This is a genomic window from Neisseria meningitidis (genome assembly GCF_022869645.1).
In the GTDB taxonomy this organism is placed as follows: Bacteria; Pseudomonadota; Gammaproteobacteria; order Burkholderiales; family Neisseriaceae; genus Neisseria; species Neisseria meningitidis.
Genome location: NZ_CP064367.1, coordinates 394,187 through 1,316,932 on the forward strand (window position 1 = coordinate 394,187; position 922,746 = coordinate 1,316,932).

Consider the following 922,746-nt stretch of genomic DNA (forward strand, 5'->3'; position numbering starts at 1 on the left):
GATGGCGTAAGTCAGCTCGCTGCGGTTGAGCGTGTAGAAGTGGAAATCTTTCACGCCTTCGCGGGATAGGACTTTGACCATATCGATGGCGATACTGGCGGCGACGAGGTTGCGCGTGCCTTGGTCGTCGTCCAAACCTTCATACATTTGCGACAGCCAGCTTGGGATTTTGACGTTGGTAACCTGCGCCATTTTGCCGAGCTGCTTGAAGTTGGTAACGGGCAGGATGCCGGGGACGATTTCCACATCGATGCCCAACATCACGCAGCGGTCGCGGAAGCGCAGGTAGCGTTCCACATCGAAGAAGAATTGGGTGATGACGTGGTTCGCGCCCGCATCGATTTTGCGTTTCAAATTAATCAGGTCGGCTTGTGCGGATTTCGCTTCGGGATGCACTTCGGGATATGCTGCTACAGAGATGTCGAAGTCGGCGACGGAGCGTAATAGCTTAACCAAGTCTTCGGCGTAAAACGGTTTTTTCTCGTAACCGGGCGGCTCGTCGCCGCGCAGGGCGACAATGCGGCGGATGCCGCTGTCCCAATAATCTTTGGCAATTTGGCGCAATTCGTCGGGAGAAGCGTCGATACCGGTCAGGTGAGGCGCGGCTTCCAAGCCGGTTTCCTGTTTGATGCGTTTGACGATGCCGTGCGTGCGGTCGCGTTCGCCGGAATTTGCGCCGTAAGTTACGGATACGAACTTGGGATGCAGGGTTTGCAGACGGTGGATGGAGTCCCACAGCATCGTTTCCATTTGTTCGTTTTTCGGCGGGAAAAATTCAAACGAAACGTTAATGTCGCCTTTCAAATCAGAAAGACTGTTATTTAACGCATTGATTTCTTTTGCGTAATTCATGGCTGCGTACCTTTTATTATCTTTTATATGATGTTTCAGGCAACATAATAAAGTTGCGCCAAACATGAGTCAATTTCAAAATTTTCAGATTTATCATGAAAATTTCTAATATATTACAAAAATAGTTAAATTTCCTTGTACAAGCCTTCTAATTTATGATAAAGTTTGTTATGTTATAACAATTCAACTAAGGCGATATATGAAACCGAATATTCATCCTGACAATTATCGAACCGTCCTTTTTTTCGACAGCAGCGCCAATGAAGGCTGGTTAATCCGCTCCTGTGCCGAAACACACGGAAAAACGATGGTTTGGACAGACGGCAAAGAATATCCGCTGTTTTCGCTGGATACTTCTTCCGCATCCCATCCCGTCTATACTGGCAAACAGCGCAACGTCAACACCGAAGGCCGTGCCAGCAAATTCAACCAACGTTTCCAATCCGTCATGTCATCGTTTAGAAAGGACAAATAATGCAGGTTCTGTCTTCACTCAAAACCGCCAAACAACGCCACCGCGACTGCCAAATCGTCAGGCGCAGGGGCAAAGTTTACGTCATCTGCAAAAGCAATCCGCGTTTTAAAGCGCGCCAACGCTGACCCCCTACCCTTCCTGCTTCGGTTGTATAGTGGATTAACAAAAATCAGGACAAGGCGACGAAGCCGCAGACAGTACAAATAGTACGGAACCGATTCACTTGGTGCTTCAGCACCTTAGAGAATCGTTCTCTTTGAGCTAAGGCGAGGCAACGCCGTACTGGTTTAAATTTAATCCACTATAAAGCACCTCCTACCGCAAGCCCTTTTCATCAAATATGCCGTCTGAAACAGAAAAATGCGTTTCAGGCGGCATTTTTTCCGTCAATACGAATCTGGAATGTGTTTGAAATACAGCATGACCAAATACCAAAACAGCGTCGCGGCGGCTGCACCGAGCAGCACCCACGCGCTGATTTTGGCGACATCGCGCAGGGCGCGTTTCTGCCTGCGGCTGAAGAGGCGGTTGATAATCAGCGCGGCAAGTGCGAAAAAGAAAAAAATACGGAAAAGTCTGCCTATCATATCGGGAAGCGGGGTTAGGGCTGTCTGAAAAAGTATGGATCGGTTGCGGCGGCATAGGGACGGATGTTTCATCGCATCGGGCTGCTTGTCCGACCGTGTCAAAAAGTCATGCCGTTTGCTATATAATAACGCTTTTCGCCGCATTTGTTGGAACAGGATATGAGTCAAAATGCCTCGGTGGGCATTGTAACGCCCCAAAAAATTCCGTTTGAAATGCCGCTGGTTTTGGAAAACGGTAAAACTTTGCCGCGTTTCGATCTGATGATTGAAACCTACGGCGAGCTGAATGCCGAAAAAAATAATGCGGTTTTAATCTGTCATGCGCTGTCAGGCAACCATCATGTTGCGGGCAGGCATTCGGCGGAGGATAAATATACGGGCTGGTGGGACAATATGGTAGGACCCGGCAAACCGATTGATACAGAACGTTTTTTCGTGGTCGGTTTGAACAATCTGGGCGGCTGCGACGGCAGCAGCGGACCTTTGTCGATCAATCCTGAAACGGGCAGGGAATACGGCGCGGATTTTCCGGTGGTTACGGTGAAGGACTGGGTAAAATCCCAAGCCGCGCTTACCGATTATCTCGGCATCGGGCAATGGGCGGCGGTTGTCGGCGGCAGCTTGGGCGGTATGCAGGCTTTGCAGTGGACGATTTCCTATCCCGAGCGCGTGCGCCATGCCTTAGTGATTGCGTCCGCGCCGAAACTGTCCACGCAAAATATCGCGTTTAATGATGTAGCACGTCAGGCGATTTTGACCGATCCCGATTTCAACGAAGGACATTACCGCAGCCGCAACACCGTTCCCGCTCGGGGCTTGCGGATTGCCCGCATGATGGGGCACATCACCTATCTTGCCGAAGACGGTTTGGGCAAAAAATTCGGACGCGATTTGCGTTCCAACGGCTATCAATACGGCTATGGCGTTGAATTTGAAGTAGAATCCTATCTGCGCTATCAAGGCGATAAATTCGTCGGGCGGTTTGATGCCAACACCTATTTGCTGATGACCAAGGCTTTGGACTATTTCGATCCGGCGGCGGATTTCGGCAACAGCCTGACCCGCGCCGTGCAGGATGTTCAGGCAAAATTCTTTGTCGCCAGCTTCAGCACCGATTGGCGTTTCGCGCCCGAACGTTCGCACGAACTGGTCAAGGCCCTGATTGCCGCCCAAAAATCCGTGCAGTATATCGAAGTCAAATCCGCACACGGGCACGATGCCTTTTTAATGGAAGACGAAGCCTATATGCGTGCGGTCGCCGCCTATATGAACAACGTTTATAAGGAATGTCAGCAATGAACCTGCGCGATGATTTGCAACTGATTTACGACCGGATACCCGAAGGCAGCCGCGTCTTGGACTTGGGCTGCGGCGACGGCGAACTGCTTGCCGCCTTGGTCGAACACAAAAAATGCAGCGGCTACGGCATCGAAATCGACACCGACAGCGTGATTGCCGCGATGTCGCGCGGCGTGAATGTTATCCAAGCCGATTTGGAAGAAGGTTTAACCGCATTCAACGATCAAAGTTTTGATGTGATTGTGTTGAGCCAGACCATCCAAGCGATGCAGAATACCGAAAAAATCCTGCGCTGCCTGATGCGCGTGGCAAAACAGGCAATCGTCAGCTTCCCGAATTTCGGCTACTGGCGCAACCGCGTCCAAATCGCACTCGGCGGACATATGCCGGTTTCCGAACGTATGCCCTACCATTGGTACGACACGCCCAATATCCATTGGTGCACGCTCAAAGACTTTGATTTGTTGTGCGCCAAAAACAACATCCGCGTGCTTGAGCGCGCCGTGATGACGGGCAACAGACAGGTCAAACATTTCCCCAACCTTTTGGGCAGCCTTGCATTTTACCGCGTCGGGTAAGACAGATTGAGAACCTTGTCGGCATTAACAGGTTCTTCGGTTCTATTAACAACAGGCCGTCTGAAAAATGAAACGGTAGGTTTTCAGACGGCCTCTTTAATACTGGAAACAATAGAATGAAAAACAAAACCTCATCACTTCTCTTATGGCTTGCCGCAATGATGCTGACCGCGTGTTCCCCGAGCAAAGAAGATAAAACGAAAGAAAACGGCGCATCCGCCGCCTCGTCCACGGCATCCGCCGCTTCGTCTTCCGCGCCCCAAACCGATTTGCAACCGGCCGCATCCGCCCCTGATAACGTCAAGCAGGCAGAAAGCGTGCCGCCGTCAAATTGCACCGACCTGCACCCCGCCACCGGCATTGACGATCTCATGCAGCAAATCGCCGAACACATTGACTCGGACTGTCTGTTTGCCCTTTCCCATCACGAACTGGAAACCCGTTTCGGCTTACCCGGCGGCGGCTATGACAACATACAGCGGCTGCTGTTTCCCGACATCCGCCCTGAAGATCCCGACTACCATCAGAAAATCATACTGGCAATTGAAGACTTGCGTTACGGAAAGCGCACGATCAGCCGGCAGGCACAAGATGCCTTGATGGAACAGGAACGCCGCCTCCGAGAAGCGACGCTGTTGCTGATACAGGGCAGTCAAGAAACCCGCGGACAAGGCGAGGAGCCGAAACGCACGCGTTATTTTGAAGTTTCGGCAACCCCTGCCTATTCGAGCCGGCACAACAACGGACTTGGCGGCAATTTCCAATACATCGGCCAATTGCCCGGCTATCTGAAAATACACGGAGAAATGCTTGAAAACCAATCACTCTTCCGGCTGTCCAACCGTGAACGCAATCCCGACAAACCGTTTTTAGACATCCATTTTGACGAAAATGGCAAAATCACGCGTATTGTCGTTTACGAAAAAAACATCTACTTCAATCCAAACTTGGGGCGAAGATAAAAAAATGCCGTCTGAAACGTTTTCAGACGGCATTTTTCAATGCAACAAATCAAGCGCGTTTGCGGAATTCGCCAGTGCGGGTGTCGATTTCGATTTTGTCGCCGTTTTCGATGTAAGACATCACTTGGATTTCGGTGCCCCCGACCAGGCGCGCGGTTTTCATCACTTTGCCTGAAGTATCGCCTTTGACGGCAGGCTCGGTATACTCGACTTCGCGTACGATGATGGTGGGCAGTTCTACGGAGATGGGGTTGCCTTCGTAGAAGGTAACTTCGCATTGGTCTTCCATACCGTCAACGATGAATTTCAACGCGTCGCCGATGTTGTCGGCTTCGATTTCGTATTGGTTGAATTCTTCGTCCATAAAGACGTACATCGGATCGGCAAAGTAGCTGTACGTACAGTTTTTGCGGGACAGGATGACCACGTCGAATTTGTCGTCGGCTTTGTAAATGGTTTCGGAAGCCGCGCCGGTCAGCAGGTTTTTCAGTTTCATGCTGACTTTGGCGGAAGAGCGGCCGCCTTTGATGTATTCGGTTTTTTGAACGACCATAGGATCGTTGCCGACCATAAATACATTGCCGGCGCGCAGTTCTTGTGCTGTTTTCATTGTGATTTTCCAATCAAATCGGTTGTCGTAAAACGCACTATTCTAGCGTATTTTTTGATGCTTTGAAACAAAGGCGGCGAGTTTTTCGGATGCGGAAGGCTGCCCAAAAAGATAACGGCTCCAATCCTCCGCGCCTTGCCGCCAGCCGTTTTGATGTTGTTGCAGGATTTGCCAACATTCGAGGCGTTGTGTTGCGGATAAAGCCTCTCCGCCGTTGAGGTCGTCTGAAAGGCGGCGGTGTGCCGATGCGGTTTCGGGCGTGTAGAAACCGTGTGCCTTATCCCAAAAGGCGTGGAGTTTGTCGAGATGGACATTCTCATCTTGCGGGTAGATGTGCCAAAAGAAGGGTTTGCCCGCAAGCTGGGCGCGCACGAAACTGTCTTCGCCGCGGATGACGGCGCAGTCGGCAAGGTGCAGCAGTTTGTCGAAGTCCTGTTGCGGCACGAAAGGGATTTTGACGAGGCGGACGGATGCCGTCTGAAAAACATCGCCGTCGTTTTGCAGGGCATCTTGCGGAATAACGCCGTTTTGTTTGAGGCTGTCGATAATTTGCGCCCCCGCCAGCAAAAGTGTCAACGGACTGCCTGCCTGTCGCCACATTTCCAGCCACTTTGCCCAAACATCGCTCCGATAGCCGAAAAGCAGCCATTCGGGGGCGTTTTTTTCGGGAAGCATCAGCCTCTTGCGCAAGGCTCCGCTATCGAAACGGACGGCTTCGCAGTAATCGCGTTCGCGTATCAGTCCGCCGCTTTTTTCGCTGAAACCCATAAACCAAAAATATTTTTGAACACTCTCCTGCGGCGAAGGCATCAGGTGCAGCCTTTCATTGCTTTCCTCCGCGCTCAAATATTCCCAATTCAGCCAAAGCGGCTTGTGTCGGCGGATGATGTGCAGCACATTTTCGGGCAGGTCGCAGGCAAAAGTTTCGATGACGACATCGGGAACAGGCGCGGTATCAATATCTGCCGCATCGGAATGCCAAGTGCGGACATGAATATCCTGATGAACGCAGGGAACATCGGGCAAATCAGGGCAAAGCGCACGCAAGGCGGACACATCGTCCGTCCACAAATGCACCTGCCAACCGAGTTCGCGGTGCAAAACACGGGCAAGCCGCCACGAAACGCCGATGTCGCCGAAATTGTCGATGACCTTGCAAAAAATCCAGCAGACAAAAGGAGGAGTATTCATAGAAATAACGGAAACGGGCTAAAACGCGCCAAAATAGTGGAACAAATACACAATCAGCAAAATAATCGGAATAAACAGCAACATAGTTTGACGTTTCAAATCAAACTCTTGTTTCAAATGATGCTTGATGGTGTCGAAAAGGACGAATTTGAACAAAAACGTCGCTTCGCAGGCAAGGATGATGCCGTTAATCAGATGCTGGGGTTTGTCTTCGGGCGGATTGGCGGCGAAAACGGCAAGCGTCGCCAAGGGTATCAGGCAGACGACAAGCCAGCGGACAAGCAGGTTTCGGGACATTGCAAGGCTTTCAAAAAAGCAAAACGCCATTATCGCCCCAAGCGCACGCCTTGTCTAACGGACGCACCGGAGATGCCGTCTGAAGCCTTGCCGCAGGAAAACACCGCACCGCCGAACCTTTAAATACGCCCGAGACGGGCGTTCCCCGAAAAATCGGACGCTGCCGCCGATGCCTGAGGACAAGGCGGCAGCAGGCACGGGCATATTGAAAACCCGGCGCGTCGGTTTGAAATTTTATAGTGGATTAACAAAAATCAGGACAAGGCGACGAAGCCGCAGACAGTACAGATAGTACGGAACCGATTCACTTGGTGCTTCAGCACCTTAGAGAATCATTCTCTTTGAGCTAAGGCGAGGCAACACCGTACTGGTTTTTGTTAATCCACTATATAAAGGCATACGGTAAACACGCCCCCTTGCCGTCGGCGTGCTTCCGCAAACCAAAATATAACGTCGGCACGCTTTCCGCTATAATCCGTATTTTTCCAAACCTGAAACGTTATGCCGACCCCGAAAGCCTTTGCCCTGCTCGGGCCGACCGCCGGAGGCAAAACCGCGCTCGCCCTCAAAATTGCCGAAACCCTGCCTGTCGAAATCATCAGCCTCGATTCCGCGCTGGTTTACCGCGATATGGACATCGGCACGGCGAAACCGTCCGCCTCCGAACGCGCCTTTGTCCCGCACCACCTTATCGACATCATTACGCCTGTTCAGACATACAGTGCCGCCCGTTTTGTCGAAGACTGCACGCGTCTGATTGGCGAAATCACGGCGCGTGGGAAATATCCGCTGATTGTCGGCGGCACGATGATGTATTTCCGCGCCCTGACCCAAGGTTTGAACGATTTGCCCGAAGCCGATGCCTGCCTGCGTGCCGACTTGGACGAACAAAAACAAATGTACGGCTTGGATTTCCTCTACCGCACCCTGCAACAGGTCGATCCCGAAACAGCATGCCGTCTGAAACCGAACGACAGCCAGCGTATCGGACGCGCTTTGGAAGTTTATTATCTGACCGGCAAACCGATGAGCGAACACCTCGGCAGACAAAGCCCCCATACGCTCCCCTTCGATTTGCATACCGCCGCCCTGATTCCCGAAAACCGCGCCCGCCTGCATGAAAACATCGCCCTGCGTTTCCACCTGATGCTTGAACAGGGCTTTATCGGCGAAGTGGAAAACCTGCGCCGCCGCTATCCCAGCCTGACCGCCGACTCCCCCGCCATCCGCTGTGTCGGCTACCGTCAGGCGTGGGAATACCTCGACGGCGCAACCGACAGACAAACCTTCATCGAAAAAGGCATTGCCGCCACGCGCCAACTTGCCAAACGCCAACTGACTTGGTTGCGCAAAACACCTTTAGACTGCGTTGCCGACCCGTTTTCAGACGGCACTTCATGCACACGCCTGATTGAGGCGGCAAAACGGTTTTTCGGTGTATAAACTATGCTGACCACGCCGCCGCTCGCCCCCAAAACCGTCGCCGCCCTGCACAGGCTCGGTATCCGTACGCTCGAAGAACTGCGGCAAAACGGTTCGGTCAAAGCCTTTCTGCTGCTCAAAGAATCGGGCTTGACCCTCACGAAAAGCACGCTGTGGCAACTCGAGTCGCTGCTGGACGGCACGCCGCCGCAAGAAATGTCCCAAGCGCATAAAGCCCGCCTGCTTGCCGAATTGAAAAACCATCCGCCCGTCGCCGCCTTTCCGCCGCAGGAAGAAATGGAACACTTCATGTGCGAAGCACTGCGCCAAGCAGAACAATCCTCCGCCGACGGCGAAATACCCGTCGGGGCAGTCATCGTTTCAGACGGCAAAATCATCGCATCGGCACACAACACCTGCATTGCCGACTGCAATGTCAGCCGACACGCCGAAATCAACGCCTTGGCACAGGCAGGCAGAGAAATGCAAAACTACCGCCTTGACGGATGCGACATCTACATCACCCTCGAACCCTGCGCCATGTGCGCGTCCGCACTGATACAGGCACGAATCAGGCGCGTGATCTACGGTGCGGCAGAACCCAAAACCGGCGCGGCAGGCAGCATTGTCAACCTGTTTGCCGACAAACGCCTCAATACGCACACCGCCATACGGGGCGGAATCCTGCAAGAAGAATGCCGCGCCGTATTAAGCCATTTTTTTCAGAACAAAAGAAAAGGTTGAACCTATGATCGTACTGACCGTCATCCTCGCCCTCGCCCTGATAGCCGTCGGTACGGCGGGCATCGTTTACCCCGCCCTGCCCGGATTGGCATTGATGTTTGCCGGAACATGGCTGCTCGCCTACTCCGGCGGCTACCAAATCTACGGCGCAGGTGTTTTGTGGACGGTCGGACTCATCAGCCTTGCCGGCATACTGGCGGACTATGTGGCAGGCATATGGGGGACAAAATATACCGGAGCGGGCAGGCTCGCCGTTCGCGGTGCTTTTATCGGCAGCATCATCGGCATATTTTTCTCCCTTCCCGGACTAATACTCGGCCCCTTTATCGGCGCGGCGGCAGGCGAACTCATCGACAGACGCAATATGCTTCAGGCAGGGAAAGCGGGCTTGGGTACACTGTTGGGACTTGTCATCGGCACGGCATTCAAAATCGGCTGCGCCGTATCCATCTTGTTTATCCTGTTGGTGAAATACATCGCCTACCTGTTTTAACCCCTTCAGACGGCATACCGGCAAATTGCTATAATGCCGTCTGAACCCTTTTCACAAAGCACCATTATGGCAAACCAAAGACCCATCTACGGCTTTCACGCCGTCAACGCCCGATTGTGGCAAAACCCTAAATCCATCGTCGAACTCTACATCCAAGAAGGCAAATCAGACGCACGCACGCGCGAAGTGTTGGAAAAGGCGGCAAACGAAAACATCCGCGTATATTTTGCCGATGCCGACCGCCTCAACGCCATCAGCAAAGGCGCGCGCCATCAGGGCGTGGTCGGATTTATCGATGCCTCCAAAAACCACGTCCACCTCGAAGACGTATTGGAAAACCTCAGCGAACCGCCGCTGTTGCTGATACTCGACGGCATCACCGATCCGCACAACCTCGGCGCGTGCCTGCGTACCGCCGACGCAATGGGCGTACACGCCGTCATCGCACCGAAAGACAAAAGCGCGGGGCTGAACGCCACCGTCAGCAAAGTCGCCAGCGGCGCGGCGGAAACCGTCCCCTACATCACCGTAACCAACCTCGCCCGCACCCTGCGCGAGCTGAAAGAATACGGCATTTGGATTATCGGCACCGATATGGGCGGCAACGCCGACCTTTACCATTGCGATCTGCCCGACAGCGCGGCATGGGTGATGGGCAACGAAGGCGACGGTATGCGCCGCCTGACACGCGAACATTGCGACATGCTGGTGTCCATACCCATGTTCGGCACGGTCGAAAGCATGAACGTCTCCGTGTCCGCAGGAATGGTATTAAGTGAAACCCGCCGGCAGCGCGTATTAAAAAACGAAAAAGCGTAAGTCTCAAAAACAATGCCGTCTGAAACAGGGATTCTGTTTCAGACGGCATTCGTTTTCAAAATCAGTGTTCCAAGTGGTCGGTATCAAACTTGACCGCCGCCTCGGTTTTATCTTCGGGCAAGACCAAATTCAGCAAGACTGCCGTAATGCCGCCGGCGGAAATAGAGTTTTGGAACAAGACGGGCAGGTTTTTAAACACTTCCGGCTCAAACGCCACGCCCAAGCCCAAGCCGACCGAAGTCGCCGCAATCACCGCCTCGCGCCTGCGGATGCCGTGGCTGACCAAAATCCGCACACCCGCAATCGCAATCAAGCCGAACATCAAAACCATCGCGCCGCCTAAAACCGGACTCGGAATCGTCGTAAACGCGCGTCCGACAACGGGGAACAGACCCAACAGCACCAAAATCACGGCAATATATTTGCCCACATGGCGCGAAGCCACGCCGGTCATCTGAATCACGCCGTTGTTTTGCGCAAACGTTGTCAGCGGCAGCGAACCCAAAGCCGTCGCAATCACCGACACCAAGCCGTCTGCCAACACGCCGCCGCGCAGGCGTTTGGTGTATTCCTCGCCTTCAATCGGCTGATCGGACACCATTGCCGTTGCGGTCAAATCGCCGACCGCCTCAAACACGCTCAACAGGAAAATCGCACCCGCCACAATAAATGCGTGCCAGTCAAAAGCAAAACCATATTTAAACGGTACGGGCAGCGTAACCAGCGGCAGGTTTTGCAGCGCGGAAAAATCCACCTTGCCCAAAAACAGCGCGACAATGTAACCGGCAATCAGACCGACCGCGATGCCGCTCATCCGCAACAGCGGGTTTTTCATGCAGTTGAATATCAACACAATCAGCAACACCAGCGAAGCCAGCCCCAGGTTTTCCATCGAGCCGAACGTGCCGTCCGCCTTCGCGCCGAAGCCGCCGCCGAAATCGGTAATACCGACGTGTACCAAACTCAAGCCAATCAGCATCACGACCACGCCACTGACCGTCGGCGTAATCACTTTTTTCAAATACGGCAGCAGCCACGCCGAGAAACACACCAAAAACGCGCCGACAAACGATACACCCAAGAGCGTCGAAATCATCGCATCCTTAGTCAAACCGCCCTCTTTCATCCCCGCGCCGAGCGCAATCATGACGGTAACGAACGAGAAATTCACCGACTGGATGGACAGCATCCCCGAACCGACCGGCCCGAAGCGGTTGACCTGCAAATAAGTGCCGACACCCGACGCAACCATCGCCATCGACACGAGATACGCCGTCATTTCCACCGGCAGTTCCAGCGCGCCGCCCACAATCAGCGCGGGCGTAATCATCGGCACAAAAATCGCCAAAAGATGGGTAACGGCACTCAAGAGCGCATTACCGAACGGCGGCCTGTCTTCCAAACCGTACACCAAATCAGGCGAATCCGCCCCTTTGCCCAACTGACCGCTCATTGTATTTCCTTATTTTAAAGGTTGAAAAATCCAAGCGCGGATTGTAGCGAATCTGCCGCACGGCTTCAATTTACATTTCAGACGGCATCCGTCTGCCCCACACGTTTACCACATTTTATAGTGGATTAACAAAAATCAGGACAAGGCGACGAAGCCGCAGACAGTACAAATAGTACGGAACCGATTCACTTGGTGCTTCAGCACCTTAGAGAATCGTTCTCTTTGAGCTAAGGCGAGGCAACACCGTACTGGTTTTTGTTAATCCACTATAAATCCGACGGCACCGGCATAAACCGGCGAATATAATAAAATGATTTCAAACAGGAAAAATCAATTTCCACCATACCTTTCGGCGCAAACGCCCCACATCTGCAACCCGCCGGATTTCACACCTGCGGTAAAGTAGGCTACAATCAGAAGCATTACCGCCCCCTACACCACAACTGATAAAAGGTTCTGTATGTTACAAGGTAGCCTGGTTGCCCTGATTACCCCGATGAATCAAGACGGCAGCATCCATTACGAACAACTCCGCGATTTGATCGACTGGCACATTGAAAACGGCACGGACGGCATCGTTGCCGTCGGCACGACAGGCGAATCCGCCACCCTCTCCGTCGAAGAACACACCGCCGTCATCGAAGCCGTCGTCAAACACGTTGCCAAACGCGTCCCCGTCATCGCCGGCACAGGGGCAAACAACACCGTCGAAGCCATCGCCCTTTCCCAAGCCGCCGAAAAAGCCGGGGCGGACTACACCCTCTCCGTCGTCCCCTATTACAACAAACCTTCGCAAGAAGGCATGTACCGCCATTTCAAAGCCGTTGCCGAAACCGCCGCGATTCCGATGATACTCTACAACGTTCCCGGCAGAACCGTCGTCAGCATGAACAACGAAACCATCCTGCGCCTTGCCGAAATCCCCAACATCGTCGGCGTGAAAGAAGCCAGCGGCAACATCGGCAGCAACATCGAACTCATCAACCGCGCGCCCGAAGGCTTCGCCGTCCTTTCCGGCGACGACCATACCGCCCTGCCGTTCATGCTGTGCGGCGGACACGGCGTGATTACCGTAGCCGCCAACGCCGCACCCAAGCTCTTTGCCGATATGTGCCGCGCCGCGCTTCAAGGCGATATCGCCCTCGCACGCGAGCTCAACAACCGGCTGATTCCGATTTACGACACCATGTTCTGCGAACCCAGCCCCGCCGCACCGAAATGGGCGGTATCCGCCTTGGGCAGATGCGAACCGCACGTCCGCCTGCCGCTCGTTCCGCTGACGGAAGGCGGACAGGCAAAAGTCCGCGCCGCCCTGAAAGCCTCAGGACAACTTTAAATATAGCCATGCCGTCTGAAGCGTTCAGACGGCATAACGCAACAAACACTTTAATATCCATCACACAGGATGACACGATGACCCATATCAAACCCGTCATTGCCGCGCTCGCACTCATCGGGCTTGCCGCCTGCTCCGGCAGCAAAACCGAACAGCCCAAGCTCGACTACCAAAGCCGGTCGCACCGCCTGATCAAACTCGAAGTCCCACCTGATTTGAACAACCCCGACCAAGGCAACCTCTACCGCCTGCCTGCCGGTTCGGGCGCCGTCCGCGCCAGCGATTTGGAAAAACGCCGCACACCCGCCGTCCAACAGCCTGCCGATGCCGAAGTATTGAAAAGCGTCAAAGGTGTCCGCCTCGAGCGCGACGGCAGCCAACGCTGGCTCGTTGTCGACGGCAAGTCTCATGCCGAAATCTGGCCGCTCCTGAAAGCCTTTTGGCAGGAAAACGGCTTCGACATCAAATCCGAAGAACCCGCCATCGGACAAATGGAAACCGAGTGGGCGGAAAACCGTGCCAAAATCCCCCAAGACAGCTTGCGCCGCCTATTCGACACAGTCGGTTTGGGCGGCATCTACTCCACCGGCGAGCGCGACAAATTCATCGTCCGTATCGAACAGGGCAAAAACGGCGTTTCCGACATCTTCTTCGCCCACAAAGCCATGAAAGAAGTGTACGGCGGCAAAGACAAAGACACGACCGTATGGCAGCCCTCCCCGTCCGATCCCAACCTCGAAGCCGCTTTCCTGACGCGCTTTATGCAATATTTGGGCGTTGACGGACAGCAGGCGGAAAACGCATCGGCAAAAAAACCTACCCTTCCCGCCGCCAACGAAATGGCGCGTATCGAAGGCAAAAGCCTGATTGTCTTAGGCGACTACGGCAGAAACTGGCGGCGCACCGTGCTCGCCCTCGACCGCATCGGGCTGACCGTCGTCGGTCAAAACACCGAACGCCACGCTTTCCTGGTTCAAAAAGCCCCGAACGAAAGCAATGCAGTTACCGAACAAAAACCCGGCCTGTTCAAACGCCTGCTGGGCAAAGGCAAAGCGGAGAAACCTGCCGAACAGCCGGAACTGATTGTCTATGCCGAGCCTGTCGCCAACGGCTCGCGCATCGTCCTGCTCAACAAAGACGGCAGCGCATATGCCGGCAAAGACGCATCCGCATTATTGGGCAAACTCCATTCCGAACTGCGTTAAACCATTCAAAACAAAAGCAGCTTCCAAACAGAAGCTGCTTTTTTATGCGGAACTTTTTACAACAAATGGGGCAAAATATCCTCAACTGCCTGAACCAACGCATCCACCAAAGGCGGATCGAACGCACGATGCCCTGCCTGAACCACCCTCAATTCCGCTTCGGGAAAGGCTTTCGACAGCGCCCACGCACTCTGCATCGGCGTACACAAATCATACCGCCCCTGCACGATAATGGTCGGGATATGCCGTATTTTGCCGATATTGTTCAAAATCGCCCTATCGCCCTGCAACCAGCCGCCGTTGACAAAATAATGGTTTTCCAAACGCGCGATTGCCAGTGAGGCATAAGCATCTTCATCCACTTCCTCCGGCTCGAAACGGATCAGATAGCTTTCCCAATCCGCCCAAGCCTTTGCGGCAGACAGGCACACTTCTTCATCTTGATGAAACAGCAATCCGTGATACGCCTCAATCAGCCGGTTCCGCCGATTTTCAGCAATCGGCGCGACAAATTTTTGCCATTGTTCCGGATAAATCCGGCTCACACCGCCCGCCTCGTTCAGCCACGCCGTTTCAGACGGCCTGCACAAAAATATCCCGCGCAATACCAATCCCTTTACCCGTTCAGGATGGGTTTGGGCATAAGCCAGCGACAAAGTGCTGCCCCACGAACAGCCGAACACCAGCCATTTCCTGATACCCAGCATTTCACGGACTTTTTCAATATCCGCCACCAAATCCCAAGTCGTATTGTCTTCCGCACAAGCATACGGGCGCGAACGTCCGCAACCGCGCTGGTCGATGATGACGATGCGGAACACATCGGGATTGAAAAAACCCCGACATTCAGGCGAAGCCCCCGCGCCCGGCCCGCCATGTAAAAAAATGACCGGCACACCGTCGGGATTGCCCGACTCTTCCCAATAAATTTGATGAATTTCAGACACCTGCAAGTATCCGCTATGAAAAGGCTGTTTTATCTCATACATCATCTTCTCCCATATTGCTTCTGACAATCCGAACATTCCCACACGCAACATCACGCACGAGACACAAGCCGCCCCGAAAGGCAAATGCCGAAAAATCGCGATATAGTGAATTAACAAAAATCAGGACAAGGCGACGAAGCCTCAGACAGTACAGATAGTACGGAACCGATTCACTTGGTGCTTCAGCACCTTAGAGAATCGTTCTCTTTGAGCTAAAGCGAGGCAACGCCGTACTGGTTTTTGTTCATCCACTATAACAGCAACCTTGTCGCCGTCATTCCCGCAAAAGCGGGAATCTAGAAATGAAAAGCAACAGGCATTTATCGGAAATAACTGAAACCGAACAGACTAGATTCCCGCCTGCGCGGGAATGACGATTCATAAGTTTCCCGAAATTCCAACATAACCGAAACCTGACAATAACCGTAGCAACTGAACCGTCATTCCCACCACTTTTCGTCATTCCCGCGAAAGCGGGAATCTAGAATCTCAGACTTTCAGATAATCTTTGAATATTGCTGTTGTTCTAAGGTCTAGATTCCCGCCTGCGCGGGAATGACGAATCCATCCGCACGGAAACCTGCACCACGTCATTCCTACGAACCTACATCCCGTCATTCCCACAAGGACAGAAAACCAAAATCAGAAACCTAAAATCCCGTCATTCCCGCGCAGGCGGGAATCTAGGTCTGTCAGTGCAGGAACTTATCGGATAAAACGGTTTCTTGAGATTTTACATCCTGGATTCCCACTTTCGTGGGAATCTAGAATCTCGGACTTTCAGATAATCTTTGAATATTGCTGTTGTTCTAAGGTCTGGATTCCCGCCTGCGCGGGAATGACGATTCATAAGTTTCCCGAAATTCCAACATAACCGAAACCTGACAGTAACCGTAGCAACTGAACCGTCATTCCCACGAAAGTGGGAATCTAGAAATGAAAAGCAACAGGCATTTATCGGAAATAACTGAAACCGAACAGACTAGATTCCCGCCTGCGCGGGAATGACGGCTGCAGATGCCCGACGGTCTTTATAGCGGATTAACAAAAATCAGGACAAGGCGACGAAGCCGCAGACAGTACAAATAGTACGGAACCGATTCACTCGGTGCTTCAGCACCTTAGAGAATCGTTCTCTTTTTTGTTCATCCGCTACATTGTGTTGAAACATCGCCCCAAACCCGATATAATCCGCCCTTGAACCATCAGTGAAAATCGTTCTTTTTAATCAGTTAAACCGAATACGGAGTCGAAAATGAATCCAGCCCCCAAAAAACCTTCTCTTCTCTTCTCTTCTCTTCTCTTCTCTTCTCTTCCGCAGCGCAGGCGGCAAGTGAAGACGGCAGCCGCAGCCCGTATTATGTGCAGGCGGATTTAGCCTACGCCGCCGAACGCATTACCCACGATTATCCGCAAGCAACCGGTGCAAACAACACAAGCACAGTAAGCGATTATTTCAGAAACATCCGTACGCATTCCATCCACCCTCGGGTGTCGGTCGGCTACGATTTCGGCGACTGGAGGATAGCGGCAGATTATGCCAGTTACAGAAAATGGAACGACAATAAATATTCCGTCAACACAAAAAATGTGCAGGTGAATAAAAGCAATGGCAACAGGCAAGACCTGAAGACGGAAAATCAGGAAAACGGTACATTCCACGCCGTCTCCTCGCTCGGCTTGTCCGCCGTTTACGATTTCAATACCGGTTCCCGCTTCAAACCCTATGCAGGCGTGCGCGTCGCCTACGGACATGTTAGACACAGCATCGATTCGACCAAAAAAACAACAAATGTTCTTACCGTCCCCACCAATATTCCTGGCGGAACACCTACGATTTATAATCAGGGAAGTACGCAAGACGCCTATCACGAAAGCCACAGCATCCGCCGCTTGGGTCTTGGTGTCGTCGCCGGTGTCGGTTTCGACATCACGCCCAAGCTGACTTTAGACACCGGATACCGCTACCACAACTGGGGACGCTTGGAAAACACCCGCTTCAAAACCCACGAAGTCTCATTGGGCGTGCGCTACCGCTTCTGATTCCCCGACACCGATGCCGTCTGAACCTTCAGACGGCATTTTTGATTCACCTGCCGTTTACAGACGCGGGGCGGGCGTGGAAATACCCGAACCGTCATTCCCGACAACACCGTAATCTTGAAACCCGTCATTCCCGCACAGGCGGGAATCCAGACCCCTGACGCGGCGGGAATCTATCGGAAATGACTGAAACCCCGAGATTCTAGATTCCCACTTCCGTGGGAATGACGATTCAGTTTCGTTCCGACAACACCGTAATCTTGAAACCCGTCATTTCCGACAACGCCGCAATCTTGAAATTCGTCATTCCCGCACAGGCGGGAATCCAGACCTGTCCGCACAGAAACTTATCGGATAAAAACAGTTGCCCAAACCCCGCGTTCTAGATTCCCACTTTCGTGGGAATGACGGGATGCAGGTTTCCGTATGGATGGATCCGTCATTCCCGACAACACCGCAATCTCGAAATTCGTCATTCCCGCGCAGGCGGGAATCCAGACCTCCGACGCGGCGGGAATCTATCGGAAATGACTGAAACCCCGCGTTCTAGATTCCCACTTCCGTGGGAATGACGGTTCAGTTGCGTTCCGACAACACCGCAATCTTGAAATTCGTCATTCCCGACAATACCGCAATCTCGAAATTCGTCATTCCCGCGCAGGCGGGAAGCCAGACCTGTCCGCACAGAAACTTATCGGATAAAAACAGTTGCCCAAACCCCGCGTTCTAGATTCCCACTTTCGTGGGAATGACGTGGTGCAGGTTCCGTATGGATGGATTCGTCATTCCCGCGCAGGCGGGAATCCAAACCCCCGACGCGGCGGGAATCTATCGGAAATGACTGAAACCCCGAGATTCTAGATTCCCACTTTCGTGGGAATGACGGTTCAGTTGCGTTCCGACAACACCGTAATCTTGAAATCCGTCCGACAACACCGTAATCTTAAAACCCGTCATTCCCGCGCAGGCGGGAATCCAGACCTCCGACGCGGCGGGAATCTATCGGAAATGACTGAACCCCCCGAGATTCTAGATTCCCACTTCCGTGGGAATGACGTGGTGCAGGTTTCCGTATGGATGGATTCGTCATTCCCGCGCAGGCGGGAATCTAGACCTGTCCGCACAGAAACTTATCGGATAAAAACAGTTGCCCAAACCCCGCGTTCTAGATTCCCACTTTCGTGGGAATGGCGGTTCAGTTGCTACGGCCCCGCCCTACAATACGCCTTGCGAATCTGTCCCACGCCCGCCCTTGTATGCCTCAAATGGGTTAAACTACGCACTTCCCGACTTCCCGTTTCGGGCAGGGGTACAGGTCCGATTTATAGTGGATTAACAAAAATCAGGACAAGGCGACGAAGCCGCAGACAGTACAGATAGTACGGAACCGATTCACTCGGTGCTTCAGCACCTTAGAGAATCGTTCTCTTTGAGCTAAGGCGAGGTAACGCCGTACTGGTTTAAATTTAATCCACTATATATTTCAATAAAACAAGGAAACATTATGCAGCACGAAGAAGGCAACCGCCAACGCCCTCAAGGCGAACTGCTCCTGCGTACCGTCGCTATGCCGCGCGATACCAATCCCAACCAAGACATTTTCGGCGGCTGGATTATGTCGCAGATGGATTTGGGCGGCGGCATATTGGCGGCGGAAATCGCGCGGGGACGCATCGTTACCGTCGCCGTTCAGGAAATGAACTTCATCCGCCCGGTCAAGGTCGGCAACGTCGTCTGCTGCTACGGGCATTGCGTCCGCGTGGGCAATACTTCCCTCCAGCTTAAAGTCGAAGTCTGGGTGAAAACTTTGATGAACGATTGCGTTACCGAAGACCGCCACCTCGTAACCGAAGCCGTGTTCACTTATGTCGCCATCGATGCGGAAGGCAATCCGCGCCCGATTCCGAAAGAAGGCAACCCCATATTGGCGGGCTTATTGCCTACTCCGTAAAAATACCCGTAAAAATGCCGTCTGAAACTGTCTTCAGACGGCATTCCGCATCATTTGAACCAAGATCTGATGCGGGAAAACAGCGACATACTCTGTTTTTCAAAGTCTTCCCGCACTTCCGGCACGGCTTTTTTTATCACCTTCATTCCTGCAAAAGTCTGCGCCACGGGCATAATTTCAATCGTGTTCACATTCATATGCGCCGGCCGGCGGTACAGCCACAATGCGGTTTCCGCAATATCTTCGGGGCGGATAAATTCCACACCCTCATACACGCCTGCTGCCTTCTCGTCATCGCCTTTGAAGCGCACGTTGGAAAACTCCGTATTGCCGCACAAACCCGGCTCGATATTGGTAACGCGGATGTTCTTATCCGCCAACTCCGCGCGCAAATTCAGGCTGAACTGGCGCACAAACGCCTTGGTTGCCCCGTAAACGTTGCTGCCGGCATAAGCATAATTACCCGCAATCGAACCCAAATTCATCACATAGCCGCCGCCGCGTTCCACCATTTGCGGCAAAATCTTGCGCGTCAGAAACGTCAAACCCAAAACATTGGTTTGAATCATTGTTTCCCAATCTCCAAAATCCGCCTTGTCCGCCGTGTCCAAACCCAAAGCCAGCCCGGCATTGTTGATGAGGCAGTCGATGTCGGAAAATTCATCGGGGATGCCGTTTAAGGCATTTTCCACCGATTCGCGGCGCGACACGTCCATTTCCAAAGGGTAAAACAAAGCACCCAATTCATCCGCCAAGGCCTGAAGCCTGTCCGCACGGCGCGCCGCACCGATAACGCAGTATCCCGCCCCGACAAACGCGCGGCACATCGCTTCGCCGAATCCTGCCGAAGCACCGGTAATTAAAACAGCCATTGTTTTTCCTTTCTTTCTCGTTTCCCAAACCTGTTTCAGGTATCATAACACCCTTCAGACGGCATCGCGCCGGCTGAAAATGACAACAACCATACCACCACGACAGGACACATTCAATATGAAAACCCAAATCAGCCTTGCTGCTGCCGCCATCACACTGCTCCTTTCCGCCTGCGGAGGCAGCGGAATACCTTCCCAACCCAAAGGCGAAATTTCCGAAAACCGCACCGCCGCGTTCAAATCCATGATGCCCGAATTCACACGTATGGGCAAAATGGTCAAAGGCGAAGAACCTTACGATGTCGAAAAATTCAAACAGGCGGCAGCGTCGTTTGCCGAAAGCAGCAAGAAACCGTTCACACTTTTTGAGTCCGATCCGCAAGGCAACGGGCGCGCACTGCCAGCCGTTTGGTCGGATGGTGCAAAATTTGAAGCCGAAAAAACAAAATTCGCCGCCGCCGTCGAAAAACTCAACGCCGCCGCCCAAACCGGCAAACTGGATGAAATCAAAGCCGCCTACGGCGAAACCGGCGCAAGCTGCAAATCCTGCCACGACAGTTTCCGCGCGCCGGAATAACATCCGAAACAGAACGATGCCGTCTGAAGCCTTCAGACGGCATTTTCTTTGTCATTTCAGCACACGCAAAGCAATCAGAAATTATCTTCAATTCAAAAAATACGCCATATCCTGATTTTTGCCTTACTTACTCCGCCATTTTCTATTTTGATTTGCTATGCGATTAATCTTTATCGTCAAATGTCAAAATCGGGATGCCGGATTGGGTAAACAGGGCATACACCGGCTTGAGCCAATAATCTTCCGGAAGGGAAGCCGGTTTCAATGCGTAAACGTGCACATTGGGAAAATCCTTCATCGTCAACGCCGCGCCGCTGAAAAAGGTATAAATTTCATACCTCGTATGCGGGTTTTTCTTAATCTCGCGCAAAATATAGTCTTCGATGACATAGGGCGAATTTAATGTGGTTACGCCGGAAAGCCCGTAGGTTTGGCGGGGGTGCGGTGCGACATATTGTATGTTGAAGTTTTTTGCCGCCTTTTCCGAAATTTCCTTCATCTCCTTGTCGGGCGAACCCAAAAGTATCCGCACCGTGCCGCCCGTTTCGTCCCCCGCCTTCAGTTCGGACGCATCGAACAGCGGCAGGTAAGTCATCTTGCGGCGGCCGTCGTCCATAATGTTTTTCAAACCCTTGAATATCGTGTAATGCTCGTCGGAAGCATTACGGGTTTTGGCGATGCTCCAATCTCCGATCATCATCCGGGCAAAATTCCGCTTGATCGTCCCGTTTACAGAAAACTCATCGCCCAAATAGCTGCTGCTTTGAATTAAATTGCCTGTCCCGTCGTCAAAGGTTTTGATTTCCGCATCCGGGTAAGTGCTCAAAAAGGCGGCAATGCTGACTTTTTCCAAACTTGCCAAATAAATCCGTTTGACCTTCGGCAGCAGCATCGACTTTACCTTCAGCTCCGCCATCGTCGGAATGAAATTAAACGATTTGTTCAAACCGTAGGGCAGGTGGAAAAAGTACGCCCGCTCCGCTTTATCCTTTATCTGCTTGAAATAATAATCGTATTTTTCATTCCTGTTTTCAGACATCAGCACCACATAAAACCGCTCCCCCGGATGCTGCGCCATAATCCTTTCCGCCACCTTCATCTGCAATATGGTATAGCAGAAAATCAGATTGACCGGTTCCCCCTCTTCATTGAAGAGTTTGTCCTTCAGCAGGGAAACCGCATTCCTTTCCCCATGATTTACCCGGTCAAATGTATAAAATATCCCGAAACAAAAAACAATCAAACACAACACGGTCAAACAAGCCTTTTTCAAGCCCATATCCCTAAAACTCCATTCCGACAAATTGAACATACGCCCCGAGTGTCCCGGGACGGAAAAATGCGGAATTTTAGCAGATATTCCGACAGTTACCGAATATTATAGTGATTTAAATTTAAATCAGGACAAGGCGACGAAGCCGCAGACAGTACAAGCAGTACGACAAGGCGAGGCAACGCTGTACTGGTTTAAATTTAAACCACTATAAAATCAATTTCACCGAAAATATGCCGCCGCACATCAGGCACAGCACCTCCGACCGCCGCCAAACGCGGGAAAACCATTTCCCCCTTCCTTTCATGCAGCCGCGTTCAAACACGCCAAGATCGAACAAAGCGCGAACAAAGCCGCCAAAATATGCCATAATAGCCGCGCACATTCCCCGCGCAATGTGTTCCAAAAGAAAAAACCAACCTACAAGAGAATAATCCTATGACTCAAAAATCCACCATTGTTTATACCCATACCGACGAAGCCCCCGCGCTGGCGACCCAATCGCTGCTGCCGATTGTGCAGGCGTTTGCCCGCCACGCCGATATTGATGTCAAAACTGCCGACATTTCCCTGTCCGGCCGTATTTTGGCGGCATTCCCCGAATATCTGACCGAGGCGCAGCGCGTACCCGACGCGCTTGCCGAATTGGGCGAACTGGTGAAACAACCCGATGCAAACGTAATCAAACTGCCGAACATCAGCGCGTCCGTACCGCAACTGACTGCTGCGATTAAAGAATTGCAGTCTAAAGGCTTTGCCGTTCCCGACTATCCCGCCGACCCGCAAACCGACGAAGAAAAAGCCGTACGCGAACGCTACGACCGCATCAAAGGCAGCGCGGTCAATCCCGTTTTGCGCGAAGGCAACTCCGACCGCCGCGCCCCTAAGGCAGTGAAAAACTTTGCCAAAAAAAATCCGCACAGTATGGGCGCGTGGGCGAAAGATTCCAAAACCCACGTTGCCACCATGCAAAGCGGCGACTTTTTCCATAACGAACAATCCGTTACCGTACCCGATGCGACTTCCGTGTCCATCGTGTTCACCGACAAACAAGGCAACAAAAAAGAGCTGCGCGATCCTGTTGCCCTGAAAGCCGGCGAAATCATCGACGCGACCGTAATGAGCAAAAAAGCCCTGCTCGCCTTCCTTGCCGAACAAGTGAAAGACGCGAAAGCAAAAGGCGTATTGTTCTCGCTGCACATGAAAGCCACGATGATGAAAGTGTCCGACCCGATTATCTTCGGACACGCCGTCAAAGTGTTCTTCGCGCCTGTTTTTGAAAAATTCGGCGACAAATTGGCTGCCGCAGGCGTCAACGTCAACAACGGCTTCGGCAACCTGCTTGCCAATCTGGACAAGCTGGATGCGGACACCCGCGCCGCCGTTGAAGCTGAAATCGCTGCCGTTTACGCCGCCAACCCTGATTTGGCAATGGTCGATTCCGATAAAGGCATTACCAACCTGCACGTTCCTAGCGATGTCATCGTCGATGCTTCTATGCCTGCGATGATCCGCAATTCCGGCCGTATGTGGGACAAAAACGGCAAAGCGCAAGACACCAAAGCCGTGATTCCCGACAGCAGCTACGCTGGTGTTTACCAAGCAACCATCGATTTCTGCCGCGAACACGGCGCATTCGATCCGACAACAATGGGTACTGTGCCCAACGTCGGACTGATGGCGCAAGCGGCGGAAGAATACGGTTCACACAACAAAACCTTCGAAATCGAAGCCGACGGTCAGGTTCAAGTGGTTGATGCAGCAGGAAAAGTCCTGATGCAACACGACGTTGAAGCAGGCGACATCTGGCGTATGTGCCAAACCAAAGACGATCCGGTTAAAGACTGGGTACAACTTGCCGTCAACCGCGCCCGTCTGAGCAACACGCCTGCCGTGTTCTGGCTCGACGAAAACCGTCCGCACGACAAGAGCCTGCTCGCCAAGGTTAAAGCCTACCTTGCCGAACTGGATACCAATGGCCTCGACATCCGCGTCCTCGCTCCTGAAGAAGCCGCCAAGTTCAGCTTGGGTCGTCTGAAAAACGGCGAAGACACCATCTCCGTAACCGGTAATGTCTTGCGCGACTACCTGACCGACTTGTTCCCAATTTTGGAACTCGGCACAAGCGCGAAAATGCTGTCTATCGTTCCATTGATGAACGGCGGCGGTATGTTTGAAACCGGCGCGGGCGGTTCTGCACCGAAACATGTTCAACAATTCCTCGAAGAAAACCATTTGCGCTGGGACTCGCTGGGCGAATTCCTCGCACTCGCCGTATCGTTTGAACATTTGGCGCAAAAAACCGGCAATGCCAAAGCCCAAGTCCTCGCCGACACTTTGGATGCAGCCACCGAAAAACTGCTGTTGAACGACAAATCGCCTAAACGTAAAGCCGGCGAACTCGACAACCGCGGCAGCCATTTCTACCTCACCCTCTACTGGGCGCAAGAATTGGCGGCGCAAGACAAAGATGCCGAACTGAAAGCCGCATTTACGCCATTGGCAGCCGCTTTGACCGCCGACGAAGCGAAAATCGTTGCCGAGCTTTCCGCCGTACAAGGCAAAGCGGCCGACATCGGCGGCTACTACGCCGCCAATCCTGAAAAAGCCGCACAAGTGATGCGTCCGAGCGTAACCTTTAATCAGGCACTAAACGCCTTATAAGCACAAAGGTAAAAATGCCGTCTGAACATTCGTCGTTCAGACGGCATTAGTTATCCCTATCTGCCTGATTATGATTAAACGCCGCACCCATTGGATATAAAAAACCAGTACGGCGTTGCCTCGCCTTAGCTCAAAGAGAACGATTCTCTAAGGTGCTGAAGCACCAAGTGAATCGGTTCCGTACTATCTGTACTGTCTGCGGCTTCGTCGTCTTGTCCTGATTTTTGTTAATTCACTATATCGACATCGCCAAACGAAACTTCGTCATCGCCGTTTCGTCTTTGTCTAAAACCAAAACCGAAACCAACAACCCCAAAGGTATCGCCCATACTATCGAATACCTTAAAAAACACAAGGTCGAGACCTTTGCAAAATTCCCCAAAATCCCCCAATTCCCACCAAGACATTTAGGGGATTTCTCATGAGCACCTTCTTCCGGCAAACCGCACAAGCCATGATTGCCAAACACATCGACCGCTTCCCACTATTGAAGTTGGACCAGGTGATTGATTGGCAACCAATCGAACAATACCTGAACCGTCAAAGAACCCGTTACCTTCGAGACCACCGCGGCCGTCCCGCCTACCCGCTGCTGTCCATGTTCAAAGCCGTCCTGCTCGGACAATGGCACAGCCTCTCCGATCCCGAACTCGAACACAGCCTCATCACCCGCATCGACTTCAACCTGTTTTGCCGTTTTGACGAACTGAGCATCCCCGATTACAGCACCTTATGCCGCTACCGCAACTGGCTGGCGCAAGACGACACCCTGTCCGAATTACTCAAACTGATTAACTGCCAACTGACCGAAAAAGGCCTAAAAATAGAGAAAGCATCCGCCGCCGTCGTTGATGCCACCATTATCCAGACCGCCGGCAGCAAACAGCGTCAGGCCATAGAAGTTGACGAAGAAGGACAAATCAGCGGTCAAACCACACCGAGTAAGGACAGCGATGCCCGTTGGATAAAGAAAAACGGCCTCTACAAACTCGGTTACAAACAACATACCCGTACCGATGCGGAAGGCTATATCGAGAAACTGTACATCACTCCCACCAATGCCCATGAGTGCACACACCTGTCGCCGTTGTTGGAAGGACTGCCCAAAGGTACGACCGTCTATGCCGACAAAGGCTATGACAGTGCGGAAAACCGGCAACATCTGGAAGAACATCAGTTGCAGGACGGCATTATGCGCAAAGCCTGCCGCAACCGCCCGCTGTCGGAAGTGCAAACCAAACGCAACCGATATTTGTCGAAGACCCGTTATGTGGTTGAACAGAGCTTCGGTACGCTGCACCGTAAATTCCGCTACGCTCGGGCAGCCTATTTCGGACTGATTAAAGTGAGTGCGCAAAGCCACCTGAAAGCGATGTGTTTGAACCTGTTGAAAGCGGCCAACAGGTTAAGTGCGCCCGCTGCCGCCTAAAAAGCAGCCCGGATGCCTGATTATCGGGTATCCGGGCAGGATTAAGGGGGTGTTTGGGTAAAATTAGGCGGTATTTGGGGCGAAAACAGCCGAAAACCTGTGTTTGGGTTTCGGCTGTCGGGAGGGAAAGGAATTTTGCAAAGGTCTCAACTTGAACAAAAAAGAACCGCCCCGAATCAGGGCGGTTTTGTTTTGTGGCGGAAACGGTGGGATTCGAACCCACGGAGGATTTGCACCCTCAGCGGATTTCGAGTCCGCTGCATTCAGCCTCTCTGCCACGTTTCCGAAAGATGTTTCAACACACAGGACGACACATAAAGCACCGCCCTATGTGTTACCCTGATTCAGAAAGGGTTACACCCCTCCCAAATAAAGTCTGATTCTACCGCCCTAAAGGGTGGGGTTCAACCGAAAAGGAAACACGATGAAGTAAAACCAAATAAAAATGCCGATGCTTTATGCTACTTCATTTTTATTTGGTTTTTGACCTCAAGGATTGGCGGAAGCGGTGAGATTCGAACTCACGGAGGGCTATCAACCCTCGACGGTTTTCAAGACCGTTGCATTAAACCGCTCTGCCACGCTTCCGTCTTCTTGAAGAGTAGGAATAATAATGAAGTTTATACATTTTGCCAAGCACTTTTTTTGGGAAATACTTAATTTATTGTTTTCACTTTATTTGTTCCGAACGCATAAACACCCATTCGCTTTCATTTGAAGCCGCGTCATTAAATGCGTAGCCTTCGTAATTAAAATTTTTCAGCATTTCAGGATCGGTAATATTGTGTTCTGCCGCATAGCGCACCATTAATCCTCGCGCGCGCTTGGCATAGAAACTGATGATTTTATATTTGCCGTTTTTTTCGTCTTTAAATATCGGGGTAATCAGCCGCGCCCGAAGTTTTTTCGTGTTGACGGACTTGAAATATTCCTGTGAGGCAAGGTTGACAAGCGTATTGCTGCCTGCTTGGGCAAGCGTGTCATTTAAAAGGTTGGTAATGATGTCTCCCCAAAACTCATACAAATTCTTCCCGCGCAAATTGGCAAATGCCGTCCCCATTTCCAAACGGTAAGGCTGTATCAGGTCCAGTGGACGCAGAAGGCCGTACAGGCCGGACAGCAGGCGTACGCGCCCTTGCAGATATTGTATTTGATCGGTATTCAATGTGTTTGCATCCATACCTTCGTAAACATCGCCGTTGAACATAAAGACCGCCTGTTTGGCGTTTTCCGGCGTAAACGGCGTGTTCCATTCTGCATTGCGCTGCGCGTTTAAGAGGGCAATTTTGTCGGAAACGTGCATCAGTTCGGCAATCTGTTGCGGCGCAAGCTCGCGCAACTGCTGCATTAGAATGTCGGACTCTGCCAGCAGGTCGGGTTGGGTAAACTCGCTGACAGGGGCAGGGTCTTTTTCATTAAGGTTCTTCGCAGGGGAAAGGACAAAAAACATAATCTGCTCGGTATTGTGTCAAACACGGGGATTTTAAGTTTAAACGTGTTTGCGGGCAAGCCGATTAAAAGTGAAGTATAGTGGATTAAATTTAAACCAGTACAGCGTTGCCTCGCCTTGCCGTACTATCTGTACTGTCTTCGGCTTCGTCGCCTTGTCCTGATTTTTGTTAATCCACTATAAATACCGTTACAGCAAATTCAACCGTAGAATATTGAAAAATGCCGTCTGAACAAAAGTTCAGACGGCATTTCCGATTCCTTACCGATACAGTGAAACTATGTCTTCCGCAGCTTTGACACAAGTTGCGACATCGGCAACCAAAGCGATACGGACATAACCTTCCCCGGGATTGCCCTGTTCGGTATCCCGTGCCAAAAAGCGTCCGGGCAATACTTGGATAGCGGCTTTTTGCCATAAATTGCGTGCAAATGCCAAATCGTCGCCATCGGGGACTTTCAACCAGATGTAAAACGAGGCATCCGGTAATTTAACGTCAAATACCTGTTGCAAAATGGGAATAACGCGCTCAAATTTTTCCTGATACAGGCGGCGGTTGTCGATAACGTGCTGTTCGTCATCCCAAGCGGCAATGCTTGCGCGCTGCACGGGAATGCTCATTGCGCTGCCGTGATAGGTTCTGTAAAGCAGAAAATTTTTAAGCAGTTCGGCATCGCCGGCGACAAAACCGGAACGCAGGCCTGGAACATTGGACCGCTTGGACAAACTGGTGAACATAAGCAGTTTTTGCCTGCTTCGCCCCAACTGTGCAGCGGCCTGCAGGCAGCCCAAAGGCTTGTTGCCGTCGAAATAGATTTCGGAATAGCATTCGTCCGAGGCAATAATGAAACCATATTTGTCCTGCAAATCAAAAACTTCTTTCCATCCGTCCAAATCCAGCACGCTGCCGCTGGGGTTGTTGGGCGAGCAGACGAACACCAGTTTGGTGCGTTTCCAAACCTCTTCGGAAATACTACGCCAATCGGGGTTGAAAGACGGCGCGGGGCAATTGGCAAAATGGATTTCACCGCCGCCCAAAAGTGTCGCACCTTCGTAAATCTGATAAAAGGGATTCGGGCTGACAATTGCGGGTTTGATGCCGTCTGAAACAGGGTTCAACACGGTTTGAACAAAAGAAAACAACGCCTCCCTACTGCCTAAAACCGGCAGAATTTCATTATCCGCATCCACTGTCAAGCCATCGTAACGGCGTTTTAACCAGTTTGCACACGCCTGACGCAGTTCAGGCAGACCCGCAGTCAGCGGATATTTTTCCAACTCGTGCAATGAGGCGGTCAGCGCATCCGTAATGACTTTCGGTGTCGGATGTTTCGGTTCGCCGATGTGCAGGGGGACGGCTTCCATGCCTTCAGGCGCGGAAATGCCCTGCATCGCCTCGTGCAGTCGGGCAAAGGGATAGGGTTTGAGCTGCTTGAGTAAGGTATTCATGATTTTCTCCGGTTATCGGTATATCGGAAGATATGCCGTCTGAACCTGACGTGCCCTTCAGACGGCATTTTATATTCAATGCAAACCCGTACTGCCGAAACCGCCTTCTCCACGGCTGCTTCCGACAAATTCCTCGACACGTTTGAAACGCGCCTGCACGATTGGCACGATAACCATCTGCGCGATACGCTCAAACGGTTTGACAGTAAACGGCTCGCTGCTTCTGTTCCATAACGAAACCTTCAATTCCCCTTGATAATCGGAGTCAATCAAGCCGACCAAATTGCCCAAAACAATGCCGTGTTTATGCCCCAATCCGGAACGGGGCAGCAAAACGGCGGCATATGAAGGATCAGCCAAATAAATTGCCAAACCTGTCGGCACAAGAAACGTTTCACCCGGCTGCAAAACGACTTCCTCATCCAAACAGGCGCGCAAATCTAAACCTGCAGAACCCTTCGTTGCATAGACAGGGACAACATCCGCCATCCGTTCGTCCAATACTTTCATTTCTACTTCAATATTCATCGTCTTGCTCCTGCATACGGCCGGTTTCAAAGATGGGAGATTATACACAAGCCGTGTTTACGCTGAAACACAGCAAATAGGTTTTGTTTTGAAATACTCCGTCTGTGTATAATGCCCGACCTTCTTACATATCAATATTAATATGACACACATAAGCTCGCCCCGTAACGAATTTATACGCGGCATCAAAGAAAGTTCGCCCATGCTGATCGGGCTTTTGCCTTGGGCATTAATACTCGGTATGCAGGGTGGACAAAAAGGCATGAGCTGGCTGGAAATGTTGTTGATGACCGGTATGAACTTCGCCGGCGGCTCCGAGTTTGCCACGGTCAACCTGTGGGCGGAACCTCTGCCGATACTGCTTATCGCCACCGTAACCTTTATGATTAATTCTCGGCATATCCTGATGGGGGCGGCACTTGCCCCGCACCTGAAAGAAATACCGCTGAAAAAAGCCGTGCCCGCACTGTTTTTTATGTGTGATGAAAGCTGGGCGATGGCATTCTCCGAAATCCAAAAACGGAAAGCAGCCGGTTTGCCCGCATTCAATATGCCTTTTTATAGTGGATTAACAAAAACCAGTACAGCGTTGCCTCGCCTTAGCTCAAAGAGAACGATTCTCTAAGGTGCTGAAGCACCAAGTGAATCGGTTCCGTACTATCTGTACTGTCTGCAGCTTCGCCGCCTTGTCCTGATTTTTGTTAATCCACTATATGAATCGTCATTCCCGCGCAGGCGGGAATCTAGACATTCAATGCTAAGGCAATTTATTGAAAATGACTGAAACTCAAAAAACTAGATTCCCACTTTCGTGGGAATGACGGGATGTAGGTTTCCGTATGGATGGATTCGTCATTCCCGCGCAGGCGGGAATCTAGACATTCAATGCTAAGGCAATTTATCGGGAATGACTGAAACTCAAAAAACTGGATTCCCACTTTCGTGGGAATGACGGGATGCAGGTTCGTGGGAATGACGTGGTGCAGGTTTCCGTACGGATGGATGCGTCATTCCCGCGCAGGCGGGAATCTAGACCTGTCGGTGCGGAAACTTATCGGATAACACGGTTTCCCCAACCCTGCATCCTGGATTCCCACTTTCGTGGGAATGACGGCGGAGCGGTTTCTGCTTTTTCCAATAAATGACCCCAACCTAAAATCCGTCATTCCCGCGCAGGCGGGAATCTAGACATTCAATACTAAGGCAATTTATCGGAAATGACTGAAACTCAAAAAACTGGATTCCCACTTTCGTGGGAATGACGGGATGCAGGTTCGTGGGAATGACGTGGTGCAGGTTTCCGTACGGATGGATTCGTCATTCCCGCGCAGGCGGGAATCTAGACATTCAATACTAAGGCAATTTATCGGGAATGACTGAAACTCAAAAAACTGGATTCCCACTTTCGTGGGAATGACGGAATGTAGGTTCGTGGGAATGACGGGATGCAGGTTTCCGTATGGATGGATTCGTCATTCCCGCGCAGGCGGGAATCTAGTCCGTTCGGTTTCGGTTTTTTTGGCTAGTGCCGCAACATTAAATTTCTAGATTCCCACTTTCGTGGGAATGACGGGATGTATAGTGGATTAACAAAAACCAGTACGGCGTTGCCTCGCCTTAGCTCAAAGAGAACGATTCTCTAAGGTGCTCAAGCACCAAGTGAATCGGTTCCGTACTATCTGTACTGTCTGCGGCTTCGTCGCCTTGTCCTGATTTTTGTTAATCCACTATACCCATAAAAATGCCGTCTGAACATTGATTTTCAGACGGCATCGGCAAAACAACCTTATTTTTTACGATTAGAGAAGGCTTCACAGCCGGCATCTGCGGACAAGGTCTCCAAATGGGCTCGGGCAGAAGCGGCATCACGGCATTTGTATCCGTCGCCCACGCTGTTCATCCATACCGACAAAGTATAACCCGTCCCCGTCTTTGGAACACCGACCAAGCTGTATGCCCTTGGTTTTTCCGTATTGGCAAATGCCACCGAAACACTATATTTTTTGGCAATTTTCGGATTCATCTTATAGCCTGAGGCAAGCGCTTCCAGTCGTATCTTGAGGGTATCATTATCGTCCTGGGGATTTTTCAAAATAATCTGTTTGAGAACATTGTTGATACCGACCATCTCCGTATAAAGCTGGGACTGATAGCCTCTTTCAATATAACTCTGATAAGAAGGTATGGCAATGACGCTGATGATGCCGAGTATCGCGACGACTATCATCATCTCAATCAATGTAAACCCTTTTTGTTCCATTTTATTACTCATCATTATTGCTTACATAAGATTGAAGGACGACCACGGTATTGGCATTCTTACCCCAAGCCTTGGCAGTAACCCGATAAACATTTTCTCCGTTCTTCACGCCCAAATATTCGATAATATAGCGCGGTGGTTTGCTGACACTTTGCGTGCCTTTCTTATATTCCATCCCTTTATTGTCAATGCACAGGTCGGTAGAATTTGCAGGGCAAGAACGCTTCACCGCCTCAACGGTGGGATTGCCTTGCACCACGATATTGTCAAAAGCCTCTTCATTACCATGATTTGTATTTGTCCGCACATTCACTGCGGTACACAGACCTTTTTCACAGTTTTCGCTAAATGTAACCTTACTGTCCGTATCATATTCCAAATCCAAAACCTGAAATTCGCCTTCCCGCAAAGCCGCCTCGGCCAAAGACAAAGCCAATTTCCTGTCTGATTCGTTGGCACTGATCCGCTGCTCGGTATTGTAAGACTGCGCGGCAGTTACAACCAAAAAAGCCACGACGATCATTACCATCAGCACGATAAACAGTGCGAACCCCCTCTGTCCGTCAGAAGTCGGGATTCCCGTCAAAGTGTTCTGTTTGCGCATACATTTCCCCCCCGTATTGTCGCATTGATACGGTAAGCATAAATACTATTGTCTGAAGAAGCGGCAATCTTGGCATCAAGGCCGCTATCCAATAAAACCTCCACCCCGGCAGGCGTAACAGCATTTTTGGATTTGTCGAATTCATTCGTATATTTGAATTGCTCCTCTTTGCCGGCATCTTCATCTTCAGGACAACCGGAAACATAAATATACCGCACATTCATACGTTTAACCTTTTTCACGAGCAACTGAGGATTACCCCACTTGCCCTTATCATCCAATTGGAAGCGGAACAAACCTTCCTCATCGGCAATCCTGCCGACCGCATAGGCATTGACCACATGCCTTTGACGGGTGATATTTCCATTTTGTTTATCATCATTAGTAATCTGTAATGCACTCTTTGCTTCTTGCAAGGTAGATATTTTCTTACCCGGTTTTGCTATTTTGGAACAGCTGCTGACTACAACAGTCTCAGCACTCGCATCAAGATCATCGATACCGTATTGGAAAACCAATGCGTTAAGGCGCTGGGTAAAACCCGAATATTTAATATCTGCGGATTCAGTAACGGGAATCAGTTGTTCCATGTCGCTCCTTTTTAAGGAAAAAAGGGGATTTTCTTGTTTGACACCGGGTTTTGCAGAGGCAGGTTGAGTTTGATTACTTGAATCAACAATATCGTCTTTAGTATGCTCGGACATATTGAAACAACCGAAGCTCCCCGCCATTCTTGCATCGCGGACAATCAATGTTGCCGCATTCCGCAAATCCTGTTGCTCGGCAAGACGCTCGTTTGCCGCATCATTTAATTTCCGGGATGTGAAGTAACTCGATCCGACCGCTATCAGGACAATCATACTGAGCAGGCCCGCAACCAAAAATTCAATAATGGTAAAACCTTTCATACCATCATAACTGCCTTTTGGTACGTTTAGCATTTTACGTCTCATTCCCGACCTCCGACCCTTGCCTGATAGGTATATACGATATTGTCGCCGTTCGTCTCAAGATTCGTACGGGTGATATCCGAATCCCCTGCCGAATCATTTACCCACAATACTTTAATTAAAGTATCTCCGTTTTCCTTATTATCGCAATTTGGAGAAAAAGTACCGCCGGACAATGTCGGCGCTTTACCCGACGAATCCTTGCAGACAGCGTAATGAATAGCTACCGCATCCGGCAAGGCATTTTTCAATTCATAACCGAACCTGTCCAACTGGGCCTTTGCCAAATCCTTCTTGCTTTTCAAATTATCAAGCTTGAAATCGCCGTCAGAGGAAGTGGGGGTGTACGACCCAGTGTAAAGATTATAGTTTTTCTTGTTGCTGTCCGAATCAATGGTCGGATTCATCAACATTCCTTCCATCAGGTTTTGCGTGATTTGGCTGACGATGGTTTGCGTCTCCGCCTCCCTGACGGAAGCGACTGTCCGCAACTGTACGGACAATAGTGCCAAAATACCGATGGTCAGAACGAGCATAGCAACCAAGACTTCTATCAGCGCCATACCGGACTGGGGATTTTTCAGGCGCAAGCAATCATTATTCTTCATTTTTTATTTCCCAAACCGACTAAAACAATCATTAATGTCGGCATACGGCGCGCGTATCGTTTTTAGGACAAACTTCAACCCTGCCGCTGCTGTTAATCAAAACCACCGCCGAACGGAATTTCTTTTCATCGGCAGAAACCGCCTTCGCATCTGTCAACACGATTTGGATATAACCGTCAGAATAAACAAATTTGGAATTATTCTTGAGATTCTGATCGGACGAATAGCCGAATGTCCCGTTTTGATTGAATGTCCAAACTACACGGTCGGTGGCCGGCTGAGTCTGACCAAAAGCGATATGGTTGAAGGCATAATTAATCCGCTTATTATTGATATCATCATTCAATACCACACTGCGGAGAAGAACATCCGTCACATCGCCGTCATATATCTTATTGCCGTTTTTGTCGCCGAAAGCCAACATCCCCTGTTCCTTCTTACTGAAGTCGCATTTATTGTTGGGCGCACCGCCTTTTTTAACTTGAACAGGACAGATATAGACAGGAAGATTGAGCCGGACGGCTTCGCCCCTGGAGAAACGCAAAAGGTTGGCAATCCGCTCCGCATGACTGGCAATGCGGCGGGATGCAATCCATTGGCTCATATTGGGGAGGGCTATCATCGCCATAATGGCTGCAATGACCATCACGATGAGCAGCTCTGTTAGCGTGAAACCTTGTTGTTTTCGTGTACACATAGGACGTTAACTGGTAATGTATCGTGGATTAAATTCAAACCAGTACGGCGTTGCCTCGCCTTAGCTCAAAGAGAACGATTCTCTAAGGTGCTCAAGCACCAAGTGAATCGGTTCCGTACTATTTGTACTGTCTGCGGCTTCGTTGCCTTGTCCTGATTTTTGTTAATCCACTATATTTTCAATTATATGCGGGCTGAATGCAAAAATGCCTCAAGACCGCGTTTTATTTTTTAGGGCAATCTCTCAGCATGATTTTAAACGATTTTGCCTGATTTCGCCTAATAAATTTTTATACAGCCATTTAATCCTCTATCTTTGCCTCCTCGGGAATATAGGCAGCATTGTCGAATTTGGTGAATTGTCCCGTCCATGTGAGGAAGATTTTACCGACGGGACCGTTGCGGTGTTTGCCGATGATACATTCGGCAAGGCCTTTCATGGGTGAGTCCTGGTTGTAGTATTCGTCGCGGTACATGAACATAATCAGGTCGGCATCTTGCTCGATAGCACCGGATTCGCGGAGGTCGGACATCATCGGGCGTTTGTCGGTACGCGATTCGACGGTACGGCTCAATTGCGACAGGGCGATGATGGGGACTTGCAATTCTTTCGCCAACGCTTTGAGCGAACGTGAAATTTCGCCCAGCTCTGAAGCTCGGTTGTCGGAACGGCCGGATCCCGCCATCAGTTGCAGGTAGTCGATGACGATTAATCCAAGCTTATTGTTAAATTGACGGGCGAGACGACGGGCGCGGGCGCGCAGTTCGAGCGCAGTCAAACCCGGGGTCTCGTCGATGTACACGGGCGCGTCGGAGAGTTTGACGACTGCTTCGTTCAGACGACCCCAGTGTTCGTCTTCGAGCCTGCCGGTTTTCAGGACGCTTTGATCCAAGCGTCCGACCGAGCCGAGCATACGCATGACCAGTTGCGCACCGCCCATCTCCATTGAGAAGACGGCAACCGGCAGCTTGCCTTCTACGGCAACGTGTTCGGCGATATTGATAGAAAAGGCGGTCTTACCCATAGACGGACGACCGGCAACGATAATCAGGTCGCCGGGTTGCAGACCCGAGGTTTTTTTGTCGAGGTCGATGAACCCTGTCGGCACGCCGGTAACTTCATCGGGATTGTCGCGCGAGTAGAGCATATCGATGCGCTGTACGACTTCTTTCAGCAAATCGGGCATCTCCAAAAAGCCCTGCTTGGATTTGGCGGTGCTTTCGGCGATTTGGAATACTTTGTTTTCCGCCTCGTCCAAAAGCTGACCCGCGTCCCTGCCTTGCGGATTGTATGCGCTGCGGGCGATTTCCGTCCCCACTTCGGCGAGTTGGCGCATAATGGAACGCTCGCGCACGATTTCGGCGTAGCGGCGGATGTTGGCGGCAGACGGGGTGTTTTGCGCCAGCGTAATCAGATATTCAAATCCGCCTGCCGCTTCCAATTCTTCGTTCCGCTGCAAATCTTCCTGAACCGTAATCACATCGGCGGGACGGCTCTCATTGATTAATTTGGCAATGGATCGGAAAATCAGGCGGTGTTCGTGGCGGTAGAAATCCTCTCCCGAAACCACATCGGCAATCCTGTCCCAAGCCGGATTTTCCAGCATCAAACCGCCCAAAACGGATTGTTCCGCCTCCATCGAATGTGGAGGCAGCGACAATGCGCCGACCTCACGGTCTTCAGACGGCATAGCTGTGTAATCGTTCATGGTACATCCTATCTGTCGTGCCGAAATTGCAATCTTCTATTATAGCGTAAAGCAGGTTTAATTGGTTTCCATCCCTCAAAACAGGTAAAATATGTGCGCTGCCGAGCTATTTGCAGCAACACTGCCAAAATACAACATTTAAAACAATATTAGGAGCACAAAATGGAACATAAGCTGCCGCAACTGCCTTATGAACTGGACGCATTGTCCCCGCATCTGAGCAAAGAGACTTTGGAATTCCACTACGGCAAACACCATCAAACCTACATCACCAACCTGAACAATCAAATCAAAGGCACCGAATTTGAAAACCTGCCTTTGGAAGAGATTGTGAAAAAATCTTCGGGCGGCGTGTTCAACAACGCGGCGCAAACTTGGAACCACACCTTCTACTGGCTGGGTTTCACGTCCAAAGGTCAAGGCAAACCTGCCGGCGAACTGGCCGCCGCCATCGACGCGAAATGGGGCAGCTTCGAGAAATTCCAAGAAGCGTTCAATGCCTGCGCGGCCGGTACTTTCGGCTCCGGTTGGGCGTGGCTGGTAAAAACCCCTGCCGGCGGATTGGATTTGGTTTCTACTTCCAACGCCGCTACGCCGCTGACCACTGAAAACACGCCGCTGCTGACCTGCGACGTGTGGGAACACGCCTATTACATCGACTACCGCAACAGCCGTCCCAACTACCTGAAAGGTTTTTGGGAAATCGTCAACTGGGACGAAGTCGCCAAACGCTTCGCCGCCTTGTCCTGATTTTTGTTAATCCGCTATAAAGACCGTCGGGCATCTGCAGCCGTCATTCCCGCGCAGGCGGGAATCTAGGTCTGTTCGGTTTCAGTTATTTCCGATAAATGCCTGTTGCTTTTCATTTCTAGATTCCCACTTTCGTGGGAATGACGGTTCAGTTGCTACGGTTACTGTCAGGTTTCGGTTATGTTGGAATTTCGGGAAACTTATGAATCGTCATTCCCGCGCAGGCGGGAATCTAGACCTTAGAACAACAGCAATATTCAAAGATTATCTGAAAGTCCGAGATTCTAGATTCCCGCTTTCGCGGGAATGACGGAAAGTGGCGGGAATGACGGGATGTAGGTTTTCTTAACCCTGCGTCCTAGATTCCCGCTTTCGCGGGAATGACGGAAAGTGGCGGGAATGACGGTTCGGGCATTCCTTAAATCACCCGAGACCTTTGCAATAACATAGGTTACTAAAATTTTATGCTCAATCTCATTTTCAAAATGCAAAACTTTTCTGATTTTTCCTACTTTTTGCTCAATATTAGGAAGGTTTTAGGCAATTGAAAATTTTTTGGCGCATTTTTATGCGTCAAATTTCGTTAACAGACTATTTTTGCAAAGGTCTCCACCCGTGTATTGCTGTAAATCTTAGAGATGGCGGAATATAGCGGATTAACAAAAACCAGTACGGCGTTGTCTCGCCTTAGCTCAAAGAGAACGATTCTCTAAGGTGCTGAAGCACCAGTGAATCGGTTTCGTACTATCTGTGCTGTCTGCGGCTTCGTCGCCTTGTCCTGATTTTTGTTAATCCACTATATCATTTCGGGTAGATTTTTGCGGTATTGAATTTCAGTTATTTCCGATAAATGCCTGTTGCTTTTTATTTCTAGATTCCCACTTTCGTGGGAATGACGGTTCAGTTGCTACGGTTACTGTCAGGTTTCGGTTATGTTGGAATTTCGGGAAACTTATGATTCGTCATTCCCGCACAGGCGGGAATCTAGACCTTAGAACAACAGCAATATTCAAAGATTATCTGAAAGTCCGAGATTCTAGATTCCCGCTTTCGCGGGAATGACGGAAAGTGGCGGGAATGACGGGATGTAGGTTTTCTTAACCCTGCGTCCTAGATTCCCGCTTTCGCGGGAATGACGAAAAGTGGCGGGAATGACGGTTCGGGCATTCCTTAAATCACCCGTGTATCGCTGTAAATCTTAGAGATGGCGGAATATAGCGGATTAACAAAAACCAGTACGGCAAGGCGAGGCAACGCCGTACTGGTTTTTGTTAATCCGCTATAATTGATGAAACGGGTTAAAAAAGTGTTGCCATCGCCTGTTCTTCTTGTCGGATACGCTTAAATAAGACCAGCAAATAAATCGGCAGACCAATCAATAAAACATACCACGCTTGACATAATAAGGCGATGCCAATCAGTTCGGGTATGATGTTTAAAAAATAATTGGGGTGGCGGAATGTTTTAAACAACCACGAACGATTAATTTGATGATTTGGTAAAATATAGATTTTAACCGTCCAAATCTCCCCCAACTGCTTAATAATCAATGACAATATCACAAACGAAGCCATCACCGTCAGCGTACCAATCAAGGATATGCCATTAAAAGCAGTGTCAGAAAGCCATACCCAAACAAAACACGCCAAATAATAAAGCGTATGAACTGCCGCAAGCAGCGTGGAATTGGTTTTTCCGTATTGTTTCGCCCCTTTGGCAATCAAGGCTTTTTCATGTTTAATAGAGACGGCTAAAAATAACAGTCTGATGATAAAAAACAGGCTTAAAATGCTTAAAATCATTGTCATTGATGTTTTTCCATTGAAATTGAAATAAATATAAATCGGATTAATGGTATTTTTAATTAATGATGTTTCAGACCATCATGCTCTATAAACAATTCCCATTAAGTCCGCGCCGCAACCTGCTATAATAAGTCTGCAATCGGCGCAAATCAATGCTTTGCGTTTATTGTCATCCCAAAATAATTGATGCTGCCTTAATTATAATACCAAGATAAGTTTTTTTATTCAATAAAATACAAAGGGAAGCGTTCAGCCCATTGCAAACAGATGCAATCCACCGATTATTTAAAAAACGGCAAAGCCTTGCCCCCCCTTGCGGCAAGCCTGCAATGCCTTTAATGTCCGCAGGCGCAAGCGTCGCCGTGGTGCCCGCAACCCTGTGCCGTTTCGAGCCATTCGTCGTCATCGCCGTCAAACTCTTCCACTTCGTCAAACTCGCCGCGTTCCACCATGACGCACAACTCTTCAAGGCTTTCCGCGCCTTCCACCCAAAAACAGGGAATGCCCGGCGGCGTATCGGGCGCAAGCAGTGCCGCTACGCCTTCATGCCACGCAATCCAATAGCCGTTGTCCGTACGGACGAATTGTGCGTTTTCGTTGACCGACTCGCCTTCCGTACCTTCCAGCATACGTTCCGCAATGTCCGGCTGAAAAGATAAAATCTGCATAAGTGTTCCTTTATATGATGGTTTTCCGTCAAAACAAGGCGTTATAGTGGATTAAATTTAAACCAGTACGGCGTTGCCTCGCCTTGCCGTACTATTTGTACTGTCTGCGGCTTCGTCGCCTTATCCTGATTTAAATTTAATCCACTATATTTTAAAACATCGCGCCCGCTTGAGAAACTGCCAACCGCTTTATAACAAATTCGTCTTTGCACCAAACTTTCCATTCTTTCCGTTTTTCGGACGGCATCGTTAAAGTAGTCCTTCCTTTTCCTTATTTTCAGCATTGTTTTATGTTAGCGCTCAAAACGCCCGGCGTACTGCCCGGCTTCAAACTCAGCCTTGGTCTGACCGTATTGTGCCTGTCGCTGCTTGTGGTCTTGCCGTTTGCGATGATGGCGGCGAAGGCGGCGGAAATCGGCTGGAGCGGATTTTGGAACACGATTACCGAACCCAATGTCTTGGCGGCCGTCTGGCTGAGTTTGCGGATGTCGTTTTATGCGATGCTGACCAATGTCGTGTTCGGCACGCTGGTGGCGTGGGTATTGGTGCGTTATGAATTCCCGGGCAAGGGTCTGGCGAACGCGCTGGTCGATTTGCCGTTTGCGCTGCCGACGGCGGTTACGGGTATCGCGTTGGCGACCCTGTATGCGCCCAACGGTTGGATAGGCCGTTTTTTCGAGCCTTTGGGCATCAAAATCGCGTTTACACCCGTCGGCATTTGGATTGCGCTGGTCGTCGTCAGCCTGCCCTTTATCGTCCGCGCCGTGCAGCCGGTATTGGAAGAATTGTCGGGCGAATATGAGGAAGCGGCGGCAACTTTGGGCGCAAGCCGTTGGACTACGTTTCGCCGTGTCCTCTTGCCTGAAATCACACCGGCACTCTTGACCGGCGCGGGAATGATGTTTGCGCGGGCAACGGGGGAATACGGCTCGGTGATTTTTATCGCGGGCAATATTCCGATGGTTTCTGAAATCCTGCCGCTGATTATTACGGGCAAGCTGGAACAGTTCGACGTACAGGGCGCGTCGGCGGTGGCGTTGTTTATGCTGCTGGTTTCGTTTGTGATTCTGTTTGCGCTGAACGTGATGCAGTGGGCGTTGGGCAGGCGTTCGGGCGCGAAGGGTTGAGGCGGCGTCTGAAATACCTGTTACCGTCATTCCCACGCAGGCGGGAATCCATTGGTGAATTTCAGCTGCCTTATTTATTTTCTGTTTTCCTGTTGCCCTGTGGTGGATTCCCGCCTGCGCGGGAATGACGGCAGCTAGACTTTTTTATTTCTCTTTTAGCATAAAAGATAAAAGGTCGTCTGAAAACGAATCCGCTCCCCAAAACACAGAATTCGTAGGTCGGATACTTGTATCCGACAAACATTTGCGATTCAGCAACCTTGTCGGATACAAGTATCCGACCTACTACTTAATGAACAAAAAGGTCGTCTGAAACCCCTCAATCCCTTTTCAGACGACCTCCAAACATTTTAAACCAACCAGAGAACACCACCGCCATGAAACCCTATTCCGCCAATCCCAACCTGACCGAACCGCGCCGGCTGCGCGTGTTGCTGATTGCCGCCGCGCTGGGCTTTCTGCTGCTGATGCTGGTCGTGCCGCTCGTCGCCGTGTTTTACGAAGCCTTAAAAGGCGGTTGGGATTTGTACCTAAAATCCTTAAACGATCCCGAAGCGTGGTCTGCCATCAAATTGACGCTGATTACCGCGCTGATTGTCGTTCCCGTCAATGCTGTATTGGGTGTGGCGATGGCGTGGCTGCTGACCCGTTTTGACTTCCGAGGCAAGCAGTTGCTGACTACCCTGCTCGATTTGCCGTTTTCCGTATCGCCCGTGGTGGCCGGTTTAATGTTCGTCTTATTGTTCGGCGCGCACACGGCATTGGGTGGCTGGCTCGAAGCGCAAGGCATACAGATTATCTTCGCCATCCCCGGCATTATTCTGGCGACGCTGTTCGTTACCTTCCCCTTTGTCGCGCGCGAAATCATCCCGCTGATGCAGGCTCAGGGCGACAGCGAAGAACAGGCGGCATTGATACTCGGCGCAAGCGGCTGGCAGATGTTTTGGCGCGTTACCCTGCCCAACATCAAATGGGCGTTACTCTACGGCATCATCCTCACCAACGCCCGCGCGATGGGCGAGTTCGGCGCGGTCAGCGTGGTATCGGGACACATACGCGGCGAAACCAACACCGTCCCGCTTTTGGTCGAAATCTTCTACAACGAATACAACTTCACCGGCGCATTCGCCCTCTCCGGCGTATTGGCACTTTTGGCACTGGCGACGCTGGCGGTGCAGAACATCATCACCAAATTACAAGACAAAAAACTCGCCGCCGCCGAAAGGAACGCAGTATGAGTATCACCATCCAAAACTTAAACAAACACTTCGGCAATTTTCACGCGCTGAAAAACATCAACCTCAACGTCCCCACCGGCAAACTCGTTTCCCTGCTCGGCCCGTCCGGCTGCGGCAAAACCACGCTTTTACGCATTATCGCCGGACTGGAAAACGCCGACGGCGGCAAGATTCTGTTTGATGGGCAAGACGTAACCGCCAAGCACGTGCGCGAGCGCAAAGTCGGCTTCGTGTTCCAACACTACGCCCTTTTCCGCCATATGAACGTGTTTGACAACGTTGCCTTCGGTTTGACCGTATTGCCCAAGTCCGAACGCCCGTCCAAAGGACAAATCCGCGCCAAAGTCGAAGAATTGCTCAAGCTCGTGCAGCTCTCGCATTTGGCAAAATCCTATCCGCACCAACTCTCCGGCGGGCAACGCCAGCGCATCGCCCTCGCCCGTGCGCTTGCGGTCGAACCGAAACTCCTGCTTTTGGACGAACCCTTCGGCGCGTTGGATGCCAAAGTACGCAAAGAATTACGCACCTGGCTGCGCGACATCCATCACAACCTGGGTGTAACCAGCATTCTGGTTACGCACGACCAAGAAGAAGCCCTCGAAGTTTCCGACGAAATCGTCGTGATGAACCACGGCAAAATCGAACAAACCGGCAGTGCCGAAGCCATTTACCGCAAACCCGAAAACGCCTTCGTTACCGAGTTCCTCGGCGAAACCGACGCTTTTGAAGGACGCATCGAAAAAGGCTTCTGGCATTATAACGGCTTCGCGTGGAAATTGGACGCACAATACAAATGGCAGGAACAAACCGCCACCGGCTATATCCGCCCGCACGAATGGCAGATCGCCGCCGAACACGAAACACCGATGATTTGTGCCGAAATCGAAAAAGTCCACGCCGTCGGCGCATTGACGCATATTTTGGTGAAACACGGCAAACAAGACGTGCATATCACGCTGGCTGGCAGCGATGCCGCGCGTTACCCAATCGCCGAAGGCAAAGAATTAAACTTAATTCCAAAACAGGTTTATGTCTTTTCTCAAAACGAGCTGATTGAATATTCGATTTAACCATGAAAGCGCAATGCCGTCTGAAAGGCTTTCAGACGGCATTGTGCTTTCAAGCGTCAGGCAAGAAACAGCTTGTACGCGGCATTTTGCGTTTCCTCGTGATAGCTGTATCCCAGACTTTCCAAGAAACCGTCAAATGCGGCGGCATCGTGAGGCGGCACATCGATACCGACCAAAATCCGCCCGTAATCCGCACCGTGGTTGCGGTAATGGAAGAGCGTAATGTTCCAACCGCCCTGCATATGGTTCAAAAAACGCGCCAACGCCCCCGGACGCTCCGGAAACTCAAAACTGACCAGACGCTCGTTTTCTACTTTGTCCGTCCGCCCTCCGACCATATAGCGGATATGGATTTTGGCAATCTCATCATCGGTCAGGTCGACATTGGGCAATCCCGCCTCATCCAACCGGCTGCCGATAACCGCCAAATCCTGCGGGCCTGCCGCTTGAAGTCCGACAAAGATATGCGCTTTTTCATCGTCCCCGTAGCGGTAGTTGAACTCGGTAATATTCCTATTTCCCAATATATTGACAAACTTAAGGAAGCTGCCGCGTTCTTCAGGGATGGTAACGGCAAAAATACCTTCGTTGCCCTCGCCCAATTCGCTCCGTTCCGAAACGTGGCGCAAACGGTGAAAATTCATATTCGCACCGCTGGTAACGGCAATCAGGGTTTGGTTTTCCGCGCCTTCTCGGGCGATATAGGCTTTCAGACCCGCCAACGCCAACGCGCCCGCCGGCTCGGTAATGCTGCGCGTGTCATCGAAAATATCCTTGACCGCGCCGCAAACCGCATCGGTATCGACTGTAATGATTTCATCCAAAAGTTCTTTGCAGAGACGGAAGGTTTCGTTTCCGACGACTTTGACCGCCGTGCCGTCTGAAAACAGCCCGACATCTTTCAAATGGACGATTTCACCCGCTTCGACCGACTGCTTCATACAGCAGGAATCGTTGGTCTGAACGCCGATAACTTTGATTTCGGGACGGACCTGCTTGATAAATGCCGCCACGCCCGCCGCCAAACCGCCACCGCCTATCGGTACGAATACGGCGCGGATTGGATCGGGATGCTGGCTGACAATTTCCATCCCTACCGTCCCTTGTCCTGCAATCACATCAGGATCGTCAAACGGTGCGATATAGGTCAGCCCTTCCTGTTCCGCCAGCTCCATCGCATAATCGTAAGCATCGTTGTATGAAACACCGCGCAAAACCACCTCGCCGCCACGGCTTTTGACCGCATCCACTTTGATTTTCGGCGTAGTCTCCGGCATGACGATAACGGCACGGCAACCCAAACGCTGTGCGGACAATGCCACGCCTTGTGCGTGATTGCCCGCGCTTGCCGCAATCACGCCGCAAGCGAGCGCATCTTTCGGCAACTTGGACATTTTGTTGTACGCGCCGCGTATTTTGAACGAAAAAACCGGCTGCAAATCTTCGCGTTTCAAAAGGATGTTGTTTTTCAAACGTACAGAAAGGCTGCGTGCCGGTTCCAAAGGCGTTTCGACCGCCACATCATAGACAGATGCCGTCAGGATGCGGATGAGGTAATTGGAATAAGGAAGGGGCGTGTTCATAATTCAATATGGGATAATCGGTTTATTAAAATCGCAAAACCCAAAACCATACGCCCAAGACGGCGCGAAAGCAAGAAAAATCCGCCCGATCAGACACCCTAAGCGTATAATCGGCAGACTGAAACACGCACACAATTAGAATATTTCATGACAGCACATAAAATCCTGCCCGTCCTGCTTTCCATCATCTTAGGCGTTTCTCACGCAACGGCTGCATCGCCCGCGCCCAACAGACCGACGGCACACGCCGCCCCCACGTTCCAAACACCCGAAACCCTCACAGCGGCACACATCGTTATCGACCTTCAAAGCAAACAGATTTTATCCGCCAAAAACATCAATACCCCTGTCGAACCGGCGGCACTAACCCAACTGATGACCGCATATCTGGTTTTCAAAAACATGAAATCGGGAAATATCCGATCTGAAGAAAACTTAAAAATACCCGAATCCGCATGGGCTTCAGAAGGAAGCAGAATGTTTGTACGTCCCGGCGATACGGTCAGCACCGACAAACTCTTAAAAGGCATGATTGCACTATCCGCAAACGATGCCGCCCTAACCCTTGCCGGCCGGCTGGGCAACGGCTCGATTGAAAATTTTGTGCAACAAATGAACAAAGAAGCCCGACGCTTGGGCATGAAGAACACTGTATTCAAAAATCCGACAGGCTTGAGTAGAGAAGGACAGGTTTCCACCGCCAAAGACCTCGCCCAGCTGTCTGAAGCATTGATGCGCGACTTTCCGGAATATTACCCGCTGTTTTCCATCAAATCTTTCAAATTCAAAAATATAGAGCAAAACAACCGCAATATCCTTTTATATAGGGACAACAATGTAAACGGTCTGAAAGCCGGACACACAGAAAGCGGCGGCTACAACCTTGCCGTGTCATACTCCGGCAACGGCAGGCACATCCTTGTCATCACATTGGGTTCGGAATCGGCGGAAACACGCGCATCAGACAACAGCAAGCTGCTGAACTGGGCATTGCAAGCCTTCGATACGCCCAAAATATATCCGAAAGGCAAAACCGTTGCCCAAATCCAAATTTCCGGAGGCAGCAAAAAAACCGTCCGCGCAGGCTTCCTCAAAGAAGCCTACATCACTCTGCCACATAAGGAAGCGAAAATGGCAGAACAAATTCTAGAAACCATACAGCCGATTCCCGCCCCAGTAAAAAAAGGGCAAATTTTAGGAAAAATCAAAATCAGACAAAACGGATACACCATTGCCGAAAAAGAAATCGTCGCACTGGAAAATGTAAAAAAAGAAGCCGGTGGCAAAGGCTTTGGGCGTGTCTGACAGGGCAGTAATCTGCCGTTTCAAATATCCCGTTTTTCCAACAAATAAAGAAATGCCGTCTGAAACACGGTTCAGACGGCATAAAACAACAGGGCGGTACGTATTGCATACGCACCGCCCTGCTGCTGAAATCAATTAGCGTTTCTTACCGGTAACGGTAGCAACAGCCAGATTTTCGTTACGTTTCAGGGAAACGCTTTCTACACCTTCAGGCAGTTTGATGTCTGACAAGTGCAGAATGTCGCCGGCAACCACTTCGGCACAATCCAAATCCAAGAAAGCAGGGATGTTGGCAGGCAAAGCAACTACTTCAACAGTCGTGTTCAACAGAGATACGCGGCCGCCTTGCAGTTTGACCGCTTGGGAATTTTCAGCGTTAACGATGTGCAGGGGAACGCGGATGCGTACGGGTTGGTCTGCTTTCACAGCTTGGAAGTCGATGTGTTGAACTTCGCGGCGGAACGGGTGCATTTGGAAATCGCGGACGATAACGTCTTTGGTTTCACCGTTCAGAGACAACTTAATCAACGCAGTATGGAAAGATTCTTTTTCCAATGCGTAGAATACGGTTTTGTGATCCACAGCGATTGCAACAGGCTCTTGACCTTCACCGTACAGAATGCCGGGGATTTGGCCTTCGCGACGCAGGCGGCGGCTCGCACCAGTGCCTTGTGCTTCACGAACAGAAGCTTGAATTTCATAAGTCATGTTAAATACTCCAAGTTAGGTAAAATCGCCGTCATCGGCCGCGACCAGCTTAAGACGGCTTCGGGCTTATGGCAGCAACATGCTGCCTGTCATCACTTCTTCATTGAAAAGATATGAGACGGATTCTTCATTGCTAATGCGGCGGACGGTTTCGGCCAACAGACCGGCAATCGTTACCTGACGGATACGGTCGCAGTTTTTAGCCGCTTCAGACAAAGGAATGGTATCGGTTACGACCACCTGGTCGATTTCGGATGAGGCGATACGGCTGACCGCCTCTCCGGAGAATACAGCGTGGCTGGCATAGGCTAGAACACGTTCCGCCCCCCGCTCTTTCAGGGCGACGGCGGCTTTGCACAGCGTATTTGCAGTGTCAATCATATCGTCCACAATCAGACAGGTTCTGCCTTGAATATCGCCGATGATGTTCATGACTTCTGCCACATTGGCTTTCGGGCGGCGTTTATCGATGATTGCCAAGTCGGCATTCAAGGATTTTGCCACGGCGCGGGCGCGGACGACACCGCCGATGTCCGGGCTGACGACGGTCAGATTTTCAATCCGCTGTTGTTTGATGTCGTTCAACAGAATCGGGGTGGCATAAATATTGTCCACCGGAATATCGAAGAAACCTTGAATCTGGTCGGCATGCAAATCGACAGTCAAAACACGGTCGATCCCTGCCGAATACAGCATATTTGCCACCAGTTTGGCAGAAATCGGAACGCGGACGGAACGCGGACGGCGGTCTTGGCGCGCATAGCCGAAATACGGAATGGCTGTGGTAATACGACCTGCCGAAGCACGCTTCAGTGCATCCGCCATCGTCAGGATTTCCATCAGGTTGTCATTGGTCGGCGCACAGGTCGGCTGAAGGATGAAAACATCGCGCCCGCGTACGTTTTCCAACAGTTCGACGGCAACTTCGCCGTCTGAAAACTTGGATACGGAAGCATTGCCCAAAGAAATGTCCAAATGCCTGACAACACGTTGTGCCAATTCGGGATTGGCATTGCCTGTAAATACCATCAAACTGTCGTACGCAGCCATATTCTCACCTGATTTTATGTTTAACTTCCGCTCAGAAAACACAATGCTTCCCTCTGCTTGTACCAAGCCCGACATTATACCTGCAACATCCGACACAAACAAAGGCATTTCAATATTTTTATTTCTATGAAATAAAAGCGTGTAAGCAGGCTTACACGCTTTTATTTGGCTGGGGAGGAAGGATTCGAACCTTCGCATGCTGGAATCAAAATCCAGTGTCTTAACCGCTTGACGACTCCCCAAAAAGGGCTGGCTGGGGAGGAAGGATTCGAACCTTCGCATGCTGGAATCAAAATCCAGTGTCTTAACCGCTTGACGACTCCCCAACTCGTTTGGCTTGGCTGGGGAGGAAGGATTCGAACCTTCGCATGCTGGAATCAAAATCCAGTGTCTTAACCGCTTGACGACTCCCCAACAATGTTTATACGGACAACAAAGGATGTTTTGAAAGACCCTCTGCCAAATATGCCTCGTACAAATCTGAAACTTGTCGGTATATATTGTATGCGCTATTCCTATCTTGACACGCCGTGAATACACACGCACCAGAACCTGTCATTAAGGCAAATCCATATCGGGACAACTCGGAATAGGCTTTCCAAACTTCAGGGTATTCTTTAAATACAACTGCCTGCATATCATTTCTAAACGGTTGCAGGTTTTGGAAAGTCGGCATTATGCTTGAGGCGGAATTTCGTGTCAAGCCTTCGTGTGTGAAAATTTTTGCGGTGGAAACGTGGACGGGCGGTTTGACGATGACATACCACTGTTTCGGAATATCCATTTCGTCCAGCCTGTCGCCTATACCCCGCGCAAACGCATTTTTGCCGAAAATAAAAAACGGTACGTCCGCCCCCAGAGCCGCGCCCGAATCAATGAGCTGCCGCTGCGTCAGACCGCACTGCCACCAACGGTTCAACACCAGCAAAACGGTTGCCGCATCCGAGCTTCCTCCGCCCAAACCGGCCCCGGTCGGAATTTTTTTGTCCAGCCATATCTCCACGCCGGTAGGGGTGCGTGCATATTTTTGCAGCAACGATGCGGCACGGTAGCTTAAATCCGCCTCCTGCGGCATTCCATCAACCGGATTGTGCAGGATGATTTTGCCGTCGTCCCTTGGTTTCAAATATACGGTATCCTGCAAATCTATCAGGCAGAATATGCTTTCGATATTGTGATAACCGTCTTCCCGCCTGCCGGTAATCCTCAAATCGAGATTCAGTTTTGCAGGTGCGGGAAACGCCTGCCGTCCGTCCGTAACACTCATATATCTACCTTACTGTATGCGTGCCGCGCATTGTTCTTGGGTTTCGGTTTCAGACGGCATACCAATCTCGGTGAAAACCAGCCTGATGTTCAAATTTCCGTTATTCAGTTGCAACGTTCGGACTTGCCCCCCACTGTCGGCGGTTCTGCCGACAGTCCAACCGTATTGTTCCAATATGCCGTCCGGCAGGATGCGGTAAGGCGCGCCCGCCACAGGCCTGCCATCTGCCCAGATATGCAGATATTGGATTGGCAGTTTGAAACCGACCAGCTGCCTGCTCAATTCTTCCGCACTTTCCGCCTGATAGACATTTCCTTTGCCGTCCACTGCCAATGCGCCGTCCCTGTCTTGACACAACTGCCCGAGCGTACTGCCCAAAGGGGTGTTGATATTGATGGTTTCCACGGGCGGTTGGTATGTCCAATCGAAATTTGCATACGAACCTTTCCCTTCCGCTTTCACTGCCAACCGCCCTTCCGCCGTGAAACTGCGGGTGTGTTCGGACGGCTGCCACAGGTTTTCGTTATTTTGAGGTAATTGCGCGCAAGCGGTCAAAAGCAGGATGACCGATGCGGATACAGTGTGTTTCATCAGAATTTCCTTAACGGATGCCATCCTGCCGGCCGATGGGTTCGGTGTGCCGTGCAAAACGCGTGCGAACTGCGTGCCGTTTGCCCGAATGCCCCGGCTTCCCGGCAAACCTTATGCCGTCTGAAAGGATGGACCTGCATTATTTCCGAGGTTTTCGGGAAGGTTGGGGCAATGCGATGCCGTGACGTTTGAGCGTTTCCCGCCATATTTTCTTGTCTCCCGTAAGGTGTGCCGCCTGCGTCCATACGTCAACCGCCTGATCGCGTTCGCCCAATGCCCACAACACTTCGCCCAAATGGGCGGCAACTTCGGGCTCGGGGTCGTTTTCAAACGAATACCGCAGATACGGCAGCGCGCTTTCCGCGTCGCCTTTCAGGTAATACGCCCAGCCTATGCTGTCGTTGACAGCGGTATCGTCCGGGTTGATTTGGTATGCCGTCTGAAGCAGGGCGAAGCCTTCGTCCAAACGTTTGGAATCGGAAAGCAGGCTGTAGCCCAGATTATTCATAATCTGAGCGTTATCGGGTGCAAGCCTGAACGCCCTTTCAAGATCTGAAATCATTTTTTTCCGCTTGCCAAGCCGATCGTAAACAACTGACCGCTGTACCAATGCCTCTGCCTGTAACTCTGTATTACTGCCGGCAGGCGGTTTTTCGATAATCTTGTCCAACCCCCTCAAAGCCTCCCGTTTATCGGGCAGCTTCGACAGGGCGAACATCTGTATTTTGGACAAATTGTCTGCCGTAAAATACCGCCCCTGCTGTTCGGGAAGTTTCCGCACCCTGCCGATCTGCCGCAAAGCCGCCCTGCCGCCGTCCAACTCGACAGCCGCCGCAGCCGCCAGCACACCTTTGTCGAACAGGTATTCCGGCGCGGACACTTTTTTCAGCCACTGCCTGACTTTGGTGTAATCCCTTCTGTCGGCATATATCATCGCCGCCGTCATTGCCGCCCTGCCCCGCTGTTCCCCCGTCCCCCTGCCGTATGCCTTTTCGGCGTAGCCGTCGATAACGGAAGCACCTTCTTTTCGGTTTGCCGCCAATATCGCTGCCTGAATATACAGGTCTGCATTCGGATTGCGTTCCAACAGCACGTTCAAACGCGCATAGGCATCATCCAACCTGTGCAGGGAAACCAGATTCATAATTTCCATTTCCTGCCAGACGGCCGAAAGGTTTTGGGTGTCTGTCTGCTCGAAAAAGCCGTCGAGTATTTCGGGATATTTGCGTGCAGTCAGACGCAACGTCATTAAAGTGGGGGGCAATATTTCCGTATCGAGCTTCGCCAAACGCTGCAAAGCTCCGATTGCCTTTTCCTTTTCGCGTCCCTGTACGCTGAACACCACATCGGCAACCGCCGCTTCGGGCAGATGTTCATATTTCAACGCCGCGCGGCGAACCGCTTTCGATGCTTTTTGCGCCAACCCGTCCTGTTGCACGGCGGCTTGTGCCAACAATAAAAACACCCTGCGGTTCTGTCCTTCGTCCGCCTGAGCCAGCACTTCTTCCAGTCCGTCCAGATGCTGATTTCCTCTTTCCCTCAGCACGTTCCGCAGCCACCCCGCCCGTTTTTGCGCCTCACCCGGTATAGGCTCAATCTGCCGCCATTTCTGATAAATCATTTCCGCCTGTTCAAACGCGTTCAGCGACACGGCCATTTCCAAGGCGCGTTCGGCGACTTCGGGGGATTTTGTGCGTTCCAACATCAGCATATAGGTTGCCAGAGCCGTTCCCGCCTGCCCCTTTTGCAAGGCGGTTTCCCCTCCCAGCAACGTAAATATCTGATTAACCCGCTCGCCCACTGCCGCAAGCCGTGCGCGTTCGTTTTTGATTTCTTCCTCGCTGTAACGCTGCTGCTTTCTGAAAACCTTTCCGACTTCCTTCGGCGGCTTCGCATCCGCCGCGCCGGCGGCATACGCCTGCCCGGCAAGCAGGGCTGCCGCGAGCACAGATAAAATGGTGAAACGGGCGGGTAACATAATCTTCCTTTATCCGACAGCCGTCCGAACTTTCAGACGGCATATAATCAGGCGTAACTTTATCACAAGCAGAATCGTTTGTAGATTTGCGAAACCCCGTTCAAAAAAATAAATGCCGTCTGAAACGCAAATCCGCTTCAGACGGCATTCCCGACGCTTGCGGTTTAAGGGAGTTTTATTTCCAAATTGTCAATCAGGCGCGTCGTCCCCAGACGGGCGGCGGCCAAGACCACCAGTTTCTTATCTCCCGCCCGCGCCACTTCGAGCGTATCGACGCGGCGGATTTCGACATAATCGACCACCCAGCCGTATTCTGTCAGGGATTGGACGGCACGTTTTTCCAAACCTGCATAATCCAAACTGCCCTGCGCCAAGGATTCGGCAACAGCCTTTAATTCGCGGTACAGGCGCGGTGCTTCGTCGCGTTCCGCCGCACTCAAATACTGGTTGCGGCTGGAGAGTGCCAAACCGTCTTCCGCGCGCCCCGTATCGACAGGCACTATTTCAACATCAAAATTCAAATCCTCGGTCAAACCTTTAATCACGGCAAGCTGCTGATAGTCTTTTTTGCCGAAACAGGCAACATCCGGCGCGACAATATTGAACAGCTTGGACACCACCGTCGCCACCCCGAGGAAATGTCCCGGACGAAACTTGCCGCACAACTCATTTTGCAGATTGGGCGGTTCGACGTTGTAACGCTGTTCCACGTTCGGATAGAGTTCTTTCTCATCGGGCGCGAAAACAACGGCAACACCCTCGGCTTCCAGCTTGTCCGCATCCTGTTGCAAAGTACGCGGATATTTGTCGAAATCCTCGCCCTGACCGAATTGCAGGCGGTTGACGAATATGCTGACAACAACGTTGTCGGCGCGTTTTTTGGCTTCGCGAACGAGGGCAAGATGCCCTTCATGCAGATTGCCCATGGTCGGCACAAATGCCACCTTTCCCGCATTTTTACGCCACGCGCGCAGTTCTCGAATGGTATGTATGATTTGCATAACGGTAATCCTTATCCTTCGGGCTTCCTGCCCGACAAAACGCGCCGATTATACGCGCCGCGCACGGCAAAACAAAATGCCGTCTGAAACGGCTTTCAGACGGCATTGGCAGCAAACCTTGTTCAGTCTGCAAAAATATGTTCCGCAGCAGGGAAGGTTTTGGCTTTGACTTCGGCAACATACGCCCGAACCGCCGCCTGAATGCTGCTTTGCCCGTGCATAAAGTTTTTGACGAATTTCGCCGTCTTGCCCGGAAAAATACCGAGCATATCGTGCATCACCAAAACCTGCCCGTCGCAATCGACCCCCGCGCCGATGCCGATGGTCGGACAGGCAACAGTTTCAGTTACCTTTTTTGCCAGTTCCGCAGGAACACACTCCATCAATACAACCGCCGCCCCCGCATCATCGTGCGCCTTGGCATCGTTAAGCAAAGCCTGCGCCTTGCCGCCGCGCCCCTGAACCTTATATCCGCCAAAGGCAAACACGGATTGCGGCGTCAGACCGATGTGCGCGCAAACCGGAATACCGCGCATTTGCAGAAATTCAGTCGTTTCCGCCATCCACACGCCGCCTTCGAGTTTGACCATATGCGCTCCTGCCGCCATCAGTTCGGCGGCGGCGGCAAACGCCTGCTCCTTACTCTGCTGATATGCACCAAACGGCAAATCGCTGACAATCATCGCATTTTTTGCACCGCGTGCTACACATTCGGTGTGATAGCACATATCGCGCAGGCTGACGGGCAGCGTCGATTTCCGCCCTTGAACCGCCATACCCAAAGAGTCGCCGACCAGCAGCATTTCCACGCCGGCATCGTCCATCAGTGCGGCAAAACTGGATTCGTAAGCGGTCAGCATAGCGATTTTTTCGCCCGCCGCCTTCATTTTTTGCAGTGTGTTCACAGTAATCATCAGATATTGTTACCCCGCCCTTTTCAGACGGCCTTTTCAGTTTGAAACGGGCTATTATAGTGAAATGCCCGCAGCCCTGCCACCGACCGTGCCGCAAATGCAAAACAGCCCGACTGTTTTACACAATCGGACTGTCAAATCTGGTGCCGGCACCAAGAGTCGAACTCGGGACCCCCTGATTACAAGTCAGGTGCTCTACCAACTGAGCTATACCGGCTTACTGAAATGTTTTGCAACACCATCAGCAGAAATGGTGCCGGCACCAAGAGTCGAACTCGGGACCCCCTGATTACAAGTCAGGTGCTCTACCAACTGAGCTATACCGGCAAAGAAAGCGAATTATGCAGGCAATGCCGCACCTTGGCAAGGAATTTATCCGAAAGCCCCGGCAAATCCGAATAAGTAATTTATTTGAAAAGAAATTAATTTGAAGCAGGACAACCATCGGCATTCTGATAAAATATCTGCCTTTCAAACCGACCGTTCACACCGATGGCAAGACATCCCTACCGCCGCCTGCGTCCTGCAAAATCCGGCTTTCCCGAAGTCGGCATTTCCGAAGAAGGCAATATCCGTTCGCTTCACTTGGGCAGCGACACCATCCAAAGCTCAATGAACCTCGACCACCCGTCCGAGCTGGTACTCTCTTACAGCCGTGCCATGATGGGCTGGCTGCTGTTTACCGACGCTCTTCCGCAGCATATCACCCAAATCGGCTTGGGCGGCGGTTCGTTTGCACGCTGGATAGATACCTACCTGCCCGATACACGTCAAACTGCTGTAGATATCAACCCGCAGGTTATCGCCATTGCCCGCAGCCTGTTCGAGTTGCCTTTCGAGGGCGAGAAATTTGAAATTATCGAAGCAGACGGTGCAGAATATATCAAAGTCTTCCGCCACAACACCGATGTGATTTTGGTGGACGGGTTCGACGGCGAACAAATCATCGATACGCTGGTTGAAGAACCGTTCTTCCGAGACTGCCGAAACGCACTCTCTTCAGACGGCATATTCGTTACCAACTGGTGGAGTGGCGACAAACGCTATCAACGCTTCATCGAACGGTTGTTGAGCGTTTTTGAAGGGCGCGTATTGGAACTTCCTGCCGAAAGCCACGGCAATGTCGCGGTAATGGCCTTCCAAAGCAGCCCCAAAGAGCAAAACATAGACAAACTCAAAAAACGTGCCGACAAACTGAGCAACGCATACGGATTGGACTTCCACCGTATGCTTGCCGGCCTGAAAGCGTCCAACCCCAACAACGGCAAGCATTTCCACCTTTAAGCAACTATCTTCACGGCTGCATTGGAACATGCGGAAAATCAAGAGGAAATCATTATGCTGAAACCCGAAACCATACACATATCCGGTCCTGCCGGCATTTTAGAAACCATCCATATCCCGTCCGAACAAGTACCGGCACGCGGTGTTGCCGTCATCAATCATCCCAACCCCCTCCAGGGCGGAACAAACACCAACAAAGTTATCCAAACTGCCGCCAAAGCCTTAAGCAAACTCGGCTTCCACTGCTACCTGCCCAACCTTCGCGGCGTAGGCGGCAGCGAAGGCACACACGATTACGGACGCGGCGAAACGCAAGACTGCCTCGCCGTCATCGACTATGCCCGTGCCCAACATCCCGAAGCCCCCGAATTTGCCTTATCCGGCTTCTCCTTCGGCGGTTATGTCGCCACATTTGCCGCACAAGCGCGCATACCCGATTTATTGCTGCTCATCGGCGCGGCAGTCTGCCACTATACCGGCCGCCCCGAGCCGTCCGCCGTTCCCAATGTTGCCAAAACGCTGATGATACACGGCGCGGAAGACGAAGTCGTCGAAATCGGGAAAGCACTGAAATGGGCGGAACCGCAAGATTTGCCCGTCATTACCATCGCCGGTTCCACGCATTTCTTTCACGGCAAACTCATCGTCCTGCGCGACACCATCCTCCGCTTCGCGCCCGTATGCCTGAACGGATAAAACCCCTTTCAGACGGCATCGATAATGTAAAACCCGTATCGGCGGCATCCGCCGATACGGGTTTGCGTTCCCTCTCATTATAGGCAAAATCCGCTGCAAAACACCCTTTCCCGACCCGACAAAGGATCTGCAAACGCAATCTTTTTTGCCAATAGCTTCAAAGGTTTCCGATAATCCTCGCTGCCCGCTTCAGACGGCACGGGATAGAGCGCGTCATTCAACAGCGGCATACCCAAACCCATCATATGCACGCGCAACTGGTGTTTCTTGCCCGTATGCGGCGTAAGGCGGTAAAGGCTGAATTCCCCCCTGTTTTCAATCAGTTCGACCGTCGTATGTGCGTTTGGTTCGCCTTCCGCCTCTTGCGTCGTAAAAAATTTCTCACCCCTCACCAAACGCGAAACCACATCGAGCGGATACGGCAAATCCGTCCTTGTCGGCGCAAGCGCCTCATACGTTTTCCATACCGTTTTGTTTTGAAACATCGTCTGATAGGCTCCGCGCGTGGCAGGATTATGCGACAGCAGCATCACGCCTGCCGTATCCTTGTCCAAGCGGTGCAGCGGCGTAATGTCCTCAACATTCAAATGCTGCAATTCAGGCCGCAAACGCAGGCGCGTGAGCAGGGTTTCCCGCAAAAACCTGCCGCTGGGGATGACGGGCAGAAAATGCGGTTTGTCCACCACAATCAAATGCTCATCAATATGCAAAATCTTTTCTTCAAACGGAATACGCGGCTCGCTCTCACGGCTGGTTTCACGGTAATAAAACATCACCTTACCCGGCTCGAACAAAGAATGTTCGTCCAACGCCGCACCATCCGAACCGACCACAAAACCGCTGTTCAACCGCCTGCGCCAATCGTCCGCGCCCACAAAAGGAAAGCGGATGCACAGAAAATGCAGCAGCGGCAGCCCGTAAAACTGCTTTTCATGCGGCAGCACCAAATAACTGGGTTTGACACCGTTCAACAGCGGAAGAGGATTATTGCGTTTTTTCATGCGGCGGATTGTAACCGTTTTTCACAAACTTTTCAGACGGCATATCGAAACATAATTGACAAAAACAAACATATTGTTTTTTATGATTTAAAAATTTATTTAGACAAGATTATCGGATATTCATTATTATCAGTAAATAAGAATTAATATCAATAGGAGAAATATGAAGCGCATCTTTTTGCCCGCCTTGCCCGCCATCCTGCCTTTATCCGCTTATGCCGACCTGCCCTTGACGATTGAAGACATAATGACCGACAAGGGCAAATGGAAACTGGAAACTTCCCTTACCTACCTGAACAGCGAAAACAACCGCGCCGAACTTGCCGCACCGGTTTACATCCAAACCGGCGCAACCTCGTTTATCCCCATTCCGACCGAAATCCAAGAAAACGGCAGCAATACCGATATGCTCGTTGGCACGCTCGGTTTGCGCTACGGACTGACCGGGAATACCGACATTTACGGCAGCGGCAGCTATCTGTGGCACGAAGAACGCAAACTCGACGGCAACGGCAAAACCCGAAACAAACGGATGTCCGACGTATCCCTCGGCATCAGCCACACCTTCCTTAAAGACGACAAAAACCCCGCCCTAATCAGCTTTCTTGAAAGCACGGTTTACGAAAAATCGCGCAACAAAGCCTCGTCGGGAAAATCCTGGCTCATCGGCGCCACCACCTACAAAGCCATCGACCCCGTCGTCCTCTCATTGACCGCTACCTACCGTATCAACGGCAGCAAAACCCTTTCAAGCAACACCAAATACAAAGCAGGCAATTACTGGATGCTGAATCCCAATATATCCTTCGCCGCCAACGACAGAATCAGCCTCACGGGCGGCATCCAATGGCTGGGCAAGCAGCCCGACCGTCTGGACGACAAAAAAGAATCCGCAAGAAACACATCCACCTATGCCCATTTCGGCGCAGGTTTCGGTTTCACCAAAACCACGGCTTTAAACGCATCCGCACGTTTCAACGTTTCAGGGCAAAGCAGTTCCGAACTGAAATTTGGCGTACAGCATACGTTTTAAGCAGGTTTTGATTTTCCAACCTTGTAATCCAAAGGAGTTATTATGAAAAAACAAATCACCTCAGCCGTAATGATGCTGTCTATGATTGCCCCCGCAATGGCAAACGGCTTGGACAATCAGACATTTGAAAACCAAGTGTTCCACACGCAGGCAGATGCGCCGATGCAGTTGGCGGAGCTTTCTCAAAAGGAGATGAAAGAAACTGAAGGGGCTGCGGCACCGTTGGTGGCAATAGGAATTTTGCATGCGGGCAGATTCCTTGCGCAGCGTTGGGTTACGCAGCGTGTTGCAGCACAAGCTTTATCAAGAGGAGCTAATGTCTATGCACGAACATCTCAACAAGCAAGAGCGGTAGCAAACCAAGCTTGGGGAAGACAAAATGTTATTAGACATGGACAGAAGGAAATCCATTCAAATTATTCTCATTTTCAGAACTCAAGTCAAAAAATTCGAGGGCATGCTTTTTATGGAAATAAGCATAGATAAGCATAATTTGTAAAAAAATAGTAAGGAATATGCATATATATATATTCCTTACTATTTATGAGTTTTAGGAGTAATGATGTTTTTTCAAATTGCTTGTAATTCTGGAAATTCTTATATTTCATTATTAAAGAGTATGAGATTTTATATTGATAACAAAGAGTGTGATTATATTTTTTTTCGGAAGGCTGTTAATATAAGTGATGACTTTATACAAAGTGGTTTTATTACTCCGGAAGGATTAATTACTAAAAATAGTAATCCAAAATTATTTAATCAATATTCAAAAATGGTATCTAAAAATAAATGTCAATATGAGATGGTTACATTTCTTTCGGATGAAATGAAAAATATTATTGAATTATTATCGAATGATGATGCATATATAGAGTTTGCCTATTCTGAGGATTTTTATGTACTCCCTGAGATTGAAATTGATAAGAGAACTTTAAAATCACTAAATTTCTATATTGACTTCGGGGTTAAATATATAATTAATAAAATATAGATAAATCAAGATTATTAGCCTACATGTCTTCTGCAATAATTATTAATTTTGATAAACCAATAGATACAAAGCTTCTAGGTTTTTCAAAATATAATGAAAGACCTTGTTTTATATTGGGTATAAGAATTTTTCTCTATATGAATGGATATATATAGTGGATTAGTACGGCGTTGCCTCGCCTTGCCGTACTATTTGTACTGTCTGCGGCTTCGTCGCCTTGTCCTGATTTAAATTTAATCCACTATAAATAATGGCAAAACAGGTAATGAATTAAAGACATTACCTGTTTTTACAGAAATTTTTAAAATGGATGATTTGATTGCAGCTTTTTTAGGCTGTTTATCAGGTAAATATAGCGAAGGGAAAATAAGCAGATTAGAAATATCTCTAACGGCAGGAAGCATTTTCTTTGCAGTATTCTTTATTCATGAACTGATAATTTTTATTGTTGATGGAAATAAGGAAAATCTTTGGAATTTTATTACTGGGATAATGAAAGATTTATTTTTATTTTCATGTTCTGTTTGTTTATTATTCTACTTCTTATTATTTATTGCGGAAACTATTAGGAAAACAATCAATAAAATTAAATAAGATATTTAAGCCGCTAAAAACCATTTAAGTATTTTATCTTTTCTATGCGGCATTTATCTTGGAATTGAAATACTGCAATCGGGAGGCTAAGGCTTCCGTTGTAACGTTTACCATATATTTCATTATTTTAATTTCATCAAAAAAAGAAATTCAAGATTATACATACTGCCAATAGTTTCTTGATTGTTTTGTATAGTGGAGTAAATTTAAATCAGGACAAGGCGACGAAGCCGCAGACAGTACAAATAGTACGGAACCGATTCACTCGGTGCTTCAGCACCTTAGAGAATCGTTCTCTTTGAGCTAAGGCAAGGCAACGCTGTACTGGTTTTTGTTAATCCACTATATATTTATCTGATATATCAACATCTCTCTATCTTATTCCGAATTTTATTGTTGAAACTTGCATGAAAAACCATACAAGATGATGAAAAACAAATATATTTTAACAAAAGCAGCAATCGGCATAACCGCCATATCTATATTTTATCTTCTAAATCAAGAAAGCAGCGGCAAAACTGAAGAACCATCATATTTCTTGATGTTTATGTTTCTCAACTTGCTTTGGTTTGAAGAAAATAAAACAGTTATGGCTGCCGTTACGGCAATAATTGCCGCCCACTTTATATTTGTCGCACTATCCGATTAATTAAGCAATCAAAAAGGCTGCTTGGAAATTTCAGGCAGCCTTTCAGGAGGATTTTGATGGAACATTATCTCCTCCCTAAAAATTTGTTATGAAAAAACAAATCACTGAAGCCACGATGATGCTGTCTATAATCGCCCCGCAATGGCAAACGGCTTGGACAATCAGGCATTTGAAGACCAAGTGTTCCACACGCGGGCAGATGCGCCGATGCAGTTGGCGGAGCTTTCTCAAAAGGAGATGAAGGAAACTGAGGGGGCTGCATTATGGTTTGCTCCCGTGTTGGCAGGTGGTGGCAGATTTGCACTGACAGGATTTACTCGGCATGGTTTAAATCAGGCTATTTCTCGTGGTGGTGTGGGAGTTTCAAATAAAGCGATTATGAACACTATGCGTAACCCTACAAAAATTACAAGCCAATCAGGAGGAAGAACCCGTTTTACAGGAGCTGATGGTGGTGTTGTTTTGAATAGTCAAGGTAAAGTAATTACTACATGGGGCAAACCTCGTTAATCAAAAAAAGGGGGCTTTGCCCCTTTTATAACTTAAGGGTAATTTATGAATATTAAAAATGAAATAGTTGCTTTAATTTCTAAAAAAATTGATGGGGGGCAATATAGTTCTTTAGAAAATTTTGCTTTATCCGTACTAAGGGAAAAAATTATAAAAAATACTGTTTCCAGTGATGAAAAATTATTGATTATTAATGATTTTTTATCAGGTTTTCTTGAGTTTGATCCTGAGACCGGGAAACCTGTCGGGGAGACGCTTAAAATTGAGCAAATGATTGATTTCTTTTTAGTCTAAATCATACATACCAGTGAACAAGCTAGGCGTATATCCGGCTTTTAAATACGATTGTCAGGTTTATACTTGGGATAAAATCAAAAATAAAGTTGTTTAAACTCTAGTAGATTAACAAAAATCAGGACAAGGCGACGAAGCCGCAGACAGTACAGATAGTACGGAACCGATTCACTCGGTGCTTCAGCACCTTAGAGAATCGTTCTCTTTGAGCTAAGGCGAAGCAACGCCGTACTGGTTTTTGTTAATTCACTATATTGCATGGTGCAGCATTAAATCAGTCTTCTAGCGCCGCAATGGGAAAACATAGAAGATAAACGAAATGGATGATCTAATACTATATTTTTTATCAGGTATATTCGGAAATCAAGTTGCTGAATATATTATAAAAAACAACCGTGAGATAAAAGTTCCCTTTATTGTGCTTTACGCAATATTTTTTACGTTGATTTATACTGTGGCTTTGTTGTTTCTCAGTCTGATCTATTGGGTCAATGGTGCGGAGATTGCATGGAAGGGGATAGGTATTTTCAGTATGTCGGTCAGTTTTTGTATAGTCTTCTGTCTTTATTTGATTGACAAGGCAGGAAGATGTAAGGATAAGAAACAATAGGGATCAGATGCGGCAGCAAACGTAGATTGGGTCTAGGCTCAACCTGCGTTTGCTGCATCTTTGGAAGAAATAGTGGATTCGAAAAAATAGGAAGAATTCTGATTAATGGTATGCGAGGTGTAGCAGTGGGGACTGTTGCTGGTGGCATAAATGGTTATGCAGGTTCTACGGGTAAGAACACTGACATTCGCCGTTAAATAATAAATAAACCAACTTCCAACCAAACCTGCTATCGGTTTGGTTGGAAGTGAGAGGAGGTAAGGTAGTGTTTGCTGTTATTTTCTTTTCGACATTGGGCTGTATTTTAGCATGGATAAGAGATATTCCTAAAATAAAATCAAAAAAAATTTTGGCAAGATCCTTATATATTATAGGAATAATAAATGTAATAATCAGCTATGTATTAATTAAAAATATATTGGTTTCTGTTTCGGATGGAGGTGGAATAAAATATGTTGCAATATATTTATCAAATCTTTTTTTTTGGACAGTATTGATGTATGTTCTTGTGAAAAGATTATCTAAAAAGCCAAGCTGAAACCCAGTACACAACTCATCAATAAAAATCCCTTTTGCACGGAACAATGACAATATTCAAATTGCTGGATTTGCAATCTGATTTACCTATTGAAATTGGGTGTGCAACATACGTTCTAAGCAGGGCTTTGATTTTCCAACCTTGTAATCCAAAGGAGTTATTATGAAAAAACAAATCACCGCAGCCGTAATGATGCTGTCTATGATTGCCCCCGCAATGGCAAACGGCTTGGACAATCAGGCATTTGAAGACCAAGTGTTCCACACGCGGGCAGATGCACCGATGCAGTTGGCGGAGCTTTCTCAAAAGGAGATGAAGGAGACAGAGGGGGCGTTTCTTCCATTGGCTATCTTGGGTGGTGCTGCCATTGGTATGTGGACACAGCATGGTTTTAGTTATGCAACGACAGGCAGACCAGCTTCTGTTAGAGATGTTGCTATTGCTGGCGGATTAGGCGCAATTCCTGGTGGTGTAGGCGCCGCAGGAAAGGTTGTTTCCTTTGCTAAATATGGACGTGAGATTAAAATCGGCAATAATATGCGGATAGCCCCTTTCGGTAATAGAACAGGTCATCCTATTGGAAAATTTCCCCATTATCATCGTCGAGTTACGGATAATACGGGCAAGACTTTGCCTGGACAGGGAATTGGTCGTCATCGCCCTTGGGAATCAAAATCTACGGACAGATCATGGAAAAACCGCTTCTAACTCCTCCTTTTTTTCTATTTGAAGATGTGTCTTTGGATATATTTCAAGGATTGTCGGAATTGGAAAAGAAAATAGAGCCGCAGGATTTGATGGATGATGTTTACCGTGCTTTTGATTCGGTTGGAAATATTCTGAATTTCCGTATAGTAGAAAAAGAGCAAAAAGGGTTTTGGGTAAGTACCAAAATCAAAACAGTTGTATTTGATTCGGCAGATATGTCTTCTGATGATCTTTTTCTGAAATGCTTACAGTCTTCATATAAGGCTTATTTTGAAACTGAACCTGCCGGTTTAGATAAACGGCAGCTGATGAAAACGTTAATTCAAAAATGCGGATTCAGTTGTTGACGAAAAAATGGATTCTGAACTAACAGAAACTGATTTCGACCATGTATGAGGTAAAAAATGTCTTTCGGCTATTTGATTGCAACATCGCAACCTTGCGAATTGTTGACAAAATCTCGAGGTGAAACTTTTTCTTTAATTATGGATAAGATGGATTTATGGATTTATTTCAGATTTTGTGAAGGAAATATTTATACAATAAGGAAGAATGAAACTGAATCTTGTCTTACAGAAAGAGGAGGCAAATGGTTGAAACATATTTATGAATTTAATCGGGGAAGTTTTATTTTTTCTTATGTGCTTCTAAAAAAGAGAGAAAGCGAAGAGAATTTTGCAGAAATTGTTTTAAAATCAATAAAAAATAATAAAATTTTGACAGTTAAGGTACGGTCAGGCTTGCATTTTGACTTAAGAAATATTTATCGTATTGAGATGTATAGCGGATTAAATTTAAACCAGTACGGCGTTGCCTCGCCTTAGCTCAAAGAGAACGATTCTCTAAGGTGCTGAAGCACCAAGTGAATCGGTTCCGTACTATTTGTACTGTCTGCGGCTTCGTTGCCTTGTCCTGATTTTTGTTAATCCACTATAATAATGCAATTGATATGTGCCGATTGGACAGGTATAGGAAGTTTTATGAAAACCTTCGAAAAAACATGGTCTGCACAATATCGGGATATGGAAATTTCAGTACGGAATTTTTGGAATTTGGAGCGGACAGGGGCGGAAGTCTATATCAACGGAAGGCGGGTTTATCATAACGAAGCCGAAATGGCGTCTGCTTCTTTGCGTTAGCTAATGGGGGAATACCTGGAATTTGAAGAAAGCGGTACGAAAATTACCGTTGAAATCGGCAGCGCGTGGCATTTTAATGAAACTATAAGAAATATTAATACACATTTAAGAGGTACGAAACTTCCAGGTTCTAACTGGAGAGTTCAAGATAAGGGGCATTTTCATCTTTGGAAAAGATAATAGATTCTAAGGTAAGGGAGACTAATTTTAATCAGGCATGGCGTGTTATACGCGCCATGCAAATAGATAATATATCCGATGAACAGGTTGTGATTGTCAGAATGTCTTGTTATCTTAAGAAAGATGAAATTTTTAAGAATATAGAAAGATATGGATATCAGTCATCAGATATTAAGAAAATTAGTCCTCCTTTTCCATTAAATATTTTACCTGTTCCCAAACCTTATTATTTTTATCTTTATGATACCCATTTGAATCAAATTTATGATTTGGCTTGGTCATGTAATGATTTTTTAATGTTTGAAATATTTATTTTGGATAGGGAAAGCATCAAATATATAGATCAAGATAAACTTTTTAAATCTAGAGAAACACTATATTCGAATTTTAAATCTATTAAAAATCAATGCAAAAATTATTTTTTTTGCGGTTTTGATTTTGATGCCCCTTACTTTAAAAGCGGTGTGAGTCAGGTGGCAGATTATAATTTTGTTCCTGATGCATTTTCTTTATTCTTTATTTAATCAAATTATTTGAATAAGCGTAGGGTGGGCACTTGCTGCCCACGCGTTCTGTTTCAAGTTTATTATTGGGTGAATATTTGGAATTTGAAGAAAACGGTACAAAGATTGCTGCGGAAATCGACAGTGCATGGCATTTTTTGGGCGCGGCTTGTCGGATTTCAATAAATGGAAAGTATTATGCGGGTAATCGGATTGTTTGGTTTGCCAAAAAAGCCGAAAGCTAGGAATAATTTGACAAGGGCAGCCTGAAAGATTTTCAGGCTGCCCTTTATGTGGACAATATGATGAAGTTCAAATATGTTTTTCTGTTGGCGTGTGTTGTCGTTTCTTTATCTTATCGTTTGAATGCTGCACCGATGTTTAACGATAATCCTGTTGTTTACGGAAAAATCAAAGTGCAGAGTTGGAAAGAAAGGCGGGATTTCAATATTGTAAAGCAGGATTTGGATTTTTCCTGCGGGGCGGCTTCGGTGGCGACGCTTTTGAACAATTTTTACGGGCAAACGCTGACGGAAGAAGAAGTGTTGAAAAAGCTGGATAAGGAGCAGATGCGCGCGTCGTTTGAGGATATGCGGCGCATTATGCCAGATTTGGGTTTTGAAGCGAAAGGCTATGCCCTGTCTTTCGAGCAGCTCGCACAGTTGAAAATCCCCGTCATCGTGTATCTGAAATACCGCAAGGATGATCATTTCTCGGTATTGCGCGGGATAGACGGCAATACGGTTTTGCTTGCCGACCCGTCGCTGGGTCATGTTTCAATGAGCAGGGCGCAGTTTTTGGATGCTTGGCAAACCCGTGAGGGAAATTTGGCAGGTAAGATTTTGGCGGTCGTGCCGAAAAAAGCCGAGACAATTTCAAATAAATTGTTTTTCACACATCATCCCAAGCGGCAGACGGAGTTTGCAGTCGGACAAATCAGGCAAGCACGTGCAGAGTAAGTCAAATGCCGTCCGCAAACCACCCCCAACCTCACAAACCCTTAAAAATCCGCTATAATCGCCCGCAATTTGATTTAAGCATTCTTACTTGAAATGGCACAAAAAATCCAATCCGTCAAAGGCATGAACGACCTTCTGCCTGTCGAGCAAAAAGATTTCAAACTGACGGCTGCGTTTTGGCAGGCGTTTGAAGATACGGTCGGCCGCTGGACACGCACTTACGGTTATCAGCAAATCCGTACGCCGATTGTCGAGCAAACCGGTTTGTTTGTCCGCTCCATCGGCGAGGAAACCGATGTGGTCGGCAAGGAAATGTACACCTTCTCCGATTCAAACGATTCTTTGAGTTTGAGCTTGCGTCCTGAAGGTACGGCTTCCTGCCTGCGTGCGGTGGTCGAACACAACTTTCTGTACAACAGCCCGCAAAAGCTGTGGTATATGGGGCCGATGTTCCGCCGCGAGCGTCCGCAAAAAGGCCGTTATCGTCAGTTCCATCAGGTCGGTATCGAGGCTTTGGGTTTTGAAGGGCCGGATATCGATGCGGAAATTATCGCGATGTCTGCCGACTTGTGGGAAAAATTGGGTATCCGCGAATACCTGACTTTGGAAATCAACAGCTTGGGCAACCGTGAGGAACGCGCGGCACACCGTGCGGCATTGGTTGAATATCTGACCCGTTATGAAGATAAATTGGATGAAGACAGCAAACGCCGTCTGAAAACCAATCCTTTGCGCGTTTTGGATACGAAAAACCCTGATTTGCAGGAAATCTGCAATGCGGCACCGCGTCTGGTGGATTATTTGGGCGAGGCTTCGCAAAACCACTATGCACGCTTCAAAGCGATGTTGGACGGTTTGGGTATCCAATATATTGAAAATCCGCGCTTGGTTCGCGGTTTGGATTATTACAATCAAACGGTTTTTGAGTGGACGACCGACAAACTCGGCGCGCAGGCAACTGTGTGCGGCGGCGGCCGTTACGACGGTTTGATTGAGGAACTTGGTGGTAAGCCTGCGCCGTCTATCGGCTTTGCAATGGGCATCGAGCGGCTGCTGCTTTTGGTGAGCGAATACGGCTCGCTGGAAGTAAACGCCGCGCCTGATGTCTATGCAATGCACCAAGGCGAAGGGGCGGACTTGCAGGTGATGAAATACGCACAAGCCTTGCGCGCGCAAGGTTTCAATGTGATGCAGCATTCCGGCTATCAGAGCCTGAAAGCGCAAATGAAAAAAGCCGACAACAGCGGCGCACGCTTTGCCCTGATTGTCGCGCAAGACGAACTGGCGAACGGTACGGTTACGCTCAAAGATATGAACGGCGCACACGGTCAGCAAACCGTCGCCGCCGCTGATTTGACAAACACTTTACAACAATGGAAGAACGCATAAATGGCAGCCCATTTGGAAGAACAACAAGAGTTGGACAACTTTAAATATTTTTGGAAAACCACGGGCAAATGGCTGTTTGCCGTGCTGATTTTGGCGGCACTCGGCTACTTGGGATACACGGTTTACCAAAACCGTGCGGCTTCCCAAAATCAGGAAGCGGCGGCGGTGCTGGCAAACATCGTGGAAAAGGCGCAAAACAAAGCCCCGCAAAGCGAAATCAATGCCGAATTGGCCAAGCTCCAACAAAGCTACCCCCATTCCATTTCCGCCGCCCAAGCCACGCTGATGGCGGCAGCAACCGAATTTGACGCGCAGCGTTACGATGTTGCCGAAGGCCATTTGAAATGGGTATTGTCCAACCAAAAAGACAGCCTGATCCAGGCGTTGGCGGCGCAGCGTCTGGGCGTTGTGTTGTTGCAACAAAAAAAATACGATGCCGCGCTTGCCGCACTCGACACGCCGGTTGAAGCGGACTTCGCCCCCCTGCTGATGGAAACCAAAGGCGATGTCTATGCCGCACAGGGAAAAAGCCAGGAAGCCTTAAAAAACTACGGACAGGCTTTAGAAAAAATGCCTCAAGATTCTGTCGGTCGCGAATTGGTTCAAATGAAACTTGATTCGCTGAAATAAATGCCGTCTGAAATGCCGTCCATTATTTATCAGACGGCATTTTACCCTCCCTCTTTATGGCCTCTTGCCGTGAAGAACCTATTTACCGTGTCCAACGGACACCTGCTCGTGTTCAGTTCTCCCGAACGGCACTTGACACAGAAAGACTCAATCATGAAACCAACCATCGCGCTTGTCGGCCGCCCCAACGTCGGCAAATCTACTTTATTCAACCGTTTGACGCGCACCAAAGACGCACTCGTACACGACCTGCCCGGCCTGACCCGCGACCGCCATTACGGACACGGCAAAGTCGGCAGCAAACCTTATTTGGTCATCGATACCGGCGGTTTCGAGCCGGTTGTGGACAGCGGCATTTTGCACGAAATGGCAAAACAAACCTTACAGGCTGTCGATGAAGCCGATGCGGTTGTGTTTTTGGTGGACGGCCGTACCGGTCTGACGCCGCAAGATAAAATCATTGCCGACCGTTTGCGCCAAAGCCCGCGCCCCGTTTATTTGGCCGTGAATAAAGGAGAAGGCGGCAACAGGGCCGTGCTTGCCGCCGAGTTCTACGAACTTGCTTTGGGCGACCCTTATGTTATTTCAGGTGCGCACGGTGACGGCGTGTATTATCTGATTGAAGATATTTTGGAAACCTTCCCTGAGCCTGAAAAAGAAGAGGAAGAGGCGAAACATCCTGTTTTTGCCGTTATCGGTCGTCCAAATGTCGGTAAATCAACCTTGGTAAACGCCATTCTCGGCGAAGAGCGCGTCATCGCCTTCGATATGGCAGGTACGACGCGCGACAGTATCCATATCGATTTCGAGCGCGAAGGCAAACCGTTTACCATCATCGATACCGCAGGTGTGCGCCGTCGCGGCAAAGTGGATGAAGCAGTGGAAAAATTCTCCGTTATCAAAGCGATGCAGGCGGTTGAAGCGGCAAACGTCGCTGTTTTGGTATTGGACGCGCAGCAGGACATCGCCGACCAAGATGCGACGATTGCAGGTTTCGCTTTGGAGGCAGGCCGTGCTTTGGTGGTGGCGGTCAATAAATGGGACGGCATCAGCGAAGAACGTCGCGAGCAAGTGAAACGCGATATCAACCGCAAACTGTATTTCCTCGATTTTGCCAAGTTCCACTTTATTTCCGCATTGAAAGAGCGCGGTATAGACGGTTTGTTTGACAGCATTCAGGCTGCCTACAACGCGGCGATGATTAAGATGCCGACGCCGAAAATCACGCGCGTCCTGCAAAGCGCAATCGAGCGTCAGCAACCGCCGCGTGCCGGCTTGGTGCGTCCGAAAATGCGTTATGCCCACCAAGGCGGCATGAACCCTCCCGTAATTGTGGTACACGGCAATTCGCTGCACGCGATTTCCGACAGCTATACGCGCTATCTGACCCAAACGTTCCGCAAAGCCTTCAACCTGCAAGGCACGCCGTTGCGGATTCAATACAATGTTTCGGAAAACCCGTATGAAAACGCCGACGACAAACCGAAGAAAAAACCGCTGCGCCGCGTCAGCCTGAGCAACCGTATTGAGAAACGCGAAGGCCGCAAAGAAGAGAAAAACCGCTTCAAGAAGAAAACCAAAGTCAGTGTGAAAAAACAATTCAGCAAATAATTCCCGACATTTCAAACAACAGGAAACATTATGTGGTTCAAGCAGATTAGTTTTTATCCGCTCAACAAAGAAAAGCTGCCTGAGGCGGACGTACTTGCCGACAAACTTGCTGAAGCTGAATTTACCCATTGCCAAGGCTTAGACTGGTTCAGCGAAGGCTTTACCGCACCGGTTTCATTCTCCCCGGAACTCGTTTTCCCTGCCGACTTTACCTTGCGCGTCGCCCTGAAAAAAGAGGAAAAAGTCCTGCCTGCCGGCGTCATCCGCGATATTTTGGAAGAGAAGGTAGCGGAAATCCAAAACAATGAAGCCCGCAATGTCGGTCGCAAAGAAAAACAAGAGCTTAAAGAGCAAATTACAGACGACCTGCTGCCCCGAGCGTTTACCCGCAGCAGCCGTACAGAAGCGGTGTTTAACACCCGCCACGGCTACCTGCTCGTCAATAACGCGGCTTCCGCCAAAGCGGAAAACATCCTGACCAAGCTGCGCGAAGCTTTGGGCGGTTTGGAAGCCTCGCTGCCGAATACCAAACAATCGCCCTCTTCCCTGATGACCGGCTGGCTGTTGCAAGGGCATTGCGAAGGCGGTTTTGAATTGGACAGCGATTGCGAACTCAAAGGCACGGGCGATATTGTTCCCGTCGTCAAAGTATCCAAACAAGATTTAACCGCCGACGAAGTGGTTCAACACGTCAAAAACGGTAAAACCGTTACCCAACTGGGCTTGGTGTGGCGCGAACAAATTGCCTTTATCCTCACGCAAGACTTCACACTCAAGCGCATCCAATACCTCGACGTATTGCAGGAAGAAGCCGAAAGCAACGGCGACGATGCCGCCGGTCTCGCCTTCGCCTCGCAAATCCTGATGGCGGAATCCGTCAGCATCATGTTGGAAGAGCTGGTTTCCTATTTGGGCGGCTGGCAAGATTGATTTTTCAGACGGCTTTTATACCGTCAGCCAAAATCCAATGGAATAACCCTTATGCTTAAACATCTCGCATTCCTACTGCCCGCCATGATGTTCGCCCTCCCCGCCGCGTCCGCCGTTCTGACTTCCTATCAAGAACCCGGCTGCACCTACGAAGGCGATGTCGGCAAAGACGGTAAACCCGCCGGCAAAGGCACATGGCGCTGCCAAGACGGGCGCAACTATACCGGTTCGTTTAAAAATGGCAAATTCGACGGACAAGGCGTTTATACCGTTGCCGCCAACCGCGAAATATTTATCGAACCGTTCAATTCCGACAGTACCAAATTCCGCAACATGGTACTCTCGGGCACATTCAAAAAAGGCTTGGCACACGGCAGATTTACCGTCTCGCAAAACGGCGAAACCCTCTTCATTATGAAATGCGAAAACGGCATGATTAAAGAAGTGAAGCTGCCCAAAAACAAATAAGCCCCGTTTTCAGACGGCATCCCCCAATGCTTTGTCCGAACACTGCAAGAAACAAGGAAAACATTATGAGCATCAAGTCCGACAAATGGATACGCCGAATGAGCGAAGAATTCGGCATGATCGACCCTTTCGAGCCGAACCAAATCAAAGAAGCCGACGGCAAACGCATCATCTCCTACGGTACGTCCAGCTACGGCTACGACATCCGCTGCGCAAACGAATTTAAAATCTTCACCAACATCAACAGCACCATCGTCGATCCCAAAAACTTCGACCCGAAAAACTTCGTTACCGTTGAAGACGACTGCTGCATCATCCCGCCCAATTCCTTCGCACTGGCGCGCACGGTCGAATATTTCCGCATCCCGCGCAACGTCCTGACCGTCTGCTTGGGCAAATCCACCTACGCCCGCTGCGGCATTATCGTCAACGTTACCCCGTTCGAACCGGAATGGGAAGGCTACGTTACCCTCGAATTTTCCAACACCACCCCCCTGCCCGCCAAAATCTACGCAGGCGAAGGCGTGGCGCAAGTCCTCTTCTTCGAGAGCGACGAAATCTGCGAAACCTCATACAAAGACCGCAACGGCAAATATATGGGGCAAACCGGCGTTACCCTGCCCAAAGCCTGAAATATAAATGCCGTCTGAACCCTTATCGTCGGGTTTCAGACGGCATTTGCCGTTCACCTCAAATCAGAACTGAACCGTCCCATTGACGCTGATGCTGATTTCCTCCACACCAGGCGCGGCGGAATCCGCACCCTCCATATTGACGCTTGCCGCCATCGGCATGGCACGAAGCATTTTTGCCTGAGCAGCTCCCCCTCCCGCGATATGGCTGCCGATGTGTCCCAAATTCAATTTGACGATTTTATAACCGGACGCACCCAAAACGCCCGCCAACTTTTCGGCACGCGCCTTGAAACGCAAAACGGCATCCTTGCTGACCTGATCGATGACCTCGTTGCGGCGTTCGCGCGACACATGGAAATCCGTATATTCCAACGCGGCATCTGCCTGAACATCGGCAATAAAACGGTTCAACGCATCAAAATCCCTACCCTCGACCTTAAATTCCGCACGCTCCTCCCAACCTGTTTGAATGCGTCTGCCGTTGGTATATTGATAGCGCGGCATCGCACTGCGCGATACCAATTCGGTTTTAAAGCTACCATTTTTTGATTTTCTGGTGAAATTGTTGAATTTTTTAACAAACTCGGCATTGACGGCATTTTTGTTCCGTCCTTCCGCCGTCACTTGGAAACGTGCGGACATTGTATCCTGAACCGCCTCGACACCCGCCGATTCAGAAAATTCGACAATATTGTAATTCAATGCTTCAGCCGCCGTCGGAAAAGATACCGCCAGCAGGGAAGCCGCCAAAATAGAACGCAACATATCCGTATCCTTACTTATAAAACCGCCAATCTAGCATATCGGCGCGCTAAATTGCATTAGCGTAAGGCAACAATTTAAATATTCGGTCTGCGTCTGTCTTATAATAACCGCCTTTCCGATACGGAATCCCACTATGCCCGAACCCTTGCACGTCCTCGTCATCCCCTCATGGTATCCGCAATCCGAACAGGATGTGGACGGGATTTTTTTCAAAATCAGGCACTGGCATTGCAGAGGAAAGGCATCAAAACCGCCGTGCTTGCACCGATGTTCCGCTACTTGCGGAAAGAAACAGCAAGCATCCTGACCGGCCTTACGGTTTTGCAAAATATCGGCAAAGCGGTTTGGACATCTATGCATGGCACGGCATATATTTCTTCCCCCGCTTTCCGTTCATCGACATCGACTGCATCCGCTGGGTGTGTGCGGGTTTGAAAGCTTTCAAACACTACATCCGCGAAAACGGGCTGCCCGACCTGATTCACGCCCACCGCATGAACTATGCCGGCATACTCGCCCAAAAAATTTCCCAAAAATACGGCATCCCCTATGTCGTCACGGAACACAGCAGCACCATCACGCGCGGTCTGATCCGTCCCCACCAATGGCAGCCGATGGAAAAAGCAGCGGCGCACGCCTCCGCACTGCTCGCTGTCAGCCGCCATTTCGCACACGTCCTGCAACACAAATACGGCTGCGAATGGCAGTACCTCCCCCAACATACTGGGCGGAATATTCAACCGACCGTTTGAACAAAGAGAAAAAAACAACAAACCGCATTTCGTGTTCTGCACCGTCTCGCACCTTCGCCGTCTCAAAGGACACGATGTCCTACTCACTGCCTTTGCCCGGGCGTTGGCACAATGCCCGCAACTGCGCCTGAACATCGGCGGCAGCGGACAGGAAGAACAGCGGCTGAAACAGCAGGCGGCAGACTTGGGCATTACCCATGCCGTTACATTTTTGGGCGCATTGCAGCCCGAAGCAGTCTTGGATTTGATGAGGAACAGCGACGCATTCGTCCTTGCCAGCCGCACCGAAACCTTCGGCGTGGTCTATATCGAAGCACTGTCCCAAGGATTGCCCGTCATTGCGACACGCTGCGGCGGTGCGGAATCTATTGTTTCAGACGGCAACGGATATTTGGTTCCTGTTGACGACGACGATGCCCTTGCCGACGCACTCATCAAAATGTATGAACACCACTCTGATTTTGAACCTGCCCGACTTAGGGAAAACTGTCTGAACGAATTTGGCGAAAATGCCGTTATAGGCAGGTTGATCGGCATTTTCCGACAGGCAATCGCAGAATACGGTAAGAAAATACCGGTGAAATATAGTGGATTAACAAAAATCAGGACAAGGCGACGAAGCCGCAGACAGTACAAATAGTACGGAACCGATTCACTTGGTGCTTCAGCACCTTAGAGAATCGTTCTCTTTGAGCTAAGGCGAGGCAACGCTGTACTGGTTTAAATCTAATCCACTATAGATTAAAATCACACAATATCCAACTATTCGGACCTTCATATGACACATACCGTCCACCTGCATTTAGAAGAAACCGACAACTTGGCGTTGCAGCGTCTGTGCGGTTCTTTTGACAACAACCTTGATTTACTTGCTAAAGCACTCGATATCCACATCAGCCGCCGTTTTGAACATTTCACTTTCAACGGCGCATTTGCACACGCCGGCAAACGCGCACTGCTCAAACTCTTGGAAACGGCACAGACGCGCGACCTAAACGACGGCGACATCAGGCTTGCCGCCGTCGAAGCCCAAACCGAAGATGCCGGTCATCAAGAAAAAAACCATGACCACGCCTATTATTTCCGCACCAAGCGCGGCAGCATCGGCGGCAGAACGCCACGGCAGAACGGCTATATCCGCGCCCTACTCAACCACGACATCGTATTCGGTCTCGGGCCGGCAGGTACGGGCAAAACCTATCTCGCCGTCGCCGCCGCCGTCGATGCGATGGAAAAACACCAAGTCGAACGCATCATTTTAGTGCGGCCTGCCGTCGAAGCCGGCGAGAAACTGGGTTTTCTGCCCGGTGACCTGACCCAGAAAGTCGATCCCTACCTTCGTCCGCTTTATGATGCCCTCTATGACCTGATGGGCTTCGACCGTGTCACCAAGCTGATTGAAAAAGGTCTGATTGAGATTGCCCCGCTCGCCTATATGCGCGGCAGGACGCTCAACGGCGCATACATCATCCTCGACGAAGCGCAAAACACCACGCCCGAACAAATGAAAATGTTCCTGACCCGCATCGGCTTCGGCGCGAAAGCCGTCATTACCGGCGACACCAGCCAAATCGACCTGCCCAAAAACATCAAATCGGGATTAAAAGATGCGCGTGAGAAACTGCACGGCGTGGAAGGGCTGTATTTCCACACCTTTACCGGCGAAGACGTTGTCCGGCATCCTTTGGTGCAAAAAATCGTCGAAGCCTACGAATCGGCAGAACACGACTGACATTCCAATGCCGTCTGAAACCCGATGCATGGAAAATCGGGCAGAGAAAAACAGATACGGAAGCCAAGCTCCGTATCCGTTTCTTTATCCGTCCAACCGATACATCAATCGAATTTTCTGCATCGGATTGCCTCATCTTCGCAAAACATTGCCGAAGTTTCGCGGTTGCACGCCTGACGCACTTTCTGCCGCGCCACGCCTTCATTCCGATCGCTTGCCTCAAACGTCTTCTGAAAAGGCGTAACGCTGCATACATACATGGTGGAATTTGAACCGAAAAGGTCGATTTTGACGGTATTGCTGCCGCTTTCCAATACGGCGACACGGTGTTCCAACTGCGCCAGACGTGCTTCCAAATCGCCGATTCTGTCGGCAAATGCAGGCATGGCGGCACACGCGGTCAAAATGCCCAAAATACATTTTTTCATCAATTTTTCCTTGTTTCTTGAACTCTGCCCACCCGGACATCCTTTTTCCGAGAGGCAGGGTTAGACTTTATTTACGGGGATGAATCCCCTTACAAATCAGGATAATACATAGAACGGCACTTTATGCTTCATCCCATGTGTTGAAACTTCATTGCTCCTTGTCTGTTGACCCTTATTCCCAATCCGTTCCCACAACCTTCGGCTTGGGTTTGCGCCTGCGACGGCGGCGTTTTTTCGCCTGTCCTTCGTTTTTTTCGTGTCGGGCGGCGGCTTCGTTTTTGGTCATCTCCGTCCGTTGTTCCTGCGATGCCGTCTGAAACGCCGTCCACCACTCGGCAAGGGCGCGGTCCGCATTGCCGGTTTCGGCGCGCAAGAGCAGGAAATCATAGGCGGCACGGAAACGCGCCTGTGCAAACAGTTTGTGCGGCCTTGCGCCTTTGCGGTTTTCAAACTGCGGCTGGAACATCCAAATTTCGCGCATCGTGGCGGAAAAGCGTTGCGGTACGCCCCAACCGCGTTCGACGGTTTCGCGCATCGTATTGATTGCATCGGACAGGGCGGGCACGGGTTTCAAACCCTGTTGCAGATTGCTTTTCCAATGGCGTTCCAACTCGGGCCACATCAGGGCCGCCAGTACGAAACCGACCGAAACCGATTTGTCGGCACGCAGCCGCTCATCGGTATTTTTCAGGGCAAGCACCGTCATTTTTCCGGCGATGCCGTCTGAAACGCGCAAGGCATTGAGCAGCGGATGGATGTCGTCCGGTATGTCAAATCCGTTCAAACGTTTTAGACACTCGCGCGCGTGCCCTGAAAACAGCAGTTTCATAATTTCGTCGAACAGCCTCGCTACCGGTTCGTGCTTCAGACGGCATATCGATTCGGCAATCGGTGCGGCGGTTTCTTCCGACAGCTCAAAGCCCAATTTGCCCGACAGGCGGATGGCGCGCAAAATCCTGACAGGGTCTTCCTGATAGCGTTCGGCGGCATCGCCAATCATAACCAGCCTGCGGGCGGCAACATCGGCAATCCCGTTGTGGAAATCCAAAATCTCTTCTTTTTCCGGATCGTAATACAAGGCATTGCAGGTAAAATCGCGCCGCATCGCATCTTCTTCGATGCTGCCGTAGGTGTTGTCCTTCATAATCCTGCCGTGCGCGTTCTGATGAACTTTCGCACCGCCGCGAAACGTCGTTACTTCGATAATCTCCGCACCGTTCATCACATGGACGATTTGAAAACGCCTGCCGACGATGCGGCTGCGGCGGAAGAGTTTGTGCACCTGTTCGGGCATGGCATCGGTTGCGACATCGAAATCCTTGGGTTCGATGCCGAGCAGCAGGTCCCTGATCGCGCCGCCGACCACATAAGCCTGAAACCCCGCCCCTTTCAGACGGCGTATGACGTTTTCGGCGGCAAAGCTCAACATTTCGGCACGGATGTTGTGTCTTTCGGCAGGAATGACCGTTTTACTTTCCGCTTTTTTACTGCTCCGACCGGAAGGCAGCATCTTATTCAACCATTTTTTCAGCATAAATATTCTAACCCGAAGAGCGGCATCTCCACGGGCAACCGTGTTCAGACGGCATCAGGCGGTACGATTCCGCAAGATGCCGTAACCATAAACAAAAGGCGTAGAAACTACGCCGTCCGAATCACGCCGTCCTCGCGGCGGCAACGCGTCATTATAACAGATTGCCCTCCAAAAAAATCAGACCCTGCTTTTGTGGCAGAGTCTGAAATTTGATGCGCCTTCTCCGATTGGGAACATTCCCGTCGTACAAACAGGCAAATGAAGGAACAGAAATCACATTCAAACAGTGTTCCGCCGCCTCTACGCGGCTTCCCAGTAATCGATATACAGCTGCAATTCGAGATTGTTGCGCCATTCGTTGGCAACGGGGCGGTAAACCGTGCGGATGTATTCGGGAATGTCTTCGCTGCAACGCCAAAACATCGCTTCAAATTCGCAGCCGTCTTTTTGCAGCCAGACTTTTTTGTGTTTGCCCTCCGCGCCCAAAGGTTGCTGGCGGACGACGTGGAACTCGTCGGTAAAGCTCGGCGGCGCGAAGCCCTGCCCCCAAACGTGACGGGCAAGGTTTTGCGCCTGTTCCAACGTGATGTCGCAGGCGGGCAGGCTGCCGTCGGTGATGAAGGTTTGCGACAAATCGTCTTCGCACACCATTTCGCGCACGGCTTCTTCAAAGGTCGTCTGAAACGCGGGAATGTTGTGTTCAAGTATGCTCAAACCCGCCGCCATCGCGTGTCCGCCGAATTTCAAAATCAAATCGGGATGGCGTTTGGACACCAAGTCCAAAGCATCGCGCAGGTGCAAATTGGGAATGGAACGTCCCGAACCGCGTACTTCGCCGTTGTCGGCAGGCGCAAACACGATGGTCGGACGATAAAAACGGTCTTTGAGGCGGCTGGCAACGATGCCGACCACGCCTTGATGGAAGTCGTCGCGATACGCCACCAAAGTCATCTGACCTGAAGGCAGGGTTTCAGGAAAAGCATTCAGCGCGTCTTGCAGCATAGACTGCTCGATTTCGCGACGCTCGATATTGAGGTTGTTTAACTGAGCCGCCAGTTCCTGAGCTTCGGAATCATCTCGCGCCAACAGGCAGGCGATGCCGACCGACATATCGTCCAGCCGTCCGGCGGCGTTGATGCGCGGGCCCAACGCAAAGCCCATATCAAACGGCTGGGCCTTGCGCCAATCGCGCCGCGCCACTTCAAACAAGGCGCGGATGCCGGGGCGCATTTTGCCCGAACGCATCCGTTTCAAACCTTGCGACACGAGGATACGGTTGTTGTGATCGAGGGAGACGACGTCGGCAACGGTACCGAGTGCGACCAAATCCAAAAGGTCGCCCAGATTCGGCTCTTTTAGGCCGTCTGAAAAATAATTGCGGCGGCGCAATTCGGCACGCAACGCCATCAATACATAAAAAATCACGCCCACGCCCGCCAAGCTTTTGCTTGGAAAACCGCAGCCTTTTTGGTTCGGATTGACGATGATGCAGTCGGGCACGGTCTCGGCCGGCAAGTGGTGGTCAGTAACGATGACATCCAAACCCAGAGCCTGCGCGCGCGCCACGCCTGCGATGCTGGCAATGCCGTTATCGACCGTAATCAGCAAATCCACGCCTTGCGCGGCGGCGATTTCGGCCAGCTCGGGCGTTAAACCGTAGCCGTGTTCAAAGCGGTTGGGCACGAGGAAATCTACTTTTGCCCCCATCGCCGCCAAACCGTCCAAACCGACGGCACACGCGGTCGCGCCGTCGGCATCGTAGTCGGCGACAATCAAGATTTTTTCCTGACGCTCAACCGCATCCGCCAAACGGCGGGCGGCGGCTTCGCAATTCGTCAGCGTTTGATAAGGCAGGAGGGAAGCGAGTTTGTCGTCCAATTCGGCAGGACTTTGCACACCGCGCGAGGCACAAAGCCGGGCGATTAAAGGATCGGCGCCGGCGGTGAGCAAATGATTGAAAACGTCGGTATTGACGGATCGGGTTTGGATTTTGACGGACATAGCGTGGAACTTTACAGTGCGGATGTGTTTGAAATGCCGTCTGAAGGCTTTTCAGACGGCATTGCCGTTCATTTGTCTGAGGAATTCGTGGCTGCAATCAACGCCGCGACAGGCAAGGCCAGCACCGCGCCCACCGCATCCAGTATCAACGTGGTGGGCGTATATGCAATATTTTCAAACAACTTGGATTTGTCGGTATGTTTTTTCGTAACCGTGTAATAAATATCGGCAGGCACACTTTGCTCAAAATGATAATCGGCGTTCAGTTTTTGCGGTGTGGCGTAGTATTTGCCTTTGGCGGAGACGCAGCGCGTGTAAATGGTCCGATTGTCGAGTTCGACCGCTTCAAACTCAAGCTGTTTCAGCTTGGCGATGTCGGCAGGTCTGTCGGTATCGTAGCGCAGGCAAAGGCCTTCGGTACTGAAATTCTGGCTGGCGGGCGATTCGAGTTTGACCGGCAGGGCTTGGTAGGCAAAGCGCGGGTTGGGCTCAACCATTTGAAACTGCTTGTCCAACCCGGCCTTCAAAATGCCCGTCAGCTTCGCCGAATCTTCAGGATTGACGACGAACCAGTATTTCCCGCCCATCATCACCAGGCTGCCCTTTTCCAATTGGGCATTGTCTTCGGCAACCACACCGAAGGCGCGGATTTGGTCCTTGTCAACGTGTTTGCGGGCGGTCGTTTCGCTGAACGGGCTGTTCATACCCCACATCATTACCGTACAGCCGTTCAACATCAAGGTTGCCGCCAAAACGGCGGCGGTCGTTTTACGGAACAACATTTTATCCTCCAATCTAAATAACGGCGGATGTCGTCTGAAAACATGCCTAGGCTTCCCCTGTTCCGCCTTGGCTTTCCATAACGGTTTTCAATTCTTGAAACAGGGCGCGGAAATTTTTCGGCGGTTTGTTTTGCTCCTGCTCTTTTTTGGTGTTGCGGATCAAGGTACGCAATTTACCGGCGTCCGCATGCGGAAAATCCGACATAAACTGCGTCAACGCGCCGTCGTCTGCCAACAGCCGTACGCGCGCCTGTTCCACGCGTTGCAAAAAGGCGTTGTGCGCCGCATCGTCGCCGCGCAGCTTGGCAAGAAACGCCTCGATGGGCGCGGGATCCGTGTCGCGCATCAGCCTGCCGATAAATTGCGCCTGCCGCTTGAGCGCGCCGTTGGACGTAATTTTTTTATAGGTAACGACGGCTTCGTACAAATCTTCGTCCAAGCCGATTTTTTTCAGCGTATCGTTTGAGAGCTTGGTCAGTTCCATACCCAAATCCTGCAAACCGTTCATCTGCTTTTTCATTTGGGTTTTACTGATCCACTCGTCTTCTTGTTCAAACATCTTGGTTCTCGAATTTTTTCCAATAGCGCATTTTAACAGAATGCCGCCGCGTTCAGACGGCATTTTGCACCGCACGCCCTGCAAGCGGCGCGCTTTTGCCCCTGCCGCCCGAAACGGTTAAAATGCCGCAAAGCATCATCAAGAAAGATTTCTATGCTGTTCAACCACACCGCTTCCGAACTCCTCGACCTCTGCCGCCGCACGCTCGACTTGGCAAAAGCGACGGGCGCAACCGCCGCCGAAGCCGATTTCAGCGAATCATTGGGACAAAGCGTCAGCGTGCGGCTGGGCGAAATCGAACAAATCGAGTTTCAGCAGGACAAGTCGCTGGACATTACCGTTTACGTCGGCAAACGCAAAGGCCGCGCCGGCACCGCCGATTTCTCCGAACAAGCCCTGCGCGACACCGTCCGCGCCGCCGCCGACATCGCCCGCCACACCGCCGAAGACGGTTGCGCCGGACTTGCCGACCCCGAGTTGATGGCGCAACACATCGGCGACCCCGACCTTTACCACGAATGGGATTTGGATACGGAAGCCGCCGTCGGCTTGGCAAAACAATGCGAACAAGCCGCCCTGAACGAGGATGAGCGCATCGAAAACTCCGAAGGCGCGGCGGTGCAAACCGGCCATTACCAATACGTTTACGGCAACACCTACGGTTTTGCCGCACACCGGCAAAGCACGCACCACAGCATTTCCTGCAGCGTCGTTGCCGCCGACGAAAACGGCATGCAGCGCGACTACTGGTACGATTCCGCCTGCCGCCATCCGGATATGGACAGCCCCGAAACCATCGGTCAAACCGCCGCCCGCCGCACTTTGCGCCGACTCGGCAGCCGCAGCATCCCGACAGGCAACTACCCCGTCCTCTTCGATACCACCGTTTCGGGCGGTCTTATCGGACACCTCGTCGGCGCACTCTCCGGCGGAGCGCTCTACCGCCAAAGCAGTTTCCTGATCGACAGCATCGGCAAAAAAGTCCTGCCCGATTTCCTCAACCTGCGCGAAGAACCGCACATCCCCCGCTCTTTCCGCAGCAGCTATTTTGATGCGGAAGGCGTTGCCACCGCACCGCGCTTCGTGATTCAAAACGGCATTGTCGAAGGCTATTTCCTCAGCAGTTACAGCGCGCGCAAACTCGGAATGCAGACCACGGGCAACGCCGGCGGCGCGCACAACCTTTATTTGAACCATACGCACGAAACGCAATCCGACCTGCTGAAAGAAATGGGGACGGGATTGTTGGTAACCGAACTGATGGGACAGGGCGCGAACACCATTACCGGTGACTACTCGCGCGGCGCGGCGGGTTTTTGGGTGGAAAACGGCGTGATTGCCTACCCCGTCCACGAGATTACCGTAGCCGGACGCTTGCAGGATATGTACCGCGACATTGTCGGCGTGGCGGATGACGCTTTGCGGCGTTCGTCCAACAAAATCGGCTCGATTCTGATTGCGGGGATGACGGTTGCCGGAAGCTGAACGCCCTGCCGATGCCGTCTGAAGACGAAGGCGGCACGTTTTGCCCCGTGCCTGCCCGTTTGCCGTTTTATGCCGCACCGCCTTTTGCCGACAACATTGCACATTTTTTCATCAGCACTGATTTTCCCTTATCCGTCAAAATACTAAGCCACTTGTCCACAACAGGGTACACACAAGTTCAGGATAAGGCGTGCGAGGATTGGGGGTTTTTCCGCCGCCGGCAAAACGGCAGACAAAAACGGCGGGACATTGCCTGTCCCGCCGTTTTCAAATATACATTTGACCGTACATCAGGAATTAAGCAGCCTGAATGTTGGCGGCCTGTTTGCCTTTAGGGCCGGTGGTTACGTCGAAAGAGACGCGTTGGCCTTCTTTCAGGGTTTTGAAACCTTCCATATTGATTACTGAGAAGTGAGCGAACAAATCTTCGCCGCCTTCATCAGGAGTGATGAAACCAAAACCTTTAGCGTCGTTAAACCATTTTACGATACCGGTTGCCATTAGAAACTTCCTATACTCAAAAATTAACAAAATCAGCAAAACAAGGCATACGGCAAACCGAGCCGTCTGGCGTTCCTTCCAGCTTGATATACTCGGCGGATGCCCAATCCTGCTTAACCGTCTTTTTACATTTGTTAAGACAAAACGTCAAGCTATGTTTTCAAAAAAGTGGGAAAATAGGCAAAAGTACCGAAAATACAACAAAAATGCCGTCTGAACGCGGCTTTCAAATGGGACACACTATGACCGCGCAACACCAATCCGACACGCTCTTGCACCGTCTGAACACCCTGCCGCCGAAACGTTACGGCGTTTTCCTATTGAACGACGATTACACCACGATGGAATTTGTCGTCGAAATCCTGACCGAAATCTTTATGCTCGGACAAGAACAGGCGGTAGCGGTGATGCTCTTGGTTCATCACGAAGGCAAAGGCCTGTGCGGCACTTACACGCGCGATATTGCCCAAACCAAACAACAACAAGTCATGCAGCGGGCAAAAGCCGAAGGGCATCCGCTGCAATGTATTGTCGAGGAGATTTAATATGCTTGCACCCGAATTGGAACAGATTTTGCAGCAGCTTTACCGCGAGGCGCGTAAGGCTCATTATGAATTTATCAGCCTCGAGCATCTGCTTTTGGTACTCATCGAAGAAGATGCCTCCGTGCCGAACGTCTTAAAACTATGCGGCGCGGATTTGAAAGTGGTGTCCGAACAGCTCGCCGCCAGCGTTGCCGAAAACACCCCCCTGATTCCCGAACACCTTTTAGACACGGTCGAAACCCGGCCCACGCTCGGCTTCCAACGCGTGATGCAACGGGCGATGGTGCATACCCAGTCTGCCGGAAAAGCCGCAGTCGAACCGTTGGACGTTTTGGTCGCGCTGATGAGCGAAACCGACAGCCACACCGTCTATTTCCTCAAGCTGCAATCGGTTACGCGTTTTGAAGTTTTGCGCTGTATTGCCCATGGCTCGCCCGATGACGAGGATGGCAATGATTCAGACGGCCTGGGACGCGAGGGCGAAGAAGCGGAACAAAAAACCGGCTCCCTTTCCGACTACACCGTCAACCTCAACACCGAAGTCAAAGCCGGCCGTATCGACCCTTTGATTGGTCGCAAACACGAAATGGAACGGCTGGTGCAAATCCTATGCCGCCGCCGCAAAAACAATCCGCTTTTGGTCGGCGAAGCAGGCGTGGGCAAAACCGCGCTGGCGGAAGGTTTGGCACATCAAATCGTCAACGGCGGCATTCCAGACGCGCTTAAAGATGCCGAAGTGTACGCGCTGGATATGGGCTCGCTGTTGGCGGGCACGAAATACCGTGGCGACTTTGAAGCGCGGGTCAAATCCGTCTTGAAACAGCTCGAAAAAATCCCGCACGCCATTTTGTTTATCGACGAAATCCACACCATCATCGGCGCAGGCAGCACCAGCGGCGGCACCATGGACGCGTCCAACCTGCTCAAACCCGCGCTGGCAAAAGGTTCGCTGCGCTGCATCGGCGCAACCACCTACGACGAATACCGCACCATTTTCGACAAAGACTATGCCTTAAGCCGCCGCTTCCAAAAAATCGACGTGGTCGAACCCACCGTTTCCGAAACCGTACAAATCCTGCGCGGCTTGAAGCCGATGTTTGAAGCCTTCCACCAAGTCCGCTATACGCAAGGCGCACTCGAAGCCGCCGCCGAACTCTCCGCACGCTACATCAACGAGCGTTTCCTGCCCGACAAAGCCATCGACGTGATGGACGAAGCAGGCGCGGCGCAACGGATTCTGCCCAAATCCAAACAGAAAAAAGTCATCGGCAAAGCGCAAATCGAAACCGTCATCGCCAAAGTCGCGCGGATTCCAGAAAAAACCGTGTCGCACGACGACAAACAGGTGCTGCAATTCCTCGGCCGCGATTTGAAAAACATGGTTTACGGTCAAGAAAACGCCATCGACGCGCTGGTTGCCGCCGTCAAAATGTCGCGTTCGGGCTTGGGACTGCCCGACAAACCGATAGGCAGCTTCCTCTTCTCCGGCCCGACCGGCGTGGGCAAAACCGAAGCCGCCAAACAGCTTGCCTACTCGATGGGCGTACCGCTGCAACGCTTTGATATGTCCGAATACATGGAACGCCATGCCGTATCGCGCCTCATCGGCGCGCCTCCGGGCTACGTCGGCTTCGAACAAGGCGGCCTTTTGACCGAAGCCGTCAACAAACAGCCGCATTGCGTGTTGCTCTTGGACGAAATCGAAAAAGCCCACCCCGACATTTTCAACGTCCTCCTGCAAGTCATGGACGCAGGCAAACTGACCGACAACAACGGCAAGAGTGCCGATTTCCGCAACGTCATCCTGATTATGACCACCAACGCGGGCGCGGAAAGCCTCAGCCGCCCCGGCCTCGGCTTTACCGCCAAGCGCGAACGCGGCGACGAAATGCAGGCCATCAACAAACTCTTCACGCCCGAGTTCCGCAACCGCTTGGACGCGATTATCCCGTTTGCACCCCTGTCCGAACCCATTATCGCCAAAGTCGTGGACAAATTCCTGCTCCGGCTCGAACACCGGCTCCTCGACAAGAAAGTCGAAGCCGAATTCACACCGGCATTGCGCAAATATCTGGCGAGAAAAGGTTTCGACCCGCAAATGGGCGCGCGCCCGATGCACCGCCTGATTCAGGAAAAAATCCGCAAACCGCTCGCCGACGAACTCCTGTTCGGCAAACTATCCAACGGCGGCTTCGTGCGGATAGACTGGGATGCGGCAAAAGAAGAAGCCGTGTTGAAATTTAAGAAAAGCAAGGTTAAACCTGAAACAGAAACTGTTTAACCGATTGAAAAATAAAATGCCGTCTGAAATTTCAGACGGCATTTTTTTAAATATCTGTCCCTATTCCGGCAAACTTTTCCACAAACGCCGCAATCTTTTGAAAAACACTTTGTTTCTTCGTCAGATATTGCGGGTTGAGCGGGCTCATTTTCGGCAGGGTTTCGGTCAGTTCCGTGCCGTTTTCGCTGGCATAGCCGCGTTTGAGCGAGCCGGTCAAATAACGTTTGGCGGCGGTTTCGTTCAGGTCTTCGGCGGCAATCAGCTCTGCTGCTTCGCGCCTCATCACCTCTTGAGCGTAGGTGTAAAAGGTTTCCAGTATGGCAGGAACGTCGGGGACTTTGTCCAAATCCGTATCGTTGATGAAATCCACAATCAGGCTCTCTTTGGCGCGGTGGCCGATGCTGGCGCGGATGATGCGGCGGATTTCTTCCACCAGCTCCGCTTTGCCTTTGATTTTTTTGTGGTGCTCGAAAACCAGTTGCAAGATGTAATCCAGATTGATTTCCTGCGATTTGAGCAAATCCACCTCAAAAACCACATCGTCCCAATCGATTTTTGATTGTTCTTTCTGTTCGCCTGCTTTTTGGCGGCGCAGCCAGTCGCGGATGTCGTTATAGGCAGAACGGTAGTCCTGCACTGCCCTTTCAGACGGCATCGGCACTTGCCGCATTTCCTGCACGTCTTCATCGCTCAGGTAGTATTTTTCTTGAAACGCCTTCATCGCATCTTCGTCCGCCGCGTCCACACTCTGCAACTCGCGCAGCGCGGCAAATTCATCGTAGTTCTGCAATACGTTTTCCGCCCGCAGGTATTCGCCGAAGAGTTTGGCAAAATCTTTTTTGTCTTTTTCCGTTTCGATTTTGTCGGGATCGGGGAAACGCTCGCGCAATTCTTTTGCCACATCCAAATAACCGCGCCGCACTTCGCCCGTCCGATCATCGATATAGCCGTTCATGTATTCTTCGTAGCTTTTTTCCAACACCACGTTTTTGGTGTTTTTATCGCCGAACAGGGTAATCGCATCAATGGTTGCCTGCTCCAAATCGCGGAAGCAGACAATATTGCCGAAGGTTTTGGTGGCATCGTAAATGCGGTTGGTGCGCGAAAACGCCTGCATCAGGCCGTGATAGCGCAGGTTTTTATCGACAAACAGCGTGTTCAGCGTCGGCGCGTCAAAACCCGTCAAAAACATACCGACCACAATCAGCAAATCCACTTCCTGGTTTTTCACCCGTTTTGCCAAATCGCGGTAGTAGTTCTGAAAGGCTTTGCTGTCCGTGCCGAAATTGGTTTTGAAACAGGCGTTGTAATCGTTGATGGCAGCCTGCAAAAATTCTTTCGCGCTGCTGTCCATCGCTTCCGGTTCAAAGGTCTCATCAACAATTTCACCGACGGCGTTCTGCTCTTCGTTGGCCGCAAAGGAAAAAATGGTGGCCACTTTCAGCGGGTGCAGGCTGCCTGCCTGTTGTGTTTTGAACGCTTCGTAATAGCACTTCGCCGCATCCACGCTGCTGACCGCAAACATGGCGTTGAAGCCTTTACCGCCCGCATTCAGGCGGTGCGTTTTCTGCCTGAACTGGTTCAGGATATATTGCGTGATTTCGCGGATGCGTTCGGGGTGCAGCAGGGCTTGGCGGTTTTCGGCAGCACTCAGTTTCTTCTCATCCTGTTCCGCTTCCACGGCTTTGAACTGCGGGCGCACATCGTTGTAATCCACTTTGAATTTCAATACTTTTTCATCGCGGATGGCATCGGTAATCACATAAGAATGCAACTCACGCCCGAACACGCCCGCCGTGGTTTCCGCGCCCAAAGCGTTTTCGGGAAAAATCGGCGTACCGGTAAAACCGAACTGGCAGAATTTCTTAAATTTCTTTTTCAGGTTTTTTGCGCTTCGCCGAATTGCGAGCGGTGGCATTCGTCGAAAATAAATACAACCTGCTGATGGTAAACCGGCAGATTATCTTCACTCTTCATCAGGTTGTTCAGCTTTTGGATGGTGGTAACGATGATTTTGTTGTCGTCTTTTTCCAAATTGCGTTTCAAGCCCGCCGTGCTTTCCGAACCATTCACGCTGTCGGGCGAAAAACGTTGGTATTCCTTCATCGTCTGATAGTCCAAATCCTTCCTGTCCACCACGAAGAAAACCTTGTCGATAAACGCCGATTCCGTCGCCAGACGCGCCGCCTTAAAGCTGGTCAGCGTTTTGCCGCTGCCCGTGGTATGCCAAACATAGCCGCCGCTTTCCGGTTTGCTCCAATTCTTTACCTACGCCGAGCTGTTGATTTTCCACAAAATGCGTTCGGCGGCGGCAATCTGATACGGCCGCATAATCAGCAGCGTATCATTCGCATCGAACACGCTGTAATGCAGCAATACGCCCAGCAATACGCTTTTCTGCAGGAACGTGGCGGTAAAGTCTTTCAAATCCTTAATCGGATGATTGTCCGACCGCGCCCAATTCATCGTGAAATCAAAGCTGTTTTTGTCGCGCTTGGTGGTGTTGGCGAAATAGCGCGTGTCCGTGCCGTTGGAAATCACGAAGATTTGCAGGAATTTGAACAGCGAATTTTCGCTGTTGAAGCTCTCTTTGCTGTAACGGTGCACCTGATTGAATGCTTCGCGCACCGCCACGCCGCGCTTTTTCAATTCAATCTGCACCAGCGGCAGGCCGTTTACCAGCACGGTAACGTCATAGCGGTTTGCATACGTGCCCGTCTGCTCAAACTGATTGATAATCTGCACATGGTTGCGGGCAAGGTTTTTCTTGTCCAGCAGATAAATGTTTTTCAGACGGCCGTCATCAAAAGCGAAATCATAAATATGGTCGTCATGGATTTTGCGGGTTTTATCGGTAATGTTTTCAGACGGCCTGTCCAGATATTCCGTCAAAAACCGCGCCCATTCGCCGTCTGAAAACGCCACATCGTTCAGCCGCTGCAACTGCGCGCGCAGGTTTTCCAGCAGCCTGCTTTGGCTGTTCAAATCCTTGCGGTATTCGTAACCCTGATTCTGCAAATCGGCGATTAACTCCGCTTCCAACTGGTTTTCCGATTGGTAGCTGCCCGACTGTTCGATTTTTTCATATTGGTCGAGCACGATGAAATTCGGCGTTTCGGCGATGGGTTTGGTTTCGAGGTTCATGGGTCGTCCTTTGCAGTATCGGGTTTTAAACGGTTTGATGTTCGGATTGGGCTGCCTGAAAATGTGCAGGCTGCTTTTTCAGGTAGCCTTAGGGAAGGCAAGCAGCTGTTCGCGGTAATATTCGTATTGTTTGCGGCGCAGGGCGATTTCGTGCGGCAGGCCTTCGCTGATAGAGTGGGTCAGGGTATCGAATTTGTCTAGGATGGCGGCAATTTTTTCCTGTTCGGGGAGTGGTGGGATGGGGATTTTTAATTTCTTTAATTCTTTCATGCTAATAATAGGTAAACTTGAAGTATTAATAAGTTTTTTGCTCTGCTCCGCAATAATGAAAAAATAATAGAAAGCGAAATTTATATCTAAAGCATCCTTAAATTCATCTTTAATTGTAAAATTGGTCAGTTGTTGGTTACTAATATAATTAACTTTTATTAACGCATGCTCTCCTATGGTTGCCGTTGTCGACATCATTATTGATTTAGCAGGAAACAGCTTGCCGCCCTTAACTGCGCTTTTTGATATATGCTTCAATGAATTATCTAAAATACGGCTATTTTCCCTAATATCTTCCATTCTAAACCAAGGGATTGAGCCATTTTCCCAATATTCTTTATTTGATTTGGAAGGGGTATAGCCATTCTTCAAGTCAAACACCTCCCCCAACGTCTTCCAAACCACATCTTTCAGACGGCCTTTATAGCCATCAGCTATCCCCCCCGATTTGATTGTCAAAATCTAAAAGAAAGTCGCGGTAATACCGGTATTGGCGTTTGCGCAGGGCTAATTCAGCTTCCAGCTCGGTGAATTTGTCAAGTATTTTTACAATTTTTTGTTGGGTTTCCAGGGGTGGGATAGGGATTAATAATTTTTTCAAGTTACTGGCATTTAGAGCAGGAATACCTGTAAATGTACATAAGGCATGAATCTCTTGTTCAAATTCAAGTAATATATGATAGAGAAAACGAACATCCAATTCTGTTCTATTCTTAATAGTAACTGCATAATTTAAGTTGCCACGAAAATATCTTCCTTCTTGCCACGTTATTGAGCCGACTCCCGCTCCTCTTGTTGTGATGCCGATAGGGTCATTTTCAGTGTTCCATTCATCAATATAGCCAAGCGGCTCTTTGCCACTGTTAATAACTGGATAACTACCAATATTATTTGAGATTTTCTGCTTACTTACAGCTTGTCCTGTTTTTATGATAGCTATCCCATTTTCTCCACCCAACGGCTTCCACTCCACCGGTGCCGTCTGAATCATCTCAATCAATTTTTTCGCTTTGCTTTGCATATCCATGGTTGTTTTCCGTTTCTTTCCCGCTGTGGCGGGATGTGGGGCGGTTGTGGGGTGCTTCGGCTCACTCTGTCCGTTTGCCGTTATTTCTGCGGGCTGAAGTCCGTCCTGCTTTCAGGCTGCCTGCAATGGTGTGCAGGCTGCTTTTTCAGGTAGCCTGAATGGTAGTTATTTTGTGCGGTCTTTTTTCTGTTTGATCTGTTGCACGGCTGTTTTTTCCAACGCTTTAACGCTTTCCAGATAGGCTTGCTCCACCGGCGACAGGATGCGCGCTTCATAGGCGCGGTATTCGCGTTCGGCTTTCTGCTCTGCCTGTTTGCGGCTGATGCTGCCTGCACCCTGTAATGTGCCTTGTCCGTACAGCCCGGAAAATTTGTCCAATTCGGCTATCCAGTCGCGCATATACATGGGGCTTTGCTCCTGCGCTTTGATTTCCGCCAGGTCGAAGAAGGCGGAAACCAGACGGTTCAGGCGGAACAGTTCGTCTTCGGTCAGATAGTTTTTGGCGATTTTGGCTTCATTCAGCGTGGGGATTGCGCCTTGAAAGGTGGTCAGCCCCATAAAGTCTTTGCTGCTGTCGGCACGGCTGTATATCAGCTCAGCTGCGGTTTGCCGGCTGGCGGCATAGTGCAGTTTGTTTTGAACGGCGGCAAAAAAGGTTTGGCTTTCGCTGCTTTTGGGGTTGTAGTCTTGGCTGGTGGCATATAAATCAAGCACTTGCCGGTATAGGGCTTTTTCGCTGCTGCGGATGTCGCGAATGCGGTTGAGCAGTTCTTTCCAATAGTCGCCGCCGCCTGTGCCTTTCAGGCGTTCGTCGTCTATGGCAAAGCCTTTGGTCAGATATTCGTCCAGCCGTTCGGTTGCCCATTGGCGGAATTGGATGCCCCGCGCGGAACGGACGCGGTAGCCGACGGCAATAATCATGGGCAGGGAATAATGGGCGATTTTGCGGTTTACCTTGCGCCCGTTTTCATTTTGAACTGTCAACTGGAAGTTGACAGTTGCCTTCTCTTCCAATTCTTGCTCTGCAAGAATGGTTTTAATGTGTTTGCTGATATTTTGTTTGGTGGTTTGGTACAGTTCTGCCATGTCCGCCTGCGTCAGCCAAAGCTGTCCGCCAAATTCCTGCAAGGCAAATTGGGCAGTGCCGTCGTTGGCGGTGTATAGGATGATGCTCATGCTTCAATCTCTGCAATCACTTCGTCAATTTCACGCCGCAGCCGTTCGATTTTGGCAACGGTTTCGCTGATTTCGGCGTTAAGCTGTTTGATGTCGATAATTTCGCGGGTGTCTTCGGGTTCAACATAGCTGCTGACGGCGAGGTTGTAGCCGTTGTCTTTGACGGTTTGCTGGGCGGCGTTTTGGGCGATATGCGGCACATCGGCTTTATCGGCGAAGAGTTTGACGATTTCGGCAATGTGTTCTTCGGTTAAGACGTTGTTGTTGGTTTCTTTTTTAAAGAAGCCGCCTGCGTCGATGAATTGGATGTCGGTATTGTCTTTGTGTTTGGACAAAACCAGTATATTGACGGCGATGCCGGTGCCGTAAAAGAGATTGGGCGCAAGGGCGATGACGGTTTCCACGTAGTTGCCCTCCACCAGATATTGGCGGATTTTCTGCTCTGCGCCGCCGCGATAGAAAATGCCGGGGAATGAGACGATGGCGGCGCGGCCTCTGCCGGAAAGGTAGTTCAGTGCGTGCAGAATGAAGGCAAAATCGGCTTTGGATTTCGGGGCGAGTACGCCTGCAGGGGCAAAGCGGTCGTCGTTGATTAAGGTGGGGTCGCCGCTGCCTATCCAGTTGATGGAATAGGGCGGATTGGAAACGACGGCATCAAAGGGTTTGCTGTCTTTGAGTTTGGGATTGGTCAGTGTGTCGCCCAATTCGATGTGGAATTTGTTGTAATTGACGTTGTGCAGAAACATATTCATGCGGGCGAGGTTGTAGGTGGTGTGGTTGATTTCCTGCCCGAAGAAGCCTTCTTCGATGATGTGCTCGTCAAACTGTTTTTTCGCCTGCAAGAGCAGGCTGCCCGAGCCGCAAGCTGGGTCGTAGATTTTGTTTACTTTCTCCTGCCCGTGCACCGCCAGCCGCGCAATCAGCTTGGATACGCTTTGCGGGGTGAAAAATTCGCCGCCGGATTTGCCTGCGTTGGCAGCGTAGTTGGAAATCAGGTATTCGTAGGCATCGCCGAAAAGGTCGATGTGGTGGTCTTCAAAACTGCCGAAATCGAGTTCCGCCACGCCTTTTAGGACGGCGGCAAGGCGTTTGTTCTTGTCGGCAACGGTGCTGCCGAGCCGGCTGCTGGTGGTGTCGAAGTCGTCAAACAGGCCTTTAATGTCTTGTTCGGACGGATAGCCGGAGGCGGAGCTTTCAATCGCGGTAAAAATTTCTTTCAGCTTGGTGTTGAGCTCTTCGTTTTGATGGGCTTCGGCGGCAATATTGCAAAAAAGCTGGCCGGGGTAGATGAAATAGCCTTTGACTTTGACGGCATCGTCTTTGATTTCGGGCGTGATGATGCTGTCCGGCATAGCGGCGTAATCAATACTGCTGTCGCCTGCCTGCATATAGTCGGTAAAGTTTTCGCTGATAAAGCGGTAGAAAAGTGTGCCGAGAACGTATTGTTTAAAGTCCCAGCCGTCCACCGCGCCGCGTACTTCGTCGGCAATTTTCCAAATTTGGCGGTGCAGTTGGGCGCGTTGTTGCATTTCGGTCATCATCGAAATCCATATAAAAGTTAAACAAATCGAAATCGCCTGATATTTTCAGACGATTTTTTACGGGCATTCAAATTAAGCCAAATTTTCCAGCATCCATTTGACGTAGCGCTCGACGCCTGCTTTGACATCGAAAAATTCTTCCGTATAACCTGCCTCGCGCAATTTGGTGATGTCGGCTTGGGTGAAGCTTTGGTATTTGCCTTTGAGCGCGTCGGGAAATGGGATGTAGCGGATAAATTCTTCTTCTACCAACTCTTTTAAACTCATTTCAGGTTTGCCTTCGGCGGCGCGGCAGGCGTTGACGGTGGCAGCGGCGAGTTCGTTAAACTGTTGGCTGCGACCTGTTCCTAGGTTGTAGATGCCGGAAAGTTCGGGATGGTCGAAGAAGTAGAGGTTGACTTTGGCGACGTCTTCGACGCTGACGAAGTCGCGGGTTTGTTCGCCGTTGCCGTAGCCATCGTTGCTGCCGAACAGGTTGACGTAACCGTGTTCGCGGTATTGGTGGAAATGGTGGAAGGCGACGGATGCCATGCGACCTTTGTGTTGTTCGTGTTGTCCGTAAACATTGAAGTAGCGGAAGCCGACGACTTGGGCGGTCAGCCTTTCTTTCATGCGGCGGCGCAATACTTGGTCAAACAGGAATTTGGAATAGCCGTACACATTAAGCGGTTTTTCCAGTTCGCGCTCTTCGCGGAAGATTTCGCCTTTGCCGTAAACCGCCGCACTGGAGGCATAAAGGAAGGGAATGCGTTCGTCCTGACACCAGTCCAACAAATCCAGCGTGTACTGGTAGTTGTTTTCCATCATATACAAACCGTCGTGATTCATGGTGTCGGAACACGCGCCTTGATGGAAAACGGCTTCGATGTTTTGATAAGGTAAAATGTGTTCCCTCACTTGGCGGATGAATTCATGTTTGTCGAGATAATGGGCGATTTCGCACTCGGCAAGGTTTTTGAATTTTTCGCCTTTGCTCAAATTATCGACGGCAACAATGTCAGTAATACCGCGTTGATTAAGTGCTTTGACGATGTTGCTGCCGATAAAGCCGGCCGCGCCTGTTACGATGATGGTCATATTCGGTTTCCTTTGTTTTGAGTAAAATTAATAAACTTAGTTACAAGAAATCATCGATATTGTCCTGAAACACAAATTTGCGATGATATTCCAAATATTTTTCTCTTCCTTCGGGATATATTCTCATCTTATTTTTTGCATTTGGATTGATATTAAGTTTTTCCCATGTGTAACGGCTTAGTCGAGTACCGCAAATCAAACGACCATCATCCAAGAAAGTAATATAACCTTGATCGAACAACCAATCATAAGTCGGCGTTAAAGCTAACCCATTTAAATAATCTAATGCCTCTTTCTCATTTTTCTCAGTAATACAAACCATATAAGGTTTAATATGACTAGCCCTTAACAAAATCTCATCTGTAATTAATGTAAATGGACATTGCGGCATATGATTTATAACATCCTTGCGATATTTCTGCTGCCCTTTTCTACTTTTCTGTTTAATGATTTCTTGCTCTACGAATTGATTAAATTCTGAAGCCGGTATTTCTAATTTTTCTCTTGATAAGAGTTGCGGGTGCACGATAGAGCGAAATTGATAATCCAAAAATATTCGGAAATAAAATAATGGTTCTGAATCTTCTATATCTTTGACAGGCAATAGTTTAAGAATTGATAAATAACTAATTTTGGGCAATACAATCTTACGCCAAATTGACCATATATCATCCTCCGAACGGATATAACCCCTACGGTAACCTTTAGAATTTTCCAAATGGTCTGATACATCATGGATTGAAAAGAAAATATTTTCTGTAGGCAGATTATTAATACTTAAAACGTAATCATCATAAAACCTTGAAATATCATGATGATATTTCTGTTCTTGTTTGTGATATTCAACTTTTGCATCAACCAAATAACGCTGTAAATTTTTCTTATTAAAAAAACAATTTTTCTGAATGAGAGGATATTCTACCCTCCTTCCATTTTTTGTCTCAGTAATCCCCCAATTTTCATACTCAAAAAATGTACTTAGTTTTCGACCACTATCATCAATATAACTACCTACATATTTGCGTGCTTCCCCATTACCACCAAAAACAGATAACTTGTTATTCCTGTGAATAAAACTATCTTCCGCACGTAAATTTTGAATACTATCGACAATAAAATACTCTATGTTTTCAATAGTAATTCTTTGAAAATCCGGCATTTTACTCTCCATAAAGCGTAATATCCATTTGTTTTAATATAGCGATTAATACATCAACAACAATACTGTTTCCCGCTTGGCGATACATTTGAGTATCACTAACTAAAATTTTAAAATCATCTCTAAAACCCATTAGCCGCAAACATTCCCTAGGTGTTAATTTACGAATACGTCCACGATTATGAGTAACATAATTATCAACCCCGGCACGATGCATTTTATGCATAGTTTGCAATAATGGGCGAGCTACAGGCAAATCAGTTTCCGTACTGGTTTTAAAATTTTTTGTTCCTCCTGCCAAAACATAATTTTTGATTTTTTCAGAAAGATAATATTTTTCCTCAACGTTATTTACATCAAAAATAAAGTCATCAAATTCAGATTCGCGGGCTGCCTGAAAAATAAAATCACCATGCCAATTAAATTGTTGATTTGCTTTTTGGCATAAGGCAATTTCTCCATTAATCTGTGTATAACGTTTTTGTCTATTTTTAGAACTGGTAACAAATTTCACACCCTTTTCACGTAAAAAATATTTGCTATCAGTATAGTCCTCCAAAAAATCTTGCATAGTATGTTCTAATTCAATCTTTTCAGGAAACTGAAAACCATTTATAGGAGGGGTATGAAAGCCAACAACAAAAATACGCTCACGATGTTGAGGAATCCCATAATCCTTACTATTCATTATTTGGAAATATAAGTCATAACCAAGTGAATAAAAAACACTTTTTACAACTTTCCAAGTTTTTCCATTATCATGATTGAGCAAGCCCTTTACATTTTCATAAATAAATATCTTTGGTTGGACTTCATCCACAACGCGAGCAAATTCATAGAATAATGTTCCTCGTGTATCTTCTAATCCTGCACGTTTGCCAACCATGGAAAATGCTTGGCAAGGACTGCCTCCAACTAAAATATCAACTTGATTTCTAAACTTTCTCGCATCAAATTGAGTAATGTCGTTATGCCAAAAATCTTCATTTAATTTATAGTTTCCAAGATAACTTTTTTTAACGTATGGATCAATATCTCCTGCAAAAACAATGGTATGGTTTAAATTTAATCGGTGGAATGCCTGTTCAACCGCACCAATCCCGCTGAATACGGTTGCTAATCTAATATGTGAATCAGGTTTAAGAAAAGTTTTAGATTTCCAACCTTGTTGACTGGGAAAGAGCAAAGTTTTTTGTAATCGAGTATCGTGTGTCTGTGCCATTGTCGAAATAGTCATACTTATATCGTTCTGTTTATCTTATCAATATGAAAACTACATTGTTGATTGCCCTGACAATGCCTTGATCAATTCGGCAAACGAGCAAACCGCCGTACCGAGTTTCGCCACGACAACCCCGGCCGCAGTATTGGCAAGGTACATGGCTTCGGGCATGGTGCAGCCTGCCGCCAAACCCAAGCCCATTCCGGCAATGACGGTGTCGCCCGCACCGGATACGTCGTAAACTTCTTGGGCGCGGGTGGGCTGGTAAATCGGTTCGCCTTCGCTGAACAAGGTCATGCCTTCTTCGCTTCGGGTCAGTAAAACGGCGGTCAGGTCGAGGTGGCGGCGCAGGTTTTGCGCTTTTTCGGTCAGCTCGCTTTCGTTTTTCCAACTGCCGACCACTTCTTTCAATTCGGCGCGGTTAGGCGTAATCAGAGTTGCACCGACATATTTTTCGTAATCGTCGCCTTTGGGGTCGATTAAGACGGTTTTGCCGGCGTGTTTCGCCCAATCGATCATATCGGAGATATGCGACAGGCCGCCTTTGCCGTAGTCTGAAAAAATGATTGCGTCGTATTCGGGCAAGATTTCGCGGTATTTCTGCTTGATTTGTTCCAACACTTCGCAGTTGGGATGTTCTTCAAAATCAAGACGGATAAGCTGCTGGTTGCGGGCGACGACGCGCAGTTTGACGGTGGTGGCGATTTGTTTGTCGCGCATCAGATAGGAGGCGACGCCGTCCTGCACCATCAGCGCATCGAGCGCGTCGGCGGCTTCGTCGTTGCCGGTTACGGACAACAGCCCTGCCCTGCCGCCCAACGAAGCGATGTTGCGCGCGACATTTGCCGCTCCGCCCGCGCGTTGGTCGATTCGTCCGATTTTCGCCACCGGCACGGGGGCTTCGGGCGAAATACGGGACACATCGCCGAACCAATAGCGGTCGAGCATCACGTCGCCGACAACCAGGACTTTGGCTTGCGCGAAACGGGATTTGAGGGTTTCTTGTTGGAACTTGGCGGACATATTGCCTCCGTTGTATTTTTTCAGACGGCCTCAGCCTGTAAGGCCGTCTGAAAATCAGTTTGCTTCAAGGTTTGCCACGCGGTTCACTTCGCGCAATACGGCTACCGGATCGGCAGCTTGGGTTACAGGACGACCCATTACCAAATAAGTCGAACCGGCAGCCAAGGCTTCGGCCGGTGTCATGATGCGGCGCTGGTCATCATTATTGCCGGCAACGTCCAAGCGGATGCCGGGCGTGACCAAGACAAAATCCTGTCCCAATTCGCGGCGCAGCGGCGCGGCTTCTTGGGCGGAACAGACCACGCCGTCCAAGCCCGAACTTTGCGCCAGTTTTGCCAAGCGGATGACTTGTTCTTCAGGGGCGGTGTTCAAACCGATTTCCGCCAAATCGCTTTGTTCCATGCTGGTCAACACGGTTACGCCGATTAAGAGCGGCTTCGTGCCGTATCCGGCAACGGCTTCTGCTGCGGCTTCCATCATACGGCGGCCGCCCGATGCGTGCATATCGACCATCCAAACGCCCATATCGGCAGCGACTTTGCAGGCTTGCGCGACGGTGTGGGGAATATCGTGGTATTTCAAATCGAGGAAAAGTTTGAAACCTTGATTGATTAAGCTTTCTGCCAAATTGCGTCCCGTCGCGGTAAACAGCTCTTTGCCGATTTTGATTTGACACAATGTCGGGTCAAGGTTGCGGACGAATCCGAGCGTGTCTTTTTCGTTGGAAAAATCAAGGGCGACGATAACGGGGGTGCGTTGTTGCGGAGTTTGGAAGTCGGAGATTAAAGGATTCATGGTGTTTTCGTTTCGGGTTTTCAGACGACCTTTATCGTCTTTTTCGCAGTATAGTGGATTAACTTTAAACCGGTACGGCGTTGTCTCGCCTTAGTTCAAAGAGAACGCTTCTCTAAGGTGCTGAAGCACAAAGTGAATCGGTTCCGTACTATCTGTACTGCCTGCGGCTTCGTCGCCTTGTCCTGATTTTTGTTAATCCACTATAACAACGTAAATTCAAACCGTAGGTCGGGCATTGATGTCCGACCTACGCGAACTCAAGCCTCCGACAAACTGTTTCGGATAAATTTGAACCGGTACATCAGCCGTCATTCCCGCGCAGGCGGGAATCCATTGATAAAACTCAGTTCATCAGATTTAAACAGCGATTGCCCAAATTCAGAAATGGATTCCCGCCTGCGCGGGAATGACGCCAAATGATTATTTTTCGGTTGCAACACGCTGTTTATCAAAAACAGGTCGTCTGAAAACCTGATTTTCTGTTTTCAGAGTGCGAAGCCTGCCCGTGGGTACGACCTTTTCGATTTATTTGCCCAATGCGCCCAATACTTCGGCTTTCACGGCTTCTACCGGCTGAGTGCCGTCAACTTTGATGTATTTAGGCGCGTGTTCGCCTTCCAGTTTGCTGTAAAAATCGACCAAAACTTCGGTTTGCTCGTGGTAAACGGCAAGGCGTTTTTTCACGGTTTCTTCTTTGTCGTCGTCGCGCTGAATCAAATCTTCGCCGGTTACGTCGTCTTTGCCTTCAACTTTGGGCGGGTTGTAGGTAACGTGGTAAGTACGGCCGGAAGCCAAATGCACGCGGCGGCCGCTCATACGGTCGACAATCACGCTGTCAGGCACGTCGATTTCAACGACTGCATCCAAATCCACGCCTGCTTCAACCATCGCTTCGGCTTGTGCCAATGTGCGCGGGAAACCGTCGAACAGGAAACCGTTTTTGCAGTCGTCTTGCGCGATGCGTTCTTTGACCATGCCGATAATGATGTCGTCGCGCACCAAGCCGCCTTCGTCAATGATTTTTTTCGCTTCCAAACCCAAGGGCGTGCCAGCCTTAATCGCGGCGCGGAGCATGTCGCCGGTAGAGATTTGCGGAATGCCGAACGCGGCGGTGATGAATTGCGCCTGAGTGCCTTTGCCCGCGCCCGGCGCGCCTAAAAGTAATGCTTTCATGAAGTGATCCTTTGAAATGTGTTTATTGGAATCAAACAGATGGTTTACGATTCTACACGGCTTGGCACAATAGTTCAAAAACCAACTGCACAAACTGCCATTTGCAAGCAAATGTTTTGCATACCTTTGCCGAGTCTGATATTCACAAGCCGGCAACTTTTTGGGACAATCCCCAAAATTTCAAAACATCACACCCTACCAAAAAGGAACATCCGTGAAACGAATTTTTCTGTTTTTGGCTACCAATATCGCTGTTTTGGTCGTAATCAACATTGTTTTGGCGGTTTTGGGCATTAACAGCCAGGGCGGCACGGGCAGCCTGTTGGCGTATTCCGCCGTCGTCGGCTTCACTGGTTCGATTATTTCGCTGCTGATGTCCAAATTCATCGCCAAACAATCGGTCGGCGCGGAAGTTATCGACACGCCGCGCACCGAAGAAGAAGCCTGGCTTTTGAACACTGTCGAAGCCCAAGCGCGGCAATGGAACCTGAAAACGCCCGAAGTCGCCATCTACCACTCCCCCGAACCCAATGCCTTTGCCACGGGCGCATCGAGAAACAGCTCCCTGATCGCCGTCAGCACCGGTTTGCTCGACCATATGACGCGTGACGAAGTGGAAGCCGTATTGGCGCACGAAATGGCACACGTCGGCAACGGCGATATGGTTACGCTGACGCTGATTCAAGGCGTGGTCAATACCTTTGTCGTGTTCCTGTCGCGCATTATTGCCAACCTGATTGCCCGAAACAACGACGGCAGCCAGTCCCAGGGAACTTATTTCCTGGTCAGCATGGTATTCCAAATCCTGTTCGGCTTCCTTGCCAGCTTAATTGTCATGTGGTTCAGCCGACAACGCGAATACCGCGCCGACGCGGGCGCGGCAAAACTGGTCGGCGCGCCGAAAATGATTTCCGCCCTGCAAAGGCTTAAAGGCAACCCGGTCGATTTGCCCGAAGAAATGAACGCAATGGGCATCGCCGGAGATACGCGCGACTCCCTGCTCAGCACCCACCCTTCGCTGGACAACCGAATCGCCCGCCTCAAATCGCTTTAAACCGATTTGAAACGGCAAAAACCGTACACGCAAGCAGTACGGTTTTTTGTATATGCTGTCTGAAAACATCAGGTTTCCATACCGACACCAACCGTATCCATTTCCGCACCGGATACGCCGCATTGATATACCCTGATAAACCGTATCCGGACAGAAAATATAGTGGATTAACAAAAACCAGTACGGCGTTGCCTCGCCTTAGCTCAAAGAAAACGATTCTCTAAGGTGCTGAAGCACCAAGTGAATCGGTTCCGTACTATTTATACTGTCTGCGGCTTCGTCGCCTTGTCCTGATTTTTGTTAATCCCCTATATCAGATAAAACAGCGGTAAAATTGCCGTCTGAAACCAACTCTGCGCCATACGGGACACGCTCTGCACGTCTATTTGCCTCCGATATATCCTCCCTACTGTAGGAACGTCTGCCGATTTGCACGAAATCGGCACCTCTAGCACCCTTCAGGATGGCGGACGTTATCCGTTCTTGGGATTCTGCAAGACGGTCGACGGCATTATACAGACGCTCGGTCTGATACCCTTCCGAAGCAACCTGCTTCAGGTATTCCAAATAACCGTAACCCAACGCCCCTCCGACAAGCAGGGTCGTCAACGCTACCAGCGTTGCCGAACGGATTTTAGGGGGCATATCTTGAAGCATATCTCTACCGAACCGAACCAAAGTCTCTTTAAAGTCGGACTCTACACGCGTAGAACCCTCGGAAATCTTGAAGTTCAACTCATACTGCTTCCGTTTGTCCGCTGTCAACCGCTTGAGGTTGTCATCCCCGTATTGGACGGTTGACACAACCCTGTACAGACTGTCCTGTATTTCGACCAGCGTCTGTGCAAAGTTGGCGGTCATAACTGGATTCCCAACCCTTGCCGCCGATTCTGATACTCAAAACGGTATCCAGGCGTTCCAGCAGGGCTTCGGGAGACAGCAGTGCGTATTCTTCAATATTTTCCATAGGTTGATTATAGCAGAACCTTATACCTGTTACAGACAAGGTTGTCGGGATTTGAACGTCCGTCGAGCTTGGTTCGTAGGATTTAGGGTGTTGTGAACCTTACCTATCGTACCCAAGCACTTTGTACCTGTTTGAAATAAGGTTGTCGGGCGACGTTCGACCCTTGAGCCTGTGATTGATTTGTTGGAAATGTACACCTAAAGCAGCACCTGCGGCAGTAACGCTTGGGAACGTGAGTGTTTCGTTGGTCGTTGTGTCGAGGATGAGGAGGGGCTTCCCTACATTTGGAGGTGTTTGGGTTTTTGACATCTTAGCACACTCAGGACACCCGTACTTTGACTTTATAAGGGCATTAAATGTCGAATAACGAACGTTCCCGTGCATAGGACAATTAACGGTTACTGGGTAATTCACACCGTCAAAGTCGGTTAGAGAGATATTAGGGAATATATCAGTAAGTTCAGAAGCTGCTTGGTTGAAAGATTTGGCCATTTGAGACTCCAAAATTGATTGTCAAATGGATTTAATAGCAAATTTATAAAAATGTCAAATTTTTCGAGAAGCACCTGATAGTGGCGAGGGGTATACACTGTTAAAAAGTGTATACGTCATTTAGTGCAGATGTGAACCTTATACCTCCCTGCAAGTAAAGTCTCTGTGTGAACCCGACCTTTTATACGGTCAGTGATAGCTGCTGGGTTTATACCCAATGACCTTGCAGCAGATGCTCTTGAGGGGAATGTAAGTGTTTCGCCAGTTACAGTATCCTCCAATACTGTATTTTTAGATAATTTATCTATTGTATCTTCTGGAATTTTGTGGGAATTGACACCATAAGATGCACATTTTGGACACCCACTTTTAGAGTCCAACATACTTTTGAATGTAGAGCAAGTAACCCTCCCGTGTATAGGACAGACGATTACCGTCGGGTAACGAACGCCATTGAACTCCACAAGATTCAAATGTGGAAATTTAGAGGTTAGCTTAGAAACTGCTTGAGTAAATGTAAGTGCCATAGTGGTTGTGAACTTACTTTACCAACCTATAACGATACCTAATCAATCGGTCAAACGGAGTGCGTCCGCTTAAACGTACAGCTAAAGTGCTGTTGGAGCAACCGATAAATTTACTGGCAGCCAGTGTACTTGCAAACTCGTAGATTTCCCCTGTCTCTGTGTCCTCCAACCTAATGGCAACGGCGTTTGGAGAGGGCTTTTCGGGATTTCGAGTACATTCAGGACATCCTGTTGAGGATTTCATGGCAGCTTGTAGATTCCCGTAAACAACCGACCCATGCAAAGGGCATTGGATTGTTACCGGTTCGTAGTTTTTAGTGAACTTCAAAACCGTCTTATCAGGAAATTTACTGGAAAACCTTAACTGAACATCTTGTAGCGAGAGTGATTTTGGCATTATAGACCTTTCTAAAATGAAAGCATTATACAACCAAAATATAGAAATTTTCAAATTTTCTCTGAACGCACTGGTATCCGATGGAGCTAAATGTAAAGAAAAATGGTATACGTCTTTACTAAATCTTTACACATTTTAACTGTATAGTGTTTGACAAACAACAGGCATAGGCGCATAATGCACCCGTAGTTAGATAGATAGTAAGGAGATAACCAATGACTTAGCACCTGCCCCCCTCTCTCTCGCGCACCCCGCCCCTCGCTTGCGGCTAATGGGCTTTGCGCGACATATACACTTTCATCTCCTGCATGGCTTAACTGCCTATGCAATAGTACACACATCAACAAATCAGGCTGGCACGTCTTGGCATTGGCTGACGTACCATTGTAGCCCGAAATGTTGATACCCTACTATTTATGACCAACGGCGGATTAGGGCTTCAGACGGCAATTTTACTGCAAAACCTTATGCGAACGGATGATGCAGCACAATCGTTTCTTCGCGGTCGGGGCCGGTGGAGACGATGGCGACCGGCGCACCGCAGACTTCTTCAATCCGTTTCAAATATGCTTTGGCATTGGCAGGTAATGCGTCGTAGCTTTTCACGCCGAAAGTGGATTCGCTCCAACCGGGCATGGTTTCGTAAATCGGCTTGCAGGCTTCTACCGCATCAGAGCCGCAAGGCAGGATGTCGGTTTTGCCGCCGTCGGGCAATTCGTAGCCGACGCAGATATTGATGGTTTCAACGCCGTCCATTACATCGAGTTTGGTAATACACATACCGGAAATGCCGTTGATTTGGATGGAGCGTTTCAGGGCGGCGGCATCAAACCAGCCGCAGCGGCGTGTGCGTCCGGTTACCGAACCGAATTCGTGTCCGCGTTCTGCCAAACCTGCGCCGACTTCGTCGAACAATTCGGTCGGGAACGGGCCCGAACCGACGCGCGTGGTATAGGCTTTGACGATGCCCAAAACATAATCCAGCATTTGAGGGCCTACGCCCGCGCCTGCCGAAGCCGCGCCGGCGAGGCAGTTGGACGAAGTAACGAAGGGGTAAGTGCCGTAGTCGATGTCCAACAACGCACCTTGCGCGCCTTCAAACAGCAGTTTTTCGCCGTTTTTGTTTTTTTCGTTCAACACGCGGGACACGTCGGTAATCATCGGCGTAATGCGCGGCGCGACTTTTTCGATAACCGCCATCACGTCTTCCGCTTTCACCGACTCGGCATTGTGCAGATGTTGCAGTTGGACGTTGTAATAAGCAAAGACGGCATCCAGTTTTTCACGCAGTTTTTCAGGATGCAGCAAATCGGCGGCGCGAATGGCGCGGCGTGCCACTTTGTCTTCGTAGGCAGGGCCGATGCCGCGGCCGGTCGTGCCGATTTTGCCTTTGCCGCGCGATGCTTCTCGGGCTTGGTCGAGCGCGATGTGATAAGGCAGGATCAGCGGGCAGGTCGGCGCGATTTTCAGACGGCCTTCGACGTTTTTCACGCCTGCCGCGTTCAACTCGTCGATTTCGCCCAACAGGGCTTCGGGGGAGACGACAACGCCCGAACCGATGAAGCAGTCCAGACTTTCATGCAGGATGCCGCTCGGAATCAGGCGCAAAATGGTTTTTTTGCCGCCGACAACCAAGGTATGACCCGCATTGTGGCCGCCTTGGAAGCGCACCACGCCTCCGGCTTCTTCCGCCAGCCAGTCAACGATTTTACCTTTACCCTCGTCGCCCCACTGTGCGCCGATTACTACAACATTTTTAGCCATAGCCATATAACCTTCGATATTAAAAATTATTGCGGAAATCCCCAAACCGGTGCGGCTTTGCGCCCCGCCACGATTTGCCTTTCATCCGCCATGAACGGGTATTTAGCGTTTCACGACCTGCCAAACGCCGTCCGTCTTTTTCAGACGGCCTGCAAGCTCTTCCGAAACATTGTGTCCGATACCGTAATCGATTACGACACACTGCCCTTGTTCACGCAAGGCTTCGACCGCTTCGTGCGCCGCTTCGGCATCTTCCGCATCGACCAACACGGCGGGCTGCCGTTCGATGGCGGGCAAACGCCCGATAAAGCTGCGCAAGTCGAAACTGAATCCCGTTGCCGGGCGCGCCCTGCCGAAATATCCGCCCAATCCGTCATAACGCCCGCCGCGCGCGACCGCGTCGTGGAAATCGGCGGCATAGGCGGCATACAGCAAGCCCGTGTGGTAATTGTCGACGCGCAGCTCGGACAAGTCGATATGGATTTCACAATCGGGGAATGCGTCGCACACCGCCTGCAATTCGCCCAACGCGCCGCCGACCGCCGACAAATCCGGCAACCGTCCGCGCGCGTCGGACAACACTTCACGCCCGCCGTACAGGCGCGGCAGCAGCGAGAATGCTTTTGCCCACATACCGTCCAGCTTCCAAGCCTTGACCTGCGCTTCGACCGTCTCGGTATCTTTATCCTGCATCAAGGCAAGCAGCGTTGCAGACTGCCCCGCATCCAAATGCGCCGCATCGGACAAGGCGCGAAATATGCCGATATGCCCCAGCGAAAGCAGCACTTTGCCCATATCGGCAATTTTCATGCTTTTCAGCATCAGGTCTATCAGCTCGATGTCGCCACGGATGTCGGCAAAACCGTACATTTCCGCCCCTGCCTGCAAGGGTTCGCGCATATTCAGCAGACCGTCGGACTGCGCGTGCAACACCGGACCGGCATAACACAACCGGTTAATCCCTTGGTTGGCGGATAAAAGATGGGCATCGATACGCGCCACCTGCGGCGTGATGTCGGCGCGTATGCCCAACTGCCTGCCGCTGAGCCTGTCCGTTACCAAAATGGTTTTCAGGGAAAGCCCCGCATCGATATGCGTCAGCAGGGAATGTGCGTACTCCATCAGCGGAGGCTGTACCAGTTCATAACCGTGTACGCGGAACAGTGCCAACAACTGCTCCCTCGCGCTTTCAAGCTGCCGCGCGTTCGTGGGCAGTACGTCGGCGATATGTTCCGGAAGCTGCCATGTCTGCATGAGAATCTGCCTTCTATTTTATCATGTCAATACAAAAGGCTGCCCGATCCGCAATCAGACGGCATCTTTGCCGCAACGCATCACGCCGCTGTCAAAACGGCGATGCTTCCTTCCGATTCAGAATCCGAACAGCCCCTGTCCGACGGCTCAATGCCGTCAAGTCGTTAAAACCAAACTTTACCATAAAATACACACAATCTGAATATACTTTTATACCCTGTATCCGCCGTCTGACGGCACGGCATTTTTTACTATATAATGTGCGCCATTATTTCTCATCACTTCCTGCTGCCGTTTTCTGCTTCAGACGGCATTTTTGTTGATTGAACACTTATGCTGCTCGACCTCAACCGCTTTTCCTTTTCCGTCTTCCTGAAAGAAGTCCGCCTGCTGACCGCTCTTGCCCTGCCCATGCTGTTGGCGCAGGTCGCGCAGGTGGGCATCGGTTTTGTCGATACCGTGATGGCGGGCGGTGCGGGCAAGGAAGACTTGGCGGCGGTGGCTTTGGGCAGCAGCGCGTTTGCCACGGTTTATATTACCTTTATGGGCATTATGGCGGCGCTGAACCCGATGATTGCCCAGCTTTACGGCGCGGGTAAAACCGACGAAGTGGGCGAAACGGGACGGCAGGGGATTTGGTTCGGGCTGTTTTTGGGCGTGTTCGGCATGGTCTTGATGTGGGCGGCGATTACGCCGTTCCGCAACTGGCTGACCTTGAGCGATTATGTGGAAGGCACAATGGCGCAGTATATGCTGTTCACCAGCTTGGCGATGCCGGCGGCAATGGTACACCGCGCACTGCACGCCTACGCCTCCAGCCTGAACCGCCCGCGCCTGATTATGTTGGTCAGCTTTGCGGCGTTTGTGTTGAACGTGCCGCTGAACTATATTTTCGTTTACGGCAAATTCGGTATGCCCGCTTTGGGCGGCGCAGGCTGCGGACTGGCGACGATGGCGGTGTTTTGGTTCAGCGCGCTGGCATTGTGGATTTATATCGCCAAGGAAAATTTCTTCCGCCCATTCGGACTGACGGCGAAATTCGGCAAACCGGATTGGGCGGTGTTCAAACAGATTTGGAAAATCGGCGCACCCATCGGGCTGTCTTATTTTTTGGAAGCCAGCGCGTTTTCGTTTATCGTGTTTTTGATTGCGCCTTTCGGCGAGGATTATGTGGCGGCGCAGCAGGTCGGCATCAGTTTGTCGGGGATTCTCTATATGATTCCGCAAAGCGTCGGCTCGGCGGGGACGGTGCGCATCGGCTTTTCGCTTGGGCGGCGCGAATTTTCGCGGGCGCGTTATATTTCGGGCGTGTCACTGGTGTCAGGATGGATGCTCGCCGTGATTACCGTGCTTTCCTTGGTATTATTCCGTTCGCCGCTGGTAAGTATGTACAACAATGATCCGGCGGTTTTAAGCATCGCCGCCACCGTCTTACTGTTCGCCGGCTTGTTCCAACCGGCAGACTTCACCCAATGTATCGCCTCCTACGCCTTGCGCGGCTACAAAGTTACAAAGGTGCCGATGTTCATCCACGCCGCCGCCTTTTGGGGCTGCGGTCTGCTGCCGGGCTACCTGCTCGCCTACCGTTTCGATATGGGCATTTACGGCTTCTGGACGGCATTGATTGCCTCGCTCACCATCGCCGCCATCGCCTTGGTGTGGTGCTTGGAATTGTGCAGTAGGGAGATGGTCAGATCGCATAAGGCTGTCTGAAAACTCCGCCGATTAAAAATATAGTGGATTAACAAAAACCAGTACGGCGTTACCTCGCCTTGCCGTACTATTTGTACTGTCTGCGGCTTCGTTGCCTTGTCCTGATTTTTGTTAATCCACTATAGAAACGATGGGCTGAAGCCCGCCACTGGCAATACTCATTTTAAAGTTCAAACCATGCAACCCATCCGATACCGAACCGACCTTACCCCCTACAACACTTTCGGCCTGCGCGCCCAAGCCCGAGCCTTTATTGCGCTTGAACACGCCGACGGGTTGCGCGACATCGTCCGGCTACCCGAGTTCAACCGAGATACTGTTTTATGGCTGGGCGGCGGCAGCAATATCCTTTTGATGGAGGACTACGCCGGTCTGGTCGTACATATGGAAAACAAAGGCATACGCGAAATTGCTCGTTCAGACGGCATGGTTCTGATTGAAGCGCAGGCGGGCGAAATCTGGCACGATTTTGTCCTGCACGCCGTCGCGCTGGGTTTGAACGGTTTGGAAAACCTGAGCCTGATTCCGGGTACGGTCGGCGCGTCGCCCGTGCAGAACATCGGCGCATACGGCGTAGAGGCGAAAGATGTGATTCACAGCGTGCGCTGCTTCGATTTGGATACGGAAACCTTTGTAACCCTTTCCAATGCCGACTGCCGCTTCGCCTACCGCGAAAGCCTGTTCAAGCAGGAAGGTAAAGGGCGTTATGTGATTGTTTCGGTCGTATTTGCATTAAAAACGCATTTTGTGCCGAACTTGGGTTACGGCGATTTGGCGGCCGCCGTTGCCGAACTGAGCGCGGGCAGGGTGCCGACGGCGAAAGATGTTTCCGATGCAGTGTGTGCAATCCGCAACAGTAAACTTCCTAATCCTAACGTGCTTGGCAATGTCGGCAGTTTCTTTAAAAACCCCGTCGTCAGCGCAGAAAAAGCCGCCACCTTGTTGCAGCGGCATCCTGATATGCCGCGCTATCCGCAGCCCGACGGTTCGGTCAAACTCGCCGCCGGCTGGCTGATCGACCAATGTCGTCTGAAAGGCTTTCAAATCGGCGGCGCGGCGGTACATGACAGGCAGGCTTTGGTCTTAGTGAACAAAAACAATGCCTCGGCAAACGATGTCCGGCAGTTGGCGCAACACATCAAATTTACAGTATTTGCTCGGTTTCAGGTAGAATTGCACGCCGAACCCAATTGGCTGCCTGCTTCGTTCAGCCTGTAAATCCAAGGAGTATGCCCGTGACCCGCCCCGCCAAAATCAATACTTACACACGCATCATCGACGCCAGCCTTGCGCTTTTCAACGAGGAAGGCGAGCGCAACATCAGCACCAACCATATTGCCGCCCACTTGGGCATCAGTCCGGGCAACCTCTATTACCACTTCCGCAACAAAGACGAAATCATCGTCCAACTGTTCAAACGTTACAGCGAAGCCCTGCTGGAATACCTCAACGAAGCCGTGTTGCCGTCTGATGTGGAAGACTCCATCAATTATATGGCGGGCATTTACGACGTGATGTGGGAATACCGCTTCCTATTCAGCGACGTGAACACCCTGCTTGCACGCAGTGCCGAACTATTGGGCGAACACAATACCTTCACCCAAGCCAAAGTCTCCCCGCTCTTGGTCAACCTGCTGACCCAGCTCAACGGTCTGAACATCATCCAAGCCGACCAAACCGCCATGAACGACCTCGCCGTCAATATGTGGATGATCACGAAATACTGGTTCGACTTCGACAGCTCCCTGCGCGGCCGCACCAAGCTGACCGAAGACTCCAAAGCACGCGGCATCCGCCGCACCTTAAGCCTCCTTCGTCCTTATCTTTTGCCCGAACACCGCGAGAAATACGACCGGAAAATCGGCAACGGCAACCCGTAAACCCACAGCGTCCGAATCAGCCTTCAGACGGCACTTACCCGACGGTATCAGCGAATGCGCGCAGTCCCCCCGCCCCATATCTCCATCACAGGCCTAGGTTACCTCGGCCTGCCGCTGGCACAAAAGTTTTACCAACACGGCAGCCGCGTCGCCGCCATAAAACGCAGCCTGACTTCGGACGACATCAACCTGCCCATACATCTCGACACCTTCGACCTCGGCAGCACCGATGCCTTTCAGACGGCATTGTGGCGGCACCACGCCGACAAACCCGTCTGGTTCTTCCTGCTACCGCCCTCCTCGCTGACGCATTACGCCGACACCGTCAAACAATGGGCAGAACTTGCCCGGGCGTGCAACGTGCAACACCTGATTTTCACAAGCAGCACCAGCGTTTACGGCGATACAGCGCGCGAATGCGACGAAACCGCCACACCCGATCCGCAAACCGAGTCCGCCCGCCAAATCCTCGCCGCCGAACAACACCTGCTCGACAGCGGCATCTCCAACATCGACATCCTGCGGCTGGGCGGGCTTTATTGCGCCGAACGCCATCCCGTCAGCCGCCTTGTTCAAAAGCAAAACATCCCGGGCGGCAACCGCCCCATCAACATCGTCCACCGTAATATCGCCGTCGAAAGCCTGTTTCAGACGGCATTTAACCCCGGCGGCAGGCGGCTGAAAAACATTATCGAACCGCGCCACCCGACACGACGCGAATTCTATACGGAAGAAGCCGCCAAACTCGGCTTGCCGGCTCCTGATTTCGCACCCGACGACAGCGTGGGCAAAATCATCCGTACCGTTTGCGATAACGGCTTAAGCCTGTAAAATAAGCGTCAACAGCAACAAACAGGCATTCTCCGCCCCGATCAGAAAATATGTCCGCCCTCCTCCCCATCATCAACCGCCTGATTCTGCAAAGCCCGGACAGCCGCTCGGAACTTGCCGCCTTCGCAGGCAAAACACTGACCCTGAACATTGCCGGGTTGAAACTGGCGGGACGCATCACGGAAGACGGTTTGCTCTCGGCGGGAAACGGCTTTGCAGACACCGAAATCACCTTCCGCAACAGCGCGGTACAGAAAATCCTCCAAGGCGGCGAACCCGGGGCGGGCGACATCGGGCTCGAAGGCGACCTCATCCTCGGCATCGCGGTACTGTCCCTGCTCGGCAGCCTGCGTTCCCGCGCATCGGACGAATTGGCACGGATTTTCGGCACGCAGGCAGACATCGGCAGCCGTGCCGCCGACATCGGACACGGCATCAAACAAATCGGCAGGAACATCGCCGAACAAATCGGCAGATTTTCCCGCGAACCCGAGTCCGCAAACATCGGCAACGAAGCCCTTGCCGACTGCCTCGACGAAATAAGCAGACTGCGCGACGGCGTGGAACGCCTCAACGAACGCCTCGACCGGCTCGAACGCGACATTTGGATAGACTAACCTTCAGACGGCATCCGACATGAACAGCCCTTTTCACAACATCGGCATCGTAACCCGCCCCAACACGCCCGACATCCAAGACACCGCACACACGCTGATTACCTTTTTGAAGCAGCACGGCTTTACCGTCTATCTCGACGAAGTCGGCATAAAGGAAGGCTGCATCTATACCCAAGACACCGTCGGCTGCCATATCGTCAACAAGACCGAACTGGGGCAATACTGCGACCTGGTCGCCGTTTTAGGCGGAGACGGCACCTTTCTCTCCGTCGCCCGCGAAATCGCCCTGCGCGCCGTTCCGATTATCGGCATCAACCAAGGGCATTTGGGCTTCCTGACCCAAATTCCCCGCGAATATATGACGGACAAGCTATTGCCCGTTTTAGAAGGGAAATACCTTGCCGAAGAGCGCATCCTGATTGAGGCCGCACTCATCCGCGAAGGCAAAACCGCCGAACGCGCCATCGCCCTCAACGATGCCGTCCTCTCCCGTGGCGGCGCCGGACAGATGATTGAGTTTGAAGTCTTCGTCAATCGGGAATTCGTCTATACCCAGCGTTCGGACGGGCTGATTGTCTCCACCCCCACCGGATCGACCGCCTATTCGCTTGCCGCCGGCGGCCCCATCATGCAGGCAGGATTGCACGCCTTCACGCTCGTCCCCATCTGCCCGCAATCCATGACCAACCGCCCCATCGCCATTCCAGACACGTCCGAAATCGAAATCCTCGTTACCCAAGGCGGCGACGCGCGCGTCCATTTCGACGGTCAAACCCATATCGACGTGCAAAACCTCGACCGCATCACCATCCGCCGCTACCGAAACCCCTTACGCATCCTACATCCGACCGACTACCAATATTTCAAAACCCTGCGCCAAAAACTGCACTGGGGCGAACAATTGGTCTGAACCGACCCTTACCGGAAAACACCTATGAATCCAAAAACTCCCCCCGACCATACAGAAGATGCCGTGCGCCTCTCCAAACGCATGGCGCAACTGGGGCTTTGTTCGCGCCGCGAAGCCGACGGCTACATCGAACAAGGCTGGGTAACGGTCAACGGCAAAACCGCCGTACTCGGTCAGAAAGTTTCACCGGCCGACCGTATCGAACTAAACAAGAAAGCCCACGAACAGCAGGCGGCACGCATTACCATCCTGCTGAACAAACCTGTCGGCTATGTCAGCGCACAAGCGGAAAAAGGCTATAAATCCGCCGCCGAACTGATTACCCCTGAAAACCGCTGGGAAGGCGACACCGGACGCATCCGTTTCGATCCGAAACACAAAATCGGCCTCGCCCCCGCCGGCAGGCTGGACATCGACTCGGTCGGATTGCTGGTATTGACGCAGGACGGCCGTATCGCCAAGCAGCTTATCGGCGAAAACAGCGGCAGTGAAAAAGAATATTTGGTGCGCGTGCGCGGCAAATTGGACGAAAAAGGACTTGCCTTACTGAATCACGGATTGAGTTTGGACGGCGAGAAACTGCGTCCCGCCCAAGTAGAATGGCAAAACGAAGACCAACTGCGCTTCGTGTTGAAACAGGGTAAAAAGCGGCAAATCCGCCGTATGTGCGAACTGGTCGGACTGCGCGTCGTCGGGCTGAAACGCATCCGCATGGGCAAGGTCAAACTCGGCAGGCTGCCGCCCGGCAAATGGCGTTATCTCGCCCCCGGTGAATCGTTTTAAATAAGCATTAAAAAATGCCGTCTGAAAATCCTTGCGTTTTCAGACGGCATTGCCTTATGCCCAAATAACGGTTTCTTCCAAGGGCCTGCGCGCCTTCGTGGCGATTTCCTGAACGCGGTAACCGAATGTCGCGGCGACGGACACGCCCCATTCTGCCGCATCGAACAAACCGAACTGCCCGGACAATACGCGTTCCATATCGGCATAGTTGAAACCTTCCACCGGGCAGGAATCGATACCTGCCATCGCCGCACCCGTCATCATGTTGCCCAACGCGATATAGGTCTGGCGGCAACACCAGTCAAACAAGGCGCGCGAATCGTCCAAAATCTTGATGTCGTCGGCTTGAAACGCCTGATACCTCGCCAAAGATTTTGCCATGGCATCCGGTTCGGTAACGCCGCGCCGTTTGAGGCTTTCCAACATAAACGGGCTGTCGAAGCGGGCATTTTTCTTTGCCAAAAACACCACCAAATGACTGGCGGTATCCAAAGCATCCGCCATACCCCAAGAAAACGGCTTGATTGCCTGTCGGATTTCGGGGTTTTGAACCACAACAAACTGCCAAGGCTCCGAACCGACCGAACTGGGCGACAAACGCCCGAGTTCTAAAATAAACTGAAAATCCTCGGCACTGATTTTACGTGCCGCATCGTAATGCCGGCATGATTTGCGGTTTTTAAATGCGGATAGAACCTGCTCTCTGTCTAATACCGTCATAGTGCATCCTTTCATTACTTGTATTGCAAATTGATTTCAAACCGATACGGCACTGCCGCACCATACAATCCGTCCTCGCCATCAAGCTTCATCCGGACTTTACCCATCTCTCTACGGCTGGGAAAACAAAGCGGCGGCAGACTCGGGAATAACGCCCCAATGCCTTTCAGACGGCATTTGGGCATCATTGCAAACGCGCCTACGGGTAGGCGATATAGGCATAAGCCGAATGGTTGTGGATAGACTCGAAATTCTCGCTCTCGACGACGAAACTCTTGATGCGTTTGTCGGCAATCAGCGAAGTAGCGACATCGCGCACCATATCTTCCACGAATTTCGGGTTTTCGTAGGCTTTTTCGGTAACGTATTTTTCATCGGGGCGTTTGAGCAGGCCGTAGAGTTGGCAGCTCGCCTGCGCCTCCACATAATCGATGACTTCCTCGATACCGACTTCGGCATCGGCAGTCAGGCTGACGGTAACGTGCGAACGCTGGTTGTGCGCGCCGTATTGGGAAATTTCTTTGGAACACGGGCAAAGCGAGGTTACGGGAATCATGACCTTCATACTGTGGCCGTATGCCCCGTCTTTGATTTCGCCCGTGAGACAGACATCATAATCCAGTAAGGACCGAATACCGGAAACCGGCGCGGTTTTCTTGCGGAAAAACGGAAAAGAAACGCTGATTTTGCCGGCGCGGGAATCTAAAAGCGCGACCATTTCGGTAGTCAGCTTGCGCAATTGTGCAAAATCCAAGGCTTCGGCATGTTGCTCCATCAATGCGACAAAACGCGACATATGCGTCCCCTTCTGCTCAGCAGGCAGGTAAACCGTCATGGTCAGACGGGCAATGGTGGACTGGATGCCTTCTGCAGTTTGCAGGGTAATCGGAAAGCGCAGGTCTTTGATACCGACCTGATTGATCGGCAGATTGCGCAAATCTCGGCTGGATTGCACGTCTGCAATAGTGTTCATGAGTTGTTTTTCCTTAATATTCATGTAATTGTTGAGATGTGTGCATGGTATGGCGTTTCCGCCGGGGAATATACCGTCAATCTGCAAATGCGAGATTATATCACTCGCTTTTAGCAGCTGCATTGATTGTTTCTATTTTTCAGATAGTGATAAAATCTTCGATTATTCACATCTACATAGGCAGAGACCAAATGAAATTCGCCACGAAAGCCATTCATTCCAGCTACGATTGCGACGAACACAACCGCGCGCTGATGCCGCCGATTTATCAAAACAGTATGTTTGCGTTGCACGAGATTGGCGAAAATGTGCCTTACCGTTATTCGCGCCTGAGCAACCCGACCCGTCAGATTTTAGAAGACACCGTTGCCGATTTGGAACACGGTGCGGCAGGTTTTGCGTTTTCCAGCGGTATGGCGGGAATTGATGCCGTATGGCGCACTTTCCTGCGCCCGGGCGATACCATTGTCGCCGTCGCCGATATTTACGGCGGCGCTTATGATTTATTGGTCGATGTTTATCAAAAATGGGGGGTGAACGTTGTTTTTGCCGATTTAGGCAATCCGGATAATTTGGACGAACTGCTTAAAGCGCACAAGGTCAAACTGGTTTGGCTGGAAACGCCGTCCAATCCACTTTTACGCTTGGTAGACATCAAAGTCCTTGCCGCAAAAGCCAAAGCAGCCGGTGCGCTGGTCGGTATCGACAACACTTTTGCCACGCCGTATCTGCAACAGCCGTTGGATATGGGTTGCGATTTTGTATTCCATTCCGCTACCAAATATTTGTGCGGCCATTCCGACGTGTTGATGGGCATCGTCGTTGCCAAAACCAAAGAACTGGCGCAGCCTTTGCACGATATGATGGTGCATACCGGCGCGGTTGCCGGCCCGCTGGACTGCTGGCTGGTGTTGCGCGGCATCAAAACACTGGCTCTGCGCATGAACGCCCATTGCCAAAACGCACTCGAAATCGCGCGCCGTTTGGAAGCCCATCCTGCCATTGAAAAAGTGTTCCATCCCGGCCTGCCGTCTCACGAACATTACGAACTGGCGAAAACACAAATGCCCAAAGGCATCGGCGGCGTGGTTACGGTTTATCTCAAAAACGACACGCGTGAAGCGGCAAACAGCGTGATTAAAAACATGAAACTGGTCAAAATGGCTTCCAGCCTCGGCGGTGTGGAAAGTTTGGTCAACCATTGCTATTCCCAGTCCCACAGCGGCGTACCGCATGATGTGAAAATGGAAATGGGCATCAAAGTCGGTCTGCTGCGTTTCTCCATCGGCATCGAAGACGCGGACGATATTTGGAACGATATTTCCGCCGCACTCGATACAACTTTGTAAACTGTAAAAATGCCGTCTGAAACCATGGTTTCAGACGGCATTTCAATTAACCCGGCCGAAAATCAACGCTTCAACATCTTTGCCGCCTCAATAGCGTAATAGGTCAAAATCCCGTCCGCACCCGCACGTTTGAATGCCAGCAGGCTTTCCAAAACCACTTTGCCGCCGTCCAGCCAGCCGTTGGCAATCGCTGCCTGCAACATCGCGTATTCTCCCGAAACCTGATAGGCATAAGTCGGCACACCGAACTCGTCCTTTACGCGGCGGACAACGTCCAAATACGGCAAACCGGGCTTGACCATTACCATATCCGCACCTTCCTGAATGTCCAACGCCACTTCGTGCAACGCCTCATCGGTATTTGCCGGATCCATCTGGTAGGTCTTTTTATCTGCCTTGCCCAAATTGCCCGAACTGCCTACCGCATCACGGAAAGGGCCGTAAAATGCAGAAGCATATTTGGCGGAATACGCCATAATCCGCGTATGGATATGCCCGGCATCCTCCAACGCCTCGCGAATCGCACCGATACGCCCGTCCATCATATCGGAAGGGGCAACCACCTGCGCGCCCGCTTCAGCGTGGCACAAAGCCTGCTTGACCAAAACCTCTACGGTTTCATCGTTCATCACATAACCGTTTTCGTCCGTCAGCCCGTCCTGACCGTGAACCGTATAAGGATCGAGCGCGACATCCGTCATAATGCCCAGTTCGGGAAACCTCTCGCGCAAGGCGCGGACAGTTGACGGCACGAGTCCTTCGGGATTGTACGCCTCCTGCGCACGCTCGGTTTTGTTTGCCGTAACCACGGGGAACAGTGCCAACATCGGAATACCGAGCTTTACCGCCTCTTCCGCCGTAAACAGCAGCCTGTCCAAACTTTGACGCTTCACACCCGGCATAGAAGGCACATCCTCCTCGCGCGCCGACCCCTCCAATACGAACACCGGATAAATCAAATCATCGGCGGTCAGCGTGTGTTCGCGCATCAGGCGGCGTGAAAAATCGTCCCTGCGCATACGGCGCATACGCGAAGCCGGAACATTGCGGTAAGGAAACTGCATAAGCCCTCCAATCATCCTGTCAACAATTCAAACCATACGGAAGCCGCCGCAACTTGCAGACAGCATCGGGCGGCAATCAAAATCCGTTTTCACCGGAAAGGGTTTCGGCCCGCCGAAATGCCGCGCCGAAGGACGGCGTCCCGCCCATTAAAGAACAATAGCAAAACAACAGCTTCAGGCTGTCAGCCTTCGATATTCTTACGCCACAATACCAAAAGTTTCCCGATATGCTGAACAGGTTGCGCGTCAACCGCCTCACATAAGGCAGTGCAGATTTCGATACGTTCGGCACGGTCGTCGCCGAATACGCGCACTTTAATCAGCTCATGCGCCGTCAATGCCGCATCGGTTTCCTTGATGACCGCGTCCGTCAGACCCTGCTGACCGACCATCACAACAGGATGGAGATGGTGCGCGCGCGCTTTCAGTTCCAAAATTTCTTTGGTGTTCAATTTGGTATCCGTCATTTTCCTACTGCTTGAATAAAAAGAATAATGCGGCATTGTACGCGATTTGGCACGACATCGGCAAAATTAACGTACAATACGCGGTTTCCATTCCGACCCGCGAACCACTATGGCTGTACGTTCCAAATCCTCAAAAGCGTGGCTGCACGAACACGTCAACGACCACTACGTCCATATGGCGCAAAAAGACGGCTACCGCGCCCGTGCCGCATACAAACTTTTGGAAATCAACGAAAAAGACAAATTAATCAAACCCGGCACGGTACTTGCCGACTTGGGCAGCGCACCGGGAAGCTGGTCGCAGGTTGCCGCCAAGCTGACGGGTACTTCCGGAGCAGTTTTCGCCTTGGACATCCTGCCTATGGAAGCCATAGGGGGCGTCTCCTTCATTCAGGGCGACTTCCGCGAGAACGACGTACTGGCACAATTCGAAACCTTGTTGGACAACCGCCCGCTCGACCTTGTAATTTGCGATATGGCGCCCAATATGTCGGGAAACGCCGTAAGCGATCAGGCACGCAGCTTTTATCTGTGCGAACTGGCTTTAGACTTCGCCTCGCAACACCTGAAAACCGGCGGCAGCTTTTTGGTCAAAGTCTTTCAGGGTGCAGGCTATCAGGAATACATGGCAGCCATGCGCGAAATTTTCGGCACGGTGCAGACGCGCAAACCCGAAGCCTCGCGCAATCGCTCCAGTGAGATTTATTTATTGGGCAAAAATAAACGCTGACAATACAGACGGCGTGCTTTACAATCATTTCCGTTTTACACCTCAATTATGGAGCCTTGCTAAGTGGGGAACACCTTTAAATCAATCCTTGTCTGGGTCGCCTTGGGTATCGGCCTGATGGCTGCGTTCAACGCTTTAGACGGTAAAAAAGAAGACAACGGGCAAATCGAATATTCTCAGTTCATCCAACAGGTCAACAACGGCGAAGTATCCGGCGTCAACATCGAAGGATCCGTCGTCAGCGGCTACCTGATTAAGGGCGAGCGCACCGACAAAAGCACCTTCTTCACCAACGCGCCTTTGGACGACAACCTGATTAAAACACTGCTCGACAAAAACGTCCGTGTAAAAGTAACGCCGGAAGAAAAACCGAGCGCGCTGGCTGCCCTGTTTTACAGCCTGCTGCCCGTCCTGCTGCTGATTGGCGCGTGGTTCTACTTTATGCGTATGCAGACGGGCGGCGGCGGAAAAGGCGGCGCATTCTCATTCGGCAAAAGCCGCGCCCGCCTACTGGACAAAGATGCCAACAAAGTTACCTTTGCCGATGTCGCCGGCTGCGACGAAGCCAAAGAAGAAGTGCAGGAAATCGTCGATTACCTCAAAGCGCCGAACCGCTATCAAAGCCTGGGCGGGCGCGTGCCGCGCGGCATCCTGCTGGCGGGCAGCCCGGGTACGGGTAAGACGCTTTTGGCGAAAGCGATTGCAGGCGAAGCCGGCGTGCCGTTCTTCAGCATTTCAGGTTCCGACTTTGTCGAAATGTTCGTCGGTGTCGGTGCAAGCCGCGTCCGCGATATGTTCGAGCAGGCGAAGAAAAACGCCCCCTGCATCATCTTTATCGACGAGATTGACGCAGTCGGCCGCCAACGCGGCGCAGGTTTGGGCGGCGGTAATGATGAGCGCGAGCAAACATTAAACCAATTGTTGGTTGAAATGGACGGTTTTGAGAGCAATCAGACTGTAATTGTGATTGCGGCAACCAACCGCCCCGACGTACTCGATCCTGCGCTGCAACGCCCCGGCCGTTTCGACCGCCAAGTGGTTGTCCCCCTGCCGGACATCCGGGGGCGCGAACAGATTTTGAACGTCCACTCTAAAAAAGTGCCTTTGGACAAATCTGTGGATTTATTGTCCCTCGCGCGCGGCACGCCGGGTTTTTCCGGCGCGGATTTGGCGAACTTGGTCAACGAAGCCGCCCTGTTTGCCGGCCGCCGCAATAAAGTCAAAGTCGATCAGAGCGATTTTGAAGACGCCAAAGACAAAATCTATATGGGTCCGGAACGCCGCAGTATGGTGATGCACGAAGACGAAAAACGTGCGACGGCGTATCACGAATCCGGACACGCGATTGTTGCCGAAAGCCTGCCCTTTACCGACCCCGTCCACAAAGTAACCATTATGCCGCGCGGACGTGCGCTGGGTCTGACTTGGCAGCTTCCGGAGCGCGACCGCATCAGTATGTATAAAGATCAGATGTTGAGCCAGCTCTCCATCCTGTTCGGCGGACGGATTGCCGAAGACATCTTCGTCGGACGCATCTCCACCGGCGCATCAAACGACTTTGAACGCGCAACCCAAATGGCGCGCGAAATGGTAACGCGCTACGGCATGAGCGACAAAATGGGCGTGATGGTTTATGCGGAAAACGAAGGCGAAGTCTTCTTGGGACGCAGCGTAACCCGTTCGCAAAACATTTCCGAGAAAACCCAGCAGGACATCGATGCGGAAATCCGCCGGATTTTGGACGAGCAGTATCAGGTTGCCTACAAAATCCTCGATGAAAACCGCGACAAGATGGAAACGATGTGCAAAGCCCTGATGGAATGGGAAACCATCGACCGCGATCAGGTACTGGAAATCATGGCGGGCAAACAACCCAGCCCGCCCAAAGATTACAGCCACAACCTGCGCGAGAATGCGGACGCGGCGGAAGATAACGCGCCGCACGCTCCGACTCGGGAAGAAACCGAAGCACCTGCCCCGGCAGACACCGCTTCGACAGAGTCCGAGCAGCAGCCTGAAAACAAGGCTTAACTTCCCGAACAAACGGCAGCCCGCAAGCTGCCGTTTTCCCATCCTGTTTTCAGACGGCATTTTCCGCTCAATGCCGTCTGAAACGCCAAAGCCGTATCGGTTTTTGCGAATCTGCGATATGGCGGTTTAAATTGAAATCAGAACGGGGCAAGGCTGTACCGGTTTAAAATTAAACCGCTATAATACCGCCCTTCGAATACACGCCCGCATTGGTGATGCCCGTGAAAAAAGTTGAAAAAAACATCTTGGTGCTGCACGGCGCGGACAAAATGTTCGAGCTGGTCGATAAGGTTGAGGATTACCCGAACTTTCTGCCGTGGTACAGCAAAACCGAGGTCATCGGACGCAACGGCAACGAACTGAAGGCGCGGCTGTTTATGGACTATATGCACGTTCGCCAATCATTCGCCACGCACAACCGCAACATTCCGGGCAGGGAAATCCGTATGGAACTGCTCGAAGGTCCGTTCAAAACCTTACGTGGAACGTGGAAATTTATCGATTTGGGCGACGATATGTGCAAAATCGAATTCAATTTGGAATACGATTTTTCCAATGCCGTTTTGTCCGCCTTAATTTCCCCCGTCTTCAACCACCTTTCCGCCACGCTGGTCGAAGCGTTCGTCAAAGAGGCAGACCGCCGTTATGCTTGAAATTGAGATTGTGTACGGGCTGCCCGACCGACAGGTTTTGAAAACCATGCAGCTTGCCGAGGGAACAACCGTCCGCGCCGCCGCACTGCAAAGCGGTTTGGACGGCATATTTGAAGATTTAAACCTGCATTCCGCGCCTTTGGGCATTTTCGGCAAAGCCGTCAAAGACGACACGCCGCTGCGCGACGGCGACCGCATCGAAGTGTACCGCCCGCTGTTGATCGACCCCAAAGAAGCGCGCCGCAAACGCGTTCAAAATCAAGAAGAATAACCATGCCGTCTGAAGCCTTCAGACGGCATTCGGCAGAAACACGGAAAATATCATGTCAAACACAATCAAAATGGTTGTCGGCTTGGGCAACCCGGGCAAAGAATACGAACAGACACGCCACAATGCGGGTTTTTGGTTCCTCGACGAACTGGCGTGGAAATGGAAGGCTTCATTTAAAGAAGAAAAAAAATTCTTCGGCGAAGTCGCCCGTGCTACCCTGCCCGACGGCGATGTCTGGCTGCTCAAGCCGACCACGTTCATGAACCGTTCCGGACAGGCAGTTGCCGCCCTTGCGCAGTTTTATAAAATCAAACCCGAAGAAATCCTCGTCGTCCACGACGAACTCGACATTCCCTGCGGACGGATCAAATTCAAACTCGGCGGCGGCAACGGTGGACACAACGGCTTGAAAGACATTCAGGCAAAACTCGGCACGGCAGACTATTACCGCCTGCGCCTCGGCATCGGCCACCCGGGCGACCGCAACCTCGTCGTCGGCTATGTCCTGAACAAACCCAGTACGGAACACCGCCGACAGATTGACGATGCCGTCGCCAAATCCCTGCAAGCCATACCCGACATCCTTGCCGGCAAATGTGAAGAGGCAACCCGCTTCCTGCACAGCAAATGACCCGATGCCGTCTGAAGCCCTTTCAGACGGCATGTTCCCGATTTCCATATCCGAACAGTCATGACCGAACTCAAGCAGCTTATCCAAACCGAATCCATCCCCGTCATCGAAGAAACCCTCGATTTCCTGCTGTACGAATGCAGCATCGACGACGCACCATCCGCCGAAGAAGTGGCACAATGGCGCGACATACTTGCCGCACGCGGCGGCAAATTCCTGCGCCTGTCCAAAATCTGCCAAACGTGGCTGGACGAGGAGGCGGCATGAAGCTGCCGCGCAACCGCTTCAGCCTGCTTTCCGCATTGTGGTTTGCCGGCGGCATCTATTCGCTGCTCTTCAAAGCTGCCGACACCGCGCCGCCGCCGTTTCCGCATTTCGACAAAGCAGCACACCTTGCCCTGTTTTTCGCACAAATCTGGCTTTTGACCAAAGCATTCAAAACCGGAAAACTTCCCATCCCCTACCGCAGCCTGATGGTCTTTGCCCTCTGTTTCGCCCTCTTCAGCGAATGCGCGCAGGCATGATTTACCGCAACGAGAACCGGCAGTTTGGGCGATGTTCTTGCCGATATGGCAGGTACGGTTCTCGCACTCTTTGCCGCCCGCGCCGCCGACCGCCCGGACTGAATCGGTTTATTTTCCCCAAACAGGATGCACCTCTTCCCGATATATCCTATTTTTCCCCTTACATATCAATCCCATCTCATAAACAAAACCGACAAATCGTTTACAATATATTTACACTACATCAGATTACAAATATACTCGAACCAGTTGCAGAATCGGCGGTTCCACAAACCGTTTCGGATTGCACGACACAAAAGAAAAACCGATTTTATTGCCTTAAAGGAGTATTCATGAACCTGCATGCAAAGGACAAAACCCAGCATCCTGAAAACGTCGAGCTTCTCAGTGCGCAGAAGCCGATTACCGACTTTAAAGGACTGCTGACCACCATTATTTCCGCCGTCGTCTGTTTCGGCATTTACCATATCCTGCCCTACGCCCCTGATGCCAACAAAGGTATCGCGCTGCTGATTTTCGTTGCCGCACTTTGGTTTACCGAAGCCGTCCACATTACCGTTACCGCGCTGATGATCCCTATCCTCGCCGTCGTACTCGGTTTCCCCGACATGGACATCAAAAAGGCGATGGCTGATTTTTCCAACCCGATTATCTACATTTTTTTCGGCGGTTTCGCACTCGCCACCGCCCTGCATATGCAGCGTCTCGACCGCAAAATCGCCGTCAGCCTGCTGCGGCTGTCGCGCGGCAGTATGAAGGCCGCCGTGCTGATGTTGTTCCTCGTTACCGCCTTTCTGTCCATGTGGATCAGCAACACCGCCACCGCCGCGATGATGCTGCCTCTGGCAATGGGTATGCTGAGCCACCTCGACCGGGAAAAAGAACGCAAAACCTACGTCTTCGTCCTGCTCGGCATCGCCTATTGCGCCAGCATCGGCGGCTTGGGCACGCTCGTCGGCTCGCCGCCCAACCTGATTGCCGCCAAAGCCCTAAACTTGGACTTCGTCGGCTGGATGAAGCTCGGCCTGCCGATGATGCTGTTGATTCTGCCCTTGATGCTGCTCTCCCTGTACGTCATCCTCAAACCTAATTTGAACGAACGTGTGGAAATCAAAGCCGAATCCATCCCTTGGACGCTGCACCGTGTCATCGCGCTGTTGATTTTCCTTGCCACAGCCGCCGCGTGGATATTCAGTTCCAAAATCAAAACCGCCTTCGGCATTTCCAATCCCGACACCGTTATCGCCCTGAGTGCCGCCGTCGCCGTCGTTGTATTTGGTGTGGCGCAATGGAAGGAAGTCGCCCGCAATACCGACTGGGGCGTGTTGATGCTCTTCGGCGGCGGCATCAGCCTGAGCACGCTGTTGAAAACATCCGGCGCGTCCGAAGCCTTGGGACAGCAGGTTGCCGCCACCTTTTCCGGCGCACCCGCATTTTTGGTAATACTCATCGTCGCCGCCTTCATTATTTTTCTGACCGAGTTCACCAGCAACACCGCCTCCGCCGCATTGCTTGTACCGATTTTCTCCGGCATCGCTATGCAGATGGGGCTGCCCGAACAAGTCTTGGTATTCGTCATCGGCATCGGCGCATCTTGTGCCTTCATGCTGCCGGTTGCCACACCGCCTAACGCGATTGTGTTCGGCACAGGCTTAATCAAGCAACGCGAAATGATGAATGTCGGCATACTGCTGAACATCCTCTGCGTAGTATTGGTTGCTCTGTGGGCTTATGCTGTACTGATGTAAACCATCGACCTAAACAACAAGACCGTCTGAAAGAATATTTTTCAGACGACCTTGAAGTTTGTCGTTCAGACACAATTTGTCGAATCATTCAAAACCGGATTCTAACGAAAGGAAACCCATGATTATCCTGCACACCAACAAAGGCGACATCAAAATCGAACTCGATTTCGACAAAGCCCCCGTTACCGCCAAAAACTTCGAGCAATACGTCAAAGACGGCTTCTACGACGGCGTAATCTTCCACCGCGTCATCAAAGGCTTCATGATTCAAGGCGGCGGCATGGATGAAAACATGAACGAAAAAGAAACCCGCGATCCGATTCAAAACGAAGCGTCCAACGGCCTGCCCAACGATAAATACACCATCGCCATGGCACGCACTTCCGACCCCCATTCCGCCAGCGCGCAATTCTTCATCAACACTGCCGACAACGCTTTCCTGAACTTCCGTTCTAAAGAGCTGTACGGCAAAACCGTCGTCCAAGACTGGGGCTATGCAGTATTCGGTAAAGTCGTTGACGGTTTTGACGTTGTCGATGCCATCGAAGGCGTATCCACCAAACGCCACGGCTACCATGACGACGTACCGAGCGAACCTGTCGTCATCATTAAAGCCGAAGCGGTATAAACCGGCAATCCGAAAGCAGCCTGCACAAAGGCTGCTTTTTTTGTTTCAGGCGGCATAAAATCCAAGCACATATGCCGTCTGAACACCTCCCGCAAGCCTTCGGACAATGTTGCAACGTGTTAAAATAGCCTCCTTTCCTGAAACCACAACAAGGAAACCATCATGGCAAATATTGCCCGCGACATCTTCAAAGCCTACGACATCCGAGGCATTGTCGGCAAAACCCTGACTGACGATGCCGCCTATCTCATCGGCAGGGCCATCGCCGCCAAAGCCGCCGAAAAAGGCATGACCCGCATCGCGCTCGGACGCGACGGACGCTTGAGCGGTCCCGAACTGATGGAGCACATCCAACGCGGCTTTACCGACAGCGGCATCGGCGTACTCAACGTCGGCATGGTCGCCACTCCTATGCTCTATTTTGCCGCCATCAACGAATGCGGCGGCAGCGGCGTGATGATTACCGGCAGCCACAATCCGCCTGATTACAACGGTTTCAAAATGATGCTCGGCGGCGACACGCTCGCAGGCGAAGCCATTCAAGAACTTTTAGCTATTGTTGAGAAAGATGGTTTTGTTGCCGCCGACAAACAAGGCAACGTAACCGAAAAAGACATCTCCGGCGAATACCACAACCACATCGTCGGCCACATCAAACTCAAACGCCCCATGAAAATTGCCATCGACGCGGGCAACGGCGTGGGCGGCGCGTTTGCCGGCAAACTCTATAAAGGCTTGGGCAACGAAGTAACCGAGCTTTTCTGCGACGTGGACGGCACTTTCCCCAACCACCATCCCGACCCATCCAAACCGAAAAACCTGCAAGATTTGATTGCCGCGCTGAAAAACGGTGATGCCGAAATCGGCCTGGCGTTTGACGGCGATGCCGACCGCTTGGGTGTGGTCACCAAAGACGGCAACATTATTTATCCCGACCGCCAACTGATGCTGTTCGCCCAAGACGTTTTGAACCGCAATCCCGGCGCGAAAGTCATTTTCGACGTGAAGTCCACCCGCCTGCTTGCGCCTTGGATTAAAGAACACGGCGGCGAAGCCATAATGGAAAAAACCGGCCACAGCTTTATCAAATCCGCCATGAAAAAAACCGGCGCGCTGGTTGCCGGCGAAATGAGCGGACACATCTTCTTCAAAGAACGCTGGTTCGGCTTCGACGACGGTCTGTACGCCGGCGCACGCCTCTTGGAAATCCTGTCTGCCTCCGATAATCCGTCCGAAGTGTTAAACAACCTGCCGCAAAGCATTTCCACGCCCGAACTCAACATCGCCCTGCCCGAAGGCAGCAACGGCCATCAGGTTATCGACGAACTCGCCGCCAAAGCCGAATTTGAAGGCGCAACCGAAATCATCACCATCGACGGTCTGCGCGTTGAATTTCCCGACGGCTTCGGTCTGATGCGTGCTTCCAATACCACGCCGATTCTGGTGTTGCGTTTTGAGGCGGATACGCAAGCAGCCATCGAGCGGATTCAAAACCAATTCAAAGCCGTCATCGAAAGCAATCCGAATCTAATCTGGCCTCTGTAAACACAGGAAAAATGCTTAATCAAATCTTGGTAGATTGGATTTGGCTTAAAAATCTCCGCGTCCGTTCGTGTTTGGGGTGGTCGAACAACTCTTTCGGGCTGCCCTGCTCTACGATAACGCCGCCGTCCATCACGACAACGGTCGTGGCAACTTCCAGCGCGAACTTGATTTCGTGGGTAACGACGACCATCGTCCAACCTTCCCGCGCCAATTCCTTCATGGCGTTCAACACGTCTTGCACCAACTCGGGGTCAAGCGCGGAAGTGGGTTCGTCAAACAACATCAGCTCGGGCTGAATCGCCAATGCTCGGGCAATGCCGACGCGCTGCTGCTGACCGCCGGAAAGCTGGTAGGGATACAAATCCACTTTGTCGCCCAAGCCGACTTTTTCCAGCAGTTTCAGAGCCTCTTCGCGCGCTTGGGCGGCAGGCTTGCCCTGTACGGCAACCGGTCCTTCCATCACGTTTTCCAAGGCGGTTTTGTGCGGAAAGAGGTTGTATTGTTGAAACACCATGCCTGATTTGCGGCGCAGTGCCAAAATATCGTGTTTGCTTGGTTTTTTAGAAAAATCGATTTTCAGCGGTCGCTCGTTGTCGAACTCGATTTGTCCGTCTTCGGGCATTTCCAACGCGTTTAGGCATCGCAGAAACGTCGTTTTGCCTGAGCCGGAAGGCCCGAGGATGACGACCACCTGCCCTTTGCACACATCCAAATTGATGCCGCGCAAAATGGTATTTTTGCCGAAGGTCTTATGGATATTGCGGATTTTAATCATGACAACTCCTTATTTGGCGACGTAGCGGTCGAAACGTTTTTCCAAACGCGCCTGAATCAGGAACAGCACTTTACAAAAACACCAGTAAACCAAAGCGGCTTCGATATAGACGGGCAAAAAGTCATAAGTGCGGTTTGCCGTTTCCTGCGCGACGCGGAATAATTCCGTTACCGTCACGACTGCCGCGAGCGAGGTGTTTTTAAACAAACCGATAAACTCGTTGCTCAAAGGCGGCACGGCAACGCGAAATGCCTGCGGCGCGACGATGCGGCGGAACGTCTGCATATAGGTCATGCCGATGGAGAAACCTGCTTCCCATTGGCCTTTCGGTACGGACAAAATTGCCGCGCGTATGGTTTCGGAAGCATATGCGCCGACATTGAGCGAAAAGCCGATGATGGCGGCAGGAATCGGGTCGATATAGATGCCGACGGAAGGCAGCCCGTAAAACACAATCACAAGCTGAACCAACAGCGGCGTACCGCGAATGACGGAAATATAAAATTCCACCAATTTCAGCAGGATTTTCCGCACGATGCCGCCGGCGGGCATAATCCGCACCAAAGCCACGGCTACCGCAATCATCATACCGATAACGAAAGAAGCTGCCGCCAAAGGCAGAGAGACCGCGAAGCCGGCTTTGACCATAGGCAAAAACGCGCTGACAATCATATCGGCGCGTGTTTCCGTCATAAACGGCAGCGAAGCAAGGAAATTATTGAACACTGATGTCTTTTCCGAAGAATTGTTCGCCCAGTTTTTTCAGCGTACCGTCGGCTTTCAGCTCGTTGATTGCCGTACTGAATTTCGCCACGGCTTCGTCATTGCCCTTGTTGACAATCAGGCCGGAACCGACTTTTTCATCGGCAGGTGCGGACCAAACGATTTTCACGCCCGCATTCGGGTTTTTCTTCAGATAGTCCAAAACCGCCAATTCGTCGTTCAGGGTTGCATCGGCACGTTTTTGTTCAATCAGGGTCAGCGATTGCGCCAAACCGTCCACTGCCACCAAATCTGCGCCTGCAGCTTTGGCTTTTTCGCCGTAGTTGCTGGTCAGGGATTGTGCGGTTTTCACGCCTTTGATGTCGTCGATAGATTTGATGTTGCTGTCGTTACGGGCAACCAATACGGCACCGCTCCAGCTGTAAGGATCGGATTTGTCGAATGTCGCTTGGCGTTCGGGGCTGGTCAGACCGACTTGGTTTGCCACCACGTCGAAACGCCCCGCCTTCAAACCCGCCATCATCGAATCCCATTGCGTTTCTTTAAACTCGACTTTCACGCCCAGTTTTTCCGCCACGGCGCGGGTTACTTCCACATCGTAACCGGTCAGTTTGCCGTCCTTGTCGTGGTAGGTAAACGGTGCGTAAGTGCCTTCCGTGCCGACGGTAACCGTGCCTTTATTGTTGATGCGCTCGATTAAAGAACCGGAAACTGCCGATTGTGCAGGCGCGGAAGATGCTCCGCTGCCGCTTTCCGAACCGCCGCAGGCCGCCAAAACCAATGCGGCAATGCCGCCGAGTACGAATTTTTTCAACATCATTCTCTCCTGTAAAAAGTGTGCAAGTGCGGCATTCTAAGTGAAATTGCGGCAAACACAAAGAATACTTTTTTTATATGGTTATTCCAAATCGGAATGGAAAAGATATGCCGAAGCCGCCGGAAGCGGAAATAAAGGGGGCGGGAAAGGCGGCGGGCGGCACGAAACCGAAAAGCGGCATCAGGTATGCAAACGGCGGATTCACGCACGCCGTTCCGGCAAAAATCCGCCTGCCGATTCGGTGCTATAATCCATCCGAAACAGATGACACCAAAAAGGAACATCTCATGAACACGCCCCAATCCGCCATCATTCCCGACCACGCCCAAGCCGGCATCTTTATCGAAGCCGACTTCGCCGCCAACCGCCTCAACGATATTAAAGCCGCCTGCCGCGCTTCGCTCGACGCGTTATCCGCCTTGAAAACCCGCTTTCCGGACGATATTTTGGGTCTGACCATCGCCTTCGGCAGCAAAGCCTGGGCAACATTCGGACATACGGACGAAGGCAGTGAAATCAAACCCTTCTCCGAAATGGGCAACGGGCTTGCGCCGTCCACGCAGCACGATATGTCCATCCACATCCAATCTTTCCGCCAAAACGCCGCCTACGCGCTTGCCCAATCCGTTTTGGGCGCGTTCGGCGACAGCATATGCGTCGCGTCCGAAGAACACGGTTTGCGCCTGTATCAGGATCGCGGGCTGGACGGTTTCGTCGACGGCACGGAAAACCCGCAGGGCGATGAAAATGTCCGCGAAGTCGCCATCATCCCCGAAGGAAAACCCGATGCGGGCGGCAGCTATGTCCTGCTGCAAAAATACCTGCACGATTTGAAAAAATGGGATGCCGTCCCCGTCGCCGAACAGGAGGCCTCGGTCGGACGCGGCAAGGAAACCGACGACGAATTCGGCCACGATGTCCGCCTGCCCGATTCGCACCTCGGCCGCGTCAACCTGAAAGAAAACGGAGTCGGCCTGAAAATCGTCCGCCGCAGCCTGCCCTTCGGCAAAATCAGCGGCGAACACGGTTTGATGTTTACCGCATACTGCCGCACGCTGCACAATATCGAAGCGCAATTATTGAGTATGTTCGGCGACACGGATGGCAAAACCGACCTGCTGCTCCGGCACCTCTCCGCCGCCGTTTCGGGCGGATACTACTACGCGCCGTCTGTCGAACGCCTGCAAAACCTCTAAGCCAGACGATGCCGTCTGAAACCATTTTTCAGACGGCATTTTCCCGTTTTATAGTGGATTAACAAAAACCAGTACGGCGTTGCCTCGCCTTAGCTCAAAGAGAACGATTCTCTAAGGTGCTGAAGCACCAAGTGAATCGGTTCCGTACTATTTGCACTGTCTGCGGCTTCGTCGCCTTGTCCTGATTTTTGTTAATCCACTATACCGTCCAACCGTTTTCCGAGCGCGCACTATGTCTGCAAGCATCCAAGCATTCGACCCGCTAACCGTCCCCATTTCCGGCACCAACCTGATTGAGGCCTCTGCCGGCACCGGCAAAACCTACGGCATTGCCGCCCTGTTTACACGCCTGATCGTATTAGAACAAAAAAACGTCGAACGCGTATTGGTCGTAACCTTCACCAAAGCCGCCACCGCCGAGCTGAAAACACGCCTGCGCGGGCGTTTGGACGATGTGTTACAAGTTTTAGAAAGCAAAGGAATTGCCAAACTTGGAGACGACACGCTTTCAGACGGCATTGCCGCCTACTGCGCCGAACACCACGAAGGCGACACCTTCCTGCCCGAACTCTTAAAACAGGCTTTGCAAAAAGAGGGCCGGACGCGTCTGATTGTCCGCCTCAAGGCCGCCATCGGGCAATTCGACAACGCCGCCATCTATACCATCCACGGCTTCTGCCAGCGCATCCTGCGCGACTACGCCTTCCTGTGCCAAGCACCGTTCGATGTCGAAATGACCGAAGAAGACGGCGACCGCCTGCTTATCCCGGCGCAAGATTTTTGGCGGGAACGCGTCAGCAATGATCCGGTGCTTGCCGCATTGGCGCTTAAACGCAAAGCTGTGCCGCAAACCGTCCTTGCCCAAATTTCGCGCTATCTTTCCCGCCCGTACCTGAATTTCCGCCGTCCGCAGGCGGATTTGAAACAGGCGCAGCGCAACGCCGAAACCTCATGGCAAACCATCTGCCGCCTGCTGCCAGAACTGGAAGCCGGCTTTTGGCGCATTCATCCCGACCTCAACGGCAACAGTTACCGCAAAAACAGCTTCGGCAACCTTTTTAAAGAACTGGCACAAAAATCCGCCGCCGGACAACTGCCCTTTCTGGACAAAGACACACACGACAGACTCTTGAAACTTGCATCCGACAAACTCGAAGCCGGACTGAAAAAAGGCAAAACGCCCGATGCGGCAGTATTTGCCGAATTGCAGAAACTGGCAGACTTCGGGCGCGATTTGAACGCACTCGAAGAAGCGGAAGAAGCAACAATGATCCGGCTGCAACTGGATTTAATCGAATACCTCAACCGCAGCCTTGCCGAGATGAAAAAATCGCGCCGCGAACGCGGTTTCGACGACCTGCTGCTCGATGTCCACACCGCGCTGACCGACAATCCGCACGCCGACACTCTCGCCCGCGCCGTTGCCGAAAACTGGGAAACCGCGCTGATCGACGAGTTCCAAGACACCGACCCGCTGCAATACGAAATCTTCCAAAAGATTTTCATCGCCCAAAACCGACCGCTGTTCCTCGTCGGCGATCCCAAACAGGCGATTTACAGCTTTCGCGGAGCGGACATTTACGCCTACCTTCAGGCGGCGGAAGACGCGCGGCACCGCTACACGCTCGCCACCAACTACCGCAGCCACGCCGCGCTTATCGGCAGCATAGGCGCGCTGTTCCGCCTCAAAGAACGCCCGTTCGTTTTGGAAAACATCGGCTATTCGGAAGTCGGTGCGGCGCGTGCCGAAAGCAGGCTGTCCCCCGAACGTCCTGCCGTACAGGTTCGTTGGCTGCACGAAAACGACAATGAAAAAGCCAACAAAGACGTTTTGCGCCGCCGTGCCGCCGACTATTGCGCCGACGAAATCGCCCACGCGCTCAACGAAGCCGCCAGAGGCCGTCTGAATTTCAAAGGCTGCCCGTTGCAGTCGGGCGATATTGCCGTGCTGGTACGCACGCACAACGAGGCGGTGATGGTTTCCGCCGCCCTGAAAAAACGGCAGGTGCAAAGCGTCCTGCTTTCGCGCGAATCCGTGTTCGCCTCGCCCGAAGCCGCCGCCCTGTCCGCACTCATCGGCTTCTGGCTCGAACCGCGCCGCGCCGGAACGCTGCGCTTTGTCCTGACAAGCAGCATATTCGGCTATAACGCGCAGCAATTGCACGACTTCAACCAAAACGAAAGCGAGATTTTGCATTGGGCGGAATCTGCCCGAACCGCGCTCGACAACTGGAATCAATACGGCATTTTCGCCGCCATGCAGCAATTTTCCCAAACACACGGCATCGAAACGCGCCTCTTAAGCCGGAACAACGGGCGCAGCCTGACCAACTATTTCCAACTGCTCGAACTGCTTGCCGCCGAAGACGCCCAAAACCGCAACCCCGCCGCGCTGCACAAATGGCTGCGCGACCAAATCAGCCTGGTCGGTAACAACGGCGGCGACAGCCGAGCCATCCGTCTGGAAAGCGACGAAGATTTGGTCAAAATCGTTACCATGCACGCCTCGAAAGGTTTGCAGTATCCGCTGGTGTACTGCCCGTTTGCGTGGGACGCGCAAGATACCGGACCGTCCGACTGGCAAATCCTCCACCAAGGCGCAAACCGAACCGAACTGTTGGCAAAGGCGCAACTGTCGGAAGACGAACAGAAACAATACGCCGATGAAGAAATGGCGGAACGCCTGCGCCTGCTTTATGTCGCGCTGACGCGTGCCGAGGAACAGCTCAACATCTACGCCGCGTACTCCACCAATACTGCCGACAACCCCCTCGCCTACCTGATTGAAGGCTCGCCCCAAGACAGCCGTGAAACCGTCCGCCGTGCCTATGCGTGTGAAAAAGACGGCATCGCGATGCTCAAACGCAACTGGCGGCGCGTGGCGGACAACGCCCCTTCCGGCACAAATTTCGCCTTCACCGAAAATGCGCCGCCCCCTGCCGCCTATCGCAGCAACGCCGGTCAAACCGCCGAATTTGCCGCAAACAGCATTCCCGAACGCGGATTCCGATTTGTCCGCCACACCAGCTTTACCGCCTTAAGCCGCCATACCCAAACGCCCGACGGCGGCGAAGAAGATGCCTGCCCGTCCTTGGATGCCGCCGAAACCTCGGTGCCGGCGATGCCGTCTGAAACGCCGACGGCTTCAGACGGCATATCGATACACGATTTTCCGAAAGGCACGCAGGCGGGGCTGTGCCTGCACGAAATTCTTGAAGATTTCAAATTCGGACAAGCAGCCGCCGGACAGGAAACCCTCATTGCCGACAAGCTGAAAAAATACGGTTTTGAAGAAATATGGCTGCCCGCCGTTGCCGAAATGGCGGAAGCCTGCCGCAAAACGCCGCTGACGGGGGCATACGACCTGTCCGACATCTCACCCGAGTGCCGCTGTCCCGAAATGGGCTTTACCCTCCACACCGAAGACTTCAGCCTCAAACGCCTGCGCGACTGGTTTGCCCGCGACGATGTCCGGCTGCCCGAAGTCTGCCGTGCCGCCGCCGAAACGCTAGACTTCCACACCGTCAACGGCTTTTTAAACGGCTTTATCGATATGGTCTGCCAAGACCCCGACGGCAATATCTGCGTCATCGACTACAAGTCGAACCACCTCGGCGCGGACGCATCCGCCTACACGCAACAGGCGATGGACGAAGCCGTCACGCACCACCACTATTACCTTCAGGCGCTGATTTACGCCGTTGCCGCCGCACGCTACTTCAAACTGCGCGGACAACCGCCCGCCGCCGTTTCCGTCCGCTACCTGTTTTTGCGCGGCACAGACGGCAAAGGCGGCGGCGTTTGGCGTTGGGACATAGATGCCGCCGCTTTGGAACAGATAAAATAACTTCCCGTCCTTTCGGACAACAACCGCAGGAAAACCCTATGAATATCAAACACCTGATTACCGCCGCACTCATTGCCTCAGCCGCCTTTGCCGCGCAGGCAGCCCCGCAAAAACCCGTATCCGCCGCCCAAACCGCGCAACATCCGGCCGTTTGGATCGATGTCCGTTCCGAACAGGAATTTAGCGAAGGGCATTTGCACAACGCGGTCAACATCCCCGTCGACCAAATCGTCCGCCGCATACACGAAGCCGCGCCCGACAAAGACACGCCGGTCAACCTCTACTGCCGCAGCGGACGGCGTGCCAAAGCCGCCCTTCAAGAACTGAAAAAAGCAGGCTATACGAATGTTGCCAATCACGGCGGTTATGAAGACCTGCTCAAAAAAGGGATGAAATGACGCAATGCCGTCTGAAAGGACAGGCTTTCAGACGGCATACGACACCCCGGCACGCGGCGCAACATCGGGCGCGGCGCGTGCCGCCCCGTCCGAAGCCTGATAAACAAACCGAAAAGGAAAAAGGAAATACGATGAAACACATACTCCCCCTGATTGCCGCATCCGCACTCTGCATTTCAACCGCTTCGGCACATCCTGCCAGCGAACCGCAAACCCAAAACGAAACCGCTATGACCACGCATACCCTCACCTCAAAATACAGTTTTGACGAAACCGTCAGCCGCCTTGAAACCGCCATAAAAAGCAAAGGGATGGACATTTTTGCCGTCATCGACCATCAGGAAGCCGCCCGCCGAAACGGCTTAACGATGCAGCCGGCAAAAGTCATCGTCTTCGGCACGCCCAAAGCCGGTACGCCGCTGATGGTCAAAGACCCCGCCTTCGCCCTGCAACTGCCCCTGCGCGTCCTCGTTACCGAAACGGACGGCAAAGTACGCGCCGCCTATACCGATACGCGCGCCCTCATCGCCGGCAGCCGCATCGGTTTCGACGAAGTGGCAAACACTTTGGCAAACGCCGAAAAACTGATACAAAAAACCATAGGCGAATAAGCCCGTTGCCGACATATGGCGGATGGAAATCAAACGCACACGCCCCTCATTCCCGCGAAGTCGGGAATCCAAGCGGTTGGATTGCCGTGATTTTCAATCATTGCCGAAACGGACGATTCCGGATTCCCGCCCTCGCGGGGATGACGGGCGTGTGTGTTTTTGCCACATCACAGGCAACTTTGCCACAAATCTTATCTGTCGCCGGTATGCCTTCTTGTTTCAATCCGCCACAAACCAAATGCCGTCTGAAACCCGATTTCAGACGGCATTTCCGTTTATTCCCTGCTGTCGCGGCAAATATCGATGGCTTCCTGCAAACTCGAAACGCCGTAGATTTTCAGGTTCGGAAACTCTTTGACGTTGCGCGGCATATTGGCTTTTGGGACGATGGCGCGTTTGAAGCCGAGTTTTTCCGCTTCTTTGAGCCGCTCTTGTCCGCGCGCGACGGGGCGGACTTCACCGCTCAAACCGATTTCTCCAAATGCAACCATTTTTTCGGGCAGCGGGCGGTTGCGGAAGCTGGAAAGCATCGCGAGGATGACTGCCAAATCCGCCGCCGGTTCGCCGATTTTCACGCCACCGACGGCGTTGAGGAACACATCCTGATCGAAACAGGCGATGCCGCCGTGTCGGTTTAACACGGCGAGCAGCATCGCGAGGCGGTTTTGTTCCAGTCCGACGGTAAGGCGTTTGGGGGTGAATCCGTGCGCGTCATCGACCAATGCCTGAATTTCAACCAAAAGCGGTCGGCTGCCTTCCTGCGTAACCAAAACGCACGAACCGGGCGTGTCGTCGCGGTAGCTGGCAAGGAAGATGGCGGACGGGTTGGACACACCTTTCAAACCGTTTTCCGTCATCGCGAACACGCCCAGTTCGTTTGCCGCGCCGAAGCGGTTTTTGATGGCGCGTATCATGCGGTAGTTGGAATGTTGGTCGCCCTCGAAATACAGCACGGTATCAACCATGTGTTCCAGCACGCGCGGGCCGGCAATCGCGCCGTCTTTGGTCACGTGTCCGACCAGTATCATGGCGATGCCCATCTGTTTCGCCATGCGCGTCAGTTGGGCTGCACACTCGCGCACCTGCGACACGGAGCCAGGGGCGGAAGTGATTTGGTCGGAATACATGGTTTGGATGGAATCGATAACCACGACTTCGGGCTGATGCTGTTTCAAGGCCGTCTGAATGGCTTCCATGCGGATTTCGGCAAGCAGGTTCACGCCTTCGGTGGGCAGTTCCAAACGCTGCGCGCGCAGGGCGACTTGTTGGGCGGATTCCTCGCCGGAAACGTACAGCACTTTGCGGCTTTGCGCCATTTTGGCGATGGTTTGCAACAACAGCGTGGATTTGCCGATGCCGGGATCGCCGCCGAGCAGGATGACCGCGCCATCGACCAAACCGCCGCCCAATACGCGGTCGAGTTCGCTCATGCCGGTCGGGTTGCGCGGCACTTCGGCAGCGGTAACGGCGGAGAGGGATTGGACGGTCGAGGTATCCGCCGCCCAAGATTGGAAGCGGGCGTTTTTCGGCTCGGGCGCGGCTAAGCTTTCTTGAAGCGTGTTCCACTCGCCGCAATGCGGGCATTTGCCTTGCCATTTCGGCGAAGTGCCGCCGCATTCGGTGCATTGGTAAAGGGTTTTAAGCGTTTTTGCCATCGGTTTTCCCTGCATCTGAAAACAAAAATGCCGTCTGAACATAGGGACGGTTGGGATTGCGCCAATACGACAACGCCGCCGTCATGTACTATCCGTACACGGCGGATATTGCCGCATTGCCTTATTTTTACCCTAACCGGCCATCTCTCGGCTTCAGACGGCATATCGGGCGGTTTCCTGCCGGCTTACCCGCCGTGATACTGCCGAGACAGCTCGTGTACGGTATCGACTAAGATTTTGGCGTGTTCGGGGTCGGCGTGTTGGTTGATGCCGTGTCCGAGGTTGAAGACATGGCCGCTGCCGTGTCCGTAGTCGGCTAGGATACGTGCGACCTCGGTGCGGATGGATTCCGGCGTACCGAAGAGGGCGAACGGGTCGAAGTTGCCTTGCAGGGCGACTTGCTTGCCGACGCGGCGGCGTGCTTCGCCGATGTTACACGTCCAGTCCAAGCCCAATGCGTCTGCGCCGATTTGGGCCATACTTTCCAGCCACAGCCCGCCGCCTTTGGCAAACACGATAACAGGCACGCGGCGGCCTTCGCTTTCGCGTTTGAGTCCGGCGACGATCTGGCGGATGTATTTGAGGCTGAATTCTTTAAACGCCGCATCGCTCAACACGCCGCCCCAAGTGTCGAAAATCTGCACCGCCTGCGCGCCCGCGTCGATTTGGGCGTTGAGGTAGGCGGTAACGGCTTGGGCGTTGGTATCGAGGATTTTGTGCAGCAAATCGGGGCGCGAGTACATCATGGTTTTGATGGTGCGGAATTCTTTGCTGCTGCCGCCTTCGACCATGTAACAGGCGAGCGTGAACGGACTGCCGGAGAAGCCGATAAGCGGTACGCGGCCGTCCAATGCTTTACGGATGGAAGTTACCGCGTCGAAAACGTATTGCAGTTTTTCCATATCGGGGACGTGCAATTTGGCAATGTCGTCCTCGTGTTGCAGGGCGCGTTTGAATTTCGGGCCTTCGCCTTCGGCAAAATACAGTCCCAAGCCCATTGCGTCGGGGACGGTCAGGATGTCGGAAAACAAAATCGCCGCGTCCAAATCGAAACGTTCCAAAGGTTGGATGGTAACTTCGGTCGCCAATTCGGTGTTTTTGCACAAATCGAGGAAGCTGCCCGCTTTCGCGCGTGTGGCTTTGTATTCGGGCAGATAACGCCCCGCCTGACGCATCATCCAAATCGGCGTGTATTCGACGGGCTGTTTAAGCAGGGCGCGGAGGAAGGTATCGTTTTTTAAAAGAGTCATACGGGTTTTCTGTCAGTCTGTTTGTCAAGTGAAATGGTTTTCAGACGGCATTTCAACGATGCCGTCTGAAGGTTTCAATGGGTTTCGGCGGAAGGTCGGTTTTCCTCGGCAACGCTTGCCAAAACCAAGTTGCGCTGCGCCTCCGCCTTCTGCGGTTCTCCGGTTTCGTCAAAAACCTTTGCCAGAACCAAACGCGCGGAAATACTCGGCTTTAATGCAATGCTCGCTTCAAGGTAGCCTTTTGCCTTGCCCCAAAGTTTGCGGCCGTAGGCGAGCCGACCGAGATACATCAGCAGAAGCGCATTATCGGGCTGTTCTTTCAGCCAAGCATCGGCAAAATCGATGGCTTTCTGCTGATCGCGTTCGCCCAAAAAGCGCACGCTTTCGACAAAGGCTTCCAAAAGTTCGGGTCGGCGGTTGTGCGGATAATGCTGTTTGACCCATTTGACCGCATCGGCATACAGTCCCAAACGTTCGTACTTTTCCGCAACCGATACGCTCAATTCCCCGTTTTTGAGGCTGTCGGGAATCCGCTTCAGGCAGGTTTTCAAAGCGGCGGCATCGGCAGCATCCGCCAGCTGGCGGCGGTATGCCCAATTTTGATACCGTTCCATTTCCGATTTGCCCAACGCGCCCGCCTTGGAAAGTTTTTCGGTTTTTGCCAGAACCTGCAACGCGTCGCCCCTGTCGAAAGCGTAACGAAGTTGCAGACGCACGAGGCGCGTAAGGTTGGCATTCATCTTCGCCGCCGCATGAAGATTGGCTTCCGCCGCTTCGTAATCGCGCCGGTTCAACGCCGATTCCGCCAACAAAAGATAACGGGAAAGCTGCTGCTTTTCCGGCAGTTTGGCGATTTCCGCAAGATAACGGTCGCGCAGCTCGATGTTTTCCATCTGCCCGGCGGCATGTGCGCCCAACATCAATGCCAAAGTCCGGTTATCCCCCGCCTCTTTGTTTCCCAATACGCGCGAGGCTTCAAGTTCCGCCTTTTCAAAACGCCCTTCAAAATACGCCAAACCCGCCTTGTTCAAAGCAAGCGCGGCCTTGCGGCCTTTACGCGCCGAACCGAAACGCTGCATCTTTTCGGGGATATTGAGTACGCCGATGATGAATTTGAACAGGAAATACCACACCACGACGGCAATCAGCGAACCTAACACAAAGGCGTGCAGGTTGATTCTGAGCATGGTCTGTCCGAGTACGATATACACGTCGCCGGTGTAAATGCCCGACGCCAATGCCAGCCCGACGGCGGCGGCAAACAGGACGACAATCCAGACTACCGTTTTCATGCGCGTTCTCCTTTAGCGGACGGCGAACGCCCTGCCTTTTCCGGTACGGGCTGTTTTTTTGCAGGCTGTTCCGGTTTGCGTTCCGAAGGCAGGGACGGTGCTTCTATGGTCTTCACATCCGATGCGGCAGCCGGTTCGGAAGCTGTGTTTTCGTTTGCCGGTTCGGAAGCCGCCTGTTCTGCTTCTTGATTTTCCGCCGCCGTCATGCGCGTACCGTCGCGATAGGCGCGGACGGCATTTAGGCTGTTTTTCAAACCGTCATCCGCCGTCATGCGCACATCCAACGCCTTCAATTCCGCCAGTTCTTTCAGCCACGACTGCGTGGCGGGAGACTTGGCATCGAAATACTGTCTGACGGCGGCTTCGGCATTGTTCAAATCGCCCTGATAGACTTCGCTGTTGCGCTGCATTAATGCAGTCCGCGCATCCAAAAGGCGGAGGCGCAGGTTTTCACGCACAAAATATGCCTGTTCGGGAGAAATCAGCATGGCATCGTTGTTTTCCAAACGGCGGATTTCGACCAGCCCCTTCAATGTGCCGAGGGATTTTTCCCATACGTTCTGCCACCATGAAGCAGAAGCGGCTTCGTTCTTCACCTGTACGCCCGGTTTCAATACGCCGTCGAGCATCAGCGGCAGTCCGGATACGGCGGTTTCCAGCCTGTCGAGGCGCAATGCCGTGCCGGAAATATCGACATAGGGACGGTTTTTCAGTTCCGCCAAGTCGCTGCTGACCGCCTGCTTGATCGGCAGAAGCTCTGCCTGATTGAAACGGGACAGGCGGCTGTCGATATGCTCCAATACGCCGACTGCCGTTTGGATATTGCCAGTCAACACCAGCTGTTGCGCCGCCAGATTGAGTATGGTCTCGGTTTCGTCCACCAGCCAATCGGCGCGTCCTTTGGTCAACTCGCGATAGGATTTTTGCATTTCCAAGATTTGTTCGCCGTTTGCTTTGACGTTTCCGTCCAAACGGTCGAGCTCTGATTGTATGGCGGCTTGCCGGTTGAGGTTGTCTTTCAACAGGGCGGCGTTTTCCGACTCGCCCAAGGCGGCTTTGTCGATTTTTTGGTTGAATGCCAGCTCTTGGTTTTTCAAGACATTCTGTCCTTGGACAAACAAAAAACCACTTGTACCCAAACCCAATGCCGCCAATACCAGGGCGCAGACTGCCAAAGCGTTGCTGCCGGACTGTTTGACGATAAAAGGAGCGGCAGGAATGTGTACTTCTGTTTCGTTTTCTTTGCGTGGGGAAGAGGTTTCAGACGGCATTTCTTTTGATGCCTGTATCTCGCGTACGGGTTCGGATGATTTGTTTTCAGGTTCGCCCACCGTTTTGCTCCTTATTAATTTGAGGTTCCGGGAAAGACCATGCCGTCTGAAACGGAAATGGAAGAATGGGAAAGCGCGGCTTCCAGCGTAGGGACGGTTTCGACCGAACACACGCCTTCGCGCTTCAATGCCTCCGCAATGCGCGGATGATGGGTAAAGTATAGCAAGGATTTGAAGAATCGGGAAAATTGCGGCGGAAGCTGTCCGAACAGCAAGCGCACGAGTTCTGTGGACGTAATATAGGCGGCGGCAATATTTTCGGTTTGGAAATTTTGAAAGTTCAAAGGTTTATGCCGTCTGAAATAGACTTCTGCCACCTCCGTCCGCAAACCTTTCTCCTGCAAGGCATTCATCAGAAAATCTCGCCCGCCGTGTCCGCGCACAAACAATACGCGTGCACCTTCGGGCAGACTGTTCCAAACCGGCAGGCGCAAAACCGCCTCGCTGTCGTTGCCGTCATCAGGCGCGATGACCGTTCTGCCCAAACAGCGTTCCAATGCGCGGCGGCTGCCCTGCCCTACGGCAATGTGCATCTTTATGCCGTCTGAAAGGTTAAGGTACGGGACGGCGGTTTCAACGGCGGTCGGACTGACCCAAAACACGGCATCCGCACGGGCATATTGTTCGGACAAAAGTTCCAGTCCGGCAGCATCTGCTTCGATTTCAATCGGGCTCAACACTTCCGCCTGCCATCCGGCACGACGGCAGGTTTCCACATCGTCCTTCGCCCTGCCCGACGGTCGGACAATCAGCATGATGGGTTTCACTGTTTCCATCGCCTTATCCGCCCCGATTACCGGGAAAAATCAGCATCGTTGAAATTCGCCTGCGCGGTTTTCGGCGTACAGCCGACCCATGCGACTTCCTTGCCCTTACGCTCCACAACGACACCGCTGCTTTCCGTATGAGTCACGGAATCGAAGCCTGTCCATACGGTGTACATAAATTCGCCGTTTTGGAATTTCATCGTTGCCCGGCGTCCGCTACCCATGCCTTGCCACCTGTCGGAACGCCCCAACAGGTCAGCTTTGCTGTTGCGTATGGCAATTTCTTTTTTTGCCGCACTGCCGAACGAATATTCGTAAAGATTGCGGTTGATTTTTTGAACTTCTATATATTTGTTGTTGTCCGTTTTACAGGAAAACACCGTATCCGCCCACACGGTTCGGGTCGCAGCCGACAGAAGCAATACAGCAGAAAGGAACATTTTTTTCATCGTATTTCCTTAATGGTTGAAACTCCGCCATTTGGACATCCGTCCTTCGTGGCAGCAGCATCAGATGTTATTTGAGAGGGGTGTAACCCCTTCCAAATTAGGGCAACACATAGGGCAACGCTTTATGTGTCGTCCTGTGTGTTGAAACATCATTGCCCGTATCCTGAAATAGAAAAGAAAATGCCCGTTTTACGGTCTTCTTTCCGACAAAATGCCGTCTGAAACGGATTTCAGACGGCATGGTCGAAAATTATTGCGCGGCAAGCGGCTTGAGCAGCAAGGTTTCGCCGCTTTGCACAACTTTTTCAAGCAGGTCGATATTGGGATGCTTGCCGGGATGGGCGCGCGCGTCGGCAACGTGTTCGGCAAACCATATCAAACCCTGTTCTGCCGCTTCTTTGTCCAATTTTCCGTCAAAACGTTCTGCCAAAGCGTTGTACAACTTGAGCGAACCGAGCTTACCCTGAACGGCAGGAATGTGGTGAACCGTTTTGCCATCTGCATCCTGAACGTCCAAACCGCCCAGATGGTCGATTGAAGGAAATGTGGCGAGATAGTCTTGAAAATTCATATCAACTCCGAAAATCAGTCAGTTAGCGCGTGCCGAAAATCTTGTCGCCCGCATCGCCCAAGCCGGGGATGATGTAGCCGTTCTCGTTCAAGTGGCTGTCGAGCGCGGCGGTGTAAATCGTAACGTCGGGATGCGCGTCGTTGACCGCCTTCACACCCTCGGGCGCGGCAACCAGCACCAGTGCCTTGATGTTTTTGCAGCCCTTGGCTTTCAAAAGGTCGATGGTGGCAACCATCGAACCGCCCGTCGCCAGCATCGGGTCGATAATCAGGGCAGGACGTTCGTCCATGCTGTCCACGAATTTCTCGAAGTAGGAAACGGGTTTCAGCGTTTCCTCGTCGCGCTGCAGTCCGACTACGCTGATTTTGGCAGTCGGAATCAGGTCGAGTACGCCGTCAAGCATACCCAAACCTGCACGCAGGATGGGAACGACGGTCAATGTTTTGCCCTTGATGCGGTCGCCTTCAATCTGACCGCACCATCCGTCGATAAGGTATTTTTCGATTTCAAAATCACGGCTTGCCTCGTATGCCATCAGGCGCGCCAGCTCGATGGCAAGCGTCCGGAATTTGTAGGTGCTGCAATCCGCCTCCCTCATCAGGGTTAATTTGTGGCGGACGAGCGGATGGTTGATAACATTAACGTTCATCGCGGTGTTCCAGTGTGATTTTGAGACGCGCCATTATACTTTTTTTTGATTTGCCGGAAAAGAAAATGCCGTCTGAAACACGTTCAGACGGCATTGCCGAATCCATCAGGCTTTCAGCAGCTCTTGCAGCTCGCCTGCCTCATACATTTCCATCAGGATGTCCGAACCGCCGACAAACTCGCCGTTCACATAAAGTTGGGGGATGGTCGGCCAGTCGCTGTATTCCTTAATGCCTTGGCGTACTTCGGGATTTTCCAATACGTTGACGGTAACGTAATCGGTGCAGCCCGCCGCGTTCAGGATTTGCACGGCGCGGGAAGAGAAACCGCATTGCGGAAACTGCTTCGTACCTTTCATAAACAATACGACGCGGTGTGTCGTTACTACTTCTTTAATTTGGTCGTGGATGGAAGCCATCGCTTATTCCTTTTGATAAAGTTGACAAAATTTGTCAGGTAGGGCGCATTATACGCAAAAGCGGAAACTTCCCACAATATTTGCTGTATATCGCGCAATATCAATGTTGTGAACGGAAATATTCCCACTCCTCGACAATCCTACTGTCCGGCAAATGGCACAGGGCATATCCGCCGCCGCTTTCGTCTTTTTTTACTTCCCGTCTGCCGCCTTTGGCAATGCAGAATTTGGAAGCGGAATTTGCCATGCCTGTCCGAAACGTGTTGGCAGGCAGCCGGCAGCAGCGCGGACATGCATACGGATGAATTGCCTTCATGGTTTTCCTTATCGTCGGCACAGGGTCAGACGACCCGCATATCGGGTACTTTTTGAAACAGCCGGTAAAAGTTTTCCGTCGTATATGCCGCAACCTGTTCCAATGTTTGGTTCCGCAATTTGGCGATATGTTCGGCGGTATGGCGCACAAAAGCCGGTTCGTTCTGCCTGCCGCGTTTGGGAACGGGGGCGAGGAACGGCGCATCGGTTTCCACCAAAATGCGGTCGTCCGGCACATATTTCGCCGCCTCCTGAACCAAGGGGGCGTTTTTAAAGGTAACGATTCCCGAGAAAGAAATGTAAAGCCCCAAATCCATTGCTGCACGGGCAAAACCGATGTCTTCGGAAAAACAGTGGATAACGCCCGAATTAACCCGGCATTCTTTCAGGATAGACAAGGTATCCGCCGCCGCATCACGCGTATGGACGATAACGGGCAGTCCGGTTTGATTGGCTGCTTCGATGTGGTCTGCAAAGCGTTTGTGCTGCCAGGACAAATCGCCTTTGCACCAGTAATAATCCAAACCCGTCTCGCCAATGCCGACCACTTTCGGCGAGGCGGCTGCGGCAACCATTTCCGCAATAGAAAATTCTTCGGCTTCCTTGCTGTCGGGATGTACGCCTATGGTGCAATAGATGTGTTCGTGCGCTTCGGCGATGGCAAAGACTTCGGAGAAGCTTTCCCTACTGACGCTGATGGCGAGCGCCTGCCCCACGCCGTTTGCTTCCATGTTGGACAAAACTTCGGGCAGGCGTTCTTTCAAACCTTCAAAATTGAGGTGGCAGTGCGAATCGATGATATGCATGGCGTTACATGGTAAACGTAGGTCTGCTGCCGCCGATTGTGTTGCCCAGTTCGACTTCGATCTGATCTTTGACTTTCAGGCAGTTTTCGTGTTTTGTGAATGCCAGCCCCACCCCTTTGGGTTTGGAGGAAGTACGCGCAGGATTGATCCAGGCGACTTTGGTCGGCAGGAACAGTTTGGGGAAGTTGAGGATTTCTACGGCAAGCAGAATATCGTCCCCGATGGAAAATACGTCGTCGGTCTGCACAAACAGACCGCCGTGTTCCAAAAACGGCATGTAGGAGCTGTACAGCAGATTCATGTCTTTCAGCTGCAACGACATCATTTTTGCCGGAATATTTTGTCCGTCTGACATAATTCACCCGTTCTCTTTCTTCAATTCCAAATAATTGATGAGCAGATGCTCGATCTGCATTTTGACATTTAAAGTATGAAACCCGTAGGGGGCAAGCTGTTTGAGCATATCCTCCGCCGCAAATACATTGCGCGGGCGGAAACCGGATGCCGTCTGAAGCAGCCTGTCTTCATAAGCGGGATAATAGACGGGTTTCATGTGTTGCAGGCACAATCCCAAATCGACCAGCCATTTCTGCATCCACCCGACAAATACGGCGAGCGGAAGTTTTTCCTTATCGAAAAGCGCGGCGTAATCCAAAATCTTCAACAACCTCGGTTCTGCCAAAATATCCAACAGTTTAATCCGCAACGCACGGACACCGTCCGCCTCATCAAACAGCGGCGCTCCGGAATGGAAAGCCAGACGTTCCTCAGGTTCCGCCACACCCCTTTCACGCAGATATGCCAATGCCTCTTCATGGGAAGGCGCGGGCAAAACCATCTTCCGGCAGCGGCTTTTAATGGTCGGTAAAACCTTGTCCGCCGCGTGGCTGACCAGCAAAAAGACCACTTGTGGCGGCGGCTCTTCCAACACTTTCAACAAACTGTTGGCGGCTTGGACATTCATACTTTCCGCAGGATGAATCAGAATCACGCGCAAACCGCCCCGTACCGAAGTCAGGTACACATTATCGATGATTTCCCTGACGGCATCGATTTTGATCTGCAACAGTTTGCGTCCGTTTTCGGGTTCGTCCGTCAGGGGCGTGATTTCGTAAAAATCGGGATGGCTTCCCTGTCCAAACAGATGGCAGGACATACATTCGCCACAGGGTTTGCAGCCCGGTGCAGGGGTTTCGCACAACAGTGCCTTCGCCGCAAAGCGGGCAAATGTAGTTTTCCCCGTATCTTTTTTGCCGGCAAACAGCCATGCATTGGGACGACGCTCCCAATGTTCCGCAATCTGCCGCCATTGCTCATTATGCCACGGATAAATCATTTCAAACCATCCGTCCGGAAATCCATACCGCCATCAGAGCAGTTCCAAATCGGGGCTGGAACTTTGCGCGCGGCGGCTGCGCAACTGTACCGCCAAACGCAAATCGTGTGCGGAATCGGCATTTTTCAATGCTTCTTGCAGGGAAATATCGCCTTTTTCATACAATTGGTAAAGGTGTTGATCGAAGGTCTGCATACCCAGGGTAGTGGATTTTTTCATCACTTCTTTGATTTCATGGATGTTGCCGTTGTGAATCAACTCCGAAATCAGGGGCGAATTGAGCAGCACCTCGACTGCCGCCACCCTGCCCTTGCCGCCGTCTCGCGGAACGAGGCGTTGCGAAATAAACGCCTGAAGGTTGAGCGACAAATCCGTCAGCAATTGTTCGCGCCGCTCCTCGGGGAAAAAGTTGATGATGCGGTCGAGTGCCTGATTGGTGCTGTTGGCGTGCAGCGTCGCCATACACAAATGCCCCGTTTCGGCAAAGGCAATGGCGTAGTCCATTGTTTCGCGGTCGCGGATTTCGCCGATAAGGATGACATCCGGCGCCTGACGCAGCGTGTTTTTCAACGCCGCCATCCAGTTTTCCGTATCCACGCCGACCTCGCGCTGGGTGATGATGCAGTTTTTGTGTTCGTGGACAAACTCGATCGGGTCTTCGATGGTGATGATGTGTCCGAACGAATTTTCATTGCGGTAGTCGATAAGCGAGGCAAGCGAAGTCGATTTGCCCGAGCCGGTGCCGCCGACAAAAATAACCAGCCCGCGTTTTTTCAGCGCGACATCCTTCAAGACCGGCGGCAGGTTCAGGCTTTCAAACTTGGGAATCTTGCTGGTAATCGCACGGAATACCAACGCCGTCGCACCGCGCTGTATCATCGCATTGACGCGGAAGCGGCTGGTGTCCGGCAGACTGATGGCGAAGTTGCACTCGTTGGTCGATGAAAATTCTTCCGCCTGCTTCGCACTCATAATCGAAAAGGCGATTTCCATACATTTTTCCGCCGTCAGCGGTTCGTCCGTGATGCGGGTGATTTTGCCGTCCAGCTTCATTGCGGGCGGGAAATGGGTCGTCACGAACAGGTCGGAACCTTTGTTTTTGTTCATATGGCGCAGCCATGCGAACAGTTCTTCCTTTGCGGTCATATTTTCATCGGTAAACATCCTCGTCCCCTAATCTTCAAACAATCTGTACCTTCCCATTCTACCAAAAACCCGCCGTGCCGTCTGAAACCGTTTCAGACGGCACGGACAAACCACCTCCACTCAATCCTGCCGTGTTAGCGTGTATAATCAGGCATTCTATCCGAAATTCACAACAGGTCAGCAATATGTCTTTGAAAACAGTAGCCGTTATCGGCGCAATGGAACAAGAAATCGAGCTTTTGCGCGAGATGATGGAAAATGTCAAAGCCGTCTCTTTCGGCAAGTTTGCCGCCTATGAAGGCGAATTAGCGGGAAAACGCATGGTGCTTGCATTGAGCGGCATCGGCAAGGTCAACGCGGCGGTTGCAACGGCTTGGATTATCCGTGAATTCGCACCGGACTGCGTTATCAACACCGGCAGCGCGGGCGGCTTGGGCAAGGGTTTGAAAGTCGGCGATGTCGTGGTCGGCACAGAAATCGCGCACCACGATGTCGATGTAACCGCATTCGGCTATGTTTGGGGACAAGTGCCGCAACTGCCCGCCGTATTTGTTTCAGACGGCCTCTTGGTCGGCAAAGCAAAACAGGCGGCGGAAGTGTTTGAAGGCGCGGCGGTAGAACAAGGCCTGATTGTCAGCGGCGACCGCTTCGTCCACAGCAGCGAAGGCGTGGCGGAAATCCGCAAGCACTTCCCCGAAGTTAAGGCGGTAGAAATGGAAGCGGCGGCAATCGCCCAAACCTGTCATCAGTTGGAAACGCCTTTCGTCATCATCCGCGCGGTTTCCGATTCGGCAGACGAAAAGGCAGACATCAGCTTTGACGAGTTCTTGAAAACGGCGGCGGCAAATTCCGCAAAAATGGTGGCAGAAATCGTCAAATCTTTATAAGACCTTTATCAAACTTATGCCAAAACAGCGGTTTTCCGCTAGAATGTCGGGCTGTTTATCCCGTTGCGCCCGACATTCGGACGCAGCGCCGTTTGTTCAGACGGCATTTCCAAAACCCACTGTCCGACATTCAAAATAACTCTAATGAAAAATATCCGAAATTTCTCCATCATTGCCCACATCGACCACGGCAAATCGACGCTTGCCGACCGTTTTATCCAATACTGCGGCGGCTTGGATTTGCGCGAAATGAGTACGCAGGTACTCGATTCTATGGACATCGAAAAAGAGCGCGGCATCACCATCAAAGCGCAAACCGCCGCGCTCAACTACAAAGCGCGCGACGGGCAGGTGTATCAGCTCAACCTGATTGACACGCCGGGACACGTCGACTTCTCTTACGAAGTTTCCCGTTCGCTGTCGGCCTGCGAAGGCGCGCTTTTGGTGGTTGACGCATCTCAAGGCGTGGAAGCGCAAACCGTGGCGAACTGCTACACCGCGATTGATTTGGGCGTTGAAGTCGTGCCCGTTTTGAACAAAATCGACCTGCCCGCCGCCGACCCCGAACGCGTGGAACAGGAAATCGAAGATATCATCGGCATCGATGCCGTCGGCGCGGTGCAATGTTCCGCCAAAAGCGGCATCGGCGTGGAAGACGTTTTGGAAGAAATCGTTGCCAAAATCCCCGCACCGGCCGGCGATGAAAATGCGCCGCTGCAAGCGGTGATTGTCGATTCGTGGTTTGACAACTATGTCGGCGTGGTTATGCTGATTCGTGTGAAAAACGGCACCATCAAGCTGAAAGACAAAGTGCGCTTTATGAGCACCAAGGCGGAAACGCAGGTTGAGCAGCTGGGCGTATTCACGCCGAAATCAGTTCAAAAACAAGAACTCAAAGCCGGCGAAGTGGGCTTTTTGATTACCGGCGTAAAAGAATTGGGACAGGCAAAAGTCGGCGATACAGTTACTTTGATTGCCAACCCCGCCTCCGAGCCGCTGCCCGGCTTCCAAGAAGTGCAAAGCCAGGTATTCGCCGGACTTTATCCGGTGGAAAGCCACGACTACGAAGCCTTGCGCGACGCTTTGGAAAAATTGCAGCTTAACGATGCTTCGTTGAAATTCGAGCCTGAAGTTTCCCAAGCATTGGGTTTCGGCTTCCGTTGCGGCTTCTTGGGCCTGTTGCATTTGGAAATCGTGCAGGAACGTTTGGAACGCGAGTTCGACATGGACTTGATTACCACCGCGCCGACGGTGGTTTATGAAGTCGTGTTGAAAAACGGCGAGAAAATCGAAGTCGAAAATCCGTCCAAACTGCCCGACATCGGCAGCATCGAAACCATTCTCGAGCCGATTATCACTGCAACCATCCTCGTGCCGCAGGAATATGTCGGCAACGTCATGACTTTGTGCAACCAAAAGCGCGGCGTGCAAGTCAATATGCAATATATGGGCCGCCAAGTGATGCTGACTTACGACTTGCCGATGAACGAAGTGGTGATGGACTTTTTCGACAAACTCAAATCTACTTCGCGCGGCTATGCTTCGTTGGACTACCATTTCAAAGAGTTCCAACCGTCTGATTTGATTAAGCTGGATATCATGGTCAACGGTGAAAAAGTCGATGCGCTGAGCCTGATTGTCCACCGTCAAAGCGCGGTTCACCGGGGCCGCGAACTGGCATCGAAAATGCGCGAGCTGATTCCGCGCCAAATGTTTGATATTGCCGTCCAAGCCGCCATCGGCAGTCAGATTATCGCCCGTGAGAACGTCAAAGCCCTGCGTAAAAACGTTTTGGCAAAATGTTACGGCGGCGATATTACGCGTAAGAAAAAACTGCTTGAAAAACAAAAAGCAGGCAAACGCCGTATGAAACAAGTGGGCAATGTGGAAATCCCGCAAAGCGCGTTCTTGGCAATTTTGCAGGTGAGCGACAAATAATATCCGGCACACGGGGCAGTGCATCATGCCCCTTAAACCGCCCTGATTGTAAGAGAGCACGTCCGCCAACAAACTTTGTGATTTACCGCCTCTTAAAAACGGTTGCACGGACGGGCGGGTTTTTAACCGTTAAGGAACAACAATGAACATTATGCTAATGTCGGGCGCGGCTGCCGCGCTGCTTGCCGGCATCATCCTTTATTTCAAAAGCGACAAAAAGCGGCAGGAAAACGGTGAATGGAGTTCCGGTCTGGAATACGCCTATATCCTGACGGCGGTCGGCGTGTTTGCCGCTTTGTCCCTGTTTATGAGCTTTACCGCCGTTTTCCTGATTTTCGTTGTATTGTGCGGTACGGCTTGGGGGGTATACAAATACCGCCTGAAGACTCATCCCGAAATCTCGGAAAGCAGCCACTTCGGCGATTATTTCGGCAGTTTCTTCCCTACCGTTTTGGTATTGTTCCTCATCCGGTCGTTTATTGCCGAACCGTTCCAAATCCCGTCCAGCTCGATGCGCCCGGGCCTGATTAAGGGCGATTTCATTTTGGTCGGCAAATTTTCCTACGGCCTGCGCGTACCCGTTTTAAACAATGTATTCATCCCCACGGGCAAAATCGAACGGGGCGATGTGGTCGTTTTTAATTATCCTTTGCAACCGGAGATGACCTACATCAAGCGTATTGTCGGCATTCCGGGCGATGTGGTCGAATATCGGAATAAAGTTTTGACGGTAAACGGAAAACCTGCTTCCGATATTCCTGACGGCACATACCGTTATCCCGACGACACCGACCCATCCGAAATCCACAATACGGATATGTTCCACAGCGGTTTGGACGGCAAATCCTTCAATATTCTGAAAAAAGAAGGACAGCCTGCCGTTTCCCTGCCCGTATTGGGCAAATATACCTCCGATATTATGTCTGAAAACGGATATTCCATAGAGCAAAGCGGTTTGGAACACTGCCAATATGCCGACGACGGCAGCGGTTTCGTGTGCAAAGTTCCCGAAGGACGCTATTTCGCTATGGGCGACAACCGCGACAACAGTGCCGATTCGCGCTACTGGGGATTTGTGGATGACAAGCTGGTTGTCGGCAAGGCAATGTTCATTTTGATGAACTTCGGCGATTTCGGCAGGGCCGGTACGGCAATCCGTTAGGCCAGGAAGCCAAGAATGCCGTCTGAAAATAGTTTCAGACGGCATTTGCTATTCCTCACTTTTGCAGGCGGATCTAACGTTGTCGGATTTTCCTACCTATAGTGAATTAAATTTAAATCAGGACAAGGCGGCGAGCCGCAGACAGTACAAATAGTACGGCAAGGCGAGCCAACGCTGTACCGGTTTAAATTTAATTCACTATATCAGTCCGGTAACGCAGGTTTTGCACGGAAAACTGCCAATACTGCCTTGATGGAATCAATATTAAGACTGCTGTTTCAGCGAACCGAGGTAAATTGCCGAAAGCGTCAGCGCCACCCCTGCCCACTGCACGCCTTCAATCGGTTTGCCCAACCCGAAATAATCGATGAACAGGGCGGCAACCGGTTCGGACAAAAGCAGCAGCCCCGTCAGCGACAGCGAAAGCAGCGGAATCGCATAGGCAACCATCGCCCACGCGAAGCACTGCATCACCACGCCGTACACAAGCACCAAACCCGCATCTTTCCAAGTCGTCGGATAAAGCACGCCGCCATCCATCAGCAATGCCGGAACAACCAGCGATACCGCGCCGCCCAAACTCAAAATCATCATTGAAGGGAAAAGCGCCACCGGCTCGATTTCATGGGTTTTGCGGACGAACACCATCGACAGGGCGAGCATCAGTCCCGATACCAAACCGCTGGCGAATCCCCAAACCGCATTACCGTTGTAGCCGAATTCCGCACCGGCAATCATCGCCACGCCGGCAACTGCCGATATTAAGCCTGCCTTTTTCAGCCCGCTCAAACGCTCGCCGAAAAAGAAAACACCGATTGCCGACAAGAAAAAGATTTGCAGGCTGTTGAGCAGGGTGGAAATACCCGGCCCGACCGCGTGTATGCTTTCGTGCCACAACGCCAAATCGAAAGCGAGAAACACGCCCGCCGTCAGGGCATATCGGACGGTTTTCCTGTTTTTTGGGAATTTTTGCCCGAAAAACCGTGCTAAAAACCAAAATACGAACACCGAAATCAGCAACCGCCAAAATGCGATTGCATACGAACCGACGGGGACGGATCTGACAATCAGACTGCCCAGACCGAACACCACGCAACCCAGCACCAGCAATGGTGCGGCATATTTTTTGCCGTTACCGACCACAATATCCCCTCCCTTCCCCATACGGCTGCCGCGCCGACGGCAAGAATGCCGCCATTCCGAAAATATGCCGTCTGAAGCCCAAAGCCCCGGCTGCACCCGGACAAACGGCTGATTTTACGGGCAGGCAGGCTATTTTCCGTTGGGGCAAAAAACCGTCCTGCCGGATAAAACCCGAATATAGTGGATTAACAAAAACCAGTACAGCGTTGCCTCGCCTTAGCTCAAAGAGAACGATTCTCTAAGGTGCTGAAGCACCAAGTGAATCGGTTCCGTACTATAGTGGATTAACAAAAACCAGTACAGCGTTGCCTCGCCTTGCCGTACTATCTGTACTGTCTGCGGCTTCATTGCCTTGTCCTGATTTTTGTTAATCCACTATATCTGTACTGTCTGCGGCTTCGTCGCCTTGTCCTGATTTTTGTTAATCCACTATAAAAAATATTTCCCTCAAGCGATGTGGCGGCACCAACACCTGATTAAAACACAACCGGCGTTTTCGGCATATACGCAAAAACGCATTTTCCGGCACGGCGTTACACCGATACCGAAAAATGCGTCTGAATGTTTCGACAATCCGATTAAAGCATTATGCCAAATCTGCAAAAAGTGGCGTAGAGAGATAGCGTTCGCCATAAGAAGGCAGCAGCACGACTATCAGCTTGCCTTCGTTTTCAGGCTGTTTGGCAAGCTGCAACGCACTCCAAACCGCCGCACCGGAAGAAATACCCACCAAAATGCCTTCTTTTTCCGCTATTGCGCGGGCGGTTTCAAAAGCCGCTTCGTTCGACACTTTGGTAATGCTGTCGTAAATTTTGGTATTCAAAACGGTCGGAATAAAGCCTGCGCCGATGCCTTGAATCGGGTGCGGGCCTTTTTCGCCGCCGCTCAATACGGGTGAAGCTTCAGGCTCGACGGCAACCACTTTAACTTCGGGTTTGTATTTTTTCAACACTTCGCCCACGCCGGTAATCGTACCGCCCGTGCCGACGCCGGCAACGAAGACATCGACTTTGCCGTCCGTATCCCGCCAAATTTCCTCGGCGGTTGTTTTGCGGTGGACTTCGGGGTTTGCCTCATTGTCGAACTGGCGCGGCATAAAATAAGTGTCGGGATGCGCGTCCACCAAGGATTTCGCTTTGGCAATCGCGCCCGCCATACCTTCGGCGGCAGGGGTCAGAATCAGCTCCGCACCAAACGCGCGCAACAGCATTTTGCGCTCCTTACTCATGCTTTCCGGCATGGTAATCGCCAGCTTGTAGCCGCGTGCGGCACATACCATTGCCAAACCGACACCCGTATTGCCGCTGGTTGCTTCGACAATGACGGTGTTTTTGTTGATTTTGCCCGCTTTTTCGGCACCCTCGATCATTGCTTCGGCAATGCGGTCTTTGACGCTGCTGCCTGGATTGAAAAATTCCAGTTTCACGGCAACCTCCGCCTTCAAACCTTCGGTCAGACGGTTCAGTTTGACCAAAGGCGTGTTGCCGATTAGTTCGGTGATGCTGTTTGCAATTTTCATCTTCTGCTCCTGAATAATAAGGTTTCGACAGTAAGGCGCAATCCCCATAGGCATCCTGTCCGATTGCAGGGGATTTGCGCCGAAACATAAACAAATTTCGGATATGGCTTTATCCTAAACCTATGCCGCCTAAAAAACCAATATCCAAAATTTCTTTCTTTATAACTTTTTGTTCCGATACGGCCGCACCGTATTATCTTCCAATTTCTGAAAGCAGCAGCACCAGTACCGAGACCTGCATCAACGCTGCCGTCAACCCGCCGAGTCGCAGCTGCGAGCCGCCGAACGTTGACGGCGGCTGCCGGTCTATACCGCAGCGGTGGACATAGGCAACCGCCATCAGCACAAACTGCAACACGAACCAATAAACCGGCTTCAGCGCATAAAGTTTGAGCAGTGCCGCAAACACAAACACTTGAACCGTTCCCGAAAAGCAATAATGCACCAACGCACATATTCCGACAAAAGCAAGCGTCATCGATACATTACTGACGGCAAACAGCCCGAGCAGAGGATGTTCGGGGTCTGCCTGCCATCCGTTTCCATCCGTTTTCCGGTTCCAATGCCCGATGAAAAAAAATATGCTGCCCAAAGTCAGGTAAAAATGGGGGATGAACAAGGGCGCGGCGCGGGTCATTCCCCATATGCCGGGCATCAGCTTTGCCCCCAAAACCGATATGCCCAGCCACAGCATAATACTCGCCCAAAACCATTGCAACATTCCTGCGCGGAATATCAGAAACAGAAAAACCGCCGCATACAGTAAGGCAGACAAAAAATCCAAATGCAGCAAAATCATGAATACGCCAACTCGCCTTCAAACACCGTTTCCGCAGGGCCGGTCATCATCACATCGCCGCCGCAGGCCCATTCGATATATAAAGTTCCGCCCGGCAAAATCACCTCTACCGTTTTCCCTTCATCCAACAACCCCAGACGGATACCCGCCACCACAGCCGCACACGCGCCCGTACCGCACGCTTGGGTTTCGCCCACGCCGCGCTCGAACACGCGCAAACGAATCGCGGTTCGGCTGACAATCTGCATAAAGCCGACGTTGACGCGTTCGGGAAACTGCCTGTGCGGTTCGATAAGCGAACCGGTTTCGCGCACCTGCGCGCATTCTACGTCATCGACCACAATCACCGCATGGGGGTTGCCCATATTGACGCAGCTGACAGGCTGAATGCCGGATTCGAGATGCACCCCGTAAATACAGGCATCATCCCCCTCGCCCGATTCGGGGACAAACGGTATTTCAGACGGCATAAACCTCGGTTTGCCCATATTGACCGTAACCATGCCGTTATCGGACAATTTCGGAAAAATAACGCCATTTGCCGTTTCAACACAAATTTCTTTCTTATCGGTCAAACCCTTGTCTGCAACAAAACGGGCAAAACAACGCGCCCCGTTGCCGCACTGCCCGACCTCGCTGCCGTCGGCATTGAAAATACGGTAACGGAAATCCACGCCTTCGGTTTCCGAACGCCCGACCACCAAAAGCTGGTCGAAGCCCACGCCCCGGAAACGGTCCGCCCATGCCGCAATCGGCGCGTCCTCGGGGGTAAAATCCTGACTGACCGCGTCAATCACCATAAAATCGTTGCCCAAACCGTGCATTTTGGTAAATTTCAAAGTGTTCATATTGTTCCGAAATCCCGTATCGTCTGTTGCTTCCGAATCCGAAATCCCCCGCACCGAAGGGAAATGCTTCCATCTCCCGCCGCCTGAGGATTAAAATCAGCCATTATACTGTTTGTTACCCCTTACAAGAAACACCATGTTCCGCATATTACTGTTGCTTTTCCCTTGTGCAATCCTTGCCGCCTGCACCCGAAACATACCGGCAAACCCGGCCGTTTCAAATTGCGCGCATCTTCAAAACCGCACCATCCTGTATTTTGACGCACACGGCAAACCCGCCGACGGCGCAGTAAAGGGCGGATTTTACAAAATTATCGAAATACAGGGTGCAAACCGCATCCTTATTCAAGACTTTAACAGCACGGGCAATGCCCTCGGCGGATTCTATGTGCCGGACTGCCGGAAATCATCCCTTTCACCGAAAAATATCTGACTTCAAACTGCCTATGAACCACGACATCACTTTCCTCACCCTGTTCCTACTCGGTTTCTTCGGCGGAACGCACTGCATCGGTATGTGCGGCGGATTAAGCAGCGCGTTTGCGCTCCAACTCCCCCCGCATATCAACCGCTTTTGGCTGATCCTGCTGCTTAACACAGGACGGGTAAGCAGCTATACGGCAATCGGCCTGATACTCGGATTAATCGGACAGGTCGGCGTTTCACTCGACCAAACCCGCGTCCTGCAGAATATTTTATACACGGCCGCCAACCTCCTGCTGCTCTTTTTAGGCTTATACTTGAGCGGTATTTCTTCCTTGGCGGCAAAAATCGAGAAAATCGGCAAACCGATATGGCGGAACCTGAACCCGATACTCAACCGGCTGTTACCCATAAAATCCATACCCGCCTGCCTTGCGGTCGGAATATTATGGGGCTGGCTGCCGTGCGGACTAGTTTACAGCGCGTCGCTTTACGCGCTGGGAAGCGGTAGTGCGGCAACGGGCGGGTTATATATGCTTGCCTTTGCACTGGGTACGCTGCCCAATCTTTTGGCAATCGGCATTTTTTCCCTGCAACTGAAAAAAATCATGCAAAACCGATATATCCGCCTGTGTACGGGATTATCCGTATCATTATGGGCATTATGGAAACTTGCCGTCCTGTGGCTGTAAGCCCCATTCATTCCCGATACCCGTAAAAAATACCGTCTGAAACCTGTTCAGACGGCACTTTCACCCTAAGCGTTACTCGGCGGCATTTTCCTCACGGGCAGGCGCGTCCAGCAGGGCTTTGATGGACAGACGGACACGGCCTCTGTCGTCCACTTCCAATGCTTTCACGTTCACCACCTGACCGACTTGCAGGTAGTCGCCGACATTGCGTACGCGCTCGTGGGCGATTTGGCTGATGTGTACCAAACCGTCTTTGCCCGGCATCACACTGACAATCGCGCCGACATTGTTGTCGAGGATTTTCACCACAGTGCCTTCGTACACTTTGCCCACTTCCACTTCGGCAGTAATCTGCTCGATGCGTTTTTTCGCCGCATCGCCGGCTTCTTGAGTGGTTGCGGCAATGGTAATCGTACCGTCTTCGGCAATATTGATTTCCGTACCGGTTTCAGCGGTAATCGCACGGATGGTTTCACCGCCCTTACCGATAACTTCGCGGATTTTGTCTTGGTTGATTTTCATCGTGAACAAGCGTGGCGCGTGTGCGGACAGCTCTTGCGGGCCCGCAACGGCGGCTTTCATCTGATCCAAGATGTGCAGACGCGCTTCTTTGGCCTGCGCCAAAGCGATTTGCATAATCTCTTTGGTAATGCCTTGGATTTTGATGTCCATTTGCAGCGCGGTAACGCCTTCGGTCGTACCAGCCACTTTAAAGTCCATATCGCCCAAGTGGTCTTCGTCGCCCAAAATGTCGGTCAGGACGGCAAACTTATTGCCTTCCAGAATCAGACCCATCGCGATACCGGCAACGTGTGCTTTCAAAGGCACGCCGGCGGACAGCAGGCTCAAGCAGCCGCCGCAGACGGAAGCCATAGAGGAAGAGCCGTTGGATTCGGTAATTTCGGAGACCACGCGCATGGTGTAGCTGAAATCTTCAGGTTTCGGCAATACGGCCAACAATGCACGTTTAGCCAAACGACCGTGACCGATTTCACGGCGTTTCGGCGCGCCCATGCGGCCCACTTCGCCGGTAGAGTACGGCGGAAAGTTGTAGTGCAGCATAAAGCGGTCGGTGTATTCGCCGGACAGCGCGTCGATGATTTGCTCGTCGCGCGAAGTACCCAAAGTCGCTACGGCAAGGGCTTGGGTTTCGCCACGGGTAAACAATGCGGAACCGTGCGTGCGCGGCAATACGCCGGTTTGGATGTTCAGCGGACGGACGGTGCGGGTGTCGCGGCCGTCGATGCGCGGTTGGCCGTCCAAAATTTGGCTGCGGACGACATCGGCTTCCAAGTGTTTGAAAATGCCTTTGATTTCGTTGGCTGCCAGCGTGTCGGTTTCTTCGGTAATCAAGGCTTCTTTTACCGCACTCCAAGCTTCGTCCAATTTGGCAGAACGCGCTTGTTTTTGACGGATTTTGAACGCTTCTTTAATGGTTTCGCCGGCAATCCCGCGGACTTTGGCAACCAGTTCCTCATTGGTTTCAGGTGCTTTCCAATCCCAAAGTTCCGGATTGACTTCGTCGGCAAATTCATTGATTGCATTGATGGCAACCTGCATTTGATCGTGGCCGTAAACCACCGCGCCCAGCATCACGTCTTCGGGCAGGATTTTGGCTTCGGATTCCACCATCAACACGGCTTTTGAAGTACCGGCGACCACCAAGTCCAATTGCGATTTCGCCAATTCGGCTTTAGTCGGGTTCAAAACGTACACGCCGTTTATATAACCCACGCGTGCCGCACCAATCGGACCGGCAAACGGTACGCCGCTCAACACCAGCGCGGCAGACGCGCCCAACATTGCAGGAATGTCGGAATCGATTTCGGGATCGACGGACACGACCATCGCTACGATTTGGATGTCGTGGTAGAAACCTTCGGGGAACAGCGGACGAATCGGGCGGTCGATCAGACGGCTGGTCAGGATTTCTTTTTCGCTTTGTTTGCCTTCGCGTTTGAAGAAACCGCCGGGGATTTTACCTGCGGCGTAAGTGCGTTCCAAATAATCGACGGTCAGGGGGAAGAAGTCTTGGCCTTCTTTCACTTCTTTGTTGGTGGTAACGGCAACCAAAACCACGGTGTCGCCCATAGAGACTTTAACGGCAGCGGCGGCTTGGCGGGCAATTTCGCCGGTTTCCAAAGTAACGGTCTGATTACCGTATTGGAAGGTCTTAACGTGTTTGTCGAACATCATTGTTCCTTTCAAAATACCGCACTGCTAAAACACTAATAATGCACACTAAAATCCGAATGTGCATAGTTAGGGTTTCAGACCGTGCGGCAGGTTGTAAACAAGCTTTCAGACGACATTTCGGACGCTGAAAGCAATTCCGGATTATAAAGGCAACCATCCTTAAAATCCAGTATTGATACAATAAAAAGGCCGTCTGAACCATATTTCTTTCAGACGGCCTTCAAACTTAAAAATCAATCCTGAGTCAGCAAAGTCAATGCTTCCCGATACTTCTCGACAGTTTTCTGAATCACATCGGCAGGCACTTTCGGCGCAGGGGCTTTTTTGTTCCAACCGCTTTGTTCCAGCCAGTCGCGGACGAATTGTTTGTCAAAAGACGGCGGATTGGTGCCGACTTCATATTGATCCGCCGGCCAGAAGCGGCTCGAATCGGGAGTTAATACCTCATCCATCAGCGTCAGCGTACCGTTTGTATCCAAACCGAATTCAAATTTGGTATCGCAAATAATAATACCGCGCGATTTGGCATATTCCGCCGCTTCGGTGTAAAGCCGAACCGCCTTGGCGCGCACTTCTTCCGCCAATTCTTTGCCGATAATGCGTCCGCATTCTTCAAAGCTGATGTTTTCATCGTGATCGCCGACTGCGGCTTTGGTCGATGGCGTAAAAATCACTTCAGGCAGTTGTTGCGCTTCCTGCATACCTTCGGGCAGCCGAATACCGCAAACCGAGCCGGTTTTTTGATAATCTTTCCAACCGCTGCCTGCCAGATAACCGCGCACAATCGCCTCTACTTTCACCGGAGTGAGCTTTTTAGCCACGACGGCGCGTTTTTCTAAAACTTTGGCTTCGTTTTCAGGCAAAACATCGTAAACCGTTTGACCGGTAAAGTGGTTGGGCATAATATGCGCCAGTTTTTTAAACCAAAAATTGGAAATCTGCGTCAGAATCTCCCCTTTGCTCGGAATCGGGTCGTCCAAAATCACATCAAACGCGGACAGGCGGTCGGAAGCGACCATCAGCATACGTTTATCGTCGATTTCATATAAATCGCGCACTTTTCCAGAATAGATCTTTACCAAACCAATCTCACTCATTTCGCCCCCCTGAAAATATCTTGAAAATACCGACCCGACACCCGACAGGTTTGAATCGCAAACCGATATTCTAGCCGAAGTCGGCGCAAAACAATACCCATGGCACAAAAAGCCAACCCGTCAACCGTCGGCAAAGTTTTGGCACTATAATACCGACAGCAAGTCCTACAATACACTTTTACCAAAGGAAATACCTCATGAGAATCCTATTGACAGGCTCGAAAAGCCAACTGGCACGCTGCCTGCGCGACCGTCTTCCGGAAGACTGGGAAACCATTGCGACGGATTCCGCATCCCTAGACATTACCGATGCCGATGCCGTCTGCAACATGGTCAAAAGTTTCCAACCCGACGCCATTGTCAACACGGCTGCCTATACTGCCGTCGACAAAGCGGAAGGCGATGCGGCAGCGGCATTTGCCGTCAATGCTTCCGCCGTTTACAACCTTGCCTTGGCAGCACATCGCGCCCATGCCCGATTCATCCACATCTCAACCGACTATATCTTTGACGGAAAAGGGAAAAGACCCTACCAGGAAAGCGACTTTACCAACCCTTCCAATGTATACGGACAATCCAAAACCGCCGGCGAACTGCTCGCACTGTCTGCCAATCCCGACAGCCTTATCCTGCGGACTTCTTGGCTGTTTAGCGAATACGGGGACAACTTTGTCCGCACCATGCTGAACCTTGCGCGGGAACGTTCCCCGCTGTCCGCCGTCCACAACCAAATCGGCTGCCCGACCTATGCCGGCGACTTGTCCGCCGCCATCATCCGCCTGTTGCAGCAGTCCAATCCCGTTCGCGGCATTTACCACTACGTCGGCGGCAAATCCGTATCCTGGTACGAATTTGCCCAACATATTTTCCAAGCGGCATCGCAACAGCAGACATCCTTCCCCGTTCCCGAATTGACTGCCGTTTCAGACAAGGAATATCCGACCGCCGCCCCCAGGCCCGCATACAGCATTTTGGACTGCCGCAAAATCGAAAACGACTTCAGCATCAAACCGTCAGACTGGCAAAAAGCCCTTGCACAGGTCGTTTCCAAGCTGCTCTGATGCCGCCCGCCTCTCCGTTTCCGCCGTCAAGCACCGCCTTGGCGGTTTTCTTATATAGTGGATTAACAAAAACCAGTACGGCGTTGCCTCGCCTTGCCGTACTATTTGTACTGTCTGCGGCTTCGTCGCCTTGTCCTGATTTTTGTTAATCCACTATAAAATCTACCGATTACACAAACACATATCATCTTTACACAATCATGCTTCCATCAACAGTAAAACATGATATGATTGCCAACAATAACATCTCACAATAAATTTTCTAATTTTTATTGAAAAAATCAATAAATAAGAATTCTCCCAACCGACAAATAAAATAAAGAAAGGGTTAATATGCAACATCGAAGAAGACTAGCAATTTACCAAGCATCCAAACGTGCTTCCTTTACCGGCAGGTCATCCGCCCCGCAAAAACGTAAAGAACGTTAATTTGAAAAAAATGCCGTCTGAAGTCCTGCTTCAGACGGCATTTTTTACCGTTCGAGAAACTGTTTCAACCTGTCCTCATCCAAAAACCAGTGGCAGATTTCCTCATCTCCCGCCAACAAAACGGGAACCAGCTCATTGTATTTTTCTTCCAAAACAGGATTTTCATCCACATCGACCACTTCCAGCCCGAACCCGTATTCATTTTGAAAAGGTTTGAGTGCATCGCGCATTTTGTGGCACAAGCTGCAATATTCACGAAACATCAAGGTCAATTTCATCCGCGTTTCCTTATCTGTCAATTTGCACACGCCAAAGCCTTAGACGCAGCAGAATCATGGTCTATTTGGGAAAAAACAATGTTTTCAAGGAAGATGATACTCAAGTTCTGCCAAAAACAGTAAAAATGCCGTCTGAACAGTTCAGACGGCATTTCGAAAACCGTTTTACGCTTGAACGTTGATACCCGCCGTAACCGTCGGTTGCGCATTGTGCGCCGTCAGAAACGAAGCGGCAAGCTCCCCGCAGCAGCCGCAGCAGCTCGCTACGCCCAATTGCGACTGCAAATCGCCCATTGTGGTCGCGCCGGCGGCGATTGTTTCCTTGATTTGATGGTCGGTAACGGCATTGCAGATGCAGACAAACATTTTGTGCTCCGTGTGTTCTCAAACTATCGTACCGATAGCGGCTTTTATTATCGTATGCAAATATAAATAAAAACGGTTCGCATTGCAAGGTCGGCATACACGGTTTGTCTTGGTAATTTTTTATCAAGTTTGCATTTTCGATTGATTTCTTATTAAACCGAAGCAGAAGCCTCAGTTTCGGGAATGGTGTTCCTTCACTACACCCTGCAACCATACATTGGCAACATGGGTATAAATCTGCGTCGTATTCAAATCGGCATGTCCCAACATATCCTGAACCACGCGCAAATCCAATCCGTGCTGCACCAAGTGCGTGGCGAAGGCATGGCGCAGGCTGTGCGGGCTGATGTGCCCGATGCCTGCCTGACTTGCATATTCTTTGACAATCATCCATGCCAACTGACGGGAAATACCTGTTTTTTTCTGACTGACAAACAAGGCATCGCAACTCCTGCCCTTCAACAAGGCCGGACGCGCCTCCGTGTAATAGCGTCCCACCCAATACGCCGATTCCTGCCCCATCGGGACCATCCTCTGCTTGTCGCCCTTGCCCAGCGCGGTAATACAGCCCCTGTCCAAATCCACATTGCCGAAGTTCAGCCCGACCGCCTCGCTGACGCGCAAGCCGGTCGCGTACATTAATTCAAGCAGGGCCTTGTCCCGCAAACCGTGCGGCGTGTCGGTATCCGGTGCGGCAAGCAGTCGGGAAATCTGCTGTTCTGTAATCAGGGTCGGAATATTCTTGTCGATTTTGGGCGGTTTCAGCAAACGGGTGGGATTGTCCGTCCTTATGCCTTCACGCTCCATCCATATATACAGGCGTTTGCATGCCGATAATGCGCGCGCCTGCGAACTCCGTTGCTCTCCGTCAACATAAACCGCCGCCGCCAAATCCGCTTCGTCCGCATCCTTCAGCATTCTGCCCGATTGGGACAGGCGGCGGGCGATTTTTTCCAAATCGCGCCGGTAACCGTTTAAAGTATTCTGATTGAGCCGCCTGTCCAACCACAGCGTTTCAAGCAGCCTGTCGATCAAACCTTCTTCCATACCGTTCCAAACAAATGCCGTCTGAATCTTCTTCAGACGGCATGGTTCACATTATCGGGAAAGCGTTTCCAATACTTCCTGCGCGTGACCCGCCACTTTGACTTTCCGCCATTCATGGGCGATTTCTCCATCCTTATTCAAGACGAACGTACTGCGCTCGATACCTAACGACTCTTTCCCGTACAGTTTCTTCAATTTGATGACATCAAACAGGCGGCACACTGTTTCATCCTTGTCGCTCAACAGCTCGAACCGGAAACCCTGCTTGGCGCAAAAATTCTGATGCGCCTTTACGCCGTCGCGGGAAATACCGACCACGGTATAACCCAATGCCTCAAACTGTTCCAAACGCGCATTGAAATCCAAGCCTTCCGTCGTACAGCCCGGCGTACTGTCTTTCGGATAAAAATACACGACCAAAGGCAGATGTTCTGCCGAATGAAAATCCGCACCGCTGCTCGAAGGCAGGGTAAATTCATATTTCACATCCATAGTCCTACTCCCGATATTCCCATTATTCAAAACGGCACGCAGACGCACCGCCGCAATTGCCAAACCAACCCCGATTCTACCGCCCCAAAGGACAAGGATTCAACTGCCGGAAACATCCAAACCGACACACGACGGCATGAAAAATATCCATGTCAAACCACAAAATATGTTCCGATTTAAAAACAGAATGTTATAAAACCCAATCCCCAAAACACAACAAGACCGCCCGCCTACGGGCAGTCTCCTGTCAGACGACATACTTTACAGATGGCTGTTTTTTCAACAAAATAACGCCAATACTCAAAAATATGGAATCAAAAATGTCCATCCATACTCTGAAACGCCTGCCCTCATCGCTGCTGCTCGGTCTCTGCCTTTCCCTGCCGTCAGCCCACCTTTTTGCCGACAACGACATTTTAGGGCAATTTTTAGAACAGAACATGCTTACCTCCTCCGATCCGATAGAAATATTCGCCGAAAGCACGATACACCCCACCAACACCCAAGCCATTACAGGCGGTCTGATTCTCTCCTCACAGTCTGCCCTGGTCGTCAACAACAAAACCGGACAGATACTGTATCAGAAAAACGCCGACAGGATTATGCCCATCGCCTCCATTTCCAAACTGATGAGCGCGATGGTCGTTTTGGATGCAAACTTGGACATGAACGAAACCGTTACCATTACGCCTGACGAAATCGACCGCATCAAAGGGACCGGCAGCCGTCTTGCCATAGGTACGGCACTTACACGCAAAGAACTGCTGCACCTGAGCCTGATGAGCAGCGAAAACCGCGCCACCCATGCATTGGGCAGAACCTACCCCGGCGGCATGGGCGCATTTGTCGCCGCCATGAACCGCAAAGCCCAAAGCCTCGGTATGTACGGCAGCCGCTTTTACGAACCGACCGGACTCAACTTCCAAAACGTTTCTACCGCCAAAGACCTGAGCCTTATGGTCAACGCCGCCGCCCAATATCCGCAAATCCGCACCAACTCGACTTCCAACTACGCCTCGGTACAGACCAAAAACGGGCAGCAGAACTACAAAAACTCCAATGCCCTGGTCAGAGAAGGCATGTGGAACATCGAATTGCAGAAAACCGGCTACATACGCGAAGCAGGCAGGTCTATGGTTGTCAAAGCCAACATTCAAAACCAACCCGTTACCATCGTATTGCTGAACTCGCCCACATCCGCCACACGCGTCAACGACGCCCGCAAAATCGAATCGTGGATGCTGCAGCAACGCTCCTGACATACAAATGCCCGGCGGAAAACCGCCCAAACACAAAAAAAATTGGTAATTTTTCCTATTCAAGGCTACAATTCGACACGCACAGGGCATCTGCCCGATTTCACAATCATAATAGCGGAGTTAAAAATATGACAGCTAAAGGACAAATGTTGCAAGATCCCTTCCTGAACGCCCTGCGTAAAGAGCATGTTCCGGTTTCGATTTACTTAGTTAACGGTATCAAATTGCAAGGTCAGGTTGAGTCTTTCGATCAATACGTTGTTCTCCTGAGAAACACTTCCGTCACCCAAATGGTTTACAAACACGCCATTTCCACCATCGTACCGGCACGCTCCGTCAACCTACAACATGAAAACAGACCCCAAGCCGCACCGACTTCGACCCTCGTCCAAGTGGAAACCGTCCAGCAGCCTGCCGAATAATCCGCACGAAGCATGACGTGTCATATCTTTCAATACCTTACCGGACAACGGTAAGGTATTTTTATTTTCAGACGGCATTTGAAAATGTTATTGAAAAACATCCTTCCATTCGCCCATTGCCTTTTGCGGCAGGCACTTCCCGAAGGCGGCAATGCGCTGGACGGCACCGCCGGCAACGGACACGACACCCTTTTCCTCGCACAAACCGCAGGCATCCGGGGGAAAGTGTGGGCATTCGACATCCAGCCGCAAGCCCTGAACAACACCCGATGCCGTCTGCAGGAAGTAGGTTACAGCAATGTACGGCTCATCTTGGACGGACATGAAAACCTGAAGCAATATATTCCAAAGCCGCTGGATGCAGCCATTTTCAATTTCGGCTGGCTGCCCGGCGGGGACAAAAGCCTTACCACCCGCACGGAAACCAGCATTGCCGCCCTTTCCGCCGCCCTATCCCTACTGAAAGAAAACGGTATGCTTATTGCCGTCCTCTACCCCGGGCACGAAAACGGCAAACAGGAGGCAGAAGCAATCGAACAATGGGCAAAAAACCTGCCTCAAGAACAGTTTGCCGTTCTGCGTTACAGCTTTACCAACCGGAAAAACAGCCCACCCTATCTTTTGGCATTTGAAAAACTGCCTCAAAAATAACTGTTTGCGGTAAAATAAGCCGATTCTAACCCTTATTTTGATACGAGCCGACCATGCAGTATCTGATTGTCAAATACAGCCATCAAATCTTCGTTACCATCACCATTTTGGTATTCAACATCCGTGTTTTCCTACTTTGGAAAAATCCAGAAAAGCCCTTGGCGGGCTTTTGGAAGGCACTGCCCCACCTTAACGACACCATGCTGCTGTTTACGGGATTGTGGCTGATGAAAATTACCCATTTCTCCCCGTTCAACGCGCCTTGGCTCGGTACAAAAATCCTGCTTCTGCTCGCCTATATCGCATTGGGTATGATGATGATGCGCGCCCGTCCGCGTTCGACCAAGTTCTACACCGTTTACCTGCTCGCCATGTGTTGCCTCGCCTGCATCGTTTACCTTGCCAAAACCAAAGTCCTGCCTTTCTGAAACACCGTTATGAACAACAGACATTTTGCCGTCATCGCCCTGGGCAGTAATCTTGAAAACCCTGCCCAACAGGTACGCGCCGCATTGGACACGCTGTCGTCCCATCCTGACATCCGTCTTAAACAGGCTTCCTCACTGTATATGACCGCGCCCGTCGGTTACGACAATCAGCCCGATTTCGTCAATGCCGTCTGCACCGTTTCCACCACCTTGGACGGCATTGCCCTGCTTGCCGAACTCAACCGTATCGAAGCCGATTTCGGACGCGAACGCAGCTTCCGCAACGCGCCGCGCACATTGGATTTGGACATTATCGACTTTGACGGCATCTCCAGCGACGACCCCCGACTCACCCTGCCGCATCCGCGCGCGCACGAACGCAGTTTCGTCATACGCCCTTTGGCAGAAATCCTCCCTGATTTTATTTTGGGAAAACACGGAAAGGTTGCCGAATTGTCAAAACGGCTGGGCAATCAAGGCATCCGTCTTTTACCGGATAAGTAATTCCGCACGCGGATGCCGTCTGAATGCCGGTTTCAGACGGCATTTTTCCTTTGCCGCCAACACGCGTGCAAAAAAATCGCCCCTTGGGAAAGGGGCGCAAAAGGAACACAAACCACTACCAAAACTTTAAATCTGCAACATTGCCTGCCGCATACTGTATCCGACAGGATATAAAGCCCTCACTAAATCGTTTCGAGAAATCCAAACTTCTTCATCGCCGACAGAAAATCTGCCTTTCTCCGGCACCAGCTCCAACAAAAACGGTTGAACCGCCGTATGCAGCCTGTCCTTACACCGCCCCAGCTTTCTGGACAAGGCGGACAGGGCGCGTTTGTAGGCACTATCCTTGCGGTCAAGCTCCCGCGCACTGCCGACCCAGCTCAAACGCAGGCTGCGGCTTTCATCCTCAATCAGCAAAATGCCTGTTTTGACTTCCCCCACCTCGGGCTCGCATGAAAGCGCAATATAATATTTGCCGTCGATGTTGACATACGCCGCTTCATGCACCTGACAGTTGCAGCCGGAAGTGGCAAGCAGCGAATAAACAGAGTCCCGATGCAGTTTCAAAATATCAAGGGAAATCTGTTTGAAAATACTTTCCGGCATTTTTCCCTCCTTTCGTCTGCTGCGTTGTTTACTGGATTGACTGCATTATACAGACATCTCCCAATCTTGCAAATGATAATTGTTCCTATTTTTTAAAAAATTTATAAATTATTGATGGATATGTGAATTAATTTTAAGATTTAAAATCTCTTTCTCAAAAAAACACAAAAATGCCGTCTGAAACGTGTTCAGACGGCATTGGCTGCACAGCCAGTCCGTTTAAAATTTCACGCCCTTATGCAGCGCGACGATGCCCGCACTCATATTGTGATAATCCACGCTGTCGAAGCCCGCATCCAGCATCATCTGTTTCAAAGTTTCCTGATCGGGGTGCATACGGATGGATTCGGCAAGATACTGGTAACTCTCCGCATCTTTCGCAATCAGCCTGCCCATCGCCGGCAGCAGCTTGAACGAATAGAAATCATACGCGCCTTCGAGTGGCTTGTAGATTTTGGAAAACTCCAATACCAGCAATGTCCCGCCGGGTTTCAAAACACGGTACATCTCTTTCAGCGCGGCATCTTTATGCGTCATATTCCGCAAGCCGAACGCCACGGAAACCAAGTTGAAATAATTGTCAGGGAAAGGCAGTTTTTCCGCATCGGCAAGCGACACGGGCAAAATCATGCCTTCGTTCAAAAGACGGTCGCGCCCGACGGTCAGCATAGAAGAATTAATATCGGTCAGCCAAACCTCGCCTTCCTTGCCGACGCGTTTCGCCCACCCTCGGGACAAATCGCCCGTACCGCCCGCAATGTCCAACACTTTATCGCCTTTTTTCAGGTGCGCCGTGTTGATGGTGAAATGCTTCCACACCCTGTGCAGCCCTGCCGACATCACATCGTTCATAATGTCGTAGTTTTTGGCGACGGAGTGGAACACTTCCGCCACTTTTCCGGCTTTCTCATCTTCGTTGACCGTGCTGAACCCGAAATGCGTTTTCTGTCCGCCCATATTCTAACCACCTCCCTGATGCCGCCCTACGGCATCCCAAACTTAACAATCTGATTGCTTTTCAAAACGGGAAGCACCCGCCGCCGCCAATTTGTCCAAATATTCCTGCCACATCGCATCGTATCCGTATGCCAGTCTGTGCAGATACGCCCAATCGTAAAGACCGCTGTCGTGCCCGTCCGAAAAACTGATTTTCAGCGCATACTGTCCGACAGGCTGCAAATCCGTGATTTGGACATCCGCCTTGCCGGTCTGCAAAACATCCTGTCCCACGCCGTGTCCGCGCACTTCCGCACTCGGCGAATAGACGCGTAAAAATTCGGCAGGCAGATTTTTAGGTTCGTCCCCATAAGTCAAAACCAACACGGTACGGTTTTTCAACAAACGGATTTCAACAGGAATATTATTCAAAAAACACCTCGGTTCGGCATACAATATCCGGCAGGCGCAGGCGTGCCTTCAAACGGCGCGTATTTTAACAGCTTTATCCCGATACCGATATTCAAACCCACATTTCAGACGGCATTGATATGGACAATCTCGCATGGAACGGCATTCCCGACATCCGCACACTCGACCAAACCATCCGCAAACACGCACACCCGCTCAACCTGATTGTCTGCCTCCCCGATAATCAGATTCCCAATTTTCAAACCGCACAAGATGCTTCGGACGCGGAATGCCGTCTGAAGCACCGTTTGGATCAGGCAACCCAGTGCCTCCAGTTCGACAGCATCAACCTGATTGAACACATCCTGCCCGATGTCCGCTTCTGGCTGGTTCCCCCTTCACGCACCCGCCGCCTGCACGAACACTTCCACCACATTTCCTGGCAGACCGAAGCCATCCCGCAAACCGAAAGTAAGCCCGACAAACCCTGGTTTGCACTTCCACAAACATCCGAACGGCAAAAACCGGAACACATCCTCGTTATCGGAGCGGGCATATCCGGCGCGGCAACCGCCCACGCCTTAGCATCATACGGCATTTCCGTTACCGTATTGGAAGCCCGAAAAGCCGCCCAAGCCGCCAGCGGCAACCGCCAAGGGCTGCTCTACGCCAAAATCTCGCCGCACGACACCGAACAAACCGAACTGCTGCTTGCCGGCTACGGCTACACCAAACGCCTGCTCGGACATATCCTGCCCGAATCCGAAACCTGGGGCGGCAACGGCATCATCCACCTCAATTACAGCCGCACCGAACAACAACGCAATCACGAATTGGGTTTGCAAAAACACCATAACCACCTCTACCGCAGCATCACGCAGGCAGAAGCCGAAAAAATCGCCGGCATCCCTCTGAACACGCCCTACGCCGAACCATTATGCGGACTGTTTTGGCAGTACGGCGTATGGCTCAATCCTCCCACATTCGTCCGCGCCCTCCTCAGCCATCCGCTCATTGGACTACACGAAGACACACCGTTAACCGACATTTCCCACGACGGGGAAAAGTGGATTGCAAGCACGCCAAACGGCACATTTACCGCCACACACATCATCTACTGCACCGGTGCGAACAGCCCCTACCTACCCGAAACCAACCTCGCCACCCTGCCCCTCAGGCAAATACGCGGACAAACCGGCCTCACACCGTCCACCCCGTTTTCCGAACAACTGCGTTGCGCCGTTTCAGGCGAAAGCTACATCAGCCCGTCGTGGCACGGACTGCACTGCTACGGCGCGAGTTTTATTCCCAACAGCAGCCATACCGGATGGAACGAAGCCGAAGAAGCCTCAAACCGCCAAGCATTGGCACACCTTAACCCCGCCCTTTCCGAATCATTGTTTGCCGCCAACCCAAACCCCCAAAAACACCAAGGGCACGCCGCCATACGCTGCGACAGCCCCGACCACCTTCCCCTAGTCGGCGCACTCGGCGACATTGCCGCTATGCAACAAACTTACGCCAAACTCGCGCTGGACAAAAACTATCGCATCGATGCCCCCTGCCCGTACCTGCCCAATGCCTACGCCAACACCGCCCACGGCACACGCGGGCTTGCCACCGCCCCCATCTGCGCCGCCGCCGTTGCAGCCGAAATCCTAGGCTTGCCCCATCCCCTCTCAAAACGCCTGCGCCACGCCCTACACCCCAACCGCGCCATCATCCGCGCCATCGTCAGAAGGAAGGATCTAACCCCTTAAGCCTTTGCCGCATGCCGTCCCGACCACAGAAAATCATATTCAAATAAACATACCAATCCTGACGGTAAAATATCGAAAACACCCATAACATTTTCTTCCCAAAATAAGGAGTAAGGAATGCCTAACAAATTGCCTTTGCTGTCCAAGATGAATGTTCCGTAACATTCGAAGACTTCCTTAACCCTGCCAGCCGTTTCGGTTTCTGTACCTCCTGTTAGATAAGGAAGGAATGAAAAAGCCCTGTTGATTGTATGAAGTAAAGGGCGTTAATTTTTGTTAATCTTCCCTTCTCAGGAACTCAATATATAAGGATGTTAATTTTTATTTCCCTTCTCGAGGACTCAATATAGTGGATTAACAAAAACCAGTACGGCGTTGCCTCGCCTTAGCTCAAAGAGAACGATTCTCTAAGGTGCTGAAGCACCAAGTGAATCGGTTCCGTACTATTTGTACTGTCTGCGGCTTCATCGCCTTGTCCTGATTTTTGTTAATCCACTATAGTATGAGACCTTTGCAAAAATAGTCTGTTAACGAAATTTGACGCATAAAAATGCGCCAAAAAATTTTCAATTGCCTAAAACCTTCCTAATATTGAGCAAAAAGTAGGAAAAATCAGAAAAGTTTTGCATTTTGAAAATGAGATTGAGCATAAAATTTTAGTAACCTATGTTATTGCAAAGGTCTCAGTATGAGAAATGAGAAATGAGAAATGAGAAATGAGAAATGAGAAATGAGAAATGAGAAATGAGAAATGAGAAATGAGAAATGCCTCCGATATAATCGGAGGCATTTTGAATTGGCACGCCCACGGGGAATCGAACCCCGGTTACCGCCGTGAAAGGGCGATGTCCTAACCGCTAGACGATGGGCGCATATTGTATTTTCTTACTGGCGCACCCGGAGCGATTCGAACGCCCGACCCTCTGGTTCGTAGCCAGATACTCTATCCAACTGAGCTACGGGTGCAGCACAATCACTTGTTCAAGTGATTAAGAAAGCGTGATAATACGGATTTATCTGAGTTCTGTCTATTGTTTTAGACTTTTATTTTTAGTTATTTTTTAACTGATTGATTTTAAAATAAACTATTTTTCGACGCAAGTTGCAGCAATTCTGCCGCATGTTGCCGCGTCGTATCGGTAATGACTTCTCCGCCCAACATACGGGCAACCTCTTCGATCCGTTGGATTTCATCCAATATACTGATTTCGCTGACGGTTTGCTCTCCCTCGCTGTGCTTGCGCACCCGCCAGTGGTTTTCGCCGCAGGATGCGACTTGCGGAAGATGGGTAACGGCAAGCACCTGATGTTTTCTGCCCAACGCACGTAATGCCTTGCCGACCATTTCAGCCACTCCCCCTCCAATACCGGTATCGACCTCATCAAAAATCAGGGTGGGAACTTGGGTATATTGGCTGGCAACAACCTGTAAGGCAAGGCTGATACGCGCCAATTCGCCGCCGGAGGCAACTTTATTCAGCGGACGGGGCGGATTGCCTTTGTTGGCGGCAACTTGAAATTGAACCTGCTCCAAACCGTGTGCCGTCGGCGACGAGGGCAACAGGACGATGTCGAAACGTGCACCTTTCATGGCAAGGTGTTGCATATGCTCGGTCGTTTCGCCGCTCAAACGCTCTGCCGCCTGATGGCGCATGGCAGAAAGGATGTGGGCAGCTTCCTGATATTCGGCAAAATTGTGGGCAACATTATGCTCGAGCGCGTCCAAATCGGCGGCAGCTTGCAGGCTTTGCAGGCGTTCTTCGATTTCTGCCAACTTGGCAGGCAACTCTTCAGGCTCGATCCGGTATTTCCGCGCCATCCCCATCAGTTCGCCCATACGCTGTTCCTGTGCCGCCAATTCATTGGGGTTGATGTCGCTGCGTCCTGCCACATCGCGCATATTGGCACTGATTTCGCCCAATTCGGCCTCGATGCTTGCCAACATATTCAGGCTCTCGGCAAAGCGCGGCTCGATGTTTTGCAGATTGGCCAATAGTTTTTGACATTGATAGATATGGCGTTGGATGCCGTTGTCGCCGTCAATCTTGCTTCCGACTTCTTCGGCAGCCTGCAACAGCTCGGCAGAATGGGCAAGGCTGTCGTGGCTTTGGCTGAGGGCTTCCCATTCGCCTTGTTTAATGTCCAACTGATTCAATTCGTTAAACTGCCATTCCAGACGCTCTTGTTCGAGTGCAATGTTTTCTGCCTGTTCCTGCGCTTCCTGCAATGCTTTTTTTGAGTTTGCCCAGTTTTGATAAAGCTGCCTGACGGTTTCCGCCTGCGCCCTGCTGCCCGCAAATGCGTCCAACAATTCGCGCTGGGCGGCTTCCTGATTAAGCGAATGATGGGCGTTTTGCCCGTGGATGTCGATAAGCTGGCTGCCGACGGCTTTGAGTTGCGCCAAGGTAGCGGCCTGATTGTTGATAAAGCTGCGGCTTTTGCCTTTGGCATCGATAATGCGGCGGATACTGAGTTCTTCTTCTCCGTCGTTTAAAAGCCCCTGTTCATACAATTCTGCTTTTAAAGTAGGCAAATGGGAAATATCGAACAATGCCGACAACTGCGCTTCTTTTGCGCCGCTGCGGACTTGGCTGTAATCGGCTTTATCGCCCAACAGCAGACCAATCGCATCCAAAGTAATGGACTTGCCCGCGCCAGTTTCTCCAGTCAATACGGTAAAGCCGCTTTGAAAATCCAGATTCAGATTTTCAACAATGACAAAATCACGCAAAGAAAGTGTTAGAAGCATCGTGAGGATTCCTTAGCAATTCTACCGACAAAAGCAATATCAACTTTAGATATACGAATTATAACTAAGATTTTTTAAATTAAAAATAAGTTTTTCCTTAATTTTTCTTAGTGCTTGTTTTTATCTGCTTATTTGTTGCAATGCCGTCTGAAGCAATGTGCGTTTCAGACGGCATTTGGAATTTCAGTTGGGCAGGGTATCGGATGGTACGGTTGTCGGCTCTTCTTCATCCGTAGGCGGCATTTCTATCAAATCGGGCAAAACCAGTTCGCCCAGTTCGGTCAGCGGAGGAAGTTCTTCCAGACCGTCCAAGCGCAAATCGCTGAGAAACGTTGCCGTTGTTGCCCACAATGCGGGTTTTCCCAATGTGTCCCGATGTCCGATGACTTCAATCCACCCCCGATCCTGCAAGGTCTGGATCACGTTCTGCGACACCGCCACACCGCGTATGCCTTCGATGTCGCCGCGCGTTACGGGCTGCTGGTAGGCGATAATCGCCAGTGTTTCCATCACGGCGCGGGAGTAGCGCGGCGCACGCTGTTCTTGCAGGCTGCCCAGCCGCTCGAATGCCGTCTGAACAATCTGAAAACGCCAGCCCTCTTGCGTATGCACCAGTTGCAACGCCCTATCCTGCCAACGCGTTTTCAACTGCGCCAACACATCAATCAGTTTGTCCTGCGACAGTGGCGGCACACACAATTCGCGCATAGATTTTTCGGTCAGCGGTTCGGTTTGGGTCAGCAGTGCGGCTTCAATTAGTGCGTCGGGAGAAATTTTGTCGGTCATACGGGTATCCGTGCTGAAACGGCATGGGTTTGGATATGCCGTCTGAAATCGGTTGGAGTAGAGAGAAGCTGCCTGAAAAATATTTTTCAGACGGCATTCTTTATGCTTCCGAAGGCTTCTGCCCTTTACGCTCTGCTTTTCTGGCTTCGCGTATGGCTTTGAGTTCGGCTTCTTTCTGACGGGCTTTTTTGAGCCAAGTTTCCCATTGGTTCGGCGTTTCGAGGGTGATTCTGCCGATTTTGCCTTCACGGAAGTCGGTAAGGATGTTTTCGGCGGCTTTTTGGTAGTTGATCCGTCCGCCGCTGAGGACTGCGCCGCGTTTTTTGGCTATCCATTCGAGCCAAACGTTTTCGTCCCAGTGGCTGCTGGGGTCTTTGTCGGCTTGGTAGCGTTCTTGCAACATAGGGAGGTAGTGGCGGCGGAGGTAGTCTAAAAGTTCGAGGGCGACTTCTTCTTCGTCCAATGCGTTGCGTCCGACTGAACCGCCGGCGGCGAGGTTGTAGCCGCTTTCTTCGACAATGATTTTCGGCCACAGCATTCCGGGGGTGTCGTACAGCCAGAAGTCGTCGGCAAGGAAAAGGCGTTGTTCGGCTTTGGTGATGCCGGGTTCGTTGCCGGTTTTGGCGGATTTTTTGCCTATCATGCCGTTGATGAGGGTGGATTTGCCGACGTTGGGAATGCCGCAAATCAAGACGCGCAAGGGTTTGTCTATGCCTTGCCGGTGGGGAATCATCGCGCGGCAGGCTTGGGTAATTTTGCCGTGTGCGCCTGTTTCGGAGGAATCGAGGGCGATGGCGCAGGTGTCGGGGCGGCTGTTATAGTGTTCGAGCCAGATTTTGGTGCGCTCGGGGTCGGCAAGATCTTGTTTGTTGAGGATTTTAAGTTTGGGTTTACCTTTGGAAAGCTGGGCAAGCAGGGGGTTTTCGCTGGAGGCGGGCATACGCGCGTCCAGCATTTCAATCACCATATCAACGCTTTTTGCACGCTCGGCGATGGCTTTTTTCGCCTTGTTCATATGGCCGGGAAACCATTGGATTGCCATGTCTGTTCTTTCTTTTCAATATTTGAAATGCCGTCTGAAACGGAGGACGGGGTTTCAGACGGCATAATGGTTTGACGGAATTAGCGGTCTGACAGGTTTTGCGCCTGTCTGTGCCGTATCAGCAATTCATAACGCCCTTTCAACCTTCGGGCGAGTTTTTCGACAATATAGACCGAACGATGCTGCCCTCCGGTACAGCCGATGGCGACGGTAACGTAGCTCCTGCTTTCATCCTCCAAACGCGGCAGCCAATGCGTCAGAAATTTTTCGATGTCGTCCGCCATTTCCTGCACAAGCGGCTGTCCGTCCAAATAATCCCAAACGGGCTTGTCCATACCGGTGTAAGGCCTCAACTCGGGATCGTAATACGGGTTGGGCAGGCTGCGCATATCGAACATAAAATCGGCGTTGTTCGGCACGCCGTATTTGAACCCGAAGGACTCCAAAATCACCAGCAGCCCGGTACGTTCGACCTTCAGCCACTGCCGGACTGCATGGCGGAGCTGTTGGGCATTCATCTTGGAAGTGTCGATACAATAGGCGATTTCTTTAAGCGGGAACAGCCATTCCTGTTCTTTCTTTAAGCTTTCCAACAAGGTCATATCCTGATTACTCAGAGGATGTCCTCGCCTGGTTTCGGAAAACCGGCGGACCAACACGCTTTCTTCCGCCTCGACAAACAAAACTTCAACCCTGTGCCCCAGTCCGCGCAGATAGGCAATCTGTTCCCGCGCCTGTCCGATGTCAATGCCGGAACGTACATCGACGCTGACCGCCAATTCGGTTTCGTCCGCACGCTCGATATGATACGACACCAGCGCGGGCAACATTTCCAAGGGCAGGTTGTCCACGCAGAAATAACCCGAATCTTCCATTTGGCGCAGTGCGACGGATTTGCCCGAACCGGACAACCCGCTAATCAGGACGATTTTCATGATTCTGTTCGTTTTCTTTAAGCTGCGTCTGATGGCGTTCCAAAAATTCGCGCGTACTATCCTTACCGCGCAACTGAAGAATATAATTGCGCACCGCCGCTTCAACCAATACGGCAAGGTTGCGTCCGACCGCGACAGGCAGCGTTACCGAACGGACGTTGACGTTGAGGATGGATTCGGTTTCGGTGCGGATACTCAACCGGTCGAGCTGCTTCATATACTCGTCGTCTGCCTCGACCAAATTGATAATGAGTTGCAGGATTTTTTTGGGGCGGATGGAAGTTTCGCCGAAAATATGGCGGATATTGAGTATCCCCAAGCCGCGCACTTCCAAAAAATCACGCAGCATAGGCGAACAACGCCCTTCCAATGTTTCCGGACCGATGCGGAACAGCTCGACCGCATCGTCGGCAATCAGGCTGTGGCCGCGCGAAATCAGTTCCAACGCCAATTCGCTCTTGCCCAAGCCAGAATGTCCGGTAATCAGCACGCCGATTTCAAACACATCGAGAAATACGCCGTGTTTGACGGACGATGCCGCCAGGGTGCGTTGCAGGTAAATCCGCAACACGTCCATCAGATAGGGGCTTTCGAGTTTGGAAGTCAGCAGTGGAATATCGTTTTTATGGCAATAGTCGCGCAGCCCCGGGGAAACCGGCAAGCCGTTTGCCACAATAACCAAAGACATGGAAATATCGAACAGGTCGCCGAACTGATAACCCGTTTCCCCCGATTCGAGACGGTTCAGATATTCCGATTCCGCCAAACCGACCACTTGGATTTGGTTGGGGTGGATGAAATTCAGGTGTCCGACCAAAGCGAGGACGGGCTTGTCCGCCTCTACGCCGATACGGTTGTCCGCACCCGAATTGCCGGCGGCCCAGGCAAGTTGTAACTTGTATTGGTTGTCGTCAAACAGTCGGCGGACGGAAATACTGGGCATATTATTCTTCAGTCAAAATGGCGCGGGCTTCTTCCGCAGAAGAAACCGTCATCAGCGATTCGCGGATGCTTTTTTGGGAAAACTTGCCGGCCAGTTTGGACAATACTTCCAAATGCTCGCCCGTCGCATTTTCCGGAACCAGCAAGATAAAAACCAGGGAAACCGGTTTGCCGTCCGGTGCGTCAAATCCGACGGGTTCGCGCGTGCGGATGAACGCGCCCGTCGCCTGCTTCACGCCGGCATGACGGCCGTGCGGGATGGCAACGCCCTGCCCCAAACCGGTCGAACCGAGTTTTTCACGGGCAAAAAGACATTCGAAAACATCAGCATGGGACAATGAGGATTCGCGTTCCAAAAGCAGGCCCGCTTCCTCAAACAGCCTTTTTTTACTGCCCACCTCCATATCCAAAACAATATGGGACAAAGGCAAAATTTCGCCGATAAGGCTCATAAGCTTCTCTTTTCAGACATCGCAAAACAGAAAGATTGTACCGACTGCCAGGGCAAATCTCAATCCCGCATACGGTACGGGCTGACATAACACAGCGTTTTAAAAACATATTTTAACGCTTTTCGGCACAGATAGAAATGCCGTCCAAAGCAGTTTGCGGCTCTTCAGACGGCATTGCCCTGCCTTATTTCGCAAAAAACGTATGGGCAAAAATGGCGGTAAACCACACCCAACCAATTCTGTTGTTTGCCAAAAACGTTTCAAAACAGATTTGCCGGACGCGGCTTTTGATGGCGGCATATTGGCGGTATTGCAGCAGCAGGACGATGGGGATTGCCGTCCAATATGCCCATGCCGCACCGATAACCGCCCCCAATACTGCCATCAGCAGGGTAAAGCCGCCATGACACAGCATAACGGCGGCGATGTCGTAACGCCCGAACGTGACGGCGGAGGTTTTGATGCCGATTTTCAAATCGTCTTCTTTGTCCGCCATGGCATAAACCGTGTCATACGCCAGAGTCCATAACACATTGGCGGTAAAAAGTATCCATGCTTCAACGGGGACGCTGTTGCCCACTGCGGCAAACGCCATCGGGATACCGAAGGAAAAGGCAAGCCCGAGATAGAGTTGGGGAATCGGAAAAAAGCGTTTGGTAAACGGGTAAGTCAGCGCAAGAAACAGCGCGGGCAGGCTCATCAGCCATGTCAGATGATTCAGCGGAATCAGGCACAATGCGGCAAGCAGGCACAAAAATGCCGTCAGCAGCAGCGCTTCTTTTTTCTTGACCCTGCCCTGTGCGAACGGACGGTTTTTAGTGCGCTCGACAGCCCCGTCAAAATCGCGGTCGGCAAAATCGTTGATGACGCAGCCGGCACTGCGCATTAAAAACGTGCCGATTGTAAACGCCGCCAATACCGCCAAATCGGGAATACCGTCTGAAGCCAGCCACAACGCCCAGTAGGTCGGCCACAGCAAAAGCAGCGTCCCAATGGGCTTGTCCGCCCGCATCAGTCTGATATAAACGTCCAAACGATCGGACAGGCGTAAAAATAAAGGGGATTTAGGATTCATATTGCCGCGCAGCTTGAAAAAACGGTATTTTATCCGATAAAGCGTTTCAGTTCGGGCAGAAAATACTCGGTCAGCAGCATTTCCTCGCCGTGATGGGAAAACCGCGAACGCCGAGCGGCAAAGTACCGTCCGCATCCTTCGCCGAAAACGGCAAACTCAAACGCCGAACGCGCCCCTTCCAAATCGGCTTGAAACAGACGTTCGCCCAAAGGACGCGTGCCGCAGTCCAAAATGTTTTGCCAAAACGCCGAACCGATACGGCATTCGCTCCTTGCCGCGACAACAGGGATACCGTCCAGCTTCAACAAAACTTCGCGCACCAGCCGCCCTCCGCATTCCGTTTCCAATTCGCCCAGTTTCAGCAGTTCTACCGAAAACAGATGCGGCAAGGCGCGCAATGCGGCAGTCAGCGACCGGGCTTTCAATAACCGGCTCATCGGCAGGCCGATGCCGTCTGAAACGTCGGCGGGCAGGTCGGGCAACCATTCCTCAAATAGGTGTTCCATATTTTTCCCAATCTTTATACCGCATCTGTTTTTGCCAACTCCAACCATTCCGCCTCGGGGAAACTGTCTTTCAGACGGCATTTCAGATAGTTCAAGCTGTCTTGAGCGACGTGTGCGTCGCGGCTGTCGTGGATGTGATTGAACACGAGACTGTGCAGGCGGATGCCATATTGTTTGAGCGCGGCGAAACTGAGCAGGGTGTGGTTGATGCTGCCGAGCCGTCCGCTCGTTATGAGGATGACGGGATAGCCTTGCTGACGGATATAATCAATGGTTAACAGGTTTTCCGTCAGCGGAACCATCAAACCGCCCGCGCCTTCGACCAAGACGATTTCGTATTGCGCCGCCAGTTGCTGCGTGGCGGTGCGGATTTTGTCCAAGTCCAAAGCCCTGCCGTCAAGACGGGCAGCGAGATGAGGCGAAGCTGGATAACTGAAGATTTCAGGCATGGTCAGCCCTTGTTTGTCCGCTTCCTGCATCGGGATGCCCATAATTTTGCGGTGAACGGCGATGTCGTCGGCGATGTTTTGGCAACCGGTTTGCACGGGCTTTTGCGTGATTACGCTTTTGCCTTGTTGCAACAATTGTTTTGCCAATACGCCGGTGGCGATGGTTTTGCCGATGTCCGTGTCTATGCCGCTGACGAAGTAAACGCCTTTCATTTGCTGTGTTCCTTCAAGATTTGTACGGTTTTGTCGGCAAGTTCGGTCAAGAGGCCGTCTGAAATGATGTAAGGCGGCATGAGGTACACCAGCCTGCCGAATGGGCGCACCCAAATGCCCTGCGCCACGCAGTCCGCTTGAAAACGCGCCATATCCACGCCTTTATCCAGCTCGATCACGCCGATTGCACCCAAAACGCGTACGTCTTTCACGCCGCGAATATCCCACGCGGCTTTCAGACGGCCTTTTAAGATGCTTTCAATGCGGCGGATATTTGCCTGCCAGTCTTGAGACAAAAGCAGTTTGACCGAAGCGCAGGCAACGGCACACGCCAGCGGGTTTGCCATAAACGTCGGGCCGTGCATAAACACGCCCGCTTCGCCGCGCGAAATCGTTTCGGTAACTTTTTGCGAAGTGATTGCTGCCGCCAGCGTCATATAGCCGCCGCTCAAGCCCTTGCCGATACACATAATATCCGGCACGACCTCCGCGTGTTCGCAGGCAAACATCTTGCCCGTGCGCCCGAATCCGGTAGCGATTTCGTCAAAAATCAACACGATATCAAATTCGTCGCACAAATCACGCAATCCGCGAAGATACTGCGGATGATAAAAATACATGCCGCCTGCGCCCTGCACGACCGGTTCCAAAATAAAGGCGGCAATATCCGCATGATGCGCTTCAAACAAGGCGCGGACAGGCTGCAAATCCGCCCCGTCCCATTCATCATCGAAACGGCTTTTCGGATTATCGACAAAATAACGCTGCGGCAGAGTGCTGCCGAAAATATGGTGCATCCCCGTTTCCGGATCGCAGACGGACATCGCGTTCCAAGTATCGCCGTGATACCCGCGCCGCACCGTCGCAATATTCTGCTTCGCCATCAGACCCCGCGCCTGCCGGTATTGCACCGCCATTTTCAACGCAACTTCCACCGAAACCGAACCCGAATCCGCATAAAAAATACGGTCCAGCCCCTGCGGCAGAATTCCGACCAACAACTTGCCCAGTTCCACCGCCGACTCGTGCGTCAAACCGCCGAACATCACGTGCGCCATTTGCTTAATCTGCGTCTCAACCACCTGATTCAAAACAGGATGATTGTAACCGTGTATCGCACACCACCAAGACGACATCCCGTCAATCAACCGCGTGCCGTCCGCCAATTCGATAAACACCCCTTCTGCACGTTTGACAGGATAAACGGGCAGCGGATCGGTCATGGAAGTATAGGGATGAAGCAGATGGGTACGGTCAAAATCGAGCAATGATGATATGTGTTGATGTTCAGACGGCATAAGTTTCTCTCTTTTCTTCTTACTGTATTCAAACGCAAAACGCGTATTCTACTCCGACAGACCGTTTCCCACACCTCTCCATCCGTTTCGGGCGCAAAACCGCGAAACAAATCGTCCGCAGTATAAGCGCACACCGTTTCGCATTCCTCAAGCCCGATTGGAATCAGACGGCCCAACGCCCAATACCGTTTCACACAGCCTCTGCCAACGCTTCAATCAGTCATAGACAAAACGGCAATCCATACGATACAGATCATAGCAACAGCCATCGCAACAGCGTTAGCAAAATCAGGGGACTCCGACATAGGCGCATAGCACCTACCGATGCACGGCTCCTCATTCGGCTCTATGAATACCATACCCATCACAAAATCCACCGCCAAAACCAGGCACGGCTTCTTATACTTATGATAGATTTCCACCATCCTGCTCCATATATCCCAAACATTCATACCGTATATCCCGCAGGCAACAAATTCCGATTGAAGGTTACAGCCCTATTTTATAGTGGATTAACAAAAATCAGGACAAGGCAACGAAGCCGCAGACAGTACAAATAGTACGGAACCGATTCACTTGGTGCTTCAGCACATTAGAGAATCGTTCTCTTTGAGCTAAGGCGAGGTAACGCCGTACTGGTTTTTGTTAATCCACTATATTTTCAAACCGGAAAAATGCCGTCTGAACCTTCAGACGGCATTCCATTCACATTTATTCGTCTTTTTTGTGTTCGATGGCGTTTCGGAAACGATTGCCGCCGTAAGGCTCTTCAACCGTATATTCCCCCTCGATAATATCGTCATCGCGGGAAAAGCCCTCTTTTCTGCCCGATTGGTTCATGTTGAAAAAATTTTCCGCACCTCCTGCCTGCAACACTGCACCTCCCTTAAACGGCAGCAGCAGCAATACCGCCAACACCGAGGATACGAATCCCGGACTCATCAGACACACCGCCGCCACCGTATAACGGATAGGCCACAACATCTGATAAACGGATACCCTCCCGCCGCTTCTCATTGCCGCGCCCGCCAATAAAAGACCGGACAGCCCCGTATGCCTGAGCATCAGCACGCCGGCGGCAAAGGTTGCCGCCATTAGAAACAGCGTCCAACCGCCGCCCAACCAATCGGCAACCCACACAATCGACATAATCTCCAAAAACAGCAGCACCAAAAAACCGATACCGAAAAATCTCATTGACCGTCATCCTTATATTTAAGTAAACAGCAAACCGCCCGAACAGGACTCCAAGCGAGCTGCCTGTAAATGATTACAAAACCATGTGCTTCAAGCCGAAACAATGTGAAATCACGCAATATAGTGGATTAACAAAAACCAGTACAGCGTTGCCTCGCCTTAGCTCAAAGAGAACGATTCTCTAAGGTGCTGAAGCACCAAGTGAATCGGTTCCGTACTATTTGTACTGTCTGCGGCTTCGTCGCCTTGTCCTGATTTTTGTTAATCCACTATAATTATTTTTTAGCGTGTAAAACAAAACCGGCTGCATACCTGCAACCGGCCTCAAATCAGCACAATTCCTTATCCAAATCCGCCAACAGGTCTTTCAGAGCGTCTCCGATTTCCTGAAGCGTAACCGGACGGTTGCCGTCCGAACCCGATTCCGCACCTTCTGCATACGGTGCAAACGTGCTCTGCAATTTCAACAGTTTCACCACATCCAAACGGGTGTAGCGTTCGCCGCCGTAACCGACAACCACACCGTGATTATGCTGCCATTGCGCAAAACCATAGGGGCTGATTTGCAACAGTCCGCACAACTCGTCCAGCGTGAAATAGCGTTTTGCGGGAACCTTCAAATCAACGTTGTTTGTCATAGTAGTGTTCCACCATGCTTTTGAGTTTCTGGCTGGCATGGAAAGTTACCACGCGGCGGGCGGTAATCGGCACTTCCTCGCCGGTTTTAGGATTACGACCCGGGCGTTGCGGCTTGTCGCGCAACTGGAAATTTCCGAAACCGGAAATTTTGATTTCTTCGCCGCTTGCCAAAGTGCTGCGGATTTCTTCAAAAAAGAGTTCGACGATTTCTTTGGCATCGTTTTTGGTGACGTTGCTGACTTTGTCTACCAAAATATCGGCCAGTTCTGCTTTAGTGAGAGTCATATGATTACCTTCTGTTGTAACAGTTGTGGATTATTACCAATTTTTATTTAAAATTCAAGCGAATATTTATTTTTTAACTGCGAAGCCGCGCCCCTGCCGCCGTTGCCGCGCCAATCAGTTTTCCGATAAGCGGCTCGACCGCCTCATCCGTCAGCGTGTTTTCCATATCCTGCAAAATCACTTTGACCGCCACGCTCTTCATCCCTTCGGGCAGTCCCATGCCGCGATACACGTCAAACACGCTGATTTCCTGTACCAACTTGTTTGCCGCGCCTTTCAAGACAAGCAGCAAATCATCATGGCTCATAGCTTCCGGCATCACAAACGCCAAATCGCGGCGCACCGGCTGGAATTTCGATACGGCCCGATAGCGCGTTTTCCCGCATTCCAACACGGCCGCCATATCGATTTCAAATACCAGCGGCGCTTGCGGCAGGTCGTATTTTTGCAGCCATTTCGGATGCAGTTCGCCGACAAAGCCGATGACTTTGCCGTCTGAAACGATATTGGCGGCGCGTCCGGGATGCAGGGCGGGATATCCGGTTTTAACGAACTCGACCGCTTTGTTTTTCAACAGATTTTCCACATCTGCCTTGATGTCGTAAAAATCCGCATTGCGCGTTTTCCCGCCCCATTGTTCGGGCATTGCCGCGCCGTACCACAAGCCGCCGATGCGTTCGTTTTGGACAAACCGGCCGTCTGAACCTTTGCCGAACACGCGGGCGATTTCAAACACGCGCACGCGGTTTTGTTTGCGGTTCAGGTTGTTTTGCAAAATTTCCACCAAGCCGCCGATGAGTGTGGAACGCATCACGGCATATTGCGCCGCCAGCGGGTTTTGCAGGCGGATGGGGTCGGCGTTGGCGGCAAAATCTTGTTCCCACTGCTCGTTAACAAAGGCATAGCTGACCACTTCGCGGTAGCCGCGCGCCGCCATTTCGTTGTAAACGGCAAAACGCGGGCGGCGTGTTTCGGGCAGTTCCAGCATTTTCAGACGGCCTGACGTGTAATCGTCGGGGATGTTTTCATAGCCGTAAACGCGTCCGATTTCTTCAATCAAATCGGCCTCAATTTCAATGTCGAAACGGAAGCTCGGCGCAGTAACGCGGAAGCCTTCCGCCGTTTTCTCGGGCTGCAAACCCAAATGTTGCAAAATGGTTTCCACCTGTTCGGAGGGAATGTCCACGCCCAACACGGTTTTCAGACGACCCAAACGCAATCCGACCTGCTTGACTTCAGGCAATTCGCCTTGCGCTTCCACCATTTCTCCTGCCGCACCGCCGCAAATCTGCAAAACCAATTCGGTGGCGCGTTCAATGGCATCCGCCTGCAAACGGTAATCCACGCCGCGCTCGAAGCGGAACGACGAATCCGAACCGAAACCGTATTGGCGCGATTTGCCGGCGATGATTTCGGGCGCAAACCAAGCCGCTTCCAGCACGATATTTTGCGTGCCGTCTGAAACCGCGCTCGCCGCGCCGCCCATTAAGCCCGCCAAACTCAACGCGCCTTTTTCGTCTGCCACGACCAGCGTATTTTCAGACAGGGAAACGGTTTTCTCGTTCAGGCATTCCAGCGTTTCCCCTTCGCGCGCGCGGCGGATGTGCAGGCTGCCGGAAAGTTTGTCGGCATCGAAAACGTGCATCGGCTGGCCGATTTCCAGCATCACATAATTGCCGATGTCCACCAGCACGGAAATACTGCGGATGCCGCTGCGCTCCAAACGTTGTTTCATCCAATCGGGAGTAGCCGCTTTCGCATTGACATTTTCAATAACGCGGCTGATAAAACGGCCGCAATCGGCAGGCGCGTCAATTTTCACAGCCCGGGTTTTACCGCCTTCAGACGGCATTTTCCGGATTTCGGGCTGCCTGAACGCGCACCCCGTCAATGCGGACACTTCGCGCGCAATGCCCTTAACACTCAAGCAATCAGCGCGGTTAGGCGTAATTTTCAACGTAAACAGCGTATCGTCCAAATCCAAGTATTCACGGATATTGGTACCGACGGGCGCGTCTTCAGGCAGAATGTGCAGGCCGTTCACACCGTCGTCGGGCAGACCGAGTTCGTCGGTGGAACACAACATCCCGTTCGACACCACACCGCGCATTTTAGTCGGCTTGATTTTGAAATTGCCCGGCAACACCGCACCCGGCAGCGAACACGGCACTTTGATGCCCGCTTTCACATTCGGCGCACCGCACACAATCTGCACCAACTCACCCGTGCCCACATCGACTCGGGTAACGTTCAAACGGTCGGCATCAGGATGTTTTTCAACGGATTTCACTTCGGCAATCACCACGCCCGCAAACGCAGGCGCGGCAGTTTCAGCCTCTTCCACTTCCAAGCCGGACATCGTTAACAGATGTTCCAGCTTATCGGAGGAAAGTTCGGTATCGGCTTGGGTTTTCAGCCATGAGTAGGAGAATTGCATGTTATGTTCTCAATTAACTAATTAACTTTAGATTTTCAAGAGCTAGCTAAACCTTTTTGAATGGCTAAGTCCCTATTAATTACTTCTACAGAAATGTTCCATAAAGAAATCAACCGCAAAGTATCTTTCTTATTAAATTCTTGCTTTATTAATTCATTCAATTGCCCAAGATAATTAAGCGGCACATCCGGGATAACCAGTAATAATTTGATTTCTATGCTACCCCATTGCAAATTTGAAAAAGCACTAGGCATAATTGTTTCTTTGATATCTTCTCTGCCTAATATTCCCAAAATTTCAACATTTAATGCATTACACCATTTTTGATAAATCTCTGAAATATATTCATCAAAACGCTCAGGAGATCTTTCTTGATTTGGAATACTTTGTTTTGCCTCAACAAATAACAAATTATCTTCTTGCAGATAGATAAACTCTACTGTCTTAATACCTTCTTGCCTTCTCTTCCGGATATATGGTTCTATATAAAACAGGTTATTTTTTACTAGATTAAAAGTTATACCTGATTCAGTGAGATTTATTATTTCACTCATAAAAACCTAACCAATCCATGCTGTTTCCGGAGATAAAACACCTATTTCTTCTCTGAACAATCGAATAGACTCACCAATAATTTCATTATCCGGCATGCTATTTTGTAAATTTTCCTGCACCCAAGTAGTCTGTTCCTTTTCTTTGCCAGGCATAAAAACAGGAATACTTTCACTATGCTTTCTAGCTAATAAACACAGCTTCTTGATAACAAAATATGAATGCGTACTCATAAAAATCTGTATTCCCAATTTGGATTTAGATAAGGAAAACAGAATTTCTAGAAATTGATTAATTGCTTTCGGATGTAGATTAGCTTCTGGCTCATCAATAAATAAGATTGATCCAGGACTCAAAAACCGATTTCCTAATAGAGTGTCTAATATCCCAATCTTTTTTACCCCCTCTGCTGTAGAATTGATAGAGAAAGTTTGTCTATCTTTTTCATATACCCATGCCTTCTTTTTATCATTGTAGCTAACATAACCGCCAAACAATGCTTCTAGATCCTTTCTAGCTTCCGCTGCCTCAGGGTAATTCCTCCCTTTTGTTGGTTTAATATCCAATGCTTTTACCAAATCAATGTAAGTAGCATCAAAACCAAATCTCTTTTCTTCCTCTGATTTTTTAATTACATCAAATAGTGATAGAACTTCTTTGGGTGGTAAAAAAATAGAGTTAGCGTTTATTCTGGGAGAAAGTTCGTATAGCTCCGGTTTAATTAGCTTTTTGGTAGTTCTACCAAAAGAAAACAAAACTGAAGAACTATCTTCTAAAGTCATACTTAACTTAAGAGGCCGTTCGTTTGGATTTTCTTTTCCTCTTGTAACTAAATCACCAATTTCCTCTACTTGGAACGTCCAATATAGCTTATCTCGCAATTCCTCAGAAAAATCACGAATATTCTTTCCTTTATGAGCTTCCTCATGACTTTTTAAAACACTATATAATGCCTTTAAAATAAAAGTTTTCCCTTTGCTATTTTCTGCAATAATTAAATTTATTTTCCCTAAATTATCAGCCTTCAATAAGCTAATCGGCCCGAAATTTTCAAGCCAAAATGATTTAATCATATAATCCCCCTAATATATATCAACAATATTTGTACAAGACACATTGTGAAAAGACAGCAACCACAGCACCATAGTAAACGCATAGCAGGCGGATAATGGAGCGACATAGCGTTTCATGATTTAGCTTTCTGAGGTAGGCACAGGCTGCTTTTTTCATTTTTAGGCAGCCTACACAATCATTTTACAAACTGCTTCAAAAAATTCAAATCGTTATCAAAAAACAAGCGCAAGTCGTTCACGTTGTAACGCAGCATAGCGAAGCGGTCGAGACCAATACCAAAGGCGAAACCGGTATATTTTTCAGGGTCGATATTGACGTTTTTCAACACGTTAGGATGTACCATACCGCAACCGCCGACTTCCAACCATTTGCCGTTTTCGCCCATGATGTCGATTTCGGCAGAAGGCTCGGTAAACGGGAAGAAAGACGGACGGAAACGCACTTGCAGGTCATCGCGTTCAAAGAAGCGACGGATAAAGTCAGTGAACACTGCTTTCAAATCGGCAAAAGTCACGCCCTCTTCCACCCACAAACCTTCCGCCTGATGGAACATAGGCGAGTGCGTGGCATCGCTGTCCACGCGGTAAACGCGGCCGGGGGCGATAATGCGGACGGGCGGCTCTTTTTTGTCGAGCATATAACGGATTTGAATCGGGGAAGTGTGCGTACGCAAAACATCACCGTTTTCAACGTAAAACGTATCCTGCATCGCACGGGCAGGATGGTTTGCAGGGATGTTCAGGGCTTGGAAATTGTGAAAATCGTCTTCGATTTCAGGCCCGTCCGCCACTTCGAAACCCATTCCGTGAAAGAGTTCGACCACACGTTGCAAGGTCAGGGTTACGGGATGCAGGCTGCCGCCTTCCTGAGCGCGTCCGGGCAGGGTAATGTCGAGGGCTTCGGCGGCAAGTCGGGCTTGCAGCTTGGCTTCGTTGAGGGCATCGCGTTTGGCATTAAAAGCCGTCTGAAACCGGTTTTTGCATTCATTGATATGCGCACCTATGGTTTTGCGCTCTTCAGGCGACATTTGCCCCAAAGTTTTCAGAAGTCCGGTCAACTCGCCGGTTTTGCCAAGATAACGGGCTTTGATTTGTTCTAGAGCGTTGAAGTCTTGCGCAGCTTCTACTGCGGCAATGCCTTCTGCAACGATGCGGTTTACATTTTCCATAATATCAAGTCTGTCAATTAATGATATGCCACCTGAAACAACGAGGCCGCCTGTATAGCCTGACATATCAGACTCTTCAGACGACCTTATTTTCTTCACGGTCAATCCATTGGATAAATTTTCTGTATAGTGGATTAAATTTAAACCAGTACGGCGTTGCCTCGCCTTGCCGTACTATCTGTACTGTCTGCGGCTTCGTCGCCTTGTCCTGATTTAAATTTAATCCACTATATTTTAACGCAAATTTATTTAAAAAAATAGACTTTAAAGAAAGAAAATCAATCACATAGAATTTCTGCAAACAAAGAAAAAAGGAAGCCGCAGCTTCCTTTTCAATTTTTTGGATTAAGCAGCCAAAGCAGCTTTGGCTTTTTCAACCAATTGTGCAAAAGCGGCTTTATCGAACACGGCCAAATCAGCCAATACTTTGCGGTCGATTTCGATAGAGGCGCGTTTCAGACCATTCATAAATTTGCTGTAAGACAACCCGTTTTCACGCGCACCTGCATTGATACGGACAATCCACAATTGACGGAATTGGCGTTTGCGTTGGCGGCGGTCGCGGTATGCGTATTGGCCGGCTTTCATTACCGCCTGCTTGGCAACGCGGTAAACGTTTTTACGACGGCCGCGGTAGCCTTTGGCTAACGCGAAGATTTTTTGGTGACGGGCACGGGCGGTAACACCGCGTTTTACGCGTGGCATATTCTAAACTCCTTAAGCGTAGGGTAACATTTTAGCAACAGAAGCCAAATCGCGATCGTTTACCATAGAGGTACCGCGCAATTGGCGTTTGTTTTTGGTGGTCTTTTTAGTCAAGATGTGGCGTTTGAACGCATGAGCGCGTTTCACACCGCCGTTACCCAGTACTTTAAAGCGTTTTTTCGCGCTAGACTTGGTTTTCATTTTAGGCATGGGAAAACTCCATTCGTTATCGGATAAGGCATTAGGGGGTTTTAAAACATCGGTTTCAAACACTTGAACCCACAATGCCACGGTTTTTTGCCGCAATTAAAAACTTACTCCGAAGCGGCAATCGGAGTAAGCGGAGAATTATAGCTTTATTTTTTCTTCGGCGCAATCATCATCACCATTTGGCGACCTTCCATTTTGGGAAAGGACTCGATTTGCGCCACTTCAGCCAAATCTTCTTTTACACGTTCCAAAAGTTGCGCGCCGAGTTGCTGGTGAGCCATTTCACGGCCGCGGAAACGCAATGTCACTTTGACTTTATCGCCGTCGGCAAGGAAGCGGTTAATGTTGCGCATCTTGATTTGATAATCGCCCTCATCCGTACCCGGACGGAATTTGATTTCCTTGATTTGCACCTGCTTTTGGTTTTTCTTGGCTTCGTCGCGTTTCTTGGCCTGCTGGTATTTGTATTTACCGTAATCCATCAGTTTGCACACAGGCGGTTTAGCAGTTGGGGAAATCTCTACCAAATCGACATCCTGCCCTTCGGCCATAGCCAAAGCTTCACGAACTGAAACGACACCAAGCTGTTCGCCTGACTCACTGATTAAACGCACTTCTTTGGCGGTAATTTCGCCGTTGATTCGTGCTTCGCGTTCTTGAGCGATGATGAATACTCCTATAAAAATTAATGATTGACGAGGGCATCAGTGATTTCTTGCTGCAATTGCGCAATGAAATCATCCAAATCCAAAGAACCCAAATCTTCTGCTTTGCGGCGTACCGCCACTTTGTTTTCCTGCTTCTCCTTATCGCCGACAACGATTTGATAAGGGAAACGGTATTGGCTGTTGTCGCGGATTTTGTAACCGATTTTTTCGTTACGCAAATCCAATTCGACACGGAATCCTGCCGCCTGCAATTTGGCAGCCACTTCCCGACAATAATCTGCCTGATTTTCGGTAATATTCATAATTACCAATTGAACCGGAGCCAGCCATAACGGGAAAGAGCCTGCATGGTTCTCAATCAAAATGCCGATAAATCGCTCCAAAGAACCTAAAATGGCGCGATGCAACATAACAGGTCGCGCACGGTCATTGTTTTCGGTTACATATTCTGCATCCAAGCGTTCCGGCAAGACGAAATCCAGTTGTAATGTACCGCATTGCCAAGAACGACCCAAGGCATCTCTGACATGATATTCGATTTTAGGCCCGTAAAACGCACCCTCGCCCGGCAATTCGCCCCATTCCACGCCGCAGGCAGTCAATGCCTCGCGCAAACCCTGCTCTGCCTTATCCCACACGTCATCTGAACCTGCACGTTGTTCAGGGCGAAGAGAAAGCTTGACGGATACATCATGGAAACCGAACTGTTTGTAGATGCGAACCAACAATTCATTGAACGCACGGGCCTCGCTGACGATTTGATCTTCGGTACAGAAGATATGCGCATCATCTTGCACAAAACCGCGAACACGCATCAGACCATGCAATGCACCGCTTGGTTCATTGCGGTGGCAAGAACCGAATTCCGCCAAACGCATCGGCAAATCGCGATATGAGCGCAAACCGTTATTAAAAATTTGCACATGACCCGGACAGTTCATCGGTTTAACCGCATATTCGCGTTTTTCCGAACTGGTTACGAACATATTGTCTTTATAGTTTTCCCAGTGGCCGGATTTTTCCCAGAAAGTTTTATCCATAATCTGAGGCGTTTTCACCTCTTTATAACCGGCAGCATTCAACTCTTTACGCATATGCTGTTCAATCACTTGCCACAAAGCCCAGCCTTTAGGATGCCAAAACACCATGCCCGGTGCTTCGTCTTGCAAATGGAACAGATCCAATTGCTTGCCAAGTTTGCGGTGGTCGCGCTTTTCGGCTTCTTCGATACGTTGAATATAGGCTTTCAACTCGTCTTTTGTCGCCCAAGCCGTACCGTAGATGCGTTGCAGCATTTCATTGTTGCTGTCGCCGCGCCAGTATGCGCCCGCCAGCTTGGTCAGTTTGAAGTTTTTCAGGAAACGAGTATTCGGAACGTGCGGTCCGCGGCACATATCGACATATTCCTGATGATGATACATCCCCATCGCTTCCACTTCAGGCATATCGTCAATCAGGCGCAGTTTGTATTCTTCGCCGCGCTCTTGAAAAATTTTAATCGCCTCCGCACGCGGAGTCATGATTTTGACCACATCATAGTCTTGGGCAATCAATTCTTTCATACGCGCTTCAATGGCGGCAACATCTTCCGGTGTAAACGGTTTTTCCGTGGCAATGTCGTAATAAAAGCCCTCTTCAATGACGGGGCCGATAACCATTTTTGCATTAGGATAGAGTTGCTTGACGGCATGCCCGACAAGATGGGCGCAGGAATGGCGGATGATTTCGATGCCTTCCTGATCTTTCGGAGTAATGATTTGAACAGCAGAATCTTCAACAATCGGGTCGCACGCATCGACCAATTTGCCGTTTACCCTGCCTGCCACCGCCGCCTTCGCCAAACCGGCACCGATAGACGCAGCAATTTGAGCCACGGTAACGGGGGATTCGTATTGGCGGACTGAGCCGTCCGGCAAGGTAATGTTCAACATCAAAAAGCTCCAAAACATTAAAAAATAACGGCATAAATGCCGTTATGGGAATTTGGTAGGCACGATTGGATTCGAACCAACGACCCCCACCATGTCAAGGTGGTGCTCTAACCAACTGAGCTACGTGCCTTCAAAGAATTTTTGCATTTTATCGGGTCGTTTTAATTTTTGCAAGAGGTATGTGCGTTTCTTTATGCAACATTGCGGCAAGATTTGGGGATGTCGTCTGAAAAACCGTGGGAAATCATTTATAATGCCGTCTTTTAAAACATATTTCGCCCCCTGTCGCCCAACTGACATTCAATCTTATGCTTAAATTTACCTTACACAAAAAAGACGGATACGCCCGACGCGGCACGCTGGAGTTGAACCACGGCAAAATCGAAACGCCGGTATTTATGCCTGTCGGTACTTACGGCTCGGTTAAGGCGATGAACCCGCAAAACCTGCACGACATCAAGGCGCAAATTATTTTGGGCAACACTTATCATTTGTGGCTGCGTCCGGGCTTGGAGGTCGTCGAACAGTTTGGAGGGCTTCACGGCTTTATCGGCTGGGACAAACCGATTTTGACCGACTCGGGCGGTTTTCAGGTTTTTTCTTTGTCGGATATGCGCAAGCTGACGGAAGAAGGCTGTACGTTTAAAAGCCCGATTAACGGCGACAAGCTGTTTTTATCGCCTGAAATTTCTATGAAAATCCAAACGGTTTTGAACTCGGACATCGCGATGCAGTTGGACGAATGCACGCCGGGCGAGGCGACGCGCGAACAGGCGCGAAAATCGTTGCAAATGAGCCTGCGCTGGGCGGAACGGAGCAAAAAAGCCTTTGAAGATTTGAAAAACCCGAACGCACTGTTCGGCATCGTGCAAGGCGCGATGTATGAAGATTTGCGCGAAGAGTCGCTGAAAGGCTTGGAAGAGCTCGATTTCCCCGGCTTGGCCATCGGCGGCTTGTCCGTTGGCGAACCTAAGCCCGAAATGTACCGCATGTTGCGCGCCGTCGGCCCTATCCTGCCGGAACACAAACCTCATTATTTAATGGGCGTCGGTACGCCTGAAGACTTAGTGTACGGCGTGGCACACGGCGTGGATATGTTCGACTGCGTCATGCCTACTCGCAATGCGCGTAACGGCTGGCTGTTTACCCGTTTTGGCGATTTGAAAATCAAAAACGCCAAACACAAGCTCGACAAGCGTCCGATAGACGAAAGCTGCACCTGCTACGCCTGCCAAAACTTCAGCCGCGCCTACCTGCACCATCTGCACCGCGCCGGCGAAATCTTGGGCGCACAGTTGAACACCATCCACAATCTGCATTTCTACCAAGTCATTATGGCGGAAATGCGCGAAGCCGTCGAACAAGGCAAATTTGCCGACTGGCAAGCACAATTCCACGAAAACCGCGCACGCGGCACAGACTGACTCCCTGCAATGCCGTCTGAAGCCGCTTCAGACGGCATTTTGCCGCGTTACCCTACCCGCACTATTTTTCAGAAACCGATCATGCTCCCATTCCTTCCAGAACCCTCCCTTTCCTATACGCAACAAAACCGTACCGCCGTTTTGCTGTTGAACCTCGGCACGCCCGACGCGCCGACCGCGCAGGCGGTACGACCTTATCTGAAGTCCTTTCTGACCGACCGGCGCGTCGTCGAACTGCCCAAATGGCTGTGGTATCCCATTCTGCATGGTCTGGTACTGACGCTCCGCCCCAAAAAAAGCGCGCACGCCTATGAAAAAATCTGGTTTAAGGAAGGTTCGCCCTTAGAAGTTTACACAGCACGCCAAGCTGCCGCGCTTGCCAAACGTATGCCCGACCTCATCGTCCGCCACGCCATGACCTACGGCAATCCTTCGGTGGCAGACGTATTGTCGGAACTGAAGGCGCAAGGCGCGGGCAGACTGCTGGTCATCCCGATGTACCCGCAATATGCCGCTTCCAGCAGCGGAGCGGCAGTAGATAAGGTGTGCGAACAATTACTGCTGCAACGGAACCAAATGAGCGTCCGCACCGTTTCGCGCTTTTATGACGATACCGGCTACATTGATGCGATGAAAAACCACATCCTCCGATATTGGGCGGAACACGGACGTGGGAAAAAACTGATGTTGAGTTTTCACGGCGTACCGCAGAAGCACTACGACCTCGGCGACCCCTATCCCGACGAGTGCCGCCACACCGCCAAACTGCTTGCCGAAGCACTGGAACTGACCGAAGACCAATATGTCGTATCGTTCCAAAGCCAATTCGGCAGGGCAAAATGGGTTACACCGAGCACGCAGGATTTGTTCGGCAAACTGCCCAAACAGGGGGTAACCGAGCTGGACGTATTCTGCCCGGGCTTTTTGGCAGACTGTTTGGAAACCATGGAAGAAATCGCCCTGATGGGGCGGGAACAGTTTTATGAAGCAGGCGGCAAAAGCTACCGCTACATCCCCTGCCTCAACGACAATCCCGACTGGATAGACGCACTCGTCGCACTTGCCGAAGAAAACCTTGGCGGCTGGCGTTGAAACTGTTTGACCCATGTCTAAAATGCCGTCTGAACGCCGTGTTCAGACGGCATTTTCCCGCTACTTTAGCGTATGATGGCATCTATGCTGGACAACACATCAAGTGCAACCTTACTACCGATTCGGCAAGAAAATCTTTCACCCGCTACGCAAAATCAACAACAAGGTTTCAAACATTAAGGAAACACCAATGAACACAACCCGACTGCCGACCGCCCTCGTCTTGGGCTGCCTCTGCGCCGCCGCTTCTGCCGCCGACAACAGCATCATGACAAAAGGGCAAAAAGTGTACGAATCCAACTGCGTCGCCTGCCACGGCAAAAAGGGCGAAGGCCGCGGAACCATGTTTCCGCCGCTCTACCGCTCCGACTTCATCATGAAAAAACCGCAGGTGCTGCTGCACAGCATGGTCAAAGGCATCAACGGTACAATCAAAGTCAACGGCAAAACCTACAACGGATTCATGCCCGCCACTGCCATCAGCGATGCGGACATTGCCGCCGTCGCCACTTATATCATGAACGCCTTTGACAACGGCGGCGGAAGCGTTACCGAAAAAGACGTAAAACAGGCAAAAAACAAAAAAAAAAACTAAACAGACAAAATGCCGTCTGAAACCGGCAATCCGGCTTCAGACGGCATTCAAATCAAACCTTTCTAACGCGGTACTTTCAGCCCCATAGACCCGATATTGCCGTCCCCGTCAACCTCCTTCGCGGTCAGCATAAAGCCGCCGATGTCAATACGGCCGCACTCGACCGGCTCCTGACTGTCGGAACGCTTATCGAAAAGCTCGGCAAGGCTCAAACCCTCTTCGCCCGCTTCCAGCCTCAAACCGTAAGCAAGTGCCAAATCGTCCGAACGTGCTGCCGGCGAAACGACAAACTCGCCGAAGAAATCAAAATGCTCACGGACACCGATATCCGTCTCGGTAACGTATTTCGACATTTTATAGTGAACTAAATTTAAACCAGTACGGCGTTGCCTCGCCTTAGCTCAAAGAGAACGATTCTCTAAGGTGCTGAAGCACCAAGTGAATCGGTTCCGTACTATTTGTACTGTCTGCGGCTCGCCGCCTTGTCCTGATTTAAATTTAATCCACTATATCGACCTTGCCGTCGGGCAGGATGTACCACGCCAAATCCCCGCCTGAAGCACGGTGTCGGACTGCATTTCTATTCGGATGCCGTTGCGTATCAATGCGAAACAGCGTGCGCCAAACGAATCGGAAATCGGTTCGACCGTATCGGGATGGTGTCCCTCCGCTTCAGATTCGGCAACCACTTTAAACGCCGACATTCTGACAATTTCCTTTTTCGCCAGCCAAATATCATGCGTATCTTTCGGTTCGGGCTTGTTGGGCATGGCAACCTTCAACAGCCGCGCCATCACAGGAATCGTCATTCCCCGAATCAGCAGCGACAGCACCACCACGGCAAACGCCACATCAAACAGCAGGTGCGAATTGGGAACGCCCGTTACCGGCGGCATCATCACCGGCGAAATCGGCACGGCTCCGCCAAACCCAACCAACTGATATACGCCTTTTCACGCAGGCTGTAATTGAATTTCCACAAACCGCCGAACACTGCCGGCGGACGCGCGACCAGCATCAGGAACGCCGCAATCGCCAAGGCTTCCGCCGCCCCGTCCAACACGTTGGCAGGAGAAACCAGCAGCAAAGGCATTCCCAAACGTGCGGACAAAGTGGTCGAAACCACGCTCAGAAACAACAGTGCGCCACCCGGCAGGAACAGACTGCCCATCCAATCCACGCTAACGATTCTCCCTTAAAATTCATTAAATTAAAATCGAAAGACTGTAACACGGCATTTTCTTTTCACGAAACTTTACTTCACGTCCGCCACAGCGTTCAGACGGCATTTTCCTGTTTCATGCCGCCTGAAACCGCCCAAATCCGCGTTCTCCTATATAATGTCGGACTTTGCGCCGCATTTCAGGATTCTTTAATGGCATTTGCCTCACTATTTACCCTGCCGGACGACATCACCGCCGTTTTGGACGATGTTGCCCTGATGACCAAAGCCGCCGCAAAGAAAACCGCCGGCATGGTCGGCGACGATTTGGCACCCGATGCCAACCGGGTTACGGGCGTATCGGCAGAACGCGAGTTGCCGATTGTTTGGTCGATGGCGAAAGGTTCTTTTTCCAACAAGCCGGTTTTGGTACCTGCGGCTCTGCTGCTTTCCACCTTCCTGCCGCAACTCATTACGCCGCTTTTGACGGCAGGCGGGATTTATCTGTGCTTTGAAGGCGTGGAAAAGCTGCTGCACAAGTTTCTGCACCGACATGACGCGCTCGCTCGTGATGGCGGCAATCGGCATCGGCATGACTGTTTTGGTGTACGGAATCGTCGCCGTCATCGTCAAACTCGACGACTTAGGCATGCTGCTGATGCGCCGCCCACAAACCTTTTCGCGCAGTTTGGGGCAAATGCTGACTGCCTTTATGCCTTGCTTTATGCGCGGTTTGAGCGTGGTCGGCACGCTTGCCATGTTTCTTATCGGCGGCGTACTGGTCGCCCACAACCTCGGCCTTCTGCACGATTTCCTGCACGCGCAACACTGGGACGCTGGCTGGGCGGAGTACTTCGCCAACCTCGTTGTCGGGCTGCTTTCCGGTTCGATTGCCTGCGCCCCCGCCTTGCCGCTGATGAATCGTTTCGGCAGGCATTGATTTCTTTTTCAAATACCGATGCCGTTTGAAAGATGTTCAGACGGTATCTTCCGAACAGACAGATGAATATGGTTTCCAAACTGGACAAATACTGGCAGCACCCCGCCCTCTACTGGCCTTTGCTCATCCTTTTTGCCGCCGCCACCCCCTTTACCTTCGCACCCTACTACCACTTTTGGCTGATGCCCTTGATTTTCGGTGCCTTCGTCCGCCTCATCGAACTGCGTCCGCGTTTTGCTGTCTCTTCCGCCTACCTGTTCGGCCTGACCGCATACACGACACAGTTCTACTGGATACACACCGCCCTGCACGACGTTTCCGGCCTGCCCGACCTCTATGCCGTACCGCTGACCTTCCTACTCCCCGCCTACCTTGCCCTTTATCCGGCACTGTGTTTCTGGCTGTGGAAAAAATTTACCCTGCCTCGGGGCATAAAAATCGGTTTGGTACTGCCCATCCTGTGGACACTGACCGAGTTTGCCCGCGAACGTTTCCTGACCGGATTCGGCTGGGGCGCAATCGGCTACTCCCAAATCACCCCGGACAGCCCGCTCGCCGGCTTTGCCCCATTTGGCGGCATCCACATGGTTACACTGGCAACCGCCTTTCTCGGTGTCTGGCTGGTTTTGGCGAGTGATAACACCGCACGTTCGGGCAAACGCCTGCTTCCAATTATCCTGATTGCCGCCCTGCTTGCCGCAGGCTACACCGCCCGACAAACCGACTTCACCCGCCCCGACGGCAGCCGCAGCACCGTCGCCCTGCTTCAAGGCAACATCGACCAAACCCTCAAATGGCGTGAAGACCAAGTCATCCCGACCATACAGAAATATTACGAACAGGTCGGCAAAACCACTGCCGACATCGTCATCCTGCCCGAAACCGCCATCCCCGTCATGCGCCAAAACCTGCCGGAAAACATACTGGCAAAATTTGCCGAACAGGCGCAAAACAACGGCAGCGCGCTCGCCGTCGGCATCAGCCAATACACTTCGGACGGCAACGGTTACGAAAACGCCGTCATCAACCTGACCGGTTATCAGGAAAACAATCAGGACGGCATCCCCTACTACGCCAAAAACCACCTCGTCCCCTTCGGCGAATACAAACCGCTGCCCTTCCTGACCACGCCGCTTTACAAAATGATGAATATGCCCCTTTCCGACTTCCGCAAAGGCGGCGGTAAGCAATCCGCCCTGCTGATGAAAAACCAAAAAATCGCCTTCAACATCTGTTACGAAGACGGATTCGGCGACGAACTGATTGCCGCCGCCAAAGATGCCACACTGCTTGCCAATGCCAGCAATATGGCGTGGTACGGAAAATCCAACGCCATGTACCAGCACCTCCAACAATCGCAGGCGCGGGCTATGGAACTCGGACGCTATATGGTCCGTGCCACCAACACCGGCGCAACCGCCATCATCTCCCCCAAAGGCAACATCATCGCCCAAGCCCAACCCGATACGGAAACCGTATTGGAAGGACACATCAAAGGCTATGTCGGCGAAACGCCCTATATGAAAACCGGCAGTTCATGGTGGTTGATGGGCATATTGACCCTAGCCGCACTGATTCTTTTCATCTTCCGAAACAAAGAACACTGATACCTGCACAGCCCGTCCAGACGGGCTGTCTTTTTTCAAACCGGCTGTTTACATACAACTACGTATGTAATATAATTCCGAAATCGGATTGAGCCATCAGGTTTACAAAATCAATCAAACCTGCCTTACAAAATTTTCCTGTCTTTCAAACCTTAGCGCATATCTCCTGCCAAACATACAAAATACAAGCCAAGCAGTGATATACTGCATCCCAACACAGCAAACCGCCGATACGCAGTTTCAGCCGAAAGGAAATGCCCCAAATGAATAACGCTTTCGCATTACCCGCCATCCAAAGCGGCAACGGCAGCCTCGAACAATACATCCACACCGTCAACAGCATCCCGATGCTGTCCCAGGAAGAAGAAACCCGCCTCGCCGAACGCCGGATAAAGGGCGACCTCAACGCCGCCAAACAACTCATCCTGTCCCACCTGCGCGTCGTCGTTTCCATCGCGCGCGGCTATGACGGCTACGGGCTGAATCAGGCAGACCTGATTCAGGAAGGCAATATCGGACTGATGAAGGCGGTCAAACGCTACGAGCCAGGTCGAGGCGCGCGTCTGTTTTCATTTGCCGTACACTGGATTAAAGCCGAAATCCACGAGTTTATTTTGAGAAACTGGCGTTTGGTTCGCGTTGCCACCACCAAACCGCAACGCAAGCTGTTTTTCAATTTACGCAGTATGCGTAAAAACCTCAACGCCCTGTCTCCCAAAGAGGCACAAGACATCGCCGACGATTTGGGTGTCAAACTTTCCGAAGTTCTGGAAATGGAACAGCGCATGACGGGACACGACATCGCCATCATGGCAGACAACAGCGACGACGAGGACAGTTTCGCCCCCATCGACTGGCTTGCCGACCACGATTCCGAACCGAGCCGACAACTATCGAAACAGGCGCATTACGCCCTGCAAACAGAAGGTTTACAAAACGCTTTGGCGCAACTGGATGACAGGAGCCGCCGTATTGTGGAAAGCCGCTGGCTTCAAGACGACGGCGGGCTGACGCTGCACCAGCTTGCTGCAGAATACGGCGTCTCTGCCGAGCGCATCCGCCAGATTGAAGCAAAAGCCATGCAGAAACTGCGTGGTTTCCTGACCGAAGAAGCCGAAGCGGTTTGAAATAGACATAATTAAACACCCGACAAGCCGGTTTGTCGGGTGTTTTTTTATAATAGAAACCCCAATGAGGCTTGTGTATCGTGCTGTACACGATTTTATCCGTCCACGCCGTTGCAATTGCCGAAATCAAAAAGCAGACATGCACCAGACACTGCCGCATCAGCTGCTTTTCCGACAGATTGGCGGAATTGATATAGTGGATTAACAAAAATCAGGACAAGGCGGCGAAGCCGCAGACAGTACAAATAGTACGGAACCGATTCACTTGGTGCTTCAGCACCTTAGAGAATCGTTCTCTTTGAGCTAAGGCGAGGCAACGCCGTACTGGTTTTGGTTAATCCACTATACATTTCCCTTCCTTGCAGCAACAAAAGAGCGTGATTCCAATCTGCCGCTGCAAAACCTTCAATTTTTCACACCCGAAAACGCTTGCCGCCATACAGATGTGATATATTGATTCCATTTTAACGGGCTTCGGAGAACGACATGAGCAGCGGAAATATCCACATCCACAGCATGACCGGCTTTGCCAACGCGGCGGCAGAGTGCGGCAGCAAACGCATCAACCTCGACATCCGCGCCGTCAACCACCGCTTTTTGGACATTCAAATCAGGATGCCGGATGATTTGCGCTATTTGGAAAGCGGTATCCGCGAGAAAATTTCATCCCATATCGCGCGCGGCAAAGTCGAATGCAAAATCCAAATTCAAGATACGGAAAACAGCAGACAGTCCTTGGAACTCAACTCGGATTTGGTGAACCAGCTTGCCGAAATCAACAAAAACCTCCGCAAGCATCACGATTTGGCAAAACTGGGCGTTGCCGACATCCTGCGTTTCCCCGGCGTATTGGCAAGCCAAAGGGAAAATACGGAGGAATTGGCAAAAAGCATTACCGAACTGACCGAAAAAGCGTTAAAAGACTTTACTGCCGCACGCCGGCGCGAAGGGAAAAAATTGGGCGAGCACCTGTTACAACGCCTCGAAAGCATGGAAGAAATCATAGATGCATTGAGCGAACTCTTTCCTACCCTGCTGGAAACACATAAAGAAAAAATCCGCGCCCGCCTCGTCGAAGCAGTCGGCGACATCAATAATGACAGGCTGCAACAGGAATTTGCCCTCTTTATTCAAAAATCCGACATCGACGAAGAATTCAGCCGCCTGCGCACGCATATCGACGAAGTACGCCGCATCGTTACCGAACACAAAGGCAGCAGCGGAAAACGCTTGGATTTCCTGATGCAGGAATTAAACCGCGAAGCCAACACTTTGGGCAGCAAATCCATTGCCGCCGAATGCACCCAAGCCTCGGTCGAACTGAAAGTCTTAATCGAGCAGATGCGGGAACAAGTGCAGAATATCGAATAATCGGTTTCCCCGATAACCAAATGCCGTCTGAAAGCCCTTTCAGACGGCATTTTTTCAGTTTGAAACCTTTGCGGTATAAAGGCTTAAGGCTTTCCTTTGACCGCCACCAATCTTGTTCCTGCAAGAAAATCATACAGAAACTGCCGATCGGGATTCAGCAGTGCGAACCCCCACGGTAAAATCAGCCAAATCAATGCCGCGCCGGCCGCGCCCTTGGGCGGAATGCCGAGGAAGTGGCGTAATCCGGCATAAGCAAGCATAGGAATGAAGACGATAAATATGCACGCCCAAATAAAGCGCAGGCGCAGCAGGTGCAAAGACGGCTGTATGCCGTTAAGGTCGCACAAGCCGATTTTCCATGTCCTCATCGCCAAGGTCTGCCCCTGACCGTGCCAGTTGGCGCGAAAATAAAGCCACCATGATCCCATTATCAGGATACTCGTTACCAATGCAGAAACCGCGATAGAAACGGGATTCAGAAAAATGGCGGCAATACCGGCAAACAATGCTGCCAAACAGGTTGCCGCACCGACCAGCAGCATTTCGTACAGCATGGCGGCAAAGCGGCGTTTGAGCGGGGCGGTTTTCAGTGTCATCATCTTTTCAATCAGAATATGCCGTCTGAAACGCCAACAGGCTTCAGACGGCATTCATACAGATATGCCTCGGACGGTTAACGGTGCGGACGTTTCTGACCGCGCGACTGTTTTGCCGCCATTTGATTGATTTCCTGACGTGTCGGGCGTTTTTTGAACATAGCGTGCGCCTCGTCCACCGAACATTTTTGCGACAGGCAGATCAGGGTAATCGCATCTTTTTGGTGTTGTCCGCCGCTGTGGTACATACGGCGCAGGTTTGCCTCGTTGATTCTGCCTTTTTCGGGATCGATGTCGAATTTTTTCAGACGTTCGATAAACTGGCGTTGCTGTCGGCGGGATGTCCAAACAAAGCCGCCCGCAGCGGCGGCGACGATGACGGCGGCAAGCAGGATGGCAAGCGGCCAGGAATCGACAATCAATACGATAATGAGGCTTAAAACGGCGGTGGTCAGTAAAATCAGGCCGCCCAAGCGCAGTTTGGTCTTATTGTCCATAGGGTTGATGTTCCTTTATTGAGGTGGTCGTGCCGTCTGAAATGTTTTCGGACGGATTGGTGAATACTTTTCAGGATTAACGGTATTTTACAGTATTTTCGGATTTTGGGGATTACCGCTTTATTCCGCCAGCGACACGACAAGCCGTTTGAATACCGTCCATGCGTCGCCCTCTTCCGCGCCTTTGATGATTCGGTCGATTTGGGCGCAGGTTTTGAGCGCGTCAAGCAGGCGGACGACGGAAATCCGCTTGACCGCAAGCGGTGCGAGCGTCTGCTTGTCGCCCCAAAGCCTGAGGCTGTTGCGGACGGATTGGATGCTCTGCCCCTGCTTCAGGGCGGCAGCAAGCCGGATCAGCGTCCGCACGTCTTCGGCAACCGCCCACAGCAACAGCACCGGTTCTTCGCCCTCTTCCCGCAATCCGTCCAAAAGCCTGCATACGCGCAGGACATCGCCCTTCATCCACGCGCCTGCCAGTTGGAACGCGTCGAAGCGGGCGACGTTGGCAACGGCGGTTTGCGCCTCATCGATATTGACGGTATGCCCTTTCGGATACAGCAGCCCGAGCTTGTCGATTTCCTGACGCGCCGCCAACAGATTGCCTTCCACGCGCTCAGCAAACAGTGCCAATGCGTCTGCCTCGATACCCAAACCGATTTTGTCCAGCCGTCCGCGTATCCATTGGGGCAAAGCCGCCGCGCCGACCGGTTTGGCTTCCCACACTTCCCCCTTTGCCGCCAATGCGGCAAACCATTTGGACTGGAGCTGGGTTTTCTCCAGTTTGGGCAGCAAAACCAGCGTTACCGTATCTTCCGGCAATCGGGCGGCAAAATCCTGCAACGCCTCGCCGCCGGTTTTGCCGGGTTTTCCGTTGGGGATATGCAGTTCCAACAGCTTCAAATCGGCAAACAGACCCGCACTGCCTGCGGTTTGCAACAGTTCGTTCCAATCGAAGGCATTGTCTGCCGTATAAACTTCCCGATTAAGGTAACCTTGTTTCTTCGCCGCCGCCCTCAATGCGTCCAATGCCTCGATACGCAACAGTTCTTCCTCGCCGTGGATGACGTACAGAGGTTTCAAAGGCGCGTCCGTATCAATGCGTCCGATATGTGCCGCCACGTCATTCCGCCTTCAGAAAGGTCAGGCGGCGGACAATCTGTTCGGCGGCATCCTGCCGCATTTCCGCCCACAATGCCGCTTCCTCTTCCTGTTTGCCCAAGATCTCGTTGTCGGCATAAGCAAGGACGCGGCGGACGGACACGGTCATCGGTTTGCCGACCGGCTCGCCGCGTTTCAATACCTGCGCTTCAACCGTCAATATCAAAAGATATTCGTTGATGACTGCCGCACGGGTAACGGTGTAGGTTTCCTTGTTTTGGGAAACGCTGTCTATACGCAGGGTCATCTGCGCGCCGGCAGCATCGTCCACCCTACCCGAAGCCTGATACAGCGCGGTTTCCAAAGGAAACTGCAATGCCTGTCCGCCTTCGATGTGCCAGCTCCGGTAGGTCAGCGGCGGAGAAATGCCGTCTGCACCTTTCAGGTGGAAACCGCACGCGCCCAGCATCAGCACTGCGGCAGTAAGAAACAGTTTGTTCATGGCTTGCCTTTCTCAAAAGCACAAAGTCGGTAGATTATATCAGCGGCGTGTTCAGACGGCATTGCCGTCCAGCCAAATCAAGCTCGCCATACGCCCTGTCGCTCCGTCGCGGCGGTAGGAAAAGAAAGTATCCCGTTCCAAAACCGTACAATGCGTGCCGCCATATACGCCGCCCACGCCTTCGCGCTTCAGAATCAGGCGGGCGAGCGCGTAAAGGTCGGCAAGGAATTTGCCGCTGCCTATGCCTTCAAATGCGGTGGCGGCTTCGGGCATGGGCGTGCAGAACGCATCAAACACATCCTGTCCGACTTCAAACGCATCCGCACTGATGGCGGGGCCGAGATACGCCATCATTTCGACGGGCGGAACCTTCATTGCGGCTATGGTGTTTTGCAGTACGCCGCCCGCCAAACCGCGCCAGCCCGCGTGTGCGGCGGCAACCGCCGTACCCGCCCTGTCGCAAAACAAAACAGGCAGACAGTCTGCGGTCATCACGGCACAGACGGCTTTACCCGTATCGTCCACGGAAGCGTCGGCATCGGGCGTGCCGTCCAATGCTTCGGCAGCATTGACGACGACGGTACTGTGGATTTGATTGAGGTAGGCAACGGGCAATCCGACCTGCTGTTGCACGATTTCGCGGTTGCGGCGCACGGCTTCGGGATTGTCGCCGACGTGCGTACCGAGGTTCAAACTCTGATACGCACCTTGGCTCACGCCGCCGTTGCGCGTGGTAATCAGGGTTTTCACATTGGCGGGCGCGGGCCAATCGGCGGTCAGGAAGTTTTTGCCTTTCGGGGCGAGATTTAGGGTTTCTGTGATGGTTTTCATTGGATATTGGAATAGGTGTGTGGCGGAAAGGGTTGATTAACTGCCTTCGGGGCAAATGAATGCTTGTTTTTTCGTCATTCCCACACAGGCGGGAATTCGGAGATTCGGGATTGTTTTCAAACGTTCGGGTTCGGATTCTTGCCGGTGCGGGAATGATGCCCTTATATATAGTGGATTAAATTTAAATCAGGACAAGGCGACGAAGCCGCAGACAGTACAAATAGTACGGCAAGGCGAGGCAACGCCGTACTGGTTTAAATTTAATCCACTATACTTTCTCCGAGCTTTATATGTTTCAACAGAGGACGGCACATCAAGCACCGCACTGCGTGTTGCCCGAACGAGACTGCCCTCCGATTAGATTCTATCGCTATAAACAGACGGGTTTCAACCGAAAAGGAATGGGAATGAAGTCCGTTTCCGACACCTCTCGGGCGATGCCGTCTGAAAACCAATCTCCACTTTCAGACGGCATTGTTTAGGCACGGTCATTTTGCAAATTAAGGTTAAGGCGTGTATGCTTGCCTTCCCTTAAAAACAAACACGCAACGCATTATTATGAATATCCTCAGTAAAATCAGCAGCTTTATCGGAAAAACATTTTCCCTCTGGGCCGCGCTCTTTGCCGCCGCCGCTTTTTTCGCGCCCGACACCTTCAAATGGGCGGGGCCTTATATTCCTTGGCTGTTGGGCATTATTATGTTCGGTATGGGTTTGACGCTCAAACCTTCCGACTTCGATATTTTGTTCAAACATCCCAAAGCCGTCATAATCGGCGTAATCGCACAATTCGCCATTATGCCGGCAACCGCCTGGCTGCTGTCCAAACTGTTGAACCTGCCTGCCGAAATCGCGGTCGGCGTGATTTTGGTCGGCTGCTGCCCGGGCGGTACGGCTTCCAATGTGATGACTTATCTGGCGCGTGGCAATGTGGCTTTGTCGGTTGCCGTTACGTCTGTTTCCACCCTGATTTCCCCATTGCTGACTCCCGCCATCTTCCTGATGCTTGCCGGCGAAATGCTGGAAATCCAAGCGGGCAGTATGTTGATGTCCATCGTCAAAATGGTTTTGCTCCCCATTGTTTTGGGTTTGATTGTCCATAAGGTTTTGGGCAGTAAAACCGAAAAGCTGACCGATGCGCTGCCGCTGGTTTCCGTTGCCGCCATCGTGCTGATTATCGGCGCGGTTGTTGGGGCAAGCAAAGGCAAGATTATGGAAAGCGGTCTGCTGATTTTTGCGGTTGTCGTACTCCACAACGGCATCGGCTACCTGCTCGGCTTCTTTGCCGCCAAATGGACCGGTCTGCCTTATGATGCACAAAAAACGCTGGCCATCGAAGTCGGTATGCAAAACTCGGGCCTGGCCGCCGCGCTTGCCGCCGCACACTTTGCCGTTGCGCCGGTCGTTGCCGTTCCGGGCGCATTGTTCAGCGTGTGGCACAATATCTCCGGCTCGCTGCTGGCAACTTATTGGGCGGCCAAAGCCGGTAAACATAAAAAACCCTAAACGCCTTTCATCATAATGCCGTCTGAACGGGGCAAACGAAACCGGCGGTTTCCGCCCGACCCCTTCAGACGGCCTTTGTTTGAAATCGGCGGGAACGATTGCCCGGCTGCTCCGGTTCGGCTGCCTGCGTTCGCCCCGCCTTTCAAGCCGCCTCACTCCCTTACATAAACCACTTCGACATCGTAGTCGTCTTCGTTCCAATCGTCATCGTCGTCCGCGCCGAATTTGTCCTGCCATTCCTCTTCATTGCTCAAAGACGAATCCAAACCGGCTTCAAGACGGAGGACAGACAATAAATGATATATGTCGTCCGGAATCGGTGCCTCAAACGAAACGGTTTCGCCGCTTTCCGGATGGGTAAAACTCAAGCGGTAGGCGTGCAACGCCTGACGCGCGCCCAGACTTTTAACGGCTTCTTTCACCGTGTCGCCGCACGGGTGGCGCGGGTTGCCGTAAACCGGGTCGCCGGCAAGCGGATGGTTGGCCTCACGCATATGGACGCGGATTTGGTGCGTCCTGCCTGTTTCGAGCGAGCATTCGATATAGCTGTGCGCCAGATAGCGTTCCAACACTTTGACGTGGGTAACGGCTGGTTTGCCGCCGAATTTGACGACTGCCATTTTCAGGCGGTTGTGCGGATCGCGTCCGATTTGGGTTTCGATTTTACCGTCAAAGGGAACGATGCCGTTGGCGACGGCGCGGTAAATGCGTTTGACCGTGCGTTCCTGAAGCTGCCGCACAAGGGAATTTTGCGCCGGCAGGGTTTTGGCAACCACCATCAGCCCGCTGGTTTCCTTGTCGAGGCGGTGGACGATGCCCGCGCGCGGAATTTGGGACAGCTCGGGGCAATGCGCCAACAGGCCGTTGAGCAGCGTCCCCGTCCAGTTGCCCGCCGCCGGATGCACCACCAGTCCGGCCGGTTTGTTGACGACGATGACGGTATCGTCTTCGTAAACAATATCCAAAGCCATAGGCTCTGGAACAAACGCCAGATTTTCCTCACTCGGACGGACGGTTACACGGATTTGCTCACCGCCTATCATTTTGTCTTTGGGTTGCGAAGGTTTATCGTTTACAATAACCGCGCCCTCTTTAATCCATAATGTCAGGCGGCTGCGCGAATAGTCGGGCAGAAGTTTCGCCAACACCGCATCCAACCGCCCGCCGGCAAGCTCGAGCGGAACGGTCAGACCGATACGGTTTTCAGTTTCGGAAGCTGACGCAAAGTCTGAATCGTCGCTATAATCGGATTCATTATCAAAGGAAGTATTCTGCATGAAAAAAATTCTTTTAACGGTTTCATTAGGTTTGGCACTGAGTGCCTGTGCCACTCAAGGTACGGTCGATAAAGATGCCCAGATTACCCAAGATTGGAGTGTGGAGAAGCTCTATGCCGAAGCCCAGGACGAGCTGAACAGCAGCAATTATACGCGGGCTGTCAAGTTATACGAAATCTTGGAATCGCGCTTCCCCACCAGCCGCCATGCCCGGCAGTCGCAACTGGATACCGCATACGCCTATTATAAAGACGATGAAAAAGACAAAGCTCTGGCGGCAATCGAACGCTTCCGCCGCCTTCACCCGCAACACCCGAATATGGATTACGCGCTGTATCTGCGCGGCTTGGTGCTGTTCAACGAAGACCAGTCCTTCCTGAACAAACTGGCCTCGCAAGACTGGTCCGACCGCGACCCGAAAGCCAACCGCGAAGCGTACCAGGCGTTTGCGGAACTCGTCCAACGCTTCCCCAACAGCAAATACGCCGCCGATGCGACCGCACGCATGGTCAAACTGGTCGATGCACTGGGCGGCAATGAAATGTCGGTGGCGCGCTACTACATGAAACGCGGCGCATATATCGCCGCCGCCAACCGCGCCCAAAAAATTATCGGCAGCTACCAAAATACACGCTATGTCGAAGAATCGCTCGCCATCTTGGAACTTGCCTACCAAAAACTCGGCAAACCACAGCTTGCCGCCGATACGCGCCGCGTGTTGGAAACCAACTTCCCGAAAAGCCCGTTTTTGACGCACGCTTGGCAGCCCGACGATATGCCTTGGTGGCGTTACTGGCATTAAGCCCATCCTCGAAATGCCGTCTGAAGCCCTTTCAGACGGCATTTTATGTTTCAAACCTCATTCAAACGGTTTTTTCTGCCAATAGAATTTATACCCTCTCAAACGTTGAGCCTTCACGCCGCCGCGCCCCAAGCCGAATTGCAGCGCGCCCGACAAATCGGTACGCAGCAGTTTGATGCCGTGTGCGCGGACACGGTTCTGCACCGCTTCGGTCGGATGTTTGTAGGCGTTGGCATAACCGCTTGACGCTACCGCATATTCCGGTGCGACCGTATGCAAAAACAACCCTGATGATGAAGTATTGCTGCCGTGATGCCCCAATACCAACACCTGGCTGTACAGGTTTGAGCCGTATTTTTTAACCAACTCCGCCTCGCCTTTCGTATCCAAATCGCCCGTTACCAGCAGTGCCGCACCACCAGCCACAACACGCAAAACACAACTTTTCCCATTATCATCGATGTTTTTGCGTTCAGACGGCATCAAAAACTCGAAATCCACGCCGTCCCATTGCCAACGCTGTTCCGCACAATGCCGCGCCCCCTCATAAAATTCCGGCTGCCCGGCATAAATCCCGCCGTTCGGTATCTTGCCGACTGCCTGAAAACCGCCGTCGTGGTCGCTGTCGTGATGCGACAGAACCAGCTTGTCCAAACGGCGGACACCCGCCGCATTCAAACTCGGCACAATCCCCATCTGCGCCGCCGCTGCCGTTCCGGTGTCAAACAAAAGATGATGATTTGCCGTCTGAACCGACACCGACAAACCCTGCCCCGCATCCCAAACCGTAACCGCAGCCTCATTTTCCGGCACGCTGGGCGGACGGTAAAACACAAACCCTGCCAACAGCAACACCGCCCACGGACGCAAACCCAAGCCGCGCGGCAGCAACAACAGCAAAGCGGCACACACCGCCAACACCAGCAGCGGCAAAGGTGCGGCGGCAACGGCAAACTCCGGCGACACACCGGCAAGCCATACCAAAAACCTCAAAGTATATTCTGCCAAGAATGCTGCCGCCTGCTGAAGCGGCGCAAACGGCACGACCGAACCCAGCAACGCCAGCGGCGTCAATACCCAAGAAAACCACGGAATCGCCACCGCATTGACCAAAGGGCTGATTAAAGGCAGCGAAGCAAACAGATAACCGAGCAAAACCAACGACAACACCGAAGCCGCCCACTGCCCGCGCAAAGCAGTTTGCCGTTTCCCCTCGTGCAAACGCCCCGAACACGCCCATATCAGGGCCGCCACCAAACCAAAAGACAGCCAAGTCCCCACACCCAAGACCGCCGACGGGTCGAACAGCAGCACCGCCGCCAACGCCTGCCACCACGTCGCCCACGCCGACAGTCTTCCCCTACGCCAAGCCCACGCAAACGCCGCCAACATCAAAACACTGCGCTGCGTCGGCACGGAAAAACCGGCAAGCAGCGCGTAAAACAGCGCGCCTGCACACCCCGCCGCCAAAACCCACACGCGCGGCCGGGCAGGAAGGCGCGGGGAACAGGCAAGCAGCCGCTTCGCCAGCCACGCAAACATCACCGCCACCATCGTAACGTGCAAACCCGAAATACTGACCAAATGCGTCAGCCCCAACGGCCGGAACGCCTGCCACAATTCGGGGCGCAATGCCGACTGTTCGCCCACGCTCAACGCGCGCATCAGCCCGATGCCGTCTGAAAGCCCGCCGTCCGCATCCGCCTGCTGCCAATTACGGCTGATGCGGCTGCGCCAAACCGCAATCCCCCAACCGCTTCCGTCATGCAGCAAAACCCTGTCCGCACCGACCGTCCCCGCGCCGCCTATCCCGTTGGATAATGCCCACGCCTCACGGTTCAAACCGCGCAGGTTCAACTCCCCGACGACGGGGTGCACACGTGCCGTTATCCGCCATCTGCTCCCGACCGCCCATTCGCGCCGTTTGTAGTCCGACAGCAGCAAATCAAACGTCCGACCACCGCTGTCCACAGCCTTTGCCGCAAACTGCACGCGCCGCCCGTCCGACCTCGGCATATCCGCCACTTCCACTGTCAAAGGCACGCCTGAAACCGCCTCCGCCCGCCATTGCGAAGACAATGCCGCCTCCGTCCTGAATACGCCGTAAGCCGCGCCCGCCAACACGCACAGCATCAGACCGGCAAACGCAAAACGCCTTGCAAACACAGCAAAAACCGCAAAAGCCGCCAGCCAAAACAGCCAATGCGGCACGACCGGCAGCGCAAACGAAGCCGCCGCGCCGACAACCCAACACGGCAAAAACCAACGACGGAACACGTCTCCCCACCCCAGATATTTCAAAAATAAACGGATAATAAAGCAAATCCGAAAAACCGTCATAACAAGATTTGAAAATGATATAGTGGTTTAAATTTAAATCAGGACAAGGCGACGAAGCCGCAGACAGTACAAGCAGTACGACAAGGCGAGGCAACGCTGTACTGGTTTTTGTTAAACCACTATAAGAATGCAAACGAAAAGCCTCAGTATTATCCGAGACAACGGCAAACTTTCCATCGTCATTCCCACGAACCCACATCCCGTTATTACCACGAAAGCGGGAATCTAGGACTCAGGGTTAAGAAAACCTACATCCCGTCATTCCCTCAAAAACAGAAAACCAAAATCAGAAACCTAAAATCCCGTCATTCCCTCAAAAACAGAAAACCAAAATCAGAAACCTAAAATCCCGTCATTCCCACGAAAGTGGGAATCTAGGTCTGTCGGTGCGGAAACTTATCGGGTAAAACGGTTTCTTTAGATTCCACGTTCTAGATTCCCGCCTGCGCGGGAATGACGATTCATAAGTTTCCCGAAATTCCAACATAACCGAAACCTGACAGTAACCGTAGCAACTGAACCGTCATTCCCACCACTTTTCGTCATTCCCACCACTTTTCGTCATTCCCACGAAAGTGGGAATCCAGAATCTCGGACTTTCAGATAATCTTTGAATATTGCTGTTGTTTTAAGGTCTAGATTCCCGCCTGCGCGGGAATGACGAATCCATCCGTACGGAAACCTGCACCGCGTCATTCCCACGAACCCACATCCCGTTATTACCACGAAAGCGGGAATCTAGGACGCAGGGTTAAGAAAACCTACATCCCGTCATTCCCTCAAAAACAGAAAACCAAAATCAGAAACCTAAAATCCCGTCATTCCCACGAAAGTGGGAATCTAGGTCTGTCGGTGCGGAAACTTATCGGGTAAAACGGTTTCTTTAGATTCCACGTTCTAGATTCCCGCCTGCGCGGGAATGACGATTCATAAGTTTCCCGAAATTCCAACATAACCGAAACCTGACAGTAACCGTAGCAACTGAACCGTCATTCCCACCACTTTTCGTCATTCCCGCGAACGCGGGAATCCAGAATCTCGGACTTTCAGATAATCTTTGAATATTGCCGCTGCCTTAAGGTCTGGATTCCCGCCTGCGCGGGAATGACGGCCGCAGATGCCCGACGGTCTTTATAGTGGATTAACAAAAATCAGGACAAGGCGGCGAAGCTGCAGACAATACAAACAGTACGGAACCGATTCACTTGGTGCTTCAGCACCTTAGAGAATCGTTCTCTTTAAGCTAAGTCGAGGCAACGCTGTACTGGTTTTTGTTAATCCGCTATATTCCGCCATCTCTAAGATTTACAGCGATACACGGGGGATTTAAGGAATGCCCGAACCATCATTCCCACCACTTTTCGTCATTCCCGCTACTTTTCGTCATTCCCGCCACTTTTCGTCATTCCCACGAAAGTGGGAATCCAGAATCTCGGACTTTCAGATAATCTTTGAATATTGCTGTTGTTCTAAGGTCTAGATTCCCGCCTGCGCGGGAATGACGAATCCATCCGTACGGAAACCTGCACCGCGTCATTCCCACGAACCCCCATCTCGTCATTACCACGAAAGCGGGAATCTAGGACGCAGGGTTAAGAAAACCTACATCCCGTCATTCCCGCACAAGCGGGAATCCAAAAACAAAAAGTCGCAGAAATTTAACGGAAGAACCGAACCCCGAAAATCGGCTTCCCGCCTTCGCTTGAATAACAGAACAAAGGAAGCGGAAATAAAAACATCGGGATTCTTTTTTTAAATTGACAATAAAACACCAAAATTAATGATTTACACAACAAAAAATAGTCAACACCGCCAAACCGGCGTAAAATACAAGACATTATCACCCTTAAAACGGTAAAACCTTATGAAAACCAAACGTTTTAAAATTAACGCCATATCCTTATCCATCTTTCTTGCCTATGCCCTTACGCCATACTCAGAAGCGGCATTGGTCAGAGACGATGTCGATTATCAAATATTCCGTGACTTTGCAGAAAACAAAGGCAAATTTTTTGTCGGCGCAACCGATTTATCAGTGAAAAACAAACAAGGTCAAAACATCGGCAACGCATTATCCAACGTACCGATGATTGATTTTAGCGTTGCAGATGTCAACAGACGTACATTAACCGTCATCGATCCCCAGTATGCCGTCAGCGTCAAACATGTAAAAGGAGACGAAATCTCTTATTACGGGCATCACAATGGGCACTTAGATGTTAGCAATGATGAAAACGAATATCGTTCAGTTGCACAAAATGACTACGAACCAAATAAAAATTGGCATCACGGTAATCAAGGTCGTCTTGAAGACTACAACATGGCACGCCTTAATAAATTCGTAACAGAAGTCGCACCTATTGCACCAACCAGTGCAGGCGGCGGCGTTGAAACCTATAAAGATAAAAACCGTTTTTCTGAGTTTGTGCGAGTTGGAGCAGGTACGCAATTTGAATATAACAGCCGCTACAATATGACAGAGCTTTCACGAGCTTATCGTTATGCCATTGCAGGTACGCCTTATCAAGACGTGAATGTCACATCGAATCTAAATCAAGAAGGCTTGATTGGCTTCGGTGATAATTCAAAACATCATTCCCCAGAAAAACTCAAAGAAGTTTTATCTCAAAACGCATTGACTAACTATGCTGTGTTAGGCGATAGCGGTTCACCATTATTTGCTTATGATAAACAAGAAAAACGCTGGGTCTTTTTAGGTGCTTACGATTATTGGGCAGGCTATCAAAAAAACTCTTGGCAAGAATGGAATATCTATAAAAAAGAATTTGCAGATGAAATCAAACAACGCGATAACGCCGGCACCATCAAAGGTTATGGCGAACATCATTGGAAAACCACGGGCACAAACAGCCATATCGGTTCGACAGCGGTAAGGCTTGCCGGCAATGAAAGGGGTGCAAACAACGGACAGAATGTTACCTTTGAAAACAACGGCACTTTGGTATTGGATCAAAACATCAACCAAGGCGCGGGCGGTCTGTTTTTCAAAGGCGATTACACAGTCAAAGGTGCAAATAATGGCATCACTTGGCTAGGTGCAGGGATTGATGTTGCCGACGGCAAAAAAGTCGTTTGGCAAGTCAAAAATCCGAATGGCGACAGATTGGCAAAAATCGGCAAAGGCACATTAGAAATAAACGGCACAGGCGTTAACCAAGGGCAATTAAAAGTCGGCGACGGTACGGTTATTCTGAATCAACAAGCCGATGCCGACAAAAAAGTCCAGGCTTTCTCCCAAGTCGGCATTGTGAGCGGGCGCGGTACATTGGTGCTGAACAGTCCGGACCAGATTAACCCGAATAATCTGTATTTCGGTTTCCGTGGCGGTCGTTTGGATGCCAATGGCAATGACTTGACTTTTGAACACATCCGCAACGTGGATGAAGGCGCGCGCATTGTCAACCACAACACAGACCGCGCCTCCACAATCACATTAACCGGCAAATCATTAATTACCGCTCCTCAAAATCTTTCTGTTTATGAAATCCGAAATGATTACGATGATGACGATTATTATGGCTATTACAGCTATAGAAAACCCATTCCGCAAGGCAAAGATCTTTATTACAAAAACTATCGTTATTACGCCCTAAAATCCGGCGGCAGCGTGAACGCACCGATGCCCGAAAACGGACAAACGGAAAATAACGACTGGATTTTAATGGGCAGCACACAAGAAGAAGCCAAGAAAAACGCGATGAACCACAAAAACAATCAGCGTATTAGCGGTTTTAGCGGTTTCTTTGGCGAAGAAAACGGAAAAGGACATAACGGCGCATTAAACCTTAATTTCAACGGCAAAAGCGCGCAAAACCGTTTCTTGTTAACAGGCGGCACGAATTTAAACGGAAAAATAAGCGTAACTCAAGGCAATGTCTTGTTATCAGGTCGTCCAACACCACACGCAAGAGATTTTGTGAACAAATCTTCAGCCCAAAAAGACGCACATTTCTCCAAAAACAATGAAGTCGTATTTGAAGACGACTGGATAAACCGCACATTCAAAGCCACAGAAATTACGGTTAATCAATCCGCATCATTCTCTTCCGGCAGAAATGTATCCAACATTACCGCCAACATCACCGCAACAGACAACGCCAAAGTAAATTTGGGTTACAAAAACGGCGATGAGGTTTGCGTGCGCTCGGACTATACCGGTTATGTTACCTGCAACACAGGCAACTTATCCGATAAGGCTTTAAACAGCTTTGGAGCGACACAGATTAACGGCAATGTGAATCTGAACCAGAATGCGGCATTGGTCTTGGGCAAGGCTGCATTATGGGGGCAAATTCAAGGGCAAGGAAACAGCCGTGTCAGCCTAAACCAACATAGCAAATGGCATTTGACTGGCGACAGCCAAGTACACAATCTGTCATTGGCGGATAGCCATATTCATTTGAACAATGCCTCCGATGCGCAAAGTGCAAATCAATACCACACGCTCAAAATCAATCATTTATCCGGTAACGGGCATTTTCATTATCTGACGCACTTGGCGGAAAATCTTGGGGATAAAGTGCTTGTGAAGGAATCCGCATCCGGTCATTATCAGCTCCATGTTCAAGATAAAACAGGCGAACCCAATCAGGAAGGGCTGAATCTCTTTGATGCATCATCCGTACGAGACCGTTCTCACCTTTCCGTTTCCTTGGCGAATCATCACGTCGATTTAGGCGCATTGCGTTATACAATCAAAACAGAAAACGGTATTACCCGATTGTACAATCCTTATGCCGAGAACCGCCGCCGAGTCAAACCGGCCCCGTCTCCTGCCACAAACACGGCTTCTCAAGCACAAACGGACAGTGCACAAATTGCCAAGCCTCAAAATATCGTCGTCGCACCGCCTAGCCCGCAGGCAAATCAAGCCGAAGAAGCAAAACGCCAACAAGCAAAAGCGGAGCAAGTGAAGCGTCAGCAAGCAGAAGCAGAGCGTAAATCGGCAGAGTTAGCAAAACAAAAAGCAGAAGCCGAACGCGAAGCAAGAGAGCTGGCGACCCGCCAAAAAGCAGAACAAGAACGCAGCAGCGCCGAACTTGCACGTCGACATGAAAAAGAACGCGAAGCGGCAGAGTTGTCGGCAAAACAAAAAGTCGAAGCCGAACGTGAGGCTCAAGCATTGGCGGTACGCCGAAAAGCAGAAGCCGAAGAGGCAAAACGCCAAGCTGCAGAGCTTGCACGCCGGCATGAAAAAGAACGCGAAGCGGCAGAGTTGTCGGCAAAACAAAGGGTCGGGGAAGAGGAACGCCGTCAAACAGCCCAATCCCAGCCGCAACGCCGCAAACGCCGTGCCGCACCGCAGGATTATATGGCAGCTTCCCAAGACCGTCCTAAACGCCGCGGACACCGTTCGGTACAGCAAAACAATGTGGAAATTGCCCAAGCCCAAGCAGAACTTGCGCGCCGACAGCAGGAAGAACGCAAAGCGGCAGAGTTGTTGGCAAAACAAAGGGCAGAAGCCGAACGTGAGGCTCAAGCATTGGCTGCGCGCCGAAAAGCAGAAGCCGAAGAGGCAAAACGCCAAGCTGCCGAACTTGCACATCGCCAGGAAGCAGAACGCAAAGCGGCAGAATTGTCGGCAAACCAAAAAGCCGCAGCTGAAGCCCAAGCATTGGCGGCACGCCAACAAAAAGCCCTTGCGCGTCAACAGGAAGAAGCACGAAAAGCTGCAGAGTTAGCCGTCAAACAAAAAGCGGAAACCGAACGCAAAACCGCCGAACTTGCCAAGCAAAGGGCAGCAGCCGAAGCAGCAAAACGCCAGCAAGAAGCTCGCCAGACCGCCGAACTTGCACGTCGTCAAGAAGCGGAACGCCAAGCAGCAGAGTTGTCGGCAAAACAAAAAGCCGAAACAGATCGAGAAGCGGCAGAATCGGCGAAACGAAAAGCTGAGGAAGAAGAGCACCGTCAAGCAGCCCAATCCCAGCCGCAACGCCGAAAACGCCGTGCCGCACCTCAGGATTATATGGCAGCTTCCCAAAATCGTCCGAAACGTCGCGGACGCAGATCTACTCTGCCGGCACCGCCCTCGCCATCATTTGATTCGTCAGCTTACGCAGCACCCAGGGCCTTGCATAATCCGGACTGGTATGAAAATGACTATGAAGAAATCCCCTTGGATGCGTTGGAAGATGAAAATGTATCTGAATCAGTTGACACATCAGACAAACAGCCTCAAGACAATACGGAACTTCATGAAAAATATGAAAATGATTATGAAGAAATCCCCTTGGATGCGTTGGAAGACGAAGATGTATCCGAATCGGTTGACACATCAGACAAACAGCCTCAAGACAATACGGAACTTCATGAAAAAGTTGAGACAGTGAGTTTGCAACCAAGAGCCGCGCAGCCGCGAGCCCAAGCCGCCACTCAGCCGCAAGCCCAAGCCGCCGCGCAAGCTGATGCAGTCAGCACCAATACCAACTCGGCTTTATCTGACGCAATGGCAAGCACGCAATCTATCTTGTTGGATACAGGTGCTTCATTAACACGGCACATTGCACAAAAATCACGCGCTGATGCCGAAAAAAACAGCGTTTGGATGTCGAACATCGGTTATGGCCGTGATTATGCTTCCGCACAATATCGCCGGTTTAGTTCGAAACGCACGCAAACACAAATCGGCATTGACCGCAGCTTGTCCGAAAATATGCAGATAGGCGGCGTATTGACTTACTCTGACAGTCAGCATACTTTTGATCAGGCGAGCGGCAAAAATACTTTTGTGCAAGCCAACCTTTATGGTAAGTATTATTTAAATGATGCTTGGTATATGGCCGGCGATATTGGTGCAGGCAGCTTGAGAAGCCGGTTACAAACGCAGCAAAAAGCAAACTTTAACCGAACAAGCATCCAAACCGGCCTTACTTTGGGCAATACACTGAAAATCAATCAATTCGAGATTGTCCCCAGTGCGGGGATCCGTTACAGCCGCCTGTCATCTGCAGATTACAAGTTGGGTAACGACAGTGTTAAAGTAAGTTCTATGTCAGTGAAAACACTGACGGCCGGACTGGATTTTGCTTATCGGTTTAAAGTCGGCAACCTTACCGTAAAACCCTTGTTATCTGCAGCTTACTTTGCCAATTATGGCAAAGGCGGCGTGAATGTGGGCGGTAATTCCTTCGTCTATAAAGCAGATAATCAACAGCAATATTCAGCAGGTGCCGCGTTACTGTACCGTAATGTTACATTAAACGTAAATGGCAGTATTACAAAAGGAAAACAATTGGAAAAACAAAAATCCGGACAAATTAAAATACAGATTCGTTTCTAAAATACTAAATTCATAGCAAAATAAAATGCCGTCTGAACTCAGGCTTCAGACGGCATTTTTATAGTGGATTAACAAAAATCAGGACAAGGCGACGAAGCCGCAGACAGTACAGATAGTACGGCAAGGCGAGGCAACGCCGTACTGGTTTTTGTTAATCCACTATATCAGACGGACGAGGTTACAGTTTAATCCCTTTGAGCTTCGCGACGGTATTGATGTCTTTGTCGCCACGACCGGATAGGTTGACCAGAATCACTTGGTCTTTGCCCATTTTCGGCGCGTTTTTCACCGCCCAAGCAACGGCGTGGCTGGATTCGAGCGCGGGGATGATGCCCTCGAAGCGGCAGAGCAAGTCAAAGGCTTCGAGTGCTTCGTCGTCTTTGGCAACAGTGTATTCGACGCGCTTGATGTCGTGCAGATGGCTGTGTTCCGGGCCGATGCCGGGGTAATCCAAGCCTGCGGAAACAGAGTGCGTACCCAAAACCTGACCGTTTTCGTCCTGCATCAGATAGCTGCGGAAACCGTGCAATACGCCAATCGGTGCGCCCGAAGTAATCGGCGCGGCGTGATCGGGGGTGTTCACGCCCAAACCGCCAGCCTCCACGCCGACGAGGCGCACGTTTTCTTCGCCGATATACGGGTGGAACAAACCGATGGCGTTCGATCCGCCGCCCACGCAGGCAACGGCAACGTCGGGCTGTCTGCCGATGGCTTCCTGCATCTGCGCTTTAGCTTCGTTGCCAATCACGCATTGGAAATCGCGCACCATTTCGGGATACGGCGCGGGGCCGGCGGCGGTACCGATGATGTAGAACGTGTCGTCCACGCGGGCGACCCATTCGCGCATGGCTTCGTTCATCGCGTCTTTCAGCGTGCGGCTGCCGCTTTCTACACCGACCACGTTCGCACCCAATAATTTCATACGGAACACGTTGGGCATTTGGCGTTGGATGTCGTCCGCGCCCATATACACGTCGCAAGTCATACCGAAGCGTGCGGCAACGGTGGCACTCGCCACGCCGTGCTGACCCGCGCCGGTTTCGGCGATGACGCGTTTTTTACCCATGCGTTTTGCCAACAGTGCCTGACCGATGGTGTTGTTGACTTTGTGCGCGCCGGTGTGGTTCAAGTCTTCGCGCTTCAACCAGATTTGCGCGCCGCCCAGATGTTCGGACAACCGCGCGGCGTGGTAAACGGGGCTGGGCCTGCCGACATAATGTTTCAAATCATGGCGGAACGCTTCCCAAAATTCAGGATCGTTTTTCGCTGCCTTATAGGCATCCGCCAGCTCTTGCAAGGCGGGAATCAGGGTTTCGGAGACATAAAGCCCGCCGTGTTCGCCGAAAAAGCCCTTCTCGTCGGGCGCGTGGTAGTTCTTCATCGGATTCTTCCTTGTGCTTCAAATTTTCAGACGGCATTTCCGTTTTTGCAAACATGCCGTCTGAACGGGAAATTGTCGGCAATTATAACTGTTTTTCACACAAGCCCGCCATTTCGAAAAACGCCCGATACGCCGCCGCTTTTTTCGCCAAACTCAAAGGATAGGCGCGCGAAGTCGAAGGCAGGCGCGTCAGCGTCAAATCCCGTCCGGCAAACGGAAACGGCACGGTTTCGCCCGTTTTCGGCATTTTGATACCGCCGCCCTGAATATCGAGCAGGATTTCCGTCGCCTTGCCGCCTGTCGTACAAATATGGCGGCACTCGGGTATTTTTGCCAACACCGCCGCCAAATCGACGGTTTCAACTACCTTTAAAAACTTGTCGGACGCATTGCCGTGTTCCCTTGCCGCCTTCAACACGGTCGGACAGGACGCAATCCCCCGTTCGTGCAAAAACGTTTTGATTTTCTCCGCGTCAAACGCTTTTTCAGACAACCTTTGGAAATGCGCCGCATCATTAAAAAACACCAGCCCGTAAACGCGCCACATATCGTTTTGGAAATTCGGATAATGAAACTGCATCGCGCGTTTGTCTTCCTTGGGCGGAAACGTCCCCATCATCATGACCGCAGCCTTCGGCGGCAACACGGAATCGAAGGGATGGGTTTCGATTTCAAGCAGATTTTCAGACACGTTCAATCCTCCAACAGGCAAAACGGCAGACAGCCGGTTTTTGCACCAAACCGCCAAACACGGCAAGCCTTCAAACAGCATTATCACGCCCTGCCGTTTTCGGTTACAATGCCGACATCAAACGGATACTGTAAACACATTTATGTTTCAACACACAGGACGACACATAAAGCACCGCCCTATGTGCCGTCCTGATTTGGAAGGAGTTACGCCCCTCCCAAATAGAGTCTGATTCTACCGCCCTAAAGGGCGGGGTTTCAACCGAAAAGGAAACACGATGAAAGAACACAAAGCCCGCAAGCGTTTCGGGCAGAATTTTTTGCAGGACACGCGGATTATCAGCGATATTGTCAACGCCGTGCGCCCGCAGGCGGATGATGTCGTGATTGAAATCGGTCCGGGTTTGGCGGCGATTACCGAACCTTTGGCGAAAAAGCTGAACCGCCTGCACGTTGTCGAAATCGACCGCGACATCGTATGCCGTCTGAAAACGCTGCCGTTTGCGGATAAACTGGTGATTCACGAAGGCGATGTATTGCAGTTTGATTTCAACGGCATCGCAGGCAAAAAGAAAATCGTCGGCAACCTGCCCTACAACATTTCCACGCCGCTTTTGTTCAAGCTGGCGGAGGTGGCGGACGATGTCGTCGATATGCACTTTATGCTGCAAAAAGAAGTGGTCGATCGTATGGTTGCCGCGCCGAAAAGCAACGACTACGGCCGCTTGGGCGTGATGCTGCAATATTTCTTCGATATGGAAATGCTGATTGACGTGCCGCCCGAATCGTTCGACCCCGCGCCGAAAGTGGATTCGGCCGTCGTCCGCATGATTCCGGTGAAACACCGTATCGGCAAGGCGGACGATTTCGAGCATTTCGCCAAACTCGTGAAACTCGCCTTCCACCAACGCCGCAAAACCATACGCAACAATCTGAAAGAGCTTGCAGGCGACGATGATTTGCAGGCAGTCGGCATCAATCCGCAAGACCGCGCCGAACATATCGCGCCGGAGAAATATGTGGCGTTGAGCAATTATCTGGCGGGCAAGGCCGTCTGAAAAGGGAGTAAGCCGATGACGAAATACCTGCTTTTACCCCTGATACTGCCGCTTGCAGCCTGCCTGACCAATCCGAACGACCGTTTTTTTGACGGCAGACGCTACACGCTTCATCATATGGAGCTCCCGTAACGACAACCTGCAACGGCAAATGCCGTCTGAAAGAAAAGACATGATCAAATTCAAAAACGTACACAAACATTTCAAAGACCTGCACGTCATCAACGGCGTAAACTTGGAAATCAAAAAAGGCGAAGTGGTCGTCGTCTGCGGGCCTTCGGGCAGCGGCAAATCCACACTCATCCGCACTGTCAACCAGCTTGAAAGCATCGAAAGCGGCGAGATTTGGGTGGACGGTGTCAACGTTGCCGACCCCAAAACCGATTTGAACAAAATCCGCGAAGAAGTCGGCTTCGTATTCCAAGGCTTCAACCTCTACCCGCACCTGACCGTATTGGAAAACATTACCCTCGCACCGATGAAGGTTAAGGGGCAAAATGCGGAACAGGCGGAGAAAAAGGCAATGGAGCTTTTGGAACGCGTCGGACTGGCACACAAAAAAGACGCCTTCCCTTCCCAACTTTCCGGCGGCCAGCAGCAACGCGTGGCGATTGCACGCGGTTTGGCGATGGAACCGCGCGTAATGTTGTTTGACGAACCGACCTCCGCACTCGACCCCGAAATGGTCGGCGAAGTGTTGAAAGTGATGAAAGACTTGGCAGAAAGCGGCATGACGATGATGTGCGTAACCCACGAAATGGGGTTTGCCCGCGAAGTTGCCGACCGCGTGATTTTCGTCGATAAAGGGCAAATCCTCGAAGACGAAACGCCGGAAGCGTTTTTTACCAACCCGAAACACGAACGCGCCAAGCAGTTCCTGCAACAGGTCATGACCCATTGATGCTATGCCGTCTGAAAACCGAACGTTCAGACAGCATATCCCGACACCGCAAGATGATTGAGAAAGAAAACCATGTATTTTGTTGACCGCACCGCCGTCGTCCTCAAGCCGACCGCGCGCTTTTTGGAATGGCTCAAAAGCACCGACGAAAATATGCCCGACCTGACCATAGAGCAGCTTCGTGCCAACTGTTCCGTCTTCCTCGTTCCGCAGTTCGACGAACCGGAAGCCGTCGTTTCCTACTTCGACGAACGCTACCGCCAGATTTTCGAGGCGGAGCTGGCAGGTTGGGACATCGATAAGGATAAATGGCCGCAAGATATGGGGCTGAAGGCGTTTTGGGAGTTTTTCGATACCGAAATCCACGATATGGTTTTAGACATGGAAGAAGCGGAATTGAACATTACCCCCGTGTTCGACAACATGATGTAAGGCTGTGCGCGCCTTTCAGACGGCATTGAGGCCGTCCCGCATTCTGAACATCCTGACCGTATCGCTCCACTCGGCTTCCCTTGCCGTCTGCCTGACCTGGTTTTACGGCCGGATGATGTGGTTCGGTTTGGCGGCTTTGGCGGCAAGTTACGCATACTCGCTCAGGATAACGAATCTGAAACACCGCCATGCCATAACCGCCATTACCATAGACCGCGACGGACAGGCGGAAATCGTATCCGGCAAAGAAAAAACGGCAAAGGCGGCGGCACTGTCGGGCAGCAGTATGGTTACGCCTTATGCCTTATTCTTACAATGGGACACCGGCGGCAAAACCGTCCGCCACTGCATCACCCCCGATATGGCGGACAAAGAATCCTACCGCAGGCTGAAAGTCTGGGTGCTTTGGCGGCAACCGAAAAAAACCGCCGAAACCGATACATCAGACTGATTTCAGACGGCATTTGAAAACGAAACACTCATGAAAACACTACAAGACTGGCTCTCGCATTTGGAAACCGCCCACAGCGGCGGTTTGATCGACATGGGTTTGGAGCGCACGAGCGAAGTGAAAAAACGCATGAAGCTCGAGCCGCAATGCCCCGTCGTCGTTGTCGCGGGAACCAACGGCAAAGGTTCGGTCTGTGCCTACCTGACACAGATTTACAAACAGGCGGGCTACAAAACCGGTACGCTGACCAGCCCGCATTTATTGCGTTACAACGAACGCATCGCCGTCAACGCCGAACCCGTTTCGGACGATACAATCACCGCTTCCTTCGAACGCATTGAAACCGCGCGCGGTGAAATATCACTGACTTATTTTGAATTCAATGCCTTGGCGGCCGTCGACATCTTCATGCGCGAACAGGTTGACGTGATGATATTGGAAGTCGGCTTGGGCGGACGCTTGGACGCGGTCAACGCATTTGACGGCGATTGCGCGGTGGTTACCAGCGTGGATTTGGACCATCAGGCGTTTTTGGGCGATACGGTCGAACAGGTCGGCTTTGAAAAGGCAGGCGTGTTCCGCAGCGGCAAACCTGCCATCTGCGGTCAAAACCCCGCGCCCGCATCATTGGTCGCACACGCCGAAGCCATAGGTGCAAAACTGCTGATGGTGCAGCGCGATTTCGAGTTTCACGCGATGGAAAACATCCAATGGAACTACCGCTTCCGGCCGCAACATTCAGACAACCCCGCGCGCAACCGCAATGCCCTGCCCTTCCCCGCATTGCGCGGCACATACCAACTTTCCAACGCCGCCTGCACGTTGACCGTATTGGAATGCTTGAACGACAAATTGCCTGTGGACATCGGTGCAATCAAACGCGGATTGCTGCTGGTTGAAAATCCCGGACGCTTCCAAGTCCTGCCCGGCCGTCCGCTGACCGTTTTGGATGTCGGACACAATCCCCACGCTGCCCGCGCCCTGCGCCGCAGCCTGATTAATTTGGCGTTTGCGCAAAAACGCACCGCCGTATTCAGTATGCTGTCCGACAAAGACATAGACGGCGTGTTGGAAATCGTTAAAGACCAGTTTGACGAGTGGTATATCGCACCGTTGGACGTACCGCGCGGCATGACGCTCGAGAGCCTGCAAAACAAACTGCACGAACACAGCATCGAAAACATACAGACATTCGCCGCCGTCCGCGAAGCTTACCGGGCGGCAGCCTCAAAAGCGGGCGAGAACGACAGAATCGTCGTTTTCGGCTCATTTCATACCGTTGCCGATGTCATGTCGGTACTTTAAAAGGAAACTTCTATGTCCGAAAACAAACAAAACGAAGTCCTGAGCGGTTACGAACAACTCAAACGGCGCAACCGCCGCCGCCTCGTAACGGCAAGTTGCCTGGTTGCCGCCTCCTGCATCCTGCTGGCAGCCGCCCTCAGTTCCGGCCCTGCCGAACAGACTGCCGGCGAAACAAGCGGCGTAGAAAACAAAGCGGCAGGTGCGGCACAAACCCCTGCCTTGAAATCCGCCGCCGACAAACCGCAGGACTTGGCAGGCGAAGACAAGCCTTCTGCCGCCGACAGCGAAATCAGCGAGCCTGAAAACGTAGGCGCGCCGCTGGTGCTGATTAACGACCGCCTCGAAGACAGCAACATCAAAGGTTTGGAAGCATCCGAGAAACTGCAACAGGCAGAAACCGCCAAAACCGCACCGAAGCAGGCAAAACAACGCGCTGCCGAAAAAGTGCCGGCAACTGCCGACAGTACGGATACGGTAGCGGTTGAAAAACCGAAACGCACTGCCGAAACAAAACCGCAAAAAGCGGAACGCACTGCCAAAGCCAAGCCCAAAGCCAAAGAAACCAAAACCGCCGAAAAAGTTGCCGACAAACCGAAAACTGCCGCCGAAAAAACCAAACCGGATACGGCAAAATCCGACAGCGCGGTAAAAGAAGCGAAAAAAGCCGACAAGGCTGAAAGCAAAAAAACAGCCGAAAAAGACCGTTCGGACGGCAAAAAACACGAAACGGCACAAAAAACCGACAAAGCGGACAAGACCAAAACCGCCGAGAAGGAAAAATCCGGTAAAAAAGCCGCCATTCAGGCAGGTTATGCCGAAAAAGAACGCGCCTTAAGCCTCCAGCGCAAAATGAAGGCGGCGGGTATCGATTCGACCATCACCGAAATTATGACCGACAACGGCAAAGTTTACCGCGTCAAATCAAGCAACTATAAAAACGCAAGGGATGCCGAACGCGATTTGAACAAATTGCGCGTACACGGTATCGCCGGTCAGGTAACGAATGAATAACCTCCCCGTTGCCGACCTCCTCGTCTCCGCCATCATCGCCGCCTGCATCGTGCTATCCGCGATGCGCGGCGTGATTGCGGAGGCTGGCTCAATGGCGGCATGGGTGGTTGCCTTTTTTTTCGCCAAACTCTTTGCCGCACCCTTCGCCGACATCGCCTTTGCATCGTTCCAACCCCGCCTGTTTGCATTGGCTCTGTCGTTCATTTCCCTATTCGTCATTGCCTGTCTGATCCAGAAAATACTCCGCTCGCTGCTGACCGGGGCAGTTTCGGCGGTCGGTTTGGGCTTTGCCAACCGCATTTTGGGCGGCGTATTCGGTGCATTGAAAGGCATTTTGATTATTACCCTGCTGGTCATGCTCGCTTCAAAAACCGACCTGCCCGATACCGAAGAATGGCGGCAATCTTACACACTGCCGTTTTTCGTATCGCTTTCCGAAGCCGTGTTGAACCATAGCGGCGGCACGGCGGAAACTCCGGAAGACGATTGATTGCCATACGGATATTTCAGACGGCATTCTCTTTTATGCCGTCTGAAATGTTTTTTTCCTTTCCTCAGCCATATCACAGATTAAATCTTATCCTCCATAAACCCACCTATCTGTCCTTCACTCAAATATTGTCAACAATTCAGGCAAAAAACCACCGTTTGCTTTATAATTCCGTTTTACCCTTAAACCTCGAATCGGAGAAGACGATATGTGCGGCGTATTAGGTTTGGTCAGTCATGAACCCGTGAACCAGCTTCTGTACGACGGTTTGCAGATGTTGCAGCACAGGGGGCAGGATGCGGCGGGCATTGCAACGGCGGAAGGCGGTACCTTCCATATGCACAAAGGCAAAGGCATGGTGCGCGAAGTGTTCCGCACACGCAATATGCGCGATTTGGTCGGCAACGCCGGCATCGCCCACGTCCGTTATCCTACTGCGGGCAACGCGGGCAGCAGCGCGGAGGCGCAGCCTTTCTACGTCAGCTCGCCGTTCGGCATCGTTTTGGCGCACAACGGCAACCTCACCAACACGGCCGAACTTTATGAAAACGTGTGCAACAAACACCTGCGCCACGTCAACACCAGCTCCGATTCCGAAGTCTTGCTCAACGTATTCGCGCACGAATTGCGCCGCGAAGTCTCTAAAAACGCCGACCCGCACCGGCTCAATGCCGACAATATTTTCAACGCCGTTGCCGAAGTCCACCGCCTGGTGCACGGCGCATACGGTGTGGTTGCCATGATTGCGGGCTACGGTATGCTTGCCTTCCGCGACCCTTACGGCATCCGCCCGCTGGTATTGGGTTCGCAAACCGACAGCGAAGGCAGGAAATCCTATGCCGTCGCCTCCGAATCCGTCGCCTTCAACGCGCTTGCCTACGATTTGGAACGCGATATCCGGCCGGGCGAAGCGGTATTTGTCGGCTTTGACGGCACAATCATCGCCCGACAATGCAGCGATAAGGCCAAACTCAGCCCCTGCCTTTTTGAATACGTCTATTTTGCCCGTCCCGACTCCGTGATTGACGGCGTGTCCGTTTACCAGTCGCGCTTGGATATGGGCGTGTCCTTGGCGGAAAAAATCAAACGCGAGCTGCCCGTGGACGGCATCGATGTCGTGATGCCCATCCCCGACACCAGCCGCCCCAGCGCGATGGAGCTTGCTGTCCACCTCAAAAAGCCTTACCGCGAAGGTTTGATTAAAAACCGCTATATCGGCCGCACCTTTATTATGCCCGGCCAGGCGACGCGCAAAAAATCCGTGCGCCAAAAACTCAGCCCGATGGAAACCGAATTTGCAGGCAAAAGCGTGTTGCTGGTGGACGACTCCATCGTGCGCGGTACGACCAGCCGTGAAATCGTCGAAATGGTACGCGCGGCTGGCGCGCGCAAAGTCTATATCGCCTCCGCCGCGCCCGAAGTGCGCTATCCCAACGTATACGGCATCGATATGCCCACGCGCGAAGAGTTGATTGCCAATGGGCGCAGCGCGGCGGAAATCGCCGCCGAAATCGGCGCGGACGGCATCGTGTTTCAAGACTTGGGCGATTTGGAAGCCGTCGTCAAAGCACTCAACCCGAAAATCGAATCCTTCGATTCGTCCTGTTTCAACGGCATTTATCAGACCGGCGACATCGATGATGCCTACCTCGACCGCCTGTCTGCCGAGAAATCCGGCTGCGGCGGTCTGAAAATCCACCCGAGCAGGATGGAACACAGCATCAGCATCAGCGATGCGGGCGACGAAGAATAAGGCTTCCCAAACCGCGATGCCGTCTGAAATCCGAACGCCGGGTTTTCAGACGGCATTTCCCATATCGGCATCACATTTCCCGTTTCATCCGCACACAATATGAGTACCGAAACCAAAAACTACATTACGCCCGCCGGATGGCAGGCATTGAAAGACGAGCTTTATCAACTGGTTAATAAAGAACGCCCCGAAATCGTCCAAATCGTCAACTGGGCGGCAGGCAACGGCGACCGCAGCGAAAACGGCGACTACCTTTACGGCAAACGCCGTATGCGCGAAATCGACCGCCGCATCCGTTTCCTGACCAAGCGTTTGGAAGCCGCCGTCGTCGTTGATCCCGAATTGCGCGAAGCGACCGACCAAGTGTTTTTCGGCGCGACCGTCGGTCTGTTGCGCGGCGACGGGCGCGAGCAAACCGTCAAAATCGTCGGCATCGATGAAATCGATACCGCGCAAAACAAAATTTCTTGGATTTCGCCGCTGGCTCGTTGTCTGATTAAAGCGCGTGAAGGCGACGAAGTGGTTTTAAACACGCCGGAAGGGCGTGAGGAAATTGAAATCCTTTCTGTCGAATACATCAAAATCGACTGATCGGGAATGCCGTCTGAAACGGCACAAACGCGCCGTTTCCCAAATAAAGGAATACCGAATGAGGAAAATCCGCACCAAAATCTGCGGCATCACCACACCGGAAGACGCACTGTATGCCGCCCACGCCGGCGCAGACGCATTGGGACTGGTTTTTTACCCCCAAAGCCCCCGCGCTGTCGACATCATTAAAGCACAAAAAATCACCGCCGCACTGCCGCCGTTTGTCAGCGTTGTCGCCCTTTTCGTCAACGAAAGCGCGCAAAACATCCGCCGCATCCTTGCCGAAGTACCGATACACATCATCCAATTCCACGGCGACGAAGACGACGCATTCTGCCGCCAGTTCCACCGCCCCTATATCAAGGCCATTCGTGTTCAGACGGCATCAGACATCCGAAACGCCGCCGACCGCTTCCCCGACGCTCAGGCACTGCTGTTCGATGCCTACCATCCTTCGGAATACGGCGGCACCGGACACCGCTTCGACTGGACGCTGTTGGCGGAATATTCGGGCAAACCGTGGGTGCTTGCCGGCGGGCTGACCCCTGAAAACGTCGACGAAGCCATCCGCATCACCGGAGCGGAAGCGGTCGATGTATCCGGCGGCGTGGAAGCGTCTAAAGGCAAAAAAGACCCAGCCAAAGTTGCCGCCTTTATCGCAACCGCCAACCGCCTATCCCGTTAAAGCAACAAAAATTGCCGCCGGAATGACTTATAGTGGATTAACAAAAACCAGTACGGCGTTGCCTCGCCTTAGCTCAAAGAGAACGATTCTCTAAGGTGCTGAAGCACCAAGTGAATCGGTTCCGTACTATTTGTACTGTCTGCGGCTTCGTCGCCTTGTCCTGATTTTTGTTAATCCACTATAATCTAAAAAATTTATGCTATTAAATCAGTAATTTCTGATGAATTTTGAAAACTTAATCCCGTCATTCCCGCTCAGGCGGGAATCCGGTTCATTGAGTTTCAGCTATTTAGAATAAATTTTGAAACTCTAATCGCGTCATTCCCACGAAAGTGGGAATCCAGGACGCAAAATCTCAAGAAACCGTTTTACCTGATAAGTTTCCGCACTGACAGACCTAGATTCCCGCCTGCGCGGGAATGACGAATCCATCCATACGGAAACCTGCATCCCGTCATTCCCACGAAAGTGGGAATCCAGTTTTTTGAGTTTCAGTCATTTCCGATAAATTGCCTTAGCATTGAATGTCTAGATTCACGCCTACGCGGGAATGACGGATTTTAGGTTGGGGGCATTTATTGGAAAAAGCAGAAACCTGAAATTCGTCATTCCCGCGCAGGCGGGAATCCAGTGCGTTGAGTTTCAGCTATTTAGAATAAATTTTGAAACTCTAATCGCGTCATTCCCACGAAAGTGGGAATCTAGCTTTTTGAGTTTCAGTCATTCCCGATAAATTGCCTTAGCATTGAATGTCTAGATTCCCGCCTGCGCGGGAATGACGGGATTTGAGGTTGCGGCATTTATCGGAAAAAACAGAAAACCAAAAACAGAAACCTAAAATTCGTCATTCCCGCGCAGGCGGGAATCCAATGCGTTGAGTTTCAGCTATTTAGAATAAATTTTGAAACTCTAATCGCGTCATTCCCACGAAAGTGGGAATCTAGAAATTTAATGTTGCGGCACTAGCCAAAAAAACCGAAACCGAACGGACTAGATTCCCGCCTGCGCGGGAATGACGGCTGCAGATGCCCGACGGTCTTTATAGTGGATTGAGACCTTTGCAATAACATAGGTTACTAAAATTTTATGCTCAATCTCATTTTCAAAATGCAAAACTTTTCTGATTTTTCCTACTTTTTGCTCAATATTAGGAAGGTTTTAGGCAATTGAAAATTTTTTGGCGCATTTTTATGCGTCAAATTTCGTTAACAGACTATTTTTGCAAAGGTCTCGGATTAACAAAAATCAGGACAAGGCGACGAAGCCGCAGACAGTACAAATAGTACGGAACCGATTCACTTGGTGCTTCAGCACCTTAGAGAATCGTTCTCTTTGAGCTAAGGCGAGGCAACGCCGTACTGGTTTTTGTTAATCCACTATAATATGCACAGATAATATCAACCCGTTTTTAACAAAGATATTCCCGATTGAAACAAAATGCCGTCTGAAACCTGTTCGGACGGCATTTGCGTAAAGTTCAGCAAGAAAAACTACAAACCCAGCTCGCGCAGGAAGCGGATGTCGTCCGCCCAACCGGATTTGACTTTGACCCAGACCTTCAAAAATACTTTGGTATCAAACAGTTTTTCCATATCCAACCGCGCTTCGGTGGAAATTTTCTTCAAACGCTCCCCGCCTTTGCCGATTAAAATCGCCTTTTGGCTTTCCTTATCGACCAAAACGGCGATATAGATGCGGTTCAAACCGTCTTCCTCTTCAAACTGCTCCACTTCGACGTTCATCGCATAAGGCAATTCCTCGCCCAAATAGCGGAACAATTTTTCACGCACGATTTCCATCGCTAAAAAACGCGCCGATTTGTCCGTAACCATATCTTCGGGATACATCGGCACGCTTTCGGGCAGATACGGCTTAATCAGCTCCAACAGGTTGGCAATCCGCAATCCGTGTTTCGCGCTGACCGCCTCCGCCGCCGCAAATTCAAATTCGGCGCGCACCTGGGCAACAAACGCCTCCAGCGCGTAACGGTCTTTCGCCTTGTCCTTATCGATTTTGTTGACCACTAAAATGACCGGCGTGTGCTTGGGCAGTTGTTTCAACACGACGCGGTCGGCATCGGTAAAACGCATCGCTTCCACGACGAAAACCACCACATCCACGCCGCCGAGTGCCTCGGTAACGTTTTGATTCAAACGGTCGTTGAGCGCGTTGCGGTGGTCGGTTTGAAAACCGGGCGTATCGACAAACACAAACTGCGCGGTATCGTCGGTATAAATCCCCGTTACGCGGTTGCGCGTCGTCTGCGCCTTTTTGCTGGTAATACTGATTTTCTGACCGATGAGATGATTCATCAGCGTTGATTTGCCCACGTTCGGACGGCCGACAATCGCTACGAAGCCGCAACGGTATCCGTCGGCGGCGCGTTCCCCTGCAAGGAAGGTTTCAATATCCATATTTGCTTTCGTATCCATATTTCAGACGGCATATTCACGCGCCGCCTCATTTCTTTTTCTTCTTCAGCGGCAGCTTCTCTTCCAGCCATTTCAAAGCCTCTTTCGCCGCTTCCTGCTCCGCCGCCTTGCGGCTCGTCCCTTTGGCACGGCACACGAAACCCAGTTCGCCCAAATCGCAGGAAATGACAAACATACTGTCGTTGGCATGGCCGATTTGCTCTTCGATACGGTATTTCGGCAAGGCGAAACGGCGCGCCTGCAACGCCTCCTGCAAAGCAGTTTTGCCGTCTTTTGCCTGATTTTGGAAATCGACTCGCCGGACGCGTTCTGCAAACAAATGGCGCACCACCTTTTCCGCCGTGTTGAAATCCGCATCGAAGCTGACCGCCGCAAACATCGCCTCCATCGCGTCCGCCAGTATCGAAGGCCGTCTGAAGCCGCCGCTCTTCAACTCGCCCGCCCCCAAGTACAGGCCGTCGCCGACATTCATTTCCGCCGCCATTTCCGCCAGCACGCCCTCATTGACCAGACTTGCCCGCAACCGCGACAACTCGCCCTCGGTCAACTTCGGAAACGCGTCAAACAGCATCCGCGCCACCGTATAATTCAAAATCGAATCGCCGACAAACTCGAACCGCTCGTTGTGCTTCGCATGATGGCTCCTGTGCGTCAAAGCCTGCCGCAAAAGCGAAATATCGCGGAACGCGTAGCCCAGTTTCTTCTGTATCGCCGCGTGTGCCTGCTGTTTCAAAACATCGTCTTTCATTACCGTCTTCCGCAAAAAACAGCCCGAATGCGTTTCCATACTCCAAAAATACAGAAACACCTTAAGGCTGCAAACGGCGCACATTGTACCACCAAACCGCCGCCGTCTGCCGACAACGCAAGAATCGTGGTAAAATCCGCAAGTTTTCCCCCAACGTATTCCCGCAATGAACGCATTTGCACAAGCACTTTCCTCGGCACTCGACCGCTGCATCGCCACCAACACCGTCGCCAAACAAAACCAGCCCGTCGGCTTCCTCTACCGCGAAGCCCCCGTTTTTGAAAACGACAGCGGCTGGCGTTTCTTCAGCGGCGACGAGACCGACGAATACACCGACGACCCGGACAACTTCAGCATCGTCAGCCTCGCCGATATCACCAAAACCAACCCTGAAACCGCCGCACTGCTCTCCCAACCTGAAGGCAGCGCGTGGGAATTGGCAGAAGACGGCACATTCCAAACCGTCGCCGACTGGCAACCTAAGGACTGACCCTTCAGACGGCATTCCGAAACCTCCGAATACCAAAGGACACTCAATGAACACCATCGCCCCCAACCTCGACGGCAAACACCTCCGCATCGGCATCGTACAGGCACGCTTCACCAACGAAATCGGCAGCGAAATGCTCAAAGTCTGCTGCCGCACCCTCCAAGAATTGGGCGTGGCAGACGAAAACATTACCGTCGCCACCGTACCCGGCGCGCTTGAAATCCCCATCGCGCTGATGAACTTTGCCTCTTCTGAAAAATTTGACGCACTGATTGCCATCGGCGTCGTTATCCGTGGCGAAACCTACCATTTCGAGCTGGTTTCCAACGAATCCGGAGCAGGGGTCAGCCGCGTCGCACTCGACTACAACATCCCGATTGCCAATGCCGTCCTGACCACGGAAAACGACGCACAGGCAATCGAACGGATTGAAGAAAAAGCCTCGGATGCCGCCAAAGTCGCCGTAGAATGCGCCAACCTCGTCAACCTCCTGCTCGAAGAACAGTTTGAAGACGAAGAATAACAAACAGGGCGTACACCGATACGCCCTTTCCGTTTCAGACGGCATACCGTGCCGCCCAACCGTTTCAAGGAAAAATCATGAAAACAGCCCGCCGCCGTTCCCGCGAGCTTGCCGTACAAGCCGTTTACCAATCCCTTATCAACCGCACCGCCGCGCCCGAGATTGCTAAAAACATCCGCGAAATGCCCGACTTTGCCAAGGCAGACGAAGAATTGTTCAACAAACTTTTCTTCGGCACGCAAACCAATGCGGCAGAGTACATCCGACAAATCCGCCCCCTGCTCGACCGCGACGAAAAAGACCTCAACCCCATCGAACGCGCCGTCCTGCTGACCGCCTGCCACGAGCTGTCCGCCATGCCCGAAACGCCCTACCCCGTCATCATCAACGAAGCCATCGAAGTAACCAAAACCTTCGGCGGCACGGACGGGCACAAATTCGTCAACGGCATCCTCGACAAACTCGCCGCCCAAATCCGTCCCGACGAGCCCAAACGCCGTTGATGCATCACAAATTTAAAGAAAGTTCTATGTCCTTATTTCTGCTTTCTTTGTTTCGTCATTCCCACGCAGGTGGGAATTTGGTTTTTTGAATTTTGGGTATTTCAAATAAATTCTGAAACTTCAATCTCGTCATTCCCGCGCAGGCGGGAATCCGGTTTTTTGAGTTGCTGCCGTTTTTGATAAACTCTGGTCGCATCGAATTTCCGGATTCCTGCCTTCGTGGGAATGGCGAAATTTGAAAATTGTGGGAATTTATCGGAAATAACCGAAACGTAACAAACTCAAACGCCGTTGACGTATCAATCAGTCAACAACACAAATGCCGTCTGAAAAACCTTTCAGACGGCATTTTGTTTCCAGCCCCATCAATACTGTACCGTCCAGCCGATTTCGCCGCCCGCGCGCATCGGGACAAGTTCGCCGTCGCCGTAGGGAATACTTGCGGGGACGGTTTGGCTTTGTTTGACGAGGGTGATCGTGTCGGTATTTTCAGGAATGCCGTAAAACCTTGCGCCGTTTTTCGAGGCGAAGGCTTCGAGTTTGTCCAACGCGCCTGCTTTTTCAAACACTTCGGCATAAAGCTCGATGGCGGTCATCGCGCTGAACATACCGGCGCAACCGCAGGCGTTTTCTTTGGCGGATTTGGCGTGCGGCGCGGAGTCGGTGCCGAGGAAGAATTTATGCGCCTTCTCGCCGGTAACGGCGGCAACCAATGCCTGACGGTGGGTTTCGCGTTTGAGTACGGGCAGGCAGAAATGATGGGGGCGCACGCCGCCGACCAAGAGGTCGTTGCGGTTGAGCAGGAGGTGTTGCGGGGTAACGGTGGCGGCTACGTTGTCGCCTGCTTCCAAAACCAGGCGGGCGGCTTCGGCGGTGGTGATGTGTTCGAACACGACTTTAAGATTCGGCACTTGCGCCAAAACGGGTTTCATCACGCGCCCGATAAAGGCGGCTTCGCGGTCGAAGATGTCGATTTCGGGGTCGGTTACTTCGCCGTGAACGAGGAACAAAATGCCCTGTTTCGCCATTTCTTCCAACACGGGGATGAGCTTGAACAGGTCGGTTACGCCGGAATCGGAATTGGTGGTCGCGCCGGCAGGGTAGAGTTTGAAGGCGACGATGCCGGCGGCTTTGGCTTCGCGCACAAGTGCAGGCGTGGCTTGGTCGGTCAGGTAAAGCGTCATCAACGGCTCAAACGCGCTGCCTTCGGGCAATGCCGCCATGATGCGCGCTTTGTAGGCAAGCGCGTCGGCAACGCTGACGACAGGCGGTTTGAGGTTGGGCATAATGACGGCACGCCCCATTTGGCGGGCGGTATAAGGAGCAACGGCTTTGAGCGCGTCGCCGTCGCGCAGGTGCAGGTGCATATCGTCGGGGCGGATAATGGTCAGGGTTTGCATGGTTTTCCTTTGTTTTATTTGAATGTTCAGACGGCATGCCGACTTTATGCCGTCTGAAGTTAGGGGAGAATTAGGGGTTTCCCGTTGTGGGAACGGTGCGTCAGGTTCAAAACTGCCTGTACGGGTAAATCCGGGGAATCGGCGGTTTGTGCGGTCAATACGGTTTCTTCGGAGCTGCCCGCTTCCCGCCAGGCATAGCTGACTTGGCGGATTTCAAATGATGCCTGCACCGACTGTTCCGCCCTCAATTCTATATTGGCATTTTTCGGCGGCTGTCGGACAAGTCCGTCAAAATGTTCCAACAGCGCGGCACTGTCTGCCCGCTCGGCTTTCACACTGCAACTGTCGCGCGTCAGGCTCAAATAATAAATGCCGCCATCGCGTTCAAGCGTCCACAACGCCTGTACATCGGGTTCTGCAACAGTGGGCGGCAGATGGGACAGGTCTTCCTTTCCGACAGGGACAAAATGTCCGACAGCGGCAAACTTGGAAACCGATTCAAAACTGCCTTGAGTCAGGACGCAGGCACTCCGAAACAAATCGACGGCTACACGCGCGAAATCCTGATGCCGTACACCGGATTGCCGGTTTTGGGCATTACACGCAGCAAGCACAAATGCCGACAGCAATAACATCAATCGGGACATCCGCATTTCAGACGGCATTTATTTGTGTTGGACGACCAGCGTGAACACGCCGTCCTGTTCGGAAGCATCCAACAGCACATGACCGGTTTGGCGGCAAAAAGCCTCAAAATCCCCCGGTGCGCCGCCGTCGGTTGCCAGAACGGTCAACACGTCGCCCTGCTGCATTTGCGCCAAAGCCTTTTTCGCCCGCAAAATCGGCAGGGGACATTTCAATCCGGTTACGTCTAAAGTTTCGCTGTTCATCGTTTGTACCGTTTAAAAAATGGGAATCGGGGGGAGATTATACCCCAGTTGCTTGCAGCCCCCTTTGCCAACCCATAAAATAACGCCGTTTTCAATTTGGAGAAACTTATGCGCCGCACCGCCCTCCTGCTGCTCGCACTCGCCGCCGGCACGTCCCTCGCTGCCGGCTTCAGCCAAAAAGACACGCCGATCAACACCCGCTACCGCGAAACGCCCGAAGAGGCCGCCGCCCGCGAATTTAAAGAACATACCGCCAAACTGCCGCCGCTGCCCGATACGCACTCGGACGGCTGGTTCGACATTTATGTGGATGAAAATTACGGCAAACAGCCGAAAATCCTGCTCGACAGCCTGCAAATTATGCCCGCGCCCGACGGCAGCATCCGCTACATTCTCAATATCCGCTCCGACAAAGGCTACGACAACCTGACTGCCGAAGGCATATTCTGCGCCCGCTTCTCCATCAGGTTCGGCAACGACAAACTTTCCTCCTACAAAGTGTTCGGCTACGGCGACACGGTCAACCGCCGCTGGATACAGCCCCGAAACGCCGAATGGAAACCGATAGGCGGTACATTAAGCCGCAACGACGCACTGCGCACCGTCCTGTATCAGGCATTCTGCGAGGGCGGTGTACCCGCCGACACGAAAGGTTTGGTACAACGCCTGAAAGAACGTGCCGGACGCTATGCCCCGTCGATAAAGCCGCACGACAAATAACCAGACACAAAAATACCGTCTGAAACATCGGTTTCAGACGGTATTCGATTCATCAGCCATCAGGCGGCAGAAACTTTGTCCTGACGGCACAACAGCGTAATCAAATCACTGATGCGCCGCTTCATATCGCGGCGGTCGACAATCTGGTCGATTGCGCCTTTTTCCAGCAGGAACTCGGCGCGTTGGAAGCCTTCCGGCAGCGTTTCGCGCACCGTCTGCTCAATCACGCGCGGACCGGCAAAACCGATCAGCGCGTTCGGTTCGGCAAGCACAACATCACCCAAAAATGCGAAGCTGGCGGATACGCCGCCCATAGTCGGATCGGTCAACACCGATATAAACGGCAGGCGTTTTTCCGTCAGCAAATGCAGCGCGGCACTGGTTTTCGTCATCTGCATCAATGAGTTCACACCCTCCTGCATACGCGCACCGCCGGAAGCCGCCACACAGACGAACGGACAATTGTCGGCAACCGCCCGGCGGACGCCCTGTACGAATCGTTCGCCCACAACCGAACCCATCGAACCGCCGATAAAGCGGAACTCAAACGCAGCAACCACAACGGGCAGACCGTTCATCTTGCCTTTCATTACCACCAAAGCATCATCTTCCCCGGTCAGCTTGCGTGCCGCACTCAAACGATCCGGATATTTTTTGCCGTCTTTAAACTTCAAAGGATCTGTCGGTTTGACATTTCCGGCAACCTCCTCTCTGCCATCCTCATCCAAAAGCAGATTCAGGCGTTGTCGTGCCGACAACGGATTGTGGTGGTTGCATTTCGGACAAACCTGATTGTTCTGCTGCAACTCGGTCGAATAAACGGTTGCCGAACAAGACGGACATTTGTGCCACAAACCCTCGGGAACATTGGAAGAACCGTCTTTGCTGCGGTTTTTGATTTTGGGTGGCAGGATTTTATCTAACCAGCTCATGGACAACTCCTAAAATATTTAGAATGCGTGACAGAATCAGCGCACGGCATCCTTCAACTCTTTGACCAAAGCACCGACGACCGCAGCCTCGTTGCCCGCATTGTTTTCAATCTCTTTCACAATCCGGCTGCCGACAATGACCGCTTCGGCAACCCGGCCGATTTTGCGCGCGCTTTCCGCATTGCTGATGCCGAAACCGACACCGATGGGAATATCGATATACTGATGCAAATACTCTATTTTACGCGAAACCTCATCCGTATCCAAACTTGCCGCGCCCGTTACGCCCTTGAGCGAAACATAATAGACAAATCCGCCTGCCAGCTCGGCAATGGTTTTAATACGGTCTTCCGTCGTCGTCGGCGCAATCAGGAAAATACAGTCGACCCCGTTATCCTTCAGCTCGCGATAGAGCGGATCGATGGTTTCGACAGGGGAATCCACCGTCAACACGCCGTCCACACCCGCCTTTGCGGCTTCCTGAGCAAACTCCCGATAACCCATCTTATGTACAGGGTTCAAATATCCCATCAAAACAACCGGCGTTTGCGTGTCGGTTTCACGGAATTTTCTGACGACATCCAAGACATCGCGCAGCGAAATCCCGTTTGCCAACGCCCGCTCCGCCGCACGCTGAATAACCGGCCCATCCGCCATCGGATCGGAAAACGGCACACCCAACTCCAAAATATCCGCACCGTTTGCAACCATGCCGTGCATCAATGCCAAAGTTGTCCGAATATCGGGGTCGCCCACCGTAATATAGGGAATCAATGCCTTTCCGCCATCCAAAGCGGCAAAAGCCTGCCGGATTCTGCTCATTTGTCTCTTCCATCCTATCGGCAAATATGCCGTAAAACACAATCAGTAAATTTTTCCCAGTATAACATTTGCGGTACGGATAGGCGAATACGGCAAACAGAAACCGCGCAAATCAGAGCCGCCGTTTGAACGAGGCGGAAATAAACGGCAAGCATCTCGGATTATAGTGGATTAACAAAAATCAGGACAAGGCGACGAAGCCGCAGACAGTACAAATAGTACGGAGCCGATTCACTTGGTGCTCCAGCACCTTAGAGAATCGTTCTCTTTGAGCTAAGGCGAGGCAACGCCGTACTGGTTTTTGTTAATCCACTATAACAAAATTCAGAATCAAGACACGGCAATACCATACTGGTTTTGCACCAACCCGCTATAAAATTGCATAAAAAATAGACGCTGTAAAACACAGCGTCTATTTTTTATCTGGCGGAGTAAGAGGGATTCGAACCCTCGATGCAGGTTGACCCCACATGCTTCCTTAGCAGGGAAGTGCCTTCAGCCTCTCAGCCATTACTCCTAAGGAAGCTGTAACTATAATCAACTTTTCCGATACCGTCAAGGAAAAACAGAAAGCAAATATTAATCTTTTGAAATAAAATAAGATTTACCCTGATTATACCCAATCAGGCACTTCTTTTCTTCCTGAATGGAAATATTCCTGACTGCCACATCCTCAAGCAAAATGCTTTTGTGCATCCTGTTTGATTTCCTGAAACCACGCGTCTTCAGGAAAACGTGCAAGCGCGACATCCAATGTTGACAGCAGGTTTTGCGACAGGGCTTTGGTCAGGTATTCCTCCTCGTTGGCTTCTGCCGCTTTGTCGGGCTGTTGTGCCAAACCGTCGGCACGGGCTTTGTGTCCGTGTGCCAAATATAGTGGATTAACAAAAATCAGGACAAGGCGACGAAGCCGCAGACAGTACAGATAGTACGACAAGGCGAGGCAACGCCGTACTGGTTTAAATTTAATCCACTATAATTGAGCGCGGTAATTTTTTGCGCCCAAAGCTGCGGTATGTCGGGATTGTCTTCAATCATGACGGAAAGGATGGATACGGCGGTCGCCAGCCTGCCGCCGTTCATTCTAAGGTCGAGGGAACGGTTGGGCGGCAGGGTGCTGAGTGTTTCTGCCATTCTGAACCAAAATTCGCCACTGGCTTCGTCGGGTGCGTTCAATTTGAGCATTTCATAGTGAACCTCCTGATCGTCGTTTTGCACGAGACCCCATACTTCAGCAAGGATTTTCTGTTCTTCACGGCTCAAGTGCTGCCACTTTTCAATATGTTGCTGCATATCTTTTCCCTTTGAACCTGTTTTATACGGTCTGAAATACGGCGCGGACCCTGTCCAAATCTTCCTGCGTATCCACACCGGCGGCGGGGGCTTCTTTGGCGGTTTCGACGGCAATGGGATAACCGTGCCACAGGACGCGCAGCTGTTCCAGCGATTCGATGGTTTCCAGCGGCGAAACGCTCATTTCGGCATAGCGTTGCAGGAAGCCGGCGCGGTAAGCGTAGATGCCGATATGGCGCAGGACGGCGGTTTCAGACGGCATTTCGCGTTTTCCGGCACGCATTGCATCGCGCGGATAGGGAATCGGGGCGCGGCTGAAGTAGATGGCGTTGCGGTTTTTGTCGAGGACGACTTTGACGGCATTGGGATTCATCAATTCGTCGAAATCGTGCAATTCGTGGGCGGCGGTCGCCATTTGGACGTTGTTTTCGACGAGTACTTCGGCGGTGCGGTCGATGAGTTCGGGGGCAATCAGCGGCTCGTCGCCCTGTACGTTGACAACCACCAGATGCGGCGGCAGCTTCAGCGCGGCGGCAGCTTCAGCAAGGCGCGTCGTGCCGCTTTCGTGCCGGTTTGAAGTCATAACCGCTTCGATGCCGTGCGCCTGACAGACCGTCTGAATATCGGGATGGTCGGTGGCGACGACGACGCGCGCGGCTTTACTTTTTGCCGCCTGTTCGGCAACGCGCACGACCATCGGTTTGCCGTGGATGTCCGCCAAGGCTTTTCCAGGCAGGCGCGACGAATCCAGCCGCGCCGGAATCAATACGACGAATTCGGTCATGCTTTGAGTTCCTCTTCGCTCAACGCTCGCGCTTCGTTTTCCAGCATATAGGGAATGCCGTCTTTAATCGGATAGGCAAGCTTCGCCTGACGGCTCCACAATTCCTGTTTGTCCTGATGATATTCCAGCCTGCCTTTGGTAACGGGGCAGACGAGGATGTCTAAGAATTTTTTTTCCATAGGGTTGCTTTCGGGTTTGATGGTTCAATCAATCGGATGCCCTCTTCAATATTTCAGACGGCTATCATTTATTTCTGATGCCTTTTCCCAACCTGTCCGGCTTGTTTACAGCCCGCATCGGGATTTTTACCGCCGCAGATGATGCGCCGCAACTCTTCCGTAAACTCGGGCAGATGATGTTGCGCGATTTTCCCTGACAATGCAGTCCAAGATACCGCTATTTCACTCATCGATTTCTTGATTAAGCGCGGATTTTTGGCAACGACGGACTGACCGACAGGCGAACCGTAAAAGGCAATCATGCCGTCAATTTCTTCTTGCGTGTATATCTCACGGGCATTCTTCAATAAAGTATTGCGGACAGCCTGTTTCACTTCGGGCGTAATCAAATCTTTCAAAACATTCTCACGATAACGGTTAAAGGCTTCTGCCGCCTGATCTTTTTTCGCTTCCGGCATTTCGGCAAGGGCTTTGTCCGCATACGGTTTAAATCCGGCATTAAAGCCCTCAATCATATTTTTTTCTATATCCCGGTCAAAATTCTGCGTATCCAGCCAACGCGCCAACGACGCGTCGCTGGGCGGGGCGGCAAAAGCATTGGTGCACAATGCCAGCGTGGCGAAGGGCAATAACAAGGTTTTCAGTTTAATATTCAATCCTTTAATGAATGATTAATGCAGATAAAAAATACGACCGGTTTTCTCATTCCTGTCCAAGTGGAAATCCGGAGATTTGGGATTTCTGGAGCCTCCTAGGCATTCCTGAAAATTCGAGACTTAGATTCCCGCCTGCGCGGGAATGACGGCGCGAGGCGTTCTTATTCAAATCCGTAATCACTCCGCCCAAACCGTGCTTTCAGACGGCCTTCGGTACATCTTCCAACCGCTCCAACACAAACGCCGCCAAATCAGGTTCGATTATCGCACAAACGGGCAACACCCAAACATTATCGGTGCAAATGCCGTCTGAAAATTTGACCGCATCTTTCTCCGTAATAATGACCGCGTCCGCATCGGGCAAATCTGCCGCCGAAATGTCGGCGTGGTCGGGCAGCGCGACGGTTCGCTTCACGGTAATGCCCATATTCCGCAACGAATCAAAAAACCGCGCCGGCTTGGCAATACCTGCCACGGCGACGACGGTTTGATTTTTCAGACGGCCTGTGTCCAGTATTTCGGACGGATTGTTCAAACGGTAAATCCGTCCCGCTTCGATACGGCTGTGAAACATATTTTCAGACGGCCTAAACAGCGCATCCGCCTTGCCGCCGCTGACGACGACCGCATCCACCGAATCCAGCCGCAACAAAGGTTCGCGCAAATTGCCGTTGGGCAGTAAATCCAAATCCGTGCGCCCCGTATCCGCCGCCGGAAACACCGCGATTTCCACATCCCGCCGCAGGGCGTAATGCTGCAAACCGTCGTCCGCCACAATCAGTCCGATGTCGGGATGCGCCGCCAGCAACGCCCTGCCTGCCTCTGCACGGCTGCTGCCCACCGCCGTCGGCGCACCGGTTTTGCGGAACAGCAGCAAAGGCTCATCGCCCGCATCTTCCGCTCGGCTCTCAGCATTCAATACATGAACCGCCTTGCTCTTGCGCCCGTAGCCCCGGCTGATGATGCCGACCTTGACGCCCTTTTCCTGCAAACCCGACACCAGCGCGGCAACAATCGGCGTTTTCCCCGTCCCACCCGCGTGAATATTGCCGACCACGACCACAGGCACGGGCAGCTTTTCGCTTTGCCGTTTTCCCGATAAAAAATCCGTCCGCCGTTTTGCCGCAATTTTGGCAAACAGCCCGGAGAGCGGCTTAAGCAGAAAAGACAAAACCGGATAAGGTTTTTGCCAATGCCGTTCGATAACGGTATGAAATTTGAAACAATTCGGCATATTCGATACAAATCCTCGAAGCAAAATCAGCCCGGGGCATTAATCATGCGTACCTGATACAGACCCACCTATAAACAACGCGAAGACCAAACCGATAAGCGAACCAATCAGGTAAATAAGCAACTGCGCTTTACAGAAATTGGCGCGGTTCGGGTTGCCTCTGCCGAACACCCAAACAAAAATTGACCAAAGGAATCATGAAAACAATCATCGTCAACACCCACTGCCCTGTCGTCATGACGGGAGGCGGTTTGTTTTGAAGTCTCGGGCATATCGCCAATATGATAACGGACAGGTTTCATCTCTTTCATTTTTCAGTATCTTTCATTTATAGTGGATTAACAAAAACCAGTACGGCGTTGCCTCGCCTTAGCTCAAAGAGAACGATTCTCTAAGGTGCTGAAACACCAAGTGAATCGGTTCCGTACTATTTGTACTGTCTGCGGCTTCGTCGCTTTGTCCTGATTTTTGTTAATCCACTATATCAATCTGACAGCAAAATGCCGCCTGAAAACAGTTCAGACGGCATTTTAAACCGCAAACGGCTTACAGCTTCCATTCGCTCAGCTTGGCAGCGTAAGCTTCCAAATCTGCAATCGGACGGGTTGCCACGCCGCTTTCCATCGCTGCTTTGGCGGCAGCCGTAGCAACGCGCGGCAGCAGGCGGGAATCGAACGGAGTCGGAATCAGGTATTCCGCGCCGAATTCAAATTTCTTACCGTAAGCGGCAACCACTTCTTCGGTTACCTCTTCCATCGCCAAATCCGCCAAAGCATACACGCAGGCGCGTTTCATTTCTTCGTTGATGGTCGTCGCGCCGACATCCAACGCACCGCGGAAGATGAACGGGAAGCACAATACATTGTTCACTTGGTTCGGGAAGTCGGAGCGGCCGGTACCGATAACCACGTCCGGACGGGTTTCTTTCGCCAGCGGCGGCAGGATTTCCGGATTCGGGTTGGCCATAGCGAACACGATGGGTTTTTCGTTCATGGTGTTCAGTATTTCAGGCGTCAGCAGGTTCGCGCCGGAGAGGCCCAAGAAGATGTCTTTGCCTTTGACGGCATCGGCAAGCACGCGCTGGCCGTTGTCTTCAATGGCGTAGAACTGTTTGGACTCGTCCATACGGTCTTTGTCTTCGCGGGTTTGGTAAATCACGCCTTTGGAGTCGCAAACGGTCACGTTTTCGCGTTTCAAGCCCAAATCCAGCAATTGGTTCAAGCAGGCAATCGCGGCCGCACCTGCGCCGGAACACACCAAAGTCGCTTCTTCGATTTTACGGCCGGTAAAACGCAGGGCGTTCAATACGGCAGCGGCGGTAATGATGGCCGTGCCGTGCTGGTCGTCGTGGAATACGGGGATTTTGCAGCGTTTGCGTAATTCGCGTTCGATGTAGAAACACTCGGGTGCTTTGATGTCTTCGAGGTTGATGCCGCCGAAGGTCGGCTCTAAAGCGGCGATGATGTCCACGAGTTTTTGCGGGTCTTTTTCATCGATTTCGATGTCGAACACGTCCACACCGGCGAATTTTTTGAACAATACGCCTTTGCCTTCCATCACGGGTTTGCCCGCCAGCGCGCCGATGTCGCCCAAGCCCAAAACGGCCGTACCGTTGGAAATGACAGCGACCAAGTTGCCTTTGGCGGTGTATTTGTAGGCATTTTGCGGATCGGCATGGATTTCCATACAAGGAGCGGCTACGCCCGGAGAGTACGCCAACGCCAAATCTTTGTCGGTCGCCAGAGATTTGGTCGGGGTAACGGAAATTTTGCCCGGAACGGGTAATTCGTGGAACTTGAGGGCGGCTTCTTTCAATGAGTTTTCCATGTGTCAATCCTGTTGCGAGAAAAAGATTTGAATCGGACTGTCCGAAACGCTTTCGGGTCATCATGTTACGGGCGGTTCGTTAATATTGCCGACGCATCCTGCCTTGTAACCGAGCGTAATTCTATCATGCCGAAAGTTTGGCGCATACCGCCATTTTCACCTGCGGCACTGCCGTTTGATTTTCGGCGCGGGCGGATGCGCTTGTTTCAATATTTGCCGCATCAACAGCCGAAATGTCTGTCCAACACTTTTTCTATGCTGTTTCTGACTTCATCCAAGCCGAGGTTACTGTCGATAACGGCGTAACGTTCCGGACAGGCGGCGGCACGGTTCAGATAAACGCTGCGCACACGCATGAAGAAATCTGCCTGTTCCTGCTCGAACCGGTCTTTCTCGCGCGTCTGCCCGATACGCGCCATCGACACTTCCAGCGGCACATCCAACAGCAGGGTCAAATCGGGGCGCAAACCGCCCTGCACCCAATGTTCCAAAATTTCAATGTCTTCAGACGGCATTCCCCGCCCGCCGCCCTGATAGGCGAAGGTCGCATCGGTAAAACGGTCGGACACGACATGGATGCCGTCTGAAAGTGCAGGCAATATCACGTCTTCAATATGCTGCATTCTGGCGGCGAACATCATCAGTGTTTCCGCACGCAAACCGGCTTTGGTTTCAGGGTTGAGCAGGATTTCGCGCAAGGCCTCACCGACCGGCGTTCCGCCCGGTTCGCGCGTGAACAGCACGGGCAGCCCCCTCCGTTCAAACCATGCCTTGATGACGGCAAGGTTGGTGGATTTGCCGGCACCGTCTATGCCGTCCAAAGTGATGAATTGCGGTTTCATGCTTGCAGTTCCGGTAAGGGTATGCCGTCCGAAAACACAAACTTTTCAGACGGCATGGTTTATTTTTTCAAAATATATTTGCGAACGGCGGCGTTGTGTTCGGTCAAATCATGGCTGAACTGGCTCAAGCCCGTACCGTCCATTTTGGACACGAAATACAGGTATTTTTCACCGGACGGATGGGCGGCGGCATCGAGTGCCGCCTTGCCGGGCAGCGCGATCGGGGTTGGCGGCAGACCGCCGCGCGTGTAGGTGTTGTACGGCGTGTCGCGGCGCAGGTCGGCTTTACGGATTTTGCCCTTGTATGCCGCACCCATGCCGTAAATCACGGACGGGTCGGTTTGCAGGCGCATACCGATTTTCAGGCGGTTGACGAAGACGGAAGCGACATGGTCGCGGTCGGCTTCATGCCCTGTTTCCTTTTCGATCAGGCTCGCCATAATCAGCATTTCATAAGGGTTTTTATAAGGCAGCCCGTCCTGCCTGCTTTCCCATGCCTCATTCAGTCGGCGTTGCATCGCCTTGTAGGCGATTTGGTAAATCCGTAAATCGCTGCCGCCCGCATCGATTTCGTAGCTGTCGGGGAAAAACTGCCCTTCAGGATTGCCGCTGAAGGCATCAGGGGCAACTTCCGCCATCAGTTTTTCATTGCTCCAGCCTTTGGTGTCGTGTTCGATGTCGGGCGTTGCGTCGATGACTTTCCTCATATGCGAAAAACGCGAACCTTCGATAATCTGCACGGTAACGGAATCCGGCCTGCCGCCGCGCATTTTCTGCAAGATATCCCAAGCAGACACTTCCGAAGGCAGTCTGTACGTCCCCGTATGCAGCCTGTTGTGCACACCCAAAACGTAGGCCGCCGCCGTCAAAACATGCCTGCTGAACACGATGCGGTCTTCGGCAAGTTTCCTGCCGACCGACGAAATACCCTGGTTTTTGGCAATTTTAATCCTGTATGCCCTGCCGTTGTCTTTAGGGACGAAAAGCAGCGCGGCGAAAACGGCTGCCGATACGGTCAAAAAAACGGCAGACCATTTCAACAATTTTCTCAACATGGTAGGATTCCCAGCATTCGGAATACGTCTTAAAATTCGGGCGACAGTATAACCCAAATTGCCCGCCGGACAGGAAGAACATCATGGACAATCACGCCGAAGCACACTGGCAAAACGGCTGGCTTCAAAGCATACGCCATACCCCGTCGCCCAATTTCAGCCCGAGGGAAACGGGGGAAACGGTTTCCCTGATCGTGTTGCACAACATTTCACTGCCGCCGTTCGAATACGGCACGGATGCTGTGGAAAAGCTGTTTGCCAACCGGCTCGACCCCAACGGACATCCGTTCTTCAGCCTGATACACACTTTGCGCGTATCCAGCCATTTCTTAATCAAACGCGACGGCAAAACGGTGCAGTTCGTATCATGCGGCGATATGGCGTACCACGCGGGCGTATCCTCGTTTCGCGGACGGGAAAAATGCAACGCATTTTCCATCGGCATCGAATTGGAAGGCTGCGATTTCGAACCCTTTACCGAAGCGCAATACCGTTCGCTCGAAACATTGTTGGAAGCACTCTGCCGCCGCTACCCCGTTACCGCAGTAACCGGACATCAGGACATCGCGCCCGGCCGCAAAACCGACCCCGGCCACTTTTTCGACTGGCGGCGGATACGGGAGAAAGGGTTTCCCGTAGACAGAAATGCCGTCTGAAAACCACAGATTTCAGACGGCATTTCGGAAAATTTCCGCTTATTTCGACACACTGCTGTCAGACCCTGCAATTTTCGTTATAATTCAAACGTTATAACCGGCCGTTCCATCAGACTGCCGGAAACGCAAGCCCGATTTAACCGCAGTACCCGCACTTTGCGCATCCTGCATCCCGAAATTTAAAGTGATTGCCATGATTTACATCGTACTGTTCCTCGCCGCCGTCCTCGCCGTTGTCGCCTACAATATGTATCAGGAAAACCAATACCGCAAAAAAGTGCGCGACCAGTTCGGGCACTCCGACAAAGATGCCCTGCTCAACAGCAAAACCAGCCATGTCCGCGACGGCAAACCGTCCGGCGGGCCAGTCATGATGCCGAAACCCCAACCGGCGGTCAAAAAAACGGCAAAATCCCAAGACCCCGCCATGCGCAACCTGCAAGAGCAGGATGCCGTCTACATCGCCAAGCAGAAACAGGCAAAAGCCTCCCCGTTCAAAACCGAAATCGAAACCGCCTTGGAAGAAAGCGGCATTATCGGCAACTCCGCCCACACCGTTCCCGAACCCCAAACCGGACATTCCGCACCAAAACCTGCCGACGCGCCGGCAAAACCTGTTCCCGTTCCGCAAACGCCGGCAAAACCGCTGATTACGCTCAAAGAGCTGTCGAAGGTCGAGCTGCCCTGGTTTGACGTGCGCTTCGACTTCATCTCTTATATCGCGCTGACCGAAGCCAAAGAACTGCACGCACTGCCGCGCCTTTCCAACCGCTGCCGCTACCAGATTGTCGGCTGCACCATGGACGACCATTTCCAGATTGCCGAACCCATCCCGGGCATCCGCTATCAGGCATTTATCGTGGGTATTCAGGCAGTCAGCCGCAACGGACTTGCCTCGCAGGAAGAACTCTCCGCATTCAACCGCCAGGTGGATGCATTCGCACACAGCATGGGCGGTCAGACGCTGCACACCGACCTTGCCGCCTTTATCGAAGTGGCTTCCGCACTGGACGCATTCTGCGCGCGCGTCGACCAGACTATCGCCATCCATTTGGTTTCCCCGACCAGCATCAGCGGCGTAGAACTGCGTTCCGCCGTAACGGGCGTGGGTTTCGTTTTGGAAGACGACGGCGCGTTCCACTATACCGACACGTCGGGCTCGACCATGTTCTCCATCTGCTCGCTCAACAACGAGCCGTTTACCAATGCCCTTTTGGACAACCAGTCCTATAAAGGCTTCAGTATGCTGCTCGACATCCCGCACTCTCCGGCAGGCGAAAAAACCTTCGACGATTTGTTTATGGATTTGGCGGTACGCCTGTCCGGCCAGTTGAACCTGAATCTGGTCAACGACAAAATGGAAGAAGTTTCGACCCAATGGCTCAAAGACGTGCGCACTTATGTATTGGCTCGTCAGTCCGAGATGCTCAAAGTCGGTATCGAACCGGGCGGCAAAACCGCATTGCGCCTGTTCTCCTAAAATCGAATGCAATCAAAGCGGATATGTCGTTACGGCATATCCGCTTTTTTTCGGGTAAAATTCAGCTGTTTTCAACCTATCATTTTTCAGACGACCTTTGCCCGTTTCATCCCGTATCAGACAAAGGTCGTCTGAAAACCTTCTCTCATGAATCCAAACTCAAAACATAACACTAACTTTACCAATCTTCTTAAACCGTCTGATAGTGATATAAAACAATTTGCCGCACAACACATCCGCCACCTCACCGACCTGCTCAACCGCTATGCCTACGAATACTACACCCTCGACGCGCCCAGCGTACCCGATGCCGAATACGACAAATTATTCCGCGAGCTCGAAGCGTTGGAACGAAACCATCCCGAGCTCAAACTGCCCGACAGCCCGACCCAGCGCGTCGGCGGCGAGCCTCTGGCGGGATTTGCCGAAGTACGCCACGAAGTGCCGATGCTGTCGCTGACCAACGCCTTTTCCCCGCAAGATGAAAACGGCGTGTTCGACCATGCAGAAATGTACGCTTTCGACCAACGCGTGCGCGACGGTTTGGACGGCGGCAAACCCGAATACGTTATCGAACCCAAATTCGACGGCCTCGCCATCAGCCTGCTCTACCGCGACGGCGTATTGGTACAGGCGGCAACGCGCGGCGACGGCACAACGGGCGAAGACGTTACCCAAAACGTCAAAACCGTCGCCAATATCCCCCTGCGGCTGCACGGCGAAAACACGCCCGAACTCATCGAAGTGCGCGGCGAAGTGCTGATGCTCAAAGCCGATTTTGCCGCCCTCAATAAAAGACAAGCCGAAAACGGGCAAAAACCCTTTGCCAATCCGCGCAACGCCGCCGCCGGCAGCCTACGCCAACTCGATTCGCGCATCACTGCGCAACGCAAATTGCACTTTTTCCCCTACTCCGTCGCCCGTCAGCAAGGCGGTTTCGTCGCGGAAGAACACATCCAAGAACTCGCCTATTTCCAAGCACTCGGCTTCAGTCTGCCCAACGGCAATTTCGGCTGTTTCAAAAATATCGACGAAGTATTGACGTTTTACGAACAAATGCAGCAAAAACGCCCCGAACTGCCCTACGAAATCGACGGCATGGTGGTCAAAGTCAACAGCTTGGCGCAACAGCGCGAACTCGGCTTCATCTCCCGCGCGCCGCGCTGGGCGGTTGCCCACAAATTCCCTGCCGAAGAAGCCCTGACCATTGTCGAAGCCATAGACGTACAAATCGGGCGCACCGGCGCGGTTACCCCCGTCGCCCGCCTGCAACCCGTATTCGTCGGCGGCGTAACCGTTACCAACGCCACCCTGCACAATCAGGACGAAGTATCGCGCAAAGACGTTCGCGTCGGCGATACCGTCGTCGTACGCCGTGCCGGAGACGTGATTCCCGAAGTTGTGCGCGTGATTTTTGAACGCCGCCCGATGCGGGAAACCGCCGTTGCTGTTTCAGACGGCATCGGGCATCGGCAGGACGATTTGTTTGCCGAAACACCGTCCGCCAATCAAACCCAATCCGTTCCGCTCCACAAGCCCTACCGCCTGCCGACCCACTGCCCCATCTGCCGCAGCGAAATCGAACGCGAAGAAGGCGAAGCCGTCGCCCGATGCAGCGGCGGTATGCTTTGTCAGGCACAACGCGCGCAAGGCTTAATCCACTTCGCCTCGCGCAAAGCCATGGACATCGACGGCTTGGGTGAAAAACAAATCGAACAGCTGGTCGCCCAAGACCTCGTCCTCCACTTCGCCGACCTCTACCGCCTCGATATTCCGACCCTGCAAAAAATGAAGGAAACGGCGGACAAAACCGTTGCCGAATCGGATCAAATGCCGTCTGAAGGCAGTTCGGTCGGCGCGTCGGGCAAACATAAAAAACAACCGGTCAAGTGGGCGGAAAACATCCTCGCAGGCATAGAATCCGGCAAAACGCCCGAACTCGCGCGCTTCCTGTTCGCGCTCGGCATCCGCCACGTCGGCGAACGCACCGCCAAAACGCTGGCACAGGCATTCGGCACATTGGAACGCGTCCGCCGCGCACCCGAACCCGTCCTCGCCTGCCTGCCCGACATCGGTACGGTAGTGGCGCGTTCCATTGCCCACTTCTTCGCCCAAGCCGAACAGCAGGCGATGATAGACGAACTGCTCGCCGCAGGCGTTGCCCCGCAAACCCAAGCCGTTACCATCCCGCCCGCCCGCCACGCCGAACCGCAACGCTGGATCGCCCGCCTGCCCGACTTCAAAATTAGCGAAAACAAAGCCCAAGCCTTATGGGAACTCGCTGGTAAAAACATAGAAGGTCTACAAAACGACAAAGCCCTCCCCGCCGACTGGCAAGCATGGCGCAGCGAACCACAAAACGCCGCCCTACTCGAAAACCTGAAAACCTTCTTCGCGCAAATGCCGTCTGAAGACGAGGCGGCGCAAGGTTCAGACGGCATCAATAAAGCCGTAGCGGGCAAAACCTTCGTGTTAACTGGCACACTGCCCACCCTCAAACGCGACCAAGCCCAATCCCTAATCGAAGCCGCAGGCGGCAAAGTTTCCGGCAGCGTTTCCAAAAAAACCGATTACGTCGTCGCTGGAGAAGCCGCGGGCAGCAAGCTGGAAAAAGCCAATGCCTTGGGTGTTTCCATCCTCAGCGAAGCCGAACTGCTTACCCTGCTCGGCTGAACCTGTGCCGTCTGAACCGCCTTCAGACGGCATTGTCCACTTTTCCGAACCACACCATGCACACCATTTCCTTTCCAAACCGCACCCGACTCACCGCCCTGCCGCCCCTGTCGCTTTACATCCACATCCCGTGGTGCATCAAAAAATGCCCGTATTGCGACTTCAATTCCCACAGCCTGAAAAACGGATTGCCCGAAGCCGCCTATATCGACGCGCTGCTGACCGACTTGCAGCTTGAATTGCCCAATATTTGGGGCAGACCGGTGGAAACGATCTTTTTCGGCGGCGGTACGCCCAGCCTGTTTCAGGCGGAATCGATTGACCGTTTGTTGAGCGGCGTGCGTTCGCTGTTGCGCTTGCAGCCGGAAGCGGAAATTACGTTGGAAGCCAATCCGGGGACGTTTGAAATCGAGAAGTTTCAAGGATTTAAAGACGCAGGCATCACGCGGCTTTCTATTGGCGTACAGAGTTTCAACGACGATATGCTCTCAAGGCTGGGGCGCGTCCACAACGGTAAGGAAGCCTTAACCGCTATCGATACCGCCTTGAAATTATTTGATAAAGTCAATATCGACTTGATGTATGCCCTGCCGAACCAAACCGTTCAGACGGCATTGGACGACGTACAAACCGCCATCGCTACGGGTGCGACCCACATCAGCGCGTATCATCTGACGATGGAACCGAACACGCCGTTCGGTCATACGCCGCCGAAAGGTTTGCCGCAAGACGAAGCCGCCCTCGACATCGAAGACGCGGTACACGGCGCGCTGGAAAGCGCGGGTTTTGTCCACTACGAAACATCGGCTTTTGCGAAACCAGCCATGCAGTGCCGCCACAATTTGAACTACTGGCAGTTCGGCGATTATTTAGGCATAGGCGCGGGCGCGCACGGCAAAATTTCCTATCCCGACCGCATCGAGCGCACCGTCCGCCGCCGCCACCCCAACGACTACCTCGCCTTAATGCAAAACCGACCGAGCGAAGCCGTCGAACGCAAAACCGTCGCCGCCGAAGATTTGCCGTTCGAATTCATGATGAACGCCCTGCGCCTGACCGACGGCGTACCCACCGCGATGTTGCAGGAGCGCACGGGCGTACCGAGTGCCAAAATCATGGCGCAAATCGAAACGGCAAGGCAAAAAGGCCTGCTGGAAACCGACCCCGCCGTATTCCGCCCGACCGAAAAAGGACGCTTGTTTTTAAACGATTTGCTGCAGTGTTTTTTATAGTGGATTAACAAAAACCAGTACGGCGTTGCCTCGCCTTAGCTCAAAGAGAACGATTCTCTAAGGTGCTGAAGCACCAAGTGAATCGGTTCCGTACTATCTGTACTGTCTGCGGCTTCGTCGCCTTGTCCTGATTTTTGTTAATCCACTATATAAGCGCAAACAAATCGGCGGCCGCCCGGGAAAACCCCCCCGAACGCGTCCGGAAAATATGCTTATCGATGGAAAACGCAGCCGCATCCCCCGCCGGGCGTTTCAGACGGCACAGCCGCCGCCGGAAATGTCCGACGCTTAAGGCACAGACGCACACAAAAAACCGTATGCCTGCACCTGCAACAATCCGACAGATACCGCTGTTTTTTCCAAACCGTTTGCAAGTTTCACCCATCCGCCGCGTGATGCCGCCACCACCATTTAAAGGCAACGCGCGGGTTAACGGCTTTGCCGTCGGCAAAGCAGCCGGATACCGCTACGTATCTTGAAGTATTAAAAATATTACGATGCAAAAAGAAAATTTAAGTATAATAAAGCAGAATTCTTTAACGGATTCTTAACAATTTTTCTAACTGACCATAAAGGAACCAAAATATGAAAAAAGCACTTGCCACACTGATTGCCCTCGCTCTCCCGGCCGCCGCACTGGCGGAAGGCGCATCCGGCTTTTACGTCCAAGCCGATGCCGCACACGCAAAAGCCTCAAGCTCTTTAGGTTCTGCCAAAGGCTTCAGCCCGCGCATCTCCGCAGGCTACCGCATCAACGACCTCCGCTTCGCCGTCGATTACACGCGCTACAAAAACTATAAAGCCCCATCCACCGATTTCAAACTTTACAGCATCGGCGCGTCCGCCATTTACGACTTCGACACCCAATCGCCCGTCAAACCGTATCTCGGCGCGCGCTTGAGCCTCAACCGCGCCTCCGTCGACTTGGGCGGCAGCGACAGCTTCAGCCAAACCTCCACCGGCCTCGGCGTATTGGCGGGCGTAAGCTATGCCGTTACCCCGAATGTCGATTTGGATGCCGGCTACCGCTACAACTACATCGGCAAAGTCAACACTGTCAAAAACGTCCGTTCCGGCGAACTGTCCGCCGGTGTGCGCGTCAAATTCTGATATGCGCCTTATTCTGCAAACCGCCGAGCCTTCGGCGGTTTTGTTTTCTGCCACCGCAACTACACAAGCCGGCGGTTTTGTACGATAATCCCGAATGCTGCGGCTTCTGCCGCCCTATTTTTTGAGGAATCCGAAATGTCCAAAACCATCATCCACACCGACAAAGCCCCTGCCGCCATCGGCGCATACAGCCAAGCCGTCCGAGCAGGCGACACCGTTTACATGAGCGGTCAAATCCCCCTCGATCCCGCCACGATGACCGTTGTCGGCAACGGCGATTTCCGCGCCGAAGCGCGCCAGGTCTTTAAAAACCTGCAGGCCGTCGCCGAAGCTGCAGGCGGCACGCTGGCCGACATCGTCAAGCTCAACGCCTACCTGACCGACCTTGCCAACTTCGCCGTCTTCAACGAAGTGATGGCGGAATTTATTGCCGAGCCCTTCCCCGCCCGCGCCGCCGTCGGCGTTGCCTCGCTGCCCAAAGGCGTGCAGGTCGAAGCCGAAGCCGTCCTCGTTTTGAACGCATAATTCCACGTTCAGACGGCATGATATTTCAAGACCGTGCCGTCCGAACCGCAACACTTTCCCACTTCACAACATCTGCAATGGCACATTACGCAATCGGCGACATCCAAGGCTGTTTCGACGAACTGACCGCGCTGCTCGGCAAAATCGGCTTCAACCACGGCACAGACACCCTCTGGCTGACGGGCGACATCGTCAACCGCGGCCCGAAATCCCTCGAAACGCTGCAATTCTGCATCCGGCACGAAAACAGCGTGCAAATCGTCCTCGGCAACCACGACCTGCACCTGCTTGCCGTCGGCTACGGCGAAGGCGCGCCCAAACGCAGCGACACAATCGAACCCATACTCAAACACCCCGACGGCAGAAAAATGCTCGACTGGCTGCGCGCGCAACCGCTGTTGATACGCGAGGGCAACCGCGTGATGGTACACGCCGGCATCCTGCCGCAATGGCGCATAACCAAAGCCGAATCGCTCGCCGGAGAAGCCGAAGCCGAACTGCGCGGCAAAAAATACGTCAAATTCTTCTCCAAAATGTACGGCAACAAACCGGCCGCATGGGACGAAGGTTTGGAAGGCTATGCCCGCCTGCGCTTCATCGTCAACGCCTTCACGCGGATGCGCGCCCTGACCTTTAAAAACGAACTGGATTTCGACTACAAATCCACAGTGAAAAAAATGCCGCTTTACCTGCGCCCGTGGTTCAAAGCCCCCGACCGGCAAAACCTCGACCACACCATCATCTTCGGACACTGGTCTTCCTTGGGCTACACGAATGCCGACAACGTCATCTCGCTGGACACCGGCGCACTGTGGGGCGGACAGCTGACCGCCGTCAATCTCGAAACGGAAGAAATTACCCAAGTCCAAGCCGCCGGCGGCATAGACTGGAAAAGCTTCACAAAATAACGGACCGCCCCACTATGCACAAAATCCTGCCCATCGCCCACGTCCTCTCCCGACTGGGTATGCTGTTTTCCTTTATCCTGCTGATACCCGCCGCCCTCTCCTACGCCTTTTCGGACGGCGCGTACACCGCCTTCGCCACCACCGCGACCGTTACCCTTTCCGGCTCGTACATCGTCCGGCTCGCCACCCTCCGGTTCAGGCGCGAACTGCGCCCGCGCGACGGCTTCACCCTCGTCCTGATGTTGTGGCTGGCGTTTGCCGCTATGGCGGCGATGCCGATGTACCTGTATTTCCCGAATATGGGCTTTACCGACGCATTTTTTGAATCGATGTCGGGACTGACCACCACCGGCGCGACCGTCATCCCCCACGTCGACGGGCTCGCCCCCTCCGTCAACTTTTGGCGGCATATGCTCAACTGGCTGGGTGGGATGGGCATCATCGTCCTTGCCGTCGCCATCCTGCCTATGCTCGGCGTAGGCGGCACGCAGTTATTCAAAGCCGAAATCCCCGGCATTGACAAAGAAAGCAAAATGTCGCCGCGCATTTCCCAAGTGGCGAAAAAACTCTGGTTCGGCTACACCCTGATCACCATCCTCGCGGCAGCCTGCCTGCATTTTGCCGGGATGAGCTGGTTCGATGCCGTCTGTCACGCAATGGCGACCCTCTCGCTGGGCGGATTTTCCACCCACGATGCCAGCATAGCTTATTACAACTCCCCCCTCATCGAGGCGGTCATCATCGTTTTCACCATTGTCGGCGGCATCAATTTTGCCAGCCATTTCGCCGCCCTCAACAGCCGCAGCCTCAAAACCTATTGGAAAGACGAAGAATGCCGGACGATGCTGCTGCTGCTCTCCGGCAGCATCCTTACCGCCGCCCTGTACCTGTGGCACACCGGCTATTACGCCGGTTTTACCGAATCCCTGCGCTACACCGCCTTCAACTTCGTCTCCATCGGACTGGCAAACGGGCTGGCCAACACCGACTTCGCACAATGGCCGCTCCTGATTTCCCTGTGGATGTTTTTCCTCGCCAACATCCTCGCCAACTCCGGCTCGACCGGCGGCGGCATCAAAACCATACGCGCCCTCGTCCTGTTCAAATTCAGCCTGCGCGAAATGATGGTGCTGCTGCACCCCAAAGCCGTCCGCACCGTCAAAATCAGCGGCAAGGCCATACCCGACCGCCTCGCGCTGACCGTTATGTCCTTCATCTTCATCTACTTTATGACCGTCGTCCTCTTCAGCTTCCTGCTGATGGCGAGCGGTATGGAATTTACCACCGCCTTCACCGCCGTCATCGCCTGCATCACCAACGCCGGCCCCGGCCTGGGCGAAGTCGGGCCCGCCGGCAATTACGCCGGTTTGGACGTGATGCAGAAATGGATCTGCGTTACCGCCATGCTCTTGGGCAGGCTGGAAATCTTCACCGTCTTCATCCTCTTCACCCCCGCCTACTGGAAGAAATAAAAAATGCCGTCTGAAAACTTTTCAGACGGCATCTTGTCCTTTAAAGAAGCGGAAGCTCTACAAAAGGAAAGAAATGCTGAAACCTCTGATAAATTTCAGGATGTTTCTCTAAGGCTTTTAATGCTTTTTCTTTTGAAATAGGCGGATCATAGACATCTATCCCCCTTAAGAAGGCAATGCCCGTTAATGCATTTTTTTGATCATTTGAAATGTAACCATAATTAACGACTCCAATTACATCATAAATTTCCCCTATACTCTTATCAAAATCAATCAAATCAAAAATATACAATGGAATTGTATCAATAGGAGTATCTCTGACAACTATATCCAACCATAATTTAAATTCAGAAAGATTAATAGCATCATAGAACATACAGACTATTGCAAATCCTAAATCTTCACAATTTTCTTTACTAATTTTCCACATAATTATTTACCTTTATCCATTGCTTCCCAACCGATACATCCGGTATTTTAGATTCTCCTTTGCCGTCAAACGCTCTTTTGGTTACCTGCTTTGTATCAAAAATGCCGTCTGAAAGCCGAATATTGTTTCAGACGGCATTTTGATTGTTTAAAGCGGGGGCAGTTCTACAAACGGAAAGAAATGCCGAAACTTCTGATAAATTTCAGGATGTTTCTCTAAGGCTTTTAATGCTTTTTCTTTTGAAACGGGAGGGTCATAGACATCTATCCCCCTTAAGAAGGCAATGCCTGTTAATGCATTATCCTGATTTTTTGATAAGTTATTTTCGGGAACAAATCCTATAATATCAATTAGATGGAATAGTGATTGAAGATCTGTTAGATCAAAAAAATAATTTGGAATTTCATCTAAGTCCATTTCCCTTATGATTTTTTCGACCCACATTTTAAATTCGGTAATATTGATTGCTTGGCAATATATACTACCTAGGGAAAAATTTAAGTCAGTGCTATTTTCTTTATAAATTTTCCACATAATTATCTTCTTTTGTTCATCGCTTTCCAACCAATACATCCTGTATCTTGATGATGATGCCAAGTGTAATCCGGTATTTCAGATGTTCCTTTGCTGTCAAACGCTCTTTTAGTTATCCGCTTTATATCAAAAATGCCGTCTGAAAGCCGAATATTGTTTCAGACGGCATTTTGACTGTTTAAAGCGGAGGCAGCTCTACAAACGGAAAGAAATGCTGAAATTTCTGATAAATTTCAGGATATTTCTCTAAGGCTTTTAATGCTTTTTCTTTTGAAACGGGAGGGTCATAGACATCTATCCCCCTTAAGAAGGCAATGCCGGTCAAGGCATTTTTTTTCGATTTCGGCAGGCTGGAACTCGGAGCAAAACCTACAATATTGCCAATATCGCCAATTCCTACATCGAAATCCGCCAAGTCAAAAATATAAAAAGGGATGTCCTCGATGGGCATATCGCGTATTACTTGTTCAATCCATAACTTGAATTCATTTAAATCAATAGATTGAGAGAATAAGCATTTAATTGCAAATCCTAAATCATCACTATCCTCTTTTATGATTTTCCACATAGTTACTTTCCTTTACTCATCGCTCTCCAACCGATATGGCCGGTATCATGATGCAAGTCTTCATTAATCAATTGCATCCTTCCAGTGTCTTGATGATGATGCCAAGTGTAATCCGGTATTTTAGATTCTCCTTTTTCGATTGCCTTTAGTTGCTTTGTTGTAAAAGCAGAACTACGTACTTCTCCTCGTTTAATGGCTTCCGCCAAATCCTTGGTTGCCAGCCTCATTTGCCCTGTAGAATCCTTCAATCTGAACTCCTTATGCTTACATAAACATAATTACCAGTTTCAGTATCTAAAAAACTTGCTTAAATTACTTAAATTAGCTAATAAAAATCATCGCGAGAGAATTTTTTTCCAGTCGGTATAATATATTTCTTATCTATATATATACAATATTTTATATCAAAAAGTAAAATAGTATAGCCATAGATTATACCATCTTCTTCGCTTATACCTAATACCACTCCTTTTTTTCCTTTAATAGTCTCACCATTTTCTAACAAATCATTAGGGCAAGAATCTTTTATAATAACTTCAGAGTAGAAATCTAATTTTAAATTAGTCATTTGTGTGTAATCTTTCCATCAATTGATATATTTAAATGCTTACCATCCCTACTAGCCCATCCAAGTTGCTCTCTTCCTGTTTTAGACAATTGAACATCCCATTCAAATTCTTGACCTTTAGTTCTTGATGGACCTTTAGTCCATTCATTACCAAATTTATCCAAATATCCATTATTAGGTCCTTTTGGTAGCGGTGCTGAAGGAGAGTAATTTTTAGGTGGGATATATCTGATTCTACCTTGCCTTGGTAATTTTGCGTATTGAATTCTGGCAGTTATAGACCAAGAATGAGCCGATCCGACAGAACCTTTAGGATTAAAGACGGGTTCATCTATAGGATTCACTTGTGGTACAGCGGTATTAATTCTCGTATCGTATTTTACGTCTTTTTCAAAATTCGGAAACCCTTTACCGTCAAACGGCACTTTGGTCTTCGGGTGGCGTTTGTTTGCCAGTTTCACATTCTTTCCGTTTGACGGCGGCACGGTTGAGGAGGTGATGTTTTCTTTGCCGTAACGCTGCTCCAAGTTTGAACGGATATTTCGGGAATGGTAAGGGGACGGGTATTTGGCGTATGCCGCATCGGCAAAATTGTCGCTGACGGCGGATTTCCCTTTCGGCAATGCGATCTCGCCCATCTGCGACCGCTTGACAGGATGTGCCGTGATGCCGCCCAAGCCGTATTTTCCCCGAACAGCTCCAATCCCTTTGACGGGGATGACTGCCGTAAAGATATTGCTGACGGCTTCTATGCCTTGTGCGGCATTGGGGTTTTGGACTGCCCAATCGCGGATGGCTGCTGCGGCATAGTCTTTGAGTTGCGCCATATCTGCCAAATCGTTGATGCGCGCCATCTTGTTTTCGGTGGAAAGCAGACCCAAGCCGTGCATAACAGCAATGTTTGAGCCTTCGCTTATACCCTGCACGGCATCGCCTGCGCCGACAATTTCTCCTGCCGCGCCGATGATGTTTTTGACGATATCTGCAGTGCCGTTGAAAGCTTCGGCGGCATTGCCCGATCTGTCCAGCTCGGGGCTGTATCGGGTGGCGCGTTTGAATCCGTCGCCTACTCCTTGCGTCAGCATACTACCGGTATTGTGGAAACGGTCGACAAGCCGTTGTCCGGTGCTGCGGTTGTCGGTCAGGTTGAGGCGGATATTTTGGGCAACGCCTTTTATGTCGTAGCTGTATATATCCCTCGCGCCTTTGGGAGCGGGATAGCCGCCGCCCTGTGGCCCGTCATAGCCGTCGGCGGGATGGTGTTCGTATCCGTCCCAATGGATGCGGTAAAGGCTGAATCCGTCAACGGGACTACCGGCTTCATCAGAATCGGAATGTGAGGCATGGTTGTCGAAGGGGGAATGGACTTCGTGCCCGTGATCGGAAAAGCGGACAATGTAGCCGATATTTCCTTTAATGGCCGCCTGCTGGATGAACAGGTTGCCCAACTGATGGCTTTGTATGTTTCCCAATCCGATATGACCGCTGCGCTCGGCAAGTTCCCCCCTGCTGCCGAATAGGTGGTATTTCCCGTCGGGTTCGAAATGCTGACGGTCGAGAACCTGCCGGATAAAAGAATCGTTTGCCAAATCTGAGGCGTGTGCATGCATCGGCAGGCACACTGCCAGTATGGACAGAATAAGGGATATTTTGCGGGAAATGCCCAATTTGATGTTCCTTAAGATGGTACGGAATGAAACTATAGTGGATTAAATTTAAACCAGTACGGCGTTGCCTCGCCTTAGCTCAAAGAGAACGATTCTCTAAGGTGCTGAAGCACCAAGTGAATCGGTTCCGTACTATTTGTACTGTCTGCGGCTTCGTCGCCTTGTCCTGATTTTTGTTAATCCACTATTAAGATAAAGAGATGCCATCTGAACGGTTTTCGGACGGTATTTGAATGTCTGTCGCCGCGTACTCTACATCATAATCATACGGACGGCAAAAAAGCCGCTTTTGAAAGCGGCTTTCGGAATTTTTGGTCGGAGTGAAAGGATTCGAACCTTCGACCCCTTGCACCCCATGCAAGTGCGCTACCAGACTGCGCCACACTCCGACTCGATAAGTTTCGGATTATAGTTTCCGCCCGACGCTTTGGCAAGCATTAAAATCACAACCGCCCTTATCTTTTTGACACAACGGAAAATTTACCGGCAAACACCGGCGCGTCCCATCCGTGCAGAAAAAAGGATACGGAAAAGGATAAACGCCATAACGTGCGCGTTTGCTATAATCCGCCCCTTCATTACCGCAGCCCGCCGAAAGATGCCGATGGCAAAACCGCTCAAATACCCCGTTTCCGCACTGGTCGTCCTTTATAGCGGGGACGGCGGCATCCTGCTCATCGAACGCACGCATCCGAAAGGATTTTGGCAGTCGGTAACCGGCAGCCTCGAACCGGGCGAAACCGTCGCCCAAACGGCAAGGCGCGAAGTTTGGGAAGAAACCGGCATCCTGCTGGCGGACGGGCAGCTTCAAGACTGGCACGACAGCACGGTTTACGAAATCTACCACCACTGGCGGCACCGCTATCCAAAAGGCGTGTTTGAAAACCGCGAACACCTCTTCTCTGCCGAAATCCCGCGTGATACGCCCATCACCCTGCAACCCGAAGAACACGTCTCCTACGGTTGGTTCGATATGGAAGAAGCGGCGGAAAAAGTGTTTTCCTCGTCCAACAGGTGCGCGATTCTGGAACTGGGCAGGTTTTTGGGCAAACGGTAACACGCGCCCGTACACCCTTTCAGACGGCATCGGGCGCATTTCCAGCCGGACGTTTGTGCTATACTTTCAAACTTCAAACTTTCCCAAATAAAGGAAACCAAATGGCAGACTTCAACCAAATCCTGACCACCGGCGACGTGGACGGCGGCATCATCAACGTCGTCAACGAAATCCCCGCCGGCAGCAACCACAAAATCGAGTGGAACCGCAAACTCGCCGCATTCCAACTCGACCGCGTCGAACCCGCCATCTTCGCCAAACCGACCAACTACGGCTTCATTCCCCAAACTTTGGACGAAGACGGCGACGAATTGGACGTGCTGCTCGTTACCGAACAACCTCTGGCAACCGGCGTATTCTTGGAAGCGCGCGTTATCGGCGTGATGAAATTCGTTGACGACGGCGAAGTAGACGACAAAATCGTCTGCGTTCCTGCCGACGACCGCAACAACGGCAACGCCTACAAAACTTTGTCCGATTTGCCGCAACAGCTCATCAAACAAATCGAGTTCCACTTCAACCATTACAAAGACCTGAAAAAAGCAGGTACGACCAAAGTCGAATCTTGGGGCGATGCGGAAGAAGCGAAAAAAGTCATCAAAGAATCCATCGAACGTTGGAACAAACAGGCATAACGCCCGCCATGCCGTCTGAACGCCCCTTCAGACGGCATTTTTCCAAGCTCTAGGGAATACCGTCCCAATCGGATATAATCCGAACATACCGTTTCCGACCGAACGCCATGAACCGCCGAAAAATCTATCTGTTGTCTGTTGCCCTCTTCACACTGGCATTTATGCTGCTCGTCCTCTTTGGTGCTTATCTGCTGACCGTCGGCAGCAAAGCCTTCGCCGTCGCCTCCTTCCTTTTTGCATTCGGCGCGCTGTTCGGGCAAATCGGCGCACTCGCCCTCTACCTGCGGCACAAATCCCTACGCGCCGCCCCATCTTCATCACAGGGAAACCGCTATGTCTGAAAAACCGGAAAAAATCGTTTTGGCAAGCGGTAATGTCGGCAAGCTCGAAGAGTTCGGCAACCTATTCAAACCTTACGGCATCACCGTATTGCCGCAATCCGAGTTCGGCATACCCGAATGTCCGGAACCCTATTCCACCTTTGTCGAAAACGCGCTGGCAAAAGCACGCCATGCTGCCGAATACAGCGGGCTGCCCGCACTCGCCGACGACAGCGGCATCTGTGCCGCCGCCCTAAACGGCGCACCGGGCATACATTCCGCACGTTACGCGGGCGACCATCCCAAATCCGATACCGCCAACAACCTGAAACTTGCCGCCGAACTTGTCGGCAAAGCCGACAAAAGCTGTTGCTACGTCTGCGTATTGGTTTTTGTCCGCCATAAAGACGACCCGCGTCCGATTATCGCCGAGGGCGTATGGCACGGACAATGGAACGGCGTTCCCGCCGGTGAAAACGGTTTCGGTTACGACCCGTATTTTTATCTGCCCGGACACGGCAAAACCGCCGCCGAATTGGATTCGGAGGTCAAAAACCGCGAAAGCCACCGCGCGCAGGCACTTGCCGAACTCTTACGCAAACTCGCCCTTTAAACATCAAAACAATACAAAGGAAAAAGAATGAAACCCATACGGAAAGCCGTCTTCCCCGTCGCAGGGATGGGAACACGCTTCCTGCCCGCCACCAAGGCCAGCCCGAAAGAAATGCTGCCCATCGTCGACAAGCCGCTGATCCAATACGCCGTAGAAGAAGCCGTGGAAGCCGGCTGCACGGAAATGGTGTTTGTTACCGGACGCAACAAACGCAGCATCGAAGACCATTTCGACAAGGCATACGAACTCGAAACCGAGTTGGAAATGCGTCATAAAGATAAACTTCTGGAACACGTCCGCAACATCCTGCCGCCTCATATTACCTGCCTCTACATCCGCCAAGCCGAAGCACTGGGGCTCGGACACGCCGTCTTGTGCGCCCGCGCCGCCATCGGCGATGAACCCTTCGCCGTGATTTTGGCTGACGACTTAATCGATGCCCAAAAAGGCGCGCTCAAACAAATGGTCGAAGTGTACGAACGCAGCGGCAACAGCATTTTGGGCGTAGAAACTGTCGAACCGTCGCAAACCGGCTCATACGGCATCGTCGAAACCGAACAGCTCAAACAGTTCCAACGCATTACCGGCATTGTCGAAAAACCCAAGCCCGAAGACGCGCCCTCCAACCTTGCCGTCGTCGGACGCTACATCCTTACCCCGCGCATTTTCGACTTACTGACCGGACTGCCGCGCGGCGCGGGCAACGAAATCCAGCTTACAGACGGCATCGCCAAGCTGCTCGATCACGAATTTGTCCTAGCGCACCCCTTTGAAGGCACGCGCTACGACTGCGGCAGCAAACTGGGCTATCTGGAAGCCACCGTCGCCTACGGCCTGAAACACCCCGAAACCGGCGAACCCTTCCGCCGCCTTTTGGAAAAATACCGTACCGAATAACCCCATCAAGGAATCCTTATGCACGACAAAACCTGGTCCGGACGTTTCAACGAACCCGTTTCCGAACTCGTCAAACAATACACCGCCTCCATCGGTTTCGACCGACGCCTTGCCGAATGGGACATCCAAGGCTCGCTTGCCCACGCGCAAATGCTGAAAGAAACCGGCGTGTTGGACGAAGGCGATTTGGCGGACATCCGTCGGGGCATGGCGGAAATCCTCGAAGAAATCCGCAGCGGCAAAATCGAATGGTCGTCCGATTTGGAAGATGTCCACATGAACATCGAACGCCGCCTGACCGACAAAATCGGCGATGCAGGCAAACGCCTGCACACCGGCCGCAGCCGCAACGACCAAGTCGCCACCGACATCCGCCTTTGGCTGCGCGACCAGATTACCGTTATCCAAAGCCTGATTCAAAGCCTTCAGACGGCATTGCTGGATTTGGCGGAACAAAACGCCGAAACCGTCATGCCCGGCTTTACCCACCTGCAAGTCGCCCAGCCCGTCAGCTTCGGACACCATATGCTCGCCTACGTCGAAATGCTCGGCCGCGATAACGAACGGATGGCGGACTGCCGCCGCCGCGTCAACCGTATGCCGCTCGGCGCAGCCGCCCTTGCCGGTACGACCTACCCGATTCGGCGCGAAATTACCGCCGAATTACTGGGTTTCGAGCAAATCTGCCAAAACTCGCTCGATGCCGTATCCGACCGCGATTTTGCCGTCGAGTTCACCGCCGCCGCCTCGCTGATTATGGTTCACCTGAGCCGCCTGTCCGAAGAATTGATTTTGTGGATGAGTCCGCGTTTCGGCTTTATCGACATCGCCGACCGTTTCTGCACAGGTTCGTCCATCATGCCGCAGAAGAAAAATCCCGACGTGCCCGAACTCGTGCGCGGCAAATCCGGCCGCGTCATCGGACACCTTATCGGTCTGATTACCCTGATGAAATCCCAACCCTTGGCGTACAACAAAGACAATCAGGAAGACAAAGAACCCTTGTTCGACACCGCCGACACGCTTATCGACACGTTGCGGATTTACGCCGATATGATGCGCGGCGTAACCGTCAAACCCGACAATATGCGCGCCGCCGTGATGCAGGGCTTCGCTACCGCCACCGATTTGGCAGATTACTTGGTAAAAAAAGGCATGCCTTTCCGCGATGCCCACGAAGTCGTCGCCCAAGCCGTGCGCCATGCTGATGAAGCCGGCGTCGATTTGAGCGAACTGCCGCTCGAAGTCTTACAAGGTTTCAGCGATTTGATTGCCGACGACGTTTACGGCGTGCTGACACCCGAAGGCAGCTTAAACGCGCGCAACCACTTGGGCGGTAGCGCGCCTGAACAAGTCCGTTTCCAAGTCAAACGCTGGCGGGAAATGTCAGCTTAACCCCCGATGCCGTCTGAAGAAATGTTCAGACGGCATTTTTAAAAGACAAGAACACCATGACCGATACGGATACCCAAGCCGACCGCTTCGAACAGATGATGTGGCAGGCGGTAGACAAACTTTTTGAACAGCATGACGGCAAACTCGAAAGCATGGACGGACGTGAACAGGAGCTGGTTTTGATTTGGCGGGCGGAAGCCGACATCGGCAACGGCGGCATACTGCAATTTGTCTGCAATTGGGGTTTTCCCGCCGCCGAAAAGACTTGTTCCGTTCTGAAAAAATCGGCGCGATACACAGCGCAATGCTGATCCATCGGGCGGCAGACGCATTGAGAAAAGAAATCCGCCACCTCCAATCGGAAGGTAAAAACCTGAAAGAAATGTGGGATATAACAAAACATCTCGACAACAAAACCGCCTCACTGCCGAACAGTCTGGATGAACAATATTGGCAAGACCCCGACAAACTGTATCTGCCGGGATGGCAATACTATTCCGGCAACCCTGTTCAGACGCTGTTTTAAAGAGAGGGGTTCTCAAGCATTCCGACAAATCAAAATGCCGCCTTTACCCACATTCCGCCACGCATTGCCCGCCGCTTCCGCCTTACGGGCGCGATGCACGGAAAAAATACAAGTCAGAACAAACAATAACCGGATCGGATAATAACAAATTTAAAAAATAATTATTTGCATTTATAAAGAAGAAGGAATACACTACACACCGTTATGTTTTAACAAGGTGTACACTCTCATTCATTAGGAGAAAATCGATATGAAAACATCTATCCGATACGCACTGCTTGCCGCAGCCCTGACCGCCGCAACCCCCGCGCTGGCAGACATTACCGTGTACAACGGCCAACACAAAGAAGCAGCACAAGCCGTTGCAGATGCCTTTACCCGGGCTACCGGCATCAAAGTCAAACTCAACAGCGCCAAAGGCGACCAGCTTGCCGGTCAAATCAAAGAAGAAGGCAGCCGAAGCCCCGCCGACGTATTCCATTCCGAACAAATCCCGGCACTCGCCACCCTTTCCGCCGCCAACCTCCTAGAGCCCCTGCCCGCCTCCACCATCAACGAAACACGCGGCAAGGGCGTGCCGGTTGCCGCCAAAAAAGACTGGGTGGCACTGAGCGGACGTTCGCGCGTCGTCGTTTACGACACCCGCAAACTGTCTGAAAAAGATTTGGAAAAATCCGTCCTGAATTACGCCACGCCGAAATGGAAAAACCGCATCGGTTACGCCCCCACTTCCGGCGCGTTCTTGGAACAGGTTGTCGCCATCGTCAAACTGAAAGGCGAAGCGGCCGCATTGAAATGGCTCAAAGGTCTGAAAGAATACGGCAAGCCTTACGCTAAAAACTCCGTCGCCCTTCAAGCGGTTGAAAACGGCGAAATCGATGCCGCCCTCATCAACAACTACTACTGGCACGCTTTTGCGCGTGAAAAAGGCGTACAAAATGTCCACACCCGCCTGAATTTCGTCCGCCACAGAGATCCCGGCGCACTCATTACCTATTCCGGCGCAGCCGTGTTAAAATCCTCCCAAAACAAGGATGAGGCGAAAAAATTCGTCGCCTTCCTCGCCAGCAAGGAAGGACAGCGCGCCCTGACCGCCGTCCGTGCCGAATATCCTTTGAATCCGCACGTGGTATCCACTTTCAATTTGGAACCCATCGCCAAGTTGGAAGCACCCCAAGTGTCCGCCACCACTGTTTCCGAAAAAGAACACGCCACCCGGCTGCTTGAGCAAGCCGGTATGAAATAAGCCGTTTTCGGATTGTCAAACGGGTGGACATTTATACTGTCCGCCCGTTTTGCCGATGAAAAACACTATGTCTCCTAAAAAAATACCCATTTGGCTTACCGGCCTCATCCTACTGATTGCCCTACCGCTTACCCTGCCTTTTTTATATGTCGCTATGCGTTCGTGGCAGGTCGGCATCAACCGCGCCGTCGAACTGTTGTTCCGCCCGCGTATGTGGGATTTGCTCTCCAACACCTTGACGATGATGGCGGGCGTTACCCTGATTTCCATTGTTTTGGGCATTGCCTGCGCCCTTTTGTTCCAACGTTACCGCTTCTTCGGCAAAACCTTTTTTCAGACGGCAATCACCCTGCCTTTGTGCATCCCCGCATTTGTCAGCTGTTTCACCTGGATCAGCCTGACCTTCCGTGTCGAAGGCTTTTGGGGGACAGTGATGATTATGAGCCTGTCCTCGTTCCCGCTCGCCTACCTGCCCGTCGAGGCGGCACTCAAACGCATCAGCCTGTCTTACGAAGAAGTCAGCCTGTCCTTGGGCAAAAGCCGCCTGCAAACCTTTTTTTCCGCCATCCTCCCCCAGCTCAAACCCGCCATCGGCAGCAGCGTGTTACTGATTGCCCTGCATATGTTGGTCGAATTTGGCGCGGTATCCATTTTGAACTACCCCACTTTTACCACCGCCATTTTCCAAGAATACGAAATGTCCTACAACAACAATACCGCCGCCCTGCTTTCCGCTGTTTTAATGGCGGTGTGCGGCATCGTCGTATTTGGAGAAAGCATATTTCGCGGCAAAGCCAAGATTTACCACAGCGGCAAAGGCGTTGCCCGTCCTTATCCCGTCAAAACCCTCAAACTGCCCGGTCAGATCGGCGCGATTGTTTTTTTAAGCAGCTTGTTGACTTTGGGCATTATTATCCCCTTTGGCGTATTGATACATTGGATGATGGTCGGCACTTCCGGCACATTCGCGCTCGTATCCGTATTTGATGCCTTTATCCGTTCCTTAAGCGTATCGGCTTTAGGTGCGATTTTGACTATATTATGTGCCTTGCCCCTTGTTTGGGCATCGGTTCGCTATCGCAATTTTTTAACCGTTTGGATAGACAGGCTGCCGTTTTTACTGCACGCCGTCCCCGGTTTGGTTATCGCCCTATCCTTGGTTTATTTCAGCATCAACTACACCCCTGCCGTTTACCAAACCTTTATCGTCGTCATCCTTGCCTATTTCATGCTTTACCTGCCGATGGCGCAAACCACCCTGAGGACTTCCTTGGAACAACTCCCAAAAGGGATGGAACAGGTCGGCGCAACATTGGGGCGCGGACACTTCTTTATTTTCAGGACGTTGGTACTGCCGTCCATCCTGCCCGGCATTACCGCCGCATTCGCACTCGTCTTCCTCAAACTGATGAAAGAGCTGACCGCCACCCTGCTGCTGACCACCGACGATGTCCACACACTCTCCACCGCCGTTTGGGAATACACATCGGACGCACAATACGCCGCCGCCACCCCTTACGCGCTGATGCTGGTATTATTTTCCGGCATCCCCGTATTCCTGCTGAAGAAATACGCCTTCAAATAACAGCTTGAGGAAGTACCGCCATGACCGCCGCCCTGCACATCGGACACCTGTCCAAAAGTTTTCAAAACACCCCGGTTTTAAACGACATTTCGCTCAGCCTCGACCCGGGCGAAATCCTCTTTATCGTCGGCGCGTCCGGCTGCGGCAAAACCACCCTTTTACGCTGCCTTGCCGGTTTTGAACAACCCGATTTTGGCGAAATTTCGCTTTCCGGCAGAACCATCTTCTCGAAAAATACCAACCTCCCCGTCCGCGAACGCCGTTTGGGTTATGTCGTACAGGAAGGTGTGCTGTTCCCCCACCTGACCGTTTACCGCAACACCGCCTACGGGCTGGGCAACGGCAAAGGCAAGACGGCGCAAGAGCGGCAGCGCATCGAAGCTATGTTGGAATTGACCGGCATTTCCGAACTTGCCGGACGCTATCCGCACGAACTTTCGGGCGGACAGCAACAGCGCGTCGCCCTCGCCCGCGCCCTCGCACCCGATCCCGAACTGATTTTGTTGGACGAACCCTTCAGCGCGCTGGACGAACAGTTGCGCCGCCAGATTCGCGAAGACATGATTGCCGCCCTGCGCGCCAACGGCAAATCTGCCGTTTTCGTCAGCCACGACCGCGAAGAAGCCCTGCAATACGCCGACCGGATTGCCGTGATGAAACAGGGGCGCATCCTCCAAACTGCAAGCCCTCACGAATTGTACCGACAACCTGCCGACCTTGATGCCGCCCTGTTTATCGGCGAAGGCATCGTGTTCCCCGCCGCGCTCAACGCCGACGGCACCGCCGATTGCGGATTGGGCCGCCTGCCCGTTCAAAGCGGCGCACCCGCAGGCACACGCGGCACACTGCTCATCCGTCCGGAACAGTTCAGCCTTCACCCCCATTCCGCACCCACCGCCTCCATTCACGCCGTGGTTCTCAAAACCACGCCCAAAGCGCGGCATACCGAAATCAGTCTCCGGGTCGGACAAACCGTCCTCACGCTCAACCTCCCTTCCGCCCCCACCCTGTCAGACGGCATTTCCGCCGTCCTCCATTTGGACGGTCCCGCCCTGTTCTTCCCCGGAAATACCCTCTGAAAGGCGGCAGCATCCACAAACCTGCGGATATTTATCTTGTTGGAAACAGAATTTGTTTGCTATATTCAACCTGCGCGCCTCAAGCCAAACACGGCACGCACGGCACGCAGGCAGCCGTTTCTGCCTATATGCCGCCCCTTCCAACCACATATGCCGCACACCGCAGCATACGAAAGGATATATCATGGCAAAAGTACTCATCGTACCCGTATCTGCCGGACTGGACGCCTCCGCCGTCGCACAAGCCTTTGCAAAAGCACTGGACGCACAAATTTTCCAAGCCGTTGACGCAACCGCCGAAACCCTGCTCGCGCAAGGCAAAAGCGACGACTGGTTCGACGCACTGGTCGGCAAAGTTGCCGCACTCGATGCCGCCAACCTCGTCATCGAAGGCATCGCGCCCGATGCCGACAAAATCTACCTCGCAGGCAAAAACGTCGAACTGGCATTGTCCCTTGACGCGGCAGCCGTCTTCGCCGTCCGTTCCGACAACGCCGATGCCGACGAACTGGCAAATCGGGTGAACCTTGCCAAACAGTTCTTCGCCGCCGCGCCGGGCGTATTGGAAGGTTTTGTCGTGGACGGCGCGGCAGCCTCCGTTGCCGAAGCGGCAGCCGAAAAAACCGGCCTGACCTTCTTCGGTTCGAGCGACGCGCTGAAAGACGTATCCGTATTGGCAGGCCGCGAAGCAAAACGCCTGTCGCCGGCGCAATTCCGCTACAACCTGATCGACTTCGCCCGCCAAGCCGACAAACGCATCGTCCTGCCTGAAGGCGCAGAACCCCGCACCGTCCAAGCCGCCGCCATCTGCCACGAAAAAGGCATTGCCCGCTGCGTCCTGCTTGCCAAACGCGAAGAAGTCGAAGCCGTTGCCAAAGAACGCGGTATCAGCCTGCCCGACTCTTTGGAAATCATCGATCCCGCCTCATTGGTCGAACAATACGTCGGACCGATGTGCGAACTGCGCAAATCCAAAGGCCTGACACCCGAAGACGCGCGCAAGCAACTGCAAGACACCGTGGTACTCGGTACGATGATGATGGCGCAAAATGATGTGGACGGTTTGGTATCCGGTGCGGTTCACACCACCGCCAACACCATCCGCCCCGCTTTGCAACTGATTAAAACCGCACCGGGCGCAAGCCTCGTGTCCAGCGTATTCTTTATGCTGCTGCCCAACCAAGTCCTCGTCTTCGGCGACTGCGCGGTTAATCCGAACCCGACCGCGCAACAGCTTGCCGACATCGCCATCCAGTCTGCCGATTCCGCAAAAGCCTTCGGCATCGACCCGAAAGTGGCGATGATTTCCTACTCCACCGTCAACTCCGGCAGCGGCCCCGATGTCGATACCGTCATCGAAGCAACCAAACTTGCCCGGGAAAAACGCCCCGACCTCGCCATCGACGGCCCGCTGCAATATGATGCGGCAACCGTGCCGGGCGTGGGCAAATCCAAAGCTCCGGGCAGCCCGGTGGCAGGACAGGCAACCGTTTTGGTCTTCCCCGACCTGAACACCGGCAACTGCACCTATAAAGCCGTCCAACGCAGTGCCAACGTCTTAAGCGTCGGCCCGCTGCTGCAAGGCCTGCGCAAACCGGTCAACGACCTGTCGCGCGGCGCGCTGGTGGAAGACATCGTGTTCACCATCGCCCTGACTGCCGTTCAGGCAAAACAAATGGAAGGCTGACAAACGGCTTTCCGGGTTTAAACCCTATGCCGTCTGAAGACAGACTCCCGTTTTCAGACGGCATTTTTATCAGCACGGCACATTTGTTTGTTAAAATCGCAGCCATATTGCAAAAAAAGAGGAGGAAGCCATGCAAATCGCCATTATCGATTACGGTATGGGCAACCTGCATTCCGTATTGAAATCCGTCCGGACGGCGGGGCAGCTTGCCGGAAAAAATACCGAAATCTTTTTAAGCGGCGACCCCGACCGCGTGTCCCGCGCCGACAAAGTCATTTTTCCCGGTCAGGGCGCGATGCCCGACTGTATGGCGGCATTAAAACGCGGCGGCCTGGACGAGGCAGTCAAAGATGCCTTAAAAAACAAACCCTTTTTCGGAATCTGCGTCGGCGCGCAACTTTTATTCGACCACAGTGAAGAAGGAAACACCGACGGCTTGGGCTGGTTCGGCGGCAAAGTCAGACGCTTTGAGCGCGACCTCCGCGACCCGCAGGGATGCCGTCTGAAAGTCCCGCATATGGGCTGGAACACCGTGCGCCAAACCCAAAACCACCCGCTGTTTAAAGATATTCCCCAAGACACGCGTTTTTACTTCGTCCACAGCTACTATTTCGCCCCCGAAAATCCCGAAACCATATTGGGCGAAAGCGACTACCCGTCCCCGTTTGCCTGCATCGTCGGCAAAGACAACGTATTCGCCACGCAATTTCACACCGAAAAAAGCCACGATGCCGGGCTGACGATGTTGAAAAACTTTTTAAACTGGTAAGCCGGACACGGCCCCGCACAAGGAGAAAAATTATGCTGCTGATACCCGCCATCGATTTGAAAGAAGGACGCTGCGTCCGCCTGAGACAAGGGCTGATGGAAGAGGCGACCGTCTTTTCCGATTCGCCCGCCGAAACCGCACTGCACTGGTTCAAACAAGGCGCGCGCCGCCTGCATCTGGTAGATTTGAACGGCGCGTTTGCCGGCGTTCCGCAAAACCTGCCCGCCATCAAAGACATCCTTGCCGCCGTCGCCAAAGACATCCCCGTACAGCTCGGCGGCGGCATACGCGATTTGAAAACCATCGGACAATATTTGGATTTGGGTCTGAACGACGTGATTATCGGCACGGCGGCGGTCAAAAACCCCGACTTCGTGCGCGAGGCGTGCAAAGCCTTCCCCGGCAGGATTATTGTCGGGCTGGATGCCAAAGACGGTATGGCCGCCATCGACGGCTGGGCAACCGTAACCGGGCATCATGTAATTGATTTGGCAAAACGCTTTGAAGACGACGGCGTCAACAGCATCATCTACACCGACATCGGGCGCGACGGTATGATGAGCGGCGTGAACATCGACGCGACGGTCAAACTCGCCCAAGCCGTCCGCATTCCCGTCATCGCCTCCGGCGGACTGACCGGCTTGGACGACATCCGCGCCCTGTGTGCCGCCGAAAAACATGGCGTAGCAGGCGCGATTACCGGCCGCGCGATTTACGAGGGCAGCATCGATTTTGCCCAAGCGCAGCAACTGGCAGATTCCCTCGACTAAAGGCATCCGATTATGGCACTGGCAAAACGCATCATCCCCTGTCTCGACGTAAAAGACGGGCGCGTCGTCAAAGGCGTGAACTTCATCGGTTTGCGCGACGCGGGCGACCCCGTCGAAGCCGCCAAACGCTACAACGGCGAAGGCGCGGACGAATTGACCTTCCTCGACATCACCGCCTCATCCGACAACCGCGACACCATCCTGCACATCATCGAAGAGGTTGCCGGACAAGTCTTCATCCCCCTGACCGTCGGCGGCGGCGTACGCACCGTTGCCGACATCCGCCGCCTGCTCAATGCCGGCGCGGACAAAGTCAGCATCAACACCGCCGCCGTTACCCGTCCCGACCTGATTGACGAAGCCGCCGGATTTTTCGGTTCGCAAGCCATCGTCGCCGCCGTCGATGCCAAAGCCGTCAACCCCGGAAACACACGCTGGGAAATCTTTACCCACGGCGGGCGCAATCCGACCGGTTTGGATGCGGTGGAATGGGCGATCGAAATGCAAAAACGCGGCGCGGGCGAAATCCTGCTTACCGGTATGGACAGGGACGGTACGAAACAGGGTTTCAACCTGCCGCTGACCCGCGCCGTTGCCGAAGCCGTCGACATCCCCGTCATCGCCTCCGGCGGGGTCGGCAATGTCCGGCACCTGATTGAAGGCATAACCGAAGGCAAAGCCGATGCCGTACTTGCCGCCGGCGTTTTCCATTTCGGGGAAATCGCCATCCGCGAAGCCAAACGCGCTATGCGCGAAGCCGGCATCGAAGTGCGCCTCTGACCGCCCCGACTATGCCGTCTGAAAGAAAATATGGATAAAAACCTGCTTGAAGCCGTCAAATTTGACGAAAAAGGTTTGGTTTGCGCCATCGCCCAAGATGCCGAAACCAAACGTGTTTTAATGGTGGCGTGGATGAACGCCGAAGCCCTGCAAAAAACCGTCGAAACCGGCTTTGCCCACTATTACAGCCGTTCGCGCCAAAAACAATGGATGAAGGGCGAAGAGTCGGGACACACGCAAAAAGTCCGCGAACTGCGCCTCGACTGCGACGGCGACGCCATTGTGATGCTCATCGCCCAAAACGGCGGCATCGCCTGCCACACCGGGCGAGAAAGCTGCTTTTACAAAGTCTGGCGCGGCGGCGCGTGGGAAACCGCCGATACCGTCCTGAAAGACGAAAAAGAGATTTACGGCAGCACGCACTGACCGCCTCCAACATTGAATTATCAGGCATTTTTTTGTACAATCTCGCCGTCTCAAACACTGTCCGGGCCGTCTGAAAAGCGGCCTGAACCTTTTTGCAAAGAAAACCATGTCCCAAGAAATCCTCGACCAAGTGCGCCGCCGCCGCACGTTTGCCATCATCTCCCACCCCGACGCGGGTAAAACCACGTTGACTGAAAAACTCTTGCTGTTTTCAGGTGCGATTCAAAGCGCGGGTACGGTAAAAGGCAAGAAAACCGGCAAATTCGCCACCTCCGACTGGATGGACATCGAGAAGCAGCGCGGCATTTCCGTGGCATCAAGCGTGATGCAGTTCGACTATAAAGACCACACCGTCAACCTTTTGGACACGCCGGGACACCAAGACTTCTCCGAAGACACCTACCGCGTTTTGACCGCCGTCGATAGTGCCTTGATGGTCATCGACGCGGCAAAAGGCGTGGAAGCGCAAACCATCAAACTCTTGAACGTCTGCCGCCTGCGCAATACGCCGATTGTTACGTTCATGAACAAATACGACCGCGAAGTGCGCGATTCCCTGGAATTGCTGGACGAAGTGGAAAACATCCTGCAAATCCGCTGCGCGCCCGTAACCTGGCCGATCGGCATGGGCAAAAACTTCAAAGGCGTGTACCACATCCTGAACGACGAAATCTATCTCTTTGAAGCGGGCGGCGAACGCTTGCCGCACGAGTTCGACATCATCAAAGGCATCGATAATCCCGAATTGGAACAACGCTTTCCGTTAGAAATACAGCAGTTGCGCGACGAAATCGAATTGGTGCAGGCGGCTTCCAACGAGTTCAATCTCGACGAATTCCTCGCCGGCGAACTCACGCCCGTATTCTTCGGCTCTGCGATTAACAACTTCGGTATTCAGGAAATCCTCAATTCATTGATTGAATGGGCGCCCGCGCCGAAACCACGCGATGCGACCGTGCGTATGGTCGAGCCGGACGAGCCGAAGTTTTCCGGATTTATCTTCAAAATCCAAGCCAATATGGACCCGAAACACCGCGACCGTATTGCCTTCTTGCGCGTCTGCTCCGGCAAATTCGAGCGCGGCATGAAAATGAAACACCTGCGTATCAACCGCGAAATCGCCGCCTCCAGCGTGGTAACCTTCATGTCCCACGACCGCGAGCTGGTTGAAGAAGCCTACGCCGGCGACATTATCGGTATCCCAAACCACGGCAACATCCAAATCGGCGACAGCTTCTCCGAAGGCGAACAACTGACGTTTACCGGCATCCCATTCTTCGCGCCCGAACTGTTCCGCAGCGTTCGCATCAAAAACCCGCTGAAAATCAAGCAACTGCAAAAAGGTTTGCAACAGCTTGGCGAAGAAGGTGCGGTGCAGGTGTTCAAACCAATGAGCGGCGCGGATTTGATTTTGGGCGCGGTCGGCGTGTTGCAGTTTGAAGTCGTTACCTCGCGCCTTGCCAACGAATACGGCGTGGAAGCCGTGTTCGACAACGCATCCATCTGGTCGGCGCGCTGGGTATCGTGCGACGACAAGAAAAAACTGGCGGAATTTGAAAAAGCCAACGCGGGCAACCTCGCCATCGACGCGGGCGGCAACCTCGCCTACCTCGCCCCTAACCGCGTGAATCTGGGACTCACGCAAGAACGCTGGCCGGACATCGTGTTCCACGAAACGCGCGAGCATTCGGTCAAACTTTAAAAAGCAATCGGCAATAAAATGCCGTCTAAACCCGAAAAAAGGGCTTCAGACGGCATTTTTGCCTGCAACTCAAACGCAGACGGTCAAAATCAAGGCGCATCGGATACCGTTATCGGGCATCCCGTCCTCATGAATTTAGGGCTGACGCAAGAACGTTGGCCGGACGTCGTGTTCCACGAAACGCGCGAACATTCGGTCAAACTCTAAAAAGCAATCGGCGATAAAATGCCGTCTAAACCCGAAAAAAGGGCTTCAGACGGCATTTTTGCCTGCAACTCAAACGCAGACGGTCAAAATCAAGGCGCATCGGATACCGTTATCGGATGCGTCCCGTCCGCGTGAATTTGGGGCTGACGTAGGAACGCCGATGTGATTTCACATCCCGTACTGTTTCGACAGCTTCACATAATGCGCGGCGGAATATTTCAAAAAGGCTTTTTCCTCATCGGTCAGCACGCGCACTTGTCTGACCGGCGAACCGACATAAAGGTAGCCGCCCGCCAAACGTTTGCGCGGCGGAACGAGGCTGCCCGCGCCGATCATCACTTCGTCCTCAATCACGGCATCGTCCAGAACCGTCGTCCCCATGCCGACCAGGACGCGGTTGCCGATACGGCAGCCGTGCAGCATCACTTTGTGCCCCACGGTAACGTCTTCGCCGATAACCAGCGGCGACCCTTCGGGTTTGGCGGCGGTTTTGTGGGAAACGTGCAGGACGCTGCCGTCCTGTATATTGCTGCGCGCGCCGACGGTGATGCTGTTCACATCGCCGCGCAACACGGCGCACGGCCACACAGAAACGTCTTCGGCAAGCGACACTTCGCCGATGACGACGCACGCTTCGTCTATCATACAGCTTTCGTGGATTTCGGGCGTGCGGTTTTGGAAAGTTCGGATTGCGTTCATTTTTCCTCCTTCGGTAAGATGTATAGTGTTAAAGGATTTATTAAATATTCCCCCTGATTGCTTTTAAAATCCTGCCTGTAATATCGACCCCGAATAATGTGATTATCGGGAATATCAGCTTATATATCAATTTATTGGACTTTAACAGCATAAACCTTAAATGATACGCCCTTCTTTTTATATCAGCATCACACGCTATATTTTTACTCGTCATGATAAAAAGCAAAACGAGATATTCGTAGGAAAGAAAAGAATAAAGATAACTTGATATATCCCTATTAAATTCCATTTCCGCATTTTTCTCCAAAATATATAATAATGACTTTATACTTTTTTCCGAAACAGTTCCTGTTTTAGAATCTTTTCTTCCCTGCCGATAATAGTAATAACAACCGTCCAAATAAGAAAAAGTTGTTGCCGCATTAAATAATCTCATTGACCATTCGATATCTTCGGCATAAACCTCTTTTTCAAAAAATAGTTTTTCTTTGATAATCAATTCCCTTTTTATAATCTTATTACACGCCGAACCCGGAAATTTTCTAAATCGGCATAATCCTTTCAAAACTTCGACTTTGGATTGATTGAGTATTTTTTCAGGCTGATAATCTTCGCCAAAATGTGAAACACTTCCCTTATCATATTTAACCGCATTTAAAAAAACCACATCCGGCATATCAATATCATCTTTACTAAGAAAATCCAGCAAGACCTGACAATTAATAAAATCATCCGAATCAATAAAGACTATATATTTTCCGTTTGAATTTTTTATTCCGGTATTCCTAGCTTCTGCCGTCCCTTGGTTATCCTGATAGATATATTTGATATTTGGTGTCCGGTGTTTGTTGTTTGTTGTTTGTTGTTTGTTGTTTTATCTATATATTTATAACATATATCTTCACTTCCGTCTTTTGACCCGTCATTCACAAGGATAAGTTCGACATTTTCATTACTTAATATAGGTTCTATGGAACTTAAACACGCTTCCAAATAACTTTCGACATTATAAATGGGAACTACGATACTTAAATCCATATCTTTCTCATTTTACTAAATCATTTTAATCTTAACCCAATCATAACCGGCAGGAGGGGAAACGCCCCCCTGTTTGATAACGGACGCGCCGTTTCCTGCCGCCCGAAAGGTTTCAGACGGCAGGGATTCCGGTTATTTGCCCGCTTTGAGCCCTTGCCACAGCTTCACGCCCAATTTGGCGGATTCTGCGGATTTGGGCGATACGATGAAACTTTTTTCCATCAGTTCTTTGTTCGGGAAAATCGATGCGTCGGAGGTGTATTTTTCATCCATCAGCTCGCGCGCGGGACGGCTGGCGGGCGCGTAGGTAACGAAGCTGCCGTTTTTCGCCGCCACCTCGGGCCGGAGCGTGTAGTCGATATAGCGGTGGGCGTTGGCGACGTTTTGCGCGTCGCGCGGAATCATAAAGGAATCCACCCACACGCCCACGCCGGTTTTCGGGGTCAATACTTTGATTTCCACGCCGTTTGCGGCTTCTTCGGCACGGGTTTTGGCAATGTTCAAATCGCCGCCGTAACCGATGGCGGCACACAGGTTGCCCGCCGCCATATCGTCGATATAGCCGGAAGAGCTGAAGCGTTTCACGTCGCCCCGGACGGCTTTCATCATATCGACGGCGGCTTTGATGTCTTCGGGATTTTCACTGTTGGGGTCTTTGCCCAAATAGTGCAACGCCAAAGGAATCTGTTCGATTGCGCTGTCGAAATAGCTGATGCCGCAGGATTTGAGTTTGGCGGTGTATTCAGGGTTGAACACCAAATCCCATTCGTTTTCGGGCAGCTTGTCCGTACCCAATGCCTTTTGCACCTGCCGCGTGTTGATTGCCAAGGTGTTGATGCCCCAGAAATAGGGGACGGCGTATTCGTTGCCCGGATCGACGGCTTCCATCATTTTCAGCAAATCTTTATCGATGTTGCCGTAATGGGGGATTTGCGCCTTGTCGATTTTCTGATACGCGCCCGCTTTGATTTGCCGGCCGACGTTGGCGATGGACGGCGCGGTCAGGTCGTAGCCGGATTTGCCGGTCAGGACTTTTGCCTCCAGTGTTTCGTTGCTGTCGTAATAATCGGAACGCGTCTTGATGCCGGTTTCTTTTTCAAAGGCGGCGACGGTTTCGGGATCGACATAATCCGACCAGTTGTAGATATTGAGTTTGCCCGATTGTTCGGCTTCGGGCTTGGCGGAGGGGGGGTGGGCGGCGGTATCGTTTCCGCCGCCGCACGCAGTCAAGGCGAGGCTCAGGATTGCCGCCGCCACCAGTGTTTTTTTCATGGTTTTCGACCTTTCGTTCAAAAATAAAAAACATTGCAGGGACGGCCTGGCCGCCTGCATCGGAAGCTGTGGGGGCGGCCGGTCGGCTTTCTTGGCCCTTGATGCAGCAAGGTTTGCATTAAACGGCAAAAACAACCGGGGCGCAACCGTTAATTTTCACGGGTTTGCCGTTCCGATGCCCGATCGGGCGGTAATGCGGGACATTGTTCCGCCTGCGTGAAAATGCCGTCTGAAGCCTCGGCGGCTTTCAGACGGCATCGGGGCGGACGGCATCAGTTGCTCAACACGTCCACGCCTTTGGGCGGGGTAAACTTGAACGCGCCGCGCGAGAGTTGGGGATTGGTATTCAAACCGCCGAAACTGATGGAGGTTTGATTGCCGAAGCTGTCTTTAAGCTGCATGGCGGCGAGGTTGCCGCCTTTGAAGCCGATGCGGATGTATTGGTAGCCGGCGTTGTTGCGTTTGGGCGTTGCCAGCACATAATCGATGCCGTTGGACGAACCGTCCTCTTTCAGCGTGTAGCTGCTTTCGAGGGCGGTTTTGTTCGACAGGATGGCGGCGGGGCTGCCGCCTATGGCCTGGTCTTGGGACGACTTGGTCACTTGTGCCAAATCGACATCGTAGAGCCAAACGGTTTGACCGTCGCCGACAATAGTCTGTTTGTAAGGCGAAGTGTATTCCCATTTAAAGAGGCCCGGGCGCAGGATTTTGAACGTGCCGTGCGCGGTTTGGGTTTTCTTTTTGCTTTGGACGGTTTGGGTGAAGCTGCCGCTGATACCGTCGGCATCGTTGTTGAATTGCTTGAGCGCGTCCACCGCGCCCGCCTGTGCGGAAGCGACGGAGACGGTCAGGGAGCAAACGGCGAGGAATTGGAACAGGTTGTGCGGTTTCATCATTATTTTTCCTTGTTGGAATGAGTGTGGCGTAAAGTATCGGCGCGGCAAAACAATCATACGGGCGGCGTTACGGGCAGTTTGTATTTTGCAAACCGCGTTTTCCGAGGGCTGATTTTTTTGACCGCTCGGAAAAGGCAGGCGCGCCACGCTGCCCTTTAATGTGTGCCGCGTTATAGTGGATTAACAAAAATCAGGACAAGGCGACGAAGCCGCAGACAGTACAAATAGTACGGAACCGATTCACTTGGTGCTTCAGTACCTTAGAGAATCGTTCTCTTTGAGCTAAGGCGAGGCAACGCCGTACTGGTTTTTGTTAATCCACTATATTTGACGGTTTGGGCGCGGAATGCCGAATCGCGGAGATTATATGCCTCATCTTGTTTTTTTTAAACGCTATAATATTTGTTTTCCGAACACGGCGGACTTGAGATGAAACCCGATATTTATGCTTTGCTGGAACGCGCCCTGCTTTCGGGCGACCCCGATGAAAAAGGACGGCTGACGGATGAGGCGTTTGCCGCCGTTCAGAACATGGACGGTGCTGAAACAAACACGCCGCCGCTGGATTTCCCCCGCGCAGGGCGGCCGGACAAGCCGGTTTTGGTCGCGCCGTCACAACTGACCCCGCGCAAAATGAACACGACCGAAGGCTATGCGGCGATGCTGCACGCGATTGCGCATATCGAGTTCAATGCCGTCAATCTGGCTTTGGACGCGGCATACCGTTTCCGCACGCTGCCGTTTCAGTTTGTCCGCGACTGGGTGAAAGTGGCGAAGGAAGAGGTGTACCACTTCCGCCTGATGCGCGAAAGGCTGCGCGCTTTCGGCTTCGATTACGGCGATTTCGAGGCGCACAATCATTTATGGGATATGGCATACAAAACCGCCTACGATCCTTTGTTGCGTATGGCTTTAGTGCCGCGCGTATTGGAAGCTCGTGGGCTAGACGTTACGCCGGGGATACGCGCGAAGGTGGCGCAGCGCGGCGATTCGGAAACCTGCGGCGTGTTGGACATTATTTACCGCGACGAAGTGGGCCATGTCGCCATCGGCAACCGGTGGTATCAACACCTCTGCCGCGAACGCGGTTTGGAACCGATTGCCCTGTTCCGCAGCCTGATTGCCCGTTACGATATGTTTATCTTCCGCGGCTATGTTAACATCGAAGCGCGCGAAAAAGCGGGCTTCAGCCGCTTCGAATTGGATATGCTGGAAGATTTCGAGCAGAGTTTGAAACAGAACAAAAATACCGTCTGAAAAGGAACATACATGATACACGCCGTACTCTTCGACCTCGACGGCACGCTTGCCGACACCGCCCTAGACCTCGGCGGCGCACTCAATACCCTGCTCGCCCGCCACGGACTGCCGCCCAAAAGCATGGACGAAATCCGCAACCAAGCCAGCCACGGCGCAGCAGGACTGCTCAAGCTCGGCACAGGCATCACCCCCGACCACCCCGACTATGCCCGATGGCGCACCGAATACCTTGACGAATACGACAGCCGCTACGCCCAAGACACCACCCTCTTCGGCGGCGTAAACGAACTCATCGCCGAACTCGACAGACGCGGCATCAAATGGGGCATCATCACCAACAAACCCATGCGCTTCACCGACAAACTCGCCCCCAAACTCGGCTTCATCATCCCACCCGCCGTCGTCGTCAGCGGCGACACCTGCGGCGAACCCAAGCCCAGCATCAAACCCATGCTGTATGCGTGCGGACAAATCCACGCCGACCCGCAACACACACTCTACGTCGGCGATGCCGAACGCGACATCCAAGCAGGCCGCAACGCCGGCATGAAAACCGTCCTCGCCGAATGGGGCTACATCGCTCCCGAAGACGATACCGGCTCATGGCAGGCGGATTTCCACATCCGCACGCCGCTCGATCTGCTCGAATGTCTGGACAAAATACAGCCCTGAAAAATATCCGCCCCACAAACATATAGTGGATTAAATCTAAACCAGTACGTCGTTGCCTCGCCTTAGCTCAAAGAGAACGATTCTCTAAGGTGCTGAAGCACCAAGTGAATCGGCTCCGTACTATTTGTACTGTCTGCGGCTTCGTCGCCTTGTCCTGATTTTTGTTAATCCACTATAAAACTGCCGTCTGAAACCTGATTTCAGACGGCAGTTCCACCTTCAAACCGAATCAAAACCCGTCAAAACCTGCGTTTGAGCTTGCACGCCTGAAGGATGTGTACGGCAAGCTCTTCCACTGATTTATCCGTCGTATTCGCAAACGGAATCCCATGCCGTCTGAACATACTCTGCGCGTCCGCCACCTCGCTGCGGCATGTATCGATTTTGGCATAAGTTGAATTCGGGCGGCGCTCTTGGCGGATGGCCTGCAAACGTTCCGGCTGGATGGTCAACCCGAACAGCTTATCCCTATAAGGCTTGACCATACGCGGCAGATCGGCCGATTCCAAATCGTCGGGAATCAGCGGATAGTTTGCCGCACGGATGCCGTATTGCAGGGCGAGGTAAAGGCAGGTCGGCGTTTTGCCCGAACGCGATACACCCATCAAGATTACATCCGCTTCCTGAAGGTTCTTATCGCTGACCCCGTCATCGTGGTTCAATGAGAAATTCACCGCCTCCATACGCGCATCGTAACGCTTCGTATTACCGATACTGTGATGCCCCTGCTCGGATGCCGTGGCTTCGGTATTGAGTTCTTTCTCCAACAGTCCCAAAAAAGTCTCAAAGAAATTAATCTGAAAAGCATCCGCCCCTTTGATAATCCGACGGATTTCGTCATCAACCACACTGACAAACGCAATCGGACGCTGACCGTTTTCCTGCCGGCTCCGATTGACCTTCTCCACCACCGCGCGCGCCTTTTCCGGCGTATCGACAAACGGATGCGTATGGCGTTTGAACGACAGATTGCCAAACTGGTTCAGCAAAGCCTCGCCGATATTCTCGGCAGTCAGACCGGTACGGTCGGAAATGTAAAACACATGGCGCGGACTGCTCATCTTCCATCCTTAAAACACAGGTTTAAAATCCCATCATAACAGCAGCGGCAGACACAAGGAAAGCACTCGCAGCACACCTACCTCGGATTACACCCAAACAGACACAATATAATTTTGAAATAAAATTATTTATATAAAGTATTTTTTGGCAGAAAATTTTAAAAAATAAACAAAAAAATCAAACAGAAAAAACATTAACCTATTCAAACCACCTGTTTTACAAAGAAAATACCCAAAAAAAGAAGTATACCGGCTGCAAGTTTCAAACCGCTACACACGCCGAAACCGCAATTTTTCAGACGGCATCATGATTTTAAAACGGATAAAACACATGACAGCAGAGGAACGAATCGCTTAAAATAAGCACGCGGATTTGTTTCTTTTTTAACATATTTTGGATTGGACACACAAATGGCCGACAACTACGTAATTTGGTTTGAAAACCTGCGTATGACAGATGTTGAACGCGTGGGCGGTAAAAACGCCTCGCTGGGCGAAATGATCAGTCAGCTGACCGAAAAAGGCGTTCGCGTCCCCGGCGGCTTTGCCACCACAGCCGATGCCTACCGCGCATTCCTCGCACACAACGGTCTGAGCGAACGCATTTCCGCCGCACTGGCAAAATTAGATGTCGAAGACGTTGCCGAACTGGCACGCGTCGGCAAAGAAATCCGCCAATGGATTTTGGACACGCCCTTCCCCGAACAGCTCGATGCCGAAATCGAAGCGGCATGGAACAAAATGGTTGCCGATGCCGGCGGCGCGGACATTTCCGTTGCCGTACGCTCTTCCGCAACCGCCGAAGACCTGCCCGACGCATCATTTGCCGGCCAACAGGAAACCTTCCTGAATATCAACGGCTTGGAAAACGTTAAAGAAGCGATGCGCCATGTATTCGCCTCCCTGTACAACGACCGCGCCATTTCTTACCGCGTCCACAAAGGCTTCGAACACGACATCGTCGCCCTTTCCGCCGGCGTGCAGCGTATGGTGCGTTCCGACAGCGGCGCGTCCGGCGTGATGTTCACCCTCGATACCGAATCCGGTTACGACCAAGTCGTCTTTGTCACTTCATCCTACGGTCTGGGCGAAAACGTCGTACAAGGCGCAGTCAATCCCGACGAATTCTATGTGTTCAAACCCACGCTGAAAGCAGGCAAACCTGCCATCCTGCGCAAAACCATGGGCTCAAAACACATCAAAATGATTTTTACCGACAAAGCAGAAGCCGGCAAATCGGTAACCAACGTCGATGTCCCCGAAGAAGACCGCAACCGCTTCTCCATTACCGACGAAGAAATCACCGAGTTGGCGCATTACGCACTGACCATCGAAAAACACTACGGCCGCCCGATGGACATCGAATGGGGACGCGACGGCTTGGACGGCAAACTCTACATCCTGCAAGCCCGTCCCGAAACCGTCAAATCCCAGGAAGAAGGCAGCCGCAACCTGCGCCGCTTTTCTATCAACGGCGAAAAAACCGTCTTGTGCGAAGGCCGCGCCATCGGTCAGAAAGTCGGTCAGGGCAAGGTACGCCTGATTAAAGATGCTTCCGAGATGGATTCCGTCGAAGCCGGCGACGTACTGGTTACCGACATGACCGACCCAGATTGGGAACCGGTGATGAAACGCGCTTCCGCCATCGTGACCAACAGGGGCGGACGTACCTGCCACGCCGCCATCATCGCGCGCGAACTGGGTATTCCTGCCGTTGTCGGCTGCGGCAATGCAACCGAATTGCTGAAAAACGGTCAAGAAGTTACCGTATCCTGTGCCGAAGGCGATACCGGCTTCATCTACTCCGGCCTGCTGGACGTACAAATTACCGATGTTGCTTTGGACAACATGCCTAAAGCACCTGTAAAAGTCATGATGAACGTCGGCAATCCCGAACTCGCATTCAGCTTCGCCAACCTGCCCAGCGAAGGCATCGGCTTGGCGCGTATGGAATTTATCATCAACCGCCAAATCGGTATCCACCCCAAAGCCTTGTTGGAATTTGACAAACAAGACGACGAATTAAAAGCGGAAATTACCCGCCGTATCGCCGGTTACGCGTCCCCTGTCGACTTCTACGTCGATAAAATCGCCGAAGGCGTGGCGACATTGGCCGCATCGGTTTATCCGCGTAAAACCATCGTCCGTATGTCCGACTTCAAATCCAACGAATACGCCAACCTGGTCGGCGGCAACGTATACGAACCGCATGAAGAAAACCCGATGTTGGGCTTCCGTGGTGCGGCGCGTTATGTCGCCGACAACTTCAAAGACTGTTTCGCCTTGGAATGCAAAGCCTTGAAACGCGTCCGCGATGAAATGGGGTTGACCAACGTTGAAATCATGATTCCGTTCGTCCGCACTTTGGGCGAAGCCGAAGCCGTTGTCAAAGCCCTGAAAGAAAACGGCTTGGAACGCGGCAAAAACGGCCTGCGCCTGATTATGATGTGCGAGCTGCCGAGCAACGCGGTATTGGCGGAACAATTCCTGCAATACTTCGACGGCTTCTCCATCGGCTCGAACGACATGACCCAACTGACCCTCGGTCTCGACCGCGACAGCGGCTTGGTATCCGAATCGTTTGACGAACGCAACCCTGCCGTCAAAGTGATGCTGCACCTTGCCATCTCCGCCTGCCGCAAGCAGAACAAATATGTCGGCATCTGCGGTCAAGGCCCGTCCGACCATCCGGACTTCGCCAAATGGCTGGTTGAGGAAGGCATTGAAAGCGTTTCCCTGAACCCGGATACCGTCATCGAAACTTGGCTATATTTGGCGAATGAATTGAACAAATAATCAATGCCCATACCCCCGAGCCTGAAAAGCGCGGGGGTATTTTTTTCCAAGCAGCTCCGCTCAGACGGCATTTCCTGCCGATGCCCCGTCCGCGATAATATTTGACACCCACGCGCCGACTGCCTACAATTCCCCCTTCCCCGAGCAACCGGCAACGGTCAGCTTCTTCTTTCAGACGGCATCTGCCTGTCTTTTTCCTCTTCAAAATACATCATTATTATGCACGTCTCCGAATTACAAACCCTGCACATTTCCAAACTCTTAGAATTGGCGGAAGAACACGGCATCGAAAACGCCAACCGATTCCGCAAACAAGATCTCGTATTTGCCATCGTCCGCCAGATGATGAAAAAAGGCGAGGGTTTCACCTGCTCCGGCACGCTTGAAATCCTGCCCGACGGCTTCGGCTTCCTCCGCAGCGCGGACACGTCCTATCTTGCCGGCCCCGACGACATCTATGTCTCGCCCACCCAAATCCGCCGCTTCAACCTGCATACGGGCGACACCATCGAAGGAAGCGTGCGCGTCCCAAAAGACAACGAACGCTATTTTGCCCTGGTCAGGCTTGATACCATCAACGGCGACCACCCGGAAGTATGCCGCCATAAAATCCTGTTTGAAAACCTGACCCCGCTGTTTCCGACCGAACAGTTGAAGCTGGAACGCGACTTAAAGTCCGAAGAAAACCTGACCGGACGTGCCATCGACCTGATTTCCCCTATCGGCAAAGGTCAGCGCGCCCTCTTGGTTGCCCCGCCCAAAAGCGGTAAAACCGTGATGCTGCAAAACATTGCCCACGCCGTTACCTCAAACTATCCCGAAGTCGAACTCATCGTCCTCTTGATTGACGAGCGTCCCGAAGAAGTAACCGAAATGAGCCGTTCCGTCCGCGGCGAAGTGGTTTCCTCCACCTTTGACGAACCGGCGCAACGCCACGTCCAAGTTGCCGAAATGGTGCTTGAAAAAGCCAAGCGTATGGTAGAACACAAAAAAGACGTGGTCATCCTGCTGGATTCGATTACCCGCCTTGCCCGCGCCTACAATACCGTCGTGCCTACCTCGGGCAAAATCCTAACCGGCGGTGTCGATGCCAACGCACTGCACCGCCCCAAACGTTTCTTCGGCGCGGCGCGCAACGTGGAAGAAGGCGGTTCGCTGACCATCATCGCCACCGCATTGGTTGAAACCGGCAGCCGTATGGACGATGTGATTTACGAAGAATTCAAAGGCACCGGCAATATGGAATTGCACCTTGACCGCCGTATGGCGGAAAAACGCCTCTTCCCCGCCATCAACATCAACAAATCCGGCACGCGCCGCGAAGAGCTGCTTGTGCCGAACGACCAGTTGCAACGTATGTGGCTCTTACGCAAGTTCCTGCACCCGATGGACGAAATCGAGGCAGCCGAATTTTTAATCGGGAAAATCAAAGCCTCTAAAAACAATGATGATTTCTTTGAACTGATGCGCGGCAAATAAACGCGCCACCCGCATTAATGCGAAATGCCGTCTGAAGCCTGAAAATCGGGTTTCAGACGGCACTTTCATTCACACGGCCGGCGCAGCTCCTCCCTCCCCCCGTTAACGGCGCAACCGCCGGCAGTGTCCGTGTCCGCTTGCCGAAAGCGCGGCCTTTGCAAAACCGGCTTGAACGCATCCGTACCGGCAATGAAAACCGATGCGGGAACTTGATTCAAGGTTGCGCCGAACCGCGCTCATTTTTGTATAAATTTGGGGCTGTCCTAGATAACTAGGGAAATTCAAATTAAGTTAGAGTTGCCTTTATGAGAAAAAGTCGTCTAAGCCGGTATAAACAAAATAAACTCATTGAGCTATTTGTCGCAGGTGTAACTGCAAGAACAGCAGCAGAGTTAGTAGGCGTTAATAAAAGTACCGCAGCCTATTATTTTCATCGTTTACGATTACTTATTTATCAAAACAGTCCACATTTGGAAATGTTTGATGGCGAAGTAGAAGCAGATGAAAGTTATTTTGCTGAACGACAAAACCATATTAATGGAATTGAGAACTTTTGGAACCGGGCAAAACGTCATTTACGCAAGTTTAACGGCATTCCCAAAGCGCATTTTGAGCTGTATTTAAAGGGGTACGAACGGCGTTTTAACAACAGTGAGATAAAAGTTCAAATTTCCATTTTAAAACAATTAGTAAAATCGAGTTTATCCTAGTTATCTAGGACAGCCCCATAAATTTTTATAGTGGATTAACAAAAACCAGTACAGCGTTGCCTCGCCTTAGCTCAAAGAGAACGATTCTCTAAGGTGCTGAAGCACCAAGTGAATCGGTTCCGTACTGTTTGTACTGTCTGCGGCTTCGTCGCCTTGTCCTGATTTTTGTTAATCCACTATACCTCCGCCAATGCCCATGAGTGCAAACACCTGTCGCCGTTGTTGGAAGGACTGCCCAAAGGTACGACCGTCTATGCCGACAAAGGCTATGACAGTGCGGAAAACCGGCAACATCTGGAAAAGCGTCAGTTGTTAGACGGCATTATGCGCAAAGCCTGCCGCAACCGTCCGCTGGCGGAAACGCAAACCAAACATAACCGGTATTTGTCGAAGACCCGTTATGTGGTCGAACAAAGCTTCGGTACGCTGCACCGTAAGTTCCGCTATGTTCGGGCAGCCTATTTCGGACTGATTAAAGTGAGTGCGCAAAGCCACCTGAAGGCGATGTGTTTGAACCTGTTGAAAGCCGCCAACAGGCTAAGTGCGCCTGCTGCCGCCTAAAAGGCGGCTCGGATGCCTGATTATCGGGTATCCGGGGAGGATTCAGGGGGTATTTGGGTAAAATTAGGCGGTATTTGGGGCGAAAACAGCCGAAAACCTGTGTTTGGGTTTCGGCTGTCGGGAGGGAAAGGAATTTTGCAAAGGTCTCTTTTCGTCATTCCCGCCACTTTTCGTCATTCCCGCGAAAGCGGGAATCTAGAATCTCGGACTTTCAGATAATCTTTGAATATTGCTGTTGTTCTAAGGTCTAGATTCCCGCGTTCGCGGGAATGACGGTTCAGTTGCTACGGTTATTGTCAGGTTTCGGTTATGTTGGAATTTCGGGAAACTTATGAATTGAGACCTTTGCAAAAATAGTCTGTTAACGAAATTTGACGCATAAAAATGCGCCAAAAAATTTTCAATTGCCTAAAACCTTCCTAATATTGAGCAAAAAGTAGGAAAAATCAGAAAAGTTTTGCATTTTGAAAATGAGATTGAGCATAAAATTTTAGTAACCTATGTTATTGCAAAGGTCTCGAATTGTCATTCCCACGCAGGTGGGAATCTAGTCTGTTCGGTTTCAGTTATTTCCGATAAATTCCTGCTGCTTTTTATTTCTAGATTCCCACTTTCGTGGGAATGACGAAAAGTTGCGGGAATGACGGTTCGGGCATTCCTTAAATTACCCGTGTATCGCTGTAAATCTTAGAGATGGCGGAATATAGCGGATTAACAAAAACCAGTACAGCGTTGTCTCGCCTTAGCTCAAAGAGAACGATTCTCTAAGGTGCTGAAGCACCAAGTGAATCGGTTCCGTACTATTTGTACTGTCTGCGGCTTCGTCGCCTTGTCCTGATTTTTGTTAATCCACTATATTTCCAATTAAAAATTTTTAATATATTAATCAATAAATTAATTTTATAAAATAAAAATATTGTCAACAATATTTTGCCTTATCGCCCAAACCTCTGTATATTTTCCTACAGTAAATTGTTGACAATCCATACGCCCACATATGCGCCGCCTAAGGATAAATCCTCCCGCCGGACAACGGGTGCAAGGGATTGGATGCGATATTTCCATATTCAAACAAGGGATTTGTTTCACGCACAGGGCGGCACATCGGCAAAATCCCCGCGCCGCCCCGGTCCGGCAGGGCTTGCGTCCCTCCCGGACAAGCCCCGACCCCGCCTTTCCGAAAGACGGGCTCAACCATTAAGGAAACTTTAATCAAAATGAAAAAACACATATGGGCGGCATCTTTGCTGCCGGCATCCCTATCGGCAGAACCTTTAAACTGGTGGAAGCCTTATTCCGCCGTCAATTCGGGCGATACCGCCTGGGTGATGACTGCGGCTGCCTTGGTACTGTTGATGACGCTTCCCGGGCTGGCTTTATTCTACGGCGGGATGGTGCGGAAAAAAAACCTGCTCTCGACGATGATGCACAGCTTTTCCATCGCGACATTGGTGGGCATCCTTTGGGTCGCCGTCGGCTATTCTTTAGCGTTCACGCCGGGAAATGCCTTTATCGGCGGTTTGGGGCGCGTATTTTTAAGCGGGATGCAGATAGACGCTGCCGCACAGATGCTGACCGTGTCGCCCAATGCGCCGACTGTTCCCGAACCGGTATTTATGTTTTTTCAGATGACGTTTGCCATTATTTCGACCGCCATTATTACCGGCGCGTTTGCCGAACGGATGAAATATTCGGCAATGATGCTGTTTTCGGGCATATGGTTTTTATTGGTTTATGTGCCGGGAGCGCATTGGGTGTGGGGCGGCGGCTTTATGAGCAAAGGCGGCGTATTGGATTATGCCGGCGGTACGGTGGTGCACATCAATGCCGGTATCGCGGGACTCGTCGCCGCCTTGGTTTTGGGCAGGCGCATAGGCTACGGGCGCGAGGCGATGCCTCCGCACAATATGGCGATGACACTGATCGGCGCGGCAATGTTGTGGTTCGGCTGGTTCGGCTTTAACGCCGGATCGGCGCTTGCGGCAGACGCGGCGGCGGGTATGGCGATGGCGGTAACGCAGGTGTCGGCCGTATTCGGCGCGGCAGGCTGGCTTGCCTGCGAAAAAATAGCGGGACACAAACCTTCCGCTTTGGGGCTGGCTTCCGGCGCGGTTTCCGGTCTGGTCGGCATCACCCCTGCCGCCGGCTTTACCGGCCCGTCGGGCGCGGCCGCCATCGGTATATTGACTGCCGCCGCGTGCTTTGTGTCCGTCACCGTCGTCAAACACAAATTGCGTTACGATGATTCTTTGGACGCTTTCGGCATACACGGATTCGGCGGGCTGGTGGGCGGAATATTGACCGGCATCTTTTTCGACAACCGCATTTTCGGCGGGGATGCGGCAGTTTGGCAGCAGTTGTGGATACAGGTAAAAGACGGGTTCGTTATGGCGGCATACAGCGGGCTGATGAGTTGGGCGATTTTGAAGGTCGTGGGGAAAATCTGCGGCGGCCTGCGCGTCGGCAAGGATGTCGAACGCGAAGGTTTGGATCTGAATATCCACGGCGAACGCGTGGAATAAGGGCGGTTATGCCGTCTGAAGCCTGAAAATCGGGTTTCAGACGGCATTTTTCACGTTTGCCGCCGATGGATAAACATATAGTGGATTAACAAAAATCAGGACAAGGCGACGAAGCCGCAGACAGTACAAATAGTACGGAACCGATTCACTTGGTGCTTCAGCACCTTAGAGAATCGTTTTCTTTGAGCTAAGGCGAGGCAACGCCGTACTGGTTTTTGTTAATCCACTATACTGCCTGCGACGCTTAACGGCTGTCTTTCCACTGATAATATTTCGAGCCGAGGAAAGAACCGAGTTTGCGCAAAAACGGTTGCAGGATAATATTCGGCTGGCGCAACCGCTCAAACGGCTTCAGACGGCATTCGTCCCCTAAAATTGCTTCGGCAACCGCCAGACCTGCAATGCCTGTTATCGCCATCCCGTGTCCGGAATAACCTTGCGTATAAAAAACATTCGGGGCTAAACGTCCGAAATGCGGGACAAGGTTGGCGGTAATGTCGCACTCCCCGCCCCACGAATATTCGATTTTGACATCGGCAAGCTGCGGAAAAACTTTAAGCATATCTTGGCGGACAAGCTCGGTCATACGCGCGGGATTGTCGATAAACTCGTTATCCTTACCGCCGAAAAGCAGTCTGCCGTCCGCGCTGAGGCGGTAATAATCCAAAATATGACGGTTGTCGCATACTGCCATATTGTTGCGGATAAGCCCTTTTGCACGCGCGCCCAAGGGTTCTGTGGCAATAATAAAGGTGCTGACAGCAATCGCCTTGCGCTCCAAAGGCTTGAATATCGGATTCAAACCGGCATAAGTATTGACGGCGTACACCAGATTTTTGCATTCGACGCTGCCTTCGGGGGTGTAAACCAGCCAACCGTTTTGATAAGGTTCAATGCGTATCATGGGAGAATGCTCAAAAATCTTCGTACCAGCTTCGGCAGCGGCGCGGGCGATGCCCAACGTGTAATTGAGCGGATGGAGATGCCCGGACAAGGGATCGAACTGTGCGCCTTGGTACATATCGCTGTCAAGCTGCTGCTTCAGTTCAGTGTTATCCCAGAGTTGATAATGAGTTGCACCGTAATATTTTTGGGCGTGCTCATGCCATTGTTGCAATTCTTCCCAATGCTGCGAACGGATGGCAACCGTGGCATAACCGCGCTGCCAATCGCAATCAATGGCATGTTTGCGGACGCGTTCGTCCACCAGTTCGACCGCCTGCAAAGACTGTTGCCAAAACCATTGCGCTTGCTCCAAACCGACCTGTTTTTCAATTTCCTCCATACCGCAGGCGTAATCGCTGATAACCTGCCCGCCACTCCGTCCCGACGCGCCGAAACCGATACGCGCGGCTTCCAACACAACCGTTTCATGTCCCTGCTCCGCCAAGGGCAATGCAGTGCACAAACCACTCAATCCGCCGCCGATGATACAGGTATCGGTTTTCAGACGGCATTGAAGTTTCGGATAAACAGTATGAGGATTAACCGAACTGAAATAATAAGAAGGCAGATATTCTTGAAAATCAGGGCGAATCATTGTGTTTGCTTTATCGGGTATATTTTCGGACGGAATGATACAGGCTGTCGAGCCATATCGTCCAAACAGAAAATCGGTTGAAGAAAACAGGCTGACCCAGTCATGCGGTCAGCCTGCCTTATTAATTAATTTGCTTTCTCGGCAGCCAATTTTTCTTGGCGGTAGGCTTCTGCCGCTTCTCGGTCACGCTTGGTTGCCTGCCTCATCATCCAATAATTGACGATGATGACCAATGTTCCGATGATGCCGATCAGGATGGTTGCCAAAACGTTCATCTGCGGATCAAGACCCAGCTTGATTTTGGAGAAAATCACCTGCGGCAATGTGGATGAACCGGGGCCGGAGAGGAATGAGGTAATCACCAAATCATCCAAAGACAGGGTAATGCCGAGCAGAAAGCCTGAAACGATGGCAGGGGCAATCAAAGGCAAAGTGATGACAAAAAAGATTTTCAGCGGACGCGCGCCCAAATCCATTGCGGCTTCTTCGAGCGATTGGTCAAGCTCAACTAGACGCGAACGGATAACAACGGTAATGTATGCCATGCACAGCGTCGTATGTCCTAAGAAAATAGTGAAAAAGCCACGATCGAAGTAGAGATGTTGTAACCATTCGCTGCCCTGCAAAAATATCTGTACCTGAATAATCAGCAGCAGCATAGACAGACCGGTAATCACGTCGGGCATCACCATAGGTGCGGAAATCATACCGGCGAACAAGGTACTGCCGCGAAAACGTTTAATCCGCGCCATCGCATAGCCTGCCAGCGTGCCCAAAACGACGGCAGCAAGCGAAGACACAACGGCAATCCGCAGCGACAGCCAAGCGGCTTCCAAGATGGTGTCGTTTTCCAGCAATGCGCCGTACCACTTGGTCGAAAAGCCGCCCCAAACGGTTACCAGCTTGGATTCGTTAAACGAATAGATGACCAAAACAACCAGCGGGATATACAGAAACGCCAGCGACAGTGCCAACATCAGTTTCAAGAACCAAGATAATTTGGATTTCTGCATTATTTGGCTCCTTCTTCCAATTCGCGGTTTTCATAATGCTGAAACAGGGCAATCGGCACGACCAGCAGCGCGACCATCACGACGGCGACGGCGGAAGCCAGCGGCCAGTTGTTTTGATCGAAGAACGCCTGCCACAAGACTTTACCAATCATCAGGTTTTCCGAACCGCCGACCAGCTCGGGAATGACGAACTCGCCGACAGCAGGGACGAAAACCAGCATGGAGCCTGCAATAATGCCGGTTTTCGACAAAGGCAGGGTAATCGTCAAGAACGATTTGACCGGCCCCGCGCCCAAATCGGAAGCCGCTTCAAGCAGGCGGTTGTCGAGTTTCACCAGTTGCGTGTATAGCGGCAGAATCATAAACGGCAGATAGGCGTAAACCATCACCAAATTGAGCGAAAAGGCATTGTAGAACAAATCCAAAGGCTCGCTGATAATACCCATTTTAATCAACAGGTTGTTTACAATACCGTTATGCCCGAGCAGACCCATCCACGCATAGACGCGCAACAGGAACGATGTCCAAAAGGGCAGCATAATGGCAAGCAGCAAACCATTGCGGACAGAAGGATTGGCACGAGAAATCGCATAGGCGGTCGGATAACCGACCAACAGGCAAATCACTGTCGTCATCAATGCGGTTTTGATTGAAGACCAGTAGGTCATCAGATAGATATTGCTGTTTTCACTGTCGCCGAACGGGTTAAGGGTATGCCAAAAATTTTGGAAAATATCGGCATAGTTTTGATAACTGATGGCGATATTCAGACGACCTAAATCTTCGTCGATGCTGGTCAGCGGCGTAAACGGCGGAATGGCGATTTCTTGTTCGGCAAAGCTGATTTTCAGCACGATGGCGAACGGAATCAGAAACAGCACCAAAAGCCAAATATACGGTACGGCAATCACCGCACGCTGCCCCGGACGGCGGAACAGTTTGTTTTTCAGTTTATTAAGGTTCATTGCATTCCCCTTAAATCAACGGAACAACGGAGTCGGTTGGTTTTCCGGCCAGCTGATATAGACGGTTTCGTCCCAAGTCGGCGGTGTAATGTTGCGCACATACCAGTAAGGGGCGGGGACTTGGCTTTTGACGACGCGCCCGTTGCCGAGCTTGATATGGTAAATGGCGAAGCTGCCCAAATAGGCGATTTCTTTTACCGTGCCTTTCGCCCAGTTGTAGTCGCCCAAATATTCGGGTTTTTCTTTATATAAATCAATATCCTCTGGTCGAATACTAACCCAAAGGTCCTGCTCGCTCGGACCACCCAAACCGTGATCGATGCGGACGTGGTTTTCCAAACCTTCGCATTCGATAACGGCATAGTCGGCATGATCTTCAATCACCACACCGTCAAAGATGTTGGTTTCGCCGATAAACTCGGCAGTGAAGCGGCTGTTGGGATAGTCGTACACGTCGCTGGGTGTGCCGACTTGCTGCAACTGACCGTCAGACATAATGGCGATGCGGGTCGCCATCGTCATCGCCTCTTCTTGGTCGTGCGTAACCATAATACAGGTTACGCCGACTTGTTCCAGCGTATTGACCAACTCAAGCTGGGTTTGTTGGCGCAGTTTTTTGTCCAATGCACCGAGGGGCTCATCCAGCAGTAGAATTTTCGGACGTTTTGCCAGACTGCGTGCCAAAGCAATGCGCTGCTGCTGACCGCCGGACAATTGGTGCGGTTTGCGTTTAGCAAATTTGGTCATCTGAACCAGGCGGAGCATTTCTTCGACGCGCGCGGCGATTTCGCCTTTAGGCATTTTGTCCTGTTTCAGACCGAAGGCAATGTTTTGTTCTACGGTCATATGCGGAAAAAGCGCGTAACTTTGGAACATCATATTGATGGGGCGATCATAGGGTGCAAGTTTGGTAATATCCTGACCATCAAGGATAATTTTTCCCTGATTGGGACTTTCCATACCCGCCAGCATACGCAGCAGTGTAGATTTTCCGCTGCCGGAACTGCCCAAAAGGGCGAAGATTTCGTGTTGATAAATGTCCAAGTCGATGTTATCGACAGCGTAATTGTCACCAAACTTTTTCACCAAACCTTGGATTTTGAGATAAGGTTTGGCTGAAGACGCAGTGGTTGCGGTCATAATGGCAATACTCCAATAAAAAGACGAGTACCGGCAAAACGGATGTTCGAATGGGTGATAAAAAGCTGTTTGATTGCTGGCGGGAGTTAAACGTTTGATGCCGTCTGAAACTCTTGTAAAGCGCACGGGCAGCATGAAATGGAACAAGATTCCAAAGAACTTTATATTATATTAGTTTATGCGGTTTTCGGGCAATATAGTGGATTAAATTTAAACCAGTACAGCGTTGCCTTGCCTTGCCGTACTATTTGTACTGTCTGCGGCTTCGTCGCCTTGTCCTGATTTAAATTTAATCCACTATAAATATGGATTTGAGCTTGTCGGAAAGCAACAGAAAAGAAAACACCGCCCATTTTTCTGGGCGGTGTCGGAAAGCGTAATTATTTACGCAGACCCAAGCGGGTAATCAACGCGCGATACGTATCGGGCTGGGTACGGCGCAAGTAGGCCAGCAGGCGGCGGCGTTGGCTGACCATTTTCAACAGGCCGCGACGGCTGTGGTGGTCTTTGGGGTTGGCTTTGAAGTGGGGGGTCAGGTCGTTGATGCGGAAAGTCAACAGAGCGACTTGTACTTCGGAAGAGCCGGTGTCGCCTTCTTTGCGTTGGAAATCTTTAACGATTTGTGCTTTTTGTTCTACGGTCAGTGCCATAATGAAAACTCCAAAAATATAAGAATCCCCATAGGGATTCAGACAAGTTTGCCAAGCCTGAAGACAACGGCAAACTCCCTATGCCCAAGATAGGACAACGTGGCATTATGACACAATTCCCGCATTTCTGCACAATATTTTAAGACCGTGGAAGTAACCGTTAAAAATGCCGTCTGAAGCATTGTCTGCTTGAGACGGCAATGTTCAGACGGCATATGCGCTTCAAACCACGATTTCTTCTTTCTTCTTCGGTTCTTTACCGATATTGTCGCGGCTCAAACCGAACATTAGCAGAAGCGGGCTGGCAACCAATACGGAAGAATAAATGCCGAACACGATGCCAATGGTCAACGCCATAGAAAAGCCGTGCAAGGCCGCACCGCCGAACACCAGCATGGATACGACCATCGCCTCGGTCGAACCGTGGGTAATGATGGTGCGGCTCATCGTTGCGGTAATCGCGTTGTCGATGACTTCCGGCACGGCATGTCCGCGCATCGCCGGCTTGCGGAAGTTTTCACGGATACGGTCGAAGACGACGACGGATTCGTTCACAGAATAGCCCAATACGGCAAGGATACCCGCCAAGACGGTCAGCGAAAATTCCCATTGGAAGAAGGCAAAGCAGCCGAGAATAATCACGATGTCGTGCATATTGGCGATAATGGCAGATACGGCAAAACGCCATTCAAAACGCATCGACAGGTAAATAATGATGCCGATAACGACAAAACCTAAAGCCATCAATCCATTACTTACCAATTCCTCACCGACTTGCGGGCCGATAAATTCGACTTGGCGCAAGGTAACGTCGGGACTGTCTTTTTTCAGCAAATCCATAACCTGATTGGACAACTGTGCGGAAGTAACACCTTCTTTGTTCGGCAGGCGGATCATGATGTGTTTGTTCGTACCCAATGCCTGAACCTGTACATCACCTATTTTCAGCGTATCGAGGCGTTCGCGCATCTTATTGACATCCGCACCCTGCTGATATTGGACTTCCATTACCGTACCGCCGGTAAATTCGACAGAGAAATTCAGACCTCTGGTAACCAAAAAGAATACGGCGGCAATAAAGGTAACCAACGAAATAAAGGTCGTCAGTTTGCCGTAGCTCATAAACGGAATATCGCGTTTGATTTTAAAGAGTTCCATAGCTTACTCCTTGCCTCCTGCCATTTCGGCTTTCGGCTTCCACACCGAACCAATGGAAATATTCTGCAATTTGCGTCTGCGTCCGTACCACAGATTGACCAACGCACGGAATACGACGACGGACGAATACATCGAAGTCAGAATACCCAAACAGTGTACGACCGCAAAACCGCGTACCGGGCCGGAACCGAATACCAAAAGCGCGATACCGGCAATCAGCGAAGTCAGGTTGGAATCGACAATGGTCGCCCATGCGTGTTGGAAACCGAGATTGATTGCCTGCTGCGGCGGCACGCCGGCACGCAATTCTTCGCGGATACGTTCGTTAATCAAGACGTTGGAGTCGATTGCCATACCCAAAGTCAACGCCAGCGCGGCCATACCCGGTAACGTCAACGTTGCCTGCATGGCAGACAAAATACCGATTAGGAACAGTATGTTGGCACTCAATGCAATGGTAGAAAAGAAACCCATCAGACGATAGTAAACCACCATGAATGCAGCAACGATGGCAAAACCCCATAAAGTCGAATGGAAGCCTTTTTCGATGTTCTCCTTACCCAAAGACGGACCGATGGTACGTTCTTCGACAATCTGCATCGGCGCGGCAAGAGAACCGGCACGCAACAGCAAAGACGTATCATTGGCTTCGGCTGTCGTCATGCTTCCGGAAATTTCCACGCGTCCGCCGGTAATGGCAGTACGGATAACCGGCGCGGTTACAACCTCGGATTTTCCTTGGTCGATCAAAACCATCGCCATGCGTTTGCCGACATTTGCGGCAGTCAGTTCGCCAAAAATGCTGCCACCCGCGCTGTCCAAGCTCAGACTGACGGCAGGTGCGCCCATTTGGTCGAAACTCGGTTGCGCATCGTTGATGTTGTCGCCCGTCAGCTCGACCTGTTTGCTGATTAGCAGAGTTTCGGGACGATCTCCGCCGCTTGAAAGCAGCTCATAACCGCTCGGCACGTTGCCTTCCAATGCCTCGCGCAACTTGGCAGGATCGTCCTCCACCATACGCAATTCCAAAGTCGCGGTACGGCCGATGATGTCTTTTGCCTTGGCAGTATCCTGAACGCCCGGAAGCTGCACGACGATACGGTCGGCACCGGACTGCTGGATGACGGGTTCGGCCACGCCCAACTCGTTCACACGGTTGTGCAGGGTAGTGATGTTCTGTTTGACCGCATCGGAACGCACTTTATTGACCGCCTCTTCCGAAAGCATCAAGACGATATTGCTGCCGTCTGAATTCAGCGTTGCTTCAGGAAACAGCTTGCGCAACTGCGGCAGAGCCTTTTGCACATCACCTGCATCCTGCAAAGGGACGGTCAGGCTGTTTCCAGCCTGACGCACCGTGCCGCTGCGGATTTTTTCGCGGCGCAGTTCGCGGCGGATGTCGCCCGAATAACGTTCAAACGTTTTCTGCATCGCCGCTTTCATATCGACCTGCATGGTGAAATGCACGCCGCCGCGCAAGTCCAAACCCAAAAACATCGGATTGGCTTTGATTTTCGCCATCCATTCGGGGCTGTCCGCCAACAGGTTGAGCGCGGTAATATACCCTTCGCCCAAAGTGTTTTCGATGACGTCGCGCGCTTTAAGCTGCGTTTCGGTGTCTTTGAAACGCACTTTCAGTGAATTGTCCACAACAAACATCCCGTCGGTCTGAATACCCGCGTTTTGCAGCGCGGCATCCACTTTGAATTGAGTCTGTTCGTTGATGATGATGGCTTGTCGGTTGGTCGATACCTGCACGGCGGGTGTTTCGCCGAATAGGTTGGGCAGCGAATACACTGCGGCAACCGCAATCGTGAACACAATCAGCAGATATTTCCATAAAGGATAACGGTTCATCATTGTTCCTTAATGGTTGGAACCCCACCCTTTCGGTGGTGTCGGAATCGGGCTATTTCAGAAGAGGCAAAAACCCTTCCCAGCCAGGCAAGACCGGAAGGCGGCATCTTGAATATGCCGCCCTGCGTGTCGGAACATGGTCAAGCCTTCGGTTGGAATTCAAAACAAAGTGCCGCATTCGGGCTTTTCCGATGCGGCTTGTCGGCACAAATCAATCGACTTTTGCAGAAATCGCATTGCGTTCCACTTCGACCTCGATTTTTGTACCCTGTCCGATATCCACGGTAAAAAACTGTTCGCCGACTCTGGTTACCTTACCCTTGAAACCTGCCGCCAAGACCACTTTGTCGCCGACTTTCAAGGCGGCAAGCATTGCCTGATGCGCTTTGAATTTCTTTTGCTGCGGACGCATGATCAGGAAGTAGAACACCACCATAATCAACACTAAAGGAGCAAATTGTGCAACAGCTTGATTCATAATTTATCCGTTCTTTCTAATATGGTTGAAAATCGAGAGGGGTATATAATAACATAAGACCGTAAACAATATATCGGGTTTGCCGTCCGTACCGACCGTATACCGCAGCCTGCCCGTCCACAAACCCATATCCTTGACCCGCCTAATCTTGAAATTCTATGCACTGTTGCGCCTTTTTTTGGGCAAAAACGCCCGCACCGCATGGATTTCGCATCCCGCCTGTGCCGGGCACGAACCCGGCGCAAACCATCCCGATTCGCCCGACCGCATCCTCTGCATCGAGCAGGCATTGCGCCGCGCCGGTATTTGGCAGCACCTCCAAACCATAGAGGCGGAAGAAATCAGCGATACGCGCCTCGCACTTGTCCACTCGAGCAAATATCTGAACCGTTTGGAATCTTGCCAGCCCCAAAAAGGCAAGATTTTCCGCCTGAATGACGACACTGCAATCAGCACAGGCTCGCTGTCTGCCGCACGCTTTGCCGCCGGTTCGGCAGTTCAGGCAGTCGACATGGTCATGAACCGCAAAGCATGGCATGCCTTTTGCGCCGCCCGCCCGCCCGGACACCATGCGGGCAGCGGCAAAGCCGGCGGATTCTGCCTGCTGAACAACGTTGCCGCCGGCGTCATGCATGCCATTGCCGAATACCGCCTGAAACGCATTGCCGTCATCGATTTCGATGTCCACTACGGCGACGGTACGGCAGAAATATTCAAAGACGATCCGCGCATCCTGTTTTTCAACCTGTTTGAAACCGACCTTTTCCCCTTCCCCGAAAACAACGATATGCCCGACGGCGGCAATATGGTGCACCTGCCCTTGCCGCCGGGAACGGGCAGCCGCACATTCCGCGAAGCCGTCCGCAGGCAGTGGCTGCCCCGACTTGCCGCATTCAAACCCGAACTGGTGCTGCTGTCGGCAGGATTCGACGCACACCGTCTAGACGAATCGGGCAGGCTCAACCTGCACGAGGCGGATTTTGCCTGGCTGACACACAAAATCATTCAGACGGCATCGGGCTGCCCCGGCAAAATCGTATCCGTACTCGAAGGCGGCTACACCCTTGAACCTCTGGCACAATCTGCTGCCGAGCATATCCGCGTGCTGGCAGGGCTGGGCAAATCCGATGCCGCAACCGCCTATCAGAAAACACTGGACCCAACAAAAAAACGGTTTGCCAAACCGAAAACCGGACAGGTGCGCCAACCTACCCAATCCGACCGTTACGACATATAGTGGATTAACAAAAATCAGGACAAGGCGACGAAGCCGCAGACAGTACAAATAGTACGGAACCGATTCACTTGGTGCTTCAGCACCTTAGAGAATCGTTCTCTTTGAGCTAAGGCGAGGCAACGCCGTACTGGTTTTTGTTAATCCACTATAAATGCCGTCTGAAGCCGATTCGGTTTTCAGACGACATCATTATTTGACCTGACGCAAACAGAAAGCCTTCCGCGTGCTTAAACACATCTCTTGTAGTAAAATATCTAAACAGATTCAACTGGAAACGGTCAGGCTTCTTCACGCCATTCCCATTTCAACCGCCGCCTGCCAGATTCAGACGGTATTCCTACTTGAAAACAAGGAGCGTTACAATGAAAGCAGCACGTTTTTACGATAAAGGCGACATCCGCATCGAAGACATCCCCGAACCGACCGTCGCCCCCGGCACTGTCGGCATCAATGTCGCCTGGTGCGGCATCTGCGGTACTGACCTGCACGAATTCATGGAAGGCCCGATTTTCATTCCGCCTTGCGGTCATCCGCACCCGATTTCCGGCGAGTCCGCACCCGTAACGATGGGACACGAGTTCTCCGGCGTGGTCTATGCCGTCGGCGAAGGCGTGGACGACATCAAAGTCGGCCAACACGTCGTGGTCGAACCCTACATCATCCACGATGACGTACCGACCGGAGAAGGCAGCAACTACCACCTCTCCAAAGATATGAACTTTATCGGCTTGGGCGGCTGCGGCGGCGGTCTGTCCGAAAAAATCGCCGTCAAACGTCGTTGGGTGCATCCGATTTCCGACAAAATCCCGTTGGATCAAGCCGCTTTGATCGAACCGCTGTCTGTCGGACACCACGCCTATGTACGCAGCGGCGCGAAAGCAGGCGACGTCGCATTGGTCGGCGGCGCAGGTCCGATCGGTTTGCTGTTGGCTGCCGTGTTGAAAGCCAAAGGCATCAAAGTCATCATCACCGAGTTGAGTAAAGCACGCAAAGACAAAGCGCGCGAATCCGGCGTTGCCGACTACATCCTCGACCCGTCCGAAGTCGATGTTGTCGAAGAGGTGAAAAAACTGACCAACGGCGAAGGCGTGGACGTGGCATTCGAATGTACCAGCGTGAACAAAGTGTTGGATACTTTGGTCGAAGCCTGCAAACCTGCCGCCAATTTGGTTATCGTATCCATCTGGAGCCACCCTGCAACCGTCAACGTCCACAGCGTCGTGATGAAAGAGCTGGATGTGCGCGGCACGATTGCCTACTGTAACGACCACGCCGAAACCATCAAACTGGTCGAAGAAGGCAAAATCAACCTCGAACCCTTCATCACCCAGCGCATCAAGCTGGACGAACTGGTTTCCGAAGGCTTCGAGCGTCTGATCCACAACAACGAATCCGCCGTTAAAATTATTGTGAGTCCAAACCTGTAAGCAAATTACATTTGCAACAGCACAAATGCCGTCTGAAACGCTCAGACGGCATTTTCCAACGAAGCGCAACAGGCGTATTGCCCGAGAGCAGCCGTTTAGCCTATCATTCCGAACAAACAGAAACAAACAGAAGGAAAATCATGGGAGATTCCGTACTATCCGCCATCCAACAAACCATCACCCAGCGAAAATCTGCCAATCCGTCCGAATCTTACGTCGCACAGCTCTTGCATAAGGGCGAAGACAAAATCCTAAAAAAAGTGATTGAAGAGGCGGGCGAAGTGTTGATGGCATCCAAAGACAAAAACCCGTCCCACCTGGTTTACGAAGTTGCCGACTTATGGTTTCACACCATGATTCTTCTGACACACCACGACCTGAAGGCGGAAGACGTATTGGACGAACTTGCGCGCCGCCAAGGTTTGTCGGGCTTGGCCGAAAAAGCCGCTCGCACAGAATCTTGAATTTATATTAAAATCCGCACTTTCCCACATTCAATCCGTCTGACCGCTGTTCAGACGGCATCGGAGCCGTTATGGACAACTGTATTTTCTGCAAAATCGCCGCCAAAGACATTCCGGCGCAAACCGTCTATGAAGACGGCGAAATGGTTTGTTTCAAAGACATCAACCCCGCTGCTCCGGTTCATCTGCTGCTGATTCCCAAAGTCCATTTCGATTCGTTGGCACACGCCGCGCCCGAACATCAGCCCCTTTTGGGAAAAATGATGCTGAAAGTTCCCGAAATCGCCAAAGCGGCAGGACTGGCAGACGGCTTCAAAACCCTGATCAACACCGGAAAAGGCGGCGGACAAGAGGTCTTCCACCTGCATATACACATCATGGGCACACCCGTATAAACCGTTATTTCACAATCAACCCCTAATACTTACTTAAGGATACATCATGGGCAGTTTTTCTCTGACGCACTGGATTATCGTACTGATTATCGTCGTTTTGATATTCGGCACCAAAAAACTGCGCAACGTCGGCAAAGACCTCGGCGGTGCGGTTCATGACTTCAAACAGGGGCTGAACGAAGGTACAGACGGCAAAGAAGCCCAAAAAGACGATGTAATCGAACACAAAAAAGACGAAGACAAAGCGTAATTTATGTTTGATTTCGGTTTGGGCGAGCTGGTTTTTGTCGGCATTATCGCCCTGATTGTCCTCGGCCCCGAACGCCTGCCCGAGGCCGCCCGCACCGCCGGACGGCTCATCGGCAGGCTGCAACGCTTTGTCGGCAGCGTCAAACAGGAATTTGACACGCAAATCGAACTGGAAGAACTAAGGAAGGCAAAGCAGGAATTTGAAGCTGCCGCTGCTCAGGTTCGAGACAGCCTCAAAGAAACCGGTACGGATATGGAGGGTAATCTGCACGACATTTCCGACGGTCTGAAGCCTTGGGAAAAACTGCCCGAACAGCGCACGCCTGCTGATTTCGGTGTCGATGAAAACGGCAATCCCTTTCCCGATGCGGCAAACACCCTATTAGACGGCATTTCCGACGTTATGCCGTCCGAACGTTCCTACGCTTCCGCCGAAACCCTTGGGGACAGCGGGCAAACCGGCAGTACAGCCGAACCCGCGGAAACCGACCAAGACCGTGCATGGCGGGAATACCTGACTGCTTCTGCCGCCGCACCCGTCGTACAGACCGTCGAAGTCAGCTATATCGATACCGCTGTTGAAACCCCTGTTCCGCATACCACTTCGCTGCGTAAACAGGCAATAAGCCGCAAACGCGATTTGCGTCCTAAATCCCGCGCCAAACCTAAATTGCGCGTCCGTAAATCATAAAGAGGGCAATCCGGTGTCCGAAACACAAAACGAACAACCCGTCCAACCGCTTGTCGAGCATCTCATCGAGCTGCGCCGCCGCCTGATGTGGACGGTTGTCGGTATCTTAGTCTGCTTTTTCGGCCTAATGCCGTTTGCCCAACAACTCTATACTTTTATCGCCGACCCGCTGATGGCAAACCTGCCCAAAGACACCAGCATGATTGCCACCGATGTCATCGCACCATTTTTCGTGCCGGTCAAAGTTACCCTGATGGCGGCATTTTTAATTTCGCTGCCGCATACGCTCTACCAAATCTGGGCATTCGTCGCCCCCGCACTCTACCAAAACGAAAAACGCCTGATTACGCCGCTCGTCCTCTCCAGCGTCAGCCTGTTTTTCATCGGCATGGCATTTGCCTACTTTTTGGTTTTCCCCGTCATTTTCAAATTCCTTGCCAGCGTTACCCCTGTCGGTGTCAATATGGCGACAGACATCGACAAATACCTCTCCTTCATCTTGGGGATGTTTGTCGCATTCGGTACAACGTTTGAAGTCCCCATTGTCGTTATCCTGTTAACCAAAATTGGTGTGGTAACAACCGAACAGCTCAAACGCGCCCGCCCCTATGTGATTGTCGGCGCGTTTGTCATTGCCGCCATCATCACGCCGCCCGATGTGATTTCACAAACCCTGCTTGCCATTCCGCTGATTCTCTTATACGAAGCAGGTATTTGGTTCGGACGCTTTTTCACGCCACGTTCAGAACAGGATGGCGACATACAGCCGCCTGCAACAACCTGACACTATGCCGTCCGAACCTCCGCCTCATACCGCCACAGATTAAGGAATACCTTTGAATACCCTCTATTTAGGTTCAAACAGCCCGCGCCGAATGGAAATCCTGACACAGTTGGGCTATCAGGTCGTCAAGCTGCCTGCCAACATCGACGAAACGGTCAGACAGAACGAAGACCCTGCCCGTTACGTTCAAAGGATGGCAGAAGAAAAAAACCGAACCGCCCTGACCCTCTTTTGCGAAACCAACGGCACAATGCCCGATTTCCCCCTGATTACCGCCGACACCTGCGTCGTTTCAGCCGGCATTATATTAGGCAAACCCCACTCCCAAGCCGAAGCAATCGAATTTTTAAACCGATTGTCCGGCAAACAACATACCGTCCTGACTGCCGTCTGCATTCATTATCGCGGCAATGCGGAAAACCGCGTCCAAACCAACCGCGTCGTTTTCAAGCCCCTGAGTTCGGAAGAAATTTCCGCCTATGTCCAAAGCGGCGAACCGATGGACAAAGCCGGTGCCTACGCCGTACAAGGCATAGGCAGCATCTTTATCCAATCTATCGAAGGCAGCTTCAGCGGCATTATGGGGCTGCCCGTTTATGAAACCGTTTCGATGTTGCAGGATTTGGGATACCGTACCCCACCCTTCATCCGAGCCTAACCCGTAAAGACCGCCGTGAACAAACAAACCGCTTACCTCCTTGCCTCTTTCAGCCTGATCGCACTGATAATCCTATCCCTTTCCTGGGAACTGTGGATTGCACCGTTGCGCCCGGGCGGCTCGTGGCTCGCGCTCAAAGCCCTCCCCCTCTGTCTGCCGCTTTCAGGCATCTTGAAAAAGAAAATCTATACCTACCAATACAGCTCCATGCTGGTTCTGATTTATTTTGCCGAAGCCGTTATGCGCCTGTTCGACGCTTATCCGGCAGAACAGATTTGCGCCGCGCTTTCCGCAGTATTCAGCATCATCTTCTTCATATCCTGCCTGTCGTTCGTCAAACAATACAAGGAAACAAACAATGCCCGCTGAAACGACCGTATCCGGCGCGCACCCCGCCGCCAAACTGCCGATTTACATCCTGCCCTGCTTCCTTTGGATAGGCATCGTCCCCTTTACCTTTGCGCTCAGGCTGCAACCGTCGCCCGACTTTTACCACGATGCCGCCGCCGCAGCCGGCCTGATTGTCCTGTTGTTCCTCACGGCAGGAAAAAAGCTGTTTGATGTCAAAATCCCACCTATCAGCTTCCTTCTGTTTGCAATGGCGGCGTTTTGGTATCTTCAGGCACGCCTGATGAACCTGATTTACCCCGGTATGAACGACATCGTCTCTTGGATTTTCATCTTACTCGCCGTCAGCGCGTGGGCCTGCCGGAGCTTGGTCGCACACTACGGACAAGAACGCATCGTTACCCTGTTTGCCTGGTCGCTGCTTATCGGCTCCCTGCTTCAATCCTGCATCGTCGTCATCCAGTTTGCCGGCTGGGAAGACACCCCTCTGTTTCAAAACATCATTGTTTACAGCGGGCAAGGCGTAATCGGACACATCGGACAGCGCAACAACCTCGGACACTACCTCATGTGGGGCATACTCGCCGCCGCCTACCTCAACGGACAACGAAAAATCCCGCCCGCCTTGGGTGCAATCTGCCTGATTATGCAGACCGCCGTTTTAGGTTTGGTCAATTCGCGCACCATCTTGACCTACATAGCCGCCATCGCCCTCATCCTTCCCTTCTGGTATTTCCGTTCGGACAAATCCAACAGGCGGACGATACTCGGCATAGCCGCAGCCGTATTCCTTACCGCGCTGTTCCAATTTTCCATGAACACCATTCTGGAAACCTTTACCGGCATCCGCTACGAAACCGCCGTCGAACGCGTCGCCAACGGCGGTTTCACAGACCTGCCGCGCCAAATCGAATGGCGCAAAGCCCTCGCCGCCTTCCAGTCCGCCCCGATATTCGGGCACGGCTGGAACAGTTTTGCCCAACAAACCTTCCTCATCAATGCCGAACAGCACAACATACACGACAACCTCCTCAGCAACTTGTTCACCCATTCCCACAACATCGTTCTCCAACTCCTTGCAGAGATGGGGATCAGCGGCACGCTTCTGGTTGCCGCAACCCTGCTGACGGGCATTGCCGGGCTGCTGAAACGCCCCCTGACCCCCGCATCGCTTTTCCTGATCTGCACACTTGCCGTCAGTATGTGCCACAGTATGCTCGAATATCCTTTGTGGTATGTCTATTTCCTCATCCCCTTCGGACTGATGCTCTTTCTGTCCCCCGCAGAGGCTTCAGACGGCATCGCCTTCAAAAAAGCCGCCAATCTCGGCATACTAACCGCCTCCGCCGCCATATTCGCAGGATTGCTGCACTTGGACTGGACATACACCCGGATGGTTAACGCCTTTTCCCCCGCCACTGACGACAGTGCCAAAACCCTCAACCGGAAAATCAACGAGTTGCGCTATATTTCCGCAAACAGTCCGATGCTGTCCTTTTATGCCGACTTCTCCCTCGTAAACTTCGCCCTGCCGGAATACCCCGAAACCCAGACTTGGGCGGAAGAAGCAACCCTCAAATCACTAAAATACCACCCCCACTCCGCCACCTACCGCATCGCCCTCTACCTGATGCGGCAAGGCAAAGTTGCAGAAGCAAAACAATGGATGCGGGCGACACAGTCCTATTACCCCTACCTGATGCCCCGATACGCCGACGAAATCCGCAAACTGCCCGTATGGGCGCCGCTGCTACCCGAACTGCTCAAAGACTGCAAAGCCTTCGCCGCCGCGCCCGGTCATCCGGAAGCAAAACCCTGCAAATGACCCGCGCCGGCGGATGCGGATACCGCCCGAAATGTAAAGCTCCATGCAAGACATTGCAAAAAACAGCAAACCGGTAGGGAAATACGCTATCAAAAAACATTGCAGCCGTGTTAAGATAAACCGTCAAACAATCTTTTCACGCCCCGCCCGAAACAGGGTCGGGGCATACCCTTACGAAAAGGAAACACCATGAGCCGCGTATTACTCGTAGATGACGATGCCCTGCTAACCGAACTGCTGACCGAATACCTGAGCGCCGAAGGTCTGAACGTCCGCAGCGTTCCCGACGGGGAAGCAGGCGTACAGGAAATCCTGAGCGGGCAGTACGATGTAGTCGTATTGGATTCCATGATGCCCAAAATGAACGGCTTGGATGTCTTGAAAAACGTACGCGCCCGAAGCACCGTCCCCATCATCATGCTGACCGCCAAAGGCGACGACATCGACCGAATCATCGGCTTGGAAATGGGCGCGGACGACTATGTCCCCAAACCCTGCACACCACGCGAACTCTTGGCACGCATCAATGCCATCCTGCGCCGCGCACAACACAGCGGCGAACAGAACAACGCACCCAACAGCATCTCCGTCAGCGATGTCGTCCTGTACCCCGCCAAACGCCAGGCATCCGTCAAAGACATGCCGCTCGAACTGACCAGCACCGAATTCAACCTGCTCGAAGTCCTGATGCGCCATGCCGGACAGGTAGTCAGCAAAGAAACCCTGTCCGTCGAAGCACTCGACCGCAAGCTGGCAAAATTCGACCGCAGTATCGACGTACACATCTCCAGCATCCGCCACAAGTTGGGCGATGCCTCTCTGATTCAAACCGTACGCGGCTTGGGCTACCTGTTTGTCAAAAACTGAAATAAACAGATAAATGAAACTGTTCCAACGCATCTTCGCCACATTTTGCGCGGTTATCGTCTGTGCAATCTTTGTGGCGAGTTTTTCTTTCTGGCTGGTGCAGAACACCCTTGCCGAAAACCAGTTCAACCAACGCCGCACCATCGAAACCACTTTGATGGGCAGCATCATTTCCGCATTCCGGGCACGCGGGGACGCGGGTGCGCGCGAAATCCTGACGGAATGGAAAGACAGCCCCGTCTCATCGGGCGTGTACGTTATACAGGGCGACGAGAAAAAAGATATCCTGAACCGGTATATCGACAGCTACACCATCGAACGCGCCCGGCTTTTCGCCGCCGGACACCCGCATTCCAACCTCGTCCATATCGAATACGACCGCTTCGGCGAAGAATACCTGTTCTTCACCAAAGACTGGGACAAACTCCAAGCCCGCCGCCTGCCCAGCCCCCTGTTGATCCCCGGCCTGCCGCTCGCCCCGATTTGGCACGAACTCATCATATTGTCCTTCATCATCATCGTCGGACTGCTGATGGCGTACATCCTCGCCGGCAACATTGCCAAACCCATCAGAATCTTAGGCAACGGCATGGACAGGGTGGCAAACGGAGAACTTGAAACCCGTATCTCCCAACAGGTCGACGACCGCGACGACGAATTGTCCCATCTTGCCATCCAATTCGACAAAATGGTGGAAAAACTCGAAAAACTCGTTGCCAAAGAACGCCACCTGCTCCATCACGTCTCCCATGAAATGCGTTCTCCCCTTGCGCGCATGCAGGCAATTGTCGGACTGATTCAGGCGCAGCCCCAAAAACAGGAGCAATATCTCAAACGGCTGGAAGGCGAACTGACCCGCATGGATACGCTGGCCGGGGAACTGTTAACCCTGTCCCGTCTCGAAACTTCCAATATGGCTTTGGAAAAAGAAAGCCTGAAACTCCTGCCCTTCCTGGGCAACCTGGTAGAAGACAATCAAAGCATTGCCCAGAAAAACGGACAAACGGTTACCCTGTCTGCCGACGGAAAAATCCCCGAAAACACAACCATCCTTGCCAACGAAAGCTACCTGTACCGCGCCTTCGACAACGTCATCCGCAACGCCGTCAACTACAGTCCCGAAGGCAGCACCATCCTGATCAACATCGGACAAGACCACAAACACTGGATAATCGACGTTACCGACAACGGCCCCGGCGTGGACGAAATGCAGCTCCCGCACATCTTCACCGCTTTCTACCGTGCAGACTCCAGTGCCAACAAACCCGGAACAGGACTGGGGCTTGCATTGACCCAACATATTATTGAACAGCACTGCGGCAAAATCATCGCCGAAAACATCAAACCGAACGGTCTGCGGATGCGCTTTATCCTGCCCAAGAAAAAAACCGGTTCCAAAACAGAAAAAAGTGCGAACTGACCATAATACCGTCTGAACCGGCTTCAGACGGCATTGCACAAACAGTTACCCCAAAACAAACACACAGCGGGTGCATCTCCAAAAATCACGCACATACCGTCCGCAAAGGAATATATCATGTCGGCACAAACCGATCCGGGCTACTTTTTCATGCCCAACCACATTATTCTGATAGGCGCGAGCGAACGTCCGTACAGCCTGGGCGAACGCGTACTCAGCAACCTGCTGAGTACGCCCTTTCAAGGAAAAATCACCCCCGTAAACCCGCGCCACCACACCATAGCTGGGCTTCCCGCCTACACCAGCCTCAACAAAATCCCCGGCAATGCAGACCTGATTATTGCCGTTACCCTACCCGACAGTTACGACACCCTCTTCAAAACCTGCCGCAAAAAGCAGCTCCGACACATCATCCTCATACAGGACTGGGACAGCCTGCCTGCCGCAGAACTGCACACCGCCGAAACTGCCATCCGCAAACACCACGGCAACGGACTCAACATCACCGCCTGCACCACCGCAGGCATCCAACTGCCCTCACTCGGACTTAACATCAGTACCCAAGACGGATACGCCGCAGGCCATACCGCCATACTGACCGGCAATGCCGCCGTCAGCCGCCAAATCGACAACATCCTGAACAAACTCCGTCAAGGCACATCCCGCCACATCAGCCTGCATCCCGGCATCAGCCCCATCACATCCGCCGATTGGCTCAACCGCTTCGGACACAGCCTGCACACCAAAACCGCCGTCCTACACCACAACCCTGAAGAGGATCAGCGCAAACTGTTCAGCGCAATCCGCCAATTTACCCGCCATACGCCGCTGATTCTCCACATCACCTGCCGCACGACAGAAACCGACCGTGCCGTACTGCACTGCCTCGCCCGACACTGCAACTTCCTCATCAGTTTCAACGCCGACGACCTCGAAGCCGCACTGCGCGCCCAACTGTCCGACCTTCCACCCCTGTCCCGACTCGACATCCTGTCCGACACGCCTGCCGAATGGCTGAACGCGCACGCGCCAAAAACCCTCGCCCTCCACTTTCCCAACCTTCCCCACCACATCCGCAACGGACACCTGACCGGCACACCCACACCCTCAATCTGCCACGACATCGCCTCACGTCAGCTTGCCCGCCCCGACACCCAAGCCGTCCTGACCATCCTCAGCCCCTCCGGACACGAGGATTACAAAAAAACAGCACGCGCCCTTATCCGCCTGTCCGAACAGACCGCCAAACCCCTGCTCGTCAGCAGCCCCTTTTCAGACGGCATAACACATTTCGACACCCCCACTCAGGCAATCCGCACCCTTTCCTACCGCAACACCGCCGCCGCCCTGAAACAGGCACAGCTCGACATTGCACCGCCGCAACCGTGCCGTCTGAAAACACCGCAACCCCAAAACATCAAAAAAGCCCTCGAAGCCGCCGACCCCGCCCTAATCGCCGAAGCCCTGCACCTCCCCCCCTACCGGCACACTACCCATAACGCCGTCCAATTCCAATTCGGCAGCCACCCCCTCTATGGCGACATCCTGACCGCATGCTGCAACGGACAAACCACTGCCGTACTCCCGCCGTTTACCACGCTCGACAGCCGCCACCTTGCCCGCTTTGCCGAACTCGACGGCACACAAACCCTCGACCAGTTCCTGCACACACTGACCGTCATTCCCGAATACCGCCAACACATTCTCGGCATCACCCTCAACCTCAACGGCGGACAATACAGCAGCGATTTCATCTTAAAGACACCCGAAACACACGACACGCCCAAACGCAAGAACACAGGCAAAGCCGCCCAAACCCTCGAACATGCCGCCGCAAAAATGCAGAGTGCCGCCGCATACCTGAAACACAAAAACCCGACAGCCGCCGAATTTCTCCGCCACACAAGCGAAGCCGCCGCAGAACTGCTCGGCAGCAAAACCGAAACCGGAGCAGCCGTACCCAACGTACTTGCCCCCTATCCCGCAGCACACCTCAAAACACTGTCCCTAAAAAACAACACGACCGTTACCATTACCCCCCTTTTGCCCGAAGACGCAGAAGCCAAACAGCAGTTCGTCCGCAGCCTCAGCCCCGAAGCACGGTACACACGCTTCATGACCCACACCAACGAACTGCCCGCAGCCACGTTGGCACGCCTGTGCAACCCCGACTACCACTGTGAAGCCGCATGGACGGCAAGGGATGCCGACAGCAACATCGTCGCCGTCGTCCGCCACAGCCGCCTGAACCGCAACGAATGCGAATTCGGCATCACACTGGCGGAACATATGCGCGGCAGCGGACTGGCACAGAAAATGATGGAACTCATCATCCAAACCGCCGCACAGCAAGGCTACCGGACTATGAGTGCCGACATTCTCAAAACCAATACTCCCATGATCAAACTTGCTGAAAAATCAGGATTTACCCTCAAGGAATCGGACACCGAAAAAAACCTGTACCGCGCATATCTGAACCTTGCGGCAGACAAAACAACAGAAAAAACAAATAAAAACTTGCGCACCGACCACAAAATAACCTAAAATCGGCAGTTTCCATATATCCGATTTTCTCAAAAGGACTCAAAATGGTAGTTATCCGTTTGGCACGCGGCGGCTCGAAACACCGCCCTTTCTACAACGTCATCGTTACTGACTCACGCAGCCGCCGCGACGGCCGCTTCATCGAACGCGTAGGCTTCTACAACCCCGTAGCCAACGAAAAACAAGAGCGCGTCCGCCTCAACGCAGACCGCCTGAACCACTGGATTGCACAAGGCGCGCAAGTCAGCGACTCCGTTGCAAAACTGATTAAAGAACAAAAAGCCGCCTAATCCACATTTGCCGCCATGACAGACACTCAAAACCGGGTAGCCATGGGCTACATCAAAGGCGTATTCGGCATAAAAGGCTGGTTGAAAATTGCCGCCAACACCGAATATTCCGACAGCCTTTTGGACTACCCCGAGTGGCATTTGGTCAAGGACGGCAAAACCATCAGCGTTACCCTTGAAGCCGGAAAAGTCGTCAACAGCGAACTCCAAGTCAAATTCGAAGGCATAAACGACCGCGACTTGGCATTCTCATTGCACGGTTACACCATCGAAATACCCCGTGAAGCATTCGCCCCGACAGAAGAAGACGAATACTACTGGACAGACTTGGTCGGCATGACCGTCGTCAACAAAGACCATACCGTTTTAGGCAAGGTAAGCAACCTGATGGAAACCGGCGCAAACGACGTATTGATGATTGACGGAGAACACGGGCAGATTCTGATTCCGTTCGTTTCCCAATATATCGAAACCGTCGATACCGGCAGCAAGATTATTACTGCCGACTGGGGTTTGGACTACTGATGCTTATCCAGGCAGTTACCATTTTCCCCGAAATGTTCGACAGCATTACCCGCTACGGCGTAACGGGACGCGCGAACAGACAGGGAATCTGGCAGTTTGAAGCAGTCAATCCCCGAAAGTTTGCCGACAACAGATTGGGCTACATCGACGACCGCCCGTTCGGCGGCGGCCCGGGAATGATTATGATGGCTCCGCCGCTTCATGCAGCAATAGAACACGCCAAAGCACAATCTTCCCAAGCTGCAAAAGTCATTTACCTCAGCCCCCAAGGAAAACCGCTGACACACCCAAAAGCGGCAGAACTGGCAGAACTTCCGCATCTGATTCTGCTGTGCGGACGCTATGAGGGAATAGACGAAAGACTGCTGCAAACCAGCGTCGATGAAGAAATCAGCATCGGAGACTTCGTTGTTTCCGGCGGAGAGCTTCCCGCCATGATGCTGATGGATGCGGTATTGAGGCTCGTACCCGGCGTATTGGGCGATATGCAGTCTGCCGAACAAGATTCGTTCTCAAGCGGCATTTTGGACTGCCCCCACTACACCAAACCCTTAGAATTTCAAGGCATGGCTGTTCCGGAAGTATTACGTTCCGGCAATCATGGCTTGATAGCGGAATGGCGGTTGGAACAATCGCTGCGCCGCACCTTGGAGCGCAGACCCGATCTTTTGGAAAAGCGCGTTTTAATCCCAAAGGAATCCCGCCTCTTAGAAACCATCCGGCAAGAGCAACGGGAAATCCAATCATAATTTAGGAAAAAAACAATGAACCTGATTCAACAGCTCGAGCAAGAAGAAATTGCCCGTCTGAACAAAGACATCCCCGAATTCGCACCGGGCGACACCGTAGTCGTATCCGTACGCGTCGTAGAGGGTACCCGTAGCCGTCTGCAAGCCTACGAAGGCGTTGTCATTGCACGCCGCAACCGTGGTCTGAACAGCAACTTCATCGTCCGTAAAATTTCCAGCGGCGAAGGTGTGGAACGTACTTTCCAACTGTACTCCCCTACCGTTGAGAAAATCGAAGTCAAACGCCGTGGCGATGTCCGCCGTGCCAAACTTTACTATCTGCGCGGTCTGACCGGCAAAGCTGCACGCATTAAAGAAAAATTGCCTGCACGCAAAGGTTAATAAGCGATTTCCCCCAATGCCGTCTGAACTTTCAGACGGCATTTCTTATTGCTGCGATGCCGGCAAGTCAACGATATGCCTGCCCCTCATCCACCTTGATTAACAATCACTCCCGCCTATTCAAGCATAATTTACAGACCAAACGTTATACAGTATCATATCAGCCATATAACGATAAACGCTTTACCGCCTTCCCTTTCAAAACCGCAAATCATCATGACACCTTCCCTTTTACTATCAGGATTGACTTTCCGCCTCATCCTTGCCCTGATTGCCGTATCCCTTTTATGGGGCGTTTACTTTTGGGCAGTATCCGCATGAGCATCATTGTCGAAAACCTGACCGTCAGCTACCGCCGCCGACCTGCCGTGCACCATGTGGACATTACTTTTGAAGAACATAGTATGTGGGCGGTTTTCGGTCCCAACGGCGCAGGGAAATCCACCTTTCTCAAATCCTTAATGGGATTGCAGCCTATCGATACGGGCAGCATCCGGCTGGACGGATTGACCCGTCAGAACATTGCCTACCTTCCCCAGCAGTCCGACATCGACCGCTCGCAGCCTATGACCGTTTTCGACTTGGCGGCAATGGGGCTATGGTATGAAATCGGTTTTTTCAGAGGAATAAATGCCGTTCAAAAACAACGCGTTCACGAATCTTTGGAACGCGTCGGGATGCGGCAGTTTGCCGGCCGCCAAATCGCCCACCTCTCAAACGGACAATTCCAGCGTGTCCTTTTTGCCCGAATGCTGGTTCAAAACGCCAAATTCCTACTTCTAGACGAACCTTTCAACGCTGTTGATGCACGGACGACCTACGAACTTCTCGACGTATTGCAGAAATGCCATTGCGGCGGACACGCCATCATCGCCGTACTGCACGATTACGAACAAGTCCGTGCCTACTTTCCCAATACCCTGCTGCTCGCCCGCGAAAAAATTGCGGCAGGCGCAACCGAGACCATTCTGACAGAACCCTACCTCGCCCAAGCCAACGCCAAAATGCAGCAACAGGAAAGCCCCGAGTGGTGCGCCTCATAAATGCCGTCTGAAACCATGTCCCCGTACCAAACACTATGAACCCCTACGACCTGCTTATCACACCCTTTGCAGAATTCGACTTTATGCGCTACGCCCTCGCATCCGTCTTCTGCCTGTCCCTCAGTGCCGCACCCGTCGGCGTATTCCTCGTCATGCGCCGTATGAGCCTGATAGGCGACGCATTGAGCCACGCCGTCCTGCCCGGTGCCGCCGTCGGCTACATGTTTGCCGGCTTAAGCCTGCCCGCCATGGGTTTGGGCGGCGTAGCCGCAGGTATGCTGATGGCACTGCTTGCCGGACTCGTCAGCCGCTTCACCACCCTGAAAGAAGATGCCAACTTTGCCGCCTTTTATCTCAGCAGCCTCGCCATCGGTGTAGTCCTCGTCAGCAAAAACGGCAGCAGCGTCGATTTGCTCCACCTCCTTTTCGGCTCCGTACTTGCCGTCGATATTCCTGCCCTGCAACTCATCGCCGCCGTATCCACCCTCACACTGCTTACCCTTGCCGTCATCTACCGCCCGCTCGTACTCGAAAGCATCGACCCCCTGTTTCTCAAATCTGTCGGCGGCAAAGGCGGGCTTTGGCACGTCCTCTTTCTCGTCCTGGTCGTCATGAACCTCGTATCCGGCTTTCAAGCCCTCGGCACACTCATGTCCGTCGGACTTATGATGCTGCCAGCCATTACCGCCCGCCTATGGGCGAAGCACATGGGCGCACTCATCCTCCTATCCGTTCTGACAGCCCTGCTGTGCGGCTTGAGCGGACTGCTCATTTCCTACCACATCGAAATTCCTTCCGGTCCCGCCATCATCCTCTGTTGCAGCGTCCTTTATCTCTTTTCCGTCATACTCGGCAAAGAAGGCGGCATTCTGACCAAATGGCTCAAAAACCACCGCCACCACACCACCTGACCCCGCAAGCCGCTTGAACAAACAGGCGGCTTGTTTTACCATAACAGATGTTACGTTATATCACAGGAGAACAATTATGAAACACCCCAAACTCACCCTTATCGCCGCATTGCTGACCACTGCCGCAACTGCCGCCCCCCTGCCGGTTGTAACCAGCTTCAGCATTTTAGGCGACGTAGCCAAACAAATCGGCGGAGAGCGCGTATCCATACAAAGTTTGGTCGGAGCCAACCAAGATACGCACGCCTATCATATGACCAGCGGCGACATTAAAAAAATCCGCAGTGCAAAACTCGTCCTGATTAACGGCTTAGGACTTGAAGCTGCCGACATCCAACGTGCCGTCAAACAGAGCAAAGTATCCTATGCCGAAGCGACCAAAGGCATCCAACCCCTCAAAGCCGAAGAAGAAGGCGGACACCATCACGACCACGATCATGACCACGACCATGACCACGAAGGACACCACCACGACCACGGCGAATATGACCCCCACGTCTGGAACGACCCCGTCCTTATGTCCGCCTATGCCCAAAACGTCGCCGAAGCCCTGATAAAGGCCGACCCCGAAGGCAAAGTTTATTATCAACAACGCTTGGGCAACTACCAAATGCAGCTCAAAAAACTGCACAGTGACGCACAAGCCGCATTTAATGCCGTCCCTGCCGCCAAACGCAAAGTCCTGACCGGGCACGATGCCTTTTCCTATATGGGCAAACGTTACCATATCGAATTCATCGCCCCACAAGGTGTGAGCAGCGAAGCCGAGCCTTCAGCCAAACAAGTCGCCGCCATCATCCGACAAATCAAACGCGAAGGCATCAAAGCCGTATTTACCGAAAATATCAAAGACACCCGCATGGTTGACCGCATCGCCAAAGAAACCGGTGTCAACGTCAGCGGCAAACTGTATTCCGACGCACTCGGCAACGCACCCGCAGACACCTACATCGGCATGTACCGCCACAACATCAAAGCCTTAACCAACGCGATGAAGCAATAAAACCGTTTGATTGGTTTGAATTTGAAAAGGCAAAAGGCCGTCTGAAAATTATAGTGGATTAACAAAAATCAGGACAAGGCGACGAAGCCGCAGACAGTACAGATAGTACGGTAAGGCGAGGCAACGCTGTACTGGTTTTTGTTAATCCACTATATTGCTAGAAGTGCACCGATTAAGGTTAATTAAAATACGACCCTTATCCCAATATTAAGAAAAACAGCAATCAAAATAAACTTGATTGCTGTTTTTCAGTTTAAGCCATGAATGTAATTAGGCTCCTTATGCAGATGGCGTTACCAATAACGGCTGCTGTACGGATTGTGTATTGGCATCCACATTTCCTCCTGTCGCAGCAGTATTAGAACCGAACACAGACATAGACTGTACCAAATTATTGCCAGCATTAATATACTTGGCAAAATCTGGATTACTGATAGCTGCATCATCAAAGACAAATGTATCTACACGATGGTTTTCACCATAGAAAAATCCGGAAATACGTACGTTGTCTTGTTCAGAAGCGCTAAGCACCAAATCACTTCCGGAACGGATAAAATGAACATCTGCTGCTTTAAATCCTTTAAAGTGCATAGTGTCAGAGTTTTTATCCACATGGTAATTATAGACCGTATCCTGACCGAAGCCTTTGCCGAAGACATAAGTATCCGAACCGCTGCCGCCCTCCAAGTAATCATTACCGGCACCGCCGATCAGAGTGTCGTTACCGTCTTCGCCGTTCAAATGATCATTGCCTTCGCCACCATTCAGTACATCGTTACCATTATAGCCGTACAGGGCGTCGTTGCCTTCTCCTCCATCGAGCGTATCATTGCCATTGCCACTGTAGATACTGTCGTTGCCTGCATCACCATTCAGCAGGTCATCCCCGTCGGCACCGTACAGATAGTCATCGCCCAATCCGCCGTTTAAGGTACTTCCGGATTGGTAGGCATACAATCTGTCCGAACCGTCGGTGGATTGCTGTACCAGTTCTTTGACAGTGGCAACATCCAGTACTTTGCCGTTATCGAAATGAATCTCATCGATACGGTAAGCACCTGAGCCATCGTTCTGGAAATAGGACTGAACAGTCACTTGTCCACTGCCGTCTTTTGCCTTGATAAGAAGATGGTTGCCCTCTCGGGTAAAAGTCAGCATATCGGCTGTAATACCGTCGGTAAAGCGGATGATGTCTTTGCGTCCGGTAGCGTAGTCGTAATTATAGACCGTATCCTGACCGAAGCCTTTGCCGAAGACATAAGTATCCGAACCGCTGCCGCCCTCCAAGTAATCATTACCGACGCCGCCGATTAGAGTGTCGTTGCCGTCATTACCATATAAAGAAACATTTTTATTATGACCAAAGCCTACATTTTGCAGGATATCATCTGCTTGCGTACCCGATGTTTTAGCTAATAATGCAACGGTCTCCTGACCCAACACTTTCTGGTAATCTTCAAATTTACCTGCTTTTTTTGCCTCCTCCACATAATCGGCCATTAGTCTTCGACCTTCATACCAAGAACGAAGTTCGCCATATGCAAGCATCTCGGCCAAATCCACAAAAGCTTTTTGCGGATTAGTTTCTTTGACATGGTTAAATGCTTGAACAAGACCACTAAAATCCAAAGTGAACGTATCATTTTCCATTTTGAAACTGATTTGATTCAAATATGGCTGCAAACGGGTTTGGAACAACAGGTTTTGGTAGATGTTTTTGGCGAGATGGTCGTATGTATCGTTGGTTACTTTGACGATATTAAGCGCGTCTTCTTCGCTCATGTAATAAAGCGTGCTGGAATCCTGCCCCGTGTAGGCATCAAGCACGGCAATGCGGTCGCGGGCGGCGTCAATAGCTGCTTTAGCTTTATCAGAAAGGGAAACTAAAGCGTTCTTTTTTAGTTGTGCTACTTGGGATGGTGTCAGTGCAATACCTTCATTAGCCGTTTGCGTCCAATCGGTTGAAAGTCGCATTGGCGATTTTTTGCCCCAGTTCGAATCGGTTTCCGCCCATTTGTGAATCAAATTATCTAACAATGCCAACTGTGCTTCTTTAGTTTCGGCGGCAGAATAAGCTTTCAGCATATTGGCCAAATCACCGGACAATGCGGCAGCTTCGCGCAAATCGCGCAGACGACCAATGCCCGCAAGATTGGCGGCTTTTGCCTGTTCGGCAGTGAGTTCCACTTTGTCTTTGAAGCGGCTGTGCAGATTGTCGGCTGCTAAAAGTAAATCCCCCATTTTTGCGGTTGTACCGTTTGTTTTGGTATAGCTGCCTTGCTGAGCCAAAGTGTTACCGTTACCGAGATTTTTATTTACATCTTTATAGGTGAGATCCAAAGATTGGATACCCAATTCTTCAAGGGTACGCAATTCATTAGCTTGGGAAATGCCGTCCTGGTTGAGATCCTGCCATACACGCAGGGTTTAGAATGCGGCGTCTGCCGCGTTGATGATGTTGTCGCCGTTTGAATCCAATTCGGCCAAAGCCGCGTAGCCGTGTTTGGCAAAAGAACCGTCTGCCAGTTTGGTGTTGTCGCCGAAGAGTTCCGCACCGTTGTCGATGATGCCGTTGCCGTTCAAATCGCGGACGAGTAAACCGTCATCGGCAGAAACCCAACCGGTGGCGGTGCGGATGCCTTGGTTGCGGTGGTCGAACAATGCACCTGAAAAGCCTTTGGTGGCAACGGTTTCTATACCGTCACCGTCCAAATCCAGGGCAAGGGGGTCGTAAACGTGGTATTTGTCGCTGCGGTTAAGATTTAAGAAATCCTCAAACCATCTCCAAGCTTTTTCAGCTCCTAATGATCCCCACCAAGCTCCTGCGCCACCTCCAAGTATAGCTCCAACTACTAGCCAACCTGCGCCACCAGTAAGTAAACCAAAAGCCCCAACACCCAAAGCCGCACCCCATTGGACGCCCATTAGCCCACCCAAAAAAGAAGCTGATGAGAGACCAACATCACTCCAATTTCCTTCTCCATCCAAGGCTTTCCACCAAGCACTTCCCATACTCAAAGTTCCCATGGCAACAGTTGCCCCATAAGTAAACTTACCCAAATTCGCTGCCATAACTTTTGATTTTGAAGCATTCTCTAACGCTGTTGCCGCACGTCTTGCATATTGCTGCTTGTTATAGTTGCTAGCATTCAATGCTTTTTGCAAATCACTTTGTACTTTTCTTGCAACAAATGCCTCCTTTGAATTACCACGAAATTTACTAGCAGCTCTTCCAATTCCTTCTTTTAAGCTTTTTTGTGCCTCTTCTGCTGTGCGTTGGAATTCTCTTGCCTTAGCAGACAGACGCTCACCCTCCCTTAAAAATTCTTTTTGATCTATCTTGTGCGAACGGGTCAAATATTCTTCGTACATTGAGTTAATCGTACCAATCGCCCTAACCACATTTTCATCAGAAAATATGGAAATAATAGCATCCCTATACGCACCTAGTGTAATATTGTTTCTATTATTAGTTATAGCATTATTCGAATACATAATAGCACCTCCAAATTTAGAACTGAATACGTTTATATTCTCTGTGTAATAATATCAAATAATTAATTAATGGATAAGTAAGTCCGAAAAAATAACAACTAAAATAAGCAATATACTGATTCTCTCCTTTATTAATTAGATATATTGAAAAACAAATAAAAAATAAACAGAAAACATTCATGTGAAAAAGCCACCTCATATTCTTATTTATAAGTTTAAAATAACTAGGCATTGTATATTTAAAAATCGGCACATCCAACGGAAACAAACCACATAAAAATTTTTCTTTATTCTTTATTAAAGACATAGTTTTATTTTTTAAAATTAGTCCAAATAATATACTAACAATTACTATTAAAACAATAAGCACAGCGTAATTTTTTATAAAATTCATTAAAATAATAACGAAAATACTAAATAGATTACATACTATAAATTGAAATATAAAATATTCAGTATTTAATCCATTTTCAACCGCGAGTTTTTTAAAATATCCTTGCTCGAAAAAATTAAAAAAATCCATTAATACTTTCCTCTCAAGAAAACTAATTTTAGTTTAGTTAAGATAAAATGCAATATTACCTTTATTTTCTGCTTTTGAAGCATTTTCCAAAGCTGTGACTGCTTGTCTTGCATATTGTTGCTTGTTATAGTTACTAGCATTTAACTTCTTTTGCAAATCACTTTGCATTTTTCTTGCAACAAATGCCTCCTTCGAATTGGCATGAAATTTACTAGCAGCCCTTCCAATCCCTTCTTTTAAAGCCCTTTGAGTTTTTTCTGCTGAGTGCTGAAAATCTTTCGCTTTACTAGACAACCGCTCACCATCACTCAAAAATTTTTGTTGATCTATTTTATGCGAACGAGTTAAATACTCCCCATGCATTGTGTTAATTGTACCGATTGCCCTAACCACATTTTCATCAGAGAAAATAGTTACAATGGCATTATTGAATTCATTTAGTGTAATCTTATTTTTTTCATCATTCTTAGAACCGGGTTGCATGACAACACCTTCCATCAACTAAAATATTATATTATTAAGAGACTACAACTTAGATACGTTTATAATCTCTGGATAAAAAAACGTAATAAGTGTTTGCTGGATAAAAAAGTCCAAACCAATAGCAGATAAAATAAGGCATCCACCCCCTTTCTTCATTAAGGATAAGAGATATCGAGAAACAAATCATAACTAAACAGAAAAAATTTTGGAGATAAAGCCATTTCATTCCCCTATTCAAGAATCTGGCCAAGATAGGTATTTTGTATACTCTAGAAAAGAAAGGCATTTCCAAGGGAAACATATCAGATAAAAACTTTTGTTTATTTTTTACTATAGATAGAACCCTATTTCTCAAGATAAATCCAAATGCAATGCCAATTATCATTATTAATAAACAAAGGATAGTATAACTATGGATAACCTTCATTAAACAAAAAGAAGAAATGGCAGATAAATTACATACGATATAGTGGAATATAAAATATTTACGGTCTAAACCTTGTTCAGTTGCAATTTTTTTATACTTACCTTGCGCAAAAAAATCAAAGAAATCCATTAAACTATCTTTCACATTAGAAATTTAAAAGCTAAATAATACGACAAACAATGTGAAGTACTATTCATGGTTTATTTAAAAAATAATACTATTCTGAACATTATTTAGATACAGAAATTAACAAATTGGAACTAAACAAGCTTTTAAATACTTTAATTTTATTGGAAAGCTATAAAAGGAACTATAGTTTCACACACTAATTACTTCCTAATCACTTCTTATATATTGCACCCCATCAAGGGGCGCAAGTCTTTACAAACATCAAGCCCCTTTAACTCTAGCCAGTGAAGGGGCTTTCTTATGTGCATCGCTTTTTATACCGTTAATCCCGATCAATACGAATACGAAAAATCACGCGCCTACATTGTGCGCATTTTCGTAAATGACGAAATTGTCGAGACAACAGTATTTCCTATTACAAACCCGCAAAACACATATAAAACAAGGCAAGAAGCTGAAGAATACGGCCGTCTGACTGTCAAGGCTCTTATGGATAAGCAGGAGAAAACCGCATGAGAGCCGAAGACAGAGCAGAAACGGCGGGGGCGTGTGTGGGCGCGCCTTGCGCGCCGCAAACGGCCACGCCGTTGAATGCCCCCCCTAGGCTAATAGGGGGGGAGCAAAAAAACCCTAATCTGCAGGGTGGGGAACAGCCCATAGAAATTCTTGAATCGCATCAAGTCGAATTTGAATATTTTTCTCAATACGTAACCGACGGTAAAGGCCGTCTGATAGAAATTCCGCTAAGACGCGGCAGGGAAGACGGTGCATTCATCGACCAGATCACATTTACGATACATGAGGAATCCATACCCAAAGTAACCCAAAAAGCCTATGTAACAGATGCCGAGTACCTCGCAAAGTACAGCGAATTGCTGCAGGAAATTCTAGGTTTTGGCATCAGTGCCAAACTACCATACAAAGGCAAATTTTTCTATCAGTCCTGCTATCAGCTAGGCCCTACAAATGTCGAGTACGGCAAAGTCCACTACGGCGGCCAAAGAGAAACCATACTCGTAGAGCTGAACGGCACCGGCTGCACAGCAGCAAAACCCGGTTGGGAAAACAGGCTTTATGAATTTCTGCAAAAGTGTGTCCGGCCAAAAATAACAAGGGTTGACGTAGCACATGATTTTTTCAATGGAGAGTACACGCCCCAACACGCTTTAACCGACCACGATAACGGCTTTTTTGACTGCCATAACGTCCGCCCGAAAAGCGAATGCAAAGGAGTTGCTTGGAGACACGAAGACGGAAGCGGCAAAAGCTTCTATATCGGCAAACGCGGCAACGCCAAATACACCCGGATTTACGAAAAAGGCAAGCAGTTAGGCGATAAATCAAGCCCGTGGGTTCGATTTGAAACAGAGTTCAGAAACGGAGATATAGAAGTCCCCATAGACATATTGATTCATGCCGGTTCGTATATTGGCGGAGCGTATCCCGTCTGTGAACAGATATTCAAATGCGAAGCCAAGCGCATGGATTCAACAGTTAAAGAGGTCAATCTCACGTTTGAACACAAACAATTCTACGCAAGGCAACAAGTCGGCAAATGGGTCAATTTTTTAAAAGACATCGGTTGGACGGCCGAAGATATCGTCAAAGACCTAACCAAAGGCGTTGAAGGCTATCCCAAAGGTCTTCAGCCCGAAGAGTACGACAGTAGCAACGCCTGTGCTTTCTATATTCATGAAGAGCAAAAAGCCATAAACGCCCTGAATATCGAAGTCTTAGAGCTTGAATTAAATCAGGAAAAGCAATACGAGTATCCGCAAGATAGGCAGAAACAGCATGAGCGCGATTACGACAAAGAGCAGTATCAAATATCAGACCAGTTAGAAGACTGGAAATATCTATAAATCAAAGAAAGGAAATACCCATGTTTGATCAATTACAAGTAACCACCTATCCCGCCACGCTCCTGGGCGCAAAACAGTTCAAAGGTGAGATTGACGGCAACAAAATCGATACCTGTACCGTACTGGTAGCCAGCCCCATGCCCGCCAACGGCAACAGCGTAGGTTTTACTGCTGCCAGCATGAAATTTGGAGAAAGCCACAATTTCGATCGGCTGAAAAACCTCAAATTCCCCTGCTCCGTAAATGTAACCGTCGCAATGGAATCTACCGGCAAAGGCTTAGTACCCAAGCTGCTTGATTTTGAAGTGAAAGGCGCGTCGACCAAAGCCTAAGGCAGAAAGTCCAGAATATGAGCAGGTATCAGCAAAAATTTATCGTTCAGGAACTGGAAAACTATGAATTCATCTTCCCCGATCAGTTCGGCGATATTGGATTTACCCAAAATCTGAAAGAAGCCGGACAGTATGAAAATTATGAAGACGCATTCAATGCCGGATTAGAAGAGATTGGCGGACATTTTCAGATTTTCAGCTTCTACATCAGAGAAGAATAAAAGTTAACAGGCTCGGCGGGCGGTCTGTAAAACCTTCACAAAGCCCGCGAAACCATTTTTTTAACCAACTAAGGAAAACATCATGAAAATCATGAATAACCTGAAAAAATACGGCGCGAAAATCGCCGTTTTCGCAGCTGCTCCGTTAGCACTGGCAGCCAATACCTATGCAGCATTGCCCGAAACTGCAAAACAAGCATTAGAAGGCGCAAAAGCTGACGGTCTAGAAGCCGGTTGGATCGTTATCGGCGTATTCGCGGCACTGTTTGTGATCGCGATTGTGAAACGTGTAATGCGATAAGGTCGGCAAAATGTACTACCAAGTTGGAAATCAGTGTTTAGAGCAGAATCAGGCCGAAAACGTCTATTTCAGCTTGGTAGTACCTAAAATAACTGAAGACGGGAAAATCATAAAACCCGAATACAACGGCAAAGATTGGAAAATAGACGGCCAAATCATCAAGGCCGATTTACCTAAATGCGACCCGTCCGAAAACCTGAAAGACGGCATGTATATAGGCTGGCTGATTTTCGGAATCGTGGCGTCCGTCTATTTCGTAACCGTGATTAAAAGGCTCTTGAGATGATGGATTTCTATTTCTATGTCGGTCTTTCCGTTCCGATCATCATTGCCGCCATCCTGTTCAAGGATTGATATTCAAAACGGTTAGGCAGATAATCCGACTTCCGAACAACAAAAAAGGAAGTTGGAATCATGTTTATCACTGAAGCCCAGTTGGCACTTTATAAATACCAGCCGTCCAGCAAGTATTTTGGCAAAACAATGTCATCTACTTTCGCTAGTGAGCTTTTAGAATATTCAAAAGTAAATAAATTTATAATTCATGAAGCAATCCAATGGTTTTTAAATATAAGGATTTCTAATAATATTTGGAAAATTTATTTTTCTGATGAGTCTGTTGCGTATATAAAAATTTTAGAATTACAGGATGATTCTAGTCGTGGAATTGAAATTAAAACGTTTGATTTTAATATTAATGCTGGGGATGTTTTCGGTTAATTCTTATGCCGAACGTTTTAAATATCCCATTGGAAATTCAGATGTTAGATTGGATATTGATCATACAAAATCTGTAGTAACAGATTTTCGTGTTGATGGTCAGCGTTTTTCAGGTCGAATTATCGAACCTTCAATAATAGAACACGTGCCAACAGGTGCACGCTCTCTTGAAAAAATTCCTGTCAAAGTAACTGCATCAGTATCCCGCGCCGGAGTCTTGGCAGGCGTTGGCGCATTAGTCCGTCAAGGCGCAAAACTGGGTAAAAGGGCGGTTCCATATGTCGGAACCGCGCTCTTGGCCTATGACATCTACGAAACATTTAAAGACGAAATTAAAGAACAAGGCTATCAATACGATCCCGAAACCGATAAATTTGTAAAAGGCTACGAATACAGTAATTGCATTTGGGAACACGCCGAAAACGGTATTAAAACCTATGGCTGTTACGGCGTTGATAGTTCAATTATGCGTCTTATGTCAGATTACAGCAGATTTCCGGAAGTAAAAGAACTGATGGAGCATCAAATGGAAATTGTCGGGCGCAATTATTGGGAAATGGTACGCAAGAATAGGAATGATTCTTTTAGGAACTACAATTTTAGTCGTTGTTATTTCAACTGGAACGGCGGTAATTGCAATATCGGTGAAGATATAAATGACGCAAGATCTTTCATCAATTTTTCCCTTATACGCAATCCGAAATACAAAGAAGAAATGGATGCCAAAAAGCTGGAAGAGATTTTAGCCTTAAAAGTCGATGCCAATCCCGACAAATACATACAGGCAACCGGTTATCCCGGTTATTCCGAAAAAGTAGAAGTCGCACCCGGAACAAAAGTGAATATGGGGCCCGTCACGGACAGGAACGGGAATCCCGTTCAGGTTGTCGCAACATTCGGCAGGGATTCGCAAGGCAACACCACAGTGGATGTTCAAGTAATCCCGCGTCCCGACCTCACACCCGGAAGCGCAGAAGCACCTGAAACCAAGCCAAAGCCAGCGCCTACGCCCGAAACCAATCCAAAGGAAAAAGAAAACCCGCGCGAAGAAGATCAAGACAATCCCAAACCCACGCCCACACCGGGCGAAACACCAAGCCCGAACGAAAGCCCAAAAGATCGGCGAGAAGAAAAGAAACCAGACGGAAACGGCGGATTGCTCTGTGATCTCTTTCCTAAAATCCTAGCCTGTGCCGAAATGGGCGAACCTTCAGAAAACGATTTTGAAGGCATAGCCATACCCAAAGCCGTAAATGAAGAAACGTGGTCGCCCGATAACATGTTTCCGTCAAGCGGAGTTTGTCCGAAAGACAAAACATTCCACGTTTTCGGAAAAGCATTTAGCGTAAGTTATCAGCCATTATGCACATTAATGGAAAACGTAAGATTCGCCGTAATTATCGGCTTTATCATCATGTCCGCATTTATCACATTCGGATCATTGAGAAAGGAATAAAATGCCGGCTGCTCTAATTCCATTAATTGCATTTCTGCTAAGAATGCTGATCGTTCGGATCATTATTGCAACAGGTCTGACATTTGTATCGTTTGCGGGGTATTTGGTTGCGTTAAATAAATTCAAAGAATACTTTTTAAATGCGGCAAACTCCATGCCTGGAGACATTTATAACCTTCTACTGATAGGCGGATTCGGAACAGGTTTTAACTATCTTTTCGGCGCGTTCTCTTTTTGGGTAAGCATGAAAGCATTGAACAAACTGACAACGGTATTACCGAGGGGATAAAAATGATTTATCTGATTACCGGCAACATGGGAACCGGAAAAACATCAAAAGCAGTTTCAATGATTTTAAACAACGAAGACGGATTGTTTAAAATGCAACTCGAAGACGGAACAGAAGTAGATCGGCCCTTATATTTTTGCCATATCGACGGACTAGACGCAAAAAAGTTCAACGCACACGAACTAACGGAAGAACAAATCATGTCCGCGCCGCTAAGAGACATCATCCCTGATGGCGCGGTTCTGATAGTAGACGAAGCACACTATACCTATCCGGTAAGATCATCAGGCCGAGCCGTACCACCTTATATTCAAGAATTAACAGAATTAAGACATCACGGCCATACGGTTATAATGATGACACAACACCCGCAGCAGCTTGATATCTTCGTTAGAAACCTGATATCCAAGCACATCCATTTAGAAAGAAAAGCATTAGGAACAAAACAATATTCGTGGTACAAATGCGTAACCAGCTTAGAAAATCCCGCAGCCGTTTCAAATACAGAATCGAAGAACTTCACACCGCCCAAAGAAGCATTTAAATACTACAAATCATCAAGCCAGCACATCAAATTTAAGAAAAAAGTACCGTTGGCCGTTTGGGCTTTAATTCTGATAATCGGATTTATCGGCTGGAAAATCTATACAGTTTATGGAATATCACAAAAAGCCATAAATCCAGAACAGTTTGAAACAACATCACAAGTTTCAGCAGCATCAGAGACGATAAATCAAGAAGCAGATTTAAATACAGCAGCACAATCACAAAAAATCAATCAGGATTTGAAAGCAGACGATTTTATCCCGACGTTGGCCGAAAAACCCGAATCCAAACCGATTTACAACAACGTCCGCCAAGTCAAAACCTTTGAGCGCATAGCGGCCTGTATCGAAGGCGGAAAAACCGGCTGCACCTGCTACAGCGATCAAGCCACACCGCTGGAAGAAGTAACAAAAGAAATGTGCAAACAGTACGCAAGAAACGGCCTACCCTTTAATCCATACAAAGAACAGGACAACAGCGCAAACAACGCGCAAAAAGCCCCTACAACGTCCTAAGCGGGCGCGAAGTTCGAGCCGCAAAGCGGCGCGGTTGTCGGCGCAGCGAATTAAGAAAGGCCGCTGCATGGCGGCCTTCTAATCGTGGGTTATTGACTAAACAGCATGAACACGGCTAGAATAAACCGCGTATCTACCGATACAGTCAAATGCAGTTTTCCGAGGCTAACGGTAATTCGCATTTTAAAATTTCCTGTAAAGTTTAAAACTTGGCAGGAATGCAAAAATCCCCTAGTTCGCGCTCGGGGATTTTGCTTATCCCCACCGCTCTACAAATTGTCATATCATCAAATCTAAGTCATATCAATCTACCTTTCCGCGCTTGCCGCGCCTGTTTGAGTTTCAGAAACCTTTCCCAGCCCTTCAGGACGGAGGAGCTAGGGCGGGGGAAAATATCTAGCGGAATTGTTTTTTTTTACTGCTTTCAGTCCGGTTTTCGCTGAGGTATGGGGGTGCGTTTGACAGAGAACGGCCGATAAAAAGGTGCAAGGGGGAAGTTTTGTAAAGATTTGGAGTGTTTTTTTCCAAATCTTTATGAATACCCCCTTGCACCTTTTTATCGGTTGTTCTCCAATCGCACACAAACCCCATACCGGCGAAAACCGGACTGAAAGCAGTAAAAAAACACAATGCAGCGGGTCGCAACAGAAATTTTTAAATAAACCAGCAAATACAAAAAATTAATTCATACGATTCTGATATACTTCAAACGTCTCGGAATAGCTAACCGACGACAAAGCCGCCGAACCTGATTACTTCCTAATCGCAAGATTGAAAGAAAGATAAGGACGGCGGTTTTCTTATGTTTGAAATTGAGAAACATCAAAGGCATTAAAGCCTGAATCGTAAGGAAAATTAACATGAGAAACGCAGTAGGATTAGACATATCCGCAAAAACATTTGATGTCGTTACCATAATCAACGGCGAAACCGATTACAGAAAATTCAGCAACGATGAACAAGGCTGCAAAAACCTGAAAGAATGGATATCGGCAAAAAGAGAAAAAGACATATACGTATGCATGGAAGCAACAGGAAACTACTACGAACAGGCCGCAGACTGCTTGGCCGAAGAATACCACGTATCAGTAATAAACCCGCTAAAAATCAAAGCCTATGCACAAAAGCGATTCAGCAGAGTCAAAAACGACAAACAAGACGCAAAATTAATCGCAGAGTTTTGCCAAACAGCATTAATAGAAGAGCTGCCAAAGAGAGAAAAACCGACTGAACAGCAATACAGCTTGAAAAGACTGCTATCACTTCAAAGCCAACTTTTAGAACAACAGACATCGCAAAAAAATAGAATCAAAGCAGCAAAAGATTCATTTGTACAGAAAATACATGAAAAACAGCTAAAAGAACTTGAAAACCATCTAAATGCAGTAAAAAAGAAAATCGACCAAACAATCAAATCAGACAAAAAAATGAAAGAGCTGACAAAACGGTTAGAGACAATACCGTCAGTAGGCAAAACAACAGCCATATCGCTAATGAGCTACCTTATTAACAGCACATTCGAAAACGCAAAGCAGTTTACAGCCTATGCCGGATTAAATCCGCATCAAAACATATCAGGGACAAGCGTCAACAAAAAAAGCAAAATGACCAAATACGGAAACCGAAGAATACGCGGATCCCTGTTCATGGCCGCATTAGTCGCATTCAAAAACAACTACTTTCCAGCATTCACAAACAGGCTGAAAAAAGCCAAAAAGCCCAAAATGCTGATCATCGGCGCATTGATGAGAAAAATTTTAGTCGTTGCATTTAATCTTTATAAAACAGAAACCGACTTCGATAAAACACGTTATCAGACGGCTTAGCTAACCGAACTGATAAAAATAGCAAAAGCGGATTGTAAAAAATCCGCTTGGATTTTTGTATTCCGAAAAAATGCAAAACTAAATAACCAATGAAAACAACAAGATAATAAATTTACAATTTATTTTGTTTGAATAATCAAGAAACATCTTTATTAAGAGGCACAAGGGATTGGGAAGGCTGTCTTGGAGATAAGCACTGATGTTCTAGGCAAACCCCTCCATCTTAAAGTTAAAACAACCACAGGCAGCCTGGAAATGATCTATGATCTATGCCCATACAAGGACATTCTAGATAGTTTTCCTTGTTGCTTCGTGTATCACACAAGATAGAATTGGCACTCTACTCTTTCCTTAAAAAACCGTCAAGAATGGTTATCAATTTTTTTAAACTTATTCAAAACAATATTCTTATATACATCTCAAACCCGCTGAAATAAAGCAAAGTGGTGGTTCATAGATGGCAATACCGATTTCAAAGCAGCCTGCACTTTGACAACACACGAGAAATACGGGAAGGACAGGGCATCAGCATATATTTCAGCCCGAAGCCGTTTCATTCGTTTAAAAAACTGCTTTTTTCACAATTTACCTTTACAAAGCCTATACGTATCCTTACAATTTGTTTTGCTGTTTTTGGTATATTTTTGGGGCTGTACTAGATTAGCAGATATGTTACCCTCGAAATATGAAGATAACGCACTGCAAATTAAAGAAAAAAGTACAAAAAGAACTGCTCCGTTTTTTTGTACTCGAAGTTACCGCCCGTTCCGCTGCCGATATTTTGGGTATCCATCCCAATTCGGCAGTACTGTTCTACCGTAAAATCCGCACGGTTATCAACCATCATTTAGCCTTGGCTGCCGATGAGGTTTTTGAGGGCTCTGTCGAGTTGGACGAAAGCTATTTCGGCGGACGGCGTAAAGGCAGACGCGGTCGCGGTGCGGCAGGAAAAGTGGTTGTCTTCGGCATTCTGAAACGCAACGGACGGGTCTATACCGTTGTGGTGGATAATGCCAAGTCTGAAACGTTACTCCCTGTCATCAAAAAGAAAATCATGCCGGACAGCATTGTTTATACCAATAGTCTGAGCAGCTGCGACAAGTTGGACGTGAGCGGTTTTATCCATTACCGCATCAACCATTCCAAGGAGTTTGCAGACCGTCAAAACCACATTAACGGCATTGAGAATTTTTGGAATCAGGCAAAACGTGTCTTGCGAAAATACAATGGAATCGATCGTAAATCTTTCCCGCTGTTCTTGAAAGAATGCGAATTTCGATTTAACTTCGGCACACCGTCTCAACAGCTTAAAATCCTGTGGGATTTAGGGCTAATCTAGTACAGCCCCTTAGATTTAATTCACTATACCTGCGTAATGGTATCGGGTACTCATCATCAACCTGCCTTGCATTCGGTTGTGTTGTCCGGCAACTGTCCGGTTGTGTCGATGGGTTGCCCTGCCGCTCCCTGTGCTGCGCAACGGTTGTGTGCCTTGGGTGGGCGCGGGTGGCGGCCGGGCGGTTTGTTGCTATGATACGGGAGTTCCGATATACAAGGGTGGGCTTCAGCCCACCAATCAACGACCGAAAAAGAAAAAACGTTGGGCTGAAGCCCACTCTACGCAATTACGCAACTGTTATCGTGGGGATGACGGGATTTTAGGTTTTTGTTTTTCTGTTTTTGCGGGAAGGATGGGTTTTAGGTTGCGGTCATTTATCGGAAAAGCAGAAATCGCTCCGCCGTCATTCCCGCGAAAGCGGGAATCTGAACACGTCCGTAGGGAAACCTATATCCCGTCATTCCCACGAAAGTGGGAATCTAGAACCTCTGAATTTTCAGACAACCTTGGATTCGGATTTCAAGTGCAACACTAGTGTATTAGTGGTTGGAACAGATTCAAGAATAAAACACTTGGCGTTTCGTAGCCAAATGTTTTTCTTGGTCGGTGGTTCAACTCATCTTGAACCCTGCGTATCTCCCGATCACTGATGTTACGGAAATCGGTTTGTTTGGGGAAGTATTGCCGGATGAGTCCGTTGGTGTTCTCATTCAGCCCTTTCTCCCAAGAATGGTAAGGGCGACAAAAATAAGTCTCCGCTTTCAATGCTTTGGTTATTTTGGTGTGTTGGTAGAACTCTTTGCCGTTATCCATGGTAATGGTGTGCACCCTGTCTTTATGTGCCTTTAATGCCCTAACAGCTGCCCGGGCAGTGTCTTCGGCTTTGAGGCTATCCAATTTGCAGATGATGGTGTAGCGGGTAACGCGTTCGACCAAGGTCAATAATGCGCTTTTCTGTCCTTTGCCGACAATGGTGTCGGCTTCCCAATCGCCGATACGGGATTTCTGGTCGACGATAGCGGGTCGGTTTTCTATGCCGACACGGTTGGGTACTTTGCCTCTGGTCCATGTGCTGCCGTAGCGTTTGCGGTAGGGTTTGCTGCATATTCTGAGATGTTGCCACAACGTGCTGCCGTTGCTTTTGTCTTGGCGAAGGTAGCGGTAAATGGTGCTGTGGTGGAGCGTGATCTGGTGGTGTTTGCACAGGTAGGCGCATACTTGTTCGGGACTGAGTTTGCGGCGGATAAGGGTGTCGATGTGCTGAATCAGCTGCGAATCGAGCTTATAGGGTTGTCGCTTACGCTGTTTGATAGTCCGGCTTTGCCGCTGGGCTTTTTCGGCGCTGTATTGCTGCCCTTGGGTGCGGTGCCGTCTGATTTCGCGGCTGATGGTGCTTTTGTGGCGGTTCAGCTGTTTGGCGATTTCGGTGACGGTGCAGTGGCGAAACAGGTATTGGATGTGGTATCGTTCGCCTTGGGTCAGTTGCGTGTAGCTCATGGCAATCTTTCTTGCAGGAAAGGTCGTATGCTACCGCATACTGGCCTTTTTCTGTTAGGGAAAGTTGCACTTCAAATGCGAATCCGCCAACCTTTGAATATTGCCGCCGTCCCGCGTTCTAGATTCCCGCCTGCGCGGGAATGACGATTCATCAGTTTCCCGAAACGCCCGAAAAACCGAAACCGAGCAAACCGGATTCCCGCCTGCGCGGGAATGACGATTTATAAGTTTCCCGAAACGCCCAAAAAAACCGAAATCCGACAGGCGGGATTTTTGCTTTCGTGGGGATGACGGGATTTTAAGTTACGGTCATTTATCGGAAAAGTAGAAATCGCTCCGCCGTCATTCCCGCGAAAGCGGGAATCTGAACACGTCCGTAGGGAAACCTATATCCCGTCATTCCCACGAAAGTGGGAATCTAGAACCTCTGAATTTTCAGACAACCTTTGAATATTGCCGCCGTCCCGCGTTCTAGATTCCCGCCTGCGCGGGAATGACGATTCATCAGTTTCCCGAAACGCCCGAAAAACCGAAACCGAGCAAACCGGATTCCCGCCTGCGCGGGAATGACGATTTATAAGTTTCCCGAAACGCCCAAAAAAACCGAAATCCGACAGGCGGGATTTTTGCTTTCATGGGGATGACGGGATTTTAAGTTACGGTCATTTATCGGAAAAGTAGAAATCGCTCCGCCGTCATTCCAGCGAAGGCGGGAATCTGAACACGTCCGCACGGAAACCTATAGTGGATTAACAAAAATCAGGACAAGGCGACGAAACCGCAGACAGTACAGATAGTACGGCAAGGCGAGGCAACGCCGTACTGGTTTAAATTTAATCCACTATAATCCTGTTGCTTATGGAAAAATCAAAGTGCAGAGTTGGAAAGAAAGGCGCGATTTCAATATTGTAAAGCAGGATTTGGATTTTTCCTGCGGGGCGGCTTCGGTGGCGACGGCTTTTGAACAATTTTCACGGGCAAAAGCTGACGGAAGAGGACGTGTTGAAAAAGCTGGATAAGGAGCAGATGCGCGCGTCGTTTGAGGATATGCGGCGCATCATGCCTGATTTGGGTTTTGAGGCGAAAGGCTATGCCCTGTCTTTCGAGCAGCTTGCACAGTTGCAAATCCCCGTCATCGTGTATCTGAAATACCGCAAGGATGATCATTTCTCGGTATTGCGCGGTATAGACGGCAATACGGTTTTGCTTGCCGACCCGTCGCTGGGTCATGTTTCGATGAGCAGGGCGCAGTTTTTGGATGCTTGGCAAACCCGTGAGGGAAATTTGGCAGGTAAGATTTTGGCGGTTGTGCCGAAAGGGAGGGATGCCGGCGGGGATAAGGCGTTTTTCACACGCAGTCCGAAACGTCAGACGGAGTTTGCGGTCGGACAGGTAAAATGGTGGCGTGCTTATTGAAATTTCGACAAAGGTCGTCTGAAAACCGAAAATATGGTTTTCAGACGACCTTTGTTGTATTTGGTAACTATATGTTCCCGTTGTATAATTACGGATTTGCAATTCAATAATAAATACACAGGAACCGCCATGACAGAATCCATCACCCGCGACAGTATGCAATACGATGTCGTGATTGTCGGCGCAGGCCCGTCGGGTTTGTCCGCCGCCATCAAACTCAAGCAGCTTGCCGAAAAAAACGGGCGCGAAATCAGCGTTTGCGTGGTGGAGAAAGGTTCGGAGGCGGGCGCGCATTCGCTGGCGGGCGCGGTCATTGACCCGATTGCGCTGAATGAGTTGATTCCCGACTGGAAAGAAAAAGGCGCGCCGCTGACGCGCACGGTAACGCAGGACAAGGTGTTGTTCCTGACGGAGAAAAAAGCGTTCAATCTGCCCATTACCCCCAATTTCGACAATCACGGCAACTACATCGTCAGCTTGGGCGAAATCGTGCGCTGGTTGGCGGAGCAGGCGGAAAATATGGGCGTGGAAATCTATCCTGGCTTTGCCGCTGCCGAAGTGCTGTATCACGAAGACGGTTCGGTCAAAGGCATTGCGACCGGCAATATGGGCGTGGGCAAAAACGGCGAGCCGACCGATTCATTCCAGCCCGGCATGGAGCTTTGGGCACAGCAAACCCTGTTTGCCGAAGGTTGCCGAGGTTCGCTTTCCAAGCAAATCATCGAACGCTTCAAACTCGACCAAAACAGCCAGCCGCAAACTTACGGCTTGGGCATTAAAGAAGTTTGGGAAGTGCCGTCCGAACAGCATCAGCCCGGTTTGGTGATGCACAGCGCAGGCTGGCCGCTGGACAGCAAAACCTACGGCGGCGCGTTTGTTTACCATTTCGACGACAACAAAGTCGCCGTCGGCTTCGTGGTCGGTTTGGACTATCAAAATCCTTATCTGTCGCCGTTTGAAGAGTTCCAACGTTTCAAAACCCATCCCGAAATCCGCAAAACCTTTGAAGGCGGCCGCCGCATCGCTTACGGCGCGCGTTCGCTGATTGAAGGCGGTTTGCAAAGTTTGCCGAAGCTCTCGTTCAAAGGCGGCGTTTTGGTCGGCGATGCGGCGGGTTTCCTCAATATGCCGCGCATCAAAGGCATTCATACCGCGATGAAATCCGCCATGCTCGCCGCCGAAGCCGTGTTCCCCTTGTTGGAAAACCTTGAAGAAGTGGAAAACTTCGACAGCGGCAAAGAGGCGGCGGATTATCAGCAACGTTTTGAACAAAGCTGGCTGTATCAAGAGCTTTACGCCGCGCGCAATGTCCGTCCGTCATTCAAATGGGGCGTTTACCTCGGCTCGCTTTATACCGGTATCGACCAGATGATTTTCAGAGGCAAAGCCCCGTGGACCTTGAAACATCACGGTAAAGACAACGAGCAGCTCAAAAAAGCTGCCGCGTGCACACCGATTGATTATCCGAAACCCGACGGCGTGTTGACCTTCGACCGCTTGAGCAGCGTCTTCCTTGCCAATCTTGCGCACGAAGAAAACCAGCCCGACCATTTGGTGCTGAACAATCCGCAAACGATGATAGACGTGAACTACAAAGAATACGCCTCGCCCGAAACGCGCTATTGTCCGGCGGGTGTGTATGAAATCGTCGAAGAAAACGGCAGCCCGCGCCTGCAAATCAACGCGGCAAACTGCGTGCACTGCAAAACCTGCGACATCAAAGACCCGACGCAAAACATCACTTGGATTTGTCCCGAAGGCGCGAGCGGGCCGAATTACGGCGGGATGTGAAGGTTCTTTCCTGCCGACACTATACCGAACAAGAAAAGAAAAACCGACCGAAACTCGTTTTTAAAGTTTCGGCCGGTTTTTTCAATATTATTTGAAAATATAGGTATCAGGCATATCGTCGAAACCGACAACCTTACCGCCTTTATCCTTTGCAAATTTCTCAGCCTGCTCTTTGTTGCCGAACGGCAGCGCGTCTTCCGCACCCATACCGCCGATAAAGCCGCTGTCGATGACGTAAAAGGCTTTTTTCGCATCCATCCACTCCGTGTCGGCATTGGGATTCGTCCAATCGGTAACATTGCCCATATCGGTAACGTAAATCACGCGGATGCCTTTAGGCTCTTCGGGCAGCTTGGTATAGCCGAACATCTGCTTGATGGTGGAGAACCAAACGGGCTGATCGGGTTTGCCGTTCAAGAAAATCTGGGCTTTGGGGCCGTTGTGTTCGGTCAGGTTCATACTGCAATAGTGTCCGACCGAACGGTCGCTAATCTGCCGGGGTAAAGGCGGCGGTCCCTCTTCCGCCTGCCGGCAGGCACTTAAGGCGGAAACGGCAACAATTGCCAACAGGGTTTTTTTCATATTTGTCGCTTTCTAAAAATTCCGGCTGCCAAAACAAGCGGAATGATAACCCATAAAACCTGAGCGGTCAGCAAAACGGGGACGGTCAGGCTGATTTGTCCGCTCAAACCCGCCATACCCGCATATAGTGGATTAAATTTAAATCAGGACAAGGCAACGAAGCCGCAGACAGTACAAATAGTACGGCAAGGCGAGGTAACGCCGTACTGGTTTAAATTTAATCCACGATAATGCGGTCGGCGTGTCCGTCCAACTCGGCAAGGGCGTGGGTGCTGAGCAATACGGTCGCGCCGCGCCCGTTGAGTTCGCGCACGACTTCGTAAAACATTTGCCTTGATGCAGGGTCGAGGCCGGTTGTCGGTTCGTCAAACAGCAGGACTTTGGGCTCGCCCAGCAGGGCTTGTGCCAAGGCAAGGCGTTGGCGCATCCCTTTCGAGTAGGTGCCGACGCGGCGGTGTGCCGCCTGTGAAATGCCGACGCGCTCGAGCAGCCCCCTGTTCTGGGTGAGCGGCTGTTTTTTAAGTTTGGCGTAAAAGTCCAGCGTTTCGATGCCGGTCAGCGAAGGGTGCAACGCAACGGTTTCGGGCAGGTAGCCGATTTGGCTGCGAAGCCGCGCCCCCGCTTTGCTGCCGGTACGTTCGCCCAAAAGCATCACTTCGCCTTCGGTCGGGGTAATCAGACCGAGTATCAGCTTCATAATGGTGGACTTGCCCGCACCGTTGTGTCCGGCAAGTCCGACGCTTTCTCCGGCCTTCAAAACCAAATCGACTTGGTTGACGGCTTTTTGCGCGCCGAAGCGTTTGGTTACCTTCCTCAATTCGACATGATGTGTGGTCATGGTTGTTCCTTTTGTGTTTTCAGACGGCATTTGAATCCGGATGCCGTCTGAAGCAGACTAGTTCAAAGAACCGTTTTCCGCCCTGCCCCATTCCAACTGCCGCGTTTCGACTTCTTTGAGCAGCCCGTCCTTCATCGCCTGATAACGGGTTTGAATTTTGGGGGCATAAGGCTTCATCAGCGGTTTGCTGTCCACCACGCCGCCAGGCAAAACGGCGGGAAATTGCGCCTGCGCCCATTTGACGATGCTGATTGCGGGACTGTTCATCAAGAGGCGCGATACGGGTGCGCGCCAGATGATTTGGTCGATGATGCCGTTGGGACGGTACGCGCTGTCTCCGAAGCCGTCGCCGTTCAAATCGAACGCGCTGTTGTCGCTCCAATAGTTGCCGTGTCCGCCCTCGCTCCAGTCGAGAAAGCGCGTGCTGACGTATTTGACCTGGCTTTCGTTGTTGATAAAGGAATTGTCGTGCAGGGACGTGCCTTCGATGGCGGCGGTAAAGTGTATGCCGATTTGGCAGTTTTCAAAATGATTGGCGGACAGTTTATCGTAGTTGGCATTGTAGGCAAAAACGCACTTGCCCGCTTTGTTGATAATGTTGTCGTGAATATCGGAATAGTTGACATAGTTGAGCATGATGCCTTGGTCGCGGCTGCCGACGGCGATATTGTCAAACACTTTGAGCCGCTCGGAAAACATCAGCACATAGCCCATATTGTTGCCCACGGAAATATTGCCGCTGATTTCGCTGTCGTTGGTGTACATATAGTGGACGGCGAAACGCAAATCGCTGAAGCGGTTGTTTTTATAGGTGTTGTGCGTGCTGGTATTGGAAAAAATGCCGTCCCGCCCTTTGGAAATATCGTTGCCGACGACCTGCGCGCCGGGCGCGTTCCAAACGGTAACGCCATTGCCGCGCTCGTTCACGCGCAAAGTCGCGTCGCCGACGATTTTATTCTCCCGCACCATCGCATCGGCAGAACCATGCAGATAGACGCCGACCGAATTATCCAAAATATTATTGTGTTCAATCAGGGCGCGCGGGGCAGTTTCTTCGAGATAAATACCGGCATCCATTGCGGGCAGGCTCATACCGGAACGGGTAACGGTCAGGTTGCGGAGCGTTACGTCCGGCGCGTGTACGGCTATGGTACGCCCGCTCCTGTCTCCTTCGATGGTTGCAGAACGGTCGGCAGGCCCTTCAATCGTAATCGGTTTGTCGATGTGAAGTTTGGTTTGATATACGCCGGAAGCCAGTTTGAGCGTATCGCCCGCCCGGGCGCGGGCAAATGCGGGATACCGATCAGCATAATCGACTCATGGTGATCAACCAATTTCGCTCCGGCTATCGTACCGTCTTTAGCCAACGCCATCAGCGTATCAATCGGTTTGCTCGAATAACCGCGCGTATTGACCGCATCGGTCGTGATATAGACCAAGCCCAACTGCTCATCGCCTTTGTAAACGCGGGCAACCATAGGCTTACCTTCCGGCTTGCTGTAACGGTCCGCACCCGGAACAATTTCCGAAGGCTGTATTTTCGCCAGAAAATCAGGCAGACGCTCCGCATAAGCGGGCAGTGCCGCCGTCAAAAAGACAAAGGCGGCAAAAAACGCCGTTATCCGCGCCCGAAACGCGGACATACGTTTGATTGAAAAACAGGACATGACTATCCCCGATATACCGATACTCTTTAATATTGATATTATATGAATCATCTATCGGCGATTTTTTGATGCAAATCAAATTTACAAATCTTAAAACCAATCCGCATACGGGATAATATAGTGGATTAAATTTAAACCAGTACAGCGTTGCCTCGCCTTGCCGTACTATCTGTACTGTCTGCGGCTTTGTCGCCTTGTCCTGATTTTTGTTAATCCACTATACTTTGTGATTACATCGATATAATGTGGGATTTCACGATGTTGCCGGCCTGCACAAAAAATGCCGTCTGAAACCCCTTCAGACGGCATCCTTTTCCGGCGCACCGTTATTTGTCCAAATGATAAATCTGCGCGACGGCGTGAACCAAATCTTTATCTTCTTCCCCCGCCTTATTCAAGGTTTGGGTCGGCGAATGCAGCAGCTTGTTGGTCAGTTGGATCGACAGCCTTTCCAAAACCTCTTCTGCCGTTGCGCCTTTGGCAAGCTGTTTCATCGCATTTTCCAAGACCTGTTTGCGCGCTTTCTCTCCCTCATCCCTCAATGCCCTGATTAACGGGACACTCTGCCTGCCCTGCTGCTGCCTGACAAATTCGGCAACCTTCTCGGACACCAGCGTTTCGGCGGCGGCGGCGGCCTTCTGCCTTGCCTCCTTGCCGCTTTGGACGATATTGACCATATCGTCCACCGTATAAAGATAGGCATCGTTCAAATCTCCGACTTCCGCCTCAATGTCTCGCGGCACGGCCAAGTCAAGCATAAACAACGGCATACTCTGCCTTTGTTTCAATGCGCGCTCCACCATACCTTTGCCGACAATGGGCAACTGGCTTGCCGTTGAAGAAACCACCACGTCGTACTCATGCAAAATGGCAGGCAGATCGGACAGCAGGCACGGTTCGGCGTTGACACCGAGCTTGTCGCACAACTCCTGTGCACGCGCCAGCGTCCGGTTGGCAACCGTCATCAGCCGGGGACTTTTGGCGGCAAAATAAGTGGCAACCAGCTCAATCATCTCACCCGCACCGATAAACAAGACATTCAAATCGCCGATGTCGGGGAAAATCTGCTCTGCCAACTTGACGGAAGCGGAAGCCATGGAAACCGAGTTTTCGCCGACGGCAGTATCGGTACGGACCTCTTTAGCAACAGAAAAGGTTTTTTGGAACAGGGCATTGAGTTTCTTACCCATACTTTCCTGCTCTTGAGCAACCCTGACCGCATCCTTAATCTGTCCTAAAATCTGCGGCTCGCCCAACACCATCGAATCCAAGCCGCAGGCGACGCGGAAAGCATGGCGCACAGTCTCCTGCATCCCCAAAGTATAAAGGTAGGGGCTGATTTCTTCTATGGGAAGGCTGTGATAGTCTGCGAGCCAACGGATGATTTCTTCCGAATCACCTACACAGTAAAGCTCGGTACGGTTGCAGGTAGAAAGGATTACCGCCTCCGTTGCCGCATTGCTTCGGGCAAGATTGCGGACGGCTTCGGGCAGGCAGGCCGCGGCAAACGCCAGCTTTTCCCGTATGCTTAAAGGTGCGGTTTGATGATTGAGTCCGACAGCGGTAAGTTGCATGAAAAAATCGGTAAAGATGAATATAGACCGTTATTATAGCCTAACTGCTTCCTTAAAACACGGACAAAAAACTGCACCTCCGACCGCAAAAATGCCGTCTGAAGGTGCAGTTTCCGTTTGTCCGGCGGTTGCCATCGGGCAGCCGGGCGGTTTAATCCACTTCGCCCGCGTATTGTTCGGCAGTCAGCAGAACGTCGTAATCGGCAACGTTTGCCGGTTTGAGTTTGAAGAACCAGCCTGCACCGTAAGGATCGCTGTTGGCAGTTTCCGGAGCGCTTGGCAAATCTTCGTTGACGGCAACGACTTCACCTGCAATCGGTGCGTACACGTCGGACGCGGCTTTTACAGACTCAACCACACCGGCTTGTTCTTCGGCGGCAAGGTTTGCGCCGACTTCAGGCAGCTCGACAAACACGATGTCGCCCAACAGCTCTTGCGCGTGGTGGGTAATACCGACGGTGATGATACCGTCTTCTTCAAGGCGCAGCCATTCGTGGCTGGCAACGTATTTCAGTTCTGCCGGGATGTTGCTGCTCATGGTTTGATACTCCATTGATAGGGGGTTATTTTCAGACGGCATCTGCATGAATCAATATCCACAGATGCCTTGTTCAATGCTTTCTACAAACGTCCGTATCGGACGACAATTAAAACCTGCTTTCAGACGGCATATGAAATGAAAATGCCGTCTGAACCGATATTAATCAAACTGTTTTTGACCGTTGCGGACGAACGGCAGCTTCAGTACGCGCACGTCCGCTTCCTTGCCGCGAATCAGCACTTTGGCGGTATCGCCGTCAAAATCTTTCGGTACGCGGGCGATGGCGATGGATTGTTTCAGACTTGGAGAGAATACGCCGCTGGTGGTTTCGCCTTTGCCTTTGTCGGTCAACACTTCCATATGCGCGCGCAGGATGCCGCCTTTGCCGAGCAGCAAACCGACCTGTTTGACGGCAACGCCTTTTTCTTTCAATGCCAACAAGGCAGCTTTGCCGACAAAATCGCGGCTTTCGTCTTTCAAATCAACGGTCCAACCCATGCCTGCTTCGAGCGGGCTGGTATCGTCGTCCATATCGTTGCCGTAGAGGTTCATGCCGGCTTCCATGCGCAGGGTGTCGCGCGCGCCGAGACCGCAAGGTTGTACGCCTGCTGCTTGCAGGGCTTTGAAGAATGCGACGGCTTCGGTGCCGGGCAGGATGACTTCGACGCCGTCTTCGCCGGTGTAGCCGGTGCGGGCGACAAACCAGTCGTTGCCCAAATCCGCGCCTTGGAACGGTTTGAGGTTATGGACGACATCTGCCCATTCGGGTTTGACGGTCAGGAGTTTTTCAATGGCTTTAGGGCCTTGTACGGCGAGCATGCCGAGGTCGTAGCGCGGATTGAAGGAAACACCGAACTCTTGTCCGACTTTGTGGAATTGTGCCGTATCTTTTTCGCGAGTCGCGCCGTTGGACACGATGCGGTATTGGGTTTCGGCTTCATTGGTGCGGTAAACGATCAAGTCGTCAATCACGCCGCCGTTGTCGTTGAGCAAAGCGGAATAAAGGGCTTTGCCGACAAAAGCGAGCTTGGCGACATCGTTGGCAATCAATTTGCGGAAAAAGGCTTTGGCATTTGCGCCTGCTACGTCGGTAACAAGCATATGGGATACGTCAAACATACCTGCGTCGGTGCGCACGGCTTCGTGTTCGGCGATTTGCGAACCATAATGGATGGGCAGCTCCCAGCCGGCAAAATCTACCAGCTTCGCGCCTGCATCTTGATGGGCTTGATGAAATGGGGTGGTTTTCAGAGTAATCATTCTCAAGTTTCTCCGGATTTTTTGTTCAGATGCCACCCGCGCACCTGTGCGCGGATGACCCTATCTGTCCTTGAACCTGAGATTTTCGGCCGTATCCGCATGATGGCAAACCAGTCTGCTCACTGCTTTGCGCGGTTGTCTGAATGGTGGTTCAGACGGCCTTCTCCCCTTCGGTGGACGTTATTCCAACGCCGCTCTCCAGATTGTTTGTTTCAATGTGCAGTCCCTGATACCTGAGCGATTTAAGGGTGTCTGCGCCTTCGGTGGTTACATTGTAGTTGGGTGTAACACTCTCCTGCACATTTCCCGATTATGTCTTGAATCGGCGGTTTGGGCAAGCCGTCTTAAAAGAGATGCAAACCGACCGCCTCTGTTTTCACATGATTTTCCGAAAACAAAATTTGTCCCGGATGACGGTATAACTTTTTATATGTTAATATGGTCTCCATCTGTGCGGATTGCCGCAAACATACGGACAGACAATCCGAATTCCTTAAAACGGAACGCAAATATGCCCCAACTCACTTTAGACAAAACCGATATTAAAATCTTACAGGTTCTCCAGGAAAACGGCAGGCTGACCAATGTCGAACTGTCCGAACGTGTCGCACTTTCGCCTTCTCCGTGCCTGCGCCGTCTAAAGCAGTTGGAAGATGCCGGCATCGTCCGCCAATATGCCGCGCTGCTGTCTCCGGAATCCGTCAACCTGGGGCTTCAGGCATTTATCCGCGTTTCCATCCGCAAAGCAAAAGACGCGCGGGAAGACTTTGCCGCATCGGTCCGAAAATGGCCGGAAGTCTTGAGCTGCTTCGCCCTGACAGGGGAAACCGACTACCTGCTTCAGGCGTTTTTTACCGATATGAACGCGTTTTCCCATTTTGTTTTGGATACGCTCCTGTCCCACCACGGCGTACAAGATGCACAATCGAGCTTTGTTTTAAAAGAAATCAAACAAACCACCTCCCTGCCGCTCAACCACCTGCTGAAGGAATAGTGCCCTTCCCGATTTTCCCGCACGTGCAATCTGCAAACACATTTACATGACAATAATGAATATCAATACTTCCGAAAATAAAGATGCTGTTGCCGAACACACCGGACAATGGTTGGAAAAAGCCGTCATCGGTCTGAACCTGTGTCCCTTTGCCAAAGCCCCCCACGTTAAAAACCTTGTCCGCATCGCAATCAGCGAAGCCAAACACCTTGACAGTTTTTTGGAAGACTTGGACGAAGAACTGCAGCGACTGGGCAATACACCCGCCACCGAACTGGAAACTACCCTGCTGGTTCACCCGACCCTATTCCCCGATTTCGACGTATTCAACGATATGCTCGACATTGCCGATGCCGCCGTTGTCGAAAACGGCTTGGAAGGCATCATCCAAATCGCCCCGTTTCATCCCGATTTCCAATTTGAAGGCACGGATTCAGACGACATCGGCAACTACACCAACCGTTCTCCCTATCCGACGCTGCACCTCATCCGCGAAGACAGCATTGCCAAAGCCGCACAAGCCTTTCCCGACGCTTCGGCAATATTCGAACGCAATATCGCCCTGCTGGAAAAAATGGGACATGAGGGCTGGGCAAAACTCGGTATCACATCCTGCCCTTATCCGCACAATAAGAAAAATATTTCAAAATGATACGTTATCTTTTAATTGCCTGCGGCTGCATTTCCCTGCTGTTGGGTATCATCGGCATTTTTTTGCCGCTGTTGCCGACCACGCCGTTCGTACTGCTCTCCGCCGCCTGCTGGGCAAAGGCATCCCCGCGCTTTCACCGCTGGCTGCACCGGCACCGCTATTTCGGTCCGATGGTTCATAACTGGGAACAAAACGGCGCAGTGCCGCGCAAAGCCAAAATATTCGCCATCAGTATGATGACCGCATCCTGCCTGATAATGTTTTGGCAGTTTCCCCAACGCTGGTGGGTCGGGGCGGTTTCATCGGTTTTTTGTTCCCTTGTCGCCATATGGATGTGGCGCAGGCCCGAATCTTGAATGCCGTACTGAAAGGGATAAGGGCAAACAAACGGGGGGCAAACCTGTTTCATTGCAAATATATGTTAAAATAAATTCATTTTTCGTTTTCGATAGATTATTTATTAAAGACATATATTTATTTGTTTTAAATAAAATTATTTATCAAAAAGAACATATATTCCCAAGCACAGCAATCCGCCTTCCCGCCGCCTTCCGGTTTGGGAAACTGGTTTATCCTGATTATTTACTTTACAATCAATCGGAAAACTTTTTTCAAAAACAAACAGGCAGCACAGTCCGCCTATGTCCGGGCGGCACGGTGCCTGTATCACTCCCACGCGCCGCGCAAGGCAGTGCTTGAATCGAGGAAACACGATGCGCCACCTACCCCTGTTTTCACTAATGCTTTTCCCCGCATCGGTTTACGCCGCAGATTTGGACGGCGCAAACCTAAACCTGCTGTGGAGCCTGCCCTTTGCCCTGATTTTGCTGTCTATCGCATTGGGTCCCTTGTTTTTTTCGCATACCTGGCATCACCATTACGGCAAAATTACCGCCTTTTGGACATTGCTCTTCCTCATTCCGTTCAGTTTGGTTTTTGGCGCGTCCGCCGGTATCCATACCGTCGCACACGCACTCGTTGAAGAATACATCCCTTTCATCCTGCTGCTGCTTGCCCTGTACACCATTTCAGGCGGCATTTTGGTTTGGGGCGACTTGAACGGCACACCCAAGCTCAACACCGCCCTGCTTGCCGTCGGTACGGCACTTGCCTCTATCATGGGAACGACCGGCGCAGCAATGCTGATGATTCGTCCGCTGCTGAAAGCCAACCAAAACCGTACCCGCCGCGTGCACATCGTCATCTTCTTCATTTTCCTGGTTGCAAACATCGGCGGCGGTCTGACCCCTTTGGGCGACCCCCCACTCTTCCTCGGCTTCCTCAAAGGCGTAGATTTCATGTGGACGGTCAAACATATGTTCGCCCCCGTCCTGATCAGCACCGCTGTCCTGTTGACCGCCTTCTATTTCATCGACAACCGTTTCTTCAAACAGGAAAGCATTGCACAAGATACGCCGGCACAACAGGAAAAACCCGAAAAAATCGCCATCTTCGGCAAATGGAACTTCCTCCTGCTTTCGGGCGTGGTCGGCGCGGTTCTAATGTCCGGCCTTTGGAAACCCGAACACCCGGGATTTGAAATCCTCGGCAGCCGTTACGCCCTGCAAAACCTCGTCCGCGATGTCATCCTGATTGCATTGACCGCCGTATCTATGGCAATCACGCCCAAACAAGTCCGCGCAGGCAACGAATTCAACTTTGAACCCATCGCCGAAGTGGGCAAACTCTTCCTCGGCATCTTCATCACCATCTTTCCCGTCCTGAGCATTCTGAAAGCAGGCGAGGCAGGCGCGCTGGGCGGGGTGGTATCGCTGGTTCACGATACGGCAGGTCATCCGATTAATGTGATGTATTTTTGGATGAGCGGCATATTGTCGGCATTCTTGGATAACGCGCCCACTTATCTCGTTTTTTTCAATATGGCGGGCGGCGATGCCCAAGCCTTGATGACGGGTTCCCTGTTTCATTCGCTGCTGGCGGTTTCTATGGGTTCGGTATTCATGGGCGCACTGACCTACATCGGCAACGCACCGAACTTCATGGTCAAGGCCATTGCCGAACAGCGCGGCGTACCGATGCCGACTTTCTTCGGCTATATGATGTGGTCGGTCGCCTTCCTGACACCCGTCTTCATCGTACATACCCTTATCTTTTTCGTTTTCAAACTGCTGTAAACGCTATGCCGTCTGAACATTCAGACGGCATTTTAAATTCCGGCATAATCAAATCAATATCCCCCCTTCCGACAATTATAGTGGATTAACAAAAATCAGGACAAGGCGACGAAGCCGCAGACAGTACAAATAGTACGGCAAGGCGAGGCAACGCCGTACTGGTTTAAATTTAATCCACTATAAAAACAGCTTCCGCAAGGAAAAAAGCAGCAAATCTGACAAACAGGTACAATTCCTGATAGAATCTAACACTTTGCTACATTAATTTATTCAATGCTTTTGATGCCACGCGACACGGTATCAAAACACGCCGTTTTTACCTTAACCATCACAAGTAATGCAAATATATGATTAAAATCAAAAAAGGTCTAAACCTGCCCATCGCGGGCAGACCGGAGCAAGTCATTTATGACGGGCCCGTCATTACCGAAGTCGCGTTGCTTGGCGAAGAATATGCCGGTATGCGCCCCTCGATGAAAGTCAAGGAAGGCGATGCCGTCAAAAAAGGCCAAGTGCTGTTTGAAGACAAAAAGAATCCGGGCGTGGTGTTTACCGCGCCGGTTTCAGGCAAAATCGCCGCCATCCATCGCGGCGAAAAGCGCGTACTTCAGTCGGTCGTGATTGCCGTTGAAGGCAACGACGAAATCGAGTTCGAACGCTACGCGCCCGAAGCGTTGGCAAACTTAAGCGGCGAAGAAGTGCGCCGCAATCTGATCCAATCCGGTTTGTGGACTGCGCTGCGTACCCGTCCGTTCAGCAAAATCCCTGCCGTCGATGCCGAGCCGTTCGCCATCTTCGTCAATGCGATGGACACCAATCCGCTGGCGGCAGACCCTGTGGTTGTGATCAAAGAAGCCGCCGAGGATTTCAGACGAGGTTTGCTGGTATTGAGCCGTTTGACCGAGCGTAAAATCCATGTGTGTAAGGCAGCTGGCGCAGACGTGCCGTCTGAAAATGCTGCCAACATCGAAACACATGAATTCGGCGGCCCGCATCCGGCCGGTTTGAGTGGCACGCACATTCATTTCATTGAGCCGGTCGGTGCAAACAAAACCGTTTGGACCATCAATTATCAAGATGTAATTGCCATCGGACGTTTGTTTGCAACAGGCCGTCTGAACACCGAGCGCGTGATTGCTTTGGGTGGTTCTCAAGTCAACAAACCACGCCTCTTGCGTACCGTTTTGGGTGCGAAAGTATCGCAAATTACTGCGGGCGAATTGGTTGACGCAGACAACCGCGTGATTTCCGGTTCGGTATTGAACGGCGCGATTACACAAGGCGCGCACGATTATTTGGGACGCTACCACAATCAGATTTCCGTTATCGAAGAAGGCCGCAGCAAAGAGCTGTTCGGCTGGGTTGCGCCGCAGCCGGACAAATACTCCATCACGCGTACGACCCTCGGCCATTTCCTGAAAAACAAACTCTTCAAGTTCACGACAGCCGTCAACGGTGGCGACCGCGCCATGGTGCCGATTGGTACTTACGAGCGCGTAATGCCGCTAGACATCCTGCCTACCCTGCTTTTGCGCGATTTAATCGTCGGCGATACCGACAGCGCGCAAGCATTGGGTTGCTTGGAATTGGACGAAGAAGACCTCGCTTTGTGCAGCTTCGTCTGCCCGGGCAAATACGAATACGGCCCGCTGTTGCGTAAGGTGCTGGAAACCATTGAGAAGGAAGGCTGATTATGGGCTTGAAACATTTTCTGGAAAAAATCGAACCGCACTTCCTGCCGGGCGGCAAACATGAAAAATGGTATGCCCTCTACGAAGCTGCGGCGACGATTTTCTATACATCCGGTGCGGTAACGCGCAAAGCGGCACACGTCCGCGATGCGCTCGACTCCAAACGCATGATGATTTTGGTGTGGCTGGCTTTGTTCCCTGCCATGTTCTACGGTATGTACAACGTCGGCGCACAGGCATTCGGTGCGTTAACGCCCGATTTGCTGCAACAAAGCATCGCCAACGACTGGCATTACGCCCTTGCCAACGCTTTGGGCATCAATATGTCGTCTGAAGCGGGCGTGTTGGGCAAAATGCTGTTCGGCGCGATTTACTTCCTGCCGATTTACGCGACCGTATTTATTGTCGGCGGTTTCTGGGAAGTTTTGTTCGCCACCGTGCGCAAACATGAAATCAACGAAGGTTTCTTTGTTACCTCGATTCTGTTTGCCTTAATCGTTCCGCCCACGCTGCCGCTGTGGCAGGCAGCTTTGGGTATTTCTTTCGGCGTTGTGGTTGCGAAAGAAGTATTCGGCGGTACAGGTAAAAACTTCATGAACCCTGCGCTGGCAGGCCGTGCCTTCCTGTTCTTCGCCTACCCTGCCAACTTGAGCGGCGATGCGGTTTGGACGGCGGTTGACGGCTATTCCGGCGCAACCGCGCTGGCGCAATGGGCGGCACACGGTGCAGACGGCCTGAAAAACGCCATAACCGGTCAAACCATCACTTGGATGGATGCGTTTATCGGCAAACTGCCCGGCTCCATCGGCGAAGTCTCCACTTTGGCACTCTTAATCGGCGGCGCGTTTATCGTGTTTGCCCGCATCGCTTCTTGGCGCATTATTGCCGGCGTGATGATCGGTATGATTGCCATGTCTTCGCTGTTCAACTTCATCGGTTCGGACACCAACGCTATGTTTGCTATGCCTTGGTACTGGCATTTGGTCGTCGGCGGCTTCGCCATCGGTATGCTGTTTATGGCGACCGACCCCGTTTCCGCTTCCTTTACCAATGTCGGCAAATGGTGGTACGGCGCACTGATCGGTGTGATGTGCGTATTAATCCGCGTGGTCAATCCGGCTTACCCCGAAGGCATGATGTTGGCGATTCTGTTTGCCAACCTGTTTGCCCCGATTTTCGACTATTTCGTCGCACAAGCGAACATCAAACGCAGAAAGGCGCGCAGCAATGGCTAAGAAATTCGATAAAGACAGCTTCAGCGGCACGCTGATTGTCGTGTTGGCGGTCAGCCTGATTTGCTCGGTCATCGTTGCCGGTGCGGTCGTCGGCTTGAAACCCATCCAAGAGAAACAAAAACTCCAAGACAAACAAGGCTATATCTTGAGCGTAGCCGGTTTGATGGATAAGGACACCGACATCGGTAAAACTTTTGCCGAGCGTATCGAGCAACGCGTGGTCGATTTGGCGACCGGCGAATATGTGAAAGACGCGCCGAAAGACTTCAGTGCGCGCATCGCAGGCAAAGACCCCGCGCAAAGCATCCGCATCAAACCCGAAGACGATTTGGCAGGCATCAAAAGCCGTGCCAAATACACCGAGGTTTACTTGGTAAAAGGTGAAGACGGCAAAATCGGCCAAATCATCCTGCCTATGCACGGTAACGGTTTGTGGTCGGTCATGTACGGCTTTGTCGCCATCCAACCCGACGGCAACACCATCAACGGCATTACCTACTACGAGCAAGGCGAAACCCCGGGCTTAGGCGGCGAAATCGGCAATCCTTTGTGGCAGCAAAAATTCGTCGGCAAAAAACTGTTTGACGGACAAGGCAAACTCGCCCTGCACGTCGGCAAAGGCGCGGGTTCGGACAAAGAACACGGCGTAGATGCCCTCTCCGGCGCGTCGCTGACATCCAAAGGCGTACAAGGTTCGTTCGCCTACTGGTTCGGCGAAAACGGCTATATCCCCTACCTGAACAAATTGAAATCAGCAGGAGCGCAATAATGGCTGATATGAAACGCTTGAAACATTTGATGTTTTCACCCTTTATCGACAACAACCCGATTGCCTTGCAGGTTTTGGGTATTTGTTCGGCTTTGGCGGTTACCACCAAACTTCAGACGGCCATCGTGATGGGTATTTCCGTAGCTTTGGTAACCGGTTTTTCCAGCTTCTTCATTTCGCTGGTACGCAACTACATCCCCAACAGCATCCGCATCATCGTGCAAATGGCGATTATCGCGTCGCTGGTTACGCTGGTCGACCAACTCTTGCAGGCATTTGCCTACGAATTGTCCAAACAGCTTTCCGTATTCGTCGGTCTGATTATTACCAACTGTATCGTGATGGGCCGCGCCGAAGCATTTGCGATGAAAGAGCCGCCGCTGGAAAGCCTGATCGACGGCATCGGCAACGGCGCGGGCTACGGGATGATGCTGCTTGTCGTCGCCACCGTCCGCGAACTGATTGGCTCGGGCAAACTCTTGGGCTACACCGTTTTCCAAACCGTGCAGGACGGCGGCTGGTATCAGACCAACGGCTTGTTCCTGCTCGCCCCCAGCGCGTTCTTCATCATCGGCTTTTTGATTTGGGGACTGCGTACCTGGAAACCCGAACAGGCGGAGGAATAAGCTATGGAACACTATTTGAGCCTCTTTATCAAATCCGTCTTCATCGAAAATATGGCGCTATCCTTCTTTTTGGGTATGTGTACGTTTTTGGCGGTATCCAAAAAAGTATCCACCGCATTCGGTTTGGGTGTGGCGGTGATTTTCGTACTCGGACTGTCCGTCCCCGCCAACCAATTGGTTTACTCGCTGCTCAAAGACGGCGCGATTGTCGAAGGCGTGGATTTGACCTTTTTGAAATTCATCACCTTCATCGGCGTGATTGCCGCTTTGGTGCAGATTTTGGAAATGTTCTTGGATAAATTCGTCCCCGCCCTCTATAACGCGCTGGGCATCTACCTGCCGCTGATTACCGTAAACTGCGCGATTTTCGGTGCCGTATCGTTTATGGCGCAGCGCGAATACGGCTTCGGCGAATCCGTCGTGTACGGCTTCGGTGCGGGCTTGGGCTGGATGTTGGCGATTGTCGCTTTGGCGGGCATTACCGAAAAAATGAAATATTCGGACGCTCCCAAAGGCCTCAAAGGCTTGGGCATTACCTTTATCGCCGCCGGCCTGATGGCGATGGCGTTTATGTCGTTCTCTGGCATCCAGTTATAAGAAAGGGATCGGTATGGAGATTATTTTAGGTATCGTGATGTTTACCGTCATCGTTTTGGTTTTGGCACTGATGATTCTGTTTGCCAAATCCAAACTGGTCAGCGAAGGCGACATCACCATCAAAGTCAACGGCGAAAAAGAGCTGACGATGCCCGCCGGCGGCAAACTCTTGGGCGCGCTTGCCAACGAAGGCATCTTTATCCCCTCCGCCTGCGGCGGGGGCGGTTCGTGCGGACAATGCCGCGTCGTCGTAAAAAGCGGCGGCGGCGACATCCTGCCGACCGAGCTGTCCCACATCAGCAAACGCGAAGCACGCGAAGGCTGCCGTCTGTCGTGCCAAGTCAACGTCAAAACCGACATGGACATCGAAGTCCCCGAAGAAGTGTTCGGCGTGAAAAAATGGGAATGCACCGTCATCTCCAACGATAACAAAGCCACGTTCATTAAAGAACTCAAGCTTGCCATTCCCGAAGGCGAAGAAGTCCCCTTCCGCGCCGGCGGCTACATTCAAATTGAAGCCCCGCCGCACACCGTTGCCTACAAAGACTTCGACATTCCCGAGGAATACCACGAAGACTGGGACAAATACAATTTGTGGCAATACGTTTCCAAAGTGGACGAGCCGATTTTGCGTGCCTACTCTATGGCTTCGTATCCTGAAGAAAAAGGCATCATTATGCTGAACGTGCGTATCGCCACGCCGCCCCCGCGCGTACCTGATGCGCCTCCGGGACAAATGTCGTCCTACATCTGGTCGCTCAAACCCGGCGACAAAGTTACGATTTCCGGCCCGTTCGGCGAATTTTTCGCCAAAGACACCGATGCCGAAATGGTATTTATCGGCGGCGGTGCGGGTATGGCTCCGATGCGTTCCCACATTTTCGACCAGTTGAAACGTTTGAACTCCAAACGTAAGATTACCTTTTGGTACGGCGCACGTTCCAAACGCGAGATGTTCTATGTCGAAGACTTCGACCAACTCGCAGCAGAATTCCCGAACTTCACGTGGCACGTCGCCCTGTCCGACCCGCTGCCGGAAGACAACTGGGACGGCTACACGGGCTTCATCCACAACGTGGTTTACGAAAACCATCTGAAAAACCACGAAGCACCGGAAGACTGCGAATTTTATATGTGCGGTCCGCCAATCATGAACCAGTCCGTGATCAAAATGCTCAAAGACTTGGGCGTGGAAGACGAAAACATCCTCTTGGATGATTTCGGCGGTTGAGTATTCGGCTTCAAATACAAAAGGAAGAAACCTCGGTTTCTTCCTTTTTCTATGCCGATGCCATCCGAACACCCTTCAGACGGCATCGGCATAGAAACATACCGGCCGTTTTGCGATATAATTCAAACCATTTGCCAAAACCGTCAAACACTATGCCGTCTGAAACACGCCTGCCGAACTTTATCCGCACCTTGATATTTGCCCTGAGTTTTATCTTCCTGAACGCCTGTTCGGAACAAACCGCGCAAACCGTTACCCTGCAAGGTGAAACGATGGGCACGACCTATACCGTCAAATACCTTTCAAATAATCGGGACAAACTCCCCTCACCTGCCGAAATACAAAAGCGCATCGATGACGCGCTTAAAGAAGTCAACCGGCAGATGTCCACCTATCAGCCCGACTCCGAAATCAGCCGGTTCAACCAACACACAGCCGGCAAGCCCCTCCGCATTTCAAGCGACTTCGCACACGTTACTGCCGAAGCCGTCCACCTGAACCGCCTGACACACGGCGCGCTGGACGTAACCGTCGGCCCCTTGGTCAACCTTTGGGGATTCGGCCCCGACAAATCCGTTACCCGTGAACCGTCGCCGGAACAAATCAAACAAGCAGCATCTTATACGGGCATAGACAAAATCATTTTGAAACAAGGCAAAGATTACGCTTCCTTGAGCAAAACCCACCCCAAGGCCTATTTGGATTTATCTTCGATTGCCAAAGGCTTCGGCGTTGATAAAGTTGCGGGCGAACTGGAAAAATACGGCATTCAAAATTATCTGGTCGAAATCGGCGGCGAGTTGCACGGCAAAGGCAAAAACGCGCGCGGCGAACCTTGGCGCATCGGCATCGAACAGCCCAACATCGTCCAAGGCGGCAATACGCAGATTATCGTCCCGCTGAACAACCGTTCGCTTGCCACTTCCGGCGATTACCGTATTTTCCACGTCGATAAAAGCGGCAAACGCCTCTCCCATATCATTAATCCGAACAACAAACGACCCATCAGTCACAACCTCGCCTCCATCAGCGTGGTCGCAGACAGTGCGATGACGGCGGACGGCTTGTCCACAGGATTATTCGTATTGGGCGAAACCGAAGCCTTAAAGCTGGCAGAGCGCGAAAAACTCGCTGTTTTCCTGATTGTCAGGGATAAAGGCGGCTACCGCACCGCCATGTCTTCCGAATTTGAAAAACTGCTCCGCTAAACATACAAACCGATTAGGAAACACCATGAAAACCCTGCTCCTTACCTTCGGCATCTTCCTGACCGTCATCATCGGTATGGCGGTCGGCTATATTTTCTCCAAACGCAGCATCAAAGGCAGTTGCGGCGGCATTACTGCCTTGGGTATGAAAAAAATGTGCGACTGCGACACACCTTGCGACACCCTGCAAAAGAAACTGGATGAAGAAAAACAGGCAGGCGGCATACGGGTTGACCGTTAACGCCGAAACAAAATGCCGTCTGAAGCCCGACAGGCGGGTTCAGACGGCATTGCCGCTTTACTTCGATCGGTTTATACGCAAAACGCGCTTCAGGAAATAAATCAGATTATTCCCCAGACGCCTTCAGGCTTCCTTCTGTGCCACCGTAACCATAGCCGGGCGCAACACGCGGTCGGACAGCGTATAACCCTTCTTCATCACGCCCACCACGGTATTGGGTTCCTGTTCGCTTGCCACCGCCTGCATCGCCTGATGGATATTCGGATCGAGCTTATCGCCCGCTTTAGGATTGATTTCCTTGATTTGCGTAGCATCAAATGCTTTCTGCAACTCGTTCAAAGTCATCTGCACGCCCATTTTCAGCGCATCGAAATTGCCGCTCTGATCCAAAAGCGCCATTTCCAGATAATCCTTGACCGGCAGCATTTCCACGGCAAACTTCTGTCCGGCGAACTTGTGCGTATCCGCAATTTCCTGCTGGTGGCGGCGGCGCAGGTTTTGCTCGTTTGCCAAAGCGCGCAGCTGCTCGTCTTTCAACTGCGCTTCCAGCTCGGCAATCCGCGCCTGCAAATCCTCATAAGCCGGCTCTGCGGCAGCCTGTTCCTGCACACCGTCCGCATTTCCTACTGTCTCGACGGTTTCCACCGCCTCCACATTTTCAACCGCTTCTTCACTGTTTTGCTGCTGTGTCTGTTCGCTCATATCGTATCCCTTAAAACAAATTGGAAATCAAAATCCAGTTATTACCCGCGCAAGATAAGGACATTTTCAAGAAACTTCAAGCAAAGGCAGAGAATTTCAAATTCATTTTCAAATCCCCTACCGAAAAAATAATATAGACGGTAAGATACTGCCGACCATATCGATTTTCAAACGTCATCACTCATGAAAAAAGACCATTTAAACACAACCGGTTTCGACCTCTGGCACACCATCCGCGAAGAAACCGCGGCCGCGGTCTCCGCCGAACCGATGCTGGCAAGTTTTTTGCACCAAACCGTGTTGCGCCACGAGTCCCTCGGCTCCGTCCTTGCCTACCACCTTTCCAGCAAACTCGGCAGCCCGATTATGGACGTGCGCGCGCTGTTTGAAATCTACCAGCAGGCGTTGGGCAGCGACACCCAAATCGGCAAATGCGTCGAAGCAGACTTAAAAGCCATCTACGAACGCGATCCCGCCTGCGACGAATATTCGCTGCCGCTTTTATATTTCAAAGGCTTCCACGCGATTCAGGCACACCGCATCAACCATCGGCTGTATCTCGACGGGCGCAAAACGCTGGCGTATTTCCTGCAAAACCGTATGTCCGAAGTATTCGGCGTGGACATCCATCCCGCCGCCCGTTTCGGATACGGGCTGATGCTCGACCACGCCACCGGCTTTGTTGCCGGCGAAACCGCCGTGTTGGGCAACAATATTTCGATTTTGCACGGCGTAACGCTCGGCGGTTCGGGCAAAGAAGGCGGCGACCGCCACCCTAAAATCGGCGACGGCGTGATGATCGGCGCAAACGCCTCGATATTGGGCAATATCCGCATCGGCAGCAATGCCAAAATCGGGGCGGGCAGCGTCGTGGTTTCAGACGTGCCGCCGTCCATCACGGTTGTCGGCGTACCCGCCAAACCCGTGGCGCGATCGCTCAAAACACCGTCGGCGGATATGGATCAAAATATCCAGTTTACCGAAATCGACTTTATGATTTGAATATCCGCACCAATGCCGTCTGAAACGCCAAACGGGCTTCAGACGACATTGCCCGCTTCAAGCCTGCGCCTTGATATGCCGCCGATGTCGGCACTTGCCAGTCGGACAAAATGCCTTTTATTCGATACACCCGATTCCCACGCAACCGGAAATATAGTGGATTAACAAAAATCAGGACAAGGCGACGAAGCCGCAGACAGTACGGATAGTACGGAATCGATTCACTTGGTGCTTCAGCACCTTAGAGAATCGTTCTCTTTGAGCTAAGGCGAGGCAACGCCGTACTGGTTTTTGTTAATCCACTATAACCGATTTCCTTATAAACGGGCGGAGTCGGGCGATGATTCGGACAAAGCCTATTTCAAAAGCAAAATCAGCAGCAAAACAACCGCAATCACAGCCAGCCACAGGCTTTGCCGCTGCTGCACTTTGACCAAATGGATATAGGCATCACGCATTTCCTGCTGGCGGTTTTCATCAATCAACGCACTGATTTTGCGCGGCAATGAAGGAATGATTTGCGCCCAGTCGGGGGCTTCGTTTTTGAGGTTGCGCCAAAGGGCTTTAGGGCCGACCTGCCCGTTCATCCATTTCACCAAAAACGGTTTGGCGGTTTTCCACAAGTCCAAATCGGGATCGAGCTGGCGGCCCAAGCCTTCGATGTTGAGCAGCGTTTTTTGCAGCAGCACAAGCTGCGGTTGGATTTCGACATTGAAGCGGCGGCTGACTTCAAACAGGCGCATCAGCACCAAGCCGAAGGAAATCTGCGAAATCGGTTTGTTGAACACCGGTTCGCACACGGCGCGGACGGCGGCTTCCAATTCTTCCGCACGCGTGTCGGCAGGCACCCAGCCCGATTCGATGTGGGCGGTGGCGACGCGCCGGTAATCGCGGTTGAAAAAGGCGAGGAAATTGATGGCGAGATAACGTTTGTCGTAATCGGTCAGCGTGCCGACGATGCCGAAATCGAGGGCGATGTAGCGGTTGTCGGCGGCAACCAAAATATTGCCGGGGTGCATATCCGCGTGGAAAAAGCCGTCGCGGAAGACCTGCGTGAAAAAGATTTCCACGCCGTAATCGGCGAGTTTGTGCAAATCGATGCCGTCTGCTTTGAGTTTGGCGATGTCGGCAACCGGCGTACCGTCCATCCATTCAATCGTCAGCACGTCGCTGGTGCAGTAGTCGTAAAACACCTTGGGCACAATCAGCATATTGCTGTTGTGGAAATTGCGCCCGAGCTGTCCGGCATTGGCGGCTTCGCGCATCAAATCCAACTCGTCGTGCAGGTATTTGTCGAACTCCGCCACCACTTCGAGCGGCTTCAGACGCCTGCCGTCTGAAAACAAGCGTTCGACCCAGGCCGCGCCGAAACGCATCAGCGACAAATCCTGTTCGATAAGGGGCAAAAGGTTGGGGCGCAAAACTTTAACCGCCACTCGTTCGCCCGAATGCAGGCGGGCTTTGTGTACTTGGGCGATGGACGCGCTGGCGATGGGCTCGGTTTCAAATTCCGCATACAGCTTTTCGATGGACTGACCCAACGATTTTTCGATTTGTTCACGCGAAAGCCGCGCGTCAAAAGGCGGCACTTTGTCTTGCAGCTTTGCCAGTTCGACGGCGTAATCGTGCGGAATCAAATCGGGGCGTGTGGACAAAACCTGCCCGAACTTGATGAAAATCGGCCCCAGGCTTTCCAAGGCAAGGCGCAGACGGACGGCAGGCGGTTCGTTTTTCAATTTGGACGACTGCGGCATCATTTTCAGCAGAGCGCATATCCAACCGCTACCCATCAGCGAAGCACACAGACCTGCCAGCCGATAGCGGTAAAAAGTCCCGACAATGACCGTCAGGCGTTTCAACCATTTCATATATAAAATCCCGAATACAGCATTTATCGGACAATCAAAAAATCTTACCGAGCAGATAGCCCAAAAAGGCAATCAGCAGCCCGAAAAGCAGCGGTTTGATATTGCGGGTCGGCAGTTCGGGTTGCGAAGGTGCGGAAATATCATCTTCCCGCCCGCCATGAAGTTCAAGATATTCGGGCATTTCCCCATCCGCGCCCTCTCCTTCGCCCTCACCTTCCTCCGGCGGCACGACCGTTTCTAACTCCATATATCTCCGGGTAATAATATCCAAACCCAAATAGCTGAAATAATCATGCAACTCTTCCCGTTTCGCCCAAGTGCATTTTTCCTCAACCAGCACTTGAGGTTTGGAATCGAGCGATTCGATCAATCCTTCCGCCTTTTCCTCGCCGAGATTCTCCTTAAGGCACTCCCGGATAAGCCCGCGATCCACTTGGGGCGGGTAAGAAACATATACATCGTACAAATCGTTTCGGTAATCTTTACTCATCTCAATCATAAGGGAACAAATACGCCTGATACCGTTCCGCCCGTTCCTTTCGGGAAACCCGATTCATCTTCAAACAATCGGATTATATGTGAATTCATCCCGATAATATATTTTCTAAAAGTAAAAATGCCGTCTGAACGTTCAGACGGCATCACACAAACCAAGCGGTCATACGGAAAACGACGATCCGCAACCGCAGGTTGTTTCCGCATTCGGATTGCGGATGACGAATTGCGAACCCTGCAAACTTTCCGTATAGTCGATTTCCGCACCGACCAGATATTGATAGCTCATCGGATCGACCAAAAAGACCAAACCGTTTTTCTCAATTTCAAAATCGTCGTCGTTTTTGATTTCGTCAAAAGTAAATCCGTACTGGAAACCCGAACAGCCGCCGCCATTGACAAAAACCCGCAATTTCAAATCGGGATTGTTTTCTTCGGCAATCAAATCGGCAACTTTGGCACAGCAGCTGTCAGTAAAAATAATAGGGCTTTCATCCGACATGGTGTGATTCCTTAATATAATATTTTCTGCATTCTCTCTCAAACCCCCTTTAAAGGCAAGCAGGCTTCGCCTTTGAAAAAGGAATTGTTCCAATAGATAAGTTTGACCGCCTGCAATTTCAAGCCCCAAACTCAAATCGTCCTGCCGAACCACTCGACACGCCCGATAATCTCCACATCATCGGTCAAATCGTTCAAATTGATTTCAAAAGCAGGATAAGCCTCGTTTGCAGAAATCACATTGATAATCCCGCCCGGTACAATCTGTAAACGTTTAACCAGCAGATTTTCATTAATCCGCAACACATACAGACCGTCCCTCGGCGTATTTTCACCATGATTGACCAAAATCGAATCGCCGTCATTCAAAACCCCCTCCATAGAATCCCCCTTGACGGAAATTACAGACAGGTTTTTCGTATCGCGGGTAACATAATTCTCAATCCAATGCCGTCTGAACGCCATTGTAAATACCGGTTCCTCATGATCGACAAACTGCCCGTATCCCGCAGCCGCCCGAATATCATATCTCGGCACAAAGACAAACTCGTCCGTATCAACTTCATTGCCCAAGGTATCGTAAGCAAGGGATTTTTTTGGGGCTTCATCCGGAAACGGATTACCCTCCCCGGTCAGCAGCCAATCGATACTACACCCCTTCAACTGCTTGATTTTTTTTAATGTTTCAGACTTCGGCAGACCGCCTTCATTCCATATCCTGCTGAAGCCCGCAATCGTCATTTCAATATCGGATGCGATTTTTGCCTGCTTCGCTTCGCTTTTCCATAAAAAAACCAGTCTGTCTTTAAAGGTTTCCATAAATATCCTTCCGCTCCCCTTCATTCAATCATCTAAAGTAAACATGAAATATATTTTACCTTAGCTATCCCAAAAACGGAACAACTATGATAAACTAAATTTAAATTATGATTTTTCTTACTCAATACATAATTTTTAAGATTTTCCATAGGTTTAATCCTGAGTTGACAGAAAAAGGATAGAAAATGAAGAAAACCGGCAAATATCTTATCTATGCTGCGGCATTTACCGCATTCTGCTTTGCCTTCCAAGAAAACCGTTCTGAAGCCAAACAGCCTGACATCACTTTATCCGCATCCCTGTGCGAAAAATTCAACATACTGAACGCCAAAGATATGGATGCAGAACAAGTCTCCCTTTCCAAAGAATGCGACATCATCGAGTCTTCACACGACTGGGAAAAAGAGTACGGCAACTTGAACGAACAGGAAATGCTCGCCGGCATCGTCTATGAATAAACCTGCCTGCCATTTGAAATATTATGCTTAAATGCATTGGAGCCAAATGTATTAAATCAAATATAAAACCAATATATTCATAAAGTTATATACTTATAGCCATGCTGTAGCTTGAAACAGCCCGCCGCCCGCCCTATTTACAGCCCATCGGGACAAAATGTTCCAACATATTTCTCAAAATAAGCAAAATCAAATAGGATTATCCACATGGCAAAAGTAATCGGTATCGACTTAGGTACAACCAACTCTTGTTTGGCCATTTCCGAAAACGGTCAAACCAAAGTGATCGAAAACGCAGAAGGCGCACGCACCACGCCGTCCGTTATCGCTTATTTGGACGGCGGCGAAATCCTCGTCGGCGCGCCTGCCAAACGCCAAGCGGTAACCAACGCCAAAAACACTATTTACGCCGCCAAACGTTTGATCGGCCACAAATTTGAAGACAAAGAAGTCCAACGCGACATCGAATCCATGCCTTTTGAAATCATCAAAGCCAACAACGGCGACGCGTGGGTGAAAGCGCAAGGCAAAGAGCTGTCTCCTCCTCAAATTTCCGCAGAAGTCCTGCGTAAAATGAAAGAAGCCGCCGAAGCTTACTTGGGCGAAAAAGTAACCGAAGCCGTGATTACCGTTCCGGCCTACTTCAACGACAGCCAACGTCAAGCCACCAAAGACGCAGGCCGTATCGCCGGTTTGGACGTAAAACGCATCATCAACGAGCCGACCGCAGCCGCTTTGGCATTCGGTATGGACAAAGGCGACAACAAAGACCGCAAAGTAGCCGTATATGACTTGGGCGGCGGTACTTTCGATATTTCCATCATCGAAATCGCCAACCTCGACGGCGACAAACAATTTGAAGTATTGGCTACCAACGGCGATACTTTCTTGGGCGGTGAAGACTTCGACCAACGTCTGATCGACTACATCATTGACGAGTTCAAAAAAGAACAAGGCATTGATTTGAAACAAGACGTCATGGCTCTGCAACGTCTGAAAGAAGCTGCCGAAAAAGCCAAAATCGAATTGTCCAGCGGCCAGCAAACCGAAATCAACCTGCCGTACATCACCATGGACGCAACCGGCCCGAAACACTTGGCAATGAAAATTACCCGCGCCAAATTCGAAAGCCTGGTTGAAGACCTGATTGCCCGCTCTATCGAGCCTTGCCGCACCGCATTGAAAGATGCCGGCTTGAGCACCGGCGACATCGACGACGTAATTTTAGTCGGCGGGCAGTCCCGTATGCCGAAAGTACAAGAAGCCGTGAGAGACTTCTTCGGCAAAGAACCGCGCAAAGACGTGAACCCTGATGAAGCCGTTGCCGTAGGCGCAGCGATCCAAGGCGAAGTATTGAGCGGCGGCCGCAGCGACGTATTGCTGCTGGACGTAACCCCTCTGTCCTTGGGTATCGAAACCATGGGCGGCGTGATGACCAAGCTGATTCAAAAGAACACGACTATTCCGACTAAAGCGTCTCAAGTGTTCTCTACTGCCGAAGACAACCAAAGTGCAGTAACCATCCACGTACTGCAAGGTGAACGCGAACGCGCCTCCGCCAACAAATCTTTGGGTCAGTTCAACTTGGGCGACATCGCACCCGCACCTCGCGGTGTGCCGCAAATCGAAGTCACCTTCGACATCGACGCCAACGGTATCCTGCACGTTTCTGCCAAAGACAAAGGCACAGGCAAAGCAGCCAACATCACCATCCAAGGTTCTTCAGGTTTGAGCGAAGAAGAAATCGAACGCATGGTGAAAGATGCCGAAGCCAATGCTGAGGAAGATAAAAAGCTGACTGAATTGGTCGCTTCCCGCAACCAAGCCGAAGCCCTGATTCACTCCGTGAAAAAATCTTTGGCCGACTACGGCGACAAACTCGATGCAGCCGAGAAAGAAAAAATCGAAGCCGCGTTGAAAGAAGCTGAAGAAGCAGTTAAAGGCGACGACAAAGCAGCTATCGATGCCAAAGCCGAAGCGCTGGGCACAGCCAGCCAAAAACTGGGGGAAATGGTTTACGCGCAAGCACAAGCTGAAGCCCAAGCAGGCGAAAGCGAACAAGCCAATGCTTCTGCAAAGAAAGACGATGACATCGTAGATGCCGACTTTGAAGAAGTAAAAGACGACAAAAAATAATTAATGCCGTCTGAAAAAACGCGAACCATTCGGTTCGCGTTTTTTTCAATTGCGACAAAAGACCATAGCATAACAGAGTTTCCAAGTTTATCTACCGTAATATTCCCAAGCCCAAGTTCCAACTGTTGTATCGGTTCTCTGGAAATTTTTTATATAGTGGATTAAATTTAAACCAGTACAGCGTTGCCTCGCCTTAGCTCAAAGAGAACGATTCTCTAAGGTGCTGAAGCACCAAGTGAATCGGTTCCGTACTATCTGTACTGTCTGCGGCTTCGTCGCCTTGTCCTGATTTTTGTTAATCCACTATAAAGACCGTTGGGCATCTGCAGCCGTCATTCCCGCGCAGGCGGGAATCTAGTCTGTTCGGTTTCAGTTATTTTCGATAAATGCCTGTTGCTTTTCATTTCTAGATTCACACTTTCGCGGGAATGACGAATTTTAGGTTTCTGATTTTGGTTTTCTGTCCTTGTGGGAATGACGGGATGTAGGTTCGTAGGAATGACGTGGTGCAGGTTTCCGTGCGGATGGATTCGTCATTCCCGCGCAGGCGGGAATCTGGAATTTCAATGCCTCAAGAATTTATCGGAAAAAACCAAAACCCTTCCGTCATCATTCCCGCAAAAGCGGGAATCTAGAAATGAAAAGCAACAGGAATTTATCGGAAATGACCGAAACTGAACGGACTGGATTCCCGCTTTTGCGGGAATGACGGCGACAGGGTTGCTGTTATAGTGGATGAACAAAAACCGGTACGGCGTTGTCTCGCCTTAGCTCGAAGAGAACGATTCTCTAAGGTGCTGAAGCACCAAGTGAATCGGTTCCGTACTATCTGTACTGTCTGCGGCTTCGTCGTCTTGTCCTGATTTTTGTTAATTCACTATATCGACATCGCCAAACGAAACTTCGTCATCGCCGTTTCGTCTTTGTCTAAAACCAAAACCGAAACCAACAACCCCAAAGGTATCGCCCATACTATCGAATACCTTAAAAAACACAAGGTCGAGACCTTTGCAAAATTCCCCAAAATCCCCTAAATTCCCACCAAGCCATTTAGGGGATTTTCCATGAGCACCTTCTTCCGGCAAACCGCACAAGCCATGATTGCCAAACACATCGACCGTTTCCCGCTATTGAAGTTGGACCAGGTGATTGATTGGCAGCCGATCGAACAATACCTGAACCGTCAAAAAAACCGTTACCTTAGAGACCACCGCGGCCGTCCCGCCTACCCTCTGCTGTCCATGTTCAAAGCCGTCCTGCTCGGACAATGGCACAGCCTCTCCGATCCCGAACTCGAACACAGCCTCATCACCCGCATCGATTTCAACCTGTTTTGCCGTTTCGACGAACTGATCATCCCCGATTACAGTACCTTATGCCGCTACCGCAACTGGCTGGCGCAAGACGACACCCTGTCCGAATTACTCAAACTGATTAACTGCCAACTGACCGAAAAAGGCCTAAAAATAGAGAAAGCATCCGCCGCCGTCGTTGATGCCACCATTATCCAGACCGCCGGCAGCAAACAGCGTCAGGCCATAGAAGTTGACGAAGAAGGACAAATCAGCGGTCAAACCACACCGAGTAAGGACAGCGATGCCCGTTGGATCAAGAAAAACGGCCTCTACAAACTCGGTTACAAACAACATACCCGTACCGATGTGGAAGGCTATATCGAGAAACTGTACATCACTCCCACCAATGCCCATGAATGCACACACCTGTCGCCGTTGTTGGAAGGACTGCCCAAAGGTACGACCGTCTATGCCGACAAAGGCTATGACAGTGCGGAAAACCGGCAACATCTGGAAGAACATCAGTTGCAGGACGGCATTATGCGCAAAGCCTGCCGCAACCGTCCGCTGTCGGAAACGCAAACCAAACGCGACCGGTATTTGTCGAAGACCCGTGGCGATGTGTTTGAACCTGTTGAAAGCCGCCAACAGGCTAAGTGCGCCTGCTGCCGCCTAAAAGGCGGCTCGGATGCCTGATTATCGGGTATCCGGGGAGGATTCAGGGGGTATTTGGGTAGAATTAGGAGGTATTTGGGGCGAAAACAGCCGAAAACCTATGTTTGGGTTTCGGCTGTCGGGAGGGAAAGGAATTTTGCAAAGGTCTCAGGTCGCCCTCGTCGTGACGGAAAGTACCGGCGGTCTCGAAATCCCCGCCGCCAAAGCCATCCGCCGAGCAGGCATAGCCGTGATTATCGCCAACCCGCGTCAGACGCATCAGTTTGCCCAATCGCAGCCGCTGACCAAAACCGACGCCAAAGATGCCAAAATGCCCGCCTTCTTCGCACAGATGACGGCACAGAAAGAAGATTCGCAAACCATGCCCTACCAACCGCCCACCGAAGCGGAAGAAGTGTTGGAAGCCTTGGTTAACCGCCGCAACCAACCGGCGGATATGCGGACTGCCGAGAAAAACCGTCTGCATCAGGTTCACGAAACGCAAGTCGGAAGCGTCAAACAACTGATTGCCCATTTTGACCGGCTGATTGACGAATTGGACAAACAAATCGACGACCACACCCACACGCATTTTGACGGCAAAGCCCAAGTGGCAGAACAAATCAAAGGCATCGGTTCGATAACGACGGCTACGCTGATGGCGATGCTGCCTGAGTTGGGGCGGCTGTCGCACAAACGGATAGCGAGTTTGGTCGGCATTGCCCCGCACCCGAGGGAGAGCGGGGAAACCAAATTCAAAAGCCGCTGCTTTGGCGGAAGGTCTGCGGTGCTTAAGGCACTGTATATGGCTACCGTGGCAGCGACACGTTTTGAACCGCTTATTCGGGATTTCTACCAACGCCTGCCGTCCGAGGGTAAGCCGTATAAGGTTGCCGTTACGGCATGTATGCGTAAACTGCTGACGATATCGAATGCCCGGATGCGTGATTATTTTGCCGAAAACGATACCGCCGAAAACGGTATCCGGACGGCTTGATTTGAGTTTTGGTATTTTTGCCCGACGGGGTGAAAAATACTGTTGCTATGCGCCCGTTTTGCGTCGGCGCGACAGTGCTTGCCATACTCGGCGCGTTGGTGTTTTTCATCAGCCCCGGTGTCGTCGTCCTGCACCGCCAAATCTTCTTAGAACTCATGCTGCCTGCAGCATATGGTGGTTTCCTGACTGCGGCTTTGTTGGACTGGACGGGTTTTTCGGGCAACCTGAAACCTGCCACTACTTTGATGGCGGTGTTGTTGCTTGTTGCGGCTGTTTTATTGCCGTTTTTACCGCAACTTGCCGCATTCTTTGTAGCGGCTTATTGGCTGGTTTTATTGCTGTTCTGCGCTTGGTTGATTTGGCTGGCCCGCAACACGGATAACTTCGCCCTGCTGATGCTGCTTGCCGCGTTCACCGTTTTTCAGACGGCATACGCGGCAACCGGCGACTTGAACCTGTTGCGCGCGCAAGTGCATTTAAATATGGCTGCGGTGATGTTTGTTTCCATACGTGTGAGTGTTTTGCTGGGCGCGGAAGCCCTTAAAGAATGCCGTCTGAAAGACCCCGTATTCATCCCCAACATCGTCTATAAAAACATCGCCATCACCTTCCTGCTGCTGCACACCGCCGCCGAACTTTGGCTGCCTGCGCAAACCGCCGGTTTTACCGCGCTTGCCGTCGGTTTCATCCTGCTCGCCAAGCTGCGCGAACTGCACCATCACGAACTCCTGCGCAAACACTACGTCCGCACTTATTACCTGCTCCAGCTTTTTGCCGCCGCAGGCTATTTGTGGACAGGTGCGGCGAAACTGCAAAACCTGCCCGCCTCCGCGCCCCTGCACCTGATTACCCTCGGCGACATGATGGGCGGCGTGATGATGGTGTGGCTGACCGCCGGACTGTGGCACAGCGGCTTTACCAAGCTCGACTACCCGAAACTCTGCCTCATCGCCGTCCTCCTGCTCTTTATGGCTGCCGTCTCGCGTGCTTTCTTGATGAACGTGAATCCAATATTCTTCATCACCGTCCCCGCGATTCTGACCGCCGTCGTGTTCACGCTTTATCTTTTCACGTTTGTTCCGATTTTTCGGGCGAATGCGTTTACGGGCGACCCGGAATAAAAATGCCGTCTGAAACGGTTTCAGACGGCATCGTATTGCCGATAATCAAGCCTCCTGCGGATCGACATCCACCGACCATCTGATTTTGCTGTCGCGGTTTTGCTGCAACACCTGCACCCACAAACTCACGGCGCGGTGCAAATCCTGTCGGGATACCGATTCGAGGAAGATTTGCGCGCGTTCGCGTTCAGCAAGGCGCACCATCAGCATAGGGGCGGCGCCAAACTGGGAAACGCTTTCGGGCAACAGCGGGGCGAGGGTTTCTTTGGCGGCATTGAGAAATTCCATCGCATCGGCAACACGCGGCGCATCGGCGCGGACGGCGGTCTGGAAACCGAAGGGCGGCATCGCGAACATTTGCCGCTCGTTCAATTCATTTTCGGCAAACACGGCATAATCCTGCGCTTTGACGGCGGCGAAGACGGGATGTTCGGGCAGTTGGGTCTGTATCAGCACCTTGCCGGGTTTGTCGGCGCGCCCCGCCCTGCCGGACACTTGCATCAACTCGGCAAACAACCTTTCCGGTGCGCGGAAGTCCGCGCTGTACAGGCTGCCGTCGGCGTTCAACACGATAACGAGGTTGAGCCGCGCAAAATCATGGCCTTTGGCAAGCATCTGCGTGCCGACCAAAATGTCGATTTCGTTGTCGGCGATGCGGCGGTACAAATCCGCCCAGTCGTTTTTGTGCGCGGTGCTGTCCCTGTCGACGCGGACGACGGCTGCCTTGGGCAGGAAGGCGCGCAGGGTTTCTTCGACGCGCTGCGTGCCGTGTCCGACGGCGGTCAGGTCTTGGTTGCCGCAGTCGGGACATTTGAACGGGACGGGTTCGCGGTGGTCGCAGTGGTGGCAGCGCAGTTGGCGGGCGCGTTGGTGCAGCACCATTTTGGCGGAGCAGTTCGGGCAGCCGAAGGTATGGCCGCAGTCGCCGCAAAACAGCGCGGGCGCAAAGCCGCGCCGGTTGAGGTACACCAGCGACATACCGCCTGCTTCAAAATTCTGTTTCAGAAGCTGCAAGGCTTGCGGCGAGAAACCGTTGTCGAGTTTCAGACGGCCTGCGTTGAGGATTTCTACTTGCGGCAGTTGCGCGGCGGCATGGGCGCGTTCGGTCAGTTGCAAGAGGCGGTACGCGCCGCTTTGTGCCTTGTGCCAGCTTTCCAAGCTTGGGGTCGCGCTGCCCAACACGACGGGACAGCCGCCCTGCTTCGCACGCCACACCGCCAAATCGCGGGCGTGGTAGCGCAATTCGTTGTCCTGTTTGAACGAGCCGTCGTGTTCCTCATCGACCACAATCAGCCCGACATCATCCATCGGCGTGAACACCGCCAGCCGCGTGCCGATCACCAGCTTCGCCTGCCCCGACATCGCGCGCAGATAATCCTGCGTTCGCCTGCCTGCCGCCATCCGGCTGTGCAACACGGCGGTCGGCACGTCGGCAAAACGGTTTTCCACCCGCTTCAAAAGCTGCGGCGTAAGATTAATTTCGGGCAACAGAAACAACACCTGCCGCCCCTGCGCCAACACTTTCGCCATCGCATCAAAATACACCTCGGTCTTGCCGCTGCCGGTGATGCCGTACAGCAAAAACGGCTGAAACCGTCCCAATGCCGTCTGAATCTCATCGGAAGCCTGCCGCTGGCCGGCGTTCAACACAAATCCGGCGTGCGAAGCCTGCCCGTGGTACGACCTTAAAATGGGCTTCGCCGCTTCCGTCGTTTCGATCCAGCCCTGCTCCGCCCAATCTTCGATTAATTTCGCCGCCTGCGCGTTCACCTGCTTCAACGCCGCCATCGTCATCCCGCCCGACAGCAGCGCGTCCCACAGAGCCGCTTTTTTGTTGAACCGCGCCGGCGGCGGCGTTTGCGCCCTGCCCGCTTCGTTCAACGCGTAAAACAACGGCGGCTGCGGCATTTCCACCGCGCGCGTTTCCTTCAAACCTTGCGGCAATGCGGCAAATACTGCCTGCCCGGTCGGATAGTGGTAATAACGCGACGTAAACGCCAACAAATCACGCCAGCTTTCGGGCAGCAGCGGCTCGTCCGAAAAGGCCGTCCGAACGCTCAAAATCCGCGCCGTATCCATATCCGGCGCAATATCCGTTTCCCACACCATCCCGACCACGGTTTTATTGCGGAAAGGCACAAGCACCCGCGTTCCCGGAGGAAGCGGATCGGAATGGGAATAAGTCAAAAGGCCGTCTGAAAGCGGCACGTTTACGGCGATGCGGTGGTAGATCATACAGGCAGGCAAATCATTTTTTTGCGTATTTTAACAGGCGGAAGCTATTTTCAGACGATAAATTGAGCCTAGGCGCAATGCAGGCGCAACAGAGATTTGATACAATTCCGCTTTTCCAACACGCGCAATCATCTTTATATGAAAACCAAGTTAATCAAAATCTTGACCCCCTTTACCGTCCTCCCGCTGCTGGCTTGCGGGCAAACGCCCGTTTCCAATGCCAACGCCGAACCCGCCGTCAAAGCCGAGTCCGCCGGCAAATCCGTTGCCGCCTCTTTGAAAGCGCGTTTGGAAAAAACCTATTCCGCCCAAGATTTGAAAGTGTTGAGCGTCAGCGAAACACCGGTCAAAGGCATTTACGAAGTCGTCGTCAGCGGCAGGCAGATTATCTACACCGATGCCGAAGGCGGCTATATGTTCGTCGGCGAACTCATCAACATCGACACGCGCAAAAACCTGACCGAAGAACGCGCCGCCGATTTGAACAAAATCGACTTCGCCTCCCTGCCTTTGGACAAAGCCATCAAAGAAGTGCGCGGCAACGGCAAGCTGAAAGTCGCCGTCTTCTCCGACCCCGATTGTCCGTTCTGCAAACGCTTGGAACACGAGTTTGAAAAAATGACCGACGTGACGGTTTACAGCTTTATGATGCCCATTGCCGGCCTGCACCCCGATGCCGCGCGCAAGGCGCAAATCTTATGGTGTCAGCCCGACCGCGCCAAAGCGTGGACGGATTGGATGCGTAAAGGCAAATTCCCGGTCGGCGGCAGCATCTGCGACAATCCCGTCGCGGAAACCACTTCCTTGGGCGAACAATTCGGCTTCAACGGCACGCCGACCCTCGTCTTCCCCAACGGGCGCAGCCAAAGCGGCTACAGCCCGATGCCCCAACTGGAGGAAATCATCCGCAAAAATCAATAATCCATCCGCAAAAAAGGCTTGGAAAATTCCAAGCCTTTTTTGCGGGAAATGCCGCCTGAAAACCAATCCGCCCTGAAAGTTAGCAAGCCAACAAACACATCCTAACCCATTGAATGATTGAAAATAATAAATTGAACAATACGAAGCCCCGCCGCCGTCATTCCCACGCAAGTGGGAATCTAGAACGTAGAATCTAAGAAACCGTTTTGTCCGATAAGTTTCTGCTCCAAAATGACCGGTCCGGCAGCTTCAAACGGCATCTTTGTGCCAACCTCAATCCTGCGCCAATGCGTCTATCGGATTGAGTTTGGCTGCTTTATTGGCAGGCATAAAGCCGAACGCGATGCCGATTCCGGTCGAGCAGGCGACCGCCCCGATAACGGATGCCGCCGAAATGTCCATCGGGAAGTCGGTTACAAAATGATTGAACACGAGGCTGACGGCGGCGGACAAACCCACGCCGACCAAACCGCCGATGACGCAGATTAACACCGCCTCAATCAAAAACTGCTGCAAAATATTGCCGCGCCGCGCGCCGATTGCCATCCGTATGCCGATTTCTTTGGTGCGCTCGGTAACGGACACCAGCATGATGTTCATCACGCCGATGCCGCCGACTACCAATGAAATCAGGGCGATGGAGGAAATCAGCAGCTTCATCGTACCGGTGGTGCTTTCGACTATCTGCCTGATGCTGTCGCTGTTGTTCATGAAGAAATCTTCCGTGCCGTGCCGCGCTTTGAGCAGATCGGTCAGCCCTTTTTCGGCAACCTGGGTATTGGCATTGTCTTTGATTTTGACGGTGATGGAGTTGGTGTGGCTCTCGCCTGTGATTTGGTGCATCACCGTCGTATAGGGCGACCAAAGCATCAGCACGTCGGAATTGCCGAAAGCGTTTTCGTCTTTTTTCATCACGCCGATGACGGTCAAGGGGCGTTTCCTGAACAAAATGGTTTTACCCAACGGATCCGAGTCCGCAAAGAGTTTGTCTTTGACATTTTGGTCGATGACGACGACCTGCGCGTCTTCTTTCACATCGTTTTCGTCAAACAGCCGCCCCGTTTCCAGCTTCAGTCCGCGCACGTCGAAATATTGTTCGCCCACGCCGTACAAAGAAGCGGTCAGGTCGGTATTGCGGTAAGTCAGCGTGCCGCCGCTCGAAGTCATGGGCGTGGCGGAAGCAACGTAGCTTTGTTTGGCGATGATTTTTGCGTCGTCTATGGTCAGGGTTTTAATCCTGCCGCTGCGCCTGTCGCCGAAGCCGCGCCCCGGGAAGATGCTGATGGTGTTCGTCCCTATCGAACTGATGTCTTCAAGGATTTTTTTCTGCGAACCGTTGCCCAATGCGACGACGGAAACCACCGACGCGATGCCGATGATGATGCCGAGCATCGTCAGAAGCGAACGCATTTTGTGCGCCAATACTGCTTGCACCGACATTCTGAAGGCTTCGACAAACTGGTCGTAATAAAACGACCACGAGGCTTTTTCCCGAATCCTCCCGACATTGCTTGCGGGGATTTCGGGATTTTTCGAGGTGTCGGAAATGATTTCGCCGTCCCGGATTTCGATGACGCGGTTGGCATTGGCGGCGATGCCGGGGTCGTGCGTGACCATAATGACGGTATGCCCGGCTTCGTGCAGCTTATGGATGATTTCCATCACGTTTTTGCCGCTGGCGGTATCGAGCGCGCCGGTCGGCTCGTCGGCGAAGATGATTTCTCCGCCGTTCATCAGGGCGCGGGCGATGGAGACGCGCTGCTGCTGTCCGCCCGAGAGTTCGCCGGGCTTGTTGCCCTCTTTGCTTGCCAAACCCAAATCCTGCAAGAGTTTGTCCGCCCGCGCGGAACGCTCTTTGCCGCCCGCGCCCATATAGACGGCTGGCAGCGCGACGTTATCCCTTGCGGTCAGCGAGCTTAAGAGGTTGTAGCGTTGGAAGATGAAACCGAAGCGTTCGCGGCGCAATGCCGCCAGCTCGTCAGGCTGCATTTTGGCAGTTTCGATGCCGTCGATTCGGTACGAACCGGAACCGGCGGTATCCAAACAGCCGAGTATGTTCATCAGCGTGGACTTGCCCGAACCGGACTGCCCGATGATGGCGACAAAATCGCCCTTCTCTATCGACAGGCTGATGTCTTTCAAAATATGGACGCGGTTCTCGCCGCTGCCGAAATAGCGGTTGATGTTTTTACATTCGATCAAGCTCATAATATTCCGTAAATCAATAACAAATGCCGTCTGAAACCGTTTCCGTGTTCAGACGGCATATTCGTTTATCGGCGCGGCTGGCCGCCTAGGGCGCGTTCGCCGCTTTCCTGCTGCTCGGCGGCGGTTATTTCGGAGATGACCACTTTGTCCCCCTCTTTCAACCCGCTTTTTACTTCGGTATTCATACTGTCTCTCATACCGGTCCGGATTTCGCGTTCCGCCGCCTTGCCGTCCGCACCCAACACGCGCACAAACGCCTTGCCGCCGCGATTTTTCACGGTCAGCGACGGAATAATCAGCACATTTTTCACGCCGTCGATTTCAACCGTATTCTGCGTCGTCATCCCCGTGGCGAGTTTGCCGTCCGGATTCGGCACAAACGAACGGGCATAATAGTAGACCGCATTGGAAGCCGTATCCGTACTGCTGTTGTAGCCGCCCGACGACATCGTGGTCAGCCCGGGGTCGACGCTGTCGAGCTTCGCCTTAATCGGCGTATCCGGTTCGGACAAAATCGTAAACGAAATATCCTGCCCCGCCTTCACCTTGGTAATATCGCCCTCGGCAATCTGCATTTTGTTCAACATCATATCCAGATTCGCCAATTGGACAATCGTCGGCGTAGACTGCGCCGCGTTCACAGTCTGCCCCTCTTCCACGAGAATCGCCACCACCGTGCCGTCCATCGTCGCGGTAATGCGCGTGTAGCCCAATTCCGACTCGGCGGTATTGATGGAAATTTTGCTCTGTCTGATTAGAGCCTTCAGCTCGGCAACATTGGCTTTGGCGGCGGCAAGCGCATCCTGCGCGCTTTCCAAATCTTCTTTAGAGGTCGCATCATCCTTCCACAACGCCGCCTGACGCTTATATTTCTTCTCCGCGCTGCCCAATGCAATCTGTGCCGACACCAGCTTCGCCTGATACGTTTCCAACTTGGATTTTTCCGTATTGAGCGTATTGGTCTGCGAGGTCGAATTGATTTCCGCAATCAAATCGCCCTTTTTAACCTGTTGCCCGAGTTTGACATAAAGTTTCTTAATCTGCCCCGATGCCTGCGCGCCGACCGATACCAGGTTGGACGGCGAAATCTCCCCTGTTGCAGAAACCGTCCGGCTGATGTCGCCGCGCCTGACCGTTTCCGTAATATAAGCAGCCTGCGGCTCGGGCTTCAGATAAGACCATCCGCCCCAAACCGCTGCCGCCGCGACCGCCGCAACAGCCGCCCATTTCATCATTTTTGCCATGTTTTCAATTCTCTGTATGCGTCAATCCCATAAATCGGAAGCGGATTCTACCGCAAGTCCCTGCCCCATCCAAGGCGGCAAACTGCCGACAATAAAAATAACCATTTGTTTTAAATGGCTTATACAATCTGCTTTCCCGAAAATTTCAATCCGTTTACATATTCCGCCATTTCCGATACGGCGTTATAATGCCGTCGACCGATAAACAAATGGAAACACATTGCTATGAAAAACGTTCAAAAAGGCTTTACGCTGCTCGAGCTGATGATTGCCGTCGCCATCCTCGGCATCCTGACGCTCATCACCTACCCTTCCTATAAAACCTACATCCGGCGCGTCCGCCTGTCGGAAGTCAGGACGACCCTGCTGCACAACGCGCAGACCATGGAACGTTACTACCGCCAAAAAGGGAGGTTTGACAACTACGACAAAAACAAACTGAAACAAAACAAATATTTCAACATTACCTTAAGCGAAGTCAGCCCCGACCATTTTACCCTTAAGGCAACGCCCAATCCCACCACCAACGACGGCGAAACCTGCGTCGTTACGCTCAACGACGGCGGTACCATTGCCGCTTCCGATACAAACCAATCCTGCCCCGGCTTCGACTAATCCTCCGCCGAAGCCCGCAAACCCGTAAAGATGCCGTCTGGACACAGCTTCAGACGGTATCTTTACGGGTTTGCCGTCCGGTTTTTCAAACTTGAAACCTGCCGCCCCTCATCCGGCAACCGCCCCGATGCCGCGCCTTTCCAAGCTGTTATAATATAACATATAATCTATATTTTTCAACAACATACCACTTGACCTGTGAGATGCGGAAGCGTATGCTTACCCTTATATCGGACAACATTCCGTTTACAGGTTTTTTTGCCGTAACTAAGGAGCGCAATCATGAAAATGCAGGCAGTTGTTGTGAATAAAAATGTAGCGGGCGATGTGGAAATAGTCGAACGCGAGGTTCGCCCGTTGAAATACGGCGAGGCGTTGGTCGAAGTCGAATATTGCGGCGTGTGCCACACCGACCTGCACGTTGCGGCAGGCGACTACGGCGAAAAACCGGGCCGCGTGCTGGGACACGAGGGCATCGGTTTGGTTAAAGAAGTTGCCGACGGTGTGAAAAATCTGAAAGTCGGCGACCGCGTCAGCATCGCCTGGCTGTTCCAAAGCTGCGGCTCGTGCGAATACTGCAATACCGGCCGCGAAACCCTGTGCCGTTCCGTATTGAACGCGGGCTACACCGCCGACGGCGGTATGGCGACCCACTGCATCGTCAATGCGGATTATGCGGTCAAAGTCCCCGACGGTCTCGACCCCGCCCAAGCGTCCAGCATCACTTGTGCCGGCGTGACCACTTATAAAGCCATTAAAGTTTCCAGTGTTCGTCCGGGACAGTGGATTGCCATCTACGGCGCGGGCGGTTTGGGCAACTTGGGGGTCCAATACGCGAAAAAAGTATTCGGCGCGCACGTTGTCGCCATCGACATCAACGACGACAAACTGGCGTTTGCCAAAGAAAGCGGCGCGGATTTGGTTGTCAACGCCGCCAAAGAAGACGCTGCCAAAGTGATTCAGGAAAAAACCGGCGGCGCACACGCTGCGGTCGTAACCGCCGTATCTGCTGCCGCATTCAACTCTGCCGTGAATTGCGTCCGCGCGGGCGGACGTGTGGTTGCCATCGGGCTGCCGCCGGAATCGATGGATTTGTCCATCCCGCGTTTGGTTTTGGACGGCATCGAAGTGGTCGGCTCTTTGGTCGGCACGCGCAAAGATTTGGAAGAAGCCTTCCAATTCGGCGCGGAAGGTTTGGTTGTGCCGAAAGTCGAGTTGCGTGCTTTGGATGAAGCGCCTGCCATCTTCCAAGAAATGCGCGAAGGTAAAATTACCGGCCGTATGGTAATCGATATGAAAAAAGAATGCGGCTGCGGCCATCACCACTGATTTGACGTGGCGATACACATCGAAATGCCGTCTGAACGCTGTTCAGACGGCATTTTTTATGGATTTGGATTTGATTTTAATCCGTTCTGTTTGAAATGCCGTCTGAAAACCCGTATCGCAACACGTCATTAAGAACGGCAAGATTCAACCGTTCTGCAACCCGTTTAGACGGATTCCGCCATTTCCAACGCCTGTTTGATGTCCACGGCAACGACGCGCGACACGCCTTTTTCCTGCATGGTTACGCCGACCAGCTGCTCCGCCATTTCCATGGTCAGGCGGTTGTGGGAGATGTAGAGGAACTGGGTTTGCGCCGACATTTCTTTGACCAGGTTGCAGAAACGCGAGGTGTTGGCATCGTCCAGCGGGGCATCGACTTCGTCCAGAAGGCAGAAGGGGGCGGGGTTGAGGCTGAACAGGGCGAACACGAGGCTCATGGCGGTGAGGGCTTTTTCGCCGCCGGAGAGGAGGTGGATGGTGCTGTTTTTCTTGCCGGGCGGACGCGCCATGATGGATACGCCTGCGGTCAGGAGGTCGTCGCCTATCATTTTGAGGGTGGCTTCGCCGCCGCCGAACAGGGTGGGGAAGAAGGTTTGGACTTTGCCGTTGACGGCGTCGAAGGTTTCTTTGAAACGCGCTTTGGTTTTGTCGTCGATTTGGGCGATGGCTTCTTCCAAAAGGGTGATGGCTGCCTGCACGTCTTCGCTTTGGCTGCGGTAGTAGCCGTCGCGTTCGCGCGCTTCTTCGAGTTCTTGCAGGGCGGCGAGGTTGACCGCGCCGAGTGCTTCGATTTGTTGCGAAAGGCTGCCGATGCTGCTGTTCAATACTTTCGGCGATTCTTTCGCCAACGCTTCGAGCGCGTCCAAATCGGCGGCGCGTTCGGTCAGGTTTTGATGGTAGCGTTTGGCGTTGATCAGGGCTTCCTGCTGCTGCAACAGGGCGGTTTGGGTGGCGGCCTGAAGCTTCGGCAGCTTGGTTTGCAGGGTTTGTACGCGGGCGTATTGTTCCCTACCCTGCTCCTGAATCTGCGCGAGTTTCTCCTGTACGACAATATATTCTTCGTCCAAACTCTGTACGGCTTCGCTCAACTCTTCGAGCTTGATGTGCTGCTCGTCGTTTTGGAACTCGGTTTCATAGGCGAGGGCAAGCTCTTGCTGGCGTTCCTGCCAATCGAAGGTTTGTTGTTCAAGCTGGGCAATTTGCTGTTGGTAGTTTTGTTTTTGCTGGTTGAGCTTGTGGACGGCGACTTCGGCCAGCCCGTATTGGCGGTTGGCTTCCAACAGGGCAAGCTGCGCCTGTTTCAGACGGCCTTGCTGCTCTTGGCGGCTGTGTGCGGTGGTCTGCTGTTGGTGTTCGAGTTCGGCGGCGGCTTCCTGCAAAGTAGCGATGTCGTCTGAAAGCCCGTCGGACGTGTGTTGCAACACGGTCTGCTCTTCCGCCAACTGCGCCAGTTCGCGCTCGATGTGTTCGCGGCGGATTTGCCCTTGGTTGGTACGCGCTAAGAGTTCGGCGGCGCGTTGCTGTGCTTGACTGTATTGGCGCGTGTGCTGCTGTTGCTGCTGCATCAGGTTTTTATGTTGCACTTCAGACGAGCGCACGGCGGCTTCCGCCTGTTTGAACGCGGCTTCGGCGGCGGAAAGTTCGGGGGCGAGGTTTTCCAGTTCGGACGCGATGCCGTCGAGGCGCGCTTTTTGGGCAATCAGGCTTTCCTGCGCGGGTTTGGCATAGAGCAGGACGCTGACTTTATCGACCTGATGACCTTCGGGCGTGAGCCAGATTTGGTGTGCGCCCAAATCGTTTTGATGCGCGAGGGCATAGCTCAAATCGGGCGCACACAATACGCCGTCGAGCCAGTGGTGCAATGCCGTCTGAAACGGCGGCTGCGCTTGGATTTGGTTCAGCAATGCCTGTACGGGCAGGGATTTTTTGATGCCGCCTGAGAGGTCGTCTGAAAGCCATGCCGCCTGCCCCTGCGGCAAAGGCTCGGGCGGCACGAAACCTTGCGGCACGGCGCGGGCGTGCAGGCGTTCGGCAAGAATGACGGACAAGGCGTGCTGCCACTCGGCGGGCGCGGTGATGTGTTGCCACAGTTGCGGCGCGGCGGCGTGGTCGGTTGCCTGCCAGAAATCGGCGGCTTCCTGCTGTTGCGACAGGATTTGCGACAACGCCTGCTGCTGCGCCTGCAAGGTAATGTGTTGCTGCTTCAGGCTTTGGAAGCGGCTCGATGCCGTCTGAAACGCCTCGCGGGCGGCGTGTAGAGCTTCTTCGGCGGCGATGATTTGTTCTTCGTAATGCTCTTGCCGGTTTTGCAACAAGGCGGCGGCTTCCTGCGCGGCGGCGGTTTCGGCTTCGTCGGGCAGGTTCAGGGCTTGGTTTTCCTGTTTCAGACGGCCTTTGTGCTCTTCGTGCCCGGCAATCGTTTGTCCGGTATGGGCAAGCTGCTGCTGTTTCAACGCCAGTTCGCGGCGGATGCGGTTTGCCTCGTCCTGCTGGGTTTGGAAGGCGGCGTTGAGCGCGGTTTGGGCTTCTTCCAATTCGGGCAGACGCTCTTCGTGTTCGGCAACCTGCATCGCCCATTCCGCCAATTCGGTTTGCTTTTCTTCGGTCTGCGACTCGTTTTCTTCCAGCTTGACGCGGATTTGCTGCTGCTCTTGATGGATGCGTTGCATCTGCGCCTGCGCCGCCTGCTTGTCGCGTTCGATGCGTTGGTGCAGGTTTTGCTGATGGCGGATTTGTTCTTCCAAACGGGCAATCTGCTCGCGCAACACGCCGCGTTTGTTGCCCAGTTCGTGTACCGCCTGCTGCTGCGACTGTTCGGCGGTCTGCAATGCGTGTACTTCGTCGTTTAACGCCTGAACCTGCGCGGCGGTTTCGTCCTGCTGCGCCTGCAAAGACTGATGCTGCGCGGTCGCCTTGTCGGCGGCGGCAAGCGATTGCTGCCATTGGGCGTAATCGAGCAAATCCTGCTGTTGGTTCAACTGCGCGGTCAGGGATTTGTAGCGTTCGGCGGTTTCCGCCTGTTTTTCCAGCTTTTCCACCTGACGCGCCAACTCGTTCTGCAAATCACCCAAACGCTGCAAATGCTCGCGCGTGTCTTTCAGACGGCCTTCCGTCTCCTTGCGGCGTTCCTTATATTTGGACACGCCCGCCGCCTCCTCGATATAGGCGCGCAACTCCTCCGGCCGCGCTTCGATGATGCGCGAAATCATCCCCTGCTCGATAACGGCATAACCGCGCGCGCCCACGCCAGTACCCAAAAACAAATCGGTAATGTCGCGGCGGCGCACGGTCTGATTATTGATGAAATAAGTCGATTCGCCCTGACGCGTCAACTGCCGCTTGATGCTCACCTCGGCATACTGCCCCCACGCCCCCTGCAAACTGTGGTCGCTGTTGTCAAACACCAGCTCCACCGAAGCCCTCGGCGCAGGACGGCGCGTCGCCGCACCGTTAAAAATCACGTCCTGCATACTCTCGCCGCGAAGCTGCTTCGCCGAAGCCTCACCCAACACCCAGCGCACCGCGTCAATCACATTCGACTTGCCGCAGCCGTTCGGCCCGATAACCGCGACAAGCTGCCCCGGCACATGAATCGTGGTCGGGTCGGTAAAAGATTTGAAGCCGGAGAGTTTGATATGGGTCAGGCGCATAATGGTCGGAAAAAATAAAAAAGAAGCGTATTTTAACGGAAATCCCGCCGCACCACCCCATATCTTGCCGGCAAAACCTTACCGCATCCCGCACCCTCGATGCCGTCTGAAGCCTTCAGACGGCATTTTTAACGCGCCCGAACCCCGATTCCGCCAACGCCCGATGCTTGGCGCGGCATTTGCCGTATTGCCCCGCCGCCGGGCGCGTTATAATCCGCCACGACATCCGCCCGATTTGGAAACCTGCCTATGAAACCCGCCTATTTCATCTCCGACCTGCATTTGAGCGAAAAGCACCCCGAACTGACCGCGCTGTTGCTGCGTTTTTTACGTTCTTCCGCCGCCGGGCAGGCGCGGGCGGTTTATATTTTGGGCGATTTGTTTGATTTCTGGGTGGGCGATGACGAAGTTTCCGAATTGAATACTTCGGTTGCGCGTGAAATCAGGAAATTGTCCGACAAAGGCGTTGCCGTGTTCTTCGTCAGGGGCAACCGCGATTTCCTGATTGGGCGGGATTTTTGCCGACAGGCGGGTATGACGCTGCTGCCGGATTACTCGGTTTTGGACTTGTTCGGCTGCAAAACCCTCATCTGCCACGGCGACACTCTGTGTACGGATGACAGGGCATACCTGCGTTTCCGCCGCATCGTGCATTGCAGGCGGCTGCAAAAACTGTTCCTAATGCTGCCCCTGAAGTGGCGCACGCGCCTTGCCGCCAAAATCAGGCGTGTCAGCAAAATGGAAAAACAGGTCAAGCCCGCCGATATTATGGATGCCAATGCCGCCTTTACCGCGCGGCAGGTGCGCGCCTTCGGTGCGGAAAGGCTGATACACGGGCACACCCACCGCGAGCATATCCATCACGAAAACAGCTTTACCCGCATCGTTTTGGGCGACTGGCATAACGACTATGCTTCAATCCTCCGCGTGGACGGGGACGGCGCGGTATTCGTGCCGCTGGAAAAATGCTGAAAATGCCGTCTGAAGCCTTTCGGGCGGCTTTTTTTACACGCCCCTTTCCCACACTCCCTCCGCCGCATCATCACCATCCTTAACCCGCATTAATAGCCATTATCGATAAAATGCTTGACCGATTACATAAGATTACGTAAAGTGTGCAAACGCATAACAATTGGTCTTACCAATTTATCTTTTAACCAAAATATCGGGTGTACGGGATTTGAACGTCTTTCCAAACCTCGACGCGCCTTATGATGCAAATGCCTAAAAAGGATTCGTTATGGCACTTTTCCTCAGCATATTCCCCATCGTCCTGCTGATTTGGCTGATGGTGAAAAAAAACAGTATGCCCTCCTACGTCGCGCTGCCGATTACCGCAGTGCTGATTTACGCCATCAAACTTTTCTACTTCGACGATGCGGGCATGCTGCTCAACGCCACCGCCGCTTCCGGCCTCGTCAAAACGCTCACGCCGATTACCGTGATTTTCGGCGCGATTATGTTCAACCGTATGATGGAAACCACGGGCTGCATCGATGTCATCCGCAAATGGCTGGCGACCATCAGCCCCAACCCCGTAGCGCAACTGATGATTATCGGCTGGGCTTTTGCCTTTATGATTGAAGGCGCATCCGGCTTCGGCACGCCTGCCGCGATTGCCGCGCCGATTCTGATGAGCTTGGGCTTCAACCCGTTGAAAGTGGCGATTTTCACTTTGGTGATGAACTCCGTCCCCGTCTCTTTCGGCGCGGTCGGTACGCCGACCTGGTTCGGTTTCGCACCGCTGAACCTGAGTGCCGAAGACATCCTCGCCATCGGCAGGCAGACCGGCGTAATGCACTTCTTCGCAGGTTTCGTCATCCCCGTCATCGGCTTGGGCTTCATCGTACCTTGGTCTGAAATCCGCAAAAACTTGGGCTTCGTCGCCATTGCCGTCTTCTCCTGCACCATTCCTTATGTCGCATTGGCGATGGTCAACGAAGAATTCCCGTCGCTCGTCGCCGGCGCGATCGGCCTGATGGTGTCCGTATTCGCCGCCAACCAAGGCTGGGGCTTGAGCAAAGACCACGCCAAAGACCCGAATGCCGAAAAAGTGCCGTTCGCCCAAGTCGCCAAAGCACTCGCCCCTTTGGGTATGCTGATCGGCATGCTGGTGGTTACGCGCATCAAACAGCTCGGCATCAAAGGCATTTTGACCAGCAAAGAAGAATGGTTCAGCTTCCAACTGCCGTTTGATTTGTCCAAAATCACCGTCAGCGACTCCCTGACGATTACTTTCGGCAATATTTTCGGACAAGATGTCAGCGCGTCTTACCAAACGCTGTACGTCCCGGCTTGGATTCCGTTTGTGCTGACCGTTTGGATTTGCATCCTGCTGTATAAAACCAAATTCAAAGATGCCTGGACGATTTATTCCGTAACTTTCAATCAAACCAAAAAACCGCTGCTTGCCCTGATGGGCGCGCTGATTATGGTTCAGCTGATGCTGGTCGGCGGCGACAATTCGATGGTGAAAATCATCGGTAAGGAATTTGCCGCAATGGCGGGCGAACACTGGGTTTATTTCTCGCCGTATCTGGGCGCGATCGGTGCGTTCTTCTCCGGTTCCAACACCGTGTCCAACCTGACCTTCGGCCCGATTCAGCAGCAAATCGCCTTGGATACCGGCCTGTCCGTTACCCTGATTCTGGCGTTGCAGTCCGTCGGCGGCGCGATGGGCAATATGGTGTGCCTCAACAACATCATCGCCGTATGTACCGTATTGGATGTGAAAAATTCCGAAGGTGCGATTATCAAGAAAACCGTTATCCCGATGGCGATTTACGGCGTGATTGCCGTCGTCGCGGCAATGATTTTCTTCCTCTAGGCGAAACGCCACCATCCATAGCGGCAGCACGCGGGGAACGGAAACCGCCGTTCCCCGTCTGGGCGGCGCATCGGGCAGAATCTCGGTGCCGGAACAGCCCGCCCCGCCAAACAAATGCCGTCTGAAACCGGAAAAGGCTTCAGACGGCATTTTTCCGCCGTTTGCATTCAGGCGTAATGATGATGCGGCATCTTTCCGTCAAGGCGGTAGCGCGTGCCGCAATACGGGCAGGCAACGCTGCCCGATTCTCCTTCGCCCAAAGGCAAAAACACTCTCGGATGCCCGTTCCACTGCTCGTTGTCGGGTCCCGAGCAATACAGCGGCAGATTTTCCGGCAACACGGAAATTTCCTGCAGATTCAGATTGTCCATTTGATTTTCCTTTGCGTGGTTGGCGTGCGCCCATTTTACGCCATCGGCAGGCTAAAGGATATTTTCGGCGCAAAGCCGCAATCCGCTATAATCCCCACTTTTCAGACGGCATACCATGACTGAGCTTACCCTTCCGGAAGACATCCGCCAACAAGAACCATCCGTTCTGCTCTATACCCTCGTTTCCGCCTACCTCGAACACACCGCCCAAACCGGCGACGAATCCCTCTCCTGCCTGTCCGACGACCAGCACACGCTGACCGCATTCTGCTACCTCGACAGCCAAGTCGAAGAAGGCGGCTTCGTGCAACTCATCGCCTCCGGTTACGGCGAATATATTTTCCGCAACCCGCTTGCCGACAGCCTGCGCCGCTGGAAAATCAAAGCCGTGCCGAAAGTCTTGGACAAAGCCAAAGCCCTCTACGAACAACACGGCAAAACCATCGAAACGCTCGCCGACGGAGGCGCAGACATCGAATCCCTGCGCAAACAGTTCCCCGACTTTGAAGAATGGGACGGCGCATACTACGAAGCCGCCGAACAAGACCTGCCCCTGCTTGCAGAACACATACAGTCAAACTGGGAAACCTTCGCCCATATCGGGCAGGCGTGATTGCGTCTGTTTCCAGCCCGTGTAAAACAGCGTAAAATCGGCAAACCCGAATGACCTTCCGTCCCCATCAAGGAGCAAGCTATGTTCTTCAAGCACATCGAAGCCGCCCCCGCCGATCCGATTCTCGGTTTGGGCGAAGCGTTCAAAGCCGAAACCCGCCCCGAAAAAGTCAACCTCGGCATCGGCGTTTATAAAGACGCATCCGGCGCGACACCCCTCGTCAAAGCCGTCAAAGAAGCCGAAAAACGCCTGTTGGAAAGCGAAACCACCAAAAACTACCTCACCATCGACGGCGTTGCCGACTACAACGCGCAAACCCAAATCCTGCTGTTCGGCAAAGACCACGAAATCATCGCCAGCCGTCGCGCCAAAACAGCGCAAAGCCTCGGCGGTACGGGCGCATTGCGTATTGCGGCCGAGTTTGCCAAACGCCAGTTGAACGCGCAAACCATCTGGATTTCCAATCCGACTTGGCCCAACCACAACGCCATCGCCAAAGCGGTCGGTATCCAAGACAAACCTTATCGTTACTATGATGCCGCCAAACACGGTTTGGATTGGGACGGCATGATTGAGGACTTGAGCCAAGCGCAAAAAGGCGACATCGTCCTGCTGCACGGCTGCTGCCACAATCCTACCGGCATCGACCCTACGCCCGAACAATGGGAAACTTTGGCAAAACTTTCTGCCGAAAAAGGCTGGTTGCCGCTGTTTGACTTTGCCTACCAAGGCTTCGGCAATGGTTTGGAAGAAGATGCCTACGGCTTGCGCGTGTTCTTGAAACACAATACAGAATTGCTGATTGCCAGCTCTTATTCCAAAAACTTCGGTATGTACAACGAGCGCGTCGGCGCGTTCACTTTGGTGGCCGAAGATGAAGAAACAGCAGCCCGCGCCCACAGCCAAGTCAAAACCATCATCCGTACCTTGTATTCCAACCCGGCTTCACACGGTGCGAACACCATTGCGCTGGTGTTGAAAAATGATGATTTGAAAGCACAATGGATTGCCGAACTCGATGAAATGCGCGGCCGCATCAAAGCCATGCGCCAAAAATTTGTCGGGTTGCTCAAAGCCAAAGGTGCAAGCCAAAACTTTGATTTCATTATCAAACAAAACGGTATGTTCTCTTTCAGCGGCTTGACTCCCGAACAAGTCGACCGCCTGAAAAACGAGTTTGCCATTTATGCCGTCCGCTCCGGCCGCATCAACGTCGCCGGCATTACCGACAACAACATCGATTATCTGTGCGAAAGCATCGTGAAAGTACTGTAAAAAGCACAGCCATATGAAAATGCCGTCCGAACCTTAACCAGTTCAGACGGCATCTGTTTTTTGTTAAAAAACAATAAACTATAACAATTTCAAACAAGCTAAAAACATCTATAAAATCAACCAAATATGATGAACTCAAATAAAAAATACGAATATCATCATTCTCAAATTCAAAATTTGAACGCCACAGTATTATCCGAAGCCACAAAAACCTTTCCGCCATCATTCCCGCGCAGGCGGGAATCCGGGAATCCAATGCTGCAAGAATTGATTAGAAACAACTGAAACCGAGCAAACTGGATTCCCGCCTGCGCGGGAATGACGAAATAAGGCGAGTGAAACTGATGAAACAAATTGATTAAAAACAATAACTTATATTATTTTATTTAAATTTTCGATAAAATCAATTTTCCGTATTCAATACTGCTCCAATCAATTCCCGCGCACCGTCGTCCGCCAATTTCTTAGCGACAGCGCGTCCGAGCGCGTCGGCATATTCGGCAGGGGCTTGCGCGTCCGCCCGCAACACAACCGAACCGTCGGGGTGTCCGACCAAGCCGCGCAAGGTCAGCAAGCCGTTTTCTTCCGTGCAATATGCGGCCAAAGGCACTTGGCAGCTTCCGCCCAAAGCGCGTGCGAGGGCGCGTTCGGCGGTAACGCAGGCATTGGTAACACCGTGGTTCAAGGGTTTCAAAACTTCATACAAATCTTCGCGGTGCGCGGCAATTTCGATACCCAATGCGCCTTGTCCGGCGGCAGGCAGGCTGTCGGATTCCGACAAAATCATGCGGATGCGTCCGTCCAATTTCAGACGCTGCAAACCGGCGGCAGCCAAGATAATTGCGTCGTATTCGCCGTTATCGAGTTTGGACAAACGGGTTTGCACATTGCCGCGCAAAGGTTTGATAAGCAAATGCGGATAGCGCGCACGCAACTGGGCTTCGCGGCGCAGGCTGGATGTGCCGACAACCGCGCCTTCGGGCATTTCTTCCAAACGCGCGTATTGGTTGGACACAAACGCGTCAAACGGATTGGCGCGTTCGCCGATGGCCGCAAGCGCGAAACCTTCAGGCAAATCCATCGGTACGTCTTTAATCGAATGCACCGCCAAATCGGCGCGCCCGTCATATAAAGCCTGTTCCAACTCTTTGACAAACAAGCCTTTACCGCCGACTTTTGACAAAGTTTTGTCCAAAATCTGATCGCCGCGCGTGGTCATGCCCAAAATCTCGACTTCGCAATCGGGATACAGAGCCTTCAGACGGCCTTGGATATGCTTTGCCTGCCACATAGCAAGCAGGCTTTCGCGGCTGGCGATGACGAGTTTTTTCGGGTTCATGTTCAATGCGTTCAAAGAATGGAAACGGCGTAAAGTCTATCATATTTTGAACGTTTCTTCAGACGGTATGCCGTGGTCTATGTTATATTTACGCCCACAAAACACGAAACCCGCCACAATGAAACGCGCCAAAAAATACCCTTTCTTAACGTTGCAGCGGCAACGTTTCCATTTGAACTTTGAAAACGCCTCTTCCGCCGCCGACATCCCCGCCGAACGTGATTTCTACCGCTGGGCGTGGTCTGCCTTGAAAAATGAATACCGCCGCGCCGACATCAGCCTGATTCTTCTGGACGAAGAAGAAGCCCGAGCCTACAACCGCGACTACCGCGGCAAAGATTACGCCACCAATGTATTGAGTTTCGCGCTCAACGAAGGCGAAATCCTGCCCTGCCAAGTTTCGGAAAAACTGTACGGCGATTTGATTATCTGCCCGCAAGTCGTTTTAAAAGAAGCCGCCGAACAGGGCAAAACGCCCGAACGGCATTTTGCCCACCTGACCATACACGGTACTTTACACCTGATGGGCTACGACCACATCGAAGACAATGAAACCGAAATAATGGAAGCCGAAGAAATCCGCCTGATGCGGGCGGCAGGCTTCCCCAACCCCTACCAAGAGGACGAATATTAAAATGGACGGTACGCAGTCGAAACCCAAGTTTTTCGAACGCCTGATCTCCCGACTTGCCGGCGAGCCCGACTCCGCCGAAGACGTATTGACCCTGCTGCGCCAAGCGCACGAGCAGGAAGTTTTTGATGCGGATACGCTTTTAAGGTTGGAAAAAGTCCTCGATTTTTCCGATTTGGAAGTGCGCGATGCCATGATTACGCGCAGCCGTATGAACGTTTTAAAAGAAAACGACAGCATCGAGCGCATCACCGCCTACGTCATCGATACCGCCCATTCGCGCTTCCCCGTCATCGGCGAAGACAAAGACGAAGTTTTGGGCATTTTGCACGCCAAAGACCTGCTCAAATATATGTTCAACCCCGAGCAGTTCCACCTGAAATCCGTCTTGCGCCCTGCCGTTTTCGTTCCCGAAGGCAAATCTTTGACCGCCCTTTTAAAAGAGTTCCGCGAACAGCGCAACCACATGGCGATTGTTATCGACGAATACGGCGGCACGTCGGGTTTGGTCACCTTTGAAGACATCATCGAGCAAATCGTCGGCGAAATCGAAGATGAGTTTGACGAAGACGACAGTGCCGATAATATCCACGCCGTTTCTTCCGAACGCTGGCGCATCCACGCGGCTACCGAAATCGAAGACATCAATACCTTCTTCGGCACAGAATACAGCAGCGAAGAAGCCGATACCATCGGCGGCCTGGTCATTCAAGAGTTAGGGCATCTGCCCGTACGCGGCGAAAAAGTCCTTATCGGCGGTTTGCAGTTCACCGTCGCCCGCGCCGACAACCGCCGCCTGCACACGCTGATGGCGACCCGCGTGAAGTAAGCACTGCCGTTTCTGCACAGTTTAGGATGACGGTACGGGCGTTTTCTGTTTCAATCCGCCCCATCCGCCAAACATAAAAATGCCGTCTGAAACCGTTGCAAGTTTCAGACGGCATTTCGCTTATCCGCTTATTTTTTGCTCAAAGTCAGCCCCGTCCAACCGAATAACAGGGTCAAAGCCAAACTCAAATAGCAGAAAAAGGCATACGGCAGATATTCCCAAACCGGCACGCCCAGCGCGTGGCTGATGAACACGCCGCATACGCTCCACGGTACGAGCGGGTTAATCACCGTCCCCGCATCTTCGAGCGTCCGAGACAGGTTGCGCGAATGCAGACCGAGCTTATCGTAAACGGGTTTGAACGTTTCACCCGACAACAAAATACTCAAATATTGCTCGCCAATCAGGAAATTAACCCCGACCGAAGTCATAGCAACGCTGAATGTGGCACGCCCGGCATTCGTCAAAAAGCTGCGGACGGCATCCAGCAGGGAAGGAATCGCGCCCAGCGCAAACAGCAGCCCGCCCAAACTCATCCCGAGAATCACGATGGTTTGCGTGAAAAACATACTTTCCAAACCGCCGCGCGAAATCAGTTTGACAACATCTTTAAACGCTTCGCCTTCGAGTTTGTAACCGCCGTAAAACCACGCGCCGAGCTGACGCAGATCGGGCGTGCTGTGCAGATACGTTACGGCAACGGCGGCAATGACGGTAAAGAGCATGGCGACCACGGCATTGACGCGCATCAATGCCAAAACGACCAACAGTGCAAACGGAATCAGCGAATAGCCGTGCACCAATCCCGTGGCTTCAAGCTGGCTGCGGAAGGATTCGACGCTGTTCAAATCCTGCGCGGCGACGCTGGGAAGAAGCCACAGCATCAGTGCCGCACTGATGAGCCACGCGGGAATGGTGGTGTACATCATATTTTTGATGTGTTCAAACAGGTCGATACCGACAATGGACGCGGAAATGCCCGTCGTATCGGAAAGCGGGGACATTTTGTCGCCAAAAAATGCGCCCGAAACAATCGCGCCCGCCGTCATCGCCATATCGGCCTGAAACGCCGCCGCCATACCCATAAAGGCAACGCCGACAGTGGCGCAGGTGGTCAGGCTGCTGCCGATGGACACGCCGATGACGGAACACAGCGCGAAGGCGGAAAAATAAAAATAAGTCGGGGAAATCAGTCCGAAACCGTAATACATCAGCGTCGGAATCGCGCCGCTCATCATCAGCGCGCTGACCATCAGCCCGATGAAGAAAAACAGGTAAATCGCGCCCATACCCTGATTCAACGCGCCTATCATGCCCTGCTGCATATCGTTGTATTTCAAACCGCGCGCCAAGCCGTACAAAATCAGCACGACGATGGCGGCAATAATGGACATATGCGGCAGCCACTCCAATGAAATGATGGTATAGCCCATCGCGGCAATCAGAGCGACGACGACGGCAAGTGCCTCACCGCGCGGCATATCGAGTAAGGATTTGAAAGCGAACATGATTCTTTGCCCGATTTGATATAAAGTTAACGGATTCTAACACACCATACCGAATCCGCCCGACGTTTTCAGACGACATTTTAGCGTTTTACAAAAGCCGGACAGAAACAAAACGGCAATTTTCTCAATTTAAATTAATTTTTTTGAAATATAATTTTTTATTTTTTTGTTTGTTGACATATAAGACTTTTATGGATTGAAGTATTAAAACCTCGGCACACACGCCGCAAACACCGGTACGCAAAAATGCCGTCTGAAAGATGTTCAGACGACATTTCTCAAGAAAAAGATTATTTGTCCGCCCTATATCCGTACACCGCAAAAAACACGATATACAGATAACAGATGACGGAAACGACAAACGAAGACATCAGGGTGTAAGTATCTGCCACCCAGCCCTGCACGACAGGAACGACCGCACCGCCGACAATCGCGGTACACAGTACACCGGAAGCCGCGTTGGTAAATTTTCCCAATCCTTTGGTTGCCAAAGAGAAAATCGTCGGGAACATAATCGAGTTGAAAAAACCGATGGCAAGCAGCGACCACATCGCCACATCCGCATTGCCGCTACCCGTCGCCATCGCGACGGCAAGCAGTACGACCGCAGCCGATGCGTTAAACGCCAAATAACGGTTGGGCGCGAATTTCGCCATCACCGCCGAACCGAGGAAACGTCCGACCATCGCGCCGCCCCAATAGAACGACAGGTAATGCGCGGCAGAAGCATGATCCAGCCCTTTCAGATAACCCAATACGTTGACCATCAACGAACCGATAGACACCTCCGCGCCGACATAGCAGAAAATGCCTGCCGTACCGAACACGAGATGTTTGTATTGCCATACGCTGGTTTTGCCGTCGTGGTTGTGCGCGCTTTCCTCGGCGGCAATTTTGCGCGCGTCGGGCAGCCGGATCATTTTCACGAAAACGGCAAGGATAATCAGCAGCCCCGCCAGTCCCAAATAGGGAATCTGTACGGAAGAAATCTGTTCCGCCTTGCTGACGGTTTGGGTTGCGTCCGCCAGAATCAGGAACGCGCCGATTTGCGGCGCAATGGTCGTACCCAAAGCGTTAAACGCCTGAACCAGCGTCAGTGTTGCCGATTCCTTGCCGGGTTTCGCCAGCAGGGTAACATAAGGATTACCGGCGACCTGAAGCAGCGTTACGCCGGAAGCCAAAATAAACAACGCGCCCAAAAATACCGCGTAAGAATGGCTACCCGCAGCAGGATAAAACAGCAGGCATCCGACCGCCGTCAGCAGAAAGCCGCCGATAACGCCGTTTTTGTAGCCGACTTTGCCGACAAAAGCCCCCATCGGGATGGACATCACCGCATAGGCGGTAAAGAAACAGAATTGGATCAGCATCGCCTGAACGTAAGACAGGTCGAAAATTTCTTTCAAATGAGGGATAAGGATGTCGTTCATGCAGGTAATAAAACCCATCATGAAGAACAGCGTGGTCAAGACGACCAATGGGGACGTATGATTGTTTTGTGATTGCGCAGACATGATTTGCCTTTCGTGGTGTCGGAATATTACCCGTTTCAAGAAAATAGAAATTGACATTTCTTAACGGCAATGCAAATCATACTGATATTTGAACATTTTGCAAACTTTATCGGATGCAGGCAATGCGCCGATCTGAAATTCAAGCAGCAGAAATTAATATTTTACAGTTGCTTGCATAGATTTTAATAGATTTTAAAAAATTCCGGCGGACTCGCAAAAACCGTTCCCAATAAAATGAAAATCCGCCGCCGTATCCGGAAAATTCGGAAATGCCGCATCGTGGCATCAAAACCGGAGCGGAAAGAATGTCGTATGCCCGACAAAAAAGGGGCATACGGCTGTGCCGTATTTTTTGCACCGTCCTCCGCCCTTCGGCGGGGGCGTGAAAATATAGTGGATTAACAAAAATCAGGACAAGGCGACGGAGCCGCAGACAGTACAAATAGTACGGAACCGATTCACTCGGTGCTTCAGCACCTTAGAGAATCGTTCTCTTTGAGCTAAGGCGAGGCAACGCCGTACTGGTTTTTGTTAATCCACTATACCGTACAATCCGTCGCCGATTTTTGCCTGTTTGAGACTGTTTGCAATGATGCCCGCCTACGCCTACGCCGCGCTCGCCTTTTCCGCCTTCACTTCCGCCACCCTCCTGCCCGGCACATCCGAAGCCGCCTTTGCCCTGTTCGTCCACCGCTTTCCCGAACACGCATACGGCGCGTTGCTGTGCGCCGGCCTTGCCAACGGATTGGGCAGTATGGTTTCCTATTGGATGGGGCGTTTGCTGCCCTCCCGAAAAATGCCGTCTGAAAAAACACTGAATCTGATGCGGCGTTTCGGTATTTGGCTGCTTGCGTTTGCCTGGCTGCCCGTCGTCGGCGACGCACTGCCGCTTGCCGCCGGCTGGCTGCGGTTGAATCCGTGGACAAGCGGGCTGATGCTGGTTATCGGCAAAACGGCGCGTTACGCCTTCATTCTGTGGGGAATGCAATATTACGCCGCCTGAACCATACGTTATAATGCCGAACACACAAACCCACCGTATAAAAAAATGAACAGACACATCCGCCAAGAAATTTTCGAACGCTTCCGCGCCGCCAACCCCCATCCGACCACCGAGCTGAATTTCAACTCCCCTTTCGAGCTTTTAATTGCCGTTCTGCTTTCGGCGCAGGCGACCGATGTCGGCGTAAACAAGGCGACGGCGAAGCTGTTTCCGGTTGCCGATACGCCGCAGGCGATGCTGGATTTGGGTTTGGACGGCGTGATGGAATACACGAAAACCATCGGGCTGTATAAAACCAAGTCCAAGCACATCATGCAAACCTGCCGCATCCTGCTGGAAAAATACAACGGCGAAGTGCCGGAAGACCGCGAGGCTTTGGAATCGTTGCCTGGCGTGGGGCGCAAAACGGCAAACGTGGTATTGAACACAGCGTTCGGACACCCCGTTATGGCGGTCGATACGCATATTTTCCGCGTGTCCAACCGAACCAAAATCGCCCCCGGGAAAGATGTGCGCGAAGTCGAAGACAAACTGATGCGCTTCATTCCTAAAGAATTTCTGATGGACGCGCACCACTGGCTGATTTTGCACGGACGCTACACCTGCAAGGCACTCAAACCGCAATGCCAAACCTGCATCATCAACGATTTGTGCGAATATCCCGCCAAAGCCTGACCGCCGCCGCCCTTCAAAATGAAACGCTTGAAAATTCGGACGGACGTTGTAGAATTTCAACCTATGCCGTCTGAAGCCGACAAAATGCGCTTCAGACGGCATTAAAGCCGGTACCGGCATCCGACAAAGGACAAAACGTGTTCAAAAAATACCAATACCTCGCTTTGGCAGCACTGTGTGCCGCCTCGCTGGCAGGCTGCGACAAAGCCGGCAGCTTTTTCGGTGCGGACAAAAAAGAAGCATCTTTCGTAGAACGCATCGAACACACCAAAGACGACGGCAGCGTCAGTATGCTGCTGCCCGACTTTGTCCAACTGGTTCAAAGCGAAGGCCCGGCAGTCGTCAATATTCAGGCAGCCCCCGCCCCGCGCACCCAAAACGGCAGCGGCAATGCCGAAACCGATTCCGACCCGCTTGCCGACAGCGACCCGTTCTACGAATTTTTCAAACGCCTCGTCCCGAACATGCCCGAAATCCCCCAAGAAGAAGCAGATGACGGCGGATTGAACTTCGGTTCGGGCTTCATCATCAGCAAAGACGGCTACATCCTGACCAATACCCACGTCGTTACCGGCATGGGCAGTATCAAAGTCCTGCTCAACGACAAGCGCGAATATACCGCCAAACTCATCGGTTCGGATGTCCAATCCGATGTCGCCCTTCTGAAAATCGACGCAACGGAAGAGCTGCCCGTCGTCAAAATCGGCAATCCCAAAGATTTGAAACCGGGCGAATGGGTCGCCGCCATCGGCGCGCCCTTCGGCTTCGACAACAGCGTGACCGCCGGCATCGTGTCCGCCAAAGGCAGAAGCCTGCCCAACGAAAGCTACACACCCTTCATCCAAACCGACGTTGCCATCAATCCGGGCAACTCCGGCGGTCCGCTGTTCAACCTGAAAGGACAGGTCGTCGGCATCAATTCGCAAATATACAGCCGCAGCGGCGGATTTATGGGCATCTCCTTTGCCATCCCCATCGACGTTGCCATGAATGTTGCCGAACAACTGAAAAACACCGGCAAAGTCCAACGCGGGCAACTGGGCGTGATTATTCAAGAAGTATCCTACGGTTTGGCACAGTCGTTCGGTCTGGATAAAGCCGGCGGCGCATTGATTACCAAAATCCTTCCCGGCAGCCCCGCAGAACGTGCCGGCCTGCAGGCGGGCGACATCGTCCTCAGCCTCGACGGCGGAGAAATACGTTCTTCCGGCGACCTTCCCGTTATGGTCGGCGCCATTACGCCGGGAAAAGAAGTCAGCCTCGGCGTATGGCGCAAAGGCGAAGAAATCACAATCAAAGTCAAGCTGGGCAACGCCGCCGAGCATATCGGCGCATCATCCAAAACAGATGAAGCCCCCTACACCGAACAGCAATCCGGTACGTTCTCGGTCGAATCCGCAGGCATTACCCTTCAGACACATACCGACAGCAGCGGCGGACACCTCGTCGTCGTACGGGTTTCCGACGCGGCAGAACGCGCAGGCTTGAGGCGCGGCGACGAAATTCTTGCCGTCGGGCAAGTCCCCGTCAATGACGAAGCCGGTTTCCGCAAAGCTATGGACAAGGCAGGCAAAAACGTCCCCCTGCTGATCATGCGCCGTGGCAACACGCTGTTTATCGCATTAAACCTGCAATAACACACATAATTTAACCAAAATATTTTTTAAATGATAAAATGCCCGTCAATACCGATTAACGGGCATTTTACAAAAATCAGTTGGTTGATTTTAAACAAATATTTTTTACGACAAAAAATATTTCCGCCCATTTTGCCAACAAAACCCAAACCGGAGGCGGACAGATACGCTCCCATCCGGACGCTTAACACCCCCATAACCATGCAGCTGATCGACTATTCACATTCATTTTTCTCGGTTGTGCCACCCTTTTTGGCACTGGCACTTGCCGTCATTACCCGCCGCGTACTGCTGTCTTTAGGCATCGGTATTCTGGTCGGCGTTGCCTTTTTGGTCGGCGGCAACCCCGTCGACGGTCTGACACACCTGAAAGACATGGTCGTCGGCTTGGCTTGGTCAGACGGCGATTGGTCGCTGGGCAAACCAAAAATCTTGGTTTTCCTGATACTTTTGGGTATTTTTACTTCCCTGCTGACCTACTCCGGCAGCAATCAGGCGTTTGCCGACTGGGCAAAACGGCACATTAAAAACCGGCGCGGCGCGAAAATGCTGACCGCCTGCCTCGTGTTCGTAACCTTTATCGACGACTATTTCCACAGTCTCGCCGTCGGTGCGATTGCCCGCCCCGTTACCGACAAGTTTAAAGTTTCCCGCGCCAAACTCGCCTACATCCTCGACTCCACTGCCGCGCCTATGTGCGTGCTGATGCCCGTTTCAAGCTGGGGCGCGTCGATTATCGCCACGCTTGCCGGACTGCTCGTTACCTACAAAATCACCGAATACACGCCGATGGGGACGTTTGTCGCCATGAGCCTGATGAACTATTACGCACTGTTTGCCCTGATTATGGTGTTCGTCGTCGCATGGTTCTCCTTCGACATCGGCTCGATGGCACGTTTCGAACAAGCCGCGTTGAACGAAGCCCACGATGAAACTGCCGTTTCAGACGGCAGCTGGGGCAGGGTTTACGCATTGATTATTCCCGTTTTGGCCTTAATCGCCTCAACGGTTTCCGCCATGATCTACACCGGTGCACAGGCAAGCGAAACCTTCAGCATTTTGGGTGCATTTGAAAATACGGACGTGAACACTTCGCTGGTATTCGGCGGCACTTGCGGCGTGCTTGCCGTCGTCCTCTGCACGCTCGGCACGATTAAAATCGCCGATTATCCCAAAGCCGTTTGGCAGGGTGCGAAATCCATGTTCGGCGCAATCGCCATTTTAATCCTTGCCTGGCTCATCAGTACGGTTGTCGGCGAAATGCACACGGGCGACTACCTCTCCACGCTGGTTGCGGGCAACATCCATCCCGGCTTCCTGCCCGTCATCCTTTTCCTGCTCGCCAGCGTGATGGCGTTTGCCACAGGCACAAGCTGGGGGACGTTCGGCATCATGCTGCCGATTGCCGCCGCCATGGCGGTCAAAGTCGATCCCTCACTGATTATCCCGTGTATGTCCGCCGTGATGGCGGGGGCGGTATGCGGCGACCACTGCTCGCCCATTTCCGACACGACCATCCTGTCGTCCACCGGCGCGCGCTGCAACCACATCGACCACGTTACCTCGCAACTGCCTTACGCCTTAACCGTTGCCGCCGCCGCATCGGGCTACCTCGCATTGGGTCTGACAAAATCCGCGCTGTTGGGTTTTGGCACGACAGGCATTGTATTGGCGGTGCTGATTTTTCTGTTGAAAGATAAAAAACGCGCCAACGCCTGACCCCTTTCCCTGTTCAGACGGCATATGCCGTCTGAAGCTTTTTGGAGCAAACCGAAATGACTGTTCCCTGTATTCCGCGCGGCCCCGTCATGGCCGACATTGCCGCCTTCCGCCTGACCGAAGAGGAAAAGCAACGCCTTCTCGATCCCGCCGTCGGCGGAGTCATCCTGTTCCGCCGCAACTTCCAAAATATCGCACAGCTCAAAGAACTCACCGCCGAAATCAAAGCCCTGCGCACACCCGAACTCATTATCGCCGTCGATCACGAAGGCGGAAGGGTGCAACGTTTCATCGAAGGTTTTACCCGCCTGCCCGCAATGAACGTTTTAGGGCAAATTTGGGACAAAGACGGCGCGTCCGCCGCCGAAACCGCAGCCCGGCAGATAGGCTGGGTTTTGGCAACCGAACTTTCCGCCTGCGGCATCGACTTGTCCTTCACTCCCGTCTTGGATTTGGACTGGGGAAACTGCGCCGTCATCGGCAACCGCAGTTTCCACCGCAATCCCGAAGCGGTCGCCCGCCTTGCCCTCGCCCTTCAAAAAGGTTTGGAAAAAGGCGGTATGAAATCCTGCGGTAAACATTTTCCCGGACACGGATTTGTCGAAGGAGACAGCCATTTGGTGCTACCCGAAGACGGGCGCAGCCTGTCCGAACTCGAAGCCGCCGACCTCGCCCCCTTCCGCATTATGAGCCGCGAAGGTATGGCAGCGGTTATGCCCGCCCACGTCGTTTATCCGCAAGTGGACACAAAGCCCGCCGGGTTTTCCGAAATCTGGCTCAAACAAATTTTGCGCCGCGACATCGGGTTCAAAGGCGTGATTTTCTCGGACGATTTAACTATGGAGGGCGCGTGCGGGGCAGGCGGCATCAAAGAACGCGCCCGCATTTCCTTTGAGGCAGGTTGCGACATCGTCCTCGTCTGCAACCGTCCCGACCTTGTGGACGAACTGCGCGATGATTTCCGCATTCCTGACAATCCCGCTTTGGCGCAACGTTGGCAATATATGGCCAACACGCTCGGCAGTGCCGCCGCGCAAGCCGTTATACAGACGGCGGATTTCCAAGCGGCGCAAGCCTTTGTTGCCGGCCTTGCCTCGCCGCAAGACACGGCGGGCGGCGTAAAAGTCGGCGAAGCCTTTTAAATCCGCCCGACACGCGGCAAAAAGGCAAAACGGTATAGGCACGCCGTATTTTTTGCGCTATAATCACGCCTTACTTAATTCGGAATGTAGCGCAGCCCGGTAGCGCACTTCGTTCGGGACGAAGGGGTCGGAGGTTCGAATCCTCTCATTCCGACCAAATCCAAACCGCCTCGGTATCCATTGCCGAGGCAGTTTTTCCTTTTGACGTCAACAGAAAAATGCCGTCTGAAACAGAATGAGACCTTTGCAATAACATAGGTTACTAAAATTTTATGCTCAATCTCATTTTCAAAATGCAAAACTTTTCTGATTTTTCCTACTTTTTGCTCAATATTAGGAAAGTTTTAGGCAATTGAAAATTTTTTGGCACATTTTTATGCGTCAAATTTCGTTAACAGACTATTTTTGCAAAGGTCTCAGAATGCTGTTTCAGACGGCATTTCGTTTTCCCTAACCCTGCCATTTGCGCGCACTGGCACAGAGTATCGGCAAGGTTCAAAAGACCATCGGAATTTAGGAAGCCGGGCTTGTACCCAACGGCGGCATCTTATTCAGTAAGGCTCCGCCTCAATCAGGCAGCGGAAATGTGGGCAGTTTCACGCGGAAGCGGCACACTTTTCCCATATGTCAAACATCGGTAAAACCGTACGCCGTCCCTTTGAGTTACACTGCTTAAACTACTCTATTCCCGCCCATTTGTGCGTCTGCACGCTCAACTGCCAATGCACCGGCGCGTCGGGGCGACTGTTTAAAATACCGATTTGGCGGATGGTGTCGTAGATGTTCATCGCACCGTCTTGTTCGCAGGGCGAAAGGTAGTAATGATGCGCGCGGATTTTGCGTTCCATATTTTCACAGAACGCAACGACATCGCCGTCGGCAACAATCCGCACTTCGTCGGCTGTTTCGATACAGCTTTTTTCGTATTTGGCGGCATAGCAGGCTTTGGGGCTGGTGGCGACATAGTCGATTTGCGGCGGCGCGGGATTGAGTCCGTTGGTTTCGATACAGAGGAAATAACCTTCCGCCTTGAGCATGTCCAGCAGCATATCGAGATGCGGCTGGATGGTCGGTTCGCCGCCGGTGATGATGATGTTGCGGGCGGCATAGGCTTTCAGACGGCCTAAGATGTCGGACAGGCTCATCATGCCGAATGTCAAATAATCGGTATCACACCAGCCGCAGGCGAGGTTGCATTTGCCCAAGCGGACGAAAACGGCGGGCATGCCCGTGTTCCAGCCTTCGCCTTGCAGGCTTTCAAAGATTTCGACGATGCGGTATTGGGGATTTTCGGGGGCGACGCTGATTTTTTTCATACCGCCAACACCGCCGCCGCTGCCAAAAATGCGGGCAAACCTTGTTTGACGAGTATGCCTTTGTTGCCGGAAGAGAACGCGCCCCACGCGGCGGCAATCAGGACGAAGCCGAGAAACAGTACCGTTGCGCCGTACACCGCGTTATCCGGAGCGGCAAACCGCGACCACACCAGCCCGATGCCGAGAAAGCCGTTATACAGCCCTTGGTTGCCGAACAGGGTCTGCACGCGATTTTGTTCCATAAATTCATAAGGCAGCTTGAACGTTTCCGCCGCTTTTTCGCTGGGAATCTGCGTCATTTCAAGCCAGGCGATGTAGAAATGTTCGACGGCGACGAAGAGGACTAGGGGGATGAAGAGGAGTTTCATGGATATTCCTTTTAATGGGTGTATTTGATATGGAAGGTCGTCTGAAAAAACGGGGAATCCGTACAGGAGAAAAAACCGTTTTACGGTAAATTCAAATAAGGACGCTCTAAACCGTCCTTTCCGCGCAGGCGGGAATCCAGAGATTTGGAATTGCTGCAATTTTTAAATATTCCTGATAAATCAAGGTCTGGATTCCCGCCTGCGCGGGAATGACGCGGTTGGGCATGTCTTATTGGAATTTACTATATCGATACGTTCAAGATATTCCCTACTCCCCTTCATACTCCGCACACGATGTCGGCGTTTCCCACAATTTCACGCGGCACACGTTCAGCCCCGCGTTTTTCAGACGGTCGTACATTTCGACCGCCATATTTTCGGCAGTGGTGCGGCAGGGCAGGCGCAGGGTTTTCATGTTCCAGCCCTCCAAAAGCGCGGCGATTTGGCATTCGCGGCTGTTGCCGCCGTGGTAGATGAAGGCGTGGTCGAAGGGGTCGGTAATGTGTTGTTTGACAATGGCTTTCAAGTCGGTAAAGTCCATCACCATACCGTCTTTCGCGCCGCCTTTGATAATGCCGTCTGAAACGGTGATTTCGAGTTTGTAGGTATGCCCGTGCAGGTTTTGGCATTTGCCGTCATGCCCGTCGAGCATATGCGAGGAGTCGAAGGTGAAGATTTTGGTGATTTTCATGGGTTCTCAAATGGGCAAATAGCCCTGAAAGCCGATTTCGGCGGGTTTGCCGTGCGGATTCGGGGTCAGGCGGATATGGAAATTGCCGATGCGGTCGAGCGCAAGCAGGTTGTCCACGTCTTTTAAGTTGTCTTTATGCTGCTGAACATAGCTGTCGGTCAACAGGGTTTGCAGGGCTTTTTGTTTGGCTTCGGCAGGCGTGGCGGCGGCGAACAACCCGAAAGCGTGCGCTTCGGCGAGCTGCCCTGCGCGATAGCCGCCGACATTGGCAAAATACAGGCGCGGGGCGTTTTCAGACGGCATTTTCGTTTTGGGCGTTTCGGATACGGCGATGTCGTAACCGTCCGCCCATTCGACAACCTGCCAGCCGTCGATGTGGATTTTGTCCGCATCGCCGAACCACGCGGCTTTGAGTGCGGGGACGGCTTCACGGTAGTCGTCGCACACGGCAAATTGGATGTCGTGCACTTCGATATTCGACCTGCCGGCATTGCCGCCGAGGTAAAACATATGGAGCTTGGGCATATCGTATTCCTTATGGTTTGCGCGTGTTCAGACGGCCTTTTTACTTTCCAGATATTCCGCCAGCCCGCGTTCGCGCAAGATACAGCTCGGGCATTCGCGGCAGCCGCCGACGATGCCGTTATAGCAGGTGTGGGTTTGCTCGCGGATATAGTCCAGCGCGCCCATTTCGTCCGCCAACGCCCAAGTTTGCGCCTTGGTCAGATACATCAGCGGCGTGTGGATTTGAAAATCATAGTCCATCGCCAGATTAAGGGTAACGTTCATGGATTTGACAAACACGTCACGGCAGTCGGGATAGCCGGAGAAGTCGGTTTCGCACACGCCCGCGATGATGTGCCGTATCCCCTGCCCTTTGGCGTAAATCGCGGCATAGAGCAGGAAAAGCGCGTTGCGGCCGTCTACAAAGGTATTCGGAACGCCGTTTTCGGCAGTTTCGATGGCGGCGGTGTCGTCCATCAGGGCATTGTGCGTAATCTGCCGCATCAGGCTCAAGTCGAGTACGGTTTGTTTGACGCCCAAATCCTGCGCAATCCAGCGGGCACGTTCCAGCTCGACGGCATGGCGTTGCCCGTATTGGAAAGTAATGGCTTGGACGTTTTCGCGCCCGTAGGTTTGGATTGCCTGAATCAGGCAGGTGGTCGAATCCTGACCGCCCGAAAAGATGACCAAGGCTTTTTGGTTTGACATATCGAATCCTAGTTTTGGTGACGCGGGAGGTTTTCGAACCGCGAAGTTGGACAGTAAAGACGCGGATTATACAGGCAAACGCGTTCAGACGGCATCTGAACGCCATGCCGTCTGAACACGCGGCTTATGCCGACTTGATGGCGAGTTCCGCCAAGCGTTTGCTTTGTGCGAAGGCGATATTGTTTTCTTCGGCGGTCGGGACGGGGCCGCTGTCGGGAATATCTTTTTCGACGGCTTCGCAGACGGCGGACACTTTGGGGACGGTGCGCAATACGGCTTCGCAACCTTCAACGCTGTCGATGCCGCGAGCGATTCGGCGGGCGGGATTGCGGGTGCTGCCGTTTTGGAAATAGTAGAGGACGAGGATTTTGAGGGGGATTTGGGTTCATGGGCGGATTCCGTTAAAATGGTTCGGTCTTCAGACGGCATAACAGTTGTTCCGATGCCGTCTGAAACAGCCGCAGTTCAGGCATTTGTTCCTGACGGCAAAATTGGCTATAACATCGGGCATCAATGCCCAACTTACTGACCGGGCAAGAAATTATGACCTTTTTACAACGTTTGCAAGGTTTGGCAGACAATAAAATCTGTGCGTTTGCATGGTTCGTCGTCCGCCGCTTTGATGAAGAACGCGTACCGCAGGCGGCGGCAAGCATGACGTTTACGACACTGCTGGCACTCGTCCCCGTGCTGACCGTGATGGTGGCGGTCGCTTCGATTTTCCCCGTGTTCGACCGCTGGTCGGATTCGTTCGTCTCCTTCGTCAACCAAACCATTGTGCCGCAGGGCGCGGACATGGTGTTCGACTATATCAATGCGTTCCGCGAGCAGGCGAACCGGCTGACGGCAATCGGCAGCGTGATGCTGGTCGTTACCTCGCTGATGCTGATTCGGACGATAGACAATACGTTCAACCGCATCTGGCGGGTCAATTCCCAGCGTCCGTGGATGATGCAGTTTCTCGTCTATTGGGCTTTACTGACGTTCGGGCCGCTGTCTTTGGGCGTGGGCATTTCCTTTATGGTCGGCTCGGTACAGGATGCCGCGCTTGCCTCAGGTGCGCCGCAGTGGTCGGGCGCGTTGCGAACGGCGGCGACGCTGACCTTCATGACGCTTTTGCTGTGGGGGCTGTACCGCTTCGTGCCAAACCGCTTCGTTCCCGCGCGGCAGGCGTTTGTCGGGGCTTTGGCAACAGCGTTCTGTCTGGAAACCGCGCGTTCCCTCTTTACTTGGTATATGGGCAATTTCGACGGCTACCGCTCGATTTACGGCGCGTTTGCCGCCGTGCCGTTTTTTCTGTTGTGGCTGAACCTGTTGTGGACGCTGGTCTTGGGCGGCGCGGTGCTGACTTCTTCACTCTCCTACTGGCAGGGAGAAGCGTTCCGCAGGGGCTTCGACTCGCGCGGACGGTTTGACGACGTGTTGAAAATCCTGCTGCTTCTGGATGCGGCGCAAAAAGAAGGCAAAGCCTTGCCTGTTCAGGAGTTCAGACGGCATATCAATATGGGCTACGACGAGTTGGGCGAGCTTTTGGAAAAGCTGGCGCGGCACGGCTACATTTATTCCGGCAGACAGGGTTGGGTGTTGAAAACGGGGGCGGATTCGATTGAGTTGAACGAACTCTTCAAGCTCTTCGTTTACCGTCCGTTGCCTGTGGAAAGGGATCATGTGAACCAAGCTGTCGATGCGGTAATGATGCCGTGTTTGCAGACTTTGAACATGACGCTGGCAGAGTTTGACGCTCAGGCGAAAAAACAGCAGCAATCTTGAGTATTTTTGAAACTGTATTTTTATCCTAAAGACATTTTCCTATCTGCTGATTCCACCGTTTCCTTTCTGTGTGCCGCCATAATTTTTATGATAGACAAGCCATTCAAGTTTGCATTGACTGCTTTTTCATTGGCAATATCCAAATGGCTGGTCGCTTCATCTAAAAATAGGATTTTCGGTTCGCAATATAAGGCCCGCGCCAATACGATGCGTTGTTTTTGTCCGCCTGACAGTGCGCTGCCCATATCGCCGATTAAGGTTTCATAGCCCATAGGCATGGCGGAGATTTCTTCGTGAATCATAGCAAGGCAGGCGCAATGTTCGATTTTTCCTCTATCCGGTTCTGTATCGAAAAAACAAGGGGCTGTACTAGATTAGCCCTAAATCCCACACCAATCCCGCAGGATTTTAAGCTGTTGAGACGGTGTGCCGAAGTTAAATCGAAATTCGCATTCTTTCAAGAACAGCGGGAAAGATTTGCAATCGATTCCGTTGTATTTTCGCAAGACACGTTTAGTCTAGAGTCTGTATATTACATTTATTTTTAGGGTCTGCTAGCCAATTTCTTGTTCCCTTCATTATTTTATCTTCTGAAAGAAAATTATTTTTTTCCATGCTATTAATATTAATGATATGATTTTTATTTAAAATAATTTTTCCATATAAAATTTCCGGTTTGTAATAGCAAGAGTCTGAAGCAAATCCTTGCCCGTCAATATAAGAAAAATAAATGTTATCATCCTCCTTATAATATTCTAAAACCAATCCGGATATTATTTTATCAAAATTCCCTTCATTTCCATCTTTCATGACTAAAATATAATTAGCAGGCCAACCTTTATCGTAAACATATTCAAACTGATAGTTCCCGAAACTCTCGATATCCGAACTAAAAAAGAAGAAAAGCAAATTAATAGCCAACACAAAAACAAATAAGAACAAAAATAGCAAAATTTTCAACTTAGTTAACAATATTTACCTCTCCTTTAAATTCAATCCTGAAAGGTACCCCTTACCCTGGGCTACCAATTATAGTTTCCATATTTCTAAATATTGTTTTTACATTACTTTTTTCTCCCCCCAAAGGAATGCATTTTAAAATCATGCTTTTCAGGTGCTAATCGATACTTACCATTAACATCTTTAATCACAGATATATTTCCATGTATAGCCCAACGTGAAAAATCTGAGTATTATATACAGTTATACCTTACTGAAACAAAGCTAGCTGTACATATCTGTACCATATTTTTACTAAAAACAAAAAATATTTATAATTATTAAGGATAAGATAAAAACCCCCAACGCCAGATTAATTCTTAATAATTTCAAATAAAAAATATTTGAGATTTTTTATTTTCCAAATAATATATTGAAATATTTAAAGTTAAGGTAGCTTGATTTAATTAGAAAATCAAAAAAACCATTAATTAATTTTTCTTCTTTAAATATTTTATATGATATTATAAAATTAAATAACATTGCGAAAACATATGAAATCATCAAAATACCAAATATATAGTGGGAATGCATTATTATTTAGCTCCTTCTTTTGGCTTTGACAAATTGACAGTCCATTGATATCCAATGCTTGCATTTGCAATTGCTGACGCACCTGCCCCTGTTTTCCCTGTTAGTATCAATGGTTCTTTTCTTGCAAGATGTGCACCTGCACAACCACCTAATACTAAACCACCACCTATTGTAAATCCTTCCTGTTGTATCTCTAATGATAACATTTTCTTCTCGTGCCGCCCTTAATACAGATTGTGGAATTGGATTGACCTGAGCAGGAACTTCTAAAATAAGTTTTCCTGTAAGTTTTCTTCCTCTTAGCGGAGCAGGTGTACTTGGAACATTGGAAATGACAAAGTGAGTGCGCAAAGCCACCTGAAGGCGATGTGTTTGAACCTGTTGAAAGCGGCCAACAGGCTAAGTGCGCCCGCTGCCGCCTAAAAGGCGGAGCGGATGCTCTATTATGGGGTGTCCGGTGGAAAAGGGGATATTTGGTACGAAAACAGCCGAAATCCTGTGTTTGGGTTTCGGATGTCGGGGAAGGGCTTTTTTGCAAAGGTCTCAACTCATGTTATTGCAAAGATCTCATGCCTTGTTTTGCCAGCAGGTTGAGTTCTTCTCCGGCAATCAGCGTGGTAAAGCCCCGCCACAACACAGATCTATGTACTGTGGAAAGGCTTCAATTTATAGCTTTCGAAAATCTTTCAGCTTTAAGACGGCCTAAAGTTGTAATCTATAAAACAGGAGCTCAGAGTTTTACGGCTCACTCTCGCTTCGCGTTACCAAATACCAGCTTATCGGTTTTGAACGTATAGTAATCTATCCAATCCTGCAGATATTCATACGGGTAAGACAAGTCATACTGTTTCATAAAATCGAAGATGTCTTGATATTCGTCTGCTGGCAGCGGATCGTAAACAATCAAATCCCTCGGTGCGATTTCGTGGTCTATGCCCAAATCGAAACCGTGCATGGATGCGATTTTGGCATAGGTAACGATTTGCGGCTGCAGGTAGAAATCGAAATAGGACAATGTTTCTTTGGCAGCCATACGCGCGGTTTTTTTATCGAAAAACGGCTCTAAGGCGGCCTTCATCGCCTCGGCATCCTGTTCGGCGAAAGCGAGGAAGAAGCGGTAATCGTACAACCGCTTTTGCAGCCATTTGCTAGGGGTGGGATGCGCCAAGACTTTCTCGCTACGTTGTTTCAACCGATCAAGCTGCTTACCTTCCACCATCAGCAGAGTATTGTAAATCATATGACGGTTGAGGTCGTAGCGGTTTACGAAGGCTTCTGTATCGTTGGCGATGTTGTCGATATTGCGCACCAGAAACTCACGCAGCTGCGGGCTGTCGCTCATCAGCATCAGAAACATCGGATCTTGAATGTTGAGCATGTCACAGGGAAAGAAGAAGGGTTCAGGGTCTGTAGAATTTACACTCCGCAAAATACCCAGCTTTCCTGCAACATAAGCATATTGCTTGAATTTATTAAGATCATGTTCAAATAGATAGGCATGGGAAGCCGCAGCTTCAGTATACATTAAAATATGTCTCATCGCTGCAAGCGGAACGCCTTTTCTTTCATCTACATAATCTATAGCTTCAGGGCAACCGCTATTGAAATTAGCAGTATTGCCTATGATTACATTAGTAATATGCTCATACCATTTTTGGGTGGTCATCATATTGTGCCCCATTGTTATCTCCTTATATTGGTTTTAGAAGGAACTTTGACAGAAAGAATAACGGCCTTACCTGTTTGACGATCAACGCCTGCTATTGCCGTTTTTAATTTGCCTTCCCGCTCCGCTTTGAAGACAGCAGCTTTAGCAGGACTACCATCAGGTAAGCTATTTGCAACTTGTTTAATCCAATCCTCACTCATTTGCGTATATCCACCCGCACCATTCGGATTCAGCTGTACCGTACCGTTCCTAATCTGCTTACTTTCTACAATCAAAACGACACTACCATCGGCAGCCTGCCATACATGATCAAAACCGTTATTTCCGCCGTATTTGCCGCCCGAAAGCACTCTGAAGCCATTTTGTTTAGCTAAAGAGTCAAATAACTGCTCAGTCATTTTACCTGTCGTGTCCCTTCCTTCGCTAATGGTTTTCAGCAATTGTTTGTCAGTTGCTGCAGTAACCCTTAATTCAGTTTGACCGACTTTGATTTTGGTTTTACTGACATAGCCCTGTGCAGTGGCAACGGTTACTGCCTTGTCCAAGGCTTTTTTCATGCCTTGTAAATTTTTTGCCGCTTTCGCTACTTTATAGGCCTGTATCGATTCACCGATACCCGGAACCACACCCAGCAAAGCAAACAGGTGATCGGCAGCGGTCTGTGCTTGTACAAAACTCTGTATATCACCGATAATTGGAATAAATCCTGTCTGAAAAAGCAAAACTTCTCGATATTCTTCAGGATTTTCACGTATCCATTTTTGTTGTTCCTTTTGAAATTCATCACACTTTGCACCAACGCATCTAGGATACAAAGTATTATTCTCCACCGCTATCTGTGCCGCATTCGCCGCTGTATTCACATCCCCGCCTACAACGGCAGACGCAGTGCCGGCAACCAGTTTTGAATAGGCAGTAATCTTCGCTTTAGCTTTTTCGATTTCGGTCGCACTCATACGACTGAAATCAGTATTCTTAACCAAAGCCTCACCAACAATCTCACCGACTGCAGCGCCTATCGCACCATCCTGACACTTGCCCTTATTCGCCGCCGCAGCCGCACAGCCCGCTATGGCATGGGCAATCTTGTGGACTATGTAGTGCTGATCCAACTGTTTGATTTTACTGGCTGCTTCTCCATGCGCGGTATTGACCAAAGCCGCAAGGATATTCGCTTCCAGATTGTCTTTCAGGCTGCCGCCGTTGACAGCGGTATTAATCAGTGCGGCACTGCCCGCATTGGCCAGGTTGACGGTCAGGTTGTTGATCCACTGCTTATCGCTGACATTGTTCAGTGCCGAAGCGCCGATTTTGTCGGCTACGCCTGCGGTAGCGGCGGCAACCACCAGATTTTTCACCGTGCTGCTTCTGCCCAGCTCTTTCAGGGTTTTGCCGACATCGCCTTTGTTGTTGATGAACGATACGGAAGCCTGGCTGGCCAAAGAGGCAAATGCTGCATCGGTTGCGGCGGCGGCCGCACCGTTTAATCCCAATACGGCTCCGGTTCCTGCGCCTGAGGTGACCACGGTAACGGCCAGTGCGATAATCGCCGCACCTGCTTCGGTTAAGCCCTCCTGTTTGTAGTCCCATCTGTCGTAAGCAAGCTGCACCTGATTCCAGTTGATGTTTTTCGCAACTTGAAGTTGTTTCAAATAAGCATACTCGGGCTGTTTGGCGAGTTTTTCGATTTCGGTTTTGAGGTTGCCTTTGGGGATGTCGGCGATATAGCCGCCGGGAGCGGTCAGTACGGGCGCAACGGGACCGGTGAAACTCGGCAATTGCAAGGTTTCGATGTTACTGCCCCATCCTGCCTGTTTTTGCCATAGAGCAGATTTGCTGCTGCTCACGGTTTCTGTGTGGATGCTGCTTTTGATCCCTTCGAGGATAATCTTGGCATCTGCCCGTGCCTGCTCACCTACGCCTGCGCGTATGGTTGCGCCACCCAGTGTGGTTTCAAACTGTGTGCCTTGCAGTTTGGTATCCCAGCCCGATTGGAGGTTGGCTGATTCTGCAACTACCCTTGAGGGCAGCGCGGTTTTCATGACTTGGGTGGTGGTGTCGTGTGCTTTGCTGTAGCTGATGCCGAGAAATCTGCGCCTTTTTTGGCTGTCTAGTTTGTCGTAGTTGAGCTCTTCTACGGCATAGAGTGTCAATTTCCGCCCGGCTTCGATGTTAATGCTGCCTTTGGGGGCATCGAATGCGGTGGCGTAGGCGTCGATGCTGCCACCAGATTTGATGTCGATGCCTTGGGATGCGCTGAGGTTTACTGCGTCGGGCTTGGCGTTTTTGTGTTCTTTGACTTCGGTAATGTGTTTGCGGTTGTACCATTTGCCAGTTTTGTAGCTGCGGCGTTCAAAGGTATAGAGTTCGCTCTGTCTCGCATAGTAATATTGGTCACCGTAAGATTGAATTTTGATTTTGCCGTTTTCCGAACTGATATCCGTGGTGCTGAGCAGGATGCGACTGTTCTCATTGGCATACGGTGCGCTAATGCTCACACCGGTTTTACCCGAAAGTTCTGCAGCAAGCGTAGGGGGTGTCTTCAGCACGCACGCGTCTGGGCAGTATATAGGGAATCTGAATATTTACTTGCATAACAAATGCCGTCTGAAAAATTGTGAGCTTTTCAGACGGCATTGAGCCGTAAATCATGGAACGCGTGCGTGCTGAAGCACACACCTTACGCATGGATTTTAGGTTTCATGCAGGCTACAGCTTGCTTCCATAAATCATTTTTATCAGAGCTCGTAGGTACGGTTAGCCGCCTTTAGCGGCGTAACCGTACGAATGAAATGCCAAGTTGCAAGGCCGTCTGAAAAAGTTGAAAAACAGATTTCAGACGGCCTTGTTATTTTATAAAGTTTGCTGATATGCGTACGGTTACGCCGCTAAAGGCGGCTAACCATACCTACGCTTGCTCATAAATATCAATATTCGGCAAATCGGCCAAATCTATTGGACACGCAATATCCCACCAAAGCCATTCTAAGTAATACCAAGGGTCTTCAGGCCATATTGCTTGGGCATCTTCCAAAGTAGGCCATATGTCTTTCAATTTCTGCACTTGTTCTTTTGAAGTTCCAGTTAGAGGAATTCCGATACCGTCGGTATAATCATGTAAACGGATTGAACCGTCATTTAACAGTTCTTCCATAAAAGAACAGAAATTGTTTTTTAAGTTTTTATCTTGAATATTAATACCCATTTGATTTTTATAAGAGTTAAAAATTGAGGATAAATCGATTTGAAAATCAAGAATCTTAATTTTTTGTTTCTCATCCACGGTAAAATCCTTTGTAAATTATTGGAATTTAAGCTCCAATTTAGTACCTTTAATAAATGATGGAGGATTCTGCAAATCTAATGTCCATCGTGCTTGAGTTGAATTCTCTGTTTTTGAAAAATTTCTTAATGCAATTTTTGTTCCTGCCCATTCTCCAGTACTGATAATGCCATTTGCTAATCTTCCGTCAGGCAAAACTCTAAAATTCGGATTCTGGCCAGTCATCTGCCGATAAAGCGCAAAAATCTCCTGTTCGCTTACGCCGCTGTAAACGGGTGCTCCCTTTAAGCTTATGGCTTGTACAGGTTTGATGGTTTTTCCGTTAATGGTTATCGGAATATTACTTGCATCAAGCAAGCCTGCTCCTTTCCTTACTCTATTGTTAAATCCCGTCTTCCATGCATCCAGTTGCGTATCGCGTTGGGCAATACGGAATAAAATCTGCTGTTCTGCTTTGGCTAAATTTGCCAAATTGTTTATTGTTTCTTTAGGAGCAGCTTGCTTAGCCGCCTTCGCTTTCGACAACGCTCCTACTGGAGCTTCCCAAGCGTTGCCTACCGTTACCGCACCCGTGGCGATTCCCGCGCCCGCTTCAGCAGCCTGCGTAACCATGACAGTACAACCAGAAGGATTAGCCATGCAGGTGCTGATAGCTGCTTTACCAGCTGTACCGATCAGCGGAGCTGTCCAACCTGCTGCATAAACTCCATAGCTGGTAATCACAATCGGGCCTGTGATGCCATTACGGATATTGCTTATCCAAATGGCAGCATCCTTATCCTGCGGATTAGTCATCGCACCTGCCGCATGTGCAGGCATAATACTTTGGATGATTTTTTCCAGTGCGGTTTTGTCGGGCTTCTGCGGTTGATGCTTTTTCGCATTGGTAGGGGTGCTGTCAAAATTCAAAGCATTATTCACCACAGCTACCTCAGCCGCATTCGCCGCAGTATTCACATCGCCGCCGTTGAGTGCCGCCACGCTGCCCGCAATAATCTTCGAGTAACTGATAACTTTATGCTTTTCTGCATCGCTGAGTGTAGCAGGGTTTCTGCCGCCAAGTATGGATTCAGCTACGATTTCCCCAACTGCTGCGCCAATTGCCCCATCTTTACATTTTCCCTGTACCAGTCCGCTAACACAACCCGCCAAAGCGTGGGCGAACTGTTTGGCAACATAATCGTCGCTGAAGGTTGTTTTGATTTTGCTGGCGGCTTCCCCTTGGAAGCTATTAACCAATGCTCCCAATGCGGCATTGCCTAAGTTGTCTTTCAAGCTGCCGCCGTTAACGGCGGTATTGATACCAGCTGAGATACCTGCATTGCTGAGGTTGGTGGCCAATCTGCCTCCAAGGTTGGCAATGGTTTGATTGCCCGTACTGCTGAACAGTTCGGTTCTTACCTTGCTGTTCAATTGGGCAATATCTGCTCCCATCTGGTTTAATGCACCCGCCGTCAGTGCGGAAGTAACAATCTGCTTGACCGTATCACTGGTGCCGAGATCTTTTAATGCTTTGCCTACATCGCCTTTATTATTGATGATGGCTACAGCTGCTTGGCTATACAAGGAGGCTAAAGCTGCGGTTTGCATGGCAGCTGCAGTAGAAACAGTGGTAGTTGCTGCCGCTGTCGTTGTTGCAGCTGCGGCTGTACTACTTCCTGCGGCAGTTACGCTACCCGCTGCAGCCGCTCCGTATCCATAAGTTAGAGCGGTTACAATAATCACCACAATCGCTGCACCGGCTCCGGTCAAGCCTTCCTGTTTATAGTCCCATTTGTCGTACGCCAGCTGTACCTGGTTCCAGTTGACGTTTTTCGCTACTTGGAGCTGTTTCAGATAGGCATACTCGGGCTGTTTGGACAGCTTTTCGATTTCGGTTTTCAGATTGCCTTTGGGGATGTCGACAATGTAGCCGCCGGGAGCAGAGAGCTTGGGCACAACGGGGTCGGTGAAGCTCGGCAGGAGCCGCGGAGCTTCAAACAAGGGGGGCTTAACACTCCCGCGTCTGTACAGCATACAGGGAATCTGAATATTTACTTGCATAACAAATGCCGTCTGAAAAATTGTGAGCTTTTCAGACGGCATTGAGCCGTAAATCATGGAACGCATGCGTGCTGGCGCACACACGCTACACGTGGATTTTAGGGTTCATGCAGGCTACGGCTTGTTTATTTAAATTCATCACGTTTCATTGGAATGGTTAAAGGGGTTTTTAATAAAAATTGTGAATTATCGTTATAAAAAGCACATCCACATTGAGTACAGAGATACACCGTTTCATGCGTATTTTGTTCTTCTAATTTTTGCATTTCACCCCATTCGCAGTAAGGACAGACTCTTTCAATATGTTCAATAAATAAATATTCTAAAATATCTCTAATATATTGTACAAAGTATTGAAATTTAAAATTTCCTGATGATATTTTACGATAAATATTGTTTTTGAGATAAATAATTTCCTCTCTATTCAATATAGATTTTTCAACCGGATAGTCATCGGGATTCATTTCGATATATTTACTAAAGTCATAACCTAAAATTTTAAATTTATCAATGACAATATCGTTTGATAACCATGAAATCAAAACTTTCAATAAATCAAATGAGGTAGAGTTATGATTTAAATGGCTTAAAGCATCATTTAATTCTAAAATATATTTTTTTTCAAAGTTACTCATATTTAGTTAGTTTCCTTTTACTGGGTATGTAGTAATCAAATTTCCTGACTTATCTGTAAATACTTTAATTGTAGTTGTGGGTTGTCCACCTTCTTTAATAGAAGTAGTACCAATAACTTTTCCTACATCGACAGTCCGCATATATTGGCCATCAGGAGTCATCGATACGGGAGAAGAAACTACTTTATTACTTTGAAGTATAACCTTCAATTCATTTGGGGAGATGGTAAAAACTGAACGGTTATTCGCAATAGGCCTATGGAAGTGCCCCTCAAGAACATGCTCAAAGCCAGCAGATACCGGTTGTCCCGTTTGTCTCATTGGTGTATATCGAGTAGTACTATTCGCTATATTAATTCGTGTATTTACAGCACCTATATTTTTTGATTCTTGTAGTAAGCCATCAAGTTCTTTAACTGTCTGGGTTGGTATAGCCTGCTTGGCCGCCTTCGCTTTCGACAACGCCCCCACAGGCGCTTCCCAAGCGTTGCCTACCGTTACCGCACCCGTGGCGATTCCCGCGCCCGCTTCAGCAGCCTGCGTAACCATGACAGTACAACCAGAAGGATTAGCCATGCAGGTGCTGATAGCTGCTTTACCAGCTGTACCGATCAGCGGAGCTGTCCAACCTGCTGCATAAACTCCATAGCTGGTAATCACAATCGGGCCTGTGATGCCATTACGGATATTGCTTATCCAAATGGCAGCATCCTTATCCTGCGGATTAGTCATCGCACCTGCCGCATGTGCAGGCATAATACTTTGGATGATTTTTTCCAGTGCGGTTTTGTCGGGCTTCTGCGGTTGATGCTTTTTCGCATTGGTAGGGGTGCTGTCAAAATTCAAAGCATTATTCACCACAGCTACCTCAGCCGCATTCGCCGCAGTATTCACATCGCCGCCGTTGAGTGCCGCCACGCTGCCCGCAATAATCTTCGAGTAACTGATAACTTTATGCTTTTCTGCATCGCTGAGTGTAGCAGGGTTTCTGCCGCCAAGTATGGATTCAGCTACGATTTCCCCAACTGCTGCGCCAATTGCCCCATCTTTACATTTTCCCTGTACCAGTCCGCTAACACAACCCGCCAAAGCGTGGGCGAACTGTTTGGCAACATAATCGTCGCTGAAGGTTGTTTTGATTTTGCTGGCGGCTTCCCCTTGGAAGCTATTAACCAATGCTCCCAATGCGGCATTGCCTAAGTTGTCTTTCAAGCTGCCGCCGTTAACGGCGGTATTGATACCAGCTGAGATACCTGCATTGCTGAGGTTGGTGGCCAATCTGCCTCCAAGGTTGGCAATGGTTTGATTGCCCGTACTGCTGAACAGTTCGGTTCTTACCTTGCTGTTCAATTGGGCAATATCTGCTCCCATCTGGTTTAATGCACCCGCCGTCAGTGCGGAAGTAACAATCTGCTTGACCGTATCACTGGTGCCGAGATCTTTTAATGCTTTGCCTACATCGCCTTTATTATTGATGATGGCTACAGCTGCTTGGCTATACAAGGAGGCTAAAGCTGCGGTTTGCATGGCAGCTGCAGTAGAAACAGTGGTAGTTGCTGCCGCTGTCGTTGTTGCAGCTGCGGCTGTACTACTTCCTGCGGCAGTTACGCTACCCGCTGCAGCCGCTCCGTATCCATAAGTTAGAGCGGTTACAATAATCACCACAATCGCTGCACCGGCTCCGGTCAAGCCTTCCTGTTTATAGTCCCATTTGTCGTAGGCCAGCTGCACCTGTTTCCAATCGACGTTCTTGGCCGTCTGAAGCTGTTTCAGGTAGGCGTATTCGGGCTGTTTGGCCAGCTTTTCGATTTCGGTTTTCAGATTGCCTTTGGGAATATCGACAATGTAACCGCCGGGTGCGGACAGTACGGGCGCAACGGGACCGGTGAAACTCGGCAATTGCAAGGTTTCGATGTTACTGCCCCGTCCTGCCTGTTTTTGCCATAGAGCAGATTTGCTGCTGCTCACGGTTTCGTTGTGGATCGTGGTTTTGATGCCTTCGAGGATAATCTTGGCATCTGCCCGTGCCTGCTCACCTACGCCTGCGCGTATGGTTGCGCCACCCAGTGTGGTTTCAAACTGTGTGCCTTGCAGTTTGGTATCCCAGCCCGATTGGAGGTTGGCTGATTCTGCAACTACCCTTGAGGGCAGCGCGGTTTTCATGACTTGGGTGGTGGTGTCGTGTGCTTTGCTGTAGCTGATGCCGAGAAATCTGCGCCTTTTTTGGCTGTCTAGTTTGTCGTAGTTGAGCTCTTCTACGGCATAGAGTGTCAATTTCCGCCCGGCTTCGATGTTAATGCTGCCTTTGGGGGCATCGAATGCGGTGGCGTAGGCGTCGATGCTGCCACCAGATTTGATGTCGATGCCTTGGGATGCGCTGAGGTTTACTGCGTCGGGCTTGGCGTTTTTGTGTTCTTTGACTTCGGTAATGTGTTTGCGGTTGTACCATTTGCCAGTTTTGTAGCTGCGGCGTTCAAAGGTATAGAGTTCGCTCTGTCTCGCATAGTAATATTGGTCACCGTAAGATTGAATTTTGATTTTGCCGTTTTCCGAACTGATATCCGTGGTGCTGAGCAGGATGCGACTGTTCTCATTGGCATACGGTGCGCTAATGCTCACACCGGTTTTACCCGAAAGTTCTGCAGCAAGCGTAGGGGGTGTCTTCAGCACGCACGCGTCTGGGCAGTATATAGGGAATCTGAATATTTACTTGCATAACAAATGCCGTCTGAAAAATTGTGAGCTTTTCAGACGGCATTGAGCCGTAAATCATGGAACGCGTGCGTGCTGAAGCACACACCTTACGCATGGATTTTAGGTTTCATGCAGGCTACAGTTTGTTTGAGAATATGTTTTTTGTATTTCTTTACACTTTTTTTGATATTCAGGGTGAGCTATTAAGAAATCAGATATTGCAATATTAAAGTAATGATATGCTAAATTAATAGGTATAATTAATTCTTCAGGATTGAAATCATCTCCAACTGAAAAATAAATAGAAGGAGCTTTATCAATATACTCAAATCCATTTACCTCTTCATAATCTCCAATCCATCTGGTAGCATCTATTTTTTCATATTGAGCACCTATTACTCCAAAATGTCCGGTAGTTGTAATATTTTTAAAACACTCTAAAAGCGTATCTTTAGTTTCAAATTGGTAAATTGTTTCAAAAAAAATCGAAATAACAAAATGGTTGTTATTTATAGATTTTTTATTTAAGTTTAGAAAAATATTATTTTTCATAATTTTTCCTTTAAATTATTCTGGGTGAATGTTTGTAATTCTTCCTGTATTTACATCAAAATATGATCTAAATTTGATTCCGTCAAAGGTTTCTGAGAATTGAATGACATTTTTTCTTTCCGATATTGATTTAGTTCTTTCATTTTGAGCAATTTTAGAGGCTTTTGAATATCCTTGTGAAGCAGCATTTTGAGCCATTTGAAGTATTTTATCATCAGAAAATTTTTTAGGATTATAAACAGTTTTTATACTTGAAATTTCCTTAAATCCACCATCAGGTTTACCTGTCCTGTCTAGTGTAGGAATCTCATATTTAATTCGGGTAATGCCTTCAATATCAGTTTGGGTTTCAGATTTTACGCGTCCTCCTCGTGAATTTAGTTCTGCCATAAAATTGGTGCGGTTATGGGCTCCTTTAATGCCCTGTTTTTGACTAAAACCATCAGCATTTGCCAGATGTCTTTTTAGGTTTGTATCGAAACTGATGCCTTCCGGGTATTTGACATTAGTAATAGGTGTATTTTGTTTTACAAACCCTCTTGGTATTGGAATGAATCTAGGATTAACTCCTGAAATAAGTGTATAACCTTGGTCGGACATCCATTCGGATAAAGGCTTTGTATTGCCCGATTGAAGCCAAGATTTAGCAGCAGTATTCAAATGATAAGACTGTAAAGCCAAATCTGCTTGGGTGTAAGATTTGCTGAATAATTTATACCATTCATCATCTTTACCAATTAGACCTGCTTCCCAAGATGAATGAAGGCTTCTACTATCGATCAAATGTTGTTTTCTGATTGTTCTACATTCAGTACTACGGGATATATCCGTACATATTGCAATCGAAGCAGCAAGTCTTTTATCAGCAACATTTTGATACTTTTTTACAGTATTTTTTCTGCACAGTTGAGGATTATTCTGTTTGGCGCATGCAGTCATTTCGTTATCAAATTCTCTACCCTCTTTGTCGCTAAGCTGATTATTTTTCACCGCTACCTCAGCCGCATTCGCCGCCGCATTTACATCGCCGCCGACCACACCGCTTACCGTACCGGCAACCAGTTTGCTGTATGCCAAAATCTGTTCGCGTTCTTTAGCTGTCAAAGTGTCAGGATTTTTGCCGTTTGTCAAAGCCTCCCCGACTATCTCGCCCACAGCCGCACCTATCGCACCATCCTGACACTTGCCCTTATTCGCCGCCGCTGCCGCACAGCCCGCTATGGCATGGGCAATCTTGTGGACTATGTAGTGCTGATCCAACTGTTTGATTTTACTGGCTGCTTCTCCATGCGCGGTATTGACCAAAGCCGCAAGGATATTCGCTTCCAGATTGTCTTTCAGGCTGCCGCCGTTGACAGCGGTATTAATCAGTGCGGCACTGCCCGCATTGGCTAGGTTGACGGTCAGGTTGTTGATCCACTGCTTATCGCTGACATTGTTCAGTGCCGAAGCGCCGATTTTGTCGGCTACGCCTGCGGTAGCGGCGGCAACCACCAGATTTTTCACCGTGCTGCTTCTGCCCAGCTCTTTCAGGGTTTTGCCGACATCGCCTTTGTTGTTGATGAACGATACGGAAGCCTGGCTGGCCAAAGAGGCGAATGCTGCATCGGTTGCGGCGGCGGCCGCACCGTTTAATCCCAATACGGCTCCGGTTCCTGCGCCTGAGGTGACCACGGTAACGGCCAGTGCGATAATCGCCGCACCTGCTTCGGTTAAGCCCTCCTGTTTGTAGTCCCATCTGTCGTAAGCAAGCTGCACCTGATTCCAGTTGATGTTTTTCGCTACTTGGAGCTGTTTCAGATAGGCATACTCGGGCTGTTTGGACAGCTTTTCGATTTCGGTTTTCAGATTGCCTTTCGGAATGTCGACGATATAGCCGCCGGGTGCGGACAATTTGGGCGGAGTAGGGCTTTCGAAGCTGGGCAGTTTTAGCGTTTCGATAGTGCTGCCGCGTCCGGCCTGTTTCTGCCATACGGTTGAGTTGGTTTCTAATTTTTCTTCCGACTGGATACGGTTCACAATGCCTTTGAGGATAATTTTCGCATCGACACGGGCTTTTTCGCCTACACCTGCCTGAATGTCGGCACCGGCCAGCGTGGTTTTGAATTCGGTACCTTCGAGCACGGTATCCCAGCCTGAACGGGTGGCTGCAGTTTGGGCGACGACGCGGACAGGCAATTTGGTTTCGTTCAGTTCGTTTTTACTGTAATTGCTCTTACCTACCTTGATGCCGATAAAGCGGCGGCTTTTTTGGACATCCAACTCGTGCTTGTGGATGCCTTCTTCTGCCAGCAGTTGCAGCTCTTCACCCGCAACCAGGGTAACTTTACCTGCAGGGGCATTGAAGCGGGTGGTATTAGCTTCGATGTTGCCGCCTGCCTGAAGCGTGATACCGTTGGCGGTCAGCTCGACGGGGGCTGGCATAATCAGGTGGTCGCGGGTGCTGGTAAACTTGGTTTTTCTGATGATTTTGCCGCTTTTACCTTTGGTTTTTAAGAAGGTATAGGCATCGTTTTGTCCAGCCTCCAGTACAATATCACTATGGGCTTTGATGTCTATGCTGCCTGAGGGAGCTTTGATTTCGGATGCACCGATAATAATACGTGCATCATCGAGTGCCGCAGCTGCATGAATACTTACCCCCGTACGTCCGGTCAAACGTGAAGGCTTGTTCAGAGCAGCTTTGTCGTAGTGACTCTTGTAGGTGGGCTTGCCAATTTCATATTGGTCGGTTATGCCGTCAATCAGAATAGCAGCCGCCTCTGAATCTGCTGCCTTTGGCAATACGCCTGCGGCGTGAAGGTTCAGTTTTTTGGAAGCGGTAATATCGGAACCGCTGATTTCGATGCCTTGTGCGGAAATCAAGTCAATATTTTGTGCAGAAAGCTTGGCTTGCAGGTATTCTTTGCCTTTGGGTTTTTTACCTTTAACTTCCTTGTTGATGGCTTGAATATAGAAAGCGAGACGGTCGCGTTCTTCTTGCAGGGTTGGAATCAGCTTGCTTTTAGGCGAGCTTTTTTTCAACTGCGCAATCTGCTGTTCCAATTCTTTGGATTTTTGGTTGAGTTCAGCCGCTTTTTGTGTAGGAAAATAATTGCTGAATGAGTTGTTTACGGCTTCGATATTCAACTTGCCTTTGGTGGTGGCGACAACCAAGTTTTTACCGGCTGTAATTTTAGAACCTCTTAAATCTGTTTCTCCTGTAACCAGACGGATATTGCCTTTTGCTTCCAATGAGGAAACTTGAGCACTAGGCGCACCTGCATTTCCTCCTTTTGCAGACAACAGCAATTTTCCGCCTGTTTTGATGCTCAGGTCGGTATGCGCACTGATGCGGTTGGCAGGTTCGATGGTTAATGTGCCGCTACCTGCTTCAATATTCAGCCGTCCGGCCAATGGTTTTAATTCGGCATTATCTTCCAAAGTTTTGGTCGAAACGGTACTCCAATTGATGTTGCCGCGCTTGACTAGGGCGGTACCGGCAGTAAGGTTGATTGCACCCGCTCTCAGCGTGGTGTTGTCGGCAATTTGGGAATAGCGCGCATTGAGTGCCAATACACCGTTAGCCACCAGCTTGTTGGCAGAAGGCAGTTTGTCGTTTTGCCAAATCTGGCTGCCGGTAATGCTTAGATGACGGTGTGCGTAGGCATCTACTTGGTTGAGCGTTACCCGCTCGTGTTGTGCATTAAGATGCGTATTATGGGTAGACTCCAGCTTGGTATTTTCTATGCTCAATGCCCGGTCGGAATGAATGTTCAATGCCCCGCTTTTGGCATGGACGTTAAGGTTTTTTAAGTCGGCATTACCACCGTTGTTTTTGATGCTGATGTGTTTTCCGTTGATTGAATTGCGTTGTTTTCCGTCACCAAGCTGAATACCGTTGCCGGCAACCAACGTAATATCTCCTGAAGATGAAGTGATATTGGTATTGTCTGCTTTCAGACGGCCTTTACCAACCGATCCTGCATTGACATCGGCCTTGGCTGTCAGGGTATTGTGACCGGTAAAGTCGGCATTACCGTTGGCCAATAAGGATACATGACCGTCTGCAGAAACAGCATGAAGGCCGTCTGAAACGATATTGCCCTGCAATGCGGTGGTTTCGAGAGCCTTGGCTGCGTTCAGCTTGGTATTGCGAAGCTGAATATTGCCTTTGGCTGCCTGAATGTGCAGATTACCCGAGTTGGTACGCAGATTGGTATTGGTAACATTCAGCGAGCCTGCCTCCACACCCATGTCTTTTGAGGCAGTGAGGGTTTTACTGGTGCCGGTAATATGGGCAGCGTTATCCGATTTCAAATGGATGCTGGCGGCAGACAAATCTTTATCAACATTCAAATTCAGATCTTTACCTGTATGAACATACAGATTGCCGGGAGTATTCAGATTGGTAGTTTTGGCAGTAATGTTATCGTCTGCCAGTAAAGCAAGCTGCTTGCCGCCCTTGATACTGCCTCCGTTTAAGCGGATATCGGAGGTAACTGTTGAAGCTTCCAAAGAAAGCGGTTTGCCTGCTTCGATGTGTGCGGTGTCTTTGGCATCTATTACGGCGGAACTGCTGATGGTGCCGTTGGATAATACGGTAACATCTGCCCCGGTAATGCGTGTGTTATTGCCTAATTCGGCGTTGCCTTTGCTGGAACTGTATACGGTAGTGCCAGTCTGAATACTGGCCTCCTTGATGACGGTACGGCCGCCGGTCGACAGATTGGTCGAACCTTTAGCATTGTTCACATTTGCTTTGCTTTCGATAACCAAATTACGGCCGGCATTTAATACCGTAGCAGCAGGGCGGTTGCCGTTGTTTTGAACGACCGCTCCGTTACGCAAACCGATGTCCTCCCCGGTATCAATAACCAATAAGCCTTTGCTCTCTATCCGGCCGCCATTGGAGATAAATGCGCCTGCTGCGCCTGTTTCGGTGGTTTCGATGGAGAGATAAGTCGGTGATGCTTCAGTGCTGTCGGCAGTGGTGGCGATGCGGCCGCTGTTTTCAATACGGCCGGAGGAAGTAACGATCAATTGCTTGGCCGCTTCGAGTGTGCCCGCATTTTTGACACCCACGCCTTTTTCATTGGCAATCAGGGTAATGCTGTCGGCGTACATACCACCCAATGCGGCAGTATCGAGGGCAACGGTCGGTTTCGTACCTGCTGCCGTTCCTGCGCTGATTTCACCGCTGGCGTAATCTACTTTCTGTGCGCCGGTCGAAACCGCCAGGTTTTTACCCTGCAATTTCCCCTGCAAAGCAACCGCACGGGCAAGCACTTCGGTGTAATCGGCTCCGCCTTTGTCGTTCCAACCTGACGTACCGACGGTCAATGTGCCTTGGCGCACGTCAAATCCCGTCAAGGCACCGTCTTTGCCGATTTGAGGCGTACCGGTGGTTAAGATACCGCGGCCGACGTTTTTAAAGCCGCCGCCATTAACGGTAATGCCGTTGGGGTTGGCAATAATCACGTCGGCCTTTTGACCGCCTACGGTAACGATGCCGTTGAGTTTGCTAGCCGTACCGCGTACCTCGTTCAAAATCAATTGCGCACTGCCTTTGACCAGAAACGGATTATTGTTACGGTCGTTGTTTAACACTGCCCCTTTGTTGTCAACATCAAACTGCGTATAGCGGTTGTGGCTCAATCCGCGTCCATTCGGAGTTTGGATATTCACCAAGGGGGCACCAGTGTTGGTTTTAAGGATAACGACCTGCTGGTTTTTAGGTGCTGATTTGTCGGTGGTAATTTGGGCATGGGCAGGCAATACCATACTCAGGGAAACCAAAGAGCAGACCAAGGTTTTAAGGGTGGTTTTGAGTTTGCCGCAAAGGTCGCCTGAAGTTTTCAGTGAAACAGAAACCGAACTGCCTGCCTGTTTACCTTTGCCCTGGCTGTTGGCAGTTTCGGCTACTGCAACCATGGTGCTGTGCTTTTTACTAAAGATAATGCGATGTAAACCTTTATTCATGTCTATTCCATTTTGAAGATGAACGTACTGCGCGCCAAGTACGTAGGTAAAGTTTGACGGTCTGAGGATAAGGAAAGACCGTCTAAATATCAGTAAAAAAATTCAGAGGTTAGAAACTGTAATTCAAGTTGAAGCCGTAAACGGTGTTGGCCGTCTGAAAACCTTCGGGCTTGTGCAGCGGCTTGCCGGCAAATAAGTCATAAGCAAATATACCGCCTACTTTATGGCTGCCTCTGAAGCCGGCCACTGCACCCGCCAGCCGCTTGCCCGAGGCATATTGGGCACTTTCGCCCGATACCCGACCATAGTCCGCGCCGAGATAGAATTGATGGCGCGGATGGAAATGCCAGCCCAAAGTGTTCTGCCAGTAGAAACCACGCTCTCCGGAAAGGCTCTGTTCACCGTCAAATCCTCGAACGGTGTAGCGGCTGCCGATAGACAACTTGTCTTGGGCAACCAAAGGCGTTTTGTTCCATTGTGCATGGATAGCGGTTTCGTAGGAAAACTGCTGTTTGCCCAACATAAACGGGGCCGCTGCATCCAATCCGGCGGTTATGATTTTCATACGGGATGTGCCTGGAATAGTACCGCCGCCGTTTTCTTCCGGTGCGGGCATACTTTGGCGCATACCGGTACCCCGTTTGTAAGATAACTTGCCGTCCAGTTGCCAGCGGTTGAGGTAAGCACGGTGGCGCAATTCGGCTTCCCAGCCTGCAGAGCGGCGGCGTTGCACTTCGATTTCGGCATCGTCGATGTATTTATAGGTTTGGCGTGTCCATAATTTCATTCCGACTGAAGTTTTATGAAACCTGTTACGCCAAAGCATGCGCTCGGCGGCCAGGCTGCTCTGATATTGTTTGCCGTTGTAATCGTAATTGACGGAATAGCCTTCGGTTGCTTCGTGGTAACGATGTCCATTGTGATTAAAAGAAAACAGCCATTTTTTTACGGGCACCGAATAATGCACGCTGTAACTTCTGGATCCGCTTTCAGTTTCCGTACCGGTGGCATCAGTCAAGTCCGTTTTGTGCACCAAACCGCGTCCATATGAAACATAAAACAAATCGCTTAAGCCCAAAGGGTTATCGAACGATAAAGCGACATTTCCTTGATATTTGCCGGTCGTTTTGCCGCCCGCATCATCTATACCGATACTGAACCGTATGGGTTTATTCTGCTGCCATTTGATCTGTAAATCGCTTTTGCCTTCTTCTTCGGACGGTATAATCTGAATATCTGTTTTAACACTCGACAAACGACGCAGGTTTTCCAAGCCCTGCTCTACATCGCGAAGATTGAGAATTTTGTTCCTATATAAGGGAAATTTGTTATTGAATGTACTAATACTGCCTTCGGCAGACTTCCCATCCCGTTTTTCTTCATAGCGGATATCCCCTATTTCGCCTGCTGATACCCGTAATTTCAGAATTCCCGAATCCATATTCTGTGGTTGGATAATAGCTTGGGAAGTGAGGTAGCCACGCACGATCAGTATCTGTTGCGCAGCTTTTTGTAGCCTGCTCAAATTATTGGAACCTAAACACATCCCAGTTTTAAAAGCTGTTTCTTTCATGAGCACAGAAGGAAGAAAAGAAAATTTGCGCGCCGTCTTATCATCTAAACTAATGTAATTTACCCGAGTACACGGTGTTTCATCTTCACTCAGGACATAATTGTTCTTCTCCAATGGTTGCTCGAAACGGACATTTGCATCAGTTAACAATTCAGCATCTATGTGCTGCTGACGCTGCATGGAACGGATAAGTTCTGCATCGTTTTCATCGGCAGCTAAGGTTTTAAGGGGTATGACAGCCAGGATAACCAACAGACATGGAGCAGGAAAAAATTTCATGACATCAATATTATTTTAGCAATATTTACTATTTTGTCATAAATTTAAAAGTATTTACAGTTATAGAATGAGACCTTTGCAAAATTCCCCAAAATTCCCACCAAGACATTTAGGGGATTTTGGGGAATTTTGCAAAGGTCTCGGACAGTATTTTGAACGCAGTGCGCGTAAATCCGTATGGAAACCATGAAATCCCGCCACAGCCGCCAGACATGCCAAGCCGCATTCTGATATTTCTGTTTGCAGGATAACAGGCAGCTTTTTCTTTAAGCCCAAAGACAGGTTTTGCAGATGGGGCATAGATTTCCTTTTTGAAAAATAGGGATTAGGAAGTTGGATGTATTTTAGAAAGGCCGCCTGAAAAGGTTTCAGACGACCTTTTGCGACTAGCTGCTATTTTATTTAAAGCTTTTCTCTAACAAACGAGCTAATATTTTTCCTGTAATAAAACAGATAAAAAACAGCATCCAATACGTCAGATTGGAAAAATCGGTCGTATAGAGAATCAACATATAAAGAAGCAGCATGATGCCGAGTGCGATGAATTGATAATGTTTGGCAAACATCATGACCTCCTCAACTATTAAGGCAAACCGCCTGAATATTCTCGTTCAATCGTTTCGGCAATTTCCCTATAACGTCGATACCATGACCAGTCGAAATTTTCAATGGCATGGCTCGCAAACGTACCAAATTCAGGCATCCCTATGCGGCTACCTGCTAAAGCTCCGATTGTAGCTCCCCAACCAGGCGGATTACTGAACGTATTGTTTGGCAATCCTAAAGATTTATCAGGATTTCCCGTATCGTTAAGCCCTGCAGATTCGCAAATTTCGCAATAATATGAGCTTTGTTACGCATTACCTGAGCCTCCGACCCAAGTCATTTCATGAACACATATAGTGGATTAAATTTAAATCAGGACAAGGCGACGAAGCCGCAGACAGTACAAATAGTACGGCAAGGCGAGGCAACGCTGTACTGGTTTTTGTTAATCCACTATAAAACTCTCATTTTGAAACTCCTTGTATCGTTAATCAAACAATCAAAAGGGCAGATGCCCTATCCTTGCTTTTACAGACGGAGTGCCTGTAAAAGAGGATGGTTTCAGGCAGTTTTGAAGTTTGTGTTTTTTATTGTCTTCTGGTCGTCTGAAAAGGTTTCAGACAACTTCTTTATCTTTCAGCCTCAAGTCTTACAGTTTGCCCGACATACTATAAATCAGCTCCAATACCCATTCGTACAGCCGCCGTTTCTCGTGCAGGATGTCTGCTTCCAACGTCATGCCGATTTGCAGCGGTTTTTCCTCACCGTATGCAGTGATGGTTGGTTTGTCGGGTTTTATTTTCACGAGATAAACAGGTTCGTTGCTCTTCGCCAAATCGGAGGATACCATGCCCAATCCCGACAATTCCTGTCTGCCCAGTGCCGTTTTTGCTACTGATACGACACTGCCGGAAGCAAGCCCGAATTTTTGATAGGGATATGCCTGATAACGTAGGACAACCTTGTCTTTCGGCTTGATAAAGCCTGCTGCACTGCTGGGGATATATAGATGGGCATATAGCTCGGTACGTTCGGGAACAATGCTCAAGAGCAGTTTGGAAGGATCAACCTGCTGTCCGACTTCGACGTTCGGTATTGCTATATAACCCGACCGTCCTGCACGGATGATTTGTTCAGAGCGCATTTCAAAATCCAAAACTTCTTGAGAAATATCGGCAATGGTGCGTTCAAGCCAGCTTTGTTCTGTCTCATGCCGCTTGGGGGAGGCTGGCCAATGTCAGATTCTGCGTGCGGATTTCCTGAAGCAGCCCGACTTCTTCTCGGCGGTAGGCATCAAGTTTGGCTTTCTGCTCTAAAAGCTCTGCCTTGACATTCATCATTTCTTGTTTTGGCACTGCATCATTGGCGGATAGGAAACGATATTTCTGCAACATTTCTTCCGCAAGTCTAATGCGCCTTTTCTGACCGTCTATCTGTTGCGAAATATGGAGTTCCTGGTTTTCCAAACGTTCGACAGTTGCTTTAAGGCTGCGCGTTTCATTCTCGTGTATCAGCTTCAGACGACCCAGTTCCTGTTCTGCCAACGTTTTCTTCAAAACTGCCTCCGTTTTCAACTGCTGCTGCACGCTACCTCCTGCGCCGAAACGTGAGGTCGAAAGCGCAAATAGCTTGTCGCCAGCCTTAACCTTTTCTCCATCTTCCACGAATTTCGCTGTAATTGTCCCCGTATCCGGTGCATACACCCTGATTACGCCCGATGCAGGTAAAATTTGTCCCTCCACTGTTGTCTTTCGCGTATAGTTACCAAATATCAAAAACAGGATAATCAATAACGCAGATATCGATGCAAATGTCGTCCATAGGGAAAATGACAACGGTCGTGTCAGAATCACTTTACCCGTCAGGCTGGTTTGGCGGGCAACGGCGACTTCGGGACGGAAGAAGGGTTGCTTGGGTCTATTCATAAAATTGAAGTTAAGAAAGTTTCAGACGACCCCTAGAGATTGTCTGGACGATGAGAAATATCAGCAGTAATCTGTACCGTCAGTGTAGCCGTTTCCTGATTTATCTGCTTTTGTTGCGGGAGCAGTTAATCCATGTTCAATCTCAAAGATTGGTCTTCCGTTATAAGGAGGTGCATTAACGGCATCATTTACCCAATTACGAGTCACATTGTATACACCATTTGCACCAGCAGCACCGTAAGCATTTTTCGGCAGATAATAAACTGCCGCTGCGGCAGCAGGTATTGCAACCAAATCCCCCCATGTGGGACCTCCTTTGGTTGTGGCAGCATTAGCTACATTTCCAGCTATATTGTCTGTTACAGGACCTCCCCCTGAAACCAGCTTCAATTCATGAAGTTGAAGTTCAATCATTTTTATACTCCTTTTCTTGGTTGGTATTCCTAAAAATTCGGCTAACAAAAACATATGGCAGATATATTGAAAAAAAATTCAAAGTACCCTGAATAAAATTCAAATTCCAACTATATTTGTTAATGTAGTCGAGAAGAAACATATCTGATAAAAAATATAGCACTTGATAACAAGCTATTACTAATATTACGAAAAATGTAAATTGCTTCCAGTTTTTCATAGAATCCCTCACAAAATTTCCAGAAAATCTAACTCTATCAACTGATAAATCAACTTCCTAACTTCTTCATATTTTCCCTGATTGAAGTTAACCAGTAGATTTTTCAACAATAACGGTTCATTCTTACCGATGTGTTCTAACACTTTTTTCCCCAACTCATCTACGCTTATCTTCATCCCATTCCCAATCAAATATCCCTTTTCCAACGTATCCAAATTATTGGCATTTAATCTCAACCTGACGTCGTCTGAAAGCGGAGTAGCGTTGGGATTCGCGAACTGTTCGAGATGAAAAGCGGTATCGGTACGTTCTTTGCCGAGGAAGTCTTCACTGAAGGCTTCGTAATTGACGGGGTCGGCAATCATGGCAGCAATTTGTGCGGCAGTATCGTTGATACGCGTCCTATCTTGCTCCCAGTCTGAGAAACTGTGGCGCAGACTTTCTATGGTGGGGAATTTCTTCATTAGCCACTCGAGGTAATTATAGCCGTTGGGCGGAAAGGTACCGACAGCGAGGTGGAAGGTTTCACAGCCGAGCGGGATAGGTCTGTGCCACCAACCGCGCGGGATGTAGAGGACATCACCTGCTTCAAGGATAATATCCATATCGATATGTTCAGGAATGGAAATATCAGTATCTTTAGTCTGTTGCATATACAATGGCATAGGGAAATCAGGGGCAGTAAGTTGCCAACGTTTCTTGCCGAAAAGCTGGATGGCATACACATCTCGGATGTCCCAATGGTTTTTATAAGATTCGTCGCTGCCAAAAGCAAGATATCCACTAACAATAGTATGTGCGCCGGCAAAGCGGGCGACTTGACGGGCGATATGGTCTGAAAACGGCTCGTTGTTAATATGGTTATAGACTAACGACGCACCATTCTTCATATGTTCGTAGATAACGGATTTAATAAAACGGTAGCGAGTTTTGCCCAAATCGTCGAAACTTTCGACGTATTCTTCTTTAGGAACGATTGCGCCTTTTTTACGCAGATGAAACAGCGGTGCGGTTGGGTCTGCTCGTTGGTATATCTCGTTGATATCTTTCCAAGATGCGGATTCGAGATTCCGAACCGCTCCTTTAAAGAGCTTGGGCTTTTGATACAGATAAGTCTGTCGGAACGTTTTAGGACTAATGCCGAAGTCGAGATGGATGCTCATTACTTCCCCTTACTCAGAAAATATTTAAAATTTATAATGTTACATATATTTACAAATATTAAAGTTTTTTTTGTGTGTGCGTCAAGGAATTGTTGCCAATTTTGTTATAGTGGATTAACAAAAATCAGGAAAAGGCGACGAAACCGCAGACAGTACAAATAGTACGGCAAGGCGAGGCAACGCTGTACTGGTTTAAATTTAATCCACTATAAAAATTTGTTTTGTTTCCAAACGAAAAAAAGCGGTTTGTTTTTTGTTGTTAACATTTTTATTGTAATTAAATAAAAGGTCGTCTGAAAACGGTTTTCAGACGACCTTTTGCTATAATCGGGCTTCATCGCCCCGTTCGGTTTGGAACCTTATGAAAACCCTCGTCCTCCTCCTGCTTTCCTTCTCCACGACCACCGCTTTCGCCGCATACGGTTTGGGTTTGGGGCAGGCACCGAAATATCCTGCCGACTTTCGCGCCTACGGTTATGTTTATTCCGGACGGCAGGGCTGGGTTTTAAAAACAGAGGCGGATGCCATTAAATTAGACACGCTTTTCAAACGCTTTGTGTACCGTCCTTCCGCCGCCAATCAAAACCCCGTCGGACAAGCCGTCGGACAGCGTTCGGACGGCATACCCGCCAACCACACAAAGGAAAAACCATGAGTAAAAAAATCAAAGTCGGCATTGTCGGCGCGACGGGCTACACGGGCGTGGAACTGCTGCGCCTGCTTGCCGCCCATCCCGATGTCGAAGTCGCCGCCGTAACCAGCCGCAGCGAAGCGGGAACTGCAGTTGCCGATTACTTTCCGAGTTTGCGCGGCGTGTACGGCCTCGCCTTCCAAACGCCCGACGAGGCAGGTTTGGAACAATGCGACATCGTCTTCTTCGCCACGCCCAACGGCATCGCCATGAAAGACGCGCCGCGCCTGATTGAACAGGGCGTGCGCGTCATCGACCTTTCCGCCGACTTCCGCATACGGGACATTCCGACCTGGGAACACTGGTACGGCATGACCCACGCCGCCCCCGACCTCGTTTCCCAAGCCGTGTACGGATTGAGCGAACTCAACCGCGAAGCCGTCGCACAGGCACGCCTCGTCGCCAACCCCGGCTGCTACCCGACCTGCGTATCCCTGCCGCTCGTGCCGCTGTTGCGGCAATGCCGTCTGAAGCCCGGTATGCCGCTGATTGCCGACTGCAAATCCGGCGTGTCCGGCGCGGGCAGGAAAGGCAATGTCGGTTCGCTGTTGTGCGAAGCCGGCGACAACTTCAAAGCCTACGGCATAGCCGGACACCGCCACCTGCCCGAAATCAGGCAGACCATCGCCGGGCTTCAGGACGGCATCGCCGAAGGATTCGTGTTCACGCCGCACCTCGCGCCGATGATACGCGGTATGCACGCCACCGTTTACCTCCACCTTTCAGACGGCATCTGCCCCGAAACCATCCTGCGCGACTATTACCGCGACAGCCTGTTCGTGGACATCCTGCCCGCCGGTTCGACACCCGAAACCCGCAGCGTGCGCGGCGCAAACCTCTGCCGCATCAGCATCCAACAGGCGGCGCAATCCGATGTGTGGGTCGTCCTTTCCGTCATCGACAACCTCGTCAAAGGCGCGGCGGGACAGGCGGTGCAAAATATGAACATCATGTTCGGACTGAAGGAAACACACGGCTTGGACGCAATCCCCCTGCTCCCCTGAAACGCAAACGGCAAACCGCAGGTATCGTGCCTGCGGTTTTTTGATGCCATCTGAAAGTGGCGGTTTTTTAGGTTCAGACGGCTTTTGGCTCATTATTCCGCGAAAACAAAAATCTAAAATACCGTCATTCCCGCAAAAGCGGGAATCTATAGTGGATTAAATTTAAACCAGTACAGCGTTGCCTCGCCTTGCCGTACTATCTGTACTGTCTGCGGCTTCGTCGCCTTGTCCTGATTTAAATTTAATCCACTATAGTTTATCCGGCTTCAGCGATTTCCGACACATTTCCACACGCTTCAATTTCGTCATTTCTCCGGTTTCAGTCATTGCCGATAACACCGTGGTTTTTCATTTCTAGATTCCCGCCTGCGCGGGAATGACGGCGGAGGGCTTGCCGTTTTTCCCGGTAAATACCTGCAATTTAAAATCCCATCATTGCCGTGAAAACAAACCAAAAACCTAAAATCCCGTCATTGCCGCGAAAACAAACCAAAAACCTAAAATCCCGTCATTCCCGCAAAAGCGGGAATCTAGTTTATCCGGCTTCAGCGATTTCCGACACATTTCCACACGCTTCGATTCCGTCATTTCTCCGGTTTCAATCATTTCCGATAACACCGTGGTTTTTCATTTCTAGATTCCCGCCTGCGCGGGAATGACGGCGGAGAGCTTGCCGTTTTTCCCGGTAAATACCTGCAATTTAAAATCCCATCATTGCCGTGAAAACAAACCAAAAACCTAAAATCCCATCATTGCCGCGAAAACAAACCAAAAACCTAAAATCCCGTCATTCCCGCAAAAGCGGGAATCTAGTTTATCCGGCTTCAGCGATTTCCGACACATTTCCGCACGCTTCAATTTCGTCATTTCTCCGGTTTCAGTCATTGCCGATAACACCGTGGTTTTTTATTTCTAGATTCCCGCCTGCGCGGGAATGACGGCGGAGGGCTTGCCGTTTTCCCGATAAGTCTCTGCGGCTTCCCATTATCGGGTTTCCGTCCACTTGGGAATAACGGGATTTGAAATCATGAAAATGTGTCAAAAATAATATAGTGGATTAACAAAAACCAGTACGGCGTTACCTCGCCTTAGCTCAAAGAGAACGATTCTCTAAGGTGCTGAAGCACCAAGTGAATCGGTTCCGTACTATTTGTACTGTCTGCGGCTTCGTCGCCTTGTCCTGATTTTTGTTAATCCACTATAAAAAATCAGATTTCCGTTACACTTTTTTTTCTAATATTTCAGACGGCATTTTGCTCACACGCCCAAATAACCTTCCCTGCCGGAAAGCCATCTTGCCAAATGCGCTTCGACGATTTCGGGGTTTTGCTCAATCAGCAAAGGGGCGGTTTCGCGCGCCTGTTCCAAAAGGTGCAGGTCTTCTTCGAGTTTGGCGAAACGCAGCATAGGCACGCCGCTTTGGCGCGCGCCGAGAAACTCGCCCGGGCCGCGGATATTGAGGTCTTGGCGGGCGATTTCGAAGCCGTCGGTGTGTTCGTAGATGACTTTCAGCCGCGCTTTGGCGAGTTCGCCCAAGGGTTCGGCAAACAGGAGGACGCACACGCTTTCTGCCGCGCCGCGCCCGACCCGACCGCGTAATTGGTGCAGCTGCGCCAAGCCCATGCGCTCGGCGTGTTCGATGACCATCAGGGCGGCATTGGGCACATCTACGCCGACTTCGATGACGGTGGTGGCGACCAAGACGTTCAGCCCCCCCGAAGAAAACCGCGCCATCACTTCGGCCTTTTCGGCGGCCTTCATGCGCCCGTGTACCAGTCCGATATTGAGTTCGGGCAATGCCGTCTGAAGCCGGGCGAGGGTTTCGGCGGCGGTTTGCAGTTGCAGGGTTTCGCTTTCTTCAATCAATGGGCAGACCCAATACGCCTGCCGCCCTTTTCGGCAAGTGCCGAGGACGAAGCCTTCGACTTCGGCGCGGCGGACGTTGTTGACGAGGCGCGTTTTAATCGGTGTGCGCCCGGGCGGCAATTCGTCGATGACGGACACGTCCAAATCGGCGAAAAAACTCATCGCAAGCGTGCGCGGGATGGGCGTGGCGGACATCATCAGCTGATGGACTTCACGCCCTTTGTTTTTGAGGGCGAGGCGTTGGGCAACGCCGAAACGGTGCTGTTCGTCCACAATGGTCAAGCCCAAATTGTGAAACGCCACGCCGTCTGAAAACAGGGCGTGCGTGCCGATGGCGATTTTGACGCTGCCGTCGGCGAGTTTGGCTTTGGCTTCGTCTTTGGCTTTTTTACGCAAACTGCCAAAAAGGCGGACAACTTCAATACCCAAAGGTTCGAGCCATTGTTTAAATTTAATAAAATGTTGTTCGGCAAGGATTTCAGTGGGCGCCATTACAGCCACCTGCGTGCCGGATTCGATGGCGGTCAGCGCGGACAAGGCGGCGACGATGGTTTTGCCGCTGCCGACATCGCCTTGCAGCAGGCGGTGCATCGGGTAGGTTTGCGCCATATCGCGGCAGATTTCGGAAACAACTTTTTCTTGTGCATCAGTCAGGGCAAACGGTAAGGCGTGGCGCAGGGCTTGGGTCAATGTGCCGTCGCCGCCCAATGCCGCCGCCGTGCCGCCGATACGCTTCTGTCGCGCCAAGCGCATCGAAAGCTGTTGCGCCAAAAGTTCATCGAATTTGAGCCGTTGCCATGCAGGCAGCGTGCCGTCTGAAAGCTGATGAATCGTGAAACTCGGCGGCGGCGAATGCAAAAGACGCAGGCTTTCGGCGAGGTGTGGCAGCTTCAGACGGCACAGCAGGGCATCGGGCAGCGTGTCGTGCAGCGGCGTAACGTCCAACGCCGTCTGAATAATACGGCGCAAAGTGGGCTGGTTCAAACCGTTTACGGTCGGGTAAACCGGCGTGAGGCTTTCCGCCAAACCGCCGCCCTCGGCATCGCGGATTTTGGGATGAATCATCTCGTCGCCGTAAAAGCCGTGTTTGATTTCGCCCACGGCGCGGATGCGTTTGCCGACCGCCGTCTGTTTCTGATGGCTGGCGTAAAAGTGGATGAAGCGCAGAAAAAGGACGCTGCCGGAACCGTCGGCGATTTGGACAATCAACTGCTTGCGCGGTTTGAACGTTACTTCCTGATGGATAACCTCGCCCTCGACCTGGCACGGCACGCCAATCGGCGCGTCCTTAATCGGCATAATGTGCGTCTCGTCCTCGTAACGCAGCGGCAGGTGCAACACCAAATCCCACGCGGTATGGAGGTTGAGTTTGTCGAGCTTCTTGGCGGAAACATCGGTGATTTTGAGCTGTTTCTGGGTTTCGGGCGACATCATAGGCAGATTCCTTTGGACGCGCCTATTTTATCCGAAAACAAAAATGCCGTCTGAAACGGATTCAGACGGCATCGACAGGCAGGAATCAAGCCCCGGCGGCTTCGGCTTCCTGCTGTTGTTGGTAAATCGCCTCAAAATTAATCGGCGCGAGCAGGACGGGCGGGAAGCCGGCGCGCGTTACCGTACCGGAAACCGCTTCGCGCGCGTAAGGGAAGAGGATGTTCGGACACGCCACGCCGAGCAGCAGGTCGGCATCTTCTTCGGGGATGTTTTCCAAACGGAAGATGCCGCTTTGGGTTACTTCGTTCAAAAACATCGTGCGCTCGTTATCCAGCTTGGCGGTAACGGTTACGGTAACGTCCACGTTGTAGTAGCCGTCTTCCAGCTTTTGGCTGCCGGTGGAAACGCGCATATCCACTTCGGGCTCGCCCTGTTCCAAAAAGATTTGCGGCGCGTGCGGCACTTCCAAAGACAAGTCTTTGACATACAGTCGCTCGATGCTGAATACGGGTTGCAGTTCTTCGCTCATTTTGTTTTCCTAGTTGGGGGTTAAGGGTTCAGCAGTCCGTCCAGCCCGCCTTCCTGCTGGAGGCGGTAGAGGTCGGTAAATCCGCCGACGTGCGTTTCGCCGATGAAAATCTGCGGCACGCTGCGCTGTCCGGAAAGCTGCTGCATTTCGGCAAAGGCTTCGGGACTTGCATCGACACGGATTTCGTCGATATGTCCGACACCTGCCGCGTGCAGCAGCCTTTTCGCCATCGTGCAGTAGGGGCAAAACGGACCTGTGTACATGGTAACGGTCTGCATATTGGGTTTCCGAAAGTTTTGCAATGATAATCAATATAGGGGCATTTCCCCCGTTTGGCAAGTGCGGAACAGATGCACGTTCAAACGGCATGTGCGGAATGTGTCAAAGTTTCTTTTTTAAAGTATGATAGACATTGTGAAAAATATTTTTGCACCCGCGCTGCGCGGCGGAACGGATGCAAAAATATTTTTATTACATTTTCAGGAAAAACCATGTTGTCAGGACTCCCCATCCCCAAAGACATCGCGCGCCCGCCCGAAACGATATTGGTCAACATCACGCCGCAGGAAACGCGCGTAGCGGTGTTGGAGGAAAACAATATCTGCGAGCTGCACATCGAGCGCAACAGCGAACACAGCCTAGTCGGCAATATCTATTTGGGCGTGGTGCGCCGCGTGCTGCCTGGGATGCAGAGCGCGTTTATCGACATCGGCTTGGAACGCGCGGCGTTTTTACACATCGTCGATGTCCTCGAACAACGCCGCAACCCCGAAGAAACCCAGCGCATCGAACATATGCTGTTTGAAGGGCAGTCTGTTTTGGTGCAGGTCATCAAAGACCCGATCAACACCAAAGGCGCGCGGCTTTCCACCCAAATCTCGCTGGCGGGGCGTTTCCTCGTCCATCTTCCGCAAGAAGACCACATCGGCGTGTCCCAACGCATCGAAGACGATGCCGAACGCAGCAGCCTGCGCGAACGCCTCGACAAGCTCCTGCCGGAAAATGCCTGCCGGGGCTACATCATCCGCACCAACGCCGAAAACGCCACCGACGAACAGCTCCAGTCCGACATCGACTACCTGACCAAAGTGTGGGAACACATCCAAGAACAGGCGAAAATCCGGCCGCCGGAAACCCTGCTTTATCAGGATTTGCCCTTGAGTTTGCGCGTGTTGCGCGATATGGTCGGCTGCGACACGCAAAAAATCCTCGTCGATTCCACCGTAAACCACGGCCGCATGACGCGTTTTGCCGAACAATACGTCCACGGCGCATTGGGCAGGATAGAATTGTTCAAAGGCGAACGCCCGCTATTTGAAACCCACAACGTCGAGCAGGAAATCAGCCGCGCCCTGCAACCGCGCATCAACCTCAACTTCGGCAGCTACCTGATTATCGAATCCACCGAAGCGATGACCACGATAGACGTGAACACCGGCGGCTTCGTCGGCGCACGCAATTTCGATGAAACGATTTTCCGCACCAACCTCGAAGCCTGCCACACCATCGCCCGCGAATTGAGGCTGCGCAACCTCGGCGGCATCATCATCATCGACTTCATCGATATGGCGCAGGAAAGCCACCGCGAAGCCGTGTTGCAGGAGCTTGCCAAAGCCCTCGCCTTCGACCGTACCCGCGTTACCCTGCACGGTTTTACCAGCCTGGGACTGGTCGAGCTGACGCGCAAACGCTCGCGCGAAAACTTAAACCAAGTCCTCTGCGAACCCTGCCCTTCCTGCCAAGGCAGAGGCCGTCTGAAAACGCCGCAAACCGTATGCTACGAAATCCAGCGCGAAATCGTCCGCGAAGCGCGCCGTTACGATGCCGAAAGTTTCCGCATCCTCGCCGCCCCCAACGTCATCGATTTGTTTTTGGACGAAGAATCGCAATCCTTGGCAATGCTGATAGATTTCATCGGCAAACCGATTTCTTTGGCAGTCGAAACCGCTTACACGCAGGAACAATACGATATAGTGCTGATGTAAAAAATGCCGTCTGAAGCCTTCAGACGGCATCTGTCTATTTCAGGGTTTCCTTGTCCAACAACGCCCGTATCAACAGACCGTGTCCGAAACGTCGGCTGTCGGTCAGTTCCAAATGTCCGCCGTATTTTTTGGCAACAGGCTTTATCGGCAACCCGATTTCTTTATTTCTCTGGCAGTCGAAACCGCCTACACGTAGGAACAATACGATATTGTGCTGATGTAAAAAAATGCCGTCTGAAGCCTTCAGACGGCATCTGTCTATTTCAGGGTTTCCTTGTCCAACAACGCCCGTATCAACAGACCGTGTCCGAAACGTCGGCTGTCGGTCAGTTCCAAATGTCCGCCGTATTTTTTGGCAAGCGTGTCGGCGATGGACAGACCCAGCCCCGTCCCCTGCTGCTCCGTTCCCAAAATACGGTAAAACGGATCGAGGACGCGGGCGCGTTCGGATTCGGGAATGCCGTTCCCGTTATCTTCCACCCACACGGCGAGATATTTCCCTTCGTCCGTGAAACCCAAATCGATCCTGCCTTCGGGCGGCGTGTAACGTACCGCGTTGTCGGCAAAGGTTTTAATCAGCGTATAGATTTCCGTTTCGTCGGCAGACACTTCGACATCGCCTCCGACCGCCACGCCGATGTCCTGACGTTTTTCCAAAGCCAGCGGCATCAGTTCCTGCAACACTTGGCGGAAACGGCTTTGCAGACCGAATGTCGTTTTCGTCAGAGGGGTTTCATCCGACTGCGAACGCGCCAGTGCCAAAAGCTGTTCGAGCAGGTGTTTGTTGCGCCTGATGCTCTGCTGCAAAACGGCAGGCTGCCGCGCTGCATCGGGTGGGAGCGACATATTGTTGAGCCGTTCCGCCTGAAGGGAAAGGGCTGTCATCGGCGTACGCAATTCGTGTGCCGCGTCGGCGACAAACCGCTGACGGTGGCGGATGTCTTCATCCGCACGTTTCAAAAGCAGGTTGATGGCGGTTACGAACCCTCTGATTTCACTGGGAATATTGTCCACACTCAAAGCAGACAGGTCATTGATTCGGCGTTGTTCGAGACTTTGCGACAATTTGCGGACGGGGCGCATGGCTTTGTGCGTAATCCACACGGTCAGCAGTATCATCAGCGGCAGTGCCGCCAGCAGGGGCAACACGCTTTGCCGTGCCGCATCCGCCGCCAAATCTTCACGGTATTCGTTTTCCTGCATAACGGCAATCCGTCCCTGTTCGGTCGTGCGGATATAGACGCGGTAATAATCGTCGTCCCCGTCCGCCTGAAGCGTGTGCAGACCGTCCGCCAGATGCGCAGGCAGGCTGACAACAGGGTCTTCCTGCTGCGGCATCTGCACGAAAATGCGCGTATCGCCGTCGCCCTCGGGCAAAGTTTCGGGTTTGGAATCGGGTGCGACGTACAATGCCGCCTGACGGAGCAGGTCGTCCTGCAACGCTTCCGTTTCGTGGAAGGTTTCGTAGTAGGAAAACATACCTGCAAGCATTGCCAGCGGAACAAACATCCAAACCGTCCCGCCCCAGCAAACCCAAATCCAGCAGCATCAAGTCATAAGGCTGGGCAGCGGCAGCCGCGCGCCGTTTTTGACCCAATCCACCGCATAGCCGCCGTCTTTCAAACTTGCCGACACCGCCTCCGCAATCATCGCATCGTCTTCCACCAGCAAAACACGCATCAACTTTCCCTTCAAAATAAACCGTGCCTATTCTAACACCCCAAAATTAGCCGCAATTTAGCGGCCTTTACGCTTGCCGGTATTTTTCAAAACTGCGGCACAAAAAACCGCGCCGGCAACTGCCTTCAGACGGCATTGGGGCGCGATTGCAACACACGGGCAGGCAGAGCCTGCGACAGACCACAGGAACGATTCAGGCTTCAGACGGCTTCGCCGTTTACGGCAGAGGCACGATTCCTGCCGCTATCGAACTGGCCAATATCGCCAGCGACAAACCCCACGCCCAGAAAAACGAATAACGGATGTGTTTGCCCATCGACAATTTCGCCAAACCCAAGCCCATCCACAAAGCCGGCGAAAGCGGCGTAACAAAAGTGCCGACGATACTGCCGATCAACATCGCATAACCTGCTGCTTCGGGCGCCACGCCCGCCTGCGAGGTAATCTGCTCCACAATCGGAAACAGTCCGAAATAATAAGCGTCCGTACTCAAAACCAACTCAAGCGGAATGCCCAACACACCGATGGCAATATGCAGATAAGGCAGCAGCGCGTCCGGCAGGATATGCACAATGTCTTTGGAAATCGCGTCCAACATCCCCGCACCCTTCAAAATCCCCAAAAACGTACCTGCCGCCAAAATAATGGACGCCATCATCACCGCGCCGCCGGCGTGGGCATAAATCCGCTCCATCTGTTCCTGCGGGCTGCGGTAATTCAAAAGCAACGCCGCCGTTGCAGCCAGCATAAATACATAACCCGGCGGGAAGATGCCCGAAAAAAGCAGGCTCATCGCCGCCAAAAACAGCAGGACATTCCACCAAAACAGTTTCGGACGCGCCAATTTTTGTTCTTCTTCCGACAAAGGCACCGGCTTTATCAAATCCGCCACGGCGGGCAACGCGCCCAACTCCCGGACAATCCGCCTTTTTTCACGCACACCCAAAAGCAGGGACAGCGCAAGGATAAACACTACACCGATAATTTGCACCGTCAACAAAGGTTTATACAATTCGCCCACATCTGCGCCCAACACGCTTGCAACCCGCCCAGTCGGCCCGCCCCACGGCAGAAGGTTAATCAATCCCGCACTGGAAGTTAGCAGCAAAAACAGCAGGTAAGGATTCATATGCAGACGCTTGTAAAGCGGCAAAAGGGCGGGGACGACCAATAAAAACGTCGTCGCACCCGCCCCGTCCAACTGCGCCACCACCGACACCAAGACCGTCCCCACACTCACTGCCACGATATTACCCCGAGTCAGCTTAATCAAACCGCCTATCATCGGACGAAACAGCCCCACATCGTTCATGATTCCAAAAAACAAAATGGAAAACATAAACATAATCACAATCTGCATCACCGATTTGGTGCCGCCCGAATAAAATTCTTTTAATTGGGATACATCAAACCCCGCCAGCAACGCCCCAAACAGCGGCACCAAGATTAATGCGATGATGGGCGACACTTTTTCCGTCAGCAGCAACCATACGATGACCCCGATAATCAGCAGTCCGATAAACGTCAGCATCATTTCTCCTTTATTTTATTTTAAACAGAAAACCGACCGTGCAGGCAAAACCGCCCACAGACGCGGGATAAGCCCTGCATTCTACTTTTTTATTTTGAAACAAGTCAATCGGTCATTTCCTCCCATTCACGCCTGCCGCCATTCCTGCATCCGTCCGTCATTTCACGGCGGCAACCGATACGGAACAACCGGCAAATCGGTATCGGGACGGCGCGGGGGCATTCATCCCGGTGCGCCGATTCAAACGAAACCGCCCCTATCATTGCGGAGCGCGGGGCATGCCGTACACGCGGGATTTTATAGTGGATTAACAAAAATCAGGACAAGGCGGCGAGCCGCAGACAGTACAAATAGTACGGAACCGATTCACTTGGTGCTTCAGCACCTTAGAGAATCGTTCTCTTTGAGCTAAGGCGAGGCAACGCCGTACTGGTTTTTGTTAATCCGCTATAAACACGCCGGTCATTTGCCGCGCATTATCCGGCAAACGGCAAACCTTGACGCTGCCCAGCCCATATAAAAAAGCCGCAAAACCCGAACCGGTTTTGCGGCCTTTCGACTTGTTTGTTTATTTGGCATTTCTTTCAATCAAACCGACAAACTGATTAATATATGACTGAACAAAATCCCTTGCCGAGTCGATCAATTTGCCGTTTTCATCAAACAGTGTCGGCGAATTGCCCAAAAACACTTCCGGCTGTCCGGTTACGGGCATATCGAAATAAGACAGCGCAAGGCGCAGGTTTTTTTGCGAACTGTAACCGCCCATCTTGCCGACGGAATGGCTGATGATGCCGGCCGGTTTGTTTTTCCACGCCACGTCGGCATTCGGTTTCGAGCCGATGTCCACCGCATTTTTCAAACAGGCGGGAATGGTGCGGTTATTTTCGGACGTAACGAACAAAATGCCGTCCGAAGCCTTAATCGTTTCGCGGAAAACCGTGTAGCTTTCGGGCAGCGGCACATCTTCCACCGCAGGGTCGTCATAATCGAAATTGTAAAGCGGCAGATGTCCGATTTCGACGATTTCCGCCTGCCAGCCTTCGGGGAACATCTCCGCCGCATTCAATGCCACTTTGCGCGCAAAAGAAGCACGGCGCAGGCTGCCCACCAAAATACTGATTTTCTTAGCCATAATCATTCCTCCTGAATATTAAGTTTGTGCGTCTCAATCATTTCATAATGATAGCGATTATTATATATGTGATTTCCCCTGCAAACAAGCCGGCCCGCCGCCACAGCGTTCCCACTTATCCGGCTTTGCCTTATAATTGCTTTTTTTATGTAACAGATTTACCTATGAATTTCCCCAAAACAGCGGCCTCCCTGCTGCTGCTTCTCGCCTCCCTCGCCGCACACGCGCTCGATACAGGTCGCATTCCGCAAAACGAAATCGCCGTATATGTCCAAGAGCTTGACAGCGGAAAAGTCATCATTGACCACCGCTCGGATGTCCCCGTCAACCCCGCCTCCACAATGAAACTCGTTACCGCGTTTGCCGCCTTCAAAACCTTCGGCAGCAATTACCGCTGGGCGACCGAGTTTAAAAGCAACGGTACGGTAAACGACGGCACGCTTGACGGAAACCTGTATTGGGCGGGCAGCGGCGACCCCGTTTTCAATCAGGAAAACCTGCTTGCCGTCCAACGCCAGTTGCGCGAACAAGGCATACGCAATATCACGGGACACCTGATGCTCGACCACAGCCTGTGGGGCGAAGTCGGCAGCCCCGACGATTTCGAAGCCGACAGCGGTTCGCCGTTTATGACGCCCCCCAATCCAACTATGCTGTCTGCCGGTATGGTTATGGTGCGCGCCGAACGCAATGCCGCCGACAGTACCGACATCCTCACCGATCCGCCTTTGCCGCATATTTTCGCCCAAAACAACTTAAAAATTACCGCCTCCCAAGCTGCCTGCCCTTCGATCAAAAAACTGATGCGTGCATCTTTTTCGGACAATACGCTGAAATTGCGCGGCAATATTCCCGAGAGCTGTTTGGGCAAGCCTGTCGGTGTCCGGATGTTCGCGCTTGACGAACTGATCCGGCAAAGTTTTACCAACCACTGGCTGCTCGGCGGCGGACGGATTTCAGACGGCATCGGCATATCCGACACGCCGGAAGGCGCGCAGACGCTTGCCGTTGCACACTCAAAGCCGATGAAGGAAATTTTGACGGACATGAACAAGCGTTCGGACAATCTAATTGCGCGTTCCGTCTTCCTCAAACTCGGCGGCGACGGCAAACTGCCCGCCGTTTCCGAACAGGCAGCGTCTGCCGTCCGGCGTGAACTTGCCGTGTCGGGCATCGATGTTGCGGATTTGGTTTTGGAAAACGGTTCAGGTCTGTCCAGAAAAGAAAGGGTAACGGCGAGAATGATGGCGCAAATGTTGGAAACGGCTTATTTCAGCCCGTTTGCACAAGATTTCATCGATACGCTGCCCATCGCCGGCACAGACGGGACTTTACGCAACCGCTTCAAACAAAGCGGCGGGCTGTTGCGCTTAAAAACCGGCACGCTCAACAATGTCCGCGCCCTTGCAGGTTATTGGCTGGGCGACAAACCGATGGCGGTGGTCGTCATCATCAACAGCGGCCGCGCCGTTTCCCTGCTGCCCGACTTGGACAACTTCGTTGCCAACAACATCATCTCCGGCGGCGATGGCTGGCTGGATGCGAAACTGATGTGCAAAGAACGCCGAGCCTGAAACAGGAAAATATAGTGGATTAAATTTAAGGGGCTGTCCTAGATAACTAGGACAAACTCGATTTTACTAATTGTTTTAAAATGGAACAAGAACTTTTATCTCACTGTTGTTAAAACGCCATTCGCACTCCTTTAAATACAGCTCAAAATGCGCTTTGGGAATGCCGTTAAACTTGCGTAAATGACGTTTTGCCTGGTTCCAAAAGTTCTCAATTCCATTAATATGGTTTTGTCGTTCGGCAAAATGTGTGCTGTGATTGATACGAAAACGAAGTTTCAGCGAAGCTAAAATGGCTAAATTCGCGCACATCTAATACATCATAGCTACGATAACAATCCGTATAAACAATGCTGTCAGGTTTCACTTGTTCACGGATAATAGGAAATAAAGTAGCGGTTTGAGTATTCGGTACTGTAACCGTATAAACCTTACCATTTCGCTTCAAAAGACCGAATACGGCGACTTTACCGGCAGCACCGCCACCGCGTTTGCCTTTGCGTTGTCCGCCAAAATAACTTTCATCTGCTTCTACTTCGCCATCAAACATTTCCAAATGCGGACTGTTTTGATAAATAAGTAATCGTAAACGATGAAAATAATAGGCTGCGGTATTTTTATTAACGCCTACTAACTCTGCTGCCGTTCTTGCAGTTACACCTGCGACAAATAGCTCAATGAGTTTATTTTGTTTATACCGGCTTAGACGACTTTTTCTCATAGGGATAATTCTAACTTAATTTGAATTTCCCTAGTTATCTAGGACAGCCCCAAATTTAAACCAGTACGGCGTTGCCTCGCCTTAGCTCAAAGAGAACGATTCTCTAAGGTGCTGAAGCACCAAGTGAATCGGTTCCGTACTATCTGTACTGTCTGCGGCTTCGTCGCCTTGTCCTGATTTTTGTTAATCCACTATATAAAAATGCCGTCTGAACTGTTCAGACGGCATTTTTGATTTTCAAACCGGAATTACAGCCCCGCTGCCGCCCTCAATGCAGCAGCTTTGTCGGTGCGCTCCCAAGTGAACTCAGGTTCTTCGCGGCCGAAATGTCCGTAAGCGGCGGATTTACTGTAAATCGGGCGCAAGAGATCGAGCATTTGGACGATGCCTTTGGGGCGCAGGTCGAAATGTTCGCGAACTAAGGTAATCAGTTTTTCTTCGCTGATTTTGCCTGTGCCGAAAGTATCGATGGAAATCGAAGTCGGTTCGGCAACGCCGATGGCGTAGGAAACTTGAATTTGGCATTGGGTTGCCAAGCCTGCGGCGACGATGTTTTTCGCCACATAACGGCAGGCGTAAGCGGCGGAACGGTCAACCTTGGACGGGTCTTTGCCGGAGAATGCGCCGCCGCCGTGCGGAGCCGCGCCGCCGTAGGTGTCAACAATGATTTTACGGCCGGTCAAACCGCAGTCGCCTTGCGGGCCACCGATAACGAAGCGGCCGGTCGGGTTGATCAGGTATTTGGTTTCGTCAGTCAGCAGTTCAGACGGCAGGACGGGCTTGATAATCTGCTCGATGACGGCGTTTTTCAGCTCTTCGTAACCGACAGACGGATCGTGCTGGGTGGACAGGACGACGGTGTCGATGCGTTTTACTTTGCCGGTTTCGCTGTCGTAAACCACGGTCAGTTGCGCTTTAGCATCAGGGCGCAGCCACGGCAGGCGGCCGTCTTTGCGCAATTCGCTTTGACGCTGCATCAGGCGGTGGCTGTAATAGATGGCAAACGGCATCAGGGTCGGGGTTTCGTCACAGGCATAGCCGAACATCAAACCTTGGTCGCCCGCGCCTTGGTTCAGATCGATGCCTTCGCCTTCGTTCACGCCTTGGGCGATGTCCGGAGATTGTTGGTCGTAGTACACGCCGACTGCGCAGCCGTTGGCGTCAAAGCCCAGCTCGGAGGAGTTGTAGCCGATGCGTTTGATGGTTTCGCGTGCGACTTTGATGTAGTCCACTTGGGCGGTGGTAGTGATTTCGCCTGCCAATACGCACAAGCCTGTGTTGACCAAAGTTTCTGCGGCGACACGCGCTTTGGGGTCTTGCGCCAGAATCGCATCCAAAATCGCATCGGACACTTGGTCGGCCACTTTATCCGGATGGCCTTCGGATACCGATTCGGAAGTAAACAGATATTCGCTCATTGAGATTTTCCTTGAAAAACAAACCATCTTCTTCAGACGGCATGTTGTATGAACATAATGTCGACAGCGGGAAATATAGCAAAATTTCCCTATTCATACCATTCAGTTGAGAAATATTCCCATTTGAATGGCACTTTGAAATCTCTGCCCGTACGTTTCTTACAGGCAAAAAAATTCCCGCATCAAGCGGGTTTGGATTGCTCTGGTGAGCCACATCGGTTTTTCAACCGTCCACCTTACCTTTCCATTTGAAAAGCAGGTTGGCATGGAATTCCCAACTCTTAATGCAGCACGCATCGTAGCAGAAAAGGCATATTGCCGCAATACTTCCCTTTTTCAGACGGCATGTTTCGTTTACAATTCAGGCTGTTTCCCCCTTTGCGAACCGCCATGCACATCCTGTTGACCGCCCTGCTCAAATGCCTCTCCCTGCTGCCGCTTTCCTGTCTGCACACGCTGGGAAACCGGCTCGGACATCTGGCGTTTTACCTTTTAAAGGAAGACCGCGCGCGCATCGTCGCCAATATGCGTCAGGCAGGCATGAATCCCGACCCCAAAACAGTCAAAGCCGTTTTTGCGGAAACGGCAAAAGGCGGTTTGGAACTTGCCCCCGCGTTTTTCAGAAAACCGGAAGACATAGAAACAATGTTCAAAGCGGTACACGGCTGGGAACATGTGCAGCAGGCTTTGGACAAACACGAAGGGCTGCTATTCATCACGCCGCACATCGGCAGCTACGATTTGGGCGGACGCTACATCAGCCAGCAGCTTCCGTTCCCGCTGACCGCCATGTACAAACCGCCGAAAATCAAAGCGATAGACAAAATCATGCAGGCGGGCAGGGTTCGCGGCAAAGGAAAAACCGCGCCTACCAGCATACAAGGGGTCAAACAAATCATCAAAGCCCTGCGTTCGGGCGAAGCAACCATCGTCCTGCCCGACCACGTCCCCTCCCCTCAAGAAGGCGGGGAAGGCGTATGGGTGGATTTCTTCGGCAAACCTGCCTATACCATGACGCTGGCGGCAAAATTGGCACACGTCAAAGGCGTGAAAACCCTGTTTTTCTGCTGCGAACGCCTGCCTGGCGGACAAGGTTTCGATTTGCACATCCGCCCCGTCCAAGGGGAATTGAACGGCGACAAAGCCCATGATGCCGCCGTGTTCAACCGCAATGCCGAATATTGGATACGCCGTTTTCCGACGCAGTATCTGTTTATGTACAACCGCTACAAAATGCCGTAACGAAAATAAAAATGCCGTCTGAACAATTTCAGACGGCATTTTGTCATCTGACGATTTCCGACAGCGGCCAGCGCGGACGGACATTGAACGCACCGACCTCCCTGCCCTTGCCCAGGTGCATCGCACCGGCAAAGGCAATCATGGCACCGTTGTCCGTGCAATATGCCGTCGGCGGGAAAAACACGCTGACTTTTTCGGACGGATGTTTCGGCTTGCCTTTGGGGGTCGGGATTTGCACCGTCATGTTGCCGAAAGTTTCGCGGAGTTTGCGGTTTGCACCGACCCCGCCGGCAACCACTACGGTTCTGAACCCTGTCTGCAACAGGGCTTTTTTCACTTTCGCCGCCAACACATCGACCACCGCATCTTGAAACGCACGGCAGATGTCGTTGCGTGTCTGCTCAGGAATGTCATCCGCCCCGTTTTCCGCGCGCACTTTCTCAACGGCGGTCAATACGGCGGTTTTCAAACCTGAAAAACTCATCTGCAAATCGTCGGAATGAATCATCGGGCGCGGAAAAACAAACGCTTCGGGCCTGCCCGATTCCGCAAGTTCCGACAGTTTCGCACCGCCCGGATACGGCAAGCCCAGCAGTTTCGCCGTTTTGTCGAATGCCTCGCCCGCCGCATCATCGACGCTCTCGCCCAAAAGCGCGTAGTCGCCTATGCCCCTGACCGCCATAATCTGCGTATGCCCGCCCGAAACCAGCAGCGCGACAAAAGGAAAGTCGGGTTTTTCCTCCGCCAACAGCGGCGACAGCAGATGTCCTTCCAAATGATGGACGGGAATAACAGGCTTGTCCAACGCTAAAGCCAGCGCGTTGGCGTAGCTCGAACCCGCCAGCAGCGCACCGCCCAAACCGGGCCCCTGCGTAAAGGCAACCGCGTCAATGTCGCCATACGATGCGCCCGCCTGCGCCAAACAGCCTTCAGTCAACGGAACAAGGCGGCGGATATGGTCGCGGCTTGCCAATTCCGGCACAACCCCGCCGTATTCGGCGTGCATTGCCATTTGAGTGTGCAGGCAGTGCGCCCGCAATCCACGTTCCGTATCGTAAAGCGCAACACCGGTTTCGTCGCAAGAAGACTCGATTCCTAATACCAACATGGTCTGATGCCGTTAAAAACTGAAAAACGTATTTTAGCGGATTTCGGCACGACTGCCGTATCCCAAAAACGGAACATGCCGTCTGAAGACCGTTCAGACGGCATCGTCGCACCGTATCAAAGCGTTCCGTAAGAATGCAGCCCGCTCAAAAACATATTCACGCCGATAAAGGCAAATGCGGTTACGAACAAACCGATAATCGCCCACCACGCCAGCACTTTGCCGCGCCAACCGGCAACCAGCCGCAAGTGCAGCCAAACGGCGTAATTGAGCCAGACGATGAACGCCCACGTCTCTTTCGGATCCCAACTCCAATAGCGTCCCCAAGCATCTGCCGCCCACAGCGCACCCAAAATGGTGGCAATGGTAAAGAACAGAAAGCCGACGGCAATCGCCTTATACATCACCTCGTCGATCAATGCCGACGGCGGCAGCCACAGTTTTCCGCCTTTTCCTTCCGCACGCAGGGAAACCAGTTCGGCAATACCGAGCATCGCGGAAATGCAAAACGCGCCGTAACCGATAAAGTTTGCCGGAACGTGGATTTTCATCCACCAGGACTGGAGCGCGGGAATCAGCGGCTGGATGGTATGCGCCTCGCGGGACACGCTGTACCACAAGACAAATCCAACCACGACCGCCATAAAGCCGAACACGAAGCCGCCCAATTTCTGTATGGCGAACTTACCTTCATAATAAAGATACATCAGCGCGGTAATCACCAAAAACAGGATGAACACTTCATACAGGTTGGAAACCGGAATATGCCCCGCATCGGGACGGAGCAGATAGCTTTCGTGCCAACGTACCAGCAGACCGGTAAAGCCTGCTACGGCAGACACCCATGCAAACACGGTTCCCATACCCAACAGCGTGTTGGTCGGCACATTTTTTACGCTTGCCAAAACCGCGCCCGAAATATAGGCGAACAGGGCGAAGAAGACAAAGGCGCACTGCCACATGATCGCCGACTGGCTGCTGAGGAAATACCGCAACAGGAAAATCTCTGCCGATTTGATGTTGCCGCCATACAAACCGACGGCGGCATAGGCAAGCAATACGCTTAAAGGAACAAACCAGCGCATCGGTTTGAAAAACCAACCCAAAAACACGGCAATACCGGCACTTGCCCACAACATGACCGTTTCGTAAATGTCCATATGCATACCGGAACGGGTCTGTACGAAAACCGTAGCCGCAAAAACCAGCACGGCAAATACCCAATCCCAAAGATTCAGATTGCTGATCAAAGACTTCTGAATCAGCAGCTCGTGTTCCGGAAGGGTTTTATAGTGTTCAGTCATGATTCAAGTCCTTGCCGAGCCGTTGCAGACTCTCGACGTGTTTTGGAAATTCCTTCTGCAAATCCCGTTCGCTGCGGGCCGAAGACATGGCAAAACGGATTTTGCCGTCTGAAAACAATACCCACGCCCGTTTTTCGCGCACATAAAACATCAATACCGTACCCAATACCAACAGCACCGAGCCGAGATAGACCAAAAGCGCACCCGGGGAACGGGTCATCTGCAAACCCGACGAACGCACCTCGGAAAACCCATCAAGTTGCAGCAGCATAGGCGCGGGATATTCGGTCAAACCCGTGTACGCATCCATACTGTGCAGCAGGAAACGATTCCGCGCTTCATCCTGCTGCCATTCGGGCAAGCCGTACCGGCGTATGGTTTCATCCAAAGCAGCGTTCATCACGCCGTAAAGCATTTCGTAGAAATAGCCCTGCATCTTATCCTGCTGCTCTTTCGGGATATTGGACGTAATAAATTCGTCCAATCCCAAATAGCCTTTTTGTGCAAAGATGTTCAGCGTGTTTTCCGCAGCCAGCATGAATTGTTCGCGGATTTCGGCAGGTGCGCCTTTGGTTGCGTCGGCAACCAGACGTTTGCGCCCTTCCCCATCTTTCAAAAACTCACGCAATGCCATAAAGGTGTCCGCTTTCAACTGCTTGTCCAAGGGGATACGCAGCCAGCGGTATTGCTGCTGCAAGCCGCTGCGCGTGCCGGTAATCCAAAAATAATCCTGTTCCTGCAAAACCGGCAGCATATAGTTTTTATATTCGACCGCCTGCCCTGCCGCATCACGGATACGGTAAACAATGGAAGGGCCGATATTGGTGTATTTTTTACCTTCCTGAGTAACGGCGCGGACATCGTTCAGCGTGGATTTCAGGCTTTTTTCCCGTTCCGCGCCCTCGCTCATGTCCTCCACATTCATAGAAGTAAACTGATCGAACTCAAGACGATATTTGTGTTTGCCAATTTCCAACGGAAACTGGTGTATGGATGTTGCCTTCAACACGACAGGCTCGCGCGAAGCATCACCCAAATTCCACGCCTTGAATGTCAAATCCGAACCGCCGTCGGCAAAACTCGCCTGATAAATCGTGATGCCGTGCAAGGTCAAAGGATGGTTCACGCGGATGGTGCGCTCGAGTTTCTCACCGGTTGCCTTATCCGTTACTTCAATATCACTGGCAAAATCGCGCGGCATACCCGTATTGTAAAAATCGATATGGAATTTTTTCAGTTTGACTTCAAAAGGCAAGTCCTGAACCAATATCCCGTTGTCGGCATTCAGGAAAACCACATCCGCACTCTGCCCCTCGGAAATATTGACGTTGCCCCTAAATGAGAGATTGGACGCACCCAAAATACTTTCGGGCTTGAAATCCTTGGCATAAACCGCCTGATTGTCCGGAACAATCCGACCGGTCAGCATACCCAGTTTCAACAGCAGGTTACTGTCTATCAACCCGCCCAGGCAAATGACAATCAAAGCAACATGGGCAAAGATATAGCCCCATTTGTTCATTGTGCCTTTTTTGGCGGCAATCAGAACCGACCCGTCTTCACGGTTAATGGTTTTTCCCTGAAAACCTTGTACTTCCAGATAACGTTTGGCAACCTCGGGCGCAATTTTTACATCCAACAGCGAAGAATGGCGCATCGCCGCCAGAGATTTTTCTTTAACCTTTTCCCGAAAAGACTTCATTTCGCGCCAGAACGGCGGCACATTGCGAATCAGGCACAAACTGGTAGAAACCACCAAAAACATCATGATAACGACAAACCATGCCGAAGCATAGACGTCATACAGTCCCAGAAAACCAAAAATCTGCGCCCAAAACGATCCGAATTTGACCAAATAATCCGTCTGCGGCTGGTTTTGCTGCAACACCGTACCGATAACCGATGCAATACCCAGCAGACTGAGCAAAGCGACCGCAAAGCGCATGGAGCTGAAAAAAGCGAACCACGGACGGGAAAGAAGTGGGGGAGATCTACGGGATTTACTCATTGTGTGTTTATTCCGCCATCAGGAATATGGGAAAGCAGAATTGGGCAAACAGAAAACAACGTCCCGATTCTACTGTCTTGATGCTTTTTATTTCAAGACAATGAAGACAGCCTGCATCGATTCCAACGGTTGCGATTGAAAAAACTTATCGCAGAATTGCCTGAAGCCGTCTGAAAACTTTTCAGACGGCCTCTAAAACAGACTATTGCGGAATTAACGCAAACCTTGGATAAAGTTGGCGACCGCTTTCAAATCTTCTTCAGACATACGGTTTGCAATATCTTCCATGATGGTATTTTTACGCTGACCGGACTTGTAGGCATTCATCTGTTCAACAATATATGCCTGATGCTGACCGCCCAAACGCGGATAAGCCTGAATTTCGCTTCCGCCTCCCGGCATACCCGCACCGCTCGGACCGTGGCAGGACATACACGCCGGCACTTTTTTATCGCTCAAACCGCCGCGATAGATTTTCGCACCCAATTCGGGATTTTCCTTAGGATTGGCTTCACCGGATTTGGGCTGCTGTTTGGCATAGAATGCGGATACGTTCAAAATATCCTGATCGCTCAAATTCATTACCACCGGTTTCATCACAGCTGCCGAACCGTGGGTGCGTTTACCGTCGCGGATGCCGATGGTTTGATGATAGATGTAAGCAGTATGCTGTGCCGCCAAACGCGGATACATCGCAATGCCGCTGTTACCGTCTGCTGCATGGCAAGCCGCACAAACCGTTGCGGCAACCTGTTTGCCTTTTTCCACGTCTGCTTTGGGAGATGCGGAAACCGCACCGGCAGCCAAAACAAAGGCCAATAAAGTCAATCGTTTCATGGAGTGCTCCTGATTACAGCATTGGATAACGCAACAATGCTCTTTTTATATTCAAATACGGGATTTTTGACCCGATTAAAACCGATGATTCTGCAAACGTGTTATTCTATACTAAATTTACATTAAATTACCACTGTGTTTCACATAAAACCAACCGCATATTTTTGCTGTCGGACAAACGGCGGCGGAAAACAAGGATATGCCCATGAACCTTTTTCAAAACGCCAAATTCTTCACGACGGTAAACCACCTTAAAGACCTGCCGGACACACCGCTCGAAATTGCCTTTGTCGGCAGGAGCAATGCCGGAAAATCCAGTGCCATCAATACCCTGACCAACCATGTCCGTCTTGCCTACGTTTCAAAAACACCCGGACGGACGCAGCATATCAACTTCTTCGAGCTGCAGAACGGCAATTTTATGGTCGATTTGCCCGGCTACGGTTATGCCCAAGTCCCCGAAGCAGTACGCGCACATTGGGTCAATCTGCTCGGCGACTATCTGCAACAGCGCAAACAGCTTATCGGGCTGGTTTTGATTATGGATGCCCGCCATCCTTTAAAAGAACTCGACATCCGTATGCTGGACTTTTTCCACACGACCGGCAGACCGGTTCACATCCTGCTGTCAAAAGCCGACAAATTATCCAAAAACGAACAGATAAAAACCCTGTCCCAAGTCAAAAAACTGCTCAAACCTTATTCCGACAGGCAAAACATCAGCGTACAGCTGTTTTCCAGCCTGAAAAAACAAGGTATTGACGAGGCCAACCGAACTGTCGGAAGCTGGTTTGACGCAGCAGATGCCGCCGCTTCCTCTCCAAAGGAAAACTGACCCCAATTATACGGAAACCGTATTCCCCCCACTTGACCGACCGCAAACATTTAAAAAATTGCCACTGCCAAATCTAAAATGCCGTCTGAAAGACTTTTCAGACGGCATTTTGCGGAGTCTTTAAAACAGAGAATCCAACTGCTGCTGTTTGGAACCAGTATTACTCGGAAGCACCGGCGTTTCCTGCATATCTTGGCGGACTTCGTCATCCGCCGCCTGCCGTCCGCCTTCTGCCGCGCCCCCGTCATCTTCTTTTGCCCGTCGGGAAGGTTGCGGCGCAATACCGCTGTTGTCCAGCGTCAAGCCCGGATCGGTTACCATACGTTCCTTCATATAGTATTCGCCATTGCTGCTGACCACACCTTCAGGCATTTTCATCCCCTTGCCCTGCTTTCCTTTCAACGCAAAACGCATATAGTCCACCCAAACCGGCACCGCAATCGTACCGCCGTAGCCGACACGCCCCATACTCTTAGGTTTGTCGAAGCCGATATATACGGCAGTAACCACATCAGGGTTAAAACCGACAAACCACGCATCCTTATTGTCATTGGTCGTACCCGTTTTACCGGCAATATCCGTTCTTCCCAACGCAGCTGCCCCCCTTGCCGTACCAACACGGACCACATCCTGCATAATCTTATACATAATATAGGCATTGCGCGGATCGATTGCCTGAGGCGCATTTTGCCCGGCCACCAAAGGTTGCATTTGGGCGCGCAACCTGCCGTCTCTGTCATAAATCTTATCGATTACGTGCGAAGAAACCCTATATCCGCCGTTCGCAAATACGCTATATGCCTCCGCCACTTTCAACGGCGTTGTCTCGCCCGTACCTAAAGCCATAGACAGGCTTGCCGGCAGCTCGGACGACCTGAAGCCGAAACGCCGGATATACTGTTGCGCGTAACCGACACCGATAGACATCAAAATACGGATGGAAACCATATTCTTGGAAGCCGTCAGAGCCTGTCTCAAAGTAATGTAGCCGGAATATCTGCCGTCTGAATTTTTAGGTGTCCAAACCGAACCGTTCGGCCCTTTCCCCGGCAGGGAAATCGGCGCATCGTTAACCACTGTGGACGCGGTCATCCCCTTAGATAATGCCGCCGAATAGACAAACGGCTTAAAGGTCGAACCCGGCTGCCGCATTGCCTGAACGGCACGATTGAATGTTTTGCTGTGAAAATCATAACCGCCGACCAGCGCGCGCACAGCTCCGGTTTTTGCATCCAGCGAAACCAAAGCCCCCTGCAGCAACGGCTCTTGAACCACCGCCCAACGCCCGCCGTTGTTTTTGACACGGATGACCGCGCCCCTGCGGATACGGTCCTCCCCCATTTTTTCATTATTGACCGCGCGGGCCGCAAAACCCAAGGCGCGCCTGTCAAGCGTAACCCGCCTGCCGCCGGGCAGCTGTATGACGACATTTTTCTTTTTAGTCACATCCAACACAACGGCGGGAACCATTTTATCGACGGTATAGAGTCCCGACAGATACTGGCTGACAGTCTCCTCGACATCTTCACTCTTACTCAAATCGATATAGTTTTCCGCACCGCGGTAGCTGCTGCCGCGATCGAAATTCCGTAGAGCCTTGCGCAATGCCTCGGTTGCCACCTTCTGATGATCGGCGCGGACCGTGGTATAAACCTTAAAACCCTGCGTATAGGCATCTTCACCGTATTTCTCATACAGTTCCTGACGCACCATTTCCGCCACATATAAAGCACTCTGATCGATTTTCCGAACAAACCGCTCGTAATGCAGTTCCTCATTCAACGCCTGATCGCGCTGTTGCACGGTAATCATCTTCTCCTCGAGCATATTGTTCAAAATATACTTCTGGCGCAACTTGGCACGTTCCGGATTAACAATCGGATTATAGGCAGACGGAGCCTTGGGCAGTCCCGCAAGCATGGCGGCTTCCGCCAAAGTCAAATCTCGGACATTCTTATTGAAATAGATTTGCGCGGCAGATGCAAAACCATAGGCGCGCTGACCGAGGTAAATCTGATTGAAATACAACTCGAGGATTTTGTCTTTGCTTAAAGACTGCTCGATTTTATAGGCAAGCAACACCTCATTGAATTTGCGTGTGAACGTTTTTTCACTGCTCAAATAAAAATTTTTCGCCACCTGCTGCGTAATCGTACTCGCACCCGACTGCACGCTGCCGGACACGACATTGCCGACGGCAGCGCGGGCAACACCCCAAACATCCACCCCCCAATGCCGGTAAAAGCGTTTATCCTCGGCGGCGATAACCGCATTCCGCAACACCTCTGGGAAATCGCCGATTTTTGTAAATTCGCGCCGCTGCTCCCCATACATACCGATGACTTCCCCATCCGCCGAATAAATAGTCAACGGCATTTTAGGCTGGTAATGCTGCAAAGAATCCAAAGACGGTAGTTTCGGATACGTTACCAAAATAGCAATGGCAACCAAACCCACTCCAAATACACAAAACCCAAAAACCAAACCAAAACAAGTCGTTAAAATCTTTTTAATCATAGCTGAATAATAATTTACCATTATTGGTATTAAATAAAGTAAAATAGCAACCGATTTCTACAAAGCACGGTTTCAATGTGTAAAGAACAAGGAATCCATTACGGATACCGAAACGGTTACTCACTGTACAAATAAAGCAGGAACTTTCATCATGCGCTTGTTTAAAAGCTTGAAAAACCCTAAAAAAACAGATGCCAAGCTCCCTAAAAAATCTTCGGGACTCAATAACCGCGCGGCAATCGGCATCGATATCGACCAGCATTCCATCAAAATGGTCCAATTGTCAGGACGTAGTTTAAACCAAATTCAATTGGAAAAATACGTCATTGCCAAATTACCAAAGAATATCATTCAAGGCAATAAAGTCCAAAATTACGATCAACTTGTTACATATTTGCAACAAGCCTATGCCAAACTGGGTACTTCGTGCAAAAACATCATCGCGTCCGTCCCGCAAAATCTGGCAACCATCGAACAATTGACCTACACAGACAAAGATGCAGAATTAGACCTGCAGGGGTTCGTGGAGTCCTCCATCTCCGAAGTCAGCTCGATATCGCTCGAAGAAGCCAATTACGACTATCAGGTCTTGTCCCAATCGGCCGCCGGCGAAGCTGTGTTGGCCGTCGCATCGAGAAAGGATGAAATCGAACCCCTGATTGACGCATTCAACGCCGCCGGTATGAAATTATCCGCGCTTGATGTGGACATTTTCGGACAATACAACGCCTACGCGCTATGGATAAACCATTTCGCCCCCGAGCTTGCAGCCGAAAAAGTCGCCATTTTCGGCGTATATGCCGCACAGACCTACGCCTTGGTCATCCAAGACGGAAAAATCCTATACAAACAGGAAACCTCCGTCAGCGAAGAACAGCTCAACCAACTCATCCAGCGCACCTATCAGGTAACAGAAGAAAAAGCGGAAGAAATCATCAACTCCCCGCAAAAACCTTCCGATTACCAAGAAAGCGTGGCAAACTATTTCAACCAGCAGATTACCCAAGAAATACAAAGGGTCTTGCAGTTTTATTACACCACTCAGACCGCAGACGATATGACCGACATCAAGCATATCCTGCTGACCGGGGAAGCGGCGCGCCAGGAAGGCATCGCCCAAACCGTCGCCTCACAAACCAATGCAGATGTACAATGCGTCCATCCCGCGCGTTATTTTGCGGACAACCTCAAAACAGACAAACAACAATTCGAACTTGATGCGCCGACACTGACCAGGGCGTTCGGTTTGGCGGTACGGGGATTATAATTATGAACAATTTAATCAAAATCAACCTCCTCCCCTACAGGGAAGAGATGAACAAGCGCAAACAGCAGCAGTTTAAAACGCTGATGTACGGTGCCGTGCTGACGGGCGTTGCCGCCGTTGCGGCAACCTACCTGTTTATCGACAATATGATCAATAACCAGTCGGAAAGAAACACGCTGCTGGAAACCTCCATCGCACACTTGGATACCGAGCTGTCGGAAATACAAAAGCTCAAACAGGAAAAAGATGCCTTCCTGATTAAGAAAAACAAAATCGAGGAGCTCCAGCTCAAACGCCTCCAAGCCGCAAAAATCCTCGACAGCCTGAATGAGGCCGTCCCCGGAAGCACCTACCTGACCTCGCTGGATGCCGTTACCGCCGACTCTTATCGGCTCAGCGGCAGGACATCCAGCGACAACCGCGTTGCCGCCATGATGAGGGCGATGCCCAATACCGGCATATTCAAGCAACCCGAATTGTTAAGCATCAAGAAAAACAATTCGCATCAAGAATTTACCCTTCAGGCAACATTACAACCCATCGTAAAGGCGGCCGAATCCAAAGAGAATCCGGCTTCGGGAAACGCACAGGAGGCAAACTGAATGGCTTCTAAATCATCTAAAACCAACTTGGATCTCAACAACCTTCACCTGCTCAACCTTCCTGCCAGGCTTTTTATCGCCCTGCTGGCCGTTGCCGCCGTGCTGGGGCTCGGTTATGCCGGATTGTTCAAAAGCCAGATGGAATCCCTTGAGGAATACGAAGCAAAAGAAACCGAACTGAAAAACACCTACAAACAGAAAAGTATCGACGCGGCCAGCCTGAACAACCTGAGGGACGAACTTGCCTCAATCCGCTCTGCCTTCGATATCATGTTGAAACAGCTGCCGACAGATGCAGAAATTCCCAATCTGGTTCAAGAGCTTCATCAGGCAGGTTCGAGCAACGGTCTGCGCTTGGACAGCGTTATGCCCCAACCTCCCGTAGATGACGGCCCCATCAAAAGATTACCCTATTCCATTTCCATTACCGGAAATTACGAACAGATCAGCCAATTTACCCGCGATGTCGGCAGCCTCTCCCGAATCATTACCCTTGAGTCGCTGAAAATCGCCCAATCTCCGGAAAACGGCGGCAATCCTGACGGCAAGAGCAGCATCCTGAACCTCAACGCCATTGCCACCACCTACCAAGCAAAATCCGTAGAAGAGCTTGCCGCAGAAGCGGCACAAAATGCCGAGCAAAAATAACTTACGTTAGGGAAACCATGAAACACTATGCCTTACTCATCAGCTTTCTGGCTCTCTCCGCGTGTTCCCAAGGTTCTGAGGACCTAAACGAATGGATGGCACAAACGCGACGCGAAGCCAAAGCAGAAATCATACCTTTCCAAGCACCTACCCTGCCGGTTGCGCCGGTATACAGCCCGCCGCAGCTTACAGGGCCGAACGCATTCGACTTCCGCCGCATGGAAACCGACAAAAAAGGGGAAAATGCCCCCGACACCAAGCGTATTAAAGAAACGCTGGAAAAATTCAGTTTGGAAAATATGCGTTATGTCGGCATTTTGAAGTCTGGACAGAAAGTCTCCGGCTTCATCGAGGCTGAAGGTTATGTCTACACTGTCGGTGTCGGCAACTATTTGGGACAAAACTACGGTAGAATCGAAAGCATTACCGACGACAGCATCGTCCTGAACGAGCTGATAGAAGACAGCACGGGCAACTGGGTTTCCCGTAAAGCAGAACTGCTGTTGAATTCTTCCGACAAAAACACCGAACAAGCGGCAGCACCTGCCGCAGAACAAAATTAAGAAGAGGATTACTCCATTATGAATACCAAACTGACAAAAATCATTTCCGGTCTCTTTGTCGCAACCGCCGCCTTTCAGACAGCATCGGCAGGAAACATTACAGACATCAAAGTTTCCTCCCTGCCCAACAAACAGAAAATCGTCAAAGTCAGCTTTGACAAAGAGATTGTCAACCCGACCGGCTTCGTAACCTCCTCACCGGCCCGCATCGCCTTGGACTTTGAACAAACCGGCATTTCCATGGATCAACAGGTACTCGAATATGCCGATCCTCTGTTGAGCAAAATCAGTGCCGCACAAAACAGCAGCCGTGCGCGTCTGGTTCTGAATCTGAACAAACCGGGCCAATACAATACCGAAGTACGCGGGAACAAAGTTTGGATATTCATTAACGAATCGGACGATACCGTGTCCGCCCCCGCACGCCCCGCCGTAAAAGCCGCGCCTGCCGCACCGGCAAAACAACAGGCTGCCGCACCGTCTACCAAGTCCGCAGTATCCGTATCCGAACCCTTTACCCCGGCAAAACAACAGGCTGCCGCACCGTTTACCGAGTCCGTAGTATCCGTATCCGCACCGTTCAGCCCGGCAAAACAACAGGCGGCGGCATCAGCAAAACAACAGGCGGCAGCACCAGCAAAACAACAGGCGGCGGCACCAGCAAAACAACAGGCGGCGGCACCAGCAAAACAAACCAATATCGATTTCCGCAAAGACGGCAAAAATGCCGGCATTATCGAATTGGCGGCATTGGGCTTTGCCGGGCAGCCCGACATCAGCCAACAGCACGACCACATCATCGTTACGCTGAAAAACCATACCCTGCCGACCACGCTCCAACGCAGTTTGGATGTGGCAGACTTTAAAACACCGGTTCAAAAGGTTACGCTGAAACGCCTCAATAACGACACCCAGCTGATTATCACAACAGCCGGCAACTGGGAACTCGTCAACAAATCCGCCGCGCCCGGATACTTTACCTTCCAAGTCCTGCCGAAAAAACAAAACCTCGAGTCAGGCGGCGTGAACAATGCGCCCAAAACCTTCACAGGCCGGAAAATCTCCCTTGACTTCCAAGATGTCGAAATCCGCACCATCCTGCAGATTTTGGCAAAAGAATCCGGGATGAACATTGTTGCCAGCGACTCCGTCAACGGCAAAATGACCCTCTCCCTCAAAGACGTACCTTGGGATCAGGCTTTGGATTTGGTTATGCAGGCACGCAACCTCGATATGCGCCAACAAGGGAACATCGTCAACATCGCGCCCCGCGACGAGCTGCTTGCCAAAGACAAAGCCTTCTTACAGGCGGAAAAAGACATTGCCGATCTGGGCGCGCTGTATTCACAAAACTTCCAATTGAAATACAAAAATGTGGAAGAATTCCGCAGCATCCTGCGTTTGGACAATGCCGACACAACCGGAAACCGCAATACGCTTGTCAGCGGCAGGGGCAGCGTGCTGATCGATCCCGCCACCAATACCCTGATTGTTACCGATACCCGCAGCGTCATCGAAAAATTCCGCAAACTGATTGACGAATTGGACGTACCCGCGCAACAAGTGATGATTGAGGCGCGTATCGTCGAAGCGGCAGACGGCTTCTCGCGCGATTTGGGCGTTAAATTCGGCGCGACAGGCAAGAAAAAGCTGAAAAATGATACAAGCGCATTCGGCTGGGGGGTAAACTCCGGCTTCGGCGGCGACGATAAATGGGGGGCCGAAACCAAAATCAACCTGCCGATTACCGCTGCCGCAAACAGCATTTCGCTGGTGCGCGCGATTTCCTCCGGTGCCTTGAATTTGGAATTGTCCGCATCCGAATCGCTTTCAAAAACCAAAACGCTTGCCAATCCGCGCGTGCTGACCCAAAACCGCAAAGAGGCCAAAATCGAATCTGGTTACGAAATTCCTTTCACCGTAACCTCAATCGCGAACGGCGGCAGCAGCACGAACACGGAACTCAAAAAAGCCGTCTTGGGGCTGACCGTTACGCCGAACATCACGCCCGACGGCCAAATCATTATGACCGTCAAAATCAACAAGGACTCGCCTGCGCAATGTGCCTCCGGTAATCAGACGATTCTGTGTATTTCGACCAAAAACCTGAATACGCAGGCTATGGTTGAAAACGGCGGCACATTGATTGTCGGCGGTATTTATGAAGAAGACAACGGTAATACGCTGACCAAAGTCCCCCTGTTGGGCGACATCCCCGTTATCGGCAACCTCTTTAAAACACGCGGGAAAAAAACCGACCGCCGCGAACTGCTGATTTTCATTACCCCGAGGATTATGGGTACGGCCGGCAACAGCCTGCGCTATTGATGCGTCAAAATAAGGGCATATGTTTTACGGCATATGCCCTTTCTTTATGCTTTTTGCCGCGACCGAAATGCCGTCATTCCCGCGCAGGCGGGAATCCAACTTGTCCGGTTCCGGTTGTTTTTCGTCTCGTAACTTTTGAGCCGTCATTCCCGCGAAAGCGGAAATCCAGTCCGTTCGGTTTCGGTCGTTTCCGATAAATTCCTGCTGCTTTTCATTTCTAGATTCCCACTTTCGTGGGAATGACGGTGGAGAGGTTTTTGTTGTTTCGGAGAAGTTTCTGCAACCCTAGAATCTCGTTATTTCCACAAAAAACAGAAACCCGAAACAGCAACTTAAAACCTCGTCATTCCCGCAAAAGCGGGAATCCGGTCCGTTCAGTTTCGGTCGTTTCCGATAAATTCCTGCTGCTTTTCATTTCTAGATTCCCACTTTCGTGGGAATGACGGCGGAGAGGTTTTTGTTGTTTCGGAGAAGTTTCTGCAACCCTAGAATCTCGTTATTTCCACAAAAAACAGCAACCCAAAACGGCAACTTAAAACCCCGTCATTCCCGCGCAGGCGGGAATCTAGGTCTGTCGGTTCAGGAACTTATCGGATAAAACGGTTTCTCCAACCCTGCGTTCTAGATTCCCACTTTCGTGGGAATGACGGGATATGGGTTTCCGTGCGGACGTGTTCGGATTTCCGCCTGCGCGGGAATGACGGCGACAGATGCCCAACGGTCTTTATAGTGGATTAACAAAAATCAGGACAAGGCGACGAAGCCGCAGACAGTACAAATAGTACGGAACCGATTCACTTGGTGTTTCAGCACCTTAGAGAATCGTTCTCTTTGAGCCAAGGCGAGGCAACGCTGTACTGGTTTTTGTTAATCCACTATAGTATTGATAAACATATTATCTTCAATATATTCAATTGGATAATTGTTTACCTAAGCAAAGATAATTGCCTTTTCCTGACAAATAAGTGAAATCAACGGATTGTCAAAACACAGCCTGAAATAAAAAACCTCCCTGATTTCTTTTATTTGTCCTTAAAATCAGAAAGGTTCGGGATGGTCGGGTTATTTTTCCAAACGTACCGCCGCCCTGCCGATTTCGTATAAAATTCCGCCGTAACCCGACAAGCCCGAACCCTGTCGCCCCGAAAGGCGGGGTGTCAAACATTAAGGAATTGTGATGAAAAACTTTAACGGCAAACTCATCCTCATCGGACTGATGGGCGCGGGCAAAACCACGCTGGGCCGGCAAATGGCGCAGCGGCTGGATTACCGTTTTTACGACAGCGATCACGAAATCGCCGCAGCCGCCGGCGTTCCCATCCCCACCATATTTGAAATGGAAGGCGAACAGGGATTCCGTTCGCGCGAAACCGCCATACTCAAAAAGCTGGTTATCCTGCCCCATATCGTCCTGTCCACCGGCGGCGGCGCGGTGTTAAAAGAAGAAAACCGCGCCCTTATCCGCAAAAGCGGCACGGTCGTCTATCTGCACGCCCCGCCCGAAACCCTGCTCGAACGCACGCGCTGCGACAACAGCCGTCCTTTGCTGCAAGTTGCCGATCCTTTGGCGAAATTACGTGAACTCTACGCCGCACGCGACCCCGTTTACCGCCAAACCGCCGACTTTACCGTAGAATCGGCAAACTGCCGGGAAACCGTGCAAACCCTGCTCAAACGCTTATCCCGATAAACCGGCATATGCGCCGCGCCCAGAAAACCAAACCGCGCCCCGCCCGGCGGGCCGGCGGTTCAAACTTTAAGGAACAACAATGAAAACACTGACCGTACACACCCCGTCCCACAGCTACCCCATCTTTATCGGCAACGGACTGCTGCCGCAGGCAGGAAGCCTGCTCAAACCGCATTTGGGCAAACGCGCCGCCATCATCACCAACGAAACCGTCGCCCCGCTCTACCTCGGCACGCTTCAGACGGCATTGGATGCGGCAGGCGTATCCCATTTCAGCATCATCCTGCCCGACGGCGAGGCGCACAAAAACTGGCAGACGCTCAACCTCATCTTTGACGGGCTGATGCAAAACCGCGCCGAACGCAAAACCACGCTCATCGCACTGGGCGGCGGCGTGATCGGCGATATGACGGGTTTTGCGGCGGCTACTTATCAACGCGGCGCGCCATTTGTTCAAATTCCCACTACTTTATTAAGTCAGGTCGATTCCTCCGTCGGCGGCAAAACCGCCATCAACCACCCGCTCGGCAAAAATATGATCGGCGCGTTCTACCAGCCGCAGGCGGTGCTTGCCGACTTGGACACGCTGCACACCCTGCCCGCCCGCGAACTGTCCGCCGGTATGGCGGAAGTCATCAAATACGGCACGCTCGGCGACATTAGTTTTTTTGAATGGCTGGAACAGCATATGCCCGAACTGATGGCACTCGAACGCGCGCCCCTCATCCAAGCCGTGTACCGCTGTTGCCAAATGAAGGCAGACATCGTCGCCCAAGACGAAACCGAACAGGGCATACGCGCATGGCTCAACCTCGGACACACCTTCGGACACGCCATTGAAACCGAGATGGGTTACGGTACTTGGCTGCACGGCGAGGCCGTCGCCGCCGGCTGCGTGTTGGCGGCGCGTTTGTCCGAACAACTGGGCAAAATCTCCGCCGCAGATACCGCGCGGCTCGCCGCCCTGCTCGAAGCCGCCGGACTGCCGTCCGCGCCACCCGTGTTTGCCTTTGAAAAATGGCTGGAACACATGAGCCACGATAAAAAAGTCAGCGGCGGCATCATGCGCTTTATCGGTCTGAACCGGCTGGGCGAAGCCAACATCACCGAAATTACCGACACGGACATCCTCCGCCGCACCCTGCAACCGTATCTCTGATTTCCTCTGCCGATGTGCTGCCGCGCGGGTTTGACGCACGATGATGATTTTCCATCATCTTTCTCCGCAAAAGCGGGAATCCGGTCCGTTCGGTTTCGGTCGTTTCCGATAAGTTCCCGTTGCTTTTCATTTCTAGATTCCCACTTTCGCAGGAATGACGGTGGAAAGGTTTTTGTTGTTTCGGAGAAGTTTCTGCAACCCTAGAATCTCGTTATTTCCACAAAAAACAGAAACCCAAAACAGCAACTTAAAACCTCGTCATTCCCGCAAAAGCGGGAATCCAGTCCGTTCGGTTTCGGTCGTTTCCGATAAGTTCCCGTTGCTTTTCATTTCTAGATTCCCACTTTCGTGGGAATGACGGCGGAAGGGTTTTGGTTTTTTCCGATAAATTCTTGAGGCATTGAAATTCCAGATTCCCGCCTGCGCGGGAATGACGGCTCAAAAGTTACGGAACGAAAAACAACCAAAACCGGACAAGTCGGATTCCCGCCTGCGCGGGAATGACGGAATCTTAAGTTTCCGTCTTTGTTTTCTGTTTTCTGTTTTCGAGGGAATAACGGGGAACAAGCCGTATTTCAGACGGCATTTTCAGTTCGGGGTATAATCCGAATACTTGCGACCATCTGAATCATTGGGACAAACCATGTGTCAACTGCTGGGCATGAACTGCAATACGCCGACCGATATTATGTTTTCCTTTGAAGGCTTCCGCCGCAGGGGCGGCATTACCGACCACCATGCCGACGGTTTCGGCATCGGCTTTTTCGAAGGCAAAGGCGTGCGCCTGTTCCATGACGACAAACCCAGTGCCAATTCGCCCGTCGCCGACCTCGTGCGCGCCTACCAGATTAAATCGGAAAACGTCGTCGCCCATATCCGCAAAGCATCACAAGGACAAACCTCGCTGGCGAACACCCATCCCTTTATGCGCGAAATGTGGGGCGGCTACTGGCTGTTTGCCCACAACGGACATTTGATTGATTTTTTTCCCGAACAGGGCGAATTTTTCCACCCCGTCGGCACAACCGATTCCGAACGCGCGTTCTGCCACATCCTTAACCGCCTGCGCACCCGCTTTGCCGCCCGTCCCGACGACGACACGCTGTTTGACGCGATTGCGGGGCTGACGCACGAAATCCGCAAGTTCGGGCTGTTTAACTTTATGCTTTCAGACGGCATTGCCCTGTTTGCCCACGCCAGCACACTACTGCACTACATCGTCCGCCAAGCCCCGTTCGGCAAGGCGCGCCTGCTCGACGACGACGTGATGGTCGATTTTGCCGAAGTAACCACGCCCTCCGACCGCGTCGCCGTTATCGCCACCCTGCCGCTGACCCGCGACGAATCATGGTCCCAACTTGCCGTGGACGAACTGGTCATGTTCCGCGAAGGCAACATCGTCCGACACGACCGTCCCGAAAACCCCGTCTATATGAGTGCCGAAGAAGGTCTGGAAATCGCCCGCGCCGCCGGCGTATCGGTTTGACGTTCAGACGGCATCAGGAAGAAACGCCATGAAATGCCCGTTTTGCGCCCACCCCGACACCCGCGTTGCCGATTCGCGTCTGATGGAAGAACGCAACGCCGTGCGCCGCCGCCGCCACTGCCCCAACTGCGGCAAACGCTTCGGCACGCTCGAAACCGCCGAACTCAAAATGCCCGCCGTCATCGGTCCGGACAAAAAACGTTCGCCCTTCAATGCACAACGCCTCCGCAACGACCTGACCGCCGCCGCCCGAAAATCCGCCCTGACACCCGAACAGATCGACGAAACCGTCCGCCTGACGGAACACAGGCTCTACACTTCGGGTCAGCGCGACATCCCCTCTGCCGCACTTGCCGACATGGTGCTAAAAGAGCTGCTTGAGCACAACACGGAAGCCGCCGTCCGTTTCGCCGCCCTGCACAAACGCTTCGACAATCCGGCAGACTTTGCCTCGTGGCTGGCGCAAGCCGTCAAAACAGGCGGCAAAGCCTGATTCCCCCAACCCATACTGATACGGTATCCCCATGTTTTCGGACACAGATATATCCATGATGGAAAACGCCCTCCGACTTGCCGCTTTGGGGCGTTTTTCCACTTCGCCCAATCCGCGCGTCGGCTGCGTTATCGCACACGGCAGCCAAGTTGTCGGGCAGGGCTTCCACGTCAAAGCGGGCGAACCGCACGCCGAAGTCCACGCCCTGCATCAGGCGGGCGAAATGGCTCAAGGCGCGACCGCCTTTGTTACCCTCGAACCGTGCAGCCATTACGGGCGCACACCGCCCTGCGCCGAAGCTCTGCTCCGTTCCGGCGTAACACGCGTCGTTGCCGCCATGCGCGACCCCAACCCGCCGGTTGCAGGCAAAGGGTTTGCCATGCTCGAAGCAGCAGGCATCAAGACGGAATGCGGTTTACTCGAACATCAGGCAAGGGAACTCAACCGAGGCTTCCTGTCGCGCATCGAACGCCGCCGCCCCTTTGTCCGCCTCAAATGCGCCGTTTCGCTGGACGGCAAAACCGCCCTTTCAGACGGCAGCAGCTTTTGGATTACCGGCGAAGACGCGCGTGCCGACGTACAGGTTTTGCGTGCCGAAAGCTGCGCGGTGCTGACCGGCATCGGCACGGTGTTGGCGGACAATCCCCGGCTCAACGTCCGCGCTTTTCCAACTTTGCGCCAACCCGCACGCATCGTTTTAGACAGCCGCCTGCGCCTGCCCTTGGACAGCCACCTTCTGACCGACGGACAATCTCCAACCTACATCGCCACCTTGGAACGCGATGAAGATAAACTCCGCCCCTATCGGGAACACGCACACATCCGCATCCTGATGCCGTCTGAAACGGCAGACGGCAAAATCGACCTGCACCACCTGATGCGCCTCCTTGCCGACGAAGGTTTCGGCGAAATCATGGTCGAAGCAGGCTCCGAACTCACATCCGCATTTTTGGCAGAAGATTTGGCGGACGAAATCGTTTTATACCGCTCGCCCAAAATCCTCGGCGGCGGCAGCGGTTTATTTTGCCTGCCCGAAAACCGCGCCGCCCTTTCCGCACCGCCCTTGTGGACACCTGTTTCAAGCGAAATCCTCGGACACGACATCAAAACCGTGTTCCGAAAAAACGGCAACGCCTTTTAAAGGGTTTGCGCCATTTCACTATATAATAACGCCGATAAAAAACGGCACCATTCAGACCGCCGCCCACCCGAAAAAGCGCAACCCGGACTGCCGCACCCCGCCGGCAGCCGCGACGGCCTGAAAGCCGTCAAATTCCGATCAAGAAAGGCTTCAGACGACACAGGCAGAATCCCGCTGCCGACCGGACATCAAAAATGGACACAAAAGAAATCCTCGGCTACGCGGCAGGCTCGATCGGCAGCGCGGTTTTAGCCGTCATCATCCTGCCGCTGCTGTCGTGGTATTTCCCTGCCGACGACATCGGGCGCATCGTGCTGATGCAGACGGCGGCGGGACTGACGGTGTCGGTATTGTGCCTCGGGCTGGATCAGGCATACGTCCGCGAATACTATGCCGCCGCCGACAAAGACACTTTGTTCAAAACCCTGTTCCTGCCGCCGCTGCTGTCTGCCGCCGCGATAGCCGCCCTGCTGCTTTCCCGCCCGTCCCTGCCGTCTGAAATCCTGTTTTCGCTCGACGATGCCGCCGCCGGCATCGGGCTGGTGCTGTTTGAACTGAGCTTCCTGCCCATCCGCTTTCTCTTACTGGTTTTGCGTATGGAAGGACGCGCCCTTGCCTTTTCGTCCGCGCAACTCGTGTCCAAGCTCGCCATCCTGCTGCTGCTGCCGCTGACGGTCGGGCTGCTGCACTTTCCGGCGAACACCGCCGTCCTGACCGCCGTTTACGCGCTGGCAAACCTTGCCGCCGCCGCCTTTTTGCTGTTTCAAAACCGATGCCGTCTGAAGGCCGTCCGGCGCGCACCGTTTTCATCCGCCGTCCTGCATCGCGGCCTGCGCTACGGCATACCGATCGCACTAAGCAGCATCGCCTATTGGGGGCTGGCATCCGCCGACCGTTTGTTCCTGAAAAAATATGCCGGCCTAGAACAGCTCGGCGTTTATTCGATGGGTATTTCGTTCGGCGGAGCGGCATTATTGTTCCAAAGCATCTTTTCAACGGTCTGGACACCGTATATTTTCCGCGCAATCGAAGCAAACGCCCCGCCCGCCCGCCTCTCGGCAACGGCAGAATCCGCCGCCGCCCTGCTTGCCGCCGCCCTCTGCCTGACCGGCATTTTCTCGCCCCTCGCCTCCCTCCTGCTGCCGGAAAACTACGCCGCCGTCCGGTTTATCGTCGTATCGTGTATGCTGCCTCCGCTGTTTTGCACGCTGGTAGAAATCAGCGGCATCGGTTTGAACGTCGTCCGCAAAACGCGCCCGATCGCGCTCGCCACCTTGGGCGCGCTGGCGGCAAACCTGCTGCTGCTGGGGCTTGCCGTACCGTCCGGCGGCGCGCGCGGCGCGGCGGTTGCCTGTGCCGCCTCATTTTGGCTGTTTTTTGTTTTCAAGACCGAAAGCTCCTGCCGCCTGTGGCAGCCGCTCAAACGCCTGCCGCTTTATATGCACACATTGTTCTGCCTGGCCTCCTCGGCGGCCTACACCTGCTTCGGCACTCCGGCAAACTACCCCCTGTTTGCCGGCGTATGGGCGGTATATCTGGCAGGCTGCATCCTGCGCCACCGGAAAGATTTGCACAAACTGTTTCATTATTTGAAAAAACAAGGTTTCCCATTATGAAAATCGTTTTGACCACATCTATGGCAGGCTTGGGCGGCACGGAAACCGCCACCGTCCGCCTCGGCAGGCTACTCAGGCAGCACGGACACGACATCATGCTTGCCTCTTCGGACGGACCGTTGCTCAAAGAGGCGCAAGCCTTGGGCATACGTTGGCAACCCGTCAATTTCTATCGCGGCGGCCTTTTCGGCTACCTCAAAGGTATGATTGCCTACGCCCGAATGCTGCGGCGCGAACAACCCGACATCATCGACTGCCAAATGGCGCGCGTCGTACCCGCCTGCGCCCTTGCCGCCAAAATCGTTTCGCCGAAAACCAAAATCATCTACCACTCGCACGGTTTGGACGCGGCAACCTACCCCAAAATCGCCAAACTCTTCGACAAGCTGGGCGTGTACATCATCGGTAACTGCAAACACGAACGCGAAAAACTCATCCGCCACGGTTTCCCCGCCGACCGGATTGTCTACGCCTACAACGCACTCCCCCCCCCGGAATTTCCTTTCTGGAAAACCGTCAAAGGCTGCGTCATGCTCGGCACGCTGTCGCGTCTGGACACCGTCCGCGCCGTGCATCTGATGCTGGACATTTTCAAAAAAATGGTCGACCGCGATATGCCCGTACGCCTGAACGTGGCGGGCATAGGCGAAGAAATGGACAATTTGAAAGCGCAGGCGGAACGTCTGGGCATAGACGGCAAAGTTACCTTCCTCGGCGGCGTGCGCGATTTGACCGCCTACTTCAAAGACGTGGATATTTTGGTGAACACGCCCCACTGCATCGGCGACCACGGCGCAGGCGTGGGCAACAACATCTTAGAAGCCGGACTTTACGACACGCCCGTCGTTACCTACGATATGGCGGGCATTTCCGAAATGGTCGTCAACGGGGAAACGGGTTACTGCATCCCCTTCGGCGACGAAGAAGCCTTTATCGCCGCCGTAGACACGCTCGTCAGACAACCGCTGTTGCGCGAAGCAATGGGCAAAAGGCTGCACGCACACGTCGCCGCACTCTGTTCCGACGACGAAATCTACCGTACCACCATGGCGGCGTATACCATGTAATGCCGTCTGAAAGCCGCCGATGAACATCACCATAGTCGCCCCTTATTGCTCGCTGCCGTCCGAACCGTATTTCAACCGCTTTTGGTATCTGGCAGAACGATTGTCGCAATCGCACGACGTGTTGCTGATTACCAGCCGTTTCCGCCACTACGACAAATCATTCAGACGGCATGAAGATGCTGCCGCCACTTCAAACGGCAGGCTGCGCGTCAAGCTGCTGGACGAACCTGGCTACCGAAAAAACGTCTCCCTCGCCCGCGTCGCCAGCCACCGCGTATTCGTCCGCAATTTGGCACGCTGGCTGCACAGCCCGCAGGCGGCGGAACAGGACATCGTCTATTCTGCCTATCCGCTGATGGCGACCAACCTGCTGTTGGGCAAACACAAAGCGCGTTTGGGCTACAAACTGATTGTCGATGTGCAGGACGTATGGCCGGAGTCTTTCTCCTCGGTCGTACCATTTTTGAAAAAAGTACCGCACAAGCTGCTGCCCTTTGCTTCACGCGCCAACCGTGCCTACCGCTGCGCCGACGCGCTGGTTGCCGTATCGCAGACTTATCTCGACCGCGCCAAAGAAGCCAATCCGAACGTACCCGGCGAAGCCGTCTATATCGGTACGGATTTTGCCGCCATCGCCCCCCCCCCCGCGATTCCGCTCCAAAACCACCCGCCTTTTCTACTTGGGAACGCTCAGTTACAGCTACGACGTGGAAACCGTGTGCAAAGGTGTTCGGAAACTTTTAGACGACGGCGAAAACGTCGAATTGCACATCATGGGCGGCGGCCCCGACCTAGAAAAGCTGAAACAGCATGAAAACCGCGCCATCAAGTTTTACGGCTACCTCCCCTACGCCGACATGATTTCCATCGCCAAAGGCTGCGACATCGCCGTCAACGCCATCCATAGCCACGCCATGCAATCGGTTACCAACAAACTTTCCGACTATATGGCTTTGCAAAAACCGATTTTAAACAGCCAGACCAATGCCGAAGTCCTCGGCCTCTTGAACCTACTACCGCACGAAAACTACCGTTCCGGCGACGTGGACAGCTTCGTTCAAGCCGCCAAAGATATTTTGAAACGCAAAAACGACCCCGTTCAGTCCGACGAAATCGTCCGCCGCTTCAGGCGCGACATTTCCTATCGGAAAATCGTCAACCTGATTGAAAGATTGGCAAATGAGTAAAGCCGTCAAACGCCTGTTCGACATCATCGCATCCGCATCGGGGCTGATTGTCCTCTCACCCGTTTTCCTGATTTTGGCGTACCTCATCCGCAAAAATCTAGGCTCGCCCGTGTTCTTCATCCAAGAGCGGCCGGGCAAAGGCGGCAAACCGTTTAAAATGATTAAATTCCGCTCTATGCGCGATGCGGTCGATAAATACGGCAACCCGCTGCCGGACAGCGAACGCCTGACCGATTTCGGCAAAAAACTGCGTGCCGCCAGCCTGGACGAACTGCCCGAACTGTGGAACGTCCTCAAAGGCGACATGAGCCTGGTCGGCCCGCGCCCGCTGCTGATGCAATATCTGCCGCTGTACGACAACTTCCAAAACCGCCGCCACGAAATGAGACCGGGCATTACCGGCTGGGCGCAGGTCAACGGGCGCAACGCGCTTTCGTGGGACGAAAAATTCGCCTGCGATGTTTGGTATATCGACCATTACAGTTTTTGGCTGGATATGAAAATCCTGTTTTTGACAGTCAGAAAAGTCTTGATTAAAGAAGGTATTTCGGCGGAGGGCGAAGCCACTATGCCCCCTTTCACAGGAAAACGCAAACTTGCCGTCGTCGGCGCGGGCGGACACGGAAAAGTCGTTGCCGACCTTGCCGCCGCACTCGGCACATACGGCGAAATCGTTTTTCTGGACGACCGCGCACAAGGCAGCATCGACGGCTTTCCCGTCATCGGCACGACTCTGCTGCTTGAAAACAGTTTATCGCCCGAACAATACGACGTCGCCGTCGCCGTCGGCAACAACCGCATCCGCCGCCAAATCGCCGGACGAGCCGCCGTGCTCGGCTTCAAACTGCCCGTCCTGATTCATCCGGACGCATATGTTTCCCCGTCGGCAACCGTCGGTCAGGGCAGCGTCGTGATGGCTCAGGCAGTCGTACAGGCAGGCAGCGTATTGAAAGACGGCGTGATTGTGAACACTGCCGCCACCGTCGATCACGACTGCCTGCTTGACGCTTTCGTCCACATCAGCCCGGGCGCGCACCTGTCGGGCAACACGCGTATCGGCGAAGAAAGCTGGATAGGCACGGGCGCGTGCAGCCGCCAGCAAATCCGTATCGGCAGCCGCGCAACCATTGGAGCGGGCGCAGTCGTCATACGCGACGTTTCAGACGGCATAACCGTCGCGGGCAACCCGGCAAAGCCCCTGCCGCGCAAAAACCCCGAGACCGCGACAGCATAAGCGATTAAAATACACCCCCGTACAGACCGATTTTGACAACACCTGCGGCGTGCACCCGATTCCTCGGAACACGCCCCCTTCAGACGGCATAGGGTCGGAAATGCCGTCTGAACCCGACGGACAAACCATCATGTTGAACACTTCCCTTTCCCCGTGGCCCTGCTTCACCCAAGAAGAAGCCGATGCCGTTTCCAAAGTCCTCTTGTCCAACAAAGTCAATTACTGGACGGGCAGCGAATGCCGCGAATTTGAAAAAGAATTCGCGGCATTCGCCGGTACGCAATACGCCGTCGCCCTTGCCAACGGCACGCTGGCGCTCGATACCGCGCTCAAAGCAATCGGCATAGGCGCGGGCGATGATGTGATTGTCACTTCGCGCACTTTCTTGGCTTCCGCGTCCTGCATTGTGAACGCGGGCGCAAATCCCGTGTTTGCTGATGTGGATTTGAACAGCCAAAACATCAGCGCGGAAACCGTCAAGGCCGTGCTGACCCCGAATACCAAGGCGATTATCGTGGTTCACCTTGCCGGTATGCCTGCCGAAATGGATGGCATTATGACTTTGGCAAAAGAACATGATTTGTGGGTGATTGAAGACTGCGCCCAAGCGCACGGCGCAAAATACAAAGGCAAATCCGTCGGCTCTATCGGACACGTCGGCGCGTGGTCGTTCTGCCAAGACAAAATCATGACCACCGGCGGCGAAGGCGGTATGGTTACGACCAACGACAAAACCCTGTGGGAAAAAATGTGGTCGTACAAAGACCACGGCAAAAGCTACGATGCCGTGTACCACCGCGAACACGCGCCCGGTTTCCGCTGGCTGCACGAAAGTTTCGGCACAAACTGGCGTATGATGGAAATGCAGGCGGCAATCGGGCGCATCCAGCTCAAACGCCTGCCCGAATGGACTGCCTGCCGTCAAGCGCACGCCGCCAAGCTGGCGGAAAGCCTAGGCAAATTCAAAAGTATCCGCTTGGTTGAAGTCGCCGACTACATCGGACACGCGCAATATAAGTTCTACGCTTTCGTCAAACCCGAACACCTCAAAGACGGCTGGACGCGCGACCGCATCGTGAACGAACTGAACGCACGCAAAGTCCCCTGCTATCAAGGCAGCTGCTCCGAAGTCTATTTGGAAAAAGCCTTCGACAACACGCCTTGGCGACCGAAAGAGCGTTTGAAAAATGCTGTCGAACTGGGCGACACCAGCCTGATGTTCTTGGTGCACCCGACGCTGACCGACGGCGAAATCGCGTTCTGCAAAGAACACATCGAAGCCGTATTGGCAGAAGCCACACGATAACCCTTCAGACGGCATATGCCGCCTGAAAGCACATACCGCCCCACGATATGACTCTGGAAACCCTGATCGCCCTGCCGCGCAACATCAAGAAAATCTGTTTCCTCATACACGATTTTCTGATGATTTTCATTGCCTTTTGGTTCACCCAAAGCCTAAAGGCCGACTACTCGAACGAATGGTTCGACCCTGCCAACTGGCAGTCTTTCCTATTGACCGCGCTGTTGACCATCGGTCTGTTCGTCAGAATGGGGCTCTACCGTGCCGTTACACGCTTCATCAGCTTCCGCATCCTCTCCACCGCGCTGGCAGGCAGCCTCGCCTCCGCCGTATTGTTCTTCCTCAACACATTGATTTTTGAAGAAAGGCTGCGCCTCGCCCTGCCGATTGTCTATTTCTTACTGCTGTTTGTTTCCGTGACCGGCTCGCGTATGGTTTTGCGCGGGCTGTTGTCCGAACACCCCAAAAAACAGATGACCCCCGTCATTATTTACGGCGCGGGGCAGGCGGGCAGACAGCTTCTCGAGGCCGTCAAACAAATGCGCGAATATTCCGCCGCCGCCTTTGTGGACGACGACCCCAAACTGTGGCACACCGTCATCTACGACCTTGCCGTTTACCAGCCCGATGCCATCGCCTTCCTCATCGAACGCTACGGCGTGGAAAAAATCCTGCTCGCCATCCCCGGCGCGACCCAGGAACAACGCCGCCGAATCATCAACAAACTGGAAGCCTATCCCTGCGAAGTGTTGACCATTCCCGGAATGAAAGACCTGATGGACGGGAAAATCAGCATCGGCACGCTCAAAAAAATCTCCGTGTCCGACCTGCTCGGGCGTGATTCCGTCACACCCGACGACCGCCTGATGAGTGCCGACATCGAAGGCAAAACCGTCATGGTAACCGGCGCGGGCGGCTCCATCGGTTCGGAACTCTGCCGCCAGATTATCCGCCGCCGCCCCGAAAAGCTGCTGCTGTTCGAGTTATCCGAATTCGCCCTGTACGCCATCGAAAAAGAATTGCGCGAAACCTGCATCCAAAAACGCCTCGACACCGAAATCCTGCCCTTTCTCGGTTCGGTGCAAAACCGCACGCTGCTCGAACACGTCATGACCGCCTTTTCCGTTGCGACCGTCTATCACGCCGCCGCCTACAAACACGTCCCCATGGTCGAATTCAACACCGTCGAAGGCATACGCAACAACATCTTCGGCACACTCGAGTGCGCGCTTGCCGCCACGACATCGGGCGTAAGAACTTTCGTCCTCATCTCCACCGACAAAGCCGTCCGCCCCACCAACACCATGGGTGCCAGCAAACGCATGGCGGAACTCTGCCTTCAGGCACTCGCCGCCGAACCCGGACAGAAAACCCGCTTCAGCATGGTACGTTTCGGCAATGTTTTAGGTTCGTCCGGCTCCGTTGTCCCGCTGTTTGAAAAACAGATTGCAGAAGGCGGCCCGCTTACCCTGACCCACCCCGACATCACACGTTATTTCATGACCATACCCGAAGCCGCCCAACTCGTCATACAGGCAGGCGCGATGGGTACGGGCGGCGACGTATTCGTCCTCGACATGGGTGAATCCGTCAAAATCATCGACCTTGCCCGCCAAATGATTACCTTAAGCGGCCTCAAACCCAAAACACCCGAACAACCCGACGGCGACATCGAAATCCTCATTACCGGACTGCGTCCCGGCGAAAAACTCTACGAAGAGCTGCTCATCGGCGACAACGTCCGCAAAACCGGCCATCCGCGCATTATGACGGCTGACGAGGCGATGCTGCCGTGGCACGAGCTCTCTGTCCTGCTCGACCGCATCCGTGCGGCCTGCGACCGTTACGACCAGCAGGCAATCCGCACCCTGCTCATCAACGCCCCGACCGGCTTTACCCCAAGCGACGGTATCTGCGACCTGCTTTGGGTACGAGAAACACACAGAAAAAATGCCGTCTGAACCTTCAGACGGCATAACGTACAAACCAACCTACCTTACACACACACGGAGTTTGACATGCAGTTTTCGGCATTCGGCGAAAAATTCACGCAACACAGCGGCATCCTCCAACTGATGGACGACCTCGGCGACGCGCTCAAAAGCGACAAGCCCGTCAACATGCTCGGCGGCGGCAACCCGGCGCGCATTCCGGAAATCGATCGGGCGTTCGCCGACATATTCTCCAAACTGGCGGCAGAACACGCCGTCGAAAACATCGGCAACTACTCCAACCCCCAAGGCGATGCCGCGCTGATTGACGCGTTGACCGCCTTCCTCAACCGCGAATACGGCTGGAACCTGACCGCCGACAATATCGCGCTGACCAACGGTTCGCAAAACGCGTTTTTCTATTTATTCAACCTCTTCGGCGGCAAATTCAAGCTTTCAGACGGCACATCCGCAGAAAAAGCCATTTTGTTGCCGCTCGCGCCCGAATACATCGGCTATGCCGACGTACATATCGAAGGGCAGCACTTCGTTTCTGTCAAGCCCAAAATCGAAAACGTCGAACACGAAGGCGAAGCAGGCTTCTTCAAATACCGCGTGGACTTTGACGCACTGGAAAACCTGCCCGAACTCAAAGCGGGCAAAATCGGCGCGATTTGCTGTTCGCGCCCGACCAACCCGACCGGCAATGTGTTGACCGACGGCGAAATGGCACGTTTGGACGCTTTGGCGCGTGAACACGGGATTCCGCTGATTATCGACAACGCCTACGGAATGCCGTTCCCCAACATCATTTACAGCGACGTAACGCTGAATTGGCACGAAAACATCATCCTCTGCTTCAGCCTTTCCAAAGTCGGCCTGCCGGGCGTTCGCACCGGCATCATCGTCGCCGCGCCCGAAGTCGTCAAAGCCGTCAGCAGCCTGAACGCGATTGTGAACCTTGCCCCCACGCGCTTCGGCGCGGCCATCGCCGCCCCGCTGCTGGAAAGCGGCGAGATGAAACGGCTTGCCGACCAAGTCATCCGGCCGTTTTACCGCAATCAGGCGCAAACCGCCGTCTCGCTGCTCAAGCGCGAGCTGGGCGCGTACCCGATGAAAATCCACAAACCCGAAGGCGCGATTTTCCTGTGGCTCTGGTTTGAAAACCTGCCCGTTTCTTCGCAAACCCTGTACGAAATGCTCAAAGCCGAAGGTACGCTGATTATTCCGGGCGAGCATTTCTTCGTCGGCATCGACACGCGGGATTACCCGCACGCGGGCGAGTGCATCCGCATGAGCATCGCGCAGGACGCTCAAACGCTGGAAAAAGGCATCGCCGCCATCGGCAAAACCGTCCGAAAACTGTACGACAACGTTTAAACCGCAAAAAATGCCGTCTGAAAGGTTTTCAGACGGCATTTTTATCTGCATTCAATATCGGGAAAAATGCGCCCACACCGGCCTGCAGTTTTCCGGCAGTTCGGGACACGCGCCGAGAATGCCGCCGCTAAAGTCGTTTAAACGGTGGAAGTCGCTGCCCGCGCTGGCGAGCATACCGAAGCGTTCTGCCAAAAGCGCGTAGTTGAGGCGGTCGTTTTTGCAGCAGTTGCCGCTGTGGACTTCGATGCCTGCGCCGCCGAGGTTTTTAAATTCTTCAAACAGATTGCGCTTGGCGGTGGCGGACAAATCATAACGCATCGGATGGGCGATGACCGCCAACCCGCCCGCGCCGTTGACGGCGGAGACGCAGTCTTCCAGCGTCGCCCATTCGTGGCGGACGGCGCAGGATTTGCCGTCGCCCAAGTATTTGGTGAACGCCTGCTGCTTGTTTTTGACGTGTCCCACCCGAATGAGGAACTCGGCGACGTGTGTGCGGCTGACCATTTCTTTGTTTGCCGCCAGCGCGAGCGCGCCGTCGTATGCGCCCGAAATGCCGCGTTTTTCCAGCTTGGCGGCGATGGCTTCGAGGCGTTTCAGACGGCCTTGCCGCACTTGCGCCAACAGGTTTTGCAGGTTTTCGTCTTGTTCGTCAAAGTCTAAGCCGACAACGTGTATGGTACGCCCGCGCCACGTTACGGAGATTTCCACGCCGTTAATCAGGCGCAAACCGAGCCTGTCGGCTTCGGCACGCGCTTCGGCGATGCCGCCGGTGTGGTCGTGGTCGGTCAACGCCAGCAGCGTGCAGCCGTTTTGATGCGCGAGGCGCACAACTTCGGCGGGGGAGAGCATACCGTCGGAAACGGTGGAATGGCAGTGCAGGTCTATCATAAGGCGTTATGTGCGTGGTAAATGGTGGGCAGGGTGTTTCAATATTGTCGGGCGGTGTGGCGGCGGTGATTTCAAAAAACAAGTGTATGGCAAATGCAAAGGAAAAGCCGCTATGCCGTCATTCCCGCGCAGGCGGGAATCCAGACTTTGATTTATTGGAAATGTTTAAGGTTAACCGCTATTTCAAACTTCCGGATTCCTGCTTTCGAGGGAATGGCGATATGACCGTTTTCAATTTTAATCTACTATAAAAGACTGTCTGAAAACGTGGTTTTATCAAGCCGAACTGGTTTCAGACGGCATTTTCGTCTTCCGCCCAACCCGCTTCTTTCAACTTCCGCCGTTGCGCGTCGTAGCGTGCCTTATCCGCCCAGTAAATCGTCTGAATGCACGCCTCGCCGCAGTCGCTGCCGCAGCATTCCCACAACTCAGGGCGGACGGGTTCTTCTAAAAGCGGCTCGCCCAAAAGGGCTTCGGCTTTATACTTCAGGGTCGTATCCATCGGCGATTTCCAAGCGCGCGCCGTCAAACTCGATGACTTCGCCGCCGCGTATTTTGGCGGTTTTACGGGTTTCGGTTTCGCCGTTGCGCAACACCAGCCCTTCGGCGATAAATGCTTTTGCCTGTCCGCCGCTTTCGGCAAGTCCGGCCAATTTCAAGAGGTCGCACAGGGCGATGTATTCGTTGTCTTCGAGATAGACGGTGGCTTCCATAATGTTCCCTTGCAGAAAGAGGCCGTTATTGTAGCACCTGCCGCCGCCGTACCCAAAATTACCGCAAAACCGGCAGCACATCCCACACCAGCTGTTCCGTAAAAGTAAAAATGCCGTCTGAAACCCCATATGCCGCCATCCGATCAAAGAAATCCTGTCCAACGGCAAGCTGCAAATCCTGTTCCCCGACGAATCCGCATTGACGCTGATGCACATCCTCAAACGCGAACTGCCCGATACACCGGCAATCGGCATCAAAACGAAATCAAAAACCTGTTTGAACGTAAAATCGATTTAACTGCTTGCCATCCGTCCGAATAATGTATATAGTTCTTTATAACTAGTTTGATAGTCCTTTATATCTATCAATACTCCTTGGGAAGCCTCCACCACACGGTAGGAGGCATTTTTTTGCCGTCGTAAAAGCTCAAAAACATTTGCAGGTCATGCCGTCTGAATCCGAAACAGCATTACCTACACCGCCATCTAAAGACAACCCTGCTACAATACGCCTTTTATTGTTCACGCCGATTTTGCCATGACCGAGCCGACCTACATCCCCCTGCGCCTGCATACCGAATTCTCGATTACCGACGGTATGGTGCGGATTAAAAAACTGATTGCCAAAGCGCAGGAATACGGTTTGCCTGCTTTGGGCATCAGCGATTTGATGAACGAATTCGGTTTGGTGAAATTCTATAAAACCTGCCGCGGCGCAGGGATTAAACCCATCGGCGCGGCGGACGTGTGGATAGGCAATCCGAATGCGCCCGACAAGCCGTTCCGCGCCATGCTGATTATCCGCAACGATGCGGGCTATCTGCGCTTGAGCGAGCTTCTGACGGCGGCTTATGTCGGCAAAGACCGCAATATCCATCATGCGGAACTCAATCCCGAATGGCTGGAAAACGGCGACAACAGCGGCTTGATTTGTTTAAGCGGCGCGCATTACGGCGAAGTGGGCGTGAATCTCTTGAACGGCAATGAAGACGCGGCGCGTGCGGCGGCGTTGAAATATGCGGCATGGTTTCCCGATGCGTTTTATTTAGAGCTGCAACGCCTGCCCGAACGCCCCGAATGGGAGGCTTGCGTTTCCGGCAGCGTGAAGCTGGCGGAGGAACTGGGTTTGCCGGTGGTGGCGACCCACCCGACGCAGTTTATGAGCCGCGACGATTTCAACGCGCACGAGGCGCGGGTGTGTATCGCAGGCGGCTGGGTATTGACGGACAAAAAACGTCCGCGCGATTTCACGCCGGGCCAGTTTTTCATTCCGCCGGAAACCATGGCCGAACGTTTCGCCGATTTGCCTGAAGCCTTGGAAAACACGGTAGAAATTGCCAAACGCTGCAACCTGCACATCACATTGGGCAAAAACTTCCTGCCCCTTTTCCCCACGCCCGACGGTTTATCACTCGATGACTATCTCATCAAACTCTCCAACGAGGGTTTGCAGGAACGCATGGTTCAGCTTTATCCCGACGAAGCGGAACGCGCAGAAAAAATGCCGGAATATCAGGAACGTTTGGATTTTGAGCTGAACATCATCATCCAGATGAAATTTCCCGGCTATTTCCTTATCGTACAAGACTTTATCAACTGGGCAAAAACGCACGGCTGTCCGGTGGGGCCGGGGCGCGGTTCGGGCGCAGGCTCGCTGGTGGCGTATTCATTGAAGATTACCGACCTTGATCCGCTCAAATACGCGCTGCTGTTTGAACGTTTCTTAAACCCCGAACGCGTCTCCATGCCCGACTTCGACGTTGACTTCTGTCAGGCAAACCGCGGCCGCGTGATTGAGTATGTGCGCGAAAAATACGGCGCGGAGGCGGTCAGCCAGATTGTTACCTTCGGCACGATGTCGTCTAAAGCGGTCATCCGCGACGTGGGGCGCGTGTTAGAGCTGCCGTTTATGCTGTGCGACAAACTGTCCAAGCTGATTCCGTTGGAAGCCAACAAACCTCTGGGTTTGGACGACGCGATGAAGGCGGAGCCGCAGATTCAGGAATTAATCGAAGCGGAAGAAGCGGACGAACTCATTACGCTGGCGAAAAAGCTGGAAGATTTGACGCGCGGTCTGGGTATGCACGCGGGCGGCGTGTTGATTGCGCCGGGCAAGATTTCCGATTACAGCCCCGTGTATCAGGCGGATGAATCCGCCTCTCCCGTATCCATGTACGACAAGGGCGACGTGGAAGACGTGGGTTTGGTGAAATTCGACTTTTTAGGTCTGCGTAACCTGACCATTATCGAAATGGCGCAGAACAACATCAAAAACACCACCGGCGATATCGTCGATGTCGGCAAAATTCCGCTCGACGACCAAGCCGCCTACCAAATCTTCCGAGATGCGAACACCACCGCCGTGTTCCAGTTCGAGTCGACCGGCATGAAAAAAATGCTGAAAACGGCGCATACGACCAAGTTTGAAGAACTGATTGCCTTCGTATCGCTCTACCGCCCCGGCCCGATGGACAACATCCCCGACTTCGTCGCGCGCATGAAAGGCCAGGAATTCCAATACATCCATCCGCTGCTCGAAGGCATCCTCGCGCCGACCTACGGCATTATGGTGTATCAGGAACAAGTGATGCAGGCGGCGCAGATTATCGGCGGCTACTCGCTCGGCGGCGCGGACTTGCTGCGCCGCGCGATGGGTAAGAAAAAGCCCGAAGAAATGGTGAAACACCGCGAAATCTTCGCCGAAGGCGCGGCGAAACAAGGCATTTCGCGCGAAAAATCCGACGAAATCTTCAACTACATGGAAAAATTCGCCGGCTACGGTTTCAACAAATCCCACGCCGCCGCCTACGCCCTGATTTCCTACCAGACCGCATGGCTCAAGGCGCACTACCCCGCCGAATTTATGGCGGCGACGATGTCGTCCGAATTGGACAACACCGACCAGCTCAAGCATTTCTACGACGACTGCCGCGCCAACGGCATCGAGTTCCTGCCGCCCGACATCAACGAATCCGACTACCGCTTCACGCCGTATCCGAACATGAAAATCCGCTACGCACTCGGCGCGATTAAAGGCACGGGCGAAGCCGCCGTCGAATCCATCATCGCCGCGCGGCAAAGCGGCGGCAAGTTTACCGGCCTCTTGGACTTCTGCGAGCGCGTCGGCAAAGAACACATGAACCGCCGCACCCTCGAGGCCCTGATACGCGGCGGCGCGTTCGACAGCATCGAACCCAACCGCGCCATGCTCTTGGCGAACATCGACCTCGCTATGGACAACGCCGACCAAAAAGCCGCCAACGCCAATCAGGGCGGACTTTTCGATATGATGGAAGACGCCATCGAACCGGTGCGGCTCATCGACCTGCCGAGGTGGAGCGAATCGGAAAAACTCGCCGAAGAAAAAACCGTCATCGGCTTTTACCTGTCCGGTCACCCGTTCGGCCCGTATGCCCAAGAAGTCCGCCAAATCGCACCGACCAAATTAGACCGTCTGAAGCCGCAAGACAGCGTGCGCCTCGCCGGATTCGTTACCGCCGTGCGTACGATGATGGGCAAGCGCGGCAAAATCGCCTTCGTCAGCCTTGAAGATTTGAGCGGACAGGTTGAAATCATGGTCGGCGGTCAGACGTTGGAAAACTGCGCCGACTGCCTCAAAGCTGACCAAGTGCTGATTATCGAATCCAAAGTCAGCCGCGACGACTACGGCGGCGGCGACGGGCTGCGTATTCTGGCAAACCAAGTCATGACCCTGCAAACGGCGCGCGAACGCTACGCCCGCAGCCTCAGCCTCGCCCTCGCCCCGCATCACGACATCGGCGGACTGGTACAACTGCTTGCCGCCCACCAACTGCCCGACACGCCGCGCATCCCGCTGCAACTGTCGTATGCCAACGAAAAAGCGTCGGGCAGGCTTCAAGTGCCGCCGAAATGGACGGTTACGCCGAGTTCCGCATTGTTCGGCGAACTGGAAACATTGCTCGGCAGCCGGTCGGTGCGCGTCAACTGGTAACCCAAAATATAAATGCCGTCTGAAGCCCAAAAACCGGTTTCAGACGGCATTTTTTAACTGAAATAAACGATGCCCCTTAAAGCAGAAGCTTTAAGGGGCAGAGCGTTGCGGCACATCTTTTCAGACGGCCTTATTGTAGCAACGGTTCTCATTTCGCAGTGCGACAATATGTTTGGGATTCTAGCCGTTGTGAGATGATAAGTCAATAATCTATTTGTATATAAATAAGACAATAAGATATATTATCATTATTTGCAACGTTGTTTACGGAGTAATAAATGGCTGCCTTCAAACCTAATCCAATCAACTACATCCTCGGCCTCGATATCGGCATCGCATCCGTCGGCTGGGCGATGGTAGAAATTGACGAAGAAGAAAACCCCATCCGCCTGATTGATTTGAGCGTGCGCGTATTTGAGCGTGCCGAAGTACCGAAAACAGGCGACTCCCTTGCCATGGCAAGGCGTTTGGCGCGCAGTGTCCGCCGCCTGACCCGCCGTCGCGCCCATCGCCTGCTTCGGGCCCGCCGCCTATTGAAACGCGAAGGCGTATTACAAGCCGCTGATTTTGACGAAAACGGCTTGATCAAATCCTTACCGAATACACCATGGCAACTTCGCGCAGCCGCATTAGACCGCAAACTGACGCCTTTAGAGTGGTCGGCAGTCTTGTTGCATTTAATCAAACACCGAGGCTATTTATCGCAACGGAAAAACGAGGGCGAAACTGCCGATAAAGAGCTTGGCGCTTTGCTCAAAGGCGTAGCCGACAATGCCCATGCCTTACAGACAGGCGATTTCCGCACACCGGCCGAATTGGCTTTAAATAAATTTGAGAAAGAAAGCGGCCATATCCGCAATCAGCGCGGCGATTATTCGCATACGTTCAGCCGCAAAGATTTGCAGGCGGAGCTGATTTTGCTGTTTGAAAAACAAAAAGAATTTGGCAATCCGCATGTTTCAGGCGGCCTTAAAGAAGGTATTGAAACCCTACTGATGACGCAACGCCCTGCCCTGTCCGGCGATGCCGTTCAAAAAATGTTGGGACATTGCACCTTTGAGCCGGCAGAGCCGAAAGCCGCTAAAAACACCTATACCGCCGAACGTTTCGTCTGGCTGACCAAGCTGAACAACCTGCGTATTTTAGAGCAAGGCAGCGAGCGGCCATTGACCGATACCGAACGCGCCACGCTTATGGACGAGCCATACAGAAAATCCAAACTGACTTACGCACAAGCCCGTAAGCTGCTGGGTTTAGAAGATACCGCCTTTTTCAAAGGCTTGCGCTATGGTAAAGACAATGCCGAAGCCTCAACATTGATGGAAATGAAGGCCTACCATGCCATCAGCCGTGCACTGGAAAAAGAAGGATTGAAAGATAAAAAATCCCCATTACGCCTTTCTCCCGAATTACAAGACGAAATCGGCACAGCATTCTCTCTGTTCAAAACCGATGAAGACATTACAGGCCGTCTGAAAGACCGTGTACAGCCCGAAATATTAGAAGCGCTGTTAAAACACATCAGCTTCGACAAGTTCGTCCAAATTTCCTTGAAAGCATTGCGCCGAATTGTGCCTCTAATGGAGCAAGGCAAACGTTACGATGAAGCCTGCGCCGAAATCTACGGAGACCATTACGGCAAGAAAAATGCGGAAGAAAAGATTTATCTGCCGCCCATCCCTGCCGACGAAATCCGCAATCCAGTCGTCTTGCGCGCCTTATCTCAAGCCAGAAAAGTCATTAACGGCGTGGTTCGGCGTTACGGCTCACCTGCGCGTATCCATATTGAAACGGCAAGGGAAGTAGGCAAATCATTTAAAGACCGCAAAGAAATTGAGAAACGTCAGGAAGAAAACCGTAAAGACCGTGAAAAAGCCGCCGCCAAATTCCGAGAGTATTTCCCCAATTTTGTCGGCGAACCCAAATCCAAAGATATTCTGAAACTGCGCCTGTACGAGCAACAACACGGCAAATGCCTGTATTCGGGCAAAGAAATCAACTTAGGCCGTCTGAACGAAAAAGGCTATGTCGAAATTGACCATGCCCTGCCGTTCTCGCGCACATGGGACGACAGTTTCAACAATAAAGTGCTGGTATTGGGCAGCGAAAACCAAAACAAAGGCAATCAAACCCCTTACGAATACTTCAACGGCAAAGACAACAGCCGCGAATGGCAGGAATTTAAAGCGCGTGTCGAAACCAGCCGTTTCCCGCGCAGTAAAAAACAACGGATTCTGCTGCAAAAATTCGATGAAGACGGCTTTAAAGAACGCAATCTGAACGACACGCGCTACGTCAACCGTTTCCTGTGTCAATTTGTTGCCGACCGTATGCGGCTGACAGGTAAAGGCAAGAAACGTGTCTTTGCATCCAACGGACAAATTACCAATCTGTTGCGCGGCTTTTGGGGATTGCGCAAAGTGCGTGCGGAAAACGACCGCCATCACGCCTTGGACGCCGTCGTCGTTGCCTGCTCGACCGTTGCCATGCAGCAGAAAATTACCCGTTTTGTACGCTATAAAGAGATGAACGCGTTTGACGGTAAAACCATAGACAAAGAAACAGGAGAAGTGCTGCATCAAAAAACACACTTCCCACAACCTTGGGAATTTTTCGCACAAGAAGTCATGATTCGCGTCTTCGGCAAACCGGACGGCAAACCCGAATTCGAAGAAGCCGATACCCCAGAAAAACTGCGCACGTTGCTTGCCGAAAAATTATCATCTCGCCCCGAAGCCGTACACGAATACGTTACGCCACTGTTTGTTTCACGCGCGCCCAATCGGAAGATGAGCGGGCAAGGGCATATGGAGACCGTCAAATCCGCCAAACGACTGGACGAAGGCGTCAGCGTGTTGCGCGTACCGTTAACACAGTTAAAACTGAAAGACTTGGAAAAAATGGTCAATCGGGAGCGCGAACCTAAGCTATACGAAGCACTGAAAGCACGGCTGGAAGCACATAAAGACGATCCTGCCAAAGCCTTTGCCGAGCCGTTTTACAAATACGATAAAGCAGGCAACCGCACCCAACAGGTAAAAGCCGTACGCGTAGAGCAAGTACAGAAAACCGGCGTATGGGTGCGCAACCATAACGGTATTGCCGACAACGCAACCATGGTGCGCGTAGATGTGTTTGAGAAAGGCGACAAGTATTATCTGGTACCGATTTACAGTTGGCAGGTAGCGAAAGGGATTTTGCCGGATAGGGCTGTTGTACAAGGAAAAGATGAAGAAGATTGGCAACTTATTGATGATAGTTTCAACTTTAAATTCTCATTACACCCTAATGATTTAGTCGAGGTTATAACAAAAAAAGCTAGAATGTTTGGTTACTTTGCCAGCTGCCATCGAGGCACCGGTAATATCAATATACGCATTCATGATCTTGATCATAAAATTGGCAAAAATGGAATACTGGAAGGTATCGGCGTCAAAACCGCCCTTTCATTCCAAAAATACCAAATTGACGAACTGGGCAAAGAAATCAGACCATGCCGTCTGAAAAAACGCCCGCCTGTCCGTTAAATTAATCTATCCCTGTTTCAGGCGGCCTGAAGCAGGGATTTTTTATATAAAAATAAGGGGAAAAACATGACTTGGCGCAGCCTGCTTATTCAAAACGGCGGCAAACTATCCTTGCAACGCCGGCAACTGCTGATTCAACAAAACGGCGAGTCCCACACCGTACCATTAGAGGACATCGCCGTTATCATCATCGAAAATCGCGAAACCCTGATTACCGCCCCGCTCCTATCAGCCTTAGCCGAGCATGGTGCAACCCTGCTGACCTGCGACGAGCAGTTCCTGCCCTGCGGACAATGGCTGCCTTATGCCCAATATCACCGCCAACTTAAAATCCTCAAACTGCAACTGAACATAAGCGAACCCTTAAAAAAGCAACTCTGGCAACATATCGTCCGCCAAAAAATCCTGAACCAAGCATTTGTCGCAGACGAAACAGGCAATGATCTTGCAGCCAAACGGCTGCGCACTTTGGCATCTGAAGTCCGTTCAGGCGATACAGGAAACCGTGAAGCCCAAGCTGCCGCCCTCTACTTTCAAGCCCTCTTTGGCGAAAAATTTACCCGTAATGACAACAACGCCGTCAATGCCGCATTGAACTACACCTACGCCGTACTCCGTGCCGCAGTTGCACGCGCCCTGACCTTATACGGTTGGTTACCTGCATTAGGCTTGTTTCATAGAAGTGAACTCAATCCATTTAATCTCGCCGATGACTTTATCGAACCCTTACGCCCATTGGCCGACCTGACCGTGATACATTTGTACGAACAAGGCCGTCTGAAAACTGAACTGACGCTCGGCATCAAACAACACCTCATCAAAATCCTCTACTATCAAACCAGCATCGAACGGCAACATTTCAGCACCTTGGCTGCCATCGACAAAATGATTTCGTCATTTCAAGCCGGCGTAACCGATAAAAACGCCAAACAACTGAAACTGCCTGAAATCCTACCATTGAAAGAATACCAATATGAGTGAGGCCAAATTTATGAGGATTATCGTCTTCTTCGACCTACCGGTTATCACGGCGGCAAAGCGCAAAGCCGCCAATCAATTCCGCCAGTTTTTATTAAAAGACGGATACCAAATGCTGCAACTTTCCGTATACAGCCGTATCGTCAAAGGCCGCGATTCGTTGCAAAAACACCACAACAGACTGTGTGCAAACCTTCCGCAAGAAGGCTCAATCCGCTGTTTGGAGATAACAGAAAAGCAATATGCCGCCATGAAACTGCTGTTGGGCGAGCTGAAAACCCAAGAAAAAAAGGTCAATTCAGACCAATTATTGTTATTTTAAGCCCATTTTTTCATAACAAATAAAACGGGAAACCCTTATGAAATAAGGATTTCCCGTCGAAGTATTGTAGCACTGCGAAATGAGAAAGGGAGCTACAACTGGACATCTCAAAGGACACCATAGACGCAAATTGTAGCACTGCGAAATGAGAAAGGGAGCTACAACGCAAAATCTTATGTATGATAATTGGCAGGAATTGTAGCACTGCGAAATGAGAAAGGGAGCTACAACTTAACATCGTGTATTGGGTTATTATTTTAAATTGTAGCACTGCGAAATGAGAAAGGGAGCTACAACGTTTTGTGGCAATGGTTTCCGCCGTGGGTAATTGTAGCACTGCGAAATGAGAAAGGGAGCTACAACCCGCATTGATGCGTAAACTCGCCGTTATTGATTGTAGCACTGCGAAATGAGAAAGGGAGCTACAACTAAAAAAGGCAGAACAATTACAAAAAGAAAATTGTAGCACTGCGAAATGAGAAAGGGAGCTACAACTAATTACTCGGCGTATGTATTTCTATTTGGATTGTAGCACTGCGAAATGAGAAAGGGAGCTACAACTGCAGACGATGACGGAGCAGCCTGCATCATATTGTAGCACTGCGAAATGAGAAAGGGAGCTACAACAAGCGGGTGCGGTTTTAGCACTGGCTACCCATTGTAGCACTGCGAAATGAGAAAGGGAGCTACAACACTACTGCGTTTGCTATCTGAAACGAATTTATTGTAGCACTGCGAAATGAGAAAGGGAGCTACAACAAGCACCTTGAATCAATACAAAAGCGAAATATTGTAGCACTGCGAAATGAGAAAGGGAGCTACAACACTACTGCGTTTGCTATCTGAAACGAATTTATTGTAGCACTGCGAAATGAGAAAGGGAGCTACAACTCGTTCAAACAACAGTACAAAAAAAGGCATATTGTAGCACTGCGAAATGAGAAAGGGAGCTACAACCGCATTTGCAAAATTTAGTGGGTTGCCGTTATTGTAGCACTGCGAAATGAGAAAGGGAGCTACAACTAACTGGATTGCACACGGTCAAAGTTAAAGATTGTAGCACTGCGAAATGAGAAAGGGAGCTACAACATTCGGGTCGCAACAGAAACCTTTACCAAAATTGTAGCACTGCGAAATGAGAAAGGGAGCTACAACAAAGAAAGCGAGCTTGTAAAAAGGCAGAAGATTGTAGCACTGCGAAATGAGAAAGGGAGCTACAACTTAATTTCCGGCTGGGAATGGATACAAAAAATTGTAGCACTGCGAAATGAGAATGGGCGCTACAACCAGCCGTTGCGATAAGCGAACGTGCGTTAAAGTCATTGAGACACAGTGCAATTATGGCAAGAAAGGCGACAGATATTGTGTCACAGATTTGAAATAAGAAAAAACCGCCCACTCACAGAGTAGGCGGAAAACTTGCGTTTTTTTGATTGTGGTCGGGTTAGCTACTGCATTGACTTAACAGCAAAGCAACCGCTAAAATGAACTTGTGGTTCACTTCAACGGACAGCAGCAACTTTTTCCCACGCATAAGGAATTTAAGCATTTTAGCTTCTCCTAGTGAAGTTAATCACACAGGCGAGAGCCGAACAAAAATCCCCGTTGCAGCGGGGATTTTTGCTGTTCCCTGTTTGATGATTAAACTAAAATCTTGCAAAATGAGACCTTTGCAAAATTCCCCAAAATCCCCTAAATTCCCACCAAGACATTTAGGGGATTTCTCATGAGCACCTTCTTTCAACAAACCGCCCAAGCCATGATTGCCAGACACATCGACCGTTTCCCGCTATTGAAGTTGGACCAGGTGATTGATTGGCAACCGATCGAACAATACCTGAACCGTCAAAGAACCCGTTACCTTCGAGACCACCGCGGCCGTCCCGCCTACCCGCTGTTGTCCATGTTCAAAGCCGTTCTGCTCGGACAATGGCACAGCCTCTCCGATCCCGAACTCGAACACAGCCTCATCACCCGCATCGATTTCAACCTGTTTTGCCGTTTTGACGAACTGAGCAGCATAGTGGATTAACAAAAACCAGTACGGCGTTGCCTCGCCTTAGCTCAAAGAGAACGATTCTCTAAGGTGCTGAAGCACCAAGTGAATCGGTTCCGTACTATTTGTACTGTCTGCGGCTTCGTCGCTTTGTCCTGATTTTTGTTAATCCACTATACTTTATGCCGCTACCGCAACTGGCTGGCGCAAGATAATACCCTGTCCGAATTGCTCAAACTGATTAACCGACAACTGACCGAAAAAGGCTTAAAAATAGAGAAAGCATCCGCCGCCGTCGTTGATGCCACCATTATTCAGACCGCCGGCAGCACACAGCGTCAGGTCATAGAAGTCGATGAAGAAGGACAAATCAACGGCCAAACCACACCGAGTAAGGACAGCGATGCCCGTTGGATCAAGAAAAACGGCCTCTACAAACTCGGTTACAAACAACATACCCGTACCGATGCGGAAGGCTATATCGAGAAACTGCACATTACCCCCGCCAATGCCCATGAGTGCAAACACCTGTCGCCGTTGTTGGAAGGACTGCCCAAAGGTACGACCGTCTATGCCGACAAAGGCTACGACAGTAAGGAAAACCGGCAGCATCTGAAAGAACATCAGTTACTGGACGGCATTATGCGCAAAGCCTGCCGCAACCGTCCGCTGTCGGAAACGCAAACCAAACGCAACCGGTATTTGTCGAAGACTCGTTATGTGGTTGAACAGAGCTTCGGTACGCTGCACCGTAAATTCCGCTATGCGCGGGCAGCCTATTTCGGGCTGCTCAAAGTGAGTGCGCAAAGCCATCTGAAAGCGATGTGTTTGAACCTGTTGAAAGCCGCCAACAGGCTAAGTGCGCCCGCTGCCGCCTAAAAGGCAGCCCGGATGCCTGATTATCGGGTATCCGGGGAGGATTAAGGGGGGATTTGGGTAGAATTAGGAGGTATTTGGGGCGAAAATAGACGAAAACCTGTGTTTGGGTTTCGGCTGTCGGGAGGGAAAGGAATTTTGCAAAGGTCTCAGCCTGCCCGAAATCATCCGCGACCTGCTCGAAATGCCGTCTGAAACCGCCATTGCCGACATCACACGCACTTATTCCGCACATTACCTCAATCCCAACAACCGCAATATGACGCTCTTTCCCGATGCCCTGCCCTGTCTGGACAAGCTCAAAGCACAAGGATACTGGCTTGCCGTCGCCACGGGCAAAGGGCGGGCGGGTTTGGACAACGCCATCAGTCAAACCGCCACCGGCGGCTATTGGCTCGCCACCGCCTGCGCGGGGGAATATCCCTCCAAACCCTCGCCCGAAATGGTATTCGGAATCTGCGGCGAACTGGGACTCGACCCGAAAGAGGCATTGGTCGTCGGCGATACGGCGCACGACCTGCATATGGCGGCAAACGCAGGCGCGGCGGCAGTCGGCGTGGCCACCGGCGCACATTCGCGCGAACAGCTCCTTAGCGCACCGCATCTCGCCGTATTGGACGGTTTGTCCGAACTGCCCGGTTTTCTTGCACAACATTACGCCTGATTGGTTTCCGCATCCGGCACACGGCAAAAATGCCGTCTGAAGCCTGTTCAGACGGCATTTGTGTTGCCCAAACATTCAACGCCTGCGTCAACGTTTGCACAAATCGGGTTTGGTTTCGCCCTCGCGGCGCAACTCTTTGGGCAGGACGAACACAATGCTTTCTTCCGCACCCTCGCCTTCGCGTACGGTTTCGTGCCCCCATCCGCGTATGGTTGCCAGTACTTCCCGCACCAACACTTCGGGCGCGGACGCGCCTGCCGTTACGCCGACTTTGTTTTTGCCCTCAAACCATGCGCGTTGCAGGTAGCCTGCATTATCCACCATATACGCATCGATTCCGCGCGATGCCGCCACTTCGCGCAAGCGGTTGCTGTTGGACGAATTGGGCGAACCGACCACAATCACGATGTCGCACTGTTCTGCCAACTCTTTGACGGCGGTTTGCCGGTTGGTCGTCGCATAGCAGATATCTTCCTTGTGCGGATTGCGGATATTGGGGAAACGCGCGTTCAGCGCGGCGATGATGTCTTTGGTTTCATCGACCGAGAGCGTGGTTTGGCTGACATAGGCGAGTTTGTCGGGGTTTCTGACTTCGAGTTTTGCCACATCTCCGACCGTTTCGACCAAAAGCATTTTGCCCGGCGCAAGCTGCCCCATCGTTCCTTCGACCTCGACGTGCCCCTTATGCCCGATCATGATGATTTCACAGTCTTGGGCATCCAGTCGGGCGACTTCCTTATGCACTTTCGTCACCAGCGGGCAAGTCGCATCAAACACGCGGAAACCGCGCTCCGCCGCTTCTTGCCGCACCGCCTTCGATACGCCGTGTGCCGAATAAACCAGTGTCGCGCCCGGCGGCACTTCCGCCAAGTCTTCAATAAACACCGCACCTTTTTCACGCAGGTTGTCCACGACGAATTTGTTGTGAACGACTTCGTGGCGCACATAAATCGGCGCGCCGAACTCTTCCAAAGCACGTTCGACAATACTGATTGCCCGATCCACACCAGCGCAGAAGCCGCGCGGATTGGCAAGGATGATGGTTTTCTCGTTCATAAGCCCGGTATTTCGTTTTCAGACGGCATCAATATTTTTCTTCTTGGGTTTTACGGTGGACGATGTTGTCCAACACCGCCAACACCGCACCGACGCAGATAAAGCTGTCGGCAATATTAAAGGCGGGATAAAACCAATTTTGCCAATAAAACAATAAGAAATCGACGACATGACCGTGTATCAGGCGGTCGATGACATTGCCTAACGCACCGCCGATAATCATTGCCGCACCCGTTTTGCCGAGGGTTGCAAACTCATCGCGCAAGATGGCGCGTACCAAATACGCGCTCACCGCCACCGCCAGCACCAAAAAAAAGTATTTTTGCCAGCCGCCCTGATCGGCAAGGAAGCTGAACGCCGCACCCGGGTTGTACACCAGCGTCAGATCGAAAAAGGAAGGAATGACATTGACGCGTTCCCGATACTGAAACGACGACAGCACCGCCCACTTCGACCACTGGTCCAGCACGATGGCGGCAAGTGCCAATACCCAATAGCGCGTTTTACTTGAAACAGATGAAGACATATTTTTCAACAGCCGGTAAAAGAGTACCATTTTACCCGAAAACCCCCTTTCCTGTACCCGAAACGGCAAATGCCGTAATCTTAAAACCCGTCATTCCCGACAACACCGTAATCTCGAAACCCGTCATTCCCGCGTAGGCGGGAATCCAGACCTGTCCGCACAGAAACTTATCGGATAAAAACAGTTGCCCAAACCCCGCGTTCTATAGTGGATTAAATTCAAACCAGTACGGCATTGCCTCGCCTTGCCGTACTATTTGTACTGTCTGCGGCTTCGTTGCCTTGTCCTGATTTAAATTTAATCCACTATAGATTCCCACTTCCGTGGGAATGACGGTTCAGTTGCATTCCGACAACACCGTAATCTTGAAATCCGTCATTCCCGCGCAGGCGGGAATCTATCGGAAATGACTGAAACCTCGAGATTCTAGATTCCCACTTTCGTGGGAATGACGGTTCAGTTGCGTTCCAACAACACCGCAATCTCGAAATCCGTCATTCCCACACAGGCGGGAATCCAGACCCCTGACGCGGCGGGAATCTATCGGAAATGACTGAAACCCCGAGATTCTAGATTCCCACTTTCGTGGGAATGACGGTTCAGTTGCGTTCCGACAACACCGCAATCTCGAAATCCGTCATTCCCGCACAGGCGGGAATCCAGACCCCTGACGCGGCGGGAATCTATCGGAAATGACTGAAACCCCGAGATTCTAGATTCCCACTTTCGTGGGAATGGCGGTTCAGTTGCATTCCGACAACACCGTAATCTTGAAATCCGTCATTCCCGATAACAGCGCAATCTTGAAACCCGTCATTCCCGCGCAGGCGGGAATCCAGACCCCTGACGCGGCGGGAATCTATCGGAAATGACTGAAACCCCGAGATTCTAGATTCCCACTTTCGTGGGAATGACGGTTCAGTTGCGTTCCGACAACACCGCAATCTCGAAATCCGTCATTCCCGCACAGGCGGGAATCCAGACCCCTGACGCGGCGGGAATCTATCGGAAATGACTGAAACCTCGAGATTCTAGATTCCCACTTTCGTGGGAATGACGGTTCAGTTGCATTCCGACAACACCGCAATCTTGAAACCCCTCCGCCGTTATAAAGACAAATCGCGGCACAAAAAATGCCGTCTGAAATGCTGTTCGGCGGTTTCAGACGGCATTTGCTCAAACTTTATCAGGCGTAATGGCGCGTTTCGCCTTCTCCGCCGACATTCTCTGCACAGCGTTTGCAGACGGTTTCATGGCCTGCAACCGCGCCCACATCGCGGGTGTAGTGCCAGCAGCGTTCGCATTTTTCACCATCACTGGCTTTAGCGGCAACGGCAAGTTCGCTGCCTACTTTCACTTCTGCTTTAGACACCAGCAAAGCAAAGCGCAATTCTTCGCCCAAAGCATTCAGATAGCCGGCCATTTCTTCCGGCGCGGTAATTTCGGCTTCGGCTTGCAAGGACGAACCGACGGTTTTGTCGGCGCGCAAAGGCTCGATGGCGGCGGTTACCGCTTCGCGGGCTTCGCGGATTGCCGTCCATTTTTTCACCAGTTCGGCTTCGGCTTTTTCGTTGATGGTCGGGAACTCGTGCCAAGTATGGAAAAGCACGCTGTCTTCTGCGCCGCCGCCGATGATGTCCCACGCTTCTTCGCCGGTGAAGCACAAAATCGGTGCAATCAAGAGAACCAGGCTGCGCGTGATGTGGTACAGGGCGGTTTGCGCGCTGCGGCGGGCGCGGCTGTCGGCTTTGGTGGTATAGAGGCGGTCTTTCAGGATATCGAGGTAGAACGCGCCCAAGTCTTCCGAGCAGAAAGAAACCATTTCTTTCACGGCAAAGTGGAAGGCATAACGCGGATAAAAATCACCGGCAACGCGTTCTTGCAGCCGCCTTGCCAACACCAAGGCATAGCGGTCGATTTCCACCATATCCGCCTGTTGCACGGCATCTTCAATAGGATTGAAGTCGCTCAAGTTGGCAAACAAAAAGCTCAAGGTATTGCGGATACGGCGGTAGCTTTCGGTTACGCGCTTGAGGATTTCTTTGGAAATCGCCAATTCGCCGCTGTAATCGGTGGATGCCGCCCACAGGCGCAGGATGTCCGCGCCGAACTCGTTATACACTTCTTGCGGCGCGACGACGTTGCCGATGGATTTCGACATTTTGCGCCCGTTTTGATCCACCACGAAACCATGGGTCAGCAGCTGTTTGTACGGCGCGCGACCCATTGATGAGGCGCAGCCGGTCAGCATGGACGACTGAAACCAGCCCCGGTGTTGATCGCTGCCTTCGAGGTACAAGTCAGCCGGCCAGTCCAATTCTTCGCGCTGTTTCAAGACGGAATAATGGGTCGAACCGGAGTCGAACCATACGTCCATCGTGTCGGAGAGTTTGTCGTAATGTTCGCAATCTTCCGCGCTCAACAATTCGCCCTTATCGAGGGAGAACCAAGCCTCGATGCCTTTTTCTTCGATGCGTTGCGCGACTTTTTCCAAAAGTTCGGCAGAGTTCGGATGCAGCTCGCCCGTTTCTTTGTGAACAAAGAAAGTCATCGGCGTGCCCCAATAGCGTTGGCGCGAAACCACCCAGTCGGGGCGGCCTTCGATCATCGCTTCCAAACGCGCGCGCCCCCAAGACGGGAAGAATTCGGTGTCGTCCACGGCTTTGATGGCTTTGTCGCGCAGGGTTTTACCGTCGGCACCGGCTTTGTCCATACCGACAAACCATTGACCTGTCGCGCGGTAAATCAGCGGCGTTTTGTGGCGCCAGCAGTGGGCGTAGCTGTGTTCGATTTTGCTGCTTGCCAAAAGGTTGCCGGTTTCTTCCAGCCATTGCAGGATAACGGAATTGGCTTCCCAAACGCGCATACCGGCAACGCGCGGCGTTTCGCCGATGTATTTGCCTTCGGCGTTGACAGGATTGTAAAGCTCGATGCCGTATTTGTTGCAGACGGCGTAGTCTTCCAAACCATGCGCAGGGGCGGTATGTACCAAACCCGTACCGGCGTCGGTGGTAACGTGTTCGCCGTTGAGCATGGGAATATCACGCTCGAGGAACGGATGATTCATGTGCAGGTTTTCCAGCTTGTCGCCGGTGGTTTCGGCAAGAATAGCAATGCCGTCTGAAAAACCGTAACGTTTGAGCGCGTCTTCTGCCAAATCTTTCGCCAGCACCAATTTGCCTGTAGGCGTATCGATTAATTGATACACCACGTCCGCACCGGCAGACACGGCTTGGCTCGCCGGCAGCGTCCAAGGCGTGGTTGTCCAGATAACGGCAAACGCTTTGCCTTCGATACCTGCCAAACCGAATGCAGTGGCAAGCGCAGCGGTGTCTTTAAACGGATAGCCCACGTCAATCGCAGGCGATACTTTGTCTTTGTATTCCACTTCCGCTTCCGCCAGCGAAGAACCGCAGTCCAAGCAGAATTGAACCGGTTTCGCGCCGCGGTAGAGATAGCCGGATTTGTAGATTTCGCCGAGCATACGCACGGTATCGGCTTCGGTTTTGAAATCCATGGTCAGGTAAGGATTGTCCCAGTCGCCCAACACACCCAGACGGATAAAGTCTTTTTTCTGACGGGCAATCTGTTCGGCGGCGTATTCGCGGCACAATTCGCGGAAGCGCGCTTTGGGCATGTCTTTGCCGTGCAGTTTTTCCACCATTACTTCGATAGGCAAACCGTGACAGTCCCAACCCGGCACATAAGGCGCGTCAAAACCGGCTTGAGTTTTGCTGCGGATAATGATGTCTTTGAGGATTTTATTGACGGCATGACCGATGTGGATGTCGCCGTTGGCATACGGAGGGCCGTCGTGCAGGATGAATTTCGGACGGCCTTTGGCGATTTCGCGCAGTTTTTGGTAGCGTTTTTGCTCGTACCAGCTTTTCAGCCATGCAGGCTCGCGCTTGGCAAGGTTGCCGCGCATCGGAAACGGGCTCTCGAGCAGGTTTACGGTTTTACTGTAATCGGTCATTTTTTAATCTCTATTGTTACAATATTTCGGTTTCAGACGGCATTGCGCCTCAAACAGTATTTCACAACGGGAAACCCCTATGCCGTCTGAAAAGTTAAAAGATTAATTGTAGCCCAATCGGATGGTTTGTATAAGGTTTTTCTACCAACACTTTGCGGCTTCCATATCGGCTGCTATCTGCCTTTTCAGTTCTGCCATACCGTCAAACTTTTCTTCATCGCGCAGTTTGTGCAGGAAGCGGACGTTCAACCGTTGTCCGTACAGGTCGCCTTGAAAGTCGAACAGGTGGACTTCAAGCTTTTGAGAACAGCCGCTATCAACGGTGGGATTGAAGCCGAAGCTCGCCACGCCGCGCCGCGTGCCGAATGCGCCGTCCGCTTCGACGACGAACACGCCGCCGAGTGCATAACGGTGGCGGGGCAGGCGGATGTTGGCAGTCGGGGCGTTTAAGGTGCGTCCGAGTTTTCTGCCGTGCACCACCCTGCCGCTCAAGACGTAGTCGTGTCCCAAAAGTTTTTTCGCATAGGCAAGGTTGCCGTCTGAAAGGGCTTGTCGCACGGCGGTACTGCTGGTGCGGATGTCTTCGACGATGACGGAAGGCGTACGCTCGGTCTGCATATCGGGCTGTTGTGCCAAAAGTTCAAAACAGCCTTCCCGCCCCGCACCGAAACGGAAATCGTCGCCGACGAGCAAATAACGCGTATTCAAGGTTTGACGCAGCAGGCGGTCGATAAATGCTTGCGCGGATATTTCGGAAAAATTCCGATCGAAACACAAAACCCAGACGGCATCGACGCAGCCTGTGCCTTCCAATAATTCGAGCTTGGTGCGCAGGGGACTGATGCGGCACGGTGGCATCCTGCCGGTGCGGAGTGCGAAAAATTCTTTGGGTTGGGGTTCGAAAACGACGGCCACGACGGGTAATCCGCGCGTATCGGCTTCGAGGCGGAGTTTTTGGAGGATGTGTTTGTGTCCGAGGTGTACGCCGTCAAAATTGCCTATGGTTACGGCGGCCCCGTGCGGAAAGTCGGGCGAGTTGTGCCGCCCCAGCCTGATTCTCATTGTTATGTTCGGGTATGTGGTGAAACAGGCGGTCATTGTAAACGGTATTGCGGTTTATAGACAGTGTGCCGCCCGTTACGCCCGCCCGACGCGGGAAAAGTAGGCAAATTTCCCGCAGCCGAACGCGCCAAACGCATAAAGCGCGCAGCAGGCGCGGTGCTATGTGTTGAAACATCGCCCCAAACCTGATGCAACATCAGTGAAAATCGTTCTTTTTTAACCAGGTAAACCGAGACAAACAACCCTCCGCCGTCATTCCCGCGCAGGCGGGAATGACGGCATTTCTGCGGCAATCGGATTATTTCCAAACCAAAAGCGCGTGGTTGCGTTTGCCGCGCCGAAGGATGGTGTATTTGCCGAAACGTTTGTGTTCGTCGGTCAGCAGGCAGGCATCGTCGGGGCGTTCGGCGGCGTGGTTGGGGTTGTTGGCTTCGGCAGGTTTGCCGTTGAGCAAAACCGCTTTGCTGTTCACAAAGCCGCGCGCTTCTTTATTGGAGGATGCCAAACCGGTTTTTACCAAGGCTTCGACGACATTGATGCCGTCTGAAACTTCAAATGCAGGCAGGCCGTCGAGGGCGAGCTGCTCGAAGTCGCTTTCGGTCAGGCTGCTTTGGTCTTCGGCAAACAGGCTTTCGGAAATGCGCTGCGCGGCTTGCAGGGCGGCTTCGCCGTGAATCAGGCGGGTCATTTCTTCGGCGAGGATGCGTTGCGCTTCGGGCTTGGTGCCGCTTGCCTTGTCTTTGGCTTCGATGGCATCGATTTCTTCGATGGACAGGAAGGTAAAGTATTTCAGGAATTTATACACATCGGCATCGGCAACTTTCAGCCAGAATTGGTAGAACTGATAGGGCGAGGTTTTTTTCGCGTTCAGCCATACTGCGCCGCCTTCGGTTTTGCCGAATTTGGTGCCGTCTGATTTGGTAACCAAAGGCAGGGTCAGGCCGAACACTTGTTTTTGATTCAGGCGGCGGGTCAGGTCGATACCGGCGGTGATGTTGCCCCATTGGTCGGAGCCGCCGATTTCCAAAACCGCGCCGTGGCGTTTGTTCAACTCGGCGAAGTCGTAGCCTTGCAGCAGGGAGTAGGCGAACTCGGTGAAGGAAATGCCTGCGCCGTCGCGGTCAATGCGCTGTTTGACGGATTCTTTGTTCAGCATAGCGTTGACGGAGAAATGTTTGCCGATGTCGCGCAGGAAGTCGAGGCAGTTCATTTTGCCGAACCAGTCGGCGTTGTTCGCCATAATGGCGGCATTTCCGCCTTCAAAGCTCAAGAAAGGGGTTAATTGGTTGCGGATACTTTCCACCCAGCCGGCAACAGTTTCGGCGGAATTCAAGCTGCGTTCGGCGGCTTTGAAGCTGGGGTCGCCGATCATACCGGTCGCGCCGCCCACCAAAGCAATCGGCGTATGCCCCGCCTGTTGGAAGCGGCGCAATGCCAATACGGGCAACAGGTGTCCGATGTGCAGGCTGTCGGCGGTCGGATCGAAACCGCAGTAAAGGGCGATTTTTTGTTCGTTCAACAAAGCGTCTAAGGCTTCGATGTCGGTCGTTTGCGCGATTAGGCCGCGCGATTGCAGGTCTTGGATGACGCTCATCGGTCTCTTTCAAAAAAATTAGCGTTTTTGCAAACCGCCGATTGTAACAAATTTAAGCGAATCAATGGTTATGGCGCGTATTGAGAAACCGTTGTTTTTCGGAAAAACGCTTTGCCAATTCCGTGCCGCCGTAAGGGTTGATGTGGTCTGTGTCCGAGTAAACCGGCAATCCGCCGATTTGAAAATCTGCGGGGATATAGGCGGCGGCATCAATAATATAGACGTTGGGGTATTTGGCTGCCAATTCCCTGATGCGTGCATTGGCTTTCAGGGTGCTTTCGTCGTCCGGGCGCAGGGCTTGGCGGTAACCCGGTATGCGGGAAGACAAGATATAGGCGCGCTGGACGTTGTAAGACGAGGCCAAGTTGTCCGCCATCAGGTAAACGGCTTGTTTTTCGGATGAGAGTTTGTGCAGCATACGGTCGAATTTTTGGAAAAAACCGGCATCATAGGCAAGGGAGCGGCTGTTTTCGGGCATTTGGCTGCCCCAGCGCATCGCCAAAACCACTTTTGAATACCGGGGCAGGTGTTCTTCGGCATAGCGGTAAACGGCGCGGCAGGCGGCCCAGTTTTGGAATACGCGGGACGCGTAGCCTTCCACATAGGCGCAAGCGTCGGCGGAAACCATAGTGGCAGCCCATTTTTCTTTTTTGCCCACGGCATCGAAGAATGTTTTGTAATGGTCGGCGTGGGAGTCGCCCAAAACCAGCAGTTCCGGCTGTTTTTCCGTATCCCCCCATAGGCATTGTTTGCCGGTATTGTTGTGGCAGGAGGTGTTGGAACGCGTCAGCCCCAAGCGGTCGTATTGCGCCATAAACGGCAGTCTCATCGCAAAAAACGAGCCCGCCCCCAAAATGAGCATAGGCAAGGCATAAATCCATAAAACGGATTGTGCGAACGAACCTTGCCATTTTTTAAACGGTTTTTCGATGCAGTGGTAAGAAAACAGGGAAAGCAGCAATATCAGGACGACCGCCGCCGCCGGCGAATAAGGCGGCAGGTTGTCCGGGCCGATATAGCGCATAAAGGCCAATATCGGCCAATGCCACAGATAAAGCGAATAGGAAATCAAACCGGCGGCAACAGTGATTTTCGATTGGAAAAATTTTTTAAGCGGGTGTTCGTAATGATTGAAATAAATCAGCGCGGCAACAGCCAGACAGGGAATCAAAGCGGCGGGGCCCGGGAAATAGGCGGTTTGTTCCGAATAGGAAAACAGGCAGGTTGACAATATGCACACGGCAAACAATGCGCCGACGGCGGCACAGCGTCTGCCGACGGCAGGTTGCCGGCAGCGCATCCACACGGCGGTCAGCGATCCTATCAGTAATTCGCAGGCGCGCAGGTGGGGCAGGTAATATTTATCGAGCGCGGAAGGTATAAAGGAGGCGGCAAGGCTTAAGGCACACAGTGCGGCAAGGAAGCCGAACTGTACGCGCAGGCTTTTGCGGGCGACAAGCAGCAGCAGTATCGGAAAGACAAAGTAAAATTGTTCTTCGACCGACAAAGACCAGATGTGCAGCAGGGGCTTTTCTTCCTGCGCGGGATCGAAATAATCCTTCCCCCTTGCAAAATACAGGTTAGAGGCGAAACCCAAGGCGGTCAGCGCGGATTTCCACAAAAGAAAGAAATCATCTTTGGTGAATAAAAAGAAGCCGCCTGCCAGCGTTGCCGCCAATACGGCGAAAAATGCGGGCAGAATCCGCTTGATGCGGCGGATATAAAATGCCTTCAGGGAAAACCTCCCCCCCCCCCCGACATTTCGCGGTGAAGAATCGTCGTCATCAAAAAGCCTGAAATCACGAAAAATATATCGACACCGAGGAACCCACCCGGCAGCCAATTTTTTTCGATATGGAACACGATGACGGACAAGACGGCGGCGGCGCGCAATGTGTCGATGTCCGGACGATAGGGTAAGGCTTGGCTCATAATGTTTTTGCTTTCATCGCGGCGGCGCAAATGCCGTCTGAAAGGTCATTTTGTACGGGATATTCGGAATGCCGGACGGCTTTTTGCAACAGCGGGGCAGGCGGTTTGTTTTGCAGGAATCGGGGAGGGCAAATCGGAAATGCGGGCGGGATTTTATTTTGATGCGGCTGCATTCCGGCGGTATGGAAACGCCGAAAACCACCAAAACCGGCTTCAGACGGCATTTCCGGCAAAGCCGTCTGAAAACCTGCCGCATTTGGGTTACACGTTAAACAAAAAGTGCATTACATCGCCGTCCTGCACGACGTATTCCTTACCTTCCACACGCATTTTGCCGGCTTCTTTGGCTTTGGCTTCGCCGCCGAGCGAGACAAAGTCGTCGTAAGAAATGACTTGGGCGCGGATGAAGCCGCGCTCAAAGTCGGTGTGAATCACGCCGGCGGCTTGCGGGGCGGTATCGCCTTTGTGTATCGTCCACGCGCGGACTTCTTTCACACCGGCGGTGAAATAGGTTTGCAGCCCCAAGAGGTCGTAACCGGCACGAATCAGGCGGTTCAGGCCCGGTTCTTCCAAGCCCATTTCGGCGAGGAACTCGGCTTTTTCGTCGTCTTCCAATTCGGCAATTTCGCTCTCCATCGCGGCGCAAACGGCGACGACGGGGGCGTTTTCTTTTGCCGCCAATTCTTTCAGGCGGTCGAGGTGCGGATTGTTTTCAAAACCGTCTTCGGCGACGTTGCCCACATACATCGCCGGTTTGGCGGTCAGCAGGAACAGCGGTTTGAGCATCGCGCGTTCTTCCGCGTCCAAACCGAAGGAACGCACGGGTTTGCCTTCGTCCAGATGCGGCAGCAGTTTTTTGCACAAATCGACCAGCTTTTGCGCGTCTTTGTCGCCTGAGCGGGCGCGTTTTTCTTCGCGGACGATGGCTTTTTCGACACTTGCCAGGTCGGCAAGTGCCAACTCTGTGCCGATGGTTTCAATGTCGGCAATCGGATCGACGCGGCCTGCAACGTGGACGATGTTGTCGTCGTCAAAGCAGCGCACGACATTCACAATCGCATCGGTTTCGCGGATGTTGGCAAGGAACTGGTTGCCCAAGCCCTCGCCTTTGCTCGCGCCTGCAACCAAACCGGCAATATCGACAAATTCGACGATGGCAGGCTGCATTTTTTGCGGATTGACGATTTTTGCCAATTCGGCCATACGCGGATCGGGGACTTCGACGATGCCGACGTTGGGTTCGATGGTACAGAAAGGATAGTTTGCCGCTTCGATACCCGATTGGGTCAGCGCGTTAAAAAGGGTGGATTTGCCGACGTTGGGCAAACCGACGATGCCGCATTTCAAACTCATGTTTTTTCCTGAAAATAGAGAAATTTAACGGCGGATTATAGCATACCGCCGCCCGCGTTCCGAAAAAATGCCGTCTGAAACGGCTTCAGACGGCATCCGGTTTCAGAAAACCGTTCAGAACAAGCCGTGAATCACGCCTTCTGCGTCCACATCGATTTTCTCGGCAGCCGGAACTTTGGGCAGGCCGGGCATTTTCATCATGTTGCCGCACAGGGCGACGATGAAACCTGCGCCTGCGGAAACGGTGATGCCGCGCACGGCGATGCGGAAGTCTTCGGGGCAGCCCAACAGTTTGGCGTTGTCGCTCAAAGAGTATTGGGTTTTCGCCATGCAGATCGGCATTTTGTCCAAGCCCAGTTTTTCCAGTGAAGCGATTTCGGCAGACGCTTCCGCGCTGAAATCAACATCTTCCGCGCCGTACACTTTTTGGGCAATCGCACGGATTTTGTCTTTGATGCCCAACTCGACATCGTAGGCGAAACCGAAGTTATTGGTTTGACTTTCAATGGCGTTGACGACTTTGCGCGCCAAATCCGCGCCGCCCGCACCACCTTTGCCCCACACTTCGGTCAGGGAAACTTCAACGCCGTGTTCGGCACAGGCTTTTTCAATCATCGCCAACTCGGCATCGGAGTCGGACACGAAGCGGTTGAGCGCAACGACGACGGGCAGTCCGAATACGTTTTTCAGGTTGGAAATGTGTTTCAGCAGGTTGGGCAAACCTTTTTCCAAAGCGTCTAAATTTTCTTCGCCGAGGTTGGCGCGTTCCACGCCGCCGTTATATTTCAACGCGCGGACAGTCGCCACGACAACAGCCGCATCAGGTTTCAAACCGGCAAGGCGGCATTTGATGTCGCAGAATTTTTCCGCGCCCAAGTCCGCGCCGAAGCCTGCTTCGGTTACGGCGTAATCGGCAAGGTGTTTCGCCAGACGGGTTGCGGTTACGGAGTTGCAGCCGTGGGCGATGTTGGCGAACGGGCCGCCGTGTACGAAGGCGGGCGTGCCTTCGATGGTTTGCACCAAGTTGGGCTTAATCGCATCTTTAAGCAATGCCGCCATCGCGCCATTCGCTTTCAAATCTTTGGCGTAAACGGGGCTGCCGTCTTTGGCGTAGGCGACAAGGATGTTGCCCAAACGCTCTTTCAAATCGCTGATGTCTTTGGCAAGACAGAATACCGCCATCACTTCGGAAGCAACGGTAATATCGAAACCGTCAGGACGCATCACGCCGTCAACAGGCTTGCCCATGCCGTCGATGATGTTGCGCAACTGGCGGTCGTTCATATCGACCACGCGCCGCCACAGCACGCGTTTGGGGTCGATGTTCAACTCGTTGCCTTGGTAGATATGGTTGTCGAGCATCGCGGCAAGCAGATTATTTGCCGCACCGATGGCGTGAAAATCTCCGGTGAAGTGCAGGTTGATGTCTTCCATCGGCAAAACTTGGGCATAGCCGCCGCCTGCCGCGCCGCCTTTCACGCCGAACACCGGACCCAAAGAAGGCTCGCGCAAAGCAATCACAGAGTCTTTGCCGATATGGCGCAATGCGTCCGCCAAACCGATGGTTACGGTGGTTTTACCTTCGCCCGCCGGAGTCGGGTTGATGGCGGTAACCAAAATCAGCCTGCCCTGTTTTTGCGGCAGTTTGAACGCTTCGGCAGGATTGATTTTGGCTTTGTAATGACCGTAAGGCTCAATGTTGTCAACGTTCAAACCCAGCTTGGCGGCAATTTCGCCAATCGGGCGCATGGTGGAGGATTGGGCGATTTCGGCATCGGTTTTGAAACTCATGATTTTCCTTTAGAAATGAGGAGGGACATGCCGTCTGAAAGCATCAGGCGACAAACAGGTGGATTGAAAATAATATCAGGCATATTATAACGTTATCCGCACCAAACCCGCAGTGAAATTTTTGACGCAGCAACAAAAATACCGTTCATATTGTTCACAATCCAAGGAGAAAACATGGGCAGCAACGCATGGCTGTTTTGGGCATTGGCATCGGCAGGCTTCGCCTCATTGACCGCCATCTTCGCCAAAATGGGTTTACAGGGTATAGATTCAGATTTCGCTACCTTCATCCGCACCTTGGTCATCCTCGCCGCTTTGTTATTGTTTTTAACCTACACCGGCAAATGGCAGGGCGTGAACGGGTTTACAGGAAAAAACTGGACATTCTTAATTCTGTCGGGTTTGGCGACCGGCGCATCCTGGCTCGCCTACTTCAAAGCCCTGCAACTGGGCAACGCCTCGCAAGTCGCGCCCGTCGACAAATTCAGCCTGGTCCTGGTCGCCCTGATGGCGGTGGTCTTTTTGGACGAACGCCCGAACACGCAGGAATGGATAGGCTTGGGACTGGTAACGGCGGGCGTGTTGGTGCTGGCGTTGAAACGTTAAACCGAATCCGCCATACCGTCTGAAACCGGGTTTTGACAATCTGACGGGCGGCGGTCTGAACAAAGTTACCCAATAAAATCCGACACCGCGCCGACGGCAAACCGCCGCATCCGACAGGGGTCGGCTTCAGATGGCATTTGTTGGACGGAAAGCCCCGAACGCCCTATTTTCACGCCTCCACGAAAATATGCCGGACATCCGGTCGGAACCGTTCGGCAGCCGGCTCGGCAAGCCACCGTTTTATTTCACTTCCAAGCCCCTGCAAGGGCTTGAGCCTCTTTCAGACGGCATACCGTGCCGACATCCAGCCACAAGCCCGTATGCTTCTGACCGCTCACGCGGTTTTGCCGCATTTCGCCACGCAATACGGGCGCGAGTTTCGCCACACTGCCCGCTTCGATTCCGTCAAACATTTCAGGACGGTAAATACCCACGCCGCTGAATGTCAATCCGTTGCCGCCATTTACTTCCGGCCGCACGCTGCCGTCGGGCAGCAGGGAAAAATCGCCGTCGGGGTTGTGCGGCGGATTTTCCACCAGCCACAGATGGGCGGAAATATGTTCCGGCAGGGACGATGCCGTCTGAAACGCGGCGGTAAAATCGATGTCGGTCAGCACGTCGCCGTTGACGACCAAAAACGGCTGCCCACCCAACAGCGGCAATGCCCGTGCGATACCGCCTGCCGTTTCCAAACCGCCTGCGGGTTCGGGCGAATAGGCGATGTTCACGCCATAAGCCGAGCCGTCGCCCAAAGCATCTTCTATCTGCCGGCCCAGCCAAGCGTGGTTGATGACGATTTCGGTAAACCCCGCCTGCTTCAGACGGCATAGGTGCCAACCGATTAGAGGCTTACCCGCCACATCGAGCAGCGGCTTCGGAGTGGTATCGGTCAAAGGATGCATACGCTCGCCGCGTCCTGCCGCCAGTATCATCGCTTTCATATATATCTGTCCGAATATCAGTCTAAAAATCTAAACTGCCGTCTGAAATACAGCAGCGCGGGGCGTTTGCACCCGCAGTTTTTGATTTCGTCGAGCCTGACGTAAAACACAAAATGCGTGCCGATTTCATGTTTGCCGACAATATGCCCGTGCAGGTGCGCCAACGCGCCCTCTATTTCAAGTTGTCCCGTTTTGCCGCGATGCCAGATGTGGTAGGCAAACCGCTCTTCGGGCGACAGGCCGGTCAGCCCGGCAAAATGTTCGGCAACATCCTGATGTTCGTCCGCCAGCGTATTGATGCAGAGGCTGCCGTTTTCCGACAGGATCGGAATGATTCGCGCACTCCGGTTGATGCACAGCATCACGGTCGGCGGCTCGTCCGTAACCGGCGCAACCGCCGTCATTGTAATGCCGTAACGCCCTGCCGCACCGTCTGTCGTGATGACATGAACGCCTGCCGCACAGGATGCCATCGCATCACGGAACGAAGTTTGAAAAGTTTTCTGCAAATCCGCCATTTTTCCCCTTTAAACTGTCCCCTATATAAGAATGCTGCACACAAGGCACCCCCCATGTGCAGCAGTTCTGATTCAAAAAGCCGTCGGTCGGACATTTCCGCGCGTTACGGCGTATTACGAGTTCAACGCATCCTCGATTTTGGCAAGTTCTGCCAACAGGTCTTTAAGCAGCAGCATTTTCTCGCGGCCCAGCACTTCCTCGATAGCGTCGTAACGCTCGTCCACTTCTTCGCCGATTTCCTCATACAGCTTCTCGCCCTCGGCAGTCAGCTTCAGAAAAACACGTCGTTGGTCGTTGGAAGGTTTCAGGCGGACAACCAAACCCGCTTTTTCAAGGCGGGTCAGGATACCGGTCAGGCTGGGGCGCAAAATGCACGCCTGATTCGCCAAATCTTGAAAGTCCAGCGTGCCGTTTTCCGCCAAAAGACGGATAATCCGCCATTGCTGATCGGTAATATTCGCCTGATTCAGAATAGGCCTGAATTGGGTCATCAGGGCTTCCCTTGCCTGTATCAGACCGATATTGATAGACGCATGTTTTGATTGGGTAGGCATTGTTTTAAGTCTCCAAGTTATCGAAAATCAAACTTTCAAACCGTCGGGAAAGCCTGTGGGCGTAAATTTTGATGCAACCGTTATATAACAAAACGAACATATAGCAACAATACGCTATAAACCGCATCGGACGACTGGGTATAAAAGACTTTAATTCCGATAATCCTATCTAAAAATATTTTAATAGTTATATCTTAGTCTATTTTCCCTACAATCTCAACAAAGTATTACATTTACTGTCGAAAGAACTTTCTTCCAGAAAAAACAAAAGCCGCCGCATCAGACGAGCAAGGTATATGCCGTTTGATTCTCTACATAGCGTAAAGTTTAACAAAAACAAAAGTTAACCGAAAACATCCGCCTGAAAAATTCGTGCGCGCAAGCCCCAATAACTGCTGATTCCCGTCGTATAGTGAACCATTTTCCCATTTTTGACCAAAACGACGGCAGGCGTTGCGACAATCCGCCAAGACCTTGCCAAACCCCCGTCCTCATCGTTGACCGTCGGAAAGCCCAAGCCCCGCTTTGCCATATACGCCGCCACTTCGGACGCGCTGCCGGAACGTACCGCCACGCCGACGACCGGCACGCCGTCCGCCGCCAAATCATCGATTATCGGCGACTGATAACGGCACACGCCGCACCAGCTCCCCCAAAAATACACCAAAACCGCCTTATCCCGGCTAAACTGTCCCAAAGTCAGCCGCTGCCCCGACAGCAGGGTCAAAGGCCGCCCTGCCGCACCGGCCGGCTCTTCGGGCTTGCGTATCCAATCCAAAAACAGCGACACCAATAAAAACACCAATGCCGTCTGAACGGCAAATTTGATGCCCGAAAGCAGTTTCTTTTTCATACGCTCTCTCAAACGGTACGCCCGCGCAACCGGCAGGCAAACAAAAAGCCAAGTCTCAAAACTTGGCTTCCGGTTATCTGGTGGGTCGTGAGCGATTCGAACGCTCGACCAACGGATTAAAAGTCCGCTGCTCTACCGACTGAGCTAACGACCCGATAAGCCGTGCATTATACAGCACCATCCTGCCTCGTCAAGCAAATTTTACAGGCTTAATTGCAGACCACTGTTTGCACGGGATATTTTGACAACGGATTTTCACAATCCGCCGCATACCGTGTAAAAGTTCGCACAAGGAAAGGCAAACCGCCCGAAATCAATGTACACTTTCCGCCCGTTTCCCAAACTGCACACAGAAACACACATTATGAACATACAAAACATCCGCACCCTCCTCGACACCGTCGCCGTTCCGAATACGGCACGCACGCTCGGCGGCGAAAAGGCCGTCCGTTCGGTCGAACAGCGTTCAGACGGCATCCATATCGCCCTGCATTTCGGCTTCCCCGTCGCGCACATTGCCTCAGAAACAGCCGACCGCATACAGGAAATCCTGATGCCGCTGACAGGCGACACACACATCCATCTGTCCATGGACACTGAAATCGGCACACACAAAGTCCAGCCCGGCGTTACCACCATCAAAGGCGTGAAAAACATCATCGCCGTCGCCTCTGGCAAAGGCGGCGTGGGCAAATCAACGACGACAGCCAACCTTGCCGCCGCAATGGCGCGCATGGGCGCGCGCGTCGGCGTACTCGATGCCGACCTTTACGGCCCGAGCCAACCGACCATGTTGGGTGTGGACGACCGCAAACCCGATCAGAAAAACCAAAAACTCATTCCCGTCGAATCTTCAGACGGCATACAGGTCATGTCTATCGGCTTTCTCGTCGATACCGACCAAGCCGTCGTCTGGCGCGGGCCGATGGTCAGCCAAGCCTTGCAGCAACTGATGTTTCAAAGCGAGTGGGACGAAGTGGATTATCTTTTCATCGACCTGCCCCCCGGCACGGGCGACATCCAGCTCACGCTGTCCCAGCGCATCCCCGTAACCGGTTCCGTCATCGTAACCACGCCGCAGGACATCGCCCTGATAGACGCGCGCAAAGCCGTGGATATGTTCCGCAAAGTCAACATTCCCATTTTGGGCGTATTGGAAAATATGTCCGTCCACATCTGCACCAACTGCGGACACAGCGAAGCACTGTTCGGCACGGACGGCGGCAAAGATTTAGCCGCACGCCTCAACGTCCCCCTGCTCGGACAGCTTCCCCTAAGCCTGCCCGTGCGCGAAGCCATGGACGGCGGCACACCGGCGCAACTGTTCGACGAACACCCCGCCATCGCCCGAATCTACACCGATGCCGCATTCCAAATCGCCCTGGGCGTTGCCGACAAAGGCAAAGACTTCAGCAGCCGCTTCCCCAAAATCGTCATCGAATAAAGCCGCGCCCGAAACCGCAACAGCAATGCCGTCCCAAGCCCCGCGCCTGCCGATATGCCGTCATTCCCGCGCAGGCGGGAATCTAGAACGTGGAATCTAAGAAACCGTGTTGTAAAGGCAGACCGATGCCGTCATTCCCACGAAAGTGGGAATCTAGAACGTAAAATCTCAAGAAACCGTTATACCCGATAAGTTTCTGCACCGACAGGTCTGGATTCCCGCCTGCGCGGGAATGACGGTTCGGGTATTTCTGACGATTTAGGCATTCCCGACAAGGTGGATTTTCAAGGTGTTGTATAGGGTGTAGGAGGATTCGTAAAAGGTGAGTTATAGGGTGGGCTTCAGCCCACCGATTCCAACGATTCCACCAATCCTACACCGTTCCCATAGACTCAAATCAACACAGAAACTTATGCGCCGTCATTCCCGCGCAGGCGGGAATCTAGGATGCGGAATCTCAAGAAACCGTTTTGCCCGATAAGTTTCCGCACCGACAGGTCTGGATTCCCGCTTTCGCGGCAATGGCGGGCCAAGGAGGCGGTTGCGGATTGCCGAAAACCGCTTTACCATGATCAGCGCGCAAGGGTAGAATAATGCGGTAACCCTATACATTGCATCCGGCCAAAGGGGCGTGTTACTTTTCCGAACATCCCCCTTTGGCAGCCGGGCCAAAGGGGTTTTCCAACCAGCAATTCGGCGGGCGCGGAATCGGGCGGTTTACCGAATCCCGCCGTTTGCGGCGCGCCTGCCGCCGACGGTATCCCGCGAAGCAAGATTTAAGGGATAAAATATGTTCCAACACGCAGGGCGGCACATAAGGCGCCGCCCTGATTCGGAAGGGCTTGCACCCCTCCCGGACAAAGCCTGATCCTGCCGCCCCGAAGGACGGATGCCCGAAGGGCGGGGGGTTTGACCGAAAAGGAAATACGATGAATAAAACTTTAAAAAGGCGGGTTTTCCGCCATACCGCGCTTTATGCCGCCATCTTGATGTTTTCCCATACCGGCGGGGGGGGGCGATGGCGCAAACCCATAAATACGCTATTATCATGAACGAGCGAAACCAGCCCGAGGTAAAGGGGAATGGGCAATATTCAACAATAAAGGACAAAGACAGGGAACGCAAATTTATCTATAATAAAAGCGGCCAGGGTGGAGGCTCTGTCTTTTTCGACAATACCGATACCCTTGTTTCCCGACAAAGCGGTACTGCCGTTTTTGGCACAGCCACCTACCTGCCGCCCTACGGCAAGGTTTCCGGTTTTGATGCCGACGGGCTGAAAGAGCGCGGCAATGCCGTTAATTGGATTCATACGACCCACCCAGGGTTGATAGGCTACAGCTACGCCGGTGTCGTATGCAGAGACAGCACAGGCTGTCCCAAACTTGTCTATAAAACCCGATTTTCCTTCGACAACACCGGTTTGGCAAAAAATGCGGGCAGCCTGGATAGGCACCCGGACCCAAGCCGCGAAAATTCGCCCATTTACAAATTGAAGGATCATCCATGGTTGGGCGTGTCTTTCAATTTGGGCAGCGAGAATACCGTCAAAAATGGCAACTCATTCAACAAATTGATATCTTCTTTTAGTGAAGACAATAATAATCAAACCATCGTCTCTACGACAGAAGGCTCCCCTATTTCCCTTGGCGACCAGCAGCGCGAACATACCGCCGTGGTCTATTATCTGAACGCCAAGCTGCACCTGCTGGATAAAAAACAGATTCAAAATATCACCGACAAAACAGTGCAGTTGGGCACCTTGAGACCGCGCGTCGAGACGACAGGACGAAGCTGGCTAAATTTTTGGGCTACGTGGAAGATTGAAGATAAAGGGAACATTACAGTCCGCCTCGACCTGCCGGAAGTCAAAGCAGGCCGCTGCGTCAACAAACCGAACCCCAATAATAATACCAAAGTCCCTTCGCCGGCACTGACCGCCCCCGCGCTGTGGTTCGGACCTGTGAAAGATGGTAAGGCGGAGATGTATTCCGCTTCGGTTTCTACCTACCCCGACAGTTCGAGCAGCCAAATTTTCCTGCAAAACCTTTCCCGCAAGGATGACACAAGCAAACCGGGCCGCTATTCCCTCAAACCCTTGAGTACGTCGGAGATTAAAAGTAAAGAGCCGAGTTTCACGGGGCGGCAAACCGTCATCCGATTGGATGGCGGCGTACGGCATATCCAACTGGATAGAAACAATGAGGCCACCGGTTTAAATGGAAATGACGGCAAAAACGACACTTTCGGCATTATTTAGAGAAGGGAGCTTCATGCCTGATGCCAGCGAGTGGAAAAAAGTATTGCTGCCTTGGACGGTTCGGGGTTTTGCTGATGACAGTAAATTTAAAGCATTCAACAAAGAAGAAAACAACGACAACAAGCCAAAATACAGCCAAAGATACCGCATCCGCGAAAACGGCAACAACGGCAAGCGCGATTTGGGCGACATCGTCAACAGCCCGATTGTCGCGGTCGGCGAGTATTTGGCTACTTCCGCCAACGACGGGATGGTGCATATCTTCAAAAAAAACGGCGGCAGTGATGAACGCAGCTACAATCTGAAGCTCAGCTACATCCCCGGCACGATGCCGCGCCAATATTTTGATAACGACACTTCCGCTCTCAAAGACTCCACCCTCGCCAAAGAGCTGCGCGCCTTTGCCGAAAAAGGCTATGTGGGCGACCGCTACGGCGTGGACGGCGGCTTTGTCTTGCGCGAAGTCGAACTGAGCGGGAAAAAACACGTGTTTATGTTCGGCGCGATGGGCTTTGGCGGCAGAGGTGCGTATGCCTTGGATTTGACCAAAGCCGAAAACGGTGACCCGACCGCCGTTTCCCTGTTTGATGTCAAACATGACAATAATGGCAATAATAGCAATAATAGCGTGCAATTAGGCTACACCGTCGGCACGCCGCAAATCGGCAAAACCCACGACGGCAAATACGCCGCTTTCCTCGCCTCCGGTTATGCGACTAAAACCATTGACGACCAACAAAATAAAACCGCGCTGTATGTGTATGATTTGGAAAACAACAACGGTACGCCGATTGCAAAAATCGAAGTGAAGGACGGCAAGGGCGGGCTTTCGTCCCCCACGCTGGTGGATAAAGATTTGGACGGCACGGTCGATATCGCCTATGCCGGCGATCGCGGCGGGAATATGTACCGCTTTGATTTGAGCAGCGACAATCCGTCCAGCTGGACTGTACGCACTATTTTCCAAGGCACGAAGCCGATTACTTCCGCGCCCGCCATTTCCCAACTGAAAGACAAACGCGTGGTCATCTTCGGCACGGGCAGTGATTTGAGTGAGGAGGATGTGGACAGCAAAGAAATCCAACACGTTTACGGTATTTTTGACAATGACACAAACACAGGTGTGGCGAAAGACGGGCAGGGCAACGGGCTGCTCGAGCAAGTGCTTAGTGAGGAAAATAAAACCTTATTCCTGACCGATTATAAGCGATCCGACGGATCGGGCAGTAAGGGGTGGGTAGTGAAGCTGAAGGAAGGACAGCGCGTTACCGTCAAACCGACCGTGGTATTGCGTACCGCCTTTGTAACCATCCGCAAATATAACGACGGCGGCTGCGGCGCGGAAACCGCCATTTTGGGCATCAATACCGCCGACGGCGGCAAGCTGACCAAGAAAAGCGCGCGCCCGATTGTGCCGGACACCAATACGGCTGTCGCGCAATATTCCGGCCATAAGCAAACCACCAAAGGCAAATCCATCCCTATAGGTTGTATGGAAAAAGACAATGGAATCGCCTGCCCGAACGGATATGTTTACGACAAACCGGTTAATGTGCGTTATCTGGATGAAAAGAAAACAGACGGATTTTCAACAACGGCAGACGGCGATGCGGGCGGCAGCGGTATAGACCCCGACGGCAAGCGTGCCGGCAAAAACAACCGCTGCTTCTCCCAAAAAGGGGTGCGCACCCTGCTGATGAACGATTTGGACAGCTTGGACATTACCGGCCCGACGTGCGGTATGAAACGAATCAGCTGGCGTGAAATCTTCTACTGATTTGCACGCGAAAATGCCGTCCGAAAGGTTTTCGGACGGCATTTTTTGCGTTTTTCGGGAGGGGCGGGTTCGTAAAAGGCGGGCTATAGGGTAGGCTTCATCTCGCCAATCTCACTGAATCCATCAATTTCCACAATTCAATTAAATACCGTCAAACCGATGCCGTCATTCCCGCGCAGGCGGGAATCTAGACCTTGGGATAACAGCAATATTCAAAGGTTAGCTGAAGCTTTAGAGATTCTGGATTCCCACTTTCGTGGGAATGACGGGATTTGAGATTGCGACATTTATCGGGAGCAACAGAAACCGCTCTGCCGTCATTCCCGCGCAGGCGGGAATCTAGACCTTAGAACAACAGCAATATTCAAAGATTATCTGAAAGTCCGGGATTCTGGATTCCCACTTCCGTGGGAATGACGGGATTAGAGTTTCAAAATTTATTCTAAATAGCTGAAACTCAACGCACTGGATTCCCGCCTGCGCGGGAATGACGAATTTTAGGTTTCTGATTTTGGTTTTCTGTTTTTGTAGGAATGATGAAATTTTGAGTTTTAGGAATTTACCGGAAAAAACAGAAACCGCTCCGCCGTCATTCCCGCGCAGGCGGGAATCTAGGACGTAAAATCTCAAGAAACCGTTGTACCCGATAAGTTTCCGTGCCGACAAGTCCGGATTCCCGCCTGCGCGGGAATGACGGTTCAGTTGCGTAGGACTGGATTGTGAAAAGGGGCGGATTCGGTGAAAACGGCGGAAATGTGGGATTGATGGAATCGGTGGGCTGAAGCCCTCCCTACAGAGCTTTCAGACGGCATTTTTTGCGTTTTTCGGGAGGGGGCGGCAAATGAAACGCGTCATTCCCGCGCAGGCGGGAATCTAGGACGTAAAATCTCAAGAAACCGTTGTACCCGATAAGTTTCTGTGCCGACAGGTCTGGATTCCCGCCTGCGCGGGAATGACGGTTCGGGTATTCCTGACGATTCAGGTATTCCTGACGATTCAGGTATTCCTGACGATTCGGGTATTCCCATAGTTTCGCCGGACGGACGTGGGGAAATGCGTAACGGGCATAGTGGGCGCAGAGCGGGCGGTTTTACGCCACGGATTTCCGTTTTCGCGCGAACATATCAGCCCGCCTGCCGCGTTTGCGCTTGAAATCGGGTATGTTTCGTCTTAAAATATGCTGCTTTCAGGGTATAGGCACTTGCCCGAAAAGCACGTTACGCGTCTATCTTGCGCGGCGTGTTTTTTTTTGACCGGATTTTTCCGACCGGATGCCCCCTGCCGAAGTCCCTTCAGACGGCATTGTCAAGAATTTTATTAAAAACAGGATTCCCATCATGAGCACCCCCGCCCTCCTCGTCCTCGCTGACGGCAGCGTATTCCACGGCACATCAATCGGTTACGAAGGTTCGACTTCCGGCGAAGTCGTGTTCAATACTTCGATGACCGGCTATCAGGAAATCCTGACCGACCCGTCCTACTGCAAACAAATCGTTACCCTCACCTACCCCCACATCGGCAACACCGGCACCAACGCCGAAGATGAAGAAAGCCGCAGCGTTTACGCCGCCGGCCTGATTATCCGCGACCTGCCGCTCTTGCACAGCAACTTCCGTGCCTCCGAAAGCCTGCACGACTATTTGGTACACAACAAAACCGTCGCCATCGCCGACATCGACACCCGCCGCCTGACCACGCTGTTGCGCGAAAAAGGCGCGCAAGGCGGCGCGATTCTGACCGGCGCGGATGCCACAATCGAAAAAGCGCAAGAACTCATCGCCGCGTTCGGCAGTATGGTCGGCAAAGACTTGGCAAAAGAAGTTTCCTGCACGGAAACTTACGAATGGACGGAAGGCGAATGGGAATTGGGCAAGGGTTTCGTTACCCCTGACGAACAGCCTTACCACGTCGTCGCCTACGATTTCGGCGTGAAAACCAACATCCTGCGTATGCTCGCCTCGCGCGGCTGCCGCCTGACCGTCGTCCCCGCCCAAACGAGCGCACAAGACGTGTTGGCACTCAATCCCGACGGCGTGTTCCTGTCCAACGGCCCCGGCGACCCCGAGCCTTGCACCTACGCCATCGAAGCCGTGCAAAAACTGATGGAAAGCGGCAAACCGATTTTCGGCATCTGCTTGGGACACCAGCTCATCAGCCTCGCTATCGGCGCGAAAACCCTGAAAATGCGCTTCAGCCACCACGGTGCGAACCACCCTGTGCAAGATTTGGACAGCGGCAAAGTCGTCATCACCAGCCAAAACCACGGTTTTGCCGTTGATGCCGACACCCTGCCCGCTAACGCACGCATTACCCACAAATCCTTGTTTGACAACACTTTGCAAGGCATCGAGCTGACCGACAAACCTGTGTTCTGCTTCCAAGGCCACCCCGAAGCCAGCCCCGGTCCGCAAGATGTCGGCTATTTGTTTGACAAATTCATTGGCAATATGAAAGCGGCAAAACGGGCATAATGGCTTTCAGACGGCACTGCCGCCGCCTGAAAAAGAAAGCGGGAAATGAAGATTAGCGCACTCGACCATCTGGTACTGACCGTTGCCGACATTGACCGAACCATTGCGTTTTACACGCAAGTTTTGGGTATGGAAGAAGTTTCATTTGGCAACAACCGTAAGGCTTGTATTTTAGAAGACTAAGGGATTTGGGAAAGATTGCCGCAACTTGGAAAATGCCCTCTCCCCAGCCCTCCCCCACGGGGGAGGGGGTAGGTTGCAGCAGATTTTGCGGTTGCAGGCAGTTTGAAAAGCGACTTGGATTTACAAGCGTTGATTTCAGGTCGCTTGAAAAATAAAAAACAGCCTGTACAACTTGTTTTCCTTGTTTTCCTTGCAAAACCCTTAATCACTACAGCCGCACCGTCCTCTCTCCCGTGGGAGAGAGTTAGAGAGAGGGCAGCAAACAGCACGACAACAAAATGAACCCGCACGAGAAACTCTTGACCACCGACAACCCCATCTTGCGCCAACGCGCCAAAGCCATGCGCCAAGAAATGAGCGGGGCGGAAGCAAAATTGTGGCAGCACCTGCGGGCAGGTCGTCTGAACGGCTATAAATTCCGCCGCCAGCAGCCGATGGGAAACTATATTGTTGATTTTATGTGCGTAACGCCCAAGTTGATTGTCGAAGCAGACGGAGGGCAGCACACAGAACAAGCCGCATACGACCACGCGCGGACGGCATATCTCAACAGCTTGGGCTTTACCGTACTGCGGTTTTGGAATCACGAGATTTTACAGCAGACAAACGATGTGCTGACAGAAATCCTGCTCGTGTTGCAAGAATTGGAAAAGCAAGCTGCACGATAGCAGATGGCTGATTTTGATTGGATTATTGAAAATAATAGGATAAAGCCGACTGAATTGAGCATTTATAAAGGCCGTCTGAAAAACAAAAAGCAGCCTGCATAACCTGATTAGTTTACAGAAACCTTAGCCCCAACAGCCACCCCATCCTCTCTCCCGTGGGAGAGAGCTAGAGAGAGGGCAACAAGCCGCAAGGCTTGTGTCTTGGCGGTTAGAGTGTTAGGAAAGGTTGCCGAAATTCGGAGAATGCCCTCTCCCCAGCCCTCCCCCACGGGGGAGGGAGTAGGTTTCAGCAGATTTTGCGGTTGCAGGCGGTTTGAAAGCGACTTGGATTTACCGTTGATTTCAGGTCGTCTGAAAAGCAAAAAGCAACCTGCACAACCTGTTTCCTTGCAGAACCCTTAGCCCTACAGCCACTCCGTCCTCTCTCCCGTGGGAGAGAGCTAGAGAGAGGGCAACAAGCCACAAGGCTTGTATTTCGGTGGTTGAGTTGTTGGGAAAGGTTGCCGAAATTCGGGGAATGCCCTCTCCCCAACCCTCCCCCACGGGGGAGGGGGCAGGTTGCAGCGGATTTTGCGGTTGCAGGCGGTTTGAGAAAGAATGCCCGAAATATCAACAGCGGGAATTTTTCAGGCAGCCTTTATCGCAAGGCAGGTGGAACAAACGCCGCGAACGTTTTTTCAGACGACCTTTGAACTCATCGGCAGAGAGTGTGCCGCAAGGCACGCACGCGGTGGGTTGGGGTTGCAGGGAAAATGGAGAACGCGTGCGTGCGTACCGCACATACCCTACATGCGGGCTACGGCTTGCTAGGATTGCTCGTTATACTTAATTTTGACAAGGAGTCAATGAAATGGCGATAGAACTAAATGGTAACTGGACAAAAGGATTTGCTTTAGACCATCATATGCAAAAAAGTATTTTGTTAGGTTATGATGAATTAGGGCATCCTCACTTTGATAGCAAGAGAAGTGTGATTGGAGAATGGGTTTATCAATTAAAATATCGTAATCAAACCCAAAATGTTTCTTTGCTGGTAGACTATATTTTACAAAAATTTAGTGGTTTAGAATCTATAAATTTAATTGTTCCCGCCCCTTTTACAACAGAGCGTATTAATCAACCAGTTCAATTAATTGCCAAAGAACTAAGTGATCGCTTGAATATTCCATATTCTCCTATTTTAAGAAAATCTAGCTCACACACACCACTCAAAAATATTGAAGAAAAATCAGAAAAACTAGAAATACTGAATAATTCCATCACAATTGACAATATAGATCTATCCAATAAGAATATTTTAGTAATTGATGATTTATTTGATAGCGGAGCAACATTGGAAATATCAACTGAAAAATTGTTTTCAAAAAATGCTAGATCTGTAATTGTTTTAGCAATGACAAAGACTAGAGGATAAAAATGCGCACTATTTTCTTTTCTGGTTCACGCAGCATTTCACGACTAAATCCACAAATACGAGAAAGAATTAACAATATTCTTAGCAATAATTTTGATATTGTTATTGGAGATGCTAATGGGGCTGATAAAGCTATCCAAAAATTTCTACAAGAACAAGATTATGCTAATGTGCATATTTACTTTTCTGGCAAAATTTACCGAAATAATGTGGGGAATTGGCAGTTTGTCCAAGTAGACAGCAAAGGAACTGGAAGGGTATTTTATACAGCAAAAGATAAGAAAATGGCAGAAATTGCTGATTATGGCTTTATTTTATGGGATGGTAAGAGTATTGGTTCATTAAATAATATAGCAGAACTTTTACAGCTAAATAAACCTTCTCTTGTATACCATTCTCAAACAAAAGAATTCTTTAAAATTAAATCAAGCGCAGATTTAGAGAATATTTTATCTAACATAGAAGATGATGTTTTAGCTTCAATTTTAGAAAAGGGAAATACTTTTCTTAAAAGCTATGTAACAAAACAACCTTCTTTAATTCAAGAGTAACCACCCATGCCCAAACGTACCGACCTAAAATCCATCCTTATCATCGGCGCCGGCCCTATCGTTATCGGTCAGGCCTGCGAATTTGACTATTCGGGCGCACAGGCCTGCAAGGCTTTGCGTGAAGAAGGCTATAAAGTCATTTTGGTGAATTCCAACCCCGCCACGATTATGACCGACCCTGAAATGGCGGATGTTACCTACATCGAGCCGATTATGTGGCAGACGGTGGAGAAGATTATCGCCAAGGAGCGGCCTGATGCGATTCTGCCCACGATGGGCGGTCAGACCGCGCTGAACTGTGCGCTGGATTTGGCACGCAACGGCGTGCTGGCAAAATACAATGTCGAGCTGATTGGCGCGACGGAAGACGCGATTGACAAGGCGGAAGACCGCGGCCGCTTTAAAGAAGCGATGGAAAAAATCGGTTTGTCTTGCCCGAAATCTTTTGTCTGCCACACGATGAACGAAGCTTTGGCGGCGCAAGAACAGGTCGGCTTCCCTACCCTGATTCGTCCTTCTTTCACCATGGGCGGTTCGGGCGGCGGCATTGCCTACAATAAAGACGAGTTTTTGGCGATTTGCGAACGCGGTTTCGATGCGTCGCCCACGCACGAGCTGTTGATTGAGCAGTCCGTTCTCGGCTGGAAAGAGTACGAGATGGAAGTGGTGCGCGATAAGAACGACAACTGCATCATCATCTGCTCGATTGAAAACTTCGACCCGATGGGCGTGCATACAGGCGACTCGATTACGGTTGCGCCGGCGCAAACGCTGACGGACAAGGAATACCAAATCATGCGCAACGCTTCGTTGGCAGTGTTGCGTGAAATCGGCGTGGATACCGGCGGCTCAAACGTTCAGTTTGCAGTAAACCCTGAAAACGGCGAGATGATTGTGATTGAGATGAACCCGCGCGTGAGCCGTTCGTCCGCGCTGGCTTCCAAAGCGACGGGCTTCCCGATTGCGAAGGTGGCGGCGAAACTGGCGGTCGGCTTTACGCTGGACGAGTTGCGCAACGACATCACCGGCGGCAAAACCCCCGCGTCATTCGAGCCGTCCATCGACTATGTGGTAACCAAAATCCCGCGTTTTGCGTTTGAAAAATTCCCTGCCGCAGACGACCGCCTGACCACGCAGATGAAATCCGTGGGTGAAGTGATGGCGATGGGCCGCACGATTCAGGAAAGCTTCCAAAAAGCCCTGCGCGGCTTGGAAACAGGCTTGTGCGGCTTCAATCCGAGAAGCTCCGACAAAGCGGAAATCCGCCGCGAACTGGCAAACCCCGGCCCCGAACGTATGCTGTTTGTGGCAGACGCGTTCCGCGCGGGCTTCACGCTGGAAGAAATCCACGAAATCTGCGCCATCGACCCTTGGTTCCTGGCGCAAATCGAAGACTTGATGAAGGAAGAAAAAGCGGTTTCAGACGGCATTTTGAGTGATTTGGATTTCGCCGCCCTACGCCGTCTGAAACGCAAAGGCTTCTCCGACAAACGTTTGGCACAATTGTTGAACGTAAGCGAAAAAGAAGTTCGCGAACACCGCTACGCGCTGAAGCTGCATCCGGTTTACAAACGCGTCGATACCTGCGCCGCCGAGTTCGCCACCGAAACCGCCTACCTCTATTCCACTTACGAAGAGGAATGCGAAGCGCGTCCTTCCGACCGCAAAAAAGTGATGATTCTCGGCGGCGGCCCGAACCGCATCGGTCAGGGCATCGAGTTTGACTACTGCTGCGTTCACGCCGCGCTCGCCCTGCGCGAATCCGGTTTTGAAACGATTATGGTCAACTGCAACCCAGAAACCGTGTCCACCGACTTCGACACCAGCGACCGCCTCTATTTCGAGCCGCTGACATTGGAAGACGTGTTGGAAATCGTCCGCACCGAAAACCCGTGGGGCGTGATTGTGCATTACGGCGGTCAAACCCCGCTCAAACTCGCCAACGCGCTGGTTGAAAACGGCGTGAACATCATCGGCACGTCCGCCGACAGCATCGATGCCGCCGAAGACCGCGAACGCTTCCAAAAAGTGTTGAACGACTTAGGCCTGCGCCAGCCGCCCAACCGCATCGCCCACAACGAAGAAGAAGCACTCGTCAAAGCCGAAGAAATCGGTTATCCGCTGGTCGTGCGCCCGTCTTATGTTTTGGGCGGACGCGCGATGCAGATTGTCCACTCCGCCGAGCAGTTGCAAAAATATATGCGCGAAGCCGTGCAGGTTTCCGAAGACAGCCCCGTGTTGCTCGACTTCTTCCTGAACAACGCGATTGAAGTCGATGTGGACTGCGTTTCAGACGGCAAAGATGTGGTTATCGGCGGCATCATGCAGCACGTCGAACAGGCGGGCATCCACTCCGGCGACTCCGGCTGCTCGCTGCCGCCCTACTCCTTAAGCGAAGAAATCCAAGACGAAATCCGCCGCCAAACCAAAGCGATGGCGTACGCGCTGGGCGTGGTCGGACTGATGAACGTGCAGTTTGCCGTGCAGGACGGCGTAGTGTTCGTATTGGAAGTGAACCCGCGCGCCAGCCGCACCGTGCCCTTCGTCTCCAAAGCCACCGGCGTGCCGCTCGCCAAAGTCGGCGCGCGCTGCATGGCAGGCATCTCCCTGAAAGAACAAGGCGTGGAAAAAGAAGTTGTCCCCGATTTCTATGCCGTTAAAGAAGCCGTGTTCCCCTTCATCAAATTCCCGGGCGTGGATACGATTTTGGGTCCGGAAATGCGCTCCACCGGCGAAGTCATGGGCGTGGGCGCAAGCTTCGGCGAAGCCTACTACAAAGCCCAACTCGGCGCGGGCGAACGCCTCAACCCGACCGGCAAAATCTTCCTCTCCGTGCGCGAAGAAGACAAAGAACGCGTCATTAAAACCGCCAAAAACTTCCAAGCCTTAGGCTACGGCATCTGCGCCACACGCGGCACGGCGCAATACCTGACCGAACACGGGCTGATTGTCCAAACCATCAATAAAGTCCCCGAAGGCCGCCCGCACATCGGCGACGCGCTGAAAAACGGTGAAATCGCACTGGTCGTGAATACCGTTTCCAGCGATCCGCAATCCGTGTCCGACAGCCACATCATCCGCCAAAGCGCATTGCAGCAACGTGTGCCGCAATACACCACCACTGCCGGCGGCGAAGCGATGAGCGAAGGCGCGAAAAGCCGCGACCATCTGGGCGTGTACAGCGTTCAAGAGTTGCACGGGCGTTTGAAAAACCGCAACTGATACCTGAATCAGGTTGAAAATGCCGTCTGAAACCGTTTTGCGGTTTCAGACGGCATTTTGTCATTTGGAAAGCCGATGTTGCCACACACAAGCCGTACATAAGGAACAGCCCTATCACGCTCCCCATATAGACTGCCATTGCCGCGGCTATACATCATCTTATTTATTTTTTCTCAAAGTTATTAAGTGAGTAAAAACAATTTTATGACAGGTTTTTATAGAATTATCCACAGAGATTGTTTCCCAGTTCCTCCACTAAAAAATCCAAAAATACGCGTAAGCGGAGATTGACGGCTTTATCGCTGTAATAAACAGCATTAAAGGGGTGTGTTTTATCGGAGGTTTGTTCGGCGAGCAGGGGAATTAACTTTCCTTCAGCGATGTCGTTGTCAACCAAAAAATCTGATAAGCAAGCAATACCGCAACCTGAAAGGCACAACGAGCGTAAGATTTCACCGCTGCTGGCGGTAAAGTGCGGTGAAATCTTATAGGGATTTCCCTGCGCATCTAAAACCGCCCATGTATTTAGAGAACTGGGTTCGGTGAAGCCTAAACATTGGTGGCCGGCAAGCTCTTCTGTAGATTGCGGCGTGCCGTGTTTTGCCAGGTATTCAGGACTGGCGATTACGCGGAAGCGGCTGTCAAACAGATGGCGTGCACGCAGCCCGGAATCGTCCAATTCTCCGGCCCGTAAGGCAATATCGACTTTGCGTTCAATCAGATTGATATAGCTTTCGGAAGAAACGAGCGAAAGTCGGATATGCGGATAGCGTTCGTTGAATTTTGCTGCCAGCGGCGCCAGCAGATGCAGCACCATCGGCATCGCGGAATCCACGCGCAACACGCCTTGAGGTATTTCGTGCACTGCCAGCATTTCGGTTTCCGCCGCTGCCATTTCTTGCAGGATTCTCTGCGCGCGGCGGAAATATTGTGCGCCTTCTTCCGTCAGACTGAGTTGCCGCGTGGTGCGGTTGAGCAGGTTCACACCCAACTTTTCCTCCAGCCGTTTGACGATGCGGCTTACGGCAGAATTTGCCATCGCCAACTGCTCCGCCGCACGGCTGAAGCTGCCGCTTTCCACCACTTGAACAAATACGGTCAGTTCTTCTGAATTGGTTTTCATCGTGTTTCCTTTTCGGTTGGAACCCCGCCCTTTAGGGCGGCAGGATCAGACTTTATTTGGGAGGGGTGTAACCCCTTCCGAATCAGGACGGCACACAGGGCGGTGCTTTATGTGCCATCCCGTGTGTTGGAACATCTGATTATTTCATTTGAAGCAAAAGTGTTTTCTTATTTTTGCACTTTTAAATTATAAAGTAAAACGGCACAATACATTCATCAATTCACAAACGAGGTAACAAATGAATATTTTATTATTAGACGGCGGCAAGGCGTTCGGACATTCTCACGGCGGGTTAAACCGCACGCTTCACAAAAAAGCGAAAGAAGTTTTGACCGCGCTCGGACACAATGTTCAAGAAACCGTGATTGATGCCGGCTATGATGTTGAGGCAGAAATCGAAAAATTCGTTTGGATGGATGCTGTGATTTGGCAGATGCCGGGCTGGTGGATGCACGAGCCTTGGACAGTGAAAAAATACATAGACGAAGTATTAACCGCTGGACACGGCAAACTCTACCAAAGCGACGGCAGACACAGCGTCAATCCGACTGAGGGCTACGGCACAGGCGGCTTGTTGCAAGGCAAAAAACATATGCTTTCACTGACTTGGAATGCGCCGATTGAGGCGTTTACCCGCGAAGGCGATTTCTTTGAAGGCAAAGGCGTTGATGTTTTGTATATGCACTTCCACAAAGCCAACGAGTTTTTGGGTATGACCCGCCTGCCGACATTCTTATGTAACGATGTGGTTAAAAATCCGCAAGTGGAAAAATACTTGGCAGATTATCAGGCACACTTGGAAAAAGTGTTCGGCTAAAAATTTATCTTATAAACAAACAAAGGCAGCCTGAAAGATTGAATGGTCTGCACCCCTAAGGTTGGACTAACCAACCGACTAAGGTGCAGATTATTTTTTGTTGCTTTTTCAGCTTTTCGTTGGGTTAGATATTCTTGCCCACTGTTTTCAGGCAGCCTTGAATACAAAAAATGGCGTATGTAATATGTTTATACGACCAAAACGGAATGAATTTTAACGTATTGCGCGTCATCAACAATGACTGAGTTTCTCGCCTCTCGCGCCTGAATCTATGTCATATACAGTTCCTTTCATTCAAATCAACAAAAGAATGCCGTCCGAACGTCCGTTCAGACGGCACTTGTCTTCCCCCAATAGACTTGAGGCTGTTCTAACGTACCACCCCTTCGTTCCGCCCCAAAACCATCGCATCGCCGTAGCTGAAGAAACGGTATTCGCGTTCGACCGCATAACGATACGCGGCGCGGATATGACCCATACCCGAAAACGCGCTGACAAGCATCAGCAGCGTCGATTTCGGCAGATGGAAATTGGTAACCAGCCTGTCGGCAACATTAAAACGGTAGCCCGGCGTGATGAAAATATCGGTGTCGCCCTGCCCCGCTTTCAGACGACCCGTCGCACGCGCGGCAGACTCGAGGGCGCGCATGGAAGTCGTGCCGACCGCCCAGACTTTGTTCCCCCGGGCTTTTGCCGCCTCAACGGTGGCGGCGGTTTCAGACGGCACTTCAAACCATTCGCTGTGCATTTTGTGTTCTTCGATTTTATCGACGCGCACGGGTTGGAACGTTCCCGCACCGACGTGCAGGGTTACTTCTGCGGTTACCGCGCCTTTGTCTTTCAGACGGCGCAAAAGTTCTTCCGTAAAATGCAGGCCCGCCGTCGGCGCGGCGACCGCGCCCTGATATTTGGCATAAACAGTCTGGTAGCGGCTGTCGTCGTCCGCATCGGCGGCACGTTCGATATAAGGCGGCAGGGGCAGGTGTCCGTTCTGTTCCAAAAGTTCGTAAACGGTCTCTCCGCCTTCAAAACGCAGGCAGAACAGTTCGCCCTCACGCCCGACCATCACGGCGCGGATGCCGCCTTCAAACACCAGCCCCATACCGGGCTTGGGGGACTTGGACGAACGGATGTGCGCCAGTGCGGTATGACTGTCTAAAACACGCTCGATCAGGGCTTCGATCCTGCCGCCGCTGTCTTTCTGCCCAAACAGCCGCGCCTTCATGACTTTGGTGTTGTTGAACACCAAAACGTCGCCCGCCTCGACATAATCCGGCAAATCGCCGAACACCCGGTCTTGCAGCGGCATATCGGGCAGCGCGACCAAAAGGTGGCTGCTGCCGCGCACTTCGGGCGGATGCTGGGCAATCAGGTGTTCGGGCAGGGTAAAATCAAAATCTGAAATATCCATTTTTACACTCTCGTTCGGGTAAGCCGCCATTATACGCACTTTAGCCCTTTTTCAGACGGCATCTTTGCCCGAAAAACCAACAGATTAGAATAAACACTCTTGACCCGGGGCATCTTGTGCGCAAAATCAAACTTCCTGCACATTTCCCCCAAAAACCGCCGTTTTTTGATATTTTACTGGACATTTACCGACAACTTCGGGAAAATAAACACATTCTCACGGTTGTTTTCCACCACAGGAAAACCGTATCCGAACACCATTCCGCCCGGTTTGCGCCGTTGCCGCAAGCCGGCTGTTTTCTGAAAAACCAACGCAACAACCCGCCGAAACACCGGCAGCCTTTAAAGGAACAGAAATGGATTTGCGCAAATTAAAAAAACTGATTGATTTGGTTGAAGAATCGGGTATCGCCGAAATCGAAGTAACCGAAGGCGAGGAAAAAGTCCGCATCACCCGAACCATCGCCGCCGCACCCGTTTACGCCGCGCCCGTACCTGCCGCCGCGCCGGCCGTAACGCCTGCCGCCGCACCCGTTGCGGCATCCGCGCCTGCCGCCGCACCTGCCGCCCGCGATTTGTCCGACGCGCAAAAATCACCTATGGTCGGCACGTTCTACCGCGCACCCGGCCCGAATGCCGCGCCTTTTGTCGAAGTCGGCCAACAGGTTAAAGCCGGCGACACGCTGTGCATCATCGAAGCGATGAAGCTGATGAACGAAATCGAAGCCGAAAAATCCGGCACGGTCAAAGAAATTTTGGTCGAAAACGGTACGCCCGTCGAATTCGGCGAACCGCTCTTCATTATCGGATAATCCTGTTTTCAGACGGCATAAACTTCCGATGCCGTCTGAAATGCTTTCCCCCTTCGGCGTTCCCGCACCTTTTTTTTACGGACGGGTTGCCGGAATCACAGGAACAGTCATCATGCTGAAAAAAGTTTTAATCGCCAACCGAGGCGAAATCGCATTACGCGTACTCCGTGCCTGCCGCGAAATGGGCATTGCCACCGTCGCCGTGCATTCCGAGGCCGACAAAGACAGCCTGCACGTCAAACTCGCCGACGAATCCGTGTGCATCGGCCCTGCCGCATCTGCACAAAGCTACCTCAACGTCCCCGCCATTATTGCCGCCGCCGAAGTAAGCTGCGCGGACGCTGTCCACCCGGGCTACGGTTTCCTTGCCGAAAACGCCGATTTCGCCGAACAGGTCGAGCAGTCCGGCTTTACCTTTATCGGCCCGAAACCCGACACCATCCGCCTGATGGGCGACAAAGTCTCCGCCAAACACGCGATGATAGCGGCAGGCGTACCCTGCGTCCCCGGTTCTGACGGCGCATTGCCCGACGACGGCGAAGAAATCCTCAAAATCGCCGATAAAATCGGTTATCCCGTCATTATCAAAGCCTCTGGCGGCGGCGGCGGTCGCGGTATGCGCGTGGTCGAGAAAAAAGAAGACCTCCTCCAATCTGTCGAAATGACCAAGGCAGAAGCAGGCGCGGCATTCGGCAACCCGATGGTTTACATGGAACGCTATCTGCAACGTCCGCGCCACGTCGAAATCCAAGTGATTGCCGACGAACACGGCAACGCCGTATATCTTGCCGAGCGCGACTGTTCGCTGCAACGCCGCCACCAAAAAGTCATCGAGGAAGCACCGGCTCCGTTCATCACTGAAAAAGAACGCGCCAAAATCGGCAAAGCCTGTGCCGACGCTTGCAAACGCATCGGCTATCGCGGCGCAGGTACGTTTGAATTCCTGTACGAAGACGGCGAGTTCTTCTTTATCGAGATGAACACACGCGTTCAGGTTGAGCATCCGGTTACCGAGCTCATCACCGGCGTGGACATTGTGCAGGAGCAACTCCGCATCGCCGCCGGCCTGCCTTTGCAATACAAACAAAAGGATATTCAAGTCGAAGGCCACGCGTTTGAGTGCCGTATCAACGCCGAAGACCCATACAACTTCATCCCCAGCCCGGGCCCGATTGAAAGCTGCCACCTGCCCAGCGGCTTCGGTATCCGCGTCGACAGCCACATTTACCAAGGCTACCGCATCCCTCCTTACTACGACAGCCTGATCGGCAAAGTCTGCGTCGTCGGTAAAGACCGCGACCAAGCCATGGCTAAAATGCGCGTAGCCCTTGCCGAACTGGCGATTACCGGCATCAAAACCAATACGCCGCTGCACCGCGACTTGTTCAACGACCCAGGTTTCCAAAAAGGCGGCGTCAGCATCCACTATTTGGAACACTGGCTGGAAGATCGCAAAGCCAAACAGGACAAGTAAACCGCCGCCGATATGCCGTCTGAAGCCGCCCGTCCGCGTTCAGACGGCATTTCCCTTGCCCCGCGCCGTCTGAAACCGATTTCGATATAGTGGATTAACTTTAAACCAGTACGGCGTTGCCTCGCCTTAGCTCAAAGAGAACGATTCTCTAAGGTGCTGAAGCACCAAGTGAATCGGTTCCGTACTATTTGTACTGTCTGCGGCTTCGTCGCCTTGTCCTGATTTAAATTCAATCCACTATATTTCCAAGAAAGCCCGTTATGCCCTACCAACAAATCACCGTCAACGTCAACGATGCCGTCGCCGAACGCCTCGCCGACGCGCTGATGGAACACGGCGCACTCTCCGCCGCCATCGAAGATGCCTACGCCGGCACGCAAAACGAACAGGCGATTTTCGGCGAACCCGGTATGCCCGCCGAACAAATCTGGCAGCAGAGCAAAGTCATCGCCCTGTTCGGCGAACACGACGAAGCCGCCGCCATCATCCAAACCGCCGCACAAGAATGCGGATTAAAAGACTTGGCATACACCGGCGAAATCCTCGAAGACCAAGACTGGGTACGCCTGACCCAAGCTCAATTCGACCCCATCCGAATTTCCGAACGCCTGTGGATTACCCCCTCTTGGCACGAAGCCCCCGAAGACACTGCCGTCAACCTCCGCCTCGATCCCGGCCTCGCCTTCGGCACCGGCAGCCACCCGACCACGCGCCTCTGCCTCAAATGGCTGGATACGCAACTCAAAAACGGCGAAAGCGTCCTCGACTACGGCTGCGGTTCGGGCATCCTGACCATCGCCGCCCTCAAACTCGGTGCAGGTTTCGCCGTCGGCGTGGATATTGACGAACAAGCCGTCCGCGCCGGCAAGGACAACGCCGAACAGAACAACGTCGATGCACAATTCTTCCTGCCCGACGGTCTGCCTCAAGGGCAATTCGACGTAGTTGTCGCCAACATCCTCGCCAACCCTTTACGTATGCTCGGCGAAATGCTCGCCGCCCGCACCAAACAAGGCGGCCGCATCGTGTTATCCGGTTTGTTGGACGAACAAGCCGAAGAACTCGGCGGCATTTACAGCCAATGGTTCGATCTCGATCCTGCGGAAACAGAAGAAGGATGGGCGCGACTGAGCGGGACAAAACGCTGACAAGCAAAGGAAACATCATGCAGGATAAAAACAACCTATGCTGGCTCGATATGGAAATGACGGGGCTTAATCCCGAAACCGACCGCATTATCGAAGTCGCGATGATTATTACCGACTCGGATTTGAATGTATTGGCGCAATCCGAAGTTTACGCCATCCACCAAAGCGACGAGCTGCTCGACAATATGGACGAATGGAACACCGCCACACACGGTAGGACGGGGCTGACACAGCGCGTACGCGAATCGTCGCATACCGAAGCCGAAGTCGAACAGAAACTGCTGGACTTTATGTCGGAATGGGTACCCAGACGCGCCACGCCGATGTGCGGCAATTCCATCCACCAAGACCGGCGTTTTATGGTCAAATATATGCCGAAACTGGAAAACTACTTCCACTACCGCAACCTTGACGTTTCCACACTGAAAGAGCTTGCCAAACGCTGGAATCCGCCCGTTGCCAAAAGCGTCGTCAAACGCGGTTCGCACAAGGCATTGGACGACATTTTGGAGAGCATCGAAGAAATGCGCCACTACCGCGAACACTTTCTGATTTCCGCCCCGAGAGCCGAAGCGCAATAAGAAACAAAAAATGCCGTCTGAAGCGCAAATCCTGCATTTCAGACGGCATTTTTACAGCAGATTGAAATCAAAAATATACACGCCCGTCATTCCCGCGCAGGCGGGAATCCGGAAGGTCGGGCTTGTTGGTCATGAAGTGGTCTTGAAAATGAAACGTTATCGAAAATCTGACGAACTGAAAGAAAAATATAGCGATATAGATGAGACTTTTGAATTTATAAAGGGGTTTATCTATGTAATTGCCCTTGCTTTTACCGCATATGTCGCTATCCGTTTTTTCTGATGCGCTTCCGATAAAATGCCGTCTGAAGGCTTCAGACGGCATTGTTTCAGGTGGCGGCGGCTTCCTGCCGGGCGCGGCTGATTTCGGCCCGTTATTTTCAATCATTACAGAAACTGAAAGGTCTGGATTCCCGCCTGCGCGGGAATGACGGCGGTGTGCATTCTTACTTCAATCTGCCAAACAAATCGAACAGAGAAACTCTGTCCGTCAAAACATCATGCAGCCATCGCCTTGAACACTTCAACCGCAACCGCAACCGTTTCGTCAATCAGCTCGGGCGTATGCGCGGCAGAAACGAAACCTGCTTCATAAGCGGACGGGCCGAAGGCAATGCCGCGGTCGAGCATCCCGTGGAAAAACTGTTTGAAGCCTTCAATATTGGAACGCGCCATATCGGCATAATTTCGCGGCGCGTGTGCGGCAAAATACAGACCGAACATACCGCCCACGCTGTCGGCGGTGAACTCGATGCCCGCCGCATCCGCTGCCGTCCGAAAACCTTGAACCAACTGTTCGGTACGCGCCGTCAGGTTTTCATAAAACCCTTCGCGGCGGATGATTTCCAGCGTTTTCAAACCGGCGGCGACGGCAATCGGGTTGCCCGACAAGGTGCCTGCCTGATACACGCCGCCCAGCGGGGAAATACATTCCATAATGTCTTTGCGTCCGCCGAACGCGGCAAGTGGCATACCGCCGCCGATGACTTTGCCCATCGTGGTCAGGTCGGGCGTGATGCCGTGCAGCGATTGTGCGCCGCCGAGCGCGACGCGGAAACCGGTCATCACTTCGTCGTAAATCAACACTGCGCCGTGTTTTTCGGTCAATTCGCGCAGGGCTTTGACGAAGGCTTCAGACGGCCTAACCAGATTCATATTGCCGACAAAAGGCTCCAAAATCACACAGGCAATGTCATTGCCGCTTTGAGCAAAGGCTTCTTCGAGTTGGGCGATGTTGTTGTATTCGAGGACTAAAGTGTGTTTGGTAAAGTCGGCAGGCACACCGGCGGAAGAGGGATTACCGAAGGTGAGCAGACCGCTGCCTGCTTTCACCAACAGGCTGTCGGAATGGCCGTGGTAGCAGCCTTCAAATTTGATGATTTTGTCACGGCCGGTAAAGCCGCGTGCCAGACGGATGGCGGTCATGGTCGCTTCGGTACCGGAGCTGACGAGGCGCAGCCGTTCGACGGACGGCATGATTTTGGCGATTTCTTCGGCAATGGCGATTTCGCCCTCGGTAGGCGCGCCGAACGACAAACCGCCCAACGCGGCTTCGCGCACGGCTTCGATGACTTCGGGGTGCGCGTGGCCGACAATCGCAGGCCCCCACGAGCCGACATAGTCGGTGTAGCGCGTGCCGTTTTCATCCCAAACATACGCGCCTTCGGCTTTTTTGATGAAGCGCGGCACGCCGCCGACGCTGCCGAATGCGCGGACTGGCGAATTCACACCGCCGGGGATGACCGCCTTGGCGCGGTCGAATAAAATTTCGTTACGGTTCATATTTATCCTCAAATGCCGCCTGAACGGCAGGTTTCGGGCTTGGAAGCAGAAAGCCCCATTTTATCATTTTTCAGGTTGCGACAAGGATTTGCCCGCTTCTTTGCGGATCACGCCAACCGCATCCCGGTTGACGGAACGTTCGTCTTTTTCCACTTTATGTGTAAAGCGGTAGTCCCGGACAACTCCCTCCCCGTCGTAATCCACACACCACTCCCAATGCCGGCGTTCTGATTTCATATAAATGAAATTGGTCGGCAAAAAATTATAAATCGGCAGGCTGACTTCATGATAGGCATAACAACCGAAAGGGTTGCGCTTCCCGAAACGTGCCTCTACCTCCGCCCGGGTCGTTTTGCCTTTAACAACCGTTTGTGCGATTCCCTCTTCCGTCTGATATAGTGGATTAACAAAAATCAGGACAAGGCGACGAAGCCGCAGACAGTACAAATAGTACGGAACCGATTCACTTGGTGCTTCAGCACCTTAGAGAATCGTTCTCTTTGAGCTAAGGCGAGGCAACGCTGTACTGGTTTTTGTTAATCCACTATAACGCAGGAACTGATGTTCCCTGTCGCCGAAATTGCTGGTACACGCACACAGCAGCAATGCCGCCCACACAGCCGGTTTCATACACACCTCCCATTAAAGCCAAACATTATACAGCCGTCCCGACCGATTAAATTCATATTTTAAAACAATATTCTACCTCCCAAACCCACATCGTGCTATAATCCGCACCGATTTTCAGACGGCATCGTCGTGCCGTCTGAAATTTTTTCATTCCAACAACAATCAGCCCCGCGATTACGGCTGCCTGAGAAAGACACAAACCATGAAAAAAGTATTTATCCGCACCTTCGGCTGCCAGATGAACGAATACGACAGCGACAAAATGCTCGCCGTCCTCGCCGAAGAACACGGCGGCATCGAACAGGTTACCCAAGCCGACGAAGCCGACATCATCTTGTTCAACACCTGCTCCGTGCGCGAAAAAGCGCAAGAAAAAGTCTTCTCCGATTTGGGGCGCGTGCGTCCGCTCAAAGAAAAAAACCCCGGCCTCATCATCGGCGTTGCCGGCTGCGTCGCCTCGCAAGAAGGCGAAAACATCATCAAACGCGCGCCTTATGTGGACGTGGTTTTCGGCCCGCAAACGCTGCACCGCCTGCCAAAAATGATTGTGGACAAAGAAACCAGCGGGCTGTCGCAAGTCGATATTTCCTTCCCCGAAATCGAAAAATTCGACCACCTGCCGCCCGCCCGCGTCGAAGGCGGCGCGGCATTCGTATCGATTATGGAAGGCTGTTCCAAATACTGCTCCTTCTGCGTCGTCCCCTACACGCGCGGCGAAGAATTCTCCCGCCCGCTCAACGACGTATTGACAGAAATCGCCAACCTTGCCCAGCAAGGCGTGAAAGAAATCAACCTCTTGGGACAAAACGTCAACGCCTATCGCGGCGAAATGGACGACGGCGAAATCTGCGACTTCGCCACCCTGCTGCGCATCGTCCACGAAATCCCCGGCATCGAACGTATGCGCTTCACCACCAGCCACCCGCGCGAGTTTACCGACTCGATTATCGAGTGCTACCGCGACCTGCCCAAATTGGTTTCCCACCTGCACCTGCCGATTCAAAGCGGTTCCGACCGCGTATTGAGCGCGATGAAACGCGGCTACACCGCTTTGGAATACAAATCCATCATCCGCAAACTGCGTGCCATCCGTCCTGATTTATGCCTGAGCAGCGATTTCATCGTCGGCTTCCCCGGCGAGACCGAACGCGAGTTCGAGCAAACCTTGAAACTGGTGAAAGACATTGCCTTCGACTTGAGCTTCGTGTTTATTTACAGTCCGCGCCCCGGCACGCCTGCCGCCAACCTGCACGACGACACGCCGCACGAAGAAAAAGTGCGCCGCCTCGAAGCCTTGAACGAAGTCATCGAAGCCGAAACCGCGCGCATCAACCAAACGATGATCGGCACGGTTCAACGCTGCCTGGTCGAAGGCATCTCCAAAAAAGACCCCGACCAGCTCCAAGCCCGCACCGCCAACAACCGCGTCGTCAACTTCACCGGCACGCCCGACATGATCAACCAAATGATCGATTTGGAAATCACCGAGGCCTACACCTTCTCCCTGCGCGGCAAAATTGTCGAAGCCTAAACCCTCACGCCGAAAAAATGCCGTCTGCAGCGTTTCAGACGGCATTTTGCCTTGTATCGGCAGACGACGGCGCGGCCGGGCGGCTTAATTTGCCGCATCCCGATCCGACAGCCACGCGCGCACACGCCGTTCCACCGCTTCGGCACTCAAGCCCAAATCGTCTAAAAGTTTTTTCGGATCGCCGTGTCCGGTTACGGTATCGGCAACGCCCAAAAGCAAGACGGGTTTGCAGATGCCGTGTTTCGCCAACACTTCCAGCACCGCGCTGCCTGCGCCGCCCTGTTCGGCGTTTTCTTCAAGGGTAACGATGCGGTCGTGGCTTCGGGCAAGGCGGACAATCAACTCTTCGTCTATCGGTTTGACGAAGCGCATATCGGCGACGGTGGCGTTCAGTTTTCCGGCGACCGCCAATGCAGGGGCGACCATACTGCCGAAGGCAATGAATGCGGTTTTCTCACCTTCGCGGCGGATAATGCCCTTGCCGATTTCCACGGTTTCCATGCCGTCTGAAACCGGCACGCCCGTACCCGTGCCGCGCGGATAGCGGACGGCGGCGGGCGCGTCTGCCTGATAGCAGGTCGAAAGCAGCAGGCGGCATTCATTTTCATCGCTCGGCGCGGCGACAATCATATTCGGAATGCAGCGCAAAAAGCTTAAATCGTACAAACCGGCATGGGTCGGGCCGTCCGCGCCGACGATGCCCGCGCGGTCGACGGCAAACAAAACGGGCAGGTTTTGCAGGGCGATGTCGTGCACCAGTTGGTCGTAGGCGCGTTGTAAAAAGGTGGAATAAATCGCCACGACGGGCTTCATCCCTTCGCAAGCCAAACCGCCGGCAAAGGTAACGGCGTGCTGCTCGGCGATGCCGACATCGAAATAGCGGTCGGGGAATCGTTGTTCAAACTCAACCAAGCCGCTGCCCTCGCGCATGGCGGGGGTAATCGCAACCAGTCGGGAATCTGCCGCCGCCCGGTCGCACAGCCATTTGCCGAACACTTGGGTATAGGTCGGTTTGGCGGCGGGCTTGGGTTCTTTTTCAGACGGCATTTGCGCCGCGCTTTCTTTAGGCAGGTTGGCGACGGCGTGGTATTTGACGGGATCGTTTTCGGCGAGTTTGTAGCCGTTGCCCTTTTTGGTGATGACGTGCAGAAGCTGCGGGCCTTTGCGTCCGCGCAGGTCTTCCAATACATCGACCAGATTTTCGACGTTGTGTCCGTCCACGGGGCCGGTATAGCGGAAGCCGAAGTTTTCAAACAAAGACAGTGACTGTTTGGCGTGTTCGGCTTCTTCGGCAAGGGTTTTGATTTTATGTTCGACTTTTTGGGCAAACTCCATCGCGCCGGGTATTTTGTCTAATACCTTGCCCGTTTGCGCTTTGACGGTACTCAACAGTCCGTGCATATCGCGCACGACGTTGCTGGCAAGGTATTTGGGCAACGCACCGACGTTGGGGGAAATCGACATTTCGTTGTCGTTGAGGACGACCAGCAAATCCACATCCATATCGCCCGCGCAGTTCAAGGCTTCAAACGCCTGACCCGCCGTCATCGCGCCGTCGCCGATGATGGCGACGCTGCGGCGGTCGCTGCCCAACTGTTTGTCCGCCGCCGCCATGCCCAACGCCGCGCCGATGGAGGTGGAGGAATGCCCCACGCCGAACGCGTCGTACTCGGACTCGCAACGTTTCGGAAAACCCGCCAAACCGCCATATTGGCGCATGGTGTGCATCTGGTTTTTACGTCCGGTAAGAATTTTGTGCGGATAGCTTTGGTGTCCGACATCCCACACCAGCTTGTCTTCGGGCGTGTTGTAAACGTAGTGCAGCGCAACCGTCAGCTCGACCGCGCCCAAATTGCTGGCGAAATGCCCGCCGGTCTGCCCGACAGATTCCAGCAGAAAGGTGCGCAACTCGCCGGCAAGGCGCGGCAGCTGTTTTTTGTCCAGACGGCGCAAATCTTGCGGGCTGTCAATCAGGTCGAGTAGGGGGCTTGGGTTCATGGTGTGTCTTTTTTATGTGTCGTCCGGGTGCAACGGCCAATTATATATCAAGAGCGTGCGGCTGACGGCTGATTTTGCCGTATGTCATTCGTCCTGCCGCTTGGCGCGCGGGTGGGCTTCGTCATACAGGCGGGCGATGTGGTCGAAATCGAGTTTGGTGTAAATCTGCGTGGTCGAAAGGCTGCTGTGCCCGAGCAGCTCCTGCACCGCCCTGATGTCGCGCGAAGCCTGCAACAGGTGTCCGGCGTAGCTGTGGCGCATCATATGCGGCGAAACGTGCCTGCCGTCGCCGTTTTGCGCCGCCCATTGCGCCAAACGTTTTTGGATTTGGCGTTGGCTCAGGCGCGTGCCGTTCCTGCCGGTAAACAGGGCTTTGCCGTCCGATGCCGTCTGACGCAGCGGCAGATAGTTTTTCAGGGCTTCCACGCTTTTGCCGGTCAGCGGAACCTGCCGCTGCTTGCGTCCTTTGCCGGTAACGTGTACCCACGCCTCGTCCAAATATACATCATCTGCATTCAAGCCGTGTATCTCGCTCACGCGCAAACCGCTGCCGTACATCAGTTCGAACAGCGCGTGATCGCGCACCGCCAGCAGGTCGCCGCCGTCCACGGGCAAATCCAGCATCCGGTTCAGCCATTCCTGCGGCAGGGCTTTGGGTACGCGCTCGGGCTGCTTCGGCGGTTTGATGTCGGCGGTCGGGTCGGTATGCAGCAGACCGCGTTTGACCAGCCAGGCGCAATACTGCCGCCAAGACGACAGCTTGCGCGCCAGCGTCCGCGCATTCAAACCGCGCTGCGACAGCCGCCGCAACGCCGCCGTAAAATCGCGCTGCGACAAGCCCTGCGGCACGCCGCCTGCATCTTCAGACGGCATTTGTGCCAACAGCGCAAACAGTTCTTCCAAATCGCGCCGGTATGCCGCCACCGTGTGCTCCGACTTGCCCTCGCGCACGATGTTTTCCAAATAAGCGTCAAAATGCGCCGCAAACCCGTCCAAAACCATAACCGCCCCACACAAATATCAAAAAAACAGTGAAAACATTATCATAAACGACACACCAAAACCCCGAACCGCCCAAAATCCGACCCGTCCGCCCGCCGTTATCGTTAACATAAAATCAATGAGCCGTTTATGGTTTTTTGCCGCAAAAAACATTATAATCCGCCTTATTTACCTATTGCCCAAGGAGACACAAATGGCACTCGTATCCATGCGCCAACTGCTTGATCATGCTGCCGAAAACAGCTACGGCCTGCCCGCGTTCAACGTCAACAACCTCGAACAAATGCGCGCCATTATGGAAGCCGCCGACCAAGTCAACGCGCCCGTCATCGTACAGGCGAGCGCAGGTGCGCGCAAATACGCGGGCGCGCCGTTTTTGCGCCACCTGATTTTGGCGGCTGTCGAAGAATTTCCGCACATCCCCGTCGTGATGCACCAAGACCACGGCGCATCGCCCGACGTGTGCCAACGCTCCATCCAACTGGGCTTTTCCTCCGTGATGATGGACGGCTCGCTGATGGAAGACGGCAAAACCCCTTCTTCTTATGAATACAACGTCAACGCCACCCGTACCGTGGTTAATTTCTCCCACGCCTGCGGCGTATCCGTTGAAGGCGAAATCGGCGTATTGGGCAACCTCGAAACTGGCGAAGCCGGCGAAGAAGACGGTGTAGGCGCAGTGGGCAAACTTTCCCACGACCAAATGCTCACCAGCGTCGAAGATGCCGTGCGTTTCGTTAAAGATACCGGCGTTGACGCATTGGCGATTGCCGTCGGCACCAGCCACGGCGCGTACAAATTCACCCGTCCGCCCACAGGCGACGTGTTGCGTATCGACCGCATCAAAGAAATCCACCAAGCCCTGCCCAATACACACATCGTGATGCACGGCTCCAGCTCCGTTCCGCAAGAATGGCTGAAAGTCATCAACGAATACGGCGGCAATATCGGCGAAACCTACGGCGTGCCGGTTGAAGAAATCGTCGAAGGCATCAAACACGGCGTGCGTAAAGTCAACATCGATACCGACTTGCGCCTTGCTTCCACCGGCGCGGTACGCCGCTACCTTGCCGAAAACCCGTCCGACTTCGATCCGCGCAAATATTTGAGCAAAACCATTGAAGCGATGAAGCAAATCTGCCTCGACCGCTACCTCGCGTTCGGTTGCGAAGGTCAGGCAGGCAAAATCAAACCGGTTTCCTTGGAAAAAATGGCAAACCGTTATGCCAAGGGCGAATTGAACCAAATCGTCAAATAACAGGTTGCTTGTAAACAAAATGCCGTCTGAACCGTTGTTCGGACGGCATTTGATTTTTGCTTCTTTGACCTGCCTCATTGATGCAGTATGCAAAAAAAGATACCATAACCAAAATGTTTATATATTGAGACCTTTGCAATAACATAGGTTACTAAAATTTTATGCTCAATCTCATTTTCAAAATGCAAAACTTTTCTGATTTTTCCTACTTTTTGCTCAATATTAGGAAGGTTTTAGGCAATTGAAAATTTTTTGGCGCATTTTTATGCGTCAAATTTCGTTAACAGACTATTTTTGCAAAGGTCTCATATTATCTATTCTGCGTATGACTAGGAGCAAACCTGTGAACCGAACTGCCTTCTGCTGCCTTTCTTTGACCGCCGCCCTGATTCTGACCGCCTGCAGCAGCGGAGGCGGCGGTGTCGCCGCCGACATCGGCGCGGTGCTTGCCGATGCACTAACCGCACCGCTCGACCATAAAGACAAAAGTTTGCAGTCTTTGACGCTGGATCAGTCCGTCAGGAAAAACGAGAAACTGAAGCTGGCGGCACAAGGTGCGGAAAAAACTTATGGAAACGGCGACAGCCTCAATACGGGCAAATTGAAGAACGACAAGGTCAGCCGCTTCGACTTTATCCGTCAAATCGAAGTGGACGGGCAGCTCATTACCTTGGAGAGCGGAGAGTTCCAAGTGTACAAACAAAGCCATTCCGCCTTAACCGCCCTTCAGACCGAGCAAGTACAAGATTCGGAGCATTCAGGGAAGATGGTTGCGAAACGCCAGTTCAGAATCGGCGATATAGCGGGTGAACATACATCTTTTGACAAGCTTCCCGAAGGCGGCAGGGCGACATATCGCGGGACGGCATTCGGTTCAGACGATGCCAGTGGAAAACTGACCTACACCATAGATTTCGCCGCCAAGCAGGGACACGGCAAAATCGAACATTTGAAATCGCCAGAACTCAATGTTGACCTGGCCGCCTCCGATATCAAGCCGGATAAAAAACGCCATGCCGTCATCAGCGGTTCCGTCCTTTACAACCAAGCCGAGAAAGGCAGTTACTCTCTAGGCATCTTTGGCGGGCAAGCCCAGGAAGTTGCCGGCAGCGCAGAAGTGGAAACCGCAAACGGCATACGCCATATCGGTCTTGCCGCCAAGCAGTAACCATTGTGAAAATGCCGTCCGAACACGATAATTTACCGTTCGGACGGCATTTTTGCGCCATACCGCCCTAGGATACGACGGCACGGCAGGCAAGCCGGTTTCACTATATAATGCCGTCTGAACCAACGAGAACCACACCATGCAAGCCGATTTCAACCGCCCCGTCCTCGCCGTCGATACCGGAACTTCCTATTTGTCGCTCGCGCTGCGCGCCGACGGCGAAACCTGCCTGTTCCATCAGGAAGTCGGCAGCCGCCAGTCCGCACTGATTCTGCCGGAAATCCGCACGTTGTTTCACGATGCAGGCATTACCGCCGCCGATTTGGGGGCGATTGTTTATGCGAAAGGCCCCGGCGCGTTTACGGGACTGCGTATCGGCATCGGCGTGGCGCAAGGTTTGGCAACGCCGTTTGATACTCCTTTAATCGGCGTACCCTCGCTCGATGCCGCCGCCTCGCTGCCGCCGCCGCAAAGCTGCATCCTTGCCGCTGCGGACGCACGTATGGGCGAAGTGTTTTATGCATGGTTCGACACGCTGAACCGCCGCCGTTTGAGCGATTATCAGGTCGGTCGGGCGGCAGACATCCGGCTGCCGGAAGGATGCGCCTTTTCAGACGGCATCGGCAATGCGTTCGCGCTGGAAAACCGTCCGCCCTTCTCAGGCAAACCCGATATGCCGACCGCCGCCGACTTCCTCAATCTGGCGGCTGAAGGCGGTTTTCCCGCCGTCGCTGCGGCACACGCCGAGCTGCTCTACGTCCGCAACAAAATCGCCTTGACTGCCAAAGAACAGGCGGAACGGAGGGCGCGCCTGTGAACATCCGCCGCGCCGTTTATGCCGATTGCGCCGCACTCGCCGCGCTCGATGCCGTCTGCAACCCGTCCGCGTGGACGCAACGCCAATTTGAGTCCGCACTGGTTTCGCCGTCCGAACAGGTTTTCCTTGCGGAAAAAGACGGCGGGATTGCCGCCTTTATCGTTTGGCAGAACCTGCCCGACGAATCCGAACTGCACCTGATTGCCACCGCGCCCGAATGCCGCCGCCAAGGAATTGCGTCCGCCCTGCTCGAATATTGGTTCACACATCTGCCCGAAGACACGCAACGCCTGCTGCTCGAAGTCCGTGCAGGCAACACCGCCGCACAGGCACTGTACACGGCGCACGGCTTCAGCATTACGGGCAGGCGGAAAAACTATTACCGTACAGCCGACGGTAAAACCGAAGATGCCGTCTTAATGGAGAAAATATGTTAAGCGCGCGCTACCTCCACCTGCACGAAGCTTTGGGTTTGGGTCCGATGTGGCTGAAACAGGCCGCCGCCGTCCTGCCGCCCAAAAACACACCCGCACCCTCGGCACAGGCACGTCCCCAAACCGTCCGCGCCGCCCCGATCCGCCCTTCCCAACCCCATAACGGTCAGGCGCGGCTCGAAACGATGAAAGCGTTGGAAACCGCCGCCGTACATACGCGCAAACCCGCGCCTGAAACCGAAACGCCCCCGCCCGGCCTTTCAGACGGCATCGCCCCCGTTCCCGCCGCTTCGGGCATAACCAAACTTGCCGTCGTCAGCCTTTGCCCACCGATTGAGGATGCGGTTTACGGGCAACTGTTCTACGGCAAAGCGGGTGTTCTGCTTGACAACATACTCAAAGCCGTAGGACTGGATGCCGCCTATGTCCACAAAACCTGTTGGGTGAAAACCGCCGCCGTCGGCAACCCGATGCCGTCTGAAGCGGCAATCGAAACCGCGACGGTTTCCGTCATGCAGGAACTCGACGGCTGCCGCGCCCCCGCCGTCCTATTCCTCGGACAGGCGTTTGTCAACCCGGAACGGCAGGCGATGATTGAAACTTTGTGCGGCAGCCGTCCCTTCTTCATCATCGACCATCCCGCCCGGCTTTTACGCCAACCCGAACTCAAAGCCCGCGCCTGGCAGGTGTTGAAACAGTTGAAACGCGCCTTGCGGCAAGGCGGCGGCAGTTGAAGCGCACCGCACGGGGCGGTAGAATCGCAACTGCGTCCCAATATCTGACAGAAAGCACAAAATGACCGATTTCCGCCAAGATTTCCTCAAATTCTCCCTCGCCCAAAATGTTTTGAAATTCGGCGAATTCACCACCAAAGCCGGACGGCGGTCGCCCTATTTCTTCAATGCCGGCCTCTTTAACGACGGCTTGTCCACGCTGCAACTGGCAAAATTTTACGCACAATCCATCATTGAAAGCGGCATCCGATTCGATATGCTGTTCGGCCCCGCCTACAAAGGCATTATTTTGGCGGCGGCAACCGCGATGATGCTGGCGGAAAAAGGCGTGAACGTCCCGTTTGCCTACAACCGCAAAGAAGCCAAAGACCACGGCGAAGGCGGCGTGTTGGTCGGCGCGCCGCTTAAAGGGCGCGTGCTGATTATCGACGACGTGATTTCCGCCGGCACATCCGTACGCGAATCGATCAAACTGATTGAAGCGGAGGGTGCAACCCCCGCCGGTGTCGCCATCGCGCTCGACCGCATGGAAAAAGGCACGGGTGAATTGAGCGCGGTTCAGGAAGTGGAAAAACAATACGGCCTGCCCGTCGCCCCCATCGCCAGCCTGAACGATTTGTTTATTCTGTTGCAAAACAACCCCGAATTCGGACAGTTCCTCGAACCCGTCCGAGCCTACCGTCGGCAGTACGGCGTAGAATAAAAACAAAGCATATGCCGTCTGAACCGCCTTACGCCTCAGACGGCATCAAACCTGACACACACGAGGAAATACCATGCCCGCCTGTTTCTGCCCCCACTGCAAAACCCGTCTCTGGGTCAAAGAAACCCAACTCAATGTCGCCCAAGGCTTCGTCGTCTGCCAAAAATGCGAAGGAATGTTTAAAGCCAAAGACCATCTGGCAAGCACGAAAGAACCCATATTCAACGATTTGCCCGAAGCTGTTTCGGATGTCAAACTCGTTCACCGCATCGGCACGAGCGCCATCGGCAAGAAACAGATTTCCCGTGACGAAATCGCCGGCATCCTCAACGGCGGCACAACCCAGCCCGATATTCCGCCCGCAACCGCCGCCACCCCTGCTGCCGCACCGCAGGTTACCGTACCGCCCGCCGCGCCCGCCCGTCAGGATGGGTTCAACTGGACGATTGCAACCCTGTTTGCCCTTATCGTCCTCATTATGCAGCTTTCCTACCTCGTCATCCTATGAGCGCGCCCGACCTCTTTGTCGCCCACTTCCGCGAAGCCGCCCCCTACATCCGCCAAATGCGCGGCAAAACGCTGGTCGCCGGCATAGACGACCGCCTGCTCGAAGGTGATACCTTAAACAAGCTCGCCGCCGACATCGGGCTTTTGTCGCAACTGGGCATCAGGCTCGTCCTCATCCACGGCGCGCGCCACTTCCTCGACCGCCACGCCGCCGCGCAAGGCCGCACGCCGCATTATTGCCGGGGCTTGCGCGTTACCGACGAAACCTCGCTCGAACAGGCGCAGCAGTTTGCCGGCACCGTCCGCAGCCGTTTTGAAGCCGCATTGTGCGGCAGCGTTTCCGGGTTCGCGCGCGCGCCTTCCGTCCCGCTCATATCGGGCAACTTCCTGACCGCCCGTCCGATAGGTGTGATTGACGGAACCGATATGGAGTACGCGGGCGTTATCCGCAAAACCGACACCGCCGCCCTCCGTTTCCAACTCGACGCGGGCAATATCGTCTGGCTGCCGCCGCTCGGACATTCCTACGGCGGCAAGACCTTCTATCTCGATATGCTTCAAACCGCCGCCTCCGTCGCCGTCTCGCTTCAGGCCGAAAAACTCGTTTACCTGACCCTTTCAGACGGCATTTCCCGCCCCGACGGCACGCTCGCCGAAACCCTCTCGGCACAGGAAGCGCAATCGCTGGCGGAACACGCCGGCGGCGAAACGCGACGGCTGATTTCGTCCACCGTTGCCGCGCTCGAAGGCGGCGTGCATCGCGTCCAAATCCTCAACGGTGCCTCCGACGGCAGCCTGCTGCAAGAACTCTTCACCCGCAACGGCATCGGCACATCCATTGCCAAAGAAGCCTTCGTCTCCATCCGGCAGGCGCACAGCGGCGACATCCCGCACATCGCCGCCCTCATCCGCCCGCTGGAAGAACAGGGCATCCTGCTGCACCGCAGCCGCGAATACCTCGAAAACCACATTTCCGAATTTTCCATCCTCGAACACGACGGCAACCTGTACGGTTGCGCCGCCCTGAAAACCTTTGCCGAAGCCGATTGCGGCGAAATCGCCTGCCTTGCCGTCTCGCCGCAGGCACAGGACGGCGGCTACGGCGAACGCCTGCTTGCCCACATTATCGATAAGGCGCGCGGCATAGGCATAAGCAGGCTGTTCGCACTGTCCACAAATACCGGCGAATGGTTTGCCGAACGCGGCTTTCAGACGGCATCGGAAGACGAGTTGCCCGAAACGCGGCGCAAAGACTACCGCAGCAACGGACGAAACTCACATATTCTGGTACGTCGCCTGCACCGCTGACCGCAACGGAAAGCCGCCGCAGAAATGCCGTCTGAACCCCGTTTCAGACGGCATTTCCCCGATTATAAAGACCTGCCCAACCCTCAAGGACCCCGATGAAATCCTACCCCGACCCCTACCGCCATTTTGAAAACCTCGATTCCGCCGAAACGCAAAACTTCGCTGCTGAAGCGAATGCCGAAACGCGCGCGCGTTTTTTAAACAACGACAAGGCGCGCGCGCTTTCAGACGGCATTTTGAATCAAATGCAGGACACGCGGCAGATTCCGTTTTGTCAGGAACACCGCGCGCGGATGTACCATTTCCATCAGGACGCAGAATATCCGAAGGGCGTGTACCGCGTGTGTACCGCGGCGACATACCGTTCCGGCTATCCCGGGTGGAAAATCCTGTTTTCAGTGGCGGATTTCGACGAATTGCTCGGCGACGATGTATATTTGGGCGGCGTGTCGCACTTGGTGGAACAGCCCAACCGTGCGTTGTTAACACTGAGCAAATCGGGCGGCGATACGGCGTACACGCTGGAAGTGGATTTGGAAGCAGGGGAGTTGGTAGAAGGCGGTTTTCACTTTCCGGCAGGCAAAAACCATGTGTCGTGGCGCGATGAAAACAGCGTGTGGGGGTGTCCGGCTTGGGGCGAACGCCAGTTGACCGAATCGGGCTATCCGCGCGAGGTGTGGCTGGTGGAACGCGGCAAGAGTTTCGAGGAAAGCCTGCCTGTGTATCAAATCGATAAAGGTGCAATGATGGTGAACGCGTGGCGTTATCTCGATCCGCAAGGTTCGCCGATTGATTTGATTGAAGCGTCGGACGGTTTTTACACCAAAACCTATTTGCAGGTGTCGTCGGAAGGCGAGGCGAAACCGTTAAACCTGCCCAACGATTGCGACGTGGCCGGCTATCTAGCCGGACATCTTTTGCTGACATTGCGTAAAGACTGGCACCGCGCGAACCAAAGCTATCCGAGCGGCGCATTGGTGGCAGTAAAATTAAACCGAGGCGAACTCGGGGCGGCGCAGCTTTTGTTTGCGCCCGATGAAACGCAGGCATTGGAAAGCGTGGAAACGACCAAGCGTTTTGTGGTGGCGAGCCTGCTGGAAAACGTACAAGGCCGTCTGAAAGCGTGGCGGTTTGCCGACGGCAAATGGCAGGAAGTCGAACTACCGCGCCTGCCTTCGGGCGCGTTGGAAATGACCGACCAGCCATGGGGCGGCGATGTGGTTTACCTTGCCGCCAGTGATTTCACTACGCCGCTGACGCTGTTTGCGCTGGATTTGAACGTGATGGAACTGACCGTCATGCGCCGTCAGCCGCAGCAGTTCGATTCAGACGGCATCAACGTGCAGCAGTTTTGGACGACTTCGGCCGACGGCGAGCGTATTCCTTATTTTCACGTCGGCAAAAACGCCGCCCCCGACACGCCGACTTTGGTTTATGCATACGGCGGTTTTGGCATTCCCGAGTTGCCGCATTATTTGGGCAGCGTCGGCAAATATTGGCTGGAAGAGGGCAATGCCTTTGTGTTGGCAAACATCCGCGGCGGCGGCGAGTTCGGCCCGCGCTGGCATCAGGCGGCGCAGGGAATCAGCAAACACAAAAGCGTCGACGATTTGCTTGCCGTCGTGCGCGATTTGTCCGAACGCGGTATCAGTTCGCCCCAACACATCGGCTTGCAGGGCGGCAGCAACGGCGGCCTGATTACCGCCGCCGCCTTCGTGCGCGAACCGCAAAGCATCGGCGCGCTGGTGTGCGAAGTGCCGCTGACCGATATGATCCGCTATCCGCTGCTCTCCGCCGGCGCAAGCTGGACGGACGAATACGGCAACCCGCAGAAATACGAAGTCTGCAAATGCCGGTTGGGCGAATTGTCGCCGTATCACAATCTTTCAGACGGCATCGATTATCCGCCAGCGCTCATTACCACCAGCCTCAGCGACGACCGCGTCCATCCTGCCCACGCGCTCAAGTTCTACGCCAAACTGCGCGAAACCTCCGCGCAATCTTGGCTCTACTCACCTGACGGCGGCGGCCATACCGGCAACGGCACCCAACGCGAATCCGCCGACGAACTCGCCTGCGTGTTGCTGTTTTTGAAAGAGTTTTTGGGCTAAGGGCGGGGAGCGGCACTGCCGCCGCGAATGAAAAAAGGTCGTCTGAAACTGCTTTTTCAGACGACCTTTTTTAATGGTTGTTTCAAATCAAAATATCTATGCCGCCGGCCCCATCAGCACTTCTTCACATCCGAAGGCAAAAATCCGTAATGCCGTCTGAACGCTTCGTTGAACCGTCCCGCGTGGCGGTAGCCGCAAAAGTGCATGGCGGCTTGGACGGTGCTGCCGGATTCGATGAGGGCGAGCGCGTGTTCCAGCCGCAGGCGGCGCAGGCATCCGGCGACGGTTTCGCCGGTTTGCGCTTTGAAATAGCGTTTCAGGTAGCATTCGTTCAGTCCGACGCGGCGGGCGATTTCGGCGATGGTCAGCGGACGGGCGAATTCGTGTTGCAGGATGTCGGCGGCTTCGTCTATGCGCCGACGGCGGTAACCGTTGTCGTGGCGGCGGAAGGTGAAGCGCAATAATCGGGCGGAGAGTTCCAGCGCGGCGGCTTCGTCGGCAAGCAGGCCGAAGCCGTCCGATTCGAACGAGCGTTGCAGCAGTGGGCAGGCCGCCGCCGTCAGTGCCGCTGCGTTTTGCGCCAGCCGTTGCAGGGCGAATCGGCCTATCGTTTGCGGCGAAAACAGGCGTTCGTCCAGCAAGCCTTCGTCGTGCCAGCGGCGCAGTTTTTCCAGCGAAAAATCCAAATGCAGCGCGCACATGCCGCTGTTGTCGGGCAGCAGGGTTTCGGATACGTCCGCCAACTCGCCGCGTACCAGCCAGATTTCGCCGGCAGACGGGCGGTATTCCCTGCCGCCCATTTGTAACCGGTTCTGCCCCGACACCATGACGAACAAGGCGCAGTTGTGGCTGAAATTGTGGATTTCGGTGGGAAACGCGCCCGTTCCGCCGCCGCGCATCCGCGACAAGGTGATGCCCGAGTCGAAGCGGTTGATGCACATTTCCAGATGCAAACCGGGCTGTTTTGCCTGCGCAATGAGCGCGCTGTCGGAACAGCCGTCCAACGCCCAGCCGGATTTATCGGAGCGGACATAGGTTTGGTACTGGCGGTAGATGGCGGCGGTGTTCATGATTGGATAGGAACGAGTTGTCTAACAAATGAATTAAATAGGAATTATTACCAATAATCAAGCGCAGGGATTGGTTGAAACGGAAAAGGTCGTCTGAAAGGGTGTTTCAGACGACCTTTTCCGTATCGGGAATTTGTTTTGCCGTATCGGGAATTTTGCGTTTTGCGGCGTGGTTTCTGCAGGTTGTTTGCTTAATAATAAACATTCTTATTCGTATGCAAAGGAACCGCACACCGTGAAACCGCGTTTTTATTGGGCAGCCTGCGCCGTCCTGCTGACCGCCTGTTCGCCCGAACCTGCCGCCGAAAAAACTGTATCCGCCGCATCCGCATCTGCCGCCACACTGACCGTGCCGACCGCGCGGGGCGATGCCGTTGTGCCGAAGAATCCCGAACGCGTCGCCGTGTACGACTGGGCGGCGTTGGATACGCTGACCGAATTGGGTGTGAATGTGGGCGCAACCACCGCGCCGGTGCGCGTGGATTATTTGCAGCCTGCATTTGACAAGGCGGCAACGGTGGGGACGCTGTTCGAGCCCGATTACGAAGCCCTGCACCGCTACAATCCTCAGCTTGTCATTACCGGCGGGCCGGGCGCGGAAGCGTATGAACAGTTGGCGAAAAACGCGACCACCATAGATCTGACGGTGGACAACGGCAATATCCGCACCAGCGGCGAAAAGCAGATGGAGACCTTGGCGCGGATTTTCGGCAAGGAAGCGCGCGCGGCGGAATTGAAGGCGCAGATTGACGCGCTGTTCGCCCAAACGCGCGAAGCCGCCAAAGGCAAAGGACGCGGGCTGGTGCTGTCGGTTACGGGCAACAAGGTGTCCGCCTTCGGCACGCAGTCGCGGTTGGCAAGTTGGATACACGGCGACATCGGCCTACCGCCTGTAGACGAATCTTTACGCAACGAGGGGCACGGGCAGCCTGTTTCCTTCGAATACATCAAAGAGAAAAACCCCGATTGGATTTTCATCATCGACCGTACCGCCGCCATCGGGCAGGAAGGGCCGGCGGCTGTCGAAGTATTGGATAACGCGCTGGTACGCGGCACGAACGCTTGGAAGCGCAAGCAAATCATCGTCATGCCTGCCGCGAACTACATTGTCGCGGGCGGCTCGCGGCAGTTGATTCAGGCGGCGGAGCAGTTGAAGGAGGCGTTTGAAAAGGCAGAACCCGTTGCGGCGGGGAAAGAGTAGGGAGTCGTCTGAAAACGGAGCTTCCGAAGGAAGCGGGGGGTTTCTGCGAAGCTAAAGTGCGGTTTCAACGAATTGAAAAGCAGCCTGTATGTTGAAAATACCGCTCAAGCAAACCTACGGTTTGCCGCCCTCTCCCTAGCCCTCTCCCACAGGGAGAGGGGATTGGGGTGCAGGCTGTCTTTAAGCTTCAGGCGATTTTTAACTCTTGTTGAAGCTGCGATTTCAGAAGCTCCGTTTTAGCTTCGCAGAAACTCCGCTTCCTTCGAAAGCTCCGTTTTCAGACGACCTTTTGGAACACCACAGGCACACGCATCGAACGGCTGAATCAAAGTTCAGACCGATGGCAGCCCGCACCCGAGTTTATGCGGCAAACAGCGAGGCTACGGCAACCCGTCCCCTCTCCCTGTGGGAGAGGGTTAGGGAGAGGGCAGTAAGCCGTAGGCTTACATCAAAGTCGATAACGCTTTCACAAAGCCTGTGTGCACTGAAAACTGAAAGGTCGTCTGAAAACGGAGCTTTCGAAGGAAGCAGAGTTTCTGCGAAGCTAAAACCGAAGCTGCAAAAAATCGAAAAGCAGCCTGCACGTTGAAAATGCCGCCCAAGCAAACCTACGGTTTGCCGCCCTCTCCCTAGCCCTCTCCCACAGGGAGAGGGGATTGGGGTGCAGGCTGTCTTTAAGCTTCAGGCGATTTTTAACTCTTGTTGAAGCTGCGATTTCAGAAGCTCCGTTTTAGCTTCGCAGAAACTCCGCTTCCTTCGAAAGCTCCGTTTTCAGACGACCTTTTGGAACACCACAGGCACACGCATCGAACGGCTGAATCAAAGTTCAGACCGATGGCAGCCCGCACCCGAGTTTATGCGGCAAACAGCGAGGCTACGGCAACCCGTCCCCTCTCCCTGTGGGAGAGGGTTAGGGAGAGGGCGGTAAGCCGCAGGCTTGCATCAAAGTCGATAACGCTTTCGTTACAACTCCGCCCACTGAACGAAGCCAAAACGACAAACCGCATCGTAAACCACCCAACCCATAGGAGAACCCCATGCAAAACGAAACCATCAACCTGAAACAGCACCTTGCCGCCATCAAAGAATACTGGCAGCCCGAAATCATCAACCGCCACGGGTTCCAATTCCGTTTGGTCAAACTTTTGGGCGATTACGGCTGGCATACGCACGGATACAGCGACAAAGTGCTGTTTGCCGTGGAGGGCGACATGGCGGTGGACTTCGCCGACGGCGGCAGCATGACGATACGCGAGGGCGAGATGGCGGTCGTGCCGAAGTCGGTGTCGCACCGCCCGCGTTCGGAAAACGGCTGCTCGTTGGTGCTGATTGAGTTGTCCGACCCGTCCGAGGCCGTCTGAAAACGAAGTTTCCGAAGGAAGCTGAGTTTCTGCGAAGCTAAAAGCAGCCTGCACCTTCAATCAATATGCCGAAAATACAACCCCACCGCACACCAACACACAAAGGAAATCCCATGACACGCTTCAAATATTCCCTGCTGTTTGCCGCCCTGTTGCCCGTGTACGCGCAGGCCGATGTTTCTGTTTCAGACGACCCCAAACCGCAGGAAAGCACTGAATTGCCGACCATCACCGTTACCGCCGACCGCACCGCGAGTTCCAACGACGGCTACACTGTTTCCGGCACGCACACCCCGCTCGGGCTGCCCATGACCCTGCGCGAAATCCCGCAGAGCGTCAGCGTCATCACATCGCAACAAATGCGCGACCAAAACATCAAAGCGCTCGACCGCGCCCTGTTGCAGGCGACCGGCACCAGCCGCCAGATTTACGGCTCCGACCGCGCGGGCTACAACTACCTGTTCGCGCGCGGCAGCCGCATCGCCAACTACCAAATCAACGGCATCCCCGTTGCCGACGCGCTGGCCGATACGGGCAATGCCAACACCGCCGCCTATGAGCGCGTAGAAGTCGTGCGCGGCGTGGCGGGGCTGCTGGACGGCACGGGCGAGCCTTCCGCCACCGTCAATCTGGTGCGCAAACGCCCGACCCGCAAGCCATTGTTTGAAGTCCGCGCCGAAGCGGGCAACCGCAAACATTTCGGGCTGGGCGCGGACGTATCGGGCAGCCTGAATGCCGAAGGCGCGCTGCGCGGCCGCCTGGTTTCCACCTTCGGACGCGGCGACTCGTGGCGGCAGCGCGAACGCAGCCGCGATGCCGAACTCTACGGCATTTTGGAATACGACATCGCACCGCAAACCCGCGTCCACGCAGGCATGGACTACCAGCAGGCGAAAGAAACCGCCGACGCGCCGCTCAGCTACGCCGTGTACGACAGCCAAGGTTATGCCACCGCCTTCGGCCCGAAAGACAACCCCGCCACAAATTGGGCGAACAGCCGCCACCGTGCGCTCAACCTGTTCGCCGGCATCGAACACCGCTTCAACCAAGACTGGAAACTCAAAGCCGAATACGACTACACCCGCAGCCGCTTCCGCCAGCCCTACGGCGTAGCAGGCGTGCTTTCCATCGACCACAACACCGCCGCCACCGACCTGATTCCCGGTTATTGGCACGCCGACCCGCGCACCCACAGCGCCAGCGTGTCATTGATCGGCAAATACCGCCTGTTCGGCCGCGAACACGATTTAATCGCGGGTATCAACGGTTACAAATACGCCAGCAACAAATACGGCGAACGCAGCATCATCCCCAACGCCATTCCCAACGCCTACGAATTTTCCCGCACGGGTGCCTACCCGCAGCCTGCATCGTTTGCCCAAACCATCCCGCAATACGGCACCAGGCGGCAAATCGGCGGCTATCTCGCCACCCGTTTCCGCGCCGCCGACAACCTTTCGCTGATACTCGGCGGCAGATACAGCCGTTACCGCACCGGCAGCTACGACAGCCGCACACAAGGCATGACCTATGTGTCCGCCAACCGTTTCACCCCCTACACAGGCATCGTGTTCGACCTGACCGGCAACCTGTCGCTTTACGGCTCGTACAGCAGCCTGTTCGTCCCGCAATCGCAAAAAGACGAACACGGCAGCTACCTGAAACCCGTAACCGGCAACAATCTGGAAGCCGGCATCAAAGGCGAATGGCTTGAAGGCCGTCTGAACGCATCCGCCGCCGTGTACCGCGCCCGTAAAAACAACCTCGCCACCGCAGCAGGACGCGACCCGAGCGGCAACACCTACTACCGCGCCGCCAACCAAGCCAAAACCCACGGCTGGGAAATCGAAGTCGGCGGCCGCATCACGCCCGAATGGCAGATACAGGCAGGTTACAGCCAAAGCAAAACCCGCGACCAAGACGGCAGCCGCCTGAACCCCGACAGCGTACCCGAACGCAGCTTCAAACTCTTCACTGCCTACCACTTTGCCCCCGAAGCCCCCAGCGGCTGGACCATCGGCGCAGGCGTGCGCTGGCAGAGCGAAACCCACACCGACCCTGCCACGCTCCGCATCCCCAACCCCGCCGCCAAAGCCCGCGCCGCCGACAACAGCCGCCAAAAAGCCTACGCCGTCGCCGACATCATGGCGCGTTACCGCTTCAATCCGCGCGCCGAACTGTCGCTGAACGTGGACAATCTGTTCAACAAACACTACCGCACCCAGCCCGACCGCCACAGCTACGGCGCACTGCGGACAGTGAACGCGGCGTTTACCTATCGGTTTAAATAAGGTCGTCTGAAAACGGAGTTTCTGCGAAGCTATAGTGGATTAACAAAAACCAGTACGGTGTTGCCTCGCCTTAGCTCAAAGAGAACGATTCTCTAAGGTGCTCAAGCACCAAGTGAATCGGTTCCGTACTATTTGTACTGTCTGCGGCTTCGTCGCCTTGTCCTGATTTTTGTTAATCCACTATAAAAGCAGCCTGCACATTGAAAATGCCGCCCAAGCAAACTTTCAGTTTGCCAGCCTCGTCCTAGCCCTCTCCCACGGGGAGAGGGGATTGGGGTGCAGGCTGCCTTTAAGGTTCAGGCAAATTTTAACTTCGTTGATACCGCGCTTTAGCTTCGCAGAAGCTGCACTTTCAGACGACCTTTTGGAACACCACAGGTACACGCATTTAAGGAATGCCGTCTGAAGCCGCCTTCAATAACGCGCCATTTCCGCGTCAACCTCAACCGCCCACGCGTCGATGCCGCCCTGAAGGTTGTACAGGTTTTCAAAACCCGCGTCCGCCAGATACATCGCCGTATGCAGGCTGCGGATACCGTGATGGCAATACACCACAAGCGGCACATCGTCCGGCAACTCATTTTGCCGCAGCGGAATCAGATTCATCGGGATATGCAGCGCATCGGGCAGCGAACAAATCGCCGCTTCTTCATCCGTACGCACGTCCAACAAACAAAACATCCGCCCTTCGTCCATCCACGCCTTCAATTCCGCCGACCCAAGTTGCACAATATCCATCGCAAAAATCCCAAAAAACCAAGCAAAATGCCGTCTGAAGCCCCAAATCCGCTTTCAGACGGCATGACCTGTCAACATCTTAAAAATCGAAACCGCCAAACGGATCGGTATCCTTATCGTCCAAATGCGCCACCAAAGTATCGAACAGCACCTTCTCTTCAAACACATCGCCCTTGCGCGTAATCAAAAGCGCGCGCTGAACAGGCTTGCGGCCTACGATAACCGCCATGCGTCCGCCATCTTTCAACTGTTCTTTCAACACTTCAGGCACAAGGTTTACCGCACCGCCGACATAAACCGCATCAAACGGCGCACCTGCGGAAAGTTCGGTCAACCCGTTGTTTTGCACATAATCGATATTGTCCAAACCCAAGCCGTCCAACACCGCTTTGGCGCGGTTTTGCTGTTCGGCATCGAGGTCGTCCGAGACTACTTTGCCCGCCAATTTTGCCAAAAGCGCGGTCGCATAGCCCGAGCCCGTGCCGATTTCCAAAACCGTATCGTTTTTCGTCAGCTTCAAGCCCTGCGCCAGCCGCGCCACGACTTTCGGCTCCAGCATCTTATGCCCGTTGGCAAGCGGCAGTGCCATATCCGCATACGCCAAACCCTGCAAGTCCTCATCGACAAAAAGCTCGCGCGGAATCTCCGCCAAAGCGTCCAACACATCAAAATCCAATACATCCCAAGGACGGATTTGCTGTTCGACCATATTGAACCGCGCTTTTTCAAAATCCATTTAGTGCTCCGTCAAATAATTGTTTCAACAATGGCAGGCATTATAAAACCACACTCCCGCCGCGCCAACTTCGGCACGCGCCGCCCGCCCCTTTCCATCACTCAAGCCGCCTGACGCGAAGCCTCAAACCGCTTCTCCAAAATCTTCGCCAGTTCGCCCAAATACAAAGCATCTGTCTCATCAAACTGCGCCAAATATTCGCTGTCCGCGTCCAACACGCCGATACAGCGGCCGTCTGAAAACAGCGGCACGACAATCTCCGAACGCGACAAAGACGAACAGGCAATATGGTCGGGATGCGCGTCCACATCCCCGACGACCACCGTCCCGCCCTTCGCCCAAGCCTGACCGCACACCCCGCGACCGAACGGAATCCGCGTACACGCCAAAGGACCCTGAAACGGTGCCAAAACCAATTCGTCCGAACGCGTATCGACCAAATAAAAACCCACCCAAAACCAACCGAACGCCTCCTTCAAAACCGCCGCCGTGTTCGCCAAATTCGCCACCCAATCCGTCTCGTCCGCCACCACAGACTCAATCTGCGGCAACACCTCCCGATAAAGCGCGGCCTTGTCCGAAGCCGAAAAATGAAGCGCGTGCATCACATCTCCTATAGTTGCATACATATCAGGCGGCCATTATAAAACAACCTGCCCGAAACAACATTCCAAACCGCCCCCGCAGCCGCCCGCCCCAAGTTGCGAACCCGCCGCATATCCACTAAACTTCACATTGCAACGCGCCACACGCGGCAGACAGAAAAAACACGACACGGAGCAAAAAAGATGTATCACCAAATCGGAATGTGGGATCAAAAATGGGTCATCGGCAACTGGAAAATGAACGGCCGGCTCCAGAACAACAATTCGCTCATGCACCGCTTCCGCATCCTCCCCACCGCCGAACGCGTCCTCATCGGACTCGCCGCCCCGACCGTTTACCTGCTGCAACTGCACAACGCCATGCAAATCGTCTTAAACAACCGCATCCTCACCTGCGCCCAAGACGTGAGCCGCTTCCCCGACAACGGCGCGTACACCGGCGAAGTGTCCGCCGAAATGCTCGCCGACACCGGCACAGACATCGTCCTCATCGGACACTCCGAACGCAGCCTTTATTTCGGCGAAAAAAACGAAATCCAACGCCGCAAAATGGAAAACGTCCTCAACGTCGGACTCATCCCGTTATTGTGCGTCGGCGAAAGCCTCGAAGAGCGCGAAGCCGGCAAAGAACACGAAGTCATCGCCCATCAGCTTTCCATCCTGCAAGGACTGGACACCAAAAACATCGCCGTCGCCTACGAACCCGTCTGGGCGATCGGCACCGGCAAAGTCGCCACCGTCGAACAGATTGCCGATATGCACGCATTCATCTACAAAGAAATCTTGTCTTTGTGCGGAAGCGATGTTAAAATCCGCGTCCTTTACGGCGGAAGTGTGAAAGCGGACAACGCGGCCGACATCTTCGCAGTACCTTATGTGGACGGCGCACTCGTCGGCGGCGCGTCATTGTCGTACGACTCCTTTACCGCCATCATCAGTGCCGCACAAAATGCGTAGAAAAATATGGAAGCCTTCAAAACCCTAATTTGGATTGTTAATATAATTTCCGCTTTGGCCGTCATCGTGTTAGTATTGCTCCAACACGGCAAAGGCGCGGATGCCGGCGCGACTTTCGGATCGGGAAGCGGCAGCGCGCAAGGCGTATTCGGCTCTGCCGGCAACGCTAACTTCCTCAGCCGCTCGACCGCCGTTGCAGCAACATTTTTCTTTGCAACCTGCATGGCTATGGTGTATATTCACACCCACACGACAAAACACGGTTTGGACTTCAGCAACGTACAACAAACTCAGCAAGCACCCAAACCCGTAAGCAATACCGAACCTTCTGCCCCTGTTCCTCAGCAGCAGAAATAACAGTTTTTCAAATGCCGACATGGTGAAATTGGTAGACACGCTATCTTGAGGGGGTAGTGGCCGTAGGCTGTGCGAGTTCAAATCTCGCTGTCGGCACCAACACACAAAACGCTTAGAAATTCTAAGCGTTTTTTTCGTTTAATCCTGCCTGATGCCATCAACCAATCCCAATCAATACAAGGCTTTCAGGCTGATTGTTATCCTGCCGCCCCCCCTTCCTGACCGTACAATCCCGTCCAATCCGCCCTAATTGAACTAACCTGATTTTTTACGGCATCCGAAAATACCGCGAAAAATACGTGAAAATAAAGCTGAACGACCACCAAATCAGGAATGCCAAGCGGGAAATAGCTTGCGGGGAATACTGACGCACCGTAGGGAATGAGGGGGAAACCGTCCAAGATGCAGAGCGGTTTTTTTGGGTTTTTGGAAAAAACCTATACTATAGTGGATTAAATTTAAACTGGTACGGCGTTGCCTCGCCTTGCCGTACCGGTTTAAATTTAATTCACTATAAAATAAGAAAAAGATAAAAAATTGGTAACAAATGCGGTAACAAATGGTAACGAATCGGTAACAACTTTTGGGGTTTTCCGGTTTTTCACCGTCTTGGCAGTGGGAGCGTAGCGGAATGAAAAGCCAAAACGCACGGAACCGCGCCTATTTTGAGCAGGAATGGCGGTTAAACCACTTGGTTATATATGGGGGCATAGGAAGACAGCGAAACGCGCTAAAAACGCAATTTGAGCCATTAAAAGCGATTGATTAAAAAATAATCAGGTTAGCCGCCAGTGTTTCAGGCGGCATAAACGGAGAAATTGCGGGGCATAAAAAAGGCAGCTTGCCGTGTTGTCTGTCTCTGGTATAATTCCAAGTATCACTAATCAACGGCTACACAATGCGGATATTCAAAAACCAATGGATAGTGAAATTTGCCAAGAAGCACAAAATCAACGATTCCGAGCTGCTGGAAGCGGTAGAGCGGGCGGATAACGGGCTGATAGACGCAGATTTAGGCGGCGGTGTGATTAAGCAGCGCATAGCAAGGCAAGGACAAGGCAGAAGCGGCGGCTATCGCAGCCTGATATTGTTCAAACAGGCAGATAGGGCATTTTTCGTTTACGCCTTTGCCAAGAACGACAGGGAAAACATTTCGGATAAAGAACTGGACGTTTACCGAAAAGCCGCCGCATATTATCTGAAATACACGCGGGCAGAGCTGGCGGCTTTGAAAGAAGACGGCATTATCACGGAGATAGAATCATGAAATACAAAAGCGAGGCATTAGCCGCCATTCATGAAATGATGGAAGGGGCTTACAACATCGGCGCAATCGACAAAAAGACTATGCGCGGCTTTGACAAGTCCTGCCTGACCGAAATCAAACCGTTGAGCGGCGGAGACATCAAGGCAATCAGGGAGAAGGAGGCACTATCGCAAGCCGCTTTCGCCATCTATCTCAACGTGGGAAAAAATCACGTTTCGGCTTGGGAGCGGGGCGTTAAAAAGCCGAGCGGCGCGGCGTTGAAGCTGCTGACCATCGTCAAAAACAAGGGCATCGAAGCCATTGCGTAACCGGCTTGGCAAACGGCAAAATCAGCAAGTTCACAATAGACGCGCTGCTGAATATGCCTGACGAAACAGGCAAGACCGCCGAACTGAATATCAGGGCGTAGCCGCACAAATGCCCGACCGCATCAAACCAAGCCGAAACGGCGGCGGTGCAGACGACATAGCCCGACAGCAAGGCACGGCGCAGACGGGCGCGAAACCCGAAACATCCCCGACCGCGAGGCACGGGGATTTTTTTGCGCCCGTTGCAGGGGGATTGGATTTAAGCGGCGCGGGCTTGAAGGCAAAACGGGCGGGGCTCAGAACTGTTTAAATGCCGTCTGAATCTCAAACGATTTCAGACGGCATTTTGAAACAACGGCTCAAATTCTCGACTCCCTTCCCTTAACGCCGACGGTTTTTATTAACGCGCCCCTTATTTCTAACACTGTGCTCATAAACCGGCATAACGGTCGGCAACAACCGTTTTAGATTTTCTATACGGGCATTGTTTGTCGGATGAGTAGAGGTAATAGCATAAATAAAGCCGTTTTGGTCGTTTTCCTGATTCATTTTTTCCCAAACCCTGACAGCGGCTGCCGGATGATAGCCTGCCTGCGCCATCAACATCATTCCCCCCTCATCGGCTTCTTCTTCCAAGCTGCGGCTATAAGGCAAGGTAATGCCGTACATCCCCAAAATATCCATACCCAATCCGACCAATTCCGGATTAGTGTCCGGTTTTTTGTCTAATATAATCTGCGTGCCTATCTGCGCCGCCATATTAGTCAAGATTTTCTGCCCGACCTTATTTTTACCGTGTTCATGCAGGGCATGCGTCATTTCATGCCCCATAATGGCGGCAATTTCGCCATCGGTCAGCTTAAGTTTATCGACTATCCCCGTATAAAACGCCATTTTCCCGCCGGGCATTGCCCACGCGTTCAGCTCATCGTTTTTGAAAACCGTCATTTTCCAGTCAAACTTATGGCCGGTATTATTTGCCGCATCGGCATAAGGCAACATACGTCGAAATACTGCCTGCACCCTACGGGCTGTTTTGGATGTAGTATCGACATTGCCGGCAGACTTGTTCAACTCAACCGTTTTCATATAATCTTCGGCAGCCGCAGCATTCATTGTGGCGGAATCCTGACCGTAAACATCAGCAACGACCGTACAAGCCCCCAATACCGAGATTACTGCCGACAGGCAGAGTATCCGTTTAAAGGAAGGAAGGAAGGAAATTTCATATTTAGGTTTACTCCTTAAAAAATTAAATTTCAAAAAAATGCCGTCTGAATCCAAAACGGATTTCGGACGGCATCTTAACATTGTTTAATGTTTTTAAAAAGATTTACACCACGATGTTTGCCAGTCTGCCCGGTACGGCGATGATTTTCTTGGCAGGCTTGCCGTCTATGAATTTCACCGCGCCTTCAGCGGCGTGTTCGGCAGCTTCTTCAGCCAATTTGTCGAAATCACGCATAAATTGCCAATAATTCTCCGACTTTCTTACGACTACTACCTTTGGCGGCAATATTGCGCTGTACTTCAACTGTTTTCAGAATGACAGAAGAATAAATATCCCTTGTGAATTCAGTATCATGATTTGAAATCAAAACGCCTTGAGAGTCGGACGCAATTTGTCGATTTTTTTGTAAAGTCCGCGACCAATGAATTCGATCGTATTTTGGTCGCGCAGAATTTGCAACTGTTGGCGGATTTTGTCTCTGATATGGTTGTTTTGGGGAAATTGGATGGATAGTTTGTTTTCAAATTCATACATTTGCGACAATGTGAATTCTTCGGGGAGTTGGTCGATACATTTCATAACAGCCAGAAGCCAGCCTTTGCGCTCCGCATTTTGGTTGCGTAAAAACAGGTTGGATTGCCATTTTTTCAGAACGGTTTCGGGTTCGATAATGCGGGAATCGTCTATTAAGAATATTTTTCCGCTTTCAGGCAAAGGGGCGAGATTGATGGAACACATAATATGGTGCGGCCGGTTTTTAATGCCTTTATTTCTGGGAATAATCATATCCGGCGTGATGAAATGTTTGGGTACAAGCACCAATTGCCGTATGGAGTAATCCGCTTTTTTATATGCAAGAAAGAAAAAGTTGGGGTTGGTATCTGACCGGATGCGCTCCAACATGGTGTGATATGCACCGTCAGGCACGCTGTTGCCTATGGTTTTTTGATTTTTACTCTTTAATTCATATTGCTCGTGGCAATTTGGGCAAAAGAGGTCTGCAACAGGTTTGTTATTGGCAAATCTCTGCATCGGCTTGCTTCCGCAACAGGGACAGTAGCCGTTTTTTTCCAGCCAAGCCTCGCTCATTACACGGATTTTATGGGTTGCTTTATTTTGTTGCTTTCCCAATTTGGTATCGAAAAATAAATTCATGTTTTGGATTTTGAGATTTCAGTTTTAGTGGATTAACAAAAATCAGGACAAGGCGACGAAGCCGCAGACAGCAGGGCAAGGCGGGGCAACGTCGTACCGGTTTAAAGTTAATCCACTATATTTGAGGTCTGTAATGCAGACAACTCCATCTGCCTTAAAAAGGCCGTCTGAAACCCTGTTTCCAAGTTTCAGACGGCCTTTATCCGTATGGCTAAACCTTAAAAGCGGCTTAGACGACGATATTCACCAAGCGTCCGGGAACGACGATGATTTTCTTCGCGGGCTTGCCTTCCATGAATTTCACCGCGCCTTCGGTGGCGAGTGCGGCGGCTTCGAGGTCAGCTTTGGAGGCGTCGGCGGCGACGGTGATTTTGCCGCGCAGTTTGCCGTTGACTTGAACCATCACTTCGATTTCGGATTTGACCAAGGCGGCTTCGTCGACTGCCGGCCAGCCAGCTTCCCACAGTTTCGCGCCGTTCAATTCGCTCCACAGGGTTTCGCAGATGTGCGGCACGATGGGCCACAGCAGGCGTACGGCAGCTTCCAATACTTCTTGGGCGACGGTGCGGCCTTGTTCGCTGCCGGTGTCGGTTTTGTCGTATTGGTTGAGCAGTTCCATCACGGCGGCGATGGCAGTGTTGAACTGCTGGCGGCGGCCGTAGTCGTCGCTGACTTTGGCGATGGTGGAATGCAGTTTGTGGCGAAGGTCTTTGAGTTCTTTAGACAAACCGTCTTGGCTGCCTGCGAACGCGTTGACTGCTTCGCCTTGCTTCAAGTATTCGTAAACGGTACGCCACAGGCGGCGCAGGAAGCGGTGCGCGCCTTCGACGCCGCTGTCGCTCCATTCGAGGGACTGTTCGGGCGGTGCGGCGAACATCATGAACAGGCGGGCGGTGTCTGCGCCGTAGGCGTTAATCAGTTCTTGCGGATCGACGCCGTTGTTTTTGGACTTGGACATTTTTTCCGTGCCGCTGATGACGACGGGCAGTCCGTCGACTTTCAGGACGGCGGAAACAGGGCGGCCTTTGTCGTCAAAAGTCAGCTCGACATCGGCGGGGTTGATCCAATCTTTGCCGCCTTTGTCGTTTTCGCGGTAGTAGGTTTCGCAAACGACCATGCCTTGCGTCAGCAGGCGTTCAAACGGTTCGTCAACATTGACCAAACCTTCGTCGCGCATCAGTTTGGTGAAGAAACGCGCGTACAAGAGGTGCAAAATCGCGTGTTCGATGCCGCCGATGTATTGGTCGACCGCGCCCCAGTATTTCGCGGCGGCAGGATCGACCATGCCGTCTGAAAATTTTGGCGACATGTAGCGGAAGAAGTACCAGCTTGATTCCATGAAGGTGTCCATGGTGTCGGTTTCGCGTTTTGCCGCGCCGCCGCAGTATGGGCAGGTGGTTTCGTAAAACTCGGGCATTTTTGCCAGCGGCGAACCCATGCCGTCGGGTACGACGTTTTCAGGCAAAACGACCGGCAATTGGTCGGCAGGGACGGGTACGTCGCCGCATTGTTCGCAATGGACGATGGGAATCGGGCAGCCCCAGTAGCGTTGGCGCGAAATGCCCCAGTCGCGCAGGCGGTATTGGGTTTTCGGTTCGCCAGCTCCGATAGCTTGTAATTTAGCGGCGACAGCATCAAATGCTGTCTGATAATTCATGCCGTCCAGTTCACCTGAGTTGATTAAGACCATGAAGTCATCTTTGACTCCATACCATGCTTGCCATTTATTAGGCATAAACGGCAAATCTCTTGAATCGGAACCACTACCATCACCATAACCAGCACCACATCCGGAACCGCCACCAAAACCCATAGCTTCTTCTTGCTCTGGCGAAAGTCCGATTGTTACGCGTTGTAAGACCTGTTTTTTCGGCAGGCTGTATTTGGCGGCGAACTCGAAATCGCGTTCGTCGTGCGCCGGAACCGCCATTACCGCGCCGTCGCCGTAGCCCCACAATACATAGTTGGCAATCCACACTTCCAGCTTGTCGCCGTTGAGCGGGTTGACGACGTAGCGGCCGGTCGGCACGCCTTTTTTCTCCATCGTCGCCATATCAGCTTCGGCAACCGAACCGGCTTTGCATTCGGCAATAAATGCCTGCAATTCGGGTTTGTCGGCGGCTGCGGCGGTTGCCAGCGGATGCTCGGCGGCAACGGCAACATAAGTCGCGCCCATCAGCGTGTCGGGACGGGTGGTATAAACTTGCAGGAATTTCGCGTAATCGCCTTCCAAGCCTTGTTTGCTGTCGTCTGAAACGGCGAAGCGCACGGTCATACCGCGAGATTTACCGATCCAGTTGCGCTGCATGGTTTTGACTTGTTCCGGCCAGTGTTCCAGCTTGTCCAAGTCGTTGAGCAGTTCTTCGGCGTAATCCGTGATTTTGAAGTAATACATCGGGATTTCGCGTTTTTCGATCAATGCGCCGGAACGCCAGCCGCGTCCGTCGATAACTTGCTCGTTGGCAAGGACGGTTTGGTCGACCGGGTCCCAGTTTACCGTGCCGTTTTTGCGATAGACGATGCCTTTTTCAAACAGCTTGGTAAACAGCCATTGTTCCCAGCGGTAGTATTCGGGTTTGCAGGTTGCGGTTTCGCGCGCCCAGTCAATCGCAAAACCCAGGCTTTTGAGCTGGGTTTTCATGTATTCGATGTTATCGTACGTCCAAGCGGCAGGGGCGACGTTGTTTTTCATCGCCGCGTTTTCCGCCGGCATGCCGAACGCGTCCCAACCCATAGGCTGCATGACGTTGAAGCCGTTTAAAAGTTTGAAGCGGCTCAATACATCGCCGATGGTGTAGTTGCGCACATGCCCCATATGCAGCTTGCCGCTGGGATAGGGGAACATGGAGAGGCAATAATATTTGGGTTTGGAAGCGTCTTCGGAGACGTTGAAAATACGGGCGTCGTCCCATTTTTTCTGCGCCGCAGGCTCGATGGCGGCGGGTTGATATTGTTCTTGCATAGTCATTCTGTTTTCGCTTAAAAACGTTGGAAAAATAAAGTCGGCATCAATTATAACAGGTTGCCGGAAGCGGCGAATCGGCAGATTGCCGGCAGGATGCGTAAATTCGCACGCGCATTATTCCGTATGCCGTACAAATACACCGCGTTTATTGATACGCACGTTTTTTATGCTAATATTACAAACCAAAATCAAATGTTTAAAACTCTCCTGATGCGGCTCTTCCGAACAAAAGGCAGACGGGCATCGGGTAAAAGAGGATTCTGCATATGAAAATCAAACAAATCGTCAAACCGGGCTTGGCAGTATTGGCGGCGGGCGTTCTGTCTGCCTGCGCAACCAAAAGCAACGTCAAAGCCGACGGCACGACCGACAATCCGGTTTTCCCGAAACCCTATTCCGTAACGCTCGACAACAAGCGCGGCACATTCCCGACTTATGACGAACTGGATCAGATGCGCCCCGGCCTGACCAAAGACGACATCTACAAAATCCTGGGCCGCCCGCATTACGACGAAGGTATGTACGGCGTGCGCGAATGGGATTACCTGTTCCACTTCCATACCCCGGGCGTAGGTATCGACCCTGAAAACACTTCCGGCGTAGAAGATGTTACTACCTGCCAATACAAAGTGATTTTCGATAAAGACAAATTTGCCCGCAGCTTCTACTGGAACCCCGTCTTCCCGAAAGATGCCGCCTGTCCGCCGCCCGCACCCAAAGCCGAGCCGCAAGTCATCATCCGCGAAATCGTGCCGGCAAAACCGAAACGTATCCGCCAATAATCCGACATGCCGTTCCGCCTGTTTTTAGGGATATTATGCGGCCTGTCAATGGTTGCCCCCGTATATGCACAGGGGCAACCGGATGCGGTCAACGCTTATATTCAAAAGAAAAAAGTCATCGTAAACACATCCAAAGCGGAACTCTGTTTTGCCGATGACAGGCAGTGCCACCCCGTCCTCATCGGTGTTGCCACGCCCAAGGGGACGTTCGGGCTGACGCTGAACAGTACCGACAAGCCTGGATACGGCGGCGAAGTCATCGGTTTCAAGCAGGAGGGTGATTTTCTTTTCGCCCTGCACCGCGTTTGGAATCAGATACCGTCGGAAAGGCGGAACGAACGCATCGCCTCCCCGTCCGTGTCCGACAGGATTATGACCAACGGCTGCATCAACGTCAGCGATGCGGTGTACGAAAAACTGCGTCATTATTTTGTGTTGGAAGTGATTTGAAACAGACGGATACCGCACGCGCCGGTATCTGTTTTCACATTGCCCCGATGCCTGAAACAGGCTGTCCGCCACGTCATGCCGTCTGAAACCGGCGCAGATGCCGCCAAGCCTTCAGACGGCATTGCCTGCCCGCTCCGACCGAACAACAACCATCTTTGGGAGAACCTTATGCCCGAACAAAACCGCATCCTCTGCCGCGAACTAAGCCTGCTGGCATTCAACCGCCGCGTGTTGGCACAGGCGGAAGACAAAAACGTCCCCCTTTTGGAACGCCTGCGCTTCCTGTGCATCGTGTCGTCCAATCTTGACGAGTTTTTCGAAGTCCGCATGGCGTGGCTCAAGCGTGAAAACAAGCTGCACCCCCGGCGCAGGCTGGACAACGGCAAAATGCCGTCTGAAACCATCGCCGACGTTACCGAAGCGGCGCGCTCCCTGATACGGCACCAGTACGACCTGTTCAACAACGTCCTTCAGCCCGAGTTGGCGCGGGAAAGCATCCATTTTTACCGCCGCCGCAACTGGACGGGCGCGCAGAAAAAATGGATCGAAGACTATTTCGACCGCGAACTGCTGCCGATCCTGACCCCCATCGGACTCGACCCGTCCCACCCCTTCCCGCGACCGCTGAACAAATCGCTCAACTTCGCCGTCGAACTCGACGGCACGGACGCATTCGGCAGGCCTTCGGGGATGGCGATTGTGCAGGCACCGCGCATCCTGCCGCGCGTCGTTCCCCTGCCGTCCGAACTGTGTGGCGGCGGACACGGCTTCGTCTTCCTGTCGTCCATCCTCCACGCCCACGTCGGCAAACTCTTCCCGGGCATGAACGTCAAAGGCTGCCACCAGTTCCGCCTGACGCGCGACAGCGACTTGACCGTTGACGAAGAAGACCTGCAAAACCTCCGCGCCGCCATCCAAAACGAACTGCACGACCGCGAATACGGCGACGGCGTGCGGCTCGAAGTCGCCGACACCTGTCCCGCCTACATCCGCGACTTTCTGCTCGCGCAATTCAAACTGACCGCCGCCGAACTCTATCAGGTCAAAGGCCCGGTCAACCTCGTGCGCCTCAACGCCGTCCCCGACCTAGTCAACCGCCCCGATTTGAAATTTCCCACACACACGCCGGGCAGACTGAAAGCCTTGGGCAAAACCGCGTCCATATTCGATTTGGTGCGCCAATCGCCCATCCTGCTGCACCACCCCTACCAATCGTTCGACCCCGTTGTCGAAATGATGCGCGAAGCTGCCGCCGACCCCGACGTGCTTGCCGTCAAAATGACGATTTACCGCACCGGCACGCGTTCCGAACTCGTCCGCGCCCTGATGAAGGCGGCACTCGCCGGCAAACAAGTAACCGTCGTCGTCGAACTGATGGCGCGTTTTGACGAAGCCAACAACGTCAACTGGGCGAAGCAGCTCGAAGAGGCGGGCGCGCACGTCGTGTACGGCGTGTTCGGCTACAAAGTCCACGCCAAAATGGCACTGGTCATCCGCCGCGAAGACGGCGTACTCAAGCGTTACGCCCACCTCGGCACGGGTAACTACCACCAAGGCACATCGCGCATCTACACCGACTTCGGCATCATTACCGCCGACGAACAAATCACCGCCGATGTGAACACATTGTTTATGGAAATCACAGGCTTGGGCAAACCCGGGCGGCTGAACAAACTCTACCAAAGCCCGTTTACCCTGCACAAAATGGTTATCGACCGCATCGCACGCGAAACCGAACACGCAAAAGCCGGCAAACCGGCGCGGATTACCGCCAAGATGAATTCGCTCATCGAACCGACCGTCATCGAAGCCCTGTATCGGGCAAGCGCGGCAGGCGTACAAATCGATTTGATTGTGCGCGGTATGTGCACCTTGCGCCCGGGTGTAAAAGGCTTGTCCGAAAACATCCGCGTCCGCTCCATCATCGGCAGGCAGCTCGAACACGCGCGCGTGTATTGCTTCCACAACAACGGCGCGGACGATACCTTTATCTCCAGCGCGGATTGGATGGGGCGCAACTTCTTCCGCCGCATCGAAACCGCCGCGCCGATTACCGCGCCCGAACTCAAAAAACGCGTCATCCGCGAAGGTTTGGAAATGGCATTGGCAGACAATACGCACGCGTGGCTGATGCAGCCCGACGGCGGCTATATCCGCGCCGCGCCCGCCGAGGGCGAATCCGAAGCCGACCTGCAAAACGATTTGTGGACACTGCTCGGAGGCTGACCCGCACCGCCCCAATCAAAAACCATGCCGTCTGAAACCTTTCCGTTTCAGACGGCATAGTTTTACAGCAATCTAAACAGGGCGGACCGGAGTCAAAAACACACCTTCGCCATTCCTGCACAAGCACTTCCCCTATACGCTCCCAACCCCAAGCCGCCGCATTCCAGACGGCATTATAGTGGATTAAATTTTAGGGGCTGTACTAGATTAGCAGATATGTTACCCTGGGAATATGAAGATAACACACTGCAAATTAAAGAAAAAAGTACAGAAAGAACTGATCCGTTTTTTTGTACTCGAAGTTACCGCCCGTTCTGCCGCCGATATTTTGGGTATCCATCCCAATTCGGCAGTACTGTTCTACCGTAAAATCCGCACGGTTATCAACCATCATTTGGCCTTGGCTGCCGATGAGGTTTTTGAGGGCCCTGTCGAGCCGGACGAAAGCGATTTCGGCGGACGGCGTAAAGGCAGACGTGGTCGCGGTGCGGCAGGAAAAGTGGTTGTCTTCGGCATTCTGAAACGCAACGGACGGGTCTATACCGTTGTCGTAAACAATGCCAAGTCTGAAACGTTACTCCCTGTCATCAAGAAGAAAATCATGCCGGACAGCATTGTTTATACCGATAGTCTGAGCAGCGGCGACAAGTTGGACGTGAGCGGTTTTATCCATTACCGCATCAACCATTCCAAGGAATTTGCAGACCGTCAGAACCACATTAACGGCATTGAGAATTTTTGGAATCAGGCAAAACGCGTCTTGCGAAAATATAGTGGATTAACAAAAATCAGGACAAGGCGACGAAGCCGCAGACAGTACAAATAGTACGAAACCGATTCACTTGGTGCTTCAGCACCTTAGAGAATCGTTCTCTTTGAGCTAAGGCGAGGCAACGCCGTACTGGTTTTTGTTAATCCACTATACCTTTCCGACAGCCGAACAAAACCCCGAATCCGTCTGCACGGTTCGGGGCATATCTCCAATACGGGCATCGTGCTCCGGAAAACCGTCAAATTCGCATCGGCATCACGATATATTTGAAATTCGGATTGTTCGGCACGGTAAACAGCGTCGAGCGGTTGGCATCGCCGAAGGCAAGCTGCATATCGTCGGAATGGATGTTGCGCAACACGTCCATCAGATAGCCGATATTGAAACCGACTTCGAGTTCGCCGCCCTGATAGGCAATCTCGATTTCTTCGCGCGCTTCTTCCTGCTCGTTGTTGCTGCACACGACGCTCAACAGGCCGGATTGCAGGAACAGGCGCGCGCCACGGAATTTTTCGTTGGCAAGAATGGACACACGTTCCAGCGCGCCCAAAAGTTCGGCACGGGACAAAACGAAAATCTTGTCGTTGTCCAAAGGAATCACGCGGTTGAAATCGGGGAATTTGCCGTCGATGACCTTGCTGACGATGGTCGTGCCGTTGCATTGGAAACGCACCTGTTTGTCCAGCAGCTCGATTTGAATCGGATCGTCGGGGTTGTTCAACAGTTTGAACAGTTCCAGCACCGTTTTGCGCGGCAAAATCACTTCGGCGCGCGGCAAATCCGCATCAATCGCGCAGGCTGCATAGGCAAGGCGGTGTCCGTCGGTCGCCACAAGGCGCAACTGGCTGCCCTCAACCTGCATCAGCAGACCGTTGAGATAATAGCGGATGTCCTGCACCGCCATGCTGTACTGCACTTGCGACAGCATGGTTTTGAAACGCTCCTGCTCCAGCGAGAAAGTCGCGCTGATGTCCTCGCCGACATTCATCATCGGAAAATCGGCGGCAGGCAGGGTCTGCAGGGCAAAACGCGATTTGCCCGCCTTCAGCGTCAGACGGCTGTCGTCCCAATCCAGCGACACCAGCGCACCGGCAGGCAGTGCCCGTAAAATGTCCTGAAATTTCTTGGCATTGGTGGTGATGCGGAAGTCGTCCGCGCCGCCCTCGGGACCCGCAGTGTCGATTTGGATTTCCAAATCGGTTGCCAAGAGTTTGGTCTGACCGCCTTTTCCCTCAATCAGGACGTTGGACAGGATGGGCAGGGTATGGCGGCGTTCGACGATGCCGGTAACGGCTTGCAGCGGCTTGAGCAGGCTGTCGCGTTCGGCTTGTAAAATCAACATTTTCGCTCCTTAAATCGGTTGGATTTTTTACCCTTCGGACGGCATGGGCAATATCATGCCGTCTGAAAGGCGCGTTCGGTCAGTTTTGAATCAGAATCAGCAGTTTCTCGTAATCCTGCGCCAACTCGGGGTCTTCCTCGCGCAGTTTCGCCACTGCCCTGATGCCGTGCATAACGGTCGTATGGTCGCGTCCGCCAAACGAATCGCCGATAGACGGCAGGCTCAAAGTGGTCAGTTCTTTGGTCAGGCTCATGGCAACCTGACGCGGACGGGCAATGTTGCGCGTGCGTTTTTTGCCGAGTACGTCGCTGATTTTGATGCGGTAATATTTCGCCACCGCATCGATGATGATATCGGCGGTGATGACTTTGTGCTTCTCGGCAATAATGTCCTGCAAAGCGGTACGCGCCAAATCGATGTCGATGACGGGACGGTTCATAAAGCGGCTGCTCGCTCCGACACGATTAAACGCGCCTTCAAGCTCGCGCACGTTGGAACGGATCAGATTGGCAATGAACAGCGCGGCTTCGTCTTCGATACTGATGCCCGCCGCTTCCGCCTTTTTCTGCAAAATGGCGATGCGCATTTCCAATTCGGGCGGCTCGAGTTCCAAAGTCAGTCCCCATGAAAAACGGGATTTGAGGCGGTCGTCCATGCCTTCGATTTTCGCAGGCAACACATCGCAAGTGAGGATGAGCTGTTTTTTCTCGTTGTGGAAATGGTTGTACAGATAGAAAAACTCTTCCATCGTACGGTCTTTTCCTTTAATAAACTGAATATCGTCGATAATCAGCAGGTCGTATTGCTTGTATTGCTGCTTGAATACGTCATAGGTATTGTTGCGAACCGCCTTCATAAAGCTGCGGATGTAGTCGTCCGAATGCATATAGCGCACTTTGGCATCGGGACGGTTTTTCAACAGTTCGTTGCCGACCGCCTGCACAAGGTGGGTTTTACCCAAACCCGTACTGCCATAGAGGAAGAACGGGTTGTAACTCTGTCCCGGGCTTTCCGCAATCGCCTGCGCCGCAGCCGCCGCAAGGCGGTTTCCCTTGCCTTCGACCAATGTGTCGAACGTATAGTCCGGCGACAGATTGGTCTGCTCGTAACGCGCCTCTTCCGCATCGCGCTGCGCGTCCGTCCGTGCTTTGGCAACTGCCGCCGATTCCGGCCGGGAAGCAGACCCGGCAGCCTGACGCGGCTCGTGCGGCAGGTTTCTCATACGTTCTGCCAAAATATCCGCCGCCGTTTTCGACGCAGCGGGTTTGACAGGCTCTTCAGACGGCAGCTCGTCCAACAGAACCTCCTGCACAGGCATCTCCTCCGACCCCGCGTGCAAGGACGGCTCGGCAGGTTCGACAGCACCTTCAACCGCCGCCATCTCATAACACACGCCTTCTCCCGGTTTGAATACGAAGGCGGAACGGCCGGCAGCCAACTCTTCCCTCACCGCTTCTATTTTTCCGGCAAACTGGCTCTTGAGCATATTGCAGGCAAACTGGTTCTTGCCGTACACCACCCATACGCCCCCCTCCTCACCGACGGTAAGGGGCGCAATCCATTGCGCAAACTGCCCGTGAGGCAACATATCGTGAAGACGGCGGAGGCACAGCGGCCAAAACTCTGCTAATGTCATGGATAGGCTCGAATCGGTAAAAATGAAATCGAAAACAAAGAAAATATAATATTTTCAAAAAGAAAACAAATCTGTTGAACGCGCGTCGGTTCAAAACGCGACTGCCCGATTATACCGACTCACGAATATTTTATCCACAACCCGTGCAAAAATTTATCCACAGAAAGGCGGCAGAAATCCGCAGGCAATCGGGCAATCCTCCTGCAAAGTTTCTATATTGATTGACAAAAGCGGCAAATTGGAGTGTAATTCACGGTTTATCTATCTACCGATTTTTAGGAAACATCATGAAACGCACTTATCAACCTTCCGTTACCAAACGCAAACGCACCCACGGCTTCCTCGTGCGCTCCAAAACGCGCGGCGGACGCGCAGTATTGGCCGCACGGCGCGCCAAAGGCCGCAAACGCCTGGCGGTGTAATTTTGGACTACCGCTTCGGAAGGCAGTACCGCTTGTTGAAAACGGATGATTTTTCATCCGTTTTTGCATTCAGAAACCGCCGCAGCCGCGACCTGCTGCAAGTTTCGCGTTCAAACGGCAACGGGCTGGATCATCCCCGCATCGGTCTGGTGGTCGGCAAAAAAACCGCCAAACGCGCCAACGAACGAAATTATATGAAGCGCGTCATCCGCGACTGGTTCAGATTGAACAAAAACCGGCTGCCGCCGCAGGATTTCGTCGTGCGCGTCCGCCGTAAATTCGACAGGGCTACCGCAAAACAGGCAAGGGCGGAACTGGCACAACTCATGTTCGGCAACCCCGCAACCGGATGCAGGAAACAGGCATGATCAGAACGGTACTCTGCAGGCAAGGTTCAGACGGCAACGGGTTTCCCATACTAAGGAACATCCCGATGAACTTCCTATTGTCCAAACTCCTGCTGGGACTGATACGGTTCTACCAATATTGCATCAGCCCGCTGATTCCGCCGCGCTGCCGTTATACGCCGACCTGTTCGCAATACGCGGTCGAAGCGGTCAAAAAATACGGCGCATTCAAAGGCGGCCGGCTCGCCATCAAGCGCATTGCACGCTGCCACCCTTTCGGCGGACACGGACACGACCCCGTTCCCTGACCCGACGCAATATTCAAATTGCACGCTTTCCTTTTATTTCCCATCGGTTTCTATATAATGCCGTCTGAACTTTCGGGCTGGCGGCACGACCGTCGGGTATGAAGCCCGCCCTTATTCCCCGTCTATCGGAACACGCAACCTGCGGCATTTCCGACCATTCAGGAAACTCTTATGGATTTTAAAAGACTCACGGCGTTTTTCGCCATCGCACTGGTGATTATGATCGGATGGGAAAAGATGTTCCCCACTCCGAAGCCCGTCCCCGCGCCCCAACAGACGGCACAACAACAGGCCGTAACCGCTTCCGCCGAAGCCGCGCTCGCGCCCGCAACGCCGATTACCGTAACGACCGACACGGTTCAAGCCGTCATTGATGAAAAAAGCGGCGACCTGCGCCGGCTGACCCTGCTCAAATACAAAGCAACCGGCGACGAAAATAAACCGTTCATCCTGTTTGGCGACGGCAAAGAATACACCTACGTCGCCCAATCCGAACTTTTGGACGCGCAGGGCAACAACATTCTAAAAGGCATCGGCTTTAGCGCACCGAAAAAACAGTACAGCTTGGAAGGCGACAAAGTTGAAGTCCGCCTGAGCGCACCTGAAACACGCGGTCTGAAAATCGACAAAGTTTATACTTTCACCAAAGGCAGCTATCTGGTCAACGTCCGCTTCGACATCGCCAACGGCAGCGGTCAAACCGCCAACCTGAGCGCGGACTACCGCATCGTCCGCGACCACAGCGAACCCGAGGGTCAAGGCTACTTTACCCACTCTTACGTCGGCCCTGTTGTTTATACCCCTGAAGGCAACTTCCAAAAAGTCAGCTTCTCCGACTTGGACGACGATGCCAAATCCGGCAAATCCGAGGCCGAATACATCCGCAAAACCCCGACCGGCTGGCTCGGCATGATTGAACACCACTTCATGTCCACCTGGATCCTCCAACCCAAAGGCGGACAAAGCGTTTGCGCCGCTGGCGACTGCCGTATCGACATCAAACGCCGCAACGACAAGCTGTACAGCACCAGCGTCAGCGTGCCTTTAGCCGCTATCCAAAACGGTGCGAAATCCGAAGCCTCCATCAACCTCTACGCCGGCCCACAGACCACATCCGTTATCGCAAACATCGCCGACAACCTGCAACTGGCCAAAGACTACGGCAAAGTACACTGGTTCGCCTCCCCCCTCTTTTGGCTTTTGAACCAACTGCACAACATCATCGGCAACTGGGGCTGGGCGATTATCGTTTTAACCATCATCGTCAAAGCCGTACTGTATCCATTGACCAACGCCTCTTACCGTTCGATGGCGAAAATGCGTGCCGCCGCGCCCAAACTGCAAGCCATCAAAGAGAAATACGGCGACGACCGTATGGCGCAGCAACAAGCCATGATGCAGCTTTACACAGACGAGAAAATCAACCCGCTGGGCGGCTGCCTGCCTATGCTGTTGCAAATCCCCGTCTTCATCGGATTGTATTGGGCATTGTTCGCCTCCGTAGAATTGCGCCAGGCACCTTGGCTGGGTTGGATTACCGACCTCAGCCGCGCCGACCCCTACTACATCCTGCCCATCATTATGGCGGCAACGATGTTCGCCCAAACCTATCTGAACCCGCCGCCGACCGACCCGATGCAGGCGAAAATGATGAAAATCATGCCTTTGGTTTTCTCCGTCATGTTCTTCTTCTTCCCTGCCGGTCTGGTATTGTACTGGGTGGTCAACAACCTCCTGACCATCGCCCAGCAATGGCACATCAACCGCAGCATCGAAAAACAACGCGCCCAAGGCGAAGTCGTTTCCTAAATGCCGCAGCATGAAAAATGCCGTCTGAAACCTGTTCAGACGGCATTTTTATTGTTCACCCCCTATCGGGGCGGAAATCTTCAACCTGCATACATCACAAAAATCGTCGGGCGTTTTTTCAGATTGGGCATTTCTTTTCTTTTTCGCCACTGCACAACCGTCTGGCTGATGATTTCCTGAGTCGGCAACGTCAAATCCGTAGCCGTACACAAACGCGTTTCAGAATGCAGGTTTTCCACCGCATCCGCCAACAACACATCGTTGCGATACGGCGTTTCGATAAACAGCTGCGTTTCATTCTGCTGGCGCGAACGTTGCTCCAAAGCCTTCAAACTCTGAATCCGCTCGTTTTTTTCAGACGGCAGATAACCCTTAAACGCAAAACTCTGCCCGTTCGCACCCGAAGCCATCAAAGCCAGCAGCAGGCTGGAAGGCCCGACCAGCGGACGCACTTCAAAACCGTGTTTATGCGCCAAAGCCACCAGATTCGCACCCGGATCGGCAACAGCCGGGCAACCCGCCTCGCTGACAATGCCCATACTGCGCCCTTCTTGCAAAGGTTTCAGCAATTCCAGCAAAGTCTTCAAATCCGTGTGTTCGTTCAGCGTTTGCAAATTCAGTTCGCGGATAGGCATTGTCACGCCCAAATGTTTCAAATGCGCGCGCGCCGTTTTTTCCGCTTCCACGACAAAATCCGTCAGCCCGACAATCGCCTGTTGTTCATGCGGCAACAGGCACGGCGTATCGGGCGTACCCAAAGGCGTAGGAATCAAATACAAAACAGGAGACATCATTCCCTCACTCATCGGTTAAAAATGCCGTCTGAACCCTTCAGACGGCATAAACGGGCAGTTACAAAACATCCACGCCCTCATTTTTCAAAAAATCGACCAGACGGAAAACCGGCAAACCGATTAAAGCATTCGGATCGGTACTCTCAATCCGTTCGATCAACAATGCACCCAAAGCCTCGCTCTTCAACGCACACGAGCAATAAACCGCATCAGGCTCGCGCTCCAAATAGCGGAGGATGTGCAGCTCGTCCAACTTCCTCATCACGACCACCGTCTTATCGATATGCCGCTGCATCCTGCCCGTAACCGTATTTAGCAGAACGACCGCGCTGTAAAACTCAATCTCCCTGCCGCTCAAATGCATCAGCATCTTTTGCGCGTTGGCAAGGTTCATCGGCTTGCCCCACTGCCTGCCGTCGCACCACGCCACCTGGTCCGCACCGACAATCAACGCCTCGGGGAAACGTCCGGCCAACGACCTCGCCTTACCCTCGGCAAGGCGCAATGCCGTCTGAGGGGCGGATTCCCCCAACATCGGCGTTTCGTCAAAATCGGGGGACGCCGCCTGAAAGGCAATGCCGAGCCTTTCCATCTGTTCGCGGCGGAAAACCGAACTCGTACCCAAAATCAAAGGCAGTTCCAAACCCATCCCATCCTCCTTACCGTTGAAAACACGCCCGAAGGGGCAGTAAAATCCAGCCATGCGCCGAAACACGGATACCCGCCTTCGGCGTACCGCAACATTTTTCTTAAAAATATTGACGTTAGAACATCTAAATTATATCATATCCCGTTTATGTCAGACCCTAATTTGATTGACCCGGAAATTTTTGCCGCCGAAGGGCAGAACCTGCAAGGCAGTTTTCTGCTGGAAGAATTGGATGAACGCGTCAGTTCGCACGATTATCCCGCCGACAGGCAGACCAAAATATCGTTTACACTGACCGGCGGTCGCGACCGGCTGCAACGCCTGTTCCTCGACCTGAACGTCAAAGCCGATATGCCCCTGATTTGCCAGAGATGTATCAAACCCATGCCGTTCATGCTTGATGAAAGCAGCCGTATCGTCCTGTTTTCCAACGAAGAGTCCTTGGACGAATCCATGCTTGCCGACGAAGAACTCGAAGGCATACTGATTGAAAAAGAACTCGACGTGCGCACATTGGTAGAAGACCAAATCCTGATGTCCCTGCCCTTTTCGCCGCGACACGAAGACTGCGGCGACAATGGGACACTGGAAGAAGTCAATCGGGACAAACCCAACCCCTTTGCTGTTTTGGCAGGTTTGAAAAGCAATTGATTAGGACACAGTTTATTTATCTAGGAGCTTGAAATGGCCGTTCAACAAAACAAAAAATCCCCTTCCAAACGCGGTATGCACCGTTCGCACGACGCGCTGACCGCGCCTGCACTGTCTGTCGACAGCACAACCGGCGAAGTACACCGCCCGCACCACATCTCCCCCAACGGTATGTACCGCGGCCGCAAAGTGGTCAAAGTCAAAGGCGAATAATCCCTATTCGACTGACTGAAAAAGCCAGAACATTGCCATGCAATTACTGGCTTTTTTTGCATTGGACGCACCATCCGTCCAAACTTTCGCCATACGTCAACACACAGGGGCAAAGCGTTCCGTATAATACCCCGTGAAAATATAGTGGATTAACAAAAATCAGGACAAGGCGACGAAGCCGCAGACAGTACAAATAGTACGGAACCGATTCACTTGGTGCTTCAGCACCTTAGAGAATCGTTCTCTTTGAGCTAAGGCGAGGCAACGCCGTACTGGTTTTTGTTAATCCACTATATTCCAAAAGCCCCAACCACCAAGGAAATTCCGATGAAACAGAAAATCTGGTACACCTACGATGACATCCACCGCGTCATCAAAGCATTGGCAGAAAAAATCCGGAACGCCGACATCAAATACGATGCCATGATTGCCATCGGCGGCGGCGGCTTTATTCCGGCACGTATGCTGCGCTGTTTTCTGGAAATTCCGATTTATGCCGTAACCACCGCCTATTACGACAGCGACAACGAAGGACAGGTTACAGAAGAAGTCAAAAAAGTCCAATGGCTCGACCCCGTTCCCGAAGCCCTGCGAGGCAAAAACGTCCTTGTTGTCGATGAAGTGGACGACAGCCGCGTAACCATGGAATTTTGCCTGACAGAGCTGCTTAAAGAAGACTTCGGCACCATCGGCGTCGCCGTACTGCACGAAAAAATCAAAGCCAAAGCAGGTAAAATCCCCGAAGGCATTCCCTATTTCAGCGGCATCACCGTAGAAGACTGGTGGATCAACTATCCATGGGACGCACTCGACATCGACGAACACAACCGCCTTGCCGAGGCCGGCCGAGGCTGACCCTTTCAGACGGCATATTTTCCGAACCGATGCCGTCTGAAGCCCGCACGACCCCTGCCGCAGACCGAAAACCTACCGGAGAACCCTATGATTACACTTGCCGTAGATGCCATGGGCGGCGACCAAGGACTTGCCGTTACCGTACCCGGCGCAACCGCATTCCTCCAAGCACACCCCGATGTCCGCCTGATTATGACCGGCGACGAAACGCAACTGCGCCAAGCCCTGACCGCGGCAGGCGCACCGATGGAACGCATCGACATCTGCCACACCGCACAAATCGTCGGCATGGACGAAGCGCCGCAATCCGCCCTGAAAAACAAAAAAGACTCCTCCATGCGCGTTGCCATCAACCAAGTTAAAGAAGGCAAAGCCCAAGCCGCCGTATCCGCAGGCAACACGGGCGCGCTCATGGCAACCGCACGTTTCGTCCTCAAAACCATTCCCGGCATCGAACGCCCCGCCATCGCCAAATTCCTTCCTTCCGACACCGACCACGTTACCCTCGCCCTCGACCTCGGCGCAAACGTCGACTGCACGCCCGAACAGCTCGCCCAATTTGCCGTTATCGGCAGCGAACTCGTCCACGCACTCCATCCTCAAAAAGGACAGCCGCGTGTCGGGCTGGTCAACGTCGGCACGGAAGACATCAAAGGTACGGACACCGTCAAACAAACCTACAAACTGCTGCAAAACAGCAAACTCAACTTTATCGGCAACATCGAAAGCAACGGCATCCTGTACGGCGAAGCAGATGTCGTCGTCGCCGACGGCTTTGTCGGCAACGTCATGCTCAAAACCATCGAAGGCGCGGTCAAATTCATGAGCGGAGCCATCCGCCGCGAATTCCAAAGCAACCTGTTCAACAAACTTGCCGCCGTTGCCGCCCTACCCGCCCTCAAAGGGCTGAAAAACAAACTCGATCCGCGCAAATTCAACGGGGCCATCCTGCTCGGGCTGCGCGGCATCGTCATCAAAAGCCACGGCGGCACAGACGAAACCGGTTTCCGCTACGCACTCGAAGAAGCCTACCACGAAGCCAAGTCCGCCGGCCTTTCCAAAATCGAACAAGGCGTTGCCGAACAACTCGCCGCACTCGAAACTGCCAAAGCCGTCCAAAACGAAAATGCCGACGGTCTGTAACACACACGATGCCGTCTGAACGCCCCCGCCCCTTTCAGACGGCATCCGCCCGCACCAAACCTGCGGGCGCGGACGGCGATGCGCCTGTCCGGCACTTCCCAAATACTTCCCTGTAAAATAAGGAGTATTTGAAAAATGAAGACATTAGAAAAACGGATGAAAGCTCTAGACAAACGGATTATGAAGTTCGAAAAATCCCTTGAAGGCAGGCTTGATGCCCGTCTGATTGAATCCGCATTGGATTATATTCATTATTCGGAACGTTTTTTGGCTTTTGAAATCCTGTGTACTTATATCGAAGATTTCGATGTCCGGCTGACGGAACAAGAATCCCGGGAAATTTCTTTTATCAACAAGGAATTTGAGATAGAAAGCACGTCCGATTAACCAATAAAGCCAATGGGTTGATAAACATGAAAACATCGACGGTCGTTTTTGGCGGATTTTTTATGGCAGACAACGGAGAGCGAATCCAAATCCCCGTTTTGGAAAATCCTGACATTAGGGAAATCAATCACTTTTTTTCCGTATCAAATTTTGAGAAAAAGCCGGCGTCCTTGTTTTCAGAATCATCCCCGAGCCGGAATTTGGCCATACCGAATTAACTGTCTATTTTAAAAAAGGATATTATAGTGGATTAACAAAAACCAGTACGGCGTTGCCTCGCCTTGCCGTACTGGTTTTTGTTAATCCACTATATCAGACGAAAACAAACACCCGCGCCAATAGCCTGACGGCAACCCGGCAATCAAAATGCCGTCTGAAGCATGTTTGGTTTTCAGACGGCATTTCCTTCGCTTAAAACAGCGTATCGGCAACCCCGCCCTGCCTGTCCACGGCAATCTGCATCTGAAAACCATCTGTATCCCAAACCACACCCCCATCCCTGTTTCCGTCATTTGCACCCTGTCCGTATTGGGCAATCATCGGTTTTTCGCTTACAATAGCCGAATCTGAACCAACTCTCTAAAAAGGCCGTTCCCATGCAGTATGCAAAAATTTCCGGCACGGGCAGCTATCTTCCCGCCAACCGCGTCAGCAATGACGACCTTGCCCAAAAGGTAGATACCTCTGACGAGTGGATTACCGCGCGTACGGGCATCAAGTTCCGCCATATTGCAGCCGAAAATGAGAAAACCAGCGATCTTGCCGCCGAAGCAGCCCGCCGCGCACTGGATGCAGCCGGATTAGACAGCGGCGAAATCGATTTAATTATTGTGGCGACGGCAACGCCGGATATGCAGTTTCCTTCTACCGCCACCATCGTCCAACAAAAATTGGGCATCACCAACGGCTGCCCCGCGTTTGACGTACAGGCGGTGTGTGCGGGCTTTATGTACGCGCTGACCACGGCAAACGCCTACATTAAAAGTGGCATGGCGAAAAACGCGCTGGTCATCGGCGCGGAAACCTTCAGCCGCATCGTCGATTGGAACGACCGCACAACCTGCGTATTGTTCGGCGACGGCGCGGGCGCGGTGGTTTTGAGCGCGGCGGACAAACCGGGCATCATCCACAGCAAACTCAAAGCCGACGGCAATTATCTGAAACTCTTAAACGTCCCCGGGCAAATCGCCTGCGGCAAAGTTTCCGGTTCGCCGTACATTTCGATGGACGGTCCCGGCGTGTTCAAGTTTGCCGTCAAAATGCTGTCCAAAATCGCCGATGACGTTATCGAAGAAGCCGGTTATACCGCCGCTCAAATCGACTGGATCGTGCCGCATCAGGCAAACCGCCGCATTATCGAATCGACCGCGAAACATTTAGGTTTGAGTATGGACAAAGTCGTCCTGACCGTCCAAGACCACGGCAACACGTCCGCCGCATCGATTCCGCTGGCTTTGGATACGGGCATCCGCAGCGGACAAATCAAACGCGGTCAAAACCTGCTGCTCGAAGGCATCGGCGGCGGTTTCGCGTGGGGCGCGGTATTGCTGCAATATTGAATACCATGCCGTCTGAAACAGGTTTTCAGACGGCATTTCCCATATCATGAAGCGGCAGGCTTTCTTCAAACTGATGGCGTGTGCGGCATTTCTGTCTGCCGTTTCGCTGCGCCTCCCCGTATTGGGCGCGTGTTACGCAATATTGTCCCTCTATGCGTTTGCACTTTACGGCATCGACAAACGGCGTGCCGTGCGGGGAAAACGCCGCATTCCCGAACACCGCCTGCTGCTGCCTGCCTTGTTCGGCGGTTGGGCGGGCGCATACTTGGGCAGCAGGATATTCAGGCATAAAACGGCGAAAAAGCGTTTTGTTGTGCTGTTCCGTCTGACTGTTTCGGGCAATGTCCTGGCGACCCTCATCCTGATTTATAGTGGATTAAATTTAAACCAGTACGGCGTTGCCTCGCCTTAGCTCAAAGAGAACGATTCTCTAAGGTGCTGAAGCACCAAGTGAATCGGTTCCGTACTATTTGTACTGTCTGCGGCTTCGTCGCCTTGTCCTGATTTTTGTTAATCCACTATATTATTTTGTCCCGCCTGAATTTTTCGTAAAACTCGGGCAGAATACCTGATTATCCAACCAAACAAAGGAATACTATGTCTTTTGCCTTCTTTTTTCCCGGACAAGGTTCCCAAAGCCTCGGTATGATGAACGGCTTTGCCGAACACGCCATCGTCAAAAACACATTTGACGAAGCCTCCGCCATATTAGGGCAGGACTTGTGGGCGATGATTAACGGCAGCGATGCCGAAATCATCGGTCAAACCGTCAATACCCAACCCATCATGCTCGCCGCCGGCGTTGCCGTTTACCGCGCCTATTTGGAAGCGGGCGGCAAAACGCCTGCCGCCGTTGCCGGACACAGCCTCGGCGAATATACCGCGCTTGTCGCCGCCGACGCATTGGATTTTGCCGACGCGGTCAAACTCGTGCGCCTGCGCGCCGAACTGATGCAGTCCGCCGTACCGCAAGGCGTGGGCGCAATGGCGGCGATTCTCGGCTTGGAAGATGAGCAGGTAAAACAAATTTGCGCCGAAGCCGCCCAAGGCGAAGTGGTCGAAGCCGTCAACTTCAACTCGCCCGGACAAGTCGTAATTGCAGGCAATGCCGCCGCCGTCGGACGCGCCATGACCGCCGCCAAAGAAGCCGGTGCCAAACGCGCCCTGCCGCTGCCCGTGTCCGTACCTTCCCATTGCAGCCTCATGAAACCCGCCGCCGACAAACTCGCCGAAGCCCTGAAAACCGTTGAAATCAAGCAGCCGCAAATCCGCGTTATCCACAACGCCGACGTTGCCGCCTACGATGATGCCGACAAAATCAAAGACGCGCTCGTCCGCCAGCTTTACAGCCCCGTACGCTGGACGGAAACCGTCAACGCCCTCGTTTCAGACGGCATTGCCGAATCCGCCGAATGCGGCCCGGGCAAAGTTCTGGCAGGTCTGGCAAAACGCATCAACAAAGCCGCCGCGTGCAGCGCACTGACCGATGCCGGACAGATTGCCGCCTTTATCGAAACGCACTGACTTCGTTCTGTAAAAAGCAGCCTGCCCTCTTCAGGCTGCTTTTCACGTCCGAACGGCGGCAGCCCCATATTTACGCTATAATCCATCCCGACCAAACCACCGACAGCGGCTGCCGTTGCAGTTCCCGCCCTACCGATATGATAGAAAAACTGACTTTCGGACTGTTTAAAAAAGAAGACGCGCGCAGCTTTATGCGCCTGATGGCATACGTCCGCCCCTACAAAATCCGCATCATTGCCGCCCTGATTGCCATTTTCGGCGTTGCCGCCACCGAAAGCTACCTTGCCGCCTTCATCGCCCCCCTGATTAACCACGGCTTTTCCGCACCCGCCGCGCCGCCCGAGCTGTCTGCCGCCGCCGGCATCCTTTCCACCCTGCAAAACTGGCGCGAACAGTTTACCTATATGGTTTGGGGGACGGAAAACAAAATCTGGACCGTCCCGCTCTTCCTCATCATTCTCGTCGTCATCCGTGGCATCTGCCGCTTTACCAGCACCTATCTGATGACTTGGGTCTCCGTGATGACCATCAGCAAAATCCGCAAAGATATGTTTGCCAAAATGCTGACCCTTTCCTCCCGCTACCATCAGGAAACGCCGTCCGGCACCGTACTGATGAATATGCTCAACCTGACCGAACAGTCGGTCAGCAACGCCAGCGACATATTCACCGTCCTCACGCGCGACACGATGATCGTTACCGGCCTGACCATCGTCCTGCTTTACCTCAACTGGCAGCTCAGCCTTATCGTCGTCCTGATGTTCCCCCTGCTCTCCCTGCTCTCGCGCTACTACCGCGACCGTCTGAAACACGTCATTTCCGACTCGCAAAAAAGCATAGGCACGATGAACAACGTGATTGCCGAAACCCATCAGGGACACCGCGTCGTCAAGCTGTTCAACGGGCAGGCGCAGGCGGCAAACCGGTTCGACGCGATCAACCGCACCATCGTCCGCCTCAGCAAAAAAATCACGCAGGCAACGGCGGCACATTCCCCGTTCAGCGAACTAATCGCCTCGATCGCCCTCGCCGTCGTCATCTTCATCGCCCTGTGGCAAAGCCAAAACGGCTACACCACCATCGGCGAATTTATGGCATTCATCGTCGCGATGCTGCAAATGTACGCCCCCATCAAAAGCCTTGCCAACATTAGCATCCCTATGCAGACGATGTTCCTCGCCGCCGACGGCGTATGTGCATTTCTCGACACCCCGCCCGAACAGGACAAAGGCACGCTCGCACCGCAGCGTGTCGAAGGGCGCATCAGCTTCCGCAACGTCGATGTCGAATACCGTTCGGACGGCATCAAAGCCCTCGACGGCTTCAACCTCGACATCAGACAAGGCGAACGCGTCGCCCTGGTCGGACGTTCCGGCAGCGGCAAATCCACCGTCGTCAACCTGCTGCCCCGCTTTGTCGAACCGTCTGCCGGCAACATCTGCATAGACGGTATCGACATCGCCGACATCAAACTCGACTGCCTGCGCGCCCAATTTGCCCTCGTCTCCCAAGACGTATTCCTGTTTGACGACACCCTGTTTGAAAACGTCCGATATAGCCGTCCCGACGCGGGCGAAGCCGAAGTCCTATCCGCCCTCCAAGCCGCTAACCTGCAAAGCCTGATCGACGCATCACCGCTCGGACTGCACCAGCCCATCGGATCGAACGGCAGCAACTTATCCGGCGGACAGCGGCAACGCGTTGCCATTGCCCGCGCCATTTTGAAAGACGCGCCGATATTATTATTGGACGAAGCCACCAGCGCATTGGACAACGAATCCGAACGCCTCGTCCAACAGGCGCTCGAACGCCTGATGGAAAACCGCACCGGCATCATCGTCGCCCACCGCCTGACCACCATCGAAGGGGCCGACCGCATCATCGTAATGGACGACGGCAAAATCATCGAACAAGGCACACACGAACAACTGATGTCCCAAAACGGCTACTACACGATGTTACGCAATATCTCAAACAAAGATGCCGCCGTCCGGACGGCATAAACAAAATGCCGTCTGAAATGGTACAATCGCCCCGACCCTTTCAGACGGCATCATATCCGCCGACCCATCCGATTATCTTCAATCACTGTAAAACCCATTATGACCCAAGACAAAATCCTCATCCTTGACTTCGGTTCGCAAGTTACCCAGCTCATCGCCCGCCGCGTGCGCGAAGCCCACGTTTACTGCGAGCTGCATTCCTTCGATATGCCTTTGGACGAAATCAAAGCCTTCAACCCCAAAGGCATCATCCTTTCCGGCGGCCCTAATTCCGTTTACGAATCCGACTATCAAGCCGATACCGGTATCTTTGACTTGGGCATTCCGATTTTGGGCATTTGCTACGGCATGCAATTTATGGCGCACCACTTGGGTGGTGAAGTGCAACCCGGCAACCAGCGCGAATTCGGTTACGCGCAAGTCAAAACCATCGACAGCGAGCTGACACGCGGCATTCAAGACGATACGCCAAACACGCTCGACGTATGGATGAGCCACGGCGATAAAGTTTCCAAACTGCCTACCGGTTTCACCGTCATCGGCGACACGCCGTCCTGCCCGATTGCCATGATGGAAAACGCCGAAAAACAATTCTACGGCATCCAATTCCACCCCGAAGTAACCCACACCAAACAAGGCCGCGCCCTGTTGAACCGCTTTGTTTTGGATATTTGCGGCGCACAACCGGGCTGGACAATGCCGAACTACATCGAAGAAGCCGTTGCCAAAATCCGCGAACAAGTCGGCAGCGACGAAGTGATTTTAGGCTTGTCCGGCGGCGTGGACTCTTCCGTAGCCGCCGCGCTGATCCACCGCGCCATCGGCGACCAACTGACCTGCGTGTTCGTCGATCACGGTTTGTTGCGCCTGAACGAAGGCAAAATGGTGATGGATATGTTCGCCCGCAACTTGGGTGTGAAAGTGATTCACGTCGATGCCGAAGGGCAGTTTATGGCGAAACTCGCCGGCGTTACCGACCCTGAGAAAAAACGCAAAATCATCGGCGCGGAATTTATCGAAGTATTTGATGCCGAAGAGAAAAAACTCACCAACGCCAAATGGCTGGCGCAAGGCACGATTTACCCCGACGTAATCGAATCCGCAGGCGCGAAAACCAAAAAAGCCCACGCCATCAAATCCCACCACAATGTCGGCGGCCTGCCTGAAAACATGAAGCTCAAGCTGCTTGAGCCGTTGCGCGACTTGTTTAAAGACGAAGTGCGCGAACTGGGCGTTGCTTTGGGTCTGCCGCGCGAAATGGTGTACCGCCATCCGTTCCCCGGCCCCGGTTTGGGCGTGCGCATCTTGGGCGAAGTGAAAAAAGAATACGCCGACTTATTGCGTCAAGCAGACGATATTTTCATCCAAGAATTACGCAACACCACCGACGAAAACGGCACATCTTGGTACGACCTGACCAGCCAGGCATTTGCCGTATTCCTGCCTGTGAAATCCGTCGGCGTAATGGGCGACGGACGCACTTACGACTACGTCGTCGCACTGCGCGCAGTCATCACCAGCGACTTCATGACCGCACACTGGGCAGAACTGCCTTACTCACTGCTCGGACGCGTGTCCAACCGCATCATCAACGAAGTCAAAGGCATCAACCGCGTGGTTTATGATGTGAGCGGCAAACCGCCTGCCACCATCGAGTGGGAATAACCAGCAAACAGGGCTGCACCGTCCGGCGCAGTCTTTCGATTATCGGACAAAAGGAAAAAATATGAGCACACAAGATTTAAGCGGCAAAATCGCTTTGGTAACCGGCGCCTCGCGCGGTATCGGTGCAGCAATTGCCGACACACTGGCGGCAGCCGGTGCCAAAGTCATCGGTACGGCGACCAGTGAGAGCGGTGCGGCGGCGATTAGCGAGCGGTTGGCGCAATGGGGCGGCGAAGGCCGTGCATTGGATTCCGCCGAACCTGAAACCATCGAAAGCCTGATTGCCGACATCGAAAAAGCATTCGGCAAACTCGACATTCTGGTCAACAACGCTGGCATCACCCGCGACAACCTCCTGATGCGTATGAAAGAAGAAGAGTGGGACGACATCATGCAGGTCAACCTCAAATCCGTCTTCCGCGCTTCTAAAGCCGTCTTGCGCGGCATGATGAAACAACGTTCCGGCCGCATCATCAACATCACATCCGTCGTCGGCGTGATGGGCAATGCCGGGCAAACCAACTACGCCGCCGCCAAAGCAGGCTTAATCGGTTTTGCCAAATCCATGGCGCGCGAAGTCGGCAGCCGGGGCATTACCGTCAACTGCGTCGCCCCCGGCTTTATCGATACCGATATGACCCGCGCCCTGCCGGAAGAAACCCGCCAAGCCTTTACCGCCCAAACCGCCTTGGGCAGATTCGGCGACGCGCAAGACATTGCCGATGCAGTCTTGTTCTTGGCTTCCGATCAGGCAAAATACATTACCGGTCAAACGCTGCACGTCAACGGCGGCATGCTGATGCCCTGACGGGCAGCCGTACCGACAATGCCGTCTGAAGCCCTTTCAGACGGCATTTGCATTCTCAGGCAAAATGAACACACGCCACACCCCGCCCTGCCCCTGCGGATCAGGCACAAGCTGAGACCTTTGCAAAACTCCTTTCCCTCCCGACAGCCGAAACCCAAACACAGGTTTTCGTCTATTTTCGCCCCAAATATCTCCTAATTTTACCCAAATACCCCCTTAATCCTCCCCGGATACCCGATCATCAGGCATCCGGGCTGCCTTTTAGGCGGCAGCGGGCGCACTTAGCCTGTTGGCGGCTTTCAACAGGTTCAAACACATCGCCTTCAGATGGCTTTGCGCACTCACTTAATCAGTCCGAAATAGGCTGCCCGAGCGTAGCGGAATTTACGGTGCAGCGTACCGAAGCTTTGTTCAACCACATAACGGGTCTTCGACAAATATCGGTTACGCTTGGTTTGATTTTCCGTCAGCGGACGGTTGCGGCAGGCTTTGCGCATAATGCTGTCCTGCAGCCGATGCTCTTTCAGTTTTCCGTAGGTCGGATTCTCGAATCCGACATTACTTCAATCGTATCCAATAGAAAAGTCCGCATTGCCGCCACCCCAATTATGCGGATAAATACCCTGTTTGACATAACGGTGAAACGTAGAAAACCGCCAATCGGAAATTTGTCCTACATAGCCATGTTTGACCGGATTGAAATGCAGATAATCAAAATGGCAGGCAAAATCAGCCTCATCGCGGATAGTATGTTCCCAAAAGCGTTTTTGCCAAAGCCTGAGATTGCCGCCGATTAAATATTGGCTGTGCCGCTTGATTTGCCGCCAGCGTTCCGAATAAGCAGAATCATTGTCCGGCAGCCGCCATATGGTATGCAGATGATCGGGCATCAACACCCATGCCAAAATTTCAAACGGATACCGTTCGCGCACCGCCATTACCGCCTGCCGCAAAGCCAAACGCACCGCATCATCGGTCAAAATCTTCTGCCGTTTATTGGTTACAACCGTAAAAAAGTAAGTGCCGCCATTGCGGTAAAAACGACGGTATTTCATAGTATTATGCTCGGAATGATTTTGTAGGTCGGATTCTTGAATTCGACATTTTGGGCATTGCTGCAATGGATTGCAATGATGGGAATGTTAAAGGTTTTGTCGGATACAAGTATCCGACCTACGCTTGCTGAACCGTCATTCCCACGGAAGTGGGAATCTGGAATCTCGGGGTTTCAGTCATTTCCGATAGATTCCCGCCGCGTCAGGGGTCTGGATTCCCGCCTGCGCGGGAATGACGAATCCATCCGCACGGAAACCTGCACCACGTCATTCCTACGAACCTACATCCCGTCATTCCCACGAAAGTGGCAATCCAGAACGTAAAATCTGAAGAAACCGTTTTATCCGATACGTTTCCGCACCGACAGACCTAGATTCCCGCCTGCGCGGGAATGACGATATTTCTGTTTTTGATTTTTTGTTTTTGGGGAATGACGGGATTTGAGATTGCGGGCATTTATCGGGTAAAACGGAAATTATGCGTTACGAAAATTTATCCGAAATCACGGCAACTTTTCCACCGTCATTCCCACGAAAGTGGGAATCCAGGTCTGTCGGCACGGAAACTTATCGAGAAAAACGGTTTGAGACCTTTGCAAAATCCCCCAAAATCCCCTAAATTCCCACCAAGACATTTAGGGGATTTCTCATGAGCACCTTCTTTCAACAAACCGCCCAAGCCATGATTGCCAAACACATCGACCGTTTCCCGCTATTGAAGTTGGACCGGGTGATTGATTGGCAGCCGATCGAACAGTACCTGAATCGTCAAAGAACCCGTTACCTTAGAGACCACCGCGGCCGTCCCGCCTATCCCCTGCTGTCCATGTTCAAAGCCGTCCTGCTCGGACAATGGCACAGTCTCTCCGATCCCGAACTCGAACACAGCCTCATTACCCGCATCGATTTCAACCTGTTTTGCCGTTTTGACGAACTAAGCATCCCCGATTACAGCACCTTATGCCGTTACCGCAACTGGCTGGCGCAAGACGACACCCTGTCCGAATTGCTGGAACTGATTAACCGCCAACTGACCGAAAAAGGCCTAAAAATAGAGAAAGCATCCGCCGTCGTTGACGCCACCATTATTCAAACCGCCGGCAGCAAACAGCGCCAGGCCATAGAAGTCGATGAAGAAGGACAAGTCAGCGGCCAAACCACACCGAGTAAGGACAAAGATGCCCGTTGGATAAAGAAAAACGGCCTCTACAAACTCGGTTACAAACAACATACCCGTACCGATGCAGAAGGCTATATCGAGAAACTGCACATTACTCCCGCCAATGCCCATGAGTGCAAACACCTGTCGCCGTTGTTGGAAGGGTTACCCGAAGGTACGACCGTCTATGCCGACAAAGGCTACGACAGTGCGGAAAACCGGCAACATCTGGAAGAACATCAGTTGCAGGACGGCATTATGCGCAAAGCCATCTGAAGGCGATGTGTTTGAACCTGTTGAAAGCGGCCAACAGGCTAAGTGCGCCCGCTGCCGCCTAAAAGGCAGCCCGGATGCCTGATTATCGGGTATCCGGGCAGGATTAAGGGGATATTTGGGTAGAATTAGGCGGTATTTGGGGCGAAAATAGACGAAAACCTGTGTTGGGGTTTCGGCTGTCGGGAGGGAAAGGAATTTTGCAAAGGTCTCAAGCTATGCCGGCTGCTGCCGCCCGCTTCATCTGCGCCGAATCCTGCCGCCCACCGCCGAAGCCCTCATGCGTTCGCGGTACAGCGCGTATGTGCTGCACCTTATCGACTATAGTGGATTAACAAAAACCAGTACAGCGTTGCCTCGCCTTAGCTCAAAGAGAACGATTCTCTAAGGTGCTGAAGCACCGAGTGAATCGGTTCCGTACTATTTGTACTGTCTTCGGCTTCGTCGCCTTGTCCTGATTTTTGTTAATCCACTATACATCATCGCTACTACCGTTCCGGCGCAACAGGCATTCCTCGATGCCGCCGAACTGATGCAATGGAGTATAGAAACCGAAGGGCTGGGCTTGAACGTCATCTCGCACAAGATACTCGGCAAAGACCACGCCCAAGTCGAATTTGAAGCCTACTTCCGAGACGGACAACACCGATCCGCGCATCACGAACTGTCCGGCTTCGTCAACATCGGCGGACAATGGTATTTTATCGATCCCACCGTTCCGCATCCTGCGATGAAACAACCCTGCATTTGCGGATCAGGCAAAAAATTCAAAGCCTGCTGCGGCAAATATCTGAAACCTGTCGCATAAAAATGCCGTCTGAACGTTCAGACGGCATTTTCAACGTGCAAAAAAACCATTCATACCAAGGGTAAGTATGAATGGTCAATACATTGCGGGAAAACGTCTTACTTGCTGCACTGCCGAAAAGGGAGAAACGGCAGCGGTAATCAGCGGAAAGGATTGTACCCGAATTAATGTTAAGAAACGTTAATCGCGAAAATATATTAACAAACCTGTTGAAACCTATTGGTTTTCCCGTATCCACCCGACCCAGCGTTCAAACAGCTTCGGTTCGAGCGCGGCAACGACCGAGCGTTTGAACACGTGTTCACCACTCCAAAACCCGTCGCCTTCCAAAGTCGTCAGCCTGCCGCCCGCCTCCTCAAAAATCAACGCGCCGGCGGCATAATCCCACAGCTTCTGCCCGCCGTGGACATAAACATCATAACGCCCGCACGCCAGATAACACCAATCCAACGTACTGCTGCCCATACTGCGTATCGTCCCGAAAGGCGCGAGCGTACTCATGCGGCTGGACAGTTTGCCCGAACGCAGATATTTGATTTCCACACCCGCAATTGCCTCATTCAACTTCTTATCCACGAGACGCAAAGGCAGGCGGGTTCCATTAAGAAACGCACCCTGCCCCCGTTCGGCATAAAAACATTCGCCGCTGACCGGATTGTAAATCACACCCAATTCGGCGCGCCCGTTGCGGACAAACGCCACCGACACGGCAAAATGCGGCAGCCCGTTGACAAAATTGTTCGTCCCGTCTATCGGATCGACAATCCACAGCCCCTTTTCCCCCGAATATTGTTCCCACAAAGCCGACTGTTCCTGCCGCGACATTTCCTCGCCCAACATCGGGCAATCGATCAGAAGCGGCAACGCGGCGGCAAAAGCCGTCTGCGCGGCAATGTCCGCCTCGCTCAACATCGAACCGTCTTCCTTGCGGTGAGACGGCGTATTCAAAAAACGCGGCATAATTTCGGTTTGCGCGATATGGCGCACGACTTTCTGCAAACGGTGTAACACTTCCTACTGTCCTCATATTTTGAACTTGCGGCACGCGAACGTATATAGTGGATTAAATTTAAATCAGGACAAGGCGACGAAGCCGCAGACAGTACAAATAGTACGGCAAGGCGAGGCAACGCTGTACTGGTTTAAATTTAATCCACTATAATGTCCGTTTCCATCACGCCGCTGCGACAGATTATAACCGTCCGAACCGCCAAAAACTATGCCCCGATTCTACCTGCCCGAAAACCTTTCCGTCGGACAAACCGTCGCCCTGCCCGACAACATCGTCCGCCACCTCAACGTCCTACGCGTCCGCCCCAACGAAAACATCACCCTCTTCGACGGCAAAGGCAAGGCACACGCCGCACAGCTGACCGTTTTGGAAAAACGCCGCGCCGAAGCCGAAATCCTGCACGAAGACACAACCGACAACGAGTCCCCGCTCAACATCACACTGATACAATCCATCTCCTCCGGCGATCGCATGGATTTCACCCTGCAAAAAAGCGTCGAACTCGGCGTAACCGCCATACAGCCCGTCATCAGCGAACGCTGCATCGTCCGCCTCGACGGAGAACGCGCCGCCAAACGCCTCGCACGCTGGCAGGAAATCGTCATCTCCGCGTGCGAACAAAGCGGCAGGAACACCGTTCCCCCCGTACTGCCCATCATCGGCTACCGTGAAGCACTCGACAAAATGCCGTCTGAAAGCACCAAGCTGATTATGAGCATCAACCGCGCCCGCAAACTCGGCGACATCCGCCACCCGTCCGGCGCAATCGTCTTTATGGTCGGGCCCGAAGGCGGCTGGACAGAACAGGAAGAACAACAGGCATTTGATGCCGGCTTCCAAACCGTAACATTGGGCAAACGCATCCTGCGCACCGAAACCGTCGCCCTCGCCGCCCTCGCCGCGATGCAGACGCTTTGGGGCGATTTCGCATAAACAGAAATGCCGTCTGAAACCCGTTCAGACGGCATTTTGCAGCCGATTAAGATAGTAGGTTCAAATAAGATTTCCCCCGCCGTCATTCCCGCGAAAGCAAGAATCTAGAAACGAAAAACTACAGGGATTTATCCGAAACAACAAACCCTCTCCGCCGTCATTCCCGCGCAGGCGGGAATCTAGAAATTTAACGTTGCGGTGATTTATCGGAAATGACTGAAACTCAACGAACCGGATTCCCACTTTCGCGGGAATGACGAAGTGGAAGTTACCCGAAACCCAAAACAAGCGAAACCGAACGGACTAGATTCCCGCCTGCGCGGGAATGACGAGATTTTAGGTTTCTGTTTTTGGTTTTCTGTTCTCGCGGGAATAACGGAATTTTAAGTTTTAGGAATTTGTCGGAAAAACAGAAATCCCCCCTCCGTCATTCCCGCGAAAGCGGGAATCTAGAAATTTAACGTTGCGGTGATTTATCGGAAATGACTGAAACTCACCGGACTGGATTCCCACTTTCACGGGAATGACGAAGTGGAAGTTACCCGAAACCCAAAACAAGCGAAACCGAACGGACTAGATTCCCGCCTGCGCGGGAATGACGAGATTTTAGGTTTCTGTTTTTGGTTTTCTGTTCTCGCGGGAATAACGGAATTTTAAGTTTTAGGAATTTGTCGGAAAAACAGAAATCCCCCCCGCCGTCATTCCCGCAAAAGCGGGAATCTGGAAATTTAATGTTGCGGTGATTTATCGGAAATGACTGAAACTCAACAGACTGGATTCCCGCCTGCGTGGGAATGACGAGATTTTAGGTTTCTGTTTTTGGTTTTCTGTTCTCGCGGAAATAACGAAATTTTAAGTTTTAGGAATTTGTCGGAAAAACAGAAATCCCGCCGCCGTCATTCCCGCAAAAGCGGGAATCTAGAAACGAAAAACTACAGGGATTTATCCGAAACAACAAACCCTCTCCGCCATCATTCCCGCAAAAGCGGGAATCTAGAAATTTAATGTTGCGGTGATTTATCGGAAATGACTGAAACTCAACGAACCGGATTCCCACTTTCGCGGGAATGACGAAGTGGAAGTTACCCGAAACCCAAAACAAGCGAAACCGAACGGACTGGATTCCCGCCTGCGCGGGAATGACGAATTTTAGGTTGCTGTTTTTTGGTTTTCTGTTTTTGCGGGAATGACGAGATTTTAGGTTTCTGTTTTTGGTTTTCTGTTCTCGCGGGAATAACGGAATTTTAAGTTTTAGGAATTTGTCGGAAAAACAGAAATCCCCCCCGCCGTCATTCCCGCAAAAGCGGGAATCTAGAAATTTAACGTTGCGGTGATTTATCGGAAATGACTGAAACTCAACGGACTGGATTCCCGCCTGCGCGGGAATGACGAGATTTTAGGTTTCTGTTTTTGGTTTTCTGTTCTCGTGGGAATAACGGAATTTTAAGTTTTAGGAATTTGTCGGAAAAACAGAAATCCCCCCGCCGTCATTCTCGCAAAAGCGGGAATCTGGAAATTTAATGTTGCGGTGATTTATCGGAAATGACTGAACCTCAACGGACTGGATTCCCGCCTGCGCGGGAATGACGAATTTTAGGTTTCTGTTTTTTGGTTTTCTGTTCTCGCGGGAATAACGGAATTTTAAGTTTTAGGAATTTGTCGGAAAAACAGAAATCCCCCCGCCGTCATTCCCGCGCAGGCAGGAATCTAGAATTTTAATGCGGCAAGAATTTATCGGAAAAAACCGAAGTTTAAAGACCTAGATTCCCGCCTGCGCGAGAATGACGAGATTTTAGGTTTCTGTTTTTGGCTTTCTGTTTTCTCGGGAATCACGAATTAGGGCTTACCCGAAAACAAGTGAAACCGAACAAACCGGATTCCCCGACATAAATTTAGGGACAGCGCACACCCGCCAAATAAGGAAAGGCCAAAACCTATTCAAACGGGACAACGTGCCGCCCGAGGTGTTTTTCCAATTTTTTCTGACGTTTCCGTTCCCTCGCCCTTTCGATTTCCCTGCCGATTTTTCCCAAAGCGCGTTTCAACAAAACCTTCGGGGAGCGGCGGTTGCGGTACGATTCCTGCCTGCCGTTTTTCAGTTGGCTGGGCAGGGTTTCGCTTTGGACGCACAAGGCGGGGGTCAGTTGGCAAACCGTCATCCCCCCTTTGTCGAGAAAACTACTGAAGAGCATCCAATCCACCGCCTTCAGGCGTTCAGACGGCAAAACGGCAAACCTGTCCAAAAAGAAACGCATCGCCTTTCGGGAAATGATATAGCCCGCCGTCCCCCAGTGTTCGCTTTCCAACAGCGGAAAGGCACGCCCGCAGTAGTCCGCCACGCCGGAGGGCGAGGTCAGGACGTGCATAAACATCGTTTCCAAGCGGACGATAAAGGCGGAATCGGGGTCAAAGCGTTCTTGCAGCCAAGCGTCTTCGGCAAGGAATTTCTCCGCGCCTTCGCCGAGCAAGACATCATCTTCAAATACGGCGATATACGGCAGACCTTCGTCCAATGCCTGTTTCCACAATACGGCGTGGCTCATAAAGCAGGCTTTTTCCACTCCGCTCAAATAGGGGTGCGCCGACAAACCGGGTACGAGTTCCGCCATTGCCTGTTCCAGCCTTTCAGACGGCATCAGTGCGTCGAAAAACTGAAACGGGATGCCGCGCACGCCGAAGGTATCGGTAATGTGCGCCCTGCGTTCTGCGGCGGAAGCTAAGCTGATAACGTGGTTTTGCATTAAATCTCCTGTTCTTTCCCTGCCGAATCCGACCGCGCCTGCCGGCGGTTTTTAATCAGCCGGTGCAAAATGCCGAAGTATTGCCTCATGGTAAACAGCCGCCTCATCTTGCCGTCTGCCGCGAAATCCAGCCACGCGCCGGCGGGCGGCGTGTCCGTCCGTTTGAAGCATTGGTACAAAAACCGGCGGGCGCGTTCAAAATCTTCTTCCGGCAAATGTTTCTCCAGCAATTCATACGCTACTGCTTTTATTTGGCGGTATTCAAGGCTGTCGAACCGGGTTTTAAAACCCATAGACTGCAAAAAATCGTTTCTGGCGGTTTTTTGGATGCCTTGCGCGATTTCGTGTTGGCGGATGCTGTATTTGGATGAAACCTGATTGGCGTGAAGGCGGTATTTGACCAAGGCTTCGGGATAATAAGCCAGCCTGCCCAATTTGCTGACATCGTACCAAAATTGGTAATCTTCCGCCCAATCCCGCTCGGTGTTGTAACGCAATCCGCCGTCAATGACGCTGCGCCGCATAATCATCGTGTTGTTGTGTATGGGGTTGCCGAAAGGGAAAAAGTCGGCAATATCTTCGTGCCGGGTCGGCTTTTTCCAAATTTTGCCGTGCCTGTGATGCCGCGCCAGCCGGTTGCCGTCCTTTTCTTCCGACAAAACTTCCAGCCACGCGCCCATCGCGATGATGCTGCGGTCTTTTTCCATCTCGCCCACGATTTTCTCAATCCAGTCGGGGGGCGGCAATATCGTCGGCATCGGTGCGTGCAATATATTCCCCCATTCCTGACTTTGCCAATTCGTCCAGCCCGATGTTTAAAGAGGGAATCAGGCCGGAATTTTGAGCTTGTGCAAGGATTTTGATACGGCTGTCCCGCTTTTGAAAATCCTTGGCAATGGCAAGCGTACCGTCTGTCGAGCCGTCATCGACAATCAAAATCTCCAAGTTGCGCCAAGTCTGATTCACGACGGTGGCTAATGATTGGGCGAAATATTTTTCTACGTTGTAGGCGCAAATCAATACGCTGACTAAAGGCTGCAATTTATTCTCCCGATAGGCACGATGCCGTCTGAAGGCTTCAGACGGCATTTGGACTGTACAACGGTTACTCGCCCAAAAGCGCGATGTCGGCTACCGCGTTCATTTGCTCTGCCAAGCGGTTCAGCAGGTTCAGGCGGTTTTGTTTTACGGCGGCATCTTCCGCCATTACCATCACGCCGTCAAAGAATGCATCGACTTGCGGTTTGACGGAAGCCAGTTCGGACAAGGCGGTTTGGAAATTGCCTTCGGCAACAGCGGCGGCGATTTTCGGCTGCAAGCCTTGCGCAGCGGCAAAGAGGGCTTTTTCTTCGTCCTGTTGCAACAGGCTTTCGTTAACCACGCCCAACTCGGCATCGGCTTTTTTCAGCAGGTTTTGCACGCGTTTGTTGGCGGCGGCGAGCGCGGCGGCTTCGGGCAGCTGTTTGAACGAGGCAACGGCCTGCAGTTTGGCCACTACGTCGTCCAAACGGCGCGGCTGTTTCGCCAATACGGCGGCAACGATGTCTTGCGGATAATCGTTTTGCAGCAACACGGCCAAACGCGCCTGCATGAAGTCGGCGGTTTCAGACGGCGTTTTTTCGTTGAGCAAACCTTTGGGGAAGCTGTCGAATGCCGTCTGAATCAGTTCGTTTACGTCCAAACCGTACTGCATCAGCATACGCAAAATACCCAATGCGGAACGGCGCAGGGCGTATGGGTCTTTGTCGCTGGTCGGAATCAGACCGATGCCCCAAATGCCGACCAGGGTTTCCAGCTTGTCGGCAAGTGCAACGGCAGTGGCAATTTTGCTTTCGGGCAGCTTGTCGCCGGCAAAACGCGGTTGGTAATGTTGCTCGACGGCTTCGGCGATTTCTTCGGTTTCGCCGTCCAAGCGGGCATAGTATTTGCCCATCGTGCCTTGCAGTTCGGGAAACTCGCCGACCATTTCGGTTACCAAGTCGGCTTTTGCCAAACGCGCGGCGCGTTCGGCTGCGGCGGCATCCGCGCCCAATGCTTTGGCGATATGGGCGGCGATGCTTTGCAGGCGTTCGATGCGCTCGGCCTGCGAACCGATTTTATTGTGGTAAACCACGCCGGACAATTTCGGCAGACGGCTTTCCAAAGTCGCTTTTTGGTCTTGTTTGTAGAAGAACTCGGCATCAGACAGGCGTGCGCGCAAGACGCGTTCGTTGCCTTGGATGATGTGTGACGGGTCTTCGGTTTGCAGGTTGGACACCAGCAGGAAGCGGTTCATCAGCTTGCCGTTTTGATCGAGCAGCGGGAAGTATTTTTGGTTTTGCTGCATGGTCAGAATCAGGCATTCTTGCGGTACGGCGAGGAAGTGTTCTTCAAAACCGGCTTCCAAAACAACAGGCCATTCGACCAGCGCGGTTACTTCGTCCAACAATGCTTCATCGGCGGCGACGGCGGCGTTCAGACGGCGCGCCTGCCCTTCCAATGCCGTCTGAATCGCAGCTTTGCGCTCGGCAAACGAAGCGACGACTTTGCCTTGCTCGCGCATTTGTTCGGCGTAGCTGTCGGCGTTTTCAATAGTGATTTCGCCGTCGGAGAGGAAGCGGTGCCCCAAGGTTTTGTTGCCGCTTTGCAGGCCCAAAACGCTGACGTTCACAATGTCGCCGCCGTGCAGCACAATCAGCCCGTGGACGGGGCGCACGAAGGTAAACGTGCTGCTGCCCCAACGCATCACTTTCGGAATCGGCAGTTTTTTCACTGCGGCATTGATGATGTCTTCCAAAAGTTCGCCCAACAGTTTGCCGGTTTGGACGTATTCGTAGGCGTACACATCCTGTTTGCCGTCGTGGACGATGGTCAAGTCTTCGATTTTCGCGCCCGCACCGCGTGCGAAACCTTCCAAAGCCTTGGTCGGCGCACCGTCTTTTACGGCATTCGCCACGGCAGGGCCTTTTTTCACGATTTTCTGGTCGGCTTGAACGGCTTTGACGTTTTTGACTTGAACCGCCAAACGGCGCGGAGAAGCGTAGGCAGTGTATTCAGCTGCGCCGTCAACCAGTTGCGCTTTTTCCAAGCCTTCGGCAACGGCGGCGGCAAAATGGTTGCCCAGATTATTCAGGGCTTTGGGCGGGAGTTCTTCAGTGAGAAGTTCAATTAAAAGGGTTTGGGTCATCATTCGGCTTTCTTTGAATTTGGTTAATCTGCCTGTTTATAGGTTTCGCTGTAATTTTCCCAGCCGTCATCCCCGTAAAAACCGTCAACCAGCGGGGTGGCGTGCAAAGTGGCGACATCTTCGCGGTCTGCCAGCCAAGAGATAATGGCTTTTTTCTCGGTTTCTCCCAAGCTTCGGGCGCCGGATTTTTGAAACAGGCACGAAAAATCGCCGCAATCGCCCCCGCCCGCCATTTCCAAGCCGTTTACCACAAGATACGCAATCAGCTCGTCCATAAAGCGGCCAAACGCTTCGGCATCGTCCTCAGCTTGGTGCAAACTGCCTTGAACGCCGAAAATCAATGCTTGAAACTCGCCCAAATGCAGCTTTTTATGCTGGCGGCGGTTCATTTTGTGCAGGCGTTTCCTGCTTGGGGTGCGGAAATAGACAGGCATGATTTTCCTAAAAAATATAATGGCTTCCGGACGGCTGCCTTATCGTGCCGCCCGAACGTAAAAAATCGTCGCCCCCTTAGGCGGCGTTTGCCTTCATTAAAGGGAAGCCCAGTTTTTCGCGGCTTTCAACATATTTTTGCGCCACGGCGCGGCTCAATGCACGAATACGTCCAATATAAGTTGCCCGCTCAGTTACGGAAATCGCGCCGCGTGCGTCTAAAAGGTTGAACGTATGCCCCGCTTTGAGGACAAGCTCGTAGGCAGGCAGGGCGAGGGCGGCGTTTTCTTCGGCAAGCAGGCGTTTGGCTTGCGCTTCGTAGTCGTTGAACTGGCGCAGCAGCCAATCGGCATCGCTGTATTCGAAGTTGTAGGTGGATTGTTCGACTTCGTTTTGGTGGTACACGTCGCCGTAAGTTACTGTATTACCGTCCAGCGTTTTTGCCCAAACGAGGTCATAGACGTTTTCCACGCCTTGCAGGTACATCGCCAAGCGTTCGATGCCGTAGGTGATTTCGCCGAGTACGGGGGTGCAGTCGATGCCGCCGACTTGTTGGAAATAGGTGAACTGGGTTACTTCCATACCGTTGAGCCAGACTTCCCAGCCCAAACCCCACGCGCCGAGGGTGGGGTTTTCCCAGTCGTCTTCGACAAAGCGGATGTCGTGCACTTTGGGGTCGATGCCCAATTCGCGCAGGGAGTCGAGATAGAGGTCTTGGATATTGGCGGGAGCGGGCTTGAGGGCGACTTGGAATTGGTAATAGTGTTGCAGGCGGTTGGGGTTGTCGCCGTAGCGACCGTCTTTGGGGCGGCGGCTGGGTTGGACGTAGGCGGCAAACCAAGGCTCGGGGCCGAGTGCGCGCAGACAGGTGGCGGGATGGGATGTGCCGGCACCGACTTCCATGTCGAAGGGTTGGATGACGGTGCAGCCTTTGTCTGCCCAGAATGTTTGCAGTTTGAAGATGATTTGTTGGAAGGTAAGCATGGCTTATGATTCGATAAAATAAAGGGTTTATTTTACTGTTTCCATTGCTGTTTGGATAGGTTTATCTCAAAGACAGACTGATTTGAAAACACGGCATACATGATATAGTGGATTAAATTTAAACCAGTACAGCGTTGCCTCGCCTTAGCTCAAAGAGAACGATTCTCTAAGGTGCTCAAGCACCAAGTGAATCGGTTCCGTACTATTTGTACTGTCTGCGGCTTCGTCGCCTTGTCTTGATTTTTGTTAATCCGCTATATGTTTCGGTTAGGCGGCAGGCTGCCCTATTGAATACCTTAAAGCAGGCTATGCCTGCCAACGCCATATCCAAACACAGTCTTTAATTTAAATCCGGAAAATAAAAAGCACGACCAAACGGTCGTGCTTTTCCAAACCAAACAAGTTTATTTCTTGTGCGAACGGATATAGTCCAAAGTTTTGAGCTGTGCAATCGCAGCAGCCAATGCTTTATGCGCCTCCGCCAAAGCCTTATCGTCTTTAGCTTGGGAAATGCCCGCTTCTGCGGCTTTTTTCGCCTCTTCCGCACGTGCCTGATCCATCTCCGCACTGCGGACGGCAACATCCGCCAAGACAGTTACTTTATCAGGCTGTACTTCCAAAACACCGCCGGAAACAGCAACCAAAACCTCTTTATCCTCGCCCAGAACGGTCAAACGCAAAGCCCCCAGCCGCACCAAACTCATAATCGGCTCGTGTCGCGGATAAATACCGAGTTCGCCCTGTACAGTCGGAACAACGATAAATGTTGCCTCGCCTGAATAGATTTTCTGCTCGCTACTTACCACCTCAACTTGCATGATGCTCATGCCGACCTCCTTAGTTTAAGGTTTTCGCTTTCTCTACTGCTTCTTCAATGCTGCCGACCATATAGAATGCCTGCTCGGGCAGATAATCGTATTCGCCGTTCAAGATGGCTTTGAAGCCGGCAATGGTATCGCGCAGGGCGACATATTTGCCCGGAGAACCTGTAAACACTTCGGCAACGTGGAACGGTTGGGACAGGAAGCGTTGGATTTTACGCGCACGCATTACGGTCAGTTTGTCTTCATCAGACAATTCGTCCATACCCAAGATGGCGATGATGTCGCGCAATTCTTTGTATTTCTGCAGGGTGGACTGTACGCCGCGCGCTACGTCGTAGTGCTCTTGACCCAATACCATCGGATCCAGTTGGCGCGAAGTAGAATCAAGCGGATCGACTGCCGGGTAAATACCCAAAGAGGCAATATCGCGGCTCAATACGACGGTTGCGTCCAAGTGGGCGAACGTTGTTGCCGGAGACGGGTCGGTCAAGTCGTCCGCAGGTACATATACGGCTTGGATGGAAGTAATGGAACCGGTTTGGGTAGAGGTAATACGCTCTTGCAAACAACCCATTTCTTCTGCCAATGTCGGTTGGTAGCCCACTGCAGACGGCATACGGCCCAACAATGCGGATACTTCGGTACCGGCCAGGGTGTAACGGTAGATGTTGTCCACGAAGAACAATACGTCGCGACCTTTACCGTTTTCGTCTTTTTCGTCACGGAAGTATTCGGCCATAGTCAAACCGGTCAAAGCAACGCGCAGACGGTTGCCCGGAGGTTCGTTCATTTGGCCATACACCATAGCTACTTTATCCAATACGTTGGAATCTTTCATCTCGTGGTAGAAGTCGTTACCTTCACGGGTACGCTCACCCACGCCTGCGAACACGGACAAGCCGCTGTGCGCTTTGGCGATGTTGTTGATCAATTCCATCATGTTCACGGTTTTACCCACACCGGCACCGCCGAACAGACCTACTTTACCGCCTTTGGCAAACGGACACAGCAAGTCAATCACTTTAATGCCCGTTTCGAGCAATTCGGTTGTGGAAGACAGTTCGTCAAACTTAGGAGCGGCTTGGTGGATGGCACGACTCTTGTCGGTATCGATCGGACCTGCCTCGTCAACAGGCGTTCCCAATACATCGACAATGCGTCCCAACGTACCTTTACCTACCGGCACAGTAATGGGCGCACCGGTATTGCTCACAGTCATGCCGCGTTTCAAACCGTCCGAGCTGCCCATCGCAATGGTACGGACTACGCCGTCGCCCAAAAGCTGTTGGACTTCCAAAGTCAGACCGTTTTCGTCTAATTTCAAAGCGTCGTAAACGCGCGGAATCATGTCGCGTGGAAATTCCACGTCAACAACCGCACCGATAATTTGTACGATTTTGCCTTGGCTCATTATCGTATCCTAATTTCCGTACAGGATTCAGACGGCATCAGACAGCCGCCGCACCTGCTACAATTTCTGACAATTCCGTGGTAATCGCAGCTTGACGCGATTTGTTATATACCAAACGCAACTCTTTGATGGCATTGCCTGCATTGTCTGTTGCAGCTTTCATGGCAACCATGCGGGCTGCCTGTTCGGATGCCATATTGTCGCTCAACGCCTGATAAACCACAGACTCTAAATAGCGGCGAACCAAATATTCCAACACTGCAAGTGCAGTCGGTTCGTAGCGGTATTCCCAGCTGAACGGTGATTTGGGAGCTGAATCGCCAATCACGTTCTCACCGATAGGCAGCAATACTTCCATTCTCGGTTCTTGACGCATGGTATTGACAAAACCCGAATACACCAGATGGATTCTGTCAATTTCATGTTTCTCATACCGTTGGAAGAGTTCTGTCAAAGGTCCGAACAGCATTTCCATTTTTGGGGTATCGCCCAAATTTACGGCACTGGCAACCACATTCAGACCAATGCTCTGACACGCCATCAGACCTTTACTGCCAAGGCATACGATTTCCTCTTCAATACCTTGATTCTGATACTCTTGAACTTGTGCCAAAAACTTTTTCAGCACGTTGGCGTTCAAACCGCCACACAAACCCTTATCAGACGTAATCAAAATAAAACCGACACGTCTGATTTCCCGATGAGATTCCAGTAACGGAATACCATGATCGGTATTGGTTTGCGCAAGATGGCTCATCACCATACGCACTTTTTCGGCATACGGACGCGCCAAACGCATCCGTTCCTGAGTCTTCCGCATTTTAGAGGTTGACACCATCTGCATCGCTTTAGTGATCTTTTGGGTATTCTGAACACTGCGGATTTTGGTGAGAATCTCTTTTCCTACTGCCATTTCAGACTCCTTTCACTTCAAGCCTTATGCCTGATAGGCGTAAGAAGATTTGAAGGATTTCATGGCTGCTTCAAGCGTTTTCTCGCTCTCGTCGGACATTGCACCTGAAGCATTGACGGCTTCCAAAACTTCCGGATGTTGGGTACGGACAAAGCTCAAAAATTCAGATTCAAAAGCCAGAGCTTTGGCAACCGGAACATCAGAATACGAACCGTTGTTGATTGCCCAAAGGGTCAAAGCCATTTCAGCCGTATTCAACGTACTGAACTGTTTCTGTTTCATCAGTTCGGTTACGACTTCGCCATGCTCCAATTGTTTGCGCGTAGCTTCATCCAAATCGGATGCAAATTGCGAGAACGCCGCCAATTCACGATATTGTGCCAACGCCAAACGGATACCGCCACCCAGCTTTTTAATCACTTTGGTTTGTGCAGCACCGCCTACGCGGGATACGGAAATACCGGCATTGATTGCAGGACGGATACCGGCGTTGAAGAGGTCGGTTTCCAAGAAAATCTGACCGTCGGTAATCGAAATGACGTTAGTCGGAACGAAAGCAGATACGTCGCCCGCTTGGGTTTCGATAATCGGCAAAGCAGTCAGAGAACCGGTTTTGCCTTTTACTTCGCCGTTGGTCAATTTCTCCACTTCGTGTTCATTGACACGTGCTGCACGTTCCAACAGACGGGAGTGCAGGTAGAACACATCGCCGGGATAGGCTTCGCGGCCGGGCGGACGGCGCAAAAGCAGGGAAATTTGACGGTAAGCCACAGCCTGTTTGGACAAATCGTCATAAACAATCAAGGCATCTTCGCCGCGGTCGCGGAAGAATTCACCCATCGTACAACCGGAGTAAGGTGCGATATATTGCAATGCCGCCGCTTCAGATGCAGTTGCAGCAACCACAATCGTGTGTTCCATCGCGCCATGCTCTTCCAATTTGCGGACCACGTTGGCAATAGAAGATGCTTTTTGACCGATAGCGACATAGATACAGATAACACCCGTACCTTTTTGGTTGACGATGGCATCCAGCGCTACGGCCGTTTTACCGGTTTGACGGTCGCCAATAATCAACTCACGCTGACCGCGACCGACAGGAACCATAGAGTCAATCGCCTTCAGACCGGTTTGCATCGGCTGGTCAACCGATTTGCGCGCAATCACGCCCGGTGCGATTTTTTCGATAGGGGCGGTCAAAGTTGTATTAATCGGGCCTTTGCCGTCGATAGGCCGACCCAATGCATCAACGACGCGTCCGACCAGTTCGCGTCCGACCGGCACTTCCAAGATACGACCGGTACAGGTAACCGTGTCGCCTTCTTTAATATGTTCGTGCTCGCCCAACACTACGGCGCCGACGGAGTCGCGCTCCAGGTTCATCGCCAAGCCGAAAGTGTTACCCGGGAATTCGAGCATCTCACCTTGCATTGCATCTGACAAACCATGGATGCGAACGATACCGTCAGTTACCGAAATCACCGTACCACGGGTACGCACTTCGGCATTTACAGACAGATTTTCGATCTTGGCTTTAATCAAATCGCTAATTTCAGCAGGATTAAGCTGCATGAAAACTCTCCTAATTCGTCATAGTCGTGTACAAGGCACTCAATTTGCCTTGTACAGACAAATCCAAAACCTGATCACCCACTTCAACTTTTATGCCGCCAATCAGCTCCGGTTCGATTTCGACAGAGATTTTCAGCTCGCTGTCGAAACGCTTATTCAGCATTTGCGCCAACTCGCCGACCTGTTTGTCGGTCAACGGATAGGCACTGTAAATGACGGCAGATTTGATATGGTTGAATGATAAGGTCAAGTCTTGATATTGAGCATATACTTCCGGCAATATCGACAAACGTTTCTGCCCGGCCAAGACGATAACAAAGTTTTTCAACTCCTTGTCTTTCAAACCGACCAAATCGATGAGGATATCTGCTTTTTCTGAAGCATTCGTTTCAGGACGGTCAATCAATGAAGCCACCTTCCCTTCCTGAACAACCGCCGCAAGTTTTTCCAGTCCGCCCAACCAAGACTCAATTTGGCTTTTTTCCTGAGCCAGACCGAACAATGCCTTTGCATAAGGTCTGGCAATCGTTGCGAACTCTGCCATAAGATTACAGCTCCTGTTTCAGGGTATCGAGCAGTTTTGCGTGTTTGGAAGCATCGACTTCGCTGCGCAAAATAGATTCGGCACCTTTGACAGCCAACACGGCAACCTGCTCGCGCAGGGATTCGCGTGCGCGGAACAATTCCTGCTCCACATCGGCCTTTGCCTGAGCTGCAATGCGCGCCGCCTCGGAAGAAGCCTGTTCTTTGGCTTCTTCGACAATTTTGGCGGCACGTTTTTCGGCGTTGGCAACCATTTCGGAAACCTGATTACGCCCTTCTGCCAAGAGTTCTGCAACCTTTTTTTCAGCCTGCTCGAAATCGCTTTTACCACGCTCGGCAGCTGCCAAGCCTTCGGCGACTTTTGCGGCACGCTCATCCAAAGCTTTTGCAATCGGCGGCCACACGAATTTCATGGTAAACCATACCAAACCGAAAAAGACGATGATTTGAGCGAATAATGTTGCATTGATATTCACGTTACTTAACCTTCGTATTGGGGTTAATCAAACAGGCTGCGCCTGTACGGAACGGACGAATCCGTCCTGATTATGCACCTGCAAACGGGTTAACGAAGGCGAACAGCAGTGCAATGGCGACACCAATCAAGAATGCGGCATCAATCAAACCGGCAATCAGGAACAGTTTGGTTTGCAGCGGACCGATCAGTTCGGGCTGACGGGCAGAAGACTCCAAATATTTAGAACCGACCATTGCGATACCGATAGAGGCACCCAGTGCGCCCAATGCAACGATCAAACCACATGCGATAGCAATCAAACCCATTTTAAACTCCTTAAAGAAACAAAGGTTAAACTACAAAAACAAACTACTTAGGAAAATCAGTGCGCATCATGTGCCTGTCCGATATAGACGAACGCCAACGCCATGAAAATAAACGCCTGCAGGGTAATCACCAAAATATGGAAAATCGCCCATGCCAAACCGGCAATAATGTGGAATACAAACAGAATCGGATCCATGACTTCGACGCTGCCGGAAGCCGCCCAAGCACCGCCAAGCAAGGCTATCAACAAGAATACCAACTCGCCTGCATACATATTGCCGAACAACCGCATACCGTGGGATACGGTTTTAGAAAGAAACTCGACCAAATTCAGCAGGAAGTTCGCAGGTGCGAGTTTTGCACCGAACGGCGCGCTGAACAACTCGTGAAACCATCCGCCCAATCCTTTGATTTTGATGTTGTAATAGATACAAATCAGCAACACGCCGACAGCGAGTGCCAAAGTGGTGTTCAAATCGGCAGTCGGTACGACGCGCAACAGGGCGTGATGGTTGCCGGTAATGCCCTGCCATACCATCGGCAGCAAATCGACCGGCAGCATATCCATCGCGTTCATCAGGAAAATCCAGACAAACAGCGTCAGACCCAACGGCGCGACGGCTTTTCTAGACTTTTCGTTGTGAATGATGCTCTTACACATATCGTCCACAAACTCAAACAAGATTTCCACGGCGGCCTGGAAACGTCCGGGAACGCCTGCCGTCGCTTTTTTTGCACCGCGCCACAACAGGAAGCTGCCGATTACGCCCAACAGGACGGCAAAAAAGACGGCATCAAGGTTAATAAACGAAAAATCAGCAATGTTTTTCAGTCCCTGACCCTGAGTAACATCCGACAAACTGGTCAAGCTCTGCAAGTGGTGCTTGATGTAGTCGGCAGCGGTAATGGTTTCACCTGCCATAATCTTTCACTCTCAACAATACTAAAAAAACCAAATGGCTGACACCGAGCAGCCCCATCAGAAACGGGGCGAACACCAGCGATTGATGCCATACAGCAAATACGGCGAGCATGGACAACAGCGACAGCACTACTTTTAAAATCTCTCCGAAGACGAACATCCTGCTTTGCAGGAAGGGGTTTCCCCTGAAAAGTTTTAAAAGTAAAACTGCAACAAACGTGGGAAGCAGGTAGGACAAACCGCCACCGACCGCCGAAAGGAATCCGGCAAAACCCCATACGGCAAAGGCAACTGCGGCGCATATGGACAATACGGCGGATTGTAGGATGATAATCTGCTTCATAAAGGGAATGTTTCCGCCTCGAATTTGAGGCGCGGCTAATATAATTTAGAAGCCTTATTACGTCAAGCAATATGTTAATCTTTGTGAAACAACGTATCCCAATCCGCCGCGCTCGCCGCCTGAATAACGGCGACAGGTGTCATTCTAACACACATTACATATAATTACAGGATATTAAGGAGTTTGTCCGCAATTTCTTTACACTTTTAATGTTCTTACGTGATTTGTTTGCTTTACGTGGAAATAATAAAAAATCAACGCGAAATTGTAGCAGTTTATCGGTCGGATTGTCGGCAGTTTGGGGAATTTGCTCAATAAATAAAAGGTCGTCTGAAAATATTTTCAGACGACCTTGGATTCGGATTTCAAGTGCAACACTAGTGTATTAGTGGTTGGAACAGATTCAAGAATAAAACACTTGGCGTTTCGTAGCCAAGTGTTTTTCTTGGTCGGTGGTTCAACTCATCTTGAACCCTGCGTATCTCCCGATCACTGATGTTACGGAAATCGGTTTGTTTGGGGAAGTATTGCCGGATGAGTCCGTTGGTGTTCTCATTCAGCCCTTTCTCCCAAGAATGGTAAGGGCGACAAAAATAAGTCTCCGCTTTCAATGCTTTGGTTATTTTGGTGTGTTGGTAGAACTCTTTGCCGTTATCCATGGTGATGGTGTGCACCCTGTCTTTATGTGCCTTTAATGTCCTAACAGCTGCCCGGGCAGTGTCTTCGGCTTTGAGGCTATCCAATTTGCAGATGATGGTGTAGCGGGTAACGCGTTCGACCAAGGTCAATAATGCGCTTTTCTGTCCTTTGCCGACAATGGTGTCGGCTTCCCAATCGCCGATACGGGATTTCTGGTCGACGATAGCGGGTCGGTTTTCTATGCCGACACGGTTGGGTACTTTGCCTCTGGTCCATGTGCTGCCGTAGCGTTTGCGGTAGGGTTTGCTGCATATTCTGAGATGTTGCCACAACGTGCTGCCGTTGCTTTTGTCTTGGCGAAGGTGGCGGTAAATGGTGCTGTGGTGGAGCGTGATCTGGTGGTGTTTGCACAGGTAGGCGCATACTTGTTCGGGACTGAGTTTGCGGCGGATAAGGGTGTCGATGTGCTGAATCAGCTGCGAATCGAGCTTATAGGGTTGTCGCTTACGCTGTTTGATAGTCCGGCTTTGCCGCTGGGCTTTTTCGGCGCTGTATTGCTGCCCTTGGGTGCGGTGCCGTCTGATTTCGCGGCTGATGGTGCTTTTGTGGCGGTTCAGCTGTTTGGCGATTTCGGTGACGGTGCAGTGGCGGAACAGGTATTGGATGTGGTATCGTTCGCCTTGGGTCAGTTGCGTGTAGCTCATGGCAATCTTTCTTGCAGGAAAGGCCGTATGCTACCGCATACTGGCCTTTTTCTGTTAGGGAAAGTTGCACTCCAAATGCGAATCCGCCGACCTTTTCCGAATAAAGGATTAGCAACGGCCTGCCGCTTTAAGCAAAGCATTGCATTGACTTTTGCCTTTGTGCGTTCCGCCTCCCAAACAAATTGCATCGGAAGTGGTAACGCCGATTGTGCTGATTACACTGGTAACATAGCATTGGCTCACGCGCTTACCCACAGTTGCGGTAAAGTTGATGCGTATGCCTTCATTGCTGCGGTTGCTGATTTTTACGGCATTTGGGCTGACGCCCAAGGCAAACGCGGCACGTTCCTGAAGTTTCTGGTCGGAAACGGTTACATTATTGATTGAGCCGCAACCTGCTAATGCCAACGCAACGAACGCAGCCGAAACGATGATGCGTGTGTTCATAATTTCCTCGAAAATTAAAAATGAAAACAGGAAAACGATTCTTACGTGAAGCAGAAAAATGTCAATAGAATTATATTTCCCACTTAAAATCTGGAAAGCTATTCTCTATATTTCAGACGGTATATCCCGCAAAATTAAGGTCGGTAATCTATGCCCAACTGCTTCAAGATATGGTCGAAGGTTTCGGGCGTGTCGAAATGCAGGATGATTTTGCCTTTTTTATGGTTGGCGGTTTTGATTTCGGCGTTGACACCCAGTTTTTCAGTCAGCAAATCATTCAGGCGGCCGATGTCGGCGGCGGCAGTCTTTTTGGGCTCGGGACGTTTGTTTTGAAGGGCGGCTTGGCTGCGGCGTTCGACTTCGCGCACCGACCAGCCGTTTTTGACGGCCTTTTGCGCCAATTCGAGCTGTTCGACGACGGGCAGGGTCAGCAGTGCGCGGGCGTGCCCCATTTCGAGGCGGCGTTGGTAAAGCATTTCCTGCACGGGTTCGGGCAGGCTTAAAAGGCGCAGGCTGTTGGAAATCGCGCTTCGGCTTTTACCGACGGCTTGGGCGATGGTTTCGTGGGTCAGTCCGAACTCGTCGGCAAGGCGTTTCAAGCCTTGTGCTTCTTCGATGGGGTTGAGGTTTTCGCGCTGGAGGTTTTCGATCAAACCCATTGCCAATGCGGTTTCGTCGCTGATGGTTTTGATAACGGCAGGGATTTCGGTCAGACCGGCAATCTGTGCGGCGCGCCAACGGCGTTCGCCTGCAATCAGTTCGTATCGGGACAGTCCGTGTTCGCGCACGATGACGGGCTGTATCACGCCTTGCGCCTTAATCGAATCTGCCAGCTCCTGCAAGGCTTCGTCATCGATTTGAACACGCGCCTGATAGCGGCCGGGCCGGATATCTTTAACCGCAACCGTGGTCAATCGGTCGCCGCTGCTGTTGTCTGCGCCGTTGGCGAGCAGCGAATCCAAACCGCGCCCCAATCCGCCTTTTACTTTTGCCATACCGCCCTCCCGTGCCTATTCAGATAGGATGTTAAATCGGATATTTTATCGGATATTGGGTGTTGCCGACAATTTGTATCCGTATTTATCGGATTTCTGTTTTTTCACTATAATAGCCGGTTTGCCGTTGCAGGCGGTTTTATGGGAAAGGCGGATGATGGTACGGCGTTTGATAATCGGCATCAGTGGGGCGAGCGGTTTCCAATACGGCGTGAAGGCTTTGGAACTTTTACGCGCGCAAGATATCGAAACGCACCTTGTGGTATCGAAAGGTGCGGAGATGGCGCGCGCTTCGGAAACGGCTTATGCGAGAGACGAGGTATATGCCTTGGCGGACTTCGTGCATCCGATCGGCAATATCGGGGCGTGCATTGCCAGCGGTACGTTTAAAACGGACGGGATGCTGGTCGCCCCCTGTTCGATGCGGACGCTTGCCTCGGTCGTGCACGGCTTCGGCGACAACCTCTTGACGCGTGCGGCGGATGTGGTTTTGAAGGAAAGGCGGCGGCTGGTGCTGATGGTGCGCGAAACGCCGCTGAACCTTGCCCATTTGGACAATATGAAGCGGGTAACGGAAATGGGCGGCGTGGTGTTTCCCCCTGTTCCTGCGATGTACCGCAAACCGCAGACGGCGGACGACATAGTGGCGCACAGTGTTGCACACGCTTTGTCGCTGTTCGGAATCGATACGCCGGATTCGGCGGAATGGCAGGGAATGGCGGATTAAAGGACAAAAATGCCGTCTGAACACGGATACGGTTCAGACGGCATCATTTTATACGACTGCCTTATTTGGCTGCGCCTTCATTCCATGCGGCAGGGGATTTGTAGCCCTCGAAGCGTTTGTGCGCGTAGGCTTTGAACGCGTCGGAGTTATAGGCCTCGGTTACGTCTTTAAGCCATTGGCTGTCTTTGTCGGCGGTTTTGACGGCAGACCAGTTGACATAGGCAAAGCTCGGTTCTTGGAACAGGGCTTCGGTCAGCTTCATGCCGCTGCTTATGGCGTAGTTGCCGTTGACGACGGCAAAATCCACGTCGGCGCGGCTACGCGGCAGTTGCGCGGCTTCAAGCTCGACGATTTTGATGTTTTTCAGGTTTTCGGCAATGTCCGCTTTGGATGCGGTCAGCGGATTGATGCCGTCTTTGAGTTTGATCCAACCCAGTTCGTCGAGCATCACCAAGACGCGGGCGAAGTTGGACGGGTCGTTGGGCGCGGATACGGTGCTGCCGTCTTTGACTTCTTCCAGCGATTTCAGCTTGCCCGGGTACAGTCCCAAAGGCGCGGTCGGCACTTGGAAGACTTCGGTGATGTCCAGATTGTGTTCTTTTTTGAAGTCGTCAAGATAGGGTTTGTGTTGGAAGACGTTGATGTCCAACTCGCCCTCAGCCAATGCCAGATTCGGGCGCACATAGTCGGTAAACTCGACCAGTTTGACGGTGTAGCCTTTTTTCTCCAGCTCGGGTTGGATTTGTTCTTTGACCATATCGCCGAAGTCGCCGACGGTCGTGCCGAAGACGATTTCTTTTTTCGCCGCGCCGTTGTCGGCGGCGGCAGAAGCGGATGCGGCGGGCGCGCTATCTTTTTGACCGCCGCAGGCGGCGAGGATGAGCGCGAGTGCGGCGGCGGAAAGGGTTTTGAAGAAGGTTTTCATATTTTCTCCTGATGTTGTGGCGGTTTCAAACAAAAATGACGGGCAGGGAGTCCTGCCGTCCGGATTCGGCGTTCAGACGGCATTTGCCGCGAACAGGGGGATTTTATAGCATTTTTCGGATAGCGGTGGGGGTTTTGGCGTTCAGACGGCATTTGGGTTCAACGTTTGTCGAGTTTCCGCGCCAACGCGTTGCCGGTGCTTTGAATCAGGATGACCAGCAGCACGAGGAGGGCGACGATGAAGACGATGACTTCGGTTTGGTAGCGGTAGTAGCCGTAGCGGATGGCGAGGTCGCCCAAGCCGCCGCCGCCTATCATCCCTGCCGCCGCGCTGTATGACAAAAGCCCGATGGCAAGCACGGTAATGCTGGAAACCATGCCCGCGCGCGCTTCGTTTAAGAGGACTTTGCGGATGATGGCAACCGGCGGCGCACCCATAGCGGCGGCGGCTTCAATCACGCCTTTGGGGACTTCGCGCAGGTTTTGTTCCACCAAACGGGCAAAATAAAACAATCCCGACACGCTCAACACCAGCGAGGCGGCAACCGGACCGATGGTGCTGCCGACGATGGCGCGTGTGGCGGGTATCATCGCAATCATCAGGATGACGAAGGGGAAGGCGCGCATGAGGTTGACGAGGTTGTCGAGCAGGAAGTTCACCAGCTTGTTGTAATGCAGTTGGCGGCTGGAGGTTACGAAGAGCAGCACGCCCAGCAGCGTGCCGAAGATGACGGCGAATGTGGTGGATAAGCCGACCATGACGAAGGTTTCGCCCAATGCGCGGACGATTTCGCCTTTCATACCGATGATGTTGGAAACGGCTTGTTGGAAGGTCAGGTCTGCCATTTCAGTCCTCTCTGATGAGTTCGCGCCCGATGTCGGATCGGGCGTGGATTTGGTTGCCGCGTACTTCGACGATTTCGACGACTTTGCCTTTATCCAAGAGGGCGGCGCGGTCGCACAGGCGGCGGATGACGCTCATTTCGTGGGTTACGATGACGATGGTTACGTTGAATCGTTTGTTGATGTCTTCCAAACATTCCAAGACGCTGCGCGTGGTGGCGGGATCGAGGGCGGAAGTGGGTTCGTCGGCGAGGATGACTTGGGGTTTGGGCGCGAGCGCGCGGGCGATGCCGACACGCTGTTTTTGTCCGCCGGAAAGCTGGGCGGGATAGTGGCCGGCGCGTTCGGTCAGTCCGACGATTTCGAGGCATTCGGCAACGCGCGCTTTGATTTTTTCAGACGGCCATCCGGCGATTTCCAAAGGAAAGGCAACATTGTCGGCAACGGTGCGGTTGCTCAAAAGATTAAACTGCTGAAACACCATGCCGATATTCTGCCGCGCCTGACGCAATGCGGCGGCATCAAGCGCGGTCAGCTCTTGTCCACAGACGTTGACCTTGCCCGTGTCGGGACGTTCCAACAGGTTAATCAGTCGCAACAGGGTGGATTTGCCTGCACCCGAATAACCCATCAGCCCGAAGATTTCGCCGTCGCGGATTTCGAGGCTGGTCGGCTCGACGGCGGCAAAACGGGTCTTGTCGCGCGTTTGGTAATGCTTGGAAACCTTGTCCAAAATAATCATTGTCTTTCCCATACAACAAAGCCCGATGTCGGACACAACGGGCACGGAAGATAAAGCTGAAATTGTCGGAACGCTTTAGCTGTTATGCCCGCAAGCTGTGTCAAATCGGCAGGTTAATTTTCGTAGGATATTATCGGGAAAGCGTTTTTTTGTCAATAAGGCAGGAAGCGGGCAACCATTTCGGACAATGCCGTCTGAAACGGGCAAAGGCAGCGGTTCTCACCAAAACGGCAAATAATTGAAAAATATATAGTGGATTAACAAAAATCAGGACAAGGCGACGAAGCCGCAGACAGTACAAATAGTACGGAACCGATTCACTTGGTGCTTCAGCACCTTAGAGAATCGTTCTCTTTGAGCTAAGGCGAGCCAACGCCGTACCGGTTTTTGTTAATCCACTATAAATTATGTCGGAAACATTCCAAAGGCGGTGCAGTTTCGGCATATAATTCATGCAAACGCCTGTTCAGACGGCATTTTGTCTTTTCCAACCCTGACCGTTCAGGGTTCCGATTCTTAAGGAAATCCGATGTACCCACCCTCTCTGAAGCATTCCCTGCCGCTGCTGGTGGCCCTGGTGCTTGCCGCGTGTTCTTCGACAAACACACTGTCAGCCGACAAGACCCCGGCAGACAATATAGAAACTGCCGACCTTTCGGCAAGCGTTCCCACCCGCCCTGCCGAACCCGAAGGAAAAACGTTGGCAGATTACGGCGGCTACCCGTCCGCACTGGATGCAGTGAAACAGAAAAACGATGCCGCCGTCGCCGCCTATTTGGAAAACGCCGGCGACAGCGCGATGGCGGAAAATGTCCGCAACGAGTGGCTGAAGTCTTTGGGCGCGCGCAGACAGTGGACGCTGTTTGCACAGGAATATGCCAAACTCGAACCGGCAGGGCGCGCCCAAGAAGTCGAATGCTACGCCGATTCGAGCCGCAACGACTATACGCGTGCCGCCGAACTGGTCAAAAATACGGGCAAACTGCCTTCGGGCTGCACCAAACTGTTGGAACAGGCAGCCGCATCCGGCTTGTTGGACGGCAACGACGCCTGGAGGCGCGTGCGCGGACTGCTGGCCGGCCGCCAAACCACAGACGCACGCAACCTTGCCGCCGCATTGGGCAGCCCGTTTGACGGCGGTACACAAGGTTCGCGCGAATATGCCCTGTTGAACGTCATCGGCAAAGAAGCACGCAAATCGCCGAATGCCGCCGCCCTGCTGTCCGAAATGGAAAGCGGTTTAAGCCTCGAACAACGCAGTTTCGCGTGGGGCGTATTGGGGCATTATCAGTCGCAAAACCTCAATGTGCCTGCCGCCTTGGACTATTACGGCAAGGTTGCCGACCGCCGCCAACTGACCGACGACCAAATCGAGTGGTACGCCCGCGCCGCCTTGCGCGCCCGACGTTGGGACGAGCTGGCTTCCGTAATCTCGCATATGCCCGAAAAACTGCAAAAAAGCCCGACCTGGCTCTACTGGCTGGCACGCAGCCGCGCCGCAACGGGCAACACGCAAGAGGCGGAAAAACTTTACAAACAGGCGGCAGCAACGGGCAGGAATTTTTATGCGGTGCTGGCGGGGGAAGAGTTGGGGCGCAAAATCGATACGCGCAACAATGTGCCCGATGCCGGCAAAAACAGCGTCCTCCGTATGGCGGAAGACGGCGCGATTAAGCGCGCGCTGGTGCTGTTCCGAAACAGCCGAACCGCCGGCGATGCGAAAATGCGCCGTCAGGCTCAGGCGGAATGGCGTTTCGCCACACGCGGCTTCGATGAAGACAAGCTGCTGACCGCCGCGCAAACCGCGTTCGACCACGGTTTTTACGATATGGCGGTCAACAGCGCGGAACGCACCGACCGCAAACTCAACTACACCTTGCGCTACATTTCGCCGTTTAAAGACACGGTAATCCGCCACGCGCAAAATGTTAATGTCGATCCGGCGTGGGTTTACGGGCTGATTCGTCAGGAAAGCCGCTTCGTTATGGGCGCGCAATCCCGCGTAGGCGCGCAGGGGCTGATGCAGGTTATGCCTGCCACCGCGCGCGAAATCGCCGGCAAAATCGGTATGGATGCCGCACAACTTTACACCGCCGACGGCAATATCCGTATGGGGACGTGGTATATGGCGGACACCAAACGCCGCCTGCAAAACAACGAAGTCCTCGCCACCGCAGGCTATAACGCCGGTCCCGGCAGGGCGCGCCGATGGCAGGCGGACACGCCCCTCGAAGGCGCGGTATATGCCGAAACCATCCCGTTTTCCGAAACGCGCGACTATGTCAAAAAAGTGATGGCCAATGCCGCCTACTACGCCTCCCTCTTCGGCGCGCCGCACATCCCGCTCAAACAGCGTATGGGCATTGTCCCCGCCCGCTGACGTACCGATGCCGTCTGAAACCCGCCCGGTCTTTCAGACGGCATTTTTATCCCGAACGGCATTGACGGCGAACCATAAATATAAGACAATCCGAAAATTGTTTTTCCTGCTTTTTCAAGCAGCTTGACACGGCACAAGCCGACCCGTTAGGAGGTGATGTTTCCGTCACGGCGCGTATCCCGCCGCCGCAAGGCACAGCGATACGGTAAACCTTCAACACCGTCTGCCCTACCCTTTCCACCGATATGATGGGCAGATGAAACAACCGAATTTATTAAAGGAAATAAAATGCCTGCAATCCGCGTAAAAGAAAACGAACCCTTTGAAGTCGCTATGCGCCGTTTCAAACGCGCCGTAGAAAAAACCGGCCTGCTGACCGAGCTGCGCGCCCGCGAAGCCTACGAAAAACCGACTACCGAACGCAAACGCAAAAAAGCGGCAGCCGTAAAACGCCTGCAAAAACGCCTGCGCAGCCAACAACTGCCGCCCAAAATGTACTAAACGTTCAAGTACAGATTACAGGTCAGCCCTGTGATATGAGGACACACCGCAAGACCTGCTCTGCGGTGTGTTTTGCTTTTCAGACGGCATCGAAACCCGCCGTTTCCATCCGACATCCCAGCGAGAACATTATGAGCCTGAAAATCCGCCTTACCGAAGACATGAAAACCGCGATGCGCGCCAAAGACCAAGTTTCCCTCGGCACCATCCGCCTCATCAACGCCGCCGTCAAACAGTTTGAAGTGGACGAACGCACCGAAGCCGACGATGCCAAAATCACCGCCATCCTGACCAAAATGGTCAAACAGCGCAAAGACAGCGTGAAAATCTACACTGAAGCCGGCCGTCAGGATTTGGCAGACAAAGAAAACGCCGAAATCGAGGTACTGCACCGCTACCTGCCGCAAATGCTCTCCGCCGGCGAAATCCGTACTGCGGTCGATGCCGCCGTTGCCGAAACCGGCGCGGCAGGTATGGCGGATATGGGCAAAGTGATGGGCGTATTGAAAACCCGACTTGCCGGCAAGGCCGATATGGGCGAAGTCAACAAAATCTTAAAAGCCGTGCTGACCGCCTGATTGTATGAATATAAGGAAAAATGCCGTCTGAACCCCATATCGCAGGTTCAGACGGCATTTTCATGGTTTGATGATATTTATAAAAATTTTGCAACACGCTCATGCACAGCAACTGCCGCTGCTCGTTGGCGTTGCCGCTCTATCGCTTGGTTAGCTGCACCATAATTGCACTCTAATGCTGATGCAATAACGTCCCAATATCGAATTGGCAGGGGCAACACGGTTTCGATACACCGAAACGGGTTTTGCCGATAAACGGATTCCGTTTGCGCCCCATCGGACAAAATGCCGTCTGAAACACGATTCCGTTCAGACGGCATAGATTTATTTGACCAATTTCAAGCCTTTTTTGGCGGGCCGGGGCGCGGTTTCGGCAGAGGTGTTTTCAGGCGACGTGTCGGGGCGATACGCTTCCAATTCAAACCCCATACCTTCGCCGGTCTCCCGTGCGAAAAGGCTGAGGACGTGTCCGACAGGTATCCATATGTCGTGCGCCTGTCCGCCGAAGCGGGCGGAAAAGCTGATCCAATCGTTGTCGATTTGAAGGTTTTGCGTGGCGGTCGCGCCGATGTTGAGCATAATTTCGTTGTCGCGGACGTACTGCATGGGGACGCGCGTGTGTTCGTTGACCCAGACAAGGATGTGCGGTGTGAGGCTGTTGTCGCTGCACCATTCGCAAAGTGCGCGGAGGATGTAGGGTTTGGTTGAGGTGGGCATGATGGGTTCCGTGTGGTGTGCCTGAATGTGAAAATGCCTGCAAAACGGCGGGTTTTGCAAGCATTTCGGACTTATTTGCGCATGGCTTTTTCGGCGGGTGTCAGTGCTTCGATAAAGGCTTCGCGCTGGAAGATGCGCTCGGCGTATTTGAGCAGCGGCGCGGCACTTTTGCCCAGTTTGACATCGTAGTGGCCGAGCCGCCACAGCAGCGGGGCAAGGGCGACATCAATCATAGAAAAATCTTCGCCGAGGATGTATTTGCTTTTGCTGAACGAAGGGGCAAGCATGGTCAGACCGTTGCCGATGGCTTCGCGCGCTTTTGCCTGTTCCTTGTTGGTGGCGGCGGGGTTTTCCAAAACTTGGACGTGGTTAAACAATTCTTTTTCCATACGGTACAGCACCAGCCGGCCCCTGCCGCGCATAACGGGATCGCCGGGCATAAGCTGCGGATGGGGGAAGCGTTCGTCGATGTATTCGTTGATGATGTTGGACTCGTGCAGCACCAAATCGCGCTCGACCAGCACGGGAACTTGGTTATACGGGTTCATGACGGCGAGGTCTTCGGGCTTGTTGTAAATATCGACGTCTTTGATTTCAAAATCCATACCTTTTTCGTACAAAACGAAGCGGCAGCGGTGGCTGAAGGGGCAGGTAATGCCGGAATAGAGGGTCATCATAATGATTGTCGCTCCTGTGTGATGCCTGCAAAACGGCTGATTTATAAAGGTTTAATCGCGCAATTATACGCGATTTCCGGCACTTAATCCAGAAATTCGGCTCAATCTGTTGTTTTTAATATATTTTCCCCGGTTTTCCGTATCAGTGCGAACTTACTGTCTTTGTTGCGCGGGCGCGCACCCTGCCAGACCGTCTGCCAGCCTTGCGGCGCATCCGCGTTTTGGGGCAAGCGGACGATGCGGTAGCGGCATTGTACATCGCCGACGCGGTGCGGCAATGTGCCGTACTGCGTCCAAACAATCCGCGTGTGTAGGTCGCCGCCGCCTATGTCGATACACTCGATGCCGTCTGAAAGCTCCCGTTTTAATTCCGGGGAAAGCGATGCCTCCATACTCCGGACGACGGGCGCGTGGCTTTTCGCCGCGTCCAGCCACGGCAGGAACAGCGTCATCAGCAAAGCCCAGGTCAGGGTAACGCCTGCCGCCCAGTTGGTAACCGCCTGCCTGCCGCGTATGTTTTTGCGGGTAATCGCCCACAGCCACAAGGGTGTGAACAGTACGGCAACCGCCATCGGAATGGGATCGATATCAGGAACATAATACGGGCTGAAATAGGCGGCGCGTTCGGCAAGCTTGGCGGGCCAGCCGTAATTCATGGCGAAAAAGCCCGTCCACAGGAACACGGCAAACAGTCCGAACGCCATAATGCCGAACCAGTTGACAAACGCCGCCGCGCCGCGTCTCAGGCTGTCCAGTTGCGCCGCGCCGAACAGGGCAAGCGGCGGAAGCAGCCAGACGAGGTTATCCTGAAAACGCTGCGGATTGACGGCAAGCAGCACCAAAACGGCAAGCATCCAGACGACGCCCAAAATCCCCCAGTCGGTCGAAAACAGGCGCGTGCGGCAAACCGTCCAAACCGCCAGCGGCAGCGCAGGCAATGCAAACCAAAGCAGGTTTTTCAGATAGTAAAACAAACTGAATGCCGTCTGAATGTGCCGCACGCCGCCGAACGTACCGAAAACGTGATCGTCGAGCCATTGCGCGAACAGCGCGGGCTGCGTTTTTGCCAAGAGCAGCGGGTAAACGGTCATAAGCGGCAGGGCAAAGGCAAGCGAGGCGACTGCCGTCAACATCAAACGCCTGCTTTGCCACGGACGGAAAAACATCAGCACGGGCAGGGGCAGCATCAGGGCAAATGCCGCCGGATAAGCTGCTGCCAACGACATCAGCGTCCAACCCGTACCGAGCAGAAAAGAGGCGGCAATCACGCGCCGGCGAGCCAAAGAATAACCGTGCAGCACCAGTCCGGCGGCGGCAAAGGCGGCGGCAGCGGGGTTGAGAAAGTGTACGGTCGGAATCAGCCCGATACAGCCGATGAGAATCAGGACGACGCTGCGCCCGTGGTGTCTGCCCAAAAAGTTGAAACCGGCAAAGCCGCAGGAAGTCAGTCCGACAACGGCGAAAAACACGCCGGCAAAGCGTGCGGCATCATACGGGTCGGCAGCCCACGGCGACAGCAAATGTTTGAACGCGGCGGCAACCCAAAGATACACGGGCGGTATGCCGAAATCGATTTGACCGAACAGATGGGCAACCAAAGGGGTGGGGCTGCCTGCCAGTGCTTCGACGGCGGTATAGACGGCAGGTTCGTCAGGATTCCACAAATCGTGGGAAAACACGCCGGGCCACAACCAGGCAAACGCCATCAACAGCAACAGCCACGGCTTTTCGTGGGTTTTGGCGGGCGGGCGGGCATCGGGCGGGGTATAGGTCAGCATAAGCGTGAGAAGAAATGGACGGATTGCCAAGTGTAGCAAATATTCGCACAAAGGTCGTGCAGAGACGGCATCAGATAAAATCCGACAGCATCAGACACAAAAAGACCGGCAACAAAAAAGACTGCACATGGCAGTCTTTGCAGATACTATCTTTTTCATAATATTTTTTCCTGGCCCGACACAGTCCATAGCATATCAAAACTGTTGTTTTCAATCAGGATATATACCCCCAATCCTAAATAAACAACAGCAACAAACCATCTGCTATATTTTTCCAAAGTTTCTCCAACAGAAGGGACTTGTGCTAATTTTTGGGCAGAAAAAACCAAGAGATAAATCATGACTAGAAAGGTAAGTAAAGCCACTATCAAATTCACTAAATTTAAGGTAGTAAAATATGGAACAAAGACACCAATATTGTCAGCACCACAACTTGCAAAAGTAATCATAGCGACTAGAAAAATCAGGTTTTTATTATCTTTGCGCAAACCCTCTTTGGCAATAGCCTCTCCATCGGAATCTCCTAAAAGCAAAACTTTGAGGCCTAGGAAAATCGGAATCAAGCCGAGCAAACCTAAAATCTCTTTACTAGGAATATAATCTAAGACAAATGCAAAAAGCAAACTTAGCAATATCAGGCTAACAGAGCCTAGAAATTGTCCTAAATAGATGTTAATGATGTCTTTTCTGCTTTTTCTTTTGGCAAAAAATAACATTAGGATAATAAGTAAGTCTACGGCTGTCCCAGAATACAGGATTATTGAAGTAACGACATTTTGAATCATAAAACATCTCATTCAAATATATTTTTTAATGTATTCAAACATTAAACTTTGTAGATGTCAACTTCAACCCCATCAAAATATAGTGGATTAACAAAAACCAGTACGGCGTTGCCTCGCCTTAGCTCAAAGAGAACGATTCTCTAAGGTGCTGAAGCACCAAGTGAATCGGTTCCGTACTATTTGTACTGTCTGCGGCTTCGTCGCCTTGTCCTGATTTTTGTTAATCCACTATATAGATAAGAAGTCAGTATGCCAAATATTAAAAAGCCCTGCCATCGAAATGATGGCAGGGCTTAATTCTTGCAAAGCGGCAATCAGCGTTTGAACAGGTTGCCGAATTTGTTGTTGAATTTGTCCACGCGGCCGGTGGTATCGACGATTTTTTGGGTGCCGGTATAGAACGGGTGGCACAGGGAGCAAACCTCGATATTGAAGTTTTCTTTTTCCATCGCGGATTTGGTTGCGAATTTGTTGCCGCAAGAGCAGGTAACGTTGACTTCGTGGTAGTTCGGGTGAATACCTTGTTTCATTTGATTTCCTTTCAAAAAAGCGGGCATAGGGGATGTACCTATGCTACAGACAAGCTCGGCATTCTCGCTATTTTCTGTTGTTTCGTCAAGAGGATATTCGATAAAATGTATAGTGGATTAACAAAAACCAGTACAGCGTTGCCTCGCCTTGCCGTACTATCTGTACTGTCTGCGGCTTCGTCGCCTTGTCCTGATTTTTGTTAATCCACTATAAAAAGTTCTTTTGAGGGAGGTTTGATGGGATCAAAATTCTTTTTCCTGCTGCTGCGTTTTGCCGGTTCGGTGTTGCCGCCGTCGCATATGCGCGGCATCGTCGGCAGACGGGTACGCGGTTTTTTGGCGCGGCGGGTTTCTCCGCATATCGGACGCGGGGTCAATATCGAACGCGGGGCGTATGTGTTTCCGGATACGGTTTTGGGCGACGGCTCGGGCATCGGGGCAAACTGTGAAATCTGCCGTGGGCCGGTGGTCGGCAAAAATGTGATGATGGAGCCGGAATGCCTGCTCTATTCGACCAACCACAAGTTTGACCGTGAAAACAAACGCTTTGAGGGCTACACGGAAATCCGTCCGATTACGTTGGAGGACGATGTCTGGCCGGGGCGCAGGGTGATTGTAATGGCAGGCGTAACCGTCGGACGCGGCTCGGTCGTGGGCGCAGGCGCGGTGGTTACAAAAGACATTCCGCCCTACTCTTTGGCGGCAGGCAATCCGGCAGTGGTGAAAAAGAATCTGCCGGAAGGTTGAATGCCGTCTGAACGTGTCGGGGCGGATGATCTGAAAAAACAGGAACATCGTTTCTGTTTTTTGCGCTTCAGACGGCATCGCTATTGTGCCAGCGCGGTATCGATTTCTTGGTAGAGTTTGCCGAAATCGGGTTCGCCGACATAAGTTTTGAGGATTTCGCCTTTTTTGCCGATAAGGACGGAAGTCGGATAAACCTGTGTGCCGAACGCCTGTCCGACAGCTTTGTCCGCATCATACATGACGGTAAACGGCAAACCGTAGTCTTTGACATATTGGCGGACGCTTTCTATCGGATCGATGGGCTGGGCGACGGCAAGGACTTGGAAGTTTTTGTTTTTATAGTCATTTGCCGTTTTAATGATTTTGGGCATTTCGCTCACACAACCCGGACAGGAGGGAAACCAAAAATTAATCAGGGTAACTTTGCCTTGCAGGTCGGCGTTGGAAACGGTTTTTCCGTGCAGGTCGGACAGGGAGAAAGCGGGCGCGGTTTTGCTGTCGGGGATGAGGACGATGGCAAGGAGGATGCCGATCAGTGCGACGACGGCGGCGGTGAGTATTTTTTTCATTCGGACAAGGCTTCCAATGCGCGGGCAAGGGTGGCGGGCAGGCTGACGGTGCGTTGTGTGGCGGCGTGGACGGGCATCAGGGTAATGTCGGCTTCTGCGGCGGTTTTGCCGTTTGGCAGTGTAATCGTCTGGGTCAGCACAATACGGCGCGTGCCGGGGGTTTTCAGGCGGCATGAAAACTGCAATACGTCGCCTTCGACGGCGGGGCGGCTGTATCGGATGTCGATGCGGGCGACAATCAGTATGAGGCCTGCCAACTCGTGCAGCAGTCCGCGTTCTTCAAAAAACGCCCAGCGCGCTTCTTCGAAAAATTCGAGGTAGCGCGCATTGTTGACATGGCCGTAGCCGTCGAGATGGTAGTTGCGGACGGTCAGCTTCATCAGTTCAGGTTGATGGGTTGGAAGGCTTCGCGGGCAAGCGGTTCGTGTTCGAGGTCGGTGATGACGGTAGAAAGCTGGATGTCGAACCATTCGTTGAAAATGTCGGCATCGAGCGCGGGCCACTCGCGTTCGTCTTCGCACCAGTCGGCAAGTTCGGCGGCGAAAATGTCTTCAAAACGGGCTTCGATTTCGTCCCATACTTCGTCGGCGGTTTCGCACGGGCGGACAAGGTAGGAATTGGCGTCGGCTTGGATGTCTTCAAGAGTCAGTCCGTCGAGGTGGTTGCCCGGCAGGGTTTGCAGCCAGTTCCAAAAAGGTTCTAAAGGGATGAGGACGAATACGCTGCGGTTGACTTCGTACATGGTTTTTCCTTTGCTGTCGCGCGGTATGCGCAAAAAAGAGATTATAGCCCAATCTGTGGTTTCGGACTGTCCGTTCCGACAGAAGGGAATGCCGTCCGAACACGGATTTTCAGACGGCATGGCTTTAAGGTTGTGTTCCAGGTTGTGTTCCAGGTTGCGTTTCGGCTTCCCCTGCTGCTTCTGCCTGTGTTTCGGATACGGAATCTTCTTGAACGGCAGTTTCCGCCGCGCCGGTTTCGGCACTTTCGACCAATTCGTCGATGTCGATGTTATCTTCCGTACCTTCGGCAGGTGTTGCACCGGTCTGCCGCGCACGGACTTTCATATAGAGGTCGCGCGTGTAGCTGTATTTGTCGATGGCGGCTTCGTCCAGACTGTCGGTCAAATCGAGCAGGCCTTCGCGCGTACTGACGGCGGATACGGCAGTCGTGCCCCAGCGTCCGACAGGGGTGCGGAAGACGATATTCTTGGGCGAATAAACGGAGGTAATACCCGTGCCGAGCGCGTCGCGGACGGTGGACGGCCCTAAGACGGGCAACACGAAATAATTGCTGTTTTTCCATCCCCACGAAGCAAACGTGTCGCCCAAGGTGTTTTTATTGTCGGGAATGCCGCCCGCGCCGGCGATGTCGATAAGCCCGCCCAAACCGAAAGTGGTGTTGATACCGACGCGGACAAGGTCTTCGCTTGCGCGTTTGATGTCTAAGCGCAAGATATTGCTGCCGAAGCTGACCACGTCGCACAGGTTGTTAAAAAAATTGGACACGCCGGCGCGGACGGGTTTCGGCGCAACTTTGCGGTAGCCGCGCGCGGCAGGGGCGAAAATGTAGCGGTCGGCTTGGTCGTTGAATTTGAAAACGGCGCGGTTGTAGCCTTCATAAGGGTCGGCGGGGCGGGTTTCGGCAAATGCAGGGGCGGAAGCGAACCCGATCAGCAGGAGGAAGGCATAGGCGGTTTTTTTCATGATTTCAGCCAGTCTTTGATTTCGTACAGTTCGGACAGCGCGCGCACGGATTCGGGAATGCCGGTCAGCCTGACGCTGCCTTTGCAACCGCGCAGCACTTCGAGCAGCAGCGACACGCAGGCGGAATCGGCGCGTCCGACGCCGCTCAAATCAACCGCGCGGGTGTCTTTCAGACGACATTGCTGTCTGAAGCGGGTAAAGGCGGCGGCGGTCAGGGTTTTGACGGTTACGTCGCCGCTGATGTGCAGTGTTCCGTTGTTGAGTTCTGTATGCATAGTGTTCGGTAGGAAAAAATCCATGCCATCTTCAGTCTGGCGGCATGGCTTATGGATTACTTGCTGCCGTTTTTAGCCTTCAACTCGGCAATCAGTCCGTCCACGCCTTTCGCTTTGATAATTTCGCCGAATTGGTTGCGGTACACGGTAACCAGGCTCGCGCCTTCGATGGCGACGTTGTAGGTACGGTATTTACCGCCGCTTTGGTAGGTGGTGAAGTCCATGTTGACGGGTTTTTGCCCGGGTACGCCGACTTCGGCGCGGACGATGATTTCTTTGCCGCCTTTATTGACGATGGGATTGTCTTTGACGTTGACGTTGGCGTTTTTTAATTTCAGCATCGTGCCGGAATAGGTGCGGATCAGCAGGGTTTGAAATTCTTTGGCCAACGCTTGTTTTTGCGCGTCGGACGCGGTGCGCCAAGGGTTGCCGACCGCCAATGCGGTCATACGTTGGAAATCGAAATAGGGAATCGCATAGGCTTCGGCTTTTTGGCGGGCGGTGTTGGCATCACCGCTTTTTAAGATGCTCAATACTTGAGTGGCGTTTTGACGGATTTGGTTTACCGCGTCGGCAGGGGCGGCAAATGCCATGCCGATGCTCAAAATACCGATGCCCAATGCGCTGATGAAGGAGGATTTTTTCATGATTAAGTGTCCTAGTTTGAATATGATGGCATACGTTTATTCGGCGGCTTTTTCCGCATTGCCGCCGTCGGCATTTTTCTCGGCAAAACTCGTCATGAATTTGCCGATAAGGTTTTCCAGAACCATTGCAGAACTGGTTACGGAGATGGTGTCGCCGGCAGCAAGGTTTTCCGTGTCGCCGCCCTGCTGCAGCCCGATGTACTGCTCGCCCAAAAGTCCCGAAGTCAGGATTTGCGCGGAAACGTCGCTGCTGAACTGATACTTGCCGTCCAAATCGAGGCGCACCCTCGCCTGATAGGATTTCGGGTCAAGTCCGATAGCGCCGACGCGCCCGACCAATACGCCTGCGGATTTGACGGGGGCATTGACCTTCAAACCGCCGATGTCGCCGAAATCGGCATAAACGGCGTAAGTTTTGTCCGAACCGCCGAACGCCGCACCGCCGGCCACGCGGAAAGCGAGAAAGGCAACCGCCGCCGCGCCAATCAGGACGAACAGTCCGACCCAAAATTCCAATATGTTCTTTTTCATTAAAGTTCCTTGAATATCCGATGTTCCGCGTTTCGTCTTCAGACGGCCTGTCAATCTGTAAACATCCACGCGGTCAATATAAAATCGACCGCCAAAATCGTCAGGGCGGACGAAACCACCGTGCGCGTGCTGGCGCGCAAAATGCCTTCCGAGGTCGGGACGCAGTGGAAGCCCTGATGCACGGCAATCAGCGTTACCGCCACGCCGAACGCGGCGGATTTGATCAGACCGTTGATTACATCGTAATGTATCGTGATGTTGTTCTGCATTTGCGACCAGAAAATACCGCTGTCCAAGCCCAGCCAGGTTACACCGACCAAATACGCGCCGAAAATACCCGCCACGTTGAAAATCGAAGCCAAAAGCGGCATGGAAAACACGCCCGCCCAAAAGCGCGGCGCAACCACTCGGGCGACGGGGTTTACCGCCATCACGTTCATCGCTTCGAGCTGTTCGGTCGTTTTCATCAAACCGATTTCGCTGGTCATCGCACCGCCCGCGCTGCTGGCAAACAGAATCGCCGCCAACACCGGACCCAGTTCGCGCAACAGCGAAGCCGCGACCATATAGCCCAAAATATCGGCGGATTTGAATTTCGACAACTGCGTATAGCCCTGCAAACCCAAGACCATGCCGACAAACAGCCCTGAAACGGCAACAATCAACACCGACAGCACGCCGGCAAAATACACTTGGCGCACGCTCAGGCGCGGACGGACGAAAGCCGTACCGGATTTCGCCAGAATATTCAGCAGAAACAGCGTGATACTGCCGAGAGATTGAATAAGGCCGAGGGTTTTCGCCCCGACGGAACGGATAAAATTCATAAATTTCTATATGTAAAGTTCAACGGTTTCAGACGGCACCTGCTCATTTACCCGAGCAAATCCTGCTGCAACGACGTTTGCGCCGGATAGCGGTATGCTACGGGGCCGTCTGCCAGCCCGCCGACAAACTGGCGCACCCAAGGCGAATCCAGTTCGCGCATTTCCTGCGGCGAGCCGGAGAACATAATTTCGCCGTGCGCCAAAAAAATCACCTGATCGACGATTTCCAAAGATTTTTCAATGTCGTGCGTTACCATAACGCTGGTCGAACGCAAAGCCTTATTGACGCGGCTGATCAAGTGGGCAATCACGCCCAAGGAAATCGGATCGAGGCCGGTAAACGGTTCGTCGTACAACATAATTTCAGGGTCGAGCGCAATCGTGCGGGCAAGCGCGACGCGGCGCGACATCCCACCGGACAACTCGGACGGCATCAGGTTTTCCACGCCGCGCAAACCGACCGCGTTCAGTTTCAACAAAACCAAATCTCGAATCACCGCTTCCGGCAGGCGTGTCAGTTCGCGCATCGGAAAAGCGATATTGTCGAATACCGACAAATCGGTAAACAGCGCGCCGTGTTGGAATAATACGCCCATGCGGCGGCGGTGTTCGTAGAGTTCGTCAGCCGAAAAGCCCGCCAAATCACGCCCTTCTATCAGAACTTTGCCCGACTGCGGACGGATCTGACCCGTAATCAGCCGCATCAGCGTGGTTTTGCCGCTGCCCGAACCGCCCATCACGGCGGCAAAATTGCCTTGCGGAATGCTGAAATTGATGTCGTTCAGAATCGGGCGGTCGCCATACGCAAAAGCGACGTCTTTCATTTCGATAAAGGGGGATGGGCTCATGTACGGACGGACGGTAGGTTTGACGGCGTGTATTTTAAGGCTTATCGGGAAGACGGGCAATTTTCAGACGGCATACGGACGGTAAATGTTGTGAAAATGCCGTTGTCGGCGGCGGATTGTTTGCTGTGGCGAAAAATGTTATCTTTCAAATGATAACCTTTATCAGAAAACTATGGAAAAAGCAGAACATTTGAACAGCAGCCGGTTCGTCAATCTAGTCAAAAGCGGCGGCGGCAGCTATGTGGAGGGCAGCTACCGTTTCGATACTTTGTCCAACGGCATTTCCATCCACGGCGGCACAGTAACGGCACGGTGTGATTTTTGCAGCAGCCGCCTCGCCGAACCTTATGTGTCGTTCGTGCTCTTGCTGGAAGGCAGTTTGGACTTCGGCATCAACCGCTGCCGCTTCCAAATCGATGCGGACGGCGGCAAGATTGTCCTAATTGCTGTCGGGGAAGAAGTCCTGTTCAGCCGCTATCTTTACCGAGGCGGCAAAACGGTCAAAATGACAATTAAAGGTATGGAACAATGGCTGCTGCGTCCGGAATACGCGCGTTTCGCACCCCTGCTTTACCGCGAACCGGTCAGGATATGGGATTTGCCCCCGAACCTGCGCGGCTTGGCGGCATCCTGCCTGAAAGCCGTCCCAAAGGGGCATTTGGGCGAAACATTGCGCCGCGAGGCGGACGTGTTGCGGCTGCTGTCGGACTTGTGGGACACGGTTTCAGACGGCATCGGGCCGGCGGCGGGGCAAACGGCGGAAGCAGACGCTATGCCGTCTGAAGACTTCAGCCGCATCCTGAATGCCGCGTTTGCCGGCGGCGCACATCAAGTCAACCGGCTGGCAGACACGCTGAACATCAGCGAAAGGACGCTGCAACGCCGTATGCGCGACCATTTCGGCATTACGGCAAGCGAATGGCTGCACCACAAACAAATGCAGCACGCGCTCTATCTGTTGCAAAACGGGGGAAAAAGCATAGGCGAAACCGCATATTTATGCGGCTACCGCCACGTTTCCAGCTTTACTCAGGCATTCAGGCAATATTTCGGCAGCACGCCTGCGGAAACCAAAAAAGAAAACCGGTAAGCCGCATTTGATTTAAAACCCGAAATCCGCATGTCTGGATATGTTCAGTTTTTGGGTACTGATTCCAAAGGTCAATCTAAATTTATTTTTGTTGGAACCAATGAAAATGGTAGTATTACCACGATACATACAAAATCAGGAAAAGACTTTTGGAGAACTTTGAATAACAATCCAAAAAACAAAACAATTTATCCAAAGGCAAGATAAATGTTATATAAATGTAAAATCAAAAAGTTAGATAACACCATTGAAGAGGCAGTATTGATTGAAATAAATGGTTATGAACTACATTGTTTTATATCGTACTGCCCATTCAAAATATTTGAAAATCAATTTTATGAAGTGGAATTATCCTATGAAATCTTTAATGATTACATACTGGATAAATCAACTTCAAATATTGGATTTAGAAAAATAGATGATAGTTTCAAGTATGAAATAACGGCAGAATTAAAAAATAATCATCTAACCCTACAAAATATACAATTTGAAGAAGATGAGTATTTAATAAACTACTCTTATCTTGATAATTGTTTGGTTACATTAACGGTTGATAGAATAAGTGTTTCATTTATTAGAGAAATTCAGGCAGCCTGAAACCTGTTGTGGATACCGTTGGCAGTTTAGCGATTGGTTATGCCACAGGCGGCAATGCTGGGGCTTTTACTGGTGCGAATGCAGATTGGAATAATCGGCAGTTGCATTCGAGTGAATATAAATTAGCAGAACAATATGCAGACATAGTAGCTTCTCGTCTAAACATTTCAAAAGAAACTTGTACGGTAGTTTATTTGGGAATAAACTAAAACTACATCTGACTACAAAACCGGAGAACCTGAAATGAAACAATTGGCCATGTACATCAACGGACGCTTTGAAAACGATTTCAACGGCGAATGGCGCAACGTATTGAACCCGTCCACCGAAGAGGCCATCGCCCGCGAACCCAAAGGCGGCAAAGCAGACGTTGACCGCGCCGTAGCGGCGGCGCGTGCGGCGCAACCGGCTTGGGAGCGTCTGCCTGCGGTCGAACGCGGCGCGTATTTGCGCAAAATCGCCCAAGGCATACGCGAACGCGCCGACGAGCTGACCGACACCATTGTCGCCGAAGGCGGCAAAACCAAAGACTTGGCGCGCGTGGAAGTGATGTTCACCGCCGACTATCTCGATTACCAAGCCGAATGGGCGCGCCGTTACGAAGGCGAAATCATCCAAAGCGACCGTCCGCGCGAAAATATTTTATTGTTCAAACGTCCGCTGGGCGTAATTGCCGGCATTTTGCCGTGGAACTTCCCCTTCTTCCTGATTGCCCGCAAAATGGGCCCCGCTTTGGTAACGGGCAATACCATCGTCGTCAAACCCAGCAGCGTAACCCCGATCAACTGCCACATCTTCGCCGAAATCGTCGATGCGGTCGGACTGCCCGCCGGCGTGTTCAACGTGGTGAACGGCCCGGGCGCGGAAATCGGCAATGCCTTGTCCGCCCATCCGCAAGTCGATATGGTCAGCCTGACCGGCTCCGTCGAAGCGGGCCGCCAAGTGATGGAAGCCGCTTCCGCCAACATCACCAAAGTTTCGTTGGAACTCGGCGGCAAAGCCCCCGCCATCGTGTTGAAAGACGCGGATTTGGATTTGGCGGTGAAATCCATCTTGGCTTCGCGCGTCGGCAACACCGGTCAAATCTGCAACTGCGCCGAGCGCGTCTATGTCCACAGCAGCCTGAAAGACGCGTTTATCGAAAAAATGACCGCCGCGATGAAAGGCGTGCGCTACGGCAACCCTGCCGAAGCCGAAGCAGGCGCATTGGAAATGGGCCCGCTGATTGAAGAGCGCGCCGTCAAAGCCGTTGCCGAAAAAGTGGAACGGGCAGTCAAACAAGGTGCGAAATTGGTTTGCGGCGGCAAACGCGCCGAAGGGCGCGGCTATTTCTTCGAGCCGACCCTGCTGACCGACACCGACAACAGTATGGACATTATGAAAGAAGAAACCTTCGGCCCCGTGCTGCCCGTTTCCGCTTTCGACACGCTCGACCAAGTCATCGCACTGGCTAACGATTGCGAGTTTGGTCTGACCAGTTCTGTTTATACGACTAATTTAAACGAAGCCTTCTACGTTACCCGCCGCCTGCAATTCGGCGAAACCTACATCAACCGCGAAAACTTCGAAGCCATGCAGGGTTTCCACGCCGGTTGGAAAAAATCCGGTATCGGCGGCGCGGACGGCAAACACGGTTTGGAAGAATATCTGCAAACCCAAGTCGTTTATTTGGAAACCGACATTTAATGCCGCTTTAAAACCCCGATAGAAAATGCCGTCTGAACCCGTTTTCAGGTTCAGACGGCATTTTTATTGCTTCATCGGCAATCAGTCATGACCGAGGTCGATGTTTTTGTCTTTGTATAGTGGATTAACAAAAATCAGGACAAGGCGACGAAGCCGCAGACAGTACAAATAGTACGGAACCGATTCACTTGGTGCTTCAGCACCTTAGAGAATCGTTCTCTTTGAGCTAAGGCGAGGCAACGCCGTACTGGTTTTTGTTAATCCGCTATATTCCACCATCTCTAAGATTTACAGCGATACACGGGTGATTTAAGGAATGCCCGAACCGTCATTCCCGCCACTTTCCGTCATTCCCGCGAAAGCGGGAATCTAGAATCTCGGACTTTCAGATAATCTTTGAATATTGCTGTTGTTCTAAGGTCTAGATTCCCGCCTGCGCGGGAATGACGAATCCATCCGCACGGAAACCTGCACCGCGTCATTCCCACGAACCCACATCCCGTCATTCCCACGAAAGTGGGAATCTAGAAATGAAAAGCAACAGGCATTTATCGGAAATAACTGAAACCGAACAGACTAGATTCCCGCCTGCGCGGGAATGACGGCTGCAGATGCCCGACGGTCTTTATAGCGGATTAACAAAAATCAGGACAAGGCGACGAAGCCGCAGACAGTACAGATAGTACGGAACCGATTCACTTGTTAAAGAATCGTTCTCTTTGAGCTAAGGCGAGGCAACGCCGTACTGGTTTTTGTTCATCCACTATAACTAGGGAAATTCAAATTAAGTTAGAATTATCCCTATGAGAAAAAGCCGTCTAAGCCGGTATAAACAAAATAAACTCATTGAGCTATTTGTCGAAAGTTCAAATTTCCATTTTAAAACAATTAGTAAAATCGAGTTTATCCTAGTTGTCCAAGACAACCCCTATAATAATATAATTCAAAATATAAAAACGGGTTACATCTAAACATTACGGAATTTTTATTCCCTCGCCTGAATTCTATTGTCAGATTCAAGGAGACCTCATCATGCGAACGACCCCAACCTTCCCTACAAAAACTTTCAAACCGGCTGCCATGGCGTTAGCTGTTGCAACAACACTTTCTGCCTGCTTAGGCGGCGGCGGAGGCGGCACTTCTGCGCCCGACTTCAATGCAGGCGGCACCGGTATCGGCAGCAACAGCAGGGCAACAACAGCGAAATCAGCAGCAATATCTTACGCCGGTATCAAGAACGAAATGTGCAAAGACAGAAGCATGCTCTGTGCCGGTCGGGATGACGTTGCGGTTACAGACAGGGATGCCAAAATCAATGCCCCCCCCGAATCTGCATACCGGAGACTTTACAAACCCAAATGACGCATACAAGAATTTGATCAACCTCAAACCTGCAATTGAAGCAGGCTATACAGGACGCGGGGTAGAGGTAGGTATCGTCGACACAGGCGAATCCGTCGGCAGCATATCCTTTCCCGAACTGTATGGCAGAAAAGAACACGGCTATAACGAAAATTACAAAAACTATACGGCGTATATGCGGAAGGAAGCGCCTGAAGACGGAGACGGTAAAGACATTGAAGCTTCTTTCGACGATGAGGCCGTTATAGAGACTGAAGCAAAGCCGACGGATATCCGCCACGTAAAAGAAATCGGACACATCGATGTGGTCTCCCATATTATTGGCGGGCGTTCCGTGGACGGCAGACCTGCAGGCGGTATTGCGCCCGATGCGACGCTACACATAATGAATACGCATGATGGAACCAAGAACGAAATAATGTCTGCAGCCATCCGCAATGCATGGGTCAAGCTGGGCGAACGTGGCGTGCGCATCGTCAATAACAGTTTTGGAACAACATCGAGGGCAGGCACTGCCGACCATTTCCAAATAGCCAATTCGGAGGAGCAGTACCGCCAAGCGTTGCTCGCCTATTCCGGCGGTGATAAAACAGACGAGGGTATCCGCCTGATGCAACAGAGCGATTACGGCAACTTGTCCTACCACATCCGTAATAAAAACATGCTTTTCATTTTTTCGGCAAGCAATGACGCACAAGCTCAGCCCAACACACTGACCCTATTGCCATTTTATGAAAAAGACGCTCAAAAAGGCATTATCACAGTTGCAGGCGTAGACCGCAGTGGAGAAAAGTTCAATGGCTCCAACCATTGCGGAATTACTGCCATGTGGTGCCTGTCGGCACCCTATGAAGCAAGCGTCCGTTTCACCCGTACAAACCCGATTCAAATTGCCGGAACATCCTTTTCCGCACCCATCGTAACCGGCACGGCGGCTCTGCTGCTGCAGAAATACCCGTGGATGAGCAACGACAACCTGCGTACCACGCTGCTGACAACGGCTCAGGACATCGGTGCAGTCGGCGTGGACAGCAAGTTCGGCTGGGGACTGCTGGATACGGGTAAGGCCATGAACGGACCCGCGTCCTTTCCGTTCGGCGACTTTACCGCCGATACGAAAGGTACATCCGATATTGCCTACTCCTTCCGTAACGACATTTCAGGCACGGGCGGCCTGATCAAAAAAGGCGGCAGCCAACTGCAACTGCACGGCAACAACACCTATACGGGCAAAACCGTTATCGAAGGCGGTTCGCTGGTGTTGTACGGCAACAACAAATCGGATATGCACGTCGAAACCAAAGGTGCGCTGATTTATAACGGGGCGGCATCCGGCGGTAGCCTGAACAGCGACGGCATTGTCTATCTGGCAGATACCGACCGATCCGGCGCAAACGAAACCGTGCACATCAAAGGCGATCTGCAGCTGGGCGGCGAAGGTACGCTGTACACACGTTTGGGCAAACTGCTGAAAGTGGACGGTACGGCGATGACCGGCGGCAAGCTGTACATGTCGGCAGGCGGTAAGGGGGCAGGCTATCTCAACCGTACCGGACAACGTGTTCCCTTCCTGAGTGCCGCCAAAATCGGGCGGGATTATTCTTTCTTCACAAACATCGAAACCGACGGCGGTCTGCTGGCTTCCCTCGACAGCGTCGAAAAAACAGCGGGTAGTGAAGGCGACACGCTGTCCTATTATGTCCGTCGCGGCAATGCGGCACGGACTGCTTCGGCAGCGGCACATTCCGCGCCCGCCGGTCTGAAACACGCCGTAGAACAGGGCGGCAGCAATCTGGAAAACCTGATGGTCGAACTGGATGCCTCCGAATCATCCGCAACACCCGAGACGGTTGAAACTGCGGCCGCCGACCGCACAGATATGCCGGGCATCCGCCCCTACGGCGCAACTTTCCGCGCAGCGGCAGCCGTACAGCATGCGAATGCCGCCGACGGTGTACGCATCTTCAACAATCTCGCCGCTACCGTCTATGCCGACAGTACCGCCGCCCATGCCGATATGCAGGGACGCCGCCTGAAAGCCGTATCGGACGGGTTGGACCACAACGCTACGGGTCTGCGCGTCATCGCGCAAACCCAACAGGACGGTGGAACGTGGGAACAGGGCGGTGTTGAAGGCAAAATGCGCGGCAGTACCCAAACCGTCGGCATTGCCGCGAAAACCGGCGAAAATACGACAGCAGCCGCCACACTGGGCATGGGACACAGCACATGGAGCGAAAACAGTGCAAATGCAAAAACCGACAGCATTAGTCTGTTTGCAGGCATACGGCACGATGCGGGCGATATCGGCTATCTCAAAGGCCTGTTCTCCTACGGACGCTACAAAAACAGCATCAGCCGCAGCACCGGTGCGGACGAACATGCGGAAGGCAGCGTCAACGGCACGCTGATGCAGCTGGGCGCACTGGGCGGTGTCAACGTTCCGTTTGCCGCAACGGGAGATTTGACGGTCGAAGGCGGTCTGCGCTACGACCTGCTCAAACAGGATGCATTCGCCGAAAAAGGCAGTGCTTTGGGCTGGAGCGGCAACAGCATCACTGAAGGCACACTGGTCGGACTCGCGGGTCTGAAGCTGTCGCAACCCTTGAGCGATAAAGCCGTCCTGTTTGCAACGGCGGGCGTGGAACGCGACCTGAACGGACGCGACTACACGGTAACGGGCGGCTTTACCGGCGCGACTGCAGCAACCGGCAAGACGGGGGCACGCAATATGCCGCACACCCGCCTGGTTGCCGGTCTGGGCGCGGATGTCGAATTCGGCAACGGCTGGAACGGCTTGGCACGTTACAGCTACGCCGGTTCCAAACAGTACGGCAACCACAGCGGACGAGTCGGCGTAGGCTACCGGTTCTGACGGACAGGAAGCAGACAGCCGCAAAGATCACGGTCTTTGCGGCTGTTTCTTATGAAAAGAAGACCCTATTCCAATTGCCTGCTTCTATTGTTTCAAGACTTCTTCCAAAGATTCGGCATCAATCAGATGTATAGCGGATTAACAAAAATTAGGACAAGGCGGCGAAGCCGCAGACAGTACAGGTAGTACGGAACCGATTCACTTGGTGCTTCAGCACCTTAGAGAATCGTTCTCTTTGAGCTAAGGCGAGGCAACGCCGTACTGGTTTTTGTTAATCCGCTATATTCCGCCATCTCTAAGATTTACAGCGATACACGGGTGATTTAAGGAATGCCCGAACCGTCATTCCCGCCACTTTCCGTCATTCCCGCGAAAGCGGGAATCTAGGACGCAGGGTTAAGAAAACCTACATCCCGTCATTCCCGCGAAAGCGGGAATCTAGAATCTCGGACTTTCAGATAATCTTTGAATATTGCTGTTGTTCTAAGGTCTAGATTCCCGCCTGCGCGGGAATGACGATTCATAAGTTTCCCGAAATTCCAACATAACCGAAACCTGACAGTAACCGTAGCAACTGAACCGTCATTCCCACGGAAGTGGGAATCTAGAAATGAAAAGCAACAGGCATTTATCGGAAATAACTGAAATCGAACAGACCTAGATTCCCGCCTGCGCGGGAATGACGATTCATAAGTTTCCCGAAATTCCAACATAACCGAAACCTGACAGTAACCGTAGCAACTGAACCGTCATTCCCACGGAAGTGGGAATCTAGAAATGAAAAGCAACAGGCATTTATCGGAAATAACTGAAACCGAACAGACCTAGATTCCCGCCTGCGCGGGAATGACGGCTGCAGATGCCCGACGGTCTTTATAGCGGATTAACAAAAATCAGGACAAGACGACGAAGCCGCAGACAGTACAAATAGTACGGAACCGATTCACTTGGTGCTTCAGCACCTTAGAGAATCGTTCTCTTTGAGCTAAGGCGAGACAACGCCGTACTGGTTTTTGTTAATCCACTATACTTGGAGCTGATCTTGCTTTTCGCCCAATTCCACACTTTCAAACGGTTGCAGCTGGTGGTCTGCCATAAAGGTCTCCTTATTGTATTTCAGGTTGGAAATGTTTCAACACACAGGACGACACATAAAGCGTCGCCCTATGTGTTGCCCTGATTTGGAAGGGGTTACGCCCCTCCCAAATAAAGTCTGATTCTACCGCCCTAAAGGGCGGGGTTTAAACCGAAAAGGAAATACGATGAAAATCCATTTTCACAATTTTACACCCTCGCCCCCACTTTCTCTACATAAAATTACATTTTGCCGATATTTGCCGAATCGTCTGAAAATATGTGTAAAAAGAGCGTATAATCAAAACATTTGCCCCGAATTGCCATGCCCTATTTCGCCCTGTTTGACGATGCCGTAAGCGGTCGCGCAAAACGCTATCAAAATCATGTGGAAAGCCGTTTTTTCCGTCCCGAAGAACTCGATGCTTTGGACGGCGCGCTGCAATCGGGCTGGCAAAAAGGGCTGCATGCCGTGTTGTTTGCAGACTACGGATTCGGTTTGCCGCTGACGGGGGTCGAGTCCGAACGCGGCGGCAACCTTGCCCTGCACTGGTTTGCCGACTGCGCCGACACCGATGCCGCAAGCTGGCTTGCCCGACACTCAGACGGCCTCCCCGCCGGCATTTCCACGCCGCAATCCTCCGTATCCGAAGCCGATTACCTCGACCATATCCGCCAAATCCACGAAGCCATCCGACGCGGCGACACCTATCAAATCAACTACACTACCCGCCTGCACCTGCAAGCCTACGGCAATCCCGTCAAACTTTACCAACGCCTGCGCCAGCCCGTCCCCTATGCCGTTTTGTCCCACCTGCCCGATGCACAAGGGCAATCCGCGTGGACGCTGTGTTTCTCGCCCGAACTCTTCCTCAAAATCGGTTCGGACGGCACCATCAGCACCGAACCGATGAAAGGCACCGCGCCGATTTTGGGCGACGGACAAGACGAACGCCGCGCCGCCGAGTTGCAAGCAGACCCGAAAAACCGCGCCGAAAACGTGATGATTGTCGATTTGCTGCGTAACGACCTCGGCAAAATCGCCCAAACCGGCACAGTATGCGTACCCGAACCGTTTAAAGTATCGCGTTTCGGCAGCGTTTGGCAGATGACCAGCACCATCCAAGCCCAAGCCTTGCCGCACACCTCGTTCGCCGACATCCTCCGCGCCGCCTTCCCCTGCGGCAGCATCACCGGCGCGCCCAAAAAAATGAGTATGCAGATTATCGAATCGCTCGAAGCCGAAGCGCGCGGACTTTATACGGGCAGCATCGGCTATTTGAACCCGTGTTCCGGCGGCTTGGGGTTTGAAGGCACGTTCAACGTCGTTATCCGCACCTTGTCGCTCACGCCGCTTTCAGACGGCATTTATCAAGGCGTGTACGGTGTCGGTTCCGGCATCGTCATCGACAGCGACCCTGCCGCCGAATATCGGGAATGCGGCTGGAAAGCCCGTTTCCTCAACGAATTGCGCCCCGACTTCGGCATTTTTGAAACCCTGCGCGTGGAAAACGGACGCTGCGCCCTGCTCGACCGCCACCTATGCCGTCTGAAAACCTCCGCCCAAGCCCTCAACCTGCCCCTGCCCGACGGTTGCGAAAATCAAATCAAACAATACATCGCACGCTTGCCCGACGGCGCGTTCCGCATCAAAGCCCTGCTCGCTTCAGACGGCATCAGCCTGTCCCGCGCCGTTTTAAACCGTCTGACCGACAAACAACGCGTCATCATTTCGCCGACCATCCTGCCCGCACAAAACTACCTGCGCCGCTTCAAAACCACCTGCCGCACCGTCTTCGACCAAGCGTGGCAAACCGCCGAAACACAAGGCGCGTTCGACAGCCTGTTTTTCAATTCAGACGGCATCCTGCTCGAAGGCGGCAGAAGCAACGTGTTCGTCAAACATCGCGGACAATGGCTCACGCCCTCTTTAGATTTAGACATTTTAAACGGCATAATGCGCCAAGCCGTGTTGGACGAACCGCAAAAATATTTGCAAACAAATCAAGTAATCGAAACACACATCACACAAAAAACACTGCAAGAAGCCGAAGAAATCCGCCTCTCCAACGCCTTGCGCGGCGTATTTGCCGCCGCCCTTGCCTGAACGCGCAAAAATGCCGTCCGAACCTGTTTCCAAAGTTCGGACGGCATTATCCCACCATTCAAAACCGCCAATCCGCCGACACAAACACCTCGCTGTTGCGGCGTTTCGCATACGGCACATTACTTTCCGTCCTGCCGAAACGATAATTCAACGCGGGCACGATACCTTTGTACGACAACTTGTCGTGGCTCAAAGCCAGCGAGACATTCCATTCGCGGTTGCGTTGCGCCTCTGTCGAGAAAGCCGCAACGCCCTTATAGTTGCGGCGGGCATAAGACGCGGAAACCCGACTGTTCAAACCGCCCAACTGCCGCCACTCCTGCGCCCAGCCGGCATAAACACCGTTGCGCCGGTAGGCGGCATTATTGACCGCGCCGCCCACCGTTTCGCGTTTCGGCACAAACCGCACAAACTGCCAGCCGCCGAACACAGTTGCCGATTCGCCCAAACGTTTTGCCGACGAAACATAAAACCCGTCCTGCCGACCGTTATTGTATTCCGCCCTATCCTGTTCGCGGTAGCGTTGGCGGTAATGTTCCAGCGCGACCGAAAATTGCCATCCCGGGTTTGGGCGGTAAGTATGGGACAACTGCACGCCGACTCCGTGCGCCAGCATATACGGCGGCAGGCGGCGGTTGTTTACCCGTTTTGTTTTCGCATCAAAGCCGTCGCTGCCCGACAACTGCACCTGATAAAACGGCAAAATCCCCGCCGTCTGCCGTGCATTTTTATACTGCCAACCCAAATACGCTCTGCCGAACCCGTCGTCATAAGCTGATTTTTTACTGAAATAATAGCTCGTGCCGCCGATATTGGAACGGAACAACAAATAATGATTATCTGCCAACGCCGTCAGTTTTTCCGCCTCGATTTCATAATTCAAGCCTGCCGCCCGCTCCGCCCGGCTGACACTGCATATCTGCCGGCCTCCGTTTTGCCGGCAATACTGCGGCGCGGCATTATTGGCATTTCTATTGACCGCCGGACTGATGCCGCCCGAAAAACGCCAGCCCGTCAGCCCCTCCGCTTTTTTCCGAAAACGCCCCACATTTTCCAAAACCGGCGCCGGCAAATCCAATTTTTCCGCCTCGGCAAAATGCCTTTCTGCCGACTTCAGCCGGAAATCGTCAAACTCCGCCGCCGCCAAATCCAGCAAAATCCGCTCGTCTGCCGCATTTTCCCCGTGCAGTTCCCGATACCGCGCCACCGCCTCCGCCGGCCTTCCCGCCAATTTCGCCAGCAAAGCCCGCGCCCTGCCGTACAAAACCGCGTCATAATCCGGCAGCTTGGCATACAAATCCGCCAACGAAGCGATCAAATCCGCCTGATTGCCGTTGAGCACGTCGCGCAAACTATGTTCCAACATTTTCGGATGCGCCAACAAAAAATCCCCGTCAACCACGCGCGGGGCATCATTGTCAACTTTCCAATCCGATTCCGCCCACTTATCCGACACCGACCGCTGCACCTGCAACAATGCCTTGTCATCCAAAATCGCGGGCGCATCCGCCCCATAGGCGGCAGAAACACCTGCCGCACACCAAACAACCAAAAAACCGTATCTGAAATACAACATACCCTGTCATTTACCTTTCTGGCAAACACGCCGCCGAAGCACGTCAAACCATCCGAAAAACAGGCAGAAACCCGTGAAAACCGGCTTTACCGTCTGAAAGCGGGCAGGCAAAAAACCGCCGCCCGATTTTCAAAGGGCGGATTTCACATTTATAGTGGATTAACAAAAATCAGGACAAGGCGACGAAGCCGCAGACAGTACAGATAGTACGGAACCGATTCACTTGGTGCTTCAGCACCTTAGAGAATCGTTCTCTTCGAGCTAAGGCGAGACAACGCCGTACCGGTTTTTGTTCATCCACTATAACAGCAACCCTGTCGCCGTCATTCCCGCAAAAGCGGGAATCCAGTCCGTTCAGTTTCGGTCATTTCCGATAAATTCCTGTTGCTTTTCATTTCTAGATTCCCGCTTTTGCGGGAATGATGACGGAAGGGTTTTGGTTTTTTCCGATAAATTCTTGAGGCATTGAAATTCCAGATTCCCGCCTGCGCGGGAATGACGATTCATAAGTTTCCCGAAATTCCAACATAACCGAAACCTGACAGTAACCGTAGCAACTGAACCGTCATTCCCACGAAAGTGGGAATCTAGAATCTCAGACTTTCAGATAATCTTTGAATATTGCCGCTGCCTTAAGGTCTGGATTCCCGCCTGCGCGGGAATGACGAATCCATCCGCACGGAAACCTGCACCACGTCATTCCTACGAACCTACATCCCGTCATTCCCACGAAAGTGGGAATCTAGGTCTGTCGGTGCGGAAACTTATCGGGTAAAACGGTTTCTTTAGATTCCACGTTCTAGATTCCCGCCTGCGCGGGAATGACGATTCATAAGTTTCCCGAAATTCCAACATAACCGAAACCTGACAGTAACCGTAGCAACTGAACCGTCATTCCCACGAAAGTGGGAATCTAGAAATGAAAAGCAACAGGCATTTATCGAAAATAACTGAAACCGAACAGACTAGATTCCCGCCTGCGCGGGAATGACGGCTGCAGATGCCCGACGGTCTTTATAGTGGATTAACAAAAATCAGGACAAGGCGACGGAGCCGCAGACAGTACAAATAGTACGGAACCGATTCACTTGGTGCTTGAGCACCTTAGAGAATCGTTCTCTTTGAGCTAAGGCGAGGCAACGCCGTACTGGTTTTTGTTAATCCACTATACCGATTTTTGCACCGACCCACAAAACCAGTTGACATCATATAACATTTAAACTGATAATCAAAACTATTATTAACACATCATCAAGATTGAGTATGCGATGAAATACAAAGCCCTGTCCTTACTGCCGCTTGTCGCTGCCCTTGCCGCCTGTGCCGGGGGGGGTAGCCGAACCGCACGTCCCCGTGTCCATCCCCACCGCCACGCCGCTGCCCAAAGGCGAGGTAACGTTATCAAGCGATAACGGCAAAATCGAAAACATCAACACCACCAGCACCGGAAGCACATCCGTCATTTCCATTCAAGAGCGGGCGGTTACAAAAAACTATTTCGGTGTTGAATCACAAGAAAAATCATTCATCTTCAAAACACCCGGCGGCGCGCAATACACCCTTTCATCCTACGCCGACCCCATCGTCCCCAGCTACTCCTCCCCCGATTTCAAAATTCCCGACCGCCACGCAGGGCAGCGGCTTGCAGACGGCAGCCGCATCTTTATCTGCTGCAGCGACTCCGGGGCAACCAGAGAAGCGGAAATTACCAAACAAGATTATATGAAATTCGGGGCATGGATAGGTCCCAACGGCGAAATCGACCTCTTCGCCGGCGGCTTCCCCGTCGGCAAAACACCGACATCAAGCAGTTATTACGGCAGCAGCACGCCCGAAACCCAAGGCAAAGGCAAAATCACTTATCAGGTTTGGGGCATCCGCGTCAAAGACGGGCAATTTGTTACCTCCTCTTATACGCCGCCCAAAGGCAGCTCTTTTACCGGCTACACCAACACCCCCGTCCTTTCCTTTATCACCGCCAATTTCAACAGCAACAAACTGGCAGGCGAAATCCGCGGCAACAGCGATTACGGACCGAGTGTGAAAATTGAAAACGCAACGATCAGCGGTCCGAGCTTTTCCGGCAATGCCACCTCCGGCGGCAAAACCGGCAACTTGGAAGGCAAGTTTTTTGGAAAATTCAACGGCAGCTACGGCAACACTGAAACCAGCATAGGCGGCAAAATCACTTTTAAAGACGACCGCTCCCTCGATACCGTATTCGGCGGTGTGAGTTATGTAAAAAAACTTGATGAAACCGCCAATCGAGATACCGAACACCTTACTAAACAATAAACCATCTCATCCCTACAAAGGTTTCTTATGTCCATCCCCTTCAAACCCGTATTGGCTGCCGCCGCCATCGCCCAAGCGTTTCCCGCCTTTGCGGCAGACCCCGCGCCGCAGTCCGCCCAAACGCTGAACGAAATCACCGTTACCGGCACGCACAAAACCCAAAAACTCGGCGAAGAAAAAATCCGCCGCAAAACCTTAGACAAGCTCTTGGTCAACGACGAACACGACCTGGTGCGCTACGACCCCGGCATTTCCGTCGTCGAAGGCGGCAGGGCGGGTTCTAACGGCTTTACCATACGCGGCGTGGACAAAGACCGCGTCGCCATCAACGTTGACGGGCTGGCGCAGGCGGAAAGCCGCTCTTCCGAAGCCTTCCAAGAATTGTTCGGCGCGTACGGCAACTTCAACGCCAACCGCAACACTTCCGAGCCGGAAAACTTTTCCGAAGTAACCATCACCAAAGGCGCGGACTCGCTCAAATCCGGCAGCGGCGCATTGGGCGGCGCAGTCAATTACCAAACCAAATCCGCAAGCGATTATGTTTCCGAAGACAAGCCCTACCATTTGGGGATAAAGGGCGGCAGCGTCGGCAAAAACAGCCAAAAGTTCAGCAGCATCACCGCCGCCGGCAGGCTCTTTGGTTTGGATGCCTTATTGGTTTATACCCGCCGCTTCGGCAAAGAAACCAAAAACCGCTCGACCGAGGGCGATGTCAAAATTGAAAACAAGGGATATGTTTTCAGCCCAACCCAATCATTCAGCAAGTACCAGACCTACGTAGCCACAGGGGTTGCGCGCTCCCAACCCGACCCGCAAGAATGGGTAAACAAAAGCACCTTGTTCAAGCTGGGCTACAATTTCAACGACCGCAACCGCATCGGCTGGATTTTTGAAGACTCCCGCACCGACCGTTTTACCAACGAGCTGTCTAATTTGTGGACAGGTACAATTTACTCTCCCGCAACGGGCGACTACCGCCACCGCCAAGACGTGAGCTACCGCCGCCGCTCCGGCGTCGAATACAAAAACGAATTGGAACACGGCCCGTGGGACAGCCTCAAGCTGCGCTACGACAAGCAGCGCATCGATATGAACACTTGGACTTGGGACATCCCGAAAAATTACGATTTGCGCGGCATCAACGGCGAGGTTTACCATTCGTTCCGGCATATCCGCCAAAACACCGCGCAATGGACTGCCGATTTTGAAAAACAACTCGACTTTTCCAAAGCCGTTTGGGCGGCGCAATACGGCTTGGGCGGCGGCAGAGGGGACAATGCCAACTCGGATTACAGCTATTTCGCAAAACTGTACGCCCCCAAAATCCTCGCTTCCAACCAAGCCAAAATCACAATGCTGATCGAAAACCGGTCGAAATATAAATTTGCCTATTGGAACAATGCGTTTCACTTGGGCGGCAACGACCGCTTCCGCCTGAATGCGGGCATACGCTACGACAAAAACAGCAGCAGCGCGAAAGACGATCCGAAATACACCACCGCCATCCGGGGGCAGATTCCCCATTTGGGTTCGGAACGCGCGCACGCGGGCTTCAGCTACGGCACGGGGTTCGACTGGCGGTTTACCAAGCATCTGCACTTGTTGGCAAAATACAGCACCGGCTTCCGCGCACCGACTTCGGACGAAACTTGGCTACTGTTCCCACACCCCGATTTCTACCTGAAAGCCAACCCAAACCTGAAAGCCGAAAAAGCCAAAAACTGGGAATTGGGTCTGGCGGGCAGCGGCAAAGCGGGCAACTTCAAGCTCTCGGGCTTCAAAACCAAATACCGCGACTTTATCGAATTGACGTATATGGGCGTTTCGTCAGACAACCCTAACAAGCCCACCTACGCCCCGCTTTCAGACGGTACGGCATTGGTCAGCTCGCCCGTTTGGCAAAACCAAAACCGCACCGCCGCCTGGGTGAAAGGCATAGAGTTTAACGGCACTTGGAACCTCGACAGCATCGGGCTGCCCAAAGGGCTGCACACCGGCCTCAACGTCAGCTACATCAAGGGCAAGGCAACGCAAAACAACGGCAAAGAAACGCCCATCAACGCGCTTTCGCCGTGGACGGCGGTTTACAGCCTGGGCTATGACGCGCCTTCCAAACGCTGGGGCATCAACGCCTACGCCACGCGCACCGCCGCCAAAAAGCCGTCCGACACCGTCCACAGCAACGACGATTTGAACAACCCGTGGCCTTATGCCAAACACAGCAAGGCCTATACGCTGTTCGACCTTTCCGCCTACCTCAACATCGGCAAACAGGTTACGCTCCGCGCCGCCGCGTACAACATTACCAACAAGCAGTACTACACTTGGGAATCTTTACGCAGCATCCGCGAATTCGGCACAGTCAACCGCGTTGACAACAAAACCCACGCCGGCATCCAACGCTTTACCTCGCCGGGCAGGAGCTACAATTTCACCATCGAAGCGAAGTTCTAAGCTCCTGATGTGCCAATGCCGTCTGAAACCCGATGATTTGGGTTTCAGACGGCATTTTTTACGGTCGCACCGCCGCCCCCTTTCAGGCTTGTACCAAGCCCAATCCCGCAACTCTCCGTCATTCCCGCAACTCTCCGTCATTCCCGCGACTCTCCGTCATTCCCACGGAAGTGGGAATCTAGAAACGCAAAGCTGCAAGAATTTATCGGAAATGACTGAAACTCAACGAACCTGGATTCCCGCCTGCGCGGGAATGACGAAGCTATCCGCACAGAAACCTGCACCACGTCATTCCCACGAAAGTGGGAATCCAGAACGTAAAATCTGAAGAAACCGTTTTATCCGATACGTTTCCGCACCGACAGACCTAGATTCCCGCTTTCGCGGGAATGACGGCGGAAAGGTTGCTGTTTTTCCGATAAATTCCTGCCGCTCTTCGTTTTTGGGATGGCGGGAAATAAAACAAAAGCGCGCGTATCAAAAAATAACAATGCAAAGAACGGTGTTGGCAATTTTAAGGTTTGCGCCTTAGCCGCACTTATTCGCAAAAAAACCGCACGGCGTTGACCGTGCGGCTTGTTGTCTGAAGGCTTCAGACGGCATTGCTTACATCATGCCGCCCATACCACCCATGCCGCCCATATCAGGCACAGCCGGTTTGTCTTCGGGGATTTCAGCGATCATGCAATCAGTGGTCAGCATCAAGCCGGCGATAGATGCGGCGTGTTGCAGCGCGGAACGGGTTACTTTGGCGGGGTCGAGTACGCCCATTTCGATCATGTCGCCGTATTCGCCGCTGCCAGCGTTGTAACCGTAGTTGCCTTTGCCTTCCAACACTTTGTTCACGACTACGCTGGGTTCGCCGCCTGCGTTGGCAACGATTTGGCGCAGCGGAGACTCAACGGCACGCAAGACGATTTGTACGCCTGCGTCTTGGTCGGCATTGCCGGTGTGCAGGTTTTCCAAAGCAGCACGGGCACGCAACAGGGCTACGCCGCCGCCTGCAACCACGCCTTCTTCAACGGCTGCGCGGGTAGCGTGCAGCGCGTCTTCCACGCGGTCTTTTTTCTCTTTCATTTCGACTTCGGTAGCGGCACCGACTTTGATGACTGCCACGCCGCCTGCCAATTTAGCCACGCGCTCTTGCAGTTTTTCTTTGTCGTAATCGCTGGTTGCGGTTTCGATTTGTTGGCGGATTTCGGCAACACGCGCTTCGATTTGGGCTGCGTCGCCAAAGCCGTCGATGATGGTGGTGTTTTCTTTACCGATTTCGATGCGTTTGGCTTGACCCAAGTCTTCCAAAGTCGCTTTTTCCAGAGACAGGCCGACTTCTTCGGAAATCACCACGCCGCCGGTCAGGATGGCGATGTCTTGCAGCATCGCTTTGCGGCGGTCGCCGAAGCCAGGGGCTTTAACGGCAACGGTTTTCAGGATGCCTCGGATGTTGTTCACCACCAAAGTCGCCAAGGCTTCGCCTTCTACGTCTTCAGCGATAATCAAGAGCGGACGGCTGGCTTTGGCCACTTGTTCCAAAACAGGCAGCAGGTCGCGGATGTTGCTGATTTTTTTGTCGAACAGCAATACAAACGGGCTGTCCAAACCGGCAATTTGTTTTTCCGCGTCGTTGATGAAGTAAGGGGACAGGTAGCCGCGATCGAACTGCATACCTTCAACTACGTCCAGCTCGTTTTCCAAAGATTTGCCGTCTTCAACGGTAATCACGCCTTCTTTGCCGACTTTTTCCATCGCTTCGGCGATAATCGCGCCGACTTGTTCGTCGGAGTTGGCGGAAATCGAGCCGACTTGGGCGATTTCTTTGGAAGTGTCGCAAGGTTTGGCGATGTTTTTCAGCTCGTCAACCAAAGCGGCAACGGCTTTGTCGATACCGCGTTTCAGGTCGGTCGGGTTCATACCGGCGGTAACGTATTTCATACCTTCGGCAACGATGGATTGCGCCAATACGGTGGCGGTAGTCGTACCGTCGCCCGCCACGTCGTTGGTTTTGGACGCGACTTCTTTCACCATTTGCGCGCCCATATTTTCAAACTTGTCTTTCAGTTCGATTTCTTTGGCGACGGTTACGCCGTCTTTGGTGATGTGCGGGCCGCCGAAAGCGCGGTCAACCACCACGTTGCGGCCTTTGGGACCCAAGGTTACGCGCACGGCGTTTGCCAAAATGTTCACGCCGTTTACCATTTTTTGGCGGACTTCATTGCCGAATTGTACGTCTTTTGCTGCCATTTCAATTCTCCAAAAATCATTAAAACTGTCTGATAAAACCGTTTATGCCGTCTGAAGGCGGTTTGCCGTTTCAGACGGCATCGTGTCCGTATTTATTTTTCAACGATGCCGAAAATATCTTCTTCGCGCATTACCAACAGCTCTTCGCCGTCGGCTTTTACGGTTTGGCCGCTGTATTTGCCGAAGATGATTTTGTCGCCGACTTTGACATCCAGCGGACGGCGCGCGCCGTCTTTACCGATTTTGCCCGCACCCACGGCGATCACTTCGCCCATATCGGGTTTTTCGGCGGCCGCACCCGGCAAAACGATGCCCGATGCGGTTTTCTCTTCAGCTTCCAAGCGTTTGACGACGACGCGGTCGTGTAAAGGACGGATGGTCATATTTATGCTCCGATAAATGTTTTGAAAACAATCATCTGCCCGAACGGTTCGGACAGATTGAAGTGGAAACCGGACAGCCGTCAGGCGGCTGCCCGTATAAGTCGGCAAAATTAGGGTGTGTGCGGGCAAATTCAAGTGAGGCGGAAAAAATTTATTTCCGCCGTTTTTTATAGTGGACTAAATTTAAGGGGCTGTACTAGATTAGCAGATATGTTACCCTCGAAATATGAAGATAACGCACTGCAAATTAAAGAAAAAAGTACAGAAAGAACTGATCCGTTTTTTTGTACTCGAAGTTACCGCCCGTTCTGCCGCCGATATTTTGGGTATCCATCCCAATTCGGCAGTACTGTTCTACCGTAAAATCCGCACGGTTATCAACCATCATTTGGCCTTGGCTGCCGATGAGGTTTTTGAGGGCCCTGTCGAGCCGGACGAAAGCGATTTCGGCGGACGGCGTAAAGGCAGACGTGGTCGCGGTGCGGCAGGAAAAGTGGTTGTCTTCGGCATTCTGAAACGCAACGGACGGGTCTATACCGTTGTCGTAAACAATGCCAAGTCTGAAACGTTACTCCCTGTCATCAAGAAGAAAATCATGCCGGACAGCATTGTTTATACCGATAGTCTGAGCAGCGGCGACAAGTTGGACGTGAGCGGTTTTATCCATTACCGCATCAACCATTCCAAGGAGTTTGCAGACCGTCAGAACCACATTAACGGCATTGAGAATTTTTGGAATCAGGCAAAACGCGTCTTGCGAAAATACAACGGAATCGATCGTAAATTTTTCCCGCTGTTCTTGAAAGAATGCGAATTTCGATTTAACTTCGGCACACCGTCTCAACAGCTTAAAATCCTGCGGGATTGGTGTGGAATTTAGGGCTAATCTAGTACAGCCCCTAAAATTTTTCGTTTTCAAACCTTCACCGCTTGCCATCAGCGTTAAATTTTTTTACGATAAGCACATAGATTGTAAACAATCGGTCACAAGCCGGTTTGTTTTTTCAGAAGACATTATCCCTGTCAGACGCTGTTTCTATATATGTTTGCCTACAACGGCTTGTTTTTAATAAATAACTCAAGAGGTATCAACGTGTCTGATTCCAAAACGAAAGAACGCGCCACATTCGGCACGCGCCGCGCGTTTATGATTGCCGCCATCGGATCCGCCGTCGGCTTGGGCAATATTTGGCGTTTCCCCTATATTGCTTTTGAAAACGGCGGCGGCGCGTTCATCCTGCCCTATCTGGTCGCGCTTCTGACGGCGGGCATTCCGCTGCTGCTGCTCGATTATGCCATCGGCCACCGTTACCGGGGTTCTGCGCCCTTGGCTTTCCGCCGCCTCGGACGCTGGTTTGAGCCGGTCGGCTGGTGGAACGTGATGACCAATATCGTCATCTGCATCTATTACGCAGTGATTATCGGTTGGGCGGCAAGCTATACCTATTATTCGGTCAACGCTGCCTGGGGTGCGGATCCGCAGGGTTTTTTCTTTAAGGACTTCCTGCAAATGGCGGGCCCGGAAGCCTTGGGTTTGGATTTTGTCGGCAAAGTCGCCGGTCCTTTGGCGGGCGTGTGGGTTTTTACCGCCGCCATTATGGCTTTGGGCGTGCAAAAGGGCGTGGCGCGCGCCTCGTCGTTCTTTATGCCGCTGCTTTTGGTGATGTTTTTGATTATGGTCGGCATTTCGCTGACGCTGCCGGGCGCGGCAAAGGGCTTGGACGCATTGTTTACGCCCGACTGGTCGAAACTCGCCGATTCCAAGGTCTGGGTGGCGGCATACGGGCAGATTTTCTTTTCGCTTTCCATCTGCTTCGGCATTATGGTTACCTATTCTTCTTACTTGAAGAAGAAAACGGATTTGGGCGGCACGGGCTTGGTGGTCGGTTTTGCCAACAGCAGCTTTGAACTGCTCGCGGGTATCGGCGTGTTTGCCGCATTGGGCTTTATGGCGCAGGCGGGCGGTAAGGCGGTCAACGAGGTTGCCTCCGGCGGCATCGGTTTGGCGTTTATCGCCTTTCCGACCATTATCAACCAGGCACCGATGGGCTGGCTGATCGGCATATTGTTTTTCGGTTCGCTGGTGTTCGCCGGCGTTACGTCGATGATTTCCATCCTTGAAGTGATTGTGGCGGCGATTCAGGACAAGCTGAACATCGGGCGCGTCAACGCCACGCTGCTGGTCTGCATTCCGATGGGCATTGTTTCCACGCTGCTGTTCGGTACGGCGACGGGGCTGCCGGTTTTGGACGTGATGGACAAATTCGTCAACACCTACGGCATTGTTGCCGCCGGCTTTGTTTATGTTGCCGCCATCATCATCAGCGGCAGGCTGCCGGAATTACGCAGGCACCTGAATGCCTTGTCCTCCATCCGCATCGGCGGCTTGTGGACGGTCTGCGTCGTGGTTACCGTCGTAATGCTCGGCTATATGCTGTTTAAAGATACCAGCGGCCTGATGGAGAAAAATTACGAAGGTTATCCGGATGGTTTCCTCAGTATTTTCGGCTGGGGGATGTCGGCGGCGTTGGTCGTGTTCGGGCTGCTGCTGTCGTTGCTGCCTTGGAAACACGGTCAGGATTTCAACGTCAAAGACGAACACGAACATGAACAAGGAGACGAAAAATGAGTACTTCCGCCATTGTGATGATGATTGTCTCAATCGTGATAATCTGGGGAGGGCTGCTGCTTTCCCTGTTAAGGCTGCCGAACGAGTAAGCCTTTAGAGCGTTAAAAATGCCGTCTGAACTGCTTCAGACGGCATTTTGATGTTCGGCTTGCAGGCAGGCGAGTTCGTTTGCCATTTGCTGTTCTAAGGTTTCGCGTCGGCGGATGAGTCGGTATTCGTTGCCGTCAACCAATACTTCCGCCGCACGGTTGCGCGTGTTGTAGTTGCTCGCCATGCTTGAGCCATACGCACCGGCGCTGCGGATAAGCAGCAAATCCCCTTCTTCGCAGGCGATGGTGCGGTCTTTGCCGAGGAAGTCGCCGGTTTCACAAATCGGGCCGACGATGTTGGCGGTCAGCGGCGCGATGTTTTTGGTTTCAACCGCTTCGATGTGGTGGTAGGCATCGTATAGGGCCGGGCGCATTAAATCGTTCATCGCCGCATCGACCATGACGAAGTTTTTCTCTTCGCCGTGTTTGACAAACTCGACGCGCGTCAGCAACGCGCCTGCGTTGCCGACCAAGCTGCGGCCGGGCTCAAGAATGAGTTTCAGACGGCGTGTCCCCATCAGTTTTTGAACCGCCCGGGCATACGCGCCCAAGTCGGGCACATTTTCGTCTTGGTAAACAATGCCGACGCCGCCGCCTAAGTCCAAATGTTCCAAAACAATGCCTTCGGCGGCAAGTGCGTCAACCAGAATTAAAATGCGTTCGCAGGCTTCGATAAGCGGGCTTAAGTCGGTCAGTTGAGAACCGATATGGCAGTCGATGCCGATGATTTTCAAATTGGGCTGTTGTGCGGCGTGGCGGTAGGCTTCGAGCGCGTCGGCGTAGGCGATGCCGAATTTGTTGGCTTTCAGACCTGTGGAGATGTAGGGATGGGTTTTGGCATCGACATCGGGGTTGACGCGCAGGGAGACGGGCGCGGTTTTACCCAAACGCGCGGCAACTTTTTGAATACGGTCGATTTCGGGAATGCTTTCCATATTGAAGCATTTCACGCCCGCATTCAGGGCAAACTCGATTTCCGCCTCGCTTTTGCCTACGCCGGAAAAAATCGTTTTCGCCGCATCACCGCCAGCCGCCAAAACGCGTGCCAATTCGCCGCCGGACACAATGTCAAAACCGCTCCCCAAAGAAGCAAAGTGTTTGATGATGCTTAGGTTGCCATTGGCTTTAACCGCATAGCAGACGAGCGGGGAGAGCTCGGCAAAGGCAGTTTGATAGTTTTCAAATGCTTCGGTCAGCGCGGATTGGCTGTACACATAAAGCGGCGTGCCGAATGCTTCGGCAAGGCGGGGGTAGGGGACTTGTTCGCAAAATAGGGTCATGTTTTCGTTTTCATTTTTGGGTTTGTGAAGCGGATTGCGGTTTGCTTTGAAGTTGCAAACCGGTTTGGATTACGCCGAAACGCGCCTTGTCGCCTTCTTTGGGCAGGTAGAGATCGCCTTTGTAACCGCAGGCCGAGAGCAGGAGGGCGGTTGCCGCCGCAAAAAATACGCCGTATTTCATCGGTAAACTTCCTTCATAAGCGCGAATGTGGCAAGATTCGGTATCTTAAACAAAAAACACGCAAAAAGCCATGATGACCGAAAGCGAATTCATCCGCATGAGCGAAGAATTGTTCGAACACATCGAAGACCAAATCGACGAAAACGGCTGGGATTTCGACTGCCAGTTTGCCGGAAACGTCCTGACCATCGAAGCCGGAGACGGCACGCAAATCATCGTCAACCGCCACACGCCCAATCAGGAATTGTGGATTGCCGCAAAAAGCGGCGGCTACCATTTCGCCGAGCAAAACGGCAAATGGCTGGCAACGCGAGACGGACGAGATTTTTATGACGTTTTAAACGAAGCCCTGAGCGCGGCTTCGGGCGAAGCGGTAAAGATTGCCGAATTGTAATTTGAGTGTTATCACGGAGAGAAAAAATGAACACACGTCCCTTTTATTTCGGACTTATATTTATCGCGATTATCGCTATACTTGCTAACTATTTAGGAAACACTGATTTTTCCCATCATTATCATATCAGTGCTTTAATTATTGCTATCTTGCTGGGAATGGCAATCGGCAATACCATTTATCCGCAATTTTCAACACAAGTGGAAAAAGGCGTTTTGTTTGCCAAAGGCGCGCTTCTTCGCACTGGCATTGTGCTGTATGGTTTCCGCCTCACTTTTGGCGATATTGCCGATGTAGGATTAAATGCTGTCGTTACCGATGCAATCATGCTAATTTCAACCTTCTTTTTTACCGCACTTTTAGGCATTCGTTATCTAAAAATGGATAAACAATTGGTTTATCTCACTGGGGCAGGTTGCAGCATTTGCGGTGCGGCAGCAGTGATGGCGGCAGAGCCTGTTACCAAAGCAGAATCCCATAAAGTTTCAGTGGCGATTGCCGTAGTGGTCATTTTCGGGACGCTTGCTATTTTTACTTACCCCTTGTTCTACACGTGGTCACAACATTTAATTAACGCCCATCAATTCGGTATTTATGTTGGTTCTAGTGTACACGAAGTGGCTCAAGTTTATGCGATTGGGGAAAATATTGATCCTATCGTGGCGAATACTGCCGTCATTTCCAAAATGATCCGAGTGATGATGCTCGCCCCCTTTTTATTAATGCTTTCTTGGTTATTAACACGTAGTAATGGAGTATCAGAAAATACATCACACAAAATTACAATTCCTTGGTTTGCTGTACTTTTTATTGGTGTTGCCATTTTTAATTCTTTTGATTTATTACCAAAAGAACTCGTGAAATTATTCGTTGAAATCGATTCTTTCTTATTAATTTCATCAATGGCTGCGCTTGGCTTAACGACGCAAGCAAGCGCAATCAAAAAGGCAGGATTAAAACCGTTTGTTTTAGGAATACTAACTTATTTATGGCTAGTGGTTGGTGGATTTTTAGTGAACTATGGAATATCAAAATTAATATAAAATTCACTAAAGAGAGCGTTACCCAATGGCACAATTACCGCTATATCTGACTTCTGAAATCAAAGACTTTACTGTCGGCACGCCTAAAGTTTTGGAATCATTTTCCAAACATATCCTTATGGTGTTGTCTTTGAAGACGACGGCGACACGGGCTACTTCTATGCCGCTTCGCAAGACGGGATTATAGATGCCTTGCACATCTATAATGTCGAAGATGTATCCGACAAACATATCCCAATCATGTTTTGATTTTATGGGATGATGCCTGCACCATAGCCGCATTGCGTATCAACGACTACATTCATGCCGTCTATGATTTTGTCGCGCAGGCAGGATATTGCCGCAACGGCTTCCCTGAAGCAGGCGGCGAATGGGTGAAAGTCGAAAACCGCATCTTGGACGATGAATTGCTGGACAAAATCCTATCCCGAAAATCTACATAACCTACTCAAAAGGATAACACGATGCCCCTGTTAGACAGTTTCAAAGTCGACCACACCCGTATGCACGCCCCCGCCGTACGCGTGGCGAAAACCATGACCACGCCCAAAGGCGACACCATTACCGTGTTCGACCTGCGCTTTTGCATTCCCAACAAAGAAATCCTGCCCGAAAAAGGCATACACACGCTGGAGCATTTGTTCGCAGGTTTTATGCGCGACCACTTGAACGGCAACGGCGTCGAAATCATCGACATTTCCCCGATGGGCTGCCGCACCGGTTTCTACATGAGCCTTATCGGTACGCCTTCCGAACAGCAGGTCGCCGATGCGTGGCTGGCTTCGATGCAGGATGTGGTCAATGTCAAAGACCAAAGCAAAATCCCTGAGTTGAACGAATACCAATGCGGCACTTATCTGATGCACTCGCTTGCCGAAGCGCAACAAATCGCGCAAAACGTGTTGGCGCGCAAAGTGGCGGTGAATAAAAACGAAGAACTGACGCTGGATGAAGGGCTGCTGAACGCCTAATCCGCCAAAAATGCCGTCTGAACAAGGGTTTCAGACGGCATTTGCCTTTTCCGTTATAATCCGGGGTTGTGCGGGGGCGGGTTTTAAGCCGGCATCGTCCTTCCCTATTTTTTTCTGTCCCTTATCGGTTTTAAGCGGGTTTTTTATGTCCAATAGACCTACACTCCTCCTCGTTGACGGCTCGTCCTACCTCTACCGTGCGTATCACGCGATGGGGCAAAACCTGACCGCCCCCGACGGCGCGCCGACGGGTGCGCTGTATGGCGTATTGAATATGTTGCGCCGTTTGCGGTCGGAATATCCGCACGATTATTGCGCGGTGGTTTTTGATGCGAAAGGCAAAAATTTCCGCCATCAAATGTTTGAAGAATACAAGGCGACGCGCCCGCCGATGCCCGACGATTTGCGCCCGCAGGCGGAAGCACTGCCGGATTTAGTGCGCCTGACGGGCTGGCCGGTATTGGTGATTGGGCAAGTGGAGGCGGACGATGTGATCGGCACGCTGGCGAAACAGGGGGCGGAACATGGTTTGCGAGTCATTGTTTCGACCGGCGATAAGGACATGGCGCAGTTGGTGGATGAGCGCGTTACGCTGGTGAACACGATGAGCGGAGAAACGCTGGATATTGAAGGCGTGAAGGCAAAATTCGGCGTGCGCCCCGACCAAATCCGCGATTATCTCGCGCTGATGGGCGATAAGGTGGACAACGTGCCGGGCGTGGAAAAATGCGGCCCGAAAACGGCGGTGAAGTGGCTGGAAGCCTACGGCTCGTTGCAAGGCGTGATAGAACACGCTTCGGAAATCAAGGGCAAAGTGGGCGAAAACCTGCAAGCCGCGCTGCCCCAACTGCCGCTGTCGTATGATTTGGTCACGATTAAAACCGATGTGGACTTGCACGCCGAGCTTTCAGACGGCATCGAAAGCCTGCGCCGTACCGCGCCGAAATGGGCGCAACTGGTTGTCGATTTCAAACGCTGGGGCTTCCGCACCTGGCTGAAAGAAGCGGAATCAAACATGAATACCGGCTCGACCGATGATTTGTTCGGCAGCGACAGCATCAGCGAGCAGGCGGCTTTGAATGCGGAAATGCCGTTTGAAAAACAAGCCGAAAAAGCCACCGCCCCCGAAAAACTGGATTATCAAGCCGTTACCACCGAAGCGCAGTTTGCCGCTTTGTTGGACAAACTGTCGCGGGCGGACACAATCGGCATCGATACGGAAACCACGTCATTAGACGCGATGAACGCCTCGCTGGTCGGCATCAGCATCGCTTTCCAAGCAGGCGAAGCGGTTTACATCCCCGTAGGACACAGCCTGACCGCCGCACCCGAACAGCTTGATTTGCAAGACGTGTTAGGCCGTCTGAAACCGCATTTGGAAAACCCCGCCCTGAAAAAAATCGGGCAAAACCTCAAATATGACCAACACGTTTTCGCCAATTACGGCATCGCCCTGAACGGCATCGCCGGCGACGCCATGCTCGCTTCCTACATCATTGAGAGCCATCTCGGACACGGCTTGGACGAATTGTCCGAACGCTGGCTGGGCTTGGAAACCATTACCTACGAATCGTTGTGCGGTAAAGGCGCGAAGCAAATCGGTTTTGCCGATGTCGCCATCGGGCAGGCGACCGAATACGCCGCCCAAGACGCCGATTTCGCCCTGCGCCTCGAAGCGCACCTGCGCGCACAAATGGACGAAAAACAGCTTGAAATGTATGAGAAAATGGAGCTGCCCGTCGCGCAGGTATTGTTTGAAATGGAACGCAACGGCGTGCAAATCGACCGCGCCGAACTCGCCCGCCAAAGCGCAGAACTCGGCGCCGAGCTGATGAAGCTTGAACAAGAAGCCTATGCCGCCGCAGGACAGCCGTTCAACCTCAACTCGCCCAAACAGCTTCAAGAAATCCTGTTCGACAAAATGGGCATCCCCACCAAAGGCCTGAAAAAAACCGCCAAAGGCGGCATTTCCACCAACGAAGCCGTGCTCGAACAGCTCGCGCCCGACTACCCCCTGCCCAAAATCATCCTGCAAAACCGCAGCCTGGCAAAACTCAAATCCACCTACACCGACAAACTGCCCGAAATGATTTCCCCCAAAGACGGCCGCGTGCATACCACCTACGCCCAAGCCGTCGCCATTACAGGACGCTTGGCAAGCAACAACCCCAACCTGCAAAACATCCCCATCCGCACCGCCGAAGGCCGACGCGTGCGCCGCGCCTTCACCGCACCGCAAGGCAGCGTCATCGTTTCCGCCGACTATTCCCAAATCGAGCTGCGCATCATGGCGCACCTCTCCGGCGACAAAACCCTCATTGCCGCGTTCCAAAACGGCGAAGACGTACACCGCCGCACCGCCGCCGAAGTGTTCGGCATCGTCCCCGAAAACGTCTCGTCCGAACAACGCCGCTACGCCAAAACCATCAACTTCGGCCTGATTTACGGCATGGGCCAATACGGCCTTGCCAAATCATTGGGCATCGACAACATCTCCGCTAAAAACTTTATCGACCGCTACTTCGCCCGCTACCCCGGCGTCGCCGAATACATGCAGCGCACCAAAGAACAAGCCGCCGCCCAAGGCTTTGTCGAAACCCTGTTCGGCAGAAGGCTCTATTTGCCCGACATCCGCAACAAAAACACCAACGCCCGCGCCGGAGCCGAACGCGCAGCCATCAACGCTCCCATGCAGGGCACCGCGTCCGACCTCATCAAACGCGCCATGATAGACGTGTCCCGCTGGCTTTCAGAGTGCGAAGCCTCCCCGTGGGACGAACTCTTACAAAGCAAACTGATTATGCAGGTGCATGACGAACTGGTGCTGGAAGTCGTTGAAACCGAACTGGATTTTGTCAAAGAAAAACTGCCGCAGATTATGGCGAAAGTGGACGGCGGATTATTGGATGTACCGCTGGTGGCTGAGGTTGGCGTAGGGGAGAATTGGGAAGAGGCACATTGATTGAAAGGTGTTATATGCTATCTTTATTTAAATAAAATTTAATTTTTGGTATATTTTTTCTAAATGTTCCTATAGTATAGTGGATTAACAAAAATCAGGACAAGGCGACGAAGCCGCAGACAGTACAAATAGTACGGAACCGATTCACTTGGTGCTTCAGCACCTTAGAGAATCGTTCTCTTTGAGCTAAGGCGAGACAACGCTGTACTGGTTTTTGTTAATCCGCTATATTCCGCCATCTCTAAGATTTACAGCGATACACGGGTGATTTAAGGAATGCCCGAACCGTCATTCCCGCAACTTTTCGTCATTCCCACGAAAGTGGGAATCTAGAAATAAAAAGCAGCAGGAATTTATCGGAAATAACTGAAACCGAACAGACTAGATTCCCGCCTGCGTGGGAATGACAATTCATAAGTTTCCCGAAATTCCAACATAACCGAAACCTGACAATAACCGTAGCAACTGAACCGTCATTCCCGCGAACGCGGGAATCTAGACCTTAGAACAACAGCAATATTCAAAGATTATCTGAAAGTCCGAGATTCTAGATTCCCGCTTTCGCGGGAATGACGAAAAGAGACCTTTGCAAAATTCCTTTCCCTCCCGACAGCCGAAACCCAAACACAGGTTTTCGGCTGTTTTCGCCCCAAATACCTCCTAATTTTACCCAAATACCCCCTGAATCCTCCCCGGATACCCGATAATCAGGCATCCGGTCTCCTTTTAGGCGGCAGCGGGCGCACTTAGCCTGTTGGCGGCTTTCAACAGGTTCAAACACATCGCCTTCAGATGGCTTTGCGCACTCACTTTAATCAGTCCGAAATAGGCTGCCCGGGCGTAGCGGAATTTACGGTGCAGCGTACCGAAGCTCTGTTCGACCACATAACGGGTCTTCGACAAATATCGGTTGCGTTTGGTTTGCGCTTCCGACAGCGGACGGTTGCGGCAGGCTTTGCGCATAATGCCGTCTAACAACTGACGCTCTTCCAGATGTTGCCGGTTTTCCGCACTGTCGTAGCTTTTGTCGGCATAGACGGTCGTACCTTTGGGCAGTCCTTCCAACAAAGGCGACAGGTGTTTGCACTCATGGGCATTGGCGGGGGTAATGTGCAGTTTCTCGATATAGCCTTCTGCATCGGTACGGGTATGTTGTTTGTAACCGAGTTTGTAGAGGCCGTTTTTCTTGATCCAACGGGCATCTTTGTCTTTGCTCGGTGTGGTTTGGCCGCTGACTTGTCCTTCCTCATCGACTTCTATGGCCTGGCGCTGTTTGCTGCCGGCGGTCTGAATAATGGTGGCATCAACGACGGCGGCGGATGCTTTCTCTACTTTTAAGCCTTTTTCGGTCAGTTGTCGGTTGATCAGTTCCAGCAATTCGGACAGGGTGTCGTCTTGCGCCAGCCGGTTGCGGTAGCGGCATAAAGTATAGTGGATTAACAAAAATCAGGACAAGGCGACGAAGCCGCAGACAGTACAAATAGTACGAAACCGATTCACTTGGTGCTTCAGCACCTTAGAGAATCGTTCTCTTTGAGCTAAGGCGAGGCAACGCCGTACTGGTTTTTGTTAATCCACTATACTGTAATCAGGGATGCTCAGTTCGTCGAAACGGCAAAACAGGTTGAAGTCGATGCGGGTGATGGAGCTGTGTTCGAGTTCGGGATCGGAGAGACTGTGCCATTGTCCGAGCAGGACGGCTTTGAACATGGACAACAGCGGGTAGGCGGGACGGCCGCGGTGGTCTCGGAGGTAACGGTTTTTTTGACGGTTCAGGTACTGCTCGATCGGCTGCCAATCAATCACCCGGTCCAACTTCAATAGTGGGAAACGGTCGATGTGTTTGGCAATCATGGCTTGGGCGGTTTGCCGGAAGAAGGTGCTCATGAGAAATCTCCTAAATGTCTTGGTGGGAATTTAGGGGATTTTGGGGAATTTTGCAAAGGTCTCAGGCGGATGAAATCAACCGATATTCAAACACAGTCATTTTTAGCGCATTTTCAGCGTATCGTTAATGCGGAAAATTTCGTGAACAGGTTTTTTGCACAGGCCTCCGCCTCGTTTCGCGGGATGGGAAACCGTATTAGAAAACGGACGCACGCAACATAAACCTCGAAAGTGATGATAAGATGATGATTTAACGTACTGCTTTAATTATTTAAGGAATTATCATGTTTCCCGACAAATACAAGTTGAGTTTGAAAGAAAATATTTTTTTGGCAAAGAAAGTATTGGTTGCCCAAATTCACAACCTCAGCCGTTTTGAGAATTGTCAGACGACCTTATTGCAGACTGAGCAAATTATCCATGGCAAAAATGTAGCCTCCGCGTCACTGGAAGACATCCAAACCATCTTGAACCTGAAACGTGCCTATCAATATGTGATTTCGCATATTTCAAACGGCGAACCGGTCGATATTTCACTCCTTAAAAAAATCAACAACATTGTTGCCAAGGACGATTCTTTGGCACCCGGTGATTTCCGTACCGGTTCGGTCGGCGTAACGCTATTGGACGGTTCCCGTCATGCCCCGAATCCAGTGAAGGAAATTGAAGTGGCCCGCGTGTTACAAAATATCGGACTGCAAAGCGGTTCGACGACGGAGGCAGCCGTCCGTTTTATGCTTTATTGTATGCGGCAGCAGGTTTTTTGGGACGGCAACAAACGAACGGCAACCTTATTTGCCAACGGTCTGATGATGGCGGGGGGCTGCGGCATCTTGGAAATCTCCGAAATGCAGATGCCGCAATTCAATGAAAAACTGTCCGCATTCTATCGCTCCGGCGACGATACCGATATTTCCAAGTTTGTGTATCAAAATTGTATATCGGGCATAGACTGAGACCTTTGCAAAATTCCCCAAAATCCCCTAAATTCCCACCAAGACATTTAGGGGATTTCTCATGAGCACCTTCTTTCAACAAACCGCCCAAGCCATGATTGCCAAACACATCGACCGTTTCCCGCTATTGAAGTTGGACCGGGTGATTGATTGGCAGCCGATCGAACAGTACCTGAATCGTCAAAGAACCCGTTACCTTAGAGACCACCGCGGCCGTCCCGCCTATCCCCTGCTGTCCATGTTCAAAGCCGTCCTGCTCGGACAATGGCACAGTCTCTCCGATCCCGAACTCGAACACAGCCTCATTACCCGCATCGATTTCAACCTGTTTTGCCGTTTTGACGAACTAAGCATCCCCGATTACAGCACCTTATGCCGCTACCGCAACTGGCTGGCGCAAGACGACACCCTGTCCGAACTGTTGGAACTGATTAACTGCCAACTGACCGAAAAAGGCTTAAAAGTAGAGAAAGCATCCGCCGCCGTCATTGACGCCACCATTATTCAGACCGCTGGCAGCAAACAGCGTCAGGCCATAGAAGTTGACGAAGAAGGACAAATCAGCGGCCAAACCACACCGAGTAAGGACAGCGATGCCCGTTGAATCAAGAAAAACGGCCTCTACAAACTCGGTTACAAACAACATACCCGTACCGATGCAGAAGGCTATATCGAGAAACTGCACATCACCCCCGCCAATGCCCATGAGTGCAAACACCTGTCGCCGTTGTTGGAAGGGATAGCTGAAGGTACGACCGTCTATGCCGACAAAGGCTACGACAGTGCGGAAAACCGGCAACATCTGAAAGAACATCGGTTGCAGAACGGCATTATGCGCAAAGCCTGCCGCAACCGTCCGCTGACGGAAACGCAAACCAAACGTAACCGATATTTATCGAAGACCCGTTATAGTGGATTAAATTTAAATCAGGACAAGGCGACGAAGCCGCAGACAGTACAAATAGTACGGCAAGGCGAGGCAACACCGTACTGGTTTAAATTTAATCCACTATATGTGGTCGAACAGAGCTTCGGTACGCTGCACCGTAAATTCCGCTATGCGCGGGCAGCCTATTTCGGGCTGAGCAAAGTGAGTGCACAAAGCCATCTGAAGGCGATGTGTTTGAACCTTTTGAAAGCGGCCAACAGGCTAAGTGCGCCCGCTGCCGCCTAAAAAGCAGCCCGGATGCCTGATTATCGGGTATCCGGGCAGGATTAAGGGGGTATTTGGGTAGAATTAGGAGGTATTTGGGGCGAAAATAGACGAAAACCTGTGTTTGGGTTTCGGCTGTCGGGAGGGAAAGGAATTTTGCAAAGGTCTCAGACTATTTCGGCACGGACGAAGATATAGATTTCCCCGACCCACCAAACATGGGCTAAAAATCAATTTGACGGTTATCAGACAATGGAGCAGGCACAAGGCGGCGGCAGAAAAAGGGTTTGACAGCGCACGGTGGCATCGTCAGACCCCTTTCGGCATATCCGGCGGTTACCAGCGGTAGCCTAATTTGATGCCCGCGCTGTGTTGCGCTTCCAGTTGCGGGCCTTTGGCGGCGGCAGCGTGGAGGGACAGCGTGAAACCTTTGATTTCGGCGTTTACGCCCCATTCCGCACTGCGGGTTTTGCCGAAATCCTGAGCCAATACGGCGGTATTGACGCGTGTTCGGACTTTGCCCGAAGCGGCATCGGTATAGGACAGGCTCAAATAAGGCGTGATGGAAATGTGTTGCGCCGGTTTGAATGAATAATCTGCCTTAATGCCCGCGCGGTAGCGGTTGAACGCAAGACCGGGGGTGGCGATATTGACGTTTTCGTAGCGGTAATCCGCTTTTTGGACGAAATAGCGCGTTGCGCCGATGTACGGTTCGATGCCGAATCCGCCGAAACCGGCGCGGTATCGTGCCTGAATGCCGTAATGCAGCACGCGGCGGCGGATTTTGCCTCCGATGCCGTCTGAAAGACTGCCGCTGCTAAAACCCGCGCCCGTGCTGATGCCGATGTCGAACCTGCCGATGCCGTATTGCCCGAAAACGGCGCCGTGGGCAAGCCGTGCCGAGTTGCCGATGCCGTCGTCGAAGGTGTTTTCGGTCCGGTTGTGCGAAAACAGGATGCCGACGCGCCCGCTGCCGAGGTTTTTCTGCATACCGATTTGGCGCAGGTCGGTTTGTTGGCGGTAGGCGCGGAAATCTTGCGAACGGTAGTGTTTGGTGTCCCGGATGCCGCTTGTCCAAACGGCGTTGCGGCGGTCTTCGGCAAACACGCGGTCCAATTCGTCCTGTACGGCGAAAACGCTGTTGAGCGTGGCGGAAAATTCACTCAAACCGCTATTGGCATAACGGCTGATCAGGTCGCGCTGCGGTTGGGGCTGCGGTTGCGGTTGGGGCTGCGGTTGCGGCAAATCCCGGCGGGCGCGGCGGGCGCGGGGGAAGGCGGTGGTAGCCGGCCGGGTTTCCGCTTCGCGCTGTTTCGCCAAGGCGCTGTCTTTATCCGCCTGCACCCGTTTTTTCTCTTCCTCCGCCTGCATAATGCCGACATTTTCCCCGCCTGCCTGCCGGGCCGGTTCGGCAACGCTTTCTGTCTTTTCGGCGGCATCGCGCCCGGCCGCAATCAGCGCGTCAAGGCTTTGCGCGTTGTCTTTTTCCGCCTGTTTTTTGGCTTCTGCCTTGCCGAGTTTGTCGGAAAGCTCTTGTTCTTTGACCGGATTATGCAGGCGGAACTCGCCGTCTTTGCGGATGAGTTGGTAACGCCACGCGCCGGCATCGACGTGTTCGTTTTGCAGGGTGAAATTAAGGTTTTCGGACAGCGGTTTGTTGTCTTTCCCTTCCACTACCGTCAATTGATCGAGGCTTACGGGTTCGTTGCCGGTATTGTTGACCGCCAAGGTGTAAGTGCCTTCGGAACTTTCCGCCAGCTTCAATTTGTCGCTTCGGTAGCCGAAGAGTTCCGACATAAAGCGGAATGTTCCTTGACCGTTCAATTTGCCGTTTACCGTCAGCGTGTTGAAACGGGATTCTACCGAAGTTGGCGGTGTAACGGATAATAGGGAACGGCGCGAACGGCGGCGCGGCGTGTCTGACACACTGCCGGTTTGCGCGCCTGCAGCATCGTGGCGATAGGCGGAATTGAGTGTAATGGTGGCGTTGTCAAGGTTTAAATTGCCTAATTCCGTGCCTGACGGCAGCGTCCATTCGCTGTCTTTTAAGTGTAATGCTGTATCCTTGCTGCCGCTGAGTTGTCCGGTAAAGCGGCTGTTTTCAAAATGGAATACTGCCTTATCGGCTAGGGAGACATTGCCGTTGAGTGCGGAATGGCTTACGTTTGCCTTAGCGTTGTCGGAAAGCGTCAGACTGCCGTTTTGTGCGGCGTTGTTGCTTAGATTAAATGAAGCATTGCCCGAAGCCGATGTGTTGCCGTTTAATGTGGCTTGATTAAATGTTGCTTGGGCATTGCCCACGAGGCTAAGGTTGCCGTTTTGGGTGGCGTTGTGGCTGACTGTATAACGTGTATCGCCATTTGCACTAAGATTGCCGTTGAGTGTGGCAAGCCCTGTGAGATTTAAATGAGCGTGATCGGCAAGGCTGACATTGCCGCTGATGTCGGTCTTAGTCAATGAAGCAATCACTTTATCGTCGGTAATGGTTTTTTCGACACAATTTGTCAGACCCGTCCAGTCCGAACGTGTACAGATTGTATGGCTTTGATGCGGTGCGACACCAAAAACTGCTTGGGCGTGATTGCTCAAATGCCAATCGCCTTCCACTTTGGCAACATTGCGGGAAATCACCGCCTGCCCGCCCTGAATATGGAAATTTTCCGCTTTAAACGTGCGGTTGATCCAGTCGTTGTCCCACACGATTTCTCCTTGTGGGATACCTTCCATTTTTGACCACCCGCTTCCTAAATGATTGTAGGCGTGCGGTGTCGGTCTGCCGCTGAAAAACAGTTTGCCGTTTGTTTGCGTGATGTTGCCGTTTAAATTTGTTCCGCCGGAAAGCAGCAGGGTGCGGTCTTCTGCGGCGGGCTGGTAAACAAGGTTGAGCCGCCCGTTCGTTTTGGTCGTATCTTTCTCGCCAAACCAACCGTTGTAGGCAATTTCTTTGCTGTAATTAAGTCTATTGATATTCTTACCACTCGGTTGTGTAATACTTTCATTCCCTGTAATGGTAACGGTGGATGTTGTTGTGGCATTATGATTGACAATCATCGCCCCTTCATCGGTATTTTGAATACGGTGGAACGAAAGCGAATGCCCGTTTAAATCCAAACGTCCGCCGCGAAAGCCGAAATAGAGTTTGTCGGGGTTGAACTGATTATCGGCATTCAGTTGCACCGTACCCCTGCCGCTGACCAAGCCGATTTCACTAAAGGCTTGTTTTTTGCCTTTATCGTCTGCCTGCTGATCCAAAATGACTGTACCGTCGCCCACGCTGATCGAGCCTTGGTTTTCCCCTTTGGCTTGAACGTGCAGCGTGCCTTTGCCGATTTTGGACAGGCGGTCGTTTGCCACGCCGTTTACTTTCCAAGTAACGGTACTGTCTTCACTGATATGAACGCCCGCGCCTTGCCACGTTTCGTTGTTTTCAGGCGAGACCGTAAAATCACCTTCAAAATACAAACCGCCCGCGCCTTGGTTGATGTTGTTTGATAAGATGAGTTTGCCGTTGCCGTAATCGATAAAAGAAAGGTTTTCACCGTTGTTTAACCTTGGACGGTACTGATTAACACCCCCTGCCGCGTAAACTGGTTCTTTATCAGTTTCATTCAAAGATTCGTCAAACAGTCGGACTGTCTGTACTTTAAGCTTTGGATTGGAAACCTTTTCGTTGGTTTCTGTTACCGTACCCGTACCGTTGTTGTTGGATGTAAAGGAAAAATGTCCGTTACTGCGCGGTTCAAAAAAGACGGTATGTGTATCGCCTCTGTAAATGTCATCGTAGAACCAATCTTTGCGTATCAGCTGGAAACCGTTTTCCCTGCCGGAATAAGGGTAGCCGGTTTGTAAAACTCCGTTGAGCAGCCATTTATTGTTTGTTTTGTCATAAATAAACATTGGCGAACCGCTGTCGCCTGCCGCACCTGCAATCGGCATAGGGCCATAGTCGTTGGCATGGCGCACATCGCCGCTCAAACTAACTACGCCATTATTTCCCCAACCCTGCATATGTGTATTGCCGCCAATTAACCATGCGCCGGAGTAGGATAAATCGCCGTGTTTGTCATCATCATAACGCCAATAGTGGTGTCCTGAGCCGATGCGGACACGCTCGGGATATTTTTCTTTATCGGAATAGGTATTCCCCCTCATGTCACTCGTCATTTCGACAGGTTCTGCATCTGTGACAAATTTATGCAAACGCGGCATATGGTAATCGCCGTTGTAAGGGTGTGAATTGTCAGGCTTATAATTATTTCTTTTCACAATTTGGTAAGAAAAACGGTGCTGATCGGGATTTCTTCCTTCCGCACCAAAATCAACGTTGTTATAGCCGCCGTTATGTGCCACGCTCACAATATATTGATCGCCCACCAATGCCGCCACGCCGTTACGCGACACCACAGAAAAATCAATCATCGGGGCTTTTGTCATTGATTTGCCGACCAACTCCCCTTTTTTGTTGTAAACCTCAATATCTTTCGCCCCGACTGCAAACTTGCCTTTATTTTCGGCAAAGTCGCGATAGTATTGGTAGTTGATGCCGAAATAAGTGTGTCCCGCCCAAGCTTGGGGAAGAATGCCGAACGACAGGCATATGGCTAAGTAAGCAGGCGAGAAGCGGATGCGGCCGGTTTTCGGGGCTTTGCGGTGTGTTTCGGTTGTCCGTTTGTCGGTTGTTTTCATTATTTTTCCTTATCTGACGGGATTCGGGTTTGTTTGGGAGGGCGCGGCTTCCGCTTCCAGGCGGCGCGCGGGATGTGCCTATATGTGCGGTTCGGCGTTCGGGCGGATATGAAGCACGCCCTAGGATTTGTCATTAATTTTTGCCTTGGTCTCGGCTTCTTCCAATCACGAAAGCACACGCCAAGGCAAACACTGTGCCACCGGCAAGGGAGGCGGCGGTTGCGGGGTAGCCGCTCCATACGAGGAAGACGGCAAAAAGCAGTATCAGGATGACGCTGATGAAGCCGTACAGTTGCCCGCGCCTGTTGAAGGTTTGGTCTTGCCGTATGGTTTCGTGCCGGACGGCTTGTTCTTTTTCCGCCATTGCCATAATGCGGTCTGCCCCGTTGCTGATAATGTCGTTGTATTGCGCCAAGTCGGACGGCGGCGGCAACGGTCCCGAATGGAAACGCCGGGCTATCATTATTTGCACGTACTCGTCGGACAGGATTTGCTCGACAAGCTCCGGGGATTTGACGACGGTTTCGACAGCCTGCCGCGCCTTGTCCTGTGCGTTTTCGGTCATTTTCGCGCTTTCTCTATGGCGCGTTGAAAATCGCCGCCGATGTTTTTGAGATCGTCGGCGGGATTGGGGCGGATGGCGGTTTTTGCGGGATGGAACAGACCCAGCAGCGAGCTTATACCGAGCAGGAGGGCGTATGTGTTTCGTTTTTCCATATGGTTATATTAGGTCAGGCGGACGGATTTATCAAGCATTTTTGCGGTTTTATACCGTCTGAAAGCCAAACCGTCGGACTTCAGACGGCATTTGCTATAATCGCGGCTGTTTTGAATTTTCGGGGGTTTTATGTCGGATAACGTTCCAACGATTGCGGCAGTCGCTACCGCACCAGGGCGCGGCGGCGTGGGCGTGATACGCATATCGGGGAAAAACCTGCTGCCGATGGCGCAGGCTTTGTGCGGTAAAACGCCCAAGCCGCGCGTGGCAACCTATGCTGATTTTACGGACGAGGACGGTCAGGCAATCGACAGCGGGCTGCTACTGTTTTTTGCCGCACCGGCAAGTTTTACGGGCGAAGATGTCATCGAGCTTCAGGGACACGGCGGGCCGGTGGTGATGGATATGCTGCTGAACCGCTGTTTGGAATTGGGCGCGCGCCTTGCCGAACCGGGCGAGTTTACCAAACGTGCGTTTTTGAACGACAAACTGGACTTGGCACAGGCGGAAGGCGTGGCGGATTTGATTGACGCATCCAGCCGTTCGGCGGCGCGTCTGGCGTTGCGCTCGCTCAAGGGCGATTTTTCGCGGCGGATACACGGTCTGGTCGAAGATTTGATTACCTTGCGGATGCTGGTCGAAGCGACGCTGGATTTTCCCGAGGAAGACATTGATTTTCTCGAAGCGGCAGACGCACGCGGCAAACTGGACGGCTTGCGCCGCGCCGTGGATGATGTGCTTGCCAACGCGCAGCAGGGCGCGATTTTGCGCGAAGGTCTGAATGTCGTATTGGTCGGCGCGCCGAATGTGGGCAAGTCCAGCCTGCTGAACGCGTTGGCGGGCGACGAAGTGGCGATTGTTACCGATATTGCCGGAACGACGCGCGACGCGGTCAGGGAACGTATCCTGATTGACGGCGTGCCGGTGCATATTGTCGATACGGCAGGTTTGCGCGAGACGGACGACGTGGTCGAGCGTATCGGCATCGAACGCAGCCGCAAAGCCGTATCCGAAGCCGATGTCGCGCTGGTGTTGGTCGATCCGCGCGAGGGTTTGAATGAAAAGACACGGGCGATTTTGGACGCGTTGCCGCTGGAGTTGAAACGCATCGAAATCCACAGCAAATCCGATTTGCACGCACACGCGGCAGGCGGGTTCGGTACGGGCGCGGAAACCGTCATCGCACTGTCGGCGAAAACCGGCGACGGCTTGGACGCGCTGAAACGGACGTTGTTGCGCGAGGCCGGTTGGCAGGGCGAAAGCGAAGGGCTGTTTTTGGCGCGGACGCGGCACGTCAACGCACTCAAAGCAGCGCAGGAAGAATTGTCGCTGGCGGCATTGTGCGGCAACCATCAAATCGAGCTGTTTGCCGAACACTTGCGGCTGGCGCAGGTCGCGTGCGGCGAAATCACGGGCGAGTTTACGGCGGACGACCTGCTCGGCGTGATTTTTTCGAGATTCTGCATCGGAAAATAAACGGATCGAAAGCATCGTGGCGGTGTCCGGCTGAACATTCCGTTATCCCATAAAAACGGGAATCCGATCCGTTTGGTTTTATAGTGGATTAACAAAAATCAGGACAAGGCGACGAAGCCGCAGACAGTACAAATAGTACGGAACCGATTCACTTGGTGCTTCAGCACCTTAGAGAATCGTTCTCTTTGAGCTAAGGCGAGGCAACGCCGTACTGGTTTTTGTTAATCCACTATAGTTTTTTTGAATTTCGGGCAACGCTTGAATCTTCATTCCGCGCAGGCGGAAATTATCGGTGCGGTACGGCAACTTTTTTCGATATGAAAAGACCGTCATTCCTGTAAAAACAAAAAATCAAAAACAGAAAATTGAAATTCGTCATTCCCGCGCAGGCGGGAATCCAGGACGTAAAATCTATAGTGGATTAACAAAAACCAGTACAGCGTTGCCTTGACTTAGCTCGAAGAGAACGATTCTCTAAGGTGCTGAAGCACCGAGTGAGTCGGTTCCGTACTATCCGTACTGTCTGCGGCTTCGTCGCCTTGTCCTGATTTTTGTTAATCCACTATAAAGAAACCGTTTTTCTCGATAAGTTTCCGTGCCGACAGACCTGGATTCCCACTTTCGTGGGAATGACGGTGGAAAAGTTGCCGTGATTTCGGATAAATTTTCGTAACGCATAATTTCCGTTTTACCCGATAAATGCCCGCAATCTCAAATCCCGTCATTCCCCAAAAACAAAAAATCAAAAACAGAAATATCGTCATTCCCGCGCAGGCGGGAATCTAGACCTTAGAACAACAGCAATATTCAAAGATTATCTGAAAGTCCGGGATTCTAGATTCCCACTTTCGTGGGAATGACGAATTTTAGGTTTCTGTTTTTGGTTTTCTGTCCTTGCGGGAATGATGAAATTTTAAGTTTTAGGAATTTATCGGAAAAAACAGAAACCGCTCCGCCGTCATTCCCGCGCAGGCGGGAATCTAGGTCTGTCGGTGCGGAAACTTATCGGATAAAACGGTTTCTTCAGATTTTACGTTCTGGATTCCCACTTTCGTGGGAATGACGAATTTTAGGTTTCTGTTTTTGGTTTTCTGTTTTTGAGGGAATGATGAAATTTTAAGTTTTAGGAATTTATCGGAAAAAACAGAAACCGCTCCGCCGTCATTCCCGCGCAGGCGGGAATCTGGAATTTCAATGCCTCAAGAATTTATCGGAAAAAACCAAAACCCTTCCGCCGTCATTCCCACGAAAGTGGGAATCTAGTTTTTTTGAGTTCCAGTTGTTTCTGATAAATTCTTGCAGCTTTGAGTTCCTAGATTCCCGCTTTCGCGGGAATGACGCGGAAAGGTTGCTTTTCATCATTCCCGCGCAGGCTTCGTCATTCCCGCGCAGGCGGGAATCCAGTCTGTTCGGTTTCGGTTTTTTCCGATAGATTCCTGCCGCGTTAGGGGTTCTAGATTCCCGCTTTCGCGGGAATGACGCGGAAAAGTTGCTTTTCGTCATTCCCGCGCAGGCTTCGTCATTCCCGCGCAGGCTTCGTCATTCCCGCGCAGGCTTCGTCATTCCCGCGCAGGCGGGAATCTAGGTTCGTTCGGTTTCAGTCATTTCCGATAGATTCCTGCCGCGTTAGGGGTTCTAGATTCCCGCTTTCGCGGGAATGACGTGGAAAAGTTGCTTTTCGTCATTCCCGCATTTGTTAATCCACTATATTTCCGCCGTTTTTTACATTTCCGACAAAACCTGTCAACAAAAAACAACACTTCGCAAATAAAAACGATAATCAGCTTTACACAAATCCCCTCTCTCGTTAATATAAACAAAAATAATTATTATTTTTCTTATCCTGCCAAACCTTAACGGTTTGGATTTACTTCCCTTCATACACTCAAAAGGACGAACAAATGAACGCCCCGTTTTTCCGCCTCAGCCTGCTCTCGCTTACCCTGGCGGCAGGTTTTGCCCATGCGGCAGAAAATAATGCCAATGTCGCATTGGATACCGTTACCGTAAAAGGCGACCGCCAAGGCAGCAAAATCCGTACCAACATCGTTACGCTTCAACAAAAAGACGAAAGCACCGCAACCGATATGCGCGAACTCTTAAAAGAAGAGCCCTCCATCGATTTCGGCGGCGGCAACGGCACGTCCCAATTCCTGACGCTGCGCGGCATGGGTCAGAACTCTGTCGACATCAAGGTGGACAACGCCTATTCCGACAGCCAAATCCTTTACCACCAAGGCAGATTTATTGTCGATCCCGCTTTGGTTAAAGTCGTTTCCGTACAAAAAGGCGCGGGTTCCGCCTCTGCCGGTATCGGCGCGACCAACGGCGCGATTATCGCCAAAACCGTCGATGCCCAAGACCTGCTCAAAGGCTTGGATAAAAACTGGGGCGTGCGCCTCAACAGCGGCTTTGCCAGCAACGAAGGCGTAAGCTACGGCGCAAGCGTATTCGGAAAAGAGGGCAACTTCGACGGCTTATTCTCTTACAGCCGCAACGATGAAAAAGATTACGAAGCAGGTAAAGGCTTCCGTAATAATTTCAACGGCGGCAAAACCGTACCGTACAGCGCACTGGACAAACGCAGCTACCTCGCCAAAATCGGAACAAGCTTCGGCGACGGCGACCACCGCATCGTATTGAGCCATATGAAAGACCAGCACCGGGGCATCCGTACCGTCCGTGAAGAATTTACCGTCGGCGGCGATAAAGAGCGAATAAGTATGGAACGCCAAGCCCCATCCTACCGCGAAACCACCCAATCCAACACCAATTTGGCGTACACCGGCAAAGATTTGGGCTTTGTCGAAAAACTGGATGCCAACGCCTATGTGTTGGAAAAGAAACGCTATTCCGCCGATGACAGCGGCAGCGGTTACGCAGGCAATGTAAAAGGCCCTAACCATACCCAAATCACCACTCGTGGTGCGAACTTCAACTTCGACAGCCGCCTTGCCGAACAAACCCTGTTGAAATACGGTATCAACTACCGCCATCAGGAAATCAAACCGCAAGCGTTTTTGAATTCACAATTTAAAATTGAAGATAAAGAAAAAGCAACTGATGAAGAGAAAAATAAGAACCGTGAAAATGAAAAAATTGCCAAAGCCTACCGTCTGACCAACCCGACCAAAACCGATGCCGGAGCGTATATCGAAGCCATTCACGAGATTGACGGCTTTACCCTGACCGGCGGGCTGCGTTACGACCGCTTCAAGGTGAAAACCCACGACGGCAAAACCGTTTCAAGCAGCAGCCTTAACCCGAGTTTCGGCGTGATTTGGCAGCCGCACGAACACTGGAGCTTCAGCGCGAGCCACAACTACGCCAGCCGCAGCCCGCGCCTGTATGACGCGCTGCAAACCCACGGTAAACGCGGCATCATCTCGATTGCCGACGGCACAAAAGCCGAACGCGCGCGCAATACCGAAATCGGCTTCAACTACAACGACGGCACGTTTGCCGCAAACGGCAGCTACTTCTGGCAGACCATCAAAGACGCGCTTGCCAATCCGCAAAACCGCCACGACTCTGTCGCCGTCCGTGAAGCCGTCAATGCCGGTTACATCAAAAACCACGGTTACGAATTGGGCGCGTCCTACCGCACCGGCGGCCTGACTGCCAAAGTCGGCGTAAGCCACAGCAAACCGCGCTTTTACGATACGCACAAAGACAAGCTGTTGAGCGCGAATCCTGAATTTGGCGCACAAGTCGGCCGCACTTGGACGGCCTCCCTTGCCTACCGCTTCAAAAACCCGAATCTGGAAATCGGCTGGCGCGGCCGTTATGTTCAAAAAGCCGTGGGTTCGATATTGGTGGCAGGTCAAAAAGACCGCAGCGGCAAATTGGAAAACGTTGTACGCCAAGGTTTCGGTGTGAACGATGTCTTCGCCAACTGGAAACCGCTGGGCAAAGACACGCTCAATGTTAATCTTTCGGTTAACAACGTGTTCAACACGTTCTACTATCCGCACAGCCAACGCTGGACCAATACCCTGCCGGGTGTGGGCCGCGATGTGCGCCTGGGCGTGAACTACAAGTTCTAAAACGCACATCCCGAAAAAATGCCGTCTGAAAGCCTTTCAGGCGGCATCTGTCCTGATAATTTGATATATAGTGGATTAACAAAAACCAGTACGGCGTTGCCTCGCCTTAGCTCAAAGAGAACGATTCTCTAAGGTGCTGAAGCACCAAGTGAATCGGTTCCGTACTATTTGTACTGTCTGCGGCTTCGTCGCCTTGTCCTGATTTTTGTTAATCCACTATAAAGACCGTCGGGCATCTGCAGCCGTCATTCCCGCGCAGGCGGGAATCTAGACCTTAGAACAACAGCAATATTCAAAGATTATCTGAAAGTCCGAGATTCTAGATTCCCGCTTTCGCGGGAATGACGAAAGGTTGCGGGAATGACGAAAAGTGGTGGGAATGACGAAAAGTGATGGGAATGACGGTTCGGGCATTCCTTAAATTACCCGTGTATCGCTGTAAATCTTAGAGATGGCGGAATATAGCGGATTAACAAAAACCAGTACGGCGTTGCCTCGCCTTAGCTCAAAGAGAACGATTCTCTAAGGTGCTGAAGCACCAAGTGAATCGGTTCCGTACTATTTGTACTGTCTGCGGCTTCGTCGCCTTGTCCTGATTTTTGTTAATCCACTATAGATTATCATTTATCCTTTCTAAAGCCGTTCCGGTTTGTCCGACCGGCGGCTTTGCCCCAATATCCCCATTTTGGAGACACCTATGTTACGTTTGACTGCTTTAGCCGTATGCACCGCCCTCGCTTTGGGCGCGTGTTCGCCGCAAAATTCCGACTCTGCCCCACAAGCCAAAGAACAGGCGGTTTCCGCCGCACAATCCGAAGGCGTGTCCGTTACCGTCAAAACGGCGCGCGGCGATGTTCAAATACCGCAAAACCCCGAACGTATCGCCGTTTACGATTTGGGTATGCTCGACACCTTGAGCAAACTGGGCGTGAAAACCGGTTTGTCCGTCGATAAAAACCGCCTGCCGTATTTAGAGGAATATTTCAAAACGACAAAACCTGCCGGAACTTTGTTCGAGCCGGATTACGAAACGCTCAACGCTTACAAACCGCAGCTCATCATCATCGGCAGCCGCGCAGCCAAAGCGTTTGACAAATTGAACGAAATCGCGCCGACCATCGAAATGACCGCCGATACCGCCAACCTCAAAGAAAGTGCCAAAGAGCGTATCGACGCGCTGGCGCAAATCTTCGGCAAAAAGGCGGAAGCCGACAAGCTGAAGGCGGAAATCGACGCGTCTTTTGAAGCCGCGAAAACTGCCGCGCAAGGCAAAGGCAAGGGTTTGGTGATTTTGGTCAACGGCGGCAAGATGTCCGCCTTCGGCCCGTCTTCACGACTGGGCGGCTGGCTGCACAAAGACATCGGCGTTCCCGCTGTTGACGAAGCCATCAAAGAAGGCAGCCACGGTCAGCCTATCAGCTTTGAATACCTGAAAGAGAAAAATCCCGACTGGCTGTTTGTCCTTGACCGCAGCGCGGCCATCGGCGAAGAGGGTCAGGCGGCGAAAGACGTGTTGAACAATCCGCTGGTTGCCGAAACAACCGCTTGGAAAAAAGGACAAGTCGTTTACCTTGTTCCTGAAACTTATTTGGCAGCCGGTGGCGCGCAAGAGCTACTGAATGCAAGCAAACAGGTTGCCGACGCTTTTAACGCGGCAAAATAATGAAACGGCGGCATTCGATGCCGTCTGAAACACGGATGCAAACCGCTTCCCGTGTTTCAGACGGCATTGCCCGATACGGGCGTTATAGTGGATTAACAAAAACCAGTACGGCGTTGCCTCGCCTTGCCGTACTGGTTTTTGTTAATCCACTATATTGGAACTTGCCCTATCCTCTGCCCGATACGGAGGCTTCAAACAAGGCTTTCCGCTCCGACGGTTCGGACTGCCTTGTTTGAATCTTCTACGCCTTAACGCTTTTCCCTTCTGTTTATGACTGCCAAACCTTTTTCCCTCAACCTGACTAACCTCCTGCTGCTGGCGGTGTTGTTTGCCGTCAGCCTGTCGGTGGGCGTTGCCGATTTCCGCTGGTCGGATGTGTTTTCGCTGTCGGACAGCCAGCAGGTTATGTTCATCAGCCGCCTGCCGCGCACGTTTGCGATTGTGTTGACGGGCGCGTCGATGGCGGTGGCGGGGATGATTATGCAGATTCTGATGCGTAACCGTTTTGTCGAGCCTTCTATGGCGGGCGCGGGTCAGAGTGCGGCTTTGGGTTTGCTTCTGATGTCCCTGCTGCTGCCTGCCGCGCCGCTGCCGGTCAAAATGTCGGTTGCCGCCGTTGCCGCGTTAATCGGGATGTTGGTGTTTATGATGCTTATCCGCCGCCTGCCGCCGACGGCGCAACTGATGGTGCCTTTGGTCGGGATTATTTTCGGCGGCGTGGTTGAGGCGGTGGCCACCTTTATTGCGTATGAAAACGAAATGCTGCAAATGCTGGGCGTGTGGCAACAGGGCGATTTTTCCGGCGTGTTGCTCGGACGGTATGAACTGTTGTGGGCAACGGGGATTTTGGCTTTGTTTGCCTATTTGATTGCCGACCAGCTGACGATTTTGGGTTTGGGCGAAACGGTAAGCGTGAACTTGGGGCTGAACCGGACGGCGATTCTGTGGTCGGGGCTGATTATTGTGGCTTTGATTACGTCGCTGGTTATCGTTACGGTCGGCAATATTCCGTTTATCGGGCTGGTCGTGCCGAACATCATCAGCCGCCTGATAGGCGACAGGCTGCGCCAAAGCCTGCCTGCGGTGGCTTTGCTGGGTGCGTCTTTGGTTTTATTGTGCGACATTATCGGACGAGTGATTGTGTTTCCGTTTGAAATTCCGGTATCGACCGTCTTCGGCGTATTGGGTACGGCGTTGTTTTTATGGCTTTTGTTAAGGAAACCTGCTCATGCCGTCTGAAAAAAATATCGGTTTTATGGCAGGAAGCAGCCGTCCGTTGTGGGTTGCCTTTGCGCTGTTGCTGGTTTCCTGCATCCTGTTTATGACGCTCAACGTCAAAGGCGATTGGGATTTTGTTTTGCACCTGCGCCTGACCAAGCTTGCCGCGCTGCTGATGGTCGCCTATGCGGTCGGCGTTTCGACCCAGCTTTTTCAAACGCTGACCAACAATCCGATTCTGACCCCTTCGATTTTGGGTTTCGATTCGCTGTATGTGTTTTTGCAGACCTTGCTGGTGTTTACGTTCGGCGGCGTGGGCTATGCTTCCCTGCCGTTGACGGGCAAATTCGGCTTTGAACTGGTCGTTATGATGGGCGGCTCGCTGCTGCTGTTTTACACGCTCATCAAACAGGGCGGGCGCGATTTGCCGCGTATGATTTTAATCGGCGTGATTTTCGGGATTTTGTTCCGCAGCCTGTCGTCGCTGCTTTCGCGCATGATCGACCCCGAAGAATTTACGGCGGCGCAGGCGAATATGTTTGCCGGATTCAATACCGTCCACAGCGAGCTTTTAGGCATAGGCGCGCTGATTCTGCTCGTCAGCGCGGCGGTCGTTTGGCGCGAACGCTACCGCTTGGACGTACACCTTTTGGGGCGCGACCAAGCCATAAATTTGGGCATCAGCTACACGCGCAACACCTTATGGATACTGCTTTGGATTGCCGCGCTGGTGGCGACGGCGACCGCCGTTGTCGGCCCGGTAAGCTTTTTCGGGCTTCTCGCCGCCTCGCTTGCCAACCACTTTTCCCCGTCGGTCAAACATTCCGTCCGCCTGCCGATGACGGTTTGTGTCGGCGGCATCCTCTTGGTCGGCGGACAGACCGTATTCGAACACTTCTTGGGCATGAAGGCGGTATTAAGCGTGGTGGTCGAATTTGCGGGCGGACTCGTTTTCCTCTATCTCGTTTTAAGACACAAAAAATGACGGATGCCGTCTGAACGGCAGCCCGCTCCGAAAGGACAAACCATATGACGCAAGAACGTTTCCCATCATTCTTCAACCAAGCCCCGACCATCACCGTCAGAGACCCGCTTGCCGCATTCCTCGGCGCGGCCGAAAACGGCATCCTCACTTACCGCTACGCCGATGCCGTGCGCCTGTGCGGACATTCCTGCCCGACCGTCGCGGGCGCGTACCTGATGGTTATCAAAGGTCTGAAAGCCCTTTACGGCGAAGAGCTGCCCGAACGCGGCGGCATCGAAGCCGCCATGCAGGGAGTGCGCGACGAAGGCACGGTCGGCGTAACCGCGTCCGTCGTCCAACTCCTCACCGGCGCAGCCCCGGAAACCGGCTTCGGAGGCATCGGAATGCAGGGACGCTTCGCCCGCCGCAACCTCTTATCCTTTGGTGCAGGCGAAATCAACGGCACACTGACCCTGCGCCGCAAAGACAACGGCAAAACCGTTGCCGTCAGCCTCAACGCCGCCCTGCAACCCTTTGCACCCGAAACGCGCGAACTTATGCCCAAAGCCGTCGGCGGCAGCGCAAGCGCAGAAGAACTCGAACGCTTCGGACAACTCTGGCAGGCACGCGTTAAAGCATTTTTGACCGAATCGGCGGACGACCCGCAGTTCGTCATCGTCCGCGAAGTGTGAACGTTCAGACGGCATTCCGAATTTCAAATGCCGTCCGAACCCCCGCCAAACAACAACAAACCTACGCCCGACAAGCATCCGCCATGATTACCATCCGCAACGTCAGCTACCGCATCGGCACGCACCCCATCCTCGACAACATCAGCCTCGACATCCCCGAAGGCGGCATTACCGCGCTAATCGGCCCGAACGGCGCAGGCAAATCCACCCTGTTTTCCTTTATGGCGCGGCTGCGCCCGCTTGAAAGCGGCAGCATCGCCTACCGCGGCAAAAACCTTGCCGGCACCCCCACCGCCGAACTCGCCCGCACGCTCTCCATCCTCACCCAAGAAAACAGCATCATGAGCCGCATCACCGTGCGCGACCTGCTGATGTTCGGCCGTTACCCCTACCATCAAGGCAGACCGACTGCCGAATGCCGCCGTATCGTTAACGGTGCAATCGAAGAATTCCACCTGCAAGACCTCTCCGACCGCTATCTGACCGAGCTCTCCGGCGGCCAACGCCAACGCGCCATGATTGCGATGGTGTTCTGCCAAAGCACCGACTACGTCCTTTTGGACGAACCGCTGAACAACCTCGATATGTATCACGCCCGCTCGCTCATGCAGATTCTGCAAAAGCTCACGCGCGAACACAAACGCACCACCGTCGCCGTATTGCACGACATCAACCAGGCCGCCGCCTACGCCGACCACGTCGTCGCCATGAAAAACGGCAAAGCCGTCCTGACCGGCACGCCCGAAGAAGTGTTCACCGTACACAACATCAAAGAACTGTTCGACATGGACGTGGACGTACTCGACTACGAAGGCAAAAAACTCATCGTCCACCACATCTGAACCCGAAAAAAATGCCGTCTGAAAGGCTTTCAGACGGCATTTCCATTCCAAACGCTCAAACCGCCGCGTCCGCACGTTCGCCCGTGCGGATACGGATTGCCTCCTCGACCGGCAGCACAAAAATCTTGCCGTCGCCGATTTTTCCCGAACGCGCCACCTCGACAATCACGTCAATCGCGCGTTCCACAGCATCATCCGCCAACACAAGCTCGATTTTGACCTTGGGCAGGAAATCGACGGCGTATTCCGCACCGCGATAGATTTCCGTATGCCCCTTCTGCCTGCCGAACCCTTTGACCTCGCTGACGGTCATCCCCGTAATGCCGATTTCCGTCAACGCCTCGCGCACGTCGTCGAGTTTGAACGGTTTGACAATCGCCTCGATTTTTTTCATCACATTCTCCATTAATTAACGTAAACACACGACAAATATAGCAGAAACCGCCGGCAAACGATAAACGGTACTGTTCGCCCGGCGATGCGGCGATTTGCCGGAAACCGTCATTCCCGCGCAGGCGGGAATCCCGATCTCTGCATTTCAGCAATATTTAAAGGTTTCTGTAAATCCAAACTTCCATATTCCTAACCGTGCGGAAACGACGGCATTTGATCTAAAAACATACGGAAGCAGTTGCCCGCCCCTCTACTTCCTGCAATTATCCGCATACCCGGCTTTGGGTAAAAATCAGAAAAACAGATAAAACCCTTATTCCTTAATATCTTCAGACGGCACCTGTATTTTCCCCAACTGTATGCCGTCTGAAGATTGTCAACATTTTAAGCCAAAATATCCAAGCAATACAAACCTGTCCGGCGTATAATCCCTCTTTTTCCCAACCGCATTTGTGAGCCGAATTATGTCTGTCGTTTTGCCCTTGCGCGGCGTTACCGCCCTTTCCGATTTCCGTGTTGAAAAACTCTTGCAAAAAGCCGCCGCACTCGGTCTGCCCGAAGTCAAATTAAGCAGCGAATTTTGGTATTTCGTCGGCAGCGAGAAAGCACTTGATGCCGCGACTGTCGAAAAACTGCAAGCCTTGTTGGCGGCGCAAAGCGTTGAACAAACGCCCAAAGCGCGCGAGGGCTTGCATTTATTTTTGGTCACGCCCCGTTTGGGTACGATTTCGCCTTGGGCTTCCAAGGCAACCAATATCGCGGAAAACTGCGGTTTGGCAGGCATCGAGCGCATCGAGCGCGGCATGGCGGTGTGGCTGGAAGGTGCGCTTACCGATGAACAGAAACAGCAATGGGCGGCTTTGCTGCACGACCGCATGACTGAATCCGTGCTGCCCGATTTTCAGACGGCATCCAAATTATTCCACCATCTCGAATCCGAAACTTTCTCCGGCGTCGATGTTTTGGGCGGCGGTAAAGAGGCTTTGGTCAAAGCCAATACCGAAATGGGTTTGGCACTCTCCGCCGACGAAATCGATTATCTGGTTGAAAACTATCAGGCTTTGCAGCGCAATCCGTCCGATGTTGAATTGATGATGTTCGCGCAGGCAAACAGCGAACACTGCCGCCACAAAATCTTCAACGCCGATTTCATCCTCAACGGCGAAAAACAACCGAAATCCCTGTTCGGCATGATACGCGACACGCACAACGCGCATCCCGAAGGTACGGTCGTCGCTTATAAAGACAATTCGTCCGTAATCGAAGGCGCGAAAATCGAGCGTTTCTATCCGGATGCGGCGGAAAACCAAGGCTACCGTTTCCACGAGGAAGACACGCATATCATCATGAAAGTGGAAACGCACAACCACCCGACCGCCATCGCGCCGTTTGCGGGCGCGGCGACGGGCGCGGGCGGCGAAATCCGCGACGAAGGTGCGACGGGCAAAGGTTCGCGTCCGAAAGCGGGCTTGACCGGCTTTACCGTGTCCAACCTCAACATCCCCGGCCTCAAACAGCCGTGGGAACAAGATTACGGCAAGCCGGAACATATTTCCTCGCCGCTGGACATTATGATTGAAGGCCCCATCGGCGGCGCGGCGTTCAACAACGAATTCGGCCGCCCCAACCTCTTGGGCTACTTCCGCACCTTTGAAGAAAAATTTGACGGTCAGGTTCGCGGCTACCACAAACCGATTATGATTGCCGGCGGTCTGGGCAGCATTCAGGCGCAGCAGACGCATAAAGACGAAATCCCCGAAGGCGCATTGCTGATTCAACTGGGCGGCCCGGGCATGCTTATCGGCTTGGGCGGCGGCGCGGCTTCTTCGATGGATACCGGCACGAACGACGCGTCTTTAGACTTCAATTCCGTACAACGCGGCAACCCCGAAATCGAACGCCGCGCGCAGGAAGTCATCGACCGCTGCTGGCAGCTCGGCGGCAAAAACCCGATTATCTCCATCCACGACGTGGGCGCGGGCGGTTTGTCCAACGCCTTCCCCGAACTCGTCAACGATGCCGGACGCGGCGCGGTATTCAAGCTGCGCGAAGTGCCGTTGGAAGAACACGGTTTAACGCCTTTGCAAATCTGGTGTAACGAATCGCAAGAGCGTTATGTGTTGTCGATTTTGGAAAAAGATTTGGACACCTTCCGCGCCATCTGCGAACGCGAACGCTGCCCGTTTGCCGTGGTCGGCACGGCGACCGACGACGGCCATTTGAAAGTGCGCGACGATTTGTTCGCCAACAACCCCGTCGATTTGCCGCTGAACGTCTTGCTCGGCAAACCGCCCAAAACCACGCGTACCGACAAAACGGTTACGCCGTCCAAAAAACCGTTTCACGCCGACGATATCGACATCACCGAAGCCGCCTACCGCGTTTTGCGCCTGCCTGCCGTAGCCGCCAAAAACTTCCTGATTACCATCGGCGACCGCAGCGTCGGCGGCATGACCCACCGCGACCAAATGGTCGGCAAATACCAAACCCCCGTAGCCGACTGCGCCGTTACCATGATGGGCTTCAATACCTATCGCGGCGAAGCAATGTCTATGGGCGAAAAACCGACCGTTGCCCTGTTTGACGCGCCCGCCTCGGGCAGAATGTGCGTCGGCGAAGCCATCACCAACATCGCGGCGGTCAACATCGGCGACATCGGCAATATCAAACTCTCCGCCAACTGGATGGCGGCGTGCGGCAACGAAGGCGAAGACGAAAAACTCTACCGCACCGTCGAAGCGGTTTCCAAAGCCTGTCAGGCATTGGATTTGAGCATTCCCGTGGGCAAAGACAGCCTGTCGATGAAAACCGTATGGCAGGATGGCGAAGAGAAAAAATCCGTCGTTTCGCCGTTAAGCCTGATTATCTCCGCGTTCGCGCCGGTTCAAGACGTACGCAAAACCGTTACGCCCGAATTGAAAAACGTCGAGGACAGCGTATTGCTGTTTGTCGATTTGGGCTTCGGCAAAGCGCGTATGGGCGGCTCTGCATTCGGTCAGGTATACAACAACATGAGCGGCGACGCGCCCGATTTGGACGACACAGGCCGTCTGAAAGCGTTTTACAACGTGATTCAACAGCTTGTCGCCGAAGACAAACTCTTGGCATACCACGACCGCAGCGACGGCGGCTTGTTTGCCGTTTTGGTAGAAATGGCGTTTGCAGGGCGGTGCGGCTTGGATATAGATTTAAATTTATTGCTTGCACAAACATTTATTACCAACCATACCGCTCTGTCTCAATCATTGCGGACTGAAGAGGTAAAAGCGTTGGCTGAATGGCAAGAAACCATTGCCCGCACATTATTTAATGAAGAGTTGGGTGCTGTTATCCAAGTTAGAAAACAAGATGTTGCCGATATTATCAATTTATTCTATCAACAACAGCTGCATCATAATGTCTTTGAAATCGGTACGTTAACTGATGAGAACACGTTAATCATCCGCGACGGGCAAACGCACCTTATTTCTGACAACCTAATCAAACTGCAACAAACCTGGCAAGAAACCAGCCATCAAATCCAACGCCTGCGCGACAACCCTGCCTGCGCCGACAGCGAGTTTGCCCTGATTGGCGACAACGGACGCAGCGCATTGTTTGCCAACCTGAAATTCGACGTGAACGAAGACATCGCCGCGCCGTTTATCAACAGCGGCGCGAAACCCAAAATCGCCATCCTGCGCGAACAGGGCGTAAACGGGCAAATCGAAATGGCCGCCGCCTTCACCCGTGCCGGTTTCGATGCCTACGACGTGCATATGTCCGACCTGATGGCAGGCCGCGTCCACCTTGCCGACTTCAAAATGCTGGCGGCGTGCGGCGGCTTCAGCTACGGCGACGTACTCGGCGCGGGCGAAGGCTGGGCGAAATCCATCCTGTTCCACCCCGCCTTACGCGACCAGTTCGCCGCCTTCTTCACCGACCCGAACACGCTGACATTGGGCGTGTGCAACGGCTGCCAGATGGTCAGCAACCTCGCCGAAATCATCCCCGGCACGGCAGGCTGGCCGAAGTTCAAGCGCAACCTGAGCGAACAGTTCGAAGCGCGCCTGAGCATGGTTCACGTCCCCAAATCAGCCTCCCTGATTCTGAACGAAATGCAAGGCTCCAGCCTGCCCGTCGTCGTCAGCCACGGCGAAGGCCGCGCCGACTTCGCGCTTCACGGCGGCAACATTTCTGCCGATTTGGGCATTGCGTTGCAATATGTGGACGGACAAAACCAAATTACCCAAACCTACCCGCTCAACCCCAACGGCTCGCCGCAAGGCATCGCCGGCGTGACCAACGCCGACGGCCGCGTTACCATCATGATGCCGCATCCTGAACGTGTATACCGCGCCGCACAAATGAGCTGGAAACCGGAAGACTGGACGGAATTGTCCGGCTGGTACCGCCTCTTCGCCGGCGCACGTAAAGCCTTGGGCTAACCGCCCTACTCAAACCAATGCCGCCTGAAGAATATTTCAGACGGCGTTCCGGCATACCATCCTTTAAACGGTATCCGTCCACCTAGGAACACTCATGAAAATCACACCCGTCAAAGCCTTGACCGACAACTACATCTGGATGATACAGGAAGGCAACCATGCCGTCTGCGTCGACCCCTCCGACCCCACACCCGTATTGGAATTCCTCGTCCGCAACCGACTCATGCTTGCCCAAACATGGGTAACTCACCCCCACCCCGACCACGAAGGCGGTGCGGCGGCACTCTGGCGCGGCTACATGGAATCGCCCGTTTACGGCGAATCCGACATCGAAGCGGCAACCCACACCGTAACCGCCGGCACCCAATTTACCTTCGGCGAAGGGTTAATCACCGTTTGGGCAACACCCGGCCACACAGACCGCCACACCAGCTACCTTCTCGAAACTTCAGACGGCATACACGTCTTTTGCGGCGACACCCTGTTTTCCGCCGGCTGCGGACGCGTGTTTACCGGCACAATCGAACAGCTTTACGACAGCTTCCAACGCTTCAACCGCCTGCCTGAAAACACCCTGTTCTACCCGGCACACGAATACACCGCCGCCAACCTGCGTTTCGCCGCCCATATCGAGCCGGACAACGCCGACATTCAGACGGCATTGAAAGCGGCAGAACGCACGCCCACCCTGCCCGTTACCCTCGCCCACGAACGCCGCGTCAACCCGTTCTTACGGACAGAAATCCCCGCCGTCCGCCAACGTGCCGAAGCCCTGGTCGGCAAAACGCTGAACAGCGGTTTGGAAGTATTCGCCGCCCTGCGCGAACTGAAAAACGCCTACTGCTGACCTGCCCTCCGAAAAATGCCGTCTGAAACCCGCGTTTCAGACGGCATTTGCGTTAAAAATAGTAAACCGTTTCAAAAGGGAGTAGAATAGTGCCGTTTCCAACCCTGCGCCTGTACCGTCAGGCTTTTATTATGGACCTTCCCAGTTCGTTTTTACTGAACACCCCTTCCGATTCCAAACGACAATAACCATCCCGCCGGAATGCCTCCCCGCGCACGGCGGGCGGAGCATTTATGAGCATCGAACCAACCCCTCCGAACCTTGAAAACGACGGTATCGAAAACGATGTAGAACGCGTTTCCGCCGATTTCGACCGTGTCCACTCCCTCTGCGAAATCCTCGAACCTGCTTTTGAACAAATCGAAAACGGTACACCGCTCGAAGACGCGCCGCTGCGCGACAAGCTGACCGAGCTGACCGTCCTCTTGAGCGAGCTGCACCCTGCCGACGTGGCGGCGGTGTTGGAATCGCTGCCGCCGCGCGAACGCAATATCATCTGGATTTTAGTGAAACCCGAAGACGACGGCGAAGTATTGCTGGAAGTATCCGACGCGGTGCGCGAAACGCTGATCGAGTCGATGGACAAAGACGAATTGTTGGCGGCGGTCGATGATTTGGACGCGGACGAATTGGCGGAGCTGGCAGACGATTTGCCGCACCAAGTGGTTTATGAAGCCTTACAGACGCGCGATGAGGAAGAACGCGCCCAAGTCAAGGCGGCAATGTCCTACGAAGACAACCAAGTCGGTGCGATTATGGACTTCGAGTTGGTCAGCATCCGCGCCGATGTCGCCTGCGAAGTGGTGCTGCGTTACCTGCGCCGCTTCGACAGCCTGCCCGACCATACCGACAAGATTTTTGTGGTCGATGAAAACGATGTGTTGCAGGGCGTGCTGCCCATCCGCAAACTTTTGGTCGCCGATCCCGAAGATTTGGTGGAAAACGTGATGGCGAAAGATGTCGTGCGTTTCCGCGCCGAAGACGACGTGGAAGAAACGGCGCAGGCATTCGAACGCTATGACTTGGTTACCGCGCCCGTCGTCGATGAAAACAAAAAGCTCATCGGCAGGGTGACCGTTGACGAAATGGTGGACGTGATCCGCGAAGAATCCGAAGCGGATATGTTGAATATGGCGGGTTTGCAAGAAGAGGAAGACTTATTCGCCCCCGTCTTGGATTCCGTCAAAAACCGCTGGATGTGGCTCGCCGTCAACCTCTGCACCGCCTTCCTCGCCAGCCGTGTTATCGGCGCGTTTGAAGGCAGCATCGAAAAAATCGTCGCACTCGCCGCGCTGATGCCCATCGTCGCCGGCATAGGCGGTAACTCGGGCAACCAGACGATTACCATGATTGTCCGCGCGATGGCGATGGGGCAGCTGACGGATATGCAGGCGGGGCGTTTGCTGAAAAAAGAAGTCGGTGTCGCCTTGGTCAACGGCATCATTTGGGGAACGGTCATGGGCGCAGTATCTTGGCTGCTTTACGGCAGCCTCGGCATCGGGCTGGTTATGATTGCCGCGATGACGCTCAACCTCCTGCTGGCGGCAACCGTCGGCGTATTAATTCCCGTGGTAATGGAAAAGTTCGGACGCGATCCCGCACTGGGCAGCTCGGTGCTGATTACCGCCGTTACCGACTCCGGCGGCTTCCTGATTTTCTTGGGGCTCGCCACCCTATTCCTGCTTTAAATGCCGTCTGAACCCGCGCAAAAATGCCGTCTGAAGCGGAAGCTGCTTCAGACGGCATTTGACTATTTATCCTTGTTGCACAAGATTATTGGACGGTATGCCGGGGCAGCCCTTTGGCAACGCCGACCACATCCTCCCCGAACAGCGCGTTGACATCGGTTTCGTCAAACACATATTTGCTGTGGCAGAAATCGCAATCGACTTCGATGCTGCCTTGTTCCACCACCACGCCGCCGACTTCTTCCCCGCCCAGCATCAACAGCATATCGCTGACTTTGCCGCGCGAACAGGTGCATGAAAATTCAAACGTTTCCGGCTCGAACACGCGCGGCGGCGTTTCGTGGAACAGGCGGTATAAAACGTGTTGCGCGTCCAGTCCTGCCAGCTCCTCCGCCGTCAGCGTGCGCGCCAGCGTACTGACGTGTTCCCATGCCTCTTCATCCAATACCTCTTCAGGCAGACGCTGCACCAGCAGACCGCCCGCCGCTTCGTCGCTTGCAGACAGGACGATGTGCGTATCAAGCTGTTCGGAACGTTTCATATAGTTCACCAACATTTGCGCGATACCGTCGCCTTCCAAAGGCACTACACCCTGCCAGGGTTCGCCGTCTTTAGGCTGCAGCGTCAGCACGAATACGCCGCCCTCGCCCAAAAGATCGCCGAGGCTTTCGTCATCGGCTATTTCTGCGGTTTCGTCCCACCGCGCGGTCGCACGGACGGTACGGTCGGAAGTCGCTTCCGCAACCAGCATTTTCAGCCGCCCCTGCCCCTGAACCTGCACAATCAGCGTGCCTTCGTTTTTGAGGTTGCCCGACAGCAGAACACCGGCAGCCAACAGCTCGCCCAAGGCGCGGCGGATGGCGGCGGGATAGTTTTTCTGTTTTACAATGTGCTGCCACACGTTTTCCAGACGGACGTGCAGCCCGCGCACGGGCATATCGTCGAAGATAAAGCGGGTACGCACATCGGCGCGGTTGATGGCGGTTTGATTCATGATTTTCTCTGACTGATTGTTCGGATGGCGGCTATATGGTTGCGGTCGGCGCGAAAACAAGACGGACGGCGGATGCACTTCCCAAATTATCAATAAATTATATAAAAATCAACATATTAACTCAATCTAACAAGCCGTTTTTTGCCAAACAGCCGTTTTTTTATATACAATCAACAAGATATTTTCGACTGATACAGCATAACATCGCACGGCGGCACGATGCCTCCTGCGCGGAAACACCGATATGGATTCTTTTTTCAAACCGGCAGTTTGGGCGGTTTTGTGGCTGATGTTTGCCGTCCGCCCCGCCCTTGCCGACGAGTTGACCAACCTGCTCAGCAGCCGCGAGCAGATTCTCAGACAGTTTGCCGAAGACGAACAGCCCGTTTTACCCATCAACCGAGCCCCCGCCCGGCGGGCGGGCAATGCCGACGAACTCATCGGCAGCGCGATGGGGCTTAACGAACAGCCCGTTTTACCCGTCAACCGAGTCCCCGCCCGGCGGGCGGGCAATGCCGACGAACTCATCGGCAACGCGATGGGGCTTAACGAACAGCCCGTTTTACCCGTCAACCGAGCCCCCGCCCGGCGGGCGGGCAATGCCGACGAACTCATCGGCAACGCGATGGGACTTTTGGGTATTGCCTACCGCTACGGCGGCACATCGATTTCTACCGGTTTTGACTGCAGCGGCTTCATGCAGCACATCTTCAAACGCGCCATGGGCATCAACCTGCCGCGCACGTCGGCAGAACAGGCGCGGATGGGTACGCCGGTTGCCCGAAGCGAATTGCAGCCCGGGGATATGGTGTTTTTCCGCACGCTCGGCGGCAGCCGCATTTCCCATGTCGGACTTTATATCGGCAACAACCGCTTCATCCACGCGCCGCGCACGGGGAAAAATATCGAAATCACCAGCCTGAGCCACAAATATTGGAGCGGCAAATACGCGTTCGCCCGCCGGGTCAAGAAAAACGACCCGTCCCGCTTTCTGAACTGATTTCCCAAGGAATACGCAATGAGTATGCCCGAAATGCCCAAATGGTACGACGATGACGGACAGATCGTGTCCTGTACCGAAAAGGTCAAAGTGATGTCCGAAAATATGGCCGAGCTGTATCAGACGGCACAAGACGCGTTTGAAGACGCGCTGCTGATGGGTTGCGGCGAACGTCAGTTGCGCGATTACCTGCTCGCGCTGATTGAAGGTTTGGAAAATCCCTACCGCAAAGTCTGAACACGCCCCGGTTGCTGCGGCACGGTTTATCCGTGCCGTTTTTGCGTTTGTGCGCGGCTTCGGCTTTTCAGACGGCATATTTGACGTTATGATTAAACAGTTAACAAGATTTATCACAACGCCGTCAAAAGACAGACACACAACATGAACATCATCCGCGCGCTCCTCATCATCCTCGGCTGCCTCGCCACCGGCGAAACCGCCGTTTTCCTAGCAGGCATCAAACTGCCCGGCAGCATCGTCGGCATGGGCGTACTGTTTGCGCTTTTGCAGGCGGGTTGGGTCAAAACGTCTTGGCTGCAACAGCTTACCGACGCGCTGATGGCGAATCTGACGTTGTTTCTCGTGCCGCCCTGCGTGGCGGTCATCAGCTATTTGGATTTGATTGCCGACGATTGGTTTTCGATACTGGTTTCCGCCTCCGCCAGCACTTTGTGCGTACTGCTGGTTACAGGCAAGGTTCACCGCTGGATACGGAGCATTATCTGATGAACGAAATCCTCAGGCAGCCGAGCATCCTGCTTTTCCTCACGCTTGCCGTGTACGCGCTTGCGATTATCGTGCGCACGCGCACGGGTAATATCTTCTGCAACCCCGTACTCGTCAGCACTATCGTGCTGATTGCCTACCTGAAAATCCTCGGTATCGATTATGCGGTGTACCACAACGCCGCGCAGTTTATCGATTTCTGGCTCAAGCCCGCCGTCGTCGTGCTTGCCGTGCCGCTCTACCAAAACCGCCGTAAAATCTTCAACCAATGGCTGCCCGTCATCGTTTCGCAGCTTGCGGGCAGCGTTACGGGCATTGTTACGGGGATGTATTTTGCCAAATGGCTGGGCGCGGAACGCGAAGTCGTCCTCTCGCTCGCGTCCAAATCTGTTACCAATCCTATCGCCATCGAAATCACCCGCTCCATCGGCGGCATTCCCGCCATTACCGCCGCCACCGTCATCATTGCCGGCCTGGTCGGACAGATTGCCGGTTACAAAATGTTGAAAAACACGGTCGTTATGCCCTCATCTGTCGGAATGTCGCTCGGCACGGCTTCGCACGCGATGGGCATTGCCGCCTCGCTCGAACGCAGCCGCCGCATGGCGGCATACGCGGGGCTGGGGCTGACGTTCAACGGCGTACTGACCGCGCTGATTGCGCCGCTGCTTATCCCCGTTTTGGGATTTTGAACCCGTTTCAGACGGCATTTCAGCCCATGCTGTCTGAACGCCGACACACTCGCAAGGAGAACCGTTATGGCTGTCAACCTGACCGAAAAAACCGCCGAACAACTGCCCGACATCGACGGCATTGCCCTCTACACCGCCCAAGCAGGCGTGAAGAAGCCCGGGCATACCGACCTGACACTGATTGCCGTAGCCGCCGGCAGCACCGTCGGTGCAGTCTTCACGACCAACCGTTTCTGTGCCGCGCCCGTCCACATCGCCAAATCGCACCTTTTCGACGAAGACGGCGTGCGCGCCCTCGTCATCAACACGGGCAACGCCAACGCGGGTACGGGCGCACAGGGCAGAATCGATGCTTTGGCAGTGTGTGCCGCCGCCGCCCGGCAAATCGGCTGCAAACCGAACCAGGTGCTGCCCTTCTCCACCGGCGTGATTCTCGAACCGCTGCCCGCAGACAAAATCATCGCCGCCCTGCCCAAAATGCAGCCTGCCTTCTGGAACGAAGCGGCACGCGCCATCATGACCACCGACACCGTGCCCAAAGCCGCCTCGCGCGAAGGCAAGGTCGGCGACAAACACACCGTCCGCGCCACGGGCATCGCCAAAGGCTCGGGCATGATTCATCCCAATATGGCGACCATGCTCGGTTTCATCGCCACCGATGCCAAAGTTTCCCAACCCGTCCTCCAACTGATGACGCAGGAAATCGCCGACGAAACCTTCAACACCATCACCGTTGACGGCGACACCAGCACCAACGACAGCTTCGTCATCATCGCCACCGGCAAAAACAGCCAAAGCGAAATCGACAACATCGCCGACCCGCGTTACGCCCAACTCAAAGAATTGTTGTGCAGCCTCGCGCTCGAACTCGCCCAAGCCATCGTCCGCGACGGCGAAGGTGCGACCAAGTTCATCACCGTCCGCGTCGAAAACGCCAAAACCCGCGACGAAGCCCGCCAAGCCGCCTACGCCGTGGCACGTTCGCCGCTGGTCAAAACCGCCTTTTTCGCCTCCGACCCCAACCTCGGCAGGCTGCTCGCCGCCATCGGTTATGCCGGCGTTGCCGACCTCGATACCGACCTCGTGGAAATGTATCTCGACGATATTTTGGTTGCCGAACACGGCGGACGCGCCGCAAGCTACACCGAAGCACAAGGGCAGGCGGTAATGTCGAAGGCCGAAATCACCGTCCGCATCAAGCTGCATCGCGGACAAGCCGCCGCCACCGTCTATACCTGCGACCTGTCGCACGGATACGTTTCCATCAACGCCGACTACCGTTCCTGACCCGACACGGCTTCAGACGGCATACATATAGTGGATTAACAAAAATCAGGACAAGGCGACGAAGCCGCAGACAGTACAAATAGTACGGCAAGACGAGGCAACGCTGTACTGGTTTTTGTTAATCCACTATAAAATGCCGTCTGAACCGCCGGACAACATACCATGACCTCCACATTCCCCCGCCGCCTCGCCCGCAAAATCCGCCAAACCCGCCGCCTGTCGCGCAAAAGCATCGCCTTTCTGTTCCTTTTGGCAGGTTCGGCACTCGTCGCCCTGACCGCGCTGTTTTTTGCCCATCTTGCCGATTTTGCGCTGGAACTGAACGCCAAACTGGTTCAACAATACCCGTGGTTCGCGTGGGTCGCGCTTCCTTTGGGTTTACCGCTTATTGCGTGGCTCACACGCAAATTCGCCCCCTTCACCGCCGGCAGCGGCATCCCGCAGGTCATCGCCTCACTGTCGCTGCCCTACGGCGCACAGAAAACGCGGCTGATCCGCCTCGGGCAGACGCTGCTGAAGATTCCGCTAACCTTTTTGGGTATGCTGTTCGGCGCGTCCATCGGACGCGAAGGTCCGTCCGTGCAGGTCGGCGCGGCAGTGATGGGCGCGTGGGGCGCGTGGGGCGCGTGGTGCAAGAAACACGGCTTGGCATTCAAAGGGATGCAGGAAAACGATTTGATGGCGGCGGGCGCGGCGGGCGGTTTGGCAGCCGCGTTCAACGCGCCGCTGGCGGGCGTGATTTTCGCCATTGAGGAACTCGGGCGCGGCATCATGTTGCGCTGGGAGAGGCAAATTCTTTTGGGCGTGCTCGCCTCCGGTTTCATACAGGTCGCCATTCAGGGCAACAACCCGTATTTTTCCGGCTTCAACGGCGGCGTATTGGAACATATCTTTCTGTGGGTCGCACTGTCCGGCCTGGTTTGCGGCGCGGCGGGCGGGCTGTTCGGACGTTTGCTCTATCGCGGTGCGGCGGCGTTTGCACCGCGCAAGATACGCGGCTTCATCCGCAACCGTCCGCTGCTGCTGGCGGCACTGATGGGGCTGCTGCTCGCCCTGCTCGGCACGTTCTACCAAGGCAAAACCTACGGCACCGGCTACCACGAAGCCGCCCAAGCCCTGCACGGCATCTACGAAGCCCCCTTCGGACTCGCCGCCGCCAAATGGCTCGCCACCGTATTCAGCTATTGGGCAGGCGTTCCGGGCGGCATTTTCACTCCCTCGCTGACCATAGGCGCGGTTTTGGGCGAGCATATCGCCGCCATCGCCGACATATCGCAGGGTGCAAACATCATCGTCCTCATCTGCATGGCGGCATTTCTGGCGGGCGCGACACAATCCCCGATTACTTCCGCCGTCGTCGTCATGGAAATGACGGGCGGACAAAGCCTGCTGTTTTGGATGCTGATTGCCTGCATTTTCGCCTCGCAGGTTTCGCGCCAGTTTTCGCCGCGTCCGTTCTACCACGCATCGGGAATGCGCTTCCGCCAGCGCGTGCTTCAAGAAACCGCCGCCCAAACCGGCAATGCGCCCGCAAGACCGCAAACAGCAAACAGCAAAACGGGAATGCCGTCTGAAAATTAAAACGCCCCCGATCAAACGCCGGCAGCCGCCTTGATTTGAATACCGTTCCGCCGCCGCTTGAAATTTCAGCAACAATGCCGTCTGAACGACAGAATGCGGTTTTCAGACGGCATTTCCCCATCCCGATATTGCCCGAACCCAACCAAAGCGTTTGCTATAATTTCATTTTTACCGTACCCGCACACAAATATGTCCCCCAATTTCGCCCAAACCCTCTCCAAAGACCGCCACTTCCTGCAATCCGCCTTCAAAAATCCCAACAAATACGGCGGCTTGTCCAAAGTCGAGGAAAAATACCGAAAATCGCACGAAATCTTTTTGAAACGTTTGGCCGCCTTGCCCAAACCCGAATTCGACAACACCCTGCCCGTTCACGAGAAACTTGACGAAATCAAAAAAGCCATTGCCGAGCATCAGGTAACGATTATTTGCGGCGAAACCGGTTCGGGCAAAACCACGCAGCTGCCCAAGATTTGTTTAGAACTCGGGCGTGGGGCGGCGGGGCTGATCGGGCATACCCAGCCGCGCCGTTTGGCCGCGCGCTCCGTGGCAGAGCGGATTGCCGAAGAGCTGAAATCCGAAATCGGCAGCGCGGTCGGCTATAAAGTACGCTTCACCGACCACACCTCGCGCGATGCCTGCGTCAAGCTGATGACCGACGGCATCCTGCTGGCGGAAACGCAGACCGACCGTTATCTCGCCGCCTACGACACGATTATCATTGACGAAGCGCACGAGCGCAGCCTGAACATCGACTTCCTCTTGGGCTATTTGAAACAACTGCTGCCGCGCCGCCCCGATTTGAAAGTCATCATCACCTCGGCAACCATAGACGCAGAACGCTTCTCCCAACACTTCAACGGCGCGCCCGTGCTGGAAGTGAGCGGACGCACCTATCCCGTCGAAATCCTCTACCGACCGCTGACCGGCAAAGACGAAGACGACGCAGAAGTGGAGTTGACCGACGCGATTGTCGATGCGGCGGACGAATTAGCGCGACACGGCGAAGGCGATATTTTGGTATTCCTGCCGGGCGAGCGCGAAATCCGCGAAACTGCCGAAGCCTTACGCAAATCTACACTGCGCCGCAACGACGAAATCCTTCCCCTGTTCGCACGCCTGTCGCACGCCGAGCAGCACAAAATCTTCCACCCTTCAGGCGCGAAACGCCGCATCGTATTGGCAACCAACGTCGCCGAAACCTCGCTTACCGTGCCGGGCATCAAATACGTCATCGACACCGGCCTCGCGCGCGTCAAACGCTATTCCGCACGGGCAAAGGTGGAGCAGCTTCATGTCGAAAAAATCTCTCAAGCCGCCGCCCGCCAACGCTCCGGCCGCTGCGGACGCGTCTCCGCAGGCGTGTGTATCAGACTGTTTTCAGAAGAAGATTTCAACAGCCGCCCCGAATTTACCGACCCAGAAATCGTCCGCAGCAACCTCGCCGCCGTCATCCTGCGCATGGCATCGCTGAACCTGGGCGATGTGGCGGCATTCCCATTTTTAGAAATGCCCGATTCGCGGTATATCAATGACGGTTTTCAGGTATTGCTGGAATTGGGGGCGGTAGAGGCCGTCTGAAAACAAGTAGGATATACACTTCTACCTGACAAAGACCAACAAACGATAAAACTACGGCACATCTAGATGCCCAACCTACAACATTGCACACGGTAAAAACATGAAACACTTACTCATCGATTTTGAAAACGTCCAGCCGCAAAACTTAGACAAATTACCAACCGAAAATACCCATATTTGGCTATTTATAGGTGTATTACACAAAATGTTACCTATTAGTCTGGTGCAATCCCTACTACGTTTCGGCGAACGTGTCCATCTTGTCCAGTTACAAAAAACGGGGAAAAACGCATTGGATTTTTACCTGTCCTATTACCTCGGACAAATTACCGCCACAGACCCCAATGCCCAAATCGGCATACTCTCGCGTGATGGAGGATACGATGTTCTGGTCGAACATATTTTGAAAAACCACCAGGCGAAGGGTATCGTGCGCCTAGCCAATATAGATGAAGTACAACATCAGAAAATTACTACCGAACCGCCGTCAGCATTGCTGGAAAACACTCCTCAGCCTGAAACCACCCTCAAACCACAGCAACCATTAACTTCCTATTTCCAAGCAGCCCTAACTGCACTGCGCCGCCCCGACGCTTTCCGCCCCTGCCGCCTGCATAACCTGCGACAAAATCTGCGTAAGCATATTTTGAGTGATTTGTTTAAAGAAAAAACCGATGAAGAATGCGAAATAACCACTGCTAACGTTATCAATAAACTCAAAGCACAAAACTTCATCAGCATTGATGAACAGGAAACCGTTTCCTACCATCTCAGTGATAATGATTTGTTACAAAGAATCCAACGCCATATTTTAAGCCAACGTCCCAAAACCTACGCTGATTTTCAAGCCGTCGTGCAAAACCGAGCAGATGCACTTCACTTAACAGTCGGTACCAACGACATTCAATCCTTTGCGCGACATTTGCGCGACCAAAACCTGATCCGCCAAAACAATGGGGAAATTGAATATGCACCGTTTACTGAACCTAAACCACAGCCAACGCCCAAGCAGCCTAAAAAAACCGCATGGGAACCTGATGAAATTATTTGGAAAAAAGTGATTGCCGCGTTATCGTTAAAGAACCGTCCTAATAAAACCAAAACTTTACGCAATACAATCCAGGCACTCACAAAATCCAATGCACAAGAAACTGACAAACTGCTACAACATTTACAAGATACCCAAGTCCTACGTATTGACGGTACTAAAATTGTGTATATCAAGTAGGATGGGCATTTATGCCTGACCTACAAAACCAAAAACAACCTACCACCCTTAATCAACTCCACAAACCCTCTTCAGACAACCTCGTTTTTTGAAAAACAATCTGTAAACAGATAACTGCTGAAGAATACCGTTGCCGAGCCCCAAAACCCGTACTGCAACTTTTATTGTGAACTTCCCATTATGAAAAAATCCCTTTTCGTTCTCTTTCTGTATTCGTCCCTACTTACTGCCAGCGAAATTGCTTATCGCTTTGTATTCGGAATTGAAACCTTACCGGCTGCAAAAATGGCAGAAACGTTTGCGCTGACATTTGTGATTGCTGCGCTGTATCTGTTTGCGCGTTATAAGGCAACGCGTTTGTTGATTGCGGTGTTTTTCGCGTTCAGCATTATTGCCAACAATGTGCATTACGCGGTTTATCAAAGCTGGATAACGGGCATTAATTATTGGCTGATGCTGAAAGAGATTACCGAAGTTGGCGGCGCAGGGGCGTCGATGTTGGATAAGTTGTGGCTGCCTGCGTTGTGGGGCGTGTTGGAAGTCATGTTGTTTTGCAGCCTTGCCAAGTTCCGCCGTAAGACGCATTTTTCTGCCGATATACTGTTTGCCTTCCTAATGCTGATGATTTTCGTGCGTTCGTTCGACACGAAACAAGAACACGGTATTTCGCCCAAACCGACATACAGCCGCATCAAAGCCAATTATTTCAGCTTCGGTTATTTTGTCGGACGCGTGTTGCCGTATCAGTTGTTTGATTTAAGCAAGATTCCTGTGTTCAAACAGCCTGCTCCAAGCAGAATCGGGCAAGGCAGTATTCAAAATATCGTCCTGATTATGGGCGAAAGCGAAAGCGCGGCGCATTTGAAATTGTTTGGCTACGGGCGCGAAACTTCGCCGTTTTTGACCCAGCTTTCGCAAGCCGATTTTAAGCCGATTGTGAAACAAAGTTATTCCGCAGGCTTTATGACGGCAGTATCCCTGCCCAGTTTCTTTAACGTCATACCGCATGCCAACGGCTTGGAACAAATCAGCGGCGGCGATACCAATATGTTCCGCCTCGCCAAAGAGCAGGGCTATGAGACGTATTTTTACAGTGCTCAGGCTGAAAACCAAATGGCAATTTTGAACTTAATCGGTAAGAAATGGATAGACCATCTGATTCAGCCGACGCAGCTTGGCTACGGCAACGGCGACAATATGCCCGATGAGAAGCTGCTGCCGCTGTTCGACAAAATCAATTTGCAGCAGGGCAGGCATTTTATCGTGTTGCACCAACGCGGTTCGCACGCCCCATACGGCGCATTGTTGCAGCCTCAAGATAAAGTATTCGGCGAAGCCGATATTGTGGATAAGTACGACAACACCATCCACAAAACCGACCAAATGATTCAAACCGTATTCGAGCAGCTGCAAAAGCAGCCTGACGGCAACTAGCTGTTTGCCTATACCTCCGATCATGGCCAGTATGTTCGCCAAGATATCTACAATCAAGGCACGGTGCAGCCCGACAGCTATCTCGTGCCGCTGGTGTTGTACAGCCCGGATAAGGCCGTGCAACAGGCTGCCAACCAGGCTTTTGCGCCTTGCGAGATTGCCTTCCATCAGCAGCTTTCAACGTTCCTGATTCACACGTTGGGCTACGATATGCCGGTTTCAGGTTGTCGCGAAGGCTCGGTAACGGGCAACCTGATTACGGGTGATGCAGGCAGCTTGAACATTCGCGACGGCAAGGCGGAATATGTTTATCCGCAATGAGTGGCGTAAAAACCAATAAAGACAAATTTAGATGATGTCGGGGAAGATGCCCGACCGACAAGACTATGCAAAATATGAAAAACCAAGTACGCGGATCAGGCATGGATGCACGATCCAATCCGGCCAATGTTTCAGACGGCCTGCAAAACAGTTCGGGTCATATCGGTACCAACACGCGTTACCGCCTGACCAAACTCGGCGAACAAATGGCGCGCCTGCCCATCGACCCGAAAATCGCGCGCATTTTGTTGGCGGCGAAGAAGCACGACTGCATGGCGGAAATATTGGTGATCGCGTCCGCGCTGTCGATTCAAGACCCGCGCGAGCGGCCGCTGGAAGCGCGCGATGCCGCCGCCAAGGCGCACGAGCGTTTTACCGACAAGCAATCTGACTTTCTTGCCTATCTGAACATTTGGGACAGCTTCCAGCGCGAGCGCGACAAGGGCTTGTCCAACAAGCAGTTGGTGCAGTGGTGCCGTCAATATTTCCTGTCGCACCTGCGGATGCGCGAGTGGCGCGAGCTGCACCACCAGCTTGCCCAAACCGCGATTGAAATGGGTTTGACCACCAAGGAAGCGGCTTTCAGACGACTTTCCGAAATCAAGCAGCTTACGTCGTCTGAAAACCAAGGCGATCAAGACTTATCCGCCAAACGCAAACAAAAACAACTGGATAAGAAACAACACCGCGCCCAAATCCGCGCCGCCAAAGAAGCGGGCTACGAACAAATCCACCGCGCCCTGCTCACCGGCCTTATCGCCAACGTCGGCATGAAATCGCCCGACGGCAACGACTATACCGGCGCGCGCGGCAGCCGTTTCCACCTTTTCCCCGCCTCCGCCCTGTTCAAAGCCAAACCCAAATGGGTGATGGCGGCAGAACTCGTTGAAACGACAAAACTTTATGCGCGCGACGTCGCCGTTATCCAGCCCGAATGGATTGAGCAGGAAGCCCCGCACCTCGTCCGCTACCACTATTTCGAGCCGCACTGGGAACAAAAACGCGGCGAAGTCGTCGCCAGCGAACGCGTGACGCTTTACGGCCTGACCGTATTGCCGCGCCGCCCCGTGCCTTACGGCAAAGTTGCGCCCGAAGAAGCACGTGAAATCTTTATCCGCAGCGCGTTGGTGGCGCAGGAATGCGATTTGAAAGCGGATTTTTTTGTCCACAATAAAAAGCTGATTAAAGAAATTACCGAACTCGAACACAAATCGCGCAAGCAAGACGTATTGGTCGACGACGAAGCCCTGTTTGCGTTTTATCACGAACGGCTGCCCGATTTTTATACGGCGGATGCGGTTTCAGACGGTCTGCGTCCTGCAAATCCCCAGCAAACTGCCCCCTCCTACGCGAGGGAAGAACGGAGAGAGGGCAAAACAGTTGCCGCACAAACCAACTTCTCCGCAACCGCAGCAAACCCTCTCCCTAACCCTCTCCCACAGGAGAGGGAGCAGAGTGCCGCAGCTTCAGCGGTTTCAAACGACCTGCATCCTGCAAATCCCCAACAAACCGCCCCCTCCCCCGTGGGGGAGGGTCGGGGAGAGGGCAAAACAGTTGCCTCTCAAACCAACTTCTCCGCAACCACAGCAAACCCTCTCCCTAACCCTCTCCCACAGGAGGGGGAACAGAGTGCCGCAGCTTCAGCGGTTTCAAACGACCCCAAACCCAAAAAGCAGCCTGCACCCCCAAAAGGCCGTCTGAAACCCCTCCCCCTCGCCGACATCCGTACCTTCCAAGCCTGGCTCAAAACCGCCAAGCGCGACAATCCGCGCCTGCTGTTCCTCAGCCGCGACGATTTGATGCAACACGCTGCCGCGCACATTACCGAAGAGCAATTCCCCAAATTCTGGCAAACCGCAGACGGTAAGTTCAAACTTTCCTACCGCTTCGAGCCGCACCATCCGCTCGACGGTGTAACCATGACCGTGCCGCTGACCGTCCTCAACCGCCTGCACGCGCCGTCGCTCGAATGGCTGGTGCCCGGTATGTTGCGCGAAAAAATCCAGCTGCTGATTAAAGCCCTACCGAAGCAAATCCGCCGCATTTGCGTGCCCGTACCCGATTTCATCACCAAATTTCTCGAAAGCAATCCCGACCGCCAAGCGGTCATTATTCCCCAGTTGGCGCACTTTATCGCCAAAAGCGCAGGCGATATGCGGATTTTCGAGCAAATCGACCAAGACGCATGGGCGGCGCAAGAATTGCCCGAACACTGCTATCTGAATCTGCTCATCATCGACGACGGCGGACAAGAGCTTGCCGGCGGCCGCAAACTGCACGAATTGCAACAACAGCTCGGCCAAGCCGCCGCCGTCACCTTCCGCGACAACACCCAAGAATTCGAGCGCGACAACGTTACCACATGGGATATCGGTACCCTGCCCGAATCCATCAAATTCGCCCGCGGCAAACAACAGCTCACCGGCTACCTCGGTCTGCAAAAAGAAAAAGACGGCCGCATCGCCCTGCGCCTGTGTGACACCACCGAAGCTGCCGAACAGGCACACCGTCAAGGCGTCATCGAATTGATGAAGCTGCAATTAAAAGAGCAGGTAAAAGACCTGAACAAAGGCATCCAAGGCTTTACCCAAGCCGCCATGCTGCTCAAACACATCAACGCCGACACCCTGCGCGACGACCTCACCCAAGCCGTTTGTGACCGCGCCTTTATCGGCGAAGACGAGCTGCCGCGCAACGAAAAAGCCTTCAAAGAACAAATCAAACGCGCCCGCAGCCGCCTGCCCGCCGTCAAAGAAGCCCTCAGCCGCTACCTGCAGGAAACCGCCGCCGCCTACGCCGAACTGAACGGCAAACTCGGCAAACACCCATTGACCCACCTTCTAAGACTACGCCTGCAAACCCTGCTCGCCGCCGGCTTCGCCACCCGCACCCCGTGGGCACAATGGCCGCGCCTCCCCATCTACCTCAAAGCCATGACCCTGCGCCTCGAAAAATACAGCAGCAACCCCGCCCGCGACGCAGCCCGCGAAGCCGATATACAGGAATTGGAACAAATGTGGCAGGAAAAAAACGACGGTTTGGTGAAACAAGGACTACCCGTTTCAGACGACCTCACCGCGTTTAAATGGATGATCGAAGAATTGAGGGTGTCGCTGTTCGCGCAGGAATTGAAGACACCGTATCCGGTGTCGGTGAAGCGGCTGTTGAAAGAGTGGGAGGATCTTAATTAAAGGAAGATGCCGTCTAATTTTTTCAGACGGCATCTTTTATTTCCCTGACCAACCGATTTAATCGCTCCCTACAAATAGCTTTATTTTTTAATTCGCACTCCCAAACGACAATCACTTTGAAACCGATCTTTTCCAGCTCGGTTTCATTTTTAATATCACGTTCGCAATTTTTTGTGATTTTTTCCAACCAAAAATCCGTATTGCTTTTCGGGATATGTCCTTTATTACAAGAATGCCCGTACCAAAAACAGCCGTGTATAAACACGACTGTTTTATATTTCGACAAAACGATATCCGGTTTGCCTACATAGCGTTTATCGTTTTTCCGATAACGGAAACCTTGGAAAAAAAGAAATTTCCTTACCAATACTTCCGGTTTGGTTTCTTTGCTATGGATTTTTAACATCACGAAAGAACGTTTGGATGTAGTGAAAATATCGGTCATAAATTACTTGGAAGATACCACCTTCGATCGTTTTTTTGTCTGTTCCACTTTTCTTAACAAATACGAAACCAAGCTTATTAAATCCAAAGCATCCTTATCATTAAAAATACTAGGAGATAAATTTGCTCTTAACTCATGTTGTACAGGATTTCTAAATCCAGTCCATGTTCCGCATGCAAGCTGTTCAAGACCATCTTCTAAATTTTGTTCCGCCTTCGTTTTGTTATTCGTTAATAGAAGTATAGAATTTTTACTCCCGAAAGCTTGTTCAATCAATTCTCTTCCGTCTATGCTATGAAGACCTGTTTGCTTCTGAACCTTATCTTCGAAAACTTTAACTGCCTCGATTGCAGCACTTAAATAATCCTTCTTTTCATTGTAAAAATCATTACAGGCAGTATGCAAATCCTGATGCAAATGCCGCCAATGATAGTAAGGATATTCTGGAATAATACTATGTAAGGCAGAGATTACTTCCGCTTGCTCTTTATTTGTAAGCTCCGAATCTTCCAAACGATTCAAAATAACTTCTACTGGTTCCCTTTCCTTTTCTGGCAATTTGTTTTTCCAATCTTCGATATCAACTCCGCTTTCGCCTTTCACTTCGTCATCTTTCTCTTTTTTTCTTCTTTTTCTCCAATCTTGCCCGATGGCTCGGACGATCTCCCCAAGGAAAACACGTAATTTTGAGGTTTTTGAATGCTTCCAGTCTAATGATGTCCTGTCGGTAGCAATTAAATCTTCATCGTCATTATCTATAAAGTCCACATTCAGCCATCCAGTCAAATATGAATAGAAATGGCTGGATTCGCTATCAGTGAAAAACTCGGGCATATTTACCATTCTGCCGTTGGCAAACAAGGTAATACCTTTCATATTATTCTTTAAAGGTTTTTCCGTTGTAATGAACTTACCTTGTATTAATCCGCTGTATTCATACTGTTCGAATTTTGAAGATAACGATGAAATATTGGTTGCTAAATCCTGGTATTCCCATTCGAATTGTGGGGTAACAAGATCATATTTTAGATTTCCATCAATGATTTTAGGTTCAGAGCCGTTCAAGCTTACTTTGATTTTAAAATCCTGAGCCGGAAAATCAAACAAGCGGGAAAGATGCTCTACATAATTATCTAACGGATATCCTTGCTTTTTCGTCAGTTCGGTTAAAGTTATGGTTGTCCCGCTTTCGATATTGGATTCAACAGATTCTTTTCGAAACTCCGGTTGATAAATACCCTTGCTTCTTCGAATCTCTGCATAATCCAAAGTAAAAGTAACCCTTTCGTTTCCCTGGATAGTAGAAATTTCAATTTTGTTGCCAAGCCCGAATAATGCCAATTTACCAAGGCCTTTTTTACCCGTTGGAATTCTTCCGCACGGGGAGGCTTGTTTTTCTTCCCTTCTGTTCCGACCGATTCTCAAATAAAAATCATTGATTTCATCGAAGCTCATTCCTATACCATTATCTTTAATAACGATTTTATGCTCCGGTTTATCGAATAACCTAACTTCCACTTCCGTAGCACATGCATCGTAGGCATTCGCTATCAACTCGGCAATCGCAGGAACAGTGTGCGAATACATCTTTACACCCAAATGTTCGATTACGGTTGGCTCGAAACTCATTTTCAATTTTTCTTCAGACATGTTTTCTCCTTTTCTAACATTCGATATTATCAACAATTGCCCTGCCTATTTTTTCCGCATACATCGGAGGAACGGCATTACCAATCAAACGGGCTATCTTGTCCCTGCTGCCCGCTTTAAAGACATAGTTACGAGGGAACGATTGCAATGTTGCACCTTCGCGCAGTGATAACGCCCTATCTTCTTCAGGATGGGCAAACCTCCCGTTGGAAATACTAAAGAATTTGGTCGTTATGGTAGGTGCGGGCTTATCCCACCATAGCCTACCAAACGTGTCTTTAAAACTATTGTCTTTTCCGATAAAACATTCCAGCTGTAATTCGGGAATATGCGCAAAAGCCAAACGGTTTCCTCCGTTTTTAGGTATCAAAGCCAATCGTTTCAAGTTGATATCAGATAATCCCGCACAGCTATGCATAAAATCCGTTTCGTCTTGGTGTCCTGCAATAATTTTGGGAAAGCCATTTTCCATTCCCAAAACATCGCGTACCGTAAGCCGTTTGCCCGAATACTTGACTGGTTCCAGCTTTTCTTTGGTTATTCTGTTTGCAATTAACGTAAATCTTTTACGGCTTTGGGGAATTCCGTAATCAGCCGTATTGTGAATACCGAAATGGACGGTAAATCCTTTTTCTTCCAATAACTTTATGAAATTATCAAGCCTGCTTTCTTTCATTCTGCTCAGAATTCCCGGTACGTTCTCTACAACAACATATCCGGGATTGAAATATTCTACAAACCGCTGAAACTCCAAAAGCAAACTCTTGGATTTTTCCGATTTTCTTTTGTCTGTTTGAATAACACTCCAATATTGACAAGGACTACAACCTATAAGAATCAAATCATCATCATTCTTTTTTAACCCGAGTTCTTTTTCCAAGGTTTCAGGCTGCAATTCAAAAACATCAGCCTGTATAAATTTGGCATTTATATTGGCTTCATATGTTTCTTTGCAGCTGGGTTCGTAATCTATCCCGGCTAAAACCTGAATACCGGCGGATTGCATTCCATAGCTCATTCCACCTCCGCCACAGAAAAAATCAACCGCCTTTAACTTACTGTTTTTCATTTCTATTTAAATAATTAGACTAGTGAGAACTAACTTTATATAACATATAATTTATTGCTTATCAAAAATAATTTGAGATTTTATTAAAATTCATGCATCTAAATAAGCAGAACTTAATTTCCTCCAAACGAGCGGATGTCTTCAAATGCACACTTCACAGAAAGGTCGTCTGAAACCCATTTTCAGACGACCTTTTTCCACTTCCCAAAACAAGAATTCCCACCCCCTCCCCAAACGTCGCCCGAACCAGTAAACTCCCCATATTTCAACAACTTCTTGGAAGCCAACCATGCCCCGTATCCACCCTCCTCACCTGTTCCCGCCCCATATCGCCGAACGCGGCCTTTTGTATTTTCAGCAGGGCAAGGTTCGCGATGTCCGAAAAACTTCCGCCGGGCGTTATCGGGCGGAGGTATGCGGTTTGGAAAACTATTGGGTATGGCTGAAGCTGGATAGTGATTTGTATATTAAAGACGAAAGCTGCGATTGCCCTTATGTCTAAAGGTGCAAACATACCTTAAATTACTATATTACATAGGCAAAATACAAGCCTATAACGAATTGGAAACAAAATGCCGTCTGAAAACATCTTCAGACGGCATTATAAAATCTGTTCACCTTTTCAGATGAGTAATGTACACCCCTATACAATTTTTGCTACTATACCCCATAAATCCACGGCTAAAGATATCCTTATTATGTCCTATGATTTATCGAAACGACTTGTAATCGGCTTAGCATCAAGTGCCCTATTCGACTTATCCGAATCGGATAATATATTTAGAATGGAAGGGGCAGAAACCTATAGGCAATATCAGAGAGAAAAACAAAACCATCCCCTAAAAAAGGCGTTGTCTTTCCATTTATTAAAAAACTTCTGTCAATCAATGAAATAAACCCAAACGACCCAACGATTGGGTTTATTCTTTTATCCAGAAACAATCCAGATACAGATTACGAGTCATAACTATAGGCTTAATATTACACGATTTTCATTCCATCAAGGCGGAAAACCGCACAAATACTGAAACACTATCGATCGATTTGTAAACAAGCCTACTTAAGTAACTTGCAGTCCTTATCATTTCCTTTAAAATAATCCAGCCCGTCACTACACGAACTGGCGGACTTCTTGCAAATAAAGGTTACTAGATTTTCATTCATCTTAATAATAAAAGGATTTTTATCTTTATCTATGGCTACCGCCTTCAACATGAATTTACTGTCTAAGGCCCCGCGCGCGATTCCATTCAAACGGATACAAAAGCCTTCTGCCTCTTTAATCGGCAAACTTGGCCATTTGGTAGATGTTTGTTTAAATCTCCCATTCTGCAGATAAAACTTTTCCATAAAATGTGCATTTTCTAACAAGGCTGCCCGCACTGTATTTATCTTTGCTTTCTCAACATAATTGCGATAGCTCGGATAAACAATTAAAGCAAGTACAGACAATATCAAGACCACTGATATTAATTCAACCAGCGTAAACCCCCGATTATCAGTCATTACTTTACTTCCAATAAGAACAGATTATTCAACATATTTCTTTGAACAGACTTACTATCCCATTCAGCAGTATGCATATTTCCCACTCTATTTTTTATCCGCGGGCAGCACTGGTTTGGCTGGGCCTTTTGGTGCGGGCGCACCGACAGAAGCCTGATCCTTCAGCTTCGCCAGCACCGCAGGGCCGATGCCCTTTACCTTGGTCAAATCGTCTACAGACTTGAACGCACCGTTTTGCGCACGGTATTCCGCAATGGCCTTCGCCTTCGCAGGGCCTATGCCCGGCAGCGCCTCCAGCTCCTGCTGCGAAGCCGCATTGATGTTTACCGCCGCAAGGGAGAAGGCGCAGGAGAACAGCATACAGAACAGCACGAACATTTTCTTCATGGTTTTTCCTTTAAGGGTTGCAAACAATAAACCGCATCTTGCGACGATAAAACGGGTCATTCTAAAATGAATATCCCAAAGTTTCAAGCCGTTCCTCCGCAAACCCGACCGGACGCCGTACGGATACTGTCCCGCCATCCCCGACATTTTTTCCGGGCAAAGCAAAAACCCCCGAATAATCGGGGGTTTTCTGAAAGGGTGTTTGGCAGTGACCTACTTTCGCATGGAAGAACCACACTATCATCGGCGCTGAGTCGTTTCACGGTCCTGTTCGGGATGGGAAGGCGTGGGACCAACTCGCTATGGCCGCCAAACTTAAACTGTTACAAATCGGTAAAGCCTTAATCAATATATTCGGTAATAACTGAATCAGTCAGTAAGCTTTTATCTCTTGAAGTTCTTCAAATGATAGAGTCAAGCCTCACGAGCAATTAGTATGGGTTAGCTTCACGCGTTACCGCGCTTCCACACCCCACCTATCAACGTCCTGGTCTCGAACGACTCTTTAGTGCGGTTAAACCGCAAGGGAAGTCTCATCTTCAGGCGAGTTTCGCGCTTAGATGCTTTCAGCGCTTATCTCTTCCGAACTTAGCTACCCGGCTATGCAACTGGCGTTACAACCGGTACACCAGAGGTTCGTCCACTCCGGTCCTCTCGTACTAGGAGCAGCCCCCGTCAAACTTCCAACGCCCACTGCAGATAGGGACCAAACTGTCTCACGACGTTTTAAACCCAGCTCACGTACCACTTTAAATGGCGAACAGCCATACCCTTGGGACCGACTACAGCCCCAGGATGTGATGAGCCGACATCGAGGTGCCAAACTCCGCCGTCGATATGAACTCTTGGGCGGAATCAGCCTGTTATCCCCGGAGTACCTTTTATCCGTTGAGCGATGGCCCTTCCATACAGAACCACCGGATCACTATGTCCTGCTTTCGCACCTGCTCGACTTGTCGGTCTCGCAGTTAAGCTACCTTTTGCCATTGCACTATCAGTCCGATTTCCGACCGGACCTAGGTAACCTTCGAACTCCTCCGTTACGCTTTGGGAGGAGACCGCCCCAGTCAAACTGCCTACCATGCACGGTCCCCGACCCGGATGACGGGTCTGGGTTAGAACCTCAAAGACACCAGGGTGGTATTTCAAGGACGGCTCCGCAGAGACTGGCGTCTCTGCTTCAAAGCCTCCCACCTATCCTACACAAGTGACTTCAAAGTCCAATGCAAAGCTACAGTAAAGGTTCACGGGGTCTTTCCGTCTAGCAGCGGGTAGATTGCATCTTCACAACCACTTCAACTTCGCTGAGTCTCAGGAGGAGACAGTGTGGCCATCGTTACGCCATTCGTGCGGGTCGGAACTTACCCGACAAGGAATTTCGCTACCTTAGGACCGTTATAGTTACGGCCGCCGTTTACTGGGGCTTCGATCCGATGCTTGCACATCTTCAATTAACCTTCCAGCACCGGGCAGGCGTCACACCCTATACGTCCACTTTCGTGTTAGCAGAGTGCTGTGTTTTTAATAAACAGTCGCAGCCACCTATTCTCTGCGACCCTCCAGGGCTTACGGAGCAAGTCCTTAACCTTAGAGGGCATACCTTCTCCCGAAGTTACGGTATCAATTTGCCGAGTTCCTTCTCCTGAGTTCTCTCAAGCGCCTTAGAATTCTCATCCTGCCCACCTGTGTCGGTTTGCGGTACGGTTCGATTCAAACTGAAGCTTAGTGGCTTTTCCTGGAAGCGTGGTATCGGTTACTTCATGTCCGTAGACACTCGTCATCACTTCTCGGTGTTAAGAAGACCCGGATTTGCCTAAGTCTTCCACCTACCGGCTTAAACAAGCTATTCCAACAGCTTGCCAACCTAACCTTCTCCGTCCCCACATCGCATTTGAATCAAGTACAGGAATATTAACCTGTTTCCCATCGACTACGCATTTCTGCCTCGCCTTAGGGGCCGACTCACCCTACGCCGATGAACGTTGCGTAGGAAACCTTGGGCTTTCGGCGAGCGGGCTTTTCACCCGCTTTATCGCTACTCATGTCAACATTCGCACTTCTGATACCTCCAGCACACTTTACAATGCACCTTCATCGGCCTACAGAACGCTCCCCTACCATGCCAGTAAACTGGCATCCGCAGCTTCGGTTATAGATTTGAGCCCCGTTACATCTTCCGCGCAGGACGACTCGACCAGTGAGCTATTACGCTTTCTTTAAATGATGGCTGCTTCTAAGCCAACATCCTGGCTGTCTGGGCCTTCCCACTTCGTTTACCACTTAATCTATCATTTGGGACCTTAGCTGGCGGTCTGGGTTGTTTCCCTCTTGACAACGGACGTTAGCACCCGCTGTCTGTCTCCCGAGGAACCACTTGATGGTATTCTTAGTTTGCCATGGGTTGGTAAGTTGCAATAACCCCCTAGCCATAACAGTGCTTTACCCCCATCAGTGTCTTGCTCGAGGCACTACCTAAATAGTTTTCGGGGAGAACCAGCTATCTCCGAGTTTGTTTAGCCTTTCACCCCTATCCACAGCTCATCCCCGCATTTTGCAACATGCGTGGGTTCGGTCCTCCAGTACCTGTTACGGCACCTTCAACCTGGCCATGGATAGATCACTCGGTTTCGGGTCTACACCCAGCAACTCATCGCCCTATTAAGACTCGGTTTCCCTACGCCTCCCCTATTCGGTTAAGCTCGCTACTGAATGTAAGTCGTTGACCCATTATACAAAAGGTACGCAGTCACACCTCTAGGGCGCTCCCACTGTTTGTATGCATCAGGTTTCAGGTTCTGTTTCACTCCCCTCCCGGGGTTCTTTTCGCCTTTCCCTCACGGTACTGGTTCACTATCGGTCGATGATGAGTATTTAGCCTTGGAGGATGGTCCCCCCATATTCAGACAGGATTTCACGTGTCCCGCCCTACTTTTCGTACGTTTAGTACCGCTGTTGAGATTTCGAATACGGGACTGTCACCCACTATGGTCAAGCTTCCCAGCTTGTTCTTCTATCTCGACAGTTATTACGTACAGGCTCCTCCGCGTTCGCTCGCCACTACTTGCGGAATCTCGGTTGATTTCTTTTCCTCCGGGTACTTAGATGGTTCAGTTCTCCGGGTTCGCTTCTCTAAGTCTATGTATTCAACTTAGGATACTGCACAGAATGCAGTGGGTTTCCCCATTCGGACATCGCGGGATCATTGCTTTATTGCCAGCTCCCCCGCGCTTTTCGCAGGCTTACACGTCCTTCGTCGCCTATCATCGCCAAGGCATCCACCTGATGCACTTATTCACTTGACTCTATCATTTCAAGAACTTCTTTGACTTTGCCTAACATTCCGTTGACTAGAACATCAGACTTGAATTTCCTACTTTGATAAAGCTTACTGCTTTGTTGTGTCTTAATCCTGCCTTTTGTGTTTCAGGATTAAGTCGATACAATCATCACCCAAATACTGTGTTTGTTTTCTTTTCTCTTGTGAGCGATTTTTTATCCTTTGCAAAGAATAAAAAATCAAAACAAACGCTTTGTCTTTGTTTGTTGATTTCGGCTTTCCAATTTGTTAAAGATCAATGCGTTCGATATTGCTATCTACTGTGCAAATCAAAACGAGCTGATTATTATATCAGCATTTTGTTCTTGGTCAAGTGTGACGTCGCCCTGAATGGATTCTGTTCCATTCTTCCGTTTTGATTTGTACAGTATTGGTGGAGGCAAACGGGATCGAACCGATGACCCCCTGCTTGCAAAGCAGGTGCTCTACCAACTGAGCTATGCCCCCCGTTCTTGGTGGGTCTGGGAGGACTTGAACCTCCGACCCCACGCTTATCAAGCGTGTGCTCTAACCAGCTGAGCTACAAACCCGGATTCTCTTCTTAAGCGAATCTTGCCTTCACTCAAGCTTCTTCCGCATCTTTTTCAGTTTACCGATAAGTGTGAATGCCTAAAGCCTCTTCTTTCTCTAGAAAGGAGGTGATCCAGCCGCAGGTTCCCCTACGGCTACCTTGTTACGACTTCACCCCAGTCATGAAGCATACCGTGGTAAGCGGGCTCCTTGCGGTTACCCTACCTACTTCTGGTATCCCCCACTCCCATGGTGTGACGGGCGGTGTGTACAAGACCCGGGAACGTATTCACCGCAGTATGCTGACCTGCGATTACTAGCGATTCCGACTTCATGCACTCGAGTTGCAGAGTGCAATCCGGACTACGATCGGTTTTGTGAGATTGGCTCCGCCTCGCGGCTTGGCTACCCTCTGTACCGACCATTGTATGACGTGTGAAGCCCTGGTCATAAGGGCCATGAGGACTTGACGTCATCCCCACCTTCCTCCGGCTTGTCACCGGCAGTCTCATTAGAGTGCCCAACTGAATGATGGCAACTAATGACAAGGGTTGCGCTCGTTGCGGGACTTAACCCAACATCTCACGACACGAGCTGACGACAGCCATGCAGCACCTGTGTTACGGCTCCCGAAGGCACTCCTCCGTCTCCGGAGGATTCCGTACATGTCAAGACCAGGTAAGGTTCTTCGCGTTGCATCGAATTAATCCACATCATCCACCGCTTGTGCGGGTCCCCGTCAATTCCTTTGAGTTTTAATCTTGCGACCGTACTCCCCAGGCGGTCAATTTCACGCGTTAGCTACGCTACCAAGCAATCAGGTTGCCCAACAGCTAATTGACATCGTTTAGGGCGTGGACTACCAGGGTATCTAATCCTGTTTGCTACCCACGCTTTCGGGCATGAACGTCAGTGTTGTCCCAGGAGGCTGCCTTCGCCATCGGTATTCCTCCACATCTCTACGCATTTCACTGCTACACGTGGAATTCTACCTCCCTCTGACACACTCGAGTCACCCAGTTCAGAACGCAGTTCCCGGGTTGAGCCCGGGGATTTCACATCCTGCTTAAGTAACCGTCTGCGCCCGCTTTACGCCCAGTAATTCCGATTAACGCTCGCACCCTACGTATTACCGCGGCTGCTGGCACGTAGTTAGCCGGTGCTTATTCTTCAGGTACCGTCATCAGCCGCTGATATTAGCAACAGCCTTTTCTTCCCTGACAAAAGTCCTTTACAACCCGAAGGCCTTCTTCAGACACGCGGCATGGCTGGATCAGGCTTGCGCCCATTGTCCAAAATTCCCCACTGCTGCCTCCCGTAGGAGTCTGGGCCGTGTCTCAGTCCCAGTGTGGCGGATCATCCTCTCAGACCCGCTACTGATCGTCGCCTTGGTAGGCCTTTACCCCACCAACTAGCTAATCAGATATCGGCCGCTCGAATAGCGCAAGGCCCGAAGGTCCCCTGCTTTCTCTCTCAAGACGTATGCGGTATTAGCTGATCTTTCGATCAGTTATCCCCCACTACTCGGTACGTTCCGATATGTTACTCACCCGTTCGCCACTCGCCACCCGAGAAGCAAGCTTCTCTGTGCTGCCGTCCGACTTGCATGTGTAAAGCATGCCGCCAGCGTTCAATCTGAGCCAGGATCAAACTCTTATGTTCAATCTCTAACTTTTTAACTTCTGGTCTGCTTCAAAGAAACCGACAGGACAATGTTCAAAACATTATCTTGTCTGTCTTTCAAACAGTGTGAGGCTCAAGGCACTCACACTTATCGGTAATCTGTTTTGTTAAAGAGCGTTTGAATTATAAAGTATTTCTTCCGCTTGTCAAGATATCTCTCGATATCCCCAACATTCTGTGCTATACTTTTCAGTTCGTCCGCCACTTCTGCAGCAGCGAAGAACCGAACTATACGCCCACAGGGGAAAACGGTCAATACTTTTCTGAAGAAATTTTTTTAAAAATATTTATCTATTTGTTTATAAATTTAATTTATATCAGTCAATTTTATTTTCCATACAGAATTCTTCCAGTGCCCGATGGATATTTTCAGTCTGCCATTCGTTTTTTAAGGGTGCAACAATTTCGATTTGTCGGTTTTGGTAGTCAAATTGTATTTTCCATGCATACAGAAACATGGTTTCGGATTCTGTTCCGCCGTATAAGCTGTCACCCAGAATCGGACTGCCCAAACTTTTCATCGCCACTCTCAATTGGTGCGTTTTGCCCGTATGCGGTTCTAGGATGAACAGCCGCAGTTTTTCGGCGATACTGATGCTGTGGAATCGGGTAACGGCGATATTTTCTGTATTGCGCGTCAACTTCCACATTCCACATCTGGATTTTTCCATTCCGCCTTTAATCCAACCCTGCTTTTTGGACGGCTTGCGGTCGGACAGTGCCAAATAGGTTTTTTTGATGCTTTTGCCGGCAAACTGTCCGCTAAGGGCGGACGCGCTTTCTTTGTTGAGGGCAAACAGTAAAATGCCGCTGGTCTGTTTGTCCAATCGGTGCAGCAGCCACACACGCTCTACGCCCAACTGTATGGCGAGTGTTCGGGCCAGTCCGGTCTCGCCGCTGTCTTGGTGGACGGATATGCCGCCCGGTTTGTTGATGGCGACGAAGTCTTGATGGCGGAACAAAATTTCCAACATATCCATATATGCCTTGCAAAAATAGAAGGGTTCAATTTTCGTGTTGATGTTCGGCAAGGATTTTTTCGTACACAGCTTGCGGCACGTAGCGGTGGATCGTTTCCGTCCAGCCTTCCGGCCCGACCAGTCCTTTGACCATAGTGGACGACACTTCGGCGATTTCGCGCGGCGGCATGAGGAATACGGTGGATATTTCGGGGGCGAGGTCGCTGTTGATATGGCGCATGGAACGTTCGTATTCGTAATCCGAAGCAGAACGGATGCCGCGCACGATGAATCCTGCATCTACCTCACGGGCGTAATGCACCAGAAATCGGTTTTCAAATACATCGGTTCTGACGTTGGGAAACATTTTAGTAATATCGCACAACATATCCTGCCTTTCAGCGACGGTATAGGTGCTGCGTTTGTCGGGGTTAATGCCGATGGCGACGATGAGTTCGTCAAACATAGATTGCGCCTGCCGTATCATCCACAGATGCCCCAATGTGGGCGGATCGAAACTGCCGGCATAAACGGCGCGGCGCGGTGTATTCGGTAACATTTGATTCCTCCCGGCTTCATAGTCGGCTGTGTGTTGGTGCGTGTGCATCCGTATTGTATGCCCAAAGTAAAATGCCGTCTGAAGCATTTTCAGACGGCATAGTCGGACGGCGTTTTACCGGCATCAATCCTCGCCGTTTAAAGACAACAGGATGTTCAGCAGGCTGCTGAAGATGTTGTAAAGCGAGATAAACAGTGTCAGTGCCGCGCTGATGTGGCTGTCTTCGCCGCCGTCGATGACGGTGCGTACCTGCCACATAATCATTAAGGAACTGAACAAGACAAAACCGGCGGAAATGGTCAGGGCGAGTGCGGGAATACCCAAAAACAGATTGGCAACCACGGCGACCATCAGAATGACCGCACCTACGGTCAGGAAGCGTCCGAGCGCGTTCATATCGAGCCGGGTTCGGCGCGCCAAGGCGGACATCGTTAAAAAGACGGCGGCGGTCATCGCGGCGGCAATGCCGACGATTTTCGCACCGTCGGCAATATGGAGCGCGTATTGCAGCACGGGGCCGATCAATACGCCCATACCGAATGTGAATACCATCAGCAGGGTAACGCCGGTATTGCTGTAACGGTTTTTCTCGATGAAGTGGATCATACCGTAGAAAAACGCCAACACGACGGCAAACCCTATCCAGCGCGAACCGAAGGCGGCGTAAAAATTGAAACCGGCATTGGCGGCAAGTGCCGCGCCTGCGGCAGCCGGAATGAATGAAAATCCGAGCAGGCGGTAGGTTTTCTGCAGGACGGTGTTTTTAGAAACCGTATGCGCGGTGTAGTCGTAAACGTCGTGTTGCATATCATCTGCTCCTGAAAGCGCGGTTGGGAATAATGGGGGATTTTAACATTGCCCAATGTCAAAATTTGTCCGGTTGCGTGAAGATAAAGTTGTCCGGCGTATTTTAAAGGCCGTCTGAAGCAGTTTCGGACAGCCTGTGTTCAAAACGGAAAACCGTTATTGCGGAACGTATCCCTGAACGGCATCCGCGCCGTCGCCGAAGAAATACTGCTCCATCTGCTGAGCCAGGTATTCGCGCGCGCGCGGATCGGCAAGGCTTAAGCGGTTTTCGTTAATCAGCATGGTTTGGTGGCGCGTCCACGCCATCCATGCTTCTTGCGATACGTTTTCAAAAATGCGCTTGCCCAATTCGTTGGGAAGCGGTGGGAATTTCATGCCTTCGGCTTCTTTGTTGAGCTTAACGCAAAATACCATGCGTGCCATAGCGGATTCCTTTGCTGTGTGTTCAGAAATAACGGGGTGATTTTAACCGATTAGGGGTACGGACAAAAGCCTTCTTATTCCCGATGATAGGGATGGTTGTGCAGGATGGAGGCGGCGCGGTAGAGCTGCTCGGTCAGAAGGACGCGCACCATGCCGTGCGGCAGGGTGAGGCTGGACAGGCGCATCATTATGCGCGCCTGTTGTTTGAGGCGGTCGGTCATGCCGTCCGCGCCGCCGATGACGAAGCAGACGTGTTCGCCGTTTTGCTGCCAGCTTTTGAGGTGTTCCGCCAGCTCGACGGAGGTCGGTGCTTTGCCGCGTTCGTCAAGAACGACGAGGAACGCGCCTTGCGGAACGGCTTCGAGGATGCGTTTTTCTTCCGCCGCCATACCTTGGGCGGCATTCACGCCCGCGCCGCGTTTTTCGGGTTTGATTTCTTTGAGTGCGTAGGCGACGTCGCGTCCGAAGCGTTTGGCGTATTCGGCGACGGCCTCATCAACCCAGCGCGGCATTTTGGTGCCGACTGCCAAAACGGTAATGTTCAATGCTTTCTCCCTGACAGGAAAATGCCGTCTGAACATTCAGACGGCATCGGGAATCAGTCTGCCGCGTGCCACGGCTTCTGCATTCCGGCGTGGAAACTCGGTTTCTCGCCGCCCCAGAGGGTGTCGATGTCGTAGAAGTCGCGCACGGCAGGGAGCATGACGTGGACGACGAGGTCTCCTGCATCAACCAACGTCCATTCGCCGCTGTCGCCTTCGGTACTGAGGATTTCAAAACCGGCTTCTTTCAAATCGACGGCAACGTTGTTGGCCAGTGCTTTGACTTGGCGGGTACTGTCGCCGCTGGCGATAATCATTCTAGCAAACAGCGAAGTTTTGTCTTGCGTTTCGAGAACGGAAATATCTTTGGCTTTGATGTCTTCGAGGGCGTTGACGGCGACCTCGACCATTTTTTGCAGGTCTTGCAGTTCTTGCTCGTTCATTATGTTCCTAACGGGATGTTTTCAGACGGCATTATAGCCGTTCCTTACTGATTTGACTTTATTTTTCATACAAACCGTGTTCGCGGATGTAGCGTGCGGCGGCAGGCGGGATGCCGTCTGAAACGCCTTGGCCGGCAAGGTTGTGGCGGATTTCCGTTGACGACACATTATGCATCGGGGCGGACAAGATGCGGACGCTGCCGTCCTGAAGGGACTTGCCCAGCCATGCGTGCAGTTCGCCCGGCATTTTGTGCAGGCTGTCGCCCTGCCTCATGGCGACGGCGATATTGGTTTCGCGCACGAGCATCTGCCATTTTTTCCATGTATGCAGCTTCATCAGGCTGTCGCTGCCCATCAGCCACCAGAGTTGCGCCGAGGGGAACTGCTGGCGGAAAATTTGGACGGTGTCGAAAGTATAAGTCTCGCCGTGACGGACGATGTCGCAGTCGCTGACGGCAAAACGCGCGTCTTCTGCCGTCGCCAGTTCGACCATGGCAAGGCGGTCGGCGGCGGAAGCGGAGGCGGCATCTTTGTGGTACGGGCCGCCTGCCGGCAGGAAAACAACCGCGTCCAAGCCGATTTCGTCGGCAAAGGCGCGGGCGATGTGGAGATGCCCGTTGTGTATCGGGTCGAAAGTGCCGCCGAACAGTCCGATTTTCTTCATGATGTTTCCATTCCTTCCGATAAGTCCATGCCGTCTGAAACACTGCCGTCCACAACCAGCGTCAGTTTGCCGGTAACGGGATGGATGACCAATCCGTGAACGGCAATATGGCGCGGCATCAGCGGATGGTTACGGATAAGGTCCACCGTGTGGCGCACGCTGTCTTCGACGTTGTCGAAACCGGTCAGCCAGCCGTCGAGGTCGATACCGGCATAACGCAGGGTTTCGATACGGTCTTCGGGAATCCGGCTTTCCCGGACGCGCCCGAGGAATTCTTCGGCATTCAGCCCCTGCATACCGCAATCGTGATGGGCGATGACCATAATCTCTCTGACCTTCAATTCAAACACGGCAACCAAAAGGCTCCGCATCACCGAACCCCACGGGTGCGTAACCAGCGCGCCGGCATTTTTAATCAGCTTGGCATCGCCGTTTTTCAAACCCAACGCGTCGGGCAGCAGCCCGATAATCCGCGCATCCATACAGGACAAAACCGCCAGCCCGCGTTCGGGGTATTTGTCGGTAAAGTATTTTTCATATTCGCCCGATTCGACAAACTGCCGGTTGTGGGCAAGGATGTTATCCAACTCGCTCATTTTGCCGTCCTCTGAAAAAGGGTTCGCATTATAACGTTTCCGTCCGTTTTCCGCCTTCGCCGCCGTCCAACAGCAGGAAAATGCACACCGCAAATGCCGACAACAGCAATGTCAACACCATTGCCCGCGCATAATTATCCTCACCCGCACGCCCCAAATAGGCATAAATCAAAGTCGTCAACGTCTGCCATTCCGGACGCGACAGGAACAATGTCGCCGCAAATTCGCCCACACACGTCGCCGCCGCCAAAGTCAGACCGCGCCGCAACGCCGGTTTCAAGAGGGGGAGTGTAATACGGCATGCCGTCTGAAAGCCGTTTGCACCCAAACCCGCCGCCGCCCTGCCGTAATCCGGCGGCAGTGCATCCCAGGCTGATAAAACATCTTTTGCCACAAACGGATACGCCAGCAGCGCATACATCGCCAGCAGCAACGGCAACGAAGCCGTCCACCCCGGATAAAGCAGCAGCACGCCCGCCGAAACACAAACCGGCGACACCATAAACGGCAAAAACATCAGCCCGCGCATCCACGCTGACCGCCGCGCCGCCGCCGCATACACCACACCCAAAACCGCCGCCGCAAACACCGCCGCCGCCGAGAAGCGCAAAGTATTCCACACTGCCTGCCTCGTTTCACTTTCCATTAACACACGCCACGATTCGCCGGCCGACCACGCTTTCACAACAATTGCCAACAAAGGAAACAGGCAGCACACAGACAACACCGCCGCCGCAAACGCCAGCAGCACATATCCCCCGACCGACTGCGGCGGCGACGGCATCACGGGTGAAACCGCCTTATCCGAAACCGCGCGCCTGCCGAACCACGCATACAGCAACCCTGCCGCCGCCGTTACCCCCAACACCAGCCACACCAGTGCCGAAGCCCCCGCCATATCGAGTTCGAACATGACCAACTGGTAAATTTCCACTTCGACCGTGGCATAACGGCTGCCGCCCAGCAGCAATGCCAGCCCGAACCCCGAAAAACAATACAGGAAGACAAGGCACACGCCGCCGGCAAGCCACGGGCGCAAAACGGGCATTTCAATGTCCCAAAACCGCCGCCACGCCCCCGCGCCCAACGTCCGTGCCGTCTGAAGCCGTGCCGCAGGCACTTGCACAAACCCCTGATACGCCGCCCTGACCAACACAGGAAGGTTGAAAAACACATTGCCGTACAACAACAGATACGGCGTATCCTGCCGTCCGCGCCACAACAGGCCGTCCGCCCCGAACAGAGCCAGCACGCCCACGCCCGCCACCAACGTGGGCATCACAAAAGGCAGCATCAGCAGGCGCAGCACCAAAGCCCGCCCCGGAAACGCCAGCCGCGCCAGCACCCACGCGACAGGCACGCCCAAAGGCAGCACCAGCACACAGGTTGCCGCTGCCTGAAATACCGTCCACGCCAAACGTTTGAGCATATAGGCATCCGACAGCACCGCGCGCCACGCCAAACCGTCATACGCCGCCACCGCCCACAAAGGCGCAACGACCATTACCGCCAAAAAAGCCGAAGGCAGCAGGGCAAAAGCACCCCATACCGCCCAACGCCGTCCATCCATCGCCTTCCCCACTTGAAACACTGATGTTGCGATTGTACCCAAAAGCCCCACATACCGTATATTTCAATCCGACTACATACCGTATCCGCCTTCCTCCCGCCGTCTGAAATAAATCGTTCAAATAAACAGGAATATAACTTCAGACAAACAACTTACCGCCCGATTTGTGCTATCGTTTTCGCACAACTTAAAAAAACCTGACAATTTTGTACTTTTATTACAGAGAAAGGCTTTACAAATGGACGGCTGGACACAGACGCTGTCCGCGCAAACCCTGTTGGGCATTTCGGCGGCGGCAATCATCCTCATTCTGATTTTAATCGTCAAATTCCGCATCCACGCGCTGCTGACACTGGTCATCGTCAGCCTGCTGACGGCTTTGGCAACCGGTTTGCCCACAGGCAGCATTGTCAACGACGTACTGGTCAAAAACTTCGGCGGCACGCTCGGCGGCGTGGCGCTTCTGGTCGGCCTGGGCGCGATGCTCGGACGTCTGGTCGAAACATCCGGCGGCGCACAGTCGCTGGCGGACGCGCTGATCCGGATGTTCGGCGAAAAACGCGCACCGTTCGCGCTGGGCGTTGCCTCGCTGATTTTCGGCTTCCCGATTTTCTTCGATGCCGGACTAATCGTCATGCTGCCCATCGTGTTCGCCACCGCACGGCGCATGAAACAGGACGTACTGCCCTTCGCGCTTGCCTCCATCGGCGCATTTTCCGTCATGCACGTCTTCCTGCCGCCCCATCCGGGCCCGATTGCCGCTTCCGAATTTTACGGCGCGAACATCGGCCAAGTTTTGATTTTGGGTCTGCCGACCGCCTTCATCACATGGTATTTCAGCGGCTATATGCTCGGCAAAGTGTTGGGGCGCACCATCCATGTTCCCGTTCCCGAACTGCTCAGCGGCGGCACGCAAGACAACGACCTGCCGAAAGAACCTGCCAAAGCAGGAACGGTCGTCGCCATCATGCTGATTCCCATGCTGCTGATTTTCCTGAATACCGGCGTATCGGCCCTCATCAGCGAAAAACTCGTAAGTGCGGACGAAACCTGGGTTCAGACGGCAAAAATAATCGGTTCGACACCGATCGCCCTTCTGATTTCCGTATTGGTCGCACTGTTTGTCTTGGGACGCAAACGCGGCGAAAGCGGCAGCGCATTGGAAAAAACCGTGGACGGCGCACTCGCCCCCGTCTGTTCCGTGATTCTGATTACCGGCGCGGGCGGTATGTTCGGCGGCGTTTTGCGCGCTTCCGGCATCGGCAAGGCACTCGCCGACAGCATGGCGGATTTGGGCATTCCCGTCCTTTTGGGCTGTTTCCTTGTCGCCTTGGCACTGCGTATCGCGCAAGGTTCGGCAACCGTCGCCCTGACCACCGCCGCCGCGCTGATGGCTCCTGCCGTTACCGCCGCCGGCTTTACCGACTGGCAGCTCGCCTGTATCGTATTGGCAACGGCGGCAGGTTCGGTCGGTTGCAGCCACTTCAACGACTCCGGCTTCTGGCTGGTCGGCCGCCTCTTGGACATGGACGTACCGACCACGCTGAAAACCTGGACGGTCAACCAAACCCTCATCGCACTCATCGGCTTTGCCTTGTCCGCACTGCTGTTCGCCATCGTCTGACAGACGGAAAGGATAGTAAATGACTACGCATTTTGTCGTTATGGGCGTATGCGGCTGCGGCAAGACCACCGCCGCGCTGTCCCTGCAGAAACACCTCGGTCAATGTCCCCATGCCGAAGGCGACGAGTTCCACACCCAAGCCAACCGCGACAAGATGGGCGCGGGTATTCCGCTGACCGATGAAGACCGCTATCCGTGGTTGGGCAATCTGCGCGACTGGATGACGCAACAGGCGCAAAACGGTGCGAACCACACCATCGTAACCTGTTCCGCCCTCAAACGCGGCTACCGCGACATTCTGCGCGGAGCCGAAGGCAAAGCTGCTTTCATCCACCTCAGTCCGCCGCAAGACATCAACCTCGAGCGCATGATGTCGCGCAAAGGACATTACATGAAAGCAGGGATGCTCGATTCGCAACTGGAAATCCTCGAGGAACTGGGCGAAGGCGAATACGGGGTCAAAATCGCCAACCCCGGCACGCCCGAAGCGGTCGAAGCCGATATTCTGAACTGGGTTGCCTCGGAAAACCTGCTTTGAAGCAATATGCCGTCTGAAGCCCGACACAGGATGGGTTTCAGACGGCATAAACATCGGGAACAGAATGGATTACATTGATTTATAGTGGATTAACAAAAACCAGTACAGCGTTGCCTCGCCTTAGCTCAAAGAGAACGATTCTCTAAGGTGCTGAAGCACCGAGTGAATCGGTTCCGTACTATCTGTACTGTCTTCGGCTTCGTCGCCTTGTCCTGATTTTTGTTAATCCACTATAAAATGGAAAATACCCGGCTATCGTCTCATTTTCGTTTTAATCAGCCATAAAAATGCCGTCTGAAACCCTTTCAGACGGCATTTCTGTCAAACGCCGGACGCACTCAACCCAAACTCAACAGCAGGTTGCGGAACGCGTTCGGGTCTTTGATAAACGTCATCTCGCCCGCCTGCGGAAAATGAAAATCCAACAGGCGCGACACCCAAAAACGGATGCAGCCTGCACGTTGGGCGGTCGGGAAATACGCCTTTTCTTCGGCACTCAAGGGGCGCACGCCCTCATAACCGCCGATAAACGCCTTTTTCAACGCCTCATCCAACTTATTGTCCGCCGTCCTTGCCCAATCGTTGACCGCAATCGCCAAGTCATACATAAAATTGCCCCGGCAGGCATAATAGAAATCGATGAAGCCCGATACCTGACCGCCGTCAAGCAACACATTGTCTTTAAACAGGTCGGCGTGGATGATGCCCGAAGGCAGATGATTGCCGAGATTGTCCTTCAGCGCATCGATTTCGGAACACAGCAGCGCGGCATCGTCTTGCGACAGGACGGGCAGCAGCCGGGCGCACGCCTCCGTCCACCACGCATTGTAACGCGGGTTTTCCATTTCCAAAGGGAAATCGGCGGCGGCAAGGTGCATTTTCGCCAACATCGCGCCGGTATGGAAACACTGCTCAGCCGTCGGCAGCGCGGTATCCGAACCTTTCAGGCAGGCAACCAAACAAGCCGGCTTGCCCGCCAAAACGGAATCAAGCCGGCCGTCTTTGCGCGCAACCGGCGCGGCAACCGCCACGCCCTTCATACTCAAATGCCGGTTAAGCTCCAGAAAAAACGGCAGCTCTTCCTGTTTCAACACTTCAAACACGGTCAGCACATAACGTCCCGAAGTTGTCGTCAGAAAATAATTGCTGTTGGTAATCCCCTGCGCGATGCCCTGCAGGGAAACAAATTCCCCCAAATCGTAACCGCTCAGGAAGCCGCGCATTTCATCATCGGAAACACTGGTATAGACAGACATATCAACTCACTTGCTCAAAAACGGGCAAACCCGCCGTCAGAACGCCGGACGGCAGGCAAACATATAATTCACATCGGTCGAATCGCACAGGGCATAAGTTTGCGACAACACATGGTAAGTCATACCCTTCGTATCCGCCACATCCAAGCCTGCCTGACGGCACATTCGCGCCAGCTCGGCAGGTGCGATGAATTTTTTCCAGTCGTGCGTGCCTTTGGGGACAAACTTCAACAGATATTCCGCCGCCACAATCAGATGCAGGTACGATTTCGGGTTTTTATTGATGGTGGAAAAAAACACCATGCCGTCCGGTTTGACCAGATTGGCACAAGCACGCACGATGGCGGCGGGATCGGGGACGTGTTCCATCATTTCCATGCACGTTACCACATCGAACGAGTGCGGTTCCGCCTCGGCAAGGTCTTCCACGCGGATACATTCGTATTCGATATCGGCGACATTGTTCAAAGCCGCGTGCAGGCGGGCGGTTTCCAGCGACTGCTCCGCCATGTCGATGCCCTTGACAAACGCCGCGCCGCGCCGCGCCATGCTTTCCGCAAGAATGCCGCCGCCACAGCCTACATCCAAAACCCGTTTGCCGCGCAAATCCGCGTGTCCGTCGATATAATTGAGCCGGAGCGGATTGATGTCGTGCAAGGTTTTGAACTCGCCCGACTTGTCCCACCATTTGTCGGCAATCCGGCTGAATTTGGCGATTTCCTCTGCGTCCACATTATATTTTCTGTCAGACATCCTGCCTCCCATCATTCAAAAACACGGCGGCGTCCGCCGTTGCCCAAAAGGAAAAAGATTATACTATGGAACGTCATGCCGTCTGAACAGACTTTCAGACGGCATGACTGCAAACATCTTACAGCCCCCCGCACTTTACGGCATAATGGCGGCCACGCTTTTCGTCAGAAAGATAAAATATGCCCACCAAAACCCCTTCACTGTTCGGCGGCGCGATGATTATCGCCGGCACGGTCATCGGCGCAGGTATGCTCGCCAACCCCACCGCCACCTCCGGCGTATGGTTTGCCGGCTCGCTGGCCGTGTTGCTGTACACCTGGTTTTCTATGCTTTCCAGCGGCCTGATGATTTTGGAAGTCAACACCCACTACCCCCACGGCGCAAGCTTCGACACCATGGTCAAAGACCTGCTCGGGCGCGGCTGGAACATCATCAACGGCATCGCCGTCGCCTTCGTTTTATACCTGCTCACCTACGCCTACATCTTCGTTGGCGGCGACCTGACCGCCAAAGGCTTAGGCAGCGCGGCAGGCGGCGACGTTTCACTCACCGTCGGACAACTCGTCTTCTTCGGCATTCTCGCCTTTTGCGTATGGGCATCCGCACGCTTGGTCGACCGATTCACCAGCGTCCTCATCGGCGGCATGGTATTAACCTTTATTTGGGCAACCGGCGGCCTGATTGCCGATGCCAAACTGCCCGTCCTCTTCGACACCCAAGCCCCTACCGGCACAAACTACTGGATTTACGCCGCCACCGCCCTGCCCGTCTGCCTCGCTTCCTTCGGCTTCCACGGCAACGTCTCCAGCCTGCTCAAATACTTTAAAGGCGACGCGCCCAAAGTGGCGAAATCCATCTGGACGGGCACACTGATTGCGCTGGTGATTTACGTCCTCTGGCAAACCGCCATCCAAGGCAACCTGCCGCGCAACGAGTTCGCCCCCGTCATCGCCGCCGAAGGGCAAGTCTCCGTCCTCATCGAAACCCTGTCCAAATTCGCCCAAACCGGCAATATGGATAAAATATTGTCCCTGTTTTCCTATATGGCGATCGCCACCTCGTTTTTAGGCGTAACGCTCGGACTCTTCGACTACATCGCCGACATCTTCAAATGGAACGACAGCATCTCCGGCCGCACCAAAACCGCCGCGCTGACCTTCCTGCCGCCTCTAATTTCCTGCCTGCTCTTCCCCACCGGTTTCGTTACCGCCATCGGCTACGTCGGCCTGGCGGCAACCGTCTGGACAGGCATCATCCCCGCCATGCTGCTCTATCGTTCGCGCAAAAAATTCGGCGCAGGCAAAACCTATAAAGTTTACGGCGGCTTGTGGCTGATGGTTTGGGTCTTCCTTTTCGGCATCGTCAACATCGCCGCACAGGTATTGAGCCAAATGGAACTCGTCCCCGTATTTAAAGGATAAAGGCAAAATGCCGTCTGAAGCCCTGTTCAGACAGCCTTACGACATTCGGAAAATCATATGGAACTCAAAATAGACATTGCAACCAACAACTTCAAACACGGCGGCGGCACGGAACGCTACACATTGGATTTGGTAAAGGGTCTGAACAGACAAAACATCACACCGGCCGTTTATGCGACGAAATTTGATCACGGCATTCCTGAATACGCCATGATCGAACCCCATCTTGTCGATCAACACCGGATGCTGAAAAAACTACGCTCATTCCTCTTTTCAAGTCGGCTCGCTCAAACCAGAAAAAACAGTGCCGCCAAACTGATTGCCTGCCACCACGCCGATTACGCCGACCTCCTCATCTGCGGCGGCACACACTTGGGCTACCTGCACCATATGGCGCAAAAACCGAACCTGCTCGACCGTCTCGCCATACGCCGCAACCGCAGCAACTACGCCACCGCCAAACTGATTATGGCGCATTCCCATATGATGCGGCGCGAACTGGTCGGACTGTACGGCGTTCCCCCTGAAAGAATCCAAGTCGCCCCCCCCCCGCAGATACGGAACGCTTCTTTCCACAACCCGGAGAAACTGCCGACCTGCGCGCCAAATACGGCTTTGCCGACCATGAAACCGTTTTCCTGTTCCCATCGACCGGCCACACGCGCAAAGGTCTGGAACTGCTTGCCGACTTTTTCGAACATACCGGCCTGCCCGTCAAGCTTGCCGTTGTCGGCTCCCCGCTCCCCCGCCCTATGAAAAACGTCGTCGGACTGGGCTTCTGCACCGATATGCCCGAACTCTACCGCGCCGCCGACTTTACCATTATGGCATCCCTGTACGAACCCTTCGGGCTGGTCGGTGTCGAATCCGTCCTATGCGGCACACGCGTCGTCCTCTCCGAAAACATGGCATGTACAGAGGTCATGAACGAAGAAGCCGGATTCTTTTTCTCACGCCAAAACCCGGAAACCCTGGCGCAAGCCGTTGCCCAAGCCGTCAGCCTTAAAAAACAGGGCGGACACCGCCTGTCCGACCCGATGCGTGCACTGAACTACAACCCGTCCCTGTCGCACCACATCGACCGACTGACCGACATGCTGGCATCCGTATAACAAAATGCCGTCTGAACGAGTTTTCAGACGGCATTTTTGCAACCGTTGCAGCCGTGCGGCAAAAAGCTAACGGACAATTTTCAAAACGTCGTACAGATAGTTCCGATAGTCTCCGACCAGTTTCCGGTTCGGGCAGTCTTCCAACCCTCCGCCGCACAAACCGCGCATCGCCATATTCGCACGCATGAAGCCGTCTTTGGCTTCCAGACCAGCCGCCTCCATCAGCACGCCGCCTGCAAAGGCAAGGTCGAGGAAATCCTGCCGCTGTACGAATCCGCCGGCAATATTGCTCCTGACGGCAAACTGCGTTACATAATCCGGCTGCGCGTAATCCCATTTCTTCCTGACGGACACGCCCTCAAACGGTACCTGATGATCGCCGAAATAACCGAAAACAAAGGGTTTGCCGCGTTCGTGCAGATAACGGTCGAAACTTTCCACCGCTTTGTCCAAATCGGCAATGCGCCCGATGTAGTCGTTAAGCGCGGATACGGTTTTCGCATTCAAATCAGGTGCATCCAAATCAAACACATTGTCGGTATCCGTCCGATACGGCCCGTGCTCCTTCATGGTCAGCACATATACGAACATCGGCTGCCGCACGTTTTCCAAATCGGGATGGCGTTTTTCGAGAATCATCCGCGCATACTGCATCATTTCCTCGCTGGAAATATGCCACAGGTTTTTGCCCATCGGCGCGGGATAGCCCAAATCTTGCGGCTGAAACATCAGATTAAAGCCGAAATGGTCGTATGCTGCCTTGGCATTGTAGTTGCCCTTGGTAAACGGCGAGAGCGCCACGCAAAAATAACCGTGTTCGCGCAGGTTGCGGACCAAACCGGTCTGCAAATGCGGTACGACCGAGTAAAACACGCCGCTTGCCAACGCGCCGAAATCCGTGGACGGAACACCCGCTAAAAACGCAAATTCGGACTTCCACGTTGCGCCGCCGAAAGTATGCACGCGCAAAGGTGAGAAAAATACGGTATCTTCCTGCCGTCCGAACATTTTCAAATCGGGAATCTTGGCGGCGGCAAAGTCGAAACAGTGCGGATCGAGCGTCGATTCCATCAGGGTAACGACAATATCGGGTTTTTCATCCGAACTGCCGCGCAAAGGAGGTTCAGACGGCATCTGTTTGGCAAACCCCTCTCCGTCGCCCTCGAACACGGGTACTTGGAAAAACACCGCACGACAGGACATCGGCAGGTTCAAAAACACGTCGCGCCCGTCGTCCGGCAGCGAGTCCAGCCACGTCTTTACCGCGCCGGGGTGCTTGGAAAAATGCCGCATCAACGCAAACGATGCCGCAAACAACGCCGCGCCCGCCCAACGCCACGGCACACCCAAAGTATCCGCACCGCTCCAGCCGAAAACCGCATATGCCGCCAAAGCCAGCAGCCCCGCCATACCGATAACCGCTTCCTTATAGTGGAACAGCGTTTCCCAATTCCTCCAGTCGGCAATCAGCAAAAAGTCGGAAATCAACAGCGGCTGTTTGTAATAATGGATTTTCAACCTGTGGAACAGTATCAGCACCACAAACCAGACCGAAGCGAAATTCAAGGCGCGCTGCCACTGAGCCGTCAACATCAGCATACCGCCCGCCAAAAAGACAAACAGCGCGGATGCGAAAAAATACGTCCAACGGTAGTGCGACCTGATAATCAGCACCAACGCCGCCGTTACAAACAAAAATAGGAAAACATAGGCAACCATCCCGCCCCACTCCTCAAAACGGCACACCTGAGCCGTTGCGAATTATTATCGAAAGCGTGCATTATAATGCAGCACAGGCGCATCACTGCCGATATTTCAGTATAATTATTCGAGATGGAATCACTGAAAATGGTGAAGTTACAATGAGCCCTTTTAGAGGAACTAAAAAGTGAATTATAAAATATACGATGGTGCAAAGATTATTAAAAAAGAAAATTTATCAATTGGGGATTATTCTCAAATTGATGATTTTGTATTTTTTAATTGTGGAGAGAAAAGTATTTTAGGAAGTTTTGTTCATATATCATCATTTACCAGTATTATTGGTGGTGGAGAATTTTATATGGATCATTTTTCAGGATTAAGCGCAGGGTGTAGAATTATTACCGGTAGCGATGATTTTATGGGGGGGGGTTAACCAATCCAACAGTCCCATCTAAATATACTAATGTTAAAAAATCTAGTGTTAGAATTGGAAAACATGCAATTTTAGGAACAAATGTAACAGTATTACCAGGCGTTACTATTGGTGATGGGGTTGCTGTTGGAGCAGGGGCTATAGTGAGAAAAAATCTTGAGCCGTGGACTATTTATGTCGGGGTAGATTGTAAACCACTGAAGCGCAGATCACAAGATAAAATATTGGAGTTAGAGAAACATCTTGTAGCAGAATTTAATCTAGATTTATGTCCTATAATCCCATCCCCGACACGCCCCAACCCAAAGGAAACGCGATGAAACTCATCATTCTCGACCGCGACGGCGTCATCAATCAGGACCGCGATGACTTCGTCAAATCCGTTGACGAGTGGATACCTGTCGAAGGCAGCATGGATGCGGTGGCATTTCTGACGCAGGCAGGCTACACCGTCGCCGTTGCCACCAACCAATCCGGCATCGGGCGCAAATATTTTACCGTTCAAAACCTTACCGAAATGCACGCCAAAATGCACCGCCTCGTCCGTCAGGCAGGCGGCGAAATCAACGGCATCTGGTTCTGCCCGCACACCGATGCCGACAACTGCAACTGCCGCAAGCCCAAACCGGGTATGATTGAAGACATCATCGGACGCTTCAACGCCCAAGCCTCGGAAACCTGGCTGGTCGGCGACAGCCTGCGCGATTTGCAGGCAATCGATGCCGTCGGCGGAAAACCCGCGCTGGTTCTGACCGGAAAAGGCAAAAAAACGCTCTCCCAACACGGACACGAATTACCCGAACACACACAGGTTTTCGATACCTTGCTCGATTTCTCACAATACATCATGCAGGAAAACGCCGCACCGCAAGCCGACTGAACATACCGCATTCCGACAAGGCAAAACCATGCTCATCATCCGCAACCTGATTTACTGGCTGATACTCTGTTCCACCCTGATTTTCCTCTTTCCCTTTATGCTGCTCGCCTCGCCTTTCCGAGACGGGGCGCACAAGATGGCGCGGGTCTGGGTCAAAATCCTCAACCTCTCGCTCAAACACATCGTCGGGCTCAAATACCGCATCATCGGCGCGGAAAACATCCCCGACCGCCCCGCCGTCATCTGCGCCAAACACCAAAGCGGCTGGGAAACGCTCGCCCTTCAGGACATTTTTCCGCCGCAGGTTTACGTTGCCAAACGCGAGTTGTTCAAAATCCCCTTTTTCGGCTGGGGCTTGAAACTGGTCAAAACCATAGGCATAGACCGCAACAACCGCCGCGAAGCCAACGAGCAGCTCATAAAACAGGGGTTGGCGCGCAAAAACGAAGGCTATTGGATTACCATTTTCCCCGAAGGCACACGCCTTGCGCCCGGAAAACGCGGCAAATATAAACTCGGCGGCGCGCGCATGGCGAAAATGTTTGAGATGGACATCGTCCCCGTCGCCCTCAACAGCGGCGAATTTTGGCCGAAAAACTCCTTTCTGAAATATCCGGGGGAAATCACCGTCGTCATCTGTCCGACCATCCCGCACGCAAGCGGCAGCGAAGCCGAATTGATGGGAAAATGCGAACACCTCATCGAAACGCAGCAGCCGCTCATTTCCGGCGCAGGCCCGTTTGCCGCCAAAATGCCGTCTGAAACCGCATGACCGCCTTTGTCCACACCCTTTCAGACGGCATGGAACTGACCGTCGAAATCAAGCGCCGTGCCAAGAAAAACCTGATTATCCGCCCCGCCGGCACACATACCGTCCGCATCAGCGTCCCACCCTGCTTCTCCGTCTCCGCTCTAAACCGCTGGCTGTATGAAAACGAAGCCGTCCTGCGGCAAACACTGGCGAAAACACCGCCGCCGCAAACTGCCGAAAACCGGCTGCCCGAATCCATCCTCTTCCACGGCAGACAGCTTGCCCTCACCGCCCATCAAGACACGCAAATCCTGCTGATGCCGTCTGAAATCCGTGTTCCCGAAGGCGCACCCGAAAAACAGCTTGCGCTGCTGCGGGACTTTTTGGAACGGCAGGCGCACAGTTACCTGATTCCCCGCCTCGAACGCCACGCCCGCACCACACAACTGTTCCCCGCCCCCTCCTCGCTGACCTCTGCCAAAACCTTCTGGGGCGTGTGCCGCAAAACCACAGGCATACGCTTCAACTGGCGGCTGGTCGGCGCACCGGAATACGTTGCCGACTATGTCTGCATACACGAACTCTGCCACCTCGCCCACGCCGACCACAGCCGCGCGTTCTGGGCACTGACCCGCCGCTTCGCACCCTACACGCCCGAAGCGAAACAGTGGCTCAAAATCCACGGCAGGGAACTTTTCGCCTTAGGCTGACGCGGCCCGGGCAGGCATCCGCCAATTCAGACCTCCTCCCAAACGGACATCCGGAAAGCAGCATCACAGCCGGCGACACATACCGCTGCCGCCGCTTTCAGACGGCATCCGTGCCGGAACAGGCACGCGCCCGCCCGATTCAAACCGCGATGACGCTTTGCCGCCGGTTCGGGGCAGGATGGCGGCACACGCGCCGTCTGCCGCGTTTCATTTCACACCGCTCTTCCGAAACCCGAAACCCGCCCGGTCCGACGTGCGGTATGAAACGCTTAAGCTGGCGCGAAGTCTTTTACTGATTTGCCCGCGAAAATGCCGTCTGAAAGGTTTTCGGACGGCATTTTTTTGCGTTTCCCAGGATGGCGGCGGATTCGTAAAAGGCGGTCAGGGTGGATTGTAGGATGGGTTGAGACCTGCCGAATCCGCCGCATCTGCCAAATCTACCGCCGTCATTCCTACGAAAGTGGGAATCTAGAACGCGGGGTTAAGAAAACCTGCACCGCGTCATTCCCACGAACCTACATCCCGTCATTCCCACGAAAGTGGGAATCCAGAACGTAAAATCTGAAGAAACCGTTTTACCCGATAAGTTTCCGCACCGACAGACCTAGATTCCCGCCTGCGCGGGAATGACGGGATTTGAGGTTTCTGTTCGCGTCATTCCCACGAAAGTGGGAATCCAGTTTTTTGAGTTTCAGTCATTTCCGATAAATTGCCTTAGCATTGAATGTCTAGATTCCCGCCTGCGCGGGAATGACGAATCCATCCATACGGAAACCTACATCCCGTCATTCCTACGAACCTACATTCCGTCATTCCTACGAACCTACATTCCGTCATTCCCACGAAAGTGGGAATCCAGAATCCCAGACTTTCAGATAATCTTTGAATATTGCTGTTGTTCTAAGGTCTAGATTCCCGCCTGCGCGGGAATGACGGGATTTGAGGTTTCTGTTCGCGTCATTCCCACGAACCTGCATCCCGTCATTCCCACGAAAGTGGGAATCTAGTTTTGTCGGTGCGGAAACTTATCGGATATAGTGGATTAACAAAAATCAGGACAAGGCGACGAAGCCGCAGACAGTACAGATAGTACGGAACCGATTCACTTGATGCTTCAGCACCTTAGAGAATCGTTCTCTTTGAGCTAAGGCGAGGCAACGCTGTACTGGTTTTTGTTAATCCACTATAAAATGGTTTCTTTAGATTTTACGTCCTAGATTCCCGCCTGCGCGGGAATGACGATTCGGGCACTCCTGACAGGGTGAATTCACAGGATAGCGATTCGTAGCAACTGCATCCCCCCCCAACAACTCCCCAAACAACGCCGCTCGCCCTGGGCGTTTGCCGTTTCCCTGCAAAATCTGCGATACAATGCAGTCTGAACATTTATCCGAATCCCAAATCCGATGGATACCGCACAAAAACAACGCTGGGCAATAACCCTATCCTATGACGGCAGCCGCTTTTACGGCTGGCAGAAACAGGCTGACGGCGTACCGACCGTTCAGGCGGCATTGGAAACCGCGCTCGCCCAAATAGCAGGGGAAGCGGTTTCCACCACCGTTGCCGGCAGGACCGACACCGGCGTGCATGCCACCGCCCAAGTCGTCCACTTCGACACAACTGCCGCCCGTCCCCAACAGGCATGGGTGCGCGGCGTAAATGCCCACCTGCCCGAAGGCATTGCCGTTTTGCACGCCCGACAGGTCGCCCCCGAATTTCATGCACGATTTGACGCATACGGACGGCACTACCGCTACCTGCTCGAATCCGCCCCCGTCCGTTCCCCCCTGCTCAAAAACAGGGCAGGCTGGACACACCTCAAACTCGACATCGAACCGATGCGTCGGGCTGCCGCCTATTTGATCGGCGAACAAGACTTCTCCAGCTTCCGCGCCGCCGAATGCCAAGCAAAATCCCCCGTCAAAACCATCTACCGCGCCGACCTTACCCAAAGCGCAGGACTCGTCCGCCTCGATTTGCACGGCAACGCCTTTTTGCACCACATGGTACGCAACATCATGGGCGCGCTCGTCTATGTCGGCAGCGGCAGACTCAGCGTCGAAGGCTTCGCCGCACTGATTCAAGAACGCAGTCGCCTCAAAGCCCCACCGACCTTTATGCCCGACGGGCTTTACCTGACCGGCGTCGACTATCCCGAGGCATACGGCATCATCCGCCCCCAAATCCCCGAATGGCTTTAAAACATTCTTGTCGCGGAGATTTTGAAATCGGACAAACTGTCAGGCAATCTTTTTCAATGTTGACACTACCTCATCAAGGTAATAACATTGTTATTACATAAACTGGTAAATAGGGTACGTATATGATTCTCAACATACGCAAAATGGGAAACTCGCAAGGCGTGATTCTGCCCAAATCATTATTGGGTCAAATAGGGGCAGTGGACAGCTTGGCTGTTACAGTTGAAAAGGGCAATATTATTTTAAGCTGTCCTACCGTTCGCAGGGGATGGGCAGAAGCTGCCGCAATGCTTGTCGAAACCGAGCAGGAGCATTTTTTTTCCGAAATTGAAAACGAAGCGGATAAAGAATGGATATGGTAGTACGCGGCGGAATCTATCTAGTCTCCTTAGACCCGACCGTAGGAAGCGAAATCAAAAAGACACGTCCTTGTGTCGTAGTATCTCCTCCTGAAATACACAACTATCTCAAGACTGTGCTGATCGTTCCCATGACGAGCGGAAGCCGTCCTGCCCCGTTCCGCGTCAATGTCCGCTTTCAGGATAAAGACGGTTTGCTTTTGCCCGAACAGATTAGGGCTGTGGATAAAGCCGGATTGGTCAAACATCTTGGAAATTTAGACAACAGTACGGCTGAAAAACTGTTTGCAGTATTGCAGGAGATGTTTGCCTGATTGAATAGTCTGAATTGATTGTGTTCATTATAGTGGATTAACTTTAAACCAGTACGGTGTTGCCTCGCCTTAGCTCAAAGAGAACGATTCTCTAAGGTGCTGAAGCACCAAGTGAATCGGTTCCGTACTATTTGTACTGTCTGCGGCTTCGTCGCCTTGTCCTGATTTTTGTTAATCCACTATAAAGACCGTCGGGCATCTGCAGCCGTCATTCCCGCGCAGGCGGGAATCTAGAACGTGGAATCTAAAGAAACCGTTTTACCCGATAAGTTTCCGCACCGACAGACCTAGATTCCCGCCTGCGCGGGAATGACGGGATTTTAGGTTTCTAATTTTGGTTTTCTGTTTTTGAGGGAATGACGGGATGTAGGTTCGTAAGAATGACGGGATATAGGTTTCCGTGCGGATGGATTCGTCATTCCCGCGCAGGCGGGAATCTAGAACGTGGAATCTAAGAAACCGTTTTATCCGATAAGTTTCCGTGCGGACAAGTTTGGATTCCCGCCTGCGCGGGAATGACGGGATTTTAGGTTTCTAATTTTGGTTTTCTGTTTTTGAGGGAATGACGGGATGTAGGTTCGTAGGAATGACGGGATATAGGTTTCCGTGCGGATGGATTCGTCATTCCCGCGCAGGCGGGAATCTAGACCTTAGAACAACAGCAATATTCAAAGATTATCTGAAAGTCCGAGATTCTAGATTCCCGCCTGAGCGGGAATGACGAAAAGTGGCGGGAATGACGGTTAGCGTTGCCTCGCCTTAGCTCAAAGAGAACGATTCTCTAAGGTGCTGAAGCACCAAGTGAATCGGTTCCGTACTATTTGTACTGTCTGCGGCTTCGTCGCCTTGTCCTGATTTTTGTTAATCCACTATCTCCTGCCGCAGGGGCGGGTTTTGCATCCGCCCGTTCCGAAAGAAACCGCGTGTGCGTTTTTTGCCGTCTTTATAACCCCCGGTTTGCAATGCCCTCCAATACCCTCCCGAGTAAGTGTTGTAAAAATGCAAATCTTAAAAAATTTAAATAACCATATGTTATAAAACAAAAAATACCCATAATATCTCTATCCGTCCTTCAAAATGCACATCGAATTCCACACAAAAACAGGCAGAAGTTTGTTTTTTCAGACAGGAACATCTATAGTTTCAGACATGTAATCGCCGAGCCCCTCGGCGGTAAATGCAAAGCTAAGCGGCTTGGAAAGCCCGGCCTGCTTAAATTTCTTAACCAAAAAAGGAATACAGCAATGAAAAAATCCCTGATTGCCCTGACTTTGGCAGCCCTTCCTGTTGCAGCAATGGCTGACGTTACCCTGTACGGCACCATCAAAACCGGCGTAGAAACTTCCCGCTCTGTAGAACACAATGGAGGTCAGGTGGTTAGCGTTGAAACCGGTACCGGCATCGTTGATTTGGGTTCGAAAATCGGCTTCAAAGGCCAAGAAGACCTCGGTAACGGCCTGAAAGCCATTTGGCAGGTTGAGCAAAAGGCATCTATCGCCGGCACTGACTCCGGTTGGGGCAACCGCCAATCCTTCATCGGCTTGAAAGGCGGCTTCGGTAAATTGCGCGTCGGCCGTTTGAACAGCGTCCTGAAAGACACCGGCGACATCAATCCTTGGGATAGCAAAAGCGACTATTTGGGTGTAAACAAAATTGCCGAACCCGAAGCACGCCTCATTTCCGTACGCTACGATTCTCCCGAATTTGCCGGCCTCAGCGGCAGCGTACAATACGCGCTTAACGACAATGTAGGCAGACATAACAGCGAATCTTACCACGCCGGCTTCAACTACAAAAACGGCGGCTTCTTCGTGCAATATGGCGGTGCCTATAAAAGACATCAGGATGTGGATGACGTGAAGATTGAGAAATACCAGATTCACCGTTTGGTCAGCGGTTACGACAATGATGCCCTATACGCTTCCGTAGCCGTACAGCAACAAGACGCGAAACTGGTTGAAGACAATTCGCACAACTCTCAAACCGAAGTTGCCGCTACCTTGGCATACCGCTTCGGCAACGTAACGCCCCGCGTTTCTTACGCCCACGGCTTCAAAGGCTCGGTTGATGATGCAAAACGCGACAATACTTACGACCAAGTGGTTGTCGGTGCGGAATACGACTTCTCCAAACGCACTTCTGCCTTGGTTTCTGCCGGTTGGTTGCAAGAAGGCAAAGGCGAAAACAAATTCGTAGCGACTGCCGGCGGTGTCGGTCTGCGCCACAAATTCTAATCTGCAAAGATTGGTATCAACAAAAAGCCTGTCGCCAGACAGGCTTTTTTCTGTTTGGCTTTTTTCTGTTTGGCTTTTTTCTGTTTGGCTTTTTTCTGTTTGGCTTTTTTCTGTTTGGCTTTTTTCTGTTTGGCTTTTTTCTGTTTGGCTTTTTTCTGTTTGGCTTTTTTCTGTTTGGCTTTTTTCTGTTTGGCTTTTTTCTGTTTCGCTGTTTTCTGTTTGGCTGTTTTCTGTTTTTAGTCTTTTTTATTCAATGTCAAAATATGCCGTCATTCCCGCGCAGGCGGGAATCTAGTGCGTTGAGTTTCAGCTATTTAGAATAAATTTTGAAACTTTAATCCCGTCATTCCCACGAAAGTGGGAATCCAGAACGTAAAATCTCAAGAAACCGTTTTATCCGATAAGTTTCCGCACCGACAGACCTAGATTCCCGCCTGCGCGGGAATGACGAATCCATCCATACGGAAACCTGCATCACGTCATTCCTACGAACCTACATTCCGTCATTCCCACGAAAGTGGGAATCTAGTTTTTTGAGTTTCAGTCATTCCCGATAAATTGCCTTAGCATTGAATGTCTAGATTCCCGCCTGCGCGGGAATGACGAATCCATCCGTACGGAAACCTGCACCACGTCATTCCCACGAACCTACATTCCGTCATTCCCACGAAAGTGGGAATCCAGAACGTAAAATCTCAAGAAACCGTTTTACCCGATAAGTTTCCGTGCCGACAGACCTAGATTCCCGCCTGCGCGGGAATGACGGCGGAGCGGTTTCTGTTTTTTCCGGTAAATACCCACAAGCTAAAATCCTGTTATTTTCACAAAAACAGAAAACCAAAAACAGCAACCTGAAATTCGTCATTCCCGCGCAGGCGGGAATCTAGTGCGTTGAGTTTCAGCTATTTAGAATAAATTTTGAAACTTTAATCCCGTCATTCCCACGAAAGTGGGAATTCAGAACGTAAAATCTCAAGAAACCGTTTTACCCGATAAGTTTCTGTGCCGACAGACCTAGATTCCCGCCTGCGCGGGAATGACGGGATTTGAGGTTGCGGCATTTATCGGGAGCAACAGAATCCGCTCTGCCGTCATTCCCACGAAAGTGGGAATCTAGGACGCAAAATCTCAAGAAATCGTTTTGCCCGATAAGTTTCCGCACCGACAGACCTAGATTCCCGCCTGCGCGGGAATGACGAATCCATCCATACGGAAACCTGCACCACGTCATTCCTACGAACCTACATTCCGTCATTCCTACGAACCTACATTCCGTCATTCCTACGAAAGTGGGAATCTAGAACGTAAAATCTCAAGAAACCGTTTTACCCGATAAGTTTCCGCACCGACAGACCTAGATTCCCGCCTGCGCGGGAATGACGGGATTTGAGGTTGCGGCATTTATCGGGAGCAACAGAATCCGCTCTGCCGTCATTCCCACGAAAGTGGGAATCTAGTTTTTTTGAGTTTCAGTCATTCCCGATAAATTGCCTTAGCATTGAATGTCTAGATTCCCGCCTGCGCGGGAATGACGGCGGAAAGATTCTATTTTTCCCGATAATCGCCCACAATCTCAAATTCCTTCATTCTCTCAAAAACAAAATCAGAACCCTAAATCCCATCATCCCCATCTATGTGAATATAAAAATTTTAAAAATTATAGTGGATTAACAAAAACCAGTACGGCGTTGCCTCGCCTTAGCTCAAAGAGAACGATTCTCTAAGGTGCTGAAGCACCAAGTGAATCGGTTCCGTACTATTTGTACTGTCTGCGGCTTCGTCTCCTTGTCCTGATTTTTGTTAATCCACTATATTTTCACAAGCGAAAGAATACCGTCTGAAGCCTTTTTTCCGGGTTTCAGACGGCATTTTTTGCTTGACGTTTCAACTGTAAATCTTCGCGCCTTTTTTGACGAACTCGACCGCTTTTTCCTCCATGCCCTGCCGTTGGGCTTTTTGCTTGTCGGCGTAGTCGCGCACTTCCTGCGTGATTTTCATCGAGCAGAATTTGGGGCCGCACATTGAGCAGAAGTGGGCGATTTTCGCGCCTTCGGCAGGCAGGGTTTCGTCGTGGAAGCTTTCGGCACGTTCAGGGTCGAGGCTTAAGCGAAATTGGTCGCGCCAACGGAACTCGAAACGCGCCTTGCTCAGAGCGTTGTCACGTAATTGTGCGCCCGGCCAGCCTTTGGCGAGATCGGCGGCGTGGGCGGCGAGTTTGTAGGTGATGATGCCGGTGCGCACGTCTTCTTTGTCGGGCAGCCCCAAATGTTCTTTGGGGGTAACGTAACAAAGCATCGCCGTGCCGTACCAGCCGATATTGGCCGCGCCTATGCCCGAGGTGATGTGGTCGTAGCCGGGTGCGATGTCGGTAACGAGCGGGCCGAGTGTGTAAAAAGGTGCTTCAAAGCAGTGTTGCAGCTCTTCGGTCATGTTTTCTTTGACGCGTTGCAGCGGCACATGGCCGGGGCCTTCGATCATGACTTGTACGTCATGTTTCCACGCTTTATCGGTCAATTCGCCCAAGGTGTGCAGCTCGGCGAATTGGGATTCGTCGTTGGCATCGGCAATGCAGCCGGGGCGCAGGCCGTCGCCGAGGCTGAACGACACATCATACGCTTTCATGATTTCGCAGATTTCGTCGAAATGCGTGTAAAGGAAGTTTTCCCGATGATGTGCCAAACACCATTTCGCCATAATCGAACCGCCGCGCGAGACGATGCCGGTGAGGCGGTTGGCGGTCATCGGTACATAACGCAGCAACACGCCCGCGTGTATGGTGAAATAGTCCACGCCTTGTTCCGCCTGCTCGATTAAGGTGTCGCGGAACAAATCCCAAGTCAAATCTTCGGCAATGCCGCCGGTTTTTTCCAAAGCCTGATAAATAGGCACGGTGCCGATGGGGACGGGCGCGTTGCGGATAATCCATTCGCGCGTTTCATGGATGTGCGCGCCTGTGGATAAGTCCATAATTGTGTCCGCGCCCCAACGCAGCGACCACACCATTTTTTCGACTTCTTCGGTCAGACTGGAAGTGACGGCGGAATTGCCCAAGTTGCCGTTGATTTTGACGCGGAAGTTGCGGCCGATAATCATCGGTTCGAGTTCGGGGTGGTTGATGTTGGCGGGGATAATCGCGCGTCCGGCGGCAATTTCTCGGCGCACGAATTCAGGCGTGATTTGGTCGGGATGGGTCGGGATATTCGCGCCGAAACTTTGCCCTGCGTGCTGTTTCAAGAGCTTGGCGTATTCCGGTTTTTGGGACAATTCGTCTAATTTTAAACGTTCGCGTATGGCGACAAACTCCATTTCCGGCGTGATGATGCCTTGGCGGGCGTAATGGAGCTGGGTAACGTTACGTCCTGCTTTGGCGCGGCGCGGGCGGGTAATTTGGTTGAAACGCAGATGGGCGGTTTTCGGATCGTGTGCGCGTTCGATGCCGTATTCGCTGGAGAGCTTGGGCAGGATTTCGGTATCGCCGCGTTCGTCCAGCCACGCCGTGCGGATATGGGGCAGACCTTGTTTCAGGTCGATGTGTGCCGCCGGGTCGCCGTACACGCCGCTGGTGTCATAGACGGGAATCGGCGGGTTGGCTTCCGCGCCTTGCGCCGTATAGGTGTCGTCCTGACGGATTTCACGCAAAGGCACGCGGATGTCGTCGCGGCTGCCTTGCAGATACACGCGTTCCGAGTTCGGATATTTGAAGCGGATACCGATGTCTTCGCTCAAGTCGGCAAGTTCGCGCGCTTCGTTGCCGGAAGTTTTGGCAGTTTTTTTTGGCGTAGTCATAAAAAATGCTCCTGTTTTCTCGTTTAAAATAAAGAAACAGGAGCGTTTCGCGTTTTCAGACGGCATTTGAAAACCGATGCCGTCTGAAAGGCAGAATCCGTGAAAACTCCCCACGCAGGTATTATCCCGATCGGGTGTAAAGGGTATTTCTCAGCCGCCTGAACATCAGGCAGCACCCCTGTTTCGATGTTGGGCAAAATTAAAACACGGGCTTGGATTTTTGTAAAGAAAATAATATTTCAAATCAGGCATAAACCGACGGACGGCAAAATTTTATGATTTTTCGCGGAAGTAATGTTTGACAACATAAAAAATCTGCCGTATAGTTTCATCTTCTGACGCGGGATGGAGCAGCATGGTAGCTCGTCGGGCTCATAACCCGAAGGTCGTAGGTTCGAATCCTGCTCCCGCAACCAAATATCAAACCCCTCGGTTCAATGCCGAGGGGTTTTGTTTTGCCTGTTTCCTGCCGCCTCCGTTTTTTGCCGGATTTTCCTTCCTGCCGCAATATCGGAACGGCAGCCCGCCGTCTGTTTGCAGTTGCAAATTCAGGCGGTTTGATTACAATCTTCCGCATTATGTTCAAGAAAGCCGACTATGCCGACCGTCCGTTTTACCGAATCCGTCAGCAAACACGACCTTGATGCCCTATTCGAGTGGGCAAAGGCAAGTTACGGTGCGGAAAGTTGCTGGAAAACGCTGTATCTGAACGGTCTGCCTTTGGGCAATCTGTCGCCGGAATGGGCGGAGCGCGTCAAAAAAGACTGGGAGGCAGGCTGCTCGGAGTCTTCAGACGGCATTTTCCTGAATGCGGACGGCTGGCCAGATATGGGCAGACGCTTGCAGCACCTCGCCCGAATATGGAAAGAAGCGGGACTGCTTCACGGCTGGCGCGACGAGTGTTTCGACCTGACCGACGGCGGCAGCAATCCCTTGTTCGCGCTCGAACGCGCCGCTTTCCGTCCGTTCGGACTGCTCAGCCGCGCCGTCCATCTCAACGGTTTGGTCGAATCGGACGGCCGATGGCATTTCTGGATAGGCAGGCGCAGTCCGCACAAAGCAGTCGATCCCGACAAACTCGACAATACTGCCGCCGGCGGTGTTTCCAGCGGTGAATTGCCGTCTGAAACCGTGTGTCGCGAAAGCAGCGAAGAAGCCGGTTTGGATAAAACGCTGCTTCCGCTCATCCGCCCGGTATCGCAGCTGCACAGCCTGCGCCCCGTCAGCCGGGGTGTGCACAATGAAATCCTGTATGTATTCGATGCCGTCCTGCCCGAAACCTTCCTGCCTGAAAATCAGGATGGCGAAGTGGCGGGTTTTGAGAAAATGGACATCGGCGGTCTGTTGGCTGCCATGTTGTCGGGAAACATGATGCACGACGCGCAACTGGTTACGCTGGACGCGTTTTGCCGTTACGGTCTGATTGATGCCGCCCATCCGCTGTCCGAGTGGCTGGACGGCATACGTTTATAGGATGCGCCATGCTTGAACTGAACGGACTCTGCAAACGCTTCGGCGGCAAAACGGTTGCCGACGATATCTGCCTGACTGTCGGGCGCGGCAAAATACTCGCCGTTTTGGGGCGGTCGGGCTGCGGCAAATCCACCCTGCTGAATATGATTGCGGGCATCGTCCGGCCGGACGGCGGGGAAATATGGCTGAATGGGGAAAACATTACCCGTATGCCGCCCGAAAAACGCCGTATTTCGCTGATGTTTCAAGATTACGCGCTGTTTCCCCATATGAGTGCACTGGAAAATGCGGCATTCGGTTTGAAAATGCAAAAAATGCCGAAAGCCGAAGCCGAAAGCCTCGCCATGGCGGCACTTGCCGAAGTCGGACTGGAAAACGAGGCGCACCGCAAGCCTGAAAAACTTTCCGGAGGCGAAAAGCAACGGTTGGCACTGGCGCGCGCTTTGGTTGTCCGCCCTTCCCTGCTGCTGTTGGACGAATCGTTTTCCAGTTTGGACACGCATTTGCGCGACCGGCTGCGCCGCATGACTGCCGAACGTATCCGCAAGGGCGGCATCCCTGCCGTTTTGGTAACGCATTCGCCCGAAGAGGCCTGCACGGCGGCAGACGAAATCGCCGTCATGCACGAGGGGAAAATCCTTCAATGCGGTACGCCCGAAACCTTGGTTCAAACGCCTGCCGGCGTGCAGGTCGCCCATCTGATGGGGCTGCCCAATACCGACGATGACCGCCATATTCCGCAACATGCGGTGCGTTTCGACCAAGACGGCATGGAGTGCCGCGTATTATCCCGTACCTGTTTGCCCGAATCGTTCAGCCTGTCCGTCCTCCATCCGGAACACGGCATCCTGTGGCTGAACCTCGATATGCCGCACGCCGGTGAAATATCGGGAAACGATACGGTACGCATCCATATCGAAGACAGGGAAATCGTCCGCTTCCGCTGATGCTTCTTAAAAACAAAATGCCGTCTGAAAACCTTTCAGACGGCATTTTTTTACCAAAGCAGCCATATTTTTTATCAGGGCTGCAAAATTTATCCGAAACAACAGAAACCACCCTGCCGTCATTCCCGCAAAAGCGGGAATCTAGAACCCAACACGGCAAAAATTTATCCGAAGCGACAACAATCTTTTCATCGTCATTCCCGCGCAGGCGGGAATCTAGAACGTAAAATCTCAAGAAACCGTTTTACCCGATAAGTTTCCGCACCGACAGACCTAGATTCCCGCCTGCGCGGGAATGACGGATTTTAGGTTTCTGATTTTGGTTTTCTGTTTTTGAGGGAATGGCCGATTTTGGGTTTCTGTTTCGGTTTTCTATTTTGCAAGAATGGCAAAATTTCAGATTGCGGGCATTGTTAAGTATTTCTATTTTTTACCTGCCGTATTTATTTCCGCCCCTTGAAGTCGGCTTCTTCCTCGACAGACACGCTGTTCATCTGTTTGATCAGCTTTTCCGACTTCTCTTCGTCTTCGCAGCGGATGACTTTCACAATATCGCTTTCGAGCTGTCCGACATTGCTGTGCAGAATGATGTTTTTGACGGGCAGGATGTTGTTGGGGTTCATGGAAAAACGGCGCAGCCCCATACCCAATAAAACGCGGGTAAACGCGGTATCGCCCGCCATCTCGCCGCATACGGATACGTCTTTGTCCATGCGGTTGGCGGTACGGATGACGTGTTGCAGCATTTTCAGCACGGCGGGATGGCCGGGCTGGTAGAGGTGGCTGACGCTGTCGTCGCCGCGATCGACGGACAAGATGTATTGAATCAGGTCGTTGGTACCGACGGAGATGAAATCGACCAGTTTCAAAATACTGCCGACGGTCAGCGCGGCAGACGGAATTTCAATCATACAGCCGATGCCGACTTTACCGAAGGCATCGCCGCGTTCGGCAAGCTGGCGTTGCGCGGTGTCGAGGTGGATGAGGCACTGGCGCACTTCGGATACGGAGGTAATCATCGGCCACATCATCCGCACGGGGCCGTGGGCGGCGGCGCGGAGGATGGCGCGCATCTGGGTGCGGAACATGACCGGTTCGGCAAGGCACAGGCGGATGCCGGTCATGCCCAGCGCGGGGTTGAGGCTGCCGTTGGGCGTGCTGTTTTTCCCGAACCAGCGCGGGTTTTTGTCCACACCCAAATCGACTGTCCGTATCGTTACGCTTTTGCCTTTCATTTTTTTGACAATCGCGCTGTACACTTCGTACTGCTCGTCTTCAGACGGCATCGTATCGCGGTTCAGGTAAAGAAACTCGCTGCGGAACAGCCCGATGCCGTCTGCGCCGAGGTTGTGCAGCGGTTTCACGTCTTCGGCGGATTCTATATTGCCCACAAGCTCGATGCAGACCCCGTCAGCGGTGGCGGCGGCGGTTTTTTTGAGCTTGTTCAAATCGCGTTTGTGGCTGCGGTATTCGCGGGCACGGCGGCGGTATTCGTTCAACACCGACTCATCCGGCGCGATAATCAACACGCCGTTGATACCGTCCACAATGACCGTTTCGCCCTCGGTAATCAGTTTGCGCGCGTTGTGCAGCCCGACGACGGACGGGATGTCCAAGCTCCTGCCCAAAATCGCCGTATGCCCGGTGGGGCCGCCGGCATCGGTAACGAAGGCGGCAATGCGCTGCTCTTTAAACAAAACCGTGTCGGCGGGCGAAAGGTCGTTTGCAATCAGAACGGTTTCGTCAAACAGGTTGTCGGCAACTTCCAACTCGTTGCCCTGCCCGATCAGGTTGTTGTGGATGCGGCGGACGACTTGCAGCATATCCTGCTTGCGTTCGCGCAAATAGGCATCGTCCATATTGTCGAATTGGGCGGCGAGTTTGTCGCTCTGCTGCTTCAATGCCCACTCGGCGTTGATTTTTTGTTCCCTTAAAATATCGACGGGTTCGCGCGACAAGGTAACATCGGTCAAGAGCATCAGGTGCAGCGAGATGAACGCGCCCAACTCGGTCGGGGCGTTTTCGGGAATCGCGCTGCGGAGCTGTTCCAACTCTTTGCGCGTGGCTTTGACGGCGGCATCGAAACGTTCGGCTTCGGCATCGGTGTCCGCCTCCGCAACATCATACTGCGGCACTTCCTCCGTACCGCGCGCAATCAGGTGGGCGCAACCGACGGCAATGCCTTTGCCCGCCGCCACGCCGTGCAGCACGATACTCATTATTCGCCCTCGCCGAAGTAGCCGTTGATTAAGTCGGTCAGGGCGCGCATCGCTTCCGCCTCGTCCGCGCCGTCCGTCTCCAGTTCGATGACCGTACCCTTGGCGGCGGCGAGCATCATCAGCCCCATAATGCTTTTGCCGTTGACGCGGCTGTCGTTTTTCGTAACCCAGACTTCGCTTTTGAATTGGGACGCGGTTTGGGTGAACTTGTTGGACGCGCGGGCGTGGAGTCCGAGTTTGTTGATGATTTCGATGGATTGTTTGAGCATTTCGATTCCCGTGTTATGTATATCGGCAGCAGACGCCGTTTAAAATGTTTTCCTGCCCTGCCGCTTCTTCAGACGGCATCGCCGCTGCGCCGGCACACCAAATCTTCGGGCGCGGACGTGATGGCGAAAATGCCTTTTACCGCCGCCTCCCTGACGCATTCGGTAAAGGCGGCAAGGTCTTCCGCCGCCGGCGAATATTGGACGGCCTTAACCATCATCGGCGCGTTCAGCCCGGTCAAAATCGCCGATTTGTTTTCGCGCACGAGGCGGCGGGCTGCATTGCAGGGGGTCGCGCCGAAAATATCGGTCATAATTAGCACGCCGTCGTTGTCGGGAAACTCCTGAAGCGCGGCAATGGCGTTGTTGATGATGTCGTCTTGGTCTTCCGTCGGTTGCACGCCGAGTATGCGGACGTTTTCAGGCAGTCCGCCCGGAAAAAAATGATGTGCCAGCTTGCGGTAGGCTTCGCCTATGGTTTCGTGTGTGATGATTAAAAGCCCTATCATATTATGCGTCCTGTTCCTCGTTGTCCTACCGGCGTATGGGCGCGATGCCGTCTGAAAGGCCTTCAGACGGCATCGCGTCCTTATTTTCCGTCCAATGCGTAAATCTCGCCCAGATTGCGCCAGCAGCCCGCCGCATCCATGCCGTAACCGAAAACATAACGGTTCGGCACATCCAGTCCGACATAATCGGCTCGGATAGGCTTGGGTTTGTCAATCAGCTTGTTGGCGAACACCGCCGCACGGCAGCTTGCCGCACCCATTTCCAAAAGTTTGGCTTGAATGGCGGACATCGTATGCCCTTCGTCCAAAATATCGTCCAGCACGACGACGTGCCTGCCCCGGATTTGTTCCGCATCGGGCATACGCTTCCAGTTGAACGCGCCGCCCTCCAGCTTGTCGCCGTAACGGGAAACGTGAACATAATCAAAATCTAAGGGAAAACGCAACAGCGGCAGCAACTGCCCCGTAAACACCACCGCGCCGCCCATCACGGGCAGCAGCAGCGGATATTTGCCGCCCAAATCGCGCGTAATCTCGTCCGCCACTTTTTGCAGTGCGGCACGGCATTGGCCTTGGTCGAACAAAAGATCAGCGTTTTCAAGCATCGCCTGTGTTTCAAGGCGTTTGGTTTCTAAATCGGTCATATGTCGGAATCGGTCGGTAAAAGGAAAATTATAAACCAAAGTATCGGATGCCGTCTGAACTGTCCTGCTCAGCGGTCGGTACGCACGCGCACAAATGTGGCAAATTTCGGCGTGCCTTTCCGCGTAAAGCCACGGTAACGGTAGGTAATCAGCGTGCCGATTTTGGGCGGGTTGTCGCGGTCTTTGTCCTTGAAACCGCTGCCGATGCGGAATTCGCCGTGTCGGTTTTTGCAGCCGACCGCGCCCAGCCGTCCGGCGTTTCGCCCTTTGCCCTCATAGTGCCGCGTTACCGTGCATTCGTCGTCGTATTGGCTTTTCAGCTTCAATAATTGGCTGCTCCTGCCGCCGCTATAACGGGATTCGGGCTGGCGCAGCATCACGCCTTCGCCGCCCTGCGCTTCGATTTGTTTTAAAAAGTCCATCGCGTGCTGCCGGTCGCGCACTTTGATTTGTGGGATGATGGTAATCGGCGCGTTCGGATGCGTTTTCAGCCACTGCGTTGCGACTGCCAAACGTTGGTAGAGATTGCCCTGCGCCTTGGGTACATCGAAAACGTGCAGGCGGATACCGCGCCAGTCTGAAGAAGCAGAACGCACGGTAGCGGAAATCTGCTCGAACTGACCGCGTCCGCTATACAATTCGCCGTCCAAAGGATAAGGCGGAAACTGCGCGGTAAAGCCTTTGGGCGGTGTAAATACATATCCTTGCCGGCTGACTAAATGTTTACCGTCCCAATACGCGCGCACGCCGTCGAGTTTCTCGCTCATCGCCCAGCCTGCAATCTCTTGACCTTTGTATTCCTGCGCCAGCATCAAATCCGCCGCGCCTGCTGATGCAGGGATGAAAACCGCCGTAAAAATCGGTATGATGCCGCCGATTGTCTTCTTAATCATCTGATTCCCCCAATATCAAAACGGGCGGCAAACCGCCATAAAACAAACGGCAAACCCGATGCCGTCTGAAAAACCGTTTAGGAACACGCCGATGACCCTACGTTACGAAATCTTCCCCGTTACCCCCTTCCGCCAAAACTGCACCCTGATTTGGGACGACGAAAGCGGCGAAGCCGTCCTGACCGATGTCGGCGGCGACGTGCCGTTCCTGCTGCAAGCGTTGGCAAACCGCAAACTTACGCTCACGGCAATCTGGCTGACGCACGGCCATCTCGATCACGCGGGCGGCGTGGTCGAAATGTTGAAAACGCATAAAGTCCCTGTCCTCGGGCCGCATCCGGACGATGAATTCCTGCTCCAATCGCTGCCGCAAACCACCGCGCAATACGGATTTCCCGTCTCGCCCGCCTTTGCGCCGAACCGTTGGCTCGAAGAAGGCGAAACGCTCACGGTCGGACGCTATGCCTTTCAAGTGCTGCATATTCCGGGCCATACGCCGGGACATATCGTCTTTTATTGTGCCGAGGCGGAATTGCTGATTGCGGGCGACGTGCTGTTTTACGAAACCATAGGCAGAACCGATTTTCCGCGCGGCAACCACGCCGACTTAATCAATAATATCCGCAACAAATTATTCACCCTTCCCGAAACCGTGCAAGTTGTCGCCGGACACGGGCGTATGACTTCCATCGGACACGAAAAGCGGCACAATCCGTTTTTCTAACCGCCTTCCCTACGGTCTTCAGACGGCATCATCTGCACTGATGCCGTCTGAAACACAAAAGGCTCAGGCAACCGCCGCCTTGCCGGTGTACCTCGCCGGACAAGGCTTTGGTAAGTACTTCAAACCAACCCCGAATCAGAACCGGTACAGTTACGCCGCGCTTTCGGCATTCCCGCCCCTGCTGAAACAAGCTTTTCCGCACAAGTCAGACTGCTTCATCTTCTGCCACATATTCCAAAGATTCCGACAACGCCGTTGTTTCATTGGCACGTTCGGTCAAATCGCGTGCAAGCTGCTTGTTTGCCTTCACGCCCAACAGACGCAGTTTCTCGGCGCGGCCGACCAGATTCCCGCGCCCCTCGGCAAGTTGCTTAAATGCCGTCTGAAAGCTGTTTTGCGCCTGATCGATGCCTTTGCCGACGCTTTCGAGCGTCTGTACAAAGCCGACAAATTTGTCGTACAGCTTGCCGCCTTCGTCCGCAATCGCCAGCGCGTTTTGGTTTTGCTGCTCGTTGCGCCAAATATTCGCCACCGTCCGCAAAGTCGCCAGCAGCGTACTGGGGCCGACCAGCATAATCCGTTTGTCGAAACACTCTTGGAACAAGCCAGCGTCATTCTGCAACGCCAACAGGTAGGCCGGTTCGACAGGGATAAACATAAAGACGAAATCCAATGTGTTCACACCTTCCAAATCGGTGTAATCCTTCAGCGACAAGCCTTTCATATGCGCGCGTATGCTGGCGACATGCGCCGCCAACTCGCGTGCCGCCGTATCCGCATCCGCCGCCTGCGTGTAGCGCACATAAGCTGTCAGCGAGACCTTGGAGTCAATCACAATCTGCTTGTTGTCGGGCAGGTTGACCAAAACGTCGGGCTGGAGGCGGCGCGTGCCGCCGTCTTCCTCTTTTCGGACGGATGCTGCCTGAACCACATATTCCCGCCCTTTCTGAAGGCCGGAATTTTCCAAAACCGTTTCCAGAATCATCTCGCCCCAATTGCCCTGAACCTTATTCTGCGTACCGGTCAGCGCGTTGGTCAGGGCCTTTGCCTCGCTGTGCAGCTGCGCATTCAATCCTTGAAGCCGTTTCAATTCGTTTTCCAACGTCAGCCGCTCGCGCGATTCTTTATCATAGGTTTGCTTGACCAACTCGCCGAAACCTTGGATGCGTTCGTTTAGCGGGTTCAAAACCTGATGGAGCTGCTCCCGGTTCTGCTCGGTAAAACGGCGGCTTTTTTCTTCCAAAATCGTGTTGGCAAGATTTTGAAACTGATCGCTCAAACTTTTGCGCGCCTCGCCCAGCAAGGACAGCTTCTCTTCAGAAGCAAGGCGTTCCTGTTCGATTTGCGTTGCCAAACGTTCGTTTTCAACCGCCAAACCCTGTGCCTTTTCCTGCAACTCGGTATGCGACTGCCTCAACCGCTCCGCTTCCGCCTCTTTTTCCTGCAAATGGGCAATCTGTTTTTCGGCTGCGGCAAAACGGTTGCCGACATCGGCAAGGTCGTTTTGCACGTCGCGGACAGTTTGGCGGCTTTCTTCCAAATCGGTTTCGATTCTTTGGCGGATTTGGCGTTCCAAGGCATATTGGTCGGCAAACGCCTTCCGTTCCTGTCCGAGCTGCGTTGCCAAACGTTCGTTTTCAACCGCCAAACCCTGTGCCTTTTCCTGCAACTCGATATACGACTGCTTCAGCCGAACCGATTCCGCCTCTTTTTCCTGCAAATGGGCAATCTGCTTTTCGGCTGCGGAAAAACGGTTGCCCAAAGCATAATTTTCGTCCTGCAAATGTCGGTATTTCCCGTCCAAAACGGCCAATTCCGATGCAATTTCTGCGTGTGCCTGTTCGACAAAATCACATCTTGCCGCCTTTTCCGCCAGTTGCGCGTTCAAATCGGCAAACTCGCCCTGAAACCTGCCCTTCATCAGCAACCATGTAAACAACACGCCCGACACCAACGCCGCCAAAGGCAGCAAAACAGTCATCAGTTCCATCAATCATCCTAATATTCAAACATTTTCACACCGGACAAAACCGCCGCTTATTCCGATTCTACCTGTTTGTTCGACATAGCTCCAAAAAATATAGCGGATTGGCTTTAAACCTGTTCGACATCGCCTTACCATGCTGCTTGCGGTTTCAGACCTTTTCCTAATTCAATATCAATCTGCCACAAACCCTGATTAAGTTCCCGATGTCTGACATTTTTAGAATGATGCCGTCTGAAATGTTGCAGCTATGTTCAGACGGCATACGGATTCAGGCTTTTCAAACGGCAGGCAAAATGAAAAAAGGGCAAACCCTAAAGGATTTGCCCTTTTGTTCCAAACGCTTAGTGTACGTCTTTCCAATATTCTTTTTTCAGGAAATACGCCAAAGGCAGCATAACCGCAAATAGGAAAATCATCACGACATAGCCTATACGTTTGCGTTGCAGTTGTGCAGGTTCGCCCATGTACACAAGGTAATTGACCAAATCGCGTACATATGCGTCGTACTCTTTTTGGATCACTTTGCCGTTAGGCAGACGGCGGCTGTGCAAACCGGTAGATTCCCAATACAGCTTAGGCTTCATCTCGCCGTGTTCGTCTTTTACCATAACCGGCTGACCTTTGGCATCCAACTCAACGGCTTGAACGCCTTGCTGTTCCCACAACGGGTGGGGCATACCGACTTTATCGAATACAGTATTGTTCCAGCCGCTCGGACGGGTCGGATCTTTATAGAAGCCGCGCATATAAGCGTAAAGGTAGTCTGCACCTTTGGAACGCGCAATCAATGTCAAATCGGGCGGAGCAGCACCAAACCATTTTGCCGCATCTTTCGGGTTCATCGCCGAATGCATGACATCGCCGACATTATCGGTGGTAAACATCAGGTTTTTCTTGATTTCTTCGTCAGTCAAACCGATGTCTTTCAAACGGTTGAAACGCATACCGCTTGCCGAGTGGCAGGACAGGCAATAGTTGGTAAAGATTTGTGCGCCGCGCTGCAGGCTGACTTGGTCGCGCAAATCGATATCGACTTTCTCATAGTGTGCATGACCGCCCGAAGCAAATGCCGCACCCATGGGTACTGCCAACAGCAAGGCAGCAAACCAATTTTTCATAGCTTGTTTCATTTTGACTGCCCTCATCAGATGTTGGTTGCAAACAGGTAAGCACCCACGGCGGTAATGCCGACGTAAACAAAGAACATGATTTTTTGTTTGGCGGTGCTCATGGTTACGCGTTCGGGAACCGGTTTGTTTTTATCCAGCTTGGTATAGAACGGCATACCCAGGAAGAATGCGAAATAGACGAAGGACAGGATGCGCGCGACCAAAGTACGCGTATCGGTTGCCACCATCGCGCCCAAAATACCCAAACCGATAAAGGAAATGATGAACAAGACCAATGCGGTTTTGAAAATCGGGCCGCGGTAACGGACGGATTTCACCTCGCCCCTATCCAGCCAAGGCAGCAGGGCAATCAACACGACCGCCGCGCCCATACCGATTACACCCCAAACCTGCGTTCCCAAGAACGAGGGAATCGCACGCAAAATGGCGTAGAACGGTGTGAAATACCATACCGGCGCAATGTGCGGAGGTGTTTTCAGCGCATTTGCCGCATCGAAGTTCGGCGCTTCGAGGAAGTAGCCGCCGCCTTCCGGTGCGAAGAACAATACGGCACAGAAGACAATCAGGAATACAACCACACCCAAGACGTCTTTAACGGTATAGTAAGGATGGAATGGGATACCGTCGCGCGGGATACCGTTTTCGTCTTTGTTTTTCTTGATTTCAACGCCGTCAGGGTTGTTAGAACCCACTTCGTGCAGGGCGATGATGTGCGCCACAACCAAGCCGAGCAATACCAGAGGTACCGCGATAACGTGCAGGGCAAAGAAGCGGTTCAGGGTAACGTCGGAAACGTTGAAGTCGCCGCGAATCCAAGTGGACAAATCCGGACCGATAACAGGGATGGCGGAGAACAGGTTAATAATTACCTGCGCACCCCAAAAGGACATCTGACCCCAAGGCAGCAGGTAGCCCATAAAGGCTTCCGCCATCAATGCCAAGAAAATCAGAGAACCGAAAATCCACACCAACTCACGGGGTTTTTTGTACGAACCGTAAATCAAACCACGGAACATGTGCAGATAAACAACAATGAAGAAGAAAGATGCGCCGGTGGAATGCATGTAGCGGATAATCCAACCGCCGGACACGTCGCGCATGATGTACTCGACTGCAGTAAAGGCAGCAGGCAGATGGTAGGCGTTCAGGTTGCCGTCGGGTTTGTAGTTCATGGTCAGGAAAATGCCGCTGACGATTTGAATCACGAGGACAAGCAGGGCCAAAGAGCCGAAGTAGTACCAAAAATTAAAGTTTTTCGGTGCGTAGTATTGAGCCAAATGCTCATTCCACATTTTAGACAGGGGGAAACGAGCGTCCATCCAGCCTAACAATGCTTTTGCTTTGCTATTGGTTTGGTTTGCCATAATTATCGTTCCTTATTCTTAGTCTTCGCCCACCAAGATAGTTGTGTCGCTCAAGTATTTATATGGCGGGACAACCAGGTTGGTCGGGGCAGGAACACCTTTATATACGCGGCCGGCCAAGTCGAATTTCGAACCGTGGCAGGGGCAGAAGAAGCCGCCTTTCCAGTCTGCACCCAAATCGGCAGGGGCAATGTCGGGACGGAAGGTGGGCGAGCAGCCCAAATGGGTGCAGATACCGATGGCGACAAGGATGTTCGGCTTAATCGAACGGGTCTCGTTTTTAGCATACTCCGGCTGCTGTTCCGCATCGGAATTGGGATCGGTAAGTTCGCCGTTCAGGCCTTTCAGGTCTTTAAGCTGCTGATCTGTACGGTTGAGCACCCAAATCGGTTTGCCTTGCCACTCGGCGGTCAGCAACTGACCCGCTTCGATTTTACTGACATCCACCTCGACGGCAGCACCGGCGGCCTTGGCTTTTTCCGAAGGGAAAAAACTGGCCACAAACGGCGTTGCCACACCCAATGCTGCCACTCCGCCCGCGCCGCAGGTCGCGAGTGTCAGGAAACGGCGGCGGCCGTTGTTGATTTCTTGATTATCCATTATTCAGTCGTCCTAATATTTTGGGAATACCGAGCCATTAAACGTTGCAATTTTACCCAGTTTGCAGTGATACTCAAAGCATTATTTAAAATAAGGTAAAGTTTTATGATATTTCTCAAGACTCAAGCCGGATTGTTTTCGTCAAAATGGCACACTTCCAACCCGAAAACCTCTGCCGCCGATTCTGCCAGCGCGCGTACGCCGTAACGTTCCGTCGCGTGATGCCCTGCCGAAATGAAAGCCGTACCCGTTTCATTGGCAAGGTGGTATTGAGCTTCAGAGATTTCCCCCGTCAAATACAGATCGACACCTTCGTCTATTGCCGTCTGAAAAAACCCCTGCGCCCCGCCGCTACACCATGCAACCCGTCGGATTTCGCGTTCGGGTTTGCCGATGACGACAGGCTTACGTTGCAAAACTGTTTCAATATGCGCCGCCAATGCGCCGAGTGTCTTGGCTTGTTTCAGGCTGCCCGAGTTGAGCAGGTTTTGTTCGCCGAACCGTTTTTCTGTCGCAAAACCCAATCTGTCGGCGAGTTGGGCATTGTTGCCCAGTGTGGGATGTGCATCCAGGGGCAGATGGTAGCCTGCCATATTGATGTCGTGCCGTAACAGTGCGGCAATCCGTTCTTTTTTCCAACCAGTAACGGTCGGCAACTCGTTTTTCCAGAACATACCGTGATGTACCAAAAGCAAATCTGCCTTCTGCTCCACAGCAAAATCAATCGCTGCCCTGCTTGCCGTTACCGACGTAACGATTTTCCCGATATATTCCCTCCCTTCAACCTGCAAACCGTTAGGGGCGTAATCTTTAAACAACGCTGTCTGCAATGTTTCATTACACCAAGTCAGAAAATCCCTGCGCAATACCATCTTTTTTCCTAATCGCTTTAAACAAGCGGGCATTCTAATCGCAAAATGTCCGGAATTCACATTTTTCCGATTTGCACCCGCATATGAATTATTTTAATATGCGCCGGTTCAATATGCCGTCTGAAGCCCCATGGATTCCATTATCGAATTGCGCCACCTCAAAACCCTGCTGGCACTTGAAGAAACCGGCAGCGTCTCCCTTGCCGCCAAACGGGTTTTCCTTACCCAATCCGCCCTTTCCCACCAGATCCGTATGCTCGAAAACCACTACGGCACGCCGCTGTTCGAACGCAAATCCACGCCCTTGCGCTTTACCCCGGTGGGCGAAAGGCTGCTGCGCCTCGCCCACGAACTGATACCTCAAGTTGCTGTTGCAGAACGAGATTTGGCGCGAATCACAGAAGGGGAGGCGGGAGAGCTGCGGATTGCCGTCGAATGCCATACCTGTTTCGACTGGCTGATGCCCGCCATGGGCGAATTCCGCCCGATGTGGCCCCAAGTCGAATTGGATATCGTATCGGGATTCCAAGCGGATCCCGTCGGACTGCTGCTGCAACACCGTGCCGACCTTGCCATTGTTTCCGAAGCGGAAAAACAAAACGGTATTTCTTTCCAACCGCTGTTTGCCTACGAAATGGTCGGCATTTGCGCACCAGACCATCCGCTTGCCGCCAAAAACGTTTGGACGGCGGAAGACTTTATCGGGGAAACCCTGATTACTTATCCCGTTCCCGACGAGATGCTGGATTTGCCCAAAAAAATCCTGATTCCGAAAAACATCAACCCGCCGCGCCGACACAGCGAACTGACCATCGCCATTATCCAACTGGTTGCCAGCAGACGTGGCATTGCCGCCCTTCCCTATTGGACAGTCATGCCCTACCTTGAAAAAGGCTATGTCGTTCACCGGCAGATTACCGACGACGGACTGCAAAGCAAACTGTATGCTGCCATCCGCACTGAAGATACGGACAAGAGCTATCTGAACAACTTTTGCCAAATCATACGTGAACGCGGTTTTGCAGATTTGCCCGGACTGAGCGAACTGGAATCGGTCTGACCCCTTATTCAACCATACCCGGCAGTTTTTCTATTTTTTCATGTATAGTGGATTAACAAAAACCAGTACAGCGTTGCCTCGCCTTGCCATACTATTTGTACTGTCTGCGGCTTCGTCGCCTTGTCCTGATTTTTGTTAATCCACTATACTGTTTTTGATTTTTGCCCAATCTGTAATCTTTAGATTGCCAATGGGGAACCGTCTACTACAAATAAAAAACCCTGCGATAAGCAGGGTTTTTTGAATTTCCAACATTAACGTTTGGAGAATTGTTTTGCACGGCGTGCTTTGCGCAGACCCGGTTTTTTACGTTCGACTTCGCGGGCATCGCGGGTAACAAAACCAGCTTGAGACAAGGCGGGTTTCAACGCGGCATCGAAGTCGATCAGGGCACGGGTAATGCCGTGGCGGATTGCGCCGGACTGGCCGGTTTCGCCGCCGCCAACAACATTGACTTTGATGTCGAAAGATTCGGCGTTTTCAGTCAGAACCAAGGGTTGGCGAACAACCATTCGGCTGGTTTCCCGTGCGAAGAATTCGTCAACGGGACGACCGTTTACGATGATTTGACCTGTACCTTTAATCAGGAATACACGAGCCACTGAACTTTTGCGGCGGCCTGTGCCGTAGTAGTATTTACCGTTCATGTCGCGTCCTTATTTCAGTTCCAAAACTTTGGGTTGTTGCGCAGCATGGGCGTGTTCCGCACCCGCATACACTTTCAGTTTTTTAATCATGGCGTAACCCAGAGGACCTTTGGGCAGCATACCTTTTACAGCTTGTTCCAAAGCGCGGCCCGGGAATTGCTCTTGCATTTCGCGGAAGGTGCGTTCGTAGATACCGCCTGGGAAACCGGAATGGCGGAAGTATTTTTTATCTTCGAATTTGGCACCGGTTACACGCAGTTTGTCCGCATTGATAACAATGATGTAATCGCCGGTATCGACGTGGGGGGTGTATTCAGGTTTGTGTTTGCCACGCAGACGGCTGGCGACTTCGGCCGCAACGCGACCCAAGACTTTGTCTTGGGCATCGATGACGAACCATTCGCGCTTCACCTCGTGGGGTTTCGCTGAAAAGGTTTTCATAGTGGAAATCCAGATAGATATAGAAAGTTGTAAATTTTAAAGACAGGATTCGATTTTGTCAATCGCATTACCGCGTTACGGAAGGATTTTCCGGATTTCGGCAGACTGCATACTGCTTTTTCGGGCGGGGCGGCGGCCAATGTGAAAAACCGCATCGTTGCGATGCGGTTTTGAATGGGAATCCCCGCGAGAGCCGTTTCGGCCGAATCCGCTTGAACCTTGCTGACAAGGCGGCTGCCTCGGGTAGTTTCGGGTGCGTCCGCAAAAGGACGCTCGCGCCCACTACTGCTCCCGGCAACCTTAAGCGAACTTATTGGTTCAAAGGAATATATGCCTTCGCGGACACCGCAGGGAAAAAGGGGTTATTCCTGCGCCAAGCGGGATAGTGCTTTTTGGCAGGCGTTGTCCATATCGGCTATTTTACGCGCAAAATCGCCGATTGCCAAATCGCCGCCGTTCAGGGAGGTTTTCAACAGGTCGTGGACGACGTTGAGCGCGGCCATAATGACGATTTTTTCGCTGTCCGCGACGCGTCCGCCTTCGCGGATGGCTTCGGCTTTGCCGTTGAGCATTCCGACTGCCTGCAACAGTGTGTCTTTTTCTTCTGCCGGCGTGTTGACGGTCAGCCGGGCGTGCATGACTTCGATGTGGACTTGTTCGATGTTCATCCTTTAATCCTTATTGCTGCGTTTCCTGCCGTTGGGGGAGGCGCGCTGCCAGTGCGCTGATTTTTTCCCTGCTCTGTTCGAGCAGGCTGCGGTATCGTGTATTTTCTTCTGTCAGGCTGTCAATTTTGTTTTGCAGGTCTTCTTTGAGTTTGCCGACTTGGACGAGCAGGGCTTCGCTAAGTTCGTCGACGGCGGTTTCGTGTTCGAGTTTTTGCCGCTCGTGCGCCCGTTTGAGTTCGGCGACGGTTTCTTTGAGGCGGCGGTTTTCGCTGACGAGGGTTTCGAATTTTTGTACCAGCGTATAAACGCTGCTTTCGAGTTTTTCGATATTTTGTTTCATAACCTTACCTGTCCGTATGCCGTCTGAAGGCTTCAGACGGCATCTGTCTGTTGTTTATTCAAAACGCGCGCTACGTTCCATCAGCCTTTCGACGACCTGCTGAGGGGTCATTTCCTTACGGATGAGTTGCAGCAGGGTTTGGGTAATCGGCATATCGATTTGGTACTTACAGGCAGTATTGAAGACTTCTTCTATCGTGCTGACCCCTTCGGAAACGTGTCCGATTTCGACCAGCACCTGATGCAGTTCCTTGCCTTCTGCCAAACCCAAGCCGACGCGGCGGTTGCGTGAGAGTGCGCCAGTGCAGGTCAAGATGAGGTCGCCGATGCCTGCCAGCCCCATCATGGTTTTGGGCTGTGCGCCCATTGCGGAGGCAAGGCGGGTGATTTCAGCTAATCCGCGCGTAACCAGTGCGGCACGGGCGTTAAGCCCGTACTCTAGACCGTCGGACAATCCGGTGGCAATCGCCATAACATTTTTTACCGCGCCGCCAACCGCCACGCCGATGACATCCGTGCTGCCGTAAAGCCGCATGACCGAAGTGTTGAGTTGTGGGACAAGTTCCTCGACCCATTCTTGGTTTTCGGAAGCGAGGACGATGGCACAGGGCAGTTGTTTGGCGAGTTCCTGTGCAAAACTCGGGCCGGAGAGTACGCCGATTTTTTTATTGTCGGGCAATACTTCTTTCAATACTTGAAAGGTCAGCAGCCCTGTATCCTGCTCGAATCCTTTGCAGGCGGCGAGGACGGGGAGGTGTCCCGCGCCGTACTGTTTGAGCAGCTCTGCGCTGCTTCTCAATCCGGCAACGGAGGTTACGATAAGGACAAGTCCGCTGTCTTTGAGCGCGTCTGCCAAATCCGCACACACTTCCAAGGTTTCGGGAAAGGAAAAGCCGGGCAGTCCGCGTTTGTTTTCACGCGCTTCCTGCATTTGGCGGACTTGGTCTGCGTTGCGCGTCCACAGGGATACGCGGTTGCCGTGTTGGGAAAAGTGCAGGGCGAGCGCCGTACCCCACGAACCTGCGCCGATAACGGTAATTTTCATTGGTCGTCTTTCAACATATCACTGCCGTTCACTTTAAAACAATCGGTGTTTCTCTGCAAGTGCGGTCAGGGAAATGCCGTCTGAAAGGCGTTCAGACGGCATTTTGCCCCGATGCAGCACTATCAGCCGGTATTGCGCAAACCTTGCGCCACGCCGTTGATGGTCAGGTGAACCATCAGAAGGGCGTGCGGATTGTCGGGCTCTTTGCGCAGGCGTTTGAGCATGGCGACTTGCAAACCGTTGAGCGCGTTCAGATATGGAATCCTCAAGGCAAGCGAACGGGCGAGGCTGCGGTTGTCGCGCAAAAGTTCTTCGGTTTGCAGCAGGTCGAGCAGGGCTTTGCGGCTGCGCCGGTATTCTTCCTTGATCATCCCGAAGATGACTTTTGCTTTATCGGGCGATTCGCTCAAGCCGGCATAGTTTTCCGCCAAGGTGATGTCAGTTTTCGCCATCACTTGCTCCATATTGGAGAGCATGGCTTGGAAGAACGGGTTGCTTTGGGCGTGTTCGCGCAGCGCGGCCAGTGTGTCGGGATTGCCTTCGCACAATGTTTCCACTGCGCTGCCGAAACCGTACCAAGCCGGCAGCATGAGGCGGTTTTGCATCCAGGAAAATACCCACGGAATCGCGCGCAAGTCTTGAATCCGTGCTAAGGTCTTGCGGCTGGCAGGACGGCTGCCGAGGTTGAGGGTAGCGATTTCCTGAATCGGGCTGGTTTGCAGGAAATAGTCGATGAAGTCGGGGTGGGTAATCAGTTCGCGGTAGTATTTGAACGATACGTCCGATAAATCCTGCATCAGTTTGGCATCAGGGTCTTTTTTATCCGGCAGGATGCTGGCTTCCAAAGTCGCGGCAACCAAGGTTTCCAAGTTGCGTTGGGCGTTGCCCGGGTCGGCGTATTTGGCGGTAATGACTTCGCCTTGTTCGGTGATGCGGATTTGTCCCGCCACGCTGCCCGCCGGTTGGGCGAGAATGGCTTGGTAAGACGGGCCGCCGCCGCGTCCGACGCTGCCGCCGCGACCGTGGAACAGGCGCATGCGGACATCGTATTTTTTGAAGAGTTCGACCAAGCCCAATTCCGCCTGATAGAGGCACCAAGAGCTGGTAACGTAGCCGCCGTCTTTGTTGGAGTCGGAGTAGCCGAGCATAATTTCTTGGATGTTGCCCCGGCTTTCGAGCAGTGCGCCGTACCAGTCGAGGCGGAACATCGTTTCCATCACCGGGCAGGCGTTTTCAAGCGCTTCGATGGTTTCAAACAGCGGCACGATATTGATGCGGCTTTTTGGTTTGCCGTTTTCCACCGCCAACAGGCCGGTTTCTTTCAGCAGCAATGCCAAGGCGAGCAGGTCGCTGGGTTGTTCGCAGTTGGAAATAATGCTTTGTGTTACGGCATCTTCGCCGAATTCGTCTTTGATTTTGCGTGCTTCGTTGAAAATCGCCAGCTCATGGCGGGTATGGTCGCTGTATGTGATGAACGGACTGTACAGTGGACGTTGATGGCTCAATTCGCGCAACAGGGCGGCTTGTTTTTGCTCTTCGTTGAGGCTGTTGTAGTCTTCCAAGCCTGCGTGTTGGAAAAGCTCGGCAACCACATCGGCGTGTTTGCCTGCGTGTTGGCGCAGGTCGAGCGGCATCATGTGGAAGCCGAACACGGATACGGAACGGATGAGGTCTGCCAAACGGCCTTCGGCAAGCAGGCGGCTGCCGTTGTCGATAAGGGAATGTTGCAATTTTTTCAAATCATCGAGAAATTCTTGTGCCGAAGCATAAGGCTCGAGAAAGCCGAATTTGCAGCCCACACCCAAACCGAGCGCGCGCGCTTTGCCCATAGCGCGCGCCATAATGTAGGCAATGGCGCGACGGTAGGGTTCTTCGGCGCGGGCGGTTTCTTCGTCGGGCGATTTGTCGGACAACGCCATCACATCGCCGTTGACTTTGACGCGGCGGATGGAGAGCGGCAGTTCGCGGTAGAGTTTGTCGAGTTCGCCACGGTAAAAACGGAACACGGCATCGGCGTGGCGGCGGAAGGCAAAACGCAAGGTTTCGGCAGAAACGAACGGATTGCCGTCGCGGTCGCCGCCGATCCAGCCGCCGATTTTGAGGATGTCCGGAACGCGGACATCGGGATAGGCCGTCTGAAAGTCGTGTTCCATCTTGCGGTAGAGCTTGGGCAGGGCTTCAAAAAAGCTCATCGGAAAGATGGACACGCCGTTGTTGATTTCGTCGTTGACGCTGAGTTTGTGGCGGCGCGTTTCGCTGGTCTGCCACAAGCCCAGCAGGATAGTGTCGATTTCGCGGCGCAGCCGTGCCAGCGCGTCGGCATTGGTACAGCGTTCGCGTTGCGGCAGCAGCGCGCGGATGCGGCGGTTGAAATTCAAGACGGTCTGGCGTTGCACTTCGGTCGGGTGCGCGGTCAAAACGGCGGTAACGGACGTATTGTCCAACTGCCGCTGCACCGATTTGCCGTCGGCTTTCCCCGCTTTGAGCCTGCGGACGGTTTCCGTCAGGCTGCCTTCCGCGCCGCCGCGTCCGGCTTCTTCGTGGATTTGGCGGCGGCGTTCGTGGTGCACGTCTTCGGCGATGTTCAAAATCTGGGCGAACAGGCCGCAGGCCAAGGTTAAATCGTGGGTTTGTTGTTCGTCCAATTGCGGCAATACTTTTTCAATCAATGCCGCGCTGTCGTCGGAAGTGGACAAGAGTTTGACCGTTTCGACAACCAACGGCGAGGCTTCTTCGTGCAGGAGGTTGAACAGGGATTGTTTCAGAAATTCCGCGTCCGCCGCCAAAGCCGCGTCCTTTGGATTGTTCAGAATATGCAGTTGCATGATTTTTCTCTCATTGCCGTAAATACTGTAAATGTACCTCAAATGCCGCATCCGTGCCAAACCGTTCACACTTTAACCGCCCGTGTCCCGAAATGCCGTCTGAAGTTGAACGCCGCCCGACGGCAGCGTTACAATCGCCCACAACTGTTTTTTCCGAACATCATCATGACCACGACCGAACACGACAACGACGATGCATTCCTGCTGCGGTACAGCCGCCACATCCTCTTGGACGAAATTGGCATCGAAGGGCAGCAGAAACTTTCCGCCGCGCATATTTTGGTCGTCGGCTGCGGCGGTTTGGGTGCCGCCGCCCTGCCCTATCTCGCCGCTTCCGGCATCGGCACGCTGACCATAGCCGATTCCGACACGGTCGAGCTGCACAACCTGCAACGCCAAGTCGCATTTGACGAGGGCGATGTCGGCAAACTCAAAACCGAAGCCTTGGCAGACCGTCTGCGCCATATCAACCATACTGTCGATGTCCGCACCATCAACGAAAAACTTGACGGCTGCCGCCTGACCGGTTTGGTTCAAGCCGCCGACATCGTTTTAGACTGCTGCGACAACTACGCCACGCGGCAGGCGGTCAACCGTGCCTGCGTGCAGGCGAAAACACCGCTGGTTTCAGGGGCGGCGGTACGCTTTGAAGGGCAGCTTGCCGTGTACCGTCCCGACTTGCCCGACTCGCCGTGTTACGCCTGCCTGTTTGACGGCGGATCGGCTTCAGACGGCATCTGTTCCCTCTTCGGCGTATTCTCGCCGCTGGTCGGCATCATCGGCAGTACCCAAGCGGCGGAGGCTCTGAAAATCCTGCTGGATGCGGGCGAACCGTCGCACGGCAGGCTGGCGGTTTACCGTGCCTTGGAAGGGGGCTGGCAATATTTCGACCTGCCGCGCAACCCCGAATGCCCGGTTTGCGGCGCGGAACGGTAAAACCCTGCCGCCGTTTCAGACGGCATCCAAACGGATGCGGAGGAACGGTTTTAAAAATTTAAAAATTTACATTTCTTTGCAAAAAAAAACTTACCTTATAATTGCAGTTGTTTTAGCAATGTCTGTTTCGCAGACTTATTGAGTAAGACGTTTTCCCCGTAATGTGTTTGGCCGTCTGTCCCCTTTGGGTTCGGACGGCTTTTTTTTGGCTGTGTATGAATACCCGGTTGGTTTTATCTGTTTACAGGGGAAAACCGCTTATTTCCGTTCGGGCGGAAAACGGTTCCATCGGATAAAAGGCATTTTGTCCGACTGATTAAAGTTATATCTTAGGTTTACATCGGCGGAATATTCAAACACAGCCTTTTTTAAGGAAATCCGGATACGGCGGCGCATCAATAATGCGGCGGAATCTCGTCGCGCAGGGAATACGGCTCTTGCGCGTCGGGATTCCTGTCCTGCATTTTTTGATACAGCAGCCTCAACTGAGCCTGCTGCAAATCCAGCGTCTGCCGCAATTCCGCCACCATCGCGTTCAGACCGGCGATTACGTCCTCCTGAAGCGCGGATTGGATTTCCAGCTCTGTGATGCGGTGTTCAAACTCTTGAACCGCGTCCATTTACAGCACCATCGCGGCAATCCAGCCGGCAATCAGCAGCGGGATGTTGTAGTGGATGAAGGTCGGGATAACGGAATCGCGGATGTGGTCGTGCTGCCCGTCGGCGTTCAGCCCCATCGTCGGACCCAGCGTGGAATCGGACGCAGGCGAACCGGCATCGCCCAACGCCCCCGCCGTGCCGACGATGGCGACGGTGGCAAGCGGCGAAAAACCCAAACCGACACACAAAGGCACATAAATCGCGGCGATAATCGGCAAAGTGGAAAAGGACGAACCGATGCCCATCGTTACCAAAAGCCCCACCACCAGCATCGCCAACGCCGCCATACCTTTGCTGTTGCCGAATATCGCCATACTGCTTTCCACCAGCGGCTGAATATGCCCGGTCGCATTCATCACGGCGGCAAAACCCTGCGCGGCAATCATAATGAAGCCGACCATCGCCATCATCTTGATGCCTTCGCCGAATACGTCGTTTGCCTTGTCGCGGTTAATGACCCCCAACATCATAAATACGGCGAAACCGAGCATCGCGCCCAACACCAGCGAGTCTTCATACATCAACTGGATGGCAAAGCATACGGCAATGGCGACGGCGGCGGCCAGGCTGCGGTAGGCGGACGGCTGCGGACGGTTTGCCGCATCGGCGTTGCCCGCCGTATCGGCATTGTTGCTTTGGTACAGGCGCGGTTTGCGGTAATGGACAAACGCCAGCAGGAGTCCGGCCAGCATTCCCAACGCGGGAATCGCCATTGCCGCCATCACGTTAATGTTTTTCACATCAAGCTGCGGCGCGGCGGAATGGATGTTGCCCAACAGGATTTCGTTCAAAAAAATCGCGCCGAAGCCGTAAGGCAGGAACATATAAGTCGTAACCAGCCCGAAAGTGATGACGCACGCAATCAGGCGGCGGTCGATTTTCAGGCGGTTGAACACCAAAAGCAGCGGCGGGACAATCATCGGGATAAAGGCGATGTGGATAGGTATGATGTTCTGACTCATCATGCCCATCACAAGGATAATGGAAAGCAGCAGCCATTTGACCACGCCCTCGCCCGAACGCACGCTGTCGGGCATACCGCCCCGGTTCAGCTTGCGGACGACCGCGCCGGCAAGCTGCTGCGGCAGGCCGGAATGGGTAATCGCCATTGCAAACGCGCCGAGCATCGCATAAGAAAGCGCAATCTTCGCACCACCTTCCAAACCTTTGTTGAACACGGGGATAATCCCCGCCTGACTGACCTGTCCCGCCGCATCGGCAATGTTTTGCAGCGGCATACCCGCCACCGCGCCGCCGACAAACGCGCCGATCGTCAGGCTCAATACCACGTGCACGCGCGACAGCGACAGCACCAGCATCACGATTACGGCAACTACGACTGCATTCATTGTTTATCGCTCCAAACCTATAAATGTTTACATATCGAAACACATCATAACCCAATAACGGAAAACCCGCCAATTTTGCAAACAATTATTTCAAATGCTTCATATACTTCCCCAGCGTAACCCTGTCCAAACCCGCCAAATCCGGCAGGGTTTCCACTCCTGAAAAACCATTCTCCGCCAACACGCCGCGCACCGCCGCGCCCTGATCGAAACCGTGTTCCAGCAATAAAAAACCGCCCTCCGCCAAACGGTCGGGCGCGCCTTGCGCCAAGGTGCGGATGCAGCTTAGGCCGTCTGAAAAGTCGGTCAGCGCGATTTGCGGCTCAAACCGCAAATCGCCTTGCGACAAATGTTTATCGCCGTTTTCGATATAGGGCGGGTTGGACACGATGATGTCCCATTTCCCTTCAGACGGCATATCGGTGTCGAACCACGAACCGTATGCAAATTCGACCCGCGCGCCCAAATCTGCCGCATTTTTCCGCGCCGTTTCAAGGGCGGGCGGGCTGATGTCGGATGCGCGTACAAACGCATCGGGGCGTTCGAGCGCGACGGTTACGGCAACCGCTCCGCTGCCCGTCCCCAAATCCCACACGCGCCCGTTTTCCGGCAGGCGCGCCAATACGGCTTCGACCAAATGTTCGGTTTCGGGGCGCGGAATCAGCACGCTCGGGTTGACTGTAAAGCGTCTGCCATAAAATTCGCGCGCACCTAAAATATAGGCAACCGGCTCGCCGTTCAGACGGCGTTGCGCCAGCCTGTCCGCCCGCTGTCGGACTTCGTCCGGCATTTCTTCCCCGCCCCGCGTCAACAACTGCACGCGCGTATATTCCGAAACATATTGCAGCAGCATTCTTGCTTCATTTTTAGGCAGTTTTGACAAGCCCAACCATTTATCAAACGTCATTTTTCGTCCCGTCTGCCGCCGATGCGGCTTTTCTTTCCTTATTCTTTCCAGCAAACGTACCGATGGAGGCAACCGCAAATGCGGCATACCACAAATAAAATCCTGCACCGTAGCGCACAATATCCGATGTATTCCCTGCTTCATCGACGTATACGGCTTTCACACTGAAAGCCACCAACGCCAAGCCCCAAAATGCCGCATGGACAGGCACGACCTTCTTCCGCAACGCCAGCAAAACAATGGCCGCCAACCAAACATAATTCGCATAGACCGCACAATACCTGATATCCAAAGAAGCAAATATCGACCCCAAAATCAAAACGGTCAAACCCTCCATGCTTCCATGATTGCCCAAATAAAATGCAACATTGGATAAAGACGCTATCCACAGGGCAACCGACACCAGCAACATCACTATGGGAAAACTTGATTTCCGATTCTGTTCCTGCATGGTTTTATCCTAATGAGACCTTTGCAATAACATAGGTTACTAAAATTTTATGCTCAATCTCATTTTCAAAATGCAAAACTTTTCTGATTTTTCCTACTTTTTGCTCAATATTAGGAAGGTTTTAGGCAATTGAAAATTTTTTGGCGCATTTTTATGCGTCAAATTTCGTTAACAGACTATTTTTGCAAAGGTCTCCTAATGTAAAAGGCCGCCTGAAAACCTTTCAGACGGCATCGTGCCGGATTCCGCGTCAGATTGCGCTGCCGCCGACGGTCAGCCCGGCATCGATACGCAGGGTCAGCTGCCCCACGCCGACGGGGACGCTCTGCCCTTCTTTGCCGCACACGCCGACACCGCTGTCCAACGCGGTATCGTTGCCTATCATCGAAACGTGTTTCAGCACTTCGGGCCCGTTGCCGATAATGGTCGCGCCTTTGACGGGGTATTGCAGCCTGCCGCCTTCCACCCACCATGCTTCGGACGCGCTGAACACAAATTTGCCGCTGGTAATGTCCACCTGTCCGCCGCCAAAGTTGACGGCGTAAATGCCTTTGTCGATGGACGCGATGATTTCTTCCGGCTCATAGCTGCCATTTTCCATAAAGGTATTGGTCATGCGCGGCATAGGGGCGGAAGCGTAACTTTCGCGGCGGCCGTTGCCGGTGGATTGCGTACCCGTCAGGCGGGCATTGGTTTCGTCCTGCATATAGCCGACTAAAATGCCGTCTTCAATCAATACGGTGCGGCGGGTTTCGTTGCCTTCGTCGTCGATGTTGAGCGAACCGCGCCGGCCGGCAATATCGCCCTGATCGACGACGGTAACGCCTTTGGCGGCGACGCGCTCTCCGATCCGGCCGGAAAAGACGCTGGTCCCCTTGCGGTTGAAATCGCCTTCCAAACCGTGTCCGACCGCTTCGTGCAGCAACACGCCCGGCCAGCCGTTGCCCAAAACGACGGTCATTTCGCCAGCGGGCGCGGGGCGGGATTCGAGGTTGGTGAGTGCCTGTTTGACGGCGGCATCGACAAACTGCCGCACCAAGTTTTCATCGAAATAAGCCAAGTCGTAGCGTCCGCCGCCGCCCGCGCTGCCCTGTTCGCGGCGTTCGCCCTGTTTGGCGATAACGGTAACGTTCAGGCGCACCATCGGGCGGATGTCGGCGGCGTGTTTGCCGTCCAGACGGGCGAGGTAAACCATATCGTATTCGCAGGTCAAACCGGCCATCACTTGCACGATGCGCGGATCGGCGGCTTTGGCGATTGCTTCCACTTTGTTCAACAGCGCGACTTTGGCGGCGGAATCGAGGCCGGCAATGGGGTCGGACGCGGAACAAACCGGCTTGCCGCGCGTTTCAGACGGCATTTTGGCGGACACCTTGCCGCCTGCCGCCCCAATCGCGCGGACGGCGCGGGCGGAACGGTTTATCGAATCGATGCACAGGCTGTCGGCGTAGGCAAAGGCGGTTTTATCGCCCGAAACGGCGCGCACGCCCACGCCCTGATTGATTTGGAAGCTGCCCGATTTGACGATGCCCTCTTCCAAATGCCAGCTTTCATAAGCGGTGCGCTGGCAGTAGATGTCGGCGTAATCGACGTGGTGCGCGCCGATGATGCACAGGCTTTTGGCGAGCAGTTCGGGGGAAAGGCGGTTGGCTTCGAGCAGCCGCGCCTGTACGGCGGAATAGGTCGGATGCATAGTGTCGGCGCATAAAAAATCAGGGGCTTGATTATACGGCATTTGTTATGGAAATGCGCCGTGCCGCCGAAAATGTAAGAATTTTGCCAACGCACGTTGCTTTGTGTAAACTTAAAGCTTTCTTGTCGGAGTGCCGCCGCCGGGCGGCTGAGATTGCGAAAGCAGAATCCGTAGAACCTGTCGGGGTAATGCCTGCGTAGGAAACAAACCGTCAAATGCCTTATCAGGCTTCCGTTCCCTTTTCCGCACTTCCCCGCCCACCTTCCTTCTTTTTAAAGGACGTCATATGTCGGGCAATGCCTCCTCTCCTTCATCTTCCGCCGCCATCGGGCTGATTTGGTTCGGCGCGGCGGTATCGATTGCCGAAATCAGCACGGGTACACTGCTTGCGCCTTTGGGCTGGCAGCGCGGTCTGGCGGCTCTGCTTTTGGGTCATGCCGTCGGCGGCGCGCTGTTTTTTGCGGCGGCGTATATCGGCGCACTGACCGGACGCAGCTCGATGGAAAGCGTGCGCCTGTCGTTCGGCAAACGCGGTTCAGTGCTGTTTTCCGTGGCGAATATGCTGCAACTGGCCGGCTGGACGGCGGTGATGATTTACGCCGGCGCAACGGTCAGCTCCGCTTTGGGCAAAGTGTTGTGGGACGGCGAATCTTTTGTCTGGTGGGCATTGGCAAACGGCGCGCTGATTGTGCTGTGGCTGGTTTTCGGCGCACGCAAAACAGGCGGGCTGAAAACCGTTTCGATGCTGCTGATGCTGTTGGCGGTTCTGTGGCTGAGTGCCGAAGTCTTTTCCACGGCAGGCAGCACCGCCGCACAGGTTTCAGACGGCATGAGTTTCGGAACGGCAGTCGAGCTGTCCGCCGTGATGCCGCTTTCTTGGCTGCCGCTGGCCGCCGACTACACGCGCCACGCGCGCCGCCCGTTTGCGGCAACCCTGACGGCAACGCTCGCCTACACGCTGACCGGCTGCTGGATGTATGCCTTGGGTTTGGCAGCGGCGTTGTTCACCGGAGAAACCGACGTGGCAAAAATCCTGCTGGGCGCAGGTTTGGGTGCGGCAGGCATTTTGGCGGTCGTCCTGTCGACCGTTACCACCACTTTTCTCGATGCCTACTCCGCCGGCGTAAGTGCCAACAATATTTCCGCCAAACTTTCGGAAACACCCATCGCCGTTGCCGTCGCCGTTGTCGGCACACTGCTTGCCGTCCTCCTGCCCGTTACCGAATATGAAAACTTCCTGCTGCTTATCGGCTCGGTATTTGCGCCGATGGCGGCGGTTTTGATTGCCGACTTTTTCGTCTTGAAACGGCGTGAGGAGATTGAAGGCTTTGACTTTGCCGGACTGGTTCTGTGGCTTGCGGGCTTCATCCTCTACCGCTTCCTGCTCTCGTCCGGCTGGGAAAGCAGCATCGGTCTGACCGCCCCCGTAATGTCTGCCGTTGCCATTGCCACCGTATCGGTACGCCTTTTCTTTAAAAAAACCCAATCTTTACAAAGGAACCCGTCATGACCCGTATCGCCATCCTCGGCGGCGGCCTCTCGGGAAGGCTGACCGCACTGCAGCTTGCAGAACAAGGTTATCAGATTGCACTTTTCGATAAAGGCTGCCGCCGGGGCGAACACGCCGCCGCCTATGTTGCCGCCGCCATGCTCGCGCCTGCGGCGGAAGCGGTCGAAGCCACGCCTGAAGTGGTCAGGCTGGGCAGGCAGAGCATCCCGCTTTGGCGCGGCATCCGATGCCGTCTGAAAACGCCTGCCATGATGCAGGAAAACGGCAGCCTGATTGTGTGGCACGGGCAGGACAAACCTTTATCCAACGAGTTCGTCCGCCATCTCAAACGCGGCGGCGTAGCGGATGACGAAATCGTCCGTTGGCGCGCCGACGACATCGCCGAACGCGAACCGCAACTCGGCGGACGTTTTTCAGACGGCATCTACCTGCCGACCGAAGGCCAGCTCGACGGGCGGCAAATATTGTCTGCACTTGCCGACGCTTTGGACGAACTGAACGTCCCCTGCCATTGGGAACACGAATGTGCCCCCGAAGACTTGCAAGCCCAATACGACTGGCTGATCGACTGCCGCGGCTACGGCGCAAAAACCGCGTGGAACCAATCCCCCGAGCACACCAGCACCCTGCGCGGCATACGCGGCGAAGTGGCGCGGGTTTACACACCCGAAATCACGCTCAACCGCCCCGTGCGCCTGCTACACCCGCGCTATCCGCTCTACATCGCCCCGAAAGAAAACCACGTCTTCGTCATCGGCGCGACCCAAATCGAAAGCGAAAGCCAAGCACCTGCCAGCGTGCGTTCCGGGCTGGAACTCTTATCCGCACTCTATGCCGTCCACCCCGCCTTCGGCGAAGCCGACATCCTCGAAATCGCCACCGGCCTGCGCCCCACGCTCAATCACCACAACCCCGAAATCCGTTACAACCGCGCCCGACGCCTGATTGAAATCAACGGCCTTTTCCGCCACGGTTTCATGATCTCCCCCGCCGTAACCGCCGCCGCCGTCAGATTGGCAGTGGCACTGTTTGACGGAAAAGACGCGCCCGAACGCGATGAAGAAAGCGGTTTGGCGTATATCCGAAGACAAGATTAAAGCCGTCTGAAAGGAACCCCATGACCTTCCTGCCACTCAAATCCCCGCTCAAATTCTACGCCGTCGTCCCCACCGCCGATTGGGTCGAGCGCATGGTCGAAGCAGGTGCCGACACGGTGCAACTGCGCTGCAAGGCCCTGCACGGCGATGAATTGAAACGCGAAATCGCCCGCTGTGTCGCCGCCTGTCAGGGCAGCCATACGCAGCTTTTCATCAATGACCACTGGCGCGAGGCAATCGAAGCAGGCGCGTACGGCGTGCATCTCGGACAAGAAGACATGGACACCGCCGACCTTGCCGCCATCGCCGCCGCCGGTTTGCGCTTGGGTTTGAGTACGCACTCCGTTGCCGAACTCGACCGCGCCCTGTCCGTACACCCTAGCTACATCGCCAGCGGCGCGATTTTCCCGACCACGACCAAGCAAATGCCCACCGCCCCGCAAGGCTTGGACAAACTGCGCGAATACGTCAAACAGGCAGGCGGCACGCCCGTCGTCGCCATTGGCGGCATCGATTTGAACAACGCCCGAGCCGTACTCGCCACCGGCGTTTCCTCACTCGCCGCCGTCCGCGCCGTAACCAAAGCGGCAAATCCCGAAGCGGTGGTTAAAGCGTTTCAGGCTTTGTGGGATGGATAAAACCGAAAGAAGAAAATTCAATTGCCGTGTAGGCAAAACTTAGCCCGTTATCGCAAACATACTTAACTTTAAATGTGGCATATCATCAAATTCCGTCATTTCCGCGCAAGCGGGAATCCGCCTTAAAACTTGAGAAACCATCATTTGAAAAACAGTTTCCGAATTTCAAAAATGGATTCCCGCCTGCGCGGGAATGACGGCAACCGGCCGGTTGCGTATCAAAAAATAAAGTAATTCGGCTAGATATAGTGGATTAACAAAAATCAGGACAAGGAGACGAAGCCGCAGACAGTACAAATAGTACGGAACCGATTCACTTGGTGCTTCAGCACCTTAGAGAATCGTTCTCTTTGAGCTAAGGCGAGGCAACGCCGTACTGGTTTTTGTTAATCCACTATAAATACAGAAACATCGAGAAACCATGAACATCATCTTAAACGGCGGACCCGCCGAACTTCACGGCACAAGCGTTGCCGACCTCATCGCCCAAACCGCGCCGCAAAAGCCCTTTGCCGTGGCGGTCAACACCGTTTTCGTCCCCAAAGGCGCGTATGCGGAAACGGTTTTAAACGAAAACGACAAAATCGATATCGTGCGGCCGGTGGTCGGCGGCTAGGCGGTTTTGCCTTTTCAGACGACCCCTGTCCCCAAAACAACGTTATGGTGGATTAACTTTAAATCAGGACAAGGCGACGAAGCCGCAGACAGTACAAATAGTACGGAACCGATTCACTTAGTGCTTCAGCACCTTAGAGAATCGTTTTCTTTGAGCTAAGACGAGGCAACGCCGTACTGGTTTTTGTTAATCCACTATACAAAGGAACCCATTATGCTCACCCTGTACAGCGAAACTTTCCCTTCGCGGCTGCTGCTCGGCACAGCCGCCTACCCGACCCCTGAAATCCTCAAACAATCCGTCCGAACCGCCCGGCCCGCGATGATTACCGTCTCGCTGCGCCGCGCGGGATGCGGCGGCGAGGCGCACGGTCAGGGGTTTTGGTCGCTGCTTCAAGAAACCGGCGTTCCCGTCCTGCCGAACACGGCAGGCTGCCAAAGCGTGCAGGAAGCGGTAACGACGGCGCAAATGGCGCGCGAAGTGTTTGAAACCGATTGGATTAAACTCGAACTCATCGGCGACGACGACACCTTGCAGCCGGATGTGTTCCAACTTGTCGAAGCGGCGGAAATCCTGATTAAAGACGGCTTCAAAGTGCTGCCTTATTGCACCGAAGACCTGATTGCCTGCCGCCGCCTGCTCGACGCGGGCTGTCAGGCGTTGATGCCGTGGGCGGCCCCGATCGGCACGGGTTTGGGCGCGGTTCACGCCTACGCGTTGAACGTCCTGCGCGAACGCCTGCCCGACACGCCGCTGATTATCGACGCGGGCTTGGGTTTGCCCTCACAGGCGGCACAAGTGATGGAATGGGGCTTTGACGGCGTGCTTTTGAATACTGCCGTTTCCCGCAGCGGCGATCCGGTCAATATGGCACGCGCCTTCGCACTCGCCGTCGAATCCGGACGGCTGGCATTTGAAGCCGGACCGGTCGAAGCACGCGACAAAGCGCAAGCCAGCACGCCGACAGTCGGACAACCGTTTTGGCATTCGGCGGAATATTGAAAAAGGCAGCAAAAATGCCGTCTGAAGGCTTCAGACGGCATCGCGGTCCAAAACGGCGGCAGCCTGAAACGGACAAACCGCCATTCCCCGGCATCACGGCTTTGTCGGTAAAAATGGAAAAACCGGCCGGAAAACCTTGCCGCCCGTCCCGATGCCGCAACCAACGAAACACTCGGCCTCCACGGTGTGCAGGCTGCCGCACAAGCCCTAAATACGGCAATAGAAGAAGCGTTTTGTTGTTGTTTGAATACACTTAAAAATACCTAAAGCCGTCCGTAAGCCTTCATCCGCAACGGTTTTACCGCTTTCGCATCCCCGAATCCACGCTCAAACACCCCCGAATGACAACCCTGTCCGCGCCAAATCGGACGGATGTTCAAACACGGGCAACCTTATTTCCGTCAGGCACGAAGCCCTCAGCTATGCCTGCCGACCCCGATTTGTCCGACACAATGAAAGTTTGCCGACCCGAATCACAAACATCGGCGGACAGGTTAATTTGTTTATTTTTCATCGTATTACAAAAAATCTGCATTTATTTTTAAATTTTTATTGATAATTATTATTATTAGCGTATAATCAAAACCACTCGGAAGCCGTCCGTTCCGAACCATTAAACACCATATTTCCCCATCATCACTTTCACACTTGGAGTCGGCATATACGAGACATACATTCCCTTTTTATATATCAGATACTCAAAACCGAAACGCCAAACCCACCTTCGCGGTGGGTTTGGCGTTTATCGTCCGGCTTTCGCGCCTATTTGCAAGACTTGAGGTTCAGTTTGCCGTATAGGGACGTGATTTTACGGATTTCGTCCGCATCGGCGGCATTCACGCCGGTAAACAAAACCGTCATACGCGACACGCTCAAAGAATCGTCCTGCCTGTCGGCTTCGGCAAAGTGTTCGACAATATACGCCCCGCCGAATCCGGCGCCGGCAAGCCGGTTTTGCAGGGCTTGGGCGTTTTCCCGGCTGTTGCCGACACCCAAACTCAATGCGCCGTCAAACGGTATGGGGTTGAAACCTTTGGCAGACAGCTCCGCCGCCTGATTTTCGGCATCGGCGGAAACGGGCAGGACGACGCGGTAGGTTTTGTCGGCAGGTTTGGCTTTGGCGGTGCGTTTTTCGACGCTCCTGCTGGCAACGTGCGACCATTTGCCCAAAAGTCCTTTGATGCGGTGGTAGTCATCTTCGTCCATCGTGAGGCTTGCCTGCGCGGCGCATAAGGCATCCGCCGCGCCGTTTTCGCGTTCCGCCTGCGCCTTTTCTGCGGCGAGTTTTTCGCGGCGGGCTTTTTCTTCACGCTGTTTTTTCTCCCTCAGTTTTTTCTGTTCCGCTTCCTTTTTCAAGCGCAACTGCTCGGCCTGCTCTTCGGTCAGGATGTCGCCCGGTTTGAGCAGTGCCGCCGTATCCTCCACGGATGCCGCCGCATTGTCGGCGGCGGGCGTTGCGGGGGGCGTGTTTTCGACGGCCCGGTTTTCCGGCACGCCGCCCGTCGCTTTAACGGCCAATTTATAGCCCACCGTGCCGCCGAATACGGCAATATTGAGTACCGCCAAAAGGGTGAAGAGCCATTTCATTAGAATTTCCTCAATGTTTGAAACCCCGCCCGCCTGGGCGGCAGTCTGTCGGGCGGCAGAATCCGGACGGATTCGGACGGATGCCGCCCCGTGTTGAAAAAGGGTGTATTTTTTAAGTATGTTCCGATTCCCCGCCTTCGGCGGCAATCAGGTTCAGCAGCCCGTGAATGACGAGGTTGTCCGCCACGCGCACGGTATTTTCCGCCAAAAATGCAGGCGGCAGGGCTTCGGCAACTTTTGCCGCGCCGCCGCCGGTAATGATGACATCGACAGGCTTGCCCGCCCCGGTTTTTTCTTTCAAACGCCCGTGCATCATCATAACCGAGCCGCAAACCGCATCCATCATGCCGCTGGCGACGGCATTGCCCGTTGTGGTCGGGAAAGGATAACGCTTACCGGCGTGCCGGTTGAGGTTGGCGGTTCGGACGGCGAGCGATTCTTTCATCAGGTGGAAACCGGGCATGATGGTTCCCCCGAGATAATGTCCGTCATCGGTGAGCGCGTCAACCGTTACCGCCGTGCCGCAACTGACGACGACGCAGGCGTTGCGGCTGAAGCGGCGGCTGCCCAAGGCGTTGAACCAGCGGTCGGAACCGTGTTCTTCGGGGTGGCGGTAGTGGTTGCGTATGCCCAAAGCCTGTGCGGAAGACGGCAGCCACTCGATTTTTCGGGCGAGCTGTTCCTGCACTTGTGCCTTTTTGAATTCTCCGCACACGGCGCAACCGACGATGCGGACATTTCCATCCACCTTTTCCGCCCACTCCGCGCCCAAAGGCGACAAATCGCGGTACGGCGCGCTACCGACGGTTGCGAACGTGCCGTTTTCCACCCACGCCCACTTGAGCCGGCTGTTGCCGCCGTCCAACAGCAGAAAACGTTCCGAATCCCGCCGCTTCGGCACGGAAACCGGCCTGTCGTCGGACCGCAGGCTGATTTCGCCGCTGACGACCGTCTGTTTGCCCTCTGCCGTTTCCAAGTGCAGAACGCCTTGTCCGTCCACGCCTTTAACCGTGCCTTCGAACACGGTTTCGCCGTCGCGCAACAGCAATACCGCCTTGCCGTGGTCGCGGTTGGCAGCCTGATATTCCGCCACAAAAGGCGCAAATCCGTCCCGCGCATATTGCAACAACACCGCATCAAGTTCCGCCAACAGCGTTTCCAGCAACACGGCGGCATCGGCATTTCCCCGCCGCGATGCCGTCTGAAACAGCGATTGCACGGAAGCGGCGTTTTCCACTTCCTTGGGCAGCACGAAATTGATGCCGATACCGACCACGGCAACCGTTTTGCCGCCCGTCCTGACCGTTTCAATCAGAATGCCGCCCAATTTGTCGCGTCCGACGACCAAATCGTTTGGCCACTTGATTTGCGTTTTCAAACCCAAACGCGACAAGGCGCGCCGGCACGCCACTGCCGCAACAGGCGACAGCGAACCCAACTCATACTGCGGCCGGTCAAACACCCAGCCAAAACTGAACATCAGACACTCGCCCAAACGGTGCGACCACTTCCGCCCCTGCCGCCCCCTGCCCTTACTTTGCAGGTGGGTCACACATATGGTTTTGTGCGCCTTGTCCGGCGCAATCCGCGCCAATTCCAGTATCTCGTCGTTGCTGGACGCGCACTCGTGCTTCAATGCCGTCTGAAAACCCGACCTTTCCCCCAGCTCGCGCAAACCTTCGGCATCGAAAACCGCCAATGGGCGCACCAGCCGCCAATAGCCGTCGTGTTGGCGCAACAGCCCGCGTATGTGCGCCGGCATCTGCTGCCAAAAACCGTTGAGCTGCTGCGGCTTCATATCCGCCATACGCGCCAGTTGCGAGACGTGTTGCGGCAAACCGTCGGCAAGCTCCGCCAACACCCGCCAGTGCGAAGGCTTCAAAACCGTCATTTTCCGCCCTCTGCCGCACGGATTTTTGCCAAAGTCTTCGTTGTCGAAGTCTGGTGCAGAAACGGAATTGAAAACACCTGACCGCCGCGCGCCAACGTTTCTGCCGCACCGACAATCTTATCCGCAGCCCAATCGCCGCCCTTGACCAAAATCTCAGGTTTGACCGCCTCAATCAACGCCGCCGGCGTATCCCCGTCAAACCACGTTACCAAATCCACACTTTCCAACGCGGCGGCAACGGCGGCACGGTTCTCCAAAGGATTAATCGGGCGGTCGCCGCCCTTGCCCAAACGCCGCACCGAAGCATCGGTATTCAACGCCAGCACCAACGCGCCCCCCATCGAACGCGCCTGCGCCAGATAAGTAACGTGCCCCCTGTGGAGGATGTCGAAACAGCCGTTGGTAAACACCAGCGGGCGCGGCAACAACGCCAAACGCGCCGCCAACGCCTCGGGCGGACAGATTTTCGATTCAAAATCAGGAACAGACCAAGCGTCAACCATCAAAGTCTCCGACAAAAACCATAAAAGACAGAAAACCTACATGATACAGAAGCATATGCGAAAGGCAAAGCCGGCGGCGCAAATGCCGTCTGAAGCGGTTTCCGTATGACCGGCCCGGCTTTCAGACGGCATACCGCCGCACCGGTACGACGGTGCGGACAGTACGTGCAAACGGAAAAAGACCCGTACCGAAAAGTACGGGCCTTTATCTGGGGTGGCTGATGGGGCTCGAACCCACGACAACCGGAATCACAATCCGGGGCTCTACCAACTGAGCTACAGCCACCATAAAAACGGTTTTCAATCAAATTCTTGGCACGCCCGACAGGAATCGAACCTGTAACCCCCGACTTAGAAGGTCGGTGCTCTATCCGGTTGAGCTACGGGCGCTCATGCCGATTCGTGCTGATTGATTGGTCGGGGCGGTGGGATTCGAACTCACGACCCTCTGCTCCCAAAGCAGATGCGCTAACCGGGCTGCGCTACGCCCCGACTTGAAGAAGCGAACTATACAACTCAGGGAAAGATGCGTCAATATTTATTTTCAAGACACCAAGATGAAAAATATAGTTTTTTGATTTGAAAAAATATTTAATCCGTCCAAACAGCCGTATTTTATTTCAGGGCAAATTTATTTTCGGCATCCTGCTGTAAAAACAAACGGAAAATGCGATAATTTTCAGCATTTTCTACCTGTTTAACAAAAGGACGGATATGTCGGCACAACTGATCAATGGTAAAGAAGTTTCGCAAAAACGCCTGCAGGCGGTTGCCGAAGCGGTGGCGCAACGCCAACAGGACAATCTGCACATGCCTTGCCTGGCCGTGGTTTTGGTCGGAGGCGACCCTGCCAGCGCGGTTTATGTCCGCAACAAGAAAACCGCCTGCCAAAAATGCGGCATCAAATCACTGTCTTACGAGCTGCCCGAATCAACATCGCAGGAAGAACTGCTGGCACTGGTCGACCGCCTGAATGCCGATTCCGAAGTGGACGGTATTCTGGTTCAGCTACCGCTGCCGAAGCACCTCGACAGCCAGGCGGTTTTGGAACGTATTTCGCCGGATAAGGACGTGGACGGCTTCCATCCTTACAATGTCGGCAGGCTGGCGGTCAAAATGCCGCTGATGCGCCCGTGTACGCCCAAGGGCGTGATGACGCTTTTGGAAGCTTACGGCATTGATCCGAAGGGGAAAAAAGCGGTCGTGGTCGGCGCGTCGAATATCGTCGGCCGCCCGCAGGCTTTGGAACTGCTGCTGGCGCGCGCAACGGTAACGGTCTGCCACAGCGCAACCGAAAATCTGACAGACGAGGTTGCCGGAGCCGATATTTTGGTGGTCGGCGTAGGCATTCCGAACTTTGTCAAAGGCGAATGGATCAAACCTGGCGCGGTCGTTATTGATGTGGGCATCAACCGTTTGGACGATGGCAGCCTGTGCGGCGACGTGGAATTTGAAACGGCAAAAGAACGGGCGGCGATGATTACGCCCGTTCCCGGCGGCGTGGGTCCGATGACGATTGCCACATTGATGGAAAACACCCTGCACGCGGCTTCACTGCACGATGCTTGAGCGGTTCTGAAGATAAAAATACCGTCTGAAAGGCTTTCAGACGGCATTTTGCCGTGTCCGTTTATTTGGGCAGCTTGACGACAACCGTATCCGCCAGTATGTCGTAAAGCGTGCGGCGGTCGCGTTTGACCATAAAGAGCAGGACAAAGTTGGCAAGGAATGCCAGCAGGTTGATGGCGTTTTCTCCGTTGTCACCTACTGCAAGACCGATAACGGCGGCAATAATGGCAACCAAAACCGACCATGCGATTTCGCGTACCAAAACCGTGCCGACAAAACCCGGATTGCGGCCGTCGGTTTTCAACACCCTGATTCTCATGATCTTCTTACCCAATGACTGCCCGTCCCGACTCATATAGTAGATTTGAACGACGGTATAAACCAAAATGCCCGCCAGTCCTACCCAAAAGGAAGTCATGCCCAAAAGCAGCCCGAATATTTCCTCACTGCCGCCAATCCTGCCTTCATTCTTGATGGCGAAAGCAATCAGTCCGGCAAACGGCACCAACAAAACCAAAAAGGTAAACAATTGGTTCAGCAGCGCGGCAAGTATCCGGTCGCCTGCGCCGGCAATTCCGACTTCAATTTCCTGCCCGTTGCGGTTGTCGGATGCCGCGTCGGTGTAGTCGTTTTTTTCTTCCATATCCGTTCCTGATAATTGTTCTTAACTGACCCCGATTCTACCGCCACGACACCGAAAACGCCAATACTTAAAGAAATCCCGATAAAGAACTTTACATTTTCCCAATACGGCGTTAAAACGCTTCCTTTACGCCATACATAATTTTATTAACGATTTTTCCTCAAGGAGCAACACAATGAAAGTAGGTTTCGTCGGCTGGCGCGGTATGGTCGGTTCGGTTTTGATGCAGCGTATGAAAGAAGAAAACGACTTCGCCCACATTCCTGAAGCGTTTTTCTTTACCACTTCCAACGTCGGCGGCGCAGCCCCTGATTTCGGTCAGGCAGCCAAAACATTGTTGGATGCCAACGATGTTGCCGAATTGGCAAAAATGGACATCATCGTTACCTGTCAGGGCGGCGATTACACCAAATCCGTCTTCCAACCCCTGCGCGACAGCGGCTGGAACGGCTACTGGGTTGACGCGGCGTCATCCCTGCGCATGAAAGACGATGCGATTATCGTCCTCGACCCGGTCAACCGCAACGTCATCGACAACGGCCTCAAAAACGGCGTGAAAAACTACATCGGCGGCAACTGTACCGTTTCCCTGATGCTGATGGCTTTGGGCGGTCTGTTCCAAAACGATTTGGTCGAATGGGCAACCAGCATGACCTACCAAGCCGCTTCCGGTGCGGGTGCGAAAAACATGCGCGAACTCATCAGCGGCATGGGCGCGATTCACGCCAAAGTAGCGGACGAGCTTGCCGATCCTTCCAGCGCGATTCTCGACATCGACCGCAAAGTGTCCGATTTCCTGCGCAGCGAAGACTATCCGAAAGCCAACTTCGGCGTACCGCTCGCCGGCAGCCTGATTCCGTGGATTGACGTGGATTTGGGCAACGGTCAATCTAAAGAAGAATGGAAAGGCGGTGTGGAAACCAACAAAATCCTCGGCCGCAGCGACAATCCGACCGTAATCGACGGCTTATGCGTACGCATCGGCTCTATGCGCTGCCACAGCCAAGCCCTCACCCTGAAGCTGAAAAAAGACCTGCCTGTTTCCGAAATCGAAGCGATTTTGGCAGGTGCAAACGACTGGGTGAAAGTCATCCCTAACGAAAAAGAAGCCAGCATACACGAGCTGACTCCTGCCAAAGTTACCGGCACACTGTCTGTTCCTGTCGGCCGTATCCGCAAACTGGAGATGGGCGGCGAATACATCAGCGCGTTCACTGTCGGCGACCAACTCTTGTGGGGGGCTGCCGAGCCGTTGCGCCGCGTGCTGCGTATCGTGTTGGGCAGCCTGTAAGCCCTGTTTGAATGGAAATGCCGTCTGAAGCCTGTTTCAGACGGCATTTTCCTTGCAACCCCAGTTAACCGAAATTCCGATAAGGCAAGCGTTCACGCCAGCAACATTTCCTGCATCAGCTTCATACCCCACTGCCAGCCGCCGAGCATACCGTTCAAACTGCCCGAATGCGGGGAAACCAACAGGCGGGCGTTCCACAAATCCGCCTGTCTTTGCGCCCAACCGTGCGGCACGCCGCCGTGTTCGGGTACAACCAATGCGGCACGGCAGGGACAGCGGACGCGTTGGAAAGCGTGTTCCGCATCGTCGGGAAAAATATCGGGACGCTGCGGTACAAGGATGATGTTGGCAATTTTCTTCCGTGTCAGGATGTCTGCCTGATACAGCCACGCCAAAAATGCGGCCGCGCCCGCACCGTGTGCGACAACGGCGACGTATTTGCCGCGTATGCGTTCAAATGCCGTCTGAAGCCCTGCCTGCCATTCCCCTATGCTTTGACCGGCCGACGCTTCGGACATCTGCACGACGGGATAACTGATCGCCCAGCGGTCTATCCACATTTCCGCTTCATCCGCATCGCGTACCAGCCACAGCGTCAAATCCTCAAGCTCGAAACTTTCCATTGTCCGCGCCTATTTGAGCAGGTCTTGCAGCGTGAACGCAATCAGCAGCGCGGCAGGCACACTCAACAGGGTGCGCACGGCGAGGCAGGCAAGAACGTTTGCCAACAGCCGCCAGCCTTTCCAACCCAAACATTTGGACGCAATCAGCAGGCAGGGCAGGCAAATCAGCAGCCACACCAACGCCCATATCGGGTTTGCCTTGGTCGGCGCAAGCCAGCCTTGCATCCGCGACAACATAAATATCGCCCACACCAACATGGGCAGGATAAACGCAGCGACGACCCATGCCGCGCCTATTCCTGTTTTTCCGTCCACATTCCAATCATATTTACCCAAAACCTTATTCGGCAGCATAGTCATACTCCACGACCAGCGGCGCATGGTCAGAAAATTTTTCATCTTTATAAACGTGTGCGGACACGGCTTTGGCAGCAAGTTCGGGCGTAACCATCTGATAATCGATGCGCCACCCGACATCTTTCGCATACGCCTGCCCTCGGTTGCTCCACCAAGTGTAGCCCGGCACATCGGGATAAAGCGTGCGCCACATATCCGTCCAACCGAGCTTGTGGATAACCTTGCCTATCCACTCGCGCTCTTCAGGCAGGAAACCTGAATTTTTCTGGTTGCCTTTCCAGTTTTTCAGGTCGATGTTTTGGTGGGCGATGTTCCAGTCGCCGCAGACGACAATGTCGCGCCCTTCGTTTTTCATCGCTTCGAGCATAGGGTAAAACGCATCAAGGAAACGGTATTTCACCTGCTGGCGTTCTTCCGCGCTGCTGCCGCTGGGCAAATAAAGCGAGATAACGCTCAACCTGCCGAAATCGCAACGCACAAACCGCCCTTCCCTGTCGAATTCTTCAATGCCCATACCGATTTGCACATTGTCGGGTTTGCGTTTGCTGTACACCGCCACGCCGCTGTAACCGCGCTTCTCGGCGCAATGCCAATGACCGTGCATCCCGTGCGGATTTTTCATATCGGCAGACAAATCAGCCTCCTGCGCTTTGAGTTCCTGCACGCAGACAATGTCCGCGCCCGATGCGGCGATGTATTCGTAAAAACCTTTTTTGTAGGCGGAGCGGATGCCGTTGACGTTGGCGGAAATGATTTTAAGCATAATAAAAATAAGTTCTCACAATAAAAATGCCGTCTGAACAAAAAAGGGCAAAATGCGGCACATTTACCCTTTTCGATGGATTTTAACCGCGCCGCCAAGTCGTGCCGCCGGCGTTGTCTTCCAAAATGATTTTGTGTTCGTTCAGAAGGTCGCGGATGCGGTCGGATTCCGCCCAGTTTTTATCGGCGCGCGCCTGTTTCCGCCGGGCGATCAAGTCTTCGATTTCTTCGTTGGAGAGACCGTCTGAAGCCGCGCCGCCTTGCAGGAACTCGGTCGGATCGCGTTGCAGCAGTCCGATGATGCCGCCCAAGGCTTTCAGGCAGCCGGCGAGCTGTGCGTCATTGGTTTTGTTCACTTCGCCTGCCAGTTCGAACAACACGGCAACCGCTTCGACCGTACCAAAATCGTCGTTCATGGCGGCGTAGAAACGGCGGGTGTAGTCGTTGACGTTTTCAGATAAGTCAAACTCAGCCGCTGGTGTGTTTTTCAATGTAGTGTACAGGCGGGTCAGCGCACCTTTTGCGTCGTCCAAATGTGCGTCGGAGTAATTCAACGGGCTGCGGTAGTGGGCGCGCAGGATGAAGAAACGCACGACTTCGGGGTCGTATTGTTTCAACACTTCGCGGATAGTGAAGAAGTTGCCCAACGATTTGGACATTTTTTCGCCGTCCACGCGGATAAAGCCGTTGTGCAACCAGTATTTGACGTGGCTGGCAATGCTTTGACCGTGGTGGGTTTGCGCGTGATGATGGCCGCAGGTATGCCCCGTCGCGCCGACGCTTTGGGCAATTTCGTTTTCGTGGTGCGGAAACTGCAAATCCGCGCCGCCGCCGTGGATGTCGAAGGTATTGCCGAACAGGTTTTCACTCATGGCGGAGCATTCAATGTGCCAACCCGGCCGGCCGTTGCCCCAAGGGCTTTCCCACGCCGGCTCGCCTGCTTTCGCCGCTTTCCACAACACAAAATCAAGCGGATCGCGTTTGAAACCGTCCACTTCCACACGTTCGCCCGCGCGCAGGTCGTCCAATGATTTGCCCGATAATTGTCCGTAAGCGGAAAACTCGCGCACGGCGTAGTAAACGTCGCCGTTTGCGGCAGGATAGGCCTTACCGTTTTGAATCAGGGTTTCAATCATGGCAATCATTTGCGGGATGTTTTCCGTTGCCTTCGGTTCGATGTCCGGACGCAACACGCCCAAAGCATCGGCATCTTCGTGCATCGCCTGAATGAAACGCGCGGTCAGTTCGCCGATAGTCTCGCCGTTTTCAGCCGCGCGGGCAATGATTTTGTCGTCGATGTCGGTGATGTTGCGCACATAAGTGAGCGGATAACCGCACTCGCGCAACCAGCGGGCAATCATGTCAAACACCACCATCACACGGGCATGGCCTAAGTGGCAATAGTCGTAAACAGTCATGCCGCAAACGTACATACGCACGTTTTTAGGGTCGATGGGGGCAAAGGGTTCTTTTTGGCGGGTAAGGGTGTTGTAGATGGTGGTCATGGGATTATGGATTAATCTTTGTTGCTCGGATGATAATTTCTGTTCTGTTCCTGTAGATACGGACCAAGGAACATTACGTAGTTGCGGATTATTAATATGGCTGATATTTGTGAAAATTGGTTCTGCATAACAGTTTGCAAAATTTTTTGTAAATTCTGATAATTTAAACTTATCTTTTAATAAGTTTGCTAAATCTGATGACGAGGGATAAAGTTTACTTCTTATACTAGGCATTTCAATATGAAGGACTATTTTTATTTCGTTACAATCTAAAGCCAAGCGAGAAAAATCTTTTTCTTCCTGTTTTTCTGCTTTAAATTTAGCAGAAACCAATCCTGCCAATGAATCTCGAATTTTTCTTGCGATTAAATATGGTAGGTCAGAAAGTTTTTCATCTATTGATTGGGCATTTGGCTCAAGCCCAAGTCGGTAATAATCTTTAATTTCGATTAGCCAAAGTGTCGACTCATGAAGGGCTATTATATCTACACCTGAGCTGCCATTATCGTCATCTACACTTTGATTTATCCCGTTCTTTCCCTTTTCATTTGTATCAATTTTATTACGTAAATTACAACTGTTCTGAAAAATTTTATAATGTTCCCATTCGTCATACTTGGTAACGTAATAATCTTCAGGAAAAGCAAAGGTTAATCTCTTTTCTGTGATTGTAGTCATAGCTTAACCTCAAATATTCAGATACCTGTCTGCCTGCATAATGTTTTCATCTAACAATATCAATGTGTTCAAATCATTAATACTGTTCCCTTGCTCCACTTTTGTTCCATCATCGGAAGCAATCAACGAGAAAAAACGTACAGGTAAATCCGTGTTATTTTCAAGCTTCAAAAGTTCCAATTCTCTCAATAAGAATAGAGAGTGTGTTGCAATAAAAACCTGAATACCCTGTTGAGATAAAGACCAAATAATACGGGCAGCCACTTTGATCAATTTAGGATTCAGATTAGCTTCCGGTTCATCCCAAAATAGATAGCCTTTATCCAGCAATGCCCCTGTTGCGATTAACCGGGCAATCATGACAAATTTCCGCAAACCCTCTGCTACCAAAGGTGCTTCAATCTTACCGCCCGTATTTGTCAGCGATAGATAAAACCTTCCTTGTTCTTCAGATACTTTTCCTCCCATCGCGTTCTCAATAGGTTCGAGCAATTCTCGAATTTTTGTTTCTCTGGGGCCTTTGGCAAGCGGGTGATTTAATTGCATACAGGTATCAAACCAAGTTTCTTCGAAAGGGATGCTTTGGTTTTGATACAAAGAAGTGAACCAAGGGCAAAGTGTAATTAATTCGCGGCTGGGTAAGAAGATAGGTGTCGGAGTATATTCATTTTCTTTCAATCCGATGCTTTGAACATTGACTTGCGATGATGAGTTACTGGAAAAATTCAGACTACTATGCGTAGTGCCGTTTTGCAGTTTTAAAACGATTTCCGTACGCCCGCGCCCCTGCAAACGTTTGCTCAACCTGCCCAAGGAATCGGGACGGAAAACATTCAGTAATTTATCGGCAAAACTTTTTTGCAATTCTGTTTTCAGTAATCTGTTTTTGGTGTTAGATGTTACTTCTAGCAGGCTGTATAAAATTTTTAACAAATGTGTTTTGCCACAACCGTTTTCGGCAACAATAACATTGAGATTTTCAGAAAATTCAAAAGTATCGTTTGGAAGAACGGTAAAGTTTGTCAACTCAAGCGACTGGATATATTGGTTAGATGACATTTTTAATCCATTTCAATCTTGCTTTAAAATTGTTTCAAACAACCTTTTGTAGAACAAATATCGTCTGAAACCCTTTCTTTTTTCACTCCGGCTTAAACACGCCCGTATCCGTTTTAGGCTGTTGCTCGGCAATCTCAACATTTGTCGCTGCCCGCTCCGCCTCCGCTTTTTCAGCTTCGATACGTTTTTTCTCGATCAGGTATTGGTTGATTTGGTGTACCAATTCCTGCGTGCCTTGGTGGGTCAGCGCGCTGATTTGGAAGAGGCGCGGGGTTTCCATGTCGAATTGGAAGCGGTCGTCTGGTTTCGGGTAGTCCCAGCCGACGGCTTCGAGGAAGGCGGCTGTTCGCGCCCGGGCTTCTTCTTCATCGAGCATGTCGAGTTTGTTCAGCACCAGCCAGCGTGGTTTGCCGTAGAGTTCTTCGTCGTATTTGCGCAATTCGTTGATGATGGCGAGGGCTTCTTCGGCGGGGTTGACGGTTTCGTCAAACGGGGCCAAATCGACGACGTGCAGCAGCAGGCCGGTACGTGATAAGTGTTTGAGGAAACGATGGCCGAGGCCTGCGCCTTCTGCCGCGCCTTCAATCAGGCCGGGGATGTCGGCCATCACGAAGCTGTGGTTTTCGTCGATGCGTACCACGCCTAAGTTTGGATGCAGGGTGGTGAAGGGGTAGTTGGCGATTTTGGGGCGTGCGGCGGATACGGCGGTAATCAGGGTGGATTTGCCGGCGTTGGGCATACCCAATAAGCCGACATCGGCGAGGACTTTGAGTTCGAGTTGCAGGGAACGGGCTTCGCCTTCTTCGCCGGGGGTGGATTGTTTCGGGGCGCGGTTGACGGACGATTTGAAGTGGATGTTGCCCAAGCCGCCTTTGCCGCCTTTGGCAAGGCAGACGCGCTGTCCGTGATAAGTGAGGTCGGCAACGTTTTCGCCGGTGTCGAGGTCGCGGATAAGGGTGCCGACGGGCATTTTGAGGACGATGTCGTCCGCACCTGCGCCGTAACGGTCGGAACCGTGGCCTTTTTCGCCGTTTTTGGCTTGGTAGCGTTTGACGAAGCGGTATTCGACGAGGGTGTTGGTGTTTTCGTCGGCTTCTGCCCAAACGCTGCCGCCTTTGCCGCCGTCGCCGCCGTCCGGGCCGCCGCGCGGTACGAATTTTTCGCGGCGGAAACTGGTTGCGCCATTACCGCCTTTGCCTGCGGCGACTTCGATTTTTGCTTCGTCGATGAATTTCATTCAATGCTCTTGTTTGTTGGTTTCAAATGGGGGTTCAGACGGCATGGCGTGTGTTTTGATGCCGTCCGAACAGAATTTCGGACGCTATTATAAGGGATAAGCGGTATTTCAACACGCCGTACCCAAACTATTTGTTCCGCCCATCTTAATGAATTTTTAAGCAAATCTTCAGCCTGCAAACAAAATTATGTCCACCTTCTTTGGTACAATCGCGCCTTTTTGACATTCCGACCCGACGGAATGTCCGTTCAAACCGTTACATATAATAAGTTTTGGGGCTGTCCTAGATAACTAGGATAAACTCGGTTTTACTAATTGTTTTAAAATGGAACAAGAACTTTTATCTCACTGTTGTTAAAACGCCATTCGCACTCCTTTAAATACAGCTCAAAATGCGCTTTGGGAATGCCGTTAAACTTGCGTAAATGACGTTTTGCTTGATTCCAAAAGTTCTCAATTCCATTAATATGGTTTTGTCGTTCAGCAAAATGTGTGCTGTGATTGATACGAAAACGAAGTTTCAGCGAAGCTAAAATGGCTAAATTCGCTCACATCTAATACATCATAGCTACGATAACAATCCGTATAAACAATACTGTCAGGTTTCACTTGTTCACGGATAATAGGAAATAAAGTAGCGGTTTGAGTATTCGGTACTGTAACCGTATAAACCTTACCATTTCGCTTCAAAAGACCGAATACGGCGACTTTACCGGCAGCACCGCGACCGCGTTTGCCTTTGCGTTGTCCGCCAAAATAACTTTCATCTGCTTCTACTTCGCCATCAAACATTTCCAAATGCGGACTGTTTTGATAAATAAGTAATCGTAAACGATGAAAATAATAGGCTGCGGTATTTTTATTAATGCCTACTAACTCTGCTGCTGTTCTTGCAGTTACACCTGCGACAAATAGCTCAATGAGTTTATTTTGTTTATACCGGCTTAGACGACTTTTTCTCATAGGGATAATTCTAACTTAATTTGAATTTCCCTAGTTATCTAGGACAGCCCCTAAGTTTTTTATGAACACAAACCAACCTGCCGTTTACGACCCGTTGACACGTACGCTGCACTGGCTGACCGTTGCCGGTTTCATCGGCATTCCGACCACCATTGTCCTGTGGACGATTTATAGTGGATTAACAAAAATCAGGACAAGGCGACGAAGCCGCAGACAGTACAAATAGTACGGCAAGGCGAGGCAACGCCGTACTGGTTTTTGTTAATCCACTATACGAAGAGGCGGAATGGGTGGGCAGCCTGTTCGGCCTGCACAAATCTTTCGGTTTCCTTACGCTGACGGTGATTACATTGCGCATCGTGTGGGCGGTTGCCAACCGCGCCAAGCGTCCGCAAAGCGACAGCAAGGCTGCGGCGGCAGGACACGGCATTCTGTATCTGCTCATGCTTGCCGTTCCCGTTATCGGCATGATCCGCCAATACGGCAGCGGCCGCGGCCCGTTGAAAGTGTTCGGCGTTGAAGTGATGCAGGGTTCGCCGGAAAAAATCGAGTGGATGGCAAACTTGGGCAACACGTTCCACGGCAATTTGGGCTGGCTGCTGTTTGCCGCCGTCGTCGGACACGTCGCCATGGTCGTCGTCCACCGTGTTCAAGGCAAAGACGTGCTGTACCGCATGACGGGGCGTGTCCGTTGATTCCGTTCGCACTATGGTGCCGGTCCGTCCGGCATCATTTGTTTTTCCAAGACAGTGCCAGATCGTACAAAGCTTTTTTTCCCTCGCCCGTGATTTTGGCGGCAAGCTCCGCCGCCTGTTTGGTCGGCAGCTCGGCTGTGAGGATTTTCATGATGTTTTGCGCGGACTCGGACAAGCCTTCGTGTTTTTCATCCTGCGCCGGATAAAGCACCAACACCATCTCGCCGCGCGATTGGTTGCCGTCCGCCGCCAATGCCGTCTGAATTTCCCCAACCGTGCCGCTTAAGAACGTTTCAAACGTTTTCGTGATTTCGCGCGCCAGCATTAATCGGCGTTCGGGGAACAGTTCCGCCATATCGGCAAGCGTCGCCCCGATGCGGTGCGGCGTTTCAAACATCACGACGGGAAACGCCACCCGCACCCATTTGGCAAACAATTTCCTACGTTCGCCCGATTTCGGCGGTACAAAACCGTTGAAATAAAAATCGGATCCCGCCACACCAGCCACACTCAAAGCCGCCATCACCGCGCTTGCGCCGACAACAGGGACAACTTTAAACCCGACCTCACGCACGCGGCGGGCGAGTTTCGCGCCCGGGTCGCACACGGCCGGCGTACCCGCATCGGAAACCTGTGCCACAACCATGCCGTCTGAAAGATAGCCGACAATCTTGTCCGCCATCTGCCGTTCGTTGTGTTCGCGCACGCTGACGAGTTTGCCCTGAATGCCGTACGCGCTCAAAAGCTGCGCGGTAACGCGCGTGTCTTCGGCACAGATGATGTCCGCCTTTTGCAATACCGCCAAAGCGCGCAGGGTAATGTCCGCCAAATTGCCGATGGGCGTGGCAACCACGTATAATGTCCCTCCGACGACGCTGTCGGAGGCTTTCTGCAAATGTTTCTGAAACATAAGAATGCCGTCTGAAAAACAAACATTATAAATTATAAAGGTTAAACCGATTATGCGCCTAAACCACAAACAGGGCGAGGCAGGGGAAGATGCCGCGCTTGCCTTCCTCCAATCCCAAGGCTGCACACTGCTTGCCCGCAACTGGCACTGCGCCTACGGCGAAATCGACCTGATTGTCAAAAACGGCGGCATGATTCTGTTTGTTGAAGTAAAATACCGCAAAAATCGGCAATTCGGCGGTGCCGCATACAGCATTTCCCCATCCAAATTATTGAAACTGCAACGAAGTGTAGAGTATTATCTGCAACAGAACAGGTTGACAAACGTACCGTGCCGCCTCGACGCGGTACTCATCGAAGGCAGCCGCCCGCCCGAGTGGATACAGAATATTACAGGTTGACGATATGACGACATTACAAGAACGCGTTGCCGCCCATTTTGCCGAAAGCATCCGTGCCAAGCAGGAAGCCGGAAAAGTATTGGTCGAGCCGACCGTACAGGCTGCCGAGCTGATGCTGCAATGCCTGATGAATGACGGCAAAATCCTGGCCTGCGGCAACGGCGGTTCGGCTGCCGACGCGCAACACTTCGCCGCCGAAATGACCGGCCGTTTTGAAAAAGAACGCATGGAACTCGCCGCTGTCGCGCTGACAACAGACACTTCCGCGCTGACAGCCATCGGCAACGACTACGGTTTCGACCACGTATTCAGCAAACAGGTGCGCGCGCTCGGACGTGCAGGCGATGTATTGGTCGGCATTTCCACCTCCGGCAATTCCGCCAACGTCATCGAAGCCGTCAAAGCCGCACACGAACGCGATATGCACGTCATCGCCTTGACCGGCCGCGACGGCGGCAAAATCGCCGCCATACTCAAAGACACCGACGTTTTGCTCAACGTTCCCCATCCGCGCACCGCCCGTATTCAAGAAAACCACATCCTGCTGATACACGCCATGTGCGACTGTATCGACTCCGTACTGCTGGAAGGAATGTAACCCTTTTCAGACGGCATGGCGCAAAGCAATGCCGTCTGAAACGCCCAAGAAAGGAAGCACCCGATGAAACCCAAACCGCACACCGTCCGCACCCTGACTGCCGCCGTCCTCAGCCTTGCCCTCGGCGGCTGCGTCAGCGCAGTCGTCGGCGGCGCGGCGGTCGGCGCGAAATCCGCCGTCGACCGCCGAACCACCGGCGCGCAAACCGACGACAACGTAATGGCGCTGCGTATCGAAACCACCGCCCGCTCCTATCTGCGCCAAAACAACCAAACCAAAGGCTACACGCCCCAAATCTCCGTTGTCGGCTACAACCGCCACCTGCTGCTGCTCGGACAAGTCGCCACCGAAGGCGAGAAACAGTTCGTCGGTCAGATTGCACGTTCCGAACAGGCCGCCGAAGGCGTGTACAACTACATTACCGTCGCCTCCCTGCCGCGCACTGCCGGCGACATCGCCGGCGACACTTGGAACACATCCAAAGTCCGCGCCACGCTGTTGGGCATCAGCCCCGCCACACAGGCGCGCGTCAAAATCGTTACCTACGGCAACGTAACCTACGTTATGGGCATCCTCACCCCCGAAGAACAGGCGCAGATTACCCAAAAAGTCAGCACCACCGTCGGCGTACAAAAAGTCATCACCCTCTACCAAAACTACGTCCAACGCTGACTCGGCAATGCCGTCTGAACCGCCTTCAGACGGCATTGCCCGACACCCCAAAAGCACAATCAAAATGGCAAAAAAACCGAACAAACCCTTCAGGCTGACCCCCAAACTCCTGATACGCGCCGTATTGCTCATCTGTATCACCGCCATCGGCGCATTGGCAATAGGCATCGTCAGCACATTCAACCCGAACGGCGACAAAACCCTCCAAACCGAACCGCAACACACCGACAGCCCCCGCGAAACCGAATTCTGGCTGCCAAACGGCGTAGTCGGACAAGATGCCGCCCAACCCGAACACCACCACGCCTCCTCATCCGCACCCGCACAGCCGGACGGCACAGACGAAAGCGGCAGCGGACTGCCGTCCCCTGCCGCACCCAAGAAAAACCGGGTCAAACCGCAACCTGCCGACACAGCTCAAACCGACAGGCAGCCGGACGACGCCGGAGCACAAGCTGAAAACACACTCAAAGAAACCCCCGTACTGCCCACAAACGTCCCCCGTCCCGAACCCCGAAAAGAAACACCCGAAAAACAGGCACAGCCCAAAGAAACACCCAAAGAAAAAGAAACGCCCAAAGAAAACCATACCAAACCGGACACCCCGAAAAACACGCCGCCTAAACCCCATAAAGAAATTCTCGACAACCTCTTCTGACCCGGCACGGCAGGCACACCCGCAATCCAAGGAAGCATTATGAACGGCATCATCATCAAAACCCCCGAAGAAATCGAAAAAATGCGCGAGCTGGGCAAACTCGTCGCCGAAGCCCTCGACTACATCGGACAATTCGTCAAACCCGGCGTAACCACCGACGAAATCGACAAACTCGTTTACGACTACCACGTCAACGTCCAAGGCGGCTATCCCGCCCCCCTGCACTACGGCAACCCGCCCTACCCCAAATCCTGCTGCACCTCCGTCAACCACGTCATCTGCCACGGCATTCCCGACGACAAGCCGCTCAAAGAAGGCGACATTATCAACATCGACCTCACCATCAAAAAAGACGGCTTCCACGGCGACTCCAGCCGTATGTTTACCGTCGGCAAAGTCTCCCCCATCGCCCAACGCCTGATCGACGTAACCCACGCCTCCATGATGGCGGGCATAGAAGCCGTCAAACCCGGCGCGACACTGGGCGACGTAGGTTACGCCTGCCAACAGGTTGCCGAAAACGCCGGCTATTCCGTCGTACAGGAATTCTGCGGACACGGCATCGGGCGCGGTTTCCACGAAGCCCCGCAAGTGTTGCACTACGGAAAAAAAGGACAGGGCTCCGTTCTAAAACCGGGTATGATTTTTACCGTCGAACCGATGATCAACCAAGGCAAACGCCACCTGCGTATCCTCAACGACGGCTGGACGGTGGTTACCAAAGACCGCTCCCTCTCCGCCCAATGGGAACACGAAGTCTTGGTGACCGAAACCGGCTACGAAATCCTCACCGTCAGCCCCGCCTCCGGCAAACCCTGAAGCCGGACGTATCCGCCCCATAAAAACAAACAATGCCGTCTGAAAGAAACGGCAGATATGATATATAATATAAAAACAGGCTTGACCCGGCACATTACGAAAACAAAGCAAATCGGAATTTGCCCCGCAACCAGACAAACTTAAAGGAAGTTTTATGAAAATATTTGAAAATATAGAAGATGTTAAAGCCATCCGTAAAAAGACCGGGCTGAACCAGATAGACTTCTGGGGCAAGGTCGGCGTTACCCAGTCCGGAGGATCGCGCTACGAAACCGGCCGCAAAATGCCCAAACCCGTACGCGAACTGCTCCGCCTCGTCCATATCGAATGCATCGATTTGGCGAAAGTCAACAAAAAAGATATGGAAATCGCCGCCCTGTTGAAAAAACACCATCCCGACCTGTATGCCGAGTTGTCCAAACAGACCAAGTCCGAAAGAAAAAAACAAAGTTAAACCGCAACCTCCGGATGCCCGACAGTTTTTCATTTCCGAAAAACGCAAACAATGCCGTCTGAAACACCGGACAGGTCGCCGTATCCCGCCTGCCGCCCCTGCCTCAAACCGCCGAACCGCCCGAACCCGCCTTTTTACAAACTTTATCCAATTTCCTGTTTATTTCAGGATACGCCGACATTAGAATGTCAAACAGCTCGAAACGGGCAAACTCCACATCCATCCAAAGGAATAAAAATGAAACTTCTGACCACCGCAATCCTGTCTTCCGCAATCGCGCTCAGCAGTATGGCTGCTGCTGCCGGCACGAACAACCCCACCGTTGCCAAAAAAACCGTCAGCTACGTCTGCCAGCAAGGTAAAAAAGTCAAAGTAACCTACGGCTTTAACAAACAGGGCCTGACCACATACGCTTCCGCCGTCATCAACGGCAAACGTGTGCAAATGCCTGTCAATTTGGATAAATCCGACAATGTGGAAACATTCTACGGCAAAGAAGGCGGTTATGTTTTGGGTACCGGCGTGATGGATGGCAAATCCTACCGCAAACAGCCCATTATGATTACCGCACCTGACAACCAAATCGTCTTCAAAGACTGTTCCCCACGTTAATCAGGCAACAAAAAACAGCGTTTTCAGAAATGAAAACGCTGTTTTTTTGACCGTTCCATTATTCACAAAAGGGAAAAAACGATTACCTGCCCCGTGTATCAAAACCTGCCCTGCCGGATGAAGGGCATAACCGGCAGGGACGGCGTCAACACCATATGGGGGTACGGCTTTTCTTGAAAGATTCGGCTTAAATATCCAATACTTTCGCGGTATAGGCGATAATTTCATCCGCCCTTTCAGGGTTTTCGTTCAACTTGATGCCGTAACCCGGTACCAGCTCTTTCAGACGGCCTTCCCACGACGGGGCGCGCTCGGGGAAGCATTGGTGCATCAGCCGGATCATCAGCGGCACAGCGGTCGATGCGCCCGGCGACGCGCCCAGCAATGCGGCGAGCGAGCCGTCGGCGTGGGCGACAATCTCCGTACCAAACTGGAGCACGCCGCCTTTTTCGGAGTCTTTTTTAATGATTTGGACGCGTTGCCCTGCGGTGATGAGTTCCCAGTCGTCGGGGTTTGCCTCGGGGTAGTATTCCAGCAGGGAGGCGAAGCGTTCTTCTTTGGTTTTACGCAATTCGCCCAGCAGGTATTTGGTCAGCGGCATATTCGCCCAGCCGGCGCGCAGCATAGGATAGAGGTTGTCCATATGGATGGACAGCGGCAAATCCATAAGCGAGCCTTGCTTGAGGAAGTTGGAACGGAAGCCTGCGTAAGGGCCGAACATAAGGTGGCGTTTGCCGTCCACGTTGCGTGTGTCGAGGTGCGGGACGGACATCGGCGGCGCGCCGACGGAAGCCTGCCCGTACACTTTGGCGTTGTGTTGTTCGGCAGTTTCGGGGTTGCTGTTGCGGAAGAACAGGCCGGACACGGGGAAGCCGCCGTAGCCCTTGCCTTCGGGGATGCCGGATTTTTGCAGCAGGGTCAGCGCGCCGCCGCCCGCGCCGAGGAAGAGGAAGCGGGTACGGAGGGTGAGCTGCCCGTCGGGGTTGCGGGTATCGGCGGTTTTGAGCACCCACGCGCCGTCGGATTCGCGTTTGATGTCTTCGACGTGGCGGTTGAACTCGGTTTTTACGCCCTTGCCCTGCAAATATTTCACCATTTGGCGCGTCAGCCGTCCGAAATCGACATCCGTACCTTCGGCGGAGTAGTTGGCGGCGACGGGTTGGTTTTCGTCCCGGCCGCGCATCATCAGCGGAGCCCAATCGGAAATTTTGTTCCGATCGGTGGAAAATTCCATATTTTCAAAAAGTTTTTGGGTTTTAAACGCGTCATAACGTTTTTGAAGATAAGAACAATGGTCTTCATTCATCACCAAAGACATATGCGGCACGGCATTGATGAAGGAATTGTCTTCCAACTTGCCTTCCGCGACCAGCGTCGCCCAAAACTGGCGGCTGACATGAAACTGTTCGGCAATATTGAGGGCGCGCGCCGGATCGATAATCCCATTTGCACCCAACGGCGCATAGTTCAATTCGCACAGCGCGGAATGCCCCGTGCCGGCGTTGTTCCACGCGTTTGACGATTCCAACGCCACATCTTCCAAGCGTTCAATCAGGGTGATTTCCCAAGACGGTTCGAGTTCTTTGAGCAAAACGCCCAAAGTCGCGCTCATAATGCCGCCGCCCACCAAGACAACGTCTGTCGCTTCAGCCATGGTTTACTCCTAAAAAACAGGCATCTTCTGCCCTTATGGTTATTTGCCGTACTACAAACGCCTGAATCGCAAAAGCAGGGAAAACCGGCAATGGTGTGTGTCCGAGTATGCTGTTTCGGGGTTGGAATGCGTTGCAAGTATGGCTTCCGACACCGCTTCAGGGGCTTGTAATATGTTATCGTGAATGTAGTGGATTTTACTGGGAAATGCAAAGTTTTTCTGTCGCCCGCCAAGCCCGGGAACTGCGAAATGAAAAATAAAAATAGTTATTTATCTATATATATCAAATTTTTAATAGATAAAAAATCAAAATTGTTTATATATTAATTTTTAAAAGATTGTCAGCATATTGCGTTAAGTTTTTTATAGTGGATTAACAAAAATCAGGACAAGGCAACGAAGCCGTAGACAGTACAAATAGTACGGAACCGATTCACTTGGTGCTTCAGCACCTTAGAGAATCGTTCTCTTTGAGTTAAGGCGAGGCAACGCCGTACTGGTTTTTGTTAATCCACTATAAATTTGAAAATACTGCCTCACACCTGCACGCCATACTCTGCCAACCTGCCGGTCAGGATTTCCCTGTTTTTGCACCAATCTTCCCTCAGCATACTGTACACAACCGTATCGCGCACACTGCCGTCTTTACGGAGCATATACATACGCAGCACGCCGTCTTTTTCCGCACCCAGCCGTTCGATGGCACGTTGCGAGGCAAGGTTCAGAATATCCGTGCGCCATCCCACGCAACGGCAAGCCAAAACATCAAATGCGTAATCCAACAGCATGATTTTGCAACAGGTGTTTATCCGTGTCCGCCGTGCCGATGCCGCATACCATGTGAATCCGATATCCAAACGCGGAATCTGCGGTTCAAAATGATAATACGCCGTTGTCCCGACCACCCTGCCCGCCTCTTCATCGACAACCGCAAACGCCAAACGCGTTGCCAATGCTGTCCCGATATAGTCTGCCACCCTATCCGGATGGGGCGCGGACGTTACCCCCAGCTTCCAAACCTCCCCATCGCAAACCGCCTCGCGCAAACCCGTTTCATGATGCACATCCAACGGTTCGAGCCGAACGCCGCCCAATGACAAGACCGGCAGTATTATCTTTTCCGACATCCTTTTCTCCCAATATTCCGCCTTCAGACGGCATTTCCGCCCGGAATGCCGTCTGAACGGCTAAAAACACAATATCCCCGCCTCCGACACAAAACCGTCCAGCGGCAGGTCGTGCGCCTCGCGCGGCAGCGTGCCGACCAGTTGGCAGGCAAAGCCCACGCCCACGGTTTTTGCCTGCAAACGGTATTTCATCGCTGCAAGTGTCGCATCGTAATAGCCGCCTGCCTGCCCCAAACGGTAGCCTTCGCGGTCTATGCCGACAAGCGGAACGAGCAATACCGACAAACCGTGCACGCGGATTTTGCGCCCTGCAAACTGCGGCACGTTCAACCTCGCCCTGCCCCGTATGCGCTCCCGTTCCATTCCGCTTTCAGGATACGGCGTAAACCACATCCGCCGCGAACGCGGTTCGATATAAGGCAGATAAAGTTTTGCGCCGCGTTTTTGCGCCGCGCGGACAAAGCCGTCCAAACGCAATTCCTTGCCCATCGGCCAATACACGCCGATTTTCCGACCGTGCTTGATATAACGTTTGAGCAGGCGGTTAATTTTTACCGTTGCCGCCGCCCGCACGTCCCACCCCATTTGCGAACGCCGCCCGCGTAATTCGCGGCGCAGGGCGTGTTTTTCCTCGTTCCTCATTTCAGACGGCCTTTCAGGATTGCGGTAGAATGTTGCGATTATAACGATTTTGTTAACATTCAAACAGGACGCACACAATGTGGCACATTGTCGCCATCGGCTATCTTTTTGTTGCCGTGATGTTTTCCGCCGCGCAGCCGAGTATTGCGCGCGCCTTGATTTATTTGGTTTTTTGGGCGGTGCTGCCCACCGTGTTCACGGTTTTCACCATCACCGTCCGCCGCCGCAACCACCTGATGAGGCAGCAGGAACAGGCTGAATTCGAACAGCAGCGCGCACAACGGCAAAAAGACAGCGGCACAAAACCCTGAATCCCTTTTCAGACGGCCTCTTATCCGCTATAATCCGTCAGTTTTCCATTTCGGAAACACTCTTTTATTTTTTAAAACTTATGCCCACTTTCGCCGAAGGGTGCTTGACAATAGGCATCGCCTATCAAGTTCTATGCGATTGAATGTGTGCCCTTAACCCTTTCAAGGAAATCAAAATGTCTCAAATTACTATGCGTCAGATGATTGAAGCCGGCGTTCACTTCGGCCACCAAACCCGTTTCTGGAACCCGAAAATGGCTCAATACATTTTCGGTGCGCGCAACAAAATCCATATCGTCAACCTGGAAAAAACCCTGCCGATGTTCCAAGACGCGCAAGAAGCCGTACGTCGTCTGGTTGCCAACAAAGGTACAGTATTGTTCGTAGGTACCAAACGCCAAGCCCGCGACATCATCCGCGAAGAAGCGACCCGCGCCGGCATGCCTTTCGTCGATCACCGTTGGTTGGGCGGTATGCTGACCAACTACAAAACCGTTAAGCAATCCATCAAACGCCTGGAAGAAAAAACCGCAGCCTTGGAAAATGCTGCCGAAAGCGGTTTCAGCAAAAAAGAAATTCTGGAAATGCAACGCGATGTTGAAAAACTGGAACGTTCTTTGGGCGGTATCAAAAACATGAAAGGCCTGCCCGACGCGATTTTCGTTATCGATACCGGCTACCAAAAAGGTACTCTGGTCGAGGCTGAAAAACTGGGCATCCCCGTTATCGCCGTAGTCGATACCAACAACAGCCCTGACGGCGTGAAATACGTCATCCCCGGCAACGACGACTCCGCCAAAGCCATCCGCCTGTACTGCCGCGGCATCGCTGACGCAGTTTTGGAAGGCAAAAACCAAGCGCTGCAAGAAACCGTAGCCGCTGCCCAAGAAGCCGCTGCCGAGTAATCCGGCAAACCGAAGAGGGGCGTTATGCCCCTTTTCTCAAATATGCCGTCTGAACGTCCGTTCGCGGCACACGATTCCCGAATGCGGAAAATCCTTTCCGTATTTCCCAAAAATCTAGGAGATTCAAAATGGCAGAAATTACTGCAAAAATGGTTGCCGATCTGCGCGCCGCTACCGGCCTGGGCATGATGGAATGCAAAAAAGCCTTGGTTGAAGCCGAAGGCAACTTCGACAAAGCCGAAGAAATCCTGCGTATCAAATCCGGTGCGAAAGCCGGTAAACTGGCCGGCCGTACCGCTGCCGAAGGCGTATTGGCTTACGCGATCAACGGCAATGTCGGCGCATTGGTCGAAGTAAACTGCGAAACCGACTTCGTTGCTAAAGACGCGGGCTTCGTAGAATTTGCCAACTTCGTTGCGAAAACTGCTGCCGAGAAAAAACCGGCTTCTGTTGAAGAACTGAGCGAACTGGTTGAAGCAGAACGTAAAGCCATCATCGCTAAATTGGGCGAGAACATGTCTGTTCGCCGCTTCCAAGTGATCGACACTGCCAACCAACTGGTTGCCTACATCCACGGTGCATTGGCTACCGAAGGCGTATTGGTTGAGTACAAAGGCTCTGAAGACGTAGCACGCAAAATCAGTATGCACATCGTTGCCGCTAAACCACAATGCGTAAGCGAAGCTGAAGTAGATGCTGAAACCGTTGAAAAAGAACGCCACATCTACACCGAACAAGCTATCGCTTCCGGCAAACCTGCCGACATCGCCGCTAAAATGGTTGAAGGCCGTATCCGTAAATTCTTGGCTGAAATCACTCTGAACGGCCAAGCATTCGTGATGAACCCTGACCAAACTGTTGCCCAATTCGCTAAAGAAAACGGCACTGAAGTGGTTAGCTTCGTACGCTACAAAGTAGGCGACGGTATCGAGAAAGCCGTTGTCGACTACGCAGCCGAAGTAGCCGCAGCCGCCAAAGTGTAAGGCACTTATGAAAAAGAAAGCACCTGGATTCCAAACGAATCAGGGTGCTTTTTTTTGAGAAAACCGTTTGCGGTACCTATTTTAAGACGACCGAATATTCAGACCGTCTGAAAACAAAACAATAATAGAACGACACACCATATCATTGTAATTCCGACCGTTTGAAAATTCAGACGGCCCAAACTCCGACCGACGACATTCAAGAAAGCAAGGTATCCCATGACACAGCAAATCAAATACAAACGCGTATTACTGAAACTCTCCGGCGAATCCCTGATGGGTTCCGATTCATTCGGCATCAATCACGATACCATCGTTCAAACTGTCGGCGAAATTGCCGAAGTCGTTAAAATGGGCGTGCAAGTCGGTATTGTTGTCGGCGGCGGCAATATTTTCCGGGGCGTATCCGCCCAAGCAGGCAGCATGGATCGCGCCACTGCCGATTACATGGGTATGATGGCGACCGTGATGAACGCCTTGGCACTCAAAGACGCATTTGAAACTTTAGGCATCAAAGCGCGCGTACAATCCGCACTGTCTATGCAGCAAATCGCTGAAACTTACGCCCGTCCTAAAGCCATCCAATATTTGGAAGAAGGCAAAGTCGTGATTTTTGCCGCCGGTACCGGTAACCCGTTCTTCACGACCGACACTGCCGCCGCATTGCGCGGTGCGGAAATGAACTGCGACGTGATGCTCAAAGCCACCAACGTCGACGGTGTATACACCGCAGACCCGAAAAAAGACCCGTCCGCCACACGCTACGAAACCATTACTTTTGACGAAGCCTTGTTGAAAAACCTCAAAGTCATGGACGCGACCGCTTTCGCCCTCTGCCGCGAACGCAAGCTCAATATCGTCGTCTTCGGCATCGCCAAAGAAGGCTCGCTCAAACGCGTCATTACCGGCGAAGACGAGGGAACGCTGGTTCACTGCTGATTGACCATAGTGTCGGCAGATATAGTCGCATATGGGCTTCAGACAGCCATTTATTATATGGAGATTATAGTGGATTAAATTTAACCAGTACGGCGTTGCCTCGCCTTGCCGTACTGGTTTAAATTTAATCCACTATATTTACAATTTTGATACAATTTGTTTTTCATCAAAGGAGAAAATCTATGCAAGCACGGCTGCTGATACCTATTCTTTTTTCAGTTTTTATTTTATCCGCCTGCGGGACACTGACAGGTATTCCATCGCATGGCGGAGGTAAACGCTTTGCGGTCGAACAAGAACTTGTGGCCGCTTCTGCCAGAGCTGCCGTTAAAGACATGGATTTACAGGCATTACACGGACGAAAAGTTGCATTGTACATTGCAACTATGGGCGACCAAGGTTCAGGCAGTTTGACAGGGGGTCGCTACTCCATTGATGCACTGATTCGTGGCGAATACATAAACAGCCCTGCCGTCCGTACCGATTACACCTATCCACGTTACGAAACCACCGCTGAAACAACATCAGGCGGTTTGACAGGTTTAACCACTTCTTTATCTACACTTAATGCCCCTGCACTCTCGCGCACCCAATCAGACGGTAGCGGAAGTAAAAGCAGTCTGGGCTTAAATATTGGCGGGATGGGGGATTATCGAAATGAAACCTTGACGACTAACCCGCGCGACACTGCCTTTCTTTCCCACTTGGTACAGACCGTATTTTTCCTGCGCGGCATAGACGTTGTTTCTCCTGCCAATGCCGATACGGATGTGTTTATTAACATCGACGTATTCGGAACGATACGCAACAGAACCGAAATGCACCTATACAATGCCGAAACACTGAAAGCCCAAACAAAACTGGAATATTTCGCAGTAGACAGAACCAATAAAAAATTGCTCATCAAACCAAAAACCAATGCGTTTGAAGCTGCCTATAAAGAAAATTACGCATTGTGGATGGGACCGTATAAAGTAAGCAAAGGAATTAAACCGACAGAAGGATTAATGGTCGATTTCTCCGATATCCAACCATACGGCAATCATATGGGTAACTCTGCCCCATCCGTAGAGGCTGATAACAGTCATGAGGGGTATGGATACAGCGATGAAGCAGTGCGACGACATAGACAAGGGCAACCTTGATTCACACTACCATAACCGCTTGCTACCAAGGAAAACAAAATGAATTTGCCTATTCAAAAATTCATGATGCTGTTTGCAGCAGCAATATCGTTGCTGCAAATCCCCATTAGTCATGCGAACGGTTTGGATGCCCGTTTGCGCGATGATATGCAGGCAAAACACTACGAACCGGGTGGTAAATACCATCTGTTTGGTAATGCTCGCGGCAGTGTTAAAAATCGGGTTTACGCCGTCCAAACATTTGATGCAACTGCGGTCGGCCCCATACTGCCTATTACACACGAACGGACAGGATTTGAAGGCATTATCGGTTATGAAACCCATTTTTCAGGACATGGACATGAAGTACACAGTCCGTTCGATAATCATGATTCAAAAAGCACTTCTGATTTCAGCGGCGGCGTAGACGGTGGTTTTACCGTTTACCAACTTCATCGGACAGGGTCGGAAATCCATCCGGAGGATGGATATGACGGGCCGCAAGGCAGCGATTATCCGCCCCCCGGAGGAGCAAGGGATATATACAGCTACTATGTCAAAGGAACTTCAACAAAAACAAAGAGTAATATTGTTCCCCGAGCCCCATTTTCAGACCGCTGGCTAAAAGAAAATGCCGGTGCCGCCTCTGGTTTTTTCAGCCGTGCTGATGAAGCAGGAAAACTGATATGGGAAAGCGACCCCAATAAAAATTGGTGGGCTAACCGTATGGATGATATTCGCGGCATCGTCCAAGGTGCGGTTAATCCTTTTTTAATGGGTTTTCAAGGAGTAGGGATTGGGGCAATTACAGACAGTGCAGTAAGCCCGGTCACAGATACAGCCGCGCAGCAGACTCTACAAGGTATTAATCATTTAGGAAATTTAAGTCCCGAAGCACAACTTGCGGCTGCAACCGCATTACAAGACAGTGCTTTTGCGGTAAAAGACGGTATCAATTCCGCCAGACAATGGGCTGATGCCCATCCGAATATAACTGCAACAGCCCAAACTGCCCTTGCCGTAGCAGAGGCCGCAACTACGGTTTGGGGCGGTAAAAAAGTAGAACTTAACCCGACCAAATGGGATTGGGTTAAAAATACCGGCTATAAAACACCTGCTGTTCGCACCATGCATACTTTGGATGGGGAAATGGCCGGTGGGAATAGACCGCCTAAATCTATAACGTCCAACAGCAAAGCAGATGCTTCCACACAACCGTCTTTACAAGCGCAACTAATTGGAGAACAAATTAGTAGTGGGCATGCTTATAACAAGCATGTCATAAGACAACAAGAATTTACGGATTTAAATATCAATTCACCAGCAGATTTTGCTCGGCATATTGAAAATATTGTTAGCCATCCAACAAATATGAAAGAGTTACCTCGCGGTAGAACTGCGTATTGGGATGATAAAACAGGGACAATAGTTATCCGAGATAAAAATTCTGACGATGGAGGTACAGCATTTAGACCAACATCAGGTAAAAAATATTATGATGATTTATAGGAAAAAGCCATGAATATACTATCCATAAATAATCAAAACTCAACTATTTCACTAACTCAAGATGAAGTTTTTGTTTTACGAGCTATCTTGAATGAGATATATGCGGGCGTATGTGTAGATTCAAGAGAATTTGAAAATGTATCTGGTGTTAGAAAACATGAAGTAGATAATTTACAACAACAGTTTGCTGGAATTTATAAAAAAATGACAACTTAACAACCCAAATTTTTGTCAGAGCCTAGTGCAAATTACAACTATGATTCTATTGTAGCCGAAATGAAAGAAAAAAATCATGGGTTGGCGACAGGGTTGATGTTGTTAATATGCCTGATGGAGCACCTACTAGTATGGATAACACGCGTATTATGGCAGCACGTGAAGCAGGAGTAAAAGTGGAAGCGAATGTTCATAATTTTAATGACCGATTATCATCAAAAGAGAGAATCAGGTTTAAGCATGATGGTATTGAGCCTCAAACTTGGGGAGAAGCTATCCAGCTACGAATTAGAAAGCAAGAAACACAAAAAGGAGTTCCAGAAGGGTGGAGCAAAAGATTTCCTAACGGAAGTATTTATGATGTAAAGGTACTTAGGAAATGATAAAACAAAATAGTTTTGTTCCGTATCCTGAAGCAATGCTTCCTAAAGGATTTAAATATCCGCAAAGTTATTTAAAATTAGCTCAATCCACTCATGCCATTAACTACGATGAACAATATTCTTTTCCTTGGTGGTTTGAAAATGCAGAAAGCAATATATCAGAAGTAATTGACATTTATTTTGAAATAACTGGCATTCCAAACCTATTACCTTTTGCTAGAAACCAAGAGTGGGCTGCCTGTTTTGATATTTCAGATAAATCAGGTAATCCTAAAATTATAGTAGTTAATTTAGATAATACAAAATATTACGAGACTTTTGAAAATTTTGATACTTGGCTAAAAGAAGCTGAAAATGATGGTTGGTAGCAGCCGTAGGTCGGATTCTCGAATCCGACATTTTCCAACAGCGGCATTTCGGAAACGATAGATGCGTCAAATATTTTTGTCGGATGCAAATATCCGACCTACATCTCTGCGCAGCAGACTCTACAAGGTATTAATGATTTAGGAAATTTAAGTCCGGAAGCACAACTTGCCGCCGTGAGCCTATTACAGGACAGTGCTTTTGCGGTAAAAGACGGCATTAATTCCGCCAGACAATGGGCTGATGCCCATCCGAATATAACTGCAACAGCCCAAACTGCCCTTTCCGCAGCAGAGGCCGCAGGTACGGTTTGGGGCGGTAAAAAAGTAGAACTTAACCCGACCAAATGGGATTGGGTTAAAAATACCGGCTATAAAACACCTACTGCCCGCCCTATGCAGACTTTAGATGGGGAGATGGCAGGTGGGAATAAGCCACCAAAACCAAGTACGCAGCAACACCCTACACACTCTGATAACAATATCGGCTTACCTGCCTCATATGTTAAACCTGATACATCTATTTCTCCGACAGGAACAATTCAAGACCGCATCAGATGGACAAAGTCCAAGTTTCCTACTGAGAAATCTTTAAATGGACATTTCAAAGCTCATGGAAAAGAATTTGGCGATATAACCATTGAAGACTACCAAAAAATGGCGTCTGATTTGTTATTAAAACAGACATCGGACAAGATATTAGGTTATCAGACGGAACATAGACGAGTGCGCTATGATATCAATAACAATATCTATGTTTTGGCCAATCCAAAAACATTCAAAATCAAAACAATGTTTAAACCAAACTTAGGAAAGAAGTATTATGATGGAGAATTCAAAAAAGACATGGGAAATTGACGGAGAAATATGGCTACATTGTCCTGTTTGCGGAACTGAAGTTATGGACTATGATATCTGTGACGTTTGTCAGTGGCAAAATACAGGAGAAACTAATATAGATGGTGGCCCTAATGAAATGACACTTGCGGAGGCGAAAGAAGCTTACGCAAAAGGCTTACCAATCAGATAAATAAGCACCTAGAGAAATCAATGATGACGGAATCCCATGGTTACCTATCAAATAATTTACCTGTTAAAATCATAAATGATATTATTTATGCAACCCAGTTAGTCGAAGATTTGGTTTTAGGAAAAATAAAAATTGTTGATTTTTTAAAATCATATAACAATTTTTATTGTTGGCTTGGTTTTGATGAGTTGCCTCAATCTGAGAAAATAAAATTCCTAAGCTATCTTAATATATTAAGTATTCATAAAGAAATACAAGATGAAACTGTGAATAGGGTTTATACCGATTGAAAAATAGTAGATAGAGATTAACATGTTAAATGAAATTTTTGAAATTTATTCGAGACAAGGGGAATCTTTGATAGGAATTGGAATTAGAGAAGCCGCATTACCCGTCCCTATTGCAATAGATATATTAAATTTATTTATCAATGAGAGAATACTTGTATTGGGGGGAGATATTTATATCAAGAAAGATAATTATTTTTATCAAACATATGATAATTGGTATTACGAGGGAAGTAATTTATTTAACAGTATCGACAAAGCAATGCATTATTTATCTCAAATAAAATTAGAGAATGCATACGTATCTTTTGTGTTGAAATTTATCTAACAAAGGAAGCACAAGAATAGATTTATAGTAAAACATCAAGATGTTGAAAATGCTGGCTTTTAATCCAACCTACACTGACCGGCTCAGATACAGCCGCTCAGCAGACTCTACAAGGTATTAATGATTTAGGAAAATTAAGTCCGGAAGCACAACTTGCTGCCGCGAGCCTATTACAGGACAGTGCTTTTGCGGTAAAAGACGGCATCAATTCCGCCAGACAATGGGCTGATGCCCATCCGAACATTACAGCTACTGCCCAAACTGCCCTTGCCGTAGCAGAGGCCGCAGGTACGGTTTGGCGCGGTAAAAAAGTAGAACTTAACCCGACTAAATGGGATTGGGTTAAAAATACCAGCTATAAAAAACCTGCTGCCCGCCCTATGCAGACTGTAGACGGGGAAATGGCTGGGGGAAACAAGCCAGTTGTTAAATCTATCAGACCAACTACGCGAGATGAATTACGTCAAGCATTGCAAGAACAAGGTTTTAGACGTACTGGTTCAGATGAGGCTCAATATGAAACATGGAAAGGTCCTGATGGCGTGAAAATAGATATTCGTCCAAATGGAGAGGTTATAAGAACCCAAAGAGTGCCGCGAACCGATGGTGTACAGGGAAAATATCCGCAACGACAAAATTATGAAGGCAATCCATTGCCAAATAATCGTCATCATTCTGGATATTTTATCAAATGAAAAAAAATATTTTTCACAATGTAAGCCTTTATGAAATAATCTTTTCCGATAATGGAAATACCCTTACATTATCTTTTACAGATACAATTGAAGGTAATTATTTCGGATATATCAAATGCAGTAATATTTTGAATTTTAAATTAGATACAAATAATTTCGTAGATTATGAGGATAAGGAAGATAGCTTGTTTCCCTTGTTTATACCCGAAATAGAGCTATATAAATACCAATTTTATAGTGAAATTATTATTGATGTAGGGATTATTATAAAAATATCTGCTGAAACAATTAATTTTGAGCCACTGGGAAAATAGTAACTGCTTTCCCAGCAGCCGTAGCAACTGTATTTTTACCCGACGGGGTAAAAATACAGTTGCTACATCTCTGCGCAGCAGACTCTACAAGGTATTAATAATTTAGGAAAATTAAGCCCGGAAGCACAACTTGCTGCCGCGAGCATATTACAGGACAGTGCTTTTGCGGTAAAAGACGGCATCAATTCCGCCAGACAATGGGCTGATGCCCATCCGAATATAACAGCAACAGCCCAAACTGCCCTTGCCGTAGCAGAGGCCGCAGGTACGGTTTGGAGAGGTAAAAAAGTAGAACTTAACCCGACCAAATGGGATTGGGTTAAAAATACCGGCTATAAAAAACCTGCTGTTCGCCATATGCAGACTAAGGCGTTAGGTACGGTAGATGAAATTGGCGATACAGTACAGCAGGTTGGGAAACAGGCTAGCGGACAAAAAACCAGCGGTGGTAATCCTGCGATTGATAGCGACCCCTATAGCCCGAGTAGTGTGGCAGCTCGCATAGAAGCCGGTAAGGCGCGCAGTGATTTACAAATCAAAGACATTTTGAGCAATACTACTCAAAGGAGGTCCCGCTGTTCAGTATGATAAAGTGGGGGATTACAATGACGCACTAAATGATTTTAATAGTCTGAATGTTCGAAATGTACAAACACGTCCTAATGGAACGATAACGGGCAATTTACCTGATGGGCGTGCGGTTAATGCTCGTAATGATAGTAGTGGTGGAGAACCAACACTTGAAATAACAATTAGTAATAACCGAAAAATAAAAATCAGATATGGAAATACACGATAAATTATGAAATTAAAAAGCTTAGATTTCCCAACTGGCTATTTCTATTTTGATAATGCAGCAATAAACTCTGATAAAGTAGAAGTTATAGCAGTTGGTTATAGAAATACGGATAAAACCATAAAAATTTTTATTGAAGATGTTATTCATTTTAGGGTTGTTGATGAATCGTATTTTATAGATACTTTTATGGATTTAATTTCGGAAGATGCAGATAGAGCTTTGCTTCATGAAAATGGTGGTCAATCTTTTTTTGAACTTCTTGATGAGTGTTATGCGGAATGGATATTGAAAGAAAGTTATTTTCCTTTGAATAGAGAATTCTTTAAATACTATATTTTTATGTTTGAGCAAACATTCATAGAAATAATTGGTTCTAGTGCAACGTATTCAATTATTGAGGGCTAGCATAAGATGAGTAATAAGTTGCCTATCTTTCTTTCAGGCAGCCTGAAAATAAAACTACCCAAGTTGATGGTGTACCTGTATCAGTGAAGGGAAATTTTGTTGATGGTAAATTTCGCATTGGTACGGCAACAATGAAATCATTTTAAATTGAGCTAGAAATGAACCTAGAAAATTATGAAAACATTTTAATAAAATTACTTTTTTATCATAACAACTTAGTAAATGAATATTCTTATTTTATTGAAAATAAAAATTTATTTAAAATAGTATCTCGAACGAAAACGAGTAAGGGCTTTTTTTCACTATAGAAAAACCATTAAATTTTCTAAGCAAAAAAACTTATTTTGAGTTTAATTTTAAATATTTACACTCAGGGAAAGAACGCTTTGGTTCGTTTATGTGCTGGATAAATACTAATTTAATGGAATTTGAGGGGGTTTTTTTTAACGACCTGCTCCCTGATAATATGATAATAAATAACTTTTTTGAAATAAATGATTAACGATACACCAATAAAAATTGGTGGGGTAACCGTATGGATGATATTCGCGGCATCATCCAAGGTGCGGTTAATCCTTTAATTTACAAGGTAAGCAAGCAAAAGATTATTTACAACAACAAACTCATATCAGGAACTTAGACAAATGAATGAACACAACCTGTTAATTTTCTGTTTAAAAGACAATGTTTCAATTAGTGAATATACTGAAATGATTGATTGGGCTTATAAAAACATTCAATCTGAAACAGTTGTAGAAATTACGGAAAATCAAATTATTGAATATCAAAATCGTGGATTATGGAGACTTGTTTCTGAAATTACCGATAATTGGTTATTTGGACCAAGTGAGGGGGATTGGCTAATAGATAAGGAAAGTATTTTGGCTGTAAAAGAAAAATTACAAAATTCAGATTTTTCTACAGAGTCCTTAGTGAAAAATATTATTCATGCACTTGAATATGCTATAAAAAATGAAAAAACAGTAATTTTTCATTTTTGAGACTAATCCAATTTTTAGTAATATTGATGCAGAGCAAGCAGCATTAGATGCCGCAAACATGGGGAGAAGCTATTCAATTTAGAATTAAAAAACAAATTGAAAATGAACTAGCACCACCAAATTGGTCTACCCAGTTTCCTAATGGTAGTATTTATGATCCTAAGGTAACGAAATGATTATTCAAAATGAATTTAATTTATATCCTAGTAATATGCTTCCTGAAAGGTTTTGTTATCCTGAAAAGTATGTTCGTATCTCTAACGATACATCTTTAATACCTTATATTCAGCCACATAATTTTCACTGGTGGTTTGAGAATTATGGAACAGAAGGGGCAGAAGTAGCTTATATATTTAGAAATTCTATCCTGCCTGATTTAAATCTTATCCCATTCGCTAGTAATGGAGAATGGGAAGCTTATTTTGATGGTAATGATGTAACAGGAAATCCTAGGGTTATTGTCATTAATTTAGATAATATAGAAAACCATGAATTTTTTAATAGTTTTGAAGAGTGGCTTGAATTAGCAATTAAGGATACTTGGTAAGCAGCTATCTATAAAAGAGATGGGACCATCCTGGATAACTAGGATAAACTCGATTTACTAATTGTTTTAAAATGGAACAAGAACTTTTATCTCACTGTTGTTAAAACGCCATTCGCACTCCTTTAAATACAGCTCAAAATGCGCTTTGGGAATGCCGTTAAACTTGCGTAAATGACGTTTTGCCTGGTTCCAAAAGTTCTCAGTTCCATTAATATGGTTTTGTCGTTCGGCAAAATGTGTGCTGTGATTGATACGGAAATGGCTAAATTCGCCCGCATCCAATACATCATAGCCACGATAACAAAATGAGTTTATTTTGTTTATACCGGCTTAGACGACTTTCTCTCATAGGGATAATTCTAACTTAATTTGAATTTCCCTAGTGATCTAGGGCAGCCCCTAAATTAATAAAGCAGCACAACTCCTTTTGCCGATGTTCCGGACTGTCAAACGACTGTTCCTCATGCCACATCTCCATCAAGGTACGGATAACCCGCTCCGCCTTACCGTTGGTCTGCGGACAAGCAAATCGGGCAAGCCTCCAACCAATCCCATTATCATAACAAACTGCACCGAAAGCATGTTGGACGGCTCTTTATATTACCTATCATTGTCAGAGTAAACGTACTCAATCAGGTACAAGCAGGGGTCGGCCAGATGTTCGGTCAGAAACTTGGCAGCACTGTCTGCGGTTTTGTCTGGCAAAATGGCAGAGTATAAAAATCGTCAATAGCGACAAACAGGTAATCTCGTTTATCAGCGGCCTTCTGTCCTTTGAGCAACAACAACCGATCGGTATCAGGATGCACAAAACCTCCCGGGGACAACCTGCCTTTTACGGCTTTAAGTGCACGGTAAATAGTGACGCGGCTGACTTAGTGGCAGCATACTGGGGAGGTGAGTGTTTTTGTGTATATTTTTATTTTGGTATTCCCTTAGAAATACTGTAAACAACGCTACCGGACGGCCTGCAGGGCTTCGCGCACGCTTGCTTTGAGTTCTGCGCCGAAGCGTCTGCCCAAGATTCTGCCGAAATCGTCCTTCGGAGTGTAATCCACCACATCGGGGGCTTTGACCACGTCTCGCGCCACGCTGTAAATATTGCCGAGTCCGTCCACCAGCCCGACTTTCAGCGCATCCGCACCCGTGTACACCCGACCGCTGAACACGTCGGGATATTGTCGGAATTTGAGGCGGCCGCCCCGTCCGGTTTTGACGGCTTTGATGAATTCGCCGTGTATGCCGGTCAGCATTTCTTCCCAGATTTTCGACTGTTCGGGCGTTTCGGGCGAAAACGGATCGCCCATGCCTTTGTTGCTGCCCGCAATTTTAACCCTGCGTTTCACGCCGATTTTTTCCATCAGGCCGGTCGCGTCGAAACTGCTGCCGATAACGCCGATGCTGCCGACGATGCTGGACGGGTCGGCATAGATTTTGTCCGCCGCCGCCGCGATGTAGTAGCAGCCGGACGCGCACATATCTTCCGCCACGAGATAAACGGGAATGCCGGGGTGCTGCGCCTTCAGACGGCGTATTTCTTCAAAAGCGGTGTTGGAGACGACGGGCGAACCGCCGGGGCTGTTGGCGCGGATGACGATGGCTTTTGCCTGCGGGTTTTTGTAGGCGGCCTCCATACCGTCTTTGAGTTTTTTGACCTGGTCTTCTACACCGTTGCCGATTTCGCCGTACAGGTTGACGACTGCGGTATGCGGCGTATTGCCCGCCAACTGCAATGCGGCTTCGTCTTTTCGGAAAATGCCTGCAATCAGGGCAACCAGAATCAGGGTGCTGACGGCGCGCCAGATGTTTTTCCACATCCGCTCCCTGCGCCTGTCCCGATAGGCGGACAGCAGCACTTCGCGCATCATATCGCGCTCCCATAAGGTTTCCCCCGCATTTTTTGCTTCGGGTGCTTCGTTTTCTCTTCTAATTCGGTATTGCATGGTTTTCCTTAAATATCGTCCGATTTGGGCAAACGTTTTTCAGTTTACCCGATTTTTCAGCTCTGCTCCCAATCCTTCCAAGCTGTGCAACACTTCCGCCCACGCCGCGTCCAAAAGGTTGACGGCTTCTCCTTCGGCTTTGATGCCGAACTCAATGTGCGGTTTGACCTGCGTGCCGTCTGAATGCGTCCAACCGACGCTGGGCAGGCTGTACGAACGCACCCCGAGATAAGTTTGCTCGATATGCTCCATAATCGGCGTAATGCGCGATTCGGGCTGCTCGAACACATACACGCTGCGGCTGCCGCGTTGGGTTTGGTTGAAGCGGCCGGCGTAATAAGTATCCAAAACCCATTCCGCCATCGGGTGCGCCATCACAGGAAAACCAGGGAAGAAATAATGCTCGCGAATGGAAAATCCGGCGATATTATTAAACGGATTAGGCACCAATTCCGCGCCTTGGGGAAAATCCGCCATCTTCAGGCGTTGGGCGTGTTCGGGCGAATCGAGCGGCTCACCGCGTTTAAGGGTCACGCCTTCGATAAACCCGGCGGCTTGCGCGTGGCGGACGACGGGCAAATCCAAAGCAGCGGCTGCGGCTTGGCGGGTGTGGTCGTCGGGCGTGGCGCCGATACCGCCGGTAACGAAAGTTGGCATGCCGTCTGAAAAGCTGCGGCGCAGTTGTTTGACCAACAAATCAGGTTCGTCGGGCAGGTATTGCACCTGATTGAGCTTCAGCCCTTTGGATTCGAGCAGGGATTTGAAAAAGACGAAATGCTTGTCTTGGCGGCTGCCGTGTAAGATTTCGTCGCCGATGATGATAAGGTTGAACGCGTTCATAATGTTTTCGGTTTTAAATACCGCCTGAAACGGCGGAATACCCGTTCAGACGGCATGATGGCTGACAATATTTCCTATTTATAAGATAATGGCTTTGATTTTTCAAGCTATCGAGGATTTTTTCATGAACCAAAACCATACTATTTTACAAAACCTTCCCGTCGGTCAGAAAGTCGGCATCGCCTTCTCCGGCGGACTTGATACCTCCGCCGCGCTGTTGTGGATGAAACTCAAAGGCGCGCTGCCTTATGCCTACACTGCCAACCTCGGTCAGCCCGATGAAGACGACTACAACGCCATTCCCAAAAAAGCGATGGAATACGGTGCGGAAAACGCCCGCCTGATTGACTGCCGCGCACAGCTGGCACACGAAGGCATCGCCGCCATCCAATGCGGCGCGTTCCACGTTTCCACCGGCGGCATCGCCTACTTCAACACCACGCCTCTGGGTCGCGCCGTAACCGGCACTATGCTTGTTTCCGCCATGAAAGAAGACGATGTGAATATTTGGGGCGACGGCAGCACCTACAAAGGCAACGACATCGAGCGTTTCTACCGCTACGGTTTGCTCACCAATCCCGCGCTGAAAATCTACAAACCCTGGCTCGACCAGCAATTTATCGACGAACTCGGCGGCCGTCATGAAATGAGCGAATTTTTGATTGCCAACGGTTTCAACTACAAAATGTCGGTGGAAAAAGCCTATTCCACCGATTCCAATATGCTCGGCGCGACCCACGAAGCCAAAGATTTGGAATTTTTGAACTCGGGCATCAAAATCGTCAAACCTATTATGGGCATTGCCTTCTGGGACGAAAACGTCGAAATCAAACCCGAAGAAGTCAGCGTGCGCTTTGAAGAAGGCGTGCCGGTTGCACTGAACGGCAAAGAATACGCTGATCCCGTCGAACTCTTCCTCGAAGCCAACCGCATCGGCGGCCGCCACGGTCTGGGTATGAGCGACCAAATCGAAAACCGCATCATCGAAGCCAAATCGCGCGGCATCTACGAAGCCCCGGGAATGGCGTTGTTCCACATCGCCTACGAGCGTTTGGTGACCGGTATCCACAACGAAGACACCATCGAACAATACCGCATCAACGGCCTGCGCCTCGGACGTTTGCTCTACCAAGGCCGCTGGTTCGACAGCCAAGCCCTGATGTTGCGCGAAACCGCCCAACGCTGGGTTGCCAAAGCCATTACCGGCGAAGTAACCCTCGAATTGCGTCGCGGCAACGACTACTCGATTCTGAACACCGAATCGCCCAACCTGACCTACCAACCCGAACGCCTGAGTATGGAAAAAGTCGAAGACGCAGCGTTCACACCGCTCGACCGTATCGGACAACTGACTATGCGCAACCTCGACATTACCGACACCCGCGCCAAACTGGGCATTTACTCGCAAAGCGGTTTGTTGGCATTGGGCGAAGGTTCGGTATTGCCGCAGTTGGGTAATAAGCAATAAGTTTCACCACATTGCATCGCTGCAATTTAAGGGATTGTCTGAAAAGGCAATCCCTCAATTAAAGGAATCCTATGTTTCAACACACAGGGCGGCACATAAAGCACCGCCCTATGTGTCGTCCTGATTTGGAAGGGGTTGCGCCCCTCCCAAATAAAGTCTAATTCTACCGCCTTAAAGGGCGGGGTTTAAACCGAAAAGGAAATACGATGAAAGAATACAAAGTCATCATTTATCAGGAAAGCCTGTTGTCCAGCCTGTTTTTCGGCGCGGCAAAGGTCAACCCCATCAAATTCAGCGAGTTCCTCAATAAACAAACCCCCGAAGGCTGGCGGGTTGTAACGATGGAAAAAGATTTGCGCCGTATGCTGCTGTTTTTCAAACGCGAGGCCTACGTCGTCATTTTGGAGCGGGATCGTGTTTAAGCTCGGCGTTTATGCCTGTCTCGGACTGTTTGCCGGCTGGGTGCTGCTGCTGATTGTGCAACTCTGGTTTTCTTTTCTCAAAGCGGAATTGTTTTTCAAAATCACTCTGACTATGGCGGGACTGTTTGTCATCATCCTCGCTGCCCTGCTGGTATTCGGCCAGTATTTTTCCGAAAAGAAAATGAAAGACGACGGGTTTATCAACTGATGCGGACTTGAACCGGACCCCACCCCAAACATCACAATGCCGTCTGAACACCCCCCGCTTCAGGCGGCATCAGCATCAATCCTGCTCTTTTTTGCCGGCAAACACGCCGAATCCGCCCTTTTCCGCATCTGTCGGGCGATAGCTGTATTTTCCCGCCACTTCTTCGCCGGCCGGGCCGTAAAACCTTCCGGAAACATCCCCGCCGCCATTTTCCGTCCAAGTCCCCTTAAAGCCGTTTCCATCGATAACGGCTTTGAATTTTTGCGTACCCATATGCAAATCATCGCCGCTGTCGATAATGCCGTCCACAGATTTGCTGCCGAAATCGACTTTTGCGGCAAACCTGCCTCCGGACGGGGACGGACGGCCGTTTTCCATATGGAAATGCAGCACTTCGCCGTTGTACACGGCCGTGCCCGCAAGCATTTCGCCTTTTGCCGGTTCGCCTTGCACACTGAGGGCATACGATCCGCCGGACAATTTTTCCGCCCCGTAAGTCAGATACCGGTAATTCCCTTCGGGCGCGAAGATATTGCCGGAATGCCCCGTCAGGCTGACCGCTTCCCCATCGACAATCAGCGTATCCGCCTGATTGACGGGAATCAGCGGCATCTCGGCCGGAAGCGACCGCCTCGACCGTGCAGAACGCCTGAATCGCGCAGATGAAGATGAAGCGGACTTGTCTTTATAAATGATGACATATTTGTTAGTTCCATTCTTTTCTACCCTGTCAGCAACCAAACCGACAAAATTCTCTCGTTGCTCGTCTTTTTTATATTTATTAATTTTTTCTTCATCACTTAATTTTTCAAATTCTGATTTTGGTGGTGCTTCTTCATCTAAGAAATCTCTATCGCATACTTTGTCTTTACAATGTGTCAACGTTACATTTTCCGAACCGCTGTCAAGCTTGATGCCATTAGCTACATTTATCCTTCCAAAATCGCTGCCGCCATTCGTGGCGTTAGGATTGGTTGAAGAGGCAGGATTTTGAGAGCCGCCGACTTGATTGTTTTCAGCTTGATTTGCAGCTTGATCTGCCGTATTGCCGGCATTTTCCCCTGCCGACGGATCGTCCCCCTGCATTCCGTCCGCCGCATTTGCCATATCCGGTTGGTTTGCCGGTTGTGCCGATTCCCCGGCATCCGGTGCTTGGTTTCCCATATCTCTGGTTGGCATATTCGGTGCAGGGGTGTGATTCGGTGTCGAACTATCTGTATCGGCGGCATTTTGCGGCATATCATTTTGCGGTCCCTCGTCTTTATTTTCGGGATTATCCGTTGTTGCCGCACCGCCATTGCCTGTATTTTCTGCCGAAACTGCCGCCATATCTTGACCGCCTTTTCCGGCGGTTGCGTCCTGCGTATCGGCTTGCGGCGCACCACTCACCGCCTCCTCATCTTTCTTTTCTTTCGGCAGCACCTCTTCCCCGACATCTTCAGTAACAACAGGGGCGGCAGGTTTTGACAGCGTGTCCGCCGACTTAACATCGGGCGATCCGCCACCGCCGCCCCCACAGGCTGAAAGGGCAACAATACAAGCCATTGCAATCACACTGCGTTTAAACATCATCATCTCCTTCATATTCAAGGCAGCCGGTATTGTTTCCGCCATATGCCCATAAAATTGTAAAAATATGCCGTCTGAACGCCAAAAGGGCTTCAGACGGCATAGCTTGGTTTATTCCGCCCGGTTTCTCTGTCTGCCCAAATCGGCGGCGGCGGTAAACAAAACATCGGTTGAAGAATTCAACGCCGTTTCCGCCGAATCCTGAATCACGCCGATGATAAAGCCGACGGCGACCACCTGCATAGCGACATCGTTGCTGATGCCGAACAGGCTGCACGCCAGCGGAATCAGCAGCAGCGAACCGCCCGCCACACCGGACGCGCCGCACGCGCTGACCGTCGCCACCAGGCTCAACAGCAGCGCGGTGGCAAAATCAACCTGTATGCCTTGGGTGTACGCCGCCGCCATAGCCAAAACGGTAATCGTAATCGCCGCGCCGCCCATATTGACGGTCGCCCCCAACGGGATGGAAATCGAATAAGTGTCTTCGTGCAGCCCCAGTTTTTTCGCCAAAGCCATATTCACGGGGATATTGGCGGCGGAAGAACGGGTAAAGAAGGCATACACGCCGCTTTCGCGCAGGCAGGTAAACACCAGCGGATAAGGGTTGCGGCGGATTTTCCACCACACGATGGCGGGATTGACCACCAGCGCGATAAACACCATACAGCCCAACAGTACCGCAAGCAGCTTCGCATAACCCGCCAGCGCGCCGAAACCCGTCTCCGCGATTGTGGACGACACCAGCCCGAAAATGCCCAAAGGGGCAAAACGGATAATCCATTTCACGACGGTGGAAACCGCTTCCGCCAAATCGGCAACGACCTGCCGCGTAACGTCCGAACCGTGATTCCGCAACGCCGCGCCCAAAACCAAAGCCCAAGCCAAAATGCCGATATAGTTGGCATTGGCAATCGCGTTAATCGGGTTGGCGACCAGGTTCATCAGCAGCGATTTCAATACTTCCACAATGCCGGAAGGCGGCGCGGCGGACACATCGCCCGCGCCCGCCAAAACAATGTGCGTCGGAAAAACCATACCGGCGATGACGGCGGTCAGGGCTGCGGAAAACGTACCGATGAGGTAAAGGACGATAATCGGCCTGATATGCGCCTTGTTGCCTTTTTGGTGCTGCGCGATTGTGGCCGCCACCAAAATAAATACCAAAACCGGCGCGACCGCTTTGAGCGCGCCGACAAACAGGCTGCCGAACAAGCCTGCCGCCAAGCCCAGTTGCGGGGAAACCGAACCGATTACGATGCCCAACGCCAAACCGGCGGCAATCTGCCTGACCAGGCTGACGCGGCCGATCGCATGAAATAAGGATTTGCCGAACGCCATAATTCTTCCTTATGTTGTGATATGTTAAAAAATGTTGTATTTTAAAAGAAAACTCATTCTCTGTGTTTTTTTTATTTTTCGGCTGTGTTTTATAGTGGATTAACAAAAATCATGACAAGGCGACGAAGCCGCAGACAGTACAAATAGTACAGAACCGATTCACTTGGTGCTTCAGCACCTTAAAGAATCGTTCTCTTTGAGCTAAGGCGAGCCAACGCCGTACTGGTTTTTGTTAATCCACTATGAAGGTTGCGTTGATTTGCCCTATGCAGTGCCGGACAGGCTTTGCTTTATCATTCGGCGCAACGGTTTAATTTATTGAACGAAAATAAATTTATTTAATCCCGTTTATTTTTCGACACTATTCCGAAACGCAGCCTGTTTTCCATATGCGGATTGGAAACAAAATACCTTAAAACAAGCAGATACATTTCCGGCGGGCCGCAACCTCCGAAATACCGGCGGCGGTATGCCGTCTGAAGCGTCCCGCCCCGTCCGAACAGTGTTAAAATCGAAAGCCGCCACACCGATGCACGACACCCGTACCATGATGATCAAACCGACCGCCCTGCTCCTGCCGGCTTTATTTTTCTTTCCGCACGCATACGCGCCTGCCGCCGACCTTTCCGAAAACAAGGCGGCGGGTTTCGCATTGTTCAAAAACAAAAGCCCCGACACCGAATCAGTCAAATTAAAACCCAAATTCCCCGTCCGCATCGACACGCAGGACAGTGAAATCAAAGATATGGTCGAAGAACACCTGCCGCTCATCACGCAGCAGCAGGAAGAAGTATTGGACAAGGAACAGACAGGCTTCCTCGCCGAAGAAGCACCGGACAACGTTAAAACGATGCTCCGCAGCAAAGGTTATTTCAGCAGCAAAGTCAGCCTGACGGAAAAAGGCGGGGCTTATACGGTGCACATCACACCGGGGCCGCGCACCAAAATCACCAACGTCGGCGTCGCCATCCTCGGCGACATCCTTTCAGACGGCAACCTCGCCGAATACTACCGCAACGCGCTGGAAAACTGGCAGCAGCCGGTAGGCAGCGATTTCGATCAGGACAGTTGGGAAAACAGCAAAACTTCCGTCCTCGGCGCGGTAACGCGCAAAGGCTACCCGCTTGCCAAGCTCGGCAACACCCGGGCGGCCGTCAACCCCGATACCGCCACCGCCGATTTGAACGTCGTCGTGGACAGCGGCCGCCCCATCGCCTTCGGCGACTTTGAAATCACCGGCACACAGCGTTACCCCGAACAAATCGTCTCCGGCCTGGCGCGCTTCCAACCGGGCACGCCCTACGACCTCGACCTGCTGCTCGACTTCCAACAGGCACTCGAACAAAACGGGCATTATTCCGGCGCATCCGTACAAGCCGACTTCGACCGCCTCCAAGGCGACCGCGTCCCCGTCAAAGTTAGCGTAACCGAGGTCAAACGCCACAAACTCGAAACCGGCATCCGCCTCGATTCGGAATACGGTTTGGGCGGCAAAATCGCCTACGACTATTACAATCTCTTCAACAAAGGCTATATCGGCTCGGTCGTTTGGGATATGGACAAATACGAAACCACGCTTGCCGCCGGCATCAGCCAGCCGCGCAACTATCGGGGCAACTACTGGACAAGTAACGTTTCCTACAACCGTTCGACCACCCAAAACCTCGAAAAACGCGCCTTCTCCGGCGGCATCTGGTATGTGCGCGACCGCGCGGGCATCGATGCCAGGCTGGGGGTGGAGTTTCTCGCAGAAGGCCGGAAAATCCCCGGCTCGGATATCGATTTGGGCAACAGCCACGCCACGATGCTGACCGCCTCTTGGAAACGCCAGCTGCTCAACAACGTGCTGCATCCCGAAAACGGCCATTACCTCGACGGCAAAATCGGTACGACTTTGGGCGCATTCCTGTCCTCCACCGCGCTGATCCGCACCTCTGCCCGCGCAGGTTATTTCTTCACTCCCGAAAACAAAAAACTCGGCACGTTCATCATACGCGGACAAGCGGGTTACACCGTTGCCCGCGACAATGCCAACGTTCCTTCAGGGCTGATGTTCCGCAGCGGCGGCGCGTCTTCCGTGCGCGGTTACGAACTCGACAGCATCGGGCTTGCCGGCCCGAACGGATCGGTCCTGCCCGAACGCGCCCTCTTGGTGGGCAGCCTAGAATACCAACTGCCGTTTACGCGCACCCTTTCCGGCGCGGTGTTCCACGATATGGGCGACGCCGCCGCCAATTTCAAACGTATGAAGCTGAAACACGGTTCGGGACTGGGCGTGCGCTGGTTCAGCCCGCTCGCGCCGTTTTCCTTCGACATCGCCTACGGGCACAGCGACAAGAAAATCCGCTGGCACATCAGCTTGGGAACGCGCTTCTAAACCGATACGGCCGCTTCAGACGGCATTGCAGCAAACCATTTTGAAACAGACATTATGACCGATACCGCACCGACAGATACCGATCCGACCGAAAACGGCACGCGCAAAATGCCGTCTGAACACCGCCCCACCCCGCCGGCAAAAAAACGCCGCCCGCTGCTGAAGCTGTCGGCGGCACTGCTGTCTGTCCTGATTTTGGCAGTATGTTTCCTCGGCTGGCTCGCCGGTACGGAATCCGGTTTGCGCTTCGGGCTGTACCAAATCCCGTCTTGGTTCGGCGTAAACATTTCCTCCCAAAACCTCAAAGGCACGCTGCTCGACGGCTTCGACGGCGACAACTGGTCGATAGAAACCGAGGGGGCAGACCTTAAAATCAGCCGCTTCCGCTTCGCGTGGAAACCGTCCGAACTGATGCGCCGCAGCCTGCACATCACCGAAATTTCCGCCGGCGACATCGCCATCGTTACCAAACCGACTCCGCCTAAAGAAGAACGCCCTCCGCTCAGCCTTCCCGACAGCATAGACCTGCCTGCCGCCGTCTATCTCGACCGCTTCGAGACGGGCAAAATCAGCGTAGGCAAAACTTTTGACAAACAAACCGTCTATCTCGAACGCCTCAACGCGGCATACCGTTACGACCGCAAAGGACACCGCCTCGACCTGAAAGCCGCCGACACGCCGTGGAGCAGTTCGTCGGGGGCTGCCTCGGTCGGTTTGAAAAAACCGTTTGCCCTCGATACCGCCATTTACACCAAAGGCGGACTCGAAGGCGAAACCATACACAGTACGGCTCGGCTGAGCGGCAGCCTGAAGGATGTGCGCGCCGAACTGGCGATCGACGGCGGCAATATCCGCCTCTCGGGAAAATCCGTCATCCACCCGTTTGCCGAATCATTGGATAAAACATTGGAGGAAGTACTGGTCAAAGGGTTCAACATCAATCCGGCCGCCTTCGTACCTTCCCTGCCCGATGCCGGGCTGAATTTCGACCTGACCGCGATCCCGTCGTTTTCAGACGGCATCGCGCTGGAAGGCTCGCTCGATTTGGAAAACACCAAAGCCGGTTTTGCCGACCGCAACGGCATCCCCGTCCGTCAGGTTTTAGGCAGCTTTGTCATCCGGCAGGACGGCACGGTGCATATCGGCAATACGTCCGCCGCCCTGCTCGGACGGGGCGGCATCAGGCTGTCGGGCAAAATCGACACCGGAAAAGACATCCTCGATTTAAATATAGGCATCAACTCCGTCGGCGCGGAAGACGTACTGCAAACCGCGTTCAAAGGCAGGTTGGACGGCAGCATCGGCATCGGTGGCACGACCGCCTCGCCCAAAATCTCTTGGCAACTCGGCATCGGCACGGCGCGCACGGACGGCAGCCTCGCCATTGCAAGCGACCCCGCAAACGGACAGCGGAAACTGGTGCTCGACACCGTCAACATCGCCGCCGGGCAAGGCAGCCTGACCGCGCAAGGCTATCTCGAGCTGTTTAAAGACCGCCTGCTCAAGCTGGACATCCGTTCCCGCGCATTCGACCCTTCGCGCATCGATCCGCAACTTCCGGCAGGCAATATCAACGGCTCAATAAACCTTGCCGGCGAACTGGCAAAAGAGAAATTCACAGGCAAAATGCGGTTTTTACCCGGCACGTTCAACGGCGTACCGATTGCCGGCAGTGCCGACATTGTTTACGAGTCCCGCCACCTTCCGCGTGCCGCCGTCGATTTGCGGCTGGGGCGGAACATCATCAAAACAGACGGCGGCTTCGGCAAAAAAGGCGACCGGCTTAACCTCAATATCACCGCACCCGATTTATCCCGTTTCGGTTTCGGACTCGCGGGGTCTTTAAATGTACGCGGACACCTTTCCGGTGATTTGGACGGCGGCATCCGAACCTTTGAAACCGATCTTTCCGGCACGGCGCGCAACCTGCACATCGGCAAGGCGGCAGACATCCGTTCGCTCGATTTCACGCTCAAAGGTTCGCCCGACACAAGCCGCCCGATACGCGCCGACATCAAAGGCAGCCGCCTTTCGCTGTCGGGCGGAGCGGCGGTTGTCGATACCGCCGACCTGATGCTGGACGGCACGGGCGTGCAGCACCGCATCCGCACACACGCCGCCATGACGCTGGACGGCAAACCGTTCAAATTCGATTTGGACGCTTCAGGCGGCATCAACAGGGAACTTACCCTATGGAAAGGCAGCATCGGCATCCTCGATATCGGCGGCGCGTTCAACCTCAAGCTGCAAAACCGTATGACGCTCGAAGCCGGTGCGGAACGCGTGGCGGCAAGTGCGGCAAATTGGCAGGCAATGGGCGGCAGCCTCAACCTGCAACACTTTTCTTGGGATAAAAAAACCGGCATATCGGCAAAAGGCGGCGCACACGGTCTGCATATCGCCGAGTTGCACAATTTCTTCAAACCGCCCTTCGAACACAATCTGGTTTTAAACGGCGACTGGGATGTCGCCTACGGGCGAAACGCGCGCGGCTACCTCAATATCAGCCGGCAAAGCGGCGATGCCGTATTGCCCGGCGGGCAGGCTTTGGGTTTGAACGCATTTTCCCTGAAAACGCGCTTTCAAAACGACCGTATCGGAATCCTGCTTGACGGCGGCGCGCGTTTCGGGCGGATTAACGCCGATTTGGACATCGGCAACGCCTTCGGCGGCAATATGGCAAATGCACCGCTCGGCGGCAGGATTACCGCCTCCCTTCCCGACTTGGGCACATTGAAGCCCTTTCTGCCCGCCGCCGCGCAAAACATTACCGGCAGCCTGAATGCCGCCGCGCAAATCGGCGGACGGGTCGGCTCTCCGTCCGTCAATGCCGCCGTCAACGGCAGCAGCAACTACGGGAAAATCAACGGCAACATCACCGTCGGGCAAAGCCGCTCTTTCGATACCGCGCCTTTGGGCGGCAGGCTCAACCTGACCGTTGCCGATGCCGAAGTATTCCGCAACTTCCTACCGGTCGGACAAACCGTCAAAGGCAGCCTGAATGCCGCCGTAACCCTCGGCGGCAGCATCGCCGATCCGCACTTGGGCGGCAGCATCAACGGCGACAAACTCTATTACCGCAACCAAACCCAAGGCATCATCTTGGACAACGGCTCGCTGCGTTCGCATATCGCGGGCAGGAAATGGGTAATCGACAGCCTGAAATTCCGGCACGAAGGGACGGCGGAACTCTCCGGTACGGTCGGTATGGAAAACAGCGGACCCGATGTCGATATCGGCGCGGTGTTCGACAAATACCGCATCCTGTCCCGCCCCAACCGCCGCCTGACGGTTTCCGGCAACACCCGCCTGCGCTATTCGCCGCAAAAAGGCATATCCGTTACCGGGATGATTAAAACGGATCAGGGGCTGTTCGGTTCGCAAAAATCCTCGATGCCGTCCGTCGGCGACGATGTCGTCGTATTAGGCGAAGTCAAAAAAGAGGCGGCGGCACCGCTCCCCGTCAATATGAACCTGACTTTAGACCTCAATGACGGCATCCGCTTCGCCGGCTACGGCGCGGACGTTACCATAGGCGGCAAACTGACCCTGACCGCCCAATCGGGCGGAAGCGTGCGGGGCGTGGGCACGGTCCGCGTCATCAAAGGGCGTTATAAGGCATACGGGCAGGATTTGGACATTACCAAAGGCACGGTCTCCTTTGTCGGCCCGCTCAACGACCCCAACCTCAACATCCGCGCCGAACGCCGCCTTTCCCCCGTCGGTGCGGGCGTGGAAATATTGGGCAGCCTCAACAGTCCGCGCATTACGCTGACGGCAAACGAACCGATGAGTGAAAAAGACAAGCTCTCCTGGCTCATCCTCAACCGCGCCGGCAGTGGCAGCAGCGGCGACAATGCCGCCCTGTCCGCAGCCGCCGGCGCGCTGCTTGCCGGGCAAATCAACGACCGCATCGGGCTGGTGGATGATTTGGGCTTTACCAGCAAGCGCAGCCGCAACGCGCAAACCGGCGAACTCAACCCCGCCGAACAGGTGCTGACCGTCGGCAAACAACTGACCGGCAAACTCTACATCGGCTACGAATACAGCATCTCCAGCGCGGAACAGTCCGTCAAACTGATTTACCGGCTGACCCGCGCCATACAGGCGGTTGCCCGTATCGGCAGCCGTTCGTCGGGCGGCGAGCTGACATACACCATACGTTTCGACCGCTTCTCCGGTTCGGACAAAAAAGACTCCGCCGGAAACAGCAAAGGAAAATAAGCGGTTTTCAGACGGCGCGCCGCCAAACCGGACATTTGAAAACCTGCTTTTCCACCGTCCGCCGCCGCCGTCCGCCTGCAAGGGAACAGAATCGATATAGTGAATTAACAAAAATCAGGATAAGGCGACGAAGCCGCAGACAGTACAAATAGTACGGAACCGATTCACTCGGTGCTTGAGCACCTTAGAGAATCGTTCTCTTTGAGCCAAGGCAAGGCAACGCTGTACTGGTTTTTGTTAATCCGCTATATTCCGCCATCTCTAAGATTTACAACGATACACAGGTAATTTAAGGAATGCCCGAACCGTCATTCCCGCCACTTTCCGTCATTCCCGCAAAAGCGGGAATCTAGGACGCAGGGTTAAGAAAACCTACATCCCGTCATTCCCGCGAAAGCGGGAATCTAGAATCTCGGACTTTCAGATAATCTTTGAATATTGCTGTTGTTCTAAGGTCTAGATTCCCGCCTGCGCGGGAATGACGAATCCATCCGTACGGAAACCTGCACCACGTCATTCCTACGAACCTGCACCACGTCATTCCCACGAACCTACATCCCGTCATTCCCACGAAAGTGGGAATCCAGTTTTTTGAGTTTCAGTCATTCCCGATAAATTGCCTTAGCATTGAATGTCTAGATTCCCGCCTGCGCGGGAATGACGGCGGAGCGGTTTCTGTTGCTCCCGATAAATGTCGCAATCTCTAATCCCATCATTCCCACGAAAGTGGGAATCCGGTTCGTTCGGTTTCACTTGTTTTAAGTTTCGGGTAACTTCCACTTCGTCATTCCCGCGCAGGCGGGAATCCAGTGCGTTGAGTTTCAGCTATTTAGAATAAATTTTGAAACTCTAATCCCGTCATTCCCACGAAAGTGGGAATCCAGTTTTTTGAGTTTCAGTCATTCCCGATAAATTGCCTTAGCATTGAATGTCTGGATTCCCGCCTGCGCGGGAATGACGAATCCATCCGCACGGAAACCTGCACCACGTCATTCCTACGAACCTGCACCACGTCATTCCCACGAACCTACATCCCGTCATTCCCACGAAAGTGGGAATCCAGTTTTTTGAGTTTCAGTCATTCCCGATAAATTGCCTTAGCATTGAATGTCTAGATTCCCGCCTGCGCGGGAATGACGAATCCATCCATACGGAAACCTACATCCCGTCATTCCCACGAAAGTGGGAATCCAGTTTTTTGAGTTTCAGTCATTCCCGATAAATTGCCTTAGCATTGAATGTCTAGATTCCCGCCTGCGCGGGAATGACGGCATCGGTTTGACGGTATTTAATTGAATTGTGGAAATTGATGGATTCAGTGAGATTGGCGAGATGAAGCCTACCCTATAGCCCGCCTTTTACGAACCCGCCCCTCCCGAAAAACGCAAAAAATGCCGTCCGAAAACCTTTCGGACGGCATTTTCGCGTGCAAATCAGTAGAAGATTTCACGCCAGCTGATTCGTTTCATACCGCACGTCGGGCCGGTAATGTCCAAGCTGTCCAAATCGTTCATCAGCAGGGTGCGCACCCCTTTTTGGGAGAAGCAGCGGTTGTTTTTGCCGGCACGCTTGCCGTCGGGGTCTATACCGCTGCCGCCCGCATCGCCGTCTGCCGTTGTTGAAAATCCGTCTGTTTTCTTTTCATCCAGATAACGCACATTAACCGGTTTGTCGTAAACATATCCGTTCGGGCAGGCGATTCCATTGTCTTTTTCCATACAACCTATAGGGATGGATTTGCCTTTGGTGGTTTGCTTATGGCCGGAATATTGCGCGACAGCCGTATTGGTGTCCGGCACAATCGGGCGCGCGCTTTTCTTGGTCAGCTTGCCGCCGTCGGCGGTATTGATGCCCAAAATGGCGGTTTCCGCGCCGCAGCCGCCGTCGTTATATTTGCGGATGGTTACAAAGGCGGTACGCAATACCACGGTCGGTTTGACGGTAACGCGCTGTCCTTCCTTCAGCTTCACTACCCACCCCTTACTGCCCGATCCGTCGGATCGCTTATAATCGGTCAGGAATAAGGTTTTATTTTCCTCACTAAGCACTTGCTCGAGCAGCCCGTTGCCCTGCCCGTCTTTCGCCACACCTGTGTTTGTGTCATTGTCAAAAATACCGTAAACGTGTTGGATTTCTTTGCTGTCCACATCCTCCTCACTCAAATCACTGCCCGTGCCGAAGATGACCACGCGTTTGTCTTTCAGTTGGGAAATGGCGGGCGCGGAAGTAATCGGCTTCGTGCCTTGGAAAATAGTGCGTACAGTCCAGCTGGACGGATTGTCGCTGCTCAAATCAAAGCGGTACATATTCCCGCCGCGATCGCCGGCATAGGCGATATCGACCGTGCCGTCCAAATCTTTATCCACCAGCGTGGGGGACGAAAGCCCGCCCTTGCCGTCCTTCACTTCGATTTTTGCAATCGGCGTACCGTTGTTGTTTTCCAAATCATACACATACAGCGCGGTTTTATTTTGTTGGTCGTCAATGGTTTTAGTCGCATAACCGGAGGCGAGGAAAGCGGCGTATTTGCCGTCGTGGGTTTTGCCGATTTGCGGCGTGCCGACGGTGTAGCCTAATTGCACGCTATTATTGCTATTATTGCCATTATTGTCATGTTTGACATCAAACAGGGAAACGGCGGTCGGGTCACCGTTTTCGGCTTTGGTCAAATCCAAGGCATACGCACCTCTGCCGCCAAAGCCCATCGCGCCGAACATAAACACGTGTTTTTTCCCGCTCAGTTCGACTTCGCGCAAGACAAAGCCGCCGTCCACGCCGTAGCGGTCGCCCACATAGCCTTTTTCGGCAAAGGCGCGCAGCTCTTTGGCGAGGGTGGAGTCTTTGAGAGCGGAAGTGTCGTTATCAAAATATTGGCGCGGCATCGTGCCGGGGATGTAGCTGAGCTTCAGATTGTAGCTGCGTTCATCACTGCCGCCGTTTTTTTTGAAGATATGCACCATCCCGTCGTTGGCGGAAGTAGCCAAATACTCGCCGACCGCGACAATCGGGCTGTTGACGATGTCGCCCAAATCGCGCTTGCCGTTGTTGCCGTTTTCGCGGATGCGGTATCTTTGGCTGTATTTTGGCTTGTTGTCGTTGTTTTCTTCTTTGTTGAATGCTTTAAATTTACTGTCATCAGCAAAACCCCGAACCGTCCAAGGCAGCAATACTTTTTTCCACTCGCTGGCATCAGGCATGAAGCTCCCTTCTCTAATAATGCCGAAAGTGTCGTTTTTGCCGTCATTTCCATTTAAACCGGTGGCCTCATTGTTTCTATCCAGTTGGATATGCCGTACGCCGCCATCCAATCGGATGACAGTTTGCCGCCCCGTGAAACTCGGCTCTTTACTTTTAATCTCCGACGTACTCAAGGGTTTGAGGGAATAGCGGCCCGGTTTGCTTGTGTCATCCTTGCGGGAAAGGTTTTGCAGGAAAATTTGGCTGCTCGAACTGTCGGGGTAGGTAGAAACCGAAGCGGAATACATCTCCGCCTTGCCATCTTTCACAGGTCCGAACCACAGCGCGGGGGCAGTCAGTGCGGGCGAAGGGGCTTTGGATTTGGGATTGGGGTTATCTTTGTTGATGCAGCGGCCTGCTTTGACTTCCGGCAATTTGAGTTTGACGCTGACTGATCCGGTATCTTTGAACTCCCAATTACCAACATTATGAGTGAGATGCCTCTTGTTCTTCCACGCGTCCGTCGGCTCGATGCGTGTTTTCAAGGTACCAAAATTAACTGTTATGCCTTGCGCGATATTTTGGATGTTTTTTTTATCCAGCAAGTGCAGCTTGGCGTTCAGATAAAAGGCGACAGCGTGGTGTTTGTCCTGATGAACTTGATTACCCTTATTACGAACATCGCCTGTCGTATAAACGAGGTTTTTGTATTTGTATAGGCTTTGCGCACCATTGCTCTGCGTCACATCCTCGCTAAAAGAAGATTCCACTTTCTTGAGTTTCTTTGATTCGACGACGCTCTCGCTGCTTAAATTGAAAGACACGCCCAACCAAGGCTGATCCGGCAATTTATAAATGGGCGAATTGTCGCGGCTTTTGTCTTCGTATATATCCAGCTTGCCGTTTACCTTGCTTTTCAACCCTTGATTACCGAAGGTAAATTGGGTTTTATAGCTAACATCAGGACAGTCTCCGCTGGAGCATGTGTTACCTTCGTAGCTGTAGCCTACCAACCCCGGGCGGGTCGTACCAATCCAACCAAGGACATCGCCGCGCTCTTTCAGCCTCTTTTCATCAAAACCGGAAACCTTGCCGTAGGGCGGCAGGTAGGTCGCCGCGCCGAAAACGGTAACACCGTTTTTTTGAGCAACAACTTCATCGGTATTATTGAATGAGAAAGTAGTGTTTTTTTTGTATCCACTAAAAGATGTCGTAAAGTTAACTTGGCGGGGGTTGCTTTTTTGCGGCAATGAATTATATAATTGCCCCCACTTTACCTCGGGCAGCTTTTGTCCGTTCATCACAAGAGCGTATGGATACGTTTGCGCTTGCGCCCCCCCCCCGCCGGTATGGGAAAACATCAATATGGCGGTATAAAGCGCGGTATGGCGGAAAACCTGCCGTTTCCAAGTTTTATTCATCTTTTATTCCTTGAGTTTGCCTTCACGGGACGGGGCGGCGCGCCGCGAACGCCGAGGTTCGGTAAACCGCCCGATTCCGCGCCCGCCGAATTGCTGATTGAAAAGCTTACCTCCCCATTTTAACTTTGCACACTGATCACGGTAAAGCGTTTTTTAGCAAACCGCTGCAGATGCCCAACGGTCTGGATTCCCGCCTGCGCGGGAATGACGGTTTAGAAGTTGCCCGAAACCTCAAAAAAAACCGAAACCGAACAAGCCGGATTCCCGCCTGCGCGGGAATGACGGCGGAGCGGTTTCTGTTTTTTCCGATAAATTCCTAAAACTCAAAATTTCATCATTCCTACAAAAACAGAAAACCAAAATCAGAAACCTAAAATTCGTCATTCCCGCGCAGGCGGGAATCCAGTGCGTTGAGTTTCAGCTATTTAGAATAAATTTTGAAACTCTAATCCCGTCATTCCCACGAAAGTGGGAATCCAGAATCTCTAAAGCTTCAGCTAACCTTTGAATATTACTGTTGTTCTAAGGTCTAGATTCCCGCCTGCGCGGGAATGACGGGCTAAATAATATCAAACCATAAATCCTGCCAAGAAACATTATTTTCTTCAATCAGTTGCAATTTCCAAGCCCTGTTCCATTTCTTCAACTGTTTTTCCCGAGTAATTGCACTCTCCATCGTAGGATGCAGTTCATACCAAACCAGCATAGTAACGTTGTACCGTAATGTAAATCCCTCAATCAAATGCTCCCTATGTTGGTAAATACGTTGCACCAAATCAGATGTAACGCCAATGTATAACGTGCCATTACGTTGGCTTGCTAAAATATAAACCGCAGGCTGCATATAATACCCTTTTGAATTATTTAAATTTATATTCCCGCGAACACCATCCCGTGATTACTTTAACCTTTCGTTATTCCCATAGCTTTCCATCATTCCCGCAACTCTTCGTCATTCCCACGAAAGTGGGAATCTAGAACGCAAAATCTAAAGAAACCGTTTTACCCGATAAGTTTCCGCACCGACAAACCTAGATTCCCGCCTACGCGGGAATGACGGCGGAGCGGTTTCTGTTTTTTCCGATAAATTCCTAAAACTCAAAATTTCATCATTCCTACAAAAACAGAAAAACAAAATCAGAAACCTAAAATCCCGTCATTCCCACGAAAGTGGGAATCTAGGACGCGGAATCTCAAGAAACCGTTTACCCGATAAGTTTCCGTGCCGATGGTTCTAGATTCCCGCCTGCGCGGGAATGACAGGTCTTTTATAACCTTTGAATATTGCTGTTATCCCAAGGTCTAGATTCCCGCCTGCGCGGGAATGACGGGTCTTTTATAAACTTTGAATATTGCCGTTATCCCAAGGTCTGGATTCCCGCCTGCGCGGGAATGACGGCATCGGTCTGCTGTTTTCGGACGGCATTTCGGCTCAATCCAGCAGTGCGTCCACAAACGCGCGCGCGTCAAACGGGCGCAAATCGTCTATGCCTTCGCCCACGCCGATATAGCGGACGGGGACGGGGCGGTCGGAGGCAAGCGCGGCGAGGATGCCGCCTTTTGCCGTGCCGTCGAGTTTGGTCACGATTAAACCGGTCAGCCCTAATGCGTCGTCAAAGGCTTTGACTTGGTTGACGGCGTTTTGCCCGATGTTGGCATCAAGCACGACGATGATTTCGTGCGGCGCGTCGGGCATGGCTTTTTGCAGCACGCGTTTCACTTTTTTGATTTCTTCCATCAAATGAAGCTGCGTGGGCAGGCGGCCGGCGGTGTCGGCCAGCACAATGTCGATGCCGCGCGCTTTGGCGGCTTGGACGGCATCGAAGCACACGGCGGCGGAATCGCCCGTGGTTTGCGAAATCACGGTTACGTTGTTGCGTTCGCCCCAAGCTTGAAGCTGCTCACGGGCGGCGGCGCGGAAGGTGTCGCCGGCGGCAAGCAGCACAGATTTGCCCTGCGCTTGGAAATATTTGGCGAGTTTACCGATAGACGTGGTTTTGCCCGCGCCGTTGATGCCGGCAAGCATGATGACAAACGGCTCTTTGGTTTCGGGCAAAACCAAAGGTTTCTCCAGAGGCTTAATCAGGTCGTACAAGGCTTCTTTCAACGCGCCGCGCAATTCGTTGCCGTCTTTCAGCCCTTTGAGGCTGACGCGGTCGCGCACGTCTTTCATCAGGTATTCGGTGGCTTCCATGCCCATATCGCTGGTAATCAGCACGGTTTCCAGCTCTTCGTACAAATCTTCGTCGATTTGTCCGCCGCCGAACACGCCCGCCAGCGATTTCGCCATTTTGTCGCGCGATTTGGTCAAACCTTGTTTCAAACGCGCCGCCCAACCGAGCTTGTGTTCTTCAGTTGTCGCAACGGCTTCTTGAACTTGCCCGACAGCCTCGCCGACGGTTTCGGCAACGGCTTCTTTTGCCGCTTCGACTTGTTCCGCTGCTTTTTCCGCCGCTTCCTCTGCTTCAGACAGCATCTCGGCAACGGTTTCCTTTACCTGTTCAACCGCACCGCTGACGGTTTCAACAGCCGATTCGACCTGCCCTTTGACGCTTTCCGTTAAAGATTCGACTTCTTCTTTAATATTTTCAACTATTTGAGTAACTTCGGATTCTGCTTTTGCTGCAGTTTCCTGAACTTGAGCCTCCTCGGGAGCCGGCGTTTCCTGTTTTTTCTTGCGACGGAAGAAGCTGAACATTGAATTTTCCTTTTAATTTTAGAAACTTGAAATAGGGTGTATTGTAGCGTATTTTGCGCGGCAAGGTTGTCTGAAAATCCGGGCTGTAAGGTTTCGGCATCTCAAACGTCTAATCATGCAAACCGTCCACACAGGAAACATTAAAATGAAACACCGTACTTTCTTTTCCCTTTGCGCCAAGTTCGGCTGCCTGCTTGCGCTGGGTGCTTGTTCGCCCAAAATCGTCGATGCCGGAGCCGCGACCGTGCCGCACACTTTATCCACTTTGAAAACCGCAGACAACCGCCCCGCCAGTGTTTACTTGAAAAAAGACAAACCGACGCTGATTAAATTTTGGGCAAGCTGGTGTCCTTTGTGTCTGTCCGAATTGGGACAGACCGAAAAATGGGCGCAAGATGCAAAATTCAGCTCCGCCAACCTGATTACCGTCGCGTCTCCGGGCTTTTTGCACGAGAAAAAAGACGGCGACTTCCAAAAATGGTATGCCGGTTTGAATTATCCCAAGCTGCCCGTCGTAACCGACAACGGCGGCACGATCGCCCAAAGCCTGAATATCAGCGTTTACCCTTCGTGGGCGTTAATCGGTAAAGACGGCGACGTGCAGCGCATCGTCAAAGGCAGCATCAACGAAGCGCAGGCGTTGGCGTTAATCCGCGACCCGAATGCCGATTTGGGCAGTTTGAAACATTCGTTCTACAAACCCGACACTCAGAAAAAGGATTCAAAAATCATGAACACGCGCACCATTTACCTCGCCGGCGGCTGCTTCTGGGGCTTGGAAGCCTATTTCCAACGCATCGACGGCGTGGTTGACGCGGTATCCGGCTACGCCAACGGCAACACGAAAAATCCGAGCTATGAAGACGTGTCCTACCGCCATACGGGCCACGCCGAAACCGTTAAAGTGACCTACGATGCCGACAAACTCAGCCTAGACGACATCCTGCAATATTTCTTCCGCGTCGTTGATCCGACCAGCCTCAACAAACAGGGCAACGACACCGGTACGCAATACCGCAGCGGCGTGTACTACACCGACCCCGCCGAAAAAGCCGTCATCGCCGCCGCCCTCAAACGCGAGCAGCAAAAATACCAACTGCCCCTCGTTGTTGAAAACGAGCCGCTGAAAAACTTCTACGATGCCGAGGAATACCATCAGGACTACCTGATTAAAAACCCCAACGGCTACTGCCACATCGATATCCGCAAAGCCGACGAACCGCTGCCGGGCAAAACCAAGACCGCCCCGCAAGGCAAAGGCTTCGACGCGGCAACGTATAAAAAACCGAGTGACGCCGAACTCAAACGCACCCTGACCGAAGAGCAATACCAAGTTACCCAAAACAGCGCGACCGAATATGCCTTCAGCCACGAATACGACCATTTGTTCAAACCCGGCATTTATGTGGACGTTGTCAGCGGCGAACCTTTGTTCAGCTCCGCCGACAAATATGATTCCGGCTGCGGCTGGCCGAGCTTCACGCGCCCGATTGATGCAAAATCCGTTACCGAACACGATGATTTCAGCTACAACATGCGCCGCACCGAAGTGCGCAGCCACGCCGCCGACTCACACTTGGGGTACGTCTTCCCCGACGGCCCGCGCGACAAAGGCGGACTGCGCTACTGCATCAACGGCGCGAGCTTGAAATTCATCCCGCTGGAACAAATGGACGCGGCAGGCTACGGCGCGTTGAAGAGTAAAGTGAAATAAGCCGCACCGCCGCCTAACCCGACAAAATACCGTCTGAAACCTGCAACGTTTCAGACGGTATTTTTTATCCGGCGGGGATTTTGTCCAGACGGAGATTTTGTTTAGACGGCATCGCCGCCGTTTTCAATCAGCCCCGCCAACCGTTCCAACGCGAAGGCGACCGCCTGCGCGCGGACGGATTCGCGGTTGCCGTCAAAACGGCGCATTGCTTCGCAACTTCCGCCCGGAAAGGCAAACCCGAACCAAACCGTGCCGACGGGTTTGCTTTCGCTGCCGCCGCCCGGACCGGCGATGCCGGAAATACCGACGGCGTAATCCGCCTGCGCCACGGCTTTCGCGCCGCGCGCCATCTCATAGACGGTTTGGCGGCTGACCGCGCCGTGTTCGAGCAGGGTTTCGGGCAACACGCCCAAGCGGTCTTCTTTGGCTTTGTTGCTGTATGTTACAAAACTTTGATCGAACCATTGCGAACTGCCTGCAACGCTTGTGAATACGGCGGCAAGCAGCCCACCCGTGCAGGATTCGGCACAGCTTACGGTTTGACGTTTTTTCGTCAGGTTTCGGGCGATGGTGTGCAGCGCGTCCATTTCCCACTCCTCTTTCAGACGGCGTTTAAGAATTGATGATGTGTATGTCGCGTTGCGGGAACGGGATGTTGATATTGACTTTGCGGAGGTTTTCGACCACTTGTTCGTTCAAGTCGCATTGCAGCGTCCAGCGGTCTGCTTCGTTTGCCCAAGCCCATAATGTGATTTCGATGGCATTGTCGCCCAAGGCGGTGATGTAGGCGGCGGCCTGCCGCTCTTCGTTTTGAACGCTCAAGGGGTGTTCGACGGCGGCTTTCAACACCGCCTCTTTCGCCACTTTCAAATCGCAGTTGTAATCGACGCCGACTATCACTTGGGCGCGGCACAGCGGCAGTGTGGAACGGTTGACGATGCTGTTGCCCATCACCACGCTGTTGGGCAGCACGACTTCTTCGTTGTCGGTCGTCCGCAAAGAAGTCTGCACCATTTTAATCTCTCGGACATATCCTTCAAAACCGCCGACGCGGATAAAATCGCCGACTTTGAACGGGCGGAACAGGATAATCAGCGCGCCGGCGGCAAAATTGGACAGCTGGTCTTTCAAGGACAACGCCACCGCCAAACCCGCGCCGCCGATTAAGGCGGTTACGGATGTTGTGGAAACGCCCAATCTGCCCAATGCGGCAATAATCACCAAAATCAATAAGCCGATATTGGCAACATTACACAAAAAACTAATCAGCGTGGCATCGACCTGCGCGCGCGTCATCGCCGCCCTCATCACAGCGACAATGCGTTTCGCCGCCCATTTTCCGACCAAAAAAATAAGCAGCGCGGCGGCAAGGTTCAGCCCGAACGCCCACGCCTTTTCAGCCAGATGCTCCCAACCGGAAACACTGATCAGGTGTAAAAAATCAAATTGTTTGAAGTCCATTGTTTTCCTCTTGATCGAACATCCGCCCCGTGCGGCGTAATCGGCACAGGTGTAAAAATGCCGTATGAAGCCCTGCGGGGCGGTATGTTTGTTTTATTTCAAAACCGTTCTAATCCAACGGGAAACCCATCCGCGCTGGTTCGCATCAATATCGCGCTGCGCGGGGGCGGTGGTGTGCGTCGGGGCTTGGGCGAAGCGGAACACGTCGGGCAGGCGCGTGTTTTTGACGGCGGGGTAAACCCACATTTCGGACGGAACCGCCTGCTGCACTTCCCGACTTTGCAGCCATTGCACCAGTTTTGCCGCCAGCTTCGGCTGTTTCGCGCCCTTCAAGACCGCCGCGCCTTCGACCTGGCGGAATACGCCGCCTTTTAAAAACAGGTTGCCCGTCGGCGGCTCGCTGTATTTGCCTTTGGAAAAATACACTTCCGCCGCCGGGCTGGCGGCATAACCGACCACCAGCGGATACGCGCCGCCGTTGTGCGAAAAGTCGGTGTAATACGCCTCGCTCCAGCCTTTGGCGACCTTCACGCCGTTCTGCCGCATCTGTGCCCACCATTTGAACGCGCCTTCTTCGCCCAGACCGCTGATGTTCGCCATCAGGAAGCCCAGCCCCGGGGACGACGTGGCGGGGGACGGCACGACCAATAGGTTTTTATATTCGGGGCGGGTCAAATCCTGCAGGGTTTGCGGCAGAGGAAGCTTTTTGCCTTCAAACCATTTTTTGTCGTAATTGATGGACACATAGCCGTAATCGACCGCCAAAGCCGAAGGCAGCCCGACCGCGACGGGGGCGGATTCGGGTTGCGCCGCCGCCAAAATGCCCATTTCCCGCGCCTTGCCGATATTGGCGTTGTCCAAACCATACACCGCGTCGGCAATCGGGTTGGCGCGGCTCAAAATCAGTTTGTTGAGCATTTCGTTCGCGCCGCCCGCCTGAATAATCGACACTTTCGCATCGTTTGCCCGCTCGAAACGCGCAATCAGCCCTTTGGGCAGGCTGAACGACTTATGCACCGCCAGCCTGACTTCCGTCTGCGCCTGCAGGTATGCCGAAACCGCCAGCAGCGGCAGCAGCCAAATTTTCCGTTTCATTCCGAGTCCTCCTCTATTCGCTGTAAAATAACATTCTAACAAATTTTCACGGTTCAAAATGCAAGAAAACCCGACCGTGTGGCTGTTCGACCTCGACAACACGCTGCACAATGCCGATGCCGGCCTCTTCACACTCATCAACCGCGCTATGACACGCTATATGGCACGCCGCCTCAAACTCTCCGAATCTGCCGCGTCCGACCTGCGTCAAGACTATTGGCACCGCTACGGCGCAACGCTCGCCGGACTGCAAATCCACCATCCCGAAATCGACATCGCCGAATTTTTGCGCGAAAGCCATCCGATCGATGCAATCCTGACCAGGCTGCACGGCATGGCGGATACGGAAAACACCCTATGCCGTCTGAACGGGCGCAAGGCGGTTTTTTCCAACGGCCCGTCGTTTTACGTCCGTGCCGTTGTCGGCGCACTCGGTTTGGAAAACCGTTTCGACGCACTGTTCGGCACGGATGATTTCGGGCTGCTGTACAAACCCAATCCGCAAGCGTATCTCAATGTCTGCCGCCTTTTGGACGTACCGCCCGAATGCTGCATTATGGTGGACGACAGCGCGGACAACCTGCATCAGGCAAAAGCATTGGGCATGAAAACCGTCCGGTTCGGTGCAAAAGTGCACGACCTGCCCTTTATCGATGCTTCCGTAAGCGATATGGCGCAACTGGCTCGGTATGCAGAAACTTTGTCAGAACACCGCCAAAATCATTACAATACCCGCACACCCCCCCGAAAATACGAAAGAATGTTATGCGTAAAACCTTCCTTATCCTGATGACTGCCGCCGCCCTTTTGTCGGGCTGCGCGTGGGAAACTTATCAAGACGGCAACGGCAAGACCGCCGTCCGTCAAAAATATCCCGCCGGCACGCCCGTTTATTACCAAGACGGCAGCTACTCGAAAAATATGAACTACAACCAATACCGTCCCGAACGCCATGCCGTGTTACCCAACCAAACCGGCAACAACGCCGACGAAGAGCATCGCCAACACTGGCAAAAGCCCAAATTTCAAAACCGATAAACCCACCCTATGCCGTCTGAAGCCCTTTCAGACGGCATTGCACAGGAAAACGCTATGCCGCAAAACACTTTAAACATCGTCATCCTCGCCGCCGGCAAAGGCACGCGCATGTATTCCAAAATGCCCAAGGTTTTGCACGAAATCGGCGGCGAAACAATGCTCGGGCGCGTTATCGACACCGCCGCCGCGCTGAATCCGCAAAACATCTGCGTCGTCGTCGGCCACGGCAAAGAGCAAGTTTTGGACACCGTCAAACGCGATGTCGTCTGGGTTGAACAAACCGAACAGCTCGGCACCGGCCACGCCGTCAAAACCGCCCTGCCCCACCTTGCCGCCGAAGGCCGCACGCTGGTGTTGTACGGCGACGTTCCTTTAATTGACGTTGAAACCCTCGAAACCCTGCTCGAAGCCGCAGGCAACGAAGTCGGGCTGTTGACCGACGTGCCCGCCGACCCGTCAGGTTTGGGGCGCATCATCCGCGACGGCAGCGGCAGCGTAACCGCCATTGTCGAAGAAAAAGATGCCGACGCCGCCCAAAAAGCCGTGAAAGAAATCAACACAGGCATCCTCGTCCTGCCCAACGCCAAACTCGAAGCCTGGTTGAACAGCCTTTCCAGCAACAATGCCCAAGGCGAATATTATTTAACCGACCTCATTGCCAAAGCCGTTGCCGACGGCATCAAAATTCATCCCGTCCAAGTCCGCTCCTCCCATCTGGCCGCCGGCGTGAACAACAAACTCCAGCTCGCCGAACTCGAACGCATCTTCCAAACTGAACAGGCGCAAGAATTGCTCAAAGCAGGCGTAACCCTGCGCGACCCGGCACGTTTCGATTTACGAGGCCGTCTGAAACACGGGCAAGATGTCGTAATTGATGTGAACTGTATCTTTGAAGGCAAAATCGAACTCGGCGACAACGTCGAAATCGGTGCCAACTGCGTCATCAAAAACGCTAAAATCGGCGCAAACAGCAAAATCGCCCCCTTCTCCCACCTCGAAGGCTGCGAAGTCGGCGAAAACAACCAAATCGGCCCCTATGCCCGCCTGCGTCCGCAAGCCAAACTGGCTGACGATGTACACGTCGGCAACTTCGTCGAAATCAAAAACGCCGCCATCGGCAAAGGCACCAAAGCCAACCACCTCACCTACATCGGCGATGCCGAAGTCGGCAGCAAAACCAACTTCGGCGCAGGTACGATTATTGCCAACTACGACGGCGTGCACAAACACAAAACCGTCATCGGCGACGAAGTGCGCATCGGTTCAAACTGCGTCTTGGTCTCCCCCGTCAAAATCGGCAACAAAGTAACCACCGGCGCGGGCAGCACGATTACCCGCAATGTCGAAGACGGCAAACTCGCCCTCGCCCGCTCCCGCCAAACCATCATCGACGGCTGGGTGAGGCCTGAAAAAAACAAACAATAAAGCTATGCCGTCTGAAGCCGGTTTCAGGTTTCAGACGGCATCAAACTCCTCCGATATCAGATAAGGACTGCAAACCATGTCATTACCCCCATGCCCACAATGCGCCTCCGAATACACTTATGAAGACGGCGGACAATACATCTGCCCCGAATGCGCCCACGAATGGAATGAAACCGAATCCGCCGCCGACCTTGCGGCTCAAGTGCGCGATGCCAACGGCGCGGCACTGCAAAACGGCGATACCGTCATCCTCATCAAAGACCTCAAGGTAAAAGGCAGCTCGATGGTGATCAAACAAGGTACGAAAGTCAAAGGCATACGCCTGCAGGAAGGCGATCACAACATCAGCTGCAAAATCGACGGCAGCGCGATGAATTTAAAATCCGAATTCGTCAAAAAAGCCTGACCGCCCAAAAACAAGAAACGCCGTCCGAACCCGTTTGGCAAGGTTCGGACGGCGTTTTTTATATGGCGGATTTATACGCCCAGCAGCCCTTGCCCCAAAAAGCCGCCTTTTTCCACGCCGGGCAAGACGAAGAAATAGCCGCCGCCGAAGGGGCTGATGTATTCTTCCAGCGGTTCGCCGTTGAGGAGGTTTTGCACGAAGATGAATCCGTCGGCAAGGTTTGCCTGATAGCAGACGAACACCAGCCCGACATCAAGCTGTCCGCTTGAGGCGAGTCCGCGCGAATAGCTGTAGGCGCGGCGGAAGAGGCGGTGTTTTTTAAGGAACTCGGGATCGCGCGGATTCGCCAGGCGTATATGGCTGTCTTTGGGCGTGGTATTCCCCTCGGGGTCTTTGGCAAAATCCGGTTGGTCGGCTTCTTTTTTGCCGTCCATCGGCGCGCCGCTGTATTTGCGCCGCCCGAAAATGTCGGTTTGCTCTTGAAGCGGCGTCCTGTCCCAAAACTCAACAAAGTGGCGGATAAGGCGGACTGCCTGATAGCTGCCGTTTTTCGCCCACTCCGGTTCGTCGAGGCTGTTGGCGGCCACCCCCGTCCACAAAACCTCGTCGGCAGTTTTGGGGTCGGAAACTTTGGGGTTGCCCGTGCCGTCGCGGAAGCCCAACAGGTTGCGCGCCGCCATCGCGCCGGGTTCGGATTTAGGCTGCCACCCGTCGATACTCCAGCGGATAACGGCGGTTTGGACGGTGTGTTTGATGATGTCGCGCAGGGCGGCTTGGCAGGTTTCGGGGGTGAAGGCACAGATTTGCAGGCTCAAATCGCCGTCGCACCAGCTTTTTTGCAGCTTATCGTTGGAGAAGTCGCGCATTTCCTGCAAATGAATCGGTTTTTTGTCTTTGAGTCCGAACCGGCCGTCAAACAGGCTGCTGCCCACCCCCACGGTAACGGTCAACCCGTCGGGGTTGAAGGCTTTGCCCAAAATGCCGCTGCCGGCTGGCGGAAGTTTGTCGTCGCCGTCTTGGTATTCGCCGCCTTGGGTGAGAAACTCGATGCGGGCGGTCAGCGTGCGGAACAGGTTTTCCAGCTGCTTGGCACTTTGCGCGGTTACGTCGAAGGCGCACATAATCGAAAACGCCTGCTGCGGCGTAACGATGCCTGCCTGATGTTCGCCGTAGCAGGGATAGGCTTGGGGCGAGTGTTGGCTTTCGGCGGTGCGTTCGGCGGTTTCGCCCCGTTTTTTGCCGCCGAGATAACCTCCGATTGCGCCGACTGCTCCAGCTGCGATCGCGGTTTTAAAAAGAGTGCGCCTGGTCGGTTGTGCGGGTTGGTTTTTGCTCATGGTGTTTCCTTCAATATCCGTGCAGCAGGATGGGTATCCCTGCACGCCGTTTTTCCATTAACCGATAGCGGCAGGTTGAAATTCCGCCCTGCAATATATGGCGGATATAGTGGATTAACAAAAATCAGGACAAGGCGACGAAGCCGCAGACAGTATAAATAGTACGGCAAGGCAAGGCGAGGCAATGCCGTACTGGTTTTTGTTAATCCACTATAAAACTTCAGACGGCATCTGCCGCCAAATACCGTCTGAACGCTTGCGGCTTATTTCAAGCCGAGTATGCCGCGAAGTTGGGCAAGGTCTTCGGCAAGCGCGTTAATAGAGGCCTGTAACGCTTTGCGGTCGGCTTCGCCCAGCTTGTCGTAGGTTTCAAAACCGTCTTTAGTCCGGTATTTCGCCAGAATTTCGTTGACCTGTTTGAAGTTGGTATCGGTTTTTTCCAACAAGGCTTTGTTTTTGGTCTCGATCAACGGACGGAACAAATCGACGATTTTTTTCGATCCGTCCACATTGGCTTGGAAGTCGCTCAAATCGGTGTGGCTGTACCGGTCTTCTTCGCCGCTGATTTTACTGCCCGCCACTTCTTCAATCAGTTCGGACGCGCCGCCGACCACCTTGCCCGGAGGAAACGCCAATGCGTCGATTTCTTTTTGCAGGGCTTCGACATCGGTCATCAGTTTCGCTGCAATTTCCTTCACGCCGGACACGTCTTTTTCCACCCAAAGGGCGTATTCGATACGGTGAAAGCCGGTAAATCCGGCATCTTTCGCGCCGTCTTTGAAGTCGTCTTCACGCGCATCGATGACGGGGTCGAGTTCGCTGAAAAGCTCGGCAATCGGTTCGATGCGTTCGTAATGGACGCGGGTGTCGGCAAACAGGGATTTCGCCTTTTCAATGTCGCCTGCTTTGACGGCTTCGGTAAAGGTTTTGGTTTTCGCCACCAGCTCTTTAACCTCGCCTTGAACGTAGGCTTTATAATCGGCGAGCGGTTGGGACAGTTTTTCCAAATCCGCTTCGTTGGCGGTGTCTTTAAAGCCGCTGTCGGTTACCACCAGCTTGCCGCGCGGATTGGTCAAAAGACCGCAAGTCATTTCGTATTCGCCCGGCAACAGGGTGACGGTCATTTTATCGGAAAGTCCGGGGGCGATGTTTTCGCGCTCGTCCACCACCATCACGCCTTTCAGGATTTCCCATTCGAGCTTGCGGCCGCTGTTGTTTTTAATATTGAACACAACCTGTCCGCTCGGCACGGTCAGTTCCATCGGTTCGCAGGCATTGTCGTTGACGGCGATACTGACCGAACCGCCCTCGTTGGCGGATTGGGTCTCACCGGACGCGGCCGGCGCAGCTTTCTCCGCCTCCGGCGGCTGGCACGCAGTCAAACCTAAGGCAAGCATCACGGACAATGCGGTCAAATTGAATTTTCTCATTTCAGCTCCTCTTTACGGGTTAAAGTTTCAGACGGCCTGCTGCCGCACAAAAACCAAGTCATGACGGGAATAAGATACAGCAGCCAAACCAAGGCCTCGCCCTGCGTCGGATGGTCGGTATAGCCGAAAAATCCGCCGAGCAGCACGCCCAACGGGCTGTCTTCGTGCAAATATTTTGATGAGTCGAACACAATATCCTGAAGCGCGTTCCAAATACCTGCCTCATGCAGCGCGCGCAGCGAGCCGGCAAGCAGACCGGCGGCAACGGCAATCAAAAACGCCCCCGTCCAACGGAAAAACTTCGCCAGATTCAGGCGCATCCCACCCTGATAAATCAACGCGCCAATCACGGCGGCAGCCAAAACCCCCGCTACCGCACCGGCCGGCATCTGCCACGTCGGGCTCTGTTTGAATACAGCAAGCAGGAAAAAAACGCTCTCCAAACCTTCGCGCGCCACGGCAAGAAACGCCATACCAACCAAGGCCCATCCTTGACCGCTGCCACGGTTCAAAGCCGCCTGCACAGAGTCCTGAAGCTGCCGCTTCATCGAACGGGCGGCTTTTTTCATCCATAAAATCATATAAGTCAGCATCGCGACAGCAACCAAACCGATAATGCCGACGACGAACTCCTGCTGCTTTTGGGGAATCTCGCCCGTTGCCGAATGGATTCCGTACCCCAGCCCCAAACACATCAAAGAAGCAAGGACGACCCCGAACCAGACCTTAGGCATCAGTTTGGAATGTCCGGACTGTTTCAAAAAACCGGCAACAATGCCGACGATGAGCGCGGCTTCGATACCCTCGCGCAACATAATTAAAAAAGCGACCAGCATAAACGCGAACGAACAAGGATGATGAATAATATATTATCGGAATATTTTCATTGTTTGTAAATACAAATGCAAGTTATTTTTATCTGCATTGCCGCGCGGCGGAAAGTTCCGCAGGCTGCAGCTGCGCCCTGTGTTAAAATCCCCTCTCCACGGCTGCCGCAACGCCGCCCGAAACCATCTTTCTTATTACTGCCGGCAACATTGTCCATTATGAAAAAATACCTATTCCGCGCCGCCCTGTACGGCATCGCCGCCGCCATCCTCGCCGCCTGCCAAAGCAAGAGCATCCAAACCTTTCCGCAACCCGACACATCCGTCATCAACGGCCCGGACCGGCCGGTCGGCATCCCCGACCCCGCCGGAACGACGGTCGGCGGCGGCGGGGCCGTTTATACCGTTGTGCCGCACCTGTCCCTGCCCCACTGGGCGGCGCAGGATTTCGCCAAAAGCCTGCAATCCTTCCGCCTCGGCTGCGCCAATTTGAAAAACCGCCAAGGCTGGCAGGATGTGTGTGCCCAAGCCTTTCAAACCCCCGTCCATTCCTTTCAGGCAAAACAGTTTTTTGAACGCTATTTCACGCCGTGGCAGGTTGCAGGCAACGGAAGCCTTGCCGGCACGGTTACCGGCTATTACGAACCGGTACTGAAGGGCGACGACAGACGGACGGCACAGGCCCGCTTCCCGATTTACGGTATTCCCGACGATTTTATCTCCGTCCCCCTGCCTGCCGGTTTGCGGAGCGGAAAAGCCCTTGTCCGCATCAGGCAGACGGGGAAAAACAGCGGCACAATCGACAATGCCGGCGGCACGCACACCGCCGACCTCTCCCGATTCCCCATCACCGCACGCACAACGGCAATCAAGGGCAGGTTTGAAGGAAGCCGCTTCCTCCCCTACCACACGCGAAACCAAATCAACGGCGGCGCGCTTGACGGCAAAGCACCGATACTCGGTTACGCCGAAGACCCCGTCGAACTCTTTTTTATGCACATCCAAGGCTCGGGCCGTCTGAAAACCCCGTCCGGCAAATACATCCGCATCGGCTATGCCGACAAAAACGAGCATCCATATGTTTCCATCGGAAAATACATGGCGGATAAGGGCTACCTCAAACTCGGACAAACCTCCATGCAGGGCATTAAGTCTTATATGCGGCAAAATCCGCAACGCCTCGCCGAAGTTTTGGGTCAAAACCCCAGCTATATCTTTTTCCGAGAGCTTGCCGGAAGCAGCAATGACGGCCCCGTCGGCGCACTGGGCACGCCGCTGATGGGCGAGTATGCCGGCGCAGTCGACCGGCACTACATTACCTTGGGCGCGCCCTTATTTGTCGCCACCGCCCATCCAGTTACCAGCAAAGCCCTCAACCGCCTGATTATGGCGCAGGATACCGGCAGCGCGATTAAAGGCGCGGTGCGCGTGGATTATTTCTGGGGTTACGGCGACGAAGCAGGGGAAACGGCTGGTAAAATGAAAGAACCGGGTTACGTCTGGCAGCTTCTACCCAACGGCATGAAGCCCGAATATCGGCCGTAAACCGGCAAAACAATGCCGTCTGAAGCCCATCACGGCCAATCGGGCGCATTAAGGCGAAGTTTTGAGATACCGCAGGCACAAGCCGGCTGGACAAAATGCCTTTTTTTATTTGACGGAATGGATTTCCGCCCGAACGGAAATACCCCCTTGCAAACGATCGGAATCGGACGGGTATTCAAACGCGTCCGAACAAAAAAAGGCGGACATTCCCGCCCGCCCGTACCAGTCAGGAAACCGCACATCCGATTCGGCGGCGGCATCCTCCCGGTTATCCTCCGCTAAAGCAACAATGCCCGAGGTCTGCCGTTGCATTTGATTTCTTTTTCCAATTCATCGAACTCGGCTTCAAACCGCCGTTTCAATTGCTCGATCGCCGCCTGACGCTGCTGATACGTTTGGTTTGACGGCAACGCCTTTTGCGCGTCGAGGTATGCCTGTACTGTTTGTCCGCACTTTTTCTGGTGGGCGATGATTTTGTCCTTCATCGCCGCATCGGTTTTGACATACTGCCTGCGTTCGACATACAGCTCTTTCCCGTCGTCGGAAAGTTTGATCGGGATTTCCCCTATCCCTGTGTTTATCGAAAGCGCGCCGTCTTTTTCAGACAAAAGCAAAGACTCTTCCTCGCCTGTAACCACGTTGATTTTATTAAGGAAGTAATTGCCTTTTTCTTTTTTGACGGCAATCATACCCTCTTTTTTGTCCGATTTTTCGCGCCAATAACCCTCGTAACCGCCGGCATCCTTGCCGCAGCCCGCCAACACCGCCGCCACGCCGACGGCCAAAAGCATTTGTTTCATTTCCATACTCCTTTAACATTAAGACCGGGCGAGTATATTGTTTTTTTTTTTCAGCTTGTCAATATTGATTTGCAAAAACTATAAACCAGCAGCAGGCAATGCCGTCTGAACGCCCATCCCAGTCAGGCGGGGAAATCCCTCCCTTTTTTGAGCAAGCCCAAGCCTTCAGACGGCATTTTGCTGTTTTTCGGCGCGGAAGGCGGTTTATAATCCGAAGAGGAAGGTGCGGCACGGAAGCCGTCCGCGCCTGTTTTTTTTTCAACCGGATACTAAGGAACAGTTATGTGCGGTATCGTCGGCGCCATCCGCGCCCATCACAACGTCGTCGATTTTCTGACCGACGGTCTCAAACGCCTCGAATACCGGGGTTATGACTCATCAGGCATTGCCGTCAACACCGACGGCAAAATCAAACGCGTGCGCCGCGTCGGACGCGTGCAGCTTATGGAGGACGCAGCACGCGAAAAAGGCATCAGCGGCAGCATCGGCATCGGGCATACGCGTTGGGCGACACACGGCGGCGTTACCGAGCCGAACGCCCACCCGCACATCAGCGGCGGTATGATTGCGGTCGTCCACAACGGCATCATCGAAAACTTTGAAAGCGAACGCAAACGCTTGGAAGGTTTGGGATACCGTTTTGAATCGCAAACGGATACCGAAGTCATCGCCCACAGCATCAATCACGAATACGCGCAAAACGGCGGCAAATTGTTTGAAGCAGTGCAGGAAGCGGTCAAACGTTTCCACGGCGCATACGCCATCGCGGTTATTGCCCAAGACAAGCCTGATGAATTAGTTGTGGCGCGTATGGGCTGCCCGCTTTTGGTCGCTTTGGGCGACGATGAAACCTTTATCGCTTCGGACGTATCCGCCGTCATCGCCTTTACGCGCCGCGTGGCGTACCTCGAAGACGGCGACATCGCGCTGCTGGCTTCAGACGGCATCAAACGGCTGACCGATAAAAACGGCCTGCCTGCCGAACGCAAAGTCAAGGTATCCGAACTCTCGCTCGCCTCTTTGGAACTGGGACCGTACAGCCACTTTATGCAAAAGGAAATCCACGAGCAGCCGCGCGCGATTGCAGACACGGCGGAGGTTTTCCTCGACGGCGGCTTCATCCCCGAAAACTTCGGCAAAAACGCCAAAAGCGTGTTTGAAAGCATCCGCAGCGTCAAAATCCTTGCCTGCGGCACGTCCTATTACGCCGCACTGACCGCCAAATATTGGTTGGAATCCATCGCCAAAATCCCGGCCGATGTCGAAATCGCCAGCGAATACCGATACCGCAGCGTGATTGCCGATCCGGACCAACTGGTCATTACCATTTCCCAATCCGGCGAAACGCTGGACACGATGGAGGCTTTGAAATACGCCAAATCGTTGGGACACCGCCACAGCCTCTCCATCTGCAACGTGATGGAATCCGCCCTGCCGCGCGAAAGCAGCCTCGTGCTTTATACCCGTGCCGGAGCGGAAATCGGCGTCGCCTCGACCAAAGCGTTTACCACGCAGCTGGTCGCGCTGTTCGGTTTGGCGGTAACGCTGGCGAAGGTACGCGGTTTAGTTTCCGAAAAAGACGAAGCGCGTTACATCGAAGAACTCCGCCAGCTTCCCGGCAGCGTTCAGCACGCTTTGAACCTAGAACCTCAAATTGCCGCATGGGCGCAACAGTTTGCCAAGAAAACCAGCGCGCTGTTTTTAGGGCGCGGCATCCATTACCCGATTGCCCTCGAAGGTGCATTGAAGCTGAAGGAAATCACCTACATCCACGCCGAAGCCTATCCTGCCGGCGAGCTGAAGCACGGGCCGCTTGCCTTGGTGGACGAAAACATGCCCGTCGTCGTCATCGCACCCAACGACAGCCTGTTGGACAAAGTCAAAGCCAATATGCAGGAAGTCGGCGCGCGCGGCGGCGAACTTTTCGTCTTTGCCGACCTCGACAGCAATTTTAATGCCACCGAAGGTGTGCACGTTATCCGCGCACCGCGCCACGTCGGCAAACTGTCCCCCGTCGTGCATACTATCCCCGTGCAGCTCCTCGCCTACCACACCGCCCTCGCACGCGGCACGGATGTGGACAAGCCGCGCAACCTGGCGAAATCCGTAACCGTCGAATAAATCCCGCCGATTGGCAAAATGCCGTCTGAAGCCCGATTTCTCAGGCTTCAGACGGCATTTCCCCGTTTGATTTGCGGTATAATCCGCCTTTACCCATTGTTTGCAAAGCACAATATGACACGCAAAATCTTAGTTACCTCTGCCCTGCCCTATGCCAACGGCAGCATCCACCTCGGCCACATGGTCGAACACATCCAAACCGACGTTTGGGTACGCTTCCAAAAACTGCGCGGCCACGAATGCTACTACTGCTGCGCCGACGACACCCACGGCACACCTGTAATGCTTGCCGCGCAAAAACAAGGCATCGCGCCTGAAGACATGATTGCCAAAGTGCGCGAAGAGCACCTCGCCGACTTTACCGATTTCGGCATTGGTTACGACAATTATTACAGCACCCATTCCCCTGAAAACAAACAGTTTTCCCAAGACATTTACCGCGCGCTGAAAGCCAACGGCAAAATCGAAAGCCGCGTCATCGAGCAGCTTTTCGACCCTGAAAAACAAATGTTCCTGCCCGACCGTTTCGTCAAAGGCGAATGCCCGAAATGCCACGCCCACGACCAATACGGCGACAACTGCGAAGTCTGCGGCACGACCTATTCCCCGACCGAACTGATCAACCCGTATTCCGCCGTATCCGGTGCCAAACCCGAATTGCGCGAATCCGAACACTTCTTCTTCAAACTCGGCGAATGCGCCGACTTCCTCAAAGCATGGACTTCCGGCAACAATCCGCACGACGGCAAGCCCCATCTGCAACCAGAAGCCCTCAACAAAATGAAAGAATGGCTGGGAGAAGGCGAAGAAACCACCCTATCCGACTGGGATATTTCCCGCGACGCGCCTTATTTCGGTTTTGAAATCCCCGACGCGCCGGGCAAATACTTCTACGTCTGGCTGGACGCGCCCGTCGGCTACATGGCATCGTTTAAAAACCTGTGCGACCGCATCGGCATCGATTTCGACGAATACTTCAAAGCCGGCAGCCAAACCGAGATGTACCACTTCATCGGCAAAGACATCCTCTATTTCCATGCCCTGTTCTGGCCCGCTATGCTGCATTTCTCCGGCCACCGCGCCCCGACCGGCGTGTACGCACACGGCTTTTTGACCGTGGACGGACAAAAAATGTCCAAATCGCGCGGCACCTTCATCACCGCCAAATCCTATCTGGAACAAGGCCTGAACCCCGAGTGGATGCGCTACTACATCGCCGCCAAACTCAACAGCAAAATCGAAGACATCGATTTGAACCTGCAAGACTTTATCAGCCGCGTCAACAGCGATCTCGTCGGCAAATACGTCAACATTGCCGCCCGCGCTTCAGGTTTCATCGCCAAACGGTTTGAAGGCCGTCTGAAAGACGTTGCCGACAGCGCATTATTGGCAAAACTGACCGCACAAAGCGAAGCCATTGCCGAATGCTACGAAAACCGCGAATACGCCCGTGCCCTGCGCGACATCATGGCCTTGGCGGACATTGTCAACGAATACGTCGATGCCAACAAGCCGTGGGAACTGGCGAAACAGGAAGGTCAAGACGAACGCCTGCACGAAGTGTGCAGCGAGCTCATCAACGCCTTTACCATGTTGACCGCCTACCTCGCCCCCATATTGCCGAAAGTGGCCGAAAACGCCGCCAAATTCCTGAATTTGGAAGCCATCACTTGGGTAAATACACGCGAAACCTTGGGCGAACACGCCATCAACAAATACGAACACCTCATGCAACGAGTGGAGCAAAAACAAGTGGACGATTTAATCGAAGCCAACAAACAAAGTATTCAGACAACCCCCGCGCCTGTTGAAGACAGCAAATACGAAAAAGTCGCCGAACAGGCAAGTTTCGACGACTTTATGAAAATCGACATGCGCGTCGCCAAAGTATTGAACTGCGAAGCCGTCGAAGGCAGCACCAAACTTTTGAAATTCGACCTCGATTTCGGTTTTGAAAAACGCATTATCTTCTCCGGCATCGCCGCGTCTTACCCGAACCCTGCCGAATTGAACGGCCGCATGGTCATTGCCGTCGCCAACTTCGCCCCGCGCAAAATGGCAAAATTCGGCGTATCTGAAGGCATGATTCTCTCCGCCGCCACGGCAGACGGGAAACTGAAGCTCTTGGATGTGGATACAGGCGCGCAACCGGGCGACAAAGTCGGTTAAGTAGAAATATCAAAAACAATGCCGTCTGAACCCTTTGGGCGTTCAGACGGCATTGTTTTCCGTCATCCCGACAAGCTCAAACCACGCGGTTTTGCGCCTCTCCTTTCACAAAGGCGTGAATGTTCGCCAACAATATATCAAACAGCCTGTCCAAAGCCTCACGACTTGCCCACGCGGTATGCGGCGTAACAATCAGATTGGGTAATCGTGCATTCAGCAAGGGATTGCCGTTTTTGGGCGGCTCATTCGTCAAAACATCGACACCCGCCCCGCCGATCTGCTCGTATTTGAGTGCGGCAAGCAGCGCGTTTTCATCCACCAGCCCGCCGCGCCCGCAATTAATCAAAACCGCACCGGGCTTCATCTGCTGTAATTCGTTTTCGCCTATCATATTTTCAGTTTGGGCGTTCAGCGGACAGTGCAGCGACAACACGTCGGCAGTCTGTACCGCATCTTCAAAGGAAACATAGCCTTCGCGCACGTCGGGCGCGTGTTTGTGTTCGGCAAACACCACCCCCATACCGAACGCCTGCGCGTATCCGGCAAGCGTCCGTCCGATATTGCCGCGTCCGAAAACCGCCAGCGTTTTACCGTTCAAATCCCGAATCGGCGCACCGTAATAGCAGAAAAACGGCGACTTCTCCCATAATCCTGCCGCAACATCACGCTGATAGGCGGGCAAATTCCGCATCAACGCAATCATCAGCATAAAGGCGTGTTCCGCAACCGATTCGTTTCCGTAGGCGCGGACATTGCATACCGCAACGCCCGCCGCCTTCGCCGCCCCAATATCGACATTGTTCACACCGGTCGCACTGACGGCAATCAGCTCCAACTGCGGATTAGCCGCAATAATATCGGCAGAAATCATCACTTTGTTAGTAATGACAATATGTGCATCGCGCACCCGTTCTGCCGTTTCATCCGCACCTGTCGTACCGTAAACCGCAAGCTCGTGCGGAAAATCAAAATGAAAAACCCGGCCGGGCAAAGTATCCGCATCCAAAACAACGATCTTTTTATGATTCATAATTTCTATCCCCATTTGAAAAATGATTTATTTACACTAACAACAAATAGCAAATTTAAACCGCGCAACCTTATGATAACCTTTATCATTCCTCCGTCAATGTCCAATTCGGGAGAGGATGATGCTTAAAACCCTGACTTTTGCCGCACTGCATTTCAGCACCGCCTTCAGTGCAACCTATGTACTGACGGGCAGTATAGGCGTATCGGGGGCGGTCGCGCTGGTCGAGCCCCTAATCAACACCGTCGTTTTCTATTTCCATGAAAAAGCATGGAACCTTTACGAAAAAAATAAAACAGTCCAACAAACACAGCCGTTTCAGCTGCACCGATGCAGCTGACGTTTGAGCGGCATTTGACTTCGACGGACGGTATGTTACCCTTGCCGTTTTGACCAACAAGCAATGAAAGGACAAATATGGGCGGCCTGATTATTGAAGACTTGCAAGAAGGCTTCGGAAAAGAAGCAGTTAAAGGCAAAGAGATTACCGTGCATTACACAGGTTGGCTGGAAAACGGAACCAAATTCGACTCCAGCCTCGACCGCCGCCAGCCGCTGACCATCACGCTCGGTGTCGGACAAGTCATCAAAGGCTGGGACGAAGGCTTCGGCGGAATGAAGGAAGGCGGCAAACGCAAGCTGACCATCCCTTCGGAAATGGGCTACGGCGCACACGGCGCGGGCGGCGTGATTCCCCCGCACGCCACTTTGATATTTGAAGTCGAGCTGCTGAAAGTGTACGAATAAAGCTGCCCGGGCAATACCGTCTGACATAATGGCTTCAAGCAACGTAAACAACGAAATCAAAGACAAAAAACTCTCCCTGTGGGCCAAGCGTCAAGACGGTTCGGTAAAATGGTTCTGCGGACAGCCGGTTACGCGCACCGCCGCCGACAGCGACGACGTCGCCGCCGCCAACGGCAAGACCGCCGACAACATCAACACCAAGCACCTGCCGTCAACCTGCCGCGATGCGTCATCTGCCGTTTGCACAAAAACACCACGCGCCGATTTCAAACACTTTCAAAAAATCAGCCGTTACCGAGTATTGCCCGAATCACGGCAAATGGCAGAAAAACTTCGTCATTCCCGCAAAAGCGGGAATCTAGTTCGTTGAGTTTCAGTTATTTAGAATAAATTTTGAAACTTTAATCCCGTCATTCCCACGAAAGTGGGAATGACGGGATTTAATGATGCCGCCGGCGTGGCATCCTCCCCCTCCGACATCAAAGGCAAATATGTTCAGAAAGTTGAAGTCGCAAAAGGCGTCATTACCGCCCAAATGGCTTCAAGCAACGTAAACAATGAAATCAAAGGCAAAAAACTCTCCCTGTGGGCCAAGCGTCAAAACGGTTCGGTAAAATGGTTCTGCGGACAGCCGGTTCAGCGCGACAAAGCCGACGCCGACGCCGATGCCATTACCGCCGACACCGCCGCCAACAAGAAGATCGACACCAATCATTCCCACGAACCTACATCCCGTCATTCCCGCGAAAGTGGGAATGACGGGATTTAATGATGCCGCCGGCGTGGCATCCCCCCACCGACATCAAAGGCAAATATGTTAAGGAAGTTAAAGTCGCAAACGGCGTCATTACCGCCACAATGCTTTCAAGCGGCGTAAACAACGAAATCAAAGGCAAAAAACTCTCCCTGTGGGCCAAGCGTCAAAACGGTTCGGTAAAATGGTTCTGCGGACAGCCGGTTGCGCGCGCCGACAAAGCCAAAGACGACGTCAAAGCCGCCACCGCCAACGGCACCGACGACAAAATCAACACCAAGCACCTGCCGTCAACCTGCCGCGATGATTCATCTACCGGATAAGGCAAATTATACCATAAATTTTAAATAAATCAAGCGGTAAGTGATTTTCCACGGCCACTCGGATTAATCCGGGTGGCTTCCTTTTTAAGGGTTTGCAAGGCAAGCGGGGGCGTCCGTTTTGGCTGAAAATAATATATCGATTGCGCTTCAAGGCTCTGCGCGTACCTCATTGCCGCCCGTTTAAACACGGGGTTTATCTGACAGGCGCGCAATCCGCCCTCTCATGTACCGAACAAGCGGACTGGATTCCCGCCTGCGCGGGAATGACGGCAACCGGCCGGTTGCGTATCAAAAAATAAAGTAATTCGGCTAGATATAGTGGATTAACAAAAATCAGGACAAGGCGGCGAAGCCGCAGACAGTACAAATAGTACGGAACCGATTCACTTGGTGCTTCAGCACCTTAGAGAATCGTTCTCTTTGAGCTAAGGCGAGACAACGCCGTACTGGTTTTTGTTAATCCGCTATAATTTATTGAAGATGGCTGAAATTCAAAGCTACAGAAATTTATAAACAAAAAACAGCAACCCGCCGCCGTCATTCCCGCAAAAGCGGGAATCTAGACATTCAATGCTAAGGCAATTTATCGGGAATGACTGAAACTCAAAAAACTGGATTCCCACTTTCGTGGGAATGACGGAATGTAGGTTCGTGGGAATGACGGGATTTAAGTTTCAAAATTTATTCTAAATAACTGAAACTCAACGAACTAGATTCCCACTTTCGTGGGAATGACGAATTTTAGGTTGCTGTTTTTGGTTTTCTGTTTTGGTTTTTTGTCCTTGTGGGAATGACGGTTCACGCGAAAATGCCGTCCGAAAGGTTTTCGGACGGCATTTTTTGCGTTTTTCAGGAGGGGGCGGGTTCGTCGCCTTGTCTTGATTTTTGTTAATCCACTATACATTTTTATGCGGCTTACGTATTGAAAACGGATACATTGGCAAATACTATGGAAAAACATAGCCTGTTTTTCCGGTTTTATCGTATTATTCCAAAACTTACCCCATTGATAAGGAAGCGGTTTATGCTGCAAAGAACTTTGGCGAAATCCATCAGCGTTACCGGAGTCGGGCTGCATTCGGGCGAACGCGTCGCGCTGACCCTGCACCCCGCGCCTGAAAACAGCGGGATTTCCTTCCGCCGTACCGATTTGGACGGCGAGATGGGCGAACAAATCAAGCTGACCCCTTATTTGATCAACGATACCCGCCTTTCCTCCACCATCGTTACCGACAAAGGCGTGCGCGTCGGCACGATCGAACACATTATGTCCGCGCTGTCCGCCTACGGCATCGACAACGCGCTGATTGAGCTGAACGCGCCCGAAATCCCGATTATGGACGGCTCCAGCCTGCCGTTTATTTACCTTTTGCAAGATGCGGGCGTGGTCGATCAAAAGGCGCAAAAGCGTTTTTTGAAAATCCTCAAGCCTGTCGAAATCAAAGAAGCGGGCAAATGGGTGCGCTTTACGCCGTATGACGGCTTTAAGGTAACGCTGACCATCGAATTCGACCATCCGGTTTTCAACCGCAGCTCGCCCACTTTTGAAATCGATTTCGCCGGCAAATCCTACATCGACGAAATCGCGCGCGCGCGCACTTTCGGCTTTATGCACGAAGTGGAAATGATGCGCGCCCACAATCTGGGTTTGGGCGGCAATTTGAACAACGCCATCGTGATTGACGACACGGATGTCCTGAATCCTGAAGGCTTGCGCTATCCCGATGAGTTTGTGCGCCACAAAATCCTTGATGCCATCGGCGATTTGTATATCGTCGGACACCCGATTATCGGTGCGTTTGAAGGCTACAAATCGGGACACGCCATCAACAACGCACTCTTGCGCGCGGTTTTGGCAGACGAAACGGCTTACGACCGGGTGGAATTTGCCGACAGCGATGATTTGCCCGACGCATTTCACGAGCTGAACATCAGAACTTGTGGATAACGCTTTCTGTTTTTTCCGGTAAATTCCTAAAACTTAAAATTTCATCATTCCTACAAGGACAAAAACCAAAACAGAAACCTAAAATTCGTCATTCCCACGAAAGTGGGAATCTAGAATCTCGGACTTTCAGATAATCTTTGAATATTACTGTTGTTCTAAGGTCTAGATTCCCGCCTGCGCGGGAATGACGACAGAACGGTTTCTGTTTTTGGTTTTCTGTTTTTGTGGGAATGACAGGATGTAGGTTCGTAGGAATGACGTGGTGTAGGTTTCCGTATGGATGGATTCGTCATTCCCGCGCAGGCGGGAATCCAGTGCGTTGAGTTTCAGCTATTTAGAATAAATTTTGAAACTCTAATCCCGTCATTCCCACGAAAGTGGGAATCCAGAATCTCTAAAGCTTCAGCTAACCTTTGAATATTGCTGTTGTTCTAAGGTCTAGATTCCCGCCTGCGCGGGAATGACGGCAGAGCGGTTTCTGTTTTTTCCGATAAATTCCTAAAACTCAAAATTTCATCATTCCCACTTTCGTGGGAATGACGGGATGTAGGTTCGTGGGAATGACGCGGTACAGGTTTCCGTTACGTATCCCCATCCGAAAGTTTATTTATACACAAGCAATCCAAAGTTATCTGACTGAAATATTGTGAGATTTACCCGCAAATCTCATTTTTTCCACCACTTATACACAAATTCGGATGCGCACTCTGCCGATATGCAGAAATAAGACATTCGTGCCGACACCTGACCATTTCCACACGTTCCAAACACACTTTCCTCTCAAACCTCCACAGTATTCCGGTTCTTAAAGACATCGGCAGCCATTCGGTAAAGAAAAGTAGGATGCCATCTGCACAACAAGCAAACTATCCACAAAACTTATTCCCCATAAAAAACAATCCACAGGTATGCACAAAAGGGAATCCGCCTTACCGACACCCTAAAAAAGGTAATCCTGATGATTTTTAAAATAAAAAAAAGTTACCCACAGAAAATTTCTCCTATCAATATAATCATCGTTTTTTTATTTAATTTTTATATTTTATTTATAAGCCTTCAGGGAAACGCACGGTAAAGCGTAAAGGCATCTTTTCAAAAAATTAAAAAGTTAAGGATTGTTAAACAAGCGTAAATCAGGTAGAGTTGCGGTCGATAAATTAAATCTATAACGGAGCTTCCTGCAATGAAAGGCGATATTGGCGTAATCGGTTTGGCGGTTATGGGGCAAAACCTGATTTTGAATATGAACGATTGCGGATTTAAGGTTGTCGCCTACAACCGAACAATCGGTAAGGTGGACGAATTTTTAAACGGCGCGGCAAAAGGGACCGGTATTATCGGCGCGTACTCCCTGCAAGACTTGGTCGATAAGCTGGCAAAACCAAGAAAAATCATGATGATGGTTCGCGCAGGTTCGGTGGTTGACGACTTTATCGAACAACTGCTTCCGCTGTTGGAAGAAGGCGACATCATTATTGACGGCGGCAATGCCAATTACTCCGACACGACACGGCGGACACATTACCTTGCCGGAAAAGGGATTTTATTTGTCGGCGCGGGCGTATCCGGCGGCGAAGAAGGCGCGCGGCGCGGCCCGTCCATTATGCCGGGCGGGGATAAACGCGCTTGGGAAGCCGTCAAACCGATTTTTCAGGCGATTGCCGCCAAAACGCCGCAGGGCGAACCGTGTTGTGACTGGGTCGGCAGGGACGGCGCGGGGCATTTTGTCAAAATGGTGCATAACGGCATCGAATACGGCGATATGCAGTTGATTTGCGAAGCGTACCAGTTTATGAAAGACGGCTTGGGGCTGTCTTACGACGAAATGCACCGCGTGTTTGCCGAGTGGAACAAAACCGAGCTGGATTCTTATCTGATTGAAATCACTGCGGCAATTTTGGGCTATAAGGACGAAGGCGGTGAACCGCTGGTCGAGAAAATCCTCGATACGGCAGGGCAAAAAGGCACGGGCAAATGGACGGGCATCAATGCCTTGGATTTGGGTATTCCGTTGACGCTGATTTCCGAAGCGGTATTCGCCCGCTGCGTTTCGTCGTTCAAAGAACAGCGCGTGCAGACCGGCAAGCTGTTCGCCCGAACCGTTACGCCCGTCGAAGGCGGCAAACAAGAATGGGTCGAGGCGTTGAGACAGACCCTGCTTGCATCTAAAATCATTTCCTACGCACAAGGCTTTATGCTGATCCGCGAAGCGGGCGAAAGCTACGGCTGGGATTTGGACTACGGCAACACTGCGCTGCTGTGGCGCGAGGGGTGCATCATTCGCAGCGCATTCTTAAGCAATATCCGCGATGCCTATGAAAACAATCCCGATTTGGTGTTCTTGGGTACGGATCCGTATTTCAAAAATATTTTGGAAAACTGCCTGCCGGCGTGGCGCAAGGTGGTTGCCAAGGCGGTCGAATGCGGCATCCCTATGCCCTGCATGGCTTCGGCGATTACGTTCTTGGACGGCTACACGACCGAACGTCTGCCTGCCAACCTCTTGCAGGCACAGCGCGACTACTTCGGCGCGCACACTTACGAGCGCACCGACAAACCGCGCGGCGAGTTTTTCCATACCAACTGGACGGGCAAGGGCGGAGATACCGCTTCGACAACCTACGATATTTGATTCCGTTGCCGAAATGCCGTCCGAACCGTTCGGACGGCATTTGTTTTGCAGGAAATAGAAAGATGTTCCAATGGCTTTATGATGTATTGTGGCTGCTTGCGCCGATATGGATACGGCGTTATTTGGACAAACGCTCCGGAAGTGCCCCTGCATATCGGGCGCATCGGGGCGAGCGTTTCGGCAAGCCGTATCCGAATCCCGTTACCGGCGCGGTTTGGATACACGCCGTTTCGGTCGGGGAAACGCGTGCCGCCCAACCTTTGATACGCGAGTTGCGGCAGCGTTTTCCCGATGCGCCGCTGCTGATGACGCAGATGACCCCGACGGGACGGGAAACCGCGCAAGTTCTGTTTCCTGATGCACAATGCCGCTATCTTCCGTATGACAAAAAAACGTGGGTACGGCAGTTTTTGCGCGAACACCGCCCGATGTTCGGCATTTTGATGGAAACCGAAATCTGGCCCAATCTGATGAAGGAATGCCGGCGCACGGGTGTGCCGCTGTTTTTGGCGAATGCGCGGCTGTCGGAAAAATCGCTAAACGGTTATCTGAAAGTCCGCAGCCTGATCCGTCCTGCCGCCGCTTCGCTGATGGGCTGTCTGGCACAGACGGAGGCGGATGCGGCGCGGTTGGCGAAATTGGGCGCGGCATCCGTGCAGGTGTGCGGCAATACCAAATACGACCTGATGCCGTCGGAACAGATGAAAACGCTGGCGGGGCAGTTTGAAAAACGCATCGGAGACCGGCAGGTTGCCGTGTGCGGCAGCACGCGCGTTTATCGGGGTGAAGACGAGGCGGAAAAACTGCTGGCGGCGTGGCAACAATATCGCGGCGATGCCCTGCTGGTCGTCGTGCCGCGCCATCCCGAGCATTTTCAGACGGTATTTGAAACGGTAAAACGCTTCGGGTTTAAGGTTCAGCGGCGCAGCGACGGTTTGCCGGTCGAACCCGATACGCAGGTGTGGATAGGCGACAGTATGGGCGAGCTGTATGCGTATTACCTGTGCGCCGATGTCGCTTTTGTTGGCGGCAGTCTGGTCGATTCGGGCTGTCAGAACATCATCGAACCGCTTTCCTGCGGCGTTCCGACGATATTCGGCTTTTCGACCTACAATTTTTCCGAAGCCTGCCGGCACGCCTTGGCATCGGGTGCGGCGGTTCAAGTCGAATCGGCGGACGCGTGGCGGGAAGCCGTTGAAAAAAACTTATCGTCCGAGGAGGGCGGAATGCAGATGCAGGCGCGCGCGGACGGCTTTATCGCACAACATCGCGGAGCGGGCGCGAGAATCGCCGAGGCGGTACGGGAAGCGGTATGCGGACATCGGGGACGATAGTGATACAATCCGTATCCGAGTTTTCCGGTTGGAGTACCGTATGAGTATTTATGCCGTCGCGCACATCGTCCACCTGTATTGCGCCATCGCCTTTGTCGGCGGCGTGTTTTTTGAAGTGCTGGTTTTGTCCGTCCTGCATACGGGACGGGTGTCGTGCGAGGCGCGGCGCGAAGTGGAAAAGGCAATGTCTTACCGCGCCGTCAGGGTGATGCCGTTTGTGGTCGGACTGCTGTTCGCCAGCGGCATCGTGATGGCGGCAAACCGCTATCTTTCTATATTGGGCGAACCGTTTGCCACTTCCTTCGGTACGATGCTGACGCTGAAAATCCTGTTGGCGTTCAGCGTGTTGGCGCACTTCGCCATCGCCGTCGTCAAAATGGCGCGTTCCACACTGACCGTCGGCTGGTCGAAATACATACACACCGTCGTCTTTACCCATATGCTGCTGATTGTCTTTTTGGCAAAAGCGATGTTTTATATCAGCTGGTAACACAATTACATTTCAAATCAGGAGATTGAACCATGACAGAATATCCCGGCATCGGGTCGCCGTTGTTTTACGGCGTTTTTTTTGCGGCAGTGCTGGTCATGATTGCCTTGGATATGTTTTCGCTGAAGAAAAACGGCAGCCATAAAGTCGGCGTCAAAGAAGCCTTGGCATGGAGCGGCTTGTGGGTTGCCGTATCCTGCCTGTTCGCGGGCTGGCTGTATTTTGAACTCGCCGGCAATCTCGGCTACGGCGCGGCAGTCGCAAAAGAAAAAGTATTGGAATTCTTTACCGGCTACATTTTGGAAAAATCGTTGGCAGTCGACAATATTTTCGTGTTCCTGATGATATTCGGCTACTTCAAAGTCGCACCGCAGTTTCAGCACCGCGTGCTGCTGTACGGCGTATTGGGCGCATTGGTATTGCGCACCGTCATGATTTTCGTCGGCGCGGCACTGGTTCGGCAGTTTGAGTGGATTCTGTATCTGTTTGGCGCGTTCCTGCTCTATACTGGTATACACATGATGAAGCCCGAAGGCGATGAGAAAGAGGATTTGGCAAACAGCAGGCTGCTGAATGCCGTCAAGAAAGTCGTTCCGGTCGGCACGGAATTTCACGGCGAGAAATTTTTTACCGTCGAAAACGGCAAAAAAATCGCCACGCCGCTGTTTTTGGTGCTGGTCATGATTGAATTGAGCGATGTCGTGTTTGCTGTGGACAGTATTCCCGCCGTCTTTGCCGTTACCACCGATCCGTTTATCGTGCTGACTTCCAATATTTTCGCTATTTTGGGTTTGCGGGCGATGTATTTCCTACTGGCGGATGTGGCGGAACGCTTTATCTTCCTGAAATACGGCTTGGCATTCGTGTTGAGTTTTATCGGTGTGAAAATGCTGGTAATGCATTGGGTGCATATCCCGATTTCCGTTTCACTGTCGGTCGTGTTCGGCGCGTTGGGTGCATCGATACTGACCTCGTTAATTTATACGAAAAAACAGCCTGATAAATAAAATGCCGTCTGAACGCCGACAAAATGGTTGACAGCATCAGGCTTGATGTATAGAATTTCGAGCTTATCGGGTCGTTAGCTCAGTCGGTAGAGCAGCGGACTTTTAATCCGTTGGTCGAGCGTTCGAATCGCTCACGACCCACCAGATAAAGCAAAAAAGCTGAGTTTTCAAAACTCGGCTTTTTTTGTCTTCCGACAATCCTTGTTCGGAAAGCGCGGCATTTCGTCAAATTCTTTGGTGCGGCTTCCGTATTTTTCCCGAAAATCCCTTATAATTCCGCCTCTGCAACCTTCATCGGGTGATGCTTTATGCGTTGTCCCGAGTATTGAAATATTATAGTGGATTAACAAAAACCAGTACGGTATTGCCTCGCCTTAGCTCAAAGAGAACGATTCTCTAAGGTGCTGAAGCACCAAGTGAATCGGTTCCGTACTATCTGTACTGTCTGCGGCTTCGCCGCCTTGTCCTGATTTTTGTTAATTCACTATACAAGTACCCACTAGGAAAGAACAAACGTGGATAAACTGAAAATCTCCGCAAACGGCCCGCTCAACGGGGAAATAACGGTCTCGGGCGCGAAAAACGCGGCATTGCCGCTGATGTGCGCGGGTTTGCTGACATCGGGTACGTTGCGCCTGAAAAATGTGCCTATGCTGGCAGATGTGAAAACCACGCAAAAGCTGCTTCAGGGGATGGGCGCGCGCGTCCTGACCGACAATATCAGCGAATTTGAAATCAACGGCGGTACGGTAAACAATACCTGCGCGCCGTATGAGCTGGTCAGAACTATGCGCGCCTCGATTTTGGTGCTTGGCCCGACGCTGGCGCGTTTCGGCGAGGCGCAAGTCAGCCTGCCGGGCGGCTGCGCCATCGGTTCGCGCCCCGTCGATCAGCATTTGAAAGGCTTGGAAGCGATGGGGGCGGAAATCGTCATCGAACACGGTTACGTCAAAGCCAAAGGCAAACTCAAAGGTACGCGCGTGGCGATGGATGTCGTTACCGTCGGCGGCACGGAAAACCTGCTGATGGCGGCGACGCTGGCGGAAGGTACGACGGTTTTGGAAAACTGCGCCATCGAGCCTGAAGTGGTCGATTTGGCGGAATGCCTGGTCAAAATGGGCGCGAAAATCAGCGGCATCGGTACGTCCACAATGATTGTGGAAGGTGTGGACGAGCTGCACGGCTGCGAACACAGCGTTGTCCCCGACCGGATTGAAGCGGGGACGTTCCTGTGTGCGGTGGCGATAACCGGCGGCAGGGTGGTTTTGCGGAATGCTGCGCCGAAAACGATGGAAGTGGTGTTGGACAAACTGGTTGAGGCAGGTGCGGTGATTGAGGCGGGCGACGATTGGATCGCCATCGATATGCGGCAGCGTCCGAAGGCGGTGGACATCCGCACGGTCGTCCACCCCGGCTTCCCCACGGATATGCAGGCGCAGTTTATGGCATTGAATGCCGTGGCGGAGGGAAGCTGCCGCGTGGTGGAAACGATTTTTGAAAACCGCTTTATGCACGTCCCCGAGTTGAACCGGATGGGGGCGAACATTACAACCGAGGGCAATACGGCATTTGTGCAGGGTGTGGAACGGCTTTCCGGCGCAGTCGTCAAGGCGACGGATTTGCGTGCGTCCGCAAGCCTCGTTATCGCCGGTTTGGCGGCGCGCGGCGAAACCGTGGTCGAACAGATTTACCACTTGGATCGCGGTTATGAAAATATTGAAAAAAAACTCGGCAGCGTCGGCGCGAAAATCGAGCGCGTATCCGGCTGATCGGGTTGCGATGCCGTCTGAAGCCTTCAGACGGCATCAATTGTTTCTGTATCGCAAACACTGATTGAAAAGGACTGATTATGGCATTTTTAAAACTGACCGAACAAAACGTGCAGGGCAAAACCGTCCTCATTCGCGCCGATATGAACGTGCCGTTCAAAGACGGCAAAATCAGCGACGACACCCGTATCCGCGCCTCACTTGCGTCCATCAAATACTGCTTGGACAACGGCGCGTCCGTCATCGTGATGACCCACTTGGGTCGCCCGACCGAAGGCGAATTCCATTCCGAAGACGATGTCGCGCCCGTTGCCGCGCACTTGGGCGGTCTGTTGGGCAAAGACGTGAAAGTATTGAACGACTGGCGTGAAAACAAACCGGCTTTGAACGCGGGCGATGTCGTGATGCTGCAAAACGTGCGTATCAACAAAGGCGAGAAGAAAAACGATTTGGAACTGGGCAAAGCCTACGCTTCTTTGTGCGACGTGTTCGTCAATGACGCGTTCGGCACCGCGCACCGCGCCCAAGCCTCGACCGAAGCCGTCGCCCAAGCCGCTCCCGTTGCCTGCGCCGGCGTATTGATGGCGGGCGAACTCGACGCTTTGGGCAAAGCCTTGAAACAGCCCGCGCGCCCGATGGTTGCCATCGTTGCCGGCAGCAAAGTGTCCACCAAGCTGACCATCCTCGAATCGCTGGCGGACAAAGTCGACCAACTCATCGTCGGCGGCGGTATCGCCAACACCTTCCTGTTGGCGGAAGGTAAAGCCATCGGCAAATCTTTGGCGGAACACGATTTGGTGGAAGAATCCAAAAAAATTATGGCGAAAATGGCGGCCAAAGGAGGTTCTGTGCCGCTGCCGACCGATGTCGTCGTTGCCAAAGCCTTTGCCGCCGATGCCGAAGCGGTGGTAAAAGACATTGCCGACGTTGCCGAAGACGAGATGATTTTGGACATCGGCCCGAAATCTGCCGCCGCGCTTGCCGATTTGCTTAAAGCCGCCGACACGGTCGTTTGGAACGGACCGGTCGGCGTGTTCGAGTTTGACCAGTTCGCAGGCGGTACGAAAGCCCTTGCCGAAGCCATTGCCCAAAGCAAAGCGTTCTCCATTGCTGGCGGCGGCGACACGCTGGCGGCGATTGCCAAATTCGGCGTTACCGACCAAATCGGCTACATCTCCACCGGAGGTGGCGCGTTCCTTGAGTTCTTGGAAGGTAAAGAGTTGCCTGCCGTAGCCGCTTTGGAAAAACGCGGCGAGTAAACGGTTTGATATAAAAAAATGCCGTCTGAAACGTTGTGCTGTTTCAGACGGCATTTTTGTGTGGCGGTTATTGTGCTTTGGCATTCCATTCTGCCGGTGTGGCGGCTACCGAAATGGAAAGTGCGTGCAGTTCGTTGCTTTCCAGTTGGGCTTTAAGCCCGTCTTTAATCAGGCGGTGGCGCGCGAGGCGTGCCTTGCCTTCAAATTCTGATGAAACGATGACGGCGAAAAAATGATGTCCGTCGCCTTCTACTTCGATGTGTTCGCATTTTGCCACGCCTTCAATCATGGCTTTTACTTGTTCCGAGGTCAGCATGGTAGGTTCCTTGTTGGAAAAATGCGCCATTATACTGGCAAATTGAAATGCCGTCTGAAAACGGGTTCGGACGGCATTTTTGACGGTGTTTTATTTTTTGGCTTTGAAGCCGAGCAGGTGCTGGGTGGTGGCAAGCCACGCGCCGAATATCCCCAGTGCGATGACGAAGCCGAACACCAGTGCGATTTCTCCCGGGTAGAAGAAACGCCAGCCGATATTAAGTCCGTAGGGTTTGAAGATGGCATCGACCAAGGGGCGCACGGCAGAGAGCAGCCAACCGCAAAGCCCCAAGCTGACGGCGGCGGAAAGGATGCTCTGCCACATGGCTTGATAAAGGAATGGGCGGCGGATAAACGACGCGGGCGCGCCCAAGAGTTTGGTGATTTCGATTTCTTCTTTTCGGCTGAGGATTTGCAGTCGGATGGTGTTGTGCGCGACAAGGACGAACGCCATCCCCAGCGTCAGGGAAAGAAACCATAAGATTTTACGGATGAATTCGTTGATTTGGTACAGTGTCTGTACCCATTCCGTATCCATGTTGGCGGATTCGACCATAGGCAGTTTGGTAATGTCCCGGTAGATTGCCTGCATTTGGGCGGGCGTGGTTGCCGGGTCGGGGGTAACGATAAAGACATCCGGCAGGGGGTTACCGTCAAGCATGGAAATCAGATTTTGGTCGAGATTGGACTGTAATTCTTCCAAACCGTCTTCTTTGCTGATAAAGCGGATGTTGTCGAGCCGTTTGTCGCGCACCAGCAGGCTGCGGACGGTATCGCTGTCGCTTTGTGCGGCGGCGGTTTCCATATAGACGGTGATTTGCGGCGACTCATTGAGTTTGCCCAACACGCTTTGCCCGCTTTGGATGCCCAAGTACATAAACAGCGGCAGGGTCATGGCGACGGCGAGCATTATGAGGGTAAGCAGTGTGCCGAAAGGTTGGCGCAGAAGCTGTTTGAGCGCGGTGCGCGCGGATTCGACGTGCAGCGAGAGGTAGTGGATGATGCTCATGCGAGTCGTCCTTTCGAGAGGCGCAGGATGCGGTGTCCGTAGTCCGCCATCAGGGTTTCGTCATGTGCGGCGACGATGACGGTTGTTCCCGCTTCGTGGAAGGTTTTGAACAATTCCATAATATCGAGCGCGTAGGCGCGGTCGAGGTTGGCGGAGGGTTCGTCGGCAATCAGCAGGCTGGGCTGGTGAACGACGGCGCGGGCGATGCACAGGCGTTGTTGTTCACCGCCGGAGAGGGTTACGGGATCGTCCAATTCTCGTCCTTTCAGGCCGACTTTTTCGATGGCGATGCGGGCACGCTCTTCGGCTTTGCGCGGCGGATAGCCGATAATCCGAAGCGGCAGGATGACGTTTTGCAGGACGTTGCGGTCGTAGAGGATTTTGTGGTCTTGGAACACGATGCCGATGTGTTGGCGCATAAAGCCGATTTGGTTGTCGGACAATGTGCCGAGATCCTGCCCGTTAAACAGGATTTTGCCCCTGCTCGGCTTGGTGATGCCCGAAATCAGCTTGAGGACGGTGGATTTGCCCGAACCGGAGTGTCCCGCGATAAATATCATTTCGCCTTTGTTGATTTGGAAGCTGACGTTTTTCAGGGCTTCAAAACCGCCGGGATAGGTTTTGGAAACTTGTTCGAAACGGATCATAGGAGGTCCTGTAAGGAAGGGCGGCATATCGTTTCGGGCGGTTGCGTCCGCAGGGATATGCCGTCTGAACAATAGGTAAGACAGTGCCGATTATAAAGATTCCGCCTGTTTTTAGATAGTGGATAAGTTTGGCGGATACCGAAGGTCGGGCGGGAAAAATGCCGTCTGAAGCGGCTTCAGACGGCATCCGGCGTTTAACGGCATTTTGAATGGGCGAGTTTGACGGCTTCGGTCAGGCTTTTTTCGTTCACTTCCCCGGTAATGGTTTGTTTGTACCCGCATTTCGGGGCTTCGACGACGGTAAAGGGCAGTACGCCGACATTGTTTCCGTAGGATTTCATAAAGTTTCGGCTGTTCGCCTCGGTGTAACGCCAAATCGGGTAGGAAACAGGAGTTTGTTTGAGGAAGTTGCCGATATTGTCGGATGTGTCGAGCGCGATGCCGACCATATCGACGCTGCCTTTTTTCTGCGCTTTGTACCATTTGGACATGGCGGGCATCTCTTTTTGGCACGGGCCGCACCAGGTTGCCCAAAGGTTGACGATGCGTACGGGGGCTTTGAGTGATTGCAGGCTTTGTGGGGTGTTGTCTTTCCATCCGGCCAGTTCGTCTGCCGAGGCGGTATGTGCGGCAAATGTGGCGGCAAGGGTGATTGCGGCAAGATTCAAGTATTTCATCGTTTTGTCCTTTGTATGTCGATTCGGGTATTGTAAACCGTTTGGTACGGTTGTAGGCGGGATATTGAGTAAAACCCTGTGTAAGCCGATAATAAGGGGATTGTCGAGAAGCAAGGAAATGTCATGCCTGAAATCAAAATTTTCCACAATCCGCGTTGCAGCAAATCGCGTGCCGCCTTGTCCCTATTGGAAGAACGCGGCATTGCTGCCGAAGTGGTCAAATATTTGGATACGCCGCCCGACTTGTCCGAATTGAAGGATATTTTCAACAAATTGGGCTTGGCATCGGCGCGCGGGATGATGCGCGTGAAAGATGATTTGTATAAGGAATTGGGTTTGGATAACCCCAATTTGGACAATGACGCGCTGCTGCGTGCCATCGCCGATCATCCCGCCCTGTTGGAGCGTCCGATTGTTTTGGCAAACGGTAAGGCGGCTGTCGGCAGACCGCTGGAAAATATCGAAGCGGTATTGTGAACAAACGGCTGTTTTGCAGCCGCAACGGCTTGCGCTATTACCTGTTGGGCGGTTTCTGTTTGAGTGTTTTTCCGTTTTTGCTGGTGTTTGCCTCATCCGTTTGGGCGGTTTATCGGACGGGCGGGCAGGTTTTGCCGCCGTATGTCCGGGCGGATGCCGCGCTGGTGTTGGGTGCCGCCGCGTGGGACAAACACCCTTCTCCGGTTTTTCGGGAACGCATCAACCACGCCATCGCGCTTTATCAGAGCCGCAGGGTAGGCAAAATCGTGTTTACGGGAGGACGAACCAAAAAAGGCTATATGACCGAAGCCGAGGTCGGGCGGCGGTACGCGCTCAAACAGGGGGTTCCGGCGCGCAACATCCTGTTTGAAAACACTTCGCGCAACACTTATGAAAACCTGAACAACATCCGTCCGGTTTTGCGTGCCAACGGTATTGCCAGCGTGGTGATTGTCAGCGATCCCTACCATTTGGCGCGGGCGGCGGAAATGGCGGAGGATTTGGGTGTCCGCGTTTATATGTCTGCCACCCCGACCACGCGGTTTGATGCGGGAAATAAGAAAAAAATCTTTATGCTGCAAGAGGGATATGCGTTATCCCTCTACCGTTTGGAAAAATGGGGCAGCCGCTTTTTGGGATGGCTGTCTGATTGAAGCGGTAGAAAATGCCGTCTGAAACTTATCCGCAGGCAGGGTTCGGACGGCATTTTTGATGCCCAAGCACGGTAAAACCAGTAAAATAAACGCTTTCAAAGATTTCGGAGTCATCATGACCGTCAAAACCCGTTTCGCCCCCAGCCCCACCGGCTACCTGCACATTGGCGGCGTTCGCACCGCCTTGTTTTCGTGGGCGTTTGCCCGCCATCATAAAGGCGAATTTTTATTGCGCATCGAAGACACCGACTTGGCGCGTTCTACCGCCGAATCCGTCAACATCATCCTCGACGGCATGAAATGGGTCGGCCTGAACTACGACAACGCCGACAATGTCGTGTACCAAACCCGCCGTTTCGACCGCTACAAAGAAGTCATTGCCGAACTTTTAGAAAAAGGCCATGCCTACTACTGCTATTGCAGCAAAGAAGAGCTGGAAGCCATGCGCGAGAAAGCCGAAAAAGAAGGCACGGCGACTTACGACCGCCGCTGGCGGCCGGAAGCGGGCAAAACCCTGCCCGAAATCCCTGCCGGCGTGCAACCCGTCGTCCGCTTCAAAACGCCTTTGGATGGCGTAACCAAGTGGGCGGACTTGGTCAAAGGCGAAATTTCCATCCCCAACGAAGCCCTCGACGACCTGATTATCGCACGCGCCGACGGCACACCGACCTACAACTTCTGCGTCGTGGTGGACGACTACGACATGGGCGTTACCCACGTTATCCGGGGCGACGACCATGTGAACAACACCCCGAAACAAATCAACATCTTAAAAGCCATCGGCGCAAACCTGCCCGAATACGGACACCTGCCCATGATTCTCAACGAACAAGGCAAAAAAATCTCCAAACGCAGCGGCGATACCGTCGCCATTACCGATTTCGGCGCAATGGGCATCCTGCCCGAAGCCATGCTCAACTATCTGGCGCGCTTGGGCTGGGCGCACGGCGACGACGAGTTCTTTACGATGGAACAATTCATCGAATGGTTTGATTTGAAAGACGTTTCCCCGTCTCCAAGCCGTATGGACTTGAAAAAACTCTACTGGATCAACGGCGAACACATCAAAATCACCACCAACGAAAAACTGGCCGAAATGGTGAAACCGCGCCTCGCCCTGCGCGATATCCATGAAACAAGCAAGCCTGCTTTGGAAGACGTGTTGGCATTGGTCAAAGACCGCGCCCAAGATTTGAACGCCTTGGCAGACGAATGTCTGTATTTCTACAAAAAACAAGTCCCTGCCGAAGCCGATGTTGCCAAACACTGGGACGACGAAGCCGCCGCCCGTATGCTGCGCTTTGCCGAACGCCTCGAAGGGCTGGAAGACTGGAATGCCGAAGCCATCCACGACCTCTTCAAACCCTTCTGCGACGAAGAAGGCATTAAAATGGGCAAACTCGGCATGCCCCTGCGCCTTGCCGTCTGCGGTACGGCGAAAACCCCCAGCGTCGATGCTGTGTTGGCATTAATCGGCAAAGAAGAAGTGTTGAAACGCATCCGCGCTTAAGTTATCCACAGGCGTGGGCGATGCCGTCTGATGTCGGAATGCGGCTTCAGACAGCATTCAAACGGAAGTTGAACATGAAAAAAATATTGTATTTTCTGATGTTTGTTTTTTCTACAAGCGTATGGGCGGGGGATGCGGAAGACAATCTGCTCAGCATCCAATCCGGCTATCGTGCCTTACTGCAAAAACAAAACAATCTGGACGGAAAAATCATCGGGATGCAGTCGGATTTGGAAGATGCGCGCCGGCGTTTGCAGACGGCTCAGGCAGACATCGCCCGTTTGGAAGCGGAAATTCCTGCAGCAATGGCGCAAAAAGCCCGGCAGGCTGAAGAGCTGAGGCAAATCGGAGTGCGTTTGGACCATGCTTGGAATGCGGTTTACGGCGCAGGGGGAACGAAAGCGTCGGGGAATTGACCGATGAATTCCCTCTTTGTAGACAATACTGTTTTCATTACACGGCTGAAAGCCGGGCATATCGGCAGGTTGGTTCAGGCGTTGTTTGAGGAGTGGCACGGATTTGAACCGTGGTCTTCTGTGGATAAGATTCATGCCTATTACGGCAGGTGTTTGAAGGATGACGAACTGCCGCTGGCTTTTGCGGCTGTGGATGATTCCGGAACCCTGTTGGGTTCGGCTACGGTCAAGCGGCATGATATGGAAAGTTTTCCACAGTATGAATATTGGTTGGGTGATGTCTTTGTTTTACCTGAATATCGCGGAAAAGGCATTGGCAGGAGGCTGGTCGCCCACTGCATAGGCGCAGCGCGTTCGCTGGGGATAAAGTTCTTGTATCTTTATACGCCTGATGTGCAAATATTTTATGAATCATTCGGCTGGGCGGTTGTCGGGCGACATTTCCATAACGGTGAATGGGTTACGGTTATGCGTTTGGATATGGATAAGGTTTAAGCCGAATGGACAAATGCCGTCTGAGCTGTTCGGACGGCATTTTTATGTTTGGAAACTTCTTGTCAGATAATGTTTATCCACAGATTTTTCCATATGGTTTGATGCTGTTCCGCCAACGGAAATTAAGATACGGATTTGCACAAATCTTTCAGACGGTACAGTTCTGACAATGCTTTGCGCGGGGTCAGGCTGTCGGGATCGAGTTTTTCCAAGGCTGCTGCCAATATACCTTCAAAATGTTTTTCCTCTGCTTTGTCCACAAAGTTGCCCACATTCGGTTCATCTCCTTTTTCAGACGGCATGGTACTGAAAATATCCAGTTGGGGACGGTTTGCGGCGGCTTGGTTTTCCAGTCCGTTCAAATGCTTTTGGGCGGATTTCAATGCGCGTACAGGCAGGCCGGCGAGTTTGGCAACGGCGATGCCGTAGCTTTTGCCGGCGGGCCCCGGTTGGATTTGGTGCAGAAACACGATGTCCTGTCCCTGTTCGAGCGCGGAAAGGTGCATATTGACGGCGGCGGCGTGGGCTTCGGGCAGGTAGGTCAGCTCGAAATAGTGGGTAGCAAACAGGCTGAAGGATTTGTTTTTTTGCAGCAGGTGTTCGGCAACGGCGTGCGCGAGGGCGAGGCCGTCGAAAGTGGAAGTACCACGTCCGACTTCGTCCATTAAAACAAGGCTTTGTTCGGTGGCGTGATGCAGGATGTAGGCAGTTTCGCTCATTTCGACCATGAAGGTGGAGCGGTTGGAGGCGAGGTCGTCCGATGCGCCGATGCGGGTGAAGATTTGATCGATGGGCCCGATTGTGGCGGCATCGGCAGGCACGAAACAGCCGGTGTGTGCCAATAAAACAATCAGCGCGACTTGGCGCATGTAGGTGGATTTGCCGCCCATATTGGGGCCGGTGAGCAGCATGAGGCGGTGTTTGTGGTCAAGGTCGGTGTGGTTGGCGGTGAAGTGGCGTACCTGCTGTTCGACAACGGGATGGCGGCCGTTTTCGATGTGGATAACCGGATAGTCGGCAAACTCGGGGCGGACGAAGTTCCGCTCTTTTGCCAAGGCTGAAAATGTGGACAATACGTCCAGCGCGGCGGCGGCTTTGGCGGCTTTTTGAAGCTGCGGCAATGCCGTCTGAAGGTTTTTCAATACGCCGTCAAAGAGTTGTTTTTCTAAGGCGAGGGCTTGCTCTTGAGCAGTCAGTACTTTGTCTTCAAAGGCTTTCAGTTCCGGCGTGATGAAGCGTTCGGCGTTTTTGAGGGTTTGCCGGCGTTGGTAGTCGGCAGGTGCTTGTTCGGCTTGGGTTTTGGACAATTCAATGTAAAAGCCGTGAACGCGGTTGAACTCGACTTTGAGTGTGGACAAACCGGTACGTTCGCGTTCCTTGGCTTCCAAATCCAGCAAAAATTCGTCGCCATGGTTTTGAATGCGGCGCAATTCGTCCAGTTCGGGATGAAAACCGTGGTTGATGACATTGCCGTCTTTTAGTCAGACGGAAGGTTCGGGCAAAATGGCTTGGCGGAGCTGTTCGGCTGTGGATAGGTTTTCCGGGAAAACGGCTTTGAGGGTTTCCAACAGGCTGCTGCCGTTTGTGGACAAGTCGATTTCTGACAGGGCAAACAGGCTGTCGCGCAGGGCGGCGAGGTCGCGCGGGCGGGCGTTGCCGACGGCGATGCGGGCAGCAATGCGTTCAATGTCCGCAATGTTTTTCAGACGGCATTGGAGGGGTTCGTATTGGCTGTCCAGCGCGGTTACAGCTTCTTGGCGGGCGCGGATGTGGGCGCGGTTGCGCAAAGGGTGGTGCAGCCAGAGAGCCAAGAGGCGGCTGCCCATGTGGGTGGTGCAAAGGTCGAGCGTGGACATCAGGGTCGGCGATTTTTTGCCGGAGAGGGTTTGCGTGATTTCGAGATTGCGGCGCGTGGCGGCATCCATACCGATATATTGGCTGTCGGTTTCGAGCGACAGGCCGTCCAAGTGTTGCGGCATCAGGTTTTGCGTCAGGCGGATATAGTTCAACAGTGCACCTGCCGCGCCAATCGCAACGGCGTGTTCTTTGCCATCCAAACCGAAGCCGCGCAAATCCTGGCAGCCGAAATATTCCGTCAGCAGTTTTTCCCCGCGTCGGCGGCAAACTGCCACGCGTTCAGGCGCGTAACACCCGATGCCGTCTGAAGTTGCGGTGCGTTTTTACTGTCAGGCAACAGAATTTCCGCCGCCTGCAGGCGCGCCAGTTCGTCGTCCAATTTATCCACAGTCGTCAGCTTGGTTTTGAATTCGCCGCTTTGCAGCGATGCCCACGCCAAACCGATGTATTTTTTGTCGGGGGACACGGCAACGATGCGGTTGGTTTCCTTGTCTTCCAGCAATGCGGAATCGGTTAGCGTGCTAGGCGTTACGATGCGCACGACTTTGCGTTCCACCGGCCCTTTGCCTGCGCCGACTTCGCCGACCTGTTCGCAAATCGCCACGCTTTTGCCCAACTTGACCAGGCGCGCCAGATATTGTTCGGCGGCGTGAAACGGCACGCCTGCCATTTTAATCGGTACGCCGTCCATCTGCCCGCGCGTGGTCAGGGTAATATCCAAAAGTTTTGCCGCTTCTACCGCATCGTCGAAAAACATCTCGTAAAAATCGCCCATACGGTAAAACACCAGTTTGTCGGTATGTTGCGCTTTGATGCCGAGGTATTGCTGCATCATTGGGGAAACGGCGGATTTGGACATGGGGCTGCCTTATCATTAGGAAAACGGTATTGTAGCAAAAGGTTTTGTCTTCGACGGAATGAGACTGACCGTAAGCCTGTCAATAAAGTTGTGGAGACAAGTAGGAAAACAGCAAAGTTATCCACAGGAATATTATTAAGTCAAAAAACATCCACGTTTATCTGTCCTATACGGCAAGCCTTAAACTCAAACTTATTTGACGAAAAGGTAATGAAAATATTGGATATTTGCAACTTATACACAAGCAGATCCGCAATCATCAAAATCATCATTAAAATTTTAAATTCAAATATTGATGGTAAAAGTTTTGGAAATCTGTGCAAACAGTAAAATTCATCTATATCAAATAAGCATCAAGTAGTTAGATGTAATAGTGGAATGTAACTTTATTTCAGAATACAATACAGATATTGAAATTTCGTTTCACAGCTTGGAGTATATACATGAGCATTAAAGTAGCGATTAACGGTTTCGGCCGCATCGGCCGCCTCGCATTGCGTCAAATTGAAAAAGCCCACGGCATCGAAGTCGTCGCTGTCAACGACCTGACCCCTGCCGAAATGCTGCTGCACCTTTTCAAATACGACAGCACGCAAGGCCGTTTCCAAGGTACTGCCGAATTAAAAGACGATGCCATCGTGGTAAACGGCAAAGAAATCAAAGTTTTCGCCAATCCGAATCCCGAAGAATTGCCTTGGGGCGAGTTGGGTGTGGATGTCGTCCTCGAATGTACCGGCTTCTTTACCAATAAAACCAAAGCCGAAGCACACATCAGGGCCGGCGCGCGCAAAGTCGTGATTTCCGCACCCAGCGGCAATGATGTGAAAACCGTCGTATATGGCGTGAACCAAGACATTTTGGACGGCAGCGAAACCGTTATCTCCGCTGCTTCCTGCACCACCAACTGCCTTGCCCCGATGGCGGCAGTCCTGCAAAAGGAATTCGGCGTAGTCGAAGGCCTGATGACCACCATCCACGCCTACACCAGCGACCAAAACACCCTTGACGCGCCGCACCGCAAAGGCGATTTGCGCCGCGCCCGCGCCGCCGCGCTCAACATCGTGCCCAACAGCACCGGCGCCGCCAAGGCCATCGGTCTGGTTATCCCTGAATTGAACGGCAAACTCGACGGCTCCGCCCAACGCGTCCCTGTTGCCACCGGCTCGCTGACCGAATTGGTTTCCGTCCTCGAACGCCCTGTAACCAAAGAAGAAATCAACGCCGCGATGAAAGCAGCCGCCAGCGAATCTTACGGCTACAACGAAGATCAAATCGTTTCTTCCGACGTTGTCGGCATCGAATACGGCTCGCTCTTCGATGCGACCCAAACCCGCGTGATGACCGTGGGCGGCAAACAATTGGTGAAAACCGTTGCCTGGTACGACAACGAAATGTCCTACACCTGCCAACTCGTCCGCACTTTGGAATACTTTGCAGGCAAAATCTAAGGCTTGAACAAACCTGTGGATAAGTAAATGCCGTCTGAACACATTGCGTTCAGACGGCATTGTTTATCTGTATAGTGGATTAAATTTAAACCAGTACGGCGTTACCTCGCCTTGCCGTACTATTTGTACTGTCTGCGGCTTCGTTGCCTTGTCCTGATTTAAATTTAATCCGCTATAACTTGATATTGCGGCTTATGGTGAACAAACAACAGCCGTTTGTTCAACTGCTATGCGGCAAAACCGGATTTTTGCCCGATTTAAAGCGGGGTTGGGGAAAGATCAATAACGGTTGCACGGTTTTCCTCGATTTGAAATCTGACTTCGTAATCTGCAATATTCATCACATAAATCCGTTCGGGAATATTCTGATAGGCGGGGCGCGGATCTTGGGCAATGCTTTGGCTGATAAGGTTTTTGGTGTTTGCAGATAAATTTTCCGCGCCGATGTTTTCCTGCCAAACGACTTCCAACTCTACGGGTTTGCCGCTGACGAAACCGGATGCGGCATCGGGTTTGGATTCGACAAAGGGGATATAAGGTTTGATGTCCACAATCGGTGTGCCGTCCAGCAGGTCTGCGCCGCTGCAATAGAGGCGGACGGGTTTGCCGGTTTCGATGCGTTCGAGTTTCAGGAGCGAGAGTCCGAGATGGTTGGGGCGGTGGGGGCTGCGCGTGGCGAACACGCCCATTTTTTGTTTGCCGCCGAGCCGTGGCGGGCGCACCATTTGCGCCCAGCCTTCATCCAATACGCCGTGAAAAATAAAACTTATCCACACATAATCGAAATCTTCCAGCCCGCGCACGCTGTCTGCGGTGAATTTGGGATTCAGCTCGATGCATACTTCTGCGGCAGAGACCAAACCGGGCTGGCGGGCGATGCCGAATTTCTGTTTGTAGGGCGAGCGGGCGGTGCCGATGGGGGTAATGGTATAAGTCATAAGGTTGTGGATAAGTTTTTTGGAAAAACCTTATCTTATCACAATCGGTTTTACCGCTTTTGGGCAGTAATTTGTTATAATACAGGGCATTTTAATCGCGTTGAAATAATGAGATGATTGTTTCCATTGATGTTGATGCACAAAAAACGTTTACGCCACTGTGTCCTGACGAACTGCCCGTGAACGAGGGGCATTTGATTGTCGAGGAGTTGAATGCGCAAGCCGCTTTGGCGGATTTGCGCGTGATGACGAAAGATGCGCATCATATGGTAGCGAAATGGCTTGTGGATAACCCTGTTGATATGTTGAAGCCGACAGGTTTGCCTGATGCGGATTTGACTTGGGTGGCTCATGCGATGGTCGGTACGCGCGGCTATGAATTATTGGACGGACTGCCTTCTACCAAAGAATACGATTATTGCGTTTGGAAAGGTGTTGATCCTGAATTGCATCCTTACGGCGCGTGTTTTCACGATATTGAGGAAAAACTAAGCACAGGGCTGATTGAATGGCTGCGTTGTCAAAATACGGATACGGTTATTATCGGTGGGTTAGCTACGGATTATTGTGTTAAAACAACGGTTTTGCAGTTACTCAAAGGCGGTCGTTGGCAGGTTGTCGTCAATGAAGCGGCTTGTCGGGGTATTGCGCCGGAAACCATCGAAACAGCATGGCAGGAAATGCATTCTGCTGGGGCAATCATCTTAAAAAACGCTGATGAAATAAATAAATATATTAATAATCAATAAGTTAAAATTGTTTCACGTGAAACCCCCTTCCTAAATATGAAAATTTTGCTTGTCCGCTTGTCTAGTATGGGCGATTTAATTCACACTTTGCCCGCAATCGAAGATTTGGCGCGACAATGTCCTGATGTAGAACTGCATTGGCTATGTGAGGCTGGATTTGCAGATATTGCGCGCCTGCATCCGTTTGTAAAAAAAATCCATGTGATGAAATGGCGGCAATGGCGCAAACATCTCTTTCGGGCTGAAACTTGGCGGGAAATGGGTCATCTGAAACAGACTTTGCGGCAGGAAGTATTTGATTTCGTATTGGACAGTCAAGGTCTGATTAAAAGCGCGTGTTTCGCCAAAATGGCAAAATCCCCGATTTGTGGTTTGGATAAAAACAGTGCGCGCGAGGGATGGGCTGCTTTGGCGTATGTAGAAACATACGCTGTACCGAAGGGAAAAAATGCCGTTTGGCGCAACCGTGAACTGTTTGCCCAAGTATTTGGGTATGTAATGCCTGAAACGCAGGTATTTGGCTTGACTGCTCCTGAGGCAGGTCGTCTGAAAAATTTAGAGCAGCCGTATTATGCGGCTTTGCACGCGACTAGCCGAGACAGTAAATTATGGCCTGTGGAAAACTGGCGGGCGTTACTGCAAAAGTTGAATGAAGAACAGCAATGCAATATTTACCTGCCTTGGGGAAGTGAAGTTGAAAAAACGCGTGCCGAACAGATTGCAGACGGACTGCCGTTTGCTATTGTGTGCGACAAAATAAATTTATTGCAGGCAGCGTATCTGCTGAAATACGCGGTCGGAATTGTCGGCGTGGATACCGGTTTGCTGCATTTGGCAAATGCCTTGGAAAAACCTGTGGTCGGCATTTATACCGATACCGATCCGATTAAAACAGGCGTTCAGGTTTCGCCAATTGCAAAAAATTTGGGCAATATCGGGCAGATTCCGACCGCAGATTTGGTTTATCAAACGTTGATGGATTGTGTTGCAGCAGACAAAGGCTAAAGGGTTGTCTGAAACTGATATAGCACCTGATATTTTTCAGTTTGTTAAGCATAAGAATGTATATCTACCAGCCTGAGTAAATGCTTTAAAAATGGTATAATCGGCAAGCATTATCCGAAAGATTTTTGAATGAATTCGTTTTTAAGGAAAACGGATTTGGTTTTATAGGGAAGAAGGTTTGGTTTCGCTGGATGGTGAAAGCAGCGTTCTTTTTAGGAGGGTTCAATGAAAGCACTGGTCGCAGTAAAGCGCGTAGTGGACTACAACGTCAAAGTTCGTGTAAAAGCCGATGGTTCGGATGTGGATATCGGCAATGTCAAAATGTCGATGAATCCGTTTGACGAAATCGCTGTGGAAGAAGCTGTCCGTTTGAAAGAAGCCGGAAAAGTAAGCGAAATCGTAGCGGTTTCTTTGGGTGAGAAAAAATGCGAAGAAACCTTGCGTACAGCTTTGGCGATGGGTGCCGACCGTGCCATTCATGTTGAAACCGATACTAAACTGGAGTCTTTGGCCGTTGCTAAGTTGCTGAAAGCCGTTGCGGACAAAGAAAATCCGCAAATTTTCTTTTTGGGCAAACAAGCGATTGATGATGATGCCAATCAAGTGGCGCAAATGCTGGCAGCTTTGCTGAATGCGGCGCAAGGTACGTTTGCTTCAAAAGTACACATTGAAGGTGGTGAAGTACAGATTGTGCGCGAAATTGATGGCGGCGAAGAAACCATAGCATTAAAACTGCCTGCTGTTATCAGTGCTGATTTGCGTTTGAACGAGCCGCGCTTTGTCAAACTCCCCAATATTATGGCGGCAAAGAAAAAACCTCTGGAAAAACTGGCGCCTGCCGATTTGGCTACCGATATTTTACCTCGTCTGAAAACGGTGAAATTTGCCGAACCTAAGGCGCGTCAGGCAGGCGTAAAAGTAGCAAGCGTTGCCGAATTGGTTGAAAAATTGAAAAACGAAGCCAAAGTGATTTGAGGAGGCTGAAATGAGCGTATTGATTATTGTCGAACACGACAACAAACAGTTGAATCCTACCACTTTGCATGCTGTTACCGCTGCCGCCAAGCTGGGTAAAGTCGATTTATTGGTTGCCGGAAGCGGTGCATCTGCCGTAGTAGAGTCCGCAAAACAAGTGGCGGGTGTGGAAAAAGTTTTGGTTGCAGATGCTGCCCATTATGCCGAAGGTTTGGCTGAAGAGTTGGCTCCGCTGGTTGTTAAATTGGCAGCGGATTACCGCTATGTTGCAGCAACGGCAACTACATTCGGTAAAAACCTTTTGCCTCGCGTAGCAGCCTTATTAGATGTACCGCAAATTTCTGATTTGACCGAGATTGTGGATAACACGATTTTTGTGCGCCCCATTTATGCAGGGAACGCATTTGAAACCGTGCAAGTTGATTCGGAAAAATTGGTGCTGACCTTCCGTGCGACGGCTTTTGATGCAGCTCCTGTACAAGGTGGTCATGCCGAGGTAATTAATGTTGAAGCAACCCCTGCCCAAAACCTGAGCCGTTTTGTTAACCGTCAGCTTTCCCATTCCGATCGTCCTGAACTGACTCAGGCAAAAGTGATTGTTTCCGGTGGTCGTGCGTTGGGTAGTGCGGAAAAATTCAATGAAGTGCTGACACCGTTGGCGGATGTTTTAGGTGCGGCAATCGGTGCATCCCGTGCGGCGGTTGATGCCGAATATGCGCCAAACGATGCTCAAGTCGGACAAACCGGTAAAGTGGTTGCGCCGCAACTCTATTTTGCAATCGGTATTTCAGGTGCGATTCAACACGTTGCTGGTATGCAAGACAGTAAGGTGATTGTTGCAATCAATAAAGATGCTGATGCGCCGATTTTCAATGTAGCCGATTACGGATTGGTTGGCGATTTATTTGAAATCGTTCCACAATTAACAGAAGCATTGAAAAATTAATGTTTCACGTGAAACGTTCAGACGACCTTGTTATTAATGAGGTCGTCTGAAAACATTTCAGCATGATTACGACTTATAAAACCATTACTTCCTCGACGCAGGCTGAGTTTAAAGATAAAGGCAGCCGTTTTATTGCATTTGCCTATCCGATTCGGACATTGGCTGATGTGAAAAAATACCTCGATCCGTTAAAGGAAGAGCATCATAAAGCACGACACTGGTGCTATGCCTATCGTTTGGGTGTGGATGGCATGCAATTTCGTGCCAACGATGATGGAGAGCCATCAGGAAGTGCTGGACGACCAATTTTGGGACAGATTGATTCGGTGGGTATTACCGACGTTTTGGTTGTGGTCGTCCGCTATTTCGGTGGTACTTTGTTAGGTGTTCCAGGTCTGATACATGCGTACAAAGAGGCGACGGCTCAAGCGTTGGCAGTTGCAGAAGTAGTTGAAAAGAATATTGAAAAAACTGTTTGGCTGAAATGTGAATATCCGTTTTTGAATGAAGCGATACGCATTGCCAAACAATATCAGGCGGATATATTGGAGCGGGATTTGCAGTTGGATTGCCGATTGACGGTCAGTTTGTCGTTGGTAAATTATGAGGCCTGTGTTGCGGCTTGGAAGAATACTCGGCAGATTGAAGTAAATACGGAAAAGCCTTTTGAATGAAAGGTCGTCTGAAATGCTTTGTGATGGTATTTCAGACGACCTCTTCGCTGACTAATCTTCTTATGTATATTTGTCTAAGGCATCGACGCTGGAGCGCAAATATAACCAAGCCAATTGATGGAATCCGCCCAGCGCGTTCCATAGCGCATCTTCACTCATAATGCTGTATTCGCCTTCCGTACTCAAATCCAGTTCTACCCCGTCTTCAATAGCCTGATGACACGCCTGATACTCGTGGGTATAGAAATTGTCCATGTCGCGAATTAAAGTGACGACATATTTCCAACGGCGGATGTCTTCTTCCAGTTGCGGTAGTAAATGACACCATTCGCGGTATTTGCTTTGGATTTCATCAATACGTTTTTGCATGGTTGCTTGTCCTTTTTTAATTTGTGAATAAGTTGAATAGGTTGCATAGTGGAATGAAGTGGTCTTTGTTTGATTCCACCAAAATTTCTTCAGATGGGACAAAAGTCCCTTTGTATCGAGTTTTCGTTAAAAGTATATATTTGTCAAGGAGATGGCATGAAACTGCTGGTTATCGGTAATGGCGGTCGCGAACACGCGCTGGCTTGGAAATTGGCGCAGTCGCCTAAAGTGGAAACAGTATTTGTTGCGCCTGGTAATGCCGGTACAGCGATTGAACCCAAGCTGCAAAACATCGACTTGACTGCGCATCAGGATTTGATTGAATTCTGTCGTAAAGAAAATATTGTTTTTACCGTCGTCGGCCCTGAAGCGCCTTTGGCGGCAGGTGTTGTGGATGATTTCCGTGCTGCAGGACTAAAAATATTCGGTCCGACACAATATGCGGCGCAGTTGGAAAGTTCCAAAGATTTCGCCAAAGCATTTATGGCGAAATACAATATTCCGACCGCGCAATATCAAACCTTTGAAAACGCCGATGCCGCACATGATTACGTCAATCAGAAAGGTGCGCCTATCGTTATCAAAGCCGATGGTTTGGCGGCAGGTAAAGGCGTGATTGTGGCGATGACTTTGGATGAAGCGCATGCTGCGATTGATGATATGCTGCTGGACAACAAAATGGGCAATGCCGGCGCGCGTGTTGTGATTGAAGATTTCCTGCAAGGCGAAGAAGCGAGTTTTATCGTCATGGTTGATGGCAATAATGTACTGCCTATGGCAACCAGCCAAGACCACAAGCGTCTTTTAGACGGCGATAAAGGTCTGAATACGGGCGGTATGGGTGCGTACAGCCCTGCGCCTGTGGTAACGCCTGTTGTGTACGAACGCGCGATGAATGAAATTATTTTGCCGACCGTAGCAGGGATGAAAGCGGAGGGGCATGAGTTCACCGGTTTCCTGTACGCAGGTTTGATGATTGATCAAAGCGGTGCACCCCATACGATTGAGTTTAACTGCCGTTTCGGCGATCCTGAAACCCAGCCGATTATGAGCCGACTGAACAGCGACTTATCGGATTTGGTTGAAGCGGCAATAGACGGCAAACTCGATAGCGTAACCGCGGAATGGAGCCCGCAAACTGCCGTGGGCGTGGTACTGGCGGCGCAAAATTACCCCGAAACGCCCAAAAAAGGCGATGTTATTTCCGGTCTGGATGCTGCCAACCAAGTAGGCAAAGTTTTCCATGCAGGTACAACGGCAAACGAGAAAGGTGACGTATTGACCAACGGCGGACGCGTATTGTGTGTTGTGGGATTGGGCGATAATGTGGCGCAAGCGAAAGCTAAGGCATATGGCGCGTTGGAAAAAATCAGTTTCGACGGGATGCAATACCGTAAAGACATTGCCGATAAAGCGATTAACCGTTAATTAGAAAGAGGATGATGCCGTCTGAAGCCAAGTATGACTGATGTGCTTCAGACGGTATTTTATATTATGTTATTTCCGAGAATTATCGCAGCATCAGCGCAACGTAAGTTAAGCGTTTATTTGAAAAAAGGCGGTTTGGTCGCTTATCCGACCGAATCTTGTTATGGCTTGGGGTGTCTTCCGACATTAGCCAAAGCACTCGGTAAGTTGGCGCATTTGAAAAAAAGACCGCAACACAAGGGTATGATTGTCATCGGGAATCAATTTGAGCAATTGCAGCCTTTACTTCAAATGCCGTCTGAAAATCTGCAGGATATGCTTAGAAAAGAATGGCCCGCCCCTAAAACGTTCCTATTATCCGCCAAATCCTGTGTCTTACCTGAGTTGCGCGGGAAACAGCGCAGCAAGTTGGCGGTCAGGGTTCCCGCCCATGTAGGTGCGCGCCGCTTGTGTCAGGCTTTGCAAACGCCTTTGGTCTCGACTTCGTGCAACCGCGCAGGCAAACGCGCGTGTCGGACGGAGAGGGAAGTCAGAAGGCAATTCGGACGCGATGTGTGGATTGTTGGTGGGAGAATCGGCAGGCAGAAATCGCCGAGTCAGATTATTGACGGGGAAACAGGTAAACGTTTGCGTTAGATATGGGTACTTGAATGAAAACTTTTTTTGCATACACAAAGAAAAAATTTTTCGGATAGCATTTCTCTACATGATTGTTATTGCACAGAGATAAAGGTAGAAGGACGCAACGTCTGCTTTAATTTTGAGGACGGTTTTGTCGTTCCGGACAATAATCCGAACAATCAAGCGGGCAAGCATCTGAAAACAGATTTTTCCCGTGTTGTTTTAATCCATAAAAATGAAAACGCCGAAGATGATTATTTGAGACCTTTGCAATAACATAGGTTACTAAAATTTTATGCTCAATCTCATTTTTAAAATGCAAAACTTTTCTGATTTTTCCTACTTTTTGCTCAATATTAGGAAGGTTTTAGGCAATTGAAAAATTTTTGGCGCATTTTTATGCGTCAAATTTCGTTAACAGACTATTTTTGCAAAGGTCTCTATTTGTTCGATATTTTTGAAGACATCGTTTTTTTAGGGAAACGTTTGTTTACGGTCAGAAAATTTCTTGATTTTTCTGAATTGCTTGAGATGGTCAATACACAAGGTTATTTTCTTGAGTTTCTGTATTTGTATAGTGGATTAAATTTAAACCAGTACGGCGTTGCCTCGCCTTGCCGTACTATTTGTACTGTCTGCGGCTTCGTCGCCTTGTCCTGATTTTTGTTAATCCACTATATGAGTGTATCGGTGTCAAAACAAGCGATTATTTTTTAGAGGCTCTTGGATTCGGATTTCAAGTGCAACACTAGTGTATTAGTGGTTGGAACAGATTCAAGAATAAAACACTTGGCGTTTCGTAGCCAAGTGTTTTTCTTGGTCGGTGGTTCAACTCATCTTGAACCCTGCGTATCTCCCGATCACTGATGTTACGGAAATCGGTTTGTTTGGGGAAGTATTGCCGGATGAGTCCGTTGGTGTTCTCATTCAGCCCTTTCTCCCAAGAATGGTAAGGGCGACAAAAATAAGTCTCCGCTTTCAATGCTTTGGTTATTTTGGTGTGTTGGTAGAACTCTTTGCCGTTATCCATGGTGATGGTGTGCACCCTGTCTTTATGTGCCTTTAATGCCCTAACAGCTGCCCGGGCAGTGTCTTCGGCTTTGAGGCTATCCAATTTGCAGATGATGGTGTAGCGGGTAACGCGTTCGACCAAGGTCAATAATGCGCTTTTCTGTCCTTTGCCGACAATGGTGTCGGCTTCCCAATCGCCGATACGGGATTTTTGGTCGACGATAGCGGGTCGGTTTTCTATGCCGACACGGTTGGGTACTTTGCCTCTGGTCCATGTGCTGCCGTAGCGTTTGCGGTAGGGTTTGCTGCATATTCTGAGATGTTGCCACAACGTGCTGCCGTTGCTTTTGTCTTGGCGAAGGTAGCGGTAAATGGTGCTGTGGTGGAGCGTGATCTGGTGGTGTTTGCACAGGTAGGCGCATACTTGTTCGGGACTGAGTTTGCGGCGGATAAGGGTGTCGATGTGCTGAATCAGCTGCGAATCGAGCTTATAGGGTTGTCGCTTACGCTGTTTGATAGTCTGGCTTTGCCGCTGGGCTTTTTCGGCGCTGTATTGCTGCCCTTGGGTGCGGTGCCGTCTGATTTCGCGGCTGATGGTGCTTTTGTGGCGGTTAAGCTGTTTGGCGATTTCGGTGACGGTGCAGTGGCGGGACAGGTATTGGATGTGGTATCGTTCGCCTTGGGTCAGTTGCGTGTAGCTCATGGCAATCTTTCTTGCAGGAAAGGCCGTATGCTACCGCATACTGGCCTTTTTCTGTTAGGGAAAGTTGCACTTCAAATGCGAATCCGCCGCTGTGTTGGTTACGGGACGGAGCCGGGAATGTAAGAAATGCTTTATCAAAATTATGGGGGTAAGCAGTTTTGTGTATCAATGGAACAATTTACGTTTGGATAGTGAAATTGTATAGCGAGTTTATATAGTGGATTAAATTTAAACCAGTACGGCGTTGCCTCGCCTTGCCGTACTATTTGTACTGTCTGCGGCTTCGTCGCCTTGTCCTGATTTTTGTTAATCCACTATATTTCGGATGGAAGCCGGTTTAAAAAAATAATATGGATAACTTCGAGGATAACTTTTCGGAGAAATGGCAAAATGCCGTCCGAAATGCTGATATTTCAGTATTTCAGACGGCATTTTTATGATAAGGTTTGTGGGTAAGTTTGTGTATAAGTTGCAATCAGAGTTTTTTTCCGCATACGGTTTCATATTGTTTTTCGGTTAATGTCCCGGACAGGATGCTCATCGGGCGGAGGGAAGAGGCTGTGTAGTTTTGTGTGGAAATTTCCGTGTTTTTTGTATCAAACAATTGTAGCGAACTTAAGCGGTATGTTTTGTTGTTGCAGTGGATTTCCCACTCGGCAATGGCAGTCTTGTATGCGGGGGTGTTGGCAAAACGTTCTTGTTTTAGATTGGTAACAACTTTTTTATCTTGGAAAATCATCAGATTTCCGTTTTTTCTCACGCTGTCTTTATTGATATATGTATGAATATTGCCGTTTGAGATTGTGCCGATATTTTCCCATCGGGCAGACTTGTCCGGTGTGCTGCAGGCGGTTATCAAAATAGGGAATAAAACGAAAGATAGGAAGATTGGGCGCATTAGGGTTTCCTTAATCATTGAAATCTGCTCATTCAGAAAGAACGGGTTGGGCGGGAGGGGTAGCGCCGTCTGTGAAATAAGGCAAATAAAGCAAATATAGCAAATTGATGCAGCCTTCGTGTTTTGCGTATTTATATATTCCGTATGGAGGAATATGCTGCTTTTGAAGCGTGTATTATGGATGAACTGCCGATAACAGTAAATCGGTTTGATTTGTTTCCGTCAGCTTATGCCGTCTGAAGCCTTTTCAGACGGCATTTATTTTGAAGTTCTGGTTGTTTTTGCCAGTGATCTTTTGATGGTTTGAAGTTGTCTTTTATATTCACGGCAATACGGACAGAACAGCAGGTGTGTGTATATGGAAATCTTCTCGCCCGGGGTGGTTTCCCGGTCCTGATGTTTGGAAAGAAGCAGGGCGATATCGCGGCATTTTTTCATAACGTTTACTTCGGGTTTTCTTGGTTGAACCATTTGATTTGCAGGCATTGGCGCAATGATTCTCGGGCGCGGTGCATAATGGTGTGGTAGTTGGACGTGCTGATACCGCACATTTGTTGTATTTCGTCGGATGAAAAACCGAGTATTTCCTTCAGGGTAAATACCCGTGCGGTGTTTTCAGGCAGGTTGTATAGGCAGCTTTGCAGAATTTTTTGGAATTCGTTGTTGTTTAATGATTTTTCCGGAGTGTTCCAATGTTGCGGCTGCCCTTCCGGCGTCCAATGCCCGTTTTGGGAAAAATGGCTTTCAAATGCTTCATCCAGTAGCTCGTCATCCAGTGCGGTAAAGACTTTCCTCTGCCTTCCGATTTGACGTAATGCGTCAATAATTTTGTTTTTCAATATGGCAAAAAGCCAGCTGTTGACAAGTGCCCTGCCTTGAAAACTGTCGCCTGCGCTGTATGCGGACAGCAATGTTTCCTGCACTAAATCTTCAGCCAAATCAGGGTGGTCGGGCAACTGAAGCCGCGCAAAATGCAGAAGCAGTTTACGCGACTCTATTAATTCGGCATCGGTCAGGTCGGGTAGCGGCATAGTATCGGGAACAAGGTAATTTTATGCGGATAGATGGTTTTGGCCCGGGGAATTGCCTTCCATATTTTCGGATATGGCGGACAAGGAGGGGATGATAATCCTTTGTTCAGTCCAGCCTGACCATTTCCCAAGCAAAATATTTTTCCAATTATCGTCCTCAGGCATAAATTCGACAAGGGTTTGGGCGAGGGTGTCAAACGAAAGCGCGGAGGAACCCATTATCTCCAGCAGCATCATATCGAAGCCGTCCAATGTTTGGTACATCACATCATCTTCGGCGTTTCGCCATATTAACAAGGCTGTTTCCGCTTCATGCAAATCATCGGTAACATCATATCGATATTGCCGGATAAAGGCCGCAGGGGAGGGTGTGTATTTGCTGTCATTTGAATAATGAATGTCGGGAATATCCGGAATTTGAGCAACTTCTGCCAGCAATTGGGTATATTCAAAATCCATCAGTGCCAAAATGCCGTCTAAAAGCGGCAGGCTTTGGCAATATTGTAGGAACTCGCCGGGGATTTCTTGAAAATAGGGCGTTTGGGCGTGCGCGTCGCGGACGAAACCTTCTTTCAGACGGCTCCATTCTTCGCTGTCAAAGTATTGCCGCGTTTCGGTATAGCAGCGGTCGATAAAGCTGTGGATATTGTTGCGTATCAGGCGGATATAGACGTTCAGGCGCTCTTGCGGCAGTCCGTCGGCGGCTTCACCCTCGCGTATGGCTTGGGCGAAACGGTGTTGGTATTGGGCGGAGATTTCAGGCTGCACGGCGGTATTCCTTTCCGGCACGCGTTTGATAGTCGGCAATTTTGGCGACCTCGGCTTCGAGTTCGGCAAAAGGCGGGAAATTAAAATCGCGTTCCAATAGGGTGGGCGGAATCGTCGGCAGCTTGGCATAGGCAAGTTCGAGCAAGTCCCAAACAGTCGGCAAAACTGCCGCGCCATGTGTATCAATCAACAATTCCGGCGTTTCCACGTCATGTCCGGCAATATGGATATAGCACACGCGATCTGCGTCAACGTTTTTCAAAAAAGCCTCCGGCGACAACAGGCCGTGATTGACGGCGTTGACGTAGATATTGTTCACGTCCAGATGAATGCCGCAATCGGCCTCACGTGCAACCGCGTTGAGGAACTCGACCTCGTTCATCTCGGCAAGCGGGGAATGCAGATAGTAGGACGTGTTTTCCACGGCGATGCGGCAGCCCAAACGGTCTTGCACTTCGCGGATACGCCGCGCCGTATGATGCACCATTTCCTCGGTAAAGGGCAGCGGCAACAAATCGTAAAGATGACCGCCGTCGTGGCAGTAGCTCAAATGGTCGGAGAAAAACGTGCAATCGTAACGGCGCATCATTTCTTTGATGCCGTCTATCAAATCAGTATCCAGCGGTGCTTGCCCGCCCAGCGACATAGACAATCCGTGCAACGCCAGCGGCAGCCGTTCCGCCACACGGTCAAACTGTTTGCGTGCCCAGCCGCCCATTTTCAGCCAGTTTTCCGGTGCGGCTTCGATAAAGCATATCGGGCTGTTTTCGGAAAGCGAGAGAAAGTCTTCCGCCAAGTCGCGGCGGTAGCCCAAGCCTGCGTGTTGAATCATATTTTTACCCGGTTCGGATGGCACAAAAGAATGATGTGCTTGTTAAAAAATCTTTGTTTGCCGTTAAAAAAGCCGCATTTTACTGAAAAACGCGGCTTGGTTTGAAGGGGTGGGATTATTTAGAACCGCATTTGCCTTCGCCGCATTTGCCTTCGGCAGATTTGGCCTTGGCTTTAGATGCTTTGGTGTGTTTGTGGGTTTTTTTACGGTCGCACCGCATTTGCCCTCGCCGCATTTGCCTTCGCCTGCTTTAGAACCAGCCGCGCCGCACGAACCTTCGGCAGATTTGGACGCGCCGCAAGAGCCATGGGCGGATTTATGAACGCCTGTTGCGTTGCTTGCCGGTTTGTTGGCAGCAACTGCACCGGCGGCCAAAGACAGGGATAAAGCACCGGCGAGTGCGGCAGCAATGTTTTTGTTCATTTCTATTTCCTTTTCAGAATATCAAGTTAACGAGATAAGGTTGGAATGTTTAAAGTCAGATTCCACGACTGAATCAATCTTGCTTCAGACGGCATTGGGGGCAAAACCGTTTTTTCAGCAGCGTATCCAGCGACCATCCGCCCGCACCCTGGAAAAGCAGCGGGATTAATACCACGATATAAATTAAAGCCATTTTATAACCGTTGTCGCAGACATTGTAACCCGAACCGGCGTGAACCGCAGCCCAAGCGACGGCGGTAACGACCATCAGCCCTAATGCCGACAGACGCGTTGCCAAACCCAAAAGCAACAGTACGGGCAGTAAAAGCTCCGCATACATGGCGAGATTCCAGTTTAACGCGTCCGGCAGCAAGTTGAACGGGAATGGAAACTGATCGTTGATTTCGGAAAACCAATTCTCCCCGTTCCATTTTTGCAAACCCGATTCCAAAAATTCATATGCGGCAAACAGACGCAAAACCAGCATAGCGGATACCGTCTGCCAAGTTGTTCCGATTTTTATAAGTGTTCCTGTTTTGGTTCTGTTGATACCCCATTAGACGGATTTTGTCGGAAAAACTGACACCCGGCAGCCAATGATTTAACAAGTTAATGAATATAAAAAGAAAGTATTTTGATGGAAAGGAAGGGAAAAAGGCGGGATATTTGGATAACGGCGGTGTTGTGAGATAATTCCCACCTTGGATAGTATGCCTTCAAATATAATTTCCGTAAAGGAAAAAAAGAAATATTAATTTTGATGATGACTTAACAAAGCCCCCATTTGCTTGGCTGTCAAAGGGGGTTGTTAAGAAAAGCAATCCCTCTTTTTGACGGGGTGCGATATATAAAGGAATGGAAAATATGGTAACGTTTTCAAAAATCAGACCGCTTTTGGCAATCGCCGCCGCCGCGTTGCTTGCCGCCTGCGGCACGGCGGGAAATAATGCTGCCCGCAAGCCGGTGCAAACCGCCAAACCCGCCGCAGTGGTCGGTTTGGCACTCGGTGGCGGCGCATCTAAAGGATTTGCCCATGTAGGTATTATTAAGGTTTTGAAAGAAAACGGTATTCCTGTGAAGGTGGTTACCGGCACATCGGCAGGTTCGATAGTCGGCAGCCTTTTTGCATCGGGTATGTCGCCCGACCGCCTCGAATTGGAAGCCGAAATTTTAGGTAAAACCGATTTGGTCGATTTAACCTTGTCCACCAGTGGTTTTATCAAAGGCGAAAAGCTGCAAAATTACATCAACCGAAAAGTCGGCGGCAGGCGGATTCAGCAGTTTCCCATCAAATTTGCCGCCGTTGCTACTGATTTTGAAACCGGCAAGGCCGTCGCTTTCAATCAAGGGAATGCCGGGCAGGCTGTGCGCGCTTCCGCCGCCATTCCCAATGTGTTCCAACCCGTTATCATCGGCAGGCATACATATGTTGACGGCGGTCTGTCGCAGCCCGTGCCCGTCAGTGCCGCCCGGCGGCAGGGGGCGAATTTCGTGATTGCCGTCGATATTTCCGCCCGTCCGAGCAAAAACATCAGCCAAGGCTTCTTCTCTTATCTCGATCAGACGCTGAACGTAATGAGCGTTTCCGCGTTGCAAAATGAGTTGGGGCAGGCGGATGTGGTTATCAAACCGCAGGTTTTGGATTTGGGTGCAGTCGGCGGATTCGATCAGAAAAAACGCGCCATCCGGTTGGGTGAGGAGGCAGCACGTGCCGCATTGCCTGAAATCAAACGCAAACTGGCGGCATACCGTTATTGACGCTATGCCGTCCGAACGTGTTTCCAGAAGGCTTTATCCATAGAAAAAAATACCCGAATCCCGTACAATACGCCCCTAAAATTTTGAAAGAACAAAAGAATCATGGAAGCCGAAGTAATCAACCAGCTCAACAATACCCTGAATGATTTGGAAAAGCGCAGCGAAGACATCCGAGTTTATATGGATTATCAGGGTAAGAAAGACCGATTGGAAGAAGTTATCGGTCTTTCCGAAGACCCCGAACTTTGGAACGACCCGAAACGCGCCCAAGAAATCGGCAAAGAGCGCAAAATCCTCGAAGGCATCGTGTTGACGCTCGACAACATCGCGATGGGCATCGAAGACAACCGCATGCTGATTGAAATGACCGTCGAAGAAAACGACGAAGAAGGTTTTGCCGCCGTGCAGGAAGATGTGGCGGGGCTGGAAAAACAGATGGCGGATTTGGAGTTCAAACGGATGTTCAACCAGCCCGCCGACCCGAACAACTGCTTTATCGACATCACCGCAGGCGCGGGCGGTACGGAAGCGGAAGACTGGGCGGGTATGCTGTTCCGTATGTACAGCCGCTACGCCGAGCGCAAAGGCTTCAAAATCGAAATCCTCGAAGAAGACGACGGCGAAATCGCGGGCATCAACCGCGCGACTATCCGAGTGGAAGGCGAATACGCCTATGGTTTGCTGCGTACCGAAACCGGCGTTCACCGCTTGGTGCGCTATTCACCGTTTGACTCGAACAACAAACGCCATACTTCGTTTGCCTCCGTGTTCGTTTACCCTGAAATCGATGATTCCATTGAAATCGAAATCAACCCCGCCGATTTGCGTATCGACACCTATCGCGCATCGGGCGCGGGCGGTCAGCACATCAACAAAACCGACTCCGCCGTGCGTATTACCCACGAGCCGACGGGGATTGTGGTGCAATGTCAAAACGACCGTTCGCAACACGCCAACAAAGCCGCCGCGATGGAAATGTTGAAGTCCAAACTGTATGAATTGGAAATGCGCAAACGCAACGAAGAGAAACAGGCGTTGGAAGAAGGTAAATCCGATGTAGGTTGGGGCAGCCAAATCCGTTCGTACGTCTTGGACTCCTCACGCATTAAAGACTTGCGCACAGGCTACGAAGTCGGCAACACCAAAGCCGTATTGGACGGCGACTTGGACGGCTTTATCGAAGCCAGCCTGAAACAGGGCGTGTAGTTTAGGCTGTATGCCGTCTGAAACCTGTACCGTTTCAGACGGCATTTTTGCGTTTCGTGTTATAATCCGCGCCGCACACGGGACGGGCAGACAGTCGCCGCGTATCGCGTAAGGCATACGGGGAGGAAAGTCCGGGCTCCGCAGGGTAGAATGCCGGTTAACGGCCGGGCGCGGTAACGCGACGGAAAGTGGAACAGAAAGCAAAACCGCCGATGGCTGCTTTGGCAGCACAGGCAAGGGTGAAAAGGTGCGGTAAGGGCGCACCGCGCATTTGGTAACAATATGCGGCAGGCCAAACCCCATTCGGAGCAAGACCAAACAGAACGCAATGACGCTGCCCGCCGAGCGTTCGGGTAGGTTGCTTGAGCATACCGGCAACGGTATGCCTAGAGGAATGACTGTCCGAGACAGAACCCGGCTTACCGCCTGTCCGGTGTGCATCCGACAGGCAAATGCCGTCTGAAACCTGAAATATGGTTCAGACGGCATTTTTATTTAGGTTGTGTTTTTATAGTGGATTAACAAAAACCGGTACGGCGTTGCCTCGCCTTAGCTCAAAGAGAACGATTCTCTAAGGTGCTGAAGCACCAAGTGAATCGGTTCCGTACTGTTTGTACTGTCTGCGGCTTCGTCGCCTTGTCCTGATTTTTGTTAATCCACTATATATTCCGTTGATGCAGCACTAATTTAGTCGGATAAAATGCCTTTTACTCAATAGAACCGGTTTCCGCCCAAGCGGAAATAAACGGCTATTTCCCTTGCAAACAGACGGAATCAGTCAGATATTTAAATGACAATCGGCAGGCTGCCTTCCGGTTGGGGGGGAGCCTGTCCTGTCGGGTGGAAACGGTTTGGTTTCATTATGCGGAAAAATGCCGTCTGAAGGGTTTAGACGGCATCGGGGCGGGACTTAGTCTGTGCCTTCGAGCATTTTGTTCAATTTGGGGACGAGCAGGAGCAGCAGGAAGCCTGTGGCTGCGCCGATGTAGAACAGCAGCCGATAGAAGCCGATTTCGTCGCCCGCCTGATAGCCTTTTTCAAACAATACGCCGCCCAAAGTGAAGCCTAATGAAAAGGCAAGGAAATTAAGGGCGACCATTTGGGTTTTGAATAAAGGCGGTGCGATTTTGGTGGAGATGGACAGCGCAATCGGGGAAATCATCAGTTCGCCTATCGTGATGGTAAGGACAATCAGTGCGAAAACCGCAATAGGCATCGGCGTGCCGGCGGAAATAAAGGGGACGAATCCCAAAAACGACGCGCCGGTAACAAATACCGCCATAGCGAATTTCAGCGGGGTTTTGGGCTGTTTGCGCCCCATTTTTGTCCACATTGCCGCCATAAGTCCGGAAAACAGGATGACCCACAGGCTTTGCATAGAATCTTTCCAAGCGACGGGTACGGTAAACGAACCGATGGTGCGGTTGACGGTTTCGTCGAAATAGACGGTTGCCACGGTGTAAATCTGAAACCAGACCGCCCAAAACATACAGATGGTCAGGAAAAGCGGGATGTAGGCGATGATGTGCCGCTTGTTGTCGGAACTGACGCGGGGGTTGGTCAGCAGCCGGGTAAAATAGACGATGACGGCAAGGATGACGGTAGATAGGAGGATGCCGGAGAAATTGTCGAGGTTGACAAGCCCGGTTTTGATGGCGGTTGCAAGTGCGGCGATGAGGGCGATGCCGACGGCGGCCGCAGTTTTGCCCTGTCCTTTTGAAAGCGGATGGGGGACGGTGGGGTGGGGCAGGTTTTTACGTCCCAAGGAATAACGCCACAAGCCGAATGCCATACCGACCGCCGCCGCGCCGAAACCATAATGGAAACCGATGTTTTCCTGCAGCAGGCCGGTCAGCAGCGGGCTTAGGAAGCCGCCGATATTGATGGCGATGTAGAAAATGGAAAATCCCGCATCGCGCAGCGGGCGCATTTCGTCCTGTTCGTATAATGCGCCCACCATAGAACTGGCCGTAGATTTCACACCGCCGCTGCCCAATGCGATGAATATCAGCCCGATTAAAAGGCCGTACAGGCCCGGGGCGGCGGCAAGGACGATGTGTCCGAGCATCACGACGATGCCCGAGAGGAAGAGGGTCTTTTCCGCACCCCATACGCGGTCGGCAAACCACGCGCCCAAAATGGTGGACAGGTACACGCTGCCGCTGTATGCGCCGACAATGCCGCCGGCGAGGGTTTTGTCTATGCCCAAGCCGCCTTTGTCGGCGGTGTAGTAGAGGTAAATCAGCAGGATGCCCTGCATTCCGTAAAATGAAAAACGTTCCCACAATTCGATATGGAAGAGGGTGGAAAGCTGGAAGGGGTGGCCGAAGAATGTTTTTTCTCCGGTGCGGGCGGGATGCCGGGACATAAAGGTTCTCCTAAAAGATTTTCTCTCAATACCGTCTGAAACGGATGCGGACGGCAGCGGTGTTTTTTGTATGAAAATCGGTTTTTAACCAATATTTTCAATCTTTGTCAAACGATGCGCTGCCGTTTTTGCGGTCGAATGTTTTTATATTTGTTTCAATTCAACGGATTGTATTTTAGAGGACGTGTTCCGATACGGCGCGGGTAAAGCCTTTTCAGTCAAGCGACTTATCCGATAGGGCGGTTTTTTATAGTGGATTAACAAAAACCAGTACGGCGTTGCCTCGCCTTAGCTCAAAGAGAACGATTCTCTAAGGTGCTGAAGCACCAAGTGAATTGGTTCCGTACTGTTTGTACTGTCTGCGGCTTCGCCGCCTTGTCCTGATTTTTGTTAATCCGCTATAAAGACCGTCGGAGACCTTTGCAAAATTCCCCAAAATCCCCTAAATTCCCACCAAGACATTTAGGGGATTTCTCATGAGCACCTTCTTTCAACAAACCGCCCAAGCCATGATTGCCAAACACATCGACCGTTTCCCGCTATTGAAGTTGGACCGGGTGATTGATTGGCAGCCGATCGAACAGTACCTGAATCGTCAAAGAACCCGTTACCTTAGAGACCACCGCGGCCGTCCCGCCTATCCCCTGCTGTCCATGTTCAAAGCCGTCCTGCTCGGACAATGGCACAGTCTCTCCGATCCCGAACTCGAACACAGCCTCATTACCCGCATCGATTTCAACCTGTTTTGCCGTTTTGACGAACTAAGCATCCCCGATTACAGCACCTTATGCCGCTACCGCAACTGGCTGGCGCAAGACGACACCCTGTCCGAACTGTTGGAACTGATTAACTGCCAACTGACCGAAAAAGGCTTAAAAGTAGAGAAAGCATCCGCCGCCGTCATTGACGCCACCATTATTCAGACCGCTGGCAGCAAACAGCGTCAGGCCATAGAAGTTGACGAAGAAGGACAAATCAGCGGCCAAACCACACCGAGTAAGGACAGCGATGCCCGTTGAATCAAGAAAAACGGCCTCTACAAACTCGGTTACAAACAACATACCCGTACCGATGCAGAAGGCTATATCGAGAAACTGCACATCACCCCCGCCAATGCCCATGAGTGCAAACACCTGTCGCCGTTGTTGGAAGGGATAGCTGAAGGTACGACCGTCTATGCCGACAAAGGCTACGACAGTGCGGAAAACCGGCAACATCTGAAAGAACATCGGTTGCAGAACGGCATTATGCGCAAAGCCTGCCGCAACCGTCCGCTGTCGGAAGCGCAAACCAAACGCAACCGATATTTGTCGAAGACCCGTTATGTGGTCGAACAAAGCTTCGGTACGCTGCACCGTAAATTCCGCTATGCGCGGGCAGCCTATTTCGGGCTGATTAAAGTGAGTGCGCAAAGCCACCTGAAGGCGATGTGTTTGAACCTGTTGAAAGCCGCCAACAGGTTAAGTGCGCCCGCTGCCGCCTAAAAGGCAGCCCGGATGCCTGATTATCGGGTATCCGGGCAGGATTAAGGGGGGATTTGGGTAGAATTAGGCGGTATTTGGGGCGAAAACAGCCGAAAACCTGTGTTGGGGTTTCGGTTGTTGGGGGGAAAGGAATTTTGCAAAGGTCTCCGTCGGGCATCTGCAGCCGTTATTCCCGCGCAGGCGGGAATCTAGTCTGTTCGGTTTCAGTTATTTCCGATAAATGCCTGTTGCTTTTCATTTCTAGATTCCCACTTTCGTGGGAATGACGGTTCAGTTGCTACGGTTACTGTCAGGTTTCGGTTATGTTGGAATTTCGGGAAACTTATGAATCGTCATTCCCGCGCAGGCGGGAATCTAGACATTCAATGCTAAGGCAATTTATCGGGAATGACTGAAACTCAAAAAACTGGATTCCCACTTTCGTGGGAATGACGGGATTTTAGGTTTCTGATTTTGGTTTTCTGTTTTTGTAGGAATGATGAAATTTTGAGTTTTAGGAATTTACCGGAAAAAACAGAAACCGTTCTGTCGTCATTCCCGCGCAGGCGGGAATCTAGACATTCAATGCTAAGGCAATTTATCGGGAATGACTGAAACTCAAAAAACTGGATTCCCACTTTCGTGGGAATGACGGGATGTAGGTTCGTGGGAATGACGGGATGTAGGTTTCCGTACGGATGGATTCGTCATTCCCGCGCAGGCGGGAATCTAGACCTTGGGATAACAGCAATATTCAAAGATTATCTGAAAGTTTGAGATTCTGGATTCCCACTTTCGTGGGAATGACGGGATTAGAGTTTCAAAATTTATTCTAAATAGCTGAAGCTCAACGCACTGGATTCCCGCCTGCGCGGGAATGACGAATTTTAGGTTTCTGATTTTGTTTTTCTGTTTTTGTGGGAATGATGAAATTTTGAGTTTTAGGAATTTATCGGAAAAAACAGAAACCGCTCTGCCGTCATTCCCGCGCAGGCGGGAATCTAGACCTTAGAACAACAGTAATATTCAAAGATTATCTGAAAGTCCGGGATTCTGGATTCCCACTTTCGCGGGAATGACGAATTTTAGGTTTCTGATTTTGGTTTTCTGTTTTTGTGGGAATGATGAAATTTTGAGTTTTAGGAATTTATCGGAAAAAACAGAAACCGCTCCGCCGTCATTCCCGCGCAGGCGGGAATCCAGACCTTAGAACAACAGTAATATTCAAAGATTATCTGAAAGTCCGGGATTCTGGATTCCCACTTTCGTGGGAATGACGGGATGTAGGTTTCCGTGCGGATGGATTCGTCATTCCCGCGCAGGCGGGAATCTAGACCTTAGAACAACAGCAATATTCAAAGATTATCTGAAAGTCCGGGATTCTGGATTCCCACTTTTGTGGGAATGACGGGATTTTAGGTTTCTGTTTTTGGTTTTCTGTTTTCGTGGGAATGACGGAATGTAGATTCGTGGGAATGACGGTTCAGTTGCTACGCATTTACCCTGCGCAAAGCTTTATCCACTATCTTGCAACCTGTCTGACAATCTGCTCTCTCTTACAAAATGCCGAAACTTTTTCAGGCTGCGTTTTGGGGCTGCCTGTGCGGAATTTGTCGGTAGGCGCGGTAGTAGGGTTCGAGCTGCCGGGCGATGAGTTGGAGCTGTTGGAGGAGGATGTGGCTTTGTGTTCCGCTGCTGTGGGTGCGGAGGGTGTCGAGTTCGCCGCGCAGTGTATCCAGTGCTGTCTGAAAGTCGTCGGGTTCGGTTTCGGGCAGGTGTTGGAAGATGTGGGCGGTGTGTTCGGCGGCGAGGTGGAACTGTGCGGTAAAGTCGGGGCTGCATTCTTCGTGCATTTCGCTGCGGTATGCGCCGAGGGCGGAGATGTAGCCGGTCAGGGCGTAGCCGGTTTTGAGCAGGGTAAAGCCGGGTTGCAGGCTGTCGGCGAATTTTGCGGGTTCGCTGCTCATGTCGGAAAGGGTGCTGCTGAGGGCGGCGGTGTGTTCGTGGGCGCGGCGGCGGGTGGCGCGGTATTCGACGTCGTCGGCCGTTTCGCCGCTTTTGAGGCGTTCGGCGATTTTTTCGAGATAGGCGCCGTTGCTGCATACGGCAAGGGCGGCAGTGCGTTCGAGCGTGAGGTATTTCCAGTCGGGCCACAGGTAGCTGACCGCCGCCCAGGCAAGGGATGCGCCGATAATGGTGTCGATGATGCGTACGGGCATGGCGGCGTATACGTCCAACCCTGCGAGGGAGAGGCTGGTCAGGGCTTGAATGGTGATGAAAAATGTCGAGAAGCTGTATTTGTAGGTGCGGGTCATGAAAAAGAGGGTGGTACTGGCGATGACGATCCAGAGTTTGGTTTCGACGGAGGGGGTAAAGTAGGGGACGAGCGAGCCGACGATTACGCCGAGTACGGTGCCGGCGATGCGCTGGCGGACGCGGCTTTTGGTGGCGGTGTAGTTGGGTTGGCAGACGAAAAGGGCGGTCAGTAGTATCCAGTAGCCGAGGTTGAGGTTGAGGGCTTCGACGATGGTGCAGGCGGCGGCAACGACAAGGGACAGGCGGACGGCATGGCGGAATACGCCTGATTCGAGGTTTAGCTGCGGACGGATTGCCTGCCAGGTGTTTTTGAGGCTGCCGGTTTCGAGGGCGGCGATGCGGGTGTCGCCCATGCGGTCGTTTTCTGCCTGCAGGCCGTTGTGCTGGAGTTGGCGGAACTGCTGGTCGACGCTGCCGAGGTTGTCGAGAAGGCGGCGCAGGTGGCGGATGTCGGGATTGTCGTTGCTGTCTGAAAGGAGGCGCAGCGATTGGCGGCAGCCTTCGATGGCGCGGCCGAGGCGTTTGCTGTAAACGTAGTCTTTGCTTGCGCGCAGGGCTTGGGCGGTGTTGCGGCAGGCTTGTCCCTGCATTTCGAGCAGGCGGTGGATGCGGAAGATGATGTCGGTGTTTTTGAATTTTTCGGACATTTCCTGATAATCGACGTGGGCGGAGCTGATGCGTTCGTGTATGTCTTGGGCGGCAAAGTAGTAACGCAGCATTTTGGCGGTGCGCGGGTGGCGGTGTTTGCCGCGAAGGCGGTAAAACAGGGCGGAACGGCATTGGTTGAAGGCGGTGATGACGCCGGTGTTGCTCATGGCGAGGTCGATGTGGCGGTTGCCTATCCATTCGGCTTCGTCGGGATCGAAAAAGTCGGCTTTAGCTTCGAGGTAGCTGCCGAGCGCTTCGTAGGCGTTGGCGACGTTTTCTTGAACGGGGCGGTGGGGCAGGATGATTTGGAAAAGGATGATGGCGGTGCTGTACAGTACGGTGCCGCATAAAATCATGAAGGGGTTGGTCAGCCAGTAGGTTTCGGGGGTGTAGGTAAGTGTGGTGTAAGTGGCGACGGCGAGTGCGCCGAAGGCGAAGGTGCGGTATTTCAGCCCGACCGCGCCTAAAATGGTAAAGCCGAAGGTCATCAGGGTCATGGCGAGGATGAAGGGCAGCCCTGTGCCGAGGGTGCTTTGTGCCGTGAGCGAGGAGAGGGTAAACAGGGCGACGGTGGCGATGATGTTTTTCAGCCGTCCGGTCAGGCGGTTGTCCAAATCGACAAGGCCGCCGGCGATGATGCCGAGTACGAAGGGCATGGCGAGCTTGGGTTCGCCTAGCTGCCAGACGATGGAGGCGGCGGTAAAAACACTGGCGAAAACGGGAAGCGAGGTAATGAGCAGAGGCTTGAGGAGTGGGGTTTTCATGGTTTTACCGGTTTATTGTTATGAAGTGAATATAGTGGATTAACAAAAACCAGTACGGCGTTGCCTCGCCTTAGCTGAAAGAGAACGATTCTCTAAGGTGCTGAAGCACCAAGTGAATCGGTTCCGTACTATTTGTACTGTCTGCGGCTTCGTCGTCTTGTCCTGATTTTTGTTAATCCACTATAAATTTAATCCACTATAAAGTGTAGCACATGAATGGGGCGGATAAAATCATGCCGTCTGAAAACGGGGATGCGGTTTTCAGACGGCATTGGGTTTTGCGGATCAGGAAATGAGGTTGAGACCGTTGACCCTGTCGTAAAGGAGTTCGGGCGTTTTGCCTTCTTTGTGCAGTTGGATGTGCAATCGCAGGTTGTTGGCGGAAACGGACTGGCGCAGGGCTTCTTCGTAACTGATGATGCCGTGACGGTACAGTTCGAAAAGGTTTTGATCCATCGTCTGCATTCCGTCGGTTTTGGCGGTTTCCATGATTTTACTGATGTTCATCAGGTCGCCCTTCAGGATGAAGTCTTGGATGGCGGGCGTGTTGATGAGCAAGTCGACAACCGCCGTCCTGCCCGTTTTGTCTTGTTTGAGGGCGAGGCGTTGGCAGATGATGCCGGTCAGGTTGAGGGCGATGTCGATCAGTATTTGGTTGTGCTGTTCTTTGGGGTAGAAGTTGAGTATGCGTTCGAGCGACTGCGGCGCGGTGTTGGCGTGGAGCGTAAAAATGCACAGGTGGCCGGTTTGGGCGAGCTGCATCGCGTATTCCATACTTTCCCTGCTGCGGACTTCGCCGATGCAGACCACGTCGGGGGATTGGCGCATAGCGTTTTGTACCGCCGTCTGCCAGTTTATGGTGTCGACGCCGATTTCGCGCTGGGTAAAGATGCAGCGGCGCGGTTTGTAGATAAACTCAATCGGGTCTTCGATGGTAACGATATGGCTGGGCAGGGTTTTGTTGCGGTGTTCGAGCATAGTCGCCATCGTGGTGGATTTGCCCGAACCGGTAGGCCCGACGATAATCAGCAGCCCGCGCGGTGCGACGGCGAGGTCTTTGAGTTTTTCGGGCAGGCCCAATTCCTGCATTTGCGGGATGACGTGGTTGATGCGCCGCAAAACCAAACCTGCGCTGCCTTGGCTGTGGTAGGCGTTGGCGCGGTAGCGCGTGCCGCTGCGCGACTGGACGGAGTAGTTGATTTCGCCGTCGCGCCGGAATATTTCCGATTGTTCGGCGTTCATCGTCGATGCGGCGATGGCGGCGGTTTCCTCGCCCGTCAGCGCCTTTTGCGGCTGCGGGGTTAATGCGCTGTTGATTTTCAACGAGGGCGGGAATCCTTTGCTGATAAGGATGTCGGACGCGTTTTGTGCTTCTGCGGTTTCGCACAGGCGGTCGAGCAGCGGGTGGAAGTGTGCGCCGATTTCGGCCGGGGTTTCGGATCGGCTTTGTTTTTTTTGAGAATACACTTGAACCATTTCGTCCAAGATGTCGTGCAGGTTATCGGTATTTATCGTTAGCTTCTTTTCGGTTTAAGCCTTGCAGTTTGCGGCGGCAGGTTTCAACAGGAAGGCGGACGCTTCTTGTTCGGAAAGGTAGCCGGGCGGGATGCTGCGTCCCGCCCCGCGTGTTTGCGCCTTGTTTTCCCGCCGGTATGGCCGGAAGGCGGTTGTGTGTCAGAAACTCATACTTTCGCTGTTTTGCGCGCGTCTGCGTGCGACTTCCGGTGCGATCAGCCCTTGGCGCACCAGCGATTGCAGCGATTGGTCCATTGTCTGCATACCGCTCGCCTGCCCGGTTTGCAGGACGGAGTTAATCTGCGTGATTTTGTTTTCGCGGATGAGGTTGCGGACGGCGGGGTTGGCAATCAGGATTTCGTGCGAGGCGACACGGCCGTTGCCGTCGTGCGTTTTCAGCAGGTTTTGGGAGATGACGGCGGTCAGCGATTCGGACAGCATAGAGCGCACCATTTCTTTTTCTCCCGCCGGGAATACGTCCACGATACGGTCGACGGTTTTTGCTGCGCCGGTCGTGTGCAGCGTGCCGAAAACCAAGTGTCCGGTTTCGGCGGCGGTCAGTGCCAAGCCGATGGTTTCGGGGTCGCGCATCTCGCCGACAAGGATAACGTCGGGGTCTTCGCGCAATGCGGAACGCAGCGCGTTGGCGAAGCTGAGGGTGTGCTGGTGCAGCTCGCGCTGGTTAATCAGGGATTTTTTGCTTTGGTGGACGAATTCGATCGGGTCTTCGATGGTCAGGATGTGTGCCGGCTGGGTTTCGTTGATGTAGTTGATCATCGCGGCAAGCGTGGTCGATTTGCCCGAACCGGTAGGGCCGGTAACCAATACCATGCCGCGCGGCGATTCTGCGATTTTTTGGAAAATGCTCGGGGCTTTCAATTCTTCCAGCGATAAGACGGTGCTGGGAATGGTGCGGAATACGGCGGCGGGACCGCGGCCGGTGTTGAAGGCGTTGACGCGGAATCGGGCGACGTTGGGCAGTTCGAACGAGAAGTCGACTTCCAAGTTTTGCTGGTAGATTTTCCGCTGGTGGTCGTTCATCACCGAAGTTACCATATTACCGACCTCTTCCGCGCTCATTTCGGGAAGGTTGATGCGCCGCATATCGCCGTGAACCCGAATCATAGGGGATATGCCCGAACTCAGGTGAAGGTCGGATGCTTTGTTTTTAGCGCCGAAGGCGAGTAAGTCGGTAATCTACATAATGCGGCTCTGTTTAGTATAATGTTTCGATTGGTTGGAATGGTTCTAACAACCTTGATTGTACCGCCCTGACTGGAGGGGTTTCAACTGTTTAATCATTTTTAATTAGGGGATAATCTATGACGGTGTTGCAAGAACGTTATCGGGAGGTGTCCGACCGTATTGGAAAATTGGTTCTGCAGGCGGGAAGGAAGCCGCATTCCGTCAGCCTGATTGCCGTCGGTAAGACTTTCCCTTCAGACGGCATCCGCGAAGTTTACGCCGCCGGACAGCGTGATTTCGGCGAGAACTATATTCAGGAGTGGTACGGCAAAACGGAAGAGTTGGCGGATTTGACCGACATCGTGTGGCACGTCATCGGCGATGTGCAGTCCAACAAAACCAAGTTTGTCGCCGAACGCGCGCATTGGGTGCATACCGTATGCCGTCTAAAGACCGCTGTCCGGCTGAGCGGGCAACGTCCTTCCTCAATGCCGCCTTTGCAGGTGTGTATTGAGGTGAACATTGCGGGCGAGGCGGTGAAGCACGGTGTCGCGCCCGAAGAAGCAGTCGCGCTTGCTGTGGAAGTGGCGAAGCTGCCGAATATCGTCGTACGCGGACTGATGTGTGTTGCCAAAGCCAACAGCAGTGAAACGGAGTTGAAGGTGCAATTTCAAACGATGCGGAAACTGCTTGCCGACCTCAATACGGCTGGCGTTAAGGCTGACGTGCTGTCTATGGGGATGTCGGACGATATGCCTGCCGCCATTGAGTGCGGTGCGACACACGTCCGTATCGGCAGCGCGATTTTCGGGAAAAGGGGCTGATGGAAATTCGGGCAATAAAATATACGGCAATGGCTGCGTTGCTTGCATTTACGGTTGCAGGCTGCCGGTTGGCAGGTTGGTATGAGTGTTCGTCCCTGTCCGGCTGGTGTAAGCCGAGAAAACCTGCCGCCATCGATTTTTGGGATATTGGCGGCGAGAGTCCGCCGTCTTTAGAGGACTACGAGATACCGCTTTCAGACGGCAATCGTTCCGTCAGGGCAAATGAATATGAATCCGCACAACAATCTTACTTTTACAGGAAAATAAGGAAGTTTGAAGCCTGCGGGTTGGATTGGCGTACGCGTGACGGCAAACCTTTGATTGAGACGTTCAAACAGGAAGGTTTTGATTGTTTGAAAAAGCAGGGGTTGCGGCGCAACGGTCTGTCCGAGCGCGTCCGATGGTAAAAAATTGGGAATGAATTTAGTCAGGTAATTTTGAATAGGGTAGAAATAATGAATGTTTATTTTCTCGGCGGCGGCAATATGGCGGCTGCCGTTGCGGGCGGATTGGTCAAACAAGGCGGTTACCGCATCCATATAGCCAATCGGGGTGCGGAAAAGCGCGAACGTTTGCAAAAAGAGTTGGGGGTCGAAACTTCTGAAACCTTGCCGGAGCTTCATTCCGACGATGTTTTAATCCTTGCCGTCAAGCCGCAGGATATGGAAGCCGCGTGCAAAAATATCCGCACCAACGGCGCATTGGTGCTTTCTGTCGCAGCCGGATTGCCGGTCGATACGCTCAGCCGTTACCTCGGGGGAACACGCCGCATTGTCCGGGTTATGCCGAATACACCCGGAAAAATCGGGCTGGGCGTATCCGGTATGTATGCCGAAGCGGAAGTATCGGAAACAGACCGCAGGATTGCCGATCGAATCATGAAATCAGTCGGTTTGACTGTTTGGTTGGAAGATGAAGCGCAAATGCACAGCATTACCGGTATCAGCGGCAGCGGGCCGGCATATGTGTTTTATCTGCTGGACGCATTGCAAAATGCCGCCATCCGACAAGGGTTTGATATGGCAGAAGCACGCGCGCTCAGTCTGGCAACGTTTAAAGGAGCGGTTACCCTTGCCGAGCAGACGGGTGAAGATTTCGAGAAGCTTCAAAAAAATGTAACGTCAAAAGGCGGGACAACTCACGAAGCCGTGGAAGCCTTCAGACGGCATCGTGTCGCCGAAGCCATAAATGAAGGCGTTTGTGCCTGTGTGCGCCGTTCGCAGGAAATGGAACGGCAATATCAATAATGTAGAGAAAATAAAAAAAACCAATCCAAAACGTGTTATGATGCGCGTTTTCAAAAACGCCTTAGGCAATAAGCCTTATAAAAATCAAAGGAATAAAGCCACTTTGTGGTGCTTTGTTTTTTTCGGTGAACCGAGAGGATATACATTATGGCAAAGCTGACAGAACAAGATATTTTGAATTGGAACGGGCCGGAAGACGATTATATGAATGATGAGCATTTGGCTTTTTTCCGCGAATTGCTGGTAAAAATGCAAGACGAACTCATTGAAAATGCTTCCGCTACGACAGGGCATCTCCAAGAACACGAATCAGCCCCCGATCCTGCCGACCGTGCCACACAGGAAGAAGAGTACGCATTGGAACTCCGTACCCGCGATCGGGAACGAAAACTTCTCAGTAAAATACAGGCGACCATCCGCAATATTGATGAAGGGGATTATGGATTCTGTGCTGATACGGGAGAGCCTATCGGTCTGAAGCGGCTGCTGGCACGCCCGACAGCCACTTTATCTGTTGAGTCCCAAGAACGCCGAGAGAGGATGAAAAAACAGTTTGCCGACTGATGGCGGCAAACAAAATGCCGTCTGAGTCCCCGAGTTTCAGGCAGCATATTCACAAAGGCGCACCAGCCGGAGGAGAAGAGGAAGGGATTGTTGGAGGCGGCGCAGCATTTAGCAGAAATAAAAAACCTTATCCGACAGCGACATGACGAATTTCCCCAAAAAAATCCCACTGAAAGCATTGACCGTTTTTCCCTGTGGGCGTATAGTTCGGTTCTTCGCTGCTGCAGAAGTGGCGGACGAACTGAAAAGTATAGCACAGAATGTTGGGGATATCGAGAGATATCTTGACAAGCGGAAGAAATACTTTATAATTCAAACGCTCTTTAACAAAACAGATTACCGATAAGTGTGAGTGCCTTGAGCCTCACACTGTTTGAAAGACAGACAAGATAATGTTTTGAACATTGTCCTGTCGGTTTCTTTGAAGCAGACCAGAAGTTAAAAAGTTAGAGATTGAACATAAGAGTTTGATCCTGGCTCAGATTGAACGCTGGCGGCATGCTTTACACATGCAAGTCGGACGGCAGCACAGAGAAGCTTGCTTCTCGGGTGGCGAGTGGCGAACGGGTGAGTAACATATCGGAACGTACCGAGTAGTGGGGGATAACTGATCGAAAGATCAGCTAATACCGCATACGTCTTGAGAGAGAAAGCAGGGGACCTTCGGGCCTTGCGCTATTCGAGCGGCCGATATCTGATTAGCTAGTTGGTGGGGTAAAGGCCTACCAAGGCGACGATCAGTAGCGGGTCTGAGAGGATGATCCGCCACACTGGGACTGAGACACGGCCCAGACTCCTACGGGAGGCAGCAGTGGGGAATTTTGGACAATGGGCGCAAGCCTGATCCAGCCATGCCGCGTGTCTGAAGAAGGCCTTCGGGTTGTAAAGGACTTTTGTCAGGGAAGAAAAGGCTGTTGCTAATATCAGCGGCTGATGACGGTACCTGAAGAATAAGCACCGGCTAACTACGTGCCAGCAGCCGCGGTAATACGTAGGGTGCGAGCGTTAATCGGAATTACTGGGCGTAAAGCGGGCGCAGACGGTTACTTAAGCAGGATGTGAAATCCCCGGGCTCAACCCGGGAACTGCGTTCTGAACTGGGTGACTCGAGTGTGTCAGAGGGAGGTAGAATTCCACGTGTAGCAGTGAAATGCGTAGAGATGTGGAGGAATACCGATGGCGAAGGCAGCCTCCTGGGACAACACTGACGTTCATGCCCGAAAGCGTGGGTAGCAAACAGGATTAGATACCCTGGTAGTCCACGCCCTAAACGATGTCAATTAGCTGTTGGGCAACCTGATTGCTTGGTAGCGTAGCTAACGCGTGAAATTGACCGCCTGGGGAGTACGGTCGCAAGATTAAAACTCAAAGGAATTGACGGGGACCCGCACAAGCGGTGGATGATGTGGATTAATTCGATGCAACGCGAAGAACCTTACCTGGTCTTGACATGTACGGAATCCTCCGGAGACGGAGGAGTGCCTTCGGGAGCCGTAACACAGGTGCTGCATGGCTGTCGTCAGCTCGTGTCGTGAGATGTTGGGTTAAGTCCCGCAACGAGCGCAACCCTTGTCATTAGTTGCCATCATTCAGTTGGGCACTCTAATGAGACTGCCGGTGACAAGCCGGAGGAAGGTGGGGATGACGTCAAGTCCTCATGGCCCTTATGACCAGGGCTTCACACGTCATACAATGGTCGGTACAGAGGGTAGCCAAGCCGCGAGGCGGAGCCAATCTCACAAAACCGATCGTAGTCCGGATTGCACTCTGCAACTCGAGTGCATGAAGTCGGAATCGCTAGTAATCGCAGGTCAGCATACTGCGGTGAATACGTTCCCGGGTCTTGTACACACCGCCCGTCACACCATGGGAGTGGGGGATACCAGAAGTAGGTAGGGTAACCGCAAGGAGCCCGCTTACCACGGTATGCTTCATGACTGGGGTGAAGTCGTAACAAGGTAGCCGTAGGGGAACCTGCGGCTGGATCACCTCCTTTCTAGAGAAAGAAGAGGCTTTAGGCATTCACACTTATCGGTAAACTGAAAAAGATGCGGAAGAAGCTTGAGTGAAGGCAAGATTCGCTTAAGAAGAGAATCCGGGTTTGTAGCTCAGCTGGTTAGAGCACACGCTTGATAAGCGTGGGGTCGGAGGTTCAAGTCCTCCCAGACCCACCAAGAACGGGGGGCATAGCTCAGTTGGTAGAGCACCTGCTTTGCAAGCAGGGGGTCATCGGTTCGATCCCGTTTGCCTCCACCAATACTGTACAAATCAAAACGGAAGAATGGAACAGAATCCATTCAGGGCGACGTCACACTTGACCAAGAACAAAATGCTGATATAATAATCAGCTCGTTTTGATTTGCACAGTAGATAGCAATATCGAACGCATCGATCTTTAACAAATTGGAAAGCCGAAATCAACAAACAAAGACAAAGCGTTTGTTTTGATTTTTTATTCTTTGCAAAGGATAAAAAATCGCTCACAAGAGAAAAGAAAACAAACACAGTATTTGGGTGATGATTGTATCGACTTAATCCTGAAACACAAAAGGCAGGATTAAGACACAACAAAGCAGTAAGCTTTATCAAAGTAGGAAATTCAAGTCTGATGTTCTAGTCAACGGAATGTTAGGCAAAGTCAAAGAAGTTCTTGAAATGATAGAGTCAAGTGAATAAGTGCATCAGGTGGATGCCTTGGCGATGATAGGCGACGAAGGACGTGTAAGCCTGCGAAAAGCGCGGGGGAGCTGGCAATAAAGCAATGATCCCGCGATGTCCGAATGGGGAAACCCACTGCATTCTGTGCAGTATCCTAAGTTGAATACATAGACTTAGAGAAGCGAACCCGGAGAACTGAACCATCTAAGTACCCGGAGGAAAAGAAATCAACCGAGATTCCGCAAGTAGTGGCGAGCGAACGCGGAGGAGCCTGTACGTAATAACTGTCGAGATAGAAGAACAAGCTGGGAAGCTTGACCATAGTGGGTGACAGTCCCGTATTCGAAATCTCAACAGCGGTACTAAACGTACGAAAAGTAGGGCGGGACACGTGAAATCCTGTCTGAATATGGGGGGACCATCCTCCAAGGCTAAATACTCATCATCGACCGATAGTGAACCAGTACCGTGAGGGAAAGGCGAAAAGAACCCCGGGAGGGGAGTGAAACAGAACCTGAAACCTGATGCATACAAACAGTGGGAGCGCCCTAGAGGTGTGACTGCGTACCTTTTGTATAATGGGTCAACGACTTACATTCAGTAGCGAGCTTAACCGAATAGGGGAGGCGTAGGGAAACCGAGTCTTAATAGGGCGATGAGTTGCTGGGTGTAGACCCGAAACCGAGTGATCTATCCATGGCCAGGTTGAAGGTGCCGTAACAGGTACTGGAGGACCGAACCCACGCATGTTGCAAAATGCGGGGATGAGCTGTGGATAGGGGTGAAAGGCTAAACAAACTCGGAGATAGCTGGTTCTCCCCGAAAACTATTTAGGTAGTGCCTCGAGCAAGACACTGATGGGGGTAAAGCACTGTTATGGCTAGGGGGTTATTGCAACTTACCAACCCATGGCAAACTAAGAATACCATCAAGTGGTTCCTCGGGAGACAGACAGCGGGTGCTAACGTCCGTTGTCAAGAGGGAAACAACCCAGACCGCCAGCTAAGGTCCCAAATGATAGATTAAGTGGTAAACGAAGTGGGAAGGCCCAGACAGCCAGGATGTTGGCTTAGAAGCAGCCATCATTTAAAGAAAGCGTAATAGCTCACTGGTCGAGTCGTCCTGCGCGGAAGATGTAACGGGGCTCAAATCTATAACCGAAGCTGCGGATGCCAGTTTACTGGCATGGTAGGGGAGCGTTCTGTAGGCCGATGAAGGTGCATTGTAAAGTGTGCTGGAGGTATCAGAAGTGCGAATGTTGACATGAGTAGCGATAAAGCGGGTGAAAAGCCCGCTCGCCGAAAGCCCAAGGTTTCCTACGCAACGTTCATCGGCGTAGGGTGAGTCGGCCCCTAAGGCGAGGCAGAAATGCGTAGTCGATGGGAAACAGGTTAATATTCCTGTACTTGATTCAAATGCGATGTGGGGACGGAGAAGGTTAGGTTGGCAAGCTGTTGGAATAGCTTGTTTAAGCCGGTAGGTGGAAGACTTAGGCAAATCCGGGTCTTCTTAACACCGAGAAGTGATGACGAGTGTCTACGGACATGAAGTAACCGATACCACGCTTCCAGGAAAAGCCACTAAGCTTCAGTTTGAATCGAACCGTACCGCAAACCGACACAGGTGGGCAGGATGAGAATTCTAAGGCGCTTGAGAGAACTCAGGAGAAGGAACTCGGCAAATTGATACCGTAACTTCGGGAGAAGGTATGCCCTCTAAGGTTAAGGACTTGCTCCGTAAGCCCTGGAGGGTCGCAGAGAATAGGTGGCTGCGACTGTTTATTAAAAACACAGCACTCTGCTAACACGAAAGTGGACGTATAGGGTGTGACGCCTGCCCGGTGCTGGAAGGTTAATTGAAGATGTGCAAGCATCGGATCGAAGCCCCAGTAAACGGCGGCCGTAACTATAACGGTCCTAAGGTAGCGAAATTCCTTGTCGGGTAAGTTCCGACCCGCACGAATGGCGTAACGATGGCCACACTGTCTCCTCCTGAGACTCAGCGAAGTTGAAGTGGTTGTGAAGATGCAATCTACCCGCTGCTAGACGGAAAGACCCCGTGAACCTTTACTGTAGCTTTGCATTGGACTTTGAAGTCACTTGTGTAGGATAGGTGGGAGGCTTTGAAGCAGAGACGCCAGTCTCTGCGGAGCCGTCCTTGAAATACCACCCTGGTGTCTTTGAGGTTCTAACCCAGACCCGTCATCCGGGTCGGGGACCGTGCATGGTAGGCAGTTTGACTGGGGCGGTCTCCTCCCAAAGCGTAACGGAGGAGTTCGAAGGTTACCTAGGTCCGGTCGGAAATCGGACTGATAGTGCAATGGCAAAAGGTAGCTTAACTGCGAGACCGACAAGTCGAGCAGGTGCGAAAGCAGGACATAGTGATCCGGTGGTTCTGTATGGAAGGGCCATCGCTCAACGGATAAAAGGTACTCCGGGGATAACAGGCTGATTCCGCCCAAGAGTTCATATCGACGGCGGAGTTTGGCACCTCGATGTCGGCTCATCACATCCTGGGGCTGTAGTCGGTCCCAAGGGTATGGCTGTTCGCCATTTAAAGTGGTACGTGAGCTGGGTTTAAAACGTCGTGAGACAGTTTGGTCCCTATCTGCAGTGGGCGTTGGAAGTTTGACGGGGGCTGCTCCTAGTACGAGAGGACCGGAGTGGACGAACCTCTGGTGTACCGGTTGTAACGCCAGTTGCATAGCCGGGTAGCTAAGTTCGGAAGAGATAAGCGCTGAAAGCATCTAAGCGCGAAACTCGCCTGAAGATGAGACTTCCCTTGCGGTTTAACCGCACTAAAGAGTCGTTCGAGACCAGGACGTTGATAGGTGGGGTGTGGAAGCGCGGTAACGCGTGAAGCTAACCCATACTAATTGCTCGTGAGGCTTGACTCTATCATTTGAAGAACTTCAAGAGATAAAAGCTTACTGACTGATTCAGTTATTACCGAATATATTGATTAAGGCTTTACCGATTTGTAACAGTTTAAGTTTGGCGGCCATAGCGAGTTGGTCCCACGCCTTCCCATCCCGAACAGGACCGTGAAACGACTCAGCGCCGATGATAGTGTGGTTCTTCCATGCGAAAGTAGGTCACTGCCAAACACCCTTTCAGAAAACCCCCGATTATTCGGGGGTTTTTGCTTTGCCCGGAAAAAATGTCGGGGATGGCGGGACAGTATCCGTACGGCGTCCGGTCGGGTTTGCGGAGGAACGGCTTGAAACTTTGGGATATTCATTTTAGAATGACCCGTTTTATCGTCGCAAGATGCGGTTTATTGTTTGCAACCCTTAAAGGAAAAACCATGAAGAAAATGTTCGTGCTGTTCTGTATGCTGTTCTCCTGCGCCTTCTCCCTTGCGGCGGTAAACATCAATGCGGCTTCGCAGCAGGAGCTGGAGGCGCTGCCGGGCATAGGCCCTGCGAAGGCGAAGGCCATTGCGGAATACCGTGCGCAAAACGGTGCGTTCAAGTCTGTAGACGATTTGACCAAGGTAAAGGGCATCGGCCCTGCGGTGCTGGCGAAGCTGAAGGATCAGGCTTCTGTCGGTGCGCCCGCACCAAAAGGCCCAGCTAAACCAGTGCTGCCCGCGGATAAAAAATAAAATAGGGGGGAAGTCTGCAGTCGCATCAAATGCCGTCTGAACATGCGTTCGGGCGGCGTTTTTATAACAAAAACACTTCATGGCGGTTGGTTTTATGCCTGTCTAAGTTTTTGTGTCGTGCATACCTGAAGATTTCAGACGGCATCGGTTTATGCTGTCTGAAAAGTGTATTCCGTTTCAGTTTGTAAGCTATGGCAGTCTGTTTGTCTTGTGTTTTGCGCAATTGCCCTTATTTTGAGCCGTGATTTTATTTTGAATTAGATGAAAAAATGAGTAATCAAGATTTTTATGCGACGCTGGGTGTGGCAAGAACAGCTACCGATGATGAGATTAAAAAAGCCTACCGGAAATTGGCGATGAAATACCATCCCGACCGCAATCCTGACAATAAAGAGGCGGAAGAGAAGTTTAAAGAAGTACAAAAGGCGTATGAAACTTTGTCCGACAAGGAAAAGCGCGCTATGTACGACCAGTATGGTCATGCGGCGTTTGAAGGCGGCGGACAGGGGGGCTTCGGAGGGTTTGGCGGATTTGGCGGTGCGCAGGGTTTTGACTTTGGGGATATTTTCAGCCAAATGTTTGGAGGCGGTTCGGGGCGCGCCCAGCCTGATTATCAGGGTGAGGACGTTCAAGTCGGTATCGAAATCACGCTTGAAGAAGCCGCAAAAGGTGTGAAGAAACGCATCAATATTCCGACTTATGAAGCGTGTGATGTCTGTAACGGCAGTGGCGCGAAACCGGGGACATCCCCGGAAACCTGCCCGACTTGCAAAGGTTCGGGTACGGTGCACATCCAGCAGGCGATTTTCCGTATGCAGCAGACTTGTCCGACCTGCCACGGTGCGGGCAAACACATTAAAGAACCTTGCGTCAAATGCCGTGGCGCGGGGCGGAATAAGGCGGTCAAGACGGTGGAAGTCAATATTCCCGCCGGTATCGATGACGGGCAGCGTATCCGTTTGAGCGGCGAAGGCGGACCGGGTATGCACGGTGCGCCTGCTGGCGACCTGTATGTAACCGTCCGCATTCGGGCGCATAAGATTTTCCAACGCGACGGTCTGGACTTGCATTGCGAACTGCCGATCAGTTTTGCCACGGCTGCTTTGGGCGGGGAGTTGGAAGTGCCGACCTTGGACGGAAAGGTCAAGCTCACCGTCCCCAAAGAAACCCAAACCGGCAGGAGGATGCGCGTGAAGGGTAAGGGTGTCAAATCTTTACGCAGCAGCGCGACCGGCGATTTGTACTGCCATATTGTTGTCGAAACGCCTGTCAATTTGACCGACCGTCAAAAAGAGCTTTTGGAAGAATTTGAGCGGATTTCTACCGGCTTGGAAAACCAAACACCGCGCAAGAAATCGTTTTTAGACAAGCTGCGCGATTTGTTTGATTGATTTTAAGGTTCGGAAACAAGCAGCCGTATCGGGGAATCTCCCTGATACGGCTGTTTTGTTTGTTTAAAAATAGTTTTTATTTTCAATGGGGTATGGGGCAGGGTGGGATAACTGTTTTTAACTGTTCTTTTTAAAACTTAACATCATGGCGCGATGCCAACAATATGTGAACGTCTGTTGTCAAAGGAAGAATAATGAATAAATCTTTATCCGGGTCGGTAGAAGAATACCGCGAACTGACGCTCCGAGGCATGATACTCGGTGCATTGATCACTGTAATTTTTACTGCGTCCAACGTTTACCTCGGTTTGAAAGTCGGGCTGACCTTTGCCTCGTCGATTCCGGCGGCGGTAATTTCGATGGCGGTTTTAAAGTTTTTCAAAGGCAGCAATATTTTGGAAAACAACATGGTGCAGACCCAAGCTTCGGCGGCGGGTACGCTTTCGACCATCATCTTCGTCCTGCCCGGTTTGCTGATGGCGGGCTACTGGAGCGGTTTCCCGTTCTGGCAGACGACGCTTTTATGTATTGCCGGCGGGATTTTGGGGGTGATTTTCACCATTCCGCTGCGTTACGCGATGGTGGTGAAAAGCGATTTGCCTTATCCGGAAGGTGTGGCGGCTGCTGAAATTTTGAAAGTGGGCGGTCATGAAGAAGGGGATAACCGTCAGGGCGGCAGCGGCATCAAAGAGCTGGCGGCCGGCGGTGCGTTGGCGGGATTGATGAGCTTTTGCGCCGGAGGTCTGCGCGTGATTGCCGACAGCGCGAGTTATTGGTTTAAAAGCGGTACGGCGATTTTCCAGCTGCCGATGGGCTTTTCACTGGCATTGTTGGGCGCGGGCTATTTGGTCGGACTGACGGGCGGTATCGCCATCCTGTTGGGCATTTCGATTGCTTGGGGCATTGCCGTGCCGTATTTCTCCTCACACATTCCGCAACCTTCCGATATGGAAATGGCGGCGTTTGCGATGAAGCTGTGGAAGGAGAAAGTGCGTTTTATCGGTGCGGGGACTATTGGCATTGCGGCGGTTTGGACGCTGTTGATGCTGCTCAAGCCGATGGTGGAAGGCATGAAGATGTCGTTCAAGAGTTTTGGCGGCGGTGCGCCCGCTGCGGAACGCGCCGAACAAGATTTGTCGCCTAAAGCCATGATTTTTTGGGTGCTGGCGATGATGTTTGTTTTAGGCGTGTCGTTTTACCACTTTATCGGCGATTCGCACATTACGGGCGGCATGGCTTGGCTTTTGGTGGTCGTTTGCACGCTTTTGGCTTCCGTCATCGGCTTTTTGGTCGCCGCCGCCTGCGGTTATATGGCAGGTTTGGTCGGCTCGTCTTCCAGCCCGATTTCCGGCGTGGGCATCGTGTCCGTCGTCGTTATTTCACTGGTTTTGCTGCTGGTAGGCGAATCCGGAGGTTTGTTGGCGGATGAGGCTAACCGCAAATTTTTGCTGGCACTGACTTTGTTTTGCGGCTCGGCAGTAATCTGCGTGGCTTCGATTTCCAATGACAACCTGCAAGACTTGAAAACCGGCTACCTGCTCAAAGCCACGCCTTGGCGGCAGCAAGTCGCCCTGATTATCGGCTGTATCGTTGGTGCGCTGGTTATTTCGCCCGTGTTGGAACTGCTTTACGAAGCCTACGGCTTTACCGGCGCAATGCCGCGCGAAGGCATGGATGCGGCGCAGGCTTTGGCAGCTCCTCAAGCGACTTTGATGACGACCATCGCGTCGGGCATTTTCGCCCACAACCTCGAATGGGTCTACATCTTTACCGGCATCGCGATCGGCGCGGTATTAATCGTCGTCGATTTGGTGTTGAAAAAATCATCAGGCGGCAAACTTGCCCTGCCCGTCCTTGCGGTCGGTATGGGTATTTATCTGCCGCCGTCCGTCAATATGCCCATCGTGGCAGGCGCGGTGTTGGCGGCGGTGTTGAAACACATCATCGGTAAAAAAGCGGAAAACCGCGAAGGCCGTCTGAAAAACGCCGAGCGTATCGGAACCTTGTTCTCCGCCGGCCTGATTGTCGGTGAAAGCCTGATCGGTGTGATTATGGCGTTTATTATTGCCTTCTCCGTGACCAACGGCGGCTCGGATGCGCCGCTTGCGTTGAATCTGCAAAACTGGGATGCCGCCGCTTCTTGGTTGGGTTTGGCGTTCTTCGTTACCGGGATGTTTTTCTTTGCACAGCGCGTACTGAAGGCGGGCAAGTAGGCTGTCGGAAAAAATGCCGTCTGAAGCGTTCAGACGGCATTTTTATCTGGAAAGCGGAAGGCGGAGCTTTTCGGCTTGCGCCCACGTTTTGCCGGCAAGGTCTTTGGGCGACAGCAGCGGCGCGGTTTGAAGCGGCCAGCCTATGCCGACTGTCGGGTCGTTCCATATTAAAACCTGTTCGGCTTCAGGCTTGTAATAGTCGGTGCATTTGTACACGACTTCCGCCGCGTCGCCCAAAACGCAAAACCCGTGCGCGAAGCCTTCGGGTATCCAAAGCTGGCATTGGTTTTGCGCGGACAGGGTTGCGCCCGCCCATTTGCCGAAAGTCGGCGAACCTTCGCGCATATCGACGGCCACGTCGAACACTTCGCCGACAACTACGCGTACGAGTTTGCCTTGTGTGTTTTCGGTTTGGTAGTGCAGGCCGCGCAATACGCCTTTGCCGGATTTGGAGTGGTTTTCCTGCACGAAGGTGCGGTTGCAGACTTGGGTCTTGAACCATTCGTCGCGGAAGGTTTCCATAAAAAAGCCGCGCGCGTCGCCGAAGACTTGGGGCTCAAGCAGTTTTACGTCAGGAATGGCGGTATCAATGATGTTCATCTTTTTATCTTTCATCTAAAGGCCGTCTGAAAAGTTTCAGACGGCCTCAAACATTATTTTTTCAACAGGCGCAGCAAATATTGGCCGTATTGGTTTTTCGCCATCGGGCGCGCCAATTCTTCCAGTTTTTCATCGGAAAGCCAACCGTTGCGCCAAGCGATTTCTTCCAGGCAGGCGATGTGCAGGTTTTGGATGTTTTGCACGGTTTGGACGAACGAAGCCGCCTCGTGCAGGCTTTCGTGCGTACCGGTGTCCAGCCACGCGAAACCGCGTCCCAATATTTGAACGGAGAGCGAGCCGTCTTCCAAATACATCCGGTTGAGGTCGGAAATTTCCAATTCGCCGCGTGCGGACGGTTTGAGCTGTTTGGCGAACTCGACGGCGCGGTTGTCGTAGAAATACAAGCCGGTTACCGCCCAATCGGATTTGGGCCGTTGCGGTTTTTCTTCGATGGAAACGGCGCGGAAGTTTTCGTTAAATTCAACCACGCCGAAACGTTCGGGGTTTTTGACCTGATAAGCAAACACGGTTGCGCCGTGCGTTTGCGCTGCCGCCTGTTTCAATGTTTGCGTAAACGACTGACCGTAAAAAATATTGTCGCCCAAAACCAAGCAAACATTGTCGTTGCCGATAAATTCTTCGCCGATGATAAATGCCTGTGCCAAGCCGTCCGGACTGGGTTGCACGGCATAACTGATGGAAATGCCGAAATCGCTGCCGTCGCCAAGCAGGCGTTTGAAAGAGGCGTTGTCTTCAGGCGCGGTAATCACCAAAATATCGCGGATTCCCGCCAGCATCAAAACCGACAAGGGGTAATAAATCATCGGTTTGTCGTACACGGGCAGGAGCTGTTTGGATACGCCGCGCGTGATGGGGTAGAGGCGCGTGCCGCTGCCGCCTGCCAGTATGATGCCTTTCATCTTTTCTTTCTTCCTTTGCGATGGGTTTTCAGATGGCATTGCGTCGGGATGCCGTCTGAAAACTTATTTTCCGGTGCCTAAACGTTCCAAACGATAGCTGCCGTTTTATGCGTTTTGCCGCCGAGTTTTGTTGTCCAAGTACCATTGCACTGTTTTGCGGAGGCCGGATTCAAAGGTTTCCAAAGGCTGCCAGCCCAAATCCCGTCTGATTTTCGCCGTATCGACGGCGTAGCGGGCATCGTGGCCAGGGCGGTCTTGTACGAAAGTAATCAAATCTTCATAACGCGCCACGCCGGCCGGTTTTTCGGGAGCGAGTTCTTCCAGCAGGGCGCAGATGGTTTTGACGACTTCAATATTGGCTTTTTCATTGTGGCCGCCGATATTGTAGGTTTCGCCGACAACACCTTCGGTAACAACCTGATACAGTGCGCGCGCGTGGTCTTCGACAAACAGCCAGTCGCGGATTTGCATACCGTCGCCGTACACAGGCAGCGGTTTGCCGTCAAGCGCGTTCAGAATCATCAAAGGAATGAGTTTTTCCGGAAAATGGTAAGGACCGTAGTTGTTGGAGCAGTTGGTTACAATGGTCGGCAAGCCGTAAGTACGCAACCACGCGCGGACGAGGTGGTCGCTGGACGCTTTAGAGGCAGAGTAAGGGCTGGACGGCGCGTAGGGCGCGGTTTCGGTAAACAAATCGTCTGTGCCGCTTAAATCGCCATAAACTTCATCGGTAGAAATATGGTGGAAACGGAAGGCTTCGTGCTTTTCAGACGGCATTTGCTGCCGGTAGGCACGCGCAGCTTCAAGTAGGTTGAATGTGCCGACGATATTGGTTTGGATAAACTCGCCTGCCGAACCGATAGAGCGGTCGACATGGCTTTCCGCCGCCAAGTGCATCACGGCATCGGGCCGGTGTTGTGCGAATACGCGGTCGAGTTCGGCGCGGTCGCAAATGTCCACTTGCTCGAAAGCATAGCGGGGATTATCGGCAATGTCGGTCAGCGATTCGAGATTGCCCGCGTAGGTCAGTTTGTCGAGGTTGACGACGGAATCTTGGGTGTTTCGGATAATATGACGGACAACGGCAGAGCCGATAAAGCCCGCACCGCCGGTAACAAGGATTTTTCTCATAAATTTCAGAGGATAGCCAAAAAATATAAACAGATTATAGCAGACAGAATGTGTGTTTTTCAGATAAAGAGGCCGTCTGAAAACATCTCTTTCAGACGGCCTGTATCAGGTCAACTTAATCGTCGTAGCCATTTGGGTTGTTGCTGACCCAACGCCATGAGTCTTCCATCATCTGCGCCAAATCACGCTGGGTTTGCCAGCCGATTTGCGCCTTTGTATAGGAAGGGTCGGCATAGAAGCACGCCAAATCACCGGCACGGCGCGGTTTGACTTCATACGGAATCGTCAAACCCGAAGCTGCTTCAAATGCGCGGATGATTTCCAACACCGAAGAAGCGCGGCCGGAGCCTAAGTTCAGCAAATGCGTGCCTGCTACATTACTTTTTGCCTGCATAGCCGCGACATGGCCTTCTGCCAAATCCATCACATGAATGTAGTCGCGCATTCCCGTACCGTCGGGGGTCGGATAATCGCCGCCGAATACCGACAGTTGCGGCAGCCTGCCCGAAGCCACTTGGCAGATATAGGGCAAAAGGTTGTTGGGAATACCGTTGGGCTGTTCGCCGATCAAGCCGCTTTCGTGCGCCCCAATCGGGTTGAAATAGCGCAACAAAATCACGCTCCAACGCGGATCGGCCTTTTGGATGTCGGTTAACATCCGTTCCACCATCGCTTTGGATGCGCCATAAGGATTAGCGGTATCGCCCAGTGGCATATCCTCGGTATAAGGCACTTTGCCCGGATCGCCATAAACCGTCGCCGAAGAACTGAACACAATGCTAAACACGCCCGCACGCGCCATTTCTTCCGCCAACACCAAGCTGCCGGAAACATTATTATCATAATATTTCATCGGCTCGGCCACACTTTCACCCACCGCTTTCAAGCCGGCAAAATGAATCACCGAATCAATGCGGTTTTCCGCAAAAATACGGCGCAAAATCTCACGATCGCGGATATCGCCTTGATAAAACGGAATCTCTTGGCCGGTAATCGTTTTCAAGCGTGGCAGGATATTGATGCTGGAATTGCATAGGTTATCCAAAATCACGACTTGATGGCCGCTTTTCAGCAAAGAAACAACGGTGTGCGAGCCGATAAAACCGGTGCCGCCGGTAACGAGAATATTTTTCATAATTAAATTAAAGTAATCAGGATTCATATGGGCAAGACAGCTCGTTAATTTTTTAGAAATTTTCGATCAAAATCTTTCATAATCTGAATCATTTTTACATCATTTTGATATCTATTTTTTAGATATTTTGATTTATTTTTTCGCTTATGCCAGAAATGTTTAGGAGTTATCTGTAAGTTTGAAAATTCATCTCTTTTCAAATAATAAAAATAATTTCGAAATCCGGTTAATTTAGAAGGCATATATCCTCTATCATCTGTAAAATATTGATGATTTTCATTAAAGGCAGGTCTAATATTTAATAATAATGTTGCTCTGTGAATCATTTCAATATCTTCACAGCCATAGCCAAGAAAGCTTTCATTGTATCCAGCTGTTTTGTAGAAAAAATCAGAATTAAATAATTGTAAGCCAGTTACAAACCCTGTTTGTATAATGAATGATTCTTCTATATTTAGATTACCTTTATATGAGAATAATATAAAATTTATAATCCCAAATTGTTTGTTTAAGAATGAAACAGGGTACCAATCAAAGGCGATATTGGTTTTTGTTTTTTTTATTAAATGTTGGATAAAATTTTCCGATAATAAAACGTCAACATCTAAGAATAAAATGTAATTTGAATTCAAGGTATTAAAACTATAGATGGCAGCTGCATTTTTAATTTTAGCAGGCGTATAAAAAGTATTATGAGATTTAATACTAATATAATTACATTTGTAAAATTTTGTAATTAATTTAATAATATTTTTCCAAAGGAAGTTACTGTTGTCTGCAACTAATATAGAAAATCCGTATTTACTTGAGAATTTTTTTAGCAAAAATAAATTAAAAAAGAGGCGTATAAAGCAATCAGGTTTTATTAAAGACTGTTTTATAGGGATAATAAAAGTAATCTTACGCATTTTATATATTTTGGATTATGGTTTTAAAGTATTCTCTATAGTGGGCAATTGCTTCATTATCATGCCCGCCAGAAATTAGTTTGGTTTTAATCGTAATAGCTTTTATATTAAATTCATTTTTTAGAATTTCTAATTCATTTAAATGATATGAATCATCTTTTCCGCAAGTTATATGAATATTCCATTTAAGTGAGGAGTCGCAAGTCTTAATTTTAGATAGTAAGAAGTCATTGATATAATCGTAATTAATATCTTGAAATCTTTTAGAGGTTCCAAGCATATATGAAAGAATGGTTTTCGAGCGTGTTTTGATATAATCTGCTAATTTGGCTTGAGGAGCATTAATAATTATATTAGGATAATTATATGTAAGACCGAGTAGAAGTGCGCCAACGCCACCTTTACTTGAACCCAAAAGGTAGGTATCTTCTTGATTTGTATTCGATAATAATTGAATAATACAATGTATGGTTTGTAAATATCCATTATCTAACTCATTAGTAATGTAATAAGTGCCTCTAGCATCATCTTCTGGATATTTGGTATCTAAGAATGCTAAAAAAGTATAATTAGAACTTAAAAAATCTTTTATATAATTATATTTTTGAGCAATATCTTTAGGAGGAAATGCTGAAAAAGTAATAATTGTTTTTTCTATACCTTTTTTATATAAGAATCGGCAGCCATTCAACTCAAATTCAGGTAATCCTAAGATATTATTTCCTGTTTTTAAATTAGATAACATAATTTCTCCAAAATATGAATAATATGAATGAAGAACCTTCGAATTGCACTCAAAGGTTCTTCATAATTTAACTTATTTCTCAAATGATGATGGTAATGGGAAAAGAGTTTCTAAGAACTTAATAACTTGAACATTCCATTCTTCATTCAAGTGACTATCAGCACCATCGTTGATACATACGCTCAAAGGAAGTTTGTCAAAATTCCTTTCTTTAGTTAAGGTCACTACATTATTTAGTTTCTTTTTGAAATCATGATTTTGCTGTACAAGTTCCGTCTTGTCAGAACTTTGTAGTGCTCGTCCAGAGAGTAGGGCATAATGATGATAGAGATAGCCCGTTACTGCAATATCATCTAAAGATCGGAATTTATTATGTAGTGTTCTATTAAACTCTTCTGGATATTTTTTTTCCATCTCAAATAAAATATCAGTTCTCATGGATTGAGGGGAGTGAGTATGTAGTTTAGTAGTAAATTTTTTAAATTCCTTTTCTAAGAGAGTGTTCGCATTGCGAGCACCATTTAAGTAGTCAGGTTCTCCTTCAGTACATTCACCATTAACATTTCCCCATGCTTCTAATCTTAACTTTGCAATACCATTCGAATAGAAGAAATTGTCTTTATTCAATGGTTTAGTTAATAGGAAGTCGTCATTGCTGTAAATAAAATAGTTACTAATTCCTGGTATATGGTGCAAGCTGGTTTCAATAGCATGTGAGCTAAAAGTAGGAAGGGCACTTTGTGGCATAATTTCTTCGTGATATACCCATTGAATTTTAGGGTTATTTAAATCTAGCCATGCTGGGGGAGCACAATTAGAGACAATAAAAATTTTTCGAATGAAGGATCCATTCATTTCCCAAGAGCGTAATGCGAATTTTAATTCATCTCTACTAAGGAATCTTGATGTACTGGTTGCATCGCTATTAAAGTCGGGCTTATATTTTTTATATAACTCTTGCCAATTCTTATCTTCTGAGTTGACCCAAGTAAATACTAAATCAATATCAAAATTATGATCTTCTTCATAGGGTAATGAAGATATTTCTGAATAGTTTCGTATGCCTTCTTTAAATAATTGATTATTTTTAATAGAGTGCTTCCAAAGTTTTCTAGAATATCTGTTAGCTGTAGGAAATAAGATAAAATCCTTATCTTCTTTACAGAACTCTAATCTGAACCAAAATTGAGATATAGATGAACTTAAAGTTCTATCTGTGCTGAGTTTCATGTCAACATGAGCAATGCTAAATAAATCTGTCCAAATTTCATTTACGGACTTAGGATTTTTTATTTGTCCATTAAATTTGTATTGAAGCTTTAAATTTTCAGAGGAAATAGTAAGAAGAAATTTATTTAAAAAGTCTTCTTTATGTGATTCTAGAATACATAATGCAGGCTTAAGAGTAAGATTAGAAGGAAGAATATATACACCTATTGCGTTTTGATTGTTAAGTTTTTTAACTATATATTCAAAATTAAAAAAATTAATAGGAATTAACATATCTTGTTTCCGATTTTGTTTTAAGGTTGAAGAAATATTTGATTGAGCTTTACTTATATTAGTTTTATGGATATGTGATGAATTTTTAAAATTCTTTGCAAATTTTTTAGCAGAAAAATATCTTAAAAAGTTAAATTTACTATCTCGAAAGAAAGCGCTAGGGTCTCTTTTAAGTTTACGCCATTTTCTGTTATTAAGTATAAACATTTTATCTATTCTTTAATAAAGTTTCTACAATGATTTTTGAGGCATTACCTATCCCGTAAGGGTTTTCAATATTAGCCATTTTTTCATAATATTCAGGGTATTCAATTAGTTGTGTAAAGCTCTCAATAATATTTTGAGTTTCAGAACCTACTAATTTTACAGTTCCTGCAGCTACAGCTTCAGGACGTTCTGTAGTATCTCTTAATACAAGAACTGGTTTTCCTAGGGATGGAGCTTCTTCTTGTATGCCGCCTGAATCACTTAATATTATATGGCTTTTAGACATTAAATATACGAATGGTAAGTATTCTTGTGGCTCAATAAGATGAACATTGTGCACAGAGGATAATAAATCTTGAATTGGTTTTCTAACGTTAGGATTTAAATGGAGCGGAATCACAAAAGAGAATGTTGGGTATTTTTTAGCTAATTCTAAGATAGAAAGTCCAATATTTTTAATACCTTCCCCATGATTTTCTCTTCTATGAGCGGTAATTAAAATTACTTTAGAGTTGTCCTGAATAAATGGAAAAGCTTGTTCCATTTGTTTTTTAATTGTAGTTATTTTTAGTTTTTCTAGAGATACCATTAGTGCATCTATGACAGTATTTCCAGTAACAATAACTTTGTCAGAAGGTATTGATTCAGATAGTAAGTTATTTTTAGAATCTTCAGTAGGTGCAAAATGCCACTGGCTTAGAACGCTTGTTAAACGCCTATTTGCTTCCTCTGGCCAAGGAGAGTATAAATTATAAGTTCTCAGGCCTGCTTCAATGTGGCCAACAGGTATTTTTTGATAGAATGCAGCAAGGCTAGCTGCAAAAGTTGTTGTGGTGTCTCCGTGAACAAGGACGCAGTCAGGTTTGAAATCTTCAAGAACATCGGTAAGGCTTGAGATGATATTTGTTGTGATTTCTTGTAGGCTCTGGTTGGGTTTCATGATATTTAAATCATAATCAGCTTTGATTTCGAATAGGCTCAAAACCTGATCTAGCATTTCACGATGCTGTGCAGTAATGCAAACTTTTGAAGTAATTGTGTTATGTTTTTGTAACTCTAGAATTACAGGCGCCATTTTAATAGCTTCAGGGCGAGTGCCAAAGACGGTTAAGACTTTCATTGGAATATCCTATGTGTAATATAGTAATGTGTTAAAAATATTAGGAGCTTATCACGTTTTTTGATGATTTTGCTTCCTAAGCCCCAATATTATTTCGAAGATGATGTTTATGTTATATATTATACACGTTTGTGTTCTACAAAATAAAGTGGTATTGTATCTCTGGTAGGTTTTAAATTTATTTAAAAACAATCATACTTAATGAGATTTTTTATTTTATGCTTAAGTTGAAGTTTTGTATTGTAATTTCTTTTTTAATTTTGGGAAGTGCATGTAGTGCTATTCCCTCCTCTGGCCCAAGTGCAAAAAAAGTTGTCTCATTGGGGCAACAGTCTGAAGCTCAAATTCCTGAAGTAGAGTTGATTGACGTCAATCATGCTGTAGCGCAGTCTTTGTATAAAGCTCAGGTGAATCAGTCTTTTACCCAGTTTGGCGATGGTTATGCTTCTACCGGTACGCTAAATATTGGTGATGTATTGGATATTATGATTTGGGAAGCGCCGCCAGCGGTATTGTTTGGTGGTGGCCTTTCTTCGATGGGCTCGGGTAGTGCGCAACAAACCAAGTTGCCGGAGCAACTGGTGACGGCACGTGGTACGGTTTCTGTGCCGTTTGTTGGCGATATTTCGGTGGTCGGTAAAACGCCTGGTCAGGTTCAGGAAATTATTAAAGGCCGCCTGAAAAAAATGGCCAATCAGCCGCAAGTGATGGTGCGCTTGGTGCAGAATAATGCGGCAAATGTATCGGTGATTCGCGCAGGCAATAGTGTGCGTATGCCGTTGACGGCAGCCGGTGAGCGTGTGTTGGATGCGGTGGCTGCGGTAGGTGGTTCAACGGCAAATGTGCAGGATACGAATGTGCAGCTGACACGTGGCAATGTAGTACGAACTGTTGCCTTGGAAGATTTAGTTGCAAATCCGCGACAAAATATTTTGCTGCGTCGCGGTGATGTGGTTACCATGATTACCAATCCCTATACCTTTACGTCTATGGGTGCGGTGGGGAGAACACAAGAAATCGGTTTTTCAGCTAGAGGCTTATCGCTTTCTGAAGCCATTGGCCGTATGGGCGGTTTGCAAGATCGCCGTTCTGATGCGCGTGGTGTGTTTGTGTTCCGCTATACGCCATTGGTGGAATTGCCGGCAGAACGTCAGGATAAATGGATTGCTCAAGGTTATGGCAGTGAGGCAGAGATTCCAACGGTATATCGTGTGAATATGGCTGATGCGCATTCGCTATTTTCTATGCAGCGCTTTCCTGTGAAGAATAAAGATGTATTGTATGTGTCGAATGCGCCGTTGGCTGAAGTGCAGAAATTCTTGTCGTTTGTGTTCTCGCCGGTTACCAGTGGCGCGAACAGTATTAATAATTTAACTAATTAATGTGAGTAATTAAGATGTCTGAGCAACTTCCTGTGGCAGTTGCCACTGAAACCAAAGCCGAGCGTAAAAAGCCGAAAAAGAAAAGTTGGATTAAAAAGCTAAGCCCTTTATTTTGGGTAACGGTGATTATCCCTACGGTAATTTCGTTGGTGTATTTCGGCTTCTTCGCTTCCGATCGTTTTACGTCGCAATCGAGCTTTGTGGTGCGCTCGCCTAAAAGCCAATCTTCTCTCAATGGCCTGGGTGCCATTTTGCAGGGCACAGGTTTTGCCCGTGCGCAAGACGATATTTATACCGTGCAGGAATATATGCAGTCGCGTTCGGCTTTGGATGCGTTGCGTAAGAAAATGCCCATTCGCGATTTTTATGAAAAAGAAGGCGATATTTTCAGCCGTTTTAATGGTTTTGGCCTGCGTGGCGAGGATGAGGCGTTTTATCAATACTACCGTGATAAGGTATCCATCCATTTTGACTCTGTCTCAGGCATTTCCAATTTGAGCGTTACATCGTTTAATGCCGGTGAATCTCAAAAGATCAATGATGCTTTGCTTAAACAGGGTGAGGTATTGATTAACCAGCTGAACGAACGTGCGCGTCAGGATACGATTCGTTATGCTCAGGAAGTGGTCAATTCTGCTGAAGAGCAAGTTAAAGAGGCTTCTGTCCAATTGACAAAATTCCGTGTGTCTAACGGTATTTTCGACTTGAAGGCGCAATCCGATGTGCAAATGGGTTTGGTATCCAAATTACAGGACGAGTTGATTGTCATTCAGACCCAGCTGGACCAGGTAAAAGCCGTTACGCCTGAAAACCCGCAAATTCCAGGTTTGATTGCGCGTGAGAAGAGTTTGCGTAAAGAAATCTCGCAACAAATGAAAGCGATTTCCGGCGGTGGCGAGGGTTCGTTGTCCAATCAGGCGGCGGAATATCAACGCGTGTATTTGGAAAACGAATTGGCCGAAAAACAATTGGCTGCGGCGATGACTTCTTTGGAAAGTGCAAAAGCGGAAGCAGATCGTCAGCAATTGTATTTGGAAGTGATTTCCCAGCCGAACAAACCTGACTTGGCATATGAGCCAAACCGTTTGTACAACATCGTGGCAACGTTTGTCATCGGTTTGATTGTCTATGGCATTGTCGTGTTGCTGTCTGCAAGTATCCGTGAGCATAAAAACTGATGAAAGAGCTACATAAAACATCGTTTTTGGAGTCGCTGCTTATCCAAAAAAGGGTAATCGGCGCACTCTTAATGCGTGAAATTATTACTCGCTACGGTCGTAATAACATTGGTTTTTTGTGGTTGTTTGTCGAACCTTTGCTGCTGACTTTGGTTATGGTGTTGATGTGGAAGTTTTTCCGTATGCACAACGTGTCAGCTTTGAATATCGTGGCATTCACGCTGACAGGCTATCCGATGATGATGATGTGGCGTAATGCTTCTAATCATGCTATCGGTTCGATTTCTGCCAACACAAGCCTGCTGTATCACCGAAATGTACGCGTATTGGATACCATTTTTGCGCGTATGTTGTTGGAGATTGCCGGCGCCACCATTGCGCAGGTCGTGATTATGTTCGCATTGGTTATCATCGGTTGGATTGATGTACCGGCAGATATTTTCTATATGTTGTTGGCTTGGCTTTTGATGGCTATGTTTGCCGTTGGATTGGGGCTGGTCATCTGTTCGGTGGCGTTTCATTTTGAACCGTTTGGCAAAGTTTGGAGTACCATCAGTTTTGTGATGATGCCTTTGTCCGGCGTGTTTTTCTTCGTACACAACCTGCCTCAGCAGTTGCAACACTATGTGCTGATGATTCCGATGGTGCATGGTACAGAAATGTTCCGTGCCGGATATTTTGGCGACAGCGTCACGACTTACGAAAATCCTTGGTATATTTTGTTGTGTAACTTGGTTTTGCTGCTGCTTGGTTTGGCGGTGGTGGCGAGATTCAGCAAAGGGGTTGAGCCGCAATGATTTCAGTTGAACACGTTTCCAAACGCTATCTGACCCGCCAAGGTTGGCGGACAGTCTTGCACGATATTAGCTTCAAAATGGAGAAGGGCGAGAAAATCGGTATTCTCGGCCGCAACGGTGCAGGTAAATCGACGCTCATCCGTTTGATCAGTGGCGTTGAGCCGCCGACCACGGGTGAAATCAAGCGGACAATGAGTATTTCTTGGCCTTTGGCATTCTCCGGTGCGTTTCAAGGCAGTCTGACCGGTATGGACAATTTGCGTTTCATCTGCCGGATTTACAATGTCGATATCGATTATGTGAAGAACTTTACCGAAGAGTTTTCCGAGTTGGGGCAATATCTTTACGAGCCGGTCAAGCGTTATTCTTCAGGTATGAAGGCGCGTTTGGCATTTGCTTTGTCGTTGGCGGTAGAGTTTGATTGCTATTTGATTGACGAAGTGATTGCAGTTGGTGACTCGCGTTTTGCCGATAAATGTAAGTACGAGTTGTTTGAAAAGCGCAAAGACCGTTCCATCATCTTGGTGTCGCACAGCCACAGCGCCATGAAGCAATATTGCGATAATGCGATGGTGCTGGAAAAAGGGCATATGTACCAGTTTGAAGATATGGACAAAGCCTACGAATATTATAATTCGCTGCCTTAAAGCGATTGTTTTTAAATCAGGCCGTCTGAAATTTCAGACGGCCTGTCCGTTGGAATTTTATTGATGAACATTACTCAAATTCTTTCCCAAGAACTCTCCGCGACTGCCGCGCAAATCACCGCCGCCGTCGAGCTTTTGGACGACGGCGCGACCGTGCCGTTTATCGCCCGCTACCGCAAGGAAGCGACGGGCGGGTTGGACGATACGCAGTTGCGCCGGCTTGCCGAGCGGCTGCAATATCTGCGCGAGTTGGAAGAGCGCAAAGCCGTTGTTTTAAAAAGCATTGAAGAGCAAGGCAAGCTTTCAGACGACCTCAGGGCGCAAATCGAAGCCGCCGATAACAAAACCGCGCTGGAAGACCTGTATCTGCCCTACAAACCCAAACGCCGCACCAAAGCGCAAATCGCGCGCGAACACGGTTTGCAGCCGCTGGCGGACGTGTTGCTTGCCGAGCAGTCGCAGGACGTGGAAGCCGCCGCACAAGGCTACCTGAACGAAAACGTCCCCGATGCCAAAGCCGCGTTGGACGGCGCGCGTGCGATTCTGATGGAGCAGTTTGCCGAAGACGCGGAACTCATCGGCACGCTGCGCGACAAGCTGTGGAACGAAGCCGAAATCCACGCGCAAGTTGTTGGAGGCAAAGAAACCGAAGGCGAAAAATTCAGCGATTATTTTGACCACCGCGAACCTATTCGTGCGATGCCCAGCCATCGTGCGCTAGCGGTTTTGCGCGGACGCAACGAAGGCGTGTTGAACATCGCGCTCAAATATCAGCCCGACGACACGCCGATTACGCAGCAAAGCGAATACGAGCAAATCATCGCCCGCCGCTTCAAAGTTTCAGACGGCCACAAATGGCTGCGCGACACCGTGCGCCTGACTTGGCGCGCGAAAATCTTTTTGTCGTTGGAACTTGAAGCTCTCAATCGTTTGAAAGAAGCCGCCGACACCGACGCGATTACCGTGTTCGCCCGCAATCTCAAAGACTTGCTGCTTGCTGCGCCCGCCGGACGGCTGACCACGCTGGGTCTCGACCCCGGCTACCGCAACGGCGTGAAATGCGCCGTGGTGGACGACACCGGCAAGCTGCTGGATACCGTCATCGTCTATTTGCATCAAGAAAACAATATGTTGGCAACGCTGTCGCGCCTGATTAAACAGCACGGCGTGAAGCTCATCGCCATCGGTAACGGCACCGCCAGCCGTGAAACCGACAAAATCGCGGGCGAACTGGTGCGTGAAATGTCGAAAATGGGGCTGCATAAAATCGTCGTGTCCGAAGCCGGCGCGTCGATTTATTCCGCGTCCGAACTGGCGGCGCGCGAGTTCCCTGACTTGGACGTTTCCCTGCGCGGCGCGGTGTCCATCGCCCGCAGGCTACAAGACCCGCTTGCCGAGTTGGTCAAAATCGACCCCAAATCCATCGGCGTGGGGCAGTATCAGCACGACGTGAACCAAAGCCAGCTCGCCAAATCGCTGGACGCGGTGGTCGAAGACTGCGTGAACGCCGTCGGCGTGGACGTGAACACCGCCTCCGCCCCGCTCTTGGCGCGAATTTCCGGTTTGAATCAAACCCTTGCCCAAAACATCGTTGCCTACCGCGATGAAAACGGCGCGTTCGACAGCCGCAAAAAATTGCTGAAAGTACCGCGTTTGGGCGAAAAAACCTTCGAGCAGGCGGCAGGCTTTTTGCGGATTAACGGCGGTAAAGAGCCGTTGGACGCGAGCGCCGTCCACCCCGAAGCCTATCCCGTTGTCGCCAAAATGCTGGCGCAACAAGGCATTAGCGCCGCCGAACTCATCGGCAACCGCGAGCGCGTGAAGCAAATCAAAGCGTCCGACTTCACCGACGAACGCTTCGGCCTGCCGACCATTTTGGACATCCTGTCCGAACTGGAAAAACCCGGCCGTGATCCGCGCGGCGAGTTTCAGACGGCATCGTTTGCCGAAGGTATCCACGAAATCAGCGACTTGCAAGTCGGTATGATACTCGAAGGCGTGGTTTCCAACGTCGCCAACTTCGGCGCGTTCGTGGACATCGGCGTCCATCAGGACGGCTTGGTGCACATCTCCGCCCTGTCCAACAAGTTCGTCCAAGACCCGCGCGAAGTGGTGAAAGCTGGCGACGTGGTGAAAGTGAAAGTGCTGGAAGTCGATGCTGCACGCAAACGCATCGCGCTGACCATGCGCTTGGATGACGAACCGGGCGGCGCAAAACATAAAATGCCGTCTGAAAACCGCAGCCGCGAACGGACAGCCGGCCGCAAACCCCAACGCAACGACCGCGCCCCAGCCAATTCGGCGATGGCGGATGCGTTTGCGAAGCTGAAGCGGTAAAATAATCGAAGAGTTTATGGATTTTGACTTATGCACACACCACTTACCTATATTGACCTTTTCTCAGGAGCAGGAGGCCTATCCTTGGGTTTTGAACAAGCCGGATTCCAACAATTGCTTTCTGTTGAAATGGAGTCTGATTATTGTCAGACTTACCGTACCAACTTCCCCCATCATCAATTACTGCAAAAAGATTTAACCACACTAACCGAACAAGATTTAATCAATTGTCTTAACGGACAAGCAGTTGATTTGATTATTGGAGGACCACCTTGTCAAGGTTTTAGTATGGCAGGAAAGATTGGACGGACATTTACAGATGACCCACGCAACCATTTATTTAAAGAGTTTGTCCGAATAGTTAAAATTGTCCAACCATATTTTTTTGTTATGGAAAATGTAGCGCGACTCTATACACACAATTCAGGTAAAACACGTATTGAGATTATTCAAGCATTTCAGAATATCGGTTATTCGGTGGAATGTAAGATACTGAGTGCAGCCGATTTCGGTGTTCCTCAGATACGTAGCCGAGTGATATTTATCGGGAGGAGGGATAAAGGCAAAATTTCCTTTCCCGAACCTTTGCAGATTTCCCATCAGACTGTTGGATCAGCAATAGGACATTTTCCAAAACTGGCTGCTGGCGAAAGCAATCCACACGTTGCAAATCATGAAGCTATGAATCATTCGGCACAAATGTTAGAAAAAATGGCATTTGTTAAAAATGGAGGTAACCGTAACGATATTCCTGAACCATTACGTCCGAAAACAGGTGATATCCGTAAATACATCCGTTACAACAGCAACAAAACCAGCCGTTTGTATTACAGGAGATATGCGCAAAGTTTTTCACTATGAACAGAATCGGGCGTTAACCGTTCGTGAATTAGCTGCCTTACAATCTTTCCCTGATAATTTTATTTTTTGCGGCAGCAAAATTGCCCAGCAGCAGCAGGTTGGTAACGCCGTACCGCCTTTATTGGCAAAAGCTATTGCTGAAAGTATTTTAAAAATGAGTGAAAATGAATAAGCAATATCCGAAAATTAACTATATCGGTAATAAAGAGAAAATAGCTTCCTGGATTTGTGACCAGCTTCCGTCTGATGTAGATACAGTTGCAGATGTATTTAGTGGAGGCTGTTCCTTTGCCTACGAAGCCAAAAAACGCGGCTATCGTGTGATTACTAACGATATTTTGGCAATTAATTACCAAATTGCTTTAGCATTAATAGAAAACAACCATGAAACATTAAATGACGATGATGTCGCAATGATTTTTTCAGGCAGCCCGCATGCCGGTTTTATGAGTCAGCGTTATGCCGAAAAATTCTATTTTCACGATGAATACCAACAACTTGATTTGTAACGTAAAAATATAGGGAAACTGGATAACCAGTATAAACGCGCTTTGGCGTTTACTTTAATGCGTCGCGCCATGATACGTAAAATGCCCTATACGGAAGATATGCGCCCGGGCGATACCGCTAATCCTTATGGCGCATCCAAAGCGATGGTGGAACGGATGTTAACCGACATCCAAAAGGCCGATCCGCGTTGGAGCGTGATTTTGTTGCGCTATTTCAACCCGATTGGGGCGCACGAAAGCGGCTTGATCGGCGAACAGCCCAACGGTATTCCCAACAACCTTTTGCCCTATATCTGCCAAGTGGCTTCGGGCAGGCTGCCGCAACTGTCGGTATTCGGCGGCGATTATCCGACCCCCGACGGTACGGGAATGCGCGACTACATTCATGTGATGGATTTGGCAGAAGGCCATGTCGCGGCTATGCAGGCAAAAAGTAATGTAGCAGGCACGCATTTGCTGAACTTAGGCTCCGGCCGCGCTTCTTCGGTGTTGGAAATCATCCGCGCATTTGAAGCAGCTTCGGGTTTGACGATTCCGTATGAAGTCAAACCGCGCCGTGCCGGTGATTTGGCGTGCTTCTATGCCGACCCTTCCTATACAAAGGCGCAAATCGGCTGGCAAACCCAGCGTGATTTGGCGCAGATGATGGAAGACTCATGGCGTTGGGTCAGCAACAACCCAAATGGCTACGACGATTAAGTTGACCTGATACAGGCCGTCTGAAAGAGATGTTTTCAGACGGCCTCTTTATCTGAAAAACACACATTCTGTCTGCTATAATCTGTTTATATTTTTTGGCTATCCTCTGAAATTTATGAGAAAAATCCTTGTTACCGGCGGTGCGGGCTTTATCGGCTCTGCCGTTGTCCGTCATATTATCCGAAACACCCAAGATTCCGTCGTCAACCTCGACAAACTGACCTACGCGGGCAATCTCGAATCGCTGACCGACATTGCCGATAATCCCCGCTATGCTTTCGAGCAAGTGGACATTTGCGACCGCGCCGAACTCGACCGCGTATTCGCACAACACCGGCCCGATGCCGTGATGCACTTGGCGGCGGAAAGCCATGTCGACCGCTCTATCGGTTCGGCAGGCGAGTTTATCCAAACCAATATCGTCGGCACATTCAACCTACTTGAAGCTGCGCGTGCCTACCGGCAGCAAATGCCGTCTGAAAAGCACGAAGCCTTCCGTTTCCACCATATTTCTACCGATGAAGTTTATGGCGATTTAAGCGGCACAGACGATTTGTTTACCGAAACCGCGCCCTACGCGCCGTCCAGCCCTTACTCTGCCTCTAAAGCGTCCAGCGACCACCTCGTCCGCGCGTGGTTGCGTACTTACGGCTTGCCGACCATTGTAACCAACTGCTCCAACAACTACGGTCCTTACCATTTTCCGGAAAAACTCATTCCTTTGATGATTCTGAACGCGCTTGACGGCAAACCGCTGCCTGTGTACGGCGACGGTATGCAAATCCGCGACTGGCTGTTTGTCGAAGACCACGCGCGCGCACTGTATCAGGTTGTTACCGAAGGTGTTGTCGGCGAAACCTACAATATCGGCGGCCACAATGAAAAAGCCAATATTGAAGTCGTCAAAACCATCTGCGCCCTGCTGGAAGAACTCGCTCCCGAAAAACCGGCCGGCGTGGCGCGTTATGAAGATTTGATTACTTTCGTACAAGACCGCCCTGGCCACGATGCCCGCTACGCCGTCGATACGGCGAAAATCAGACGGGATTTGGGCTGGCAGCCTTTGGAAACCTTTGAATCCGGCCTCCGCAAAACAGTGCAATGGTACTTGGACAACAAAACTCGGCGGCAAAACGCATAAAACGGCAGCTATCGTTTGGAACGTTTAGGCACCGGAAAATAAGTTTTCAGACGGCATCCCGACGCAATGCCATCTGAAAACCCATCGCAAAGGAAGAAAGAAAAGATGAAAGGCATCATACTGGCAGGCGGCAGCGGCACGCGCCTCTACCCCATCACGCGCGGCGTATCCAAACAGCTCCTGCCCGTGTACGACAAACCGATGATTTATTACCCCTTGTCGGTTTTGATGCTGGCGGGAATCCGCGATATTTTGGTGATTACCGCGCCTGAAGACAACGCCTCTTTCAAACGCCTGCTTGGCGACGGCAGCGATTTCGGCATTTCCATCAGTTATGCCGTGCAACCCAGTCCGGACGGCTTGGCACAGGCATTTATCATCGGCAAAGAATTTATCGGCAACGACAATGTTTGCTTGGTTTTGGGCGACAATATTTTTTACGGTCAGTCGTTTACGCAAACATTGAAACAGGCGGCAGCGCAAACGCACGGCGCAACCGTGTTTGCTTATCAGGTCAAAAACCCCGAACGTTTCGGCGTGGTTGAATTTAACGAAAACTTCCGCGCCGTTTCCATCGAAGAAAAACCGCAACGGCCCAAATCCGATTGGGCGGTAACCGGCTTGTATTTCTACGACAACCGCGCCGTCGAGTTCGCCAAACAGCTCAAACCGTCCGCACGCGGCGAATTGGAAATTTCCGACCTCAACCGGATGTATTTGGAAGACGGCTCGCTCTCCGTTCAAATATTGGGACGCGGTTTCGCGTGGCTGGACACCGGTACGCACGAAAGCCTGCACGAGGCGGCTTCGTTCGTCCAAACCGTGCAAAACATCCAAAACCTGCACATCGCCTGCCTGGAAGAAATCGCTTGGCGCAACGGTTGGCTTTCCGATGAAAAACTGGAAGAATTGGCGCGCCCGATGGCGAAAAACCAATACGGCCAATATTTGCTGCGCCTGTTGAAAAAATAATGTTTGAGGCCGTCTGAAACTTTTCAGACGGCCTTTAGATGAAAGATAAAAAGATGAACATCATTGATACCGCCATTCCTGACGTAAAACTGCTTGAGCCCCAAGTCTTCGGCGACGCGCGCGGCTTTTTTATGGAAACCTTCCGCGACGAATGGTTCAAGACCCAAGTCTGCAACCGCACCTTCGTGCAGGAAAACCACTCCAAATCCGGCAAAGGCGTATTGCGCGGCCTGCACTACCAAACCGAAAACACACAAGGCAAACTCGTACGCGTAGTTGTCGGCGAAGTATTCGACGTGGCCGTCGATATGCGTAAAGACTCCCCCACTTTCGGCAAATGGGTAGGCGAGATTCTGTCCGCAGAAAACAAACGCCAACTATGGGTACCCGAAGGTTTCGCGCACGGGTTTTGCGTTTTGGGCGACGCGGCGGAAGTCGTGTACAAATGCACCGACTATTACAAGCCTGAAGCCGAACAGGTTTTAATATGGAACGACCCGACAGTCGGCATCGACTGGCCGTTGCAAGGCGAGCCGAACCTGTCGCCTAAAGACTTGGCCGGCAAAGTATTGGCTGAAGCGGTCACGTTTTAAGACTATTCAGGCCGTCTGAAAGAATGTTCCTCTTTTCAGACGGCCTACAATCTATTAATAACAATAATCGACGAAAACGCATTGTGAAAAACGCCTACATCCCCTCTCGCGGCATCCGCAAAATCCCCCATCTCTCCACCCTATTGCCCGAGTTTCATATCTACAAAGACGGAAAAGGAGCAGAGGCTGTTGTCGGCTGGGGTTTGCGCCCGACGACACACAAAGCGCGTGCTTTTGCCACCGAACACCAGCTTCCCTTTATTGCTTTGGAAGACGGCTTTTTACGCTCGCTCGGACTGGGCGTCTCCGGTTATCCCCCCTACTCCATCGTCTATGACGACATCGGCATCTACTACGACACTACCCGCCCTTCTCGTTTGGAACAACTGATTCTTGCCGCCGATACCATGCCGTCTGAAACCTTGGCTCAGGCGCGGCAGGCGATGGATTTCATCCTGCAACACCATCTGTCCAAATACAACCACGCGCCCGAACTTTCAGACGATCATCCTTTACGCTCCCCATCCAAGTCTGAAACCGTCCTCATTATCGACCAAACCTTCGGCGATATGGCTATCCAATATGGCGGTGCAGACGCCTCTACGTTTGAATTGATGTTTCAGACGGCCTTAAATGAAAACCCGCAAGCCGATATTTGGGTCAAAACCCATCCCGATGTTTTGTGCGGCAAAAAACAAGGCTATCTGACCCAGCTTGTGCAGCAACACCGCGTCCATCTTCTGGCAGAAGACATCAATCCGATTTCTTTGTTGCAAAACGTCGATAAAGTTTATTGCGTTACCTCGCAAATGGGTTTTGAGGCGCTTTTGTGCGGCAAGCCGCTGACCACTTTCGGCCTGCCGTGGTATGCCGGATGGGGCGTGAGTGACGACCGCCACCCAAAAATCGGCAGCCTTATTCAAACCCAACGCCGCGCCCCCCGCAACTTGCTGCAACTCTTCGCCGCAGCCTATCTGCAATACAGCCGCTACCTCAATCCCAATACCGGCGAAGCAGGCAGCCTCTTTGATGTCATCGACTATCTGGCGACGGTCAAACGTAAAAACGACAAATTGCGTGGCGAGTTATATTGCGTCGGTATGTCTTTGTGGAAACGCGCGGTTGCCAAACCGTTCTTTAACGTACCCTCTTGCCGTCTGAAATTTATCTCTTCCACCCAAAAACTGGCAAGGGTCAAACTGTCCGACGATGCACGCATCCTGGCTTGGGGCAACGGCAAAGAGGCCATCGTCCGCTTTGCCGAACAACACCACATCCCCCTGCTGCGCATGGAAGACGGCTTTATCCGCTCGGTCGGACTCGGCTCCAACTTAGTGCCGCCGCTGTCGCTCGTTACCGACGATATGAGCATTTATTTCAATGCCGAAACCCCGTCCCGTCTTGAATACATCCTACAAAACCAAAACTTCGACGATCAAGACTTTCAGACGGCCTTGAAGCTGCAAAAAATGCTGACCGAAAACCACATCAGTAAATACAACGTCGGCAGCTCAGACTTCACCGCCCCGTCAACCGACAAAACCGTGATCCTCGTTCCCGGCCAGGTTGAAGATGATGCGTCTATCCGCTACGGTTCGCCCCAAATCTACCGCAATCTGGATTTGCTCCGTACCGTACGCGAACGAAACCCCAATGCCTATATCATCTACAAACCACATCCCGATGTAGTCAGCGGTAACCGCATCGGCCATATTTCCCCTGATGATGCTGCACGATATGCCGACCAAACCGCCGAACAAGCCGACATCCTGACCTGTCTCCAATACGCAGACGAAATACATACCATGACTTCGCTGACCGGTTTTGAAGCCTTGTTGCGCGGCAAAAAAGTCAGCTGCTACGGCCTGCCTTTCTATGCAGGTTGGGGGCTTACCCAAGATCTGCTCCCTATTCCGCGCCGCAGCCGCAGGCTTGAGCTTTGGCAGCTGATTGCCGGCACGCTCATCCACTATCCCGACTACATCCACCCCGAAACCCATCAGGCCATAAATGCGGAAACTGCAGCCCAAATCCTGATACGACAAAAAAATATGCAAAAAAACAACAACGGATTACATCGCGGGTACTTTGCTAAAAAATTAGGTAAAATCAAACAACTATATCGATCTTTCAAATAAATACCATCTAAATTAATGATACGTCATAAACTTGATTCTATTGCAGCATCATTGCCTTTGCATCGTTAATTCTCTTGGCGTATGCTTGAAAGTTCAACCTAAAACTATTACATAAAAAACAAAACCACATTGCAACATGAAACAGACCGTCCTCAAAAATAACCTGCAAAACCTGCTTGAAAGCGCAGAAAATATCCTGCTGCTTCAAGGCCCTGTCGGCGATTTTTTTCTGCGCCTTGCCAATTGGCTGACTGAAAACGGCAAAACTGTACATAAATTCAACTTTAATGCAGGCGACGACTATTTTTATCCGTCCACTCAAGCGCATACCGTTGTTTTTAACGACAGCTACGATGCCTTTCCTGAATTTTTGCAAGAATACATCGCTCAACATCACATCCAGGCGGTTGTCTGCTTTGGCGACACACGCCCTTATCACGTCATTGCAAAACGCATTGCAAACGAAAACCAAGTCGGTTTCTGGGCGTTTGAAGAAGGCTATTTCCGCCCCTACTACATCACCTTAGAAAAAGACGGCGTCAACGCATTTTCCCCGTTGCCGCGCCGTGCCGACTTTTTTCTTGAACAATTCCCTAAGCTTGCCCAGCAAGAATATAAAGCGCCAACGCCGGTACACGGCGGTTTTACGCCCATGGCAAAAAACGCTATCCGTTACTATATCGAGTTGTTCCGCAATCCACGCAAATACCCCGACTACATCCACCACCGCGCACCCAATGCCGGCCATTACCTCAAACCGTGGTCGCTCTCCATCCTCAAGCGTTTGAACTACTATATTGAAGACATCCAAATCGCCAAACGTGTGGAAGCAGGCAAATACGGCAAGTTTTTTATTGTTCCCTTACAGGTATTCAACGACAGCCAAGTCCGTATCCATTGCGACTTTCCCAGCGTCCGCAGCTTCCTGCTCCATGTTTTGAGTTCATTTGCCGAGCACGCGCCTGCCGATACCAACATCATCATCAAGCATCATCCGATGGACCGCGGTTTTATCGACTACTGGCGCGACATTAAACGCTTTATCAAAGAACACCCCGAACTCAAAGGCCGCGTGATTTATGTCCATGATGTCCCCCTGCCCGTTTTCCTGCGCCACGGTCTCGGCATGGTCACCATCAACAGCACCAGCGGCCTGTCCGGACTGATTCACAATATGCCAGTTAAGGTTCTCGGCCGTGCCTATTATGATATTCCCGGCATTACTGACCAAAATACCTTGGCAGAATTTTGGAATCATCCGACACCGCCTGACAAAGAGCTGTTCCATGCCTACCGAATGTACCACCTCAACGTGACCCAAATTAACGGCAACTTCTACAGTCAGGTGTTTTTCCCCAACAAAAAAAACCTCCAACTCTTCCACACCAGTAATCTGACTTAGCGAAGGAAGTTCAGGCCGTCTGAAAACATTTCAGACGGCCTGAAACAATCAATACCTTAGCTACTGCCATGTAAATAAAACACAAAAATCTGCATTTATCATTAACAATAAATTACAAAAACAGTATAATGACCGAGCTGCCATGAGCGCATACCGACTCAACCTGAGCCCTTTGTAACACACAAAATATGGATATATCCCTAGGCAAAACAATATAACAAGCCAAACATCCTAAAGATAAGCCGGCAAGGCAATACACTCTATAAAACTGTGCCGAGCAAAATTTTTACAAAGCCCTCAACCGGTATCGCCGCCCATATGCCGCAGCATCCGTCTTCCACTTTATATCCGCCCGCAAACCATGACCGCCGCTCCTGATATCCTCTACCGGCAAGCCGCCGCCCTTTTGGAACAATCCAATACCGCCCAAGCCCTGCCCCTGTTGCAACAGGCGGCAGAGCAAGGTTATGCGGAAGCTGCTTTCGTATTGGGCAACCATCTGCTGCAAAACGGCCAACCGGAGCAGGCACTTTCATGGTTGGAAGCCGCCGCGGCCCAACGCCATCCCAAAGCACTCTTCTCCCTGCTGCAACAACGCGAACACAACGGCACCCCGACCGGACAGCTTCTCAACGACTATGCCTGGCTGGGTGAGCAGGGGCACTCAGAAGCCCAATTAATCCTCATGCGTTACCACGCGCAACGCAACGATCCACAATCGCTCTACTGGGCGGAACTTGCTGCCGCCCGATATGCCGCACCTGCGTATTACCATCTGGCACGCCATCATCAACGCCAAGGCGACGTTGAAACAGCCATCGAACAATACGAAAAAGCGGCAGCACTCGGCGTAACTGCCGCCTGCTGGCAACTTGGTCAAATCTACTTCTACGGTACAGGTGTCAGCCCCAACCACGCACAAGCCGAACACTATCTCGAACCAGCCGCACAAGCCGGCCACATCGCCGCACAAACGCTGCTGGCTGACCTTCTTGCCGCCCAACGCAAACCTGAAGCCTTGGAATGGTATCGTCGTGCCGCCGATAAGGAACAAGCGGAAGCACAGTCTAAGCTGGCCCAATACGCCCTGACCGGCGAACTTTCCGAACGCGATCCGTTCCAAGCGGCACGATATGCCAAAGCCGCTGCCGAGAAAGACCATCCTGAAGCCCTGAAAATCATGGGCGACCTCTACCGCTACGGCCTCGGCATCAAAGCTGACAACCATATCGCGCACGATTACTACCACCGTGCTGCCGCGCTGGGTTCTGCCGCCGCAGCACAAAAACTCATCAGCGACGCCGCGCTGTACCATCCGCAACAATACGAACAAATCAAAACTGCCGCCCTGCAACAGCAACAAACCGAAACCATCTACCGTTTGGCGGAAGCACAAGCCTGCGCCATCGGCCGTCCCGCCGACTACAATGCCGCGCGAAAAAATTACATGGAAGCTGCCGGGTTCCACCATAAAAACGCAGCGGCAGCCTTAGGCCGCATCTACCATTACGGCCTCGGTACGGCGCAAGATCCTCGGGCGGCTGCACACTGGTACGCCATTGCTGCCGAACAAAACCACCCTTCCGCCCAATACCACCTCGCCTGTTTTTACTATCACGGGCAAGGTGTCGGCTGTCATGTTCCGACCGCCTGCTACTGGCTGCAGGCCGCCATCGGCAACGGCCACACTTCGGCCGAATCATTAATATCCCTATTAGAACAATGGCGACGCGAAGCACACCATGCCATCGGACAAAAGGCCGTCTGAAAAGATTTACACTCACATTTTTTGACAATCTTTAACTATTCCCCTAATATTTGCCAGTTATTTTTCACGGACACGCCATTGTTTTCATTTCTTTCTGAAAACACCTTGTCCGCGCATCAATACCATGACACTCGGCGGATAACGCCAAGCGTTGAAACACACTACATCCGGAACAAAAACGGATGCTCGGAAAAATATTTCTAGGAGGTGAAACAACATGGAATGGGAATTCAACAGTTATTACACACTGATTGCCGCCACGCTCGTGTTGCTGGTTGGTAAATTTCTGGTTCAAAAAATCAAATTCTTACGAGACTTCAATATTCCCGAGCCGGTCGCTGGCGGTTTGGTTGCCGCGATTATCCTGTTTGCGCTGCACGAGGCGTACGGCGTGAGCTTCAAATTTGAGAAACCGCTGCAAAATGCGTTTATGCTGATTTTTTTCACGTCCATCGGCTTGAGCGCGGATTTTTCCCGTTTGAAGGCGGGCGGTTTGCCGCTGGTGGTTTTTACCGCGATTGTGGGCGGATTTATCTTGGTGCAAAACTTTGTCGGGGTCGGACTGGCTACGGCTTTGGGTTTGGACCCGCTCATCGGTCTGATTACCGGTTCGGTGTCGCTGACGGGCGGACACGGTACGTCAGGTGCGTGGGGACCTAATTTTGAAACGCAATACGGCTTGGTCGGCGCAACCGGTTTGGGTATTGCATCGGCTACTTTCGGGCTGGTGTTCGGCGGCCTGATCGGCGGGCCGGTTGCGCGCCGCCTGATCAACAAAATGGGCCGCAAACCGGTTGAAAACAAAAAACAGGATCAGGACGACAACGCGGACGACGTGTTCGAGCAGGCAAAACGCACCCGCCTGATTACGGCGGAATCTGCCGTTGAAACGCTTGCCATGTTTGCCGCGTGTTTGGCGTTTGCCGAGATTATGGACGGCTTCGACAAAGAATACCTGTTCGACCTGCCCAAATTCGTGTGGTGTCTGTTTGGCGGCGTGGTCATCCGCAACATCCTCACTGCCGCATTCAAGGTCAATATGTTCGACCGCGCCATCGATGTGTTCGGCAATGCTTCGCTTTCGCTTTTCTTGGCAATGGCGTTGCTGAATTTGAAACTGTGGGAGCTGACCGGTTTGGCGGGGCCTGTAACCGTGATTCTTGCCGTACAAACCGTGGTGATGGTTTTGTACGCGACTTTTGTTACCTATGTCTTTATGGGGCGCGATTATGATGCGGCAGTATTGGCTGCCGGCCATTGCGGTTTCGGCTTGGGTGCAACGCCGACGGCGGTGGCAAATATGCAGTCCGTCACGCATACTTTCGGCGCGTCGCATAAGGCGTTTTTGATTGTGCCTATGGTCGGCGCGTTCTTTGTCGATTTGATTAATGCCGCGATTCTCACCGGTTTTGTGAATTTCTTTAAAGGCTGATTTTCCGCCTTTCCGACAAAGCACCTGCAAGGTTTACCGCCTGCAGGTGCTTTTGCTATGATAGCCGCTATCGGTCTGCACCGTTTGGAAGGAACATCATGTATCGGAAACTCATTGCGCTGCCGTTTGCCCTGCTGCTTGCCGCTTGCGGCAGGGAAGAACCGCCCAAGGCATTGGAATGCGCCAACCCCGCCGTGTTGCAAGGCATACGCGGCAATATTCAGGAAACGCTCACGCAGGAAGCGCGTTCTTTCGCGCGCGAAGACGGCAGGCAGTTTGTCGATGCCGACAAAATTATCGCCGCCGCCTACGGTTTGGCGTTTTCTTTGGAACACGCTTCGGAAACGCAGGAAGGCGGGCGCACGTTCTGTATCGCCGATTTGAACATTACCGTGCCGTCTGAAACGCTTGCCGATGCCAAGGCAAACAGCCCCCTGCTGTACGGGGAAACCGCTTTGTCGGATATTGTGCGGCAGAAGACGGGCGGCAATGTCGAGTTTAAAGACGGCGTATTGACGGCAGCCGTCCGCTTCCTACCCGTCAAAGACGGTCAGACGGCATTTGTCGACAACACGGTCGGTATGGCGGCGCAAACGCTGTCTGCCGCGTTGCTGCCTTACGGCGTGAAGAGCATCGTGATGATAGACGGCAAGGCGGTAAAAAAAGAAGACGCGGTCAGGATTTTGAGCGGAAAAGCCCGTGAAGAAGAACCGTCCAAACCCACGCCCGAAGACATTTTGGAACATAATGCCGCCGGAGGGGATGCAGACGTACCCCAAGCCGGAGAAGACGCGCCCGAACCGGAAATCCTGCATCCTGACGACGGCGAGCGTGCCGATACCGTTACCGTATCACGGGGCGAAGTGGAAGAGGCGCGCGTACAAAACCAGCGTGCGGAATCCGAAATTACCAAACTTTGGGGAGGACTCGATACCGACGTGCAAAAAGAGTTGGTCGGCGAACAACGCAAGTGGGCGCAGGAAAAAATCAGCAACTGCCGACAAGCCGCCGCGCAGGCAGACCGGCAGGAATACGCCGAATACCTCAAGCTGCAATGCGACACGCGGATGACGCGCGAACGGATACAGTATCTTCGCGGCTATTCCATCGATTAGGGGCAAACCGATGAATACCGTCCCAAAAAGCAGGATTCCCGTCAAACCGCTGCCCGAAAAAACCACAGACGAAGCCAAAGTCGAAAAATGGCGGCAGCTCGGTGCGGAACACGGTTTGTCGGGCGAATGGGCAGTTGCCGTCAGATTGGGCGAAAACGGTTTTACCGAAGAACAGATGGAAAATATCGCCAACCTGTTCGGCAGATAAAGAGAAAATTGACGGAAATGCCGTCTGAAACCCTGTTATCGGTTTCAGACGGCATTTTGACCAATACGGTACGCAGGCGCAAAACAGCCGGCTTTTCCTGTGTTGCCTATGCTGATGTTTCAACACACAGGACGATACAAAAAACGTCGCCCTATGTGCCGTCCTGATTCGGAAGGGTTACGCTCCTTCCAAATATAGTGGATTAACAAAAACCGGTACGGCGTTGTCTCGCCTTAGCTCAAAGAGAACGATTCTCTAAGGTGCTGAAGCACCAAGTGAATCGGTTCCGTACTATCTGTACTGTCTGCGGCTTCATCGCCTTGTCCTGATTTTTGTTAATCCACTATATTGTCCATTCGGCAGGGAAAGCCTGAAGAAGAATTTTCCCGCAAGATGGCCGGCTGCCTAACCGACTTGGAAAACTGTTTGGAAAAATACCTCGAACAGTTCGGGCCGGTATCGGAAAGTATCGAAGCCTGTACCGTCAAACTGCAGGAGTAACCGTCGTTCTTCAACAGGCTGATGAAAACCAACGACAAGCTCAATAGGCAGATTGACGTGTTGCAGAAACAGTCGGCAGCCATCCACAACGAAGCCTATATCGAAATGAACACGCTGCTTTACCGCCACCGCGAAGTGGTTTCCGTCCACAACCGCAAAGCAGATTATGCGGAAAAGGGCAAAGAGCAGATTGCGCTGTTCCCGCGCGGATTGAACGGCATCACCAAGCTGCCCGCCGCCGTCCTGTTGCCCGAGCGTCCCTACCATTTTGATATGAAGGAGGTTCTGCATATATTCTCCTGGATACCGAGGTAGGCGTATCGGCTGCCGGATAAAAATGCACCCCGTCATTCCTGTCTGTACGGGGGTAGCGGCAGTGTTTTCCTGCTTCGTTTTATAGTGGATTAACAAAAACCAGTACGGCCGTTGCCTCGCCTTAGCTCAAAGAGAACGATTCTCTAAGGTGCTGAAGCACCAAGTGAATCGGTTCCGTACTATTTGTACTGTCTGCGGCTCGCCGCCTTGTCCTGATTTTTGTTAATCCACTATAAATCGCGCCTAAAACAATGCCGTCTGAAACGGAAATCTGTTTCAGACGGCATTTCTACAATCAAACGGCGGGCCGTTTATTTGAATTTGTAGGTGTATTGCAGGCCGATGATGTCGGCGTGGTTTTTGAAACGTGCGGAAGACGCGCCTTTGCTGTCCACATCGTTGCCGCTTGCCTTCGCCGTGCGGTAGCTGGTGTCGTTGATGTGGATGTGGGTGTAGGCGGCATCGACGACGTGGTTTTTGCCGATATGGTATTTCATGCCGGCGGAGAACCAGATGCGGTTGCCGTCGGGCAGGCTGTTCATGCGGTAGTCGGCGTTGCGGACGGGCGATTTGTCAAAAGCGATGCCGGCGCGCAGTTGCAGCGGTTCGCTGATTTGATAAGAACCGCCGAAGCCGACTTTGTAGGTGTTGCGCCAGTTGGGGGTGATGGTGGTGCGGTCGGATTTGCCGTTGACGATGGTTTTTTCTTTTTCAAAAACCAGTTCCGCCTTATCGAAGCGGCTGTGGCGCGTCCAAGTTACGTCGCCGAACAGGTCGGCTTTGTCGGACACTTTGTACATACCGTGTACGGACAAAGACTCGGGCGTAACGATTTTAACGCGGGCTTTTTCGCTTGGCGTGTAGCCGAGCAGTGCGAGTTTGTTTGCATCCCATAACTGTTTCGCCATTGCGTCGTCTGCCGCCCATTCGGCATCGCCTTTGAGCGTGTGTGAGACTTTGGAACGGTAGTTCACGCCCACGCGCGCACGGTCGTTGATGTCCCACATCCACGCCAGTTGGTAGCCGAAGCCCCAATCGCTGCCTTTGACA

General features: G+C 51.9%; 831 protein-coding genes, 24 tRNA genes, 6 rRNA genes, 2 other RNA genes, 80 pseudogenes, 1 CRISPR repeat array and 4 riboswitches (2 of these 948 only partly in view). Of the genes and pseudogenes, 498 read left to right on the forward strand and 445 right to left on the reverse strand.

The genetic code is table 11. The features are described from left to right. Positions 1-852, reverse strand: the 5' portion of a protein-coding gene (gene metF / locus IUJ45_RS02070) for a methylenetetrahydrofolate reductase (protein WP_002217399.1). It extends 27 nt beyond the left edge of the window; only the first 852 of its 879 coding nucleotides appear in the window; its start codon is at positions 850-852; its stop codon lies off the left edge, out of view. A gap of 199 nt (positions 853-1,051) precedes the next feature. Between metF and IUJ45_RS02075 the strand changes: the two genes are divergently transcribed. Both IUJ45_RS02075 and ykgO read left to right on the forward strand, forming a co-directional pair. Then, positions 1,052-1,327 carry a type B 50S ribosomal protein L31 gene (locus tag IUJ45_RS02075; protein ID WP_002217400.1) on the forward strand — a complete coding sequence of 92 codons (276 nt, stop codon included), beginning with the start codon at positions 1,052-1,054 and terminating at the stop codon, positions 1,325-1,327. Beyond that, the gene (gene ykgO / locus IUJ45_RS02080; protein ID WP_002213788.1) at positions 1,327-1,452 is read left to right on the forward strand and encodes a type B 50S ribosomal protein L36; all 126 of its coding nucleotides are present in this window, start codon (positions 1,327-1,329) and stop codon (positions 1,450-1,452) included. The genes IUJ45_RS02075 and ykgO overlap by 1 nt, the downstream gene beginning before the upstream one ends. 261 nt (positions 1,453-1,713) lie before the next feature. Here ykgO and IUJ45_RS02085 read toward each other — a convergent pair whose 3' ends face one another. Then, positions 1,714-1,914 (reverse strand): protein MIGRI, encoded by a 201-nt coding sequence (locus IUJ45_RS02085; protein ID WP_002234600.1) that lies wholly within the window; start codon positions 1,912-1,914, stop codon positions 1,714-1,716. Between the two features lie 159 nt (positions 1,915-2,073). Between IUJ45_RS02085 and metX the strand changes: the two genes are divergently transcribed. The 3 genes from metX (at position 2,074) to IUJ45_RS02100 (ending at position 4,753) form a co-directional block, all read left to right on the forward strand. Next, positions 2,074-3,213 carry a homoserine O-succinyltransferase MetX gene (gene metX / locus IUJ45_RS02090; RefSeq protein ID WP_002246134.1) on the forward strand — a complete coding sequence of 380 codons (1,140 nt, stop codon included), beginning with the start codon at positions 2,074-2,076 and terminating at the stop codon, positions 3,211-3,213. Continuing rightward, a complete protein-coding gene (gene metW, locus IUJ45_RS02095) occupies positions 3,210-3,791 on the forward strand; it encodes a methionine biosynthesis protein MetW (RefSeq protein WP_002219404.1) in 582 nt (193 codons plus the stop codon). Before metX ends, metW begins: the two co-directional genes overlap by 4 nt. A gap of 116 nt (positions 3,792-3,907) precedes the next feature. Continuing rightward, entirely contained in the window at positions 3,908-4,753 is an 846-nt protein-coding gene (locus tag IUJ45_RS02100) for an NMB0938 family lipoprotein (RefSeq protein WP_002217403.1), read from the forward strand. Positions 4,754-4,802: 49 nt separating this feature from the next. Here IUJ45_RS02100 and efp read toward each other — a convergent pair whose 3' ends face one another. The 3 genes from efp to IUJ45_RS02115 are packed head-to-tail and all read right to left on the reverse strand — an operon-like array spanning position 4,803 to position 6,851. Continuing rightward, positions 4,803-5,363 (reverse strand): elongation factor P, encoded by a 561-nt coding sequence (efp, locus tag IUJ45_RS02105; RefSeq protein WP_002213793.1) that lies wholly within the window; start codon positions 5,361-5,363, stop codon positions 4,803-4,805. 42 nt (positions 5,364-5,405) lie between these two features. Continuing rightward, positions 5,406-6,554, reverse strand: a complete 1,149-nt coding sequence (gene earP / locus IUJ45_RS02110; protein ID WP_002246876.1) for an elongation factor P maturation arginine rhamnosyltransferase EarP — start codon at positions 6,552-6,554, stop codon at positions 5,406-5,408. A gap of 18 nt (positions 6,555-6,572) precedes the next feature. After that, positions 6,573-6,851, reverse strand: a complete 279-nt coding sequence (locus tag IUJ45_RS02115; RefSeq protein WP_002217406.1) for a hypothetical protein — start codon at positions 6,849-6,851, stop codon at positions 6,573-6,575. Between the two features lie 169 nt (positions 6,852-7,020). On the opposite strand from IUJ45_RS02115, the gene IUJ45_RS10950 reads away from it, so the two are divergent. The 5 genes from IUJ45_RS10950 (at position 7,021) to rlmB (ending at position 10,329) form a co-directional block, all read left to right on the forward strand. Continuing rightward, positions 7,021-7,143 carry a hypothetical protein gene (locus IUJ45_RS10950; protein WP_002213796.1) on the forward strand — a complete coding sequence of 41 codons (123 nt, stop codon included), beginning with the start codon at positions 7,021-7,023 and terminating at the stop codon, positions 7,141-7,143. Between the two features lie 209 nt (positions 7,144-7,352). Next, positions 7,353-8,294, forward strand: a complete 942-nt coding sequence (gene miaA, locus IUJ45_RS02120; protein ID WP_002246865.1) for a tRNA (adenosine(37)-N6)-dimethylallyltransferase MiaA — start codon at positions 7,353-7,355, stop codon at positions 8,292-8,294. Between the two features lie 3 nt (positions 8,295-8,297). Further along, a complete protein-coding gene (tadA, locus tag IUJ45_RS02125; RefSeq protein WP_002249326.1) occupies positions 8,298-9,017 on the forward strand; it encodes a tRNA adenosine(34) deaminase TadA in 720 nt (239 codons plus the stop codon). 4 nt (positions 9,018-9,021) lie between these two features. Continuing rightward, positions 9,022-9,510 carry a DUF456 domain-containing protein gene (locus tag IUJ45_RS02130; protein ID WP_002249325.1) on the forward strand — a complete coding sequence of 163 codons (489 nt, stop codon included), beginning with the start codon at positions 9,022-9,024 and terminating at the stop codon, positions 9,508-9,510. Between the two features lie 66 nt (positions 9,511-9,576). Then, positions 9,577-10,329, forward strand: coding sequence for a 23S rRNA (guanosine(2251)-2'-O)-methyltransferase RlmB (rlmB, locus tag IUJ45_RS02135; protein WP_002246891.1), 753 nt, complete (start codon positions 9,577-9,579; stop codon positions 10,327-10,329). A gap of 61 nt (positions 10,330-10,390) precedes the next feature. Here rlmB and IUJ45_RS02140 read toward each other — a convergent pair whose 3' ends face one another. Then, entirely contained in the window at positions 10,391-11,782 is a 1,392-nt protein-coding gene (locus IUJ45_RS02140; RefSeq protein WP_002249324.1) for a nucleobase:cation symporter-2 family protein, read from the reverse strand. A gap of 460 nt (positions 11,783-12,242) precedes the next feature. Between IUJ45_RS02140 and dapA the strand changes: the two genes are divergently transcribed. Both dapA and bamC read left to right on the forward strand, forming a co-directional pair. Beyond that, positions 12,243-13,118 carry a 4-hydroxy-tetrahydrodipicolinate synthase gene (gene dapA / locus IUJ45_RS02145; RefSeq protein WP_002249323.1) on the forward strand — a complete coding sequence of 292 codons (876 nt, stop codon included), beginning with the start codon at positions 12,243-12,245 and terminating at the stop codon, positions 13,116-13,118. Between the two features lie 8 nt (positions 13,119-13,126). After that, on the forward strand, positions 13,127-14,323 hold the full coding sequence (gene bamC / locus IUJ45_RS02150) for an outer membrane protein assembly factor BamC (protein ID WP_002221140.1): 1,197 nt from the start codon (positions 13,127-13,129) through the stop codon (positions 14,321-14,323). Positions 14,324-14,379: 56 nt separating this feature from the next. Here bamC and pip read toward each other — a convergent pair whose 3' ends face one another. Next, positions 14,380-15,312, reverse strand: coding sequence for a prolyl aminopeptidase (gene pip / locus IUJ45_RS02155; RefSeq protein ID WP_002249322.1), 933 nt, complete (start codon positions 15,310-15,312; stop codon positions 14,380-14,382). A 1,278-nt stretch (positions 15,313-16,590) separates the two neighbouring features. On the opposite strand from pip, the pseudogene IUJ45_RS02160 reads away from it, so the two are divergent. Next, a pseudogene (locus IUJ45_RS02160) lies at positions 16,591-17,355 on the forward strand (opacity family porin); the annotation flags it as partial. 1,504 nt (positions 17,356-18,859) lie between these two features. Continuing rightward, positions 18,860-19,306, forward strand: a complete 447-nt coding sequence (gene yciA, locus IUJ45_RS02165) for an acyl-CoA thioester hydrolase YciA (protein WP_002241449.1) — start codon at positions 18,860-18,862, stop codon at positions 19,304-19,306. Positions 19,307-19,356: 50 nt separating this feature from the next. Here yciA and IUJ45_RS02170 read toward each other — a convergent pair whose 3' ends face one another. Continuing rightward, positions 19,357-20,178 carry an SDR family oxidoreductase gene (locus IUJ45_RS02170; protein WP_002249321.1) on the reverse strand — a complete coding sequence of 274 codons (822 nt, stop codon included), beginning with the start codon at positions 20,176-20,178 and terminating at the stop codon, positions 19,357-19,359. A gap of 118 nt (positions 20,179-20,296) precedes the next feature. On the opposite strand from IUJ45_RS02170, the gene IUJ45_RS02175 reads away from it, so the two are divergent. Next, complete coding sequence (locus tag IUJ45_RS02175; RefSeq protein WP_002246124.1) at positions 20,297-20,755, forward strand: c-type cytochrome; 459 nt, start codon at positions 20,297-20,299, stop codon at positions 20,753-20,755. Between the two features lie 163 nt (positions 20,756-20,918). Here IUJ45_RS02175 and lst read toward each other — a convergent pair whose 3' ends face one another. Continuing rightward, positions 20,919-22,034, reverse strand: coding sequence for an N-acetyllactosaminide alpha-2,3-sialyltransferase (gene lst / locus IUJ45_RS02180; RefSeq protein WP_002234614.1), 1,116 nt, complete (start codon positions 22,032-22,034; stop codon positions 20,919-20,921). A gap of 432 nt (positions 22,035-22,466) precedes the next feature. On the opposite strand from lst, the gene IUJ45_RS02185 reads away from it, so the two are divergent. From IUJ45_RS02185 to IUJ45_RS02195, 3 genes and pseudogenes are all read left to right on the forward strand, one after another. After that, complete coding sequence (locus IUJ45_RS02185) at positions 22,467-24,692, forward strand: NADP-dependent isocitrate dehydrogenase (protein WP_002246123.1); 2,226 nt, start codon at positions 22,467-22,469, stop codon at positions 24,690-24,692. 224 nt (positions 24,693-24,916) lie between these two features. Then, positions 24,917-25,051, forward strand: a pseudogene (locus IUJ45_RS02190) (IS110 family transposase); the annotation flags it as partial. A gap of 62 nt (positions 25,052-25,113) precedes the next feature. After that, on the forward strand, positions 25,114-26,121 hold the full coding sequence (locus IUJ45_RS02195; RefSeq protein WP_002246900.1) for an IS5 family transposase: 1,008 nt from the start codon (positions 25,114-25,116) through the stop codon (positions 26,119-26,121). Positions 26,122-26,316: 195 nt separating this feature from the next. Here the strand turns inward: IUJ45_RS02195 and IUJ45_RS02200 are convergent. From IUJ45_RS02200 to dut, 6 genes and pseudogenes are all read right to left on the reverse strand, one after another. Further along, positions 26,317-26,406, reverse strand: a tRNA-Ser gene (locus tag IUJ45_RS02200). A 212-nt stretch (positions 26,407-26,618) separates the two neighbouring features. Further along, positions 26,619-26,709: transfer RNA gene (locus tag IUJ45_RS02205), tRNA-Ser, on the reverse strand. Positions 26,710-26,791: 82 nt separating this feature from the next. Then, complete coding sequence (gene yaaA / locus IUJ45_RS02210) at positions 26,792-27,571, reverse strand: peroxide stress protein YaaA (protein WP_002236895.1); 780 nt, start codon at positions 27,569-27,571, stop codon at positions 26,792-26,794. A gap of 48 nt (positions 27,572-27,619) precedes the next feature. Continuing rightward, a pseudogene (locus IUJ45_RS11130) lies at positions 27,620-27,745 on the reverse strand (IS5/IS1182 family transposase); the annotation flags it as partial. Positions 27,746-27,832: 87 nt separating this feature from the next. After that, the gene (gene dapC / locus IUJ45_RS02215; protein ID WP_002222650.1) at positions 27,833-29,020 is read right to left on the reverse strand and encodes a succinyldiaminopimelate transaminase; all 1,188 of its coding nucleotides are present in this window, start codon (positions 29,018-29,020) and stop codon (positions 27,833-27,835) included. 75 nt (positions 29,021-29,095) lie between these two features. Then, entirely contained in the window at positions 29,096-29,548 is a 453-nt protein-coding gene (gene dut, locus IUJ45_RS02220; RefSeq protein ID WP_002226436.1) for a dUTP diphosphatase, read from the reverse strand. 142 nt (positions 29,549-29,690) lie between these two features. On the opposite strand from dut, the pseudogene IUJ45_RS02225 reads away from it, so the two are divergent. Beyond that, positions 29,691-30,119 (forward strand): annotated as a pseudogene (locus IUJ45_RS02225) (AzlC family ABC transporter permease); the annotation flags it as partial. 1,215 nt (positions 30,120-31,334) lie between these two features. On the opposite strand, the gene IUJ45_RS02230 reads toward IUJ45_RS02225, so the two are convergent. The 6 genes from IUJ45_RS02230 to dnaB all read right to left on the reverse strand — a co-directional run bounded on the left by IUJ45_RS02230 (position 31,335) and on the right by dnaB (position 36,375). Further along, entirely contained in the window at positions 31,335-31,808 is a 474-nt protein-coding gene (locus IUJ45_RS02230; RefSeq protein ID WP_002249319.1) for a PilX family type IV pilin, read from the reverse strand. A gap of 4 nt (positions 31,809-31,812) precedes the next feature. Further along, positions 31,813-32,412, reverse strand: coding sequence for a pilus assembly PilX family protein (locus IUJ45_RS02235; protein ID WP_002242528.1), 600 nt, complete (start codon positions 32,410-32,412; stop codon positions 31,813-31,815). After that, positions 32,391-33,365 carry a PilW family protein gene (locus IUJ45_RS02240; protein ID WP_082308618.1) on the reverse strand — a complete coding sequence of 325 codons (975 nt, stop codon included), beginning with the start codon at positions 33,363-33,365 and terminating at the stop codon, positions 32,391-32,393. The genes IUJ45_RS02235 and IUJ45_RS02240 overlap by 22 nt, the downstream gene beginning before the upstream one ends. Then, entirely contained in the window at positions 33,362-33,970 is a 609-nt protein-coding gene (gene pilV, locus IUJ45_RS02245) for a type IV pilus modification protein PilV (protein ID WP_002242521.1), read from the reverse strand. Before pilV ends, IUJ45_RS02240 begins: the two co-directional genes overlap by 4 nt. A 31-nt stretch (positions 33,971-34,001) precedes the next feature. Then, positions 34,002-34,667: a GspH/FimT family pseudopilin gene (locus IUJ45_RS02250; protein WP_002242526.1), complete on the reverse strand. Its 666-nt coding sequence runs from the start codon at positions 34,665-34,667 to the stop codon at positions 34,002-34,004. A gap of 301 nt (positions 34,668-34,968) precedes the next feature. After that, positions 34,969-36,375, reverse strand: coding sequence for a replicative DNA helicase (dnaB, locus tag IUJ45_RS02255; RefSeq protein WP_002219448.1), 1,407 nt, complete (start codon positions 36,373-36,375; stop codon positions 34,969-34,971). A 162-nt stretch (positions 36,376-36,537) separates the two neighbouring features. On the opposite strand from dnaB, the gene IUJ45_RS02260 reads away from it, so the two are divergent. Further along, positions 36,538-37,125: a superoxide dismutase gene (locus IUJ45_RS02260; protein WP_002220670.1), complete on the forward strand. Its 588-nt coding sequence runs from the start codon at positions 36,538-36,540 to the stop codon at positions 37,123-37,125. Between the two features lie 1,298 nt (positions 37,126-38,423). Here the strand turns inward: IUJ45_RS02260 and IUJ45_RS02265 are convergent. From IUJ45_RS02265 to IUJ45_RS11135, 3 genes and pseudogenes are all read right to left on the reverse strand, one after another. After that, positions 38,424-38,933: an isoprenylcysteine carboxyl methyltransferase family protein gene (locus IUJ45_RS02265; RefSeq protein ID WP_002213852.1), complete on the reverse strand. Its 510-nt coding sequence runs from the start codon at positions 38,931-38,933 to the stop codon at positions 38,424-38,426. 332 nt (positions 38,934-39,265) lie between these two features. Continuing rightward, positions 39,266-39,598: a hypothetical protein gene (locus IUJ45_RS02270; protein ID WP_002213854.1), complete on the reverse strand. Its 333-nt coding sequence runs from the start codon at positions 39,596-39,598 to the stop codon at positions 39,266-39,268. 44 nt (positions 39,599-39,642) lie between these two features. Further along, positions 39,643-39,750: pseudogene (locus IUJ45_RS11135) on the reverse strand (IS5/IS1182 family transposase); the annotation flags it as partial. 138 nt (positions 39,751-39,888) lie between these two features. Between IUJ45_RS11135 and cysT the strand changes: the two are divergent. The 3 genes from cysT (at position 39,889) to IUJ45_RS02290 (ending at position 43,033) form a co-directional block, all read left to right on the forward strand. Further along, complete coding sequence (gene cysT, locus IUJ45_RS02280; protein WP_002246115.1) at positions 39,889-40,725, forward strand: sulfate ABC transporter permease subunit CysT; 837 nt, start codon at positions 39,889-39,891, stop codon at positions 40,723-40,725. A 377-nt stretch (positions 40,726-41,102) separates the two neighbouring features. Beyond that, positions 41,103-41,963 (forward strand): sulfate ABC transporter permease subunit CysW, encoded by an 861-nt coding sequence (gene cysW, locus IUJ45_RS02285; RefSeq protein ID WP_002220668.1) that lies wholly within the window; start codon positions 41,103-41,105, stop codon positions 41,961-41,963. Then, entirely contained in the window at positions 41,960-43,033 is a 1,074-nt protein-coding gene (locus tag IUJ45_RS02290; RefSeq protein ID WP_002240448.1) for a sulfate/molybdate ABC transporter ATP-binding protein, read from the forward strand. Before cysW ends, IUJ45_RS02290 begins: the two co-directional genes overlap by 4 nt. A gap of 56 nt (positions 43,034-43,089) precedes the next feature. Here IUJ45_RS02290 and ilvA read toward each other — a convergent pair whose 3' ends face one another. Continuing rightward, a complete protein-coding gene (gene ilvA / locus IUJ45_RS02295) occupies positions 43,090-44,616 on the reverse strand; it encodes a threonine ammonia-lyase, biosynthetic (protein WP_002219454.1) in 1,527 nt (508 codons plus the stop codon). Between the two features lie 147 nt (positions 44,617-44,763). Between ilvA and IUJ45_RS02300 the strand changes: the two are divergent. Then, positions 44,764-45,932, forward strand: a pseudogene (locus IUJ45_RS02300) (D-alanyl-D-alanine carboxypeptidase family protein). 124 nt (positions 45,933-46,056) lie between these two features. Here IUJ45_RS02300 and IUJ45_RS02305 read toward each other — a convergent pair. The 13 genes from IUJ45_RS02305 to IUJ45_RS02365 all read right to left on the reverse strand — a co-directional run bounded on the left by IUJ45_RS02305 (position 46,057) and on the right by IUJ45_RS02365 (position 53,757). Then, positions 46,057-46,629 (reverse strand): 50S ribosomal protein L25/general stress protein Ctc, encoded by a 573-nt coding sequence (locus tag IUJ45_RS02305; RefSeq protein ID WP_002241400.1) that lies wholly within the window; start codon positions 46,627-46,629, stop codon positions 46,057-46,059. Positions 46,630-46,695: 66 nt separating this feature from the next. After that, on the reverse strand, positions 46,696-47,679 hold the full coding sequence (locus IUJ45_RS02310; RefSeq protein WP_002213870.1) for a ribose-phosphate pyrophosphokinase: 984 nt from the start codon (positions 47,677-47,679) through the stop codon (positions 46,696-46,698). Between the two features lie 166 nt (positions 47,680-47,845). Continuing rightward, positions 47,846-47,921: transfer RNA gene (locus tag IUJ45_RS02315), tRNA-Gln, on the reverse strand. Between the two features lie 8 nt (positions 47,922-47,929). Then, positions 47,930-48,005 (reverse strand) — tRNA-Gln (locus IUJ45_RS02320). Between the two features lie 12 nt (positions 48,006-48,017). Further along, positions 48,018-48,093 (reverse strand) — tRNA-Gln (locus IUJ45_RS02325). Between the two features lie 7 nt (positions 48,094-48,100). Next, complete coding sequence (ispE, locus tag IUJ45_RS02330; protein WP_002246113.1) at positions 48,101-48,946, reverse strand: 4-(cytidine 5'-diphospho)-2-C-methyl-D-erythritol kinase; 846 nt, start codon at positions 48,944-48,946, stop codon at positions 48,101-48,103. Between the two features lie 9 nt (positions 48,947-48,955). Further along, positions 48,956-49,537 (reverse strand): outer membrane lipoprotein LolB, encoded by a 582-nt coding sequence (locus IUJ45_RS02335; RefSeq protein ID WP_002246112.1) that lies wholly within the window; start codon positions 49,535-49,537, stop codon positions 48,956-48,958. A 139-nt stretch (positions 49,538-49,676) separates the two neighbouring features. Beyond that, on the reverse strand, positions 49,677-51,515 hold the full coding sequence (locus tag IUJ45_RS02340; protein ID WP_002236878.1) for a tetratricopeptide repeat protein: 1,839 nt from the start codon (positions 51,513-51,515) through the stop codon (positions 49,677-49,679). 164 nt (positions 51,516-51,679) lie between these two features. Beyond that, a complete protein-coding gene (gene panC, locus IUJ45_RS02345) occupies positions 51,680-52,516 on the reverse strand; it encodes a pantoate--beta-alanine ligase (protein WP_002249316.1) in 837 nt (278 codons plus the stop codon). Further along, complete coding sequence (locus IUJ45_RS02350) at positions 52,473-52,622, reverse strand: hypothetical protein (RefSeq protein WP_009345228.1); 150 nt, start codon at positions 52,620-52,622, stop codon at positions 52,473-52,475. Before IUJ45_RS02350 ends, panC begins: the two co-directional genes overlap by 44 nt. A 16-nt stretch (positions 52,623-52,638) precedes the next feature. After that, on the reverse strand, positions 52,639-53,430 hold the full coding sequence (panB, locus tag IUJ45_RS02355; RefSeq protein ID WP_002230417.1) for a 3-methyl-2-oxobutanoate hydroxymethyltransferase: 792 nt from the start codon (positions 53,428-53,430) through the stop codon (positions 52,639-52,641). Between the two features lie 141 nt (positions 53,431-53,571). After that, positions 53,572-53,647: transfer RNA gene (locus tag IUJ45_RS02360), tRNA-Thr, on the reverse strand. A 34-nt stretch (positions 53,648-53,681) separates the two neighbouring features. Then, positions 53,682-53,757, reverse strand: a tRNA-Thr gene (locus IUJ45_RS02365). Positions 53,758-53,922: 165 nt separating this feature from the next. On the opposite strand from IUJ45_RS02365, the gene IUJ45_RS02370 reads away from it, so the two are divergent. Both IUJ45_RS02370 and IUJ45_RS02375 read left to right on the forward strand, forming a co-directional pair. Then, the gene (locus tag IUJ45_RS02370) at positions 53,923-54,714 is read left to right on the forward strand and encodes a polyamine aminopropyltransferase (RefSeq protein ID WP_082308619.1); all 792 of its coding nucleotides are present in this window, start codon (positions 53,923-53,925) and stop codon (positions 54,712-54,714) included. 54 nt (positions 54,715-54,768) lie between these two features. Then, positions 54,769-55,410: an alpha/beta hydrolase gene (locus IUJ45_RS02375; RefSeq protein ID WP_002219463.1), complete on the forward strand. Its 642-nt coding sequence runs from the start codon at positions 54,769-54,771 to the stop codon at positions 55,408-55,410. Positions 55,411-55,487: 77 nt separating this feature from the next. Here the strand turns inward: IUJ45_RS02375 and IUJ45_RS02380 are convergent, their stop codons facing one another. Next, the gene (locus tag IUJ45_RS02380) at positions 55,488-56,411 is read right to left on the reverse strand and encodes an RluA family pseudouridine synthase (protein WP_002219464.1); all 924 of its coding nucleotides are present in this window, start codon (positions 56,409-56,411) and stop codon (positions 55,488-55,490) included. Between the two features lie 163 nt (positions 56,412-56,574). Here IUJ45_RS02380 and IUJ45_RS02385 point away from each other — a divergent pair, with 163 nt between their 5' ends. The 21 genes and pseudogenes from IUJ45_RS02385 to dcd all read left to right on the forward strand — a co-directional run bounded on the left by IUJ45_RS02385 (position 56,575) and on the right by dcd (position 70,779). After that, entirely contained in the window at positions 56,575-57,444 is an 870-nt protein-coding gene (locus tag IUJ45_RS02385) for a transporter (RefSeq protein ID WP_082308620.1), read from the forward strand. Between the two features lie 42 nt (positions 57,445-57,486). Continuing rightward, a complete protein-coding gene (locus IUJ45_RS02390; protein ID WP_002213888.1) occupies positions 57,487-57,930 on the forward strand; it encodes a hypothetical protein in 444 nt (147 codons plus the stop codon). A gap of 73 nt (positions 57,931-58,003) precedes the next feature. Beyond that, positions 58,004-58,435, forward strand: coding sequence for a hypothetical protein (locus tag IUJ45_RS02395; protein ID WP_226893066.1), 432 nt, complete (start codon positions 58,004-58,006; stop codon positions 58,433-58,435). A 306-nt stretch (positions 58,436-58,741) separates the two neighbouring features. Continuing rightward, entirely contained in the window at positions 58,742-59,029 is a 288-nt protein-coding gene (locus tag IUJ45_RS02400) for a hypothetical protein (protein WP_002217501.1), read from the forward strand. A gap of 191 nt (positions 59,030-59,220) precedes the next feature. After that, a pseudogene (locus IUJ45_RS11140) lies at positions 59,221-59,283 on the forward strand (transposase); the annotation flags it as partial. A 170-nt stretch (positions 59,284-59,453) separates the two neighbouring features. After that, the gene (locus tag IUJ45_RS02405) at positions 59,454-59,678 is read left to right on the forward strand and encodes a hypothetical protein (protein WP_002217503.1); all 225 of its coding nucleotides are present in this window, start codon (positions 59,454-59,456) and stop codon (positions 59,676-59,678) included. An 88-nt stretch (positions 59,679-59,766) separates the two neighbouring features. Next, positions 59,767-60,188: pseudogene (locus IUJ45_RS02410) on the forward strand (wall-associated protein precursor). A 45-nt stretch (positions 60,189-60,233) separates the two neighbouring features. Continuing rightward, positions 60,234-60,482, forward strand: a complete 249-nt coding sequence (locus tag IUJ45_RS02415; RefSeq protein ID WP_002225383.1) for a hypothetical protein — start codon at positions 60,234-60,236, stop codon at positions 60,480-60,482. A gap of 875 nt (positions 60,483-61,357) precedes the next feature. After that, positions 61,358-61,630, forward strand: coding sequence for a hypothetical protein (locus IUJ45_RS02420; protein ID WP_002222678.1), 273 nt, complete (start codon positions 61,358-61,360; stop codon positions 61,628-61,630). A gap of 162 nt (positions 61,631-61,792) precedes the next feature. Further along, positions 61,793-62,338 carry a hypothetical protein gene (locus IUJ45_RS02425; protein ID WP_002213897.1) on the forward strand — a complete coding sequence of 182 codons (546 nt, stop codon included), beginning with the start codon at positions 61,793-61,795 and terminating at the stop codon, positions 62,336-62,338. Then, positions 62,320-62,685, forward strand: coding sequence for a hypothetical protein (locus IUJ45_RS02430; protein WP_002213898.1), 366 nt, complete (start codon positions 62,320-62,322; stop codon positions 62,683-62,685). Before IUJ45_RS02425 ends, IUJ45_RS02430 begins: the two co-directional genes overlap by 19 nt. Positions 62,686-62,742: 57 nt before the next feature. Further along, positions 62,743-63,162 carry a hypothetical protein gene (locus IUJ45_RS02435; RefSeq protein ID WP_002217508.1) on the forward strand — a complete coding sequence of 140 codons (420 nt, stop codon included), beginning with the start codon at positions 62,743-62,745 and terminating at the stop codon, positions 63,160-63,162. 482 nt (positions 63,163-63,644) lie between these two features. After that, the gene (locus tag IUJ45_RS02440; RefSeq protein ID WP_002253896.1) at positions 63,645-64,181 is read left to right on the forward strand and encodes a hypothetical protein; all 537 of its coding nucleotides are present in this window, start codon (positions 63,645-63,647) and stop codon (positions 64,179-64,181) included. Between the two features lie 32 nt (positions 64,182-64,213). After that, a complete protein-coding gene (locus tag IUJ45_RS02445; protein ID WP_002217512.1) occupies positions 64,214-64,405 on the forward strand; it encodes a hypothetical protein in 192 nt (63 codons plus the stop codon). A gap of 57 nt (positions 64,406-64,462) precedes the next feature. Then, the gene (locus IUJ45_RS02450; protein ID WP_010981155.1) at positions 64,463-65,119 is read left to right on the forward strand and encodes a C39 family peptidase; all 657 of its coding nucleotides are present in this window, start codon (positions 64,463-64,465) and stop codon (positions 65,117-65,119) included. A 93-nt stretch (positions 65,120-65,212) separates the two neighbouring features. Further along, complete coding sequence (gene hisS / locus IUJ45_RS02455) at positions 65,213-66,508, forward strand: histidine--tRNA ligase (protein WP_002236874.1); 1,296 nt, start codon at positions 65,213-65,215, stop codon at positions 66,506-66,508. After that, positions 66,509-67,138: a YfgM family protein gene (locus IUJ45_RS02460; protein ID WP_002236873.1), complete on the forward strand. Its 630-nt coding sequence runs from the start codon at positions 66,509-66,511 to the stop codon at positions 67,136-67,138. A 153-nt stretch (positions 67,139-67,291) separates the two neighbouring features. Continuing rightward, entirely contained in the window at positions 67,292-68,749 is a 1,458-nt protein-coding gene (gene der, locus IUJ45_RS02465) for a ribosome biogenesis GTPase Der (RefSeq protein WP_002236872.1), read from the forward strand. Positions 68,750-68,779: 30 nt separating this feature from the next. After that, on the forward strand, positions 68,780-69,679 hold the full coding sequence (locus tag IUJ45_RS02470; protein ID WP_002220640.1) for a recombination-associated protein RdgC: 900 nt from the start codon (positions 68,780-68,782) through the stop codon (positions 69,677-69,679). Positions 69,680-69,730: 51 nt separating this feature from the next. Beyond that, the gene (locus IUJ45_RS02475) at positions 69,731-70,147 is read left to right on the forward strand and encodes an MORN repeat-containing protein (protein WP_002220639.1); all 417 of its coding nucleotides are present in this window, start codon (positions 69,731-69,733) and stop codon (positions 70,145-70,147) included. A gap of 65 nt (positions 70,148-70,212) precedes the next feature. Continuing rightward, on the forward strand, positions 70,213-70,779 hold the full coding sequence (gene dcd / locus IUJ45_RS02480) for a dCTP deaminase (protein WP_002224592.1): 567 nt from the start codon (positions 70,213-70,215) through the stop codon (positions 70,777-70,779). 63 nt (positions 70,780-70,842) lie between these two features. Here the strand turns inward: dcd and IUJ45_RS02485 are convergent, their stop codons facing one another. Continuing rightward, positions 70,843-71,547: an SIMPL domain-containing protein gene (locus tag IUJ45_RS02485; protein ID WP_082308621.1), complete on the reverse strand. Its 705-nt coding sequence runs from the start codon at positions 71,545-71,547 to the stop codon at positions 70,843-70,845. 145 nt (positions 71,548-71,692) lie between these two features. On the opposite strand from IUJ45_RS02485, the pseudogene IUJ45_RS02490 reads away from it, so the two are divergent. Together IUJ45_RS02490 and IUJ45_RS02495 are read left to right on the forward strand one after the other, a co-directional pair. Continuing rightward, positions 71,693-72,939: pseudogene (locus tag IUJ45_RS02490) on the forward strand (glycosyltransferase). 138 nt (positions 72,940-73,077) lie between these two features. After that, complete coding sequence (locus IUJ45_RS02495) at positions 73,078-74,031, forward strand: PhoH family protein (protein WP_002213913.1); 954 nt, start codon at positions 73,078-73,080, stop codon at positions 74,029-74,031. 104 nt (positions 74,032-74,135) lie between these two features. Here the strand turns inward: IUJ45_RS02495 and IUJ45_RS02500 are convergent, their stop codons facing one another. The 5 genes from IUJ45_RS02500 to yjgA all read right to left on the reverse strand — a co-directional run bounded on the left by IUJ45_RS02500 (position 74,136) and on the right by yjgA (position 79,335). Further along, positions 74,136-74,459 (reverse strand): hypothetical protein, encoded by a 324-nt coding sequence (locus tag IUJ45_RS02500; protein ID WP_002213914.1) that lies wholly within the window; start codon positions 74,457-74,459, stop codon positions 74,136-74,138. Positions 74,460-74,631: 172 nt separating this feature from the next. Next, complete coding sequence (locus IUJ45_RS02505) at positions 74,632-75,993, reverse strand: polynucleotide adenylyltransferase PcnB (protein WP_002246109.1); 1,362 nt, start codon at positions 75,991-75,993, stop codon at positions 74,632-74,634. Between the two features lie 300 nt (positions 75,994-76,293). Then, positions 76,294-77,994, reverse strand: a complete 1,701-nt coding sequence (recJ, locus tag IUJ45_RS02510) for a single-stranded-DNA-specific exonuclease RecJ (protein ID WP_002246108.1) — start codon at positions 77,992-77,994, stop codon at positions 76,294-76,296. 68 nt (positions 77,995-78,062) lie between these two features. Continuing rightward, positions 78,063-78,776, reverse strand: coding sequence for a hypothetical protein (locus IUJ45_RS02515; RefSeq protein ID WP_002246107.1), 714 nt, complete (start codon positions 78,774-78,776; stop codon positions 78,063-78,065). A 46-nt stretch (positions 78,777-78,822) separates the two neighbouring features. Next, positions 78,823-79,335: a ribosome biogenesis factor YjgA gene (gene yjgA / locus IUJ45_RS02520; protein WP_002246106.1), complete on the reverse strand. Its 513-nt coding sequence runs from the start codon at positions 79,333-79,335 to the stop codon at positions 78,823-78,825. A gap of 153 nt (positions 79,336-79,488) precedes the next feature. Here yjgA and pmbA point away from each other — a divergent pair, with 153 nt between their 5' ends. Then, positions 79,489-80,820, forward strand: coding sequence for a metalloprotease PmbA (gene pmbA, locus IUJ45_RS02525; RefSeq protein ID WP_002246105.1), 1,332 nt, complete (start codon positions 79,489-79,491; stop codon positions 80,818-80,820). Positions 80,821-81,117: 297 nt separating this feature from the next. On the opposite strand, the gene IUJ45_RS02530 is transcribed toward pmbA, so the two are convergent. Continuing rightward, positions 81,118-81,321 (reverse strand): cold-shock protein, encoded by a 204-nt coding sequence (locus IUJ45_RS02530; RefSeq protein ID WP_082308622.1) that lies wholly within the window; start codon positions 81,319-81,321, stop codon positions 81,118-81,120. A 242-nt stretch (positions 81,322-81,563) separates the two neighbouring features. Between IUJ45_RS02530 and clpS the strand changes: the two genes are divergently transcribed. Further along, positions 81,564-81,866 (forward strand): ATP-dependent Clp protease adapter ClpS, encoded by a 303-nt coding sequence (gene clpS, locus IUJ45_RS02535; protein WP_002221161.1) that lies wholly within the window; start codon positions 81,564-81,566, stop codon positions 81,864-81,866. Position 81,867: 1 nt separating this feature from the next. After that, positions 81,868-84,147, forward strand: a complete 2,280-nt coding sequence (gene clpA, locus IUJ45_RS02540; protein ID WP_002236866.1) for an ATP-dependent Clp protease ATP-binding subunit ClpA — start codon at positions 81,868-81,870, stop codon at positions 84,145-84,147. Between the two features lie 46 nt (positions 84,148-84,193). On the opposite strand, the pseudogene IUJ45_RS02545 reads toward clpA, so the two are convergent. The 11 genes and pseudogenes from IUJ45_RS02545 to adk all read right to left on the reverse strand — a co-directional run bounded on the left by IUJ45_RS02545 (position 84,194) and on the right by adk (position 97,754). Next, a pseudogene (locus tag IUJ45_RS02545) lies at positions 84,194-87,291 on the reverse strand (HsdR family type I site-specific deoxyribonuclease). Positions 87,292-87,369: 78 nt separating this feature from the next. Continuing rightward, the gene (locus tag IUJ45_RS02550) at positions 87,370-88,020 is read right to left on the reverse strand and encodes a restriction endonuclease subunit S (protein ID WP_226893068.1); all 651 of its coding nucleotides are present in this window, start codon (positions 88,018-88,020) and stop codon (positions 87,370-87,372) included. Continuing rightward, the gene (locus IUJ45_RS02555; protein ID WP_002235659.1) at positions 87,992-88,588 is read right to left on the reverse strand and encodes a restriction endonuclease subunit S; all 597 of its coding nucleotides are present in this window, start codon (positions 88,586-88,588) and stop codon (positions 87,992-87,994) included. Before IUJ45_RS02555 ends, IUJ45_RS02550 begins: the two co-directional genes overlap by 29 nt. 165 nt (positions 88,589-88,753) lie before the next feature. Beyond that, positions 88,754-89,764, reverse strand: a complete 1,011-nt coding sequence (locus IUJ45_RS02560; protein WP_002213929.1) for a virulence RhuM family protein — start codon at positions 89,762-89,764, stop codon at positions 88,754-88,756. Next, complete coding sequence (locus IUJ45_RS02565) at positions 89,761-91,305, reverse strand: type I restriction-modification system subunit M (protein WP_002229281.1); 1,545 nt, start codon at positions 91,303-91,305, stop codon at positions 89,761-89,763. The genes IUJ45_RS02560 and IUJ45_RS02565 overlap by 4 nt, the downstream gene beginning before the upstream one ends. A 72-nt stretch (positions 91,306-91,377) precedes the next feature. Further along, positions 91,378-92,382: an ADP-glyceromanno-heptose 6-epimerase gene (rfaD, locus tag IUJ45_RS02570; protein WP_002213931.1), complete on the reverse strand. Its 1,005-nt coding sequence runs from the start codon at positions 92,380-92,382 to the stop codon at positions 91,378-91,380. A 40-nt stretch (positions 92,383-92,422) separates the two neighbouring features. Next, complete coding sequence (locus tag IUJ45_RS02575; RefSeq protein ID WP_002236860.1) at positions 92,423-93,541, reverse strand: HNH endonuclease; 1,119 nt, start codon at positions 93,539-93,541, stop codon at positions 92,423-92,425. A gap of 1 nt (position 93,542) precedes the next feature. Beyond that, complete coding sequence (locus IUJ45_RS02580; RefSeq protein ID WP_002213933.1) at positions 93,543-94,778, reverse strand: DNA cytosine methyltransferase; 1,236 nt, start codon at positions 94,776-94,778, stop codon at positions 93,543-93,545. Positions 94,779-94,814: 36 nt separating this feature from the next. Beyond that, positions 94,815-95,786: an ADP-heptose synthase gene (hldA, locus tag IUJ45_RS02585; RefSeq protein WP_002217546.1), complete on the reverse strand. Its 972-nt coding sequence runs from the start codon at positions 95,784-95,786 to the stop codon at positions 94,815-94,817. Between the two features lie 54 nt (positions 95,787-95,840). Further along, entirely contained in the window at positions 95,841-96,581 is a 741-nt protein-coding gene (gene pyrF / locus IUJ45_RS02590) for an orotidine-5'-phosphate decarboxylase (protein WP_002217549.1), read from the reverse strand. Between the two features lie 525 nt (positions 96,582-97,106). Beyond that, positions 97,107-97,754 (reverse strand): adenylate kinase, encoded by a 648-nt coding sequence (adk, locus tag IUJ45_RS02595; protein ID WP_002213936.1) that lies wholly within the window; start codon positions 97,752-97,754, stop codon positions 97,107-97,109. Positions 97,755-97,968: 214 nt separating this feature from the next. Here adk and htpX point away from each other — a divergent pair, with 214 nt between their 5' ends. Beyond that, a complete protein-coding gene (htpX, locus tag IUJ45_RS02600) occupies positions 97,969-98,808 on the forward strand; it encodes a protease HtpX (RefSeq protein ID WP_002217551.1) in 840 nt (279 codons plus the stop codon). A gap of 300 nt (positions 98,809-99,108) precedes the next feature. Here htpX and IUJ45_RS02605 read toward each other — a convergent pair whose 3' ends face one another. The 6 genes from IUJ45_RS02605 to IUJ45_RS02630 all read right to left on the reverse strand — a co-directional run bounded on the left by IUJ45_RS02605 (position 99,109) and on the right by IUJ45_RS02630 (position 104,209). Next, entirely contained in the window at positions 99,109-99,669 is a 561-nt protein-coding gene (locus IUJ45_RS02605; RefSeq protein WP_002213938.1) for a hypothetical protein, read from the reverse strand. 205 nt (positions 99,670-99,874) lie between these two features. Further along, positions 99,875-100,267 carry a DUF723 domain-containing protein gene (locus IUJ45_RS02610; RefSeq protein WP_002213940.1) on the reverse strand — a complete coding sequence of 131 codons (393 nt, stop codon included), beginning with the start codon at positions 100,265-100,267 and terminating at the stop codon, positions 99,875-99,877. A 116-nt stretch (positions 100,268-100,383) separates the two neighbouring features. Beyond that, the gene (locus tag IUJ45_RS02615) at positions 100,384-100,794 is read right to left on the reverse strand and encodes a DUF723 domain-containing protein (protein ID WP_002217553.1); all 411 of its coding nucleotides are present in this window, start codon (positions 100,792-100,794) and stop codon (positions 100,384-100,386) included. A gap of 13 nt (positions 100,795-100,807) precedes the next feature. Then, positions 100,808-101,191 carry a DUF723 domain-containing protein gene (locus IUJ45_RS02620; RefSeq protein ID WP_010980854.1) on the reverse strand — a complete coding sequence of 128 codons (384 nt, stop codon included), beginning with the start codon at positions 101,189-101,191 and terminating at the stop codon, positions 100,808-100,810. 465 nt (positions 101,192-101,656) lie between these two features. Further along, on the reverse strand, positions 101,657-102,955 hold the full coding sequence (locus IUJ45_RS02625) for an adenylosuccinate synthase (RefSeq protein WP_192941104.1): 1,299 nt from the start codon (positions 102,953-102,955) through the stop codon (positions 101,657-101,659). Between the two features lie 102 nt (positions 102,956-103,057). Beyond that, on the reverse strand, positions 103,058-104,209 hold the full coding sequence (locus IUJ45_RS02630; protein WP_002222699.1) for an ATP phosphoribosyltransferase regulatory subunit: 1,152 nt from the start codon (positions 104,207-104,209) through the stop codon (positions 103,058-103,060). Between the two features lie 333 nt (positions 104,210-104,542). Between IUJ45_RS02630 and norM the strand changes: the two genes are divergently transcribed. From norM to IUJ45_RS02665, 7 genes are all read left to right on the forward strand, one after another. After that, complete coding sequence (gene norM, locus IUJ45_RS02635; RefSeq protein WP_002246103.1) at positions 104,543-105,922, forward strand: multidrug efflux MATE transporter NorM; 1,380 nt, start codon at positions 104,543-104,545, stop codon at positions 105,920-105,922. Between the two features lie 177 nt (positions 105,923-106,099). After that, positions 106,100-107,140, forward strand: a complete 1,041-nt coding sequence (gene murB / locus IUJ45_RS02640) for a UDP-N-acetylmuramate dehydrogenase (RefSeq protein ID WP_002217560.1) — start codon at positions 106,100-106,102, stop codon at positions 107,138-107,140. Between the two features lie 11 nt (positions 107,141-107,151). Further along, a complete protein-coding gene (locus IUJ45_RS02645) occupies positions 107,152-107,802 on the forward strand; it encodes a TetR/AcrR family transcriptional regulator (protein WP_002213948.1) in 651 nt (216 codons plus the stop codon). A gap of 54 nt (positions 107,803-107,856) precedes the next feature. Then, positions 107,857-108,633, forward strand: a complete 777-nt coding sequence (locus IUJ45_RS02650; RefSeq protein ID WP_002213950.1) for an SDR family oxidoreductase — start codon at positions 107,857-107,859, stop codon at positions 108,631-108,633. Positions 108,634-108,683: 50 nt separating this feature from the next. After that, the gene (locus tag IUJ45_RS02655) at positions 108,684-109,250 is read left to right on the forward strand and encodes a ubiquinone biosynthesis accessory factor UbiJ (RefSeq protein WP_002240432.1); all 567 of its coding nucleotides are present in this window, start codon (positions 108,684-108,686) and stop codon (positions 109,248-109,250) included. A gap of 19 nt (positions 109,251-109,269) precedes the next feature. Continuing rightward, complete coding sequence (locus tag IUJ45_RS02660) at positions 109,270-110,160, forward strand: NAD(+) kinase (RefSeq protein ID WP_002213954.1); 891 nt, start codon at positions 109,270-109,272, stop codon at positions 110,158-110,160. A gap of 24 nt (positions 110,161-110,184) precedes the next feature. Beyond that, complete coding sequence (locus IUJ45_RS02665; protein ID WP_002219507.1) at positions 110,185-110,943, forward strand: pseudouridine synthase; 759 nt, start codon at positions 110,185-110,187, stop codon at positions 110,941-110,943. A 54-nt stretch (positions 110,944-110,997) separates the two neighbouring features. Here the strand turns inward: IUJ45_RS02665 and IUJ45_RS02670 are convergent, their stop codons facing one another. Then, entirely contained in the window at positions 110,998-111,663 is a 666-nt protein-coding gene (locus IUJ45_RS02670; protein WP_002221175.1) for an NAD(P)H-dependent oxidoreductase, read from the reverse strand. 199 nt (positions 111,664-111,862) lie between these two features. Then, positions 111,863-112,636: a GTP cyclohydrolase FolE2 gene (gene folE2, locus IUJ45_RS02675; RefSeq protein WP_002219509.1), complete on the reverse strand. Its 774-nt coding sequence runs from the start codon at positions 112,634-112,636 to the stop codon at positions 111,863-111,865. Between the two features lie 191 nt (positions 112,637-112,827). Here folE2 and IUJ45_RS02680 point away from each other — a divergent pair, with 191 nt between their 5' ends. Then, a complete protein-coding gene (locus IUJ45_RS02680) occupies positions 112,828-113,985 on the forward strand; it encodes a trans-sulfuration enzyme family protein (protein WP_002219510.1) in 1,158 nt (385 codons plus the stop codon). Between the two features lie 62 nt (positions 113,986-114,047). Here the strand turns inward: IUJ45_RS02680 and hemB are convergent, their stop codons facing one another. Both hemB and yhbY read right to left on the reverse strand, forming a co-directional pair. After that, the gene (gene hemB / locus IUJ45_RS02685) at positions 114,048-115,049 is read right to left on the reverse strand and encodes a porphobilinogen synthase (RefSeq protein WP_002225417.1); all 1,002 of its coding nucleotides are present in this window, start codon (positions 115,047-115,049) and stop codon (positions 114,048-114,050) included. Positions 115,050-115,231: 182 nt separating this feature from the next. Further along, positions 115,232-115,516 carry a ribosome assembly RNA-binding protein YhbY gene (gene yhbY / locus IUJ45_RS02690; RefSeq protein WP_002217573.1) on the reverse strand — a complete coding sequence of 95 codons (285 nt, stop codon included), beginning with the start codon at positions 115,514-115,516 and terminating at the stop codon, positions 115,232-115,234. 109 nt (positions 115,517-115,625) lie between these two features. Here yhbY and IUJ45_RS02695 point away from each other — a divergent pair, with 109 nt between their 5' ends. From IUJ45_RS02695 to IUJ45_RS02740, 10 genes and pseudogenes are all read left to right on the forward strand, one after another. Beyond that, complete coding sequence (locus IUJ45_RS02695) at positions 115,626-116,246, forward strand: RlmE family RNA methyltransferase (protein WP_002213963.1); 621 nt, start codon at positions 115,626-115,628, stop codon at positions 116,244-116,246. A gap of 63 nt (positions 116,247-116,309) precedes the next feature. Continuing rightward, a complete protein-coding gene (ftsH, locus tag IUJ45_RS02700; RefSeq protein WP_002213965.1) occupies positions 116,310-118,277 on the forward strand; it encodes an ATP-dependent zinc metalloprotease FtsH in 1,968 nt (655 codons plus the stop codon). Positions 118,278-118,498: 221 nt separating this feature from the next. Further along, complete coding sequence (locus IUJ45_RS02705) at positions 118,499-118,930, forward strand: type II toxin-antitoxin system RatA family toxin (protein WP_002236857.1); 432 nt, start codon at positions 118,499-118,501, stop codon at positions 118,928-118,930. Continuing rightward, positions 118,923-119,201 carry an RnfH family protein gene (locus IUJ45_RS02710; RefSeq protein WP_002217575.1) on the forward strand — a complete coding sequence of 93 codons (279 nt, stop codon included), beginning with the start codon at positions 118,923-118,925 and terminating at the stop codon, positions 119,199-119,201. The genes IUJ45_RS02705 and IUJ45_RS02710 overlap by 8 nt, the downstream gene beginning before the upstream one ends. A 52-nt stretch (positions 119,202-119,253) precedes the next feature. Further along, entirely contained in the window at positions 119,254-119,832 is a 579-nt protein-coding gene (pth, locus tag IUJ45_RS02715) for an aminoacyl-tRNA hydrolase (RefSeq protein WP_002246101.1), read from the forward strand. Positions 119,833-119,892: 60 nt separating this feature from the next. Further along, positions 119,893-120,099 (forward strand): hypothetical protein, encoded by a 207-nt coding sequence (locus IUJ45_RS02720; protein WP_002213975.1) that lies wholly within the window; start codon positions 119,893-119,895, stop codon positions 120,097-120,099. Next, positions 120,096-120,458, forward strand: a pseudogene (locus tag IUJ45_RS02725) (VanZ family protein). The gene IUJ45_RS02720 and the pseudogene IUJ45_RS02725 overlap by 4 nt, the downstream one beginning before the upstream one ends. 230 nt (positions 120,459-120,688) lie before the next feature. Beyond that, complete coding sequence (locus tag IUJ45_RS02730) at positions 120,689-122,104, forward strand: SLC13 family permease (RefSeq protein ID WP_002246099.1); 1,416 nt, start codon at positions 120,689-120,691, stop codon at positions 122,102-122,104. 118 nt (positions 122,105-122,222) lie between these two features. After that, positions 122,223-122,732 (forward strand): peptidylprolyl isomerase, encoded by a 510-nt coding sequence (locus tag IUJ45_RS02735; protein ID WP_002213981.1) that lies wholly within the window; start codon positions 122,223-122,225, stop codon positions 122,730-122,732. 162 nt (positions 122,733-122,894) lie between these two features. Continuing rightward, positions 122,895-124,277: a phosphomannomutase/phosphoglucomutase gene (locus tag IUJ45_RS02740; RefSeq protein ID WP_002236853.1), complete on the forward strand. Its 1,383-nt coding sequence runs from the start codon at positions 122,895-122,897 to the stop codon at positions 124,275-124,277. Positions 124,278-124,296: 19 nt separating this feature from the next. Here IUJ45_RS02740 and IUJ45_RS02745 read toward each other — a convergent pair whose 3' ends face one another. Genes IUJ45_RS02745 through IUJ45_RS02755 form a run of 3 tightly spaced genes read right to left on the reverse strand, consistent with a single transcriptional unit; the run spans position 124,297 to position 126,595 of the window. Next, a complete protein-coding gene (locus IUJ45_RS02745) occupies positions 124,297-125,052 on the reverse strand; it encodes an amino acid ABC transporter ATP-binding protein (protein WP_002222716.1) in 756 nt (251 codons plus the stop codon). 9 nt (positions 125,053-125,061) lie between these two features. Beyond that, positions 125,062-125,778, reverse strand: coding sequence for an amino acid ABC transporter permease (locus tag IUJ45_RS02750; protein WP_002213985.1), 717 nt, complete (start codon positions 125,776-125,778; stop codon positions 125,062-125,064). After that, entirely contained in the window at positions 125,768-126,595 is an 828-nt protein-coding gene (locus IUJ45_RS02755) for an amino acid ABC transporter substrate-binding protein (protein ID WP_002221189.1), read from the reverse strand. Before IUJ45_RS02755 ends, IUJ45_RS02750 begins: the two co-directional genes overlap by 11 nt. Before the next feature lie 284 nt (positions 126,596-126,879). Here IUJ45_RS02755 and IUJ45_RS02760 point away from each other — a divergent pair, with 284 nt between their 5' ends. From IUJ45_RS02760 to IUJ45_RS02775, 4 genes are all read left to right on the forward strand, one after another. Further along, a complete protein-coding gene (locus IUJ45_RS02760; protein ID WP_002232086.1) occupies positions 126,880-127,788 on the forward strand; it encodes a Dyp-type peroxidase in 909 nt (302 codons plus the stop codon). Positions 127,789-128,020: 232 nt separating this feature from the next. Beyond that, the gene (gene recB, locus IUJ45_RS02765; protein WP_002249309.1) at positions 128,021-131,635 is read left to right on the forward strand and encodes an exodeoxyribonuclease V subunit beta; all 3,615 of its coding nucleotides are present in this window, start codon (positions 128,021-128,023) and stop codon (positions 131,633-131,635) included. A 38-nt stretch (positions 131,636-131,673) separates the two neighbouring features. After that, positions 131,674-132,033, forward strand: a complete 360-nt coding sequence (locus IUJ45_RS02770; RefSeq protein WP_002249308.1) for a rhodanese-like domain-containing protein — start codon at positions 131,674-131,676, stop codon at positions 132,031-132,033. 131 nt (positions 132,034-132,164) lie between these two features. Beyond that, positions 132,165-132,644, forward strand: a complete 480-nt coding sequence (locus IUJ45_RS02775) for a DUF302 domain-containing protein (RefSeq protein WP_002246096.1) — start codon at positions 132,165-132,167, stop codon at positions 132,642-132,644. A 275-nt stretch (positions 132,645-132,919) separates the two neighbouring features. Here IUJ45_RS02775 and radA read toward each other — a convergent pair whose 3' ends face one another. From radA to IUJ45_RS02845, 14 genes are all read right to left on the reverse strand, one after another. Then, positions 132,920-134,299 (reverse strand): DNA repair protein RadA, encoded by a 1,380-nt coding sequence (gene radA, locus IUJ45_RS02780; protein ID WP_002246867.1) that lies wholly within the window; start codon positions 134,297-134,299, stop codon positions 132,920-132,922. 185 nt (positions 134,300-134,484) lie between these two features. After that, positions 134,485-135,549, reverse strand: a complete 1,065-nt coding sequence (gene hemE / locus IUJ45_RS02785) for a uroporphyrinogen decarboxylase (RefSeq protein WP_002246094.1) — start codon at positions 135,547-135,549, stop codon at positions 134,485-134,487. A 74-nt stretch (positions 135,550-135,623) separates the two neighbouring features. Then, on the reverse strand, positions 135,624-136,841 hold the full coding sequence (locus tag IUJ45_RS02790) for a heme biosynthesis protein HemY (RefSeq protein ID WP_002246093.1): 1,218 nt from the start codon (positions 136,839-136,841) through the stop codon (positions 135,624-135,626). Then, positions 136,838-138,172, reverse strand: coding sequence for a uroporphyrinogen-III C-methyltransferase (locus IUJ45_RS02795; protein WP_002246092.1), 1,335 nt, complete (start codon positions 138,170-138,172; stop codon positions 136,838-136,840). The genes IUJ45_RS02790 and IUJ45_RS02795 overlap by 4 nt, the downstream gene beginning before the upstream one ends. Before the next feature lie 14 nt (positions 138,173-138,186). Then, positions 138,187-138,948, reverse strand: coding sequence for a uroporphyrinogen-III synthase (locus IUJ45_RS02800; RefSeq protein ID WP_002249307.1), 762 nt, complete (start codon positions 138,946-138,948; stop codon positions 138,187-138,189). A 17-nt stretch (positions 138,949-138,965) separates the two neighbouring features. After that, positions 138,966-139,388 (reverse strand): protein Gly1ORF1, encoded by a 423-nt coding sequence (locus IUJ45_RS02805; protein ID WP_002249306.1) that lies wholly within the window; start codon positions 139,386-139,388, stop codon positions 138,966-138,968. A gap of 250 nt (positions 139,389-139,638) precedes the next feature. Next, positions 139,639-139,959 (reverse strand): DUF2322 family protein, encoded by a 321-nt coding sequence (locus IUJ45_RS02810; protein ID WP_002214001.1) that lies wholly within the window; start codon positions 139,957-139,959, stop codon positions 139,639-139,641. 22 nt (positions 139,960-139,981) lie between these two features. Next, on the reverse strand, positions 139,982-140,608 hold the full coding sequence (upp, locus tag IUJ45_RS02815) for a uracil phosphoribosyltransferase (protein ID WP_002214002.1): 627 nt from the start codon (positions 140,606-140,608) through the stop codon (positions 139,982-139,984). Positions 140,609-140,713: 105 nt separating this feature from the next. Further along, positions 140,714-141,025, reverse strand: coding sequence for a Grx4 family monothiol glutaredoxin (gene grxD, locus IUJ45_RS02820; protein WP_002214004.1), 312 nt, complete (start codon positions 141,023-141,025; stop codon positions 140,714-140,716). Between the two features lie 100 nt (positions 141,026-141,125). Further along, the gene (locus IUJ45_RS02825; RefSeq protein ID WP_002219531.1) at positions 141,126-141,341 is read right to left on the reverse strand and encodes a putative hemolysin; all 216 of its coding nucleotides are present in this window, start codon (positions 141,339-141,341) and stop codon (positions 141,126-141,128) included. Positions 141,342-141,366: 25 nt separating this feature from the next. Continuing rightward, positions 141,367-142,146, reverse strand: coding sequence for a TatD family hydrolase (locus IUJ45_RS02830; protein WP_002249305.1), 780 nt, complete (start codon positions 142,144-142,146; stop codon positions 141,367-141,369). A gap of 4 nt (positions 142,147-142,150) precedes the next feature. Further along, complete coding sequence (locus tag IUJ45_RS02835) at positions 142,151-142,501, reverse strand: PilZ domain-containing protein (RefSeq protein WP_002249304.1); 351 nt, start codon at positions 142,499-142,501, stop codon at positions 142,151-142,153. Between the two features lie 3 nt (positions 142,502-142,504). Further along, on the reverse strand, positions 142,505-143,482 hold the full coding sequence (locus tag IUJ45_RS02840; protein ID WP_002249303.1) for a DNA polymerase III subunit delta': 978 nt from the start codon (positions 143,480-143,482) through the stop codon (positions 142,505-142,507). A 33-nt stretch (positions 143,483-143,515) separates the two neighbouring features. Beyond that, positions 143,516-144,646, reverse strand: a complete 1,131-nt coding sequence (locus IUJ45_RS02845) for a PilT/PilU family type 4a pilus ATPase (protein WP_002214012.1) — start codon at positions 144,644-144,646, stop codon at positions 143,516-143,518. 167 nt (positions 144,647-144,813) lie between these two features. On the opposite strand from IUJ45_RS02845, the gene IUJ45_RS02850 reads away from it, so the two are divergent. The 4 genes and pseudogenes from IUJ45_RS02850 to IUJ45_RS11145 form a co-directional block, all read left to right on the forward strand. Continuing rightward, entirely contained in the window at positions 144,814-145,515 is a 702-nt protein-coding gene (locus IUJ45_RS02850; RefSeq protein ID WP_002246090.1) for a 5'-methylthioadenosine/adenosylhomocysteine nucleosidase, read from the forward strand. A gap of 144 nt (positions 145,516-145,659) precedes the next feature. After that, positions 145,660-147,453 (forward strand): translation elongation factor 4, encoded by a 1,794-nt coding sequence (gene lepA, locus IUJ45_RS02855; RefSeq protein WP_002236845.1) that lies wholly within the window; start codon positions 145,660-145,662, stop codon positions 147,451-147,453. A 142-nt stretch (positions 147,454-147,595) separates the two neighbouring features. Then, on the forward strand, positions 147,596-148,615 hold the full coding sequence (gene lepB / locus IUJ45_RS02860; RefSeq protein ID WP_002236844.1) for a signal peptidase I: 1,020 nt from the start codon (positions 147,596-147,598) through the stop codon (positions 148,613-148,615). Between the two features lie 97 nt (positions 148,616-148,712). Further along, a pseudogene (locus tag IUJ45_RS11145) lies at positions 148,713-148,819 on the forward strand (IS5/IS1182 family transposase); the annotation flags it as partial. A 60-nt stretch (positions 148,820-148,879) separates the two neighbouring features. Here IUJ45_RS11145 and IUJ45_RS02865 read toward each other — a convergent pair. The 4 genes from IUJ45_RS02865 to dapF all read right to left on the reverse strand — a co-directional run bounded on the left by IUJ45_RS02865 (position 148,880) and on the right by dapF (position 152,924). Then, positions 148,880-149,779 carry a DMT family transporter gene (locus IUJ45_RS02865; RefSeq protein WP_014580527.1) on the reverse strand — a complete coding sequence of 300 codons (900 nt, stop codon included), beginning with the start codon at positions 149,777-149,779 and terminating at the stop codon, positions 148,880-148,882. 565 nt (positions 149,780-150,344) lie between these two features. Beyond that, complete coding sequence (cysK, locus tag IUJ45_RS02870) at positions 150,345-151,277, reverse strand: cysteine synthase A (RefSeq protein ID WP_002217611.1); 933 nt, start codon at positions 151,275-151,277, stop codon at positions 150,345-150,347. 193 nt (positions 151,278-151,470) lie between these two features. Further along, positions 151,471-152,076 (reverse strand): hypothetical protein, encoded by a 606-nt coding sequence (locus IUJ45_RS02875; protein WP_002219540.1) that lies wholly within the window; start codon positions 152,074-152,076, stop codon positions 151,471-151,473. Continuing rightward, the gene (gene dapF / locus IUJ45_RS02880; RefSeq protein ID WP_002236843.1) at positions 152,073-152,924 is read right to left on the reverse strand and encodes a diaminopimelate epimerase; all 852 of its coding nucleotides are present in this window, start codon (positions 152,922-152,924) and stop codon (positions 152,073-152,075) included. Before dapF ends, IUJ45_RS02875 begins: the two co-directional genes overlap by 4 nt. A 136-nt stretch (positions 152,925-153,060) precedes the next feature. On the opposite strand from dapF, the gene IUJ45_RS02885 reads away from it, so the two are divergent. Together IUJ45_RS02885 and IUJ45_RS02890 are read left to right on the forward strand one after the other, a co-directional pair. Beyond that, on the forward strand, positions 153,061-153,357 hold the full coding sequence (locus IUJ45_RS02885; protein WP_002236842.1) for a hypothetical protein: 297 nt from the start codon (positions 153,061-153,063) through the stop codon (positions 153,355-153,357). 13 nt (positions 153,358-153,370) lie between these two features. Further along, positions 153,371-154,039 (forward strand): sulfite exporter TauE/SafE family protein, encoded by a 669-nt coding sequence (locus IUJ45_RS02890; protein WP_002214027.1) that lies wholly within the window; start codon positions 153,371-153,373, stop codon positions 154,037-154,039. Positions 154,040-154,111: 72 nt separating this feature from the next. Here IUJ45_RS02890 and pnp read toward each other — a convergent pair whose 3' ends face one another. Both pnp and IUJ45_RS02900 read right to left on the reverse strand, forming a co-directional pair. Then, positions 154,112-156,235, reverse strand: coding sequence for a polyribonucleotide nucleotidyltransferase (gene pnp / locus IUJ45_RS02895; RefSeq protein WP_079278851.1), 2,124 nt, complete (start codon positions 156,233-156,235; stop codon positions 154,112-154,114). Between the two features lie 233 nt (positions 156,236-156,468). After that, positions 156,469-157,332, reverse strand: coding sequence for a phosphoribosylaminoimidazolesuccinocarboxamide synthase (locus IUJ45_RS02900; RefSeq protein WP_002229244.1), 864 nt, complete (start codon positions 157,330-157,332; stop codon positions 156,469-156,471). Between the two features lie 197 nt (positions 157,333-157,529). Here IUJ45_RS02900 and rfbD point away from each other — a divergent pair, with 197 nt between their 5' ends. Continuing rightward, entirely contained in the window at positions 157,530-158,393 is an 864-nt protein-coding gene (gene rfbD / locus IUJ45_RS02905; RefSeq protein ID WP_002234764.1) for a dTDP-4-dehydrorhamnose reductase, read from the forward strand. A 473-nt stretch (positions 158,394-158,866) separates the two neighbouring features. On the opposite strand, the gene IUJ45_RS02910 is transcribed toward rfbD, so the two are convergent. The 4 genes from IUJ45_RS02910 to IUJ45_RS02925 form a co-directional block, all read right to left on the reverse strand. After that, positions 158,867-159,100, reverse strand: coding sequence for a glutaredoxin family protein (locus IUJ45_RS02910; protein ID WP_002214035.1), 234 nt, complete (start codon positions 159,098-159,100; stop codon positions 158,867-158,869). Positions 159,101-159,265: 165 nt separating this feature from the next. Next, positions 159,266-159,466, reverse strand: coding sequence for a bacterioferritin-associated ferredoxin (locus IUJ45_RS02915; protein WP_002214037.1), 201 nt, complete (start codon positions 159,464-159,466; stop codon positions 159,266-159,268). A 171-nt stretch (positions 159,467-159,637) separates the two neighbouring features. Next, a complete protein-coding gene (xerD, locus tag IUJ45_RS02920) occupies positions 159,638-160,513 on the reverse strand; it encodes a site-specific tyrosine recombinase XerD (protein ID WP_002246088.1) in 876 nt (291 codons plus the stop codon). A gap of 51 nt (positions 160,514-160,564) precedes the next feature. Further along, positions 160,565-161,005, reverse strand: coding sequence for a peroxiredoxin (locus IUJ45_RS02925; RefSeq protein ID WP_002214039.1), 441 nt, complete (start codon positions 161,003-161,005; stop codon positions 160,565-160,567). A 320-nt stretch (positions 161,006-161,325) separates the two neighbouring features. Between IUJ45_RS02925 and IUJ45_RS02930 the strand changes: the two genes are divergently transcribed. The 5 genes from IUJ45_RS02930 (at position 161,326) to folK (ending at position 164,269) form a co-directional block, all read left to right on the forward strand. After that, entirely contained in the window at positions 161,326-162,264 is a 939-nt protein-coding gene (locus IUJ45_RS02930) for a serine hydrolase (protein WP_002217622.1), read from the forward strand. Positions 162,265-162,392: 128 nt separating this feature from the next. Further along, positions 162,393-162,686 carry an RNA chaperone Hfq gene (gene hfq, locus IUJ45_RS02935; RefSeq protein WP_002214042.1) on the forward strand — a complete coding sequence of 98 codons (294 nt, stop codon included), beginning with the start codon at positions 162,393-162,395 and terminating at the stop codon, positions 162,684-162,686. Positions 162,687-162,770: 84 nt separating this feature from the next. Further along, entirely contained in the window at positions 162,771-163,337 is a 567-nt protein-coding gene (gene mnmM / locus IUJ45_RS02940) for a tRNA 5-(aminomethyl)-2-thiouridylate-methyltransferase MnmM (protein ID WP_082308623.1), read from the forward strand. 53 nt (positions 163,338-163,390) lie between these two features. Then, positions 163,391-163,765, forward strand: coding sequence for a SirB2 family protein (locus IUJ45_RS02945; protein ID WP_002246086.1), 375 nt, complete (start codon positions 163,391-163,393; stop codon positions 163,763-163,765). Between the two features lie 9 nt (positions 163,766-163,774). Next, the gene (folK, locus tag IUJ45_RS02950) at positions 163,775-164,269 is read left to right on the forward strand and encodes a 2-amino-4-hydroxy-6-hydroxymethyldihydropteridine diphosphokinase (RefSeq protein ID WP_002237810.1); all 495 of its coding nucleotides are present in this window, start codon (positions 163,775-163,777) and stop codon (positions 164,267-164,269) included. 126 nt (positions 164,270-164,395) lie between these two features. Here the strand turns inward: folK and IUJ45_RS02955 are convergent, their stop codons facing one another. The 3 genes from IUJ45_RS02955 to IUJ45_RS02965 form a co-directional block, all read right to left on the reverse strand. Next, entirely contained in the window at positions 164,396-164,875 is a 480-nt protein-coding gene (locus IUJ45_RS02955; protein WP_002246085.1) for an NGO0322 family iron-responsive protein, read from the reverse strand. Between the two features lie 219 nt (positions 164,876-165,094). Further along, positions 165,095-165,832 (reverse strand): bifunctional demethylmenaquinone methyltransferase/2-methoxy-6-polyprenyl-1,4-benzoquinol methylase UbiE, encoded by a 738-nt coding sequence (gene ubiE, locus IUJ45_RS02960; protein WP_002246084.1) that lies wholly within the window; start codon positions 165,830-165,832, stop codon positions 165,095-165,097. A 42-nt stretch (positions 165,833-165,874) separates the two neighbouring features. Next, positions 165,875-166,243 carry a gamma-butyrobetaine hydroxylase family protein gene (locus IUJ45_RS02965; protein ID WP_002214052.1) on the reverse strand — a complete coding sequence of 123 codons (369 nt, stop codon included), beginning with the start codon at positions 166,241-166,243 and terminating at the stop codon, positions 165,875-165,877. A gap of 119 nt (positions 166,244-166,362) precedes the next feature. Between IUJ45_RS02965 and mnmC1 the strand changes: the two genes are divergently transcribed. Beyond that, on the forward strand, positions 166,363-167,982 hold the full coding sequence (mnmC1, locus tag IUJ45_RS02970; protein ID WP_002246083.1) for an FAD-dependent 5-carboxymethylaminomethyl-2-thiouridine(34) oxidoreductase MnmC1: 1,620 nt from the start codon (positions 166,363-166,365) through the stop codon (positions 167,980-167,982). On the opposite strand, the gene IUJ45_RS02975 is transcribed toward mnmC1, so the two are convergent. The 27 genes and pseudogenes from IUJ45_RS02975 to IUJ45_RS03105 all read right to left on the reverse strand — a co-directional run bounded on the left by IUJ45_RS02975 (position 167,979) and on the right by IUJ45_RS03105 (position 189,425). After that, complete coding sequence (locus IUJ45_RS02975) at positions 167,979-168,128, reverse strand: hypothetical protein (protein ID WP_002214056.1); 150 nt, start codon at positions 168,126-168,128, stop codon at positions 167,979-167,981. The two genes, mnmC1 and IUJ45_RS02975, sit on opposite strands and share 4 nt — an antisense overlap. A 651-nt stretch (positions 168,129-168,779) precedes the next feature. Further along, positions 168,780-168,854: transfer RNA gene (locus IUJ45_RS02980), tRNA-Glu, on the reverse strand. Positions 168,855-168,871: 17 nt separating this feature from the next. Further along, a tRNA-Arg gene (locus IUJ45_RS02985) sits at positions 168,872-168,948 on the reverse strand. Between the two features lie 109 nt (positions 168,949-169,057). Then, complete coding sequence (gene recN / locus IUJ45_RS02990; protein WP_002246082.1) at positions 169,058-170,731, reverse strand: DNA repair protein RecN; 1,674 nt, start codon at positions 170,729-170,731, stop codon at positions 169,058-169,060. Between the two features lie 183 nt (positions 170,732-170,914). After that, positions 170,915-171,517: an SMC-Scp complex subunit ScpB gene (gene scpB / locus IUJ45_RS02995; RefSeq protein ID WP_002225450.1), complete on the reverse strand. Its 603-nt coding sequence runs from the start codon at positions 171,515-171,517 to the stop codon at positions 170,915-170,917. A 100-nt stretch (positions 171,518-171,617) separates the two neighbouring features. Then, the gene (gene ylqF / locus IUJ45_RS03000) at positions 171,618-172,559 is read right to left on the reverse strand and encodes a ribosome biogenesis GTPase YlqF (protein ID WP_002222746.1); all 942 of its coding nucleotides are present in this window, start codon (positions 172,557-172,559) and stop codon (positions 171,618-171,620) included. 80 nt (positions 172,560-172,639) lie between these two features. Further along, positions 172,640-173,494 carry an RNase adapter RapZ gene (gene rapZ, locus IUJ45_RS03005; RefSeq protein WP_002246081.1) on the reverse strand — a complete coding sequence of 285 codons (855 nt, stop codon included), beginning with the start codon at positions 173,492-173,494 and terminating at the stop codon, positions 172,640-172,642. After that, positions 173,475-174,437, reverse strand: a complete 963-nt coding sequence (gene hprK, locus IUJ45_RS03010) for an HPr(Ser) kinase/phosphatase (RefSeq protein ID WP_002214066.1) — start codon at positions 174,435-174,437, stop codon at positions 173,475-173,477. Before hprK ends, rapZ begins: the two co-directional genes overlap by 20 nt. A 1-nt stretch (position 174,438) precedes the next feature. Continuing rightward, positions 174,439-174,888, reverse strand: a complete 450-nt coding sequence (gene ptsN, locus IUJ45_RS03015) for a PTS IIA-like nitrogen regulatory protein PtsN (RefSeq protein ID WP_002214068.1) — start codon at positions 174,886-174,888, stop codon at positions 174,439-174,441. Positions 174,889-175,072: 184 nt separating this feature from the next. Then, positions 175,073-175,963 (reverse strand): 4-hydroxybenzoate octaprenyltransferase, encoded by an 891-nt coding sequence (gene ubiA / locus IUJ45_RS03020; RefSeq protein ID WP_002246079.1) that lies wholly within the window; start codon positions 175,961-175,963, stop codon positions 175,073-175,075. A gap of 29 nt (positions 175,964-175,992) precedes the next feature. Further along, a complete protein-coding gene (locus tag IUJ45_RS03025) occupies positions 175,993-176,469 on the reverse strand; it encodes a chorismate--pyruvate lyase family protein (protein ID WP_002246078.1) in 477 nt (158 codons plus the stop codon). 14 nt (positions 176,470-176,483) lie between these two features. Further along, positions 176,484-177,131 (reverse strand): dethiobiotin synthase, encoded by a 648-nt coding sequence (gene bioD / locus IUJ45_RS03030; RefSeq protein ID WP_002246077.1) that lies wholly within the window; start codon positions 177,129-177,131, stop codon positions 176,484-176,486. Beyond that, the gene (gene bioA, locus IUJ45_RS03035) at positions 177,128-178,429 is read right to left on the reverse strand and encodes an adenosylmethionine--8-amino-7-oxononanoate transaminase (protein ID WP_002246076.1); all 1,302 of its coding nucleotides are present in this window, start codon (positions 178,427-178,429) and stop codon (positions 177,128-177,130) included. Before bioA ends, bioD begins: the two co-directional genes overlap by 4 nt. 212 nt (positions 178,430-178,641) lie before the next feature. Beyond that, a complete protein-coding gene (locus tag IUJ45_RS03040; RefSeq protein WP_002232044.1) occupies positions 178,642-178,881 on the reverse strand; it encodes a hypothetical protein in 240 nt (79 codons plus the stop codon). A 259-nt stretch (positions 178,882-179,140) separates the two neighbouring features. Then, the gene (locus IUJ45_RS03045; RefSeq protein ID WP_002246075.1) at positions 179,141-179,626 is read right to left on the reverse strand and encodes an FxsA family protein; all 486 of its coding nucleotides are present in this window, start codon (positions 179,624-179,626) and stop codon (positions 179,141-179,143) included. 329 nt (positions 179,627-179,955) lie between these two features. After that, on the reverse strand, positions 179,956-180,264 hold the full coding sequence (locus IUJ45_RS03050) for a hypothetical protein (protein ID WP_002241315.1): 309 nt from the start codon (positions 180,262-180,264) through the stop codon (positions 179,956-179,958). Then, complete coding sequence (locus tag IUJ45_RS03055; protein WP_002214080.1) at positions 180,248-180,550, reverse strand: integration host factor subunit alpha; 303 nt, start codon at positions 180,548-180,550, stop codon at positions 180,248-180,250. The genes IUJ45_RS03050 and IUJ45_RS03055 overlap by 17 nt, the downstream gene beginning before the upstream one ends. A gap of 73 nt (positions 180,551-180,623) precedes the next feature. Then, entirely contained in the window at positions 180,624-182,987 is a 2,364-nt protein-coding gene (gene pheT, locus IUJ45_RS03060) for a phenylalanine--tRNA ligase subunit beta (protein ID WP_002246073.1), read from the reverse strand. Positions 182,988-183,022: 35 nt separating this feature from the next. Further along, positions 183,023-183,541 (reverse strand): hypothetical protein, encoded by a 519-nt coding sequence (locus IUJ45_RS03065; RefSeq protein ID WP_002214084.1) that lies wholly within the window; start codon positions 183,539-183,541, stop codon positions 183,023-183,025. 6 nt (positions 183,542-183,547) lie between these two features. Beyond that, positions 183,548-184,612, reverse strand: coding sequence for an AAA family ATPase (locus IUJ45_RS03070; protein ID WP_002214086.1), 1,065 nt, complete (start codon positions 184,610-184,612; stop codon positions 183,548-183,550). A gap of 176 nt (positions 184,613-184,788) precedes the next feature. Then, entirely contained in the window at positions 184,789-185,781 is a 993-nt protein-coding gene (gene pheS / locus IUJ45_RS03075; RefSeq protein WP_002246072.1) for a phenylalanine--tRNA ligase subunit alpha, read from the reverse strand. Between the two features lie 124 nt (positions 185,782-185,905). Beyond that, positions 185,906-186,016: pseudogene (locus tag IUJ45_RS11150) on the reverse strand (IS5/IS1182 family transposase); the annotation flags it as partial. Between the two features lie 110 nt (positions 186,017-186,126). Next, on the reverse strand, positions 186,127-186,486 hold the full coding sequence (rplT, locus tag IUJ45_RS03085; protein WP_002214103.1) for a 50S ribosomal protein L20: 360 nt from the start codon (positions 186,484-186,486) through the stop codon (positions 186,127-186,129). Between the two features lie 12 nt (positions 186,487-186,498). Further along, positions 186,499-186,696, reverse strand: coding sequence for a 50S ribosomal protein L35 (gene rpmI, locus IUJ45_RS03090; RefSeq protein ID WP_002232040.1), 198 nt, complete (start codon positions 186,694-186,696; stop codon positions 186,499-186,501). 146 nt (positions 186,697-186,842) lie between these two features. Then, positions 186,843-187,364: a translation initiation factor IF-3 gene (gene infC / locus IUJ45_RS03095; protein WP_010951024.1), complete on the reverse strand. Its 522-nt coding sequence runs from the start codon at positions 187,362-187,364 to the stop codon at positions 186,843-186,845. Positions 187,365-187,381: 17 nt separating this feature from the next. Next, positions 187,382-189,295 (reverse strand): threonine--tRNA ligase, encoded by a 1,914-nt coding sequence (thrS, locus tag IUJ45_RS03100; protein ID WP_002246913.1) that lies wholly within the window; start codon positions 189,293-189,295, stop codon positions 187,382-187,384. A gap of 53 nt (positions 189,296-189,348) precedes the next feature. Next, a tRNA-Val gene (locus IUJ45_RS03105) sits at positions 189,349-189,425 on the reverse strand. Between the two features lie 178 nt (positions 189,426-189,603). Here IUJ45_RS03105 and tgt point away from each other — a divergent pair. From tgt to IUJ45_RS03120, 3 genes are all read left to right on the forward strand, one after another. Beyond that, entirely contained in the window at positions 189,604-190,719 is a 1,116-nt protein-coding gene (gene tgt / locus IUJ45_RS03110) for a tRNA guanosine(34) transglycosylase Tgt (protein WP_002246070.1), read from the forward strand. Between the two features lie 9 nt (positions 190,720-190,728). Continuing rightward, a complete protein-coding gene (hemH, locus tag IUJ45_RS03115; RefSeq protein WP_014580520.1) occupies positions 190,729-191,811 on the forward strand; it encodes a ferrochelatase in 1,083 nt (360 codons plus the stop codon). Positions 191,812-192,001: 190 nt separating this feature from the next. After that, a complete protein-coding gene (locus tag IUJ45_RS03120) occupies positions 192,002-192,406 on the forward strand; it encodes a c-type cytochrome (RefSeq protein ID WP_101128129.1) in 405 nt (134 codons plus the stop codon). Positions 192,407-192,468: 62 nt separating this feature from the next. Here the strand turns inward: IUJ45_RS03120 and IUJ45_RS03125 are convergent, their stop codons facing one another. The 3 genes from IUJ45_RS03125 to IUJ45_RS03135 all read right to left on the reverse strand — a co-directional run bounded on the left by IUJ45_RS03125 (position 192,469) and on the right by IUJ45_RS03135 (position 193,586). Continuing rightward, positions 192,469-192,759 (reverse strand): hypothetical protein, encoded by a 291-nt coding sequence (locus IUJ45_RS03125; RefSeq protein ID WP_002235611.1) that lies wholly within the window; start codon positions 192,757-192,759, stop codon positions 192,469-192,471. Between the two features lie 153 nt (positions 192,760-192,912). After that, complete coding sequence (locus IUJ45_RS03130) at positions 192,913-193,323, reverse strand: cation:proton antiporter family protein (RefSeq protein WP_226876303.1); 411 nt, start codon at positions 193,321-193,323, stop codon at positions 192,913-192,915. Further along, positions 193,305-193,586, reverse strand: a complete 282-nt coding sequence (locus IUJ45_RS03135) for a hypothetical protein (RefSeq protein WP_002240407.1) — start codon at positions 193,584-193,586, stop codon at positions 193,305-193,307. The genes IUJ45_RS03130 and IUJ45_RS03135 overlap by 19 nt, the downstream gene beginning before the upstream one ends. A gap of 195 nt (positions 193,587-193,781) precedes the next feature. Between IUJ45_RS03135 and IUJ45_RS10955 the strand changes: the two are divergent. The 4 genes and pseudogenes from IUJ45_RS10955 to IUJ45_RS03160 all read left to right on the forward strand — a co-directional run bounded on the left by IUJ45_RS10955 (position 193,782) and on the right by IUJ45_RS03160 (position 198,613). After that, positions 193,782-194,508, forward strand: a pseudogene (locus IUJ45_RS10955) (DUF808 family protein). Positions 194,509-194,576: 68 nt separating this feature from the next. Then, positions 194,577-196,115 carry an apolipoprotein N-acyltransferase gene (gene lnt / locus IUJ45_RS03150; RefSeq protein WP_002246068.1) on the forward strand — a complete coding sequence of 513 codons (1,539 nt, stop codon included), beginning with the start codon at positions 194,577-194,579 and terminating at the stop codon, positions 196,113-196,115. A 263-nt stretch (positions 196,116-196,378) separates the two neighbouring features. Continuing rightward, positions 196,379-197,242, forward strand: coding sequence for an RNA polymerase sigma factor RpoH (gene rpoH / locus IUJ45_RS03155; protein ID WP_002217665.1), 864 nt, complete (start codon positions 196,379-196,381; stop codon positions 197,240-197,242). Positions 197,243-197,728: 486 nt separating this feature from the next. Beyond that, on the forward strand, positions 197,729-198,613 hold the full coding sequence (locus IUJ45_RS03160) for a YicC/YloC family endoribonuclease (RefSeq protein WP_002217666.1): 885 nt from the start codon (positions 197,729-197,731) through the stop codon (positions 198,611-198,613). Between the two features lie 83 nt (positions 198,614-198,696). On the opposite strand, the gene IUJ45_RS03165 is transcribed toward IUJ45_RS03160, so the two are convergent. The 5 genes from IUJ45_RS03165 to pgeF form a co-directional block, all read right to left on the reverse strand. Next, a complete protein-coding gene (locus IUJ45_RS03165; protein WP_002235608.1) occupies positions 198,697-199,212 on the reverse strand; it encodes an RDD family protein in 516 nt (171 codons plus the stop codon). A gap of 74 nt (positions 199,213-199,286) precedes the next feature. Next, complete coding sequence (locus tag IUJ45_RS03170; RefSeq protein WP_002217668.1) at positions 199,287-199,706, reverse strand: hypothetical protein; 420 nt, start codon at positions 199,704-199,706, stop codon at positions 199,287-199,289. A 120-nt stretch (positions 199,707-199,826) separates the two neighbouring features. After that, on the reverse strand, positions 199,827-200,825 hold the full coding sequence (gene holA, locus IUJ45_RS03175; RefSeq protein WP_002246067.1) for a DNA polymerase III subunit delta: 999 nt from the start codon (positions 200,823-200,825) through the stop codon (positions 199,827-199,829). Between the two features lies 1 nt (position 200,826). Beyond that, positions 200,827-201,306: an LPS-assembly lipoprotein LptE gene (locus tag IUJ45_RS03180; protein ID WP_002214127.1), complete on the reverse strand. Its 480-nt coding sequence runs from the start codon at positions 201,304-201,306 to the stop codon at positions 200,827-200,829. A gap of 51 nt (positions 201,307-201,357) precedes the next feature. Next, positions 201,358-202,137, reverse strand: coding sequence for a peptidoglycan editing factor PgeF (gene pgeF / locus IUJ45_RS03185; RefSeq protein ID WP_002246066.1), 780 nt, complete (start codon positions 202,135-202,137; stop codon positions 201,358-201,360). 166 nt (positions 202,138-202,303) lie between these two features. On the opposite strand from pgeF, the pseudogene IUJ45_RS11155 reads away from it, so the two are divergent. Together IUJ45_RS11155 and IUJ45_RS03190 are read left to right on the forward strand one after the other, a co-directional pair. Beyond that, positions 202,304-202,477 (forward strand): annotated as a pseudogene (locus tag IUJ45_RS11155) (IS5/IS1182 family transposase); the annotation flags it as partial. Between the two features lie 218 nt (positions 202,478-202,695). Continuing rightward, positions 202,696-203,643 carry a bile acid:sodium symporter family protein gene (locus IUJ45_RS03190; RefSeq protein WP_002246064.1) on the forward strand — a complete coding sequence of 316 codons (948 nt, stop codon included), beginning with the start codon at positions 202,696-202,698 and terminating at the stop codon, positions 203,641-203,643. A gap of 152 nt (positions 203,644-203,795) precedes the next feature. Here IUJ45_RS03190 and rluD read toward each other — a convergent pair whose 3' ends face one another. Further along, a complete protein-coding gene (rluD, locus tag IUJ45_RS03195; RefSeq protein ID WP_002246063.1) occupies positions 203,796-204,920 on the reverse strand; it encodes a 23S rRNA pseudouridine(1911/1915/1917) synthase RluD in 1,125 nt (374 codons plus the stop codon). Between rluD and IUJ45_RS03200 the strand changes: the two genes are divergently transcribed. Beyond that, entirely contained in the window at positions 204,919-205,722 is an 804-nt protein-coding gene (locus IUJ45_RS03200; protein ID WP_002221259.1) for an outer membrane protein assembly factor BamD, read from the forward strand. The genes rluD and IUJ45_RS03200 overlap by 2 nt on opposite strands. Positions 205,723-205,779: 57 nt before the next feature. On the opposite strand, the gene IUJ45_RS03205 is transcribed toward IUJ45_RS03200, so the two are convergent. After that, entirely contained in the window at positions 205,780-207,999 is a 2,220-nt protein-coding gene (locus IUJ45_RS03205; protein WP_153063192.1) for a DNA internalization-related competence protein ComEC/Rec2, read from the reverse strand. An 81-nt stretch (positions 208,000-208,080) separates the two neighbouring features. Between IUJ45_RS03205 and IUJ45_RS11160 the strand changes: the two are divergent. After that, a pseudogene (locus tag IUJ45_RS11160) lies at positions 208,081-208,272 on the forward strand (hypothetical protein); the annotation flags it as partial. A 1,654-nt stretch (positions 208,273-209,926) separates the two neighbouring features. Beyond that, positions 209,927-215,362, forward strand: a complete 5,436-nt coding sequence (gene iga, locus IUJ45_RS03210) for an IgA-specific serine endopeptidase autotransporter (RefSeq protein WP_002249300.1) — start codon at positions 209,927-209,929, stop codon at positions 215,360-215,362. Between the two features lie 178 nt (positions 215,363-215,540). Here the strand turns inward: iga and trpB are convergent, their stop codons facing one another. After that, positions 215,541-216,743 (reverse strand): tryptophan synthase subunit beta, encoded by a 1,203-nt coding sequence (gene trpB / locus IUJ45_RS03215; protein WP_002225482.1) that lies wholly within the window; start codon positions 216,741-216,743, stop codon positions 215,541-215,543. An 82-nt stretch (positions 216,744-216,825) separates the two neighbouring features. Continuing rightward, positions 216,826-217,515 (reverse strand): uracil-DNA glycosylase family protein, encoded by a 690-nt coding sequence (locus IUJ45_RS03220; protein WP_082308624.1) that lies wholly within the window; start codon positions 217,513-217,515, stop codon positions 216,826-216,828. A 196-nt stretch (positions 217,516-217,711) separates the two neighbouring features. On the opposite strand from IUJ45_RS03220, the gene rsmA reads away from it, so the two are divergent. The 10 genes from rsmA (at position 217,712) to IUJ45_RS03270 (ending at position 226,110) form a co-directional block, all read left to right on the forward strand. Further along, on the forward strand, positions 217,712-218,491 hold the full coding sequence (rsmA, locus tag IUJ45_RS03225) for a 16S rRNA (adenine(1518)-N(6)/adenine(1519)-N(6))-dimethyltransferase RsmA (RefSeq protein WP_002229195.1): 780 nt from the start codon (positions 217,712-217,714) through the stop codon (positions 218,489-218,491). Between the two features lie 172 nt (positions 218,492-218,663). Then, positions 218,664-219,392: an amino acid ABC transporter ATP-binding protein gene (locus IUJ45_RS03230; protein WP_002233691.1), complete on the forward strand. Its 729-nt coding sequence runs from the start codon at positions 218,664-218,666 to the stop codon at positions 219,390-219,392. 72 nt (positions 219,393-219,464) lie between these two features. Next, the gene (locus IUJ45_RS03235) at positions 219,465-219,824 is read left to right on the forward strand and encodes a hypothetical protein (RefSeq protein WP_002233690.1); all 360 of its coding nucleotides are present in this window, start codon (positions 219,465-219,467) and stop codon (positions 219,822-219,824) included. Between the two features lie 4 nt (positions 219,825-219,828). Further along, entirely contained in the window at positions 219,829-220,275 is a 447-nt protein-coding gene (locus IUJ45_RS03240; RefSeq protein ID WP_002246060.1) for a protein YgfX, read from the forward strand. 30 nt (positions 220,276-220,305) lie between these two features. After that, entirely contained in the window at positions 220,306-221,580 is a 1,275-nt protein-coding gene (gene folC / locus IUJ45_RS03245; RefSeq protein ID WP_002246059.1) for a bifunctional tetrahydrofolate synthase/dihydrofolate synthase, read from the forward strand. Positions 221,581-221,592: 12 nt separating this feature from the next. Continuing rightward, positions 221,593-222,591 carry a cell division protein FtsN gene (gene ftsN / locus IUJ45_RS03250; protein WP_002214152.1) on the forward strand — a complete coding sequence of 333 codons (999 nt, stop codon included), beginning with the start codon at positions 221,593-221,595 and terminating at the stop codon, positions 222,589-222,591. Further along, a complete protein-coding gene (locus IUJ45_RS03255; protein WP_002237644.1) occupies positions 222,584-223,081 on the forward strand; it encodes a CvpA family protein in 498 nt (165 codons plus the stop codon). The genes ftsN and IUJ45_RS03255 overlap by 8 nt, the downstream gene beginning before the upstream one ends. Before the next feature lie 208 nt (positions 223,082-223,289). Continuing rightward, positions 223,290-224,834 (forward strand): amidophosphoribosyltransferase, encoded by a 1,545-nt coding sequence (purF, locus tag IUJ45_RS03260; protein WP_002236814.1) that lies wholly within the window; start codon positions 223,290-223,292, stop codon positions 224,832-224,834. Between the two features lie 99 nt (positions 224,835-224,933). Further along, complete coding sequence (gene greB, locus IUJ45_RS03265) at positions 224,934-225,425, forward strand: transcription elongation factor GreB (RefSeq protein ID WP_002236813.1); 492 nt, start codon at positions 224,934-224,936, stop codon at positions 225,423-225,425. A 58-nt stretch (positions 225,426-225,483) separates the two neighbouring features. Beyond that, complete coding sequence (locus tag IUJ45_RS03270; RefSeq protein WP_002246057.1) at positions 225,484-226,110, forward strand: phosphoribosylanthranilate isomerase; 627 nt, start codon at positions 225,484-225,486, stop codon at positions 226,108-226,110. 1,490 nt (positions 226,111-227,600) lie between these two features. Here IUJ45_RS03270 and era read toward each other — a convergent pair. Then, the gene (gene era / locus IUJ45_RS03275) at positions 227,601-228,524 is read right to left on the reverse strand and encodes a GTPase Era (protein WP_002235591.1); all 924 of its coding nucleotides are present in this window, start codon (positions 228,522-228,524) and stop codon (positions 227,601-227,603) included. A gap of 46 nt (positions 228,525-228,570) precedes the next feature. Next, positions 228,571-229,290: a ribonuclease III gene (rnc, locus tag IUJ45_RS03280; RefSeq protein ID WP_002236811.1), complete on the reverse strand. Its 720-nt coding sequence runs from the start codon at positions 229,288-229,290 to the stop codon at positions 228,571-228,573. A 166-nt stretch (positions 229,291-229,456) separates the two neighbouring features. On the opposite strand from rnc, the gene IUJ45_RS03285 reads away from it, so the two are divergent. The 3 genes from IUJ45_RS03285 (at position 229,457) to nusB (ending at position 230,806) form a co-directional block, all read left to right on the forward strand. Beyond that, positions 229,457-229,780 carry a DUF2185 domain-containing protein gene (locus IUJ45_RS03285; RefSeq protein WP_002217691.1) on the forward strand — a complete coding sequence of 108 codons (324 nt, stop codon included), beginning with the start codon at positions 229,457-229,459 and terminating at the stop codon, positions 229,778-229,780. A 46-nt stretch (positions 229,781-229,826) separates the two neighbouring features. Beyond that, positions 229,827-230,303 carry a 6,7-dimethyl-8-ribityllumazine synthase gene (ribH, locus tag IUJ45_RS03290; RefSeq protein WP_002222781.1) on the forward strand — a complete coding sequence of 159 codons (477 nt, stop codon included), beginning with the start codon at positions 229,827-229,829 and terminating at the stop codon, positions 230,301-230,303. A 77-nt stretch (positions 230,304-230,380) separates the two neighbouring features. Further along, positions 230,381-230,806 carry a transcription antitermination factor NusB gene (nusB, locus tag IUJ45_RS03295; protein WP_002229182.1) on the forward strand — a complete coding sequence of 142 codons (426 nt, stop codon included), beginning with the start codon at positions 230,381-230,383 and terminating at the stop codon, positions 230,804-230,806. A gap of 365 nt (positions 230,807-231,171) precedes the next feature. On the opposite strand, the gene pyrC is transcribed toward nusB, so the two are convergent. From pyrC to IUJ45_RS03310, 3 genes are read right to left on the reverse strand one after another with little or no spacing between them, the layout of a single operon-like run. After that, positions 231,172-232,206 (reverse strand): dihydroorotase, encoded by a 1,035-nt coding sequence (gene pyrC, locus IUJ45_RS03300; protein ID WP_002236810.1) that lies wholly within the window; start codon positions 232,204-232,206, stop codon positions 231,172-231,174. Positions 232,207-232,265: 59 nt separating this feature from the next. After that, the gene (locus IUJ45_RS03305; RefSeq protein ID WP_002247800.1) at positions 232,266-232,859 is read right to left on the reverse strand and encodes an NMCC_0638 family (lipo)protein; all 594 of its coding nucleotides are present in this window, start codon (positions 232,857-232,859) and stop codon (positions 232,266-232,268) included. A gap of 12 nt (positions 232,860-232,871) precedes the next feature. After that, positions 232,872-233,096, reverse strand: coding sequence for a sulfurtransferase TusA family protein (locus IUJ45_RS03310; protein WP_002222784.1), 225 nt, complete (start codon positions 233,094-233,096; stop codon positions 232,872-232,874). A gap of 108 nt (positions 233,097-233,204) precedes the next feature. Between IUJ45_RS03310 and IUJ45_RS03315 the strand changes: the two genes are divergently transcribed. Beyond that, a complete protein-coding gene (locus tag IUJ45_RS03315; RefSeq protein WP_002236809.1) occupies positions 233,205-233,816 on the forward strand; it encodes a CNP1-like family protein in 612 nt (203 codons plus the stop codon). A 59-nt stretch (positions 233,817-233,875) separates the two neighbouring features. Here the strand turns inward: IUJ45_RS03315 and accD are convergent, their stop codons facing one another. From accD to mltG, 13 genes and pseudogenes are all read right to left on the reverse strand, one after another. Next, positions 233,876-234,748 carry an acetyl-CoA carboxylase, carboxyltransferase subunit beta gene (gene accD, locus IUJ45_RS03320; RefSeq protein ID WP_002231994.1) on the reverse strand — a complete coding sequence of 291 codons (873 nt, stop codon included), beginning with the start codon at positions 234,746-234,748 and terminating at the stop codon, positions 233,876-233,878. A gap of 36 nt (positions 234,749-234,784) precedes the next feature. Then, a complete protein-coding gene (trpA, locus tag IUJ45_RS03325; protein WP_002227527.1) occupies positions 234,785-235,570 on the reverse strand; it encodes a tryptophan synthase subunit alpha in 786 nt (261 codons plus the stop codon). 424 nt (positions 235,571-235,994) lie between these two features. Further along, positions 235,995-236,087, reverse strand: a tRNA-Ser gene (locus IUJ45_RS03330). A gap of 156 nt (positions 236,088-236,243) precedes the next feature. Further along, positions 236,244-236,441: pseudogene (locus tag IUJ45_RS03335) on the reverse strand (3-deoxy-manno-octulosonate cytidylyltransferase); the annotation flags it as partial. Positions 236,442-236,545: 104 nt separating this feature from the next. Continuing rightward, positions 236,546-236,863, reverse strand: a pseudogene (locus tag IUJ45_RS03340) (3-deoxy-manno-octulosonate cytidylyltransferase); the annotation flags it as partial. Between the two features lie 22 nt (positions 236,864-236,885). Further along, on the reverse strand, positions 236,886-237,647 hold the full coding sequence (kdsB, locus tag IUJ45_RS03345; RefSeq protein ID WP_002231990.1) for a 3-deoxy-manno-octulosonate cytidylyltransferase: 762 nt from the start codon (positions 237,645-237,647) through the stop codon (positions 236,886-236,888). Next, the gene (locus tag IUJ45_RS03350; RefSeq protein ID WP_002221286.1) at positions 237,644-237,826 is read right to left on the reverse strand and encodes a Trm112 family protein; all 183 of its coding nucleotides are present in this window, start codon (positions 237,824-237,826) and stop codon (positions 237,644-237,646) included. Before IUJ45_RS03350 ends, kdsB begins: the two co-directional genes overlap by 4 nt. A gap of 68 nt (positions 237,827-237,894) precedes the next feature. Next, positions 237,895-238,476: a DUF2059 domain-containing protein gene (locus IUJ45_RS03355; protein WP_033908575.1), complete on the reverse strand. Its 582-nt coding sequence runs from the start codon at positions 238,474-238,476 to the stop codon at positions 237,895-237,897. Positions 238,477-238,681: 205 nt separating this feature from the next. Further along, complete coding sequence (lpxK, locus tag IUJ45_RS03360) at positions 238,682-239,716, reverse strand: tetraacyldisaccharide 4'-kinase (protein WP_002231989.1); 1,035 nt, start codon at positions 239,714-239,716, stop codon at positions 238,682-238,684. 107 nt (positions 239,717-239,823) lie between these two features. Continuing rightward, the gene (locus IUJ45_RS03365) at positions 239,824-240,027 is read right to left on the reverse strand and encodes a hypothetical protein (protein WP_204782828.1); all 204 of its coding nucleotides are present in this window, start codon (positions 240,025-240,027) and stop codon (positions 239,824-239,826) included. A 235-nt stretch (positions 240,028-240,262) separates the two neighbouring features. Beyond that, entirely contained in the window at positions 240,263-241,543 is a 1,281-nt protein-coding gene (locus IUJ45_RS03370) for a malic enzyme-like NAD(P)-binding protein (RefSeq protein ID WP_002231988.1), read from the reverse strand. A 221-nt stretch (positions 241,544-241,764) separates the two neighbouring features. Further along, a complete protein-coding gene (gene tmk, locus IUJ45_RS03375; RefSeq protein WP_002214191.1) occupies positions 241,765-242,385 on the reverse strand; it encodes a dTMP kinase in 621 nt (206 codons plus the stop codon). Between the two features lie 59 nt (positions 242,386-242,444). Further along, complete coding sequence (gene mltG / locus IUJ45_RS03380; RefSeq protein ID WP_002214193.1) at positions 242,445-243,440, reverse strand: endolytic transglycosylase MltG; 996 nt, start codon at positions 243,438-243,440, stop codon at positions 242,445-242,447. Between the two features lie 83 nt (positions 243,441-243,523). On the opposite strand from mltG, the gene ampD reads away from it, so the two are divergent. The 9 genes from ampD (at position 243,524) to IUJ45_RS03425 (ending at position 253,496) form a co-directional block, all read left to right on the forward strand. Further along, positions 243,524-244,096: a 1,6-anhydro-N-acetylmuramyl-L-alanine amidase AmpD gene (gene ampD, locus IUJ45_RS03385; protein WP_002231986.1), complete on the forward strand. Its 573-nt coding sequence runs from the start codon at positions 243,524-243,526 to the stop codon at positions 244,094-244,096. A 193-nt stretch (positions 244,097-244,289) separates the two neighbouring features. After that, positions 244,290-245,576 carry a cell division protein ZipA C-terminal FtsZ-binding domain-containing protein gene (locus IUJ45_RS03390; RefSeq protein WP_002231985.1) on the forward strand — a complete coding sequence of 429 codons (1,287 nt, stop codon included), beginning with the start codon at positions 244,290-244,292 and terminating at the stop codon, positions 245,574-245,576. Between the two features lie 147 nt (positions 245,577-245,723). After that, on the forward strand, positions 245,724-248,249 hold the full coding sequence (ligA, locus tag IUJ45_RS03395; RefSeq protein WP_002231983.1) for an NAD-dependent DNA ligase LigA: 2,526 nt from the start codon (positions 245,724-245,726) through the stop codon (positions 248,247-248,249). 56 nt (positions 248,250-248,305) lie between these two features. Beyond that, complete coding sequence (gene hemW / locus IUJ45_RS03400) at positions 248,306-249,481, forward strand: radical SAM family heme chaperone HemW (protein WP_002231981.1); 1,176 nt, start codon at positions 248,306-248,308, stop codon at positions 249,479-249,481. A 218-nt stretch (positions 249,482-249,699) separates the two neighbouring features. Then, on the forward strand, positions 249,700-249,960 hold the full coding sequence (locus IUJ45_RS03405; RefSeq protein ID WP_025459064.1) for a hypothetical protein: 261 nt from the start codon (positions 249,700-249,702) through the stop codon (positions 249,958-249,960). Positions 249,961-250,066: 106 nt separating this feature from the next. Beyond that, a complete protein-coding gene (gene nspA, locus IUJ45_RS03410; protein WP_002231979.1) occupies positions 250,067-250,591 on the forward strand; it encodes an outer membrane beta-barrel protein NspA in 525 nt (174 codons plus the stop codon). A 135-nt stretch (positions 250,592-250,726) separates the two neighbouring features. After that, positions 250,727-251,116, forward strand: coding sequence for a RidA family protein (locus tag IUJ45_RS03415; protein WP_002231976.1), 390 nt, complete (start codon positions 250,727-250,729; stop codon positions 251,114-251,116). Positions 251,117-251,193: 77 nt separating this feature from the next. Continuing rightward, positions 251,194-252,024, forward strand: a complete 831-nt coding sequence (locus IUJ45_RS03420; RefSeq protein ID WP_002231975.1) for a symmetrical bis(5'-nucleosyl)-tetraphosphatase — start codon at positions 251,194-251,196, stop codon at positions 252,022-252,024. Between the two features lie 14 nt (positions 252,025-252,038). Beyond that, positions 252,039-253,496, forward strand: a complete 1,458-nt coding sequence (locus IUJ45_RS03425) for a TrkH family potassium uptake protein (RefSeq protein WP_002223955.1) — start codon at positions 252,039-252,041, stop codon at positions 253,494-253,496. A 40-nt stretch (positions 253,497-253,536) separates the two neighbouring features. Here the strand turns inward: IUJ45_RS03425 and IUJ45_RS03430 are convergent, their stop codons facing one another. The 8 genes and pseudogenes from IUJ45_RS03430 to IUJ45_RS03460 form a co-directional block, all read right to left on the reverse strand. Continuing rightward, a complete protein-coding gene (locus tag IUJ45_RS03430; protein ID WP_002234721.1) occupies positions 253,537-253,926 on the reverse strand; it encodes a hypothetical protein in 390 nt (129 codons plus the stop codon). Positions 253,927-254,073: 147 nt separating this feature from the next. Continuing rightward, on the reverse strand, positions 254,074-254,460 hold the full coding sequence (locus IUJ45_RS03435) for a hypothetical protein (protein ID WP_002246055.1): 387 nt from the start codon (positions 254,458-254,460) through the stop codon (positions 254,074-254,076). A gap of 2 nt (positions 254,461-254,462) precedes the next feature. Further along, a pseudogene (locus IUJ45_RS11165) lies at positions 254,463-254,552 on the reverse strand (HNH endonuclease); the annotation flags it as partial. Between the two features lie 86 nt (positions 254,553-254,638). Continuing rightward, entirely contained in the window at positions 254,639-255,028 is a 390-nt protein-coding gene (locus tag IUJ45_RS03440; protein WP_002222814.1) for a hypothetical protein, read from the reverse strand. A gap of 2 nt (positions 255,029-255,030) precedes the next feature. Beyond that, complete coding sequence (locus tag IUJ45_RS03445; RefSeq protein ID WP_002217735.1) at positions 255,031-255,276, reverse strand: HNH endonuclease; 246 nt, start codon at positions 255,274-255,276, stop codon at positions 255,031-255,033. Positions 255,277-255,353: 77 nt separating this feature from the next. Then, complete coding sequence (imm31, locus tag IUJ45_RS03450; RefSeq protein ID WP_002232149.1) at positions 255,354-255,596, reverse strand: Imm31 family immunity protein; 243 nt, start codon at positions 255,594-255,596, stop codon at positions 255,354-255,356. After that, a complete protein-coding gene (locus IUJ45_RS03455) occupies positions 255,593-257,263 on the reverse strand; it encodes a MafB family polymorphic toxin (RefSeq protein WP_002246054.1) in 1,671 nt (556 codons plus the stop codon). The genes imm31 and IUJ45_RS03455 overlap by 4 nt, the downstream gene beginning before the upstream one ends. Before the next feature lie 312 nt (positions 257,264-257,575). Continuing rightward, positions 257,576-257,652: transfer RNA gene (locus IUJ45_RS03460), tRNA-Pro, on the reverse strand. A 209-nt stretch (positions 257,653-257,861) separates the two neighbouring features. Between IUJ45_RS03460 and nudB the strand changes: the two genes are divergently transcribed. The 18 genes and pseudogenes from nudB to IUJ45_RS03550 all read left to right on the forward strand — a co-directional run bounded on the left by nudB (position 257,862) and on the right by IUJ45_RS03550 (position 273,092). Further along, positions 257,862-258,320 carry a dihydroneopterin triphosphate diphosphatase gene (gene nudB, locus IUJ45_RS03465; RefSeq protein WP_002246053.1) on the forward strand — a complete coding sequence of 153 codons (459 nt, stop codon included), beginning with the start codon at positions 257,862-257,864 and terminating at the stop codon, positions 258,318-258,320. A 101-nt stretch (positions 258,321-258,421) separates the two neighbouring features. Beyond that, complete coding sequence (locus tag IUJ45_RS03470; protein ID WP_002232159.1) at positions 258,422-258,955, forward strand: inorganic diphosphatase; 534 nt, start codon at positions 258,422-258,424, stop codon at positions 258,953-258,955. Between the two features lie 107 nt (positions 258,956-259,062). After that, complete coding sequence (locus IUJ45_RS03475) at positions 259,063-259,296, forward strand: NGO_0222 family membrane protein (protein WP_002244767.1); 234 nt, start codon at positions 259,063-259,065, stop codon at positions 259,294-259,296. Beyond that, the gene (rdgB, locus tag IUJ45_RS03480; RefSeq protein WP_002246051.1) at positions 259,289-259,888 is read left to right on the forward strand and encodes an RdgB/HAM1 family non-canonical purine NTP pyrophosphatase; all 600 of its coding nucleotides are present in this window, start codon (positions 259,289-259,291) and stop codon (positions 259,886-259,888) included. Before IUJ45_RS03475 ends, rdgB begins: the two co-directional genes overlap by 8 nt. A 27-nt stretch (positions 259,889-259,915) precedes the next feature. Then, on the forward strand, positions 259,916-260,785 hold the full coding sequence (gene galU / locus IUJ45_RS03485; RefSeq protein ID WP_002246050.1) for a UTP--glucose-1-phosphate uridylyltransferase GalU: 870 nt from the start codon (positions 259,916-259,918) through the stop codon (positions 260,783-260,785). 18 nt (positions 260,786-260,803) lie between these two features. Continuing rightward, positions 260,804-262,180 carry an argininosuccinate lyase gene (argH, locus tag IUJ45_RS03490; RefSeq protein ID WP_002246049.1) on the forward strand — a complete coding sequence of 459 codons (1,377 nt, stop codon included), beginning with the start codon at positions 260,804-260,806 and terminating at the stop codon, positions 262,178-262,180. Positions 262,181-262,236: 56 nt separating this feature from the next. Further along, positions 262,237-262,706, forward strand: a pseudogene (locus tag IUJ45_RS03495) (DMP19 family protein). Between the two features lie 250 nt (positions 262,707-262,956). Then, complete coding sequence (gene fbpA / locus IUJ45_RS03500) at positions 262,957-263,952, forward strand: heme ABC transporter substrate-binding protein FbpA (protein ID WP_082308625.1); 996 nt, start codon at positions 262,957-262,959, stop codon at positions 263,950-263,952. Positions 263,953-264,019: 67 nt separating this feature from the next. After that, positions 264,020-265,537 (forward strand): heme ABC transporter permease FbpB, encoded by a 1,518-nt coding sequence (gene fbpB / locus IUJ45_RS03505; protein WP_002214251.1) that lies wholly within the window; start codon positions 264,020-264,022, stop codon positions 265,535-265,537. A 20-nt stretch (positions 265,538-265,557) separates the two neighbouring features. Then, entirely contained in the window at positions 265,558-266,616 is a 1,059-nt protein-coding gene (gene fbpC, locus IUJ45_RS03510) for a heme ABC transporter ATP-binding protein FbpC (protein WP_002219640.1), read from the forward strand. A 184-nt stretch (positions 266,617-266,800) separates the two neighbouring features. After that, positions 266,801-268,303 (forward strand): phosphate acetyltransferase, encoded by a 1,503-nt coding sequence (gene pta / locus IUJ45_RS03515; RefSeq protein ID WP_082308626.1) that lies wholly within the window; start codon positions 266,801-266,803, stop codon positions 268,301-268,303. A gap of 130 nt (positions 268,304-268,433) precedes the next feature. Continuing rightward, the gene (hisH, locus tag IUJ45_RS03520; RefSeq protein WP_002237782.1) at positions 268,434-269,072 is read left to right on the forward strand and encodes an imidazole glycerol phosphate synthase subunit HisH; all 639 of its coding nucleotides are present in this window, start codon (positions 268,434-268,436) and stop codon (positions 269,070-269,072) included. Positions 269,073-269,104: 32 nt separating this feature from the next. Next, positions 269,105-269,842, forward strand: a complete 738-nt coding sequence (gene hisA, locus IUJ45_RS03525) for a 1-(5-phosphoribosyl)-5-[(5-phosphoribosylamino)methylideneamino]imidazole-4-carboxamide isomerase (RefSeq protein ID WP_002222826.1) — start codon at positions 269,105-269,107, stop codon at positions 269,840-269,842. A 12-nt stretch (positions 269,843-269,854) separates the two neighbouring features. After that, positions 269,855-270,622 carry an imidazole glycerol phosphate synthase subunit HisF gene (hisF, locus tag IUJ45_RS03530; RefSeq protein WP_002232169.1) on the forward strand — a complete coding sequence of 256 codons (768 nt, stop codon included), beginning with the start codon at positions 269,855-269,857 and terminating at the stop codon, positions 270,620-270,622. A 30-nt stretch (positions 270,623-270,652) separates the two neighbouring features. After that, entirely contained in the window at positions 270,653-271,048 is a 396-nt protein-coding gene (gene hisI, locus IUJ45_RS03535; RefSeq protein ID WP_082308627.1) for a phosphoribosyl-AMP cyclohydrolase, read from the forward strand. A gap of 106 nt (positions 271,049-271,154) precedes the next feature. Beyond that, entirely contained in the window at positions 271,155-272,750 is a 1,596-nt protein-coding gene (locus IUJ45_RS03540) for a peptide chain release factor 3 (RefSeq protein WP_002246042.1), read from the forward strand. A gap of 18 nt (positions 272,751-272,768) precedes the next feature. Continuing rightward, positions 272,769-272,957 (forward strand): hypothetical protein, encoded by a 189-nt coding sequence (locus tag IUJ45_RS03545; RefSeq protein ID WP_002246041.1) that lies wholly within the window; start codon positions 272,769-272,771, stop codon positions 272,955-272,957. An 18-nt stretch (positions 272,958-272,975) separates the two neighbouring features. Further along, a complete protein-coding gene (locus IUJ45_RS03550) occupies positions 272,976-273,092 on the forward strand; it encodes a hypothetical protein (RefSeq protein ID WP_019742781.1) in 117 nt (38 codons plus the stop codon). Positions 273,093-273,125: 33 nt separating this feature from the next. Here IUJ45_RS03550 and IUJ45_RS03555 read toward each other — a convergent pair whose 3' ends face one another. The 5 genes from IUJ45_RS03555 to lolA all read right to left on the reverse strand — a co-directional run bounded on the left by IUJ45_RS03555 (position 273,126) and on the right by lolA (position 276,862). After that, entirely contained in the window at positions 273,126-273,656 is a 531-nt protein-coding gene (locus IUJ45_RS03555; protein ID WP_002221323.1) for a gamma carbonic anhydrase family protein, read from the reverse strand. 40 nt (positions 273,657-273,696) lie between these two features. Beyond that, positions 273,697-274,485: a glycosyltransferase gene (locus tag IUJ45_RS03560; RefSeq protein ID WP_079278839.1), complete on the reverse strand. Its 789-nt coding sequence runs from the start codon at positions 274,483-274,485 to the stop codon at positions 273,697-273,699. Then, positions 274,428-274,694 (reverse strand): glycosyltransferase family 2 protein, encoded by a 267-nt coding sequence (locus IUJ45_RS03565; RefSeq protein WP_232012967.1) that lies wholly within the window; start codon positions 274,692-274,694, stop codon positions 274,428-274,430. The genes IUJ45_RS03560 and IUJ45_RS03565 overlap by 58 nt, the downstream gene beginning before the upstream one ends. A 132-nt stretch (positions 274,695-274,826) precedes the next feature. Then, positions 274,827-275,966 carry a polyamine ABC transporter substrate-binding protein gene (locus IUJ45_RS03570; protein ID WP_002246039.1) on the reverse strand — a complete coding sequence of 380 codons (1,140 nt, stop codon included), beginning with the start codon at positions 275,964-275,966 and terminating at the stop codon, positions 274,827-274,829. 272 nt (positions 275,967-276,238) lie between these two features. Continuing rightward, positions 276,239-276,862, reverse strand: coding sequence for an outer membrane lipoprotein periplasmic chaperone LolA (gene lolA, locus IUJ45_RS03575; RefSeq protein ID WP_002219647.1), 624 nt, complete (start codon positions 276,860-276,862; stop codon positions 276,239-276,241). Between the two features lie 429 nt (positions 276,863-277,291). Between lolA and IUJ45_RS03580 the strand changes: the two genes are divergently transcribed. Together IUJ45_RS03580 and IUJ45_RS03585 are read left to right on the forward strand one after the other, a co-directional pair. Beyond that, on the forward strand, positions 277,292-278,119 hold the full coding sequence (locus IUJ45_RS03580) for a ferritin-like domain-containing protein (RefSeq protein ID WP_002246038.1): 828 nt from the start codon (positions 277,292-277,294) through the stop codon (positions 278,117-278,119). 12 nt (positions 278,120-278,131) lie between these two features. Further along, the gene (locus IUJ45_RS03585; protein ID WP_002237777.1) at positions 278,132-278,794 is read left to right on the forward strand and encodes an HAD family hydrolase; all 663 of its coding nucleotides are present in this window, start codon (positions 278,132-278,134) and stop codon (positions 278,792-278,794) included. A 239-nt stretch (positions 278,795-279,033) separates the two neighbouring features. Here the strand turns inward: IUJ45_RS03585 and ppsR are convergent, their stop codons facing one another. Continuing rightward, positions 279,034-279,855 (reverse strand): posphoenolpyruvate synthetase regulatory kinase/phosphorylase PpsR, encoded by an 822-nt coding sequence (gene ppsR, locus IUJ45_RS03590; protein ID WP_002214270.1) that lies wholly within the window; start codon positions 279,853-279,855, stop codon positions 279,034-279,036. Between the two features lie 411 nt (positions 279,856-280,266). Here ppsR and ppsA point away from each other — a divergent pair, with 411 nt between their 5' ends. The 5 genes and pseudogenes from ppsA (at position 280,267) to IUJ45_RS03615 (ending at position 287,923) form a co-directional block, all read left to right on the forward strand. Next, entirely contained in the window at positions 280,267-282,651 is a 2,385-nt protein-coding gene (gene ppsA / locus IUJ45_RS03595) for a phosphoenolpyruvate synthase (RefSeq protein WP_002246037.1), read from the forward strand. Positions 282,652-282,870: 219 nt separating this feature from the next. Beyond that, positions 282,871-284,130, forward strand: a complete 1,260-nt coding sequence (gene rho / locus IUJ45_RS03600; protein WP_002227547.1) for a transcription termination factor Rho — start codon at positions 282,871-282,873, stop codon at positions 284,128-284,130. Between the two features lie 305 nt (positions 284,131-284,435). After that, positions 284,436-284,840, forward strand: a complete 405-nt coding sequence (locus IUJ45_RS03605) for a DDE transposase (RefSeq protein ID WP_002216125.1) — start codon at positions 284,436-284,438, stop codon at positions 284,838-284,840. A gap of 171 nt (positions 284,841-285,011) precedes the next feature. After that, positions 285,012-285,401: pseudogene (locus tag IUJ45_RS03610) on the forward strand (transposase); the annotation flags it as partial. 1,217 nt (positions 285,402-286,618) lie between these two features. Further along, a complete protein-coding gene (locus IUJ45_RS03615) occupies positions 286,619-287,923 on the forward strand; it encodes an ammonium transporter (protein ID WP_002214279.1) in 1,305 nt (434 codons plus the stop codon). 244 nt (positions 287,924-288,167) lie between these two features. On the opposite strand, the gene IUJ45_RS03620 is transcribed toward IUJ45_RS03615, so the two are convergent. The 9 genes and pseudogenes from IUJ45_RS03620 to yajC form a co-directional block, all read right to left on the reverse strand. Beyond that, complete coding sequence (locus IUJ45_RS03620) at positions 288,168-289,463, reverse strand: NAD(P)/FAD-dependent oxidoreductase (protein WP_002217782.1); 1,296 nt, start codon at positions 289,461-289,463, stop codon at positions 288,168-288,170. Positions 289,464-289,588: 125 nt separating this feature from the next. After that, entirely contained in the window at positions 289,589-290,476 is an 888-nt protein-coding gene (locus tag IUJ45_RS03625) for an ABC transporter permease subunit (protein ID WP_002246035.1), read from the reverse strand. After that, on the reverse strand, positions 290,476-291,441 hold the full coding sequence (locus IUJ45_RS03630) for an ABC transporter permease subunit (protein WP_002214282.1): 966 nt from the start codon (positions 291,439-291,441) through the stop codon (positions 290,476-290,478). The genes IUJ45_RS03625 and IUJ45_RS03630 overlap by 1 nt, the downstream gene beginning before the upstream one ends. Positions 291,442-291,456: 15 nt before the next feature. Further along, positions 291,457-292,581 (reverse strand): ABC transporter ATP-binding protein, encoded by a 1,125-nt coding sequence (locus IUJ45_RS03635; protein ID WP_002222840.1) that lies wholly within the window; start codon positions 292,579-292,581, stop codon positions 291,457-291,459. A 194-nt stretch (positions 292,582-292,775) separates the two neighbouring features. Further along, positions 292,776-292,883 (reverse strand): annotated as a pseudogene (locus IUJ45_RS11170) (IS5/IS1182 family transposase); the annotation flags it as partial. 78 nt (positions 292,884-292,961) lie between these two features. Beyond that, the gene (gene rpsO, locus IUJ45_RS03645; protein ID WP_002217790.1) at positions 292,962-293,231 is read right to left on the reverse strand and encodes a 30S ribosomal protein S15; all 270 of its coding nucleotides are present in this window, start codon (positions 293,229-293,231) and stop codon (positions 292,962-292,964) included. Between the two features lie 222 nt (positions 293,232-293,453). Further along, on the reverse strand, positions 293,454-294,389 hold the full coding sequence (gene secF / locus IUJ45_RS03650; RefSeq protein ID WP_002219655.1) for a protein translocase subunit SecF: 936 nt from the start codon (positions 294,387-294,389) through the stop codon (positions 293,454-293,456). 3 nt (positions 294,390-294,392) lie between these two features. Beyond that, complete coding sequence (gene secD / locus IUJ45_RS03655; RefSeq protein ID WP_192941109.1) at positions 294,393-296,246, reverse strand: protein translocase subunit SecD; 1,854 nt, start codon at positions 296,244-296,246, stop codon at positions 294,393-294,395. A 211-nt stretch (positions 296,247-296,457) separates the two neighbouring features. Continuing rightward, complete coding sequence (yajC, locus tag IUJ45_RS03660; RefSeq protein ID WP_002226590.1) at positions 296,458-296,724, reverse strand: preprotein translocase subunit YajC; 267 nt, start codon at positions 296,722-296,724, stop codon at positions 296,458-296,460. Positions 296,725-296,851: 127 nt separating this feature from the next. Between yajC and IUJ45_RS03665 the strand changes: the two genes are divergently transcribed. The 20 genes from IUJ45_RS03665 to IUJ45_RS03760 all read left to right on the forward strand — a co-directional run bounded on the left by IUJ45_RS03665 (position 296,852) and on the right by IUJ45_RS03760 (position 314,535). Then, positions 296,852-297,961, forward strand: a complete 1,110-nt coding sequence (locus IUJ45_RS03665; protein WP_002246033.1) for a histone deacetylase family protein — start codon at positions 296,852-296,854, stop codon at positions 297,959-297,961. Positions 297,962-298,323: 362 nt separating this feature from the next. Further along, a complete protein-coding gene (locus IUJ45_RS03670) occupies positions 298,324-299,388 on the forward strand; it encodes a 2,3-butanediol dehydrogenase (RefSeq protein ID WP_002244892.1) in 1,065 nt (354 codons plus the stop codon). Positions 299,389-299,528: 140 nt separating this feature from the next. Further along, the gene (locus IUJ45_RS03675; protein WP_002217796.1) at positions 299,529-299,852 is read left to right on the forward strand and encodes a phosphoribosyl-ATP diphosphatase; all 324 of its coding nucleotides are present in this window, start codon (positions 299,529-299,531) and stop codon (positions 299,850-299,852) included. Between the two features lie 71 nt (positions 299,853-299,923). Further along, on the forward strand, positions 299,924-300,247 hold the full coding sequence (locus IUJ45_RS03680; RefSeq protein WP_002214298.1) for a histidine triad nucleotide-binding protein: 324 nt from the start codon (positions 299,924-299,926) through the stop codon (positions 300,245-300,247). Between the two features lie 46 nt (positions 300,248-300,293). Beyond that, on the forward strand, positions 300,294-300,497 hold the full coding sequence (tatA, locus tag IUJ45_RS03685) for a Sec-independent protein translocase subunit TatA (RefSeq protein ID WP_002214303.1): 204 nt from the start codon (positions 300,294-300,296) through the stop codon (positions 300,495-300,497). A gap of 3 nt (positions 300,498-300,500) precedes the next feature. Beyond that, positions 300,501-301,187: a Sec-independent protein translocase protein TatB gene (tatB, locus tag IUJ45_RS03690; RefSeq protein ID WP_002236783.1), complete on the forward strand. Its 687-nt coding sequence runs from the start codon at positions 300,501-300,503 to the stop codon at positions 301,185-301,187. Between the two features lie 13 nt (positions 301,188-301,200). Beyond that, positions 301,201-301,971, forward strand: coding sequence for a twin-arginine translocase subunit TatC (gene tatC, locus IUJ45_RS03695; RefSeq protein ID WP_002221336.1), 771 nt, complete (start codon positions 301,201-301,203; stop codon positions 301,969-301,971). Between the two features lie 52 nt (positions 301,972-302,023). Continuing rightward, on the forward strand, positions 302,024-302,629 hold the full coding sequence (locus tag IUJ45_RS03700) for a Maf family nucleotide pyrophosphatase (protein ID WP_002246844.1): 606 nt from the start codon (positions 302,024-302,026) through the stop codon (positions 302,627-302,629). Positions 302,630-302,644: 15 nt separating this feature from the next. After that, positions 302,645-302,998 carry a DUF2069 domain-containing protein gene (locus IUJ45_RS03705; RefSeq protein WP_002232122.1) on the forward strand — a complete coding sequence of 118 codons (354 nt, stop codon included), beginning with the start codon at positions 302,645-302,647 and terminating at the stop codon, positions 302,996-302,998. Beyond that, positions 302,988-304,802, forward strand: coding sequence for a PglL family O-oligosaccharyltransferase (locus tag IUJ45_RS03710; protein WP_082308629.1), 1,815 nt, complete (start codon positions 302,988-302,990; stop codon positions 304,800-304,802). The genes IUJ45_RS03705 and IUJ45_RS03710 overlap by 11 nt, the downstream gene beginning before the upstream one ends. A 189-nt stretch (positions 304,803-304,991) precedes the next feature. After that, positions 304,992-305,669 (forward strand): two-component system response regulator MisR, encoded by a 678-nt coding sequence (misR, locus tag IUJ45_RS03715; RefSeq protein WP_002214312.1) that lies wholly within the window; start codon positions 304,992-304,994, stop codon positions 305,667-305,669. A gap of 13 nt (positions 305,670-305,682) precedes the next feature. Beyond that, positions 305,683-307,089 carry a two-component system sensor histidine kinase MisS gene (gene misS / locus IUJ45_RS03720; protein WP_002225546.1) on the forward strand — a complete coding sequence of 469 codons (1,407 nt, stop codon included), beginning with the start codon at positions 305,683-305,685 and terminating at the stop codon, positions 307,087-307,089. A 117-nt stretch (positions 307,090-307,206) separates the two neighbouring features. Continuing rightward, on the forward strand, positions 307,207-309,633 hold the full coding sequence (locus IUJ45_RS03725) for a bifunctional acetate--CoA ligase family protein/GNAT family N-acetyltransferase (RefSeq protein ID WP_002246022.1): 2,427 nt from the start codon (positions 307,207-307,209) through the stop codon (positions 309,631-309,633). A 44-nt stretch (positions 309,634-309,677) separates the two neighbouring features. Next, entirely contained in the window at positions 309,678-309,923 is a 246-nt protein-coding gene (gene rpsP / locus IUJ45_RS03730) for a 30S ribosomal protein S16 (RefSeq protein WP_002214315.1), read from the forward strand. Positions 309,924-309,938: 15 nt separating this feature from the next. Beyond that, complete coding sequence (gene rimM, locus IUJ45_RS03735; protein ID WP_002219665.1) at positions 309,939-310,448, forward strand: ribosome maturation factor RimM; 510 nt, start codon at positions 309,939-309,941, stop codon at positions 310,446-310,448. Next, on the forward strand, positions 310,448-311,197 hold the full coding sequence (gene trmD / locus IUJ45_RS03740) for a tRNA (guanosine(37)-N1)-methyltransferase TrmD (protein ID WP_002229145.1): 750 nt from the start codon (positions 310,448-310,450) through the stop codon (positions 311,195-311,197). The genes rimM and trmD overlap by 1 nt, the downstream gene beginning before the upstream one ends. Before the next feature lie 15 nt (positions 311,198-311,212). Next, entirely contained in the window at positions 311,213-311,578 is a 366-nt protein-coding gene (rplS, locus tag IUJ45_RS03745) for a 50S ribosomal protein L19 (RefSeq protein ID WP_002214322.1), read from the forward strand. Positions 311,579-311,895: 317 nt separating this feature from the next. After that, positions 311,896-312,621 (forward strand): metal ABC transporter ATP-binding protein, encoded by a 726-nt coding sequence (locus IUJ45_RS03750; protein ID WP_002255537.1) that lies wholly within the window; start codon positions 311,896-311,898, stop codon positions 312,619-312,621. Positions 312,622-312,656: 35 nt separating this feature from the next. Next, positions 312,657-313,532 carry a metal ABC transporter permease gene (locus IUJ45_RS03755; RefSeq protein WP_002214325.1) on the forward strand — a complete coding sequence of 292 codons (876 nt, stop codon included), beginning with the start codon at positions 312,657-312,659 and terminating at the stop codon, positions 313,530-313,532. A 76-nt stretch (positions 313,533-313,608) separates the two neighbouring features. Further along, positions 313,609-314,535 carry a metal ABC transporter substrate-binding protein gene (locus tag IUJ45_RS03760; protein ID WP_002246021.1) on the forward strand — a complete coding sequence of 309 codons (927 nt, stop codon included), beginning with the start codon at positions 313,609-313,611 and terminating at the stop codon, positions 314,533-314,535. Positions 314,536-314,814: 279 nt separating this feature from the next. Here IUJ45_RS03760 and IUJ45_RS03765 read toward each other — a convergent pair. From IUJ45_RS03765 to IUJ45_RS03775, 3 genes and pseudogenes are all read right to left on the reverse strand, one after another. Further along, a pseudogene (locus tag IUJ45_RS03765) lies at positions 314,815-318,030 on the reverse strand (calcium-binding protein). Positions 318,031-318,586: 556 nt separating this feature from the next. Beyond that, the gene (locus tag IUJ45_RS03770) at positions 318,587-319,036 is read right to left on the reverse strand and encodes a hypothetical protein (protein ID WP_002237153.1); all 450 of its coding nucleotides are present in this window, start codon (positions 319,034-319,036) and stop codon (positions 318,587-318,589) included. Positions 319,037-319,085: 49 nt separating this feature from the next. Continuing rightward, on the reverse strand, positions 319,086-319,592 hold the full coding sequence (locus IUJ45_RS03775) for a hypothetical protein (protein WP_002247159.1): 507 nt from the start codon (positions 319,590-319,592) through the stop codon (positions 319,086-319,088). Positions 319,593-319,892: 300 nt separating this feature from the next. On the opposite strand from IUJ45_RS03775, the gene IUJ45_RS03780 reads away from it, so the two are divergent. From IUJ45_RS03780 to IUJ45_RS03835, 12 genes are all read left to right on the forward strand, one after another. Beyond that, a complete protein-coding gene (locus IUJ45_RS03780; RefSeq protein ID WP_002246017.1) occupies positions 319,893-320,108 on the forward strand; it encodes a hypothetical protein in 216 nt (71 codons plus the stop codon). Next, positions 320,105-321,454 carry a replication initiation factor domain-containing protein gene (locus IUJ45_RS03785; RefSeq protein ID WP_002246016.1) on the forward strand — a complete coding sequence of 450 codons (1,350 nt, stop codon included), beginning with the start codon at positions 320,105-320,107 and terminating at the stop codon, positions 321,452-321,454. The genes IUJ45_RS03780 and IUJ45_RS03785 overlap by 4 nt, the downstream gene beginning before the upstream one ends. 20 nt (positions 321,455-321,474) lie before the next feature. Further along, complete coding sequence (locus IUJ45_RS03790; RefSeq protein WP_002246015.1) at positions 321,475-321,786, forward strand: hypothetical protein; 312 nt, start codon at positions 321,475-321,477, stop codon at positions 321,784-321,786. Positions 321,787-321,803: 17 nt separating this feature from the next. Next, a complete protein-coding gene (locus tag IUJ45_RS03795) occupies positions 321,804-322,007 on the forward strand; it encodes a hypothetical protein (RefSeq protein WP_002246014.1) in 204 nt (67 codons plus the stop codon). A gap of 82 nt (positions 322,008-322,089) precedes the next feature. Beyond that, positions 322,090-322,308 carry a major capsid protein gene (locus IUJ45_RS03800; RefSeq protein ID WP_002246013.1) on the forward strand — a complete coding sequence of 73 codons (219 nt, stop codon included), beginning with the start codon at positions 322,090-322,092 and terminating at the stop codon, positions 322,306-322,308. 10 nt (positions 322,309-322,318) lie between these two features. Further along, positions 322,319-322,594 (forward strand): hypothetical protein, encoded by a 276-nt coding sequence (locus tag IUJ45_RS03805; RefSeq protein WP_002246012.1) that lies wholly within the window; start codon positions 322,319-322,321, stop codon positions 322,592-322,594. A gap of 128 nt (positions 322,595-322,722) precedes the next feature. Beyond that, positions 322,723-323,028, forward strand: a complete 306-nt coding sequence (locus IUJ45_RS03810; RefSeq protein ID WP_002246011.1) for a DUF1132 family protein — start codon at positions 322,723-322,725, stop codon at positions 323,026-323,028. Then, a complete protein-coding gene (locus tag IUJ45_RS03815) occupies positions 323,006-324,484 on the forward strand; it encodes an IgG-binding virulence factor TspB family protein (RefSeq protein WP_079278897.1) in 1,479 nt (492 codons plus the stop codon). The genes IUJ45_RS03810 and IUJ45_RS03815 overlap by 23 nt, the downstream gene beginning before the upstream one ends. A 1-nt stretch (position 324,485) precedes the next feature. Next, positions 324,486-324,773 carry a DUF2523 domain-containing protein gene (locus IUJ45_RS03820; RefSeq protein ID WP_002246009.1) on the forward strand — a complete coding sequence of 96 codons (288 nt, stop codon included), beginning with the start codon at positions 324,486-324,488 and terminating at the stop codon, positions 324,771-324,773. A 2-nt stretch (positions 324,774-324,775) separates the two neighbouring features. Further along, positions 324,776-325,834, forward strand: a complete 1,059-nt coding sequence (locus IUJ45_RS03825; RefSeq protein WP_002246008.1) for a zonular occludens toxin domain-containing protein — start codon at positions 324,776-324,778, stop codon at positions 325,832-325,834. Between the two features lie 860 nt (positions 325,835-326,694). Beyond that, positions 326,695-327,660: an IS110 family RNA-guided transposase gene (locus tag IUJ45_RS03830; RefSeq protein WP_002246006.1), complete on the forward strand. Its 966-nt coding sequence runs from the start codon at positions 326,695-326,697 to the stop codon at positions 327,658-327,660. 685 nt (positions 327,661-328,345) lie between these two features. Next, positions 328,346-328,999: an IS1595 family transposase gene (locus IUJ45_RS03835; RefSeq protein WP_002249292.1), complete on the forward strand. Its 654-nt coding sequence runs from the start codon at positions 328,346-328,348 to the stop codon at positions 328,997-328,999. Between the two features lie 531 nt (positions 329,000-329,530). On the opposite strand, the gene IUJ45_RS03840 is transcribed toward IUJ45_RS03835, so the two are convergent. Further along, the gene (locus tag IUJ45_RS03840; RefSeq protein ID WP_002249840.1) at positions 329,531-330,496 is read right to left on the reverse strand and encodes an IS30-like element IS1655 family transposase; all 966 of its coding nucleotides are present in this window, start codon (positions 330,494-330,496) and stop codon (positions 329,531-329,533) included. Positions 330,497-331,332: 836 nt separating this feature from the next. Here IUJ45_RS03840 and IUJ45_RS03845 point away from each other — a divergent pair. Beyond that, a pseudogene (locus tag IUJ45_RS03845) lies at positions 331,333-331,912 on the forward strand (C39 family peptidase). Between the two features lie 129 nt (positions 331,913-332,041). After that, positions 332,042-333,703, forward strand: a complete 1,662-nt coding sequence (locus IUJ45_RS03850; RefSeq protein ID WP_002249291.1) for an electron transfer flavoprotein-ubiquinone oxidoreductase — start codon at positions 332,042-332,044, stop codon at positions 333,701-333,703. Between the two features lie 87 nt (positions 333,704-333,790). Here IUJ45_RS03850 and IUJ45_RS03855 read toward each other — a convergent pair whose 3' ends face one another. From IUJ45_RS03855 to gcvT, 9 genes and pseudogenes are all read right to left on the reverse strand, one after another. Beyond that, positions 333,791-334,285 (reverse strand): nitrous oxide reductase accessory protein NosL, encoded by a 495-nt coding sequence (locus tag IUJ45_RS03855; protein ID WP_002221353.1) that lies wholly within the window; start codon positions 334,283-334,285, stop codon positions 333,791-333,793. Beyond that, positions 334,282-334,413, reverse strand: a pseudogene (locus IUJ45_RS03860) (ABC transporter permease); the annotation flags it as partial. The gene IUJ45_RS03855 and the pseudogene IUJ45_RS03860, both read right to left, overlap by 4 nt. A 95-nt stretch (positions 334,414-334,508) precedes the next feature. Next, positions 334,509-335,123: pseudogene (locus IUJ45_RS03865) on the reverse strand (ABC transporter ATP-binding protein); the annotation flags it as partial. Positions 335,124-335,180: 57 nt separating this feature from the next. Continuing rightward, positions 335,181-336,380 carry a nitrous oxide reductase family maturation protein NosD gene (locus tag IUJ45_RS03870; RefSeq protein ID WP_079278835.1) on the reverse strand — a complete coding sequence of 400 codons (1,200 nt, stop codon included), beginning with the start codon at positions 336,378-336,380 and terminating at the stop codon, positions 335,181-335,183. Further along, a complete protein-coding gene (locus IUJ45_RS03875; RefSeq protein ID WP_002245485.1) occupies positions 336,269-336,790 on the reverse strand; it encodes a hypothetical protein in 522 nt (173 codons plus the stop codon). Before IUJ45_RS03875 ends, IUJ45_RS03870 begins: the two co-directional genes overlap by 112 nt. 165 nt (positions 336,791-336,955) lie before the next feature. After that, entirely contained in the window at positions 336,956-337,099 is a 144-nt protein-coding gene (locus tag IUJ45_RS03880) for a hypothetical protein (RefSeq protein ID WP_153312922.1), read from the reverse strand. A 17-nt stretch (positions 337,100-337,116) separates the two neighbouring features. Beyond that, positions 337,117-338,364 (reverse strand): glutamyl-tRNA reductase, encoded by a 1,248-nt coding sequence (hemA, locus tag IUJ45_RS03885; protein WP_002221356.1) that lies wholly within the window; start codon positions 338,362-338,364, stop codon positions 337,117-337,119. Positions 338,365-338,515: 151 nt separating this feature from the next. Further along, the gene (gcvH, locus tag IUJ45_RS03890; protein WP_002224630.1) at positions 338,516-338,902 is read right to left on the reverse strand and encodes a glycine cleavage system protein GcvH; all 387 of its coding nucleotides are present in this window, start codon (positions 338,900-338,902) and stop codon (positions 338,516-338,518) included. A 162-nt stretch (positions 338,903-339,064) separates the two neighbouring features. Then, positions 339,065-340,165, reverse strand: coding sequence for a glycine cleavage system aminomethyltransferase GcvT (gene gcvT, locus IUJ45_RS03895; RefSeq protein WP_002233621.1), 1,101 nt, complete (start codon positions 340,163-340,165; stop codon positions 339,065-339,067). A gap of 210 nt (positions 340,166-340,375) precedes the next feature. Next, positions 340,376-340,473, reverse strand: a riboswitch (glycine riboswitch). Between the two features lie 203 nt (positions 340,474-340,676). On the opposite strand from gcvT, the gene IUJ45_RS03900 reads away from it, so the two are divergent. The 12 genes from IUJ45_RS03900 (at position 340,677) to nqrM (ending at position 351,544) form a co-directional block, all read left to right on the forward strand. Next, positions 340,677-341,159 (forward strand): Lrp/AsnC family transcriptional regulator, encoded by a 483-nt coding sequence (locus IUJ45_RS03900; RefSeq protein ID WP_002245484.1) that lies wholly within the window; start codon positions 340,677-340,679, stop codon positions 341,157-341,159. Positions 341,160-341,205: 46 nt separating this feature from the next. Further along, positions 341,206-341,811: a DUF1415 domain-containing protein gene (locus IUJ45_RS03905; RefSeq protein WP_002253988.1), complete on the forward strand. Its 606-nt coding sequence runs from the start codon at positions 341,206-341,208 to the stop codon at positions 341,809-341,811. Then, positions 341,808-342,167: a YbaN family protein gene (locus IUJ45_RS03910; protein WP_002214350.1), complete on the forward strand. Its 360-nt coding sequence runs from the start codon at positions 341,808-341,810 to the stop codon at positions 342,165-342,167. The genes IUJ45_RS03905 and IUJ45_RS03910 overlap by 4 nt, the downstream gene beginning before the upstream one ends. Positions 342,168-342,524: 357 nt before the next feature. Next, positions 342,525-343,946 carry a sodium:proton antiporter gene (locus IUJ45_RS03915; RefSeq protein WP_002214352.1) on the forward strand — a complete coding sequence of 474 codons (1,422 nt, stop codon included), beginning with the start codon at positions 342,525-342,527 and terminating at the stop codon, positions 343,944-343,946. 347 nt (positions 343,947-344,293) lie between these two features. After that, positions 344,294-345,637, forward strand: a complete 1,344-nt coding sequence (locus IUJ45_RS03920; protein WP_002236764.1) for a Na(+)-translocating NADH-quinone reductase subunit A — start codon at positions 344,294-344,296, stop codon at positions 345,635-345,637. A gap of 2 nt (positions 345,638-345,639) precedes the next feature. Next, positions 345,640-346,872 (forward strand): NADH:ubiquinone reductase (Na(+)-transporting) subunit B, encoded by a 1,233-nt coding sequence (locus IUJ45_RS03925; RefSeq protein ID WP_002247161.1) that lies wholly within the window; start codon positions 345,640-345,642, stop codon positions 346,870-346,872. Further along, positions 346,865-347,641 (forward strand): Na(+)-translocating NADH-quinone reductase subunit C, encoded by a 777-nt coding sequence (locus IUJ45_RS03930; protein WP_002233618.1) that lies wholly within the window; start codon positions 346,865-346,867, stop codon positions 347,639-347,641. Before IUJ45_RS03925 ends, IUJ45_RS03930 begins: the two co-directional genes overlap by 8 nt. Next, positions 347,641-348,267, forward strand: coding sequence for an NADH:ubiquinone reductase (Na(+)-transporting) subunit D (locus IUJ45_RS03935; protein WP_002214361.1), 627 nt, complete (start codon positions 347,641-347,643; stop codon positions 348,265-348,267). The genes IUJ45_RS03930 and IUJ45_RS03935 overlap by 1 nt, the downstream gene beginning before the upstream one ends. Before the next feature lie 3 nt (positions 348,268-348,270). Beyond that, positions 348,271-348,864 (forward strand): NADH:ubiquinone reductase (Na(+)-transporting) subunit E, encoded by a 594-nt coding sequence (gene nqrE / locus IUJ45_RS03940; protein ID WP_002219686.1) that lies wholly within the window; start codon positions 348,271-348,273, stop codon positions 348,862-348,864. Positions 348,865-348,877: 13 nt separating this feature from the next. After that, positions 348,878-350,095, forward strand: a complete 1,218-nt coding sequence (gene nqrF / locus IUJ45_RS03945; protein WP_002214365.1) for an NADH:ubiquinone reductase (Na(+)-transporting) subunit F — start codon at positions 348,878-348,880, stop codon at positions 350,093-350,095. 152 nt (positions 350,096-350,247) lie between these two features. Continuing rightward, positions 350,248-351,303 carry an FAD:protein FMN transferase gene (locus IUJ45_RS03950; RefSeq protein WP_002247151.1) on the forward strand — a complete coding sequence of 352 codons (1,056 nt, stop codon included), beginning with the start codon at positions 350,248-350,250 and terminating at the stop codon, positions 351,301-351,303. Between the two features lie 25 nt (positions 351,304-351,328). Next, on the forward strand, positions 351,329-351,544 hold the full coding sequence (gene nqrM / locus IUJ45_RS03955) for a (Na+)-NQR maturation NqrM (protein ID WP_002219688.1): 216 nt from the start codon (positions 351,329-351,331) through the stop codon (positions 351,542-351,544). A gap of 123 nt (positions 351,545-351,667) precedes the next feature. Here nqrM and grpE read toward each other — a convergent pair whose 3' ends face one another. Further along, on the reverse strand, positions 351,668-352,246 hold the full coding sequence (grpE, locus tag IUJ45_RS03960; protein WP_002214370.1) for a nucleotide exchange factor GrpE: 579 nt from the start codon (positions 352,244-352,246) through the stop codon (positions 351,668-351,670). A gap of 183 nt (positions 352,247-352,429) precedes the next feature. Here grpE and cysE point away from each other — a divergent pair, with 183 nt between their 5' ends. Then, positions 352,430-353,248 (forward strand): serine O-acetyltransferase, encoded by an 819-nt coding sequence (gene cysE, locus IUJ45_RS03965; RefSeq protein WP_002214372.1) that lies wholly within the window; start codon positions 352,430-352,432, stop codon positions 353,246-353,248. A 356-nt stretch (positions 353,249-353,604) separates the two neighbouring features. On the opposite strand, the gene ubiB is transcribed toward cysE, so the two are convergent. From ubiB to IUJ45_RS03990, 5 genes are all read right to left on the reverse strand, one after another. Then, positions 353,605-355,116 carry a ubiquinone biosynthesis regulatory protein kinase UbiB gene (gene ubiB, locus IUJ45_RS03970; protein ID WP_002247156.1) on the reverse strand — a complete coding sequence of 504 codons (1,512 nt, stop codon included), beginning with the start codon at positions 355,114-355,116 and terminating at the stop codon, positions 353,605-353,607. 34 nt (positions 355,117-355,150) lie between these two features. Continuing rightward, positions 355,151-355,615 (reverse strand): hypothetical protein, encoded by a 465-nt coding sequence (locus IUJ45_RS03975; RefSeq protein ID WP_002247170.1) that lies wholly within the window; start codon positions 355,613-355,615, stop codon positions 355,151-355,153. Next, the gene (locus IUJ45_RS03980; RefSeq protein WP_162849215.1) at positions 355,612-355,758 is read right to left on the reverse strand and encodes a hypothetical protein; all 147 of its coding nucleotides are present in this window, start codon (positions 355,756-355,758) and stop codon (positions 355,612-355,614) included. The genes IUJ45_RS03975 and IUJ45_RS03980 overlap by 4 nt, the downstream gene beginning before the upstream one ends. A 16-nt stretch (positions 355,759-355,774) precedes the next feature. Beyond that, entirely contained in the window at positions 355,775-356,113 is a 339-nt protein-coding gene (gene erpA, locus IUJ45_RS03985) for an iron-sulfur cluster insertion protein ErpA (RefSeq protein ID WP_002219692.1), read from the reverse strand. A gap of 131 nt (positions 356,114-356,244) precedes the next feature. Further along, on the reverse strand, positions 356,245-356,931 hold the full coding sequence (locus IUJ45_RS03990) for a S24 family peptidase (protein WP_002222885.1): 687 nt from the start codon (positions 356,929-356,931) through the stop codon (positions 356,245-356,247). Between the two features lie 185 nt (positions 356,932-357,116). On the opposite strand from IUJ45_RS03990, the gene IUJ45_RS03995 reads away from it, so the two are divergent. The 6 genes and pseudogenes from IUJ45_RS03995 (at position 357,117) to IUJ45_RS04020 (ending at position 363,592) form a co-directional block, all read left to right on the forward strand. Continuing rightward, the gene (locus IUJ45_RS03995) at positions 357,117-357,389 is read left to right on the forward strand and encodes a hypothetical protein (RefSeq protein ID WP_002236760.1); all 273 of its coding nucleotides are present in this window, start codon (positions 357,117-357,119) and stop codon (positions 357,387-357,389) included. 207 nt (positions 357,390-357,596) lie between these two features. After that, positions 357,597-359,525, forward strand: coding sequence for a molecular chaperone DnaK (dnaK, locus tag IUJ45_RS04000; protein ID WP_002245961.1), 1,929 nt, complete (start codon positions 357,597-357,599; stop codon positions 359,523-359,525). Between the two features lie 866 nt (positions 359,526-360,391). Then, positions 360,392-360,526 (forward strand): annotated as a pseudogene (locus IUJ45_RS04005) (IS110 family transposase); the annotation flags it as partial. A gap of 63 nt (positions 360,527-360,589) precedes the next feature. Further along, positions 360,590-361,496: pseudogene (locus IUJ45_RS04010) on the forward strand (IS5 family transposase). Positions 361,497-361,631: 135 nt separating this feature from the next. Beyond that, a pseudogene (locus IUJ45_RS04015) lies at positions 361,632-362,471 on the forward strand (IS110 family RNA-guided transposase); the annotation flags it as partial. Positions 362,472-362,518: 47 nt separating this feature from the next. Then, positions 362,519-363,592, forward strand: a complete 1,074-nt coding sequence (locus tag IUJ45_RS04020) for an NnrS family protein (protein WP_002219696.1) — start codon at positions 362,519-362,521, stop codon at positions 363,590-363,592. Between the two features lie 45 nt (positions 363,593-363,637). On the opposite strand, the gene IUJ45_RS04025 is transcribed toward IUJ45_RS04020, so the two are convergent. Beyond that, complete coding sequence (locus IUJ45_RS04025) at positions 363,638-365,827, reverse strand: primosomal protein N' (RefSeq protein ID WP_002242370.1); 2,190 nt, start codon at positions 365,825-365,827, stop codon at positions 363,638-363,640. Positions 365,828-365,965: 138 nt separating this feature from the next. Between IUJ45_RS04025 and IUJ45_RS04030 the strand changes: the two genes are divergently transcribed. Continuing rightward, complete coding sequence (locus tag IUJ45_RS04030; RefSeq protein WP_002214390.1) at positions 365,966-366,748, forward strand: DsbC family protein; 783 nt, start codon at positions 365,966-365,968, stop codon at positions 366,746-366,748. Positions 366,749-367,021: 273 nt separating this feature from the next. On the opposite strand, the gene IUJ45_RS04035 is transcribed toward IUJ45_RS04030, so the two are convergent. Next, positions 367,022-368,956, reverse strand: coding sequence for a MacB family efflux pump subunit (locus tag IUJ45_RS04035; RefSeq protein WP_002238832.1), 1,935 nt, complete (start codon positions 368,954-368,956; stop codon positions 367,022-367,024). 65 nt (positions 368,957-369,021) lie between these two features. Beyond that, positions 369,022-370,200 carry a MacA family efflux pump subunit gene (locus IUJ45_RS04040; RefSeq protein ID WP_002249288.1) on the reverse strand — a complete coding sequence of 393 codons (1,179 nt, stop codon included), beginning with the start codon at positions 370,198-370,200 and terminating at the stop codon, positions 369,022-369,024. A 225-nt stretch (positions 370,201-370,425) separates the two neighbouring features. Between IUJ45_RS04040 and IUJ45_RS04045 the strand changes: the two genes are divergently transcribed. From IUJ45_RS04045 to adhP, 3 genes are all read left to right on the forward strand, one after another. After that, on the forward strand, positions 370,426-370,815 hold the full coding sequence (locus IUJ45_RS04045) for a type IV pilin protein (protein WP_002249287.1): 390 nt from the start codon (positions 370,426-370,428) through the stop codon (positions 370,813-370,815). A gap of 30 nt (positions 370,816-370,845) precedes the next feature. Next, entirely contained in the window at positions 370,846-370,974 is a 129-nt protein-coding gene (locus IUJ45_RS10960) for a hypothetical protein (protein WP_002214395.1), read from the forward strand. Between the two features lie 123 nt (positions 370,975-371,097). Beyond that, a complete protein-coding gene (gene adhP, locus IUJ45_RS04050; RefSeq protein WP_167459868.1) occupies positions 371,098-372,144 on the forward strand; it encodes an alcohol dehydrogenase AdhP in 1,047 nt (348 codons plus the stop codon). A 164-nt stretch (positions 372,145-372,308) separates the two neighbouring features. Here adhP and smc read toward each other — a convergent pair whose 3' ends face one another. Beyond that, complete coding sequence (gene smc, locus IUJ45_RS04055) at positions 372,309-375,794, reverse strand: chromosome segregation protein SMC (protein ID WP_082308632.1); 3,486 nt, start codon at positions 375,792-375,794, stop codon at positions 372,309-372,311. 1 nt (position 375,795) lies between these two features. Here smc and IUJ45_RS04060 point away from each other — a divergent pair, with 1 nt between their 5' ends. From IUJ45_RS04060 to IUJ45_RS04070, 3 genes are all read left to right on the forward strand, one after another. Further along, positions 375,796-376,047 (forward strand): hypothetical protein, encoded by a 252-nt coding sequence (locus IUJ45_RS04060; RefSeq protein WP_009345706.1) that lies wholly within the window; start codon positions 375,796-375,798, stop codon positions 376,045-376,047. Continuing rightward, entirely contained in the window at positions 376,044-376,766 is a 723-nt protein-coding gene (lpxH, locus tag IUJ45_RS04065; RefSeq protein ID WP_002249284.1) for a UDP-2,3-diacylglucosamine diphosphatase, read from the forward strand. Before IUJ45_RS04060 ends, lpxH begins: the two co-directional genes overlap by 4 nt. A 268-nt stretch (positions 376,767-377,034) precedes the next feature. Then, on the forward strand, positions 377,035-378,621 hold the full coding sequence (locus IUJ45_RS04070; protein ID WP_002214399.1) for an L-lactate permease: 1,587 nt from the start codon (positions 377,035-377,037) through the stop codon (positions 378,619-378,621). A 167-nt stretch (positions 378,622-378,788) separates the two neighbouring features. Here IUJ45_RS04070 and IUJ45_RS04075 read toward each other — a convergent pair whose 3' ends face one another. Then, complete coding sequence (locus IUJ45_RS04075; RefSeq protein WP_002249282.1) at positions 378,789-378,992, reverse strand: zinc-finger domain-containing protein; 204 nt, start codon at positions 378,990-378,992, stop codon at positions 378,789-378,791. Between the two features lie 115 nt (positions 378,993-379,107). Between IUJ45_RS04075 and IUJ45_RS04080 the strand changes: the two genes are divergently transcribed. Next, on the forward strand, positions 379,108-379,605 hold the full coding sequence (locus IUJ45_RS04080) for a DNA-mimic protein DMP19 (RefSeq protein ID WP_002249281.1): 498 nt from the start codon (positions 379,108-379,110) through the stop codon (positions 379,603-379,605). Between the two features lie 81 nt (positions 379,606-379,686). After that, positions 379,687-380,880, forward strand: coding sequence for an amino acid aminotransferase (locus IUJ45_RS04085; protein ID WP_002217853.1), 1,194 nt, complete (start codon positions 379,687-379,689; stop codon positions 380,878-380,880). Positions 380,881-381,283: 403 nt separating this feature from the next. On the opposite strand, the gene hemC is transcribed toward IUJ45_RS04085, so the two are convergent. Further along, positions 381,284-382,219: a hydroxymethylbilane synthase gene (gene hemC, locus IUJ45_RS04090; RefSeq protein ID WP_002246814.1), complete on the reverse strand. Its 936-nt coding sequence runs from the start codon at positions 382,217-382,219 to the stop codon at positions 381,284-381,286. A 118-nt stretch (positions 382,220-382,337) separates the two neighbouring features. On the opposite strand from hemC, the gene ybeY reads away from it, so the two are divergent. Both ybeY and IUJ45_RS04100 read left to right on the forward strand, forming a co-directional pair. Then, complete coding sequence (gene ybeY, locus IUJ45_RS04095; protein ID WP_002249280.1) at positions 382,338-382,853, forward strand: rRNA maturation RNase YbeY; 516 nt, start codon at positions 382,338-382,340, stop codon at positions 382,851-382,853. Between the two features lies 1 nt (position 382,854). Beyond that, positions 382,855-383,679: a CorC family transporter gene (locus IUJ45_RS04100; RefSeq protein WP_002224003.1), complete on the forward strand. Its 825-nt coding sequence runs from the start codon at positions 382,855-382,857 to the stop codon at positions 383,677-383,679. A 128-nt stretch (positions 383,680-383,807) separates the two neighbouring features. On the opposite strand, the gene nhaC is transcribed toward IUJ45_RS04100, so the two are convergent. Beyond that, the gene (gene nhaC / locus IUJ45_RS04105; RefSeq protein WP_002249279.1) at positions 383,808-385,187 is read right to left on the reverse strand and encodes a Na+/H+ antiporter NhaC; all 1,380 of its coding nucleotides are present in this window, start codon (positions 385,185-385,187) and stop codon (positions 383,808-383,810) included. Between the two features lie 290 nt (positions 385,188-385,477). Further along, positions 385,478-386,701 carry a sugar MFS transporter gene (locus IUJ45_RS04110; protein ID WP_002217858.1) on the reverse strand — a complete coding sequence of 408 codons (1,224 nt, stop codon included), beginning with the start codon at positions 386,699-386,701 and terminating at the stop codon, positions 385,478-385,480. Positions 386,702-387,290: 589 nt separating this feature from the next. Here IUJ45_RS04110 and IUJ45_RS04115 point away from each other — a divergent pair. The 6 genes from IUJ45_RS04115 to IUJ45_RS04140 all read left to right on the forward strand — a co-directional run bounded on the left by IUJ45_RS04115 (position 387,291) and on the right by IUJ45_RS04140 (position 393,034). After that, a complete protein-coding gene (locus IUJ45_RS04115) occupies positions 387,291-387,704 on the forward strand; it encodes a YqaA family protein (RefSeq protein ID WP_002214416.1) in 414 nt (137 codons plus the stop codon). Between the two features lie 45 nt (positions 387,705-387,749). Next, positions 387,750-388,379: an endonuclease III gene (gene nth, locus IUJ45_RS04120; RefSeq protein ID WP_002217860.1), complete on the forward strand. Its 630-nt coding sequence runs from the start codon at positions 387,750-387,752 to the stop codon at positions 388,377-388,379. Between the two features lie 137 nt (positions 388,380-388,516). Next, on the forward strand, positions 388,517-390,016 hold the full coding sequence (locus IUJ45_RS04125) for a DegQ family serine endoprotease (RefSeq protein ID WP_002249278.1): 1,500 nt from the start codon (positions 388,517-388,519) through the stop codon (positions 390,014-390,016). Positions 390,017-390,217: 201 nt separating this feature from the next. After that, entirely contained in the window at positions 390,218-391,735 is a 1,518-nt protein-coding gene (locus tag IUJ45_RS04130; RefSeq protein WP_082308634.1) for a Na+/H+ antiporter NhaC family protein, read from the forward strand. Positions 391,736-391,791: 56 nt separating this feature from the next. After that, positions 391,792-392,877, forward strand: coding sequence for a beta-N-acetylhexosaminidase (gene nagZ, locus IUJ45_RS04135; RefSeq protein WP_002236746.1), 1,086 nt, complete (start codon positions 391,792-391,794; stop codon positions 392,875-392,877). Positions 392,878-392,957: 80 nt separating this feature from the next. Continuing rightward, positions 392,958-393,034: transfer RNA gene (locus IUJ45_RS04140), tRNA-Pro, on the forward strand. Positions 393,035-393,554: 520 nt separating this feature from the next. Here IUJ45_RS04140 and IUJ45_RS04145 read toward each other — a convergent pair. The 6 genes and pseudogenes from IUJ45_RS04145 to IUJ45_RS04170 all read right to left on the reverse strand — a co-directional run. Beyond that, positions 393,555-394,193, reverse strand: coding sequence for a 7-carboxy-7-deazaguanine synthase QueE (locus tag IUJ45_RS04145; RefSeq protein WP_002236745.1), 639 nt, complete (start codon positions 394,191-394,193; stop codon positions 393,555-393,557). Next, a complete protein-coding gene (locus IUJ45_RS04150) occupies positions 394,190-394,561 on the reverse strand; it encodes a DUF1304 domain-containing protein (RefSeq protein WP_002236744.1) in 372 nt (123 codons plus the stop codon). The genes IUJ45_RS04145 and IUJ45_RS04150 overlap by 4 nt, the downstream gene beginning before the upstream one ends. Positions 394,562-394,829: 268 nt before the next feature. Next, the gene (gene queD, locus IUJ45_RS04155; RefSeq protein ID WP_002229103.1) at positions 394,830-395,252 is read right to left on the reverse strand and encodes a 6-carboxytetrahydropterin synthase QueD; all 423 of its coding nucleotides are present in this window, start codon (positions 395,250-395,252) and stop codon (positions 394,830-394,832) included. 6 nt (positions 395,253-395,258) lie between these two features. Then, positions 395,259-395,777 (reverse strand): DUF1543 domain-containing protein, encoded by a 519-nt coding sequence (locus IUJ45_RS04160; protein ID WP_002243792.1) that lies wholly within the window; start codon positions 395,775-395,777, stop codon positions 395,259-395,261. 27 nt (positions 395,778-395,804) lie between these two features. Continuing rightward, the gene (queC, locus tag IUJ45_RS04165; protein ID WP_002245934.1) at positions 395,805-396,464 is read right to left on the reverse strand and encodes a 7-cyano-7-deazaguanine synthase QueC; all 660 of its coding nucleotides are present in this window, start codon (positions 396,462-396,464) and stop codon (positions 395,805-395,807) included. Between the two features lie 184 nt (positions 396,465-396,648). Next, positions 396,649-396,853 (reverse strand): annotated as a pseudogene (locus tag IUJ45_RS04170) (NAD(P)H:quinone oxidoreductase); the annotation flags it as partial. A 154-nt stretch (positions 396,854-397,007) separates the two neighbouring features. Here IUJ45_RS04170 and IUJ45_RS04175 point away from each other — a divergent pair. Further along, positions 397,008-398,234 (forward strand): YihY family inner membrane protein, encoded by a 1,227-nt coding sequence (locus IUJ45_RS04175; RefSeq protein WP_002217875.1) that lies wholly within the window; start codon positions 397,008-397,010, stop codon positions 398,232-398,234. Between the two features lie 20 nt (positions 398,235-398,254). On the opposite strand, the gene IUJ45_RS04180 is transcribed toward IUJ45_RS04175, so the two are convergent. The 18 genes and pseudogenes from IUJ45_RS04180 to IUJ45_RS04270 form a co-directional block, all read right to left on the reverse strand. Further along, positions 398,255-398,536, reverse strand: coding sequence for an ATP-binding cassette domain-containing protein (locus IUJ45_RS04180; protein WP_002244020.1), 282 nt, complete (start codon positions 398,534-398,536; stop codon positions 398,255-398,257). A gap of 78 nt (positions 398,537-398,614) precedes the next feature. After that, positions 398,615-398,749: pseudogene (locus IUJ45_RS04185) on the reverse strand (IS1595 family transposase); the annotation flags it as partial. Next, complete coding sequence (locus IUJ45_RS04190) at positions 398,748-399,206, reverse strand: hypothetical protein (RefSeq protein ID WP_002214429.1); 459 nt, start codon at positions 399,204-399,206, stop codon at positions 398,748-398,750. The gene IUJ45_RS04190 and the pseudogene IUJ45_RS04185, both read right to left, overlap by 2 nt. A 563-nt stretch (positions 399,207-399,769) precedes the next feature. Beyond that, positions 399,770-399,973: a hypothetical protein gene (locus IUJ45_RS04195; protein WP_010980812.1), complete on the reverse strand. Its 204-nt coding sequence runs from the start codon at positions 399,971-399,973 to the stop codon at positions 399,770-399,772. 539 nt (positions 399,974-400,512) lie between these two features. Further along, positions 400,513-401,448, reverse strand: coding sequence for an immunity 49 family protein (locus IUJ45_RS04200; RefSeq protein WP_002249276.1), 936 nt, complete (start codon positions 401,446-401,448; stop codon positions 400,513-400,515). 2 nt (positions 401,449-401,450) lie between these two features. Further along, the gene (locus IUJ45_RS04205) at positions 401,451-403,985 is read right to left on the reverse strand and encodes a DUF637 domain-containing protein (RefSeq protein ID WP_167459869.1); all 2,535 of its coding nucleotides are present in this window, start codon (positions 403,983-403,985) and stop codon (positions 401,451-401,453) included. A gap of 359 nt (positions 403,986-404,344) precedes the next feature. Beyond that, the gene (locus IUJ45_RS04210) at positions 404,345-404,719 is read right to left on the reverse strand and encodes a DUF596 domain-containing protein (RefSeq protein WP_002214443.1); all 375 of its coding nucleotides are present in this window, start codon (positions 404,717-404,719) and stop codon (positions 404,345-404,347) included. An 18-nt stretch (positions 404,720-404,737) separates the two neighbouring features. Beyond that, positions 404,738-406,819: a DUF637 domain-containing protein gene (locus IUJ45_RS04215; protein ID WP_153064725.1), complete on the reverse strand. Its 2,082-nt coding sequence runs from the start codon at positions 406,817-406,819 to the stop codon at positions 404,738-404,740. 68 nt (positions 406,820-406,887) lie between these two features. Then, complete coding sequence (locus IUJ45_RS04220; protein ID WP_002219760.1) at positions 406,888-407,397, reverse strand: hypothetical protein; 510 nt, start codon at positions 407,395-407,397, stop codon at positions 406,888-406,890. 6 nt (positions 407,398-407,403) lie between these two features. Continuing rightward, positions 407,404-410,067, reverse strand: coding sequence for a DUF637 domain-containing protein (locus IUJ45_RS04225; RefSeq protein WP_014580961.1), 2,664 nt, complete (start codon positions 410,065-410,067; stop codon positions 407,404-407,406). 144 nt (positions 410,068-410,211) lie between these two features. Then, the gene (locus tag IUJ45_RS04230) at positions 410,212-410,643 is read right to left on the reverse strand and encodes a hypothetical protein (protein ID WP_002214437.1); all 432 of its coding nucleotides are present in this window, start codon (positions 410,641-410,643) and stop codon (positions 410,212-410,214) included. 15 nt (positions 410,644-410,658) lie between these two features. After that, entirely contained in the window at positions 410,659-416,604 is a 5,946-nt protein-coding gene (locus IUJ45_RS04235) for a two-partner secretion domain-containing protein (RefSeq protein ID WP_002249444.1), read from the reverse strand. A 109-nt stretch (positions 416,605-416,713) separates the two neighbouring features. After that, on the reverse strand, positions 416,714-418,456 hold the full coding sequence (gene hrpB, locus IUJ45_RS04240; RefSeq protein WP_002246393.1) for a two-partner secretion system transporter HrpB: 1,743 nt from the start codon (positions 418,454-418,456) through the stop codon (positions 416,714-416,716). Positions 418,457-418,603: 147 nt separating this feature from the next. Next, positions 418,604-418,756, reverse strand: a pseudogene (locus tag IUJ45_RS04245) (cysteine peptidase family C39 domain-containing protein); the annotation flags it as partial. An 895-nt stretch (positions 418,757-419,651) separates the two neighbouring features. Continuing rightward, positions 419,652-420,927: pseudogene (locus IUJ45_RS11275) on the reverse strand (HlyD family secretion protein). A 60-nt stretch (positions 420,928-420,987) separates the two neighbouring features. Beyond that, positions 420,988-421,341, reverse strand: coding sequence for a hypothetical protein (locus IUJ45_RS04260; RefSeq protein ID WP_002234250.1), 354 nt, complete (start codon positions 421,339-421,341; stop codon positions 420,988-420,990). Then, on the reverse strand, positions 421,334-421,561 hold the full coding sequence (locus IUJ45_RS04265) for a hypothetical protein (protein WP_002234251.1): 228 nt from the start codon (positions 421,559-421,561) through the stop codon (positions 421,334-421,336). Before IUJ45_RS04265 ends, IUJ45_RS04260 begins: the two co-directional genes overlap by 8 nt. A gap of 8 nt (positions 421,562-421,569) precedes the next feature. After that, on the reverse strand, positions 421,570-422,724 hold the full coding sequence (locus IUJ45_RS04270; protein WP_082308635.1) for a cupin domain-containing protein: 1,155 nt from the start codon (positions 422,722-422,724) through the stop codon (positions 421,570-421,572). Between the two features lie 361 nt (positions 422,725-423,085). On the opposite strand from IUJ45_RS04270, the gene IUJ45_RS04275 reads away from it, so the two are divergent. After that, a complete protein-coding gene (locus IUJ45_RS04275; RefSeq protein ID WP_002214458.1) occupies positions 423,086-423,379 on the forward strand; it encodes a hypothetical protein in 294 nt (97 codons plus the stop codon). Further along, positions 423,376-424,419: an N-acetyl-gamma-glutamyl-phosphate reductase gene (gene argC / locus IUJ45_RS04280; RefSeq protein WP_002234253.1), complete on the forward strand. Its 1,044-nt coding sequence runs from the start codon at positions 423,376-423,378 to the stop codon at positions 424,417-424,419. The genes IUJ45_RS04275 and argC overlap by 4 nt, the downstream gene beginning before the upstream one ends. 149 nt (positions 424,420-424,568) lie before the next feature. Here argC and IUJ45_RS04285 read toward each other — a convergent pair. The 4 genes and pseudogenes from IUJ45_RS04285 to grxC form a co-directional block, all read right to left on the reverse strand. Continuing rightward, a pseudogene (locus IUJ45_RS04285) lies at positions 424,569-424,685 on the reverse strand (IS5/IS1182 family transposase); the annotation flags it as partial. A gap of 991 nt (positions 424,686-425,676) precedes the next feature. Beyond that, positions 425,677-427,719 carry an ATP-dependent DNA helicase RecG gene (gene recG / locus IUJ45_RS04290; RefSeq protein ID WP_002234254.1) on the reverse strand — a complete coding sequence of 681 codons (2,043 nt, stop codon included), beginning with the start codon at positions 427,717-427,719 and terminating at the stop codon, positions 425,677-425,679. A gap of 85 nt (positions 427,720-427,804) precedes the next feature. After that, entirely contained in the window at positions 427,805-428,248 is a 444-nt protein-coding gene (gene secB / locus IUJ45_RS04295; protein ID WP_002226664.1) for a protein-export chaperone SecB, read from the reverse strand. Positions 428,249-428,268: 20 nt separating this feature from the next. Then, positions 428,269-428,526 (reverse strand): glutaredoxin 3, encoded by a 258-nt coding sequence (gene grxC / locus IUJ45_RS04300; protein WP_002214462.1) that lies wholly within the window; start codon positions 428,524-428,526, stop codon positions 428,269-428,271. Between the two features lie 213 nt (positions 428,527-428,739). Here grxC and rng point away from each other — a divergent pair, with 213 nt between their 5' ends. Continuing rightward, positions 428,740-430,233 carry a ribonuclease G gene (rng, locus tag IUJ45_RS04305; protein WP_082308636.1) on the forward strand — a complete coding sequence of 498 codons (1,494 nt, stop codon included), beginning with the start codon at positions 428,740-428,742 and terminating at the stop codon, positions 430,231-430,233. Between the two features lie 34 nt (positions 430,234-430,267). Here the strand turns inward: rng and IUJ45_RS11280 are convergent. The 5 genes and pseudogenes from IUJ45_RS11280 to IUJ45_RS04330 all read right to left on the reverse strand — a co-directional run. After that, positions 430,268-430,432: pseudogene (locus IUJ45_RS11280) on the reverse strand (two-component sensor histidine kinase); the annotation flags it as partial. A 59-nt stretch (positions 430,433-430,491) separates the two neighbouring features. Further along, positions 430,492-431,742 (reverse strand): ATP-binding protein, encoded by a 1,251-nt coding sequence (locus IUJ45_RS04315; RefSeq protein WP_002246396.1) that lies wholly within the window; start codon positions 431,740-431,742, stop codon positions 430,492-430,494. Next, positions 431,738-431,913 (reverse strand): annotated as a pseudogene (locus IUJ45_RS04320) (response regulator); the annotation flags it as partial. The pseudogene IUJ45_RS04320 and the gene IUJ45_RS04315, both read right to left, overlap by 5 nt. A 217-nt stretch (positions 431,914-432,130) precedes the next feature. Further along, positions 432,131-433,444: a CitMHS family transporter gene (locus IUJ45_RS04325; RefSeq protein WP_002222940.1), complete on the reverse strand. Its 1,314-nt coding sequence runs from the start codon at positions 433,442-433,444 to the stop codon at positions 432,131-432,133. Positions 433,445-434,012: 568 nt separating this feature from the next. After that, on the reverse strand, positions 434,013-434,579 hold the full coding sequence (locus IUJ45_RS04330; RefSeq protein ID WP_002221470.1) for an NADPH-dependent FMN reductase: 567 nt from the start codon (positions 434,577-434,579) through the stop codon (positions 434,013-434,015). A 164-nt stretch (positions 434,580-434,743) separates the two neighbouring features. On the opposite strand from IUJ45_RS04330, the gene dacB reads away from it, so the two are divergent. Beyond that, positions 434,744-436,153 (forward strand): D-alanyl-D-alanine carboxypeptidase/D-alanyl-D-alanine endopeptidase, encoded by a 1,410-nt coding sequence (gene dacB, locus IUJ45_RS04335; protein ID WP_002232981.1) that lies wholly within the window; start codon positions 434,744-434,746, stop codon positions 436,151-436,153. Positions 436,154-436,199: 46 nt separating this feature from the next. Here dacB and IUJ45_RS04340 read toward each other — a convergent pair. Both IUJ45_RS04340 and metK read right to left on the reverse strand, forming a co-directional pair. Then, positions 436,200-436,871 (reverse strand): annotated as a pseudogene (locus IUJ45_RS04340) (IS1595 family transposase). Positions 436,872-437,119: 248 nt separating this feature from the next. Further along, the gene (metK, locus tag IUJ45_RS04345) at positions 437,120-438,289 is read right to left on the reverse strand and encodes a methionine adenosyltransferase (RefSeq protein WP_002247057.1); all 1,170 of its coding nucleotides are present in this window, start codon (positions 438,287-438,289) and stop codon (positions 437,120-437,122) included. A gap of 183 nt (positions 438,290-438,472) precedes the next feature. After that, a riboswitch (SAM-I-IV-variant riboswitch) is annotated at positions 438,473-438,582 on the reverse strand. A gap of 97 nt (positions 438,583-438,679) precedes the next feature. Here metK and IUJ45_RS04350 point away from each other — a divergent pair. Further along, a complete protein-coding gene (locus tag IUJ45_RS04350) occupies positions 438,680-439,531 on the forward strand; it encodes a lysophospholipid acyltransferase family protein (RefSeq protein WP_002219783.1) in 852 nt (283 codons plus the stop codon). 43 nt (positions 439,532-439,574) lie between these two features. On the opposite strand, the gene tsaD is transcribed toward IUJ45_RS04350, so the two are convergent. Continuing rightward, positions 439,575-440,639, reverse strand: coding sequence for a tRNA (adenosine(37)-N6)-threonylcarbamoyltransferase complex transferase subunit TsaD (gene tsaD, locus IUJ45_RS04355; protein ID WP_002238314.1), 1,065 nt, complete (start codon positions 440,637-440,639; stop codon positions 439,575-439,577). Positions 440,640-440,645: 6 nt separating this feature from the next. Here tsaD and IUJ45_RS10965 point away from each other — a divergent pair, with 6 nt between their 5' ends. Next, positions 440,646-440,771, forward strand: coding sequence for a hypothetical protein (locus IUJ45_RS10965; protein ID WP_002214501.1), 126 nt, complete (start codon positions 440,646-440,648; stop codon positions 440,769-440,771). Here the strand turns inward: IUJ45_RS10965 and ccsB are convergent. From ccsB to IUJ45_RS04370, 3 genes are all read right to left on the reverse strand, one after another. Further along, on the reverse strand, positions 440,756-441,943 hold the full coding sequence (gene ccsB, locus IUJ45_RS04360) for a c-type cytochrome biogenesis protein CcsB (RefSeq protein WP_002214504.1): 1,188 nt from the start codon (positions 441,941-441,943) through the stop codon (positions 440,756-440,758). The genes IUJ45_RS10965 and ccsB overlap by 16 nt on opposite strands. Continuing rightward, on the reverse strand, positions 441,936-443,888 hold the full coding sequence (locus IUJ45_RS04365) for a cytochrome c biogenesis protein ResB (RefSeq protein ID WP_002248760.1): 1,953 nt from the start codon (positions 443,886-443,888) through the stop codon (positions 441,936-441,938). Before IUJ45_RS04365 ends, ccsB begins: the two co-directional genes overlap by 8 nt. 276 nt (positions 443,889-444,164) lie before the next feature. Beyond that, complete coding sequence (locus IUJ45_RS04370) at positions 444,165-444,788, reverse strand: c-type cytochrome (protein ID WP_002214509.1); 624 nt, start codon at positions 444,786-444,788, stop codon at positions 444,165-444,167. A gap of 205 nt (positions 444,789-444,993) precedes the next feature. Here IUJ45_RS04370 and yihA point away from each other — a divergent pair, with 205 nt between their 5' ends. Beyond that, on the forward strand, positions 444,994-445,623 hold the full coding sequence (gene yihA, locus IUJ45_RS04375; protein WP_002217904.1) for a ribosome biogenesis GTP-binding protein YihA/YsxC: 630 nt from the start codon (positions 444,994-444,996) through the stop codon (positions 445,621-445,623). 120 nt (positions 445,624-445,743) lie between these two features. Here the strand turns inward: yihA and IUJ45_RS04380 are convergent, their stop codons facing one another. Next, the gene (locus IUJ45_RS04380) at positions 445,744-448,140 is read right to left on the reverse strand and encodes a penicillin-binding protein 1A (protein WP_002219786.1); all 2,397 of its coding nucleotides are present in this window, start codon (positions 448,138-448,140) and stop codon (positions 445,744-445,746) included. A 151-nt stretch (positions 448,141-448,291) separates the two neighbouring features. Between IUJ45_RS04380 and pilM the strand changes: the two genes are divergently transcribed. The 17 genes and pseudogenes from pilM (at position 448,292) to IUJ45_RS04470 (ending at position 469,235) form a co-directional block, all read left to right on the forward strand. Further along, positions 448,292-449,407, forward strand: coding sequence for a type IV pilus biogenesis protein PilM (gene pilM, locus IUJ45_RS04385; protein WP_002214517.1), 1,116 nt, complete (start codon positions 448,292-448,294; stop codon positions 449,405-449,407). A 2-nt stretch (positions 449,408-449,409) separates the two neighbouring features. Continuing rightward, on the forward strand, positions 449,410-450,009 hold the full coding sequence (locus IUJ45_RS04390; protein ID WP_002214520.1) for a PilN domain-containing protein: 600 nt from the start codon (positions 449,410-449,412) through the stop codon (positions 450,007-450,009). Further along, positions 450,010-450,657: a type IV pilus inner membrane component PilO gene (locus tag IUJ45_RS04395; RefSeq protein WP_002214521.1), complete on the forward strand. Its 648-nt coding sequence runs from the start codon at positions 450,010-450,012 to the stop codon at positions 450,655-450,657. A gap of 17 nt (positions 450,658-450,674) precedes the next feature. Further along, the gene (locus tag IUJ45_RS04400; RefSeq protein ID WP_002214522.1) at positions 450,675-451,220 is read left to right on the forward strand and encodes a pilus assembly protein PilP; all 546 of its coding nucleotides are present in this window, start codon (positions 450,675-450,677) and stop codon (positions 451,218-451,220) included. Positions 451,221-451,238: 18 nt separating this feature from the next. Next, positions 451,239-453,548, forward strand: coding sequence for a type IV pilus secretin PilQ (locus tag IUJ45_RS04405; protein WP_002261352.1), 2,310 nt, complete (start codon positions 451,239-451,241; stop codon positions 453,546-453,548). 1,177 nt (positions 453,549-454,725) lie between these two features. After that, entirely contained in the window at positions 454,726-455,238 is a 513-nt protein-coding gene (locus tag IUJ45_RS04410; RefSeq protein WP_002222978.1) for a shikimate kinase, read from the forward strand. A 79-nt stretch (positions 455,239-455,317) separates the two neighbouring features. Beyond that, positions 455,318-456,397 carry a 3-dehydroquinate synthase gene (gene aroB, locus IUJ45_RS04415; protein WP_002236907.1) on the forward strand — a complete coding sequence of 360 codons (1,080 nt, stop codon included), beginning with the start codon at positions 455,318-455,320 and terminating at the stop codon, positions 456,395-456,397. A 643-nt stretch (positions 456,398-457,040) separates the two neighbouring features. Then, entirely contained in the window at positions 457,041-457,883 is an 843-nt protein-coding gene (locus IUJ45_RS04420) for a class II glutamine amidotransferase (protein WP_002222980.1), read from the forward strand. Between the two features lie 28 nt (positions 457,884-457,911). Beyond that, positions 457,912-458,376 carry a transcriptional regulator NrdR gene (locus IUJ45_RS04425; protein WP_002246402.1) on the forward strand — a complete coding sequence of 155 codons (465 nt, stop codon included), beginning with the start codon at positions 457,912-457,914 and terminating at the stop codon, positions 458,374-458,376. Positions 458,377-458,407: 31 nt separating this feature from the next. Further along, positions 458,408-459,517 carry a bifunctional diaminohydroxyphosphoribosylaminopyrimidine deaminase/5-amino-6-(5-phosphoribosylamino)uracil reductase RibD gene (ribD, locus tag IUJ45_RS04430; RefSeq protein ID WP_002246403.1) on the forward strand — a complete coding sequence of 370 codons (1,110 nt, stop codon included), beginning with the start codon at positions 458,408-458,410 and terminating at the stop codon, positions 459,515-459,517. Positions 459,518-459,711: 194 nt separating this feature from the next. Continuing rightward, complete coding sequence (locus tag IUJ45_RS04435; RefSeq protein ID WP_002246404.1) at positions 459,712-461,133, forward strand: lipopolysaccharide biosynthesis protein; 1,422 nt, start codon at positions 459,712-459,714, stop codon at positions 461,131-461,133. Further along, a complete protein-coding gene (locus tag IUJ45_RS04440) occupies positions 461,130-462,200 on the forward strand; it encodes a glycosyltransferase family 4 protein (protein WP_002253811.1) in 1,071 nt (356 codons plus the stop codon). Before IUJ45_RS04435 ends, IUJ45_RS04440 begins: the two co-directional genes overlap by 4 nt. A 19-nt stretch (positions 462,201-462,219) precedes the next feature. Then, positions 462,220-463,387: pseudogene (gene pglH, locus IUJ45_RS04445) on the forward strand (glucosaminyl-a1,3-N,N'-diacetylbacillosaminyl-a1-diphospho-di-trans,octa-cis-undecaprenol synthase PglH). Beyond that, positions 463,380-464,621 (forward strand): NeuD/PglB/VioB family sugar acetyltransferase, encoded by a 1,242-nt coding sequence (locus IUJ45_RS10970; protein WP_082308637.1) that lies wholly within the window; start codon positions 463,380-463,382, stop codon positions 464,619-464,621. The pseudogene pglH and the gene IUJ45_RS10970 overlap by 8 nt, the downstream one beginning before the upstream one ends. A gap of 130 nt (positions 464,622-464,751) precedes the next feature. Next, positions 464,752-465,927 (forward strand): DegT/DnrJ/EryC1/StrS family aminotransferase, encoded by a 1,176-nt coding sequence (locus IUJ45_RS04460; protein ID WP_082308712.1) that lies wholly within the window; start codon positions 464,752-464,754, stop codon positions 465,925-465,927. A 47-nt stretch (positions 465,928-465,974) separates the two neighbouring features. Further along, entirely contained in the window at positions 465,975-467,885 is a 1,911-nt protein-coding gene (pglD, locus tag IUJ45_RS04465) for an NADH-dependent dehydratase PglD (protein ID WP_002246409.1), read from the forward strand. Positions 467,886-467,942: 57 nt separating this feature from the next. Further along, positions 467,943-469,235 (forward strand): valine--pyruvate transaminase, encoded by a 1,293-nt coding sequence (locus IUJ45_RS04470; RefSeq protein WP_002227629.1) that lies wholly within the window; start codon positions 467,943-467,945, stop codon positions 469,233-469,235. Between the two features lie 51 nt (positions 469,236-469,286). Here IUJ45_RS04470 and IUJ45_RS04475 read toward each other — a convergent pair whose 3' ends face one another. Continuing rightward, positions 469,287-470,123: a PHP domain-containing protein gene (locus tag IUJ45_RS04475; protein ID WP_002236118.1), complete on the reverse strand. Its 837-nt coding sequence runs from the start codon at positions 470,121-470,123 to the stop codon at positions 469,287-469,289. Positions 470,124-470,131: 8 nt separating this feature from the next. Here IUJ45_RS04475 and IUJ45_RS04480 point away from each other — a divergent pair, with 8 nt between their 5' ends. Next, positions 470,132-470,374, forward strand: coding sequence for a hypothetical protein (locus IUJ45_RS04480; RefSeq protein WP_079278899.1), 243 nt, complete (start codon positions 470,132-470,134; stop codon positions 470,372-470,374). A 41-nt stretch (positions 470,375-470,415) separates the two neighbouring features. Here IUJ45_RS04480 and IUJ45_RS04485 read toward each other — a convergent pair whose 3' ends face one another. Genes IUJ45_RS04485 through IUJ45_RS04495 form a run of 3 tightly spaced genes read right to left on the reverse strand, consistent with a single transcriptional unit; the run spans position 470,416 to position 471,050 of the window. Continuing rightward, a complete protein-coding gene (locus IUJ45_RS04485) occupies positions 470,416-470,625 on the reverse strand; it encodes an oxidoreductase-like domain-containing protein (RefSeq protein ID WP_002237341.1) in 210 nt (69 codons plus the stop codon). Beyond that, positions 470,603-470,836, reverse strand: coding sequence for an RNA-binding S4 domain-containing protein (locus IUJ45_RS04490; RefSeq protein WP_002237342.1), 234 nt, complete (start codon positions 470,834-470,836; stop codon positions 470,603-470,605). Before IUJ45_RS04490 ends, IUJ45_RS04485 begins: the two co-directional genes overlap by 23 nt. A 58-nt stretch (positions 470,837-470,894) precedes the next feature. Then, positions 470,895-471,050: a hypothetical protein gene (locus IUJ45_RS04495; RefSeq protein WP_153312950.1), complete on the reverse strand. Its 156-nt coding sequence runs from the start codon at positions 471,048-471,050 to the stop codon at positions 470,895-470,897. A 324-nt stretch (positions 471,051-471,374) separates the two neighbouring features. Here IUJ45_RS04495 and dnaE point away from each other — a divergent pair, with 324 nt between their 5' ends. From dnaE to IUJ45_RS04530, 7 genes and pseudogenes are all read left to right on the forward strand, one after another. Continuing rightward, the gene (gene dnaE / locus IUJ45_RS04500; protein WP_002249454.1) at positions 471,375-474,809 is read left to right on the forward strand and encodes a DNA polymerase III subunit alpha; all 3,435 of its coding nucleotides are present in this window, start codon (positions 471,375-471,377) and stop codon (positions 474,807-474,809) included. A 278-nt stretch (positions 474,810-475,087) separates the two neighbouring features. Continuing rightward, positions 475,088-478,336, forward strand: a complete 3,249-nt coding sequence (gene cas9, locus IUJ45_RS04505; protein WP_002249455.1) for a type II CRISPR RNA-guided endonuclease Cas9 — start codon at positions 475,088-475,090, stop codon at positions 478,334-478,336. A 66-nt stretch (positions 478,337-478,402) separates the two neighbouring features. Continuing rightward, entirely contained in the window at positions 478,403-479,317 is a 915-nt protein-coding gene (gene cas1, locus IUJ45_RS04510; protein ID WP_002214563.1) for a type II CRISPR-associated endonuclease Cas1, read from the forward strand. Continuing rightward, positions 479,310-479,636, forward strand: coding sequence for a CRISPR-associated endonuclease Cas2 (cas2, locus tag IUJ45_RS04515; RefSeq protein ID WP_002214566.1), 327 nt, complete (start codon positions 479,310-479,312; stop codon positions 479,634-479,636). Before cas1 ends, cas2 begins: the two co-directional genes overlap by 8 nt. 63 nt (positions 479,637-479,699) lie before the next feature. Further along, a CRISPR array of direct repeats spans positions 479,700-480,923; the repeat unit is 36 nt; unit sequence ATTGTAGCACTGCGAAATGAGAAAGGGAGCTACAAC. A 439-nt stretch (positions 480,924-481,362) separates the two neighbouring features. Then, a pseudogene (locus IUJ45_RS04520) lies at positions 481,363-481,665 on the forward strand (transposase); the annotation flags it as partial. A gap of 138 nt (positions 481,666-481,803) precedes the next feature. Then, positions 481,804-482,511, forward strand: a pseudogene (locus IUJ45_RS04525) (IS5 family transposase); the annotation flags it as partial. A gap of 103 nt (positions 482,512-482,614) precedes the next feature. Further along, a complete protein-coding gene (locus IUJ45_RS04530) occupies positions 482,615-483,172 on the forward strand; it encodes an HAD-IA family hydrolase (protein ID WP_002247064.1) in 558 nt (185 codons plus the stop codon). An 87-nt stretch (positions 483,173-483,259) separates the two neighbouring features. On the opposite strand, the gene ispH is transcribed toward IUJ45_RS04530, so the two are convergent. The 10 genes from ispH to IUJ45_RS04580 all read right to left on the reverse strand — a co-directional run bounded on the left by ispH (position 483,260) and on the right by IUJ45_RS04580 (position 496,462). Then, positions 483,260-484,228, reverse strand: coding sequence for a 4-hydroxy-3-methylbut-2-enyl diphosphate reductase (gene ispH / locus IUJ45_RS04535; RefSeq protein WP_002221497.1), 969 nt, complete (start codon positions 484,226-484,228; stop codon positions 483,260-483,262). Between the two features lie 28 nt (positions 484,229-484,256). Then, complete coding sequence (gene lspA, locus IUJ45_RS04540) at positions 484,257-484,784, reverse strand: signal peptidase II (protein ID WP_002221499.1); 528 nt, start codon at positions 484,782-484,784, stop codon at positions 484,257-484,259. Between the two features lie 1,156 nt (positions 484,785-485,940). Beyond that, positions 485,941-488,730, reverse strand: coding sequence for an isoleucine--tRNA ligase (ileS, locus tag IUJ45_RS04545; RefSeq protein ID WP_002247068.1), 2,790 nt, complete (start codon positions 488,728-488,730; stop codon positions 485,941-485,943). A gap of 141 nt (positions 488,731-488,871) precedes the next feature. After that, the gene (gene ribF, locus IUJ45_RS04550) at positions 488,872-489,792 is read right to left on the reverse strand and encodes a bifunctional riboflavin kinase/FAD synthetase (protein ID WP_002247077.1); all 921 of its coding nucleotides are present in this window, start codon (positions 489,790-489,792) and stop codon (positions 488,872-488,874) included. A 298-nt stretch (positions 489,793-490,090) separates the two neighbouring features. Continuing rightward, positions 490,091-491,386: a tyrosine--tRNA ligase gene (gene tyrS / locus IUJ45_RS04555; protein WP_002249457.1), complete on the reverse strand. Its 1,296-nt coding sequence runs from the start codon at positions 491,384-491,386 to the stop codon at positions 490,091-490,093. Positions 491,387-491,447: 61 nt separating this feature from the next. Further along, positions 491,448-493,196, reverse strand: a complete 1,749-nt coding sequence (locus IUJ45_RS04560) for an acyltransferase family protein (RefSeq protein ID WP_226893074.1) — start codon at positions 493,194-493,196, stop codon at positions 491,448-491,450. Next, positions 493,118-493,318: an acyltransferase family protein gene (locus IUJ45_RS04565; RefSeq protein WP_025462212.1), complete on the reverse strand. Its 201-nt coding sequence runs from the start codon at positions 493,316-493,318 to the stop codon at positions 493,118-493,120. The genes IUJ45_RS04560 and IUJ45_RS04565 overlap by 79 nt, the downstream gene beginning before the upstream one ends. Continuing rightward, positions 493,315-493,542, reverse strand: coding sequence for a hypothetical protein (locus IUJ45_RS04570; protein WP_228372562.1), 228 nt, complete (start codon positions 493,540-493,542; stop codon positions 493,315-493,317). Before IUJ45_RS04570 ends, IUJ45_RS04565 begins: the two co-directional genes overlap by 4 nt. A gap of 37 nt (positions 493,543-493,579) precedes the next feature. After that, positions 493,580-494,671, reverse strand: coding sequence for a redox-regulated ATPase YchF (gene ychF / locus IUJ45_RS04575; RefSeq protein ID WP_002225667.1), 1,092 nt, complete (start codon positions 494,669-494,671; stop codon positions 493,580-493,582). Positions 494,672-494,785: 114 nt separating this feature from the next. Next, complete coding sequence (locus tag IUJ45_RS04580; protein ID WP_002247056.1) at positions 494,786-496,462, reverse strand: formate--tetrahydrofolate ligase; 1,677 nt, start codon at positions 496,460-496,462, stop codon at positions 494,786-494,788. A 174-nt stretch (positions 496,463-496,636) separates the two neighbouring features. Here IUJ45_RS04580 and IUJ45_RS04585 point away from each other — a divergent pair, with 174 nt between their 5' ends. Then, positions 496,637-497,068 (forward strand): EamA family transporter, encoded by a 432-nt coding sequence (locus IUJ45_RS04585; RefSeq protein WP_002247052.1) that lies wholly within the window; start codon positions 496,637-496,639, stop codon positions 497,066-497,068. A 245-nt stretch (positions 497,069-497,313) separates the two neighbouring features. On the opposite strand, the gene murU is transcribed toward IUJ45_RS04585, so the two are convergent. The 5 genes from murU to IUJ45_RS04610 all read right to left on the reverse strand — a co-directional run bounded on the left by murU (position 497,314) and on the right by IUJ45_RS04610 (position 500,089). Then, positions 497,314-498,009 carry an N-acetylmuramate alpha-1-phosphate uridylyltransferase MurU gene (gene murU / locus IUJ45_RS04590; RefSeq protein ID WP_002247054.1) on the reverse strand — a complete coding sequence of 232 codons (696 nt, stop codon included), beginning with the start codon at positions 498,007-498,009 and terminating at the stop codon, positions 497,314-497,316. Positions 498,010-498,026: 17 nt separating this feature from the next. Then, positions 498,027-498,527, reverse strand: coding sequence for a 4-hydroxyphenylacetate 3-monooxygenase, reductase component (gene hpaC / locus IUJ45_RS04595; protein WP_002224077.1), 501 nt, complete (start codon positions 498,525-498,527; stop codon positions 498,027-498,029). 114 nt (positions 498,528-498,641) lie between these two features. Then, a complete protein-coding gene (gene nadR, locus IUJ45_RS04600) occupies positions 498,642-499,082 on the reverse strand; it encodes a MarR family adhesin repressor NadR (protein ID WP_002214596.1) in 441 nt (146 codons plus the stop codon). A gap of 343 nt (positions 499,083-499,425) precedes the next feature. Next, entirely contained in the window at positions 499,426-499,935 is a 510-nt protein-coding gene (locus tag IUJ45_RS04605) for a protein disulfide oxidoreductase (protein ID WP_002225670.1), read from the reverse strand. Positions 499,936-500,013: 78 nt separating this feature from the next. Continuing rightward, a tRNA-Lys gene (locus tag IUJ45_RS04610) sits at positions 500,014-500,089 on the reverse strand. A gap of 210 nt (positions 500,090-500,299) precedes the next feature. Between IUJ45_RS04610 and apbC the strand changes: the two genes are divergently transcribed. From apbC to IUJ45_RS04635, 5 genes and pseudogenes are all read left to right on the forward strand, one after another. Continuing rightward, entirely contained in the window at positions 500,300-501,379 is a 1,080-nt protein-coding gene (gene apbC, locus IUJ45_RS04615) for an iron-sulfur cluster carrier protein ApbC (protein WP_002247061.1), read from the forward strand. 929 nt (positions 501,380-502,308) lie between these two features. Then, positions 502,309-505,416: pseudogene (pilC, locus tag IUJ45_RS04620) on the forward strand (PilC family type IV pilus tip adhesin). 1,337 nt (positions 505,417-506,753) lie between these two features. Then, complete coding sequence (gene carA / locus IUJ45_RS04625) at positions 506,754-507,887, forward strand: glutamine-hydrolyzing carbamoyl-phosphate synthase small subunit (RefSeq protein ID WP_002247117.1); 1,134 nt, start codon at positions 506,754-506,756, stop codon at positions 507,885-507,887. A gap of 45 nt (positions 507,888-507,932) precedes the next feature. Further along, on the forward strand, positions 507,933-508,070 hold the full coding sequence (locus IUJ45_RS04630; RefSeq protein ID WP_002214606.1) for a VOC family protein: 138 nt from the start codon (positions 507,933-507,935) through the stop codon (positions 508,068-508,070). Positions 508,071-508,348: 278 nt separating this feature from the next. Beyond that, a complete protein-coding gene (locus IUJ45_RS04635; protein WP_002219820.1) occupies positions 508,349-508,738 on the forward strand; it encodes an endonuclease domain-containing protein in 390 nt (129 codons plus the stop codon). Between the two features lie 245 nt (positions 508,739-508,983). Here IUJ45_RS04635 and IUJ45_RS11180 read toward each other — a convergent pair. Beyond that, positions 508,984-509,335 (reverse strand): annotated as a pseudogene (locus tag IUJ45_RS11180) (hypothetical protein); the annotation flags it as partial. 253 nt (positions 509,336-509,588) lie between these two features. Here IUJ45_RS11180 and IUJ45_RS04640 point away from each other — a divergent pair. Genes IUJ45_RS04640 through carB form a run of 3 tightly spaced genes read left to right on the forward strand, consistent with a single transcriptional unit; the run spans position 509,589 to position 513,925 of the window. Then, positions 509,589-510,152, forward strand: a complete 564-nt coding sequence (locus IUJ45_RS04640; RefSeq protein WP_002214615.1) for a ComF family protein — start codon at positions 509,589-509,591, stop codon at positions 510,150-510,152. A gap of 2 nt (positions 510,153-510,154) precedes the next feature. Further along, positions 510,155-510,703 (forward strand): hypothetical protein, encoded by a 549-nt coding sequence (locus IUJ45_RS04645; RefSeq protein ID WP_002214617.1) that lies wholly within the window; start codon positions 510,155-510,157, stop codon positions 510,701-510,703. A gap of 6 nt (positions 510,704-510,709) precedes the next feature. After that, complete coding sequence (carB, locus tag IUJ45_RS04650) at positions 510,710-513,925, forward strand: carbamoyl-phosphate synthase large subunit (RefSeq protein ID WP_002246424.1); 3,216 nt, start codon at positions 510,710-510,712, stop codon at positions 513,923-513,925. Positions 513,926-514,148: 223 nt separating this feature from the next. On the opposite strand, the gene crgA is transcribed toward carB, so the two are convergent. Then, on the reverse strand, positions 514,149-515,048 hold the full coding sequence (gene crgA, locus IUJ45_RS04655; protein WP_002246425.1) for a LysR family transcriptional regulator CrgA: 900 nt from the start codon (positions 515,046-515,048) through the stop codon (positions 514,149-514,151). 238 nt (positions 515,049-515,286) lie between these two features. Here crgA and IUJ45_RS04660 point away from each other — a divergent pair, with 238 nt between their 5' ends. Beyond that, positions 515,287-515,865, forward strand: coding sequence for an NAD(P)H-dependent oxidoreductase (locus IUJ45_RS04660; protein ID WP_002227645.1), 579 nt, complete (start codon positions 515,287-515,289; stop codon positions 515,863-515,865). A 370-nt stretch (positions 515,866-516,235) separates the two neighbouring features. On the opposite strand, the gene queA is transcribed toward IUJ45_RS04660, so the two are convergent. Continuing rightward, positions 516,236-517,276: a tRNA preQ1(34) S-adenosylmethionine ribosyltransferase-isomerase QueA gene (gene queA, locus IUJ45_RS04665; protein ID WP_082308638.1), complete on the reverse strand. Its 1,041-nt coding sequence runs from the start codon at positions 517,274-517,276 to the stop codon at positions 516,236-516,238. Between the two features lie 116 nt (positions 517,277-517,392). Here queA and IUJ45_RS04670 point away from each other — a divergent pair, with 116 nt between their 5' ends. The 6 genes from IUJ45_RS04670 to IUJ45_RS04695 all read left to right on the forward strand — a co-directional run bounded on the left by IUJ45_RS04670 (position 517,393) and on the right by IUJ45_RS04695 (position 521,573). Continuing rightward, positions 517,393-517,650: a hypothetical protein gene (locus IUJ45_RS04670; RefSeq protein WP_002254386.1), complete on the forward strand. Its 258-nt coding sequence runs from the start codon at positions 517,393-517,395 to the stop codon at positions 517,648-517,650. Beyond that, positions 517,632-518,087: an acetyl-CoA carboxylase biotin carboxyl carrier protein gene (accB, locus tag IUJ45_RS04675; RefSeq protein ID WP_002214627.1), complete on the forward strand. Its 456-nt coding sequence runs from the start codon at positions 517,632-517,634 to the stop codon at positions 518,085-518,087. The genes IUJ45_RS04670 and accB overlap by 19 nt, the downstream gene beginning before the upstream one ends. Positions 518,088-518,199: 112 nt before the next feature. Next, positions 518,200-519,561: an acetyl-CoA carboxylase biotin carboxylase subunit gene (gene accC / locus IUJ45_RS04680; RefSeq protein WP_002246427.1), complete on the forward strand. Its 1,362-nt coding sequence runs from the start codon at positions 518,200-518,202 to the stop codon at positions 519,559-519,561. Positions 519,562-519,821: 260 nt separating this feature from the next. Beyond that, positions 519,822-520,709 carry a 50S ribosomal protein L11 methyltransferase gene (prmA, locus tag IUJ45_RS04685; protein WP_002246428.1) on the forward strand — a complete coding sequence of 296 codons (888 nt, stop codon included), beginning with the start codon at positions 519,822-519,824 and terminating at the stop codon, positions 520,707-520,709. 17 nt (positions 520,710-520,726) lie between these two features. After that, a complete protein-coding gene (gene orn / locus IUJ45_RS04690; RefSeq protein ID WP_002233038.1) occupies positions 520,727-521,290 on the forward strand; it encodes an oligoribonuclease in 564 nt (187 codons plus the stop codon). Positions 521,291-521,300: 10 nt separating this feature from the next. Beyond that, the gene (locus IUJ45_RS04695) at positions 521,301-521,573 is read left to right on the forward strand and encodes a hypothetical protein (RefSeq protein ID WP_002233040.1); all 273 of its coding nucleotides are present in this window, start codon (positions 521,301-521,303) and stop codon (positions 521,571-521,573) included. Between the two features lie 215 nt (positions 521,574-521,788). Here the strand turns inward: IUJ45_RS04695 and hemL are convergent, their stop codons facing one another. The 3 genes and pseudogenes from hemL to IUJ45_RS04710 form a co-directional block, all read right to left on the reverse strand. Next, positions 521,789-523,072, reverse strand: a complete 1,284-nt coding sequence (hemL, locus tag IUJ45_RS04700; RefSeq protein WP_002233042.1) for a glutamate-1-semialdehyde 2,1-aminomutase — start codon at positions 523,070-523,072, stop codon at positions 521,789-521,791. A gap of 63 nt (positions 523,073-523,135) precedes the next feature. Further along, a complete protein-coding gene (locus IUJ45_RS04705) occupies positions 523,136-523,519 on the reverse strand; it encodes a hypothetical protein (protein WP_002233044.1) in 384 nt (127 codons plus the stop codon). A 102-nt stretch (positions 523,520-523,621) separates the two neighbouring features. Continuing rightward, positions 523,622-523,702, reverse strand: a pseudogene (locus tag IUJ45_RS04710) (glucosamine-fructose-6-phosphate aminotransferase); the annotation flags it as partial. 202 nt (positions 523,703-523,904) lie between these two features. On the opposite strand from IUJ45_RS04710, the gene miaB reads away from it, so the two are divergent. Then, the gene (miaB, locus tag IUJ45_RS04715) at positions 523,905-525,233 is read left to right on the forward strand and encodes a tRNA (N6-isopentenyl adenosine(37)-C2)-methylthiotransferase MiaB (protein ID WP_002219830.1); all 1,329 of its coding nucleotides are present in this window, start codon (positions 523,905-523,907) and stop codon (positions 525,231-525,233) included. 84 nt (positions 525,234-525,317) lie between these two features. On the opposite strand, the gene dxs is transcribed toward miaB, so the two are convergent. Together dxs and xerC are read right to left on the reverse strand one after the other, a co-directional pair. Then, complete coding sequence (dxs, locus tag IUJ45_RS04720) at positions 525,318-527,231, reverse strand: 1-deoxy-D-xylulose-5-phosphate synthase (RefSeq protein ID WP_002247120.1); 1,914 nt, start codon at positions 527,229-527,231, stop codon at positions 525,318-525,320. A gap of 84 nt (positions 527,232-527,315) precedes the next feature. Continuing rightward, complete coding sequence (gene xerC, locus IUJ45_RS04725) at positions 527,316-528,233, reverse strand: tyrosine recombinase XerC (protein ID WP_082308639.1); 918 nt, start codon at positions 528,231-528,233, stop codon at positions 527,316-527,318. A 193-nt stretch (positions 528,234-528,426) separates the two neighbouring features. Between xerC and fba the strand changes: the two genes are divergently transcribed. The 9 genes from fba (at position 528,427) to IUJ45_RS04770 (ending at position 537,273) form a co-directional block, all read left to right on the forward strand. Further along, positions 528,427-529,491 carry a class II fructose-bisphosphate aldolase gene (fba, locus tag IUJ45_RS04730; RefSeq protein WP_002219833.1) on the forward strand — a complete coding sequence of 355 codons (1,065 nt, stop codon included), beginning with the start codon at positions 528,427-528,429 and terminating at the stop codon, positions 529,489-529,491. Between the two features lie 265 nt (positions 529,492-529,756). Further along, entirely contained in the window at positions 529,757-530,659 is a 903-nt protein-coding gene (locus IUJ45_RS04735; protein ID WP_014580490.1) for a factor H-binding protein, read from the forward strand. Positions 530,660-530,798: 139 nt separating this feature from the next. After that, entirely contained in the window at positions 530,799-531,476 is a 678-nt protein-coding gene (tsaB, locus tag IUJ45_RS04740; RefSeq protein ID WP_002234311.1) for a tRNA (adenosine(37)-N6)-threonylcarbamoyltransferase complex dimerization subunit type 1 TsaB, read from the forward strand. Next, complete coding sequence (gene rimI / locus IUJ45_RS04745; protein WP_002234312.1) at positions 531,473-531,913, forward strand: ribosomal protein S18-alanine N-acetyltransferase; 441 nt, start codon at positions 531,473-531,475, stop codon at positions 531,911-531,913. Before tsaB ends, rimI begins: the two co-directional genes overlap by 4 nt. Further along, positions 531,907-532,644 (forward strand): uracil-DNA glycosylase family protein, encoded by a 738-nt coding sequence (locus IUJ45_RS04750; protein ID WP_002247082.1) that lies wholly within the window; start codon positions 531,907-531,909, stop codon positions 532,642-532,644. The genes rimI and IUJ45_RS04750 overlap by 7 nt, the downstream gene beginning before the upstream one ends. A gap of 61 nt (positions 532,645-532,705) precedes the next feature. Then, a complete protein-coding gene (gene pyrE, locus IUJ45_RS04755) occupies positions 532,706-533,347 on the forward strand; it encodes an orotate phosphoribosyltransferase (RefSeq protein ID WP_002217982.1) in 642 nt (213 codons plus the stop codon). Between the two features lie 73 nt (positions 533,348-533,420). Further along, positions 533,421-533,855, forward strand: a complete 435-nt coding sequence (locus IUJ45_RS04760; protein ID WP_002246433.1) for an MJ0042-type zinc finger domain-containing protein — start codon at positions 533,421-533,423, stop codon at positions 533,853-533,855. After that, positions 533,852-535,162, forward strand: a complete 1,311-nt coding sequence (gene argA, locus IUJ45_RS04765; RefSeq protein ID WP_002246434.1) for an amino-acid N-acetyltransferase — start codon at positions 533,852-533,854, stop codon at positions 535,160-535,162. The genes IUJ45_RS04760 and argA overlap by 4 nt, the downstream gene beginning before the upstream one ends. 95 nt (positions 535,163-535,257) lie before the next feature. Next, positions 535,258-537,273 carry a prolyl oligopeptidase family serine peptidase gene (locus IUJ45_RS04770; RefSeq protein ID WP_082308640.1) on the forward strand — a complete coding sequence of 672 codons (2,016 nt, stop codon included), beginning with the start codon at positions 535,258-535,260 and terminating at the stop codon, positions 537,271-537,273. 113 nt (positions 537,274-537,386) lie between these two features. Here the strand turns inward: IUJ45_RS04770 and IUJ45_RS04775 are convergent, their stop codons facing one another. Then, positions 537,387-538,343: a helix-turn-helix transcriptional regulator gene (locus IUJ45_RS04775; protein WP_002221535.1), complete on the reverse strand. Its 957-nt coding sequence runs from the start codon at positions 538,341-538,343 to the stop codon at positions 537,387-537,389. A gap of 235 nt (positions 538,344-538,578) precedes the next feature. On the opposite strand from IUJ45_RS04775, the gene IUJ45_RS04780 reads away from it, so the two are divergent. From IUJ45_RS04780 to tdfF, 3 genes are all read left to right on the forward strand, one after another. Then, positions 538,579-539,544 (forward strand): siderophore ABC transporter substrate-binding protein, encoded by a 966-nt coding sequence (locus IUJ45_RS04780; RefSeq protein WP_002221536.1) that lies wholly within the window; start codon positions 538,579-538,581, stop codon positions 539,542-539,544. 1,037 nt (positions 539,545-540,581) lie between these two features. Next, on the forward strand, positions 540,582-540,905 hold the full coding sequence (locus tag IUJ45_RS04785; RefSeq protein WP_002219840.1) for a cupin domain-containing protein: 324 nt from the start codon (positions 540,582-540,584) through the stop codon (positions 540,903-540,905). A 113-nt stretch (positions 540,906-541,018) separates the two neighbouring features. Continuing rightward, on the forward strand, positions 541,019-543,196 hold the full coding sequence (gene tdfF / locus IUJ45_RS04790; RefSeq protein ID WP_082308641.1) for a TonB-dependent iron piracy receptor TdfF: 2,178 nt from the start codon (positions 541,019-541,021) through the stop codon (positions 543,194-543,196). A gap of 414 nt (positions 543,197-543,610) precedes the next feature. On the opposite strand, the gene IUJ45_RS04795 is transcribed toward tdfF, so the two are convergent. The 3 genes from IUJ45_RS04795 to IUJ45_RS04805 form a co-directional block, all read right to left on the reverse strand. Next, positions 543,611-543,934, reverse strand: a complete 324-nt coding sequence (locus IUJ45_RS04795; protein ID WP_002247146.1) for a rhodanese-like domain-containing protein — start codon at positions 543,932-543,934, stop codon at positions 543,611-543,613. A gap of 79 nt (positions 543,935-544,013) precedes the next feature. Further along, the gene (locus tag IUJ45_RS04800) at positions 544,014-544,670 is read right to left on the reverse strand and encodes a protein-L-isoaspartate O-methyltransferase family protein (RefSeq protein WP_002247088.1); all 657 of its coding nucleotides are present in this window, start codon (positions 544,668-544,670) and stop codon (positions 544,014-544,016) included. Between the two features lie 101 nt (positions 544,671-544,771). Continuing rightward, a complete protein-coding gene (locus IUJ45_RS04805) occupies positions 544,772-545,275 on the reverse strand; it encodes a GAF domain-containing protein (protein WP_002241958.1) in 504 nt (167 codons plus the stop codon). Between the two features lie 183 nt (positions 545,276-545,458). Here IUJ45_RS04805 and tpiA point away from each other — a divergent pair, with 183 nt between their 5' ends. The 6 genes from tpiA to IUJ45_RS04835 all read left to right on the forward strand — a co-directional run bounded on the left by tpiA (position 545,459) and on the right by IUJ45_RS04835 (position 548,474). Continuing rightward, positions 545,459-546,232: a triose-phosphate isomerase gene (gene tpiA / locus IUJ45_RS04810; RefSeq protein WP_002218000.1), complete on the forward strand. Its 774-nt coding sequence runs from the start codon at positions 545,459-545,461 to the stop codon at positions 546,230-546,232. Between the two features lie 6 nt (positions 546,233-546,238). After that, entirely contained in the window at positions 546,239-546,589 is a 351-nt protein-coding gene (gene secG, locus IUJ45_RS04815; RefSeq protein WP_002214678.1) for a preprotein translocase subunit SecG, read from the forward strand. A 13-nt stretch (positions 546,590-546,602) separates the two neighbouring features. Continuing rightward, positions 546,603-546,688 (forward strand) — tRNA-Leu (locus IUJ45_RS04820). Between the two features lie 799 nt (positions 546,689-547,487). Then, positions 547,488-547,856, forward strand: coding sequence for a type II toxin-antitoxin system RelE/ParE family toxin (locus IUJ45_RS04825; RefSeq protein ID WP_002214681.1), 369 nt, complete (start codon positions 547,488-547,490; stop codon positions 547,854-547,856). Beyond that, a complete protein-coding gene (locus IUJ45_RS04830; RefSeq protein WP_002218002.1) occupies positions 547,853-548,164 on the forward strand; it encodes a helix-turn-helix domain-containing protein in 312 nt (103 codons plus the stop codon). The genes IUJ45_RS04825 and IUJ45_RS04830 overlap by 4 nt, the downstream gene beginning before the upstream one ends. Before the next feature lie 109 nt (positions 548,165-548,273). Next, positions 548,274-548,474, forward strand: a complete 201-nt coding sequence (locus tag IUJ45_RS04835) for a hypothetical protein (RefSeq protein WP_025461143.1) — start codon at positions 548,274-548,276, stop codon at positions 548,472-548,474. Positions 548,475-548,545: 71 nt separating this feature from the next. Here the strand turns inward: IUJ45_RS04835 and IUJ45_RS04840 are convergent, their stop codons facing one another. From IUJ45_RS04840 to leuS, 5 genes and pseudogenes are all read right to left on the reverse strand, one after another. Next, positions 548,546-549,475 (reverse strand): M48 family metallopeptidase, encoded by a 930-nt coding sequence (locus tag IUJ45_RS04840; RefSeq protein WP_195182884.1) that lies wholly within the window; start codon positions 549,473-549,475, stop codon positions 548,546-548,548. A 22-nt stretch (positions 549,476-549,497) separates the two neighbouring features. Further along, positions 549,498-549,608, reverse strand: a pseudogene (locus IUJ45_RS04845) (leucyl-tRNA synthetase); the annotation flags it as partial. A 13-nt stretch (positions 549,609-549,621) separates the two neighbouring features. Next, positions 549,622-549,795, reverse strand: a pseudogene (locus IUJ45_RS11065) (restriction endonuclease); the annotation flags it as partial. Next, positions 549,759-550,550, reverse strand: coding sequence for a DpnI domain-containing protein (locus IUJ45_RS04850; RefSeq protein WP_002246441.1), 792 nt, complete (start codon positions 550,548-550,550; stop codon positions 549,759-549,761). The gene IUJ45_RS04850 and the pseudogene IUJ45_RS11065, both read right to left, overlap by 37 nt. 229 nt (positions 550,551-550,779) lie before the next feature. Next, the gene (leuS, locus tag IUJ45_RS04855; RefSeq protein ID WP_082308642.1) at positions 550,780-553,512 is read right to left on the reverse strand and encodes a leucine--tRNA ligase; all 2,733 of its coding nucleotides are present in this window, start codon (positions 553,510-553,512) and stop codon (positions 550,780-550,782) included. A gap of 269 nt (positions 553,513-553,781) precedes the next feature. Between leuS and IUJ45_RS04860 the strand changes: the two genes are divergently transcribed. The 4 genes and pseudogenes from IUJ45_RS04860 to IUJ45_RS04875 form a co-directional block, all read left to right on the forward strand. Beyond that, positions 553,782-554,297, forward strand: coding sequence for an outer membrane protein assembly factor BamE (locus IUJ45_RS04860; RefSeq protein ID WP_002218011.1), 516 nt, complete (start codon positions 553,782-553,784; stop codon positions 554,295-554,297). A gap of 6 nt (positions 554,298-554,303) precedes the next feature. Next, on the forward strand, positions 554,304-554,747 hold the full coding sequence (locus tag IUJ45_RS04865; protein ID WP_002214700.1) for a hypothetical protein: 444 nt from the start codon (positions 554,304-554,306) through the stop codon (positions 554,745-554,747). Positions 554,748-554,915: 168 nt separating this feature from the next. After that, positions 554,916-556,973 (forward strand): polyphosphate kinase 1, encoded by a 2,058-nt coding sequence (gene ppk1 / locus IUJ45_RS04870; RefSeq protein WP_002237136.1) that lies wholly within the window; start codon positions 554,916-554,918, stop codon positions 556,971-556,973. Positions 556,974-557,205: 232 nt separating this feature from the next. Beyond that, positions 557,206-557,760, forward strand: a pseudogene (locus IUJ45_RS04875) (IS1595 family transposase); the annotation flags it as partial. Between the two features lie 223 nt (positions 557,761-557,983). Here the strand turns inward: IUJ45_RS04875 and dnaN are convergent. Then, positions 557,984-559,087: a DNA polymerase III subunit beta gene (gene dnaN / locus IUJ45_RS04880; protein ID WP_002214704.1), complete on the reverse strand. Its 1,104-nt coding sequence runs from the start codon at positions 559,085-559,087 to the stop codon at positions 557,984-557,986. 79 nt (positions 559,088-559,166) lie between these two features. After that, positions 559,167-560,723 (reverse strand): chromosomal replication initiator protein DnaA, encoded by a 1,557-nt coding sequence (gene dnaA, locus IUJ45_RS04885; protein ID WP_002246444.1) that lies wholly within the window; start codon positions 560,721-560,723, stop codon positions 559,167-559,169. 287 nt (positions 560,724-561,010) lie between these two features. Here dnaA and rpmH point away from each other — a divergent pair, with 287 nt between their 5' ends. From rpmH to yidC, 4 genes are all read left to right on the forward strand, one after another. Then, on the forward strand, positions 561,011-561,145 hold the full coding sequence (rpmH, locus tag IUJ45_RS04890; RefSeq protein WP_002214728.1) for a 50S ribosomal protein L34: 135 nt from the start codon (positions 561,011-561,013) through the stop codon (positions 561,143-561,145). A gap of 2 nt (positions 561,146-561,147) precedes the next feature. Further along, a complete protein-coding gene (gene rnpA / locus IUJ45_RS04895; protein ID WP_002224103.1) occupies positions 561,148-561,513 on the forward strand; it encodes a ribonuclease P protein component in 366 nt (121 codons plus the stop codon). 65 nt (positions 561,514-561,578) lie between these two features. Continuing rightward, a complete protein-coding gene (gene yidD, locus IUJ45_RS04900) occupies positions 561,579-561,800 on the forward strand; it encodes a membrane protein insertion efficiency factor YidD (RefSeq protein WP_002214730.1) in 222 nt (73 codons plus the stop codon). A gap of 171 nt (positions 561,801-561,971) precedes the next feature. Continuing rightward, positions 561,972-563,609, forward strand: coding sequence for a membrane protein insertase YidC (gene yidC / locus IUJ45_RS04905; protein WP_002219851.1), 1,638 nt, complete (start codon positions 561,972-561,974; stop codon positions 563,607-563,609). An 80-nt stretch (positions 563,610-563,689) separates the two neighbouring features. Here the strand turns inward: yidC and IUJ45_RS04910 are convergent, their stop codons facing one another. Both IUJ45_RS04910 and IUJ45_RS04915 read right to left on the reverse strand, forming a co-directional pair. Continuing rightward, positions 563,690-564,415, reverse strand: coding sequence for an SAM-dependent methyltransferase (locus tag IUJ45_RS04910; RefSeq protein ID WP_002219852.1), 726 nt, complete (start codon positions 564,413-564,415; stop codon positions 563,690-563,692). A gap of 46 nt (positions 564,416-564,461) precedes the next feature. Further along, positions 564,462-565,052, reverse strand: coding sequence for a Maf family protein (locus tag IUJ45_RS04915; protein WP_002246446.1), 591 nt, complete (start codon positions 565,050-565,052; stop codon positions 564,462-564,464). A 147-nt stretch (positions 565,053-565,199) separates the two neighbouring features. Here IUJ45_RS04915 and IUJ45_RS04920 point away from each other — a divergent pair, with 147 nt between their 5' ends. The 13 genes and pseudogenes from IUJ45_RS04920 (at position 565,200) to fabG (ending at position 575,860) form a co-directional block, all read left to right on the forward strand. Next, positions 565,200-565,703 carry a YceD family protein gene (locus IUJ45_RS04920; protein ID WP_002214738.1) on the forward strand — a complete coding sequence of 168 codons (504 nt, stop codon included), beginning with the start codon at positions 565,200-565,202 and terminating at the stop codon, positions 565,701-565,703. Positions 565,704-565,736: 33 nt separating this feature from the next. Further along, complete coding sequence (gene rpmF / locus IUJ45_RS04925; protein ID WP_002246447.1) at positions 565,737-565,916, forward strand: 50S ribosomal protein L32; 180 nt, start codon at positions 565,737-565,739, stop codon at positions 565,914-565,916. Between the two features lie 327 nt (positions 565,917-566,243). Continuing rightward, positions 566,244-566,771 (forward strand): phosphoribosyltransferase, encoded by a 528-nt coding sequence (locus tag IUJ45_RS04930; protein ID WP_002219854.1) that lies wholly within the window; start codon positions 566,244-566,246, stop codon positions 566,769-566,771. Between the two features lie 87 nt (positions 566,772-566,858). Beyond that, positions 566,859-567,914, forward strand: coding sequence for a phosphate acyltransferase PlsX (gene plsX, locus IUJ45_RS04935; RefSeq protein ID WP_025460348.1), 1,056 nt, complete (start codon positions 566,859-566,861; stop codon positions 567,912-567,914). 135 nt (positions 567,915-568,049) lie between these two features. Further along, entirely contained in the window at positions 568,050-568,301 is a 252-nt protein-coding gene (locus tag IUJ45_RS04940) for a MafI family immunity protein (protein ID WP_002249467.1), read from the forward strand. 26 nt (positions 568,302-568,327) lie between these two features. After that, a pseudogene (locus tag IUJ45_RS11185) lies at positions 568,328-568,716 on the forward strand (DUF6911 family protein). Then, positions 568,668-568,871, forward strand: a complete 204-nt coding sequence (locus tag IUJ45_RS04950; RefSeq protein ID WP_002236171.1) for a hypothetical protein — start codon at positions 568,668-568,670, stop codon at positions 568,869-568,871. Before IUJ45_RS11185 ends, IUJ45_RS04950 begins: the two are co-directional and overlap by 49 nt. 26 nt (positions 568,872-568,897) lie before the next feature. Continuing rightward, positions 568,898-569,860 carry a beta-ketoacyl-ACP synthase III gene (locus tag IUJ45_RS04955; RefSeq protein ID WP_002218026.1) on the forward strand — a complete coding sequence of 321 codons (963 nt, stop codon included), beginning with the start codon at positions 568,898-568,900 and terminating at the stop codon, positions 569,858-569,860. Between the two features lie 46 nt (positions 569,861-569,906). Further along, complete coding sequence (locus tag IUJ45_RS04960) at positions 569,907-570,272, forward strand: DUF1294 domain-containing protein (RefSeq protein ID WP_002233094.1); 366 nt, start codon at positions 569,907-569,909, stop codon at positions 570,270-570,272. 185 nt (positions 570,273-570,457) lie between these two features. Continuing rightward, positions 570,458-571,384 carry an ACP S-malonyltransferase gene (fabD, locus tag IUJ45_RS04965; RefSeq protein ID WP_002249469.1) on the forward strand — a complete coding sequence of 309 codons (927 nt, stop codon included), beginning with the start codon at positions 570,458-570,460 and terminating at the stop codon, positions 571,382-571,384. Between the two features lie 137 nt (positions 571,385-571,521). Further along, positions 571,522-573,387 carry a lipid A export permease/ATP-binding protein MsbA gene (gene msbA / locus IUJ45_RS04970; protein ID WP_002249470.1) on the forward strand — a complete coding sequence of 622 codons (1,866 nt, stop codon included), beginning with the start codon at positions 571,522-571,524 and terminating at the stop codon, positions 573,385-573,387. Positions 573,388-573,486: 99 nt separating this feature from the next. Continuing rightward, a complete protein-coding gene (gene guaA / locus IUJ45_RS04975) occupies positions 573,487-575,052 on the forward strand; it encodes a glutamine-hydrolyzing GMP synthase (protein ID WP_002236175.1) in 1,566 nt (521 codons plus the stop codon). A 61-nt stretch (positions 575,053-575,113) separates the two neighbouring features. Beyond that, complete coding sequence (gene fabG / locus IUJ45_RS04980) at positions 575,114-575,860, forward strand: 3-oxoacyl-ACP reductase FabG (protein WP_002246450.1); 747 nt, start codon at positions 575,114-575,116, stop codon at positions 575,858-575,860. 261 nt (positions 575,861-576,121) lie between these two features. Here the strand turns inward: fabG and IUJ45_RS04985 are convergent. Beyond that, positions 576,122-576,387, reverse strand: a pseudogene (locus tag IUJ45_RS04985) (transposase); the annotation flags it as partial. 36 nt (positions 576,388-576,423) lie between these two features. Next, positions 576,424-576,915, reverse strand: coding sequence for an REP-associated tyrosine transposase (locus IUJ45_RS04990; RefSeq protein WP_002241757.1), 492 nt, complete (start codon positions 576,913-576,915; stop codon positions 576,424-576,426). Between the two features lie 649 nt (positions 576,916-577,564). On the opposite strand from IUJ45_RS04990, the pseudogene IUJ45_RS04995 reads away from it, so the two are divergent. The 3 genes and pseudogenes from IUJ45_RS04995 (at position 577,565) to IUJ45_RS05005 (ending at position 579,155) form a co-directional block, all read left to right on the forward strand. Continuing rightward, a pseudogene (locus IUJ45_RS04995) lies at positions 577,565-578,412 on the forward strand (IS5 family transposase). Positions 578,413-578,591: 179 nt separating this feature from the next. Next, positions 578,592-578,735: a YchJ family metal-binding protein gene (locus tag IUJ45_RS05000; RefSeq protein ID WP_370657199.1), complete on the forward strand. Its 144-nt coding sequence runs from the start codon at positions 578,592-578,594 to the stop codon at positions 578,733-578,735. Positions 578,736-578,771: 36 nt separating this feature from the next. Next, complete coding sequence (locus tag IUJ45_RS05005) at positions 578,772-579,155, forward strand: YchJ family protein (protein WP_002221455.1); 384 nt, start codon at positions 578,772-578,774, stop codon at positions 579,153-579,155. A 216-nt stretch (positions 579,156-579,371) separates the two neighbouring features. Here IUJ45_RS05005 and IUJ45_RS05010 read toward each other — a convergent pair whose 3' ends face one another. After that, the gene (locus IUJ45_RS05010; RefSeq protein WP_002234194.1) at positions 579,372-580,166 is read right to left on the reverse strand and encodes an inositol monophosphatase family protein; all 795 of its coding nucleotides are present in this window, start codon (positions 580,164-580,166) and stop codon (positions 579,372-579,374) included. Positions 580,167-580,185: 19 nt separating this feature from the next. Between IUJ45_RS05010 and IUJ45_RS10975 the strand changes: the two genes are divergently transcribed. Together IUJ45_RS10975 and IUJ45_RS05015 are read left to right on the forward strand one after the other, a co-directional pair. Then, positions 580,186-580,317, forward strand: coding sequence for a hypothetical protein (locus IUJ45_RS10975; protein ID WP_259676726.1), 132 nt, complete (start codon positions 580,186-580,188; stop codon positions 580,315-580,317). 57 nt (positions 580,318-580,374) lie between these two features. Further along, a complete protein-coding gene (locus IUJ45_RS05015; RefSeq protein ID WP_002245219.1) occupies positions 580,375-581,100 on the forward strand; it encodes a 16S rRNA (uracil(1498)-N(3))-methyltransferase in 726 nt (241 codons plus the stop codon). 1,934 nt (positions 581,101-583,034) lie between these two features. On the opposite strand, the gene IUJ45_RS05020 is transcribed toward IUJ45_RS05015, so the two are convergent. From IUJ45_RS05020 to IUJ45_RS05100, 17 genes and pseudogenes are all read right to left on the reverse strand, one after another. Continuing rightward, positions 583,035-583,841, reverse strand: a complete 807-nt coding sequence (locus tag IUJ45_RS05020) for a glycosyltransferase family 25 protein (protein WP_002249799.1) — start codon at positions 583,839-583,841, stop codon at positions 583,035-583,037. After that, positions 583,841-584,930: pseudogene (locus IUJ45_RS05025) on the reverse strand (glycosyltransferase family 2 protein). Before IUJ45_RS05025 ends, IUJ45_RS05020 begins: the two are co-directional and overlap by 1 nt. 16 nt (positions 584,931-584,946) lie before the next feature. Further along, positions 584,947-587,010, reverse strand: coding sequence for a glycine--tRNA ligase subunit beta (glyS, locus tag IUJ45_RS05030; RefSeq protein WP_002247158.1), 2,064 nt, complete (start codon positions 587,008-587,010; stop codon positions 584,947-584,949). A 20-nt stretch (positions 587,011-587,030) separates the two neighbouring features. After that, the gene (locus IUJ45_RS05035; RefSeq protein ID WP_002247152.1) at positions 587,031-587,441 is read right to left on the reverse strand and encodes a 50S ribosome-binding protein YggL; all 411 of its coding nucleotides are present in this window, start codon (positions 587,439-587,441) and stop codon (positions 587,031-587,033) included. A gap of 76 nt (positions 587,442-587,517) precedes the next feature. Further along, the gene (gene glyQ / locus IUJ45_RS05040; RefSeq protein WP_002218046.1) at positions 587,518-588,423 is read right to left on the reverse strand and encodes a glycine--tRNA ligase subunit alpha; all 906 of its coding nucleotides are present in this window, start codon (positions 588,421-588,423) and stop codon (positions 587,518-587,520) included. Between the two features lie 404 nt (positions 588,424-588,827). Continuing rightward, positions 588,828-589,250 (reverse strand): F0F1 ATP synthase subunit epsilon, encoded by a 423-nt coding sequence (locus IUJ45_RS05045; RefSeq protein ID WP_002247173.1) that lies wholly within the window; start codon positions 589,248-589,250, stop codon positions 588,828-588,830. Positions 589,251-589,260: 10 nt separating this feature from the next. Then, entirely contained in the window at positions 589,261-590,658 is a 1,398-nt protein-coding gene (atpD, locus tag IUJ45_RS05050) for a F0F1 ATP synthase subunit beta (protein ID WP_002247157.1), read from the reverse strand. A gap of 37 nt (positions 590,659-590,695) precedes the next feature. Further along, positions 590,696-591,571, reverse strand: coding sequence for a F0F1 ATP synthase subunit gamma (gene atpG / locus IUJ45_RS05055; protein WP_082308643.1), 876 nt, complete (start codon positions 591,569-591,571; stop codon positions 590,696-590,698). Between the two features lie 24 nt (positions 591,572-591,595). Further along, the gene (gene atpA / locus IUJ45_RS05060; RefSeq protein WP_002246458.1) at positions 591,596-593,143 is read right to left on the reverse strand and encodes a F0F1 ATP synthase subunit alpha; all 1,548 of its coding nucleotides are present in this window, start codon (positions 593,141-593,143) and stop codon (positions 591,596-591,598) included. 10 nt (positions 593,144-593,153) lie between these two features. Further along, complete coding sequence (locus IUJ45_RS05065) at positions 593,154-593,687, reverse strand: F0F1 ATP synthase subunit delta (RefSeq protein ID WP_002221463.1); 534 nt, start codon at positions 593,685-593,687, stop codon at positions 593,154-593,156. Between the two features lie 4 nt (positions 593,688-593,691). Next, on the reverse strand, positions 593,692-594,162 hold the full coding sequence (locus tag IUJ45_RS05070; RefSeq protein ID WP_002214796.1) for a F0F1 ATP synthase subunit B: 471 nt from the start codon (positions 594,160-594,162) through the stop codon (positions 593,692-593,694). 70 nt (positions 594,163-594,232) lie between these two features. After that, the gene (gene atpE, locus IUJ45_RS05075; RefSeq protein WP_002214801.1) at positions 594,233-594,469 is read right to left on the reverse strand and encodes a F0F1 ATP synthase subunit C; all 237 of its coding nucleotides are present in this window, start codon (positions 594,467-594,469) and stop codon (positions 594,233-594,235) included. Positions 594,470-594,525: 56 nt separating this feature from the next. Beyond that, positions 594,526-595,392 carry a F0F1 ATP synthase subunit A gene (atpB, locus tag IUJ45_RS05080; protein ID WP_002214802.1) on the reverse strand — a complete coding sequence of 289 codons (867 nt, stop codon included), beginning with the start codon at positions 595,390-595,392 and terminating at the stop codon, positions 594,526-594,528. Then, positions 595,382-595,735 carry an ATP synthase subunit I gene (locus IUJ45_RS05085; RefSeq protein WP_002221465.1) on the reverse strand — a complete coding sequence of 118 codons (354 nt, stop codon included), beginning with the start codon at positions 595,733-595,735 and terminating at the stop codon, positions 595,382-595,384. The genes atpB and IUJ45_RS05085 overlap by 11 nt, the downstream gene beginning before the upstream one ends. A gap of 377 nt (positions 595,736-596,112) precedes the next feature. Then, positions 596,113-597,078, reverse strand: coding sequence for an IS30-like element IS1655 family transposase (locus tag IUJ45_RS05090; protein ID WP_002246242.1), 966 nt, complete (start codon positions 597,076-597,078; stop codon positions 596,113-596,115). 108 nt (positions 597,079-597,186) lie between these two features. Further along, on the reverse strand, positions 597,187-597,525 hold the full coding sequence (locus tag IUJ45_RS05095; protein WP_002219872.1) for a hypothetical protein: 339 nt from the start codon (positions 597,523-597,525) through the stop codon (positions 597,187-597,189). Positions 597,526-597,659: 134 nt separating this feature from the next. After that, positions 597,660-598,520, reverse strand: a complete 861-nt coding sequence (locus IUJ45_RS05100) for a ParB/RepB/Spo0J family partition protein (RefSeq protein ID WP_002214806.1) — start codon at positions 598,518-598,520, stop codon at positions 597,660-597,662. A gap of 157 nt (positions 598,521-598,677) precedes the next feature. Between IUJ45_RS05100 and IUJ45_RS05105 the strand changes: the two genes are divergently transcribed. After that, positions 598,678-599,247, forward strand: a complete 570-nt coding sequence (locus tag IUJ45_RS05105; protein WP_002246460.1) for a UbiX family flavin prenyltransferase — start codon at positions 598,678-598,680, stop codon at positions 599,245-599,247. Positions 599,248-599,308: 61 nt separating this feature from the next. On the opposite strand, the gene IUJ45_RS05110 is transcribed toward IUJ45_RS05105, so the two are convergent. The 3 genes from IUJ45_RS05110 to IUJ45_RS05120 form a co-directional block, all read right to left on the reverse strand. Beyond that, positions 599,309-600,172, reverse strand: coding sequence for a MetQ/NlpA family ABC transporter substrate-binding protein (locus tag IUJ45_RS05110; protein WP_002218060.1), 864 nt, complete (start codon positions 600,170-600,172; stop codon positions 599,309-599,311). Between the two features lie 158 nt (positions 600,173-600,330). Further along, positions 600,331-601,017: a methionine ABC transporter permease gene (locus tag IUJ45_RS05115; protein ID WP_002246461.1), complete on the reverse strand. Its 687-nt coding sequence runs from the start codon at positions 601,015-601,017 to the stop codon at positions 600,331-600,333. 1 nt (position 601,018) lies between these two features. Beyond that, positions 601,019-601,756 carry a methionine ABC transporter ATP-binding protein gene (locus IUJ45_RS05120; protein ID WP_002223096.1) on the reverse strand — a complete coding sequence of 246 codons (738 nt, stop codon included), beginning with the start codon at positions 601,754-601,756 and terminating at the stop codon, positions 601,019-601,021. A 529-nt stretch (positions 601,757-602,285) separates the two neighbouring features. Between IUJ45_RS05120 and ltgA the strand changes: the two genes are divergently transcribed. The 3 genes from ltgA (at position 602,286) to IUJ45_RS05135 (ending at position 605,215) form a co-directional block, all read left to right on the forward strand. Continuing rightward, complete coding sequence (gene ltgA / locus IUJ45_RS05125) at positions 602,286-604,136, forward strand: lytic transglycosylase LtgA (protein ID WP_002247164.1); 1,851 nt, start codon at positions 602,286-602,288, stop codon at positions 604,134-604,136. A gap of 288 nt (positions 604,137-604,424) precedes the next feature. Further along, entirely contained in the window at positions 604,425-604,637 is a 213-nt protein-coding gene (gene rpsU / locus IUJ45_RS05130) for a 30S ribosomal protein S21 (protein WP_002214819.1), read from the forward strand. A gap of 131 nt (positions 604,638-604,768) precedes the next feature. Then, positions 604,769-605,215 (forward strand): GatB/YqeY domain-containing protein, encoded by a 447-nt coding sequence (locus tag IUJ45_RS05135; protein WP_002245713.1) that lies wholly within the window; start codon positions 604,769-604,771, stop codon positions 605,213-605,215. A gap of 77 nt (positions 605,216-605,292) precedes the next feature. On the opposite strand, the gene IUJ45_RS05140 is transcribed toward IUJ45_RS05135, so the two are convergent. The 6 genes from IUJ45_RS05140 to rpmE all read right to left on the reverse strand — a co-directional run bounded on the left by IUJ45_RS05140 (position 605,293) and on the right by rpmE (position 609,702). Further along, entirely contained in the window at positions 605,293-605,535 is a 243-nt protein-coding gene (locus IUJ45_RS05140; RefSeq protein ID WP_003711052.1) for a hypothetical protein, read from the reverse strand. Between the two features lie 4 nt (positions 605,536-605,539). After that, positions 605,540-605,932 (reverse strand): ClpXP protease specificity-enhancing factor, encoded by a 393-nt coding sequence (locus tag IUJ45_RS05145; RefSeq protein WP_002218067.1) that lies wholly within the window; start codon positions 605,930-605,932, stop codon positions 605,540-605,542. A 71-nt stretch (positions 605,933-606,003) separates the two neighbouring features. Continuing rightward, entirely contained in the window at positions 606,004-606,609 is a 606-nt protein-coding gene (locus IUJ45_RS05150; protein WP_002226748.1) for a glutathione S-transferase N-terminal domain-containing protein, read from the reverse strand. A gap of 101 nt (positions 606,610-606,710) precedes the next feature. Beyond that, on the reverse strand, positions 606,711-608,387 hold the full coding sequence (locus IUJ45_RS05155) for an ArnT family glycosyltransferase (protein ID WP_002247171.1): 1,677 nt from the start codon (positions 608,385-608,387) through the stop codon (positions 606,711-606,713). Between the two features lie 155 nt (positions 608,388-608,542). Continuing rightward, complete coding sequence (locus IUJ45_RS05160; RefSeq protein WP_002246465.1) at positions 608,543-609,172, reverse strand: CadD family cadmium resistance transporter; 630 nt, start codon at positions 609,170-609,172, stop codon at positions 608,543-608,545. Positions 609,173-609,486: 314 nt separating this feature from the next. Further along, positions 609,487-609,702: a 50S ribosomal protein L31 gene (gene rpmE, locus IUJ45_RS05165; RefSeq protein ID WP_002218070.1), complete on the reverse strand. Its 216-nt coding sequence runs from the start codon at positions 609,700-609,702 to the stop codon at positions 609,487-609,489. Between the two features lie 237 nt (positions 609,703-609,939). Between rpmE and IUJ45_RS05170 the strand changes: the two genes are divergently transcribed. Further along, a complete protein-coding gene (locus IUJ45_RS05170; RefSeq protein WP_002247154.1) occupies positions 609,940-610,449 on the forward strand; it encodes an acyltransferase in 510 nt (169 codons plus the stop codon). An 80-nt stretch (positions 610,450-610,529) separates the two neighbouring features. On the opposite strand, the gene IUJ45_RS05175 is transcribed toward IUJ45_RS05170, so the two are convergent. The 9 genes from IUJ45_RS05175 to IUJ45_RS05215 form a co-directional block, all read right to left on the reverse strand. Further along, complete coding sequence (locus tag IUJ45_RS05175) at positions 610,530-611,018, reverse strand: peroxiredoxin family protein (RefSeq protein ID WP_002218071.1); 489 nt, start codon at positions 611,016-611,018, stop codon at positions 610,530-610,532. Beyond that, the gene (locus tag IUJ45_RS05180) at positions 611,015-611,398 is read right to left on the reverse strand and encodes an acyl-CoA thioesterase (protein ID WP_002214837.1); all 384 of its coding nucleotides are present in this window, start codon (positions 611,396-611,398) and stop codon (positions 611,015-611,017) included. The genes IUJ45_RS05175 and IUJ45_RS05180 overlap by 4 nt, the downstream gene beginning before the upstream one ends. Next, positions 611,398-611,760 (reverse strand): hypothetical protein, encoded by a 363-nt coding sequence (locus IUJ45_RS05185; protein ID WP_002229974.1) that lies wholly within the window; start codon positions 611,758-611,760, stop codon positions 611,398-611,400. Before IUJ45_RS05185 ends, IUJ45_RS05180 begins: the two co-directional genes overlap by 1 nt. Before the next feature lie 124 nt (positions 611,761-611,884). Then, complete coding sequence (locus IUJ45_RS05190; RefSeq protein WP_002247162.1) at positions 611,885-612,724, reverse strand: MlaA family lipoprotein; 840 nt, start codon at positions 612,722-612,724, stop codon at positions 611,885-611,887. Next, complete coding sequence (locus tag IUJ45_RS05195; RefSeq protein WP_002219879.1) at positions 612,721-612,999, reverse strand: STAS domain-containing protein; 279 nt, start codon at positions 612,997-612,999, stop codon at positions 612,721-612,723. The genes IUJ45_RS05190 and IUJ45_RS05195 overlap by 4 nt, the downstream gene beginning before the upstream one ends. Positions 613,000-613,055: 56 nt before the next feature. Beyond that, on the reverse strand, positions 613,056-613,646 hold the full coding sequence (locus IUJ45_RS05200) for an MlaC/ttg2D family ABC transporter substrate-binding protein (RefSeq protein ID WP_002247150.1): 591 nt from the start codon (positions 613,644-613,646) through the stop codon (positions 613,056-613,058). 36 nt (positions 613,647-613,682) lie between these two features. After that, entirely contained in the window at positions 613,683-614,177 is a 495-nt protein-coding gene (gene mlaD, locus IUJ45_RS05205) for an outer membrane lipid asymmetry maintenance protein MlaD (RefSeq protein WP_002219881.1), read from the reverse strand. A 50-nt stretch (positions 614,178-614,227) separates the two neighbouring features. Beyond that, complete coding sequence (gene mlaE / locus IUJ45_RS05210; protein ID WP_002219882.1) at positions 614,228-615,004, reverse strand: lipid asymmetry maintenance ABC transporter permease subunit MlaE; 777 nt, start codon at positions 615,002-615,004, stop codon at positions 614,228-614,230. Between the two features lie 47 nt (positions 615,005-615,051). Continuing rightward, positions 615,052-615,852, reverse strand: a complete 801-nt coding sequence (locus IUJ45_RS05215) for an ABC transporter ATP-binding protein (protein WP_002247168.1) — start codon at positions 615,850-615,852, stop codon at positions 615,052-615,054. A 172-nt stretch (positions 615,853-616,024) separates the two neighbouring features. Here IUJ45_RS05215 and IUJ45_RS05220 point away from each other — a divergent pair, with 172 nt between their 5' ends. From IUJ45_RS05220 to IUJ45_RS05250, 7 genes and pseudogenes are all read left to right on the forward strand, one after another. After that, the gene (locus IUJ45_RS05220; protein ID WP_002249477.1) at positions 616,025-616,942 is read left to right on the forward strand and encodes a helix-turn-helix transcriptional regulator; all 918 of its coding nucleotides are present in this window, start codon (positions 616,025-616,027) and stop codon (positions 616,940-616,942) included. A gap of 30 nt (positions 616,943-616,972) precedes the next feature. After that, positions 616,973-617,149, forward strand: coding sequence for a hypothetical protein (locus IUJ45_RS05225; protein WP_002214853.1), 177 nt, complete (start codon positions 616,973-616,975; stop codon positions 617,147-617,149). After that, on the forward strand, positions 617,150-617,539 hold the full coding sequence (locus IUJ45_RS05230; protein WP_000965859.1) for a hypothetical protein: 390 nt from the start codon (positions 617,150-617,152) through the stop codon (positions 617,537-617,539). An 8-nt stretch (positions 617,540-617,547) separates the two neighbouring features. Then, on the forward strand, positions 617,548-617,748 hold the full coding sequence (locus tag IUJ45_RS05235; protein ID WP_010981086.1) for a hypothetical protein: 201 nt from the start codon (positions 617,548-617,550) through the stop codon (positions 617,746-617,748). Positions 617,749-617,782: 34 nt separating this feature from the next. Then, on the forward strand, positions 617,783-619,225 hold the full coding sequence (gene aldA / locus IUJ45_RS05240; RefSeq protein ID WP_002247160.1) for an aldehyde dehydrogenase: 1,443 nt from the start codon (positions 617,783-617,785) through the stop codon (positions 619,223-619,225). Positions 619,226-620,257: 1,032 nt separating this feature from the next. Continuing rightward, positions 620,258-623,462, forward strand: a pseudogene (nalP, locus tag IUJ45_RS05245) (serine endopeptidase autotransporter NalP). Positions 623,463-624,861: 1,399 nt separating this feature from the next. Beyond that, complete coding sequence (locus IUJ45_RS05250; protein WP_002246472.1) at positions 624,862-626,643, forward strand: bifunctional chorismate-binding protein/class IV aminotransferase; 1,782 nt, start codon at positions 624,862-624,864, stop codon at positions 626,641-626,643. Between the two features lie 58 nt (positions 626,644-626,701). Here IUJ45_RS05250 and IUJ45_RS05255 read toward each other — a convergent pair whose 3' ends face one another. After that, positions 626,702-628,219, reverse strand: coding sequence for a surface lipoprotein assembly modifier (locus tag IUJ45_RS05255; protein WP_002246473.1), 1,518 nt, complete (start codon positions 628,217-628,219; stop codon positions 626,702-626,704). Between the two features lie 1,268 nt (positions 628,220-629,487). On the opposite strand from IUJ45_RS05255, the pseudogene IUJ45_RS05260 reads away from it, so the two are divergent. Together IUJ45_RS05260 and hupB are read left to right on the forward strand one after the other, a co-directional pair. Continuing rightward, positions 629,488-630,514, forward strand: a pseudogene (locus IUJ45_RS05260) (Slam-dependent surface lipoprotein). Positions 630,515-630,541: 27 nt separating this feature from the next. Then, a complete protein-coding gene (gene hupB / locus IUJ45_RS05265; RefSeq protein ID WP_002247099.1) occupies positions 630,542-632,968 on the forward strand; it encodes a haemoglobin-haptoglobin-utilization protein HupB in 2,427 nt (808 codons plus the stop codon). A gap of 606 nt (positions 632,969-633,574) precedes the next feature. Here the strand turns inward: hupB and groL are convergent. Next, entirely contained in the window at positions 633,575-635,209 is a 1,635-nt protein-coding gene (gene groL, locus IUJ45_RS05270; protein WP_002247135.1) for a chaperonin GroEL, read from the reverse strand. Positions 635,210-635,301: 92 nt separating this feature from the next. After that, entirely contained in the window at positions 635,302-635,592 is a 291-nt protein-coding gene (locus IUJ45_RS05275) for a co-chaperone GroES (protein WP_002214868.1), read from the reverse strand. Between the two features lie 226 nt (positions 635,593-635,818). Here IUJ45_RS05275 and IUJ45_RS05280 point away from each other — a divergent pair, with 226 nt between their 5' ends. From IUJ45_RS05280 to IUJ45_RS05290, 3 genes are all read left to right on the forward strand, one after another. Then, entirely contained in the window at positions 635,819-636,472 is a 654-nt protein-coding gene (locus tag IUJ45_RS05280) for an IS1595 family transposase (RefSeq protein ID WP_105182920.1), read from the forward strand. Between the two features lie 213 nt (positions 636,473-636,685). After that, positions 636,686-638,221, forward strand: a complete 1,536-nt coding sequence (locus tag IUJ45_RS05285; RefSeq protein ID WP_002246477.1) for a sodium-dependent transporter — start codon at positions 636,686-636,688, stop codon at positions 638,219-638,221. Next, a complete protein-coding gene (locus IUJ45_RS05290) occupies positions 638,218-638,310 on the forward strand; it encodes a methionine/alanine import family NSS transporter small subunit (protein WP_002233157.1) in 93 nt (30 codons plus the stop codon). Before IUJ45_RS05285 ends, IUJ45_RS05290 begins: the two co-directional genes overlap by 4 nt. A gap of 35 nt (positions 638,311-638,345) precedes the next feature. On the opposite strand, the gene lysA is transcribed toward IUJ45_RS05290, so the two are convergent. After that, positions 638,346-639,590 carry a diaminopimelate decarboxylase gene (gene lysA, locus IUJ45_RS05295; RefSeq protein ID WP_002246478.1) on the reverse strand — a complete coding sequence of 415 codons (1,245 nt, stop codon included), beginning with the start codon at positions 639,588-639,590 and terminating at the stop codon, positions 638,346-638,348. Positions 639,591-639,600: 10 nt separating this feature from the next. Continuing rightward, the gene (lptM, locus tag IUJ45_RS05300; protein ID WP_002246479.1) at positions 639,601-639,771 is read right to left on the reverse strand and encodes an LPS translocon maturation chaperone LptM; all 171 of its coding nucleotides are present in this window, start codon (positions 639,769-639,771) and stop codon (positions 639,601-639,603) included. Between the two features lie 70 nt (positions 639,772-639,841). Here lptM and cyaY point away from each other — a divergent pair, with 70 nt between their 5' ends. From cyaY to polA, 5 genes and pseudogenes are all read left to right on the forward strand, one after another. After that, complete coding sequence (gene cyaY, locus IUJ45_RS05305; protein WP_002246480.1) at positions 639,842-640,165, forward strand: iron donor protein CyaY; 324 nt, start codon at positions 639,842-639,844, stop codon at positions 640,163-640,165. Between the two features lie 26 nt (positions 640,166-640,191). After that, entirely contained in the window at positions 640,192-641,208 is a 1,017-nt protein-coding gene (locus IUJ45_RS05310) for a YeiH family protein (protein WP_002225852.1), read from the forward strand. Between the two features lie 25 nt (positions 641,209-641,233). Then, a pseudogene (locus IUJ45_RS05315) lies at positions 641,234-641,651 on the forward strand (DUF2251 domain-containing protein). A gap of 21 nt (positions 641,652-641,672) precedes the next feature. Continuing rightward, positions 641,673-642,179: an S-ribosylhomocysteine lyase gene (gene luxS, locus IUJ45_RS05320; RefSeq protein WP_002246483.1), complete on the forward strand. Its 507-nt coding sequence runs from the start codon at positions 641,673-641,675 to the stop codon at positions 642,177-642,179. Positions 642,180-642,324: 145 nt separating this feature from the next. After that, a complete protein-coding gene (polA, locus tag IUJ45_RS05325) occupies positions 642,325-645,141 on the forward strand; it encodes a DNA polymerase I (RefSeq protein WP_105182922.1) in 2,817 nt (938 codons plus the stop codon). A 726-nt stretch (positions 645,142-645,867) separates the two neighbouring features. On the opposite strand, the pseudogene IUJ45_RS05330 reads toward polA, so the two are convergent. Next, a pseudogene (locus IUJ45_RS05330) lies at positions 645,868-646,569 on the reverse strand (IS5 family transposase); the annotation flags it as partial. A 153-nt stretch (positions 646,570-646,722) separates the two neighbouring features. Next, positions 646,723-647,028: pseudogene (locus IUJ45_RS05335) on the reverse strand (transposase); the annotation flags it as partial. 284 nt (positions 647,029-647,312) lie between these two features. Here IUJ45_RS05335 and IUJ45_RS05340 point away from each other — a divergent pair. Together IUJ45_RS05340 and IUJ45_RS05345 are read left to right on the forward strand one after the other, a co-directional pair. Further along, a complete protein-coding gene (locus IUJ45_RS05340) occupies positions 647,313-647,984 on the forward strand; it encodes a Fic family protein (RefSeq protein ID WP_002225856.1) in 672 nt (223 codons plus the stop codon). A gap of 61 nt (positions 647,985-648,045) precedes the next feature. Beyond that, a pseudogene (locus IUJ45_RS05345) lies at positions 648,046-649,158 on the forward strand (IS5 family transposase). Between the two features lie 315 nt (positions 649,159-649,473). Here the strand turns inward: IUJ45_RS05345 and app are convergent. The 3 genes from app to IUJ45_RS05360 all read right to left on the reverse strand — a co-directional run bounded on the left by app (position 649,474) and on the right by IUJ45_RS05360 (position 654,540). Then, entirely contained in the window at positions 649,474-653,823 is a 4,350-nt protein-coding gene (gene app / locus IUJ45_RS05350; RefSeq protein WP_002237362.1) for an adhesion and penetration autotransporter App, read from the reverse strand. 133 nt (positions 653,824-653,956) lie between these two features. Continuing rightward, positions 653,957-654,388 (reverse strand): DUF2335 domain-containing protein, encoded by a 432-nt coding sequence (locus tag IUJ45_RS05355; RefSeq protein ID WP_002240088.1) that lies wholly within the window; start codon positions 654,386-654,388, stop codon positions 653,957-653,959. After that, entirely contained in the window at positions 654,385-654,540 is a 156-nt protein-coding gene (locus IUJ45_RS05360) for a hypothetical protein (protein ID WP_002246488.1), read from the reverse strand. Before IUJ45_RS05360 ends, IUJ45_RS05355 begins: the two co-directional genes overlap by 4 nt. A gap of 130 nt (positions 654,541-654,670) precedes the next feature. Between IUJ45_RS05360 and mnmE the strand changes: the two genes are divergently transcribed. The 8 genes from mnmE (at position 654,671) to IUJ45_RS05400 (ending at position 665,442) form a co-directional block, all read left to right on the forward strand. Continuing rightward, positions 654,671-656,017: a tRNA uridine-5-carboxymethylaminomethyl(34) synthesis GTPase MnmE gene (gene mnmE, locus IUJ45_RS05365; RefSeq protein ID WP_002246489.1), complete on the forward strand. Its 1,347-nt coding sequence runs from the start codon at positions 654,671-654,673 to the stop codon at positions 656,015-656,017. 1,901 nt (positions 656,018-657,918) lie between these two features. Next, a complete protein-coding gene (gene fetA, locus IUJ45_RS05370) occupies positions 657,919-660,063 on the forward strand; it encodes a TonB-dependent siderophore receptor FetA/FrpB (protein WP_082308645.1) in 2,145 nt (714 codons plus the stop codon). Between the two features lie 697 nt (positions 660,064-660,760). Beyond that, a complete protein-coding gene (locus IUJ45_RS05375; RefSeq protein WP_002247108.1) occupies positions 660,761-661,726 on the forward strand; it encodes a siderophore ABC transporter substrate-binding protein in 966 nt (321 codons plus the stop codon). Positions 661,727-661,743: 17 nt separating this feature from the next. Continuing rightward, positions 661,744-661,962, forward strand: coding sequence for a hypothetical protein (locus IUJ45_RS05380; protein WP_162009317.1), 219 nt, complete (start codon positions 661,744-661,746; stop codon positions 661,960-661,962). A 34-nt stretch (positions 661,963-661,996) separates the two neighbouring features. Next, complete coding sequence (locus IUJ45_RS05385) at positions 661,997-662,965, forward strand: ABC transporter permease (RefSeq protein WP_002247124.1); 969 nt, start codon at positions 661,997-661,999, stop codon at positions 662,963-662,965. Further along, positions 662,955-663,929 (forward strand): iron chelate uptake ABC transporter family permease subunit, encoded by a 975-nt coding sequence (locus IUJ45_RS05390; RefSeq protein WP_002247110.1) that lies wholly within the window; start codon positions 662,955-662,957, stop codon positions 663,927-663,929. The genes IUJ45_RS05385 and IUJ45_RS05390 overlap by 11 nt, the downstream gene beginning before the upstream one ends. Before the next feature lie 44 nt (positions 663,930-663,973). Beyond that, entirely contained in the window at positions 663,974-664,600 is a 627-nt protein-coding gene (locus IUJ45_RS05395; protein ID WP_002247139.1) for an FmdE family protein, read from the forward strand. Positions 664,601-664,683: 83 nt separating this feature from the next. Continuing rightward, entirely contained in the window at positions 664,684-665,442 is a 759-nt protein-coding gene (locus IUJ45_RS05400; RefSeq protein ID WP_002247122.1) for an iron ABC transporter ATP-binding protein, read from the forward strand. A gap of 55 nt (positions 665,443-665,497) precedes the next feature. On the opposite strand, the gene IUJ45_RS05405 is transcribed toward IUJ45_RS05400, so the two are convergent. Further along, entirely contained in the window at positions 665,498-665,836 is a 339-nt protein-coding gene (locus IUJ45_RS05405) for a P-II family nitrogen regulator (RefSeq protein ID WP_002214902.1), read from the reverse strand. A 94-nt stretch (positions 665,837-665,930) separates the two neighbouring features. On the opposite strand from IUJ45_RS05405, the gene IUJ45_RS05410 reads away from it, so the two are divergent. From IUJ45_RS05410 to mgtE, 4 genes are all read left to right on the forward strand, one after another. Next, positions 665,931-666,143, forward strand: a complete 213-nt coding sequence (locus tag IUJ45_RS05410) for a hypothetical protein (RefSeq protein WP_003710665.1) — start codon at positions 665,931-665,933, stop codon at positions 666,141-666,143. Positions 666,144-666,299: 156 nt separating this feature from the next. Continuing rightward, the gene (purL, locus tag IUJ45_RS05415; protein ID WP_002249483.1) at positions 666,300-670,262 is read left to right on the forward strand and encodes a phosphoribosylformylglycinamidine synthase; all 3,963 of its coding nucleotides are present in this window, start codon (positions 666,300-666,302) and stop codon (positions 670,260-670,262) included. Between the two features lie 94 nt (positions 670,263-670,356). Further along, on the forward strand, positions 670,357-671,109 hold the full coding sequence (gene gloB, locus IUJ45_RS05420; protein WP_002249484.1) for a hydroxyacylglutathione hydrolase: 753 nt from the start codon (positions 670,357-670,359) through the stop codon (positions 671,107-671,109). 233 nt (positions 671,110-671,342) lie between these two features. After that, positions 671,343-672,797, forward strand: coding sequence for a magnesium transporter (gene mgtE, locus IUJ45_RS05425; protein ID WP_082308646.1), 1,455 nt, complete (start codon positions 671,343-671,345; stop codon positions 672,795-672,797). Between the two features lie 85 nt (positions 672,798-672,882). Here the strand turns inward: mgtE and hslO are convergent, their stop codons facing one another. Further along, positions 672,883-673,791 carry an Hsp33 family molecular chaperone HslO gene (hslO, locus tag IUJ45_RS05430; RefSeq protein ID WP_002218125.1) on the reverse strand — a complete coding sequence of 303 codons (909 nt, stop codon included), beginning with the start codon at positions 673,789-673,791 and terminating at the stop codon, positions 672,883-672,885. 244 nt (positions 673,792-674,035) lie between these two features. Here hslO and IUJ45_RS05435 point away from each other — a divergent pair, with 244 nt between their 5' ends. The 10 genes and pseudogenes from IUJ45_RS05435 (at position 674,036) to IUJ45_RS05480 (ending at position 686,832) form a co-directional block, all read left to right on the forward strand. After that, the gene (locus tag IUJ45_RS05435) at positions 674,036-674,791 is read left to right on the forward strand and encodes a C40 family peptidase (protein ID WP_002221675.1); all 756 of its coding nucleotides are present in this window, start codon (positions 674,036-674,038) and stop codon (positions 674,789-674,791) included. A gap of 18 nt (positions 674,792-674,809) precedes the next feature. After that, on the forward strand, positions 674,810-675,028 hold the full coding sequence (locus IUJ45_RS05440) for a hypothetical protein (RefSeq protein ID WP_002214913.1): 219 nt from the start codon (positions 674,810-674,812) through the stop codon (positions 675,026-675,028). Between the two features lie 144 nt (positions 675,029-675,172). Then, positions 675,173-675,517 carry a CidA/LrgA family protein gene (locus IUJ45_RS05445; RefSeq protein ID WP_002240822.1) on the forward strand — a complete coding sequence of 115 codons (345 nt, stop codon included), beginning with the start codon at positions 675,173-675,175 and terminating at the stop codon, positions 675,515-675,517. Then, positions 675,517-676,209, forward strand: a complete 693-nt coding sequence (locus IUJ45_RS05450; RefSeq protein ID WP_002233187.1) for an LrgB family protein — start codon at positions 675,517-675,519, stop codon at positions 676,207-676,209. Before IUJ45_RS05445 ends, IUJ45_RS05450 begins: the two co-directional genes overlap by 1 nt. Positions 676,210-676,275: 66 nt before the next feature. Then, positions 676,276-677,496, forward strand: coding sequence for a bifunctional glutamate N-acetyltransferase/amino-acid acetyltransferase ArgJ (gene argJ / locus IUJ45_RS05455; RefSeq protein ID WP_002235259.1), 1,221 nt, complete (start codon positions 676,276-676,278; stop codon positions 677,494-677,496). Between the two features lie 162 nt (positions 677,497-677,658). Beyond that, positions 677,659-679,077, forward strand: a complete 1,419-nt coding sequence (locus tag IUJ45_RS05460; protein WP_002249486.1) for a chloride channel protein — start codon at positions 677,659-677,661, stop codon at positions 679,075-679,077. A gap of 189 nt (positions 679,078-679,266) precedes the next feature. Continuing rightward, a complete protein-coding gene (hrpA, locus tag IUJ45_RS05465) occupies positions 679,267-680,658 on the forward strand; it encodes an ATP-dependent RNA helicase HrpA (RefSeq protein WP_002247141.1) in 1,392 nt (463 codons plus the stop codon). A gap of 100 nt (positions 680,659-680,758) precedes the next feature. Continuing rightward, positions 680,759-681,886 (forward strand): PIN domain-containing protein, encoded by a 1,128-nt coding sequence (locus IUJ45_RS05470; RefSeq protein ID WP_002218134.1) that lies wholly within the window; start codon positions 680,759-680,761, stop codon positions 681,884-681,886. 177 nt (positions 681,887-682,063) lie between these two features. After that, positions 682,064-683,641: pseudogene (gene lpt3, locus IUJ45_RS05475) on the forward strand (lipooligosaccharide phosphoethanolamine transferase). A gap of 101 nt (positions 683,642-683,742) precedes the next feature. Next, entirely contained in the window at positions 683,743-686,832 is a 3,090-nt protein-coding gene (locus tag IUJ45_RS05480) for a DUF3418 domain-containing protein (RefSeq protein WP_002246500.1), read from the forward strand. Between the two features lie 22 nt (positions 686,833-686,854). Here IUJ45_RS05480 and IUJ45_RS05485 read toward each other — a convergent pair whose 3' ends face one another. From IUJ45_RS05485 to IUJ45_RS05495, 3 genes are read right to left on the reverse strand one after another with little or no spacing between them, the layout of a single operon-like run. Next, positions 686,855-687,277, reverse strand: a complete 423-nt coding sequence (locus IUJ45_RS05485) for a very short patch repair endonuclease (protein ID WP_002246501.1) — start codon at positions 687,275-687,277, stop codon at positions 686,855-686,857. A gap of 3 nt (positions 687,278-687,280) precedes the next feature. Further along, positions 687,281-688,927: a TIGR02391 family protein gene (locus IUJ45_RS05490; RefSeq protein WP_002237377.1), complete on the reverse strand. Its 1,647-nt coding sequence runs from the start codon at positions 688,925-688,927 to the stop codon at positions 687,281-687,283. Positions 688,928-688,940: 13 nt separating this feature from the next. Further along, positions 688,941-689,996 (reverse strand): DNA cytosine methyltransferase, encoded by a 1,056-nt coding sequence (locus IUJ45_RS05495; protein ID WP_002221681.1) that lies wholly within the window; start codon positions 689,994-689,996, stop codon positions 688,941-688,943. 289 nt (positions 689,997-690,285) lie between these two features. Here IUJ45_RS05495 and IUJ45_RS05500 point away from each other — a divergent pair, with 289 nt between their 5' ends. Both IUJ45_RS05500 and IUJ45_RS11190 read left to right on the forward strand, forming a co-directional pair. Further along, positions 690,286-690,498, forward strand: coding sequence for an SWIM zinc finger family protein (locus tag IUJ45_RS05500; RefSeq protein WP_002234366.1), 213 nt, complete (start codon positions 690,286-690,288; stop codon positions 690,496-690,498). A gap of 196 nt (positions 690,499-690,694) precedes the next feature. Then, a pseudogene (locus IUJ45_RS11190) lies at positions 690,695-690,963 on the forward strand (5'-nucleotidase). Positions 690,964-691,052: 89 nt separating this feature from the next. Here IUJ45_RS11190 and IUJ45_RS05510 read toward each other — a convergent pair. The 16 genes from IUJ45_RS05510 to IUJ45_RS05585 form a co-directional block, all read right to left on the reverse strand. Then, positions 691,053-691,502 (reverse strand): type IV pilin protein, encoded by a 450-nt coding sequence (locus tag IUJ45_RS05510; protein WP_002237378.1) that lies wholly within the window; start codon positions 691,500-691,502, stop codon positions 691,053-691,055. Between the two features lie 87 nt (positions 691,503-691,589). Next, on the reverse strand, positions 691,590-692,054 hold the full coding sequence (locus tag IUJ45_RS05515) for a ComEA family DNA-binding protein (protein WP_010981060.1): 465 nt from the start codon (positions 692,052-692,054) through the stop codon (positions 691,590-691,592). A gap of 35 nt (positions 692,055-692,089) precedes the next feature. Then, positions 692,090-692,203, reverse strand: a 5S ribosomal RNA gene (gene rrf, locus IUJ45_RS05520). Positions 692,204-692,299: 96 nt separating this feature from the next. Further along, positions 692,300-695,191, reverse strand: a 23S ribosomal RNA gene (locus tag IUJ45_RS05525). A 406-nt stretch (positions 695,192-695,597) separates the two neighbouring features. Then, a tRNA-Ala gene (locus tag IUJ45_RS05530) sits at positions 695,598-695,673 on the reverse strand. 6 nt (positions 695,674-695,679) lie between these two features. Next, a tRNA-Ile gene (locus IUJ45_RS05535) sits at positions 695,680-695,756 on the reverse strand. Between the two features lie 101 nt (positions 695,757-695,857). Then, positions 695,858-697,398, reverse strand: a 16S ribosomal RNA gene (locus IUJ45_RS05540). Positions 697,399-697,736: 338 nt separating this feature from the next. After that, positions 697,737-698,393 (reverse strand): TIGR01621 family pseudouridine synthase, encoded by a 657-nt coding sequence (locus IUJ45_RS05545; protein WP_002223153.1) that lies wholly within the window; start codon positions 698,391-698,393, stop codon positions 697,737-697,739. A gap of 31 nt (positions 698,394-698,424) precedes the next feature. Further along, positions 698,425-698,937 (reverse strand): pantetheine-phosphate adenylyltransferase, encoded by a 513-nt coding sequence (gene coaD / locus IUJ45_RS05550; RefSeq protein ID WP_002218149.1) that lies wholly within the window; start codon positions 698,935-698,937, stop codon positions 698,425-698,427. A 123-nt stretch (positions 698,938-699,060) separates the two neighbouring features. Then, positions 699,061-699,744, reverse strand: a complete 684-nt coding sequence (locus IUJ45_RS05555) for a Bax inhibitor-1 family protein (RefSeq protein WP_002214943.1) — start codon at positions 699,742-699,744, stop codon at positions 699,061-699,063. Between the two features lie 156 nt (positions 699,745-699,900). After that, positions 699,901-700,167, reverse strand: coding sequence for an oxidative damage protection protein (locus IUJ45_RS05560; RefSeq protein WP_002223157.1), 267 nt, complete (start codon positions 700,165-700,167; stop codon positions 699,901-699,903). 74 nt (positions 700,168-700,241) lie between these two features. Next, the gene (rlmH, locus tag IUJ45_RS05565) at positions 700,242-700,712 is read right to left on the reverse strand and encodes a 23S rRNA (pseudouridine(1915)-N(3))-methyltransferase RlmH (RefSeq protein ID WP_002246502.1); all 471 of its coding nucleotides are present in this window, start codon (positions 700,710-700,712) and stop codon (positions 700,242-700,244) included. Between the two features lie 53 nt (positions 700,713-700,765). Next, positions 700,766-701,152 carry a ribosome silencing factor gene (gene rsfS, locus IUJ45_RS05570; protein WP_002246503.1) on the reverse strand — a complete coding sequence of 129 codons (387 nt, stop codon included), beginning with the start codon at positions 701,150-701,152 and terminating at the stop codon, positions 700,766-700,768. Positions 701,153-701,210: 58 nt separating this feature from the next. Then, positions 701,211-701,816: a nicotinate-nucleotide adenylyltransferase gene (gene nadD, locus IUJ45_RS05575; protein ID WP_002246504.1), complete on the reverse strand. Its 606-nt coding sequence runs from the start codon at positions 701,814-701,816 to the stop codon at positions 701,211-701,213. After that, positions 701,813-702,412 carry a beta-class carbonic anhydrase gene (locus IUJ45_RS05580; protein ID WP_002223159.1) on the reverse strand — a complete coding sequence of 200 codons (600 nt, stop codon included), beginning with the start codon at positions 702,410-702,412 and terminating at the stop codon, positions 701,813-701,815. The genes nadD and IUJ45_RS05580 overlap by 4 nt, the downstream gene beginning before the upstream one ends. A gap of 28 nt (positions 702,413-702,440) precedes the next feature. Beyond that, positions 702,441-703,982, reverse strand: coding sequence for an ABC transporter permease (locus IUJ45_RS05585; protein WP_002237380.1), 1,542 nt, complete (start codon positions 703,980-703,982; stop codon positions 702,441-702,443). Between the two features lie 238 nt (positions 703,983-704,220). Between IUJ45_RS05585 and IUJ45_RS05590 the strand changes: the two genes are divergently transcribed. Together IUJ45_RS05590 and IUJ45_RS05595 are read left to right on the forward strand one after the other, a co-directional pair. After that, positions 704,221-705,606, forward strand: a complete 1,386-nt coding sequence (locus tag IUJ45_RS05590; protein WP_002236226.1) for a GntP family permease — start codon at positions 704,221-704,223, stop codon at positions 705,604-705,606. A gap of 19 nt (positions 705,607-705,625) precedes the next feature. Next, entirely contained in the window at positions 705,626-706,144 is a 519-nt protein-coding gene (locus tag IUJ45_RS05595; protein WP_002236227.1) for a gluconokinase, GntK/IdnK-type, read from the forward strand. A gap of 338 nt (positions 706,145-706,482) precedes the next feature. Here the strand turns inward: IUJ45_RS05595 and thrB are convergent, their stop codons facing one another. Both thrB and ubiG read right to left on the reverse strand, forming a co-directional pair. Continuing rightward, positions 706,483-707,400 carry a homoserine kinase gene (gene thrB / locus IUJ45_RS05600; RefSeq protein ID WP_002218156.1) on the reverse strand — a complete coding sequence of 306 codons (918 nt, stop codon included), beginning with the start codon at positions 707,398-707,400 and terminating at the stop codon, positions 706,483-706,485. A 36-nt stretch (positions 707,401-707,436) separates the two neighbouring features. Continuing rightward, on the reverse strand, positions 707,437-708,165 hold the full coding sequence (ubiG, locus tag IUJ45_RS05605; RefSeq protein WP_079887182.1) for a bifunctional 2-polyprenyl-6-hydroxyphenol methylase/3-demethylubiquinol 3-O-methyltransferase UbiG: 729 nt from the start codon (positions 708,163-708,165) through the stop codon (positions 707,437-707,439). A 167-nt stretch (positions 708,166-708,332) separates the two neighbouring features. Here ubiG and IUJ45_RS05610 point away from each other — a divergent pair, with 167 nt between their 5' ends. From IUJ45_RS05610 to IUJ45_RS05620, 3 genes are read left to right on the forward strand one after another with little or no spacing between them, the layout of a single operon-like run. Then, positions 708,333-709,574, forward strand: a complete 1,242-nt coding sequence (locus IUJ45_RS05610) for an aromatic amino acid transporter (RefSeq protein ID WP_002249488.1) — start codon at positions 708,333-708,335, stop codon at positions 709,572-709,574. Positions 709,575-709,631: 57 nt separating this feature from the next. After that, positions 709,632-710,330 carry a glycosyltransferase family 4 protein gene (locus IUJ45_RS05615; RefSeq protein ID WP_244706034.1) on the forward strand — a complete coding sequence of 233 codons (699 nt, stop codon included), beginning with the start codon at positions 709,632-709,634 and terminating at the stop codon, positions 710,328-710,330. Further along, the gene (locus IUJ45_RS05620; protein ID WP_228376090.1) at positions 710,213-710,686 is read left to right on the forward strand and encodes a glycosyltransferase family 4 protein; all 474 of its coding nucleotides are present in this window, start codon (positions 710,213-710,215) and stop codon (positions 710,684-710,686) included. The genes IUJ45_RS05615 and IUJ45_RS05620 overlap by 118 nt, the downstream gene beginning before the upstream one ends. A gap of 66 nt (positions 710,687-710,752) precedes the next feature. Here the strand turns inward: IUJ45_RS05620 and IUJ45_RS05625 are convergent, their stop codons facing one another. Then, a complete protein-coding gene (locus IUJ45_RS05625; protein WP_002226785.1) occupies positions 710,753-712,405 on the reverse strand; it encodes an LTA synthase family protein in 1,653 nt (550 codons plus the stop codon). Positions 712,406-712,574: 169 nt separating this feature from the next. On the opposite strand from IUJ45_RS05625, the gene IUJ45_RS05630 reads away from it, so the two are divergent. The 10 genes from IUJ45_RS05630 to porB all read left to right on the forward strand — a co-directional run bounded on the left by IUJ45_RS05630 (position 712,575) and on the right by porB (position 720,275). After that, complete coding sequence (locus tag IUJ45_RS05630) at positions 712,575-712,823, forward strand: LbetaH domain-containing protein (RefSeq protein ID WP_228372609.1); 249 nt, start codon at positions 712,575-712,577, stop codon at positions 712,821-712,823. A gap of 68 nt (positions 712,824-712,891) precedes the next feature. Beyond that, positions 712,892-713,143 (forward strand): acyltransferase, encoded by a 252-nt coding sequence (locus tag IUJ45_RS05635; protein ID WP_231844767.1) that lies wholly within the window; start codon positions 712,892-712,894, stop codon positions 713,141-713,143. Further along, positions 713,140-713,703 (forward strand): D-glycero-beta-D-manno-heptose 1,7-bisphosphate 7-phosphatase, encoded by a 564-nt coding sequence (gene gmhB, locus IUJ45_RS05640; protein ID WP_002214967.1) that lies wholly within the window; start codon positions 713,140-713,142, stop codon positions 713,701-713,703. Before IUJ45_RS05635 ends, gmhB begins: the two co-directional genes overlap by 4 nt. Before the next feature lie 28 nt (positions 713,704-713,731). Further along, entirely contained in the window at positions 713,732-714,475 is a 744-nt protein-coding gene (locus IUJ45_RS05645) for a lysophospholipid acyltransferase family protein (protein ID WP_002224689.1), read from the forward strand. Next, positions 714,472-715,164, forward strand: a complete 693-nt coding sequence (locus IUJ45_RS05650; RefSeq protein ID WP_002218164.1) for a YgjP family zinc-dependent metalloprotease — start codon at positions 714,472-714,474, stop codon at positions 715,162-715,164. The genes IUJ45_RS05645 and IUJ45_RS05650 overlap by 4 nt, the downstream gene beginning before the upstream one ends. Beyond that, positions 715,122-715,460 (forward strand): hypothetical protein, encoded by a 339-nt coding sequence (locus IUJ45_RS05655; protein WP_226893050.1) that lies wholly within the window; start codon positions 715,122-715,124, stop codon positions 715,458-715,460. Before IUJ45_RS05650 ends, IUJ45_RS05655 begins: the two co-directional genes overlap by 43 nt. Positions 715,461-716,570: 1,110 nt before the next feature. Further along, positions 716,571-717,368, forward strand: a complete 798-nt coding sequence (gene truA, locus IUJ45_RS05660; protein ID WP_002247182.1) for a tRNA pseudouridine(38-40) synthase TruA — start codon at positions 716,571-716,573, stop codon at positions 717,366-717,368. Between the two features lie 122 nt (positions 717,369-717,490). Beyond that, positions 717,491-717,730: an AbrB/MazE/SpoVT family DNA-binding domain-containing protein gene (locus IUJ45_RS05665; protein ID WP_002218169.1), complete on the forward strand. Its 240-nt coding sequence runs from the start codon at positions 717,491-717,493 to the stop codon at positions 717,728-717,730. Continuing rightward, complete coding sequence (locus tag IUJ45_RS05670; RefSeq protein ID WP_002214977.1) at positions 717,718-718,041, forward strand: type II toxin-antitoxin system PemK/MazF family toxin; 324 nt, start codon at positions 717,718-717,720, stop codon at positions 718,039-718,041. The genes IUJ45_RS05665 and IUJ45_RS05670 overlap by 13 nt, the downstream gene beginning before the upstream one ends. A 1,244-nt stretch (positions 718,042-719,285) precedes the next feature. After that, complete coding sequence (porB, locus tag IUJ45_RS05675; protein WP_002247187.1) at positions 719,286-720,275, forward strand: trimeric porin PorB; 990 nt, start codon at positions 719,286-719,288, stop codon at positions 720,273-720,275. 1,884 nt (positions 720,276-722,159) lie between these two features. Here the strand turns inward: porB and thiC are convergent. Continuing rightward, positions 722,160-724,061 carry a phosphomethylpyrimidine synthase ThiC gene (gene thiC / locus IUJ45_RS05680; protein WP_002247177.1) on the reverse strand — a complete coding sequence of 634 codons (1,902 nt, stop codon included), beginning with the start codon at positions 724,059-724,061 and terminating at the stop codon, positions 722,160-722,162. A gap of 90 nt (positions 724,062-724,151) precedes the next feature. Further along, positions 724,152-724,251, reverse strand: a riboswitch (TPP riboswitch). A gap of 149 nt (positions 724,252-724,400) precedes the next feature. On the opposite strand from thiC, the gene IUJ45_RS05685 reads away from it, so the two are divergent. From IUJ45_RS05685 to IUJ45_RS05700, 4 genes are all read left to right on the forward strand, one after another. Then, positions 724,401-724,477 (forward strand) — tRNA-Met (locus tag IUJ45_RS05685). 181 nt (positions 724,478-724,658) lie between these two features. After that, positions 724,659-725,534 (forward strand): NUDIX hydrolase, encoded by an 876-nt coding sequence (locus IUJ45_RS05690; RefSeq protein WP_002247183.1) that lies wholly within the window; start codon positions 724,659-724,661, stop codon positions 725,532-725,534. A gap of 8 nt (positions 725,535-725,542) precedes the next feature. Beyond that, on the forward strand, positions 725,543-726,481 hold the full coding sequence (locus IUJ45_RS05695; protein ID WP_002247176.1) for an ABC transporter ATP-binding protein: 939 nt from the start codon (positions 725,543-725,545) through the stop codon (positions 726,479-726,481). 17 nt (positions 726,482-726,498) lie between these two features. Beyond that, a complete protein-coding gene (locus tag IUJ45_RS05700) occupies positions 726,499-726,708 on the forward strand; it encodes a hypothetical protein (RefSeq protein ID WP_153559634.1) in 210 nt (69 codons plus the stop codon). Positions 726,709-726,924: 216 nt separating this feature from the next. On the opposite strand, the gene ptsP is transcribed toward IUJ45_RS05700, so the two are convergent. The 5 genes from ptsP to IUJ45_RS05725 form a co-directional block, all read right to left on the reverse strand. Further along, complete coding sequence (gene ptsP, locus IUJ45_RS05705; RefSeq protein WP_002237386.1) at positions 726,925-728,700, reverse strand: phosphoenolpyruvate--protein phosphotransferase; 1,776 nt, start codon at positions 728,698-728,700, stop codon at positions 726,925-726,927. Then, the gene (locus IUJ45_RS05710; RefSeq protein ID WP_002218178.1) at positions 728,700-728,969 is read right to left on the reverse strand and encodes an HPr family phosphocarrier protein; all 270 of its coding nucleotides are present in this window, start codon (positions 728,967-728,969) and stop codon (positions 728,700-728,702) included. The genes ptsP and IUJ45_RS05710 overlap by 1 nt, the downstream gene beginning before the upstream one ends. A 68-nt stretch (positions 728,970-729,037) precedes the next feature. Then, entirely contained in the window at positions 729,038-729,475 is a 438-nt protein-coding gene (locus IUJ45_RS05715; RefSeq protein WP_002214994.1) for a PTS sugar transporter subunit IIA, read from the reverse strand. Between the two features lie 80 nt (positions 729,476-729,555). Then, complete coding sequence (locus IUJ45_RS05720) at positions 729,556-730,119, reverse strand: hypoxanthine-guanine phosphoribosyltransferase (RefSeq protein ID WP_002218180.1); 564 nt, start codon at positions 730,117-730,119, stop codon at positions 729,556-729,558. 68 nt (positions 730,120-730,187) lie between these two features. After that, positions 730,188-731,012 carry a DNA ligase gene (locus IUJ45_RS05725; protein ID WP_002249493.1) on the reverse strand — a complete coding sequence of 275 codons (825 nt, stop codon included), beginning with the start codon at positions 731,010-731,012 and terminating at the stop codon, positions 730,188-730,190. A 91-nt stretch (positions 731,013-731,103) separates the two neighbouring features. On the opposite strand from IUJ45_RS05725, the gene IUJ45_RS05730 reads away from it, so the two are divergent. Further along, positions 731,104-731,736 carry an MBL fold metallo-hydrolase gene (locus IUJ45_RS05730; RefSeq protein WP_002218182.1) on the forward strand — a complete coding sequence of 211 codons (633 nt, stop codon included), beginning with the start codon at positions 731,104-731,106 and terminating at the stop codon, positions 731,734-731,736. A gap of 205 nt (positions 731,737-731,941) precedes the next feature. Here the strand turns inward: IUJ45_RS05730 and IUJ45_RS05735 are convergent, their stop codons facing one another. The 5 genes from IUJ45_RS05735 to IUJ45_RS05755 form a co-directional block, all read right to left on the reverse strand. Beyond that, entirely contained in the window at positions 731,942-733,726 is a 1,785-nt protein-coding gene (locus tag IUJ45_RS05735) for a DNA recombination protein RmuC (protein WP_002237387.1), read from the reverse strand. 338 nt (positions 733,727-734,064) lie between these two features. Next, positions 734,065-734,853, reverse strand: coding sequence for a cytochrome c1 (locus IUJ45_RS05740; protein WP_002218184.1), 789 nt, complete (start codon positions 734,851-734,853; stop codon positions 734,065-734,067). A gap of 14 nt (positions 734,854-734,867) precedes the next feature. Next, positions 734,868-736,217 (reverse strand): cytochrome b, encoded by a 1,350-nt coding sequence (locus tag IUJ45_RS05745; protein ID WP_002224163.1) that lies wholly within the window; start codon positions 736,215-736,217, stop codon positions 734,868-734,870. A gap of 18 nt (positions 736,218-736,235) precedes the next feature. Then, on the reverse strand, positions 736,236-736,817 hold the full coding sequence (gene petA / locus IUJ45_RS05750; protein ID WP_002215005.1) for a ubiquinol-cytochrome c reductase iron-sulfur subunit: 582 nt from the start codon (positions 736,815-736,817) through the stop codon (positions 736,236-736,238). Between the two features lie 122 nt (positions 736,818-736,939). Beyond that, positions 736,940-737,689 carry a Nif3-like dinuclear metal center hexameric protein gene (locus tag IUJ45_RS05755; protein WP_002215006.1) on the reverse strand — a complete coding sequence of 250 codons (750 nt, stop codon included), beginning with the start codon at positions 737,687-737,689 and terminating at the stop codon, positions 736,940-736,942. 130 nt (positions 737,690-737,819) lie between these two features. Between IUJ45_RS05755 and IUJ45_RS05760 the strand changes: the two genes are divergently transcribed. Continuing rightward, complete coding sequence (locus IUJ45_RS05760; protein WP_002237388.1) at positions 737,820-738,749, forward strand: LysR family transcriptional regulator; 930 nt, start codon at positions 737,820-737,822, stop codon at positions 738,747-738,749. A gap of 254 nt (positions 738,750-739,003) precedes the next feature. On the opposite strand, the gene rpsI is transcribed toward IUJ45_RS05760, so the two are convergent. The 7 genes from rpsI to ppc all read right to left on the reverse strand — a co-directional run bounded on the left by rpsI (position 739,004) and on the right by ppc (position 744,714). Next, the gene (gene rpsI / locus IUJ45_RS05765; protein ID WP_002215008.1) at positions 739,004-739,396 is read right to left on the reverse strand and encodes a 30S ribosomal protein S9; all 393 of its coding nucleotides are present in this window, start codon (positions 739,394-739,396) and stop codon (positions 739,004-739,006) included. A 9-nt stretch (positions 739,397-739,405) separates the two neighbouring features. Then, positions 739,406-739,837, reverse strand: a complete 432-nt coding sequence (gene rplM, locus IUJ45_RS05770; protein WP_002215010.1) for a 50S ribosomal protein L13 — start codon at positions 739,835-739,837, stop codon at positions 739,406-739,408. 177 nt (positions 739,838-740,014) lie between these two features. Continuing rightward, a non-coding RNA gene (gene ssrS, locus IUJ45_RS05775) (6S RNA) lies at positions 740,015-740,194 on the reverse strand. A gap of 5 nt (positions 740,195-740,199) precedes the next feature. Then, the gene (locus IUJ45_RS05780) at positions 740,200-740,505 is read right to left on the reverse strand and encodes a cell division protein ZapA (RefSeq protein ID WP_002215011.1); all 306 of its coding nucleotides are present in this window, start codon (positions 740,503-740,505) and stop codon (positions 740,200-740,202) included. 10 nt (positions 740,506-740,515) lie between these two features. After that, positions 740,516-740,845, reverse strand: coding sequence for a hypothetical protein (locus IUJ45_RS05785; RefSeq protein WP_002233231.1), 330 nt, complete (start codon positions 740,843-740,845; stop codon positions 740,516-740,518). Positions 740,846-740,899: 54 nt separating this feature from the next. After that, entirely contained in the window at positions 740,900-741,889 is a 990-nt protein-coding gene (locus tag IUJ45_RS05790; protein WP_082308647.1) for an NAD(P)H-dependent glycerol-3-phosphate dehydrogenase, read from the reverse strand. A 122-nt stretch (positions 741,890-742,011) separates the two neighbouring features. Further along, positions 742,012-744,714, reverse strand: a complete 2,703-nt coding sequence (ppc, locus tag IUJ45_RS05795; protein ID WP_082308648.1) for a phosphoenolpyruvate carboxylase — start codon at positions 744,712-744,714, stop codon at positions 742,012-742,014. Positions 744,715-744,756: 42 nt separating this feature from the next. Here ppc and IUJ45_RS05800 point away from each other — a divergent pair, with 42 nt between their 5' ends. Then, a complete protein-coding gene (locus IUJ45_RS05800; protein WP_033913015.1) occupies positions 744,757-745,650 on the forward strand; it encodes a HesA/MoeB/ThiF family protein in 894 nt (297 codons plus the stop codon). Positions 745,651-746,045: 395 nt separating this feature from the next. Here the strand turns inward: IUJ45_RS05800 and IUJ45_RS05805 are convergent, their stop codons facing one another. The 5 genes from IUJ45_RS05805 to tldD form a co-directional block, all read right to left on the reverse strand. Next, a complete protein-coding gene (locus IUJ45_RS05805) occupies positions 746,046-746,270 on the reverse strand; it encodes a SlyX family protein (RefSeq protein ID WP_002247178.1) in 225 nt (74 codons plus the stop codon). Beyond that, entirely contained in the window at positions 746,271-747,659 is a 1,389-nt protein-coding gene (locus tag IUJ45_RS05810; protein WP_002247186.1) for a Na+/H+ antiporter family protein, read from the reverse strand. 85 nt (positions 747,660-747,744) lie between these two features. Further along, the gene (prmC, locus tag IUJ45_RS05815) at positions 747,745-748,566 is read right to left on the reverse strand and encodes a peptide chain release factor N(5)-glutamine methyltransferase (RefSeq protein ID WP_002246514.1); all 822 of its coding nucleotides are present in this window, start codon (positions 748,564-748,566) and stop codon (positions 747,745-747,747) included. Then, entirely contained in the window at positions 748,556-749,017 is a 462-nt protein-coding gene (locus IUJ45_RS05820; protein WP_002234391.1) for a hypothetical protein, read from the reverse strand. Before IUJ45_RS05820 ends, prmC begins: the two co-directional genes overlap by 11 nt. Before the next feature lie 250 nt (positions 749,018-749,267). Beyond that, positions 749,268-750,752: a metalloprotease TldD gene (tldD, locus tag IUJ45_RS05825; RefSeq protein ID WP_192941094.1), complete on the reverse strand. Its 1,485-nt coding sequence runs from the start codon at positions 750,750-750,752 to the stop codon at positions 749,268-749,270. 74 nt (positions 750,753-750,826) lie between these two features. Continuing rightward, a riboswitch (TPP riboswitch) is annotated at positions 750,827-750,930 on the forward strand. A 66-nt stretch (positions 750,931-750,996) separates the two neighbouring features. On the opposite strand from tldD, the gene cytX reads away from it, so the two are divergent. The 5 genes from cytX to IUJ45_RS05850 all read left to right on the forward strand — a co-directional run bounded on the left by cytX (position 750,997) and on the right by IUJ45_RS05850 (position 755,573). Next, a complete protein-coding gene (gene cytX, locus IUJ45_RS05830; RefSeq protein WP_002247194.1) occupies positions 750,997-752,220 on the forward strand; it encodes a putative hydroxymethylpyrimidine transporter CytX in 1,224 nt (407 codons plus the stop codon). Beyond that, positions 752,217-753,317, forward strand: coding sequence for an FAD-dependent oxidoreductase (locus tag IUJ45_RS05835; RefSeq protein ID WP_002246516.1), 1,101 nt, complete (start codon positions 752,217-752,219; stop codon positions 753,315-753,317). The genes cytX and IUJ45_RS05835 overlap by 4 nt, the downstream gene beginning before the upstream one ends. Positions 753,318-753,337: 20 nt before the next feature. Next, complete coding sequence (thiE, locus tag IUJ45_RS05840; RefSeq protein ID WP_002246517.1) at positions 753,338-753,955, forward strand: thiamine phosphate synthase; 618 nt, start codon at positions 753,338-753,340, stop codon at positions 753,953-753,955. Positions 753,956-754,376: 421 nt separating this feature from the next. Next, on the forward strand, positions 754,377-754,571 hold the full coding sequence (thiS, locus tag IUJ45_RS05845; RefSeq protein ID WP_002218199.1) for a sulfur carrier protein ThiS: 195 nt from the start codon (positions 754,377-754,379) through the stop codon (positions 754,569-754,571). Positions 754,572-754,784: 213 nt separating this feature from the next. After that, entirely contained in the window at positions 754,785-755,573 is a 789-nt protein-coding gene (locus IUJ45_RS05850; RefSeq protein ID WP_002246519.1) for a thiazole synthase, read from the forward strand. A 762-nt stretch (positions 755,574-756,335) separates the two neighbouring features. On the opposite strand, the gene IUJ45_RS05855 is transcribed toward IUJ45_RS05850, so the two are convergent. The 6 genes from IUJ45_RS05855 to IUJ45_RS05880 form a co-directional block, all read right to left on the reverse strand. Continuing rightward, a complete protein-coding gene (locus IUJ45_RS05855; protein ID WP_002223188.1) occupies positions 756,336-757,160 on the reverse strand; it encodes an SPOR domain-containing protein in 825 nt (274 codons plus the stop codon). Positions 757,161-757,272: 112 nt separating this feature from the next. Then, a complete protein-coding gene (locus tag IUJ45_RS05860) occupies positions 757,273-759,051 on the reverse strand; it encodes a bifunctional biotin--[acetyl-CoA-carboxylase] ligase/type III pantothenate kinase (RefSeq protein WP_002246520.1) in 1,779 nt (592 codons plus the stop codon). Continuing rightward, the gene (locus IUJ45_RS05865; protein ID WP_002224176.1) at positions 759,048-759,554 is read right to left on the reverse strand and encodes an adenylyltransferase/cytidyltransferase family protein; all 507 of its coding nucleotides are present in this window, start codon (positions 759,552-759,554) and stop codon (positions 759,048-759,050) included. The genes IUJ45_RS05860 and IUJ45_RS05865 overlap by 4 nt, the downstream gene beginning before the upstream one ends. Before the next feature lie 210 nt (positions 759,555-759,764). Next, positions 759,765-759,840, reverse strand: a tRNA-His gene (locus IUJ45_RS05870). A gap of 27 nt (positions 759,841-759,867) precedes the next feature. Beyond that, positions 759,868-759,944 (reverse strand) — tRNA-Arg (locus IUJ45_RS05875). Between the two features lie 24 nt (positions 759,945-759,968). Next, a tRNA-Pro gene (locus IUJ45_RS05880) sits at positions 759,969-760,046 on the reverse strand. A 222-nt stretch (positions 760,047-760,268) separates the two neighbouring features. Between IUJ45_RS05880 and folD the strand changes: the two genes are divergently transcribed. Then, entirely contained in the window at positions 760,269-761,123 is an 855-nt protein-coding gene (gene folD / locus IUJ45_RS05885; RefSeq protein ID WP_002227750.1) for a bifunctional methylenetetrahydrofolate dehydrogenase/methenyltetrahydrofolate cyclohydrolase FolD, read from the forward strand. 61 nt (positions 761,124-761,184) lie between these two features. Here the strand turns inward: folD and IUJ45_RS05890 are convergent, their stop codons facing one another. Continuing rightward, positions 761,185-761,766 (reverse strand): RDD family protein, encoded by a 582-nt coding sequence (locus tag IUJ45_RS05890; protein WP_002215045.1) that lies wholly within the window; start codon positions 761,764-761,766, stop codon positions 761,185-761,187. Positions 761,767-761,941: 175 nt separating this feature from the next. On the opposite strand from IUJ45_RS05890, the gene asd reads away from it, so the two are divergent. Then, positions 761,942-763,057 (forward strand): aspartate-semialdehyde dehydrogenase, encoded by a 1,116-nt coding sequence (asd, locus tag IUJ45_RS05895; protein ID WP_002246521.1) that lies wholly within the window; start codon positions 761,942-761,944, stop codon positions 763,055-763,057. Positions 763,058-763,149: 92 nt separating this feature from the next. Here asd and IUJ45_RS05900 read toward each other — a convergent pair whose 3' ends face one another. The 7 genes and pseudogenes from IUJ45_RS05900 to IUJ45_RS05930 form a co-directional block, all read right to left on the reverse strand. After that, positions 763,150-763,680, reverse strand: a complete 531-nt coding sequence (locus IUJ45_RS05900) for an alpha/beta hydrolase (RefSeq protein WP_002230062.1) — start codon at positions 763,678-763,680, stop codon at positions 763,150-763,152. A 9-nt stretch (positions 763,681-763,689) separates the two neighbouring features. After that, positions 763,690-764,034 (reverse strand): hypothetical protein, encoded by a 345-nt coding sequence (locus IUJ45_RS05905; RefSeq protein WP_002233242.1) that lies wholly within the window; start codon positions 764,032-764,034, stop codon positions 763,690-763,692. Beyond that, positions 764,021-764,800 (reverse strand): exodeoxyribonuclease III, encoded by a 780-nt coding sequence (locus IUJ45_RS05910; RefSeq protein WP_002225717.1) that lies wholly within the window; start codon positions 764,798-764,800, stop codon positions 764,021-764,023. The genes IUJ45_RS05905 and IUJ45_RS05910 overlap by 14 nt, the downstream gene beginning before the upstream one ends. A gap of 82 nt (positions 764,801-764,882) precedes the next feature. After that, the gene (gene cysS, locus IUJ45_RS05915; RefSeq protein ID WP_002247140.1) at positions 764,883-766,304 is read right to left on the reverse strand and encodes a cysteine--tRNA ligase; all 1,422 of its coding nucleotides are present in this window, start codon (positions 766,302-766,304) and stop codon (positions 764,883-764,885) included. Between the two features lie 687 nt (positions 766,305-766,991). Then, on the reverse strand, positions 766,992-768,041 hold the full coding sequence (locus IUJ45_RS05920; protein WP_002215055.1) for an AAA family ATPase: 1,050 nt from the start codon (positions 768,039-768,041) through the stop codon (positions 766,992-766,994). 82 nt (positions 768,042-768,123) lie between these two features. Continuing rightward, entirely contained in the window at positions 768,124-769,278 is a 1,155-nt protein-coding gene (gene obgE / locus IUJ45_RS05925) for a GTPase ObgE (protein ID WP_002247098.1), read from the reverse strand. 291 nt (positions 769,279-769,569) lie between these two features. Then, positions 769,570-770,241, reverse strand: a pseudogene (locus IUJ45_RS05930) (IS1595 family transposase). 61 nt (positions 770,242-770,302) lie between these two features. Here IUJ45_RS05930 and IUJ45_RS05935 point away from each other — a divergent pair. After that, a complete protein-coding gene (locus tag IUJ45_RS05935; RefSeq protein WP_002215059.1) occupies positions 770,303-770,467 on the forward strand; it encodes a hypothetical protein in 165 nt (54 codons plus the stop codon). Between the two features lie 64 nt (positions 770,468-770,531). Beyond that, positions 770,532-770,936, forward strand: a complete 405-nt coding sequence (locus IUJ45_RS05940; RefSeq protein WP_002233247.1) for a cytochrome b — start codon at positions 770,532-770,534, stop codon at positions 770,934-770,936. Positions 770,937-770,970: 34 nt separating this feature from the next. On the opposite strand, the gene rsmI is transcribed toward IUJ45_RS05940, so the two are convergent. Next, a complete protein-coding gene (rsmI, locus tag IUJ45_RS05945; RefSeq protein ID WP_002246526.1) occupies positions 770,971-771,846 on the reverse strand; it encodes a 16S rRNA (cytidine(1402)-2'-O)-methyltransferase in 876 nt (291 codons plus the stop codon). A gap of 52 nt (positions 771,847-771,898) precedes the next feature. Between rsmI and IUJ45_RS05950 the strand changes: the two genes are divergently transcribed. From IUJ45_RS05950 to IUJ45_RS05980, 7 genes are all read left to right on the forward strand, one after another. Further along, positions 771,899-772,246 carry a YraN family protein gene (locus tag IUJ45_RS05950; RefSeq protein ID WP_002215062.1) on the forward strand — a complete coding sequence of 116 codons (348 nt, stop codon included), beginning with the start codon at positions 771,899-771,901 and terminating at the stop codon, positions 772,244-772,246. 4 nt (positions 772,247-772,250) lie between these two features. Further along, the gene (locus IUJ45_RS05955; RefSeq protein WP_002219976.1) at positions 772,251-772,844 is read left to right on the forward strand and encodes a phosphoheptose isomerase; all 594 of its coding nucleotides are present in this window, start codon (positions 772,251-772,253) and stop codon (positions 772,842-772,844) included. Positions 772,845-772,907: 63 nt separating this feature from the next. Continuing rightward, positions 772,908-773,516 (forward strand): BON domain-containing protein, encoded by a 609-nt coding sequence (locus tag IUJ45_RS05960; RefSeq protein WP_002246527.1) that lies wholly within the window; start codon positions 772,908-772,910, stop codon positions 773,514-773,516. Positions 773,517-773,523: 7 nt separating this feature from the next. Further along, positions 773,524-774,174, forward strand: coding sequence for a hypothetical protein (locus IUJ45_RS05965; protein ID WP_002246528.1), 651 nt, complete (start codon positions 773,524-773,526; stop codon positions 774,172-774,174). Positions 774,175-774,213: 39 nt separating this feature from the next. Next, positions 774,214-774,993 carry a type I methionyl aminopeptidase gene (gene map / locus IUJ45_RS05970; RefSeq protein ID WP_002224701.1) on the forward strand — a complete coding sequence of 260 codons (780 nt, stop codon included), beginning with the start codon at positions 774,214-774,216 and terminating at the stop codon, positions 774,991-774,993. Positions 774,994-775,147: 154 nt separating this feature from the next. Next, positions 775,148-775,447 (forward strand): helix-turn-helix domain-containing protein, encoded by a 300-nt coding sequence (locus tag IUJ45_RS05975; RefSeq protein WP_002215072.1) that lies wholly within the window; start codon positions 775,148-775,150, stop codon positions 775,445-775,447. A gap of 237 nt (positions 775,448-775,684) precedes the next feature. Continuing rightward, complete coding sequence (locus tag IUJ45_RS05980) at positions 775,685-776,059, forward strand: ACP-like domain-containing protein (RefSeq protein ID WP_002215074.1); 375 nt, start codon at positions 775,685-775,687, stop codon at positions 776,057-776,059. Between the two features lie 187 nt (positions 776,060-776,246). Here IUJ45_RS05980 and IUJ45_RS05985 read toward each other — a convergent pair whose 3' ends face one another. The 3 genes from IUJ45_RS05985 to IUJ45_RS05995 all read right to left on the reverse strand — a co-directional run bounded on the left by IUJ45_RS05985 (position 776,247) and on the right by IUJ45_RS05995 (position 779,482). Continuing rightward, a complete protein-coding gene (locus IUJ45_RS05985; protein WP_002230065.1) occupies positions 776,247-777,713 on the reverse strand; it encodes a malate:quinone oxidoreductase in 1,467 nt (488 codons plus the stop codon). Positions 777,714-778,249: 536 nt separating this feature from the next. Next, on the reverse strand, positions 778,250-778,840 hold the full coding sequence (locus tag IUJ45_RS05990; protein ID WP_082308649.1) for a GNAT family N-acetyltransferase: 591 nt from the start codon (positions 778,838-778,840) through the stop codon (positions 778,250-778,252). A gap of 60 nt (positions 778,841-778,900) precedes the next feature. Further along, complete coding sequence (locus tag IUJ45_RS05995; protein WP_002234410.1) at positions 778,901-779,482, reverse strand: 5-formyltetrahydrofolate cyclo-ligase; 582 nt, start codon at positions 779,480-779,482, stop codon at positions 778,901-778,903. Positions 779,483-779,559: 77 nt separating this feature from the next. Here IUJ45_RS05995 and IUJ45_RS06000 point away from each other — a divergent pair, with 77 nt between their 5' ends. The 24 genes and pseudogenes from IUJ45_RS06000 to IUJ45_RS06100 all read left to right on the forward strand — a co-directional run bounded on the left by IUJ45_RS06000 (position 779,560) and on the right by IUJ45_RS06100 (position 791,623). Continuing rightward, positions 779,560-779,793, forward strand: a complete 234-nt coding sequence (locus tag IUJ45_RS06000) for a hypothetical protein (protein WP_002218220.1) — start codon at positions 779,560-779,562, stop codon at positions 779,791-779,793. 176 nt (positions 779,794-779,969) lie between these two features. Next, entirely contained in the window at positions 779,970-780,698 is a 729-nt protein-coding gene (gene rpsB, locus IUJ45_RS06005) for a 30S ribosomal protein S2 (RefSeq protein ID WP_002224704.1), read from the forward strand. A gap of 128 nt (positions 780,699-780,826) precedes the next feature. Continuing rightward, positions 780,827-781,681, forward strand: coding sequence for a translation elongation factor Ts (tsf, locus tag IUJ45_RS06010; protein ID WP_082308650.1), 855 nt, complete (start codon positions 780,827-780,829; stop codon positions 781,679-781,681). 219 nt (positions 781,682-781,900) lie between these two features. Next, positions 781,901-782,620 (forward strand): UMP kinase, encoded by a 720-nt coding sequence (pyrH, locus tag IUJ45_RS06015; RefSeq protein WP_061704892.1) that lies wholly within the window; start codon positions 781,901-781,903, stop codon positions 782,618-782,620. A 182-nt stretch (positions 782,621-782,802) separates the two neighbouring features. Beyond that, positions 782,803-783,765 (forward strand): adhesin MafA, encoded by a 963-nt coding sequence (gene mafA, locus IUJ45_RS06020; protein WP_002218223.1) that lies wholly within the window; start codon positions 782,803-782,805, stop codon positions 783,763-783,765. Between the two features lie 39 nt (positions 783,766-783,804). After that, positions 783,805-785,253 carry a polymorphic toxin MafB class 3 gene (gene mafB / locus IUJ45_RS06025; RefSeq protein WP_002246532.1) on the forward strand — a complete coding sequence of 483 codons (1,449 nt, stop codon included), beginning with the start codon at positions 783,805-783,807 and terminating at the stop codon, positions 785,251-785,253. Positions 785,254-785,262: 9 nt separating this feature from the next. Beyond that, positions 785,263-785,469, forward strand: a complete 207-nt coding sequence (locus tag IUJ45_RS06030; protein ID WP_002218303.1) for a hypothetical protein — start codon at positions 785,263-785,265, stop codon at positions 785,467-785,469. A 27-nt stretch (positions 785,470-785,496) separates the two neighbouring features. Further along, a pseudogene (locus IUJ45_RS06035) lies at positions 785,497-785,852 on the forward strand (hypothetical protein); the annotation flags it as partial. Beyond that, on the forward strand, positions 785,849-786,220 hold the full coding sequence (locus tag IUJ45_RS06040; RefSeq protein ID WP_002218307.1) for an SMI1/KNR4 family protein: 372 nt from the start codon (positions 785,849-785,851) through the stop codon (positions 786,218-786,220). The pseudogene IUJ45_RS06035 and the gene IUJ45_RS06040, both read left to right, overlap by 4 nt. Before the next feature lie 96 nt (positions 786,221-786,316). Beyond that, positions 786,317-787,075, forward strand: a pseudogene (mafB, locus tag IUJ45_RS06045) (polymorphic toxin MafB class 3); the annotation flags it as partial. Further along, complete coding sequence (locus IUJ45_RS06050; RefSeq protein WP_002235294.1) at positions 787,041-787,247, forward strand: CPCC family cysteine-rich protein; 207 nt, start codon at positions 787,041-787,043, stop codon at positions 787,245-787,247. The pseudogene mafB (IUJ45_RS06045) and the gene IUJ45_RS06050, both read left to right, overlap by 35 nt. A gap of 20 nt (positions 787,248-787,267) precedes the next feature. Continuing rightward, positions 787,268-787,534 (forward strand): annotated as a pseudogene (locus IUJ45_RS06055) (hypothetical protein); the annotation flags it as partial. Between the two features lie 25 nt (positions 787,535-787,559). Next, positions 787,560-787,862, forward strand: a complete 303-nt coding sequence (gene imm40, locus IUJ45_RS06060) for an Imm40 family immunity protein (RefSeq protein WP_002215106.1) — start codon at positions 787,560-787,562, stop codon at positions 787,860-787,862. An 83-nt stretch (positions 787,863-787,945) separates the two neighbouring features. Continuing rightward, a pseudogene (locus tag IUJ45_RS06065) lies at positions 787,946-788,284 on the forward strand (MafB family polymorphic toxin); the annotation flags it as partial. Continuing rightward, complete coding sequence (locus IUJ45_RS06070) at positions 788,264-788,557, forward strand: hypothetical protein (RefSeq protein WP_002252126.1); 294 nt, start codon at positions 788,264-788,266, stop codon at positions 788,555-788,557. The pseudogene IUJ45_RS06065 and the gene IUJ45_RS06070, both read left to right, overlap by 21 nt. Next, positions 788,554-788,871 (forward strand): hypothetical protein, encoded by a 318-nt coding sequence (locus IUJ45_RS06075; protein WP_002215112.1) that lies wholly within the window; start codon positions 788,554-788,556, stop codon positions 788,869-788,871. The genes IUJ45_RS06070 and IUJ45_RS06075 overlap by 4 nt, the downstream gene beginning before the upstream one ends. A gap of 69 nt (positions 788,872-788,940) precedes the next feature. Further along, positions 788,941-789,237: pseudogene (locus IUJ45_RS06080) on the forward strand (MafB family polymorphic toxin); the annotation flags it as partial. Positions 789,238-789,673: 436 nt separating this feature from the next. After that, positions 789,674-790,075, forward strand: a complete 402-nt coding sequence (locus IUJ45_RS06085; RefSeq protein ID WP_002215114.1) for a hypothetical protein — start codon at positions 789,674-789,676, stop codon at positions 790,073-790,075. Between the two features lie 158 nt (positions 790,076-790,233). Continuing rightward, positions 790,234-790,577: pseudogene (locus tag IUJ45_RS06090) on the forward strand (hypothetical protein). 9 nt (positions 790,578-790,586) lie between these two features. Then, positions 790,587-790,658, forward strand: a pseudogene (locus IUJ45_RS11195) (hypothetical protein); the annotation flags it as partial. Beyond that, a pseudogene (locus IUJ45_RS11200) lies at positions 790,655-790,723 on the forward strand (MafB protein); the annotation flags it as partial. The pseudogenes IUJ45_RS11195 and IUJ45_RS11200, both read left to right, overlap by 4 nt. Then, positions 790,720-791,076: a DNA mimic protein DMP12 gene (locus tag IUJ45_RS06095; protein ID WP_002219992.1), complete on the forward strand. Its 357-nt coding sequence runs from the start codon at positions 790,720-790,722 to the stop codon at positions 791,074-791,076. The pseudogene IUJ45_RS11200 and the gene IUJ45_RS06095, both read left to right, overlap by 4 nt. A 47-nt stretch (positions 791,077-791,123) precedes the next feature. Beyond that, positions 791,124-791,252, forward strand: a complete 129-nt coding sequence (locus tag IUJ45_RS10980; protein WP_010981028.1) for a hypothetical protein — start codon at positions 791,124-791,126, stop codon at positions 791,250-791,252. Next, positions 791,249-791,623 carry an SMI1/KNR4 family protein gene (locus tag IUJ45_RS06100; RefSeq protein ID WP_002219993.1) on the forward strand — a complete coding sequence of 125 codons (375 nt, stop codon included), beginning with the start codon at positions 791,249-791,251 and terminating at the stop codon, positions 791,621-791,623. Before IUJ45_RS10980 ends, IUJ45_RS06100 begins: the two co-directional genes overlap by 4 nt. Before the next feature lie 4 nt (positions 791,624-791,627). Here IUJ45_RS06100 and IUJ45_RS06105 read toward each other — a convergent pair. The 4 genes and pseudogenes from IUJ45_RS06105 to IUJ45_RS06115 all read right to left on the reverse strand — a co-directional run. Then, a pseudogene (locus tag IUJ45_RS06105) lies at positions 791,628-791,923 on the reverse strand (transposase); the annotation flags it as partial. 103 nt (positions 791,924-792,026) lie between these two features. Continuing rightward, positions 792,027-792,498, reverse strand: a pseudogene (locus tag IUJ45_RS11205) (transposase family protein); the annotation flags it as partial. 81 nt (positions 792,499-792,579) lie between these two features. Continuing rightward, a complete protein-coding gene (locus tag IUJ45_RS06110) occupies positions 792,580-793,566 on the reverse strand; it encodes a S49 family peptidase (RefSeq protein WP_002219994.1) in 987 nt (328 codons plus the stop codon). Positions 793,567-793,605: 39 nt separating this feature from the next. After that, on the reverse strand, positions 793,606-794,406 hold the full coding sequence (locus IUJ45_RS06115) for a competence/damage-inducible protein A (protein WP_002237399.1): 801 nt from the start codon (positions 794,404-794,406) through the stop codon (positions 793,606-793,608). 124 nt (positions 794,407-794,530) lie between these two features. On the opposite strand from IUJ45_RS06115, the gene argG reads away from it, so the two are divergent. From argG to IUJ45_RS06130, 3 genes are all read left to right on the forward strand, one after another. Next, positions 794,531-795,874: an argininosuccinate synthase gene (gene argG / locus IUJ45_RS06120; protein WP_002246536.1), complete on the forward strand. Its 1,344-nt coding sequence runs from the start codon at positions 794,531-794,533 to the stop codon at positions 795,872-795,874. 206 nt (positions 795,875-796,080) lie between these two features. Next, positions 796,081-796,296 (forward strand): DUF4177 domain-containing protein, encoded by a 216-nt coding sequence (locus tag IUJ45_RS06125; protein WP_002246537.1) that lies wholly within the window; start codon positions 796,081-796,083, stop codon positions 796,294-796,296. Next, the gene (locus IUJ45_RS06130; RefSeq protein WP_002219998.1) at positions 796,289-796,504 is read left to right on the forward strand and encodes a hypothetical protein; all 216 of its coding nucleotides are present in this window, start codon (positions 796,289-796,291) and stop codon (positions 796,502-796,504) included. The genes IUJ45_RS06125 and IUJ45_RS06130 overlap by 8 nt, the downstream gene beginning before the upstream one ends. Positions 796,505-796,579: 75 nt before the next feature. Here IUJ45_RS06130 and IUJ45_RS06135 read toward each other — a convergent pair whose 3' ends face one another. Both IUJ45_RS06135 and sstT read right to left on the reverse strand, forming a co-directional pair. Further along, the gene (locus IUJ45_RS06135; RefSeq protein ID WP_002219999.1) at positions 796,580-798,073 is read right to left on the reverse strand and encodes a transferrin-binding protein-like solute binding protein; all 1,494 of its coding nucleotides are present in this window, start codon (positions 798,071-798,073) and stop codon (positions 796,580-796,582) included. 111 nt (positions 798,074-798,184) lie between these two features. Then, positions 798,185-799,414: a serine/threonine transporter SstT gene (sstT, locus tag IUJ45_RS06140; protein WP_002246539.1), complete on the reverse strand. Its 1,230-nt coding sequence runs from the start codon at positions 799,412-799,414 to the stop codon at positions 798,185-798,187. Between the two features lie 529 nt (positions 799,415-799,943). Between sstT and IUJ45_RS06145 the strand changes: the two genes are divergently transcribed. Continuing rightward, positions 799,944-801,791 carry an autotransporter assembly complex protein TamA gene (locus tag IUJ45_RS06145; protein ID WP_192941112.1) on the forward strand — a complete coding sequence of 616 codons (1,848 nt, stop codon included), beginning with the start codon at positions 799,944-799,946 and terminating at the stop codon, positions 801,789-801,791. Positions 801,792-801,845: 54 nt separating this feature from the next. Next, the gene (locus IUJ45_RS06150) at positions 801,846-806,015 is read left to right on the forward strand and encodes a translocation/assembly module TamB domain-containing protein (protein ID WP_082308652.1); all 4,170 of its coding nucleotides are present in this window, start codon (positions 801,846-801,848) and stop codon (positions 806,013-806,015) included. Positions 806,016-807,448: 1,433 nt separating this feature from the next. Here the strand turns inward: IUJ45_RS06150 and pilC (IUJ45_RS06155) are convergent. From pilC (IUJ45_RS06155) to ftsY, 3 genes are all read right to left on the reverse strand, one after another. Continuing rightward, positions 807,449-810,613, reverse strand: a complete 3,165-nt coding sequence (gene pilC, locus IUJ45_RS06155; protein WP_082308653.1) for a PilC family type IV pilus tip adhesin — start codon at positions 810,611-810,613, stop codon at positions 807,449-807,451. Positions 810,614-811,172: 559 nt separating this feature from the next. Continuing rightward, the gene (locus tag IUJ45_RS06160; RefSeq protein WP_002246543.1) at positions 811,173-811,457 is read right to left on the reverse strand and encodes a GIY-YIG nuclease family protein; all 285 of its coding nucleotides are present in this window, start codon (positions 811,455-811,457) and stop codon (positions 811,173-811,175) included. A 588-nt stretch (positions 811,458-812,045) separates the two neighbouring features. Then, on the reverse strand, positions 812,046-813,311 hold the full coding sequence (ftsY, locus tag IUJ45_RS06165; protein WP_002228837.1) for a signal recognition particle-docking protein FtsY: 1,266 nt from the start codon (positions 813,309-813,311) through the stop codon (positions 812,046-812,048). Between the two features lie 145 nt (positions 813,312-813,456). Between ftsY and msrAB the strand changes: the two genes are divergently transcribed. After that, positions 813,457-815,025, forward strand: a complete 1,569-nt coding sequence (msrAB, locus tag IUJ45_RS06170; protein WP_082308717.1) for a bifunctional peptide-methionine (S)-S-oxide reductase MsrA/peptide-methionine (R)-S-oxide reductase MsrB — start codon at positions 813,457-813,459, stop codon at positions 815,023-815,025. A gap of 101 nt (positions 815,026-815,126) precedes the next feature. On the opposite strand, the gene IUJ45_RS06175 is transcribed toward msrAB, so the two are convergent. The 3 genes from IUJ45_RS06175 to IUJ45_RS06185 form a co-directional block, all read right to left on the reverse strand. Next, positions 815,127-815,612 carry a CinA family protein gene (locus tag IUJ45_RS06175; RefSeq protein ID WP_002221794.1) on the reverse strand — a complete coding sequence of 162 codons (486 nt, stop codon included), beginning with the start codon at positions 815,610-815,612 and terminating at the stop codon, positions 815,127-815,129. Between the two features lie 25 nt (positions 815,613-815,637). Then, complete coding sequence (locus IUJ45_RS06180) at positions 815,638-816,486, reverse strand: mechanosensitive ion channel family protein (RefSeq protein WP_002215243.1); 849 nt, start codon at positions 816,484-816,486, stop codon at positions 815,638-815,640. Positions 816,487-816,579: 93 nt separating this feature from the next. Further along, positions 816,580-817,581, reverse strand: coding sequence for a thiamine ABC transporter substrate-binding protein (locus IUJ45_RS06185; RefSeq protein ID WP_002220087.1), 1,002 nt, complete (start codon positions 817,579-817,581; stop codon positions 816,580-816,582). 58 nt (positions 817,582-817,639) lie between these two features. Here IUJ45_RS06185 and IUJ45_RS06190 point away from each other — a divergent pair, with 58 nt between their 5' ends. The 4 genes from IUJ45_RS06190 to IUJ45_RS06205 all read left to right on the forward strand — a co-directional run bounded on the left by IUJ45_RS06190 (position 817,640) and on the right by IUJ45_RS06205 (position 820,450). Beyond that, on the forward strand, positions 817,640-818,371 hold the full coding sequence (locus IUJ45_RS06190; RefSeq protein ID WP_002246545.1) for a pyrimidine 5'-nucleotidase: 732 nt from the start codon (positions 817,640-817,642) through the stop codon (positions 818,369-818,371). Then, on the forward strand, positions 818,347-818,619 hold the full coding sequence (locus IUJ45_RS06195) for a hypothetical protein (protein WP_002233354.1): 273 nt from the start codon (positions 818,347-818,349) through the stop codon (positions 818,617-818,619). The genes IUJ45_RS06190 and IUJ45_RS06195 overlap by 25 nt, the downstream gene beginning before the upstream one ends. Positions 818,620-818,673: 54 nt before the next feature. Continuing rightward, the gene (gene glmU / locus IUJ45_RS06200; RefSeq protein ID WP_082308718.1) at positions 818,674-820,044 is read left to right on the forward strand and encodes a bifunctional UDP-N-acetylglucosamine diphosphorylase/glucosamine-1-phosphate N-acetyltransferase GlmU; all 1,371 of its coding nucleotides are present in this window, start codon (positions 818,674-818,676) and stop codon (positions 820,042-820,044) included. Between the two features lie 76 nt (positions 820,045-820,120). Then, entirely contained in the window at positions 820,121-820,450 is a 330-nt protein-coding gene (locus IUJ45_RS06205; protein ID WP_002216158.1) for a zinc ribbon domain-containing protein YjdM, read from the forward strand. 71 nt (positions 820,451-820,521) lie between these two features. Here IUJ45_RS06205 and efeB read toward each other — a convergent pair whose 3' ends face one another. From efeB to efeU, 3 genes are all read right to left on the reverse strand, one after another. Further along, a complete protein-coding gene (gene efeB / locus IUJ45_RS06210) occupies positions 820,522-821,787 on the reverse strand; it encodes an iron uptake transporter deferrochelatase/peroxidase subunit (protein ID WP_002216156.1) in 1,266 nt (421 codons plus the stop codon). Between the two features lie 263 nt (positions 821,788-822,050). Further along, entirely contained in the window at positions 822,051-823,217 is a 1,167-nt protein-coding gene (efeO, locus tag IUJ45_RS06215; protein ID WP_002218467.1) for an iron uptake system protein EfeO, read from the reverse strand. Continuing rightward, positions 823,214-824,053, reverse strand: a complete 840-nt coding sequence (efeU, locus tag IUJ45_RS06220; protein WP_014580467.1) for an iron uptake transporter permease EfeU — start codon at positions 824,051-824,053, stop codon at positions 823,214-823,216. Before efeU ends, efeO begins: the two co-directional genes overlap by 4 nt. A 210-nt stretch (positions 824,054-824,263) precedes the next feature. Between efeU and mltA the strand changes: the two genes are divergently transcribed. Continuing rightward, on the forward strand, positions 824,264-825,589 hold the full coding sequence (gene mltA, locus IUJ45_RS06225; protein WP_002246548.1) for a murein transglycosylase A: 1,326 nt from the start codon (positions 824,264-824,266) through the stop codon (positions 825,587-825,589). A 278-nt stretch (positions 825,590-825,867) separates the two neighbouring features. Here the strand turns inward: mltA and IUJ45_RS06230 are convergent, their stop codons facing one another. Beyond that, positions 825,868-826,389, reverse strand: a complete 522-nt coding sequence (locus tag IUJ45_RS06230) for a hypothetical protein (protein WP_002246549.1) — start codon at positions 826,387-826,389, stop codon at positions 825,868-825,870. Between the two features lie 282 nt (positions 826,390-826,671). Between IUJ45_RS06230 and glmS the strand changes: the two genes are divergently transcribed. Together glmS and metG are read left to right on the forward strand one after the other, a co-directional pair. Beyond that, positions 826,672-828,510 carry a glutamine--fructose-6-phosphate transaminase (isomerizing) gene (glmS, locus tag IUJ45_RS06235; RefSeq protein WP_002249529.1) on the forward strand — a complete coding sequence of 613 codons (1,839 nt, stop codon included), beginning with the start codon at positions 826,672-826,674 and terminating at the stop codon, positions 828,508-828,510. A 114-nt stretch (positions 828,511-828,624) separates the two neighbouring features. Continuing rightward, positions 828,625-830,679 carry a methionine--tRNA ligase gene (metG, locus tag IUJ45_RS06240; RefSeq protein ID WP_082308719.1) on the forward strand — a complete coding sequence of 685 codons (2,055 nt, stop codon included), beginning with the start codon at positions 828,625-828,627 and terminating at the stop codon, positions 830,677-830,679. A gap of 76 nt (positions 830,680-830,755) precedes the next feature. Here the strand turns inward: metG and IUJ45_RS06245 are convergent, their stop codons facing one another. Next, positions 830,756-831,709 carry a D-2-hydroxyacid dehydrogenase gene (locus IUJ45_RS06245; RefSeq protein ID WP_082308654.1) on the reverse strand — a complete coding sequence of 318 codons (954 nt, stop codon included), beginning with the start codon at positions 831,707-831,709 and terminating at the stop codon, positions 830,756-830,758. Between the two features lie 121 nt (positions 831,710-831,830). Here IUJ45_RS06245 and IUJ45_RS06250 point away from each other — a divergent pair, with 121 nt between their 5' ends. The 13 genes and pseudogenes from IUJ45_RS06250 to IUJ45_RS06310 all read left to right on the forward strand — a co-directional run bounded on the left by IUJ45_RS06250 (position 831,831) and on the right by IUJ45_RS06310 (position 843,972). After that, entirely contained in the window at positions 831,831-832,049 is a 219-nt protein-coding gene (locus tag IUJ45_RS06250) for a DUF2061 domain-containing protein (RefSeq protein ID WP_082308655.1), read from the forward strand. A 77-nt stretch (positions 832,050-832,126) separates the two neighbouring features. Next, on the forward strand, positions 832,127-832,456 hold the full coding sequence (locus IUJ45_RS06255) for an FKBP-type peptidyl-prolyl cis-trans isomerase (RefSeq protein WP_002216146.1): 330 nt from the start codon (positions 832,127-832,129) through the stop codon (positions 832,454-832,456). A gap of 28 nt (positions 832,457-832,484) precedes the next feature. Further along, positions 832,485-832,694 (forward strand): annotated as a pseudogene (locus IUJ45_RS06260) (pilin); the annotation flags it as partial. 192 nt (positions 832,695-832,886) lie between these two features. Beyond that, positions 832,887-833,225, forward strand: a complete 339-nt coding sequence (locus tag IUJ45_RS06265; RefSeq protein ID WP_082308656.1) for a pilin — start codon at positions 832,887-832,889, stop codon at positions 833,223-833,225. Continuing rightward, positions 833,218-833,533: pseudogene (locus IUJ45_RS06270) on the forward strand (pilin); the annotation flags it as partial. The gene IUJ45_RS06265 and the pseudogene IUJ45_RS06270, both read left to right, overlap by 8 nt. Before the next feature lie 1,024 nt (positions 833,534-834,557). After that, entirely contained in the window at positions 834,558-835,481 is a 924-nt protein-coding gene (lpxC, locus tag IUJ45_RS06275) for a UDP-3-O-acyl-N-acetylglucosamine deacetylase (protein WP_002246555.1), read from the forward strand. Positions 835,482-836,664: 1,183 nt separating this feature from the next. Further along, positions 836,665-838,113 (forward strand): decarboxylating NADP(+)-dependent phosphogluconate dehydrogenase, encoded by a 1,449-nt coding sequence (gnd, locus tag IUJ45_RS06280; RefSeq protein ID WP_002247197.1) that lies wholly within the window; start codon positions 836,665-836,667, stop codon positions 838,111-838,113. A 62-nt stretch (positions 838,114-838,175) separates the two neighbouring features. After that, on the forward strand, positions 838,176-839,447 hold the full coding sequence (waaA, locus tag IUJ45_RS06285) for a lipid IV(A) 3-deoxy-D-manno-octulosonic acid transferase (protein ID WP_082308658.1): 1,272 nt from the start codon (positions 838,176-838,178) through the stop codon (positions 839,445-839,447). Between the two features lie 40 nt (positions 839,448-839,487). Then, entirely contained in the window at positions 839,488-839,937 is a 450-nt protein-coding gene (locus IUJ45_RS06290) for a CopD family copper resistance protein (protein WP_002216130.1), read from the forward strand. A gap of 32 nt (positions 839,938-839,969) precedes the next feature. Then, positions 839,970-840,944, forward strand: coding sequence for a TerC family protein (locus tag IUJ45_RS06295; RefSeq protein WP_002246559.1), 975 nt, complete (start codon positions 839,970-839,972; stop codon positions 840,942-840,944). A 68-nt stretch (positions 840,945-841,012) separates the two neighbouring features. Further along, positions 841,013-841,088, forward strand: a tRNA-Lys gene (locus IUJ45_RS06300). 371 nt (positions 841,089-841,459) lie between these two features. Then, a complete protein-coding gene (gene murA, locus IUJ45_RS06305) occupies positions 841,460-842,713 on the forward strand; it encodes a UDP-N-acetylglucosamine 1-carboxyvinyltransferase (RefSeq protein ID WP_002221762.1) in 1,254 nt (417 codons plus the stop codon). Between the two features lie 80 nt (positions 842,714-842,793). Then, positions 842,794-843,972 carry a phosphoglycerate kinase gene (locus IUJ45_RS06310; protein ID WP_002237421.1) on the forward strand — a complete coding sequence of 393 codons (1,179 nt, stop codon included), beginning with the start codon at positions 842,794-842,796 and terminating at the stop codon, positions 843,970-843,972. A 67-nt stretch (positions 843,973-844,039) separates the two neighbouring features. Here IUJ45_RS06310 and IUJ45_RS06315 read toward each other — a convergent pair whose 3' ends face one another. The 4 genes from IUJ45_RS06315 to IUJ45_RS06330 form a co-directional block, all read right to left on the reverse strand. Continuing rightward, on the reverse strand, positions 844,040-844,288 hold the full coding sequence (locus IUJ45_RS06315) for a BolA family protein (RefSeq protein ID WP_002237422.1): 249 nt from the start codon (positions 844,286-844,288) through the stop codon (positions 844,040-844,042). A gap of 90 nt (positions 844,289-844,378) precedes the next feature. Then, positions 844,379-845,296 carry a permease-like cell division protein FtsX gene (gene ftsX, locus IUJ45_RS06320; protein ID WP_002237423.1) on the reverse strand — a complete coding sequence of 306 codons (918 nt, stop codon included), beginning with the start codon at positions 845,294-845,296 and terminating at the stop codon, positions 844,379-844,381. Continuing rightward, positions 845,293-845,943, reverse strand: coding sequence for a cell division ATP-binding protein FtsE (gene ftsE / locus IUJ45_RS06325; RefSeq protein ID WP_002236271.1), 651 nt, complete (start codon positions 845,941-845,943; stop codon positions 845,293-845,295). Before ftsE ends, ftsX begins: the two co-directional genes overlap by 4 nt. 194 nt (positions 845,944-846,137) lie before the next feature. Then, on the reverse strand, positions 846,138-846,620 hold the full coding sequence (locus IUJ45_RS06330) for a TlpA disulfide reductase family protein (RefSeq protein WP_002246561.1): 483 nt from the start codon (positions 846,618-846,620) through the stop codon (positions 846,138-846,140). Between the two features lie 123 nt (positions 846,621-846,743). Between IUJ45_RS06330 and arsC the strand changes: the two genes are divergently transcribed. The 5 genes from arsC (at position 846,744) to IUJ45_RS06355 (ending at position 850,171) form a co-directional block, all read left to right on the forward strand. Beyond that, positions 846,744-847,097: an arsenate reductase (glutaredoxin) gene (gene arsC, locus IUJ45_RS06335; protein ID WP_002225750.1), complete on the forward strand. Its 354-nt coding sequence runs from the start codon at positions 846,744-846,746 to the stop codon at positions 847,095-847,097. Next, positions 847,094-847,750, forward strand: coding sequence for a YdcF family protein (locus IUJ45_RS06340; protein WP_002246562.1), 657 nt, complete (start codon positions 847,094-847,096; stop codon positions 847,748-847,750). The genes arsC and IUJ45_RS06340 overlap by 4 nt, the downstream gene beginning before the upstream one ends. A 115-nt stretch (positions 847,751-847,865) precedes the next feature. Then, positions 847,866-849,260, forward strand: coding sequence for a glutamate--tRNA ligase (gene gltX, locus IUJ45_RS06345; RefSeq protein ID WP_082308720.1), 1,395 nt, complete (start codon positions 847,866-847,868; stop codon positions 849,258-849,260). Between the two features lie 20 nt (positions 849,261-849,280). After that, positions 849,281-849,676, forward strand: a complete 396-nt coding sequence (locus tag IUJ45_RS06350) for a hypothetical protein (protein WP_002245279.1) — start codon at positions 849,281-849,283, stop codon at positions 849,674-849,676. A gap of 3 nt (positions 849,677-849,679) precedes the next feature. Beyond that, on the forward strand, positions 849,680-850,171 hold the full coding sequence (locus IUJ45_RS06355) for a GNAT family N-acetyltransferase (RefSeq protein WP_002220025.1): 492 nt from the start codon (positions 849,680-849,682) through the stop codon (positions 850,169-850,171). A 122-nt stretch (positions 850,172-850,293) separates the two neighbouring features. Here the strand turns inward: IUJ45_RS06355 and mutS are convergent. Further along, positions 850,294-852,887: pseudogene (gene mutS, locus IUJ45_RS06360) on the reverse strand (DNA mismatch repair protein MutS). Positions 852,888-853,330: 443 nt separating this feature from the next. On the opposite strand from mutS, the gene gap reads away from it, so the two are divergent. Continuing rightward, a complete protein-coding gene (gene gap, locus IUJ45_RS06365) occupies positions 853,331-854,335 on the forward strand; it encodes a type I glyceraldehyde-3-phosphate dehydrogenase (RefSeq protein WP_002228809.1) in 1,005 nt (334 codons plus the stop codon). 69 nt (positions 854,336-854,404) lie between these two features. Here gap and IUJ45_RS11210 read toward each other — a convergent pair. Together IUJ45_RS11210 and tsaA are read right to left on the reverse strand one after the other, a co-directional pair. After that, positions 854,405-854,512: pseudogene (locus tag IUJ45_RS11210) on the reverse strand (IS5/IS1182 family transposase); the annotation flags it as partial. A gap of 80 nt (positions 854,513-854,592) precedes the next feature. Then, positions 854,593-855,273 (reverse strand): tRNA (N6-threonylcarbamoyladenosine(37)-N6)-methyltransferase TrmO, encoded by a 681-nt coding sequence (tsaA, locus tag IUJ45_RS06370; RefSeq protein ID WP_002230094.1) that lies wholly within the window; start codon positions 855,271-855,273, stop codon positions 854,593-854,595. Between the two features lie 113 nt (positions 855,274-855,386). Between tsaA and IUJ45_RS06375 the strand changes: the two genes are divergently transcribed. The 5 genes from IUJ45_RS06375 to IUJ45_RS06395 all read left to right on the forward strand — a co-directional run bounded on the left by IUJ45_RS06375 (position 855,387) and on the right by IUJ45_RS06395 (position 859,622). Beyond that, positions 855,387-856,022: a nicotinamidase gene (locus IUJ45_RS06375; protein WP_002230098.1), complete on the forward strand. Its 636-nt coding sequence runs from the start codon at positions 855,387-855,389 to the stop codon at positions 856,020-856,022. Between the two features lie 36 nt (positions 856,023-856,058). Then, positions 856,059-857,027 (forward strand): lipopolysaccharide heptosyltransferase I, encoded by a 969-nt coding sequence (waaC, locus tag IUJ45_RS06380; protein WP_002230099.1) that lies wholly within the window; start codon positions 856,059-856,061, stop codon positions 857,025-857,027. Between the two features lie 225 nt (positions 857,028-857,252). Further along, entirely contained in the window at positions 857,253-858,002 is a 750-nt protein-coding gene (locus tag IUJ45_RS06385; protein WP_002233282.1) for an electron transfer flavoprotein subunit beta/FixA family protein, read from the forward strand. A gap of 10 nt (positions 858,003-858,012) precedes the next feature. Then, on the forward strand, positions 858,013-858,948 hold the full coding sequence (locus IUJ45_RS06390) for an electron transfer flavoprotein subunit alpha/FixB family protein (RefSeq protein WP_002246567.1): 936 nt from the start codon (positions 858,013-858,015) through the stop codon (positions 858,946-858,948). Between the two features lie 62 nt (positions 858,949-859,010). Next, the gene (locus IUJ45_RS06395) at positions 859,011-859,622 is read left to right on the forward strand and encodes an IMPACT family protein (RefSeq protein ID WP_002235309.1); all 612 of its coding nucleotides are present in this window, start codon (positions 859,011-859,013) and stop codon (positions 859,620-859,622) included. Positions 859,623-859,682: 60 nt separating this feature from the next. Here the strand turns inward: IUJ45_RS06395 and IUJ45_RS06400 are convergent, their stop codons facing one another. Beyond that, the gene (locus tag IUJ45_RS06400) at positions 859,683-859,991 is read right to left on the reverse strand and encodes a DUF4298 domain-containing protein (protein ID WP_082308659.1); all 309 of its coding nucleotides are present in this window, start codon (positions 859,989-859,991) and stop codon (positions 859,683-859,685) included. Between the two features lie 156 nt (positions 859,992-860,147). Between IUJ45_RS06400 and purD the strand changes: the two genes are divergently transcribed. The 3 genes and pseudogenes from purD to IUJ45_RS06415 all read left to right on the forward strand — a co-directional run. Beyond that, positions 860,148-861,419: a phosphoribosylamine--glycine ligase gene (gene purD, locus IUJ45_RS06405; protein WP_002246568.1), complete on the forward strand. Its 1,272-nt coding sequence runs from the start codon at positions 860,148-860,150 to the stop codon at positions 861,417-861,419. A gap of 33 nt (positions 861,420-861,452) precedes the next feature. Continuing rightward, complete coding sequence (locus IUJ45_RS06410; RefSeq protein WP_002221739.1) at positions 861,453-862,055, forward strand: L-threonylcarbamoyladenylate synthase; 603 nt, start codon at positions 861,453-861,455, stop codon at positions 862,053-862,055. Between the two features lie 27 nt (positions 862,056-862,082). Beyond that, positions 862,083-862,301, forward strand: a pseudogene (locus IUJ45_RS06415) (hypothetical protein); the annotation flags it as partial. A gap of 296 nt (positions 862,302-862,597) precedes the next feature. On the opposite strand, the pseudogene IUJ45_RS11215 reads toward IUJ45_RS06415, so the two are convergent. From IUJ45_RS11215 to IUJ45_RS06455, 10 genes and pseudogenes are all read right to left on the reverse strand, one after another. Then, positions 862,598-862,711: pseudogene (locus tag IUJ45_RS11215) on the reverse strand (IS5/IS1182 family transposase); the annotation flags it as partial. A gap of 77 nt (positions 862,712-862,788) precedes the next feature. Further along, a complete protein-coding gene (locus IUJ45_RS06420) occupies positions 862,789-863,754 on the reverse strand; it encodes an IS30-like element IS1655 family transposase (protein ID WP_002217985.1) in 966 nt (321 codons plus the stop codon). A 194-nt stretch (positions 863,755-863,948) separates the two neighbouring features. Continuing rightward, positions 863,949-864,065: pseudogene (locus IUJ45_RS11220) on the reverse strand (IS5/IS1182 family transposase); the annotation flags it as partial. A gap of 164 nt (positions 864,066-864,229) precedes the next feature. Beyond that, positions 864,230-864,670 (reverse strand): surface-adhesin E family protein, encoded by a 441-nt coding sequence (locus tag IUJ45_RS06425; protein ID WP_033908675.1) that lies wholly within the window; start codon positions 864,668-864,670, stop codon positions 864,230-864,232. 240 nt (positions 864,671-864,910) lie between these two features. Then, entirely contained in the window at positions 864,911-865,090 is a 180-nt protein-coding gene (locus tag IUJ45_RS06430; protein ID WP_002215152.1) for an anti-sigma factor family protein, read from the reverse strand. Positions 865,091-865,095: 5 nt separating this feature from the next. Next, on the reverse strand, positions 865,096-865,683 hold the full coding sequence (locus IUJ45_RS06435; RefSeq protein ID WP_002223225.1) for a sigma-70 family RNA polymerase sigma factor: 588 nt from the start codon (positions 865,681-865,683) through the stop codon (positions 865,096-865,098). Positions 865,684-865,704: 21 nt separating this feature from the next. Next, positions 865,705-866,451 carry an HvfC family RiPP maturation protein gene (locus IUJ45_RS06440; RefSeq protein ID WP_002233320.1) on the reverse strand — a complete coding sequence of 249 codons (747 nt, stop codon included), beginning with the start codon at positions 866,449-866,451 and terminating at the stop codon, positions 865,705-865,707. After that, the gene (locus IUJ45_RS06445) at positions 866,441-867,283 is read right to left on the reverse strand and encodes an HvfB family MNIO-type RiPP peptide maturase (protein WP_002224718.1); all 843 of its coding nucleotides are present in this window, start codon (positions 867,281-867,283) and stop codon (positions 866,441-866,443) included. The genes IUJ45_RS06440 and IUJ45_RS06445 overlap by 11 nt, the downstream gene beginning before the upstream one ends. Before the next feature lie 115 nt (positions 867,284-867,398). Continuing rightward, positions 867,399-867,706, reverse strand: a pseudogene (locus tag IUJ45_RS06450) (HvfA family oxazolone/thioamide-modified RiPP metallophore). Between the two features lie 73 nt (positions 867,707-867,779). After that, the gene (locus IUJ45_RS06455; RefSeq protein ID WP_082308660.1) at positions 867,780-868,229 is read right to left on the reverse strand and encodes an HvfX family Cu-binding RiPP maturation protein; all 450 of its coding nucleotides are present in this window, start codon (positions 868,227-868,229) and stop codon (positions 867,780-867,782) included. A 341-nt stretch (positions 868,230-868,570) separates the two neighbouring features. Here IUJ45_RS06455 and IUJ45_RS06460 point away from each other — a divergent pair, with 341 nt between their 5' ends. From IUJ45_RS06460 to rnpB, 3 genes are all read left to right on the forward strand, one after another. Further along, entirely contained in the window at positions 868,571-869,464 is an 894-nt protein-coding gene (locus tag IUJ45_RS06460) for a patatin-like phospholipase family protein (protein ID WP_002233319.1), read from the forward strand. A 102-nt stretch (positions 869,465-869,566) separates the two neighbouring features. Further along, a complete protein-coding gene (gene prfB / locus IUJ45_RS06465; RefSeq protein WP_082308661.1) occupies positions 869,567-870,670 on the forward strand; it encodes a peptide chain release factor 2 in 1,104 nt (367 codons plus the stop codon). 78 nt (positions 870,671-870,748) lie between these two features. Continuing rightward, positions 870,749-871,108: RNase P RNA component class A (gene rnpB / locus IUJ45_RS06470), an RNA gene on the forward strand. 472 nt (positions 871,109-871,580) lie between these two features. On the opposite strand, the gene IUJ45_RS06475 is transcribed toward rnpB, so the two are convergent. Then, entirely contained in the window at positions 871,581-873,038 is a 1,458-nt protein-coding gene (locus tag IUJ45_RS06475; protein ID WP_082308662.1) for an oligopeptide:H+ symporter, read from the reverse strand. A gap of 476 nt (positions 873,039-873,514) precedes the next feature. Between IUJ45_RS06475 and IUJ45_RS06480 the strand changes: the two are divergent. Next, positions 873,515-874,522: pseudogene (locus tag IUJ45_RS06480) on the forward strand (IS5 family transposase). Positions 874,523-876,078: 1,556 nt separating this feature from the next. On the opposite strand, the gene yccS reads toward IUJ45_RS06480, so the two are convergent. From yccS to pilT, 3 genes are all read right to left on the reverse strand, one after another. Further along, the gene (gene yccS, locus IUJ45_RS06485; RefSeq protein WP_082308663.1) at positions 876,079-878,229 is read right to left on the reverse strand and encodes a YccS family putative transporter; all 2,151 of its coding nucleotides are present in this window, start codon (positions 878,227-878,229) and stop codon (positions 876,079-876,081) included. Between the two features lie 285 nt (positions 878,230-878,514). After that, the gene (locus tag IUJ45_RS06490; protein ID WP_002218483.1) at positions 878,515-879,741 is read right to left on the reverse strand and encodes a PilT/PilU family type 4a pilus ATPase; all 1,227 of its coding nucleotides are present in this window, start codon (positions 879,739-879,741) and stop codon (positions 878,515-878,517) included. A gap of 162 nt (positions 879,742-879,903) precedes the next feature. Further along, positions 879,904-880,941: a type IV pilus twitching motility protein PilT gene (pilT, locus tag IUJ45_RS06495; protein ID WP_226893076.1), complete on the reverse strand. Its 1,038-nt coding sequence runs from the start codon at positions 880,939-880,941 to the stop codon at positions 879,904-879,906. A 125-nt stretch (positions 880,942-881,066) separates the two neighbouring features. Here pilT and IUJ45_RS06500 point away from each other — a divergent pair, with 125 nt between their 5' ends. The 12 genes from IUJ45_RS06500 (at position 881,067) to IUJ45_RS06555 (ending at position 893,432) form a co-directional block, all read left to right on the forward strand. After that, entirely contained in the window at positions 881,067-881,753 is a 687-nt protein-coding gene (locus IUJ45_RS06500; protein ID WP_002239404.1) for a YggS family pyridoxal phosphate-dependent enzyme, read from the forward strand. Continuing rightward, a complete protein-coding gene (locus IUJ45_RS06505) occupies positions 881,753-882,160 on the forward strand; it encodes a hypothetical protein (RefSeq protein ID WP_002239400.1) in 408 nt (135 codons plus the stop codon). The genes IUJ45_RS06500 and IUJ45_RS06505 overlap by 1 nt, the downstream gene beginning before the upstream one ends. Positions 882,161-882,208: 48 nt before the next feature. Beyond that, the gene (gene proC / locus IUJ45_RS06510; RefSeq protein ID WP_105182941.1) at positions 882,209-883,000 is read left to right on the forward strand and encodes a pyrroline-5-carboxylate reductase; all 792 of its coding nucleotides are present in this window, start codon (positions 882,209-882,211) and stop codon (positions 882,998-883,000) included. Positions 883,001-883,147: 147 nt separating this feature from the next. Further along, positions 883,148-883,564 carry an RNA polymerase-binding protein DksA gene (gene dksA / locus IUJ45_RS06515; RefSeq protein WP_002231430.1) on the forward strand — a complete coding sequence of 139 codons (417 nt, stop codon included), beginning with the start codon at positions 883,148-883,150 and terminating at the stop codon, positions 883,562-883,564. A 455-nt stretch (positions 883,565-884,019) separates the two neighbouring features. After that, positions 884,020-885,560 (forward strand): 16S ribosomal RNA (locus IUJ45_RS06520). Positions 885,561-885,661: 101 nt separating this feature from the next. Further along, positions 885,662-885,738 (forward strand) — tRNA-Ile (locus IUJ45_RS06525). Between the two features lie 6 nt (positions 885,739-885,744). Then, positions 885,745-885,820: transfer RNA gene (locus tag IUJ45_RS06530), tRNA-Ala, on the forward strand. A gap of 406 nt (positions 885,821-886,226) precedes the next feature. Beyond that, a 23S ribosomal RNA gene (locus IUJ45_RS06535) occupies positions 886,227-889,118 on the forward strand. 96 nt (positions 889,119-889,214) lie between these two features. Then, positions 889,215-889,328 (forward strand): 5S ribosomal RNA (gene rrf / locus IUJ45_RS06540). Positions 889,329-889,363: 35 nt separating this feature from the next. Beyond that, entirely contained in the window at positions 889,364-889,828 is a 465-nt protein-coding gene (locus tag IUJ45_RS06545; RefSeq protein ID WP_010981060.1) for a ComEA family DNA-binding protein, read from the forward strand. A 269-nt stretch (positions 889,829-890,097) separates the two neighbouring features. Beyond that, positions 890,098-891,219: a molecular chaperone DnaJ gene (dnaJ, locus tag IUJ45_RS06550; RefSeq protein WP_002215274.1), complete on the forward strand. Its 1,122-nt coding sequence runs from the start codon at positions 890,098-890,100 to the stop codon at positions 891,217-891,219. 194 nt (positions 891,220-891,413) lie between these two features. Further along, entirely contained in the window at positions 891,414-893,432 is a 2,019-nt protein-coding gene (locus IUJ45_RS06555) for an OPT family oligopeptide transporter (protein ID WP_002236572.1), read from the forward strand. 42 nt (positions 893,433-893,474) lie between these two features. Here IUJ45_RS06555 and rfbC (IUJ45_RS06560) read toward each other — a convergent pair whose 3' ends face one another. From rfbC (IUJ45_RS06560) to wecB, 8 genes are all read right to left on the reverse strand, one after another. Continuing rightward, the gene (rfbC, locus tag IUJ45_RS06560; RefSeq protein ID WP_164732759.1) at positions 893,475-894,032 is read right to left on the reverse strand and encodes a dTDP-4-dehydrorhamnose 3,5-epimerase; all 558 of its coding nucleotides are present in this window, start codon (positions 894,030-894,032) and stop codon (positions 893,475-893,477) included. A 53-nt stretch (positions 894,033-894,085) separates the two neighbouring features. Then, positions 894,086-894,952 carry a glucose-1-phosphate thymidylyltransferase RfbA gene (gene rfbA, locus IUJ45_RS06565; RefSeq protein ID WP_002221803.1) on the reverse strand — a complete coding sequence of 289 codons (867 nt, stop codon included), beginning with the start codon at positions 894,950-894,952 and terminating at the stop codon, positions 894,086-894,088. A 105-nt stretch (positions 894,953-895,057) separates the two neighbouring features. Next, the gene (gene rfbB, locus IUJ45_RS06570; protein WP_002236574.1) at positions 895,058-896,083 is read right to left on the reverse strand and encodes a dTDP-glucose 4,6-dehydratase; all 1,026 of its coding nucleotides are present in this window, start codon (positions 896,081-896,083) and stop codon (positions 895,058-895,060) included. Positions 896,084-896,198: 115 nt separating this feature from the next. Then, the gene (gene galE / locus IUJ45_RS06575) at positions 896,199-897,218 is read right to left on the reverse strand and encodes a UDP-glucose 4-epimerase GalE (protein WP_082308721.1); all 1,020 of its coding nucleotides are present in this window, start codon (positions 897,216-897,218) and stop codon (positions 896,199-896,201) included. 44 nt (positions 897,219-897,262) lie between these two features. Further along, a complete protein-coding gene (locus IUJ45_RS06580) occupies positions 897,263-898,126 on the reverse strand; it encodes a galactosyltransferase-related protein (protein ID WP_002236576.1) in 864 nt (287 codons plus the stop codon). A 1-nt stretch (position 898,127) separates the two neighbouring features. Next, complete coding sequence (locus tag IUJ45_RS06585) at positions 898,128-898,871, reverse strand: YqiA/YcfP family alpha/beta fold hydrolase (protein WP_002236577.1); 744 nt, start codon at positions 898,869-898,871, stop codon at positions 898,128-898,130. A gap of 72 nt (positions 898,872-898,943) precedes the next feature. Beyond that, complete coding sequence (locus tag IUJ45_RS06590; protein ID WP_002236578.1) at positions 898,944-900,581, reverse strand: stealth family protein; 1,638 nt, start codon at positions 900,579-900,581, stop codon at positions 898,944-898,946. 1 nt (position 900,582) lies between these two features. Then, positions 900,583-901,701: a non-hydrolyzing UDP-N-acetylglucosamine 2-epimerase gene (gene wecB, locus IUJ45_RS06595; protein ID WP_002236579.1), complete on the reverse strand. Its 1,119-nt coding sequence runs from the start codon at positions 901,699-901,701 to the stop codon at positions 900,583-900,585. Between the two features lie 218 nt (positions 901,702-901,919). On the opposite strand from wecB, the gene ctrA reads away from it, so the two are divergent. The 20 genes and pseudogenes from ctrA (at position 901,920) to IUJ45_RS06690 (ending at position 921,696) form a co-directional block, all read left to right on the forward strand. Continuing rightward, positions 901,920-903,083 (forward strand): capsule polysaccharide export outer membrane protein CtrA, encoded by a 1,164-nt coding sequence (ctrA, locus tag IUJ45_RS06600; RefSeq protein ID WP_002236580.1) that lies wholly within the window; start codon positions 901,920-901,922, stop codon positions 903,081-903,083. Between the two features lie 14 nt (positions 903,084-903,097). Further along, positions 903,098-904,261 carry a capsule polysaccharide export inner-membrane protein CtrB gene (locus tag IUJ45_RS06605; protein WP_002236581.1) on the forward strand — a complete coding sequence of 388 codons (1,164 nt, stop codon included), beginning with the start codon at positions 903,098-903,100 and terminating at the stop codon, positions 904,259-904,261. Continuing rightward, complete coding sequence (locus tag IUJ45_RS06610) at positions 904,261-905,058, forward strand: ABC transporter permease (protein ID WP_002236582.1); 798 nt, start codon at positions 904,261-904,263, stop codon at positions 905,056-905,058. The genes IUJ45_RS06605 and IUJ45_RS06610 overlap by 1 nt, the downstream gene beginning before the upstream one ends. Beyond that, entirely contained in the window at positions 905,055-905,705 is a 651-nt protein-coding gene (locus IUJ45_RS06615; RefSeq protein WP_002218516.1) for an ABC transporter ATP-binding protein, read from the forward strand. Before IUJ45_RS06610 ends, IUJ45_RS06615 begins: the two co-directional genes overlap by 4 nt. A gap of 63 nt (positions 905,706-905,768) precedes the next feature. Continuing rightward, on the forward strand, positions 905,769-908,042 hold the full coding sequence (locus tag IUJ45_RS06620) for a Tex family protein (RefSeq protein ID WP_002239407.1): 2,274 nt from the start codon (positions 905,769-905,771) through the stop codon (positions 908,040-908,042). Positions 908,043-908,072: 30 nt separating this feature from the next. Then, positions 908,073-908,903, forward strand: coding sequence for a DNA cytosine methyltransferase (locus IUJ45_RS06625; protein ID WP_002215283.1), 831 nt, complete (start codon positions 908,073-908,075; stop codon positions 908,901-908,903). After that, on the forward strand, positions 908,881-909,075 hold the full coding sequence (locus tag IUJ45_RS10985; RefSeq protein ID WP_002215282.1) for a DNA cytosine methyltransferase: 195 nt from the start codon (positions 908,881-908,883) through the stop codon (positions 909,073-909,075). Before IUJ45_RS06625 ends, IUJ45_RS10985 begins: the two co-directional genes overlap by 23 nt. After that, a complete protein-coding gene (locus tag IUJ45_RS06630; RefSeq protein ID WP_002231447.1) occupies positions 909,068-909,412 on the forward strand; it encodes a DNA adenine methylase in 345 nt (114 codons plus the stop codon). Before IUJ45_RS10985 ends, IUJ45_RS06630 begins: the two co-directional genes overlap by 8 nt. Before the next feature lie 78 nt (positions 909,413-909,490). After that, positions 909,491-910,111, forward strand: a pseudogene (gene galE, locus IUJ45_RS06635) (UDP-glucose 4-epimerase GalE); the annotation flags it as partial. Positions 910,112-910,226: 115 nt separating this feature from the next. Then, positions 910,227-911,252: a dTDP-glucose 4,6-dehydratase gene (gene rfbB, locus IUJ45_RS06640; RefSeq protein ID WP_002236574.1), complete on the forward strand. Its 1,026-nt coding sequence runs from the start codon at positions 910,227-910,229 to the stop codon at positions 911,250-911,252. Between the two features lie 105 nt (positions 911,253-911,357). Continuing rightward, entirely contained in the window at positions 911,358-912,224 is an 867-nt protein-coding gene (gene rfbA / locus IUJ45_RS06645; protein ID WP_082308665.1) for a glucose-1-phosphate thymidylyltransferase RfbA, read from the forward strand. A 53-nt stretch (positions 912,225-912,277) separates the two neighbouring features. Further along, a complete protein-coding gene (gene rfbC / locus IUJ45_RS06650; protein WP_002253527.1) occupies positions 912,278-912,817 on the forward strand; it encodes a dTDP-4-dehydrorhamnose 3,5-epimerase in 540 nt (179 codons plus the stop codon). 23 nt (positions 912,818-912,840) lie between these two features. Beyond that, on the forward strand, positions 912,841-914,955 hold the full coding sequence (locus IUJ45_RS06655; RefSeq protein ID WP_082308666.1) for a capsular polysaccharide biosynthesis protein: 2,115 nt from the start codon (positions 912,841-912,843) through the stop codon (positions 914,953-914,955). A 136-nt stretch (positions 914,956-915,091) separates the two neighbouring features. After that, positions 915,092-916,352 (forward strand): annotated as a pseudogene (locus tag IUJ45_RS06660) (capsule biosynthesis protein). Positions 916,353-916,718: 366 nt separating this feature from the next. After that, positions 916,719-918,125 (forward strand): SEL1-like repeat protein, encoded by a 1,407-nt coding sequence (locus IUJ45_RS06665; protein ID WP_002245780.1) that lies wholly within the window; start codon positions 916,719-916,721, stop codon positions 918,123-918,125. Between the two features lie 217 nt (positions 918,126-918,342). After that, positions 918,343-919,557 (forward strand): sodium/glutamate symporter, encoded by a 1,215-nt coding sequence (gltS, locus tag IUJ45_RS06670; RefSeq protein ID WP_002216198.1) that lies wholly within the window; start codon positions 918,343-918,345, stop codon positions 919,555-919,557. Between the two features lie 98 nt (positions 919,558-919,655). Next, the gene (locus IUJ45_RS06675) at positions 919,656-920,672 is read left to right on the forward strand and encodes a lysozyme inhibitor LprI family protein (protein ID WP_002231465.1); all 1,017 of its coding nucleotides are present in this window, start codon (positions 919,656-919,658) and stop codon (positions 920,670-920,672) included. Between the two features lie 10 nt (positions 920,673-920,682). Then, a complete protein-coding gene (locus IUJ45_RS06680; protein ID WP_002215316.1) occupies positions 920,683-920,880 on the forward strand; it encodes a hypothetical protein in 198 nt (65 codons plus the stop codon). Between the two features lie 17 nt (positions 920,881-920,897). Further along, a complete protein-coding gene (locus IUJ45_RS06685) occupies positions 920,898-921,047 on the forward strand; it encodes a hypothetical protein (protein WP_033908521.1) in 150 nt (49 codons plus the stop codon). Positions 921,048-921,402: 355 nt separating this feature from the next. Beyond that, a complete protein-coding gene (locus IUJ45_RS06690; RefSeq protein ID WP_002215320.1) occupies positions 921,403-921,696 on the forward strand; it encodes a hypothetical protein in 294 nt (97 codons plus the stop codon). Positions 921,697-922,007: 311 nt separating this feature from the next. Here IUJ45_RS06690 and IUJ45_RS06695 read toward each other — a convergent pair whose 3' ends face one another. After that, positions 922,008-922,746: the 3' portion of an OmpP1/FadL family transporter gene (locus IUJ45_RS06695; RefSeq protein ID WP_002236588.1), read on the reverse strand. The gene runs 656 nt beyond the window's last position; the window shows 739 of its 1,395 coding nt (coding positions 657-1,395); its start codon lies off the right edge, out of view — the gene reads right to left on this strand; the stop codon is at positions 922,008-922,010.

Bases quoted from the DNA above. Each gene is read 5' to 3' on its own strand.
- IUJ45_RS05715 (WP_002214994.1), bottom strand. From the start codon at position 729,475: ATGATAGGGCTTTTAATCATCACACACGAAACCATAGGCGAAGCCTAC.
- IUJ45_RS03850 (WP_002249291.1), top strand. From the start codon at position 332,042: ATGACAGAATCCATCACCCGCGACAGTATGCAATACGATGTCGTGATT.
- hrpA (WP_002247141.1), top strand. From the start codon at position 679,267: ATGTCCCCCAATTTCGCCCAAACCCTCTCCAAAGACCGCCACTTCCTG.
- IUJ45_RS04645 (WP_002214617.1), top strand. From the start codon at position 510,155: ATGCGCACTATTTTCTTTTCTGGTTCACGCAGCATTTCACGACTAAAT.
- IUJ45_RS05065 (WP_002221463.1), bottom strand. From the start codon at position 593,687: ATGGCAGAGTTCGCAACGATTGCCAGACCTTATGCAAAGGCATTGTTC.
- IUJ45_RS04070 (WP_002214399.1), top strand. From the start codon at position 377,035: ATGGCACTTTTCCTCAGCATATTCCCCATCGTCCTGCTGATTTGGCTG.
- mgtE (WP_082308646.1), top strand. From the start codon at position 671,343: ATGAGCATCGAACCAACCCCTCCGAACCTTGAAAACGACGGTATCGAA.
- IUJ45_RS04860 (WP_002218011.1), top strand. From the start codon at position 553,782: ATGAAAATCAAACAAATCGTCAAACCGGGCTTGGCAGTATTGGCGGCG.
- ispE (WP_002246113.1), bottom strand. From the start codon at position 48,946: ATGAGTGTTACGGACGGACGGCAGGCGTTTCCCGCACCTGCAAAACTG.
- hldA (WP_002217546.1), bottom strand. From the start codon at position 95,786: ATGTCCGCCAAGTTCCAACAAGAAACCCTCAAATCCCGTTTCGCGCAA.
- IUJ45_RS06110 (WP_002219994.1), bottom strand. From the start codon at position 793,566: ATGCAATACCGAATTAGAAGAGAAAACGAAGCACCCGAAGCAAAAAAT.
- folC (WP_002246059.1), top strand. From the start codon at position 220,306: ATGAAAACACTACAAGACTGGCTCTCGCATTTGGAAACCGCCCACAGC.
- IUJ45_RS02900 (WP_002229244.1), bottom strand. From the start codon at position 157,332: ATGAGTGAGATTGGTTTGGTAAAGATCTATTCTGGAAAAGTGCGCGAT.
- IUJ45_RS05340 (WP_002225856.1), top strand. From the start codon at position 647,313: ATGTTTCCCGACAAATACAAGTTGAGTTTGAAAGAAAATATTTTTTTG.
- bioD (WP_002246077.1), bottom strand. From the start codon at position 177,131: ATGAAAGGCGTTTACTTCGTCAGCGGCATAGACACGGACATCGGCAAA.
- IUJ45_RS05020 (WP_002249799.1), bottom strand. From the start codon at position 583,841: ATGCAAAACCACGTTATCAGCTTAGCTTCCGCCGCAGAACGCAGGGCG.
- lpxK (WP_002231989.1), bottom strand. From the start codon at position 239,716: ATGCCGAATTGTTTCAAATTTCATACCGTTATCGAACGGCATTGGCAA.
- lepB (WP_002236844.1), top strand. From the start codon at position 147,596: ATGAACATTATGCTAATGTCGGGCGCGGCTGCCGCGCTGCTTGCCGGC.
- panB (WP_002230417.1), bottom strand. From the start codon at position 53,430: ATGATTACTGTGAACACACTGCAAAAAATGAAGGCGGCGGGCGAAAAA.
- ribF (WP_002247077.1), bottom strand. From the start codon at position 489,792: ATGAGAATCAGGCTGGGGCGGCACAACTCGCCCGACTTTCCGCACGGG.
- trpB (WP_002225482.1), bottom strand. From the start codon at position 216,743: ATGAAGAACTACCACGCGCCCGACGAGAAGGGCTTTTTCGGCGAACAC.
- IUJ45_RS06250 (WP_082308655.1), top strand. From the start codon at position 831,831: ATGCTTAAAACCCTGACTTTTGCCGCACTGCATTTCAGCACCGCCTTC.
- IUJ45_RS06195 (WP_002233354.1), top strand. From the start codon at position 818,347: ATGCGTAAAACCTTCCTTATCCTGATGACTGCCGCCGCCCTTTTGTCG.
- accC (WP_002246427.1), top strand. From the start codon at position 518,200: ATGCTGAAAAAAGTTTTAATCGCCAACCGAGGCGAAATCGCATTACGC.
- IUJ45_RS05190 (WP_002247162.1), bottom strand. From the start codon at position 612,724: ATGAAAAAAACCGCCTATGCCTTCCTCCTGCTGATCGGGTTCGCTTCC.
- grpE (WP_002214370.1), bottom strand. From the start codon at position 352,246: ATGAGCGAACAGACACAGCAGCAAAACAGTGAAGAAGCGGTTGAAAAT.
- tsf (WP_082308650.1), top strand. From the start codon at position 780,827: ATGGCAGAAATTACTGCAAAAATGGTTGCCGATCTGCGCGCCGCTACC.
- IUJ45_RS02470 (WP_002220640.1), top strand. From the start codon at position 68,780: ATGTGGTTCAAGCAGATTAGTTTTTATCCGCTCAACAAAGAAAAGCTG.
- IUJ45_RS04060 (WP_009345706.1), top strand. From the start codon at position 375,796: ATGGTCGGAAAAAATAAAAAAGAAGCGTATTTTAACGGAAATCCCGCC.
- IUJ45_RS02265 (WP_002213852.1), bottom strand. From the start codon at position 38,933: ATGACAATGATTTTAAGCATTTTAAGCCTGTTTTTTATCATCAGACTG.
- ptsN (WP_002214068.1), bottom strand. From the start codon at position 174,888: ATGAGCCTTATCGGCGAAATTTTGCCTTTGTCCCATATTGTTTTGGAT.
- lpxC (WP_002246555.1), top strand. From the start codon at position 834,558: ATGCTGCAAAGAACTTTGGCGAAATCCATCAGCGTTACCGGAGTCGGG.
- IUJ45_RS05625 (WP_002226785.1), bottom strand. From the start codon at position 712,405: ATGGTTGCCTATGTTTTCCTATTTTTGTTTGTAACGGCGGCGTTGGTG.
- msrAB (WP_082308717.1), top strand. From the start codon at position 813,457: ATGAAACACCGTACTTTCTTTTCCCTTTGCGCCAAGTTCGGCTGCCTG.
- IUJ45_RS05230 (WP_000965859.1), top strand. From the start codon at position 617,150: ATGTTATATAAATGTAAAATCAAAAAGTTAGATAACACCATTGAAGAG.
- IUJ45_RS03975 (WP_002247170.1), bottom strand. From the start codon at position 355,615: ATGATTGAGATGAGTAAAGATTACCGAAACGATTTGTACGATGTATAT.
- IUJ45_RS05220 (WP_002249477.1), top strand. From the start codon at position 616,025: ATGGAAAAAGCAGAACATTTGAACAGCAGCCGGTTCGTCAATCTAGTC.
- IUJ45_RS05805 (WP_002247178.1), bottom strand. From the start codon at position 746,270: ATGGACGCGGTTCAAGAGTTTGAACACCGCATCACAGAGCTGGAAATC.
- carA (WP_002247117.1), top strand. From the start codon at position 506,754: ATGAGCACCCCCGCCCTCCTCGTCCTCGCTGACGGCAGCGTATTCCAC.
- tatA (WP_002214303.1), top strand. From the start codon at position 300,294: ATGGGCAGTTTTTCTCTGACGCACTGGATTATCGTACTGATTATCGTC.
- IUJ45_RS05755 (WP_002215006.1), bottom strand. From the start codon at position 737,689: ATGGTATTGCGCAGGGATTTTCTGACTTGGTGTAATGAAACATTGCAG.
- IUJ45_RS06445 (WP_002224718.1), bottom strand. From the start codon at position 867,283: ATGATTCAACACGCAGGCTTGGGCTACCGCCGCGACTTGGCGGAAGAC.
- IUJ45_RS06590 (WP_002236578.1), bottom strand. From the start codon at position 900,581: ATGTTTATACTTAATAACAGAAAATGGCGTAAACTTAAAAGAGACCCT.
- IUJ45_RS05695 (WP_002247176.1), top strand. From the start codon at position 725,543: ATGCTTGAACTGAACGGACTCTGCAAACGCTTCGGCGGCAAAACGGTT.
- IUJ45_RS05155 (WP_002247171.1), bottom strand. From the start codon at position 608,387: ATGCTGACCTATACCCCGCCCGATGCCCGCCCGCCCGCCAAAACCCAC.
- ribD (WP_002246403.1), top strand. From the start codon at position 458,408: ATGTTTTCGGACACAGATATATCCATGATGGAAAACGCCCTCCGACTT.
- IUJ45_RS06095 (WP_002219992.1), top strand. From the start codon at position 790,720: ATGAATGAACACAACCTGTTAATTTTCTGTTTAAAAGACAATGTTTCA.
- hemC (WP_002246814.1), bottom strand. From the start codon at position 382,219: ATGAACCCGAAAAAACTCGTCATCGCCAGCCGCGAAAGCCTGCTTGCT.
- IUJ45_RS04490 (WP_002237342.1), bottom strand. From the start codon at position 470,836: ATGGAAGCCACCGTCTATCTCGAAGACAACGAATACATCGCCCTGTGC.
- dnaJ (WP_002215274.1), top strand. From the start codon at position 890,098: ATGAGTAATCAAGATTTTTATGCGACGCTGGGTGTGGCAAGAACAGCT.
- app (WP_002237362.1), bottom strand. From the start codon at position 653,823: ATGAAAACAACCGACAAACGGACAACCGAAACACACCGCAAAGCCCCG.
- IUJ45_RS06615 (WP_002218516.1), top strand. From the start codon at position 905,055: ATGATTTCAGTTGAACACGTTTCCAAACGCTATCTGACCCGCCAAGGT.
- yhbY (WP_002217573.1), bottom strand. From the start codon at position 115,516: ATGACGGATACCAAATTGAACACCAAAGAAATTTTGGAACTGAAAGCG.
- IUJ45_RS02840 (WP_002249303.1), bottom strand. From the start codon at position 143,482: ATGATTTATCCGTGGCATAATGAGCAATGGCGGCAGATTGCGGAACAT.
- IUJ45_RS05725 (WP_002249493.1), bottom strand. From the start codon at position 731,012: ATGATTAAGAAGACAATCGGCGGCATCATACCGATTTTTACGGCGGTT.
- miaB (WP_002219830.1), top strand. From the start codon at position 523,905: ATGAAAAAAGTATTTATCCGCACCTTCGGCTGCCAGATGAACGAATAC.
- IUJ45_RS04380 (WP_002219786.1), bottom strand. From the start codon at position 448,140: ATGATTAAAAAGATTTTAACGACTTGTTTTGGTTTGGTTTTTGGGTTT.
- prmA (WP_002246428.1), top strand. From the start codon at position 519,822: ATGCCCTACCAACAAATCACCGTCAACGTCAACGATGCCGTCGCCGAA.
- IUJ45_RS06205 (WP_002216158.1), top strand. From the start codon at position 820,121: ATGTCATTACCCCCATGCCCACAATGCGCCTCCGAATACACTTATGAA.
- dacB (WP_002232981.1), top strand. From the start codon at position 434,744: ATGAATTTCCCCAAAACAGCGGCCTCCCTGCTGCTGCTTCTCGCCTCC.
- IUJ45_RS02810 (WP_002214001.1), bottom strand. From the start codon at position 139,959: ATGAATTTTCAAGACTATCTCGCCACATTTCCTTCAATCGACCATCTG.
- IUJ45_RS04570 (WP_228372562.1), bottom strand. From the start codon at position 493,542: ATGCCGTCTGAAGCCGGTTTTGGTGGTTTTCGGCGTTTCCATACCGCC.
- IUJ45_RS05610 (WP_002249488.1), top strand. From the start codon at position 708,333: ATGCCCACCAAAACCCCTTCACTGTTCGGCGGCGCGATGATTATCGCC.
- apbC (WP_002247061.1), top strand. From the start codon at position 500,300: ATGAACATACAAAACATCCGCACCCTCCTCGACACCGTCGCCGTTCCG.
- IUJ45_RS02580 (WP_002213933.1), bottom strand. From the start codon at position 94,778: ATGACTATTTCGACAATGGCACAGACACACGATACTCGATTACAAAAA.
- IUJ45_RS03555 (WP_002221323.1), bottom strand. From the start codon at position 273,656: ATGAACGCAATCCGAACTTTCCAAAACCGCACGCCCGAAATCCACGAA.
- smc (WP_082308632.1), bottom strand. From the start codon at position 375,794: ATGCGCCTGACCCATATCAAACTCTCCGGCTTCAAATCTTTTACCGAC.
- tsaB (WP_002234311.1), top strand. From the start codon at position 530,799: ATGCAAGCCGATTTCAACCGCCCCGTCCTCGCCGTCGATACCGGAACT.
- waaC (WP_002230099.1), top strand. From the start codon at position 856,059: ATGAAAATTTTGCTTGTCCGCTTGTCTAGTATGGGCGATTTAATTCAC.
- mlaE (WP_002219882.1), bottom strand. From the start codon at position 615,004: ATGAATTTTATCCGTTCCGTCGGGGCGAAAACCCTCGGCCTTATTCAA.
- IUJ45_RS02865 (WP_014580527.1), bottom strand. From the start codon at position 149,779: ATGGGGAAGGGAGGGGATATTGTGGTCGGTAACGGCAAAAAATATGCC.
- IUJ45_RS05735 (WP_002237387.1), bottom strand. From the start codon at position 733,726: ATGGAACTGATGACTGTTTTGCTGCCTTTGGCGGCGTTGGTGTCGGGC.
- ychF (WP_002225667.1), bottom strand. From the start codon at position 494,671: ATGAGTTTGAAATGCGGCATCGTCGGTTTGCCCAACGTCGGCAAATCC.
- IUJ45_RS04630 (WP_002214606.1), top strand. From the start codon at position 507,933: ATGAAGATTAGCGCACTCGACCATCTGGTACTGACCGTTGCCGACATT.
- IUJ45_RS02395 (WP_226893066.1), top strand. From the start codon at position 58,004: ATGATGTTTTTTCAAATTGCTTGTAATTCTGGAAATTCTTATATTTCA.
- IUJ45_RS02085 (WP_002234600.1), bottom strand. From the start codon at position 1,914: ATGATAGGCAGACTTTTCCGTATTTTTTTCTTTTTCGCACTTGCCGCG.
- galE (WP_082308721.1), bottom strand. From the start codon at position 897,218: ATGAAAAATATTCTCGTTACCGGCGGCACCGGTTTTATCGGCTCGCAC.
- IUJ45_RS03830 (WP_002246006.1), top strand. From the start codon at position 326,695: ATGAGAAACGCAGTAGGATTAGACATATCCGCAAAAACATTTGATGTC.
- IUJ45_RS05960 (WP_002246527.1), top strand. From the start codon at position 772,908: ATGAAACCCAAACCGCACACCGTCCGCACCCTGACTGCCGCCGTCCTC.
- rplS (WP_002214322.1), top strand. From the start codon at position 311,213: ATGAACCTGATTCAACAGCTCGAGCAAGAAGAAATTGCCCGTCTGAAC.
- cytX (WP_002247194.1), top strand. From the start codon at position 750,997: ATGTCGGGCAATGCCTCCTCTCCTTCATCTTCCGCCGCCATCGGGCTG.
- IUJ45_RS03725 (WP_002246022.1), top strand. From the start codon at position 307,207: ATGTCGGCACAAACCGATCCGGGCTACTTTTTCATGCCCAACCACATT.
- IUJ45_RS05225 (WP_002214853.1), top strand. From the start codon at position 616,973: ATGTCTGGATATGTTCAGTTTTTGGGTACTGATTCCAAAGGTCAATCT.
- IUJ45_RS02460 (WP_002236873.1), top strand. From the start codon at position 66,509: ATGGCAGCCCATTTGGAAGAACAACAAGAGTTGGACAACTTTAAATAT.
- IUJ45_RS04955 (WP_002218026.1), top strand. From the start codon at position 568,898: ATGCAGTATGCAAAAATTTCCGGCACGGGCAGCTATCTTCCCGCCAAC.
- IUJ45_RS06475 (WP_082308662.1), bottom strand. From the start codon at position 873,038: ATGTCCCGGCATCCCGCCCGCACCGGAGAAAAAACATTCTTCGGCCAC.
- IUJ45_RS03055 (WP_002214080.1), bottom strand. From the start codon at position 180,550: ATGACTCTCACTAAAGCAGAACTGGCCGATATTTTGGTAGACAAAGTC.
- IUJ45_RS02500 (WP_002213914.1), bottom strand. From the start codon at position 74,459: ATGAAAAAATGTATTTTGGGCATTTTGACCGCGTGTGCCGCCATGCCT.
- ispH (WP_002221497.1), bottom strand. From the start codon at position 484,228: ATGAACGAGAAAACCATCATCCTTGCCAATCCGCGCGGCTTCTGCGCT.
- atpD (WP_002247157.1), bottom strand. From the start codon at position 590,658: ATGAGCCAAGGCAAAATCGTACAAATTATCGGTGCGGTTGTTGACGTG.
- IUJ45_RS05955 (WP_002219976.1), top strand. From the start codon at position 772,251: ATGACGACATTACAAGAACGCGTTGCCGCCCATTTTGCCGAAAGCATC.
- IUJ45_RS03680 (WP_002214298.1), top strand. From the start codon at position 299,924: ATGGACAACTGTATTTTCTGCAAAATCGCCGCCAAAGACATTCCGGCG.
- cyaY (WP_002246480.1), top strand. From the start codon at position 639,842: ATGATGACCGAAAGCGAATTCATCCGCATGAGCGAAGAATTGTTCGAA.
- IUJ45_RS03415 (WP_002231976.1), top strand. From the start codon at position 250,727: ATGTCCAAAACCATCATCCACACCGACAAAGCCCCTGCCGCCATCGGC.
- tatB (WP_002236783.1), top strand. From the start codon at position 300,501: ATGTTTGATTTCGGTTTGGGCGAGCTGGTTTTTGTCGGCATTATCGCC.
- IUJ45_RS03770 (WP_002237153.1), bottom strand. From the start codon at position 319,036: ATGCAACCCGGTTCTAAGAATGATGAAAAAAATAAGATTACACTAAAT.
- IUJ45_RS02930 (WP_002217622.1), top strand. From the start codon at position 161,326: ATGTCCATCCATACTCTGAAACGCCTGCCCTCATCGCTGCTGCTCGGT.
- IUJ45_RS04750 (WP_002247082.1), top strand. From the start codon at position 531,907: ATGTTAAGCGCGCGCTACCTCCACCTGCACGAAGCTTTGGGTTTGGGT.
- IUJ45_RS02720 (WP_002213975.1), top strand. From the start codon at position 119,893: ATGACCGAACTCAAGCAGCTTATCCAAACCGAATCCATCCCCGTCATC.
- hisI (WP_082308627.1), top strand. From the start codon at position 270,653: ATGGATAAAAACCTGCTTGAAGCCGTCAAATTTGACGAAAAAGGTTTG.
- pnp (WP_079278851.1), bottom strand. From the start codon at position 156,235: ATGATGTTCGACAAACACGTTAAGACCTTCCAATACGGTAATCAGACC.
- IUJ45_RS02915 (WP_002214037.1), bottom strand. From the start codon at position 159,466: ATGTTTGTCTGCATCTGCAATGCCGTTACCGACCATCAAATCAAGGAA.
- yajC (WP_002226590.1), bottom strand. From the start codon at position 296,724: ATGAATCAAGCTGTTGCACAATTTGCTCCTTTAGTGTTGATTATGGTG.
- IUJ45_RS06185 (WP_002220087.1), bottom strand. From the start codon at position 817,581: ATGAAACGGAAAATTTGGCTGCTGCCGCTGCTGGCGGTTTCGGCATAC.
- IUJ45_RS06175 (WP_002221794.1), bottom strand. From the start codon at position 815,612: ATGGACGCGCTGCACACCATCGCCCGAAACCTGACGAAAAAACGTCAA.
- yaaA (WP_002236895.1), bottom strand. From the start codon at position 27,571: ATGTTTTTTGTCCTTTCCCCTGCGAAGAACCTTAATGAAAAAGACCCT.
- IUJ45_RS06385 (WP_002233282.1), top strand. From the start codon at position 857,253: ATGAAAGCACTGGTCGCAGTAAAGCGCGTAGTGGACTACAACGTCAAA.
- hpaC (WP_002224077.1), bottom strand. From the start codon at position 498,527: ATGGCGGATTTGCAGAAAACTTTTCAAACTTCGTTCCGTGATGCGATG.
- cas9 (WP_002249455.1), top strand. From the start codon at position 475,088: ATGGCTGCCTTCAAACCTAATCCAATCAACTACATCCTCGGCCTCGAT.
- IUJ45_RS04175 (WP_002217875.1), top strand. From the start codon at position 397,008: ATGACCTTTTTACAACGTTTGCAAGGTTTGGCAGACAATAAAATCTGT.
- hisH (WP_002237782.1), top strand. From the start codon at position 268,434: ATGCAAATCGCCATTATCGATTACGGTATGGGCAACCTGCATTCCGTA.
- ppsA (WP_002246037.1), top strand. From the start codon at position 280,267: ATGGCCGACAACTACGTAATTTGGTTTGAAAACCTGCGTATGACAGAT.
- gnd (WP_002247197.1), top strand. From the start codon at position 836,665: ATGAAAGGCGATATTGGCGTAATCGGTTTGGCGGTTATGGGGCAAAAC.
- IUJ45_RS02630 (WP_002222699.1), bottom strand. From the start codon at position 104,209: ATGCAGACATGGCAGCTTCCGGAACATATCGCCGACGTACTGCCCACG.
- dnaB (WP_002219448.1), bottom strand. From the start codon at position 36,375: ATGAACGATTACACAGCTATGCCGTCTGAAGACCGTGAGGTCGGCGCA.
- IUJ45_RS02100 (WP_002217403.1), top strand. From the start codon at position 3,908: ATGAAAAACAAAACCTCATCACTTCTCTTATGGCTTGCCGCAATGATG.
- IUJ45_RS04035 (WP_002238832.1), bottom strand. From the start codon at position 368,956: ATGAGCTTGATCGAATGTAAAAACATCAACCGCTATTTCGGCAGCGGC.
- IUJ45_RS05150 (WP_002226748.1), bottom strand. From the start codon at position 606,609: ATGATGACCCTCTATTCCGGCATTACCTGCCCCTTCAGCCACCGCTGC.
- IUJ45_RS04940 (WP_002249467.1), top strand. From the start codon at position 568,050: ATGAAGACATTAGAAAAACGGATGAAAGCTCTAGACAAACGGATTATG.
- IUJ45_RS03425 (WP_002223955.1), top strand. From the start codon at position 252,039: ATGCACAAAATCCTGCCCATCGCCCACGTCCTCTCCCGACTGGGTATG.
- IUJ45_RS04400 (WP_002214522.1), top strand. From the start codon at position 450,675: ATGAAACACTATGCCTTACTCATCAGCTTTCTGGCTCTCTCCGCGTGT.
- rfaD (WP_002213931.1), bottom strand. From the start codon at position 92,382: ATGACCATCATCGTAACAGGCGCGGCCGGCTTTATCGGCAGCAACATC.
- IUJ45_RS03990 (WP_002222885.1), bottom strand. From the start codon at position 356,931: ATGGAAACCTTTAAAGACAGACTGGTTTTTTTATGGAAAAGCGAAGCG.
- hfq (WP_002214042.1), top strand. From the start codon at position 162,393: ATGACAGCTAAAGGACAAATGTTGCAAGATCCCTTCCTGAACGCCCTG.
- IUJ45_RS03625 (WP_002246035.1), bottom strand. From the start codon at position 290,476: ATGCAGAAATCCAAATTATCTTGGTTCTTGAAACTGATGTTGGCACTG.
- IUJ45_RS03350 (WP_002221286.1), bottom strand. From the start codon at position 237,826: ATGGAAAAAAAATTCTTAGACATCCTCGTCTGCCCCGTTACCAAAGGC.
- IUJ45_RS03285 (WP_002217691.1), top strand. From the start codon at position 229,457: ATGAACGCATTTGCACAAGCACTTTCCTCGGCACTCGACCGCTGCATC.
- porB (WP_002247187.1), top strand. From the start codon at position 719,286: ATGAAAAAATCCCTGATTGCCCTGACTTTGGCAGCCCTTCCTGTTGCA.
- IUJ45_RS06145 (WP_192941112.1), top strand. From the start codon at position 799,944: ATGCACGACACCCGTACCATGATGATCAAACCGACCGCCCTGCTCCTG.
- IUJ45_RS03675 (WP_002217796.1), top strand. From the start codon at position 299,529: ATGGGAGATTCCGTACTATCCGCCATCCAACAAACCATCACCCAGCGA.
- ltgA (WP_002247164.1), top strand. From the start codon at position 602,286: ATGTACCCACCCTCTCTGAAGCATTCCCTGCCGCTGCTGGTGGCCCTG.
- IUJ45_RS06585 (WP_002236577.1), bottom strand. From the start codon at position 898,871: ATGTTATCTAATTTAAAAACAGGAAATAATATCTTAGGATTACCTGAA.
- ftsE (WP_002236271.1), bottom strand. From the start codon at position 845,943: ATGATCCGTTTCGAACAAGTTTCCAAAACCTATCCCGGCGGTTTTGAA.
- IUJ45_RS04045 (WP_002249287.1), top strand. From the start codon at position 370,426: ATGAAAAACGTTCAAAAAGGCTTTACGCTGCTCGAGCTGATGATTGCC.
- IUJ45_RS06100 (WP_002219993.1), top strand. From the start codon at position 791,249: ATGATTATTCAAAATGAATTTAATTTATATCCTAGTAATATGCTTCCT.
- IUJ45_RS05700 (WP_153559634.1), top strand. From the start codon at position 726,499: ATGCCGTCTGAAAACCTTTCAGACGGCATTTTTTTACCAAAGCAGCCA.
- rpoH (WP_002217665.1), top strand. From the start codon at position 196,379: ATGAATAACGCTTTCGCATTACCCGCCATCCAAAGCGGCAACGGCAGC.
- pip (WP_002249322.1), bottom strand. From the start codon at position 15,312: ATGTATGAGATAAAACAGCCTTTTCATAGCGGATACTTGCAGGTGTCT.
- IUJ45_RS04195 (WP_010980812.1), bottom strand. From the start codon at position 399,973: ATGTTATCATTAGAGATACAACAGGAAGGATTTACAATAGGTGGTGGT.
- IUJ45_RS06430 (WP_002215152.1), bottom strand. From the start codon at position 865,090: ATGAAAAAATGCCGCGATATCGCCCTGCTTCTTTCCAAACATCAGGAC.
- IUJ45_RS05780 (WP_002215011.1), bottom strand. From the start codon at position 740,505: ATGAACATCGAACAAGTCCACATCGAAGTCATGCACGCCCGGCTGACC.
- tpiA (WP_002218000.1), top strand. From the start codon at position 545,459: ATGTATCACCAAATCGGAATGTGGGATCAAAAATGGGTCATCGGCAAC.
- efeB (WP_002216156.1), bottom strand. From the start codon at position 821,787: ATGAGCAAAAACCAACCCGCACAACCGACCAGGCGCACTCTTTTTAAA.
- IUJ45_RS02450 (WP_010981155.1), top strand. From the start codon at position 64,463: ATGATGAAGTTCAAATATGTTTTTCTGTTGGCGTGTGTTGTCGTTTCT.
- IUJ45_RS05360 (WP_002246488.1), bottom strand. From the start codon at position 654,540: ATGGAAAAACGAAACACATACGCCCTCCTGCTCGGTATAAGCTCGCTG.
- recG (WP_002234254.1), bottom strand. From the start codon at position 427,719: ATGATGTCGCCCGAAACCCAGAAACAGCTCAAAATCACCGATGTTTCC.
- IUJ45_RS06555 (WP_002236572.1), top strand. From the start codon at position 891,414: ATGAATAAATCTTTATCCGGGTCGGTAGAAGAATACCGCGAACTGACG.
- IUJ45_RS03910 (WP_002214350.1), top strand. From the start codon at position 341,808: ATGATACGTTATCTTTTAATTGCCTGCGGCTGCATTTCCCTGCTGTTG.
- IUJ45_RS03750 (WP_002255537.1), top strand. From the start codon at position 311,896: ATGAGCATCATTGTCGAAAACCTGACCGTCAGCTACCGCCGCCGACCT.
- IUJ45_RS04370 (WP_002214509.1), bottom strand. From the start codon at position 444,788: ATGAAACGATTGACTTTATTGGCCTTTGTTTTGGCTGCCGGTGCGGTT.
- IUJ45_RS04270 (WP_082308635.1), bottom strand. From the start codon at position 422,724: ATGAGCATCCATCTCGACTTCGGCATTAGTCCTAAAACGTTCCGACAG.
- IUJ45_RS02610 (WP_002213940.1), bottom strand. From the start codon at position 100,267: ATGGCCAAATCTTTCAACCAAGCAGCTTCTGAACTTACTGATATATTC.
- IUJ45_RS02505 (WP_002246109.1), bottom strand. From the start codon at position 75,993: ATGCTGAAAAAATGGTTGAATAAGATGCTGCCTTCCGGTCGGAGCAGT.
- IUJ45_RS05690 (WP_002247183.1), top strand. From the start codon at position 724,659: ATGCCGACCGTCCGTTTTACCGAATCCGTCAGCAAACACGACCTTGAT.
- queA (WP_082308638.1), bottom strand. From the start codon at position 517,276: ATGGATATTTCAGATTTTGATTTTACCCTGCCCGAACACCTGATTGCC.
- dksA (WP_002231430.1), top strand. From the start codon at position 883,148: ATGGCAAAGCTGACAGAACAAGATATTTTGAATTGGAACGGGCCGGAA.
- IUJ45_RS03070 (WP_002214086.1), bottom strand. From the start codon at position 184,612: ATGATTAAATCATTTTGGCTTGAAAATTTCGGGCCGATTAGCTTATTG.
- rplT (WP_002214103.1), bottom strand. From the start codon at position 186,486: ATGCCACGCGTAAAACGCGGTGTTACCGCCCGTGCCCGTCACCAAAAA.
- IUJ45_RS02835 (WP_002249304.1), bottom strand. From the start codon at position 142,501: ATGTCAGACGGACAAAATATTCCGGCAAAAATGATGTCGTTGCAGCTG.
- IUJ45_RS05665 (WP_002218169.1), top strand. From the start codon at position 717,491: ATGATTCTCAACATACGCAAAATGGGAAACTCGCAAGGCGTGATTCTG.
- recJ (WP_002246108.1), bottom strand. From the start codon at position 77,994: ATGTCCGTCAAAATCCAAACCCGATCCGTCAATACCGACGTTTTCAAT.
- mnmC1 (WP_002246083.1), top strand. From the start codon at position 166,363: ATGGACAATCTCGCATGGAACGGCATTCCCGACATCCGCACACTCGAC.
- IUJ45_RS02735 (WP_002213981.1), top strand. From the start codon at position 122,223: ATGATTATCCTGCACACCAACAAAGGCGACATCAAAATCGAACTCGAT.
- IUJ45_RS02435 (WP_002217508.1), top strand. From the start codon at position 62,743: ATGTCTTTCGGCTATTTGATTGCAACATCGCAACCTTGCGAATTGTTG.
- pglD (WP_002246409.1), top strand. From the start codon at position 465,975: ATGACTCTGGAAACCCTGATCGCCCTGCCGCGCAACATCAAGAAAATC.
- rpsU (WP_002214819.1), top strand. From the start codon at position 604,425: ATGCCTGCAATCCGCGTAAAAGAAAACGAACCCTTTGAAGTCGCTATG.
- IUJ45_RS04030 (WP_002214390.1), top strand. From the start codon at position 365,966: ATGAAAACCAAGTTAATCAAAATCTTGACCCCCTTTACCGTCCTCCCG.
- fabG (WP_002246450.1), top strand. From the start codon at position 575,114: ATGAGCACACAAGATTTAAGCGGCAAAATCGCTTTGGTAACCGGCGCC.
- IUJ45_RS02430 (WP_002213898.1), top strand. From the start codon at position 62,320: ATGGAAAAACCGCTTCTAACTCCTCCTTTTTTTCTATTTGAAGATGTG.
- nudB (WP_002246053.1), top strand. From the start codon at position 257,862: ATGCCGATGGCAAAACCGCTCAAATACCCCGTTTCCGCACTGGTCGTC.
- IUJ45_RS03825 (WP_002246008.1), top strand. From the start codon at position 324,776: ATGATTTATCTGATTACCGGCAACATGGGAACCGGAAAAACATCAAAA.
- erpA (WP_002219692.1), bottom strand. From the start codon at position 356,113: ATGTCGGATGAAAGCCCTATTATTTTTACTGACAGCTGCTGTGCCAAA.
- IUJ45_RS03125 (WP_002235611.1), bottom strand. From the start codon at position 192,759: ATGTCGAAATACGTTACCGAGACGGATATCGGTGTCCGTGAGCATTTT.
- IUJ45_RS06680 (WP_002215316.1), top strand. From the start codon at position 920,683: ATGAATACCGTCCCAAAAAGCAGGATTCCCGTCAAACCGCTGCCCGAA.
- IUJ45_RS02370 (WP_082308619.1), top strand. From the start codon at position 53,923: ATGGCAAGACATCCCTACCGCCGCCTGCGTCCTGCAAAATCCGGCTTT.
- IUJ45_RS03180 (WP_002214127.1), bottom strand. From the start codon at position 201,306: ATGAACAAACTGTTTCTTACTGCCGCAGTGCTGATGCTGGGCGCGTGC.
- IUJ45_RS02830 (WP_002249305.1), bottom strand. From the start codon at position 142,146: ATGCATATCATCGATTCGCACTGCCACCTCAATTTTGAAGGTTTGAAA.
- IUJ45_RS02340 (WP_002236878.1), bottom strand. From the start codon at position 51,515: ATGTTACCCGCCCGTTTCACCATTTTATCTGTGCTCGCGGCAGCCCTG.
- IUJ45_RS05995 (WP_002234410.1), bottom strand. From the start codon at position 779,482: ATGAGGAACGAGGAAAAACACGCCCTGCGCCGCGAATTACGCGGGCGG.
- IUJ45_RS02755 (WP_002221189.1), bottom strand. From the start codon at position 126,595: ATGATGTTGAAAAAATTCGTACTCGGCGGCATTGCCGCATTGGTTTTG.
- IUJ45_RS02260 (WP_002220670.1), top strand. From the start codon at position 36,538: ATGGAACATAAGCTGCCGCAACTGCCTTATGAACTGGACGCATTGTCC.
- IUJ45_RS03925 (WP_002247161.1), top strand. From the start codon at position 345,640: ATGGGCTTGAAACATTTTCTGGAAAAAATCGAACCGCACTTCCTGCCG.
- IUJ45_RS05490 (WP_002237377.1), bottom strand. From the start codon at position 688,927: ATGTCTGAAGAAAAATTGAAAATGAGTTTCGAGCCAACCGTAATCGAA.
- IUJ45_RS04440 (WP_002253811.1), top strand. From the start codon at position 461,130: ATGAAAATCGTTTTGACCACATCTATGGCAGGCTTGGGCGGCACGGAA.
- IUJ45_RS05175 (WP_002218071.1), bottom strand. From the start codon at position 611,018: ATGAAAAAAATACTCACCGCCGCCGTCGTCGCACTGATCGGCATCCTC.
- IUJ45_RS05980 (WP_002215074.1), top strand. From the start codon at position 775,685: ATGAAACTTCTGACCACCGCAATCCTGTCTTCCGCAATCGCGCTCAGC.
- hupB (WP_002247099.1), top strand. From the start codon at position 630,542: ATGTCCATCCCCTTCAAACCCGTATTGGCTGCCGCCGCCATCGCCCAA.
- IUJ45_RS04805 (WP_002241958.1), bottom strand. From the start codon at position 545,275: ATGCACGCGCTTCATTTTTCGGCTTCGGACAAGGCCGCGCTTTATCGG.
- purF (WP_002236814.1), top strand. From the start codon at position 223,290: ATGTGCGGCGTATTAGGTTTGGTCAGTCATGAACCCGTGAACCAGCTT.
- glmS (WP_002249529.1), top strand. From the start codon at position 826,672: ATGTGCGGTATCGTCGGCGCCATCCGCGCCCATCACAACGTCGTCGAT.
- IUJ45_RS06350 (WP_002245279.1), top strand. From the start codon at position 849,281: ATGCCGTCTGATGTCGGAATGCGGCTTCAGACAGCATTCAAACGGAAG.
- galU (WP_002246050.1), top strand. From the start codon at position 259,916: ATGAAACCCATACGGAAAGCCGTCTTCCCCGTCGCAGGGATGGGAACA.
- groL (WP_002247135.1), bottom strand. From the start codon at position 635,209: ATGGCAGCAAAAGACGTACAATTCGGCAATGAAGTCCGCCAAAAAATG.
- IUJ45_RS03785 (WP_002246016.1), top strand. From the start codon at position 320,105: ATGAGAGCCGAAGACAGAGCAGAAACGGCGGGGGCGTGTGTGGGCGCG.
- iga (WP_002249300.1), top strand. From the start codon at position 209,927: ATGAAAACCAAACGTTTTAAAATTAACGCCATATCCTTATCCATCTTT.
- purL (WP_002249483.1), top strand. From the start codon at position 666,300: ATGTCTGTCGTTTTGCCCTTGCGCGGCGTTACCGCCCTTTCCGATTTC.
- IUJ45_RS02565 (WP_002229281.1), bottom strand. From the start codon at position 91,305: ATGATGACCGAAATGCAACAACGCGCCCAACTGCACCGCCAAATTTGG.
- ileS (WP_002247068.1), bottom strand. From the start codon at position 488,730: ATGACCGATTACAGTAAAACCGTAAACCTGCTCGAGAGCCCGTTTCCG.
- IUJ45_RS04275 (WP_002214458.1), top strand. From the start codon at position 423,086: ATGAAAACCCTCGTCCTCCTCCTGCTTTCCTTCTCCACGACCACCGCT.
- xerC (WP_082308639.1), bottom strand. From the start codon at position 528,233: ATGGTTTTGGACGGGTTTGCGGCGCATTTTGACGCTTATTTGGAAAAC.
- IUJ45_RS02885 (WP_002236842.1), top strand. From the start codon at position 153,061: ATGTTCCGCATATTACTGTTGCTTTTCCCTTGTGCAATCCTTGCCGCC.
- cysT (WP_002246115.1), top strand. From the start codon at position 39,889: ATGTTAGCGCTCAAAACGCCCGGCGTACTGCCCGGCTTCAAACTCAGC.
- IUJ45_RS03310 (WP_002222784.1), bottom strand. From the start codon at position 233,096: ATGAACAGCGAAACTTTAGACGTAACCGGATTGAAATGTCCCCTGCCG.
- rfbD (WP_002234764.1), top strand. From the start codon at position 157,530: ATGAGAATCCTATTGACAGGCTCGAAAAGCCAACTGGCACGCTGCCTG.
- IUJ45_RS04475 (WP_002236118.1), bottom strand. From the start codon at position 470,123: ATGATAGACCTGCACTGCCATTCCACCGTTTCCGACGGTATGCTCTCC.
- gap (WP_002228809.1), top strand. From the start codon at position 853,331: ATGAGCATTAAAGTAGCGATTAACGGTTTCGGCCGCATCGGCCGCCTC.
- IUJ45_RS04395 (WP_002214521.1), top strand. From the start codon at position 450,010: ATGGCTTCTAAATCATCTAAAACCAACTTGGATCTCAACAACCTTCAC.
- IUJ45_RS05185 (WP_002229974.1), bottom strand. From the start codon at position 611,760: ATGTACGAAGTCAACCGCAGCGTATTCGTCCTCATCCCTTTAGAACCT.
- queD (WP_002229103.1), bottom strand. From the start codon at position 395,252: ATGAAAATCACCAAAATCTTCACCTTCGACTCCTCGCATATGCTCGAC.
- IUJ45_RS05800 (WP_033913015.1), top strand. From the start codon at position 744,757: ATGCCGCATCCGTGCCAAACCGTTCACACTTTAACCGCCCGTGTCCCG.
- IUJ45_RS05865 (WP_002224176.1), bottom strand. From the start codon at position 759,554: ATGGTTGACGCTTGGTCTGTTCCTGATTTTGAATCGAAAATCTGTCCG.
- lst (WP_002234614.1), bottom strand. From the start codon at position 22,034: ATGGGCTTGAAAAAGGCTTGTTTGACCGTGTTGTGTTTGATTGTTTTT.
- IUJ45_RS05135 (WP_002245713.1), top strand. From the start codon at position 604,769: ATGAGCCTGAAAATCCGCCTTACCGAAGACATGAAAACCGCGATGCGC.
- IUJ45_RS04235 (WP_002249444.1), bottom strand. From the start codon at position 416,604: ATGAATAAAGGTTTACATCGCATTATCTTTAGTAAAAAGCACAGCACC.
- era (WP_002235591.1), bottom strand. From the start codon at position 228,524: ATGGATATTGAAACCTTCCTTGCAGGGGAACGCGCCGCCGACGGATAC.
- IUJ45_RS03370 (WP_002231988.1), bottom strand. From the start codon at position 241,543: ATGGAAAACTCATTGAAAGAAGCCGCCCTCAAGTTCCACGAATTACCC.
- asd (WP_002246521.1), top strand. From the start codon at position 761,942: ATGAAAGTAGGTTTCGTCGGCTGGCGCGGTATGGTCGGTTCGGTTTTG.
- nusB (WP_002229182.1), top strand. From the start codon at position 230,381: ATGAAAACAGCCCGCCGCCGTTCCCGCGAGCTTGCCGTACAAGCCGTT.
- IUJ45_RS05745 (WP_002224163.1), bottom strand. From the start codon at position 736,217: ATGGCAAACCAAACCAATAGCAAAGCAAAAGCATTGTTAGGCTGGATG.
- IUJ45_RS03230 (WP_002233691.1), top strand. From the start codon at position 218,664: ATGATCAAATTCAAAAACGTACACAAACATTTCAAAGACCTGCACGTC.
- IUJ45_RS02660 (WP_002213954.1), top strand. From the start codon at position 109,270: ATGAACAGCCCTTTTCACAACATCGGCATCGTAACCCGCCCCAACACG.
- lolA (WP_002219647.1), bottom strand. From the start codon at position 276,862: ATGATGAAACCGCACAACCTGTTCCAATTCCTCGCCGTTTGCTCCCTG.
- IUJ45_RS04085 (WP_002217853.1), top strand. From the start codon at position 379,687: ATGTTCTTCAAGCACATCGAAGCCGCCCCCGCCGATCCGATTCTCGGT.
- misS (WP_002225546.1), top strand. From the start codon at position 305,683: ATGAAACTGTTCCAACGCATCTTCGCCACATTTTGCGCGGTTATCGTC.
- IUJ45_RS03630 (WP_002214282.1), bottom strand. From the start codon at position 291,441: ATGAACCTTAATAAACTGAAAAACAAACTGTTCCGCCGTCCGGGGCAG.
- IUJ45_RS03805 (WP_002246012.1), top strand. From the start codon at position 322,319: ATGTACTACCAAGTTGGAAATCAGTGTTTAGAGCAGAATCAGGCCGAA.
- IUJ45_RS04130 (WP_082308634.1), top strand. From the start codon at position 390,218: ATGCAGCTGATCGACTATTCACATTCATTTTTCTCGGTTGTGCCACCC.
- IUJ45_RS05920 (WP_002215055.1), bottom strand. From the start codon at position 768,041: ATGTCATCTAACCAATATATCCAGTCGCTTGAGTTGACAAACTTTACC.
- IUJ45_RS05580 (WP_002223159.1), bottom strand. From the start codon at position 702,412: ATGAGCGAGTTGGATAACATCCTTGCCCACAACCGGCAGTTTGTCGAA.
- IUJ45_RS05615 (WP_244706034.1), top strand. From the start codon at position 709,632: ATGGAACTCAAAATAGACATTGCAACCAACAACTTCAAACACGGCGGC.
- ftsY (WP_002228837.1), bottom strand. From the start codon at position 813,311: ATGTTCAGCTTCTTCCGTCGCAAGAAAAAACAGGAAACGCCGGCTCCC.
- ppc (WP_082308648.1), bottom strand. From the start codon at position 744,714: ATGCAACTGCATATTCTGAACAATCCAAAGGACGCGGCTTTGGCGGCG.
- hemW (WP_002231981.1), top strand. From the start codon at position 248,306: ATGCACACCATTTCCTTTCCAAACCGCACCCGACTCACCGCCCTGCCG.
- murU (WP_002247054.1), bottom strand. From the start codon at position 498,009: ATGAAAGCGATGATACTGGCGGCAGGACGCGGCGAGCGTATGCATCCT.
- hemL (WP_002233042.1), bottom strand. From the start codon at position 523,072: ATGAACCGTAACGAAATTTTATTCGACCGCGCCAAGGCGGTCATCCCC.
- IUJ45_RS06125 (WP_002246537.1), top strand. From the start codon at position 796,081: ATGAAAGAATACAAAGTCATCATTTATCAGGAAAGCCTGTTGTCCAGC.
- IUJ45_RS04795 (WP_002247146.1), bottom strand. From the start codon at position 543,934: ATGGATATTGTGCAACTTGGGTCGGCGGAATTGAAGGCGTGGATGGAC.
- IUJ45_RS05585 (WP_002237380.1), bottom strand. From the start codon at position 703,982: ATGGATGGACGGCGTTGGGCGGTATGGGGTGCTTTTGCCCTGCTGCCT.
- thrB (WP_002218156.1), bottom strand. From the start codon at position 707,400: ATGTCTGTCTATACCAGTGTTTCCGATGATGAAATGCGCGGCTTCCTG.
- purD (WP_002246568.1), top strand. From the start codon at position 860,148: ATGAAACTGCTGGTTATCGGTAATGGCGGTCGCGAACACGCGCTGGCT.
- IUJ45_RS03620 (WP_002217782.1), bottom strand. From the start codon at position 289,463: ATGATTCGCCCTGATTTTCAAGAATATCTGCCTTCTTATTATTTCAGT.
- ubiE (WP_002246084.1), bottom strand. From the start codon at position 165,832: ATGGGCGGACAGAAAACGCATTTCGGGTTCAGCACGGTCAACGAAGAT.
- pta (WP_082308626.1), top strand. From the start codon at position 266,801: ATGGCAAAAGTACTCATCGTACCCGTATCTGCCGGACTGGACGCCTCC.
- rpsO (WP_002217790.1), bottom strand. From the start codon at position 293,231: ATGGCACTGACCGTAGAACAAAAAGCACAAATCGTTAAAGATTTCCAA.
- IUJ45_RS06150 (WP_082308652.1), top strand. From the start codon at position 801,846: ATGACCGATACCGCACCGACAGATACCGATCCGACCGAAAACGGCACG.
- IUJ45_RS05390 (WP_002247110.1), top strand. From the start codon at position 662,955: ATGCCGTCTGAAAAAAATATCGGTTTTATGGCAGGAAGCAGCCGTCCG.
- IUJ45_RS05545 (WP_002223153.1), bottom strand. From the start codon at position 698,393: ATGTTGGAAATTTTGTTCCGCCATCAAGACTTCGTCGCCATCAACAAA.
- wecB (WP_002236579.1), bottom strand. From the start codon at position 901,701: ATGAAAGTCTTAACCGTCTTTGGCACTCGCCCTGAAGCTATTAAAATG.
- IUJ45_RS04075 (WP_002249282.1), bottom strand. From the start codon at position 378,992: ATGGACAATCTGAATCTGCAGGAAATTTCCGTGTTGCCGGAAAATCTG.
- IUJ45_RS03470 (WP_002232159.1), top strand. From the start codon at position 258,422: ATGGCAGACTTCAACCAAATCCTGACCACCGGCGACGTGGACGGCGGC.
- IUJ45_RS02390 (WP_002213888.1), top strand. From the start codon at position 57,487: ATGAAAAAACAAATCACCTCAGCCGTAATGATGCTGTCTATGATTGCC.
- IUJ45_RS05650 (WP_002218164.1), top strand. From the start codon at position 714,472: ATGACCGCCTTTGTCCACACCCTTTCAGACGGCATGGAACTGACCGTC.
- radA (WP_002246867.1), bottom strand. From the start codon at position 134,299: ATGGCAAAAACGCTTAAAACCCTTTACCAATGCACCGAATGCGGCGGC.
- IUJ45_RS05445 (WP_002240822.1), top strand. From the start codon at position 675,173: ATGAACATCATCCGCGCGCTCCTCATCATCCTCGGCTGCCTCGCCACC.
- IUJ45_RS03200 (WP_002221259.1), top strand. From the start codon at position 204,919: ATGAAAAAAATTCTTTTAACGGTTTCATTAGGTTTGGCACTGAGTGCC.
- IUJ45_RS02875 (WP_002219540.1), bottom strand. From the start codon at position 152,076: ATGATTTTGCTGCATTTGGATTTTTTGTCTGCCTTACTGTATGCGGCG.
- ubiG (WP_079887182.1), bottom strand. From the start codon at position 708,165: ATGGGAGGCAGGATGTCTGACAGAAAATATAATGTGGACGCAGAGGAA.
- IUJ45_RS03050 (WP_002241315.1), bottom strand. From the start codon at position 180,264: ATGACAAACAACGTTGATTTGAAGGTTCCCGCAAAACGCTATTTCACG.
- IUJ45_RS04460 (WP_082308712.1), top strand. From the start codon at position 464,752: ATGTTGAACACTTCCCTTTCCCCGTGGCCCTGCTTCACCCAAGAAGAA.
- mlaD (WP_002219881.1), bottom strand. From the start codon at position 614,177: ATGAAAAAGAACATATTGGAATTTTGGGTCGGACTGTTCGTCCTGATT.
- coaD (WP_002218149.1), bottom strand. From the start codon at position 698,937: ATGTTACCGAATACACCGCGCCGCGCCGTTTATGCCGGCAGTTTCGAT.
- IUJ45_RS02615 (WP_002217553.1), bottom strand. From the start codon at position 100,794: ATGGCACTTACATTTACTCAAGCAGTTTCTAAGCTAACCTCTAAATTT.
- IUJ45_RS05045 (WP_002247173.1), bottom strand. From the start codon at position 589,250: ATGAGCATCATGCAAGTTGAGGTGGTAAGTAGCGAGCAGAAAATCTAT.
- tmk (WP_002214191.1), bottom strand. From the start codon at position 242,385: ATGAAACCGCAATTCATCACTTTGGACGGCATAGACGGTGCCGGCAAA.
- IUJ45_RS02530 (WP_082308622.1), bottom strand. From the start codon at position 81,321: ATGGCAACCGGTATCGTAAAATGGTTTAACGACGCTAAAGGTTTTGGT.
- IUJ45_RS05950 (WP_002215062.1), top strand. From the start codon at position 771,899: ATGCGCCTAAACCACAAACAGGGCGAGGCAGGGGAAGATGCCGCGCTT.
- IUJ45_RS05140 (WP_003711052.1), bottom strand. From the start codon at position 605,535: ATGCCGTCTGAACGGAATCGTGTTTCAGACGGCATTTTGTCCGATGGG.
- IUJ45_RS04635 (WP_002219820.1), top strand. From the start codon at position 508,349: ATGAACCCGCACGAGAAACTCTTGACCACCGACAACCCCATCTTGCGC.
- IUJ45_RS06460 (WP_002233319.1), top strand. From the start codon at position 868,571: ATGGTAACGTTTTCAAAAATCAGACCGCTTTTGGCAATCGCCGCCGCC.
- dnaK (WP_002245961.1), top strand. From the start codon at position 357,597: ATGGCAAAAGTAATCGGTATCGACTTAGGTACAACCAACTCTTGTTTG.
- IUJ45_RS04735 (WP_014580490.1), top strand. From the start codon at position 529,757: ATGCGTCAAATTTCGTTAACAGACTATTTTTGCAAAGGTCTCATATTA.
- IUJ45_RS02955 (WP_002246085.1), bottom strand. From the start codon at position 164,875: ATGCCGGAAAGTATTTTCAAACAGATTTCCCTTGATATTTTGAAACTG.
- IUJ45_RS02770 (WP_002249308.1), top strand. From the start codon at position 131,674: ATGAATATCAAACACCTGATTACCGCCGCACTCATTGCCTCAGCCGCC.
- hisA (WP_002222826.1), top strand. From the start codon at position 269,105: ATGCTGCTGATACCCGCCATCGATTTGAAAGAAGGACGCTGCGTCCGC.
- rpsI (WP_002215008.1), bottom strand. From the start codon at position 739,396: ATGAACGGTAAATACTACTACGGCACAGGCCGCCGCAAAAGTTCAGTG.
- imm31 (WP_002232149.1), bottom strand. From the start codon at position 255,596: ATGACTAATTTAAAATTAGATTTCTACTCTGAAGTTATTATAAAAGAT.
- IUJ45_RS05860 (WP_002246520.1), bottom strand. From the start codon at position 759,051: ATGACGGTTTTGAAGCCTTCGCACTGGCGGGTGTTGGCGGAGCTTGCC.
- IUJ45_RS06075 (WP_002215112.1), top strand. From the start codon at position 788,554: ATGAAAAAAAATATTTTTCACAATGTAAGCCTTTATGAAATAATCTTT.
- nqrM (WP_002219688.1), top strand. From the start codon at position 351,329: ATGAAAACCCTGCTCCTTACCTTCGGCATCTTCCTGACCGTCATCATC.
- IUJ45_RS02825 (WP_002219531.1), bottom strand. From the start codon at position 141,341: ATGAAGGCAATTCATCCGTATGCATGTCCGCGCTGCTGCCGGCTGCCT.
- arsC (WP_002225750.1), top strand. From the start codon at position 846,744: ATGCCTGAAATCAAAATTTTCCACAATCCGCGTTGCAGCAAATCGCGT.
- IUJ45_RS03790 (WP_002246015.1), top strand. From the start codon at position 321,475: ATGTTTGATCAATTACAAGTAACCACCTATCCCGCCACGCTCCTGGGC.
- atpG (WP_082308643.1), bottom strand. From the start codon at position 591,571: ATGGCAGTAGGAAAAGAGATTCTCACCAAAATCCGCAGTGTTCAGAAT.
- tsaA (WP_002230094.1), bottom strand. From the start codon at position 855,273: ATGACTTATACCATTACCCCCATCGGCACCGCCCGCTCGCCCTACAAA.
- gmhB (WP_002214967.1), top strand. From the start codon at position 713,140: ATGAAACTCATCATTCTCGACCGCGACGGCGTCATCAATCAGGACCGC.
- rsmI (WP_002246526.1), bottom strand. From the start codon at position 771,846: ATGTTTCAGAAACATTTGCAGAAAGCCTCCGACAGCGTCGTCGGAGGG.
- IUJ45_RS03915 (WP_002214352.1), top strand. From the start codon at position 342,525: ATGCGCCACCTACCCCTGTTTTCACTAATGCTTTTCCCCGCATCGGTT.
- lysA (WP_002246478.1), bottom strand. From the start codon at position 639,590: ATGACCCTATTTTGCGAACAAGTCCCCTACCCCCGCCTTGCCGAAGCA.
- pmbA (WP_002246105.1), top strand. From the start codon at position 79,489: ATGCTGTTCAACCACACCGCTTCCGAACTCCTCGACCTCTGCCGCCGC.
- IUJ45_RS02890 (WP_002214027.1), top strand. From the start codon at position 153,371: ATGAACCACGACATCACTTTCCTCACCCTGTTCCTACTCGGTTTCTTC.
- IUJ45_RS05855 (WP_002223188.1), bottom strand. From the start codon at position 757,160: ATGAAATGGCTCTTCACCCTTTTGGCGGTACTCAATATTGCCGTATTC.
- dnaE (WP_002249454.1), top strand. From the start codon at position 471,375: ATGACCGAGCCGACCTACATCCCCCTGCGCCTGCATACCGAATTCTCG.
- rnc (WP_002236811.1), bottom strand. From the start codon at position 229,290: ATGAAAGACGATGTTTTGAAACAGCAGGCACACGCGGCGATACAGAAG.
- hemB (WP_002225417.1), bottom strand. From the start codon at position 115,049: ATGCAGTTTCCTTACCGCAATGTTCCGGCTTCGCGTATGCGCCGTATG.
- IUJ45_RS03430 (WP_002234721.1), bottom strand. From the start codon at position 253,926: ATGTGGAAAATTAGTAAAGAAAATTGTGAAGATTTAGGATTTGCAATA.
- waaA (WP_082308658.1), top strand. From the start codon at position 838,176: ATGTTCCAATGGCTTTATGATGTATTGTGGCTGCTTGCGCCGATATGG.
- IUJ45_RS02405 (WP_002217503.1), top strand. From the start codon at position 59,454: ATGATGAAAAACAAATATATTTTAACAAAAGCAGCAATCGGCATAACC.
- IUJ45_RS06315 (WP_002237422.1), bottom strand. From the start codon at position 844,288: ATGCTGACCTCGGAACAAGTAAAAGCCATGATTGAAGGCGTGGCAAAA.
- IUJ45_RS04960 (WP_002233094.1), top strand. From the start codon at position 569,907: ATGAAGCGGCAGGCTTTCTTCAAACTGATGGCGTGTGCGGCATTTCTG.
- IUJ45_RS02555 (WP_002235659.1), bottom strand. From the start codon at position 88,588: ATGGATATGCAAAGCAAAGCGAAAAAATTGATTGAGATGATTCAGACG.
- IUJ45_RS02250 (WP_002242526.1), bottom strand. From the start codon at position 34,667: ATGTGTACACGAAAACAACAAGGTTTCACGCTAACAGAGCTGCTCATC.
- xerD (WP_002246088.1), bottom strand. From the start codon at position 160,513: ATGGAAGAAGGTTTGATCGACAGGCTGCTTGAAACGCTGTGGTTGGAC.
- IUJ45_RS06420 (WP_002217985.1), bottom strand. From the start codon at position 863,754: ATGAGCTACACGCAACTGACCCAAGGCGAACGATACCACATCCAATAC.
- IUJ45_RS03880 (WP_153312922.1), bottom strand. From the start codon at position 337,099: ATGCCGTCTGAAGGGGTTTCAGACGGCATTTTTTGTGCAGGCCGGCAA.
- IUJ45_RS03710 (WP_082308629.1), top strand. From the start codon at position 302,988: ATGCCCGCTGAAACGACCGTATCCGGCGCGCACCCCGCCGCCAAACTG.
- argC (WP_002234253.1), top strand. From the start codon at position 423,376: ATGAGTAAAAAAATCAAAGTCGGCATTGTCGGCGCGACGGGCTACACG.
- IUJ45_RS05965 (WP_002246528.1), top strand. From the start codon at position 773,524: ATGCCGTCTGAACCGCCTTCAGACGGCATTGCCCGACACCCCAAAAGC.
- der (WP_002236872.1), top strand. From the start codon at position 67,292: ATGAAACCAACCATCGCGCTTGTCGGCCGCCCCAACGTCGGCAAATCT.
- rho (WP_002227547.1), top strand. From the start codon at position 282,871: ATGCACGTCTCCGAATTACAAACCCTGCACATTTCCAAACTCTTAGAA.
- IUJ45_RS02850 (WP_002246090.1), top strand. From the start codon at position 144,814: ATGTCTTTGAAAACAGTAGCCGTTATCGGCGCAATGGAACAAGAAATC.
- atpE (WP_002214801.1), bottom strand. From the start codon at position 594,469: ATGGGTTTGATTGCTATCGCATGTGGTTTGATCGTTGCATTGGGCGCA.
- IUJ45_RS02845 (WP_002214012.1), bottom strand. From the start codon at position 144,646: ATGTTTACCGATGAAAATATGACCGCAAAGGAAGAACTGTTCGCATGG.
- IUJ45_RS04910 (WP_002219852.1), bottom strand. From the start codon at position 564,415: ATGAGTGAGGGAATGATGTCTCCTGTTTTGTATTTGATTCCTACGCCT.
- IUJ45_RS04145 (WP_002236745.1), bottom strand. From the start codon at position 394,193: ATGAAAAAAATCAGCGTCGCCCCCGAAAATCCCCAATACCGCATCGTC.
- IUJ45_RS02745 (WP_002222716.1), bottom strand. From the start codon at position 125,052: ATGATTAAAATCCGCAATATCCATAAGACCTTCGGCAAAAATACCATT.
- IUJ45_RS04200 (WP_002249276.1), bottom strand. From the start codon at position 401,448: ATGGGGCACAATATGATGACCACCCAAAAATGGTATGAGCATATTACT.
- IUJ45_RS06290 (WP_002216130.1), top strand. From the start codon at position 839,488: ATGAGTATTTATGCCGTCGCGCACATCGTCCACCTGTATTGCGCCATC.
- fbpC (WP_002219640.1), top strand. From the start codon at position 265,558: ATGACCGCCGCCCTGCACATCGGACACCTGTCCAAAAGTTTTCAAAAC.
- IUJ45_RS06040 (WP_002218307.1), top strand. From the start codon at position 785,849: ATGATAAAACAAAATAGTTTTGTTCCGTATCCTGAAGCAATGCTTCCT.
- IUJ45_RS03995 (WP_002236760.1), top strand. From the start codon at position 357,117: ATGAAGAAAACCGGCAAATATCTTATCTATGCTGCGGCATTTACCGCA.
- pyrH (WP_061704892.1), top strand. From the start codon at position 781,901: ATGACACAGCAAATCAAATACAAACGCGTATTACTGAAACTCTCCGGC.
- rapZ (WP_002246081.1), bottom strand. From the start codon at position 173,494: ATGAAAATCGTCCTGATTAGCGGGTTGTCCGGTTCGGGCAAATCCGTC.
- nhaC (WP_002249279.1), bottom strand. From the start codon at position 385,187: ATGTTCGCTTTCAAATCCTTACTCGATATGCCGCGCGGTGAGGCACTT.
- IUJ45_RS04770 (WP_082308640.1), top strand. From the start codon at position 535,258: ATGAAATCCTACCCCGACCCCTACCGCCATTTTGAAAACCTCGATTCC.
- IUJ45_RS05560 (WP_002223157.1), bottom strand. From the start codon at position 700,167: ATGGCACGCATGGTATTTTGCGTTAAGCTCAACAAAGAAGCCGAAGGC.
- IUJ45_RS03065 (WP_002214084.1), bottom strand. From the start codon at position 183,541: ATGAGTGAAATAATAAATCTCACTGAATCAGGTATAACTTTTAATCTA.
- IUJ45_RS06410 (WP_002221739.1), top strand. From the start codon at position 861,453: ATGACTGATGTGCTTCAGACGGTATTTTATATTATGTTATTTCCGAGA.
- IUJ45_RS04420 (WP_002222980.1), top strand. From the start codon at position 457,041: ATGTGTCAACTGCTGGGCATGAACTGCAATACGCCGACCGATATTATG.
- IUJ45_RS10965 (WP_002214501.1), top strand. From the start codon at position 440,646: ATGCCGTTAAAAACTGAAAAACGTATTTTAGCGGATTTCGGCACGACT.
- IUJ45_RS05740 (WP_002218184.1), bottom strand. From the start codon at position 734,853: ATGAAACAAGCTATGAAAAATTGGTTTGCTGCCTTGCTGTTGGCAGTA.
- pheS (WP_002246072.1), bottom strand. From the start codon at position 185,781: ATGGAAAATGTAAACCGCATCGTTGCAGAAGGCATTGCCGCAGTAGAA.
- fabD (WP_002249469.1), top strand. From the start codon at position 570,458: ATGTCTTTTGCCTTCTTTTTTCCCGGACAAGGTTCCCAAAGCCTCGGT.
- IUJ45_RS03840 (WP_002249840.1), bottom strand. From the start codon at position 330,496: ATGAGCTACACGCAACTGACCCAAGGCGAACGATACCACATCCAATAC.
- nagZ (WP_002236746.1), top strand. From the start codon at position 391,792: ATGACTGTTCCCTGTATTCCGCGCGGCCCCGTCATGGCCGACATTGCC.
- IUJ45_RS05720 (WP_002218180.1), bottom strand. From the start codon at position 730,119: ATGACCGATTTAGAAACCAAACGCCTTGAAACACAGGCGATGCTTGAA.
- IUJ45_RS03475 (WP_002244767.1), top strand. From the start codon at position 259,063: ATGAACCGCCGAAAAATCTATCTGTTGTCTGTTGCCCTCTTCACACTG.
- IUJ45_RS10980 (WP_010981028.1), top strand. From the start codon at position 791,124: ATGCCGCAAACATGGGGAGAAGCTATTCAATTTAGAATTAAAAAACAA.
- IUJ45_RS06400 (WP_082308659.1), bottom strand. From the start codon at position 859,991: ATGCAAAAACGTATTGATGAAATCCAAAGCAAATACCGCGAATGGTGT.
- hemA (WP_002221356.1), bottom strand. From the start codon at position 338,364: ATGCAACTTACCGCTGTCGGACTCAATCATCAAACCGCACCTTTAAGC.
- IUJ45_RS02380 (WP_002219464.1), bottom strand. From the start codon at position 56,411: ATGAAAAAACGCAATAATCCTCTTCCGCTGTTGAACGGTGTCAAACCC.
- IUJ45_RS02335 (WP_002246112.1), bottom strand. From the start codon at position 49,537: ATGAAACACACTGTATCCGCATCGGTCATCCTGCTTTTGACCGCTTGC.
- earP (WP_002246876.1), bottom strand. From the start codon at position 6,554: ATGAATACTCCTCCTTTTGTCTGCTGGATTTTTTGCAAGGTCATCGAC.
- IUJ45_RS04215 (WP_153064725.1), bottom strand. From the start codon at position 406,819: ATGATTTACGGCTCAATGCCGTCTGAAAAGCTCACAATTTTTCAGACG.
- thiS (WP_002218199.1), top strand. From the start codon at position 754,377: ATGAACATCATCTTAAACGGCGGACCCGCCGAACTTCACGGCACAAGC.
- IUJ45_RS04930 (WP_002219854.1), top strand. From the start codon at position 566,244: ATGAAACAGAAAATCTGGTACACCTACGATGACATCCACCGCGTCATC.
- rpmE (WP_002218070.1), bottom strand. From the start codon at position 609,702: ATGAAACAAGGTATTCACCCGAACTACCACGAAGTCAACGTTACCTGC.
- IUJ45_RS04330 (WP_002221470.1), bottom strand. From the start codon at position 434,579: ATGGCTAAGAAAATCAGTATTTTGGTGGGCAGCCTGCGCCGTGCTTCT.
- thrS (WP_002246913.1), bottom strand. From the start codon at position 189,295: ATGTTGAACATTACCTTGCCGGACGGCTCAGTCCGCCAATACGAATCC.
- IUJ45_RS05290 (WP_002233157.1), top strand. From the start codon at position 638,218: ATGAGTACTTCCGCCATTGTGATGATGATTGTCTCAATCGTGATAATC.
- IUJ45_RS05440 (WP_002214913.1), top strand. From the start codon at position 674,810: ATGAGTATGCCCGAAATGCCCAAATGGTACGACGATGACGGACAGATC.
- IUJ45_RS05730 (WP_002218182.1), top strand. From the start codon at position 731,104: ATGACCCTACGTTACGAAATCTTCCCCGTTACCCCCTTCCGCCAAAAC.
- ubiB (WP_002247156.1), bottom strand. From the start codon at position 355,116: ATGAAATGGTTGAAACGCCTGACGGTCATTGTCGGGACTTTTTACCGC.
- IUJ45_RS05400 (WP_002247122.1), top strand. From the start codon at position 664,684: ATGATTACCATCCGCAACGTCAGCTACCGCATCGGCACGCACCCCATC.
- IUJ45_RS05405 (WP_002214902.1), bottom strand. From the start codon at position 665,836: ATGAAAAAAATCGAGGCGATTGTCAAACCGTTCAAACTCGACGACGTG.
- glyS (WP_002247158.1), bottom strand. From the start codon at position 587,010: ATGATGACCCAAACCCTTTTAATTGAACTTCTCACTGAAGAACTCCCG.
- secD (WP_192941109.1), bottom strand. From the start codon at position 296,246: ATGAACCGTTATCCTTTATGGAAATATCTGCTGATTGTGTTCACGATT.
- IUJ45_RS03580 (WP_002246038.1), top strand. From the start codon at position 277,292: ATGAAACCCGATATTTATGCTTTGCTGGAACGCGCCCTGCTTTCGGGC.
- IUJ45_RS02170 (WP_002249321.1), bottom strand. From the start codon at position 20,178: ATGGCTGTTTTAATTACCGGTGCTTCGGCAGGATTCGGCGAAGCGATG.
- IUJ45_RS06310 (WP_002237421.1), top strand. From the start codon at position 842,794: ATGGCATTTTTAAAACTGACCGAACAAAACGTGCAGGGCAAAACCGTC.
- IUJ45_RS04110 (WP_002217858.1), bottom strand. From the start codon at position 386,701: ATGTCTGCGCAATCACAAAACAATCATACGTCCCCATTGGTCGTCTTG.
- dapF (WP_002236843.1), bottom strand. From the start codon at position 152,924: ATGAACACTTTGAAATTTACCAAAATGCACGGTTTGGGCAACGATTTT.
- IUJ45_RS05255 (WP_002246473.1), bottom strand. From the start codon at position 628,219: ATGTTGTATTTCAGATACGGTTTTTTGGTTGTTTGGTGTGCGGCAGGT.
- recB (WP_002249309.1), top strand. From the start codon at position 128,021: ATGTCTGCAAGCATCCAAGCATTCGACCCGCTAACCGTCCCCATTTCC.
- IUJ45_RS06665 (WP_002245780.1), top strand. From the start codon at position 916,719: ATGACCGCCGCTCCTGATATCCTCTACCGGCAAGCCGCCGCCCTTTTG.
- IUJ45_RS06295 (WP_002246559.1), top strand. From the start codon at position 839,970: ATGACAGAATATCCCGGCATCGGGTCGCCGTTGTTTTACGGCGTTTTT.
- mltA (WP_002246548.1), top strand. From the start codon at position 824,264: ATGAAAAAATACCTATTCCGCGCCGCCCTGTACGGCATCGCCGCCGCC.
- IUJ45_RS05380 (WP_162009317.1), top strand. From the start codon at position 661,744: ATGCCGTCTGAAACACGGATGCAAACCGCTTCCCGTGTTTCAGACGGC.
- IUJ45_RS04470 (WP_002227629.1), top strand. From the start codon at position 467,943: ATGCAGTTTTCGGCATTCGGCGAAAAATTCACGCAACACAGCGGCATC.
- IUJ45_RS03160 (WP_002217666.1), top strand. From the start codon at position 197,729: ATGAGCAGCGGAAATATCCACATCCACAGCATGACCGGCTTTGCCAAC.
- IUJ45_RS06395 (WP_002235309.1), top strand. From the start codon at position 859,011: ATGATTACGACTTATAAAACCATTACTTCCTCGACGCAGGCTGAGTTT.
- IUJ45_RS05250 (WP_002246472.1), top strand. From the start codon at position 624,862: ATGCCCTATTTCGCCCTGTTTGACGATGCCGTAAGCGGTCGCGCAAAA.
- IUJ45_RS06605 (WP_002236581.1), top strand. From the start codon at position 903,098: ATGTCTGAGCAACTTCCTGTGGCAGTTGCCACTGAAACCAAAGCCGAG.
- IUJ45_RS04315 (WP_002246396.1), bottom strand. From the start codon at position 431,742: ATGTTTGTTCCGCTGGCAATGCTTGCAGGTATGTTTTCCTACTACGAA.
- IUJ45_RS02910 (WP_002214035.1), bottom strand. From the start codon at position 159,100: ATGAAATTGACCTTGATGTTTCGTGAATATTGCAGCTTGTGCCACAAA.
- IUJ45_RS05195 (WP_002219879.1), bottom strand. From the start codon at position 612,999: ATGCATACAGAACTCAACAACGGAACACTGCACATCAGCGGCGACGTA.
- pheT (WP_002246073.1), bottom strand. From the start codon at position 182,987: ATGCAATTCTCCTACTCATGGCTGAAAACCCAAGCCGATACCGAACTT.
- nth (WP_002217860.1), top strand. From the start codon at position 387,750: ATGAACAGACACATCCGCCAAGAAATTTTCGAACGCTTCCGCGCCGCC.
- mafA (WP_002218223.1), top strand. From the start codon at position 782,803: ATGCAAGCACGGCTGCTGATACCTATTCTTTTTTCAGTTTTTATTTTA.
- rpsB (WP_002224704.1), top strand. From the start codon at position 779,970: ATGTCTCAAATTACTATGCGTCAGATGATTGAAGCCGGCGTTCACTTC.
- rpmF (WP_002246447.1), top strand. From the start codon at position 565,737: ATGGCCGTTCAACAAAACAAAAAATCCCCTTCCAAACGCGGTATGCAC.
- adhP (WP_167459868.1), top strand. From the start codon at position 371,098: ATGAAAATGCAGGCAGTTGTTGTGAATAAAAATGTAGCGGGCGATGTG.
- dapA (WP_002249323.1), top strand. From the start codon at position 12,243: ATGTTACAAGGTAGCCTGGTTGCCCTGATTACCCCGATGAATCAAGAC.
- IUJ45_RS05385 (WP_002247124.1), top strand. From the start codon at position 661,997: ATGACTGCCAAACCTTTTTCCCTCAACCTGACTAACCTCCTGCTGCTG.
- IUJ45_RS02130 (WP_002249325.1), top strand. From the start codon at position 9,022: ATGATCGTACTGACCGTCATCCTCGCCCTCGCCCTGATAGCCGTCGGT.
- IUJ45_RS02230 (WP_002249319.1), bottom strand. From the start codon at position 31,808: ATGGAACAAAAAGGGTTTACATTGATTGAGATGATGATAGTCGTCGCG.
- IUJ45_RS02475 (WP_002220639.1), top strand. From the start codon at position 69,731: ATGCTTAAACATCTCGCATTCCTACTGCCCGCCATGATGTTCGCCCTC.
- tldD (WP_192941094.1), bottom strand. From the start codon at position 750,752: ATGCCGTATAATCAAGCCCCTGATTTTTTATGCGCCGACACTATGCAT.
- IUJ45_RS05710 (WP_002218178.1), bottom strand. From the start codon at position 728,969: ATGCTCAAACAATCCATCGAAATCATCAACAAACTCGGACTCCACGCC.
- lepA (WP_002236845.1), top strand. From the start codon at position 145,660: ATGAAAAATATCCGAAATTTCTCCATCATTGCCCACATCGACCACGGC.
- upp (WP_002214002.1), bottom strand. From the start codon at position 140,608: ATGAACGTTAATGTTATCAACCATCCGCTCGTCCGCCACAAATTAACC.
- IUJ45_RS02945 (WP_002246086.1), top strand. From the start codon at position 163,391: ATGCAGTATCTGATTGTCAAATACAGCCATCAAATCTTCGTTACCATC.
- grxC (WP_002214462.1), bottom strand. From the start codon at position 428,526: ATGCAGACCGTTACCATGTACACAGGTCCGTTTTGCCCCTACTGCACG.
- yidD (WP_002214730.1), top strand. From the start codon at position 561,579: ATGAACTTCCTATTGTCCAAACTCCTGCTGGGACTGATACGGTTCTAC.
- IUJ45_RS02175 (WP_002246124.1), top strand. From the start codon at position 20,297: ATGAAAACCCAAATCAGCCTTGCTGCTGCCGCCATCACACTGCTCCTT.
- IUJ45_RS03930 (WP_002233618.1), top strand. From the start codon at position 346,865: ATGGCTAAGAAATTCGATAAAGACAGCTTCAGCGGCACGCTGATTGTC.
- IUJ45_RS10985 (WP_002215282.1), top strand. From the start codon at position 908,881: ATGCGCAAAGTTTTTCACTATGAACAGAATCGGGCGTTAACCGTTCGT.
- efeO (WP_002218467.1), bottom strand. From the start codon at position 823,217: ATGAGAAAATTCAATTTGACCGCATTGTCCGTGATGCTTGCCTTAGGT.
- queC (WP_002245934.1), bottom strand. From the start codon at position 396,464: ATGTCAAACCAAAAAGCCTTGGTCATCTTTTCGGGCGGTCAGGATTCG.
- lspA (WP_002221499.1), bottom strand. From the start codon at position 484,784: ATGGTACTCTTTTACCGGCTGTTGAAAAATATGTCTTCATCTGTTTCA.
- IUJ45_RS03670 (WP_002244892.1), top strand. From the start codon at position 298,324: ATGAAAGCAGCACGTTTTTACGATAAAGGCGACATCCGCATCGAAGAC.
- IUJ45_RS02740 (WP_002236853.1), top strand. From the start codon at position 122,895: ATGGCAAATATTGCCCGCGACATCTTCAAAGCCTACGACATCCGAGGC.
- IUJ45_RS03390 (WP_002231985.1), top strand. From the start codon at position 244,290: ATGATTTACATCGTACTGTTCCTCGCCGCCGTCCTCGCCGTTGTCGCC.
- IUJ45_RS04150 (WP_002236744.1), bottom strand. From the start codon at position 394,561: ATGAAACTCCTCTTCATCCCCCTAGTCCTCTTCGTCGCCGTCGAACAT.
- IUJ45_RS06230 (WP_002246549.1), bottom strand. From the start codon at position 826,389: ATGAAACAAATGCTTTTGGCCGTCGGCGTGGCGGCGGTGTTGGCGGGC.
- IUJ45_RS02730 (WP_002246099.1), top strand. From the start codon at position 120,689: ATGAACCTGCATGCAAAGGACAAAACCCAGCATCCTGAAAACGTCGAG.
- grxD (WP_002214004.1), bottom strand. From the start codon at position 141,025: ATGGCTTCCATCCACGACCAAATTAAAGAAGTAGTAACGACACACCGC.
- ccsB (WP_002214504.1), bottom strand. From the start codon at position 441,943: ATGACTGAACACTATAAAACCCTTCCGGAACACGAGCTGCTGATTCAG.
- plsX (WP_025460348.1), top strand. From the start codon at position 566,859: ATGATTACACTTGCCGTAGATGCCATGGGCGGCGACCAAGGACTTGCC.
- IUJ45_RS02425 (WP_002213897.1), top strand. From the start codon at position 61,793: ATGAAAAAACAAATCACCGCAGCCGTAATGATGCTGTCTATGATTGCC.
- IUJ45_RS03545 (WP_002246041.1), top strand. From the start codon at position 272,769: ATGCCGTCTAAACCCGAAAAAAGGGCTTCAGACGGCATTTTTGCCTGC.
- hisF (WP_002232169.1), top strand. From the start codon at position 269,855: ATGGCACTGGCAAAACGCATCATCCCCTGTCTCGACGTAAAAGACGGG.
- ubiA (WP_002246079.1), bottom strand. From the start codon at position 175,963: ATGAATCCTAAATCCCCTTTATTTTTACGCCTGTCCGATCGTTTGGAC.
- argJ (WP_002235259.1), top strand. From the start codon at position 676,276: ATGGCTGTCAACCTGACCGAAAAAACCGCCGAACAACTGCCCGACATC.
- secF (WP_002219655.1), bottom strand. From the start codon at position 294,389: ATGGAACTCTTTAAAATCAAACGCGATATTCCGTTTATGAGCTACGGC.
- IUJ45_RS03315 (WP_002236809.1), top strand. From the start codon at position 233,205: ATGCGCCGCACCGCCCTCCTGCTGCTCGCACTCGCCGCCGGCACGTCC.
- imm40 (WP_002215106.1), top strand. From the start codon at position 787,560: ATGTTAAATGAAATTTTTGAAATTTATTCGAGACAAGGGGAATCTTTG.
- aldA (WP_002247160.1), top strand. From the start codon at position 617,783: ATGAAACAATTGGCCATGTACATCAACGGACGCTTTGAAAACGATTTC.
- IUJ45_RS03585 (WP_002237777.1), top strand. From the start codon at position 278,132: ATGATACACGCCGTACTCTTCGACCTCGACGGCACGCTTGCCGACACC.
- IUJ45_RS03900 (WP_002245484.1), top strand. From the start codon at position 340,677: ATGCCCCAACTCACTTTAGACAAAACCGATATTAAAATCTTACAGGTT.
- IUJ45_RS06135 (WP_002219999.1), bottom strand. From the start codon at position 798,073: ATGTTTAAACGCAGTGTGATTGCAATGGCTTGTATTGTTGCCCTTTCA.
- miaA (WP_002246865.1), top strand. From the start codon at position 7,353: ATGCCGACCCCGAAAGCCTTTGCCCTGCTCGGGCCGACCGCCGGAGGC.
- IUJ45_RS04365 (WP_002248760.1), bottom strand. From the start codon at position 443,888: ATGCGCTTTGCGGTCGCTTTGCTCAGTCTGCTGGGTATTGCATCGGTT.
- IUJ45_RS03570 (WP_002246039.1), bottom strand. From the start codon at position 275,966: ATGAAAAAAACACTGGTGGCGGCGGCAATCCTGAGCCTCGCCTTGACT.
- IUJ45_RS03305 (WP_002247800.1), bottom strand. From the start codon at position 232,859: ATGCGGATGTCCCGATTGATGTTATTGCTGTCGGCATTTGTGCTTGCT.
- murB (WP_002217560.1), top strand. From the start codon at position 106,100: ATGCAACCCATCCGATACCGAACCGACCTTACCCCCTACAACACTTTC.
- IUJ45_RS04785 (WP_002219840.1), top strand. From the start codon at position 540,582: ATGCAAAACGAAACCATCAACCTGAAACAGCACCTTGCCGCCATCAAA.
- IUJ45_RS02560 (WP_002213929.1), bottom strand. From the start codon at position 89,764: ATGAGCATCATCCTATACACCGCCAACGACGGCACTGCCCAATTTGCC.
- fbpA (WP_082308625.1), top strand. From the start codon at position 262,957: ATGAAAACATCTATCCGATACGCACTGCTTGCCGCAGCCCTGACCGCC.
- argA (WP_002246434.1), top strand. From the start codon at position 533,852: ATGAGCGCGCCCGACCTCTTTGTCGCCCACTTCCGCGAAGCCGCCCCC.
- IUJ45_RS04260 (WP_002234250.1), bottom strand. From the start codon at position 421,341: ATGATTGAACTTCAACTTCATGAATTGAAGCTGGTTTCAGGGGGAGGT.
- IUJ45_RS06330 (WP_002246561.1), bottom strand. From the start codon at position 846,620: ATGAAATACTTGAATCTTGCCGCAATCACCCTTGCCGCCACATTTGCC.
- IUJ45_RS03165 (WP_002235608.1), bottom strand. From the start codon at position 199,212: ATGATGACACTGAAAACCGCCCCGCTCAAACGCCGCTTTGCCGCCATG.
- IUJ45_RS06655 (WP_082308666.1), top strand. From the start codon at position 912,841: ATGTTCCTCTTTTCAGACGGCCTACAATCTATTAATAACAATAATCGA.
- IUJ45_RS02805 (WP_002249306.1), bottom strand. From the start codon at position 139,388: ATGAAAAAAATGTTCCTTTCTGCTGTATTGCTTCTGTCGGCTGCGACC.
- dut (WP_002226436.1), bottom strand. From the start codon at position 29,548: ATGAATATTGAAGTAGAAATGAAAGTATTGGACGAACGGATGGCGGAT.
- IUJ45_RS03935 (WP_002214361.1), top strand. From the start codon at position 347,641: ATGGCTGATATGAAACGCTTGAAACATTTGATGTTTTCACCCTTTATC.
- IUJ45_RS06180 (WP_002215243.1), bottom strand. From the start codon at position 816,486: ATGGACTTCAAACAATTTGATTTTTTACACCTGATCAGTGTTTCCGGT.
- IUJ45_RS03235 (WP_002233690.1), top strand. From the start codon at position 219,465: ATGTATTTTGTTGACCGCACCGCCGTCGTCCTCAAGCCGACCGCGCGC.
- IUJ45_RS02925 (WP_002214039.1), bottom strand. From the start codon at position 161,005: ATGGATGTGAAATATGAATTTACCCTGCCTTCGAGCAGCGGTGCGGAT.
- IUJ45_RS03875 (WP_002245485.1), bottom strand. From the start codon at position 336,790: ATGTCCTGTTTTTCAATCAAACGTATGTCCGCGTTTCGGGCGCGGATA.
- IUJ45_RS02240 (WP_082308618.1), bottom strand. From the start codon at position 33,365: ATGAGACGTAAAATGCTAAACGTACCAAAAGGCAGTTATGATGGTATG.
- IUJ45_RS06505 (WP_002239400.1), top strand. From the start codon at position 881,753: ATGGAAATTCGGGCAATAAAATATACGGCAATGGCTGCGTTGCTTGCA.
- folD (WP_002227750.1), top strand. From the start codon at position 760,269: ATGTCGGCACAACTGATCAATGGTAAAGAAGTTTCGCAAAAACGCCTG.
- IUJ45_RS02350 (WP_009345228.1), bottom strand. From the start codon at position 52,622: ATGCCGTCTGAAAGCCGTTTCAGACGGCATTTTGTTTTGCCGTGCGCG.
- map (WP_002224701.1), top strand. From the start codon at position 774,214: ATGAACGGCATCATCATCAAAACCCCCGAAGAAATCGAAAAAATGCGC.
- rdgB (WP_002246051.1), top strand. From the start codon at position 259,289: ATGTCTGAAAAACCGGAAAAAATCGTTTTGGCAAGCGGTAATGTCGGC.
- recN (WP_002246082.1), bottom strand. From the start codon at position 170,731: ATGCTTCTAACACTTTCTTTGCGTGATTTTGTCATTGTTGAAAATCTG.
- aroB (WP_002236907.1), top strand. From the start codon at position 455,318: ATGAAAACACTGACCGTACACACCCCGTCCCACAGCTACCCCATCTTT.
- nspA (WP_002231979.1), top strand. From the start codon at position 250,067: ATGAAAAAAGCACTTGCCACACTGATTGCCCTCGCTCTCCCGGCCGCC.
- ybeY (WP_002249280.1), top strand. From the start codon at position 382,338: ATGAAACGCGCCAAAAAATACCCTTTCTTAACGTTGCAGCGGCAACGT.
- trmD (WP_002229145.1), top strand. From the start codon at position 310,448: ATGCTTATCCAGGCAGTTACCATTTTCCCCGAAATGTTCGACAGCATT.
- IUJ45_RS04100 (WP_002224003.1), top strand. From the start codon at position 382,855: ATGGACGGTACGCAGTCGAAACCCAAGTTTTTCGAACGCCTGATCTCC.
- clpA (WP_002236866.1), top strand. From the start codon at position 81,868: ATGCTTGCACCCGAATTGGAACAGATTTTGCAGCAGCTTTACCGCGAG.
- IUJ45_RS06580 (WP_002236576.1), bottom strand. From the start codon at position 898,126: ATGCGTAAGATTACTTTTATTATCCCTATAAAACAGTCTTTAATAAAA.
- cas1 (WP_002214563.1), top strand. From the start codon at position 478,403: ATGACTTGGCGCAGCCTGCTTATTCAAAACGGCGGCAAACTATCCTTG.
- IUJ45_RS02760 (WP_002232086.1), top strand. From the start codon at position 126,880: ATGAACACGCCCCAATCCGCCATCATTCCCGACCACGCCCAAGCCGGC.
- fetA (WP_082308645.1), top strand. From the start codon at position 657,919: ATGAACGCCCCGTTTTTCCGCCTCAGCCTGCTCTCGCTTACCCTGGCG.
- IUJ45_RS03550 (WP_019742781.1), top strand. From the start codon at position 272,976: ATGCCGTCTAAACCCGAAAAAAGGGCTTCAGACGGCATTTTTGCCTGC.
- msbA (WP_002249470.1), top strand. From the start codon at position 571,522: ATGATAGAAAAACTGACTTTCGGACTGTTTAAAAAAGAAGACGCGCGC.
- IUJ45_RS04990 (WP_002241757.1), bottom strand. From the start codon at position 576,915: ATGAAATACCGTCGTTTTTACCGCAATGGCGGCACTTACTTTTTTACG.
- IUJ45_RS05460 (WP_002249486.1), top strand. From the start codon at position 677,659: ATGACCTCCACATTCCCCCGCCGCCTCGCCCGCAAAATCCGCCAAACC.
- IUJ45_RS02195 (WP_002246900.1), top strand. From the start codon at position 25,114: ATGAGCACCTTCTTCCGGCAAACCGCACAAGCCATGATTGCCAAACAC.
- IUJ45_RS03605 (WP_002216125.1), top strand. From the start codon at position 284,436: ATGAGAAAAAGTCGTCTAAGCCGGTATAAACAAAATAAACTCATTGAG.
- bioA (WP_002246076.1), bottom strand. From the start codon at position 178,429: ATGCCGTCTGAACATCAACACATATCATCATTGCTCGATTTTGACCGT.
- IUJ45_RS05510 (WP_002237378.1), bottom strand. From the start codon at position 691,502: ATGACTGATAATCGGGGGTTTACGCTGGTTGAATTAATATCAGTGGTC.
- IUJ45_RS02625 (WP_192941104.1), bottom strand. From the start codon at position 102,955: ATGGCTAAAAATGTTGTAGTAATCGGCGCACAGTGGGGCGACGAGGGT.
- IUJ45_RS02185 (WP_002246123.1), top strand. From the start codon at position 22,467: ATGACTCAAAAATCCACCATTGTTTATACCCATACCGACGAAGCCCCC.
- IUJ45_RS02790 (WP_002246093.1), bottom strand. From the start codon at position 136,841: ATGAAAACGGTAGTCTGGATTGTCGTCCTGTTTGCCGCCGCCGTCGGG.
- IUJ45_RS02620 (WP_010980854.1), bottom strand. From the start codon at position 101,191: ATGCCAAAATCACTCTCGCTACAAGATGTTCAGTTAAGGTTTTCCAGT.
- IUJ45_RS06610 (WP_002236582.1), top strand. From the start codon at position 904,261: ATGAAAGAGCTACATAAAACATCGTTTTTGGAGTCGCTGCTTATCCAA.
- IUJ45_RS05760 (WP_002237388.1), top strand. From the start codon at position 737,820: ATGGATTCCATTATCGAATTGCGCCACCTCAAAACCCTGCTGGCACTT.
- fbpB (WP_002214251.1), top strand. From the start codon at position 264,020: ATGTCTCCTAAAAAAATACCCATTTGGCTTACCGGCCTCATCCTACTG.
- IUJ45_RS06390 (WP_002246567.1), top strand. From the start codon at position 858,013: ATGAGCGTATTGATTATTGTCGAACACGACAACAAACAGTTGAATCCT.
- IUJ45_RS05790 (WP_082308647.1), bottom strand. From the start codon at position 741,889: ATGAAAATTACCGTTATCGGCGCAGGTTCGTGGGGTACGGCGCTCGCC.
- IUJ45_RS04160 (WP_002243792.1), bottom strand. From the start codon at position 395,777: ATGCCCAAGCTCCATATGTTTTACCTCGGCGGCAATGCCGGCAGGTCG.
- rimM (WP_002219665.1), top strand. From the start codon at position 309,939: ATGACAGACACTCAAAACCGGGTAGCCATGGGCTACATCAAAGGCGTA.
- cas2 (WP_002214566.1), top strand. From the start codon at position 479,310: ATGAGTGAGGCCAAATTTATGAGGATTATCGTCTTCTTCGACCTACCG.
- ilvA (WP_002219454.1), bottom strand. From the start codon at position 44,616: ATGAACACGCCCCTTCCTTATTCCAATTACCTCATCCGCATCCTGACG.
- IUJ45_RS06070 (WP_002252126.1), top strand. From the start codon at position 788,264: ATGGCTGGGGGAAACAAGCCAGTTGTTAAATCTATCAGACCAACTACG.
- IUJ45_RS06375 (WP_002230098.1), top strand. From the start codon at position 855,387: ATGATTGTTTCCATTGATGTTGATGCACAAAAAACGTTTACGCCACTG.
- IUJ45_RS04390 (WP_002214520.1), top strand. From the start codon at position 449,410: ATGAACAATTTAATCAAAATCAACCTCCTCCCCTACAGGGAAGAGATG.
- IUJ45_RS05985 (WP_002230065.1), bottom strand. From the start codon at position 777,713: ATGGCTGAAGCGACAGACGTTGTCTTGGTGGGCGGCGGCATTATGAGC.
- IUJ45_RS05975 (WP_002215072.1), top strand. From the start codon at position 775,148: ATGAAAATATTTGAAAATATAGAAGATGTTAAAGCCATCCGTAAAAAG.
- IUJ45_RS05160 (WP_002246465.1), bottom strand. From the start codon at position 609,172: ATGATTCAAAATGTCGTTACTTCAATAATCCTGTATTCTGGGACAGCC.
- clpS (WP_002221161.1), top strand. From the start codon at position 81,564: ATGACCGCGCAACACCAATCCGACACGCTCTTGCACCGTCTGAACACC.
- cysS (WP_002247140.1), bottom strand. From the start codon at position 766,304: ATGACCACCATCTACAACACCCTTACCCGCCAAAAAGAACCCTTTGCC.
- ptsP (WP_002237386.1), bottom strand. From the start codon at position 728,700: ATGAGTATCGTGCTGCACGGCGTGGCGGCGGGCAAAGGCATTGCCGTC.
- pilM (WP_002214517.1), top strand. From the start codon at position 448,292: ATGCGCTTGTTTAAAAGCTTGAAAAACCCTAAAAAAACAGATGCCAAG.
- metX (WP_002246134.1), top strand. From the start codon at position 2,074: ATGAGTCAAAATGCCTCGGTGGGCATTGTAACGCCCCAAAAAATTCCG.
- atpB (WP_002214802.1), bottom strand. From the start codon at position 595,392: ATGGCAGGTGAAACCATTACCGCTGCCGACTACATCAAGCACCACTTG.
- IUJ45_RS03405 (WP_025459064.1), top strand. From the start codon at position 249,700: ATGGAAAACGCAGCCGCATCCCCCGCCGGGCGTTTCAGACGGCACAGC.
- rng (WP_082308636.1), top strand. From the start codon at position 428,740: ATGTTGTCAGGACTCCCCATCCCCAAAGACATCGCGCGCCCGCCCGAA.
- IUJ45_RS04325 (WP_002222940.1), bottom strand. From the start codon at position 433,444: ATGCTGACGTTTATCGGACTGCTGATTATCGGGGTCATCGTATGGTTG.
- glyQ (WP_002218046.1), bottom strand. From the start codon at position 588,423: ATGCTTACCTTCCAACAAATCATCTTCAAACTGCAAACATTCTGGGCA.
- IUJ45_RS06425 (WP_033908675.1), bottom strand. From the start codon at position 864,670: ATGATTAAGGAAACCCTAATGCGCCCAATCTTCCTATCTTTCGTTTTA.
- IUJ45_RS05835 (WP_002246516.1), top strand. From the start codon at position 752,217: ATGACCCGTATCGCCATCCTCGGCGGCGGCCTCTCGGGAAGGCTGACC.
- hrpB (WP_002246393.1), bottom strand. From the start codon at position 418,456: ATGAAATTTTTTCCTGCTCCATGTCTGTTGGTTATCCTGGCTGTCATA.
- IUJ45_RS05905 (WP_002233242.1), bottom strand. From the start codon at position 764,034: ATGCTGCCGAATAAGGTTTTGGGTAAATATGATTGGAATGTGGACGGA.
- IUJ45_RS04410 (WP_002222978.1), top strand. From the start codon at position 454,726: ATGAAAAACTTTAACGGCAAACTCATCCTCATCGGACTGATGGGCGCG.
- IUJ45_RS05110 (WP_002218060.1), bottom strand. From the start codon at position 600,172: ATGAAAACCTTCTTCAAAACCCTTTCCGCCGCCGCACTCGCGCTCATC.
- petA (WP_002215005.1), bottom strand. From the start codon at position 736,817: ATGGATAATCAAGAAATCAACAACGGCCGCCGCCGTTTCCTGACACTC.
- ftsN (WP_002214152.1), top strand. From the start codon at position 221,593: ATGTCCGAAAACAAACAAAACGAAGTCCTGAGCGGTTACGAACAACTC.
- gcvH (WP_002224630.1), bottom strand. From the start codon at position 338,902: ATGAGCAGCAACATCCCGGCAGAACTGAAATACGTTGCCAGCCACGAA.
- mltG (WP_002214193.1), bottom strand. From the start codon at position 243,440: ATGTTGAGAAAATTGTTGAAATGGTCTGCCGTTTTTTTGACCGTATCG.
- IUJ45_RS02645 (WP_002213948.1), top strand. From the start codon at position 107,152: ATGCCCGTGACCCGCCCCGCCAAAATCAATACTTACACACGCATCATC.
- IUJ45_RS05810 (WP_002247186.1), bottom strand. From the start codon at position 747,659: ATGAATGCAGTCGTAGTTGCCGTAATCGTGATGCTGGTGCTGTCGCTG.
- IUJ45_RS02290 (WP_002240448.1), top strand. From the start codon at position 41,960: ATGAGTATCACCATCCAAAACTTAAACAAACACTTCGGCAATTTTCAC.
- IUJ45_RS05935 (WP_002215059.1), top strand. From the start codon at position 770,303: ATGAACACAAACCAACCTGCCGTTTACGACCCGTTGACACGTACGCTG.
- bamC (WP_002221140.1), top strand. From the start codon at position 13,127: ATGCCGTCTGAAGCGTTCAGACGGCATAACGCAACAAACACTTTAATA.
- IUJ45_RS05595 (WP_002236227.1), top strand. From the start codon at position 705,626: ATGACTACGCATTTTGTCGTTATGGGCGTATGCGGCTGCGGCAAGACC.
- IUJ45_RS02665 (WP_002219507.1), top strand. From the start codon at position 110,185: ATGAATCCAAAAACTCCCCCCGACCATACAGAAGATGCCGTGCGCCTC.
- IUJ45_RS10970 (WP_082308637.1), top strand. From the start codon at position 463,380: ATGAGTAAAGCCGTCAAACGCCTGTTCGACATCATCGCATCCGCATCG.
- mnmM (WP_082308623.1), top strand. From the start codon at position 162,771: ATGTTATTGAAAAACATCCTTCCATTCGCCCATTGCCTTTTGCGGCAG.
- IUJ45_RS04835 (WP_025461143.1), top strand. From the start codon at position 548,274: ATGCCCGACCGCATCAAACCAAGCCGAAACGGCGGCGGTGCAGACGAC.
- rpsP (WP_002214315.1), top strand. From the start codon at position 309,678: ATGGTAGTTATCCGTTTGGCACGCGGCGGCTCGAAACACCGCCCTTTC.
- IUJ45_RS04265 (WP_002234251.1), bottom strand. From the start codon at position 421,561: ATGAAAAACTGGAAGCAATTTACATTTTTCGTAATATTAGTAATAGCT.
- IUJ45_RS05395 (WP_002247139.1), top strand. From the start codon at position 663,974: ATGACGCAAGAACGTTTCCCATCATTCTTCAACCAAGCCCCGACCATC.
- nadD (WP_002246504.1), bottom strand. From the start codon at position 701,816: ATGAAGAAAATCGGACTGTTCGGCGGCACTTTCGACCCGATACACAAC.
- secB (WP_002226664.1), bottom strand. From the start codon at position 428,248: ATGAGCGAAGAACTGCAACCCGTATTCAGCATCGAGCGACTGTATGTC.
- IUJ45_RS03795 (WP_002246014.1), top strand. From the start codon at position 321,804: ATGAGCAGGTATCAGCAAAAATTTATCGTTCAGGAACTGGAAAACTAT.
- IUJ45_RS03365 (WP_204782828.1), bottom strand. From the start codon at position 240,027: ATGAAAGAGATGAAACCTGTCCGTTATCATATTGGCGATATGCCCGAG.
- IUJ45_RS04180 (WP_002244020.1), bottom strand. From the start codon at position 398,536: ATGATTCACGAAGAAATCTCCGCCATGCCTATGGGCTATGAAACCTTA.
- IUJ45_RS02670 (WP_002221175.1), bottom strand. From the start codon at position 111,663: ATGACGGTATTAGACAGAGAGCAGGTTCTATCCGCATTTAAAAACCGC.
- IUJ45_RS02655 (WP_002240432.1), top strand. From the start codon at position 108,684: ATGTCCGCCCTCCTCCCCATCATCAACCGCCTGATTCTGCAAAGCCCG.
- IUJ45_RS05910 (WP_002225717.1), bottom strand. From the start codon at position 764,800: ATGCTTAAAATCATTTCCGCCAACGTCAACGGCATCCGCTCCGCCTAC.
- IUJ45_RS06190 (WP_002246545.1), top strand. From the start codon at position 817,640: ATGCAAGAAAACCCGACCGTGTGGCTGTTCGACCTCGACAACACGCTG.
- IUJ45_RS05275 (WP_002214868.1), bottom strand. From the start codon at position 635,592: ATGACCATCCGTCCTTTACACGACCGCGTCGTCGTCAAACGCTTGGAA.
- IUJ45_RS03950 (WP_002247151.1), top strand. From the start codon at position 350,248: ATGCCGTCTGAAACACGCCTGCCGAACTTTATCCGCACCTTGATATTT.
- carB (WP_002246424.1), top strand. From the start codon at position 510,710: ATGCCCAAACGTACCGACCTAAAATCCATCCTTATCATCGGCGCCGGC.
- rfbA (WP_082308665.1), top strand. From the start codon at position 911,358: ATGAAAGGCATCATACTGGCAGGCGGCAGCGGCACGCGCCTCTACCCC.
- IUJ45_RS02385 (WP_082308620.1), top strand. From the start codon at position 56,575: ATGAAGCGCATCTTTTTGCCCGCCTTGCCCGCCATCCTGCCTTTATCC.
- IUJ45_RS05215 (WP_002247168.1), bottom strand. From the start codon at position 615,852: ATGAGCCCATCCCCCTTTATCGAAATGAAAGACGTCGCTTTTGCGTAT.
- rfbB (WP_002236574.1), bottom strand. From the start codon at position 896,083: ATGAGAAAAATCCTTGTTACCGGCGGTGCGGGCTTTATCGGCTCTGCC.
- IUJ45_RS04230 (WP_002214437.1), bottom strand. From the start codon at position 410,643: ATGAAAAATAATATTTTTCTAAACTTAAATAAAAAATCTATAAATAAC.
- IUJ45_RS04605 (WP_002225670.1), bottom strand. From the start codon at position 499,935: ATGAAAAAGAAACTGCTTTCGGGCATCAAATTTGCCGTTCAGACGGCA.
- pgeF (WP_002246066.1), bottom strand. From the start codon at position 202,137: ATGAAAACCATCACAGAAACCCTAAATCTCGCCCCGAAAGGCAAAAAC.
- IUJ45_RS04350 (WP_002219783.1), top strand. From the start codon at position 438,680: ATGCACATCCTGTTGACCGCCCTGCTCAAATGCCTCTCCCTGCTGCCG.
- IUJ45_RS03855 (WP_002221353.1), bottom strand. From the start codon at position 334,285: ATGAAAAAAACCCTGTTGGCAATTGTTGCCGTTTCCGCCTTAAGTGCC.
- IUJ45_RS03170 (WP_002217668.1), bottom strand. From the start codon at position 199,706: ATGGACAATAAGACCAAACTGCGCTTGGGCGGCCTGATTTTACTGACC.
- IUJ45_RS05090 (WP_002246242.1), bottom strand. From the start codon at position 597,078: ATGAGCTACACGCAACTGACCCAAGGCGAACGATACCACATCCAATAC.
- IUJ45_RS03780 (WP_002246017.1), top strand. From the start codon at position 319,893: ATGTGCATCGCTTTTTATACCGTTAATCCCGATCAATACGAATACGAA.
- IUJ45_RS05435 (WP_002221675.1), top strand. From the start codon at position 674,036: ATGGATTCTTTTTTCAAACCGGCAGTTTGGGCGGTTTTGTGGCTGATG.
- IUJ45_RS06085 (WP_002215114.1), top strand. From the start codon at position 789,674: ATGAAATTAAAAAGCTTAGATTTCCCAACTGGCTATTTCTATTTTGAT.
- IUJ45_RS06500 (WP_002239404.1), top strand. From the start codon at position 881,067: ATGACGGTGTTGCAAGAACGTTATCGGGAGGTGTCCGACCGTATTGGA.
- IUJ45_RS03120 (WP_101128129.1), top strand. From the start codon at position 192,002: ATGAACACAACCCGACTGCCGACCGCCCTCGTCTTGGGCTGCCTCTGC.
- leuS (WP_082308642.1), bottom strand. From the start codon at position 553,512: ATGCAAGAACAATATCAACCCGCCGCCATCGAGCCTGCGGCGCAGAAA.
- rpmI (WP_002232040.1), bottom strand. From the start codon at position 186,696: ATGCCTAAAATGAAAACCAAGTCTAGCGCGAAAAAACGCTTTAAAGTA.
- orn (WP_002233038.1), top strand. From the start codon at position 520,727: ATGCAGGATAAAAACAACCTATGCTGGCTCGATATGGAAATGACGGGG.
- IUJ45_RS05095 (WP_002219872.1), bottom strand. From the start codon at position 597,525: ATGAACACACGCATCATCGTTTCGGCTGCGTTCGTTGCGTTGGCATTA.
- IUJ45_RS03420 (WP_002231975.1), top strand. From the start codon at position 251,194: ATGGCACATTACGCAATCGGCGACATCCAAGGCTGTTTCGACGAACTG.
- IUJ45_RS02115 (WP_002217406.1), bottom strand. From the start codon at position 6,851: ATGTCCCGAAACCTGCTTGTCCGCTGGCTTGTCGTCTGCCTGATACCC.
- IUJ45_RS04565 (WP_025462212.1), bottom strand. From the start codon at position 493,318: ATGAGCCAAGCCTTACCCTATCGTCCGGACATCGACACATTGCGCGCC.
- crgA (WP_002246425.1), bottom strand. From the start codon at position 515,048: ATGAAAACCAATTCAGAAGAACTGACCGTATTTGTTCAAGTGGTGGAA.
- IUJ45_RS06690 (WP_002215320.1), top strand. From the start codon at position 921,403: ATGAAAACCAACGACAAGCTCAATAGGCAGATTGACGTGTTGCAGAAA.
- IUJ45_RS02575 (WP_002236860.1), bottom strand. From the start codon at position 93,541: ATGCCGGATTTTCAAAGAATTACTATTGAAAACATAGAGTATTTTATT.
- IUJ45_RS05670 (WP_002214977.1), top strand. From the start codon at position 717,718: ATGGATATGGTAGTACGCGGCGGAATCTATCTAGTCTCCTTAGACCCG.
- IUJ45_RS02140 (WP_002249324.1), bottom strand. From the start codon at position 11,782: ATGAGCGGTCAGTTGGGCAAAGGGGCGGATTCGCCTGATTTGGTGTAC.
- secG (WP_002214678.1), top strand. From the start codon at position 546,239: ATGGAAGCCTTCAAAACCCTAATTTGGATTGTTAATATAATTTCCGCT.
- IUJ45_RS04915 (WP_002246446.1), bottom strand. From the start codon at position 565,052: ATGGGTTTGGAACTGCCTTTGATTTTGGGTACGAGTTCGGTTTTCCGC.
- pilV (WP_002242521.1), bottom strand. From the start codon at position 33,970: ATGAAGAATAATGATTGCTTGCGCCTGAAAAATCCCCAGTCCGGTATG.
- IUJ45_RS05555 (WP_002214943.1), bottom strand. From the start codon at position 699,744: ATGCAACACGACGTTTACGACTACACCGCGCATACGGTTTCTAAAAAC.
- proC (WP_105182941.1), top strand. From the start codon at position 882,209: ATGAATGTTTATTTTCTCGGCGGCGGCAATATGGCGGCTGCCGTTGCG.
- yjgA (WP_002246106.1), bottom strand. From the start codon at position 79,335: ATGTTTGAACAAGAAGACGAGTGGATCAGTAAAACCCAAATGAAAAAG.
- IUJ45_RS05480 (WP_002246500.1), top strand. From the start codon at position 683,743: ATGGATGCACGATCCAATCCGGCCAATGTTTCAGACGGCCTGCAAAAC.
- tadA (WP_002249326.1), top strand. From the start codon at position 8,298: ATGCTGACCACGCCGCCGCTCGCCCCCAAAACCGTCGCCGCCCTGCAC.
- IUJ45_RS05495 (WP_002221681.1), bottom strand. From the start codon at position 689,996: ATGAAAAACAGTAAGTTAAAGGCGGTTGATTTTTTCTGTGGCGGAGGT.
- efeU (WP_014580467.1), bottom strand. From the start codon at position 824,053: ATGCTGGTCGCTTTTTTAATTATGTTGCGCGAGGGTATCGAAGCCGCG.
- gltS (WP_002216198.1), top strand. From the start codon at position 918,343: ATGGAATGGGAATTCAACAGTTATTACACACTGATTGCCGCCACGCTC.
- IUJ45_RS05375 (WP_002247108.1), top strand. From the start codon at position 660,761: ATGTTACGTTTGACTGCTTTAGCCGTATGCACCGCCCTCGCTTTGGGC.
- yidC (WP_002219851.1), top strand. From the start codon at position 561,972: ATGGATTTTAAAAGACTCACGGCGTTTTTCGCCATCGCACTGGTGATT.
- lpxH (WP_002249284.1), top strand. From the start codon at position 376,044: ATGAAACCCGCCTATTTCATCTCCGACCTGCATTTGAGCGAAAAGCAC.
- rfbB (WP_002236574.1), top strand. From the start codon at position 910,227: ATGAGAAAAATCCTTGTTACCGGCGGTGCGGGCTTTATCGGCTCTGCC.
- IUJ45_RS06435 (WP_002223225.1), bottom strand. From the start codon at position 865,683: ATGCCGCTACCCGACCTGACCGATGCCGAATTAATAGAGTCGCGTAAA.
- panC (WP_002249316.1), bottom strand. From the start codon at position 52,516: ATGCAAATCATACATACCATTCGAGAACTGCGCGCGTGGCGTAAAAAT.
- IUJ45_RS05485 (WP_002246501.1), bottom strand. From the start codon at position 687,277: ATGACCGATATTTTCACTACATCCAAACGTTCTTTCGTGATGTTAAAA.
- guaA (WP_002236175.1), top strand. From the start codon at position 573,487: ATGACCCAAGACAAAATCCTCATCCTTGACTTCGGTTCGCAAGTTACC.
- prmC (WP_002246514.1), bottom strand. From the start codon at position 748,566: ATGACGTTTGATAAATGGTTGGGCTTGTCAAAACTGCCTAAAAATGAA.
- IUJ45_RS02310 (WP_002213870.1), bottom strand. From the start codon at position 47,679: ATGGCTGCGTACGACAGTTTGATGGTATTTACAGGCAATGCCAATCCC.
- IUJ45_RS05355 (WP_002240088.1), bottom strand. From the start codon at position 654,388: ATGACCGAAAACGCACAGGACAAGGCGCGGCAGGCTGTCGAAACCGTC.
- IUJ45_RS03040 (WP_002232044.1), bottom strand. From the start codon at position 178,881: ATGAATGTTTGGGATATATGGAGCAGGATGGTGGAAATCTATCATAAG.
- IUJ45_RS02270 (WP_002213854.1), bottom strand. From the start codon at position 39,598: ATGCAGATTTTATCTTTTCAGCCGGACATTGCGGAACGTATGCTGGAA.
- IUJ45_RS03775 (WP_002247159.1), bottom strand. From the start codon at position 319,592: ATGGATTTCTTTGATTTTTTTGCGCAAGGTAAGTATAAAAAAATTGCA.
- IUJ45_RS05900 (WP_002230062.1), bottom strand. From the start codon at position 763,680: ATGGAAAGTTTCGAGCTTGAGGATTTGACGCTGTGGCTGGTACGCGAT.
- accB (WP_002214627.1), top strand. From the start codon at position 517,632: ATGGATTTGCGCAAATTAAAAAAACTGATTGATTTGGTTGAAGAATCG.
- IUJ45_RS02495 (WP_002213913.1), top strand. From the start codon at position 73,078: ATGACACATACCGTCCACCTGCATTTAGAAGAAACCGACAACTTGGCG.
- sstT (WP_002246539.1), bottom strand. From the start codon at position 799,414: ATGGCGTTCGGCAAATCCTTATTTCATGCGATCGGCCGCGTCAGCCTG.
- IUJ45_RS10950 (WP_002213796.1), top strand. From the start codon at position 7,021: ATGCCTGAGGACAAGGCGGCAGCAGGCACGGGCATATTGAAAACCCGG.
- dxs (WP_002247120.1), bottom strand. From the start codon at position 527,231: ATGAACCCAAGCCCCCTACTCGACCTGATTGACAGCCCGCAAGATTTG.
- prfB (WP_082308661.1), top strand. From the start codon at position 869,567: ATGGAAGCCGAAGTAATCAACCAGCTCAACAATACCCTGAATGATTTG.
- IUJ45_RS04800 (WP_002247088.1), bottom strand. From the start codon at position 544,670: ATGGATTTTGAAAAAGCGCGGTTCAATATGGTCGAACAGCAAATCCGT.
- metW (WP_002219404.1), top strand. From the start codon at position 3,210: ATGAACCTGCGCGATGATTTGCAACTGATTTACGACCGGATACCCGAA.
- tyrS (WP_002249457.1), bottom strand. From the start codon at position 491,386: ATGAGCGTCATCCAAGACCTGCAATCGCGCGGCCTAATCGCGCAAACG.
- fba (WP_002219833.1), top strand. From the start codon at position 528,427: ATGGCACTCGTATCCATGCGCCAACTGCTTGATCATGCTGCCGAAAAC.
- folE2 (WP_002219509.1), bottom strand. From the start codon at position 112,636: ATGAACACTATTGCAGACGTGCAATCCAGCCGAGATTTGCGCAATCTG.
- IUJ45_RS05310 (WP_002225852.1), top strand. From the start codon at position 640,192: ATGAACACACGTCCCTTTTATTTCGGACTTATATTTATCGCGATTATC.
- IUJ45_RS06685 (WP_033908521.1), top strand. From the start codon at position 920,898: ATGCCGTCTGAAACCCTGTTATCGGTTTCAGACGGCATTTTGACCAAT.
- lptM (WP_002246479.1), bottom strand. From the start codon at position 639,771: ATGAAATACGGCGTATTTTTTGCGGCGGCAACCGCCCTCCTGCTCTCG.
- IUJ45_RS02075 (WP_002217400.1), top strand. From the start codon at position 1,052: ATGAAACCGAATATTCATCCTGACAATTATCGAACCGTCCTTTTTTTC.
- IUJ45_RS03835 (WP_002249292.1), top strand. From the start codon at position 328,346: ATGAAGATAACGCACTGCAAATTAAAGAAAAAAGTACAAAAAGAACTG.
- IUJ45_RS04485 (WP_002237341.1), bottom strand. From the start codon at position 470,625: ATGGATACGACCCTGAAGTATAAAGCCGAAGCCCTTTTGGGCGAGCCG.
- IUJ45_RS06255 (WP_002216146.1), top strand. From the start codon at position 832,127: ATGGGCGGCCTGATTATTGAAGACTTGCAAGAAGGCTTCGGAAAAGAA.
- IUJ45_RS06000 (WP_002218220.1), top strand. From the start codon at position 779,560: ATGTGGCACATTGTCGCCATCGGCTATCTTTTTGTTGCCGTGATGTTT.
- lnt (WP_002246068.1), top strand. From the start codon at position 194,577: ATGGTTTCCAAACTGGACAAATACTGGCAGCACCCCGCCCTCTACTGG.
- IUJ45_RS02235 (WP_002242528.1), bottom strand. From the start codon at position 32,412: ATGCGCAAACAGAACACTTTGACGGGAATCCCGACTTCTGACGGACAG.
- IUJ45_RS04660 (WP_002227645.1), top strand. From the start codon at position 515,287: ATGAATATTTTATTATTAGACGGCGGCAAGGCGTTCGGACATTCTCAC.
- tsaD (WP_002238314.1), bottom strand. From the start codon at position 440,639: ATGTTGGTATTAGGAATCGAGTCTTCTTGCGACGAAACCGGTGTTGCG.
- IUJ45_RS03045 (WP_002246075.1), bottom strand. From the start codon at position 179,626: ATGAGATTTTTCGGTATCGGTTTTTTGGTGCTGCTGTTTTTGGAGATT.
- IUJ45_RS04425 (WP_002246402.1), top strand. From the start codon at position 457,912: ATGAAATGCCCGTTTTGCGCCCACCCCGACACCCGCGTTGCCGATTCG.
- IUJ45_RS06265 (WP_082308656.1), top strand. From the start codon at position 832,887: ATGACGGGATTTAATGATGCCGCCGGCGTGGCATCCTCCCCCTCCGAC.
- tgt (WP_002246070.1), top strand. From the start codon at position 189,604: ATGCTTAAATTTACCTTACACAAAAAAGACGGATACGCCCGACGCGGC.
- nadR (WP_002214596.1), bottom strand. From the start codon at position 499,082: ATGCCTACCCAATCAAAACATGCGTCTATCAATATCGGTCTGATACAG.
- dcd (WP_002224592.1), top strand. From the start codon at position 70,213: ATGAGCATCAAGTCCGACAAATGGATACGCCGAATGAGCGAAGAATTC.
- IUJ45_RS04040 (WP_002249288.1), bottom strand. From the start codon at position 370,200: ATGGCAAAAATGATGAAATGGGCGGCTGTTGCGGCGGTCGCGGCGGCA.
- polA (WP_105182922.1), top strand. From the start codon at position 642,325: ATGTCCAATAGACCTACACTCCTCCTCGTTGACGGCTCGTCCTACCTC.
- IUJ45_RS05120 (WP_002223096.1), bottom strand. From the start codon at position 601,756: ATGATTATTTTGGACAAGGTTTCCAAGCATTACCAAACGCGCGACAAG.
- IUJ45_RS05590 (WP_002236226.1), top strand. From the start codon at position 704,221: ATGGACGGCTGGACACAGACGCTGTCCGCGCAAACCCTGTTGGGCATT.
- IUJ45_RS03440 (WP_002222814.1), bottom strand. From the start codon at position 255,028: ATGTGGAAAATCATAAAAGAGGATAGTGATGATTTAGGATTTGCAATT.
- IUJ45_RS04585 (WP_002247052.1), top strand. From the start codon at position 496,637: ATGGGCAGCAACGCATGGCTGTTTTGGGCATTGGCATCGGCAGGCTTC.
- IUJ45_RS02400 (WP_002217501.1), top strand. From the start codon at position 58,742: ATGGATGATTTGATTGCAGCTTTTTTAGGCTGTTTATCAGGTAAATAT.
- IUJ45_RS03800 (WP_002246013.1), top strand. From the start codon at position 322,090: ATGAAAATCATGAATAACCTGAAAAAATACGGCGCGAAAATCGCCGTT.
- mafB (WP_002246532.1), top strand. From the start codon at position 783,805: ATGAATTTGCCTATTCAAAAATTCATGATGCTGTTTGCAGCAGCAATA.
- IUJ45_RS02305 (WP_002241400.1), bottom strand. From the start codon at position 46,629: ATGACTTATGAAATTCAAGCTTCTGTTCGTGAAGCACAAGGCACTGGT.
- IUJ45_RS04775 (WP_002221535.1), bottom strand. From the start codon at position 538,343: ATGAACACCGCCGCCATCTACCGCCAGTACCAAACCTATGTCCGCTCC.
- IUJ45_RS05820 (WP_002234391.1), bottom strand. From the start codon at position 749,017: ATGCAGGAACAGAATCGGAAATCAAGTTTTCCCATAGTGATGTTGCTG.
- atpA (WP_002246458.1), bottom strand. From the start codon at position 593,143: ATGCAGCTTAATCCTGCTGAAATTAGCGATTTGATTAAAGCCAAGATC.
- IUJ45_RS04220 (WP_002219760.1), bottom strand. From the start codon at position 407,397: ATGAGTAACTTTGAAAAAAAATATATTTTAGAATTAAATGATGCTTTA.
- pth (WP_002246101.1), top strand. From the start codon at position 119,254: ATGTCAAACACAATCAAAATGGTTGTCGGCTTGGGCAACCCGGGCAAA.
- thiC (WP_002247177.1), bottom strand. From the start codon at position 724,061: ATGACTACGCCAAAAAAAACTGCCAAAACTTCCGGCAACGAAGCGCGC.
- rluD (WP_002246063.1), bottom strand. From the start codon at position 204,920: ATGCAGAATACTTCCTTTGATAATGAATCCGATTATAGCGACGATTCA.
- IUJ45_RS02375 (WP_002219463.1), top strand. From the start codon at position 54,769: ATGCTGAAACCCGAAACCATACACATATCCGGTCCTGCCGGCATTTTA.
- IUJ45_RS03920 (WP_002236764.1), top strand. From the start codon at position 344,294: ATGATTAAAATCAAAAAAGGTCTAAACCTGCCCATCGCGGGCAGACCG.
- IUJ45_RS03270 (WP_002246057.1), top strand. From the start codon at position 225,484: ATGAGGAAAATCCGCACCAAAATCTGCGGCATCACCACACCGGAAGAC.
- rpmH (WP_002214728.1), top strand. From the start codon at position 561,011: ATGAAACGCACTTATCAACCTTCCGTTACCAAACGCAAACGCACCCAC.
- IUJ45_RS04020 (WP_002219696.1), top strand. From the start codon at position 362,519: ATGCGCCCGTTTTGCGTCGGCGCGACAGTGCTTGCCATACTCGGCGCG.
- IUJ45_RS05785 (WP_002233231.1), bottom strand. From the start codon at position 740,845: ATGAAACAAAATATCGAAAAACTCGAAAGCAGCGTTTATACGCTGGTA.
- yciA (WP_002241449.1), top strand. From the start codon at position 18,860: ATGCAGCACGAAGAAGGCAACCGCCAACGCCCTCAAGGCGAACTGCTC.
- rfbA (WP_002221803.1), bottom strand. From the start codon at position 894,952: ATGAAAGGCATCATACTGGCAGGCGGCAGCGGCACGCGCCTCTACCCC.
- IUJ45_RS05100 (WP_002214806.1), bottom strand. From the start codon at position 598,520: ATGGCAAAAGTAAAAGGCGGATTGGGGCGCGGTTTGGATTCGCTGCTC.
- ppsR (WP_002214270.1), bottom strand. From the start codon at position 279,855: ATGAGCAGTCCGCGCCATGTGTTTTACATTTCCGACCGTACCGGTCTG.
- IUJ45_RS06625 (WP_002215283.1), top strand. From the start codon at position 908,073: ATGCACACACCACTTACCTATATTGACCTTTTCTCAGGAGCAGGAGGC.
- IUJ45_RS02800 (WP_002249307.1), bottom strand. From the start codon at position 138,948: ATGGAAACAGTGAAACCCATCATGCTGATTGTCCGACCGTCGGGCAGG.
- IUJ45_RS06355 (WP_002220025.1), top strand. From the start codon at position 849,680: ATGAATTCCCTCTTTGTAGACAATACTGTTTTCATTACACGGCTGAAA.
- IUJ45_RS04920 (WP_002214738.1), top strand. From the start codon at position 565,200: ATGTCAGACCCTAATTTGATTGACCCGGAAATTTTTGCCGCCGAAGGG.
- IUJ45_RS05035 (WP_002247152.1), bottom strand. From the start codon at position 587,441: ATGCCTGTCTATTTCCGCACCCCAAGCAGGAAACGCCTGCACAAAATG.
- nqrE (WP_002219686.1), top strand. From the start codon at position 348,271: ATGGAACACTATTTGAGCCTCTTTATCAAATCCGTCTTCATCGAAAAT.
- IUJ45_RS03255 (WP_002237644.1), top strand. From the start codon at position 222,584: ATGAATAACCTCCCCGTTGCCGACCTCCTCGTCTCCGCCATCATCGCC.
- IUJ45_RS03905 (WP_002253988.1), top strand. From the start codon at position 341,206: ATGACAATAATGAATATCAATACTTCCGAAAATAAAGATGCTGTTGCC.
- IUJ45_RS04640 (WP_002214615.1), top strand. From the start codon at position 509,589: ATGGCGATAGAACTAAATGGTAACTGGACAAAAGGATTTGCTTTAGAC.
- IUJ45_RS03435 (WP_002246055.1), bottom strand. From the start codon at position 254,460: ATGTGGAAAATTTATAAAGAAAATAGCACTGACTTAAATTTTTCCCTA.
- IUJ45_RS05085 (WP_002221465.1), bottom strand. From the start codon at position 595,735: ATGAAGCAGATTATCATCCTACAATCCGCCGTATTGTCCATATGCGCC.
- IUJ45_RS05115 (WP_002246461.1), bottom strand. From the start codon at position 601,017: ATGGCAGACCTGACCTTCCAACAAGCCGTTTCCAACATCATCGGTATG.
- truA (WP_002247182.1), top strand. From the start codon at position 716,571: ATGGATACCGCACAAAAACAACGCTGGGCAATAACCCTATCCTATGAC.
- IUJ45_RS02515 (WP_002246107.1), bottom strand. From the start codon at position 78,776: ATGTTGTTCCGTAAAACGACCGCCGCCGTTTTGGCGGCAACCTTGATG.
- IUJ45_RS03540 (WP_002246042.1), top strand. From the start codon at position 271,155: ATGTCCCAAGAAATCCTCGACCAAGTGCGCCGCCGCCGCACGTTTGCC.
- IUJ45_RS06245 (WP_082308654.1), bottom strand. From the start codon at position 831,709: ATGAATCATAAAAAGATCGTTGTTTTGGATGCGGATACTTTGCCCGGC.
- rsmA (WP_002229195.1), top strand. From the start codon at position 217,712: ATGAAAGAACACAAAGCCCGCAAGCGTTTCGGGCAGAATTTTTTGCAG.
- IUJ45_RS02650 (WP_002213950.1), top strand. From the start codon at position 107,857: ATGCGCGCAGTCCCCCCGCCCCATATCTCCATCACAGGCCTAGGTTAC.
- IUJ45_RS05170 (WP_002247154.1), top strand. From the start codon at position 609,940: ATGGGATCAAAATTCTTTTTCCTGCTGCTGCGTTTTGCCGGTTCGGTG.
- mnmE (WP_002246489.1), top strand. From the start codon at position 654,671: ATGTCGGATAACGTTCCAACGATTGCGGCAGTCGCTACCGCACCAGGG.
- efp (WP_002213793.1), bottom strand. From the start codon at position 5,363: ATGAAAACAGCACAAGAACTGCGCGCCGGCAATGTATTTATGGTCGGC.
- obgE (WP_002247098.1), bottom strand. From the start codon at position 769,278: ATGAAATTCATCGACGAAGCAAAAATCGAAGTCGCCGCAGGCAAAGGC.
- IUJ45_RS10960 (WP_002214395.1), top strand. From the start codon at position 370,846: ATGCCGTCTGGACACAGCTTCAGACGGTATCTTTACGGGTTTGCCGTC.
- pilC (WP_082308653.1), bottom strand. From the start codon at position 810,613: ATGAATAAAACTTGGAAACGGCAGGTTTTCCGCCATACCGCGCTTTAT.
- dapC (WP_002222650.1), bottom strand. From the start codon at position 29,020: ATGAATACCTTACTCAAGCAGCTCAAACCCTATCCCTTTGCCCGACTG.
- dnaA (WP_002246444.1), bottom strand. From the start codon at position 560,723: ATGACATTAGCAGAGTTTTGGCCGCTGTGCCTCCGCCGTCTTCACGAT.
- folK (WP_002237810.1), top strand. From the start codon at position 163,775: ATGAACAACAGACATTTTGCCGTCATCGCCCTGGGCAGTAATCTTGAA.
- IUJ45_RS06630 (WP_002231447.1), top strand. From the start codon at position 909,068: ATGAATAAGCAATATCCGAAAATTAACTATATCGGTAATAAAGAGAAA.
- ligA (WP_002231983.1), top strand. From the start codon at position 245,724: ATGAATCCAAACTCAAAACATAACACTAACTTTACCAATCTTCTTAAA.
- IUJ45_RS02485 (WP_082308621.1), bottom strand. From the start codon at position 71,547: ATGTTGCGTTCTATTTTGGCGGCTTCCCTGCTGGCGGTATCTTTTCCG.
- IUJ45_RS06050 (WP_002235294.1), top strand. From the start codon at position 787,041: ATGATGGAGAATTCAAAAAAGACATGGGAAATTGACGGAGAAATATGG.
- pyrE (WP_002217982.1), top strand. From the start codon at position 532,706: ATGACCGATTTCCGCCAAGATTTCCTCAAATTCTCCCTCGCCCAAAAT.
- IUJ45_RS04580 (WP_002247056.1), bottom strand. From the start codon at position 496,462: ATGAGTTTCAAAACCGATGCCGAAATCGCCCAATCCTCCACCATGCGC.
- IUJ45_RS05645 (WP_002224689.1), top strand. From the start codon at position 713,732: ATGCTCATCATCCGCAACCTGATTTACTGGCTGATACTCTGTTCCACC.
- rfbC (WP_002253527.1), top strand. From the start codon at position 912,278: ATGAACATCATTGATACCGCCATTCCTGACGTAAAACTGCTTGAGCCC.
- IUJ45_RS04830 (WP_002218002.1), top strand. From the start codon at position 547,853: ATGAAATACAAAAGCGAGGCATTAGCCGCCATTCATGAAATGATGGAA.
- IUJ45_RS04025 (WP_002242370.1), bottom strand. From the start codon at position 365,827: ATGATCTACCACCGCATCGCCGTAAACGTGCCGCTTTCAGACGGCCTT.
- misR (WP_002214312.1), top strand. From the start codon at position 304,992: ATGAGCCGCGTATTACTCGTAGATGACGATGCCCTGCTAACCGAACTG.
- pyrF (WP_002217549.1), bottom strand. From the start codon at position 96,581: ATGAATCCTTTAATCTCCGACTTCCAAACTCCGCAACAACGCACCCCC.
- nqrF (WP_002214365.1), top strand. From the start codon at position 348,878: ATGGAGATTATTTTAGGTATCGTGATGTTTACCGTCATCGTTTTGGTT.
- IUJ45_RS05850 (WP_002246519.1), top strand. From the start codon at position 754,785: ATGCTCACCCTGTACAGCGAAACTTTCCCTTCGCGGCTGCTGCTCGGC.
- IUJ45_RS02695 (WP_002213963.1), top strand. From the start codon at position 115,626: ATGGCTGTACGTTCCAAATCCTCAAAAGCGTGGCTGCACGAACACGTC.
- IUJ45_RS06115 (WP_002237399.1), bottom strand. From the start codon at position 794,406: ATGAACGCGTTCAACCTTATCATCATCGGCGACGAAATCTTACACGGC.
- cysW (WP_002220668.1), top strand. From the start codon at position 41,103: ATGAAACCCTATTCCGCCAATCCCAACCTGACCGAACCGCGCCGGCTG.
- IUJ45_RS04760 (WP_002246433.1), top strand. From the start codon at position 533,421: ATGCCCGCCTGTTTCTGCCCCCACTGCAAAACCCGTCTCTGGGTCAAA.
- IUJ45_RS05470 (WP_002218134.1), top strand. From the start codon at position 680,759: ATGAAACACTTACTCATCGATTTTGAAAACGTCCAGCCGCAAAACTTA.
- IUJ45_RS04950 (WP_002236171.1), top strand. From the start codon at position 568,668: ATGCCGTCTGAAGCATGTTTGGTTTTCAGACGGCATTTCCTTCGCTTA.
- IUJ45_RS05500 (WP_002234366.1), top strand. From the start codon at position 690,286: ATGCCCCGTATCCACCCTCCTCACCTGTTCCCGCCCCATATCGCCGAA.
- IUJ45_RS03760 (WP_002246021.1), top strand. From the start codon at position 313,609: ATGAAACACCCCAAACTCACCCTTATCGCCGCATTGCTGACCACTGCC.
- scpB (WP_002225450.1), bottom strand. From the start codon at position 171,517: ATGACCGACAAAATTTCTCCCGACGCACTAATTGAAGCCGCACTGCTG.
- IUJ45_RS03190 (WP_002246064.1), top strand. From the start codon at position 202,696: ATGAATATCCTCAGTAAAATCAGCAGCTTTATCGGAAAAACATTTTCC.
- gltX (WP_082308720.1), top strand. From the start codon at position 847,866: ATGACCGTCAAAACCCGTTTCGCCCCCAGCCCCACCGGCTACCTGCAC.
- luxS (WP_002246483.1), top strand. From the start codon at position 641,673: ATGCCCCTGTTAGACAGTTTCAAAGTCGACCACACCCGTATGCACGCC.
- cysE (WP_002214372.1), top strand. From the start codon at position 352,430: ATGAAAAAAGACCATTTAAACACAACCGGTTTCGACCTCTGGCACACC.
- IUJ45_RS04695 (WP_002233040.1), top strand. From the start codon at position 521,301: ATGCCGTCTGAAGCGCAAATCCTGCATTTCAGACGGCATTTTTACAGC.
- rsfS (WP_002246503.1), bottom strand. From the start codon at position 701,152: ATGAACGAGCAAGAACTGCAAGACCTGCAAAAAATGGTCGAGGTCGCC.
- hisS (WP_002236874.1), top strand. From the start codon at position 65,213: ATGGCACAAAAAATCCAATCCGTCAAAGGCATGAACGACCTTCTGCCT.
- kdsB (WP_002231990.1), bottom strand. From the start codon at position 237,647: ATGACCGAATTCGTCGTATTGATTCCGGCGCGGCTGGATTCGTCGCGC.
- hemE (WP_002246094.1), bottom strand. From the start codon at position 135,549: ATGACTCTTTTAAAAAACGATACCTTCCTCCGCGCCCTGCTTAAACAG.
- pyrC (WP_002236810.1), bottom strand. From the start codon at position 232,206: ATGCAAACCCTGACCATTATCCGCCCCGACGATATGCACCTGCACCTG.
- IUJ45_RS05180 (WP_002214837.1), bottom strand. From the start codon at position 611,398: ATGAAGCTGACCGTCCGCAACTACCATCTCGACGGCTACGGCCATGTC.
- gloB (WP_002249484.1), top strand. From the start codon at position 670,357: ATGAAAATCACACCCGTCAAAGCCTTGACCGACAACTACATCTGGATG.
- IUJ45_RS03810 (WP_002246011.1), top strand. From the start codon at position 322,723: ATGTTTATCACTGAAGCCCAGTTGGCACTTTATAAATACCAGCCGTCC.
- hslO (WP_002218125.1), bottom strand. From the start codon at position 673,791: ATGAATCAAACCGCCATCAACCGCGCCGATGTGCGTACCCGCTTTATC.
- glmU (WP_082308718.1), top strand. From the start codon at position 818,674: ATGCCGCAAAACACTTTAAACATCGTCATCCTCGCCGCCGGCAAAGGC.
- IUJ45_RS02605 (WP_002213938.1), bottom strand. From the start codon at position 99,669: ATGACCGCCAACTTTGCACAGACGCTGGTCGAAATACAGGACAGTCTG.
- IUJ45_RS05990 (WP_082308649.1), bottom strand. From the start codon at position 778,840: ATGTCGGAAAAGATAATACTGCCGGTCTTGTCATTGGGCGGCGTTCGG.
- hemH (WP_014580520.1), top strand. From the start codon at position 190,729: ATGCCGTCTGAAGCCGCTTCAGACGGCATTTTGCCGCGTTACCCTACC.
- metG (WP_082308719.1), top strand. From the start codon at position 828,625: ATGACACGCAAAATCTTAGTTACCTCTGCCCTGCCCTATGCCAACGGC.
- IUJ45_RS03220 (WP_082308624.1), bottom strand. From the start codon at position 217,515: ATGCTGTTTGAAGGCTTGCCGTGTTTGGCGGTTTGGTGCAAAAACCGG.
- IUJ45_RS05145 (WP_002218067.1), bottom strand. From the start codon at position 605,932: ATGCCCACCTCAACCAAACCCTACATCCTCCGCGCACTTTGCGAATGG.
- ctrA (WP_002236580.1), top strand. From the start codon at position 901,920: ATGCTTAAGTTGAAGTTTTGTATTGTAATTTCTTTTTTAATTTTGGGA.
- IUJ45_RS04405 (WP_002261352.1), top strand. From the start codon at position 451,239: ATGAATACCAAACTGACAAAAATCATTTCCGGTCTCTTTGTCGCAACC.
- ykgO (WP_002213788.1), top strand. From the start codon at position 1,327: ATGCAGGTTCTGTCTTCACTCAAAACCGCCAAACAACGCCACCGCGAC.
- IUJ45_RS05890 (WP_002215045.1), bottom strand. From the start codon at position 761,766: ATGGAAGAAAAAAACGACTACACCGACGCGGCATCCGACAACCGCAAC.
- accD (WP_002231994.1), bottom strand. From the start codon at position 234,748: ATGAGCTGGTTAGATAAAATCCTGCCACCCAAAATCAAAAACCGCAGC.
- yccS (WP_082308663.1), bottom strand. From the start codon at position 878,229: ATGAAAACCCCACTCCTCAAGCCTCTGCTCATTACCTCGCTTCCCGTT.
- IUJ45_RS04480 (WP_079278899.1), top strand. From the start codon at position 470,132: ATGTGCGTGGTAAATGGTGGGCAGGGTGTTTCAATATTGTCGGGCGGT.
- IUJ45_RS03615 (WP_002214279.1), top strand. From the start codon at position 286,619: ATGAAAAAACACATATGGGCGGCATCTTTGCTGCCGGCATCCCTATCG.
- IUJ45_RS03820 (WP_002246009.1), top strand. From the start codon at position 324,486: ATGCCGGCTGCTCTAATTCCATTAATTGCATTTCTGCTAAGAATGCTG.
- IUJ45_RS03025 (WP_002246078.1), bottom strand. From the start codon at position 176,469: ATGGAACACCTATTTGAGGAATGGTTGCCCGACCTGCCCGCCGACGTT.
- IUJ45_RS02775 (WP_002246096.1), top strand. From the start codon at position 132,165: ATGAAACACATACTCCCCCTGATTGCCGCATCCGCACTCTGCATTTCA.
- adk (WP_002213936.1), bottom strand. From the start codon at position 97,754: ATGAAAGCATTACTTTTAGGCGCGCCGGGCGCGGGCAAAGGCACTCAG.
- IUJ45_RS03565 (WP_232012967.1), bottom strand. From the start codon at position 274,694: ATGGATTTAAGTATCGTAGTTCCCATTTATAATGTCGAAAGTTATTTG.
- thiE (WP_002246517.1), top strand. From the start codon at position 753,338: ATGACCTTCCTGCCACTCAAATCCCCGCTCAAATTCTACGCCGTCGTC.
- IUJ45_RS04435 (WP_002246404.1), top strand. From the start codon at position 459,712: ATGGACACAAAAGAAATCCTCGGCTACGCGGCAGGCTCGATCGGCAGC.
- gcvT (WP_002233621.1), bottom strand. From the start codon at position 340,165: ATGATTACTCTGAAAACCACCCCATTTCATCAAGCCCATCAAGATGCA.
- IUJ45_RS05200 (WP_002247150.1), bottom strand. From the start codon at position 613,646: ATGAAAAAATCCTCCTTCATCAGCGCATTGGGCATCGGTATTTTGAGC.
- IUJ45_RS06620 (WP_002239407.1), top strand. From the start codon at position 905,769: ATGAACATTACTCAAATTCTTTCCCAAGAACTCTCCGCGACTGCCGCG.
- argG (WP_002246536.1), top strand. From the start codon at position 794,531: ATGAACCAAAACCATACTATTTTACAAAACCTTCCCGTCGGTCAGAAA.
- rfbC (WP_164732759.1), bottom strand. From the start codon at position 894,032: ATGAACATCATTGATACCGCCATTCCTGACGTAAAACTGCTTGAGCCC.
- IUJ45_RS04080 (WP_002249281.1), top strand. From the start codon at position 379,108: ATGACTGAGCTTACCCTTCCGGAAGACATCCGCCAACAAGAACCATCC.
- IUJ45_RS05450 (WP_002233187.1), top strand. From the start codon at position 675,517: ATGAACGAAATCCTCAGGCAGCCGAGCATCCTGCTTTTCCTCACGCTT.
- cysK (WP_002217611.1), bottom strand. From the start codon at position 151,277: ATGAAAATTGCAAACAGCATCACCGAACTAATCGGCAACACGCCTTTG.
- greB (WP_002236813.1), top strand. From the start codon at position 224,934: ATGAGTACCGAAACCAAAAACTACATTACGCCCGCCGGATGGCAGGCA.
- IUJ45_RS03980 (WP_162849215.1), bottom strand. From the start codon at position 355,758: ATGCCGTCTGAACGTTCAGACGGCATTTTTACTTTTAGAAAATATATT.
- IUJ45_RS05280 (WP_105182920.1), top strand. From the start codon at position 635,819: ATGAAGATAACGCACTGCAAATTAAAGAAAAAAGTACAGAAAGAACTG.
- IUJ45_RS02710 (WP_002217575.1), top strand. From the start codon at position 118,923: ATGCTTGAAATTGAGATTGTGTACGGGCTGCCCGACCGACAGGTTTTG.
- metK (WP_002247057.1), bottom strand. From the start codon at position 438,289: ATGAGCGAATATCTGTTTACTTCCGAATCGGTATCCGAAGGCCATCCG.
- IUJ45_RS04825 (WP_002214681.1), top strand. From the start codon at position 547,488: ATGCGGATATTCAAAAACCAATGGATAGTGAAATTTGCCAAGAAGCAC.
- IUJ45_RS05015 (WP_002245219.1), top strand. From the start codon at position 580,375: ATGCCCCGATTCTACCTGCCCGAAAACCTTTCCGTCGGACAAACCGTC.
- IUJ45_RS02415 (WP_002225383.1), top strand. From the start codon at position 60,234: ATGAATATTAAAAATGAAATAGTTGCTTTAATTTCTAAAAAAATTGAT.
- ampD (WP_002231986.1), top strand. From the start codon at position 243,524: ATGGACAATCACGCCGAAGCACACTGGCAAAACGGCTGGCTTCAAAGC.
- IUJ45_RS05105 (WP_002246460.1), top strand. From the start codon at position 598,678: ATGGTACGGCGTTTGATAATCGGCATCAGTGGGGCGAGCGGTTTCCAA.
- dnaN (WP_002214704.1), bottom strand. From the start codon at position 559,087: ATGTTGATTTTACAAGCCGAACGCGACAGCCTGCTCAAGCCGCTGCAA.
- rlmB (WP_002246891.1), top strand. From the start codon at position 9,577: ATGGCAAACCAAAGACCCATCTACGGCTTTCACGCCGTCAACGCCCGA.
- argH (WP_002246049.1), top strand. From the start codon at position 260,804: ATGCACGACAAAACCTGGTCCGGACGTTTCAACGAACCCGTTTCCGAA.
- IUJ45_RS06030 (WP_002218303.1), top strand. From the start codon at position 785,263: ATGAATATACTATCCATAAATAATCAAAACTCAACTATTTCACTAACT.
- tdfF (WP_082308641.1), top strand. From the start codon at position 541,019: ATGACACGCTTCAAATATTCCCTGCTGTTTGCCGCCCTGTTGCCCGTG.
- IUJ45_RS03635 (WP_002222840.1), bottom strand. From the start codon at position 292,581: ATGACCGCAACCACTGCGTCTTCAGCCAAACCTTATCTCAAAATCCAA.
- IUJ45_RS03755 (WP_002214325.1), top strand. From the start codon at position 312,657: ATGAACCCCTACGACCTGCTTATCACACCCTTTGCAGAATTCGACTTT.
- ppk1 (WP_002237136.1), top strand. From the start codon at position 554,916: ATGCCCGAACAAAACCGCATCCTCTGCCGCGAACTAAGCCTGCTGGCA.
- ylqF (WP_002222746.1), bottom strand. From the start codon at position 172,559: ATGGCAATCCAATGGTTTCCCGGCCATATGAACAAGGCGAAAAAAGCC.
- trpA (WP_002227527.1), bottom strand. From the start codon at position 235,570: ATGAGCAGAATCCGGCAGGCTTTTGCCGCTTTGGATGGCGGAAAGGCA.
- ribH (WP_002222781.1), top strand. From the start codon at position 229,827: ATGAACACCATCGCCCCCAACCTCGACGGCAAACACCTCCGCATCGGC.
- rplM (WP_002215010.1), bottom strand. From the start codon at position 739,837: ATGAAAACCTTTTCAGCGAAACCCCACGAGGTGAAGCGCGAATGGTTC.
- IUJ45_RS03815 (WP_079278897.1), top strand. From the start codon at position 323,006: ATGCTGGGGATGTTTTCGGTTAATTCTTATGCCGAACGTTTTAAATAT.
- IUJ45_RS04840 (WP_195182884.1), bottom strand. From the start codon at position 549,475: ATGTTAAGATGCCGTCCGAAATCCGTTTTGGATTCAGACGGCATTTTT.
- IUJ45_RS06160 (WP_002246543.1), bottom strand. From the start codon at position 811,457: ATGCAGCCTGCGGTTTATATTTTAGCAAGCCAACGTAATGGCACGTTA.
- IUJ45_RS06675 (WP_002231465.1), top strand. From the start codon at position 919,656: ATGTATCGGAAACTCATTGCGCTGCCGTTTGCCCTGCTGCTTGCCGCT.
- IUJ45_RS04850 (WP_002246441.1), bottom strand. From the start codon at position 550,550: ATGAATTTATTTTTCGATACCAAATTGGGAAAGCAACAAAATAAAGCA.
- IUJ45_RS02680 (WP_002219510.1), top strand. From the start codon at position 112,828: ATGAAATTCGCCACGAAAGCCATTCATTCCAGCTACGATTGCGACGAA.
- yihA (WP_002217904.1), top strand. From the start codon at position 444,994: ATGAACCTTTTTCAAAACGCCAAATTCTTCACGACGGTAAACCACCTT.
- IUJ45_RS04115 (WP_002214416.1), top strand. From the start codon at position 387,291: ATGATGCCCGCCTACGCCTACGCCGCGCTCGCCTTTTCCGCCTTCACT.
- ftsX (WP_002237423.1), bottom strand. From the start codon at position 845,296: ATGAGCATCATCCACTACCTCTCGCTGCACGTCGAATCCGCGCGCACC.
- norM (WP_002246103.1), top strand. From the start codon at position 104,543: ATGCTGCTCGACCTCAACCGCTTTTCCTTTTCCGTCTTCCTGAAAGAA.
- hprK (WP_002214066.1), bottom strand. From the start codon at position 174,437: ATGCCCAGTATTTCCGTCCGCCGACTGTTTGACGACAACCAATACAAG.
- IUJ45_RS04865 (WP_002214700.1), top strand. From the start codon at position 554,304: ATGCCGTTCCGCCTGTTTTTAGGGATATTATGCGGCCTGTCAATGGTT.